The sequence below is a fragment of the Mycobacterium gordonae genome (assembly GCF_017086405.1).
Classification (GTDB): Bacteria; Actinomycetota; Actinomycetes; order Mycobacteriales; family Mycobacteriaceae; genus Mycobacterium; species Mycobacterium gordonae_D.
The window spans coordinates 1,151,103-2,073,848 of record NZ_CP070973.1 but is presented as its reverse complement, the minus strand read 5'-3'; the positions used below and the strand labels follow the sequence as shown (position 1 = coordinate 2,073,848).

At 66.9% G+C, this 922,746-nt stretch carries 775 protein-coding genes, 6 tRNA genes, 1 other RNA gene, 33 pseudogenes and 1 riboswitch (2 of these 816 running past the window's edge); of the genes and pseudogenes, 361 read left to right on the top strand and 454 right to left on the bottom strand.

The features are described from left to right. On the bottom strand, nt 1-1,321 hold the 5' portion of the coding sequence (locus JX552_RS08995) for a long-chain fatty acid--CoA ligase (protein WP_205877009.1). The gene continues 350 nt to the left of window position 1, outside the view; the window shows 1,321 of its 1,671 coding nt (coding positions 1-1,321); its start codon is at nt 1,319-1,321; its stop codon lies off the left edge, out of view. A 243-nt stretch (nt 1,322-1,564) separates the two neighbouring features. On the opposite strand from JX552_RS08995, the gene JX552_RS08990 reads away from it, so the two are divergent. The 10 genes from JX552_RS08990 (at nt 1,565) to JX552_RS08945 (ending at nt 14,080) form a co-directional block, all read left to right on the top strand. After that, nucleotides 1,565-2,392 carry an alpha/beta fold hydrolase gene (locus JX552_RS08990; protein WP_205877008.1) on the top strand — a complete coding sequence of 276 codons (828 nt, stop codon included), beginning with the start codon at nt 1,565-1,567 and terminating at the stop codon, nt 2,390-2,392. A 211-nt stretch (nt 2,393-2,603) separates the two neighbouring features. Then, nucleotides 2,604-3,425 carry an alpha/beta fold hydrolase gene (locus tag JX552_RS08985; RefSeq protein ID WP_205877007.1) on the top strand — a complete coding sequence of 274 codons (822 nt, stop codon included), beginning with the start codon at nt 2,604-2,606 and terminating at the stop codon, nt 3,423-3,425. 121 nt (nt 3,426-3,546) lie between these two features. Beyond that, nucleotides 3,547-4,521, top strand: a complete 975-nt coding sequence (locus tag JX552_RS08980) for a PDR/VanB family oxidoreductase (protein WP_346779299.1) — start codon at nt 3,547-3,549, stop codon at nt 4,519-4,521. After that, a complete protein-coding gene (locus tag JX552_RS08975) occupies nt 4,518-5,564 on the top strand; it encodes an aromatic ring-hydroxylating oxygenase subunit alpha (protein WP_205877006.1) in 1,047 nt (348 codons plus the stop codon). The genes JX552_RS08980 and JX552_RS08975 overlap by 4 nt, the downstream gene beginning before the upstream one ends. Next, on the top strand, nt 5,561-6,403 hold the full coding sequence (locus tag JX552_RS08970) for an SDR family oxidoreductase (protein WP_205877005.1): 843 nt from the start codon (nt 5,561-5,563) through the stop codon (nt 6,401-6,403). The genes JX552_RS08975 and JX552_RS08970 overlap by 4 nt, the downstream gene beginning before the upstream one ends. A 103-nt stretch (nt 6,404-6,506) precedes the next feature. Beyond that, nucleotides 6,507-7,799, top strand: a complete 1,293-nt coding sequence (locus JX552_RS08965; protein ID WP_205877004.1) for a cytochrome P450 — start codon at nt 6,507-6,509, stop codon at nt 7,797-7,799. Between the two features lie 239 nt (nt 7,800-8,038). After that, nucleotides 8,039-9,166 (top strand): PucR family transcriptional regulator, encoded by a 1,128-nt coding sequence (locus JX552_RS08960; protein WP_205877003.1) that lies wholly within the window; start codon nt 8,039-8,041, stop codon nt 9,164-9,166. 91 nt (nt 9,167-9,257) lie between these two features. Then, entirely contained in the window at nt 9,258-10,574 is a 1,317-nt protein-coding gene (locus tag JX552_RS08955) for a LuxR C-terminal-related transcriptional regulator (protein WP_205877002.1), read from the top strand. 169 nt (nt 10,575-10,743) lie between these two features. Next, the gene (locus tag JX552_RS08950) at nt 10,744-11,010 is read left to right on the top strand and encodes a 4Fe-4S dicluster domain-containing protein (protein WP_205877001.1); all 267 of its coding nucleotides are present in this window, start codon (nt 10,744-10,746) and stop codon (nt 11,008-11,010) included. Then, nucleotides 11,003-14,080: an FAD-dependent oxidoreductase gene (locus JX552_RS08945; protein WP_241010974.1), complete on the top strand. Its 3,078-nt coding sequence runs from the start codon at nt 11,003-11,005 to the stop codon at nt 14,078-14,080. Before JX552_RS08950 ends, JX552_RS08945 begins: the two co-directional genes overlap by 8 nt. A 426-nt stretch (nt 14,081-14,506) precedes the next feature. On the opposite strand, the gene JX552_RS08940 is transcribed toward JX552_RS08945, so the two are convergent. Further along, nucleotides 14,507-15,370 carry a MaoC/PaaZ C-terminal domain-containing protein gene (locus tag JX552_RS08940; RefSeq protein WP_205876999.1) on the bottom strand — a complete coding sequence of 288 codons (864 nt, stop codon included), beginning with the start codon at nt 15,368-15,370 and terminating at the stop codon, nt 14,507-14,509. A 4-nt stretch (nt 15,371-15,374) separates the two neighbouring features. Next, nucleotides 15,375-17,075: a PHA/PHB synthase family protein gene (locus JX552_RS08935; protein WP_205876998.1), complete on the bottom strand. Its 1,701-nt coding sequence runs from the start codon at nt 17,073-17,075 to the stop codon at nt 15,375-15,377. Between the two features lie 313 nt (nt 17,076-17,388). Here JX552_RS08935 and JX552_RS08930 point away from each other — a divergent pair, with 313 nt between their 5' ends. The 6 genes from JX552_RS08930 (at nt 17,389) to JX552_RS08905 (ending at nt 22,937) form a co-directional block, all read left to right on the top strand. Continuing rightward, entirely contained in the window at nt 17,389-18,531 is a 1,143-nt protein-coding gene (locus tag JX552_RS08930; protein ID WP_205876997.1) for an acyl-CoA dehydrogenase family protein, read from the top strand. A gap of 60 nt (nt 18,532-18,591) precedes the next feature. Then, complete coding sequence (locus JX552_RS08925) at nt 18,592-19,344, top strand: 3-hydroxyacyl-CoA dehydrogenase (RefSeq protein ID WP_205876996.1); 753 nt, start codon at nt 18,592-18,594, stop codon at nt 19,342-19,344. A 29-nt stretch (nt 19,345-19,373) separates the two neighbouring features. Next, nucleotides 19,374-19,802: a nuclear transport factor 2 family protein gene (locus tag JX552_RS08920; RefSeq protein WP_205876995.1), complete on the top strand. Its 429-nt coding sequence runs from the start codon at nt 19,374-19,376 to the stop codon at nt 19,800-19,802. A gap of 177 nt (nt 19,803-19,979) precedes the next feature. Beyond that, the gene (locus JX552_RS08915) at nt 19,980-21,080 is read left to right on the top strand and encodes an NAD(P)-dependent alcohol dehydrogenase (protein WP_205876994.1); all 1,101 of its coding nucleotides are present in this window, start codon (nt 19,980-19,982) and stop codon (nt 21,078-21,080) included. Between the two features lie 32 nt (nt 21,081-21,112). Further along, nucleotides 21,113-21,898: an enoyl-CoA hydratase/isomerase family protein gene (locus tag JX552_RS08910; RefSeq protein ID WP_205876993.1), complete on the top strand. Its 786-nt coding sequence runs from the start codon at nt 21,113-21,115 to the stop codon at nt 21,896-21,898. A 562-nt stretch (nt 21,899-22,460) separates the two neighbouring features. Beyond that, the gene (locus tag JX552_RS08905) at nt 22,461-22,937 is read left to right on the top strand and encodes an ankyrin repeat domain-containing protein (protein WP_241010973.1); all 477 of its coding nucleotides are present in this window, start codon (nt 22,461-22,463) and stop codon (nt 22,935-22,937) included. A 209-nt stretch (nt 22,938-23,146) separates the two neighbouring features. On the opposite strand, the gene JX552_RS08900 is transcribed toward JX552_RS08905, so the two are convergent. The 3 genes from JX552_RS08900 to pgm form a co-directional block, all read right to left on the bottom strand. Next, nucleotides 23,147-23,323, bottom strand: coding sequence for a tyrosine-type recombinase/integrase (locus JX552_RS08900; RefSeq protein ID WP_205878330.1), 177 nt, complete (start codon nt 23,321-23,323; stop codon nt 23,147-23,149). Nucleotides 23,324-23,327: 4 nt separating this feature from the next. Beyond that, nucleotides 23,328-23,403 (bottom strand) — tRNA-Ala (locus JX552_RS08895). 149 nt (nt 23,404-23,552) lie between these two features. Beyond that, nucleotides 23,553-25,181 carry a phosphoglucomutase (alpha-D-glucose-1,6-bisphosphate-dependent) gene (gene pgm, locus JX552_RS08890; RefSeq protein WP_205876992.1) on the bottom strand — a complete coding sequence of 543 codons (1,629 nt, stop codon included), beginning with the start codon at nt 25,179-25,181 and terminating at the stop codon, nt 23,553-23,555. 79 nt (nt 25,182-25,260) lie between these two features. Here pgm and crcB (JX552_RS08885) point away from each other — a divergent pair, with 79 nt between their 5' ends. From crcB (JX552_RS08885) to JX552_RS08875, 3 genes are read left to right on the top strand one after another with little or no spacing between them, the layout of a single operon-like run. Then, nucleotides 25,261-25,656 carry a fluoride efflux transporter CrcB gene (crcB, locus tag JX552_RS08885; protein WP_205876991.1) on the top strand — a complete coding sequence of 132 codons (396 nt, stop codon included), beginning with the start codon at nt 25,261-25,263 and terminating at the stop codon, nt 25,654-25,656. Beyond that, a complete protein-coding gene (gene crcB, locus JX552_RS08880) occupies nt 25,653-26,021 on the top strand; it encodes a fluoride efflux transporter CrcB (RefSeq protein WP_205876990.1) in 369 nt (122 codons plus the stop codon). The genes crcB (JX552_RS08885) and crcB (JX552_RS08880) overlap by 4 nt, the downstream gene beginning before the upstream one ends. Continuing rightward, nucleotides 26,018-27,115, top strand: a complete 1,098-nt coding sequence (locus JX552_RS08875; protein ID WP_205876989.1) for a DUF190 domain-containing protein — start codon at nt 26,018-26,020, stop codon at nt 27,113-27,115. Before crcB (JX552_RS08880) ends, JX552_RS08875 begins: the two co-directional genes overlap by 4 nt. Here JX552_RS08875 and JX552_RS08870 read toward each other — a convergent pair. The 4 genes from JX552_RS08870 to JX552_RS08855 all read right to left on the bottom strand — a co-directional run bounded on the left by JX552_RS08870 (nt 27,109) and on the right by JX552_RS08855 (nt 30,137). Beyond that, nucleotides 27,109-27,732 (bottom strand): GNAT family N-acetyltransferase, encoded by a 624-nt coding sequence (locus JX552_RS08870; RefSeq protein WP_205876988.1) that lies wholly within the window; start codon nt 27,730-27,732, stop codon nt 27,109-27,111. The two genes, JX552_RS08875 and JX552_RS08870, sit on opposite strands and share 7 nt — an antisense overlap. Then, nucleotides 27,729-28,598 carry an LLM class F420-dependent oxidoreductase gene (locus tag JX552_RS08865; RefSeq protein ID WP_205876987.1) on the bottom strand — a complete coding sequence of 290 codons (870 nt, stop codon included), beginning with the start codon at nt 28,596-28,598 and terminating at the stop codon, nt 27,729-27,731. The genes JX552_RS08870 and JX552_RS08865 overlap by 4 nt, the downstream gene beginning before the upstream one ends. 147 nt (nt 28,599-28,745) lie before the next feature. Further along, nucleotides 28,746-29,663, bottom strand: a complete 918-nt coding sequence (locus JX552_RS08860; RefSeq protein WP_205876986.1) for an HpcH/HpaI aldolase/citrate lyase family protein — start codon at nt 29,661-29,663, stop codon at nt 28,746-28,748. An 87-nt stretch (nt 29,664-29,750) separates the two neighbouring features. Continuing rightward, on the bottom strand, nt 29,751-30,137 hold the full coding sequence (locus tag JX552_RS08855; RefSeq protein ID WP_205876985.1) for a DUF2750 domain-containing protein: 387 nt from the start codon (nt 30,135-30,137) through the stop codon (nt 29,751-29,753). Between the two features lie 93 nt (nt 30,138-30,230). On the opposite strand from JX552_RS08855, the gene JX552_RS08850 reads away from it, so the two are divergent. The 3 genes from JX552_RS08850 to JX552_RS08840 all read left to right on the top strand — a co-directional run bounded on the left by JX552_RS08850 (nt 30,231) and on the right by JX552_RS08840 (nt 34,404). Continuing rightward, nucleotides 30,231-30,698 carry an SRPBCC family protein gene (locus JX552_RS08850; RefSeq protein ID WP_205876984.1) on the top strand — a complete coding sequence of 156 codons (468 nt, stop codon included), beginning with the start codon at nt 30,231-30,233 and terminating at the stop codon, nt 30,696-30,698. Beyond that, complete coding sequence (locus JX552_RS08845; protein WP_205876983.1) at nt 30,691-32,493, top strand: sulfatase family protein; 1,803 nt, start codon at nt 30,691-30,693, stop codon at nt 32,491-32,493. Before JX552_RS08850 ends, JX552_RS08845 begins: the two co-directional genes overlap by 8 nt. A 432-nt stretch (nt 32,494-32,925) precedes the next feature. After that, nucleotides 32,926-34,404 (top strand): flavin-containing monooxygenase, encoded by a 1,479-nt coding sequence (locus JX552_RS08840; protein ID WP_205876982.1) that lies wholly within the window; start codon nt 32,926-32,928, stop codon nt 34,402-34,404. Here JX552_RS08840 and JX552_RS08835 read toward each other — a convergent pair. After that, entirely contained in the window at nt 34,381-34,842 is a 462-nt protein-coding gene (locus JX552_RS08835; RefSeq protein ID WP_205876981.1) for a DUF5994 family protein, read from the bottom strand. The genes JX552_RS08840 and JX552_RS08835 overlap by 24 nt on opposite strands. 216 nt (nt 34,843-35,058) lie before the next feature. On the opposite strand from JX552_RS08835, the gene JX552_RS08830 reads away from it, so the two are divergent. Both JX552_RS08830 and JX552_RS08825 read left to right on the top strand, forming a co-directional pair. After that, nucleotides 35,059-35,292 (top strand): hypothetical protein, encoded by a 234-nt coding sequence (locus tag JX552_RS08830; RefSeq protein ID WP_205876980.1) that lies wholly within the window; start codon nt 35,059-35,061, stop codon nt 35,290-35,292. A gap of 20 nt (nt 35,293-35,312) precedes the next feature. Continuing rightward, on the top strand, nt 35,313-35,807 hold the full coding sequence (locus tag JX552_RS08825) for a nitroreductase family deazaflavin-dependent oxidoreductase (RefSeq protein ID WP_205876979.1): 495 nt from the start codon (nt 35,313-35,315) through the stop codon (nt 35,805-35,807). 10 nt (nt 35,808-35,817) lie between these two features. On the opposite strand, the gene JX552_RS08820 is transcribed toward JX552_RS08825, so the two are convergent. After that, the gene (locus JX552_RS08820) at nt 35,818-36,366 is read right to left on the bottom strand and encodes a TetR/AcrR family transcriptional regulator (RefSeq protein ID WP_205876978.1); all 549 of its coding nucleotides are present in this window, start codon (nt 36,364-36,366) and stop codon (nt 35,818-35,820) included. Between the two features lie 276 nt (nt 36,367-36,642). Here JX552_RS08820 and JX552_RS08815 point away from each other — a divergent pair, with 276 nt between their 5' ends. Next, a complete protein-coding gene (locus JX552_RS08815) occupies nt 36,643-37,845 on the top strand; it encodes a cytochrome P450 (RefSeq protein ID WP_205876977.1) in 1,203 nt (400 codons plus the stop codon). A 139-nt stretch (nt 37,846-37,984) separates the two neighbouring features. On the opposite strand, the gene JX552_RS08810 is transcribed toward JX552_RS08815, so the two are convergent. Continuing rightward, nucleotides 37,985-39,199, bottom strand: a complete 1,215-nt coding sequence (locus JX552_RS08810) for an IS110 family RNA-guided transposase (RefSeq protein WP_205875203.1) — start codon at nt 39,197-39,199, stop codon at nt 37,985-37,987. Between the two features lie 260 nt (nt 39,200-39,459). Continuing rightward, nucleotides 39,460-39,858, bottom strand: coding sequence for a DUF4267 domain-containing protein (locus JX552_RS08805; protein WP_205876976.1), 399 nt, complete (start codon nt 39,856-39,858; stop codon nt 39,460-39,462). 46 nt (nt 39,859-39,904) lie between these two features. Between JX552_RS08805 and JX552_RS08800 the strand changes: the two genes are divergently transcribed. Genes JX552_RS08800 through JX552_RS08790 form a run of 3 tightly spaced genes read left to right on the top strand, consistent with a single transcriptional unit; the run spans nt 39,905 to nt 43,184 of the window. After that, entirely contained in the window at nt 39,905-40,792 is an 888-nt protein-coding gene (locus JX552_RS08800) for an Rv3090 family protease (RefSeq protein WP_205876975.1), read from the top strand. A gap of 37 nt (nt 40,793-40,829) precedes the next feature. Then, complete coding sequence (locus JX552_RS08795; RefSeq protein WP_205878329.1) at nt 40,830-42,551, top strand: patatin-like phospholipase family protein; 1,722 nt, start codon at nt 40,830-40,832, stop codon at nt 42,549-42,551. Between the two features lie 24 nt (nt 42,552-42,575). Continuing rightward, the gene (locus tag JX552_RS08790; protein WP_205876974.1) at nt 42,576-43,184 is read left to right on the top strand and encodes a DUF732 domain-containing protein; all 609 of its coding nucleotides are present in this window, start codon (nt 42,576-42,578) and stop codon (nt 43,182-43,184) included. Nucleotide 43,185: 1 nt separating this feature from the next. On the opposite strand, the gene JX552_RS08785 is transcribed toward JX552_RS08790, so the two are convergent. After that, nucleotides 43,186-44,121: a TIGR03619 family F420-dependent LLM class oxidoreductase gene (locus JX552_RS08785; RefSeq protein WP_205876973.1), complete on the bottom strand. Its 936-nt coding sequence runs from the start codon at nt 44,119-44,121 to the stop codon at nt 43,186-43,188. Between the two features lie 109 nt (nt 44,122-44,230). Between JX552_RS08785 and JX552_RS08780 the strand changes: the two genes are divergently transcribed. Then, the gene (locus JX552_RS08780; RefSeq protein ID WP_205878328.1) at nt 44,231-44,647 is read left to right on the top strand and encodes an arsenate reductase ArsC; all 417 of its coding nucleotides are present in this window, start codon (nt 44,231-44,233) and stop codon (nt 44,645-44,647) included. A gap of 8 nt (nt 44,648-44,655) precedes the next feature. On the opposite strand, the gene JX552_RS08775 is transcribed toward JX552_RS08780, so the two are convergent. Beyond that, the gene (locus JX552_RS08775) at nt 44,656-45,015 is read right to left on the bottom strand and encodes an Rv2640c family ArsR-like transcriptional regulator (RefSeq protein ID WP_205876972.1); all 360 of its coding nucleotides are present in this window, start codon (nt 45,013-45,015) and stop codon (nt 44,656-44,658) included. A 102-nt stretch (nt 45,016-45,117) separates the two neighbouring features. On the opposite strand from JX552_RS08775, the gene JX552_RS08770 reads away from it, so the two are divergent. The 8 genes and pseudogenes from JX552_RS08770 (at nt 45,118) to JX552_RS08735 (ending at nt 51,071) form a co-directional block, all read left to right on the top strand. Beyond that, on the top strand, nt 45,118-45,549 hold the full coding sequence (locus JX552_RS08770; RefSeq protein WP_205876971.1) for an ArsI/CadI family heavy metal resistance metalloenzyme: 432 nt from the start codon (nt 45,118-45,120) through the stop codon (nt 45,547-45,549). Then, nucleotides 45,549-46,499, top strand: coding sequence for a TauD/TfdA family dioxygenase (locus JX552_RS08765; protein ID WP_205876970.1), 951 nt, complete (start codon nt 45,549-45,551; stop codon nt 46,497-46,499). The genes JX552_RS08770 and JX552_RS08765 overlap by 1 nt, the downstream gene beginning before the upstream one ends. 68 nt (nt 46,500-46,567) lie before the next feature. Continuing rightward, entirely contained in the window at nt 46,568-46,927 is a 360-nt protein-coding gene (locus JX552_RS08760; protein ID WP_205878326.1) for an ArsR/SmtB family transcription factor, read from the top strand. Further along, nucleotides 46,924-47,982, top strand: a pseudogene (arsB, locus tag JX552_RS08755) (ACR3 family arsenite efflux transporter); the annotation flags it as partial. The gene JX552_RS08760 and the pseudogene arsB, both read left to right, overlap by 4 nt. A gap of 46 nt (nt 47,983-48,028) precedes the next feature. Beyond that, nucleotides 48,029-48,793 carry an LLM class F420-dependent oxidoreductase gene (locus tag JX552_RS08750; RefSeq protein ID WP_205876969.1) on the top strand — a complete coding sequence of 255 codons (765 nt, stop codon included), beginning with the start codon at nt 48,029-48,031 and terminating at the stop codon, nt 48,791-48,793. Between the two features lie 86 nt (nt 48,794-48,879). After that, nucleotides 48,880-49,446: a hemerythrin domain-containing protein gene (locus JX552_RS08745; RefSeq protein ID WP_205876968.1), complete on the top strand. Its 567-nt coding sequence runs from the start codon at nt 48,880-48,882 to the stop codon at nt 49,444-49,446. A gap of 9 nt (nt 49,447-49,455) precedes the next feature. Beyond that, nucleotides 49,456-49,596, top strand: a complete 141-nt coding sequence (locus JX552_RS08740) for a hypothetical protein (RefSeq protein WP_205876967.1) — start codon at nt 49,456-49,458, stop codon at nt 49,594-49,596. Nucleotides 49,597-49,616: 20 nt separating this feature from the next. Beyond that, complete coding sequence (locus JX552_RS08735) at nt 49,617-51,071, top strand: protein adenylyltransferase SelO (RefSeq protein WP_205876966.1); 1,455 nt, start codon at nt 49,617-49,619, stop codon at nt 51,069-51,071. Here the strand turns inward: JX552_RS08735 and JX552_RS08730 are convergent. Continuing rightward, complete coding sequence (locus tag JX552_RS08730) at nt 51,047-51,274, bottom strand: hypothetical protein (RefSeq protein WP_205876965.1); 228 nt, start codon at nt 51,272-51,274, stop codon at nt 51,047-51,049. The two genes, JX552_RS08735 and JX552_RS08730, sit on opposite strands and share 25 nt — an antisense overlap. Nucleotides 51,275-51,328: 54 nt before the next feature. Between JX552_RS08730 and JX552_RS08725 the strand changes: the two genes are divergently transcribed. After that, nucleotides 51,329-51,778, top strand: a complete 450-nt coding sequence (locus tag JX552_RS08725) for a GAF domain-containing protein (protein ID WP_205876964.1) — start codon at nt 51,329-51,331, stop codon at nt 51,776-51,778. Here JX552_RS08725 and JX552_RS08720 read toward each other — a convergent pair. Both JX552_RS08720 and JX552_RS08715 read right to left on the bottom strand, forming a co-directional pair. Next, nucleotides 51,775-52,704, bottom strand: a complete 930-nt coding sequence (locus JX552_RS08720) for a DUF808 domain-containing protein (RefSeq protein WP_205876963.1) — start codon at nt 52,702-52,704, stop codon at nt 51,775-51,777. The two genes, JX552_RS08725 and JX552_RS08720, sit on opposite strands and share 4 nt — an antisense overlap. Before the next feature lie 64 nt (nt 52,705-52,768). Further along, nucleotides 52,769-53,647, bottom strand: a complete 879-nt coding sequence (locus tag JX552_RS08715; RefSeq protein WP_241010972.1) for a tocopherol cyclase family protein — start codon at nt 53,645-53,647, stop codon at nt 52,769-52,771. A 435-nt stretch (nt 53,648-54,082) separates the two neighbouring features. Between JX552_RS08715 and JX552_RS08710 the strand changes: the two genes are divergently transcribed. Beyond that, nucleotides 54,083-54,517 carry a hypothetical protein gene (locus JX552_RS08710; protein WP_205876961.1) on the top strand — a complete coding sequence of 145 codons (435 nt, stop codon included), beginning with the start codon at nt 54,083-54,085 and terminating at the stop codon, nt 54,515-54,517. A 36-nt stretch (nt 54,518-54,553) separates the two neighbouring features. Here JX552_RS08710 and JX552_RS08705 read toward each other — a convergent pair whose 3' ends face one another. Continuing rightward, on the bottom strand, nt 54,554-55,216 hold the full coding sequence (locus JX552_RS08705; RefSeq protein ID WP_205876960.1) for a TetR/AcrR family transcriptional regulator: 663 nt from the start codon (nt 55,214-55,216) through the stop codon (nt 54,554-54,556). 93 nt (nt 55,217-55,309) lie between these two features. Between JX552_RS08705 and JX552_RS08700 the strand changes: the two genes are divergently transcribed. Both JX552_RS08700 and JX552_RS08695 read left to right on the top strand, forming a co-directional pair. Next, nucleotides 55,310-56,335, top strand: a complete 1,026-nt coding sequence (locus JX552_RS08700) for an aromatic ring-hydroxylating dioxygenase subunit alpha (RefSeq protein WP_205876959.1) — start codon at nt 55,310-55,312, stop codon at nt 56,333-56,335. A 15-nt stretch (nt 56,336-56,350) separates the two neighbouring features. Continuing rightward, nucleotides 56,351-57,430 (top strand): NAD(P)H-dependent amine dehydrogenase family protein, encoded by a 1,080-nt coding sequence (locus JX552_RS08695; protein ID WP_205876958.1) that lies wholly within the window; start codon nt 56,351-56,353, stop codon nt 57,428-57,430. A gap of 338 nt (nt 57,431-57,768) precedes the next feature. Here the strand turns inward: JX552_RS08695 and JX552_RS08690 are convergent, their stop codons facing one another. The 3 genes from JX552_RS08690 to JX552_RS08680 are packed head-to-tail and all read right to left on the bottom strand — an operon-like array spanning nt 57,769 to nt 60,865. Continuing rightward, a complete protein-coding gene (locus JX552_RS08690) occupies nt 57,769-58,779 on the bottom strand; it encodes an NADP-dependent oxidoreductase (protein WP_205876957.1) in 1,011 nt (336 codons plus the stop codon). Beyond that, nucleotides 58,776-59,741, bottom strand: a complete 966-nt coding sequence (locus JX552_RS08685; RefSeq protein WP_205876956.1) for an LLM class F420-dependent oxidoreductase — start codon at nt 59,739-59,741, stop codon at nt 58,776-58,778. Before JX552_RS08685 ends, JX552_RS08690 begins: the two co-directional genes overlap by 4 nt. Further along, the gene (locus JX552_RS08680) at nt 59,738-60,865 is read right to left on the bottom strand and encodes an acyl-CoA dehydrogenase family protein (protein ID WP_205876955.1); all 1,128 of its coding nucleotides are present in this window, start codon (nt 60,863-60,865) and stop codon (nt 59,738-59,740) included. The genes JX552_RS08685 and JX552_RS08680 overlap by 4 nt, the downstream gene beginning before the upstream one ends. Nucleotides 60,866-60,945: 80 nt before the next feature. Between JX552_RS08680 and JX552_RS08675 the strand changes: the two genes are divergently transcribed. Further along, entirely contained in the window at nt 60,946-61,437 is a 492-nt protein-coding gene (locus JX552_RS08675) for a winged helix-turn-helix transcriptional regulator (RefSeq protein WP_205876954.1), read from the top strand. Between the two features lie 52 nt (nt 61,438-61,489). Continuing rightward, nucleotides 61,490-61,924, top strand: coding sequence for a hypothetical protein (locus JX552_RS08670; RefSeq protein WP_205876953.1), 435 nt, complete (start codon nt 61,490-61,492; stop codon nt 61,922-61,924). Nucleotides 61,925-61,965: 41 nt separating this feature from the next. On the opposite strand, the gene JX552_RS08665 is transcribed toward JX552_RS08670, so the two are convergent. The 4 genes from JX552_RS08665 to JX552_RS08650 form a co-directional block, all read right to left on the bottom strand. Continuing rightward, a complete protein-coding gene (locus JX552_RS08665; RefSeq protein ID WP_205876952.1) occupies nt 61,966-62,355 on the bottom strand; it encodes a VOC family protein in 390 nt (129 codons plus the stop codon). 76 nt (nt 62,356-62,431) lie between these two features. Next, complete coding sequence (locus JX552_RS08660) at nt 62,432-63,322, bottom strand: lytic transglycosylase domain-containing protein (protein WP_205876951.1); 891 nt, start codon at nt 63,320-63,322, stop codon at nt 62,432-62,434. Nucleotides 63,323-63,515: 193 nt separating this feature from the next. Continuing rightward, nucleotides 63,516-64,004 carry an LppP/LprE family lipoprotein gene (locus JX552_RS08655; protein WP_205876950.1) on the bottom strand — a complete coding sequence of 163 codons (489 nt, stop codon included), beginning with the start codon at nt 64,002-64,004 and terminating at the stop codon, nt 63,516-63,518. Nucleotides 64,005-64,123: 119 nt separating this feature from the next. Then, nucleotides 64,124-64,909, bottom strand: coding sequence for a spirocyclase AveC family protein (locus JX552_RS08650; RefSeq protein ID WP_205876949.1), 786 nt, complete (start codon nt 64,907-64,909; stop codon nt 64,124-64,126). Between the two features lie 97 nt (nt 64,910-65,006). On the opposite strand from JX552_RS08650, the pseudogene JX552_RS34040 reads away from it, so the two are divergent. Continuing rightward, nucleotides 65,007-65,171, top strand: a pseudogene (locus JX552_RS34040) (hypothetical protein); the annotation flags it as partial. 174 nt (nt 65,172-65,345) lie between these two features. On the opposite strand, the gene JX552_RS08640 reads toward JX552_RS34040, so the two are convergent. After that, the gene (locus tag JX552_RS08640) at nt 65,346-66,161 is read right to left on the bottom strand and encodes an NAD(P)-dependent oxidoreductase (protein WP_241010970.1); all 816 of its coding nucleotides are present in this window, start codon (nt 66,159-66,161) and stop codon (nt 65,346-65,348) included. Nucleotides 66,162-66,420: 259 nt separating this feature from the next. Here JX552_RS08640 and JX552_RS08635 point away from each other — a divergent pair, with 259 nt between their 5' ends. Next, nucleotides 66,421-67,266 (top strand): mycofactocin-coupled SDR family oxidoreductase, encoded by an 846-nt coding sequence (locus JX552_RS08635; protein WP_205876948.1) that lies wholly within the window; start codon nt 66,421-66,423, stop codon nt 67,264-67,266. 5 nt (nt 67,267-67,271) lie between these two features. Here JX552_RS08635 and JX552_RS08630 read toward each other — a convergent pair whose 3' ends face one another. Genes JX552_RS08630 through JX552_RS08615 form a run of 4 tightly spaced genes read right to left on the bottom strand, consistent with a single transcriptional unit; the run spans nt 67,272 to nt 70,749 of the window. Beyond that, nucleotides 67,272-69,380, bottom strand: coding sequence for a hypothetical protein (locus tag JX552_RS08630; RefSeq protein WP_205876947.1), 2,109 nt, complete (start codon nt 69,378-69,380; stop codon nt 67,272-67,274). A gap of 48 nt (nt 69,381-69,428) precedes the next feature. Then, nucleotides 69,429-69,761, bottom strand: coding sequence for an LLM class flavin-dependent oxidoreductase (locus tag JX552_RS08625; RefSeq protein ID WP_241010969.1), 333 nt, complete (start codon nt 69,759-69,761; stop codon nt 69,429-69,431). A 6-nt stretch (nt 69,762-69,767) separates the two neighbouring features. Beyond that, complete coding sequence (locus JX552_RS08620) at nt 69,768-70,319, bottom strand: TetR/AcrR family transcriptional regulator (RefSeq protein ID WP_205876946.1); 552 nt, start codon at nt 70,317-70,319, stop codon at nt 69,768-69,770. Next, complete coding sequence (locus tag JX552_RS08615) at nt 70,303-70,749, bottom strand: SRPBCC family protein (RefSeq protein ID WP_205876945.1); 447 nt, start codon at nt 70,747-70,749, stop codon at nt 70,303-70,305. Before JX552_RS08615 ends, JX552_RS08620 begins: the two co-directional genes overlap by 17 nt. Nucleotides 70,750-71,086: 337 nt before the next feature. Here JX552_RS08615 and JX552_RS08610 point away from each other — a divergent pair, with 337 nt between their 5' ends. The 4 genes from JX552_RS08610 (at nt 71,087) to JX552_RS08595 (ending at nt 73,462) form a co-directional block, all read left to right on the top strand. After that, nucleotides 71,087-71,308: a three-helix bundle dimerization domain-containing protein gene (locus tag JX552_RS08610; RefSeq protein ID WP_205876944.1), complete on the top strand. Its 222-nt coding sequence runs from the start codon at nt 71,087-71,089 to the stop codon at nt 71,306-71,308. A gap of 169 nt (nt 71,309-71,477) precedes the next feature. Next, on the top strand, nt 71,478-71,951 hold the full coding sequence (locus JX552_RS08605) for a hypothetical protein (RefSeq protein ID WP_205876943.1): 474 nt from the start codon (nt 71,478-71,480) through the stop codon (nt 71,949-71,951). A 26-nt stretch (nt 71,952-71,977) separates the two neighbouring features. Further along, nucleotides 71,978-73,045, top strand: a complete 1,068-nt coding sequence (locus tag JX552_RS08600; protein ID WP_205876942.1) for a DUF2855 family protein — start codon at nt 71,978-71,980, stop codon at nt 73,043-73,045. A 33-nt stretch (nt 73,046-73,078) separates the two neighbouring features. Further along, the gene (locus JX552_RS08595; RefSeq protein WP_205876941.1) at nt 73,079-73,462 is read left to right on the top strand and encodes a DUF4345 domain-containing protein; all 384 of its coding nucleotides are present in this window, start codon (nt 73,079-73,081) and stop codon (nt 73,460-73,462) included. Here JX552_RS08595 and JX552_RS08590 read toward each other — a convergent pair. Next, on the bottom strand, nt 73,459-73,692 hold the full coding sequence (locus JX552_RS08590; RefSeq protein WP_205876940.1) for a hypothetical protein: 234 nt from the start codon (nt 73,690-73,692) through the stop codon (nt 73,459-73,461). The genes JX552_RS08595 and JX552_RS08590 overlap by 4 nt on opposite strands. After that, the gene (locus JX552_RS08585; RefSeq protein WP_205876939.1) at nt 73,676-73,891 is read right to left on the bottom strand and encodes a hypothetical protein; all 216 of its coding nucleotides are present in this window, start codon (nt 73,889-73,891) and stop codon (nt 73,676-73,678) included. Before JX552_RS08585 ends, JX552_RS08590 begins: the two co-directional genes overlap by 17 nt. 69 nt (nt 73,892-73,960) lie before the next feature. Here JX552_RS08585 and JX552_RS08580 point away from each other — a divergent pair, with 69 nt between their 5' ends. Both JX552_RS08580 and JX552_RS08575 read left to right on the top strand, forming a co-directional pair. Beyond that, on the top strand, nt 73,961-74,830 hold the full coding sequence (locus JX552_RS08580) for a VOC family protein (protein ID WP_205876938.1): 870 nt from the start codon (nt 73,961-73,963) through the stop codon (nt 74,828-74,830). A gap of 8 nt (nt 74,831-74,838) precedes the next feature. Beyond that, entirely contained in the window at nt 74,839-75,516 is a 678-nt protein-coding gene (locus JX552_RS08575; protein WP_431195970.1) for a M15 family metallopeptidase, read from the top strand. 6 nt (nt 75,517-75,522) lie between these two features. On the opposite strand, the gene JX552_RS08570 is transcribed toward JX552_RS08575, so the two are convergent. Together JX552_RS08570 and lipY (JX552_RS08565) are read right to left on the bottom strand one after the other, a co-directional pair. Next, on the bottom strand, nt 75,523-76,995 hold the full coding sequence (locus JX552_RS08570; protein WP_205876937.1) for a serine hydrolase domain-containing protein: 1,473 nt from the start codon (nt 76,993-76,995) through the stop codon (nt 75,523-75,525). Between the two features lie 200 nt (nt 76,996-77,195). After that, the gene (gene lipY, locus JX552_RS08565) at nt 77,196-78,575 is read right to left on the bottom strand and encodes a triacylglycerol lipase LipY (RefSeq protein WP_205876936.1); all 1,380 of its coding nucleotides are present in this window, start codon (nt 78,573-78,575) and stop codon (nt 77,196-77,198) included. Between the two features lie 709 nt (nt 78,576-79,284). Between lipY (JX552_RS08565) and JX552_RS08560 the strand changes: the two genes are divergently transcribed. After that, complete coding sequence (locus JX552_RS08560) at nt 79,285-79,872, top strand: peptidoglycan recognition protein family protein (protein WP_346779311.1); 588 nt, start codon at nt 79,285-79,287, stop codon at nt 79,870-79,872. On the opposite strand, the gene JX552_RS08555 is transcribed toward JX552_RS08560, so the two are convergent. Further along, nucleotides 79,812-80,051, bottom strand: coding sequence for a hypothetical protein (locus tag JX552_RS08555; RefSeq protein WP_205876934.1), 240 nt, complete (start codon nt 80,049-80,051; stop codon nt 79,812-79,814). The two genes, JX552_RS08560 and JX552_RS08555, sit on opposite strands and share 61 nt — an antisense overlap. Nucleotides 80,052-80,352: 301 nt before the next feature. Here JX552_RS08555 and JX552_RS08550 point away from each other — a divergent pair, with 301 nt between their 5' ends. From JX552_RS08550 to JX552_RS08540, 3 genes are all read left to right on the top strand, one after another. Beyond that, nucleotides 80,353-80,685, top strand: coding sequence for a hypothetical protein (locus JX552_RS08550; protein WP_205876933.1), 333 nt, complete (start codon nt 80,353-80,355; stop codon nt 80,683-80,685). A gap of 73 nt (nt 80,686-80,758) precedes the next feature. Continuing rightward, entirely contained in the window at nt 80,759-82,522 is a 1,764-nt protein-coding gene (locus JX552_RS08545) for a serine/threonine-protein kinase (protein WP_205876932.1), read from the top strand. 92 nt (nt 82,523-82,614) lie between these two features. Beyond that, entirely contained in the window at nt 82,615-83,514 is a 900-nt protein-coding gene (locus JX552_RS08540) for a 2-oxo acid dehydrogenase subunit E2 (protein WP_205876931.1), read from the top strand. On the opposite strand, the gene lipY (JX552_RS08535) is transcribed toward JX552_RS08540, so the two are convergent. Next, the gene (gene lipY / locus JX552_RS08535) at nt 83,515-84,675 is read right to left on the bottom strand and encodes a triacylglycerol lipase LipY (RefSeq protein ID WP_205876930.1); all 1,161 of its coding nucleotides are present in this window, start codon (nt 84,673-84,675) and stop codon (nt 83,515-83,517) included. A gap of 119 nt (nt 84,676-84,794) precedes the next feature. Between lipY (JX552_RS08535) and JX552_RS08530 the strand changes: the two genes are divergently transcribed. Beyond that, nucleotides 84,795-85,259 (top strand): PE family protein, encoded by a 465-nt coding sequence (locus JX552_RS08530; RefSeq protein ID WP_205876929.1) that lies wholly within the window; start codon nt 84,795-84,797, stop codon nt 85,257-85,259. 15 nt (nt 85,260-85,274) lie between these two features. Here the strand turns inward: JX552_RS08530 and JX552_RS08525 are convergent, their stop codons facing one another. The 3 genes from JX552_RS08525 to JX552_RS08510 are packed head-to-tail and all read right to left on the bottom strand — an operon-like array spanning nt 85,275 to nt 89,823. After that, nucleotides 85,275-86,015, bottom strand: coding sequence for a hypothetical protein (locus JX552_RS08525; protein WP_205876928.1), 741 nt, complete (start codon nt 86,013-86,015; stop codon nt 85,275-85,277). A gap of 16 nt (nt 86,016-86,031) precedes the next feature. Continuing rightward, the gene (locus JX552_RS32075) at nt 86,032-88,653 is read right to left on the bottom strand and encodes a glycoside hydrolase domain-containing protein (RefSeq protein WP_241010967.1); all 2,622 of its coding nucleotides are present in this window, start codon (nt 88,651-88,653) and stop codon (nt 86,032-86,034) included. A 24-nt stretch (nt 88,654-88,677) separates the two neighbouring features. Beyond that, on the bottom strand, nt 88,678-89,823 hold the full coding sequence (locus JX552_RS08510; protein ID WP_205876927.1) for a peptidoglycan-binding protein: 1,146 nt from the start codon (nt 89,821-89,823) through the stop codon (nt 88,678-88,680). Between the two features lie 586 nt (nt 89,824-90,409). Between JX552_RS08510 and JX552_RS08505 the strand changes: the two genes are divergently transcribed. Together JX552_RS08505 and JX552_RS34035 are read left to right on the top strand one after the other, a co-directional pair. Continuing rightward, complete coding sequence (locus tag JX552_RS08505) at nt 90,410-90,880, top strand: hypothetical protein (RefSeq protein WP_241010966.1); 471 nt, start codon at nt 90,410-90,412, stop codon at nt 90,878-90,880. 19 nt (nt 90,881-90,899) lie between these two features. Further along, nucleotides 90,900-91,480 (top strand): annotated as a pseudogene (locus tag JX552_RS34035) (IS30 family transposase); the annotation flags it as partial. Nucleotides 91,481-91,541: 61 nt separating this feature from the next. Here the strand turns inward: JX552_RS34035 and lipY (JX552_RS08495) are convergent. Next, nucleotides 91,542-92,945 carry a triacylglycerol lipase LipY gene (lipY, locus tag JX552_RS08495; protein ID WP_205876926.1) on the bottom strand — a complete coding sequence of 468 codons (1,404 nt, stop codon included), beginning with the start codon at nt 92,943-92,945 and terminating at the stop codon, nt 91,542-91,544. A gap of 286 nt (nt 92,946-93,231) precedes the next feature. On the opposite strand from lipY (JX552_RS08495), the gene JX552_RS08490 reads away from it, so the two are divergent. After that, entirely contained in the window at nt 93,232-94,119 is an 888-nt protein-coding gene (locus JX552_RS08490; protein WP_205876925.1) for a universal stress protein, read from the top strand. A gap of 23 nt (nt 94,120-94,142) precedes the next feature. Here the strand turns inward: JX552_RS08490 and JX552_RS08485 are convergent, their stop codons facing one another. The 4 genes from JX552_RS08485 to JX552_RS08470 all read right to left on the bottom strand — a co-directional run bounded on the left by JX552_RS08485 (nt 94,143) and on the right by JX552_RS08470 (nt 97,803). Beyond that, the gene (locus JX552_RS08485; protein WP_205876924.1) at nt 94,143-94,946 is read right to left on the bottom strand and encodes a crotonase/enoyl-CoA hydratase family protein; all 804 of its coding nucleotides are present in this window, start codon (nt 94,944-94,946) and stop codon (nt 94,143-94,145) included. A gap of 71 nt (nt 94,947-95,017) precedes the next feature. After that, complete coding sequence (locus JX552_RS08480) at nt 95,018-95,851, bottom strand: DUF1206 domain-containing protein (RefSeq protein WP_205876923.1); 834 nt, start codon at nt 95,849-95,851, stop codon at nt 95,018-95,020. A gap of 204 nt (nt 95,852-96,055) precedes the next feature. Next, complete coding sequence (lipY, locus tag JX552_RS08475) at nt 96,056-97,315, bottom strand: triacylglycerol lipase LipY (protein WP_241011108.1); 1,260 nt, start codon at nt 97,313-97,315, stop codon at nt 96,056-96,058. Nucleotides 97,316-97,638: 323 nt separating this feature from the next. Continuing rightward, nucleotides 97,639-97,803 carry a hypothetical protein gene (locus JX552_RS08470; protein ID WP_205876921.1) on the bottom strand — a complete coding sequence of 55 codons (165 nt, stop codon included), beginning with the start codon at nt 97,801-97,803 and terminating at the stop codon, nt 97,639-97,641. A gap of 412 nt (nt 97,804-98,215) precedes the next feature. Here JX552_RS08470 and JX552_RS08465 point away from each other — a divergent pair, with 412 nt between their 5' ends. Continuing rightward, the gene (locus JX552_RS08465) at nt 98,216-98,380 is read left to right on the top strand and encodes a hypothetical protein (protein WP_205876920.1); all 165 of its coding nucleotides are present in this window, start codon (nt 98,216-98,218) and stop codon (nt 98,378-98,380) included. Between the two features lie 219 nt (nt 98,381-98,599). Here the strand turns inward: JX552_RS08465 and JX552_RS33255 are convergent, their stop codons facing one another. From JX552_RS33255 to istA (JX552_RS08455), 3 genes are all read right to left on the bottom strand, one after another. Then, entirely contained in the window at nt 98,600-98,722 is a 123-nt protein-coding gene (locus tag JX552_RS33255; RefSeq protein WP_277396052.1) for a hypothetical protein, read from the bottom strand. Nucleotides 98,723-99,153: 431 nt separating this feature from the next. Further along, the gene (locus JX552_RS08460; RefSeq protein WP_065137472.1) at nt 99,154-99,879 is read right to left on the bottom strand and encodes an ATP-binding protein; all 726 of its coding nucleotides are present in this window, start codon (nt 99,877-99,879) and stop codon (nt 99,154-99,156) included. A gap of 47 nt (nt 99,880-99,926) precedes the next feature. Then, the gene (istA, locus tag JX552_RS08455) at nt 99,927-101,444 is read right to left on the bottom strand and encodes an IS21 family transposase (protein ID WP_065137463.1); all 1,518 of its coding nucleotides are present in this window, start codon (nt 101,442-101,444) and stop codon (nt 99,927-99,929) included. 304 nt (nt 101,445-101,748) lie between these two features. On the opposite strand from istA (JX552_RS08455), the gene JX552_RS08450 reads away from it, so the two are divergent. Next, complete coding sequence (locus tag JX552_RS08450) at nt 101,749-102,540, top strand: phosphatidylethanolamine N-methyltransferase family domain-containing protein (RefSeq protein WP_205876919.1); 792 nt, start codon at nt 101,749-101,751, stop codon at nt 102,538-102,540. A gap of 34 nt (nt 102,541-102,574) precedes the next feature. Here JX552_RS08450 and JX552_RS08445 read toward each other — a convergent pair whose 3' ends face one another. The 14 genes from JX552_RS08445 to prfB form a co-directional block, all read right to left on the bottom strand. Then, nucleotides 102,575-102,949 (bottom strand): FKBP-type peptidyl-prolyl cis-trans isomerase, encoded by a 375-nt coding sequence (locus tag JX552_RS08445; RefSeq protein ID WP_205876918.1) that lies wholly within the window; start codon nt 102,947-102,949, stop codon nt 102,575-102,577. An 89-nt stretch (nt 102,950-103,038) separates the two neighbouring features. After that, nucleotides 103,039-103,406: a transfer-messenger RNA gene (gene ssrA / locus JX552_RS08440) on the bottom strand. 156 nt (nt 103,407-103,562) lie between these two features. Then, on the bottom strand, nt 103,563-104,525 hold the full coding sequence (locus JX552_RS08435) for a ferritin-like domain-containing protein (RefSeq protein ID WP_205876917.1): 963 nt from the start codon (nt 104,523-104,525) through the stop codon (nt 103,563-103,565). Nucleotides 104,526-104,662: 137 nt separating this feature from the next. Continuing rightward, a complete protein-coding gene (locus JX552_RS08430) occupies nt 104,663-105,508 on the bottom strand; it encodes a maleylpyruvate isomerase family mycothiol-dependent enzyme (RefSeq protein WP_205876916.1) in 846 nt (281 codons plus the stop codon). A 77-nt stretch (nt 105,509-105,585) separates the two neighbouring features. Beyond that, on the bottom strand, nt 105,586-106,611 hold the full coding sequence (locus tag JX552_RS08425) for a tetratricopeptide repeat protein (RefSeq protein ID WP_205876915.1): 1,026 nt from the start codon (nt 106,609-106,611) through the stop codon (nt 105,586-105,588). A 112-nt stretch (nt 106,612-106,723) separates the two neighbouring features. Further along, on the bottom strand, nt 106,724-107,137 hold the full coding sequence (locus tag JX552_RS08420) for a hypothetical protein (RefSeq protein WP_205876914.1): 414 nt from the start codon (nt 107,135-107,137) through the stop codon (nt 106,724-106,726). Between the two features lie 48 nt (nt 107,138-107,185). Then, the gene (locus tag JX552_RS08415; protein WP_205876913.1) at nt 107,186-107,758 is read right to left on the bottom strand and encodes a tetratricopeptide repeat protein; all 573 of its coding nucleotides are present in this window, start codon (nt 107,756-107,758) and stop codon (nt 107,186-107,188) included. Beyond that, nucleotides 107,758-108,960, bottom strand: coding sequence for an AAA family ATPase (locus tag JX552_RS08410; protein ID WP_205876912.1), 1,203 nt, complete (start codon nt 108,958-108,960; stop codon nt 107,758-107,760). The genes JX552_RS08415 and JX552_RS08410 overlap by 1 nt, the downstream gene beginning before the upstream one ends. After that, nucleotides 108,960-109,448, bottom strand: coding sequence for an SsrA-binding protein SmpB (gene smpB / locus JX552_RS08405; protein WP_205876911.1), 489 nt, complete (start codon nt 109,446-109,448; stop codon nt 108,960-108,962). The genes JX552_RS08410 and smpB overlap by 1 nt, the downstream gene beginning before the upstream one ends. A gap of 2 nt (nt 109,449-109,450) precedes the next feature. Then, nucleotides 109,451-110,344, bottom strand: coding sequence for a permease-like cell division protein FtsX (gene ftsX, locus JX552_RS08400; RefSeq protein ID WP_205876910.1), 894 nt, complete (start codon nt 110,342-110,344; stop codon nt 109,451-109,453). Next, nucleotides 110,344-111,033, bottom strand: coding sequence for a cell division ATP-binding protein FtsE (gene ftsE / locus JX552_RS08395; protein ID WP_065135400.1), 690 nt, complete (start codon nt 111,031-111,033; stop codon nt 110,344-110,346). Before ftsE ends, ftsX begins: the two co-directional genes overlap by 1 nt. Before the next feature lie 44 nt (nt 111,034-111,077). Further along, nucleotides 111,078-111,569 carry an Rv3103c family proline-rich protein gene (locus tag JX552_RS08390; protein ID WP_205876909.1) on the bottom strand — a complete coding sequence of 164 codons (492 nt, stop codon included), beginning with the start codon at nt 111,567-111,569 and terminating at the stop codon, nt 111,078-111,080. Beyond that, nucleotides 111,566-112,552 (bottom strand): mechanosensitive ion channel family protein, encoded by a 987-nt coding sequence (locus JX552_RS08385; protein ID WP_431195936.1) that lies wholly within the window; start codon nt 112,550-112,552, stop codon nt 111,566-111,568. Before JX552_RS08385 ends, JX552_RS08390 begins: the two co-directional genes overlap by 4 nt. Beyond that, nucleotides 112,542-113,657 carry a peptide chain release factor 2 gene (gene prfB / locus JX552_RS08380; RefSeq protein ID WP_205876908.1) on the bottom strand — a complete coding sequence of 372 codons (1,116 nt, stop codon included), beginning with the start codon at nt 113,655-113,657 and terminating at the stop codon, nt 112,542-112,544. The genes JX552_RS08385 and prfB overlap by 11 nt, the downstream gene beginning before the upstream one ends. Before the next feature lie 42 nt (nt 113,658-113,699). Between prfB and JX552_RS08375 the strand changes: the two genes are divergently transcribed. Beyond that, nucleotides 113,700-115,070 carry an FAD-dependent oxidoreductase gene (locus tag JX552_RS08375; protein ID WP_205876907.1) on the top strand — a complete coding sequence of 457 codons (1,371 nt, stop codon included), beginning with the start codon at nt 113,700-113,702 and terminating at the stop codon, nt 115,068-115,070. 297 nt (nt 115,071-115,367) lie between these two features. On the opposite strand, the gene JX552_RS08370 is transcribed toward JX552_RS08375, so the two are convergent. From JX552_RS08370 to JX552_RS08360, 3 genes are read right to left on the bottom strand one after another with little or no spacing between them, the layout of a single operon-like run. Next, nucleotides 115,368-116,957: an FAD-binding oxidoreductase gene (locus tag JX552_RS08370; protein ID WP_205876906.1), complete on the bottom strand. Its 1,590-nt coding sequence runs from the start codon at nt 116,955-116,957 to the stop codon at nt 115,368-115,370. A gap of 9 nt (nt 116,958-116,966) precedes the next feature. After that, nucleotides 116,967-117,170, bottom strand: a complete 204-nt coding sequence (locus tag JX552_RS08365; protein ID WP_205876905.1) for a hypothetical protein — start codon at nt 117,168-117,170, stop codon at nt 116,967-116,969. A 41-nt stretch (nt 117,171-117,211) separates the two neighbouring features. After that, complete coding sequence (locus JX552_RS08360) at nt 117,212-118,531, bottom strand: HNH endonuclease signature motif containing protein (protein ID WP_205876904.1); 1,320 nt, start codon at nt 118,529-118,531, stop codon at nt 117,212-117,214. A gap of 251 nt (nt 118,532-118,782) precedes the next feature. Between JX552_RS08360 and JX552_RS08355 the strand changes: the two genes are divergently transcribed. Then, complete coding sequence (locus JX552_RS08355) at nt 118,783-119,778, top strand: Acg family FMN-binding oxidoreductase (RefSeq protein ID WP_241011107.1); 996 nt, start codon at nt 118,783-118,785, stop codon at nt 119,776-119,778. After that, on the top strand, nt 119,775-120,203 hold the full coding sequence (locus JX552_RS08350; RefSeq protein WP_205876902.1) for a pyridoxamine 5'-phosphate oxidase family protein: 429 nt from the start codon (nt 119,775-119,777) through the stop codon (nt 120,201-120,203). Before JX552_RS08355 ends, JX552_RS08350 begins: the two co-directional genes overlap by 4 nt. A 4-nt stretch (nt 120,204-120,207) precedes the next feature. Here JX552_RS08350 and JX552_RS08345 read toward each other — a convergent pair whose 3' ends face one another. Both JX552_RS08345 and JX552_RS08340 read right to left on the bottom strand, forming a co-directional pair. Next, on the bottom strand, nt 120,208-120,630 hold the full coding sequence (locus JX552_RS08345; RefSeq protein WP_241010964.1) for a group III truncated hemoglobin: 423 nt from the start codon (nt 120,628-120,630) through the stop codon (nt 120,208-120,210). Next, the gene (locus tag JX552_RS08340) at nt 120,627-122,012 is read right to left on the bottom strand and encodes a WS/DGAT/MGAT family O-acyltransferase (RefSeq protein WP_205876901.1); all 1,386 of its coding nucleotides are present in this window, start codon (nt 122,010-122,012) and stop codon (nt 120,627-120,629) included. The genes JX552_RS08345 and JX552_RS08340 overlap by 4 nt, the downstream gene beginning before the upstream one ends. Nucleotides 122,013-122,193: 181 nt before the next feature. On the opposite strand from JX552_RS08340, the gene JX552_RS08335 reads away from it, so the two are divergent. Further along, nucleotides 122,194-123,192, top strand: coding sequence for an Acg family FMN-binding oxidoreductase (locus JX552_RS08335; RefSeq protein WP_205878319.1), 999 nt, complete (start codon nt 122,194-122,196; stop codon nt 123,190-123,192). Here JX552_RS08335 and JX552_RS08330 read toward each other — a convergent pair. Genes JX552_RS08330 through JX552_RS08320 form a run of 3 tightly spaced genes read right to left on the bottom strand, consistent with a single transcriptional unit; the run spans nt 123,172 to nt 126,362 of the window. Next, nucleotides 123,172-124,905 carry a GAF domain-containing sensor histidine kinase gene (locus JX552_RS08330; protein ID WP_205876900.1) on the bottom strand — a complete coding sequence of 578 codons (1,734 nt, stop codon included), beginning with the start codon at nt 124,903-124,905 and terminating at the stop codon, nt 123,172-123,174. The two genes, JX552_RS08335 and JX552_RS08330, sit on opposite strands and share 21 nt — an antisense overlap. Beyond that, nucleotides 124,902-125,549 carry a hypoxia response regulator transcription factor DosR/DevR gene (gene dosR / locus JX552_RS08325; protein ID WP_205876899.1) on the bottom strand — a complete coding sequence of 216 codons (648 nt, stop codon included), beginning with the start codon at nt 125,547-125,549 and terminating at the stop codon, nt 124,902-124,904. Before dosR ends, JX552_RS08330 begins: the two co-directional genes overlap by 4 nt. Nucleotides 125,550-125,564: 15 nt before the next feature. Beyond that, complete coding sequence (locus JX552_RS08320) at nt 125,565-126,362, bottom strand: universal stress protein (protein ID WP_205876898.1); 798 nt, start codon at nt 126,360-126,362, stop codon at nt 125,565-125,567. Between the two features lie 484 nt (nt 126,363-126,846). On the opposite strand from JX552_RS08320, the gene JX552_RS08315 reads away from it, so the two are divergent. Beyond that, complete coding sequence (locus tag JX552_RS08315; protein WP_205876897.1) at nt 126,847-127,989, top strand: PPE family protein; 1,143 nt, start codon at nt 126,847-126,849, stop codon at nt 127,987-127,989. Nucleotides 127,990-127,998: 9 nt separating this feature from the next. After that, complete coding sequence (locus JX552_RS08310) at nt 127,999-129,021, top strand: PPE family protein (RefSeq protein ID WP_205878318.1); 1,023 nt, start codon at nt 127,999-128,001, stop codon at nt 129,019-129,021. A gap of 5 nt (nt 129,022-129,026) precedes the next feature. Here the strand turns inward: JX552_RS08310 and JX552_RS08305 are convergent, their stop codons facing one another. Beyond that, nucleotides 129,027-129,380: a hypothetical protein gene (locus tag JX552_RS08305; protein ID WP_205876896.1), complete on the bottom strand. Its 354-nt coding sequence runs from the start codon at nt 129,378-129,380 to the stop codon at nt 129,027-129,029. Nucleotides 129,381-129,403: 23 nt separating this feature from the next. Here JX552_RS08305 and hisN point away from each other — a divergent pair, with 23 nt between their 5' ends. From hisN to JX552_RS08225, 16 genes and pseudogenes are all read left to right on the top strand, one after another. Next, the gene (gene hisN, locus JX552_RS08300) at nt 129,404-130,192 is read left to right on the top strand and encodes a histidinol-phosphatase (RefSeq protein WP_205876895.1); all 789 of its coding nucleotides are present in this window, start codon (nt 129,404-129,406) and stop codon (nt 130,190-130,192) included. A gap of 75 nt (nt 130,193-130,267) precedes the next feature. Then, the gene (locus tag JX552_RS08295; RefSeq protein WP_205876894.1) at nt 130,268-131,659 is read left to right on the top strand and encodes an acyl-CoA dehydrogenase family protein; all 1,392 of its coding nucleotides are present in this window, start codon (nt 130,268-130,270) and stop codon (nt 131,657-131,659) included. Nucleotides 131,660-131,708: 49 nt separating this feature from the next. Beyond that, nucleotides 131,709-132,911 carry an acyl-CoA dehydrogenase family protein gene (locus tag JX552_RS08290; protein WP_205876893.1) on the top strand — a complete coding sequence of 401 codons (1,203 nt, stop codon included), beginning with the start codon at nt 131,709-131,711 and terminating at the stop codon, nt 132,909-132,911. A 55-nt stretch (nt 132,912-132,966) separates the two neighbouring features. Further along, a pseudogene (locus tag JX552_RS08285) lies at nt 132,967-133,577 on the top strand (zinc-binding dehydrogenase); the annotation flags it as partial. Between the two features lie 21 nt (nt 133,578-133,598). Further along, nucleotides 133,599-134,567, top strand: a complete 969-nt coding sequence (locus tag JX552_RS08280; RefSeq protein WP_205876892.1) for an NADPH:quinone oxidoreductase family protein — start codon at nt 133,599-133,601, stop codon at nt 134,565-134,567. 142 nt (nt 134,568-134,709) lie between these two features. Continuing rightward, on the top strand, nt 134,710-135,801 hold the full coding sequence (locus tag JX552_RS08275) for a homogentisate 1,2-dioxygenase (RefSeq protein WP_205876891.1): 1,092 nt from the start codon (nt 134,710-134,712) through the stop codon (nt 135,799-135,801). Then, nucleotides 135,801-136,976: an alpha/beta hydrolase gene (locus tag JX552_RS08270; RefSeq protein ID WP_205876890.1), complete on the top strand. Its 1,176-nt coding sequence runs from the start codon at nt 135,801-135,803 to the stop codon at nt 136,974-136,976. Before JX552_RS08275 ends, JX552_RS08270 begins: the two co-directional genes overlap by 1 nt. Beyond that, complete coding sequence (locus JX552_RS08265) at nt 136,973-138,172, top strand: CaiB/BaiF CoA transferase family protein (protein WP_205876889.1); 1,200 nt, start codon at nt 136,973-136,975, stop codon at nt 138,170-138,172. Before JX552_RS08270 ends, JX552_RS08265 begins: the two co-directional genes overlap by 4 nt. After that, the gene (locus JX552_RS08260; protein WP_205876888.1) at nt 138,169-139,065 is read left to right on the top strand and encodes a hydroxymethylglutaryl-CoA lyase; all 897 of its coding nucleotides are present in this window, start codon (nt 138,169-138,171) and stop codon (nt 139,063-139,065) included. Before JX552_RS08265 ends, JX552_RS08260 begins: the two co-directional genes overlap by 4 nt. Beyond that, nucleotides 139,065-139,676 (top strand): TetR/AcrR family transcriptional regulator, encoded by a 612-nt coding sequence (locus JX552_RS08255; protein ID WP_205876887.1) that lies wholly within the window; start codon nt 139,065-139,067, stop codon nt 139,674-139,676. Before JX552_RS08260 ends, JX552_RS08255 begins: the two co-directional genes overlap by 1 nt. A 21-nt stretch (nt 139,677-139,697) precedes the next feature. Beyond that, nucleotides 139,698-140,936 carry an acyl-CoA dehydrogenase family protein gene (locus JX552_RS08250; RefSeq protein ID WP_205876886.1) on the top strand — a complete coding sequence of 413 codons (1,239 nt, stop codon included), beginning with the start codon at nt 139,698-139,700 and terminating at the stop codon, nt 140,934-140,936. After that, on the top strand, nt 140,933-141,892 hold the full coding sequence (locus JX552_RS08245) for a phosphotransferase family protein (RefSeq protein WP_431195935.1): 960 nt from the start codon (nt 140,933-140,935) through the stop codon (nt 141,890-141,892). The genes JX552_RS08250 and JX552_RS08245 overlap by 4 nt, the downstream gene beginning before the upstream one ends. Continuing rightward, nucleotides 141,889-142,233: a DUF6285 domain-containing protein gene (locus JX552_RS08240; RefSeq protein ID WP_241010963.1), complete on the top strand. Its 345-nt coding sequence runs from the start codon at nt 141,889-141,891 to the stop codon at nt 142,231-142,233. Before JX552_RS08245 ends, JX552_RS08240 begins: the two co-directional genes overlap by 4 nt. Continuing rightward, nucleotides 142,230-142,640 carry a nuclear transport factor 2 family protein gene (locus JX552_RS08235; RefSeq protein ID WP_205876884.1) on the top strand — a complete coding sequence of 137 codons (411 nt, stop codon included), beginning with the start codon at nt 142,230-142,232 and terminating at the stop codon, nt 142,638-142,640. The genes JX552_RS08240 and JX552_RS08235 overlap by 4 nt, the downstream gene beginning before the upstream one ends. After that, on the top strand, nt 142,637-143,179 hold the full coding sequence (locus tag JX552_RS08230) for a YceI family protein (protein ID WP_205876883.1): 543 nt from the start codon (nt 142,637-142,639) through the stop codon (nt 143,177-143,179). The genes JX552_RS08235 and JX552_RS08230 overlap by 4 nt, the downstream gene beginning before the upstream one ends. A 15-nt stretch (nt 143,180-143,194) precedes the next feature. Continuing rightward, nucleotides 143,195-143,593 carry an Rv3143 family two-component system response regulator gene (locus JX552_RS08225; RefSeq protein ID WP_205876882.1) on the top strand — a complete coding sequence of 133 codons (399 nt, stop codon included), beginning with the start codon at nt 143,195-143,197 and terminating at the stop codon, nt 143,591-143,593. Here the strand turns inward: JX552_RS08225 and JX552_RS08220 are convergent. Next, entirely contained in the window at nt 143,590-144,876 is a 1,287-nt protein-coding gene (locus tag JX552_RS08220) for a PPE family protein (RefSeq protein WP_205876881.1), read from the bottom strand. The two genes, JX552_RS08225 and JX552_RS08220, sit on opposite strands and share 4 nt — an antisense overlap. 498 nt (nt 144,877-145,374) lie before the next feature. On the opposite strand from JX552_RS08220, the gene JX552_RS08215 reads away from it, so the two are divergent. From JX552_RS08215 to nuoN, 14 genes are read left to right on the top strand one after another with little or no spacing between them, the layout of a single operon-like run. Next, complete coding sequence (locus JX552_RS08215) at nt 145,375-145,752, top strand: NADH-quinone oxidoreductase subunit A (RefSeq protein ID WP_205878316.1); 378 nt, start codon at nt 145,375-145,377, stop codon at nt 145,750-145,752. 12 nt (nt 145,753-145,764) lie between these two features. Continuing rightward, nucleotides 145,765-146,319, top strand: a complete 555-nt coding sequence (locus JX552_RS08210) for a NuoB/complex I 20 kDa subunit family protein (RefSeq protein WP_055580867.1) — start codon at nt 145,765-145,767, stop codon at nt 146,317-146,319. Next, nucleotides 146,316-147,044: an NADH-quinone oxidoreductase subunit C gene (locus JX552_RS08205; RefSeq protein ID WP_205876880.1), complete on the top strand. Its 729-nt coding sequence runs from the start codon at nt 146,316-146,318 to the stop codon at nt 147,042-147,044. The genes JX552_RS08210 and JX552_RS08205 overlap by 4 nt, the downstream gene beginning before the upstream one ends. Then, entirely contained in the window at nt 147,044-148,345 is a 1,302-nt protein-coding gene (nuoD, locus tag JX552_RS08200) for an NADH dehydrogenase (quinone) subunit D (protein WP_205876879.1), read from the top strand. The genes JX552_RS08205 and nuoD overlap by 1 nt, the downstream gene beginning before the upstream one ends. Next, nucleotides 148,342-149,103 (top strand): NADH-quinone oxidoreductase subunit NuoE, encoded by a 762-nt coding sequence (nuoE, locus tag JX552_RS08195; RefSeq protein ID WP_205876878.1) that lies wholly within the window; start codon nt 148,342-148,344, stop codon nt 149,101-149,103. The genes nuoD and nuoE overlap by 4 nt, the downstream gene beginning before the upstream one ends. After that, complete coding sequence (nuoF, locus tag JX552_RS08190; protein ID WP_205876877.1) at nt 149,100-150,419, top strand: NADH-quinone oxidoreductase subunit NuoF; 1,320 nt, start codon at nt 149,100-149,102, stop codon at nt 150,417-150,419. The genes nuoE and nuoF overlap by 4 nt, the downstream gene beginning before the upstream one ends. A 7-nt stretch (nt 150,420-150,426) precedes the next feature. Beyond that, nucleotides 150,427-152,856 (top strand): NADH-quinone oxidoreductase subunit G, encoded by a 2,430-nt coding sequence (locus JX552_RS08185; protein WP_205876876.1) that lies wholly within the window; start codon nt 150,427-150,429, stop codon nt 152,854-152,856. A gap of 5 nt (nt 152,857-152,861) precedes the next feature. After that, nucleotides 152,862-154,124, top strand: coding sequence for an NADH-quinone oxidoreductase subunit NuoH (nuoH, locus tag JX552_RS08180; RefSeq protein WP_205878315.1), 1,263 nt, complete (start codon nt 152,862-152,864; stop codon nt 154,122-154,124). Continuing rightward, complete coding sequence (gene nuoI, locus JX552_RS08175) at nt 154,117-154,665, top strand: NADH-quinone oxidoreductase subunit NuoI (protein ID WP_277396051.1); 549 nt, start codon at nt 154,117-154,119, stop codon at nt 154,663-154,665. The genes nuoH and nuoI overlap by 8 nt, the downstream gene beginning before the upstream one ends. Further along, entirely contained in the window at nt 154,662-155,438 is a 777-nt protein-coding gene (locus JX552_RS08170) for an NADH-quinone oxidoreductase subunit J (protein ID WP_205876875.1), read from the top strand. The genes nuoI and JX552_RS08170 overlap by 4 nt, the downstream gene beginning before the upstream one ends. Continuing rightward, nucleotides 155,435-155,734 (top strand): NADH-quinone oxidoreductase subunit NuoK, encoded by a 300-nt coding sequence (nuoK, locus tag JX552_RS08165; protein WP_205876874.1) that lies wholly within the window; start codon nt 155,435-155,437, stop codon nt 155,732-155,734. The genes JX552_RS08170 and nuoK overlap by 4 nt, the downstream gene beginning before the upstream one ends. A 10-nt stretch (nt 155,735-155,744) precedes the next feature. Continuing rightward, on the top strand, nt 155,745-157,634 hold the full coding sequence (nuoL, locus tag JX552_RS08160) for an NADH-quinone oxidoreductase subunit L (RefSeq protein ID WP_205876873.1): 1,890 nt from the start codon (nt 155,745-155,747) through the stop codon (nt 157,632-157,634). Further along, nucleotides 157,631-159,211 carry an NADH-quinone oxidoreductase subunit M gene (locus JX552_RS08155; protein ID WP_431195934.1) on the top strand — a complete coding sequence of 527 codons (1,581 nt, stop codon included), beginning with the start codon at nt 157,631-157,633 and terminating at the stop codon, nt 159,209-159,211. Before nuoL ends, JX552_RS08155 begins: the two co-directional genes overlap by 4 nt. Continuing rightward, nucleotides 159,208-160,794, top strand: a complete 1,587-nt coding sequence (gene nuoN / locus JX552_RS08150) for an NADH-quinone oxidoreductase subunit NuoN (protein ID WP_205876871.1) — start codon at nt 159,208-159,210, stop codon at nt 160,792-160,794. The genes JX552_RS08155 and nuoN overlap by 4 nt, the downstream gene beginning before the upstream one ends. A gap of 6 nt (nt 160,795-160,800) precedes the next feature. On the opposite strand, the gene JX552_RS08145 is transcribed toward nuoN, so the two are convergent. From JX552_RS08145 to JX552_RS34030, 7 genes and pseudogenes are all read right to left on the bottom strand, one after another. After that, entirely contained in the window at nt 160,801-163,980 is a 3,180-nt protein-coding gene (locus JX552_RS08145) for a PPE family protein (protein WP_205876870.1), read from the bottom strand. Between the two features lie 127 nt (nt 163,981-164,107). Next, complete coding sequence (locus tag JX552_RS08140; RefSeq protein ID WP_205876869.1) at nt 164,108-164,542, bottom strand: hypothetical protein; 435 nt, start codon at nt 164,540-164,542, stop codon at nt 164,108-164,110. A 1-nt stretch (nt 164,543) separates the two neighbouring features. Next, on the bottom strand, nt 164,544-165,794 hold the full coding sequence (locus JX552_RS08135; protein ID WP_205876868.1) for a DUF58 domain-containing protein: 1,251 nt from the start codon (nt 165,792-165,794) through the stop codon (nt 164,544-164,546). Continuing rightward, nucleotides 165,791-166,753 (bottom strand): AAA family ATPase, encoded by a 963-nt coding sequence (locus JX552_RS08130; protein ID WP_431195969.1) that lies wholly within the window; start codon nt 166,751-166,753, stop codon nt 165,791-165,793. Before JX552_RS08130 ends, JX552_RS08135 begins: the two co-directional genes overlap by 4 nt. Before the next feature lie 31 nt (nt 166,754-166,784). Then, entirely contained in the window at nt 166,785-167,267 is a 483-nt protein-coding gene (locus JX552_RS08125) for a hypothetical protein (protein WP_205876866.1), read from the bottom strand. Further along, nucleotides 167,264-168,214, bottom strand: coding sequence for a DUF4129 domain-containing protein (locus tag JX552_RS08120; protein WP_205878313.1), 951 nt, complete (start codon nt 168,212-168,214; stop codon nt 167,264-167,266). Before JX552_RS08120 ends, JX552_RS08125 begins: the two co-directional genes overlap by 4 nt. A 100-nt stretch (nt 168,215-168,314) precedes the next feature. Continuing rightward, nucleotides 168,315-169,129: pseudogene (locus JX552_RS34030) on the bottom strand (hypothetical protein). Between the two features lie 142 nt (nt 169,130-169,271). Here JX552_RS34030 and JX552_RS08110 point away from each other — a divergent pair. Beyond that, entirely contained in the window at nt 169,272-170,552 is a 1,281-nt protein-coding gene (locus JX552_RS08110; RefSeq protein WP_205876865.1) for an HNH endonuclease, read from the top strand. A gap of 4 nt (nt 170,553-170,556) precedes the next feature. Here JX552_RS08110 and JX552_RS08105 read toward each other — a convergent pair whose 3' ends face one another. Then, a complete protein-coding gene (locus JX552_RS08105) occupies nt 170,557-171,354 on the bottom strand; it encodes an SDR family NAD(P)-dependent oxidoreductase (RefSeq protein WP_205876864.1) in 798 nt (265 codons plus the stop codon). Further along, on the bottom strand, nt 171,351-171,953 hold the full coding sequence (locus JX552_RS08100; protein WP_205876863.1) for a TetR/AcrR family transcriptional regulator: 603 nt from the start codon (nt 171,951-171,953) through the stop codon (nt 171,351-171,353). Before JX552_RS08100 ends, JX552_RS08105 begins: the two co-directional genes overlap by 4 nt. A gap of 43 nt (nt 171,954-171,996) precedes the next feature. Here JX552_RS08100 and JX552_RS08095 point away from each other — a divergent pair, with 43 nt between their 5' ends. Both JX552_RS08095 and JX552_RS08090 read left to right on the top strand, forming a co-directional pair. Next, a complete protein-coding gene (locus JX552_RS08095; RefSeq protein ID WP_205876862.1) occupies nt 171,997-173,115 on the top strand; it encodes a phosphotransferase family protein in 1,119 nt (372 codons plus the stop codon). Beyond that, nucleotides 173,115-174,230, top strand: a complete 1,116-nt coding sequence (locus JX552_RS08090; protein WP_205876861.1) for an Rv3169 family protein — start codon at nt 173,115-173,117, stop codon at nt 174,228-174,230. The genes JX552_RS08095 and JX552_RS08090 overlap by 1 nt, the downstream gene beginning before the upstream one ends. Here JX552_RS08090 and JX552_RS08085 read toward each other — a convergent pair. Beyond that, nucleotides 174,227-175,201, bottom strand: coding sequence for a TIGR03617 family F420-dependent LLM class oxidoreductase (locus tag JX552_RS08085; protein ID WP_205876860.1), 975 nt, complete (start codon nt 175,199-175,201; stop codon nt 174,227-174,229). The two genes, JX552_RS08090 and JX552_RS08085, sit on opposite strands and share 4 nt — an antisense overlap. Before the next feature lie 73 nt (nt 175,202-175,274). Between JX552_RS08085 and JX552_RS08080 the strand changes: the two genes are divergently transcribed. Further along, a complete protein-coding gene (locus JX552_RS08080) occupies nt 175,275-176,621 on the top strand; it encodes a flavin monoamine oxidase family protein (RefSeq protein ID WP_205876859.1) in 1,347 nt (448 codons plus the stop codon). On the opposite strand, the gene JX552_RS08075 is transcribed toward JX552_RS08080, so the two are convergent. Then, nucleotides 176,616-177,602: an alpha/beta fold hydrolase gene (locus tag JX552_RS08075; RefSeq protein WP_431195933.1), complete on the bottom strand. Its 987-nt coding sequence runs from the start codon at nt 177,600-177,602 to the stop codon at nt 176,616-176,618. The two genes, JX552_RS08080 and JX552_RS08075, sit on opposite strands and share 6 nt — an antisense overlap. A gap of 114 nt (nt 177,603-177,716) precedes the next feature. On the opposite strand from JX552_RS08075, the gene JX552_RS08070 reads away from it, so the two are divergent. Continuing rightward, the gene (locus tag JX552_RS08070) at nt 177,717-179,090 is read left to right on the top strand and encodes a flavin monoamine oxidase family protein (RefSeq protein WP_241010961.1); all 1,374 of its coding nucleotides are present in this window, start codon (nt 177,717-177,719) and stop codon (nt 179,088-179,090) included. Nucleotides 179,091-179,103: 13 nt separating this feature from the next. On the opposite strand, the gene JX552_RS08065 is transcribed toward JX552_RS08070, so the two are convergent. Continuing rightward, a complete protein-coding gene (locus JX552_RS08065) occupies nt 179,104-179,481 on the bottom strand; it encodes a nuclear transport factor 2 family protein (protein WP_205878785.1) in 378 nt (125 codons plus the stop codon). Between the two features lie 133 nt (nt 179,482-179,614). Here JX552_RS08065 and JX552_RS08060 point away from each other — a divergent pair, with 133 nt between their 5' ends. Continuing rightward, nucleotides 179,615-180,700 (top strand): serine hydrolase domain-containing protein, encoded by a 1,086-nt coding sequence (locus JX552_RS08060; RefSeq protein ID WP_205876856.1) that lies wholly within the window; start codon nt 179,615-179,617, stop codon nt 180,698-180,700. 2 nt (nt 180,701-180,702) lie between these two features. Here JX552_RS08060 and JX552_RS08055 read toward each other — a convergent pair whose 3' ends face one another. Beyond that, nucleotides 180,703-181,395: a potassium channel family protein gene (locus tag JX552_RS08055; RefSeq protein ID WP_205878312.1), complete on the bottom strand. Its 693-nt coding sequence runs from the start codon at nt 181,393-181,395 to the stop codon at nt 180,703-180,705. 105 nt (nt 181,396-181,500) lie between these two features. On the opposite strand from JX552_RS08055, the gene JX552_RS08050 reads away from it, so the two are divergent. Next, on the top strand, nt 181,501-182,997 hold the full coding sequence (locus tag JX552_RS08050) for a potassium/proton antiporter (RefSeq protein WP_205876855.1): 1,497 nt from the start codon (nt 181,501-181,503) through the stop codon (nt 182,995-182,997). A 29-nt stretch (nt 182,998-183,026) separates the two neighbouring features. On the opposite strand, the gene JX552_RS08045 is transcribed toward JX552_RS08050, so the two are convergent. The 3 genes from JX552_RS08045 to JX552_RS08035 are packed head-to-tail and all read right to left on the bottom strand — an operon-like array spanning nt 183,027 to nt 185,307. Further along, nucleotides 183,027-183,752 carry a hypothetical protein gene (locus tag JX552_RS08045; RefSeq protein WP_205876854.1) on the bottom strand — a complete coding sequence of 242 codons (726 nt, stop codon included), beginning with the start codon at nt 183,750-183,752 and terminating at the stop codon, nt 183,027-183,029. Nucleotides 183,753-183,760: 8 nt separating this feature from the next. Continuing rightward, nucleotides 183,761-184,471, bottom strand: a complete 711-nt coding sequence (locus tag JX552_RS08040; RefSeq protein ID WP_205876853.1) for an acetoacetate decarboxylase family protein — start codon at nt 184,469-184,471, stop codon at nt 183,761-183,763. 2 nt (nt 184,472-184,473) lie between these two features. Beyond that, a complete protein-coding gene (locus tag JX552_RS08035) occupies nt 184,474-185,307 on the bottom strand; it encodes an SDR family oxidoreductase (RefSeq protein ID WP_205876852.1) in 834 nt (277 codons plus the stop codon). Nucleotides 185,308-185,609: 302 nt separating this feature from the next. Here JX552_RS08035 and galT point away from each other — a divergent pair, with 302 nt between their 5' ends. The 3 genes from galT (at nt 185,610) to JX552_RS08020 (ending at nt 189,062) form a co-directional block, all read left to right on the top strand. After that, nucleotides 185,610-186,701 (top strand): galactose-1-phosphate uridylyltransferase, encoded by a 1,092-nt coding sequence (gene galT / locus JX552_RS08030; protein WP_431195932.1) that lies wholly within the window; start codon nt 185,610-185,612, stop codon nt 186,699-186,701. Next, nucleotides 186,698-187,801 (top strand): galactokinase, encoded by a 1,104-nt coding sequence (locus JX552_RS08025; RefSeq protein ID WP_205876850.1) that lies wholly within the window; start codon nt 186,698-186,700, stop codon nt 187,799-187,801. Before galT ends, JX552_RS08025 begins: the two co-directional genes overlap by 4 nt. A 109-nt stretch (nt 187,802-187,910) precedes the next feature. Continuing rightward, complete coding sequence (locus JX552_RS08020) at nt 187,911-189,062, top strand: glycoside hydrolase 5 family protein (protein WP_205876849.1); 1,152 nt, start codon at nt 187,911-187,913, stop codon at nt 189,060-189,062. Between the two features lie 61 nt (nt 189,063-189,123). On the opposite strand, the gene JX552_RS08015 is transcribed toward JX552_RS08020, so the two are convergent. Continuing rightward, the gene (locus JX552_RS08015) at nt 189,124-189,798 is read right to left on the bottom strand and encodes a GntR family transcriptional regulator (RefSeq protein WP_205876848.1); all 675 of its coding nucleotides are present in this window, start codon (nt 189,796-189,798) and stop codon (nt 189,124-189,126) included. Between the two features lie 77 nt (nt 189,799-189,875). Here JX552_RS08015 and JX552_RS08010 point away from each other — a divergent pair, with 77 nt between their 5' ends. Beyond that, nucleotides 189,876-190,847 carry a cupin domain-containing protein gene (locus JX552_RS08010; RefSeq protein WP_205876847.1) on the top strand — a complete coding sequence of 324 codons (972 nt, stop codon included), beginning with the start codon at nt 189,876-189,878 and terminating at the stop codon, nt 190,845-190,847. Here JX552_RS08010 and cysW read toward each other — a convergent pair. From cysW to JX552_RS07950, 12 genes are all read right to left on the bottom strand, one after another. After that, nucleotides 190,801-191,625 carry a sulfate ABC transporter permease subunit CysW gene (gene cysW / locus JX552_RS08005; RefSeq protein WP_241010958.1) on the bottom strand — a complete coding sequence of 275 codons (825 nt, stop codon included), beginning with the start codon at nt 191,623-191,625 and terminating at the stop codon, nt 190,801-190,803. The two genes, JX552_RS08010 and cysW, sit on opposite strands and share 47 nt — an antisense overlap. Beyond that, a complete protein-coding gene (cysT, locus tag JX552_RS08000) occupies nt 191,622-192,479 on the bottom strand; it encodes a sulfate ABC transporter permease subunit CysT (protein ID WP_205876846.1) in 858 nt (285 codons plus the stop codon). Before cysT ends, cysW begins: the two co-directional genes overlap by 4 nt. Beyond that, nucleotides 192,476-193,501, bottom strand: a complete 1,026-nt coding sequence (locus tag JX552_RS07995; RefSeq protein ID WP_205876845.1) for a sulfate ABC transporter substrate-binding protein — start codon at nt 193,499-193,501, stop codon at nt 192,476-192,478. The genes cysT and JX552_RS07995 overlap by 4 nt, the downstream gene beginning before the upstream one ends. Before the next feature lie 159 nt (nt 193,502-193,660). Beyond that, nucleotides 193,661-193,993: an STAS domain-containing protein gene (locus tag JX552_RS07990; RefSeq protein WP_205876844.1), complete on the bottom strand. Its 333-nt coding sequence runs from the start codon at nt 193,991-193,993 to the stop codon at nt 193,661-193,663. Beyond that, complete coding sequence (locus JX552_RS07985; RefSeq protein WP_241010956.1) at nt 193,993-198,105, bottom strand: SpoIIE family protein phosphatase; 4,113 nt, start codon at nt 198,103-198,105, stop codon at nt 193,993-193,995. The genes JX552_RS07990 and JX552_RS07985 overlap by 1 nt, the downstream gene beginning before the upstream one ends. 44 nt (nt 198,106-198,149) lie before the next feature. Continuing rightward, nucleotides 198,150-199,604, bottom strand: a complete 1,455-nt coding sequence (locus JX552_RS07980) for an MFS transporter (protein ID WP_241010954.1) — start codon at nt 199,602-199,604, stop codon at nt 198,150-198,152. 35 nt (nt 199,605-199,639) lie between these two features. Next, entirely contained in the window at nt 199,640-200,044 is a 405-nt protein-coding gene (locus JX552_RS07975; protein ID WP_205876842.1) for a nuclear transport factor 2 family protein, read from the bottom strand. A 14-nt stretch (nt 200,045-200,058) separates the two neighbouring features. Continuing rightward, nucleotides 200,059-200,703, bottom strand: coding sequence for a DUF1345 domain-containing protein (locus JX552_RS07970; RefSeq protein WP_205876841.1), 645 nt, complete (start codon nt 200,701-200,703; stop codon nt 200,059-200,061). Between the two features lie 5 nt (nt 200,704-200,708). Then, the gene (locus JX552_RS07965) at nt 200,709-202,133 is read right to left on the bottom strand and encodes a WS/DGAT/MGAT family O-acyltransferase (protein WP_205876840.1); all 1,425 of its coding nucleotides are present in this window, start codon (nt 202,131-202,133) and stop codon (nt 200,709-200,711) included. A 4-nt stretch (nt 202,134-202,137) separates the two neighbouring features. Continuing rightward, nucleotides 202,138-202,680 carry a hypothetical protein gene (locus JX552_RS34025; RefSeq protein WP_431195931.1) on the bottom strand — a complete coding sequence of 181 codons (543 nt, stop codon included), beginning with the start codon at nt 202,678-202,680 and terminating at the stop codon, nt 202,138-202,140. 18 nt (nt 202,681-202,698) lie between these two features. Then, nucleotides 202,699-204,048: a DUF5933 domain-containing protein gene (locus JX552_RS07955; protein ID WP_241010952.1), complete on the bottom strand. Its 1,350-nt coding sequence runs from the start codon at nt 204,046-204,048 to the stop codon at nt 202,699-202,701. A gap of 64 nt (nt 204,049-204,112) precedes the next feature. After that, nucleotides 204,113-204,706, bottom strand: a complete 594-nt coding sequence (locus tag JX552_RS07950; RefSeq protein WP_205876839.1) for a mycothiol-dependent nitroreductase Rv2466c family protein — start codon at nt 204,704-204,706, stop codon at nt 204,113-204,115. A 62-nt stretch (nt 204,707-204,768) separates the two neighbouring features. On the opposite strand from JX552_RS07950, the pseudogene JX552_RS07945 reads away from it, so the two are divergent. Further along, nucleotides 204,769-205,986: pseudogene (locus JX552_RS07945) on the top strand (cbb3-type cytochrome c oxidase subunit I); the annotation flags it as partial. Between the two features lie 9 nt (nt 205,987-205,995). Here JX552_RS07945 and JX552_RS07940 read toward each other — a convergent pair. Then, nucleotides 205,996-207,246, bottom strand: a complete 1,251-nt coding sequence (locus JX552_RS07940; RefSeq protein ID WP_205876838.1) for a KasA/KasB family beta-ketoacyl-ACP synthase — start codon at nt 207,244-207,246, stop codon at nt 205,996-205,998. 234 nt (nt 207,247-207,480) lie between these two features. Between JX552_RS07940 and JX552_RS07935 the strand changes: the two genes are divergently transcribed. Then, a complete protein-coding gene (locus tag JX552_RS07935) occupies nt 207,481-208,731 on the top strand; it encodes an alpha/beta hydrolase (RefSeq protein ID WP_205876837.1) in 1,251 nt (416 codons plus the stop codon). A gap of 240 nt (nt 208,732-208,971) precedes the next feature. Here JX552_RS07935 and JX552_RS07930 read toward each other — a convergent pair whose 3' ends face one another. Further along, on the bottom strand, nt 208,972-210,180 hold the full coding sequence (locus tag JX552_RS07930; RefSeq protein ID WP_241010951.1) for an IS110 family RNA-guided transposase: 1,209 nt from the start codon (nt 210,178-210,180) through the stop codon (nt 208,972-208,974). A gap of 299 nt (nt 210,181-210,479) precedes the next feature. Between JX552_RS07930 and JX552_RS07925 the strand changes: the two genes are divergently transcribed. The 4 genes from JX552_RS07925 to JX552_RS07910 all read left to right on the top strand — a co-directional run bounded on the left by JX552_RS07925 (nt 210,480) and on the right by JX552_RS07910 (nt 218,406). Beyond that, a complete protein-coding gene (locus JX552_RS07925) occupies nt 210,480-213,299 on the top strand; it encodes an ATP-binding protein (RefSeq protein WP_205876836.1) in 2,820 nt (939 codons plus the stop codon). Nucleotides 213,300-213,410: 111 nt separating this feature from the next. Beyond that, nucleotides 213,411-213,719 (top strand): PE family protein, encoded by a 309-nt coding sequence (locus tag JX552_RS07920; protein ID WP_277396049.1) that lies wholly within the window; start codon nt 213,411-213,413, stop codon nt 213,717-213,719. Nucleotides 213,720-214,013: 294 nt separating this feature from the next. Then, the gene (locus JX552_RS07915; protein ID WP_205876835.1) at nt 214,014-216,413 is read left to right on the top strand and encodes a PPE family protein; all 2,400 of its coding nucleotides are present in this window, start codon (nt 214,014-214,016) and stop codon (nt 216,411-216,413) included. Between the two features lie 43 nt (nt 216,414-216,456). Continuing rightward, complete coding sequence (locus JX552_RS07910) at nt 216,457-218,406, top strand: PE family protein (RefSeq protein WP_205876834.1); 1,950 nt, start codon at nt 216,457-216,459, stop codon at nt 218,404-218,406. Nucleotides 218,407-218,432: 26 nt separating this feature from the next. On the opposite strand, the gene JX552_RS07905 is transcribed toward JX552_RS07910, so the two are convergent. Both JX552_RS07905 and JX552_RS33250 read right to left on the bottom strand, forming a co-directional pair. Then, the gene (locus tag JX552_RS07905; RefSeq protein WP_205876833.1) at nt 218,433-219,383 is read right to left on the bottom strand and encodes an alpha/beta fold hydrolase; all 951 of its coding nucleotides are present in this window, start codon (nt 219,381-219,383) and stop codon (nt 218,433-218,435) included. 956 nt (nt 219,384-220,339) lie between these two features. Beyond that, the gene (locus JX552_RS33250) at nt 220,340-220,813 is read right to left on the bottom strand and encodes an Rv1419 family lectin (protein WP_205878307.1); all 474 of its coding nucleotides are present in this window, start codon (nt 220,811-220,813) and stop codon (nt 220,340-220,342) included. A 1,145-nt stretch (nt 220,814-221,958) separates the two neighbouring features. On the opposite strand from JX552_RS33250, the gene JX552_RS07895 reads away from it, so the two are divergent. Beyond that, nucleotides 221,959-223,956, top strand: a complete 1,998-nt coding sequence (locus JX552_RS07895; protein WP_205876832.1) for a hypothetical protein — start codon at nt 221,959-221,961, stop codon at nt 223,954-223,956. Here the strand turns inward: JX552_RS07895 and JX552_RS07890 are convergent. From JX552_RS07890 to JX552_RS07870, 5 genes and pseudogenes are all read right to left on the bottom strand, one after another. Beyond that, nucleotides 223,953-225,440: a class I SAM-dependent DNA methyltransferase gene (locus JX552_RS07890; RefSeq protein ID WP_205876831.1), complete on the bottom strand. Its 1,488-nt coding sequence runs from the start codon at nt 225,438-225,440 to the stop codon at nt 223,953-223,955. The genes JX552_RS07895 and JX552_RS07890 overlap by 4 nt on opposite strands. 18 nt (nt 225,441-225,458) lie before the next feature. Continuing rightward, complete coding sequence (locus tag JX552_RS07885; protein WP_205876830.1) at nt 225,459-225,881, bottom strand: PIN domain-containing protein; 423 nt, start codon at nt 225,879-225,881, stop codon at nt 225,459-225,461. 638 nt (nt 225,882-226,519) lie between these two features. Further along, nucleotides 226,520-226,735 (bottom strand): annotated as a pseudogene (locus JX552_RS32045) (hypothetical protein); the annotation flags it as partial. Between the two features lie 190 nt (nt 226,736-226,925). Beyond that, nucleotides 226,926-228,173 carry a restriction endonuclease subunit S gene (locus tag JX552_RS07875; RefSeq protein ID WP_205876828.1) on the bottom strand — a complete coding sequence of 416 codons (1,248 nt, stop codon included), beginning with the start codon at nt 228,171-228,173 and terminating at the stop codon, nt 226,926-226,928. Next, nucleotides 228,170-230,893: a type I restriction endonuclease subunit R gene (locus JX552_RS07870; protein WP_205876827.1), complete on the bottom strand. Its 2,724-nt coding sequence runs from the start codon at nt 230,891-230,893 to the stop codon at nt 228,170-228,172. The genes JX552_RS07875 and JX552_RS07870 overlap by 4 nt, the downstream gene beginning before the upstream one ends. Nucleotides 230,894-231,288: 395 nt before the next feature. On the opposite strand from JX552_RS07870, the gene JX552_RS07865 reads away from it, so the two are divergent. From JX552_RS07865 to JX552_RS07850, 4 genes are all read left to right on the top strand, one after another. After that, the gene (locus JX552_RS07865; protein WP_205876826.1) at nt 231,289-231,534 is read left to right on the top strand and encodes a hypothetical protein; all 246 of its coding nucleotides are present in this window, start codon (nt 231,289-231,291) and stop codon (nt 231,532-231,534) included. Between the two features lie 349 nt (nt 231,535-231,883). Beyond that, nucleotides 231,884-232,726 carry a helix-turn-helix domain-containing protein gene (locus JX552_RS07860; protein WP_205876825.1) on the top strand — a complete coding sequence of 281 codons (843 nt, stop codon included), beginning with the start codon at nt 231,884-231,886 and terminating at the stop codon, nt 232,724-232,726. Nucleotides 232,727-232,744: 18 nt separating this feature from the next. Further along, nucleotides 232,745-232,915 (top strand): helix-turn-helix domain-containing protein, encoded by a 171-nt coding sequence (locus tag JX552_RS07855; RefSeq protein ID WP_241010949.1) that lies wholly within the window; start codon nt 232,745-232,747, stop codon nt 232,913-232,915. Continuing rightward, nucleotides 232,912-234,225, top strand: a complete 1,314-nt coding sequence (locus JX552_RS07850; RefSeq protein ID WP_205876823.1) for a site-specific integrase — start codon at nt 232,912-232,914, stop codon at nt 234,223-234,225. The genes JX552_RS07855 and JX552_RS07850 overlap by 4 nt, the downstream gene beginning before the upstream one ends. Before the next feature lie 186 nt (nt 234,226-234,411). Here JX552_RS07850 and JX552_RS07845 read toward each other — a convergent pair whose 3' ends face one another. The 4 genes from JX552_RS07845 to JX552_RS07830 all read right to left on the bottom strand — a co-directional run bounded on the left by JX552_RS07845 (nt 234,412) and on the right by JX552_RS07830 (nt 238,890). After that, nucleotides 234,412-235,824, bottom strand: coding sequence for a response regulator (locus JX552_RS07845; RefSeq protein WP_205876822.1), 1,413 nt, complete (start codon nt 235,822-235,824; stop codon nt 234,412-234,414). Continuing rightward, nucleotides 235,805-236,509, bottom strand: a complete 705-nt coding sequence (locus tag JX552_RS07840) for a sensor histidine kinase (RefSeq protein ID WP_205876821.1) — start codon at nt 236,507-236,509, stop codon at nt 235,805-235,807. The genes JX552_RS07845 and JX552_RS07840 overlap by 20 nt, the downstream gene beginning before the upstream one ends. Nucleotides 236,510-236,712: 203 nt before the next feature. Continuing rightward, on the bottom strand, nt 236,713-238,623 hold the full coding sequence (locus tag JX552_RS07835) for an AAA family ATPase (RefSeq protein ID WP_205876820.1): 1,911 nt from the start codon (nt 238,621-238,623) through the stop codon (nt 236,713-236,715). Between the two features lie 190 nt (nt 238,624-238,813). Then, nucleotides 238,814-238,890: transfer RNA gene (locus tag JX552_RS07830), tRNA-Met, on the bottom strand. A gap of 152 nt (nt 238,891-239,042) precedes the next feature. On the opposite strand from JX552_RS07830, the gene JX552_RS07825 reads away from it, so the two are divergent. Beyond that, complete coding sequence (locus JX552_RS07825) at nt 239,043-240,248, top strand: RtcB family protein (protein ID WP_205876819.1); 1,206 nt, start codon at nt 239,043-239,045, stop codon at nt 240,246-240,248. 9 nt (nt 240,249-240,257) lie between these two features. On the opposite strand, the gene JX552_RS07820 is transcribed toward JX552_RS07825, so the two are convergent. Genes JX552_RS07820 through JX552_RS07805 form a run of 4 tightly spaced genes read right to left on the bottom strand, consistent with a single transcriptional unit; the run spans nt 240,258 to nt 242,049 of the window. Further along, the gene (locus tag JX552_RS07820; protein ID WP_205876818.1) at nt 240,258-240,569 is read right to left on the bottom strand and encodes a hypothetical protein; all 312 of its coding nucleotides are present in this window, start codon (nt 240,567-240,569) and stop codon (nt 240,258-240,260) included. Nucleotides 240,570-240,576: 7 nt separating this feature from the next. Next, nucleotides 240,577-241,077: a Dps family protein gene (locus JX552_RS07815; protein ID WP_241010948.1), complete on the bottom strand. Its 501-nt coding sequence runs from the start codon at nt 241,075-241,077 to the stop codon at nt 240,577-240,579. A gap of 16 nt (nt 241,078-241,093) precedes the next feature. Then, nucleotides 241,094-241,399, bottom strand: coding sequence for a nitroreductase family protein (locus JX552_RS07810; protein ID WP_205876817.1), 306 nt, complete (start codon nt 241,397-241,399; stop codon nt 241,094-241,096). Next, complete coding sequence (locus JX552_RS07805; protein ID WP_205876816.1) at nt 241,399-242,049, bottom strand: HD domain-containing protein; 651 nt, start codon at nt 242,047-242,049, stop codon at nt 241,399-241,401. Before JX552_RS07805 ends, JX552_RS07810 begins: the two co-directional genes overlap by 1 nt. Before the next feature lie 101 nt (nt 242,050-242,150). On the opposite strand from JX552_RS07805, the gene JX552_RS07800 reads away from it, so the two are divergent. Further along, the gene (locus JX552_RS07800; RefSeq protein ID WP_205878305.1) at nt 242,151-242,942 is read left to right on the top strand and encodes a GlxA family transcriptional regulator; all 792 of its coding nucleotides are present in this window, start codon (nt 242,151-242,153) and stop codon (nt 242,940-242,942) included. Nucleotides 242,943-243,026: 84 nt separating this feature from the next. Here JX552_RS07800 and JX552_RS07795 read toward each other — a convergent pair whose 3' ends face one another. Both JX552_RS07795 and JX552_RS07790 read right to left on the bottom strand, forming a co-directional pair. Further along, entirely contained in the window at nt 243,027-246,011 is a 2,985-nt protein-coding gene (locus JX552_RS07795) for a UPF0182 family protein (RefSeq protein ID WP_205876815.1), read from the bottom strand. A 56-nt stretch (nt 246,012-246,067) separates the two neighbouring features. Then, nucleotides 246,068-247,090, bottom strand: a complete 1,023-nt coding sequence (locus JX552_RS07790; protein WP_205876814.1) for a YlbL family protein — start codon at nt 247,088-247,090, stop codon at nt 246,068-246,070. Nucleotides 247,091-247,179: 89 nt separating this feature from the next. Between JX552_RS07790 and JX552_RS07785 the strand changes: the two genes are divergently transcribed. Next, entirely contained in the window at nt 247,180-248,535 is a 1,356-nt protein-coding gene (locus JX552_RS07785; protein WP_205876813.1) for a zinc-dependent metalloprotease, read from the top strand. A gap of 37 nt (nt 248,536-248,572) precedes the next feature. Beyond that, complete coding sequence (locus JX552_RS07780; RefSeq protein WP_205876812.1) at nt 248,573-249,412, top strand: cyclodehydratase; 840 nt, start codon at nt 248,573-248,575, stop codon at nt 249,410-249,412. Here JX552_RS07780 and JX552_RS07775 read toward each other — a convergent pair. Continuing rightward, a complete protein-coding gene (locus JX552_RS07775) occupies nt 249,409-249,582 on the bottom strand; it encodes a hypothetical protein (RefSeq protein WP_205876811.1) in 174 nt (57 codons plus the stop codon). The two genes, JX552_RS07780 and JX552_RS07775, sit on opposite strands and share 4 nt — an antisense overlap. Before the next feature lie 122 nt (nt 249,583-249,704). Here JX552_RS07775 and JX552_RS07770 point away from each other — a divergent pair, with 122 nt between their 5' ends. Then, on the top strand, nt 249,705-251,048 hold the full coding sequence (locus JX552_RS07770) for a macrolide-binding ATPase MABP-1 (protein ID WP_205876810.1): 1,344 nt from the start codon (nt 249,705-249,707) through the stop codon (nt 251,046-251,048). A gap of 7 nt (nt 251,049-251,055) precedes the next feature. On the opposite strand, the gene JX552_RS07765 is transcribed toward JX552_RS07770, so the two are convergent. Further along, nucleotides 251,056-251,319: a WhiB family transcriptional regulator gene (locus tag JX552_RS07765; protein ID WP_205876809.1), complete on the bottom strand. Its 264-nt coding sequence runs from the start codon at nt 251,317-251,319 to the stop codon at nt 251,056-251,058. Between the two features lie 375 nt (nt 251,320-251,694). Then, nucleotides 251,695-253,793 (bottom strand): annotated as a pseudogene (locus JX552_RS07760) (ATP-dependent DNA helicase UvrD2). Nucleotides 253,794-253,892: 99 nt separating this feature from the next. Here JX552_RS07760 and mrx1 point away from each other — a divergent pair. Both mrx1 and JX552_RS07750 read left to right on the top strand, forming a co-directional pair. Continuing rightward, a complete protein-coding gene (mrx1, locus tag JX552_RS07755) occupies nt 253,893-254,138 on the top strand; it encodes a mycoredoxin Mrx1 (protein WP_205876808.1) in 246 nt (81 codons plus the stop codon). 68 nt (nt 254,139-254,206) lie between these two features. Then, nucleotides 254,207-254,851, top strand: a complete 645-nt coding sequence (locus JX552_RS07750; RefSeq protein ID WP_205876807.1) for a sensor domain-containing protein — start codon at nt 254,207-254,209, stop codon at nt 254,849-254,851. A 17-nt stretch (nt 254,852-254,868) separates the two neighbouring features. Here JX552_RS07750 and nudC read toward each other — a convergent pair whose 3' ends face one another. From nudC to JX552_RS07730, 4 genes are read right to left on the bottom strand one after another with little or no spacing between them, the layout of a single operon-like run. Beyond that, nucleotides 254,869-255,798 carry an NAD(+) diphosphatase gene (nudC, locus tag JX552_RS07745; RefSeq protein ID WP_241011104.1) on the bottom strand — a complete coding sequence of 310 codons (930 nt, stop codon included), beginning with the start codon at nt 255,796-255,798 and terminating at the stop codon, nt 254,869-254,871. Further along, entirely contained in the window at nt 255,795-256,880 is a 1,086-nt protein-coding gene (locus JX552_RS07740; RefSeq protein ID WP_205876805.1) for a potassium channel family protein, read from the bottom strand. The genes nudC and JX552_RS07740 overlap by 4 nt, the downstream gene beginning before the upstream one ends. 10 nt (nt 256,881-256,890) lie before the next feature. After that, on the bottom strand, nt 256,891-260,130 hold the full coding sequence (locus JX552_RS07735) for an ATP-dependent helicase (RefSeq protein WP_205876804.1): 3,240 nt from the start codon (nt 260,128-260,130) through the stop codon (nt 256,891-256,893). Next, nucleotides 260,127-263,228 (bottom strand): ATP-dependent helicase, encoded by a 3,102-nt coding sequence (locus JX552_RS07730; RefSeq protein WP_205876803.1) that lies wholly within the window; start codon nt 263,226-263,228, stop codon nt 260,127-260,129. The genes JX552_RS07735 and JX552_RS07730 overlap by 4 nt, the downstream gene beginning before the upstream one ends. Before the next feature lie 116 nt (nt 263,229-263,344). Between JX552_RS07730 and JX552_RS07725 the strand changes: the two genes are divergently transcribed. Then, nucleotides 263,345-264,079: an alpha/beta fold hydrolase gene (locus JX552_RS07725; protein ID WP_205878304.1), complete on the top strand. Its 735-nt coding sequence runs from the start codon at nt 263,345-263,347 to the stop codon at nt 264,077-264,079. A 2-nt stretch (nt 264,080-264,081) separates the two neighbouring features. Then, nucleotides 264,082-264,384, top strand: a complete 303-nt coding sequence (locus tag JX552_RS07720; RefSeq protein ID WP_205876802.1) for an MGMT family protein — start codon at nt 264,082-264,084, stop codon at nt 264,382-264,384. Here JX552_RS07720 and JX552_RS07715 read toward each other — a convergent pair. The 3 genes from JX552_RS07715 to JX552_RS07705 all read right to left on the bottom strand — a co-directional run bounded on the left by JX552_RS07715 (nt 264,381) and on the right by JX552_RS07705 (nt 267,836). Continuing rightward, the gene (locus tag JX552_RS07715; RefSeq protein ID WP_205876801.1) at nt 264,381-265,235 is read right to left on the bottom strand and encodes a TIGR02569 family protein; all 855 of its coding nucleotides are present in this window, start codon (nt 265,233-265,235) and stop codon (nt 264,381-264,383) included. The genes JX552_RS07720 and JX552_RS07715 overlap by 4 nt on opposite strands. A 293-nt stretch (nt 265,236-265,528) precedes the next feature. Continuing rightward, a complete protein-coding gene (moeZ, locus tag JX552_RS07710; RefSeq protein ID WP_205876800.1) occupies nt 265,529-266,707 on the bottom strand; it encodes an adenylyltransferase/sulfurtransferase MoeZ in 1,179 nt (392 codons plus the stop codon). Between the two features lie 94 nt (nt 266,708-266,801). Next, entirely contained in the window at nt 266,802-267,836 is a 1,035-nt protein-coding gene (locus JX552_RS07705; RefSeq protein WP_205876799.1) for a DUF3152 domain-containing protein, read from the bottom strand. Nucleotides 267,837-268,017: 181 nt separating this feature from the next. On the opposite strand from JX552_RS07705, the gene fasR reads away from it, so the two are divergent. Then, entirely contained in the window at nt 268,018-268,704 is a 687-nt protein-coding gene (fasR, locus tag JX552_RS07700) for an HTH-type transcriptional activator FasR (protein ID WP_205876798.1), read from the top strand. Here fasR and JX552_RS07695 read toward each other — a convergent pair. Next, nucleotides 268,701-268,955, bottom strand: a complete 255-nt coding sequence (locus tag JX552_RS07695; RefSeq protein ID WP_205876797.1) for a DUF3107 domain-containing protein — start codon at nt 268,953-268,955, stop codon at nt 268,701-268,703. The genes fasR and JX552_RS07695 overlap by 4 nt on opposite strands. Nucleotides 268,956-269,171: 216 nt before the next feature. On the opposite strand from JX552_RS07695, the gene JX552_RS32040 reads away from it, so the two are divergent. Beyond that, nucleotides 269,172-269,915, top strand: a complete 744-nt coding sequence (locus tag JX552_RS32040; protein ID WP_431195968.1) for a superantigen-like protein SSL4 — start codon at nt 269,172-269,174, stop codon at nt 269,913-269,915. A gap of 6 nt (nt 269,916-269,921) precedes the next feature. Here JX552_RS32040 and JX552_RS07690 read toward each other — a convergent pair. Beyond that, nucleotides 269,922-270,617 (bottom strand): annotated as a pseudogene (locus JX552_RS07690) (ferritin-like fold-containing protein); the annotation flags it as partial. Between the two features lie 261 nt (nt 270,618-270,878). Here JX552_RS07690 and JX552_RS07685 point away from each other — a divergent pair. Both JX552_RS07685 and JX552_RS07680 read left to right on the top strand, forming a co-directional pair. Further along, nucleotides 270,879-272,402, top strand: a complete 1,524-nt coding sequence (locus JX552_RS07685) for a DEAD/DEAH box helicase (RefSeq protein WP_205876796.1) — start codon at nt 270,879-270,881, stop codon at nt 272,400-272,402. A 16-nt stretch (nt 272,403-272,418) separates the two neighbouring features. Continuing rightward, complete coding sequence (locus tag JX552_RS07680; protein WP_205876795.1) at nt 272,419-273,633, top strand: Rv3212 family protein; 1,215 nt, start codon at nt 272,419-272,421, stop codon at nt 273,631-273,633. On the opposite strand, the gene JX552_RS07675 is transcribed toward JX552_RS07680, so the two are convergent. Beyond that, complete coding sequence (locus JX552_RS07675) at nt 273,630-274,430, bottom strand: ParA family protein (protein ID WP_205876794.1); 801 nt, start codon at nt 274,428-274,430, stop codon at nt 273,630-273,632. The genes JX552_RS07680 and JX552_RS07675 overlap by 4 nt on opposite strands. Before the next feature lie 88 nt (nt 274,431-274,518). Here JX552_RS07675 and JX552_RS07670 point away from each other — a divergent pair, with 88 nt between their 5' ends. The 3 genes from JX552_RS07670 to JX552_RS07660 are packed head-to-tail and all read left to right on the top strand — an operon-like array spanning nt 274,519 to nt 276,703. Further along, the gene (locus JX552_RS07670; protein ID WP_205876793.1) at nt 274,519-275,130 is read left to right on the top strand and encodes an acid phosphatase; all 612 of its coding nucleotides are present in this window, start codon (nt 274,519-274,521) and stop codon (nt 275,128-275,130) included. Beyond that, nucleotides 275,127-276,224, top strand: coding sequence for an isochorismate synthase (locus tag JX552_RS07665; RefSeq protein WP_205876792.1), 1,098 nt, complete (start codon nt 275,127-275,129; stop codon nt 276,222-276,224). Before JX552_RS07670 ends, JX552_RS07665 begins: the two co-directional genes overlap by 4 nt. Before the next feature lie 50 nt (nt 276,225-276,274). After that, nucleotides 276,275-276,703, top strand: a complete 429-nt coding sequence (locus JX552_RS07660; protein WP_431195967.1) for a GNAT family N-acetyltransferase — start codon at nt 276,275-276,277, stop codon at nt 276,701-276,703. On the opposite strand, the gene JX552_RS07655 is transcribed toward JX552_RS07660, so the two are convergent. Then, on the bottom strand, nt 276,655-277,086 hold the full coding sequence (locus tag JX552_RS07655; RefSeq protein WP_205876790.1) for a hypothetical protein: 432 nt from the start codon (nt 277,084-277,086) through the stop codon (nt 276,655-276,657). The genes JX552_RS07660 and JX552_RS07655 overlap by 49 nt on opposite strands. A gap of 120 nt (nt 277,087-277,206) precedes the next feature. Here JX552_RS07655 and JX552_RS07650 point away from each other — a divergent pair, with 120 nt between their 5' ends. Together JX552_RS07650 and whiB1 are read left to right on the top strand one after the other, a co-directional pair. Then, nucleotides 277,207-278,163, top strand: a complete 957-nt coding sequence (locus tag JX552_RS07650; RefSeq protein ID WP_205876789.1) for a diacylglycerol/lipid kinase family protein — start codon at nt 277,207-277,209, stop codon at nt 278,161-278,163. 288 nt (nt 278,164-278,451) lie between these two features. Further along, a complete protein-coding gene (gene whiB1 / locus JX552_RS07645) occupies nt 278,452-278,706 on the top strand; it encodes a transcriptional regulator WhiB1 (RefSeq protein WP_036353357.1) in 255 nt (84 codons plus the stop codon). 56 nt (nt 278,707-278,762) lie between these two features. Here whiB1 and JX552_RS07640 read toward each other — a convergent pair whose 3' ends face one another. Further along, the gene (locus JX552_RS07640) at nt 278,763-280,265 is read right to left on the bottom strand and encodes a sensor histidine kinase (protein WP_205876788.1); all 1,503 of its coding nucleotides are present in this window, start codon (nt 280,263-280,265) and stop codon (nt 278,763-278,765) included. Between the two features lie 23 nt (nt 280,266-280,288). After that, the gene (locus tag JX552_RS07635; protein ID WP_205876787.1) at nt 280,289-280,504 is read right to left on the bottom strand and encodes a biotin/lipoyl-binding carrier protein; all 216 of its coding nucleotides are present in this window, start codon (nt 280,502-280,504) and stop codon (nt 280,289-280,291) included. A gap of 168 nt (nt 280,505-280,672) precedes the next feature. Here JX552_RS07635 and JX552_RS34020 point away from each other — a divergent pair, with 168 nt between their 5' ends. Next, on the top strand, nt 280,673-280,747 hold the full coding sequence (locus JX552_RS34020) for a 50S ribosomal protein bL37 (RefSeq protein WP_011728008.1): 75 nt from the start codon (nt 280,673-280,675) through the stop codon (nt 280,745-280,747). Between the two features lie 3 nt (nt 280,748-280,750). Here JX552_RS34020 and rsrA read toward each other — a convergent pair whose 3' ends face one another. Then, a complete protein-coding gene (gene rsrA / locus JX552_RS07630; protein WP_205876786.1) occupies nt 280,751-281,050 on the bottom strand; it encodes a mycothiol system anti-sigma-R factor in 300 nt (99 codons plus the stop codon). Next, nucleotides 281,047-281,703 carry a sigma-70 family RNA polymerase sigma factor gene (locus JX552_RS07625; protein ID WP_205876785.1) on the bottom strand — a complete coding sequence of 219 codons (657 nt, stop codon included), beginning with the start codon at nt 281,701-281,703 and terminating at the stop codon, nt 281,047-281,049. The genes rsrA and JX552_RS07625 overlap by 4 nt, the downstream gene beginning before the upstream one ends. Nucleotides 281,704-281,958: 255 nt before the next feature. Between JX552_RS07625 and JX552_RS07620 the strand changes: the two genes are divergently transcribed. Beyond that, on the top strand, nt 281,959-282,807 hold the full coding sequence (locus JX552_RS07620) for an SDR family oxidoreductase (protein ID WP_205876784.1): 849 nt from the start codon (nt 281,959-281,961) through the stop codon (nt 282,805-282,807). A 1-nt stretch (nt 282,808) separates the two neighbouring features. After that, nucleotides 282,809-283,297: a YbaK/EbsC family protein gene (locus JX552_RS07615; protein WP_205876783.1), complete on the top strand. Its 489-nt coding sequence runs from the start codon at nt 282,809-282,811 to the stop codon at nt 283,295-283,297. On the opposite strand, the gene JX552_RS07610 is transcribed toward JX552_RS07615, so the two are convergent. Next, nucleotides 283,287-284,165 carry a 3-hydroxyacyl-CoA dehydrogenase family protein gene (locus JX552_RS07610; RefSeq protein WP_205876782.1) on the bottom strand — a complete coding sequence of 293 codons (879 nt, stop codon included), beginning with the start codon at nt 284,163-284,165 and terminating at the stop codon, nt 283,287-283,289. The two genes, JX552_RS07615 and JX552_RS07610, sit on opposite strands and share 11 nt — an antisense overlap. A 44-nt stretch (nt 284,166-284,209) precedes the next feature. Beyond that, nucleotides 284,210-284,974 carry an SOS response-associated peptidase gene (locus tag JX552_RS07605; protein ID WP_205876781.1) on the bottom strand — a complete coding sequence of 255 codons (765 nt, stop codon included), beginning with the start codon at nt 284,972-284,974 and terminating at the stop codon, nt 284,210-284,212. A gap of 55 nt (nt 284,975-285,029) precedes the next feature. Here JX552_RS07605 and aroA point away from each other — a divergent pair, with 55 nt between their 5' ends. Then, on the top strand, nt 285,030-286,307 hold the full coding sequence (aroA, locus tag JX552_RS07600) for a 3-phosphoshikimate 1-carboxyvinyltransferase (RefSeq protein ID WP_241010946.1): 1,278 nt from the start codon (nt 285,030-285,032) through the stop codon (nt 286,305-286,307). Continuing rightward, nucleotides 286,304-287,284, top strand: a complete 981-nt coding sequence (gene rsgA, locus JX552_RS07595) for a ribosome small subunit-dependent GTPase A (RefSeq protein WP_205876779.1) — start codon at nt 286,304-286,306, stop codon at nt 287,282-287,284. Before aroA ends, rsgA begins: the two co-directional genes overlap by 4 nt. On the opposite strand, the gene JX552_RS07590 is transcribed toward rsgA, so the two are convergent. Continuing rightward, the gene (locus JX552_RS07590) at nt 287,271-287,747 is read right to left on the bottom strand and encodes a winged helix-turn-helix transcriptional regulator (protein ID WP_205876778.1); all 477 of its coding nucleotides are present in this window, start codon (nt 287,745-287,747) and stop codon (nt 287,271-287,273) included. The genes rsgA and JX552_RS07590 overlap by 14 nt on opposite strands. A 97-nt stretch (nt 287,748-287,844) precedes the next feature. Here JX552_RS07590 and JX552_RS07585 point away from each other — a divergent pair, with 97 nt between their 5' ends. The 3 genes from JX552_RS07585 (at nt 287,845) to JX552_RS33245 (ending at nt 291,979) form a co-directional block, all read left to right on the top strand. After that, nucleotides 287,845-289,020 (top strand): thiolase family protein, encoded by a 1,176-nt coding sequence (locus JX552_RS07585; RefSeq protein WP_205876777.1) that lies wholly within the window; start codon nt 287,845-287,847, stop codon nt 289,018-289,020. Further along, nucleotides 289,020-289,541 (top strand): DUF302 domain-containing protein, encoded by a 522-nt coding sequence (locus JX552_RS07580; protein WP_205876776.1) that lies wholly within the window; start codon nt 289,020-289,022, stop codon nt 289,539-289,541. The genes JX552_RS07585 and JX552_RS07580 overlap by 1 nt, the downstream gene beginning before the upstream one ends. Nucleotides 289,542-289,705: 164 nt before the next feature. Further along, nucleotides 289,706-291,979 carry a PE domain-containing protein gene (locus tag JX552_RS33245; RefSeq protein WP_431195966.1) on the top strand — a complete coding sequence of 758 codons (2,274 nt, stop codon included), beginning with the start codon at nt 289,706-289,708 and terminating at the stop codon, nt 291,977-291,979. 36 nt (nt 291,980-292,015) lie between these two features. On the opposite strand, the gene JX552_RS07570 is transcribed toward JX552_RS33245, so the two are convergent. The 11 genes from JX552_RS07570 to JX552_RS07520 all read right to left on the bottom strand — a co-directional run bounded on the left by JX552_RS07570 (nt 292,016) and on the right by JX552_RS07520 (nt 303,691). Beyond that, nucleotides 292,016-292,882, bottom strand: a complete 867-nt coding sequence (locus tag JX552_RS07570; RefSeq protein ID WP_205876774.1) for a beta-keto acid cleavage family enzyme — start codon at nt 292,880-292,882, stop codon at nt 292,016-292,018. Between the two features lie 4 nt (nt 292,883-292,886). After that, nucleotides 292,887-293,423 (bottom strand): hypothetical protein, encoded by a 537-nt coding sequence (locus tag JX552_RS07565; protein ID WP_205876773.1) that lies wholly within the window; start codon nt 293,421-293,423, stop codon nt 292,887-292,889. Beyond that, nucleotides 293,424-295,145, bottom strand: a complete 1,722-nt coding sequence (locus JX552_RS07560) for a GMC oxidoreductase (protein WP_205876772.1) — start codon at nt 295,143-295,145, stop codon at nt 293,424-293,426. Continuing rightward, entirely contained in the window at nt 295,142-296,623 is a 1,482-nt protein-coding gene (locus JX552_RS07555) for a flavin-containing monooxygenase (protein ID WP_205876771.1), read from the bottom strand. Before JX552_RS07555 ends, JX552_RS07560 begins: the two co-directional genes overlap by 4 nt. 34 nt (nt 296,624-296,657) lie before the next feature. Further along, entirely contained in the window at nt 296,658-297,740 is a 1,083-nt protein-coding gene (locus JX552_RS07550; RefSeq protein WP_205876770.1) for an AraC family transcriptional regulator, read from the bottom strand. 115 nt (nt 297,741-297,855) lie between these two features. Beyond that, entirely contained in the window at nt 297,856-299,136 is a 1,281-nt protein-coding gene (locus JX552_RS07545; RefSeq protein WP_205876769.1) for a fatty acid desaturase family protein, read from the bottom strand. A 57-nt stretch (nt 299,137-299,193) separates the two neighbouring features. Beyond that, a complete protein-coding gene (locus tag JX552_RS07540) occupies nt 299,194-300,327 on the bottom strand; it encodes a ferredoxin reductase (RefSeq protein WP_205876768.1) in 1,134 nt (377 codons plus the stop codon). A gap of 37 nt (nt 300,328-300,364) precedes the next feature. Continuing rightward, entirely contained in the window at nt 300,365-300,889 is a 525-nt protein-coding gene (locus tag JX552_RS07535) for a DinB family protein (protein ID WP_205876767.1), read from the bottom strand. Between the two features lie 15 nt (nt 300,890-300,904). Further along, nucleotides 300,905-301,417: a DUF6912 family protein gene (locus JX552_RS07530; protein ID WP_205876766.1), complete on the bottom strand. Its 513-nt coding sequence runs from the start codon at nt 301,415-301,417 to the stop codon at nt 300,905-300,907. Continuing rightward, entirely contained in the window at nt 301,414-302,256 is an 843-nt protein-coding gene (gene ppk2 / locus JX552_RS07525) for a polyphosphate kinase 2 (RefSeq protein ID WP_431195965.1), read from the bottom strand. The genes JX552_RS07530 and ppk2 overlap by 4 nt, the downstream gene beginning before the upstream one ends. Nucleotides 302,257-302,281: 25 nt before the next feature. Continuing rightward, entirely contained in the window at nt 302,282-303,691 is a 1,410-nt protein-coding gene (locus JX552_RS07520) for a WS/DGAT/MGAT family O-acyltransferase (RefSeq protein ID WP_205876765.1), read from the bottom strand. 173 nt (nt 303,692-303,864) lie between these two features. Here JX552_RS07520 and JX552_RS07515 point away from each other — a divergent pair, with 173 nt between their 5' ends. Continuing rightward, the gene (locus JX552_RS07515; RefSeq protein WP_205876764.1) at nt 303,865-304,332 is read left to right on the top strand and encodes an Rv3235 family protein; all 468 of its coding nucleotides are present in this window, start codon (nt 303,865-303,867) and stop codon (nt 304,330-304,332) included. 3 nt (nt 304,333-304,335) lie between these two features. Here JX552_RS07515 and JX552_RS07510 read toward each other — a convergent pair whose 3' ends face one another. From JX552_RS07510 to mddA, 3 genes are read right to left on the bottom strand one after another with little or no spacing between them, the layout of a single operon-like run. Then, complete coding sequence (locus JX552_RS07510) at nt 304,336-305,484, bottom strand: cation:proton antiporter (RefSeq protein ID WP_205876763.1); 1,149 nt, start codon at nt 305,482-305,484, stop codon at nt 304,336-304,338. A gap of 6 nt (nt 305,485-305,490) precedes the next feature. Continuing rightward, nucleotides 305,491-305,973: a cation:proton antiporter regulatory subunit gene (locus JX552_RS07505; RefSeq protein WP_205876762.1), complete on the bottom strand. Its 483-nt coding sequence runs from the start codon at nt 305,971-305,973 to the stop codon at nt 305,491-305,493. Then, complete coding sequence (mddA, locus tag JX552_RS07500) at nt 305,927-306,724, bottom strand: methanethiol S-methyltransferase (protein WP_205876761.1); 798 nt, start codon at nt 306,722-306,724, stop codon at nt 305,927-305,929. Before mddA ends, JX552_RS07505 begins: the two co-directional genes overlap by 47 nt. 85 nt (nt 306,725-306,809) lie before the next feature. Here mddA and JX552_RS07495 point away from each other — a divergent pair, with 85 nt between their 5' ends. Continuing rightward, nucleotides 306,810-308,447, top strand: coding sequence for an alkaline phosphatase D family protein (locus tag JX552_RS07495; RefSeq protein ID WP_205876760.1), 1,638 nt, complete (start codon nt 306,810-306,812; stop codon nt 308,445-308,447). On the opposite strand, the gene JX552_RS07490 is transcribed toward JX552_RS07495, so the two are convergent. Together JX552_RS07490 and JX552_RS07485 are read right to left on the bottom strand one after the other, a co-directional pair. Beyond that, nucleotides 308,431-310,032, bottom strand: a complete 1,602-nt coding sequence (locus tag JX552_RS07490; RefSeq protein WP_241010944.1) for an ABC transporter ATP-binding protein/permease — start codon at nt 310,030-310,032, stop codon at nt 308,431-308,433. The genes JX552_RS07495 and JX552_RS07490 overlap by 17 nt on opposite strands. A gap of 49 nt (nt 310,033-310,081) precedes the next feature. After that, on the bottom strand, nt 310,082-311,644 hold the full coding sequence (locus tag JX552_RS07485) for an HD domain-containing phosphohydrolase (protein ID WP_241010943.1): 1,563 nt from the start codon (nt 311,642-311,644) through the stop codon (nt 310,082-310,084). Nucleotides 311,645-311,713: 69 nt separating this feature from the next. Here JX552_RS07485 and JX552_RS07480 point away from each other — a divergent pair, with 69 nt between their 5' ends. Continuing rightward, on the top strand, nt 311,714-312,475 hold the full coding sequence (locus tag JX552_RS07480; RefSeq protein ID WP_205876757.1) for an adenylate/guanylate cyclase domain-containing protein: 762 nt from the start codon (nt 311,714-311,716) through the stop codon (nt 312,473-312,475). Here JX552_RS07480 and secA read toward each other — a convergent pair. The 3 genes from secA to JX552_RS07465 form a co-directional block, all read right to left on the bottom strand. Beyond that, entirely contained in the window at nt 312,472-315,327 is a 2,856-nt protein-coding gene (secA, locus tag JX552_RS07475; protein WP_205876756.1) for a preprotein translocase subunit SecA, read from the bottom strand. The two genes, JX552_RS07480 and secA, sit on opposite strands and share 4 nt — an antisense overlap. A gap of 62 nt (nt 315,328-315,389) precedes the next feature. Beyond that, a complete protein-coding gene (gene hpf / locus JX552_RS07470; RefSeq protein WP_205876755.1) occupies nt 315,390-316,073 on the bottom strand; it encodes a ribosome hibernation-promoting factor, HPF/YfiA family in 684 nt (227 codons plus the stop codon). A gap of 227 nt (nt 316,074-316,300) precedes the next feature. Then, nucleotides 316,301-316,933: a ComF family protein gene (locus tag JX552_RS07465; RefSeq protein WP_205878302.1), complete on the bottom strand. Its 633-nt coding sequence runs from the start codon at nt 316,931-316,933 to the stop codon at nt 316,301-316,303. A 182-nt stretch (nt 316,934-317,115) separates the two neighbouring features. Here JX552_RS07465 and JX552_RS07460 point away from each other — a divergent pair, with 182 nt between their 5' ends. After that, on the top strand, nt 317,116-318,012 hold the full coding sequence (locus tag JX552_RS07460; RefSeq protein WP_205878301.1) for a L,D-transpeptidase: 897 nt from the start codon (nt 317,116-317,118) through the stop codon (nt 318,010-318,012). Here JX552_RS07460 and JX552_RS07455 read toward each other — a convergent pair. The 16 genes and pseudogenes from JX552_RS07455 to JX552_RS07380 form a co-directional block, all read right to left on the bottom strand. Further along, nucleotides 318,009-319,493: an HNH endonuclease signature motif containing protein gene (locus JX552_RS07455; protein WP_205878300.1), complete on the bottom strand. Its 1,485-nt coding sequence runs from the start codon at nt 319,491-319,493 to the stop codon at nt 318,009-318,011. The two genes, JX552_RS07460 and JX552_RS07455, sit on opposite strands and share 4 nt — an antisense overlap. Before the next feature lie 324 nt (nt 319,494-319,817). Next, a complete protein-coding gene (locus JX552_RS07450) occupies nt 319,818-320,348 on the bottom strand; it encodes a hypothetical protein (RefSeq protein ID WP_205876754.1) in 531 nt (176 codons plus the stop codon). 461 nt (nt 320,349-320,809) lie between these two features. Further along, the gene (locus tag JX552_RS07445) at nt 320,810-321,457 is read right to left on the bottom strand and encodes a hypothetical protein (protein ID WP_205876753.1); all 648 of its coding nucleotides are present in this window, start codon (nt 321,455-321,457) and stop codon (nt 320,810-320,812) included. Further along, nucleotides 321,457-322,353: a hypothetical protein gene (locus tag JX552_RS07440; RefSeq protein ID WP_205876752.1), complete on the bottom strand. Its 897-nt coding sequence runs from the start codon at nt 322,351-322,353 to the stop codon at nt 321,457-321,459. Before JX552_RS07440 ends, JX552_RS07445 begins: the two co-directional genes overlap by 1 nt. Before the next feature lie 305 nt (nt 322,354-322,658). Then, a pseudogene (locus tag JX552_RS33240) lies at nt 322,659-323,213 on the bottom strand (PE family protein); the annotation flags it as partial. A gap of 244 nt (nt 323,214-323,457) precedes the next feature. Further along, complete coding sequence (locus JX552_RS07430; protein ID WP_205876751.1) at nt 323,458-324,279, bottom strand: LmeA family phospholipid-binding protein; 822 nt, start codon at nt 324,277-324,279, stop codon at nt 323,458-323,460. Nucleotides 324,280-324,333: 54 nt separating this feature from the next. Then, entirely contained in the window at nt 324,334-326,094 is a 1,761-nt protein-coding gene (gene lpqB / locus JX552_RS07425; RefSeq protein WP_205876750.1) for an MtrAB system accessory lipoprotein LpqB, read from the bottom strand. Continuing rightward, on the bottom strand, nt 326,091-327,758 hold the full coding sequence (gene mtrB, locus JX552_RS07420; protein ID WP_205876749.1) for an MtrAB system histidine kinase MtrB: 1,668 nt from the start codon (nt 327,756-327,758) through the stop codon (nt 326,091-326,093). Before mtrB ends, lpqB begins: the two co-directional genes overlap by 4 nt. A gap of 27 nt (nt 327,759-327,785) precedes the next feature. Further along, complete coding sequence (gene mtrA, locus JX552_RS07415; RefSeq protein WP_055576516.1) at nt 327,786-328,472, bottom strand: two-component system response regulator MtrA; 687 nt, start codon at nt 328,470-328,472, stop codon at nt 327,786-327,788. Between the two features lie 100 nt (nt 328,473-328,572). Further along, the gene (locus JX552_RS07410; RefSeq protein WP_205876748.1) at nt 328,573-329,208 is read right to left on the bottom strand and encodes a dTMP kinase; all 636 of its coding nucleotides are present in this window, start codon (nt 329,206-329,208) and stop codon (nt 328,573-328,575) included. 16 nt (nt 329,209-329,224) lie between these two features. Continuing rightward, nucleotides 329,225-330,703, bottom strand: a complete 1,479-nt coding sequence (gene ahcY, locus JX552_RS07405) for an adenosylhomocysteinase (protein WP_205876747.1) — start codon at nt 330,701-330,703, stop codon at nt 329,225-329,227. Between the two features lie 104 nt (nt 330,704-330,807). Then, entirely contained in the window at nt 330,808-331,425 is a 618-nt protein-coding gene (gene alkX, locus JX552_RS07400; protein ID WP_205876746.1) for a TetR family transcriptional regulator AlkX, read from the bottom strand. A 29-nt stretch (nt 331,426-331,454) separates the two neighbouring features. After that, nucleotides 331,455-331,637 carry a rubredoxin gene (locus JX552_RS07395; protein WP_055576520.1) on the bottom strand — a complete coding sequence of 61 codons (183 nt, stop codon included), beginning with the start codon at nt 331,635-331,637 and terminating at the stop codon, nt 331,455-331,457. A 7-nt stretch (nt 331,638-331,644) separates the two neighbouring features. Next, nucleotides 331,645-331,818 carry a rubredoxin gene (locus JX552_RS07390; protein ID WP_205876745.1) on the bottom strand — a complete coding sequence of 58 codons (174 nt, stop codon included), beginning with the start codon at nt 331,816-331,818 and terminating at the stop codon, nt 331,645-331,647. Further along, on the bottom strand, nt 331,815-333,062 hold the full coding sequence (locus JX552_RS07385) for an alkane 1-monooxygenase (RefSeq protein WP_205876744.1): 1,248 nt from the start codon (nt 333,060-333,062) through the stop codon (nt 331,815-331,817). Before JX552_RS07385 ends, JX552_RS07390 begins: the two co-directional genes overlap by 4 nt. A 112-nt stretch (nt 333,063-333,174) precedes the next feature. Next, a complete protein-coding gene (locus JX552_RS07380; RefSeq protein WP_205876743.1) occupies nt 333,175-334,659 on the bottom strand; it encodes an APC family permease in 1,485 nt (494 codons plus the stop codon). A gap of 71 nt (nt 334,660-334,730) precedes the next feature. On the opposite strand from JX552_RS07380, the gene JX552_RS07375 reads away from it, so the two are divergent. Next, nucleotides 334,731-336,143, top strand: coding sequence for an FAD-dependent oxidoreductase (locus JX552_RS07375; protein WP_205876742.1), 1,413 nt, complete (start codon nt 334,731-334,733; stop codon nt 336,141-336,143). Here the strand turns inward: JX552_RS07375 and manA are convergent. The 4 genes from manA to JX552_RS07355 are packed head-to-tail and all read right to left on the bottom strand — an operon-like array spanning nt 336,127 to nt 340,371. Further along, the gene (gene manA, locus JX552_RS07370; RefSeq protein WP_205876741.1) at nt 336,127-337,353 is read right to left on the bottom strand and encodes a mannose-6-phosphate isomerase, class I; all 1,227 of its coding nucleotides are present in this window, start codon (nt 337,351-337,353) and stop codon (nt 336,127-336,129) included. The genes JX552_RS07375 and manA overlap by 17 nt on opposite strands. 7 nt (nt 337,354-337,360) lie before the next feature. After that, nucleotides 337,361-338,431, bottom strand: a complete 1,071-nt coding sequence (locus JX552_RS07365; RefSeq protein WP_205876740.1) for a TobH protein — start codon at nt 338,429-338,431, stop codon at nt 337,361-337,363. Then, complete coding sequence (locus JX552_RS07360) at nt 338,428-339,819, bottom strand: phosphomannomutase/phosphoglucomutase (RefSeq protein WP_205876739.1); 1,392 nt, start codon at nt 339,817-339,819, stop codon at nt 338,428-338,430. The genes JX552_RS07365 and JX552_RS07360 overlap by 4 nt, the downstream gene beginning before the upstream one ends. Before the next feature lie 57 nt (nt 339,820-339,876). Then, nucleotides 339,877-340,371 carry a DUF3499 domain-containing protein gene (locus tag JX552_RS07355; RefSeq protein WP_205876738.1) on the bottom strand — a complete coding sequence of 165 codons (495 nt, stop codon included), beginning with the start codon at nt 340,369-340,371 and terminating at the stop codon, nt 339,877-339,879. A 155-nt stretch (nt 340,372-340,526) separates the two neighbouring features. Between JX552_RS07355 and JX552_RS07350 the strand changes: the two genes are divergently transcribed. Continuing rightward, nucleotides 340,527-340,946, top strand: coding sequence for a metallopeptidase family protein (locus JX552_RS07350; RefSeq protein WP_065135556.1), 420 nt, complete (start codon nt 340,527-340,529; stop codon nt 340,944-340,946). A gap of 14 nt (nt 340,947-340,960) precedes the next feature. On the opposite strand, the gene JX552_RS07345 is transcribed toward JX552_RS07350, so the two are convergent. After that, entirely contained in the window at nt 340,961-341,305 is a 345-nt protein-coding gene (locus JX552_RS07345) for a WhiB family transcriptional regulator (protein WP_346779309.1), read from the bottom strand. 358 nt (nt 341,306-341,663) lie between these two features. On the opposite strand from JX552_RS07345, the pseudogene cofD reads away from it, so the two are divergent. From cofD to JX552_RS07320, 5 genes and pseudogenes are all read left to right on the top strand, one after another. Then, nucleotides 341,664-342,649: pseudogene (cofD, locus tag JX552_RS07340) on the top strand (2-phospho-L-lactate transferase). 5 nt (nt 342,650-342,654) lie between these two features. Next, nucleotides 342,655-344,004 (top strand): coenzyme F420-0:L-glutamate ligase, encoded by a 1,350-nt coding sequence (locus JX552_RS07335; RefSeq protein ID WP_205878298.1) that lies wholly within the window; start codon nt 342,655-342,657, stop codon nt 344,002-344,004. A 32-nt stretch (nt 344,005-344,036) separates the two neighbouring features. Next, nucleotides 344,037-344,738, top strand: coding sequence for a hypothetical protein (locus JX552_RS07330; RefSeq protein ID WP_241010942.1), 702 nt, complete (start codon nt 344,037-344,039; stop codon nt 344,736-344,738). Next, nucleotides 344,728-346,406: pseudogene (locus JX552_RS07325) on the top strand (Eco57I restriction-modification methylase domain-containing protein). The gene JX552_RS07330 and the pseudogene JX552_RS07325 overlap by 11 nt, the downstream one beginning before the upstream one ends. Further along, nucleotides 346,403-346,957 carry an NUDIX domain-containing protein gene (locus tag JX552_RS07320; protein WP_205876736.1) on the top strand — a complete coding sequence of 185 codons (555 nt, stop codon included), beginning with the start codon at nt 346,403-346,405 and terminating at the stop codon, nt 346,955-346,957. Before JX552_RS07325 ends, JX552_RS07320 begins: the two are co-directional and overlap by 4 nt. Here JX552_RS07320 and manB read toward each other — a convergent pair. The 3 genes from manB to rfbD are packed head-to-tail and all read right to left on the bottom strand — an operon-like array spanning nt 346,939 to nt 349,823. After that, complete coding sequence (gene manB, locus JX552_RS07315) at nt 346,939-348,018, bottom strand: mannose-1-phosphate guanylyltransferase (protein WP_205876735.1); 1,080 nt, start codon at nt 348,016-348,018, stop codon at nt 346,939-346,941. The genes JX552_RS07320 and manB overlap by 19 nt on opposite strands. 1 nt (nt 348,019) lies before the next feature. Continuing rightward, nucleotides 348,020-348,937 carry a glycosyltransferase family 2 protein gene (locus JX552_RS07310; protein WP_205876734.1) on the bottom strand — a complete coding sequence of 306 codons (918 nt, stop codon included), beginning with the start codon at nt 348,935-348,937 and terminating at the stop codon, nt 348,020-348,022. Continuing rightward, complete coding sequence (rfbD, locus tag JX552_RS07305) at nt 348,930-349,823, bottom strand: dTDP-4-dehydrorhamnose reductase (protein ID WP_205876733.1); 894 nt, start codon at nt 349,821-349,823, stop codon at nt 348,930-348,932. Before rfbD ends, JX552_RS07310 begins: the two co-directional genes overlap by 8 nt. A 64-nt stretch (nt 349,824-349,887) precedes the next feature. Here rfbD and JX552_RS07300 point away from each other — a divergent pair, with 64 nt between their 5' ends. The 5 genes from JX552_RS07300 (at nt 349,888) to ctpC (ending at nt 357,720) form a co-directional block, all read left to right on the top strand. Continuing rightward, the gene (locus JX552_RS07300) at nt 349,888-351,366 is read left to right on the top strand and encodes an LCP family protein (RefSeq protein WP_205876732.1); all 1,479 of its coding nucleotides are present in this window, start codon (nt 349,888-349,890) and stop codon (nt 351,364-351,366) included. Continuing rightward, entirely contained in the window at nt 351,354-352,085 is a 732-nt protein-coding gene (locus JX552_RS07295; protein ID WP_205876731.1) for a TIGR03089 family protein, read from the top strand. Before JX552_RS07300 ends, JX552_RS07295 begins: the two co-directional genes overlap by 13 nt. A gap of 138 nt (nt 352,086-352,223) precedes the next feature. Beyond that, complete coding sequence (locus tag JX552_RS33235) at nt 352,224-355,124, top strand: PE family protein (RefSeq protein ID WP_205876730.1); 2,901 nt, start codon at nt 352,224-352,226, stop codon at nt 355,122-355,124. A gap of 135 nt (nt 355,125-355,259) precedes the next feature. After that, the gene (locus JX552_RS07285) at nt 355,260-355,541 is read left to right on the top strand and encodes a DUF1490 family protein (RefSeq protein ID WP_205876729.1); all 282 of its coding nucleotides are present in this window, start codon (nt 355,260-355,262) and stop codon (nt 355,539-355,541) included. An 82-nt stretch (nt 355,542-355,623) separates the two neighbouring features. After that, nucleotides 355,624-357,720 (top strand): manganese-exporting P-type ATPase CtpC, encoded by a 2,097-nt coding sequence (ctpC, locus tag JX552_RS07280; protein WP_205878296.1) that lies wholly within the window; start codon nt 355,624-355,626, stop codon nt 357,718-357,720. An 11-nt stretch (nt 357,721-357,731) separates the two neighbouring features. Here ctpC and JX552_RS33230 read toward each other — a convergent pair whose 3' ends face one another. From JX552_RS33230 to JX552_RS07265, 3 genes are all read right to left on the bottom strand, one after another. Continuing rightward, nucleotides 357,732-359,060 (bottom strand): PPE family protein, encoded by a 1,329-nt coding sequence (locus tag JX552_RS33230; protein WP_205876728.1) that lies wholly within the window; start codon nt 359,058-359,060, stop codon nt 357,732-357,734. A gap of 49 nt (nt 359,061-359,109) precedes the next feature. Next, nucleotides 359,110-360,519 carry a PPE family protein, SVP subgroup gene (locus tag JX552_RS07270; protein ID WP_205876727.1) on the bottom strand — a complete coding sequence of 470 codons (1,410 nt, stop codon included), beginning with the start codon at nt 360,517-360,519 and terminating at the stop codon, nt 359,110-359,112. Nucleotides 360,520-360,713: 194 nt separating this feature from the next. Then, on the bottom strand, nt 360,714-361,379 hold the full coding sequence (locus JX552_RS07265; RefSeq protein ID WP_205876726.1) for a cation efflux transmembrane domain-containing protein: 666 nt from the start codon (nt 361,377-361,379) through the stop codon (nt 360,714-360,716). Nucleotides 361,380-361,450: 71 nt separating this feature from the next. Here JX552_RS07265 and JX552_RS07260 point away from each other — a divergent pair, with 71 nt between their 5' ends. The 3 genes from JX552_RS07260 (at nt 361,451) to JX552_RS31990 (ending at nt 367,415) form a co-directional block, all read left to right on the top strand. After that, a complete protein-coding gene (locus JX552_RS07260) occupies nt 361,451-362,377 on the top strand; it encodes an SAM-dependent methyltransferase (RefSeq protein ID WP_205876725.1) in 927 nt (308 codons plus the stop codon). After that, a complete protein-coding gene (locus JX552_RS07255) occupies nt 362,377-363,549 on the top strand; it encodes a CoA transferase (protein ID WP_205876724.1) in 1,173 nt (390 codons plus the stop codon). The genes JX552_RS07260 and JX552_RS07255 overlap by 1 nt, the downstream gene beginning before the upstream one ends. A gap of 212 nt (nt 363,550-363,761) precedes the next feature. Then, complete coding sequence (locus JX552_RS31990) at nt 363,762-367,415, top strand: PE family protein (RefSeq protein WP_241010941.1); 3,654 nt, start codon at nt 363,762-363,764, stop codon at nt 367,413-367,415. 14 nt (nt 367,416-367,429) lie between these two features. On the opposite strand, the gene JX552_RS07245 is transcribed toward JX552_RS31990, so the two are convergent. Further along, the gene (locus JX552_RS07245) at nt 367,430-368,092 is read right to left on the bottom strand and encodes a TetR/AcrR family transcriptional regulator (protein ID WP_241010940.1); all 663 of its coding nucleotides are present in this window, start codon (nt 368,090-368,092) and stop codon (nt 367,430-367,432) included. Nucleotides 368,093-368,405: 313 nt separating this feature from the next. Between JX552_RS07245 and JX552_RS07240 the strand changes: the two genes are divergently transcribed. Continuing rightward, complete coding sequence (locus tag JX552_RS07240; RefSeq protein WP_205876723.1) at nt 368,406-370,637, top strand: SulP family inorganic anion transporter; 2,232 nt, start codon at nt 368,406-368,408, stop codon at nt 370,635-370,637. Here JX552_RS07240 and JX552_RS07235 read toward each other — a convergent pair. From JX552_RS07235 to JX552_RS07210, 6 genes are all read right to left on the bottom strand, one after another. Then, nucleotides 370,623-371,063, bottom strand: a complete 441-nt coding sequence (locus JX552_RS07235; RefSeq protein WP_205876722.1) for a response regulator — start codon at nt 371,061-371,063, stop codon at nt 370,623-370,625. The genes JX552_RS07240 and JX552_RS07235 overlap by 15 nt on opposite strands. After that, nucleotides 371,060-372,604: a sensor histidine kinase gene (locus JX552_RS07230; RefSeq protein ID WP_205878294.1), complete on the bottom strand. Its 1,545-nt coding sequence runs from the start codon at nt 372,602-372,604 to the stop codon at nt 371,060-371,062. The genes JX552_RS07235 and JX552_RS07230 overlap by 4 nt, the downstream gene beginning before the upstream one ends. Nucleotides 372,605-372,678: 74 nt before the next feature. Continuing rightward, nucleotides 372,679-373,869, bottom strand: coding sequence for a PP2C family protein-serine/threonine phosphatase (locus JX552_RS07225; protein WP_205876721.1), 1,191 nt, complete (start codon nt 373,867-373,869; stop codon nt 372,679-372,681). A 254-nt stretch (nt 373,870-374,123) separates the two neighbouring features. Continuing rightward, a complete protein-coding gene (locus JX552_RS07220; protein WP_205876720.1) occupies nt 374,124-375,293 on the bottom strand; it encodes an acyl-CoA dehydrogenase in 1,170 nt (389 codons plus the stop codon). Nucleotides 375,294-375,313: 20 nt separating this feature from the next. After that, complete coding sequence (purE, locus tag JX552_RS07215; RefSeq protein ID WP_205878293.1) at nt 375,314-375,856, bottom strand: 5-(carboxyamino)imidazole ribonucleotide mutase; 543 nt, start codon at nt 375,854-375,856, stop codon at nt 375,314-375,316. Beyond that, a complete protein-coding gene (locus JX552_RS07210; RefSeq protein WP_205876719.1) occupies nt 375,849-377,078 on the bottom strand; it encodes a 5-(carboxyamino)imidazole ribonucleotide synthase in 1,230 nt (409 codons plus the stop codon). The genes purE and JX552_RS07210 overlap by 8 nt, the downstream gene beginning before the upstream one ends. A gap of 99 nt (nt 377,079-377,177) precedes the next feature. Between JX552_RS07210 and JX552_RS07205 the strand changes: the two genes are divergently transcribed. After that, the gene (locus JX552_RS07205; protein ID WP_205878292.1) at nt 377,178-377,864 is read left to right on the top strand and encodes a GtrA family protein; all 687 of its coding nucleotides are present in this window, start codon (nt 377,178-377,180) and stop codon (nt 377,862-377,864) included. On the opposite strand, the gene JX552_RS07200 is transcribed toward JX552_RS07205, so the two are convergent. Further along, the gene (locus JX552_RS07200; RefSeq protein WP_205876718.1) at nt 377,819-378,337 is read right to left on the bottom strand and encodes a PH domain-containing protein; all 519 of its coding nucleotides are present in this window, start codon (nt 378,335-378,337) and stop codon (nt 377,819-377,821) included. The genes JX552_RS07205 and JX552_RS07200 overlap by 46 nt on opposite strands. Nucleotides 378,338-378,348: 11 nt before the next feature. Beyond that, entirely contained in the window at nt 378,349-379,155 is an 807-nt protein-coding gene (locus tag JX552_RS07195) for a biotin--[acetyl-CoA-carboxylase] ligase (protein ID WP_205876717.1), read from the bottom strand. Nucleotides 379,156-379,278: 123 nt separating this feature from the next. Here JX552_RS07195 and JX552_RS07190 point away from each other — a divergent pair, with 123 nt between their 5' ends. Then, a complete protein-coding gene (locus tag JX552_RS07190) occupies nt 379,279-379,596 on the top strand; it encodes a hypothetical protein (RefSeq protein WP_205876716.1) in 318 nt (105 codons plus the stop codon). Between the two features lie 63 nt (nt 379,597-379,659). Then, a complete protein-coding gene (locus JX552_RS07185) occupies nt 379,660-379,851 on the top strand; it encodes a hypothetical protein (protein WP_205876715.1) in 192 nt (63 codons plus the stop codon). A 222-nt stretch (nt 379,852-380,073) separates the two neighbouring features. On the opposite strand, the gene JX552_RS34015 is transcribed toward JX552_RS07185, so the two are convergent. From JX552_RS34015 to JX552_RS07175, 3 genes are all read right to left on the bottom strand, one after another. Beyond that, entirely contained in the window at nt 380,074-380,298 is a 225-nt protein-coding gene (locus JX552_RS34015) for an ESX secretion-associated protein EspG (protein ID WP_431195964.1), read from the bottom strand. A 44-nt stretch (nt 380,299-380,342) separates the two neighbouring features. Next, nucleotides 380,343-380,474, bottom strand: a complete 132-nt coding sequence (locus JX552_RS33225; RefSeq protein WP_277396044.1) for a hypothetical protein — start codon at nt 380,472-380,474, stop codon at nt 380,343-380,345. 113 nt (nt 380,475-380,587) lie between these two features. Further along, on the bottom strand, nt 380,588-382,180 hold the full coding sequence (locus tag JX552_RS07175; RefSeq protein ID WP_205876713.1) for an FAD-binding protein: 1,593 nt from the start codon (nt 382,178-382,180) through the stop codon (nt 380,588-380,590). 63 nt (nt 382,181-382,243) lie between these two features. Here JX552_RS07175 and JX552_RS07170 point away from each other — a divergent pair, with 63 nt between their 5' ends. The 11 genes and pseudogenes from JX552_RS07170 (at nt 382,244) to JX552_RS07125 (ending at nt 391,353) form a co-directional block, all read left to right on the top strand. Continuing rightward, entirely contained in the window at nt 382,244-383,884 is a 1,641-nt protein-coding gene (locus JX552_RS07170; protein ID WP_205876712.1) for an acyl-CoA carboxylase subunit beta, read from the top strand. After that, complete coding sequence (locus JX552_RS07165) at nt 383,881-384,168, top strand: acyl-CoA carboxylase subunit epsilon (protein WP_205876711.1); 288 nt, start codon at nt 383,881-383,883, stop codon at nt 384,166-384,168. Before JX552_RS07170 ends, JX552_RS07165 begins: the two co-directional genes overlap by 4 nt. Next, a complete protein-coding gene (locus JX552_RS07160) occupies nt 384,165-384,806 on the top strand; it encodes a Maf family protein (protein ID WP_205876710.1) in 642 nt (213 codons plus the stop codon). The genes JX552_RS07165 and JX552_RS07160 overlap by 4 nt, the downstream gene beginning before the upstream one ends. Nucleotides 384,807-385,087: 281 nt before the next feature. Further along, entirely contained in the window at nt 385,088-386,308 is a 1,221-nt protein-coding gene (locus JX552_RS07155) for a sensor domain-containing diguanylate cyclase (RefSeq protein WP_241010939.1), read from the top strand. Nucleotides 386,309-386,366: 58 nt separating this feature from the next. Continuing rightward, a complete protein-coding gene (locus JX552_RS07150) occupies nt 386,367-386,855 on the top strand; it encodes a pyridoxamine 5'-phosphate oxidase family protein (RefSeq protein WP_205876709.1) in 489 nt (162 codons plus the stop codon). A gap of 14 nt (nt 386,856-386,869) precedes the next feature. Then, nucleotides 386,870-387,760: a sulfurtransferase gene (locus tag JX552_RS07145; protein ID WP_205876708.1), complete on the top strand. Its 891-nt coding sequence runs from the start codon at nt 386,870-386,872 to the stop codon at nt 387,758-387,760. Continuing rightward, nucleotides 387,760-388,179 carry a SufE family protein gene (locus JX552_RS07140; protein WP_205876707.1) on the top strand — a complete coding sequence of 140 codons (420 nt, stop codon included), beginning with the start codon at nt 387,760-387,762 and terminating at the stop codon, nt 388,177-388,179. Before JX552_RS07145 ends, JX552_RS07140 begins: the two co-directional genes overlap by 1 nt. 124 nt (nt 388,180-388,303) lie before the next feature. Then, complete coding sequence (locus JX552_RS07135; protein WP_205876706.1) at nt 388,304-390,097, top strand: acetyl-CoA carboxylase biotin carboxylase subunit; 1,794 nt, start codon at nt 388,304-388,306, stop codon at nt 390,095-390,097. A gap of 64 nt (nt 390,098-390,161) precedes the next feature. Further along, a pseudogene (locus JX552_RS34010) lies at nt 390,162-390,449 on the top strand (hypothetical protein); the annotation flags it as partial. 214 nt (nt 390,450-390,663) lie between these two features. Continuing rightward, the gene (locus JX552_RS34005) at nt 390,664-390,939 is read left to right on the top strand and encodes an ImmA/IrrE family metallo-endopeptidase (protein WP_205878290.1); all 276 of its coding nucleotides are present in this window, start codon (nt 390,664-390,666) and stop codon (nt 390,937-390,939) included. 213 nt (nt 390,940-391,152) lie between these two features. Continuing rightward, on the top strand, nt 391,153-391,353 hold the full coding sequence (locus JX552_RS07125) for a hypothetical protein (RefSeq protein ID WP_205876705.1): 201 nt from the start codon (nt 391,153-391,155) through the stop codon (nt 391,351-391,353). A gap of 57 nt (nt 391,354-391,410) precedes the next feature. Here the strand turns inward: JX552_RS07125 and istB are convergent, their stop codons facing one another. The 3 genes from istB to JX552_RS07110 form a co-directional block, all read right to left on the bottom strand. Further along, complete coding sequence (gene istB, locus JX552_RS07120) at nt 391,411-392,193, bottom strand: IS21-like element helper ATPase IstB (protein ID WP_205873160.1); 783 nt, start codon at nt 392,191-392,193, stop codon at nt 391,411-391,413. Between the two features lie 2 nt (nt 392,194-392,195). Beyond that, on the bottom strand, nt 392,196-393,437 hold the full coding sequence (gene istA, locus JX552_RS07115; RefSeq protein ID WP_205873161.1) for an IS21 family transposase: 1,242 nt from the start codon (nt 393,435-393,437) through the stop codon (nt 392,196-392,198). A gap of 226 nt (nt 393,438-393,663) precedes the next feature. Then, nucleotides 393,664-396,792, bottom strand: coding sequence for a patatin-like protein (locus JX552_RS07110; protein WP_205876704.1), 3,129 nt, complete (start codon nt 396,790-396,792; stop codon nt 393,664-393,666). 977 nt (nt 396,793-397,769) lie between these two features. Here JX552_RS07110 and JX552_RS07105 point away from each other — a divergent pair. Both JX552_RS07105 and JX552_RS07100 read left to right on the top strand, forming a co-directional pair. Next, the gene (locus JX552_RS07105) at nt 397,770-398,900 is read left to right on the top strand and encodes a PPE family protein (protein ID WP_205876703.1); all 1,131 of its coding nucleotides are present in this window, start codon (nt 397,770-397,772) and stop codon (nt 398,898-398,900) included. Between the two features lie 345 nt (nt 398,901-399,245). Further along, the gene (locus tag JX552_RS07100; protein ID WP_431195930.1) at nt 399,246-399,644 is read left to right on the top strand and encodes an STAS domain-containing protein; all 399 of its coding nucleotides are present in this window, start codon (nt 399,246-399,248) and stop codon (nt 399,642-399,644) included. On the opposite strand, the gene JX552_RS07095 is transcribed toward JX552_RS07100, so the two are convergent. The 3 genes from JX552_RS07095 to JX552_RS07085 all read right to left on the bottom strand — a co-directional run bounded on the left by JX552_RS07095 (nt 399,615) and on the right by JX552_RS07085 (nt 401,768). Further along, on the bottom strand, nt 399,615-400,403 hold the full coding sequence (locus tag JX552_RS07095) for an RNA polymerase sigma factor SigF (RefSeq protein ID WP_205876701.1): 789 nt from the start codon (nt 400,401-400,403) through the stop codon (nt 399,615-399,617). The two genes, JX552_RS07100 and JX552_RS07095, sit on opposite strands and share 30 nt — an antisense overlap. Before the next feature lie 7 nt (nt 400,404-400,410). Beyond that, a complete protein-coding gene (locus JX552_RS07090; protein ID WP_065133659.1) occupies nt 400,411-400,848 on the bottom strand; it encodes an ATP-binding protein in 438 nt (145 codons plus the stop codon). 536 nt (nt 400,849-401,384) lie between these two features. Next, complete coding sequence (locus JX552_RS07085) at nt 401,385-401,768, bottom strand: hypothetical protein (protein WP_205876700.1); 384 nt, start codon at nt 401,766-401,768, stop codon at nt 401,385-401,387. A 202-nt stretch (nt 401,769-401,970) separates the two neighbouring features. Here JX552_RS07085 and JX552_RS07080 point away from each other — a divergent pair, with 202 nt between their 5' ends. Genes JX552_RS07080 through nei2 form a run of 3 tightly spaced genes read left to right on the top strand, consistent with a single transcriptional unit; the run spans nt 401,971 to nt 407,995 of the window. Continuing rightward, nucleotides 401,971-402,648 (top strand): TetR/AcrR family transcriptional regulator, encoded by a 678-nt coding sequence (locus JX552_RS07080; protein ID WP_205876699.1) that lies wholly within the window; start codon nt 401,971-401,973, stop codon nt 402,646-402,648. A 33-nt stretch (nt 402,649-402,681) separates the two neighbouring features. Next, complete coding sequence (locus tag JX552_RS07075; protein ID WP_241010938.1) at nt 402,682-407,241, top strand: ATP-dependent helicase; 4,560 nt, start codon at nt 402,682-402,684, stop codon at nt 407,239-407,241. Nucleotides 407,242-407,245: 4 nt separating this feature from the next. Continuing rightward, entirely contained in the window at nt 407,246-407,995 is a 750-nt protein-coding gene (gene nei2, locus JX552_RS07070; RefSeq protein ID WP_205876698.1) for an endonuclease VIII Nei2, read from the top strand. Between the two features lie 7 nt (nt 407,996-408,002). Here nei2 and JX552_RS07065 read toward each other — a convergent pair whose 3' ends face one another. The 4 genes from JX552_RS07065 to JX552_RS07050 form a co-directional block, all read right to left on the bottom strand. Next, nucleotides 408,003-408,920: a CE1 family esterase gene (locus tag JX552_RS07065; protein WP_205876697.1), complete on the bottom strand. Its 918-nt coding sequence runs from the start codon at nt 408,918-408,920 to the stop codon at nt 408,003-408,005. Between the two features lie 23 nt (nt 408,921-408,943). Next, complete coding sequence (locus tag JX552_RS07060) at nt 408,944-410,152, bottom strand: PPE family protein (protein WP_205876696.1); 1,209 nt, start codon at nt 410,150-410,152, stop codon at nt 408,944-408,946. Nucleotides 410,153-410,250: 98 nt separating this feature from the next. Beyond that, complete coding sequence (pstS, locus tag JX552_RS07055; protein ID WP_205876695.1) at nt 410,251-411,363, bottom strand: phosphate ABC transporter substrate-binding protein PstS; 1,113 nt, start codon at nt 411,361-411,363, stop codon at nt 410,251-410,253. Further along, nucleotides 411,360-411,542: a hypothetical protein gene (locus JX552_RS07050; protein ID WP_205876694.1), complete on the bottom strand. Its 183-nt coding sequence runs from the start codon at nt 411,540-411,542 to the stop codon at nt 411,360-411,362. The genes pstS (JX552_RS07055) and JX552_RS07050 overlap by 4 nt, the downstream gene beginning before the upstream one ends. Before the next feature lie 98 nt (nt 411,543-411,640). On the opposite strand from JX552_RS07050, the gene JX552_RS07045 reads away from it, so the two are divergent. Together JX552_RS07045 and JX552_RS07040 are read left to right on the top strand one after the other, a co-directional pair. Then, nucleotides 411,641-411,991 (top strand): DUF732 domain-containing protein, encoded by a 351-nt coding sequence (locus JX552_RS07045; RefSeq protein ID WP_205876693.1) that lies wholly within the window; start codon nt 411,641-411,643, stop codon nt 411,989-411,991. 79 nt (nt 411,992-412,070) lie between these two features. Next, nucleotides 412,071-412,280, top strand: a complete 210-nt coding sequence (locus tag JX552_RS07040; protein WP_205876692.1) for a hypothetical protein — start codon at nt 412,071-412,073, stop codon at nt 412,278-412,280. Here the strand turns inward: JX552_RS07040 and JX552_RS07035 are convergent. Continuing rightward, nucleotides 412,277-415,180 (bottom strand): arylsulfatase, encoded by a 2,904-nt coding sequence (locus tag JX552_RS07035; protein WP_205876691.1) that lies wholly within the window; start codon nt 415,178-415,180, stop codon nt 412,277-412,279. The genes JX552_RS07040 and JX552_RS07035 overlap by 4 nt on opposite strands. Next, on the bottom strand, nt 415,177-416,043 hold the full coding sequence (locus JX552_RS07030; protein ID WP_205876690.1) for a pseudouridine synthase: 867 nt from the start codon (nt 416,041-416,043) through the stop codon (nt 415,177-415,179). The genes JX552_RS07035 and JX552_RS07030 overlap by 4 nt, the downstream gene beginning before the upstream one ends. 542 nt (nt 416,044-416,585) lie before the next feature. On the opposite strand from JX552_RS07030, the gene JX552_RS07025 reads away from it, so the two are divergent. The 5 genes and pseudogenes from JX552_RS07025 (at nt 416,586) to JX552_RS07005 (ending at nt 426,545) form a co-directional block, all read left to right on the top strand. Next, nucleotides 416,586-417,647, top strand: a complete 1,062-nt coding sequence (locus JX552_RS07025; protein ID WP_241010937.1) for a LysR substrate-binding domain-containing protein — start codon at nt 416,586-416,588, stop codon at nt 417,645-417,647. A gap of 39 nt (nt 417,648-417,686) precedes the next feature. Continuing rightward, nucleotides 417,687-417,843, top strand: a pseudogene (locus tag JX552_RS07020) (IS1380 family transposase); the annotation flags it as partial. Nucleotides 417,844-418,923: 1,080 nt separating this feature from the next. Further along, complete coding sequence (locus tag JX552_RS07015) at nt 418,924-420,084, top strand: BTAD domain-containing putative transcriptional regulator (protein ID WP_205878287.1); 1,161 nt, start codon at nt 418,924-418,926, stop codon at nt 420,082-420,084. A 129-nt stretch (nt 420,085-420,213) separates the two neighbouring features. Then, complete coding sequence (locus tag JX552_RS07010; RefSeq protein ID WP_205876689.1) at nt 420,214-423,162, top strand: protein kinase domain-containing protein; 2,949 nt, start codon at nt 420,214-420,216, stop codon at nt 423,160-423,162. A gap of 413 nt (nt 423,163-423,575) precedes the next feature. Then, nucleotides 423,576-426,545, top strand: coding sequence for a protein kinase domain-containing protein (locus JX552_RS07005; RefSeq protein WP_205876688.1), 2,970 nt, complete (start codon nt 423,576-423,578; stop codon nt 426,543-426,545). A gap of 344 nt (nt 426,546-426,889) precedes the next feature. Here the strand turns inward: JX552_RS07005 and JX552_RS07000 are convergent, their stop codons facing one another. The 7 genes and pseudogenes from JX552_RS07000 to asd form a co-directional block, all read right to left on the bottom strand. Then, nucleotides 426,890-429,082, bottom strand: a complete 2,193-nt coding sequence (locus tag JX552_RS07000) for a protein kinase domain-containing protein (RefSeq protein ID WP_205876687.1) — start codon at nt 429,080-429,082, stop codon at nt 426,890-426,892. 779 nt (nt 429,083-429,861) lie between these two features. After that, nucleotides 429,862-432,768, bottom strand: coding sequence for an MMPL/RND family transporter (locus JX552_RS06995; protein ID WP_205876686.1), 2,907 nt, complete (start codon nt 432,766-432,768; stop codon nt 429,862-429,864). Next, on the bottom strand, nt 432,765-433,373 hold the full coding sequence (locus JX552_RS06990; RefSeq protein WP_346779298.1) for an MmpS family transport accessory protein: 609 nt from the start codon (nt 433,371-433,373) through the stop codon (nt 432,765-432,767). The genes JX552_RS06995 and JX552_RS06990 overlap by 4 nt, the downstream gene beginning before the upstream one ends. Before the next feature lie 1,347 nt (nt 433,374-434,720). Beyond that, nucleotides 434,721-436,169, bottom strand: a complete 1,449-nt coding sequence (locus tag JX552_RS06985) for a DHA2 family efflux MFS transporter permease subunit (protein WP_205876685.1) — start codon at nt 436,167-436,169, stop codon at nt 434,721-434,723. Between the two features lie 81 nt (nt 436,170-436,250). Next, complete coding sequence (locus tag JX552_RS06980) at nt 436,251-447,848, bottom strand: type I polyketide synthase (RefSeq protein WP_205876684.1); 11,598 nt, start codon at nt 447,846-447,848, stop codon at nt 436,251-436,253. A 14-nt stretch (nt 447,849-447,862) separates the two neighbouring features. Next, nucleotides 447,863-456,423, bottom strand: a pseudogene (locus tag JX552_RS31980) (SDR family NAD(P)-dependent oxidoreductase). Nucleotides 456,424-457,331: 908 nt separating this feature from the next. Further along, on the bottom strand, nt 457,332-458,219 hold the full coding sequence (asd, locus tag JX552_RS06965) for an archaetidylserine decarboxylase (RefSeq protein ID WP_205876681.1): 888 nt from the start codon (nt 458,217-458,219) through the stop codon (nt 457,332-457,334). 62 nt (nt 458,220-458,281) lie between these two features. On the opposite strand from asd, the gene JX552_RS06960 reads away from it, so the two are divergent. After that, nucleotides 458,282-459,991 carry an aminotransferase class III-fold pyridoxal phosphate-dependent enzyme gene (locus JX552_RS06960; RefSeq protein ID WP_205876680.1) on the top strand — a complete coding sequence of 570 codons (1,710 nt, stop codon included), beginning with the start codon at nt 458,282-458,284 and terminating at the stop codon, nt 459,989-459,991. On the opposite strand, the gene JX552_RS06955 is transcribed toward JX552_RS06960, so the two are convergent. Continuing rightward, the gene (locus tag JX552_RS06955) at nt 459,916-460,527 is read right to left on the bottom strand and encodes a DUF962 domain-containing protein (protein WP_205876679.1); all 612 of its coding nucleotides are present in this window, start codon (nt 460,525-460,527) and stop codon (nt 459,916-459,918) included. The genes JX552_RS06960 and JX552_RS06955 overlap by 76 nt on opposite strands. A gap of 750 nt (nt 460,528-461,277) precedes the next feature. On the opposite strand from JX552_RS06955, the gene JX552_RS06950 reads away from it, so the two are divergent. Together JX552_RS06950 and JX552_RS06945 are read left to right on the top strand one after the other, a co-directional pair. Beyond that, complete coding sequence (locus JX552_RS06950) at nt 461,278-462,360, top strand: glycosyltransferase family 4 protein (RefSeq protein ID WP_241010936.1); 1,083 nt, start codon at nt 461,278-461,280, stop codon at nt 462,358-462,360. Then, nucleotides 462,353-463,879, top strand: coding sequence for a carboxylesterase/lipase family protein (locus JX552_RS06945; protein ID WP_205876678.1), 1,527 nt, complete (start codon nt 462,353-462,355; stop codon nt 463,877-463,879). The genes JX552_RS06950 and JX552_RS06945 overlap by 8 nt, the downstream gene beginning before the upstream one ends. Before the next feature lie 373 nt (nt 463,880-464,252). Here JX552_RS06945 and JX552_RS06940 read toward each other — a convergent pair whose 3' ends face one another. After that, on the bottom strand, nt 464,253-465,407 hold the full coding sequence (locus tag JX552_RS06940) for an integrase (RefSeq protein ID WP_241010935.1): 1,155 nt from the start codon (nt 465,405-465,407) through the stop codon (nt 464,253-464,255). Between the two features lie 404 nt (nt 465,408-465,811). Between JX552_RS06940 and JX552_RS06935 the strand changes: the two genes are divergently transcribed. Then, entirely contained in the window at nt 465,812-467,176 is a 1,365-nt protein-coding gene (locus JX552_RS06935) for a UDP-glucose dehydrogenase family protein (RefSeq protein ID WP_205876677.1), read from the top strand. Here the strand turns inward: JX552_RS06935 and JX552_RS06930 are convergent. The 7 genes and pseudogenes from JX552_RS06930 to JX552_RS31950 form a co-directional block, all read right to left on the bottom strand. After that, nucleotides 467,175-467,444: pseudogene (locus tag JX552_RS06930) on the bottom strand (pseudouridine synthase); the annotation flags it as partial. The gene JX552_RS06935 and the pseudogene JX552_RS06930 overlap by 2 nt on opposite strands. A gap of 167 nt (nt 467,445-467,611) precedes the next feature. Then, nucleotides 467,612-467,842 (bottom strand): hypothetical protein, encoded by a 231-nt coding sequence (locus JX552_RS31975; RefSeq protein WP_241010933.1) that lies wholly within the window; start codon nt 467,840-467,842, stop codon nt 467,612-467,614. 3 nt (nt 467,843-467,845) lie between these two features. After that, nucleotides 467,846-468,073 (bottom strand): HAD family hydrolase, encoded by a 228-nt coding sequence (locus tag JX552_RS31970; RefSeq protein ID WP_241010931.1) that lies wholly within the window; start codon nt 468,071-468,073, stop codon nt 467,846-467,848. A gap of 52 nt (nt 468,074-468,125) precedes the next feature. Further along, nucleotides 468,126-468,791 carry a cation-translocating P-type ATPase gene (locus JX552_RS31965; protein ID WP_241010926.1) on the bottom strand — a complete coding sequence of 222 codons (666 nt, stop codon included), beginning with the start codon at nt 468,789-468,791 and terminating at the stop codon, nt 468,126-468,128. Continuing rightward, entirely contained in the window at nt 468,761-468,889 is a 129-nt protein-coding gene (locus JX552_RS31960) for a hypothetical protein (RefSeq protein WP_241011099.1), read from the bottom strand. Before JX552_RS31960 ends, JX552_RS31965 begins: the two co-directional genes overlap by 31 nt. Before the next feature lie 33 nt (nt 468,890-468,922). Continuing rightward, nucleotides 468,923-469,171, bottom strand: coding sequence for a hypothetical protein (locus JX552_RS31955; protein ID WP_241011256.1), 249 nt, complete (start codon nt 469,169-469,171; stop codon nt 468,923-468,925). Next, nucleotides 469,069-469,326, bottom strand: coding sequence for a cation-transporting P-type ATPase (locus tag JX552_RS31950; RefSeq protein WP_241010925.1), 258 nt, complete (start codon nt 469,324-469,326; stop codon nt 469,069-469,071). The genes JX552_RS31955 and JX552_RS31950 overlap by 103 nt, the downstream gene beginning before the upstream one ends. Nucleotides 469,327-469,445: 119 nt before the next feature. Between JX552_RS31950 and JX552_RS06920 the strand changes: the two genes are divergently transcribed. Beyond that, nucleotides 469,446-470,054, top strand: a complete 609-nt coding sequence (locus JX552_RS06920) for a DUF5994 family protein (RefSeq protein WP_241010917.1) — start codon at nt 469,446-469,448, stop codon at nt 470,052-470,054. Nucleotides 470,055-470,080: 26 nt separating this feature from the next. On the opposite strand, the gene JX552_RS06915 is transcribed toward JX552_RS06920, so the two are convergent. From JX552_RS06915 to JX552_RS06900, 4 genes and pseudogenes are all read right to left on the bottom strand, one after another. Next, nucleotides 470,081-474,844, bottom strand: coding sequence for a PE family protein (locus JX552_RS06915; protein WP_205876675.1), 4,764 nt, complete (start codon nt 474,842-474,844; stop codon nt 470,081-470,083). A gap of 362 nt (nt 474,845-475,206) precedes the next feature. After that, complete coding sequence (locus JX552_RS06910; RefSeq protein WP_205876674.1) at nt 475,207-476,745, bottom strand: FMN-binding glutamate synthase family protein; 1,539 nt, start codon at nt 476,743-476,745, stop codon at nt 475,207-475,209. Between the two features lie 60 nt (nt 476,746-476,805). Next, on the bottom strand, nt 476,806-478,563 hold the full coding sequence (locus JX552_RS06905) for a glycerol-3-phosphate dehydrogenase/oxidase (RefSeq protein WP_205876673.1): 1,758 nt from the start codon (nt 478,561-478,563) through the stop codon (nt 476,806-476,808). 18 nt (nt 478,564-478,581) lie between these two features. Beyond that, nucleotides 478,582-480,059, bottom strand: a pseudogene (locus JX552_RS06900) (NAD(P)H-quinone dehydrogenase); the annotation flags it as partial. 58 nt (nt 480,060-480,117) lie between these two features. On the opposite strand from JX552_RS06900, the gene JX552_RS06895 reads away from it, so the two are divergent. Continuing rightward, nucleotides 480,118-480,603, top strand: a complete 486-nt coding sequence (locus JX552_RS06895; protein WP_065136194.1) for a gamma-glutamylcyclotransferase family protein — start codon at nt 480,118-480,120, stop codon at nt 480,601-480,603. A 207-nt stretch (nt 480,604-480,810) separates the two neighbouring features. On the opposite strand, the gene JX552_RS06890 is transcribed toward JX552_RS06895, so the two are convergent. The 3 genes from JX552_RS06890 to JX552_RS06880 form a co-directional block, all read right to left on the bottom strand. After that, a complete protein-coding gene (locus JX552_RS06890; protein ID WP_205876671.1) occupies nt 480,811-481,698 on the bottom strand; it encodes a type IV toxin-antitoxin system AbiEi family antitoxin domain-containing protein in 888 nt (295 codons plus the stop codon). Nucleotides 481,699-482,007: 309 nt separating this feature from the next. Then, nucleotides 482,008-483,177: a M20 family metallopeptidase gene (locus JX552_RS06885; protein WP_205876670.1), complete on the bottom strand. Its 1,170-nt coding sequence runs from the start codon at nt 483,175-483,177 to the stop codon at nt 482,008-482,010. Further along, nucleotides 483,174-484,370, bottom strand: coding sequence for a M20 family metallopeptidase (locus JX552_RS06880; protein WP_205876669.1), 1,197 nt, complete (start codon nt 484,368-484,370; stop codon nt 483,174-483,176). Before JX552_RS06880 ends, JX552_RS06885 begins: the two co-directional genes overlap by 4 nt. Before the next feature lie 169 nt (nt 484,371-484,539). Here JX552_RS06880 and JX552_RS06875 point away from each other — a divergent pair, with 169 nt between their 5' ends. Beyond that, nucleotides 484,540-486,465: a PPE family protein gene (locus JX552_RS06875; protein WP_205876668.1), complete on the top strand. Its 1,926-nt coding sequence runs from the start codon at nt 484,540-484,542 to the stop codon at nt 486,463-486,465. A 6-nt stretch (nt 486,466-486,471) separates the two neighbouring features. Here the strand turns inward: JX552_RS06875 and JX552_RS06870 are convergent, their stop codons facing one another. Continuing rightward, the gene (locus JX552_RS06870) at nt 486,472-487,146 is read right to left on the bottom strand and encodes a cutinase family protein (protein ID WP_205876667.1); all 675 of its coding nucleotides are present in this window, start codon (nt 487,144-487,146) and stop codon (nt 486,472-486,474) included. A 45-nt stretch (nt 487,147-487,191) separates the two neighbouring features. On the opposite strand from JX552_RS06870, the gene JX552_RS06865 reads away from it, so the two are divergent. Next, nucleotides 487,192-487,980 (top strand): purine-nucleoside phosphorylase, encoded by a 789-nt coding sequence (locus JX552_RS06865; RefSeq protein ID WP_431195929.1) that lies wholly within the window; start codon nt 487,192-487,194, stop codon nt 487,978-487,980. 3 nt (nt 487,981-487,983) lie between these two features. Further along, a complete protein-coding gene (locus JX552_RS06860; RefSeq protein ID WP_205876665.1) occupies nt 487,984-489,543 on the top strand; it encodes a phospho-sugar mutase in 1,560 nt (519 codons plus the stop codon). Nucleotides 489,544-489,547: 4 nt separating this feature from the next. Here JX552_RS06860 and upp read toward each other — a convergent pair whose 3' ends face one another. Further along, entirely contained in the window at nt 489,548-490,171 is a 624-nt protein-coding gene (gene upp, locus JX552_RS06855) for a uracil phosphoribosyltransferase (protein ID WP_205876664.1), read from the bottom strand. A gap of 91 nt (nt 490,172-490,262) precedes the next feature. On the opposite strand from upp, the gene JX552_RS06850 reads away from it, so the two are divergent. From JX552_RS06850 to JX552_RS06835, 4 genes are all read left to right on the top strand, one after another. Then, entirely contained in the window at nt 490,263-491,126 is an 864-nt protein-coding gene (locus JX552_RS06850; protein ID WP_205876663.1) for an alkaline phosphatase family protein, read from the top strand. Between the two features lie 33 nt (nt 491,127-491,159). Beyond that, entirely contained in the window at nt 491,160-492,467 is a 1,308-nt protein-coding gene (gene satS, locus JX552_RS06845) for a protein export chaperone SatS (RefSeq protein WP_205876662.1), read from the top strand. 283 nt (nt 492,468-492,750) lie between these two features. After that, nucleotides 492,751-492,912, top strand: coding sequence for a PE domain-containing protein (locus JX552_RS34000; RefSeq protein WP_205878283.1), 162 nt, complete (start codon nt 492,751-492,753; stop codon nt 492,910-492,912). Between the two features lie 383 nt (nt 492,913-493,295). Further along, the gene (locus JX552_RS06835) at nt 493,296-493,796 is read left to right on the top strand and encodes a PE family protein (RefSeq protein WP_205876661.1); all 501 of its coding nucleotides are present in this window, start codon (nt 493,296-493,298) and stop codon (nt 493,794-493,796) included. On the opposite strand, the gene JX552_RS06830 is transcribed toward JX552_RS06835, so the two are convergent. Both JX552_RS06830 and JX552_RS31945 read right to left on the bottom strand, forming a co-directional pair. Beyond that, the gene (locus JX552_RS06830; protein ID WP_241011097.1) at nt 493,793-494,680 is read right to left on the bottom strand and encodes an alpha/beta fold hydrolase; all 888 of its coding nucleotides are present in this window, start codon (nt 494,678-494,680) and stop codon (nt 493,793-493,795) included. The genes JX552_RS06835 and JX552_RS06830 overlap by 4 nt on opposite strands. Before the next feature lie 17 nt (nt 494,681-494,697). Further along, complete coding sequence (locus tag JX552_RS31945) at nt 494,698-494,847, bottom strand: hypothetical protein (protein ID WP_241010910.1); 150 nt, start codon at nt 494,845-494,847, stop codon at nt 494,698-494,700. Between the two features lie 226 nt (nt 494,848-495,073). Between JX552_RS31945 and JX552_RS06825 the strand changes: the two genes are divergently transcribed. Further along, nucleotides 495,074-498,328, top strand: coding sequence for a LuxR C-terminal-related transcriptional regulator (locus JX552_RS06825; RefSeq protein WP_205876659.1), 3,255 nt, complete (start codon nt 495,074-495,076; stop codon nt 498,326-498,328). A 189-nt stretch (nt 498,329-498,517) separates the two neighbouring features. Continuing rightward, nucleotides 498,518-500,395 (top strand): PE family protein, encoded by a 1,878-nt coding sequence (locus JX552_RS33220; protein WP_205876658.1) that lies wholly within the window; start codon nt 498,518-498,520, stop codon nt 500,393-500,395. 7 nt (nt 500,396-500,402) lie between these two features. Here JX552_RS33220 and JX552_RS06815 read toward each other — a convergent pair whose 3' ends face one another. The 3 genes from JX552_RS06815 to JX552_RS06805 are packed head-to-tail and all read right to left on the bottom strand — an operon-like array spanning nt 500,403 to nt 503,166. Continuing rightward, nucleotides 500,403-501,485 (bottom strand): adenosine deaminase, encoded by a 1,083-nt coding sequence (locus JX552_RS06815; protein WP_205876657.1) that lies wholly within the window; start codon nt 501,483-501,485, stop codon nt 500,403-500,405. Continuing rightward, the gene (locus JX552_RS06810; protein WP_205876656.1) at nt 501,485-502,768 is read right to left on the bottom strand and encodes a thymidine phosphorylase; all 1,284 of its coding nucleotides are present in this window, start codon (nt 502,766-502,768) and stop codon (nt 501,485-501,487) included. The genes JX552_RS06815 and JX552_RS06810 overlap by 1 nt, the downstream gene beginning before the upstream one ends. Then, nucleotides 502,765-503,166: a cytidine deaminase gene (locus JX552_RS06805; RefSeq protein ID WP_205876655.1), complete on the bottom strand. Its 402-nt coding sequence runs from the start codon at nt 503,164-503,166 to the stop codon at nt 502,765-502,767. Before JX552_RS06805 ends, JX552_RS06810 begins: the two co-directional genes overlap by 4 nt. Nucleotides 503,167-503,440: 274 nt before the next feature. Between JX552_RS06805 and sdhC the strand changes: the two genes are divergently transcribed. The 5 genes from sdhC to JX552_RS06780 are packed head-to-tail and all read left to right on the top strand — an operon-like array spanning nt 503,441 to nt 507,677. Further along, nucleotides 503,441-503,779 (top strand): succinate dehydrogenase, cytochrome b556 subunit, encoded by a 339-nt coding sequence (gene sdhC / locus JX552_RS06800; protein WP_055576390.1) that lies wholly within the window; start codon nt 503,441-503,443, stop codon nt 503,777-503,779. After that, on the top strand, nt 503,776-504,255 hold the full coding sequence (locus tag JX552_RS06795; RefSeq protein WP_205876654.1) for a succinate dehydrogenase hydrophobic membrane anchor subunit: 480 nt from the start codon (nt 503,776-503,778) through the stop codon (nt 504,253-504,255). The genes sdhC and JX552_RS06795 overlap by 4 nt, the downstream gene beginning before the upstream one ends. Nucleotides 504,256-504,265: 10 nt before the next feature. Beyond that, the gene (sdhA, locus tag JX552_RS06790) at nt 504,266-506,020 is read left to right on the top strand and encodes a succinate dehydrogenase flavoprotein subunit (protein ID WP_205876653.1); all 1,755 of its coding nucleotides are present in this window, start codon (nt 504,266-504,268) and stop codon (nt 506,018-506,020) included. Beyond that, nucleotides 506,020-506,814 (top strand): succinate dehydrogenase iron-sulfur subunit, encoded by a 795-nt coding sequence (locus tag JX552_RS06785; protein ID WP_205876652.1) that lies wholly within the window; start codon nt 506,020-506,022, stop codon nt 506,812-506,814. The genes sdhA and JX552_RS06785 overlap by 1 nt, the downstream gene beginning before the upstream one ends. 2 nt (nt 506,815-506,816) lie before the next feature. After that, nucleotides 506,817-507,677 (top strand): SCO6745 family protein, encoded by an 861-nt coding sequence (locus JX552_RS06780; RefSeq protein WP_205878281.1) that lies wholly within the window; start codon nt 506,817-506,819, stop codon nt 507,675-507,677. Between the two features lie 49 nt (nt 507,678-507,726). Here JX552_RS06780 and JX552_RS31930 read toward each other — a convergent pair. Next, nucleotides 507,727-508,146 (bottom strand): annotated as a pseudogene (locus JX552_RS31930) (condensation domain-containing protein); the annotation flags it as partial. Nucleotides 508,147-508,227: 81 nt separating this feature from the next. Here JX552_RS31930 and JX552_RS06770 point away from each other — a divergent pair. Continuing rightward, nucleotides 508,228-508,839 (top strand): annotated as a pseudogene (locus JX552_RS06770) (carboxymuconolactone decarboxylase family protein); the annotation flags it as partial. Between the two features lie 74 nt (nt 508,840-508,913). Further along, entirely contained in the window at nt 508,914-510,305 is a 1,392-nt protein-coding gene (locus tag JX552_RS06765) for a PE domain-containing protein (protein WP_205876650.1), read from the top strand. Here JX552_RS06765 and JX552_RS06760 read toward each other — a convergent pair whose 3' ends face one another. Continuing rightward, nucleotides 510,306-511,220, bottom strand: coding sequence for a sigma-70 family RNA polymerase sigma factor (locus JX552_RS06760; RefSeq protein WP_205876649.1), 915 nt, complete (start codon nt 511,218-511,220; stop codon nt 510,306-510,308). It abuts the gene before it with no gap. A 70-nt stretch (nt 511,221-511,290) separates the two neighbouring features. On the opposite strand from JX552_RS06760, the gene JX552_RS06755 reads away from it, so the two are divergent. Next, entirely contained in the window at nt 511,291-512,619 is a 1,329-nt protein-coding gene (locus JX552_RS06755) for an aspartate aminotransferase family protein (protein ID WP_205876648.1), read from the top strand. On the opposite strand, the gene JX552_RS06750 is transcribed toward JX552_RS06755, so the two are convergent. From JX552_RS06750 to JX552_RS06730, 5 genes are all read right to left on the bottom strand, one after another. Beyond that, entirely contained in the window at nt 512,594-513,034 is a 441-nt protein-coding gene (locus JX552_RS06750) for a YqhA family protein (protein WP_205876647.1), read from the bottom strand. The two genes, JX552_RS06755 and JX552_RS06750, sit on opposite strands and share 26 nt — an antisense overlap. Beyond that, on the bottom strand, nt 513,027-514,250 hold the full coding sequence (locus tag JX552_RS06745; protein ID WP_205876646.1) for a cytochrome P450: 1,224 nt from the start codon (nt 514,248-514,250) through the stop codon (nt 513,027-513,029). Before JX552_RS06745 ends, JX552_RS06750 begins: the two co-directional genes overlap by 8 nt. Beyond that, complete coding sequence (locus tag JX552_RS06740; RefSeq protein WP_205876645.1) at nt 514,247-514,702, bottom strand: 2,4'-dihydroxyacetophenone dioxygenase family protein; 456 nt, start codon at nt 514,700-514,702, stop codon at nt 514,247-514,249. Before JX552_RS06740 ends, JX552_RS06745 begins: the two co-directional genes overlap by 4 nt. Nucleotides 514,703-514,819: 117 nt before the next feature. Next, complete coding sequence (locus JX552_RS06735) at nt 514,820-517,111, bottom strand: VIT domain-containing protein (protein WP_205876644.1); 2,292 nt, start codon at nt 517,109-517,111, stop codon at nt 514,820-514,822. Then, the gene (locus JX552_RS06730) at nt 517,108-517,704 is read right to left on the bottom strand and encodes a MerR family transcriptional regulator (protein ID WP_205876643.1); all 597 of its coding nucleotides are present in this window, start codon (nt 517,702-517,704) and stop codon (nt 517,108-517,110) included. The genes JX552_RS06735 and JX552_RS06730 overlap by 4 nt, the downstream gene beginning before the upstream one ends. Before the next feature lie 111 nt (nt 517,705-517,815). Between JX552_RS06730 and dacB1 the strand changes: the two genes are divergently transcribed. The 3 genes from dacB1 (at nt 517,816) to JX552_RS06715 (ending at nt 522,515) form a co-directional block, all read left to right on the top strand. After that, complete coding sequence (gene dacB1, locus JX552_RS06725) at nt 517,816-519,048, top strand: D-alanyl-D-alanine carboxypeptidase DacB1 (protein ID WP_205876642.1); 1,233 nt, start codon at nt 517,816-517,818, stop codon at nt 519,046-519,048. Nucleotides 519,049-519,162: 114 nt separating this feature from the next. Continuing rightward, on the top strand, nt 519,163-519,618 hold the full coding sequence (locus JX552_RS06720; RefSeq protein WP_205876641.1) for an MmpS family transport accessory protein: 456 nt from the start codon (nt 519,163-519,165) through the stop codon (nt 519,616-519,618). Continuing rightward, entirely contained in the window at nt 519,615-522,515 is a 2,901-nt protein-coding gene (locus JX552_RS06715) for an MMPL/RND family transporter (RefSeq protein ID WP_205876640.1), read from the top strand. The genes JX552_RS06720 and JX552_RS06715 overlap by 4 nt, the downstream gene beginning before the upstream one ends. A gap of 42 nt (nt 522,516-522,557) precedes the next feature. On the opposite strand, the pseudogene JX552_RS06710 reads toward JX552_RS06715, so the two are convergent. Next, nucleotides 522,558-523,766: pseudogene (locus tag JX552_RS06710) on the bottom strand (MFS transporter); the annotation flags it as partial. A 269-nt stretch (nt 523,767-524,035) separates the two neighbouring features. On the opposite strand from JX552_RS06710, the gene JX552_RS06705 reads away from it, so the two are divergent. The 3 genes from JX552_RS06705 to nagA are packed head-to-tail and all read left to right on the top strand — an operon-like array spanning nt 524,036 to nt 526,874. Then, on the top strand, nt 524,036-524,359 hold the full coding sequence (locus JX552_RS06705) for a hypothetical protein (protein ID WP_205876638.1): 324 nt from the start codon (nt 524,036-524,038) through the stop codon (nt 524,357-524,359). Then, the gene (locus JX552_RS06700) at nt 524,359-525,717 is read left to right on the top strand and encodes a sugar porter family MFS transporter (RefSeq protein ID WP_205878280.1); all 1,359 of its coding nucleotides are present in this window, start codon (nt 524,359-524,361) and stop codon (nt 525,715-525,717) included. The genes JX552_RS06705 and JX552_RS06700 overlap by 1 nt, the downstream gene beginning before the upstream one ends. Next, nucleotides 525,714-526,874, top strand: a complete 1,161-nt coding sequence (gene nagA, locus JX552_RS06695) for an N-acetylglucosamine-6-phosphate deacetylase (RefSeq protein ID WP_205876637.1) — start codon at nt 525,714-525,716, stop codon at nt 526,872-526,874. The genes JX552_RS06700 and nagA overlap by 4 nt, the downstream gene beginning before the upstream one ends. Here the strand turns inward: nagA and JX552_RS06690 are convergent. The 4 genes from JX552_RS06690 to trpS form a co-directional block, all read right to left on the bottom strand. Next, the gene (locus JX552_RS06690; protein WP_205876636.1) at nt 526,871-527,248 is read right to left on the bottom strand and encodes a PE family protein; all 378 of its coding nucleotides are present in this window, start codon (nt 527,246-527,248) and stop codon (nt 526,871-526,873) included. The two genes, nagA and JX552_RS06690, sit on opposite strands and share 4 nt — an antisense overlap. A 275-nt stretch (nt 527,249-527,523) precedes the next feature. Further along, nucleotides 527,524-528,555: an inner membrane protein YhjD gene (yhjD, locus tag JX552_RS06685; protein ID WP_205876635.1), complete on the bottom strand. Its 1,032-nt coding sequence runs from the start codon at nt 528,553-528,555 to the stop codon at nt 527,524-527,526. Next, nucleotides 528,552-528,956 (bottom strand): YhjD/YihY/BrkB family envelope integrity protein, encoded by a 405-nt coding sequence (locus JX552_RS06680; protein WP_205876634.1) that lies wholly within the window; start codon nt 528,954-528,956, stop codon nt 528,552-528,554. The genes yhjD and JX552_RS06680 overlap by 4 nt, the downstream gene beginning before the upstream one ends. A 48-nt stretch (nt 528,957-529,004) precedes the next feature. Further along, nucleotides 529,005-530,024, bottom strand: coding sequence for a tryptophan--tRNA ligase (gene trpS / locus JX552_RS06675; RefSeq protein WP_205876633.1), 1,020 nt, complete (start codon nt 530,022-530,024; stop codon nt 529,005-529,007). 213 nt (nt 530,025-530,237) lie between these two features. On the opposite strand from trpS, the gene JX552_RS06670 reads away from it, so the two are divergent. The 6 genes and pseudogenes from JX552_RS06670 to JX552_RS33995 all read left to right on the top strand — a co-directional run. After that, nucleotides 530,238-531,035 carry an alpha/beta fold hydrolase gene (locus JX552_RS06670; RefSeq protein ID WP_241011096.1) on the top strand — a complete coding sequence of 266 codons (798 nt, stop codon included), beginning with the start codon at nt 530,238-530,240 and terminating at the stop codon, nt 531,033-531,035. Nucleotides 531,036-531,105: 70 nt separating this feature from the next. Beyond that, nucleotides 531,106-531,224, top strand: a riboswitch (SAM riboswitch). Between the two features lie 120 nt (nt 531,225-531,344). Beyond that, nucleotides 531,345-532,712, top strand: coding sequence for a bifunctional o-acetylhomoserine/o-acetylserine sulfhydrylase (locus JX552_RS06665; RefSeq protein WP_205876631.1), 1,368 nt, complete (start codon nt 531,345-531,347; stop codon nt 532,710-532,712). 11 nt (nt 532,713-532,723) lie between these two features. After that, complete coding sequence (gene metX, locus JX552_RS06660; protein ID WP_205876630.1) at nt 532,724-533,863, top strand: homoserine O-acetyltransferase MetX; 1,140 nt, start codon at nt 532,724-532,726, stop codon at nt 533,861-533,863. Further along, nucleotides 533,860-534,591, top strand: a complete 732-nt coding sequence (locus JX552_RS06655; RefSeq protein WP_205876629.1) for a class I SAM-dependent methyltransferase — start codon at nt 533,860-533,862, stop codon at nt 534,589-534,591. The genes metX and JX552_RS06655 overlap by 4 nt, the downstream gene beginning before the upstream one ends. A gap of 162 nt (nt 534,592-534,753) precedes the next feature. Further along, nucleotides 534,754-536,247 (top strand): WXG100-like domain-containing protein, encoded by a 1,494-nt coding sequence (locus JX552_RS06650; RefSeq protein ID WP_205876628.1) that lies wholly within the window; start codon nt 534,754-534,756, stop codon nt 536,245-536,247. 500 nt (nt 536,248-536,747) lie between these two features. Further along, nucleotides 536,748-537,159 (top strand): annotated as a pseudogene (locus tag JX552_RS33995) (transposase); the annotation flags it as partial. A gap of 403 nt (nt 537,160-537,562) precedes the next feature. Here the strand turns inward: JX552_RS33995 and JX552_RS06640 are convergent. Beyond that, nucleotides 537,563-540,235, bottom strand: coding sequence for a PE domain-containing protein (locus JX552_RS06640; RefSeq protein ID WP_205876627.1), 2,673 nt, complete (start codon nt 540,233-540,235; stop codon nt 537,563-537,565). 451 nt (nt 540,236-540,686) lie between these two features. Here JX552_RS06640 and JX552_RS06635 point away from each other — a divergent pair, with 451 nt between their 5' ends. From JX552_RS06635 to JX552_RS06590, 10 genes are all read left to right on the top strand, one after another. Then, a complete protein-coding gene (locus JX552_RS06635) occupies nt 540,687-541,037 on the top strand; it encodes a transposase family protein (RefSeq protein ID WP_205876626.1) in 351 nt (116 codons plus the stop codon). Then, nucleotides 541,034-541,468 (top strand): RHS repeat-associated core domain-containing protein, encoded by a 435-nt coding sequence (locus JX552_RS06630; protein ID WP_205876625.1) that lies wholly within the window; start codon nt 541,034-541,036, stop codon nt 541,466-541,468. The genes JX552_RS06635 and JX552_RS06630 overlap by 4 nt, the downstream gene beginning before the upstream one ends. A gap of 307 nt (nt 541,469-541,775) precedes the next feature. Next, entirely contained in the window at nt 541,776-541,967 is a 192-nt protein-coding gene (locus JX552_RS06625; protein ID WP_205876624.1) for a hypothetical protein, read from the top strand. Nucleotides 541,968-542,026: 59 nt separating this feature from the next. Next, nucleotides 542,027-542,782, top strand: coding sequence for a hypothetical protein (locus JX552_RS06620; RefSeq protein WP_205876623.1), 756 nt, complete (start codon nt 542,027-542,029; stop codon nt 542,780-542,782). Then, nucleotides 542,772-543,002: a hypothetical protein gene (locus JX552_RS06615; RefSeq protein WP_205876622.1), complete on the top strand. Its 231-nt coding sequence runs from the start codon at nt 542,772-542,774 to the stop codon at nt 543,000-543,002. The genes JX552_RS06620 and JX552_RS06615 overlap by 11 nt, the downstream gene beginning before the upstream one ends. 11 nt (nt 543,003-543,013) lie before the next feature. Further along, nucleotides 543,014-543,607, top strand: a complete 594-nt coding sequence (locus tag JX552_RS06610; RefSeq protein ID WP_205876621.1) for a hypothetical protein — start codon at nt 543,014-543,016, stop codon at nt 543,605-543,607. Between the two features lie 15 nt (nt 543,608-543,622). Further along, nucleotides 543,623-544,948, top strand: a complete 1,326-nt coding sequence (locus JX552_RS06605; RefSeq protein ID WP_277396042.1) for a DUF6531 domain-containing protein — start codon at nt 543,623-543,625, stop codon at nt 544,946-544,948. Then, nucleotides 544,926-545,261 (top strand): hypothetical protein, encoded by a 336-nt coding sequence (locus tag JX552_RS06600; RefSeq protein ID WP_205876619.1) that lies wholly within the window; start codon nt 544,926-544,928, stop codon nt 545,259-545,261. The genes JX552_RS06605 and JX552_RS06600 overlap by 23 nt, the downstream gene beginning before the upstream one ends. A gap of 103 nt (nt 545,262-545,364) precedes the next feature. Continuing rightward, nucleotides 545,365-545,658: a WXG100 family type VII secretion target gene (locus JX552_RS06595; RefSeq protein ID WP_205876618.1), complete on the top strand. Its 294-nt coding sequence runs from the start codon at nt 545,365-545,367 to the stop codon at nt 545,656-545,658. Between the two features lie 4 nt (nt 545,659-545,662). After that, a complete protein-coding gene (locus JX552_RS06590) occupies nt 545,663-545,956 on the top strand; it encodes a WXG100 family type VII secretion target (protein ID WP_205876617.1) in 294 nt (97 codons plus the stop codon). Between the two features lie 485 nt (nt 545,957-546,441). Here JX552_RS06590 and JX552_RS06585 read toward each other — a convergent pair whose 3' ends face one another. Together JX552_RS06585 and JX552_RS06580 are read right to left on the bottom strand one after the other, a co-directional pair. Beyond that, nucleotides 546,442-551,214, bottom strand: coding sequence for an nSTAND1 domain-containing NTPase (locus tag JX552_RS06585; RefSeq protein ID WP_205876616.1), 4,773 nt, complete (start codon nt 551,212-551,214; stop codon nt 546,442-546,444). A 119-nt stretch (nt 551,215-551,333) separates the two neighbouring features. Next, complete coding sequence (locus JX552_RS06580) at nt 551,334-553,079, bottom strand: FAD-dependent oxidoreductase (RefSeq protein ID WP_205876615.1); 1,746 nt, start codon at nt 553,077-553,079, stop codon at nt 551,334-551,336. A gap of 173 nt (nt 553,080-553,252) precedes the next feature. Here JX552_RS06580 and JX552_RS06575 point away from each other — a divergent pair, with 173 nt between their 5' ends. Continuing rightward, on the top strand, nt 553,253-556,381 hold the full coding sequence (locus JX552_RS06575) for an MFS transporter (RefSeq protein WP_431195963.1): 3,129 nt from the start codon (nt 553,253-553,255) through the stop codon (nt 556,379-556,381). 36 nt (nt 556,382-556,417) lie between these two features. Here JX552_RS06575 and JX552_RS06570 read toward each other — a convergent pair whose 3' ends face one another. Further along, nucleotides 556,418-557,863 carry an FAD-dependent oxidoreductase gene (locus tag JX552_RS06570; RefSeq protein ID WP_205876614.1) on the bottom strand — a complete coding sequence of 482 codons (1,446 nt, stop codon included), beginning with the start codon at nt 557,861-557,863 and terminating at the stop codon, nt 556,418-556,420. A gap of 227 nt (nt 557,864-558,090) precedes the next feature. Between JX552_RS06570 and JX552_RS06565 the strand changes: the two genes are divergently transcribed. Next, entirely contained in the window at nt 558,091-558,522 is a 432-nt protein-coding gene (locus JX552_RS06565; RefSeq protein ID WP_205876613.1) for a DUF732 domain-containing protein, read from the top strand. Nucleotides 558,523-558,528: 6 nt separating this feature from the next. Here JX552_RS06565 and JX552_RS06560 read toward each other — a convergent pair whose 3' ends face one another. Together JX552_RS06560 and JX552_RS06555 are read right to left on the bottom strand one after the other, a co-directional pair. Continuing rightward, a complete protein-coding gene (locus JX552_RS06560; protein ID WP_205876612.1) occupies nt 558,529-558,822 on the bottom strand; it encodes a DUF3017 domain-containing protein in 294 nt (97 codons plus the stop codon). Between the two features lie 7 nt (nt 558,823-558,829). After that, on the bottom strand, nt 558,830-559,675 hold the full coding sequence (locus JX552_RS06555) for a bifunctional methylenetetrahydrofolate dehydrogenase/methenyltetrahydrofolate cyclohydrolase (RefSeq protein ID WP_205876611.1): 846 nt from the start codon (nt 559,673-559,675) through the stop codon (nt 558,830-558,832). A 235-nt stretch (nt 559,676-559,910) separates the two neighbouring features. On the opposite strand from JX552_RS06555, the gene JX552_RS06550 reads away from it, so the two are divergent. Then, nucleotides 559,911-561,101, top strand: coding sequence for an NADH:flavin oxidoreductase (locus tag JX552_RS06550; protein WP_205876610.1), 1,191 nt, complete (start codon nt 559,911-559,913; stop codon nt 561,099-561,101). On the opposite strand, the gene JX552_RS33990 is transcribed toward JX552_RS06550, so the two are convergent. The 4 genes and pseudogenes from JX552_RS33990 to JX552_RS33975 all read right to left on the bottom strand — a co-directional run. After that, nucleotides 561,098-568,330 (bottom strand): beta strand repeat-containing protein, encoded by a 7,233-nt coding sequence (locus JX552_RS33990; RefSeq protein WP_431195928.1) that lies wholly within the window; start codon nt 568,328-568,330, stop codon nt 561,098-561,100. The genes JX552_RS06550 and JX552_RS33990 overlap by 4 nt on opposite strands. Continuing rightward, nucleotides 568,287-568,880: a hypothetical protein gene (locus JX552_RS33985; RefSeq protein ID WP_431196031.1), complete on the bottom strand. Its 594-nt coding sequence runs from the start codon at nt 568,878-568,880 to the stop codon at nt 568,287-568,289. Before JX552_RS33985 ends, JX552_RS33990 begins: the two co-directional genes overlap by 44 nt. 459 nt (nt 568,881-569,339) lie before the next feature. Beyond that, nucleotides 569,340-569,609, bottom strand: a pseudogene (locus JX552_RS33980) (pentapeptide repeat-containing protein); the annotation flags it as partial. 209 nt (nt 569,610-569,818) lie between these two features. Further along, nucleotides 569,819-572,188: pseudogene (locus JX552_RS33975) on the bottom strand (PPE domain-containing protein); the annotation flags it as partial. Nucleotides 572,189-572,540: 352 nt separating this feature from the next. Between JX552_RS33975 and JX552_RS06540 the strand changes: the two are divergent. From JX552_RS06540 to JX552_RS06525, 4 genes and pseudogenes are all read left to right on the top strand, one after another. Beyond that, entirely contained in the window at nt 572,541-575,186 is a 2,646-nt protein-coding gene (locus tag JX552_RS06540; protein ID WP_205876609.1) for an FHA domain-containing protein, read from the top strand. Nucleotides 575,187-575,215: 29 nt separating this feature from the next. Next, nucleotides 575,216-577,708, top strand: coding sequence for an ATP-binding cassette domain-containing protein (locus JX552_RS06535; RefSeq protein WP_205876608.1), 2,493 nt, complete (start codon nt 575,216-575,218; stop codon nt 577,706-577,708). 37 nt (nt 577,709-577,745) lie between these two features. After that, nucleotides 577,746-580,252: pseudogene (locus tag JX552_RS06530) on the top strand (ATP-binding cassette domain-containing protein). A gap of 48 nt (nt 580,253-580,300) precedes the next feature. Further along, nucleotides 580,301-582,661, top strand: a complete 2,361-nt coding sequence (locus JX552_RS06525) for an ATP-binding cassette domain-containing protein (RefSeq protein ID WP_205876607.1) — start codon at nt 580,301-580,303, stop codon at nt 582,659-582,661. Between the two features lie 23 nt (nt 582,662-582,684). On the opposite strand, the gene JX552_RS06520 is transcribed toward JX552_RS06525, so the two are convergent. From JX552_RS06520 to JX552_RS06495, 6 genes are all read right to left on the bottom strand, one after another. Further along, nucleotides 582,685-583,242 (bottom strand): pentapeptide repeat-containing protein, encoded by a 558-nt coding sequence (locus JX552_RS06520; RefSeq protein ID WP_205876606.1) that lies wholly within the window; start codon nt 583,240-583,242, stop codon nt 582,685-582,687. A gap of 5 nt (nt 583,243-583,247) precedes the next feature. Next, nucleotides 583,248-583,835 carry a GTP-binding protein gene (locus JX552_RS06515; RefSeq protein WP_205876605.1) on the bottom strand — a complete coding sequence of 196 codons (588 nt, stop codon included), beginning with the start codon at nt 583,833-583,835 and terminating at the stop codon, nt 583,248-583,250. After that, entirely contained in the window at nt 583,816-584,190 is a 375-nt protein-coding gene (locus tag JX552_RS06510; protein WP_205876604.1) for a DUF742 domain-containing protein, read from the bottom strand. The genes JX552_RS06515 and JX552_RS06510 overlap by 20 nt, the downstream gene beginning before the upstream one ends. After that, the gene (locus JX552_RS06505; RefSeq protein ID WP_065132317.1) at nt 584,166-584,597 is read right to left on the bottom strand and encodes a roadblock/LC7 domain-containing protein; all 432 of its coding nucleotides are present in this window, start codon (nt 584,595-584,597) and stop codon (nt 584,166-584,168) included. Before JX552_RS06505 ends, JX552_RS06510 begins: the two co-directional genes overlap by 25 nt. Next, nucleotides 584,594-587,248: a sensor histidine kinase gene (locus tag JX552_RS06500; protein ID WP_241010899.1), complete on the bottom strand. Its 2,655-nt coding sequence runs from the start codon at nt 587,246-587,248 to the stop codon at nt 584,594-584,596. Before JX552_RS06500 ends, JX552_RS06505 begins: the two co-directional genes overlap by 4 nt. A 219-nt stretch (nt 587,249-587,467) precedes the next feature. Continuing rightward, a complete protein-coding gene (locus tag JX552_RS06495; RefSeq protein WP_205876603.1) occupies nt 587,468-589,165 on the bottom strand; it encodes an alpha/beta hydrolase domain-containing protein in 1,698 nt (565 codons plus the stop codon). A gap of 132 nt (nt 589,166-589,297) precedes the next feature. On the opposite strand from JX552_RS06495, the gene JX552_RS06490 reads away from it, so the two are divergent. Continuing rightward, entirely contained in the window at nt 589,298-589,762 is a 465-nt protein-coding gene (locus JX552_RS06490; protein WP_205876602.1) for a tRNA (cytidine(34)-2'-O)-methyltransferase, read from the top strand. On the opposite strand, the gene JX552_RS06485 is transcribed toward JX552_RS06490, so the two are convergent. Both JX552_RS06485 and JX552_RS06480 read right to left on the bottom strand, forming a co-directional pair. Beyond that, complete coding sequence (locus tag JX552_RS06485) at nt 589,744-590,409, bottom strand: class I SAM-dependent methyltransferase (protein WP_205876601.1); 666 nt, start codon at nt 590,407-590,409, stop codon at nt 589,744-589,746. The two genes, JX552_RS06490 and JX552_RS06485, sit on opposite strands and share 19 nt — an antisense overlap. Before the next feature lie 355 nt (nt 590,410-590,764). After that, nucleotides 590,765-592,321 (bottom strand): FAD-dependent monooxygenase, encoded by a 1,557-nt coding sequence (locus tag JX552_RS06480; RefSeq protein WP_205876600.1) that lies wholly within the window; start codon nt 592,319-592,321, stop codon nt 590,765-590,767. Between the two features lie 98 nt (nt 592,322-592,419). Between JX552_RS06480 and JX552_RS33215 the strand changes: the two genes are divergently transcribed. Together JX552_RS33215 and JX552_RS31915 are read left to right on the top strand one after the other, a co-directional pair. Further along, nucleotides 592,420-594,009 carry a PE family protein gene (locus JX552_RS33215; RefSeq protein ID WP_431195927.1) on the top strand — a complete coding sequence of 530 codons (1,590 nt, stop codon included), beginning with the start codon at nt 592,420-592,422 and terminating at the stop codon, nt 594,007-594,009. Nucleotides 594,010-594,032: 23 nt separating this feature from the next. Beyond that, nucleotides 594,033-594,200, top strand: coding sequence for a hypothetical protein (locus tag JX552_RS31915; RefSeq protein WP_241011255.1), 168 nt, complete (start codon nt 594,033-594,035; stop codon nt 594,198-594,200). Between the two features lie 10 nt (nt 594,201-594,210). Here JX552_RS31915 and JX552_RS06470 read toward each other — a convergent pair whose 3' ends face one another. Further along, the gene (locus JX552_RS06470; protein ID WP_205876599.1) at nt 594,211-594,849 is read right to left on the bottom strand and encodes a nitroreductase family protein; all 639 of its coding nucleotides are present in this window, start codon (nt 594,847-594,849) and stop codon (nt 594,211-594,213) included. 23 nt (nt 594,850-594,872) lie between these two features. On the opposite strand from JX552_RS06470, the gene JX552_RS06465 reads away from it, so the two are divergent. Further along, nucleotides 594,873-595,283 carry a TIGR03667 family PPOX class F420-dependent oxidoreductase gene (locus JX552_RS06465; RefSeq protein WP_205876598.1) on the top strand — a complete coding sequence of 137 codons (411 nt, stop codon included), beginning with the start codon at nt 594,873-594,875 and terminating at the stop codon, nt 595,281-595,283. Nucleotides 595,284-595,360: 77 nt separating this feature from the next. Here the strand turns inward: JX552_RS06465 and JX552_RS06460 are convergent, their stop codons facing one another. Continuing rightward, on the bottom strand, nt 595,361-598,642 hold the full coding sequence (locus JX552_RS06460; RefSeq protein ID WP_205876597.1) for an error-prone DNA polymerase: 3,282 nt from the start codon (nt 598,640-598,642) through the stop codon (nt 595,361-595,363). Nucleotides 598,643-598,876: 234 nt separating this feature from the next. Between JX552_RS06460 and JX552_RS06455 the strand changes: the two genes are divergently transcribed. The 10 genes from JX552_RS06455 (at nt 598,877) to JX552_RS33210 (ending at nt 625,222) form a co-directional block, all read left to right on the top strand. Next, nucleotides 598,877-600,118, top strand: coding sequence for a wax ester/triacylglycerol synthase domain-containing protein (locus JX552_RS06455; protein ID WP_205876596.1), 1,242 nt, complete (start codon nt 598,877-598,879; stop codon nt 600,116-600,118). A gap of 36 nt (nt 600,119-600,154) precedes the next feature. Next, complete coding sequence (gene otsB, locus JX552_RS06450; protein ID WP_205876595.1) at nt 600,155-601,285, top strand: trehalose-phosphatase; 1,131 nt, start codon at nt 600,155-600,157, stop codon at nt 601,283-601,285. A gap of 86 nt (nt 601,286-601,371) precedes the next feature. After that, on the top strand, nt 601,372-603,618 hold the full coding sequence (locus tag JX552_RS06445; protein ID WP_205876594.1) for a PE family protein: 2,247 nt from the start codon (nt 601,372-601,374) through the stop codon (nt 603,616-603,618). Nucleotides 603,619-603,860: 242 nt separating this feature from the next. Continuing rightward, nucleotides 603,861-605,318 carry an APC family permease gene (locus JX552_RS06440; protein ID WP_241010898.1) on the top strand — a complete coding sequence of 486 codons (1,458 nt, stop codon included), beginning with the start codon at nt 603,861-603,863 and terminating at the stop codon, nt 605,316-605,318. Nucleotides 605,319-605,801: 483 nt separating this feature from the next. Further along, nucleotides 605,802-611,663, top strand: a complete 5,862-nt coding sequence (locus JX552_RS06435) for a PE family protein (protein ID WP_205876593.1) — start codon at nt 605,802-605,804, stop codon at nt 611,661-611,663. Further along, nucleotides 611,603-612,757, top strand: coding sequence for a hypothetical protein (locus tag JX552_RS06430; RefSeq protein WP_205876592.1), 1,155 nt, complete (start codon nt 611,603-611,605; stop codon nt 612,755-612,757). The genes JX552_RS06435 and JX552_RS06430 overlap by 61 nt, the downstream gene beginning before the upstream one ends. Nucleotides 612,758-612,766: 9 nt before the next feature. Beyond that, nucleotides 612,767-615,988 carry a PE family protein gene (locus JX552_RS06425; RefSeq protein WP_205876591.1) on the top strand — a complete coding sequence of 1,074 codons (3,222 nt, stop codon included), beginning with the start codon at nt 612,767-612,769 and terminating at the stop codon, nt 615,986-615,988. Further along, nucleotides 615,985-618,915, top strand: a complete 2,931-nt coding sequence (locus tag JX552_RS06420; RefSeq protein ID WP_205876590.1) for a PE family protein — start codon at nt 615,985-615,987, stop codon at nt 618,913-618,915. Before JX552_RS06425 ends, JX552_RS06420 begins: the two co-directional genes overlap by 4 nt. 9 nt (nt 618,916-618,924) lie before the next feature. Then, on the top strand, nt 618,925-621,549 hold the full coding sequence (locus JX552_RS06415; RefSeq protein WP_205876589.1) for a PE family protein: 2,625 nt from the start codon (nt 618,925-618,927) through the stop codon (nt 621,547-621,549). After that, nucleotides 621,470-625,222 carry a hypothetical protein gene (locus JX552_RS33210; protein ID WP_205876588.1) on the top strand — a complete coding sequence of 1,251 codons (3,753 nt, stop codon included), beginning with the start codon at nt 621,470-621,472 and terminating at the stop codon, nt 625,220-625,222. The genes JX552_RS06415 and JX552_RS33210 overlap by 80 nt, the downstream gene beginning before the upstream one ends. Nucleotides 625,223-625,346: 124 nt before the next feature. Here JX552_RS33210 and JX552_RS06405 read toward each other — a convergent pair whose 3' ends face one another. Beyond that, complete coding sequence (locus tag JX552_RS06405; protein ID WP_205876587.1) at nt 625,347-626,216, bottom strand: MaoC/PaaZ C-terminal domain-containing protein; 870 nt, start codon at nt 626,214-626,216, stop codon at nt 625,347-625,349. 94 nt (nt 626,217-626,310) lie between these two features. On the opposite strand from JX552_RS06405, the gene JX552_RS06400 reads away from it, so the two are divergent. Then, entirely contained in the window at nt 626,311-627,021 is a 711-nt protein-coding gene (locus tag JX552_RS06400; protein WP_205876586.1) for a histidine phosphatase family protein, read from the top strand. Nucleotides 627,022-627,556: 535 nt separating this feature from the next. Here the strand turns inward: JX552_RS06400 and JX552_RS06395 are convergent. From JX552_RS06395 to JX552_RS33960, 4 genes and pseudogenes are all read right to left on the bottom strand, one after another. Then, on the bottom strand, nt 627,557-627,829 hold the full coding sequence (locus JX552_RS06395; RefSeq protein WP_431195926.1) for a YncE family protein: 273 nt from the start codon (nt 627,827-627,829) through the stop codon (nt 627,557-627,559). Continuing rightward, on the bottom strand, nt 627,820-628,185 hold the full coding sequence (locus JX552_RS33970; RefSeq protein ID WP_431195962.1) for a YncE family protein: 366 nt from the start codon (nt 628,183-628,185) through the stop codon (nt 627,820-627,822). Before JX552_RS33970 ends, JX552_RS06395 begins: the two co-directional genes overlap by 10 nt. Nucleotides 628,186-628,209: 24 nt before the next feature. Further along, nucleotides 628,210-628,308, bottom strand: a pseudogene (locus JX552_RS33965) (YncE family protein); the annotation flags it as partial. 84 nt (nt 628,309-628,392) lie between these two features. Further along, nucleotides 628,393-629,612: pseudogene (locus JX552_RS33960) on the bottom strand (PE family protein); the annotation flags it as partial. 1,084 nt (nt 629,613-630,696) lie between these two features. On the opposite strand from JX552_RS33960, the pseudogene JX552_RS33195 reads away from it, so the two are divergent. The 4 genes and pseudogenes from JX552_RS33195 to JX552_RS06375 all read left to right on the top strand — a co-directional run. Then, nucleotides 630,697-631,917, top strand: a pseudogene (locus JX552_RS33195) (PE family protein); the annotation flags it as partial. Continuing rightward, nucleotides 631,906-632,763, top strand: coding sequence for a YVTN family beta-propeller repeat protein (locus tag JX552_RS33190; protein ID WP_277396086.1), 858 nt, complete (start codon nt 631,906-631,908; stop codon nt 632,761-632,763). The pseudogene JX552_RS33195 and the gene JX552_RS33190, both read left to right, overlap by 12 nt. A 247-nt stretch (nt 632,764-633,010) precedes the next feature. Beyond that, nucleotides 633,011-635,020, top strand: a complete 2,010-nt coding sequence (locus JX552_RS06380) for an SDR family oxidoreductase (protein WP_205876583.1) — start codon at nt 633,011-633,013, stop codon at nt 635,018-635,020. 51 nt (nt 635,021-635,071) lie between these two features. Then, entirely contained in the window at nt 635,072-635,797 is a 726-nt protein-coding gene (locus JX552_RS06375; protein ID WP_205876582.1) for a 2OG-Fe dioxygenase family protein, read from the top strand. Here the strand turns inward: JX552_RS06375 and cmaA1 are convergent. Then, entirely contained in the window at nt 635,775-636,644 is an 870-nt protein-coding gene (gene cmaA1 / locus JX552_RS06370; protein WP_205876581.1) for a cyclopropane mycolic acid synthase CmaA1, read from the bottom strand. The two genes, JX552_RS06375 and cmaA1, sit on opposite strands and share 23 nt — an antisense overlap. Nucleotides 636,645-636,667: 23 nt before the next feature. On the opposite strand from cmaA1, the gene JX552_RS06365 reads away from it, so the two are divergent. The 3 genes from JX552_RS06365 (at nt 636,668) to JX552_RS06355 (ending at nt 638,622) form a co-directional block, all read left to right on the top strand. Then, on the top strand, nt 636,668-637,594 hold the full coding sequence (locus JX552_RS06365; protein ID WP_205876580.1) for a nucleoside hydrolase: 927 nt from the start codon (nt 636,668-636,670) through the stop codon (nt 637,592-637,594). A 59-nt stretch (nt 637,595-637,653) separates the two neighbouring features. Beyond that, complete coding sequence (locus JX552_RS06360) at nt 637,654-638,019, top strand: hypothetical protein (protein ID WP_205876579.1); 366 nt, start codon at nt 637,654-637,656, stop codon at nt 638,017-638,019. A 255-nt stretch (nt 638,020-638,274) separates the two neighbouring features. Then, complete coding sequence (locus JX552_RS06355; protein ID WP_205876578.1) at nt 638,275-638,622, top strand: WhiB family transcriptional regulator; 348 nt, start codon at nt 638,275-638,277, stop codon at nt 638,620-638,622. Nucleotides 638,623-638,795: 173 nt separating this feature from the next. Here the strand turns inward: JX552_RS06355 and JX552_RS06350 are convergent, their stop codons facing one another. Both JX552_RS06350 and JX552_RS06345 read right to left on the bottom strand, forming a co-directional pair. Further along, nucleotides 638,796-640,373, bottom strand: coding sequence for a DNA polymerase Y family protein (locus tag JX552_RS06350; protein WP_205878275.1), 1,578 nt, complete (start codon nt 640,371-640,373; stop codon nt 638,796-638,798). Nucleotides 640,374-640,375: 2 nt separating this feature from the next. Then, nucleotides 640,376-641,005, bottom strand: a complete 630-nt coding sequence (locus tag JX552_RS06345; RefSeq protein WP_205876577.1) for a hypothetical protein — start codon at nt 641,003-641,005, stop codon at nt 640,376-640,378. On the opposite strand from JX552_RS06345, the gene JX552_RS06340 reads away from it, so the two are divergent. After that, on the top strand, nt 640,976-641,749 hold the full coding sequence (locus JX552_RS06340; RefSeq protein ID WP_205876576.1) for a hypothetical protein: 774 nt from the start codon (nt 640,976-640,978) through the stop codon (nt 641,747-641,749). The genes JX552_RS06345 and JX552_RS06340 overlap by 30 nt on opposite strands. Here the strand turns inward: JX552_RS06340 and JX552_RS06335 are convergent. Together JX552_RS06335 and guaA are read right to left on the bottom strand one after the other, a co-directional pair. Beyond that, nucleotides 641,746-642,672: a phytanoyl-CoA dioxygenase family protein gene (locus JX552_RS06335; RefSeq protein WP_205876575.1), complete on the bottom strand. Its 927-nt coding sequence runs from the start codon at nt 642,670-642,672 to the stop codon at nt 641,746-641,748. The genes JX552_RS06340 and JX552_RS06335 overlap by 4 nt on opposite strands. 45 nt (nt 642,673-642,717) lie before the next feature. Next, a complete protein-coding gene (guaA, locus tag JX552_RS06330) occupies nt 642,718-644,271 on the bottom strand; it encodes a glutamine-hydrolyzing GMP synthase (protein ID WP_431195925.1) in 1,554 nt (517 codons plus the stop codon). Nucleotides 644,272-644,400: 129 nt separating this feature from the next. On the opposite strand from guaA, the gene JX552_RS06325 reads away from it, so the two are divergent. The 4 genes from JX552_RS06325 to JX552_RS06310 all read left to right on the top strand — a co-directional run bounded on the left by JX552_RS06325 (nt 644,401) and on the right by JX552_RS06310 (nt 650,154). Then, nucleotides 644,401-646,311 (top strand): PPE family protein, encoded by a 1,911-nt coding sequence (locus JX552_RS06325; protein ID WP_205876573.1) that lies wholly within the window; start codon nt 644,401-644,403, stop codon nt 646,309-646,311. Nucleotides 646,312-646,536: 225 nt separating this feature from the next. Beyond that, nucleotides 646,537-646,935 (top strand): cold-shock protein, encoded by a 399-nt coding sequence (locus tag JX552_RS06320; RefSeq protein WP_205876572.1) that lies wholly within the window; start codon nt 646,537-646,539, stop codon nt 646,933-646,935. Between the two features lie 79 nt (nt 646,936-647,014). Further along, nucleotides 647,015-647,785, top strand: coding sequence for a beta-phosphoglucomutase family hydrolase (locus tag JX552_RS06315; RefSeq protein WP_205878274.1), 771 nt, complete (start codon nt 647,015-647,017; stop codon nt 647,783-647,785). After that, nucleotides 647,782-650,154: a glycoside hydrolase family 65 protein gene (locus JX552_RS06310; RefSeq protein ID WP_205876571.1), complete on the top strand. Its 2,373-nt coding sequence runs from the start codon at nt 647,782-647,784 to the stop codon at nt 650,152-650,154. The genes JX552_RS06315 and JX552_RS06310 overlap by 4 nt, the downstream gene beginning before the upstream one ends. Nucleotides 650,155-650,164: 10 nt before the next feature. Here the strand turns inward: JX552_RS06310 and JX552_RS06305 are convergent, their stop codons facing one another. Together JX552_RS06305 and JX552_RS06300 are read right to left on the bottom strand one after the other, a co-directional pair. Further along, nucleotides 650,165-650,800, bottom strand: coding sequence for a C39 family peptidase (locus tag JX552_RS06305; protein WP_205876570.1), 636 nt, complete (start codon nt 650,798-650,800; stop codon nt 650,165-650,167). Between the two features lie 95 nt (nt 650,801-650,895). Continuing rightward, on the bottom strand, nt 650,896-651,465 hold the full coding sequence (locus tag JX552_RS06300) for a TetR/AcrR family transcriptional regulator (protein WP_205876569.1): 570 nt from the start codon (nt 651,463-651,465) through the stop codon (nt 650,896-650,898). Nucleotides 651,466-651,529: 64 nt separating this feature from the next. On the opposite strand from JX552_RS06300, the gene JX552_RS06295 reads away from it, so the two are divergent. Further along, nucleotides 651,530-652,426: a TauD/TfdA dioxygenase family protein gene (locus tag JX552_RS06295; protein ID WP_205876568.1), complete on the top strand. Its 897-nt coding sequence runs from the start codon at nt 651,530-651,532 to the stop codon at nt 652,424-652,426. Nucleotides 652,427-652,491: 65 nt separating this feature from the next. Continuing rightward, the gene (locus tag JX552_RS06290) at nt 652,492-653,379 is read left to right on the top strand and encodes a TauD/TfdA dioxygenase family protein (protein WP_205876567.1); all 888 of its coding nucleotides are present in this window, start codon (nt 652,492-652,494) and stop codon (nt 653,377-653,379) included. 1 nt (nt 653,380) lies between these two features. Here JX552_RS06290 and JX552_RS06285 read toward each other — a convergent pair whose 3' ends face one another. The 3 genes from JX552_RS06285 to guaB are packed head-to-tail and all read right to left on the bottom strand — an operon-like array spanning nt 653,381 to nt 657,908. Then, nucleotides 653,381-655,117 carry a GMC oxidoreductase gene (locus JX552_RS06285; RefSeq protein WP_205876566.1) on the bottom strand — a complete coding sequence of 579 codons (1,737 nt, stop codon included), beginning with the start codon at nt 655,115-655,117 and terminating at the stop codon, nt 653,381-653,383. Nucleotides 655,118-655,170: 53 nt separating this feature from the next. After that, nucleotides 655,171-656,298: a GuaB3 family IMP dehydrogenase-related protein gene (locus tag JX552_RS06280; RefSeq protein ID WP_205878273.1), complete on the bottom strand. Its 1,128-nt coding sequence runs from the start codon at nt 656,296-656,298 to the stop codon at nt 655,171-655,173. Nucleotides 656,299-656,306: 8 nt separating this feature from the next. Then, nucleotides 656,307-657,908: an IMP dehydrogenase gene (guaB, locus tag JX552_RS06275; RefSeq protein WP_205876565.1), complete on the bottom strand. Its 1,602-nt coding sequence runs from the start codon at nt 657,906-657,908 to the stop codon at nt 656,307-656,309. A gap of 156 nt (nt 657,909-658,064) precedes the next feature. Here guaB and JX552_RS06270 point away from each other — a divergent pair, with 156 nt between their 5' ends. Continuing rightward, the gene (locus JX552_RS06270; RefSeq protein ID WP_065135424.1) at nt 658,065-658,478 is read left to right on the top strand and encodes a DUF5319 domain-containing protein; all 414 of its coding nucleotides are present in this window, start codon (nt 658,065-658,067) and stop codon (nt 658,476-658,478) included. A 14-nt stretch (nt 658,479-658,492) separates the two neighbouring features. Here JX552_RS06270 and JX552_RS06265 read toward each other — a convergent pair whose 3' ends face one another. The 3 genes and pseudogenes from JX552_RS06265 to JX552_RS06255 all read right to left on the bottom strand — a co-directional run bounded on the left by JX552_RS06265 (nt 658,493) and on the right by JX552_RS06255 (nt 661,041). Beyond that, a complete protein-coding gene (locus JX552_RS06265; protein WP_205876564.1) occupies nt 658,493-659,548 on the bottom strand; it encodes an anti-sigma-D factor RsdA in 1,056 nt (351 codons plus the stop codon). Beyond that, entirely contained in the window at nt 659,541-660,116 is a 576-nt protein-coding gene (sigD, locus tag JX552_RS06260) for an ECF RNA polymerase sigma factor SigD (RefSeq protein WP_055579203.1), read from the bottom strand. The genes JX552_RS06265 and sigD overlap by 8 nt, the downstream gene beginning before the upstream one ends. Before the next feature lie 80 nt (nt 660,117-660,196). After that, a pseudogene (locus tag JX552_RS06255) lies at nt 660,197-661,041 on the bottom strand (hypothetical protein). A 381-nt stretch (nt 661,042-661,422) separates the two neighbouring features. Here JX552_RS06255 and JX552_RS33185 point away from each other — a divergent pair. From JX552_RS33185 to JX552_RS06240, 3 genes are all read left to right on the top strand, one after another. Beyond that, nucleotides 661,423-663,387: a PPE family protein gene (locus tag JX552_RS33185; RefSeq protein ID WP_205876563.1), complete on the top strand. Its 1,965-nt coding sequence runs from the start codon at nt 661,423-661,425 to the stop codon at nt 663,385-663,387. Between the two features lie 539 nt (nt 663,388-663,926). Continuing rightward, nucleotides 663,927-665,180: a PPE family protein gene (locus JX552_RS06245; protein ID WP_205876562.1), complete on the top strand. Its 1,254-nt coding sequence runs from the start codon at nt 663,927-663,929 to the stop codon at nt 665,178-665,180. Nucleotides 665,181-665,629: 449 nt separating this feature from the next. Then, nucleotides 665,630-665,938: a WhiB family transcriptional regulator gene (locus tag JX552_RS06240; RefSeq protein ID WP_065043238.1), complete on the top strand. Its 309-nt coding sequence runs from the start codon at nt 665,630-665,632 to the stop codon at nt 665,936-665,938. A gap of 57 nt (nt 665,939-665,995) precedes the next feature. On the opposite strand, the gene JX552_RS06235 is transcribed toward JX552_RS06240, so the two are convergent. Together JX552_RS06235 and JX552_RS06230 are read right to left on the bottom strand one after the other, a co-directional pair. Further along, complete coding sequence (locus JX552_RS06235) at nt 665,996-666,547, bottom strand: peroxiredoxin-like family protein (protein WP_205876561.1); 552 nt, start codon at nt 666,545-666,547, stop codon at nt 665,996-665,998. A 90-nt stretch (nt 666,548-666,637) separates the two neighbouring features. Then, nucleotides 666,638-667,564, bottom strand: coding sequence for an LLM class F420-dependent oxidoreductase (locus JX552_RS06230; RefSeq protein WP_205876560.1), 927 nt, complete (start codon nt 667,562-667,564; stop codon nt 666,638-666,640). Between the two features lie 225 nt (nt 667,565-667,789). Between JX552_RS06230 and JX552_RS06225 the strand changes: the two genes are divergently transcribed. After that, the gene (locus JX552_RS06225) at nt 667,790-669,559 is read left to right on the top strand and encodes an NAD-binding protein (protein WP_205876559.1); all 1,770 of its coding nucleotides are present in this window, start codon (nt 667,790-667,792) and stop codon (nt 669,557-669,559) included. Here JX552_RS06225 and glnA read toward each other — a convergent pair. Continuing rightward, nucleotides 669,556-670,992, bottom strand: a complete 1,437-nt coding sequence (glnA, locus tag JX552_RS06220; RefSeq protein ID WP_205876558.1) for a type I glutamate--ammonia ligase — start codon at nt 670,990-670,992, stop codon at nt 669,556-669,558. The two genes, JX552_RS06225 and glnA, sit on opposite strands and share 4 nt — an antisense overlap. 112 nt (nt 670,993-671,104) lie before the next feature. On the opposite strand from glnA, the gene JX552_RS06215 reads away from it, so the two are divergent. After that, complete coding sequence (locus tag JX552_RS06215; protein WP_205876557.1) at nt 671,105-671,851, top strand: superoxide dismutase family protein; 747 nt, start codon at nt 671,105-671,107, stop codon at nt 671,849-671,851. A 118-nt stretch (nt 671,852-671,969) separates the two neighbouring features. Here the strand turns inward: JX552_RS06215 and JX552_RS06210 are convergent, their stop codons facing one another. Further along, entirely contained in the window at nt 671,970-673,649 is a 1,680-nt protein-coding gene (locus JX552_RS06210; protein ID WP_241010897.1) for an amidohydrolase, read from the bottom strand. A 242-nt stretch (nt 673,650-673,891) separates the two neighbouring features. On the opposite strand from JX552_RS06210, the gene JX552_RS06205 reads away from it, so the two are divergent. Both JX552_RS06205 and JX552_RS06200 read left to right on the top strand, forming a co-directional pair. Next, complete coding sequence (locus JX552_RS06205; RefSeq protein WP_205876556.1) at nt 673,892-675,706, top strand: N-acyl-D-amino-acid deacylase family protein; 1,815 nt, start codon at nt 673,892-673,894, stop codon at nt 675,704-675,706. Beyond that, on the top strand, nt 675,703-676,101 hold the full coding sequence (locus JX552_RS06200; RefSeq protein ID WP_205876555.1) for a hypothetical protein: 399 nt from the start codon (nt 675,703-675,705) through the stop codon (nt 676,099-676,101). The genes JX552_RS06205 and JX552_RS06200 overlap by 4 nt, the downstream gene beginning before the upstream one ends. Here JX552_RS06200 and JX552_RS06195 read toward each other — a convergent pair. Then, nucleotides 676,098-677,312, bottom strand: coding sequence for an Rv1453 family transcriptional regulator (locus tag JX552_RS06195; protein ID WP_205876554.1), 1,215 nt, complete (start codon nt 677,310-677,312; stop codon nt 676,098-676,100). The two genes, JX552_RS06200 and JX552_RS06195, sit on opposite strands and share 4 nt — an antisense overlap. Nucleotides 677,313-677,464: 152 nt before the next feature. Here JX552_RS06195 and JX552_RS06190 point away from each other — a divergent pair, with 152 nt between their 5' ends. The 3 genes from JX552_RS06190 to JX552_RS06180 are packed head-to-tail and all read left to right on the top strand — an operon-like array spanning nt 677,465 to nt 680,430. After that, complete coding sequence (locus JX552_RS06190) at nt 677,465-677,764, top strand: PE family protein (protein WP_205876553.1); 300 nt, start codon at nt 677,465-677,467, stop codon at nt 677,762-677,764. Between the two features lie 15 nt (nt 677,765-677,779). Next, nucleotides 677,780-678,880 carry a PPE family protein gene (locus JX552_RS06185; protein ID WP_205876552.1) on the top strand — a complete coding sequence of 367 codons (1,101 nt, stop codon included), beginning with the start codon at nt 677,780-677,782 and terminating at the stop codon, nt 678,878-678,880. A 5-nt stretch (nt 678,881-678,885) separates the two neighbouring features. Next, nucleotides 678,886-680,430 carry an MFS transporter gene (locus tag JX552_RS06180; RefSeq protein WP_205876551.1) on the top strand — a complete coding sequence of 515 codons (1,545 nt, stop codon included), beginning with the start codon at nt 678,886-678,888 and terminating at the stop codon, nt 680,428-680,430. A gap of 91 nt (nt 680,431-680,521) precedes the next feature. On the opposite strand, the gene JX552_RS06175 is transcribed toward JX552_RS06180, so the two are convergent. Both JX552_RS06175 and JX552_RS06170 read right to left on the bottom strand, forming a co-directional pair. Beyond that, the gene (locus tag JX552_RS06175) at nt 680,522-680,989 is read right to left on the bottom strand and encodes a 2,4'-dihydroxyacetophenone dioxygenase family protein (protein ID WP_205876550.1); all 468 of its coding nucleotides are present in this window, start codon (nt 680,987-680,989) and stop codon (nt 680,522-680,524) included. Nucleotides 680,990-681,107: 118 nt separating this feature from the next. Continuing rightward, nucleotides 681,108-682,382 (bottom strand): PucR family transcriptional regulator, encoded by a 1,275-nt coding sequence (locus tag JX552_RS06170; protein ID WP_205876549.1) that lies wholly within the window; start codon nt 682,380-682,382, stop codon nt 681,108-681,110. A 217-nt stretch (nt 682,383-682,599) separates the two neighbouring features. Here JX552_RS06170 and JX552_RS06165 point away from each other — a divergent pair, with 217 nt between their 5' ends. Beyond that, on the top strand, nt 682,600-683,949 hold the full coding sequence (locus JX552_RS06165) for a WS/DGAT/MGAT family O-acyltransferase (RefSeq protein ID WP_205876548.1): 1,350 nt from the start codon (nt 682,600-682,602) through the stop codon (nt 683,947-683,949). A gap of 225 nt (nt 683,950-684,174) precedes the next feature. After that, nucleotides 684,175-684,669: a hypothetical protein gene (locus JX552_RS06160; protein ID WP_205876547.1), complete on the top strand. Its 495-nt coding sequence runs from the start codon at nt 684,175-684,177 to the stop codon at nt 684,667-684,669. A 24-nt stretch (nt 684,670-684,693) separates the two neighbouring features. On the opposite strand, the gene JX552_RS06155 is transcribed toward JX552_RS06160, so the two are convergent. From JX552_RS06155 to glmS, 20 genes and pseudogenes are all read right to left on the bottom strand, one after another. After that, a complete protein-coding gene (locus tag JX552_RS06155) occupies nt 684,694-685,899 on the bottom strand; it encodes an RNA polymerase sigma factor (RefSeq protein WP_241010896.1) in 1,206 nt (401 codons plus the stop codon). A 13-nt stretch (nt 685,900-685,912) separates the two neighbouring features. Beyond that, nucleotides 685,913-686,269, bottom strand: a complete 357-nt coding sequence (locus tag JX552_RS06150; RefSeq protein ID WP_205876545.1) for a YciI family protein — start codon at nt 686,267-686,269, stop codon at nt 685,913-685,915. A gap of 120 nt (nt 686,270-686,389) precedes the next feature. Beyond that, nucleotides 686,390-687,184, bottom strand: a complete 795-nt coding sequence (locus JX552_RS06145) for an alpha/beta fold hydrolase (RefSeq protein ID WP_205876544.1) — start codon at nt 687,182-687,184, stop codon at nt 686,390-686,392. A gap of 151 nt (nt 687,185-687,335) precedes the next feature. Beyond that, nucleotides 687,336-688,958: a chaperonin GroEL gene (gene groL, locus JX552_RS06140; protein ID WP_205876543.1), complete on the bottom strand. Its 1,623-nt coding sequence runs from the start codon at nt 688,956-688,958 to the stop codon at nt 687,336-687,338. A gap of 107 nt (nt 688,959-689,065) precedes the next feature. Then, the gene (gene groES, locus JX552_RS06135) at nt 689,066-689,368 is read right to left on the bottom strand and encodes a co-chaperone GroES (RefSeq protein WP_011739140.1); all 303 of its coding nucleotides are present in this window, start codon (nt 689,366-689,368) and stop codon (nt 689,066-689,068) included. Nucleotides 689,369-689,606: 238 nt separating this feature from the next. Next, nucleotides 689,607-690,635 (bottom strand): tRNA (adenosine(37)-N6)-threonylcarbamoyltransferase complex transferase subunit TsaD, encoded by a 1,029-nt coding sequence (tsaD, locus tag JX552_RS06130; RefSeq protein WP_205876541.1) that lies wholly within the window; start codon nt 690,633-690,635, stop codon nt 689,607-689,609. After that, nucleotides 690,632-691,096, bottom strand: coding sequence for a ribosomal protein S18-alanine N-acetyltransferase (gene rimI, locus JX552_RS06125; RefSeq protein ID WP_205876539.1), 465 nt, complete (start codon nt 691,094-691,096; stop codon nt 690,632-690,634). The genes tsaD and rimI overlap by 4 nt, the downstream gene beginning before the upstream one ends. Then, entirely contained in the window at nt 691,093-691,731 is a 639-nt protein-coding gene (tsaB, locus tag JX552_RS06120; protein WP_241011092.1) for a tRNA (adenosine(37)-N6)-threonylcarbamoyltransferase complex dimerization subunit type 1 TsaB, read from the bottom strand. Before tsaB ends, rimI begins: the two co-directional genes overlap by 4 nt. Further along, complete coding sequence (gene tsaE, locus JX552_RS06115; protein ID WP_205876537.1) at nt 691,710-692,189, bottom strand: tRNA (adenosine(37)-N6)-threonylcarbamoyltransferase complex ATPase subunit type 1 TsaE; 480 nt, start codon at nt 692,187-692,189, stop codon at nt 691,710-691,712. The genes tsaB and tsaE overlap by 22 nt, the downstream gene beginning before the upstream one ends. Further along, nucleotides 692,164-693,231, bottom strand: coding sequence for an alpha/beta fold hydrolase (locus tag JX552_RS06110; RefSeq protein WP_205878270.1), 1,068 nt, complete (start codon nt 693,229-693,231; stop codon nt 692,164-692,166). The genes tsaE and JX552_RS06110 overlap by 26 nt, the downstream gene beginning before the upstream one ends. A gap of 52 nt (nt 693,232-693,283) precedes the next feature. Further along, entirely contained in the window at nt 693,284-694,450 is a 1,167-nt protein-coding gene (gene alr / locus JX552_RS06105; RefSeq protein WP_205876535.1) for an alanine racemase, read from the bottom strand. 21 nt (nt 694,451-694,471) lie between these two features. Beyond that, complete coding sequence (locus JX552_RS33180; protein ID WP_205876534.1) at nt 694,472-697,870, bottom strand: PE family protein; 3,399 nt, start codon at nt 697,868-697,870, stop codon at nt 694,472-694,474. 325 nt (nt 697,871-698,195) lie between these two features. Continuing rightward, nucleotides 698,196-701,981 (bottom strand): PE family protein, encoded by a 3,786-nt coding sequence (locus JX552_RS33175; protein ID WP_431195924.1) that lies wholly within the window; start codon nt 701,979-701,981, stop codon nt 698,196-698,198. Nucleotides 701,982-702,043: 62 nt separating this feature from the next. After that, nucleotides 702,044-703,145: pseudogene (locus JX552_RS33955) on the bottom strand (PE family protein); the annotation flags it as partial. 172 nt (nt 703,146-703,317) lie between these two features. Continuing rightward, on the bottom strand, nt 703,318-704,700 hold the full coding sequence (gene gad / locus JX552_RS06090) for a glutamate decarboxylase (RefSeq protein WP_205876533.1): 1,383 nt from the start codon (nt 704,698-704,700) through the stop codon (nt 703,318-703,320). 28 nt (nt 704,701-704,728) lie between these two features. Further along, nucleotides 704,729-706,156, bottom strand: coding sequence for an NAD(P)H-hydrate dehydratase (locus JX552_RS06085; RefSeq protein ID WP_205876532.1), 1,428 nt, complete (start codon nt 706,154-706,156; stop codon nt 704,729-704,731). 2 nt (nt 706,157-706,158) lie between these two features. Beyond that, nucleotides 706,159-706,875: a rhomboid-like protein gene (locus tag JX552_RS06080; RefSeq protein WP_431195923.1), complete on the bottom strand. Its 717-nt coding sequence runs from the start codon at nt 706,873-706,875 to the stop codon at nt 706,159-706,161. Nucleotides 706,876-707,140: 265 nt separating this feature from the next. Next, the gene (locus tag JX552_RS06075) at nt 707,141-707,974 is read right to left on the bottom strand and encodes a DUF4436 domain-containing protein (RefSeq protein ID WP_205876531.1); all 834 of its coding nucleotides are present in this window, start codon (nt 707,972-707,974) and stop codon (nt 707,141-707,143) included. Then, on the bottom strand, nt 707,971-708,855 hold the full coding sequence (locus JX552_RS06070) for a DUF4436 domain-containing protein (protein ID WP_205876530.1): 885 nt from the start codon (nt 708,853-708,855) through the stop codon (nt 707,971-707,973). The genes JX552_RS06075 and JX552_RS06070 overlap by 4 nt, the downstream gene beginning before the upstream one ends. 11 nt (nt 708,856-708,866) lie before the next feature. After that, entirely contained in the window at nt 708,867-710,744 is a 1,878-nt protein-coding gene (gene glmS / locus JX552_RS06065) for a glutamine--fructose-6-phosphate transaminase (isomerizing) (protein WP_205876529.1), read from the bottom strand. Between the two features lie 82 nt (nt 710,745-710,826). On the opposite strand from glmS, the gene JX552_RS06060 reads away from it, so the two are divergent. Genes JX552_RS06060 through JX552_RS06045 form a run of 4 tightly spaced genes read left to right on the top strand, consistent with a single transcriptional unit; the run spans nt 710,827 to nt 713,641 of the window. Further along, nucleotides 710,827-711,306 carry a DUF2510 domain-containing protein gene (locus JX552_RS06060; RefSeq protein WP_205876528.1) on the top strand — a complete coding sequence of 160 codons (480 nt, stop codon included), beginning with the start codon at nt 710,827-710,829 and terminating at the stop codon, nt 711,304-711,306. A gap of 9 nt (nt 711,307-711,315) precedes the next feature. Continuing rightward, a complete protein-coding gene (locus tag JX552_RS06055; protein WP_205876527.1) occupies nt 711,316-712,167 on the top strand; it encodes a dienelactone hydrolase family protein in 852 nt (283 codons plus the stop codon). Nucleotides 712,168-712,213: 46 nt separating this feature from the next. Further along, on the top strand, nt 712,214-712,564 hold the full coding sequence (locus JX552_RS06050; RefSeq protein WP_205876526.1) for a nuclear transport factor 2 family protein: 351 nt from the start codon (nt 712,214-712,216) through the stop codon (nt 712,562-712,564). A gap of 36 nt (nt 712,565-712,600) precedes the next feature. Continuing rightward, nucleotides 712,601-713,641 (top strand): LLM class F420-dependent oxidoreductase, encoded by a 1,041-nt coding sequence (locus JX552_RS06045; RefSeq protein ID WP_205876525.1) that lies wholly within the window; start codon nt 712,601-712,603, stop codon nt 713,639-713,641. A gap of 2 nt (nt 713,642-713,643) precedes the next feature. On the opposite strand, the gene JX552_RS06040 is transcribed toward JX552_RS06045, so the two are convergent. The 9 genes from JX552_RS06040 to eccCb form a co-directional block, all read right to left on the bottom strand. After that, nucleotides 713,644-714,924, bottom strand: a complete 1,281-nt coding sequence (locus JX552_RS06040) for a hypothetical protein (RefSeq protein ID WP_205876524.1) — start codon at nt 714,922-714,924, stop codon at nt 713,644-713,646. Nucleotides 714,925-714,926: 2 nt separating this feature from the next. After that, nucleotides 714,927-715,214, bottom strand: a complete 288-nt coding sequence (locus JX552_RS06035; RefSeq protein WP_205876522.1) for a DUF7162 family protein — start codon at nt 715,212-715,214, stop codon at nt 714,927-714,929. Between the two features lie 44 nt (nt 715,215-715,258). Further along, nucleotides 715,259-716,596 (bottom strand): phosphoglucosamine mutase, encoded by a 1,338-nt coding sequence (glmM, locus tag JX552_RS06030; protein ID WP_205876521.1) that lies wholly within the window; start codon nt 716,594-716,596, stop codon nt 715,259-715,261. Nucleotides 716,597-716,714: 118 nt separating this feature from the next. Then, nucleotides 716,715-717,170 carry a 30S ribosomal protein S9 gene (gene rpsI, locus JX552_RS06025; protein WP_205876520.1) on the bottom strand — a complete coding sequence of 152 codons (456 nt, stop codon included), beginning with the start codon at nt 717,168-717,170 and terminating at the stop codon, nt 716,715-716,717. Continuing rightward, nucleotides 717,167-717,610, bottom strand: coding sequence for a 50S ribosomal protein L13 (gene rplM, locus JX552_RS06020; RefSeq protein WP_055579855.1), 444 nt, complete (start codon nt 717,608-717,610; stop codon nt 717,167-717,169). Before rplM ends, rpsI begins: the two co-directional genes overlap by 4 nt. A 167-nt stretch (nt 717,611-717,777) precedes the next feature. Then, the gene (locus tag JX552_RS06015; protein ID WP_205876519.1) at nt 717,778-718,074 is read right to left on the bottom strand and encodes a WXG100 family type VII secretion target; all 297 of its coding nucleotides are present in this window, start codon (nt 718,072-718,074) and stop codon (nt 717,778-717,780) included. 14 nt (nt 718,075-718,088) lie between these two features. After that, nucleotides 718,089-718,415 carry a WXG100 family type VII secretion target gene (locus JX552_RS06010; protein ID WP_205876518.1) on the bottom strand — a complete coding sequence of 109 codons (327 nt, stop codon included), beginning with the start codon at nt 718,413-718,415 and terminating at the stop codon, nt 718,089-718,091. Between the two features lie 66 nt (nt 718,416-718,481). Next, entirely contained in the window at nt 718,482-719,660 is a 1,179-nt protein-coding gene (locus tag JX552_RS06005; protein WP_205876517.1) for a type VII secretion-associated protein, read from the bottom strand. Continuing rightward, the gene (gene eccCb / locus JX552_RS06000) at nt 719,657-723,190 is read right to left on the bottom strand and encodes a type VII secretion protein EccCb (RefSeq protein ID WP_241010894.1); all 3,534 of its coding nucleotides are present in this window, start codon (nt 723,188-723,190) and stop codon (nt 719,657-719,659) included. The genes JX552_RS06005 and eccCb overlap by 4 nt, the downstream gene beginning before the upstream one ends. Before the next feature lie 114 nt (nt 723,191-723,304). Here eccCb and eccD point away from each other — a divergent pair, with 114 nt between their 5' ends. Both eccD and mycP read left to right on the top strand, forming a co-directional pair. Beyond that, nucleotides 723,305-724,627 carry a type VII secretion integral membrane protein EccD gene (gene eccD, locus JX552_RS05995; RefSeq protein ID WP_205876516.1) on the top strand — a complete coding sequence of 441 codons (1,323 nt, stop codon included), beginning with the start codon at nt 723,305-723,307 and terminating at the stop codon, nt 724,625-724,627. Further along, nucleotides 724,624-725,931, top strand: a complete 1,308-nt coding sequence (mycP, locus tag JX552_RS05990) for a type VII secretion-associated serine protease mycosin (protein ID WP_205876515.1) — start codon at nt 724,624-724,626, stop codon at nt 725,929-725,931. The genes eccD and mycP overlap by 4 nt, the downstream gene beginning before the upstream one ends. On the opposite strand, the gene eccB is transcribed toward mycP, so the two are convergent. Further along, nucleotides 725,896-727,260 (bottom strand): type VII secretion protein EccB, encoded by a 1,365-nt coding sequence (gene eccB / locus JX552_RS05985; RefSeq protein ID WP_205876514.1) that lies wholly within the window; start codon nt 727,258-727,260, stop codon nt 725,896-725,898. The two genes, mycP and eccB, sit on opposite strands and share 36 nt — an antisense overlap. 133 nt (nt 727,261-727,393) lie before the next feature. Here eccB and JX552_RS05980 point away from each other — a divergent pair, with 133 nt between their 5' ends. Together JX552_RS05980 and JX552_RS05975 are read left to right on the top strand one after the other, a co-directional pair. Next, nucleotides 727,394-728,197, top strand: coding sequence for a cutinase family protein (locus JX552_RS05980; RefSeq protein ID WP_205878266.1), 804 nt, complete (start codon nt 727,394-727,396; stop codon nt 728,195-728,197). 31 nt (nt 728,198-728,228) lie between these two features. Further along, on the top strand, nt 728,229-728,867 hold the full coding sequence (locus JX552_RS05975) for a cutinase family protein (protein WP_241010893.1): 639 nt from the start codon (nt 728,229-728,231) through the stop codon (nt 728,865-728,867). On the opposite strand, the gene truA is transcribed toward JX552_RS05975, so the two are convergent. The 8 genes from truA to infA all read right to left on the bottom strand — a co-directional run bounded on the left by truA (nt 728,864) and on the right by infA (nt 733,442). Continuing rightward, a complete protein-coding gene (gene truA / locus JX552_RS05970; RefSeq protein WP_205878265.1) occupies nt 728,864-729,709 on the bottom strand; it encodes a tRNA pseudouridine(38-40) synthase TruA in 846 nt (281 codons plus the stop codon). The genes JX552_RS05975 and truA overlap by 4 nt on opposite strands. Then, on the bottom strand, nt 729,705-730,280 hold the full coding sequence (rplQ, locus tag JX552_RS05965) for a 50S ribosomal protein L17 (protein ID WP_205876512.1): 576 nt from the start codon (nt 730,278-730,280) through the stop codon (nt 729,705-729,707). The genes truA and rplQ overlap by 5 nt, the downstream gene beginning before the upstream one ends. Before the next feature lie 59 nt (nt 730,281-730,339). Beyond that, nucleotides 730,340-731,383 carry a DNA-directed RNA polymerase subunit alpha gene (locus JX552_RS05960; protein WP_205876511.1) on the bottom strand — a complete coding sequence of 348 codons (1,044 nt, stop codon included), beginning with the start codon at nt 731,381-731,383 and terminating at the stop codon, nt 730,340-730,342. An 86-nt stretch (nt 731,384-731,469) separates the two neighbouring features. Further along, the gene (gene rpsD / locus JX552_RS05955; RefSeq protein WP_065132779.1) at nt 731,470-732,075 is read right to left on the bottom strand and encodes a 30S ribosomal protein S4; all 606 of its coding nucleotides are present in this window, start codon (nt 732,073-732,075) and stop codon (nt 731,470-731,472) included. Nucleotides 732,076-732,093: 18 nt separating this feature from the next. Beyond that, nucleotides 732,094-732,513: a 30S ribosomal protein S11 gene (gene rpsK / locus JX552_RS05950; RefSeq protein ID WP_205876510.1), complete on the bottom strand. Its 420-nt coding sequence runs from the start codon at nt 732,511-732,513 to the stop codon at nt 732,094-732,096. A 6-nt stretch (nt 732,514-732,519) separates the two neighbouring features. After that, nucleotides 732,520-732,894, bottom strand: coding sequence for a 30S ribosomal protein S13 (rpsM, locus tag JX552_RS05945; protein ID WP_205876509.1), 375 nt, complete (start codon nt 732,892-732,894; stop codon nt 732,520-732,522). A gap of 173 nt (nt 732,895-733,067) precedes the next feature. Next, nucleotides 733,068-733,181, bottom strand: a complete 114-nt coding sequence (gene rpmJ, locus JX552_RS05940) for a 50S ribosomal protein L36 (RefSeq protein WP_003879483.1) — start codon at nt 733,179-733,181, stop codon at nt 733,068-733,070. Between the two features lie 39 nt (nt 733,182-733,220). Next, complete coding sequence (infA, locus tag JX552_RS05935; protein ID WP_003418601.1) at nt 733,221-733,442, bottom strand: translation initiation factor IF-1; 222 nt, start codon at nt 733,440-733,442, stop codon at nt 733,221-733,223. A 250-nt stretch (nt 733,443-733,692) separates the two neighbouring features. On the opposite strand from infA, the gene JX552_RS05930 reads away from it, so the two are divergent. The 5 genes from JX552_RS05930 (at nt 733,693) to JX552_RS05910 (ending at nt 737,629) form a co-directional block, all read left to right on the top strand. Continuing rightward, nucleotides 733,693-734,535 (top strand): LLM class F420-dependent oxidoreductase, encoded by an 843-nt coding sequence (locus tag JX552_RS05930; protein WP_205876508.1) that lies wholly within the window; start codon nt 733,693-733,695, stop codon nt 734,533-734,535. 21 nt (nt 734,536-734,556) lie between these two features. Continuing rightward, nucleotides 734,557-735,417 carry an LLM class F420-dependent oxidoreductase gene (locus tag JX552_RS05925; RefSeq protein WP_205876507.1) on the top strand — a complete coding sequence of 287 codons (861 nt, stop codon included), beginning with the start codon at nt 734,557-734,559 and terminating at the stop codon, nt 735,415-735,417. 11 nt (nt 735,418-735,428) lie between these two features. After that, nucleotides 735,429-736,424 (top strand): dTDP-glucose 4,6-dehydratase, encoded by a 996-nt coding sequence (rfbB, locus tag JX552_RS05920; protein WP_205876506.1) that lies wholly within the window; start codon nt 735,429-735,431, stop codon nt 736,422-736,424. A 1-nt stretch (nt 736,425) separates the two neighbouring features. Beyond that, nucleotides 736,426-737,046 (top strand): dTDP-4-dehydrorhamnose 3,5-epimerase, encoded by a 621-nt coding sequence (gene rfbC, locus JX552_RS05915; protein ID WP_205876505.1) that lies wholly within the window; start codon nt 736,426-736,428, stop codon nt 737,044-737,046. Between the two features lie 82 nt (nt 737,047-737,128). Beyond that, nucleotides 737,129-737,629: a lipoprotein LpqH gene (locus JX552_RS05910; protein WP_205876504.1), complete on the top strand. Its 501-nt coding sequence runs from the start codon at nt 737,129-737,131 to the stop codon at nt 737,627-737,629. Here JX552_RS05910 and JX552_RS05905 read toward each other — a convergent pair. Together JX552_RS05905 and JX552_RS05900 are read right to left on the bottom strand one after the other, a co-directional pair. Then, a complete protein-coding gene (locus tag JX552_RS05905; RefSeq protein WP_241010892.1) occupies nt 737,626-738,906 on the bottom strand; it encodes an HNH endonuclease in 1,281 nt (426 codons plus the stop codon). The two genes, JX552_RS05910 and JX552_RS05905, sit on opposite strands and share 4 nt — an antisense overlap. A gap of 156 nt (nt 738,907-739,062) precedes the next feature. Continuing rightward, nucleotides 739,063-739,710, bottom strand: a complete 648-nt coding sequence (locus JX552_RS05900; protein WP_205876502.1) for a class I SAM-dependent methyltransferase — start codon at nt 739,708-739,710, stop codon at nt 739,063-739,065. 126 nt (nt 739,711-739,836) lie between these two features. Here JX552_RS05900 and JX552_RS05895 point away from each other — a divergent pair, with 126 nt between their 5' ends. Genes JX552_RS05895 through mmsB form a run of 3 tightly spaced genes read left to right on the top strand, consistent with a single transcriptional unit; the run spans nt 739,837 to nt 743,417 of the window. Beyond that, nucleotides 739,837-741,357 (top strand): CoA-acylating methylmalonate-semialdehyde dehydrogenase, encoded by a 1,521-nt coding sequence (locus JX552_RS05895; RefSeq protein WP_205876501.1) that lies wholly within the window; start codon nt 739,837-739,839, stop codon nt 741,355-741,357. Nucleotides 741,358-741,362: 5 nt separating this feature from the next. Further along, nucleotides 741,363-742,523 carry an acyl-CoA dehydrogenase family protein gene (locus tag JX552_RS05890; RefSeq protein ID WP_205876500.1) on the top strand — a complete coding sequence of 387 codons (1,161 nt, stop codon included), beginning with the start codon at nt 741,363-741,365 and terminating at the stop codon, nt 742,521-742,523. Between the two features lie 9 nt (nt 742,524-742,532). Continuing rightward, entirely contained in the window at nt 742,533-743,417 is an 885-nt protein-coding gene (gene mmsB, locus JX552_RS05885) for a 3-hydroxyisobutyrate dehydrogenase (RefSeq protein WP_205876499.1), read from the top strand. 684 nt (nt 743,418-744,101) lie between these two features. Here mmsB and JX552_RS31865 read toward each other — a convergent pair. The 7 genes and pseudogenes from JX552_RS31865 to secY all read right to left on the bottom strand — a co-directional run. Further along, nucleotides 744,102-744,665: pseudogene (locus JX552_RS31865) on the bottom strand (PE family protein); the annotation flags it as partial. A gap of 164 nt (nt 744,666-744,829) precedes the next feature. Then, a complete protein-coding gene (locus JX552_RS05875) occupies nt 744,830-745,330 on the bottom strand; it encodes a MarR family transcriptional regulator (protein WP_205876497.1) in 501 nt (166 codons plus the stop codon). A 26-nt stretch (nt 745,331-745,356) separates the two neighbouring features. Next, a complete protein-coding gene (locus JX552_RS05870; RefSeq protein ID WP_205876496.1) occupies nt 745,357-746,061 on the bottom strand; it encodes an anti-sigma factor family protein in 705 nt (234 codons plus the stop codon). Between the two features lie 40 nt (nt 746,062-746,101). Further along, a complete protein-coding gene (locus JX552_RS05865; protein WP_205876495.1) occupies nt 746,102-746,635 on the bottom strand; it encodes a sigma-70 family RNA polymerase sigma factor in 534 nt (177 codons plus the stop codon). A 44-nt stretch (nt 746,636-746,679) separates the two neighbouring features. After that, nucleotides 746,680-747,477: a type I methionyl aminopeptidase gene (map, locus tag JX552_RS05860; protein ID WP_205876494.1), complete on the bottom strand. Its 798-nt coding sequence runs from the start codon at nt 747,475-747,477 to the stop codon at nt 746,680-746,682. A gap of 2 nt (nt 747,478-747,479) precedes the next feature. Further along, nucleotides 747,480-748,025 carry an adenylate kinase gene (locus JX552_RS05855; RefSeq protein ID WP_205876493.1) on the bottom strand — a complete coding sequence of 182 codons (546 nt, stop codon included), beginning with the start codon at nt 748,023-748,025 and terminating at the stop codon, nt 747,480-747,482. Continuing rightward, a complete protein-coding gene (gene secY, locus JX552_RS05850) occupies nt 748,022-749,350 on the bottom strand; it encodes a preprotein translocase subunit SecY (RefSeq protein ID WP_205876492.1) in 1,329 nt (442 codons plus the stop codon). Before secY ends, JX552_RS05855 begins: the two co-directional genes overlap by 4 nt. A gap of 307 nt (nt 749,351-749,657) precedes the next feature. Here secY and JX552_RS05845 point away from each other — a divergent pair, with 307 nt between their 5' ends. Next, nucleotides 749,658-750,593 carry an SAM-dependent methyltransferase gene (locus tag JX552_RS05845; protein ID WP_205876491.1) on the top strand — a complete coding sequence of 312 codons (936 nt, stop codon included), beginning with the start codon at nt 749,658-749,660 and terminating at the stop codon, nt 750,591-750,593. Between the two features lie 2 nt (nt 750,594-750,595). Further along, nucleotides 750,596-751,519 carry an SAM-dependent methyltransferase gene (locus JX552_RS05840; protein ID WP_205876490.1) on the top strand — a complete coding sequence of 308 codons (924 nt, stop codon included), beginning with the start codon at nt 750,596-750,598 and terminating at the stop codon, nt 751,517-751,519. On the opposite strand, the gene JX552_RS05835 is transcribed toward JX552_RS05840, so the two are convergent. From JX552_RS05835 to JX552_RS05820, 4 genes are all read right to left on the bottom strand, one after another. After that, nucleotides 751,503-752,810, bottom strand: coding sequence for a cytochrome P450 (locus JX552_RS05835; protein ID WP_205876489.1), 1,308 nt, complete (start codon nt 752,808-752,810; stop codon nt 751,503-751,505). The genes JX552_RS05840 and JX552_RS05835 overlap by 17 nt on opposite strands. 3 nt (nt 752,811-752,813) lie before the next feature. Continuing rightward, a complete protein-coding gene (locus tag JX552_RS05830; RefSeq protein ID WP_205876488.1) occupies nt 752,814-754,622 on the bottom strand; it encodes a peroxidase family protein in 1,809 nt (602 codons plus the stop codon). Nucleotides 754,623-754,827: 205 nt separating this feature from the next. After that, nucleotides 754,828-755,493 (bottom strand): GNAT family N-acetyltransferase, encoded by a 666-nt coding sequence (locus JX552_RS05825; RefSeq protein WP_205876487.1) that lies wholly within the window; start codon nt 755,491-755,493, stop codon nt 754,828-754,830. 53 nt (nt 755,494-755,546) lie between these two features. Then, nucleotides 755,547-756,884: a xylulokinase gene (locus JX552_RS05820; protein WP_205876486.1), complete on the bottom strand. Its 1,338-nt coding sequence runs from the start codon at nt 756,882-756,884 to the stop codon at nt 755,547-755,549. 30 nt (nt 756,885-756,914) lie between these two features. On the opposite strand from JX552_RS05820, the gene JX552_RS05815 reads away from it, so the two are divergent. From JX552_RS05815 to JX552_RS05805, 3 genes are read left to right on the top strand one after another with little or no spacing between them, the layout of a single operon-like run. Next, entirely contained in the window at nt 756,915-757,895 is a 981-nt protein-coding gene (locus JX552_RS05815) for an NAD(P)-dependent oxidoreductase (RefSeq protein ID WP_205876485.1), read from the top strand. Then, complete coding sequence (locus JX552_RS05810) at nt 757,892-758,542, top strand: L-fuculose-phosphate aldolase (protein WP_205876484.1); 651 nt, start codon at nt 757,892-757,894, stop codon at nt 758,540-758,542. The genes JX552_RS05815 and JX552_RS05810 overlap by 4 nt, the downstream gene beginning before the upstream one ends. Before the next feature lie 54 nt (nt 758,543-758,596). Next, nucleotides 758,597-759,508, top strand: coding sequence for an MBL fold metallo-hydrolase (locus JX552_RS05805; protein ID WP_205876483.1), 912 nt, complete (start codon nt 758,597-758,599; stop codon nt 759,506-759,508). A 194-nt stretch (nt 759,509-759,702) separates the two neighbouring features. Here JX552_RS05805 and JX552_RS05800 read toward each other — a convergent pair whose 3' ends face one another. Both JX552_RS05800 and JX552_RS05795 read right to left on the bottom strand, forming a co-directional pair. Further along, nucleotides 759,703-759,870 (bottom strand): hypothetical protein, encoded by a 168-nt coding sequence (locus JX552_RS05800; RefSeq protein ID WP_205876482.1) that lies wholly within the window; start codon nt 759,868-759,870, stop codon nt 759,703-759,705. A gap of 202 nt (nt 759,871-760,072) precedes the next feature. Next, nucleotides 760,073-760,957 (bottom strand): helix-turn-helix transcriptional regulator, encoded by an 885-nt coding sequence (locus JX552_RS05795; protein ID WP_205876481.1) that lies wholly within the window; start codon nt 760,955-760,957, stop codon nt 760,073-760,075. 74 nt (nt 760,958-761,031) lie between these two features. Between JX552_RS05795 and JX552_RS05790 the strand changes: the two genes are divergently transcribed. After that, a complete protein-coding gene (locus JX552_RS05790; RefSeq protein WP_431195922.1) occupies nt 761,032-761,679 on the top strand; it encodes a class I SAM-dependent methyltransferase in 648 nt (215 codons plus the stop codon). 275 nt (nt 761,680-761,954) lie between these two features. On the opposite strand, the pseudogene JX552_RS33655 reads toward JX552_RS05790, so the two are convergent. Together JX552_RS33655 and JX552_RS05780 are read right to left on the bottom strand one after the other, a co-directional pair. Next, nucleotides 761,955-762,526, bottom strand: a pseudogene (locus JX552_RS33655) (hypothetical protein); the annotation flags it as partial. 17 nt (nt 762,527-762,543) lie between these two features. After that, nucleotides 762,544-763,299 carry an SDR family NAD(P)-dependent oxidoreductase gene (locus tag JX552_RS05780; RefSeq protein WP_205878261.1) on the bottom strand — a complete coding sequence of 252 codons (756 nt, stop codon included), beginning with the start codon at nt 763,297-763,299 and terminating at the stop codon, nt 762,544-762,546. A 142-nt stretch (nt 763,300-763,441) separates the two neighbouring features. On the opposite strand from JX552_RS05780, the gene JX552_RS05775 reads away from it, so the two are divergent. Then, nucleotides 763,442-764,356, top strand: coding sequence for a class I SAM-dependent methyltransferase (locus JX552_RS05775; protein WP_205876480.1), 915 nt, complete (start codon nt 763,442-763,444; stop codon nt 764,354-764,356). 4 nt (nt 764,357-764,360) lie between these two features. On the opposite strand, the gene sppA is transcribed toward JX552_RS05775, so the two are convergent. Then, the gene (gene sppA / locus JX552_RS05770) at nt 764,361-766,148 is read right to left on the bottom strand and encodes a signal peptide peptidase SppA (protein WP_205876479.1); all 1,788 of its coding nucleotides are present in this window, start codon (nt 766,146-766,148) and stop codon (nt 764,361-764,363) included. Nucleotides 766,149-766,196: 48 nt separating this feature from the next. On the opposite strand from sppA, the gene JX552_RS05765 reads away from it, so the two are divergent. Next, a complete protein-coding gene (locus tag JX552_RS05765) occupies nt 766,197-767,123 on the top strand; it encodes an LLM class flavin-dependent oxidoreductase (RefSeq protein ID WP_205876478.1) in 927 nt (308 codons plus the stop codon). A gap of 21 nt (nt 767,124-767,144) precedes the next feature. Here the strand turns inward: JX552_RS05765 and rplO are convergent, their stop codons facing one another. From rplO to JX552_RS05700, 13 genes are all read right to left on the bottom strand, one after another. Beyond that, on the bottom strand, nt 767,145-767,585 hold the full coding sequence (rplO, locus tag JX552_RS05760) for a 50S ribosomal protein L15 (protein WP_205876477.1): 441 nt from the start codon (nt 767,583-767,585) through the stop codon (nt 767,145-767,147). Next, on the bottom strand, nt 767,582-767,779 hold the full coding sequence (gene rpmD, locus JX552_RS05755; RefSeq protein ID WP_055580328.1) for a 50S ribosomal protein L30: 198 nt from the start codon (nt 767,777-767,779) through the stop codon (nt 767,582-767,584). The genes rplO and rpmD overlap by 4 nt, the downstream gene beginning before the upstream one ends. Next, a complete protein-coding gene (gene rpsE / locus JX552_RS05750) occupies nt 767,776-768,450 on the bottom strand; it encodes a 30S ribosomal protein S5 (protein WP_205876476.1) in 675 nt (224 codons plus the stop codon). The genes rpmD and rpsE overlap by 4 nt, the downstream gene beginning before the upstream one ends. Before the next feature lie 37 nt (nt 768,451-768,487). Further along, nucleotides 768,488-768,856: a 50S ribosomal protein L18 gene (gene rplR / locus JX552_RS05745; protein WP_205878259.1), complete on the bottom strand. Its 369-nt coding sequence runs from the start codon at nt 768,854-768,856 to the stop codon at nt 768,488-768,490. Nucleotides 768,857-768,891: 35 nt separating this feature from the next. After that, entirely contained in the window at nt 768,892-769,431 is a 540-nt protein-coding gene (gene rplF / locus JX552_RS05740) for a 50S ribosomal protein L6 (protein ID WP_205876475.1), read from the bottom strand. 35 nt (nt 769,432-769,466) lie between these two features. Continuing rightward, complete coding sequence (rpsH, locus tag JX552_RS05735; RefSeq protein ID WP_065137374.1) at nt 769,467-769,865, bottom strand: 30S ribosomal protein S8; 399 nt, start codon at nt 769,863-769,865, stop codon at nt 769,467-769,469. Nucleotides 769,866-769,885: 20 nt separating this feature from the next. Continuing rightward, a complete protein-coding gene (locus JX552_RS05730; RefSeq protein ID WP_055580333.1) occupies nt 769,886-770,071 on the bottom strand; it encodes a type Z 30S ribosomal protein S14 in 186 nt (61 codons plus the stop codon). Nucleotides 770,072-770,075: 4 nt separating this feature from the next. Next, entirely contained in the window at nt 770,076-770,639 is a 564-nt protein-coding gene (rplE, locus tag JX552_RS05725) for a 50S ribosomal protein L5 (protein ID WP_205876474.1), read from the bottom strand. 2 nt (nt 770,640-770,641) lie between these two features. Continuing rightward, entirely contained in the window at nt 770,642-770,959 is a 318-nt protein-coding gene (rplX, locus tag JX552_RS05720; protein ID WP_055580335.1) for a 50S ribosomal protein L24, read from the bottom strand. Further along, the gene (gene rplN / locus JX552_RS05715; protein ID WP_055580336.1) at nt 770,960-771,328 is read right to left on the bottom strand and encodes a 50S ribosomal protein L14; all 369 of its coding nucleotides are present in this window, start codon (nt 771,326-771,328) and stop codon (nt 770,960-770,962) included. It lies immediately after the preceding gene. A gap of 197 nt (nt 771,329-771,525) precedes the next feature. Next, the gene (locus JX552_RS05710) at nt 771,526-772,419 is read right to left on the bottom strand and encodes a DUF4436 domain-containing protein (protein WP_205878258.1); all 894 of its coding nucleotides are present in this window, start codon (nt 772,417-772,419) and stop codon (nt 771,526-771,528) included. Nucleotides 772,420-772,630: 211 nt separating this feature from the next. Continuing rightward, the gene (locus JX552_RS05705) at nt 772,631-773,518 is read right to left on the bottom strand and encodes a DUF4436 domain-containing protein (RefSeq protein ID WP_205876473.1); all 888 of its coding nucleotides are present in this window, start codon (nt 773,516-773,518) and stop codon (nt 772,631-772,633) included. Between the two features lie 16 nt (nt 773,519-773,534). Beyond that, nucleotides 773,535-774,506, bottom strand: coding sequence for a DUF4436 domain-containing protein (locus JX552_RS05700; protein WP_205876472.1), 972 nt, complete (start codon nt 774,504-774,506; stop codon nt 773,535-773,537). A 262-nt stretch (nt 774,507-774,768) separates the two neighbouring features. Here JX552_RS05700 and pstS (JX552_RS05695) point away from each other — a divergent pair, with 262 nt between their 5' ends. Next, entirely contained in the window at nt 774,769-775,899 is a 1,131-nt protein-coding gene (pstS, locus tag JX552_RS05695; protein WP_205876471.1) for a phosphate ABC transporter substrate-binding protein PstS, read from the top strand. Between the two features lie 18 nt (nt 775,900-775,917). Here the strand turns inward: pstS (JX552_RS05695) and JX552_RS05690 are convergent, their stop codons facing one another. The 4 genes from JX552_RS05690 to JX552_RS05675 all read right to left on the bottom strand — a co-directional run bounded on the left by JX552_RS05690 (nt 775,918) and on the right by JX552_RS05675 (nt 780,882). Continuing rightward, nucleotides 775,918-776,724, bottom strand: a complete 807-nt coding sequence (locus JX552_RS05690; protein ID WP_241010889.1) for a DUF4436 domain-containing protein — start codon at nt 776,722-776,724, stop codon at nt 775,918-775,920. Nucleotides 776,725-776,941: 217 nt separating this feature from the next. Next, nucleotides 776,942-777,856 carry a formylglycine-generating enzyme family protein gene (locus JX552_RS05685; RefSeq protein WP_205876469.1) on the bottom strand — a complete coding sequence of 305 codons (915 nt, stop codon included), beginning with the start codon at nt 777,854-777,856 and terminating at the stop codon, nt 776,942-776,944. A gap of 4 nt (nt 777,857-777,860) precedes the next feature. After that, nucleotides 777,861-778,523, bottom strand: a complete 663-nt coding sequence (locus JX552_RS31855) for a hypothetical protein (protein ID WP_241010888.1) — start codon at nt 778,521-778,523, stop codon at nt 777,861-777,863. Beyond that, entirely contained in the window at nt 778,516-780,882 is a 2,367-nt protein-coding gene (locus tag JX552_RS05675; RefSeq protein WP_205876468.1) for an arylsulfatase, read from the bottom strand. Before JX552_RS05675 ends, JX552_RS31855 begins: the two co-directional genes overlap by 8 nt. Before the next feature lie 215 nt (nt 780,883-781,097). On the opposite strand from JX552_RS05675, the gene JX552_RS05670 reads away from it, so the two are divergent. Next, the gene (locus tag JX552_RS05670) at nt 781,098-782,015 is read left to right on the top strand and encodes an alpha/beta fold hydrolase (RefSeq protein ID WP_205876467.1); all 918 of its coding nucleotides are present in this window, start codon (nt 781,098-781,100) and stop codon (nt 782,013-782,015) included. Between the two features lie 56 nt (nt 782,016-782,071). On the opposite strand, the gene rpsQ is transcribed toward JX552_RS05670, so the two are convergent. Genes rpsQ through rpsJ form a run of 11 tightly spaced genes read right to left on the bottom strand, consistent with a single transcriptional unit; the run spans nt 782,072 to nt 787,533 of the window. Then, the gene (gene rpsQ, locus JX552_RS05665) at nt 782,072-782,407 is read right to left on the bottom strand and encodes a 30S ribosomal protein S17 (protein ID WP_205876466.1); all 336 of its coding nucleotides are present in this window, start codon (nt 782,405-782,407) and stop codon (nt 782,072-782,074) included. Continuing rightward, complete coding sequence (rpmC, locus tag JX552_RS05660) at nt 782,407-782,649, bottom strand: 50S ribosomal protein L29 (protein ID WP_205876465.1); 243 nt, start codon at nt 782,647-782,649, stop codon at nt 782,407-782,409. The genes rpsQ and rpmC overlap by 1 nt, the downstream gene beginning before the upstream one ends. Next, nucleotides 782,649-783,065: a 50S ribosomal protein L16 gene (rplP, locus tag JX552_RS05655; RefSeq protein ID WP_055576361.1), complete on the bottom strand. Its 417-nt coding sequence runs from the start codon at nt 783,063-783,065 to the stop codon at nt 782,649-782,651. The genes rpmC and rplP overlap by 1 nt, the downstream gene beginning before the upstream one ends. Before the next feature lie 3 nt (nt 783,066-783,068). Beyond that, entirely contained in the window at nt 783,069-783,905 is an 837-nt protein-coding gene (rpsC, locus tag JX552_RS05650) for a 30S ribosomal protein S3 (RefSeq protein WP_055576362.1), read from the bottom strand. Further along, on the bottom strand, nt 783,905-784,420 hold the full coding sequence (gene rplV / locus JX552_RS05645; protein WP_205876464.1) for a 50S ribosomal protein L22: 516 nt from the start codon (nt 784,418-784,420) through the stop codon (nt 783,905-783,907). The genes rpsC and rplV overlap by 1 nt, the downstream gene beginning before the upstream one ends. Beyond that, nucleotides 784,417-784,698 carry a 30S ribosomal protein S19 gene (gene rpsS, locus JX552_RS05640; RefSeq protein ID WP_011739061.1) on the bottom strand — a complete coding sequence of 94 codons (282 nt, stop codon included), beginning with the start codon at nt 784,696-784,698 and terminating at the stop codon, nt 784,417-784,419. Before rpsS ends, rplV begins: the two co-directional genes overlap by 4 nt. 12 nt (nt 784,699-784,710) lie before the next feature. Further along, a complete protein-coding gene (gene rplB, locus JX552_RS05635) occupies nt 784,711-785,553 on the bottom strand; it encodes a 50S ribosomal protein L2 (protein WP_205876463.1) in 843 nt (280 codons plus the stop codon). A gap of 33 nt (nt 785,554-785,586) precedes the next feature. After that, the gene (gene rplW, locus JX552_RS05630) at nt 785,587-785,889 is read right to left on the bottom strand and encodes a 50S ribosomal protein L23 (protein ID WP_205876462.1); all 303 of its coding nucleotides are present in this window, start codon (nt 785,887-785,889) and stop codon (nt 785,587-785,589) included. Next, nucleotides 785,889-786,560 carry a 50S ribosomal protein L4 gene (gene rplD / locus JX552_RS05625; protein WP_205876461.1) on the bottom strand — a complete coding sequence of 224 codons (672 nt, stop codon included), beginning with the start codon at nt 786,558-786,560 and terminating at the stop codon, nt 785,889-785,891. The genes rplW and rplD overlap by 1 nt, the downstream gene beginning before the upstream one ends. Then, nucleotides 786,560-787,213 (bottom strand): 50S ribosomal protein L3, encoded by a 654-nt coding sequence (gene rplC, locus JX552_RS05620; protein WP_205876460.1) that lies wholly within the window; start codon nt 787,211-787,213, stop codon nt 786,560-786,562. Before rplC ends, rplD begins: the two co-directional genes overlap by 1 nt. A 14-nt stretch (nt 787,214-787,227) precedes the next feature. Then, nucleotides 787,228-787,533 carry a 30S ribosomal protein S10 gene (rpsJ, locus tag JX552_RS05615; RefSeq protein WP_003873519.1) on the bottom strand — a complete coding sequence of 102 codons (306 nt, stop codon included), beginning with the start codon at nt 787,531-787,533 and terminating at the stop codon, nt 787,228-787,230. 447 nt (nt 787,534-787,980) lie between these two features. Between rpsJ and JX552_RS05610 the strand changes: the two genes are divergently transcribed. Further along, the gene (locus JX552_RS05610; protein WP_205876459.1) at nt 787,981-788,364 is read left to right on the top strand and encodes a hypothetical protein; all 384 of its coding nucleotides are present in this window, start codon (nt 787,981-787,983) and stop codon (nt 788,362-788,364) included. Nucleotides 788,365-788,775: 411 nt separating this feature from the next. Beyond that, nucleotides 788,776-789,471: a PE family protein gene (locus JX552_RS33170; RefSeq protein ID WP_277396041.1), complete on the top strand. Its 696-nt coding sequence runs from the start codon at nt 788,776-788,778 to the stop codon at nt 789,469-789,471. A 13-nt stretch (nt 789,472-789,484) separates the two neighbouring features. Here the strand turns inward: JX552_RS33170 and mftG are convergent, their stop codons facing one another. From mftG to mftA, 7 genes are all read right to left on the bottom strand, one after another. Then, entirely contained in the window at nt 789,485-790,918 is a 1,434-nt protein-coding gene (mftG, locus tag JX552_RS05600) for a mycofactocin dehydrogenase MftG (RefSeq protein ID WP_205876458.1), read from the bottom strand. An 8-nt stretch (nt 790,919-790,926) separates the two neighbouring features. Continuing rightward, nucleotides 790,927-792,357 carry a mycofactocin biosynthesis glycosyltransferase MftF gene (gene mftF, locus JX552_RS05595; RefSeq protein ID WP_205876457.1) on the bottom strand — a complete coding sequence of 477 codons (1,431 nt, stop codon included), beginning with the start codon at nt 792,355-792,357 and terminating at the stop codon, nt 790,927-790,929. Beyond that, on the bottom strand, nt 792,354-793,082 hold the full coding sequence (gene mftE / locus JX552_RS05590; RefSeq protein ID WP_205876456.1) for a mycofactocin biosynthesis peptidyl-dipeptidase MftE: 729 nt from the start codon (nt 793,080-793,082) through the stop codon (nt 792,354-792,356). The genes mftF and mftE overlap by 4 nt, the downstream gene beginning before the upstream one ends. A gap of 219 nt (nt 793,083-793,301) precedes the next feature. Beyond that, a complete protein-coding gene (gene mftD / locus JX552_RS05585; RefSeq protein ID WP_205876455.1) occupies nt 793,302-794,477 on the bottom strand; it encodes a pre-mycofactocin synthase MftD in 1,176 nt (391 codons plus the stop codon). A 2-nt stretch (nt 794,478-794,479) separates the two neighbouring features. After that, nucleotides 794,480-795,673, bottom strand: coding sequence for a mycofactocin radical SAM maturase (gene mftC / locus JX552_RS05580; protein ID WP_205876454.1), 1,194 nt, complete (start codon nt 795,671-795,673; stop codon nt 794,480-794,482). Beyond that, nucleotides 795,670-795,993 (bottom strand): mycofactocin biosynthesis chaperone MftB, encoded by a 324-nt coding sequence (gene mftB / locus JX552_RS05575; protein WP_205876453.1) that lies wholly within the window; start codon nt 795,991-795,993, stop codon nt 795,670-795,672. The genes mftC and mftB overlap by 4 nt, the downstream gene beginning before the upstream one ends. Further along, the gene (gene mftA / locus JX552_RS05570; protein WP_036352637.1) at nt 795,978-796,067 is read right to left on the bottom strand and encodes a mycofactocin precursor MftA; all 90 of its coding nucleotides are present in this window, start codon (nt 796,065-796,067) and stop codon (nt 795,978-795,980) included. The genes mftB and mftA overlap by 16 nt, the downstream gene beginning before the upstream one ends. Before the next feature lie 113 nt (nt 796,068-796,180). Between mftA and mftR the strand changes: the two genes are divergently transcribed. The 4 genes from mftR (at nt 796,181) to JX552_RS05550 (ending at nt 799,675) form a co-directional block, all read left to right on the top strand. Continuing rightward, nucleotides 796,181-796,774, top strand: coding sequence for a mycofactocin system transcriptional regulator MftR (gene mftR / locus JX552_RS05565; RefSeq protein WP_205878256.1), 594 nt, complete (start codon nt 796,181-796,183; stop codon nt 796,772-796,774). A 7-nt stretch (nt 796,775-796,781) separates the two neighbouring features. Beyond that, nucleotides 796,782-797,831: a DUF2332 domain-containing protein gene (locus JX552_RS05560; protein WP_205876452.1), complete on the top strand. Its 1,050-nt coding sequence runs from the start codon at nt 796,782-796,784 to the stop codon at nt 797,829-797,831. A 64-nt stretch (nt 797,832-797,895) separates the two neighbouring features. Next, entirely contained in the window at nt 797,896-798,411 is a 516-nt protein-coding gene (locus JX552_RS05555) for an RNA polymerase sigma factor (protein ID WP_205876451.1), read from the top strand. Further along, the gene (locus JX552_RS05550; protein WP_205876450.1) at nt 798,404-799,675 is read left to right on the top strand and encodes a VOC family protein; all 1,272 of its coding nucleotides are present in this window, start codon (nt 798,404-798,406) and stop codon (nt 799,673-799,675) included. Before JX552_RS05555 ends, JX552_RS05550 begins: the two co-directional genes overlap by 8 nt. On the opposite strand, the gene JX552_RS05545 is transcribed toward JX552_RS05550, so the two are convergent. From JX552_RS05545 to JX552_RS05510, 8 genes are all read right to left on the bottom strand, one after another. Then, on the bottom strand, nt 799,672-800,853 hold the full coding sequence (locus tag JX552_RS05545; protein WP_205876449.1) for an NAD(P)/FAD-dependent oxidoreductase: 1,182 nt from the start codon (nt 800,851-800,853) through the stop codon (nt 799,672-799,674). The genes JX552_RS05550 and JX552_RS05545 overlap by 4 nt on opposite strands. A 25-nt stretch (nt 800,854-800,878) precedes the next feature. Continuing rightward, nucleotides 800,879-801,697: a mycofactocin-coupled SDR family oxidoreductase gene (locus JX552_RS05540; RefSeq protein WP_205876448.1), complete on the bottom strand. Its 819-nt coding sequence runs from the start codon at nt 801,695-801,697 to the stop codon at nt 800,879-800,881. Nucleotides 801,698-801,755: 58 nt separating this feature from the next. Continuing rightward, a complete protein-coding gene (locus tag JX552_RS05535; RefSeq protein WP_205876447.1) occupies nt 801,756-802,559 on the bottom strand; it encodes an SHOCT domain-containing protein in 804 nt (267 codons plus the stop codon). Between the two features lie 163 nt (nt 802,560-802,722). Beyond that, nucleotides 802,723-803,913, bottom strand: coding sequence for an elongation factor Tu (tuf, locus tag JX552_RS05530; protein WP_205876446.1), 1,191 nt, complete (start codon nt 803,911-803,913; stop codon nt 802,723-802,725). Nucleotides 803,914-804,016: 103 nt separating this feature from the next. Next, nucleotides 804,017-806,122 carry an elongation factor G gene (gene fusA / locus JX552_RS05525; RefSeq protein ID WP_205876445.1) on the bottom strand — a complete coding sequence of 702 codons (2,106 nt, stop codon included), beginning with the start codon at nt 806,120-806,122 and terminating at the stop codon, nt 804,017-804,019. Between the two features lie 68 nt (nt 806,123-806,190). Continuing rightward, nucleotides 806,191-806,661, bottom strand: coding sequence for a 30S ribosomal protein S7 (rpsG, locus tag JX552_RS05520; protein ID WP_036352615.1), 471 nt, complete (start codon nt 806,659-806,661; stop codon nt 806,191-806,193). After that, nucleotides 806,661-807,035 (bottom strand): 30S ribosomal protein S12, encoded by a 375-nt coding sequence (gene rpsL, locus JX552_RS05515; RefSeq protein ID WP_007167812.1) that lies wholly within the window; start codon nt 807,033-807,035, stop codon nt 806,661-806,663. Before rpsL ends, rpsG begins: the two co-directional genes overlap by 1 nt. A gap of 299 nt (nt 807,036-807,334) precedes the next feature. Beyond that, entirely contained in the window at nt 807,335-807,979 is a 645-nt protein-coding gene (locus JX552_RS05510; protein WP_205876444.1) for a TetR/AcrR family transcriptional regulator, read from the bottom strand. 240 nt (nt 807,980-808,219) lie between these two features. Here JX552_RS05510 and JX552_RS05505 point away from each other — a divergent pair, with 240 nt between their 5' ends. Together JX552_RS05505 and JX552_RS05500 are read left to right on the top strand one after the other, a co-directional pair. Further along, nucleotides 808,220-808,591, top strand: coding sequence for a DUF3060 domain-containing protein (locus JX552_RS05505; RefSeq protein ID WP_205876443.1), 372 nt, complete (start codon nt 808,220-808,222; stop codon nt 808,589-808,591). Between the two features lie 46 nt (nt 808,592-808,637). Continuing rightward, nucleotides 808,638-809,135 carry a DUF3060 domain-containing protein gene (locus JX552_RS05500; protein WP_205876442.1) on the top strand — a complete coding sequence of 166 codons (498 nt, stop codon included), beginning with the start codon at nt 808,638-808,640 and terminating at the stop codon, nt 809,133-809,135. Here JX552_RS05500 and JX552_RS05495 read toward each other — a convergent pair. The 6 genes from JX552_RS05495 to JX552_RS05470 form a co-directional block, all read right to left on the bottom strand. After that, nucleotides 809,132-809,899 (bottom strand): crotonase/enoyl-CoA hydratase family protein, encoded by a 768-nt coding sequence (locus JX552_RS05495; RefSeq protein ID WP_205876441.1) that lies wholly within the window; start codon nt 809,897-809,899, stop codon nt 809,132-809,134. The two genes, JX552_RS05500 and JX552_RS05495, sit on opposite strands and share 4 nt — an antisense overlap. Continuing rightward, entirely contained in the window at nt 809,896-810,618 is a 723-nt protein-coding gene (locus JX552_RS05490; RefSeq protein ID WP_205878255.1) for a PaaX family transcriptional regulator C-terminal domain-containing protein, read from the bottom strand. Before JX552_RS05490 ends, JX552_RS05495 begins: the two co-directional genes overlap by 4 nt. Nucleotides 810,619-810,634: 16 nt before the next feature. Then, nucleotides 810,635-811,573, bottom strand: coding sequence for a crotonase/enoyl-CoA hydratase family protein (locus JX552_RS05485; protein ID WP_205876440.1), 939 nt, complete (start codon nt 811,571-811,573; stop codon nt 810,635-810,637). Beyond that, on the bottom strand, nt 811,570-813,198 hold the full coding sequence (locus JX552_RS05480) for an acyl-CoA dehydrogenase family protein (protein WP_205876439.1): 1,629 nt from the start codon (nt 813,196-813,198) through the stop codon (nt 811,570-811,572). Before JX552_RS05480 ends, JX552_RS05485 begins: the two co-directional genes overlap by 4 nt. 128 nt (nt 813,199-813,326) lie before the next feature. Further along, nucleotides 813,327-813,818: an MFS transporter gene (locus JX552_RS05475; protein WP_205876438.1), complete on the bottom strand. Its 492-nt coding sequence runs from the start codon at nt 813,816-813,818 to the stop codon at nt 813,327-813,329. Continuing rightward, nucleotides 813,815-813,997 (bottom strand): hypothetical protein, encoded by a 183-nt coding sequence (locus tag JX552_RS05470; RefSeq protein WP_205876437.1) that lies wholly within the window; start codon nt 813,995-813,997, stop codon nt 813,815-813,817. The genes JX552_RS05475 and JX552_RS05470 overlap by 4 nt, the downstream gene beginning before the upstream one ends. Before the next feature lie 221 nt (nt 813,998-814,218). On the opposite strand from JX552_RS05470, the gene JX552_RS05465 reads away from it, so the two are divergent. After that, nucleotides 814,219-814,884 carry a TetR/AcrR family transcriptional regulator gene (locus JX552_RS05465; RefSeq protein ID WP_205876436.1) on the top strand — a complete coding sequence of 222 codons (666 nt, stop codon included), beginning with the start codon at nt 814,219-814,221 and terminating at the stop codon, nt 814,882-814,884. Nucleotides 814,885-814,899: 15 nt separating this feature from the next. Here the strand turns inward: JX552_RS05465 and JX552_RS05460 are convergent, their stop codons facing one another. Further along, nucleotides 814,900-815,655: a deoxyribonuclease IV gene (locus JX552_RS05460; protein ID WP_205876435.1), complete on the bottom strand. Its 756-nt coding sequence runs from the start codon at nt 815,653-815,655 to the stop codon at nt 814,900-814,902. Between the two features lie 53 nt (nt 815,656-815,708). On the opposite strand from JX552_RS05460, the gene JX552_RS05455 reads away from it, so the two are divergent. Next, nucleotides 815,709-817,667, top strand: a complete 1,959-nt coding sequence (locus tag JX552_RS05455) for a neutral ceramidase (protein WP_277396040.1) — start codon at nt 815,709-815,711, stop codon at nt 817,665-817,667. Between the two features lie 151 nt (nt 817,668-817,818). Here JX552_RS05455 and JX552_RS05450 read toward each other — a convergent pair whose 3' ends face one another. From JX552_RS05450 to JX552_RS05430, 5 genes are all read right to left on the bottom strand, one after another. Next, nucleotides 817,819-818,877 (bottom strand): aromatic ring-hydroxylating oxygenase subunit alpha, encoded by a 1,059-nt coding sequence (locus JX552_RS05450; protein ID WP_205876434.1) that lies wholly within the window; start codon nt 818,875-818,877, stop codon nt 817,819-817,821. Nucleotides 818,878-818,942: 65 nt separating this feature from the next. Beyond that, nucleotides 818,943-822,893: a DNA-directed RNA polymerase subunit beta' gene (locus JX552_RS05445; protein WP_205876433.1), complete on the bottom strand. Its 3,951-nt coding sequence runs from the start codon at nt 822,891-822,893 to the stop codon at nt 818,943-818,945. A 44-nt stretch (nt 822,894-822,937) separates the two neighbouring features. Continuing rightward, a complete protein-coding gene (gene rpoB, locus JX552_RS05440) occupies nt 822,938-826,423 on the bottom strand; it encodes a DNA-directed RNA polymerase subunit beta (protein WP_205878254.1) in 3,486 nt (1,161 codons plus the stop codon). A 573-nt stretch (nt 826,424-826,996) separates the two neighbouring features. Continuing rightward, nucleotides 826,997-828,001: an ABC transporter ATP-binding protein gene (locus tag JX552_RS05435; RefSeq protein ID WP_205876432.1), complete on the bottom strand. Its 1,005-nt coding sequence runs from the start codon at nt 827,999-828,001 to the stop codon at nt 826,997-826,999. Nucleotides 828,002-828,131: 130 nt separating this feature from the next. Then, nucleotides 828,132-829,649 carry a carotenoid oxygenase family protein gene (locus tag JX552_RS05430; RefSeq protein ID WP_205876431.1) on the bottom strand — a complete coding sequence of 506 codons (1,518 nt, stop codon included), beginning with the start codon at nt 829,647-829,649 and terminating at the stop codon, nt 828,132-828,134. An 83-nt stretch (nt 829,650-829,732) separates the two neighbouring features. On the opposite strand from JX552_RS05430, the gene JX552_RS05425 reads away from it, so the two are divergent. Beyond that, a complete protein-coding gene (locus JX552_RS05425; protein ID WP_205876430.1) occupies nt 829,733-830,410 on the top strand; it encodes a TetR/AcrR family transcriptional regulator in 678 nt (225 codons plus the stop codon). Between the two features lie 57 nt (nt 830,411-830,467). Here JX552_RS05425 and rplL read toward each other — a convergent pair whose 3' ends face one another. The 6 genes from rplL to JX552_RS05395 all read right to left on the bottom strand — a co-directional run bounded on the left by rplL (nt 830,468) and on the right by JX552_RS05395 (nt 838,481). Then, nucleotides 830,468-830,857, bottom strand: a complete 390-nt coding sequence (rplL, locus tag JX552_RS05420; RefSeq protein ID WP_205876429.1) for a 50S ribosomal protein L7/L12 — start codon at nt 830,855-830,857, stop codon at nt 830,468-830,470. Between the two features lie 45 nt (nt 830,858-830,902). Continuing rightward, entirely contained in the window at nt 830,903-831,475 is a 573-nt protein-coding gene (gene rplJ, locus JX552_RS05415) for a 50S ribosomal protein L10 (RefSeq protein WP_205876428.1), read from the bottom strand. Between the two features lie 237 nt (nt 831,476-831,712). Continuing rightward, nucleotides 831,713-832,636, bottom strand: coding sequence for an ROK family protein (locus tag JX552_RS05410; RefSeq protein WP_205876427.1), 924 nt, complete (start codon nt 832,634-832,636; stop codon nt 831,713-831,715). Next, entirely contained in the window at nt 832,636-833,253 is a 618-nt protein-coding gene (locus JX552_RS05405) for a DUF7158 domain-containing protein (protein ID WP_205876426.1), read from the bottom strand. The genes JX552_RS05410 and JX552_RS05405 overlap by 1 nt, the downstream gene beginning before the upstream one ends. 74 nt (nt 833,254-833,327) lie before the next feature. Continuing rightward, nucleotides 833,328-837,512, bottom strand: coding sequence for a glycoside hydrolase family 38 N-terminal domain-containing protein (locus tag JX552_RS05400; RefSeq protein ID WP_205876425.1), 4,185 nt, complete (start codon nt 837,510-837,512; stop codon nt 833,328-833,330). 9 nt (nt 837,513-837,521) lie between these two features. After that, complete coding sequence (locus JX552_RS05395) at nt 837,522-838,481, bottom strand: helix-turn-helix transcriptional regulator (protein ID WP_205876424.1); 960 nt, start codon at nt 838,479-838,481, stop codon at nt 837,522-837,524. Between the two features lie 62 nt (nt 838,482-838,543). Here JX552_RS05395 and JX552_RS05390 point away from each other — a divergent pair, with 62 nt between their 5' ends. The 8 genes from JX552_RS05390 (at nt 838,544) to mmaA4 (ending at nt 846,071) form a co-directional block, all read left to right on the top strand. Continuing rightward, nucleotides 838,544-839,077, top strand: coding sequence for a DinB family protein (locus JX552_RS05390; RefSeq protein WP_205876423.1), 534 nt, complete (start codon nt 838,544-838,546; stop codon nt 839,075-839,077). Between the two features lie 2 nt (nt 839,078-839,079). Then, nucleotides 839,080-839,673 carry a DinB family protein gene (locus JX552_RS05385; RefSeq protein ID WP_205876422.1) on the top strand — a complete coding sequence of 198 codons (594 nt, stop codon included), beginning with the start codon at nt 839,080-839,082 and terminating at the stop codon, nt 839,671-839,673. Between the two features lie 95 nt (nt 839,674-839,768). Next, nucleotides 839,769-841,133 (top strand): ABC1 kinase family protein, encoded by a 1,365-nt coding sequence (locus JX552_RS05380; RefSeq protein WP_205876421.1) that lies wholly within the window; start codon nt 839,769-839,771, stop codon nt 841,131-841,133. A gap of 4 nt (nt 841,134-841,137) precedes the next feature. Continuing rightward, nucleotides 841,138-842,043 (top strand): alpha/beta fold hydrolase, encoded by a 906-nt coding sequence (locus tag JX552_RS05375; protein WP_205876420.1) that lies wholly within the window; start codon nt 841,138-841,140, stop codon nt 842,041-842,043. An 87-nt stretch (nt 842,044-842,130) separates the two neighbouring features. Continuing rightward, complete coding sequence (locus tag JX552_RS05370) at nt 842,131-842,991, top strand: cyclopropane mycolic acid synthase family methyltransferase (RefSeq protein WP_205876419.1); 861 nt, start codon at nt 842,131-842,133, stop codon at nt 842,989-842,991. Between the two features lie 141 nt (nt 842,992-843,132). Then, nucleotides 843,133-844,002, top strand: a complete 870-nt coding sequence (gene mmaA2, locus JX552_RS05365) for a cyclopropane mycolic acid synthase MmaA2 (RefSeq protein ID WP_205876418.1) — start codon at nt 843,133-843,135, stop codon at nt 844,000-844,002. A gap of 144 nt (nt 844,003-844,146) precedes the next feature. Then, nucleotides 844,147-845,028, top strand: coding sequence for a cyclopropane mycolic acid synthase family methyltransferase (locus JX552_RS05360; RefSeq protein ID WP_205876417.1), 882 nt, complete (start codon nt 844,147-844,149; stop codon nt 845,026-845,028). A 146-nt stretch (nt 845,029-845,174) separates the two neighbouring features. Then, nucleotides 845,175-846,071 (top strand): hydroxymycolate synthase MmaA4, encoded by an 897-nt coding sequence (gene mmaA4 / locus JX552_RS05355; RefSeq protein WP_205876416.1) that lies wholly within the window; start codon nt 845,175-845,177, stop codon nt 846,069-846,071. Between the two features lie 258 nt (nt 846,072-846,329). Here mmaA4 and JX552_RS05350 read toward each other — a convergent pair whose 3' ends face one another. From JX552_RS05350 to JX552_RS05290, 13 genes are all read right to left on the bottom strand, one after another. Beyond that, nucleotides 846,330-847,622, bottom strand: a complete 1,293-nt coding sequence (locus JX552_RS05350; RefSeq protein WP_205876309.1) for an IS110 family RNA-guided transposase — start codon at nt 847,620-847,622, stop codon at nt 846,330-846,332. Nucleotides 847,623-847,953: 331 nt separating this feature from the next. Further along, the gene (rplA, locus tag JX552_RS05345; protein WP_205876415.1) at nt 847,954-848,667 is read right to left on the bottom strand and encodes a 50S ribosomal protein L1; all 714 of its coding nucleotides are present in this window, start codon (nt 848,665-848,667) and stop codon (nt 847,954-847,956) included. 73 nt (nt 848,668-848,740) lie between these two features. Beyond that, the gene (gene rplK / locus JX552_RS05340) at nt 848,741-849,172 is read right to left on the bottom strand and encodes a 50S ribosomal protein L11 (RefSeq protein WP_055578840.1); all 432 of its coding nucleotides are present in this window, start codon (nt 849,170-849,172) and stop codon (nt 848,741-848,743) included. Nucleotides 849,173-849,227: 55 nt separating this feature from the next. Further along, nucleotides 849,228-849,944 carry a transcription termination/antitermination protein NusG gene (nusG, locus tag JX552_RS05335; RefSeq protein ID WP_205876414.1) on the bottom strand — a complete coding sequence of 239 codons (717 nt, stop codon included), beginning with the start codon at nt 849,942-849,944 and terminating at the stop codon, nt 849,228-849,230. Nucleotides 849,945-849,975: 31 nt separating this feature from the next. Next, complete coding sequence (gene secE / locus JX552_RS05330) at nt 849,976-850,446, bottom strand: preprotein translocase subunit SecE (RefSeq protein ID WP_205876413.1); 471 nt, start codon at nt 850,444-850,446, stop codon at nt 849,976-849,978. A 146-nt stretch (nt 850,447-850,592) separates the two neighbouring features. Continuing rightward, nucleotides 850,593-850,665: transfer RNA gene (locus tag JX552_RS05325), tRNA-Trp, on the bottom strand. 122 nt (nt 850,666-850,787) lie between these two features. Beyond that, on the bottom strand, nt 850,788-851,288 hold the full coding sequence (gene hadC, locus JX552_RS05320) for a (3R)-hydroxyacyl-ACP dehydratase subunit HadC (protein WP_205876412.1): 501 nt from the start codon (nt 851,286-851,288) through the stop codon (nt 850,788-850,790). Nucleotides 851,289-851,291: 3 nt separating this feature from the next. Next, entirely contained in the window at nt 851,292-851,720 is a 429-nt protein-coding gene (gene hadB, locus JX552_RS05315) for a (3R)-hydroxyacyl-ACP dehydratase subunit HadB (protein WP_065044485.1), read from the bottom strand. Beyond that, complete coding sequence (gene hadA / locus JX552_RS05310; protein ID WP_205876411.1) at nt 851,707-852,186, bottom strand: (3R)-hydroxyacyl-ACP dehydratase subunit HadA; 480 nt, start codon at nt 852,184-852,186, stop codon at nt 851,707-851,709. Before hadA ends, hadB begins: the two co-directional genes overlap by 14 nt. A gap of 52 nt (nt 852,187-852,238) precedes the next feature. Next, entirely contained in the window at nt 852,239-852,406 is a 168-nt protein-coding gene (rpmG, locus tag JX552_RS05305) for a 50S ribosomal protein L33 (protein ID WP_205876410.1), read from the bottom strand. A gap of 61 nt (nt 852,407-852,467) precedes the next feature. After that, nucleotides 852,468-852,541, bottom strand: a tRNA-Met gene (locus JX552_RS05300). 32 nt (nt 852,542-852,573) lie between these two features. Continuing rightward, nucleotides 852,574-852,646 (bottom strand) — tRNA-Thr (locus tag JX552_RS05295). A gap of 96 nt (nt 852,647-852,742) precedes the next feature. Then, nucleotides 852,743-852,958 (bottom strand): type II toxin-antitoxin system VapB family antitoxin, encoded by a 216-nt coding sequence (locus tag JX552_RS05290; protein WP_205876409.1) that lies wholly within the window; start codon nt 852,956-852,958, stop codon nt 852,743-852,745. An 86-nt stretch (nt 852,959-853,044) separates the two neighbouring features. Between JX552_RS05290 and JX552_RS05285 the strand changes: the two are divergent. The 3 genes and pseudogenes from JX552_RS05285 to JX552_RS05275 all read left to right on the top strand — a co-directional run bounded on the left by JX552_RS05285 (nt 853,045) and on the right by JX552_RS05275 (nt 855,492). Beyond that, a pseudogene (locus JX552_RS05285) lies at nt 853,045-853,760 on the top strand (MBL fold metallo-hydrolase). Nucleotides 853,761-853,886: 126 nt separating this feature from the next. Then, nucleotides 853,887-854,744 (top strand): DUF8453 domain-containing protein, encoded by an 858-nt coding sequence (locus JX552_RS05280; protein ID WP_241010886.1) that lies wholly within the window; start codon nt 853,887-853,889, stop codon nt 854,742-854,744. A gap of 52 nt (nt 854,745-854,796) precedes the next feature. Beyond that, nucleotides 854,797-855,492 carry a crotonase/enoyl-CoA hydratase family protein gene (locus JX552_RS05275; RefSeq protein ID WP_205876408.1) on the top strand — a complete coding sequence of 232 codons (696 nt, stop codon included), beginning with the start codon at nt 854,797-854,799 and terminating at the stop codon, nt 855,490-855,492. Between the two features lie 245 nt (nt 855,493-855,737). On the opposite strand, the gene JX552_RS05270 is transcribed toward JX552_RS05275, so the two are convergent. The 3 genes from JX552_RS05270 to cynS form a co-directional block, all read right to left on the bottom strand. Beyond that, nucleotides 855,738-859,922: a PE family protein gene (locus JX552_RS05270; RefSeq protein ID WP_205876407.1), complete on the bottom strand. Its 4,185-nt coding sequence runs from the start codon at nt 859,920-859,922 to the stop codon at nt 855,738-855,740. Between the two features lie 217 nt (nt 859,923-860,139). Continuing rightward, the gene (locus tag JX552_RS05265; RefSeq protein WP_205876406.1) at nt 860,140-861,174 is read right to left on the bottom strand and encodes a patatin-like phospholipase family protein; all 1,035 of its coding nucleotides are present in this window, start codon (nt 861,172-861,174) and stop codon (nt 860,140-860,142) included. Nucleotides 861,175-861,184: 10 nt separating this feature from the next. Further along, nucleotides 861,185-861,640, bottom strand: coding sequence for a cyanase (gene cynS, locus JX552_RS05260; RefSeq protein WP_205876405.1), 456 nt, complete (start codon nt 861,638-861,640; stop codon nt 861,185-861,187). A gap of 147 nt (nt 861,641-861,787) precedes the next feature. Between cynS and recC the strand changes: the two genes are divergently transcribed. From recC to JX552_RS05230, 6 genes are all read left to right on the top strand, one after another. Further along, nucleotides 861,788-865,084: an exodeoxyribonuclease V subunit gamma gene (gene recC, locus JX552_RS05255; RefSeq protein WP_205876404.1), complete on the top strand. Its 3,297-nt coding sequence runs from the start codon at nt 861,788-861,790 to the stop codon at nt 865,082-865,084. Then, nucleotides 865,084-868,386: an exodeoxyribonuclease V subunit beta gene (recB, locus tag JX552_RS05250; protein ID WP_205878251.1), complete on the top strand. Its 3,303-nt coding sequence runs from the start codon at nt 865,084-865,086 to the stop codon at nt 868,384-868,386. Before recC ends, recB begins: the two co-directional genes overlap by 1 nt. Further along, nucleotides 868,383-870,152: an exodeoxyribonuclease V subunit alpha gene (recD, locus tag JX552_RS05245; protein ID WP_205876403.1), complete on the top strand. Its 1,770-nt coding sequence runs from the start codon at nt 868,383-868,385 to the stop codon at nt 870,150-870,152. Before recB ends, recD begins: the two co-directional genes overlap by 4 nt. Then, nucleotides 870,145-870,861, top strand: coding sequence for a TVP38/TMEM64 family protein (locus JX552_RS05240; protein ID WP_205876402.1), 717 nt, complete (start codon nt 870,145-870,147; stop codon nt 870,859-870,861). Before recD ends, JX552_RS05240 begins: the two co-directional genes overlap by 8 nt. A 185-nt stretch (nt 870,862-871,046) precedes the next feature. Continuing rightward, complete coding sequence (locus JX552_RS31850) at nt 871,047-871,289, top strand: amidohydrolase family protein (RefSeq protein ID WP_346779308.1); 243 nt, start codon at nt 871,047-871,049, stop codon at nt 871,287-871,289. 455 nt (nt 871,290-871,744) lie between these two features. Next, nucleotides 871,745-871,981 carry a hypothetical protein gene (locus JX552_RS05230; RefSeq protein WP_205876401.1) on the top strand — a complete coding sequence of 79 codons (237 nt, stop codon included), beginning with the start codon at nt 871,745-871,747 and terminating at the stop codon, nt 871,979-871,981. A gap of 41 nt (nt 871,982-872,022) precedes the next feature. On the opposite strand, the gene JX552_RS05225 is transcribed toward JX552_RS05230, so the two are convergent. Next, on the bottom strand, nt 872,023-872,964 hold the full coding sequence (locus tag JX552_RS05225) for a class I SAM-dependent methyltransferase (RefSeq protein WP_205876400.1): 942 nt from the start codon (nt 872,962-872,964) through the stop codon (nt 872,023-872,025). A 145-nt stretch (nt 872,965-873,109) separates the two neighbouring features. Between JX552_RS05225 and JX552_RS05220 the strand changes: the two genes are divergently transcribed. After that, entirely contained in the window at nt 873,110-875,485 is a 2,376-nt protein-coding gene (locus JX552_RS05220) for a lysylphosphatidylglycerol synthase transmembrane domain-containing protein (RefSeq protein ID WP_205876399.1), read from the top strand. 4 nt (nt 875,486-875,489) lie between these two features. Here the strand turns inward: JX552_RS05220 and JX552_RS05215 are convergent, their stop codons facing one another. Beyond that, nucleotides 875,490-878,102, bottom strand: coding sequence for a GH92 family glycosyl hydrolase (locus JX552_RS05215; protein ID WP_205876398.1), 2,613 nt, complete (start codon nt 878,100-878,102; stop codon nt 875,490-875,492). A 180-nt stretch (nt 878,103-878,282) separates the two neighbouring features. Between JX552_RS05215 and lpqN the strand changes: the two genes are divergently transcribed. The 4 genes from lpqN to JX552_RS05195 all read left to right on the top strand — a co-directional run bounded on the left by lpqN (nt 878,283) and on the right by JX552_RS05195 (nt 883,452). Further along, complete coding sequence (gene lpqN / locus JX552_RS05210) at nt 878,283-878,972, top strand: envelope biogenesis lipoprotein LpqN (RefSeq protein ID WP_205876397.1); 690 nt, start codon at nt 878,283-878,285, stop codon at nt 878,970-878,972. Between the two features lie 160 nt (nt 878,973-879,132). After that, complete coding sequence (locus JX552_RS05205) at nt 879,133-879,618, top strand: hypothetical protein (RefSeq protein WP_205876396.1); 486 nt, start codon at nt 879,133-879,135, stop codon at nt 879,616-879,618. Between the two features lie 10 nt (nt 879,619-879,628). Beyond that, a complete protein-coding gene (locus JX552_RS05200; RefSeq protein WP_241010885.1) occupies nt 879,629-881,179 on the top strand; it encodes an alpha/beta fold hydrolase in 1,551 nt (516 codons plus the stop codon). Then, nucleotides 881,176-883,452 (top strand): FUSC family protein, encoded by a 2,277-nt coding sequence (locus tag JX552_RS05195; RefSeq protein WP_205876395.1) that lies wholly within the window; start codon nt 881,176-881,178, stop codon nt 883,450-883,452. Before JX552_RS05200 ends, JX552_RS05195 begins: the two co-directional genes overlap by 4 nt. Nucleotides 883,453-883,454: 2 nt before the next feature. Here the strand turns inward: JX552_RS05195 and JX552_RS05190 are convergent, their stop codons facing one another. Further along, nucleotides 883,455-883,790, bottom strand: coding sequence for a hypothetical protein (locus tag JX552_RS05190; RefSeq protein ID WP_205876394.1), 336 nt, complete (start codon nt 883,788-883,790; stop codon nt 883,455-883,457). A gap of 104 nt (nt 883,791-883,894) precedes the next feature. On the opposite strand from JX552_RS05190, the gene JX552_RS05185 reads away from it, so the two are divergent. Both JX552_RS05185 and JX552_RS05180 read left to right on the top strand, forming a co-directional pair. Beyond that, nucleotides 883,895-885,157 (top strand): cytochrome P450, encoded by a 1,263-nt coding sequence (locus JX552_RS05185; protein WP_205876393.1) that lies wholly within the window; start codon nt 883,895-883,897, stop codon nt 885,155-885,157. A 231-nt stretch (nt 885,158-885,388) separates the two neighbouring features. Then, nucleotides 885,389-885,670 (top strand): ANTAR domain-containing protein, encoded by a 282-nt coding sequence (locus JX552_RS05180; RefSeq protein WP_431195921.1) that lies wholly within the window; start codon nt 885,389-885,391, stop codon nt 885,668-885,670. On the opposite strand, the gene JX552_RS05175 is transcribed toward JX552_RS05180, so the two are convergent. From JX552_RS05175 to JX552_RS05125, 12 genes and pseudogenes are all read right to left on the bottom strand, one after another. Then, nucleotides 885,634-886,587 carry a helix-turn-helix domain-containing protein gene (locus tag JX552_RS05175; RefSeq protein ID WP_205876392.1) on the bottom strand — a complete coding sequence of 318 codons (954 nt, stop codon included), beginning with the start codon at nt 886,585-886,587 and terminating at the stop codon, nt 885,634-885,636. The genes JX552_RS05180 and JX552_RS05175 overlap by 37 nt on opposite strands. A gap of 83 nt (nt 886,588-886,670) precedes the next feature. Further along, nucleotides 886,671-888,251, bottom strand: a complete 1,581-nt coding sequence (fadD1, locus tag JX552_RS05170) for a fatty-acid--CoA ligase FadD1 (protein ID WP_205876391.1) — start codon at nt 888,249-888,251, stop codon at nt 886,671-886,673. Next, nucleotides 888,251-888,667: a Zn-ribbon domain-containing OB-fold protein gene (locus JX552_RS05165; protein WP_205876390.1), complete on the bottom strand. Its 417-nt coding sequence runs from the start codon at nt 888,665-888,667 to the stop codon at nt 888,251-888,253. The genes fadD1 and JX552_RS05165 overlap by 1 nt, the downstream gene beginning before the upstream one ends. Before the next feature lies 1 nt (nt 888,668). Then, nucleotides 888,669-889,871: a thiolase family protein gene (locus JX552_RS05160; RefSeq protein WP_205876389.1), complete on the bottom strand. Its 1,203-nt coding sequence runs from the start codon at nt 889,869-889,871 to the stop codon at nt 888,669-888,671. Next, complete coding sequence (locus JX552_RS05155; RefSeq protein ID WP_205876388.1) at nt 889,868-890,293, bottom strand: MaoC/PaaZ C-terminal domain-containing protein; 426 nt, start codon at nt 890,291-890,293, stop codon at nt 889,868-889,870. Before JX552_RS05155 ends, JX552_RS05160 begins: the two co-directional genes overlap by 4 nt. Then, on the bottom strand, nt 890,290-890,778 hold the full coding sequence (locus tag JX552_RS05150; protein WP_205878248.1) for a MaoC family dehydratase: 489 nt from the start codon (nt 890,776-890,778) through the stop codon (nt 890,290-890,292). Before JX552_RS05150 ends, JX552_RS05155 begins: the two co-directional genes overlap by 4 nt. A 1-nt stretch (nt 890,779) precedes the next feature. Beyond that, nucleotides 890,780-891,877: an acyl-CoA dehydrogenase family protein gene (locus JX552_RS05145; protein ID WP_205876387.1), complete on the bottom strand. Its 1,098-nt coding sequence runs from the start codon at nt 891,875-891,877 to the stop codon at nt 890,780-890,782. 4 nt (nt 891,878-891,881) lie between these two features. Then, nucleotides 891,882-893,060 carry an acyl-CoA dehydrogenase family protein gene (locus JX552_RS05140; protein WP_205876386.1) on the bottom strand — a complete coding sequence of 393 codons (1,179 nt, stop codon included), beginning with the start codon at nt 893,058-893,060 and terminating at the stop codon, nt 891,882-891,884. An 84-nt stretch (nt 893,061-893,144) separates the two neighbouring features. Then, a complete protein-coding gene (locus JX552_RS33650) occupies nt 893,145-893,603 on the bottom strand; it encodes a pyridoxal-phosphate dependent enzyme (protein ID WP_346779297.1) in 459 nt (152 codons plus the stop codon). Between the two features lie 122 nt (nt 893,604-893,725). Further along, nucleotides 893,726-894,133, bottom strand: a pseudogene (locus JX552_RS33645) (pyridoxal-phosphate dependent enzyme); the annotation flags it as partial. Beyond that, complete coding sequence (locus JX552_RS05130) at nt 894,133-895,491, bottom strand: cytochrome P450 (protein ID WP_205876385.1); 1,359 nt, start codon at nt 895,489-895,491, stop codon at nt 894,133-894,135. The pseudogene JX552_RS33645 and the gene JX552_RS05130, both read right to left, overlap by 1 nt. 124 nt (nt 895,492-895,615) lie before the next feature. After that, complete coding sequence (locus tag JX552_RS05125; protein WP_277396038.1) at nt 895,616-896,113, bottom strand: DUF5994 family protein; 498 nt, start codon at nt 896,111-896,113, stop codon at nt 895,616-895,618. A gap of 385 nt (nt 896,114-896,498) precedes the next feature. On the opposite strand from JX552_RS05125, the gene JX552_RS05120 reads away from it, so the two are divergent. The 3 genes from JX552_RS05120 to JX552_RS05110 all read left to right on the top strand — a co-directional run bounded on the left by JX552_RS05120 (nt 896,499) and on the right by JX552_RS05110 (nt 898,517). Next, nucleotides 896,499-896,702, top strand: a complete 204-nt coding sequence (locus tag JX552_RS05120) for a cold-shock protein (RefSeq protein ID WP_205876383.1) — start codon at nt 896,499-896,501, stop codon at nt 896,700-896,702. Nucleotides 896,703-897,026: 324 nt separating this feature from the next. Then, nucleotides 897,027-898,259: a cytochrome P450 gene (locus JX552_RS05115; RefSeq protein WP_205876382.1), complete on the top strand. Its 1,233-nt coding sequence runs from the start codon at nt 897,027-897,029 to the stop codon at nt 898,257-898,259. Between the two features lie 81 nt (nt 898,260-898,340). Then, nucleotides 898,341-898,517, top strand: a complete 177-nt coding sequence (locus JX552_RS05110; RefSeq protein WP_205876381.1) for a hypothetical protein — start codon at nt 898,341-898,343, stop codon at nt 898,515-898,517. Here JX552_RS05110 and JX552_RS05105 read toward each other — a convergent pair. Beyond that, the gene (locus tag JX552_RS05105) at nt 898,511-899,998 is read right to left on the bottom strand and encodes an amidase (protein ID WP_205876380.1); all 1,488 of its coding nucleotides are present in this window, start codon (nt 899,996-899,998) and stop codon (nt 898,511-898,513) included. The genes JX552_RS05110 and JX552_RS05105 overlap by 7 nt on opposite strands. 112 nt (nt 899,999-900,110) lie before the next feature. On the opposite strand from JX552_RS05105, the gene JX552_RS05100 reads away from it, so the two are divergent. Further along, the gene (locus tag JX552_RS05100; protein ID WP_205876379.1) at nt 900,111-901,454 is read left to right on the top strand and encodes a hypothetical protein; all 1,344 of its coding nucleotides are present in this window, start codon (nt 900,111-900,113) and stop codon (nt 901,452-901,454) included. Here JX552_RS05100 and JX552_RS05095 read toward each other — a convergent pair. Together JX552_RS05095 and JX552_RS05090 are read right to left on the bottom strand one after the other, a co-directional pair. Next, complete coding sequence (locus JX552_RS05095) at nt 901,433-902,374, bottom strand: carbohydrate kinase family protein (protein WP_205876378.1); 942 nt, start codon at nt 902,372-902,374, stop codon at nt 901,433-901,435. The two genes, JX552_RS05100 and JX552_RS05095, sit on opposite strands and share 22 nt — an antisense overlap. Nucleotides 902,375-902,615: 241 nt before the next feature. Beyond that, nucleotides 902,616-903,575, bottom strand: coding sequence for a DNA polymerase domain-containing protein (locus tag JX552_RS05090; RefSeq protein WP_205876377.1), 960 nt, complete (start codon nt 903,573-903,575; stop codon nt 902,616-902,618). Nucleotides 903,576-903,963: 388 nt separating this feature from the next. On the opposite strand from JX552_RS05090, the gene JX552_RS05085 reads away from it, so the two are divergent. Further along, complete coding sequence (locus JX552_RS05085; RefSeq protein WP_205876376.1) at nt 903,964-904,767, top strand: mycofactocin-coupled SDR family oxidoreductase; 804 nt, start codon at nt 903,964-903,966, stop codon at nt 904,765-904,767. Nucleotides 904,768-904,862: 95 nt separating this feature from the next. Beyond that, complete coding sequence (locus JX552_RS05080) at nt 904,863-906,443, top strand: long-chain-fatty-acid--CoA ligase (protein WP_205876375.1); 1,581 nt, start codon at nt 904,863-904,865, stop codon at nt 906,441-906,443. Between the two features lie 2 nt (nt 906,444-906,445). Here JX552_RS05080 and JX552_RS05075 read toward each other — a convergent pair whose 3' ends face one another. Then, the gene (locus JX552_RS05075) at nt 906,446-908,557 is read right to left on the bottom strand and encodes a catalase (protein ID WP_205876374.1); all 2,112 of its coding nucleotides are present in this window, start codon (nt 908,555-908,557) and stop codon (nt 906,446-906,448) included. A gap of 130 nt (nt 908,558-908,687) precedes the next feature. Between JX552_RS05075 and JX552_RS05070 the strand changes: the two genes are divergently transcribed. Both JX552_RS05070 and JX552_RS05065 read left to right on the top strand, forming a co-directional pair. After that, a complete protein-coding gene (locus JX552_RS05070; protein WP_205876373.1) occupies nt 908,688-909,665 on the top strand; it encodes a YihY/virulence factor BrkB family protein in 978 nt (325 codons plus the stop codon). Between the two features lie 51 nt (nt 909,666-909,716). After that, nucleotides 909,717-910,649, top strand: coding sequence for an LLM class F420-dependent oxidoreductase (locus tag JX552_RS05065; RefSeq protein ID WP_205876372.1), 933 nt, complete (start codon nt 909,717-909,719; stop codon nt 910,647-910,649). A 375-nt stretch (nt 910,650-911,024) separates the two neighbouring features. On the opposite strand, the gene JX552_RS05060 is transcribed toward JX552_RS05065, so the two are convergent. Beyond that, a complete protein-coding gene (locus JX552_RS05060) occupies nt 911,025-912,842 on the bottom strand; it encodes an AMP-dependent synthetase/ligase (RefSeq protein WP_205876371.1) in 1,818 nt (605 codons plus the stop codon). Nucleotides 912,843-913,686: 844 nt separating this feature from the next. Here JX552_RS05060 and JX552_RS05055 point away from each other — a divergent pair. Genes JX552_RS05055 through JX552_RS05045 form a run of 3 tightly spaced genes read left to right on the top strand, consistent with a single transcriptional unit; the run spans nt 913,687 to nt 916,917 of the window. Next, entirely contained in the window at nt 913,687-915,243 is a 1,557-nt protein-coding gene (locus JX552_RS05055; protein ID WP_205876370.1) for an MFS transporter, read from the top strand. Beyond that, the gene (gene uppS / locus JX552_RS05050) at nt 915,240-915,992 is read left to right on the top strand and encodes a polyprenyl diphosphate synthase (protein WP_277396037.1); all 753 of its coding nucleotides are present in this window, start codon (nt 915,240-915,242) and stop codon (nt 915,990-915,992) included. Before JX552_RS05055 ends, uppS begins: the two co-directional genes overlap by 4 nt. A gap of 28 nt (nt 915,993-916,020) precedes the next feature. Then, a complete protein-coding gene (locus JX552_RS05045) occupies nt 916,021-916,917 on the top strand; it encodes a glycosyltransferase (protein ID WP_205876369.1) in 897 nt (298 codons plus the stop codon). A 101-nt stretch (nt 916,918-917,018) separates the two neighbouring features. Here JX552_RS05045 and JX552_RS05040 read toward each other — a convergent pair. Continuing rightward, nucleotides 917,019-917,102, bottom strand: a tRNA-Tyr gene (locus tag JX552_RS05040). 68 nt (nt 917,103-917,170) lie between these two features. Here JX552_RS05040 and JX552_RS05035 point away from each other — a divergent pair. Continuing rightward, the gene (locus tag JX552_RS05035; RefSeq protein WP_205876368.1) at nt 917,171-917,662 is read left to right on the top strand and encodes a YajQ family cyclic di-GMP-binding protein; all 492 of its coding nucleotides are present in this window, start codon (nt 917,171-917,173) and stop codon (nt 917,660-917,662) included. 178 nt (nt 917,663-917,840) lie between these two features. Then, complete coding sequence (locus JX552_RS05030) at nt 917,841-919,346, top strand: flavin-containing monooxygenase (RefSeq protein ID WP_205876367.1); 1,506 nt, start codon at nt 917,841-917,843, stop codon at nt 919,344-919,346. Here JX552_RS05030 and JX552_RS05025 read toward each other — a convergent pair. Beyond that, nucleotides 919,343-920,719 (bottom strand): trypsin-like peptidase domain-containing protein, encoded by a 1,377-nt coding sequence (locus JX552_RS05025; protein ID WP_241010884.1) that lies wholly within the window; start codon nt 920,717-920,719, stop codon nt 919,343-919,345. The genes JX552_RS05030 and JX552_RS05025 overlap by 4 nt on opposite strands. A gap of 126 nt (nt 920,720-920,845) precedes the next feature. On the opposite strand from JX552_RS05025, the gene JX552_RS05020 reads away from it, so the two are divergent. Next, complete coding sequence (locus JX552_RS05020) at nt 920,846-921,871, top strand: NAD(P)H-dependent glycerol-3-phosphate dehydrogenase (RefSeq protein ID WP_205876366.1); 1,026 nt, start codon at nt 920,846-920,848, stop codon at nt 921,869-921,871. Between the two features lie 252 nt (nt 921,872-922,123). Next, a protein-coding gene (locus tag JX552_RS05015) for a SulP family inorganic anion transporter (RefSeq protein WP_205876365.1) crosses the window boundary here: on the top strand, nt 922,124-922,746 show its start. The gene runs 907 nt beyond the window's last position; only the first 623 of its 1,530 coding nucleotides appear in the window; it begins with the start codon at nt 922,124-922,126; the stop codon falls past the right edge of the window.

The following is a 922,746-nucleotide window of genomic DNA, read 5'->3' as shown; positions in this document are numbered from 1 at the left end:
CGCCGCCGGACTTTATGACATCCTTGGCGCGGTCGGTGATTTGGATATATCCCAAGGCGTCGATCGTTGCGACGTCTCCGGTGCACAACCAGCCGTCATGGAATTTCTCGAGCCCCGCCTGCTCGTCGAGGTAGTAGCCAGACGCGATCCACGGGCCCGCGAGCTCGAGCTCACCCGCCTGTTCGCCGTCCCATGGCAGCTCATTTCCGGATGGGTCGACGATCCGGGCCTCGACAAGCGGGGTGATGCGTCCCGTCTTCGATCGATAGCGCCAGAGCTCCTCGCCCGTCGCACCGGTCGGTGCTTCGGCAATCGCTACCAGCGGACTGGTTTCGGTCATGCCGAATCCCTGGATGAGCGGCGTGCTGAACGCCTCTTCAAATCGTTCCATCAGCGATCTCGGCACAGCCGCACCGCCGCACACGACGCGCCGCAGTGTCGACAATGCCTCCGGGTTGTCGTCAGCCTTGCGCAGCACGTCGCTCCAGATTGTCGGCACGGCAGCGGCGAACGTCACTCGCTCGGATTCGATCAGCTTCGTCAATGGGTCGGCCTGCAGAAAACGGTTCGGCAGGATCAGCGGTGCGCCAATCATCCCGCAGGTATACGGCAGGCCCCATGCGTTGGCGTGGAACATCGGAACGACCGGCAGGACACGATCGCTCGAACGCACGTCGAGGGTGTCCGTCAGGCACTCGGCCATGGCGTGCAGCACCGTGGAGCGGTGCCCATAGAGCACGCCCTTCGGGTTGCCGGTGGTCCCACTCGTGTAGCAAAGGCTGGCCGCAGCGCGGCCGTCGAGCTCGGGGTAGTCATAGCCGTCAGGCTGGTCGGCGATCAGCTCCTCGTACCGGTAGACGTTGGGAAGGCTTCCACTGCTGCCGTCTCCGATCACAATGAACCGCTCGACGCCGCCGATCTCGGGAAGGACCTTTTCGAGCTGCGGCACAAGCGAATCGTCGACGATGACCACACGATCCTTCGCGTGGTTGACAATGTAGGCGAGTTGCTCGTCGGAGAGTCGGATGTTCAGCGTGTGCAAGACGGCACCCATGCAGGGCACCGCAAGATAAGCCTCCAAGTGCTGCTGGGTATTCCACGCGAAGGTTGCCACCCGGTCACCGGGCCGCACACCGAAACCATGCAGCGCGTTGGCGAGCCTGTCGGCTCTGCGAACCACGTCGCCGTAAGTGGTTCGAGTGGTGTTCCCGTCGGCGTCGAGCAATGTGACGACTTCGATGTGGGAATTCATGGTGCGCATGCGCCGCATGACGTGCTGGAGAGTGATCTCGAAGTCGTTTTGGACTAATGATTCCAACATCGGGCTCTTCTCCTCCGGACACAGCGAAGCGGCTCATCCATGCAAGCCAACGCTAAGGACCACCTTGCTCGTGAGCGATCTCCCATCCGCGGGAACTGCCTCCCCCGACCGGGTTCTCAGCCCCAAAGTGACCACTCCCGGCAGGTAACGTCCGCGCCGGATGACGTGTTCGTGCCAGCTGAGAGCGATCGAGAACCCGGTCGCTTACGGCCGAATGTCCAGACGCCTCGACGGAGGAGACCAATGAGTACACGACGTGCAAGTCAGGAGCAAGAATTGGAACCGCGGTTTATCGACGTCGCTGGCCAGCGGGTGCGGGTCGCGGTACGGGAAGGCGACGGAAGCCGTCCCCCCCTACTGCTTTGCAACGGACTCGGGGTGAGTATGGAGGGACTCCAGCCGTTCGTCGACGCCCTGCGGCCTGAGACGGGCGTGATCCGCTTCGACGTCCCAGGGATCGGGCAGTCGCCGACCCCGGTGCTCCCCTATCGCATGTGGGGAATCGCGCGGCTGACAAGCCATTTGCTCGACGTCCTCGAGGTTCCCCGGGTGGACGTGCTCGGCGTCTCCTGGGGAGGGGCGCTGGCACAACAGTTCGCGTTCCAACATCGTCAGCGCTGTCGCAAGCAGATCCTGGTCAGTACCACTCTGGGTATGTTGGGGGGTGTACCCGGCCTTCCACGGGTCATCCCTGAGATGCTTTCCCGCCGGCGCTTCGACGACCCCGAACACGCGCGGCGGGTCGCGCCGAATATCTATGGCGGCAAGGCTCGTTCGGAAAAGCAGCCAATTCCCATCTTCACGCACATGCGCAATGACCGGCGCGGTCTTTTCTATCAGCAGCTCTCAGCCCTGGGCTGGACCAGCCTTCCCTTTGCCCCTCTGATTCGCCAGCCGACGCTGATCCTGACCGGAAACGACGACCCGGTCATCCCGCCGGTGAACGGTAGGATGCTGCGCCAGGCGCTGCTGAACTCTGAGCTCAGAATCTTCCAAGACGGTCACCTGGGACTGGTGACGAGTGCTGACGAGCTCGCCCCGATCGTCGAAGAATTCCTCGATCGACGGTAGCGCGCAACAGTCCCCTTCGCGGTATGGCGGTCCCATCTCCGTCAGCCGCCAGCCCGATCGCGCTACGAAGGGCCTGCGAAGAACCAGCGCCAACCCAGGCGATCTGACATCCGCAGGAACTGCCTACGCCGACCGGGCCTTGCACCCGAACTGCCGACCAACCAGCGGGTCGCAATGACCCGTTGCTGCAACCACCGCAGGGAGAAAAATAATGAATTCCGTTCGCGGCCAGCACGAGCCGGACTTCTCGACGAGCTTCGTCGAGGTAGACGGCCGTCTGCTACACGTCGCCGTCCGAGACGGCGACGGTAGCCGCCCACCGTTGCTGTTGTGCAACGGTCTTGGTGTGGGCCTGGAGGGACTCCAACCCTTCGTCGATGCCCTGCGGCCCGAGACCGGCGTGATCCGCTTCGACGTCCCAGGGGTAGGCAGGTCCGAAACGCCTTCGCGGCCGTACCGCATGCGCGTGCCGGCGAGGTTGACGAGCCACCTGCTCGATGCGCTGCAGGTGCCGATCGTCGACGTGCTCGGCGTGTCGTGGGGAGGAGCGCTGGCCCAGCAGTTCGCATTTCAGTACGGTCACCGTTGCCGCAGGCTGATCGTGGTCAGTAGCACGATGGGCCCTCCCATCCCAGGCCGGCTGGGCGTCATCCGCGAGATGCTGACCCGGCGCCGTTTCGACGATCCCACCCACGCCCGTCAGGTTGCGCCCACAATTTACGGCGGCAAGGCCAGGACGGGATCCCCTCAACCTGCCCTCTTCGAGCACATGCAAAACGATCGGCGCGGTCTGTTCTACCAACAGCTCGCCGCGCTGGGTTGGACAAGCGTTCCGTTCGCCCGGTTGATCCGGCAGCCGACGCTGATCCTGACCGGGGACGATGACCCGATCATTCCGCCGGTGAACGGAAGACTAATGCGCGCACTACTTCCCGACGCAGAGCTGCACGTCTTCCACGATGGTCATCTCGGACTTGTCACGAGCGCCGACGAGCTGGCCCCCATCGTCGAGGACTTCCTCGATCGAGGTTGAGTGCCCAAATACTCCCCATTCGGGGTATAACGGTCCATCCTCCGACGGCTTGTTGTGCGATCTCGTAAGTCGCACGCTTCGATGACATCGGGTTAGCAGTGATCGCGCCAAAGGAGTTCGGGTGAGCCAAGTTCCGCAGATGCATGAGCGCACGGTCGAACTGATCGTCGCCGAACGCGAAGAACTAGCCGACGACGTTGTTGGCCTCGTGCTTGAAGAGCCGTCCGGTGGCGACCTGCCGGACTGGAATCCCGGCGCGCACATCGATTTGATCCTGACCGACTCGCTGGTGCGACAGTATTCGTTGTGTTCGAGCCCGCTGGACCGACGGCGATGGAAGGTGGGCGTCCTGCTCGATCCGAACGGCCGCGGCGGATCCAAGCACGTTCATCACGAACTGCACAAGGGCTGCAGGATCCAAGTCCGCGGTCCCCGCAACCATTTCCCTTTCCAAAGGGCGAAGCGATACCAGTTCATCGCCGGAGGCATCGGCATCACACCGATGATGCCGATGATCGAGGCGGCGCAAGCGGACGGAGCCGACTGGCACCTGCTGTATGGCGGGCGACAGCGATCATCGATGGCCTTCGTGGATGATCTCTCGAAGTTCGGCGAGCGGGTGACGATCTGGCCCCTGAACGAAAGGGGTATGCCCGACCTGGCCAGCGTCCTCGGCAGCCCGCGTGACGACACCCTTGTGTACTGCTGCGGGCCCGAAGGCTTACTCAGCGCCGTCGAACAGTTCTGCCTGTCCTGGCCGAAAAACGCGCTGCACCTCGAACGCTTCGCGGCCAAGCCAGATGCGCACATGCCGTCCGAAGAAGCTCTCGACAACTTCCAAGTCGTATGCCAGCGCTCCGGCATCACCGTCGACGTCGGGCCTGGCGAATCAATCCTCGCGGCGATCAAGGCGAAAGGGGTCAGCATGCTGGCGTCATGTATGGAAGGCATCTGCGGCACGTGCGAGGTGGCCGTGCTGGAAGGCAGCCCCGATCACCGCGATTCGGTGCTCGACGATGACGAAAAGGCCGAGAACGACTGCATGATGATCTGCGTGTCGCGCTCGCTATCGGAAACGCTGGTGCTCGACGTATGACCGCGAACTACCCCCGGGACTGCTGGTATGTGGCGGCCCTCAGTGACGAGATCGGCAGAGCGCCGATCGGCCGCCGGCTGCTGGATCGTCGTGTCGTGCTCTACCGGCAAGAGGCAGGCGAGATCGTTGCGCTGGCCGACCAGTGCGGTCACCGCGGCTATCCGCTTTCCAAGGGAAACGTCAAGGGCGACAACATCGAATGTGGCTACCACGGGTTCCAGTACGACCCGACCGGAGCCTGTGTGAAGGTTCCGTCGCAGCCCCACCCGCCTTACGGAGCTTGCGTCGCGCGCTATCCCGTCCGTGAAGTTGCTCCGTTCGTGTGGATTTGGCTCGGTGCGCCCGCGCGCTCTGAAGGCCGGCCGGTGCCCGCGCTGCCATGGTTGACCGGGCAGGATTGGGCTTCGTCGGGCACCTCACTTCGCGTGAACGCCAACTACATGCTCGTGCACGAGCACTATCTCGACCTGACGCACATCCCGTGGGTACACCCGCAGGAAACGCCGCCGACCATCGGCTCGGTGGCGCCCCTTGACGAAATCGAGGTCTCCGAGACGTCGGTGACGTTCTCCCGCAACATGCCTGTGGCGCCGTTGGCCGACTGGGAAGCGGCGGCGACGGGCCTGCCGCGTGATGGCGGTTACCACCGCCGGCATTACGGCACGTTCATCTCGCCCGCGGTGCTAGTGGAAGGGTGGAATCTATTCGGCGCCGACGGCGAGACCTTCGGGCAGGTCCGGATCCAGGCCGTGACCCCTGAAACTCCTTGCAGCACACATCTTTTCTGGCAGTTCGCCCGCAACTACAGGCTCGACGACGAGCGCGTCGGACAGGGGTTGCACACCGTCTTCGAGCAGGTCATGCGGGTCGACGTCGGCGTCGTCGAGACGATCCAGGACACCGTTGGTGATGTGCGAGCCGGGAACGGTTTTCATGTCTCGGCCGATGCGGGAGTACTCAAAGCGCGCCGCATCGTCGAGTCGATGCTCACACACGAACGCCAGTACCGCTCCCCCACCGCCGGGATGCCGGTGCGGGAATGAAAGCGATCATCACCTGCCTGTCGCCGGAACTGCTCAGTGGCACATCCGCTTTCATCACCGGCGGCGGCAGCGGCGTCAACCTCGGCATAGCGCGCTGCTTTGCACAGGTGGGCGCCGACATCGCGATCTGCGGCCGCACCCAGGAGCGTCTGGAGGCGGCCGCCGAAGAACTCGGTGAACTCGGGGCAAGAGTATCGATATCGGTGGCCGACGTCCGCGACATGGACGCGATGTCAGCCGCATTTATCAAGGCGCGCGACGATATTGGGCCTATATCTACTGTGGTATGCGGGGCCGCCGGCAACTTCCTGGCTCCCGCGGAGAAGATGTCGAGCAATGGGTTCCGAACAGTCATCGACATCGACCTGCTCGGCTCGTTTCACGCGGCGCATGCGGCTTTCGATCAACTCAAGGAAACACACGGCAGCCTGCTGTTCATCTCAGCGGGTCAGTCAGACGCACCGTATCTGTATCAGGCACACGTCGGCGCCGCCAAGGCGGCGATCGACAGCCTGATGCGACACCTCGCCCTGGAGTGGGGCCCGCATGGCATCCGTAGCAACGCCATCGTCCCCGGCCCGATCGAGGATACCGAAGGAATGAAACGACTGGCCGCGCAGGTGGGTCGCCAGGCATGGACCGACGGCATCGCGTTGGGCCGGTTCGGCACGGCCGAAGAGGTCGGAGCCATGGCGGTGGTTCTGGCATCGCCGCTGGCGTCATTCGTGACGGGCGCGCGCATAGTGGTGGACGGTGGACTGGCATTGTCCGGGTCGGGCATCTTCAACCACGCGCTCGCGGTGGCTTCGCCGGACCGCTCGCCGGCAGCTGATCGATGATGTCGCGACGTGCCTACTATCCCCACCAGGCACCCCCAACGAGAGATGCGCTTACGCATTGTGCCGGATCGTCAGGCGAATCGGCCGGTGGCAACCTGCTTTCATGACCAGAATTGCCGAACACCCCCTGATGATCACGGACCCCGAATTGGACCTAGCCGCCAGGTCGTTCTGGGAACAGGACTTCGAGCAACGGGATAAGGCCTTCGCGCGATTGCGCACGGAGCAGCCCGTTTGCTACAGCCGTCCGTACGAGTCGACATTGCTCCCGCCGGATGAGAACACGCCCGGATTCTGGTCGGTCACGAAAGCCGCGGATTGTCGCCACGTCTCGCGCAGCAAAGAACTGTTCTGCTCCGGCCTAGGCGTGTTGATGGAGGACATGCCCATAGACGCCATCAGGGCCACAGCGTCGTTTCTGGTCATGGATGGCGAGGACCATCGCAGGCTGCGCGGCCTGATCCAGCAGGCTTTCACCCTGCGCAACATCCGGAAATTGGCTGACTGGGTAGCCCAGACGGCACGGGAGCGCTTGGACGAGATCATCGACCGCGGTGAGGGCGACTTCGCCGATCTGTACGCGAAGTACGTCCCCGGCCGGATCTTCGCTCACTTTTTCGGCGTCGAACGCGACAGTGAAGAGCAACACATCATCATGGAGGCGGCCGAGCGAATGCTGGCGTGGGACGACCCGCGGATGGCGCTGGGTCGTGACGCCCTGACCACGCACGTAGAGGAAGCCATGCGCATTCAGGCTATCGCACTCGCGCAGGCTGAGAAGTGCCGCAAGGATCCGAAGGACGATCTCATGAGTTGGGTCGCCAACGCGGAGTTCGAGGGCAAGAAGCTCGACGACCAGGAAATCATGTCGTTCTTCTCGCTGCTGGGTTCGGCGGCCAACGACACCACCCGCCACACCATTGCACACGCGGTGCGGCTGTTCGCGCAGCATCCGGATCAGCGCGATCTGCTGGTCGAGGACCTTCCCGCCCGGGTGGGCACTGCCGTGGAGGAAGTCGTCCGCTACAGCAGCCCGGTCATGCATTTCCGGCGCACCGCCTTGCAGGACACGACGATCGGCGATGCCGAGATCAAAAAGGGCGAGCACGTCGTGATGTGGTACTGCTCGGGCAACCGCGATGCTGAGGCGTTCGAGAATCCGGGCAAGTTCGACATCCTTCGCACCCCGAACGATCACCTGGGCTTCGGCGCCGGTGGCCCGCATTTCTGCCTCGGCAATACCCTTGCGCGTCAGATGCTCAGCGCGGTCCTCACCGAGATCTATACGCGCATACCCGATATCACGCTGGCAGGCGAGCCCCAGTTCCAGATCAACAATTTCATCCACGGCGTGCACTCGCTGCCGGCGCGTTGGACGCCTCCGACCCGTCGCTGACCAATAACCGGCAGCAACCGCGGCTTTCGGGCTGTCGGGGGGCGCAAGAATGCTACTGTCGCCCTGTCTTATGTGATCTAGGGGCGTAATTGGCTCAGGACCTCGTACCCGCCGCGGCTCAGGAGGCCGCCGCGATCGCGGCGTCAATTGACGTGGCCGAGTTAGCCGAGCGCATCGGCCTGCGCGCGGTGGCGGTGGTCGCAGAACTGCATCAGCCCGAAGACAAAGACCTCGAGCAGTTGACGGTCGAGGCCGCGTTGCCCAACGTGGCTGCGGTCCTGCGCGGCTTCGCTGCCGGCGAGTCGCCGTCGGAGGCGCAGGCCCCGGAGGTGACCCTCAACTGGGTGTCCACCTTGGCGCAGCGAGGCATCAGCGTCGCAGCGATCCCGCGCTGCTATGTGACCGGGTTGGGGTTGTGCGACGCGGCAATTCGTGAGGCGGTGCAGCGGCTGGATGCTCCCGAAAAGGTCAAGTGGCAGTTGGCAAATTCCGCGTCACGGTACCTGTACGGATTCTGCGAAAAGGTCTCCGGCGACCTCGTCGATTACTACCAACGGGAACGCGAGCTTTGGGTACAGAGCGCCGACTCCGTTCGTGCGGAACTTGTCCACGCGATCGTGGCGGGACGTCCAGTTGATCTGCATGCGACGAGCGCGGCGCTGGCATACAACCTCGAGCGACGACACGTCGCCCTGATGGTTTGGGCTGATCCCCGCTCGCAACACAAACCTGCGCTGCAGGCATTGAAAGGTGCTGCCGCCGCGGTCGCAAACAAACTTTTGGGCGTGGAGCTACTGGTTGTTCCGGCGGGCCCGTCTATGGTGTGGGCCTGGACGGGCGGCCCGAACGTGACCGATTCCCCGCCCGGTCCATTGTCGGTCGACTCCCCGCTCCTCGCCTCGGTCGGGGGAATCGGCGCCGGGCTGGACGGGTTTATCCAGTCGCACCGCCAAGCGCGCGACGGCCGCCGCGCGAGCGGCGTGTTTTCCTACACGGCCGGCACCGTCGCGCGCTACCACGACACGGTGCTGAGCGCGCTGTTGACCCAGGATCTGTCGGCCGCGGGGCAGTTCGTCAAAGCAGAGCTCGGCGAGCTCAGTTCGGACACTGAGCGCAGCCGTAGGCTTCGTGCGACCCTGGTCGCCTTCTTCGAGGAGGGGATGAGCTGGTCGAAGACCGCCGAACGGCTGGGCGTGCACCAGAACACCGTGATGTACCGCGTCGAACAGGCAAAAGACCTGCTCGGCCGTTCGCTGGGCGACCGCCGACTCGAACTTGAGGTGGCACTACGCCTTGCTGATGCCAGTGCCAACCTCAGTCCCGGCAGGCTGGCCAGCGCGGCCCAGTCCGACCCACAAACTTCATAGCGCCGCCCTGTGGCCGGCTTCCAGTGCCCGACGCGAGATTTGTAAGCGGCTTCCATGTTGAAGGGGTCCACGCCTGCCTACCTTTGGTTGTGTGAGTACTGCCACCTACGCCGTCCCAGACGTTTCCGGTTCCTGGCCTGCACGTGACGACCGGGTGCTCGATTTTCGGGCGATCCGTCCCCTTCGGGTTCCCGACGGCGAGGAATGGTCTCTCGTCGGCGAGCCCCTGCGCGATCAGGCATTGCGGGACCGGGTGGTCTCCGTGCTACACAAAGTCGCGACGCTACCGGGATTCGACAACGTTGACGCGCTCGACGACGACCGCAACTTCACGAGCATTCAGGCGGCCCTGAAATCGGCCTACGACCGCCTCGCCGAAGTCACCACCACCAACTCGACAATGATCGCACTGGTCGGCTCGCGCCTCGCGTTGCTCACCGAAATCGGCCATCTGCAGTTGGAGGTCGCCCACGCCCAAGGCAGGCAGAAGCACGACCGCTACGCTGCAACCCGCTCCGCGCTGTCGCGCTTGCATGGCGTGGACTCGATCGAGCAAATGCTCGAGCGTGCGCCGGCCGAGCTGTGTCGGTGCGGCTTTGACCGCGCCATCGTCTCGCGCGTCGAGGAGTCGACGTGGCGGGTAGAAAGCGTCCATGTCAAGGCCGACGCCGAGTGGGCCAGCGAAATCGCCCGGGTGGGACGCGCCAATCCGATGCACATCGACCACATGCTCATCGAGAGCGAAATCATGCGTCGCCGTGCTCCGGTGCTCGTCCGAGACGCGCAAAATGATCGCCGCACCAACGCCGCGATCGGGCAAGCGTCGCTGTCGCGGTCCTATGTCGCCGCGCCGATCATGCCCGACGGCCGGATCATCGGCTTGCTGCACGCTGACTGCTACGTCAGCCGCCGACATGTCGACGACGAGGACTTGGCGGTGCTGTGGATGTTCGCCGAGGCGTTCGGCTACGCATTCCAGCGCACCGCGCTCAGCGAGCGATTACGCGCGGCGCGCAGCGAGATTCAACGGATGGTGCGTGGCATCGCGACCGCAGCGGACGACCTGTGCACCGCCCGGACCGAGCTCGGCCACCCGCAGCCACAGGCTGATGGCGCCGCAACGCCACCCCCTATCGCCGCATCACTGGCAGCCAATTCCAGCATCGAGTCACTGCTGTCACGCCGTGAAATCGAAGTGGTAGCGCTCATGTCCCAAGGCAAGAGCAACGGTGCGATCGCAACGCATCTGGTGATCTCCGAGGGCACCGTCAAGACACACGTCAAGCACATTCTGCGAAAGTTGAAGGCGTCCAATCGAGCTGAAGCGGTGTTCCGGTACATGCGGATGACCGCCGTGCATGGATCCGTACCGCCAGTGCAGGGACGCCTATCGGCCGTCCCGCGGTAGCGAAACATTTTCTCGTCCGACGTTGGCCGGCGTCACCGGCACAACTCACACGCGGTCAAAGCCTGGCGTTGCGCCGATTTGGGTTGCCAGGTAACCCGTTCGAGAGATCGACGCCCGCCAGGCCAGACGGTGTACTGGGAATTTACCCCCAAGTGGCGATGAGGTAGTCATGGCATTCGTGATAGCAGCACCATGTGTGGCTGATTATTCATGCCTGGAGATCTGTCCGGTCGGGTGTATCCACCCCGCTCCCGACGATCCGGCGTTCGATCGGGCCGAACAGCTCTATATAGATCCCGCTTCATGTATCGATTGCGCAGCCTGTGTTGAGGCGTGCCCGGTCGACGCGGTGTTCAGCGCCGCGCAACTCCCCGACCGGTGGCGCCACTACGTGGATATCAATCGGGACTACTTCGGAGCTGATGCACGTGGCTAGCACAGAGAGGCTTCGAGTCGCCGTGGTGGGGGCGGGACCAGCGGGCGTATACGCCGCCAGGCATCTACTCGGCGTCGACGGCGGCACCTATGCCGCCGGGCGCACGGCGCCATTGACCGACCGCGCGGTCGAAGTCGACATGTTCGAACGGCTGCCGACTCCCCATGGACTGGTTCGAGCCGGTGTGGCTCCGGACCACCCGGAGAAGAAGTTGATGGGTCAGCTTTTCGATGCCATTGCTAGGCGTCCGGAATTCAGGTTTTTCGGCAATGTCGAGATTGGCCGGGACCTCACCGTCGAGGAGTTATCCGAGTGGTACGACGCGGTCGACTACGCGGTCGGCGCCGCAAGCGACTCCGCTCTCGGCATCCCTGGCGAGGACTTGCCGGGTAGCGTGGCGGCGCGTCAGTTCGTCGGCTGGTACAACGGCCATCCCGATCACGCCGACCTTGACGTCGACCTCGGTAGCGAGCGGGCGGTGATCATCGGCAACGGCAATGTCGCTCTCGACGTAGCGCGGGTGCTATGCCTGCGCCCAGAAGAGTTGCGGCACACAGACATAGCTCCGCACGCCCTAACGGCGCTGGAAAACAGTCGAATTCGAGAAGTCGTCGTCTTGGGCCGTCGGAGTCACCTTCATGCCGCATTCGCCAACGCCGAGCTGGAGGAACTCGGTCGACTCGACGACGTCGAGGTCGCCGTGGATGCAGGCGAATTGGCGCTCGCCGAGGGCACGCCCGGCCATGGGCCAGTCCGACGCAAACATGACCTCCTGGTCCAGTACGCGGCCAGCTGTCGTCCGAACGCACGTCGGCGGATAGCACTGCGCTTCTTTTGCACGCCGACAGAGGTCCTAGGCGCCGGCAAGGTCGAGGGCTTGCTTTGGACGCGGACGAAGGCCAAGCCCGCCGCCACGGGCGTCATCCCGACGGGCCTGCTGATCAGGTCCATCGGCTATCGGGGAAATCCTCTGCCAGGGTTGCCATTCGACGACACTCGCGGCGTCATCAAGCACTTCGATGGCCGCGTAGTAGGGCGCCCGGGGAGCTACGTCACGGGATGGATCAAACGCGGACCCACAGGCGTGATCGGGACCAATAAGAAGTGCGCCCGCGACACCGTGCGCGCACTCCTGGACGACGCCGATGCCGGTCGGCTGTCCACCGACCGCTCACTCGATCGTCCTGCGGTTGCTGCGCGGCTACGGCAGCGTAGACGAGACATCGTGGATCTGACCGGATGGAACGCAATCGATCTCAGCGAACGCCGGGCCGGCCGCGCCGAGGGGCGCCCGCGTCACAAGCTCGCGCGGGTGCCAGAGCTGGTCGCTGCCTCACAGAACAGCCACTCCGGCGGTCCTCACCGCCACGACGTCATCGTGGTCGGATCGGGACTGGGTGGTTTATCCAGCGCGGCATGTCTTGCGGCGTCGGGCAAGTCCGTTCTATTGCTCGAGCAGCATGAGATTCTCGGCGGATGCTCCCAGGTTTTTCGGCGTAAGGGCAAGTGGGAGTTCGATTGTGGCGTTCACTACGTCGGCGGGTGCGTGCCCGGTTCGGATGGCCTCATCCCGACGGTTCTTCGGGGCTTGGGAGTCGAGGACCGCATCGAGTGGTCTCGGTTGGATGACGACGGGATGGACACCGTCGTGCTGCCGGAGCACACCTTCCGGGTGCCGACCAACTGGGACGGATTCGCCCAGAACCTGGCCGAAACCTTTCCGGCGGACGCCGCCGGGCTCCGCAGCTGCGTCGCGGAACTGCGCGTCATCGGTGAGGGCGCCGACCGCATCAACGACGTCCCGCACTCGGTACGGGTCGTACTACCTCTGGCCCGGCGCCCGCGCGAGTTGGCCGTCATCGTGCGGGCACTGGAGCAGCCGATCGGCCGCCTGTTCGACCGCCACCGGCTCGGCCCGCATGCCCGCGCCGCTCTGCTGTCCTTGATCCATCTGCACAACACGCCGCCGTCACGGACGCCGGCGTTGCTGGTGGCGGTGCTCTTGCGGCACTACTTCAAGGCCGGCGCGTACTTCCCCACCCAGGGCGGTCAGGTGCTCGCCGCCAACCTCGTCGAGGTGATCCTCGGACATGGCGGAACGGTGCGCACGAAGGCACGAGTGCGCTCGATCGACGTCGAAGGGGGCCGGGTTGCCGGTGTCACCTTGACCGACGGCGAGACCATTCACGCCGACGTAGTGGTCAGCAACGCCGATGCCCATCGCACCTTCCAGGACCTCATCGCGCCTGAGCATCTGCGCCGCCGCACACTTGAACGAATACGGAACTTACGCCGCCCCCATTCGATTTTCTCCACGTACATCGCCGCCGATATCGACATCTCCGCAACGCGGCCGGCGACGAACTACATCGTCCATGACCGCTACGACGTCCAGACGACCTACGAGATGCTCGACTCGGGACGGTGGGATCCCCAGGGCTGGTTGGCGATCAGCTCGCCGACGCTGAAAACCGGTGGCCGTCGACACTTCGGAGCGGCCGGTCACAGCAGTATCGAAGCCTTTATGGCCGTCCCCGCGGAGTACGAGTTCTGGGGCGGTGGTGATCCCATGAAGGGCACCGACTACAAGTGGTCGCCCACCTACATCGAGCGCAAGGCGGAAATCGAGGAGACCGTCATGGAGCGGCTCCTGGAGACGTTGCCGGAGCTGAATGGTCATGTGGTGTGGCAGGAATCGGCCACGCCGTTGACCCATGAGCGCTTCACGCTGTCACGAATGCCGTACGGACCCGAGTGCGCCAAGGACCAAATCGGACCCGGGCGCCGTCTGTCGGCGCGCACCGAGATCGACGGTCTTTTTCTGGCCGGTGCATCGACGGTGTACCTCTATGGCATCGCGTTCACGCTGCGCGGTGGTGTCGGTACCGCGTCGCAGATTCTCGGACGCGACCTCCTCAAAGCCTTCTGGGCCGGCGAGGTCATCAGCGATCCCGCCGCGCTGCCGGCACACGGTCCCGACTGGGATCCGTTCGACGTCTGTCGTGGTCATGCGCTCAAGGGGAGCCGACTAGAGAATCAGCTGTCAGCATCGACGCTCACAGGGGCCTAGCGCGCCGCTTGTGGCACGGCGAGTTTTTCTGTAAAACATTCGCGCACAGCGGGTCTGGAAACAGCCGAAGCGGCGTTACGGGATGTGGCTACCCCGCTAATTGGTCGCGCCCGTAGGTTCGTCGGCGCTGACGTGCCAACTTTCGCTGACATGGTCGACGCTCGCCCAACGTGTCCTCATGGCGTTCTTTGGACCGAATTTCCGCCATAAGCACACGCTCGGCACGGTCTAGGTGTGAACCATCGACTTGAATCCGAACTCCTGCCCCGTGCAGCAGCCTGACCCCGACGAATTTCCGGGCGCGACAACTAAGACGCCTGCTCAGACGCGGGCAGCTACCGAACCGATCGCACCCAGCGGACGCGCTTTCGGGTCTCGAATAGCCATCATTCGCAACATCGTCCGCATCCGGCCGTCATAGCCAAACTAGCGGAGCTCGATGACGGCGTTCGACAACACCGGCGTGCCGCGGTCCTTGCAGAGCGCTTCGACGAACACCGCCTCGGGGTCCTGCCACATCCGGACGGTGATCGTTTCCCCGGGGAATACCACTCCGGCGAATCGGGCACGGTAGCGTCCCACACGGCCGACGTCTCCGTCCAGGGCCGAGTCGACCACCGCCTTCAGGACCATCCCGTAGCTGCACAGGCCGTGCAGAATGGGCTGATCGAAACCGCCTCTGCGGGCAAACTCTGGGTCGGCATGGATCGGGTTCATGTCACCGGAGAGGCGATAGAGCAGCGCCTGTTGCGGCAGGGTCCGACAGTCAACTGCCAAGTCCGGCTGCCGCACCGGTGGAGCCGGCGGCGGTGGTGCCGATCGCGCAGCGTCGCCCTGGCCGAAGCCTCCCTCACCCCGAATGAACGCGCTGAACCGGTTGGTGACCAGAGGCTTATCGTCCTCGGCGTCGCGGGTGACCGTCTCGAGCACCACCAGCGCCGCTTTGCCCTTATCCACGACCTCGCAGATCCTTGCCGACGTTCGAACGGCGCGATTGACGGGCAGAGGTCCGTACAGTTCCATGTCCTGCTCGCCGTGCAGAAGCCTGCTCAGGTCGACGTCCATGCCGGGCAGCTCCAGCATGTCGAACAACATCGGAGAGGCCGGAATCACCCCGAATGACGGCAGAACTTTGAGCTGGCCCTCATAGGTATAGGCAAGCTCTGCGGGATCCGTGGGCGGAACGCCGGCACCCAGGCCCAGGTGGTAGAGGATGACATCATTCGCGTTCCACGAGCCCTGCCGCTCCGCGAGTTCTGCGCCAAGGACCGAAGCCACATCGATGGGCATGTCATCAACCTTGAGACTGCTTGAAGACGTACGTGCCGGGAGCCGAGTCAAGCGGCGTGTACCGACTGTTGCCGAGTCGGGTTGGTGCTTTTACCTTTTCGCCCGCCCGCTCAGCGAGCCACGGCGCCCAGTCCTGCCACCAGGTGCCCTTGTGCACCTGTGCGGACCGCAGCCATTCCTCCGGCCGCGGGCACGACTCGTCGCCGATGCGGTAGGCCGATTTCGGATTCCCGGGAGGGTGGATGACCGCGGCGATGTGGCCGCTGGTCGACAGCGCGAAACGTGTCTTGCCGCCCAGCATTTCGATGCTGCGATAGCAACTCGGCCAGGGTGTGAGGTGGTCGGTTTCGCCCGCGGCTATATAGGCGTCGCAGGTGATCTGGGCCAGGTCGATCGGCGTGCCGAGGACCCTGAGGGCACCCGGGTTCGCTAACGGATTGGCGAGCGCGAGGTCCACCAGATCGGCGTGCAGCCCCGCCGGCATGTTCATCGAATCCAGGTTCCAGAACAGCAGGTCGAGCGCCGGCGGTTTGTTGCCGAGGTAGTAGTTGTTGACAAAGTTGTTCCAGACCATGTCGTTTGGTCGCAGCCACGCGAAAGTTCGCGCCAACTCTGTGCCGGCGAGGTAACCCTTGCGCTTGATCTTCGCTTTGGCGCCTTTGGCGATATCGGGCGAGGCGATGCTGAGGATCGGACCGCCGCGGCGGACGTCAAGCACTGTGACCATGAGGCTCAGACTCGCGACCCGATCGATGTGGCCCAGCGCGGCCATATGTGCGACGGCGGTAGTGGTGGCGATTCCGCCGGCACAGAAGGCCACCACGTGAACCGCGTCGGCTCCGGCGATCTCGCGTGTGGTCTCGATCGCCTCGACGATCGATTCGAGATAGTCCTCAAGGTTCCAGTTCGCGTTGTCGCGGGTCGGGTTCGCCCACGACAGCGCGAATGGCTGCAGCCCTTGGTCACCGAGAAACTCCACCATGCTCTTGCCGGGCGAAAGGTCGACGACGTAGAACTTGCTGATCATTGGCGGGATGAGCAATACCGGAACCTTATGCACCTGTTCCGCGCGCGGCTCGTACTGGATGAGTTCGAAGCGATCATCGCGGCGCACCACGGCACCGGGCGATGCAGCCATCGTCTTTCCGACCTCGAAGGGAGTGGGATCGACACTAGCCGGCAGCTTTATCGGCGAGCGGGCATCGCGCACTACGGCGCGTGCACCCGTGACGAAGTTCTCTCCCCCGCGATCGATCGTCGTCTTCCATACGGTGGGGTTGGTCAGCGGGAAATTCGTCGGGGCCAGCGCGTCGATCAGGTTGTCGACCACCAGGCGCAGGCGTTCGTGGTCGGCCCAGTCCAACCCTGACTCATCGGCCAGAGCGCGCGCGTAGTCGCTGACGCTCAGGTACCCCTGGCAGATCCGACGAAAAAGCCAGCTTTGCGTCCACGCGGGATCGCGGAATCGCGAATCCCCCTTTGGCGGAGTGCGTCCGGACCGACCGGCGATCACCCGGGCGAGGTCGGCTGCGACCGTCGCGGTCTGGCCCGCCAATAGACGGGGCCGCAGTGCAAGCCCACCGGCCGCCTTGAGAAATTCCGCGCCGGGCACGAACCGGCTCTCGGCGCTGGCGGCCTCGGTCAGCAGCTGGTCGAGGCCGACATTCTGCACCTGACCGGTGGGGTCGGTGATCTCCGGCCGCACGGCCCCGGATCGCGCCTGCGCCGACGGCGCGCCCTCGTTGTCGGACTTCGATGATCGCGTTCCCGCTCTAGACTTCGGCTCGGTGCCGTTCGTCCCCGAAACGTGAGTCGCCCTCGAAGCACGGGCCTTTTGCGTTGGTGCGTCCATAGCAACACGCTATGAATCCCGCGAAGTGTTGGGGACCTCCCATTTGCCGTAACTACCTCTCCCAAATGGGCTTTCGCGAAAGGAACTGGCCCCGAACCTGGGTACCGTTCATGTCGTGCCGTGAAACTGTGATTCGGCACTGTTCTTCGCATCGAAAGGAGTTCGCGTGCCTGTCGATCGCCTGTTGCCCACTGACGAGGCTCGCGAGCTGGTCCATCTCACGCGGGAAATCGCAGATAAGGCACTCGAGCCGATCGTCGACCACCACGAGCGGATGGAGACCTATCCAGAGGGGGCCTTCGCGACCCTCGGTGCCGCGGGGCTGCTGAGCCTGCCGTATCCCGAGGAATGGGGGGGCGGGAATCAGCCGTACGAGGTTTACCTGCAAGTGCTGGAAGAGATCGCCGCACGATGGGCGGCGGTCGCGGTGGCAGTGAGCGTCCACAGCCTGGCCTGCCATCCGTTGGTCGCATTCGGCACCGAAGCGCAGAAGCAAGCGTGGCTGCCGGAAATGCTGGGCGGCAATATGATCGGCGCATACAGCCTGTCCGAACCACAGGCGGGCTCCGACGCGGCCGCACTGCTGTGCAGTGCTGCTGCCGTGGACAATGGGTACCGTGTCAGCGGCGCCAAGGCGTGGATCACGCACGGTGGTATCGCCGACTTCTACACCCTGTTCGCGCGCACCGGCAAAGGCGCACAGGGCATTTCCTGCTTCCTGGTGTCCAAAGACACCGAGGGGCTCACCTTCGGCAGACCGGAGGAGAAGATGGGCCTGCACGCGGTGCCGACGACGACGGCGCACTACGACGACGTGTTCATCGCTCTCGAGCGGCGCATCGGCAACGAAGGACAGGGCCTACCAATCGCGTTCAGCGCACTGGACAGCGGCCGTCTGGGAATCGCGGCCATTGCAGTCGGATTGGCGCAGGCGGCGCTCGACGAGGCGGTCGCCTACAGCCAGCAGAGGACCACCTTCGGCCGGAAGATCATCGACCACCAGGGCCTGGGATTCCTGCTGGCGGACGCCGCCGCAGCCGTGGATTCCGCACGCGCCACGTACTTGGACGCCGCCAGACGACGCGATACGGGGCTGCCCTACTCCCGGCACGCGTCCGTCGCGAAGCTGGTCGCCACCGACGCGGCCATGAAAGTCACCACCGACGCTGTCCAGGTGTTCGGCGGCGTCGGTTACACCCGCGACTACCGCGTGGAACGTTACATGCGGGAGGCCAAGATCATGCAGATCTTCGAGGGCACCAATCAAATCCAGCGACTGGTGATCAGTCGCAGTCTCGCCAGCCACTAAGTGGCTTCCACCAGAGGAGCCGCGGGCGCGAACCGCACTGAAACGAAAGGAGATGCCCGAGTGGAGACCAAAGACGCGGTCGCCGTAGTCACCGGAGGCACGTCCGGCCTCGGTCTAGCCACCACGAGGCGACTCCTTGACGCAGGCGCGCACGTCGTCGCGCTCGATGTCAAGGGCGAAGAGGTGCTCGCCGAGCTCGGCGATCGTGTCCAGTTCGCCGCAGGCAGCGTCACCGACGAGGTGGCCGTGGCCGCGGCATTAGACGCCGCGGAATCGGTTGGCCCGCTGCGCATCGTGGTCAACTGTGCCGGGGTGGTCAACGCCGTCAAGACGCTGCGCCGGGACGGCGTTGCCCCACTCGATGAGTTCATCAAGGTGGTCCAGGTCAACCTGGTGGGCACGTTCAACGTGATTCGGCTGGCCGCCGAGCGTATAGCCCAGACCGAACTGCTCGGCGAGGAACGCGGCGTCATCGTCAACACCGCGTCGGTGGCCGCGTTCGACGGACAAATAGGGCAGGCCGCCTACTCTGCGTCGAAGGGCGGGGTGGTCAGTATGACGTTGCCGATTGCCAGAGACCTGGCGAGCATGGCCATCCGCGTTGTCACCATTGCACCCGGCCTGTTCAAGACGCCCATGCTGGCCTCGCTGCCCGAGCAAGCGCAAAAGTCGCTGGGCGCTCAGGTGCCGCATCCGAGCCGACTCGGCAACCCCGAAGAGTACGCGGCACTGGCCGTACACATCGTCGAGAACCCCATGCTCAACGGCGAAGTCATTCGCCTCGACGGCGCGATCCGGATGGCGCCTCGATGACCGTTTGGGAGAAGAGCCAAGGAGAACCGATGCCTGCGCCCGCTATCGCCCGATGGCTCGAGTTCATGGAGCAAGGAAAACCAGACGTCCTCGACGATCTGCTCGCCCCAGATGCTTTCTTCTACTCCCCAGCTGTATTCGCCCCGCAAGAGGGTAGGGCGAAGGTAGCCGGGTACTTGCGTGCCGCAGAGCTCATGTTCTGCGACGCCGCCTTTCGCTATGTCGCCCAATGGTTCGACGATCGCTGCGCAGTTCTGGAATTCACCGCGAATCTCGAAGGCGTGCATATCGAAGGCGTCGACATCATCCACTGGAACGACGAGGACAAGATCACCTCTTTCAAGGTGCTGGTGCGCCCGCTGAAGGCGATCGAAGTTGTCGTCCCCAAGATGGGCGAGCTGTTAGCGCAAGTCAACGGCGCTGATCCAGGACAACTCTCCGCGGGAGCGATCGGGTGAAACAGGCTGGCCTGCTGGCGCTTTCCGACAGTCGAGACCTCGGCGTCCGCTCCAACGCGAGCAGCCGATTCGCAACAATTGCCGATATGTTCAGCCAGCCCGGTGATCGCGGGGTCGCGCTGAGGCGCGAGTGACCGGCTAGCGAATCGAACGCCGTAGATTAGGAAGGAGTCAAGAATGCAAATCTCAGCCGCGGTGGTGCCCGCAGTGGGCGCGCCGTTCAGTCTCACCGAGGTCGACCTTCAAGACCCAGCACCTGATGAGGTGCTCATCGAGATCGCCGGAGCCGGTATCTGTCACACCGACATCGCGGTGCAGCACGGGCAATTGCCGTTTCCGCTGCCCGGCGTCCTGGGCCATGAGGGCAGTGGAACCGTGGTGCACGTCGGCACCGACGTGAAGTCGCTCGCGGTCGGTGATCAGGTCGCACTCAGCTTCAACAGCTGCGGCGCTTGCCCCACATGCGCGACAGGTGAACCCGCCTATTGTCACGACTTTCTTGGATACAACTTCGGCGGGGTGCGACCCGACGGATCATCCGGGTTAGCTTCTGCCGGAGCACCATTGGGAGCCAACTTTTTCGGCCAGTCGTCGCTGGCGACGCACGCGCTGGCTCACGAGCGAAACGTGGTGAAGCTACCTCCGGGTACCCCGGTCGAACTCGTGGGGCCGCTCGGCTGCGGAATACAGACCGGGGCCGGCGCGGTGATGAATTCGCTTGACGTCCAACCCGGATCGACGGTGGTAGTCGCCGGCGCCGGGGCGGTCGGCCTGTCCGCGGTGCTGGCCGCCGTGGTGCGCGAGGCCACGTCCATCATCGCAATCGATCTGCACGAGAGCAGGCGGAGGCTGGCCATCGATCTCGGCGCCACCCATGCTATCGACCCGAAAGCAGGGCCGCTGGCCGACCAGATCAAAGAGATCTCACCGGCGGGCGCCAATTACGCGATCGACACTACGGCGGTGCCGCCCGTCACCGAGCAGCTGCTTGCCTGCCTTGGCGTGCGGGGCAAGCTGGGGTTGCTCGGCGTGCCTGCCAGTCCGGAGGCCGTCTTTCCGGTCGGGCTGTTCCAGCCACCCCTACTCGGGCTCACTATCCGAGGCATCATCGAAGGCGACGCCGACCCGCAGACCTTCATTCCCTACCTGCTCGAACTGCATCGTCAGGGCAAGTTCCCGTTCGACAAGCTGATCACCACGATGCCGCTGGCCCAGATCAACGAGGCGGTGGAGGCACAGCACCGCGGCGAGATCCTCAAAGCCGTCCTGACGCCGTGATCAAGCTTCAACCTGCTCGTTAGGGGTGCGCAATGACCGAATACGAGATGATCGTGCTTGAGTCATCCGGGCCGATTGCCCGCATCACCTTGAATCGCCCCGATGCCGCCAACGCGATGAATGACACCCTGCTCCGCGAGCTTGCTGACGCAGCCAAGCGCTGCGATCGCGGTGCCAGCAAGGTTGTCGTCCTCACCGGTGCTGGGCGATTCTTCAGCGCCGGCGGAGACCTCAGAGCGATGGCATCGTCATCGAGTACACCCGGCGACTACGTCAAGGCGATGGCCGACGACCTGCACCGCGCGATCTCGACGTTCGCCCGGATGGACGCGGTACTGATCACCGCCGTCAACGGGATTGCGGCCGGAGCCGGTTGCAGTCTGGCGGTGACGGGCGACCTGGTGATTGCGGCAGAGTCGGCGTCCTTCACGATGGCTTACGCCACAGTCGGTTTGAGCCCCGACGGCGGCTCCTCGTTCTCTCTGCCCCGGCTCATCGGCGTCCGCCGTACGCAGGAACTGTTGTTGACCAACCGAGAACTGTCCGCCGCTGAGGCGTTGGCTTGGGGCCTGGTGACAGAAGTCGTCAAGAGTACGGAGGTGGCTGCCCGCGCGGATGCGCTCGCGGAGAAGGTCGCTTCTGGCGCAGGGCAATCCACGGCCGCGGTGAAGAAGCTGGTGTTGACGTCGTTCAAAACCGGCCTGGAGGAACAGATGGAGTTGGAAGGCCGACTCATCGCCGAGTGCGCCGATTCCCGCGACGGAAACGAGGGCATCAACGCGTTTCTCGAAAAGCGCCGACCGCAGTTCGCGCACTAAGCCGAACGACTGGACCAATCTCCACGCCAGGAAACCGGCGGCAGCTGCTGTGGGGTCGGGACCGAAATCTGGCCGATAGAGCGGCACTCGTGCCCACCCTTGCCCGCGTTCACCGCGTCAACGACGCCGAAACGGGCGGACCTGGGTGACCAACTCCGCAATCGGACGGCTCGAACGTGCAAAAACAGTGACGATTGCTCGCCGTTGACCCTGAACAGCACCGACGCGTAGGCGCTGCCGTCTTCGCGGCCGCGCACTCGAAGCCTCGCCATGCAGACCGATCCGCCTGACGTTGACGGGATGTTGCGTCGGCAGGCTGGATGTGACGTTTGATCCGCAATGATCGTGCGCATGGTCGCCGAGGCGCACCGCGTCATTATGGGCGAAGGCGCTCAGGATTGGGAGCCTGATGTGAACAGGTCAATGGCGTTCATGCGGCGGATCCCGACGCGAGTTTTCCCGCGCAGATCGTGAACTCTTGGTGGACACTCTGGTCAATGAAAGGGTGCCCGGCAACTACAGCCACCGGTTCGAAGTTCCGCGCGCAAAGTGATCAGTCACGTTGCAAGACAATGGATTTTCTCACGAAGGGATCAATGTGGACGTCCATCACCGCGACCGCGCGGGACGAACCCCTCTGCACTACGCCGCAGTCGACAAGCAACTCGACGATGTCAAGGCACTGATCGCTGCGGGCGCGGAGATCGACGCCCGCGAGGACACCGGTCAATACACTCCGCTGATGTTCGCCGCCCAGAAGGACGACAACATCGAAGTCGTGAAAGCACTGGTGGAGGCGGGAGCCAACGTAAACCTCACCGACGGTATAGGTGAAACCGCACTGCTTATCGCAACTACGTCACCGGGCTACAACGGCACCCGCGGCGCTGAAATCATCCGCTACCTTCTCGATCACGGAGCGGATCCGCACATCGCGAGCCAAAACGGAACTACGCCTATCACATTCGTCAAACGAGTTGAAGACAAGTTTGGACGCCGTGCCGCCTTCGGATCGCTGCTCGACGAACCCCAGGTATGAAACCCAAGGATTTGGTCAGCGCGCGTCACTAGGCTGTCGTAATCTCGCGCAGGAAAAAGGCGACTCCACCCGTCCCTGCCGTCGAGCTCGACACCGATGAGGACTGGCCTTTTCGATCGCCGCCACAGCGGATGTTGATGACTTTCTGCGGTTCGGTGAGCGGGATCTGGCCCATGCGGTGACCGCGGCGACAGTGCGGTCGACGCCGCCTAGATGTCGGCGGTCATGAGTGCGGATTCGTGGCCGAGGTGCCGGTAAACGGCCGGCATGGGGACGCCGGCCGATAGGACCCAGCTCGCGCAGGCGTGCCGCAGCGCGTGCGGTGTGGGGGCGGGTGCCGTTCTTAGGTTTGTCGGGCCGGTTGGATGCCGCCCTTGACCCGTTATTTCTTGGTGGAGCTAAGGGGACTCGAACCCCTGACCCCCACACTGCCAGTGTGGTGCGCTACCAGCTGCGCCATAGCCCCAAGATGTCGTGCTCATCGAAGCTACACCACCGGCCTCGGCCGTTCAAAGTCGCTGGTCAGCACCACGTGATATCACCGGCGATATCGACTTCGCCGAGGTGTCACCACTTCCCCGAAGGTGCAGGTGTGACGGATGGGACAAACCAGTCCTACCCGATCGCTGCATTGACCACCTTCCGCGCCACAGCCTGCACCTCCGCCAGATGCTCCGCGCCCAGAAACGACTCGGCGTAGATCTTGTAGACGTCCTCGGTGCCCGACGGCCGGGCGGCGAACCACGCGTTGGCCGTGGTCACCTTGAGCCCGCCGAGCGGCGACCCATTTCCGGGCGCAGTCGTCAGTTTCGCCACGATCGGCTCCCCCGCCAGCTCAGTCGCCGTCACCTCCGACGCCGACAACCGCCCCAGCCGGGCCTTCTGCTCGCGGTCGGCCGGCGCGTCCACCCGTGCATACACGGGCGATCCATAGTCAGAGGTCAATTGCGCATACCGTTGTGACGGCGTCAGACCGGTCACCGCCAGGATCTCCGAGGCCAGCAACGCCAGGATGATCCCGTCCTTGTCGGTGGTCCATACCGAGCCGTCGCGCCGCAGGAACGACGCCCCTGCCGATTCCTCTCCCCCGAACCCGATGGTCCCGCCGATCAACCCGTCGACGAACCACTTGAAGCCGACCGGCACCTCCACCAGCTGCCGGCCGATACCGGCTACCACGCGGTCGATGATCGACGAACTGACCGCCGTCTTGCCGACGCCAACCCCTGCCGGCCACGACGGCCGGTGGGTGTACAGGTAGTCGATGGCCACGGCCAGATAGTGGTTGGGATTAAGCAGCCCCCCGTCGGGCGTGACGATGCCGTGGCGGTCGGAGTCGGCGTCGTTGCCGGTGGCGATCTGGTACCGGTCCCGGTTGGCGATCAGCCCCGCCATCGCATCCGCCGAGCTGCAGTCCATCCGGATCTTGCCGTCGTGATCCAGCGTCATGAACCGCCACGTCGCGTCGACCAAGGGATTGACCACCGTCAGATCCAGGCCATGACGATCGGCTATAGCCGCCCAGTAGTCCACGCTGGCCCCGCCCAGCGGATCCGCACCGATGCGCACCCCCGCCGCGCGGATCGCGTCGATGTCGACCACGTTGACCAGGTCGTCGACGTAGGCACTCAGATAGTCATGTCGCTGCACCGCACTCAGCGCGCCCGCCAACGGCACCCGCCGCACCACAGACAGATCGCGCAGAATCTCGTTGGCGCGCTTGGCGATCACATCCGTCGCGACACTGTCGGCCGGGCCGCCGTTGGGCGGGTTGTACTTGAAGCCGCCGTCGGACGGGGGGTTGTGCGACGGAGTCACCACGATGCCGTCGGCCAGCCCGGCGCTGCGGCCCCGATTGTAGGTCAGGATGGCATGGCTGATCGCCGGCGTCGGCGTGTAGCGGTCCCTCGAATCAACAACGGCCACAACGCCGTTCCCGGCGAGCACCTCCAACGCCGACACCCAGGCCGGCTCTGACAACCCGTGTGTGTCACGACCGATGAACAGCGGCCCGGTGGTCCCCTGCGCCGCGCGGTACTCGACGATCGCCTGCGTGGTCGCCAGGATGTGCGCCTCGTTGAACGCACCGTTCAAAGCCGATCCCCGGTGACCCGAGGTGCCGAACACCACCTGCTGGGCAACGTCGTCGGGATCGGGCGCGATCGTGTAGTACGCCGTCACCAGGTGCGGCAGGTCGACGAGGTCTTCGGGCTGGGCCGGCTGACCGGCTCGCGGGTTGGCCATGGTCACCAATTCTGCCCGCAAGCCGCCACACGCTTTAGGCTGCGTAGGCGCACAGTTGGCAGACCGGAAGGAAACAGCCGTGGCACGGCCTGACTATCGCGAGTTGGCGGCCATCTTCGCCGGCGGTGCACTCGGCTCGGTAGCTCGCGCAGCCCTGGCCATGCTCGCCGTCCCCGATCCGGCCCGATGGCCCTGGCCCACGTTCGTGGTCAACATCGTCGGTGCATTCCTGGTCGGCTACTTCACCACCCGACTGCTGGAGCGACTGCCGTTGTCGAGCTATCGACGTCCGCTACTAGGAACCGGATTGTGTGGTGGCTTAACCACTTTCTCCACCATGCAGGTGGAAACCATCAAGATGATCGAGCACGGTTACTGGGTGCTGGCCGCCACGTACACCATCGTCAGCATCGCGGTGGGATTCGTGGCGGTATACCTGGCCACCGCTCTGGTACGTCGGGTACGCATCCGATGACAACGGTCCTGCTCTGGGTTGGAGTGATGTTCATCGGCGGAGTCGGTTCGGTGACGAGGTTCCTGGTGGATCGCACGGTGGCCCGTCGGGCGGGTCGGCCGTTCCCCTACGGCACGCTGACGGTCAACATCACCGGCGCCGCGCTGCTGGGGTTTCTCACCAGCCTGACCCTGCCCAAGGACGTGTCACTGCTGATCGGCACCGCTTTCGTCGGCGCCTACACCACGTTCTCCACGTGGATGCTGGAAACTCAACGCCTCGGCGAAGAACGCCGGATGCTGGCGGCATTCGCCAATGTCGCCGTCAGCGTCCTGCTCGGGCTGGGCGCGGTGCTGCTCGGACAACGGATCGCGGGGCTGATATGAGCGAGAAGAGCCTGAAGCTGACCGCCTACTTCGGCGAACGCCAGCGCGCCGTCGGCGCACCGCAACGATTCCTGGCCGACGAGATGCTGGACCTCTTCGGCGCCCGCGGCGTGGCCACCAGCGTGATGATGCGCGGAGTCACCAGCTTCGGGCCCACCGGCGGCCTGCACAGCGACGTCTCGCTGAGCCTGTCCGAGGACCCGCCGGTGACGATCGTCGCGGTCGACGTCGAATCCAAGATCCGCGGGCTCGTCGACGACGTCGCCGCCATGACCGGCCATGGGCTGGTGACGATGGAACGGGCGCGCCTGATCACCCGGGACAGCGGCACCGATGCGCTCAGCGAGATCGACAGCCGCACCGGAGACGCCGCCAAACTGACCGTCTACGTCGGTCGGCAGGTGCGCGCCGCCGGCAAGCCGGCGCACCTGGCCGTCTGCGACCTGCTGTACCGGCACGGATTCGCGGGCGCCACAGTCCTTCTCGGCGTAGACGGCACCGCGTTCGGCAAGCGCCAGCGGGCCAGGTTCTTCGGCCGCAATGTCAACGTGCCGCAGATGATCATCGGCATCGGGTTGCCCCCACAGGTGTCAGCGGCAGCTACCGAACTGGCCGCCTTGTTGCCGAACCCACTGCTGACCGTCGAACGCGTACGGCTGTGCAAACGCGACGGCGAGTTGTTCGCCCGCCCCCAGGAGCTACCGCCCATCGACAGCCAGGGGCGCACGCTGTGGCAGAAGCTGATGGTGCACACCGCCGACGTCGACGACGACGAGGCCCAGCCGATCCACCGCGCAATCGTGCAGCAACTGATGCGCTCGCGAACCGCGCGCGGCGCGACGGTACTGCGCGGCATCTGGGGCTTCCACGGCGACCATAAACCGCACGGCGACAAGCTGTTTCACCTCGTCCGTAAGGTGCCGCTGATGACCATCGTGGTCGACACCCCCGACGCGATCGCCCGCAGCTTCGCCGTCATCGACGAGTTGACGGCCCGCCACGGACTGGTCACAAGCGAGATGGTGCCAGCGGCCATGTCGCTGGACGGCGCACCACGCATGCCCGAGACACCGCTGGCCGAGTACGACTACTGAGCCTCACGGATTCGCGGTAGGTCATCGAGCGTGCGAGGCAGTACATACAGCGCACGGCGCTGATCCAGGCTGTCGTGCTCGCCCAGATAGGTGCAGCCGCCCTTCTCACAGAACTCGCGCAATGGTGCATTGCGATGTTCGGGATCGAACATGATCCGACGGCACCGCGGGTCGGCATTGAACACACTGGCCACGAAGTGCGGCAGCAGCAGCAGCACCACGCCCTGACTCAGGACTTTCAAATCGGCCATCGCCAGCCGAACCCCCAGATCCGACGGGTCACATTCGTATTGGGTCGAGACCAGATCTTTTGCGGCCCGATACAACTCGACATAGCCGTGATCCACCCCGTCGATGCTGCCGATGAACGGCCTGCAATAACTGCCGGCAAGTTGGGCGCGCAGACATTCACGCCACTGGGACGCCGGCCAGGGCTGGCCCCAGTTGCGCACCAACCGCGGATCGCGCATCCACTCGGCGATCAGCTCGGCGTCGGAATCGGGGTCGGCTAACCGGCAGGCATACGGTGACGGCACCTGCGGCGTCGGGGGCGGCGGCACCCGACGGATCTCGTCGGAAACATCAGCCAGCTCTCGCGGCAACAGCTCAGCATTCATAGCGCGGATTTCCATTCGTCTGCAAAAGCCGAAATCCAGCCGGGCACAGCGTCGACACTGTCCGGCGGCGCCTCCACCAGTACCAGCTCGTCGACGCCAAGCTCGGCCAGAGCACCGACATCATCAACCCTGGGTGCAGCCAAGGCTACCGCCAGCCGCAACCCCGCACGGTCACGCCCCGATTCGGCACACAACTTGTCGAGCCGGCCGATCCGGTCCCGCACCTCGTCGACGCCGTCGAGGTTGAAGCCGTACCAACCGTCACCCCAGGCAGCGACCCGCTTCAGCGCGGCGTCGCTGTTGCCGCCAACCACCACTGGGAGGTGCTGCCCGGCAACCGGTTTGGGATTTACCCGGATCGAATCGAAGGCGACGAACTGGCCGTCGAACGACGCGACGTCCTCGCGCCACAGCGTGCGCATCGCAGCGACGTATTCGGCGGTGCGCGCCGCACGCCGCTCGAAGGGCACGCCGAGCGCCTCGAACTCCTCCCGCGACCACCCGACGCCGACGCCCAGGGTCAGACGGCCACCGCTGAGCCGGTCCAGACTGGCCGCCTGCTTAGCCACGATCACCGGGTTGTGTTCGGGCAACAGCAGCACGCCGGTCGCCAGCCGGATCCGCGACGACGCGGCAGCGGCAAAGCTCAGCGTAATCACCGGGTCCAGCCAATCCGCCTCCGCCGGAACCGCAATGACACCGCTGTCGGCATACGGATAGCGCGACGCGGAATGGTCCACCATCACCACGTGTTCGCCCGCCCACAACGTGGCGAATCCGTAGGCATCCGCCGCGGCGGCGACGGCGTCGATCACCGCACGGTCAGCGCCGGACCCGATTCCCAGCGCATGCAATCCCAGCTGCATCCCACGATGGTCTCACGTGAGTGAGCGGCTCTCGAAGAGCTTGGACGAGACAGCCGCGCGACTTCCCGACCCCGCCCCGGCGGCCCGACGGCGAGCGTAGCGCCGTTCGGTTCGTTCGGCACGAGCCGCGGCCACGATCTCCACCGATCAGTAGTGGTAGGTGTCCGAGGGAGCCGGCGAATGCACCTGCTCGTCCTCGAACTCCGATGGCACGATGCCGTAGGACCGGGCCAGGTCGAGGATCTTGGTGGCGCGCGCGATGCGGGGCAGGTCCGAGCCGTTGCGGATCTCGCCACCGTCCCGCTCAAATTCAGCGAAAAACTCTTTCGCCCAGCCGATTTCGTCCTGAGACGGGGACAGGCCCTCGTTGACCACGGCGCACTGGTCCGGCGACAGGCAGATCTTGCCGGTCATGCCGAACTCGACGGACACCGCGGTCGCCTCGATCAACTTCAGCGGGTTGGAGCCGATGGTGGGCCCGTCGATCGCGCTGGGCAGGCCCGCCGCCTTGGCCGCGATGGTGAACCGGGACCGCGCGTAGGCCAGCGTGGCCGGTTCTTCGCCGAAGCCGGTGTCCCGACGAAAGTCGCCGATGCCGAAGGCGAGCCGGAAGGTGCCTTTGGCCGCGGCGATCTCGGTGATGCGCTCCAGTCCGCGAGCCGTTTCCACCAGCGCCACGACGGGAACATTCGGCAGCCGCTTGGCGGTCTCGGTGACGTGGTCGACCGATTCGACCATCGCCAGCATCACCCCACCCACCGGCGTGTCGGCCAGCTGCGCGAGGTCGTCGGCCCACCAGGGGGTGCCGAAGCCGTTCACCCGGACCCAGTCGTTGTTGTCAGCGCCCAGCCACCGGACCACATTGTCGCGGGCACTGACCTTGTCTTTGGGCGCCACCGCGTCCTCGATGTCGAACACCACGATGTCGGCGCGCGAGTGCGACGCGGCCTCGAACCGGTCGGCGTGCGTGCCGTTGACCAACAGCCAACTCCGGGCCAGAACCGGATCGATGCGTGAGCCGACGTCGGCGGGATCCGTCGCGTCGTGATTGGCTTGGTCATACATTGCGCGCTCTGCCGCCTTCTCGTGCCGGTCGATGTCGGACTAGTCGCCCATTACCGTAGCGACAGCACCAAGTCATGGCGGCGCGACCTACGACGCCGCCTCGCCGAGCAGGGCCAGGCCTAGTTCGAGCGGCTCCACCTCGAGTCCGGCGAGATCGGAGTTGTAGTACGGCCCCAATAGATCACCGCGCTCATGCAGCTGCCGCAACGGTCCGCTGACGAACTCGTCGAGGTCCATGGCCGCAGGCGCCATGTGCACCCACGGCCCGCTGGCATGCTGGCGGGCGTAGGCGGCCGCGGAGAAGACCAGGTGTACGACGACGGGTTCGCCGTCGGCGCATTCGCAATCATTGGATTCCACCCACGCGCCCTGCAAGTCGGGATCGAGGAGCAACCAGATTGTCCCTTCGGTCCGCACGCGGGCGAGAAACCGCTGGTAGCGGGCCTCCAGGTCCACACTCAGGTGCAAAGCCATGCCATACCATACTCAGAGAAATAGTGCCCTATGCAAATAGTGTGATAGAGCTTGCACGGGGCTCGGCTCCGAATCGCCGCCAGGACTGCAGTCATGGTGTTGGATGGCGGGGTGGGAGATATCAGCCGAAGTCGGACGATAGCGGCGCAGCCGCAGGCGATTTGGGATGTCCTTGCCGATTTCGGCGCTCTGAGTTCGTGGGCGGACGGCGTCGACCACTCTTGCATCCTTAATCACGGCCCCGACGGCGGACCGTTGGGTACCACCCGCCGCGTCCAGGTGGGGCCCAACACCTTGGTGGAGCGAATCACCGAGTTCGACCCGCCCGCGACGCTGGCCTATGACATCGAAGGCCTGCCGGCCCGCTTACGCAAAGTCGCCAACCGCTGGACGCTACGCCCGGTCGGCGCCCACACCGCGGTGGCGTTGATCAGCACGGTCGAGGTGGGGACCGGCCCCCCGGCCCGGATGGCCGAGTGGGTCGCGCTGCGGGTCCTGGCCAAGCAGTCCGATGCGCTCCTGTCCGGATTGGCACGACGAATGGAGAACGCGCATGTCTGACCGCCCCGACATCGTCATCGTGATGACCGACGAGGAGCGGGCGGTCCCTCCGTACGAGTCGGACGAGGTACTGGCCTGGCGAGATCAGACATTGACCGGTCGCCGCTGGTTCGACGAGCACGGCGTGAATTTCACTCGGCACTACACCGGTTCGCTGGCCTGCGTGCCGAGCCGCCCGACAATCTTCACCGGCCAGTACCCCGACCTACACGGCGTCACCCAGACCGACGGCATCGGCAAGCGTTTCGACGACTCACGACTGCGCTGGCTGCGCGCCGGCGAGGTTCCCACCCTGGGCAACTGGTTCCGTGCAGCGGGATACGACACCTACTACGACGGCAAGTGGCATATCTCGCACGCCGACCTCGAGGACCCGGCGACGGGCGGATCCCTGGCCACCAACGACGACGACGGCGTCGTCGACCAGGATGCGGTGCAGCGCTATCTGGAGGCCGACCGGCTCGAGCCGTACGGCTTCTCCGGGTGGGTGGGCCCGGAGCCACACGGGGCGGGGAACGCCAACAGCGGCTACCGTCGCGACCCGCTGATCGCGGATCGGGTAGTCGCGTGGCTCAACGACCGGTATGCCCGGCGCCGCGCGGGGGACCCCGAGGCACAACGCCCGTTCTTGCTGGTGGCCAGTTTCGTCAACCCGCACGACATCGTGCTGTTCCCCGCCTGGGTGCGGCGCAGCCCGATCCAGCCCTCGCCGCTGGACCCGCCTGCGGTGCCGGCGCCGCCCACGGCCGACGAGGATCTGTCCACGAAGCCGGCCGCGCAGATTGCGTTCCGCGAGGCCTACTACTCCGGATACGGTCCGTCACCCGCGGTCAGCCGCTCCTACAAGCGCAACCTGCAGCGCTACCGCGACCTGTACTACCGGTTGCACGCCGAGGTCGACACACCGATCGACCGGGTGCGCCGAGCGGTCACCGACGGCGGTTCCGACAACGCGGTACTGGTGCGCACCTCCGATCACGGTGATCTGCTCGGCGCGCACGGCGGGCTGCACCAGAAGTGGTTCAACCTCTACGACGAGGCCACCCGGGTGCCGTTCGTCATCGCCCGCATCGGCGCCAACCCAACCCAGGCGCGCACCGTCGCCGCACCGACGTCGCACGTCGATCTGGTGCCGACGCTGCTGGGCGCGGCCGGCATCGACGTCGACGCGGTGGCGACCAAACTGGCCGAGTCATTCTCCGAGGTGCACCCGCTGCCCGGCCGCGACCTGATGCCGGTGGTTGACGGCGCTCCGGCCGACGAGGATCGCGCCGTCTACCTGATGACCCGCGACAATGTGCTCGAAGGCGACACCGGCGCCTCAGCCCTGTCCCGCCAACTGGGTCGCGATGTGAATCCGCCTGCGCCGCTTCGCATCAAGCTGCCCGCGCACGTGGCCTCCAACTTCGAGGGCCTGATCGCGCGGGTGGCCGCTGAGGACGGCGGCGACGGGCACTTGTGGAAACTGGTCCGCACCTTCGACGACCCGGCCACCTGGACCGAGCCCGGTGTCCGGCACCTGGCCGCCAACGGGATCGGAGGCGAGGCCTACCGCACCGACCCCATCGACGACCAGTGGGAACTCTACGACCTCACCGCCGATCCCATTGAGGCACAGAACCGTTGGAGCGACCCGGAACTGCACGACTTGCGGCAGCAGTTGCGGATGCAACTCAAGCAGGCCCGGGCATCGGCGGTGCCGGAGCGCAACCAGCCGTGGCCCTACGTCACCCGACAGCCTCCGGCCGGCGAGTCCGAGGGTCTGGTGCGCCGGGTGCTGGGGCGGTTCCGCTAATTCCGCGCACCGAGATTGCCGTGATGGTCGCGCCGCCGCGCAAATCACGACCAACGGCGCAATCTCGGCGAAAGGGAGGCCACTGGAAGGATGCGGCAAGTGTCCTATCCGGCATTTATTGCGTCCCGGACGTATTGCCCGTAGTCGTGACCGGCCGTCAGTGAGTGGTGCCGCATTGATCCGTCAGGCCCACCCGGGTGCCGACCGCCCAAAGATTGTCAGGACTGCAGATCCAGTACCTCGACGCCAGATGACTCAGGCCCCGCGGCAGATCGCCGAGGAATGCAATGTCGTCCGGATCGACCATCTCGGCGCCCCCAGTTGCGCACCTGACGGACGGCGAGGTTGCCGTTGCGGTCGTGATCTCGCGCCGATCACAGCCATAGCGGCCATCTCGAGGCAGGAAGTCGCCTTCGTGCGAAAGTTGGCTCTATGACTGGCAGGGTCGCGGTGATCGGGGCCGGACCCGGCGGACTGGTCGCGGCGCGCTGGCTGGCGGGACGGGGCTTTGAGCCGACGATTTTCGAACAGACCCCGGCACTCGGCGGGCAGTGGACCGGTCTCGAAGGTCACAGCGGCGTGTGGCCGGCCATGCGCACCAACAGCAGTCGTGTCCTGACGGCATTCAGCGATCTTGCGCCCGAAACCACCTCGGCCTACCCGTCGAACCCCGAAATCCTGGACTACCTGCGCCGCTACGCCGACACGTTCGAGCTCACCCCGCGCATCCGGTTCGGCACCCGGGTCGATCGGCTCCGGCGGGCCGACGACGGGTGGCTGCTCAGTCATTCCGGCACTGCCGAACGATTCGACCGGGCCGTCGTGGCCACCGGCCGGTTTCATCTGCCCGCCATCCCCGAAGTGCCGGGCCTGCAACACTTTTCCGGCACACTCGGCGCCGCCTCCACCTACCACTATCGCGGACCTGACCGGTATCGGGGTAGACGCGTACTGGTGGCCGGCAGCGCCATCAGCGCCCTCGACATCGCGACCGAGCTCGCCCACGGCGGCGCTGCCGCAGTGACAGTCACGCAACGGCGGCAGCGCTACGTTCTGCCCAAGTTCGTCGCCGACGTGCCGTCGGACCACCGGATGTTCACCCGCTACCACGCGCTGGCCGCCGACTCGCTGCCGGAAAACGAAATGGACTCCCAATTAAGGCAGTTGGTTGTCGCGGCCGGCGGAAACCCCGCGGACTACGGGGCACCCGCACCGCATCCGTCCTGGGCGGAGGCCGGTATCACTCTCAACGACGGCTACCTGCCGCTGGTCGCCGCGGGCCGAATCACGGTGCGGCCGTGGATGAAATTCGTCACCGACGGGTGCGCGACCTTCGCCGACGGGCACGCCGAGGAGTTCGACGCGGTAGTCCTGGGCACCGGCTACCAGCTGAACGTGCCGTTCCTGGAAGCCGACATCCGAGCCCTGCTCCGCATCGATACCACGCACCTGGACGCCGACCGCTTCACCTTCCATCCCGATCTGCCTGGGTTGGCGTTCGTGGGAATGTGGGATCAGTCGGGCGGATACTTCGTGCCGCTCGAACTTCAGGCGAGATGGATCGCATACAGCTGGAGCGGCACGGTCCCTGCTCCCGTGGAGTCCGACCAACGGCGGTCGGTGAACGCCAGTCGCGCCGCGCGCGGCAAGACACGGATGGACCGTGTCGCAGTGACGTTCGCCCGCGCCGCCGGGGTGGAGCCGCAGCTGGAGAGCTGGCCACAACTGCGCCGCGCACTGTTGTTCGGCCCCCTGGCACCGAGTTGCTTCCGGCTCGAAGGACCCGACGCCCTGCCCGATGCGCCGGAGCGGTTCGCGCGTGACGCCGCCGCCTTCGGTGCGATCACGTCCAACGACCTGACCGGAAATGAACGCCGACGTCTGTCCTTATTGAGCGTTGCCGGACAGTGACTTCGTCGCCCGTTGCTGCCGCGCGGCATAAAGAATCGACCCTGCCGTCTGATACGGCACGCTGTCGCGATGGGCGGCCGCAATGGGCAGGTCGGCGGCCAGGCGCAGCATCATTAGCGCGAGCGTGCCGTTGGTCGAGTACGGGACGATCAACACATTCGCCAGCGCCTCGGCGCCGGTCACCGTCATCACATGCTGCTGCTTGTGCTGCCAACCCTGCCAGTTCAAATCGGGTGGCCGTTGCAGCGACGGCCAGTTCACCGCGATATTGGTGATCTCACCGAGTCGCGCCCGCAGGGCGAGAATCAGTTCGGGCAACTCAACGCCGATCCGGTCGGTGCGCGGCCACCAGGCCCCGTCGATGTCATGCCCGAGCTCGGTTGCCAGGGTGAGGCGTATCGGGGTGGACTGACGTCGCACCCCCAGCGAGTAGTTCACCGGGGCTTTTCCTTCGTGCTCGGGATCGTCCGCCCCGCGGTTGCGGGACGACGGAGGAATCGCATTGCCCTCAAGGCACGGCCCGTAACTGATTACGACCATCGCTGACAACGAAAAGGCTCGGGCGTGACGCTACGCCCCCACGAGAACGGCCGAACCGCGGGCCAGGATTCGCGATCGGCGGCGGTCACTTGCGGCATAGGGGAGGATGGAAGCATGGCCACAGACAATTGGTGCGACGCACCCGAGCTTCATCCGTCGGAGATCCGGGTAGGTGACACCATTGGCACGGTGGACTCTGACCATCTCCCTTACCTGGTCAAGATGATCAGCACGCCACAAGCAGGATCGACCAGGTGGACTTTTTTCGGCCGCGACAAGAACGGCCGGCAGCACTCGAGCACATTTCGCGATGGTCAACTGGTCCGTCGATACGCCAAAGCCTCCTAAGACCGGGGACCGAACGGTCGATGCCGAAGTTCTCGCTGCCGGACGATAAACCCCAAGGCCTGGCCTCTCCGGCGACGGCCAAGATCATCAAGTATTCGTCGAGGGCGCACGTCGCGATCTTCAAGCTGACCAATGGTCGCATCGGCAACAAGTGGCGCATCGGCGCCGGTTTCGAGAAGCCGGTGCCGACGTTGCTTCTCGAGCATCGCGGTCGCAAGTCAGGCAAACTGTTCACCACTCCGCTGCTGTACATGCGTGACGGGAATGACTTCGTCATCGTCGCCTCACAGGGCGGCCACCCCAAAAACCCGCAGTGGTACTTCAACCTCGTCGCCGACCCCGATACCCGCATCCACGTGAAAGGCCAACGCAATCTTGCGGTTTCGGCCCGCGTCGCGTCGCCCGAGGAGCGCACCGCGCGGTGGCCCCGGTTGGTGGATCTTTACGCCGACTTCGCGAAGTACCAGCGGTGGACGGACCGGGAAATCCCGGTCATCATCCTCTCGCCGCGTTAGCCGTTGGCCGTCAGCTGTTGGCCGTCAGCCGGAAAAGGGCGCGGTCCAGCATCGGCAGGATCTCGGTGATCGGGATCTCGCCGGCAGCGAATCGGGCGACCAGACCGTAGGCGAGATTGGACACGATCGGCGGCAATTCCTGCACCAGATCCGGCTCCGCTCTTTCGAGCACGGCCATCGCAGCGGGGACCACCGCGTCCAGACCGTGGCTCACCAGCCGTTGCCCTCCCGGGGCTGAGCGCGCGCGGAAGTAAGCCCGCAACATGTCCGGATGACGCTCCCAGGGCTCGAAAATGGTGCGGAAGACCCGCATCAGACCGTCGTAGACGGATTCCCCGGGCACTGGCGTCTGCGACGCCAGACCCGCATACCGGTTTTCATCCATCCAGCGCTGCAGGGCGGCCAGAATCAGGGCGTCCCTGGTGGGGAAGCGCTTGTAGATGGTGGTCAGCGAGGTGCGCGCCCGCTTGGCGACTTCGCGGAGCTGCACGGCGTCGTAGCCCTCTTTTTCCAGGATCTCGACGACCACGTCGAGGACGGCGTCGGACTCCTCGGTCATGACCGCCGCGCGAACCACGTCCACCCCTGCCTCGAACTTGCCCTAGCTCAGTAACACGGTTACTGTACCGGCTGTAACGAGGTTACTCAGCAAGGAGGCTGCCGATGCCCGGCCGAGTAGCAGGCAAAGTCGCATTCGTCACCGGCGCGGCACGGGGCCAGGGCCGTAGCCACGCCGTGCTGGCCTTTACCAAGAGGCGCGCGAGGCCCGCTACATCACCGGCGGCACCCTGCCCATGGACGCGGGAAGTTGCCTGAAGTAGCGAAAGGAACTGCCGTGACCGTCACGTCGGAAACCGACGTCTACTACGACCCCTACGACGTCGATATCACCGCCAACCCCTACCCCACTTTCGCCCGCCTGCGCGACGAAGCTCCGCTGTACTACAACGAGCGTTACAACTTCTGGGCGATCTCCCGCCACGCTGACGTCGAGAAGGCGCTGTCGGATTGGGAAACGTTCTCCAACAGCCGAAGTGACATCCTGGAGCTGATTCAGTCCAAGTTCCCCATGCCTCCGGGCGTGATGATGTTCGAAGACCCGCCGGTGCACACCATGTTGCGTGGGGTGATGTCGCGGGTTTTCACGCCGCGGCGGATGGCCGCGATCGAGGACCAGATCCGGACGTACTGCGTGCGCTGCCTGGATCCCCTGGTCGGCTCCGACGGTTTCGACATCATCGCCGAACTCGCGTCCATGATGCCGATGCGCGTGATCGGGATGCTACTGGGCATCCCCGAAGACGACCAGATCGGGGTGCGCGACGCCAACGACGCCAACCTGCGCACCAAGCCCGGCACACCGATGAAGGTGGCCGACCCCGACTCGATCGCCGACGGCCGGATCTACGCCGACTATGTGGACTGGCGCGCCAAGAACCCGTCCGACGATCTGATGACCGCGCTGCTCAACGTCGAGTTCGAGGACGAGAACGGCGTGACGCGGAAGCTGACACGCATGGAGGTGCTGCACTACACACAGGTCGTCGCCGGCGCCGGCAACGAGACGACGGGCCGATTGATCGGCTGGCTGGCCAAGGTGCTGGCCGAGCATCCCGACCAGCGTCGGGAAGTCGAGCGGGACCGCTCGCTGCTGACCCGCGCGGTGGACGAGACGTTGCGCTTCGAGCCGACCGGTCCCCATGTGGCGCGCTACACCCTCCGCGACTTCGAGAGCTACGGCACCACCGTGCCGGCCGGTAGCGCGATCCTGCTGCTGTTCGGATCGGCCAACCGGGATCCGTTGCGCTATCAGGATCCTGACACCTTCAATCTGCGCCGCGACAACATCTCCCACCTCACCTTCGGCAAGGGCGCGCACTACTGCCTCGGGGCCAACCTGGCACGCCTGGAAGGCAGGATCGCACTCGACGAACTGCTCAACCGGTGGCCCGAATGGAACGTCGACTATGACAGCCTCAAGCTCGCGCCGACCTCGACGGTCCGCGGCTGGGAGCGCCTGCGCATCGTCTTTTCCTGACGTTCAATGCAATCAAGCGAGCTCGACCGGCTCATCCAGGCGGCGCAGCGACTGATCGCGCGATTCCGCACCCGCATCCCGCGCCGAGAAGGTCGGCAGCGTCGGGCGCTCGAGCTAGACATCCCAGGTGGTTAAGTCGTCAAGCTGCTGCGGGGGTTTGGCGGTGGGCCCAAGCTGTGTATTCGTCGTATGGCGTGTGGTGGCGTAGGCAGCCGTGGAGGATGCCGACGAGTCGGTTGCCGAGGGCGCGTAGGGCCTGATGGTGGGTGTCACCCTTGGCGCGGTGCTGGTCGTAGAAGGCGCGGGCACCGGGGCTTCTGGTGAGGGCGCAGAATGCCCATTGATCGAGCGCGTCGTAGAGACGTCTGTTGCGGGCGTGGCGGGCCAGCACGGCACGTTTTCGGCCTGATGCGATGGTCAACGGTGATGTTCCGGCGTAGTTCTTGCGACACTTGGCAGTGGTGTAGCGGTTCGGGTCATCCCCGAACTCACCGAGCACCCGGGCGCCGAGCACAACACCAAGTCCTGGCAGGGAACGGTAGATGTCGGCGTCCGGGTGTTTCTCAAAATGGTCGGCCAGCGCGGTCTCGAGCTCGTCGATCTGAACATTGAGTGCGGCGATCACATGGACCGCTGCAGTCGTGGTGGCGCCGAAGGCAGTAGCCACCGCTGGGGGTGCTGTGAGGTGTTCGCGACGCAAAATGGTCTGAATCTGCCCAGCGCGTGTCTCGATATTGCGTTGCCGGCCAGCCGCTTTGAGCGCTGAGCCGATCTTCGACAGGCTCAACCGAGCGCCCTGTTTAGGAGTGGGTGCGCGACTCAAGACTGCCAACGCGTCACCGTCGGTGAGGGATTCGAAGGCCTCCAGGGCGGCGGGGTAGTACTCCCGCAGGCCGCTGCGCAGCATGTTGGCATGGCGCGTCCGTGCCCAGATCAAGCTCTGATGGGTACGGGCCAGCACCTTGATCGCCTCGGCATCGGCGCTGTCGCCGGCGATCCGGCGGTGGTTGTGCCGATCGGTTCGGACCAGGTCAGCGAGCACTTTGGCGTCCCCGGCATCGGACTTCGCACCCGAAACATGGTGGCGATCGCGGTAGCGGGCCGCCGCCATCGGGTTGATCGCCCACACCTGATAACCGGCTGCTGCCAACGCCGAGACCCACAGGCCACGATCGGTCTCGATGCCGATCATCACCTGGTCGGGTTCCTCGGCGTGTGCGGCAACCAATTCGTGTAAGGTGCCAATCCCTAGTAAGCCCTCGGGTAATCGCCGGGCTGCCAATCGTTGGCCAGCCTCGTCCATCAGATACACGTCGTGATGGTCTTCGGCCCAGTCGTTGCCGACAAAGATCACCAGTGCCCACCTCCTGCAGTCGTCGTTGACTCACATTGAGCCAGAGGACACCCGGCAGCGGACTAATGGATCAGTGCTCGCAGTGGCACGACATCCCATCAGCGCTTCAAGCGACCTCACCGAACCGGCCGGGGCACGATCTAGCTCTAGGGATCAACATTCATCCCGGTCCTACACAGTGCTCGCCGGCCAGCGGCTCGATGATCAGCGTCCTGCGGTCAACAGCTCAAACCCGACAACGCCACGCTGATCGACTCCCATTAGTCCACGGCGGGCCCTTCGGAAGCCCGTTTGGCCGGGCGCGCCGCGCCCCAAAGCCCGACGCCGACGCCGACAATCGCGCCGCCGAGACCGACGATCTGTTGGGAGCGCTTGAGCTCGCCGTGCACGGACAGACCGCCGAGCAGATCGGCCGCGTCCGCACCGCCAGAAGCCAGGAACCAGCCGCGGGTGTTCTTGCCGCGCAACGCCGACGTGGCGAGCAATCCGCCGATCAGAGCGTCGCGGTAACCCATCGACCGCAACAGCAGTTGCGCCGTCGCGGTCTGGTCGTCCGGATCACCCCAGAGTTTGTTCGCCTTGACGGGGTCGATAAGGAATGAGATGCCCGACGCGAGTCGGATGCTGCCCGCGATGAGTGCGGCACGATCGATGGCCATGGGCGCAGCTTAAAGTCTTCCCACACCGTGCAGAAGGAGTCTGGGAATGACGTGGCAGATCGTGTTGTTCGTCGTGTGCTTGATCGTGGCCGGCGTCGGGGCTCTGGGCTGGCTGCTCGGCCGCGAGGACAAGGCCCGTGCGCGCCGCCGGACGGTGGTGATCGGAGCTTTGTTCGCCGCGGTCCTGTTCTTCCTGCTGGGCTGTTTCACCGTTGTCGGAACCCGCCAGATCGCGATCGTCACCACCTTCGGCCGACCGACCGGGGTAAGTCTGAACAACGGCTTCCACGGCAAGTGGCCGTGGCAGATGACTCACCAGATGGATGGTGCGGTACAGATCGACAAATACGTCAAGGACGGTAACCACGACGAGCGCATCATGGTGCGACTGGGCAATCAATCCACCGCCTGGGCCGACGTGAGCATCCGCTGGCAACTCAAACAACACGCCGCCCCCGAACTCTTTCAGCAGTACAAGACGTTCGACAACGTGCGGGTGAACCTGATCGAACGGAACCTGTCCGTCGCACTGAACGAGGTGTTCGCCGCGTTCAACCCACTGGACCCGCAGAACCTCGACGTCTCGCCGTTACCCAACCTGGCCAAGCGCGCCGCCGATCTGATGCGCAAGGACGTGGGCGGCCAGGTCGACATCTTCGACATCAACGTGCCCACCATCCAGTACGACCAGGGCACCGAGGACAAGATCAATCAACTCAACCAGCAGCGGGCCCAAACCTCGATCGCGGTCGAGTCTCAGCGCACGGCCGAGGCGCAGGCCAAAGCCAATGAGATCCTGTCCCGCTCCATCAGCAACGACCCCAACGTGGTCGTCCAGAACTGCATCACGGCCGCGATCAACAAGGGCATCAGCCCGCTGGGTTGCTGGCCCGGCACCACCGCCATGCCCACCGTCCCCGTCCCCGGACGGTAGTCATGACGCGGTGATCCCCATGAGAGGGTGGTTTCTCATGGAGATCCCGTTCGCCGAGGTGCTTCAAGCCCGTTTCGGTCTTCGACGCGGGCACCGCCCGCCCGGGTTCGACCTCGTGCCGGCCCTAGAGGACATCGAGGACGACGAGACCAAAGCTACCGATGCCGCCCTGGACACCGTCGAGCTGCCGTCGGCGGACCCCACCCTGCTATTGCAGAAGATGGAAAACCGGCTGGTGCGCAACCACCTGGCCAACCCTGACGTGCTCAGCGAGGAACAGGTGCGCAGACTGCGCTACATTCTGAACTTCGCCCGGCTGGCCGACTTCGAGCCGGGGGTCGCCGGCCCGGGTGGCAGCCGGGGCCGCGGCGACATCTCGGTGGGCGCGGAAATCGGACCATGGCGATCCAGGGTCGTCGATGCGTTATTCGGTCCGCTGCGTGAGGAACCCGACCAGATCAAGGCGCTGACGGCGGCACGCGAGCTGTTGGCCGGTCTGGCCGACGACCAGGACGACCAGCGGCAGGTACTCATCGATCGGCACCGCAACGACTTCTCGGCCGCCGAACTCGACGCCGAAGTGGGCTACAAGAAGCTCGTCACGGTGCTCGGCGGCGGCGGAGGCGCGGGCTTCGTCTACATCGGCGGTATGGCGCGCCTGTTGGAAGCCGGCCAGGTGCCCGACTACATGATCGGCTCTTCGTTCGGGTCGATCATCGGCAGCCTGGTGGCCCGCGAACTGCCGGTACCGATCGAGGAGTACGTGGCCTGGGCCAAAACAGTGTCCTACCGCGCCATCCTCGGGCCCGAGCGGGTGCGTCGCCGCCACGGGATGGCCGGCATGTTCGCGCTGCGCTTCGACCAGTTCGCGCACGCCCTGCTCAGTCGGGAAGACGGCGAGCGCATGCGGATGTCGGATCTGGCGATTCCGTTCGACGTCGTGGTCGCCGGGGTCCGCCGCCAACCGTACGCGGCGCTGCCCTCACGGTTTCGCCGCCCCGAGCTGGCGGCCCTGCAGCTTCGCTCACTTCCCTTCCGTCCCATTGGAATCGGGCCATTTGTGGCGGCCCGCATGTGGCAGGTCTCGGCGTTCATCGACCTGCGGGTGGTCACGCCGATCGTGGTCTCCGGCGACGATCCGGCACTCGACTTCGACGTCCTCGACGCGGCGTCGTTCTCCTCGGCGATTCCCGGTGTGCTGCACCACGAGACAAGTGACGCACGGATGCTGCCGCTGCTCGAGGACCTGTTCGCCGAGCGGGACATCGCGGCGCTGGTCGACGGCGGCGCGGCCAGTAACGTACCCGTGGAGCTGGCCTGGAAGCGTGTCCGCGACGGCAAGATCGGCACCCGCAACGCCTGCTATCTGGCATTCGATTGCTTTCACCCGCAATGGGATTCGCGACATCTGTGGCTGGCCCCAATCCTGCAGGCGATCCAGCTGCAGATGCTGCGCAACCTGCCCTACGCCGACCACCTGGTCCGCTTCGAGCCCACCCTGTCGCCGATCAACCTGGCTCCGTCGACCACGGCGATCGACCGCGCCTACCGGTGGGGACGGGCGAGCGTCGAGCGGGCGATACCGGTGACCTCGGCGCTGTTGTCGCCCACCTGGTGGGTGGGAGACGCGCCCCCGGTGCCCGCCGGGCACCCGCAGCAACACGCCACGTCGGTGGCGTCGTCGATGAGTTCGGTGATGGCGGCGATCCAGTCGCCCAGCGGCCGGCTCTCACGCTGGCGTAACCGCCACCTGACCTGAGCGGGTGCGGACTACCATGACCTCATGGTCGACACGGTCGGTGGCGCCAACTACAGCGCTGGCGAAGCGGCGGACTCGGCGAACCTGGCGTGGTCGGGCAGTAACGATGTCGCGGACTTTCAGGACCCGTCGGCCGCCGATGGCAGCCCTAGCCGTGCCCATGCCGCCGCGCCTGCTGACGAAGCCGATCTCGACCAGTCCTGGACCACCGCGTGGACCCGGGCTGCCACCGTCCTGCTCATCTGTCTGGCGCTCGCCGCTGTGATCGTGGTCGCGGGCTGGGTGATGCACCAGAACCGATCCTCGGAGACGGCCACCGAGACCGCGCGCACGACGGCCGCAACGGCGACCACCGCGGCGCCGCCCACCACCACCGTCTCATCCACGGCGGACCAGGACAGCCGGTATATCACCGCGCTCAACGACAAGGGCATCCAGTTCGCCAACCCGCAGGCCGCGGTCTTCAACGGAAAGACGGTGTGCCAGAACATCGGACAGGGCATGACGGTGCAAGAGGTGGTCGCGCAGTTCAAATCCAGCAGCCCAGACTTCGCCGTCCATGCCGAGGACTTCGTCGCCATCTCGGTCCGCGCCTACTGCCCGCAATACAACAAGCTGGTCGCCGCGATATAGATCAGTCAGTCACCGTCCGGAAGGCGCTCACCAGTTCCGTCAACACCTCCTGCGCCTGCCGGGGATCGGCGGGGAGCGTCCCGGAGAACCTGATGTCGGTGGCGCCGTCGGCCACGATGCGCGGGACCGCCCCAACCGAAGCGCGCACATCGATGCGGCGATCAGAGCCCTTGACCAGACCCGCCGAACCTTGCACCTGTAGCCCAGCCGGGTCGGCACCGGTGTCGGCGATCGCACGCTTCATCGCCGGGATGGCTCTGCCGAGGTCGCTGATCGCCGGGCCCCACGGGATCCAGCGCATCCCGAACCGGCTCAACCGGCGTGCCACCGCCGGGTTGACAGTCCCGCTGACCCAGACAGGAATTCCTCCGGGCTGCAACGGCTTTGGCATTTGATGGATGCCCTCGAAGGACAACTCGGGCGAGCTGTAGTCGCCACGCTGCTGCGTCCACAGGGTCTGACACACCTCCAGCGTGTGATCGAGCAGGCGGCCGCGGCGCTCGAAGGGCAGCCCAGCGGCAAGGTATTCCTCGCGTTGCCAGCCGATTCCCACCCCAAGATCCATCCGCCCGCCGGACAGGACGTCGATGGAGGCCAGTTGCTTGGCCAGCACCACGGGCCTTCGCAAAGCGGCCAACAAGACCGACGTCCCCAGCCGGATGCGCGTCGTCGTCGCGGCTATCGCGGTCAACAGGACGAGCGGTTCCAGCCACTGGCCGTCCGGGCCGGTCGGTTGTCTGCCACCCGTCGTCCCTCCTAACGCGGGGTCGGCGTATGCGTCGAGGTTCTCGCCGAACACGACATGGTCGGAGACCACGACACGATCGACACCAGCGTTGTCCATGGCGCGGGCGGTCTCCAGCGTGGTGTTCCAGTCGGGGTCCGGGTCGTCACTGAAGTTGCGCAGGTACATCGTGAGCATTGGACGGTGCGTCATGTGCCAGTTCCCATCACCCACCGAGTATCTCGGATACCCAGTCGGCGACGGGGGCCGACCGTGTCGGATTGACGGCCGATTCGATCACCATCAATATAGACGCATGTCGATAGGAACCAGACCTTCCGTGTTGTTCGTCTGCATCCACAACGCCGGCCGCTCCCAGATGGCCGCCGGGTTTCTCACGACACTGGCCGGTGATGCCATCGAGGTGCGCTCGGCGGGCAGCACACCGGCCGAAGCGGTCAATCCCGCCGCTGTGGCGGCAATGGCCGAAGTCGGCATCGACATCTCCAGCGCGAACCCGAAGATTCTGACCACCGACGCGGTTGCAGCCTCCGACGTCGTTATCACCATGGGCTGCGGAGACACCTGCCCGTTCTTCCCTGGCAAGAGCTATCGCGACTGGGCGCTCGAGGATCCCGCCGGCAAGGGCGTGGACGCCGTGCGGCCGATCCGCGACCAGATCGAGGCCCGGGTCAAAGGCCTCATCGCCGAGCTGCTGCCCGATACCGCGAAACGCTGAAAGCCTCTCTAGGGACAGCAATCCGGGTCGAGGACGCCCACCAGTGCGGCCACCGCGGCGCGGTGCGGGCGGTGGTACACGCTCGTGCCGCTTCTGGTCGACTCCACCAGGCCGGCATTTCGCAATTGATTCAGATGATGGCTGACCGTCGACTCGCCCACCCCGATCGCCGCTGCCAATTCCCCGCTGTTGCAGCCGTCCGTGGCGCTGCCGAACAACAGCGACATGATCTTCACTCGCGCCGGATCTGCCAGCGCCTTGAGCCGCAGAGCGACCTGCAGGGCGTCGTGATCGCTCATCACACCGGCCGCCACCGGCGCACAACACACCGGCGCGGAGATGTCGATCACCGGGAGCGCTTTGGGCATGAATCCATCATGCCACAACATTTGACATATATCGAAAAGGTGGCATGCTAGGCAGTGTCCCGTTAGTTCGACATATGTCGTAAAGGTTCCAGGAGGCATCTCATGTCCCGTATCCAGTTGGCGCTCAACGTCGATGACATCGACGAAGCCATCGCGTTCTACTCCAAGCTGTTCGACACGGCGCCCGCCAAGGTCAAGCCGGGCTATGCCAACTTCGCCGTCGAAGAGCCGCCGCTGAAGCTGGTCCTGCTGGAGAACCCCGGCCAGGGCGGCACGCTCAACCACCTCGGGGTGGAGGTTGACTCCAGCGACCAGGTACACGCCGACATCGCTCGCCTGACCACCGAGGGACTGTTCACCGAGGAGGAGCTGGGCACCACGTGCTGCTTCGCCAAGCAAGACAAGGTGTGGGTCAACGGTCCGGGCGGACACCGCTGGGAGATCTACACCAAGCTGGCCGATTCGGACACCTTCTTCGCCTCGGAGCCGGAGGCGGAAGAGGCCCGTTGCTGCGGCGCGCAGGCGAGCGTGTAATGAGGTCCGCGGTCGGCGCGGACGTGCCCTCGGTATGGACACCCCGCGATTTCCCCGACGAGACGCAGTGGTCCTTCGAGCTGTCCCGCGCCGACCGGCAGGCTCTGATCGCATACGGCCGCGGCGGTCAAATCGAAGATCTGGCAACGCACTTCGCCACCGCCACGCGACGGTGGAGTGAAGTGCTGACCGACGGGCCCGGTTTCGTGCGGCTACGGCAGTTCCCCATCGACGAGCTCAGCGAGTCCCAGACCGAGGTTGTCTACCTCGGTCTGGGCCGGCTGCTCGGCGAGCCCGTCGGCCAGGACCGCGATGCCCGCGTTCTCACCCACATCCGGGATGAACGCCTGTCCGCCGCCACCGGCGTGCGCAAGTACCGGACGAATCTGCGTCAGGATTTCCACAGCGACGGCTCCGACCTCGTCGGACTGCTCTGCCTGCACCCGGCGGCGACCGGTGGTGAATCCAGGATCGTCAGTGCGCACGCCGTCTACAACGAGATGCTCAAGCGCGCGCCGGATCTGGTCGAGGTCATGTACCAGACGATGCCATGGGACCGCAATGACGAGCAGGGTGCCGGCGAGCCTCCCTTCTTCGAGTTGCCGCCCATCACCGACCTGGGCGGGACGCCGCGGCTGTTCTTCATCGCCTGGTACATCCGCGATTCGCAACGCCATCCCGACGCACCCAGGCTCACCGAGAAGCAAAGCGCCGCACTTGATCTCGTAGAAAACATCGCCAACGACCCGGCCTTCCACATCGAGATGCGCTTCGAGCCCGGAGATGTTCAGCTGCTCAACAACGCCGTCGTCCTGCACTCACGGGAGGCCTATACCGACGTCGCCGATCCAGCGCGCCGACGACACCTGCTGCGCCTGTGGCTGAGAACCTCCACGGCCACCACCCATCAGCTGTTACGTGGCGGGATTCCGCGCCAGCAGAACCGGTGAGCCGCATCCCACCCAGGCTTGCCCCGGTATTCGATGCCTGTCAATATCGACGGGTGTCGAAATACCGTATGCTTGCCGCCGACAGCGGCTGCGAGGTCGCGCCGCTGCTCGCTGAACCGCTGTCGGACACGCAGGCGGCCGAGCTCGCGGTGAAACTCAAGGCGCTCGCCGACCCGGTCCGGCTCCGGCTGTTCAGCGCGGTCGCGAGCCGCGCCGGCGGTGAGGCCTGCGTCTGTGAAGTCTCCGAGGGCGTGGGCGTCTCGCAGCCCACGATCTCGCACCATCTCAAGGTGCTGCGCGACGCCGGATTGCTGACATCGCAGCGTCGCGGCTCGTGGGTGTACTACGCCGTCGTGCCAGAGGCAGTGCACATCCTGTCCGCAGCCCTCGCCGTCCACAGCCCAACCATGTCAGGAGCAACAGCGTGACCGACGCAAAAGCGCCAGCTCAACCCCATGAACCCGTGGTGGCCAAACTCTCCACTCTCGACCGCTTTTTGCCGCTGTGGATCGGCATCGCCATGGCTGCCGGACTGCTGCTGGGCCGAGGGGTACGCGGGCTGAACACCGCCTTGGAAAAAGTTGAGATCAACGGCATTTCGCTACCCATCGCCCTGGGCCTGCTGATCATGATGTACCCGGTGCTGGCCAAGGTGCGCTACGACCGCCTCGACACCGTAACCGCCGACCGCAGAATGCTCGTCAGTTCCCTGTTGCTGAACTGGGTCCTCGGTCCGGCGCTGATGTTCGCACTGGCCTGGCTGCTGCTGGGCGACCTGCCCGAATACCGCACCGGCCTGATCATCGTCGGGCTCGCCCGTTGCATCGCCATGGTCATCATCTGGAACGACCTCGCCTGTGGTGACCGCGAGGCCGCCGCCGTGCTCGTCGCACTGAACTCGGTCTTCCAGGTGCTCATGTTCGCCGTGCTCGGCTGGTTCTACCTGTCGGTGTTGCCCGGCTGGCTGGGCCTGTCCCAGACCTCGATCTCCACGTCGCCCTGGCAGATCGCCAAATCCGTCCTCATCTTCCTGGGGATCCCGCTGTTGGCCGGCTACCTCTCGCGCCGCTTGGGCGAGCGCGCCAAGGGCCGCGACTGGTACGAGGGGCGGTTTCTGCCGATCGTCGGCCCGTGGGCACTTTACGGGCTGTTGTTCACCATCGTGATTCTCTTTGCGCTGCAAGGTGAACAGATCACCAACCGACCGCTGGACGTCGCCAGGATCGCGCTGCCGCTGTTGGCTTACTTCGCGATCATGTGGGGCGGTGGCTACCTCCTTGGCGCTACGCTCGGCCTGGGCTACGAGCGCACGACGACGCTGGCCTTCACCGCCGCTGGCAACAACTTCGAGCTCGCCATCGCCGTCGCGATCGCCACCTACGGCGCCACCTCCGGACAAGCCCTCGCCGGCGTAGTCGGCCCCCTGATCGAGGTACCGGTCCTCGTCGCGCTGGTGTACGTATCGCTGGCTCTGCGGCGGCGGTTCCCTCTGACCAACCGCGACCTCTGACAACACGCTTGACGCGTCGATGGTGAAGATCGGCGTTCAGATTCATCCGCAGAACACGACCATGGCCGATCTGCGGGCGGCGTGGCAGGCTGTCGACGACCTCGGAGTGGACAGCTTGTGGACGTGGGATCATTTCTTTCCGCCGCTATACGGAGCCGCCGACGAAGCGCATTTCGAGGGCTGGCAGATTCTCGCCGCGATGGCGGTCACGACCTCTGCCGTCGCCCAGATCGGGATGCTGGTGACCGGCTGCGGCTACCGAAACCCCGACCTGCTGGCCGACATGGCGCGCACCCTCGATCATCTCTCGGGGGGCCGAGCCGTCCTGGGCATCGGTTCGGGATGGATGGACAAGGACGAGATCGAATACGGCTATCCGATGCGCACACCAGCGCAACGACTCGACCTGCTCGCCGAGGTGCTCCCCCGCATCCGTCGGCGCCTGGCCCTGTTGCAGCCCCCACCGCTGGGCCGGTTGCCGATCCTGATCGGGGGCAACGGGGAACGACGCACTCTTCCACTGGTGGCCCGGCACGCCGACATGTGGAACGGCTACGGAGACCCGGACACGATCCGGGCCAAGAATCAGGTCCTCGATCGGTGCTGCGACGAGGTCGGCCGCGACCCCCGCGAGATCGAACGCACGGTATGGATCGAGCGCGCCGATCCCCGCCTGATGACCTCACTCGCGGCCGCCGGGGCCGAGCACTTGATCCTCGGCCTGCGCGCGCCCTACGACCTGGCAGAGGTGAACCGCCTGGTGGCGAACCGGTCGGCGTTTTAGCACCCACTTGCCCGGGTATGCGCGCTCATGCGGCGCACAGCCCCCAAGCGCCCGCTCCGAGCCCCGTTAGTGGAGGTGTATTCCGCGTGGCCGAAATGATTGTTGAAACACCCGAGGAAGTCATCGCTTTCCTCAAAGCCCAGCACGACCTGATCGAGGACATGTTCGACCAGGTGCTGCTCGCGTCGGACCCGCAAGCGCGTGAGGCGCCGTTCGTCGAATTGCGCCAGCTTCTCGCCGTCCACGAGACCGCTGAGGAGATGTTCGTCCACCCGCGTGCCCGCCGCGAAATCGATTCCGGCGATGCGATCGTCGACAGCTTGTTGGAGGAAGAGCACAGCGCCAAGGAGCAGCTGTCGAAGATCGAAAGCCTCGACATCAGCTCGGAGGAATTCATCGACGAGTTGACGAAGCTGCGCGAGGCCGTGCTGGCCCACGCCGAGCACGAGGAGCTCGAGGAGTTCGAGAAGCTGCAGCGGGACATCGACCCCGAGGAACTCAAGCGGCTGGGAACCGCGGTGAAACTCGCCGAGGCCATCGCACCGACGCGACCCCACGCCGGGGTGGAATCGGCCAAGCTGAATTTCGTCGTAGGGCCGTTCGCGTCGATGCTCGACCGCGCGCGCGACTTGATCAAGCAAGCCGTCAGCTAGGAGAACTGGATGAGCCACCCCGAACCACCGGACGACCCGCAGCGGGACGATGACGCAACGGAGCACGACGACAGCATCGTCTCACCGCCTGCCTACCCTGCGTACTCCACCCCTCCCCCGGAAGGTTTAGCCACCAACGAGGACGGTTGATACTCCGTAATGTGTGACAAGTGAGCGTTACCCCCGACATCACCATCACCCTGCAGGACCGCTTCGCACGCGAGTTGCCCGAGATGGCGGTTCCCTGGCAGGCCGAAGTGCCACCCGAAGCACGGTTGTTGGCGCTCAACGAACCGTTGGCCGGCGCCCTAGGCCTTGACTCGAGGTGGCTGCACAGCCCGGACGGTCTTCGCTTTCTGGTGGGCAACCTGGTGCCTAGTGGCGCCGCACCGGTAGCCCAGGCCTACGCCGGACATCAGTTCGGCGGGTACGTGCCCCGGTTGGGCGACGGACGCGCGCTACTACTCGGCGAACTCACCGATGTCGACGGGGGGCTGCGCGACATCCACCTCAAGGGTTCCGGGCGCACGCCGTTCGCCCGCGGTGGCGACGGCCTGGCCGCAATCGGGCCCATGCTGCGCGAGTACATCATCAGCGAAGCCATGCACGCGCTGGGAATCCCGACGACGCGATCGTTGGCCGTGGTGGCCACCGGGCGTCCGGTGGCCCGTGAGAAGATGCTGCCCGGCGCGTTGCTGGTCCGCGTGGCGAGCAGCCATCTGCGTGTCGGTAGCTTTCAATATGCTTCTGCCACAGGCGATCTCGATCTCCTGCGGCGGCTGGCCGACCATGCCGTCGCCCGCCACTACCCAGACGCGGCGCGCGCGGAGAATCCCTACCTCGCACTGTTCGAAGGGGTGGTCGCCGCTCAGGCATCGTTGGTGGCGCGCTGGATGTTGGTCGGGTTCATCCACGGGGTGATGAACACCGACAATATGACCATCTCCGGTGAGAGCATCGACTACGGTCCGTGCGCGTTCATGGAGGCGTATGACCCCGACACGGTCTTCAGCTCGATCGACGCCTGGGGCCGCTACGCCTACGGCAATCAACCGACGATCGCCGCCTGGAATCTCGCCCGCTTCGCCGAGACGCTGCTGCCGCTGCTCGGCGACGATGTCAACGAGTCGATTGCTTTGATAGAGCACGCATTCGACGGGTTCCACGCCTACCACTCCGCCTGGCTTTCGGGTATGCACGCCAAGCTCGGCGTAGCCACCGACGTGGACGCCGTCGTGCCGCTGCTCGACGAGCTGCTGCCCATGCTGCAGGAGAGCCACGTCGATTTCACGTCGTTTTTCCGCCAGCTGGCCCGGGCCGCCCGCGGCGATGCCGAACCGGCGCGCGGGCAGTTCGTCGATCCCGCACGGTTCGACGAATGGGCGCAGCGCTGGCTTGCCCTGAGACCGGATCCCGACGCGATGGACCGGGTCAATCCCATCTACATCCCGCGTAACCACCTGGTCGAGGAGGCGCTGACGGCGGCGACCGCCGGTGATCTCGATCCGTTCGGTCGACTTCTGGACGCCATCAGCGCGCCGTACACTGAGCGGCCCGGGCTGGAGCGGTTCGCGTCTCCCGCCCCCACGGACTTCGGTGTCTACCGAACCTTTTGCGGCACCTGAACTTTGGGCTCTTCCCGGGTGCTCGCCGTGATGCCGATGGCGATCATGACATCGATGTAGGTGATGATCAGTCCCCACCAATACGCCCACTTCATGTGCGGAGCCATTGGCGCGGAGAAGAATATGACCAAGAAGACGGGGCCGACGATGCCGCACACGAACACCATCGCCTGGATGATGAGGTAGCGCTTGAAAGTGGACACCGGTCAATCTCCCGTCGGTACGGCGTCCACAGCATATCGCGGACAATGAGCGGCATGGACGATGTCTACCGCGCCCCCCTGCGATCCCGCAGTGACGCAATCGACCAGCGGGCCACGCTGCAACGCGCCCGCCGGCTGGGCTTGTGCGGCTTCGGACAGCTGGTGCACAACCCGGCCGCGGAAGAACGTCTGGCCCGCCGGGTAGACCGTTTCGCCGCCGCGGAGGACGGCTCGTTCGCCTGGACCCGAGATCAGGACGGATTGTTCTGGCTTGCCCGACTCGACGGACCCTATCTTCGTGACGACGAGGACGAGGCGGTGGCCGTCGACCTGGTGCATGTACGGCCCTGCACCTGGCTGACCGAGCCGCTGCTGGAATCCCAGGTGCCCGGCGCCGTCGTCGTGACGTTCGGGCGCGGTGGACGCAACTTCCAACAGATTCATCACCAGTCGGTCAGCCAAGAGACACAACAGATCTGGGACGCACAACAAGCGCGGCGCTAGCCCTTCGAGCGCGAACGCCGAACCTGCTGGAACCCGAGCACGACAGCCAGGACCACGGCGCCGACCACCGATCCGACCACCGCGGAGATCCCGGTATTGACCAACCAGCCGAGCACGCTGCCCAGCGCGTCCACCGCATGATGCGCCCAATCCTCCGCGTGGTGCACCAAGCCGTACGGGGTGTGCCAGCCCAGGTGATCAGCGCCCATCAGCAGGATGTGGCCCCCGACCCAGAGCATCGCCACCGTTCCGACCACGGACAGCACCGACAGGAGTTTGGGCATTCCGGCCACCAGAGCACGGCCCACAGCCCTGCCCAGCCGCGTCGATGTCTGGGCGAGATGCAGGCCGATGTCGTCCATTTTCACGATGCCGCCGACGACGCCGTACACCGCGACGGTGATCACCAACGCCACGATCGCCAGGATCACCAGTCGCTTCCCGAAAGCCAGGTCGGCCACCTCGTTGAGCGCGATCACCATGATCTCGGCAGACAGGATGAAGTCGGTCCGGATCGCGCCCGCCACCACATGGCGCTCGTTCTCCGGCTGCTCGTTTCCGTCGTCGTGACCGCGCAGGGTGCTCCAAACTTTCTCGGCGCCTTCGTAACACAGATAGGTCGCCCCCAGCATCAGGATCGGGCTGAGCAACCACGGCGCGAACTGGCTGAGCAGCATCGCGCCCGGCAAGATGAAGAGCAGCTTGTTGCGCAGCGAGCCGAACGCGATGCGCTTGATGATGGGCAGTTCACGCTCGGCGGAGATTCCGTCGACAAACTGCGGGGTCACCGCCGTGTCGTCGATGACCACGCCGGCGGCCTTTGCGGTCGCCCGTCCCGCCGCGGGGCCCACGCCGTTCAGCGAACCGGCGGTCAGTCGCGCGAGCGTCGCCACGTCGTCGAGAAGCCCGAACAGACCCGCGCTCATCGCGTCTGCCTCATGGCGTTGCAGCGTACCGGGGTGTGCGTCGATCGGCTCGTCACTTGGTTCATCAGCAAGGCCGGCTGCCGACCTCGAGGCCGGCCAGTATCGAGGTCCCCTCGAAGATCACCCGGCCCCAGTCCCGGACGCGGCAATGCAGCGTACCGGCCAGGTATTCGTAGTCTGTGTCGATGTTGCGACGCGCGGCCGGCAGCGGTACGGGAAGTACGTGCGGCCCCTCCGGCGTGCCACGCCCGTCGAGTTCGACCCGGTAGCGCGCCGTGCGGGCGTCGATGCGCCAGCGCCGCACGTCGCAGCTGGACGACACCAGTGCCGGCGGGGTGATGCGGATGACCCGATCACCCATTCGCACAACGACTCCGGTGACATCCCGGTTCAGCGGACCCAGCTCCAGCAAGCCCCCGGAGAACACCACCGATACGTCGGCGTCGCCGAAGTCGTGAGCCTGTCCCCACCACCACCGCAAGGGAAAACCCGCTCCCCAGTTTCGTTCGCAGTACAAAGTGGCGTCGGTGAATTCCCAGCGCTGGTCTTCATGGGTCACGGTGCCCGAAGCTTTACCGCCCAACCGGTACGGATGCCAATACTGGTTGAGCAAGGGCACCGAGGAGAAAATTCCGCCGCCACCGAAAGGCTTGGGCCATTGATACGCGTCGTGAAACTTCAGATCGACTGCGGTGTGTCCAAGCACCATCTTGAGCCGTTCCGCGCCCGCATCGATCAAATTCGCACCCGATTGCGCGTGCACACTGAACCGCGTCTGACTCGCCGTCACACCGTCCACTGCTGCCGCGCGCACCACCCCTCCGGGGTGCAACGCGATCGCCGCTGTCGACCAGTCGCCTTCAGGGTGCCGGTTGGCGCTGCACAGGGCGACGACCACCCGTCCCTGGTCGCGGTCGGAGAGCCGCCAGAACCAGCCCTCCATCTCGGTTCCGTGCGAAGGAACCGGATCTCCGAATGGCAGATCGGCGCCCGTTCGGCGATACCTCGACACAAGCCAGGGCGCCAACCCTAGGCCGGACCGCGCGGCGGAACTGACGACATTCACACACTCTTGGTACCCCACCGGCCGGTGGAATGAACGCGCGATTGCGAAGCTCGTCCGCATTTGCCGGACCAGAACGGCAACCCGGAAATGCCAGCGCAAGAGGCCTTGGGCGCGGGCGCAATCTGGATCCGCCGAAGCGCTGGACGATCGCCGGAGAATGCGACGCCCTCGCGCCTGCAATGCGCCCCGCGAGCACCGCTGGGCGCGCTGAGAAGACCGATGGCGCAGTAAGCTCGTTGCAGGCCCCGACCGGGCAACACAACCGAAGTAAAAGTGGTGGGCAGAATGCAGCTCGGAGCATTGTTCGCAACTATGGCCATCTTCGCTTGGGTCGGCGTCGGGTTGGCACCGGACGCCAGAGCCGAAACGGAACCGGCACCGCCGCTGCCGGAGGGTATGTACGCAGGCACCATCGTCAGCGCCAGCAAGACGAGTTTCCACCCCAACCTTCAGATCCGGCACGACTGCGGCCCAGGGTGCTACACGCTCGACGATCTGAGCGATGCGCAAGCCGGAGGGCAGTACCGCTACAACGCGGCGAGCAAACGGTGGGAGAACGGCCCGAAGAACTACGACGCGCCGTGCGATGGCGGAGCGCAGGCCGGGCGGGAGATCTACTACACCACCGACGGCACCCACATCGGGTTGGAGGTCAACTTCACCAGGGCTGTTTGCGGGCAGACCGCGGCGCAGTTGACTGCACTCGCCGCCGCAGAACAATGGTCGGAAATTGTGGCCCCGGCGTAGGGCTTTCACCCTCCACAGCAGCGCCGAGGTTGTCAATCAGCGGAAGCGAGACCTGGGCGCGCCACCCGACCTGCCGCCAGCCGAATCCGCCAAGTAGGCCACGATCGCATTGGTCAGACCGCGCCGCGCCTCGTCGAGGTCGGCGTAACTGCCCAACTGGCGTTCGGAAACCAGGCCGCGCATGGCACCCGGGATCAACGTCGCGATTTCGTGGACTCGCTGCGGGTCGACGTGCAGGTCGGCGAACGCCTTCTGGCAGGTCGCGTGCCAGCCCCGCCCCCACGATCGCAATTCCGCGGCGGTGCGCGGGTAGAGCCGGTCCAGCTCGCTGGGTTCCCGCGGCAACGCCGCGCGCAGATTCTCGATCGCCCGCGAGTCGGGTGCGGTCAGCCCGTCGTACAGCGTGTCGATGATCTCTGCGACCCGCTCCCGCAACGACGCCCCGGTATCGGGGTTGGCGAACACGTTGGCCCGCCGCTGCGCCGTGTGGTGCAACACCGCCGCCCAAAACCCGTCGGCGTCCCCGAACTGGTACTGCACGGTGCCCCAGGTGACCCCGATCTGTTTGGCGATGCGGTTCGCCGACACGGCCCCGGGATCCCCGGAGGCCAGGGCGGTCACCGCCGCCTGCAGCATCGCCTCACGTGTGGCCAGTCCCCGCTTGTTGGCCCTGCGATTCGCGCTGTCCGCCACTGCCATGCCCGAATCGTAACGCCCAACCCACAGTTTCGTTGACTCATCTATGACTTTTTCATAGAGTGCTTGATGATCGCCACGGAAAGGATTGCGGGCATGGCCAAACCGCCGTTGTCGATGAAACCCACCGGCTGGTTCCAGGTCGCGTGGTCCGACGAGATCGGCGTCGGCGACGTCCACACGATGAAGTATTTCGACCAGGAGATGATCGCCTGGCGCGCTGACTCGGGCCAACTCACCGTGATGAACGCCTACTGCGAGCACCTGGGCGCGCATCTGGGCTACGGCGGCAAGGTCGTGGGCGAGGTACTGCAGTGCCCTTTCCACGGCTGGCAATGGAACCAGCAGGGGCGCAACGTCTGCATCCCGTATCAGGACCGGCCCAACCGGGGACGGCGAATCCACACCTATCCGGTGGTGGAGCGCAACGAGTCGGTCTACATCTGGCACGACATCGAAAGCCGCGCACCGTTTTTCGAGGCCCCCGACATCTTCGCCGACTTCGGTGACGACCGGTCGCGCGCCGATTACTATGCGCAGCAACGACTGTTCCGGCAGGGGCTGGAGTTGCACCCGCAGTACGTGCTGGAGAACGGTGTCGACTTCGCCCATTTCAAGTACGTTCACAACACGCCGATCGTGCCGATCTTCACCCGGCACGACTTCCAGGAACCGGTGTCCTACGTCGACTTCACCATCACCTTCGAGGGCGACGACCAACAGAGCATCGAGGATGTCCGCAGCGGTGTCGAAGCCATCAACGGCGGGCTGGGCGTGGCCGTCACCAGGAGTTGGGGAATGGTCGACAACAGGACCATCTCGGCGATCACCCCGGTCGACGAGCGCACCTCCGACGTGCGGTTCATGGTCTACATCGGCCGGGTCGCGAAACGCTCGGAAGAACAAGCCGAACGCGCCGAAGCCAGGGCCCGCATGTTCGGCGAAGAGGTGATCCGGCAATTCGCCCAGGACATGCACATCTGGGCGCACCAGCGCTACTCCGACCCACCGGCGCTCGCGACCGCGGAGTACGAGGGGTTCACCGCGATCCGCAACTGGGCCAAGAAGTTCTACCCCGACGGGAAGGGCGGCACCGCCGCCGAACTGGCCGCCGCCAACTGAAGGAAGGGCACAACCATGACGCCTCCGATCAAGGTCTTCCAGGTCGCCACCGGTAACGTCGGTTCCGAGATGATCAAACGCATCGCCACCCACCCCGATCTGGAACTGATTGGCGTGCACTGCTATTCGTCAGAGAAGGTTGGCCGCGACGTCGGTGAACTCATCGGGTTGGCGCCCAACGGTGTGACGGCTACCGGCAGCGTCGAGGAGATCATCGCCGCGGAGCCCGACGTAGTGACTTTCCACGGCGTCTTCCCCGACGAGGACCTGTACGTGAAAGTCCTTGAGGCCGGGATCGATATCGTCACCACCGCCGACTGGATCACCGGCTGGCACCGCGACCGCAACCATCCGCACCACTCCGGCAAACCGGTCACTCAGCTGCTGGCCGAGGCGTGCGAGAAAGGCGGTTCGACGTTCTACGGGACGGGTATGAACCCCGGCGTCAATCAGATTCTCGGCGTGGTGTGTTCGGCCGACGTGGCCGAGATCGAGAACGTCACCACCATCGAATCGGTCGACGTGTCGTGCCATCACTCGAAGGACACCTGGATCGAGGTGGGTTACGGCCTGCCGGTGGACGATCCGTCCATCCCGGGCAAATTGGAGAAGTACACGCGCGTCTTCGCCGACAGCGTGTTGATGATGGCCGACTGCTTCGACATCACCCTCGACGAGGTCAGGTTCGACTACGAGTTGGGCGCCTGCACCAAGGACGTCGACCTGGGCTGGTACACGCTGCCCAAGGGTTCCCTGGGTGGCAACTACATCAGGTACCAGGGAATGGTGAACGGGGTGCCCCGGGTGGAGACGCACCTGGAGTGGCAGATGACCCCGCATACCGACCCCAGCTGGGACATCAAGGGCTGCTACATCACTTCGATCAAGGGCGACCCGTGCATCTACAACAAGCACATGATCTTCCCCAAGCCCGGCGTCGATCTGTCCAACCCGGACAACTTCGCCTCCATCGGCATGACGGTCACCGGGCTGCCGGCGCTGAACGCGATCAAGTCGGTCGTCGCCGCTGCACCGGGTTTGATCACCAGCGCAGATCTGCCGCTGCGCGCGTTCGCCGGCCGCTTCAACATATAGATCCGCCGCGTAATCCTCTGGGCACCGGCGCGGTCGGCCGTGAGACGCTCATCGCGATCCTCGACCAACGCCCCGACCTGCGCCTCGTGGGCGCCCGGGTCTGCTCACCAGACAGAGAAGGCGTCGACGTCGGCCGCCCCCATCGGCTTCATCGCCACCACTGCCGTCGATGTCAGGAATGCGCCGCACCATCGACAAGATCACGCAACAGAGGCGAGCCGACTGTCGGTCTACGAAAGCACCCCGACATTGCCTACCACCAGCAGGTCGGCACTGCCGTCTCCGGCGATTTGCACCAGCCCTGCACCGGCGCGCCTGCCACGGCCCGTTCCTCGGCGTCAGGAATCGAGAGCCAGGATCAGTTTGCCGATGTTGTCACCGCGGAACAGCTTGAGCAGCGCATCGGGAAGGTCACCGATGTCGCCGTTGATGATCTGCTCCCGCGAGTGCAGTTCGCCGCTGCGCAGCCAATCCGCAAGCTGCACAACCCCTTCGCGGTAGCGGTCGGCGTAGTCGAAGATGACGAAGCCGGTCATGGACGCACGCGCGACCAGTAACTGCATGTAGTTTGCCGGTCCCCGCAGCTCGGCACTGGCGTTGTACTGCGAGACGGCACCGCAGATCACCACGCGGGCGCCGCGCGCCAGCCGCGACAACGCGGCCTCCAGAGTGGCCCCGCCGACGTTGTCGAAGAAGACGTCGATGCCGTCGGGCGCGTGGGTCTTCAGCTCTCTGCGCAGATCGCCGCTCTTGTAATCGATGGCGGCGTCGAAGCCGAGTTCCTCTACCAGCCAGCGGCATTTGTCCTGCCCGCCGGCGATACCGACCGACCGGCAACCCTTGATCCGGGCGAGCTGGCCGGCGATGCTGCCCACCGATCCGGCGGCACCCGAGACGACGACGGTCTGCCCGGGCTGGGGCCGGCCCACGTCGAGCAGCCCGAAATAGGCGGTCAACCCACTGATCCCCAGCGCGCCGAGATGCACGGGAGCCGGTGCCAGCGTGGTGTCGACCGGAGTCACGTCGCGGCCGTTGGAGACCGCGTAGCGCTGCACCCCGAACGTGCCGAAGACAACGTCACCGGTTGCGAAGTCGGGGTGGCGTGACTCAACGACGCGCCCGATGGCGCCGGCTCGCATCACCGCCCCGATCTCCACCGGCGGTACGTAGGATCGGCCGGCGTTCATCCACGTCCGCATCGCCGGGTCGACCGACAAGTACTCCACCTGCACCAGAAACTCGCCGTCTGCGGGAGTTGCGGCGGGTTCATCACCGATCTGCCAATCGGAGACCTTCGGCAGGCCGACCGGACGCGCAGCCAACCGGCACGCGGTGTTGGTGAGCGTCACGGCATCTCCTGACTCAAAGCGGCAAGAACCCTACGGCCGCCGGGATCTTCGGCCGTGCCGGGCACCGCCGCGACACAGTCGGCCCCCGCCTCGCGGTACTCGCGCAGTCGCTGCGCTATCCGGGCCGCAGAACCCAGGGCGCACACGGTGTCGAGCAGCTCAACGGGAATCGCGGCTGCCAGTTCCCGGCGGGAGGCACCAGCGCGGGCCCGCTGTACCAGCCCGTCAAAACCCGACGCGCTGAACATCTCTCCGTATCCGGGCGGTGCCAGGTAGACGCCCAGTTGGCCGGCCAGTTGCGCGTGTGCGGCAGGGCCGGGATTTAATGCCACCGGCGCCCATACCGTGAGGCGGGGGGCCTTTCGACCCGCGGCGGCGCGGTCGATCGCCTGACGCACCTGCGCCACGCGCGCGGGCGAGGCGAGGTTGAGCACCACCTCGTCGGCCAGCTGTGCGGCCAGCTCGATCATGCGGGGACCGAACGCGCCCAACGCAATTCGCGCCTCCGGGACGGGGTTGCGTAGCCGGAAGCCATGGGTGCCGACGTGCCGGCCTGGGTGGCTTACTCTCTCGCCGGCCAACATCGGTCGCAGGCACTCGATGGTCTCCCGCATGACCGGGACGTGATGAGACCAGCCGCGGTTGTGCCAGCCGGTCACGATAGCCGGACTGGAGGCTCCGAGGGCGAGATCGACACGGTTTCCGGTCAATGAGGCAACGGTGCTCAACCCCAGGGCCAAGGTCACCGGGCCACGGACACCCACGGCCAGTGGCCCGATCTTGAGGGGCAGCTCTGATGCGCGCAACCCGATCGCCGTCGCCAGGGCGAACGCGTCGTAGGTGGCCATCTCCCCGATCCACAGGGCGTCGAAGCCGTATTCCGACACCGCCCGCGCGATCTCCAGCGCCTCACGGTCGGGCCGGTCAAGCCAAAACGGAAGGACTACTTCGAGTTTCGTCATAGCATCGAAGTGTCGGCGTGCTGGTCGAGCAGCAGTCGGCCAGGCAGTTCGCGGGATGCTTCGTTCACTTGGAAGTGCGCGGTGGCGGTGAAGGCGTCGCGGAACCGGCGCTGCAGGGGCGAGGTGTCGTAAATGGCGGTGCCGCCGGCCAGGTCATACATGGTGCGCACCACGTCTGCGGAGGTGCGCGCGGCATGGGTGGCCGCCAGGCGGAGTCGGTTGCGCAGGGCCACCGGCACGGGCTCGGGATCCTGGCTGGCCTGCCACGCGGTCTCGGTCGCCTCGTAGTACAGCGCGCGGGCCGCCTCCAGCGCCGACTCCGCGGTCGCAACGGCGGCCTGGGTCGTCGAGCGCTCCGCCAGGGTGCGCGTCGACCCGAGTCCTTTCTTGCCGCCGGCCAACTCGACGAGGTCGTCGATCGCGGCGCGGGCATTGCCCAGCGCGGCCGCTGCGACCGACAACGCGAAGAACCCGAACACCGGGAAGCGATACAGCGGCCGGTCCACGGCCGGCCCGTCGAACACCGAGAACACCCTGTCGGCGGGCACGAAGACCTCTTCGGCGACGGTGTCGTGGCTGCCGGTGCCGCGCAAGCCCAGGGTGTGCCAGTTGTCGAGGACCCGCAGGTCTTCCTTGGGCAGTGCGACGACCGACGGCACCCGGCTTTCGTCGACGAAACAACCAGCAAACAGCATGTCGGCGTGAGTGATTCCGCTACAGAACGGCCAGCGCCCCGACACGACCACGCCGCCGTCGACCGACGCCGCCTTGCCTCGCGGCGCCCACACCCCGGCCGCGACGCCCCGCCCACGGCCGAACATCTCGGCCCTGGCCGCGTCCGGAAGATAAGCCACCAGCAGCGCACTGGTGATCGCGATCGACACGCACCAGCCTGTGGCCGCGTCGCCGTGCGCGATCACCTCAGCGCACCGCAGGGCCGTCGGCGGCGACAGTTCGAGCGCGTCCACCTCGCGCGGCATGGTGGCGCGCAACATGCCAGCCTCGTTCAGGCGCGCCACGAGTTCGGCCGGAAGCCGACGCTCCCGATCGATTTCGGGCGCCAGGTCCCGGGCCGTCGACGCGATCTTCTCGGCAAGGACCTCGGGGGTGTCTGCATGGTTCATCGGCGGCTCCCGGTGACGGTGACAGTGCAGTCAAGTTACCACCTGCGGTTCAGTAGTTGAACCGGTACAGTGACTGAACTATGGCCGCTGCAGATCTGTCCCACCGCTTCCAGGGGGAATCGGTCGGCCGGGCGTTGGAGCTGGTGGGCGAACGGTGGACACTGCTGATTCTGCGTGAGGCGTTCTTCGGCGTGCAGCGCTTCGGCCAACTCGCCCGCAACCTCACCATTCCGCGGCCCACGCTGTCGTCGCGGCTGCGAATGCTCGTCGACGCGGGACTGCTCGAGCGGGTGCGCTATTCGCAGGACCCGGAACGCTACGAGTACCGCCTCACCGAGGTGGGGCACGATCTGTTCGGCGCCGTGGTGGTGCTGATGCGGTGGGGCGACGAGCACCTCCCGAACCCGAACGGACCGCCAATCGTGTTGCGCCACAAGACGTGTGGCAAGGTCGCCAATCCGCGGCTGATCTGCGCCCACTGCAACGAGGAGATCACCGCACGGAATGTGACACCCGAAGCGGGTCCTGGGTTCGCACCGGCATCCCGGAACGCCGGGCAGAACGCCGTCTGAAACTCCGTGGCGCTGGCGGTGTCAGAGTACGGTCTGCGGTGAGGAGGGCGATATGGTCCGGATTCTTGCGGCGGTACTGGCGTTGTTGGCAGCCGGTCCGGCCCCACCCGCCCTGGCCGACCCCAGCGGTCGTCAGTACGTGCGAACCCAATCAGGTGCCGTGCGGTGCATCGTCATTTCCGCCGACCTGAACGACGGTGACTCCATGGTCACCTGCGAACACGGGCCGGGCTTTCCCCAGGCACCGGTCGGCCCGTACGGCGAGCACTTCGACGAAGCCGTGGTGCGTGCGTCCGGCGCATTCAGCTGGAACAACGCCAACCTCGGCGGCGGCGGAACGCCGCAGAACGACCTGGTACTCAGTTACGGGCAGACCTATCACGTGCTGGGCTGGACGATCCTGCCGAGCAGCGACGGCACCCGCTTCACCAATGACGGCACCGGCCACGGCATGTTCGTCAGCATCGACAACGTGAAGTCGTTCTAGCGACAGGCGTCCGCGGCGCACGCGTCAAGACTTTGCGCGGGTCAGCCGGTCAGTTGCGCGATCTGAATCAGGTTTCCACACGTGTCGTCAAGCACCGCGGTGATCACCGGCCCCATGGCCACGGGCACCTGCGTGAAGCGCACGCCCAGGCCGGTCAGTCGCTCGTATTCGGCCCGGGCGTCGTCGACGGCGAAGGACGTGAAGGGGATGCCGTCGGCTACCAGTGCCTCCTTGAACGGCCGCACCGCCGGGTGCCCGTCCGGTTCGAGAACCAGTTCGGTGCCGTTCGGATCCTCGGGCGACACCACCGTGATCCAGCGGGCTCCGCCCATTGGGATATCGGCCTTCGTCGCGAAGCCGAGAATCTCGGTGTAGAACCGCAATGCCTTGTCCTGGTCGTCGACGAGAATGCTGGCCAGATTGATTCTCATGGTGATCCCTTCCCCCGGTGAGCCTCCGCGTGACGATCGGTTCCGCCGGCGCGGTGTGGATACTTGCCTGTCAATGTCACTGCGGGTGGCCGGCCAGATAGTCACCGACCGGGATGCGCTCGGCCGCCAGGTATCCGACGGGTAGCAGCACGTCGCCCGACGTGGTCAGGTAGTAGACGTCCCAGCGGTGGTAGTCCGGAAGGACCGCGGGATCGGCGGCGATCGCCGCTGCGTAGTCCTTGACGGCGCCGACGTAGTGGCTGGAGTGGTTATAGCTGTACACGGCGCCGTCGGGGTTGCCGGCGAAACCGTTGGCGGAGAGCATGCGGCCGGCCGCCATGATGCTGTCGCGTGGCGAGTGGATGTCGCCTCCTTCCGCGTACGACGCGAAGGTGGAGGGCAGGAACTGCATGGGTCCTTGCGCGCCGGCAGTACTGACCCCGTTGATGCGGCCGAAATCGGTTTCGACCATATTGATCGCCGCCAGGTAGTTCCACGCGACACCGGTGGCGGCCGCGGCCGCCTGGTAGTAGCCGACGAGTTCGCCGACCGCCGCCGGCGCATCGATGCGCCAGGCAGGCAGCGTCGGCTTGGCTTCTCCTGCGTTGAGTGCCATCAGGTGGTGTCGTGCATCGACGTTGAGGTCATAGATCCCGATCAGCGAAGCGGGGATGACGGGCCGCACGATCGGCTCCCACTCGGGGTGACGTCCGATGGCGCGGTAGGCCGCCTGCTGACGAAGCGCGGCGGCCTGCAACACGGCCTCCGAGGACGAGGGGTCGCGCAACGCCTGCTCATCGGCGACGAGGTCACGGGCCAGTTGAGCCGGTTCACCGGCCAGTGCGGGTGCAGCCGGGATCGGGACGGCGGTCGCCTGCCCAGGCGCAACGAGCGCCGCTAGTGCAACCAAAAACGTTGTGGCATAACGTTTTACATGATTGAGCGGGTGTCGGCGGCGAACATCCATGGTGGGCGACCTCAACGCAGCTGGTGCGACCCGACGTCGTCGGCTCGCGCGGGCATTCCGCTCTACATCTTGTCGGCTGGGACCGCGGCCGACCAAGCCGGGGTCACTTCCTTTCCGCCGACGGCGCTCACATGTACGGGATTCACGGCGTGTCACCGAACAAACGCGCGCGCTCGCCGGCCACGCTCAGGGCTCACCAGGCCGGCGCGGGGTCCAGCATCGCGACGTGGTCGTTCTGCCACTGGTACCGGACGGTGGTGGTCGGACCTGGGCACGCCGTGCAGACTTCCCTGTCGTCCTTGTAGTCCAGGGCAACGGTGTCATCCGTGGTCTTGGCCGCGTTGACGGTCGTGAACGCATACGCCTTCAGCGTCGCCACGCCCACGTAGTTGCCTTGATGGAACAACAACGCCAGATCGGGCGAGCTGCCGGTGGCTCCGACGACCGTGATGATGACCGTCGACAGCGTTGCGCACGGGTTGTAGTTGCTGCTCGGATCGAAGCTCTTCACGTTGTGGTCCCACGCGGAGCCCTGCGGCAGCGTCGGCAATGCCCCGAGCGCCGCCTCGATCTGGGGGGCATTCAGATTCACCCCGCACGTCGGGTCTGCATGACCGGGTGGCGCGAGCGGATTCAGCACGCAGAGCGCGGCGATCACGGCGCTCAGGACAACGACTCGCATCGAAACACTGCCTCCTTGTCGGCTGCATTCAATGGTCGCCCTGTTTTCGTCCCGGCTGGTAGGACCGCAATGACATTGTGTCGAAGAAGTGACCAATGCCGTGGGCCGTGCCGAGCCCTCTACTTCGGCTGATTCGGTACGCCGGGGAACAGTTGCCGGGTCGGGCCCGAGGTCACCCACCCGCCCAATTTCGTCGCCAGATGAGGCGCAAACACCGCGCCGTACATCAGGTTGCCGACGATCACCACGGCAGCGACGGACAACAACGCCGAGGTCAGCTGGCCTCCCGCCGTTCTGTCGGCCCAGGTCTCGATGACATTGCGGCCTTCGGCATCCGTGCGTCCGAGTAGGTAGGTGAAGACCATCATCTGTACGCCCATGGCGAGCGAATCGTAGACCGGATATTGGTGGGTGGTCCCTTCGAAGACGGCGAGTCCGGGGATGACATAGCCGTAGTGGAAGACCCCGAGTCGCGCGCCGATGAACGCGTTGAAGACGAATGCCCAACAGAAGCCGACGATCAGGCCGACCGTGAGCAGCGTGGTCGGCCGTCTCCAGCCGAACTGCCCGCTCAACCGCTGCCCGACGGCTGCGCCGATCGTGGCCGGCAGCACGAAATAGCCGATGTAGCCGACCGGAACCGACGACGGCAGGCCACCCCAGGTCATGTTCAACGGCCACCACGACGGCATGCGCGGCAGGGCCGGCGGGAACTGTGCGTACATCGCCCAGTCGTAGGGCGCCTCGATCCAGGAGAACGAGATCGCCGAGATGCACAGCAGCAGCAAGGGATGCAGGCGGCCACGGCGGATGCTCAGATATACGCCGACCGCGGTGAAGACGATGCCGCTGCCCCAGCCGAAGATGACGGCGGCCGTCAGCAACGGGGTCAGCCCGGTGCTCATCGCCGGGCTTCGGGGTCGACGTAGAGGACCACCCCATAGATCGCGGCGATCAGCACAAGCAGGGTGCCGAGCATGATGACTGCGCCCACATTTAATAGTGGACACTATCTTAAGTGGGCGGTCAAGGAGCCCATCGTCGAAAAGCCACGCCCCAGCGCAGTGCCGGCCCCGCGCCGGCCGCGGCGCGACGAGCTTGCGCGAGCGGCGCCGACTGCTGCTCGACGAGGCCCGGGAACTGTTCGCGCGCACGGACTATCGCAGCACCACCACCGGCGAGATCGCCTCGACTGCCGGGGTCACCGAATATCCGAGTTCGGGCCATGGCAGCCGGTGGTGCCCGAGGAAACCGACGACGACGAACTGGCTCGCAATCTCGCCGGCCAGCCCTACGCGGCCGACAGCAACCGCGGGGCGGTGGCCGGAAAAGGGTTGGGCATCACCGGGTGCCGAGATTCATGGCGCCGATGGTATGAGTGGCCACCCGCACGACTTCGGCGGATTCACGGCCGACCAGGTCAGCGAGAATGTCGACGTCCTTGGCGAGCAGCGAGCCGGCGAGTTGCGCCATCACCGAAAGACTGTGCCCGGAGCCGCCGACCACCTCGGCACCGTAGCTGCGGCCACTGCCCTTGGCCAGGACCTCGGTGAGAGCTTCTTTGTCCACTCCGAGTTCGTCGGCAACGGTGAAGACACTCGCGGCCAGCCCGAGGTGCGCACTGAACAGTGCGTTGTTCAACAGCTTCGCCACCTGGCCGGCTCCCAGACCACCAAGGTGGACAAGCGGGTTCGCAAATGTTTCCAGCACTGGCCGGCAGCGATCGACCGCGGCGTGGTCACCGCCGACCATCACCAGCAACGCCCTGGCGGCCGCCAGGCGACCTCCGCCCGACACCGGGGCGTCGACGATGCGTAGGCGCGGGAAGTCGTCCTGCAGGCGTCGGCAGGTAGCGGGGTGGACGGTGCTGTGAATCACCACGATTCCGCCGTCAGCCATCCCGGCCAGCGCGCCATGGTCACCGCGCAGCACCTCGTCGACGTCCGAATCGCCAACGACGCACAGGCACAACACCTCCGATGCGACGCCGAGGGCGCGACGGTCGGCCGCGACGGCGGCGCCGGTGTCGGCGAAGGGCTGCAGAGACTCCCGGCGGCGTGCCCACAACGTCGTCGGGAAGCCGTCCTCGACGATCCGGCGGGCCATGGGGCCACCCTGTGACCCCAGACCCACGAACCCGACTCGCAAGCGGGTCATTCCGGTGCCTCGATGCTTGTCCGGTTACGGGCCTCTATGTCGTTGGCGCGTCGCATGAATGGATCGTGCACCTCTGCGGCGGTGATGACCACCAGGGAACCCCCCTCCCAAAACGGTATCTGACCCGGCGCGAAGGTCGCATCATCCATCTGCGAGCGGCGTCGACCGCGCGGCCTGTCGACGATCTGTTGGTGGCGGTGTCCGGCACAGTCGACGACACCTGAGGTGCTGCGGTACCGCCATGGCAGGATTCATCGCTATGGCAGACAACAAGTTCGGCAGAGTAGCCGGCAAGGTCGCGTTGATCACCGGCGCAGCACGAGGCCAGGGCCGCGAACACGCGATCCGACTGGCCGAGGAGGGCGCCGACATCATCGCGATCGATGCCTGCGCGGACATTGATGGTGTTGCCTATCCCGGGGCCACCGACACCGACCTTGCCGATACCGCGGACCTGGTGGAGAAGTCTGGCCGCCGCATCCTCACCGCGAAGGCAGACGTGCGCGACGTGACAAGCCTGCGGGCGGCGGTCACCCAGGGCGTGGAAGCGTTGGGCCCGCTGGACATCGTGGTGGCCAATGCCGGCATCAGCGGGGTTCCCGCGCCCGCGGCGATGATCGAGGAATCCGCGTGGCAGACGATGATGGACATCAACCTGACCGGGGTGTGGCACACCGTCAAAGTGGCACTGCCGCACATGACCAACGGCGGCGGGTCGATCATACTGGTCAGCTCCATGCTGGGCATCCGCGGCGGCGGCTATATGGCTCACTACGCCTCGGCCAAACACGCTGTCGTCGGGTTGATGAACTCGCTGGCCAATGAGCTTGCGCCGCAATGGATCCGAGTCAACTCGATCCATCCGGGCAACGTGCTGACCCCGATGCTCGACAACGACTGGTTCGTCCGGACACTCAGGCCCGACCTGCCTAACCCCACCGTGCAAGATGCCGGTGAGATCATCGGTAAGTTCCACCTGTTGCCCAAGCCGCTGATCGAGGCACGCGCCGTCAGCAATGCCGTGCTTTTCCTGGCCTCCGACGAGGCGCAGTACATCACCGGCGCGGCGCTGCCGGTCGACGCCGGCGCGGTCGCGAAGTTCTGACCGACTCATTGGCGCGGCAGTCGGCGCAGCCGGTCGGGATCTCCCAGCACGCACAGATAGGGCTCTCCGTCGTCTGCTGTGGCAACGCTGACGGGTAATTCGTTGGCTCCCGGGCTGTCGGGTTCGACGAGCAGGTCCAACTCGCCAGACCCGACGTACAGCACGGCGTCGTCGTTGGACAGCCTCCACCGCCGGCCATCGGTCGGCCACTGCCCGCCGACCGTCCGAATATCAAGGCGCTCAACGTCTTCTGACTCGTCGGCCTGCAGGCAATTCACCCACAACTGCCCTGGCAGTGGGCGGAAGTACACCGCGAGGCGCTGGCGGTTGAGGTTGACGTCGACCGGTATGCCGATGGGCGGCAGCGAGGTCCCCTCGGGTTGATCGTTCAGCGACTTTTTCAACTGACGCGACCCGATCCCGGTGCCGAACCAGTCAATGGTCAGCACGGTGGTGAGGTATTGGGCGATCGCCAGCGTCAACAGGCCACCCGCCCCGGCGGCCCCCACTCCCGCGGCCCCGGCCGCTGCGGTAACCGGAAGCGCGATTAGACCGGCGACGGCCGCGGCGCCGGCCGCTGTCGCCACTTTTCCGGCCGTCGTGAGGCTGAAGTCCGGATTCACCTCGGGCTCAGGCGGATTCTGCACCGGCCGGACTCCGACAGTGCGCGGCAGCTCGTCGAACAGCTCGCTGACCCGCTTGACTTCTGCTTCGTATTCTTCGCCGCGGAGCTCACCGGCGCGCTTCTTTTCCGCCGCCGATGCCAGCGCCCGCTGCAGGCTTTCGATCGTCTTGAAGTTGGCGCGCCGTGTCTCCTCCACCTTCGGGTCGCGCGGAATCTCGTCCAGGCCCATCTCGTAGGTGACCTTGAAGCTGGCCTTGAAGTCGTAGAGTTTGGTTTCGGCGCTGACGGTGCCGTCCAACACCAGTCGACCGTCCCCGGTACGCGGCACAATGTCGGCGTCGAGAGCGTCGAGGCGGCGCTCGTCACCACCGATGTTGATGGTCTTGGGCCCCAGCAGCAGGCACGGTACGTCGGGGGCGAAGTCGCTTTCGTCGAGTTCGAAGGTGTTGCACACGGTGTCGCGAACCTGACGCAGGATGCTCCACCCAGTGACCGCCAATCCCGTCTTCTCGTAAGGGTTTTCGGCCAGAATCGACGGTGGGAGCTGTTCCCCGGCAGGCAGGTCCCGCAGCGTCTGCAGTTGAACCACCATGGCTTCGTGGGTGGTGTCGCCGATCTCGAAGCGGTGCACGATGGCGTCGAGAGCCTTGACGGTGCCGTCGTCCTGCGTGTCCGGGTCGACGTCCAGCGGTGTCGGCAGCAGGCTCTGAATTCCGTTGTCGCCCATCCCGGCAAGCCGCGGGCGCATCGCGTCGGCGATCTGCGCGGCTAGCGAGTCGAGCACCCTGGTTCTCGCCTCGTCATCGGAAAGGCCGGGATGCTGCAGCTTTTCCGCGTTCATCAGCAGTTGACCCGCGATGCAGTGGGTGATCCAGTGAGCTTCGGCGTCGTCGAGTTCCCAGGTGATTCGCGGGTCCGGCCCCGTGAGGGCGGTGGTGCCGTCGGCGCGGCGTTCCAGGCCCGGCCCGAACAGTCGGGCCGCGTACTGATCGGGTAGCGCACCGGCCACCAATACCGGAGCCTCCTGGGCGGTGAAATTCAGGGCGATGGTCTGCTTGCCCGACTCGACCTGGTGCGGCTCGAGTTGGTCGTGAATGCTCAAGCGCCCGAACAGCGGGATCTCGTTGTACGGGATGTCGCGCGCCTCCCCGGCCCGCGGTCCGGCCGGGATCGTGATGGTCGCCGGCGGGAGCTCGACCAGGGGGATGCAGGTCACCGAATCAATGACTATTCGCGAATCGAAAACCACCAGATCTATCGCGAAATGTCGCAAGGGGTCCCGCATTTCGCCGTCGATCTGTTCCCGCCAGGCGCGCTGGTGCGAGTCCAGGATGAACCAGACGCGATCCAGGGTGACGTCGAGATCGGCCGTTGCGGAGTAACCGGTGCCGTCCACGGACTCGGTGTACTTGTCGCCGCTGAAGATCTCGACCGTCTGATCCTGCACGTGTTCACGATGGATTTCGATGATCGTGTCGGGCCGGTCCATGCCGATGCTGTACCCACAAATCCTCCGGAGTCAATCACCGGGGCCTACTCAGTTCTGGCGACTGAGCAGCTCGGTCACGAAGCGCTCGATGAACGCGTCCGGCCCCGCACCCCCGACCGGCCTGATGACGAACTTGGTGCGACGGTATGCCGCTTGTGATGAGCCGCCCAGCCAGATGTCCAACGGCGGCGACGGCCGGGGCGCCACGGCCGCGTTGCTGACCGTGAAGAACCGGCCGCGATAGCTGGCGCCATCCTCGACCAGTGCGGTGCGCAGAATCCGCAGCGACTCGTCAAGGACGGCCGCCCACTGGCCGTCAAGGCGTAGGCCATCCCGACCATGGGATCCACCGCGGGCGAGCAGACCAGTTCGGAGAACCACAACCCGCTAGTTCACTCCCGGCTGGCGGAGGAGATCGGCAAAGCGCTGTACCGCGGTGGTGACGCCCGCGTCGTCGCCGGTGGCGACCAGGTCGAGCAGCAGCCCGCGGATGACGGCAAGACCCAGCCGCACCAACCCCGGGTCGTTGTCCGGGCCGGCCACCTTCGCCGCCTCGTCCAGCCAGGTGTCGACGGCGCCGGGCACCATACGGGCGAAGGGCTCCTCGCCCTGGGCGCCGCGGGAGTAACACTCGAAGAACAGTCGCTCGAAGGGACGCAATTCGGGTCGGCACAAAGTGGCCCACATCGCGGCGAAACTCTCGGCCGGATCCGTTGGCAACTCCGACAGCACCCCCATCTGGCGGCGCTCGACCTCCTCGACGATAGCCAGCAGCAAGTCATCTCGGGATACGAAGTGATGCAACAGCATTCGATGACTGGTGCCCACCGCGGCCGCCACGTCGCGCAGCGACCGGTCGCCGATGCCACCGGAGGCGAATTCGACGATCAGGGCATCAAGCAGCTGCCGGCGCCGCCTGTGGTCAGGAGTGCGGGCCAAGCGAGTGCCGCAGTTGCTCGCTACGGGCCTTGAGTCCTTGGGCTTCCATCTCCAGATAACGGCGGGTGGTGCGGATCATCATCTTGGCGACCAGCGCGCCGACCGGTCCTCGTTGATCGAGCACCTGACGTACCCGCGTCCGGTCGCCGGCGATCGGAGTCAGCGAGTGCAGGGCCCAGGTGCTGCCTCCAGGCGAACGCTGCACCCAGGTCCACGACACCCCGGGCGCGACATCGCTCACTTCCCAGACCAGCTTCGGCAATCGGGGCTGCTTGATCTGGAATCGCTTGCCCACGGCCAGGCCGGGCCCGTCCAGGGCGACCAGCTCGGTGACCGAGGCGGTCCACTCCGGCCAGCGCTCGACATCGCTGAACACGTCCCACACCAGGGACGCCGGCGCGTCGATCTCGACGCCACTCTGCGTAATCATGTACCAGATGGTACACCCTATCGCTCGGGTGCGGCAGGCGGTGGACCCGCCCGGGCCGGACGGCCCCACCATGCGCCACGCCAGTCATGCCTGCGGCCGCGACCCCAAGTCCAACGGGGAACTCGATACACGTCAACGACATCGGCGGCTGGACGCTGCACCGCGACGAAACCGGCCGAAGCGGTCGATGGACAGCGCCACGCGCGCGCCCGGCCCTGGTGCTTGACGTGGCGTCGGATGTCGCGATGTTCACTCGCGGTGGGCGGACTGGACCTCCCGGGGCCTTCGTTAACCTTCGGTTTGACGAACCGTCACCTGCCAGGCAATCCTTTTCACCATGCCTCCGCGCGCACGGATCCCCGAGCAGACCCGGATCGCCGAGATCGAGCGCCGTCTGATGGAGCAGTTTCCCGAGGTCAACGCCGAGTTTCTCGACGAGGCCGTCCGCGAGCATCATTCCCGATTCGCCGCGAGCCCCATCCGGGACTTCATCCCCTTACTCGTCGAGAAGCGCGTTCGCCAGGAACTGGCCGGACTGACCCGTGGCAGCCGGGCGTAACTAGTCCCGCGATTCGGACCGGCACCTCTGGACAAGCGCAACTCCGCCGAGTGTGATAAAGCAATCTGACCTCACTTGCCGGATCGAGCCCAGGAGTCAGACCGTGCACCGATACCTGATTGCCGTGACTCTGGCAGTCGCCTTGACAACCAACACGTCCCATTCGGCGGTGACACTCACCGCGACCGGCGCAATCGACCTGGGGCAGGGCATCTCGGTAACGCCTGCGCCGGGCTGGACGATCGGGAACCAGGGTCCCGGGTGGGTGACGTTGCATAACACCTTCGCCACCGCGGAAATGGAGATCAAGGTCAAACCTGCTGTCGGCACCGACGCGGCAGCCACCCTGCAGACCGACATCGATCAACTGAGCAACCTGTCGACAACCGGACTGACCAACGTCCGAAACATGACCGTGCCGACATCCACACCGGTACAGGGCAACAATTTTCACCAGGAAGCTGCCATCGACTACAGCGCTGACGGAACGTCGGCAATGGGTCTGATTCCGGTGGTGGGCACATTCGTCGAGCTGCTGAACCCCTCGACACATCAGTCCGCGTTCATCGTGTTCGCGCAGAACGGTGACTCGACGAGTCGCGCGGACAGCCAGGGGACGATGATGGTGGACTCGATGCTGTGACGCTGGCCGCGTCCTAGGCTTTTGTCATGGACTTCGAGATTCTGCGCGCGGACTTGCACCGGACCCGCTTCGGATCCGCCGACCCGCCGTCGCCGGCGGACGGGCAGGCCGTGTTGCGAGTCGAGTCGTTCGGGCTGACGTCGAACAACATCACCTACGCCGTCTTCGGCGACGCCATGCGTTACTGGGACTTCTTCCCCGCATCCGACCCGCAGTGGGGAAGGCTGAACGTCTGGGGCTACGCACACGTCGAGGATTCTCGACACCCCGACCTGAGCGCGGGCATGCGCGTCTACGGCTACCTGCCCTGCGCCAGCCACCTGATGATCGTTCCGGACCGCGTCAATGAAAAGGGATTTATCGACGCGGCACCGCATCGGCTGCCGCTGCCCTCGGCATATCAGGGCTACCGTGACGTCACCACGGACCCCGTCTATTCTGCCGACCGTGAAGCGGAGCACATCTTGTTCTTCCCGCTCTTCTTCACCTCGTTTCTCATCGATGACTTCGTAGCGGACGAAGCCTTTTTCGGTGCGGACACCATCGTGATCTCGAGCGCTTCGTCCAAGACGGCGATCATCGCGGCCTACCTGCTCGCCAAGCGGGACGGCGCCCGGGTGGTGGGGCTGACATCGGCCGGCAACCGTGCTTTCGTCGAAGGACTGGACGTTTATGATTCAGTTCACCTGTACGACAACATTTCTGAACTGCCCGGTGACCGTGCCGTGTACATCGACATCTCCGGCGACGGAGCGGTGCGGGCCGACGTTCACGCCCGCTACGGAGATCACCTCGCGCACAGCTCCGCGGTCGGCATGACCCACTGGACGCAGATGGCGCAAGGCAGCGGCGATCTCGCCGGCCCCAAGCCCGTCTTCTTCTTCGCCCCGGACCGCATCAAGAAGCGCGGCGCAGATTGGGGCACGGCGAAACTCGACCAGAACGTCGCCGAATCATGGGCGCCGTTCGCGCAGTGGGCCTCGAATTGGCTTCGAGTGGAACGGATCTCGACTGAGGACGAGATTCAGCGAGCCTACCTGGAGTTGCTCGACGGGAAGGTCGACCCGACGGCCGGCACCCTCGTCGATCTGTGATCGGCGGGTCGGCACAGCTGTGAGGAGACTGCATTGGCAGTAGTCGTGACCGCGTTCGCCGCCGTTTTCTTCCTCGGCATGGGCCTGTACGCGCTGGCCGCCCCGGCGAGCCTGATCCAGGTTTTCGGCATCACGCTGCCAACGCGTGAGTCGCGCTCCGAGGTGAGGGCCGTGTACGGCGGATTCGGGGTGGCGATCGCGGGTGTGCTGGCGTTTGCGGCATTCCAGCCGGGCTTGGGGACAGGTTCGACGCGAACCGCAATCATGGCCACCGTCGGGCTTGCACTTGCGGGCATGGCGCTTGGCCGCGTCGTATCGGCCGTCATAGAAGGCCGAACCTCGTTCTACCCCAACTGGTTCTACTTCGTCGTCGAAGTAGTCATCGGCGGTGCCCTGCTGCTGACCGCCCGAAGCTAACCGACGGCCGGCGGGGTTCCCCAGCAGTCAACGACCTCTCCGACATGACGTAGCAGCACGTAGCGGTAGTCCATCACGGTTGCCTGGGTAGTCGAATCGGCATAGCCGGCCTTCGCTTCAGCCTCATCACCCGCGTACACGGTGGTCGGCACCGGAGGCACCCCGGGATTATCCGGCGCGGACGGCTCACCGACCTCGACGGACCAGGAATGCTCAGTCGCGCCCGTCATGGTCCTTCTTTCTGGCGCACTCCGCTTCGGAGCGACTCTTGCCCGCCGCCCGTCGGTGTCTGGTGGCGGCCTCACCGTGCAGGTCACCGGTGCTATTGGGCTTTGCGTTGCTGGCCCACTCGTGACCTTCGGCAATCTGCTCATCGAGTTGCGCCGCGCGATCACCCGCGTCAGCGCGCTCACGTGCTGTGTCCGGCATGTCAGCAGGGATAGCCAGACAACCGACACCCAAACAGATGGGCGGCACCCGATCAGGCATGCTGAATCCGTGTTCGACGCGCTCGACCACGTCATCGTCGCCGTCGGCGACCTCAGCGACGCCACGCGCCGCTACGCCACCCTGCTGTCGCGAAGTCCGTCGTGGCGCGGCGAACATCCGGGCTGGGGCACGGCGAATACGCTCTTCAAGGTCGAGAACACCTACCTGGAACTGATCACGCCGGATGGCGACGGTCCGCTGGGGAGCACTGTCGCGGAGCAGTTGGACAGACGAGGCGATGGCCCGATCGGGCTCGCGTTCGCCACCTCCGACCTCGACGACGCCCACGCCCGACTCGCCGCCAACGGCCTTGAGCCGCCGCCTGTCTCGCCGGGCCACGGCCGCGACACCGCCACCGGCATGGAGCGGCACTGGCGCAGCGTGCTGCTGCCGCCGGCACGCACCCGCGGCGTGCTGATCATCGCGATCGAGCACCAATCCCCCAGCCGGCTCCCCGAGGCCGCGCCGGTCGGATCCGCCGATACCTCGGCACAGGGCATAGTCACCGGGATCGACCACGCGGTCGTGCAGACATCCGACGGGGACGGCGCGATCGCGCTGTACCGCGACGGGCTGGGCCTGCGTCTCGCGCTGGACCGCGGCTTCCCCGACTGGGGCATGCGGCTGATTTTTCTACGCGTCGGCGGCGTCACCGTCGAGATCGCCCAGCCGCTGCGTACCGCGCAGTTGCCGGAGCACACCGATGCGCTCTGGGGACTTTCCTGGCGGGTACCGAACGCCGACGCGGCGCGGAACCGGTTGCTGGCAGCCGGCCTCGATGTCTCCGAGGTTCGACCCGGCCGCAAGCCCGGCACGCGCGTCGTCAGCGTCAGGGACGGCACCTGCGGAGTGCCCACGCTGCTGATCGGGCCGCGTTGAGGTCGTGCCTGCCGGCGCTCGCCGCGCTCACATTGCTTGGCGTGCTGGTGCAGTGCGCCCGTACGGAGCCACCTCATCCAGCCACAGCGACATCTCCTCCCTCATCACCATCGTCCCCAGCCGCTCCCGCCGCCCCGGTCGTGCAGCCGGTGACCGCCGCCGATCTCGGCGCGAGCTGGCGACCGGGCTGTCCCGTCGAACCCGCGCAGCTGCGACGAATCCGTATCAGCCACATGGGTTTTGACGGGCAGCCGCACGACGGCGAGCTGATCGTGCACGAAGACCTGGTGCCGGCCGTCATCAACATCTTCGGGCAGCTCTTGGGTCTGGGCTATCCCATCGAGCGAATGCAGAATGTGGACCGGTACCCGGGCGCCGACGACGAACTGTCGATGGAGGACGACAACACCTCGGCGTTCAACTGCCGCACCATTCCGGGCACCGGCCGCTGGGCTCAACACGCCTACGGCCGCGCGATCGACCTCAACCCGCGCCTCAACCCGTGCCTCTACTCCGGTGGCGACTTCGAACCGCTCAACGCGGCAACATATTTGGACCGCAGCCGCATCGACGCCGGGATCTTGCACCGCGGCGACCCGGCGGTGCACGCCTTCACCGATCGAGGCTGGCTGTGGGGCGGTGACTGGGCGATGCCGGTTGACTACCAGCATTTCGAGCGGCCCTGAAGGAGCTCAGAGGCCGAGCGCGCGAGCAGCCGCCGTCGCCACCTCGCCGCGCAGGTTCGACATCGGAGGACTGCCGCGGGTGTGGATCGAATTGGCGAGCACAACGATGTAAGTGTCGGAGCCCGGGTCGATCCACAGCGAGGTTCCCGTGAAGCCGGTGTGGCCGAAGCTGCCGATGGGAAAGACCGCGCCCCGCGGTGCGGACTGTCCGGTGTCGATATCCCAGCCGAAGCCGCGCAGGTTCTGGCCCGCGATCGCCGGATAGCGCGCGGCGAGCAGCGAATGGTTGCTGGCAGGCCGTTGCGCGAGGGCTATCCGGGCAGCCTGATTGGCGGCTTCGAGTTGCTGGGGTGTGTGTCCCGGTTGCTGCGGCGCGGTCATCATCTGCAAAGTCGTTTGCTCAAGCGGGAATTGGCTTGGCCGTCCGGCCAGCCGGTCGAGCAGGGCCTGAGCGAAAATGCTGACGTCGTATGCCGTGGAGAACACGCCGGCATGCCCAGCAACCCCGCCCATGCGCCGGGCCGTCGTGTCGTGCACGGTGCCCCGAAGCAGGTGGTCGAGGTCGGGGTTCTTGCCCGGGTCGGCTCTGCCCTCTTCGTCACGTGCGGTCGGCGCGATACGCGCCAGCACACTGGTGTCCCAGGCGCCTGCCGGACAGCTGCCTGGGCCTGACCCCGGAGCCCAGGCGACAGCGGACCCGTAGGTGACGTGCGGGCCGCACGCCTTGGCCGGGGGCAGGAACCGGGTGTCGGCCATGCCCAGCGGGGCGAAAATGTGTTCCTGGGCATACACATCGAGCGCCTCACCGGTGATTTTCTCGACCAGCGCACCGAGCAGGATGAAGTTGATGTCGGAGTAGCGGAAACCCTCGCCGGGGCCGGACTGCAGCCGCGTGGTCAATGCGCGGCGGATGCCTTCGGACTTGTCGGGTCCCGCCAGTCCCCAGGGGTCCTTGAGTTCGACGTCGCCCGGTTCGCCCGAGGTGTGCGTGAGCAACATCCGAATCGTCACCTTCGCACGCCGTGGGTCGTTGCCCGGGTTGAAGTCCGCCAGATACTGCTGGACGGGATCGTCGACGCGCACGCTGCCCTGTTCGTAAAGCTGCATGACGGCAGTCGCGGTGACCAGGTTCTTGGTCAGTGACGCCAGATCGAAGATTGTGTCCTCGGTCATCGGCTCGGCGGGCGCCGGCCGGCCGTCCAGGCCAGGTTCACCGCCGTGCTTGCGAGAGCCGTACGCCTGGTGGAAAGCGACGGCGCCACCGTGCCCGATCTCAACCACCGCGCCGGGCAGCTTGTCGGCTGCGATGGCATCGTTGATCAGGTTGGAGACGGCGGCGAAGGCTGGCGCGTGAGCCATCTCGGGCAACTTCGGCGGCGATACATGGACACGCGTAGGAGCGGCTGGCTCCGCTTGGCCGCTGCCGCTTAACGCAGTGCGCGGTGCGGTGCCGTGCGAGCAACCAGATACGAGCGCCATCAGCAAACTGGCGAGCGCGGCGACCTTTCGCTTCACCTGATTCCCGGCGTTCGTGGGCAGTTACAGAGCAGTTTCAGCTTAGTGTGATCCACCGAGCGAACCGAAGGACGAGGACCAGTTCGGTGTTAGCGCAGCCCACGGCCCCCATCCTCCCCGGTCCCGGCGATCGAGCCAGATGCAGAGCGATCCGTCGCCGACGGTCAGCGGACGATTCCGAGCTCCTGGTTGATCTGCTGCCAGTAGCGCGGCCCATCGATAGTCAGGATTATCCAGTCATGTATCTGGCCGTTGGCCAGGACAAAGTCGACCGGAGCATTGGCCGCTCTAGCGGCATCCTGAAGCCGGAACACATCGGGTGCGAGTGAATCCAGGTTGCCTGAGTAGACATACGTCTGCGGCAATCCGTTCATAGGTCCATACAGTGGACTCACTAAGGGGTCGTTGACGGGCAGGTTGCCAGCCCACCACTGGCCGAGCAATTGCGGCGACCGGATCGGGACTATCGGATCCTGGACGAACGCAATATTCGGATTGGTCATCCCAGCGTCTAACCATGGCGAGAGCAAGACCATGGACGATGGTGCGGGTTCACCATGGCCGACCATGTATTGGACCGCCGCTAGCGCGATGTTGCCGCCCGAAGAGTCGCCGATCACGCTCACGTTGGCGGCTCCGTGCAGACCGATCTGCTCAGAGATGAAGCCGGCCATCGCCGGTACCACCAAGGCTGCGGTCCCACCCTCCTGCAGCAACGGGTAAATCGGCACTTGCACGATTGCGCCGGTCTGGTATGACATCACCGAGTAATGAATCCAATGCAGGAACGAAGGCGGCAAGACAAAGGCACCACCGTGAATACCAATTACGTATTCGCCCGTCGGATGGGCTGGCGTAATCTGCACGACTGTGATCCCGTGGGACGTAGTCTGCTGGACAGTTTGATTCAGCAGCAAATTTAGCAGCGGCGGTGGGGAATTTCCAATTACCCAGGACAGCGGCGGGACATCGCTGGCCAGCAACGTAAGAAATGGAGAACCCGGTGCTATCAACCGAGTTTCCATTCCGGACAAGTCCAGCAGGGGTTTCACCGGGTACAGCGAAGCAAGTTCCAATCGTGTGGGCAGTGCCGGCGTGCCGGTAAAGGTCCCATCCTGGATCGCCTGGAACGGCGGTGCGGCCGGCGCCCCGACGATCTCGGTGACAAGCATGGTGCCCAGCCGGTCGATTTCGCCGGCTACCGCCGACGAGGTCTGCCGAACATTCGAAAAGACGAAATCGACCTTGTCTAACAGCGCAAAGTTTTCCACCTCGGCGGCGGCATACGCAGTATGCGCGTCGTTCAGCGTTTGGACGAACCGGTCGTGGAACGATGCCACCGCTGCGCTGGCGTCGCGATAGCTCTGCCCGTGAGCCGAGAACAACGCAGCGACAGCCGCCGACACCTCGTCTTCGGAAGCGGGCCCTACCTCAACGATGGCATTCACCACGCCCTCGTTTGCACCGGCAACCGCCGAACCGATCGAAGCAATGTTCTGCGCCGCGACAAAAAACGTTTCCTGAATCGCAAGCATTGCCGTCATGAGTCGTCTTCACCCCTTGTAGCAACTTCGCGAAGTCGTCCACTGAATATCTATCCAAGAGCAGCGGCAGACTACGCCGACCTCAATCCCTCACGCAACACTCAGGCGAGATTATTCGCACTGAGCCGCCGAGAATGTACAAATTCGTGTCTAAGGAGCCCTGATCAAGACATAGCGCAGAATTTTCGAAGAAAATCGGCGTCGACTGCCTTTCATTTGCTGGACGCCGATGCCGCTATCGTGGGCGGCACCAGGTCTGACTATCTTGACGTCGTGATCTCGGGCCAGGGACCGGGGTTTAGGGTTCCTGGTTATCGGCGGCCACTAGCGGGGACCGCACGGGTGAGCAGTATTCAGTCGCGGGTTTGGCCTTGGTGAACAAATACCTCTGGCCAGTCCCCCACGCTGCAGAAGGTTTCGATTGCCGAATTGCCGACCCAGCGGAGTCTTCAACTTAATTCGCGTCGCTTAGACATCTAGGCTGCCGCCGACCACTGCAGCCTCTTGTCTCTATCGTGAACCCATGGACGCTTCTGCAGATCGTGTCAGTCGCCGCTGGCTGTTGTCAGCGGCCGGCGGCCTCGGGGCGGCAGCAACAGTCGGCGCATGCTGCGCGAGAAGTACTGCAGATCCAGCGCCAGCGCCGTCGACCGGCTCATCAAGCCCCAGCGCGCCGACTGCACCACTTGCCCCCCCGGCGCGGCACGCGATTTCGGCGACGCTGTTATGCCGCGACGCATGGGGTGCCCGTCCCGCCCGTCCCGGTGGGACGCCCCAAACGATCACCCGCATGACGCTGCACCACGCGGCCGTCATGCTGGGCGACAACCGCAACGCTCCGGCCCGCTTCCGCGCAGACCAGCGTTACCACCAGGACAGTCTGGGTTGGATAGACATTGCCTATCACTTCGGGGTGGACGGCAAGGGCAACATCTACCAGCTGCGCAGTCCCGAGATCGCCGGCGACACGGCCACGGACTACAACACGATCGGCCACTTCCTCGTCATCTGCGAAGGCGACTTCGACCGAGAAGCCGTACCCGAAGAGCAAATTCGCGGCGCAGCACAGGTATTCGCTTGGGCCGCTGGCACTTACAAACTTGCGACCAGCACGTTAGCGGGCCACCGTGATATCGCCCAGACCTCGTGCCCTGGCAAGAATCTCTATGCCTACCTTTCCTCGGGCGAACTCAAGCGCCGCATCGACGAGCTACTGGCCGCCGGCGGAGTGGACCTTCAGCCGTTGTGCGGATCCGAAGGGGCGGCGAAGGTGGCGGCCATCGAAGCCGGTAACTGACACATGATTTGCGCAAGTACACAGCACTGGTGCTGTCCGCACAGCGTCGATGCAATCGCCCGCATATCATCGACCGCCTCGTTGATCTGCTCGAGCCGATAGCGCCGGGTGACCAGCTCGTCGAGCTTGCCCTCTCGGTACATCGACAACAGCGCGGGCATGGACTCGCGCAGATTCATTCCGGCACCGAGCACACCCTCGAGTTGATTGGTCGACTACACCATGTCGTCGAGCTCCAGAGGAACTGGCAGCTCGTCACAGCGACTGAGGCCGGTGAGCATGCAGGTGCCGCCCATACGCGTCAACCGCGCCTCGACACTTCATCCGATCACCGCACCCCGCCCCTGTTGACGCCCAATCGCGGCAGCCGAGCATTCCGCTACCGCCAATGAGCCCTCGGAACGAGGGACCATCGGCCCTACATCCGGCTCCGGTGGGCGCGCATGCTGATTTCTGCATTCAACCGGGAGGAGCGCCATCATGGCAGACACAGACACCGAGAAGAAGACTGTCGCTGAACGCGCGGCAGACCTGTCCGAACGAGCGGCAGGCCTTTCTGATGATGTCCTGAAGTCGGTCGAATCAGGGCAGCGCGCGGCGATCGATGCCGTGCGAAAGTTCGTCGTCACCGTAGAGGATTCGATACCGGGGCACGGCGATGACCACCCGTCGCGGCGCAACACCATCGTGGATGCCGCGCTCGACATGGCGGACAAGCTCGTCAAGACCCAGTACGAGTTCATTCGGAGCGTGGTCAGCAGCGCAAACGAGGCACTGCAGAAGCAGGCCGACGCCAAGCCGCCTGCGGATTGACGGACGTCGGCCGGCACGGCTCGCGCCGGGCGAAATTGGCTCCCCCGCCGTACCGGTTTGTAGGCTTTCGGGCATGCCGTTCAAAAACGGCGAGGTCTTCGCTGGCTACGTGATCGAGCGCCTGCTCGGCACTGGCGGGATGGGCGAGGTCTATCTCGCCCAGCACCCGCGTCTGCCACGTCACGACGCGCTGAAGGTTCTGTCCCTGGCAGCCACCTCCGACCAGGAGTTTCAGGCGCGGTTCAAGCGTGAAGCCGAATTGGCCGCGACGCTGTGGCATCCCCATATCGTCGGCGTCCTCGACCGGGGTGAATTCAACGGCCGGTTGTGGATCTCGATGGAATACGTGGACGGCATGGATGCCGGCCAGCTGGTGCGCGACCGCCACCCGGACGGCATGCCCGAACGAGATGTCGCGGAAATCGTGACCGCGGTGGCCGATGCACTGGACTTCGGCCATGATCGCCGTCTGCTTCATCGCGATGTCAAGCCGGAGAACATCCTGGTGGCGGCAGCCGACGGCCAGCGGCGCAGGGTGTTGTTGACCGACTTCGGCATCGCCCGCAAGATCGACGACGTCAGCAACCTGACCGAGGCCAACGTCGCCGTCGGGACCATCAGCTACGTTGCCCCCGAGCAACTCCTGGGCAAGCCGCTGGACGGCCGGGCGGACCAGTATGCGCTGGCCGCCACCACCTTTTTCCTGCTGACCGGCGCTCCGCCGTTCCTGGACTCCAATCGCGCGGTGGTGCTCAGCCACCACCTCAATTCACCGCCGCCGCGGATATCGCAGCGCCGTCCCGAGCTGGCGCACCTGGACGCCGTGCTGGCGAAGGCGCTGGCCAAGGACCCGCACAAGCGTTACCCGACGTGCGCCGACTTCGCCCGGGCGCTGACGCAAGCCGGTCAGACCGAAAGCCCCGGCTCTGCCGAGCGTCCGACGACCCAGCGGCTCGAGCGTCTCGTCGTCAGCGGCACCGCACGCGCCGTGCAGTCCAGCCCGGTCGGTGTCGATGACGTCGGCACCCTGTCGGTGCACGTGGTGCCGCACGAACCGCTCGAGGACCTGCCGGCTCTTCTTCCGGTCGAGATTCAGACCGATCTGGTCCCAGGTCAACTCACCGACGGGGACGAAATCGAGGTCACGGGCATGTGGGACGGCGAGATCCTCGACGCCGACAAGATCGTCAACCTCTCCGCCGGCGCGCGCCCGAGGCGCCCGCGGCCCCAGCCGCCCGCGACATCGCCCACAGCGCCGATGGCCTCGTCGCCCAAGAGGCGCAAGGTGTGGGTCCTGGCAGCCGTGGCGGTGATCGCCGTCATCGCGCTGACCGCCGGTGGTCTGTTCTACTTCACCCACGGACGCGGCCGGCAGACGCGGCCGGGACCCATCGTCAAGCCGGTGAGCGCCACGGTGTTTTCTCCCGACGGCACGCCGGACAACCCACAGGACGCCAAACTGGCGATCGACGGCAATCCCGACACGGGATGGTCCACGGTGACCTACACCGACGCCGTCCCCTTCCCTAGGTTCATCCAGGGCATGGGCCTGATGCTGCACCTGTCCGAACCCACCGCGCTCAGTACGGTGATGCTCGACGTGCCCAGTACGGGTACACAGGTACAGATCCGATCGTCCCCCACCGAGAAGCCGGCCAAGCTCGCGGATACGACTGAACTGGCGCCCACCGCGACGCTGCTACCCGGTCGCAACCGCATCACGGTGACGAACCAGACGAAGACGTCGAATGTGCTGGTGTGGATCTCCACCCTGGGCTCCACCAACGGCCAGAGCCGCACCGAACTCTCCGATGTCACCCTGCAGGCGGCCGGCTAGGGCGACTTACGCGGAGCTTTCGTCCGAAAGACCCGCTGGCCGGTGACCTTGTCCTCTGGCCGCGCGTGGCGCGGATCACAGATTCTCGAACGATGACTGAGACCACGTCGGCAATCCCGTTCTCCGTCTGGCGGAAGATCGCCATGGCGACCTGGCGTCCCAGGACAGACCCGACGATCTCGGCCACCATCGACGTCGAAGCCGGTCAATTGCTCGACTACATCGACCAGGTTCGGCACGCGACCGGCCAGCACATCACGCCCGTAGACCTGGTGGGTCGGGCTGCCGGCAAGGTCGTCGAAGCCCTCCCAGGGCTCAACGGCCGGGTCGTGTTCGGTAGCTTCGTGCCCTCCCCCACCGTCGATTGCTTCTTCGTGGTGTCGCTTCGCACCGATCCCGTATCCGGCGTCGAGGCAGCCAGGACCGATCTGTCGGGCACCGTTGTCCGCCGCATCAACGAGAAGCCGCCCTGGGCGATCGCCAAGGAGCTGGCCGACCGCGCCGGGCGCATCCGCGACGATCATGACCCGCAGTTCAAGAAGATGAAGGCCATGGTCAAAGGGCTGCCGCCGCTACTGCTTCGTCCCCTGATGGCGGGCGTGGGATTCGTCACCGAGAGCCTGCAGTTGGCTCTTCCCTTCACCGGACTCGAAGCCCGCCCGTACGGATCCATACTGGTCAGCAACGTGGGGACCTACGGCCTGGATTCGGCCGCCGCCCCGGTGCCGACGTTCTGCCACGTGCCCATCACGATCCTGCTGGGTGCCGTGACCGACAAGGTGTTGGCTCGAGACGGTCAACCCGTCGTTCGTCCGGTGCTACCGCTGACGATCAATCTGGACCACCGCTTCGTCGACGGCTACCAGGCGGCGACGATGGCCCGCATCTTTCGTGAGTACCTGGCCGATCCCGCCGCCTTCGACCCGGTGCCTGCTCAAAACCCGTTGGGCGACTCCGCAAGGTCGGAGGAAAAGAGCCCGGTGACCGCCTAATCAGGCCACGATGCCGAGTTGCCGGTTGATGTCCGGCCAATAGGGCAAACCGCTCGGCGTGAGCAGGATGAAGTCGTGAATCCCGGTCTGGTTCAGTATGAAGCTGACCGGGGCCCCTTGAGCGATGGCGGCCTGCTGAAGGACGGCCGCTTGCTGCACGAGCGGATCCAACGCACCGGAGTAGACGTACGTCGGCGGAAGCCCGGCAAGTGACCCGTACAAGGGACTCACCATCGGGTTGGTCGTGGAAAGACCGCCCGCCCAGACCGCGCCGAGACCGCCGGCCCCGACGTCCAGCCACGGCGAAATCAGCACCATTGACGCCGGTACCGGGTTGCCGTGGCTGACCAGGTACTGAACGGACGACAGTGCGAGGTTGCCGCCCGCGGAGTCACCGACGACGCTGACGTTCTGCGCGCCGTGTTGGGTGATTAGCGAGGAGATCAGGCCCGCCGTGCGGGGCACTACCCAGGGGGCGGTACCGCCCTCCTGCAGCAGCGGGTAGATCGGCACCTCGAAGGTCGCACCGGTCTGGTAGGCCGTGACCGAGTAATTGATCCAGTGGAAGAACGACGCGGGGAAAATGAACGCACCGCCATGCAGGGCGACGACGTACTCGCCGGTCGGATTGGCCGGTGTGATCTGTACGACCCGCATCCCGTCATACGAGGTGAACTCGACCGTCTGACCCAGCAGTGCGTTCAGCAGCGGTGGCGGAGAGTTGCCGAGAAACCACGACAGCGGCGGAGCGTCGCTGGCGATCAGCGCTAGTAGCGGAGACCCCTGGATCGACGTTAGCGATGCGAATCCGGCAGCCAGGTTCGTCGGGATCTGCTGTACGCCGAGCACCACCTGCTCGAAGGCCGCCAACGGCGCGGCGCTCGCGGCCTCAGCGGAGGCGTAAGCCCCGGCCGCGCCCGCCAGCGCCTGTGTGAACCGCTCTTGATAGGCGGCCACCTGTGCGCTGAGTACCTGATAGCCCTCGCCGTGCGCGCTGAACAGGGCGGCGATCGCCGCCGACACCTCGTCCTCGGCCGCCGCCAGTACCGCAGTGGTTACGGCTGCCACGCCTTGATTTGCGGTCGCGACCGCCGAACCGATCGAAGACACGTCGGTGGCCGCGGCGGACATCAGGTCGGTAAACGCAACAACATACGACACAGCGCCGCTCCACCCTTCGATCGCCCGATTGTCGAGAGCTTATGCCTCCGTTGAGGGTTCATGCAGCGGTTTGCCGCAAACCCATGTCGAGCGGCGCCGTCGTGGATATGCTGCCGAAGATGCAGGTTGCGCCGGAAAGTCTCATCACCGCGTCACGCGAGCTGGCAGCCATCGGATCGGAACTGGATTTCGCCCATCTGAAAGCCGCGGCGCCGACGACCGACATCGCCAGCGCTGCAAGCGATGAGGTGTCCACGGCGATCGCGGGCGTGTTCGGCTTGCACGCCGAGGAGTTCCAGAAAGTCTCCGCGCGGGCTGCGGCATTCCATGACCAGTTCACCCAGACCCTGAGCAACGGCGCCAACGCGTACGCGAGCGCGGAGGCCTCGAGTGCCGCGGTGTTGTCGTCGGTTGCGCTCGCCGCGCCGGCGGCAGACGACAATCCGTGGACTTTTCTCGTCCAGCTGGGTGCGCTGATCCTGACCCCGCCGATATTTCTCGCGTTGCTGGGCTTCGCGTCGACTCTCCTGGCGACCTATTGGGCCGCGATGCTATTCAGCAACATCGTGCTGGGGAACGCCTAACGCTGCCGGCGGCCTCTAGCCGAGCATCACGGTCGTCGCATGGACCGTGGCGGCCACTCGAAACGGGCCGCCTTCGTCGCCGAGCCTCGTGGTGCCCTGCTCGCCGTCGTCTGCCGACCATCGCAGCGTTGCCGTCCACTGACACGTGCATGTGTTCGTCACCGCGGCGATACGCAAGGCCTCCGGCTGAGCGCTGCTGATCGAGTGTGGCAGCCGTTGGTCGGCCTGTGCTCTGACTGCGACCGGGCGCGCGTCCAAGTTCAGACCGAAGTCATAGGTAGGCAGCAGGCCCTTCGCCCTGAGCGGAATCAGGTGGGTTCCCTGCAGGGGACCGGTCTGCGACACAATCTCGACGGAAATGCTTTGGACGACAACGGTATGCCCGTGGAGGCCCTGCAGGGTGACCACGATGACGTTGCCGCTGGCGGGAATGCCACCGTTCGCATCCGCCCATTTGTCGACGTCGCCATGCTCCGGCGGTAACCGCAGTTCGGCTGGGGATTTGTCGAACACCCAGCCTTCACCGCCGTCGGCAGACGCCGGCGATGGGATGACCACCGCTACCGAGAGATACTGCTCTGGGTTCAATTTCCGGCCGAACCACTGCACGGCCGAGGTGACTCCCAAGGTGAGTAGCGGGATCACGACGGCCGACGTGACGATTGCCCCGATCCACACGCGTGCCTTCGCCCATCGGGTGCGCCGCGGTCCCCCGGCCGCGTCCGGAGCCTCGATTGCTTTGTCGGGAGCGCTCACGGTGTCACCGGCCGCGCTAAGCGTCCTGCAGCGACCCTGCGCCAGCGGCCTTGCGGCCACGGGCAGCGGTCTTCTTGGCTGGGGCCCGACGCGAGCGCGCCAGCGGCTTGTTCAACGCGGGCGGGGTAGTGACAGCCTCCGCTTCGGCAAGGAGGTGGCCGCCGACGTCACCTTTCAGGACCTCCGCCAGCGCATCGACCAGAGTCCTGCCGCCGAGCTGCGGCCAGCCCTTTCCCTCGGGTCCCAGCAACTGCTCCCAAATCTGCTGCAGCAGAGCGTGATCGGTAAGCTCCGGATTCTTGTCCTCCCCTATCTCGGATTCCTGGTGCTCGAATTTCTCGAACACACCGAGCATCGCCTTGTCCACCTCGCCGCGGAACCACGTCATGTCCATGTCACCGGGGTCCGGCTTGCCCTGGGCGTTGATGCCGAGTGGGTTATCCGCACCGGCCCACTCCTTGTGCCCGATGACGTGACGAGAGTCGTACCCCAGTTTCTTGAGCACCGCCGCGCTCGCGTCGCGCATGGTGATGATCTGGGCGGACGGCCACGTCTCGTTGCCGGCATGGTGCGCCCCGGGTTGCCAGGCGCACTCGAAGCCGATCAGCCGAGTGTTGCCGCAGCCGTGCGGGATTCCCGGATAACAACCCGGGCCGGCGTGATTGCATGGACCGACAGCCACCAGGTGGAACGTGCCGTCGGATGTGATCAACCCTTGCGCGAGCGGCCCTTCCAGCCACCCTGAAGGCTGCATCACACCGTCGCGGATCGCCTCCCACTGTTCCTTGACGTTGCCCGTGTGGTGGATCATCACGCCCCAGATCGGCCCCATCGAGCTGGAGCCGTTCTCGCCACATCCGGTGCCGCGGTCCTGCCAGCCCTCGTGGACCACCAACCGGTCGCCGAGCACTTCGCGCAGAACATCTTCCAACCACACGGGGTCCCCGGTGTACGCCACTTCTCTTCCTCCTCGTATTGCGGTGAAGCGTTCGAAAAGTTCGCCGGCTCGCGCCATGCGGCTTCTGATCTCGGTGAGATAGTCGCGGCGTGCGTCTGGATCGTTGTAGGCGTCGTCGGCGGAGCTTTCACCGGGACGCTGCTGGAGCCAGAACACGTTTTTCCAGATGTCTGGCGATGCACCTGGGCTGCAACGCTTTTCGTCAAGGCGGTCAAGAAACGCCCGGATATTCTCGTTGGGATCGTCGCGGCGGGGGTAGCTCTCGTCCTGCTGGTAGACACCGTGCCAGGCTCCGCCGCCGCCGACAGCGTCCGGATGCAGGGACGACTCCTGAATCGCCGTAGCCAGGCAGGCGATCACTTCATCGCTGTTGTAGCGGCGCCGCAGCCCTTCGCTGACGATGACTTCCGCGACGGCATCGGCATCGGACTGGCGGGTCAACGAGCCCAGTTGTTTCAAGACCGTCCAGCGGCCCGACTCCTGTTGCGCCGCAGCGTCCTCCCGGCCGAGATCCCACTGACCGAAGTCTTCTCGCAGGATGCGGTTGCGATCCACGCCGACGCCGCCGACGTGTTGTTTGTCGATCTCGAACTGGTGCAGGTGGGCGGCCGGATGGACCCGTCCCCCGCTGTATCCCTCGTCCCAGTCGTGCATCCAGAAATACGTGCCGATGCCATCGCGGATCGCCCACTCGATGCAGGGAAAATTGCAGTAGACGCCGGTCCGGTCCCTGCCGAGCCGCTCCTGCCAGGCCAACAGGTACGGGCGGCACTGCGTGTTCCACTCCTCCTCGCTGGGGCAGGCGTCAATCGACACGTAGATCGGCGCGGTGTCCGGCCCGCCGGCGTCGGCGTGTAGTCGCTGCCCGCGCTCGGCGTCTTTGTATCCTTGCGCCGCTCCGCCTTTCCAGTCCGCGTTGGCGGCCTTGCCGAACTGATAGTTCGACACCACCGCGAGGCCGTGAGCACGCAGATCGTCGGCTTCCTGTTTGCGCAACGGCTTGCCGTGCATCCAGCCCTCACGAGGATCGGACACGTAACGCACCGCACCGGCATACCCCGCGGCCCGGATCTGCTCGGCACTGGGAACACCGGCGGAGTAGTCGACGAGAACCTGGCCAACCAGTGACGTACCAGGCTGTGCCGCCTGCGCTTTCGGCGCCTTCCGGGGATCGACCGCGTCTTTGAGCCACACTTCGTTCGGGTCGCGGTCCTGTCCACCTTCGCGGCCCGGTGGACCCCAGGTTTCGAAGTGCAGGTGCGGGCCAGAGGAAGCGCCTTCGGAGCCGACGACCGCGATCTGCTGGCCGGCCCGTACGCGCTCGTTGGTCTTCCGTGGTTGACCGGTGTCCGGATTCACCAACGACGACGGGGGCATGTGGCCAAGAACGAAGTCCAAGCCCCATTCCTGTTGCGCGTCGATCCACAGCCACGAACCGAACCCCCTTAGATCGTCATTGATTCCGACGCGGACGAAAAAGCCGTCCGCGGGTGCGTAGATCGGGGTGCCGTGATCCGCCGCGATGTCGACGCCACGATGCTCAGGACGGTCTTCGATGCGGTAACCGCTGCTCTGACCGGTGTAAGTCCCGGGCGCCAGTGGGTGGTACTTGACCTTGCTGGACTTGGCAATACTCAACTGGCGGGACGATTTTCGCGCTGCGGCTGGTATCGATGCCATGTTCTGATTCCTTCTCTGCATACGTCACGCGGTGGCCGGAGTGGCGGGTGCCGGCACGGCCGGGCGGCCGGTGAGCAGACTCCGCACCCAGCTCACCCCGCCGCTGATGTCGTATGGCGAGTAGTGCGGGTTCGGCTTGTCCTTCAGAAACACGACGCCCGAGATGATCGCCTCGATGATCGCGTAAATCTCCCTTTCCGGCCTACTGAACAGCGTGCTGATCTGGAACGCCAACGACATCGGGTCGGAGAAGAAGTCGCCACGCGCGACGGCCTGGTAGACCGCCGCCTTGGCCTTGCTGGCGTCGTTGTCACCGTTCTCGGCGAAGATGTCGCCCTCGCGGTAGACGTCCATCCAATTGTCCGGCTTCACCGGGAATCCCGGTAGGCCGAAGCGCCGGTAGGGGTCCAGGCCATGTGTTCCCGTCTTCTTGAGCCATCCGGTTGCCCAGGGGGCGATGCTGTCGGTCTGACGGCACGGGTTGCCGTAGGCCAGCACGCCGAGCAGATCCGCCTCGCGCCACTCCAGCGGCTTGCCCGGGGCGAGGTGGTCCATCCAGAAGTCGAACCCGACGATCGCGCCCTGACTGAAGATGCCGAGCACCCACTTGGTGCCGGCGGGGAACGGCACCCCGTTGTCCATCACGGTCGCGCCCACCAGGCGGGCCAGCTCGTTCTCGCCGCTGGCGTTGTCGAACGGGAAGGCCGCGTTGTGGTAGCCGATCGGCTGATGGCGGCAGAGCCCCTCCCCCTCCAGCTGGGTGGCCGTGTCGGCCACCGGCCCGTAGAACATGTCCGATTTGTGGCCTTCGACAGTGAACATGATCGGCAGGACCCGCGCCGATCCGGAGCGCACCCGGTCGTCGGCGCCGGGCGCCGGGTAACTGCCGAGCCGTTGGCGGACAGCGAGATTGGCCACCACTCGCCCATTCGGGTCGCGGCTGATCGGTAACCCGGTTCGCTGGCAGAACTGCTCGACGGCGCGAGCCACCAGTTCGTCGTAGTTCGGCTGGGCCACCACTCCCAAGTCCCGCGCCCACTGATACTTGTCGTGCAGCTTGGCCGTCAGCAGCCTGATCGCATTCCAGTTCGGGGCATCGCGCGGGGTGTCCGGGTTGTCGACGTCGCCGACGCCCAGACCCATCCACTGCCCGTTCGCGTCATTCGCCATCTGGATCTCCTGCCGCGTTGCCCAGACGCACACCCGGCGAGGGCCGCGGTGATCGGCGCCGACCACCTCGCCAACCGTGACTTCGACTACCGCCCATGATCTTCGCCGCCCACCCGCAGGGATGCTTCGATCACAGCACTGAGCCGAGTGCGTCGATAGGGTCCAAAGTCCCGACTTGGCCATGCGTCAAATATGTTGCACCGCAATCTCTTTGAACACCTAGTCGAGTACTTTCCATTCGACGGGACCGCCCTGCGATGCCGAACTGGTCCGGGACTTCCCCGAGCAACTACCGCTGTGGGTCGTTCACGATTGTCCCGGCCCGGTGCGGTTGACCACGGTTGCGTCCAGGCTGAGTTCGTAGATGCTCGGGCCGGACGTCTCCGTCTGCCACAGACGGCGCTGATCTTTCGCATCGTGGCCGGTCTGTCGTGTCGTCGACGTTCCCGTCATCGCCATCCCAGACCGAACCCCGGTGACGCTTCCAGTACTTGGCGCCGGTGCGCACGCGATTAGAGACCAAGGACCCTGGACTTCGGGTCATAAGTCCGCCAGCAACCAGGCCGCGATCGAATAGGGTCAGTGGATGCGGCTATGGCGGTACGGGCTGTCGACCACGTTGAGCGCGATGGCGATTTCGGTCGCTCCGGCAGTCGCCGCACCCGGCGATGACAACAGTCCAGCGGTGGACGACCTCGACAGCTATCCGCTGGCCCCTGGCACCTACAGCTCCTCGTCGTTCTCCTGGGTCTACTTCAAGACACCCGATGGCCGCTCCTGCGGCATCGCGCCCAACGGCGGCCCGATCGGCTGTGACGCGGTGCCGGCGGACGCCCCACCGGGCACCAACCAAACCTTTGCCGACGCGACCCACCCCGCTCAGTACCGCCATTCGGACACCCGGATCTTCACCCAGGACTTTCCGGTGTTGCCCGCGGGCTACCGGGTTCAGACCATGGGCGCGGCGTGCGCGGTCGACGACCAGGGGGCCGTGCACTGCCAGACCGAGGGCAGCCATGGGTTCATCCTGTCGATTGAGCATGGGGTGCTCTGGTAGACGACCGAGGCCGCTGACCCGGGCCGTGCCTGGGCATTCGGAGGGCGATCTAATCATCGGTAAAAACAAGGCCTCCCAGATCGGCACCTTGGTGGAGCGTTCCACTGGCTTTGTGCAGCTGCTGCACCTGCCCGCCAGCCGCGAGGCCGACGTGGTCGCTGACGCCATGATCGCCAAGATCCAAGCCCTTCCTCCGAATCTCTGGAAAACACCCACCTGGGCTTAGGGCCACGAAATGGCCGCTCACGGACTTATCAGCATTGACGCCGGGATCGACATCTACTTCTGCGACCCGCATTCGCCGTGGCAAGCGTGGCAGCGTGGCAGCGTGGCAGCGTGGCAGCGTGGCAGCGTGGCAGCGTGGCAGCGTGGCAGCGTGGCAGCGTGGCAGCGTGGCAGCACAAGAAAACACTAATGGCCTTTTGCGGCAATACTTTCCGAAGGGAACTGACCTTTCGGCGCACTCGGCCGCCCATCTCGACGAGGTAGCCATCGAGCTCAACAACCGGCCACGGACGCTTCGACTGGGACAGCCCCGCTAACGTCCTCGACCGGCTACTGTCAACAGCGTCAGAAGCCTCTGTTGCAGGCAAACCTTGAACCCGCCTCGAACTTCCGCTGCAAATTTACAGACTCGATGCTCGAGCAGGAAGTGACGCGATCAGGCCGCGATACCAAGTTCCTGGTTGATCTGGTGCCAATATGCGGGCCCATCGACGGTGAGAATGAGCCAGTCGTGGATCTGGCCGTTGGCCAACACGAAGCTCAATGGCGCATTGGCGATCGCGGCATTTGCCTTCAATACCAGCGCATCCGGAGAGAGTATGTCCAGATTGCCGGTGTAGACCGTCGTCGGGGGGAGACCGGCCAGCGATCCGTGAATCGGGCTTACCCACGGATCGTTGATCGGCAGGCCTCCGGCCCACTGTCTGCCGAACTGCTGCGCCAGCCCGACGGGCAGCAACGGATCCTGGACGAACGCGATATTCGGGTTGGTCATGGACAGGTCGAGCCAGGGAGACAGCAGGACCATGGACGACGGCATCTGCGCACCGTCGAGCACCATCTGCTGGACGGCCGCCAGCGCGAGATTGCCGCCGGCGGAGTCCCCGATGACACTGACATACGGCGTTCCGTACTGCGCGGTTTGTGCGGCGACGAAGTTCGCCATCATCGGCACAACCAGCCCGGCCGTACCCCCTTCCTGCAGCAACGGATAGATCGGCACCTGAATGGTCGCGCCGGTTTGGTAGGCCATCACCGAATAGTGAATCCAGTGCAAAAAGGACGGCGGGAAGATGAAGGCGCCGCCGTGGATGGCGACAACCTGCTCACCGGTGGCATTGGCCGGCGTGATGTGCACGACGCTCATCGTCCCACCGGTGGGACTGTCATACGTGCTGTAGGCGACCGTCTCCCCGAGGAGCAAATTCAAAAACGGCGGCGGGGAATTGCCGATGAACCAGGACAACGGTGGCAGGTCGCTGGCCAGTAGCTGCAGGATGGGGTTACCCGGCGTCGCGATATAGGTGTCCAGCCCCGACAGACTCAGCAGCGGCTTGACCGGGTACAGCAAAGCCTCTTCGAATCTGGTGATCAAAGATGGCGAGCCGGTGTAGGTGCCGACCTGCCCCGCGGGAATGGGCGGAGCGGCTGTCGCGCCGAAGACGGCCGTGAAGATCTCGTTGGCTATCCGGTTGAAGCCGGCGGCAACGCCGTTGGGGAACTGCGCGATCTCCCGCTGGAAGAGGGTGACGGTCTCCTCGAACGTCTGCAGCGGCGCGGCACTGGCGGCCTCGGCAGCGGCATACGCGCCGCTGGCATTGGTGAGGGTCTGCACGAACTGGCTGTGGAATTGTGCGACCTGGGCGCTCAGTGCCTGATAGCCCTCGCCGTGAACGGAGAACAGTTCCGCAATGGCCGCTGATACCTCGTCTTCGGCGGCAGCGAGCAAACCGGTTGTCGAAGCTAACGCGGCCGCGTCGGCAGCCCCGATCGCCGAGGCAACGTCGGCCGCATCCGCTGCCGCGGCCGTAACCCACTCGGGCACAACGATCAACGACATGACATCTTCCCCTCAATCCCCCTGTGGCCCATTCCTTTTCAGGGACGAAACCAGAAATGATCCGCCTGACACGCTCATCCAACCGACTCGGACGAGTCGCCCGCCTCCAAGAAATCTATCGTTGGCCTCGCCGAACCGTTGGTGAAATGCGGAGAAAACAGGTAGTGGCCGGGACTTCGATCGGTGCCTTTGGTCCTCTAGCTTGCATCTCTTCGGCCCTGATAGTCACGGCATGCCTGGGTGATGCTGCGGATTGGTAATTCGACGATCAGAAGAGAACTGAATCATGTGGCAACCACCACGCGGCGCGATCTTGGTTTGCGTCGATGGCTCAGCAGCGGCACTGGGCGCCGTCCGCTGGGCGGCCCGTGACGCGGTGCTGCGGAACGCACCGCTGACTCTGGTCCATATCTCCGACGCCCCCTTGCCCGAGTGGTTCGAGGCCACCGCGATGGCCGGCGGCAGGCAACGGCCGGAGCTCGGGGCCATCGAAGCGGCGACCGAGATCGCCGATGCGTGCGCTGCCAATTGCGGTCCACTGCAGATCGACAGCAAGGTGTTCAACTCGGCGACTATCCCGACGCTCGTCGGCCTCTCCGCAGAGGTGGAGATGGTCGTGGTCGGCTACCGAGGACGTGGCGGCGTGTCGGCCCGCGGCCTGGGCTCGGTGAGTTCGGCATTGGTCTACAGCGCCCACTGCCCCGTCGCGGTGATCCATGGCAACCAAACCATGATCGACGGTGCCGCGCGGGAGCCGGTGCTGGTGGGCATCGACGGCTCGCCGGCATCGGAAGCTGCAACTGCCATCGCATTTGCCGAAGCCTCCCGACGAGGCGTCGGCCTACTGGCTTTGCACGTCTGGACCGACCCCTGGGTTTCCGGCTCCCGGACGTCGTTTCAGGACTCCTCCTGGGACGCTCGGCCATCCGAGGAGGAGGAAAGCCTCGCCGAACGGCTGGCGGGTTGGCACGAACGCTATCCCGATGTGGCGATCCACCGCTCCATCGAAATCGGCGATCCGGCACGGTGTCTGATCGAGGCGTCCCGACAGGCGCAACTACTTGTGGTCGGCAGCCACGGCTGCAGCCGGTTCCGTGGCACAGTGCTGGGATCGGTCGGGGCCTCGGCGGTCAACAAGGCCAAGGTCCCCGTGATCGTCGCGCGTCAGTCCTGACGGCCACCGCAGGTTGGTTCGAGCTAAGCCGGGTCGGTGAACACCGGCCGCTCCCCCGACATCCCAGCCACCACGGCGGCGATCTGGTTGGGCGAGCCGATCAGCCCGGCTTGCAGCTGTGATTCGAGCCCGAGCGCAGACGCGGGGTCGTTGCTGATCCAGGTTTCGTCGTACAGGCGCTTCGCGGCACGGACGGCATCCGGTGACTTTGACGCGATCTCGCCCGCGAGCGCCAGCGCCGCCGACAACGGGTCCGCGGCCGTGCGGGTGATCAAGCCGAGCTCGGAGCCCTCACTGCCGGTAACGATGCGGCCGGTGAACGTCAACTCTTTCGCGACGTCGATCGGTAGAAGTCTCGGCAGTGTCTGGGTGATGCCCATGTCGGGAACGAGTCCCCACTTGATCTCCATGATGCTCAGCTTGGCGTCCGGCGCGGCGATCCGGATGTCTGCGCCGAGCGCGATCTGCAGACCGCCGCCGAAGCAGTTGCCATGGATCGCGGCGATGACGGGTGCCGGTACCAACGACCAGTCGTAACTCACGCGCTGCGCGAGGTTGGCGAGGCGACCTTCATCTCGCGTCAACAGAACGCCCGTGCCTCGTTCGCCGCCCATGAAACTTGCCACGTCCAGACCTGAGCAGAAGCTCTTGCCCTCGCCGTGCAGAACGACCGCGCGGACCGACTTATCACCTGCCAGTTGCTCTGCGGCGTCCACCATGCCTTCGAACATCGCCTGGTCGAGCGCGTTGTGTTTGTCGGCGCGCACCATCGTCACCGTCGCCACGCCGTTTTCTGCGATCCGCACACGGACCCTGTCTTCGCTCACGCATAGCAATGTATCGCGGGACGGACTGAGCCGTTCGTACGTTCGGCCGACAGCAAAAACCGTCTCCTCGCCTAGGTCGCGGGGCGGTAACGCGCCTCGGCGAACGAGAACAAGCCGTAGGCGAACAGGCCGACGGCGATCAGCCAGAGGACCACCTGCCCCCAGCTCTGGCCGGCAAGTTCGGCCAATAGCCCGGACAATCCCTTGGCGTTCTGCGGGTCGAAGGTCAGGCCGGCGATGACGAAGAAGAAGCCGACACCGATGGCCACCAGGCCACTACCCACGTAGCCCGCCCGGCCCAGCGCTTCGACCACCTTCCGCTTGTCACTGCTGAGCGCTCCGGTGCGCTTCATAAAGTCGCAGTTGACGGCGTGCTTGTAGATTTCGTAGCCACCGAAGCCGATCGCGGCGAGACCGACGATCAGCACGATCCACCGTCCGCCGGGCAGACCCATGACCACCCCGGCGGCATGCTGCTGGCCTTCGCCACCGCCACCACTGGGAACCGTGCCGGCATCGCCGCCCCAGTTCGCGACGAGAACCGACAGCGACGCCAGCGCCGCACCGCTGTAGAGAACGCCCTTGCCCGCGTATTTGGCCCGATCGCTGCCGTCAGACCCTTCGATCGGATCACCCGAGACGGCCTGGCTGAATTTCCACACCACCAGTGCGATCAAAGCCACCGTCAAGGCGATCAACAGGAACTTGCCGAACGGGGCCTGCGCGACCGTCTGGATCGCCCCGGTCTTGCTGGCACCGGCCGCAGAGTGATCACCCACCGCGACCTTGATCGCCAGGAAACCCAGGAGTACGTACAGCGCTCCCTTTCCCGTCAGTCCGACCCGCGCGACTTTGGATCTGACGTCTCCCGCATACCCTTGTGCACTGACAGTTGCTCTGCTCATCGCGTACTCGCCTTCGCCTAGTGGACCCCTGCGTAATAGGCAATTACCCACCGCGGGGTCGGGCGATACGCACTCGCGTCAATTCATGTTTGTTCAGCGTCCGAGGCTCGGACCGTGTCGCAGCGCGCATGAAACGGTCGGCCGTTTTCCTTACGTCAATCGTCGGAATCAGTGTTGGGGCGCCCGGAGAAACCCCAGTCAGCATCAGGCTGCGATACCGAGTTCCTGATTGATCTGCGGCCAGTAGAGCGAGCCCCACGGCGTGAACAGCACCCAGTCGTGTACTTGGAAGTTGTCCAGCACGAAGCTCAAAGGGGCCCCCTGGGCTAACGCTGCTTGCTGAAGGACAGACGCCTGGGCCGCGAGTGGATCCCATGAGCCCGAGTAGACATACGTTGGCGGTAGTCCGGCGAGTGACCCATATAGGGGACTCACCAGATAGTTGTTCACGGCCAGATTTCCCGCCCACATATTGGCGAGCTGCATGGACCACACGTCACGCCACGGCGACCCGATGTCCAGCCAGGGAGACAGCAACACCATGCGCGACGGTACGGGGTCGCCCTGGCTCACCATGTATTGGACGGACGCTAGGGCGAGGTTGCCGCCCGCGGAGTCGCCGGTCACGCTGACGTTGGCGGCCCCGTGTTGCGTGACCAGCGAGGAGATGAGGCCGGCCATTGTCGGTACGACCGTGCCGGCGGTACCTCCTTGCCATACCAGCGGGTAAATAGGCACTTCCATCGTCGCGCCGGTTTGGTAGGACATCGCCGAGTAATGGATCCAGTGGAAGATCGAGGGCGGAAGGATAAACCCGCCGCCGTGAATCGCAACTACGTATTCGCCGCTCGGATGAGGCGGGGTGATCTGTACAACGCTCATCCCGTCATAAGCCCCGTACTGGACCGATAGTCCCAGCGGCCAGGTCAAGTACGGTGTCGGGCCGTTGCCGATGTACCACGCCAGCGGCGGGACTTCCAGCAGTCGCCAAAGCGCATTATTTGCCGCTGCAAGCGGTGTTTCGAATCCGGATAAAGCCAGGAGGGATTTCACCGGCCACATCGCAGCTTCCAGACTGTTTGCCAGTGACTGTATGTCGGCGAAGATTCCTACTTGCGCCGCCGCGAAAGGTGCAGCCGCCGGCGCCCCAGAGATACCGGTGAGGAGGGCGTTGGTCACCCGGGTGAATACAAAGGCTTCCGAGAGCGAAGCGTTGGAAGCCTCAGCGGCGACATATTGCCCGGCCGCGCCGGTCAACGCCTGCGCAAACCGCTCTTGAAATGCCGCCGCCTGCGCGCTGAGAGCTTGATAGCCCTGGCCGTGGACGGACCAGAAAGCCGCGATGGCCGCTGACACCTCGTCCTGGGCTGCGGCCAGTACCCCTGTGGTGGCACCCGCCGCGCCCTGGCTGGCCGCCGCGATCGACGAGCCAATCGAAGCCAGGTCGGTCGCCGCCGCGGACATCGTCTCGGGCAGCACAACAACATATGACACCGCACCGCTCCCACCAGCTCAGGGCAACCCGAAGGTGCCCAACCGATACTGATCGCCAGGTAGCCGGAGCTTATGCCCACGCCGCGGGATCTCGTGACAGTTTGCACCAATCGCCCCATCGAGACCGCCGCCAACAGTTAGGTATCGACCTGGCGTCCCAACCACAGAACGCCGCCGTGCGGCTGGGGTGAGCTTCCCGCCAGGTGCGACGCCAACGCGCAACTGGACCACCTTCCGGGCCCGCCTCTTTTGTCGCATGGTCACCATCAGTGAACCCGTCGACGCGAAGAGCGCTACGACCCGTGGCCTCGTTCGGACGGACCACCCTCGCCTAAATCTCGCCCGGCAGCCCGCTGGCTCTGACGGTTCTCATTGAGTCGCTCAATGACGCTGTCAGTGTCGATGTCGGGCAGGCAGAAGTCGTTGCAGGCTGAGCGGATCTCGGCCTCGGTGAACATCGGCACCGGCTCCTTGTCCCCCCAGCCCCAATTGGGGCGGTCTCCGGTCAACGGAACTCCACAGCCACCGATACTCCTTCGGATGTCGTCCGACCTTACGACCAAGATATGCGTCTAATCTGTGTGAGGTTTTCGGGAGGCCCGGTTGTCCGATCTTGGCGCAGCCGGGTCAACCGATTTCTCCCACTGCGCATCCGCCAACAGCCCGCTTGAGCGTCGCGTTCCTCGGGTTCGAGGTTTTCGAGACGCTTGGTCCTCGGCTTTCAGATCAAGGAGCTGATCACGCCACCGGTGGTGGGTGGCCCGGGGCGACACCGCCTCGGCGGCCAGCCACCCACCGCCCGCGTACGCAACCTCTCAGGTCAGAATGGTTAGCGACCGCACCTCCAGTCAGTCGCAAATGAGTCGTGTGATGAGGGGTATGCACGGTGGCCCTGGCGGATACGGCGGCGGAAATCCTTCGATGATGGTCGAGTTGGTCACCGGGCTGTTTTGGTCGAAATACCAAGGGTGGCAGACGTTCATGTCCCAATTGGGCATGTTCTTCATGATCGGTGACCCTGGGCACCATTGGTAGGTGCAACTGTTGGTCGGGGTGGCTAACGTGCTTCCATCCTGGCAGACCATCGGAGCGGGATTAGCCTGGGCGGTACCTGCGGCCAATCCGGAACCGATGAGCAGAGAGCCGACGGTGGTCAGACCCAAAATAGTTAATCGCAACATGGGTTTAGTTTTACGAGCGGTCGCTTGCCCGAGGTTCGCGTTATTCTTGCGGAATTCTTGCGCCGCAGTGCGATTAGCAGTCGTGCAGCTCGAAGATGAACTCGTAGCCGCCGATACCGGCCCGGTCCAGCACGGCTGGGGAATCGGTGGGCGACGATGATGTCTGGCACGGGAACGATCTAGCCGACGCGCTCATCGGAGGGCACCCCCAGGTTGCCAGCCGCGTCAACCGATCTCGAGGAATCGGCACGTCGATGTCGCAGACAGGATGGATCACCGTCCGAACCCACGCCTGTGCCACGGGGTTCTCAACACGTCGAGGACGCTGACGTCACCGGCCACCTGTCCAATCCACTCCCGATATGTCTAAATCATCGGGTGCGGCCGAACGAATTGGCACAATCTGCCCGGCTTCCCGCCCGCGGGTGCGGGAGCTGCGACAAGCGTTGGGAGGACATGAAGGACGGCTAATCCGCACAGCCCCCGCACGCCTCGCTGTCAATGGACAGCTGAAACTGCCCGTGGGTGGACATGAGAACTGCCCGTAGGTGGCCAGTAAGAACTGCCCAGTGGCGGACACGAATCTGCCCATGAGGGTGTGTCCGCCGCCGGTGGTTGTGGCCGTTGTTAGCTCAAGGGTTTGACTCCCTTCCCGTGCAGGGCTTGGGCCAGCCGCACGGAGTCTCCGCTGGTCTGGCACAGGTGCGCGTGATGCAGCAGCCGGTCCACGGTGGCTGTCGCCAACGTCTTGGGCATCAGCTCATCGAAGCCACTGGGGTGCAGGTTTGATGAGATCGCCACCGAGCGCCGTTCATAGGCGGCTTCGACGATGCGGTAGAGCCCTTCAGCGGCATCGGCGCCGACTGGCAACAGTCCAACGTCGTCAATCACCACGAGCTCGGCACGTACGATCTTGGCCACGGCCTTGCCCAACGAATCGTCAGCGCGGTGCGCCCGAACTAGGATCCCGATCTGCTCGAGGGTGAACCACGCCACCGGCATCCCGGCCTCGATGACCTTCTGCCCCAACGCTTCGAGGAAGAATGTCTTGCCGGTGCCAGCGGGCCCGCAGACCACCAGGTTCTCCCTACGACGCACCCACTCCAGGGTCTGCAGCGCCTGTTGGGTCGGTAACGGGATCGACGACGCATTCGGGTCCCACACGTCAAATGTCTTTCCGGTCGGGAAGCCGGCGGCTTTGCGGCGGGCGGCCAGCATGGATCGGGCCCGGCCGGCGGCTTCCTCGGTCAGCAGCGCTTTGATGACCTCGGTGGGGTCCCAGCGTTGAGCTCGGGCGGTGGCCAGCACGTCGGCGGCGATCGCGCGGGCGTGCGGCAACCGCAGCCCACGCATCAGCGCTTCGACGTCGGCGGGTAGCGGCTTGGTGGTCGTGGTGGTGGTCACGCGATGCCTGCCTCGTCAGCGTCGATAACGGTGCGCCCGAACAAGTTCCACCCGCTGGTGCCTTGCGCCAGGGAGGTGTCTTCGTCGGCGCCGCGGCGGGTGGGGTCCATGCCCTTGCTGGCGAGGATGGAATCGAGGTCGCCGGTGGCAAAGCGGCCGTGCACGGCGGCATGACCGAGCGCCCAGTCGACATCGGCGCGGCCGGCCAGCGCGGATAGTTCGACCGCGTGGGCCATCTTCTGCAGGATTCGTTCGGTGCCGACGGCGGCGGCTTCTTTGAGCCACACCGCCGCACCCGGCCCCAGCGCCAGGAACGTCTGCTCACTGACGGTGCGGGCCCGCACCCGGTAATCACCGGGCACCCTGTCCCGATGCTCAGGGAAGTGGTCATCGTTGATGGCGGGGCTACCGGGGGTGGCGCGGCGGTGCCGGGCCACCTCCACTGGGCCGCCGTCATCAAGGGCGCAGATCACCACCTCATCGGTGCTGTCGTGGTCGCGGATCCACACTGTCTGGCCCAGAAGGATTGCGGGCAGCGAGTATTGGCAGTGGTCGAAGGTGACCATCGGGGTGTTGTCGGGAACCCGGCGGGTCACCCCCAACGCGGCGGTGTGGGGCAGGTCAGGGACCGCGTGCAGGGCCGGGCGTTCCTGAGTGAGCATCTCGGCCGGCCGGCGTCCCGTGATTCGGTGCACGCGGGCGTTGATCTCGGTGGTGAACCCGGCGCATGCGGCTTCGACGTCGGCGAACGAGTCGTACTGCGGCAGCAGGTTGGTCTGGGTAGGGACGATGTCGGCTTTGGCGAGTTTCACCGCGTTCTCCACTCCACCCTTGGTGGCTGGGTCGGCGGGTTCACACGTCAGCACCGAAATGCCGTAGTAGCGGCCGAAGGTGACCGCGGCGCGGTTGCGGACCGGAACTCCAGCGATGTGTCCAGTTGTGACGGTCTTCTCGTTGTCGGTGAGCAGGTAGGTCGGAGCACCGCCGATGACGCGGAAGATCCGGTCCAGGCCGGCGAACACACTGGGCGCAGTGCGGTCGCGCAACGCGATCACCACCCGATAGCGGCTCCAGGCCAGCCAGGCCACGAGAAGCACGATCTTGCGGCCGGCGACAAGGGGGCCGTCGGCGAAGTCGTACTGTAGCCATAGTCCGGGTTCGGTAATCCAGGGCCGGTGCACGCGTGTATTGCCCAGTCGCCATTGCGCTTTGATCTCCGCCAGCGCGCGGCGGGTAGTGCGGTCGGTACCGGTGTAGCCCAACGCCACCAACTTGTCGTGGGCTTTGTCGCCGCGGATCTTGCCCTTCGAATCAGCCACCCAGGTTTCCAGCAGGTCGCGCCAGTCGTCGATCATTCGGGCCCGCCGCGTGGCCGGCGGCAGGCCGGCGTCGCGGTCTTCGACCGCTTTCTTCACGGTGTGGTGCGAGCACCCGCACAGCTCGGCCGCGGCGCGGTAGGAGCCGGTCAGGTCGTAGGCATTGAGTATTTCCATGAGTTCTCCGTCAGACTTCAAGTAGGTCTCTCCTGGGGTTGTCGGGTCGACTAGGCATCGACATCGAAACCGCAGGAGAGGCCGCAACGGCGCTGACGCGCCGAACGGCATCAAGTAGGTCTGGGCAGATTCATGGCCGCCTGCGGGCACTTTCGTGTCCGCCGGTGGGCAGTTCTTATTGGCCGCGAATGGGCACTTTCATGTCCGCCAGTGGGCAGTTTTTCATGTCCGCCGACACCTCGCTGATCGCGTACTAGTAGAAGGTGTTTTGGTGCGGCAGGCGTAGCTCAACCGCTCAACGATGTCGAGTCTCGAAGGGAGCTTGATGAACTGGTACACCGGCAACACCACGTACGACACCGTTGTCACGATGGGTCTGGTCATCGCGGCATTGGTGATCATCGGCGGCCTGTTCCGGCAGAGTCCGTACGGCCGATTCGGCGCTACGGCGCGCGGCGTGAATCTCAATCCCAAGCTCGGCTGGTGGCTGATGGAGATACCCGCAACCGTGGTGTTCGCGATTTTCTTCCTCACCGGGCCGCGCCGATTCGACGTCACGCCGCTGGTACTCGCGGCCATCTGGCTGATGCACTACGGCAACCGGGGTTGGTTCTTCCCGTTGTCGATCAGGCAGGTGCCGGGCAAGCGCGGCAGCTTCAACATCGTCGTGCTCGCCTTCGGCATGGTGATCACCACGATGCACGGCTATCTCAACGGAGCGTTCTTCAGCCACGACTACAAGCATCAGTACGGCGCCGATTGGCTGACCGATCCACGGTTTCTTGTCGGGCTGGTCGTTTACCTCGGCGGATTCGTCCTGCTGGTCCGGTCGGAATCGATCGTGCGCAACCTGCGCGATAAGGCGAACCCGGGCGCAACCGAGTACAAGATCCCGTACGGCGGGGGGTTCCGGTTCGTCACCAGCCCGGCCTACCTGGGCGAGCTGATCGCGTGGGCCGGGTTTGCCCTGCTGACGTGGTCGCTGGCCGGCGTGATCATCTTTCTGATCACGGCAGGCAATCTGATCCCGCGGGCGTTCGCCACACACAAGTGGTACCGGGAGAAGTTTTCTGACTACCCACCCGAGCGAAAAGCGTTGATACCCGGACTGATCTGATCTACCGGGAATTCACCGCACTTGCTGCTCGTCGCTATCTGACTTCGAGCAGATCCACCACGAAAATCAGCGATTCGCCGGGCTTGATGACGCCACCAGCGCCACGATCGCCGTACGCGAGGTGGGCCGGGATCAGCAGCTGCCGGCGACCGCCGACCTTCATGCCCTGCACACCCTGGTCCCAGCCCTGGATGACCTGGCCGACGCCGAGCCGGAACGTCAACGGCTCACCGCGGTTGTAGGAAGCATCGAACTCCTCGCCGGTGGAGTGGGCCACGCCGACGTAGTGCACGACCACAGTCTTACCGGAGGTGGCCTCCGCGCCGGCGCCCTCGACGACGTCGGTGATGACCAGGTCGGTGGGCGGCTCTCCGCCGGGGAAATCGATCTCGGGCTTGTCTGCAGTCATGCTCACCACCCTGACAGATGGTCGCCAGTGGGCCAGCCGGAGGGTCGTTTCAAGAAGGGTGTAAAGCCCAGCGGGATCACTGCCCTCGTTGGTGGAGCTGCCGGGAATCGAACCCGGGTCCTACGGCATTCCCTCAAGGCTTCTCCGTGCGCAGTCCGCTATGTCTCTGCTCGGATCTCCTGGTCACGCGAACTAGCCAGGATGACGATCCCAGTCGCTGTTGGTGTCCCGATGAGTCCCGCGACCGAACTCATCGGTGGATCCCTCTAGCTGATGCCGGGGTCCGGGCCGAGGGCGTTCCCGGTCCGACAGACTAGCCGTCGCTTAGGCAGCGAGAGCGTAGTCGCGCTGATGTGAATCGGCGCTTATATGGTTGCAACGACGCTTACGGTGGTCTCTTGCCTGCACCGGCACGCTTCCCTTGATTCGATGCGCGAAGTCGAAACCGTTCAGCCCCTTGTCTTTGTTGCTTCGAGCATCCCCACCGATTACTCAGCAGGACTCCCAATGGTACGCCTCTATCAACCAGCGGCAACGCATTTATCTTCCCCCGGCCACCCACGACCAAGCCCCCCCGGTTAGCGGACCGGGGGGACTCGATCGAGACATCGTGCTAGCTGATGCCGACGGCTTCCTTCGCGATGGCGGCGACGCGGGTCTGCGCAGCCGAGACGATGCGCGCCCGATCCTTGTGCGCCTCCTCGTAGGCGATCATGACGCGCACGTCGCGAGGTGCGGTCAGGTCCTTGATCGCAGCGACCGCATCGCTGACGTTCAGGTCGTCATAGTTCTTGATCGGCAACTCGCTGGCGTCCAGGACGCCCACCGCCTCACGACCCTCGTGCAGCGCGTCGGCCGCGCCGTCTGCGCCCTCGTTACGGGTGACGCGCTCGGCCGCACGCAGCGCAGCGTTCTGCGACGCGGAGAAGGCCTTGGCAGCGATCTTGCTGGCGTTCCCGCCGCGCTCCACCAACTCCCGGAACGCCGGGCCGGCGTTGCGCAGGCTCTCGACGGCGCGGTCGATGCCGCGGGCCGACCAGGTGACCGGCAGGTTGACCAGCTTCACTGCAGTGCCAGCGGCAGCCTGCACCGGGGTGCGACGCAGCGCCGCCGGACCGCCGAGCGCGTCTTCGGCAAGCACCGTGGTCAGCCATTCCACCGTCGCCGTGTGCGCGGTGATCAGACGGTCGGCCAGGTTCTCGACGTTCTTGTTCTTGGCGGCGATCGCCAGGGCCTTGGTGTAGCGAGCGCGGTCCAGCAGCTGGTCTTCGAGCGCGAGGTCACCCAGCAGCGCCTCGTCGAACGGCTCTGCCTGCTCGGTCAGCGCCTTGACGGCAGCGGCCGCACGACCCAGGAACGGGCCGATTACGTCCGGGAAGCCGCCCAGGTCCCGGATCGACGCCTGAATGGATTCTGCTCGCTTGCGGCCATTTTCAGCATTCTGGGTGAGCTCGCGGCGTACCGCCTCCGTGCGAGCCTGAATCACCCGAGTCTCGGCGATTTGGATTTCGGTGTTGGTCAGATCGAGCAGAGTGCGAAGCTGCGCGAGCAGTCTGGTCGTATCTGGTGCAGTCATTATGTGTAGACCTCCCTGAGTCTTACGGATTTAGTCGGCGCAAAGGCACCCGTAACTCACGGCTACCCATCTAGACCGAGGCGTAACATCTGCGAGCCAGGTGTGATCCAAGTCGCTCCGTGCGACGAAAAGTGCTGTCAAATAACGAAGTTGAGACGCTCGGCGATCCGGCCGGCCACGTCTTGGTCACCGATCAGTTCGACGTCCTGGCTCCGCAGCGGGCACAACGGGCGCCCGCCGGCAAGCCGGGTGAACTGCAACGCGTCGACCCGGATCGTTGCCGTCGGGTCTGCGCCGCCGAAGTCGTCGACCAGCTGAGCCCGACCGTCGACGCTGACCCGCACCTGGCGCGGATGCGGCCCGGTCAGGTCGAACAGGACCCGCGAACCTTCGGGCGCTTTCGCCAGTTTCCCGACGACGAATCCCATCGACGTCTCGACCTCGTCGAGCGACAACCGCAACGCTGGTCCCTGAAGTTCTTCGACCGACGAAGGCTGTTGCAGACCGATCCGGATGTCCTGCTCGTGCATCCAGCAGTCGAACACCCGGATACGCATGAAGCGTCCGTAGCTGTCCGGTCCGGCGGGGGTGAAGGACACGACGTTCCACTCGTCGTCGGACATGCTCTCCAACGCTTTGCGACGTGCGCCGGTGACCTCGCGGAACTTGGCCAGCACCTGCGCACCCGATTCCCCGCTCAAGTGACGAACCCAGCACTCGTTCATCACCCCGATGTCGTTGCGCACATGGTCGAGCGCTTTGACGTCGATGTCGGGTTCGGGCGGGCTGATGCCCTGCAGAAACGACTCGGTGCCGATGATGTGAGACACCACCGCTTTGACGTCCCACCCGGCCAGCGCGCTCGGCGTCTGCCAATCCGCCTCCGACAACCCGCTCAGCAGCGCATCGAGATCGTCCCAGACGGCGAACAGACCTGTCAGGACGTCGGACTTGTCGAGCAGGGTCACGGGACGTTCGGCCATGGATCGGATCCTAGTGGCGATTACAAGGACGGCGAAGCCGGCCGAAGCGGGTCGCCACCATCCCGAGGAGCCACCACCTAGACGAACAGGCCGAACCGCACGATGAACAGTCCGCTGACGGCGACGAGCACTCCTGCCGGGATTGCCCACGGCCCGCCGAAGACCACTGTGCACGCCCCAACGACCGCCGCCAGCACCGCATGCACGATGCGCACCACTACACCCGGCCGGCTTCGTGCGGCTGAGGCCAACGTTCGGCGCGGTACCGTGCGCAGCAGCCAGACGAAGTTGCCGATCAGCACCACAAGGCCAATCACGATCAGCATCTGCATCATCACGGTGCGGAAATCCGCGCCGCGCGAGGAACCGACGAACGCCGACAAGATGCCCACGACCAGTGCCAGCACCGTGACCCGCCGCAAGATCGTCGCCAGAACCGCACCGATGTTGCGGCGGACCAGGTTTCCGAGCGCCGGGTCGTTGCCCGCGGCCCCGAGAAACCCTCGCAACGCGTGACCGAACTTGCCGCCCCGAAGCCGATTGACAGCTAGGTTGTTCAACGCTTCGGCGTTACCAGGATCCAACGACAGCGCCCGCTCGTATGACGCGGAAGACTCTGCGATGCGGCCGAGATCATGCAGGATGGCGCCGCGCAACACCAGCGTGTCGACATCGGCGGGCGAGAGCCGCAGCGCCTCGTCGACCTCGACCAGTGCGTCGGGAAAGCGGCGGGCCTTCTGCAGCACCCGGGCGTAAAGCCGATGCGCTAGAACCTCATTCGGGTGGGTGGTCACCGTCTTCCACGCCATCCACAGCGCCTCGTAACCACGGCCCTGCCCGTCCAGTGCCAGCGTATAGATCCGCATGGCCAGTTCGTCATGGGGTGCGGCGGACAGCGCGGTGTAGGCGATGGAACCGGCCTGTGCGTAGTCGCCGAGCAGGTATTCGATGCGCGCCTGATGTGCCAGCAGCCCCGGATCCTCGGGGTGTTCGGCCAGCACCTGACGGAGCACCTCACCGGCACGGTGGTAGTTCTTCGATTCGATGTACGCGTTGGCGACCGCGATGGCCTCGGCCACCGGGTCGGGGCCGGGCTGAGTCATTGACGGATTATCCTGCGCGGCAGTCGCTTTACGATCGCGAACCACGCCTCGGCGCAGAAACGGATCGGCGCGGGCGACATTGTGGGAGCCGACATGGTCGAATATTAGGCTTTCAATTGCCGGTCATCAGTCCCGCGAACGCGAAAAGGACTCCACTCGTGGCAAGCAACACCCCCGACTTACTGATCAAGTCGGGTCCGCCGAATACCACGACGCAACCTGCCAGCAACACCGTCAAGAAGGCATGACTGAGGCGGACAGCCAGGTAGCCGTGCTGCCTGAACACCGTTTTCAACAACCCCGGCGGGATAGGACGGAAGTACCAGGAAATGGTGGCAAGAAGCAGCATGATGACCAGACCACCGATCAGCCTCGGCGTGACCGTTGAATGACCGTCATTGCGCAGAGACCACACCACAGACATGAGCACACCGAGGACGATTGCCAGCAGGGTGATTCGGCGCGCCGCCCTTACCGCGACCGTGCCGATGTTTCGGCGGATGAGATCACCAAGAGCCGGGTCCATTGCCCCGGCGCTCAGGAGTCCTCGGATGGATCGGGTCAGCCTGCCGCTCTAAAGCCGGTTCACAGCCAGGTTGTGGGTAGCCTCCGCGCTATCGGGATCCAGTGAAAGCGCCCGCCCATATGCGGCGTTGGACTGTCGCACCAAGTCGAGGTCGTACAGAATACGACCCCGCAAGATCAGAGCTTCAACGTCTGCCGGCGCGAGCCGCAGCGCTGCGTCCACCTCGACAAGTGCCTCCTCACACAACCGCGCCTTGCGCAGCAGCAACGCGTAAAGCCGATGCGCCAGAGCTTCATTCGGGTGCTCGGCCACCGTCCGCCAGGCCATCCGCATTGCTTCCTGACCGCGTCCCTGGCCGTCCAGCGCCAGGGTGTAGATACGCATGGCGAGTTCGTCGTGCGGAGCCGCGGACAGGGCGGCGTAGGCGCTCGCCGCCGCCTGGGCATGGTCTTCAAGCAAATACTCAGCACGCGCGTAGTGCGCCAGCAGCCCCGGATCGTTGGGATGTGCGGCCAGCACCTGGCGCAGCACGTCACGCGCGCGCGAGTAGTTCTTGGACGCGATGTACGCGTCGGCGACCACGATGGCCTCGGCCACCGAGGCGGGGCCAGGCTGGGTCATTACCGAGTTTTCCTGCGGCGCAGATACTTCGCCAGGTCGTCGTAGCTCCCGTCGTTGTTGGCAAATTCGACGACGTTGCGCGCGGTCTCGAACCACGGCCCGGTGCTGGGCCGGATCTGCTTAAGGGATGCGTTGACGTCGGCCATCGAGACGGGACGGACCTGTCCGCTGCGCATGGAGTCGGCCATCGCCAATTGTGTTGCGCTGTCGCAGACGTGGGCTAGGTCGGCACCCGAGAACCCCTCGGTGCGCCCGGCAACGGCCTTGAGGTCGATGCCGGCCGCCGGCCGATCCCGCAGGTGGTAACGGATGATGCTGGCCCTGGCCTCGGCGTCGGGCAGTCCGACGAAGATGGTCCGGTCGAAGCGCCCGGGCCTGCGCAACGCCGGGTCGACATCCCACGGGGCGTTCGTCGCGCCGAGCACGTACACGCCGTCGTTCGCCGAACCGGCCGAGTCGAGTTCCTCCAGCAGCGCGTTGACCACGGTGCGTATTCCGGAGTTGCCGCCGAGCGCCGAGCGGCGATGACCCAGCGCATCGACTTCATCGAAGAACAACACGCAGGGCGCATTACGGCGGGCAACGTCGAAGACCGCGCGGACGCTGCGTTCGCTCTCCCCCAACCAGCGGCTCAGGACGTCGGCGATTCCCACGTGGTAGAAGCCGGCGCCCAGCTCACCCGAAATTGCCTTGGCGATATGCGTTTTGCCGCATCCTGGCGGTCCGTACAGCAGCAGCCCGCCGCGGGCCGAGATCTTGAACGCCTTCATCAGGTCGGGGTTGCGGATCGGGCCCAGCAGCGAAAGTTCAAGCTGCTGTTTGACATCGGCCATGCCGGCGACGTCGGCCAGGCGCACGGTGCTGCGTTCCAGCACGTCGTAGTCACCCTCGTTCACAACCTCAGCGCTGTCCTCGACGAACGCGGGCTCGATGATGTCGGCGACCTGTTGTTCGGCGCTCGACCAGTCGAACTGCGGCCCGACCGCCCCCGCCCCCGACAGCGCCGCGCTACAGCGCTGCAACAGGCTGAGCGCGTCGGCGTTGCCGGCCTGATGCGTCAGTGCGGCGCTGCAGTGTCCGACGGCCTCGGCGTAGCGCCCCTTGTCTGCCAGCAACCGCGCGAGATGTACCCGCAGCTCGACCACGTCGGGGCTGCGCTCGACCGCCGCGGAGAGCTCCCTGATGACGGGGTCTTCGGCCATCAACCCATGCCCTTGGCCCGGCGGCCGAGTTCCCGGATCACCTCGCGCTGGGCGTCGCGCTTGGCCAGGTCCTGACGCTTGTCGTGCGCGTGCTTGCCGCGGCCCAGCGCCAGCTCGACCTTGACCTTGCCCTCGAAGAAGTACATCGACAGCGGCACCAACGCGTAGTTACCCTCGCGGATCTTGCCGATCAGGGTGTCGATCTGGCGGCGGTGCAGCAGCAGCTTGCGGTTGCGCCGCGGTTCGTGGTTGGTCCAGCTGCCGTGCCGGTATTCCGGAATGTGCACATTGCGCAGCCAGATCTCGCCGTCGTCGACGGTCGCGAACGCGTCGACCAGCGACGCGTGTCCCTCGCGCAGACTCTTGACCTCGGTGCCCTGCAGCGCGATGCCCGCCTCGAACACCTCGAGAATCGAGTAGTTGTGCCGAGCCTTGCGGTTGCTGGCGATGATCTGTCTGCCGTCGCTACGGCGCGCCTTGGTGGCCACCGCTACCGCCGTATGTAGAGGCGCAGCGTCGCGTACGCCGTCAACCCCGACATCGCGACGCCGAGCAGCAGCAGGATCGGAGAGATGTACACGATGTCGGCGTAGTCGACCTTGGCGATCAGATGCGCTTGGTAGAACTGGCTCAGCGCGCCCTCCAGGAACAACGCGCGCACCAGAATCAGCCCGACGATCGCGATCACCACACCGATCGTCGCCGCCAGTACCGCCTCCACCAGGAACGGCAACTGCGTGTACCAACGGCTGGCCCCGACCAGTCGCATGATGCCGATCTCGGTGCGGCGCGTATACGCGGCGACCTGCACCATATTGGCGATCAGCAGAATCGCCCCGATGGCCTGCACCAGCGCGACCGCGAACGCGGCATTACTCAACCCGTCCAGCACCGCGAACAGCCGGTCGATCAGTTGTTTCTCGTTGAGGATGCCGCGCACCCCCGGCTGACCCTCCATCGCGGCAGCGAACTCCGCGTGCTGGTCGGGGTTGCTCAGCTTGACGATGAACGACGCCGGGAAAGAGTCCTTCCCCGCGACGTCCTTGAACTCCGGAAACTTCTTGATCGCGTCGGCGTAGGCGTCCTGCTGGTTGATGAACCGCACGGACTTGACATCCTGACGGCCCTCGATCTTGTTACGCAGTGCCTTACAGACATCGCCGTTGCAGGTGGGATCGTTGGCCGACACATCTTCGGTGAGATACACCTGCGTCTCGACGCGGTCGAGGTAGATGGCCCGCGAGTTGTCGGCCAACCGCACGACCAGCAGCCCACCACCGAACAGGCCAATGGAGATCGCGGTGGTCAGGATCATCGCGATCGTCATGGTGACGTTGCGACGAAGGCCGGTGACGACCTCGTTGAGGAGGAATCCGACGCGCACTAGCGATCCATCCCGTAGACGCCGCGCTGTTCGTCGCGAACCAGCCTGCCCAATGACAACTCGACCACGCGCTGGCGCATCGCGTCCACGATGTGATGGTCGTGGGTGGCCATCAACACCGTCGTCCCGGTGCGGTTGATCCGCTCCAACAAATCCATGATGTCCTTACTGGTGTCTGGGTCGAGGTTGCCGGTGGGCTCATCGGCCAGTAGTACCAACGGCCGGTTGACGTACGCGCGGGCGATGGCGACCCGCTGCTGCTCACCACCGGAGAGTTCGTGCGGCAGCCGATTGGCCTTGCCTGACAGGCCGACCGTCTCGAGCACCTCGGGGACCACCCGGTTGATCGCGTCGGCGCGGCGGCCGATGACCTCCAGCGCGAAGGCGACGTTGTCGTAGACCGTCTTCTGCTGCAGCAACCGGAAGTCCTGGAAGACACAGCCCATCACCTGGCGAAGCTTGGGCACGTTGCGCCCGCGCAGCTTGTTGACGTGAAACTTCGAGACCCGGATATCGCCGGTGGTCGGGGTCTCCGCGGCCAGCAAGAGCCGCATGAACGTCGACTTGCCCGATCCCGACGGACCGATGAGGAAAACGAACTCACCCTTGTCGATCTTGACGTTGATGTCATCCAAAGCCGGACGTGCCGACGATTTGTACTGCTTGGTGACATGTTCCAGGGTGATCATCACGGCACGCCAGTGTAGCCGGGTAGTTCGCCGGGGCGCGAAACTCAGCGCGCCGGAGGCGCCGAGCTGGGCCCCGGAACGGGCGAGGAACCGGGCCCGGGCTGCGCGGGTGGTTGCTGGTTGGCGGGCGGTGTGGTCGGGGTAGTCGTCGCCGGGCAGAAGGGTGGCGGCAGCAGGCACGGCAAACCCGGTGGCGTCGTCGTGGTGGTAGTGGTCGGCGGAGGCGGCGGAGTTGTGGTCGTCGTCGGCGTGGGCGTCGGGGTGGTGGTGACGGGCTGCTGCTGCACCCGGGTGCGCGGCACCCACGTGTAACCGGGATCGGGGACAAAACCGGGCGGGACCACCTGCGAAGGCGGATTGTCGCTGCGTGCCGGCTCGGGTTGCGGCCGATAGGTGGCGTAGGTCCACCACAGCGCGAAGAACGCCAGGACAAGTACCACGGTCGAGGTGCGGACCCGGCCGCCGAACAGGTGGCTCGGAGTGCGCCGCTCCCTACTGTCTTTGAGCCGCTGTGCCAGATTCAGTTCGAATTTCATCGCTGGGCCACCGACCCTTTGTCGGCGTCGGTCACCTCGTCGGCCGCGGGCATCCCCGCGTCGTCGACCACCCCGATCGTCGCGTCGGCCGCGGTCACGATGCCCGCCCGGGCCAGCGCGCGGATGACCAGGACCCGCAACAGTCGGCCGGCCTCGAACTGCTTGCCGGGCAGCGTGCGCGCCACCAGGCGCAGCGTGACGGTTTCGACCTCGATGCTCTCCACGCCCATCACCGTGGGCGAATCCAGCAGTAACTCGCCTAGCAACGGGTTGTCCTGGGCGCGTTCGCACTCCTGGTGCAAGACGTCGTTGACCCGGTTGAGGTCGGCGTTCGTCGACACCGGGATGTCCACCACGGCGCGGGCCCAGTCCTTGGACAGGTTCACCGACTTGACGATCTGACCGTTGGGGACGGTGAACACCTCGCCGTCCGCTGACCGCAGCCTGGTCACCCGCAGTGTGACGTTCTCGACGGTGCCGGTGGCGTCGGTCGTCGAACCCTGGATGGTGAGCTTCACCAGGTCACCGAACCCGTACTGGCGCTCGACGATGATGAAGAACCCGGACAGCAGGTCCTTGACCAGTTGCTGGGCACCGAAACCCAATGCCGCGCCCACGACGGTGGCCGGCGCGACCAGGCCCCCCACCGAGAACTGCAGAACGTCGGCGATCTGCATCATCACCATGATCGCGATGATTACGATCGACACCCAGCGGATCACCGAGGCCACGGCCTGGCGGTGCTTGGTCGCCTCCGATCGCACCAGCGCGTCGCTTTCGGCGAAGCCGAGGTCGAGTTGGCGACTGATCCGTTGAGCTACCCAGCTGACGAAGCGGGCGGCCAGCACCGCCGCGATGACCAGCATCGCGACGCGCAGCCCTCTGGTGATGATCCATTCGCCGAGCGGGCCACGCCAAAAGTCGTGCCATCGCTGCGCCGCGGAGGCGATGTTCATGTTGAACGCAGTGTTATTAGTCGTCATCTTTTCTGTTGCGCCATCGGATCCCGGCTTCCAGGAATCCGTCGATGTCTCCGTCCAGGACGGCCGCCGGGTTGCCCACCTCGAACTCGGTGCGCAGATCCTTGACCATCTGGTAGGGGTGCAATACGTATGACCGCATCTGATTTCCCCAGGAGCTGCCGCCGTCGCCTTTCAGGGCGTCCAGCTCCGCGCGTTCTTCGGAACGCTTGCGCTCCAACAACTTTGCCTGAAGCACTCGTAACGCTGAAACTTTGTTCTGCAGTTGCGACTTCTCGTTCTGGCAAGTCACGACAATACCCGTTGGGATGTGGGTTAAACGAACCGCCGAGTCGGTGGTGTTGACCGACTGCCCGCCCGGACCGCTGGACCGGTAGACGTCGACGCGCAGGTCGCCTTCGGGAATTTCGATGTGGTCGGTGGTCTCCACCACCGGCAGCACCTCGACCTCCGCGAACGATGTCTGACGTCGACTTTGGTTGTCGAACGGGCTGATTCGCACCAGTCGGTGGGTGCCCTGTTCCACCGAAAGCGTTCCGTAGGCGAACGGCGCATGCACGGCGAAGGTCGCGCTCTTGATGCCGGCCTCTTCGGCGTAGGACGTGTCGAACACCTCGACGCCGTACTTATGCTGCTCAGCCCAGCGGATGTACATCCGCATGAGCATCTCTGCCCAGTCGGCGGCGTCGACGCCGCCCGCACCGGAACGGATTGTGACCAATGCCTCACGTTCGTCGTACTCGCCGGACAGCAGTGTGCGCACCTCGGTGGCCTCGATGTCGGCGCGCAGCGCCTTGAGTTCGGCGTCGGCTTCGGCGAGGGCGGCTTCGGCTGCGGGGCCCTGTTCCTCGGCGGCCAGCTCGTAGAGCACCGGCAGGTCATCGAGGCGGCCGCGCAACTCCTCGACCCGGCGCAATTCCCCCTGGGTGTGCGACAGTTCGCTGGTCACCTGCTGCGCGCGGGCCTGGTCGTCCCACAGGTTGGGGTCGGACGCCTGCTGTTCGAGTTTCTCGATCCGGCTTCTCAGACCCTCGACGTCAAGCACCCTCTCCACCGTGGTGAGGGTGGAGTCCAGTGCGGCGATATCGGCTTGACGGTCAGGTTCCACAGGCGACAACGTTACCGGCACCACCGTCTAGCATCCTTCTACATGCGTCCCTATCACGTCGCCATCGTCGGCTCCGGGCCGTCGGGCTTCTTCGCCGCCGCCTCCCTACTGAAGGCGGCTGACACGACCGACGAGATCGACGTGGCCGTCGACATGCTCGAGATGCTGCCGACACCGTGGGGTTTGGTGCGCTCCGGCGTCGCGCCCGACCACCCCAAGATCAAGTCGATCAGCAAACAATTCGAGAAGACCGCTACCGACCCCCGCTTCCGGTTCTTCGGCAATGTCGCGGTGGGCGAACATGTGCACGCCCAGGAACTCGCCGAGCGCTATGACGCGGTGATCTACGCCGTCGGCGCCCAGTCGGACAAACCGCTGAACATTCCCGGGGAGCACCTGACGGGCAGCATCTCCGCAGTGGATTTCGTGGGCTGGTACAACGCGCACCCCCACTTCGAGGACAAGACCCCGAACCTGTCCGGCGCCCGGGCCCTGGTGGTGGGCAACGGCAACGTCGCGATCGACGTCGCACGCATCCTGGTAACCGACCCCGACGTGCTGGCGCTCACGGACATCGCCGACCACGCGCTGGAGTCGCTGCGTCCGCGCGGCGTCGAAGAGGTGATCATCATCGGCCGGCGCGGCCCGCTGCAGACGGCGTTCACCACGTTGGAGTTGCGCGAACTCGGCGAGCTCGAAGGGGTCGACGTGATCGTCGACCCAGCCCAGTTCGAGGGCATCACCGACGAGGACGCCGAGGCGGCGGGCAAGACGACCAAACAGAACATCAAGGTGCTGCGAGGCTACGCGGAGCGCGAACCGCGTCCGGGCCATCGCCGGATCGTGTTCCGGTTCCTGACCTCTCCGATCGAGATCAAGGGCACCGAACACGTCGAGCACATCGTCTTGGGCCGCAATGAACTGGTCACCGACGAAAGCGGCTGGGTGTCGGCCAAGGACACGGGTGAACGCGAGGAGCTTCCGGTGCAGTTGGTCGTCCGCTCGGTGGGCTACCGCGGCGTCCCGACGCCGGGCCTGCCGTTCGACGAGAGGCGCGGGACCATCCCCAACACCGGCGGCCGCGTCGAAGGCAGTCGCAACGAATATGTCGTCGGCTGGATCAAGCGAGGGCCGACCGGCGTGATCGGCACCAACAAGAGTGACTCCCAGGAGACCGTCGACACATTGATCGCCGATCTAGCCGGTTTGGTAACTGAGGGGGCTTTGGCCGAATTCCCCGACGACCACGCCGACAGGCTCACGGACTGGCTGACCGAGCGGCAGCCCAAGGTGGTCACATCGGAGCACTGGGACGTTATCGACCAGTTCGAGCGGTCAGCCGGCGAGCCACACGGACGCCCCCGGGTCAAACTGCCCAACCTCGCGCGGCTGTTGCACATCGGGCACGGCTGATCGCCGGCCGTGCCGGGCGAAGCGGGCCGCCACTATCCAACGTGGCAGTCGCGAGCGCGGCGGTGCCGGGCGAAGCGGGCCGCCACTATCCAACGTGGCGGTCGCGAGCGCGGCGGTGCCGGGCGAAGCGGGCCGCCACTATCCAACGTGGCGGTCGCGAGCGCGGCGGTGCCGGGCGAAGCGGGCCGCCACTATCCAACGTGGCAGTCGCGAGCGCGGCGGTGCCGGGCGAAGCGGGCCGCCACTATCCAACGTGGCGGTCGCGAGCGCGGCGGTGCCGGGCGAAGCGGGCCGCCACTATCCAACGAGCACGCCGGGATTGAGGATCCCGGCCGGGTCCAGCGCATGCTTGGTCGCGCGCAGCGCTTTGGCGAACGGATCGGGACGCTGCCGGTCATACCAAGGGCGGTGGTCTCGGCCGACCGCGTGATGGTGGGTGATGGTGCCGCCCGTGGCGCTGATCGCCTCGGAGACAGCGGCTTTCATCTCGTCCCACTGCGCATCGAGAGAACCCCACCGCCCGGCGGCGTAGATGCCGTAGTAGGGCGCCGGACCGTCGGGGTAGACATGGGTGAACCGGCAGGTCACCACGCCGGTGCCACAGACCTTCTGGATCGCATCGGTTGCGGCACGGGTCACCGCGTTGTGTAAGTCCTCGAATCCGGCCCAGGTGCAAGCTGTTTCGAACGTCTCGGCGATGACGCCGCGGCGGGCCAGCGCGTCTCGCTGGTAGGGCATCCGCAGAAAGGACGAGCGCCAGTTGGTCGACGCGTCGTCTGTTCTGTCTTCTATTGCGTCACTGTCAGGTTCGCGGTTGCGCCGGGAGATGACCGTGCCACCGTGTTCGGCGGTGATTTCCAGTGCGCGGTTCAGCCAGGGGTCGATCGGATGGTCGGCAGATTCGAAAGCCAGGACCAACAGTCCGCCACTCGCCGGTGCGCCTGCGTTCAGGAATGCCTCGGCGGGGTCGAGCAACCGGCAGTTCGCCGGGTACAGGCCGGCTTGGGCGACCGTGCGGGTGGCGGCGACGGCGGCCGGCCAGTTCTCGAACGCGACCGACGCGGTGACCTGCCAGCGTGGGCGGTACTGCAACCGCATCCATGCCTCGGTGATGACTCCGAGGGTGCCCTCCGAGCCGACGAAGAGCCGGTCGGGGGACGGTCCCGCGCCCGAACCGGGCAGCCGGCGCGACTCGCTGACACCTGCCGGGGTGACCACGCGCACCGATTCGGTCAGGTCGTCGATGTGGGTGTAGAGCGTGGCGAAGTGCCCGCCGGCGCGGGTGGCCAGCCAGCCGCCGAGGCTGGAGAACGCGAACGATTGCGGGAAGTGCCGCAGCGTGAGGTTGTGCTTACGCAGCTGGTCCTCGATCCACGGGCCGAGGGCGCCGGCCTGGATCCGAGCGGCGCGGCTGACCTGATCGACCTCGACCACCGCGCTCATCGCGCTGACGTCCAGGGTGATCGCGGGCTCCTGGAAGCGAGGCTCCACGCCGCCGACGACGGAGCTGCCGCCGCCGTAGGGAATCACCGGAATCCCTTCGCGGGTACACCAATCCAGGACGTCCACGACATCCTGTTCGCGTCGTGGTCGCACGATCAGGTCAGGCAGATGATCGAGGCGCCCCTGCAGATTTCGCGCGACGTCACGGAAAGCCTTGCCCCGCGCGTGCCCGGCGCGATCCACCACTTGGGACGAGCACAACGCGGCCAGCGATTGCGGCGGGGTGATAGTTGAACTCGGCAACCCGAGCGTGTTCGGGTCGGGCGGCCGATGGTCGGTGAGGTCGTGGCCGGGCAGCATTGCCGCTACCCGGGCCACCAGTTCCTTGGTCTCCTGCTCGGTGAGGGCCTGTTCGAGCGTGCCCCACCCCCACCACGAACGCATGCCGTGGCGTCAGCGCTTACGGAGAACGAGGGCGCCGCCGGCGACCAGCAGCACGAGGGCAAGCACAATGCCCCAACCGGCGCCGGCGAAATACCAGGTGACAGCCACCAGCGCGATCAGCGGCGACATCGCAAAGAGCACGATGCCGGGGTTCTGCTTGATGACCGCCAACGCGCTTCTGGCGCGGATCGGGTCCAACTCATTGCCTGCCATCCGTACAGAATGCCAGGTGAGGGGCGCAATGCGAAGCGCGGTCATCCGGGTTCGTCGTCATCGGGTGCGAGCAGTTTTTCCGGATGGTGAAACGTATTGATCCGCGGCTGACCGTGGTCGAGATGGGCGGGTGGGAGCCACTCGGTCTCACCCTTGGCGTTCTTGCGGGTGGTCCAGCCTGTTTCGGCCAGGCGGTTGTCGATGCCGCAGGCCAGGGTCAGGTCGTCGATGTCGGTGTAGTGGGTGGCGGTCCATCGGGTGACGTGGTGGACCTCGGTTTGGTAACCGGGGATGGTACAGCCGGGGCGGGTGCAGCCGCCGTCCTTCGCCAGCAACATCATTCGCTGGGCCAGGTTGGCGAACCGCTTGGTGTGGAACAGGGCCAGAGGCTTCGCCCGGTCGAAGACCGCCAGGTAGTGATGTGCCTGCGCGGCCCAGCGGATCAGCTGGGACATCGGCACCAGGGTGCCCCCGGCGGTGCGGGCCTTGCCGGCGCCGGCTTCGAGGTCCTTGAGCGTGGTGGTGACGATGATCGACACCGGGAGCCCGTGGTGGGTGCCGAGGTCGTTGGTGGCGAGCAGGGTGCGGATAGCGGTGACCATGGCGTCGTGGTTGCGCTGTGGTTGGCTGCGAGCATCGGTGTCCCCGTCCGGGACGCCGGCTCCGGGGGCGGCGAGTTTGGCCCACGCCGCCTCGATCAGCGCCCGTAGTTCCGGGGTGATCAGCCCGCCGATCCGTGACATGCCGTCGTACTGCTGCGGGCCGAGGATCAGGGCGCGTTTGCGGGCACGTTCCTCCTCGGTGTAGTCACCGTCGGGATGCAGCAGCGCCATCAATTCGTGGGCATATTTGGATACCTGGTCGGGGCGGAAGTCGCAGGCTTTGCCGGCCAGATCGGCCTCGGCCGCCTCCCAGGTGCCCACGTCGATACTGCTGGGCAGGTGGGCGATGAAGGTGCGGATCACCTTGATGTGCGCGTCACCGATCAGACCCTGGCGCTGAGCCTTGGCGGTGGCGGTCAGCAGCGGTGCCAGTGGTTCACCGGTGAGTGCGCGGCGCTGGCCGAGGTCGTGGGCTTCGGCGATGCGCCTGCCCGCTTCGGCTCGGGTGATGCGCAGCCGGTCAGCCAGCGCCGCGCGCAGTTTGCCGCCAAGCTCTTCTTCGGTGGCCTGGGTGTGGAGGTGGTTGATCAGCGTGTGCTGCGGTGTGCGCAACCGGCGGACCGCCTTTTCCAGGCGCTCCGTTCCGCGCATGAACTCCGGAGCGGTGAACGCATCGAACGTCAAGTCGCACAGGCGATCTACTGCGGCATCCAGCAGGTTGAAGACCTCGACGATCTCCTCGCGCGTACTCGATGCCATGCCGCAATTCTACGAAGAAGCACCGACAGGTTCGCGTCGTCGCGGAGACCGAAACCCGTTGATATCACCGGTGATATCACTCCCGAGGACCTAGTGCCACCCGGTGCCCGGCACCGGTGCGACCAAGCGACTATCCCATGCAGCGCAGAATATTTCGCGCACGATGACCACAGGTGACACTGGGCATACCGCCCAATGACCAAGGTCCCTACCTATCGCAAGCCCGCAACCGTATCGTCCGTGCGGTGGACATCGAGACCGTCAAGAGCGCCGTCTCGCTGGCCTGCCGCGCGCCGTCCATCCACAACAGCCAACCGTGGCGTTGGGTCGTCGATCCCAACGCCGTTCACCTCTTCGCTGACCGCAACCGAACCGTTCGTGCCACAGACCATTCGGGACGCGACGCCTTGATCAGCTGCGGCGCGACGCTGCATCATCTCGAGGTCGCGATGGCGGCCGCGGGCTGGAAAGCCACCATCTCTCGCTTCCCCGACCCGAACGACCTCGGGCATCTGGCCGCCCTGCAATTCCGCCCTACCGATCTCGTCACCGCGGCACATCGCAATCGGGCCGAAGCCATTCTGCAGCGCTACACCGATCGGCTGCCGTTCGAGCGCCCCATGTACTGGGACCATTTCGAACCGGTGCTGCGCGACGCGATCGACGACCAGGTCGCTAGTCTCGACGTCCTCGCCGACGAGCAACGGCTGAAGCTGGCCGACGCGTCGCAGCTGACCGCGGCGCTGCGTCGGGACGACGCTTCGTACCACGCCGAATTGGACTGGTGGACATCGCCGTTCGCGCTACACGAGGGAATGCCGCCGGCTGCGCTGGCATCCGACACCGAACGGCTGCGGGTCGACGTCGCCCGGGAGTTCCCGGTCCGCGGTCACCAGAACCGCCGTCCCCAGATCGCCACCGACTGGTCGAAGATTCTCGTGTTGTCCACTCCCGCCGACGGAAAAGCCGACGTACTGCGATGCGGCGAAGTACTCTCCAGCGTGCTACTCGAATGCACCATGGCCGGAATGGCGAGCTGCACATTGACCCACCTGATCGAATCGAGTGAGAGCCGCGACATCGTGCGGGACCTGATCGGCCGGCGCGGTGAACCCCAGGTTCTGATCCGGGTGGGCATCGCACCCCCGATGGAACCGCTTCCAGCCCCGACGCCACGCCGACCCTTGCATGCCGTACTCGAGATCCGTGACACGCCCCGCATTCCGCACGAAAGGATGAGCCCATGAGCACCGAGCCGATCACCGTCCTGTCCGACAGCGAGAGTTGGGATCTGCTGAGCACCGCCTCGCTCGGCCGCCTGGTGACCAACTTCGCCGGTGAACCGGAGATATTCCCGGTGAACTTCGTGGTCCAGGGCCGCACCGTACTGTTCCGGACGGCCGGAGGCACCAAACTCTTCTCGGCCGTCGGCAATCGCACCGTGATCTTCGAGGCCGATGACCACAACGTCGCCGAGGGCTGGAGTGTGATCGTGCGCGGTCGTGCGCAGTTGTTGAAGAGCGACGCCGACATCCAGCAAGCCGATAAGGCCGGCTTGTACCCGTGGGTCGCGACGGCGAAGCCCAACTACGTGCGCATCACTCCGAATGACATCACCGGCCGCCGCTTCGTGTTCGGTCCAGAGCCCGACCACGTCGAGACCGTCTCGTAGGGATTCAGCGCGCGAGCAGCGCATCAAGCTCGCGCGCGTCGACGCCGCCCAGGCGCCGGTTCATCGACCATGCGATCCGGGCTGCTTGCAGCTTGGCATGCTCGGCCGCCGGGCCTTCGTAAAGTTCGTCGACAGCCTCGTTCCACAGGACCAGCCAGCGGACAAAGTGGCTAGCCGTCAACGGAGTTCGGCTGTGCAGATCCCGATGCACGGTCAGCGCGCTGCCGCGGTAAAGGCCCGCCCGAAACAGGACGGTCTCCCAGAAGTCGCACATCGTCGGGATATGCCCGGCCAGGCCGGTAGCTCTCAATTGCGTGAACGCGCCGTGGAGCAGCTCGTCATGCAGCGCCCTGCCGTAGAACCGGTACAGCAGCGCCTCGACGTCGGCGCGGGCGGCGAGGTCAGGCCTCGGTGCGCCCACCGTCACACCACCAGCGACAGCGGCCCACGGGTCGGAGGGTTCCTGCGTCGCTTGCTGAGCGCGACCAGACGCGTGATCGCCGCCTCGATGCCCCGTGCCAATTGGTCGACGTCAGCGGCCACGCCGTAGTCGGTGAGGATCCCGAAGAAAAGGTCGCCGGCGTAACTGAGCATCGCCACCCCGGTGCGAAGATCCATCGCCAGCGGCGGGACCGGGTACAACCCGGTGACTTGGCTGCCCATGATCCGCAGCGGGCGACTCGGCCCGGGCACGTTGGTCGCCACTGTCACCACCCCACGTTGCGGCAGGCGCATCAGCATCCCGACGGTCCACGCGCTGAAGGCGAAGGGGATGCGATTCGTCAAGGCTATGAACATGTTTCCCGCCTGCCGCTGGCCACTCGACTTCGCCCTGCCCAGTCGATCGTGCACGGTACGCAGCCGCTCCACCGGATTCTCCTCGTCCACCGGCAGATTCGGCAGCATCAACGACACCCGGTTGTCCGTCTCATCGGCCGCGTTTGCCGACCGCACCGAAACGGGGACCAAAGTCCGCAACGAACCGCGCATCGGTGTGAGCCCACGCTCCATCATGATATTGCGGTAACTCTCGGTAATGGCCGCCAGTGCAACGTCATTGACGGTGACATCGAAAGTTGAAGCGATCAGTTCGATGTCGGCCATAGGCACCCGCGCCCCGCTGTACCGGCGCTGGTTGCTCAGCGGACCGTTCAGCGCCGACGCTGTGGGGATCGCCAGTCCGGCAGCGATCTCCCCGGCACCCTGGACGGCGCGGGCGATGCCGGCCGTCAGGGTGGCCGAGGCGTGGGCCAGACCGCGCAGCAACGGCGTCCGTTGCGCGGGGCGCTCTTTCACGATCTTGCGGCGTGCGTGTCCGTGGTGAGGGAACACACCTTTGACACCGTCGTCGCACAGTCCGGCGAGTACGTGGGTGGCGGCGATACCGTCGGCCATGCAGTGGTGAAGTTTGGTCAGCATCGCCCAGCGATCATCGGCCAGCCCCTCGATGACCCACACCTCCCACAGCGGCCGATCGCGATCCAGACGCCGCGCCATCACGTCGGCGATCAACCGGAACAGCTCGCGGTCATCGCCGGGATGGGGCAGTGCAGCCCGCCGCACATGCCGCTCGATGTCGAAGCCGGGGTCGTCCACCCACTCGGGCGCACCGAGGTCGAGTGGGTGCAGTCGCAGTCGTTGCCCGAATCGGGGGCATCCGCGGATCCGTTGTGCGAAAACCGATATCAGTGCGTCCTGTTCGGGCGGCGGGCCTTCGATGACCGCCAGACCCCCGATCGCCAGGCTGACCCGCGGATCGGCGTCCTCGGCTTTGAGGAACCCGGCGTCAAGTGTCGTCAGGTGGTCCATGGAATCAGCGCCTCCGGATATTTATCTGCTACTGCCAGTTTCACTATCCGCCGTCCAGGGGTCTGCGGAGCAGGGCCAAAGGTCCCACGCTGGCGGGGCTTGTTCCTCTGCCCCTGGTCGCGGGGTTCCGGCGATCCTTGAAGGCATGACCACCGTCATGGACAGGGAAGGCTCCGTCCCGATGAATGCCCAATTCCCCGATGCCGACACGCTGCGGACCGTCCTCACTCTTGCCACCCGCGCTCCTTCCATCCACAACACCCAGCCGTGGCGCTGGCGGGTGGGAACGGCGAGCCTGGACCTGTTCTCCGAACCGGACATGCAGCTGAAGAGCACGGATCCCGATGGTCGCGACATGATCATCAGTTGCGGCGTGGCGCTGCACCACTGTGTCGTGGCGCTGGCGTCAATGGGCTGGCATGCCAAGCTGAGCCGATTCCCCGACCCGCAAGACATCCGTCACCTGGCCACCATCGAGGTGGTGCCGCAAGCGCCGGATCAGTCCGACATCGCGCTGGCAGCAGCCATCCCCCGCCGCCGGACCGATCGCCGTGCGTACAGTTCCTGGCCGGTGCCCAACGGCGATATCGCGCAAATGGCCGCGCGTGCAGCTCGCAGTGGCGTCATGCTCCGGCAGGTGGATTCACTGGAAAAAATGAAGAACATCGTGGCGCGCGCCGTTTCCGACCATGCCAGCGACGACGCCTATATGCGCGAATTGACCACGTGGAGTGGACGATACGGCGCGGTGGCGGGAGTACCGGCGCGCAACGCGCCGCAGTCAGATCCGCATTCACCCATTCCCGCCCGCCTGTTCGCCGGTCCCGGATTGGCCCAGCCGTCCGGTATTTCACCCGCCGACGACTGCGGCGTGATCCTGGCACTCGGCACCGAAACGGACGACCGGCTGTCGCAGCTGCGGGCCGGCGAGACCACCAGCATCGTGCTGCTGACCGCCACCGCGCTGGGTTTGGCATGCTGCCCGATCACCGAACCGCTGGAGATCACCGAGACCCGGGCCGCCGTCCGCGCCGACGTGTTCGGTGACAGCGGCTACCCCCAGATGCTGCTGCGGGTGGGGTGGGCCCCGATCAACGCCGATCCGTTACCGGCCACACCGCGGCGCCGACTGGTCCGGGTCGTCGACTGGCCGGAGCAGCTATTGGACGAGCGGCGCTGACCACCGCAGCACTGTCCCACCCGCAGGCTGCGCTTCGATGGTGAACTGCCCCCCGGCCTCTTCCGCGCGCCGCTTGAGGTTAGTCAGTCCGCTGCCGGTGAACTCCTCGGGTATGCCGCGACCGTTGTCCCCGACCTCGATGCACAGGTCGTCGTCGACCCGGACCCGCACCGTCAACGTGGTGGCCTGTGCGTGCCGGACGGCATTGCTCACCGCTTCCCGGACCACCGCCTCGGCGTGATCGGCCAGCACGCTGTCGACCACTGACAGCGGCCCGATGTATTGAACGCTGGTGCGTAATCCGGAGTCGGCGAACTGGCCGGCGGCCGCGTCGATGCGCTGGCGCAGTCGGGTGATGCCCTGCGAGGCTCCGTGCAGATCGAAGATGGTGGTCCGGATTTCCTGGATGACCCCTTGCAGGTCGTCGATGGCACCGGAAAGCCGTTGCTGCACTTCCGGTTCCCGCGTCCTGGGCACGGCCGCCTGCAATGAGAGCCCGACCGCGAACAGGCGTTGGATCACGTGGTCGTGCAGATCCCGTGCGATGCGGTCGCGGTCGGCCAGCACGTCGAGTTCGCGCATCTGCCGCTGCGACGTGGCCAACTGCAGGGCCAACGCGGCCTGGTCGGCGAACGCGGCCATCATCTCGAGCTGATCGTTGGTGAAGAATCCCGCACCGTCCCGGCCCAGGACGACGACCACGCCTGCCACAGTGCCGGTGGCCCGCAACGGCAGTAGCAACGCCGGCCCGACATCGTCCAGGCCGCCCAGGCCCTCGGTGTCCAGCCGTTCGATCTGGCGTGGCATACCGTTGACGAACACCTCGCCCAGCACCGTGCCGCCGACCGGGACAGTTTGTCCCGCAACGTGTTCTACTGCAGCACCGAGGGTCTGGATCACCATCAGCTCCGCGACGTCGGCGGGCGAGACGCTCTCGTCGAGGGGAACGGCGACCAGGGCCGCATCCGCGGCGGTCAATTTGATCGCCTCCTCGGCAAGTAGGCGGTACACCGTAGCCGGTTCCGTGCCGGACAGCAGTTCGGTGGCGATGTCGCGGGTGGCCTCGATCCAGGACTGGCGTTCCCTGGCCTCTAGGTAGAGCCGCGCGTTTGCGATGGCGATGCCCGCCGCTGCTGCCAGCGCCTGTACCAGCACTTCGTCGTCTTCGGTGAACGACTGACCGTTGGTCTTGTCGGTCAGATACAGCGTGCCGAACGATTCCCCGCGCACCAGGACAGGCACGCCGAGAAACGTCCGCATCGGCGGATGATGCGGCGGAAAGCCCACCGATGCGGGATGCTTCGAAAGATCGTCCAGCCGTAACGCTTTGGGTTCATCGATGAACAGACCGATGATGCCTTTACCTTGCGGCAAATTGCCGATACGTCGAACGGTCTCCTCGTCGATGCCCTCGTGGACGAAATTCATCACCCGCTGTTCGCCGTCGTGCACTTCCAGGGCACCGTAGCGGGCGTCGACCAGGTTAGTCGCCGAGTGCACGATGGCACGCAGGGTGGCGTTGAGTTCCAGACCCGAGGTGACCACCAGCATGGCCTCCAGCAGTCCGTCGAGCCGGTCGCGGCCCTCGACGATCTGCTCGACCCGGTCCTGCACCTCGACCAGCAGTTCCCGCAGCCGCAACTGGGACAGGGTCTGGCGGAACGGATGCAGATCGTCCTCCGGGCCGGTCTCGACCGGCTCGCTGACGGTCATCGGCCGGCGCCCTGGGAGCGTTTCAATTCCGCCGCGAAAACGGCGGCTTGGGTCCGGCGCTCCATACCGAGTTTGGCCAGCAACCGGGACACGTAGTTCTTCACCGTCTTCTCGGCGAGGAACATGCGATCGGCGATCTGCTTGTTGGTCAGGCCTTCGCTGAGCAGGCCCAACAATGCGCGCTCCTGCTCGGTGAGGCCCGACAATGGGTCTTGTCTTTCGGTGGCATCACGCAGCTTGGACATCAACGCCGCGGCCGCCCGGTTGTCCAGCAACGACCTACCCGCGCCGACATCCTTGACGGCGCGGGCCAATTCCATGCCCTTGATGTCCTTGACGACGTAGCCGCTGGCGCCGGCCAGGATCGCGTCCAGCATCGCTTCATCGGAGGTGTAGGAAGTCAGGATCAGACAACGCAATTCGGGCATGCGCGACAACAGCTCGCGGCACAGCTCGATGCCGTTGCCGTCGGGTAGCCGCACGTCGAGAACCGCCACGTCAGGATTCGCCGCCGGAATCCGTGACATGGCTTCGGTAACCGAGCCCGCTTCGCCGACCACGTCGAGTTCGGGGTCGGCACCGAGCAGGTCGATCAGACCGCGTCGCACGACTTCATGATCGTCGACCAGGAAGACTCTTACCAAGGCATCCCTCCCGATCTACAGATTCCCGCAGCGCACCGTCAGCACCGAGGACCCCGCGTTGTACACGCTGCGCATCTGTGCGGCATGCGCATCGGTGACGAAGAGCTGGCCCGGCCCCTCATTGTCGGCCATGTAGCGGCCGCCGTGTCCACGGACGATAGCCGACTCCACCCGCACGTCGGGGTACAACCGCGTCCACCGGGTGAGCCTGCGGTCGAGTTGCACTTGCGCCAAACCGTTCCCGTCCCCCGCCGCGTCGTGTGAGTGATTCGCCTGTACTGAAACGGCGCGCAGCGGGACGCCACGCAGGCGGGCCTCCTGGAACGCGTGGCGCAACACGGCCCCGTTGTCCGCTTCCGCGACGACTCGCTTGATCTTCGGCGTTGTGGTGCCGTCGGGTGAGCGGTGGATCACCGCCACGGGACACAGCGATGATCCGGCCAGTGCGCCGGCGACCGAGCCCTCGCCGCTGTGTGCATGATTTCGCCCGATCGAACCCACACAGATCATCGACGCCGACCTGGACTCCTGCATCAGCTTGGTAAGGGGCCTGCCCCAGAGGATTTCGGTTTCGACGACCACCTGTTTGCCGGTCGCCCTGATCGCTTGCGCGGCGTCGAACAACGCCGCTCGGGCGGCGGCCTGATGTCCAGCGACACCACCCGGGACCGGCGGCGACTCGATGACATAGACCAGGCGCAGTGGTACGTCCCGGTCGGCCGCCTCGTCGATGGCCCACAGGGCGGCATGCAAGGCCGCTCTCGAACCGTCGACGCCCACCACGACTGCAGGACCTGACTCGTGGCTGCTCATCGCAGGTGCTCCTTCACTCGATCACGTCGGCCACCTCGGACGCTATTGGCGGCTGAACCGGGACCCAAGAGGCATTGGTCCCCGGATCGGTGTCTTAGGTCCCTAGAGCGAAGTGATTCGTGGCGGCTCTTGCCCGCAAACGGCGGTGGCGCATCGGACCGCAATCCGACGGTGGCCTCACCGCGCCCGGTCGACATCAGGACAACGTCAACCACCGAAGGTGACCACTGCGCCGATCGGGTTGGCCGCACATTGAATTCATCCAGTCGGAATTAACCCGGACGGCATGAGAAATTTGCCGAATCCGCCGTCGTCGGGCGACCCGCCTTGGCAGGTTTAGGGCAGCTTCCGGACACGCCGCCGGCGGAGGTTGCCCGACATGATCTGCATGCACGCAACGCCAAACACCTGAGTGAATCAAAGCCTGTTCTGCCCGGCGCTGCCCTGGTAGTTCATCCGTACGAGAGCAAGGAGAAGTGACACAATGGATTACGCCTTTCTTCCGCCGGAGATCACCTCGACGAGGATGTATACCGGCCCCGGGTCGGCATCTTTCTTGACCGCCGCGGGCAGCTGGGACGCCCTGGCCGCCGAGTTGGCCACCACGGCAGCGGGTTACCAGGCCGTACTGACCGGGCTGGCCAGCTGGCAGTGGATCGGTCCGGCGTCGCGGGCCATGACGGCCGCCGCCGCCCACTACGCCGCCTGGCTGCAGACCACCGCCGAACAGACGAAGCAGACGGCTATGCAGGCGCGAGCCGCTGCCGCCGCCTTCGAGCAAGCCTACGCGATGACGATCCCGCCGCCGGCAGTGGACGCGAATCGCAGTCAACTCACATCGTTGATCGCGACGAATCTATTGGGCCAGAACACGGCGGCGATCGCGGCCACCGAAGCGCAGTACGCCGATTACTGGTCCCAGGACGCCGCCGCCATGTACGGCTACGCCTCGTCGTCGCAGGCGGCGACACAGCTACTGCCGCCGTTCGCCTCCCCCGCCGCGACTTCCGACCAGATGGGAGTGGCCGCTCAGCAGGCCGCGGTCAGCCAAGCCGCCGCCAGCGCGGCCGCCTCAGATCCGGTGTCGCAGTTGATCGATGCGGCAACGCAGGCACTGCAGTCGCTGGCCGGCCCCGGGTCGATCATTCCGGACGACTTGACCGTGTTGGACATCATCGCGGCGGTCGGTACATCGATCAACTCCACGTACTACTTGGAGGCGTTCGCCGCCGGGGTGATCGGCGCGGAAAACAATCTTGGTGTGCTCCCGAAGGCAGGCGCGGCGCTGGCCGCCGACGTCGCCCCGGCAGCCCCGGCAGCCCCGGCAGCCAGCGTGGCACCGGTGGGAACCGGCGCGGGTCTGGGCAGCGTCACCGCGACGCTCAGCCGGGCCGGCACGATCGGGCAGATGTCGGTGCCGGCGAGCTGGGCCGCGCCGTCGACCAGCCGGTTTTCGGCTCTGGAGCCCGCCGGGTTCACCGTCATTCCCGGCACGGAGGACACGGTCGTGTCCGGCTACCCCGGCTACCCCGGACTTCCGGCCGGCGCAACAGGGCGAGGTGCGGGCGCCCCGCCGCGCTACGGCGCCCGGCTCACCGTGATGGCACGCCCGCCGGCCGCTGGATGACGTTGGATGATCGGATTCGCTTTCCTGCCGCCGGAGGTGAACTCCGGCCGGATGTACAGCGGCCCTGGATCGGGGTCGCTGTTGGCGGCCGCGGAGAGTTGGGACGCGCTGACCGCCGAACTGGACACCGCGGCCCAAACCTGTCACGCGGTGCTTTCCACCCTCACCGCGTTGCACTGGCACGGGCCGGCGTCGGCGGCGATGACCGCGGCCGCCGCCCCCTACCTCGGCTGGCTGCAGAGCACTGCGGACCAGACACGACAGACGGCCCTGCAAGCCAGGGCCGCGGCGGCCGCTTACGAGCTGGCGCATGCGATGACGGTGCCCCCACCGGCCGTCGCGGCCAACCGTGTACAGCTCGCCGTGCTGATCGCCACCAACTTCTTCGGCCAGAACACCGCGGCGATCGCCGCCACCGAAGCGCAATACACCGAATACTGGGCGCAGGACGCCGCCGCGATGTACGGCTACGCGGCCAGTTCCGCCGCGGCATCGGAGCTCACCCCGTTCACCTCGCCACGCTCAACAGCCGCCGCCGACCCGTCGCTGCGGGCGCTGTATACCGCGCTCGACCCGTCGTCGCTGTTCTATCTCGATGTCACTGTGTTCGACGAGATCCGGGTCGTCGGTACCGCGATCGGCTGCACCGCCAAAATCGATCTGACCGCTTGCGGAGTGATCGGAGCCGAGAACAACCTGGGCGTATTGCCGGCCGTGGGAACGACCGCCGCAGCTTCGGCGCCCCAGGTGAGCGCGTCGGCGGCACGGGGTGGCGCCGCGCTAGGTCAGGTGACCGCGACGCTGTCGCGAGCCGGCCGGATAGGCTCAATGTCGGTGCCGATCAGCTGGGCCGGTGCGCCCACGACGCCGTTGCGAGGCGCGCTGCCCAGCTTCGCCGTGACCGCTGAACCAGCCGGGAACGGGCTGGGCGTGCCAGGGGTGCCGGGTATGAGGGTCTCGCGGCCCTCGATCGTCGTGCCGCGGTACGGACGGCGGCTGAAGGTGATGTGGCCGTCACCCGCGGTCGGTTGACGCCCTTAGTCGAGCGGGTCGGGTGCCGCGGGTGGCTCGGCCGGCGCGAAGTTCCAGTTGTCCGGATTGTTCGGGGAATACACCACCGGGAGCTGTTGGCCGGTGACCGGCCACTGGTCGACGTCGACGACCATGCGCCGGTACACCGCGTGCTCGTTGACGGTGGGCCCGTTGATGACGCCGGAGATGGTGGCGAACTGCTCGCCCTGGATGGTGATGTCATCCGGGCGCGGACTGACGCCGGTCACCAGCAGCGTGCCGCTGGCCAGCGCGCCGCGCGGGCCGGGTCGGATGAACCGCGGTGCCAGAAACACCAGCAGCACCGCGACCAGGAGAAGCAGCACCATGAATTCCCACATCCCGCCATGGTAGGACTGCTGGGATGGAGCAGACCGATCTGGAGTTCGCGCTGGGGCTGGCCGACCAGGCGGACGAGGTGACCCGCGCTCGGTTCGGTGCACTCGACCTGCGCGTCGACACCAAACCCGATCTGACTCCGGTGACCGACGCGGATCAGGCGGTTGAATCGCAGCTGCGCAAGGCGATCGCGGGCGGGCGGCCCGGCGACGATGTGCTGGGCGAGGAGTTCGGCGGCACCACCAGCTGGCACGGACGGCAGTGGATCATCGATCCGATCGACGGCACCAAGAACTTTGTTCGCGGAGTCCCGGTGTGGGCCAGTCTGATCGCGCTGCTCGAGGACGGCGTCCCGGTGCTGGGGGTGGTGAGCGCGCCGGCCCTGCACCGACGGTGGTGGGCGGCGCGAGGGCAGGGCGCGTTCACGTCGGTGGCCGGTGCACCACCGCGGCGGTTGTCGGTTTCTGCTGTGGCACAACTAGATTCGGCGAGCCTGTCGTTCTCCAGCTTGACCGGCTGGGCGGACATCGGGTTGCGCGGGCACTTCATCGATCTGACCGACACCGTCTGGCGGGTGCGTGCCTACGGCGACTTTCTGTCCTACTGCCTGCTCGCCGAGGGCGCGGTGGACATCGCCGCCGAACCCGAGGTTTCGGTCTGGGATCTCGCCGCGCTCGACATCCTGGTGCACGAGGCGGGCGGGCGGTTCACCGGCCTGGACGGCACCGCTGGTCCGCACGGCGGCAGCGCGGTGGCGACCAACGGACTACTCCATGACGAGGTGCTGGACCGGCTGCGCCCTGCTGTGAACTAGCTAACACGTGCCATCTATCTTACTCCGGAGTAAGATACGGTTATTCGCATCGCCCCAACAACAGAGGCTGCTGATATGACCGACACCCTTCCCGCTTCCGGCGCCCACTCCAAGAAGCGGCGTGACCCTCAGACCACCATCGGGATGAAGCCACACAAGCGCACCGGCGTCGACATCGCCATTGCATTGCTGACGCCGCTTGTCGGCCAGGACTTCCTGGACAAGTACAAACTGCGCGACCCGCTCAACCGCACGCTGCGCTACGGCACCAAGCAGGTGTTCTCCACCACCGCCGCCGCCGGCCGGCAGTTCAAGCGAGTGCAGAGCCTGCGCGGCACGCCCACCCGGCTGAAGTCGAGCGGCAAGAACTACTTCGACCTCACGCCCGACGAGGACCAGAAGCTGATCGTCGAAACCGTCGGGGAATTCGCCGCGGAGATCCTGCGTCCGGCCGCCCACGACGCCGACGAGGCCGTGACCTACCCGCCCGGCCTGATCGCCAAGGCGGCCGAGTTGGGCATCACCGCGATCAACATCCCCGAAGACTTCGACGGGATCGCCGAGCACCGCTCCGCGGTGACCAACGTGCTGGTGGCCGAGGCGCTGGCGTACGGCGACATGGGCCAAGCGCTGCCCATCCTGGCGCCCGGCGGCGTGGCGGCCGCGCTGACCCACTGGGGCAGTGCCGATCAGCAAGCCACCTACCTGCGCGAGTTTGCCGGCGAGAGTGTCCCGCAGGCGTGCGTGGCGATCGCCGAACCGCACCCGCTGTTCGACCCGACCCGGCTGCGGACCACCGCAGTGCGCACCCCGTCCGGCTACCGCCTCGACGGCGTGAAGTCGCTGGTGCCCGCCGCGGCCGACGCCGAACTGTTCATCGTCGCCGCACAGCTCAACGGCAAGCCGGCGCTGTTCATCGTCGAATCCTCCGCCCAGGGCCTGACCATCAAGGCGGACCCGAGCATGGGGATCCGGGCGGCAGCGCTGGGACAGGTTGAACTGAAGGGTGTTTCGGTGCCCTTGAACGCGCGGCTGGGTGAAGACGAGGCCACCGACCATGACTACTCCGAGGCGATCGCCCTGGCGCGGCTGGGCTGGGCAGCTCTTGCGGTGGGCACCTCGCACGCGGTGCTCGACTACGTCGTCCCCTACGTCAAGGAACGGGAAGCCTTCGGCGAGCCGATCGCCCGTCGCCAGGCCGTCGCGTTCATGTGCGCCAACATCGCCATCGAACTGGACGGTTTGCGGCTGATCACCTGGCGCGGCGCGTCTCGCGCCGAACAGGGTCTGCCGTTCGCCCGAGAGGCCGCGCTGGCCAAGCGATTCGCTTCCGACAAGGGCATGCAGATCGGCCTGGACGGCGTGCAGTTGCTCGGCGGCCACGGATTCACCAAGGAACACCCGGTCGAGCGTTGGTACCGCGACCTGCGGGCCATCGGCGTGGCCGAGGGCGTCTTAGTGATCTAAGAAGTCATCTGATCCGCTACTTCGAAACTTCAACGGCGAAAGATCAATCATGGCAATCAATCTCGAGTTACCCGGCAAGCTGCAGGCGGTAGTCACCAAGACCCATCAGGGCGTCGCCGAGTTGGTGCGGCCGATCGCCCGCAAGTACGACCTGAGAGAACACGACTACCCGGTCGAACTCGACACCCTGATCAGCATGTTCGAGGGTGCATCCGAGTCGTACAGTTTCGCGGGCGCCGCCGAGCTGCGCGGCAGCGACAAGAAGGAAGACAACCACAACGGCGCCAACATGGCCGCCCTCGTGCAAACCCTCGAGGCCAGCTGGGGTGACGTGGCGATGATGCTGTCCATCCCCTATCAGGGACTCGGCAACGCCGCCATCTCCGCGGTGGCCACCGAGGAGCAACTCGAGCGCCTGGGCAAGGTGTGGGCGGCCATGGCGATCACCGAGCCGGGCTTCGGCTCGGACTCGGCGGCGGTGTCCACCACGGCGAAGCTGGACGGCGACGAATATGTGATCAACGGCGAAAAGATCTATGTCACAGCCGGTTCGCGTGCCACCCACATCGTGGTGTGGGCCACGCTGGACAAGTCGAAGGGCCGCGCGGCGATCAAATCCTTCATCGTGCCGCGGGAACACCCCGGCGTCACCGTCGAACGGCTGGAACACAAGCTGGGCATTAAGGGCTCCGATACCGCCGCCATTCGCTTCGACAACGCGCGGATCCCGAAGGAGAATCTGCTCGGCAACCCGGAAATCGAAGTCGGCAAAGGCTTCTCGGGTGTGATGGAGACGTTCGACAACACCCGGCCGATCGTCGCTGCGATGGCCGTCGGCATCGGGCGCGCCGCTCTGGAGGAAATCCGCAAGATCCTCACCGACGCCGGCGTCGAGATCGACTACGACCGCCCCGCCCACGTCCAGAGCGCCGCAGCGGCGGAGTTCCTGCGGATGGAATCGGACTGGGAGGCCGCGTACCTGTTGTCGTTGCGCGCGGCATGGCAGGCCGACAACAGCATCCCCAACTCCAAAGAAGCGTCGATGAGCAAGGCCAAGGCCGGCCGGATGGCCAGCGACGTCACCCTCAAAACGGTCGAATTGGCCGGCACCACCGGGTATTCCGAGCAGCTGCTGCTGGAGAAGTGGGGCCGCGACTCCAAGATCCTGGACATCTTCGAAGGCACTCAGCAGATTCAGCAGCTGGTGGTGGCCCGCCGGCTGCTGGGCCTGTCGTCGGCCGAACTCAAGTGAGCTGCCGGGCGAGGTGACCAGCCACCGGCCAGAGCGGCCTATGCGCCGAACGTGAGCTGACGGTTACCAGATCGGCACCGGACATCACGGCGGTTAAGCCGAATACGCGCGCCTGCCCGCTGACCAGGTGGTCGCACTCGGTGCCCTGAGCCCACGCGACGGCGCCGCGATCGGTACGGCGGGCTTCACGGCGGCGATGAGCGTGCAGGCGCTCACCGACTGGGGCATCGCGCCGGGGGACGGGCCCGTCGTGGTCACCAGTGCGTCCGGTGGCGTCGGTACCGTCGGCGTCGACCTGCTGGCCGCCGCCGGCTGTCACGTGGTGGGGTCCACCGGTAAACCTCATGCCAAGGAAATTCTGAAAAACCCTGGCGCCGCGGAGATTATCGGCCGGTTGCCGGCGGATCCGGAGGCCATGCCGCGGCCGCTGGCCAAGACCCGCTGGGCCGCCGGGGTCGACTGCGTCCGCGGGACGACACTGGTCGACGTGCTCAGCGCCGTCGACTACCGCGGCGCGGTCGCCGCCAGCGGGCTCACCGGCGGTGTTGCCCTGCACACCACCGTGATGCCGTTCATCCTGCGCGAGACGTGGTCGGGGTGCTCGACCGGGTGCGCTCCGGGGCGTTCACCGGGCGTGCTGTCGGACGGGTGGCGGGTGGGTTCTGAGCCGGAAGTAGGGTGATCGGCATGCGCGCAGCACGGGTGACCCGGCTTGACGGTCCGGAAGCGATCGAGGTGACGGACATCGACGAACCTACCGGTGACGGTGTGGTGGTCGACGTGCACGCGGCCGGGGTGGCCTTCCCCGATGCGCTGCTCACCCGCGGGCTGTACCAGTACCGGCCCGATCCGCCGTTCACACTGGGGGCGGAGATCGCCGGAGTGGTGCGGTCTGCCCCCGAGGGCGCGCACGTCCAGGCGGGAGACCGGGTGCTGGGTCTGACGATGTTGACCGGCGGCATGGCCGAGGTCGCGCTGCTGGCGCCGGACCGGCTTTTCACGCTGCCCGACAACCTCAGCTTCGAAGCCGGCGCCGGAGTGCTGTTCAACGACTTGACGGTGTACTTCGCGCTGGCCGTCCGCGGCCGGCTGCAGCCCGGGGAGACGGTGCTGGTGCACGGCGCCGCCGGCGGCATCGGCACGTCGGCCTTGCGGCTGGCCCCGGCACTGGGCGCAGCACGGGTGATCGCCGTGGTGAGTTCCGAGGAGAAGGGCCGGATCGCGACGGCCGCCGGTGCCACCGACGTGGTGCTGGCCGACGGGTTCAAGGAAACGGTCAAGGAATTGACCGGCGGTCGCGGCGTGGACATCGTGGTGGACCCCGTCGGCGGCGACCGGTTCACCGATTCACTGCGTTCCCTGGCTCCCGCTGGACGATTGCTGGTCATCGGTTTCACCGGTGGCGAGATCCCGACGGTCAAGGTAAATCGGCTGCTGTTGAACAACATTGACGTGGTCGGCGTTGGGTGGGGCGCGTGGGCCGGCCGCCACCCCGGCGCGCTGCAAGAGCAGTGGGCAGCGCTCGAGGAACTGTTCAACTCGGGCAAGCTCGCTGCTCCGGAACCGGAAGTATTTCCGCTGCAAGAGGCGGCGGCAGCGGTGGCGTCGCTGGAAAACCGAAGCGCCAAGGGCAAAGTCGTGCTGCGGGTGCGCTAGCTCATTTGACCTGATCGGATAGGCGGACCCGGACCCGGACCCGGTGTTGCCGCCGCGCTCGACCGACCCCAGGCTTGCTGAGCGGCGCAACAAAAAGTAATGTTACTTTTACTTTCAGTCGCCCATCCTCCGGAGTCGCTTCATGGAATCGTTCGTCCACCTGCGCAAAGGCAGGACCCCGCGGCGGGTGCACGCCGACCTCGACGGCCTCAAAGACGACGAAATGGGCCGCGGCGGATTCACCGGGCGCACCGCCAACATCTACCGCCGCCACGACCCCACCGCCTACCGTGCGGTCGGTCCGCTGCGCCCGGTCGACGTGCTGGCTGATCAGCTCAAGCCGAGCGATGCCACCGATGCCAACGGCGGGCCGCTACTGATGTTCAGTAACGCCGACTGCCGGGTGTATCTGAGCCGGCGTCACGAGGTGATGCCCTTTTACACCCGCCACGTCGACGGCGACCTGCTGTGCTTTGTGCACAACGGTGCCGGCCTACTGGAAACGGAGTTCGGGCCGTTGCGCTACCGACAGGGTGACTGGATCTACCTCCCGAAAGCCACCACCTGGCGCCAGATCCCCGACGGCGAAACCACTCTGCTGATGATCGAGGCCACCGACGAGTTCCGGGCTCCCCCGGCCGGACCATTGGGACGGCACTTCCCCTTCGATCCGTCGCAGGCGGTCATTCCCGAACCTGAGCCCATCGAGGACGACGGCCGTGCCGAATACGAAGTCCGCCTGGTCCATGAGGGTGGCCCGACAACGCTTTACTATCAGCACAATCCGATCGACGTCGAAGGCTGGCGCGGCGACAACTTCGCGTTCACCTTCAACATTGCCGATTACAACGTCATCACCTCCGACAGCGTGCATCTGCCGCCAACCGTCCATCTGTTCATGCAGGCGACCGGCGTGTACGTGATGAACTTCCTGCCCAAACCGGCGGAAAGCGTGCCGGGCACCGAACGCACGCCGTGGTATCACCGCAACGTCGACTATGACGAGATCGCGTTCTTCCACGGCGGCTCGCTGTACGGCATCCCGATGCCGCCGGGCCTGATATCTCATGCGCCGCAGGGGGTTCACCACGGCGCACCGGAGAAGGCACGCGAACGCGCCCGGCGCAAGTTCGACCAGTATGCCAGCGTCGACTGGCAGGTGATCGCCATCGACACTCGCCGCCGGCTGATACCGTCCGCCGAGGTGCTGGCCCACGACCTGGGCCAGCACTGATGAAACACGACTACGAGCGTATCCCGTATCTCATTGCCTTCCAGAACAATTCCGGCGTCCGCGACGTCTACGGCGGACTGGCCGAGATCACGGTGCTGGAAAGCTATCTGCTCAAGCCGAAAGACCGGCCCTCAGATACCGTGCTGGTTTTCATGCACCCGATCGGCGGCGGCGCCTATCTGCCGATGATCAACGCGCTCGCCCGCGCCGGCCACCATGTCATCTACTGCAACAGCCGATTCCGCGGCACCGACTCCGCGTTGCTGATGGAGAAGGTGGTCGAGGACCTCGGCGAATGCATCAAAGACGCCACGAACCGGTTGGGCTACCGCAAGGTGGTGCTGGCCGGCTGGAGCGGGGGCGGCTCGCTGTCGGTGTTCTACCAGCAGCAGGCGCAACACGCGACCATCACGTCCAGCCCGTCCGGCGACGGCCCCGACCTGACCAAGCTCGACCTTGCGCCCGCCGACGGCATCATGTTGCTCGCCGCGCACATCAGCCGGCACGGCACGCTGACCGAGTGGCTGGATGCGTCGATTCTCGACGAATCCGATCCGACCAGGCGCGACCCCGAACTGGATCTGTACAACCCGGACAACCCGAATCAGCCGCCCTACACCGAAGAGTTCCTCGCCCGCTACCGGCAGGCGCAGATCGACCGCAACCGGCGGATCACTGCGTGGGTCCGCGACAAGCTGGCCGAACTGAAAGCCGACGGTCGACCGGATGACGAGTTCTGTTTCGTCGTGCACGGCACCATGGCCGACCCGCGCTGGCTGGATCCCACCGTCGACCCGAACGAACGCACTCCGGGCACCTGTTACCTGGGCGACCCCCAGGTGGTGAACATGAGCCCGGTCGGCCTGGCGCGGTTCTCGACGCTGCGCGGGTGGCTGTCGCAGTGGAGCTATGACGAGGCCCGGGGCGACGGCGTAGCGTGCGGGAAGGACCTCGCGATCCCGGCCCTGGTGATCGGTAACCTGGGCGACGACGCATGCACACCCAGCCACACCCGTCGGCTCTACGAGGCGATCGGGCACCCGGACAAGGAGATGCACGAAATCCCCGGCGCGACACACTATTACGCAGGACCCGACCAGCGCGACAAGCTGCGGCAGGCGGTCGACGTCATCACCGACTGGCTGACCAGGCACAACTTCGTGGGGGTTGAGTGACGGGCGCTCTGCAGGATATCCGGGTGCTCGAACTCGGCACCCTGATCGCCGGCCCGTTCGTCGGCCGACTGCTCGGAGACATGGGCGCCGACGTCATCAAGGTGGAACCCCCGGGCGCTCCCGATCCGCTGCGGACCTGGGGGCAGGCCGAGGTGGACGGCCATCGCGTCTTCTGGACCGTACACGCCCGCAACAAACGGGCGATCACCCTCGACCTGCGCAAGCCGGCCGGGCGCGCGTTGTTTCTGGAACTCGTCGGGAAGTCCGACATCGTGGTGGAGAACTTCCGGCCCGGCACGTTGGAGAAGTGGAACCTCGGCTACGACGTGCTGAGCGAACGCAATCCGGGCATCATCCTGGTCCGGGTCTCCGGCTACGGACAGACCGGGCCCGACGCACACAAAGCCGGCTATGCGTCGGTCGCCGAAGCGGCCAGCGGACTGCGGCACCTCAACGGCTTCCCCGGCGGACCGCCACCACGGCTCGCGCTGTCGTTGGGCGACACCCTGGCCGGCATGTTCGGCGCCCAGGGCGCACTTGCGGCGCTCTATCGCCGCAGTGTCACCGGACGGGGGCAGGTGGTGGATGTTGCGCTGACCGAATCCTGTTTGGCGGTACAGGAATCCACCATCCCGGACTACGATGTCGGCGGGGTGGTGCGAGGCCCGTCAGGCACCCGGCTGGAGGGCATCGCGCCGTCGAACATCTATCAAAGCGCCGACGGTTCGTGGGTGGTGATCGCCGCCAACCAGGACACCGTGTTCGCCCGGCTGTGCAAGGCGATGGAACGTCCGGAGCTGGTCACCGACGACCGATTCGCCACCCACGGCGCCCGCGGGCGCAACCAGGACGAACTCGACGCGATCATCGGCGCCTGGGCCGCCCGGCGCCAGCCCGGCGAGATCATCGAAACGCTCTCGACCGCAGGCGTGATCGCCGGCCCGATCAACACCGTCGCCGAGGTGGTCAACGACCCACAGCTGCGGGCCCGCGACATGCTGGTGCCGCACCACGACGAACGACTGGACCGCGACGTCCTGGGTCCGGGTATCGTGCCGGTGCTGTCGGAATCCCCGGGCAGCGTGCGCAGTGCCGGTCCCGCCCGTCCTGGCCAACACAACGAGGACGTCTACACCCGACTGCTGGGCAAGACGGGTGAGGAAGTCGCGTCACTGGTCGCCGAGGAGGTCATATGAGCCCCCATGTCGACATCCGCGAGGTAGCGCTGCGCGACGGACTGCAGATCGAGAAGCCGATCCCGTTGTCGGCCAAGCTGGAACTGCTGGCCGCGGTTGCCGCCACCGGGGTGCGCGAAATCGAAGCCACCGCATTCGTGTCGCCGTCGAAGGTGCCGTCGATGGCCGATGCCGCCGAACTGGCCGCCGAACTGCAGCACTACCCGGACATCGACTTCTCCGCGCTGGTGGCCAGCCCGAACGGCGCCAGACGGGCCATCGCCGCGGGGCTGCGGTCGATCGAGTATGTGGTCGCGGCGTCGGACTCCTTCAGCCAGGCCAATGTCGGGCGGTCCAGCTCGCAGGCCACGGAACAGATCGGCGAGATCGTCGCCATTGCGCACGACGCCCAGGCTGCCGTCGAGGTGATCGTCGCCACCGCATGGGACTGCCCGTTCGACGGGCCCACTCCCCCGCAACGGGTGCTCGACATCGCAGTCGCGGCGCGCGAGCAGGGCGCGGACCGGTTCTGCATCGCCGACACCATCGGCACCGCCACCCCCGGTCGAGTCAGGTCGCTTGTTTCCCAATTGCATCCGATCATCGGCGGGCTGCCGCTCGGCGGACACTTCCACAACACCCGGGGCGCCGGACTGGCCAGTGCGTACGCCGCCGTGACGGCCGGCGTCGCCCGGCTGGACGCCTCGGTGGGTGGATTGGGCGGTTGCCCGTTCGCACCGGGGGCGACCGGCAACATCGCCACCGAAGACCTGGTGTATCTGCTGACCGACAGCGGTTTTGAGGTCGACGTGGATCTGCCTGCCGCGATCACCGCCGCGCAGATCGCGAGAGCGGCCGTGGGACATGACCTACCGAGCGCCCTGCTGCGCGCGGGAGACCGGATGCGACCCTGATGCCGGCCGAAGTGCTCAGCGCCAAGGGCCAGCAGACCCGCCAGTCCATCGAACAGGCGGCACGCAAGTTGTTCGCCGAGAGGGGCTTTCACGGCACCACCCTGGCTGACATCACTACGGCGGCGGGCAAATCGTCGGCGGTGTTCTACCGGTATTTCACCGACAAGGAGGATCTGCTGGCCGCGCTGGCGGAGTCGTTCCTGCACGACGTCGTCGAACCCTCCGGGCTGAGGGTCCATCTGCCCGACTCGCCCGAGGACGACGCGTTCTTCACCGCCGTCGTCACCGGCTACTGGAGCATGTTCAAGCAGAACATCGGCATCATGATCGCGGTGGCGCAGCTGGCCGCCACCCAGCAGCGGTTCGCCAAGGTCCAGAACGAGTTCCGGCGGTTCGGCATGGATATCGTGGCCGCCTCGGTGCGCCGCGCGCAGGAACAGGGCTACGGAACCGAGCTCAACCCGGAGCATGCGGCGGCGGCCATCGCGCTGCTCTTCGAGAACTTCACCACCGTGTTCGTCGGGAAGCCGGACCTGGGAGTGACGATCACCGACGACGACGCCATCGCGTTGCTGTCACGAATCTGGAAGAAGACTTTGTACGGCGACTGACAGGACGAAGGAGAGATCAACGTGGATTTCAGCCTCCCCGAACACCTTCCGGGATTGCTGGCGGAGATGGACGACTTCATCGAAGCCGAGATCAAGCCGCTCGAACGCGAGAACATCCAGTATTTCGACCATCGCCGCGAGAACGCCCGCACCGACTGGGACAACGGCGGCATCCCGCGCCGGGAATGGGAAGACCTGCTCGGTGAGATGCGTCGGCGTTCCGACAAGGCAGGCTGGCTGCGGTACGGCCTGCCGTCCCAGTTCGGCGGGCGCGACGGCACCAACATCGACATGGCCGTCATCCGGGAGCACCTAGCGCACAAGGGACTCGGCCTGCACAACGATCTCCAAGACGAGTCGTCGATCGTCGGCAACTTCCCGCAGGTCATCATGATGGACCGGTTCGGCACCGAGGAACAGAAGAAGGAATGGACCGAGGCACTGATCACCGGCGAACGGTCGATGGCGTTCGGGCTGACCGAGCCCAAGCACGGCTCGGATGCCACCTGGCTGGAAACCACCGCCGTCCGCGACGGCGACAACTGGGTGATCAACGGCGCCAAGCGATTCAACACCGGCGTGCACCGCGCCACCCACGACCTGGTGTTCGCCCGCACCTCGGGTGAACCGGGCCAGGGGCGCGGTATCACCGCGTTTCTGGTGCCGTGCGACTCCCCCGGCTTCACCATCCCGTACTACTGGTGGACGTTCAACATGCCCACCGACCATGCCGAGGTGGAACTCGACAACGTCCGGGTGCCCGACGACGCGGTGCTGGGCGAGGTCGACCGCGGACTGGAGGTGGGCCAGACCTTCCTGCACGAGAACAGGATTCGCCAAGCCGCCAGCAGCCTGGGCGCCGCTCAGTACTGCATCGACCGCGCCGTCGCCTACGCCGGCGAACGCCACGTCTTCGGCAAACCGCTCGCGGTGAACCAGGCGGTGCAGTGGCCGTTGGTGGAACTGCAGACCGAGGCGCAGATGGTGCGACTGCTGGTGTATTACGCCGCGACTCAATTGGATCGCAACCACCACATGGAAGTCTCCGACAAGGTCTCGATGGCCAATTACCGGGCCAACCGACTGGTCTGCGATGCCGCCGACCGGGCCATGCAGGTGCTCGGCGGTATCGGTTACAGCCGGCACGAGCAACTCGAGCACATCTACCGCCACCACCGCCGCTACCGGATCACCGAAGGTGCGGAGGAGATTCAGATCCGCCGGGTTGCCCAGCGGCTGTTCAAGTTCGGCAAGAAGTGACACTGTCCGACAGCCTGCTCGCGCTGCTGAGCCCGGTCCTGGGCGATAACGTGGCGATCGACAACCTACGGGTACTCACCGGCGGCGCCAGCCGCACCACGTGGGCCTTCGACGCCGTCACCGGCACCGATCGCCGGGCGCTGATTCTGCGAACCGGGCCACCCGACGACATCCACGCCGGCATGGAACTGGAAGCGCGGGTCCAGACGGCCGCGGCGGTCGCCGGCGCGCCGGTGCCGCACGTGCTGATCGCCGACAATTCGGTTGCGGCACTGGGCAATCCGTTTCTGATCTGCGAGGAGATCAAGGGCGAAACCATCGTCCGGCGCATCTTCCGGCAACTCGACGATCCGGAGCGGTTGCTGCGGCAGTGCGCGCAGGCACTGGCCGCCATCCACCGCGCCGACGCCGGCGATCCCGACCTGGTGCACCAGGATCCCATCCGGCACTCCCGGCAGCAGCTCGACGACATGGGCGACACCACAGCCACTTTCGAGTGGACGCTGCGCTGGCTGACGGCACACCGTCCAACCCCATCGGCCGCGGTGCTGGTGCACGGGGATTTCCGGATGGGCAACGTGATCGTCGACGATTCCGACCTTGCCGCGGTGCTGGATTGGGAGCTGGTGCACGTCGGTGAGCGCTACGAAGACCTGGCCTGGTTCTGTGTGCGCGCCTGGCGGTTCGGCGCACCCGCCAGCCGCGGGGCCGGCGGCCTGGGCAGCATCGAGAACTTCCTGCGCTACTACGAGGAAACGGGGGCGGCGGCCGTCGACCGCGCCGCCTTTCACTGGTGGCTGGTGCTGGCCACGTTGCGCTGGGGTGTCATCTGCCGGTATCAGGCGGAACGTCACCTGAGCGGGCAAACCCGCTCGGTCGAGTTGGCGACGATCGGCCGCCGGGTATGCGAGAACGAATGGGACCTGCTCGATCTACTCAAGGGGGGCACGCCGTGAACCTGCACGGCCGGCCGACCGCGGCCGAGCTCGTCGCCGCCGTCGCCGAGTTCCTGGAGACCGACGTACGCGACGCCACCAGCGGTCAGGTCAACTTTCACGCCCGGGTGGCTGCCAACGCACTGCGCATGGTCGAGCGCGAACTGCAGAACCCAGGCGAACCCGAGGTACGCGCTGCGCTGACAGACCTGGGGTTTCCCGACGAGGCAGCGCTGGCCGCCGCCATCCGGGCCGGCGAACTGGAAGGCCGGGACGACGACGTCGTCGTCTGCCTGCGCACACTGGTGCGTCACCGGCTCGCCGCCGCCCACCCCGGTTACGACAAGGAGCCTCATTCATGACCATCACCGAGCTGGCCGACCAGCTGTTCTCGGCTATCGAAAGCGGTGACCGGGCGACGGTCGAACGGATGTGGAGTCCCGCGATCGCAGTCTGGCGCACCGACGGTCGCCGCGACCCCACCACTTGCGATGACAAGCCACGTGCACTGCGCGTCATCGACTGGTTCATTTCGGAAACCGCCACCCGCGGCTACGAAATCCTGGACCGCCGGGTATTCGAGGACGGATTCGTCCAGCAGCACGTGCTGCATGCGACGGGCCACGGCGGTCAGGGGATCGCCATGCGGGTTTGCATCGTGATCAAGTTGGACACAGAAGGTCTTATCGATCACATTGACGAGTACTTCAACCCCGCCGACCTCGCTCCCCTACTTTCCTCCGACACGATTAGGCGGGATCCACGATGACCACGCTGGAAACGCTGCTCAGCGACTCGGAAGCGGTCGGGACCTGGGCTCTGGTACCCGACCGCTCCTCGATCACCTTCAAGATCCGAAATATGTGGGGCCTGATGCCCGTCAAAGGCGCGTTCACCGGGTTCAGCGGCGAGGGCCGGCTGTCCGAGACGGGTTCGGTATCGGGGCGGATCGACATTGACGTCGCCTCGCTGGACACCGGGATCGCGCGGCGCGACAAGCACCTGCGGTCGCCTGACTTCTTCGACGCCGAACGTTTCGGCCGGATCACCGTCGTGGTCAACGCCCTGCACCCGGCCACCGGAAAGGCAGCCGACCTGCACACCCACTTCACCATCAAGGGCATCACCGAACCGGTGCCGCTGCCAGTGACGATCACCGAACTCGACGACGGTTCGATACGAATTTCGGGGCAGACGCAGATCGACCGATCCCGCTTCGACCTGGGCTGGAACAAACTCGGCGTGATGTCCACCGAGGTGACGGTATCTTCTGACGCCGTCTTCGTGCAGTCGCCTCCGAGCGCGTGAATTAACATCTGGACCGTGCCTGACTCCAACCCGCTGCGCATCCTCGTCTACAGCGACAACGTCCACACCCGCGAACAGGTGAAGCAGGCCTTGGGGAAGCGGCTGCACCCGGACCTGCCGGAATTGAGCTATGTCGAGGTCGCCACCGGCCCGATGGTGATCCACACGATGGACGAGGGCGGTATCGACCTGGCCATCCTCGACGGAGAGGCGGCGCCGACCGGGGGCATGGGAATTGCCAAGCAGCTCAAGGATGAGCTGTCTTCCTGCCCACCGATTCTGGTGCTGACCGGACGTCCAGATGATGCCTGGCTGGCCAGTTGGTCACAAGCGGAGGCGGCAGTGCCTCACCCGCTCGACCCCATCGTGCTGGGCCGCACGGCGCTGAGCCTGTTGCGCGCCCCAGCGCATTAACCGCCCGGGATCTGGATCTTCGCTTCTTCTTCTTCCTCGGCCCTGGGACGGAACTCGCCCGGGGCAATCTTGGGACGTAGCGTGGCGACCGCCTCTTCGGCTTCCTCTGCGGCGGCGTCCGACGCACGGAACCCCGATGACGGAATCCGCGACGCACCCGCTGTCTTCGAAGCCTGCTTCGCTGCGCCCGGGGCTGCCGCGGCCGCAATGCCGGGGGCCGCGGTCGGCAACACGCTCATGGCAGGCAGTTCGGCTTCCGGAGCCTCGGCAGTGACCTCGGCATCCTGAGTGGCTTCCTCGGCTGCTTCCTCGGTTGCGACCGCCTCTTCGTCCTTTTCCTCGGCCTTGGCCGGCACCGGCATTGACGGGCCGTCGCCGAGCAGACCGGCGCTCCGGGTGGTTCCGCCCATGGGCATCGGCATGGGCATCATCCCGAAGCCACCGACGCCCGGGCTGGCCACGCCAGTGTTGGCGCTGGTGGCGGCCGCGCTGCCGACATCGGTGCCCGCCGCGGTGCCACCGGTGTAGGCGCCCGCGTCGCCGCCGGTGTAACCCGCCGGCGCGAGTCCGGGGTCGGCACCGGCCATACCGCCGCCGCCCCCGCCACCGGCGGCGGCAGCGGCTTCGCTACCGGTTGTCGGGGGCGGGGCACCTCCGGCGGTGCTCACAGCACCGCCGCCGGCTGCTCCACTACCGGCCCCGGTCGCCCCGCCGGCCAGGCCGCTCAAGCCGCCGGCGATTCCGCCGGCCAGGGCGGGGAAGCTCTGCAGCACCGATGACCAGGGCACCACCTGCGCCGCAGCCGCTGCCGCGCCGGAGTAGTAGCCGGCCATGGCCGTCACGTCGGCGGCCCACATCTCCTCGTAGATACTCTCGGCGAGCGCGATCGCCGGTGCATTCTGGCCGAACAGATTCGTCATCACCAGCTGCACGAATGCGTTGCGGTTGGCGTCCACCGCACCGGGGTGGATGGTGGCCGCCTGGGCCGCCTCGAATGCACTGACCACCGCCAGCGCCTGCCCGGCCGCGCCCTGAGACTGCGCCGCCGCCGCGGCCAGCCAACCGGCGTAGGGCGCCGCTGCGGCTGCCATCGCCGCCGCGGCGGGGCCCTGCCACGCCTGTCCGGCCAGGTTTGAAATCACCGACCCGAACGACTGCGCGGCGGTACCCAGCTCGGCCGCCAGCCCGTCCCAGGCCGCCGCCGCCTGCAACATCGGCGCACTTCCGGCACCGAGGAACATCCGCAACGAGTTGATCTCTGGCGGCAGTGTAAAGAAGCTCACAGACCCCGTCCTCCCAGATCGGCCATTATCATCGTGGCGCTGACCTCGCAAAAGTCAGTAGCGGCCCAGCCCAACAGTAACAACAAGCGCTCCGCCGCGTCTGGCCGTCGCGCAGATCCATCGTATTTTTCCCGGACCGGGTAGTCCTCGACCACTGCCGCCTACACCGAGGCGGAGGTTCAGTGCTGCGTCCTGGCGGATCAAAAGCCGACCGGTGGTGCGGGCGGGCGATGGCAAAGCCGGCAGTGGTCGAAGTTGGTCAGATCGGCGGCCACGAGGCAGCGGTGGCACTGCGGGCAGTGGCGGGGCAGGCGGAATCTAGCTCGGTGCACAGAAGTGACCTGGCATTTTCACGCATCTGCAGGGTGCGCGCGACCACCAAGCCGTTCCTGGCTAGGCTGTGCTCAAGGTCATGTCGGGGTACCCCAGTCCGGTTTCGTCACATCTGGTCGCCGCGTGACCGCTGTCGACAGCCCAAACGACGGAAACGTGGAGCAAGTGAACGTCTACATACCCATCTTGGTGATGGCGGGCATCGCCGCGGCCTTCGCCATCGGTTCGGTATTCCTGGCCAGCATCACCGGCCCGACCCGATACAACCGGTCGAAGCTCGAGGCCTACGAATGTGGGATCGAGCCCACCGAAACCGGGTTCAGCGGACCACATGCAACGAGCGGGCAGCGCTTCCCGATCAAGTATTACCTGACCGCAATGTTGTTCATCGTTTTCGATATTGAAATTGTGTTCCTCTATCCGTGGGCGGTTAGCTTCGATTCGCTGGGAACTTTCGCGCTCGTCGAGATGGTCATATTCATGCTCACGGTCTTCGTGGCCTACGCCTATGTGTGGCGCCGCGGCGGCCTGACGTGGGATTGAGGTAGGTAGGACGTGGGACTGGAAGAACAGTTACCCGGCGGGATCCTGCTGTCCACGGTTGAGAAGGTTGCGGGTTACGTCCGCAAGAACTCACTGTGGCCGGCGACGTTCGGGTTGGCCTGCTGCGCCATCGAGATGATGGCGACGGCGGGGCCGAGGTTCGATATCGCCCGATTCGGCATGGAGCGGTTCTCCGCGACGCCGCGACAGGCGGACCTGATGATCGTCGCCGGTCGGGTCAGCCAGAAGATGGCCCCGGTGCTGCGGCAGATCTACGACCAGATGGCCGAGCCGAAATGGGTTCTGGCGATGGGCGTGTGCGCATCGTCCGGGGGAATGTTCAACAATTACGCGGTGGTCCAGGGCGTCGACCACGTGGTGCCGGTGGACATCTACCTGCCCGGCTGCCCGCCCCGGCCGGAGATGCTGTTGTACGCAATCCTCAAGCTGCACGAGAAGATTCAGGAGATGCCGCTGGGCGTCAACCGGGAGAAGGCGATCGCCGAGGCCGAAGAGGCGGCCATGGCGGCCCGCCCGACGATCGAGATGCGCGGACTGCTCCGATGAGCTCACCGGAGAAGGACCCGCAAGGCGCAGCCCTGGCCGCAGGCTCCGAAGTCCCACCGGAAGGCCAAGAGGTGATCAACGTCCGCCGCGGCATGTTCGGCGTGCGCGGCACCGGTGACACCTCGGGCTACGGACGACTGGTGCGCGAGATCGCGTTACCCGGCGAAAGCCCCCGGCCCTACGGCAGCTACTTCGACGACATCGCCGACCGCCTGGCCGAGGCGCTCAACCGCGAGGGCCTCGACTTCAACGAGGCGATCGAGAAGGTCGTGGTCTTCCGCGACGAGCTGACGCTCTACGTGCGCCGGGATCTGCTGCCGCAGGTCGCCCAGCGGTTGCGCGACGAGCCGGAACTGCGTTTCGAGCTGTGCCTGGGCGTCAGCGGCGTGCACTACCCGGACGAGACCGGCCGCGAACTGCACGCCGTGTACCCGTTGAAGTCGATCACGCACAATCGCCGGGTGCGGCTGGAAGCCGTTGCGCCCGACAGTGATCCGCACATTCCGTCGCTGTTCGGGGTGTACCCCACCAATGACTGGCATGAGCGCGAGACCTACGACTTCTTCGGGATCATCTTCGACGGCCACCCGTCGCTGACCCGGATCGAGATGCCCGACGACTGGCACGGGCACCCGCAACGCAAGGACTATCCGCTGGGCGGCATCCCGGTGGAGTACAAGGGCGCGCAGATACCGCCGCCCGACGAGCGCAGGGGTTATAACTGATGAGCGCACCAGCTGAGACACTCGTCGTCGCCGGCGGCCAGGACTGGGACAAGGTGGTCGACGCCGCCCGCAAGGCCGACCCGGGCGAACGCATCGTCGTCAACATGGGACCTCAGCACCCGTCCACTCACGGTGTGCTGCGGCTGATCCTCGAGATCGAGGGCGAGACGGTCACCGAGGCGCGCTGCGGGATCGGCTACCTCCATACCGGGATCGAGAAGAACCTCGAATACCGGTACTGGACCCAGGGCGTCACCTTCGTCACCCGAATGGATTACCTGGCACCATTTTTCAACGAGACCGCGTACTGCCTGGGCGTGGAGAAGCTGCTCGGCATCACCGACGAGATCCCGGAGCGGGTCAACGTCATCCGGGTGATGATGATGGAACTCAACCGCATCTCCTCGCACCTGGTCGCCTTGGCCACCGGGGGAATGGAACTGGGTGCGATGACGCCGATGTTCGTCGGCTTCCGGGCGCGCGAGATCGTGCTCACCCTTTTCGAGAAGATCACCGGGCTGCGGATGAACAGTGCCTATATCCGGCCCGGCGGCCTGGCACAGGACCTGCCGCCGAACGGGGTCGACGACATCGCGGCGGCCCTGAAGGAACTGCGGGTTCCGTTGCGCCAGATGGGCGAACTGCTCAACGAGAACGCGATCTGGAAGGCCCGCACCGAGGACGTCGGATATCTGGACCTGACCGGGTGCATGGCACTGGGCATCACCGGTCCGATCCTGCGCTCCACCGGATTGCCGCATGATCTACGCAAGAGCGAACCTTATTGCGGATACGAGAACTACGACTTCGACGTGATCACCGCGGACACGTGTGATGCCTACGGGCGCTACATGATTCGCGTCAACGAGATGTGGGAGTCGATCAAGATCGCCGAGCAGTGCCTGGACAAGCTCAAGCCCGGCCCGACGATGGTCGAAGACCGCAAGATCGCCTGGCCAGCCGACCTTTCCGTGGGCCCCGACGGCATGGGTAATTCACCGGAGCACATCGCCAAGATCATGGGCAGTTCCATGGAAGCACTGATCCACCACTTCAAGCTGGTCACCGAGGGCATCAGGGTCCCTGCCGGCCAGGTCTACGTCGCGGTGGAGTCACCGCGCGGCGAACTCGGCGTGCACATGGTCAGCGACGGCGGCACCCGCCCCTACCGGGTGCACTATCGCGATCCGTCGTTCACCAATCTGCAGTCGGTGGCGGCGATGTGCGAAGGCGGCATGGTGGCCGACCTGATCACCGCGGTCGCCAGCATCGACCCGGTCATGGGCGGAGTGGACCGATGAGCGAATCAGGCAGCGGCGAGCGGGTTTTCCTGCGCCTGGGCCCGCCGCCGCAAGAACCCGGCCAGTTCGTGGTGGAGGGTGCGCCCGAGTCGTACCCGAGCGAGGTGCGGGCCCGGCTGGAGGTGGAGGCCAAGGAGATCATCGCCAAGTACCCCAACAAGCGGTCGGCGCTGCTACCGCTTTTGCACCTGGTACAGGGCGAGGACTCCTACATCACCCCGGCCGGTATGGAGTTCTGCGCTCAGCAGCTGGATCTGACCGGCGCCGAGGTGTCGGCGGTGGCCAGCTTCTACACCATGTATCGGCGCGGCCCCACCGGTGACTACCTGGTCGGCGTCTGCACCAACACACTGTGCGCGGTAATGGGCGGCGACGCGATATTCGACGACCTCAAAAGCCATCTCGGTGTCGGCAATGACGAGACCACCGACGACGGCGCCGTCACGCTGCAGCACATCGAGTGCAACGCGGCCTGCGACTACGCGCCCGTGGTGATGGTCAACTGGGAGTTCTACGACAACCAGACCATCGACTCCGCCCGCGAACTCGTCGACTCGCTGCGCGCCGGCAAGCCGGCAGAACCCACCCGCGGTGCGCCGCTGTGCAAGTTCCGCGAGACATCCCGCATCCTGGCCGGTCTGCGCGATGAGCGTCCCGACGAGGGTCAGGGCGGCCCCGGTGCGGCCACCCTGGCCGGTCTGCGGGTGGCCAAGGAGAACGACATGCAGGCTCCCCCTGGTCCGGAAGGTCAAGCATGACAACACCTTTGACCCCGGTCATCAGCCGCTTCTGGGATGACCCCGAGTCGTGGTCGCTGGCGACCTACGAGCGCAATGACGGCTACCAGGCCATGAAGAAGGCCCTGGCCATGAACCCTGACGACGTCATCGCGACCGTCAAAGACTCCGGGTTGCGGGGCCGTGGCGGTGCCGGCTTCTCGACCGGGACCAAGTGGTCGTTCATCCCGCAGGGCGACAAGGGGCCGGCGTCCAAGCCGCACTACCTGGTGGTCAACGCCGACGAGTCCGAACCCGGTACCTGCAAAGACATTCCGCTGATGCTGGCAACCCCGCACGTGCTGGTGGAAGGCGTCATCATCGCCGCCTACGCGATCCGGGCCAGCCACGCGTTCATCTACGTGCGCGGTGAAGTGGTGCCGGTGCTGCGCCGGCTGCAGAACGCGGTGGCCGAGGCGTACGCCGCCGGCTATCTGGGCCGCGACATCGGCGGCTCGGGCTATGACCTGGAGCTGGTGGTGCACGCCGGTGCGGGCGCCTACATCTGCGGTGAGGAGACCGCGCTGCTGGACTCGCTGGAAGGCCGCCGCGGCCAGCCCCGGCTGCGGCCGCCGTTCCCCGCGGTCGCCGGTCTCTACGGCTGCCCCACGGTGATCAACAACGTCGAAACCATCGCCAGCGTCCCGTCCATCGTCCTTAACGGCGTCGACTGGTTCCGGTCGATGGGCAGTGAGAAATCGCCTGGCTTCACGCTGTATTCGCTGTCCGGTCACGTCACCCGCCCGGGTCAGTATGAGGCGCCGCTGGGCATCACGCTGCGCGAGTTGCTCGACTATGCCGGCGGTGTCCGGGCCGGGCACCGGCTGAAGTTCTGGACGCCGGGCGGCTCGTCGACTCCGCTGCTCACCGACGAGCACCTCGACGTTCCGCTGGACTACGAGGGCGTCGGCGCCGTCGGCTCGATGCTAGGCACCAAGGCTTTGGAGATTTTCGACGAAACCACCTGCGTGGTGCGGGCGGTACGCCGCTGGACCGAGTTCTACAAGCACGAGTCCTGTGGCAAGTGCACGCCGTGCCGCGAGGGCACTTTCTGGCTGGACAAGATCTACGCCCGCCTGGAGAACGGCCAGGGCACCCGCGAAGACCTCGACAAGCTGCTCGACATCTCCGACGCGATCCTCGGAAAGTCGTTCTGCGCGTTGGGAGATGGTGCCGCCAGCCCGGTCATGTCGTCGATTCAGCACTTCCGCGACGAATACATCGCCCACGTCGAGACCGGCGGCTGCCCGTTCGACCCCAAAGATTCCATGCTGACGAAGTTGAACGGAAAGGCCTGACGCTGCAATGACAAGTGCGGCCAAGACGGATACCGGCGACGAGGTCAAGCCGCCGGACATGGTGACGCTGACCATCGACGGCACCGAGATCAGCGTTCCCAAAGGAACTTTGGTCATACGCGCGGCCGAGCTGATGGGCATCCAGATCCCCCGGTTCTGTGACCACCCGCTGCTCGACCCAGTCGGCGCGTGCCGGCAGTGCATGGTCGAGGTCGAGGGCCAGCGCAAACCGATGGCGTCGTGCACCATCGTCTGCACCGACGACATGGTGGTGCGCACCCAACTCACGTCACCGGCGGCCGACAAGGCCCAGCACGGTGTGATGGAACTGCTGCTGATCAACCACCCGCTGGACTGCCCCATGTGCGACAAGGGTGGTGAGTGCCCGCTGCAGAACCAGGCTATGTCCAACGGCCGCGCGGAATCTCGCTACACCGACGTCAAGCGCACCTTCGCCAAACCGATCAACATCTCTTCGCAGGTGCTGCTCGACCGCGAACGCTGCATCCTGTGCGCTCGCTGCACCCGGTTCTCCAACCAGATCGCCGGTGACCCGTTCATCGACATGCAGGAACGCGGCGCGCTGCAGCAGGTCGGCATCTACGCCAACGAACCGTTCGACTCCTACTTCTCCGGCAACACCGTGCAGGTGTGCCCGGTCGGCGCGCTCACCGGCATGTCGTACCGGTTCCGGGCCCGCCCATTCGACCTGGTGTCCAGCCCCAGCGTCTGCGAGCACTGTGCGTCCGGATGCTCCCAGCGCACCGACCACCGCCGCGGCAAGGTGACGCGCCGCCTGGCCGGCGACGACCCGGAAGTCAACGAGGAGTGGAACTGCGACAAGGGCCGGTGGGCCTTCACCTACGCCACCCAGCCGGACGTGCTCACCACTCCCCTGATCCGCGATGCCAACGGCGAACTGGCGCCGGCGTCCTGGGCGCACGCGATCGTGGCGGCGACTCAGGGCCTAGAGGCGGCCCGCGGCCGCACCGGCGTGCTGGTCGGCGGCAGGGCCACCTGGGAAGACGCCTACGCCTACGCCAAATTCGCGCGAATCGTGTTGCACACCAACGATATCGACTTCCGTGCCCGCCCACAGTCGGCGGAGGAGGCCGACTTCCTGGCGGCGCGCATCGCCGGCCGTCCGGTGAGCGTCAGCTACGCCGACCTGGAGTCGGCGCCGGTGGTGCTACTGGTCGGATTGGAGCCGGAAGAGGAATCGCCGATCGTGTTCCTACGGCTGCGCAAAGCCGCCCGCAAGAACCACGTTCCCGTGTATGCGATCGCCCCGTTCGCCACCCGCGCATTGGACAAGATGTCCGGCCGGTTGCTGCAGACCGCACCCGGCGGCGAGCCCGCGGCGTTAGACGGCCTGGCCACCGGCGAGATCGCCGACCTGCTGAGCACGCCCGGCGCCGTGATCATGGTCGGCGAGCGACTGGCCACGGTGCCCGGCGGGCTGTCCGCCGCGGCCCGGTTGGCCGACTCGACGGGGGCCCGGCTGGCCTGGGTGCCGCGGCGGGCCGGGGAACGCGGCGCGCTGGAAGCCGGTGCCCTGCCCGGCCTGCTGCCCGGCGGCCGTCCGGTCGCCGATGACACCGCCCGCTCACAGGTTGCCGCCGCCTGGCACGTCGACGAATTGCCCTCGGCCGCAGGCCGTGACGTCGACGGCATCCTGGCCGCGGCCACCGACGGCACCCTCGGCGCGCTGCTGGTCGGCGGTATCGAACCCGGTGACTTCGCCGACCCGGACGCGGTGCTGGCCGCGCTGGACGCGGCGCCGTTCGTGGTCAGCCTGGAGTTGCGCCACAGCGCGGTCACCGAGCGGGCCGACGTGGTGTTCCCGGTCGCCCCCACCACCCAGAAGGCCGGCGCCTTCGTCAACTGGGAGGGCCGCTACCGCGGGTTCGAACCGGCCTTCAAGGGCAGCATGCTGCAGGCCAGCCAATCGGATCACCGGGTGCTGGACACCCTGGCCGACGAACTCGGTATCCAGCTCAACTGCTCGACGGTCGAGTCGGCCCGCGAAGAATTGGCCGGGCTGGGCACCTGGGACGGCAAGCATGCCGCCAGCCCCACCGTCGAGCCCAAAGCCACCACGCAGCCCGACAACGGCGAGGCCGTACTGACCGGCTGGCGGATGCTGCTGGACGCCGGCCGCGGGCAGGACGGCGAACCGCATCTGGCGGGCACCGCACGCACCCCCGTGGTGCGGTTGTCGGCCGGCACCGCCGACGAGATCGGCGCCACCGACGGCGAGCCGGTCACGGTCAGCACCGACCGGGGTTCGATCACCTTGCCGCTCACCGTGACTGACATGCCGGACCGAGTGGTGTGGCTGCCGCTGAACTCCCCCGGTTCGGCGGTGCACCAGGAACTCGGCGTCACCAGCGGCGCTTTAGTGAAGATCGGCGCGAAGATCGGGGAAACGGCGTGAACAGTTTGGCCGCCTTCGGACACGACCCCTGGTGGCTGGTGCTCGGCAAGGCGCTGGCGATCTTCGTGTTCCTGATGCTCAACGTGCTGGTGGCCATCCTCGCCGAGCGCAAGATCCTCGGGTGGATGCAGCTGCGGCCCGGCCCCAACCGGGCCGGACCCTGGGGCACCCTGCAGAGCCTCGCCGACGGCGTCAAGCTGGCACTCAAGGAGAGCATCACCCCGAAGGGCATCGACTGGTTCGTCTACTTCGCGGCCCCGGCCATCTCGGCGATCCCCGCGTTCACCGCCTTCGCGTTCATCCCGTTCGGGCCCGAGGTGTCGGTGTTCGGGCACTGGACGCCCCTGCAGCTGACCGATCTGCCGGTCGCGGTGCTGTTCATCCTGGGGCTGTCGGCCATCGGCGTGTACGGAATCGTGCTGGGCGGCTGGGCTTCCGGCTCCACCTATCCCCTGCTGGGCGGGGTGCGCTCGACCGCACAGGTCATCTCCTATGAGGTGGCGATGGGGCTGTCCTTCGCGGCGGTGTTCCTGTTCGCCGGCTCGATGTCGACGTCGCAGATCGTGGCCGCCCAGGATCGGGTCTGGTACGTATTCCTGCTGCTGCCGTCGTTCGTCATCTACCTGATCTCGATGGTGGGTGAAACCAACCGGGCCCCGTTCGACCTGCCCGAAGCCGAAGGCGAGCTGGTCGCCGGCTTCCACACCGAGTATTCGTCGCTGAAGTTCGCGATCTTCATGCTGGCCGAATACATCAACATGATGACGGTGTCATCGCTGGCCACCGCCATGTTCTTCGGCGGCTGGCACGCCCCGTGGCCGCTGAACATGTGGGAGGGCGCCAACCACGGCTGGTGGCCGGTGCTGTGGTTCACCGCCAAGATGTGGACGTTCCTGTTCATCTACTTCTGGTTGCGCGCCAGCCTGCCCCGGTTCCGCTACGACCAGTTCATGTCGCTGGGCTGGAAGCTGCTGATCCCGGTGTCGCTGGTGTGGATCATGATCGCTGCGGTCATCCGCACCCTGCGCAACCAGGGCTACGCGCACTGGACCACCCTGCTGGTGGTGTGCAGCCTCGTCTTTGCCGTGGCGCTGATCGCGACGCTGCGAAAACCGTTCAGCGCCCCCAGTGCCCGCAAGCGCCGCAAGCAGGTGGTCAGCCTCACCCCGAGCGGCGCAGCCGACGAACCGGCGTTCCCGACACCACCGCTGCCGCTCAAGACCCTCGAACGGCCTGTAGGTGCGAGCAAGGAGAAGGCACGTGGCTAACATCTTCCGACGCCTCTGGGATCCGGTAGCCGGGTTCGGCGTCACCTTCGGGTCGATGTTCAAAAAGAACATCACCGAGGAGTATCCGGAGAAGCCGGGCCCGGTGGCGCCGCGTTACCACGGCCGCCATCAGCTCAACCGGTACCCCGACGGCCTGGAGAAGTGCATCGGCTGCGAGTTGTGCGCCTGGTCCTGCCCGGCCGACGCGATCTACGTCGAAGGCGCCGACAACACCGAAGAGGCGCGGTACTCCCCTGGCGAGCGCTACGGCCGGGTGTACCAGATCAACTACCTGCGCTGCATCGGGTGCGGGCTGTGCATCGAGGCCTGCCCGACCCGCGCGTTGACCATGACCAACGACTACGAGTTGGCCGACGACAACCGCGCGGACCTGATCTACGAGAAGGACCGGCTGCTGGCGCCGCTGCTGCAGGACATGCTGGCGCCGCCACATCCGCGGGCCGAGGGCGCCACCGACAAGGACTACTACCTGGGCAACGTGACGGCCCAGGGGCTGCGCGAAAGTCAGGAAGCCCGATGATCGTCACCATCGCTGCGGAAACCCTGACCCGCACCTCTACCGGCGAGGCCGTCATGTTCTGGGTGCTCGGCACCATGGCGGTCGTCGGTGCCCTCGGGGTGGTGTTGGCGGTCAACGCCGTGTACTCGGCGATGTACCTGGCGATGACCATGCTCATCCTGGCGGCGTTCTACATGGCCCAGGACGCGCTGTTCCTCGGCGTCGTGCAGGTGGTGGTCTACACCGGCGCGGTGATGATGCTCTTCCTGTTCGTGCTAATGCTGATCGGCGTGGATTCCGCGGAATCGCTGAAAGAGACCCTGCGCGGACAGCGCGTCGCCGCGGTGGTCACCGGCGTCGGGTTCGGCGTCGCGCTGATCGCCGGCATCGGCAACGTCGCGACCGGCGGCTTCTCCGGCCTGGCCGGCGCCAACGCCAACGGCAACGTCGAAGGACTTGCGGCGCTGATCTTCTCGCGCTACCTGTGGGCCTTCGAGCTGACCAGCGCACTGCTGATCACCGCCGCGGTCGGGGCGATGATCCTGGCGCACCGGGAGCGCTTCGAGCGCCGCAAGACCCAGCGCGAGCTCTCCGAGGAGCGTTTCCGCCCCGGCGGGCACGCCACGCCGCTGCCCAACCCGGGCGTCTACGCCCGACACAACGCCGTCGACGTGGCAGCACTGCTGCCCGACGGCTCCTACTCGGACCTGTCGGTGTCCAAGATCCTGCGAACCCGCGGAGCCGACGGGCTGCAGACTCCTTCACCGGAAGCCGTGAAAGGCGGCACGTCGTGAATCCGGCGAATTACCTGTACCTTTCGGCATTGCTGTTCACCATCGGGGCTGCCGGCGTGCTGCTGCGGCGCAACGCCATAGTGATGTTCATGTGCGTCGAGCTGATGCTCAACGCCGTCAACCTGGCGTTCGTCACGTTCGCGCGCATGCACGGCAAGCTCGACGGACAGATGATCGCGTTCTTCACCATGGTGGTTGCCGCGTGCGAGGTCGTCATCGGCCTGGCCATCATCATGACGATTTTCCGTGCCCGCAAATCGGCGTCGGTCGACGACGCGAATCTACTCAAAGGCTGAGAACGCCAAGATGATTCATTACACCTGGCTGCTGGTGGCGCTGCCGCTGGCGGGTGCTGCGATCCTGCTGTTCGGCGGTAGACGCACCGACGCGTGGGGCCATTGGCTGGGCACGCTGGCCGCCCTCTCGGCGTTCGGCGTGGGTGTCACACTGCTGACCGAGCTGCTGAGCCGGTCGGCCGACGACCGCGTCATCCATCAGACGGTCTACAGCTGGATGCCGGTGGCCCAGTTGCAGGTCGACTTCGGTCTGCAGATCGACCAATTGTCGATGTGTTTCGTCCTGCTCATCTCCGGCGTCGGGTCGCTGATCCACATCTACTCGATCGCCTACATGGCCGAAGACGAAGACCGCAGAAGGTTTTTCGGTTACCTGAACCTGTTCCTGGCCTCGATGCTGCTGCTGGTGGTGGCCGACAACTACGTGCTGCTCTACGTCGGCTGGGAGGGCGTCGGCCTGGCGTCCTACCTGCTGATCGGCTTCTGGTACCACAAGCCGTCGGCGGCCACGGCGGCCAAGAAGGCGTTCGTGATGAACCGCGTCGGGGACGCCGGCCTGGCCCTGGCCATGTTCCTGATGTTCGCCACCTTCGGCACCGTGTCCTACGCGGGGGTGTTCTCCGGGGCGCCCGCCGCCAGCCAGGGCGTGCTGAACGCGATGGGGTTGCTGCTGCTGATGGGTGCCTGCGCCAAGTCGGCCCAGGTCCCGCTGCAGGCCTGGTTGGGCGACGCGATGGAGGGCCCCACCCCGGTGTCGGCGTTGATCCACGCCGCCACCATGGTGACCGCCGGTGTGTACCTCATCGTGCGGTCCAACCCGGTCTTCAACCTCGCTCCCGACGCACAACTGGCGGTCGTCATCGTCGGCGCCGTCACCCTGATGCTGGGGGCGTTCATCGGCTGCGCCAAGGACGACATCAAGCGCGCGCTGGCCGCCTCCACGATGAGCCAGATCGGCTACATGGTGCTGGCCGCCGGCCTCGGCCCGGCGGGCTACGCGTTCGCGATCATGCACCTACTCACCCACGGCTTCTTCAAGGCCGGCCTGTTCCTCGGGTCGGGTTCGATCATCCACGCGATGCACGACGAGCAGGACATGCGCCGCTACGGCGGGCTGCGCAAGGCCCTGCCGGTCACCTTCGTGACGTTCGGCCTGGGCTACCTGGCGATCATCGGTGTGCCCCCGTTCGCGGGCTTCTTCTCCAAGGACGCGATCATCGAGGCCGCGCTGGGCGCCGGCGGCACCCGGGGTTACGTGCTCGGCGGGGCCGCACTGCTGGGCGCGGGCATCACCGCCTTCTACATGACCCGCGTGATGCTGATGACCTTCTTCGGCCAGAAGCGTTGGGCGCCGAGCTCGCATCCGCACGAGGCGCCCGCTCTGATGGCGTGGCCGATGATCCTGCTGGCGGTTGGCTCGGTGTTCTCCGGCGCCCTGTTCGCGATCGGCGGGACGCTCAAGCACTGGCTCGAACCCGTCGTCGGGGCCCACGAGGAGACCACCCACGCCGTACCGGCCTGGGTCAGCACCTCGCTGGCCCTCGGCGTGGTGGTCGTCGGCATCGCGGTGGCCTACCGCATGTACGGCGGCAAGGCCGAGATTCCGCGGGTTGCCCCTGCCCAGGTCTCGGTACTGACGACGGCCGCACGCGCCGACGCTTACGGCGATGCCTTCAACGAGGAGGTCTTCATGCGCCCGGGTGCGCACCTGACGGACAGGCTGGTCGCCGTCGACAACTCCGGAGTGGACGGCTCGGTCAACGCACTGGCCGCGCTGGTGGGCCGGACCTCAAATGGATTGCGCGGCTTGCAGACCGGCTTCGCGCGCAACTACGCGCTGTCGATGCTGGCCGGTGCGGCCCTGGTGGCGGGTGCGCTGCTGGTGGTGAACCTGTGGTGAACTCGAGCATTCCGTGGCTGAGCATCTTGTGGCTCGTCCCGTTGGCCGGCGCGGTGCTGGTGATCCTGTTGCCGCCGGGGCTGCGTCAGGTCGCGAAGTGGACCGGCCTGGTGGTCGCCGTCGCCACGCTGGCCGTGTCCCTTGTCGTCGCCGCGGCGTTCAAGCCCGGCGGTGACACCTACCAGTTCGTCGAAAAGCGCACCTGGATACCTGCTTTCGGCGCGGGTTACTCCCTGGGTGTGGACGGCATCGCGCTGATCCTGGTGGTGCTGACCACGGTGCTGATCCCGCTGCTGCTGGTCGCCGGCTGGAACGACGGTGGAGACACCAACCCCCGTGGCCCGCACGCGTACGTCGCGCTGACCCTGGCCATCGAGTCGATGGTGCTGATCTCGGTGGTCGCGCTGGATGTGCTGCTGTTCTACGTGTTCTTCGAGGCCATGCTGATCCCGATGTACTTCCTCATCGGCGGTTTCGGGCAGGGCAAGGAGCGCTCGCGGGCGGCGGTGAAGTTCCTGCTGTACAACCTGTTCGGCGGGCTGATCATGCTGGCGGCGGTGATCGGCCTGTACGTGGTCACCAGCCAGCACGGCGGCGGCACGTTCGACTTCGTCCGCATCGTCAACGACGTCCGAACCGGCCGCCTTGCCGGCGTCGACCCGGCGGTATTCAAGGCCCTATTCCTGGGCTTCATGTTCGCGTTCGCGATCAAGGCGCCGCTGTGGCCACTGCACCGCTGGCTGCCCGACGCCGCGGTCGAGTCGACTCCCGCCACCGCGGTGCTGATCACCGCGGTGATGGACAAAGTGGGCACCTTCGGGATGCTGCGCTACTGCCTGCAGCTGTTCCCGGACGCTTCAACGTATTTCCGCCCGGCGATCGTCACGCTGGCCATCATCGGGGTAATCTACGGCGCCATCGTGGCGATCGGCCAGACCGACATGATGCGCCTGATCGCCTACACCTCGATCTCCCACTTCGGGTTCATCATCGCGGGCATTTTCGTGATGACCACCCAGGGCCAGAGCGGCTCGACGCTGTACATGCTCAACCACGGCATCTCCACCGCGGCGGTGTTCCTGATCGCGGGATTCCTGGTCTCCCGTGGCGGCAGCCGCAACATCGCCGATTACGGCGGCGTGCAGAAGGTGGCCCCCATCCTGGCCGGCACCTTCCTCGTCTCCTGCATGGCCACCCTGTCGCTACCCGGCCTGGCGCCGTTCATCAGCGAATTCCTGGTATTGCTGGGAACTTTCAACCGCTACTGGGTGGCCGCAGCCTTCGGGGTGACCGCGCTGGTGCTGGCGGCCATCTACATGCTGTGGCTCTACCAGCGCGTGATGACCGGTCCGGTCGCCAAGGGCAACGAGAAGATCCGTGACCTCGTCGGGCGCGAGATGATCGTCGTCGCACCGCTGCTCGCGCTGTTGTTCGTGCTCGGCGTCTACCCCAAGCCGGTGCTGGACGTCATCAACCCGGCAGTCGAGAACACCATGACCACCATCGGTCAGCACGACCCCGCACCTACTGTTCCAATCAGCGGCGTGCCCCGTAAAGCCGAAGGACCGCACCAATGACGCTGCCCAGCCCCAGCATCGAGTACTTCTCGCTGTCCCCGATGTTCATCGTGTTCGGCATCGCGGTCGTCGGCGTGCTGGTCGAGGCGTTCCTGCCGCGCCGGCTGCGCTACGGCGCGCAGGTGGTGCTGGCCCTCGGGGGGCTGGCCGCCGCGTTCGCCGCCGTGGTGGCGGTGGCAAAGTCGGTACCGGCCGAGGGCCGCCGCGCCGTGCTCGGCGCCGTGGCGGTGGACCGGCCGACGCTGTTCCTGCAAGGCACCATCGTTCTGGTCTCGATCCTGGCCGTCATTTTCGTCGCCGAGCGCAGCCAGCGATCGGTCGCGGACAAGGCCGCCGCCGAAAAGCACAAGGTTTTCGCCGGACTGGATTCCTTCACCCCCCAAGCCTCCGCGGTGCCCGGCAGCGACGCCGAGCACGAGGCCGAACGCGCCGGGGCGGCCCAGACCGAGCTTTTCCCGCTGCTGACGCTCTCGGTCGGCGGCATGATGGTGTTCCCCGCGTCCAACGACCTGCTGACCATGTTCGTTGCGCTGGAAGTTCTTTCGCTCCCGCTGTACCTGATGTGCGGGCTGGCCCGGCACCGTCGGTTGGTGTCGCAGGAGTCGGCGTTGAAGTACTTCCTGCTGGGGGCGTTCTCGTCGGCCTTCTTCCTCTACGGTGTCGCCCTGCTCTACGGTGCGACCGGCACATTGACCCTCGGCGGAATCCGCGATTCGCTTGCGGGAGACAGCGATACGGGCATGGCGCTGGTCGGGGTCGCGCTGCTCTCGGTCGGTCTGCTGTTCAAGGTCGGCGCCGTCCCGTTCCATTCGTGGATCCCTGACGTCTATCAGGGGGCGCCCACCCCGATCACCGGTTTCATGGCGGCGGCTACCAAGGTCGCGGCGTTCGGCGCCCTGCTGCGGGTGGTTTATGTGGCCCTGCCGCCGCTACACCACGACTGGCGCCCGGTGCTGTGGGGAATCGCGATCCTGACCATGACCGTGGGCACGATCACCGCGGTGAACCAGACGAATGTCAAACGGATGCTGGCCTATTCGTCGGTCGCGCACGTCGGCTTCATTCTCACCGGCGTGATCGCCGACAACTCCGCGGGCCTGTCGGGCACCCTGTTCTACCTGGTCGCCTACAGCTTCAGCACGGTCGGCGCCTTCGCGATCGTGGGCCTGGTCCGCAACTCCGATGACGTCGAGGATGCCGACCTGTCGCACTGGGCGGGCCTGGGTCAGCGCTCCCCCATTGTGGGCGTAATGCTTTCGATGTTTCTGCTGGCATTCGCGGGCATCCCGCTGACGAGTGGCTTCATCAGTAAGTTCGCCGTGTTCAAGGCCGCCGCCCAGGGCGGCGCGGTGCCGCTGGTGGTGATCGGTGTGATCTCGTCCGGCGTTGCGGCGTATTTCTATGTTCGTGTGATCGTGTCGATGTTCTTCACCGAGCCCACCGACGACACACCGCATGTGATGGCGCCTGGGGTGCTGAGTAAAGCGGCCATCGCGGTGTGTGCCCTGGTGACGGTGCTGCTGGGCATCTTCCCGCAGCCGGTGCTGGACCTGGCCGAGCGCGCGGCGACCTTCCTGAACTGACTCAACTCACGTCTGGTCGAAGAACCCCGACTGGTCGTCACCCTTGTTGAAGAACCCGGAACTGCTATTGCCGGAGTTCGAGATGCCCGAGCTCGCGTCGCCGGAAACGCCGATGCCGGAGCTGAACTTGCCCGCGACGTTGAATCCGGCACTGAATGATCCGGTATTGCCGAATCCGACGTTGGCGGCGCCGATGTTGTTGAAGCCGACCAGCTCGGTGCCGTTGTTACCGAAACCCGAGATCGGCGAGAAGCCACCGGTTTTGACGTTCTGGAACCCCGACAGTGTGTCGCCGGAATTGTTGAAACCCGAGACGCTGGTGGCGCCCGCGACGTGTCCGAATCCGGACACGGTGCCAGGCTGATCGGTCGCGCTAGCGATGGCGGTATTGACGTCGCCGGCGTTGAGCAGGCCGGTGTTCAGATCGCCGGAGTTACCGAAGCCGGTGTTCAGAGAGCCTGCGTTGAATGATCCTGTGTTGCCGCCGAGCCCGCCGGCGATGCCACCCGAGTTGAAGTCGCCGGTATTGGCGTAGCCCGCGTTGAAGGACCCCATATTGTTCGTGCCGGCGTTGCCGGCGCCGACGTTGTTGAAGCCGCCGTTGCCGATCCCGACGTTGGTGAACCCACCGTTGCCGATACCGGTGTTCAGCGAGCCCCCGTTCCATGAGCCGGTGTTCACGTTTCCGGCATTGCCGAATCCGGTGTTGGTGTTGCCGGAGTTGAAGAAGCCGAAGTTCCCGTCACCGGAGTTGAAGAAGCCGACGTTGTTGTTGCCGGAGTTGCCGAAGCCGACATTGCCGGTGCCGGCGTTCAATGCCCCGATGCCGAACTGGTTGTCACCGGTGAGTCCGAAGCCGATGTTGTTGTTGCCGCTGTTGCCGAACCCGAAGTTGAAGCTGCCCTTGTTGCCGAACCCGAAGTTGGAGGTACCCAGGTTGCCGCTGCCGAGGTTGAACGAGCCGAGATTGCCGCTACCGATGTTTCCACTGCCCGAGTTTCCGCTGCCGAAGTTTCCGTCACCGAAGTGGTTGCCGAAACCGAAATTCCCGTTGCCGACATAGTTCCCGCCGCCGAAGTTCAGGTTCCCGAAGTAGTTGCCACCACCCAGGTTGGTGTAGCCGACGTTGCCGCCGCCCAGGTTGTAGGAGCCCCAGTTGCCGCCGCCCAGGTTGAGATTTCCGAGGTTACCGCCACCCAGGTTCACGTTTCCGATGTTGCCGATGCCCAGGTTGAAGTCGCCGTCGTTTCCTCCGCCGAGGTTCCAACTGCCCAGATTGCCCGGGCCGGTGTTGATGTCGGGCAGTGCCACGCCGATAGCGGGTGCTGCGGGCAATGACGCGAGGGCTGGGGCCAACGGTCCCAAGGCGAGCAAGGAAACGGTGGCCGCCGGGCCGAAAAAGCCGGATTGGTTGTTGCCCTGGTTGAAGAAACCGGAGCTCGTGTTACCTGGAATGTTGATACCCGAGCTACCCACTCCCGCAACCGAAATACCGGCGCTGAGGTTGCCCGAGTTCAGAATCCCGACCGTAACCTGACCGGTGTTGTACCACCCGGTCGCCGACGCGGCCGAGTTATTGAAACCGGACATCAACGTGGCTCCTACGCCGGCGTCGGAGTTCTGGAAACCGGACGAGAAGTTGGCCGTGTTGTAAAACCCGGAGCTGTTGAATCCCGTGTTGCCGATACCGGAGCCCGTCGCTCCTGCCGGCGTGATCGCACTGCCGACACCGGTGTTGAAGTCGCCCGAATTCAGCAAGCCGGTGTTGGTGTTGCCGGAATTGCCCAGGCCGGTATTGAGACCACCGCTGTTCGACAGACCGGTGTTGTAGTCACCGGAGTTGAAAGATCCGGCGTTGTGGAAGCCCGTGTTCCCCGAGCCCATGTTCAATCCACCGGAATTCCCGAGGCCCGCGTTGAGATTCCCCGAGTTTCCGAATCCAAAGTTTGTCAAACCGGCGTTGCCAAAGCCGGTGTTGGTGTCACCCGCATTCCAGAATCCGGTGTTGCCGCCTCCCGCGTTGCCGAATCCGAAGTTTCCGTCGCCGGAGTTGAAGAAGCCGGAGTTGCCGTTGCCGGAGTTGAAGAAGCCGACGTTGTTGTTGCCCGAGTTTCCGAAGCCGATATTGCCGGTTCCGGAGTTCAGCGCGCCGATACCGATCTGATTGTCTCCGGTCAGCCCGAACCCGATGTTGTTGTTGCCGTGGTTCCCGAAGCCGAAGTTGAAGTTGCCGTTGTTGGCCAAACCGATGTTGGACGATCCCACGTTGCCGCTGCCCAGGTTGAACGAGCCTAGATTTCCACTGCCGAAGTTCAGGGTGCCGAGGTTGCCACTGCCGAGGTTGCTGTTTCCGATATTGCCGAAGCCGGCGTTGCCGCTCCCCAAATGGCCGAATCCCACGTTCAGCCGACCCGCATTCCCGAGGCCGAGGTTGGTGTAGCCCGTGTTTCCAATACCCAGATTGAAGGAGCCGAAGTTGCCGCTACCCAGGTTCAGGTTGCCCACGTTGCCGCCACCCAGGTTCACGTTCCCGGTGTTGCCGTTACCGAGGTTCAGGAATCCGTTGTTGCCACCACCGAAATTCCACGACCCGATGTTCCCGACGCCGGTGTTCACGTCGGGAATCGCGGCCGCGGCGGCCGCGGCCTGACCCAAACCGGGCATCGCGGCCAATGCACTGCCCCACGACGACAACGCCGCGGCCGCGGCCGACGCCCCGCCGTGATAGCTCACCATCGCCGCCACGTCAGCGGCCCAGAACTCTTCATAGACACTCTCGGCGGCCGCGATCGCCGGAGCATTCTGACCGAACAGATTGCCGATTACCAACCGCACGAACGCATTTCGGTTCGCCGATACAGCCTGTGGGTGCACCGTCGCCGCCCGGGCCGCCTCGAACGCACTGACCACCGCCTTGGCGGCGGTCGACGCCGATGCGGCACGTATCGCCGACTTGCTCAGCAACCCGGCGTACGGGGTGGCGGCTGCAACCATCTTCTCCGCTGCGGTGCCCTGCCACGCCTGACCAGCCAAACCGGATGTGACCGACCGGAACGACTGCGCGGCGGTAGCCAACTCCTGCGCCAATCCGTCCCAGGCCAGCGCCGCCTCAAGCATCGGCGCCGGACCCGCACCCGCGAACATGCGGATCGAATTGATCTCCGGCGGCAACATAAAGAAACTCATGAGGCGACTTCCTTCCCGCAAAACGGGCGCTGCTCGCTGCGACCGAGGTTCGCACCCGACACGATTCGTCAGAAGGAACCATAGAAGAAACCGCAGGGCACTTTATGCGGTTCCGGCAAATTCCGCCTTAGTTGATAAACGGACGCGTCGCCAGGACGTAAATCGCCAACACCGCCAGTGGCGCCACCAACGGCAACCAGGGCACCTGCACCGGGAACGACGTTGCCACCAGCCCCGCGAAGGTGAACCCGACGGCAGCGACGATCGTCGGCCAGCTTCCGGTCACGACGTCACCGGAGGCGTGCCGGCTCACCAAGTAGGCCGCGGCGCACAGGCCCGACAATGCGGCCAGCACGTGCGACGGTTCCGATACCACGATGACGATAATCACCAACAGGACGGCAACCGTTGCAGCGGAGCGAAATACCGTTCCGAACCCGACGGCGAGCACGGCCGCGGCTGCCGCCATCAGCGGTAGCCCATGGGATCCGATGGCCGCCGCCGCCACCATCAGCAGACCGAAAGCCACCGAGAAGACGCGGGTACCGGATTGAGCGGGCATGTCAGCGCCTGCCCCGAACCCGCACCCGGCGATCGGGCAGCACGCTCATCGACTGCTCGAGCGAGCGATCCGACGGCCAGGACAGCACGTCCACGCCGACGGTGGCCATGTCGCGGTACATCCCCGAGCGCTGCAGCGCCCACATCTTGACCACCAACGGGTCGTGTTCGCCCTCGAACGGAGAACTGTCCAGCACGTCCACTGCGACCACGACGTGTCCACGCTTGCGCAAATCGATGAGCGCCAAGGCGAATTCGGTGTCGAGTAGGGTCGAGAAGGCGATGACGATCGCACCCGACGGGACGGCGGCCCGAGGAGCCAGGGTGCCGGTGGTGGTTTCAAACCGCTCGCCGGCATCCAGCACGGTGTCCAGCACCCGATAGAACTGGCGCTGGCCGATCTCGGCGCCGAGCCAGCGGGGGCGGTTGCCGCCGAGTGCGACGATCCCGGCCCGGTCGCCGTTGCGCAGCGCCGTCTGCACCACCTGAGCGGCGCCGCGCACGACCCGTTCTGTCGCGGTGGTCGCGGGTCCGGCAGGCTGACGGTAGGTGTCGATCAGCACCACCACGTCGGCGGCGCGGTCGGTCAATCGCTGCGTGACGTGCAGGCGGCCGCGCCGCGCGCTCACCGCCCAGTTCACCGCGCGCAGTTGGTCACCCGGTACATAGAGACGAATGTCGGCGTACTCCACGCCAGGGCCGATGTGGCGGGTGAGGTGCGCGCCCAGCCGGTCGAGCAACTCGATCTGCGGCAGCGAGGTCGATTGTGGTGGCGTCAGGGGAAACACGATCACGTCGGCGACATCGATTGTTCCGGTCCCCTTGAGCAACCCGCCACGTGCGACCACGTCGACCCGGCCGCTGATGTGGTAGCGGCCCCACCTCTTCGCCACCGCGACAACCGTTTTCGCGCCGGGTTCCGTTTCCGTTTCGTCCATTTCCATCCCCTCGACGGGCGGCACCGTGAGGTCGACGGTGGCCGGCCCGGATTCGGTAGTCACCCAAACCCGCACCCGCGCTTCTTCATTCTCGAAACATCGTTGTGCATCGGGTTCCGCGTGCAACTGAACCGTCGGGACCGGAGATTGCCAGCTGAGCGAGCACAGCACCCCGAGCAGCGGCGCGGCGAACGCGATCAGCTGCCAGCGCCCACCCATGATCGCGGCCGCCAGCGCCACCCCGGCGCAGGTGGCGATCGTCAACGTCAGTTGCGATGCCCGCCAGCGGATCTCGACCGGCCGATGGGTGATCACGTGGGCCGGCGGTCGGCTCGTGGTACGGGAAGGCGCCGCAACAGTTCCCCGACCACGTCGGCGCCCTGAATCTTGCGCACCCACATCTCCGGACGCAGCGTGATCCGGTGGGCGACAGCGGGGACGGCGAGCGCCTTGACGTCTTCCGGAATCACGTAGTCGCGGCCCAACAACAAGGCGCGGGCGCGGGCGAGTTGAACCAGGTCCAGTTCGGCGCGCGGACTGGCACCGACGGCGACCTGCGGATGGTGCCGGGTCGCGGTGGCCAGCGACACCACATACTGCAGCACATCCTCGTGCACCGTGACCTGCTCCACCGCTTCGCGCATCGCCAGCAGATCGGTCGCATCGACGACCTGGTTGACTATCGGCTCCGCCGAACCACGATCCAGGCGCCGGCGCAGCATCGCCGCCTCGTCCTGCTCGGAGAGGTAGCGCAGTTCCAGCCGGATGGCGAACCGGTCCAACTGAGCCTCCGGCAACGGGTAGGTGCCTTCGTACTCGATCGGGTTGTCGGTGGCCAGCACGATGAAAGGCGTTGGCAGCTTGTGGGTTTGGCCGTCAATGCTGACCTGCCCCTCGGCCATCGCCTCGAGCAGCGCGGCCTGTGTCTTGGGCGGCGTGCGGTTGATTTCGTCGCCTAGCAGCAGGTTGGTGAAGATCGGGCCGCGGCGGAATTCGAAACGCCCCGACTGCATGTCATAGATCGTCGAACCGAGCAGGTCGGCGGGCAACAAGTCGGGCGTGAACTGAACTCGGGTGAATTCCAGCCCCAACGCGGAGGCAAACGATCGGGCAATCAGCGTCTTGCCAAGTCCGGGAAGGTCTTCGATCAGCACGTGGCCGCGAGCCAGCAGCGCGGTCAGGATCAGCGTCAGGGCGGCGCGCTTTCCGACAACGACGCGTTCGATCTCGTCGAGTACCGCCTCACACTGGGCCGTGGTCGAACCAACTGGCATTGCCGCCGGTGTCGTCATCTCTGCTCCATCGTCATACCTTCTCCAACCTTCCCAGAATCTCCTCGAGCGCCGCGCGACCCGGTCCCGGTTGGCTGGCAGTGGCATGCCCGACGTTGTTCGGATTAACCCATTCCCACAGTTGTGCACCGAAAAGCATTTCGCCGGTGGCGCGGAATGCCTCCGGGTCCTTGGCCTGTCGTTGACCGGTGGTGATCTCGAAGCGCCGCGCCAACATCGGGCGCAGGTGTCGATCCCAATCCTTACGGCTGGAATCCGACCACCTGATCATCGTCTCGGTGTTGGACAACCAGCGACGCAGCGAATCCCCGAGGTCGTCGTCGTCTGGTTCGACTTCCGGTTCACTCGGGTGGCCCAGCACCCGGCGCACGTTCAGCAACACCAGGGTCAGCGCGATGCCGGCGCCGATCAGGACGAACCGGCGGTCCTGCACGATCAGGGCCAGCAGCTCGACGCCCGTGATGAGGCAAATACCGAGTGCGATCAGTCTTTTCATGCGGCCCTGCCGGATCGTGGGGCGATCTCGTCGAGCACGAGTTCGAGCACGCGGACCGCGGTCTCGCGGTGTCCCTCGTCCATCACGTGCGGACTGAACCGTGCCTCCTCGAAGAGGTTCACCAACTGCACCGCGTTCTGCGCCTGCAGCGCACGCTGTTCGACCGCGCGGGCGAGCACCTCGGTCGGGGTGTCGAATTCCTGCGGCACCGCGCCCGGAACATTGGCAAGTTCACGCTCCATTGCCGCATAGCAGGCGATGATGGCCTCGCGAGGTTCGCGGCTGAGGTCTGTCATCTCAGCCAGCCCGACTTCGGCGGCACGAACCAGTGACTCCGAAGCGGCTTCCAGAGGCGGCGATTCGACGGGACCGTCGGCGTGAGCCGCCGTGACGGCCGGGCGCCGCCGCCGGCGCGATACGATGAAGCCGCCGACGAACAGCATCAGCAACACCGGCACAAACGCCAGCAACGAGCCGAGCATGTCCGGGGTGTCCTTGTGCCGCGGAGGTTGCGCCGGTTGCGGAGCGCCTCCCGTCCCGGGCCCGTTTGCACCCGAATTCGGTTGCGGCGCATCAAGAGCGAGTTGGGGTGGGGCGAAGAAACGCGACACCAGGACCGCGACCAGGATCCAGGCGACGATCACGCCCAGTGCGATCAGCACTACGCGCCAGCTTGGCCGGGCACTGCCGCTGCCCAGCATCTCAGGCAGCGCGCCGGCGCTGGGGGCTGCCGTGCGCGGGTCGCGCAGCCGGGCGATGATCGAGAATGCCAGCAGTGCCAGGGTGGCCGCGACCGCAGCGACCAGGAACATCAGTGCCGTCTTGCTGGGGCCCTCCTCGGCGATGCGGCGACCGTGGTGCGCGGGGAGATACCCACGTAGCGCGGCAGCGGCCAGCATCAGCAGCGCGACCAGGGCCACCACCCGGGTGGTGGGCTTGTCGAACATCAGCGGAAGTTTCCTGGCGGCTTGCGCCCCATAGCCGAAGGCTAGCGGCGTCGGGCTGCCCGGGTCCAGTCGCGGACACTTGTCGCCGCGTTGCCTCATGTCAAGATGCGCGCGACGGACGGTTGGTTGCCGCACGTGAGCGTGCGCGCTTGGTGACTGGGGCGGGGATGCTCACTGGTGCTTTGCTGGTGGTCAGGGTGAAGAGACGGTTGGTCAACGCCTGAATCTGGCGTTGGGTGGCGGCTGGATTGATCAGCGAGTAGGTCCGCGTGAGCCCCACGATACGGTCCACGGTCATGCTCGGGTGGTCGGTCGCCGGGTGAAACGGGGTGGTGGCCTTGTCGTGTTTCCTGGATACCTTGGCGCCTGTGCGGATTTTGGATACCAGTTTCTGCTGGGATCGGGAACGGCATCGAGGCGGCGATGTGATTGAGGGCGGCCAGTACGTGTTTGGCCGTCCTATCCGGTAGCGGGCGGCTTCCGGTCCAACCGGTGGCGATGTCGGTGACCGTCAACGTGAACGCATGGCCTCCATCCCGGTTGCCGCCGTCGTGGAAGACCGTGTCGATCTCGACGAAGCCGGGCACAGCGTCATCCCATCGGGCCCAGGTACGTGTCGGGATCTGACTTCGGATCAGCGAACTCGGCTTGTGCCCACGCGCACACAGCCACCAGCTCGGTAAGCATCGACGCGAGCCGTTTGCCCAGCACCGTCCAGCAGATCGTCAGCGCCGCGATGACCTCGGGTCCGTACTTCACCGGCCGAGCACTGCGCATGGTGACGACCGTGGGCGCCAGCGCGGCTTTGAGCGCCTTACGGGCATGACTGCGATGCCAGCCGGTATTGGCACACAACTCATCCGGGATCACTCCCTTACCGCGCTTACTCGCCGCCTGGTAACGGGTCGCGGTCATCTCGGTGATTGCTGTGCGCTGTGCCAACGTCTACCCCCATTCATCGGAGGTACGCGCACATCTCCGATGAGGCAACGACCCACCCTTTCGCGCGCATTTCTGACGAGTCGACGCGCCCGGCGAGTGTGATAATATCGAACATGTGTTCGAACTCGATTGGTTCTCGCGGGTCGACCCTGCCGCCACCGAGGCGGAACTGGTCGCGCGCCTCGGACAGTTGGAGCTAGTCAAGTCCGCTGCGGCCGCAGGGCAGGCCCGCGCGGCGGCCGCGCTGGATGCGGCCCGGCGCGCGGCGGAGTCGGCGGCGGGGGTACCCGCTGCCAAACGGGGCCGGGGGGTGGCCAGCGAAGTCGCGTTGGCCCGCCACGATTCCCCCGCACGCGGAGGCCGGCACCTGGGATTGGCCAAAGCCCTGGTGCACGAGATGCCCTGCACCCTGGCCGCCCTGGAACAAGGCGCGCTCACCGAATGGCGAGCCACCCTGATCGTGCGCGAATCGGCCTGCCTGGACCTCGAGGACCGCCGCGAGCTGGACCGCGAACTATGCGCCGCGGCAGACCAGCTCGCGGGGTGGGGCGACAAACGCATCACCGCCGCGGCCCAGAAAATCGCCTACCGCCTTGACGCACAAGCCGTGGTCGATCGCGCCGCCCACGCCGTCGAAGACCGCACCGTCACCATCCGCCCGGCTCCGGACAACATGACCCGGGTCAACGCCCTGCTACCCCTGGCCCAGGGCGTCGGGGTCTATGCCGCGCTGCGCCGCGCCGCCGACACCACCTCAGATGGCCGCACCCGCGGCCAGGTCATGGCCGACACCCTGGTCGAGCGCATCACCGCCACCCCGGCCACCACTGCGGCCTCGATCGCCCTGAACGTCGTCATCTCCGACCGCGCCCTGCTCGGCAACGACAACGACCCCGCCACCGTCGAGGGCTACGGCCCCATCCCCGCCGAGGTAGCCCGCCGCTGGCTGACCGCCGCGCACGCCGATGCCACCGCGCTGACCAGCCTGCGCCGCCTCTACGCCAACCCCACCACCGGCGCACTGGTGGCCATGGAATCACGCGCCCGACCCTTCCCCCGCGCGCTGGCCGAGTTCATCAACCTGCGCGACCAAACCTGCCGCACCCCCTACTGCGACGCCCCCATCCGCCACCGCGACCACATCACCCCCGTCGCACACGGCGGCACCACCACCGCCACCAACGGCCAAGGCCTCTGCGAACGCTGCAACTACGCCAAAGAATCACCCGGCTGGCGCGTCACCACCCACGACGCCAACGGCGTACACACCACCGAATTCATCACCCCCACCGACGCCCGCTACCGATCCGCCGCACCACCGATCTACCAACGCATCGACATCAGTGAGGTCGAAGACGCGCTCGGCATCCGACTCATTTACCACCATGCCGCCTGACGGTCTACACCATGAACGGCGCGAAGCTGCCATCGAGCACCTGCAGGTGTCCGATCGTGCGGCCGGTCACCACGCTCGGGCTCACGCGTGCGAGTTGCAGTGCCGCCTGCGCGAATTCCTCGGCGGTGCTCTCGTCGTCGAAGCCGTCCGCATAGTAGGACAGGCCTGGCGTCATGATCGGCTTGGACGGCGCGAGTGCGTTGACCGCGATGTCGTAGTCGGCGAGGTCGAGCGCCGCGCAGCCGGTGAGGTGTTCCAGCGCCGCCTTGGAGCCCCCGTACCCGGGCAATCCCCCACCCAGCCGGGAGGCGACGGAGGTGATGTTGACGATCGAACCGCCGCCGGCGGTGATCATGTCGGGGCTGACCAGTTGCATCAGTTCGTACGCGGCGAAGACGGCGATCTCGAAGTGCCGCCGGTACGCGGCCAACGGGACGCTGATGAAACCGGGGTACCGGGCCTTGTCCGTCGTGGCTTTCTTGGTACGTGGCGTGCCACCGGGGCGCCCTGGCGCGGTGAACGCGGCATTGTTGATCAGAATCGTGATGGGGCCCAACGCATCTCGGGCTTCGTCGACCAACCGTACGATGTCGTCGTGCGCGGTCAGGTCGGCCCGGACCGCCACAGCCCGTCCGCCGGCAGCCTCGATGTCGGACACCGTTTCGCCGATGGTGCCGGGCAGCCGTTGGTCCCAGACGGCCTCGGTGCGGCCGACGACGGCCACCGCCTCGCCGTCGGCAGCCAGCGCCAGCGCGATCGCCCGTCCGAGACCGCGGCTGGCGCCGGTGACGATGGCGGTCAACGGGTCACTCCGTGCACCACGATGGCCGCGGTCTGCTCCACCCAGGCGTCGTCCAGCTTCTGGTCCGGGTACAGCATCATCCGCAGCATCGTGGCGCCTCCGATCAATTCGATGAGGCGACCTGGGTCGACGTCGGGATGCGCCTGCCCGCGGTCGATCGCCTCACGCAGCCGTGTCCGCACCTCGGCGAACAAACCGGCAAAACGAGACATCACCCGCGCATTCAGTTCGGGGTCGGCGGTCATGTCGGCCACCAGTCCGGGCAACGCCGCGCGCACCACCGGGGTGGTGAACACGTCGCGGGTGGCCTCGATCATCATCCGGATGTCGGCGGCGAAATCACCAGCTGGGGCCACCAAAGCCGTCGGGGCCACCGGGAAGGCCGCCTCATGCACCAACTCGGCCTTGCTGGACCACCTTCGATACAGCGCCGACTTGGTCGTTCCGGCCCGCTCGGCGACCGCGGCCAGACTGAGATTCGAATATCCGATGCTGACGAGCAGTTCCGCGGTCGCCGCCAGGATGGCAGAGTCGATGCGTGGATCTCGCGGCCGCCCGGCGCCGGGGATCTTGTCAAGGGTGGACTGGTCTGCTTTCATAACGCTACCTACCGTATCGTAATTACTCCGCAAAGGAAGCACCGTGGCCAATGAACCGGCTCTCGAAGATGTGGGCCGCATGCAACGCTCGAGCCGCGATACCGCCACCGTCCCGGCCCTGATATCGGGGTGGTTGTCGACCAAATTGTCGGCAACACCCGAGGTCACCGTGGAAAGCGGGGTGGACTCGACGGGCATGTCGTCGGAAACCATCATCCTGACCGCGCGGTGGGACGGACACGAGCAGAAGCTCGTCGCCCGGGTCGCACCCACCGCCCAGGACGTTCCGGTCTTCCCGACCTATCGCCTGGACCATCAGTTCGAAGTGATCCGACAGGTCGGTGAGCTGACCGACGTGCAGGTGCCCCGGGTGCGCTGGATCGAGAACACCGGGGAAGTCCTCGGGGCGCCGTTCTTCCTGATGGACTACGTCGACGGCGTGGTACCGCCTGACGTCATGCCGTACACCTTCGGCGGCAACTGGTTTGCCGACGCACCGGCCGAGCAACAACGCAAGCTGCAGGACGCCTCGGTCAAGGTGCTGGCCACCCTGCATTCGATCCCGGACGCGCAGAACACATTCGGCTTCCTCACCGCGGACTTGGCCGGCGGTACCGCGTTGCGCAAGCACTTCGGCTGGGTGAGGTCGTGGTACGACTTCGCGGTCCCCGACATCGGCCGATCTCCGTTGGTGGAGCGCACCTTCGGCTGGCTGCAGGACAATTGGCCAACCGAGGCCGATGCGCGCGAGCCGGTTCTGAACTGGGGCGACGCCCGGGTGGGCAACGTACTTTATCGAGACTTCGAACCAGTGGCGGTGCTGGACTGGGAGATGGTGACCCTGGGCCCGCGGGAACTCGACGTCGCTTGGATGATATTCGCGCACAAGGTCTTTCAAGAGCTAGCGGGGCTGGCGACGTTGCCGGGCCTGCCCGGGGTGATGCGCGAAGACGACGTGCGCGCCACGTATCAACGGCTCACCGGGGTGGAACTCAGCGACCTGAACTGGTTCTACGTGTACTCCGGGGTCATGTGGGCGTGCGTGTTCATGCGCACCGGTGCGCGGCGAGTGCATTTCGGCGAGGTGGACAAACCCGAGGACGTGGAGACGTTGTTCTACCACGCCGGGTTGATGAAACGTCTTATTGGAGAGGAAAGCTAATGCTTGGGCCGCTCGATGAGTACCCGGTTCACCAGATCCCGCAGCCGATCGCCTGGCCCGGGTCGTCCGACCGCAACTTCTACGACCGCTCCTACTTCAACGCCCACGACCGCAGCGGAGACATCTTCGTCATCACCGGCCTCGGCTATTATCCCAACCTCGGAGTCAAGGACGCCTTCCTACTCGTCCGGCGCGGGCAGACTCAGACGGCAGTGCACCTTTCGGACGCCATCGACGGGGACCGGCTGAACCAGCATGTCAACGGCTACCGAGTCGAGGTCATCGAACCGCTGCGCAAACTGCGCATCGTGCTCGACGAAACCGAAGGTATGGCAGCCGATCTCACCTGGGAGGGCCTGTTCGATGTGGTCCAGGAGCAGCCACACATACTCCGGTCGGGCAACCGCGTCACGCTGAACGCCCAGCGGTTCGCCCAACTCGGCAGCTGGAGCGGGCAGCTGTCCGTCGACGGCGAGGACATCACCGTCGACCCGTCCGTGTGGCTCGGCAGCCGCGACCGGTCCTGGGGCATCCGTCCGATCGGCGAGCCGGAACCGGCCGGCCGGCCCGCGGATCCGCCGTTCGAAGGCATGTGGTGGCTGTACGTGCCGATGGCTTTCGACCACTTCGCGATCGTGCTGATTATCCAGGAGGAGCCCGACGGGTTCCGCTCGCTCAACGACTGCACCCGGGTGTGGCGCGACGGCCGGGTCGAGCAACTCGGCTGGCCGCGGGTCAAGATCCACTACCGCTCGGGCACCCGGATCCCGACCGGCGCCACCATCGACGCGACGGCGCCCGACGGCACCCTGGTCCACTTCGACGTGGAATCCAAGTTGCCGGTGCCGATCCACGTCGGCGGCGGCTACGGCGGCGACTCGGACTGGACGCACGGGGTGTGGAAGGGCGAGAAGTTCACCGAGCGGCTGACCTACGACATGACCGACCCCGGGATCATCGCCCGCTCTGGCTTCGGCGTCATCGACCACGTCGGGCGCGCGGTATGCCGCGACGGCGACGGCGATCCGGTCGAGGGCTGGGGCCTGTACGAGCACGGCGCGCTGGGCCGGCACGACCCGTCCGGCTTCGCCGACTGGTTGACCGTGGCGCCCTAACGCAACTCGTCGATGATCTCGGCCAGCGTGGACACCCCGATCGGCGCGGCCTGATACAGGAACACCGTGTCCGAGACGCCGTCGACACGATCGCGGATATGCGCGGCGATCTCCGCCGGCGTGCCGCACGCCGCGATGGTGTGCATGATCTCGTCGGTGATCAGCGAGCCCATCTCCTGCCACCGGCCCTGTTTGGACATCGCGTTGAGCTCGGGCTGCAGGTCCTCCCAGCCGTGCGCGGCCAGCACCGGCCGGTAGGCCGGAGTGGACCCGTAGAACGACAGCAGCCGCCGCGTTGCCTCGTGATCGCCGGCCGAGACGATGACTTCCGGAATGATCCGGAAATCCTCGGGCCGACGCCCACTGGCCTGTAGGCCTTCCCGCACCGCGGGCATGGTGCTGTCATGCAGGAAACGCCTCGACCCGAACGGCATGACGAGCAAACCGTCGGCGTGTTCGGCGGTGGCCCGGGTCAGCCGCGGTCCCAGCGCTCCCACGTAGATCGGCGGCGGACCATACGGGTTCGGGCCGGGATTGAAGGTCGGGGTCATCAGCGTGTGCCGGTAAAAATCGCCGCGAAAGTCCAGGCGCCCGCCGCTATTCCAGGCTTCGAAGATCGCGCGCAGCGCCGCGATCAGCTCCGTCATCCGCTGCACCGGGCGGTCGAACTGGGCGCCGAACCGCTTCTCGATCTGCGGACGAATCTGGGTGCCCAGGCCCAGGTGGAAGCGTCCACCGCTGAGCAGCTGGTGGTCGTTGGCCTGGTGCGCCAGATGAATCGGATTGCGCGGGAACGCGATCGCGACATTTGTCAGCAGGTCTAGGCCACCCACCGTGGCCGCCAGGGTCAACGGCGCGAACACGTCGTGCGGGCCTTCGAAGGTGGCCACGCCGCTGGCGCCGGCGTCGCGCAGCTCGCGCGCCCGCGCGCCCGCGTCAGCCAGTCCGTATAAAGCGGTGAAGACCTTCATCGCACGCCTACCATGAGAGCCGGCACGGAAGTCACCCTACGGAACCGGCGGCCGATGCTGTTCACTGGAGCACGTGCCGAACCCACAGTGGAATGTCGACGTTGTTGTCGTGGGGGCCGGCCTCGCCGGACTCGCCGCAGCTCGGGACCTGACGCAACAGGGCCACGAGGTGCTGGTACTAGAAGGCCGAGACCGGGTCGGCGGCCGCACCTTCAGCGGCAGCGTCGCCGGCCTGCCGATCGACCGGGGAGGCTCCTTCGTGGGGCCAACCCAGGACGCCGTGCTCACGCTGATCAGCGAGCTCGGGCTGCCCACCGTCCCGACCTACCACGACGGCAAGAACGTGATCCACTGGCGCGGCGCGGCGCGTGCCTACAGCGGCACGATCCCCCGGCTGTCGCTGGTCGGACTACTCGACATCGGACGGCTGCAGTGGCAGTTCGAGCGGATCTCGCGCACCGTTCCGATAGCGGCGCCATGGCATGCCAAGCGCGCGCGCCAGCTCGACGGCGTCTCGCTCGGCCAGTGGCTGGGGATGGTGCGCGCCACCGCGTCGTCCCGGGATCTGATGGCGATCATGACCCGGGTGACGTGGGGTTGTGAACCCGAGGACGTCTCGATGCTGCACGCCGCCCGCTATGTGCGCGCGGCCGGTGGCCTCGACCGGCTGCTGGACACCGAGAACGGCGCGCAGCAGGACCTGATCCCAGGCGGCACGCAGCAGATCGCCGATCGGGCGGCGGCCGAACTCGGCGACCGCGTCGTGCTGGACGCGTGCGTGCGTCGCATCGACCGGCACGGGTCCGGGGTGACGGTCACCTCCGATCAGGGTCAGGCCGAGGCCGGGTTCGTCATCGTCGCGATTCCGCCGGCCCACCGCGCCGGCATCGAGTTCGATCCCCCGCTGCCGCCCGAGTACACCGAACTCACCCGGCATTGGCCGCAAGGCCGGCTGACCAAGGCCTACGCCGCCTACGAGACGCCGTTCTGGCGGGCCAAGGGATTCTCCGGGCAGGCACTGCTGGACAACGGCCCGGTGTTCATCACGTTCGATGTCAGCCCGAACGCGGACGGCCCGGGTGTGCTGCTGGGCTTCGTCGACCCCCGCGCCTTCGACTCGCTGCCCGCTGAGCAGCGTCGCCGCGACGCACTGCGCTGCTTCGCCTCGCTGTACGGCGAGGAAGCTCTCAATCCACTTGACTACACGGATTTTCGTTGGGGCACAGAGGAGTTCGCGCCAGGAGGCCCCACGGCAGCGGTGCCGCCGGGATCATGGACCAAGTACGGCAAGGTGCTGCGCAGGCCGGTCGGCCCGATTCACTGGGCAGGCACCGAGACCGCAGACGAATGGACCGGATATTTCGACGGCGCGGTCAGGTCCGGCCAGCGGGCCGCCGCCGAGGTCGCCGCGCTGCTATGAGCTGATCAGCGTGACGCGGGCCTGACGGCCGATCGCCGCTTCGGCCAGTCCGCGCAACTGCCGGTTCACCGCGTCGGGCTGTTCCAGCATTGAGCAGTGCCCGCCGGGCAGTTCGACCAGGTCGACGACGTTGGGTACGGTGCGCGCCAGCTTGCGGGCCTGGCTGATCGGCGTCAACCGGTCCTGCTCGCTGCCGATGACCAGCGTCGGCACTGTCAGGCCCTCCAGGTTGAGGTGCCGCGAGCCGATCTCCTCGATGAGCATCCGCGCGCAGCCGCCGCGGCCCATCGGCGAGGTCTGCGCGAACAGTTCGTAGACCAACTCGACGACCGCCGGGTCGGCGCCGACGCCGACCGCCATCATCGACACGAGATACCGGCTCGGAATCCGGACGGCTCCCGGTAAGGGCAGTCCGCCGACCGCGCTGATCAGGGTTCGCCCGGCCACCACCCGGGCCGGCGACAAGCCACGCGGCACCGACAACAACTTGATCTTGCTCAGCAGGTCGCCACTGGCCGTGTTGATCAGCGCGACCGCGTCAGCGCGGCGACGGACCTTGTGACGGTAGCGCTCCGACCATGCCTGGATGGTCATGCCGCCCATCGAATGCCCGGCGATCAGCGCGCGTTCGTGCGGGGCCAGCGTCGCGTCCAGCACGCAATCCAGGTCGGAAGCGAGGTGTTTGAGGCTGTAGCCACCGCGGCGGGGGACAGCGCTGCGGCCGTGGCCGCGGTGGTCGAAGGCGATCACGCGATAATCGGTGGCCAGGTCGGCGATCTGATGCGACCACGCCCGGATCGCGCAGACGAAGCCGTGGGTCAGGACGATCGGGTAACCGTCGGCCGGGCCGAACACCTCCGCATGCAGTGCGGTGCCGTCGGCCGCGCGGACCTTGACGGTGCGACTTGGCGGCAAGTCGGCAGGCAACTGCCGAACCGGTTTTTCACGGGTAGTCATCCGAGGACTCTTGTCAGCATTCATGCCGCTCCCACCTTGGTCGCGGCTCCGTTGCCGCCATCCGGTTGCCGGCGACTTTACCTGACCGTAATGTGCGGTCCGTCACAAACCAGAACACGATCAGATAACGGCGAAACCGTGCCACAGTTATCCCGCCGTGGATTTTTGGCGACCACCGCCCTGCTGGCTGGTGCCTGCGCGGGGCCTACCCGGCCGGCCCAGGCGCCCAGCACACCCACCACTTCGACCGTGCCGCCGGACACGAAATCGGTGCTGGTGATCGGCGCGGGCATGGCCGGTTTGGCCGCCGCGCGCAGCCTCGCAGACGCGGGCTGGCCGGTGCGGGTGATCGAGGCCCGCAACCGGATCGGCGGGCGGGTGCACACCACCCGCGATTGGGGCGCGCCGCTGGAGATGGGCGCGTCCTGGATCCACGGGACCACCAACAACCCGTTGGTGGAGTTGGCGCAGCAGGTCCACGCCGATGTCGCGACCACCGACTACGACGACTCGACGAAGCTGGTGATCGACCCCCGGCTGCGGCCCCTGACGTTCGAGCCCAAGACCTGGCGCCGGCTGGTGTCCGACGCCCGCGACGAGGTGACCAGCGGAACGCTGGGCGCTGCCATCACCGCCCAGGCCGACCGCGAGGAGCTCACCGCCCGGGAGCGCGCGGAGCTGGACTTCTACGTCACCACCGAAATCGAGGACGAGTACGCCGCCGACGCCGGCCAGCTATCGGCCACGACGTTCGATCTGGGCACGTTCACCTCCGGGCCGCAGTCGGTGATCACCAGCGGGTACGACGCGATTCCGCGGCTGCTGTCCGACGGACTCCAGATCGTACTGAATGCAGCCGTCAATTCCATTGTCCGGAAACCGAATTCGATAACAGTCCGAGCCGGTGATCGAACCTTCGAAGGGCCCGCGGCGATCGTCACGGTGCCGCTCGGCGTGCTGAAGGCGGCAAGCATCACCTTCGATCCACCACTGCCCGAAGGACATACGCACGCGGTCAATGCGCTCGGGTTCGGCGTGCTGGCCAAGAGCTACTTCCGCTTTCAGCAGCGGACCTGGGACTCTGAGAACGCTTTCTATGAGTATCTGGGCGCCGAGAAAGGTCTGTGGGCCCAATGGTTCACCCTGCCGGCCGTCGCCGGCCCGATTGTGCTGGCCTTCAACCCCGGGTCGCGAGGCCGCGGCGTGGAGTCCACGTCCCCCGCCGAGTTGGTGGCCGGCGCATCGCCCATCGCCCGGCAACTGTTCGGCGGCGACGTCGTCGAGGTGTGCTCGTCGGGTTGGACCACCGACCCCTACGCGCTGGGTTCCTATTCTTTCCACGCACCGGGTTCCGGTCCCGACGACCGCCGCCGACTCCAGGAACCGATCGGCGACCGGCTGTACCTGGCCGGTGAGGCCGTGGGAGCCGACAACCCCGCCACCGTCCACGGCGCCCTGCTCAGCGGGCGACACGCGGCCGCCGAACTGATGCGGCGCCTGCCGAAACCCTGAAGGCGGTTGCTGCTCAATAGCTTTCCAGCGCATCGACCTTGCGCCAACTGGGCCAGGTGGTCTCCCAGATCCGGTGAATCCGCCCGTCGCGGTAGGTGGCGATCAGCACCACCTCGATTCGGGTCGGAGCCTCGCCGGGCCGTGACGTGGTGATCCACACCCGGCCGGCGATCCGGTCCGCAGCTTCGACCCAGGCCTGCTCGTCGTACTCGACCGAGTATGCGATGGACGTGGCATACAGCTTGCGGTGACTGTCGCGGAATTCGGCGAAACCCTGCGTCAACCCATCAGAGGACATCACGAATTGCGGATGATAGTAGTGCTCGATCAGGTCGCCGTTCTTGGCGACCACCATCCGCTCGAACATTTCACGAAGCAGCGCAACCGACATGTGCGGCAACGTATGACCGATTGCCGGGGTAGTCAAGACCGCCCCGCACTTTGGCGCCCGTTCTGCCACGAAACCGAGCCGGAAGTGTTAATCTCCGCCGGTGAAGCACGAAATTCGTTGTGCTACAGAATATATGAGTCGAATCGTCGTCGTGCTTGCGCTGTTGCTCAGCGCCTGCGACGACGCGGACGACAGTCGGGGCGCCGCAGGACCCGCGACGGGTCCGGAGTCCACGACGCCCCGATCGGCTGTCGACGCGCGCAGTCAGGAGGTGCTCGACAGCCGCATCAAGGCCGACCAGCCGGGCTGCTCGGCAGCGGTGGGTATCGACGGCAACGTGGTGTGGACCGGCGTTCGGGGCATGGCCAATTTGACCAACGGCAGCAAGATCACTCCGGACACCAGGTTCGACATCGCCTCAGTTTCTAAGCAATTCACCGCCACTGCGACCCTGCTGCTGGCCGACGCGGGCAAGCTGTCGCTCGACGACCCGCTGTCTGCTCACGTGCACGAGTTGCCGCCGTGGGCTTCAACCGTCAGCATCGCGCAACTGATGCACCAGGCCAGCGGGATACCCGACTACGTCGATTTGCTCCACGCGCAGGGCTACGGGCTGAGCGACCGCACCACCCAAGCGCAGGCCGTGCAGGTGCTGACGACCGTGCCGGCATTGGAGTTCGAGCCCGGCTCCCGCTTCGATTACTCCAACTCCAATTACATGCTGCTCGGCGAGGTCGTCCAGCGAGTATCCGGACAGCCGCTGCCACAGTTCCTCAGTGCGAACATCTTCCAACCGCTGGATCTGGCCATGTCATTGGATCTGGCCGGCAACGCCCGCGATCGGGCGACGCCCTACGAACACGGCGAAGCGGTGCCCGACTCACCCTGGGAACAGATCGGCGACGGCGGCGTCATGACCAGTCCATCCCAGCTGGTGCGGTGGGCGGACAACTACCGAACCGGCAAGGTGGGCGGCTCGAAACTGCTCGAGGAGCAGTTGGCCGGGGCGATGCCGATCGAGTCCGGCAGTGGCGACCGCTACGGGGCCGGGATTTACCTGCGCGCCAACGGCATGCTCGATCACGATGGTCGCTGGGCTGGATTCGTCACCGCGTTTCACATCAGCAAGGACCGCCACAAGTCCCTGGCCGTCAGCTGCAACACCGACGATCAGGACCCTGCTGCCATCGCCGACGCGCTGGCGCCGCTCTGGTCCTGACTTCACGCCCGCGAGCGCGGCACCGTCCCCGATATCCGGAGCCTGTTGATGGCTGCTCTGAGAGCACCCTCCCGGGCATTGTCGGCGACGAAGAGCACTTCGTCGCGCGCTTCCAGCACATCGTCGGCTTGCGGGACCAAGACGGTGTCGCCGCGGACCACGCTGACCAGCGCGGTGTTCGCCGGCAATCCGAGCGCACCGACAGACTGTCCGACCAACGGATTGTCTTCAGGCAGAGTGAGTTTCGTCAATGCCATGCGACCTTCGCGAAGTCCCATCAGCCGTACCAGGTGACCTACGTCGATGGCGCCCTCGATGCCGGCTACCATCGCACCCGGCGTCGAGACCGACACGTCGATCCCCCACGCCTGGCCGAACAGCCACTCGTTGCGGACGTCGTTGATCCGGGCCACCACCCTGGGCACGCCGAACTCGGACTTGGCCAGCAGCCCCACCACCAGATTGGCCTTGTCGTCTCCGGTCGCGGCGATCACGACGTCGCACGTCTGGGCCCCGGCTTCCTGCAACGCCGACATCTCGCAGGCGTCGGCGTTCAACCAATCCGCGTCCGGCACCTTGTGCGGCTCGAAGTTGCGTCGTTGCCGTTCGATCAGCAGGACCTTGTGTCCGGCGTCGAGCAATTCCTGCGCGACCGAGCGGCCGACATTGCCGGCGCCGGCAATCCCGATCCTCAATTTCCGCTTGGCCACCTGACCATCTTTGCGTATGCCATGACACCCGGCACTTCCCGCTGTGCAACGCGCGGCCGTCGGGTGCGGACTGATTTACTGACAAACCAAATGACCCTGGAACAGCTGTACCTGACCGTGTCGATCGGCGGCCTCGTGCTGCTGGCGAGCATCGTGGGCACCCGCGTGGCCACGGTCGTCGGTTTCCCCAGTCTGCTGTTGTTTTTGCTGGTCGGTGTCGCGATCGGCGAGGACGGGTTGGGTCTGCAGTTCGATGACGTGATCCTGGCCCGCAATGTCGGCACCGCGGCACTGGCTGTCATCCTCGTCGAAGGCGGCCTGACCACGCGGTTCAGCGACATTCGCAAGGTACTGGCGCCCGCGGTCACGCTGGGGACCGTCGGCGTGGTCATCAGCACGGTGATCACCGCGGTGGGAGCACATCTGTTGCTGGGCTCGGACTGGCAACTGGCCCTACTGCTCGGGGCCATCATCGCCTCCACCGACGCCGCGGCGGTGTTCTCGGTGTTGCGAGTCCTGCCGCTGCCGCGCCGACTTGCGGGATTACTGGAGGCCGAATCCGGCTTCAACGACGCGCCCGGCGTGATCCTGGTGCTGATGTTCAGCGTGGTGCCGTTCGTGTTCAAACCGCAGGGCGCCATCACCGACCTGGTCTATGAACTGGTCGGCGGTTCCGCGATCGGACTGGTGATCGGTTATCTCGGGGCGTTCGGGCTGCGGCGCATCGCGCTGCCGGCGTCCGGGCTGTATCCGATTGCGACGTTCGGGCTCGGCCTGGTCGCGTTCGCCGCCGCCGGGGACGCCCACACCAGCGGATTCATTGCCGCGTACCTGGCCGCGGTGGTGCTGGCGAACTCGGGGCTGCCGCACCGTTCGGCGACCCGCTCCTTCGCCGAAGGGGTGGGCTGGTTGGCACAGATCGGCCTGTTCGTGTTGCTGGGGCTGCTGGTCGACCCGAGCGAGCTGGCGGTCGACGTGATCCCGGCAATCATCATCGGGCTGGTCCTGCTGTTGGTCGCGCGGCCGCTGTCGGTGGTGGGAACGCTGATCTGGTTTCGGGTGCCCTGGCGCGACCAGGCGTTCCTGTCGTGGGCGGGCCTGCGCGGCGCGGTTCCCATCGTGCTGGCGACCTTCCCGATCGTCGCAGGCGTCCCGGACAGTTCTCGGCTGCTCAACATCGTGTTCGTGCTGGTCGTGGTTTTCACCTTGATCCAGGGCCCCAGTCTGCGGCCGATCGCCCGGATGCTGGGGCTGATCTCCCGCGAGGCGACGCGCGAGATTCAGGTGGAGGCCGCTCCGCTGGACATGCTCGACGCCGAGTTGCTGACCATGACGGTGCAGCGGCCGTCGCGGCTGCACAACGTCACGATCTTGGAACTGCGCCTGCCCGACCCGGCCGTCATCACGCTGATCATCCGGGACGGCCACACCTTCGTCCCCGAGCCCGACACCCGCATCGAGAGCGGCGACGAGCTACTGATCATCACCACCAGCAAGACCCGCGCCGCGGCGGAGGCCAGACTCCGGGCCGTCAGCCGGCGCGGCAAGCTCGCGCACTGGTTCGACGAATACGGCGAGCTGGAATAGCACCCACCCCACTCGGCAGCCGACTCGACTCAGGTGCCCCCGTGCAGCTGCGGCCGGGCATCGTGGATGTCGATCGCGACCAACGTGGGTGCCGGCAGCGGGCGGTTGAGCGGGCCCTTCGGATATACCCGTCGGCGAGTAGGCAGCCACAACCGGCCGAACTGCTGATAGTTCGCGCAGAGGTGGACCGCGCTGGCCCAGGAGCCGACGACCTGCGCGGTGTAGTCATGCCGGTTCAGCCTCCCCGCGGCGTCGAAGTACAACACCTGGGTCGGGCAGTGAGTGGGCAATCCGGGCGGGAAGCCAACCGTCAGCCGGGTCGTGCCGTCCGCGGCCGGTGACTCCTCCACGATAAAACCCGGTTCGGTGATCAGGAACGGCAGATTGATGTAATTCCACATGGCGTATCCCGAGAAGTACGCGAAATCCATTGCGTCCCAATAAATTGTGCGCCGGCCAAGTCCGAATGAGTCTCGTGGGCGCGAACGGGACTCGATGATGGCGCCGCCCGGATCGCAGATCTCGATGCGGTCCGAGCCGTGCAGAACCGCCCGCTTGCCTGTCTCGGGGTAGTCGTGCAGCACGACCTCCGGCCTGCGGGTGCTGATGGTCAGTTGGACGTGGCGTTGGCGGGGAACATGTTTAGCCTTGAAGAGGAAGCCGGACGCCGAAATCTTGAGTTCGACAGCCGCCAGGGAGCGCCAGTAGTCCAGCCCACCGTGGGCATCGAGGATGCGGGTCAAGCTGTCGGCCATGGATCCACCTAGCGCCGGAACGTCGGTTCGCCCAGGGTGAAAGTCGCCTCTTCGACGAACGCACCCAGATGCAGTCCGGGCCGCAGCCACGTCGGCAGCGAACCCGATGACGACACTCCGACCGTTACCAGGGCCGGCCGGATCCGGCCGGCGAACGTCAGCAGCGAATCACCCACCCCACCGTCGGGGAACTGCTGGCGCGCACTGCCCTTGACCTTCAACGGCAGGGCAGGTCCTTTGATCCGGGGCTTCGCGCTGACCGTCCAGGACGGCTCGGCGGTGCTGCTGCCGGTGATGAGGTTGCCGTCGGCCAATTCCCCGTCGAAACGGGCCAGCGTCTTGGGCATCGCCCAGTTGGTGCGGCCGCCGACCAGACTGGTCTGCGAATCCACCGACATGAAGGCCACGTTGCCCCACGGCCGCAGACCGGTCCGCGAACCGACGATGCCGAGCACCTCGTCGTAGGCGCCGACCGGGGTGTCGGAGTAGCGGACGAACGCGCCAAGGGTGACCAGCGCCGGGCTGCCCGCCAGCGCCGGAGGCAGCACCGAGGCGGCGGCGCGACCGCCGCGACCCAACCACAGCAACGCCGAGCAGCGGCACTCCCACGGCGCGGGTGCTTGGTTGCTCGGCAGCGCCGCGACCAGCGCCTGGCTCAGCGCGCTTTCCGGCACACCGCGCAGTCCGGTCAACTCGATGCGAGTGTCGTTGTCCCCCATGATTACTCCTGATTCTCGAGGCGCGCCTGATAGGCGGCCCGCTGCTCGCGGTCCAGTTCCGCGGTGACCTTGTTACCCCCCGACAACCGGAACGCCGCGTCGACGATGCTTGCCGGCAGGGTGACGGTGCCGCGCGAAACCAGCCCCACCAACTTGGGGACGAAGACCGTGCGCGAGGCACCCTTGGCCAGTTCGGCGGCCACGGCGCCGGCGACGTCCTCGGGGTTGACCACCAGGAACCGCTCCAGCGGCCCCGGCGCCGACATTCCGGCGATCAACTCGGTGCGAACGAAGCCAGGGCAGATCGCCGAGATCTTGACGCCGCTACCCCGCCACTCCTGACGCAGCGCCTCACTGAAGCCGACGACGGCGTATTTGGATGCGCAGTAGGTGGCCGCGTTCGGCGAGGCCAGGGTGCCCATCACCGAGGCGATGTTGACGATGTGGCCCGATCCGCGCTCGGCGAAACGGGAGCCGGCCAACCGGGTGCCGGTGAGCACCCCCAGCACGTCGATCTCGATCGTGCGCCGGGTGACGCCGGGGCTCTCCTGCAGGAATGGCCCGATCGGCATGATGCCCGCGTTGTTGACCAGGACGTCGAGCCCGCCCAGATCGGCGGTGGCCCGGTCCAGGAAGGCCTCGAAGCTCGTTGGGTCGGTCACGTCGAGGGGATAACCCGTTGCCCCGATGTCGATGGCGGTCTGCCTGACGGCGGCTTCCTGGATGTCGCCGAGGGCCACGGTGGCGCCGCCGGCGATCAGCGCCGCACCGATCGCCCGGCCGATGCCCTGCGCCCCGCCGGTGATGGCCACCCGTCGCCCCCGCAGCTTCGCCATGCGGCCCAGAATCTCATACGGCGGGCGCCCGGATGCGTTCAGCCGCCCGAGGTCGGCTCGGCTTAGATGAAATCTGCTGTGTGCGAATATCTTTGGTTCTTGCCCGCCATCACACAACCTTCGTCGCAGGGCGAGCGGCCTTCGTCTGCCCTCCCCCAGTACCGCCGGGAAGCACCGGGTGCGCGTGGAGTTCGCTTACGACGGGGACCGACTCGCCAAGGTCGGGGAGGTCGCGCTGTACTGCGCGCGTCCGGCTGGCTACCCGAACTGCGTTTGCAGCAGCCGAGCTAGTGTTCAATGTCGTGGAATCGCCAACGCGGGCAAAGCTGGCCGATGGCCGCGACCTGCTGTTCTTCGCGTTGCCCGGGCACCGTCCAGCGCCGGTTCCGGATCGCCGGCCGCTGCCCGAGCAAGACCCGGACCAGTCGGAGTTGCGGTTCGACCGGTCAACCGGTCAGTGGGTTATCGTCGCCGCGCGGCGTCAAGACCGCACGTACAAGCCGCCTGCCGACCAGTGCCCGCTGTGTCCAGGTCCGACTGGACTGACCAGCGAGGTGCCCGCCCCCGACTACGACGTGGTCGTTTTTGAGAACCGCTTCCCGAGCCTGTCCGGCACTTGCACGTCGATCCCGGTGCCTGCCGGTGGCGGCTTTGTGTCCGCGCCGGGCCACGGCCGATGCGAGGTGGTCTGCTTTTCCAGCGAACACTCCGGGTCGTTCGCGAATTTGGAGCCGGCCCATGCCCGGTTGGTCGTCGACGCGTGGCGGCACCGCACTGCTGACCTGATGGCCGAACCGGGCATCGAGCAGGTGTTCTGTTTCGAAAACCGCGGCGAGGAAATTGGGGTGACGCTGACCCATCCGCATGGTCAGATCTACGGCTACCCCTTTTTGACGCCGCGGTTCACCACGATGCTGGGGCAGGCGCGCGAACATCGGATGCGCTACGGCGGCAACCTCTTTGCCGACCTATTGGCGCGCGAGGTCGCCGACGGCAGTCGCGTGGTGGCGCGCAACGAACACTTCACCGCCTTTGTGCCGTTCGCGGCGCGCTGGCCGGTCGAGGTGCACATCTATCCGAACAGGTTCGTGCGCAATCTGGTCGATCTCGAAGACCAGGAACTGGACGGGTTTGCGCAGCTCTACCTCGATGTACTGGGGCGATTCGACCGCATGTACGCCCCTAATTGCGTTACGCTGCCCTATATTTCGGCGCTACATCAGTTCGCGGTGACCGAGGCCCAGGCCGACGGCTACTTCCACGTCGAGTTGATGTCAATCCGGCGTACCGCCACCAAGCTCAAGTACCTGGCGGCCTCCGAATCTGCGATGGGGACGTTCATCAGCGACGTCACGCCGGAAAGCGTGGCCCGGCGGCTACGGGAACTCGGATGACGGTCCGGTTCGCCGCACCCGGGCGGATCAACCTGATCGGTGAGCACACCGATTACAACCTCGGCTTTGCACTGCCGATCGCGCTACCGCAGCGCACCACGGTCTCTTTCACCCCCGCCCACACCGATGCGATTACCGTCCGCAGCGATCACGCGAACGGCTCCGTGCGCATTCCGCTGGGCACCGCACCCGGCGACCCCGACAGCTACATAGCGGGCTGGGCCGGCTACGTAGCCGGGGTGATGTGGGCGCTGCGTGAGGCCGGCCACCCGGTGCCCGGCGGCGCGATGTCGATCACCAGCCAAGTGCCGATCGGATCGGGTCTGTCCTCGTCGGCGGCGTTGGAGTGTGCGGTCCTGGGCGCGATCGCGTCGGCCGCCGATGAACGTATCGACCGCATCGAACAGGCGCGGCTTGCGCAGCGCGCGGAAAACGATTACGTCGGCGCGCCAACGGGTTTACTTGACCAGCTGGCATCGCTGTTCGGCGAACCGGCCACGGCGCTGCTGATCGACTTTCGCACCGTCATCGTCACGCCTGTGCCCTTCGACCCGGGCGCTGCCGGCGTTGCGCTGCTGCTGATCGACTCCCGAGCACGCCACCGTCATGCCGGCGGAGAGTACGCCGCCCGGCGCGCATCGTGCGAGAGAGCGGCGGCCGATCTCCGGGTGTCGTCGCTGCGCGAGGTTCAGGATCGCCTGCCTTCGGTCTTGGCTGCGGTGACCGAACCGGTCGCTGCCCGTCGTGCCCGTCATGTGTTGACCGAAAACCGCCGGGTGCTTGACTTTGTTGCTGCGCTGGGTGATTCGGACTTCTCCCGAGCCGGCCGGATCATGGTCGCCTCGCACGCGTCGATGCGCGACGATTTCGACATCACCACCGCGCACATCGACCTGATCGTCGATGCCGCCGTCGATGCGGGCGCTTTGGGCGCCCGGATGACCGGCGGCGGATTCGGGGGCTGCGTCATCGCCTTGGTGCCGATCGGCCGGGCGGAAATGGTCGGCGAAGCGGTGCGCCGAGCGGCGTGTGACGCCGGGTTCGCGCGGCCTGCGATCACCCAAACCTGGGCCGCCGGGGGCGCCCGGGCGCTGCAGTGAAGGATCCGGAAGCATTGTCGCCGTAACGCCGTCGCCGCCAGCGCAACTCAAACGGTTGCAAATCGATCAAAGATGCGCAATCTCCATATTCGGGGAATATCGTCAAATCGTGCGGCGTCGAACGGTGCTGAAGCTACCGGTGCTGCTGGCGGCAGGGCCTACACTGACGCGTGTGCCCCGCGCCGCGGCACAGCAAAGCCGTTGGTCGCCCGACCGAGCCAACCGTTGGTACCAAGCGCAAGCCTGGCCCGTCGGCGCCAACTACATCACCTCGAACGCCATCAACCAGCTCGAGATGTTTCAAGCCGACACCTTCGACCCACACCGCATCGATGTCGAGCTCGGCTGGGCCCAGCTGCACAAGCTCAACACGGTGCGGGTATTCCTGCACGACCAGCTCTGGGCCCAGAATCCCTGGGGCTTTCGACTGCGTCTCGCGGAATTTGTCGCCATCGCGGCGAAACATCGCATCAAGCCGATCTTTGTCTTCTTCGACTCATGTTGGGATCCGTTCCCCAAACCCGGTCCGCAGCGCGCGCCGACGCCCGGCGTCCACAACTCCGGTTGGGTGCAGAGTCCGGGGGCGCAACACCTCGACAACCTGGACTACCGCCGCACGCTGCATGACTACGTGACGGGAATTTTGAAGCAGTTCCGCACCGACGATCGCATTCTGGGTTGGGACCTGTGGAACGAGCCCGACAATCCAGCGCGTGCATACAGCAAGGTCGAGCGGAAAGACAAGCAGGAGCGGGTTGCCGACCTGCTCTCATTGGCATTCGATTGGGCACGTTCGGTGGATCCGATTCAGCCATTGACGAGTGCCGTGTGGCAAGGCGAGTGGGGAAATCCTCAGCGCCGCAGCACAATCGCCAACATACAGCTCGACAATTCCGATGTGATCACATTTCACTCCTATGACCGACCAGCGGTATTCGAGGCTCGGATCGCCGAACTCGCCCCGCTGGGGCGGCCGATAATCTGCACCGAGTACCTGGCCCGGACGCTCGGCAACACTGTCGAGGCAATATTGCCAATTGCCAAGCGCTACAACGTAGGTGCAATCAATTGGGGTCTCGTCGCCGGGAAGACCCAGACCTACCTGCCCTGGGACTCATGGGATCATCCGTACCCGACGGATCCCAAGATTTGGTTTCACGACCTAATCCATCCCGACGGAACGCCTTACCAAGCCAGCGAGATTCAAACCATCAGCAACCTGAGCAGGCAAGACGACATCGGCCCCCGCCAACCGGGATGACCGTCGATGCGAATTTTCGAGGTCACGCCGCTCGCGCCTGACCGCGGCAGCCACTGATCTGTCACAGTCCCCCCTCAATGGCCAGACCCAGCGCCCGCATGGTGCCCGCCAGATGCGTGCGCACCGCAGCTCGCGCCGCATCGCCGTCTCCATCACGAAGCGCCCGGGCGATGCGTTCATGCTCCTCGATGATGGTGGCCAGGCGTTGGGGCTGACGTGCCGATTCACCGATCATCCGCATCTGCCGGTCGCGCAGGGTGGAGTAGAAGCCGGCCAGAATGGCGTTGCCCGCCGCTTCCAGCGTGACGTTATGAAAGGCACGGTCGGAGTCCAGGAACTCATGCAACCGGCCGACGGCGGCGGCCTCGCGCTGACGCTGCACCTGCGCCGAAAGTCGCTCGTAGACAACGGCACAAGCATCAGGACCGCGCTGGATGAGCGCCCGCACCGCGAACTCTTCCAGCACCAGTCTGGCCTCCAGCACGGCCCGCACCTCGTCGGGCGACACCGGCACCACAAGCGCCCCGCGCTTGGGGTACAGCCGCAGCAGGCCCGCGGCTTCCAGTTGCAGGAACGCCTCGCGGACCGGGGTGCGCGACATTCCCAGTGCGGTCGCGACCTCCCCCTCGCTGATCAGCTGCCCGCCGGGGAACTCCCCGGTCAGCACCTTGGCTTTGACGTAGTCGAGCGCGCGGTCCTTGGCCGCGCCCGGGCCACTGGTCACCTCCGACGTCATGGCCCTCCCTTGCGGCTCAGCGGTAGGACAGACTCTAACGGCTTGCTGCATAGATACAAGATAGATACGATATAGACATGACTGCGATTCTGGATGCCGGCGCCCGGGAGTGGACCGTGGACGCCCGCTATTTCGAGTACTCCCAGGCCGCCGATCCGATCGGGTCCGGCCACACACCCCGCGTGCCGATCGTCCAGTTCAGCCCGGACATCTACCTCGGCAAGCCCACCGGGGTGATTCCCCTGGACCTGTCGGCCGACCTCGGGATCGGCAACGGCGCCGCCACCAGTCCTGCGCTGCTGGCGAACTTCGTGCGGATTCGGGCGGGCGAGGAGATCGACACCTGCCCCAATGCCACGTCGCAGCTCTACTTCGTGCTCTGCGGGCACGGCATGGTCGCGGTCGACGGCCGACCAGTGCGTTGGGAGAAGGGCGATTTCCTGACCCTGCCGGCCGGCGCCCGGGCGGTGTTCCAGGCCGACGACGACGCGGCGCTGTACTGGGTGCATGACGAGCCACTGCTTCGTCACCTCGGCGTCCGAGCGTCCGAACCGCGGTTCCGCCCGACTAGGTATCGCGGTGCGGACGTGGTCGCCGAGCTCGAGCACATCGCTTCGCGACCGGGCGCCAACGACAAGAACCGGGTCAGCGTGCTGCTGGCCAACGCCGAGCAGGAGCAGACCCTGACGCTGACGCACGTGCTGTGGGCAATGTTCGGCGTGCTGCCGCCCGGCCAGGAGCAGCGTCCGCACCGGCACCAGTCGGTTGCGCTCGACCTGATCCTGGATGCCCAGCCGGGGTGCTACACCCTGCTGGGCACCGACCTCGACGGGCAGGGGCGCATCGCCGACCCGATTCGGGTGGACTGGCAGGCCGGCGGAGCCTTCACGACGCCGCCCGGCATGTGGCACGCGCACTACAACGAGTCCGGCGCGCCGGCGCACCTGATTCCGGTGCAGGACGCCGGGTTACAGACTTACCTGCGCAGCCTCGACATGCAGTTCAGCCGTCGGCCTTGCGCGCCCGGCGCAGGTGCAGGATCACTTTGACGATCAGGAAGGCGATGGCCACGGCCATCATCAGTGACGACAGCGCGTAGGCGCCGTAGACGTGGCCGCGGTTGTAGCGGTCGTTGACCAGCAGCGTGAGGGTCTGCGTGCTGCCCGGCAGGTTGGACGACACCATGATGACGCCGCCGAACTCGCCGAGTGTGCGCGCCACGGTCAACACGACGCCGTAGGTCAGGCCCCAACGGATCGAGGGCAGGGTGATCCGCCAGAACGTCTGCCACCAACCCGAGCCCAGCGTCGCCGCCGCCTGCTCCTGTTCGGTACCCACCTCGCTGAGTACCAGTTGCACCTCGCGCACTACGAACGGCAGGGTGACGAAGATGCTGGCAAGCACGATGCCAGGAACTCCGAAAATGATCCTCACGCCGGTGTCTCGTTCGATGAACCCCAGCGCACCGGCCGATCCCCACGCCGAGATCAGCGCCACGCCGACGATGATCGGCGACACCGCGAACGGCAGGTCGATGACCGACTGCAGTATGCCCTTGCCGCGAATTCGATTGCGCGCCAGCAGTAGCGCGGTCGGGACGCCGAACAACACATTCAGCGGCACCACGATCGCCAGCACCAGCAGCGACAGGTGCAGTGCTGAGATCGCCGCCGGCGTGGTGATCCAGATGTAGAACTGGTGAAAGCCCGGCCGGAAGGTCCGCCAGAGGATCAGCGACACCGGCACGATCAGCATCACGACGATGTAGCCGGACGCCACGTAGCGGATCAGGTAGCGCGCCCAGACCGGCGAGGTCGCCGCCGTCACCCGGACCGCTCCTCACGTTTGGCCGCGCGGCCGCCGATGATCCGCAGAATGAACAGCACGCTGAACGAAACCGTAAGCAGCACAATAGAGATGGCAGCGGCGGCGGGTCGGTCGTCGTTCTCGATCAACGACCGGATCCATTGTGACGAGACTTCGGTGCTGCCCGGCACCGCGCCGCCGATCGTCACCACCGAACCGAACTCGCCGATGCAGCGGGAAAAGGCGAGTCCTGCACCGGAAAGCACGGCCGGTAACAGCGACGGGAGCACGATGGACGTGAACACCTTCCGGCCGCCGGCGCCCAGGGATGCGGCGGCCTCTTCGACCTCGCGGTCGATCTCCCGCAGGACCGGTTGGACGGCGCGCACCACGAACGGCAAGGTGACGAACGCCAGGGCCATCGCCACACCCGGCGGCGTGTGCTGCAGATGCAGGCCGATCGGACTGCTCGGACCGTAGAGCGCCAGCATGACCAGGCTGGTCACGATCGTGGGCAGCGCGAACGGCAGGTCGATGACGGCGTCCAGCAGGCCCTTCCAGGCGAACTGGTCGCGCACCAGCATCCAGGCCACCAGGACACCGAACACCACGTCCAGGACGGTGACGACCACGGAGATGATCAGCGTCACCTTGAACGACTCCAAAGCGGCATGCGAGGTCACCGCCAGCCAGAAGTGCTGCCAGCCGCCGCCAACCGACTGCCAGGCGATCGCGGCCAGCGGGAGCAGCACGATCACCGACAGCCACAGCGTGACCACGCCGACCCGCAGCGCCGTGCCGACCGGGGGCTCGGGGACGACGACCTCGGGCGCCGGGAGCGACTCCTGTTCCGGGGTGGCCACCGCGGCTGTCATCCCGTCGCCTCCAGATAGACCTTGGTGATAGCGCCGGTCCTGCGGTCGAAAAGCTGGGGATCAACCCGGCCCCAGCCACCGAGGTCGGTGACGGTCCAGAGTTTCACCGGTGTGGGGAACTGGTTGCGGAATTCGGCGGCGACGGCCGGGTCGACGGGACGGAAGCCCGCCTGTGCCCAAAGGCGTTGGGCCACAGCGGTGTATTGAAAGTTCTTGAACGAAACGGCGGCGTCCAGGTTCGGGCTGGTCGTCACCACCGCGACCGGGTTCTCGATCTTGAAGGTCTGCGGCGGATTGATGTGTTCCACCGGATGTCCCTGCCGCTCAGCGGCAATGGCTTCGTTCTCGTAGCTGATCAGCACGTCACCGCTGCCCTCGACGAACACGTCGGTGGCGATCCGGCCCGATCCCGGACGCAGCTTGACGTGATCGCGCACCAGGTTGGCGATGAAGTCGATACCGGCCTGACTGTTGCGGCCGCCGCCGCTCTTGACGGCATACGGAGCCAACAGATTCCACTTCGCCGAGCCGGAGCTCAACGGGGTCGGGGTGATGATCTCCACACCGGGTTGCAGCAGGTCGTCCCAGTCCCTGATGTGCTTGGGATTGCCCTTGCGCACCACCAGCGTCACCACCGACCCGAACGGGATGCCCTTGGACGCTTCGGTGTCCCAGTCCGCGGCGACTTTGCCCGCCTTGACCAGCCTGGTGATGTCGGGTTGCACCGAGAAGTTGACGATGTCGGCGGGCTTGCCGGCCACCACGCCGCGGGACTGGTCACCGGAAGCGCCGTAGGAGGTGATCACCTGGACGTCGCGGCCCTCCTCGGAGGCGTTGAACGCGGTAATCACTTTGGTCCAGCCGGGTTCTGGTACCGAGTAGGCGACCAGGGTGATGTTGGTGTCCGCGTCTGGCAATGCGCCGCCGTCGGCGGCGTCGCTGGGACCGCCGTGGCACGCCGCGATCACGCCGACGATCAGCGTCAGGCCGACGACCTGACGCCAGCGACTGCCGATGAACATGAGGAGGACCTTCCGGACGCTGACAACGGTGATGACGAATCAGCGACAACAGCACACGACGAAGCGGAGTCCGACCGCGCCGAACGTCGAGTGCATGGGCGGAAAGTTAACAGAGTACGGGCGCCCGCACCGCCGAAAAAGTCACTGTGATCGCAAAACTCAGGTGCCTTGGCCTGGCGGCAGGGTGGCGGCCTCGACGCGTGCGATCTTGCTGAACCCACTGACCGTCAGGACGCGGACAAGCAACGGGTGCACGATCACGTGTAGCTGGTCGACCGCGTCGGCCTGATCGAACAAAGCGTTGATGCCGGCACTGTCCACGTATTTGACCGCACTGAGATCGATGGTGATCGAATCGCCGGTGCCCGCGTTCACGTCGGACAGAGCCCGCTTGAATACGTCGATGTTGCTCAGGTCGATCTCGCCGGCGGCCGTCAAGCGGGGCGACCCTTCGGAATCGAGGTCGGTGTTCAAGGTGAGCGGTGTCGCCATTACGTGATCCTTGCGTGCATCGAAACGGTCGTGCCGGCTTCGCTGGATTGAATGCTGCAGTCTTCCATCAGGACTCGCATCAGGGAAATCCCGCGCCCGCGGCTGAAGTCGGCGACCTCGGTCGGTGTCTTCCAGGCACCGGTGTCGGTGACGGTCACCTGCAGCCGGTCGACGATCGCGGTTGCCCGCAGCGACACGGTGCCCACCTGGTCGCGGTGTCCGTGCTCGATCGCGTTGGCCACCGCTTCACCCGTGGCGATGAGCACGTCCTGAATCTGATCGGGCTCAACACCCGCACGGTTGAGCCAGCCGCGCAACGCATTTCGGCTATCGGCGAGGTTACTGGCGTCGGCGGCGAACTCCAGCGAGAAGGGCGCGGGCTGCCGGTAGAGCAACATGGCCACGTCGTCGGGATATCCGCCGCCGGGCTCCAACTGGGACATGAGCCGGTCGGCCACCTCTTCCAGTGCCTGCGATCGCCCACTTTGCACCAGATCAGCCGCGCGCGCCATCCCGTCGTCCAGCGAATGCCCGCGTCGTTCCACCAGACCGTCGGTGTAGAGCAGGAGAGTGGCGCGTGGCGGCATCGTGATGCGGCCTTCCGGCCGCTGCCAATTGGGACGCAGCGCCAGAGGAAGCCCGTGTTCGCCGCCCAGCAGCACCGTGGTGCCGTCCGCGTACACCACGATCGGGGGCGGATGGCCGGCGCTGGAATACACCAGCTCCCCGGTCTCCTGGGTGAGCACCGCGCAGAACGCGGTCGTGCAGCGGGCGCCGGGCAGACGCGCGGCGAAGCGGTCCAGGGCGGTGAGCACGGCGCCGGGGCTGGGCTGTTCGAGCAGCAGTGCGCGGCAGGCACTGCGCAGTTGGCCCATCACGGTGGCGGCTGCCAGACCGTGACCGACACAGTCGCCGACGATCAACGCGACGCGTTCCTCGCCGAGATCGACGACGTCGTACCAGTCGCCGCCCACCTGCAGCGGGTGACTCGCGGGCAGATAGCGCACCGCGAAACCCTCGGGCAGCGTCGCCGGCCCCAGCATCGCGTGCTGGAGCGCCACCGCGGTTTCTCGTTGCTCGTCGAGCTGAAACACGCGCTGCAGCCCCTGGCCGAGCCGGCCGGCCAGCACGGCGAGCAGCGTCTGATCTTCCCGGGTGAACCGCCGGTGCTCGGACAGTTCGGCCCAGATGACCAGCAGCCCCCGGGGATGCTGCGAGGCGATACCGGCCGTGCCCGCATCGACGGTCGCGGTGCTGAGCAGGTCGGTTTCCCGCAGCGACTCGATCTGCTGCCGTTGCCGCGGGGAAAGGTCGGCCCACTGGGTCGGCTCCCCCGCACAGACCACCTGCGGTGCGCGTTCGGTGGCCGAGCCGGTGGCGAAGGTCACCGCCAGCACGCGCCGCGCCTGCCACACCCGGCGCAGCACCTCGGCGGCGCCTTGCAGCGCTTCGGTCATGGTATCGGCTTGCACCAGTTGCTGATTGAGCTCGGCAAGCGCACTCTGGCTCTGCACGGCGTAGTGCTCCGCGGTGACGTCGCGGAATGTGCCGACCATGACCTGACGCCCGGAGTCGGGATCGTGCGCGTGGTTGAAGGTGACCGCGATCCACAGCCGGTGCCCGTCGCGGTGGGTGACCGGGATGCTCAGGCTGCCGTGAGATTCATTGAGCGACTTGGCGAATTCGCTCTCGACCAGCTGCCGGGCCGTGACATCGGCGTCGGGGTCCGGCCACCACGCGTGGGGTGCCTGGTACGGGAGTCCCTCGGGACCGTAGCCGAGGATGTCGGCGAAAGCGGCGTTGATCTCGATGACGGTGCCGTCTTCGTCGATGACGAAGAAGGCTTCCTGCAGCGAGTCCACCAGAGCGGTGCGCCACCGGGCGTGATAGTTACGCATCCGCGCCAGTTCGACGTTGGCGCGCACCCGGGCCAGCAGTTCGGCGGCGACGAAGGGCTTGACCAGGTAGTCGTCGGCGCCGGCCAACAGCCCCTCGATGGAGGCTTCCTGTCCGGCCCGCGCCGAGAGCAGCAGCACGGGCAACGCCGCGGTGCGCGGGTCGGCGCGCAACGCGGCCAGCAGCTGCAGTCCATCCAGCCCGGGCATCATCACGTCGCTGATCACCAGATCGGGGACCTGGGCGCGAATGGCTTCCAGCGCCTGACGCCCGTCCCCGACGCCGGTCACGTCGTAACCGGATGCTCCCAGCAGGTTCGACAGATACTTCCGCATGTCCAGGTTGTCGTCGGCGATTAGCACCCGCGCCCGCACGCCGCTGCCCCCACTCTGGGCCGGCAGCGCCGCCAGGACGGGCGCCGCCATCCCGGATTCGCCCGGCAACCAGCGCAGGGCCTCCTGCACATACGGCTCGGATACCGGACCGGCGGCCCGGCTGGTGCCCTGCGGCTCGGCCAGCTCCTCGGGTGGCAGATGACCGGCGCCGAAGGGAAGTCGGATGGTGAAGGTGGTGCCCGCACCCTCGGTGCTGTCGGCCGAGATGCTGCCACCGTGCAAACCGACCAATTCCATCACCAGGGCCAGACCGATGCCGCTGCCCTCGGTGGACCGCGCACGGGTGGTCTCGATGCGATGGAAACGTTCGAACAGCCGCGGCATTTCGGCCGCGGAAATCCCTACCCCGGTGTCGGAGACGGTGAGGACCGCCTGCCCGCCGTCGCGGGCCACCCGTACGGTGATCGCTCCGTCGAAGGTGAACTTCAACGCGTTCGAGAGCAGGTTGAGCACCACCTTCTCCCACATCTCACGGTCCAGGTACACCGGTTCGTCAAGCGGTGGACAGTCCACCGTGAACGTCAGTCCGGCCTGGTCGATCGCCGACCGGAACACGCTGGCCAATTCCGCGGTAACGGATGCCAGATCCACCGGCTCGAACCGGGCCCGCATCCGCCCCGCCTCGATGCGCGAGAAATCGAGCAGCGTGTTGACCAGCTTGGCCAGCCGTAATCCGTTGCGGTGCACCAGCTCCAGTTCCTGGCGAGCTCGTTCGTCGAAGCCGTCGGCGCGGCTGCGCAATTCGTCGATCGGTCCCAGGATCAGGGTGAGCGGGGTACGGAATTCGTGGCTGATATTGGAGAAAAAGGTGGTTTTCGCGCGGTCCAGCTCAGCGAGCTCCTCGGCGCGCTGCTGCTGAGCCTGGTAGCTGCGCACGCTGCTCACCCCGGCCGCGAGGTAGCCGGCCGCCAGTTCGACGAAACCGCGATAGCCGTCGTCGAGTTCCCGGTACCGGTTGAGCCCCGCGACCAGGAAGCCGACCGGCGGCCCACCCTGCTGCAGCAACGGCACCGCCAGCGCCTGTTTGGGCGGCTCGGGCCACGCGCCGGTGGGCAAACTCATTGCGGCACCGTCCAGTTCGACCAGCTCCCACTCACCGCTGGCCACCTTCTCCGTCGGCCACAGCGAGACGACGCCACCCGGCAGTTCTTCGGGTGCCGCCGGGTGCCCGACCGCGATGCCACTCACCCCGGCCAGGTGTGCGCCGCCCTGCTCGCCGAACAGGTAGGTCAGCGTGAAGGGGAGATCGTACGGGTTCTTGCTGAGCTGGTCGGCGGCGAAGTCCAGCATCTGCCGCTCGGTGCGAACGACGCTCGGGTCCGAACCCAGATCGCGCAGGGTCGCCATCCGCCGCTGCGCGATCACTCTTTCGGTGTCCTCGCTGACCACGCAGAGCAGACCGACGACGCGTGCCTCGTCATCGCGCAGCGGGCTGTAGGAGAACGTGTGGTACGTCTCTTCGGGATAGCCGGACCGCCCCAGGATGAGCATCAACGCCTCGTCCCAGGTCGCCTCACCCTCGGTCAGGACACGCTCAACCCGCGGAGCGATATCCGCCCAGATTTCAGCCCACACCTCGCTGGCCGGCCGGCCCAGCGCCCACGGGTACTTGCGGCCGAGGGTGTCCCGGCGGTAGGCCGCATTGCAGAAGAAGGTGAGCTCCGGCCCCCATCCCATCCACATCGAGAACTGGGAGGACAGCAGGATGTCGACGGCGGTGCGCAGGCTCTGCGGCCATTCCTCAGCTGGCCCGAGCGGAGTGGACGCCCAGTCGACGGCAGCCAGATCGCGGCCTATCTGCTGGTCGGCGCGGAAGACCACCGGCGCCCCTCTCCTGTCATCAGAACTGGACACTCAGTATGACCTCACCTGGCGGCCAGCGGTGTGGCGATGTCTTCCAGGGATTTCCCCTCGGCGTCGACGGCGAGGAACCATGCGACCAGGCCACCGGCGATCATCACGGCCGCGCCCAGCAGATAACCCAGGAAGAGCAGCAGCGGCCGGGAGCCGTCGCCGATCAGTGCGCCGTAGATAACCGGGCCCAGCGCGCCGAAACATTGTGCGATGGCGAAGAACACCGCGATCGCCTTGGCGCGGACCTCGAGCGGGAAGATCTCGCTGACGGTGAGGTAGGCCGCGCTGGCCCCGGCCGAGGCGATATAGAAGATGACACACCAGGCGATGGTCTGGGTGATCGCGTTGAGTGCGCCGGCCTGGAACAACCCCGCGCTCAGCGCCAGCAGCAGCCCCGAGAGCAGATACGTTCCGGCGATCATCTTGCGTCGGCCGATGGTGTCGAAGAAGTGCCCGATGGTCAACGGGCCCAACAGGTTTCCCACGGCGAACGCGATCAGATACAGCGGTGTCGAGGCCGAGGGCACGCCGTAGAATTTGCCCAGCACCAGGGTGTAGGTGAAGAAGATCGCGTTGTAGAGGAAGGACTGGCTGATCATCAGCGCCGCGCCCAACACGGCGCGGCTGGGGTACTCGCGGAACAGCACGCGCGTCAACGCGACGTAGCCGATCTCCTGTGCGGGTCGCAACTCGATGGCAGTGGACTCCTCGACCGGCGGCAGAGTGGCCCCGCTGGCGCGCACCTCCTCCTCGATGTGGGAGATGGTGCGTTCGGCGTCTTCGGTGCGGCCGTTCATGACCTGCCAGCGCGGGCTTTCCGGCAGATTGCGCCGCACCAGCAGGATCACCGAAGCCAGTACCGGGCCTAGCAGAAACGCCAGGCGCCAGCCCAGGCTCAGGTCGATCGCTTTCAGGAAGACGAAGGTGCCCAGCGTGCCCAGGACCGCCCCGGCCCAGTAAGTGCCGTTGACGGCGATGTCGACGCGGCCGCGGAAGCGCGCCGGAATCAGCTCGTCGATCGCCGAGTTGATGGCTGCGTACTCCCCGCCGATGCCCATTCCGGCGATGAACCGCGTTGCATAGAGAAAGGCGATCCAGGCCGGGTTGTTGCCCAGCGTCGCCGCGGTGAGCGCACTGCCGAGCAGGTAGACACCGAGCGTGACCATGAACAGGTTGCGCCGGCCCAGCTTGTCGGACAGGCGCCCGAAAAACAGCGCCCCGGCCACCTCCCCCGCCAGATAGACGGTGGCGACGAATCCGACGGCGGCCGAGGACAGATGCAATGTCTGCGGTTCGGTCAAGGTTTCGGCCACCGCACTGGCCACGGTGATCTCCAGGCCGTCGAGGATCCAGGCCACGCCGAGCGCCACCACCATGCGGGTGTGGAACGGCGACCAGGGCAGCCGATCGATGCGGGCGGGGATCAGGCTGCGGATCGGACCCGGTTGCTCCTCACTATTCGGCACACGTCCTCGTTCCCGTCAGATGGATTTCAGAAACATCATCCCGCGATCTGCCCGGCCGTCGGCGGCTGGACGAAGACGCGCTCGCCGGTGATCAGGTCGGCGTCGTCGAAGCCGAACACCGCCCACAGCCGCACCTCGAACGGCTCTGTCGCCGTGGTCGGGGTGCCGCGCAGCCAGAACTCGATCTGCACCTGCCCGTCGTCGAGGTGGGTGAGCTCGATCAGCTCGTTGGTCTGATCGGGCACCAGCGTACGACCATCGACCCAGTACCGCATCACCTCGTCGGCGCCGTCGAACACCGTCCCATCGGGCAGCTCGTAGCGCGGGTGGCTGAACGTCGCCATCGTCCGATCCCAGTCCTGGACGTTCTCGCTCTGCATGTGCTCGATGACGCGAGCCTTCCGGGCCTCCTGATGCGCGCGCTGGTCGGTACCGGCCATGAGCGATCCCTTCGTCAATTACTCAGCCCAACAACAAGATTGATGGTGACGGCCAGAATAACCGCCCCGAACAGATAGGACAGCAGCGCCTGGCACAGCGCAATGCGCCGCAGCTGCGGTGTCTGCAGCGTGGTGTCAGACACCTGGTAGGTCATTCCGATGGTGAATCCGAGGTAGAAGAAATCCAGGAAGCGGGGGGTCTCGGTGCCGCTGAAGTCGATGCCGCTGGCCGAGTTCGAGTAGTAGACATCGGCATAGCGGATGCTGAATACGGTGTGCACGACGCACCACGCGACGGCGATGCAGACCACCCCGGTCCCCGCAGCGATATTCTTCTCCACTCCCGACTTCGAGCTCGCGGTGAGCAGATGCGCCACCCCGGCCAAACTCGCCACACTCGCCGACAGGATCACCACGTCGATCAGCCAGCCGGTCGGCGGGTCCTCGGGCACCACGTGTTCGCGCGTGCGCTCGGCGTCCATCGGCAGCACGACAATCCACGTCCACACCAGATACACCAAGGCCGCGGCAATCCAACCCACACTCGGTGCGTACGCCCACCCTGATCTTGTCACGAACAACGACACCGCCGCGGCGCCGACGAGTCCTGCCACGATCAGCCGAGTGACGACGTGCCGGTGCCAGCCCTGCGCTTCCATTGCCGTCAACGTGTTGCCGCAGCCACTGGCAACGTCGCTGCGACCGGCCGGAGAGCGTCAGAAAGCCCCGCGGCGCTGCGCAGTTCGCGGAAGGCGTCGATCAGCGCGTCGGTGGCCTCGTGCGGGTCTTCGAGGGTGACTTCATCGGTGAGCACCGAGACGGCCAGTTGGTCGACGTAGCTCCACACCGTGATGTTCATGCCGCTGCCGGCGACGATCGGTCCGACCGAATAGATTTCGCTGAGCGTCGCTCCCTCGATGCAGCCTCGTTCGCGTGGCCCCGGGACGTTCGAGACGACCAGGTTCATGACGTTGGCCGACTCCATCCGTCGAGCCTGCGTCCGAAAAATGCGCGGCGCCAATGCCGTCGGCAGATAGGACATCCAGGCGGGCAGCACGGTCGGCCCGAGCAACTGGTGGTTCTCCTTGGCGATCTTGGTCGCCATCGCCGTGATCCGCACTCGTTGCATCGGGTCCGCGATGTGCACCGGCAGCGACGGGGTCATATACGTGAATTCATTGCCCGCCAGGCGGTCTGGTGACGGGTTGTAGCTCACCGGCACCCCGGCGATCAGCGGGACATCGGCGCGGCCGTCGTAGCGCAACAGCAGTCGGCGTAGCGCCCCGGCCACCATCGCCAGCACGACGTCGTTGAGGGTGACGCCGAGATGCTTGCTGGTCTCCTTGACGTCGGCCATCGCCAGCGGCGCGGTCGCGAACCGGCGACCCGGCCCGACCCGGTGATTGATGAAGCAGGGCGGCGGCGCGAAATTGCGGGCGAGGTCGGGGTGCGCGCCGCGCTCCTTCGATCGGCGCCGTACCCGAGATACTCCGGAGGCCGTCTCGTTGACCAGACGCGGGAGTTTGCGGACGAGCCCGACGTGGTCCCGGGCAGCGGCCTTGAGCAGATGCGAGCGGGTGGGCACCTCATGCGGCCCCCGCCGCGGTTGCGGCTGGTGCGCAGATATCGCCTGCGCCATCTGGTTAGCCGACGCCATCCCGTCGGCCAGCACGTGGTGGACCTTGTGGATGATGGCGATGCGGTCACCAGCCAGCCCCTCGGCGACGTACATCTCCCACAACGGGTGGTCGCGGCGCAGCGGCGTGCTCGCGATGTGGCCGATCAGCTCGTCGAGTTCGCGGCGCCCGCCGGGCGCCGGCACCCGCGCGCGGCGTACGTGATAATCGAGATCGATGTCGTCGTTGACCACCCACATGGGGTGGTGCAGTTTCAGCGGGATGTCCAGCAGCTGGTAGCGCAGCGGCTCCAGCGCCATGAGCCGTTGATAGCCAACCGCACGGAACATCTCAAAGCTGAAGTCCTGGGCCATGTTCGACACATCGAGGATGCCGATCTTCAGCGTGTGCATATGGATCTCGGGCGTCTCGGTGTACAGCATCAGGGCATCCACACCGTTGAGTCGCTTCACACGCCTATTCCACCCCTTCGTAGGGTGGGACGCCAGACCTGACTTCGGAGGGCCCCGCGTGCAGGACTCGGAGGTTGCGGTGGTGGGCGCCGGTCTGTCGGGGCCGACGGCGGCGCGCGAGCTGCATTGCCGGGGCGTCGACGTCGTCGTCCTGTAAGCCGCCGATCGGATGGGTGGCCGAGTCCTTGGTCAGACCAGCGTCCTGGGGTCGCGCTTCGACCTCGGCGGGCAGTGGATCGGCCACGACCACCACCGGGTCGTGCAACTGGCCGCTGAACTCGGCGTGACGATGTTTCCGATGCACACCGGGAACCTGCCCAAGGTGATCGACGGGCCGCGCCAGGTGTCGCCGGTGGGTCCGTCGATGCTCATGGCGGCTCATGTCCATGCCGAGCGCCGAGCCGAAGATAAGCCAGTTGTCGCTGCCGGCGCCGCCCATGTCGCCCCCGGCGCGAAGACGTCCCCGGTGCCGACTAAAGCCTGGGGTCGGCGGTGCAATGGCGGGCACCATCCGGGCCTTGCGAGCGAATTTGTTCTGCTGCAGCAAATTTCGCCAGGGTGTGCGTCAGGACGCGACCGACGAACCCTGACCGACGAACACGCCGGGGACGGTCAGACCTCTTTCCATCGCCGACTCGGCCGGCCGGGCGAAATAGGTCGCGTAGAAAGCGGCGCAGAATGTCACCAGCGTGCCGATGATGAGCACACCGAACGGCACCGAGTAGCGCGCCATGTCCTGAGCGAAATAGCGGCAGCACACCAACAGCGCGGCCAGGAACGCGGCGCCGAAGCCGGTCATCGCAACCCGCCACCATGTCCTGTCCCGAACAGGTTCCCGCAGCGCGGACTCCACAGTCAGGCACAGCACCCCACCCGCCAGCAGATCAACGCCATAGTGGTACCCGAAGCCCAGGGTCGCCGCGATGGTGCACGCCAGCCACAGCGTGCCGCCCATCCGCAGCCAACGGGGCCCGCCGCGGGAGTGCAGGAAAACCGCCAGCGCCCAAGCGGTGTGCATCGACGGCATGCAGTTGCGCGGGGTTGATCCGTCGAAGGCAATCGCTCGCGGCGACAGGTTGATCCGCGGCACGGCGTGCGGCCAGAAGTCGCCGAGTTCGAATCCCCTGCCCGCACTTCCGAAGGCGAAGTCTGGACCCACCAGCGGAAAGAACACGTAGATCAGCGGCCCGATGAGGCCCAGGACCAGGAACGTCGGTATGAGGAAGTGACGCGGCCAGCCGCCGGTGCTGACGTTGCGCAGCTGGTAGACGGCAACCACCATGGCCGCGACGGGCAACTCGATGTACACCCAGTGAAACGCCGCGCTCAGCAGCGGCCCGCCCGCGTGGACGAGCCGGCCCAACAGCCAGGACGGTTGCGCCAGTGCGTGATCGGCCAACAGGGCGTACTCGTCCAGGACTACCGGCCGGACGATCGCGGTGATGCGCAACCAGGCATCGCCGACCTTGGTGGCGATGATGAGCAGCAGACCGAATGCGATTCCGCGTAACGCGGTGCCGTGTTCGGCCCTGGCCCAGCGCCGCCACCCCACGATCACCGCCAGTCCGGTCAGCACGATCAGCGGCCCGTTGCCGAGCGTCCACGCACCGCCGCGCGCCAGCCGCACGGCGGCGAAAACCAGATCGAGAGTCGCGGCCACCGACAACGACCACACCCGGTACCGCGCCGATAACCCGACCATCGCCACCCCGAGTCCCACCCAGGGCACGGTCGCCGACGTCGGGGTGTCGACGTAATCGCCGGCCAGGCTGCGCAACGGACCCACGAAACCTGCGCCGGTCGCGGTGATCTGCAGTGCGATCAGCACCATCGCGATCATCGCGACTGCAGACGCCGCACCGAGCCGGGGCGCACGGGAACGCCATTGCGCTCGCTGCTCCTCGCCGATGAACACCGGACGAATAATAGGTGTCGAATTGGAGTTCCGGGGAGTACTTGCGGATGCCCATCCGGTGTGTCTACCCGCGTGGGCGCTGCAGGGCCGCGAACTCCGGGACACTCGCGACGCTGACTATCGCGTCGAGCAGCACGACGCGGTCGCCAAGACTGGGCAGACCGGTCAGGACCGGGCCGAAAAAGGCGCGGCCGCCGATCGCGATGATCGGGCTGCCGGCTTCGTCACCAAGGGTGTCCTGGCTGTCTGCATGAACCCGCCTGACAGCCTCGTCGCGTTCGGGCTCGTCCAGAGCCTGCGCCAACGACGCCTCGAAGCCCAGATCGCCGAGCAAATCGGCGGCCACGCCTAGTGTGACCTCGTCTTTCTGGACGTGAAGCCGGGTACCGATCGGCTCATACAACCTGGCGAACGCCTCCGGACCGTAGCGATCGGTGACCGCTGCGAATACGCGGCCCAATCGCCGGGACCGTTCGTACATCCGCTGGTGCGCCGCGTCAGTTTCCTCTCCCTCTTGCTGTCCCTCGTTGAGGACCGCCAGGTTCATCTGCCGCAGCATGACCGGCCGGTCCGTCCTCTCCGCGGCATCGAGCAGCCAGCGCGAAGTCACCCAGGAGAACGGACATACCGGATCGAGGTAGAGATCGATTGTGGTCACCCGCTCCCCCTAACCACTACGTTCGCGTTCAAACCCGCTGGTGATGTTTGAGGCCCCAAATCTGGCTGTTCCTGTTCGGCGGGCTGATCGTGCTCGCGGGCTTCGTCACGCCAGGAGGCGCGGCCGAGTTCGGCTGGACCGCTTACACGCCGCTCAGTGACGCCGTGCACTCGCCCGGGGCCGGTACCGACCTGTGGATCACCGGCCTAATCATCGCCGGTCTGGGCACCATCCTGGGCGCGGTGAACATGATCACCACCGTGGTCTGCATGCGCGCGCCCGGCATGACGATGTTCCGGATACCGATTTTCACCTGGAACATCCTGGTGACCTCGGTGCTGGTGCTGATCGCGTTCCCGTTGCTGACGGCCGCGTTGTTCGGGCTGGCGGCCGACCGGCACCTGGGCGCCCACGTCTACGATCCGGCCAACGGCGGAGTTCTGCTGTGGCAGCATGTGTTCTGGTTCTTCGGCCATCCGGAGGTCTACATCGTGGCGCTGCCGTTCTTCGGCATCGTCACCGAGATCATCCCGGTGTTCTCCCGCAAGCCGGTATTCGGTTATCCGACACTGGTTTATGCGACGCTGTCGATCGGCGGCCTGTCCGTAGCGGTGTGGGCGCACCACATGTTCGCCACCGGAGCCGTTCTGCTGCAGTTCTTCTCGTTCATGACGTACCTCATCGCGGTGCCGACCGGAATCAAGTGTTCTCGATCGGCTTTCTGCCCACCTTCCAGCTGGGCGGGCTGACCGGAGTGATGCTGGCCAGCCCCCCGCTGGACTTCCACGTCACTGACTCCTATTTCGTGGTCGCCCATTTCCACTACGTGCTGTTCGGCACCATCGTGTTCGCCACGTATGCCGGGGTCTATTTCTGGTTCCCGAAGATGACCGGCCGGCTGCTCGACGAGCGATTGGGCAAGGTGCACTTCTGGTTGACGTTCCTCGGGGTCCACACCACGTTTCCACGGTCGGGGCTCTCATCCTGGGCGTGTCGATGTTCCGGTTCGTGTGGAACGTCTTCGAGAGCTGGCGCTACGGCGAGGTGGTGACCGTCGACGACCCGTGGGGCTACGGCAACTCGCTGGAATGGGCCACGAGCTGCCCACCGCCGCGGCACAACTTCACCGAGCAGCCCCGAATCCGTTCGGAGCGGCCGGCTTTCGAGCTGCACTACTCGCACATGGTGCAGCGGAAGCGGTCCGAAGCGCACATCGGGCGGGCGCACGGTCCGCAAGACAAGGACGTCACGAGATCGACGACGTCGAGGTGCGCAGCTGAACCTGCGGCTCAGGCCGCGCCGAATACCAGTGCGACGTTGTTCCCGCCCAGGCCGAACGACTCCTTGACGGCGTAGCGGAAATTGCCCCGGCGTGGCTCGCCGGCGACGACGTCGAGTTCGATTTCGGGGTCTTCGGCGCTGAAATTCAGTGTGGGCGGCACGATTTGATCGCGCAGGGCCTGGACGGTCAACACCGCCTCGATCGCGCCGGACGCACCCAGCGCATTGCCCAGCGCCGCCTTCGGCGCGTAGACCGCCGGGTGGTGGTCGCCCAGTGCCCGGTGGATGGCGCGTGCCTCTGCAGCATCTCCGAACGTCGTGCCGGCGGCATGCGCGTTGACCAGGTCGATGTCGGCGGGGGTCAGGCCGGCCAGGTACAGGGCACGGGTGATGGCGTCACCGGCGCGCTCACCAGTCGGGTCCGGCATGACGGCGTCGCATCCGTCGGATGTGAGGGCAGCACCCATCAGCCGGGCCAGAATCGGCGCGCCGCGCGCTTTGGCGTGCTCCTCGGTTTCCACCAGCAGCATCGCGCCGCCTTCGCTCAACACCATGCCGTCGCGGTGCCTGTCGAACGGGCGGCAGGCGCCGGTCGGGTCGTCATTGTTGGTGGAGAGCATGCCCAACCGCCAGAACGTGGCGAGGGGAACCGCCTCGATCACGGTCTCCACACCGCCGCAGATCGCCATGTCGGCCTCGCCAAGGACGATGCTCTGCCAGGCTTGCGCAATAGCCGCGGTACCCGACGCGTCGGCCATCACCGATGTCTCCACGCCCGCCTTCGCCGCACGGTCGAGGCCGATGGCAGCGGCGGGCGCGTTAGGCATGTGCTTCTGTACCGAAATCGGCGAGATCGCCCGCAGGCCCTTGACCTTCCAGATGTTGTGCCACAGCGGGATGTCCTCGGTACTGCCCAGGCCCAAACCCACCGACACCATCAGCCGATCGGTGTCCACCTCGGGCGAGCCGGCCTGCTCCCACAGGCGCCGGCTCACCACCGCGGACAATTTCTGCATGAACGCCAACCGGCGCAGCTCGACCCGTCCGAACTGCTCGTCCAGATCTTCGCGCAGCTCCCCGCCGATCCGCACCGGCGAGTCGAACTCGTCGACGAAGTCCTTGTCCATTTTTCGAATTCCACTGCTCCCCCGCAGCAGTTCCTGCCAGGTTTCTTCGGCATCCGGCGCGAGCGAGGTCGTCGACGCCACCCCGGTGATGACGACGTCCGGGAGTCCCCCGCCTGTTCTCAAGGCTGTCATGTCGATCGCTGCTTGATGTCGACCATCGACGTCACGTCCCCCTCCAGGAGCCACGCCTACTTCAAATATCAACTTCCCAGGAAGTGCCGATGAAAACCCATTACCGGCAATCGGCATCATGATAAACAGCGGCGCCCGAAGGCGAAAAGACCATCGGCGAACTCTGCGGGTGTCGCGTGCCACGTTTTCCCCCGCTTAGCTACGGGTAGAACTTTCGGCCTGTACACCTCGCTGATGCACGGATTTATCCCCGCCGTGGTGCAATTCGTCACCGTTGCGGCGCTCTTTTATGCCATCGGGTGGCGGGCGCGACTTGTTGCGGTGGGCGCGACTGCGGGTGCGGTGACGGCCGCGGCGGCGCACTGGACGTACGACACGCTCGGAATCGCCAGTGAGCCTGCACCTTGGCAACTTTGGCTATGGGTTTTCCTTTTCGGGCTGGCCGCCGCCGTCCTGGTCGCCGGTTGGCCGGGGGCGAGCGGGTGGCGACGCAACGCGTCGGCGTTCGCGACGTCGTTCTGCCTACTCAGCGCCGGGCTGACGATCAACGGCTGGTTGGGCTACTTCCCCACCGTCGATGCCGCATGGGCTCAGCTGACGAACCGGCCCCTGCGGAGTCAGATCCACATCGGGACCGCCTACGGGATGCAGCGCGATAACGTTGCGGTGCAGGACGGGAAGCTGGTGGCAGTGACCACGGGGAGTCGGATATCCGGGTTCTCGCACCGTCGTGAGTGGGTTTATCTTCCCCCCGCCTGGTTCACCGGAACGCCGCTACCGGCGATCCTGATGATCGGCGGCGAATTCGGAACTCCGGCGGACTGGATTCGCGTCGGCGATGCCACCCGTGCCCTCGACGTATATTCGGCCGCGCACGACGGTTACGCGCCGATCGCCGTATTCGCCGACGCAACCGGCGGATTCACTGTCGACACCGAATGCGTCGACGGACCACGCGGAAACGCCGCCGAGCACTTGACCTCCGAAGTGGTGCCGGAAATCGGCGAACTGTTCGGCCTTGGCAGACAAGCGAACTGGGGTGTCGTCGGGTTCTCCTCCGGCGGGACCTGCGCCGTCGATCTGGCAGTCATGCATCCCGAGATCTTCAGCGCGTTCGTGGACATCGGCGGCGATATCGCGCCGAACGCGGGCACCCGCGAACAGACCATCGACCGGCTCTTCGGCGGTGACGCCGAGGCGTACTGGCAGTTCGAGCCTACGACGGTGATGAGCCGGCACGGTCCGTACAGCGATCTCGCCGGCCTCTTCGCCGTTCCGGGAACCACGGAGGATCGGGACGGGGTCGGGCAGGAGGCGGCAGAGGCGCTGTGCAACGCGGGCCGCGCTCAACGCGTTTCGTGTGAGGTGATGGGGTTGCCGGGTAAGCACGACTGGCCGTCGGCGGCGGGGGCCTTTGCGGTCACACTGCCCTGGCTGGCCGAGCGGGTGGCACGCCAGCCGAGACAAGCGCTTGTGACGCCCTGATTCGCATTCCCGCGTCGCTGTCGCCATCTCCCCCTTCAAATTCGTGCGGAAAATCCACATGTGTACCCGCGATGATTGTGAGCTACCTGAACTGTGACTTTGCGTCGGCGGGGTTGGCGGGCGGAAACCCAGTCCCATTGCGGCGATCTTGGGATCGGTAGACCGCCGGGGTCTCAAGACTTGGCAACCGCGCTGCGCATTTAGGAGAGAAGTGCGACGAAGGGACTCTCAATGACGATGTCAAGCCGCCGATTCGGTGATTGGGGGTGAGTCGGGTTGCCAGGTGCGGTTGTCGCGGATGAGGGCGTAGAGGACGTTGGTGCGGCGTCGCGCCAGGCAGATGGTGGCCGGGATCGGTCGTTTGGCTTCGTCCCGTTTGCGCTGGTAGTAGGCCTTCGAGTGCGGGTCGCAGCGGATTGCGGTGAGCGCGGACATGTACATGACCCGGCGCAGTCGGCGGCTGTAGCGCTTCGGGGTGTGCAGGCGTCCGGTGCGTTTTCCCGAGTCGCGCGAGACTGGGGCCAGCCCGGCCCAGGCGGCGAGTTGGTCGGCCGATTCAATCGGGGCGGGATCACCAACCGCGGCCAGGAATTCGGCGCCGAGCCGAAATCCCATGCCGGGCATGCTGGTGATCACGTCGGCGAGTGGATGGCGGCGAAATCGGCCCTCGATGTCGGCGTCGGTGGTTTTGATGCGTTCATCGAGGGAGATCACCTCCTGCGCCAATTGTGCGACCAGCCCAGCGGCGACTTCTTCGCCCGGAAGGCGCACCGTCTGGGTCTTCGCCGCCGCCACGGCCGCGGTTGCGATGGTCGAGGCGTTGCGTACCCCGGCCTCGGCCAGCACCCGAGTCAGCCGCGAAAGCCCCTTCTGCCGAATGGCTTTCGGACGCTGGTAGCGCGCCAGCAGCACTACGCAACCACGATCTTGGGTCAGCTGCGCTGCTCGCTCCAGAGCCGGGCACACCGCGACCAGCTGTTGGCGCAGCCGGTTGATGGTGCGGGTGCGGTCAGCGACCAGATCAGCCCGATGAGCGGTCAGCATGCGCAGTTCGGTGATCAGGTCATCGCCAGGATGCAGCACCGGCAGATCGGCACCGCGCATCCGGGATTGATCGGCGATCACCCGGGCGTCTTTGGCGTCGGCCTTGGCCTCCCCGCCGCGGTAGGTCACCGAGGCCTGCCACACTTGGCGGCCCGCCAGATAGCGCACCGACTTGCCGGCATCAGCAAGCACCGTCAACAACAGGGTGGCGTAGACGGTGGTCAGGTCCACCGTCCACGACACCTGACCACCGAGCCTGTCCACTTCGGACACGAGTCCACGGATCTGTTGCTCGTCGTTGGCGAGCCTGCGCGAAAGCACCACCGCGCCCCTGTCGTCGACCACGCACACCCAGTGGTGTTCCTTGCCGACATCCACACCAGCCCACAACTGGACCGTAGCCACTACACCTCTATTCGCTTGTCTGCCAACATGATCACCACGGACAACCCCGCCGGCATTTCCTTAAACAAGCGATCACATCGCAGATCTCAATCAGCGGCCAGAGAAGTCCAAGCGGGTCGGGCGGCCAGTCCTTTCAAGCCGCACCACCAGGCCGGCAACCAGACATGCAGCCACACCCGACCCACCCGGGTCACAGCACAACGTAACAACACGAAGTAACTGCACCTACGAACTTAAGGACCTGGCATGCACAAGACCATCGCGATTTCGGGCCGCAGCGGCATGTCTGGTGGTTCCCGGTGATCCCGCTGATCGCGCGGGATGCAGACCTAGCGGCGCTGGAGGAGACTCTCGACGATGCCCGACGGGGAACGGGCCGGGTCCGGGTGGTGGCCGGCGATGCCGGCATGGGCAAGACGCGCCTGGCCCGCGAGCTCAGCCGCCGGGCCGAGGAGCGCGGCTGTGCCGCGTTGTGGGGCGGGTGTCGGGAACTCGAGCTCGCATTGCCGTTTCTGCCCTTTTGCGAAGCGATCGACACCTACCTGACCACCGCCGATGTGGCGGAGATTCGCGAGCGACTCGGGCCGGCGGCCGGTGCGGTGGGCGCGATCGTCCCGGAACTTTGCGACGAGACGTCCCGGTCAGACGATCTTTGCGGTGCACCGATCCGGCTGCGGCTCTTCGAGGGTGTGGTGGCGGTGCTGCGCACCCTGGCGGCCCGGTCGGGCGCGCTGTTCGTGGTCGAGGATGTGCACTGGGCCGATGCCTCGACGCGCGCGCTGATCGACTTCGTTGCTCGGCGCACCCGCAAGCTGCCGTTGCTGATGGTGGTGACGGAACGCCCCGATGAGGGCAGTGCGACCCACCCGGTGCGCGTGATGCTCGACGGGTGGCGACGCGCCGGCCTGGCCAGCGTGGTGCAGTTGTCGCCGTTGGCCCGGCCCGACGTCCAGCGTCTCGCGTGCGCTCGGCTCGAGGCCGAGCGTGTCAGCAGCGAGCTGGTCGACATGCTGGTGCACCGCAGTGAGGGCGTGCCGTACGCGGTAGAGGAGTTGCTGGAGGCGGCGATCAGGTCAGGACATGTCTCCCCGCACGCTGGGGGGTGGCAGTGTTCAGAGCTTTCGGGGCTTCACCTGCCCACCACGCTGGCGGTCGGCGTCTTGCAGCGACTCGATCGCCTCGAGCCCGAGCACCGGCGCGTCGTCATGGCTGCCGCGGTGCTGGGAAGCACCTTCGACCCCGGGTTGCTGTCGGCGTTGACCGGACTGCGCGCTCCGGTGGTGTGGGCAGCACTGACCGCCGCGACCCGTGCGCGGCTGGTAGAAACCGACCCGACCCACCGCGGCGGGCTGCGGTTTCGTCACGCTCTCACCTACGAGGCCGTGCGTGACGCGGTGCCGGTCTGGGAAGCCACCACCATGCACAGCCGGGCCGCCGACGCGCTCGCGGCGGCAGTGCCGCCGGCGCCGGTGATAGAGCGGAGCCGTCACCTGCTGGCCGCCGGGCGTGCGGCCGACGCCGCACCGCTGTGCGCCCAGGCGGCCGAGATGACCTCGCGCGCTGGGGCGTTCGCCGAGGCGGCGATGCTGTATGACCACGCGCTGGTCAACGTCGTCAATCCTGTCGAGCGCGGCAATCTGTTGTGCGAGCGCAGTCGCATGCTGCTGGCCAGTGGGGATCCGGCGGCCGCGATCGCCCCGCTGCAAGAGGGTGTGGAACTGCTGGGGGAATCCGGAAATGCTTTGACCGCAAAGCTTCTCATCGTCCTTGGTTCTGTGCAGCTGGCCCTGGGTGAGCATCAGGCGGCCCTCGATGCATTCGAGCGGGCACGTCTGATACTCGAAACCGCGCTGCCGGGTCCGGATCTGGCCTTGCTGTACGCCCGCCTGGCGATGTGGCACGACTCCAACCTGGAAGGTGAGGCTGGTCTCGCCTGTGCCGATCGAGCGCTGGCGCTGGCCGAACAGTCCGATGCCAAGCATGCCCGCGCCGCGGCATTGATCTACCGTGGTGCGGCGCTGTGTGAGCTCGGGCGCCGCGACGAGGGTGTTGCCGTGATCGACCGCGGGATCTCCGAGGCGACGCGGCTGAAGTTGCCCGAAGAATTCGGCGCCGGCATCATCGTCAGCGTCTTGCAGAAGGCGTTGGCGATGCGCGCCGGCGAGCTGTCATCGGTGGTCAACCTGATCCGCACCGGCGCTCGCGCGCTCAACGTCGGCCCGGCCCCCGAGGTGTTGGTTTCGCTCGTTGAGGCGGTGGCAAGCAGGTTCCTGGGCGATATCGACCGAACCGAGGCGGCCGCGCTGGCTGTGCTCGAGGCCTCGGAAGCTGTCCCCACCGGGATGTCGTCCTTCCTCGGGCGCGAACTCTTGGCCTGGGTGCGACTGCAGCAGGGCCGCCTCACCGAAGCCGAGGCGCTACTAGAAGACCTCGGGCCGCGGGACGGCTGGTGGCACCGCATCTGCGGCCCTACCCGTGTCGACCTGGCCGTGGCTCGGGGCGGTGACCCCGAAACGGCTGCCAACGCGGCGAGAGCCCTGCTGGCCCGGGTGCCCGTGCTGGCCAAAGACCCGTTCGTCGTAAGCACCGTGGTGCCCGCGTTGCTGGCAGCCGGGTCCGCCGCCGAGGCCGAGCACTGTGTGGACGCCGCCCTCGGTCCGGACCGCCATCCGCTGGCCGTAGGTGCGGCGGCCGATCTCGCCGCCTACCGCGACGATTTGCAGGGTGCCGCCGCGCTGTACCGCGAGGCCGCTGATGCCGCCACGGCGGCGGGGTACCGCGCGATCGCCGCGCGCTACCGCAGCGGGCTCGATGCGGCCGCCAGCTCCAAACCAACGCCCGCAGAGACAAAGGAGCCCGGGGCTTCTCACACGCTGAGCCGACGCGAGTTGGAGCTCCTGGCGTTGCTGGCCCACGGCAAGACAGATCAGCAGATCGCGCAGACATTATTCATATCGCTGCGCACCGTGCGATCACACTTGGATCGGATCCGTGACAAGACCGGGCGCCGACGCCGCCCCCAATTAACCCTCTTGGCAATCGAACTGGGCCTGCTGGACCAGCAGGCCCGGCCGGAACACCTGCGCGCCCGGAGCACGAGTCTGCACCTGGCGCGATAAGCCGCCGCACTGCACAGATTGGGTATTTCGGCCCCTATCGCACAAGCTGCCGGCACGACATGCTGATGAGCATTGCGAGCCCGCGAACAGGGAGTTGCGAGGTGGGATCTGATGTTCGTTGTCACCGCGCCAGCGACGCTGGCGCAGGCCGCAGCAGACTTGCTGGGTATCGGGTCGGGCCTTCGAACCGCGAATGCCGTTGTTGCGGATCCGATTAGCGAGGTGGCAGCCGCCGGTGCCGATGAGGTGTCGGCATTCATTGCGGCGTTGTTCTCCGGGCACGCCGATTCCTACCGGCAGCTGAGCGCCCAGATGGCCGCGTATCACGACAATTTCGTGGAGACTCTGCGTGGTTGCGGGTGCGCGTATGCCGCCGCTGAGGACGCCAATGCCTCGCCACTGCAACTCGGTGGAAAATAGCGAGCCCGCTCCTTCCCGACCCCTGAATTGGGACGCGTTCCGGCGCGGTTCGACATCACCTCTGAAACAACACTTTTGACGGTCGAACGCGGCCGTTGGGGTAAGCGCGTCCTTCGACTGCCCACCCGCCGACCACCAGTGTGCGCATGAGCCGACCCAATCGCGGGCCACCCCGGTGATTGGGTATTTCGACCCCTGTACGGCCGCCGCCGAGCACGACACGCTGAGAGAGCTCGATGCGGTCTCGCCGCGAGCTGTATGCCGAAAGTGCTGGGAGAAAGAAGGTTTGAGGCGATGAGCTTCCTAGTGTTGCCACCGGAGATCAACTCGGCCCAGATATTCGCGGGTGCGGGGTCCGCGCCGATGTTGGGCGCGGCGCAGGCTTGGGACGATCTGGCCACGGAACTCGGTTTGGCGGCCAGGTCTTTCGACGGGGTGACCTCAGCGCTGACCAGCGCGTCCTATCAGGGCGCGGCATCGCAGGCGATGATGGAAGCCGCCGCGCCTTACGTCGGCTGGCTCAATACGGTTTCCGCACAAGCCGATCAGACGGCCGTGGCGGCGCGCACCATGGTGGCAGCATTCGAGAAGGTGCAGGCGGCGACGGTTCACCCCGACCTGGTGACGCTGAACCGTGTGGTGGTGTCGTCGCTGGCGCGGACGAATCTGTTCGGGCTGAACTTTCCGGCTATTGCGGCTGTCGAGGCCGACTATGCGGAGATGTGGGCCCAGGACGTGGCCGCGATGCTCGGCTACTACGCCGACGCATCGAGCGCTGTTGCGGCCTTGCTGCCGATCGCCGGATCGCCGACGGCCGCATCGGCTACCGCCGCGGCGTTACCCGCCGCGACCACCAGGTCGATCGACTTTGCTATCGGCCTGGCCAACAACGGCATGAACAACATAGGCATGGGCAACTTCGGCTTCGGAAACATCGGCAACGCGAACCTCGGTAATTCCAACTTCGGATCCACCAACATCGGCGATGGAAATGTCGGCTCCGCAAACGTCGGCAGCCACAATTTCCTGCTCGGGAACCTGGGCAACAACAACCAGGGTATCGGCAACCTGGGCAACTTCAATATCGGTATAGCCAACAAGGGCGATAACAATATCGGCATCGGCCTGACAGGGAACAACCAGATCGGCATCCAGCTGAACTCGGGCGCCAATAGTTTCGGCTTGTTCAATTCCGGTGACGGAAGCGTGGGTTTCTTCAACTCGGGCAAGGGCAGCTTCGGCGTCTTCAACTCGGGAGACTTCAGCACGGGCGTCGGCAACTCGGGCTTGGCCAACACCGGGTTCTTCAATTCCGGAAACCTCAACACGGGCATCTTCAATTCGGGCGCCGTCAACACGGGTGGCTGGAACGCCGGTAGTTACAACACGGGCTCCTTCAACCCCGGCTGGGTCAACACCGGCGACTTCAACATCGGCAGCTTCAACACTGGCTCCTACAATTTCGGCAACGTCAACACCGGCGCTTTGAACACCGGCAGTTTCAACAACGGCATGTTCAACAGCGGCAACTTCAACAACGGTATGTTCTATACCGGCAATTACGAAGGTAGTTTGCATGTTCAGATCGGCGTACCAGCCCTCACCCTGCCCGCGATCCACATGCCGTCCGCCCATATTGGCGGTTTCTTTGCGCCAAAGATGGTCATACCGTCGATCATCAACAACTCCCAGTTCACGATACCCTCGTTTACCATAGGTGCGTTTTCGGCGCCACAGATAACAATCCCGGGAATCAACCTTCCGAGCGTACATATTCCGCAGTTCTCGACCCCACCGATAACAGTGGGTGGTTTCACCGCGCCCACGATATCAATCGGTAAGTTCAACCTCCCCTTCATTCAAGCGCCGTCGGTCTATCTCCCGCTGGCCGCGAACTTCGAAGTTGGCGGCATACCATTCCAGACGTTTGGCAAGTTGGACGGCCTCGGCACCTACATCAACCTAACGAACGTCTTCATCCCTCCGATCCTGATCGGCGACCCAGGGTTCCCCATCACCTACACATCGGCGAATGGCAGTGGCAGCCAGATAACCCAAAACGGCGTCGCGGGCTTTATTTCTGCTTTCAACCTGCCAACGATCGGTCTGACATCATTCAATGCCCCGATCATCACCATCGGCGCGGCTGGGGGCTACAACACTCCAGTCATTTCAACGAACAGCTTCACCGTCCCACCGATCAACTTGGGCGGATTCAACACGCCGACGATCACTATCCCGCCGGGCCCCTTGACGCCGACGGTAGTCATTCCGCCGATCAACATCTTCGGCTTCGACGCGCCCGCCATCGACGTCCCGAGCATCACAACTGCCCCCGTCACGATCGCCCGTATCGACATTCCGTCGGCGCCGGGCTTCTTCAACACCACCGACACCCCCACCTCGTCGGGCTTCTTCAACACCGGCACCGGTGGCAGCTCCGGCGTCTTCAACACCGGCGGCTTCGTCTCGGGCTACCAGAACACAAACCCGTTCCCGTTCTTGAATTTTGGGACCTCGGGGTTCAACGCCACCGGCCAACTCTCCTCGGGATTCTCTAACCTCGGCAACGCCGTATCGGGTATCGCCAACGTCGGCGAGCTGGGCATCGGGGCCGCGTACAACTTCGTGTCGGGCGTGGAGAACATCGGCCACAACCTCGCCGGCATCTTCCAGCAGGGCACCACGCCCTAACTTGTGTCGGTTTGCTGTGGCGCTGATGTGAAGGTAGGACACCATGTCGTTTGTGACCGTGGCACCGGAGTTAATCGGTTCGGCTGCCGGGGATTTGGCCACTGTCGGGTCGGCGCTTCAGGCTGCCGGGGCGGCGGCGTCGGGCTCGACGACGGCGGTACTGGCGGCGGGTGCGGATGAGGTTTCGGCGGTGATCTCTGCGTTGTTCGGCGCCTACGGCCAGCAGTATCAGGCGTTCAGCGCGCAGGCGGCGTTGTTTCATCAGCGCTTTGTCCAGGCGTTGACGTCGGGCGCGGGGGCGTATGCGACCGCGGAGGCGGCCAATGCGGCGGCCGCCTCCGACCCGCTGACGACGCTGGTCGGTCAGATCCAAGCCACGGGGCTGTTCAATTACGACCCGGTCAAGATGTTGACGGGTCGCCCGCTGTTCGGCAACGGAGCCGACGGGACGCCGTTGACCGGACAGAAGGGTGGCGACGGCGGGTGGCTCATCGGCGATGGCGGCAACGGGGGCTCCGGCGGCACCGGACAGGCCGGTGGGGCCGGCGGATCGGCGGGCCTGTGGGGCCACGGCGGTGACGGCGGCGCCGGCGGGAAGGGCCTCCTCTTGTTCGGCGGCCCCGGCGGAACCGGCGGCGCAGGAGGGGCCAATGGGCTCCTCGGCGGCGGCACCCCCGGAGCCGGCGGGGCCGGCGGGGGCGGCGGCGTGAACATCTTCAGCGGGCCCGGGGGGCATGGCGGAGATGGCGGGGCCGGTGGCATCAACCGGCAACTGTTTTCCCTGTTCGGCGGCGCCGGCGGGGCCGGTGGAGCGGGTGGCAGCGGCGGCGTCGGCGATGCCGGCTTCGACAACGCCGCGCCCGGAGGCGACGGTGGGAGCGGCTATCACGGCGGGGCCGGTGGTAACGGTGGTGCCGGCGGCGCGAATCAGGCCCTAATTGGCGGGTTCGGCGGGGTGGGCGGTGTGGGTGGCCACGGCGGCACCGGCGGCCATGGCGGCAGCGGCGGAAGCGGCGGGCCGACTGCCGGCGCCGGGGGTGTCGGAGGCGACGGCGGTGCCGCCGGTGCAGGTGGGGCCGGCGGCGCCGGGGTATGGCCGGGTGGAGGGTATTACGGGCAAGCCGGCAACGGCGGCGCGGGCGGCACCGGAGGAACCGGCGGTATCGGTGGTACCGGCGGATCCAACGACGGCACCTTTGCCAGCGATTACGCCGGCCACGGCGGCCAAGGCGGCCACGGCGGCACCGGTGGGGCCGGCGGGAACTCCAGCGGCAGCGGCGTCAACGGCAGCGGCGGCGGCGGGGGCAACGGCGGCGCCGGCGGACTCGGCGGCACCGCCAAGAACGACGCAGCCAGCCTCATTGCGGCCGTTGCCGGCGGCGGGGGTGGCGGCGGTGCCGGCGGGACGGGCGGCCACGCCGGTAGCGGCGGCGCCTTCTCCGGCGGCGACGGCACCGGCGGTCTCGGCGGCACTGGGGGCGCGGGCGGCACCGCCACCACCGAAACCGGCGGCAACGTCGTCGCCAAAGCAGTCGGCGGCTCTGGCGGCGCCGGCGGCGCCGGCGCACCGGACGGCGGGCCAGGTGGCGCCGGCGGCGGCGGCGGCGCGGGAGGTACTGCAATCCTGCAAGCAGCCGGCGCCGGCGGCGGCGGCGGAGGCGGTGGGGCCGGTTACGCCGGCGGCACCGCAGGAGCCGGAGGCGCCGGAGGTTCCGCCTCCTCCGGCGCAATATTCGCTGCCGGAGGTTCGGCGGGGAACGCCGGCCCCGGCACCGGCGGCGGCGGCGGGGGCGGGGGCCTGGAAACCCTGGGCTTCCCCTTCCCCGGTAGCGCCGGCGCAGCCGGTGCCGGCGGGGGGACGGGCGGCCTCGGTGCCAACAATGGTGGTTTCCCCAACGCCGGAGGTCACGGAGGCACTGTCGGCGTTGGAGGTCTCGGAGGCACAGGCTGGGGTAGCTCTGTGACCAATGACGGGGGTGATGGGCAGCCCTGACATCGGCGGCTAGGGCGCCGTTGGGGCTACGGGCCAGGTTGCGTGGTTGCGCCGATGAATTCCACCCCGGCGCGAATAGCGGGACGGTGGCGCAGGATTCGGTAATGCGCCAGGCGGCCGAGCCCTTGTGTGGTCATGAATTGTGCGCCTTGCCACGCCGCGGCCAGGCGCTTGCTGGCGGCATAGGGGCTGTCCGGGTCGTCGGGGTCGTGGATGAGCAGCAGTGGTGGGTAGTTGGCTCGCCGACCGATCCGCGTCATGTTCGTCTCTTGCAGCGGCATGGCGATCCGTTTTTCCAGACGACGGTGCAGGCCCGCGCGGATCCGGCGACCGAAGCCATGGCGTGCGGCGAACCAGTCGAGATAGAGAGGAAAATCGCCCATTGGCGCCAATAGGACCAAGCGCCCTACGGGTGCGCCCTGGGCCGCCGCCAACGCAGTCGCGTTCGCCCCGAGTGAGTGAGCCACCACCGCGTGGGCGGGCCCATGGGTCTCGATCATGGCCGCAATCGCGTCGGCGCACTCAGTGGCGGTGGTACGCCCGGGCGCAAGCTCACCTGGATCAGATTCGTTGTGGCTGGGCAGGTCGAACGCAATGACTCGATACCCCGCCTCCACCAGCGGTTTGACGAAGATTGCCAGATGCGCGCGCTGGCCGCCCCAGCCATGTACCAGATATATCGGCGGTCCCTCGCCCCATTCCTCACCAGCGACCCGATGCCCATCCCAATACGCTTCGACCGGCCGGCCCGGGGACACCCCCGGTGGCATGCGCAGAGCCGACTCGAGAACCGGTGGGGTGCACCATAACTCGACTGCCCACCGCGATCCCAAAGCGGGCGCGAGGCGCTCGAGCAGCCAAAAGAGTCTGCGCACTCTGGCTTCGACCGGGGGAAGGACTCCGGAGCCGTTGACATCGAGCGGGGCAATCGCGCCGTCCTGCGCTTGTGCCGACAGTTCAGGAGCTCCTTCAGTCATGATTCGCGATCGTAGTATGGGCTTCAATACGCGATTGTCGAGATGCGGCGACGACTACCAAGACACGCCTCCTCTCCCCCACCGTTAGCCCTGACGACGACGTCACCGTCATTGCACTGCGCAGGCTGTGGCGGTCCCTGCCGTTGGGATCCGTTGGTAAGGGAAGGCTGGATGCTTCCCGTCAACGTCCGCCTGAAACCCACAACACGCCGGCCCGTTTCGGGCACGTGCCATCCAAACAGTCCGTCGCGGGCTCAGCATCGCGTTGCCGCCTTATCGACAACTTTGTTGCCAAAATGGGCACCACCGGTCACCTGTCGACTGGGCGCAGTGGCCGGCTTGTCCTCACGCTGCGGATCGGCTACCACCAGGGACGCAGGACAATCAATGACTGCGGCGGCTGGATCGACCGTCTTCGACCCGTCCATATCTCGTCATCTCCTCGGTGCGGCTCCGATGCCGCCTCCCTCCGGACTTACCCTGATAAACACGTGTCAAACAGTGATCAGTGCGATAGTCTCGCCGGTCCAGCACTGCAACACCGCCGTCGCTTTCCGGACGAATGATTGTGGCAGTGGAGGGTCGAGCCGGCCGCCCACGGCGACCTCGTTGCCGTACGGACTACACGCCGCGTCATCCGGACGTATTACGGCTGCACGCCCACGGCAAGCGCAGGTAGTCAACTCGACTGTGGTCGGCCTTGACCCAACCCCTACGGACGGAGGAACCGAACACCCTGCAAGCGTCTGTACCGGAACTTCCGGGCGACCCGACGGACGCGGTTTGCGCCATAGCCACCCGCTGCGTCGAGCAGACCCGCAAGGGTCAATCACCACCGGGTTGGCTCAGCTCCCATTAGGGGTGTCCAGACAAACGATGCCTAACCGGCTTTTCCGCTGACTCACGCCGTCAGCACTAGCCACGCCGGCGGCTGGCGCTGCGACCCAGGGGCCCAGTCACGGGACACTGTCCCAGCCTTGATCGATATTGCCGTCGCAAAACTGAGTGGACACCCACGTCCCTGGACTCGGCCCGCCGAGAACATTGAGGCAGGCACCAATATAAGTGGTGACCTGCCCATTGGGATGGATTGTCCAGTGGTGAGTGTACCCAGCCAAACAGTTCCGCAGGTGCGCCGTAAAGCCGGACTCCGCCGGCGCCAAGCAATTCCCGGGGAACGCCACGCTTTCGAGTTCTCCGTCGCCGGTGAGAGTCCAGCGCTGGAAATCGGTCCCGTTGCACGGGTTGATAACTATCGGGGACCAGTCGCTGCCACTCGGGGCGTCCAGACAATAGTCGCCCATTCGGCTCTTCAATTGCACAGGGCCGTCGGCGTGTGCGGTGCCAGCACCGAACGCGGCGATAGCGAGCATCGCGCTGGCTACGACAGAGGCCCGGCACACCCGGGTCATCATTGTTGATCCACTCATTTCGGCGGCCATCGTCGCATCTCGTTCCAGCCCACGCATCTCACGGCGCGGCACTTTCGTGCGCATGCGGTCGATCTTGAGTGGCGCGTTAGTCATAGCAATACCAAATCGACTGTGGCACTCTATGATTGACGAAACTCCGGTCAGCTTGTGGATTTCCTGTGGCTTGTCTGACTGAATGTCGGATGACATCGAACTCATCCGTTTCGAAGATGCCACTGATCCACCGCTGCGCCGGCCTAGGTCTCGGCCCAATCAGCAGGGTCGCGGCCGCTGCCAAACACACGCTGGGTTCCGCTCGTACGCCGCGGGGAACAACTCAACGACGAAATCACTGACCATGAGAAGGCCCTCGCCGAACTCACCCCCACACTAGCGCCGCAGCCGTTGGGAGCCTTCGACATCGGCGCAGACGTCGCCCCTGGGATGCCCATCGTCGCCGCAGAATGGTCTCCGCGATCTCCTGGATACCAACAAAGGTGAAGTCGAGGGACGTGGTGCACGACGTCGTCGTGTGATTTTCGATGTTGCATTCAGGCCGGCAGTGCTGCCGGATTGAAAACGATCCTGAATTGAGAGATCTGGTAAGAGCAGGGCGGTTCGCGATCCGCAGACCCGGGAGGCCGGCTCCGGCATCTCGTTAGCTTGGCTAATTTTCCCAGAAGTATTCCTACCGCCTCCACCCTCGACCCACCAGGGACTACCAACCCACCGGCGCACCCAAAGGCCCCACACCGAAAAAGCCCCGAACCTAACGGAGGTTCGGAGCTATTCCGATGTCTCGAGACACCACATTTGTAGCGGGGACAGGATTCGAACCTGCGACCTCTGGGTTATGAGCTACGGGCCAGGGAGTTTTGGGTGTCCGGGTGGTCTAATTTGTGCAGGTCAGCGGGGATCGGGTGTTCGGGTGGTTGCGCCGTGTTGCGCTGATTTTGGGAGGTTTCGCGGAGTTTGGTTCCCAAATTCGTTCCCAACTCTGGCACCGAAACCGCCGTGATGCCGTCGAGGTCGCTCTCAACATCTGCCGCGACGCGTGTGCCGGGGCGCGCTACTTGGACTGGATCAATCACCGCGCTCGGTGACACTTGGCAACGAACGACAGATTGTCAGACCTACCCGCTATCTTCTCGATGGGAGGGACGATGGACAAAATCACGGGGCCGGTCACGCGGACGAAGGTTGAGGCGCTGGCTGTGGACTGGGCCGATGACCCCTCAACCACGGTTGAAATCGTTCACCGTGAGTTCAACGCCGACCAACACAGCGGTGGCTATGCGTTCCTGTGCGACCGCGGTCTGCTCATCTATGGCTTGGACGGCGCCAGCACGTGGTCACTGGATCCTGGGGATGCCGCCAGCAGATTTGCCAAGGTCGAGCAGTACTGGCGCGAGAGCCAGCACCGGAATCGGGCGCTCCGACTGGACGATGTGAGCCCGTGGCACCGCGCGGCGATCGCTGCATTGGTCTCAAGTGCGAGGAGTGTCGCAGATGTTCCTCCTGAGGCGCGTCTGGGCGTAACCGACACCGGACGAGCGGACGCGTTGTTCATCATGCTGCGCCGACATGTCAGAGAGCGCTCCGAGGAGTCGGCGCTGCGCACGCTGGCGAGCAACGACTGGCTTCTCGAGGTACCCCAAGAGGACAGACGAGCACATCAATGCCCGGTCTGCGGCTTTCCGGCGCTCGGAAGACCCTGGCAGTACTTCAGCGTTTGCGACGATTGCTTCGCGAAAACCGTGTGTAGTCATGGCCGCATTGTCACCGGTTACAACACCGACTTCAGCGGTGGTTTCGAGGCCATGCACGTCGATGACCACAGCGTCTGTGAAGAGGTCGGCCGGACTGGGCTGGTGTGGGTCGAGGGCTACGAGTGCCTTATGGGGGAGGCCAAGTTCGGTGGCGTCTTTGTCGGCGTCCAACCCGCGCGTGAGTTCCGCGACGACGACGCCGGCTATCTGGCCTGGCTCGACACCCACCCCGATGGCTACGTGATCAACATCGCGCGCAGCCACAGCGCGACAGCAGCGCGTGTGCATCATGCCGGTTGCTGGACGATCAGGGGTGAGAAACCTGGCGGGAGTGCATGGACCGGACCGTACGTCAAAGTGTGCGCGCAACATATTGCCGAACTTGAGCAGTGGGCGAGCGACCAAGTGGGGCAGCCTATCCCGAGTTGCGGGACCTGCCAACCGGCGCGCGACGCCGTACAACCTCCTCCGACAAAGTCGACCAAGCCGACCGAGCAGGCGGTCGCGCCCCCGTTGCCCTACGGCCACTGCGAAATCCACGGACCGACGGCGAGCAGTCCCGCAGTCCAGGCCTGGGCCGACGACTACATCCGCTTCGAACACCTGCCGGTCTGGCAACAGCATCTTCGGCATGAGATCCGCAACCGCTGCCAAGAGCTCGCGCCGCCAGCTGAGCAGGTGCTGCACACCACGTTCTTCGGCCCCAAGCATCCCAGGGCCGACGTCGAGAACCTCGTGCTCTACTACATCGATTCGTTTAGAGTCGCCGGCCGCAACGGGATTCGCTTCGAACACGGCGCCGCTGTACCGTCGGCGCCCGATGGTGCCAAATATCCGTTCTGTTATCGCTACGCGCTCTCGCGACGATCGGACGCCTTCGCCTACTGGCGGCATGGGCGAACACTAGCCTCGTTCGACTGGACCGACCTGGGTGCGTTTGCCGGCGAGAAGAAGTTGGCACAAGTTTGGCTAGCACTCGCACGCGGCCAGGTGGAGGTGAGCGAGCCAGCGTGCGCGCCCGAGACCCCATTCGCCGTCAGAGTGCAAGTTCGGCCACCGCATGGACTTCAACCGGTGTGGGGTGGATTGGTGAAGGGGATTTTCGATGGGGTGATCTGCGCGCTCCAGGCCCACACCGACACAGCGGTCCTGCCTGACGTCGTGGCGCGGCTCGCGAAAGACATTCCTGCACAGCCTGCAGAGATCGAGCATCATTTGCTTGACGAGCGCCGGGCGGTGCTTGGCGCCGCGCACCGACTCGTTTCCCCCTACGGTGCTGGCGTCAAGTGGGATCCCAAGGACCACCTGTGCGTCGCTGGCGAGTTACTTGCCGCTGAACCGGTCGATCGACGTTGGGCGATCAAGGGAGATCTGGTCGAACTCTCCCGCTAAACGGCATCTCCATTCGCGGCGGCTTCGAGGGCTGCCGCGACCGCCTCAAACTCCGCGAGCGCGGCGGTGAGGTCTTCGACGATCTCTCTGGCGATGACCTCGGGCGCTGGAAGGTTGTCGGCGTCATCGAGCGACTCGTCACGCAACCAGATGATGTCGAGATTGACCTTGTCCCGCGCGACGAGTTCCTCGTAGCTGAACGATTTCCACCTCTCCGACTCAACACGTTCGTCACGGGGCTTTCCGCTGAGATAGAAGTCGACGAACTCGTCGAGATGGTGGCGCCGCAGTGGGTTCTGCTTGAGGGTGAAGTGCTGGTTGGTGCGCAGGTCGTAGACCCAGAGCTTGGTGCTCCACGGCTGTTCAGATGCCGGCTTCTTGTCGAAAAAGAGCACGTTGGCCTTGACGCCTTGAGCGTAGAAGATGCCGGTAGGCAGACGAAGCATTGTGTGTAGGTCAAAGTCGGCCAACAGCTTTCGCCGCAACGTCTCGCCGGCGCCGCCTTCGAAGAGGACGTTATCGGGAAGCACGACGGCGGCGCGGCCGTTGATATCGAGAATCGTCATGATGTGCTGCAGGAAATTGAGTTGCTTGTTGCTGGTCGTAACAACGAAGTCCTGCCGTTCGATCTCGATGTCCTCGCGCACTTCCCGACCATCCGCGCCCACCATCATCAGCGACGATTTGCGGCCGAACGGTGGGTTGGTCAGCACCACCGACCAGCGACGGCCGGGGTCAGATATGAGTGCGTCTCGAACATCGATCAGTGAGTCGCCGTCGGCGGTTCCGATGCCATGGAGCAGCAGGTTCATCGCGGCTAGACGCGCTGTCCCGTCGACGAGTTCATAGCCAGTGACGAAAGTGTCCCGCAGGTGCTTACGCTTCGTTGGGGTCAGGTTTTCAGCCCCTTGGACGGCGTGTTCATGGGCAACCAGGAGGAAGCCGCCTGTGCCACACGCCGGGTCGACGACCATGTCAGCAGGCGAGGGGTCGATCACGTCGACCATTGCCCGGATGAGGTCGCGCGGGGTGAAGTACTGACCCGCACCCGACCCTTTATCGGATGCGCCCTTGGACAGCAGCGCCTCGTAGGCGTCGCCTTTGAGATCTGTGCCCGAAGCGGACCAGTTTTCTTTGTCGATCAAATCCACGATGAGGCGTTTGAGCTTGGCCGGATCCTGAATCCTGTTCTGCGCCTTGCGGAAAATCGTGCCAAGTGTGCCCGGCTGCTGCGCTAACCCGACGAGGATCTTCGTGTATTCGACCTCAAGGTCCGTTCCCTCAGCATCCAGGAGCCTCTGCCAGGAATACTCGTCGGGAACGATCTGCTGCGGGTTAAGTTTTCTCGTTGCCCGCTCGTGTGCCATCTTCAGGAACAGCAAGTAAGTGAGTTGCTCGGTGTACTCGATGACACCAACGCCATCGTCGCGCAGCACATTGCAGTACGCCCAGAGTTTGTCGACCAGGCGCCGGGAATCAGACAACGTGGTTTGCCCTTCTATTCAGCTGCGCACGACAAGATTTGGTGCGTCCTGGTAGATCCCGTCGCCGGCCAATAGATCTAGCCGCTTGGCGATGGCGCAGGCCGCAACCCATCGATCACCGGTGTGCTTTCTGCCGTGCAGAGCGTTACCGAGCCTTCGGCATTCGCTGACAAGAAGGGCGTACGCGTCTACGACTTCGTTGTCGGGGCGAATGGTGGGCGTCCGGTCAAGGGTCTCAATCGTCATCGCCACCCAACGCTCGCCCCAGCCGGCGACTCGCGCACCGGCAAGCACCTCAGCCCTGGTCTGGAAGGAAATGAGTACACGCCGCCCCGTCAGGTATTCGCGCCAGCCAGGGACGCGCGCATCACAGCTGGCGCGGCGAAGGTAGATCAGACTGAACACATCGGTATCGACTACCGTCGCCGCGATTTCGCTCACGAACGCGCTGCCTCAAGGAATGCCGCGAATTCGTAGTCGGTGAGGTCGAGCCCACCATTCGGGTCTGGTCCGGGAGCGCTGGCCAAAATCTCGTCGAGGGTAACGACTTTGGGGCCGCCAAAGTCGGCTGCGGGATCATTCGCTGGAAGCACACGCACATTCTGAAGTGCGACAAGCCGGCCAGACGCACGTTGTATCCCGGTTCCTTCCGCAACCACCCATTGGCCAACGAGTTGTGCTGCGAAGGTGTCGTTTTCGACGCTCTTGAGTTCGACCGTGGTATCGACGTCGTCGCGGAGACGGAAATCGTGCGACCGTAGATCGACCTTCTCGAGTCGGCCAGCGGCAGTCATGACAGTTCCTGTGCGGACACGCGTCGGTGTCCACGTTTCGACATGCATCACTGACGACGCAATCCGCACTTCCGGTCGCGAAGGCGCGCCGAGGATTACGGTCGGCGCCGCTGCTTGAATGGCGTTGACCAACTTGCCGACGCTCTCCGCGATCAGGTCGGTGGCCCAATCGGGGCGACGGTCCTCCCCCATGGCCCGCATAATTTCCCACAAGCGATCATCTGCCACGGCTTGTTCGGGCAAGTCGACGTCAAGTTTGTCAGTCGGGCCCTTGCTGAATCGGAGTACGGTGCTTCCAGGCTCAACCGCATGAAGCCGCAGTTGCGAGAGCTCCTCCATGAACTGCTTCGTGCGACCAGGTCCAGGCGTATTGACTACTTCCCGGCTGATTCGAGTCGTCAATTCCTGCAAGGCAGTCGCGAGCGCGGCGAGGTCCTTGACCGGAATCTCGCCGCTGGGGGTGGACGCGTCAACAAGGCGGAGCTCGATCTCCTTCATCATCGCAACTACCTCCCTAGTTCATCGCTGACGAATCGTCACCATGGCTCGGCGCCCGTCATCCGAGTCAATTCTGCCCGCACCAGCAGGGGAACATATGTTTTCTATCATCGCAGCGGCCTACGACACGTCACCGCAACTTGCCAAGAAAAGTCACGATCACTGAATGCCCCATAGCTTGATCTGTTTCCCCTCATGCATCGATCAACTCTTCGTTGAGCGACAGGTCGGACTCCGATGTAGTCAAACGTCCGGAGAAGGCAGCAGCGAGGATCGACGATCGAAGCCTTGCGGCGCGCAATCGCGTAGCAGCAATCGATGCCGCTAGACGAGACGCCTCAACTTCCATCCCGACAACAAGTTGAATGCCGGCATCTTGGGTCGTGATGGGCGGGACGGGCAACTCCAATGGGTTGAGCTTACTGAGGCTTAGGTTGTGTTGGCCGGCGCTTGAGGCTGCTAATGATTCGATCCGGGAGCGAACTTGTGGCGTGCTAAGCATGATTTGAACCCAACGCGGCCGGACGACCTCTTCCCGCACGCGATACCGAATCAGATACGAAGCAAAAGCTGCATCAATCCCAGGCTGGACTACGGCAGAGCGCCCGATCAGGTCAACAGATCCATTCGTACGGACGATGAGGACATCGCCCGGAGCAAGCATGTACGCAGACGTGTCCGCTTCTGCGTTAAGCACGCGCTTCTCATCTGACAGATCGATCTGCCCGTCGACCAGATTTGGAATCCGAACCACTGCCGCGCCTTTGCCATCGGCAACGCACTTCACCGACGTTCCGTAGCCAGAGTCGACCGCCAAAGCCCCCAGTGGGTACGGCTCACCGGCGTGAAGTGAAGCAAGAACGCTGGCTTTCAAGAGTCTCAACTTCTGCATCGCATTGCGCACGTATGTCTCCGCGGCATCGAGTCGAGACAGGTGGTCTTCGAGGAGATCGACGATGCGCCGCTGTTCGTCGAGTGGTGGGATCAGGATCCGAATTGTGCGCAAAGCTGACTGCGATATATTTCGCATTGAATCCTTTGTACCAGTGGCCAATTCGCGAATCTGGCTGCGAACCGCAGGTGCTTGTAGCGTGTACCAGAGCCATTCTGGGTGAACGCTGGACTTGGGCGTCAGTCGAAGGCTCTTGTCGCTTAGAAGTAGCTTGGGGCGAACAGCGCGGACAAGGACGCTGGCTCCCACATATTCGGCTGTGTTGGCCCGACTTACAAGTAGATCACCTTCGCGAATCTCAAACCTCGGGTCTGCAAGCTCGGCCGGTACGGCCTTGTTCTCCTCTGGTTTGAATTTGCCCCACGTCATCGCACTTACCTTGATGATGCCCCAATGTCCTTCCTCCGCAGGTGCGTTTGAAGCGCCAAACGATTTGCCTGCGGTGATGTCCTCAATGAGATCCCCGAGCTGCACCAACGGCCAATTCATGCGGTCAGCTCCGCATTGAGCTGCTCGACGAGATCGCCGGCCCTGTCACCCAAATCGCGCAACGCTCCATCGGTACCGCCACGCTCAACAAACGGCGCGTCGTCCAGGTCTTCCACCCGGATCCCCGCCGAGTTGGCGATCACCGACACGATCCGATCCAGCCACCAGCGCTCAGTGTCGTTAAACACCACACCAGCCTGTTCCTGTTGTGTTAACCAGGCCGCGTATTTCTCCCGCACCCGCTCACCGTAGGGAACGAGTTCGTCGTCGACGCCGATGGTGTAGCGGATCAGCGGAACGAGATCCGTGAGGGTGTGCGTGGGACACTTACGGACCTTGGGCGCGTCGATCGCTGCGTAGGCGTTCCAGATGATGTCGGGGGTCCAGTTGTGCGGCGGCCGGGCGATACGGGCGGCGAGTCCCTGGATGTAGGCGAAGTCGATTCGCTGTTCGCCCGCCTCATAGGCGACCTGGATCGCTGTGATTTCCGCGCGGTGCTCATCGAGGTAAACGCGCCACGAGTCCACGATCGACCGGGCACGGTCAGTATTAACCACTCCGCCGGCGTCAACGAGTTCGTCTCTACTCACCTCGTCGATGACCCGGTCGTGGGCGGTGCGGAGTTCGAGTATGCGGTTGCGCAGTTCCGGGTTGGCAGCAATCGGTTCGATAGCCCGCTCGATCGCCTCGGTCGACCCAGTGGACGGCTCGACAGCATCCACGAGCGCCCTGGCGATATCGCGGACGGGTTGGCCGGCGACGTTGTCGAGTTCCTGCCTCTCCTCATCGGTAAGTGCAACTTCGAGTTTCACCAGCCGTGACGCCAGGGTTGCCGCTTCGTCCTCGCCAAGTGTGAGGGCGGCGGCCTTGTCGAGGAGCTTCTTGAGGCTGATCGACTTCTGCCGATTAAGCGGTGGTTCGACGAAGGGGTGCTCAGTCACGCCCACCGCATCGACGATTACGAACCGGGTCTTGTTTTTCGCGTCGGGCGTGACCGCCTGGAAATCGGCCGAAGTGATCGTGCGCGCGCCACGACCTTTCATTTGCTCGAAGTATTGGGCGGAGCGGACATCACGCATGAAGAACACGCATTCCAGCGGTTTGACGTCGGTTCCGGTCGCGATCATGTCGACGGTCACCGCGATACGCAGCGACGGGCTCGTCCGCAGGGCCTGGAGTTGTTCTTTGGCGTTGCGGGCGTTGTAAGTGATCTTCGCCGCGAAGTCATTGCCTTTGCCGAACACCTCGCGAACCTGTGTGACGATCTCCTCCGCGTGGTTGTCGTCCTTGGCGAAAATCAAGGTCTTCGGGACGGTGGAGCGTCCTGGGAAGATCTCGGTGGAAAGCCGATCGCGGAAAGTTTCTAGGACGGTGCGGATCTGGTCGGTGGCGGTCACGGCGCGGTCCAGTTGCGCGGCGCGGTAATCCAGATCCTCGTCAAGGGTTTCGAGTTTCTGTTCTCTGGTTCGGCGGTCCACTTTCGGTACTAGAGTCCCGGCTTCGATCCGAGACCCGTCTTCACTGATTCGGGTGCGGATCCGGTAGATGTCAAAGTCCACGTTGACGCCGTCGGCGACGGACTTAGGGTAGGTGTATTCAGAAACGAGGTTCTGACGGAAGAACCCGAAGGTCTGCTTGCCCGGCGTGGCGGTTAGACCGATGACGTGGGCGTCGAAGTACTCCAAGACACCGCGCCAGACTCCGTAGATGCTTCGGTGCGCCTCATCGACGATGACAAGATCAAACGTTTCCGGCGGAAGTGCCTCGCTGTAGGAGACCGTGACAGGGGTTTCCGGGGTGAACTTATCGAGGTTGGGATCATCGGCGTCGCTGACCTCGCCGTCATTGAGGAACTTGTAGACCCTTTGGATGGTCGAGATGACGACCTTGCTCGAGCCGAGTAGTCCGGCACTGGACAGTTTGGTCACGTTGTACAGCTCGGTGAAGCGGCGGCCGTCATCGGGCGTGCGGTAGTTCTGAAACTCCGCCAGCGTCTGATCGGCGAGGTTGTTGCGGTCGACGAGAAAGAGAATTCGGTTGAATCCACCGAATTTCAGTAATCGGTACGACTCGGTAACCGCCGTGTAGGTCTTGCCGGCCCCGGTCGCCATCTGTACCAGCGATCGGTCGAACTGCTGATCGGCGAGGCTCTTCTCGATCCCGCTAATCGCATTGACCTGCGCTGGACGCAGCGGGTCGGTCTCGAGGGCTGGGAGATCGCGAACCTTGGCGCGCCACGTCGGGCGCTCGGGTGAAGCATCGGCGTCACGAAGGAGGCGCGCCAACGTTGCCGGCTTGAGTAAGTTGAAGACTAAGCGCGCCCGCGGATCGGGATCGAAGCCGTTGGTGAAGTGTGTCTCGACTCCCGACGCCTCGAACACGAACGGCAGCCGACCATCCCGGGTCTTGGCGGCGAGCCGCACATCAGCCGGGAGCCCTTCCGCGTACATGGCCGACTGCCACTCCACGCCTGAAAGCGGTGTTCCCATTGGCTTGGCCTCGATGACGCCGACGACGGCCTTGTCCACGTACAGCAGGTAGTCGACCCGGCCGTGCCCGGGCTTCATCACGACTTCTCGGACGGCGATGCCCTGTCCCGCCAACAGATTCAGGTCTTTTCTGTCCTGGACCTTCCAGCCTGCCTGGATCAGTTGCTGATCAATACGCACACGAGCACGCGCCTCCGCAGGGAGAAGGCTGGCAACGTCCTCGTTACTCATGACTTGGCAAACGTTACCGACACCAGCCCGGTCTTGGCCGCAGATTTGTCGGCTGGACATCCGCGCGATCACCGCGATCTGCCGGTCACAACAACACTTCGCCGCCGCCGGCACTTAGGCGCCCCTAACTTGACCGCCTCTCTACACATCACACCTCTTGCACTCAGGGTCACGAAACGATAACGCAATTTCGTCCGTATCTAACTATGTAGGGTGCACTTACCATTGCTCCCATGCCCGCGAAACGATGCCCGCGATGCGGCGCGGAGATACCGAACAGCACTTGGCCGCCGAAGCCGGGACGTCCCTCCATCTGGTGTTCGCAGCAGTGCCGGCGAGCAGCCTATGAGGAGCGAAGAGCAGCGAAAAGCGGCGCCGTCGCCGTGCGGGTCGAAGTGGTTGAGAAACCCGTCGGGCGGATCGTGGAGCGTGTTCGGGTCGAGACAAAGCAGATTCCGTCCAGCCCCGCCGAGGCCGCCCAGATCGTGCTGAAGTCGCCGCGGGCATGTCGCACTGTTCTGGAGGCGTTGGCCGCTGCAGCGGACTCGGGACAACTGAACGCCGCGGCGCATGCACCGACGCTGCGCGCCGCTCAGCGCTTGCTGACTTCGTTGAGGAAGGCGCGCCTTCTCAATGGCTAGAGCGGGACTCTCCCGAAGCCAACTCAGTGTCCACTAAGGGCCAGGGGCCGCGATCGGCCAATCCCGGCACACCCGACGAGCAGATCCGCCGCCTCGTCCGCGTCAGCACCGCGCCACGCGGAATGCCGTTGCGAAGCGGCACGTTTCGCGATGTTTTGCCCCGTCGCGGGAATTGGCGGTAATTCACCTGTGCCGCAGTAAAACTCGACAGAGAAATATTTGCGCGACCGTCGCGCTAGGCACATGAGCGGACTTACCGTTTAGACATGAGACGACGCGCCATGGATCGCCGCTCGGCGCAGCCCGCCGAAACGGCTGCCGGTGGGCAGCGCCTTTTCGGTGCGTCAACATGAGCTGGGAAGCCCTCGCGTGGGCGAAAGACTCGGACATCGCCCAACCGGTGGCGAAGTTCATCCTCGTCCTGCTCGCAAACAAGGCGGATGAAAACTTCTCCTGCTATCCGTCGATCCGCACGCTGATGGCTGAATCCGGTGCCGGAAGAAGCACGGTCTTGCGCGCGCTGAGCTTTCTAGAGACGCGGGGCTTCATGTCTCGACGCCCGCAATTCCACGATTCCGGTGCCCGCCGCTCCACCCGCTACTACCTGAATCACCCTCGGGCACCACACCTTCCACCCGGTCCCGATCCGGGACCCCCTAGTCCCGATGCGGGACCCCCTGGTCCCGTGTTGACACGGGGGCCGTCCCGCAGTGGGACGGGGGCGGTATCAGAGAGGCACCCTACGGGGGTCCCGAATCGGGACCCCTTGAATCCATCAACCCAATCCCCATCCGAACCGGATGACTCCGCAGCACAAATCTTGCACGCCGTGAGCGATTCGTGGCGGCTGGGTGAGTGCGAGGCGCACACTCTCCTGCCAGCCATCGAGTCCGCCCTGGCACGCGGCTGGCCGGCCGCAGATCTCGCCACCCACCTCATCCGAAACCCGAAAGGGGCACGGGATCCGATCCGCGTGCTAGCCCGGCGTCTCACGCACCCGTGGCAGCCACCAAGCTCGCCCGCGCCAGCAGTGCCTTGGTGCGGTGAATGCGAAGACGCGCATTCTCGCACAATCACCGTCACTGCGGCCGACGGAACGGAAGCTGCGGGCTTTTGTCCACAGTGCAGCCCCCAAGTCCACAGGAACCGTTCATCCGTGCAAAATCCCGACAAGATTGTGGGAAGGTGGTGAAATACCTTGGAAAACAACGTGTTCAATGATCTCCCCCTGCTGCTCGCGGTTCCCCACGCCGCGCAGCTACTGGGAATCAGCCGGGCGGCAGCCTACCGACTGGTGGCCTCCGACGAGCTGCCCGTTCGTCGCCTTGGCGGCCGGATCTACGTGGTAACGGCTGGCTTGCGCGAGCTGGTGGCCTCATGAAAGGCACTGTCCATCAGCGTGGTTCGGCGTGGTACTACAAATTCCGCCTCCCAGAGCGGGACCCCGCGACCGGCCGATATCCCTGGATCACCAAAGGCGGCTTCGAGACCGAGCGCGAGGCCTGGAAAGCCTGCCGGGAAGCCATGCGAGATGCTGACCGCGGCCGGGTCGTCAAGCCTTCGAACCGCACAGTCGCGCAATTCCTCACCGAATGGCTCGCCGCTATCGAACCCGCACTCGACGCCACGACGTGGCGCAGCTGGAGCGATTACGCGCGCACATACGTCATTCCCCATATCGGTGCCGAGCGTCTGCAGCGACTTGACGAGCCTCAACTCTTGAAGCTCTACAACAAGCTGCTGACCGAGGGTCGCGTCAAGCGCGACAACGACACCGTGATGTATGCCTATTGGTCCCAGCGCAGCGCCGCGGGCGCCCCGCCCACACCCCGGCAGCTGTCGGAGGCATGCGACACAACAATCCACGCGGCCCGCACCGCGGTAAGGCGCTATCGGGTAGGCATTGTGCCGAAACCGGTTTCGCCTGGATTAGCACCCAAGACCGTCCGCAATGTCCACGCGTTTCTGCACCGAGCACTCGTCGACGCGGTGGCGTGGAAATACCTCACCGACAACCCGGCGAGCAATGTGAAACCACCGCGTCGTCCGCGCACGCGCCGAACGGTGTGGAGCGCTGACGAAATCCGGACGTTCCTCAAGTCTATCCGCGACGACCGGTTCGCGGCGCTGTTCCTACTCGAACTCACAACCGGCATTCGGCGCGGCCAGGTGTGCGGCCTGAAGTGGTCTGACGTCGACCTGGATACCGGTGTCATCACCGTCCATGACAATCGCGTGGTGGTCGGCGGCCGGGCAGTCGACAAGGCCGGCGGCAAGACCCGCAATGCCGATCAGACCATTTCGATCGACCGTGCCACCGTTGCGGCACTGCGCCGTTGGCGCGAACTCCAAGACCGCGAGCGTCAATTCTTCGGCGACGCATACCATCCCGGCGACTACCTCTTCACCTACCAGGATGGCCGGCCGCCGCATCCCGATACGATCCGTCAACGCTTCGACCGTCTCGCGGCCGCAGCAGGTTTGTCACGCATCACCTTCCACGATCTACGCCACTCCTACGCTACCGGTGCGCTGCGGGCCGGTGTCAGCCCGAAGGTGATCAGCGAACGCATCGGGCACGCCAACGTCGGGTTCTTCCTGGAGACCTACGCCCATGTGCTGGGCAAGGACGATCGCGAGGCAGCGGAACAAGCTGCCGAGTTCTTGCTCGGGGACGCGTGGGACAACTAGGCATAGTGAAGTCCTACATTGCCGCAGTCGGCGGAAGCCTTCAGATCGTCGCTGCTTGATAGAAGCACCGTCGAGCTAGGGGCCTGCCCTCGACCCAATCTCCAACTCCTACAGCTTCACTGATAGCAGCCCATTCTTACACCCGGTTGTCCGTCCCTGCGCCGCACCCCAGCTAGGTTCCGGCCATCAGGCCTCGTTGACGTAGGCGCTCGCCACGCGCTGCAGTGCCAATGCTTTGTCCTTATCCACGTCGTCGTATTGGAGGTTGCGCAGACAGAAAGCGCTAACTGTCGCAAACAGATCTCTTTGACCAACCTTTACGGAGGTAGCCCAGCTGCGGCATGCGCGGACAAATGCTGGATATGGACAGTCCCTCACGTACACATCTACGTCCGCCCAGTTCTGCAAGTCATCGACAGTGGGCCATGGGTCGGCGGCGACGGGTGAATCGGGATGAAAGATCGCTGAGAGCTCTAGTGTCAACGGATCTAACACGCTCGGTGCGTCCCCAGTTCGGCCGTAATCGATCAGGACAGGTCGCGACTTATCGTTGATTAGCACATTAGCGCCATGAAGGTCCCCATGTTGGGAGGTCCACAAGCATTGCACAGCCTTTTCGTCGGCGATCTCTACTATTTCGTAACTCGTGCGCACATCAGTGTACCTCGAGTCAGCGATCAGATTCCGGCGGACATCTGACCATTTCTTTGCCGTATGGGGTACGCCCGTAAGCCAGGGTGCACACATAGCTGCAAGCTCATCAATTACGCCTTCTACGTTTCCCGGGTCGTTGGCTAATACCCAGAAAAGATTGCGATTGAATGTATCAGCTACGCTGTAAAACAGCCCTGCCGATCCACCGCAGCCGGCCATAACCTCGTCGCCTAGATCTGCAAAGGTTGCGGCACCCAGTTTTCCCGATATATGAGAGATGTAGCGGCCTTTTTCTTCTGTTGCCCTGTCGAGCCGGGTTAGTTTGGTAACTACGTGCGCAACCTGGGCGCCCCACGCGTTCTTGACCGTTGCAAGTCCCGTCTGCGCCCCCGAACGGCCCCCAGCCAGCGGCGTGTATTCAACGAATGTGCCGGCCTTTCGGCGCGCGAATACACGCACCGCACGACAGTAAGCGGGAGTCAAGCTCGGGGAGACCAGTTCGATCTGTTCAAGCGCCTCTATTTCTGCATTAACCTCATCTATAGCGGCGACTGCATCAACAAGTCGGGCCTTCTGAACGAAACGTAACATTGGTCGAGGGTCCCTGTCGCCATACAGATCCAATGATCTCGCATCGTAAAGCATTTTAGAGACCACGTCGACAGTACCAAAAGCAGAAAGTACAATCAGGGGCACGCCAGGCCAAACAGACAGCAAATGCCTCAGCACGGCGAGCCCATGTTGTACATCTTCATCAACGACACCCGGTGCCGAGGGAATCTTCAGATCGCATATGCCGAGGTCGAAGTCCTGATTGTCTTGATCAATTATTTGCTTGGCCTCACCAAGGGACGAGGCAATGGTGATATCAACCCCCTGAGCACTGCAATGGTTCGCAAAAAGGGTACGGATCGCCTTTTCGTCCTCAACCAACAGAACTTGCATCTTCGCCTCCCCTATTGAATGGCAAGCTCAATTCAAGGCGCGTGCTCGCTGAATCCGTGATTAATCGCAGATCTCCACCCAGCGCTCGCGCCGCTTCGGAACACAAAGTCAAGCCCATTCCGAGGTGATCCTCTTTGGTGGACGTGCCCATCTCGAATAAATTCTCGGTGCTGCCGGAAGGGAGGCCCACGCCGTTGTCCGCAATGGTGACCCACGCTTCCCGGTCGGTCGCACCATAGATCACGCTGACGGCGGTGGGTCTGTCTCCCACCTGTAAAATAGATTCACACGCATTTCTTACGCCATTACCCACGATGACCCTGACAAGTCCAGCGTCCGTGTTCACACGCAAACCGATCGGCCCTTCAAGGCGGATATCTACATCGAATTTAGTTTGTTCCGCTGCGACGACTTCATTAAGGATAAGCGTGATATCGACTACCTCAACGTGTGGCGTCGCCGAAATTTTTCCGAGTGTTTCGATTGCACGCAGCATCGCAGCAAGCCTCTCCACGTGCGACTTCGTTTGACTTCCCACATAAGAAGGAAATTCGCTCGATGCATAATATTCGATGAGTCCAACTATCGGTTCCAACTCGTGTACGACAGTTCTAGCAATACGCGCCCGAGCCATCGCGGCAAGTTCCTCGCTGGTTTGGGCTTCGTCTTTACGCAGATCGTCCAAGTCTACGGTGACCGAACGCCTGTCGCCCATGCGTTGGAGTGCTGACTCCAGCGCTCGCCGCACCCACCCGACCGGCTCACGAGAAATGGCAGCTCGAAGCGCCGGAACGTCAGACGGTAAAGCCCAGAGCTGCAGGAATCGTGCGGCACTGAGCCGCTCCGCGGGTGTGTCGCTAGCCAGAGCCAATAATGCTTCAGCGCGATTCATGCGCGCGCAACCCAGCTCCGGTAGAAATCTGCTCGACGAGCAAATGCTTCGCGCCCGCCTTCCATGAGATCAGAAATGAGACCGACCGTTGGCTTGTCCGTCAGGGGACCGGCGTGTCGAATGTAACCCCTCCGTCCGTCACTTTCGAGACAAATAACTAGCTCAGCATTCCCCAGGACAGGAATATTGGCATTGTGAGTGGCAATGATCGTCTGTGATTCTGTACTCCTCGCCAACAACGTTTTAATGGTGTTTTCAACCAAATAAGCGTTGTCTAGATGGTCCTCAGGCTGGTCCATAAGTAACACACGGTCTTCGTCGGCAAGCAATAGAGGCAACACGACTGCGCAGCGCTGACCTGTGGACAGTTGCTCGCTGCTCCGATAGTCCCGCCCGACGAGAAGTTCGAAGACTACTAGGTCGTCAACTTGGGATGTAAGGATATCGCCAAGCGCGTCCGATTTCGCGAGGTGATTCACTAACTTCTCGACCCGCGAACTTGTAAGCTCTCCAATCAACGCTAGCTGTGCAGCGTCGCTAGCTTCGACCGCACTCACGAGCTCCTGCGGACTCATACGCTCAGCCAGCCATTCCGCTAGCTGGTTGTGCTGGAGGCCACTGCCACGAAGAGCAACTGCTAAAGCGCCCTCGTAATTGCTGCGGTCGCCGTAGTGCTCCATCCGGATGCGAATTCGTGGTTCAAAACGGAGATTCAATAATTCCGTTGCCCTGGTCCGTTCCGACCAGTTAGATTCTCGAATAGCCTCAATCGCCTTCATTGCGTCACTACGTTCGAGGCTTAGGGCAAGAGTTCGCTTCTCCAAAGCGTTTGAGCGTTCGATGCCTGAGTCGATGCCTGCCAGCTGCTGCTCTAAGCGTGCAGTCGCCTGGGCGGCGGCGGCAGCGCCAACTTCAAACTCTTCAAATTCCCTCCGTAGTGGACGTATCTCATCGTCAATACGTGAGTACTCAGATTGCTGTGAGCCGATGTCAGCGGAGACCCTGTCGGTGAGCTCTTTAACCGCATTCGATACTGACCTTTGAAGTCCAGCAATTCGATCGAGTTCGGCCAGATAACGAGAACTCGCGCTACCGGCGTTTGGCAGGTCTGAACGCGCCTCCGCAATTGATGCGTGAAGAGACTCAGACTCTTCGAACAGCCGGAGGAATGCCTCCTTTATGCTTTCCAAATCAGACAGTTCACGTCCCACCTGTGCTTGCCGGGTGGTTTGCTCGCCCAAACGCTCGCGAAGACGTGCTGCATCGGTTCCAGCTCTGTCCAGCAGCGCTGCTTCAATCGCGCGTGCAGCGTCAAGCTCTTCCTCCACCTTCGGCCGAAGCAGTTCTTGCTGACGAAGTGCCTCGCTTTGGAGGACAAGGTCGCGACGCTGAAGAGTTAGCGACTTAACCGTCGATGTAAGCCGGCCGATGTCTGCTTGGTCTCGCCCCGGGTCCATCGCCGCGTAATTGTCGATTAGTCGAAGACGGCTGCGCTGGTCAAGGCCAATTCCTTCAAGTTCGTTCTGACCCAGGACAACCGGCGCCTGGTCTCGGGGAACGCCTGAAGGTACGTCAACTGGATCGGCGGCTGACCTTGCCACAGTCACACGCGCGCCGGAGTTGTCGACGAAGGTCAGTAGAACTCTGCCGCCACTTAGAATCGCTTCAGCATGCTGTTGAGCACTTGCCGCACGCCTCTGATCGACGTGTTCAAGGCGCAGTGCGTACCGAATCATCTCCAGGATGCTGGTCTTGCCGACCCCTCGAGCTCCGATGATGACATTCAGTCCCGGCGCCAAGTCGAGGCGGAGTCCGTCAAGAAAACCTTCTTCAACTTGGAGTCGCTCGATCCTCATACCAACATCATGGCCGAGGCGGGTCGATTGCACGGCCGCAGCGACACCCAACCGACGAGCGTGTTGCGGCTTGCGTCAGTTCCGACCGCCTCGTCCTGAGCGGGTTCTGGCTCCCCCTGTTTCAGCGATAGGTGGACGGCCGGCTGCGTAACGACATGATTAGCTTTGCGAATGTTCCCAAAAGTGTTCCCAACCGGCATGAAAATGGCCCCCAGGCTGCTGCCTGAAGGGCCATTTCCGCTGGTAGCGGGGACAGGATTCGAACCTGCGACCTCTGGGTTATGAGCCCAGCGAGCTACCGAGCTGCTCCACCCCGCGTCGGTAAACGCAAGGTTACCCAACCCGGGGGGACCTCTCCAAATCGCGCCCTGACCAGCGCCGATGCCGGGCGCTGGCCGAAAATCCGTTGCACCCGCCGCCGCCGAGGGAATACCGTCCACACATCCAGCCCAACGTCTCAGGAGTCCGTCATGCCCGAACAGCTCGGGCCCAAGCTGCTCAACTTCGCCACCGACATCGCCGGCAACACCGTCGAGCAGGCGAAGGTCACCGCGTCGATGCCGTTCGTGCACCCGCACGTTTCGCTGATGCCCGACGCCCACCTGGGCAAGGGCTCGGCTGTCGGCACAGTCATCCCCACCCGGGGCGCGGTAATCCCGGCGGCGGTCGGTGTAGACATCGGCTGCGGCATGGTCGCGGCCAAGACCCGGTTCACCGAGCGGGATCTGTCGGCCAAGTTCGGCGGTGACTACCGACCCGAGCTGCCGGCACTGAGGCAACTGGTCGAAGACGCGATCCCGCTGTCCCCCGGCAACTACAACAAGAGCCTGCAGCGGTTTTCGTTCACGGCCCGCAAGCACGACGAGTTGCTGACACTGCAGCAGCGCCTCGGCGTCGACCTGTCGCACAGCCCGAAGTGGATGCAGCAGTTGGGTTCGTTGGGCGGTGGCAACCACTTCATCGAACTGTGCCTGGACACCGACGACAACGTCTGGCTGTTCCTGCACAGCGGTTCTCGGGGCGTCGGCAACAAGATCGCGCAGCGGCACATCAAGGTCGCACTCGACCACTGCGCCGCTGACCCGTCGATCAAGCTGCCGAACCGCGATCTGGCATACCTTCAGGAAGGCACACGCGAATTCGACCGCTACATCAAGGATTTGCAGTGGGCGCAGCGCTTTGCCTACCTGAACCGCGCCGAGATGATGGACCGGTTCATCCATGTGTTCGCGTCGTGGATGGGTGCGCAGGCTCAGCGGGTGGCGATCGAAACGATCAACACTCACCACAACTACACGGTCCCGACGACGATCGCCGGGGAAATCGTCTGGCTAACCCGCAAGGGCGCGATCGATGCCACCGAAGGCAAGCTGGGCATCATTCCCGGTTCGATGGGCACTCGCTCATACATTGTGCGGGGCAAGGGAAACGCTGACGGCCTGTGGTCGGCGCCGCACGGGGCCGGCCGCCGGTTCAGCAGGACCAAGGCCAAGGAGCTGTTCACCGAACAGGATCTGGCCGACGCGATGCTGGGTATCGAATACCGCCACGGCAAGGAGTGGATCGACGAGATCCCGCAGGCCTACAAGGACATTGACCAGGTCATGCTCGACGCGCAACCGCTCGTCGAAGTGGTGACGGCACTGCGGCAGATCATGAATGTCAAGGGGCAGTGAGGTAGGCGCCTACACATCCGGTAGGCGCCTGCCCAGCTGCTGCCTCGTCAACAGTTCCCGCCGTTGATCATCTAGCTCGTGCATGCCGATCGCGTATTCGTCCCATCGGGCAGTCACGGTCGACTCCGGCTCCGACTCAATTGTGTTGATCGGCGGGTAGTGCCGCCCACCCCACTCCGGCCTCGGCTCGAATTCCCAACTGCGGGTGGCGTCGATCAGCATCCGGGTCGTCGCGGTGGGTGATCCTGGTGACCCGCAGGACTGGTTGCGGCGCGGGCGCCTGCGGCCCAGCACGGCACCCATCATTTCCCACTCGCACACCTGTCGGTTATGCCGTCTCGGTCTCGGCCCTGAGTAACCATGCTTGCTTCTCCAAGTCATCGATGATGGCGTGCAGCAGATCCGCGGTCGTAGGGTCCACGTCATCGACGTCGTCGTGCACCGCACGCAAGGTGCCGACGACGGCGTAGATCCCGGTGGTGATGACGTCGACCATGTCGCTGACGCTGAGCAGGCCCGGCGGTGCCGCGGGCACCGTGGTGCGGGCGACCACCGTGTCGGAGCGCCCGTCGGGGACCGCGTTCAGGGCGCGCATCCGTTCGGCGATGGTGTCGCTGGCCTCCCGTGCCACGTCGACCAGGCTGTCGAGTTGCAGATGCAGATCCCGGAAGTTCGTTCCCACGACGTTCCAATGCGCCTGCTTGCCCTGCAAGTGCAGCTCGATCAGATCGACGAGCACCTGCTGCAGGTTGTCAAACAGAGCGGCCGGAGCTTGAAATACATTGACTTCGTTCGCATTACGACGGTGGGAGGATGCTGATGCTGTCACGGTTGTCCCCTCTCTGTCACGCCGCAGGCCAGAGCGGCTGCGGAATTTCGATACCGAATGGCGCATCCCAGTCATGCCGAGATGAGACCTCATGCGCCGGATGGCGATTGGCCGCGACGCCGCGCCGTCGCGCGTTCCCCCGGTCCGGGACGCGGCGCAGTGCCATCGTCACGACGCCGCCGAAGTGACACTGCTCGGTGTTGCCCCCGGGCGGGGCGCGGACGCCCGCATTGAGGATGCGGGCCTGCGTGTCGAGTCGAAGGGGATCCGGCCGCAACCGCCGCATCATCGTGGTGGAGCGGAGCGCTTCGCAGACGTCCATTACTCGGCCCACCCGTTGCCCAGAATGACCTCGACGAAGTTCTGCCGCTGGAACGAGGGGTCGAAATGCGCCAGCACATCGTCGTTCATGGTGCCGAAGGTGCTCTCCGGCCGGTGCTTCATGCCGTCGTTGAACGCGGCGATGATCCGGTTCTTGAAATCCGGGCGCGGGTGTGCGGCCACGACGGCGTCCAATGCTGGGGGTGTCAGCTCCTTGCGGCCCATACCCAGCACGTCGGTCTCGACACCGGCTGTGACCAAAGCGATTTCGGGGTCCAGGAACTCCGGCACTCCCGGAGTGGTGTGTAAGGCGATACCCAGCCACACTTTCTGGGCGTCGGCAGGGTCGCAGCCGCGCTCCAGCAGGAAGGCGCGTGCCGCGTTGGCGCCGTCGACTTCGAAGCGCAGCATCGACGTCCGGTAACGCTCGGTCAGGCCGATGTCGCGGAACATCGCTCCCACGTACAGCAACTCAAGGTCGGGTTGCAGGCCCAGCCGGCGTCCGTGCAGGGCTCCGAAGAGAAACACCCGCCGGGAGTGGTCGAAGAGCAGATCGTCTTCGGCGGCGCGGATGTAGTCAGTGACCTCACGAACCAAGGACGTGTCCGGGATGACGACGCCGGCGATGGTTTCCATCGATTGAATGTTCATGCCGTCAGTGTGCGAACAGAATTACGCGACCGGTCAGCCCCGTTTGTGCCGTCTTTCCCTCAGAAAGCGACAGGGCACACAATGGACGGGTGGGGGCTCGTGTGATCGTGATCGTCGTCTTCGACGACGTGACGCTGCTGGACGTTGCCGGGGCCGGCGAAGTGTTCGCCGAAGCCAACCGCGCCGGCGCCGAATATCAGCTCAAGATCGCGTCGGTGGACGGCCAGGACGTCACCACCTCGATCGGGACCCGATTGGGCGTCACCGACGTCATCGCGTCCATCGAATCCGCGGACACCGTGCTGGTCGCCGGCAGCGACGACCTGCCGCGACGGCCGGTGGACCCCGCGCTGGTCAAGGCGATCAGATCGATTGCCGGCCGGACCCGGCGGCTGGCCTCCATCTGCACGGGGTCGTTCATCTTGGCACAGGCCGGGCTGCTGCAAGGCCGCCGCGCCACCACCCACTGGCACGAGGTCCGGTTGTTCGCCCGCGCGTTCCCCGACGTCGCCGTCGAGCCGGACGCCATCTTCGTCCAAGACGGCGAGGTTTTCACCTCCGCTGGGGTGTCGTCAGGCAAGGTCACTGCCGCGATCTCGGCTAATCCGGCGGACAACCACAGCGTCCACACCCTGGCCGCGCGGGCATCGGTGAGCACGCGGCAACTGACCCGGTTGTTTCAGGCCGAACTCGGGACAACGCCGGCCCGCTATGTGGAAATGGTGCGCATCGACGCGGCCCGTGCGGCGCTCGATGCCGGGCGCACGGTGGCCGAGACCGCACGGCTGGCGGGATTCGGCAGCCCCGAGAGCCTGCGACGGGTATTCGTCGAACACCTCGGCGTCTCACCGAATGCCTACCGGGAAAGGTTCCGCACCGCGGCAAGGGGCTGATCAGCGCGGCGAGGGCGCCCAAAATGCCGCTGATCGCGGCGTGTCGATGGACAAACGCGCGCCCCCTGAAGCCGGCCGCGAATCCTACTTGGTGTTGTTGAACTTCGTGATCGCGTCGTCCACCCGCTGCAACGCAGCACCGAAAGCGGCGAAGTCACCCTTCTTCTGCGCATCTCTGGCCGCACCGATTGCCGCTTGAATCTCTTGCATCACAGCGGCTTTGGCTGGCGAGAGGGTGGTCGCTGAAGCATCGGGCGGCACCGGTATCGCGGCGGTCGGTGGCGGCGTGCCCGGTCCGTTGGCCGGGGGCGGCAGATTGGCCGGGGGTGCGGCCGGCGCCCCGCCGTCGGTGGGTTGAATGCCCGTCGCAGCGGCTCCCGCGCCCGGGCCGAACAGCGTCGTCAGCGCATCGCCCACGGTGGGCCCGTAGCCGACCTTGTCGTTGTACATCATCGCCACGCGGATCAACCGCGGATACGACGACGCCGCGTCACTGGCCCCCGGCGAGGCGTAGACCGGCTCGACATAGAGCAGCCCACCCTGACCCACCGGCAGCGTGAGCAGATTGCCCCAGCGGATGCGGTTCTGGTTGTCCCGACCGATCACGCCCAGATCCTGGGAAACCGCCGGATCGGTGGTGATCGCATTGTTGGCCAGCTTCGGCCCGTTGACCTGACCCGGGATGGTCAGCACCGTGATCTTGCCGTACGTCGCGGGATCCGAACTCGCGCTGATATAGGCCGCCAGGTAGTCGCGCTTGAACCTGTTCATCGCGCTGGTCAGCTGATAGGACGCCGAATTATCGTTCTTCGCAATGTTTTTCGCGACGATGTAGTACGGCGGCTGGTAGCTGCTGGCCGTCGGGTTCGGGTCCAGCGGGACATCCCAGAAGTCCGAGGTGGAGAAGAACGTCACCGGGTCGTTGACGTGGTATTTCGCCAGCAGCATGCGCTGCACCTTGAACAGATCTTCGGGATACCGCAGGTGCTCGGCGAGCTCGGGGGTGATATCGCTCTTGGGCTTCACCGTGCCGGGGAACACCTGCATCCAGGCCTTGAGCACCGGATCGTTCTCGTCCTGCTGATACAGCGTGACGGTGCCGTCGTAGGCGTCCACGGTGGCCTTCACCGAGTTGCGGATATAGGAGACCCGCTTGTCGGGAGCCAGCCGGTTGAACGCCACCTCGGTGGAGTCCGCGGTCGCCGAGGACAGCGACGTGAGCTCGGAGTAGGGATAGTTGTCCAGCGTGGTGTAGCCGTCGATGATCCACACCATCCGCTTGTTCACGATCGCCGGGTACACCGCGCTGTCGGTGGTCAGCCACGGCGCCACCGCTTCCACCCGCTGCGCCGGGTCGCGATTGAACAGGATCCTGCTGTTCGAGCCGATCACGTTGGAGAACAGAAAGTTTCGCTCGGCGAACTTCGCGGCGAACACGCTGCGGGAGATCCAGCTGCCGATCGGCACGCCGCCGGCACCGGTATAGGTGTAGTTCTTGGTTTCGGTGCTGGTCTCGTAGTCGTATTCACGGTCGGCCCCGGTCTTTCCGACGATCGCATAGTCGGCGGCCGCGCCGGCGATAACCGGTCCGAAGTAGACGCGCGGCTGGTCCAGCGGCGCCGGACCGTCGGACACGATGCTGCCGTTGGCTCCGACGACGTTCGCCAGGAACTGTGGGTATCCGCCGTTCTGATTCGGATCGTTGGCGATGCCACGCACGGTGTTGGCCGGCGACGCGATGAAGCCGTTGCCGTGGGTGTAGACGGTGTGCCGGTTGATCCAGTCCCGCTGGTTGTCGATCAGCCGGTCCGGGTTGAGCTCGCGGGCGGCTACCACATAGTCGCGCAGATTGCCGCCGCGGTCCTGGTAGCGGTCGATGGACAACTGGTCGGGGAAGTAGTAGAAGTTCTTGCCCTGCTGGAACTGGGTGAACGCCGGGCTGACGATGGTGGGGTCCAGTAGCCGGATATTCGCAGTGGTCGCGCGGTCGGCGGCCACCTGCTGCGCGGTCGCCTGTCCATCGCCGGTGTAGTTGCGGTAGGTCACCACGTCCGGCGTCAATCCGTAGGCCTGGCGGGTGGCGGCGATACTTCGGCTGATGTATTCGCTTTCTTTCTGCGCCGCATTGGGTTTGACGCTGATCTGCTCGACGATCAAGGGCCAGCCCGCACCCACGATCAGCGACGACAACAGCAACAGCACCAGGCCGATCGCCGGAATCCGCAAGTCGCGCAGCGTGATCGCGGAGAACACCGCCGCCGCGCAGATCAACGCGATCGCCATCAGGATCAGTTTCGCCGGCAGCACCGCGTTGATGTCGGTGTATCCCGCTCCCGTGAACGGCTTGCCCCCGCGGGTGTGCGACAGCAACTCGTAGCGATCCAGCCAGTACGCAACGGCCTTGAGCACCACCAGAACACCGACCAGGCTGATCAGCTGGATACGCGCCGACCGGCTCAACGCCCCCGCCCGTCCCGACAGCCTGATCCCGCCGAACAGGTAGTGCGATACCACATTCGCCACCAGGGCGAGGAACACCGCGACGAACAGGTAGCTGAGCACCAGCCGGTAGAACGGCAACTCGAACGCGTAGAAACCGAGGTCCTTGCCGAACTGCGGATCGGCGATACCGAAGTCACCGCCGTGCAGGAACAGCTGGATGCGCACCCAGTAACTCTGCGCCACCATGCCGGCCAGCACACCGATCGCCGTCGGGATCCCGATGCCCACCAGACGCAGCCGGCTCATGACCACCGCGCGATAGCGCGCCACCGGGTCGTTGTCGTTGCTCGGCACGAACACCGGGCGGGTGCGGTAGGCCAGCGCGAGCCCGCCGAACACGATGCCGCCGACCAGCAGGCCGGCCACCAGAAACACCACGATGCGGGTGACCAACACGGTGGTGAACACCGAGCGGTAGCCGAGCTCACCGAACCACAGCCAGTCGACGTACGCGTCGATCAGCCGAGGACCGGCCAGCAACAGCACGATCACACCCAGTGCGACGAGGATCAGAATCCGGCTACGCCGAGTCAGCTTCGGCATCCTTGCGGCGGGCCGCATTCCCACTAGCTACGCTCCCTGCATTGTTTTCCGATGGTCACAACTGTACGCAAACTGCCGGGCTAACAGCTCGGAGTTGCCGCCCCCGACGTCATCGCATGCAAGGCGTCCACCGCGGAACTGAGAGTTTCCACCTTCACCAGCTTCAGACCCGATGGAATGTCGGACATCGCCTCATAGCAGTTCTTGGCCGGCACCAGGAACACCGAGGCGCCGGCCGCACGGGCCGCGGCCATCTTGTGGGTGATGCCCCCGATGGGCCCTACCTTGCCGTCGACCGTGATCGTTCCGGTGCCGGCGACGAACGTCGAACCGGCCAGGTCACCGGTGGTGAGTTTGTCCACGACGGCGAGACTGAACATGAGCCCGGCCGACGGGCCGCCGATGTTGGCCAGGTTGAAGTCGACGGTGAAGGGCGCCCACGGCGCGTCCAGCACCGCGACGCCCATGAATCCGTAGTCGCGGTCCTTATTGGTGCCCAGGGTGATCTCGGCGATTCCCGCCGGTTCGTTCTTGCGGCGGTAGTCGATGGTGACGACCTGCCCAGGCTTGGTGTTCTTCAGCAGCGAGGTGAACTGCTCGACGTTGGCCACCGGGGTGCGGTCGACCGCGTCGATGGCGTCGCCGGCCTTCAGCTTGCCGGCCGACGGACCGGGATCGGTGACCGAGGCGACGGTGACGGCTTCCGGGTACTTCAGATAACCGAGGGCGGCGTACTGAGCGCTGTCCTCGGAGGTCTTGAAATCGGCGTTGTTGGCCTGGTCGACCTCGTCGCGTGATTTGCCCGGCGGATAGATCAGGTCGCGCGGCACCAGCTGCTCCTGGCCGGAGATCCACAGGCTCAGCGCTTCGCCCAGGGTGAGGTCGTCACGCTGGGAGACCGTCGTCATGTTGAGGTGACCCGTCGTCGGGTGGGTCTGGGTGCCCTCGATCTGCACGACCTGCTTGCCGTCGACCTCCCCGAGCGTGTCGAACGTCGGGCCCGGGCCCAACGACACGAACGGCACCGTGACCACCGCAAGCAGCACCCCGAAGACCACGATCGGCACGAGCGCGACCATCAAGGTCAGAATCCGCCTGTTCACGCCGCTTACCCTAACCGGCCCCAGCCGGCCAGGCCGTGGAGCCGTTCAGCTGAGAGCGTGACCGGTGCCTCGCGCTTTCCGTCGGTGCGGTGAGTACGGTTGACCTCATGGCTGACCTGCCTTTCGGCTTCTCCGGTGGAGATGACCCCGAGCGTGAGAAGCGCGAGAAGAACGACCCCAACTCCGGCGCCAACCCGTTCGGGTTCGGAGGTGACTTCGATATGGCCAACCTCGGCCAGTTGTTCACCCGCCTCGGTGAGATGTTCGGCGGCGTCGGCAGCGCGATGAGTTCGGGTAAGGATGCCGGACCGGTCAACTACGACCTGGCCCGGCAGGTCGCAACGAGTTCGATCGGGTTCATCGCTCCGATCCCCGCCACCACCAACTCCGCGATCGCCGACGCCGTGCACCTAGCCGAGACGTGGCTCAACGGCGCGACGGCACTGCCCGAGGGCACCACCAGGGCGGTCGGCTGGAGCCCGTCGGACTGGGTCGAGAACACGCTGGGCACGTGGAAGCGGCTGTGCGATCCGATGGCCGGGCAGATCTCGTCGGTGTGGGCGCAATCGCTGCCGGAAGAGGCCAAGAGCATGGCCGGCCCGCTGCTGCAGATGATGTCGCAGATGGGTGGTATCGCGTTCGGCTCGCAGCTCGGCCAGGCGCTGGCCCGGCTGTCCAAAGAAGTGCTGACGTCCACCGACATCGGCTTGCCGCTCGGCCCGAAGGGGGTGGCCGCGATCCTGCCGGACGCGGTGGAATCCTTCGCCGAAGGCCTCGAGCAGCCGCGCAGCGAGATTATGACGTTCCTGGCCGCCCGGGAGGCCGCGCACCACCGCCTGTTCAGCCACGTGCCCTGGCTGTCCAGCCAATTGTTGGGGGCCGTCGAGGCCTACGCCGCGGGCATGCAGATCGACATGACCGGAATCGAGGAACTGGCCCGGGATTTCAATCCGGCATCGCTGGCCGACCCGGGCGCCATGGAGCAACTGCTGAGCCAGGGCGTGTTCGAACCGAAGGCGACGCCTGCGCAGACCCAGGCCCTCGAACGGCTCGAGACGCTGCTGGCCCTCATCGAGGGCTGGGTGCAGACGGTGGTGACCGCCGCATTGGGTGAGCGGCTGCCCGGCGAGGCGGCGCTCAGCGAGACGCTGCGCCGGCGCCGGGCCAGCGGTGGCCCCGCCGAGCAGACTTTCGCGACCCTGGTCGGGCTGGAGCTTCGACCGCGCAAGCTGCGCGAGGCCGGCGCGCTGTGGCAGCGGCTGACGGAGGCCGCCGGGATGGACGCCCGTGACGCCGTCTGGCAGCACCCCGACCTGCTGCCCGGCTCCGACGACCTCGACGACCCCGCGGCATTCATCGACCGGATCATCGGTGGCGACACCAGCGGGATCGACGAAGCGATCGCCGAGCTCGACCGCGACGATCCCGGTCCTGTGGATAACTGACCGCAGCTGCACGCCCGGCCTGGCAGCGTGACATGCCATGGCCCAGGCCGCGGCGAATTTGTACACGCTGGATCCGGCGATGCCGGTACTGCTCCGGCCCGACGGCGTCGTCCAGGTGGGCTGGGATCCCCGCCGCGCGGTGCTCGTCCGTCCTCCCGGTGAGCTGACCGCACCGGGTCTGGCTGCGCTGTTGCGGTCCATGCGATCGCCGGTGTCGCTCACCGAGCTGCAGCGCCAGGTCGGCGAATTGACCGGTGACGACCTGGCACATCTGATCACCCAGCTGGTCGAGGCGGGCGTGGCCACCAGCGGGGACGGCAACTCGTCCGGGCGGACCGCATCGATCCGGGTGCACGGCCGGGGTCCCCTCTCCGATCTGCTGGTCCCGGCATTGCGCTCCTCGGGCGTCCGGACTGGGCACACCAGCCGGCCACACGCCTTGGTCACGACCGCCACCGCCGATCTGGTGGTGTTGACGGATTTCCTGGTGGCCGATCCGCGCGTCGTCCGGGACCTGCACAGCGCAGGAGTCCCGCACCTGCCGGTTCGGGTCCGCGACGGCACCGGCCTGGTGGGCCCGCTGGTGCTGCCCGGCATCACCAGCTGCCTGGGCTGCGCCGATCTGCACCGACGCGACCGCGACGCGGCATGGCCGGCCATCGCTGCTCAGCTGCGCGACACCATCGGGGTCGCCGATCGCGCCACCATGCTGGCGACCGCGGCGCTGGCGCTCAGTCAGGTCAATCAGGTCGTCGCCGCGGTGCGCGGACAGCGGCCCGATCCCCCGGCGGCGCTCAACGCCACGTTGGAGTTCGACCTGCGCGCGAGCACGATCGTGGCCCGGCCGTGGGCCCGGCACCCGTTGTGTTCGTGTTAGCCGAGGCGCCCCTGCTCAGGGACACACGAGGAGATCGACGCATATGCCCGGCCGAGGGTGTCCAGCACGTCCTCGGTCAGGGTGCGCTCATTGCGGTGCTTGTCCAACGTCTCGATGATCGCTCGGAACAAAGCGTCGGCTGCGTCGTGCTGAGCTTGTTTGGCTGCCATGGCTGTTGCGGTCCACCCTCCGGACGTGGGGATCGATGTGTCACACGGATGCGCGACCCGAAGAGAGTACATATCGCAGGAGAACACCGACTCAATTCGATGCAGACGATGCGGTGGTCGTCGTGGATGATGGGTATGTGTCAGAGATCAAGCGCGGCCGCGCGGCCCGCAATGCAAAGCTCGCCAGCCTGCCGGTCGGCATGGCCGGGCGCGCGGCTCTCGGATTCGGCAAGCGACTAACCGGTAAGTCGAAGGACGAAGTCAACGCCGAGCTGATTGAGAAGGCGGCCCACCAGCTCTTCACCGTCCTGGGCGAGCTCAAGGGCGGCGCGATGAAGGTCGGGCAGGCGCTGTCGGTAATGGAAGCGGCCATCCCCGAGCAGTTCGGCGAGCCGTATCGCGAAGCGCTGACCAAGCTGCAGAAGGACGCTCCGCCGCTGCCGGCCGGGAAGGTGCATCGGGTTCTCGACGCCCAGCTGGGCACCAAGTGGCGGGAGCGCTTCACGTCGTTCAACGACACCCCGGTCGCCTCGGCCAGCATCGGCCAGGTACACAAGGCGATCTGGTCCGACGGTCGCGAGGTGGCCGTCAAGATCCAGTACCCGGGCGCCGACGAAGCGCTGCGGGCCGACCTCAAGACCATGCAACGCATGGTCGGGGTGTTCAAGCAACTCTCCCCCGGCGCCGACATTCAGGGCGTCGTCGACGAGCTGATCGAGCGCACCGAGATGGAGCTGGACTACCGGCTCGAAGCCGACAACCAGCGCAAGTTCGCCAAGGCGTACGAGGGGCATCCACACTTCGCGGTGCCGCACGTGGTGGCCAGCGCGCCGAAGGTGGTGATCCAGGAGTGGATCGACGGCAAGCACATGGCGGAGATCATCCGGCACGGCACCCCAGAAGAACGCGACCTGATCGGAATTCGGCTGCTGGAACTCACCTTCGACGCGCCGCGGCGTCTGGAAATGCTGCACGGCGACGCCCACCCGGGAAACTTCATGCTGCTGCCCGACGGGCGGATGGGCGTCATCGACTTCGGTGCTGTCGCGCCGTTGCCCGGCGGCTACCCCGTCGAGTTGGGCATGACCATTCGATTGGCCCGCGACAAGAATTACGACCTGCTGCTGCCGACCCTGGAGAAGGTCGGGTTCATCCAAAAGGGTCAACAAGTGTCGGTCCGCGACATCGACGAGATGCTGCGCCAATACGTCCAACCCATCGAGGTCGACGAGTTCCACTACACCCGCAAGTGGCTGCAGCGGATGACGGTCAGCCAGTTCGACCGCTCGGTGGCGCAGATCAAGACGGCGCGGCAGATGGACCTGCCGCCCAAGCTGGCGATCCCGATGCGGGTGATCGCGTCGGTGACCGCGATCCTGTGCCAGCTGGATGCGACGGTGCCTATCAAGGCCCTGTCAGAGGGACTGATCCCCGGGTTCGCCGAACCCGATGCCGTAGTGGTGTAGACGCCCCTCATGCGGCCTCTTTACGAGGCCGCCCTCGGGGACGCTTACGGTCGACCACCGAGCCCCGCTCGAAGATCTCGCCGCCCCACACACCCCACGGCTCTGCACGTTCCAGAGCCGCGGCCAGACACTGACGCCGCACTGGGCAGCGCACACACAGGGTCTTGGCACGTTCGAGGTCGGCGGGGGTTTCGGCAAACCAAAGGTCGGGGTCACCGGCATGACACGGCAAGGCCGGCCGCGTCGGTCTGGGGACCGTCGATGCCGACATGTCCTTTCACCTGCTTCCTGGTCGGTTGGCTGTCCTTTTGCACTGATCCGGACCAGGGACGTTGCCTGGAGAGACAACGATGGCCACGGATCGACTTCGGGTCCGTGGCCATAGGGCGAAAAGCTTGGCGTTTACGTCTCTACGTTGAGCCTCACGGACGCTTCAGTCACGGCGGCGACACGGTGCTTTCCCGCTGCCGCCGGGCTAGCGGCGCGATGGCGGGTGGCGGTGCGTACGCCGAAGCAATTCATCAAAATCATCGCGAGCCACCCTCCTCTCAAGTGCGCTACCAGCTGTGGGCAAAATGCGGTTTCGAGACTAAACGGTACCAGCCACATCCGGCAACCGATTTTCTGACCTGCGGGTATGCGGCTTTCAGTTGGCCTGGCGGACCAATTCGAGCACCTCGGGTCCGTACTGTTCGAGCTTGCGCGCCCCGATGCCGGGGATGGCGATCAGAGACGCGTTGTCGGTGGGCCGCAGCTCGGCGATCGCGATCAGGGTGTTGTCGCTGAACACGATGTAGGCCGGCACGTTCTGTTCTTTGGCTGCGTTGAGGCGCCAGTCCTTGAGTTGCAGCAGCAATTCCTCGTCGACGTCGCCGGCGCAGGTTTCACACCGCCGCAACATGATGGCGGCCGGCGCGGACAGATCCTTATTGCAGACCCGGCAGCGCGCCGGACCCTTGTTGCGCCGCGACTTGCCAGGTGCGGCCTCGACCCGCGTCTGCGGGGCGATGCCGTTGAGGAACCGGGACGGTTTGCGGGTCTGACGGCCGCCCTGGGACCGCGCCAGCGCCCAACTGAGCGCCACATGCACTCTCGCCCGGGTGACTCCGACGTAGAGCAGTCGGCGCTCTTCCTCGACCGGCTCGCTGTCAGGGCCGTGTGCCAGCGCGTGTGAGATGGGTAGCGTGCCGTCGGCCAGGCCAACCAGGAATACCGCGTCCCACTCGAGCCCCTTGGCCGCGTGCAGCGACGCCAGCGTGACGCCCTGCACCACCGGCGGGTGACGGGAATCGGCCCGTAGCCGCAACTCGGCCACCAACCCGGGCAGCTCCAGTCCCGGGCGCTGGGCCACTTCATCGTCGACCAGTTCGGCCAGTGCGGTCAGGGCTTCCCAGCGTTCCCGGGCCTTGGTGCCGGCGGGCGGCTCTGCCGTCAGCCCGAGTGGTTCGAGGACGCCGCGAACGAACTCGGCCAAATCACCTTCGGCACCGCGGTCCGCCGTGCGCTGCAGGGCCAACAGGGCCTGCTTGATCTCCTGGCGATTGAAGAAACCCTCGCCGCCGCGGATCTGATAGGCGATACCGGCCTCGGTCAACGCTTCCTCGTAAACCTCGGACTGCGCGTTGACCCGGTACAGGATCGCGATTTCCGAAGGCGTCGTTCCGTTTTCGATCAGCTGCGCAATGGAGGCGGCGACCGCGGCGGCCTCGGTGTGCTCGTCGGGATGCTCGCGGAAAGACGGTGCCGGTCCCGGCTCGCGCTGACCGATCAGCTGCAGCTTGCTACCCGCGACCCGGCCCCGCGCGGCGGCGATCACCCGATTGGCCAGCGACACGACCTGGGGGGTGGACCGGTAGTCGCGTTCCAGCCGCACCACCGTGGCGTCGGGGAAGCGCCGCGAGAAGTCCAGCAGAAAACGGGGCGAGGCGCCGGTGAACGAATAAATGGTCTGATTCGCATCGCCGACGACGGTCAGGTCGTCACGATCGCCCAGCCAGGCCGACAGCACCCGCTGCTGCAGCGGGGTGACGTCCTGATACTCGTCGACCACGAAGCAGCGGTACCGGTCCCGGAACTCGGCGGCCACCGCGGCATCGTTCTCGATCGCCGCTGCGGTGTGCAGCAACAAGTCGTCGAAATCGAGCAATGTGACGTCCTCGTCCCGGACCTTCAGTGCCTCATAGGCCGCGTAGACGGCCACCACCTTTTCGGCGTCCAGTGGAATGTCCCGGCCCGCGCCTGCCACCGCCCCGGCGTACTGCTCCGGGTGATCAGCGACGCCTTGGCCCACTCGATCTCGCCGGCCAGGTCGCGCACGTCGTCGGTGCTGACGTTGAACCGGCAGCGGCTGGCCGCCCGGGCGACGACAGCGAACTTGGTGTCCAGCAGCTCCCAGCGGGTGTTGCCGACCACCCGGGGCCAGAAGTAGCGCAGCTGGCGGTGGGCGGCGGCGTGGAAGGTGAGGGCCTGCACGGCGCCGACGCGCGCATCGGTGCGTGCAGCCGCGTCCAGCGCCCGCAGCCGGGAGCGCATCTCTCCGGCCGCGCGCTGGGTGAAGGTGACCGCCAGCACCTGCCCGGCGGCGACGTGACCACCCGCCACGAGCTGGGCGATGCGGTGTGTGATGGTGCGCGTCTTGCCGGTTCCGGCCCCGGCCAGCACGCAGACCGGGCCGCGCGGAGCGAGCACGGCTTCACGCTGTTCGTCGTCCAGCCCCGCAATCAGGGGATCGGCCATCACCGGCATGCCGCCCATCTTGGCAGTGCCTGCCGACACACCGGGCGTGACTCGTCTCTGGGCGGGCCGAGCCTGGAATGGATCGCCACCGGGCTAGGTTATCGAGTCATGACTAACGCTTCGCTGACCATGTACACCACCAGCTGGTGTGGCTACTGCTTCCGGCTCAAGACGGCGCTCAAGGCTCAGGGCATCGCCTACGACGAGGTCGACATCGAACGGGATTCCGCGGCAGCGGATTTCGTCAGTTCCGTCAACGGCGGCAACCGGACCGTGCCGACCGTGAGGTTCGCCGACGGGTCGACGATGACCAATCCGAGCGCAGGTGAGGTCAAGGCGAAGCTCGCCGGCTGACCCCGGTGCCGACACGGGAGCGCGATTGGTGCAGACTCCCAGGTCCGGTCGCCTTTACGATAAGGACCATGGCAGCGGCGCTGGTCCGGCGGGCGATTTTTGTCATGGTCTGCACGCTTGCCGCACTCACCGCGTGCTCACACCGCACCACCCCGGCCGCCCCGAGCACCTCCTCGGCGGCCACCGGAGTCGACGCGCTGATCGTCAGCGTCGAAGACGTGCGCCGCATCGCCAACTACGAGGAACTGACCACCCACGCTCACGCGAACCTGAACCAACCGCCGGCCGGTGACGTCAACGCACCCGGACCCTGCCGGGCGGCCGGCACCAGCGATCTCACCTTCGCCAGCGGCTGGACCGAGTTTCGGAGCGCCGGCTACAGCGGAGTGACCGACGACCTCGACCCGGGTGGCCGCACCATGAAGGACTCGGTCAGTCAGGCCGTCGCGATCTATCCGGATGCGCAGGCTGCCCGCTCCGCGCTCGATCAGCTGGAAGCGTCACTGACCGCGTGCGTGGCCTTGCAGGACCCGAGATACAACTTCAAGCTCGACAAGCCGGATGCGACCAGCCTGCGGATCACCGACAACGGTTGGAGCCACCAGTATCGGGTGCGCAAGTCGGTGTTGATGTCCGTCGGTGTGCTGGGTATCGAACCGGCTGAGCGGATCGCCGGCACGATCCTGGACAACATCTGCGACCGCATCAAGTAACCGGCGCAACCGGCCCCTCAGTCCCCGGCCGCCCACGATTCGATGATGACCCGGGCGATCGAGATCGATCCCGGCAGAAGCAGTTTCGACTCCGAAGCGCTGGACCAGTCGCCGGCGTCGAGCGCCGCCCGGATTTCGCCGCGGGTGAACCAGGCCGCTTCGGCGATCTCGCCGTCGTTGAACGAGAACGGCTCGTCCGGATCGCCCAGAGCGTGAAAACCGACCATCAGCGAGCGTGGGAACGGCCAGGGCTGGCTGCCGAGGTAGCGCACGTCGCGCACGCTCAGGCCGATCTCCTCGCGGACTTCCCGGGCAACGCAGACTTCGAACGACTCACCGGCCTCGACGAACCCGGCCAGCAGCGAGAACATCCGCTGCGGCCAGACCGTATGGCGGGCCAGCACCGCACGGTCGCCGCCGTCGTGGACCAGGCAGATCACCGCCGGATCGATGCGGGGAAACTCTTCGTGGCCGGTCAGCGGGTTGACTCGCGCCCAACCGGCGCGGGCCGGCTTGGTGGGTGTGCCGTCGACCGGGCTGAATCGGGCGCTGTCGTGCCAATTGAGCAGGGCCAGCGCCGAAGACACCAATTGGCTGCTGGTGTCGTCGATGATGCGTCCGAGCCCGCGCAGATCCAGCACCTCGACGTCGCCGTGGTCGGGGGTCTGCAGCGGGCCCCGGATCGCCCAGACATGGCGACCGCCTTCGATGCGACCCAGAAATACCGCCTCGGCGGGCGGCTTGTCGCCCAGCGCGGCCGCCGGGCCGAGCACCACCTTGCCGCCGGCGGCCAGCACCTGGTTACGGGCGTCGACACGCAGCAGGGCGGCATCGGACCAACCGGCCGCGGCGGCGTCGATGTCGGTGCGCAGTTGGTCGGCACGATCAGCTCCGACACGGGAGAGCAGCGGAACGTCACGCAGCCGGAAATCCACGTGTGTCCCTATCGTTCGTCTGCGATGTGCCGGACGTAGAGCAGGCGGTCGCCGGCCTCGATGGCGTCGACCTGTGGGGCGCCGATGCGCAGCAACTGCCCACCGCGGACCACTCCGAGGACGATGTCGCGCAGATGCCGGGGCGACCCACCCACCTCGGACTGCTCCACCTCACGCTCGGCGATCGCCAGACCCTGATCCGGAGTCAGCAGGTCCTCGATCATCTGCACGACGCTGGGTGTGGTGGTGGCCAGGCCGAGCAGCCGACCCGCGGTTTCCGACGACACCACCACCGAGTTGGCCCCGGATTGCTGCAGTAGGTGCTGGTTCTCGGCCTCCCGGATCGAGGCGACGATCTTGGCCTTGGGCGAGATCTCCCGCGCCGTCAGTGTGACGAGCACCGCGGTGTCGTCCCGGTTGGCGGCGACGATGATCGAGGCGGCGTGCTGGGCGCCGGCCAGCCGCAGCACGTCGGACTTCGTCGCGTCGCCGTGCACGGTGACCAGGCCCGCTGACGCGGCCCGCTCCAAGGCGGCCCGGTCGGTGTCGACGACGACGATCTCGCCGGGGGGCACTTCGTCACTGAGCATGGCGCTGATCGCCGTCTTGCCCTTGGTGCCGTAGCCGATGACGACGGTGTGGTTGCGCACTCTGCTCCTCCAACGCTGGATCTTGAACGCCTGCCGCGAGGTTTCGGTGACGACCTCGAGCGTCGTGCCGACGAGCAAGATCAGGAACGCAATGCGCAGCGGGGTGATGATCAGGACGTTCGTCGCCCGCGCGAACTCGGAGACCGGCGTGATGTCGCCGTAGCCGGTCGTCGACAACGTCACCGCCGAGTAGTACAGGCAGTCGAGAAACGTCAGGCTGTCACCGTGCGCGTCGTTATAGCCGTCGCGGTCCAGGTAGACGGTAACGGCGCCGACCAGCAGGGCCACCAGGGCGATGCTGATCCGGCGGGAGATGATGCGGGCCGGACTGGCGTGACCCTGCGGGATGCGCAGCACGCCGACAAGCGCGTAACTGGGCTGGACGGTCAGCCTCTCATCCAGACGCCGCAGCCGCCGCCAGCTCCCTTTCGCCACGGAAGTCATGTAACCACGATCAGGCGATGGTGGGGCGACCGGAGTCGGCCAGCAGCATGCTCAGCTCGTCGGCATCAGCGAGCTCATCGGGCACGACGGTCGTCCCGCTGCGCACGTAGTAGAAGGCGGTGCGCACCGACGATTCCGGGCAACCCTGCAGGGCGGACCAGGCCAACCGGTACACCGCCAGTTGCACGGCGGCGTGACGCCTGGCTTCCAGGCCGCGCGGCGGCTCACCGGTCTTCCAGTCCACGACGGTGACGCCGCCGTCCGCGTCGGCGAATACCGCGTCGATGCGCCCGCGCACCACGGCGTCACCGATCGGCATCTCGAACGCCACCTCGACCGCGATCGGGGTGCGGGCCGCCCACGGCGAAGCGGTGAACGCCTGCTGCAGCGCGGCCAGCTCCTGCGGCTCGCCCACATCGGCGTCCGCCGCACCGGGCAGATCGCCCAGGTCGAACAGCAACTCGGCACCGTAGAACTGCTGCACCCAAGCGTGAAACGCGTTACCCAGCAAAGCATGTGGATCCGGGCGGGTGGGAAGTCGATGGATCAGCCGCTGCGCCGCCGCGTCGGGGTCACGCGCCAAGTCCACCAGGCCGCTGACCGAGAGCTGGCTCGGCAGGGCGCGTTCCAGCGGCTGGACCGCCCGAGCGCGCTCGGCCAGCAACGCGTCGACGTCGGCGGCCCACCCTTCTACATCGGCACCCGAGTCCGGGTCGGCTAACTCGGCCTTGGTGACCAGCATGGCGCCGCGCTCGACGTCGGCACGCCGCCGCGACAGTGGGTCGACGGGCCAGATCGCTTCGACAACATTGTCCTGCAACGGGTTTCGTTCACCCTCGGGCGGCGGCGGGGTCCACTGCTCGACGATGCCGCAGGGTTGGCCGGATGGCTCGGATTCTTCGATGATGTCCCGGAGTTCGCACAGGAATTCCGATGGTCCGCGTGGCTTGATGCCGGTGGCGCCCCAATGGTGACCGGATACCAGCAGGGTGTCCTCGGCCCGGGTGACAGCCACGTAGAGCAGCCGGCGTTCCTCGTCCACGCGTCGCTGATCGAGCTGGGACCGGTGCTCGGAAATCTTGTCCGACAACTGCTTTCGGTTTGTGACGGCCGTTGTGTCCAGGACCGGGATGCCGAGCGCGCCGACCGCGGCCCGATCACCGCGCAGCAGCGGCGGCAGCTCGCCGGCATCGGTGAGCCAACTGCTGCGCGAAGCGTTGGAGGGAAACGTCCCCCCCGACAGGTGTGCCACCGTCACCACCTGCCATTCCAGGCCCTTGGCGGCGTGCACCGTGAGGATCTGAACGCGGTCGCGTGCGACGATCGGCTGCGCGGGTGTCAGACCGTTCTCCACCTCCGCGGCGGCGTCCAGATAGGCGAGCAGGCCGGCCACCGATGCCTTGGCCGATCCGCCGGCGCGCTCTGCATAGCCGAGGACCTCGTCGGCGAAGGCGTCGAGGTGCTCGGCGCCGGACCATTGCCCGGTGGCGGTGGCGCGGACCTCGCAGTCGACTCCCAGAACCCGGCGCACCTCGGCGACCAGGTCGGGCAGGGAGTAACCCAGATGTCCGCGCAACGAAGTCAGTTCGGCGGCCAGCGCCGCGATCCGCTGGTATCCGGCTGCCGAATAGGCGCCGGCCGGCCCGGGGTCGGCGATGGCGTCAGCCAGGCAGGCGGCGTCGGCGTCGGGCCCGGCCGCTTTCGCGATCGACTCGGCGCAGAGCGTCACCCGGGGCGCACCGTACAGATCCTGAGCGCGTTGCCACAGCGCGGCGATATCGCGGCCGCCGAGGCGCCAGCGCGCGCCGCTGAGTACCCGCATCGCGGCGGCACCGGCCGTCGGGTCGGCGGCCAGGCGCAACATGGCCACCACATCGGCGACCTCGGGAACCGACAACAGACCCGCCAAACCGACGACTTCCACCGGAATTCCGCGGGCCCGCAACACATCGGCGATGGGGGCGGCGTCGGCGTTGCGGCGCACCAGGACCGCGGCCGTGGGCGGCGGGGTCCCCTCGTCGCGGGCCTGGCGATAGTGCTGCTGTAGGTGGTCCGCGATCCACTCACGCTCGGCGGCCACGTCGGGCAGCAGCGCGCAGCGGACCGTGCCCGGCGGGGCGTCCGGACGCGGACGCAGCGGGCGCACGGCGACCGAGCGCCGCCGCGCCTCGGCGGATATGGCGTTGGCCAGATGCAACGTGCTCGGCGGGTTGCGCCAGCTCGTCCGCAATTCCAGGGTCGGCGCCGGGGAACCGTCGGACAGCGGGAAGTCGGTGGTGAACCGCGGCAGGTTGGTGGCCGATGCGCCACGCCAGCCGTAGATCGACTGGATGGGGTCACCGACCGCCGTCAACGCTAGTTCGTCGTCCACACCTCTACCGAACAGCGATGACAAGGCAATGCGCTGCGAGTGCCCGGTGTCCTGGTATTCATCGAGCAGCACTACCCGGTAGCGGCTGCGCAGATCCTGTCCCACCTGCGGAAACCTGGCCGCCAGCTGGGCCGCCGAGGCCATCTGCATGCCGAAGTCCATGACCTTGGCGGCGCGCATGCGTTCGGCCAGCGCATCCAACAGCGGCACCAATTCGGCGCGTTGAGTCTGGGTGGCCAGCACGCGCAGCAGCGCTTGGTTGGGACCTCGATCACCCTGCCGCGGTCCGGGCGGCAGGGTGTGCACCAGTCTCTCCAACTCGAGATGCGTGTCACGCAGTTGGTCGGTGCTCACGAGGTGCTCGGCGAGCTGACCCCACAGCCGTAGCACCAGGGCGGTGACTGCGGCCGGTGTCTTGTCGGTCTCCAGTCGGCCCGGATAGCCGTTGACGACGTCGAATGCCAGCTGCCACAGCTCGGTCTCGGTGAGCAGGCGGGTGTCGGGTTCCACGGGCAGCAGCAGGCCGAACTCGCGCAGGAGCGTACCGGCGAAAGCGTGGTAGGTGCTGACTGTCGGCGCGCCGTCGCCGGGCCCGACACCCACGCCGGAGAGCCGCGCCAGCCGCTGCCGCACCCGGCGCAACAGCTGCCCGGCCGCCTTACGGGTAAAGGTCAAGCCGAGCACCTGAGCGGGTTCGGCGTAGCCGTTGGCGACCAGCCACACCACCCGCGCTGCCATCGTCTCGGTCTTGCCGGCCCCGGCTCCCGCAATGACGACCAGCGGACCCGGCGGCGCGGCAATGACCGCCGCCTGTTCTTCGGTGGGCGGGAAAACGCCCAGCGCACTGGCCAATTCAGTGGGACTGTAGCGCGGGCTCACGTCGCGGACCCGTCGTAGGCGGGGCAGGACGGCCGCAGCGGACAGTGCGAACAGCCGTCGTTGCGCCGGGCGACGAACTGCGGGCCGGCCGTCGCCTCGGCGGCTTGCCGGACCAACTCGCCCCAGTGCTCGCGGGCCGCCGGGGTGAGCGGATCCTGCTCGCGTTGGGTGGCGCCGGCCACCCCGGTCTTGCCGGGATACACCAGCCGGGCGCCGCCAGGCTCGTCGGGTCCGGTTTGGCAGGCGGCGATCATGCCTTCGGCCACGGCCAGCTGATACATGGCCAACTGGGCGTGCTGCTGCGCGTCATCCTTGCTGACCGGACTCTTTCCCGTCTTGACGTCGACGATCACCAGGCGGCCGGCGGCGTCGCGTTCCAGCCGGTCGACCCGGCCACGCAGGCGGACCTGTCCGCCGTCATGGCGCGGCGTCTCCAGGACTCCGTCGACGGCGACTTCGACGCCGACCTCGGTCAGTTCGGTGCGCGTCTGCGCGCGCCACTCGACGAACGCCGCAAGCATGGCGCGGTGCCGGGCGAGTTCGTTGGCCGCATGCCACTCGGCATCGAAGGGCAGGTGTTGCCACACCCGGTCCAGATCGGCAAACAGCTGGGATTCCGTCTTGCCGGTTTCGGCGATCAGGGCGTGCACCACCGAACCGATCGCCGAGCGCAGCTCACGTGGGTTGGCGCCGCCGTGCCGTTCGGCCAGCCAGCGCAGTGGGCAATCGGAGAGAGTCTGCAGGGTGGACGGCGTCAGCGTGACGACATCATCGCCGCCGCACAGCGGCGCGCTGGTGCTGACCGGGACCAATCCGTGCCAGACGCGAGGATCAGCGCCCGGCACGCCGGCTGCGGCCAAACGGGCCAGTTGCGTTGCCGCACAGGCACGAACGCCGTCCTCGACCGCGCCGTCGGGTGCGCACACCACCGACCGCAACCGGCCCACCACCGCCGCGGCAGACAGCACGCGCGGCGCGTAAACCGGCTGTGTCGCAACGATTTCCTCATCGGCCAACTGCGCGATTTCGAAGAAGAACGGCGAGGGCAGCGCGGCCTCCCCCGAGCTGCCGCCGGTGTCGCTGTCGATCGCCGTCACCAGCAACTTGCGCCGGGCCCGCCCCATCGCGGCGACCAGCAACCGGCGCTCCTCGGCCAGCAACGGGGCGCGCACCGAGGCATCACCGCCCACACCGTCGAGTTCGTCGAGCAGTCGCTGGGTGGCCAGGACACCGCCGCGCGGAACCGTGTTCGGCCACAATCCGTCCTGCAGACCGGCGATGACCACCACGTCGAATTCCTGGCCCAGCGCCGCGTGTGCGCTGAGCACCTTGACCTGCTCGGTCTGCGCATCCGGATCACGGCGGGCCGGCGGCAACTGCAGCGCCTCGACGTGCTCGACGAGTCCGCGCAGGGACGCCCCGGAGGTGCGTGAGACGTAGGCGTCGGTGACGTCGAACAGTGCGGTCACCACTTCCAGGTCCCGCGTGGCCTGGGCGGCGGCCGGGCCGCCGCGCTCGATAGCCGCCAGCCAGCGCTTCTGCAAGCCGCTGCGGTGCCAGGCTGCCCATAGCGTGTAGCGCGGGTCTTGGCCGTCCCGGTGACAGCGGGCCGCGGCAGCCAGCACCGCACGCACCCGTCGCACCGCGCCGGACTGCGGCCCCGACAGCGGCTCATCCCCGTTGAGCGTCTCCACCAGCAGATCGGCAAAGGCGTCCGACCGGCCGCGCTGCAACGTCCTGCGCAGCTGCCGCAGTGAGACCGGGTCCACCCGGCCGATCGGCCCGGACAGCAGCGCCAGGGCCCGGTCGCCGTCCAGTCCGTCGGCCGCGGCGGAAAGAACGGCAAGCAACGTTCGGGCCGCCGGCTCCTCGGACAGCGAGCCGCCGAGCGCGGGGATCGCGACCGGCACGCCCGCGGCGGCGAGAGCGCGCGGCAACCGGGCGCCGGCACGCGGCACCGACCGCACGATCACCGCCATCTGCGACCAGGGCACCCCATCGACGAGGTGCGCGCGTCGCAGGGTGTCGGCGATCAGCGCTGTCTCCGCATGCGCAGAGGCGGCCAGCCGAGCCGTGACGGCTCCCTCGTCGCTGCCGGTGCCCTCAATGCGTCGGCCGGCCGTGGTCGCGGGCAGTCGTTCGGCAATGGCACTGACGGCGCGGGCCACGGCGGGCCCGCAGCGATGCGACTTCGTCAACGTCACCGCCTGACCGTCAACGTCGAGCAGCCCGGCCGGTCCGCCGCCCCGGAAGCCGAAGACCGCCTGGTTCGGGTCGCCGGCGATCAGGGCGGTATCGGCGCCTGCCGCCAGCACCCGAACCAGTTGCGCCGCCTGCGGATCGAGCTGCTGGGCGTCATCGACCAGCAGCAACCGGACTCGGGCGCGTTCGGCGGCCAGCAATTCGCGATCTACCGCGAGGGTCTCCAGCGCCGCGCCGACCAGTTCGGCGGCGGCCAGTGCCGGCGCGGTCGCCTGGGGCGCCGCCGTGCCGACCGCTGACCGCAGCAGCATCACCTGTTCATACTGTCGAGCGAACTGCCCGGCCGCGGCCCACTCCTGCCGGCCGCAGCGACGGCCGAGGCGCTCGAGTTGCTGGGGGTCCAGGCCGCGCTCGGCGCAGCGCGCCAACAGGTTTCGCAATTCATTGGCGAACCCGGTGGTGCGTAGCGCCGGCAGTAGGTGCTCGGGCCACCGGTCACCGTCTTCGGCGTCGCCGGCCAGCAGTTCCCGGATGATGGCGTCCTGTTCGGCACTGGTGAGCAGCCGTGGCGAAGGGTCTCCGACCCGCTCGGCGGCCCTGCGCAACACGGCGTAGGCGTAGCTGTGCAGCGTGCGCACCAACGGTTCGCGCACGGCCGCCGACCGACTCGATCCCAGCAGGACCCTGGTTAGCGCGCTCCGTTCGCGCATCCCCATCCGGCCCGAGCTGCTCAGCAGCAGAACCGATTCCGGCGCAACGCCCGCCGCGATATGTGCGATCGCCGCCTCGACCAGCAGGGTGCTCTTGCCGGTACCGGGGCCGCCCAGGATGCGCACCTGCCCGCGAAACCGGCGCTGCAGAACCTCGCGCGCCCCTGGATCCCACTGCATCGGCATGACCGCATGCAATCACCAGCCTCTGACAAGTTGCCGCGAGCAGGCCCGATACCGACTGGCATCATCGAAGCGTGACCCTTCATGTGCACCGCTTCGGCCCGTCCGGCTCCATCCAGATGTTGGCGTTGCACGGCTTGACCGGTCATGGGCGGCGCTGGCAGCACTTGGCGGACTATGTGCCCGAAATCGCGGTGGCCGCACCCGATCTGCTCGGGCATGCCCGCTCGTCGTGGGCCGCGCCATGGACCATCGAGGCCAACGTCGCCGCTCTCGCCGCGCTGCTCGATGCCCAGGCCGATGCTCCGGCCCTGGTGGTGGGGCATTCGTTCGGCTCAGCGGTGGCGATGCACCTGGCGGCGGCCAGACCCGACCTGGTGTCGTCATTGCTGCTGCTGGATCCCGCGACCGGTTTGGACGGGCAATGGATGGCCGAGATCGCCGAGGCCATGTTCGCCTCCCCCGACTACGCCGAGCGGGCTGAGGCGCGCCAGGAGAAGGGCAGCGGAGTGTGGGCTGACGTGGATCCGGCCGTGCTCGACGCCGATGTCGACGAACACCTGGTGCAGCTGCCCAACGGGCGGTACGGCTGGCGGATCAGCCTGCCCGCCATGATGTCCTACTGGAGCGAGTTGGCGCGCGACGTCGTGCTGCCGCCGGCCGGAGTGCCGACGACGCTGGTTCGTGCGATGTGGACGTCGCCGCCGTATGTCAGCGACGGGCTGATCGCCGGATTGCGCGAGCGGCTGGGAGAAGACTTCGAGCTGCTGGATTACGAATGCGACCACATGGTGCCGCACGCCAAGCCCGATGACGTTGCCGCACTGGTGCGTAAGCGGCTGGCCGCGCGGTAACCATGGCAGCGGTGACCGACGAGCAGATTGAGCGGGTGCGTTCGCTGGTCGCGGCCATCCCGGTCGGCAGAGTGTCGACCTACGGTGACATCGCTTCTGCGGCAGGGCTTTCCAGCCCGCGCATCGTCGGCTGGATCATGCGCACCGACTCCGCGGATCTGCCTTGGCACCGGGTGATCACCGCGTCGGGTCGGCCCGCCGCGCATCTGACCACCCGACAGCTGGAGCTGCTGCGCGCGGAGGGGGTGTTCTCGGTAGACGGGCGGATCGCGCTGAGCGAGGTACGCCACGAATTCGGGAACTAGAGAATCATCCGCACCATGGCCGCGGTGCGGGCCAGACCCGGAAACGCCTCAGCGGTGGACCGCGGGTGCAGCGCGTGTACCGCTAGGCGGAACATCAACGCACGCAACAACATCTGCGACCACTCCGGCAATGCGCTCCATCGTTCGATGAGGCCGTCGTCGGCCTCGCCCCAGGACAGGGCATCGACGACCACCACACCGGCCGCCCACGACGCAGGCCGCCAGTACGGGGTGATGTCCGTGATACCGGGGGGTGCGGTGCCGGCGAAAAGCACGGTGCCGTAGAGGTCTCCGTGCACCAATTGGTTTGGGCTGCGGGTCGGCTTGCGCAGTGTCGCAAGCTGATTGATCAATTCAACGGATCGTTGCGCGTCCGCGGACGGCGGTGCGGTGCGGGCATCGGGAGGCACCGACTGCATCGGCCGTTCCTCCCAGGCGGCGCGGTCGGCGGCGATGAAGACGTCGACGTCGGCCCACGGTGCGGTGGGCCCCTGGGTGAGGAATCGGGGGCGCTCCAGCTTGCCGGTGGCCTCATGCAGCCGAACCGCAGCCGAGACGACTTCGTCGTGGCGGGCCTCCGGGGCGCCGGCGACGAACGTGTCTGCCCGCCAGCCCGACACTACGTAGCGGCCGTCGGTGGAACGGACCGGCCGGGCCAGCCGCACACCGTCGACGAACAACGTCTCCCGCACCCGGGCCGACCACGTGGCGCGTGCGTTGTCGGCGACCATCGACAAGACCACTTCGCCGCATCGCCAGCCGCCCTCCCAGGCGGGACCCAGGGCCGCGGGCTGGACTCCGGTCAAACCGAAAGCCGCCAGCACATGTTCGGGCGGCGGCTCGACTGTCACAGCGGTCAGCCTAGTCGGGCGACGATGCGCGCCGGAATGCACACGCTGAGGAGCCCCACAATCCAACCCAGCGGGCGACGATGCGCGCCGGAATGCACACGCTGAGGAGCCCCACAATCCAACCCAGCGGGCGACGATGCGCGCCGGAATGCACACGCTGAGGAGCCCCACAGTCCAACCCAGCGGGCGACGATGCGCGCCGGAATGCACACGCTGAGGAGCCCCACAGTCCAACCCAGCGGGCGGGCGCGGCGATCTCCACAAAGGCCGAGCGTGTCGGTCGGCGCGAGGTTCTAGTACACGACCATGTCGGGCTCGATCTGCCTGGCCCACGCCACGATCCCGCCCTGCAGATGCACGGCGTCGGAGAATCCGGCCTGTTTCACCGCGGCCAGCGCCTCCGCCGACCGCACCCCGCTCTTGCAGTACAGCACCGTGGGCCGGTCTTGTGGCAACCGCGCCAGGCCCTCGCCGGAGGTGATCATGCCCTTCGGCACCAGTTGGGCCCCGTCGATGTGCACGATGTCCCACTCCACCTGCTCGCGAACGTCGATCAGGGCCAGCTTCTTGCCGGCGTCCAACATCGCGCGCAGTTCCAGCGGTGTGATGGTCGATCCGCTGGCCGCCGTTGCGGCGTCCTCGGACAGCGCGCCACAGAACTGCTCGTAGTCGATCAGCTCCGTGATCTTCGGCGTCGAGGGGTCTTTGCGGATCCGGATGGTGCGGTAGCTCATTTCCAGTGCGTCGTAGACCATCAACCGGCCCAGCAGAGTCTCGCCGATGCCGGTGATCAGCTTGATCGCCTCGGTTCCCATGACTGAGGCAATCGAGGCGCAGATGATGCCCAGCACACCGCCCTCGGCGCACGACGGCACCATGCCCGGCGGCGGCGGCTCCGGGTACAGATCCCGGTAGTTCAGGCCCAGCCCATTCGGCGCGTCCTCCCAGAACACGGAGGCCTGGCCCTCGAAGCGGTATATCGAACCCCACACGTACGGCTTGCCGGCCAGGACCGCGGCGTCGTTGACCAGATACCGGGTGGCGAAGTTGTCGGTTCCATCCAGGATCAGGTCGTACCGGCCGAACAGGTCGACAGCGTTGTCCGCCTCGAGGCGGAACTCGTGCAGTCGCACCTCGATCAGGGGATTGATCGCCATGATCGAGTCGCGCGCCGACTGCGCCTTGGACCGTCCGACGTCCGCAGTGCCGTGAATGATCTGCCGCTGCAGGTTGGACTCGTCGACCACATCGAAGTCGACGATCCCGATGGTGCCGACTCCGGCCGCCGCCAGATACAGCAACGTCGGCGATCCGAGTCCCCCGGCGCCGATCACCAGCACGCGGGCGTTCTTCAGCCGCTTCTGCCCATCCATCCCCAGGTCCGGAATGATCAGGTGGCGACTGTAGCGAGCCACCTCCGCACGGCTGAGCGTGGCGGCGGGTTCCACTAGCGGCGGCAACGATGGCGTCACATCTTTGAGGTTAGGCGATCAGCCCGCCAGCGAGCAGACGCAAATGCACCCATTTCGGAGCGAGAACGGGTGCTTTTGTGTCTGCTCGCGCCAGTCAGGCGATCGGGTACGGCCAGGGATTGAACCGGCACGTCTTGCCGTCGGCCTTGACCTGATCGGGGTCGAACTTGGCCCCGTCGTCGTTCGAGGTGGAGAACGTCTGCTGCATCATCACCGGCGCCAGCGCACCTTGCTGATCGCACGGCTCATGCTTGACATATCCGATGGCGTGGCCCACTTCGTGGTTGATCACGTATTGCCGGTAGGAGCCGACATCACCCTCGAATGGGACGGCTCCGCGGATCCAGCGCGCCTCGTTGATGAATACTCGCGACTGCCGATCCGGCCCGAAAGACGGGTTGTAGCAGGACGTCTCGAGCCGAAACTCGTAGCCGCAGCCCTCCCGCACCGACACCGGCGACACCAGCGATACGCGGAAATCCGGCTTGCTCCCACTAGTTGCATCGATCCGGATGAACGCGAACTGCGGGTTGTGGGTCCAGCCCTTGGGATTGGCCAGTGTCATGTCGACCATCTGTGCGAACGCGGTGTCGCCGCCGTACATGTTCGGGTCCATACCGTTCTCGATCTCGATGGTGTAGCGGAACACCTTGCCGGTGCCCTGACCGATCTGCGGGGTGCCACCCGGGATGACGCGATAGGTCTTGTCCCCGGCCTCGGTGTAGGGCCCGCCGTCGGGCAGGGTGCCGGCCGGCAGGTTCGCGTCGAACGCGACGAGACCGCGCGGCGGCATGTCGATGATCGACGTGCCCACCGCACCGATGGTGGGCGGCTCCTGGTGGATCGATCGCGCCGCCGGCTTCGGGGTGCTCGTCCCGGTCACCGTCTGGTAGACGACGACCAGGGTGAGCACCGTCAGCAGGGGCAGCGCGTAGGCCCGCCAGCCGTAGGTGGACACGAACCGTCCCAGCCAGGTTTGCTTTCGCCATTGGCGCGGCCGGTCCCGATCCGCGCGGACCCGGCCGGCACTCTGTCCCAGTGGGTCACGCTGGGCCCGCAGCGGCTCACGCCAGTCGTCACGCAGCACAGGCGCGCGGCCGGTACCGCGGGGCGGCCACTGGGACGTCATTTTCCCAGGATCGCACAGCAGCAGCGGGCAACCAGCCCTGGCGCGCCCGAAAAACGCCTCGGCCCGCTTCACATCGACCTAACACCCCAGGTAGCCCGCAGGTAGTAAGGTCATGGCAGACAAAGCGCGACCGCGGGGGATGACACAACGGTCGCCGGCACAAGCGACCAGATTGAGGACGATGAGCGAGCTAGCCAAGACGGCGCAGCGACGTGCCGTCAGATCGGCCGACGGTGTTCGGCCGATTGAAGGCGCTCCGGTCTCCAACCGCCGGGGCAACCGGTTGCCCCGCGACGAGCGACGCGGCCAACTGCTTATCGTCGCTAGCGACGTGTTCGTGGAGAGCGGCTACCACGCAGCCGGGATGGACGAAATCGCCGACCGCGCCGGAGTCAGCAAACCGGTTCTGTACCAACACTTTTCGAGCAAGCTGGAATTGTACCTGGCGGTACTGAATCGGCACGTGGAGAACCTGGTGTCCGGCGTGCAGCAGGCTCTGGCCCGCACCACCGACAACCGGCGCCGGCTGCACTGCGCGGTGCAGGCATTCTTCGACTTCATCGAGCATGACAGCCAGGGCTACCGGCTCATATTCGAGAACGACTACGTCACCGAGCCCGAGGTCGCCGCCCAGGTGCGGGCGGCCACCGAATCGTGCATCGACGCGGTCTTCGCGCTCATCGCAGAGGACTCGGGCCTGGACCCGCACCGCGCGCGGATGATCGCGGTGGGTTTGGTCGGCATGAGCGTCGACTGCGCCCGGTACTGGCTGGACTCGGATCGCCCGATCTCGAAGTCCGACGCGGTCGAGGGCACGGTGCAGTTCGCCTGGGGCGGCCTGTCACACGTGCCGCTCACTCGCTCCTAAGCCTTGGCTTTGGCCATCGCCTCAGCGCCGACCCCGAAACCCACCCGGCGTGCGTCGGAAACACCGATCTCAACGTAAGCGATCTTGGCCGCATTGATCAGGAAACGCCGGCCGCGCTCGTCATTCAGGCTCAGCAGACCGGCATCGTCGCGCAGCGCCGCTCCGACCAGTTCTTCTACCTCTCCGGGCGTCTGCGTACTGGAGAACACCAGCTCGCGCGGACTGTCCGTGATACCGATCTTGACCTCCACGGGGGCCCCTTCCGTTGGCGTTTTCATCGCAGGCGTCTGTGCAGCAGGCTAGTAGACGGGCCAGACCGGCACTGCGCCCCATCCCCGAACCGGACAGTTCGCGGTTAGTGAACAAACCCGTCACGATTCGGTCTAGCCTTCGTCCGCTCCCGGCGACGTGTAGATCACGTCATTAACATCGGCATCATCAGTACCATCCGTGACACCCTCCACGACATCGTCCGAGACCTCAGAGAGTTCCCGGGCGATGAACCCTGCGTAGCCGGCTACGCCGAGGACTTCGACGAGGACCCCGCGACGGACAGCTGGGATCAGGCCGACGAAGAAGACGACGAAGAATGGGCGTGGCCAACCGACCGCCGTTGGCGCCCGGTCGCGTTGTTCGTGGGCGCCATCGTCGCGGTCGGCGCGATCGCCACGGCGGTCATCATCAACAGCGGCGACAGTGCGACCACCAAGGCGACGGTCGGGGTGCCAGCGCCGAGAACAGCCGTCACAGCGCCCCGATCCAGTGCGCCACCGAGCGCCGCGACCAGTGCCCCGCCCACCCCGCCCAACACCGGGCTGCCGCCCGAGACGGTGACCACTCTGACTCCCGGCAACGCGCCGACCAAGACGGCGACCCCGCCGACCCGGCTGCCGAACGCTGCCCCTGCCCCGGCGGCGACTCCCCCGGGCGCGACGATCGACCCGCGCACCATCGTCTACAGCGTGACGGGCACCAAGGCGCTGTTCGACCTGGTCAACGTCGCCTACACGGACGCGCGCGGCTTTCCGGTCACCGAATTCAACGTCGCGCTGCCCTGGACCAAGGTTGTCGTGCTCAATCCGGGCGTGCAGACCGAATCGGTGATCGCGACGAGCCTCTACGGCCAGTTGAACTGCTCGATCGTCAACGCGCAGGGGCAGCTGGTGAAGGCGTCGGCCAACAACTCCGCCCTGGCCACCTGCACCCGCTAGCCCAGGCCCCAATTCGCGCATGCGGCTGTCATGCGTGCGCTGCAGCCGTTCGAAGAACGCGCCCAGCTGGCCGAGACCGCCCGTCCCGGAGACCACCAGGTCGACCAGTTCGTCGTGATCGGCGAGCAGGAACTGAGCCTGCGTGATCGCCTCGCCGAGCAGCCGGCGCGACCACAGCGCCAGCCGGCTGCGCTGCTTGCCGCTGGACGTCACCGCCGCCCGCACCTCGGCGACGACGAACTGTGAGTGCCCCGTCTCGGACAGCGCCGCGCGCACCACGTCGGCGACCTCGTCGGGCAACCCGTCGGCGATCTCCAAATACAGATCCGCGGCCAGGGCGTCGCCGACATACGTCTTCACCAGGGCTTCCAGCCAGGTGCTGGGGGTGGTCAGCCGGTGGTAGTTCTCCAGTGCGGAGACGTACTTCGACATCGCCGCAACCACGTCGACACCGCGCCGCTCCAGCGCGTCCCGCAGCAGTTCGTAGTGCCCCATCTCGGCGGCGGCGATGCCGGCCATCGAGATCCGGCCGCGCAGATTCGGCGCCATCCGCGCCTCTTCGGTCAGCCGGTAGAACGCCGCCACCTCGCCATATGCGAGCAACGCGAATAGTTCGTTGACGCCAGGATGATCCGCCGGCAGCTGTGGCCTGGGCGAACCGGCCGCCTCGTCGTTGGAGTCGGCGGTGGTTGGCGAAGGCATGGTGACACTTTAGTCGGCAGAATAAACGGACTATGGGTGCCCGCTGGGCGACCAGGTATCATGTTGCTAGGTAGTGGCTGAATCTGTGCTGCTCCTACCTGTGCAGAAAAGAAATGTGCGTGCACGCAACTGGCCCGCCCCTCATCAAGCAGTGGGCCTCGGCGACGTAATCGGAGTCGGAAATCGTGCGCGCGAACCGCGACACAGACGAAGTACCGACTCAGACTCGATTACTGTCACCGAAAGGCTCTCATCCCGCGTATGACCGCACTTAAAAGCACCTCTGGACTGACCCTCACAACAGGATTTGCCAGCCTCGGCGTTCGCGACGAAATCGTGAGCGCACTGGCCGAAAAGGGTATCGAAACCCCGTTTGCTATTCAGGAACTCACCCTGCCGCTTGCACTCGCCGGCGAAGACGTCATCGGCCAGGCCCGCACCGGCATGGGCAAGACCTTCGGGTTCGGCGTACCGCTGTTGCAGCGGATCACCTCCGAGACCGCCACCCGGCCGCTGACCGGCGCGCCGCGCGCCCTGGTCGTGGTGCCCACCCGGGAGCTGTGCCTGCAGGTCACCGGGGACCTGGCCACCGCAGCCAAATACCTGAAGGCGACCAAAGAGGACGGCGCCCAGCGTCCGCTCTCGGTCCTCGCGATCTACGGCGGTCGCGCTTACGAGCCGCAGATCGACGCGCTGCACAAGGGCGTCGACGTCGTGGTGGGCACGCCGGGCCGGCTGCTCGACCTCTGCCAGCAGGGCCATCTGCAATTGGGCGGATTGTCGGTGCTGGTGCTCGACGAGGCCGACGAAATGCTGGACCTGGGCTTCCTGCCCGACATCGAGCGCATCCTGCGCCAGATCCCGGCCGACCGGCAGTCGATGCTGTTCTCGGCGACCATGCCGGACCCGATCATCACCCTGGCGCGCACCTTCATGGTCCAGCCGACCCACATCCGCGCCGAGGCCCCGCACTCGCTCGCAGTGCACGACACCACAGAGCAGTTCGTCTACCGCGCCCACGCGCTGGACAAGGTGGAGCTCGTCACCCGGATCCTGCAGGCCCGCGACCGTGGCGCGACGATGATCTTCACCCGCACCAAGCGCACCGCTCAGAAGGTCGCCGACGAGCTGCAGGAGCGCGGTTTCGCGGTCGGAGCCGTGCACGGCGACCTCGGGCAGATCGCGCGCGAGAAGGCGCTCAAGGCGTTCCGGGCCGGCGACATCGACGTCTTGGTGGCCACCGACGTGGCCGCGCGGGGCATTGACATCGACGACATCACCCACGTCATCAACTACCAATGCCCTGAGGACGACAAGATGTACGTCCACCGCATCGGGCGCACCGGCCGCGCCGGTCGCACCGGCATCGCGGTCACGCTGGTGGACTGGGACGAGCTGGAGCGCTGGGCGACGATCGACAAGGCGCTAGGCCTGGGCTCCCCCGACCCGTCCGAGACCTATTCAAACTCCCCGCACCTGTACGCCGAGCTGGGCATTCCGGCCGAGGCCGGCGGCACGGTAGGAAAGCCGCGCACGGCGCCGGCCAAGCGCCGCGAGGCCAGCAGCGGGACCTCCGAGCGCCCCGCGCGCCGCCCGGACCGACGCAAGCGTACCCGCGGGGGCAAGCCCGTCACCGGCCATCCCGAGACCACCGGGGCGGCTCCCGCCGACGCGGCTCCCGAGACTGCGGCGCCCGCCGCTGCCGGAACCGGAGCTCCGACCAGCAGCACAAGGCGGCGCCGGCGTCGTCGCAAGCCGGCGGATGCCGCCGCGGTAGCCAACTGACGGCATACTCAATTCCGTGGTCCGACCCGAGCGCCGCGCCAAGACGGATTTAACGGCCGCCGCCGCAATCGCGGTCGTCGTCGCGGTAGTCGCGTCGCTCGTCTGGTGGACCAGCGACGCGCGGGCCACCATCAGCCGGCCGGCCGCGACGGCCGCACCCGCCCCGACCCTGGCCCGAGACGTCCCGGCGACGCTGCGCCAGCTCTGGTCCGCACCCAGCCCGGGCACCCGGGTGCCGGTGGTGGTGGCCGGCAGCGTGGCTACCGGCGACGGGCGAGAGGTGCAGGGCCGCGACCCCGGCACCGGACAGGTGCAGTGGAGTTACTCCCGCGACACCGACCTGTGTGGACTGACCTGGGTGTATCACTACGCGGTCGCCGTCTACAAAGACGATCGGGGCTGCGGTCAGGTCAGCACCATCGACGGCTCGACGGGTCGCCGCGGCCCGGCCCGTAGCAGCTACGCCGATCCCCGGGTCCGCCTGTCCTCCGACGGCACCACCGTGTTGTCGGCGGGCGACACCCGCCTGGAGATGTGGCGCTCCGACATGGTCCGGATGATGGCGTACGGCGAGACCGACGCCCGCGTCAAACCGGTGAACCGGGGGCTGCATTCGGGCTGCACCCTGGAATCGGCGGCGGCCAGCTCGTCCGCGGTGGCGGTGCTCGAGGCCTGCACGAACCAAGCCGACCTGAAGCTGGTCCTGCTGCGTCCCGGCAAAGAGGACGACGAGCCGCAACAGCAGGTGGTGCAGGAGTCCGGGGTGCGTCCGGGTACCGGTGCGCGCGTGGTGGTGGTCTCCCAGAACCGCACCGCGGTATATCTGCCGACCCCACAGCCACACCTCGACGTGGTGGACGAAACGGGCGCGACCGTGGCGAGCACCCTGCTGGCCGGCCAGCCGTCTCCCTCGTCGGTGGCATCCCAGACCGGGAACCTAATCACCTGGTGGACCGGGGATGCGCTGCTTGTGTTGGACGCGGGCAATCTGACGGCGCGCTACACGATCGCCGCCGGCGAGACCGCTGCGCCGCTGGGCCCCGGCGTGACGATGGCCGGACAGCTGCTGGTGCCGGTCACCGGCGCGATCGGGGTGTACGACCCGGTCAACGGCGAGGCCCGCCGCTACATCCCGGTACAGCGGCAGCCCAATGGCTCGGCGGTGATCCCGGCCGTGTCGGGTTCCCGGGTGATCGAGCAGCGCGGCGACACCGTGGTGGCGCTGGGTTAGTACTCCACCGCGAAGGTGGGCAGCGCCTTGCCGGTCTTCCAGTGCTTGAGCAGCGCCTTCGCCAGCTCCCGATAGGCCAGCGCCCCCTTGTTCTTGCGACCGGCCAGCACCGACGAGCCCGAGGCGCTGGCCTCGGCGAAGCGCACCGTGCGCGGGATGGGCGGGGCCAGGACGGGCAGCTCGTAGCGGTCGGCGACGTCGAGCAGCACGTCGCGGGTGTGCGTGGTCCGGGAGTCGTACAGCGTCGGCAGGGCGCCCAGCAACCGCAGGTTCGGATTGGTGATCTGCTGGACGTCGGCCACCGTACGCAGGAACTGACCCACGCCCCGATGAGCCAGGGTCTCGCACTGCAGCGGCACGATGACCTCGTCGGCGGCGGTGAGCCCGTTGAGCGTGAGCACGCCGAGCGATGGCGGGCAGTCGATGATCACCACGTCGAAATCGTCGGCGAGCTTGGCCAGCGCCCGCTTGAGGGCGTACTCGCGTCCGGCCCGCATCAGCAGCATCGCCTCGGCACCCGCGAGGTCAATGTTGGCCGGCAGCAACGTCATTCCTTCATCCGTCCGCACCAGCGCGGCGCTCGGTTCGACGTCACCGAGCAGCACCTCATGGACGGATACCGGCAATTTGTCCGGATCCTGGCCCAGCGAGAAGGTCAGACACCCTTGCGGGTCGAGGTCGACGAGCAGTACCCGCTTTCCCTCATCCACCATCGCCGCACCGAGCGAAGCGACCGTCGTCGTCTTGGCCACACCGCCCTTCTGGTTGGCCACCGCCAGCACGCGCATGTCACTCACAGTGCCCATCCTGGCACGGAACCCATTGCCCCGTTCGGGTGGCGGGCCCGGCGCGGCTCCCGGCGTGTCTCAGGGCAGAATCGCGGGCATGGGCGTACAGAATCACCGGCTGGTGCTGTTGCGCCACGGAGAGACCGAATGGTCGAAATCGGGTCAGCACACCGGCCGCACCGACATCGAGCTGACCGACGCCGGCCGGGAGCAGGCCGAGTTCGCCGGGGTGGTGCTCGGCGACCTGCATCTTCAACGCCCGATGGTGATCTGCAGCCCGCGCCGCCGGGCCCTGGTCACCGCCGACCTGGCCGGACTCATCGTCGACCAGGTCACACCACTGGTCGCCGAATGGGACTACGGCGACTATGAGGGACTGACCACGCCGCAGATCCGTGAAACCGACCCCGACTGGTTGGTGTGGACGCACGGATGTCCCGGCGGCGAAAGCGTCGCACAGGTCAGCGCGCGCGCCGACCGGGCCATCGCGCTCGCCCTGGAGAACATGGAGTCGCGCGACGTGCTCCTGGTGAGCCACGGCCACTTCTCCCGCGCGGTGATCACCCGATGGTCGCAGTTCGAGCTGGTGGAAGGCAGCCGCTTCGGGATGCCCACCGCGACGATCGCCATCTGTGGGTTCGAGCACGGCATCCGGCAGCTGGCGCAGCTCGGGTTGAGCTGCCATCCCCGACCCACAGCCGTCGCGTGAGCTCCGAACCGGCCTTTGCGCTGACCGGACCGCGGGGCACGTTGATCGCCGCCCGGGCCCGCGACCGTTACCCCGACATCCCGTCGGCACAAGCCGCCTTGCGTTCGGGCGAAGCATCGATAGTGTTGGGCGCGTTGCCTTTCGACGCGGACAGGCCGGCGGCACTGTTGGCCCCGGACGGGCTGCGGCGCCTCGACGCACTGCCCGACTGGCCCACCGGCCCGCTGCCGGCGGTGCGCATCGACCGGGCCGTACCTTCCAGTGACGAACATCGCCAGCGCATTGCCCGCGCCCGCGATCAGCTTGCCGCTCCGGACAATCCGCTACACAAAGTGGTGCTGGCCCGGGCGCTGCGACTGTCCGCCGATGCCCCCCTCGATGGCCGTGTCGTCCTGCGTCGGCTGGTCGACGCCGACCCCTCGGCCTACGGCTTCCTGGCCGATCTGAGCCCGGCCGGTGCGCCCTACGCCGGAACGGCACTGGTGGGCGCCAGCCCCGAACTGCTGATCGCCAGATCCGGCGAACAGGTCGCGTGCCGGCCATTCGCGGGTTCGGCGCCACGCTCGCCCGATCCCGACACCGACGCGGCCAACGGCGCCGCGCTGGCCGGATCCGACAAAAACCGGCACGAGCATCAACTGGTCATCGACACCATGCGCGCCGCCCTCGAGCCGCTGTGTGACGACCTGACGATCGCCGCCGAACCGCAATTGAGCCGCACCGCGGCGGTCTGGCATCTGTGCACCCCGATCGTCGGCCACCTTCGCCAGAGGTCAACGAGTGCAATGGATCTGGCGCTGGCACTGCATCCCACCCCGGCGGTGGGCGGAGTGCCGACCCGGGAGGCCACCGAGTTGATCGCCGAACTGGAAGGCGACCGCGGCTTCTACGCCGGCGCGGTGGGCTGGTGCGACGGAGGCGGCGACGGTTACTGGGTGGTGTCGATCCGCTGCGCCGAGTTGGCGGCCGACCGGCGGACGGCGCTGGCCCGCGCAGGCGGCGGCATCGTCGCCGAATCCGATCCCGATGACGAAGTCGCAGAAACCACAACGAAATTCGCGACGATATTGAAAGCACTGGGAGTTCAGCAGTGAACGAGCAGACCCGCCGCGCCAGGCCGGATGATGTTGCCGACATCACCGCCATGATTCACCAGCTCGCCGAGTTCGAGCATGCCGCCGAGCAGTGCACCGTCACCGAAACACAGATCGCCGCAGCACTTTTCGGGGCATCGCCGACGGTGCACGGACATGTCACCGAAGCCGACGGACAAATCGCCGCCATGGCGCTGTGGTTCTGCAACTTCTCCACCTGGGACGGCGTGGCGGGCATGTATCTGGAGGACCTCTACGTGCGGCCGCCGTTTCGCCGCCGCGGCCTGGCCCGCGGGCTGCTGGCGGCCCTGGCAGGCGAATGCGTTCGCAACGGCTACAGCCGGCTGTCGTGGGCGGTGCTCAACTGGAACAGCGACGCGATCGCGTTGTACGACGGCGTGGGTGGGCAGCCACAGACCGAGTGGACCACCTATCGGGTGTCCGGTCCGGCATTGGCCGCACTCGCCGGACCGGGTTGATCGCGCCCGGCGGCCCAGCGCACCGCCGGGCCACTGAACAGCAGCCCGAGGGTGACCAGCCCGACCAGCGCGACCGGGGTGCCGAAGACCGGCCGATGCGACCCGATCGCCAGGTACCAGGCCACCGGCAGCAGCAACAGCTGGGTGAACACGGCCAGTCCCCGGCCCCAGCGCTTGCCCTTGACCAGCGCGATCCCACCCGCCAGCACCCCGCCCCCGATCACCGCGAACCAGGCCGCCGTACCCAATCCGTTGACCACATGCTGGTCGGCGCCGGCCAGGCCGCGAATCACCAGGACCACGGCCACTACCAGCCCTGCCACTCCCTGGGCCGCGACGATGAAACCGGCACGACGGACTGCGGACGGGGCGGGGACGGTCACAGCATCAGCGTAGTCAGCCGGCGCCAGCGTTCCGAGATTGCCGTGAGGGCTGTGCCGCAGCCGGAATCGCGACCGTGGCGGCAATCTCGACCCTAGGGCTGGCGCATAAGCTCAACCGTCATGCGTGCCATGTTGATCGTCAATCCGATTGCCACCACCATCACGCCGAGCGCCCGTCAGCTGGTGGCGCACGCCCTGGGCAGCCGCCTTGACCTCACCATCGAGCTGACCAACTACTCCGGTCACGCGGAAGAACTCGGCCGCAAGGCCGTCGCCGACGGTTTCGACCTGGTCGTCGTCCACGGCGGGGACGGAACGGTCAACCAGGTGGTCAACGGCATGCTCGGCCGGCCCGGCTCCACCCCCGCGGGACCCGTTCCGGCACTGGGGATCATTCCCGGCGGCTCGGCGAACGTGCTGGCCAGGGCCCTGGGCATACCGCGGGATGCCTCCGGCGCGACCGACCAACTCATCGCGCTGCTGAACGCCTATGAGCGCGACCATCGGTGGCGCCGCATCAGCCTGATCGACTGCGGCGAGATATACGCGCTGGTCAACGCGGGCATGGGGGTGGATGCGGAGGTGGTCCAGGCGGTCGAAGAGGAGCGCAGGAAGGGCCACAAGATCACCCCGGTGCGCTATTGGCGGGTGGCGACCCCGGTCGCGGTGCGATTCAGCCGCCGCGAGCCCAACCTCGTCCTCGAGAGGCCCGACCACGAGCCCGTTTCCGGCGTGCACTTCGTCTGGGTGTCGAACACAAATCCGTGGACCTACAGCGACGACCGGCCGATGGTCACCAACCCCGGTTGCAGCTTCGAGTCCGGCCTGGGCCTGTTCGCACTCACCAGCATGAAGCTGATCCCCACCCTGCGACTGCTGCGCCAGTTGCTGGCCAAGCGGCCGAAGCTGGAAGCCGAGCAGCTCATCCGAGACGACGACATCAGCCACATCCGGGTGTGCACGATGGCGGGTCCGTCAGCCTGCCAGTACGACGGTGAGTACCTCGGACTGCGCGAAACCATGACGTTCCGGGCCGTTCCGGCCGCCCTGGCGGTAGTTGCGCCACTCCCCAGATAAGGCTCTGAGCTGCATAAATCGGAGATGTGACAAGCCCGCGACAAAATTGTGGGGCGAAATTTCCCAGGTAGTGTAGTACAACGGAGTAAGGGCTTGTGTAAGAGTTTGTTGAAGTGAGATACCCCACGGGCCTGCGTAACACTATTGACATCTGTTGAGCCTGTGAAACGATCAAAAGGTTGCATGCAGAAATATGCAGAGGTACGGAACCTTTCTTGCGCACGCTCAACAGCCAAGAAGAAAAATGCCCGTGCGCATTGCTGCGCACTTAGTGAGGAGTAGCAACTAATGGATTGGCGCCACAGGGCGGTCTGCCGTGACGAGGATCCGGAGCTGTTTTTCCCGGTTGGGAACAGCGGCCCGGCGCTCGCGCAGATCGCCGACGCGAAACTGGTCTGTAATCGGTGCCCGGTGACCACAGAGTGTCTCGGATGGGCTCTGAACACTGGTCAGGACTCGGGCGTCTGGGGTGGGATGAGCGAAGACGAGCGGCGCGCACTCAAGCGTCGCAACGCCCGGACGAAGGCCCGCAGCGGAGTCTGACAACTCAGCTAAGTAGCTTTGCGGCCCCGAGAAATCGGGGCCGTATTGCTGCGCGCTCACACCAGCAACCGGCCCATCCGGCCGATCGGAACCCGCAGCACCACGTCGGTGCCGCGATCGGTGCCCTCGCGCATCCCCAGGGAGCCGTCGAGTTCCGCCGACACCAGAGTCCGCACGATCTGCAGCCCCAGGCTGTCTGACTTCTCCAGGCTGAAGCCCTCGGGCAGCCCACGCCCGTCGTCGTGCACCACCACGTCCAGCCAGCGCGCCGAGCGTTCCGCGCGGATGGTCACCGACCCCCCGGCGGCCGACGGATCGAACGCATGCTCGATGGCGTTCTGCACCAGTTCGGTGATCACCATGATCAGCGCGGTCGCCCGGTCGGAATCCAGCACACCCAGATCACCCACGCGGTTGATCCGGATCGGCCGGTCCACCGACGCCACGTCGTTCATGATCGGCAGGATGCGATCGATGACCTCGTCGAGGTTCACCTGCTCGTCCACCGACATGGACAACGCGTCGTGGACCAGGGCGATCGACGATACCCGGCGCACCGACTCGATCAGTGCCTCACGGCCCTCGGCGTTGACGGTGCGGCGGGCTTGCAGCCGCAACAGAGCGGCCACGGTCTGCAGGTTGTTCTTCACCCGATGGTGGATTTCGCGGATGGTGGCGTCCTTGGAGATCAACGCGCGGTCGCGCCGCTTCACCTCGGTGACATCGCGGATCAGGATCGCCGCCCCGACGTTCTCGCCGTGGACCACCAGCGGTAGCGTCCGCAGCAGCACGGTGGCACCGCCCGCGTCCACCTCCATACGCATACTCGCGCCGCCGGCCAGCAGGTTGAGCACGTGTTCGGCCACCTCCTGAGCCTCGAACGGGTCGGAGATCAACGGGCGGGTGACCTTGATGAGGTTATGGCCTTCCAGCTCACTCGTCAGGCCCATCCGGTGATAGGCCGACAGCGCATTGGGGCTGGCATAGGCGACGACACCCTCGACATCGAGCCGGATGAATCCGTCACCCGCGCGCGGCGTCGAGCGCGACATCGCGACGTCGCCGACGTCGGGGAAGGTGCCCTCGGCGATCATGTGGAGCAGGTCGACGGCGCACTCGCGGTACGCGGTCTCCAGATGGCCCGACATGCGCTGCGCGGCCAGTTCGGTCTGGTGCTGGGTGAGCACCGCCACCACCTGCTCGCCATAGCGCACCGGGGAAGCCGCGATGTTGGGGCCGGGGAGTTGCCACGAATGCTGTTCTGCGGCTTCGCTTTCCTGAATGGTGACGCCCGAGCTGAACGTCTCGGCGACCAGCGGCAACCGCTCGGTGGATACGACGCTGCCCACCGCGTCGGTCTGCAGAACTGTCGGCGCCGTGTTGGGCCGGCACTGCGCCACGCACACCAGCATGCCGTCGTCGCGGCGCACCCACATCAGGTAGTCGGCGAACGACAGGTCGGCCAGCAGCTGCCACTCCCCCACCACGGCATGCAGATGATCGACGGCGTTGCCGGGCAAGACGGTGTGCTCGGCGAGCAGATTACCGAGAGTGGACATGCAGGTACGTGACGCCCTGACGGCTAGCTGATCACAGCGATAAGGTCGCCGGCCTGGATCACGTCCCCGACGGCCACACTCACCTGACTGATGGTTCCGGCAACCTCGGCCAGGACGGGGATCTCCATCTTCATGGACTCCAGTAACACCACGACGTCACCCTGGCCGATTTGGTCGCCTTCGTTGACCACGACTTCGAGCACGCTGGCCACGATCTCGGCGCGGACCTCCTCGGACATCATCACCCCACTCGTATCGGCCGGTTCTGCGTATATCGAACCATAAGGCCGGTCGGGGTGGCGGCGCGCGGGCTAATGAGGGCGCGTCGCCGGCCGCATGAGACACTGGAGGGCAATTCGGCGGCGGCCGCGCCGCCCTGCAGCTTTCAGACGAAACGAGGTTTCATCATGGCCAAGCGTGGCCGCAAGAAGCGTGACCGCAAGCACAGCAAGGCCAACCACGGCAAGCGCCCCAACGCCTGACCGTCAGGACTGAAACTCGCCGCGGACGATCGTGGTCCGGCGGATCTCCAGTCGCAGGCGCTCACGCAGGCTCTCGGGCGCCTTCTCACCACTGCATTTGGTCGCGATCAATGCTTTGAGCCGCTCTTCGATGCCGTAGTGCTGGAAGCATCCGGGGCAGGCTTCGAGGTGGCGACGCAGGCTTTCCTTCTTCTCGGGGGTGCATTCCCCGTCGAGCAGGGTCCATACTTCCGCGATCACCTCGGCACAGCCGAAGGCGCCGTGGTCGTCGTGCTCGCTGGGCCGGCCGCAGGACTCACTCATGACGACACCTCCTCGTGTGTCTGCTCGCCGCGGATGAAGCCGCGATCCTTGGCCACGTCAGCCAACAATTCGCGCAGCTGACGTCGGCCTCTGTGCAGCCGTGACATCACCGTGCCGATCGGCGTTCCCATGATCTCGGCGATCTCTTTATACGGAAAACCTTCGACGTCCGCGTAGTAAACGGCCATCCGGAACTCTTCCGGAAGCGCCTGCAGCGCCTCCTTGATCTCGGTGTCCGGCAGCGACTCGAGCGCCTCGACCTCGGCTGAGCGCAGCCCGGTCGAGGTGTGCTCGGCATTGGCCGCCAGCTGCCAATCGGTGATCTCCTCGGTCGGATACTCCGATGGCTGCCGCTGCTTCTTGCGGTAGCTGTTGATGTAGGTGTTGGTGAGGATGCGGTAGAGCCATGCCTTGAGGTTGGTGCCCTCGCGGAACGAGCGGAATCCGGCGTACGCCTTCACCATCGTCTCCTGCAGCAGGTCCTCGGCGTCGGCGGGGTTGCGCGTCATGCGCAGCGCACCGCCGTAGAGCTGGTCAAGCAGCGGGATCGCGTCGCGCTCGAAGCGCGCCGTCAACTCAGCGTCGGTCTCGACAGGGTGCGGCGGCCCGTTCTCGGCGACCTCGAGCCCGGACTCGCCATCGGTGTCGGCCATCTTGATTAACACGGTCCCTTCGGTTGCGGCGTCACCGGAGGGCGCAAACCACGCCGCCGGACTCGCAAGGAAGCGATCCAACCGCTCCGCACCCGACAGGCTCGTCGCAGTTGACACCGAACTCCCTCCTTCAATCTAAAGGCCGCCACCGACTCGTGCAGTCACCGCCTCACATAACGGCAATTTCCGGCGCCCTATTTCCGGCCCGCGATCCCGCGGTACAGCGCGATGGAATGTGGCGTTAATGTGACGGCCATGTCCCTTAACGGCAAAACCATGTTCATCTCCGGCGCCAGCCGCGGTATCGGCCTGGCGATCGCCAAACGCGCCGCCCAAGACGGCGCCAACGTCGCCCTGATCGCCAAGACGGCCGAGCCCCACCCGAAGCTCTCCGGCACGGTGTACACCGCCGCCAAGGAGCTGGAGGAAGCGGGCGGACAGGCCCTACCGATCGTCGGGGACGTCCGCGACCCCGACTCGGTCCAGGCCGCCGTGGCCAAGACCGTCGAGCAGTTCGGCGGCATCGACATCTGCGTCAACAACGCCTCGGCCATCAATCTCGGATCGATCCTCGAGGTGCCGATGAAGCGCTTCGACCTGATGAACGGCATCCAGGTGCGCGGCACGTACGCCGTGTCGCAGGCCTGTATCCCGCACCTCAAAGGCCGGGAGAACCCGCACATTCTGACCCTGTCGCCGCCGGTGCTACTGGACAAGGAGTGGCTGAAGCCCACCGCCTACATGATGGCCAAGTTCGGTATGACGTTGTGCGCCTTGGGAATCGCCGAGGAGATGCGCGAAGCGGGCATCGCGTCGAACACGTTGTGGCCGCGCACTCTGGTGGCCACCGCCGCGGTGCAGAACCTGCTCGGCGGCGACGAGGCGATGGCGCGTGCCCGCAAGCCCGAGGTCTACTCCGACGCCGCCTACGTGATCCTCAACAAGCCGTCGCGGGAGTACACCGGCAACATGGCGCTGTGCGAGGACGTGCTGCTCGAATCCGGCGTCACCGACCTGTCGGTCTACGACTGCGTGCCGGGTGGGCAACTCGGCGTGGACTTCTGGGTGGACGGCGTCAACCCGCCGGGATACTCCCAGCCCTGACGTGGCCGCCGCCGCCACACCGGCTTTGGCCGCGTTGACCAAAGCCGGTGTGCCGCATGAGGTGGTGAAGTACGACCACGATTCCCGCGAACGTTCGTTCGGCGCCGAGGCGGTCAGAGCGCTGACCGAAGCGGGAGACATTGCGCCAGAACAGATCTACAAGACCCTGGTGATCGCGGTGCCGGCGGGCTTGGCGGTAGCCGTCGTGCCGGCCTCGTCGAAGTTGTCGCTGAAAGCGGCGGCCGCGGCACTGGGGGCGGCCAGAGCGGGCATGGCCGACCGGGTCGTGGCCGAGCGCACCACCGGTTACGTTCTGGGCGCTGTCTCCCCCTTCGGGCAGCGCAAGCGACTGCCGACGGTACTCGATGCCAGCGCGCTGGACTGGGCGACCGTGTACTGCAGTGCGGGCCGGCGCGGCTGGGATGTCGCCGTTGCACCGCAGGACCTGATCCGGGTGACCGGTGCCGTCACCGCGGATATCAGGGCATAGACCGGTAGCTGTAGAAACCCTCGCCCGTCTTGACGCCGAGCTTGCCCGCGTCCACGTAGGACTTCAACAGGTCACGCACACTCTCGGGCAGATAAGGAAACTCCTGCGCATAGTTGTTCTCGATGTCGAGCACCACGTCCAGGCCGACCAGGTCCATCATCTGGAACGGTCCCGCCGGGAAGCCCCAGTTGACCTTGAAAATGCCGTCGACATCCTCGGGGCGGGCCACACCCTCGGCGACGACGGCGACGCACTCGCGCTTGATGGCGGCCCAGACCCGATTGAAGATGAACCCGGTGCACTCCTGGCGGGCTTCGAAGGGATGCACACCGAATTCCGGGAGCACGGCCAGCAACGTGTCGAGCAGACCACGGTCGGTCTGGCCGTCCGACATCAGTTCCAACGCGTTGAGTTGCGGCGGCATGTGGAAGTGCGTGTTGCACAGCCGTGTCTTGTCGCGAACATGTTCGGCCATCAGCCGCGAGGGAAAAGACGACGAATTGGTGCCGAAAATGGTGTCCGGTGGCGCGGCCCGGTCGATTTCGCCCCAGACCGGGATCTTGATATCGAGCCGCTCGGGAACAGACTCGACGGCAAGCCAGGCGCCATCGAGCGCCTCCGGCAGCGTCGCCGCCCCGAGTGCGCTACCCGTCTCGCCGAAACCTCTGTCGTGCAACAGCTTCGGAAGATTCTCCGTCACGTATCGGACCGCCTCGGCGCGTTGTTCGGCCCGACGCGCATAGATCCGCACCGTTCCTCCGCGACTCGCCATCATCAGCGCGATACGACGGCCCAAGGTGCCGGCGCCGATCACCGCCACGGGACGATCCTGGATTTCCTCGAACGTGTACGTGTAGTTGCCGGTCACATATGCATGCTAGGAGCCGCGGCTACGCCGGACGATTGCCCGCGCTACAACAGCGTCATCTGCCCGTGCTCCGGCGCGGCCGGTTCCAGCAACTCCGGTCCGTTGTTGCGGATGTTGTTGACCAACTTCGACACCTCGCGGATCTCGATGTCATGCACATCCGGCGGCCGCTGCAGCAGTTCGGGATCCAGCGGCGCGTCCGGGTTCAGCCATCCCTCCCAGTCGCCCTCACCCAGCATCAGCGGCATCCGGTCGTGAATCTCGGCCAGCTCACCCACCGCGTCGGTGGTGATGATCGTGCAGCTCAGCAGCGGGGAGGCGTCGTCGGCCGGTTTCCACACCGACCACAACCCGGCGGCGAACAAGGGTTCGCCGTCTCCCCGGTGCATGAAGAACGGGGTCTTACCCGCCTTCTTCGCGGTCCCGCCGTCAGGGTTCGGGCGCCATTCGTAGTAGCCGTCCATCGGCACCAGGCAGCGCTTGCTCTTAGCCGAGGCCCGGAAGGCCGGCGAGGTGGCGACCTTGTCGGCGCGCGCGTTGATCAACAGCGGGCCCTTGGTCTCCGGCCTACCGTCCGCGTCGGCCTTGACCCACGGTGGCAGCAGACCCCACCGCATCAGCCGGACTCGGCGGGTGGCCTGGTCGTCGGGCTCGTCGTGGCGGGTGACCACGGTGGCGATCGTGGTGGTCGGGGCGACGTTGTAATTTGGCTCTGACGCACGTTCGTCGGTGCCCGTGGCCTCGTCTATTGCCTTGATCTTCTCGGCCAGCAGGGCCGGATCGGTGGTGACTGCGAAACGTCCGCACATATCTCCAATGGTGGCAGATGACCCAGGAAGGGGTCTGACACGGGATGATGGACCGGTGAGCGCATGGCAGGCCCCCTCCACTCGTGCACCGGTGCACGCGACAGTGACCGTTCCCGGCTCGAAATCCCAGACCAACCGCACGCTGATACTGGCCGCGCTGGCCGCCGCCCAGGGCCAGGGCGGCTCGACCATCGCCGGCGCGCTGCGCAGCCGCGACACCGACCTGATGATCGGTGCGCTGAAAACCTTGGGCCTGAGCGTGGCGGGCGCCGGGTCCGACCTGACGGTCAGCGGCCGCATCGCCCCCGCCCCGGATGCGCGAGTGGACTGCGGCCTGGCCGGTACGGTGCTTCGTTTCGTGCCGCCGCTGGCAGCGTTGAGCGACACCCCGGTCGTCTTCGACGGAGACGAGCAGGCCCGCGCCCGGCCCATCGCCCCGTTGCTCGACGCCCTGCGCGGACTGGGTGTTCCGGTCGACGGTTCGGGGCTGCCGTTCCAAGTGCGGGGCAGCGGCGCGGTGGCCGGCGGCACCGTGGCCATCGACGCGTCGGCGTCCTCACAGTTCGTCTCGGGCCTGCTGCTGTCCAGCGCGTCGTTCACCGAGGGCCTGACCGTCCAACACACCGGCGCGTCGCTCCCCTCGGCGCCGCACATCGCGATGACGGTGGCGATGCTGCGCCAGGCCGGCGTGGAAGTCGACGATTCGGTTGCCAACCGCTGGCAGGTCCTACCGGGTATGGTCAGGGCCCGGCACTGGGAGGTGGAACCGGATCTGACCAACGCGGTCGCGTTCCTCGCGGCGGCGGTCGTTACCGGCGGCACGGTACGCATCACCGGCTGGCCACAGACCAGCGTTCAGCCGGCCGAACATATCCTGGACGTGCTCAAGATGACCGGTGCCGTTGTCGCACAGGTCGATTCGGTTCTCGAAGTCCAGGGCGCGACGGGGTATGACGGATTCGACGTCGACCTGCGCGACGTCGGCGAGCTCACCCCGACGGTGGCCGCGTTGGCTGCACTGGCCGCCCCGGGCGCGACGTCCCGGCTGACCGGCATCGCGCATCTGCGCGGCCACGAGACCGACCGACTGGCCGCGCTGAGTACCGAGATCAACCGCCTGGGCGGCGACTGCCGGGAAACCGAGGACGGCCTGGTGGTCACCGCGGCACCGCTGGGGCATGGTCTCTGGCACGCCTACGCCGACCATCGGATGGCGATGGCGGGCGCCATCGTCGGGTTGCGGGTCCCCGGCGTCGAAGTCGACGACATCGCCGCCACCACCAAGACGCTGCCGGAGTTCCCGCGGCTGTGGCGTGAAATGGTGGGCGCTTGAGACCTGGCGACTACGACGAGTCCGACGTCAAGGTCCGATCCGGCAAGGGATCGCGACCCCGAACCAAGACTCGTCCGCAGCACGCCGATGCCGAGTCCGCCAAGGTGGTCAGTGTCGACCGCGGCCGCTGGGGATGCGTGCTGGGCGGGGACCCGCAGCGCCGCGTCGTCGCCATGCGGGCCCGTGAGCTCGGCCGCACCCCGATCGTCGTCGGCGACGACGTCGACATCGTCGGTGACCTGTCCGGGCGCACCGACACCCTGGCCCGCATCGTCCGGCGCGGGCCCCGGCGAACGGTGTTGCGGCGCACCGCCGATGACACCGACCCGACCGAACGGGTGGTGGTCGCCAACGCCGACCAACTGCTGATGGTGGTGGCTTTGGCCGACCCGCCGCCGCGCAGCGGGCTGGTGGATCGCGCACTGATCGCCGCGTACGCGGGCGGGCTGCGGCCGATTCTGTGCCTGACCAAGACCGACCTCGCGCCACCCGAACCGTTCGCCGAGCAGTTCGTGGACCTGGATCTGACGGTAGTGGCCGCTGGTGTCGACGATCCGCTGCTGGCGGTGGCCGACCTGCTCGACGACAAGGTCACCGTGCTGCTGGGGCATTCCGGTGTGGGCAAGTCGACACTGGTGAATCGCCTTGTGCCCGAGGCGGACCGGGCGGTCGGCGAGGTGACGGATATCGGCCGCGGACGACATACCTCCACGCAATCCGTCGCGCTTCCCTTAGCCAAAGGCGGCTGGGTGATCGACACGCCCGGGATCCGCTCGTTCGGGCTCGCCCACATCCAGCCCGACGACGTGATGAAGGCGTTCTCCGACCTTTCCGAGGCCATCGAAGACTGTCCGCGCGGCTGCGGGCACATGGGACCGCCCGCCGACCCCGAATGCGCGTTGGATGCGCTCACCGGAACGGCGCCGCGCCGCATCACCGCCGCGCGACGGCTGCTGGCCACCCTCAGGGAGACTTGACCACCCGCATACCCAACTCGTCCGGCGGCACCAGATGCCCTTCGGCGCAACGCAGTTCGACCTCGACATCGGCTCGACAGCCCAGGTGGGTAAGCCGTAACTGCCGATGCCGCCCCGGTAGGTGCCGCTGCCCCCACTGGAACAACGACCACACCACCGGCATGAACTCGATACCGGACCCGGTGAGCACGTACTCGTCGCGACTGCGCTGCCCGGGGTCCCGGTAGGGCCGGCGTTCCAGCAGTCCGAGAGCGACGAGTTCAGCCAGGCGCGCCGAGGTGGCGGCCTTGGTGATGCCCACCCGGCGGGCGAAGTCGTCGAACCGGGTGGTGCCGTAGTAGGCCTCGCGCATGATCAGCATCGCGGACTTGGTGCCCACCACAGCCATTGTCTTCTCGATCGCACACTCCCCGACTGCCGACCACGAATCCCGATCGGCCAGCCGGCCCTGCAGCATTGTCACGCACATCACCTCCCGGTCTGGGTTGCTTTCACTATACCGAGGTGTTATAGCTGAGTATAGACAGCAATACTCAGCCGCCAGGACTCAAGGAGGAGCCATGACCCGTGACGCCGTGATCGTCGGCGCTGTTCGCACCCCCGTCGGCAAGGGAAAAGCCAGCGGTGCGCTGCATGACGTGCTGCCGGCCGACCTGCTGGCGCACAGCCTGCGCGAGGTGGTGGCCCGTACCGGCATCGACCCGGTGCAGGTCGACGACGTGATTGCCGGCGCCGTCACCCAGGTCGGCGACCAGGCCGTCAACGTCGCCCGTAACGCGTTGCTGGGGGCGGGTTTTCCCGAGTCGGTGCCCGGCACCACGGTCGACCGGCAATGCGGCAGCAGCCAGCAGGCGATCAGCTTCGCCGCCCAGGGTGTCATCGCCGGCGCCTACGACATCGTCATCGCCGGCGGCGTGGAGTCGATGAGCCGGGTGCCGATGGGCACGTCGGTATTGCCGGGCAGCAACCCGTTCGGCGACGACATGACCCGCCGCTACCCCGACGGACTGGTGCCACAGGGCATCAGCGCCGAACTGATCGCGGCGAAGTGGGGCTTCTCCCGCGCCCAGCTCGACGATTTCTCCGCTGCCAGCCACGAGAAGGCCGCCCGAGCCACCAAAGACGGGCTGTTCGACAACGAACTGATCCCGATCCCGGGGCTGTCCACCGATGAGATCATCCGGCCCGGCACCACCGTCGACTCGTTGGCCGGGCTGCGGCCGGCGTTCTACAGCGAGGCGACGGCAGCACGGTTCCCGCAGATCAGCTGGCACATCACGCCGGGCAACTCCTCGCCGCTGTCCGACGGCAGTGCCGCGGTGATGATCACCAGCAGCGAGGTGGCCGGGAAGCTGGGCCTGCGGCCGCTGGCCCGCATCCACACCGCCACCGCCGTGGGCTCCGACCCGCTCTACATGCTGACCGGCGTCATCCCGGCGACGGAACGGGTGCTGCAGCGCGCGGGTTTGACGCTGGCCGACATCGACCTGTTCGAGGTGAACGAGGCTTTCGCCCCGGTGGTGCTGGCATGGGCGCACGACACCGGAGCGGATCTGGCCAAGACAAACGTCAACGGCGGTGCGATCGCGATCGGTCACCCGCTGGGCGCCAGTGGCGCCCGCATCATGACGACCCTGGTGAATGCGCTGGAGCAGCGCGGCGCCCGGTACGGGTTGCAGACGATGTGCGAGGGCGGCGGGATGGCCAATGCCACCATCATCGAACGGCTCGGGTAGTGGACGGGCCCGACGAAACTCGGTTCGAGGGTGTGCGGGTGCGCTACGGCAGCACCAAGAGTTACCACGAGGTGGTCACCGCGTTGCTCGCCGACATCGGCGACCAACCGGTGCCCATCGCGGACATCATGGCAACCTCGGGCGACTGGGAATCGTTCGCGCGCAACGTCGAAGCCTACGAGGGCCCCAGCGGATTCATGCTCTTCGCGCTGATCGACCATGGGGCCTGGATCCGCCACGCCGATCTGCACCGCAAGGCGCTGCGCGTCATCCTCGGCAACCCGCTGATCGCCGTCACCATGTTGCGCCACGACGTCACCGTCGGATTGTTCGCCCCGGTCGAGATCCTCATACTCGACGAACCGGACGGCAGCAGCCTGACCTACGTCAAGCCGTCGTCGCTGATGGTCCTCGAACCCAATCCCGAGTTACTCACCGCCGCAGAGAGACTCGACGCCAAGCTGGCTGCAGTCGCGGCCAAGGTGACCAGCGGCTCACTTTCTGAGCGACGAGCTCCCTAACGCGGCGTGCAAGTTCGTACACCACTCTTGCGCCTCTGCAGGCGCATTCAACATTAGAGTCTGCGACCGTCGCTGTGGCGGCTCAGGGATTTGTTGTCATCACGTGGCGGTCTTACTGACGAGACATGCGCTGCGGTGTCCAAGGGGTTGGCGTGTCGTCATTCATGAGTGTGTTTCCGGAATTGTTAGCTGCAGCGTCGGGTGATGTGGCGGCGATCGGCGCTGCGGTGAGGTCGGTGTCGGCGACGGCGGGTCCGGCGACGGCGGGTGTGTTGCCGGCGGCTGCTGATGAGGTGTCGGTGGCGGTGTCGGAGTGGTTTGGTGGGTTTGGGCGGGAGTTTCAGGCGCTCAGTGTGCAGGCGGGGTTGGCTCATGAGCGGTTTACGCAGATGCTTGGTGCGGCCGCGGTGGCGTATGCGGGGGCTGAGGCCGCCAATGTCGCGGTCATAGACGGTGTGCAGGAGTCGATGTTGGGAGCGGTGAATGCGCCCGCACGGGCGTTGTTCGGGCGGCCTTTGATCGGCAATGGGGCTGACGGGGCGCCCGGGAGTGGGCAGGCTGGTATGGATGGCGGCTTGTTGTGGGGCAGTGGCGGTGCTGGGGGCTCGGGGGCGGCGGGGCAAGCGGGCGGTAATGGTGGGTCTGCGGGACTATTCGGTAACGGTGGAGCTGGTGGTACCGGTGGGTCTGGTGTCAACGGCGCAGTCGGCGCGGCTGGGGATGCCGGTGGTGCCGGCGGATGGCTGGTCGGCTCTGGCGGGGCGGGGGGTATCGGCGGAGTTGGTGGCGACAGTCTGATCGGTGCCACCGCCGCCGGCGGCACCGGTGGCGCCGGCGGTGCCGGTCGGGCGCTGTTCTTCGGGTCGGGCGGGGCCGGAGGGGCCGGCGGGGCCGGTGTCAATGGCGGAACTGGTGGAAACGGTGGGGCCGGAGGCGCAGGCGGCTGGTTGTTCGGCTCTGGCGGGGCCGGTGGCACCGGCGGGATAGGCGGGGACCACTTGACGGGGGTCGGCGGAAGTGGCGGCAACGGAGGCGACGGGGGTGTCGGGCGGGCGCTGTTGTATGGGCCGGGCGGCGCCGGTGGCTCAGGCGGAACCGGCGAGCAGGGCGCGACCGGTGCTGCCGGCATTGGTTCCGGTGCAGTTGGTGGCACTGGTCTAGCTGGAGGCGGGGGCGGTCAGGGCGGGGCAGGGGGAGCAAGCTGGGGATTGTTCTCTACCGGTGGTGCTGGTGGCGTCGGTGGTAGCGGTGGGATTGGGGGTTTTGGCGGGATCGGTGGAGCGAGCACGGTATTCACCGCGGTCGGCGGGGTCGGCGGGGTCGGTGGTACGGGCGGCGACGGTGGGGGCGGTGGCCGCGGCGGGGCCGGCGGATTATTCGGGTCGGGCTTACTTGGCTGGGAAGGGGCTCCGGGTGCCACCGGTGTGGGCGGTGCCGGCGGGATCGGCGGTAACGGCGGTCAAGGCGGGGCGATGATCGCCGGCTTCAGGAGCGGCATCGGCGGCGCAGGCGATCCCGGCGGCGCACCGACCGGGCAGTTCGGTGGGGTCGGCGGAACCGGTGGGACGGCGGGCTCAGGCGGCACCGTGACGACGATTCACGATCCTCGTTTCAATCACCCCTCCGCGATAGCCGCCAACCCAGGTGGCGACGTCTACGTGACGAATCGTGGCAACACCTTGGTGGTGGCGATCGATCCCAGCACTAATACTGTGGTCACCGGAATCTCCCTCCCCACTACACCGTGGGGGGTAGCCGTTGACCCGAATGGCTACGTCTACGTCAGTAGCAACACCGGTGGTTATGTGACTTTGATCGATCCCAGCACCAACACAGTCACCGGACAACCCATTACAGTCGGCTCCGGCCCGTCCGCTGTGGCCTTCGACGCAGATGGCTACATCTGGGTGACCAACAGCGGTAGCAACACGGTCTCGGGTATCCAGACCGACACCAACCAAGTTTCCTACACCGTACCGGTCGGTAGCTTGCCGAACGCTGTGGCGGCGGGCAATGGCAACGTTTACGTTGCCAACGCCCTAGGAGACTCGGTGACAGTGATCAATACCAGCACCGGCATCACTACCACTAACGTTGAGGACCTACCAGTCGGGGTAGCGGTCCATCCGAATGGGAACGTATACGTCACCAACAATGGAAGCGACACGGTGTCGGTAATCGATACTTCCAACGTTGTCATCGATACGTTCGATGTCCCCGACGCGCCGACCGGAATCGCCATTAGCCAACAAACTGGGCATATTTTTGTCGCCAGCGGCAGTGCCGGGGTGGTGACGGTCATCGACCCGACTACCAACACCAGCCTCGGCGCCATCGGCGTCGGGAACTCGGCGACAGGGATAGCGATCGACCCCGCCACCGGCTCAATCTATGTCACCAACTTTGCCGACAATACGGTGTCGGTGATCAGCGGCTAGTAGCCCAACAACCTGATGAGCAATAAGCCACTGAAACTACAGCAATCCGAGAATGTGCGCGGCCTGCTCGGGCGTGGCCACGGCGCGACCGAACCGTCTACAGAGACCCACGGCCTCGGCGACCAGTTCCACATTGGTCGGGGTGCGCTCGCCGCGATAGAACTCCAGCCCCAGGTGCAGATGTCCGCCGCGCTGCAGCGCGAGCTCGGCCACCGGGCTGGCGCAGAGGTCACCACCGACGACGGAGACTGCCCAAGGAAGATCGCATCCGTCCAGCAATTCCAGGTAGGCATCCAACGCGCGCGCGGTCGGGGGTAGCCCGAATGGCGCTCCCAGATAACCGAGTTCGGTGGAGAAGTAGAGCTTGATCATGGCGCCGCGCGGTAACCGCCCCGCCCGCCACCAGGCCAGCGTGGCCCGCAGGAAGCCGGGTTCATAGATCGCCAGGCTCGGGCCCAGTCCCGTTTGGTGGCAGATCTCGAATGCCCGGCCGATCGTGTCAAATGAGTTGCGGTAGATCAGATCTCCGGTGGGTACGCCGTCGGCGTCGGTGCCACCCAGGTTGACCGATCCGGGGTCGGCGAGCCCGACGCGCATCCCGGCCGCGGCGAGCGGGATGAGGTGTTCGTAGGAGATGGAGAAGCCCTCGCCGAAGTGGATGGTCGGGTACAGCAGGGCGTCGGGCCGGGCAGCCAGGATCGGTCGCCAGCCCTGCAGGTAGCGCTCCGCGGCCTGCTCGACGCTGATGCCGTAGCGGTCGATGTGGTTGTGGACAATGGCCGCACCCGCCTCGATGCAGGCCAGAGCGTCCCTGGTGATCTCCGAAGGGTCAACCGGCACATGAGGATTGGCCGCCTTGGCAGTGGCGCCGTTGATGGCGCACTCGATGATGACGGGACCCACGGACTCAGAGCCAGCCGGTGCGGGCCGCAGCAACGGGCTCGGGAGGCGAGGGGGCCAGGGATCCGTCGCGGACCCCGTCGAGCATCCGCTTGACGGTGGCGACGATCTCCGGCGCAGCCCGCGCCAGCCCGGTCAGATCGGCCTCGGTGACTTCCGAGGTGTCGACGCCGGCCCGCTGCAGCACCGCGGCCGGGTCAGCCAGCTGACCGGCCAGCCAGGACACCGGGTCGGCGGACAGTTCAGCGACGAAGTGGCGGCGCCCGGGCTCCCAACCGTCGAACCGGGGATGGTGGTGGGCCCGGTCCAGCGTGCCCGGCGGACTCTCGGTCGAGCCGAAAAGGTCGACGCGCCACACCGGCCTGGTGAACGTGATCGGGATGCCGGCATAGATCGACCCCTGCGGATCGGCGCGGTCGACCAGACGGAGTTCCAGCCGCACCCCACGTTCGGGGGTTTCCTGACCTTGCATCGGGGACGGGTCGACGAAGTACATGTCCCCGACCACCACACCCAGGGTTTCAAAGCCGAACGCTGCGAGCATCTATCGAGCGTAGTCCCGGTTGCCACGCAACGCCCCCGGCGCACTGGCCGGCACCGCCGGGCTGACCGGTGGCACCGGATCGACGCGTAGGTATGCCGACCCCAGTGGGGGCCTGCGGTCGGGCTCACCCTTGTTCGGCCACAGCGACGTGGCACGCTCGGCCAGCGCGGTGATGGTGAGCGACGGGTTCACCCCGAGATTGGCGGTGATCGTGGAGCCGTCGATCACGTGCAGGCCCGGGTGACCATGCATGCGGTGATAGGGATCGACGACGCCGTCTGCGGCGCTTTCGCCGATCACACAGCCGCCGATGAAGTGTCCGGTCATCGGGATGTCCGCCAGGTCCGCCCAGGCCCCGCCGGCGATGCCGTCGGTGTGCTCTGCCGCGCGGCGTGCGACCTCGTGGCCGACCGGAATCCAGGTCGGGTTCGGCTCGCCCACGCCCTGCCGGGTCACCATGCGACGGCCGAACAGCCCACGCCGGGTGAAGGTGGTCAGCGAGTTGTCGTGTGTCTGCATCACCAGCAGCGGGATGGTCTGCTGCGACCAGCTTTTCGGGTTGAGCAGACGTCGCAGGTCGCGGCGTTGGCGCACCAGCTCTTTCATGCCGGTACGCCAGCGGCCCCTTCTTCCGAGCCCACCGTCCAGCCCGTCGACCAGCACCGTGCCCAACAAGCCCATCAGGTTGGAATCGTGGCCGTAGCGACAGGGTTCGACGTGGGTGTGCTCGTCGGGGTGAATGGACGACGTGATGGCCACGCCCTCGGAGTAGTCCACATCGTCGCGGCGCGCCCGTACGGCCAGGATCGCCTCGGAGTTGGTGCGCGACAGCTCGCCCAGCTTGGACGAAATGTGCGGCAGACTGCCACCGTCGCGCAACCGGTGCAACAGTCGCTGGGTGCCGAGCGCGGCCGCGGAGAACACCACCTGCTCGGCGGTGAAGGTCCGGCGCCGCCGGCGCAGCTTGCTGCCGGTGCGACGGGTGAGCACGTCGTACCCGCCGTCCCGGCGCGGCCGGACATCGACCACCGTGGTCAGCGGATGGATTGTCGCACCGAGCTTTTCGGCCAGATACAGGTAGTTCTTGACGAGCGTGTTCTTGGCGTTGTGCCGGCAACCCGTCATGCACTCGCCGCAATGCAGGCAGGCGTTGCGGTCCGGGCCGACGCCACCGAAATAGGGGTCGCCCACCCCAGCGCCCGGGGCGGCCAGTCCGTCGGCGCCGCTGAAACACACCCCGACGCGGGTGGCATGGAAGGAGTCGGCGACGCCGAGGTCGGTGGCGATCTGCAGCATCACCTTGTCCGAAGGTGTTGTGCGCGGATAGGTTTCGATGCCGAGCATCCGGGTGGCCTGGTCGTACCAGGGCGCGAGCTCGTCTTTCCAGTCGGTGATCCCGCTCCACCGCGGATCGTTGTAGAACGGGTCGCCGGGCTCGTACAGCGTGTTGGCGTAGACCAGCGAACCGCCACCGACCCCGGCGCCGCTGAGCACCACGGCATCGGAGAGCACGTCGATCCGCTGGATGCCGTAGCAGCCGACCGACGGCTTGAACAGATAATCGCGCACATGCCAACTGTTCTTCGCGAAGTCCTCGTCGCGGAATCGCCGGCCCGCCTCGAGAACGCCTACGCAATAGCCTTTTTCGCTCAACCGCAGCGCGGTGACGCTGCCACCGAAACCGGACCCGACAACGAGCACGTCATAGTCGAAGCCGCTCACGCGTTGACCTCCGCCGGTACCGGGAGAATTTCGTGGTAGTCCGCCAGCGCCACGAAACGGGTGCGGCGCTGATACTCGTGGACCAGCCCGGGCCAGTTGGTGGTGACCCGGCCCGAGGAGGCGCGGTACCAGGAGTCGCAGGTCGTCCACACCCCGCGCTCCAGGCGGGACTGCACGCCCGAGTCGTAAGCCTGCTCGACGTCGCGGCGGACCTCGAACGCGCGGGCCCCCCCGCCGCGGGCCAGCTCCCGCACGACCTGGCGGATGTAACGGGCCTGCTGCTCCATCATCAGGATGATCGAGCTGCTGCCGAGGTTGGTGTTCGGGCCGTAGATCAGGAACATGTTGGGGAAGCCCGGCACGGCCATGCCGAGGTGGGCGCGGGCCCCGCCGGCCCATTCGGTGTGCAGGTCGCGCCCGTCGCGACCGGTGATCGTCATCGGGGCCAGGAATTCGGTGGCCTTGAAGCCGGTGCCGTAGACGATCACGTCGACGTCGTGCAGTCTGCCGTCGGCGGTCCGCACCCCCGTCGGCGTCACCTCGGTGATTGCCCCGGTCTCGACGTCGACGTTGTCGCACGCCAGCGCCGGATACCATTCGCTGCTGAACAGCACACGCTTGCACCCGATCGGGTAGTCGGGGATGAGCTTTGCCCGCAGCACCGGATCCTTGATGTGGCGCTTGAGGTTTGACATCGCGACGGTCTTCAGCACCCGCGCCAGGGGCGCCGCCTTGGTGAGCGCGAAGCCGAGTAGTTCGGTGGTCTCCCAGATGGTGCCGCGCATGGCCGCGGCGAAACCTGGGACCTTCGCGAAGGCGGCGTGGTGGGAGTCGGTGTAGGCCCGGTCCAGCTTCGGCACCACGTAGGGCGCCGAGCGCTGGAAGACGGTTACCTGCGCCGCGTCCTGGCGGATGCGCGGGACGAACTGGATCGCCGAGGCTCCGGTGCCCAGCACCGCGACCCGCTTGCCGGTCAGGTCGACGTCGTGGCGCCACTGCGCCGAGTGGAACGACGGACCCTCAAACGTGCCGAGTCCCGGAATGTCGGGCAACGCCGGCCGGGACAGCTGCCCCACCGCGGGCACCAGCACGTCGGCCTCGACGACATCTCCAGCCGATGTCGCCACCCGCCAGGTGGCGGTGCTGTCGTCGTAGCTGGCGGAGGTGACCTCAACGCCGGTCCGCACCAGGCCGCGCAGCCCGAACCGGTCCGCGGTGTCGTGAATGTAGCCCAAGATGTCGGGTTGCTCGGCGTAACGGCGGCCCCAGTCGGTCTTGCGGGCAAACGAGTACGAGTACAGGTTCGAGGGGACGTCACAGGCTGCGCCTGGGTAGGTGTTCTCCCGCCAGACACCACCGATGTCGTCGGCCTTCTCCAGCACCGTGACGTCGGCGAGGCCGTCCCTGGACAACTCGTAGGCGGCGGCGAGCCCACCGAAGCCGGCCCCGATCACCACAACGCGAGGTGTTGATGTCATGCATCCGACGTTACGAGCGGGCAGCGCCGCGCCGTCAGCCGATTGCGGTCGACAAATCCATGATTCCGGCCAAACGTGCCGTCACCGAGCGCTGATAGCGGGCCGGCGTCGTCCCCGTCCACCGCTTGAACGCGGCGATGAAGCTGGTCGCCTCGGCATAGCCCAGCCGCAACGCCACATCCTCCACCGAGAGCGCGCCGGTTGCCAACAGCTCCTCGGCCAACACCCGGTGCACCTCCTCGACCAGCTCCCGGAAAGTGGTGTTCTCTTCGGCCAGCCGCCGCCGCAGGGTCCGCTCGCTCATCGCCAGTTGGCGGGCCACGGCCCAGATCGTGTGCGGTTCGCCGTCGACGGATGCCAGCCGGTCGCGGACCTGCCGGGCGACCCCGGTGCGCTGGCGGCGGCGCTCCAGCAGAGCCTGGCACTGCTGCTCGCACATGATTCTGCTCATCTCGCTGGCCTGGGGTAGCCGGTTGTCCAGCAGCCCGGCCGGCCAGCAGGCCACGGTGGCCGGGGCGCCGTAACCCGGCGTCACCCCGAACGCCTCGCAGGCCGCGGCGTCCCCCGACGACGGCGGCGGGCCCGCGAAGTCGATCGAGGTGAACGGGATGGGACTGCCGAGCAACTCCGACATCACCCGGGCGATCGCCGCCAGGTCACGGCGCATCAGGAACTCGGCCACCGGACCGGTCAACTCGGGCAGGTCGAGCCGCAACGCCACCTCGGTTCCCGCCATGGTGACAGTCGGCAGGCAGAAGCCGTAGCTCAGGTCGTAGTACCGGGCCGCGAACCGGACCGCGTCGCCCAGCGTCGAGCTGGTCAGGCAGGCGAATCCGAAGATGCCGAAGGAACCGACGTAATAGCTGCGACCCACCCGCACGCCAAGCTCGGCCGGCTCGCCCAGCAGTTTCACCAGGTTCGTCGCGACCGCCAACTCCTGGCGGCCCAGGATCATCCGTTCGTGGTCGTGCAGATCGGCTTCCGACAGTCCGGAGCCCTTGAGCACGTCTTCCGCCGAAAGTCCTTTCTCGCAAGCGAATTCGGACATCAGGGCGACGCTGGCGGTGGTCCGCGGAAAATCCCAGTGCGACACCTGGGACCCGACGAACACCTGCATTAGACCAGTATGGCCGCCCGGGCGAACCGACTTGTCGCCGAACGTGACGTCATGGCGGGCTGAGGCGCGAAATCCCGCCCTTCAGAACACGCTCGACGAAAGTGACCGGGGAAAGCTAAGCCGCCAGGTCGTCATCGGTGGGCGCGACCACCGCACGCCGGTTGCGCCGCCAGCTGCGTACGGTGGCGATCGCGGTCTTGAGACCACGCCGGCGGCCGGTCGTCGGGTCGGTGCCGGCGAAATCCGGCCCGAGCTCGGCGAACATCCGCTCGCTGCGCGTCTCGGGCGCATCGTCGGCGCCGTCGCGCAGGTACTTGTCCGGCAGCGAAAGCTTGGCCAGCGTGCGCCACGTCTTGCCGTACTGCATCAGGAAAGAGCCTGTGGTGTAAGGCAAGTCGTATTTGTCGCAGACCTCCCGGACGCGCACCGAGATCTCGTGCAACCGGTTGCTGGGCAGATCCGGGTAGAGGTGGTGCTCGATCTGGTGGCACAGGTTGCCGCTCATGAAGCGCAGCAGCCAGCCGCCCTCGAAGTTGGCGCTGCCGAGCATCTGCCGCAGGTACCACTGGCCCCGCGTCTCACCGATCATGTCCGACTTGGTGAATTTCTCTGCGCCGTCCGGGAAGTGGCCGCAGAAGATGACGGCGTTGGCCCAGACGTTGCGGATCACGTTGGCCAGCGCGTTGGCCTTCAGCGTCGAGGAGTACGTCGCGCCGGGCGACAGTGAGGTGAGCGCCGGAAAGGCGACATAGTCCTTGACCACCTGCCGACCGGCCTTGAGCAGGAACTCGTCGATCCGCTCGCGGGCCTCCTCGTGGTCCATCCGCTTCTTGACGATCTTGCCGATCTCGACGTGCTGTAGGCCGACGCCCCATTCGAACAGGAGCAAGAGCAAGGAGTTCCACACGAGATTGAAGATGTTGAAGCGCTTCCAGGGCTGGTCTCGGGTGACCCGCAGCAGACCGTAGCCGACGTCGTCGTCGATGCCCAGGATGTTGGTGTACTTGTGGTGCACGAAGTTGTGGGTGTACCGCCAGTGCTTGGACGACCCGCTCATGTCCCACTCCCAGGTGGAGGAGTGGATCTCGGGATCGTTCATCCAGTCCCACTGGCCGTGCATGACGTTGTGGCCGATCTCCATGTTCTCGATGATCTTGGCCACGCCCAGGGTCGCGGCGCCGGCCCACCATGCCTTGCGTCGTGAGCTGGCGGCCAGGATCACCCGACCGGACAACTCCATCGCGCGCTGCGCGGCGATGGTGCGGTGGATGTATCGGGCGTCGCGTTCGCCGCGCGAATCTTCGATGTCGCGGCGGATCGCATCCAGTTCGATGCCCAGATTTTCGATGTCGGCATCTGTCAGGTGCGCAAATACTTCGACGTCCGTGATCGCCATGGTCTCCTCGGTGGATTCTGAATAACCTACGTACCCGTAGGTTACCTGCCAGTAACTCTAGATGTCGACCACGCAGTCGCCGGATGCGGCCGACACACACGTCTGTACGCGAGTTCCGGGATCGTGTTGTTCGCCGGTGCGCAGGTCACGAACATGACCATCCACCAGGTCGACGACACAGGACTGACAAATACCCATCCGGCAGCCGAACGGCATCTGCACACCTGCTCCTTCACCGGCATCCATCACCGATGTCGCCGCATCGGCGGTCACCGTCTTGCCGCTGCGGGCGAACGTCACCGTGCCGCCCGCTCCGGCCGGCGCCGCGCGGGCGACCGCGAACCGTTCCAGGTGCAACCGGTCTTCGATGCCCGCGGCGCTGTAGACCTTGGTCGCCTGGGCGAGCATGCTCTCCGGCCCGCAGGCCCAGGTCTGGCGGTCGCGCCAGTCAGGCACCTGTTCGTCGAGCCGGGACAGGTCGAGCCGGCCCTGGGTCCGGGTCTGGCGTATCGACAGGCGATAGCCGGGGTGCCGGTCAGCCAGTGCGGCCAGCTCGGCGGCGAACATGACGTCCGTCTCGGTCGGCGCCGAATGCAGGTGGGTGATATCGCCGATCTGGTTGCGGCGCAACAATGTTCGCAGCATCGACATCACCGGCGTGATGCCGGATCCAGCGGTGAGGAAGAGGATCGCCGGCGGCGCCGGGTCCGGCAGCACGAAATTGCCCTGCGGTGCGGCCAGTCGGACGATGGTCCCGGGTTCGACGCCGGCCACCAGGTGGCTGGACAGGAAACCCTCGGGCATCGCCTTGACGGTGATGGTGATGGTGCCTGCGCTGACGGGGCTCGACGTGAGCGAGTACGACCGCCACCGCCAGCGCCCGTCGATGAACAGCCCGATCCCGATGTACTGGCCGGGCTGGTAGTCGAAGCTGAACCCCCAGCCGGGCTTGATGACCAGCGTGGCGGAGTCCTCGGTCTCGCGGCGCACCGCCACGATGCGGCCGCGCAGCTCGCGGGCCGACCACAACGGGTTGGCCAGGCGCAGATAGTCGTCGGGCAGCAGCGGCGTGGTGATTCGTGCGGCCAGTTTGCGCAGCGCGTGCCAGCCGGGATGCCGATCGGCGCCGGCGACGGTCGGGCGCCTGGTGTTGACGACGTTGGCGGACAATACCGCGTTCTTGATGCCCATAACAAAGGCTACGGTACCGTAAGTTACGGTGCCGTAGCTAGCTGAACGGGCTGAGGGCGAGCTGGTCTCGATGGAAGTCGAAATGCAGTCCCGGGTACCGGTAGGTGTCCTCCAACGTCATGTACACGCTGAAGAACGGGTCCCAGCGCGTCGGGTAATACATGCCGCGACGCAGGTCGCCGTCGCTTTCCCGGGCGAGCCCGCGCTGCAGTGACGCGATCACCCGATCGAACTTGGGGCCCATCCGGCGCCGGTTGTAGACGAGCGCGGCCGCGCACGAACCGTAGTAGTTGACGACGTGAAAGGGCCGGCTCGCGGCGTTGAGAGTGCCCGCGAAGATGCGGCTGACGGGATCGGGCAACCTTCCCAACAGCCGCACCAGCACCAGCAGTCGCTGGGTGACCAGGTAGCCGAACACCATGTGGAACAACAGCTGTTCGTTGGTCCAGCGGGTGCCGCGTGTCGGCGCGGACCACGCGTTCGTCCGCGCCGCTTCGTCCAGCAGACGGTGGAATTCGACTCGGGCTCTCTCCAGGTCACTCGCGAGCGTTCCGGTATCCACGCCTCAATGATGCGCTCAGAGCAGTTCGAGCAGGAAGGGCAGCTCCTGGGTGGCGTACCACGCCAGGTCGTGATCCTGGGCGTCACCGACGACTAACTCGGCGTCCTCGTCGCCCAGATCCGCGTCGTCGATGGCCTCGATGGCCGCCGACACCGCCTGCTCGGCGGCGGCGTTGTCCACATACGCCGCGATCACCCGATCCATAGGCACCGAGCCGACCACTCTGACCACCGCGTCGTCCAGATCGGGACGGAAGGTGACCCCGCCGGCGTCCGGGTCGAGTTCGGCGGCCAGCACCGCCCGTCGCGGCGGCAACTCGTCACCGTGCTCCACCGCGAGCAACCGCAACGAAGCCAGCGCCGCCTCCCGCAGTGCCACCTCGGCGAGTTCGTCGTCGTCGCCTTCGGCGTAGGACTCCCGCAATTTCGGGGTGACGGCGAAGGCAGTGCCACTGACCGGGCGCAAGGATCCGTCGGCGACGAGTTGCTGCAGCATGGCCAGGGTGGCGGGGATGTAGACGTGAGTCATGCGCCACGCATCAATTGGGCGACGTGATCGTCGACGTACTTGGACAGTTCCCGCGCCGGCCGCTTGTAGTTTCCGCTGACCACCGGCCGCGACGGCAGCTTGACCACGGGCTTTTCCACATCCTGATACTCGATCGTGGACAGCAGGTGCGCCATCATGTTCAGCCGCGCGTGCTTCTTGATGTCGGACTCCACGACGTACCACGGGCTCACCGGGGTGTCGGTGTGCACCATCATCTCGTCCTTGGCGCGCGAATAATCCTCCCAGCGGTACACCGACTCCATGTCCATCGGGCTCAACTTCCATTGCCGCACGGGATCATTGAGCCTGGCCTTGAATCGCCGCAACTGCTCGGTCTCGGACACCGAGAACCAGTATTTGCGCAGCAGTATCCCGTCGTCGATGAGCATCTGTTCGAAGATCGGCGTCTGGCGCAGGAACAGCGCATGCTCGTGGGGTGTGCAGAATCCCATGACTTTCTCGATGCCGGCGCGGTTGTACCACGACCGGTCGAACAGCACGATCTCCCCTTTGGCCGGCAGGTGGCTGATGTAACGCTGGTAGTACCACTGACCGCGTTCCCGGCCGGTCGGCACGGGCAGCGCGGCGATATGAGCGACGCGGGGACTGAGGTATTCGGTGATCCGCTTGATGGCGCCACCCTTGCCCGCGGCGTCGCGGCCCTCGAAGATGACCACCAGCCGCGCCCCGGTGTGCCGCACCCACTCCTGGAGCTTCACGAATTCTGTTTGCAGCCTGAATAATTCGGCCTCATAGAGGTCGTTGGAGAGCTTCGGCGCGGTCGCAGATTTCTTCTTCTTCGGGGTGCTCACACCAATGGATGTTATCGGTACCCGCAGCGAACTACCGGGAAGCGTCCAGCAGCTCGTCCAGCGCCTGGGTCAGCAGCCCCGGCAGCAGATCGACATCGCTCATCGCGTCGCGGTCGGCGTTGATCCCGAAATACAACATTCCGTTGTAGGACGTGACGCTGATGGCCAGCGCCTGATTGTGCAGCAGGGGCGGCACCGCATAGGTTTCCAGCAGTTTCGTGCCGGCGATGTACATCTGCGACTGCGCTCCGGGCGCATTGGTGATCAGCAGGTTGAATTGGCGGGCCGAATAGCTGGTCGCCACCCTGATGCCCATGGCGTGCAGGGTCGGCGGGGCGAAACCCGACAACGTGACGATGGTCCTGGCGTCGACCCGGCTGGATGCCCCCGGATTCGACTCGGTGGCGTGCGCGATCTGCGACAGCCGCACCACCGCGTTGCCCTCCCCCACCGGCAGGTCGACGAGAAACGGGGTCACCTCGCTCATCGCCTGGCCGGGGCCGGTCGAGTCGAGTTGTTCGTCGGCGTACACCGACAGCGGCGCCAGCGCGCGCACGGTCGCCGTCGACGAGACGGCCTCGCCGCGCGACATCAGCCAGTTGCCCAGTGCCCCGGTCACCACCGCCAGGACCACGTCGTTGATGTCGCACTCATAGCGCGCCCGCACCGCCCGATAGTCGTCGAGCTTCCCGCGGGCCACCGTGAACCGCCGGTTGCGCGACACGGTGGCGTTGAGCGGACTGCTCGGAGCGGTCCCCCGGGCCGCTGTGCGCGCGATGTCGAACACCCGGCGCCCCGCCTCGGCCAGTTGGGTGGAGCTGGTCACCAGGCCGGTCAGCGAGGATCCGACGGCGCGCAGCTGGGTGCCCGGACCCACGATCCAGTCGCCGATAGCGCCGATCATCAGTCGGGTGCTGCCGGGATCACGTTCGGGGACCCAGATGTCCTCGGGGAACGCGGGCGGCCGTCGCGTCCGGTCGGCGATGACGTGGTTGATCTCCAGCGCGCCCATGCCGTTGATCAGCGCCTGGTGCGACTTGGTGTAGAGGGCGATGCGGTTCTTGGTCAGACCTTCGACGAGGTACATCTCCCACAACGGTCGGGACTTGTCCAGGGGGCGGGCAGCCAGTCGCGCGATCAGCTCGTGCAGTTGCTCATCGCTGCCCGGGGAGGGCAGCGCCGAGCGCCGGACGTGATAGGTGATGTCGAAGTCGCGGTCGTCGATCCATACCGGTCGGGCCATCCCGAACTTGACCTCGCGCACCTTCTGCCGATACCGCGGGATCTGCGGTAACCGCTGCTCAACGGTGGCCAACAGCGTCTCGTAGCTCAGCCCGGATCGCGGGCGCCGCAAGATCGACAGCGAACCGACGTACATGGGTGTCGCCGTGTTTTCCAGCCGGTAGAAGGACGCGTCCGCAGTGGACAAACGAGTCACCATCGCGGCTCGGTCCTCCTCGTCAAGTCGTCCACTTTCGTTTCAGGGATCATGCTGTCGCCCACCGTAACCGCATTCGCGGCTTTGCGAAGGTCGGGGCTGGCGCGGCCCGTGGTTGTGGATGAACGCCGGCGGGTGAATACCGCAGACCGGCGACTGTCTGCCACCCTCCACGGGTGCCCGTTTCCGACGCCGCCGTAACGCCGGTGATCGACTACGAACCGCCGACCCGCGCACCCGGCCCCAATGTCCCGCGCTGCCTGCCGTCGCCCCCGGCGGCCCGCCCTCGGCTGCATCCGGCGCCGACCACCCCGCTGTCCCCGCGGATGCGCCAGGCAGCCGTCTTCGCCGACGCCGCGTTGCGCCGGGTGCTCGAGGTGATGGACCGGCGCCGACCCGCCGCCCAACTGGGCGCGGTGTTGGCGCCGGGCCTGGTGGACTCGGTATTCGCGGTCAGCCGGGCGACTGCGGGGACACCGGGCGCCGCGGTGCTGCGCCGGATGCGGGTACAGCCTGCCCGCGGTGATGACGCAGCCGAGGTGTTCGGCTCCTACAGCCGCGGCGAACGGGTCCACGCGATCGCCTGCCGGGTCGAAGAGCTGCCTGCCGGCCGATGGTTGGTCGTCGCGCTGCACATCGGTTGAGGGCTACAGGGTGTCCGCGGGCACCCGCCCCCCGGTGTAGCGAGTCAACACCGGCCCGGCAATGGCCATGATGAAGACGTAAGAGGTTGCCAGCGCCGCAACCGCCGGAATCGACGTGGCGACCAGCCCGATGATGATCAGGGAGAATTCGCCCCTGGCAACCAGCGCGGCTCCGGCTCGTACCTGCCCGCGGCGGGCCACTGCGTCGCGGCGCGCGGCGAACATTCCGGTGAGCACCTTGGTCGCTGAGGTGATGATCGCCAGAGCGATCGCGACTGGCAGCATGGGCAGCAGCTCTCTCGGGTCGACGGTCAGTCCGATAGCCAGAAAGAAGATCGCGCCGAAGAGATCGCGCAGCGGCCCCAGGACCTGACGCGCCCGATCAGCCGTTTCACCAGTCAACGTGAGGCCGACGAGGAAGGCCCCCACCGCGGCCGACGCCCGCAGCGTTTCGGCCACGGCGGCGACGATCAGGGTGATGCCCAGGACTCGCAGCAACATCTGCTCGGCATCAGGATGCGTCACCAGGCGTCCCATGTGATGACCCCACCGGTAGGAGGCCGCGAACGCCGCGAGCAGCGCGCCGATCGCCGCCAGCATGCCGCCCAGCGCATCCAGCCAACTGCCCCGCGCAGCCAACACGGCGAGCAGCGGCAGGTAACCCGCCATCGCGAAGTCCTCGAGTACCAGGACGGCCAGCACCGCCGGCGTTTCGCGGTTGCCCAGCCGCCCCAGGTCTTCCAGCAGCCGCGCGATGATCCCCGACGACGAGACGTAGGTGACGCCCGCCAGCGCCAGCATGGCTACCCCGTTCAACCCCAGGAACCAGCCGGCCAGCGCGCCCGGCGTCGCATTGAGGACGATGTCCACGCCGGCCGACGGCAGATGATGGCGCATGCTGGACGCGAACTCCGTCGCGGAGAACTCCAAGCCCAATGTCAGCAGCAACAACACCACGCCGATGGGGGCCGCGGTGATGACGAAGTCGTCGGCAGCGGCCACCGGCAGCAATCCGCCCTTGCCGAGCGACAGCCCTGCCACCAGATACACCGGTATCGGGGACAACCCGAACCGGCGCGCGACAGCGCCGAGCAACGCGAGCATGGTCAGAAGTGCGCCGAGCTGAAACAGCAGGGCGCGTGAGATTTCCACCTCGGCTCAGCCCTTGTCGATGATCTGCTCGACCGCGGCAATCCCCTGCTGGGTACCGATCACGATCAGCACGTCTCGTGCCCGCAGGGTTTGCGCCGGACCGGGCGACGCCAGCACCTCGTCGTCGCGCACGATGGCGACGATCGACGCGCCGCTGCGGGTCCTGGCGCGGGTGTCACCGAGGGGACGGTCGACGAACGGACTGCTCACCGTGACATGGACCTGCCCGGCTTCCAGTCCGGGCACCTCGCGGGTCAGTTCGGCGAACCGCTCGGCAATCCTTGGCGCTCCGAAGATCTGGGCAACTGCTTCGGCCTCGTCCTCGGCCAGATGGATAACCGGCCGGGCCTGGTCCGGGTCTTCCGCGCCGTACACCACGACGTCGAAGTCGCCGGTACGCCGAGCCACGATGCCGATCCGTTCACCATGACGGCTGGTGAATTCATACCGCAGACCGACACCGGGCAGCAGCACCTCCTTGACCTCCATGCTCTCCATCCTTGACCAATCTCCGCCTGGACGGAAACGGGATCAACATCGGCACCCGGCGTCGGTAGTCGCGGTAACGCTCGCCCAGTTGCGCTGTCAGGTCGCGCTCCTCCAGCTGCAGGGCGATCAGGATGTAGGCCGTGGTGCCGATCGAGAACAACAGACGTCCCGCGGTCATCGTCGGCGCCGCCCAGAACGCCACCAGAAAGCCGAGCATGAGCGGATGGCGCACCAGCCGGTACCACAGGTGGGTGCGAAAGCCCAAGTCCCGGTACGGTTTCCCGCGCCATGCCAGGTACACCTGACGCAGGCCGAACAGGTCGAAATGGTTGATCATGAAGGTCGAGGACAACACCATGACCCAGCCGAGCCAGAACAGCGCCCACAGCGCCCAGCGTCCGACGGGTTGTCCCACCTCCCAGACGTGACCCGGCAGGGCCCGCCACTGCCAGTAGAGCAGCAGCAGCACCGAACTGGCCAGCAACACATAGGTGCTGCGCTCAATCGTTTTCGGCACCAAGCGAGTCCACCAACGCTTGAAGGCCGGCCGGGCCATCACGCTGTGCTGGACGCCGAACAGGCCGAGTAGACCCAAATCGATCGCCACCGCCTGACCCGGAGGTGCGGCGATCCCGTTGTCGACGCTGCGCGGCACCACGAGTGCGCCGACGAAGCCGACGGCGTAGAGAAAGGCGACCAGGAACGTGAGGTAGCTCAGGATGCCGTAACCGATTGTCAGATAACGTTTCATCGGCCGATTGTCGGCCCGGGAAGTGGGTCCGATCATGGGGCGGATGCCTCAAACACCGATGCGCACCTGCCCGTAGGGTGGTTCAATGGCACTCCTGCTCGGTCCCGCCTTGCGGCACGTATCCGACACGACCGCCTTGGTGTGGGTCCAGACCGAGCACGCGGCAACGGTGCAGGTGCTGGGCGCATCCGCCCGGACGTTCGCCGTGCAGGGTTATCACTACGCCCTGGTGACGGTGACGGGGCTGACCCCGGACACCGTCACCGAATACGACGTCAAGTGTGACGGTGACGTCGTCTGGCCGCTTCCGGACTCGCCCTTCCCGCCGAGCGTCATCCGCACCAGGGGGCCGGCATCCACCCATCGGCTACAGGCCATCTTCGGATCGTGCCGGTACCCCAAGACCGACGATTCGAGCATTGAGCCCAAGCTCGGGCTCGACGCGCTGGATGTCTACGCCGCCCGGATGGCCACCCAGCCGATCGACGACTGGCCCGAGGCACTCATCCTGCTGGGCGACCAGCTCTACGCCGACGAACTGACACCAGAGGCGAGACGCCGCCTGGCCGGTCGGCGCACCCCAACCAAGCGCGCCGGCCGCCCCCCGGACGAAGTGGTGAGTTTCGCCGAATACGAACGGCTGTACCGTCATTCGTGGAGCGATCCGGAGATTCGATGGCTGATGTCCACGGTGCCCACCGCGATGATCTTCGACGATCACGACATCAGGGACGACTGGAACACGTCGGCGTCCTGGCGGGCCGACATCAAACGAAAGCCGTGGTGGCGAGACCGGATCCGGGCCGGTCTGGCGTCGTACTGGGTGTATCAGCACCTCGGCAACCTGAGTCCGGCCGAGTTGGCCGAGGACGAGGACTACCGGCGCCTGGTGAGCACCGACGGCGACTGCTGGCCGCATCTGATCGCCCTGGCCGACCGCGCCGACAACGAGGTCGACCACACCAAGGGCGTCCGATTCAGCTACCGCTGGGATTTCGGCCGCAGCCGGCTGATCATGGTCGACTCGCGCAACGGCCGCATCCTCGATTCCGGTGAACGCATGATGATCGGGGAACGCGAGTTCAGCTGGGTCGAAGCACAGGTCGCCGACGGCTTGGAGCAGTTGGACCACCTGATGCTGGCCTCGTCGGTGCCGTGGTTGATGCCACCTGCCCTGGGAGATCTCGAGGCGGTCAACGAGCGCAACGCCGACCGGCCTGGCTGGCGCGGCAGGCTTGCCGAAAACACCCGCCAGGCTTTGGATCTCGAGCATTGGCCGGCGTTCCACAAATCGTTCGCACGGCTCGCGGAGCTGATCTACTCGGTCGCCGGTCGTCCCGACGGACCCGCCACCGTCAACGTGCTCTCCGGCGACGTCCACCACAGCTACGCCGCGCGCGTCGAGTGGGCCGGCGCGTGCGCTGGGGCGACTGCGCACCAACTGGTGTGCTCGCCGGTGAACAACTATGTGCCGCTGTTCGTCAAGCCGGTGTTCACGCTGGCCTGGACGCGGCCCGCCGCCAAGCTCGCCCGGTGCTGGGCGCGGCTGCGCGGCGTCCCACCGCTCCCGTTCTCCTGGGCGAACACCTGCGGTCCCCTGTTCGGAAACACCATCGCCACCCTGCTCATCGACGGCCGCAGCGCCGAGGTGCTGTTCGAACAGCCCCGCGGCGCCGCCGCCCTGGACGAGGTGGGCCGGGTGCGGCTCAGCCGGTCGACCTGACGGTCGACCGCCGGTCCAGCACCCACACCGTGGCCAGCGTGAGGCCCACGGCGAACGAACCCAGCGCGATCAGACTCCCGCCGGTGCTTCCGCTGAACGTTTCCCGGTAGGCCGACATGGCCGGCAGTGTGGTGGTGAACCGGTCCAGATTCAGGTCGCGCCCCAGCGCTTCGAATGCGTGGCGGTTGGACAGGCCGAAGCTCATCAACCGGCCTGGGAACGCCATCTTGTCGACGGGGACGATGGCCCCGCCGAACAGCACCTGCGGGAAGCACAGCATCGGCAACGCGAGCGCAGCCTGAGCGGCGTTGTGCACCGAGGCGGAGGCGAGCAGACCCAGGGCCAGAGCGGAGGTTGCTTCGATGAGCATCGTCACGAAGAGCAGGCCGTACACGTGCCATCCGACGGCGGGCAGCCGGCCGAGACCCCGCAGCACGACCAGCAGCACCGCGCTCACCGCGGCCAGCACCGGAAACAGGGCGGTGACCTTGGACGCCACGTAAGCGCCCACGCTCAGCCCGGCGCGGCGCTCGCGCCGGAATACGGCGATCTCCCCGACGATCTGGAGCAGACCGTAGGTGAGGCCGAAGAAGAATCCGTCGAACGCGATCCAGAAGACGATCTGGGCCGGGCCGACGTCGGCCGCGGCACCGGCGTCGAAGGCCCCGCGGCGAAACAGCGTCGCCATCATCGCGGTGACCAGTACCGGCGAACCGAGCAGCACCGCCAGGGTCAGCCGGTTGCGAACCAGCACATCGAGATTGCGCCGCGTGAGCAACCACCACTGCCGAAAAGGGTTCGGCCGCTTGACTTCCGGACCGTCCGGTGGCGCCTGGACGGGCATCTTGGCGATCGGCTCGATCATCGGCAGGTACTCGCCGGCCAGTCGGTCGTAGACGTCGGCCAGGCTGTCCACCCCGAAATGCCGCCGCGCATGGATCGGACTGCCGCTGAACGCCAGCCGGCCGTCGCGGGCGAGGAAGATCACCCGGTCACAGCGATCGATGCCGGCCGGCTCGTGCGTGGTGAGCACGACCGTCACCCCGCGCTCGCTTAGGCCGCGCAGCAGCCGCATAACGTCGGCCGCGGTCGAGGGATCGAGTCCGGACGTGGGTTCGTCGAGGAAGAAAAGGCGGGGGCGGGTCAGCAGCTCGACGGCGATGCTGGCGCGCTTGCGCTGGCCGCCGGACAGCGCACGGACCGGCACCTCGGCCCGATCGGTCAGGTCGAGATCCGCCATGGTCTGCTCGACCACCCGATCCGCTTCGGCAGCCGTGGTGCCCGCCGGCAGTCGCAGCCGGGCCGCGTAGCGCAGCGTGCGGCGCAGCGGCATCTCCTGGTGGATGATGTCGTCCTGGGGCACGTAGCCGATGCCGGCGTCACGCCCGGCCAGGTGGTGTGAGACTGCGCCGCCGGACGGTGGCTGTAGTCCCGCAAGGATCTTCAGCAGGGTGGTCTTTCCCGCTCCGCTGCCACCGGCGATGGCAACCAGCTCGCCGGGTTCGATGGACAGGGACAGCTGCTGCAGGATGTTTCGTGCGCCGGCCCGCCGGCTCACGTCGATGGCATGCACTAGTGCGGTCATGTCGAGGATCATCGGCCAGCGGCGGGACCGGTTACATGGGGCGGCTGCCTCAAATCATTCCGCGATCGATGGCCGCGAGGCTCGCCTGGGTGCGGTTGTTGACACCCAACTTGGCGTAGATCCGCTCGACGTGATTGCGTGCGGTCTTCTCGGCGATGAACAACTCGGCGGCAATTTCCTTATTGGACCGGCCCTGGGCGACCAGCCGGAGCACTTCGACCTCCCGGGCGGTGAGCCCCGACGACCACGAGGTGCGCCGTGCGTGCCGGTGCCCGGCCGCGGCCAGCACAGCTTCCACCGAGTCGGCGTCGAGCCGGCCGTCGCGCGCCTCCTGGCGAAGTCGGCCGGCAGCGGCATCCGGGTCCAGGGCAGCCCGCTGCGGGCGGGGCTCGAGAAGCTGGTGATAGGCGGCGACCGCGGCGAGCAGCCGGTCGTGCGGCGTCAGCTCGTTGCCGGCAAGTCCCCGCGGAAAGCCGGACCCGTCCAGACGTTCCTCGTGCCTGGTGGCCACCGATACCACCGACTCGAGTCCCTCGATCCGGCTCAGGATGCGTCCGGTCAGGTAGGGGTACATGCGTACCCGCTCCCATTCCGCCGTGCTCAGCGGGCTCTTCTTCTCCCAGATCTGATTGGACACACCGAGTCTGCCGAGACCCTGAACCAGACCGGCCCGGTACAGCCGGGTGACGTCGGCCGACGGCATCCGGCAGTGCCGGCCCGCCGCGGCCGCGAGGTCGGCGACACCGCGCGAAAAGCCCGGCGAGCAGGGACACTTGAGATCGACGAAATCGGCCATGGCCCTGAGTAATTCGTCGATCTCGTCGTCACCGATGATGCGGTCGCGATCCGGCGCCAGTGCCAGAGCCGCCGCCCACACGTCGATGTCGAGCAGGCCCTCGACGATCGCCGCGCCGTCATCGACGAACACGTCGACCACCGCCGGGCTGAACTGGGTGCCGCGCCGGGACCGGGCGACCTCGGCCGCCTGTTCCAGGCCTCCGGTGCGCAGGTGGACCTCCACGACATCGGCCAGGTGAACGACGCGGATTTCCAGCGGAATATCCTCTCCCCGAACACCATTCGGCATCCCCCGGCCGTCCCAGCGTTCGAAGATGTAGGCCAGCGCCGCCCCGACCCGGCTGTTCAGCCCGATCCGATCGGACAGCACGCCGGCGGAACTGCAGTGTGAACTGATCAGGCCGGCCACCTGGTTGCGTGCGGTCAGCAGAAAGGCCGCCGAGCGCAGGCCGCGTTCCCATGCCGGTAGTCCGCGCCCGATGTGGCTGACCATCAGACGCAGGAAAGGCAGGCCGGCCATGTCCACCCCGTAGGTGTCGGCACGGAAGGCGATGTCGTCTCCGAACAATGTCGAAAGCTCGTGGGAATCGGCGTGACAACCGATCCATCCCACCAGGTTGGCGTAGTACATCGTCTCGCGCTGCGCTGCGTCCAGGCCCAGTCGTTCGGCTATCCGGGTGGCGATCAGGGTGGACCGCAGCATGTGTTCCATCGGCTGCCCCAGACCGAGATCGATCGCCAGGGATATGGCCGCCAGCAATTCGGCTTTGCGCAGGCCTGTTGGCGAGCCGTGCAGCTTCCGGGTCGGGTGCACGCCCTCATTCTGCACTTTCTGGGGCAGTTGCCCCATGTGGGCCCCGTCGCGCCGCCCTAGCCTCTGCCTATGGTGACGGCGATCGAGCACAACCCCTGGGACAGCGTTCTGACCGAAGGTCACGCGCCGTTGGTCAAGGCGCGGCGGGTGTTTCGCTATCTGCCCTCGGCACCGCGTTGCAAACTGTGCAACAACCCGTTCGGCGGCCCTGCCGGTCGCGTACTCGCGGTCGCCGGGTTCAGCCCGTCGCGCAAGAACCCGAACCTGTGTAGTCGTTGTTGTGACGCGCTGCCGGCGGGAGGTGCCGAAGTAGACGTCGCGGTCTTGTTCGCCGACGTTCGCGGGTCGACGGCCCTGGGTCAGCGTGGGGCCGCAACGGACTTCGCGGCGTTGCTCAACCGGTTCTACGGCGCCGCGACGCACGCGCTGCTGCGTCACGACGCGGTGATCGACAAACTCATCGGCGACGAGGTGATGGCGTTCTTCGTGCGCGGCATCAGCGGCCCGCGATACCGCGAGCACGCCGTCGCGGCCGGGTTTGACCTACTCAAGGCTGTCGGTTATGGCAGCGACGTCAGGCCGTGGCTCGAGTTGGGGGTGGCGGTCAATGCCGGTGTCGCCTACGTCGGCAACGTCGGCGGCGCGGTCGTCGACTTCACGGCCCTGGGCGACCCGGTCAACGTCGCCGCGCGCATGCAACAACATGCCGCCGGTGGAGAGTTGCTCGTCGCGGCCGGAGTGGCCGACGAGGCGGTGGCATCAGGACGACGACGCCGGCTGAACCTGCGGGGCCACCCACGTCCGCTCGACACGTTCGTACTGGGGTTCTAGCGCTTCTTCACCGATTTCGGCGGCTTGGTGCCGCGGCCCTGCTGGCGCGCGGCGGCCCGCCGCTCCCGACGACTGCCGCCCGCGGCCGCCGACGTCTTGGCCGCCCCGCCACCGTTGCGCTGCACCTGCGCCGAGCCGTCCTCCGACGGGCCGGAATAGGTCAGCGCGGGCGCCTCGCTGTCGACGCTGTCGTCGATTCCCTTGGCGCGCAACGTGCTTACCGGCTCTTTCGGGGCTTTCACGCGGGCCGGCGGCTCTTCCTGCTGGGCGGCCGCCGTCGCGAATTCGGCCAGGCCTTCGGGCTGTTCGACCGGCGCCACATCGACCTGGGGCGCCGGCACCGCTTCCACGCTGACGTTGAACAGGAAGCCGACCGACTCCTCTTTCATGCCGTCGAGCATGGCCGTGAACATGTCGTAACCTTCGCGCTGGTACTCCACCAGTGGGTCGCGCTGCGCCATCGCCCGCAGCCCGATGCCCTCCTTGAGGTAGTCCATCTCGTAGAGGTGCTCGCGCCACTTGCGGTCGATCACGTTGAGTAGCACGTTGCGTTCCAGCTGACGCATCGCGCCCTCGCCGGCGATCTCCTCCAGCTCGGCTTCCCTTGCGGCATATGCCTTGTCAGCGTCCTCGAGCAGTGCCTCGAGCAGTTCCTCGCGGGTCAGATCGTCGCGGTCGGAGTCGGCGTCCGGATGGGTGAGCGACTCATGGCTGATGCCTACCGGGTAGAGCGTCTTCAGCGCCGTCCACAACGCGTCCAGATCCCAGTCCTCGGCGTAGCCCTCACTGGTGGCGCCGTTGACATAGGCGGTTATCACATCGCGGAGCATGTCCAGCGCCTGCTCTTTGAGGTTCTCCCCCTCGAGGATGCGGCGGCGCTCGGCGTAGATGACCTTGCGCTGCTGGTTCATCACCTCGTCGTACTTCAAGACGTTCTTGCGCATCTCGAAGTTCTGCTGCTCGACCTGGGTCTGGGCGCTCTTGATGGCGCGGGTGACCATCTTGGCTTCGATCGGCACGTCGTCGGGCAGGTTCAACCGGGTCAGCAGGCTCTCCAGCGCGGCCCCGTTGAACCGGCGCATCAGCTCGTCACCCAGCGACAGGTAGAACCGCGACTCACCCGGGTCGCCCTGGCGGCCGGAACGGCCGCGCAGCTGGTTGTCGATCCGGCGTGACTCGTGCCGTTCGGTGCCCAGCACGTACAGGCCGCCGGCCTCGATCACTTCGGTGGCTTCTGCGGTCGCCTCTTTCTTGACCTTGGGCAGCTCCTGGTGCCACGCCTCTTCGTATTCCTCGGGGGTTTCCACCGGGTCCAGGCCGCGTTCCCGCAACCGCTTGTCGGTGAGGAAGTCGACGTTGCCGCCCAGCACGATGTCGGTTCCGCGGCCGGCCATGTTGGTGGCCACGGTGATGCCGCCCCGCCGGCCGGCCTCGGCGATGATGCCCGCCTCCTGCTCGTGATACTTGGCGTTGAGGACGTTGTGTGGGATGCGCCGCTTGGTGAACTGGCGCGACAGGTATTCCGAGCGCTCGACGCTGGTGGTACCGATCAGGACGGGCTGACCCTTCTCGTAGCGCTCGGCGACGTCGTCGACCACCGCGATGTACTTGGCCTCTTCGGTCTTGTAGATCAGGTCGGACTGGTCGGTGCGGATCATCTCCTTGTTGGTCGGGATCGGCACCACGCCCAGCTTGTAGATCTCGTGCAACTCGGCCGCCTCGGTCTGGGCGGTACCGGTCATGCCGGCCAGCTTGTCGTAGAGACGGAAGTAGTTCTGCAGCGTGATGGTGGCCAGCGTCTGGTTCTCGGCCTTGATCTCGACGTGCTCCTTGGCCTCGATGGCCTGGTGCATGCCCTCGTTGTAGCGGCGACCGATCAGCACACGGCCGGTGAACTCGTCGACGATGAGCACTTCGCCGTTGCGGACGATGTAGTCCTTGTCGCGGTTGAACAGCTCCTTGGCCTTCAGCGCGTTGTTGAGGTAGCTGACCAGCGGAGAGTTGGCCGCCTCGTAGAGGTTGTCGATGCCGAGCTGGTCCTCGACGAACTCCACGCCCTTCTCGTGCACGCCGACCGTGCGCTTGCGCAGGTCCACCTCGTAGTGGGTGTCCTTCTGCATCAGCGGCGCCAGCCGGGCGAACTCGGTGTACCAGTTGGACGCACCGTCGGCCGGGCCGGAGATGATCAGCGGGGTGCGGGCCTCGTCGATCAGGATGGAGTCGACCTCGTCGACGATCGCGAAGTTGTGCCCGCGCTGCACCAGATCGTCCAGCGAATGGGCCATGTTGTCGCGCAGGTAGTCGAAGCCGAACTCGTTGTTGGTGCCGTAGGTGATGTCGGCGTTGTAGGCGACGCGGCGCTCCTCCGGCGTCATCTGGGCCAGGATGACCCCGACGTCCAGGCCGAGGAAGCGGTGCACCCGGCCCATCCACTCGCTGTCGCGTTTGGCCAGGTAGTCGTTGACGGTGACGACGTGGACGCCCTTGCCGGCCAGCGCGTTGAGGTAGGCCGGCAGCACACAGGTCAGGGTCTTGCCCTCACCGGTCTTCATCTCGGCAACGTTGCCCAGGTGCAGGGCTGCGGCGCCCATCACCTGCACGTCGAACGGACGCTGGTCGAGCACCCGCCAGGCGGCCTCGCGGGCCACCGCGAAGGCCTCGGGGAGCAGGTCCTCGAGGTCCTCGGGGTTTTTCTCGTCCGCGAGACGCTTTCTGAACTCGTCGGTCTTGGCCCTCAGCTCCGCGTCGGTGAGTTTCTCGACGTCGTCGGACAACGTGTTCACATAGTCGGCCACCTTCTTGAGGCGTTTGACCATGCGACCTTCACCAAGGCGCAGCAATCTCGACAGCACAGCTTTATTCCCCTGTTGGGTAGGAGTCTTTCAGGCGACCCCCATCCTAGGTGAAGAGCTGATCAGGCCAATCTGATCAGGCCGTAGTCGTAGGCGTGCCGACGGTAGACCACCGAAGGACGTTCGGTCTCCTTGTCGAAGAACAGGAAGAAGTCGTGCCCGACCAGCTCCATCTCGTAGAGCGCGTCGTCGACCGACATCGGCTTGGCCGGGTGTTCCTTGACCCGGACGACCTGCCCGGGCTCATGGTCGAGCACAGCACCGTCGTGTTCGTGGGGTTCGGCCGGCTCGGCGGCGAATGCCTTCTCCGGCGGTGGGAGCACCGCGGTGGCCTCGGCCAGCGACACCGGCGTCTTGTCGCCGTAATGCACCTTGCGGCGATCCTTGCCGCGCCGCAGCCGGTTCTCCAACTTGGCGACGGCGGATTCCAGCGCGGCGTAGAAGCTGTCGGCGCAGGCCTCCCCGCGCACGACCGGGCCGCGCCCGCGGGCGGTGATCTCTATGCGCTGACACGCCTTGCGCTGGCGGCGGTTGCGTTCATGGTCGAGCTCGACGTCGAAAAGATAAATGGTCTTGTCTAATCGCTCGCACCGGGCGAGCTTCTGCGAAACGTAGATGCGGAAATGATCGGGTATCTCGACGTTGCGTCCCTTGAACACGATCTCGGCGTTGGCCGTCGGTTCGGCCTGTTCTTCGGTTCCGGATGCGGCTAGGACCTGTTCGGAATCCGCGGTGAGCCTTGGCATTCGTGACAACTCGTTTCTCTTTTCACGTCACACGCGACCTGCGTGCCCGGCATTCATTTCAGATACGCGCCGACGAGGTTAGAGCGGTATAGAGGAGCCACCGCCGCAGGCTGCCCGCCGGAGCAAGAGACCGTATTCTCACCTCCTACCGCGGGTGCTGGTGGTGTCGACGTTAGCCGTTGTTCGCCTCACCTTGCCACCCCATTCGCAGACCTGTTGCGAGTTCTTCACGCTGCGGCGACGGCGAGAACCGCGGCGACCCGCACTCCGGCGGCCCGGAGCACCCGAACGGATTCGCGCGCGGTCGCTCCGGTGGTGACGACGTCGTCGACGAGCAACACCTCGGTGCCCGGGCGCGAGCCGCGCAACCGCACCCGGCCGGCGACATTGCGTTCGCGGGCCGAGGTGTCCAGGCCCACCGAGTCGCGCGCCAGGGAGCGCATCCGCAATGCGGCGGCGACGGCGATGTCCGGATGGCCCGCGACCGCCGCTTCAGCCAAGCGGGTGACGGGGTCGCCGCCGCGCCGGCGCGCCGCAGCGCGCCGGGTGGGCGCCGGCACGAGCGTCAGCGGGGTGTCCACCATCCCCCAGCACAACAACCGGTGGACGCCGACGGCGAGCGAACGGGCCAAGGGCGTGACGAGGTCACCGCGGCCGCGCTCCTTGAGCGCCAATATGGCCTGGCGCCGGACGCCGGCGTAGCGGCCCAAAGCGAACACAGGGACTTCCGGATCGATGCGGGGACTCACTACCAGCGGTTCGCCGGGTTCGACATTGAGGGCGTGGGCGCACACGGGGCACCATCGGGTTGCCGGCGCTCCGCAGCCGCCGCACAGCAGCGGCACGACCAGGTCAAGCAAGTCGAGCATGCCCCCAAGTGTCACCGCCGGGGCTGACAAGTCCGGATGGAGACCGACTTGTAACCAAACACTGACCGACTTGCGCACGCGCGCTTACGTTTACGCGCTGGTGGCAGCCCTACCATTCGAGCAGCGACGTCCTATTACCCATCCGACTAATTACCCGAATGAGAGAGAAAGCCATGCGGGCGGCAATCCGGTCTCTGCTGGTGTTCATCGGGATCACTTCGACGGTGATCGCCGGGCACGCCGGCGTCACGCTGATGGCGGCGAGCAAGCCGAGCGGCTACTCCGACATCGCCGCGATCCTGCCCGTGCGCGGCTCAGTCGTGGGCGTGGCGCACCCGGTGGTGGTGACCTTCGGCGCTCCGGTCGCGAACCGTGAGGCCGTGGAGCGGGCCATCGAGGTGTCATCGACGCCCGCGATGAGCGGCCGGTTCGAGTGGGTGGACAGCAACGTCGTGCAATGGGTGCCCGACCGGTTCTGGCCGGCGCACACCACCGTGGCGCTGTCGGTGGGCGGTCTGCGCACCGAGTTCAAGACGGGTCCGGCCGTCGTCGGCGTCGCCGACATCACCAACCACACCTTCACGGTCAGCGTGGATGGGGTGGAGGCGGATACGCCGCCGCCGGCGCTGCCGGCGCCGCATCATCGGTCGCATTTCGGCGAAGCGGGCGTGCTGCCGGCGTCGATGGGCAGACCCGAGTACGAGACGCCGGTGGGCACCTACAGCGTCCTCGCCAAGGACCGCTCGGTGATGATGGATTCGAGCAGTGTCGGCATTCCCGTCGACAACCCCGATGGCTACCGGCTCCAGGTCGACTACGCCGTGCGCATCACCAATCGGGGCCTGTACGTCCATTCGGCTCCGTGGGCGATCAACGCGATGGGCGTCGAGAACGTCAGCCACGGATGCATCAGCCTGAGCCCCACCGACGCGGAGTGGTATTTCAACACAGTCCACGTCGGCGACCCGGTGATCGTCAAAGAAGGCGTCCCAGCAGTGGACAGCGGCAAGGAAGCCGATGTGAAGCCGATGCAGCCGTCGACGCTCAACCCGGACCGGCCGCCCAGCTAAAAGGGTGGGGGTTCGTTGTCGGGTGGGGCGGGGCCGTCGGTGGTGTGGTGGGCGGCGATGCGGGTTTGGTGGTTGGCGCGGCGTTCGGCGGCCACGCGTTGGGCGCGGTCTTGGGTGCGGGTGCGCCGGCGTTGGGGCATCATCGCAGTGCGTTGGGCGCAGTAGTCCTGCGGTGGGGTTTGGGCTTCGGGGGCGGGCATCCCACCCACGGCGTGGCACAGGCTGGGAAACAGCAAGGCACTGCCCGGGGTGGTGACGTGGGTGTCCCCGGCCGGGGAGGTCAGGATCAAGGTGCCGTCAGCGAGTTGTTGTTCGCTCCAGCCCCAGAACGTTTTCAGCAGGTGGTGAGTGCGGCAGTAGCACTTGAGGTTGCCGGCATGGGTGGGCCCGCCCCGGGCATAGGCGATGGTGTGGTCGAGATCGCAGCCAGTGGCCGGCACCTCACAACCCGGCCACCGGCACGTCAGATCCCGGGCCCGCACGAAAGCGGCCAACGCGGCCGACGGGGTGTAGTGGGGTTCGGGTGCGTGGTAGCCGGGGTGGATCAGCGGTACCCGCTTAGCGGTCAACGCCAACTCCGCTAAGAGTTCGGCGGTGATGAGGTCCTCACCGCCCAGCACACACCCCGGGACGTCACTGTGGCCGTTGAGGGTGGCCTGTTCGGCGATCACATGGATCACAACCGGCGAGGACGCCTTACCCCCGCCCGCGGTGCAATCGTCGCGCCCGCACTCACAGCCCAGCCGGGTCGCTCCGGCGGCCAGCGCCCCCAACGCATCGGCGCGGCGCTGGGCCAGCGTGCGCGGATCATTCGGGCACACCGTGGCCGCCAACCCCGACAGCCGCGCATCGACAGCCTGAGCGTCGGTGGCACGCAGCCGCCCATCAATCTGAGACAGCCCCTCATACACGCCGCCGATCCACACCTCCCGCTCGGCCTGCACCTTCTGGCGGCGCCGCACCGCATCCACATCGGCGCGAGTCACGATCGCGTCCACCTTCTGCGACAGCCGACCCCGACTCAGCGACGGCCAGCGCGCCACCCGCGCCGCGATGGCGGCATCCACCGCCGCCAGCACCTGCGGGTCCTCGATCAGATCGGTGCGGAACACGATCGTGGAAAACGCCTCCAGATCGATGTCCCCGGCACAAAACACCGCCGCCACCGCCGGCAACCGCTCCCGCATCGCCCGGGCATACCGCAGCTTGGTCTCCGCGCGCCCCTGGCTGATCTTCTGCCCCGCGGCCACCTCCCCCGCCACCGCCTTGAACGTGTCGATCGCCCACTGCCCCGCCTCTGCACCCGGCACCAGGCGGTGGGCGAACAACTGCCCGATCGCCACCAACTCCGCAGCCATGTCCTGGTTGACCGAGCGCGCCGCCCCCACGATCCGCGCCATCCAACCCACCGATTGCTCAGTCTCCTCCAACAGAGCCCGCCGGTGGGCCAACACCTCCCGATAGCCGTCATACTCCGCCATCCCCGGCGCAACGAACGGCAATCTATCGAACATACGTTCTATAGTACCTGCTCACCCCGACACCGCGGGTGTCATCTCCCAGGGCATCGGTGACAGTTGGCGTGTCAGGACTTCGGTGACGTTTCGTCGCTCTTGGGGCATGGACCGCGGGGTCGTGCGTTGCCGACGTAGGTCACCGCGGGTGCGGGTCTTGTGTGCTCGATGAGGACTTCGCCGATCAGGTCGGCGACGATGATCTTGTCGCCGTTGGTGACGACCAGGACCTGATCAAAGCCGCGTCATCCATCGACCTTGTACTGGACCCCCGGCAACGGGATTCCCTGACTACTGCGCCGGCGCGCCCACCGCCCCACACGCCGGAAGAGCCGTCGTCGTCCCTGCCAGCACCGCCGGAATGGGTGCCGCGGGCACTTCTGCCGCCGCGGCTTGGGTCGGCGTCTGCGGGCCCGGCAGCACGACCGGGTCGGCTGCCTTTCCGGCCGACGGATTCATCGGCGCCCCCTTACCCGTGCCGGCCTGGGTCACTATCGGAACGCCTACCGGCGCACCGCCGACAGCCCCGGCCCCGGCGCCCGCCACCGGTACCACCGGCGCCACCGGAGGCACGACAGGAACCGGCGGGACAACGGGCACGGGCGGCACCACCGGCACGACCGGCGCCGCCGGCACCGGCCCGGGCAGCACCACCGGCGCCGCCGCTACCGGCCCGGCAGCGAAGCCCAACTGCTGCTCGATGCAGTTCCCGCCACCGGTTCGCAACGGAGTCGCCACCACACCCGGGCTCAGCGCCAGCGCAGCCCCGCACAGCCCGGCGCCCGCGGCGACCGCTACGCAGAATCGATCGAAATTCCGCAACGCCAACTCCATTCATTCGCCCCGATTGTCCCCGCATTGATTGACAATGGGGAACCGTATCGGCGCGCTGAATTCCTGCCTAGAGCCCTAAGTTGATGGATGCCGAACCGATGCCAACCACCGGCCGTGCCGTGACAGTGTCTTTCCCGAATAGTTACGCGGGGAACGGTTTTGACGGCCAAAGCTGTGCTACCTGGCCGCACCGACACCATTTGCCAGGCGAACGAGGAAGCCGAAAAAACGGGGTTGGGAGGCGTTCCGCAAATCTTTGCGGGCAAATTACATCAGTGTAATTTATACTTATGGAATTCAGGACAACACTCAAATCCGAGCCGTATATCGATGTACTCGGCAGGGCCCGCCGAAACCAATCGAGCGGGTGAGGCGGTGGCCGCGTCGTGACGTCGCTGCCGCGGTCGACATGGGCTACGCCACTACGCTGCAGCGAGCTCAATTCACGATCAACGCCCCGTTGTTACCGGGTAAGCCTGGGCTGCCACCGGGCCCCCAGCGCCCCCGGCACCCCCGGTGCCCGGGATGCCCGCAACGGGATAGGCCGCCACATCGCCGCCGTTGCCGCCACTGCCGCCTGAAGTGTTTGCTAGGTTGCGGTTACCACCGACGCCGCCATCGCCGCCCACTGCCGTTTCCGTTGCTGAAGAACTGAATTCCAACACTCCGGCACCGCCATCCCCTCCCGCGCCGCCATAGGTGCCGTTGCCGCCATTTCCTCCCCGTCCGCCAACGGCGACATAGCCGCCTATCGCTTCACCGCCCCGACCGCCGTCACCGCCACTCGCCGCAGTGCCGGTCCCACCGTCGCCTCCATCGCCGCCGCGGCCGTGGCCAGAAAAGGTAATAGCCATACCGCCATCTCCGCCCGATCCGCCCGCATTTCCGCTGCCGCCACCGCCGCCGCCACCGCCGGTGTAGCTACCGGTCGACCCCTGGCCCAGATCGATCACGTCACCACCGCGACCGCCGGCCCCTCCGATGTTGCTGCTACCACTGCCGCCAGCCCCACCATCGCCCGCGGTGAATGTTCCACTGCCATTCGTCACCCTCACCTCCCCGCCTTGGCCACCGGCGCCGCCGGAGAATAGTGCCATCACCACCGCTTCCGCCCACGCCACCCGCAGCGGTGGCGGAGCTTCCGATGCCTAGCCCGACATTGCCGCCCGCTGCGCCGGCTCCACCTGCACTCCCGCCGCCGCCGGCCCCGCCACCGCCCCTGCGTAGCTACCGGTCGAGTCCGGACCCAGATCGATTGCGTTACCACCCGTGCCCCCGCCCCTCCGAGGTTGCTGCTGCCGATGCCACCAGCGCCGCCATCGCCGCCGACAAAAGTTCCTTTGCCGTTCGTTACCCAAACCTTCCCACCATCGCCGCCGGCGCCGCCGAAGAAGGAGCCATCACCACCGTTTCCGCCAACACCGCCCTTACCGATAGCCGTGCTGCCCTTGCCCAGGAAGACATCACCGCCCACTCCGCCGACTCCGCCTACAAGGCCGCCTGAAGCGCCTGACCCGCCCGCACCGCCAAGCGCGGTACCAGACGCGGCCGCGTTGCTGAGGGACGCGCTTCCGCCGATACCACCGGTCCCGCCGGTTCCGATTACCCCGGGGGTCCCGCCGGACCCGCCGGCCCCGCCAGTAGCGCTGCCAATGACAGAGTTCGACGTCGCCTCACCCCCGGCTCCACCGACTCCGCCGCCGTCACCGCCCGCTCCGCCAGTACCGCCGACAGCATTTCCGCTGGCAGCTGCATTGGTGATGGTTGCGGCACCGCCTGCCCCACCCGTTCCGCCGTCGACGCCATCAGCCCCGGCCCCACCGATGGCGTCCCCGGTTCCACCGTTGAACGCTGCGCCGCCATGCCCGGCTTTGACACCTACCCCGCCGTGGCCACCAACGGCTTGGGCGGCGGACGCAGCATTGCCGATCGTCGCTACCCCCGTTCCCGCCATCTCCGCCCAACCCGCCACCAGCACCGATGTTGATGCCATCGGCGCCACCACCGTGGCATCCCACCCGGCCCCACCGACCCCCCGGCCCCACCGGCACCACCAGTTCCGCCGTGACCACCAGCACCGCCATGACCGAACTACCGGCCCCCGGAACCGCCAGACCCGCCAACACCCGCGTTGCCGCCGCCACCACCCGGCCCACCCACGCCACCTGCCGCGGTCGAGGTTCCTGCGCTACCCGCCGCTCCGACCGCACCAGCCCCACCGACACCCTCGGCCCCACCATCGCCGAACCACACCGCACTACCCCCGGCACTGCCAGCACCGCCACTAACCGTGGCAGTCCCTATCCCTCCGGCGCCGCCAGCGCCCCCAGCGCCCCACAACCAGCCCCCACTACCACCGGCACCACCGTCACTACCTCCGATACCACCGGCACCTCCGACCCCACCGGCACCGATCAATCCCGCCGCACCACCGGCGCCACCTGACTGCCCCGTAGCGCCCGAGCCCCCAGCTCCGCCATTACCCCACAACAGCCCCCCGGCACCACCGTCCTGACCGGTCCCCGGCGCCCCGTCGACGCCGTTACCTATCAACGGCCGCCCAAACAACCACTCGCCAGGCCGATTGACCAGACCCAACACCGCATCCTGCGCCATCTGCAGCGGTGAGGCGTTGAACCCCTCTGCAGTCCCGTAAGCAACCCCCGCGGCACTCAACGACCCCACGAACTGGTCGTGAAAAGCCGCCGCCTGCAAACTGAGCACCTGATAAACCTGACCATGACGCGAAAGCAGAGCCGCGATCGCCGCTGACACCTCATCACCCGCAGCAGCCGCCACCCCCGTAGTCGACAACGCCGCCGCCGCAGTGGCGGCATCCAACGACGAGCCGATCCGACCAAATCCTTCGCGACGGTCGCCAAAGCCAGGGGCGCAGCGATCACATGAGACATCGACCAACCTCTGAGAAGCTCGTCTCAACGACCGGTCCATGGGCCGGAGATGCAAAATTATGTGGCGATTATGTGGCGCGCCCCGCCATCGCAGAACGACTTATCGACCGATCAGCCGCAAAAGTGGTGGACGAAGGATGGCTTCGACGACGAGCTGGTGCCCACGAAACGCCTCCATTCCCCGGTCAATCCGAGCCCCACCACAGCGACGGCCAGCTAAAGCTCAGCGCACCCTGACTCAGCCGCGTGATCAAGTCCTCGAGCGCCCGCAGCGGCAGCTCCATCCGCCACTCCGGCAGCAGACCGGACAGGTGCAGCGATTCCGACGTCAGTTCGACTCCGGTGATCATCAGCCCGTGTGGCAACTCCGGCAGCTGAACCTGATAGGACGGCGTGCGCAACGGCAGCTTCCACCGCCGCTGCCCGGCCACCACCGCGCGCGGGCGCAGCCACAACGTCGAACCGACCACGTCGGCGTCGACCTCGAGACCGCCGAGACCGGGTCGTCGTGCCCAGCTCAGTCGTGCCGTCCCGTCCTCCCCCGATTCGCTGCGCAGGTGCGGCGCCGCCTGCTCCAGCACGTGGTCGAAGATGTCTTTGGGCAACTCTGTGTTCAACTCCGTCGGGGCCGCTACGACCAGCGGCGGCACCCCGGGACGGATATGCACGTTGCGCATAAGGGCGACCGCGCTCTGCAATCGGTTGTCGGCCCAGCGGATGTCGCGGGCGGCCACCCGGACTTCCCCGAGCTGGCCCACCGGCAATCCCTGTGGATCCAACTCCGATTCCAGTTCCACGACGGTCAGCGTCACGTCTTGATCGCCGATGCGAACCGTGACTTCCTTGCCGACCAACAGCTGCTGCAGCGTCGCGAACAAGGTCCGGTACGGCATCGCCACCGCATGCGCGCCCACCGACGGTATCCCGGTCGACGACCACAGTGAGGCGAGCATCTCCAAGGCGCGGAACGGGTCGTCCCAGCGCAGGAAGGGAACCTTGGGCGACATCGGCAAGCTCCTCCTCACCAGCAGGGTAGCCGGTGGGTTCAGCGGTCGATACGGCTATCCCGGTAGGACCGGCGCGGCCCCGCCGATCATCAGGCCGGCCACCTCCGACCAACCCTGTTGGTTTTCCGCGGCGGCCGCCGAGTACATCAACACTCCTTGCGGACCGGCGACGTACACGGTGGACGGATTGGCCGCGATGGCGAACAGGGGGATCTGCAGACCGCGGGCGGGCGCATCGGAATTGACGCCGTCGAGATTGACATAGGACACCGGATGGGTCGCGTCGTTGCGGGTCACCACGATGTCGTCGCCGGTTCGCCAATACAGCGACACCACCGAGGTGCCGAGTCCGAAACCCAGCCGCCGTGGATAGGTCAGGGCGAACTGGCCGGCCTGGGTCTGCTCGACCCCGGCCAGGATGACCTGTCCACCGATCACCATCGCCGCGCGGGTCCCGTCGCGGGACAGCTGCAGATCGCTGATCGGTCCGGGGAAGCGCGCCGCCACTGCGGTGGAATCCACAGGGATCCGGGCGGGTTGGCCGGAGGCGGGTTCTTGAATGGCTCGCAGCACGTTGTTGGCGTCGACCACCACCCACACCGCGTCGTCCAGTGACCAACTGGGCCGCGACAGGTTGTGCCCGTCGGCGGACTGCACCGCCTCGCCACCGAGGTCCCCGATCCACAGCGACGCCGCCATGTCCGGAGCGCCCCGGCGCAACGTCACCACCGACGCCACCTGCCGCCCGCTGCGCGACAGCGCGGCGCCGGTCTGATCGCCCATATGGCCGAAAGCTCCCGGCACCGTGGTGATGTGCTGTCCGTCCAGCTCCACCAGTGATCCGCCCACCAGCGCGTGTAGGCCCGCGCCGGCGCCGTCGGCCACGCCCGGATCGGTGGCAGCGACGTCGGAGGTGTTCCAGCCCTGGGCGAACCGGTCGTCCAGCGGGGCGCCGTCGGCGTTGATCACATACGGTCCGCGAATGTCGGCCCGTGCCAGCGTCCAGATGATCTGGGCGGCTAGCAGTGCCCTGCTGTGCGGGTCCGTCGTGGACAGCTTCTCCAGTTCGATGCGGGCGCCGCCATAGCCCTTGCCGACGCCACTCTTGCCGCCGTCGGCCCTGGTGACCGGCCCACGTAAGCGCAGCGGCGGAGCCAGCAGGTTGCGCACCGTGTGCGCCATCTCCGGGCGCGGCCCGGCCAGCAGCTTGGAGATGAGCTCGGTGGCCAGCTGGTCGTGATCGGACACCGCGACGTAGCGCGGATCGGGCACCACCGTCTTGCCGGTGGGGTCGGCGAAGTAGAGCGTGTTCCGCTTGTAGGTCGACTGGAACTGCTGCCAGTCCAGGAAGACGCCGTTGGGCAGCCGGTCGATGCGCCACCCACCGGAGGTCTTGATCAACTCGATCGGCCCCGGGTCCGGCAGCTGGCCATCGGCGGTCTCGAACACTCCGATGTCCGACAGCGAGCCCAGGATGTCGGCGCGCATGGTCGCTGAAACCTTCTCGGCGCCACGGGTTTCGACGAACACCACATGGTCAATCAGCAGCGCGCTACCGGCGTCGTCCCAGGAGTTGGAGGCCGACTGGGTGAGGAATTGCCGGGCCGCCAGATGCCGGTTGGCCGGGTCGGCGGTGGCCTTGAGGAATTCGCGCAACAGCACGTCGGGGTCCATGCCCGGTGTGGGCTTGGGCAGGTTCGACGGCGCGGGCCGCTCCACGGTGCCAATAGCCTGCGGCGCCGACGAACTGGGCACGCTTGCACAGCCGGCCAGCACGCTCACCGCCATGAGCAGGGCACCCAGCGTCCGCCTCATCCGGCGTGCTCCCGGGTGCGCTGATCGACGACCGAAGCCGGGCTGCCCGCCGGCGCCGGCTGCGGGATCGGCTTCATGGGCAGCGGGCTGGTGGTGACCTTGTGCCCGCGCACCAGCGGCAATGTCAGCCGGAAGCAGGCCCCCTGACCGGGCTCGCCCCAAGCCTCCAGGCGGCCCTGGTGCAGCCGGGCGTCTTCGATGCTGATCGCCAGTCCCAGCCCGGTGCCCCCCGACCGCCGCACCCGGGACGGGTCTGACCGCCAGAACCGGCTGAACACCAGCTTCTCCTCGCCGGGTCGCAGGCCCACGCCGTAATCGCGGACGGTGACGGCGACGGTGTCCTCGTCGGCGGCCATCCGGATCCGGACCGGCTTGTGCTCGGCGTGGTCGATGGCGTTGGCGATCAGGTTACGCAGAATGCGTTCCACCCGGCGGGCATCGACCTCCGCGATCACCTCGTCGGTCGGCATGTCCACCAGCAGCTCGATGCCGGCCTCCTCGGCCAGGTGGCCGACGTTGGTCAGCGCCTTGTTCACGGTGGTGCGCAGGTCGAGCGCCTCCACCGACAACTCGGCGACGCCGGCGTCGTGGCGGGAGATCTCCAGCAGATCGTTGAGCAGCGTCTCGAAGCGGTCAAGCTCGTTGACCATCAGTTCGGTGGAGCGCCGCAGCGCGGGATCCAGGTCCGAGCTGTGGTCGTAGATCAGGTCGGCAGCCATCCGCACGGTGGTCAGGGGCGTGCGCAGTTCGTGGCTGACGTCGGAGGTGAACCGACGTTGCAGGTTGCCGAACTCTTCGAGCTGGGTGATCTGGCGCGACAGGCTTTCGGCCATGTCGTTGAACGACACCGCCAACCGGGCCATGTCGTCCTCGCCGCGGACCGGCATGCGTTCGGACAGATGCCCCTCGGCGAAGCGCTCGGCGATCCGCGACGCCGAACGCACCGGAACCACCACCTGACGCGATACCAGCAGCGCGATGCCGGCCAACAGGAGCAACAGCACCAGGCCGCCGGTCGCCATCGTGCTGCGCACCAGCGTGATGGTGGCCTGCTCGTTGACCAGCGGGAAGATCAGGTACAGCTCCAGGTTGGCCACCCGCGACGAGGTCGGCGTGCCGACGATCAGCGCCGGCCCGGAGAAGCCGTCGGTGTGCACCGTGGCGTACTGGTAGGCGGCCTGCCCGGCCTTGACGAAGCCGCGCAACGCGTTGGGCACCTGGTCGACGGGCCCGGCGGTAGAGGCGGCGCGCGGGCCGTCTCCCGGCACCATGAGCACCGCATCGAAGGCGCCGGCCAGCCCGGCTCCGGAGGCGGGATCGGTCTTCGAGGTCAAGGTGTTGCGGGCCAGCTGCAGGCTGCTGTCCAGGGAGCGCGTTTCTTCACCGTTGACGATGCCGCTGACGGTGTTGCGCGCTCGCTCGATCTGATCGGTGGCGGCCTTGACCTTGACGTCGAGCACACGGTTGGTGACCTGGCTGGTCAGCACGAAGCCAAGCGCCAGGATCACCGCCAGCGACAACCCCAGGGTCAGCGCGACGACACGCAATTGCAGGGATCGACGCCAGACCACGGCGACGGCTCGGCTCACAGCGCTCAAGCCGCGCGGCAGCGGGCCGGAACGCCCCCAGCGACCTCGACTACGTCGTGGGGAGCGCCAGATCACCTACACCGCACTCTCCCGGCCGCCGGATCACGGGGGGCCGGCCTTGTAACCCACTCCTCGAACGGTCAGAACCACGGTCGGGTTCTCAGGATCCTTTTCGACCTTGGCACGCAGGCGCTGGACGTGCACGTTCACCAGGCGGGTGTCCGCCGGGTGCCGGTATCCCCAGACCTGTTCGAGCAGCACATCACGAGTAAACACCTGGCGGGGTTTGCGCGCCAATGCGACCAGCAGGTCGAACTCCAGCGGCGTCAGGGAGATCTGCTCGCCGTTGCGGGTGACCTTGTGGGCGGGCACGTCGATGTCGACGTCGGCGATGGACAGCATCTCGGCCGGCTCGTCGTCGTTGCGCCGCAGCCGCGCCCGCACCCGCGCGACGAGTTCCTTGGGCTTGAACGGCTTCATGATGTAGTCGTCGGCACCGGACTCCAACCCGAGCACCACGTCCACGGTGTCGGTCTTGGCGGTCAGCATGACGATCGGCACGCCCGAGTCCGCACGCAGCACCCGGCAGACGTCGATGCCGTTCATGCCGGGCAGCATCAAGTCCAACAGCACCAGATCCGGGCGCAACTCGCGCACCGCGGTCAGGGCCTGAGTGCCATCGCCGATGACCGCGGTGTCGAAACCCTCCCCACGCAACACGATGGTGAGCATCTCGGCCAGCGAAGCGTCGTCGTCGACGACGAGAATCCTTTGCCTCATGGAGTCCATGGTGTCACCAGATCAGGACAAAACTCGGCTACCACACGCGTGTTTCTCGATTGATAGGCCCAAATAGCACCCAAATTGTGCTAAACGACCGTCAATCGGGTTACCGAGGCCCTCCGAGGGACGTAGCCAGCCCTGCCGGATCGACCTCCGCGTCCACCACGAGCCAGCGCCCGGACCAGCCCGCGGCGGCCAATCCGGCGTACACCTCGCCGGTTCGGCGCTGCAGTCCGTCGTCGCGTTCATAGCTGTCGCGCGCCCGGGTCGGATCGCGCTGCGCCCGGTCGCGGGCGCGCTGCCCGGCCAGTTCGGTGGGCACCGCGAGCAGGATCTGCCAGTCCGGCACCGGCAATCCGAGTCGCCCGTATTCGAGCATGTGCACCCACGTGACCGCTTCCCCGGCAGCATCCTGATGCAGCCGGGCCGCGCTGTAGGCCGCGTTGGAGGCGACGTAGCGGTCCAGGATCACCACATCGTGCTCGCGGGTCAGCCGCTCGATCTCGGCGACGGCCCCGGCCCGGTCCAGCGCGAACAACGTCGCCATCGCGTACACCGACTCGGCGAGGTCGCCGTGCTGACCGTGCAGCGCCTCGGCCGCCAGGTCAGCGGTGATGGACTGCCCGTAGCGCGGGAACGCCAGCGTCGCCACCGATTTGCCGGCGCGCCGCAATTGCCCGCGCAGGCCGTCGGTCAGCGTCCGCTTGCCCGAACCGTCGACGCCTTCGATCGCGATCAGCACGGCGCGAGCGCGCGGCTCAGTAGCGGTAGTGGTCCGGCTTGTACGGGCCCTCGACGTCGACACCCAGGTACTCGGCCTGGTCCTTGGTCAGCTTGGTCAGCTTCCCGCCGAGCGCCTCGACGTGGATCCGGGCCACCTTCTCGTCGAGGTGCTTGGGCAGGCGGTACACCTCGTTGTCGTACTCGTCGTTCTTGGTCCACAGTTCGATCTGGGCGATCGTCTGGTTGGCGAAGCTGTTGCTCATCACGAACGACGGGTGGCCGGTGGCGTTGCCCAGGTTCAGCAGCCGCCCCTCGGACAGCACGATGATCGAGCGACCGGTCTCCTTGAAGGTCCACAGGTCGACCTGCGGCTTGATGTTGGTTTTCGTCGCCCCCGAGCGCTCCAGGCCGGCCATGTCGATCTCGTTGTCGAAGTGGCCGATGTTGCCCAGGATCGAATGGTCCTTCATCGCCTTGATGTGGTCGAGCATGATGATGTCTTTGTTGCCCGTCGACGTCACGACGATGTCCGCGTCGGCGATGGCGTCCTCGACGGTCACGACGTCGAAGCCCTCCATCATCGCCTGCAGCGCGTTGATCGGGTCGATCTCGGTGACCTGCACCCGGGCGCCCTGGCCCTTCATCGCCTCCGCGCAGCCCTTGCCGACGTCGCCGTAGCCACAGATCAGCACCTTCTTGCCGCCGATCAGGGCGTCGGTACCGCGGTTGATGCCGTCGATGAGGGAGTGGCGGGTGCCGTACTTATTGTCGAACTTGGACTTGGTGACCGAGTCGTTGACGTTGATCGCCGGGAAGGCGAGGTCACCGGCCGCGGCGAACTGGTAGAGGCGCAGCACACCGGTGGTGGTCTCCTCGGTGACGCCCTTGACCGACTCGGCGATCTTGGTCCACTTGCCCTTGTCGGTCTCGAACCGGTCGCGCAGCACGCCCAGGAAGATCTTCCATTCCGCCGAGTCGTCTTCCTCGGCGGGCGGCACGACGCCGGCCTTCTCGTACTGCATACCGCGCAGCACCATCATGGTGGCGTCGCCGCCGTCGTCAAGAATCATGTTGGCCGGCTTGTCCTCGTCCGGCCAGGTGAGCATCTGCTCGGCGGCCCACCAGTACTCCTCGAGCGTCTCACCCTTCCAGGCGAACACCGGGACACCCTTGGGCTCTTCGGGTGTGCCATGCGGGCCGACAACGACGGCGGCCGCCGCATGGTCTTGGGTCGAGAAGATGTTGCACGACGCCCACCGAACTTCGGCACCCAGCGCGGTCAGGGTCTCGATCAGCACCGCGGTCTGGACGGTCATGTGCAGCGAACCCGAGATACGGGCTCCCTTCAGCGGCTGCACCTCGGCGTATTCGCGGCGCAGTGACATCAGGCCGGGCATCTCGTGCTCGGCGATCCGGAGTTCTTTGCGGCCGAAATCCGCCAGCGACAGGTCGGCAACTTTGAAGTCGATGCCGTTGCGAACGTCGGGGGTCAGCGAATTTTCGAGCGTCGTCATAGGGGTTTACATCCTTCTTTGGGGGCTCAAGCGAATCCGAGCAGCTGCGTCAGCCTCATTGCTCTGCTGGACTCACTGTAGCCTCCGGTCATGTGCCGTCCTGGTCAGGGGACGTTGATGACGCCGTGCCGCTCCGCGAACGGGGTCATCATCCTGGCCAGATCCGCCGCCACGTCGTGGTCAGCCTCGGGCGGCATGGACACGTAGCTCAAGCACAACCGGACGATCGCCCGCGACAGCACGTTGGCGTCGTCGTCGCTGGTGGCCAACCACGTCTGGGTGAAGGCCGTGGCCAGCCGCTCCGACGCCCGGGTGATGATGGGCGCGCTGTCGGTGGTGATGAGCTGCAGCAGGTCGGGCTTGGCCACTCCGGTCAGCAACGAGATCACCAACGGGTCGGCCGCCGTCTCGACGAAGAACGACCGGAAGCCCTGCAGGAACGACTCGTAGATGTTGCCGATGTTGGCGTCCAGCGCACCTTTGACAGTGTCGACCAGCCGGTCGGCCAGGCGCAGGGCATAACCCTGCGCCAGGCCCTGCCGGGACCCGAACTCGTTGTAGATGGTCTGCCGGCTGATGCCGGCGGCCCGGGCCACGTCGGACAACGTGATGGCCGACCAGTCACGGGTGAGCAGCAGATCCCGCATCGCGTCCAGAACCGAGTCCCGCAGCAGCGCGCGGGACGCTTCGGCGTAAGGAATCCGCTTCACAGGCGCGACCATATCTGTTTTCGCAACGAAGTTGGTGCCGATCATGAGCGGGCGACCTCCACCATCACGAAGTCCGACTTGGCGGCGCCGCAGTCCGGGCAGCTCCAGTCCTCGGGGATGTCGTCCCAACGGGTGCCGGGAGCGATGCCGTCTTCCGGCCAGCCGAGCTCTTCGTCGTACTCGAAACCGCACTGAACGCACTGGTACAGCTTGTAGTCACTCATGGTCCGTTCATCCTTCCTGGACTAGTTCGAAATCGGGCTTCTCGCGGACGGCGCAGTCCGGACAACACCAGTCATCGGGAACCTGGTCCCAGCCGGTGCCGGCCGGGAAACCTTCGCGGGCATCGCCTTTGGCCTCGTCGTAGCGGTACTCGCAAACGGGGCACTGGTACGCGGCGCTCACGCCGCTTCCTTTTCCGAAGCCCCGTACTTGGCCAGCAGCTTCTGCCGCAACCGCGGCTGCACGTTGACCTTGGTGATGTCGCCGTTGTAGTGCTCGAGCACCCGGTGGTCCATCACCTTGCGCCACAGCGGCGGGAAGTAGGTCAGCGAGATCATCGACGCGTAACCACTGGGCAGGTTGGGCGCGCCTTCCATGCTGCGCAGCGTCTGGTAGCGGCGCGTCGGGTTGGCGTGGTGGTCGCTGTGCCGCTGCAGGTGGTACAGGAAGAGGTTGGTGACGATGTGGTCGGAATTCCAGCTGTGCACCGGCGCGCAGCGCTCGTAGCGGCCGTTGGAGTTCTTCTGCCGCAGCAGGCCGTAGTGCTCGAGGTAGTTGACAGCCTCTAGCAGGCTGAAGCCGAAGATCGCCTGGATGATCAGGAACGGAATCACGCTCACACCGAAGGCCGCGATCAGCGCGCCGAATAGCACCGCCGTCATCGCCCAGGCGTTCAGCACGTCGTTGCCCAGGTAGGTGCGCGGGTCCCAGGGGCTCTTGCCGAGCCGGCGGATGCGCTGCGCCTCCAGGTGCACCGATGAGCGGGCACTGCCGATCACGCTGCGGGGCAGAAATTCCCAGAACGTCTCGCCGAAGCGGGCCGAGGCCGGGTCCTCCGGGGTGGACACCCGAACGTGGTGGCCGCGGTTGTGCTCGATGTAGAAGTGGCCGTAGGCGGTCTGCGCCAAGGTGATCTTGGACAGCCAGCGCTCCAGCGCGTCCTTCTTGTGCCCCATCTCGTGCGCGGTGTTGATGCCGACGCCGCCGAGCACGCCCACCGAGAGCGCCACGCCGATCTTGCCCAGCCAGCCCAGTCCGCCCTCATAACCCAGCCAGTGCAGGTTGGACGCGGTGAACAGGTAGGCACCCAGAACCACGCTGGCGTACTGGAACGGGATGTAGATGTAGGTGCAGTAGCGGTAGTACTTGTCGTTCTCCAGCCGCTCCATGACCTCGTCCGGCGGGTTCTGCCCGTCGGGACCGAACCGCAGGTCCAGCAGCGGCAGCAGGATGTAGACCAGGATCGGCCCGATCCACAGCGGCAGCTCGGCCGCCGTGTGCCAGCCCAGCTTGTTGATCCCCCAGACCACCGGCAACATCACGAAAAGCGCCGTCGGGGCGATCAAACCCATCAGCCACAGGTAGCGCTTCTTATCGCGCCATTCGGCGACCGGCACGTCCGGAGCGCCGTCGATTTGTGTGGTCATACGCCATACCTCCTTGTGTGAGTGTCACCACTTGAGGTTGGACATTACAACCGTTCACGTCTCGTGTCTAGACACCAGACGTGATTTTGTAAACTAACTATCCAAAAATTGCCTAAATGTCCACGTCAGCGTCGCCCTCCTCCCGGCGCGCCTGCACCGAATGCCGGCGGCCGTAGCCGAGGTAGATCGCGATCCCGGCCACCAGCCAGACGCCGAACCGCAGCCAGGTCAGCGCGGTCAGGTTGAGCATCAGCCACAGACACGCGCACACCGACGCGATCGGGAGCACCGGCACCCACGGCGCGCGGAACCCCCGCGGCAGATCCGGCCGGGTCCGGCGCAACACGATGACGCCGGCGGACACCAGCACGAAAGCGAACAGCGTGCCGACGTTGACCATTTCTTCGAGCTTGTTGATCGGGAACACCGAGGCCGTCGCCGCGATCACCACCGCGACCAGCGCGGTGATCCGCACCGGAGTCCCGCGGGAACCGGTCTTGGCCAGCCCGCGGGGCAGCAGGCCGTCGCGCGCCATCGCGAACAGCACCCGGCACTGCCCCAGCATCAGCACCATCACCACCGTGGTCAGGCCGGCCAGCGCTCCGACCGAGATGATCCCGCTGGCCCAGTGGATGCCGTTGGCCTTGAACGCGGTGGCCAGGTTCGCCTGACCGTGACCGGGGACGCTGCGTAGCTGGGTGTAGGACACCATCCCGGACAGCACGACCGCCACGGCCACATAGAGCAGCGTCACCACCCCGAGGGAGGCCAGGATGCCGCGCGGGACGTCGCGCTGCGGGTTCTTGGTTTCCTCGGCCATGGTGGCGACGATGTCGAATCCGATGAAAGCGAAGAACACGATCGAGGCGCCGGCCAGCACGCCGTACCAGCCGTAGTGACTGCCCCCGGCTCCGGTCAGCAGCGACAACACCGACTGGTCCATCCCCCGGCCCTGATGTTCGGCCTCGGGTTTGGGGATGAACGGGGTGTAGTTGGACGCCTTGACGTAGAAGGAGCCGACAATGACGACCAGGATGACCACCGCCACCTTGATGGCGGTGACCACCGCGGAGAACCGGGACGACAGCTTGGTGCCCAACGCCAGCAATACCGCCACCAGAGCGACAATCAGCAACGCCCCCCAGTCGAAGTCGATCGGCCCCAGCGCGACGGTTCCACCGGCGAAACCGAATACCGTGCCCAGGTAGCTGGACCAGCCCTTGGCGACCACCGCTGCGCCGATTGCCAACTCCAGCACCAGATTCCAGCCGATGATCCAGGCCAGAAACTCCCCGAACGTGGCATAGGAGAAGGTGTAGGCGCTGCCGGCCACCGGCAGGGTGGACGCGAATTCGGCGTAGCACAGCGCCGCCAGCGCACAGGTGCCCGCCGCGATCAGAAAAGAGATCCAGATGGCCGGGCCGGTGATGTCACCGGTGGTGGACGCGGTGACGGTGAAGATCCCCGCCCCGATCACCACCGAGACGCCGAAAACCACCAGGTCAAGCCACGTCAGATCCTTACGGAGCCGGGTGCCCGGCTCGTCGGTGTCGGCGATGGATTGTTCGACCGATTTCGTGCGCCAGCGACCGGACATCAGCCCGCCCCTTCCGTCACCTGCTACTCCGCAGCATTTGTGACCGCACAGTACTGGGTTACTCTGCGGGAATGGTGGGGAGCGTAGAGAACAAAAATCATGCGGTAGTGATCGGCGCGAGCATTGCCGGGTTGTCGGCGGCCCGGGTGCTGTCCGACTTCTACGGACAGGTCACGCTCTACGAGCGGGACGACCTGCCGAGCACGCCGTCAAACCGCGCCACCGTCCCCCAGGATCGGCACCTGCACATGCTGATGGCGCGCGGTGCCAATGAATTCGAAAGCCTCTTCCCCGGCCTGCTGGAAGACATGGTGGCAGCGGGCGTACCGATGCTGGAAAACCGTCCGGACTGCATCCATCTGGGCGCGGCCGGTCACGTCTTGGGCACCGGACACACCCTGCGTGACGAGTTCACCGCCTACGTGCCCAGCCGCCCACACCTGGAGTGGCAGATCCGGCGCCGCGTCCAGCAGATCGACAACGTGCAGATCGTGCAGCGACCGGTCGCCGAGCCGCGCTTCGAACCGGCGCAGCAGCGGGTCACGGGCGTGGTGCTGGATCCGGCGATCTCCGGCGAGGAACCCGAGTTCGTCGCGGCCGATCTGGTGGTCGACGCGGCCGGCCGCGGCACCCGGCTGCCGGTGTGGTTGGACCAGTGGGGCTACCAGCGGGCGCCGGAGGCGACGGTCGACATCGGAATCAACTACGCCACACACCAATTCCGCATGCCCGAAGGGCTGATCGCCGAGAAAGTGGTGGTCGCGGGCGCCTCGCACGACAAGTCGCTGGGGCTGGGCATGTTGTACTACGAGGACGGCACCTGGGTGCTGACCACCTTCGGTGTGGCGCATGAAAAGCCGCCGCGGACCTTCCCCGAAATGCTGGCTCTGGCAGACGATCTGCTGCCGGAGCACTTCAACGCAGCGCTGCGGCAGGCCGAGCCGCTCGGCGAACCGGCCTATCACGCCTTCCCGGTGAGCAGATGGCGTCGCTACCACAAGCTGGAGCGCTTCCCGGCCGGCATCGTCCCGTTCGGTGACGCGGTCGCCAGCTTCAATCCCACGTTCGGTCAGGGCATGACGATGACCTCGATTCAGGCCGGCAATCTACGCCGGGCGTTGCAGGCACCGGACGGCGATCTAGCGGCCACCCTCGCCCGCTTGACCGCGAAGACGACCTTCCCGGTGTGGATGATGAACGCCATCGGCGACGTGGCCCTGCACCACGCCACCGGCAATCCCGAACCTCGTTGGTGGCGGCCGGTCGGCGGGCTGTTCGACCAGTTCCTCGGCGCCGCGGAGACCGATCCTGTTCTGGCGGAATGGTTTTTGCGCCGGTTCTCGCTGCTGGACAGTCTGTACATGGTTCCGCCGGCAAAGCTGATCGGGCGCACCATGGCGCACAACATGCGGCTGTGGCTCAAGGAGCGCCGGGAGCTGCGGGCAACCGGTCAGCAGCGGCGCGCGGTCACAAGCCCACGGTAGCCCGGAACAGCTTGGCCGGTCGCTGGGCGGACAGCCGGATGGGCCCGTCGTCGGCGCCGACCCACGCGGCCGCGCCGCGCTCGAGCGTCAACGACCCGGACTTGCCGTGCACGGTGAGCGGACCCTCGACACACAACAGGATCTGCGGCCCGTCATGACTCGACGGCGCGTCGACTTCATGACCGAGGTGATCGCCGTCGAGAACCAGCAGTGAGAGCGCGAACTCGGCGGTCGGGGTGTCGTAGATCCGTTCCAGGCCGTCGCTGCGGATCGACGGGCGCAGTTGCGCTTCGGCGGTCGGCGTGAAGTCGAGCACCCGTAGCAGTTCGGGCACGTCGACGTGCTTGGGCGTCAGCCCACCGCGCAACACGTTGTCAGAGTTGGCCATCACCTCCACCGCGAACCCACGCAGGTAGGTGTGCAGGTTGCCGGCGGGCAGGAAGATCGCCTCGCACGGCGCCAGCGTGACCCGGTTGAGCAACAGCGCCGCGAGCACCCCGGCATCGCCGGGATACCGCTCCCCCAGTTCCAGCAGCGTTTTCACCTCGGCGGCGAATACCGTTGCGCCGGAACTGATGTACTGAATCGCGCCGTCGATCACGGCCGGCACCAGCACGTCGAGGTCGGGCTGGGGCGCGGTGATCCAGGTGGTGAACAGCGCGCGCAGGCCGTCGGCATCGGATTGGTCGTTCAGCAGATCGATGAACGGATCGAGATCGGACACGTTGAGTGCGCGCAGCAACTCGGTGGTCTTTGAGGCCTGGCGGAAGCCGGCCAGCGCCTCGAAGGGCTGCAGCGCAACCAGCAGCTCGGGCTTGTGGCTGGTGTCGCGGTAGTTGCGCACCGGCGAGTTGACCGGGATGCCGAGTCGCTGCTCGCGGGCGAAACCCTCGAGCGCCTGCGCCGCGCTCGGGTGCGCCTGCAGTGACAGCGGCTCATCGGCGGCCAACACCTTGACCAGAAACGGCAGCACATCACCGAACCGCGCCCGCGAGCCGGCACCGAGCTGGCCCTCGGGATCCTCGGCGAGTGCGGTCAGCAGCGATGTCTCGCCGTCGGGCGTCCTGAGAAAGGCCGGATCACCGGGGTGAGCACCGAACCACAGTTCGGCCTCGGGATGCGCGGCCGGCACCGGCCGCCCGGTGAATTCGGCGAGAGCGGTGCGTGATCCCCAAGCGTAGGTGCGTAACGCTCCGCGTAGCAGTTCCACCGTCTATCTATCCCCGTGCCAGTCGCAGGTAAACCGCGGCCATCTCCAGCCGAACGGCCAATACTGCCAGTTGCTGTTCGGCGCGTGCCGTCGCGGTCGGCGCCGAGGCCGGGTCCTGCATATCCTCGGCACCCACCAGATAGACGTCGTCGAGCCCGGCCACCCGCGCGGCCACCACCGTCCGCTCGGCCGCCAATGTCAGGGCCAGCACCCGCAGCCGCCGGGGCAGCGGGCCGTCGATCTGCTCGTCGTGGAAAAGCGCGGCCGCGGGATCGGCGAAACCACCGGGCCCGTTGCGCAACGCGGCCACCGCATCGCCCAGACCGGCGGCCGCCGCGGCCTGCTGTGCGACCCGCAGCAGCACCGCGCTGCCGTGCCGGGCCAACGCCAGGGTGGCGGCGCTGTCACCGGCGAGCGCGACCTGGCTGTCGGTCATGCGGGCGGCCAACGTCTTGGCCGGATTGGTGAACAGGTCGCGGCCGGCGCTGTTGCGCAGCGCCTCGGCGTCCAGTTCGTCGGCGAGCGCGGCCAGGTCGATGCTCAGCCGTGAGTCGACGGTCTGCAGCACAGCCAGACCCGCAGCCAGATACCGGCACAAGCCGAATTCCGCCAGTCCCGGCAGTCGAGGCGACAGCACCGCGACCCGGCCGGCCGTGGAGTCCCGCAACGGACCCTCGAACGGGGCAACCACCACCACCCGCGAGCCACGACGCACGCCGGTCGCTGCCGCACCCACCAGCGCAGGATCCCCCGGATCGTCACCGGCGACGATCAGCACGTCGAGCGGGCCGACCCACGGCGGCGCCTCGGTGACCAGCGCGATCGGCTCGGCGGCGACGGTCGCCAACGTCGCCGCCAGCAAGGCGCCGGCGGTCTCGGCGGTGCCGCGGCCGGCCACCCAGATCACGCTGCGCACCCGATCCTCACCGCGCAGCGAGTCCAGTTCGCCTTCGCTGAGGGCGGCCGCCACCGCACGCACCTGCGCACCGGCCATTGACGCCGCCCGCAACAGCCCGTCGCGGTCGGCGGCAATCAGGCCGTCAGCGTCCTCCAGATCGACGGCCCCGAGGGCACTCACGGAGCGGCCTCGCTCGCCTGGGCCGCAATTTCGGCACTGACCTGCGCGACCACCGCATCCACATCCTCGATGCTGCGCCCCTCCACATTCAGCCGCAAGAGCGGCTCGGTGTTGGAGCTGCGCAAGTTGAACCAGCTGCCGTCACCGAGATCGACCGTGACGCCGTCCAGGTGGTCGATGGACTGGATCCGGCTCACGAACGCCTTCAACACGGCGTCCACGCACGCCGGTGCGTCGGCAACGGTGAAGTTGATCTCGCCCGAGGATTCGTAGCGCTGGTAGTCGGCGGTGAGCTCGGACAGCGGCCGGTGTTGTTCGCCGAGTGCGGCCAGCACGTACAGCGCGGCCAACATGCCGGAGTCGGCGCCCCAGAAATCGCGGAAGTAGTAGTGCGCCGAATGTTCCCCGCCGAAGATCGCGCCGGTTTCGGCCATCAGGGCCTTGATGTAGGAGTGCCCGACGCGCGAGCGCAGCGGCGTGCCGCCGCGCTCGGTCACCAGTTCGGGCACCGCGCGCGAGGTGATCACGTTGTGGATCACGGTGGCGCCGATCTCACGGCCGAGTTCGCGGGCGGCCACCAGACTGGTGACCGTCGACGGCGAGACGGGCAGGCCACGCTCGTCGACGACGAAGCAGCGGTCGGCGTCCCCGTCGAACGCCAGCCCAATATCGGCGCCGGTTTCACGCACAAAGTTCTGCAGGTCTACCAGGTTCGCCGGATCCAGCGGATTGGCCTCGTGGTTGGGAAACGTTCCGTCCAGTTCGAAGTACAAGGGCAGCAACGTGATCGACTCGATCGCACCGAGCACCGCCGGGGCGGTGTGACCGGCCATGCCGTTACCGGCGTCCACCGCGACCCGCAACGGGCGCAGATCGGTGTTGTTGACCAGAGAGCGCAGGAACACGCCGTAGTCGGCCAGCACATCTTTGTCGGTGACCGCTCCCGGCGGCCCGTCGTGCCCGGGCACGCCGGCGATCAGGTCCTCGCTGATGGCGCCCAACCCGGTGTCGGCGCCGACCGGCTTGGCCCCGGCCCGACACAGTTTGATGCCGTTGTAGGCCGCCGGGTTGTGGCTCGCGGTGAACATGGCGCCGGGACAGTCCAGCAGCCCGGAGGCGAAATACAACTGGTCGGTGGACGCCAGGCCGATCCGCACCACGTCCAACCCCTGGCCGGTGACGCCGGAGGCGAAGGCTGCCGACAACGACGGTGAACTGTCGCGCATGTCGTGGCCGATCACCACCTGGGTCGCGCCCTCGCCGCGCATCAGCCGGGCGAACGCCGCTCCGACATCGGTGACCAGCGCCTCGTTGATCTGTTCGCCGACCAGCCCGCGGACGTCGTAGGCCTTGATGACACGGTGGACAGCCTCGGCGGGCCACGACATTCTGCGGTGCTCCTGACGACCTGGGTGGGTAAGACTCTTCGGCCGCCAGCCTATCGGCTAGCCGGGAGGATCCGGCAGCACCCGCAGGTGGCCACGTCGACGTCCGGAGCGATGTTCGGGCGGTGCGAGCAGACCACCGCTCGGCGCGGTGGCGTGGGCGCCCGCATGGTGCAGGTGGGAATCGGCGACGGTCCCGGCGGAGCGCGGTACGTCGTCGAAGCCGTCGCTGGCGACGAACCCGTTGACCAGCACGGGGGTTCGCGCGGCGTTCCTTCCGGAAGCCGCCCCACCCTCGCGCACGGCGTCGGCCAGCGCCACGAGTTCGTCGTCCTCGTCGGGATGGGTGGGCAGCGGCCCGGCATGGCGCACCAGTTCCCAGCCCCGCGGTGCCGTGATGCGGCCGGCATGGTTGACGCACAGATCCCACGAGTGCGGTTCCCGCGCGGTTGCGAGCGGGCCGACCACCGCCGTCGAGTCCGAGTAGACGAACGTCAACGTTGCCACTGCATAATGCGGACACCCGGGCCGGCAGCAGCGTCGGGGTACGTTCACGCTCGAAAGGCTATCGCGGTGAAACGCCGCCGCAGCGGCGGACACGCGCATCGGCGGGGGCGATGTCCAACCGTTACCATCGGCGCGTGAGCGGGGATAGATCGGCTTTGCCATTCGGGCCCCGGGGCCGGCCGGGACGCCGGCGGGGCCGCGAGGTGCGCGGCCCCCTACTACCACCGACGGTGCCCGGCTGGCGCAGCCGGGCCGAGCGGTTCGACATGGCGGTGCTGGAGGCCTATGAACCGATCGAGCGGCGCTGGCAGGATCGGGTCGGCGAACTGGACGTCGCGGTGGACGAGATTCCGCGCATCTCCGCCAAGGATCCCTACAGTGTGCAGTGGCCACCGGAAGTGATCGCCGACGGGCCGATCGCCCTGGCCCGGCTGATACCGGCCGGCGTCGATGTTCGCGGCAACGCGACGCGAGCCCGAATTGTGTTGTTCCGTAAACCCATTGAGCGGCGTGCCAAAGACACCGTAGAACTCGGCGACTTACTGCATGAAATCCTGGTGGCCCAGGTGGCAATCTACCTGGACGTGGAACCTTCGGTCATCGACCCGACGATCGACGACTGAGCAGCGGACCCCGGTCAGATGATGCCGCGTTTGAGGCGGCGGCGTTCGCGCTCGGACAGACCACCCCAGATGCCGAACCGCTCGTCGTGCGCGAGGGCGTACTCCAGGCACTCGTGCCGGACCTCGCAACCCAGGCAGATCTTCTTGGCCTCGCGGGTGGACCCACCCTTCTCCGGGAAGAAGGCTTCCGGGTCGGTCTGCGCGCACAGCGCTTTGTCCTGCCACTGATCGGCAGGGATCTCCTCGACGGGCTCCGGCTCGAAAGCCACAGGCGCATCGGGAACCACGCTCAGATGAGGACGGACAGGCGGCATGATGGTTTCAGCCGGCTCGGGAGTGGTGTGCGGTGTGCCTCCCATTACGCCCCGAAGGTACTCATAGGACATGCTCCGCCTCCTCACAGATCGAGAGTGAAATGGTTTCCCACTGTTCTGATGTACAGATGCCCAATTCGAACAAGTGATCGAATCTCGGTCTGCGACACCGGAACCGGCCGGCCAACCGGGAAATGACACTGATGTGATTAGACACGGACCGGGGACCCTGGTCAAGCTCTTCGGCGCAATTCCATACCATCTCGTGATCGAATTTCGGCGATTCTGTTGTTCGTGAAACACGGCGTGTCGAGTACGAATTGATCACAAGTCCCTTGCGCCCCATTGGTTACCAAGAATCACCCCACCCTAACCTGTCCCGGCGGGCGGGTACTGTCCTGGTGTGAAAGTCACTGTTCTGGTCGGGGGCGTCGGGGGCGCCCGATTCCTGCTCGGAGTGCAGCAGCTGCTCGGCCTGGGCCAGTTTGCTCAGGGCGGGGATGCCGGCCATGAACTCACCGCCGTCGTCAACGTCGGCGACGACGCCTGGATCCACGGCGTGCGCGTCTGCCCGGACCTCGACACCTGTATGTACACCCTCGGTGGCGGGGTGGACCCGGACCGGGGCTGGGGCCACCGCGACGAAACCTGGCATGCCAAAGAGGAACTCGCCCGCTATGGGGTGCAGCCCGACTGGTTCATGCTCGGCGACCGCGATCTGGCCACCCACCTGGTGCGAACCCAGATGCTGAACGCCGGCTATCCGCTGTCGCAGGTCACCGCCGCACTGTGCGACCGATGGCAACCCGGCGCACAGTTGCTGCCGGCCAGCGACGACCGTTGCGAGACGCATGTGGTGATCACCGACCCGGCTGACGGCAATCGGCGGGCGATCCATTTCCAGGAGTGGTGGGTACGCCATCGCGCCCAGGTGCCCACCCACAGCTTCGCGTTCGTCGGCACCGAAAAGGCAACGGCGACAGAAGAAGCCGTGAAAGCTATCGGCACAGCCGACGTCGTCATGCTGGCGCCGTCGAATCCGGTGGTCAGCGTGGGCGCCATCCTGGCCGTACCCGGCATCCGGGCCGCGCTGCGCGCCGCGCCCGCTCCGGTGGTCGGCTACTCCCCATCGTCGGCGGAAAACCGTTGCGCGGCATGGCTGATGCCTGCCTGTCCGCCATCGGGGTGGAATCCACCGCGCAGGCGGTGGGCCGGCACTACGGCGCCCGCAGCGCCACCGGGATCCTGGACTGCTGGCTGGTGCACGACGGCGACAGCGCGCAGATCGACGGAGTCGCGGTGCGTGCCGTTCCCCTGTTGATGCGAGACCCGGTGGCGACGGCTGACATGGTGCGCGCCGGGCTGGACCTCGCGGGCGTGACGGTGTGACCGCGCTGCCACCGGCCGGCGAACACGGCTCCGCCGCCAGGATCGAAATCCTGCCCGTGGCCGGGCTTCCCGAATTCCGCCCCGGCGACGACCTGGCCGCCGCGCTGATCGCGGCCGCGCCGTGGCTGCGCGACGGTGACGTGGTGGTGGTGACCAGCAAGGTGGTGTCCAAGTGCGAGGGCCGGCTGGTGCCGGCGCCCGAGGATGACGAAGAACGAGACCGGTTGCGCCGCAGGCTCGTCGACGAAGAGGCCGTCCGGGTGCTGGCTCGCAAGGAACGGACGCTGATCACCGAGAACAGGCTGGGTCTGATCCAGGCGGCGGCCGGCGTGGACGGATCCAATGTCGGGCGAACCGAATTGGCGTTGCTGCCGCTGGACCCGGATGGCAGCGCCGCTGCCCTGCGGGCCGAGTTGCGCGAGCGACTCGGCGTCACGGTCGCCGTGGTCATCACCGACACCATGGGCCGCGCCTGGCGCAACGGTCAGATCGACGCGACGATCGGTGCCGCGGGTCTGGCGGTGCTGCACAACTATTCGGGGGCCGTCGACCCGCACGGCAACGAACTGGTGGTCACCGAGGTGGCGGTCGCCGACGAGATCGCTGCCGCCGCCGATCTGGTCAAGGGCAAGCTCACCGACACGCCGGTCGCGGTGGTACGCGGACTGGACCCGGTCGACGACGGCTCGACGGCGCGCCGGCTGGTGCGCGCGGGCACCGAAGACCTGTTCTGGCTCGGCACCGCCGAGGCGATCGAGTTGGGGCGCGGGCAGGCCCAGCTGCTGCGCCGGTCCGTGCGCAAGTTCAGCGCCGAGCCGGTGTCCCCGGACGTGGTGGAATCCGCTGTCGCCGAAGCACTCACCGCGCCGGCCCCGCACCACACCCGTCCGGTGCGCTTCGTCTGGTTGCAGGACCGGGCCGCCCGCACGCGGCTGCTGGACCGGATGAAGGACAAGTGGCGCGCCGACCTCACCGGGGACGGCCGGCCCGCGGAATCCGTCGAGCGCCGGGTGGCACGCGGCCAGATTCTCTACGACGCACCGGAAGTGATGATCCCGTTCCTGGTGCCCGACGGAGCCCACAGCTATCCCGACGCCGCCCGCTCCGCGGCCGAACACACCATGTTCACCGTCGCGGTGGGCGCGGCCGTGCAGGCGCTGCTGGTTGCGCTGGCGGTGCGCGGCGTCGGCAGCTGCTGGATCGGGTCGACGATCTTCGCCGCCGACCTGGTCCGCGATGAGCTCGCGCTGCCCGCCGATTGGGCGCCGCTGGGCGCCGTCGCCGTCGGATATCCCGCCGAGCCCGCGGGGTTGCGCGACCCGGTGCCGGTCGCGGACTTGTTGATCCGCAAATGAAGACGTTCGCGTGATTGGAATAGCCTTCCAGAATGGCTGTCTTGCAATCGATGCCGCCAATTGAACTGCCAGTGACGGAATTCACTGCTTTCGGTCAGAAGTGGCTCACCGCCGCCAAGTTCTCCAAGAAGGACGGCATGGACTTCGGCACGCTGATAGATGCCGCGGTGGGTGCCGCGTTATCCGCGATGCTCGGCGACATCCCCATCGTGGTTCCCGCAGCCAGCCAGCTGCAGCCGTCACAGCCCGACTGCGTCGAGGTCGGCCCCGTACGAATAGTGGGTGGTGTCCGACCGCAGAACTTCGATGTGGGTTACCGGCCGGACGGCGTGCGGATCGCATTCGACAGCAAGACCCTCAACGACCATGACAGCGTCGGCAAGAACTGGCAGAACATGATCAACGACCTGGCAACGGAGGCAACCACCGTCCACAGCAGATTTCCTAGCGCCGTGGTGAGCTTCGTTGTCGCGATACCGACGCCGTGCCTTCCCGCCGGCTCACGAACGAACGCCATCATTGGAACGTTGACGCGACTGGGTGGCCGGGCACTCGTGGATGAGCCCAACCACCGGGCAGAAGCCATGAGCCTGGTTTCGTGGGACCCGATCACGGGTCAGGTCGACCCTAACCTGCCCAGCCCGGACAGCCCGTTGCGGATCGAGCGATTCAGTGCGGACGTATACAACGCCTACCACGCACGATTCCAGGGGCTGCCGCCTCATGCGACGTAGTCGGCCGACTCGCGCACGGGGGTGAGCCGGGATGTCAGTGGTTCCACAGATACTTGTGCCATGACGACGTTCGCGGGCAAGACAGCAGCGTCCGCTGACAAGGTTCGCGGCGGCTATTACACGCCGCCTACGGTGGCCAAGTTCCTAGCCCGCTGGGTCGCTGCGGCGGGTGGCAAGGTGATCGATCCGTCCTGCGGAGATGGCCGGATACTTCGCGAACTCGCGGTGCTCACCACAGCGGCCCACGGCGTGGAACTCGTCGCAGCCGAGGCGAAGAAGGCACGACAATACGCGTCGGTCGACAACGAGAACCTATTCACTTGGCTACGCCGGTCGCGGCCCGGCAGTTGGGACGGCGTAGCCGGAAACCCGCCGTACATCAGGTTCGGGAACTGGGCGGCCGAACAGCGCGAGTCTGCGCTGGAGCTGATGCGGCGCGAGGGCTTACGACCGACGAAGTTGACCAACGCCTGGGTCCCCTTCGTGGTCGCCAGCACTACCCTGGTGCGTGCCGGCGGGCGAGTGGGCCTGGTGGTTCCGGCCGAACTGCTGCAGGTCACCTACGCCGCACAGCTACGCGACTTCATCCTGAGCCGGTACCGGGACGTCACACTGGTCACATTCGAACGGCTGGTGTTCGACGGCATCCTGCAGGAAGTCGTGCTGTTCTGCGGAGTTGTGGGCAGCGGCCCGGCCCGGGTCCGCACGGTAAACCTCGACGACGCAGACGAACTCGGCGCGTTGACGGAATTGGACATCACCGGAAGGGAAGCCGCCCCCGCACTGCTGCACGACGACGAGAAGTGGACCAAATACTTTCTCGATCCCCCGCAGATCCGCCGCCTTCGCAGACTGAAGCAGTCCAACGCGCTGACCCGCCTCGGCGATATCGCGGAGGTCGACGTGGGCATCGTGACGGGCCGCAACAGCTTTTTCACCTTTACCGACGCCCAGGCACGTGCGCTGCGACTCAAACAACACTGCGTTCCGCTGGTCTCTCGCAGCGCTCAGCTGAGCGGCCTGGTTTACGACCAGGATTGCCGTGCCAGCGATATCGCCGCCAACCACCGGACATGGCTACTCAACGCGCCGTCCAATCCCACCGGCCGGGCGCTCAGTGCGCATATCGAAGCCGGCGAAGTCGCCGGGGTACACCTGGGCTACAAATGCTCGATTCGTAAGCCCTGGTGGCGCACCCCGTCGCTGTGGATTCCCGAGCTGTTCATGCTGCGCCAGATCCACTTCGCGCCGCGCCTAACCGTCAACACCACCGGATCGACGAGCACCGACACCGTCCACCGCGTCAGACTTGACCCAAGCATCAGCCCGTTGGCCCTCGCCGCGGTGTTCCACAACAGCGTCACGTTCGCGTTCACCGAGATCATGGGTCGCAGTTACGGGGGCGGCATCCTCGAGTTGGAGCCCCGCGAAGCCGAACAATTACCCATTCCGCCACCCGCCTGCGCCAGCACGGAACTTGCTCACGAGGTCGATGTGCTGCTCAAAGCCGGTGAGATCGAGAAGGCGGTCGATCTCGTCGACAGGCACGTTCTCATCGATCAACTCGGGATGTCGCAGCGCCTGGTCGCGGACTGCCGAGGGGCCTGGGCAACACTGCGTGATCGCCGAACCAAGCGGGGCAGCCGGCGCCCGCGTACCCACACGTGAGCGTCCGGGATTCGGTGATTGCTCTGCTCACCGGCTGGCAGGCACCCAACGCTGCTCAGGAATCGTTGGCCGAGGCGGTGCTGGGGTTCGTGCTCGCCCGCGCCGACGCGTGCCTGCGTGAGTGCGAACCCGGCCATGTCACCGCGTCCACCCTGGTGCTCGACGACACCGGCGCGCGGGTGCTGCTCACCCTGCACCCCCGGTTGGGCCGCTGGGTGCAGTTGGGCGGACACTGCGAAGCCGACGATCCCGATATCCTCGCCGCCGCTTCCCGGGAAGCGGCCGAGGAATCCGGTGTCGCGGACCTGCGACTGGAGTCCGAACTCGTTGCGGTGCATGTACATCCAGTGACCTGCTCGCTGGGGGTGCCGACGCGGCACCTGGATCTTCAGTTCGTCGCACATGCCCCGGCCGAGGCGCAGATCGTGCTCAGCGAAGAGTCCGACGACCTGCGGTGGTGGCCGGCCGGCGCATTGCCGCCCGGCACCGATCACGCGCTGGAGTATCTGGTGGGCCAGGCTCTGCGCCGAACTCAGACATCCGACGAGTAACGGATGCCGCCGTCGGGAATCGAGACGCCCGGCCACACCCGCGCACCGCGCAGCAGCTCGCATCGGGCGCCGATGTCGGCGCCGTCACCGATCACGCCGTCGCGGATCAGCGCCCGCGGACCGATGCGCGCCCCGAACCCGATGATCGAGCGCTCGATGACGCTGCCGGCCTCCACCTTGACGCCGTCGAAGATGACCGCGCCGTCCAGCCGGACGCCTGGACCGATCTCGGCGCCGCGCCCGACGACCGTGCCACCGATCAGCAGCGCCCCGGGGGCCACCGCCGCGCCGTCGTGCACCAGGCTCTCGCCGCGCTGGCCGTGCAGGGCCGGCGACGGGGCGATGCCGCGCACCAAATCCGCCGAGCCGCGCACGAAGTCTTCCGGGGTGCCCATGTCACGCCAGTAGGTGGCATCGACGTAGCCGCACACCTTCACGTCCGGGTCCGACAGCAGCGCGGGGAACACCTCGCGCTCCACCGAAACCTCCCGCCCCCGCGGAATCCGGTCGATGATCCGGCGCGCGAACACGTAGCAGCCGGCATTGATCTGGTCGGTCGGCGGGTCCTGCGTCTTCTCCAGAAACGCGGTGACCCGGCCGTCGCTGTCGGTGGGCACACAACCGAATGCGCGAGGATCGCTCACGCGTACCAGGTGCAATGTCACATCGGCCTGGTGATCGCGGTGGAAAGCCAGCAGCTCGCCCAGGTCGGTGCCGGACAGGACGTCGCCGTTGAACACCATCACGGTGTCGTGGCGCAGCTTCTCGGCGACGTTGGCGATACCGCCGCCGGTACCCAGCGGCTTCTCCTCGGTCACGTAGTCGATCTGCAGCCCGAGCTTGGAACCGTCGCCGAACTCGGCCTCGAATACCTCGGCGCGGTAGGAGGTGCCCAGCACCACGTGCTCGATGCCGGCCGCGGCGATCCGCGACAGCAGGTGGGTCAGGAACGGCAGCCCGGCCGTCGGCAACATCGGCTTGGGCGCCGACAAGGTCAGTGGCCGCAGCCGGGTGCCCTTGCCGCCGACCAGGACCACCGCATCCACGTCGTGGGTTGCCACTTCAGCGCCGCCCTTCTGCGAGTTCTTCCCGAGCCGACCGGCGCGACCGACGCGCCGCGTTGCGCACCATCACGCGCGAGCGCACCGCCAGCGATCCCCGCAGCGTCCAGCGCAGCGGCGCCCGCCACCACCCGGTGTTCCGGTCCGCCAGAAACAGGTAAGTACTGCGGTGGTGGGCGGCCAGATGGCGACCCGGGTCGCGTCCGGTCGAGTGACCCTTGTGGTGCAACACCTCGGCCGAGGGGACGTAGATGGACAGCCACCCCGCCTTGCCCAGCCGGTCGCCGAGGTCGACATCCTCCATGTACATGAAGTAGCGCTCGTCGAAGCCGCCGATCTGGTCGAACGCCGACCGGCGCACCAGCAGACACGACCCCGAGAGCCAGCCGACCGGCCGTTCGCTGGGATCGAGATGCTCCTGTCGGTAGGCCCGCGTCCACCGGTTGCGCGGCCAGACGGGCCCGAGCACCGCGTGCATGCCACCGCGGACCAGGCTGGGCAGGTGGCGCGCCGAGGGGTACACCGAGCCGTCCGGGTCGCGGATCAGCGGACCCAGGGCGCCGGCCCGTGGCCAGCGGGCGGCGGCCTCCAGCAGGGCGTCGATGCTGCCCGGGCCCCACTGCACATCCGGGTTGGCGACGATCACCCACTCCGGGTCAAAGCGGTCCCAATCCCCGTCGCGCAGCTGGGCGACCGTGCGATTGACCGCCGTACCGTATCCGAGGTTGGCCCCGGTGGGCATCAGGCGCACGTTCGGGTAGCGCTCGACGGCGGCTTCCGGCGTGCCGTCGGTGGAGCCGTTGTCGGCCAGCAGCACGCCCACCGGCCGGTCGGTGGCCAGCGACAACGACGCCAAGAACCGCTCTAAGTGCGGGCCCGGCGAATAGGTCACCGCGACGACCGGCAGCACGTCAGTCACGCGTAGAGGGTAACGGTCGATCGGAGGCCGCCGTCAGCGCCGCTTTCAGAGCGGGGCGCCAGGGCCGCAGCGGGGTCAGGCCCGCTGCAGCCCAGGAGCGGCCGGACAGCGCGGAGTACGACGGCCGCGCCGCGGGCCGTGGAAACTCGTCGCTGGTGCACGGCTGCACCCGCCGCGGGTCCGCGCCGTTCTCCTCGAACACCGCCCGGGCCTGCTCGAAACGGGACACCACGCCCTCGTTGGCGGCGTGCAGCACCTGGCCTCGCACCGGGCTATCGGCGAGCTCCAGCAGCGCGGCCGCCAGGTCTGCTGCGTAGGTGGGCGAGCCGGTCTGGTCGTCGACGACCTTGATCGGTCCGTCCTTCGCGGCCAGCCGCTGCATGACGGCGACGAAGTCGTTGCGGTCGGCCCCGCCGGTGTACACCCAGGCGGTGCGCACGATCACCGCCTCCGGCAGCCCGGCGAGCACGGCTTTTTCCCCGGCCAACTTGCTTGCCGCATAGACGCCCTGGGGGCCGGTGGGGTCGTCGGGTTCGTAGGGGCGTGGCCGGGCGTCCGGGAAGACGCCGTTGAAGACGTAATCGGTGGAAACGTGGACCAGCCGGGCACCGGCTCGCGCGCAGGTCCGGGCGAGGTTCTCCGGGCCGGTCGCGTTGACGGCGTAGGCACGGGCCTGGTCGGTCTCGGCGCCGTCGACGTCGGTGTAGGCGGCGCAATTGACCACGACGTCGCCTGCCCGGATGATCTGCTCGGCCGCGGCGGCGTCGGTGATGTCCCAGTCCGACGAGGTTCTGGCCAGCACGTCGCGGCCCTCGCGGGTGGCCTGCGCCGCCACGAGCGTGCCTAGCTGCCCGCCCGCACCGGTGATGATCAGCCTGCCCGACATGTGTTCGAGTCTGGCACGCCGAGTCCGGCTACCCGGAAAGCGACTGTTGCACAAGTAGCCTACAGTGATGCCTGCGCAACGTGTGGCTCGTGTGACCCGTGTGGTTTCCACCGCCCTAGCCGTCGTCATCGTCCTCGGCACCGGGATGGCCTGGAGCAACGTCCGCTCGTTCGAGGACGGCATTTTCCACATGTCCTCGCCCTCGCTGGGCCGGGGCGCCGACGACGGGGCGATCGACATTCTGTTAGTCGGCCTCGACAGCCGCACCGACGCGCACGGTAACCCGTTGACCGCCGAGGAACTTGCCACGCTGCGGGCCGGCGACGAGGAAGCGACCAACACCGACACCATCATCCTGGTCCGGATACCGAACAACGGGAAGTCGGCGACCGCGATCTCCATCCCGCGCGACTCCTATGTTCAAGCCCCCGCACTGGGCAAGACCAAGATCAACGGCGTCTACGGGCAGACCCGGGAGATCAAGCGCACCAGCCTGGTGCAGGCCGGCGCCTCGCCCGCCGAAGCCGCGACCGCCGGCACCGAGGCCGGCCGCGAAGCGCTGATCAAGACGGTGGCCGACCTCACCGGCGTCACCGTGGACCACTACGCCGAAATCGGCCTGCTCGGCTTCGCCTTGATCGCCGACGCCCTCGGCGGTGTCGAGGTTTGCCTCAAAGAGGCTGTCTACGAACCACTTTCGGGCGCCGACTTCCCGGCCGGCCAGCAGCGACTGAACGGCCCGCAGGCGCTGAGCTTCGTCCGGCAGCGCCACGAACTGCCCCGTGGCGACCTGGACCGGGTGGTACGCCAGCAGGCGGTGATGGCGTCGCTCGCGCACCGGGTGATCTCCGGCAAGACGCTGTCCAGCCCCGCCACGCTGAAGCGACTGGAGGCCGCGGTGCAACGGTCGGTGGTGCTGTCGGCGGGCTGGGACATCATGGACTTCGTCCAGCAGGTGTCGAAGTTGACCGGTGGCAACGTCGCATTCGCCACCATCCCGGTGCTCGACGGCGCCGGCTGGAGCGACGACGGGATGCAGAGTGTGGTGCGGGTGGACCCCCATGAGGTGCAGGAATGGGTCGGCGGGCTGCTCCACGAACAGGACCAGGGCAAAACCGAAGAACTCGCCTACACACCCGGCAAGACCAGCGTCAACGTCATGAACGACACCGACATCAACGGCCTGGCGTCGGCGGTGCTCGACGTGCTCAGCGCCAAGGGCTTCACCGCCGGATCGGCCGGCAACAACGAGGGCGGGCACGTCAAGTCCAGCCAGGTTCGCGCTACCAAGACCGACGACCTGGGCGCCCAGGAGATCGCCCGGCAACTGGGCGGACTGCCCGTCGTCGCCGACTCCTCGATTCCGACTGGGTCGGTGCGGGTGGTGCTGGCCAACGATTACACGGGTCCGGGTTCCGGCCTCGATGGCGGATCACCGACTTCTGCGCGGGCGTCGACCGTCGGCTCGGTCAACAGCAGCAACGTTCCGGCGCCGTCACCGATCCTCACCGCGGGCTCGGAGAGGCCGGAGTGCATCAACTGAACGCGACACTGTCCGGGGCCATCCTCGACCCGTTGCTGCGTGCCGACCCGGTGGGCCCGCGCATCACCTACTACGACGACGCGACCGGCGAACGTATCGAACTGTCCGCGGTGACGCTGGCCAACTGGGCCGCCAAGACCGCCAACCTGTTGCGCGACGAGTTGGGCGCCGGCCCGGGCAGCCGGGTCGGGGTGTTCTTGCCGGCGCACTGGCAGACCGCGGCGGTGCTGTTCGGGGTGTGGTGGATCGGCGCCGAGGCGGTGCTGGACGGCGCCCCGGCTGGTTCCGTGGATCTGGCGTTGTGCACCCTCGACCGGCTCGAGGAGGCCGACGCCGCTGCCGCGGGTGGTGAAGTCGCGGTGTTGTCGCTGGATCCGTTCGGCCGGCCCGTGCCCGATTTGCCGATCGGTGTCACCGACTACGCCACCGCGGTGCGGGTGCACGGTGACCAGATCGTTCCTGAATCACAACCCGGACCGGCCCTGGCCGGCCAGTCGGCGGCTCAGCTGATGGCGGCCTGCGTGCAATCGGCGGCGATGCAGGGCCTGACATCGGGCGAGCGGGTGCTGTCGACGGCGACGTGGGAGCGCCCGGAGAAGGTGGTGGACGGGCTGCTGGCGGTGTTGTGCGTCGGCGGGTCGTTGGTACAGGTGGCAAATCCCGACCCGGCGGCAGTGCAGCGGCGAATCGACATGGAGAAGGTCGCCCGCGTGCTCTGAAGTTCTCCAGGCGATCACGCGAAATTCGGACTCCGCGGGCCCGTCCGGCTATAGGATTCGTTCGGCGGCCCGGGCAGCCGATCAATTGTGAGCTGCCGCGCCGGCGTTGCCGCTGGTTCGTGCCACTGAGGAGAAGCGATGTCCTTCGTATTCGCGTTGCCGGATGTGATTGCTGGTGCGGCTGCCGAGGCAGCGGGGGTGGGGCATGCCGTCGGCAGCGCCAGCGCCGCGGCGGCAGGTGCGACGACGAGCGTGGTGGCCGCGGCGGGTGATGAGGTCTCGGCAGCTGTCGCGGCGTTGTTCTCCAGCCACGGCCATCAATATCAGACGCTTCATGCCGAGGCGGCTGCCCTTCACGACCACTTTGTCCGAACGCTGTCCGGTGCGGGTGGCGCCTATGGGTGGGCCGAGGCGGCCAGTGTCGGACCCTTGCAGGCGTTCGAGGATGCGGTGCTGGGGGTCATCAACACCCCCACCAACGTCCTGCTCGGGCGTCCCCTGATCGGTGACGGCGCCAACGGCGCCGCAGGGACCGGTGCCAATGGCGGGGCCGGTGGCCTGGTTTGGGGCAACGGCGGCAACGGCGGGTCCGGGGCCGCTGGTCAGGCCGGGGGCCGTGGCGGTGACGCCGGCTTGTTCGGTCATGGCGGAGCCGGCGGGGCCGGCGGTGCCGGCGCGGCAGGAAAGGCCGGGGCAGCCGGCGCTATCGGGGGAGCCGGCGGAACCGGCGGGGTCGGCGGCGCCGGCGGTAACGGCGGCCTGGTGTGGGGCAACGGCGGGGCCGGTGGGGCCGGCGGGATCGGCGGCACCGGCGGAACCGGCGGGGTCGGGACGGCTGGGGCGGCCGGGGTGGCCGGAGTAGACGGCGGGGTCGGGGGTATCGGCGGCGGGGGTGGCCAGGGCGGAACCGGCGGTGCCGGGGCGGCCGGCGGCGCCGGCGGCCGCGCGACCGGCTGGTTCGGAAGCAGCGCGGGCGTGGACGGCACCGGCGGCGCCGGAGGTGCCGGCGGGATCGGCGGAATGGGCGGAACCGGCGGTGCGGGCGCGGCCGCCATCGGCGGCGATGGGGGCACCGGCGGCCAGGGCGGCGCCGGCGGCGCCGCCGGCCAGGGCGGACAGGGTTATGCCGGCGCCGCTGACGGCGCGGCCGGCACCGGGGGCACCGGCGGTACCGGCGGCACCGGTGGCGCCGGGCAGCAAGGAACTCCCTCCATTGGAGCTGGGGTGGGCAACATGGGCACGAACGGCGGCGCCGGCGGCGGCGGTGGTACCGGTGGAGCCGGCAACGGCGGCACCAACGGCGACGGCGGCCGCGGCGGCGACGGTGGGGTCGGCGGCCAGGGCGGCTACCGGCCCGGCGGCACCGGCGGCACCGGCGGTAGCGGCGGCGCCGCGGGTCAGGGTGGTAACGCCGGGTCCGGGGGGGTGGGCGGCCACGCGGGCGACACCGGCGTCGGCGGCACCGGCGGGGTCGGCGGAATCGGTAACAACGGCGGAGCCGGGGGTACCGGCGGGGAAGCAATCAGCATCAACACCGGAAACGCGACCGGCGGCACCGGCGGTGCAGGCGGTATCGGCGGGCTCAATCAGGGCGGCACCGGCGGTGCCGGCGGTGCCGCGACGAGCGCTGGAAACGCCACCGGCGGGTCCGGCGGAGCGGGCGGGGACGGCTACCTCGCCGGTGGGGCCGGCGGTACCGGTGGAACCGCGACCGGCACCGGCACCGGAGACGCCACCGGCGGGGCCGGCGGGGCCGGTGGTGTCGGCGGCAACGGCGCCGGCAAGGGCGGCAATGGCGGTGACGGCGGTAACGCGTTCGCCATGGGCTCCGGAAACGCCACCGGCGGCGCCGGCACGGACGGAAAAGCTGGTGCGTTCGGTGGTGACGGCGGCAACGGCGGCACGGGGCAGATCGACAACGCCGCTTCGACGGCGACCGCCACCGGCGGCAAGGGTGGCGCCGGTGGTGCAGGAGCCAGTGGCGGTAACGGCGGCAGCGGCGGCGACGCGGAACACAAAGGCCTGGGCAGCAACGTCGCCGGCGCGGGTGGCACCGGTGGCAACGCCACCACCGGTAGTGGCGGCAGCGGCGGCACCGGCGGTGATTCGCTGGTCAGCAACGCTGCCTCGACGGCAAACATCGCCGGGGGCAAGGCCGGCGTGGGCGGCAGCAGTGACACCGGCGCCGGCGGCAGAGGCGGCGACGGCGGCCTGGCCAACACCGCCGGTCAGGGCGCGGCTGTCGGCGCGGCCGGTGGAGCCGGCGGAACCAGCAACGCCGGCCCCGGTGGCGACGGCGGCGACGGCGGCGCCGCACTGATCGGTTCGGCCACCTCGACGGCCACCGCGACCGGGGGCGACGGCGGCGCCGGCGGCGGCGGGGTTGACGGCGGCAACGGCGGCAAGGCCGGCACCGCGGAGAATGCCGGTCTGGGCAACAACGTCGCCGGCGCGGGCGGCGCCGGCGGCAGCGCCACCACCGGCACCGGCGGTACCGGCGGGACCGGCGGGTTCTCGAAAATCGACAACGCGGGCTCCACCGTCGCCGCCATCGGCGGCAAAGCCGGCGCGGCCGGGGCCAGCAACACCGGCACCGGGGGCATAGGCGGCAGCGGCGGTTCGGCCCTCACCGCCGGCACCGGCGCGGCCATCGGCGCCGCCGGCGCGGCCGGGGGCACCAGCACCAGCGGTATCGGCGGCGCGGGCGGTGACGGCGGCACCGCGGAGATCAGCTCATTGACCTCGAGCGCCTCCGCGACCGGCGGCACCGGTGGCGGAGGCGGAGACGGCGGTAGCGGCGGCGGGCACGGCGGCAACGGCGGCAACGCGTCGAACGGGACCTTGGCTCCTTCGCCGGGGAACACCACCGGCGGCGACGGCGGTGGCGGCGGCGCCGGGGTGAACAGCGGCAACGGCGGCAACGGAGGTAACGGTGGCGACGCCTTCGGACCGAATGCCCACGGTGGCAAGGGCGGCGGTGGCGGCGCCGCCGGGCCCGGTGGCAATCCCGGATTGCCCGGTGCCGGCGGGTCGCCCTAGGCGGCTGCCCCCGACTGCGGCCAGGCGGCCGGCGCCGGGAGGGCGGCCGGCCTAGGGACCGCAACTCATGTTGATATCGCTATATTTCGATGTTAGCGTGGCCGCAAGGCAGCAGACATGGAAAGGGCTCGGATAATGGCGGTGCAGGTGTTCTTGGCGAAGGCGGCTTCGACGGTCATCACCGGTTTGGCGGGCGTCACCGCCTACGAGGTCCTGAAGAAGGCCGCCAAGAAAGCACCGCTGCATCAGACCGCTGTCGCCACAGCCGAATTGGGCCTGCGCGGCACCCGCAAAGCCGAGGTGGCCGCGGAGTCGGCCCGGCTGAAGATCGCCGACGTGATGGCCGAGGCCCGCGAGCGCATCGGCGAGGAGGCGCCGACGCCGGCCGTCGGCGACGTCCACGACCACGACCACTGATCCCGTGGCCCTCGCGCTGGTTTCAGAGCTCGCGCCGGCTGAAGACCCTGCGCTGCAGGTGATTTCGGACGCGGCTGGACGCATGCGGGTCCGGGTCGACTGGGTGCGCTGCAATTCGCGGCGCGCCGTCGCCGTGGAGGACGCCGTGGCAAAGTGCAACGGGGTACGCGTCGTGCACGCCTACCCGCGCACGGGTTCCGTCGTCGTCTGGTACTCCCCCAAGCGCTGCGATCGAGCCGCCGTGCTGCAGGCGATCGGCGGCGCGGCACACCTGGCCGCCGAGCTGATCCCCACCCGCTCACCGCATTCCGAGGAGATCCGCAACACCGACGTGCTGCGCATGGTCATCGGCGGCGCGGCGCTGGCCCTGCTCGGCGTGCGCCGCTACGTGTTCGCCCGGCCACCGCTGCTCGGACCGAGCGGCCGGATGGTGGCCACCGGGGTGACCATCTTCACCGGCTACCCCTTCCTGCGCGGCGCGCTGCGCTCGGTGGGCTCTGGCAAGCTCGGCACCGACGCGCTGGTGTCGGCGGCGACGGTGGCCAGCCTGATCCTGCGGGAGAACGTCGTCGCGCTGACCGTGCTGTGGCTACTCAACATCGGCGAGTATCTGCAGGACCTGACGCTGCGCCGGACCCGACGGGCCATCTCGGAGTTGTTGCGCGGCAACTCCGACACCGCCTGGATCCGGCTGCCGGACGGCGCCGAAGTTCAGGTGGCGATCGACACGCTGGAGATCGGTGACGACGTGGTGGTGCATGACCATGTCGCCATTCCCGTCGACGGTGAGGTGGTCGAAGGCGAGGCCGTGGTCAACCAGTCCGCGATCACCGGCGAGAACCTGCCGGTCAGCATCACGGCCGGGGCCCACGTCCACGCCGGCTCGGTGGTGGTGCGCGGACGCCTGGTAGTGCGCGCCCAGGCCGTCGGCAACCAGACCACCATCGGCCGTATCATCACCAGAGTCGAAGAGGCCCAACATGATCGGGCCCCCATCCAAACGGTCGGGGAAAACTTCTCGCGTCGTTTCGTGCCCACCTCGTTCGTCGTCTCGGCATTGACCCTGCTGGTCACCGGCGACGTGCGGCGCGCCATGACGATGCTGCTGATCGCCTGCCCGTGCGCAGTGGGCCTGTCCACCCCGACGGCCATCAGCGCAGCGATCGGCAACGGCGCCCGCCGCGGCATCCTGATCAAGGGCGGATCGCACCTCGAACAGGCCGGCCGGGTGGACGCGATCGTGTTCGACAAGACCGGAACGCTGACAGTCGGGCGCCCGGTGGTGACCAATATCGTTTCACTGCACAAGGATTGGGAGCCCGAGCAGGTGCTGGCGTATGCCGCCAGCTCGGAGATCCACTCCCGCCACCCGCTGGCCGAGGCCGTCATCCGCTCCACCGAGGAGCGCCACATCACCATCCCGCCGCACGAGGAATGTGAGGTGTTGGTCGGCCTGGGCATGCGGACGTGGGCCGACGGGCGCACCCTGCTGCTGGGCAGCCCGGGGCTGCTGCGCGCCGAGAAGGTCAGGGTGTCCAAGAAGGCGCAGGAGTGGGTCGACAAGCTGCGTCGCCAGGCCGAGACACCGCTGCTGCTCGCGGTGGACGGCACCCTGGTCGGCGTCATCAGCCTGCGCGACGAGGTGCGACCGGACGCGGCCCACGTGCTGAACCGGTTGCGCGACAGCGGCGTTCGCCGCATCGTCATGCTCACCGGCGACCATCCCGACATCGCCGAGGTGGTCGCCGACGAACTGGGCATCGACGAGTGGCGGGCCGAGGTGATGCCCGAGGACAAGCTCGCGGTGGTGCGCCGGCTGCAGGACGAGGGTTACGTCGTCGGGATGGTCGGCGACGGCGTCAACGACGCCCCCGCACTCGCGGCCGCCGACATCGGCATCGCGATGGGCCTGGCCGGAACCGACGTCGCCGTGGAGACCGCCGACGTCGCGCTGGCCAACGACAACCTCTACCGACTGCTCGACGTGCGTGACCTCGGCGCCCGCGCCGTCGACGTCATCAGGGAGAACTACGGCATGTCGATCGCGGTCAACGCCGCCGGTTTACTCATCGGCGCCGGCGGAGCGCTGTCGCCGGTGCTGGCCGCGATCCTGCACAATGCGTCGTCGGTGGCCGTGGTGGCCAACAGCTCCCGGCTGATCCGCTACCGGCTGGAGTGAGCCGCACCGAGCTACGAGCCAAACGAGATTTCCAGCAGCATCTTCTTCTGCTCGGTGTATTCCTGTTCGCTCAGCAGGCCGGCGGCGCGCTGTGCGGCGATGTCGCGGATCGCGGCCGCCACACCGGTCATGACGGTCCGCGGCGCTGGTATTACCTCGACGTCCTCGGCTGAGGCATCCTCGTTGCGGCCGATGAGCTGCGCCGCCGCGGCGTGCTTCTGCCCGGCCGCGGTGGCCGACGGGCCTGGCATGGGTTGCCCGGCCATTGCGCCGATTCCCATCTGGTTCACCGTGTTTGCCACGTTGAACTCTGCCGCCGGCGCCGCTGCCGGGTTCACACTGGCCAGCGGTGTGACCAGTGCAGTCGGGCGTACTTCGGTTGCGGCAGTGGCAATTTGGGTCCAGCTCGTGGGCACCGTCAATTTCCCGACCATGTTCGCCTCGCCGAGAGCCGCTGACAGCGTCGGCGTAGGTATACCGCCGGGGGGCTGGTTCGCTGGGGGCCCCACCAGCGGCTCCACCTCGTCCCAGTCGCTGACGGTCTCATCGTCATCGGCACCGGAAACAGCCATGAAGGCGGCGAGAGGGAAATCCCCGAAGGTACCGATCACGTCCGCCGGGATGATCGCGAACAGGGCCACCGCGTCGATTGGCGCAATGAAAAAGAGATCGAGCACGAGCGTCGCGAGTTCCAACTCGGCCGGTACCGCCATCGCCGACAATGCCTGCGGCACAACCGACATGGCACCTTGCGCGGCGCCGGCCAGGGCGCCGGTCCGGCTGATCGCGGCGGCTTGGCCGGCCGTCCCGGCCGGGTCGGTGTTCTGCTGCGGGGGGGTGAAGGGATTCAGCACCGACGCGGCTGCCGACGAAGCTGCGTAGTTGTACATGGCCAGGCTGTCCTGCGCCCACATCTCGGCGTAAAGCGCCTCGGTGGCCGCGATCGCCGGCGTGTTCTGTCCCAGAAAGTTGGTCGCCACCAGCACCGCCAGCAGGGCGCGGTTGGCGGCGACCTCCGGCGGTGGCACCGTGGCTGCGAACGCCGCCTCGTAGGCGGCGACCGCGGTCCATGCTTGGGCGGCGGTCTGTTCCGCCCGCGCAGCGGTGGCACTCAGCCATTCCACGTAGGACCCGGCCGCTGCGCTCATCGCCACGGACGACGGACCTGACCAAGCGCCCTCGACGAGTTCGGACACCGCCGACTGATATCCGCCGATCGTCGTGTACAGCTCGTCGGCCACGCTCTGCCATGCCTGTGCAGCCGCCAGCATCGGGCCCGCGCCAGGACCGGCATAGATCCGCCCGGAGTTGATCTCCGGCGGATAGATCCCGAAATCCATTGCTGCGCATACCTCTTCTCGATGACGGCGGCAATTGCCCGACGGGGGTTCAGCGACCGAGCAGCCGGTTCTTCTGCTCGGTGTATTCCTCGTCGGTCAAAATCCCCTCGTCGCGGAGCTTGGTGAACTCACGGAGCTCGGCCGCGACTCCGGTGACCACCGCCCGAGGCTTGTCGCTGGGCGCCTCGCCATTCTCGCCAAGTGCCGCCTTGTCACCGGCGGCCGCCGCGGTTCTGGCGCGAGCGGCCCCGGTTGCCTTCGTGACCGCTTTGCCGGTGTTTCGGCCGGAACCAACCGTTCCGGCCATCGCTCGTCCGGCCATGCCCGCCATCGCCATCTGGGCGAGCATGGTGCCTGTGCCGGCTCCCGCCGCCGGTGCGGCGGCGGCGCCCGACGGGGTCCCGCCAAGCGCCGGCAGCGAGTACGCCACGGGGCGCACCGCCGGCGTCGCAGCGGTCCACGCCGGCGGCACCGACAACGCCCCGACGGCGTTCGCCTCGCCCAGTCCCGCCGACATCCTCTGCGGCGGCACCATGCCCGCCGGCATGTTGAACAGCTGCGACGGCAACGGCTTCACTGGCGCCAACTCCGAGCCCGGATAGGGCTCCACGTCATCCAAGTCACTGAGGACCTCGTCGCTGTGTAAACCGACCAGGGTGCTGTAGACGGCCACCGGGAGATTCACTATCCCGAGCACAGCGGCAGGCACGCCGATACCAATGGTGGCGATTCCCGCCGATACGCCGAAGGTGATGGCGGACAGATCGGCCAGCAGGGATAGCAGGAACAATGGGTCGTCCGCGGCCGCTGCCGGGGCCGCCGCGCTCTGTAGCGCGCTGGGCACCGCGGAGAAGGCTTGCTGGACCTTGCTCGCCACGGTGCCGGCCATTCCATTGGCAGGGACAGCGGCGGCTTGGTTGACCAGGCCCTCCGGGTTAGTGGTCTGCGGGGGTGGGTCGAACGGCGTCAGCGCCGTCGACGAGGCCGACGAGGCCGCGTAGCCGTACATCGCCGCCGCGTCCTGGGCCCACATCTCCGCGTACTGCGCTTCGGTGGCCGCGATCGCCGGGGTGTTGATTCCGAACACGTCGGTCGCGATCAGGATCATCAGTTGACTGCGGTTGGCCGCCACGATCGGCGGCGGAACCGTCGCCGAGAACGCGGTTTGGTAGGCAGTGGCCGCGGCCTTGGCCTGCACAGAGGTTTCTTCGGCCTGTGCGGCGGTGACTCGCAACCACGCCGCATACGACGCTGCTGCAGCGCTCATCGACGCCGACGACGGCCCCAACCAGGGGCCGGCGGTCAATCCCGATACCACCGCTTGGTAGGAATTCGCCGCCGAATTCAGTCCGGCGGCGAGCGCAGCCCACGCCTCGGCCGCCGCCAAGAACGGTCCTGACCCAGGACCGGTGAACATCCGGGTCGAGTTGACTTCCGGCGGATAGCTTCCGAAATCCATGGCTCGTTGCTCCTTGAGGGCCCCGTGGTAGCGGTGAACCCGAGGCGCCGCTCCTCGGGCGGCCCGCCAACGAAATCACACCGAGAAGCCCAAACTACATCGCGCAGCCAGCTCGTGCTTGCCAACCGTTCAGACCTGGCCGGACGCCGTCAGCGCCCGATGCTGCGCTACCAGCTGAACTGCGTCGGGCCGGATCAGCAGCAGTCCTTGCCGCGCCAGGCCAGCACGCCCTGCCACATCGCCACACCCGCCACGGCCAGCCCGATCGCCGGGTCGATCCACCACCCGGCGGGCCAGGCCGCGGTGACGGCCAGTCCGACCAGCACCCCGGCGGCCTGCGTGGCGCACAGATAGTTCTGGGTGCCCTCCCCCTCGGTCGCGCCGGAGTGCAGGCGGGCCCCCACCCGATGGTTGGCCCAGCCGAGAACCGGCATCAGCACCAACGCCAGCGCGGTCAGCCCGATGCCGAGCACCGAGGCTTCCGCGTGCTCACCGCCGATGAAGTGGCGGACCGATTCGGCGGCCACGTAGGGCGCCACCAGCCAGAAGGACACCGCGACACCACGTTGGGCACGCCGCTCGGCGGTCTGCGACAGGGTACGGTCGCCGGTGAACCGCCAGAGCACCATCGCGCTGGCCAGTCCTTCGGATGCGCCACCCAGCGCCCACCCGGTCAGCGCGACCGATCCGACCGATAAGCCCTCCCACAGGCCCACGCCGCCTTCGGTCAGCAACACGGCCAGGCTGATCCAGGCCAGTCGGCGGGCCCAGACGACGTTGCGCTGCCAGTCTTCGGTCAGCGGCACCGCGGGTGCGTCGGCACAGACATCGTGATTGTGGGCGCCGGTGGCCATCTCCATCCCACGATGTTAGAGGCGGTACGGTCACCGGGCGTGCAGGCAGGCGCGCCAGAGCGGGCGTTAATGTGCTGATGGTGCGCACCGACGACGACACGTGGGACTTGGCGTTCAGTGTGGGCGCGACGGCCACCATGGTGGCTGCCGGACGCGCCCGGGCCACCAGAGCCGCACTGATCGACGACCCCTTCGCCGAGCCGCTGGTGCGCGCGGTGGGCATCGATTTCTTCACCCGATGGGCGTGCGGCGAACTCGATACCGCCGACGTCGACTTCCCGGACGCCCCCTGGGGCATGCAGCGCATGACCGACCAACAGGCGGCCCGCACCCGCCACATCGACAGGTTCTTCGCGGCCGCCCAGGAAGCCGAGATTCGTCAAGCCGTGATCCTGGCGTCCGGCCTCGACGCGCGCGGTTATCGATTGTCGTGGGCGCCGGGCACGGTCGTCTTCGAGGTCGACGTCCCGCAGGTCATCGAATTCAAGGCGGCCACTCTGGCGTCGATGGGCGCCGCACCCACCGCCGACGTGCGGGGTGTTGCGGTCGACCTGCGCCACGACTGGCCCGCGGCGCTGCGCCAGGCCGGGTTCGACGCCACCCGGCCCACCGCCTGGGCCGCTGAGGGACTCTTCGGATACCTGCCACCCGCCGGGCAGGATCTGTTGCTGGACAACATCTCCGCGCTGTCCGCCGACGGCAGCCACCTGCTGGCGGAGGTGTTCTTCAGCGCTCCGGCCAGCCGGGAGCTCTACGACGCCATCTTCGCCAGGTGGTACGAGCACGGCCTCGACGTCGAAATGGACCGACTCGGCTACCCCGGTGATCGCAACGACGTGGCAACCCACCTGGAGCAGGACGGGTGGCGCGTTACGCGCACGCTGCTCAACGAATTGTTGGTGGCCAACGGGTTTCGGCCGCACACCGCGGGGCGATCCACTGACGAAACCATGTTCACCGAGAACTACTACTGCACCGCGGTGCTACCAGGAAGGCCGAGCTGATGCCGAACTCCGCCAAGCCGTTGGACGGCTTCCGGGTACTCGATTTCACTCAGAACGTGGCCGGGCCGCTGGCCGGTCAGATCCTGGCCGACCTCGGCGCCGAAGTCGTCAAGATCGAAGCGCCCGGCGGCGAGCAGTCCCGGCGACTCACCTCGGTACTTCCCGGCCGCCCACCGCTGGCCACCTATTTCCTGCCCAACAACCGGGGCAAGAAATCGGTGGCGGTGGACCTCACCGAAGAGGCAGCCAAGCAGCAGATCCTGCTGCTGGCCGACGCCGCCGACGTCGTCCTGGAGGGGTTCCGGCCTGGGGTGATGGAGCGACTGGGCCTGGGCCCCGACGAACTACGTGCGCGCAACCCCAGGCTGATCTACGCGCGGCTGAGCGCGTTCGGCGGAAACGGTCCCAACGGCACCCGTCCGGGCGTCGATCTGATGGTGGCCGCCGAGGCGGGCATGTGCACCGGCATGGCCACCCCCACGGGCAAACCGCAGATCATTCCGTTCCAGCTGGTCGACAACGCCAGTGGGCATGTGCTCGCCCAGGCCGTGCTGGCCGCATTGCTCAACCGCGAGCGGCACGGGGTGGGCGATCTGGTGCAGGTCGCGATGTACGACGTCGCGGTCAGCCTGCAGGCCAATCAGCTGACCATCCATTTGAACAAGCCCGCCGAGCAATCCGCGCCCACGCCGACCGCGCCCCCGGCGAAGAAGCGCAAGGGGGTCGGCTTCGCCACGCAGCCGTCGGACGCCTATCAGGCCTCTGACGGTTATCTGGTGATCAGCGCCTACGTACCCAAGCACTGGGCGAAGCTGTGCCAGATCATCGGCCGTCCCGATCTGATCGACGACGAGCGGTTCGCCGACCAGCGCTCGCGGGCGATCAACTACCCCGAGTTGACCGACGAACTCGAATCGGCCCTGGCCGCCAAGACTGCCGCGGAGTGGGTGGAGCTGCTGCAGGAGGGCGGCCTGATGGCGTGTCTGGCCCACACCTGGAAGCAGGTGGTGGATACGCCGCTGTTCGCCGAGAACGATCTGGCCCTGAACGTGGGCAACGGCGACGAGGCCATTACCGTCATCCGCACCCCGGCGCGTTACTCGGGCTTCGACGCCCGCGTCACCGAGCCACCGCCGGCGGCCGGCGAGCACAACGACCAGTTTCTGCGCTAGCCCGCACGTTTCCGCTGGAAAAAGGCGCTTTCGGCACCATTCATGAAGACCGCATCGCGAATCTTCTGAGGAATATTCAGTAAATTGTCTTGAAGAAAATTCAGTTTCTCTGTGGCGCCATTTTTATGTGCAAAATGCTGCAATTCTTCGCCGAATGGGACTAGGGTCCTTCTGACTTTGGATACCGACTACAGACGGGGTGCACGGCAGAGATGTTCTTCACCACGGTTGCCCCAGAAGCGCTCACCGCGGCGGCGTCGAACGTCCGGGGCATCGCTTCGGCGCTCAGCGAGGCGAACGCGGCGGCCGCCTCCAGCACCACCGGAGTGCTGGCCGCGGGAGCCGATCAGGTGTCGGCGGCACTGGCATCGCTGTTCTCCGGACATGCCTTGGAGTACCAGACGGTCAGCGCACAGGCAGCCCTGTTCCAGTCCCAGTTCACCCAGGCGCTCAGCGGGGCGGCGAATTCCTACGCGGCCGCCGAGGCGGTGAACGCCGGCCCGTTGGGAGCGATCGAGTCGCTGCTGTCGCGTCCGATCATCGGCAACGGCGCCGACGGCACCGCAGCCAACCCCAATGGCCAGGACGGCGGTTGGCTGTACGGAAACGGCGGTAACGGCTACAACGGCGCGGGCGGCAACGGCGGCAGCGCCGGCCTGATCGGCAACGGCGGCGCCGGCGGCACCGGTGCGAGCGGGGCGGCCGGGACCGGTGCGGCCGGCGGTAGCGGCGGGTCCGGTGGGCGCGGGGGCTGGCTGTGGGGCAACGGCGGCGCGGGCGGAGCCGGCGGGGTCGGCGGCACCGGCAGCACCGGTGCCGCGCACGCCACGGGTGGCCCCGGCGGCAACGGAGGGACCGGCGGCGCCGGTGGCGCCGCCGGATTATTCGGCACCGGAGGTGCGGGCGGTGCCGGAGGCGCCGCGGGACAGGGTGGCGGCAGCACGACGTCGCCCAGCAATCCAACCGGCGACGGCGGTGTGGGCGGCGTCGGCGGTGTGGGCGGCGCCGGCGGTACCGGAGGCTGGCTCTACGGCCAGGGCGGGGCCGGCGGTGTCGGCGGTGCGGGCGGCGCCGGCGGTGCGGGCGCTGACGGCACCGAATACCAGGTCCAAGCGTTCGGTGGATTCGGCGGGAACGCCGGTGTCGGCGGAACGGGCGGCAACGGCGGGTCCGCGGGCCTGTTCGGCGACGGCGGAGCGGCGGGCCTCGGTGGCCGCGGCGGAGATGGCGGTGCAGGTGGGCTCGCGACCACCGACTGGTCCGGCAGCGCCGGATTTGGCGGCTACGGCGCCTCCGGCGGCAGCGGCGGCGTCGGGGGTGACGGCGGCTGGCTGCTGGGCACCGGGGGCGCCGGTGGCGGCGGCGGGCACGGCGGCACCGGCGGGGCCGGCGGCCAGGGCGTTATTTCCGCCAGCGGCGGCGATGGCGGCAGGGCCGGCGTCGGCGGCAACGGGGGTACCGGCGGAGCAGGCGGCCGGCTGTTCGGCACCGGCGGCGCCGGGGGTAACGGGGGCCTCGGCGGGAATGGCGGCAGGGCCGGTATCGCCGGCACCGTCGAGCCAAACGCAGGTGGTTCCAGCGGGCCCGCGGGCGGCAGTGGTGGCGCCGGCGCCGGCGGCGGCATAGGCGGTGCGGGTGGCACCGGCGGTTGGCTGTTCGGTGACGGTGGCGCGGGCGGAACGGGCGGTGCCGGCGGCCACGGCGCAGACGGCGCCACCACCACCGTCAACTGGTCAAATCCCGGCGGTGACGGCGGGAACGGCGGCGACGGCGCGACGGGCGGTCGGGGCGGAGCCAGCGGCTGGCTGATCGGTAACGGTGGGGCCGGCGGGAGCAGCGGCAACGGCGGCGGTGCCGGCAACGGCGGCGCGGGGATCGGCAGCTCAAACATGGGCGGCAACGGCGGCAGCGGCGGCGCCGGCGCCACCGGCGCAGCCGGCGCAGACTCCGGACGGTTGTTCGGCACTGGCGGCAACGGTGGGATCGGCAGCAACGGCGGTGCCGCCGGCAAGGCCGGCACCGGCGGTCAGGGTAACGGCAGCGCCGGCAACACCGGTGCCGACGGTAACGGCGGCGCCGGCGGGTCGGCACTGCTGCTCGGCAACGGCGGCGACGGTGGCTACGGCCCGGTGGCCGGCGGCGCAGCGGGCCGAGCCGGATACCTGATCGGCGACGGCGGCGCCGGCGGCAGCGGTGGTCAGGGGGCGGCCGGGGCCGACGCCGGTCAGCTCTTCGGCACCGGCGGCCGCGGCGGCGACAGCTCCGCATCTGGGACGGCCGGCGCCGCGGGCGGTCGCGGCGGCTACCTGTACGGGGTCGGCGGTGACGGCGGAAATGCCGGGGCCGGCGCGAACGGCGGCGCCGGCGGCAGCGGCGGCGTGCTGTTCGGCGACGGTGGCAGCGGCGGTGACGGCGGGGCCGGCGACACCGGCACCGGCACCGGCGGCAACGGTGGCGCCGCAGGCAGCGCCGGACTGCTGATCGGCGACGGCGGGTCCGGCGGAAACGGCGCTCCCGGCACTGGGAGCTTCGATGGCGGGCTCGGCGCCCAGGGCGCGAGGGCCGGATACCTGACCGGCAACGGCGGCAACAGCGGCAACACGTTCGCCGCCTCAGTGGCCGGCAACGCCGGCGGCGCCGCCGGCCTCATCGGCGGCAACGGCGGCAACGGTGGTAATGCCGGGGCCGGCGCGGCCGGCGGCCGAGGCGCAGATGCCGGCTGGTTGATCGGGGCCGGCGGCGACGGCGGCAACGCGGGCGATGCCACCGATTCGACTCCATCAGGTGCGAACGGCGCCGACGGCGGCGCGGGCGGCCGCGGCGGCTACCTGTACGGCGTCGGCGGCGACGGCGGCGACGGTGGCACCGCCGAAACCGTCGGCCGCGGCGGTAACGGCGGACAGGCCGGGTCCGTGGGGCTGTGGGGCAGCGGCGGCGATGGCGGCAACGGCGCGCGGGGCGGCGACGGCAGCGGTTCGGCCGCCGGTGGCGGTGGTGGCGCCGGCGGCGCCGGCGGCACCGCCGGCCTGATCTACGGTGCGGGCGGCAACGGCGGCGACGGCGGTGCGGGCGGCACCACCTATTACACCGCCGGGACCGGCGCGACCGGCGGCCTCGGCGGGTCCGCGGGCAATGGCGGCCACGGCGGCTACCTGTGGGGTGTGGGCGGTGCCGGCGGCAACGGCGGTGACGGCGGATTCGGGGTCGCCGGGCAGGGAATTCAGATCGCCGGCGGGACTGCCGGGGCCGCGGGCGCCGGAGGCGATGTCGGCCTCGTCGGTGTCGGCGGGGCAGGTGGTGCCGGCGGCGACGGCGGCGGTGCATTGAACCTGTCCGGCAACACCAGCCAGGCCGCCGGCGGCGCCGGCACCGACGGCGGCGACGGTGGTCACGGCGGCTACCTGTGGGGTGTCGGCGGGGCCGGCGGCAACGGCGGCGACGCCGGGCGCGGCGGCAACGTGAGCTTCGTCAATGCCGCGGGCAACGGCGGCGACGGCGGCGGCGTCGGGTTGGGCGGCATCGGCGGCAACGGCGGAGCCGGCGGTCAGGGCAGCGACACCGGCCTGTCGAACGGCCAGGGCGGCGCCGGCGGCAACGGCGGCAACGGCGGTCAGGCCCTCGGGCTGATCGGCTACGGCGGGGACGGCGGGGTGGGCGGTGCCGGTGGCGACGGCGGCAGCAACAGCCACAGTGGCGCCGGCGGCAACGGCGGCAACGGCGGCAACGCCGACAGCCTGATCGGGATCGGCGGCGACGGAGCGGCCGGCGGCATCGCCGGCACGGGTGGGGCCGCGGCAGACAACGGAACGGCGGGCTCCGGCGGTACCGGCGGCAAGCTGGCCGGGATCGCCGGCAAGGCGGGTTAGTCCGGCGCCGCCGGTCAGCTCAGCTCGTCGAGGTCGACGTCGCTGACCCAGGAGATGTCGGGCAGCGGCGATCGGCCGATCCGCTGCGCCTCATCGGTGGGCATCCCGAACAGCCTGAGCAGGCTTTCGGTGACGTCGTCCACGGTCTCCCCATCGTCGCGCTCCGGCTGGCCGTGCAGAAGTTCACCCAGAGCCAGCAACGAACCGGCACTGATCACCATCGCCAGCTCCGGATCCTTCACCGTGAACCGCCCGGCGGCTGCGGCCGCGCCGATGTCGCGGATACCGCGCGGCCCCAGGCCCTTCTCGGCCATGATCAGCCGCATGCCCAGGGTGACCGCGATCCGGCTTTCCTTGGGGCGCAGCCGGATCAGCCGCCCCGTCAGTCGGTAGCGGGCGGCGAACTTCTCCGCGGGGTCCTCGATCGCGTCGGTCAGCGCGTCCAGCAACGTTCCTTGGGCGTCGATGAAATCGTTGATCGCCGCCTGGAACAATTCTTCCTTGCTGTCGAAGTGGTTGTAGAACGATCCGATGCCGACGTCGGCGGCTTGGCAGATGTCCTGCACCGGCACCTCGAGCTGGCCGTCGGCGATGAACGTCCGGGCGGCCCCGATCAACGCGGCCCGGGTGCGCTGCTTGCGCAAGTCCATCCGGCTGGGCGATTTGTCGGTGGCCATTTCCCTCTCCCGATAGACGGAAGAACCCACCTTAGATCAGGAAGCGGGACTCTTACCGAACCCCAAGGTTCTTCCGATCAAGTGCGGCGCGCAACCTCTATTTCTTTGAGTTGCGAATGAATCGGCGTGGGATTTGCCGGACCTCGCGGGGCCGCGTGGACGATTTGGGTCAGACATCGGTAGTCGGATTCAAAGAATTTGCTGATCACAAATCCACGGCGAAGCCGAGTTGCCGATGCCAGGTGGACACCGGATACACCCCGTCTGTTCATGCCGGTCCGTTTGCCTGAGCGCACCGGCTAAGAGGAGTTTCATGCGGAAGTTGTTGCCAAACCTGCGTTACGACGTCCCTGCGTCCCTGGTCGTCTTCCTGGTGGCGCTGCCGCTGTCGCTGGGGATCGCCATCGCCTCCGGGGCACCCCTGATGGCGGGTCTGATCGCGGCGGTCAGCGGAGGTCTCATCGCCGGCTCGATCGGTGGCTCGGTGTTACAGGTCAGCGGGCCGGCCGCCGGCCTGACGGTGGTCGTGGCCGAGCTGATCGACACGTTGGGCTGGGAGATGACGTGCGTGATCACCGTCTGCGCGGGCGTGGTGCAGATATTGCTGGGCCTGGTGCGGGTAGCCCGTGCCGCGCTTGCCGTCGCTCCGGTGGTGGTGCACGCCATGCTGGCAGGTATTGGCGTCACCATCGTGCTGCAGCAGATTCACGTGCTGCTGGGCGGATCGTCGCGCAGCTCGGCATGGGCGAACATCGAGGCGCTGCCGAGTGGAATCATGAACCACGAGTTGCACGAAGTGATCGTCGGCAGCGTCGTCATCGCCATCCTGTTGCTGTGGCCTAAACTGCCGCCCAGGGTCCGGTTCATCCCGGGCGCCCTGGTGGCGATCGTGGCGGCTACCGCGCTGTCATTGCTGATAGACCTGCAGGTGGAGCGAATCCAACTGTCGGGCAACTTTTTCGAGGCCATCGGGCTACCTCAGCTGCCGCCCGCGTCGCCGGGTGGACAGCCATGGACGCAGGAGATCGGCGCCATTGCGCTCGGCGTGGTGACGGTCGCGCTGATCGCCAGCGTCGAGTCGCTGCTCTCCGCGGTCGGCATCGACAAGCTGCACAGCGGACCGCGCACCAACTTCAACCGCGAGATGCTCGGTCAGGGCAGCGCAAACGTCGTCTCCGGACTGCTCGGTGGGCTGCCGGTTACCGGCGTCATCGTGCGTAGTTCCACCAACGTCGCCGCGGGTGCCCGCACCCGCACCTCCGCAGTGCTGCACGGCCTGTGGATCCTGCTGTTCGCGTCGTTGCTCACCAATCTGGTGGAGCTCATCCCGAAGGCAGCGCTGGCCGGACTGCTCATCGTCATCGGAATCCAGCTCATCAAGCTGGCACACGTCAAGGTCGCGGTGCGCACCGGCAACTTCGTGATCTACGCGATCACGATCGTGTGCGTGGTGTTCCTGAACCTGCTGGAGGGCGTGGCCATCGGCCTCGCCATCGCCATCCTCTTTTTGCTGGTGCGCGTCGTCCGCGCGCCCATCGAGGCCCGGCCGATCGGCGGGGAGTCCAAACGGTGGCACGTGGACATCGACGGCACCCTGAGCTTCCTGCTGCTGCCCCGGCTGACCAATGTGCTGTCGACACTGCCGCCGGGCAGCGAAGTCACCCTCAATCTGGATGCCGACTACATCGATCACTCTGTCTCCGAAGCGATTTCGGACTGGAAGGCCGCCCACGAGGCGACCGGCGGATCGGTGCACATCATCGAGACCTCGCCCGCGAACCTGTCGAGCGCACACAGCAGTCCACCCAAGCGTCACTACACCGCGCGGTCGCTGCGCGAGGCACCCTGGCCGTCGCGCCGCGACGGAAACGGCGAGGGCGTCGATGCATCGATCCTCGACGGCGTCAAGCAGTATCACCGCAACGGCGTCGGGGCCCTGCACCGCCACGTGGCGGAGCTGATCGCTTCACCCAATCCGGACACCCTGTTTCTCACCTGCGCCGACTCCCGCATCCTGCCGGACACCATCACCGCCAGCCGGCCCGGCGATCTTTACATCGTCCGCAATGTGGGCAATCTGGTGCCCACCGATCCAGCCGAACGCTCGGTGGACGCGGCGCTGGACTTCGCGGTCAACCAGCTGGGCGTGAGTTCCGTTGTGGTCTGCGGACATTCGTCATGCCGCGCGATGCAGGCGGTGCTGGACGGCGACGCCGGCGTGGCGGACCGCCCGATCGGACACTGGCTGCAGTACGCGGCGGAGAGTCTGGCCGCGCACCGGGACAACCATCCCGCCCGGGTGAGCAGCACCTCCAACGGCTTCACCTTCAGCGAACTCGACCAGCTGTCGATCGTGAACGTCGCCGTACAGATCGAGCGACTCACCCGGAATCCGATCCTGGCCCCGCTGGTGGCGTCCGGGCAGCTGCAAGTCGTCGGCATATTCTTCGATTTCGCAACGGTGTTCGTGCACGAGGTGGACGAGCACGGGATCGTGCACGCGACGCAACCAATTCGGGAAGCGGCGGTCTCAGCCGTTCGGTAGGCGCACGACCTGCACGAAGAATTCGTCGATCTGCCGGACCGCATTCATGAACTGGTCCAGGTCAACCGGCTTGGTGACGTAGGCGTTGGCGTGCAGCTTGTAGCTGCGCAGAATGTCTTCCTCGGCCGAGGAGGTGGTGAGCACGACCACCGGGATGCGACTCAGCTCGGGGTCGGACTTGATCTTCTCCAGCAGGTGCCGGCCGTCGTACTTCGGCAGGTTGAGGTCGAGCAGGATCAGGTCCGGCCGCGGCGCGTGTTCATAGGCGCCCCGCCGGTACAGGTAGTTCAGGCCTTCTTCACCGTCGTGCGCGACATGCAGCCTGTTGTTGAGCTTGTTGTGCTCGAAAGCCTCTCGGGTGATCAGCTCGTCGCCGGGATCGTCTTCGACAAGCAGGATGTCGATTGCGCGGCCGGGTGATGTCATCCGTCTGCTCCTTCTGGAATGGCCTCGGCGTCAGGTTCAGCGGCCGGTTCAGTGTCGGGTTCAGCAATGGGTAACGTGAATTCGAAACGCGTTCCATCGGTATAAGAGGTGTCGATCCACACGGTCCCGCCGTGGTGTTCGACGATCTTCTTGCACATCGCAAGCCCCAGCCCGGTACCACCATAGGTGTCCCGGCCGTGCAAGCGCTGGAAGATGATGAAGACCTTACCGACGAACTCCTCCGGGATGCCGATGCCGTTGTCGGACACGCTGAACACCCAGCTGCCGTCGTGCTCGGCGACACCGCGGCGGCAGGCGATGACGACGTGCGGCGCCCGGTCCTCGCGCCGGAATTTCACCGCATTGCCGATGAGGTTCTGCCACAGCATGGCCAGCAGCGTCGGGTCGCCGAAGATCTGCGGGAGCGGTTGGGTGGGGCGATCGATCTGTGCCCCGGATTCCTCAATCGCCGCAGTCAGGTTCGCGACGGCCGTGTCCAGGACGGTGTCGAGTTCGACCTTGGTGTATTTCGTGTTCAACCGGCCGACTCTGGAGAAGCTGAGCAGATCGTTGATCAGCACCTGCATGCGCTTGGCGCCATCGACGGCGAAATCGATGTATTGAATACCCCGTTCGTCGAGCTGGTCGCCGTAGCGCTTCTCCAGCAGCTGACAGAACGACGCCACCTTGCGCAACGGCTCCTGCAGATCGTGGGACGCCACGTAAGCGAACTGTTCGAGCTCGGCGTTGGATCTGCGCAGCTCGGCCGCCTGCTCATCCAGTTGCTCCTGCGCAGTCTGCGAGGCCTCGAGTTCGGCCACGATCCGCTGCCGCATGTTCTCCACGTCGACGGCGATGCCCCGGATGTCCGCAGGCCGGCGCGGGGGCTCGATGCTGTCGTGGAAGTGGCCGTCGGTGATCTGGCGGCACGCCGCGGCCAGCGTGGCCAGCGGACGGGTCACCGCACGCTGCACCAGGAACCCCAACAGGCCAGCCGTGGCGACGAAAATCAGCACCATGGCGGCCAGCGCCCGGTCGCGCCAGCCGTTCATGTGCAGCAGCCGGGCGGCTGCGGTCACCCGGGCCGCCGTGAGATGGTCGTTCTGCGTGGTGAAAAGCTGCCGTATGTAATCGAATTGGGCTTTGCCCAAGGCCGCCGTCGCGCCCGGCACCACGGTGGGGGTGTTCGGGGTCACGCGCGCGATCAGCGGCTCTGCGTAGTCTCGGCGCCAGTTGGCAGCGGCGGCCTCGATGGCATCTAGGTCTGCCGCCAGGTCGGGGCGCTTGGCCAGCCGTTCCCGAAGATCTTGCGCCGCTACCTGTTCGGCGGCCACTCCCTCGTAGTACGGACCGAGGAACTGCCGGTCGGCCGAGATCAGGTAACCCCGCAGGCCCGTTTCCTGATCACGCAGTGCCGACTGCAACTGATACGCCGACACGCGCGCCGGCTGGATGTTGTCTCTGAGCTGGCGTGCCAGCTCGTCGGTGCGATCCAACAGCACCGCACCGACCAAAGCGCCGAGCAGGACCAGCAACCCCATCGTGGACAGCACCAGAGCCAGCCATCCCCGGACGGTGAGGCGCTTTTTCGGCAGGGAACCCGAGGCGTCCGTTCTCACAGGCGGCCGGTCCGCTCCACCCGCACCACCGCGATGTCGTCGGTGAGCCCGCCCTGTGGCTGGGCCAGCTCCTGAGCCCCGTCGATCAGCGCGTCGACGAACGCCGCACCGGCCAACCCCGCGTGCCCACGTGCCAGCGCGAGCAGCCCGTCTTCGCCGAGCCGTCTGCTACCGCGGCCCGCGTACCCCTCGAAGAGTCCGTCGGTCAGCAGGAGCAACCCGTGACCGGCCGGCACGTCCAGCTGGTGTTGCGGCCAGTCACTGCCCCGCAGTCCCAGCGCCGGACCGTAGGGAGGCTCGATCCACTCCACCGAACCCGGTCCGTGCAGCAACATCCCCGGGTGACCCGCCCGGATGGCGGTAACCGGGCCCTGTGCCGGGATCGCCAGGCTCAGCACGGTCGCGAAGACGCCGTGCTCGGCACGTTCGGCGTGCAGCACCCGGTCCAGCTGACGCATCTGCTCCACCCCATGAATACCGGCGAATGTCAGTGTGCGCCAAGCGATCCGCAATGCCGCGCCGAGCGCAGCCTCGTCCGGACCGTGTCCGGCGACGTCGCCGATCAGCACGTGGGTGACCCGGTCGGTCGTTTGCACCACGTCGTAGAAGTCACCGCACAACAGGGCGTTCTCCCGGCTCGGCCGGTACCGGGCGACGATGTCGACGCCGGGGTCGTCTAGCAACAGCGGGGAAGGCAACAGGCCGCGTTCGAGCAGCGCGTTCTCCCGGGCCCGAAGCTGGCTGGCCTGCAGGTCGGCGGCGATCAACTCGGCGCGCTTGCGCTCGATCGCATAGAACAGCGCCCGCCGCAGCATCTCGGGTTCGACGCGGCCCTTGACCAGATAGTCCTGCGCACCGGCGGCCACCGCGGAGGCGCCGAAGTATTCGTCGTTGAGACCCGTCAGCACGACGATCGGCACGGTGGCGTCGCTCTTGAGGATGCGGTCCAATGCGTCGATGCCGTTAGCGTCGGGCAGATTGAGATCGAGCAGGACGCAGTCGGGACGGGCGCAGGCGAGCTGGCGTTCGGCGTGCTCGAGGGATCGCGCCCACACCACCTCGATGTCGGCGACGGTGTCGGCGATCAGTTCCTCGACGAGCACGGCGTCGGCGCGGTCGTCCTCCACCAACAGCAACGACAACGACTGCCAACTCGCCGCCGGTTCTACCGGACCAGCCACCGTCATGAAAGACCTGTCATTCTCGGGTGCGCGGGCGCGATCGCGTCGATCACCTCACACCCCCCTTGGGCAGTGGAAACGTCTGAGCGGCACGACAGCGAGACGGCGACGGTGAATACACCGACACCGGCCCTGCGCGTTCATTGCCACCCGGACTGGCTGCTCAATCGCGGGGACTTGGTCGTCAGCTGGATACTAGGCGCTTGGACTGGGGTTTTCTGCCCAGTTGAAGAAACTGCATCTTTTGTGCCGTGTCGCTGTCAGCGCAGCAACGCCCTCGACATCACCACGCGCTGGATCTGGTTGGTGCCCTCGTAGATCTGGGTGATCTTGGCGTCGCGCATCATCCGCTCCACCGGGAAGTCGACGGTGTAGCCGGCGCCGCCGAACAGCTGCACCGCGTCGGTGGTGACTTCCATGGCCACGTCCGAGGCCAGGCACTTCGACGCCGCGGAGATGAACCCCAGGTTCCCCTCACCCCGCTCGGCGCGTGCGGCCGCGGAGTAGACCATCAACCGCGCCGCCTCAACCTTCATCGCCATGTCGGCGATCATGAACTGCACCGCCTGGAAGTCGCTGATCGACTGGCCGAACTGTTTGCGGTCCTTGGTGTAGGCGATCGCCGCGTCCAGTGCGCCCTGGGCGATGCCGACGGCCTGGGCGCCGATGGTCGGGCGGGTGTGGTCCAAGGTGGCCAACGCCGTCTTGAAGCCGGTGCCGGGGTCGCCGATCATCCGGTCGCCCGGGATCCGGCAGTCCTCGAAATACAGCTCCGTGGTGGGCGAACCCTTGATGCCCAGCTTGCGCTCCTTGGGACCGACGGTGAAGCCCTCGTCGTCGATGTGCACCATGAACGCCGAGATGCCGTTGGCGCCTTTGTCCGGGTCGGTCACCGCCATCACGGTGTACCAGGAGGACTTGCCGCCGTTGGTGATCCACGCCTTGGCGCCGTTGAGGATCCAGGCGTCGCCGTCGGCCTTGGCCCGGGTGCGCATAGAGGCGGCGTCCGATCCCGCCTCGCGCTCGCTCAGTGCGTAGGAGGCCATCGCGGAACCGTCCGCGATCGAGGGCAGCACCTGCTTCTTCAGCTCGTCGGACCCGCGCAGGATCAGACCCATGGTGCCCAGCTTGTTGACCGCGGGGATCAGCGAGGCCGAGGCGTCGACACGGGCGACCTCCTCGATGACGATGCAGGCCGCCACCGAATCCGCGCCCTGGCCCCCGTATTCCTCGGGGACGTGCACAGCGTTGAAGCCGGACGTGTTCAGCGCCTGCAGGGCTTCCTCGGGGAAGCGGGAATTCTCGTCCACGTCGGCGGCGTGCGGCGCGATCTCCTTTTCCGCCAGCGCGCGGATCGCGGCCCGCAACTCCTGGTGCTCCTCGGGCAACTGGAACAAATCGAACGACGCGTCTCCGGCCCAACCAGCCATCTTCGCCAGCCTCCTCTTTCCTATTCGCGGGTTAACTTACCCGCAAGTCGCTGCAGTTCCGCATCCTTGGCCCGCACGGTCTCGGCCAGCTGATTCTGGAACGCGACGAGGCGCGCCCGTAGTTCCGGGTCCGACGATCCCAGCATCCGCACCGCCAGCAGGCCGGCGTTGCGGGCCCCGCCGATCGACACCGTGGCGACCGGAACACCGGCCGGCATCTGCACGATCGACAGCAGGGAATCCAGGCCGTCGAGCCGGGCCAACGGTACCGGCACGCCGATCACCGGCAGCGGCGTCGCCGAGGCCACCATCCCCGGCAAGTGCGCCGCGCCGCCCGCCCCGGCGATGATCACCTCGATGCCCCGCCCGGCGGCTTCACGTGCGTAGTCGAACATCACATCGGGAGTGCGGTGCGCAGAGACCACCCGGACCTCGAAGGTGACGTCGAACTCGGCCAGCGCCACCGCGGCGTCCTGCATCACCGTCCAGTCGCTGTCGCTGCCCATGATCACGCCGACCCGGGGATTAGTCACCCGGGGATTAGTCACCCGGGGATTAGTCATGGTCATGTGGATCCCATCCATCCGTCCATTGCCCGTGGGACAGCCAGTGTGCGGCCAGCCCAGCCCGCTGGCGCAGCTCGGCGAGGTCCTGCGGCCCGTCCGCGTGCGTGCCGAGGAAGTTGATGTGCCCGACCTTGCGGCCGGGGCGTTCGGTCTTGCCGTAGAGGTGCACGCGCGCGTCGGGCATCCGGGCGAACAGGTGGTGCAGGCGTTCGTCGATGCCCATCTCCGGGGTCTGCGCCGCGCCCAGCACGTTGGCCATCACCGTCACCGGCACGGTGGCGTCGGTGTCGCCCAGCGGGTAGTCCAGCACCGCGCGCAGGTGCTGCTCGAACTGGCTGGTGCGGGAGCCGTCCATGGTCCAGTGCCCGGAATTGTGCGGACGCATCGCGAGTTCGTTGACGACCAGCGCTCCCGAGGTTGTCTCGAACAACTCGACCGCCAGCACCCCGACCACGCCCAGCTCCGCGGCCAGCCGCAGCCCGAGCTGCTGGGCCTCGGCCGCCACGTCCGCCGTCAGATCCGGCGCCGGCGCGATCACCTGCACGCAGATGCCGTTCTCCTGGACCGTTTCCACCACTGGCCACACCGCGCCCTGGCCGAACGGCGAGCGGGCGACCAGCGCCGAGAGTTCGCGACGCAGCGACACCCGCTCCTCGACCAGCACCGACACCCCGCCGGCCAGGTAGTCGGCGGCGATGTCGCGGGCGTGGGCAAGATCACGCGCCATTTGCACGCCCCGGCCGTCGTAACCGCCGCGGGCCGCTTTGACCACCAGCGGTCCGCCGACCTCCGCCGCGAACCCGTCCAGGTCCCCGAGAGCGTCCGGGTCTTCGATGCCGAGGTAGCGCGGCACCGGAGCGCCGAGCGCCGCCAGGCGCCGCCGCATGACCAGCTTGTCCTGTGCGTGCACCAGCGCTTCCGGCGGCGGCAGCACGTTGACGCCCTCGGCGACCAGTTTCTCCAGCAGCTCGGTGGGCACGTGCTCGTGATCGAACGTGAGCGCCGTGGCACCCGCGGCGACGCGGCGCAGGTCTTCCAGATCGGTGTGCGAGCCGACCACCACGTCCGGGCTGACCTGCGCGGCCGGCTCGTCGGTGGTGTTAGCCAGCACGCGTAAGCTCTGCCCCAGTGCGATGGCGGCCTGATGGGTCATCCGGGCTAGCTGCCCACCGCCGACCATGGCTACCAGCGGGGTACGTGGTCTCGGCACGGCAATCATGTTGTCATGGCGCCTGACCGGCGTGTTTTCCGGCTCTCGTGCCAAATCGTTATGTACCATTTTGCGCCGAATTCGAGATCATCCGTAGACTGGCGTGCTGTGTCCTTTGCCGATGCCACAATTGCGCGCCTCCCCGGGGTGGTTCAACCCTTTGCGATGCGCCACCACGAGCTGATCAAATTTGCCATCGTCGGCGGCACCACATTCATCATTGACTCGGCGATTTTCTATACGCTAAAGCTCACAATTCTCGAACCCAAGCCGGTCACCGCGAAGGTGATCGCCGGGATCGTGGCGGTCATCGCCTCCTACGTGCTGAACCGGGAATGGAGCTTCCGGGACCGTGGTGGCCGTGAGCGCCATCACGAAGCCTTGCTGTTCTTCGCGTTCAGCGGCGTGGGCGTGCTGTTGAGCATGGCGCCGCTGTGGTTCTCCAGCTACGTGCTGCAACTGCGGGTGCCCAACGTGTCCCTGACGATGGAGAACCTGGCCGACTTCCTGTCGGCCTACATCATCGGGAACCTGCTGCAGATGGCCTTCCGGTTCTGGGCGTTCCGGCGCTGGGTGTTCCCCGACCAGTTCGCGCGCAACCCGGACAAGGCGCTGGAATCGGCGCTGACGGCCGGTGGGATCGCCGAGGTCTTCGAGGACGAGTTGGAAGGCGGGAACGTCACGCTGCTCAAGTCGTGGCGCAACCGGCGCGGCAAGGGCACCGGCCGCCTGGCGGGGCCCGGGTCAGCTCAGCTGGGCGACTCCTCCGAGCCCAGGGTGTCGAAAACTTCGTGATACAGCAGCGCGTGCACCTCGCGTAGCCGCGGAATGTTGTAGAACTCCAACGGGTCCTGGGACGCCGATTCGATGATCAGCGTCCCGGTGCGGAACATCCGCTCGAAGATCTTGTCCCGGAACTCCACGCTGTTGATCCGCGCCAACGGGATGTCGATGCCGCTGCGGGTCAGCACGCCGTGCCGGTACATCACCCGCCGGTTGGTGACCACGAAATGTGTGGTCAGCCAGGTCAGGAACGGCCACACCGTCAGCCAGCCGACGATGATCAGCCAGATCCCCCAAACGACGCCCTGCAAGATGTTCTTGGTGAGCTGCGCCCACTGCGTCGAGTTCACGAAGCCCGACCCGAGCGCCGCGAAGCCCGTCGCCAACAGCAACGCCAGGACCGGCAGGATCAGCCGCTTCCAGTGTGGGTGGCGATGAATGACGACCTGTTCGCCGGCGGCCAGCGCGTTGTCCGGATAGCTCATGTCGCGCGAGATTACCGCAGATGCACCACGTCACCGGCGGATATCACGACGGTCTCGCCGGACTTGGCGGCGTCGCTGTCCCAGGTTTCCAAGATCAGCCGGCCCTGGTCGTCGATGTCGCGCGCGATACCGGTGACCTGCCGGCCGCCGGGGAGTTCGGCGCGCACCCGCGAGCCCAGGGTCAGGCTGCGGGCGCGGTAGTCGCTGGCCAGCTGGGGGTCGGCGCCGTCGGCGGCGCGCCAGCCGGTGATCCGCTCCCCTAGTTCGCGCAGAATCCGGCAGATGAGAACGTCGCGGCCGGGCTGCGCGACGCCCTCGTCACGCAGGGAAGTCGCCCCGGGCACGCCCGGCGGCGCGGCGGTGACGTTGAGACCCAACCCGATCACCGCGAACGGTCGGGCGACCTCGGCGAGCACGCCGGCCAGTTTGCCGTGCCCGGCCAGCAGGTCGTTGGGCCACTTCAGACCGGCTTCGACGGTGGTGGCGGTGGCCACCGCGTCGGCCACCGCCAGGCCGGTGGCCAGTGACAACCAACCCCAGCCGGCGGTGGGAACGTCGTCCACCCGCACGCCAACCGACAGGGTGATCTGTTCCCCGGGGGACACCCATTGGCGGTCGTGGCGCCCGCGCCCGGCGGTCTGGTGCTCGGCGATCAATACCTGGCCGTCGATGTCGGTACCGGACGCGGCGCGCGCGAGCAGGTCGGCGTTGGTGGAGCCGGTCTGCGCGACGACGTCCAGTCGCTGCCAATAGGAAGCGTCGCCGATCACGTGGGTGCGCAGTGCCGCCTCGTCGAGCGGGGTGAGCTGATCACTCATTTGCCCAGCTTAGAGACCGGCTAGCTCGCAGGTACGCAACCAGGCCTTCGAACGATGCCATCTTGGGCGGCGGGCGGTCGGTAGCATGCACGCGATGCACAAGAGAATTCAGGGATTTGCCTGATGGCGACCGAACTGGAGTTGGAGCTGGAGGCGTTGGGCCGGTTGCGTCCAGCGCTGGGGACACTGGGCGGGTTGCTTAGGATGGCGGCTCAAGCACCGCACGCCGGCACAAACCCCGACGCTGCCACAGACTCGCCATCACTGGTCGCGGCCAGGTCGGTCAGCGGTGAGACGATCCCCTCCTTGCAGATGACGGTTGCCGACCGATTCATCGGGGTCGGTGACCTGATCGAGGCGGCACGACGTCAGTTCGCCCGGTCAGACGGCGATCTCAGCACGGTCATCACCAGCGCGGGAGATCTGCTGGCCGGCCGCTAACCCGCGGACCGCTTGTAGCAACGATTGCCGGCCCCACATCGCGACGGGAAGTTCGCTGCGGCGATGGTGACTCTTGGTCAGATCAATGCCGCCAATCCACAGGCGGTGCTGACCATGATCAATTCGTGGAAGACATCCGCCAAGGAGATGCGCGACCACGCCGGCACTTACCGCGACCTAGTGACCCTGCCGGGCGGGCAGCCCTGGTCAGGCCGCACGCGAGATGCCACGGTGACGATGGCGGGCAGAGACTAAAGCGCTATCGACCAGGTGCACGATGCCATCAATGCGATGGCTGACGCCGCGGCGACCGGGATGGGCGCGGTTATCAGCAATCTCGGCGCGGTACGTGACTTGATTGCTCAGGCAACGTCCGCTGGGTTTCAGGTCAACGACGACCTGTCAGTCACACGGGTGGTTTCCAGCGATCCCTCGGTGTGTCAACTATTTCCGCGAGGCCGATGTCGATTCCGATGACTAGCGCCGACCCGGCCCGGTCAAGCCGACCGAACGGGCTATGGCGGGTCCCAGGTCGTGCGCCGACAGCGAGTAGATGTCGACGACGTCCTGGCCAGTCCGTTGCGAAGCCAGGAAACCCGATTCTCCGGCGCGAAGCGCCAGCAAACGCGTATCCGGAAGGTCTCCGGACCTGTGGTGCACCCGGCACTCCACCCAGATATCAGCAGACCTCAGCGCCTCTATCCACGCCGCAAAGATGCGCAGGTCGCCATGACTGAATCGCTCCGCTAGAGGCTGAGTGCCAGCACCAGAAGGTCGTTCGCCGGAAGCTGGACGCAGCGGGCGAACGGATAGGGCAACTGCCCGTGGCCTTGCAGATCGCACAACGCAGCGAGGTCGGCAAGACTTATGCTTCCCACCAACTGCTGCCCATCCCCCCGACATCGGATGAAACCCCCGATTCCGTCGACCAATACACACGACACCATTTGAGCGCCACCGGAGAATGCTCGCATGCGACGCAAGCCATCGATCAGCTCGGCGAGCGCCCCGCGATAGGTGCTGAGGCCCCGCGCGCCAGCATGTCCCGCACAGCCAGGTAACTGAACACCATGCTGGTGCCGATCGGGTTGCCGCCGCCCGGGTACACGAGACCGCTGGGTGCGGCCATGGTGTTGCCGGCCGCATACAGGCCCGGGATGGGATGGCCGGCCGTGTCGAGCACCCGTGCTGCGGTATCCGTAAGCAATCCGCCCTTGGTGCCCAGATCCGAGATGCCGAACGCCGCGGCGTGAAACGGCGGCGTGTCGAGTGGCACCAACGGTGAGGCGCCACCGGAGAACGCCCGGTCGAACGCCTCATCGCCGCGACCGAAATCCTCGTCGACGCCGGTGGCGGCGAAGTCGTTGAAGCGCGCCACCGTCGCCGCCAGCCGGTCCCCGGGCACGCCGATCTTGGCGGCCAGCTCCTCCAGCGTGTCCGCGGTGTGCCACAACCCGGCGTCGACGTACTTCTCGGTCGCGACGATCGAGACGTTGGCCGCCTTGACCGGCGGGCGCTCGCCCTCTTTGTCGTCGTAGATCATCCAGTAGGGCAGGGTGAGGGAGCCGTCCTGCAGCTGGGCGATGATTTCGCGGCCGGCCCGGTCATAAGCCCGGGACTCGTTGACGAACCGGTCGCCGTCCTGGTTGACGAAGATGCCGCCGGTAAACCAGAGCGCGAAGGCGGAGCGGCCGTCCGGGTGAGTCATGCCCGGCGACCACCACGCCTGGTCGAGCAGATCGGTGTCCGCCCCGGCCGCGATGCCCGCCTGCAGCGCTGCGCCAAGGCTGCCCGGTCCGCCCATGGTGTCGCGTGCGACGCCGGGAACGCCGTACCGCTGGCGCAGATCGTCGTTGTTCTCGAAACCGCCGGCGGCCAGCAACACCCCGCGGCGGGCGCGGATGGCCGTGCGGGTGCCCGCGCTCTCGACGATGGCACCCTGGACCGCGCCGTCGGCGACAACCAGCTCGACCAGTGTCGTGTCGCGGCGCAGCGCCGCATTGGGGTATTGGCCGATGGCTTTGAGGAACCGGGCGATCAGCGCCCGGCCACCGATGTAGTAGTCGGGCGGGGTGGGCGACCCGAGGCGGTCGGTGTCCAGCGGCCCCCGGATCGCGTCGCGCAGTTCCGGCGCGGCGGCCACCCTCAGCGGCTTGGCCGCGATGTGCCGCTGGCCGTCCAGGCGCGCCTTCGGCGCCTTGCCGTAATAGTCGGGCCAGGGCAGCGGCACGAACTTCAGGTCAGGATCCTGCTCCAGATATTCGATCAGCGGCGCGCCGCCGCGGACGAAGGTTTCCTGCAGCTCGCGCGGCGTCCTCTCGCCGACCACCGCGTGGTAGTAGGTGAGCGCGTCCTCGATGGTGTCGTCTGTGCCGGCGCGCTGCAGCACCGGGTTGCACGGACACCACACGCCGCCGCCGCCGGAGTAGGCGGTGGTGCCCCCGAACCGCTCGGTCGCCTCGATCAGCAGCACGTCGAGGCCTTCGCGGGCGGCGGTGTAGGCGCCGGTGACACCCCCGCCGCCGGACCCGGCGACCAGGACATCGTGTTCCTCTGACCAGTCCACCGCCGCGTGGTCGCCCATGAGCGGAGACTACTTAAGGGCTCATTAAGGGCCGGGGCAGGGCTGCCGATAACATCGACTCCCATGACAAGCGTTGCCGACCACACGGCCGAACCCGCTGCCGAGCACACCATCGACATCCACACCACAGCGGGCAAACTCGCCGAACTGCACAAGCGCCGGGAAGAGTCGCTGCATCCGGTCGGTGAGGCCGCCGTGGACAAGGTGCATGCCAAGGGCAAGCTGACGGCCCGCGAGCGCATCACCGCGCTGCTCGACGAGGACTCATTCGTCGAGCTGGACGCGCTGGCCAAACACCGCAGCACCAACTTCGGGCTGGAGAAGAACCGTCCCGTCGGCGACGGCGTGGTGACCGGCTACGGCACCATCGACGGCCGCGATGTCTGTATCTTCAGCCAGGACGCCACCGTGTTCGGCGGCAGCCTCGGTGAGGTCTACGGCGAGAAGATCGTCAAGGTGCAGGAACTGGCCATCAAGACCGGCCGGCCCCTGATCGGCATCAACGACGGCGCCGGCGCGCGCATCCAGGAGGGCGTCGTCTCCCTGGGTCTGTACAGCCGGATCTTCCGCAACAACATCCTGGCTTCGGGCGTCATCCCGCAGATCTCGCTGATCATGGGCGCCGCGGCCGGCGGGCACGTCTACTCCCCCGCGCTGACCGACTTCGTCATCATGGTCGACCAGACCAGCCAGATGTTCATCACCGGTCCCGACGTCATCAAGACCGTCACCGGCGAGGACGTCACCATGGAGGAACTCGGCGGCGCCCACACGCACATGGCCAAGTCGGGCACCCTGCACTACGTCGCCTCCGGCGAGCAGGACGCTTTCGACTGGGTGCGCGACCTGCTGAGCTACCTGCCGCCCAACAACGCCACCGACGCCCCGCGTGAGCCGTTCCCCGTTCCGGTCGGGGCGATCGAGGACAACCTCACCGACGAGGACATCGAGCTGGACACGCTGATCCCGGACTCGCCCAACCAGCCCTACGACATCCACGAGGTGATCACCCGGATCCTCGACGACGACGAGTTCCTGGAGATCCAGGCGGGTTACGCCCAGAACATCGTGGTCGGGTTCGGACGCGTCGACGGCCGCCCGGTCGGACTGGTCGCCAACCAGCCCACCCAGTTCGCGGGCTGCCTGGACATCAACGCCTCGGAGAAGGCCGCCCGGTTCGTCCGGACCTGCGACTGCTTCAACATCCCGATCGTCATGCTGGTGGACGTGCCGGGCTTCCTGCCGGGCACGGGTCAGGAATACAACGGCATCATCCGGCGCGGCGCCAAGCTGCTGTACGCCTACGGCGAGGCCACCGTTCCGAAGATCACCGTCATCACCCGCAAGGCATACGGCGGCGCCTACTGCGTCATGGGTTCCAAGGACATGGGCTGCGACGTCAACCTGGCTTGGCCCACGGCGCAGATCGCGGTGATGGGCGCCTCCGGTGCGGTCGGTTTCGTCTACCGGCAGCAGTTGGCCGAGGCGGCGAAAAACGGCGAAGACGTGGACGCGCTGCGGTTGCAGTTGCAGCAGGAGTACGAGGACACGCTGGTCAACCCCTACATCGCTGCCGAGCGTGGTTACGTCGACGCGGTGATCCCGCCGTCGCACACCCGCGGCTACATCGGGACGGCGCTGCGCTTGCTGGAACGCAAGATCGCGCAGACCCCGCCCAAGAAGCACGGGAACATTCCGCTGTGAGCGAGGTGAGCGAAGTGAGCGAAGTGAGCGAAGACAGCGACGTGAGCGAAGCCGTCGAGACGCATTCACCGCACCCGCACGAGCCGCACCTCCGGGTCCTGCGGGGGCACCCCACCGACCGGGAGCTGGCGGCGCTGGTCGCGGTGCTGGGCACCATCGGCCACGCGCCGGAGCCGGCCCCGCCCGAGCCCAGCCGATGGGGGTTGCCGGTGGACAAGTTGCGCTACCCGATGCACAGCTGGCAGCGCATCACCCTGCAGGAAATGACGCACATGCGGCAATGACGCGGCTGGTGCTCGCGTCGGCCTCCTCGGGCCGGCTCAAGGTGCTCCGTCAGGCGGGCGTCGAACCGCTGGTGCGGGTCTCCGGCGTCGACGAGGACGGGCTCATTGCGGCGTTGGGCCCCGGCGCCGCGCCCGACGAGGTGGTGCGAAACCTCGCCCGCGCCAAGGCAGAACACGTGACGGCTATGCTCGACGAGCGCGACGTGACCGCGAATTGCGTTGTGCTGGGCTGCGATTCGATGCTGTACCGGGACGGTCAGTTGTGCGGCAAACCGGAGTCGACCGACGATGCGCGCCGGCAGTGGCGGTCGATGGCCGGACGGTCCGGGCAATTGCACACCGGGCACTGCCTGATTCAGCTCCGCGACCACGGCGTCGTCCGCATGGAGACTGAAACATCGATTACCACAGTGCATTTCGGCACCCCGACGGATGCCGACCTGGAAGCCTATCTGGCCAGCGGCGAACCGTTGCGGGTCGCCGGGGCGTTCACGCTGGACGGCCTTGGCGGCTGGTTCATCGACGGCGTCGACGGCGACCCGTCGACGGTGATCGGGGTGAGCCTGCCGCTGCTGCGCTCGCTGCTGGCGCGCTGTGGGCTGTCGGTCGCCGACGTGTGGGCAGCAAACGCTGGGTGACGTGGTGGCCAAACCGCTAATCGTCCGCGACGTGGGGTAGCACGTAGGGGACAATCGGCACCTGGGCGGTGTAGTTGCTCGTTCGGCACCAGATTGGGGGTAGCCGCGCCATACTGACTCAAGGACCGCGGCGAAGCCCTTTCGGGGCCCACCCATCGGTCTTGCAGCCCAGGAGGGAGTGCATGAATTCGCCAGGCCAGGCAGACCCAACCCATCGGCTCGGCAGCCACCAACTCCCGCGCGCCGAGGATGAGCTGAGGGCAGATGAGGTTGGTTGCCAGATGCGGGGCTCCTTGGTGGCGGCCTGTGTCGGTCTGGATTCGAGCGGTCGCGTGGTGGAGTGGAACCGTGCCGCGGCCACGCTGCTCGGCTGGACCTCGGAGGAAGCAATCGGTCAGCCGCTGACAGCGCTTACGGGGGGCGTCGACGAGCACCGCGATGGGGCGTTGCACGAGCTGCTGCGGTACGTGGAAACCGGTCAGCCACCGGTCGTCGGCAACGTCGCCGTGCGCACAATGCGCCGCAAGGACGGCACCGAACTACCCGTCGAAATTTTCGTCGCGGCGGTCCGGTCCGGTCCGAGTGTGACGTTGCATGCGCTTCTTCGCGACATGACCGCGGTATCTGAGGGTCGGGCGATTCAGCGTGCAACCGAGACGCTGTTCGAGGCCGTGTTTGATCACGCACCGATCGGGATTGCCGTGATCGGCCTCGACGGCAGCTTCAAGAGGGCCAATCAGGCGCTGTGCCGGATCACCGGATACACCGAGCAGGAACTGACTCAACTCACTTTTCAGGACATCACATTTCCCGATGATCTCGACTCCGACCTGCACGAAGCCACCCGGCTGCTGCGCGGTGAGATCACCAGCTATCAAATGGACAAGCGCTACTACGCCAAGGACGGACACCTCATTTGGATCCGCCTCTCGGGTTCGATGGTGCGCGACTCCGATGGTCAGCCCCTGCACTTCATCGCCCACATCGAGGACATCTCGGCTCGTAAACGCGACGAAGAACTGCTCAGGCAGCAGGCAACTCGCGATCCCCTGACCGGGGTGCTCAATCGCGCGCGATTCGCCGAGGAACTGGCCCGTTACGGTGCGTTGCTCAGTCGGCACGGTTGCGGGGACGAGGCGGCGGTGCTCATGATTGACCTCGACGGCCTCAAGCGGACTAACGACGAGTACGGCCATGCGGTAGGCGACAGCTACATCAAAAGCGTGGCCCAGATCATCAGCCGCCAACTACGTCTGTCCGACGTGTTTGCCCGCATCGGTGGCGACGAATTCGCCGCACTACTGCCAAACACCTCCGCCGAGAAGGCTCAACAACTCGCCCGCACTCTCGTTCAGCAGGTGCGAACCCACTCCTTGGGAAGCGTCACCATCGGTCTGAGCATGATCGCCCGCGGACAACTGGGCAGCGACGCCCTGCAACGCGCGGACCAAGCTATGTACCAGGCGAAACAACAAGGGGGCGGATGTATTTGCGGGCCCTGATGTCACGCACTTGGGGGGGTGCGCGAGAAGAACGGATCGACCGCCATAGCCTCACCGCATGACCACCTGGACAGAGTTCGTCACCGCGGCGCCGCGGATCGCCGACACCTTCATCCGTCGTCACCGCGCCGCGCGCAATCTGTGCATGCTGGCCACCCTGCGCGCGGACGGCTTCCCGCGGATCAGCCCGATGGAGCCCCGGATTTTCGAGGACGTCTTGTGGATCTCGGGAATGGAGGACACCACGAAATACCGCGATCTGCGGCGTGATCCCCGGTTGTGCCTGCATACCGCCACCGTGGACACCGAGGTCAAAGATGGCGATGCGAAGTTGTTCGGACGGGCCTACGTGGTCCCGTATGGCGATCAGCACCGGCGCTTTGCCGACGCCTTGTTCGAGGACATCGGACTCGACCTGCGCGGCCGGCCGTTCGACCTCATCGGCGTCGACATCGCCGGAGCCTCGGCTGTCCACGTCAGCGACGACCATCTGGACATCACGATCTGGAAGCCAGGCCAGGCCGAACGGGTGGTGCGTAAGCACTGAGTAGGCTTTGAGGCGTGCCGCTTCCTCCCGATCCCAGCCCCACCCTGCAGGCCTACGCCCATCCCGAGCGGCTGGTGACGGCCGATTGGCTGTCCGCCCACCTGGGCTCCCCCGGCCTGGCGATCGTCGAATCCGATGAGGACGTGTTGCTTTACGACGTCGGCCACATTCCCGGAGCCGTCAAGATCGACTGGCACACCGACTTGAACGACCCCCGCGTGCGCGACTACATCAGCGGCGAACAGTTCGCGGCGCTGATGGACAGCAAAGGCATCGCCCGCGACGACACCGTGGTGATCTACGGGGACAAGAGCAACTGGTGGGCCGCCTACGCCCTGTGGGTGTTCACCTTGTTCGGCCATCCCGATGTCCGGCTACTCAACGGCGGACGCGACCTGTGGATGTCCGAGCGACGCGACACCACGCTGGAGGTGCCGCACCACAGCTCCTCCGGCTACCCAGTCGTGCAGCGCAACGACGCACCGATCCGCGCCTACAAGGACGACGTGCTGGCGGCCCTGGGCAGCCAGCCGCTGATCGATGTGCGCTCCCCCGAGGAATACACCGGCAAGCGCACCCACATGCCCGACTATCCCGAGGAGGGCGCGCTGCGGGCCGGCCACATTCCCACCGCGCACTCCATCCCGTGGGGCAAGGCAGCCGACGAGAGCGGGCGCTTCCGCGGCCGCGAAGAATTGGAACGGCTCTATGACTTTGTGAGACCGGAGGACGCGACCATCGTCTACTGCCGCATCGGTGAGCGGTCCAGCCACACCTGGTTCGTGCTGACGCACCTGCTGGGCAAGCCGGACGTGCGCAACTACGACGGCTCGTGGACCGAATGGGGCAACACCGTGCGGGTGCCGATCGTCGCGGGGTCCGACCCCGGAGCCGTCACCGGCTGATGAGCATGCCGGCGCCCCTGGCGGACGTGGTGTCCGACTTCGCCGAGGTCCAGGGCCAGGACAAGTTGCAGTTGTTGTTGGAGTTCGCCAACGAGCTACCGGCGCTGCCCGCTGACCTGGCCGAGGCGGCGATGGAGCCGGTGCCCGAGTGCCAGTCGCCGCTGTTTCTGCATGTCGACGCCAGCGACCCGCAGCGGGTGCGGCTGCACTTCAGCGCTCCGGCCGAAGCACCCACCACCCGTGGTTTCGCCGCCATTTTGGCGGCCGGACTCGACGAGCAACCCGCCGCCGCGATCCTGGCGGTGCCCGAGGATTTCTACACGGAGCTGGGTCTGGCCGCTCTGATCAGCCCACTTCGGCTGCGCGGGATGTCGGCGATGCTGACCCGGATCAAGAGACGCCTGCGCGACGCGGCCTGAAGGGGGGAACCGCGTGACCGGCCCCGCGGCGCGCCGCCTAAACTTCCCCGATAAGACTTGTAAGAGATTCTCTTAATGAGAAATTTTTCGCGAAACGAAGTAGACGTCGATACAGGAGGCGCCAGTGCCCAGCCACGCCAGCTCGAGGATCTCCAAAGTTCTTGTCGCCAACCGTGGCGAGATCGCAGTCCGGGTGATCCGGGCGGCCCGGGACGCCGGACTGGCCAGTGTGGCGGTGTACGCCGAGCCTGACGCCGATGCGCCGCACGTGCGGCTGGCCGACGAGGCGTTCGCGCTGGGCGGCCAGACCTCGGCCGAGTCCTACCTCGACTTCGGCAAGCTGTTGGACGCCGCCGCCAAGTCCGGCGCCAACGCCGTGCACCCCGGCTACGGCTTCCTGTCGGAGAACGCCGACTTCGCCCAGGCGGTGATCGACGCCGGCCTGATCTGGATCGGGCCCAGTCCGCAGTCCATCCGCGACCTCGGTGACAAAGTCACCGCCCGCCACATCGCCGCCCGCGCCCAGGCGCCGCTGGTGCCCGGCACGCCGGACCCCGTCAAAGACGCCGACGAGGTGGTCGCCTTCGCCAAGGAGTACGGCGTCCCGATCGCGATCAAGGCGGCCTTCGGCGGCGGCGGGCGCGGCATGAAGGTCGCCCGCACCATCGAGGAGATACCCCACCTGTACGAGTCGGCGGTGCGTGAGGCCGTCGCCGCGTTCGGTCGCGGCGAGTGCTTCGTCGAGCGCTACCTGGACAAGCCGCGCCATGTCGAAGCGCAGGTGATCGCCGACACCCACGGCAACGTCGTCGTCGCCGGCACCCGCGACTGCTCGCTGCAACGCCGCTTCCAGAAGCTGGTCGAGGAGGCGCCGGCCCCGTTCCTCACCGACGCGCAGCGCAAGGAGATCCACGAGTCGGCCAAGCGGATCTGCAAAGAGGCGCATTACTACGGTGCCGGCACCGTCGAGTACCTGGTCGGCCAGGACGGCCTGATCTCGTTCCTGGAGGTCAACACCCGGCTGCAGGTCGAGCACCCGGTCACCGAGGAGACCGCGGGCATCGACCTGGTGTTGCAGCAGTTCAAGATCGCCAACGGCGAGAAGTTGGACATCACCGAAGATCCGACGCCGCGCGGCCACGCCATCGAGTTCCGGATCAATGGCGAGGACGCCGGCCGCGGCTTCCTGCCCGCCCCCGGCCCGGTCACCAAGTTCCACCCGCCGAGTGGACCCGGTGTCCGCCTGGACTCCGGCGTCGAGACCGGCTCGGTGATCGGCGGTCAGTTCGACTCGATGCTGGCCAAGCTGATCGTGTACGGCGCCGACCGCCACGAGGCCCTGGCCCGCGCCCGGCGTGCCCTGGACGAATTCGAGGTCGAGGGCCTGGCCACGGTGATCCCCTTCCACCGAGCCGTCGTCTCGGACCCGGCGTTCATCGGTGACGACGACGGTTTCACGGTGCACACCCGCTGGATCGAGACCGAGTGGGACAACCAGATCGAACCCTTCACCGGCGGCGAACCCATCGACGAAGAGGAGAGCCGCCCGCGCCACAAGGTTGTCGTCGAGGTCGACGGCCGCCGCGTCGAGGTCTCACTACCGGGTGATCTGGCCCTGTCCAACGGCGCGCCCGACGCCGTCGGTGTGGTGCGCCGCAAGCCCAAGCCGCGTAAGCGGGGCGCGCATGGCGGCGCGGCCGCATCCGGTGACGCGGTGACCGCCCCCATGCAGGGCACCGTTGTCAAGGTTGCCGTCGAGGAAGGCCAGGAGGTCGCACAGGGTGACCTCGTGGTGGTCCTGGAGGCGATGAAGATGGAAAACCCGGTCACCGCACACAAGGACGGTGTGATCACCGGCCTGGCAGTGGAGCCCGGCGCCGCCATCACCCAGGGCACGGTGCTCGCCGAGATCAAGTGAGCACCAACCCCACCCGGCCGGCTCGCGGCATCGCCGAGCGTCCGGTAGTGGGTCAGTTTGAATCCTGACGATGCAGATGGGCATGCGCCGCTTCACCCGCCTCACTAACGGGCTCAGCCAAAAGATGAAGGATCTGGCGTACGCGGTGTCGCTGCATTACATGCACTACAACTTCGCTCGGCCCCACAGGACTTTGACGAAGGCCGCTGGCGGTCGGACCCCTGCTCGACTAAACGCAAACAGGGCCTTGTCGGTGCAGGATGGGACGATGGCGCGTCAACTGTTAACAAGGCTTGCGGCCACAGCGGCCAGACACTTCGAACATGAGAGAGGTGTCGCATGGCGTTGGTAATTGACGCTGCTAAGGACGCTGCCGGCCGCAGTGAAGTGAGCAATGAATATTGGCGTCCCGATGAGGTCCCAGTTGATGTTGACGCAATCGCAAAGATGATGGGCCTCCGCGTCGAGTAAACCTTCCTCCGCGAGGGTGTCTTCGGCATGATCGAGGCACGAGGCGAGGACATCGTCATCTGCGTAGACCTTGACGAGAACCCTGCGAGACAGCAATTCACATCGCGCACGAGCTGGGCCACTTCGTTGAGCGAAGCATTCAGGGACAGCGTGACTTCGCGTTCATCGATGAACGCAGTACAAAGTACGACCTTCACGAGTTCTACGCCGATGAGCTCGCGGGAAATCTACTGATGCCCGCCGATGAGATCAGCAATCTCCGTAAGCGTGGATTCTCCAACTTAGACATGGCCGCGTACTTCTGCGTTTCCATCCCCGCCCTGAATAAGCGGCGTGACCGGATTCAACGGGTAGCTGATTTCATCAGATAGCTTCCCCGCATGACGGACGGCAAAGATGCCCGCGATGGACCGTCTGGGCGCCCTCCCGTCAGGGTGTCCATAGACGATTTCGTTCGGGCGCGTCCATAGATGACCTCGCGAAAACGCCCGCCCCAAAACCCACTCTCACAGTGAATCGCGAATCGAATTGACGCCGAGCGACCCAAGGAAATCGCAGAAGCCCGCACGTATCGGCGCGCGACCGTGAAGTTCACACTGAGGGCCGTCGGCTGGCTGGACGCATTCGCGACCGCCTTCATGATCGCCTACGTGTGGTCTCAGTGGAGCCACATCGAATCTGCCTTGATCATCGCCCATTTCGGCTCACTTTTGGTCCAGTCGATCGGCGTGCTCTACGTGATCAGAAAGTACCTATTCCTTCAGGCGGGGCATACAGATTGTTGACGACGGTCGAAAACTAGGCCACAGACGACGGTGAAAAGTAGGCCACGTGGTCGGTGGTTATTGTGCCGTGTTGTCGGCTCTGGCGGAGGGCAGGGTGTCGATTCCGGTGTCTTTGAGCCGGTAGCTGGAGCCTTTGAGGGTCAGGACGTCGGCGTGGTGGACGATGCGGTCGATCATCGCCGCGGCGACGACTTGATCTCCGAACACGTCGCCCCAGCGGGCGAAGGGCAGGTTCGAGGTCAGAATCAGCGAGGCGTGTTCGTAGCGGCTGGAGACCAGTTGGAAGAACAAGTTCGCGGCGTCCTGTTCGAAGGGGATGTATCCGACCTCGTCGACGACGAGAAGGCCGATGCGGCGCAACTTGGCCAACTCGACGGGCAGTCGCCCCGCGGTGTGGGCGGCCTTGAGGCGAGCGACCCAGTCCACCGCGGTGGCGAACGCGATGCGATGCCCGGTCTGGGCGGCTTTGATGGCCAATCCGATGGCGAGGTGAGTCTTGCCGGTTCCCGGTGGGCCGAGCAGCACCACGTTGCGGGACCTGGCCAGGAACGCACCCGTGCCTAGGTGGGCGACCATGTCCCGGTTCAAGGCCGGTTGGTGATCGAAGTTGAAGTCTTCCAACGACTTGCGCGTCGGAAACCCCGCCGAGCGGATGCGGGTCGCCGCACCGGAGGCTTCCCGGGCCGCGACCTCCCGGGAAAGCACCGCCGCCAGATACTCCTCATGAGTCCAGTTGGCGTCACGGGCTTGCTCGGCGAGCCGGGCGGCGGCGTCGCGGATGCGCGGCGCCTTAAGGGCCTGGGCGTAATGCAGGACGGATTTGATCGGATCCTCGGCCATGATCACGCCACCTCCCCGTCGGAAGTGACTGTTGCCGTGGTGAAGTCGACACCGAACGCGCGGTCGTAGTCGGCCAGATCACGGACCAGGTAATCACCGACCACCGGTGGTGGGCCGGTTTGGAACTGTCGACGCAATGCTGCGGCAGTCGCGACGTGGGTGGGATCGGTCAGCGTTTGTCGTACCGCCCAGCAGCGGTCATGAGCCGCCAGCTGGCGCCCCGCTCGGGTCACCACCACCTGATTCAAGGTGGTCCTCACCTCGACGAGCTGTCCGATCGCATGCGGGTCCACGGAGTAGTCGTTGCCGGCCACCCGCACGTAGTAGTCGCGCCCCAGCCGCACCGAGGTCACCGCCTCGGTGACCGGCGCCACGGGCGGCAACGCCAGCATCTGGGCTCGATCGCCGTCGAGGAAGTCGACCGGACGACCATCGAGGACCCGCACCCGACGGGCGTTGGCGGTCGGAAGCCATTGGCCCAGTTGAGTGTTGAAGTCCGCTGGCGAAGTGAAGCTGCGCCCCGGCAGGAACGAGGTCTCCAAATAGCGGTTGGCTCGCTCCACGATCCCCTTGGATTCGGGGTCATAGGGTTTGAGTTGCACCAGCCGCGACCCGAGCGTGCCCATCAACGCGGTGACCGGATCGGTCAACCGACCGCGGCGTCCGATCCCGGCCTCGTTGTCCCACCACAACTCATGGGGTGCCGCGGTGAAGCTGCCCGAGAGTAGCTGCCACATCCCGGCCACCAGGTCCATCGTCTGACGCGAGGGCAGCATCATTGCGGCGATGAACCGGGAGAACGCCGCGACCATCACCAGCACCGGCAGCATCGCCTCCTGGCCGAACCCGACCGCGATCCTGGGTGCCGGGAACCACAGGTCGCACTGAACCGCTCGCCCCGGAGGATGGTCGAGGCGGTCAACCGGATCGGCGAGCAGGTGCTCCGGGCGGATCGCTCGGACCCGCTCGCGGAACCAGGAGATCGAACCCGTCCACCCGACCCGCTCGGCGAGCACCGTCGCCGGCATCTGCGGATAGGCCGACAGCAACGCCCGGATCCGCGGCTCCACCTCGCTGATCGCCGACGGCGCCGAAGCTCGCTCGTACTTCGGTGGACCATCGCCGGCCAGCGCCCCGGCCACCGTGTCACGCGCGATGCCGAGCTGGCGTGCAATGGCCCGCTGCGACAAACCCTCGCTGCGATGAAGATGCCGGATCAACGCCCAGTCTTCCAAGGAGATCACCCATCCAATCTGATTGGGTGGCCTACTTTTCAACCGTTGCGAGTGGCCGGACTTTCAACCGTCGCCAACAACAGATCTGACCGCCCGAAGGACAGTTCAAACTGACCTACTACCGAGCGTCCGGCATGCCGACGATCCCCCTTGCAATCGCAAGTCACTTTTCAGTTCCGGATCAACCCCGATATCGGTGGCGTACCTCAGCGCCGGTGACGGTATATAACGATTTTCATCGGCGTCCGGGTTTAGCGGCCGCGATCACCATGAAGGCCAGCGCAATCGCACCCACCGCGATCAAGGGTCGCCACCACTGCTCGCCGAGCCAGTAGATATTGGCGCCAACAAGACCCGGATGGTCCGCGTCGCCGAACAGCCAATTGCGCGCGACAGGCGTCGCCAGCGAAAGCACCGTGCCGGCGAGCGTAACGGACAACAGCGCGAAAAGCGTTCTACTTGAGAACTGCCAGGTTCCTAACACGATCAGGTAACTGCCGGTGCCAGCCATGATCAGGCCGGTGACTCCAAGCACCGTTGCCGACTGAATCGCGGTGGCGACACCAAGGATCAGCAATACGACGCCGACCAGGATTGTGGTTCGGGCGATGCCTTTGGTCAAAGACACAACCCGGTATCCGCCCAGCGCCAGGGTCCGCAGAGTGAGTACGGATGGCTTGAGGGCGCTGGGTAGCCACCGAATCGACCCAGCAGCCGCAGACGCGGTCGCGGCAGCCTTTGCAAGGGTTTGCGCCATGAGCGGCGAGCGTCTGTCGGTGACGAAAGTTTCCTCGGCCACCGGGTTCTCGTTCAGTAGAGCATATTTGGCGTCTCCCGGGCTGGCGTCCAACACTTTGCGGGCCCAGCTGCGGGATGCTGTCGGACTCCAGTCCGGTTTGTCGCCAGGCTGCGGATCGATCACTGTGTTGGCCAATCCGTCGAACTCGTCGTCCAAAATTCGTTGTTGCCACAGCTGCGCCAGCCACAGCGCGGTCAGCGGAATACTAGGCGGAATCGCCTGTGTCGGGTCGTCCAGAAATGCCAGCTCGTCGAGCACCATACGCTCGGTCAGCAATTGTTCAGTGCCACCCCCGACGGCCGGAAGTCGGTACCCGGCACTTGGGAACTCTGGCGCACCAAGAGATTTGAGTTGACGAACAAACCATTGCGATCGCTTCTCCAGCTTGGGTGTGCCGACCCTGGTCTGCGCGATCCAGTGCACGCGACGGGGGTTGAGTAGCACGTGGACGAGCCAGCCGGCCCCGTCGAGCCGTCCCCACACCCAGTCATTGACTCGCCAGGACCGCTTATAGAAGGCACCGAAATGATGGAACTGCATACCGGTGAGCTTCTTCTCGGCGGTCCCGAAGTCGGGCGCGAGCAGACTGCGCGTGTCGGCACTCACCTGCACCAGCTCCAAGGGCTCCTCAATGCCGGAGTCTGCGGGCAACATGGCCCGCTGAGTCACGGCCAGATCGAACAGTTTCATCGCTATCGTCGCGCGGTCGCCCCCGGCCCCCAGGTAGTTCAGGTAGGTATCGAGCGCGCCAACACGCTCATGCGCGAGCTGCGAGCCCGGCTCGCCGCCGACGGTCGGAGCAGCGTCTGCGCACAGTCGCGTCAGCGTGTCGTAACCGTTAAACAGCGCCTCCCCGAGCCGGTCCCAGGCGTCGGTTTGCACTGTCAACTGTTGGAGATAGCCGTCGGCGATCAAGGCGGCGGCATCCTTGAGTGAGCCTTCCTGGAGAACCTGGTCCTCACATACCGTGCGAACGAGTTCACCGAGGTCGACGGCGGTGGGCGACGGACCGGCGGCATGAATCGCAGCAGTGAGTGCTGCCAATTCGGCGATATCGGCGTCCGACCGCACCAGGTGGTAGGCCGCTCGAGCGACGGCCAGCGCACTGCCTTTCGCAAGTTCGTAGGCCGGCTGACCATACTGGGAAAGGTCGTCCGTTCGCTCGGGCAGCGGCTGGTTCGGCGGTTGCGACCAACAGCTCAGCATCGCCTGGGTGATGTGCTGCCGGCACGCCTTTTCGATGTCGGCTGTCGCGAGTTCGGCCGCCCAAGTTTGCGGAACTCCGGCGGTGGAGGTGTCTGACGTCAGCGGCCAGCTGTCCAGCTGTCGCAGAAGCGCGTCAGTAAGCTCGCGCGCATGTCTTCTTGCTTCGCTTAGCGCGTAGTCGGTCAGCAGCGGTGGTGTCAGGAGCCTCGAGCCTCGCGGCAGCGTTGCCGCGAGCTCCGCGAGCCGCAGTTTGGCGCCTATCCGCGCCGCGGTGCGATCCTGATGGCCACGGATCGCTCGCAGGTCGGTCGCGATCGACTGGGTGGTGATCGCACCCAGATCCCGTAGCAGGCCGGCGAGCAGCCCGAGCCGCTCGTCGGCGCTGTCCGCTGAAGTCTGCGGGAACAGGGTCGGGGCGGGCCCGGACGACGGGACGACGAAGAGCAGCACCCGGCGCACCGGGCGGCGGGCCGGTCGGTCACAGATACGCTTGAGCAACACGTCGATCGGCCGGTTGTCGAGCAGGCTGCCGTCGGCGACCCAGTGCGGCCGGGTGATATTGGCATAGGGCGCCATCGGGGGTCGAGCCGGGACAGCGCCCTGCGCCGGGGTTCCTTCCATGAAGGGCACGAAGGAGGGCTCGAACGCGAGGGGAAACGCAGCTGAGCTCCGGGCAGCCAGCGCGAGCGCCGAGGCGATACCCGGCTGGGCGAGGTCGGTCTCGGTGAAGGTGAACAGGCCCCGGCGGTTGACGTATTGAACGCGAGTGCCGAACGAGTCGGTGAAGCTGCTTGCCTCCCCGGACAGCAGCGTTGTCGTGACGTAGAGCGTGGTGGACGGGATACGGATGCCGCCGGGAAACTCCGTGGGCGGGAACGGGCCAAGCTCAAGTTTGGGCAGCTGCTTGGCGAAAGTCGCGTACAGCTGCTCGTCGCCGTACAGCAGGGACGGCGTGAACTCGTCCCGGGGGTCGCGCAGCAGGTCGGTCAAAGTGCCGAGATCGAGCCAGAGATCACGAAGGCCGCCCAAGTCAGCGCCTGAGACGCGGGACGAGGCAAGCAAAGCCGCGTTGAGTCCGCCGGCGCTGGTCCCGGAGAGGATGTCGACATCAATGATCATGTCGAGCATGTCGAGGAGCTCGGCGTAAAGCCGCAGGGATTTCACCGAATCGGCGGTGAGCCGGCTATTGGTCGGGAAGGTCCCGCCCGCTCGGCGCCACTGTGACGCTTGCGCGAGCAGATTGAGTTCGCGGGCGACGCCGGCCATCCAAACCGCGAGACTGACCCCGCCCGTCATCATCGTGGCCAGGCGGAGTTCGAGTGTCAGCTGGCTCACCGGTGTCGGCTCTTCAAATGCCATCGAGCGTCCCTCACTGTCGCGTGATTGATTAACCGAGCTGACCTCCGCGGCCAAGATTAGACCGTATGTGTTCGCGGCCCGCGGAGTGGAGCAGTTGCTGGCCGGGCCCCGCACCCGCATTCCATCGGTAACCCGAACGCGGTGAGAGGCCGGCCTTTCCGACAGTCGGGTAAGCAGGCCCCGGCGTCTTGCGAGACGACGAGTGTTGGTTTAGACGTGCATGCACGCGTGCGATGCCTGGCCACACGCGTCCTCAGACACGGCGGCGGGACCGGAAAATCCCTGCCCTACAACAAATCAAGAGGACTTCGTCGCACAGCGGGTTGCGAAGCCAAAGGGAAAGTGGACGGCGACCATGATCCCTGCGAGGGTTGCGAGTGAGTGGAAGGCCGGACGGCCTAGTCTCGCGGATGTGGGACGCGGCAATCCCCGCCTGGTCCGGATAGTGTCATCGAACAGACCATGAGGACGACCAAACCCCTGTGACGGAAACAGAATGGCCCAAAAAGCCGACGCCAGTGGCCGAAAGGCAGTAGGAAACCGCAACTTGGCCGCAACACCCGCATGACCCCGGCGTCGAACTAAGATGCCGACGTTCTCAATTACGCCCCGGCGATGAATGGTTTGGATTTAGGAAATTCGACCTTTGATTCCTTCGACCGTCGCCTATATTCAGTGCAACCGGCCTACGTGGTCGGCTGCGGCTTGCCAGTTCCAGGGCATCCGAAACCGAAAGTCACCCACATGCCCTGCACGAACAGCCCGCCCCACCAGTCAGCAAACGATGGCGCCGGAAGCAACGGCCATGGGTCCGCAATGACGCTGTCCCGCCATCGTTTTGGGCTATTGATCGCCCGCCCTGCCCGGACCTCCCCTCAATTCACGACACCGTCAATTCCGCACCCGGCCACGAAGGGGTCGAGCCGATCGCGGCCAGTTCATCACATGAAAGCAGAAATGTAAGGAGCTGTGACACAATGGATTACGCCCTCTTGCCACCCGAGATCAACTCCGCTCGGATGTACACCGGCCCGGGCGCGGCCTCCCTGTTGGCGGCTGCTACAAGCTGGGACATGCTGGCCGCCGAGCTGGACATCACCGCCCAGACCTACGAATCGGTGATTTCTAGTCTGGCATCTTTGGACTGGTACGGCCCCGCAGCCGAGTCGATGGCAGCCAAGGCCGGCCCCTACATAAGTTGGCTGTACACGACCGCCACCCAAAGCAAGCAAACAGCCATGCAGGCCATGGCCGCGGCGGCAGCCTACGAACAGGCGTTTGCGATGACGGTGCCACCGCCGGTGATCGCCGCCAACCGAATGCAGCTGATGGCCTTGATCGCGACGAATTTGCTCGGCCAGAACACGGCGGCGATCGCGGCCACCGAGGCGCAGTATGCAGAGATGTGGGCCCAAGATGCAACCGCGATGTACGGCTACGCCACGAACTCGACGGCGGCGGCGCAACTATCGCCGTTTTCCTCCCCATCTCAAGTCACCAACCCGGCGGGGCTGAGCGCCCAAAGCGCCGCGGTCGCCCAGGCAACTGCCAGCGCGGCCGCCGCCGACCCCATATCACAGCTATTGACCGCGGTGACCCAGACCTGGCCGGCGCTAGTGGACGCATGGTATAGCGGCATTCTCCCGGAAGATTTCGCCGTGCTCGATGGCCTGTTTGCCGCGTACTCGACGTTCAGCGCAATCGACAGTGTCGAGTCCATCGCCAATGGCATCATCGGAGATGAAGTTTCGTTGGCGCCAGATTTGGCCAGCGCAGTGGAGACGATGCCGGCCGGGGGTTCGGTGCTCGCGGCGGCGCAACAGCCGATCGGTGCGGGCATGGGAGCCAACGCAGTGCTCGCCAGCAGCGGCCGGGCGGGTTCGATCGGGCAACTGGCGGTGCCGGCGAGTTGGGCCGCGCCGGCGACGCGCACCGTCGCGGCGCTGACGCCCGCAGGTTTGACCACGATTACGGGAACCGAAGAAGCCGCGGCCGGTACGCCGGGCGTCCCAGGGATGGCGGTGCCGGCGCCCTCGCGAGCGTCCGGCGTGCTTCCCCGCTACGGGATCCGACTCACGGTGATGGCGCACCCTCCCGCGGCCGGGTGAGTTGGCCCCTAACTCGGGCAGCGGCTCGGCCGGCGCGAAGCAGGGTGCCGTGGGTGCCAATTCCCACGACACCGGTGGCCGCTTCGGCGCGTGCCCCGTGATCGGCTTACCCGACGCCGCGATCACCAGGGCACGGTCCTCGCCGAGACGAGGTAAGCACCCCCGCACCCCTTCTGTGAATGGTGTGAATACGGCTGCAACGTTTGTCGCCCCTGCCCACCGCGGGTAGGGTTCGAAGTAGGTTGAGTTAACAGCCGCCTGGAAACACCGTCCTGTAGGTGCGATTTCCGACCGCGGCACTTCGCACGCTCGATGTGATCCACAGCAACGAATGATCGTCGACTGATGGAGTTCACGATGTCTGTGACCCAAGCATGGCTGAAATGCGAAAATGCCGAGTTCAACGCGCAGTGGGAACACGGTTCGGGCGTGGTCAGCGCCTACGGCGAGCTTGATGCCGCCAACGCCGACCAACTCGCAGAATACGTCGGCCGCTGCCTAACACATTGCCGGTGGCTGACACTGGACCTTACCGGCCTGAAATTCATTGGTACCGCTGGCTTTTCGGCGTTACACCGGATCAACGTGACGTGTTCGGCGGCCGACGTACGCTGGGCCCTGGTGCCCAGCACGGCCGTGTCACGGCTACTACGCATCTGCGACCCCGACGGCGTGCTGCCCACCGTCGAGCCGAAGCGATCCGCGCAGGACGGCCTACTCCAGTTGATCCCGGAGTCGAGCTAGCGACTTGGCCAGCAGCCGGGATACGTGCATCTGCGAGATACCGACCCGCTCGGCGATCTGCGTCTGCGTCATCGACTCAAAGAACCGCAGCACCAACACCATTCGTTCCCGCTCCGGCAGCGCCTCCAGCAGCGGGCGCAACGCCTCACGGTTCTCGATGCGGTCGAGGCCCTGATCGACGTCGCCCAGCGTGTCGGCGATCGCGCGGGCGTCGTCGTCTTCGTTGCCGCCGCCGCTGTCGATAGACAGCGTGTTGTAGGAGCTGCCGGCAACCAGACCCTCCACCACCTCGGCGCGGTCCATACCCAGTTCGGCCGCGAGCTCGGTCGCGGTGGGCGCCCGGCCCAGCCGCTGCGACAACTCCGCGGTGGCAGTGCCCAGCCGTAGGTGCAGTTCTTTCAGCCGACGCGGCACCTTCACCGACCAGCTGTTGTCGCGGAAGTGCCGCCGGACCTCACCCATGATGGTGGGCACCGCGAAAGAAACGAAGTCCGAGCCGGTTTCGACGTCGAAGCGGACGACGGCATTGACCAGGCCGACGCGCGCCACCTGGATCAGGTCATCGCGCGGTTCGCCGCGGCCTTCGAACCGCCGGGCGATGTGATCGGCCAGCGGCAGGCACCGCTCCACTATCTTGTCCTGATGACGCTGGAAATCCGCCGAGCCGGCGGCAAAGCCGGCCAGCTCACGGAACATGTCCGGGACATCGGCGTATTCATTGGGACGCGAATTGGAACCGCCGGCAGTTTGCTCTGTCAACTGGCAGTCACTTACTGGGGGCCGCCCGTCGCGCGGTCAACGAGATGCCGAAGACACTGCCCGCAGCATCGGGCTCGCGACCGTCATGGAATGTCTGGACATCATCGGCCAGCGAGGTCAGGACATGCCAACTGAAGCTGCCCGGAGCCACCACGTCGTGGGTGTCGCAGGCTGCGGAGGCCTCCACCACGAGTTCCTCGTCTCGCGGGTCGACCACCAGGGTCAATATCGCCCCGGGCGTCGCGGAGCGGATCAGCCTCGTGCATGCCTCGTCGACCGCCAGGCGCAGGTCCGCGACGGCGTCGAAGTCCAGATCCTCGAAGGTGCCGATGGCACCGACCAGGGTGCGCAGCATCGCCAGGTTCTCCAGGCGCGCGGCAACGTTGAGTTCGACGGCGCGGTAACCGCGTTGGCGCCCGTCAGCGCGCTGATCCGCATCGGTCATGTGGCCTCCCGGCAATATTCGGCCGACACTACTCCTGGCAGGGGTCCGGGCAGCGGCGCCGGATTGCGGCCCGCCGTGGACCAAGGGGTCGAGCCGGTTGGTCATGATCGCCACCGGGTATTCAACCAGTTGCGGGCGAAGTAGACATAACCGACACAGTCCGTGCGCGCCGCTTGGCGCGCGGCGTGGTTTTTGCCCGGGTGATGCTGGTCGTCGTAATCGTGGTCGCAGTAAGGGTCTGTGCTGTCGCGATTCTGTTCCCCATGATGGGGTGACCACGCTGACGCAAGACTGCCGGTACTCATCATGGTGCACACTTGATACCCCGTTGTCGTCACGGATAAAACTCCGCCGACCAGGTTTTCCGGTGTGACCTTCCCGACGCATCCCCACCCTACCGCCATCCCGGCCCGGGACAACCCCGGCGATTCGCTAGCTGGCCAGCCGCGGGCGCTGGACCGCCGGGCGTTTTGCATACCAGTGCCCTGCTCGGCGATCCGGCGAACCCCGCGCGTGCTCGACTGATGCTGCAGCTGTCAGAGCACCAACGCCGGCCCGGCGATCTGGGGCGCGCTCATCGACAGCACCACCAACATCAACGTCAGCAGGAACCAGCCGGCGCCATGCCAGCCCCACCAGGTGCCCCGGTGTCGCCAGACCCGGTACGTGCGCAGGAAAGCCCACATTCCCGCGATCAGCAGGATCAGCGGACCGCCCAACGCGAGCATCGTCCGCTCCGGCGGACCGCAGGCCACGGTGTCGATGCTGGCTCCGCCACACGTGCTCACCCATAACGCCGCTACCACCAGGAAACCCACCCCGGCCGCGGTGGCCAGGGCGGCGAAGCGGATAGCGGCGTGAACTTCTTTGTCGTCCACTGCCGCGCGATCACCGCGCAATCTCTCGTCTGCTGTGCGCATCGGAGCACCTCTGCATCTCGCTAAAATCGCTCGCGGCAGCTTGCCGATTTTCGTTAGCCGCGGCACATTTTCGTTCAATACCCCGAGCGCCGGCCGGACAAACCGGCTGCGGCCCGTTTCACAGCCGCCGGCACAGCATGGCGTGCAGTCAACGATCCGCCGTTGGCGGCCCCGGTATCCACCGTGAGTAGTATCGGTCCTTATGGCGACAGCCAGGAGGCGGTTATCCCCCGAGGATCGACGCGCCGAACTGCTCGCTCTGGGGGCGGAAGTCTTCGGTAAGCGACCCTACGACGAGGTGCGGATCGACGAGATCGCCGAGCGCGCCGGTGTTTCGCGTGCGCTGATGTACCACTACTTCCCGGACAAGCGGGCGTTCTTCGCCGCGGTGGTCAAGGACGAGGCGGACCGGCTCTACGCGGCTACCAACACCCAGCCGGCCCCGGGCATGACGATGTTCGAAGAGATCCGGATGGGCGTGCTGGCCTACATGGCCTACCACGAACAGAATCCGGAGGCGGCCTGGGCGGCGTACGTCGGTCTGGGGCGCTCCGACCCGGTTCTGCTCGGCATCGACGACGAAGCCAAGAATCGGCAGATGGAACACATCATGAACCGCATCGCCGAGGTGGTGGGAGGTATTCCGGGGCAGGCTGCGCTGGAGCCCGAGGTCGAACGCGACCTTCGGGTGGTCCTGCACGGCTGGCTGGCCTTCACCTTCGAAACCTGCCGGCAGCGGATCATGGACCAGACGCTGGAGGCCGACCGGCTCGCCGATGCGTGCGCGCACACGCTGCTCGACTCGATCGCCCGGGTCCGCCAGATCCCCCCGCAACTGGCCGAGGCCATGGCCACCGCGCGGTTCAAGCCGCAGCTCTGATCCCTTGTCAGTGCCACTTGGCAGCATGGCACGGTGAGCACTTTTTCGGCGCCGCCCGGGTTGGCGCGGTTCAGCGCCATCACCCGCGACTGGTTCGCAAGCACCTTCGCCGCGCCCACCTCCGCGCAGGCGCAGGCCTGGACGGCGATCGCCAACGGCGAGAACACGCTTGTCATCGCTCCGACCGGCTCGGGTAAGACGCTCGCGGCGTTCCTGTGGGCGCTGGACAGCCTCGCCGCCGCGCCGGAGCGGCCACGCGGCACCCGGGTGCTGTACGTGTCGCCGCTCAAAGCGCTCGCGGTCGATGTCGAGCGCAACCTGCGCACTCCGCTGGCCGGACTGACCCGGCTCGCCCAGGCCCGGGGTCTGCCCGCCCCCGACATCAGCGTGGGCGTCCGGTCCGGCGACACTTCACCAGCGCAGCGCCGCCAGCTCATCAGTTCGCCGCCCGACGTCTTGATCACCACACCCGAGTCGTTGTTTCTGATGCTGACATCGGCAGCGCGCGAAACCCTGGCCGGCGTGCAGACGATCATCGTCGACGAGATTCACGCCATCGCGGCCACCAAGCGCGGCGCGCATCTGGCGCTGTCGCTGGAGCGACTCCGGGACCTGTCCCACGACGTGCGGGAGGGGCGGGGGGCTCAGCGCATCGGCCTGTCGGCGACCGTGCGCCCACCGGAGGAGCTGGCCCGGTTCCTGTCCGGGCAGTCACCGACCACGATCGTGGCGCCGCCGTCGGCCAAGACGGTCGAGCTGTCGGTGCAGGTGCCGGTGTCCGACATGGCCAACCTGGAGAACAATTCGATCTGGCCCGATGTCGAGGCCCGGCTGGTCGACCTGATCGAATCGCACAACTCGACCATCGTGTTCGCCAACTCGCGGCGGCTGGCCGAGCGACTAACCGCACGCCTCAACGAGATTCATGCTGAGCGTGCCGGTGTGGAGCTGCCGACGGGCGGTAATGCGCAGGTGGCCGGCGGCGCACCGGCCTACGCGATGAGCAGCGGCCAGAGCTTCGGCGCACCCACCCTGCTGGCCCGCGCGCACCACGGATCGGTCAGCAAGGAACAGCGCGCCGTCGTCGAAGAGGACCTCAAGACCGGACAGCTGAAGGCGGTGGTGGCCACCTCCAGCCTCGAGTTGGGTATCGACATGGGCGCGGTTGATCTGGTGATCCAGGTGGAGGCGCCGCCGTCGGTGGCCAGCGGCCTGCAACGCATCGGGCGGGCCGGCCACCAGGTCGGCGAGATCTCCCGCGGTGTGCTTTTCCCCAAACACCGCACCGACCTGATCGGTTGCGCGGTCAGCGTGCAACGGATGCTCACCGGGCAGATCGAGACCATGCGGGTGCCTGCGAACCCGCTCGACATCCTGGCCCAGCAGACGGTGGCCGCGGCTGCACTGGAGCCCCTGGACGCCGACCGCTGGTTCGACACCGTGCGACGCAGTGCACCGTTCGCGACCCTGCCGCGCAGTGTGTTCGAAGCGACCCTGGATCTGCTGTCCGGCAAGTACCCGTCCACCGACTTCGCCGAGCTGCGGCCGCGGCTGGTGTATGACCGCGATAACGGCACGCTCACCGCGCGGCCCGGCGCGCAACGGTTGGCGGTCACCTCCGGCGGCGCCATCCCGGACCGCGGGCTGTTCGCCGTCTACCTTGCCACCGATTCTGAAAAGCCTTCGCGGGTAGGCGAACTCGACGAGGAGATGGTGTACGAGTCCCGTCCCGGCGATGTCATCGCGCTGGGAGCCACCAGTTGGCGCATCGTCGAGATCACCCACGACCGGGTGCTGGTGGTGCCCGCGCCCGGGCAGCCGGCACGTTTGCCGTTCTGGCGCGGCGACAGCGCCGGCCGCCCCGCCGAGCTCGGCGCCGCCCTGGGTGCACTCACCGGCGAACTGGCCGCACTGACCCGGGAGGAATTCGACAAGCGTTGCGCGAGTTTGGGTTTCGATGAGTACGCGCGGGACAACCTGTGGGGACTGTTGGACGAGCAGCGCTCCGCGACCCGGGTGGTGCCCACCGATATGACACTGCTCGTCGAGCGGTTCCGAGACGAGCTGGGTGACTGGCGGGTGGTGCTGCACTCGCCTTACGGTCTGCAGGTGCACGGGCCGCTCGCGCTGGCGGTGGGCCGGCGCCTGCGCGAACGCTACGGCCTGGACGAGAAGCCGACCGCATCCGACGACGGCATCGTGGTGCGGCTGCCCGACACGGGCTTCTCCGCCGACGGGGAGGCGCCGCCGGGCGCCGAGCTGTTCGTCTTCGACCCCGATGAGATCGACCCGATCGTCACCGCCGAGGTCGGCGAATCGGCGCTGTTCGCGTCGAGGTTCCGGGAATCGGCCGCCCGCGCCCTGCTACTGCCGCGCCGCCATCCCGGCCGCCGGTCGCCGCTGTGGCAGCAGCGTCAGCGCGCCGCGCGGCTGCTGGACGTCGCGCGCAAATATCCCGACTTCCCGATCGTGCTGGAGACGATCCGCGAATGTCTGCAAGACGTCTACGACGTCCCGACGCTCACCACCCTCATGGCGCAGATCGCCCAGCGCAAGGTCCGGGTGTTAGAGGCCGAAACCGACCGTCCTTCACCGTTCGCCGCGTCGCTGCTGTTCGGTTACGTCGGCGCGTTCATGTACGAGGGCGATGTCCCGCTGGCCGAGCGCCGGGCGGCGGCCCTGTCGCTGGACAGCTCCCTGCTGGCCGAACTGCTCGGCCGCGTCGAACTGCGCGAGCTGCTCGATCCAGACGTCATCGCCGGGACCGGGCGCCAACTGCAGCACCTGTCGTCCGACCGCGCCGCCCGGGACGCCGAGGGCGTCGCCGATCTGCTGCGTCTGCTGGGGCCGCTGACCGAGGAGGAGGTGGCGGCGCGCGCGAATGCGCCGGACGTCGGGGGCTGGCTGGAGGGTTTGCGCGGCGCCCGGCGGGCGCTGACGGTGTCATTCGCCGGCCGGGACTGGTGGGTCGCCGTCGAGGACATCGGCCGGCTCCGCGACGGCGTCGGGGCGGCGGTCCCGGTGGGCCTGCCGGCGGCTTTCACCGAATCGGTGGCCGACCCCCTCGGTGAGCTGCTGGGCCGTTACGCGCGCACCCACACCCCGTTCAGCACCGCCGAGGCGGCCGCCCGGTTCGGGTTGGGGTTGCGCGTGACCGCCGATGTACTGGGCCGGCTGGCCTCCGACGGCCGGGTGGTGCGCGGGGAGTTTGTCGCCGCGACATCCACCGGCGTGGGATCCGAGCAGTGGTGCGATGCCGACGTGCTGCGGATTCTGCGCCGCCGCTCCCTGGCCGCGCTGCGGGCCCAGGTCGAGCCGGTCAGCACCGCCGCCTACGGGCGCTTCCTGCCGGCCTGGCATCAGGTGGGCGGATCCGATGCCGGGGTGGACCGGCTGGCGTCGGTGATCGATCAGTTGGCCGGCGTGCGGATTCCGGCGTCGGCGCTGGAGCCGCTGGTGCTGGGGCCGCGCGTGCGCGACTACTCCCCCGCGATGCTCGACGAATTGCTCGCCACCGGCGAGGTCACCTGGTCGGGTGCGGGGTCGATCTCGGGCAGCGACGGCTGGATCGCACTGCATCCCGCCGACTCCGCGTCGCTGACGTTGGCGCCTGCCACCGAGATCGAGTTCACCGAGGCGCACCGCGCGATTCTGGACGCCCTGTCCGGCGGCGGCGCGTTCTTCTTCCGCCAGCTTGCCGGCGCCGGTGGCTCCGACGCCGAGTTGAAAGCCGCTCTGTGGGAACTGGTTTGGGCGGGCTGGATCACCGGCGACACTTTTGCTCCGGTGCGCGCACTCCTGGGCGGCAGCACGGGCCCGCGTAAGCGCTCGGCGCCGGCGCACCGCACTCAGCGCGCGCCACGGCTGAGCCGCTACAGCGTGGCACACGCGCAGGTACGCACCGCCGACCCGACGGTGGCCGGACGGTGGTCGGCGCTGCCTGCGCCGGAGCCGGACTCCACGCTGCGGGCCCATTTCCAGGCCGAGCTGTTGTTGAACCGGCATGGCGTGCTGACCAAGGGGGCGGCCGCCGCCGAAGGCGTGCCGGGCGGGTTCGCCACCCTCTACAAGGTGCTCAGCGCATTCGAAGACGCTGGGCGCTGCCAGCGCGGCTACTTCGTCGAGTCGCTGGGTGGTGCGCAGTTCGCGGTCGCCTCGACCGTCGACCGGCTGCGCAACTACCTCGACGGGGTCGATCCGCAGCGACCGGACTACCGCGCCGTGGTGCTGGCCGCCACCGACCCGGCCAACCCGTACGGCGCGGCGTTGCCGTGGCCCGGTTCCCACGCCGAGGGCGCGGCGCGGCCGGGCCGCAAAGCGGGAGCACTGGTGGTGCTGGTGGACGGCGAGCTGTGCTGGTTCTCCGAACGCGGTGGACGCTCGCTGCTGACGTTCACCGACGACCCCGACGCCAGCCATGCGGCGGCCGTCGCCCTCGCCGAACTCGTCTCCGCCCGACGGGTGCCGTCTCTTCTGGTGGAGCGGGCCAACGGGGTGTCGGTACTGACGTCCGACGGACCGGCCGCGGCGGCGCTGGAGGCACTGGTCGGCGCCGGGTTCTCCCGCACGCCACGCGGATTGCGGCTGCGGTAGCGCGATGCCCGAAGGCGACACCGTCTGGCACACCGCGGCCGTGCTGCGGGAGCACCTGGTCGGTCGCACCTTGACGCGCTGCGATGTGCGGGTGCCCAAGTTCGCCACCGTGGACCTCACCGGGCAGGTGGTCGACGAAGTCCTCAGCCGGGGCAAGCACCTGTTCATCAGGGTCGGGCCGGCAAGCATTCACTCCCATCTCAAGATGGACGGAAGCTGGCGGGTCGGCCGTCAGCGGGTGGATCACCGGGCACGAATCGTTCTGGAAGCCGGTGATATTCGAGCCGTCGGCATCGATCTGGGTGTGCTCGAGATCCTCGAGCGCGACCAAGACGGCGCCGCCGTCGCGCATCTGGGGCCGGACCTGCTCGGCGACGACTGGAACCCTCATGTCGCCGCCGCCAACCTGATCGCCGACCCGGACCGCCCGATTTCCGCCGCACTGCTGGACCAGCGTGTCATGGCCGGGGTCGGCAACGTCTACAGCAACGAGTTGTGTTTCGTCTTCGGACATCTGCCCACCACGCCGGTGCGCGACATCGCCGATCCGCGGCGGCTGGTCTCGCGCGCCCGAGAGATGTTGTGGACCAATCGTTCCCGGCGCAACCGCACCACCACCGGTGACACCCGGGCGGGCCGGCAGGTGTGGGTGTACGGGCGGGCCGGACAGCCGTGCCGACGGTGCGGCACCCCGATCTCCCACGACGGCGAGGCCGAAAGGGTGCGGTACTGGTGTCCCTCGTGCCAGCGATGAGCTGTGCTCACTCGCGGCCGTGCGTGAGGAAGAACTCGGCGATCACCTGCGAGCCGTCGAACACCCGGGTGGTGGCCCCGATGACCGTCTTGGGCAGATACTGCTTGCCGCCCGGCCAGGTGTGCCCACCCTTCTCGATCTGATACAGGATCACTTCGGTGCCCTCGGCGCACCCTTCGGAGTCGTACCGGCGCACCACGGTCCCGTCGTTGACCGGCGGCATTTCCTCGACCGTCGGAGGGCCCTGACAGCGGTCGACGGCGCGCCACCGGTCCAGGAGGCTGGCAACCGAAATGGCGTGGCTCAGCCCGCCGCGGCCGCGGACGTCGCCGCCGTTGTAGGGCACCACCGGATCGCCGGTGCCGTGCGCATCCAGTACCGACACCGGTCGCGAAGGGTTGCATGAGACGCCGACGCCCAGCGTGCCGGAGATCGGCGCGATCGCCGCGAACACATCGGCGCGTTCGCAGGCCAGCCGGTTGGACATGAAGCCGCCGTTGGACATGCCGGTGGCAAACACATGCCCGGTCGGGACGTGGAAGTCGTCGCGCAGCTTGGTCACCAGGGAGACCAGGAAGCCGACGTCGTCGAGACGTTTGCGGTCAGCCGGCGCCGCGCCGCGCCCGTCGGCCCAGCTCTTGTCGTAGCCGTCGGGGTAGACCACCAGCAGGCCGTTGGCGTCGGCGACCGAGTCGAAGTCGGTCAGCCCGCGCTGACCGGCCCCCGTGCCGCCGCCGCCGTGCAGGTTGAGCACCAAACCGACCGGCGGGCCCGGCGGCACGTGCACCACGTAGGTCCGGTTCAGGCCCGCGTAGGGAAAGATGCCCGCCTGATCGCGCGCACGCGCCGCCGCGACCTGCCGCTCGTTGCAGCCGACCAGACTGGCGAGCAGAACGGCCAGCAGGAGCAGTCGCACCCGGGGCATGCGGTCAAACGTACCGACTCCGCTCACCCCGCTGAGGGGGGACGGGTCATGAAGGTGCCCTTGAGCTCCAGACCCATGGCCAGGTCCTCGTACTTCGGCTCCTTGCGCTTGCGCCAGCCGCTGCCGGCCGAGATGGGCGGGGCCATCAGCGGCGGCAGCATCGGGAAATCGGCGCCGGCATCCGCGGCCGGTAGCGGCGACGCCGCCGAGGCGAGCTGCACCGGCAGGTGCGCACCGGTCAGCACCGCGGTGGCGGCCGGCGGCGCGGACAGACTTCCCATCGACACCGCCACACCCATCGCTGCCGCCGGTTGCGCCGCGGTCAGGTTCGCGGCGGTGTCTGAGAGCGTGTCGGCCGCCACCCCCAGCGCCGATTCGCCCTCGGACAGGCCAGCGGCGATGTCCGGGGCCACGGATTGCAGGGCCTGGGCCGAACTGAACTGCGCGAAGTAGCTCAGCATGTTGATCGGAAACCCGGACGATATGAACTGGTTGGCGTAGGTATTGGCCAACCCGAACCAGCCCTGGTTGGGGTCGAAGGTGACGCCGATGGCCTGCAGGATCGTATCCACCGGGGACACCGGCGGGGCGACCGCGTCGGCGGGCGCGACCGCGGCCGCCGCGTTGGCCAGGGCGGACGTCACGCCTGTCGACGTCGCCGAGGCTGCTGCGGTGTGCACGGCTTCGGCTTGCGCCGCGGGTCCTTCCGGGGTGCTGATCAGTGGCGGCGACGTGAACACCGGCAGTTGCAGGGCCTGCGCGGAGGCCGCGTGGTAGCGGTACATGGCGGAGGCGTTATTGACCCACATGCGTTCGTACTGCGCCTCGGTTTCGGCGATCGCGCCGAGGTTCTTGCCCAGGCCGTTGGTGGCCAGCAACCGGGCCAGCTGGATCCGGTTGTCGCTGACCACCGACGGGTGCACCACGCCGGCCAGCACGGAACCGAAGGCTCCCGCGGCGGCCTGGGCCGACGAACCTAGTGCCAGACACTGTTGCGCGGTGTTGCCCAGCCAGGTCAGATAGGTTCCCACCGCTTGGATCATGGCCGTGGCGGCCGGGCCGTGCCAGGCTTCGCCCACCGTCGCCAACACGGGCGAATATGCGCGGATAGACTCCTCGAGGTCGTATCCGAGCCGCTGCCAGGCGTACGAGGCCTCGATCAGCGGTCGCGCTCCGGGGCCTGAGTGGATCAGCGCCGAGCTGATCTCAGGTGGCAGGCTGATGAAATCCATGCCATACACAATGTCAACTCAGGTAAATTTTTGCGAAACATTGCGTTGACTTCGAAGGGAAATACCTCGGAACATTGTGCGTCGCCGGCGCCCCGGGGTTACGAGATCGCGTCGACGGCGGCTGCCAAGCGTGGCCGGAACTCTTCGGGCACCGCCACGTATCCACTGTCGGCCAGCCCGCTCTGACCTGCGCCGGTGGCACTTTGCAGGAACGCCTTGACGGCCGCGCCGACGAGCGCGTCGGGGTACTTGGAGCAGACGATCTCGTAGGTGGCAAGCACGATCGGGTAAGAGCCGGGCTGGTTGGGCCGATAGAAGGAGATGGTGTCGAAGGCCAGGTCGTTGCCCTCCCTGGCGAACCAGGCGGCCGAGATCGTCCTGCCCACCGTGCCGGTGCCGATGCCAACCGGCTCGGGTCCGGCCGAGGTCACCACGTTGGCCACGTTCAAATGCTGTGCCAGCGCGAAAGACCATTCCACGTAAGTGACCGAACCTTCGGTCCGGGCCACGGCCGCAGCGACACCGTCGCTGCCCGCTGCGCCCGCCCCGACGCCGCCGTTGAAAACCTTTCCAGCGCCCCTGCCCCAGGCGTCGCCGGCGGCGGTGTCGAGATACCTCTGAAAATTGTCGGAGGTTCCGGACTCGTCGCTGCGGAACATCACTCGGATCGGCTCGGCGGGTAGTGCGACACCGGGATTCAACGCCTGGATCGCCGGCGCGTTCCAGGTGGTGACAGCCCCGTTGAAGACTTTGGCCGCGGTCGGTCCGTCCAGGTTCAACGACGTCACTCCGGCGACGCGGTAGGCGATGGCGATCGGTCCGAACACCACCGGCAGGTTCCAGACCGGTGAGCCACAGCGCTGTTGTGCCGCGGCATACTCGGCCTTGCCCAGCGGTGAGTCGGATCCGGCGAAATCGGTTCGGTTATCCAGGAATTCGCTGATTCCGGCGCCGGAACCGTTGGCGGTGTAGGTCAAAGTGTGGCCGGGGCATTGCTGTTCGAATGCCTTGGTGAAACGGGCTATCGCGTTTGCCTGGGCGGTGGAGCCGCTGGCCTTCAAGGTGGGCCGGCCAGGGCAGTCCCGGGTCACCGCCGACGTGCTACCGGTGGCGCTGCCCGCCGCGGAGTCGTTGTCCCCGGCGCACGCCGACAATGTCGCCGCGCCGATCATCAAAGTCGTCAGAGCGGCGCCGAACCGGTTGCGAGTCAATTCAATTCCTTGACGGTTACCGCCGAAACCGCGGTCTGGCTGGCGATCATGCGGCATCGTAGCAAGTTCAGATCGTTGGGATTTGTTCTCGACGGTGGCTGCACCCGTACGGATTTGATGATTTCAACTGCAGTTTCCGACGGGTTCACGGTCCGGTCAGCTGGCGGCACCAGCGTCACGCATTTGATGGGGATGTGGCGTGTGCGGTTGTGTTACGTGCGATGATCCCCGGAGTAAGCAGCGTGTTACATCACCCGTGCCGCAAGGAGGTGCCAGCATGGCCGTCCGCAACCCGCGTTGGTCCCGCCACTGGTGGGCGTCCGCGGTGGGCCCAGCACTGGTGGTCGCGTCGCTCACCCTCACCGCGACGTTGCCGGCACCCGTTGCTTATGCCGACGCGGTCGACAGCCAGTTCCTCAACGCCCTACAGGCGCACAACATCAACTTCGGATCGCCCAACGCCGCCATCCTCGCGGCCCACCAGGTCTGCAACGAACTCGACGCCGGTAGACAGAAGGCCGATGTCGCCAACGAGGTGACCAGCAGCAGCAACCTGGATGGATATCACGCCGGTTACTTCGTTGGCGTGAGCATCGCCGCGTACTGCCCCCGTCATCACTCGACGTAGCAATCCTTTACCGAGCCGTAACGCGGCGCCGGGGTGGACCGCATACACTTTCGACACGCATATCACGGAGAGTGATTCATTGATCGCGAAAGTAGTGTTCGGCCTTGCGTTGGCGCTCAGCGCTTCGGTAGCCGGCGCGAATACGGCCGGCGCCGAACCCAACCCGTACAGCGTGCTGACCTGCAGCTGCGAGGGCGGTGCCACGTTCCTGCCCCGTGGCACCCCATACGAACAGATCGACACGGGAATCCAGAACGGGCTGAGCGACCTGCTGGGCAGCCCGGGTTAGCCGGCCGCCCCCTGCCCCACGGCTTGGACCGAGGCGTGCTCGTGCAGCGCCACCTCGGTCTCCGGCGCGACGGGCATGAGGTCGAAGACGACCTCCTTGACGGTGCCGTTGTAGGCATACGGCGCCCTGTCCTCGTAGTCGCGGTCCACGACCAGCCCGTTGTCGCGGCCGACGTCCAGCCCGGCGTACGAAGTGAACGACAAGCTGACCGTTTGGGGTAGTTCACCCTCGCCGATCTGGCGGTCGCCGGCCCATAAGGTCACTCGGCCGCCGGAGCCGACAACCGGCTGGGCGGAGTCGAACAGCATCCGGACGGTGACGTCCCCGGTGGGGATGGGTTCGGTCGACACTTGCCGGTAGGTCTCCACACCCAGGAAGGAGTAGGTGTGGTGCAGCCGGCGCTCCTCGTCCACCCACAGAGCGAACCCACCCATGAAGTCGGCATTGGCGACGATCACGCCCTGCGCGTCCTCGGGCACCGTGAGCCGGGCCTCGATCGCATACGAACGGCCGTAGATGCGTGGGACCATGCCGCGCTGGATGTTCTGGACATCGCCCTTGAAGGCGAACCGGGTGGTGGTGGGCAACGGCGGCAGATCACCGAACATGACCGCGAGGCCACCGAGCAGCGGTAGCACCCGGTTGCGTTCGGCTTCCTGCCACCACAGCTCTTGCAGCTCGGCCAGCTTGTCGGGGTGTTCGCCGGCGAGGTTGTGGGCCTGGGAGAAATCGTCGGGCAGGTAGTAGAGCTCCCAGACGTCCTTGTCGGGGTCGTAGGTGCCGGGGGCGAAGCGCTGCATGGTTTCCGGTGACAGATCCCATGGCGCCCTGTCCAGCCGTGCCGAGGCCCACCATCCGTCCTGGTAGATGGCGCGGCTGCCGAACATCTCGAAGTACTGCACCGTGCGGTGTTCGGCGGCGGCCGCGTCATCGAAGGACTGCAAGAAACTGGTCCCGTCCATCGGCTCCTGCTCGACTCCGTCGACACTGGTCGGCACCGGTAATCCAATGGCCTCCAACACCGTTGGGGCGATGTCGATGCAGTGGGTGAACTGGCCGCGGAGCTTGCCGTCGGGCCGGATGCGGCTCGGCCAAGAGATCACCATCGGGTCGCGGGTGCCACCGAGGTGGCTGGCCATCTGCTTGCCCCACTGGAACGGCGTGTTGTTGGCGTGCGCCCACCCCGAGGCGAAGTGCGGTGCGGTGAACTCGTCGCCGAGCGCCTCGATGCCTCCGTACTGCTCTATCAGCGCCAATTGCTGGTCGGCGTCGAGGTCCAGGCCGTTGAGGAACGTCATCTCGTTGAACGAACCGGTATTCGTGCCTTCCATGCTGGCGCCGTTGTCGCCCCAGATGTAGATCACCAGCGTGTTGTCGGACTCGCCGAGTTCGTCGATGGCATCGAGTAGTCGGCCGACGTTGTAGTCCGCGTTCTCCGAGAACCCTGCGAACACCTCCATCTGGCGCGCGTACAGCTTGCGCTGGCTGTCGGTGAGGCTGTCCCAGGCCGGGAACAAGTCCGGGCGCTGCGTGAGCTCGGCCTCCGGCGGGATGATGCCCAGCTGCTTCTGGCGTTCAAACGTCTTCTGCCGGTAGACATCCCAGCCCTCGTCGAACTGGCCCTGGTACTTGTCCGCCCACTCCTTGAAGACGTGGTGCGGCGCGTGGGTGGCACCGGTGGCGTAGTACATCATCCAGGGCTTGGTGGCGTTCTGGGCGCGCACGGTATGCAGCCATTCGACGGCCTTGTCGGTGAGGTCGTCGGGGAAGAAGTACGGCCGGTCACCCGACGGCGCCTCCGGTATACCGATGACCGTGTTGTCCTGGGTGATGATCGGGTCGTACTGGCCCGCGGCCCCGCTCGGAAAACCCCAGAAATGATCGAATCCCCAACCGAGCGGCCAATTGTCGAACGGCCCCGCCGCGCCCTGGACATTATCCGGGGTCAGGTGCCACTTGCCGAACGCCCCTGTCACATAACCGTTGTCGCGCAATATCCGGGGCAGCGCGGCGCAACTGCGCGGCTTGACCGTCGCGTATCCGGGGTAGGGTCCGGGAAACTCGCAGACCGATCCGAAGCCGACCCGGTGGTGGTTGCGGCCGGTCAACAGTGCCGCGCGGGTCGGCGAGCACACCGCGGTGACGTGGAACCGGTTGTAGGCCAAGCCGTTTTCGGCCACCCGGGACAGGGCCGGGGTGCTGATACCGCCACCGAAGGTGTCCGGACCTCCGAAGCCGGCGTCGTCGATCAGCACGATCAGCACATTGGGAGCGTTGTCCGGGGCCGCGGCGCCGGGAACGATGGTCCAGTCACCGACCGACTCGGCGACAGTGCGGCCGATCGTACCGCCGAAGTTGCGTTGCGGGATGGGCAGCTTGGTGCGATCCGGGTTGAACTTGCCCATCGCCTCGGCCAGTGCCGAACCCAGCGAGCGCAGTGTCGAACGACTCAGCTCGGCAACCGATTTCATCGGCGAACCCGCCATCGTCTGTTCCACCGCGAGCCGGCCGTCGGCCGGTGTCACGGCGATGATCAGCGCGCTGCCCGCCGACAGGGCTTCCCCGATCTTGTCCCCCAGACCACTGGTGATCCGATGATGGGCGAACGTGCCGGCCAGGGCGCCGGCCGCGGCGCCGAACGCCGCGCTGGCCAGCAGCGCCGGCGAGAACAGGCCCACAGCCAGCCCGGCGCCCGCACCCCAGGCGGCGCCGCGGCGGCCCAGCTTGTTGCCGGTGTCCAACAGCACCCCGTTGCCCTGCGCGTCCTTGCCCACCAGCACCGCACCCTGCAGCGGCAACGTCTTGGCATTGGCCTGCCCGGTCAGATTCTCGAAATCGCTGCGCGCGGTGTCGATGTCCTGATACCCAGCGACGATGACGAGCGCATTGTCTTCACTCATGACCAGACTTCCTCTCGGCAGCTGACGAACTCACGGCGCGACCCGGTGATGGGGTCGTCAAACTCGATACGGTGGGCCAACAACTGCAGTGGTGTGCTGAAGTCGTCGTCGTCGACATGTATCACTTTGGGATACAAGGGATCTCCGTGTATAGGCAATCCCAGCCCGGCCATCTGCACCCGCAGTTGGTGGGTGCGGCCGGTGCGCGGCGTCAAGCGATAGAGCCCGTCGGCAGACAACAGTTCGATCAGCGTCTCGGCATTGGGCTCGCCGGGTTCGGTCACCGCTTGCAAGTTGCCGCGGCGCTTCACGATCCGGCTGCGGACCACGCGCGGCAGCGCCAGCGCAGGGTCTACGGCGGCCCGCGCCAGATACGTCTTGCGCACCAGCCCACAGGCGAAAAGTGTTTGATACCGGCCCCGGAGCTCGCGGCGGGTGGTGAACAGCAGCACCCCGGCGGTCAGCCGGTCCAGCCGATGGGCCGGACTGAGTTCGGGCAGGCCGAGGCTGCAGCGCAACCGCACCAGGGCCGTTTGGGCCACGTGGCGCCCCCGCGGCATGGTCGCCAGAAAATGCGGCTTGTCGATCACCACGATGTCGTCGTCGCGGTGCAGCACCGGGATGTCGAAGGGCACCGGCACTTCGTCGGGCAGATCCCGGTAGAGGTACACGCTGGCGCCGGCGGGCAACACGGTGGCGTCATCGACGACCGCGCCGTCGGCGTCCACCACTTCGCCGGCCCGCACCTTCGCGGCCGCCGCGCCGCCGAATCTGCCGACGAGTTCCGCCAGTACCGGTCCGCCGTGCATACGGACCCGCACCGGCCCCAACGCGTCGCGAACGCTCATTGGTGCGGGCTTCATCGCGAGCAGACTATCGGTCCAGCTATGGCGTGCGGGGTGCTTTCCCGATACATCGTGGTGGTGAGAACGTGCATGCGCAGTCGGAGACGGTGGGCGACAGCGGGCGCGATGCAGTACGAGCAGCGCCCGCGGCGCCACCTTGCGCCGCTACCCGCTCAACATGCCCACCCGCCTGACAGCCCCGAGGCAAACCCGTCCTGCACCACCCGCCCACCGCCCCGGAGACCCGCATCAATCACCCTGTGGGACAACGTCATCGGCCGACCACAATCAACCTGGACATCACCCGCCCAATCCGGCGACCGGGACCGCAACAGGAGAAGCTGGACAGACCAGCCGCCCACCCGCGCCCGCCGTGACCAGAAACAAAACCAGGAGCTCAACCCACCACCACCACCACCGGGCCTGTCGGTGGATTCAGGCGTAGCGGCGCTCCGGTTCAGGGGGGCGGTTGAGCATTAAGGATTTATGAAGCTCCAGCTACAACCATTGATGTATGCAAGCATGCACCGTCAGACGCTCCATGTCGGTTCAATTGTTGGATGTACAGCATCCTGGGTCGATTTCATCTGCAAAAGATCTGCCGCGACTCACGAAAGTACGGTGACTTAGTGGAACTCTACCAATTGCGTTACTTTCAAGCCGTTGCCGAGTGCGGCACACTCCGCGATGCTGCTGAGAAATTGCTCGTGTCGCAATCAGCAGTCAGCCGGGCAATCGCAATTCTTGAGACCGAGATCGGAGTCGAATTATTTACCCGACGCGGTCGGGCTAACGAACTCAATCGCTTCGGGCAGGCGTTCCTACGTGCGAGTCTGTCGACGCAGCGCAATCTTGACGCTGCCGTAGAGAATGTGCGCCAACTCGCAGGGGTGGACGCCGGGACGGTGTCGCTTGGTTATCTCAGTTCACTGGGCGCGGCGACCGTACCCCGCCTTATTCGCCGCCATCGGGAACGTCATGCCACGGCGCGGTTCGAACTCCGTCAACGCACCGGACCCGGATTGGTCGCTGACCTAGCCAATGGTGTCGTCGATGTATGTCTGAATCATCCGATGACATTCGATGACGCGCCAGGAGTCGAGTGGCGAAAACTCTTCACCCAGCAGTTGTGCGCTGTAGTCGAACGCGAGCACCCGCTGGCCAATCGTAAGCTTGTCGGTTTCGACGAGTTGGCAGCTGAACCCTTCGTGGTGCTTGAGCCCGATCACGCCCTGCGACGGGTCTTCGATGACGCCTGCGTGCGCCACGGTTTTCGTCCCACGATCGCCTTCGAGGGCAGCGATGTGACAACGTTGCGGGGCCTGATCGGGGCGGGCCTGGGGATCGGGGTGTTGCCTCGTTCAGCCGCGAGGACGCCCGATACCGTCGACATCGCAATTGATGATCAGGCACTCATCGGAGTTATTGCTATTGGATGGATGACACACGGGTATCTCCCGCCGTCAGCTGCCGCGTTTCGCGACACGGCCCTCGCGTTTGCCGAACGACCTGAACTCGGGTCGGAACAAACGTGGTCAACTGCCAACCTGCAATTGTGGACAATGCCAGAAGGCGCGCACAAGCCACTCCAAGGCCGCACGCCTTCCATACGCACGGCGTAGCAGAACCCGACATCAACCCGCGTCCGAGGTGTTGGACCAGAAACCGTCTGCTCCGACCCCATCGACGGACCCTTGGCATACCTGCCCTTCAGTCCGATTCGGCGCGAACTCGGCCTGGATTCTATGCGCCGCGATCGCCCACCACCTCCTGCGCGCAGCGGCGTGCTCCGGCGGGACCAACGGGGTCGCGCGAGGATTAGCCGGCTCTTCGTGAATGAGGGTGCAGCGATGGTCGGCGCAGATCGGCGTGACGCTGTCGTGTCGGTGTAGGTGATCAATGCCCACATCCTCGAAACCGGCACCCAGTCTCACCGCCTACGCACCTCCAAAGGCTTCGCGCGTCGAAAGGGGACGGGATGGGCTCCCCGCTTCTATCAGGCCGGAGCCCCGCGGTCGATGACCCGCAGCACCTGATCTAGCCGGTGCCCGGGCCAAAGGCGTGCATCGCCCAGGTCGCCCCCGGGGTGGCGAACCTGTCGAGGGCGTCACCTGGGCGAATCGCGATGGCGATGTCGAAACCCTCACGGCCTCCACGCGCGTGCTCAATGGCGTCGGCGACACGTCCGAAGGCGACCGCGTCTGCTCCGAGCGGACACACTCCGTCGTATCGAGCAGCGCGAGCGGCTTACCTGCGGTGCGTGCGGTGCCGAACCATCACACTCTCGACGCCCATCGACCCACGCTGAGTCACTGTCTCGCCTGCCCACAATGCTCTCAGCCCCGGTGCCCTCGTCGAGCGCATCGCCAAGCCGACGTGGATCAGCATCCTCACCAAACGCCGACTGCTCCCGCGCGATATCGCCACCAATGCCCAAGCCCACTATCAAGCGCCCCCGGCTAAGCCGGTCTTAGAGTCACCGTCAGCCGGAATTGGTGACGACTGTCGGGGGCCAAGCGACTCGACGAAAGACACGCCATGTTGCACTACCGCATTCGGACCATCGTTCTGCCGCAGGCGACCGCAGAATCCCAATCGCGCCGAGGTTCATGTGCACCCGGAGCGTCTCGAGGCCGCCCGCTTACGCGATTCGGGTAGCCGTGCGCGGTTGTCTAAAAATGGTCGTGTGATCACCTGGAGTGTTCCGTTCGTGAGTCACCTCGATCGGGTAGCGCACCGCCTACTGGGCGGCAAACCTCAACGCCGTAGCAGACGCACCCAGGGACCTTCGGCAGCCCCCGACTGAACTGACGGGACCGGGCTCGGCACCCCAAAATGCCCGCCACCCCACGTCGTTACCGCACAATGGTATCGGTGGGTCATCAGAAGGCAGGCTGCATGTTGAATACGCAGGAAAGGCTACGGTTTGGCGTCCTTGGGCCGCTAGAGATGCGCGTGGACGGCGTGCCGGTATCTCTGGGCACGCCCAAACAGCGGGCGGTGCTGGCCACCCTGCTCATCAATCGCAACCGTCCGGTGGCAATCGACGCACTCATTGACGCGGTGTGGGAGCAGGACACTCCTTCGGGAGCACGCCCCACCATCTACGCCTATGTGTCCAACCTGCGCCATCTCATGGCCAATTCCGGCGTCGAGAGCCGTGGATTCCTATCCAACACTTCCCCGGGCTATCGCCTGGCGGTTCTCGACAGCCAATACGACCTCGGCGAGTTCGTAGCTCGCAAGGGCGAAGGAATGCGAGCCACTGCGGATGGGCGCTTCGAGGAGGCCAGCGATCATTTCTCGGAAGCCTTGGCGCAGTGGCGCGGACCAGTCCTGGATGACCTGCGCGACTTCGGCTTTGCCGACGCATTCGCTAGTGGCCTTGAGGAGGATAAGGTCGTGACGCGCATCCTCCGCGCCGAAGTCGAGATCGCCCGCGGAAGAGCATCTTCGGTGATCAGCGAGCTCGAGAAGCTCGCTGTCGACCACCCCTATCGAGAACCCCTTTGGGCGCAGTTGATCTCCGCGTACTACGTGGCCGACCGGCAAGCCGATGCTCTTGACGCCTATCAGCGGCTGCGCCAAGCGCTGGCCGACGACCTTGGCGTGGACCCCGGTCCCACCGTGCGTGGCATACACAAGCGCATCCTTTGCCAAGAGCCGCTGGACGTCCGCCAGTCCGCTCGGTCGAGCGCCGATGACACCATCGGCACACTTTCCCATCAGGTGGCGGCGCTTCCCGGCGCCACTGGAGGGCCTTCCCTGCGAGACGCGAATCAGCGGCGATATCCGGTGGTCGCAACGACCACGCGAATCGGCCGCAGCCCCACAAATGACATCGTCCTTCACGGCGCCCGAGTCAGCCGTCACCACGCAGCGATCGTCGACACCGGTTCGAGTTTCGTCGTGGTGGATCTGAAGTCGGTGAACGGCGTGTATGTTTCCGGTCGACGCATCCGTTCCAGCGCTACCCTGCACGACGGCGATCGGATTCGAATCAGTGACCACCACCTGATTTTTGAAGCCAATTATCAAGAGTCAATGGCCAGCCAGTAGCTCTGTGGGGTTGCCGGTTACAAGGCCAGTTCGGGAGCCGGGGTTCGGGCAACGACCCCCTTGTGAGGGGTGGTTCCTATTATATTGACCTCGACGTAAGGGGCTCGAAGGATGGTTGGCGAGGGTCCGGTGGATTTTGCTGATGCGGTGGCGGACTTGGCGGCAGCGGGTTTCGTTGACGCGCTAGAGATTGGCCGGGGTGGGTCAGGGGTGGTGTATCGCTGCGTGCAGTCGGATCTGGGTCGGCCGGTGGCGGTCAAGGTCTTAGCGGGGCTTTCCGAACAGGATCGAGCCCGTTTTGTGCGCGAGCAGCAGGCGATGGGCCGGGTGACCGGGCATCCGCACATCGTGGCGGTGTTGCAAGCGGGTCAGACCGCCAGCGGATGCCCGTTTTTGGTGATGCCGCTGTGTGGCCGGGGATCGTTGCAGCAGCGCATCGCCGAGCACGGAGCGCTCGATCGTGATGAGGCATTGGGGATCGGCGCCAAGATCGCCGACGCGTTGGCCGCGGCGCATCGGTTGGGAGTAGTGCATCGTGATGTGAGCCCGGCCAACATCTTGTTCACCGATTACGGTGAACCGGCGCTGACCGATTTCGGCGTCGCCGGTGTCAGCCGGGGATTCGAAACGGCCGGGCAGATGCTGGTCGGCACGCCGGCCTTCACTGCCCCGGAATTGCTCGACGGTGTCCCCCCGTGCGATGCCTCCGACGTCTACGGGTTGGGCGCCACACTGTTTGCCGCGCTGACTGGTCACGCCGCTTTCGAACGCCACCACGGTGAGCAAGTAGTGGCCCAATTCGTACGGATGACCGAGGACTCAGTACCCGATCTCGATCTGGATGCCCGCGGCATCCCCGCCGAGGTGGCCTCCATCGTGGCTGCTGCGATGTCCCTCGATCCCGCACAACGACCCTCAGCGGCAAAACTCAGCGAACAGCTGCGCCGCGTCCGACTACACGACTCCACTGGCCACGCAGTGGCGGGCACTGCCACGAACTCCACCGCGGGTCACCTGCCGGTGCTTCCCGGCGAGGTGGTCGGCCGCGACGCCGAGGTCACCGAAATTGGCACCCAGCTGGCCAGTGCGCCGCTACTCACCTTGACCGGTGTCGGCGGGGTCGGCAAGACCACCCTGGCGGTGCACGCCGCCACCCGCCTTCGCTCCGAGTACCCCGACGGGGTCTGGCTCGTCGAGCTGGCCGAGTTGCGCGACGGCGCACTGCTGAGCGAAACGGTAGCCGCCGTGCTGGGCGTGCGCGATCAACCCGGCCGAACACTGACCGAGGTGGTCATGGCACATCTAGGGCAACGCCACGCGCTGCTGGTGCTCGACAACTGCGAACACCTCATCGACGAGGTGGCCAAATTCGTAGATACAATGCTGCGCCTGTGCCCACAGATGCAGGTGCTAGCCACCAGCCGCGGAATCTTGGGCATCGCCGACGAAACGGTGCTGACGGTCTCACCCCTGGCCGCGCCCGACACCGACACCCACCCCGACCCCGACACCCTGGTGACCTTCCCCGCGGCGGAACTGTTTTTGCACCGTGCCCGCGGGGCAGTCCCCAACTTCAGACTGACCAGCCACAACGTAGCCGCCGTCGCCCACATCTGCGCCCGCGTAGAGGGCCTGCCGCTGGCCATCGAACTGGCCGCCGCCCGCCTGCGGGCCATGTCAGCCCAACAAATCGCCGACGGACTCACCGACCGCTACAGCTTGCTCACCAAAGGCCAACGCCGCGCTCCGGCCCGCCACAAAAGCCTAGCCGCCTGCATCGACACCAGCTACCACCTGTGCACCACCACCGAACAACACCTATGGACCGCGCTCGCAGTATTCGCCGGCAGCTTCGACCTAGCCGCCGCGGACCATCTGGAAGTCGAACAACTAGGGATCGACGGCCTTCGCGCGGTCGCGAATGCATTGGTGAATAAGTCGATCCTGATGCGCGTCCAGCAGGGCCACCACGTGCGTTTCCGGCTGCTAGAGACACTGCGTGACTACGCAAACACCCAAATCACCGACAACGAACGCCACCGGCTGCGCGCCCGCCACGCCGACTGGTACCACCGACTACTACAACAATCCCGTGTGCAATGGTTCGGCCACGGTCAGTTGTTCTGGTCGGATCGGCTGATGCGGGAGCTGCCCAACATTCGCGAAGCACTGCACTTCGCCCTCGACCACAACCCTGACGCCGCACTGGAAATGGCCATAGCCATGCGTTCGGTCTGGTTGAACAACGGGATGCTCGGCGAAGCACGCCGCTGGCTCGAACTAGCCGTAGCCGCGACGAAACGTCAGCCCAGCCCACTTCGCGTCCATGCTCTAGGCGACCTGGCGTTCGTCGAATTCGCACAGGGCGACCTGCCGGCGGCCAGCGCGCGAGTGGCCGAGGCCCGTGATCGCCTCGCGGTGGAGTACGACGCGGAACTCAGCGCCACTATCGATTGCATGGAGGGCTACCTTGCCGTGCAAGAGGGCGACGTTAAGCGAGCAGCGTCATGCATCCGGCGAGCTGTCGCCGGTGTCGTCGAGCCTGAGGTGCGATGGGCGTCGCTGTACTACCTCGGCTGGGTTTTGGCGGCCGCGGGCGACCTTGACGAAGCGGTGAGTAGCTTCGAAGCTGCCATCGAATTCTCGAAATCGCACGGGGAGTCGATCTATCGGTCCCGGGCGCTGGTGTCGGTCGGCATGGGACAGTACCTGCGCGGGCAGCCTGAGCGCGCGGTAACTGCCCTCGTCGAAGGGCTGCGCTTGTCGCAGTTCGTCGGTGATCCGTTCAACGGCGCACAGTGCCTGGAGACATTGGCGTGGGTGGCGGCATTTTGTCACGATTGGCGTCAAGCCGCGATCTTGTTGGCAGCGGCCGATGCATTGAGCCGCGCGATGGGAATCGCGCTACTGTACGTGCCCGGCCTGATTGCTTGCCATGAAGCGTGCCAACAGATGGCTCGCGAGGCGCTCGGAAATGAAGGTTTCGAGGCCGCGTGGACCGAAGGCGCCGCACTGACCTTCGACGGAGCCGTCGCCCTGGCGCTGGACAAGTACGAGGAGCGGGCCGCGCTGGCGTGAAACTTGCTCGATTGAGCAGACGCTGGGGATCCTCGAACTTTGCACACAATTCCGTTAGGCACCATACGCACACCACTTCGGCTGCTGGACTCGGCAGGCTCGGTGCATATGCCTGGCCCGGGTCCCCCGTCGGGTCTGCTGAGGCGTTCGTGGGCCGGGCGTTGGTCGTCCTGCGCACGGGTGTGGCGGCCCAACTCCATCGACACTGAGATGAGGGTTCTGCGGATGGGTGGTGTGGATCCGGGGGGTGGCGGCTTTGTGGGTCGGCCTACCCCAGCCAGTAGCTCTGTGGGGTTGCCGGTTACAAGGCCAGTTCGGGAGCCGGGGTTCGGGCAACGACCCCCTTGTGAGGGGCGGTTCCTATTATATTGACCTCGACGTAAGGGGCTCGAAGGATGGTTGGCGAGGGTCCGGTGGATTTTGCTGATGCGGTGGCGGACTTGGCGGCAGCGGGTTTCGTTGACGCGCTAGAGATTGGCCGGGGTGGGTCAGGGGTGGTGTATCGCTGCGTGCAGTCGGATCTGGGTCGGCCGGTGGCGGTCAAGGTCTTAGCGGGGCTTTCCGAACAGGATCGAGCCCGTTTTGTGCGCGAGCAGCAGGCGATGGGCCGGGTGACCGGGCATCCGCACATCGTGGCGGTGTTGCAAGCGGGTCAGACCGCCAGCGGATGCCCGTTTTTGGTGATGCCGCTGTGTGGCCGGGGATCGTTGCAGCAGCGCATCGCCGAGCACGGAGCGCTCGATCGTGATGAGGCATTGGGGATCGGCGCCAAGATCGCCGACGCGTTGGCCGCGGCGCATCGGTTGGGAGTAGTGCATCGTGATGTGAGCCCGGCCAACATCTTGTTCACCGATTACGGTGAACCGGCGCTGACCGATTTCGGCGTCGCCGGTGTCAGCCGGGGATTCGAAACGGCCGGGCAGATGCTGGTCGGCACGCCGGCCTTCACTGCCCCGGAATTGCTCGACGGTGTCCCCCCGTGCGATGCCTCCGACGTCTACGGGTTGGGCGCCACACTGTTTGCCGCGCTGACTGGTCACGCCGCTTTCGAACGCCACCACGGTGAGCAAGTAGTGGCCCAATTCGTACGGACGACCGAGGACTCAGTACCCGATCTCGATCTGGATGCCCGCGGCATCCCCGCCGAGGTGGCCTCCATCGTGGCTGCTGCGATGTCCCTCGATCCCGCACAACGACCCTCAGCGGCAAAACTCAGCGAACAGCTGCGCCGCGTCCGACTACACGACTCCACTGGCCACGCAGTGGCGGGCACTGCCACGAACTCCACCGCGGGTCACCTGCCGGTGCTTCCCGGCGAGGTGGTCGGCCGCGACGCCGAGGTCACCGAAATTGGCACCCAGCTGGCCAGTGCGCCGCTACTCACCTTGACCGGTGTCGGCGGGGTCGGCAAGACCACCCTGGCGGTGCACGCCGCCACCCGCCTTCGCTCCGAGTACCCCGACGGGGTCTGGCTCGTCGAGCTGGCCGAGTTGCGCGACGGCGCACTGCTGAGCGAAACGGTAGCCGCCGTGCTGGGCGTGCGCGATCAACCCGGCCGAACACTGACCGAGGTGGTCATGGCACATCTAGGGCAACGCCACGCGCTGCTGGTGCTCGACAACTGCGAACACCTCATCGACGAGGTGGCCAAATTCGTAGATACAATGCTGCGCCTGTGCCCACAGATGCAGGTGCTAGCCACCAGCCGCGGAATCTTGGGCATCGCCGACGAAACGGTGCTGACGGTCTCACCCCTGGCCGCGCCCGACACCGACACCCACCCCGACCCCGACACCCTGGTGACCTTCCCCGCGGCGGAACTGTTTTTGCACCGTGCCCGCGGGGCAGTCCCCAACTTCAGACTGACCAGCCACAACGTAGCCGCCGTCGCCCACATCTGCGCCCGCGTAGAGGGCCTGCCGCTGGCCATCGAACTGGCCGCCGCCCGCCTGCGGGCCATGTCAGCCCAACAAATCGCCGACGGACTCACCGACCGCTACAGCTTGCTCACCAAAGGCCAACGCCGCGCTCCGGCCCGCCACAAAAGCCTAGCCGCCTGCATCGACACCAGCTACCACCTGTGCACCACCACCGAACAACACCTGTGGACCGCGCTCGCAGTATTCGCCGGCAGCTTCGACCTAGCCGCCGCGTGTCATCTCGCCCACGACCTAGCCGACGATGGCGGCGTCCTCGATCTCGTGGACAACTTGGTAAACAAGTCCGTCCTCATTCGCTTCCAGGACGGCGACCACGTGCGTTTCCGGCTGCTAGAGACACTGCGTGACTACGCAAACACCCAGATCACCGACAACGAACGCCACCGGCTGCGCGCCCGCCACGCCGACTGGTACCGCCGACTACTACAACAATCCCGTGGTCGGCTGTTCGGCCACGGTCAGTTGTTCTGGTCGGCGTTGTTGCTGCAGGAGCTGCCCAACATCCGCGAAGCACTGCACTTCGCCCTCGACCACAACCCTGACGCCGCACTGGAAATGGCGACTGCCATGCGCCCGGTCTGGCACCAAAGCGGCATGCTCGGCGAAGCACGCCACTGGCTCCAACTAGCCGTAGCCGCCGCCCCACACGAACCGACCACGCTGCGTGCCAACGCGTTGGGCGACATCGCGGTGATCGACTTTCTACGCAATGACATCGCCGCGGCATGCGTCGCTTTCGACGAAGCACGCGAGCACCTTGCGATGCTGGGCGACGCCGAGTTGTGTGCCAGATTCGACTGCATCGGAAGTTACATCGCCGAGCGGAGAGGTGAGATCGAACGAGCAATCGAGGGATTCCGGCGAGCTTTGGCCGAATCCAGAGACTTTGAGGTGCAGTGGGCATCGACGTACTCTCTGGGCTGGATCTATGAGATCACCGGCGACCTTGACAATGCGATGAGCCACTTCGAAACGGCAGTGGAGTTTTCGACGTCGCGCGGAGAGTCGATGTATCAGTCTCGGGCTCTGGCAGCGGTGGGCGTCGTCCACTGGCTGCGCGGGGACGCCAACAACGCCGAAGTTGCCCTGATTGAGGGCTTGCGCCTGTCGCATCTGGTCGGCGATGTTCTCGTTGGGGCACAGTGCTTGGAGTCGTTAGCGTGGATTGCGGCTGCGCGTCACGACTGGCGCCGGGCAATCAGCACAATGGCGGCATCCGATGCGCTGAGCCGAGCCATAGGTAGTCCGCTAATGGACATCCCTGACCAGGTCGCCGCTCATGACCTGTGTGATAGCCAGTGCCGCCGCGCACTCGACCGGGAGGCTTTCGAGGCGGCATGGGCCGAGGGCGCCGCCCTTACATTTCGTGAAGCCGTGGCCCTGGCTCTGGGAAGAGCGGCAGAGGCTCTCGGAAAACACGAGGGGCGGGCAGTGTCTCTGTGAAACTGGCTAGAGCAAGCAGGCGCTGCGGATCATGTTACGGGTCAGGCTGAAGAGACTAACTCCAACTCCTCCTGCAACTCGTCATACGCGGTGCCGGCCCAGGGGTTCGGGTCTGCGGCCAGTCGGGGTGACCTCACACGCCGCTGGACGTAACTGTTCGGCGGTATTTCACATGCAAACGAAAACCGGGGCGAATTGTGAACCGGCTCCGAATGCGCACTTGGTCACGTGCACCCCATTTGGGTGGCAGGCGGTCGAGCGAAGTGCTCGGCATTAGAACTCAATGGGCGGTGATCGTTGCCCTATCATCGACTGACAGGCCGACTCATGCGCCGGCATCTTTGCTAATCGTGGTCCAGACCAAACTTGCGTAGCAACACAGTCATCTCTTGTGCCATCGCAGGAACGCTGTTCCGGCAGAATGCCAGGGCACTGCGGATGTTTGGAAGTTCGCAGTTCAACGCCTGTTCCCGCTGAGTTCCGGACCAATGTGCTTCCGCGTCAAGAAGTAACTGCAGGCACCAGTTCGCGTGGCGAATGCTCTGCCGACTGCGCTCCATCGCACTGATACGGCTGCGACCGTAGTCGCGCAGAACCTCCAACAAGCGAAAACGCACGGATCCTTCGTTCTCGGTACGGATCAAGATCGATTTGTCCACCAAGGCGCATACCAGGTCCAAGAATTCCGAGGCGGATAGGTCGTCGCCGCTGACATGCTGAGCTGACAGCAGATCGAAGCTGTGCGCGAACACCGATAGTCGCGCCCAGAGTTGTCGCTCCGACTCACTGCACAGGTCGTAGCTGCGTCCGATGCACTTGGCGAGCGATTGTCGGTAATCACCGTCTTGGAAAACATCAAAGAATATTTCATGATTGTCGCGCAGTGCATTGAAGAGCTGCTCCACGGACAAGGTAGCCAGTTGCGCCCCGGCTAGCTCGATCGCCAACGGCAACCCGTCGAGTCTCGCGCAAATGCGGCCCACCATGGCGGCATTATCCGGGGTGAGTTCAAATGCCGGTGCCGCGGTCTGCGCGGACCTAACGAATAGCGCGACCGCGTCATAGGTCCCCAAATCGTGCGGGCTGACGGGCTCGACTGGATAGGGCAGAGCAAGGGGAGGTACAACGAGCAAAGCTTCCTCGTTGACTGCAAGAATTTCACGGCTCGTGGTCATGATTTTGAGCTGTGGGCAACGCGGCAACAATGCATTGATCAGCCCTACCACGTCATCAATGAGGTGTGCACAGTCATCCAACACCAGCAGCGTTCGTCCTTGGTTCAGACGCTCGATGAACTTTTCGGTGGACGGTGGACTCGGTACCGTGCTCAAGCCCAGAGTTGCAGCTACGAGCCCAGCCAGCTCACGCATGTCGCGCGCGTTGGTCAACTCGACCATCCAAATGCCACCGGGATACTCGGCACGCAGTTGTTGCGTGACATGAAGCGCGAGGGCGGTCTTGCCGATCCCGCCGGCGCCTGTGATTGTCACCAAGCGGGCGGGCGTCAGTAACATGCGCAGCCGCTTGAGCTCGTCGTCGCGCCCCACCAGTTGCGGTGCCCTCGCGTACGCCGAACCAGGTGAACGAGGCCGGGGCGAAGGTGATCCGCCAACGGCGGTGGCATCCTGCACGACCATCGCGTCGACAGCCAGCTCATGACAAGCTTGAATTTGCTGAAGCTGCCGGCCTAGTTCTAGTGCCGAAGGCCGGCAACCGGGGTTGCGGGCCATTGCCTCGGCGATAAGCGCGGCAAGGTCGGCGGGGATCCCTGTGTCACGGAGGTCGGGCAGTGGCAGTTCAGAGATCCGCGCGAACTGGTCAACAAGATTCTCCCCCTGTTGCCGCTGGAATGGCGGGCGACCGGTCAATCCGGTAAACAGACTCGCGCCCAGCCCGTACACGTCGGCGGCCGCGCTCGGCGGTTCGCCACGGAGTATCTCCGGAGCGCAGTACGCTGGTGACCCGTGAAAAACTCCGGGGACGGTTATGAACCCACCGATGATGCGGGCAATCCCAAAATCGGAGAGCGCCGGTTCACCGTACGCTGACGAGAGCACGTTGGCCGGTTTGATATCGCGGTGAACAATACCTACCTGGTGTGCACATTGGAGCGCCCCGGCGATCTTGACTCCTACCCGGGTCACTTCGGAGATATCCAGTGGTCCTGCACTAGCGATGCGGTCCAGCCATGACCCCGATGCGCAAAACGGCATCACCAGGAAGGGATAGCCGGAGGCAGTACGGCCCACCTGTAGGACTGCCACGATGTTGGGATGGGACGTCAAGCTGGCCATCGCCTGCTGTTCTCTTACGAACCGCGCTTGATCCTCAGGGTGCTCAACCGTCAGCACCTTAACGGCTACTACACGTTCCAAAGTTGTTTGAAGGCAACGGTATACCGTACCAAATCCACCGCGGCCGACCTCAGCTGCGTCGATAAAACCCAACGCCGCCAGTTCTCCTGCGATACCACGCAGATTGGCCCTGATAGCCGCTGCACGCTCGGCTTCGGTGACCGCCCAATCCAAATTCGTCATTGAGCCTCGCCATCGTAGGACTTGTCAGCACATGGCGATCGCGAACTCGACATGCTGCCGTGTATACCAGCTGACAGGATCAGCAAAGGTTTCCGCAAGAGCATGCACCAATACCGTCATCCGGCAACCCGCCGCGAGAGATCGCGGTCCAAGTTGGCGGTAGCTGACGGCCATATCCGGACTGACCGACGCTTTGCTTGGCCTCGCGCGATCAGCGACACGGACCCTGCTCCATACTCGACACACCGACACGTAACCTGTTCTCGCCACGGGTTCCGGGAATCGGCGACTTCCGGCACGGGCAGACCCTTGCGGCTGGTTTGTTTTGGCGACCTAAGTCAACCATTCTGCATTGCGTTGACCGCGAGCGTGGGGTTTTTCGACTTTCTCTGTTGGCGACTTAACTCACCTGATTGGTATTGGTAAGTCCGCAACCCGGAGCCGATTCGGCGCATGTGGCCCGAACCGACGCTTGCGGGAGATCGCACGGAGGAGCCGCCGCGTCCGGTCCTCCGGGTTACCCCAAGAAACCTGCAGCCTTGGGCGATACCTCACCCGGACCTCTGTGGGGAAGTCAAACGGAAAAGAGGGCGTGGGTGGCTTTGACGATTCCCGGGGAGAATGCGCGGACTTTTGTTGGCACTGACAATGGAGGCATTACGCCATCGCCATGACGCTATCCCCCTTACGCCGATCACTGCTGCGTTTTGGTGACCGAGGCAGGTCCAGCGACCGAAGGACATCGACCTCGCGCTCGCCTCCGAAGGAGTGGGAACTCGTCAACGCTCACCGGCCAACACCGCACTGGATTCCGTGGGGTGGACCGATGGGTGAACGACTTCCCGCCTTCCCTCGCTCGGATTCCGGGCCCGACCCCAATGCGGACGGGCGGGACGTGAGCGCACATTCTGCGGCCACCAGAACCACCGCCCGAGCAGAATCGCGACCGACGGTGTCATAAACGCGCGCACGACCAATGTGTCGAACAACAAGCCTAAACCAATGGTGGTGCCCACCTGGCCAATAACGCGCAGATCGCTGAACACAAAGGACGTCATAGTAGCGGCGAACACCAAGCCTGCGGATGTCACCACCCCTCCGGTCCCCGCCATCGCACGGATCACGCCGGTCTTTATTCCGGCACCTACCTCTTCTCGAAACCGTGACACCAACAGCAGGTTGTAATCGGATCCCACTGCTAGGAGCAGAATCACAGACATCGCAAGAACCATCCAATGCAATTCCATAGCCAGAACGTACTGCCAAAGCAGCACGGCAAGGCCAAACGAAGCGCCGAGCGAAAGGAGCACAGTGCCTACGATCACAAAAGCGGCGATGAGACTTCTCGTGAGCACCAGCATGATGATCAAGATCAGGCTCACTGCTCCGACGCCAGCGATCAACAAGTCATAACTGGACGCATCGCGGAGGTCTTTGTATACCGAGGCCTCACCGCCGATATAGATCTTAGCGCGCTCCAGTGGTGTTCCCTTAATTGCTTCTTTTGCCGCTTGTCTGATCGGATCAACTCGCGACAACCCTTCTGGCGCGGCAGGATCCCCCTCGTGAGTAATGATGAAGCGAGCGGCCCTGCCATCAGGTGACAGGAACTTCTGCAATCCGCGTTTGAAATCAGGGTTGTCAAATACTTCTGGCGGCAGGTAGAAACTGTCATCGTTTCTAGCCGCATCGAAAGTCTGTCCGAGAGCGCTAGCGTTTTCGCTCATTACGTCGAGCTGGTCATACATTGACGACATCGAACTGTGCATGGATAGCGTCAAGGTCCGCATCAGTTTCATCGATTCAATTTGAGGGGGTAGCTGGGCAAGCATCTGCGGCATTAGAGCATCCATCACATCGAAATCATTTGTCAGCTTGTCCAGCTTCTCGCTTAACTGATCGACAGTTTCAAGTGAGTCAAATATCGACCGTAGTGACCAGCATATGGGAACGTCGAAGCAGTGCCGCTCCCAATAGAAGTAGCTTTGGATGGGCCGCCAGAAATCGTTGAAATCGGCGATGTGATCTCTTAGCTCGCGCGTGAATATATCCATTTCATGCGTGTCGCCATCCATCTGGTGTGTGTTGGCTACTAGTTCAGACATTACGTTATACATACGCTGTAGCGTGTCGACGGTTTGTTGCATGGCATCAGCCTGAGTCAGCATGTCCGCCATACGCTTCTTCATGAATTGCATGTTCTCGCTCTGTGTCACACTTTGCATGCTCATAAGAAACGGGATTGATGTATGTGCGATTGGGGTTCCTAGCGGTCTTGTCACAGCCTGAACACGGGCAATCCCGGGAACATGGAAAACGCTCTTGGCTATTCGGTCGAGCACCAGCATGCCGGCGGGGTTCCGCAAATCATGGTCACTTTCGATGAGCAACAACTCCGGGTTCATCCTGGCTTGTGTGAAGTGGCGATCTGCGGCGTGATAGCCAAGATTCGCCGGTGTGTCGGCAGGGAGATAGCGTGCATTGTCATAGTTTGTTCGGTACCCGGGCAATGCGAGTAGGCCAACGAGTGACGCAGCGCAGGCGGCCGCGAAGATTGGCGCGGGCCACCGGACGATCGCAGTTCCGACTCGCCGCCATCCGCGGGTGTTCATTGGCCCTCTGGGCTCGAACAAGCCGAAGTAGCTGCCAACGGCAAGTGCCGCGGGTCCGAGGGTGAGCGCAGCCGCGACGACGATAAGCATTCCTATTGCGCAGGGTGCGCCCAGTGTTTGAAAGTAAGGCAGCCGAGTAAAGCTCAGGCAATACATGGCACCCGCAACGGTCAGACCTGAGCCCAGCACTACATGACCAGTACTGCGAAACATTGCGTAGAACGCGGATTCGCGATTGGCGCCGGCACGGCGTAACTCCTGATAACGACCAACGACGAAAATCGCATAGTCCGTGCCCGCTGCTATTGCGAGCAACACCAACAGATTGACGGCAAAAGTCGAAAGAGCGACGATGTTATGTAACGCAAGGAAGGCAATAGCTCCGCGCGCCGCGGCCAGTTCAATACCGACGATGAGAAGAACGACGATCACAGTGACGAGCGAGCGATAAACGAATAGCAACATTACCGCAATTACTAGAATCGTTATGACGGTGACTTTCTGAACTCCGCGGTCCCCGGCGTCCAAGAAGTCCGTCGTCAGCGCCGCTGAGCCGGTCACATAGCCCCTTACGCCGGCAGGCGCCAGCGTACTGTCCACAATGTGCCGGATCGCGGCGACCGATTCGTTTGCCAAGCTTTGCCCTTGATTGCCAGCCAGGTAGACCTGAACATAGGCGGCCTTACCGTCGTCGCTCTGCGAACCTGCCGCGGTCAGCGGGTCTCCCCAAAAATCCTGGATGTGTTGTACGTGACGATCTTGAGAAAGCTTGCGCACTAATTCGTCATAATAGCGGTGCGCGTCGTCACCAAGTGGCCTGTCACCCTCGAGGATGATCATCGCGACGCTATCGGAGTCGAATTCCTGAAAAACCGCTCCAGCGCGTTTGATTGCCTGTAATGACGGCGCACTATCAGGACTCATCGGCACCGAACGAGCCTTCCCCACTGATCCGAGTTGCGGCACGAACACATTGACGATGAAAGTGAATGCCAACCAGAACATGATAATAGGCACCGCGAGCCGATTAATTGTATGCGCTAGCCCCGGTCGAGCGCTCCGCTTGCCGGTCATGCGGATTTCACCACGCAGAATGTCTGGGCGTTAACTTCGTTTACAACTCTCTCGGCTCGCACCTCGCCATTAACAAGTATCCGGCAGCCGATTTCATTGGTATTTCCCTGCGCGACTATACTGAGGCTGACCGAAGGTAATGTTGTTATATCCTCAAGCGACCAGGGCGTCGTAGTTTCACTCACGAACCTGGGCTGTTCATTGAGGTCGAGGAATGAGATACTCGCCACGGTGCCTATCGCCCCGAAGATCTCGTAGGCGATCTTCTTCGGATTAAACGGTTTCATGTCATCGGACACTGCCACTCGGTCCGAAATATTGTTGTGAATTCCGAAAACACCACGCAGGCGATGAATGGCAAATGTCGCCGCCGCGCCGACTACCGCAATGACCACCACGAGCCAAATCCTTCTCAACAATTTCGCTACCTGCGTCGCCCTTCTTGTGTTAGCGGCCAGTGCAGCGCCGCGCATGTCCAAGCAGGAAAGGAGAGGCGGCTCAGCCTCGTGGCTGAGGGACTCTTTTTCCATTAGCCGCTCATTCAGCATGCGCCGCAGCCCGATAAATGTGATGCGGGCAGCCCCAGCTTTTTCGTAGCTCGACATCTGCTGGCCTCCGCGGTGTGATACGGGTTATTGACTGGCATTGTTCTTTATCGACGGATTTGGGTAGTTCGTCACTCGTTTTCCCGGCTACCTCGGTATCTGTCGGCGGCAGCTCCGTCACATAGTGCGCGTTCACAGCTTCGACCTCCCCGGACTGCACGAGTTCTCCCCCGCCATCTCCGGTCAGCGACAAAATCGACCACATCACCGCGCAAAGAACGCAAGGACACCGCCCAGCCGGTCTGGCCAGCTGCCCCCGTTGGCCCGCGACTCATCGTCAACATCTTCATCACTGGATAGGCGCACGACAGCGTGGACAGCGGCCGCGCGCAAGAGTCGAGTAGACACTCGAAAATCTCTGGCGTCCGCACCATGTTTCGCTCACCGATGAAATACCGCGGTACGTTCAGCGGCGCTGCACCCGGTTTTCGAGGCACTCCGAGCGCCACCACTGAGACGAACGATGCAAACTTTGCCGCCACCAGTGACGAGCAAGCCGTAAAGAGGCGAAGTTCCGTCGTCGCCTTCATCGGCACACCGCTGCACGACGATCCGTTATGTCAGATGTTGCCACCGCTAGCCGCGAATACGACATCTTCTTCACCTTCCGGATTTGTTAGTGCGGTCGGCTAAGCCCATGTCTAGTCACTTCTGAGGGCGGCGGCAGACGCTAAGCCTTGCAGGTGACCCTCGAAGAGTGCGCTGACTTGCCTGAACCCGTCTAGTACAAGGTTTGACAAAGTGGCTTGCGCAAGATGAGAAAAATTGTGCGCCGACCGTCATTGGATGCCGGCGCGACTATTTGGTCCCTCAGAGCTCCCGCGCGCGCAGAATACCTGTGATCTGCGACGTTACCCCGATACATGCCTGATTTCGCACCCCGGCGCAGCGGAACAAACCGATTGTCGTCAAGAAAAATGGCGTCGAAGCCTAACGCGGCTACGAGGCAGTACAGGAAATCGGAGTCGTTCCTTGCATATCGTCGAAGGGTTTCTTTCAGAGTGGGTGGTACCCAGGACTGGTCGCGGCTTCGGTTCAGGGCCGGTGACCCTCTTTGTCGCCATCACCAGAAAGTCCATTCGTCGCGTATTGGCGTGCACAGCCCGGCACCCACTAGGCGGCGGGTAGCGCTCGGGGACGGGGCTCAACTGCAATCCCGGCTGATATCGGTGTCACGGGACGGCAGATGGATCCCTAGCGTGGCGAAGCAGGCCAGTGGAATGGCTCGCGAAATCGCTCCGGCTGCGGGCAACGGACGGCGTCGCCGCGGGACTCTTAGGGACAATGCCTGAGCAGAACGACGTCCTTCCAGTCCGCCGATCCCGGACAAGCGATCTCGGGTGTCACCTATCGTGCAGCAGACCTCACTGCCGAACTGACGCGCCGGTTCATGCATCCCGCTACTCCAACGCCGATCAATGCGATGAGCGCAGGAAGTAGCATCGCTTGCGACATCGCCACTGAGAACGGTTCTCGCAAAAAGCCGGGCAATTGCAGAACAGCGTGCTCGGTGGCGCCTTTCACAGCCGCATGAATTTCGCTAACAGCAGCCGGAACCTCGGCGGCGATTCGAGATGTCATCCACGCGGCCATCAGCGCACTTCCCAGCACTTCGCCAAACGACCTAAACGTTGCGTACACCCCCGAACCCGCAGCTACCAGCGATGGCGGCAAGTCGCGTGTGGCATTGGCGGCGAGCGCAGGCCAGACAAATATTATCCCCGCTCCCAATGCCGCATTGGGTAAAATCAATCGCCAGACAGGTGTCGTCGGGGTCATTTCGATCGAAAGCCAGGTCAATGCGACACTGACCACTGAAAAGCCGCATCCGACCACCAGGCGTGGACCATGCCGATCGATAAACTTACCCACGAGCGGCGCAAGCAAGCCGGCCGCAACCGATATCGGCGCAATAAGCAGTACCGAACCTATCGGGGAGAATCCATATACTGACTGCACGTAGAACATCCCCGGCAGCATCACTGCGGTCATGGCGAAACCCATCAACGCAGCTCCGAGGCTGCATAGTGTGAAGTTACGGTAGCCGAAGATATGTATCGGAATCAGCGGTTCACGCGTGTTGAGCAATAGCCAGCAAATGAATATCAGCATGAAACCGGCGCCACTGAAGACCATCGCCCAGATCCATGGTGCCCAGCTAACCGCCTGGCCTTCCTGGATCGCGAAAACAACAAGGAACAAGCCCGTCCCAGACAACGCGACACCGATTAAGTCGAATCGGTGTGTGCGAGTCGGAAGCGACGGGACGAATCGTGCGGTGAGCGCCAGTCCGACTACGCCGATCGGGACGTTGACGAAAAAGATCCATTGCCAACCCAGCATCTCGACTAGGACGCCGCCGGCCAGTGGCCCGATCAAGAATCCGACGCTTGCCACGACGGACCAAATGCTTGTGGCAGTACCGCGATGTTCGACTGGGAAAACCAAGGTCACGATAGTCAGAATTTGGGCGTTGACCACCGCGGCGCCCAGGCCCTGCGCCGCGCGAGCGGCAATCAGCATGACGATGCCGTCGGATAAGCCGCACCACAATGAAGCCGCAGTGAACAGGGCCAATCCGATCAGGTACAAGTTCTTGACCCTGAACCGGTCACCCAACCGGCCAGCTACCAACGAGGGCACTGCGTAAGCCAGCGCATAGGACGTTGTCACCCAGATAACCGTGCCGTAATCGGTGTTGAGTTCGGCCATGATGCTCGGGTTGGCGACGAGGACAATGCTTGAATCGACCGCTATCATAAAATAGCCGATTAAGATGACCCACAGCGTGGTCATGGGTTTACCAGCACCTGCGCTGCCACCGCCATCCAACTCGGATTCCGACTGTGCAGTGCTAACCATTTTTCCGCATCCGATCTACACGACACACGTCGCGGCGTTACTTATCCCGACGACGCGGTTTGGTGCCACTGAATCGGTTAACCACTCTTCAAGAGCTTGTGCTGCCTCTATGCCATCGATGAGTATTGTTCCGTGGTCCTCTGGTACCGTGCGTACGGTCTGTGTCGAATACCATGGCTCCGCCAGGATATCCCGACGCTCTCCCAACTCGGACTTTTCCCAAAAATACGGCCGATCACATTGCACGAACAACACCTTCGTATCAATTGGGCCATCGTATAACTGTGTCAACATCTCTGACCACACGGTCATTGCGGTTAGCCTCGTCGCAGTGTATAGACCCAGACGATGCTGCCTGTCGAACTGTCGATAAAAAAATTCTTTCTGGAAAATCAGAGTGCCGGGAGGATGTCGAAATGAGTCGAGTAGTGCCACGCCAACCAGGCTCGAATTTCCCTTTTGTTCGAAGTAGTTTGCCAACGCGTACGCAAATTTTCCGCCCGATGACTCTCCGGCAAGCACAATACGATCATCCCCCACCGCGTTAGCGACCATGCGCGCCAGGACCTCGATTCCGGCCTCTGTTGAATCAGGCAGCGCCTCTCCCGGCGAGAACCCCGGCAGTGGAACCACCGATACGGGCCTTTTATTCACGAATCTCGAGGAAATAGCTGCATAATTATGAACGCCTCCGCCGTAGACTGAGGTGGACATAAATACCAAATGCGGAGATTCAGGTCCGTCAGCAAACTTCGTGGGCCCGGTAAAACTACTCGTGTCACACTCAGCCGAAAACCTGGGTCGCAGCTGGGCCGCAGCGTGCAACAAGAGCCACCCCTCGGCGAGCTTTTCTTCGTCAACCGACTTCTTGAAAAGCGCTTCAAGCGAATCATGAGGGAGGATCGGCGACGAAGTCGCGCCGCACCCATCGGTGGACGCCGTGACTAGCTCACCATTACTTCGTTCATTTGCGTTCATCTCATCTAGAATGAAACGAGCCAATCCGTCGATACTGTTGTGGTCAAAAACCACGGCTGGCGGCAACTTCAAACCCGTGACGGAACTCAGACGATCTCTTATCTCCAGGGCCCGTAAAGAATCCACCCCAGAATTTTCGAGTGTTGATTCAAAACGATCGGCATTTGGAATTCCGAGTATATCTGCAATATTTAGGGCAACCAACTCTCTCACTATTTGGAGTTGATCTGGGGCGTCTAGCCCAACCAATCGGCTAGAAAGAAGGTTTGTCCCGGACATGCGTGGTGGCGTCACAATGCGCCTGATAGGACGGGTAATCAATTCGCTGAACAGTGGTGGTAGCCCAGCGGTGAGGTCCGGGTCTCCAAGGCTGGTGCGCTCCAAAGCGGTGGCAATCACGGACGGACGTTCAGCAACCAGTGCGCTGTCGAAGAACTCAGTGGCCTGTGTATTGGTCATCGGGGCCAGACCGGCCTGAAGCATTCTGGCCCGATCAGCAGTGCGCAGGTGCGCGGTCACACTGCTGAGTTGTTCCCACAACCCCCACTGCAACGAGGTGGCGGCTAATCCGTTGCTGCGTCGGTGTGCGGCTAATGCGTCTAAATATGCATTCGCCGCAGCATAATTAGCCTGTCCTGGCGTCCCCAACAGCCCAGCCATTGACGAACACAACACAAACACCGACAATCCCATATCAGCGGTCGCCTGATGTAAGTTCCAGGCGCCATTCACTTTCGCCCGCAACACCACATCCAACTGATCCGGCGCCAACGCACAAACTGAGCTGTCATCTACGGTCCCGGCAGCGTGGATCACCCCAATCAAGGGCAGACACTGCTGAGTGAGCTGGCACATCAACTCCGTGACGGCACTGCGATCTGCCACATCGCACGCCATGACCCTGACCCGCGCCCCAGCCTGACTCAAGTCAGCCATCAACTCACCCACCCCGGGCGCGTTTTCGCCGCGGCGGCTGACCAACAGGACCTCACCCACGCCGTAGCGGGTCACCACATGACGGGCCAGCACGCCACCCACCATTCCCGTGCCACCAGTGATCAACATCGCGCCGGCCCGATCGATTACCGGTCCCCCACCGCTCCTAATAACCAGTCCGGCGGGGTCATGAGCGTCTGCCACGCCCGAACTCTCCGCGACCTCCGCAATGGCCTTCATCTCAGACAGGCGGGCGGCGTAGGTGGTGCCGTTGCGGTGTAGGAGTTGGGGTTCCGCGGTGGCTACTAGCGCGGGTATGTCGAGTTCGGTGGCTGGGGTATCGGTGTCGAGCAGCACGATCCGGCCCGGGTGTTCGGTCTGGGCCGAACGAGTCAGGCCCCAGACCGCGGCACCGGCCAAATCAGTGACGTCCTCACCGGGGAGCCCCACTGCACCTTGGGTGAACATCACCAACACACCCGCCCGATCGGTGACCAGCCAATGCTGCAGCACCTCCAATGCAGCGTGTGTGCCCGCATAAACTGAGTCCACAGTGTGGTCTTCAGATGCCCACTGCCACATCACAACCGCTTTTTCACCAACATCGCCGGTATCCGCGTGACCGTGGCCCGCAGCCTCGGCCATGAGCAAGTCGTCCCAACACATCACCCTGCGTGGAACCCGATGCTCACCAATGTCGGTACTTGCCGGGATTGGCTTCCACACCTGCTCCAGCAAGGGGTGAACGGTGGCCTCCGCGCCAGTGCCGACATTCAGTTGTTGGGTGTTGATCGGGCGTGATGTCAGGGCTTGGACCGATAACACAGGCACTCCGCTGGTGTCGGCCAACTCGATGGTGATGGTGTCCATGCCGGTATGGCTGATGCGCACCCGCGCACGCCGAGCACCGCTGGCGTGCAGGGTAATCCCTTGCCAGCAAAACGGCAGCACCACCGCGTGATCGCCGTCCATACCTGCCGAAGACTCACCAGCGCCAAACACCGCGGCGTGCAAGGCCGCATCGAACAAGGCCGGGTGCAGCCCATAACCGCTGACGTCAAGATCATCAGGCACGACCACCTCCGCGAACACATCGCCCCCGAGGCGCCACATCGCGCTCAACCCCTGAAACGCCGGCCCGTACTGATAACCCCGCTGCGCCAACCATCCATACACACCGGATACGTCCACAGCAGCCGCGCCAACCGGCGGCCACAACGACCAATCGCCGCCAGTGGCCACCACCGACGCTGCCAGCGACCCCTGAGCATGCAACACCCAGCTCGAATCCGAGTCCGCCCCACGGGAATACACCGAGACCACCCGAGTCCCGGACGCCTCGACACCGCCGAGTACCAACTGCACCGAAACCCCAGCCTTCTGATCCAACACCAACGGAGCCAACAGGGTGAGTTCCTCGATCGCCGCGCACCCCACCTGATCACCGGCACTGATCACCAACTCCACCAACCCCGCCCCCGGGAACACCACCACCCCACCCACCACATGATCAGCCAGCCACGGCTGACTGGCCAGTGACACCCGCCCGGTCAACACCACCTCATCACAATCCGCGCGCGCCACCACCGCACCCAGCACAGGATGGTCCAGCCCATCCAACCCCAAACCACACACATCAGCAGACAACGACACCGACGGCATCGACCAAAACCGCCGCCGCGCAAAGGAATACGTCGGCAACCCCACCCAGGCACCCCCCGAACCAGCGAACACCGCCGACCAATCCACCCCGACCCCGGAGGTAAACAACTGCCCCACCGCAGCGAGTACCGAGCGCACCTCCGAGCGCTCCTTCCCCAGCAGCGGAACCACTACCGCTTCCTCGGGCAGATGCAGTGATTGATTGATGGCTGCGCATAGACCGGCGCCGGGCCCGACCTCAATGAAATGAGTCGCCCCGTTGATTCGCGCACACCGCACACTGTCGGCGAAGCGCACCGGCGCGCGCACATGCTCCACCCAATAGAGTGCCGAGCCGAAATCTGAATCAGCCAGCTCGCCCGTCACATTTGACACCACCGCAATCTGTGCCGGACTGACCGTAATATCGGCTGCGACGCGGGCGAACTCCTCCAGCATCGGTTCCACTAATGGTGAATGGAACGCGTGTGAAACCGCCAGGCGACGAACTCGTTTACCTTGACGAGCCAACTCCTCAGCGATCCCGTTTACCGCGGCCTGCGCGCCAGAAATCACCACCGATTCTGCGGCGTTGACCGCCGCGATCCCAACCCCCTCAACCAGCAACGGCGCCACCTCAGCCTCGCCGGCTCCCACTGCAACCATTGCTCCCCCGCTGGGCAAAGCCTGCATCAACCGGCCTCGGGCAGCTACCAACATGGCCGCATCCGCCAGCGACAACACCCCTGTGACATATGCCGCGGTCAACTCCCCCACCGAATGACCCACCACGAAATCCGGCCGAACGCCGCAGCGTCTCAACATTGCGAACAACGCAGCCTCGAGCGCAAACAGCGCCGGCTGAGCGAACTCAGTACTATCCAACAGGTCCTTGCCTGCGCCCCAAACCACCTCACGTAGCGGCAACCGCAGATACCGGTCCAGCTCATCAGCCACCGCGTCGAACACGTCAGCAAACACTCGCACCTGGCTGTACAACTGTTGGCCCATCCCCAGCCATTGGGAGCCCTGCCCGGGAAACACCAACACCGTCTTACCCACCGGCTGCGCGCGCCCACTGAGCACACCGGCACCCGACTGTCCGCCAGCCAGCCCCACCAACCCCGCCAACAACTGCTCCCGATCCGCCCCCACCACCACCGCCCGATGCTCAAAAACCGAACGCCGCACCAACGACACCCCCACATCCACCGGATCAACCTCGGGATGGGCACCGACAAATTCCGCCAACCGCGCCGCCTGACCCACCAACGCCGACGCCGACTTCGCCGTCACCACCCACGGCACCACCGACAACCCCACACCCGGAACACTCCACGCAGCGTCACCACCCCCCGCACCCGCACCGCCCCGCTGCACTGATCCGACCACCACCTCAGTGGGAGCTTCTTCAAGAATCACATGCGCATTGGTGCCACTGATCCCGAACGAAGACACCCCCGCCCGACGCGGCCGACCCGACCGCACCGGCCACGGCCGAGCCTGAGTCACCAACTCCACCGCCCCCGCCGACCAATCCACATGAGGCGTGGGCTGATCCACATGCAACGTCGCCGGTATCACCCCATACCGCAACGCCTGCACCATCTTGATCACCCCAGCAACACCAGCCGCCGCCTGGGTATGACCCAAATTCGACTTCACCGAACCCAACCACAACGGCTGATCAACCGGCCGGTCTTGCCCATAAGTAGCTAAAAGCGCCTGCGCCTCAATAGGATCCCCCAACGTGGTACCCGTCCCATGAGCCTCCACCACATCCACATCCCCCACACCCAACCCCGCACTGGCCAACGCCGCCCGAATCACCCGCTGCTGAGAAGGCCCATTAGGCGCGGTCAACCCATTCGAGGCCCCATCCTGATTCACCGCACTGCCACACACCACCGCCAACACCGGATACCCACGCCGACGCGCCTCCGACAACCGCGCCAACACCACCACCCCAGCACCCTCACCAAACCCCGTCCCATCAGCAGCCCCCGCAAACGCCTTACACCGCCCATCAACAGCCAACCCCCGCTGCCGAGCGAACCCCACAAACACCGACGGGCTCGCCATCACCGTCACCCCCGCAGCCAACGCCAAATCACACTCCCCCGAACGCAACGACCGACACGCCAAATGCAACGCCACCAACGACGACGAACACGCCGTATCCACCGACACCGCCGGACCCTCCAACCCCCACACATACGCAATACGCCCCGAGGCCACACTCACCGCCTGACCGGTCAACCCATAACCCTCAACCCCACCAGCAGGCCCACCCCCATACTCAGAGGCCATAATCCCGACAAACACCCCCGTCGCCGAACCCCGCAACCCCAACGGATCAATCCCCCCGTCCTCCAACGCCTCCCACGCACACTCCAACAACAACCGCTGCTGAGGATCCATCGCCAACGCCTCACCCGGAGTGATCCCAAAAAACCCCGCATCAAAACCCGCAACATCCTCAACAAACCCACCCCACCGCGTATAAGTCCTGCCCACCGCATCAGGATCAGCATCAAACAACCCCTCCACATCCCAACCCCGATCCCTAGGAAACTCCGACACCACATCACGACCCCCCGCCACCACCTCCCACAACCCCTCCGCAGAATCCACCCCACCCGGAAAACGACACCCCACCCCCACAATCGCAATCGGCTCATCAGGTCCCACCCGCGCCGGCACCGGCAACGGCACCGGGGCCACGGAGCCGCTGAGTTGCTCACCAAGATAGGTGGCCAGTACACGGGCAGTGGGATAGTCGAAAATCAAAGTGGCAGGCAACACCAGCCCGGTCGCGACCTTAAGGCGGTTACGCAACTCCACAGCGCTTAGGGAGTCAAACCCCATATCCCCAAAAGCACGGTCGGGGTGGATCTTTGCCCCATCGGCAAGGCCCAACACCACCGCCGCATGGGTACACACCACCTCGGTCAACAGATCATGCCGCTCACTAGGGCTCACCCCACGCAAACGGACGACTAACGCCGATTCGGCAGCACCGCCACCATTGCCGACACTAGGACGCAATCGACGATGAACCAGCCCACTGCACACCGGCGGCAACCCAACAGTCAACGTAGGGTCAGCCAATACCGCGTGATCCAAGCGCGCAGCCACGACCGAGGGATGATCCACCACCAAGGCAGTATCGAAAAGCTGCAAAGCCCGCTCAGTGCTCATCGGCGCCAAGGCCCAGCGACGCATCCGGGCACACTCACCCTCGCCAAGGTGAGCGGTCATCGCACTGGCCTGTTCCCAAAAACCCCATTGCACCGAAATCGCAGGCAACCCCGCCGCACGCCGATGCGCACTCAACCCGTCCAAAAACGCATTGGCCGCGCCGTAATTGGCCTGCCCGGGCGCACCCAGCAACCCCGCGACCGAGGAACACACCACAAACGCCGACAACCCCGCACCCTTAGTCACCTCATGCAGATTCCAGGCCCCATCGACCTTGGCCCGCAACACCGCATCCACACGCTCAGCACTCAACGACGCTACCGGCGCATCATCAAGAACACCCGCAGCATGAATCACCGCACTCAACGACACCCCTTCTCCGACCAACTGATCCATCAACCCCGCCACCGCCACCGCATCAGCCACATCACAGGCCACCACCCGGACCCGCGCGCCCAACTCAGTCAACTCCGCCACCAACGCCCCCACCCCCGCAGCATCATCTCCGCGGCGACCGACCAATACCACCTCACCCACCCCATAACAAGTGACCACATGACGGGCCAACACCCCACCCACCATCCCCGTACCCCCACTCACCAACACCGCACCGACCGACAATGCCTGCGCCAGAACTGATTCCACGTCCGATGCCGGCTCGGCCAGCATCTCTGCTACCGGGCTCAAGCGGGCGGTGTAGGTGGTGCCGTTGCGGTGTAGGAGTTGGGGTTCTGCGGTGGCTACCAGCACGGGTATGTCCAGTTCGGTGGCTGGGGTATCGGTGTCGAGCAGCACGATCCGGCCCGGGTGTTCGGTCTGGGCCGAACGAGTCAGGCCCCAGACCGCGGCACCGGCTAGATCGGTGATGTCCTCACCGGGCAGGCCAACCGCGCCATGGGTGCAGATGATCATCACAGCGCTAGCATCTTGTGAGAGCCAGGATTGGATCACGGTTAAGGCGGTGTGGGTGCTGGTGTAAACCGATCCGGGGACGGCGGTATCGGCGGGAGGGCAGTCCCAGACCACGAACTGCGCGTCAGAGGTGGTGGCGTAGTCTTGCCAGGACACCACCGGGGTAACGAGCGTGGAGTCGACGTTGTTGGGCGCCAAGGATATTGCCACCCAGCCCAATTCCAGCAGTCCCTGGGCGGCTCGGTGTTGGGTGTGCCGCGTGGTTTGCAGTTGTTGGGTGTTGATCGGGCGTGATGTCAGGGCTTGGACCGATAACACAGGCACTCCGCTGGTGTCGGCCAACTCGATGGTGATGGTGTCCATGCCGGTATGGCTGATGCGCACCCGCGCACGCCGAGCACCGCTGGCGTGCAGGGTAATCCCTTGCCAGCAAAACGGCAGCACCACCGCGTGATCGCCGTCCATACCTGCCGAAGACTCACCAGCGTCAAACACCGCGGCGTGCAAGGCCGCATCGAACAAGGCCGGGTGCAGCCCATAACCGCTGACGTCAAGATCATCAGGCACGACCACCTCCGCGAACACATCGCCCCCGAGGCGCCACATCGCGCTCAACCCCTGAAACGCCGGCCCGTACTGATAACCCCGCTGCGCCAACCATCCATACACACCGGATACGTCCACAGCAGCCGCGCCAACCGGCGGCCACAACGACCAATCGCCGCCAGTGGCCACCACCGACGCTGCCAGCGACCCCTGAGCATGCAACACCCAGCTCGAATCCGAGTCCGCCCCACGGGAATACACCGAGACCACCCGAGTCCCGGACGCCTCGACACCGCCGAGTACCAACTGCACCGAAACCCCAGCCTTCTGATCCAACACCAACGGAGCCAACAGGGTGAGTTCCTCGATCGCCGCGCACCCCACCTGATCACCGGCACTGATCACCAACTCCACCAACCCCGCCCCCGGGAACACCACCACCCCACCCACCACATGATCAGCCAGCCACGGCTGACTGGCCAGTGACACCCGCCCGGTCAACACCACCTCATCACAATCCGCGCGCGCCACCACCGCACCCAGCACAGGATGGTCCAGCCCATCCAACCCCAAACCACACACATCAGCAGACAACGACACCGACGGCATCGACCAAAACCGCCGCCGCGCAAAGGAATACGTCGGCAACCCCACCCAGGCACCCCCCGAACCAGCGAACACCGCCGACCAATCCACCCCGACCCCGGCCGCATAAGCCTGAGCCACCGATTTCATGAACCGGTCCAGCCCGCCGTCCTGGCGGCCCAACGTCGGGACCGCCACCGCCGCAGCAGAACCGAGGCGGTGGCCCCCCTCGGGCAATGCGTCTTCGACGGCCGACAGCAACACCGGATGCGCGCTGGCCTCAATGAACACCCCATAGCCCTGCGCAGCAGCGCTATGCAACGCCTGCTCGAACTGCACGCTCTGACGCAAGTTGCGATACCAATACTGACCGTCCAACTCAGCCCCGTCGATCACCTCACCGGTGACCGTCGAGATGAACCCGACCTGCGAAGAACACGGCGTGATCCCGGACAGTGCCTCCACAAGCTCAGCGCCGATCGCCTCCACCTGCGCCGAATGCGACGCGTAGTCCACCTCAAGACGACGAGCCCGCACACCCTGGGCCTCACAACAGCTCAGCAATTCCTGCAAGGCCACCATGTCACCGGAAACCACCACTGCCGAGGGACTATTGACCGCAGCGACAGCGATCCGCTCTCCCCAAGGCGCTACCAACGGAGCCACTTGATGCCCACCGCAGGCGATCGAGACCATGCCACCACTACCGGCCAACGCCCGAAGCAACCTGCTACGCACGATTACCACCTGCGCGGCCTGCCGCAGCGACAACACCCCCGCGACATACGCCGCAGCGATCTCACCCTGGGAATGTCCGATCACCGCATCAGGCTCCACCCCCACCGAGCGCCACAACCCGGCCAGCGACACCATCACCGCAAACAACACCGGCTGCACCACATCCACCCGATCCAACCCCGGCGCCCCCGACACACCCCGCAACACATCGATCAACGACCAATCCACAAACTCCGAAAACACCTCCGCACACGCCTGCATCTCCCGCGCGAAAACCGGTGCACCATCCAATAACTCGACACCCATCCCCAGCCATTGGGAGCCCTGCCCGGGAAACACCAACACCGTCTTACCCACCGGCTGCGCGCGCCCACTGAGCACACCGGCACCCGACTGTCCGCCAGCCAGCCCCACCAACCCCGCCAACAACTGCTCCCGATCCGCCCCCACCACCACCGCCCGATGCTCAAAAACCGAACGCCGCACCAACGACACCCCCACATCCACCGGATCAACCTCGGGATGGGCACCGACAAATTCCGCCAACCGCGCCGCCTGACCCACCAACGCCGACGCCGACTTCGCCGTCACCACCCACGGCACCACCGACAACCCCACACCCGGAACACTCCACGCAGCGTCACCACCCCCCGCACCCGCACCGCCCCGCTGCACTGATCCGACCACCACCTCAGTGGGAGCTTCTTCAAGAATCACATGCGCATTGGTGCCACTGATCCCGAACGAAGACACACCCGCCCGACGCGGCCGACCCGACCGCACCGGCCACGGCCGAGCCTGAGTCACCAACTCCACCGCCCCCGCCGACCAATCCACATGAGGCGTGGGCTGATCCACATGCAACGTCGCCGGTATCACCCCATACCGCAACGCCTGCACCATCTTGATCACCCCAGCAACACCAGCCGCCGCCTGGGTATGACCCAAATTCGACTTCACCGAACCCAACCACAACGGCTGATCAACCGGCCGGTCTTGCCCATAAGTAGCTAAAAGCGCCTGCGCCTCAATAGGATCCCCCAACGTGGTACCCGTCCCATGAGCCTCCACCACATCCACATCCCCCACACCCAACCCCGCACTGGCCAACGCCGCCCGAATCACCCGCTGCTGAGAAGGCCCATTAGGCGCGGTCAACCCATTCGAGGCCCCATCCTGATTCACCGCACTGCCACACACCACCGCCAACACCGGATACCCACGCCGACGCGCCTCCGACAACCGCGCCAACACCACCACCCCAGCACCCTCACCAAACCCCGTCCCATCAGCAGCCCCCGCAAACGCCTTACACCGCCCATCAACAGCCAACCCCCGCTGCCGAGCGAACCCCACAAACACCGACGGGCTCGCCATCACCGTCACCCCCGCAGCCAACGCCAAATCACACTCCCCCGAACGCAACGACCGACACGCCAAATGCAACGCCACCAACGACGACGAACACGCCGTATCCACCGACACCGCCGGACCCTCCAACCCCCACACATACGCAATACGCCCCGAGGCCACACTCACCGCCTGACCGGTCAACCCATAACCCTCAACCCCACCAGCAGGCCCACCCCCATACTCAGAGGCCATAATCCCGACAAACACCCCCGTCGCCGAACCCCGCAACCCCAACGGATCAATCCCCCCGTCCTCCAACGCCTCCCACGCACACTCCAACAACAACCGCTGCTGAGGATCCATCGCCAACGCCTCACCCGGAGTGATCCCAAAAAACCCCGCATCAAAACCCGCAACATCCTCAACAAACCCACCCCACCGCGTATAAGTCCTGCCCACCGCATCAGGATCAGCATCAAACAACCCCTCCACATCCCAACCCCGATCCCTAGGAAACTCCGACACCACATCACGACCCCCCGCCACCACCTCCCACAACCCCTCCGCAGAATCCACCCCACCCGGAAAACGACACCCCACCCCCACAATCGCAATCGGCTCCGATGCTAAAGCAACGAACTCGTCGTGGCGCCGACGCAGTTCGGCATTTTCCTTTGCGGATAGACGTAGCGTTGCTACCAATTGATCACGCGATACTGACATTTCGGCCTCTTCGGTTAGCAGGTGGACTGTGTATTTATTACGTGGCTCACCAGGGCGTCTACATCCATGTCGTCAATCGATTCTTCGATCGCACTGACGGATCCACCCGCGGCGGTTGATATCTGTTGGTTCGCGAGCATTTCTAAGGTGCCTAGAATGCCCGCATCGCGCAGTTGCGAGATCGGTATCGACATAAACATTTCACGGAGGCGGCGCTCCGTGATGTTCAGATCGTCACCGCTAACCCCTTCCGGATTTATGCTTGCCAGTAGGTGTTTGGCCAGAGCGGTGGGGGTGGGGTAGTCGAAGATCAGTGTGGGCGAAAGCGGTAGTCCGGTAGCGGTTTTGAGCCGGTTACGAAGCTCGACCGCGGTCAGTGAATCGAATCCCAGATCACCAAAAGCGTTGTCGGCATTAAGGTCTTGCGGATCGGGGTGACCCAGCACCACCGCCGCATGCGCACACACCGCCTCGATGAGCAACTCCTGCTGTTGAGTCGGCGTCAGCCCCCGCAACCGCGCAGCCAACACCGACTCACCGGCGCTGCGGTCGTTATCGGCGACACGACGCACGGGCCGGCGGACCAGGGTGCTCAATAGTGGTGGCAGTTGAGCACTGTGAGCGGGGTCAGCCAACAGGGCCCAATGCCAGCGGGCGGCGATCACCGCGGGGTGTTCACTAAGCAGTGCGCGGTCAAACAACGCGGTGGCGTGTTCGTTACTCATCGGCGCCAGCCCCCAACGCTGTATCCGGGCCCGGTCGCGCTCGCTGAGGTGCGCGGTCATGGCACTGGCCTGTTCCCACAGCCCCCATTGCAGCGAACTCGCTACCAACCCACGCTGACGGCGGTAAGCAGCCAGCGCATCAACAAAGGCGTTGGCCGCCGCGTAGTTACCCTGCCCGGCAGCCCCCAGCACCCCCGCGATCGAGGAACACACCACAAACACCGACAGCCCCAGATCAGCAGTGGCCTCATGCAGATTCCAGGCGCCATCGACCTTGGCCCGCAACACCGTATCCACCCGCTGGGCACTCAACGCACCCACCGGCGCATCATCCAATATCCCGGCGGCGTGAATAACCCCAGTGATCGGCCTGCCCTGCACACGCAACTCGGTGATCAACTGCGCCACCGCCTGCGGGTCAGCCACATCACAAGCCAGCACCTGCACCCGGGCCCCGGCCGAACTCAACCCCGCGACCACCTCAGCAGCACCCACCGCCTCATGCCCACGACGGCTGACCAACACCACCTCCCTAACCCCATAACGGGCCACCACATGACGAGCCAACACCGCACCCACCATCCCGGTCCCACCTGTGATCACCACCACGCCCGCCGCCAGCTCCTCGCCAAGCACCTCAGGCATCCTCAGGACCACTTTCCCGACATGACGGGCCTGGCTGACAAACCGCAACGCCGAACGCGCACAACGCACATCCCAGGTCGTGACCGGCAACCGATGCAACGTGTGCGCCTCGAACAACTCCTTTAACTCACCCAGCATCTGCCCCAGTCGCTGCGGACCGGCCTCAGCCAAATCAAAAGCCCGATACCGCACACCGGGATACAGCTTGGCGATCACCTGCGGGTCGCGGATATCGGTCTTACCCATCTCCACGAAACGCCCCCCCACCGCCAACAACCGCAACGAGGCATCCGTGAACTCCCCGGCCAACGAGTTGAGCACCACATCCACCCCACGACCCCCGGTAGCGCGAAGGAACTTCTCCTCGAACTCCAACGTCCGCGAATCCCCGATATGCTCCTCATCAAAACCCATCGCGCGCAACATGCCCCACTTACCGCGGCTGGCCGTGACAAATACCTGCGCCCCCCACAATCGCGCCAACTGCACAGCAGCCATCCCCACCCCACCGGTGCCTGTGTGCACCAGCACCGACTCCCCCCGACCCAACCCAGCCAGATCCGCCAACCCATAAAATGCCGTCGAAAACACCACCGGCACGGCAGCAGCCTCCACAAACGACCACCCCGCAGGAATCACGACCAGCAGCCGCTGATCCACCACCACCTGCGACCCCGCCCCATCAATGAACCCCATCACCGCATCACCGACAGCCACCCCCGTAACCCCAGCACCGACCTCGATCACCACACCCGCACCCTCACCACCAAGCAACGACCCCTGATCAGCAACCATCCCTAACGCCATCAACACATCCCGGAAATTGACCCCCACGGCCGCCACCGCTACCCGAACCTGCCCCGACGCCAACACCGCCTGCGGACACCGCTGCAGCACCACATCATCCAACGTGGCACCCCCACCCACAGCCAACCGCCACGGCACCGACCCGCCCGGCAACTCCAACACCGACTCGACCGGGGCCAGTCGCGCGGCGTATACCGTGCCCGCACGCACCGCCAGCTGAGGCTCCCCCAAACCAACCCACCCACCGCTTTGACCCACCAGTTGAGAGGCATCCTCAATATCAGTGTCGACCAACACAATCCGGCCCGGATACTCACTTTGAGCTGACCGCACCAACCCCCATACCGCCGCCGCACCCAGATCAGCGGGCCCCTCACCGGCCACCCCGACCCCACGACGGGTGCACACCACCAACACCGCACGATGATCACCAGCCGCCCAGGACTGCACCACCGCCAACACCGCATGCACACCGCCATACACCGAATCCAGCACCCCCCCAGCCCCGGACCCGCACTCCCACACCACCACATCAACACCAGCACCACTACCCCCATTGGTGGCCGAAAAGTCCTGCCAGGAAACCACACTGGCATCGGCGCCCACACGCTCAGCACTATCGGGCAGCGCCGTCCACACCACCTCCCACAACGACCGATCCACCCCACCGACACCACCGACCGCAGCCTGCACCTGCCCAGAACTAAGCACCCGAGTACTCAAAGCACCCACCGACAACACCGGCGCCCCAGCGGTATCGGCCAACGCTATCGACCACCCACCCCCACCCACCGCAGCGATACGCACCCGCACCCGCACCGCACCACCGGCATACAACACCACCTGCCGCCAGGAAAACGGCACCACAACCTGCCCACCCGCTGCACTCTCCCCTAGCACCAACGCATGCAACGCCGCATCCAACAACGCAGGATGAATCCCGAACCCCTGACCCGAACCCGCATCCACAGGCAACGCCACCTCAGCGAACAACTCCTCCCCCCGACGCCACACCGCCTGCAAACCCCGAAACGCCGGACCATACTCGTAACCCCGCCCAGCCAACCGCTGATACACCCCCGCAATATCCACCGCCACCGCCCCCACCGGAGGCCACACCACCAAATCAGTCACCGCCTGCGCCGACTCCACCGGCCCCAACACACCCTGAGCATGCAACACCCAGACCGAATCCGACTGCCCCCCAAGGCTATACACCCCCACCGAACGACACCCCCCCTCACCGGCAGCCCCCACCACCACCTGCACCACGACCTCAACACCCTCACCCAGCACCAACGGAGCAGCCAACACCAACTCCCGCACCGAGGCGCACCCCACCTGATCACCGGCACGCACCGCCAACTCCACAAGCCCAGCCCCCGGGAACAACACCACCCCACCCACCACATGATCAGCCAGCCACGGCTGACTTGCCAGTGACACCCGCCCGGTCAACACCACCCCACCAGAATCAGCCTGCTGCACCACCGCACCCAACAACCCATGCCCCGCACCAGCCAACCCCACCAACCCCAGATCAACACCACTGCTACCCACACCATCCAACCAAAACCGCCGTCGCGCAAAGGCATACGTCGGCAACCCCACCCAGGCACCCCCCGAACCAGCGAACACCGCCGACCAATCCACCCCGACCCCGGCCGCATAAGCCTGAGCCACCGATTTCATGAACCGGTCCAGCCCGCCGTCCTGGCGGCCCAACGTCGGGACCGCCACCGCCGCAGCAGAACCGAGGCGGTGGCCCCCCTCGGGCAATGCGTCTTCGACGGCCGACAGCAACACCGGATGCGCGCTGGCCTCAATGAACACCCCATAGCCCTGCGCAGCAGCGCTATGCAACGCCTGCTCGAACTGCACGCTCTGACGCAAGTTGCGATACCAATACTGACCGTCCAACTCAGCCCCGTCGATCACCTCACCGGTGACCGTCGAGATGAACCCGACCTGCGAAGAACACGGCGTGATCCCGGACAGTGCCTCCACAAGCTCAGCGCCGATCGCCTCCACCTGCGCCGAATGCGACGCGTAGTCCACCTCAAGACGACGAGCCCGCACACCCTGGGCCTCACAACAGCTCAGCAATTCCTGCAAGGCCACCATGTCACCGGAAACCACCACTGCCGAGGGACTATTGACCGCAGCGACAGCGATCCGCTCTCCCCAAGGCGCTACCAACGGAGCCACTTGATGCCCACCGCAGGCGATCGAGACCATGCCACCACTACCGGCCAACGCCCGAAGCAACCTGCTACGCACGATTACCACCTGCGCGGCCTGCCGCAGCGACAACACCCCCGCGACATACGCCGCAGCGATCTCACCCTGGGAATGTCCGATCACCGCATCAGGCTCCACCCCCACCGAGCGCCACAACCCGGCCAGCGACACCATCACCGCAAACAACACCGGCTGCACCACATCCACCCGATCCAACCCCGGCGCCCCCGACACACCCCGCAACACATCGATCAACGACCAATCCACAAACTCCGAAAACACCTCCGCACACGCCTGCATCTCCCGCGCGAAAACCGGTGCACCATCCAATAACTCGACACCCATCCCCAGCCATTGGGAGCCCTGCCCGGAAACACCAACACCGTCTTACCCACCGGCTGCGCGCGCCCACTGAGCACACCGGCACCCGACTGTCCGCCAGCCAGCCCCACCAACCCCGCCAACAACTGCTCCCGATCCGCCCCCACCACCACCGCCCGATGCTCAAAAACCGAACGCCGCACCAACGACACCCCCACATCCACCGGATCAACCTCGGGATGGGCACCGACAAATTCCGCCAACCGCGCCGCCTGACCCACCAACGCCGACGCCGACTTCGCCGTCACCACCCACGGCACCACCGACAACCCCACACCCGGAACACTCCACGCAGCGTCACCACCCCCCGCACCCGCACCGCCCCGCTGCACTGATCCGACCACCACCTCAGTGGGAGCTTCTTCAAGAATCACATGCGCATTGGTGCCACTGATCCCGAACGAAGACACCCCCGCCCGACGCGGCCGACCCGACCGCACCGGCCACGGCCGAGCCTGAGTCACCAACTCCACCGCCCCCGCCGACCAATCCACATGAGGCGTGGGCTGATCCACATGCAACGTCGCCGGTATCACCCCATACCGCAACGCCTGCACCATCTTGATCACCCCAGCAACACCAGCCGCCGCCTGGGTATGACCCAAATTCGACTTCACCGAACCCAACCACAACGGCTGATCAACCGGCCGGTCTTGCCCATAAGTAGCTAAAAGCGCCTGCGCCTCAATAGGATCCCCCAACGTGGTACCCGTCCCATGAGCCTCCACCACATCCACATCCCCCACACCCAACCCCGCACTGGCCAACGCCGCCCGAATCACCCGCTGCTGAGAAGGCCCATTAGGCGCGGTCAACCCATTCGAGGCCCCATCCTGATTCACCGCACTGCCACACACCACCGCCAACACCGGATACCCACGCCGACGCGCCTCCGACAACCGCGCCAACACCACCACCCCAGCACCCTCACCAAACCCCGTCCCATCAGCAGCCCCCGCAAACGCCTTACACCGCCCATCAACAGCCAACCCCCGCTGCCGAGCGAACCCCACAAACACCGACGGGCTCGCCATCACCGTCACCCCCGCAGCCAACGCCAAATCACACTCCCCCGAACGCAACGACCGACACGCCAAATGCAACGCCACCAACGACGACGAACACGCCGTATCCACCGACACCGCCGGACCCTCCAACCCCCACACATACGCAATACGCCCCGAGGCCACACTCACCGCCTGACCGGTCAACCCATAACCCTCAACCCCACCAGCAGGCCCACCCCCATACTCAGAGGCCATAATCCCGACAAACACCCCCGTCGCCGAACCCCGCAACCCCAACGGATCAATCCCCCCGTCCTCCAACGCCTCCCACGCACACTCCAACAACAACCGCTGCTGAGGATCCATCGCCAACGCCTCACCCGGAGTGATCCCAAAAAACCCCGCATCAAAACCCGCAACATCCTCAACAAACCCACCCCACCGCGTATAAGTCCTGCCCACCGCATCAGGATCAGCATCAAACAACCCCTCCACATCCCAACCCCGATCCCTAGGAAACTCCGACACCACATCACGACCCCCCGCCACCACCTCCCACAACCCCTCCGCAGAATCCACCCCACCCGGAAAACGACACCCCACCCCCACAATCGCAATCGGCTCATCCACGCCGCCGTTGCCGCGTGATGGCGAGGCGGTGGGAGTTGGGGCGGCGGCCTCGCCGCTCAGCATCTGCGCCAGGCTCTGCACCGTCGAGTAGTTGAAAATGTCAACCGGCTGCACATCTGTGCCCAACACCTGAGTTAGCCGTGAGGCCAACTCGGTGGCGCCAATTGAGCTCAGGCCCTGATCACCGAGTGGTTGATCGGCGTCGACGTCGACGATGCCGATCCCCAATACAGCAGCCACCTCTTGACGGAGCACTGATTGCAGCTCGGTGGGGGGCACCAGACAATCGCCCGTGATCGGGACGCGCACCGAGCTGCGCACAGGTACGTCACTGAGTACTGCTGCTCCGGCCGCTGGCGCGCCAACAAGCGCTCGATCAGACAAGCGGTCTACTATCAGCGCCTTGGCTTCCAGGGTGCCGTCGAGCAATCGGTCGCGGCACCGGGAGCGCTGAACTTTGCCGCTGGTCGTCTTGCTGACGCTTCCTGGTGGTCCCACGATTACCGTGGCACAGCGCAATTGGTGTTCTTTTGCAACCACTGTCCGTATCGCGGGGACCAAGCTCGACAGCTCCTCGGATGGAGCGTCAGCTGCCACCTCCACGAGCACCGCGAGCCCTTCGCGGTTGCCGCCCTCAACGGCAAACGCCGCTATCCCACCTGGCCGAATGGCCCGATGACAATCGCGCAGACTATCTTCGATATCTTGGGGGTGGATGTTGCGCCCTGCCAGGATGATCAGGTCTTTGAGGCGGCCGCAAACGTAGAGCTCGCCATCATGCATGAAGCCCAGATCTCCGGTACGCAGATAGCCACGGCGGCTTCGCGATTCGGCCAGCTGTGCTTGAAACATGCTACGGCTCAACTCTTCCGCCCCCCAATAGCCTGCAGCCTTGCTCGGCGAGTCAACCCATATCTCGCCGACGTGGTTATCAGCCAGCGGCACGCGAAGTTCGGGATCCACGATCCGCACATCGATGTCGTCGCACGGCTCGCCGCAGCCTAGGAGAATCTGGGAACCGGGCCCATCAGATGGGACCGCCAGCCGCTCTGTTTCGAGTTGGCGGCGGTCCACCTGCAATCTTGAACGCCCGAACACCGTTACGCCCACGGTGTGTTCGGCAAGGCCGTACGCCGGACAGAATGCCTCGGGACGCAGCCCCGCGACGGCGAAGGCTTCCAGAAATCGGCGAGTCGTTTCCGCGCGCACGGGCTCCGCCGCACTCATCACCATCTTGAGCGAACTCAGGTCCCATCGGGCGCGCTGCTCGGCAGTGGTCTTGCGCAGTGCCAACTCAAGACCGAAATTGGGTGAGACGGTATGGGTCGCGCGCACTTGGTGCATTACTTCAAACCAGAGCGCGGGCCGTTGGATGAAACTCAAGGGGGACATCATTGTGAGCTCGAAATTGCCTGCCAGCGTGTTTAGGATGCCCCCGATCAGGCCAAAGTCGTGATACGGCGGCACCCAGAACACACCCCGCGCGTCCAGGCCAAGCCCCAGGTATCGGCGATTGAAGTCAGCCTGATGTTCCAGGTTGCCATGAGTGATGACAACGCCTTTGGGATTCGAGGTAGAACCCGATGTGTACTGGATGAAAGCGGGCGTATCAGCGGTTGGCGACCAGTCATCCATCTCTTTGGACAACAAGGCCGACTTGAGCGTGCGCCTGTTTCGCCGCGAAGAAGTCACATGCCAAGGCAAGTCCGCGGGCCACTCCACCGCCTTTGCGCTCACCACAGCCTTTGCCGCGCCCAACCTTCGGGCACCCGCATAGCGCCGACTCGTCAGCACCGCTTTTGCGCCGCAGTCGGCGGCTACCCTGCGGAAGGCTTCCATCGATTTTCGTGGGTTAAATGGGTCGGGAGGATAAACCGGCACCGGCAACACCCCGGCAGCAATGCACCCGATCAAGCTGCGCACGAAATCCAGACCGAAGGGATATACCAGTAGCGCTCGATCACCTGCCACCAGACCGCAACGCTGCCGAAGGAACTCGGCCATCTCGGCCATGTCGGTAACGACGTCTGCGCGGCTTAACGACCCCGCTACACGGCCGTGGTCATCTAGCACCGAAATCGCCGTGGCACGGGGTAGCTGTGCACCCAACTCTCGAACTCGACCTAACAGCAGCGACATTGGCGCGACCCTTCTAGATCAGGGGTGTGTGACCGGGTGGATCGCAATGTATCGAACCGCAAATCTAAACGCGAGACATTCTGAGAATTAGCGAAGTTCAGCGTCCATAAATGTTGAACAATTCGTTGCGCAATTATCAAACTGCCCCGGTTAGGCATTCTCGGAGAGTCTCGGGGTGCGCCCGCAAGACCCCTCGCGTCGGGATGACGCGCCACGCCGACGCCTACCCGAATGCCGCCGGCTTCGTCAAACTGCTGGTTGGCCCGCCATTCGAGTACGCGCCTGTCACCCGGGCCACTCGGCGCTTATGCCCCGCGGCCCTCGTCAGGCATTCCAGTGCTCATGAAACGCCCAGCCAAGGTCGGTCAATGCGGCTCAACACACCCAGCCAGGCTCCGCGACGTGTATGCCTCAGCCTGCACCGGCGAGTAACAGGGGGAGTCTCGTGACTTCCACCCGAACTTCTGTTCGTCATAATTTCCTGCGCTGGACATTTCCGCACGGGTGGGGCCGCGCACGTATCGGCAAATCAAAAATGGTGATGCGGATCAGGATATGGGTGACGGGTGCAAGAGGTTAACCCGCAAGTTGACAAGCCAAGGTGCCCATCGTTGCGTTCGGCTGAATACTTTGATCAACTTTGTCGATCAATTAGTCAATTTGCACACCGATTATGATTGGCTAGGATCGAATGCCATGACGATTTGCAAGCAGACTTCGCCATACGATGGTGGGGATGTGATCGAAGAAACGACCAGCCGGTCGCGACATAGTGACTATGGGCGCGTGCCAGTCAGACTGCATGAGTTCGATGCGCGTAAGTAGACGACCACGCGGTGATCACGCTAATCCTGTCACCATTTTCGATAGCGTCGGCAAGCAGAACAGCACGATGACTCGGATGATCGCTAACTGCACTCCAGGTGGTGCGGTGCGAGCCGGAGGAGTGGCTGCCCCATGCGGATGACGCTACCTTCGGTCAGTCCTGGACATATTGATACGCCAGGCGGCGCGAAGGCGATGACGGTGGAACCATGCTCGAACCATCCCATTTCCTCGCCCTTACGCAGCCATGCATCACAAGGGATTCGGTTCGGGCCGCGGTACTTCAGATTAAGCGGTACGTCCACGCAGTGCAGCCGGATGCTCGCCACCAAGATGGCCGCGACTGGCACCAGCGTGATCAGATGGTCGGAGCCTGCCAAGCGGCAGCGAATTACCGCGCGCTCGTTTCTGCAAAATAGATTTTCGACCCGCTTGAGGGCGATCGGATTGACGTTCCATGTGTCGCCCGACATATACGTAACATGCTCCACGCGACAGTCGTATGGCGCATGAAAGCGGTGATACATGCCGGATGTCAGGCGCAGTGTCACAAAGCAGCCATCCAGGTATCGGGCGACCAGCTCCGAATCATCGAGCAGGTCGAGGAGGGAGTACGGAAAGCCCTTGGCTTGGAACGCCGATCCTGCGCACACCGGACCCATGGCACCCACAATTCCGTCGCACGGGCTGACGACGACGGCGGAATCGTGATCCACCTGTCGCGCACCGGGCGTGAGTTCGCGCGTGAAACATTCGTGAAGGCTCCTGAAACGGGTGTTTTGTGCATCACTCAGATCGATATCGGCGAACAAACGCCAGACCGCAAGACATGCCCGACAGACCAAAGGCTGCTCGAGACGACTCAGCCAGCCCACGAACAAGGTGATCCAGCGTCGCGGCAATCGGTTGGTGAGCAAGAAGTTGACGTCCTCCTGCTGGACAAAGTTCACAATGACCGAGCGCACCGTCATCGCATCATCCCTGACTCGAAATGCTCTGTGCCCGAAGCGCAAAGGGACATGGAGAGCTGAAGGTGAACATAGCTTTGCTTGAGTATCTCGGCGGCGCCATGCTTCTGATCATTGTCGCGCGAGGGGCGCGGCAGCGCCTGATATTGTCGCTTGCGAAGCAGCGCTCGCTCGCCGGTCACGACCGATTCTCCCGTCTGGTGGCCAGGATGATGCCGCGTTACGACTACGACGAAACGATTTTCTTCCGCGCTGATGACGCGTCGCCGGACGTCGAGGCTCGGCGTCGCGCCGGGTTTGAGCAACTTGTCGCGCAGTACACGCTGCGCTATCCACTGGCCGCCGCACTGTCGCGTCAAATCGGTGGCTCCATCTCGGATTTGGAGTTCACGGCGCGCTATCGGGTACCCATCCCCTTTAGCAGATTGATTCGTAACAACTTGCAGGCCAGCGTCTTTGTGCAGTCCTCGTGCGGCGCTACCGTCACCGATATTGACAGCAATCAAACCTATGACGTGAGTGGCTCCTATGGAGTCAATCTCTTCGGAATCGATTTTTACAAGGATTGCATCGACTTCGGCATTGCGCGAGCGCGCGAACTCGGTCCCGTCCTCGGCGCCTACCATCCTGTCGTGGCCGACAATGTGGCGCGGCTGCGCGAAATCTCGGGTCTCGATGAGGTGTCCTTCCACATGTCGGGCACCGAAGCCGTGATGCAGGCGGTGAGACTGGCGCGTTACCACACGAAACGCAAGTACCTGGTCCGCTTTTGCGGGGCTTATCACGGTTGGTCGGACGATGTGCAGCCGGGTGTCGGAAATCCGATCGGGGCACAAGCCACGTTCACGTTGAAGGACATGGCCTCGGCGACGCTGCGGGTCTTGCGGACGCGCCGCGATATTGCCTGCGTGCTCGTCAACCCCGTTCAGGCGATGCATCCGAACGGACCTGCGCCGAGCGACTCCTTGCTTATCGACAGCGGTCGCCGCGCGCACTTCGACCGGACGGGCTACGCGGAATGGCTGGCTCAGCTGCGCCGCGTGTGTTCCGAACGGAACATTGTGCTCATCTTTGACGAGGTGTTCAGCGGCTTCCGGCTGTCCCAAGGCGGTGCACAGGAATATTTCGGCGTACGCGCCGACATGGTCACATACGGCAAGTCCGTGGGCGGCGGGCTCCCCGTCGGCGTGGTTTGCGGACGCAGCCACCTGATGAAGCGCTACCGCGAACAGCGACCTGCTGATGTTTGCTTCGCCCGCGGGACCTTCAATTCGCATCCCTATGTGATGGGTGCCATGAATGAATTTCTGAGGCGTCTCCAGAGCGAGCCAATCCAGGCGATTTACCGCGATCTCGATGGAGTGTGGGCCAGGCGTGCCGGCGAGCTCAACCAGCGGCTGGCCGCAGCGCAGCTGCCGGTTCAGATAGCGCACATGTCGTCGATCTGGACAGTCATCTATCAGAAACCTTCGCGCTACAACTGGATGCTGCAGTATTACCTGCGCGCAGAAGGTTTGGCATTGAGCTGGGTCGGCACCGCGCGACTCATCTTCAGTCTCAACTACAGCGACGCCGAATTCGCAGCCGTGGCAGACCGTTTCGTCTCGGCCGCCGAGGCGATGCTGCGCGACGCCTGGTGGCAGGGCCCTACGTCGCTGACCGATAAAGCTATCCGACGGCATGTTCTCAAAGAGCTGCATCAGGCCTGGTGGGCGACATGCTCCATCGGGTCGAGCAGCTCACCGCGCACCAGTTGGAGTGGAGCACGCCAGTAAAGTTTGATGTCGTGGAACGGGTCAGTCAGGATCTTCGTGAACCACGCCATCCCAACAAGGACGCTCTGCTGGATAAAGAGCTGCACCGTTCGGAACACCAGCGCTGCGACCCCAAGGGCTAGCCACAACTGGCAAAGATGGCGCAGCAGGTCAGAGTTGTCGGTGGAAGTGGGAAAGATGCCGAACAGCGTGGGCTGGGCCCATAGTAAGACCGGCGAGAGGGCCCAGAGCGACAACAAAACCATCTTGCGCTTCAGGTTATAGCCGACCTTAATGTGTTCCTTCAGTTCGTGGGTAGCGCTATTGACCTCGTCGTATCCCTTGGGCTCGAAGAAGAAGTGGCCCACCTGCCGCGTGACCATCGCAAAGAACCACCCGATCAACGCCGCGGCGACAGGGTTGGTGAACACTAGTACGTACACCGCGATGAAGCTGAGCGCACTCACCAGATGGAGCGTCTGGTTAATGCGGGAGTGATGGTAGTAGCGGTGATCGTCCCACCGTTGCCGCTTGAGTTCAGCTAGGAATCGCTGCATTCGACCTCACCCAATTCGAACCGGCTATTCCGCCCGAGTCTGGGCGAAAGAATTGCACATCGACAAGACTTCAGTGCCAGGTTGCGTGCCGATTGCGACATTGTCAATAGCTTGGTGGTCGACTCAACAAAAATGCGCGCATAGAGCCTCTCGGTGACTCATCAGAGCGTCCCCGCATCCGGGTGAGCACACGTCTGTCGACGAATAGCCCACGGTCCCGGCTAAGCGAGCAATAGATTTAAAGCACAATGCGCTACGTTGGACGAGCAAAGTGTTTGGTTCGGCGCCCGACGACGCGGTGACCTCGCCGGCACTGCCTTGCCGCGTCAGGCGGGGACGTGCAGACACTAGCCGTATGCCGTTACGCGGACCGCCCTCGATCTGCGGCGGCCAACCTAGACAAAGGGCGCACGAACGTCTTTCCAGGCTGCCGTCCGCCGCATGAGTTCGAATCAGGCTGTGCTGCAATCACATTGCACAGTCCATGCCCGCGAGAGGCCTGACCGCTCATTAGCGCTTCACCGAAGTCTGGCCGATCGCCGAAGCGCGGCGAGTATTCATCCGATATCACACGGGTTACATCCGTTAAGGATTCATGAAGGTCGTAGTTCGATACTATCGAAATGCGTCACCAGCTCGGTACATTGCGGACCTCGGAGCTTGCCGGCAAATCGTGGTCAGCGTCCTCAAACTGTAATCCGACAACCAAAAAGCGTTGCGCATACTAACGTAGTCCTCATTATGAGAATCATGATCGTGACCGACGCTTGGTTTCCCCAAACTAACGGAGTTGTGAATACCATCTCGCAGACCGCCGCATGGCTCCTTCGATTCGGGCACGACGTGCGCATTGTTTCGCCGGGCGAATATCGCACGTTGCCTTGCCCAACTTATCCGGAGATCCGCTTAGCTGTCGGCGCCCGGCGCGCACTCGGGCAGCGCTTCGAGGATTTCCAGCCAGAGGCTGTGCACATAGCGACTGAAGGCCCACTCGGGCTTGGAGCTCGCAGACACTGTCGACGGCGCGGACTGCGCTTCACCACCTCGTACCACACTCAGTTTCCCGAGTACTTGGCCTCGCGGGCGCCGATCCCGTTGCGGGCCTCCTACGCTGCGCAACGATGGTTCCACTCGGGTGGGTACAGGTGCATGGTAAGCACACAGAGCATTCGCGCAACGCTGTCTGCTCGGGGGTTCAAGAATCTTGCGAGCTGGCAGCGCGGCGTAGACACAGACCTGTTCAGGCCCCGGGGAAAGGACTTCCTGCAGATCCCGCGGCCGATCGCAGCATACGTTGGGCGCCTGGCGGTGGAGAAGAATGTCGAAGCGTTTCTGCAAATGCGATGGCAGGGTTCCAAGATCGTCATCGGCGACGGACCCCGGCGAGCACGTCTCCAATCGCAGTTTCCGGAGGCTCGTTTCACCGGCTTCCGCTACGGCGAGGATCTTGCGGCCCATCTCGCGGCCGCGGATGTGATGGTATTTCCGAGCCTCACGGACACTTTCGGTCTAGTCAACCTGGAGGCAATGGCCTGCGGAGTACCGGTGGCAGCTTTTCCGGTCCCGGGACCCCTCGATGTGGTAGAGGACGGACGGACGGGGGCACTTGATACCGATCTGGCCCGAGCTGCGGAGCGTGCTCTGCTCATCGATCCGAATGCATGTCGCGCGCGGGCGCTGTCATCGACATGGGAGACGTGCACGCGCCAGTTTGAAAGCAACCTCGTGTGCTGTCAGCCAGGCGCGCCGACACCAACGCTGCCTTCGCGGTCAGACTCGACCAACTGCCAGAGCAAACATCGAATGCGAATTGAGGACGACTGGCATGCATGAACCCACCGTCCGGGCAGAAACAGTCACAGGAGTGCTTGAGGGCTTCACTCGCAACGGCGTGCACCGCTGGCGGTCCATACCCTACGCCCGTCCACCGTTGGGGCCGTTACGATTTCAGGAGCCACAACCGGCGCCGCCGTGGCAGGGAGTTCGGCGCTGCTACGAGTTCTCCAACTGCGCCCCGCAACATCGCCGTTACGCCATGATCGGCATCAGCAAATACCAGCCTAGCGGTGAGGACTGCCTGACCCTCAACGTCGTCGCACCGGAGGCGCCTAGATCGGGGTCGCTTCCGGTGATGGTCTTTGTCCACGGTGGCGCATACATGATGGGCAGTTCCGCTCTTCCGCTGTACGACGGCGCCGCGCTGGCCCGCCGCGATTGTGTGTATGTCTCGGTCAACTACCGACTCGGCGCCCTAGGTTGTCTCGATTTATCGTCGCTGTCCACTCCTGGCTTCGCTTTCGCTAGCAACTTGTTTTTGCGTGATTTGGTGTTGGCGCTTCACTGGGTCCGTGCCAACATAGCGGCGTTCGGTGGTGACCCGGAATGTGTCACTGTCGTCGGTGTGAGCGCCGGGGCGCAGGCTGTCACCACCTTGTTGACCGTGCCGGCGGCGCGAGGCCTATTTCGCAGAGCAATAGCGCAAAGCCCGCCAGCGGGCATGGCGCGCTCTCAGGACGCGGCCACCGAGTTGGCGACGCAGTTCGCAAAGCTACTGGGCGCGGGCCCGCAAGATGCCGGCGATTTGCTGATGCGGGCTTCGCCAAGCGAGCTGATCGGCGCGCAAGACGCTTTGATTGCCCAGTGCGTGCGGGAAAAGCGCGGCTTCCCGCTGGGTCCGACTTACGGTGACGACTATCTCCCGCTGGACCCGATCGCGGCGATGCGTCGCGGTCGTGCGCACCAGTTGCCACTAGTCGTTGGCACAAACGCCGATGAAGGCCGCCTGTTCACCCGCTTTCTCAAGCTGGTGCCTACCACAGAAGCGATGGTTGAAGGCATCTTCGCCGGCAAGGATCCACAAGTGCACCAACGGATTACCGCTGCATACCCCGACTATCCCAAAACTTCGGCCTGCATCCGGCTCGGCGGTGATTTCGCATTCAGTTCGGCTGCTTGGCAGATTGCCGAAGCCCACGGCAGCCAAACACCCACGTATGTATATCGTTACGATTATGCACCCCGGACGCTGCGCTGGTCCGGCCTGGGAGCCACACATGGCACCGAATTGTTCGCCGTTTTCGACGCATATAGAAGCAAGTTCGGCCGGCTGCTTACGGTTGGCGCAGACCGGCGCCGCACGCTGCACTTAAGTGACGAGATACAGCAGCGCTGGACGTGCTTCGCCGGCACCGGGTTACCCGGAACGAACTGGCCAACGTACACGAAGGACGACCGGTCGGTTATGGTATTCGACCGCATCTGCCGCTGCGAATCCGATCCGCACTCGCAGCGGAGGATTGCATGGGACGGATTCTGGGATGAAATGTCGGGTATCTCAACCCACATCCGCTGAACTACGCAGACTTTCAGCGCCCGAGTGGGAATTTCATTGAGCGCGTTCAGTGTTCGCGGCCGTGTGACGCCATACGTGCTCGTCAACTCCGATCACCGCCACACCTTCGAAGCGGGCCGGATCGGCGATGAAACACCCGACGGCCGTTCGGCGGTCACCTTGAACCCGGGGTCATCAGGGCAGCAGAACGTGATCACATCAGGGCAAGCGCAGCTAGCGTCACGCACTTCGAGGCGTTCCGGATGAGGCGCCTAGCAACCTTCATCTTTCAGAAGAACTCAACCCCTTTCCCGGCAACGACGCGCCGAAAGCTCCTACACCGAAAGCGCTATTCATGCAGCACCAAAAACGATCAGCTGCTCACCGCGTCATTTCAAGAAGCACGCGAAGTCTGACATTCTGACGCATCCGCAGATACGCGTAATCGAGCTTGCAAGATAGCCGGTTTTGTCGTCGGTCGGGCCTGGCTGTCGACGAGGGTGAGCAGTTCGCTGGTGAGCACTCGAATTTGGCGTTGCGCGGCGGCCGGGTTAATGGCGGAGTAAGCCTCAGCGAGCATAGCCTTTTGCTGGGCAGTGAGGCACTCGTGGCGCCCGGCGCGTCGACTTGGTGTCGCTGCCGTATCGTACTTCTTCAGGATTCTGCCACCCCTACGCACCTTGCATATCAGCTTTGCCCGAGGGTAGAAATAATTCGTAAGCTCTGAATGCAACACCCAGATCTTGTTGAGCAGCAACAATTCTGCCGTTGTATCGTAGCGGTGATAACCGACGGCGACGCGCACTGACGCCGAATGCTCCTGCGCTGTGCGACCAACGTCATCGGAGCTGCCCGACCATGACCCGATGAAGGTAATCTGGCGCTGCTCACACCAGGCCAACAGGTGTCGACCGATGACCTCGGAATCCCTAGCGCTGTAGACACCCCGCATCGAAAACGGGATCGCCGCGGCAATTTCCTCAAGGGCGCCCAGCACGCAGTCCCTGTCAAGGTTAGCTACGCTGCGACTCTCGCCCCAACCAGTGGCAATGTCGGTCAAGGTCAGCGTCCAGGCATGCTCGCCGGAGGCGTTGCCGCCGTCGTGGGCGAACAGGTCGATCTCGGTGAACCCCGGCACGGTGTCGTCCCAGTCCTTCCTATTCCGCACCTTGATCTGGCGTTTCGACCAGAGAAAGGCCGGCCTAACGCGGCTCAGTCCGTTTGCCTCACGCACCTTGCGCTCCGGCGCCAGGCGACGGTCAATGGTCGCCGCCGACATGCCAGCCAGCAACGCCGCGGTGTCGTCATCGATGTCCAGCTCGCCAAAGCTGCGAAGGATGTTCACTAACTCGGAAAGCACCGGCGCCAACCGCTTGCCCGTAGGCATGTCCAAAACCAACCAGCACAAGACCAGTGCCGCTACAACTTTCGGACCGTATTTAGGCGGGCGCGGCGACTGTGGCTGAATCAGCTCGGGGTCCAGCGCCGATGTGAGCATCTTGCGCGCATGGTTTCGGTGCCAACCGGTGGTTGAGCACAGCTCATCCAAGATTCGAGATTTCTCCGCCCTGCACGCGCTCATATAGCGAGCCGCGATCGTCGAAGTTACAGCCTTTCGTTGACCCATAATCAATCCAATCGGGCGGAAATACCCAGCGCTCCGTTCGCCGCCGCGCCGTGCGCACGCCGCGCACGCGCATTGACATCCGTCGCGAACCGCGACGGGCCTGGCTGAGCAGGAATTGGCTAAACAGGCAGGAGACTGCCGTCTCGAATTATTTCCGCATGTCATTGTTGCTGTCGACGATCCGCTTATGCTCAGCGAGAGCAATGGTACCTCATTCGACTGCCTAACATGAGTAAGAAGAATGCCCTTAAGGTGCGCACAATTTCGAACAATCTATTCAACTTTATGAGAACGTCCATCGGCTTGTAGTCGTCTAGTCTGAGCACATGCGGTGTACCGTTCTCGGCGCGGGCTATCTCGGTGCGACCCATGCTGTCGGAATGGCGGAGTTGGGGCATGAGGTCCTTGCGGTCGATATCGATTCCAGTAGGGTCGCAAAGCTCGCTGCGGGCGAGGTCCCGTTCTTCGAGCCGGGTCTGCGAGAGTTGCTGATAGCAAACCTTATGGCGGACCGGCTTCGATTCACCACCGACTACGGTGAGGCCGCGGATTTCGCAGATCTGCACTTTCTGGGGGTCGGAACCCCCCAGAAACAGGGAGGCGATGGCGCCGATCTGTGCGATGTCCACGCCGTCGTCGACGCGCTGATCCCACGTCTGACACGACCGTCCATTCTCGTAGGCAAATCGACTGTCCCGGTCGGCACTGCGGCGGCTCTGGCCCAGCGGGCACGCGACCTGGCGCCGCGCGGGGTCGAACTGGAGGTGGCGTGGAATCCCGAGTTTCTGCGGGAGGGCTCGGCAGTGCGTGACACCTTATCTCCACACCGCATTGTGCTTGGCGTGCAGCCTCATTCGACACGCGCCGAGGCCGCCGTCCGCGAGTTGTACAGCCGATTGCTCACCTCCGGTGTCCCACTGTTGGTGACCGACCTGCAAACCGCGGAGTTGGTCAAACTGTCTGCCAATGCCTTTCTCGCGACCAAGATTTCGTTCATAAACGCGATTGCTGAAGTCTGTGAGGCGGCGGGTGCCGATGTCGCCGTGTTGGCCGATGCGCTCGGACATGATCCACGGATCGGACGTACATTCCTCAACGCGGGATTGGGCTTTGGCGGCGGCTGCCTGCCCAAGGACATTCGCGCTTTTGTGGCGCGTGCCGGCGAGTTGGGCGCCGAGCATGCGCTAAATTTCCTGCGCGAAGTTGACAATATCAACACGCGTTGTCGGACCAGGATGGTCGAACTGACAGCTACCGCCTGTGGCGGATCCTTAATCGGCGCCACCGTCGGCGTGCTCGGCGCGGCTTTCAAACCCGACTCCGACGACGTACGTGATTCGCCGGCGCTCAGAGTGGCGGAGCAGCTGCAGTTCAACGGCGCCACCGTAAATGTTTATGATCCGGAAGCCTCGGAGAACGCACGACGGCTCTGTCCGACCCTCAACTACGCCGTCTCAGTAGCTGAAGCCTGCGAACGCGCAGATGCAGTACTTGTGCTCACAGAGTGGCAGGAGTTCATCGAGCTCAACCCAGCTGACCTTGCCAGACGAACGCCAGCTCGCGTGGTCGTTGACGGTCGCCACTGTTTGGACATCAACCGCTGGCAGCAGGCGGGCTGGCGCGTACACCGTTTGGGCCATTCGACGACGGTGCCGTTCTGGGCGCCCAGCAAGGGCCCTGCGGTCCCGTAATCTCGGCAGACTGCAGCCGCACTGGGACGTCGAAGGGCACCGGCACTTCGTCGGGCAGATCCCGGTAGAGGTACACGCTGGCGCCGGCGGGCAACACGGTGGCGTCATCGACGACCGCGCCGTCGGCGTCCACCACGTCGCCGGCCCGCACCTTGGCAGCCGCCGCGCCGCCGAATCTGCCGACGAGTTCCGCCAGTACCGGTCCGCCGTGCACACGGACCCGCACCGGCCCCAACGCGTCGCGAACACTCATTGGTGCGGGCTTCATCGCGAGCAGAGTATCCACCCGATCGCGTGTGTGCGGTGAAAACGGCTAGACATGGTGGTGCTGGAACCGCGCGGCGCGTCGCCGGATGCGGTGAGCACGTCCGCGGGTGCGACCAGGCTGTCCGGCCAGGCCCATCGGTTCGGCGTAGAACATCGCCTTGGCCAGCTCTACCAGAACCAGGTAGACCACGACGAGGCCGGCGAGGCGGCGAAGAACTCCCACGGCAGGGTGGTGGAGCCCAGGGGCGCGGCGAGCGGGGAAACTGTGAGCGCGACGCCGGCGGCGACCACGGTCAGACTGGTCGCGGTCAGCAGTCCACTCGGCCTGCTGAGCAAGAACGGGACCTTGCGGGTGCGGATCGCGAAGATGATGAGTGTCTGCGTCGCAAGCGATTCCACGAATCAGCCGGTGCGGAACTCGACGGCACCGGTGACGGTGCCTTTGGACGCCAAACCCAGTTCTTTGCAGACCTTTTCGGCGATCAGCGGGTTGTCGCCGGTGGCGATCTTCAGCTCGATGCCGAGCCCCGCCAAGGCAGCCAGAGACTGGCGTGCGGCGGCCTTGGGTTCGTCGGCGAAAACCAGGAAACCCGCCAGCGTCAGCGCACACTCGTCAGCGGGGGTGATCATGGTCAGTGCGGCCAAAGTTTCCTGTGCCGCATCCGGCGGCGCCTCGATCGGTTCAGCACCTGCTCGGGCCGCCCTTGACGATCAGCCGGCGGTTTCCGGCGTCGTCGACCAATGCCGACGTCGCGCGGCGCTGATGGTCGAAGGGCGATAGCGCCACCCGGCGTGCGCCGGTGGCCAGCCGCCGCAACTTCGGCGCCTCCCAGAGCCCGGCATCGAGCGCGTTGGCGCTGGCCCCGCCGGATTCCGGGGCCACGTCGGTGGCCAGCAGCCCGAGCCGCAGCACCGATTCGGCGGGTGCGCCGGTCGCGTCGATCGTGTCGACCAGCCGGATCCGACCCTCGGTCAAGGTGCCGGTCTTGTCGGTCATCAGGCTGTCGATGTCGCCCAGGTCTTCGATGCAGACCAAACGCTTGACGAGCACCTTCACCCTGGCCAGCCGCCGCGATCCGGTCGCGAGGCTGGTGCTGACCACCACGGGCAGCAGTTGCGGGGTGATCCCGACCGCGATGGCCAGCGAGAAGAGCACCGAATCGATCACCGGCTTGTGCAGCAGCAGATTGCCGGTCTCGGGCTGGCGGGTGTCCAAACCGGCTGCGATGCGCCCGAATTCGGCGTTGCGGCCGGTGGCGTAGACCACCGCGGTAGCCTCGCCGCCGCTGACGATGGTGCCCATCAAAGCCAGGTCGGTCAGGTCGGCCAACGCGGCACCGGCCGGCACCGGGCGGTGTTTTCTCTTGGCCCGGTCGACTCACCGGTCAGGATGCTCTCGTCGCACTCCAGACCGCTGACGTCGACCAGCCTGACGTCGGCCGGCACCGCCTCCGCCAGTGACAGCCGGAGCACGTCCCCCTAAACGAGTTCGGTGACGTACTCGCCGTCGCCGCGCACCAGCGCGTTGTGGTGGACTCCGGCGTGCAGCCGCGCCGCGGCATTCTCGGCGCGGTAGTCGTTGAAGAAACTCAGGCCGGTGCTGGCCAGCAGGATCACGCCGATGATCAGCGCCTGCGCCCGGTCGCCGAGGAAGACCGACACCACCGCGGTGACGGCCAGCAGGATGAGCACCGCGTTGCGCAGTTGACGAGCCAGGATCGCGAGCACTTGACGCGGTGCGTCCGCACCACGTTGGGGCCGTACCGCACCAACCGCGCAGCCGCCTCGGCGCTGGACAGTCCGCCGACCGAGCTGTCCAGCCGGCGCCAGACTTCGCCGATTTCAGCCGCGGCAACCTCGTTCGCGGTCAATGTCGACGGCATCGCAGGACTCTCGCGCATTTGTGCCGATTTCTCAACTGATGCAGGCACTTAACCGAAAATTCGTCCGCTGTTAGGCCGCTGAGCTCGCGGGGCGTGCGCGACGACCGTACCTTTGGGTGATGCAGCCAACTCGGTTGGAAATCAAGCCCTTTCGCCCGATCTCGGAGCACGTCGACGGGGCCTGGTGGCCACGGTCGACACGATTGGTCGACGAACTTCCTGGCTTGGTGACGTCATTGGCCGACCAGCTGGGGCCGATCGCGATGGTCGGCTACCACCGCAGTAGCTGGGACGAGGCTCCCCCACTGCTCGAGATCGGCGGACGCACCATCGAATTGCTGTGCTTCAGCGGTGACGAGCCGGCCAGCATCATCCTGATCGGACAAGACGGCCACCATTTGAGTCTGCAGGTCATCCCGCCGGACGCCAGCGACCAGAGCGGCCGGCAGGCCCTGCGGGAAGCAAGCTCAGCCACCGACGACGACGTCAACGCCGCGAGCCGTTCCCTGGTCGCGCGATCGGTGGCCGACGTGGCGGAAAAACTGGCTCACCACGAAGGCCGCGGCGACCAGCAACGCACGGCGGCGCTGCGCCCACAGATCAGGCAGTGGTGCGAAGAGGCTGCTCAACAGTTCCTGGACGCGCCGGTGCAGACGTTCGTCCCGATTCTCGTCGAGCACATCGTGCGCGGCCGGCTGATGGAAGCACGCGTCCCGGCGCAGGGCTGACCCGCCGCCCATCGCACAGTCCCAGATCATCCCGGACCCCCGTCCGCGCCGTCGGGCCCGCCGCTGTTCCCGGCTCCGCCCTTGCCGCCGGGGCCACCAGCGCTGAGCTGGCCGTTGCTGCCAGAACCGCCGGAACCGCCGTTGCCACCCTTGCCGCCGTAGCTGCTGACCGTGCTGGGGCCTGCGGCACCGCCATTACCGCCGCCGCCGCCTTTGCCGCCGACCGCGCCGGCGCCGCTGCCGCTCGTCGCGCCGGCATTACCGCCGACACCGCCGACGCCGCCGGTGCCGCCGGTGCCGCCCGGTCCGACATTGCCGGTGTTGATACCACTGCCGCCCAGACCCCCCCGTCCTCCACTACCGGCCGACCCACCGGCGCCGGCAGCGCCGCCTGCTACACCTGCCGCTCCCTGCCCGCCAGCGCCACCGGCACCCCCCTGGCCGCCCTTGCCGCCGACATTTGCTCCACTGATGCCGGCGGTGCCGCCCTGGCCACCCTGGCCGCCGGCAGCACCCTGGCCACCGGCACCGCCGACTCCCCCGGCACCTGCGCCGCTGCCTGCCTGTCCGCCGTTGCCGCCGGTCCCGCCGACGCCACCCTGGCCACCGGCACCGCCGTTGCGGCCGGAAATCCCGGTGTTGGTGTTGTTGCCGTTCGCACCTTGACCGCCGACGCCCGCCGCGCCTCCGGCGCCACCGGCGCCGCCGTTGCCGTTGGTGCTGCCGACGCCGGCCGAGCCGCCGATTCCACCGGCACCACCGGCGCCGCCGTTGCCGCCGGCCCCGCCGTCACGGCCCTGCGCGAAGGTTGCGTTGAACGAATCGGCTCCTGAGCCGCCGGCGCCGCCCTGGCCGCCTTGACCGCCGGCGCCGCCGCTGGCCCCGCTACCGACCGCGCCGGCCGCGCCGCCATTGCCGCCGGCCCCACCGGCCCCGGCCTTGCCACCGGGACCGCCGCCGAAACCGGCATCGGCAGAACCGGAGCCGCCGGCACCACCCTGGCCGCCACGGCCGCCGGCGCCGCCACTGCCGTTGATTCCGTTCGCGCCACCGGCGTTACCGCCGACGCCACCGGACCCGCCCGTGCCGCCGACACCGCCGGTGCCGCCGGCGCCGGCCACGGCCGAACCACCGGTTCCGCCACCGCCGCCCTGGCCGCCCGTGCCGCCGCTGCCGTCTTTTCCGCCGCTGCCCACGAGGCCGGCGGCCCCACCGTCGCCGCCGCCACCACCGGCACCGCCTTGACCGCCCGGGATCGCGTTACCGGACAACGAGGGGCCGCCGGCACCGCCCCGGCCGCCGTCTCCGCCGGCTCCGCCGCTGCCGTTGACGCCGGTCGCGCTACCGGCACTACCACCCAAGCCGCCGGACCCGCCCTTGCCACCGGCGCCGCCGGCATTCCCGCTGCCCGAGGGGGCGATAGCGCCGGCGCCGCCGACACCACCGGCACCACCGGCGCCACCGGCGCCGCCCTGTCCCGCGGTGGCGGCACTGCCGGATCCGTTGCCGGCCGCACCGCCGAGCCCACCGTTGCCGCCGGAGCCGCCTTGACCGCCGAGACCGGCGCCCGCCATCAAGTCGTTTCCGCCGCTACCGCCGTTGCCGCCAGCGCCGCCCTGTCCGCCGGCACCCCCATTACCGTTGGTCCCGCCGGTGCCGGCGCTGCCGCCGGCACCCCCTTGGCCACCGTCACCACCGCCGGCGCCGGCGCCACCTGGGCCGCCGGGAGCGAACATGGTGCCGGTCGCTCCCGCCTTGCCATGTGCACCGGCACCACCGTTACCACCGGACCCGCCGTGACCGCCGTTGCCGTCGATGCCGGCCGTTCCGCCGGTGCCGCCGGTCCCCGCGGCGCCGCCAATCCCCGCATTACCGCCGTTACCGCCGGCCCCGCCCTTACCGCCAGGGCTGCCGGCGGTCGTACTGCTTAATCCGGCCGCACCGGCGCCGCCGGAGCCTCCATCCCCGCCCGTCCCGCCGTCACCCACGACACCTGTGCGGCCCGCGCCGTTGCCAGCGGCACCTCCGGTGCCGCCAGCACCGCCGGCCCCGGCGTTGCCGCCGTTTCCAGCACCGGCGCCGCCGTCGGCACCACCCGCACCGCCAGTGCCCCCGGCACCGCCGCGACCGCCGCCCCCACCGGCGCCGTTGAGCCCGCCGGCCCCGGCGCTCCCGCCGGCGCCACCCTGGCCGCCCTTACCGCCGGACAGGCCAGTGCCACCGTTTCCACCGACTGTTGACGAGGAACCCGCACTGCCGGCGCCGCCGTTGGAGCCGGCCCCGCCGCGCCCGCCGAGACCACCGCTGCCACCCGTTCCCGCGCTGCCCGTGGTGCCGCCTTTACCGCCGGTACCTATTCCCCCGCCGGCACCGGCGGCACCGCCGTCACCGCCGGTGCCGCCGTCCCCGCCGACCAGGCCGCCACCGGTGCCGCCGGTGCCACCGGTGCCGCCTGTGCCGCCTTTACCGCCGATTCCACCGGTGCCGCCGCTGCCGTTGGTCCCGGTTGGCCCGCCGGCGTCACCGCCGAGGCCACCATTCCCGCCGGCTCCACCGGTGCCGCCGGCACCGCCTGTTTCTCCGCCCTTGGTGACCGAGATGCCGTCGGCGCCGGCGCCTCCGGTGCCGCCGGTCCCGCCTAAACCGCCTTCGCCCGCGGTGCCCGCCGCGCCGACACCGTTGCCGGCGGCACCGCCGGCACCACCCTGTCCGCCGTCGCCACCGATACCGCCGCCACCGCCACCGCCGGCACCCGCGCCGCCGGTACCACCCGTACCGCCCTGGCCGCCGGCGCCCCCGTCGCCGTTGCTGCCGCCGACGCCGCCGGAATTTCCGCCGGCGCCGCCGACGCCCCCCTTCCCGCCCTGGGCACCCGTCTGACCTATACCGTTGCCGCCGTTGGCGCCCTGACCACCGATACCGCCGGTGCCGCCGGTGCCGCCGCTGCCTGCAGTTCCACCAGTTCCCACCGCACCCGCCGCGCCGCCGTCACCGCCGGCACCACCGGCTCCCCCGGTGCCTCCGGGGCTGACGAAACCGCCCCCTCCTGCGCTCCAGCCGCTGCTGCCGGCGCCGCCGAGGCCGCCGTTGCCGCCGAGGCCGCCCTTGCCGCTGATGCCGCCGGCGCCGCCGGCGTCACCCCCCTGACCACCGGCACCACCACGGCCGCCGGCACCGCCGTCGTGTGCGGTGCCGCTGATACCGGCAGACCCCGCACCGCCGAGACCACCGACACCACCCTGTCCGCCGCTGCCCACGCTGCCGGCCGCACCCGGCCCGCTGCCGGCCGCTCCGCCGGTGCCGCCCTTACCGCCGGCACCCCCGTCGCCGCCACTAGCGGTACCCAGGCCGAGGTCGGGGCCGGCCTTACCGCCGTTGCCGCCGATACCGCCCTGGCCGCCCGCCCCGCCGCTGCCGTTGGTGCCGCTGGCGTCTCCGGCGCTGCCGCCGACACCACCCCGGCCGCCGCTGCCGCCGCTCAATCCGGACCCACCGGTGGCGCCACCCTTGCTGCCGGCAACTCCCGAGTCGCCTGCCCCACCGGTGCCGCCGACCCCGCCCTGGCCGCCGACTCCGGCCTGGCCTGCCAGACCGGTGGTTCCCAACAATCCGCCGGCTCCCCCGGCACCGCCGGCACCCGAGTTGCCGCCGGCGCCGCCGTCGCCTCCGCTTCCGCCGACAACCCCGTGGCCCACACCGGTTCCGCCGGCACCGCCAGTGCCGCCGCTGCCGCCGGCCCCGCCGGCGCCGCCGGCACCACCGGAACCCAGCAGCCCGCCCGCGCCGAACAATCCGGCGTTGGCGCCGCCCGACCCGCCGGCTCCGCCGTTCCCGCCAAAACCACCTGCACCGCCGGTGCCACCGACGGCGGTCGCGTCGGCGCCTGCCAGAGCGGCGCCGCCGTCGCCGCCCAGCCCGCCCGCACCGCCGGCCCAGCCCACAATCGCCCTGTTGGCACCGCTGGGGCCGCCGTTGCCGCCGTATCCGCCGGCCGCGCCGGACGCGCCCATGCCACCGGCCCCGCCGGCTCCTCCGTTGCCGGCCAACAGACCTCCGGCCCCGCCGGCGCCGCCGGTCCCACCGTGGGTGCTGCCTCCGCCGGCCGTCCCCACACCACCGGTCCCGCCCGCGCCACCGTGACCGACTAGCATCGCCGATCCGCCGGCGCCGCCGGACTGGCCGATCGCGCCGGCCCCGCCGCTGCCTCCGTTGCCGAACAAGATCCCGCCGCTGCCCCCGGCTCCGCCAATGGCTCCGACTCCACCACTGCCACCCACCCCACCGTTGCCGATCAGGCCCGCCGACCCACCGACTCCACCCGTTTGCCCGGCCGCGCCGGACCCGCCGTTGCCGCCGTTGCCGAAGAGGAAGCCGCCGGCGCCGCCGGCCTGAGCGGTACCTGCGGCGCCGTTGGCGCCGTCACCGATAAGCGGACGGCCGAACAGAGCGTTGGTCGGTGCGTTGACCGCCCCCAGCACGCTCTGTTCGAATGCCGCCAGGGGCGACGCGGCGGCCGCTTCAGCGGCAGCGTAAGAGTTCGCGCCGGCCACCAAGGTGCGGTTCAGTTGCTCATGAAACGCCGCCGCCTGCGCGGCCAGTGCGCGGTAGTCCACCGCGTGCCGAGAAGAGAGCGCTGCAATGGCGATGGACACCTCGTCAGCCGCGGCGCTGGCGACGCTCATCGTCGGCCCGGCCGCGGCCGCGTGGACGCGCGCGAGCGTCGCGCCGATGCTCTCGATATCGGTGGCCGCAGACGCCACCATCTCCGGTGAAACAAGCACGTACGGCATCTGGCACCTCTTTGAATTCATGAAAACAAGCGCCGGCGGAAGCTGCCGGGAATTGCCCGATAATAACCCGTGATGCATTTTCCACAAGCATTTTCCAAAAAATTCTACGCGCCTCCGGAAATAAGATGAATTGTTAGATCAAAAAGCCCACTACAACGCCCTGAACAGCATTAATGGTGGGCAATCGGCGTGGATTAGCAGCCGAGCACGGCGCAATATTACGCATCAAAACAAGAGCAATCGACTTGGCTTCACACGCTCTGTTCGAATTTCTTATACCGAAAACGGGCGGGCACGGAAATGTGCAATGTGCACGATTTCCGGGCACACCGCGGTGCACAATGCCTGGCGTGATCGGAAGCTCAGATGGTGCGCGTTGCCCGCAAAGCCGTGATCGCCTCGACATCGGCCGGTCCGGGTAGTCCCCAGTCCGGCTTGTAGTCGAACAATTCCTCGGCGGGCGCCGACTGCAGGTCGACGTCGAGTACTTCGATCGCGTTCAGCGGAACCAGGGCGGGGTGCACGTGGCCGCACGCGCGCGCCAAAGTCAACAACTCGAAGCGCAAGGTGGCCAGGTAGTTGGCGCAGCGCACCGACTTCAGCGCCGGGTCCAGCCCGTGCTGCAGCCAGGCCGATTGCGTCGCGACCCCGGTCGGGCAGCGGCCGGTGTGGCAGCGCTGGGCCTGGATGCAGCCGATGGCGAACATCGCGGTGCGGCCGACGTTGATCATGTCGCAACCCAGCGCCAGGGCCAGCAGCGCGTTCTCCGGAATGCCCAATTTGCCGGAGCCGATGAACACCACGTCGTGCTGCAGACCTTGTTCGGCGAAGGCACGGTAGACCCGCGGGAAGGCCCACTTGAACGGCAGCGCGACGTGATCGCTGAACACCAGCGGCGCCGCCCCGGTGCCGCCCTCGCCCCCGTCGACCGTCACGAAGTCGACGCCACGCCCGGTGCGGGCCATCCGGGCGGCCAATTCCGGCCAGAACGCCTCTTCCCCGACCGCCGACTTGATGCCCACCGGAAGCCCCGTCGCAGCGGCGACGGTCTCCACGAACTCGAGCAGACCGTCGACGTCACCGAAGGCCGAATGCCCGGCCGGGCTCTTGCAGTCCTTTCCGGCCGGGATACCGCGGATCTTCGCGATCTCCTCGGTTACCTTGGCGCCCGGCAGCATGCCGCCCAACCCGGGTTTGGCGCCCTGGCTGAGCTTGATCTCGATGGCGCGGATCGACGGCGCGGCGGCCACCTGGTCGACCAGGCGGGGAAGGCTGAAGGTGCCGTCGTCGTTGCGACAACCGAAATAGCCGGTGCCGAGCTGCCAGACCAGGTCGCCGCCGCGCAGGTGATAGGGCGACACCCCGCCCTCCCCGGTGCTCTGCAACGCGCCGGCCATCGCGGCACCCTGGTTCAGCGCGGTGATGGCCGCACCGCCCAGCGCCCCGAAACTCATCCCGGAGATGTTGACCAAGGAGGGTGGCCGAAATGCCCTGGCGCGGTTGCGCGCTCCGCCGAGCACCTTGGCCGCCGGCAACGGCACCTTCGGGTCGGGGTGGCCGGGATCGCCGTCCGGGGCCGAGATCGGGAACGCCGCGTGCTTGATGATCGGGTAATTGTGGGCACGCTCCAGGTCGTTGTCGGTGCCGAAGCCGAAGTACCTGTTGCTCATCTTCGACGAGGTGTAGACCCAGCGCCGCTGGTCGCGGCTGAATGGCTTCTCCGCATTGTTGTCGGTGACGATGTACTGGCGCAGTTCGGGGCCCACCGCTTCCAGCACGAACCGCAAGTGGCCGACGATCGGGAAATTGCGCAGGATGCTGTGCCGGCGTTGCCAGAGGTCCCAGCCGGCCAACCCGGCAAGTCCGGATCCCACTACGGCGGTCACAGAGCGTGTTTTCACGCCCTCATGCTCACCCAGGCCACCGACACATCGCTAGTGACCTGAGTCCTCGAAAGGACCTCAATTCAGAGGCACCGGCTCGAGGATCTCGGCGCGCGCCTCGGGTGCGCTGGCGCGCAGTTCGTCGGCGGAGACGTCGTCGGGCTGCGCTTGCGAGAGCACCTCGGCCTCGACCCGCGCCTTGTAGTTGGCGACCTCCCGGTTGACGTCGTCAGCGCTCCAACCCAGCACCGGCGCCACCAGGTCGGCCACCTCACGGGCGCAGTCGACGCCCCGGTGCGAGTACTCGATGGAAATGCGCATCCGGCGGGCCAGGATGTCCTCGAGGTGCAACGCTCCCTCGGCCGCGGCGGCGTAGACGGCTTCCACCTTCAGGTAGCCGGGCGCGTCCTTGATGGGGGTGAGCAGGTCGGGGCGACCGGCGGCCAGCGCCAGCACGTCGTCCATCATCGAGCCGTAGCGGTCCAGCAGATGGCGAACGCGGTAGGAGTGCAGCCCCGCCCGCTCGCCGACGTGTTCCACCTGGTTGATCAGCGCGAAGTACCCGTCGGCGCCCAGCAGGCTCACCTTCTCGGTGATCGACGGCGCCACCCTGGTCGGGATGAACTGCACCGCGGCGTCGATCGCGTCAGCCGCCATCACCCGGTAGGTGGTGTACTTACCGCCCGCAATGGCCACCAGGCCCGCCGCGGGCACCGCCACGGCGTGTTCGCGGGAGAGCTTGGAGGTCTCGTCGCTCTCCCCGGCCAGCAGCGGGCGCAGCCCGGCGTACACGCCGTCGATGTCGGCGTGCGTCAGGGGGGTGGCCAACACCTCGTTGACGGTGGTCAGGATGTAGTCGATATCGGCCTTGGTGGCCGCGGGGTGGGCCAGGTCGAGGTTCCAGTCGGTGTCGGTGGTGCCGATGATCCAGTGGCTGCCCCACGGGATGATGAACAGCACCGACTTCTCGGTGCGCAAGATCATCGCGACGTCGCTGACGATGCGGTCGCGAGGCACCACCACGTGCACGCCCTTGGACGCGCGGACCTGGAACCGGCCGCGCTGCTTGGACAGCGCCTGGATCTCGTCGGTCCACACCCCGGTCGCGTTGACCACGACGTGGCCGCGGACCTCGGTGATCGAGCCGTCCTCGGAGTCGCGCACCCGCACGCCGGTGACCCGGTCACCCTCGCGCAGCAATGCGACCACCTGGGTGGAGCACCGCACCACCGCGCCGTAGTGCGCGGCGGTACGGGCCACCGTCATGGTGTGGCGGGCGTCGTCGACGACCGTGTCGTAGTAGCGGATGCCGCCGATCAGGGCGCTGCGCTTGAGGCCGGGACTCAGCCGCAGCGCGCCGGCGCGGGTCAGATGCTTCTGCGCCGGAACGGATTTGGCGCCGCCCAGCTGGTCGTAGAGGAAGATGCCGGCGGCGATGTAGGGGCGCTCCCACCAGCGCTTGGTCAACGGGAACAGGAACGGCAACGGCTTGACCAGGTGCGGCGCCAGCGTGGTCAGGGAAAGTTCGCGTTCGAAGAGCGCTTCGCGCACCAGACCGAACTCCAGTTGCTCGAGGTAGCGCAGGCCGCCGTGGAACATCTTCGACGAGCGGCTCGACGTGCCGGAGGCAAGGTCACGGGCCTCGACGAGGGCGACCTTGAGCCCCCGGGTGGCAGCGTCCAGCGCGCAGCCGGATCCGACCACCCCGCCCCCGATCACCACCACGTCGAACTGCTCGCCACCGAGACGTTCCCATGCCTGCGCACGCTGCTGCGGTCCCAGCGAGCCGTCGGACCAGGTCTGCTCGCTGTCGGCTGCCTTGCTCGGGTTGCTCACGACGAAGGACTCCTGTCGGTTACTTGTCGGTAGGCGTTCGCCCAACCAGGCTAGTTCGTCGGCGGCTTTTGAGTCGGTTATCAGTCCAGATCGTCGTGCGCCATCAGGCGCCGCGCCGCTTCGGTGATCGAACCGGACAACGACGGGTAAACGGCGAGCGTCTGAGCCAACTCGTTGACCGTGATCCGGTTGGTGACAGCCACCGCGATCGGCAAGATCAGCTCCGAGGCGATGGGCGCCACGACTACGCCGCCGATCACCACGCCGGTGGACTTGCGGCAGAAGATCTTGACGAAACCCTGGCGTAGCCCGGACATCTTCGCCCTGGCGTTGGTGTGCAGCGGCAGCATGATGGTCCGCGCGCTGAACTCCCCGTCGTCGATCGCCGACTGCGGCACACCGACGGCCGCGATCTCGGGCCGGGTGAACACCGTCGCCGCCACCGTGCGCAGCCGGATCGGGTTCACCCCCTCACCCAGCGCGTGGTACATCGCGATGCGGCCCTGCATGGCGGCGACCGAGGCCAGCAGCAGTAGCCCGGTGCAGTCGCCGGCGGCGTAGATGCCCGGCACCGACGTCCGCGACACCCGGTCCACCTTGAGGTAGTCACCGGGTCCCAGTTCGATGCCGACGCGCTCGAGGCCCAGGCCGCTGGTGTTGGGGATCGAGCCGATGGTCATCAGGGCGTGGCTGCCCTCAATGGTGCGGCCGTCGGTCATCGTGACCAGGACCCCGTCCTCGGTGCGGGTGACCGACTCGGCGCGGGCGTTCTTGAACAGGTTGACGCCGCGTTCGGCGAACGACTCCTCCAGCACCGCGGCGGCGTCGGCGTCTTCATAGGGCAGCACCCGGTCCCGGCTGGCCGCCACCGAGACCTGGACACCGAGTTCGGTGTAGGCGTGCACGAATTCAGCGCCGGTGACCCCGGAGCCGACCACGATGAGGTGTTCGGGCAGGGTTTGCAGGTCGTAGAGCTGACGCCAGGTGAGGATGCGCTCGCCGTCGGGTTGGGCCGACGGCAGGACCCGCGGGCTGGCGCCGGTGGCGATCAGCACGAAGTCGGCGTCGTGCTCGGTGACGGTGCCGTCGGGGGCGGTGGCCTTCAGGCGGTGCCGGGCCAGGCCGGGGGTGGGGTCGACGAGTTCGCCGCGGCCGTGGACCAGCTTCACGCCGACGTTGCGCAGTTGTTCGGCGATGTCGGCCGACTGCTCGGAGGCAAGCCTGCGGACCCGGTCATGGATCTGCGGCAGGTCGATCTTGGCGTCGTCGATGTCGATCTCGAACCCCAGCCGCGGCGCGCGGCGCAGTTCGGTGCGCAGCCAGGTGGACGCGATGAACGTCTTGGACGGCACACAGTCGTCGAGAACGGCCGCGCCGCCGACACCGTCGGAATCGATGACGGTGACTTGGACGTCGTCGGGCTTTGCGTTGGCGGCCACCAGGGCCGCTTCGTAGCCGGCCGGGCCTCCACCGAGGATCACGATGCGGGTCACCACAGCCCATAACCTAGTCCGGCTTCTGCTGGCTCCGCAGGGCGGAGTTTAAGCTTTCCCCGTGCCGCTCTACGCCGCCTACGGGTCGAACATGCATCCCGAGCAGATGCTCAAGCGTGCACCGCACTCGCCGATGGCCGGAACTGGCTGGTTACCGGGGTGGCGGCTGACGTTCGGGGGCGAGGACATCGGCTGGGAAGGGGCTCTGGCCACCATCGTCGAGGACCCGGACTCGCGGGTGTTCGTGGTGCTCTACGACATGACGCCGGCCGACGAGATGAACCTGGACCGGTGGGAGGGCTCTGAGTTCGGCGTCCACAAGAAGATCCGCTGCCGGGTGGAGCGCGAGTCGTCGGACACCGACATCGACCCGGTGCTGGCCTGGCTGTATGTGCTGGACGGCTGGGAGGGCGGTCTGCCGTCGGCGCAGTATCTGGGTGTGATGGCCGACGCTGCCGAAATTGCCGGTGCGCCAGCAGATTACGTGCACGACCTGCGCACCCGGCCGGCCCGTAACATCGGTCCGGGGCCCAGCAGTCCGGAGTAGCTCGGCGATGGCTTCGCCCCCCTCCGCCTGGCGTCTGGGCGCGAGCGTGCAGTCCCGTACAACGACGCGCCGCTACGGCTGGCACTAACCGCACGCTCGCGACCGGTAGCCGCAGGCCCTTCTGACCCTCTCGGCGCGAGCGTGCACTCCCGTACAACCGACACGCCGTTGCGGCTGCAATTAGCGGCACGCTCGCAACCAAGACTGTCAGGCGGCTCGCGCGCGCTCGAGTCTTGACTGAATACGGCGAACGAGTTGTCCGGAGTGATGCCTGACATCCTCGGCGACTATCGGCACAACGACCCAAGACAAATCCTGCAGCGCAGCGGCGCGGGCGCGATCTCGACGGAATGCGTCGGGCCCCGTGTGCCAGTCGACGCCGTCGTACTCCGCCGCGACGCGGAGTTCCGGCCAGGCGAAGTCCAGCCGCCAGAGCCGGCCGCTCAGATCTACGACTTCGTACTGCAGCACCGGCGGTGGCAGTCCTCCGTCGAGCATGACCAGGCGGGCCTCGCTCTCCATCGGCGACTCGGCCAAAGGCGAAGCCAGCGAGAGCAGTTCGCGCGCGCTCACGATGCCACGCCGAGCGGACTGCAACTCAAGCACCTGCGCGAGCTCGTCACGGGTGCAGGTGCAGCTGCGCAGCGCGGCGTCCAGCGTTGCGAGGGCGCGGGGCCGGCGCAGTCCGCGCGCAACCTCAATCGCCGTCCAGGCGGGCGCTGCCGCGGTCCGTCCTTTGACCTCAGTCAGCGGAACGCCCTCACGACGATGCACGACCAGACCGTTGGTCGATCGCAATTGCCGCCCGTCGGGGTTCAGCACGTGCAGGTCGACGGTCCTCTCGGTGTCGAAACCGTAAGCCGCCGCGGCAGTGCCCATGCACGCAGCGACGTTTCTGCCGGTCAACAGGTCCAGCCCGCGCAGCCGCAGCACCACGGTCGGGTCGTCGCGGGAGTAAATCCCGCGCCAAACCCGCTGCAGAGCACCGCAGTTCACGTAGCGCTGCAGACCTCGGCGGGACAGGAAGGCCAGCGCCTGAGCAGCAGTCACCACACCGCCTTGCGCGTCAAGCAGCCGGTCGAGCTCTCTACTCACGCGGTTATCGTCTGGGCGTCCTCTCTGGGCCACAATTCACCCGCCGAGCGTGCACCAAACGCCACCTCCCACGGCGTGTCGCCGTACCGCAGCGCACGCTCACGCCCCAGCCGGAGCGCGCCGCCACAATTCACCCGCCGAGCGTGCACCAAACGCCACCTCCCACGGCGTGTCGCCGTACCGCAGCGCACGCTCACGCCCCAGCCGGAGCGCGCCGCCACAATTCACCCGCCGAGCGTGCACCAAACGCCACCTCCCACGGCGTGTCGCCGTACCGCAGCGCACGCTCACGCCCCAGCCGGAGGACCCTCAGAACGCCGCGGACTGCTCGATGATGTTGACCATCACCCGCACGCCGATAGCCAGCGCCCGCTCGTCAAGATCGAAAGTCGGCTGGTGCAGATCCAGTTGCGGCCCATCGCCCGACCACACCCCCAGCCGCGCCATCGCGCCGGGTACCTCTTCGAGGTACCAGGAAAAGTCCTCCCCGCCGCCGGACTGCCGGGTGTCGGCCAACACGTCGGGGCCGACGGCTTCGATCGCGTGGGTGAGGATGCGCGTCGACACGTCCTCGTTGACCACCGGCGGCACCCCACGCCGGTAAGCCAGGGTGTGCTCGATGGCCAGCGGCGACAACAGGCCGGTGACGGCCTCACAGATAATCGCCTCCAGGTCGATCCAGGTCTGGCGGCTGGCCGTGCGTACGGTCCCGGCCAGCACGCCGGACTGCGGAATCGCATTGGGGGCTACGCCCGCATTCACCGCGCCCCACACCAGGACCGTGCTGTTGCGCGGATCGATGCGCCGAGACAACACACCGGGCAATCCGGTGATCAAGGTGCCCAGCCCGTAGACCAGGTCGGCGGTCAGGTGGGGCCGCGAGGTATGCCCGCCTGGCGAATACAGCGTGATCTCGAGCTGGTCGGCCGCCGAGGTGATGGGCCCCAGCCGGACCGCGACCTTGCCGACCTCCAACCGGGGATCACAGTGCAGCGCGAAGATCCGCGACACCCCAGTCAGCGCGCCGGCGGCTATCGCGTCGATGGCACCGCCGGGCATCAGCTCCTCGGCGGCCTGGAAGATCAACCGCACACCGACGGGAAGCTCGGGCACCGACGCCAGCGCCAGCGCGGTTCCCAGCAGGATCGCGGTGTGCGCGTCGTGACCGCAGGCGTGTGCGATGTTGGGCATTGTCGAGGCGTACGGCGCGCCGGTCCGCTCGGCCATCGGGAGCGCATCCATATCGGCACGCAGCGCAATGCGCGGCTGATGCTCCGGCCCGAAGTCGCACGTCAGACCCGTCCCGCCGGGCAGCACCTTGGGATTGAGCCCGGCGTCGGCCAGACGCTCGGCGACGAACTGGGTGGTGGCGAACTCCTGTCGGCCCAGTTCGGGATAGCGGTGGATGTGCCGGCGCCAGTCGACCAGGTCGTCGTAGTGGGCGGCCAGCCATGACTCGGCACTGTCGACCAGGCTCATCGCGCGGCCGCCCTGTGCTCACGGGCCGCCAGCACCCGGTCTCGCTCACCTGAGTCCGTAGCGAGCGCAACGACGGTGCGCGCCAGCATGATCGCGCCCTCGACCACGGCCCGGTCTGCGCTGGGCCCGGCCGCCGCGGCCGCGAAGGCACGCTGGTGCACCGTTGCACCTCCCGCGTCGACGCCGATCACGGGGTGGATACCGGGCAGCACGTGCGTCACGTTACCCATGTCGGTGCTGCCCAACGGCAGCCCCGACTCCACACCCGCCGGCACCGGTTCGCGCCCGAGCCGGCGCATCTCCGCACGGAAGACATCGGCCAGCCACTGGTCGGGCCGCAGCTCCGCGTAGGGCGGCCCCGCCTCGCTGATCTCGTACTCGCACCCGGCAGCCAGTGCGCCTGCGGCGAAGCAGGAGTACATCCTGCCCTCCAGGTCGCGCAGCGAATCCGAATCAACCGCGCGCATGGCATATTTCAGCGCCGCCTGCCCCGGGATGACGTTGACCGCCTGCCCGCCGTCGGTGACGATGCCGTGCATCATCTGCCCGGGCGCCAATTGCTGGCGCAGCAGACCGATGGCCACCTGCGCGACGGTCACCGCGTCAGCCGCATTGAGCCCCATGAAAGGGGCCACAGCCGCATGCGACTCCTTGCCCCGGTAATCCACGGTGACCTCGGACAGCGCCAGCGACCGAGCCCCGGCGATATCGGTGGGCCCCGGGTGCACCATCACGGCCACCGCGACGTCGTCGAACGTCCCGGCCTGCAACATCAGCGCCTTGCCACCGCCCGATTCCTCGGCAGGTGTGCCCAGCAGCGCCACCGTCAGGCCCAGTTCGTCGGCTACCTCGGCCAGCGCCAACGCGGTGCCCACCGCGGAGGCCGCGATGATGTTGTGGCCGCAGGCGTGACCGATCTCGGGCAGTGCGTCGTATTCGGCGCACACGCCGACAACCAGCGGCCCGCTGCCGAAATCCGCCCGGAACGCGGTGTCCAGTCCGGCGACCGGGGCGATCTCGAAACCTCGTTGAGCGACAAGTTCTTTGGCCTTGGCACAGCTGCGGTGCTCGGCGAACGCCAGCTCGGGCTGCGCGTGGATCGCATGGGACAGCTCGACCAGGTCACCGCGGCGGCGGCGCACCGCTGCCTCCACGCTGTCCAGCGCGCTGGCTTTCGTCGTGTCCCGAGGCATCTTGGCAGTATCTCACCGCTTCGTACACCACTGCGACCGCCTACTTTGCCCGAAACCGCCCCGCGTGATCCCGCAATTCGTAGGATCCCGTGATTGACGACGCCGGAGAGCACCTAGGCAAAGGTCGTCCGGCGGAAACGACAGCGCTACATCGAAAGGCTCACGACCAATGAGTTACGCCGTCTTTGCACCGGAAATCAATTCCGCGCTGATTTTCGCCGGCCCAGGTTCATCACCGATGTTGGCGGCTTCGGCGGCCTGGGCCGAGGTATCCGACGAATTGACCTCGGCGGCCGAATCGTTCGCCGCGATCACCGCGGACCTGTCGACCTCGGCCTGGCAAGGCCCGGCCGCCGCCGCCATGACGGCCGCCGCCGCGCCTTATGCGGGATGGCTGAACGTCGCGGCCGCGCACGCTGCCGGTGCCGCGGCTCAGGCCAACACGGTAGCCGGCGCATTCGAGTCCGCCCGGGCTGCCATGGTCCATCCGGCGACCGTCACCGCGAACCGAAATGCGTTCGTGCAGTTGGTGTTGTCGAACATCTTTGGACAGAACGCCCCGGCCATCGCGTCAGCGGAGTTCGCGTATGAAGAGATGTGGGCCACCGACGTGGTCACCATGGCGGGGTATCACAGCGCGGCAGCCGCGGTGGCCGCGCAGCTGGCGCCTCTACAAAGCCTGCTGCCCAACCTCGGCATCGGCAACAGGGGCACCGCCAACCTGGGCGGCGGCAATACCGGCGATTCCAATCTGGGCAGCGGAAACATCGGCAATGGGAATGTCGGTGGTGGGAACGTGGGCAGCAGCAACATCGGCAGCGGGAATAGCGGCAACGGCAACTGGGGTAGCGGGAACACCGGCCAGGGAAACACCGGTAGCGGCAACTTCGGGAATCAGAATTTCGGTAGCGGCAACTTCGGCAGTAACAATATCGGCTTCGGCAATAACGCGCCGGACGCTGTGAACGGTGCGACGGATAACATCGGCAGCGGGAACTTCGGCAGCGGGAACCGCGGTAACGGGAATCAGGGCTACCAGAATATCGGCTCGGGCAACACCGGCGACTTCAACGTGGGTCTGGGCAACAAGGGCAACAACAATTTCGGGTTCGGCAACACCGGCTACAACAACATCGGCTTCGGCAATTCCGGCACCGGCAATATCGGCTTCGGGCTCAGCGGCACCAACCAAATGGGCTTTGGCGCACTCAACACCGGAAGCGGCAACATCGGCCTCTTCAACTCCGGCACCAACAACGTCGGCTTCTTCAACACCGGCGATGGCAACTGGGGCATCGGCAACTCGGGGTCCACCTCCACCGGGCTGTTCAACACCGGCAACTTCAACACCGGCATCGGCAACTCCGGCAGCCACAACACCGGAGTGTGGAATTCGGGCAGCGGAACACTCCTGTTCAACGGCGGCAACACCGGCTTCGGCAACTCCGGCGACGTCAATACCGGATTCGCCAACGCCGGCATCGCCAACGTCGGCAGCTTCAACGCTGGTTCCTTCAACACGGGGTCCTTCAACTCAGGCACCGCCAATACCGGCGACTTCATTGCCGGCCAAAGCAATTCGGGTTGGTTCAATGGCGGCAACAGCAACACCGGCATCGGGAACTCCGGCAACTCGAACACCGGAGGGCTCAATGCGGGGAATCTGAACACCGGTTTCGGCAGTGCCACCGATCAGGCGGTGGCGAACTCGGGCTTCGGGAACACCGGCTCGGGTAACTCCGGCTTCTTCAACTCAGGCAACAACAACTCCGGCTACGGCAACAAGGGCGTGGACGATTCCGGCTTCGGCAACGTCGGCGACCTGGACAGCGGCTACTGGAACTCGGGCGGCAACGCACACGCCGGAGTGATGAATTCCGGTGGCAATGGCGGCAACGGCGGCATCAAGGCAGGGTTTTTCAACTCGGGGACCGGCAGCCTGATCTCCGGCATGTTCAATTCGAGTCACTCCGGGGAGTTGTCGGGATTGGGTAACTCGGGACCCGGGTTCAGCTCCGGGTTCGCCAACTCAGGTGGCCAAAATTCCGGTGGCTTCAATTCCGGCATGAACCAGGCCGGCTTCTTCCGGCGGTGAGCCGCTTCAAACCCGTCCGGCGATGAACCCCGCTGCCTGGCCGGGATAGGGCGGATCCGCGTATTCGCGGTGCGCCAGCCGATCGCGACCACCCACCGTGCACACCGGGTCGCCGGGGCTACACAGGTCGATCGCACGTCCGGCGAACTGGCCGGTGGACGACAGTGGGACGTTGAACCGGATACCGGGATTTCCGAACACCGCGACCGCGGCGACCCGCTGCGCCAGAACCGGATCGAGCTCGGGGGCCGAGCCGAATTCGCCTACGGTGTCGCCGAGGGGCGGCACCCCGGCCAGCATCGACACGGCAGCGGCGCCCTGCGAGAAGCCGCCCAACACGATCCGCGTTCTGGGGCACTGGTCGGCCATGAAAGCGATGTGGTCGCGCGCGTCGTTGGCTGCGTCGGCCGTGGTCAGGAAGTTGTAACTGGCCGCGTAGTTGACCGGGTACACCCCCAGACTCCGCGCGCCCAGAGCCGGCCGCAGGGCAGCCTCCAGCGCATCACCGACCAGCCCCATGCCGGGCGGCTCAGCGGTCCCCCGGGCGAAGACCAGCTCGACGTTGGGACAGTCATCGGCGCCCGCCACCGGCACCGGTCCGCCGAGCAGCACACCGACGGCGGGCACGACCGCCGCGGCGAGAACGGAAAGCGATTTGTGATGCCGCACAGGGCAGATCATCACACACCTCGGGCATCGCCGCTTCAGCAAGTAGTCTCGCCCAATGTGACCAGCGAACTCGCAGTCCAGGCGGCCCACGTCATCGCAGAGGGCACCGGCATCGCCAGACATGACGTCGCCGTGGTGCTGGGCTCGGGATGGTCGCCGGCTGTCGCCGCGCTGGGCTCTCCGACCGCCGTGCTGGCGCAGGCCGAGATTCCCGGATTCACACCGCCCCGAGCGGCGGGGCATGCCGGCGAGATCTTGTCGGTGCCCATCGCCGGGCGCCGGGTGCTGGTGCTGGCCGGGCGTATCCACGCCTACGAGGGACACGACCTGCAGCACGTGGTGCACCCAGTCCGAACGGCCTGTGCGGCCGGCGCGCAGATCGTCGTACTGACCAACGCCGCAGGCGGATTGCGCACCGACATGCGGGTGGGCCAGCCGGTCCTGATCAGCGACCACCTGAACCTGACCGCGCGTTCGCCGTTGGTGGGGGCGCAATTCGTCGACCTGACCGACGCGTACGGGCCGCGCTTGCGGGGGCTGGCCCGCGAGTGTGACCCGGAGCTGGCCGAAGGTGTGTACGCGGGCCTACCCGGTCCGCACTACGAGACGCCGGCCGAGATCCGGATGCTGCGGACGCTGGGCGCGGACCTGGTGGGCATGTCGACCGTGCACGAGACCATTGCCGCGCGGGCGGCGGGCGCAGAAGTGCTGGGGGTGTCGCTGGTGACGAACCTGGCGGCCGGGATCACCGGTGAGCCGCTGAGCCATGCCGAGGTACTGGCCGCCGGGGCCGCGTCGGCCGCCCGGATGGGGCAGCTACTGGCCGACGTGATCGCGCGGTTCTGAGCCGTGACGCCGGAGGACTGGATCGCTCACGACCCTGACCCGACGACGGCCGCCGAGCTTGCGGCACTCGATCCCGACGAACTCGCCGCCCGGTTCGCGCGCCCGCTGACCTTCGGCACCGCGGGCCTGCGCGGGCCGGTCCGCGGCGGACCGGACGCGATGAACCTGGCGGTGGTGCTGCGGGCCACGTGGGCGGTGGCGCAGGTGATCGAGCGGCCCGCGACGGTGATCGTGGGGCGCGACGCCCGGCACGGTTCGGCCGCGTTCGCCGAAGGCACCGCTGAAGTTCTTGCAGCACAAGGATTTTCGGTACTACAGTTTCCCGAGCCGGTGCCCACGCCGGTGGTCGCCTTCGCGGTGCGCGCCACCGGCGCGGCGGCCGGCATCCAGATCACCGCCTCGCACAATCCCGCCACCGACAACGGCTACAAGGTGTACCTCGACGGCGGCGTCCAGATCATCTCCCCCACCGACCGCGCGATCGAAGCCGCCATGACGGACGCCCCGCCGGCTGATCAGATCCTCCGCACACCGGTGACACCCGCCGATACGGATCTGGTTGATCGCTACATCCGCCGCGCGGCAGGGGTACGGCGCGCCGGCGGCGCGATCCGGGTTGCTTTGACCGCCATGCACGGGGTGGGCGGCGCGGTCGCCGTCGAGACCCTGCGCCGGGCCGGCTTTCACGACGTACACGTGGTCGAGGCGCAGTTCTCGCCGGACCCCGACTTTCCGACCGTGACGTTCCCCAATCCAGAGGAGCCCGGCGCCGCCGACGCACTGCTGGCGCTGGCTGCCGAGGTCGGCGCCGATGTCGCCATCGCGCTGGATCCCGACGCCGACCGGTGCGCGGTGGGTATACCGACCCCGGCAGGTTGGCGCATGCTCTCGGGTGACGAGACCGGTTGGCTGCTCGGCGATTACATCTTGTCGCAACCCGCCGAAGGACCCCGGACGGTGGCCAGCACGGTGGTGTCCTCGCGCATGCTGGCCGCGATCGCCGCGCACCACGGCGCGGTGCACGTCGAAACGCTCACCGGTTTCAAATGGCTGGCGCGCGCCGACGCCGACCGGCCCGGCACACTGGTCTACGCCTACGAGGAAGCGATCGGACACTGCGTCGACCCACCGGCGGTCCGGGACAAGGACGGCGTCAGCGCCGCTGTGTTGATGTGTGACCTGGTGGCATCGCTGGCAGGCGGCTCGGTCCCTGAGCTGCTGGACGATCTCGCTCGCCGCTACGGCGTGCACGAGGTGGCCGCGGTGTCGCGCCGCGTCGCCGACCCGCAGCAGGCGGCGGCCGTGCTGCGCCGGCTACGGGACAATCCGCCGGCTCGCCTGGCCGGTTTCGACGCGGCCCGCACCGACATCGCCGACGCCCTGATCCTGCGCGGCGGCGACGACGACACATGGGTGCGCGTGGTGGTTCGGCCGTCGGGAACCGAGCCGAAACTCAAGTGCTACATCGAAGTACGCTGCGCGGTGACGGGAGACTTGGTAGGCGCGCGGCACCGGGCCGAGACGCTGCGTGAGGAGGTGGTCGCGGCCGTGCGGAAGTGGTGAGGGGTCAGCGCGGCCCGAACTGACGGTCGCCCGCGTCCCCCAGACCCGGCACGATGAACGCCGTCTCGTTGAGGCCCTCGTCGATGGCCGCGGTGTACAGCCGCGCGTTCGGCGCCACCCGCTCGACCGCGGCGATACCCTCCGGTGCCACGCACACGCACAGCACCGTGACGTCCGTAGCCCCACGCGCCAGCAACAGCCCGAGGGTGTAGACCATCGAGCCGCCCGTGGCCAGCATCGGGTCCAGGACCATCACCGGCAGGTCGGTCAGGTCGTCGGGCAGCGACTCGAGGTAGGGCACCGGCTGGTGGGTCTTCTCGTCGCGCGCCACCCCGACAAACCCGACGTGCGCCTCCCGCAGCACGCCGTGCGCCTCGTTGACCATGCCCAGTCCGGCGCGCAGCACCGGCACCAACAGCGGTGGCCTGGCCAGGCGGACACCGACCGTCTCGCCGACCGGAGTGCGGATCTGCACCGGCTCGGTGGGCGCGTCGCGGGTGGCCTCGTAGACGAGCATCAACGTCAACTCGCGCAGCGCGGCCCGAAAAGCGGCGTTGTCGGTGCGCTCGTCGCGCAGCACGGTCAGTCGGGCCGCGGCCAACGGGTGCTCCATGACGTGGACGTCCACGGGGTGACCTTATATAACGATCGGGTTCAGGCCCGCTGACACACGCGTTTCTGTCCCGAAGGCGGGTCTCCGCCGCCCATATACTCCCGGAATGTGGCGGCTCAAACAGCATCTGACCAGCGCCTTCTGCGCCCTGGCGGCGTTGAGTTCGGCGCTGCTGCCGATGCCTCGGGTGGCGTTGGCCGCGGCGACGCTACCGGCGTACGCACACGTGGTGGTCGTGATCGAGGAGAATCGCTCGCAGGCCAACATCATCGGCAACAAGGCGGCGCCGTTCATCAACGCGCTAGCCGCCGGGGGCGCCATGATGGCGCAGTCGTTCGCCGAGACGCATCCCAGCGAACCCAATTACCTGGCGTTGTTCGCCGGCAGCACCTTCGGGCTCACCAAGGACAGCTGCCCGGTGGAGATCGGTGCCCAACCGAACCTCGCCTCTGAGTTGCTGGCCGCCGGGCGCACCTTCGGCGGCTACTCCGAGGATCTACCCGCGGTCGGGTCGACGGCGTGCAGCGCAGGCAAATATGCGCGCAAGCACGTGCCCTGGGTGAACTTCAGCAACGTCCCCGCCTCGGTCTCGGTGCCCTTCTCCGCGTTCCCTGCGCCGGGCAATTACGCGAGCCTGCCGACGGTGTCGTTCGTCATCCCCAACAACGACAACAACATGCACGACGGATCCATCGCCCAGGGGGACGCGTGGCTGAACAGCCGCATGTCGGCCTACGCCAACTGGGCCAGGGCCAACAACAGCCTGCTGATCCTCACTTGGGACGAGGACGACGGCGGCCCCCGCAACCAGATCCCCACGGTGTTCTACGGAGCGCACGTGCAGCCGGGCAGCTACAACGAAACCATCAGTCACTACAACGTGCTATCGACCCTGCAGGAGATGTACGGGCTGCCCAAAACGGGTTACGCGGCAACCGCTCCGGTGATCGCAACTATTTGGGGCGGGTAAGCGCCGGCAGGCCGGGTCGCTATTGTGTGCCGCATGGCTGCTGACCTCGTGCCCATCCGCCTGAGCCTGTCCGAGGGTGACCGATACACGCTGTGGGCACCCCGCTGGCGCGACTCCGGGGACGAGTGGGAGGCGTTCCTGGGCAAGGACGAAGACCTCTTCGTCTTCGACAGCGTGGCGGACCTGGTCGCGTTCGTCCGCAGCGACGACGACAACGACTTGACCGACCACCCGGCGTGGAACGACATCACCGAGGCCCACGCGCACAAACTGGACCCGGCCCAGGACAAGCAATTCGATCTGGTGGCCGTCGAGGAGCTGGTGGCCGAGAAGCCCACCGAAGAGTCGGTGGCGGCGCTGGCCGGAACGCTGGCGATCGTCTCGTCCATCGGGTCGGTCTGCGAGTTGCCGGCAATCTCGAAGTTCTTCAATGGCAACCCCACCCTGGGCACGGTGTCCGGCGGAATCGACCACTTCGCCGGTAGGGCGGGCCAGAAGCGCTGGGACGCCATCGCCGAGATCATCGGGCGCAGCTGGGACGACGTGCTCAAGGCCATCGACGACGTGGTCAGCACGCCGGAGGTGGACGAGAAGCTGTCCGAGCAGGCCGCCGAGGAACTCGAGGAGGAAGTCGAGGAGGAAACGGCTCAGGACGCCGACGAGGAGACCGACGAGGCCGCGGAGGAGTCCACCGAGGACACCGACGAGGACAGCGAAGACGACGAGGACAGCGAAGACGACGAAGACGAGGACGAGGAGCGCGCCGAGGGCGACACCGTCGTGCTCGGCAGCGACGAAGACTTCTGGGCGCAGGTCGGGATCGACCCGATCCGCATCATGACCGGCAGCGGCACGTTCTACACGCTGCGCTGCTACCTCGACGACCGCCCCATCTTCCTGGGCCGTAACGGTCGCATCAGCGTGTTCACCTCGGAGCGTGCCTTGGCCCGCTACCTCGCCGACGAGCATGACCATGACCTGTCGGACCTGGCCACCTACGACGACATCCGCACCGCAGCCACCGACGGCTCGCTCAAGATCGACATCACCGACGAGAACGTCTATGTGCTCAGCGGGCTGGCCGACGACTTCGCCGACGGGCCGGACGCGGTGGACCGCGAGCAACTCGACCTGGCCGTCGAGTTGCTCCGCGATATCGGCGACTACTCCGAAGAGGGCACCGTCGACAAGGCCCTGGACAAGGGCAAGCCGCTGGGCAAGTTGATCGCCTACGTGCTCGAGCCGGAGTCGGCGAGCAAGCCCGCGGGGCCGTATGCCTCGGCGGTGCGGGCGTGGGAAAAGCTGGAAAGCTTCGTGGAGTCGCGGCTAAGGCGCGAGTAGCGCCGCGAGTCGGCGACGACATTCGTGTGAGCGTCGCGGCTAAGGCGCGAGTAGCGCCGCGAGTCGGCGACGACATTCGTGTGAGCGTCGCGGCTAAGGCGCGAGTAGCGCCGCGAGTCGGCGACGACATTCGTGTGAGCGTCGCGGCTAAGGCGCGAGTAGCGCCGCGAGCCGGTAATCAAGTAGCCGATTGCGCAAACTGGCGGGTTCACGCCGCGGCACTAGGGTCCGATGCTCGCAACGCCGGAGTCGATCACCCAAGCGGCTACCGACCTGACCGCAAATCGACTCGGCCCTCGGAGCGGTCCGCCTGCAAACGGCGGCCGCTGCCCGCGCCCTGTTGCCGGCCGCGGCCGACGAGGTGTCCGCAGGCATCAGCCAGCTGTTCTCACAGCACGCCGAGGACTTCCACAAAGCGGCCGCATGGGCGTCCGCGTATCACTAACAGTTCGTGCAGGACATGACCCGGCCGCCGGCATGTATGCCGGAGCCGAGGAGGTCAACGCGAATTCGTTGCAGCAGCTGTCCGTTGAAATCATCGCCCGGTTGGCCGGCAATGGCATTACCTCGTTTCACCAGTTGTCAGCGTGCGTTGCCTCGCTGCCGGAACCGTTCTCGCAGATATCGGTTCGCTGCTCGGGCCCATAGTGATGCTTCGTTGGATTTGCTCTTCATATCTTCGTCGTCGGCTATCTCGCCTTTCTGGCGTACCAGGACGTTTCGATATTCCCGCCCTACACCTTCTGATGTCTCGACGGGATATCGTTCCCACCACGACTGGGCAGCTAATTGGCGCGCGGCTTGCCCGCTGCTGTCCACCCTGTTTCCATGAACCCCATGTCCGCGGTAGTCGCCGTGCCAGACCTGCTCGTCCAGGCCGCAACCCAAGTGGCGACCATTGGCCACACGCTCGGCGCGGCCAACCAGACGACGGCGACCTCGACCCAGCAGGTGTTGCCCGCGGCCGCCGATGAGGTGTCCGCAGCCGCTGCGCAGCTGTTCTCCCGGTTCGGCCAGGACTATCAGGCGGCCGCCGGTCAGGCCGAGGCGTATCAGCAGCAGTTCGTCCAGCACCTCAGCGCGGCAGCGAATACCTACGCAATAGCGGAGGCCGCCAACGCGTCGTTACTGCAGCCCGCGACCGCTGCCGCCGGCATCCCCACCCTCGACCAGGTGTTCAGCTCCTTGATCAGCACCGTGACGGGCCTGTTCTGGCAAACGCTGGCCTATCTCTACTATCTGGGTTTTCTGCTGCTGATTCCGATTTACGCCGTGCTGGCGTTGTGGCTGCCGATCGCCCTTGTGGGTTCGCTTTTCGGACTGATTTAGATGTCGGCCGCACAAGCGGCGAAGATCGCGTCCCAGTCCTCGAGGCTGAAATGGTCCCGGCCCTGCGACCAGTGCAGATCCACATTCGGGATGGCGCGCTCGAAGTACTGGCCCATGGCTTGCGGGATGAAGGAGTCGCGGTCGCCCTGCCAGATGTGGGTGGGAACGGCGATTTCCTCCACCCGGAATGTCCACGGCCGGTAGTCGAGAAACGATTCATAGGCGCCGCCGCGACCCCCTTGCCGGAAGGCTTCGAGCTGAGTGGCGCGAAAATGCCGTTGAAAAAGCTCCTCACCCAGCTGTCGGCGCTCGGGGTCGGGCACCCACGCCGTCAACATTCGGCCGAAAAAGCCGGGCGAATATTTCGCGCACCAGCCCAGCGGGATGAACGCCGCGTCGAACGGCCAGGCCCCGAACCGCGCGAGACGACGGTACACACGGTCGGCCGAGCTCAGCGCATTCGCAATCTCCGGCGTGGCCAGCGGACCCCACGCCCCGTACGCGCCGATGAAGCGAAGCCGCCCCGGCGGTATGACGGCACCGCAGGCGAATAGGTGGGGTCCGGCCCCGGAATGCCCCACCACACCGAATTCGGCGAGGCCGAGTGCGTCGGCCAACTCGCAGACGTCGGCCGGCCAATCACGGAAGCTGCGTCCCGGCTGGAACGTCGAGCGCCCGAACCCGGGGCGGTCGACCGCAATCAGCCGGAAGCCGGTCCGCTTGGCGGCGCCGTCGACGAACACCCCCTCGAGCCGCGAGCTCGGCGTGCCGTGGAAGTAGAACGCGGGATACCCGGTTGCGTCGCCCCACTCCAGGTAGGCCAGCTCACGGCCATCGGGCAGGAGATGCAGTTGCGCCTCGTCGGTGCGGACGCGCTCGGGCAGCACCCCGCCGATGGTAGTCAGAGACGGTCCATGGCGCGGGACATGCTCGAGGACTCGAGGAACGCGTAGCGCCTCGGCTGAGCCTGGCGCTTCGCCGCACGCTTCTGGGTGGGGCCTTCCCCGTCGAGACCGAGGATGGCGGTGGCACGGGTGCGGATCTTGCCCATTGAAGTTCCCTTCGGTAGTGGCTCGAAAGTTCGATGGACCAACTGTCGCTGGTGGGGCCGCACGCGGGCATCGGTCGTAATACGTATTTCCGGTCGGCGGAGGTCGTAGGTTTGCGTAGCGCACGGCGCTCCCATACGTAGTTCCGCGTACATCCAGTGTTCGGAGCAGCCCAGCACTGGCTAGCATGAGCGGGATCCACCCTCTCTGCGACGGGCCAAAGGGAGCGTGAACGAGTTGCTGCTGACCGGTACGGTGACGCTGCTGGTGGCTGAAATCCAGGATGCGGCGCGGCTGGCCTCGGGGCAGCCTGATGACGTCACGCGCGCGTTTGCGCTGCTGGACAGCACCCTGTCCAGCCTGATCACCACCTATGGCGGTGTCCGATCACCGGGGCAGTGCGAGGACGACAGGTTCGTGGTTGCCTTCGGACGCGCCGGGGACGCGGTGGCCTGCGCGCTGAAATTGCAGTTGACCGACCTGGACCCGGTTCGGCTGCATGTCGGCCTGCACACCGGGGACGCACAGCTGAGCGAGGACGCCAGCAGTTACGTCGGCAGCACGATCAACCGCGCCGGACGACTACGGGACCTGGCACACGGGGGGCAGACGCTGCTGTCGGCCATCACCGCCGACGTGGTCGCCGACCAGCTTCCGGCGAAGGCTTGGCTGAGCGACTGCGGCGCTCACCACCTGCGCGACATGGCACCCCCGGAGCCGGTACACCAGCTGTGCCACCCCGACCTGCGGAACGACTTCCCGCCGCTGTGCACGACACACGGCGGCGGGGCAGCCCCTCTTCCGGTGCACCTGACCAACTTCGCGGGGCGCCGCCGCGAGATGGCAGAGGTCACCAAGATCCTCCGGGAGAACCGTCTGGTAACGCTGATCGGCGGGGGCGGCATCGGCAAAAGCCGGATCGCCGTCCAGGTGGCAGCTCAAACGGCGTCGGCTTTCCCCGACGGCATGTACTACGTCGACCTGGAACCGGTTGCCGGTCCCGAGTTCGCCCCGGCTGCGGTGACACGAGCCCTTGGAGTGCCCGACCAGTCCGGCCGCTCCGTGGACGAGGCGGTGCTCCGTCACCTGGGTCAGCGCCGGGTGCTGATCGTGCTGGACAATTGCGAGCATCTGCTCGACAGCGCCGCTCGGCGGATCGGCGGGCTGCTGCGCTCCTGCCCCGGGGTGACCATGCTCGCCACGAGTCGCGAGCCACTCACCGTTGCCGGCGAAGTGGTCTGGCGGGTGCCGCCGCTGTCGTACGACGACGCGATCGCCCTGTTCACCGGCCGCGCCCGTTCCGCGCGGCCCGATTTCGTTGTCACCGACGACGATGCGGCGTTGGTGGGCGAAATCTGCCGGAGGCTGGACGGGATGCCGCTGGGGATCGAGCTTGCGGCCGCCCGGGTGCGGTCACTGTCGCTTCCGGAGATCGTGTCCGGCCTGGACGACAAGATCCGCCTGCTCACCGGCGGCGCACGCACCGGACTGCGTCGCCACCAGACGTTGCGGGCGTCGATTGCCTGGTCGCATGGGCTGTTGAGCGATGCCGAACAGGTGCTGTTCCGCCGGCTGGGAATCTTCGCCGGGACTTTCGACCTGGAGGCGGCGCACGCCGTCGCCGGGACGGAGGACATGTCCCGCTATCAGGTGCTGGACGCGTTGTCATCGCTGGTCGACAAATCGCTGGTGGCGGCGGACAGTTCACCCGGCCGCACGCGTTATCGGCGGTTCGTGGGAATCGGTCAGTTCGCGATGGAGCGGCTCGCCGAGGCGGAAGAAGTCGACGCTACGCGTACGCGTCATGCCGGGCACTATCTGGCGATGGCGGGGGTGCTCGACAGTCCGGGTCGCAGCGACTACCTCGACCTGCTGCGCCAGATCGAGACCGAGATCGACAACGTGCGTGCCGCACTTGCCTGGTACCGGGAAAGCGCCGCAATCGAATCAGCGCTCATGCTCGCGTCGTCCCTGCAACCGCTGTGGCTGGCCGGCGGCCACATCAACGAAGGTCGACAATGGTTCGAATCCCTTGTCGCACAAGCTAACACAGACGGGATCGAGGTGGACGCCGCGGTCCGGGCGCGAGCGCTCGCCGACAAGGCCGTCCTGAACATGTTCGTCGATGCGCCCGCCAGCATCGAGGAGGCCCAACAATCCCTGCGGATCGCCCGTGAACTCGACGATCCGGCGCTGACGGCGCGCGCCCTCACCGCGTGCGGGTTGACCGCCGGCTTCAACTACCAGACGAGTCCGGTCGAAGACTACTTCGCCGAGGCCGCGGACGTGGCCCGCGCTCTGGGTGACCGGTGGCGGCTCAGCCAGATCCTCAGCTGGCAGAGCAGCGCCGCAATCGTCGCCGGGGACGGTAACGCGGCGCACGCGCTGGGCAGCGAAGGACGGGACCTGGCCGACCTGATTGGCGACCGGATCGGTTCGCGTCAGTGCCGCTTGGCGGTGGCCTATGCGCAGTTGTGGCAGGGCGACCTGGACGGGGCGACCGCACAGTTCGGCGAGCTTGTCGAGGAGGGACCCAATGCAGACGTCTTTACGTCGCTGGGCCTGAAAGGCCTGGGCGATGCGCTGGCTTATCAAGGCGACGTGAGCGGCGCGCGGGCGGCCAGCGAAGCCGCGATCGATGGGGCCGCCGAAATCGGCGAATACTTTGTCGGGCTTGGCTATTCGACGCTGGTATTGGCCGCTCTGGCCGGCGGGGACGTCGGCTCGGCTACCGAGGCGGACAAGAAGACCTGGCAGAATCTGGGGGTCCAACCGCAGACCGCCAATTTCTGGCTCGCCGTCCGGGCCGAAGTTCACCTGGCGAACGGAGACGTCGAGGTCGCCCGCCAATGTGTTGATGAGGGCGTGGCAACGACCTCGGGCTGGCACCTTTCGTTGGCACTGACCACCCGCAGCCGTGTTGCGATGGCGCAAGGTGAACCCGAACAGGCCCGCCGCGACGCATACGACGCGCTGACGTGCGCCGCCGAGGTCGGGGCCCACAACTGTGTTCCGCCCGTACTGGAATGCCTGGCACGCATGGCCCTCGACGACGCCAATCACCGCGAGGCTGCAAGGCTTTTCGGCGCGGCCGACGCGCAGCGGCGGCGCTCCGGCTCGATGCGGCTGAAAATCTACGACGACGACTACCACGCGTCGGTCGAAGCCCTGCGCGCCGCGATGGGTGACGACGAGATGGCGGCCGCCTGGGCAGAGGGCGCTGCCCTGTCCACCTCCGACGCAATCACTCACGCGCAACGCGGCCGCTCCGAGCGCAAACGCGCAAGCAGCGGCTGGCCATCCCTGACCCGGGCCGAGCTGGACGTGGTGCGCCTTGTGGGGGAAGGACTTTCCAACCGCGATATCGCCGAACGGCTCTTCGTCTCACCGCGCACCGTACAGACGCATCTGACCCACGTCTACACCAAACTCGGTTTCAATTCGCGGGTGCAACTCGCTCAAGAAGCGGTCCGCAATTCCTGAAGCCGAGAACGCGTCTTAAGGAAATCGATCACACCAATTGGTGTCACCAAGACCGACGTCAAATAACAAGCGGCTGTTGATGACTGGGACTTGGAGATAGTTGGCCAACACAAGAATGCGTGATGCCGTCAGGGATTACCATTCCGTTCTGCCAATGCTCACTGCCGGGGATGAGAGGTAGCTACTGCCATGTCGTTTCTTGTTGTATCGTCCGGATGCTTGACGGAAGCGGTCGGCGATTTCGCCGGGATCGGTTCGGCGATCAACGCCGCCAGCGTCGCGGTGGCGGCGCCCACGACAGACTTGATCGCCGCCGGCGGGGACGAAGTGTCCGAGCGGATCGCGGCATTGTTCTCCGCCCACGCGCGCGCCTATCAATCGCTCAGCGCCGAGGCCGCCGCGTTTCATGATCGGTTCGTCCGGGCGTTGACAGCGGGCGCGGGGGCGTACACCTCCGCGGAGGCCGCCAACGCCTCACCGCTGGAACTCGTCCAGCAGCAAGCGCTCGGGGTGATCAACGCGCCTACGCAGGCTCTGCTGGGCCGCCCGCTGATCGGCGATGGCGCCGCCGGGCAGACGGTCAACGGGGTCGGCCAGGCAGGCGGGGCAGGCGGCATCCTATGGGGCAACGGCGGTCGCGGCGGCGACTCCACCGCCGCCGGACGCGCGGGCGGCGCCGGCGGCGCGGCGGGGTTGTGGGGCGCCGGTGGTGGCGGCGGCACCGGCGGCGCGGGTGGTGCGGGCGGCACCGGCGGGTCCGGTGGGTGGCTCTATGGCAACGGCGGCACGGGCGGCACCGGCGGGATCGGGTTGGCCGGTGTCAATGGTGGCCATGCCGGCATGGGTGGTAACGGCGGCAATGCGGTCGGGCTGTTCGGCGACGGAGGCGCCGGCGGGACGGGCGGCGCCGGAATGGCTGGCGCGAACGGCGTCAACCCGATACCAGGCCCGACGGCAGCCACCGGTGCCGATGGCCAAGATCAATTTCAACAAATTGGGACGTTCGCCGCCGGTGACGGCGCTACTGGGGGGAACGGCGGGCCGAGCGGCACCGGCGGAACGGGCGGCAAAGGCGGCTTTGCGGGCATCTTCCTCGGCGGCAGTGGCGAAGTTACCGGCGGTGCCGGTGGTAACGGAGGCGCCGGTGGCACGGGCGGCGCCGGGGGTGCGGGCGGTGACGGGACCACCGGAGACGGCGTGGGTATCGGCGGGGCCGGCGGTAACGGCGCTGATGGCGGGGTTCCGGGCGGCTCGGGCGGTGCGGGCGGTCCAGGCGGAGGCGCCAGGGGATCATCTGCTGCCATGGGTGGGCCCTGCGGCCACGGCGGTGACGGCGCCGACGGCGCGGCAAGCGGCGCCGGTGGCGCCGGAGGCGCTGGCGGCAACGGCGGGGCCGGCGGCATGTTCGCCGGCAACGGCGGCGCCGGCGGATCCGGGGGCGTAGGGGGGGCGGGCGGCACGGGTGGCTCTGGCGGCGCCGGCGGGGCCGGTGGATCCTTCGATCCGAATACCTTCAACGCCGGAGGCACAAATGCTCGCGGCAGTATCGGCGGTGACGGCGGCAACGGCGGAGACGGTGCCTCCGGTGGTATCGGTGGCACCGGAGGCGCCGGCGGCGCCGGCGGAGCCGCCGCGGGGCTCTTCGGTAGCGGCGGTAGTGGTGGCCTCGGCGGCAACGGGGGCATCGGCGGTGGTGGCGGCAACGGCGGCGCCGGCGGGAACGGCGGGAACGGCGGCTCCGCGGTGAGCGGTGTTAGTGGCGCACTGTACGGCGGCGACGGCGGTCTCGGCGGTGGTGGCGGCGCCGGCGGCAATGGCGGTGACGGCGGCAGCGCAGGCGTCGGCGGCAGCGGCGGCGCTGGCGGCCTGCTGATGGGCTCATCGGGCGTCAGCGGTACCGCGGGCACCGGCGCAGCCGGTGGTACCGGCGGCACCGGCGGCACCGGCGGAACCGGCAACGTCGGCGGCAAGGCTTTCCGCTTTGGTGGCACGGGGCCGGCGATCGACGGGCTGACGGGCGCCAACGGCACAAGCGGCTCAGGTGGTATCGACGGCGCACCGGGCTGATAACGCCTCAGCCGATCAGCACCGCATACCGCGGCTTGATCACCTCGTCGATGATGGCCAGCCGCTCGTCGAAGTGGATGAACGCCGACTTCATCGCGTTGATGGTAAAGCGCTGCAGGTCGGTCCAGCCGTAACCGAACGCCTCCACCAGCCGGTGCATCTCCTGACTCATCGTGGTGTCGCTCATCAGCCGGTTGTCGGTATTGACGGTCACCCGAAAACGACTGCGCGCCAACAGATCGAACGGATGCTCGGCGATGCTGGCCACCGCGCCGGTCTGCACGTTGGAGCTCGGGCATAACTCCAGCGGAACGCGCTTGTCCCGCACGATCGCGGCCAGGCGGCCCAACGCGACCGCGCCGTCGGGGTCAACCTGTATGTCGTCGACGATGCGCACCCCGTGGCCCAGCCGATCGGCCCCGCAGAACGCGATCGCCTCATGAATGGACGGCAACCCGAACGCCTCGCCCGCGTGAATCGTGAAGCGCGCGTTGTGATCCCGCATATATTCGAAGGCGTCCAGGTGTCGCGTCGGGGGATGCCCGGCTTCGGCGCCGGCGATGTCGAATCCGACCACTCCCCTGTCGCGGAATCGGATCGCCAGCTCGGCGATCTCCCGCGACATCGCGGCGTGGCGCATCGCGGTCACCAGGCAGCGGACCTTCAACGGCGTACCGGCGGCGGCGCACACCTGCTCCCCCGCCGCGAAACCAGCCAGCACCGCGTCCACGACCTCGTCGAACGACAGCCCCCGATTGATGTGCAACTCGGGGGCGAACCGGATTTCGGCGTACACCACCGAATCTGCGGCCAGGTCCTCCACGCACTCGTAGGCGACCCGGTACAGCGCCTCGGGAGTCTGCATGACGGCCACGGTGTGCGAGAACGGCTCGAGGTAGCGCTCCAGCGAACCGCTGTGCGAGCGGGTGCGAAACCACGTCGCCAGCTCCAGCGCGTCGGTGGTCGGCAGCCCGTCGTATCCGACCTCCCCGGCGATCTCCAGCACCGTCGCCGGGCGCAGCCCGCCATCCAGGTGATCGTGCAGCAGGGCCTTGGGGGCCTGCCGAATCTGTTCGAGGGTCAGGTTCATCACGTGATCCGATCGATAATCAACGGCCTGGGCGCGAGCGGGTTGTCGCCCACGCTGAAGGCACCGTCCAATTCCGCCAGCGCGGGAGCGAGGCGTTCCGGGGTCTCGGTGTAGAGCGTGAACAACGCCTCTCCCGCCGCGACCGGCTCGCCCGGTCGCCGGTGGATTCTGATGCCGGCGCCGTACTGTACCCGCGCCCCCGGCCGGGATCTGCCCGCACCGAGACGCCAGGCCGCCAACCCCACTGCCATCGCGTCGATGTCGCCCATTGTGCCGCCCCGGGCGGCCGTCACGGTTTCCGAATACCGACCAATCGGCAACGGTTTCGACAAATCACCGCCCTGGGCGGCCACCAGACGGGCAAACCGATCCATCGCGGTGCCGTCGCGCAACGTCTGCGCCGGATCCACACCGTCGACACCGACCAGCTCCAGCATCTCGGCGGCCAGCCGCAGGGTCAGCTCCACCACGTCCGGCGGGCCGCCGCCAGCGAGCACCTCCAGCGACTCCTGCACCTCGACGGAATTACCGACGGTCCGGCCCAGCGGACAATGCATGTCGGTCAGCAGAGCACGGGTGGGCACGCCGTGCGCGATGCCCAACTCGACCATGGTGTGAGCCAGTTCCCGGGAACGCGCTTCGGGTTTGAGGTAGGCACCCGAGCCGACTTTGACGTCGAGCACCAGCGCACCCGCTCCCTCGGCCAGCTTTTTGCTCATGACCGAACTGGCGATCAACGGCAGCGACTCGACGGTGCCGGTGATGTCGCGCAGCGCATACAGCTTGGCGTCGGCCGGCGCCAGTTCGCCCGCGGCGAAGATGGCGGCACCGACGTCGCGCAGTTGTTCGCGCAACCGCTCGTTGGACAGGTTCGCGCTGAACCCGGGGATGGATTCGAGCTTGTCCAGGGTGCCCCCGGCGTGCCCGAGGCCGCGCCCGGCCGCCTGCGGAACCGCTGCGCCACAGGCGGCGACGACGGGCACCACCGGCAGCGTGATCTTGTCGCCCACTCCTCCAGTGGAATGCTTGTCGACGGTGGGCAACCGCAGATCGGTGAAATCCATCCGAGGGCCCGACGCCAGCATGGCCGCCGTCCAGCGGGCGATCTCGTCACGATCCATGCCACGCAGAAAGATCGCCATCAGCAGTGCCGACATCTGTTCGGGCGCCACCGTGCCGTCGGTGTAGGCCGCGATCACCCAGTCGATGGCCGGGTCGGACAACCGGCCGCCGTCCCGCTTGGTGCGGATCACGGTCGGCGCATCGAATGCGAACTCGCTCAACGGGAGTCCCGAAAAAGATCGTCGGGACCGAAGGCATCGGGTAGCAGGTCCCCGAGGGCACGGGCACCGGCCGGATGGTCGATCAACATCTCCGGGCCGCCGTGTTCCAGCAGCACCTGCCGGCAGCGGCCGCAGGGCATCAACTGCGCGCCGCCGGAGTCCACGCACGCCAGCGCCCGCAACCGGCCACCCCCGGTGGAATGCAGCGCACACACGACGCCGCATTCGGCACAAAGACCAAGCCCATATGAGACATTCTCCACATTGCAGCCGGTCACAATCCGGCCGTCGTCGACCAATGCCGCCGCACCGACCCGGAACCGGGAATACGGCGCATAGGCGCCGACTGAAGCCTCAATTGCCTTGTCCCGCAGGATCTTCCAATCGACGTCAGACATCCGCAACCCCGCTCGCAGTTGGGCTCGCTCAACCAGACCACCCTAGCCCGGCCGTTACACACGATGTGGATCACATCGTGGCGCTACCGCGGGCAACCTTCGCCGGGCTAAGCTCGCGATTGCCCGGCGATAGCCGCCTATCAGCCGGTTTCCCAATGGCGTGAATGAGGTGAGCACTCAGGTGGCGTTGAATACGACAACCACGGATCCGCCCGTTTCGGACTCGTCGCGCAAGCGCAAGCCACCGAGGACTCTCTACCGCGGAGACCCCGGCATGTGGGCGTGGGTGCTACACCGCATCAGCGGCGCCACGATCTTCTTCTTCCTGTTCGTCCACGTTCTCGACTCGGCGGTGTTGCGGGTCAGCCCGCAGGCGTACAACACGGTGCTGGCGGACTACAAGACGCCCATCGTCGGCCTGATGGAGTACGGATTGGTGGCCGCGGTGGGCTTCCACGCGCTCAACGGGATCCGGGTCATCCTGATCGACTTCTGGTCCGAAGGCCCGCGCTACCAACGCCGGATGTTGTGGATCGTCGCCGTGACATTCCTGGTGATGTTGGTGATGGCCGGCGTGGTGACCGGCATCCACATGTGGGAGCACTTCAAATGAGCAGCCCCGACCGTCAACTGGGTCTTCAAGAAGGGCCAGGCCAGACCGCGCCGGTCAAACAACGCAGCTACTACCGCCCGGCCAGCCTGGACAACCCGCGGTCACCGCGCCGCCGCGCCGGTATCCCCAACTTCGAGAAGTTCGCCTGGCTGTTCATGCGCTTCTCCGGCATCGCACTGGTGTTCCTGGCCGTCGGCCACCTGTTCATCATGCTGATGTGGGACAACGGCGTGTACCGCATCGACTTCAACTACGTGGCGCAGCGATGGGCCTCACCCTTCTGGCAGGTGTGGGACCTGCTGCTGCTCTGGCTGGCACAGTTGCACGGCGGCAACGGGATTCGCACCATCATCGACGACTACAGCCGCAAGAACATCACCCGGTTCTGGCTCAACGCACTGCTGACGGTGTCGATGGTGTTCACGCTGATGCTCGGCACCTATGTGCTGATGACGTTCAACCCCAACATCTCCTGAAAGGCGCGCCGTGATCGAGCAACACCGATACGACGTGGTGATCGTCGGCGCCGGCGGCGCCGGCATGCGTGCCGCGGTCGAGGCAGGCCCGCAGGTCCGCACGGCGGTGCTCACCAAGCTCTACCCGACCCGCAGCCACACCGGCGCGGCCCAGGGCGGTATGTGCGCCGCGCTGGCCAACGTCGAGGAGGACAACTGGGAGTGGCACACCTTCGACACCGTCAAGGGCGGCGACTACCTCGCCGACCAGGACGCGGTGGAGATCATGTGCAAGGAGGCGATCGACGCCGTCCTTGACCTCGAGAAGATGGGGATGCCGTTCAACCGCACCCCCGAGGGCCGCATCGACCAGCGCCGCTTCGGCGGCCACACCCGCGACCACGGCAAGGCCCCGGTCCGGCGGGCCTGTTACGCGGCCGACCGCACCGGCCACATGATCCTGCAGACGCTGTACCAGAACTGCGTCAAGCACGACGTGCAGTTCTTCAACGAGTTCTACGCACTGGATCTGGCTCTCACCCAGACCCCGACCGGCCCGGTGGCCACCGGAGTGGTGGCCTACGAACTGGCCACCGGCACCATCCATGTCTTCCACGCGAAGGCGATCGTGCTGGCGACCGGCGGCTCCGGCCGGATGTACAAGACCACCTCCAACGCGCACACCCTGACCGGCGACGGCATCGGCATCGTGTTTCGCAAGGGGCTTCCGTTGGAGGACATGGAGTTTCATCAGTTTCACCCAACCGGTCTGGCCGGGCTGGGCATTCTGATCTCCGAGGCGGTGCGCGGCGAGGGCGGCCGGCTGCTCAACGGCGAGGGCGAACGCTTCATGGAGCGCTACGCCCCGACCATCGTCGACCTGGCCCCGCGTGACATCGTCGCCCGCTCGATGGTGCTCGAAGTGCTGGAGGGCCGCGGCGCCGGCCCGCACAAGGACTACGTCTACATCGACGTCCGTCACCTCGGTGAAGACGTGCTGGAAGCCAAGCTGCCCGACATCACCGAATTCGCCCGCACCTACCTCGGGGTGGACCCGGTGAAAGAACTGGTGCCGGTCTACCCGACCTGTCACTACGTGATGGGCGGCATCCCGACCACGGTCACCGGACAGGTGTTGCGCGACAACACCAATACGGTGCCGGGGTTGTTCGCGGCCGGCGAGTGCGCGTGTGTGTCGGTGCACGGCGCCAACCGGTTGGGCACCAACTCGCTGCTGGACATCAACGTCTTCGGCCGCCGCGCCGGCATCGCGGCGGCGCATTACGCGAAGAGCCACGACTTCGCCGACATGCCGCCGGACCCCGCGGCCATGGTGGTCGGGTGGGTGCGCGACATCCTCTCCGAACACGGCAACGAACGGGTCGCCGACATCCGCACCGCCCTGCAGCAGTCGATGGACAACAACGCCGCGGTGTTCCGCACCGAGGAGACGCTGAAACAGGCACTCACCGACATCCACGCGCTCAAGGAGCGGTACTCCCGAATCACCGTGCACGACAAAGGGAAACGCTTCAACAGCGACCTGCTGGAGGCCATCGAACTGGGCTTTCTGCTGGAGCTCGCGGAGGTCACCGTGGTCGGCGCGCTCAACCGCAAGGAGTCCCGCGGCGGCCACGCCCGCGAGGACTACCCCAACCGCGACGACGTCAACTACATGCGGCACACCATGGCTTACAAGGAAGGCACCGACCTGCTCAGCGACGTCAGGCTGGACTTCAAACCCGTCGTGCAGACCCGCTACGAGCCGAAGGAGCGGAAGTACTGATGACCGAGGCCCCCGCGGTTGCTGACACGATGGATCCGCCATTGCCACCGGTTCCCGAAGGCGCGGTGATGGTGACTCTCAAGATCGCCCGATTCAACCCCGATGACCCCGACAAGTTCGCGGCCACCGGTGGCTGGCAGAGCTTCCGGGTGCCGTGCCTGCCCAGTGACAGGCTGCTGAACCTGCTGCTCTATATCAAGGGCTACCTGGACGGGACGCTGACGTTCCGGCGCTCCTGCGCGCACGGTGTCTGCGGCTCGGACGCCATGCGGATCAACGGGTTGAACCGGCTGGCGTGCAAGGTGTTGATGCGCGATCTGTTGCCGAAAAAGCCCGGCAAGAAGCTGACCATCACGGTCGAACCGATCCGTGGCCTGCCCGTGGAGAAGGACCTCGTGGTCGACATGGAGCCGTTTTTCGATGCCTACCGCGCGATCAAGCCGTACCTGATCACCACGGGCAATCCCCCTACGCGGGAACGCATTCAGAGCCCCACCGACCGCGCCCGCTACGACGACACCACCAAGTGCATCCTGTGCGCCTGCTGCACCACCAGTTGCCCGGTGTTCTGGTACGAGGGCAGCTACTTCGGTCCGGCGGCGATCGTCAACGCCCACCGGTTCATCTTCGACAGCCGCGACGAGGCGGCCGCTCAGCGCCTCGACATCCTCAACGAGGTGGACGGGGTGTGGCGCTGCCGCACCACGTTCAACTGCACCGAGGGCTGCCCGCGCGGCATCCAGGTGACCAAGGCCATCCAGGAGGTCAAGCGCGCGGTGATGTTCTCGCGGTGAGTCTGCAACGAACTCCTGAGCTCGCCCGGCAGTTCTACAACCGCTTCGAGCCGATCCACGCGCTGACCTATTTCGCGCCCGAGGTCCGGTCGACCTTGGACGGCGTGGGTTATCGCGGGTTCTGGATGGGGTACTTCGCCGCGCGTTCGGCGCCCCTGGGCGCGGTGCCGCCAGAGGTCGTCACGGCGGTGTTCTACAACTTCGCGCACGCACGGGTGGCCAAGTCGCTGCCGGCCGCGTGGGAAATCGCCGGACCTGATCTCGCGTTACGCGCCCGCCAGGAGTCCGCCGCCGCGGCCTTGCGCCGGTGTGGCGTCACCGATGACGACAACGTCGTCACCGCAGCCGAATTGGCTGTCCGGGCCGCGCAGGGGGCGCCGGTCGACGGACGGGCGCTGTTCGCGGCCAACGTCGCGCTGGTGGTGCCGTCGGAGCCGGTCGCCGCGCTGTGGCACGCCACGACCCTGCTGCGCGAGCATCGCGGCGACGGCCATGTGGCCGCACTGGTGGCCGCGGGTATCTCGGGACGCGAGTCGAACGTCTTCCACACCGCGGCCAGCGCGGTGTCCGAGGAGTTCATGAAGCGTTCCCGCCACTACGACGACGACGAGTGGAAAGCCTGCCGGCAGCGCCTGGCCGACCGCGGTCTACTCGACGCTCACGGCTCGTTGACCCCGGAGGGACACGAGCTCAAAAACCACCTGGAGACGACCACCGACGCGCTGGCGCTGCGCGTGTTCGACGGTCTCGGCGACGACGAACTGCACGCCTTGTTCAGCGCGCTGACGCCGGTCGCGCGGACGGTGATCGCCGCCGGCGACGTGCCCGCCGCCACACCCATGAGTGCCCGCCTCGACTTCTAGCGTTGAAGTCAACGTCCGGGGCCAGCGACGCGCCGTCCCTGGCGGCCGCGTACGCCGCCACCAGCGCCTCGATCACGCCGTTCCACGACTCCTCGTCCACGCACAGGCGGCTCGCGGTCAGCACCAACCGATCGGGTGTGCCGGGCAGCAGCGACACCGCGAACAGCCGACCGGTGCGCATGTCGTAGCTGGCGCGCTGGCGGGCGATCACCTCGGGCACCGTGACACCGGGCGGCTCCACCGCCCAGCTCCAGCTGCCGCCGGGACGCGACAGCCAGCGGTCGCGACTGGGCTCGAACACCGCACCGAGAACGGGATTGGCCTCGAAGACGGCGTCCACCGCGGCGCGGATGCCGGTCTGGTCCAGCCGCGAATCGGCGATCAAGACCTCCTCGTGCGCCCAGTCCTCGAGTTCTGTCAGTTGCCGAAAATCGGTAAAAGCCCAATACGACGACGTTGCGTGCTCCACCGGTCCAGAGTCCCCTGTGGCACTTGGAGGATTCTTGGGGAATTCTTGTCGGGCGCTCTGTCACACCTCCGGAGGCTGTCTCGTCTGAAAGGTATGACTCAGAAGACACGAATCGAACCCCTGTCACCCAAGCGCGCCGGAGCGCTGGTGCGCGCCATGTACCGCGTCGCCAAGCGGCGCTTCGGCGAGGTGCCCGAGCCGTTCACCGTCGCCGCGCACCATCGGCGGCTGCTGGTCGCCAACGCCGTGCACGAGACGATGGTGCAGAAAGCATCGCGGACCTTGCCGGCTAGCGTGCGCGAGTTGGCGGTGTTCTGGACCGCGCGGACCATCGGATGCTCGTGGTGCGTGGACTTCGGGGAGATGTTGCAGCGGCTGGATGGCCTGGATACCGACCGGTTGAGGACGATCGATGACTATGCGACTTCGCCGCTGTTCTCCGGCGACGAGCGCGCCGCCATCGCCTATGCCGACGCCATGACCACCGACCCGCACTCGGTGACCGACGAGCAGGTCGAGGACCTGCGGGTCCGCTTCGGCGAGGCAGGGGTGATCGAGCTGACCTATCAGATAGGTATTGAGAACATGCGGGCGCGGATGTACGCGGCGCTGGGCATCACCGAGCAGGGCTTCACCTCCGGGGACGCGTGCCGGGTGCCGTGGGCGGATTCGTCGGAATCGTTCAAAATGTGAACTAAATCGGGAACGAACTCGTAGCATTTGGCACAGTCCTAGCTTGTCGGGCCCACCGGGGAATGGAGCCACCGATGTCGTCTTATGTGATCGCTGCACCGGAAGCATTCGACTTGGCGTCGGGCCAGCTGACCGAGATCGAGCAGGCGATCAGAGAGGCCGCGGCTGCAGCGGCTCCGTCGACGACGAGGATCGCCGCCGCGGCGGCCGACGAGGTGTCGGCGGCGATCGCCAAATTCTTCGGCAGCTACGCCGCTGAGTTGCAGACGCTGGCCGCGAAGACGACGCAACTGCAAGCCGAGTTCGAGCGCGCGCTGAGCGGGGCCGGGGCGGCGTACGCGGCCGCTGAGGCCGCGAATGCCTTGCCACTTCTGGCCCAGGCCGAAAGTTTCTTTGCGCCGATCCAATCTCAGCTCGCCCGCGACGTCGCGACGGTGGCAGCATTGCTGAACTGGGGCACCAACGCGGTGGGCCTGGGTGGGCTGCTGAAGTTCCCGTCCACCGTGGCCTTCGCGGGACCCGACGGAGTGACGGGGGTCAGGATCGGGTTCTCCTTCGTACCGATTCCCCTCGGCGAGGCATCCTTCCTGGGGATACCACTCGGGCAGATCAGCTACCCAGCCCCCGCGCTGTGGTACTTCCCGACGCAGGCGGGCGGATCGGTGAACGCCACCGGCACCACCTATCTGCAGCACGGCTTCGGCGCCATCGGATGGCTGTACCAACCGTTGGCCATGGAGTTGGCGACGCAGACCAACAGCGTCGTCGTCGCTCCCACCATTCCGTCGATTCCGCTGCCATTCGGCATCTGGCTGAGCAGTCCGCAGATGCAGCAGGGGGTGGGCTCGTTGTTCCTGGGCAGCCAGCCGGTGCTCAATGTCAGCGCCAGCCAGGCCGGTTTTGTCGGCACGCTGCCGCAGGACTTCGTTCTGACCGGACACTCCGCCGGCGGCAATCTCGCCACGATGGCGGCCAGCAACTACCTGACCCTCGGGGGGAACGCCGGCCTCCTCAAAGGGGTGGTGATGTTCGACGGGGTGGCCAACAACGCCGCTGCCTTCGGTGGTGCGATAGCGAATCTGCAGGCGGCGAATATCCCCGTCTACACGGTGGCCGCGCCACCGCAGCCGTGGAATGCGTTCGGCGCCACCACCAGTCAGCTGGCCAGCCTGTACCCCGGCCAATTCAGCGGGGTCACACTTGTCGGCGGCTCGCATGTCGACTCCATGCTCGGCGACGGCCCCGTCATCGACCTCGTCCTTCAGTTGGTGACCGGGTTCTCCCCACCGGGCAACACCGCGGCGGTGTACACACTGGCCACGGGCTGGATCAACGACATGTACGCCGGGTTCGGCCCGACCAATCCGATGTACGGCATCTACGGGCCGGGGCCCACTAACGCTTACGTGCCGCCCGGCGGCCAGCAGATCACCCTGGGTCAGGCCACCGGGATCGTCCTGCCGTAATCACCGATCCGTCCGCAGCGGCGACCCGGTGAACTTGTCGGGGTTGGCGATATCCCACAGCGCGACCACCTTACCGTCGCGCACCGTCATCGCGGTGATCCGCGGCGCCATCTCGCGATGGCCACCTTCGGCGGGGAAACCCGTTGTGTAGGAACCTAATTCGCCGTTGATCAGGGCCAGGTGGTTGGCGGTGTAGAAGGCGTCGCCGTAGCGGCGGGCCAGGCCCATCATGAACCGGACCACCTTGTCCGCACCGCGGATGGTCTGAACCGCTGTGGGGGCCTTGCCGTTGGAGTCGCCGGTGAAGGTCACGTCGGGGTGCAGGAGCGAAACCACGGTGTCCAGATCGCCGGCGGCCATCGCGGCCATCAGCCGGCCGACCACCTCGGCATGCGCGGGATCGGGTTCGGGTGGCGGCGCCGTGGCGACGGCCTTGCGGGCGCGCGACGCCAGTTGCCGCGCTGATGCCTCGCTGATGCTCAGTACGTCGGCGACCTCGGCGAACGGCACGGCGAAACCATCGTGCAACACGAAGGCCACCCGCTGATCGGGGCGCAGGCGCTCGAGCACCACCATGGCCGCGAACCGGGCGTCCTCGGCGGACACCACGGCCGACAACGGGTCGGCTGCTTGAGCGTCCGAGAAGCCCGTGACGACCGGTTCCGGCAGCCAGTTGCCGGTATAGCTTTCGCGCCGGTGCGCAGCCGAGCGCAACTTGTCCAGGCCCAGCCGGCTCACCACCGTCGTCAGCCAGGCCCGCAGGTCGTTGATGACGCCGTCCTGGGTGCTCCAGCGCAGCCAGGCCTCCTGGACGATGTCTTCGGCGTCGGCCACGGTTCCGGTGAGCCGGTAGGCGACCGACATGAGATGCGGTCGCAGCGACTCGAATTCGTTGACCTGCGTGGTCGCGACCATGATCCGAGCGTAACGCCGCGCGTCGGTGCCGTTGGCTGTGGCGTGGTACCGGATCCCTAACATCGGTGAGATGAGCAACCTCTGGCTGCATTTCACCCGACACGGTCCGGACTTCACCCCGCCGGTGATCACCCGGGGCGAAGGGGTGACCATCTTCGACGACCGCGGCAAGAGCTACCTCGACGCGCTGTCCGGGTTGTTCGTGGTGCAGGTCGGTCACGGCCGCGCCGAACTCGCCGAGGTCGCCGCCCGGCAGGCGGAGACGCTGGCCTTCTTCCCACTCTGGGGATACGCCACTCCCACAGCGATCGAACTCTCCGAACGCGTCGCCGGCCACGCGCCCGGCGATCTGAACCGGGTGTTCTTCACCACCGGCGGCACCGAAGCCGTCGAAACTGCCTGGAAAGTCGCCAAACAGTACTTCAAGCTGACCGGCAAACCCGGTAAGCACAAGGTGATTTCACGCTCGGTCGCCTACCACGGCACCACCCAGGGCGCGCTGGCGATCACCGGCCTGCCGAAGTTCACGGCGCCCTTCGAACCGGTGACGCCGGGGGGTTTCCGGGTGCCCAACACGAACTTCTACCGCGCACCCGAACCGTATTCGGCGGACACGAAAGCCTTCGGCCAGTGGGCCGCCGACCGCATCGCCGAGGCCATCGAGTTCGAGGGACCCGACACCGTCGCGGCGGTGTTCCTGGAACCGGTGCAGAACGCCGGCGGCTCCATTCCCCCACCGCCGGGCTATTTCGAGCGGGTCCGCGAGATCTGCGACCACTACGACGTGCTGCTGGTGTCCGACGAGGTGATCTGCGCCTTCGGCCGGATCGGGTCGATGTTCGCGTGCGACGACTTCGGCTACGTGCCGGACATGATCACCTGCGCCAAGGGTCTGACGTCGGGTTACGCCCCGCTGGGCGCGATGATCGCCAGCGACCGACTCTTTGAGCCGTTCAACGACGGCAAGACGATGTTCCCGCACGGCTACACCTTCGGCGGGCATCCGGTGTCGACCGCTGTCGCGCTGGCCAACCTCGACATCTTCGAGCGCGAAGGCCTCAACGACCGTGTCAAGGAGCTGTCCCCCGCCTTGAGGTCCACGTTGGAGAAGCTCTACGACCTGCCCATTGTCGGCGACGTACGGGGCGAGGGGTTCTTCTTCGGCATCGAACTCGTCAAGGACCGGGCAACCAAGCAGACCTTCCCCGACGAGGAACGCTCCGCGCTGCTCGGCCAGGTGTCGTCGGCGATGTTCGAAGCCGGCTTGTACTGCCGCACCGACGATCGCGGCGATTCGGTGATCCAGCTGGCACCGCCACTGATCAGCGGTCAGGCCGAATTCGACACCATCGAGTCGATCCTGCGCGACGTGCTCAAGTCCGCTCACCCAGCCGGATGAACACCGCAAGGGCGACGGTGACCACCGCTGTCGCCGTGCCGACGTACAGCGTCTCCAAGGCGCCGGTCAGCAACATGCGCTCGACGAATTTGATGACGACGATGACCACCAGGACCTGGATGATCGGTCGCTTCAGATCGCCGAGATTGTGCACGGTCAGCCACTCGGGCAGGTGAAGGTCGGCGACGAAGAGCTCGAAGAGACCCAGCGCCACGATGAGTTGCACGGTCGCCAGCAGAAACAGGTCGACGACTTCCAGCAGGCTGATCACCGCGGAATCCTGGCGCCATCCCCCATGGGCCAACACCACAACAAGGTCCACGACGCGTCCAGAGGCCCATAGCAACGTCACCAGGGTCGTCACTGCCAACCCGCAGACGGCGATGACGATCAGGAAGCGGAGACGTTCAAACACCAGACGCACGACGGGATCCGGTCAACGTGATGGGCAGGCGCTTCAGCGAGTTGTTCAGGTTGGAGCGGATCCGCACCGGCTCGCCGCTGAGCTCGATGCGCGGGAAGGCGGCCAACAGCTCTTCGAAGAAGACGCGGGCCTCGAGTCTGGCCAGGTGCGCACCCAGGCAGAAGTGAGCACCCATCCCGAACGACAGGTGCGGGTTGGGATGGCGGTGGATGTCGAACGACTGGGCGTCTTCGAAGACGGTTTCGTCGCGATTGGCGGACGTGTAGTACATCGCCACCTTCTCGCCGGCCTTGATCCGGGTGCCTCCGAGCTCGGTGTCCACGAGCGCGGTGCGCCGAAAGTAGTGCAGTGGGTTGTCATATCGGACGATCTCCTCGACCGCGCGTGCAATGAGCGACGGATCGGCTCGGAGTTCGGCCAGCTGGTCGGGGTGCCGCAGCAGGGTCAGCAGACCCGACGACAGCATGCCTTTGGTGGTGTCGTTGCCCGCGGTGACCAGCTGCACGAAGAAGCCGCCGAATTCCAGGTCGGTCATCGGCCGGCCGCCGAAGTCGCCGTGGAGGATGGCTGAGGTCAGGTCGTCGGTCGCAGCGGTCGTCCGACGTACGACGGCCAACTCCATTGCGTAGGCGGCCATCTCGGCGCCACCCTCGCCGTTGCCGTACTCCGGGTCCTGACTGGACGTGATGCGCTCAGCCAGCTGCTGCAGGTAGGGCCAATCCGGCCGGGGCAGGCCGAAGAACTCCCCGATCACGTGGGTCGGCAGCGGAGCGGCGACCTGGTGGACGAACTCGACCTCCCCGTGTTCTCGGGCGCGCGCCATGATGGCGCGACAGATGGCGCGGACCTGCTGCTCGAGCCGAGCTATCGCGCGGGGGCGGAATTGCGGCGACAAGGGCGCCCGGTAGGCGTGGTGACGGGGCGGGTCCATGGCCGCCAACATGTTTCGCATCCTGCCCAGCGTCACGGGCGGTAGGTCTTCGATGACGATGCCGCCCTCGGCGGCCGAAAAGACCTCCGGGTGGCGGGCGACCTCGACCACGTCGGCGTGACGCAGCACGGCCCAGAATCCGGGCTCACCGTTCATCGGTTGCCAGTGCACCGGATCCGTGTGCCGCAACGCCGTGAGCGCTTCGTGCGGAACGCCGTTGACGAAGGCATCCGGGCTGGCCAGGTTGACGACATCGGATGCGGTCGGAGTGCTCATCCGATCAGCACCTGGGGGCGGGGCAGACCGGCGGCATCGCACAATGACAGGTAGTTCGCAAGGGTGCTGGTAGCGTCATAGACGCTCTCGATGTTGCCGTCCGCGTCGAGATTGAGGTTGGCGCCGTAGATCTGGAACCACACATGGGTGTCGTCCTCGAGTACCTGCAGCGTGTGGATGGAACCGGCGGGTTCGTACAGGAACGATCCCGCACGATTGACGTAGCTGTACTCCTGGTATCGCCAGGCTCCCGAGGTGGTGTAGGCGTACACCGGCCCGGTGTGTTTGTGCCGCTTCACCTCATAGCCCGCCCGGAACTTGTTCTCCACGATCCACAGGCCCTCGGCCGCCCTGACCTGGATCACCTTGAGTAACGAGCCGTCACCGACGTCGACGAACGGCAGTTCGTCGGCCCCGACATGCACGGCGGCGGGGACGTCGACCATCCTCATCGGACCATCGTCATCTGGCAAGCCTCCTAACGAAACACGATGAGACCACAATATATGCAATAGATTACATGTCAATATTTTCGTGAATTGATTTGCGCTAGATGGCTCGCCCCCTCGTCACCTCCAGAAGCGCCGCTTGCCCGGCCGCTCCGACATAGTCCGCTTGACCGCGTCGATCTGCACCAGAACCTGCCGGCCCTGCGGGCCGGTCGGCTGCTTCAGGAACCGCGCCAGCGCGGCACACAGCTGGTCGAGCGCGTCCCGCAACTCGGGGTCGGTGGCGGCGTCGCGATGCCGCTTCAACTCCTCGAGCACCGCGTCCAGACCGGACCGCCGCACCTGGGTTCCCTTCTCCACCTGCTTGAGCAGCTTGTCCAGCGGTCGCAGCGGGGCGGGCTTGGTGGCGGCCGCCTGTTCGGGCGCACCGCCGGCCGGCGGCGGCATCGCGCCCGCGGGTGCGGGCATGATGCCCTCCGGTGCGGGCATCGCGACGGCCCTTGCCGCAACCGCGTAGGCCCCGCCCGATGGGGCATACCCCACATTCGTCGCCCACCCCGAGGGCTGCTCGACGGGCTGGACGACCTCGGTCAGCGGCCCAGCGTCGGTGCGCTCGGGATCGACCGCGACGAAGGCGGTGAAGCGCGAGAGCACACCGAAGCGCACGGAATGGGCGACCAGCCGCGCGGCCAGCTCGTCGTCGGCGGAGTACGAGGCGTAGTCGTCCTCCAGGTCACGCACCACCGACCGGGCCCAATTGGTCTGCACGGCAACAGCTTCCGGGGCGACACGGGCAGGCAGCGTGGTGGCGAACGAGTCGTCGGCCTCGACGCGGAACGTCGCATCCCCGCAACCGCGGTAGCGACCGGAGATCACGCACGGGATGCCCGCGAAAGCATCGGGCGACCTGCCGGGAGTGACGGTGCCGTCAAGCAGTGACACTCCCTCGGCGCGCACCCGTAGCGAGGTCAGCGCCGGACGCCCGATGGTCCGGGCCAGCCGCGCCATCACCTCGTCCAGCCGTTCCTCGGACTCCACCAGCTCCGACCGGCCGTGACCCAGCCCCGCAAGCCGGTCGAGAAAACCGGCGTTGACGGCGCGGTCGATGCCCACACAGTAGATGCGCGTCCGCCCGACGGCGTGCGCCAGCGTCCGCAACAGATGGTCCTCGCCGGTGATCTGCCCGTCGGTCACCAGCACAACGCTGGCCTCGCGATCGTCGCCGGTTCCGGACAGGATGTCGACCGCCTGGTATAGGGGCTCGGCCATCACGGTCCCGCCGCGGCTTTCCAGCGAACCCAGCCACGACGCGGCGGCAAACCGGTTGCGGTCGGTCGCGTCCAGCAGACCGCCACCTAGGCCCGCGGGCACGTCGATTCGATCGTCGAAAGCCAGCACGCAGAACCGGTCGGCGCTGTCGAGCATGTCCACGATCCGGCCCGCGGCCCGCCGGGCGGCGATCATCTTCCAGCCGTCCATCGAGCCGGAGCGGTCCAGTAACACCACGACATCGCGGGGCGCACTGGACGTCTGCACCGGAGGCACCAGCGTCACCGACCAGGTGCCCTCGTCTCCTTCGGTGTCCGGGACCATTAAGGCCGACGACGAGAGCTCGCTGCGGTCGACCCTGAAGCGCAGCACGAAGTCGCGGTCCGCGCGTGCGCCAGGCTGCAGCTGCAATCGGGTAACCCCGTCGGCTTCGCCGACAGCGGTCGGCAGCGAGGACCGCAGTTCTGAGACCGCGAACCCGGCCCCGTCCAGACTCAGCGAGATCTGCAGTTCGGGACGCTCGTCGGAGTCCAGCAGACGCGGCGGGGTCACCCGGGATGCGTCGGGAACCGCATCGGTGTCAGGGGCCAAGCCGCTGCCGGTCTGGTCACCGGGCACCGCCGTCCCGGTGGTGTAGCGCGGGGCGACCACCAGCGGAAAGCGGAAGGTCGCTTCGCCGTCTTCGAACGACAGTGGGCCGGTCAACCGCATCTCGATGGTGGCTTCCTCGCCGGGCCCGAGGTTGCCCACCCGCACCGAGAACACGTCCGAGCGGTCCTCCTCCACGATCGCGGCGCGCTGGCCGGACACCAGCGCCTGTTCATAGTCCGCCCGGGCCTGCCCGCGTTCCTTGAGTACACCGATCACCCGGCGTCCGGCCAGCTCCGCGGAAAACTCGGTCACACCGGCGCGCGCCGGCAGTGGGAACACATAGGTGGCCTCGATCGTGGTGTCGCCGGCGTTGACGAATCGCTGTCGCACTCTGGAACTGGCCGTCATGCCGACCAGCGCGGTCTCGACGTGCAGCGCCTTCAGCGGTAGGGGCCGGCCGTCGCCGGCGCTCAGTTGAGCGCAGCCGGGCCGGCCGGCCCGAATCGGTTGCGCGGTTTCGACGGGAAGCAGCGGCAACAACTCAGCACTCATCGGGATTCCTTTCCTGGATTGGCGAGCAGGTCCAACAGCGGCGCGGCGGCGCGGCGCAGGGAGTCCAGTGCAGGTAACGGCCCGTCGACGAGCAACGTGACAGTGTCGGACAGCCGGACGGCCTGCAAGGGGGTGACGGTCGGCGCGGGAGCCGCGTCGGGGACGGCTTCGGGAGCGGCGTCGGGAACTGCGCGCCAGAATGCTCCGGCCGCGCGCGCGGGTTCTGCAGCCGGCTCCGGATCTCCCAGTCCGGCCGGCAGCGCGCTGTCGGGGATGGCGGCCAGCTCCTCGACCTGCGCCGAAGACATGGCGGCCAGGCGCTCGGCGATCTCGTCCAGCGACAGGCCCCGGCCCTGCAGGCGCTTGATGGCGACCAGCCGCACCAGGTGCGTGCGCCCGTAGATCAGGGCCCGGCCCCGGTTTCCGGGCCGGGGCAACAACCCGCGCGCCGTGTAGTAGCGCACCATGCGCTCGGCCGGGACGGCCTTGGCCTGACGGTTGTCCGGCGCTGCGCCGGAGGCCCGCACGGCCTCGGCGGCCGCAGCGGCGAATTCGGGCAAGGTGAGCAGTTCCATAACACCTGACAGTGTCATCTATTAATTCGACACTGTCAAATACTGACGCCTCGGGTATGCAACTTCCGCTACACCAGTCACAGCGCGGCGTCCGGCGATCGGCGCGCCGATCCCCTAATCTGCTCAGCGATGCCCTTCACACGGACCTCTTTACGCGCAGCGTCGTGCCTGGCCGCAGCGGTTTTCGCGATCAGCGGGTCAGGCGCGCCGGCCAACGCCGAGCCCAGCGCCGAAGTGAATCCACAGGCCGCCAACTGCCCCTACAAGATCAACACCCCACCGGCGGTCGACTCCTCCGAGGTACCCCGCGCCGGCGAACCGCCACTGCCGCTGGCCCTGCCGCCGACTCCGGTAGGCGGCAATGCGCTGAGCAGTTGCGGCATCGTGGCCGCGCCCGACACTCCCCCGGTGCCCGGCGACATCTCCGCCGAGGCGTGGCTGGTCGCGGACCTCGACAGCGGCGCCGTCATCGCCGCCCGTGATCCGCACGGCCGGCACCGCCCCGCCAGCATCATCAAGGTCCTGGTCGCAATGGCGTCCATCAACGCGTTCAGCCAGAACAAGGCCGTCCCGGGAACCGACGACGACGCGGCCGCCGAGGGCACCAAGGTCGGCGTGGACGCCGGCGGCACCTACACCATCAACCAGTTGCTGCACGGCCTGCTGATGCACTCCGGCAACGACGCCGCCCACGCGCTGGCCATGCAACTCGGAGGCATGCAGCAGGCACTGGAGAAGCTCAACGTGCTGGCCACCAAGCTGGGCGGCCGGGACACCCGGGTCGCCACGCCGTCCGGGCTGGACGGCCCCGGCATGAGCACCTCGGCCTACGACATCGGGCTGTTCTACCGGTACGCCTGGCGCAACCCCGTCTTCGCCGACATCGTTGCGACCCGCACCTTCGACTTCCCCGGCCACGGCGACCATCCCGGCTACGAACTGGAGAACGACAACCAGTTGCTCTACCACTACCCGGGAGCGATGGGCGGCAAGACGGGCTACACCGACGACGCCGGTCAGACCTTCGTGGGCGCGGCCAATCGCAACGGCCGGCGCCTGATGGCGGTGCTGTTACACGGCACCCGCCAGCCGATCGCTCCGTGGGAGCAGGCCGCACACCTGCTCGATTATGGGTTCAGCACCGCTCAGGGCACCCAGGTGGGCTCGCTGATCGAGCCCGACCCTTCGCTGGTGACCAAGGAGAGTCCGGCCAGTCGGGCACCCGACAGCAACCAGGCCGCAGGTCTGATGTCCTCGGCGGACTCGCTGCCGATACGCGTCGGCGTAGCCGTCATCGGCACCGTGATCGTGTTCGGATTGATCCTGGTGGCGCGCTCGATGAACGGCCGCGCACAGCACTGAGACCCGCTGTATCGCTCGTTGTTTGCCCGCAATGGCCGCCACTTTCGCGGCGCTTGGTAACGAATGCCTCAAATTTCCGCTCTAGCAGCCCTTTGAGGTGTACGTTCGCCGCGGATGAACGCACGACAGCGGACGTTTTCGATCACCCGCGTTCTGAGACGAACGTGGCTACTGCTCGCCGTCCTGATCGTGGTCGTCGTGGCGGCGCTCGGGATCTATCGCCTGCACACCATGCTCCGCGTACAGTCGCTCCCCCCGATCAGGATCGCGGCCGACGACGACCTCCCGCAGTTCGCCCCCAAACGCGTGACCTACGAGGTTTTCGGCCCCGCACCGACGGCAAAGATCGCCTACCTGGACCCGGACGCCAGGGTGCAACGGCTTGCCGACACGCCGCTGCCCTGGTCGCAGACCGTCGAGACGCCCCTTCCGGCGGTCACCGTCAACCTGCTGGCGCAGAGCGGCAGTGACCAGATCGGCTGCCGAATCCTGGTGAACGGCACGGTCAAAGACGAGCGATCGGAGACGGGCCCGAAAGCGTTGACCTTCTGCCAGGTGACCTCGGCATGACGCGAACAGAAGAGACACCGGACTCCGCCCCGCTCCTGTCCCGAATGATCCGCCGGTTCGCGGTGCTCATCACGCTGCTGTGGCTGGGGCTGACCGCGGTCGTCAACCTTGCGATACCGCAATTGGAAGTGGTTGGAAAGGCCCGTTCGGTCTCGATGAGTCCCGTCGACTCGGACTCGATCCAGACGATCAAGCGCGTGGGTCAGTTGTTTCACGAGTTCGATTCCGATTACGCCGTCACCATTGTGCTGGAGTCCGGCAAACCGCTCGGCGACGATGCTCACCGTTTTTACAAAGCCGTGATCGACAAACTTTCCGCCGACACCCGCCACGTCGCCCACATCCAGGATTTTTGGGGAGACCCGCTGACGGCAGCGGGATCACAGAGTCCGGACGACAAGGCCGCATACGTCGTCGTGTATCTCGTTGGCAGCGGCGAAACAGCCGCATACGATTCGGTGCACGTGGTCCGGCATAGCGTGGAAAGCATTCCACCACCGCGCGGGATCAAGGCATACGTCACCGGTCCGACTGCGTTGAATGCTGATCAAGCGGAAGCCGGCGACCAGAGCATCGCACGGGTCACCCTGATCACCAGCCTGGTGATCGCGGCGATGCTGCTTCTTATTTATCGGTCCGTCGTCACCATGATCTTGGTCCTCATCATGGTCGGCATCAATCTCGGCGCAATTCGGGGAGTCGTCGCCTTTCTGGCCTATCACCACATTTTCGGACTCTCCACCCTGGCGGTCAATCTGCTGACCCTCCTGGCAATCGCGGCCAGCACCGATTACGCGATATTCATGCTCGGCCGCTACCACGAGGCGCGCTACGCGGGACAGGACCGCGAAACGGCGTATTTCACCATGTTCCACGGAACCACACACGTGATTCTGGGCTCGGGCCTGACCATTGCCGGTGCCATGTACTGCCTGAGCTTCGCCCGCCTTCCCTACTTTCAATCGCTCGGCGCCCCCTGTGCCGTGGGCATGCTCGTCGCGGTCCTCGCCGCGGTCACCCTCGGTCCCGCCGTCCTGACCATCGGCAGTCTGCTGGGCCTGTTCGAACCCAAACGCAGGATGAAGACCCGCCGCTGGCGCCGGGTGGGGACCGCGATCGTGCGTTGGCCCGGCCCGGTGCTCGCCGCCACCTGCATCGTCGCGTTCATCGGCCTGCTGGCCCTGCCCAGCTATCGCACCACCTACGACCTCCGCAAGTTCATGCCAGCCAACATGCCGTCCAATGTCGGGGACGCGGCGGCGGGACGCCACTTTCAACAGGCGCGACTGAATCCCGAGGTGTTGTTGATCGAATCCGACCGGGACATGCGCAATCCGGTGGACATGCTGGTGCTCGACAAGGTCGCCAAAGCCGTCTTTCACAGCCCCGGAATCGCCCAGGTGAAATCCATTACCCGGCCCTTGGGGACGTCCATGAAGCACACCTCGATCCCGTTCATCATCAGCATGCAAGGTGTCAACAACGCCGAGAACATGCAGTTCATGAAGGACCGGCTGAACGATATGGTGGTGCAGGAACAGGCGATGGATCTGTCCATCGAAGTGATGCACCACATGTATGACCTCATGGGCCAGGTCATCGACAACACCGTCGATATGGATCACCTCACCCACGATATGTCTAGTATCACGGATACGCTGCGCGACAAATTGGCGAATTTTGAAGATTTCTTTCGGCCGGTTCGCAATTACTTTTATTGGGAACGGCACTGTTTCGATATACCCGCCTGCTGGTCGATCCGACAGATATTCGACATGTTCGACAGTGTCGACCAGCTGAGTGAGAAGCTTGAATATCTGGTCAAGGACATGGATATTCTGGTCACGCTGCTGCCACAAATGCGCGAGCAGATTCCACCCATGATTTCCACGATGACCATCATGCGGGACATGCTGGTGGTCTGGCACGGGACCTTGGAATCGTTCTACAAACAGTCCGAGATCAACAGCAAGGACCCCGGCGCGATGGGCCGGGTCTTCGACGCGGCCCAGATCGACGACTCGTTTTATCTGCCGCAGTCGGCATTTGAGAATCCCGATTTCAAACGGGGCTTGAAGATGTTCCTGTCGCCGGACGGAAAAGCCGCCCGATTCATCATCGCGCTGGACGGTGACCCGGCGACGCCCGCCGGCATTTCCCGCGTCGGGCCGATCAAGCAGGCTGCGGCCGAGGCGTTGAAAGGAACACCTCTGCAGGGTGCACTGGTCGCCCTGGGCGGCACTGCGGCCACATTCAAGGACATTCAGGAGGCAGCCGTCTACGACCTGTTGATCGCCGGGGTGGCCGCGATCAGCCTCATCGTGATCATCATGATGATCGTCACCCGCAGTGTCATCGCCGCCGCGGTCATCGTCGGAACGGTGCTGGTGTCCATGGGTTCCTCGTTCGGCCTGTCCGTGCTTGTCTGGCAGGACCTCCTCGGCGTCGACCTGTACTGGCTGGTCCTGGCGATGTCGGTGATCCTGCTGCTTGCCGTCGGGTCGGACTACAACCTGCTGCTCGTCTCGCGGCTCAAAGAAGAGATCGGCGCCGGTTTGAACACCGGCATCATCCGCGCCATGGCCGGCACCGGCGGGGTGGTGACGGCCGCCGGCATGGTGTTCGCCGTGACCATGTCGCTGTTCGTCTTCAGCGATCTGCGGATCATCGGGCAGATCGGCACCACGATCGGCTTGGGGTTGCTGTTCGACACCCTGATCGTGCGCTCTTTCATGACGCCGTCGATCGCCGCGTTGCTCGGCCGCTGGTTCTGGTGGCCGCAACGGGTGCGCCCGCGGCCGGCCAGCCAGATGCTTCGGCCGCACGGACCCCGGCGCCTGGTGCGGGCGCTGCTGCTGGCACCCACCGACCGGTCACCGCGCCCGCCCGCGCCATGAGACGGCAAGCTACGACGCCGGCTATCGCTGGGCCTCGGACCCCGGCGCGCCGATAGCCGACACAGCGGCCAGCAGCGACAGGGTCAGGACGACGAAGTCCGGCCAGGTGTCCGAGCGTTGCTGCGCGATGCCGCCGAGAACCCCGCCCAGCATCGCCGACTCGACCGCCACCAACGTCGAGCAGAACCCGATCAGCGTGCCTCGGTGTTGTCCTGGGGCCACGATGCTGATCCACGACATGGCCGCCACGAGGACGGCTTGGGCGGCGATCGTCGCCATAAAGAACACTGTGCCGTAGGCCCACAGATGGTTCCACAGTCCGCATGATTGGGCGGCGATGCACCACAGTGCTGCCGCCGCGCTCAGCATTGCGCTACCGAGCAACATGCCGCGCACGCCGAAGCGGGCGTTGATCTTGCGCCACAGCGCCGAACCGAAGATGAGCGCGACGCTGGAAAGGATCACAAGCAGGTTCAGACTGCCGGTGCGGTGGGCGACACGCAAGGTGTAAAAGGTGGTGCCGAGGGCGACCGGAGCGAACAACAGGTAGGTGATCGCAAACTGGCGGAACCACGGCTGCGATCGCGCGATCGCAAAGCCCTGCCGGTAAACGTCACACAACGACAGACGGGCCGGGATCGAGTTGGCCCGCATGGGACCGACGAACAGCGCCGCGACAGCGGAGGCGACAAGTCCCGCGGCACCCAGCCACAGCAGGTCACGATGCAACGCCATCTCGTCGCCGCGGGCCAGCGCCGGCACCACCAGCAGCGCGACGACGGTGGCCAGCACCGACCCGATCGCGCCTTGAATAAGCAGCAGTTCGCCCCGGCGCACCGCGCACAGTTTGCTGGCGATCATGTCGGTGTATGCGACGCTCGAGATCGCAACGACCACTCCCCCACCCGCACTCGTCACCAGAAAAACCGCGCCTACCAGGGCACCATCCCACGGAACGACCACGTCGCAGATGAAGAGCGCGGCAGCGCTGGCCGCAATCGCGGCCAGCAGCAGGTGGCGCATCTGACCAGCCCGCTGCAGCACCACCGGCGACAATGAGTTTCCCACGATCGACCCGAGTCCGTATGCCGGGAACAGCAGAGCGGCCACCCAGGTGATCCCCAGATGCGCGCTGATGTAGGGCAGTACCACCGCGCCGTTGCTGAGTTGCATCCCGGCGGTGTAAAAGCTGCCCTGGGAAAGTAGGCGCCCGAAAGGCTCGGTTTGAGCCCCAGGCACCAGCGCTGCCATGGCGACGAGTTTATTGCCGTTGACCAGGCAAAACAATCCTCTGATCCAATCCGGGCCGCGACGCGAGCAGGACCGATCTGCAGCCGGAAGTGACCGAAACAGCCTGCACGGCAAGGTGACCGGGCCAGCCCCCGGGCACCGGGCAGCGAGACCGCCCCGGGTTCCGTTTGTGCGGGCGGCGACGGCAGCTCTGCCCGGCCGCGTCTCGCGCGCACTTCGCACCTGATGAACGACCGGCGACAGCCGCGACAAGCATTACAATCTGCCGGATGACCGCCCTGTACGACGACGCCGGACTCACACTGGACGAGGACGGAATCACCATCAAGCGTTACTACTTTCCCTTTGCCAACGCCAAGCGGATCGCCTACTCCGACATTCAGGGCATCAAGAGTGAACAGATGGGCTGGGCGTCCGGAAAGGGCCGGATCTGGGGTGCGAGCGATCCGCGCTACTGGTTTCCGCTCGACGCCCGCCGCGGCCGCAAATCCACCCTGCTGGTGATCGACGTGGGCCGTCGGGTGAGAGCGTGCATCACTCCCGAGCGTCCGGAACAGGTCATCAAGATACTCAGAACCAAGGTGAAAGTCTGATCGCGCGGGGTTTGCTGGTCGGGCTGACCGCGGCCAGCGTCGGAGTCATCTACGGTTACGACCTGTCCAGCATCGCGGGCGCACTGCTGTTCATCACGAAGGAGTTCGACCTCACCACGCGCCAGCAGGAGCTGGTCACCACCACCGTCGTCATCGGCCAGATCGGCGGCGCGCTGGGCGCCGGGGTGCTCGCCGATACGATCGGGCGCAAGAAGACGATGGTGCTGATCCTCATCGGCTACGCCCTGTTCGCCGTGCTGGGAGCCGGTGCCGTCTCGCTGCCCATGCTGCTGGGCGCGCGTCTGCTGCTCGGGGTGACCATCGGAATCTCGGTCGTGGTTGTCCCGGTGTATGTGGCCGAGTCGGCGCCGGCCGCGGTGCGGGGTTCGCTGCTCGCCGGCTATCAGCTGGCGACGATCAGCGGCCTGATACTGGGTTACCTGACCGGCTACTTCCTGGCCGAATACGAGAGCTGGCGCGCCATGCTGGGGTTGGCCGCCGTACCCGCCACACTGCTCCTGCCACTGCTGGCGCGAATGCCTGACACCGCACGCTGGTACCTGCTGCGAGGCCGCACCGACGACGCACGCCGCGCCCTGCTTCGCTTGGAACCCGAGTCCACCGTGGACGCCGCGCTGGCCGACATCGCCACTGCGCTCGCCGAGGACCGCGGCGGCACCGGCGGCTTTCGGGAGATGGTGCGGCCGCCCTATCTTCGGGCCACGCTGTTCGTGGTGACGCTCGGCTTTCTCGTGCAGATCACCGGGATCAACGCCATCGTGTATTACAGTCCACGTCTGTTCGCGGCCATGGGGTTTCAGGGCTACTTCGCGTTGCTGGCGTTGCCGGCGCTGGTTCAGGTGGCTGGGTTGGCGGCGGTGTGCACGTCGCTGTTTTTGGTGGACCGGGTGGGCCGCCGCCCGATCCTGTTGTCCGGCATAGCGATGATGATCGCCGCCGACGTGGTACTGATCGCCGTCTTTGCCCGAGATCCCAACGCTTCAGGTGCGCTGGTACTCGGGTTCGGCGGCATACTGCTGTTCATCATCGGATTCAGCTTCGGGTTCGGCTCTCTGGTGTGGGTGTTCGCCGGTGAGAGCTTCCCCTCGCACCTGCGCTCAAAGGGCTCCAGCGTGATGCTCACCTCGAACCTCACAGCGAATGCGATCGTCGCCGGCTTCTTCCTCACCGCGTTGCATCTTCTCGGTGGTGCAGGGGTTTTCGCGATGTTCGGCGCCTTCTCGGTACTCGCGTTCTGGGTGGTGTATCGCTTCGCACCGGAAACCAAAGGCCGCCAACTCGAGGACATCCGGCAGTTCTGGGAGAACGGTGGCCGCTGGCCCACCGAAGCCTCGTGACACTGATCCAGGCCGGCACCGTCGTCGTCGACGACGAGGTCTGCCGCCCGGGCTGGGTGCGGATCGACGGACGGCAAATCGTTGCTTGCGGCACCGGTGCGCCACCCGCGCCAGTCGACGTCACATTGCCGAATTCTATTGTGGCGCCTGGATTTATCGACATGCACGTGCACGGCGGCGGTGGCGCGTCGTTCGGCGACGCTCCGGTTGCGGCCGCACGGTTTCACCGGCGACGCGGCACCACCACCACCCTGGCCAGCCTGGTTACCAGCGCTCCCGCCGACTTGTTGGCCGCCGTCCGCCTGCTGGCCGAGGCGACCAGGCAGGGCGTGGTCGCCGGCATCCATCTGGAGGGACCGTGGCTGAGTGTGGCGCGCTGCGGCGCCCACGACCACACCCAGATCCGCCCGCCGGATCCCGGCGAGATCGATGCCGTACTCGCCGCGGCCGACGGCACCATCCGGATGGTCACCCTGGCGCCGGAACTACCGGGCAGCGCCGACGCGATCCGGCGCTTCCTGGACGCGGGTGTCGTTGTCGCCATCGGTCACACCGACGCAACGTATGAACAGACCCAGCGCGCACTAGCCCTGGGCGCCACCGTCGGCACCCATCTGTTCAACGCCATGCCGCCGATGGGTCACCGCGAACCCGGACCGGCGCTGGCGCTGCTGCGGCACCCGGAGGTGACGATCGAACTGATCGCCGACGGCGTGCACCTCCACCCCGACGTGGTGCAGGCGGCGCTGCAGTGGGCCGGCCCGAACCGCGTGGCCGTGATCACCGATGCGACCGCGGCGGCCGGGTGCGGGGACGGTGAGTATCTCCTGGGGGCGGTGCCCGTCGTGGCCGCCGGCGGAGTGGCCACCGTGCGCGGCACCTCGACCATCGCGGGCAGCCTGGCGACCATGGATCAGCTCTTCCGATCGGTTGCCGGCAGCGCGGGACTGGGCTCCGCGGTGCGGGTCACCGCGACCACCCCGGCCCGGGCGCTCGGACTTGCCCGGGTGGGCGCCATCCGCTCCGGCTTCGACGCGGATCTTGTTGTGCTGCAAGCGGACTTCCGGGTGCAGGCCGTGATGGTCAAGGGGGCTTGGCAACCGGATCTCGACGATGACCAGCCCGCCGGACTTGTCGATCCGCCGGGTGTCTGCTAGCCGCCGCCCCCGGCCGGGCTGGTGTCGTTGAGGTCCGGCTGGGGGCTTGCCAGCGAGACTCGAGCCGCTTGCCGGGCGAGGAGCCAGGCACGGAACTCGGCATCGGCGGCCGCATATGCGTCTGCAGCAAACGCCGCGGCCCGAACGAACTGGGCATGAAACGCAGCAACCTGGGCGCTCACACCCCGGTAGGCCAGTGCGTACTCGGAGAAAACCGACGCAATGGCCGTCGAAACCTCGTCCTCGCCAGCGGCAGTCACTCGGATAATCGTGTCCGCAGCCCTGGCTCCGGCGTCGTTCAGCGCAGCGCCGATGTCCTCCAACTTCGTCGCCGATACCGCCATCACCCCCGGCGTGGCAACCACAAACGACATAGCGTCCTCCCGATTCTCGCCGGCCGGTCAGCGACATACCCGTCAGCGAACAGTGTCAGCAAAGACGTCACCATCCGCAGCGGCTTTTTCTCGAAGTTCACCTTCGGCGCCCGTACCGGTGATCTGTCCTGCAGGTCACATCAGGGCCGGGCTGCCCCGTCACCGGTGTGGACCCGTCTTTCCTTGGAGTCACCATCGGAGGTGATCGACGACTTCAGGTCCGTCAGGGAACAGGGCGGCGGGTTCACCGCACCACCGCAGACCGAACCGGCCGGTTAGCGACGGCGTCTGAACAAACGCGAAAGTGTCAGCGCCCCAACAGCTCCCGCCGCCATAGCGGCCACGGTCTGGCGTGGCCGCAGCCCTTCTTCCACCAGGATCCGCGGACTGATGACCGCCGGCGGCGGCGGGTCGACATGCTTGTCCTTCGGATCCTCCGGCGCCGACGTTGCCGCCCACGCGGTGGCGAACAGCACCAGCGACCAGGTCACGAAAGCGAAGACCATCAATCCCAGCACCGGCCCGAACGCCGCGCCTGCCGGGCTGCGGACCACCGTCTGCAGGTAGATCGAACCCACCTGCTTGAAGACCTCGAAACCCAGCGCCGCCATCAGCCCAGCCCGTACCGAAGTCGTGAAACGCACCGACTCCCGCGGTAGCCGGGCGATCATCCAGGTGAACAACAGCCAGGTCACCAGCACCGAGACCAGGACTGAGACACCCCGGAAGATCTCGTCGAACACCGAATAATCCGGTATGTGAAGCCATCGCAGGACCGCCGCCATCGGTCGCTTCTGTCCCAGCGCGCTCAGCAGGACGGTGGCCATGATGACCAAGAAGGTCCCCACCATGGCACCCAGATCGGAGAGCTTGGTACGCACGTAGCCGTCCGGTTCGACGTGCTGTTCCCACATTTCGCTCAGCGCTTCGCGCAGGTGCCACATCCAGCCCAGGCCGGCCCAGGCCGCCGTGGCCAGCCCGATCACGCCGACCGATGCGCGCGCATCGATCGCCGAATTGATCAGGTCAACCAGCTGCTGTCCGAGCTCGCCCGCGACCGCGGACCGGATACGGCCGTCGATCGTCTTCAGTAACTCCGGACGACTGGCCAGAACGTATCCGGCGGCCGCGAAACTCACCATCAGCAAGGGGAACAACGCGAATATCGTGTAGTACGTCAGGCCGGCTGCGAAGAACGTGCCCTTCTGTGCCGCGAAACGCTGGTAAGCGCGCAGCATGTGGTCGAGCCAGGGATGGCGGCGGCGCAGCCTCTCCAGGCGGCCCGGCTTGTCCGTCAACTCGGTCATGCCGCACCCGTCGTGGGCGCCGCCCAAGGGGTGCTGCAGAGCACCAGCACCCAGGTGAGGTAAGCGAAGACGAGTCGCCCCAGCAACGGCCCGAACGTCGCCGCCGCCGCGCTGCGCAGCACCATCCTCGGGTACACCGAGCCCACCGGTTCGAACAACTCGAACCCGACGGCCGCCATCAGGCCGGCCCGCATCGAGGTGGACACATCAACCGACTCCCGCGGTAATCGAACGATGACCCAGCTGACGACCAGCCACGACACCAGGAAAGATATCAGCACCGTGACGGTTCGCAAGACCCAGGGGAACACTGAAAGCTCGGGTATTCCAAGCAGATTCAGTGCCGTTTTGATCGGCTCGGCGGGCGCCGGCGCAGCGAGGGTGCCAGCTGCCGAATGCACCGCACCGACGGGTTGTTGACCTGCTCATCCTGCTCGCCTTGAGCCAACCTATTGCCTTTGCGGAAGGAAACCCAACCGATCGTAGACTCGCTGCAGCGTTTTGCTGGCTACATCGTTGGCGCGCTGCGCGCCGGCCGCGAGCACGGCCTCCAGCTCGGCGGGATCGGCCGTCAGTTCCTGCACCCGGGCCCTGATCGGGCCGATGTATTCGACGACGGCCTCGGCGGTGTCTTTTTTCAGGTCGCCGTAGCCACGGCCGGCATAGCCCTCGACCAGGGTGTCGATCGTTACTCCGGTGACCGCCGACTGAATGCTGAGCAGGTTCGACACCCCGGCCTTGGCCACCGGGTCATAGCGGATCTCGCGCTCGCTGTCGGTGACCGCCGAGCGAATCTTCTTGGCGGACTTGGCCGGATCGTCGAGGAGACTGATCAGCCCGGCGTCGGTGGACGCCGACTTGCTCATCTTCGACGTCGGGTCCTGCAGGTCATAGATCTTGGCGGTGACCTTGGGGATCAGCACGTCGGGGACCACGAAGGTGTCCGGGAAGCGACTGTTGAACCGCTGCGCGATGTCGCGCGCCAGCTCCAGGTGCTGGCGCTGGTCCTCCCCCACCGGCACCAGATCGGTGTCGTAGGCCAACACGTCGGCGGCCTGCAGCACCGGGTAGGTGAACAGGCCGACGGTGGTGGAGTCGGCACCCTGCTTGGTCGACTTGTCCTTGAACTGCGTCATCCGGGAGGCCTGGCCGAAACCGGTGAAGCAGCCCAACACCCACGCGAGTTGGCTGTGGGCGGGCACGTGGCTCTGCACGAAGATGGTGGCGCTGTTCGGGTCGATGCCCAGCGCCAGGTACTGGGCCGCGGTGATCAGGGTGCGGCGCCGCAATGCTTCGGGATCCTGCGGAATGGTGATGGCGTGCAGGTCGACGACGCAGAAGAACGCCTCGTACCCGTCCTGCAGGCCCACCCATTGGGCCACCGCGCCCAGGGCATTGCCGAGGTGAAGCGAGTCGGAGGTGGGCTGCACGCCGGAGAAGATCCGGCGGGTTCCGGTAGGGGTGCTCATGATGCCCCGATCTTTTCACGGGCCGTTCGCCGGGCGCGACGTCGCTCCGGCCTGACGCCCGACCGCGCCGCGGCCCGCCCGAGGGCCGGTTGCGGTACCGGCGGTACCGCATTTACTGTCGGAAATATGCGACGTCTGCGTAGACCGTCACCGGCGGGCGCCACTCGGGAGCCCATCCACCTCGGACCCACGGACGGCTCCGCGGAGCCGGTCCTGCTGCTACACCCGTTCCTGATGTCCCAGACGGTATGGGAGGTCGTCGCCCAGCAACTGGCCGACACCGGCCGCTACGAGGTGTTCGCACCCACCATGGCCAGCCACAACGGGGGTCCGCGCGCCGGCACCTGGTTTCTGTCGTCGCAGGTGCTGGCCGACCACGTTGAGCGTCAGATGGACGAACTCGGCTGGGAAACCGCACACATCGTCGGCAACTCGCTGGGCGGCTGGGTCGCGTTCGAGCTGGAACGACGCGGGCGCGCTCGCAGCGTCACCGGCATCGCCCCGGCCGGCGGCTGGACGCGCTGGAGCCTGGCCAAGTTCGAAGTGATCGGTAAATTCATCCTGGGCATTCCGCTGCTGGTGTTCGCCTATCTGTTCGGGCCGCGGGTGATGCGCGTTCCGTTCAGCCGGCAGCTGGCCACCTACGCGATCAGCGCCAAGCCCGAGGGGGTCAGCGAGCGCGAACTCAGCGTGATCATCGACGACGTCGCGCACTGCCCGGCCTACTTCCAGCTGCTGCTCAAGGCGTTGCTGATGCCCGGTTTGCAGGAACTCGCCGAGAACGCCGTCCCGGCGCACCTGGTGATCTGCACCAAGGACCGGATCGTCCCCTCCCCCAGATTCAGCAAGCACTTCCGCCACCATCTGCCCGACGACCACCAGTTCACCGTGCTCGAGAACGTCGGACATGTGCCGATGTTCGAGGCGCCGGGGCGGGTTACCGAGGTGATCCTGGACTTCCTCGAGGAAGTCTCGCCGCCCGCCCGCGTCCTGGAGCCGCCTGCCGGCTGAACCCGCCTGACACGGCGGCTGCGCTGCTGAATTGGCAGGGACCAGCCGCCATACGATAAGCTCCGAAATCGGTCATGAGCGCCAGCGTCAAGCCCCGGCTTGCTGGCCGGCAACCCTCCAACCGCGGTGGGGTGCCCCGGGTGATGACCAGGTTGAGTAGCCGCAACGGCTACGCGGCAAGCGCGGGTCCGCCGTGATCGGGCCCCTGAGCTGACAGGGAAACGAGATGCGCACTCTCCTCACTGCTACAGCTCTGTCCGCTGTGCCTTTCTTTGCTAACCGCCATTTCCAGAGCAGAAAGCGACCAGAGTGAGCTCCGACAACGACACTCATCAAGACACCGACCCGACCGCGCAGTGGTCCTTCGAGACCAAGCAGATCCACGCCGGTCAGCGGCCCGACCCGACGACGAATGCGCGCGCGCTGCCGATCTACCAGACCACGTCGTACACCTTCGACAACGTCGCGCACGCCGCCGCGCTCTTCTCCCTTGCCGAGCCGGGCAACATCTACACCCGCATCGGCAACCCGACCACCGATGTGGTCGAGCAGCGCATCGCCGCCCTCGAAGGCGGCGTGGCCGCGCTGTTCCTGGCCTCCGGTCAGGCGGCGGAGACCTTCGCCATCCTCAATGTCGCCGGTGCGGGCGACCACATCGTGTCCAGCCCCAGGCTCTACGGCGGGACCTACAACCTCTTCCACTACTCCCTGGCCAAACTCGGTATCGAGGTCAGCTTCGTGGACAACCCAGACGATCCCGATTCCTGGCAGGCCGAGGTCCGGCCGAACACGAAAGCGTTCTTCGGCGAGACCATTTCCAACCCGCAGATCGACATTCTGGACATCCCCGGCGTGGCCGAGATCGCACACCGCAACGGGGTGCCGCTGATCGTCGACAACACGATCGCCACGCCCTACCTGATCCAGCCGCTGGCGCACGGCGCCGACGTGGTGATCCACTCGGCCACCAAGTACCTGGGTGGGCACGGCTCGGCGATCGCCGGGGTGATCGTCGACGGCGGTACCTTCGACTGGGCCCAGGGCCGCTTCCCCGGCTTCACCACTCCTGACCCCAGCTACCACGGCGTGGTGTACGCCGAACTCGGACCGCCGGCCTACGCACTCAAGGCCAGGGTGCAGCTGCTGCGCGACCTCGGCTCGGCCGCGTCGCCGTTCAACGCATTCCTGGTGGCCCAGGGCCTGGAAACGCTGAGCCTGCGCATCGAGCGGCATGTGGCCAACGCGCAGCGGGTCGCCGAGTTCCTGGAAGCCCGCGACGACGTGCTGTCGGTCAACTACGCCGGGCTGCCGAGTTCGCCGTGGCACGAGCGGGCGCAGAAGCTGGCGCCCAAGGGCACTGGAGCCGTGCTGGCGTTCGAGCTGGCCGGCGGAACGGAGGCCGGCAAGGCGTTCGTCGACGCGCTGCAGTTGCACAGCCACGTCGCCAACATCGGCGACGTCCGTTCGCTGGTGATCCACCCGGCGTCGACCACCCACGCCCAGCTCAGCGCCGCCGAGCAGCTGGCCACCGGAGTGACTCCGGGCCTGGTGCGCCTGGCGGTGGGCATCGAGGGCATCGACGACATCCTGGCCGACTTGCAGCGTGGTTTTGCTGCCGCCGGGGTATACGGCGCCTCTAAGTCCGGCAGCGACCCGCAGACCGTGGCGGCCTTCTGAGGAGACCTGACATGACGATCTCCGACGTGCCTACCCAGACGCTGCCCGCTGAAGGCGAGATCGGCGTCGTCGACATCGGCCCGCTGAGGCTGGAAAGCGGCGCGGTGATCGACGATGTGCACATAGCCGTGCAGCGCTGGGGTGAGCTGTCACCGGCGCGGGACAACGTCGTCATGGTGCTGCACGCGCTCACCGGCGATTCGCACATCACCGGGCCCGCCGGCCCGGGACATCCGACCCCCGGCTGGTGGGACGGCGTGGCGGGGCCGGGCGCACCCATCGACACCGACCGCTGGTGCGCGGTGGCCACCAATGTGCTCGGCGGGTGCCGCGGCTCTACCGGTCCGAGTTCGCTGGCCCGCGACGGAAAGCCTTACGGCTCACGGTTTCCGCAGATCACCGTGCGCGACCAGGTGGAGGCGGATGTGGCCGCGATGGCCGCGCTGGGAATAACTCGGGTGGCCGCGGTGGTTGGCGGATCCATGGGCGGTGCCCGTGCGCTGGAATGGATGGTCGGTTACCCGGAACGGGTGCGGGCCGGGCTGCTGCTGGCGGTCGGCGCGCGAGCCACCGGTGATCAGCTCGGCACGCAGACCACCCAGATCGCCGCGATCAAGGCCGACCCGAACTGGCAGGGCGGCGACTACTACGAATCCGGTCGCGCGCCCGATGACGGGCTGCGGATTGCGCGGCGTATCGCGCACCTGACCTACCGCGGCGAAGTGGAACTCGACCGGCGGTTCGGCAACGACGCGCAAGACGGTGAGGACCCGACGGACGGCGGGCGCTATGCCGTGCAGAGCTACCTGGAGCATCAGGGTGACAAGCTGCTGGCAAGGTTCGACGCGGGCAGTTACGTGGCCCTGACCGAGGCGCTTAACAGCCACGACGTCGGACGCGGACGCGGCGGCCTGCACGCAGCACTCACCGGGTGCCCGGTGCCGGCGGTGGTCGGTGGGGTCACTTCGGACCGGCTCTACCCGCTGCGGTTGCAGGACGAGTTGGCCGAGCTGCTGCCGGGCTGCGCCGGTGCGCGAGTCGTGAAGTCGATCAGTGGGCACGACGGTTTCCTGGTCGAGTCCGACGCCGTCGGTGTGTTGATTCGCGAGACCCTGGACCTGGCGCTCGCCCAAGGCGCGTGTTCGCGGTGACCCGCTCCAGGCGTGACCGATCGCTGTCGTTCGGCTCGGCGGCGGCCGCCTACGAGCGGGGCCGCCCGACCTATCCGCCCGACGCCATCGATTGGCTGCTGCCCGCAGGCGCGCGCCAGGTACTCGACCTGGGCGCGGGCACCGGCAAGCTGACCACCCGGCTGGTCGAACGCGGGCTGGACGTGGTGGCCGTCGATCCGGTTCCCGAGATGCTGGAAGTCCTGAGCGCTTCGCTGCCTGACACCCGCGCACTGCTGGGGACGGCCGAAGAGATTCCGTTGCCGGACAACAGCGTTGACGCGGTGCTCGTCGCCCAGGCATGGCACTGGGTGGACCCGGCGCGCGCGATTCCGGAGGTGGCGCGGGTGTTGCGGCCGGGCGGACGGCTGGGCCTGGTGTGGAACACCCGCGACGAGCGGCTGGGCTGGGTGCGCGAGTTGGGCGAGATCATCGGCCGCGACGAGGACCCGCTGCGCGACCGCGCGACGCTGCGCGAGCCGTTCACCGACGTGCAGCGCCACCAGGTCGAGTGGACCAATTACCTGACGCCACAGGCACTTATCGATCTGGTCGCCTCGCGCACCTACTGCATCAACTCGCCGGCCGAGGTGCGCACCCGGACCCTCGGCAAGGTCCGCGAACTGCTGGCCACCCACCCGGCGCTGGCGAACTCCGCCGGGTTGGCGCTGCCGTACGTCACGGTGTGCGTGCGGGCCACCCTTTCCTGACAGCTCTCGTGCGTTGCCCTCGAGGCCGGCGCAGTTCGGAGCCGATCCTGACAGCGGCAACGGCCGGAACTGAACCTGGATAACACCTTTCCCGGATCTTCAACTCGGGTCTGAGCGATATCGGCCGGCAGCTCTCGGCTATTTCTTCACCGGTAGCCGCGCTTGAGCAGGTGTCTGGCTCCGGCGTTTATCGCGTCCCGTCCGGCGACGTCGAAGTCGAAGGCCGCACCTGCGTTGTGGGCGTTCGTGGCGGCGTTCGTGGGCTATGGATGGCCGGACTGGGATCCGGCGTCGATGCGGGCCGGGCCGCAGGCATGGCGGACCTATGGTGACGCGTTGAAGCAGACGGCCGGTGAGTTGGCCGGGACCCGCAGTGCGGTCACGGGCCTGCCGGAGTCGGACAAGATGGTGGCCGCGATCAATCAGCTGGGTCTGGGCATGGTTGATATTGGGGGCCAGTGTCATCAGGTGGCCGACGCGCTGAATTCGTTTGCGGGGAAGGTGGAAAGCACCCAGAACACCGTCCGGGATCTGCTGAATCACTTGAGCCCCATGGGCTTGGCCGGACTGGCCTTCTCGGCTTTCAGAGACGGCGATCCCTTGGGTGCGATCAAGGCTGTGGCTCATGACATCGACGTGCTGCTCGGTCATGTGCGCGATGAAGCCGATGCCGCTGGCCGGCAGTTCGAGCGGGGCCTGGGGGTGATCGATTCGGCCGCTGACGGACTGCAGCGCTGGATCAGCAGGGAATTTCCGGTGGTGGCCCCGGTCGCCAATGGCTTCATCGATATCGAGGTCGGAGTCTTTCACAGTGCTGCGCCTGCCGTCCAAGGCGCTGAAGAGCTGTCGCCGTCGCGGTTCCTCTACGACCCGAAAGGGGCGGGCAAGGCGTGGACGGGAGCGGCGCTGGCGGCTGGCATGCTGGCCCCGCCGGCGGCGGCCCTGCTGGCGGCGACATATCCGTCTGAGGCAGTCACGCTGGGCAATCGGCTCATCGCCTACGACGACTGGAATTCCGATCACCCGCTGCGGGGGCTGGGCCGCAACATCGGGGATGTCGCGCAATTCTTCATTCCGGGCGCGGGAGAGACCAAGCCTGCGGTGACCGCCGCCGAGACCTCGGCGCGGGCGAGTGAGGCGGGCGCCGGACTGGAGTCCGCGCTTGGTGCGACGGTGCGCGACGGCAGCGGGCTGCTCGGGCGAGTCGGCGAAGTCGGCGGTGAGATCGGTTCGCAGGCAGGCAAGGCCGCTGCTGATCTGGATCGCATTCCCGCGACGACGGTCGAACCGCCGCGGCCCCCGTCAGGCCCGGAGCCGCCGCAACGTGGGGCGATGCCGACCGAACATCCCGACGGCCTCGGTCCCCCGTCACGGCCGGGCATGCCGGCCGCGGAGGTCAAGCCGACCGCGGTGGAAGCCCCGGTCGAGCGGCCTGCGGTGCACGAGCCGCCACCGGAGCCTGCGCCGGCCGCGCGCGCACCCCGCGAACCCAGTTCGGCGCCACACACCGAGCCACGGCTGGAAACACACATTCCCACCCACCCCCTCGAAGCGCCGCTTGACGAATCGCCGGCAGCCGCGCACCCGATCGAGCATGCCCCTGGCGACCCGGCGTCTAGCCTAGTCCGTACGTGGTGCAGGAGCGGCCGAGTGTGATTCCCCGCAGTGGGTTGGATAGCGCGGGGTGGCGGGTCGAGGTTTCGACCGATCAGAATTTACTGCTCTTGGTCCAGTCCCTGGGAGTGGTGTAGCGGGCAATCCTTCGATGTGGTGGGATTAGAAGGGTAGTTTGCGGTCGGTGTTGGTGGGTGTCACCTCCAGCCGGTGTGACCGGTGTCGGCGAGCTGCTCGAGGCTAGTTATGGCGGGTTGATGCCGGCGTGAATTCGTTTGCCGTGCTTCGGTTTTTCGTGTTGCGGGCCCCAGTTCGGGCACCGTGGTGGCCGGTGACGCGGGTTCGACGTTGCTGTCGGCAGCGGCGCGAACCGGGATGTCCAGGCCGAAATAGCCTCAGCTCCAACGAGGCGGATCACGGCCTCTTGGCCCGGGGAAGCGCCGCCGGCGCGCAGGACGGGATTTTCGCATTGCGCGGCGGGTGGCTAACGACCGGATGATCTCGACCGTCGATACCCACGCTTGCCATGGGGCTAACAGGTGCAGCAGGAGTCAGAGTCGAAAGGCTGGGAATTGTATGGCGATTCGGCTTACGCCGATGGGGCCACCCGCAATGAGCTGACCCTATGCGGTCATGACAGGCGCGCCAAGGTACCCCGGTCCGCAACGCCAACGGCTATTCCAAAGACGAGTTCCGTATCGACCCGGCCGCCGGCAACGTGACCTGCCCAGCCCAGCACACCGTGGCCATCAGCACCGGCCAACGCCAGCACGTAGCTCGCTCGCTTCGGCCCATTCTGTGGGTCGTGGCGACTACGGGCGGAATGCACCAAATCTCGCCGCGGACGCGTGATCACCGTTCATCCTCATCAAGCCGCTCTGCAGCACGCCAAGGCCCGCCAACGCGATCCTGCCTGGCAGGCCAACTATCGCACGCAATCGGCCTGTCGTGGAATGCCACCCGGTGATGCCAATATCAGCCAGCCAATCCCATCACAGCTACCAACATGCCAATACCGCCAATTCCCCCTCCCGCTGCGGGTACTACATCAGCGGGCTCCCAGAGATCGGAGAATGGCCAGCTGGTACGAGGGAGGCGCGCCAGCGAGTTCGGGGAACACCCGCATGATCGGCGTTTCCGCAAGTCGTGGCGCCTACCAACCCCGCTTAGTGGATGGCGACGCGAGGTGAGGTCGCTTCCTGGCGATGACCTCGTCAGCGGCGCCGGTCCGATAGGCCGAATGTCGAGGAAGGCATGGAACGGCGTCACCGATCCTGTTAGCCAGGACCGGGCCAGCTGCGCACGGACTTGCAGGACTGGCCCGGTGCCGCCATGTTTAGCGCGGAAGGCCAACACCTCAGATGGCCGGCGTAGCCGGGCCGCCGGTGCCGCCCGTCCCGCCCGTGCCGCCGACGCCGCCGACACCCGAGCTACCGGGAGAACCAACTCCGGGCGTACCGGGAGCCGAGCCGCCCTGCCCGCTGCCGCCCAAGCCGCCAAGGTTGCCGTTGCCGCCGAAACCGCCATAACCGCCGGAGACGGGACCTACTCCGCCAGTACCGCCGTTACCTCCGCTGCCGCCAGCACCACCCACGTTGTTGCCGCCTATTACGCCATTGTCGGCAATGCCACCCACGCCACCCACGCCGCCTTGGCCGCCTTGGCCGCCAATCTGGCCGCCAACGCCGCCAACGCCGCCGTTGCCACCGTTGCCGGCGGGGCCGCCATACGTATAGCCTCCTCCGCCATTCCCCCCGCTCCCACCGGTGCCGCCCATCCCTCCAGTGTCAGTGCCCGCGCCGCCGGTCCCGCCGACGCCGCCGGTTGCACCGGTTCCGCCGTTGGTTCCGCCAGACCCGTCCCCGCCGGCACCGCCGTCCCCGCCGGTACCGCCTTGCCCGCCAGTGACGCCGCTGCCGCCGGCGCCGCCGGCACCGCCGGCACCGCCGCCGCTGCCGCCGCCGCTGTCACGGGGGTACCCGGCGCCGCCTTTGCCGCCCATACCGCCGACGGCGCCGGTTGGAGTGAGTGATCCGTTGGCACCCATTGTTGAGCCGCTACCGCCGGCGCCGCCAGCGCCGCTGTCGCCGGCGTTGCCGCCGTTGCCACCCGGGCCGCCGTTGCCACCGTCCGTGCTGCCCAGCCCGCCGTCGCCACCTTGTCCTGGGGTCCCGCCTAGGCCACCGGTTCCGCCGTCACCGCCGACGCCCTGGCTGCCTACTTGGCCCGCGGTTGCGGTGCCGCCGGCTCCGCCGGTCCCCCCTGTGCCACCGGTTCCGCCTTGTCCGCCATCGCCGCCTAGTCCGCCGGCGTAGCCGTGATGCGGCGCCCCAGCGCCGTCGACACCGTTGCCGCCGGTGCCGCCGACCCCGCCGGTGCCGCCAGCCCCGCCCATACCGCCGTTGCCGGCCTGGGCTCCGCCCTTACCGCCGGCGCCGCCGGTGCCGCCGAGTCCGCCGGTGTCACCGTTGCCGCCGCTGGCGCCCGTACCGTTGTCGGGGGAGACGCCGGTGCCGTCGGTGCCGGCGATGCCGGTGCCGCCCTGGCCCCCGGTGCCGCCTTCGCCGCCGTTGCCGACTAGTCCGCCGTTGCCGCCGTTGCCGCCGGTGCCGCCGGTTGCGCCGGCAGCGGCCAGGGTGCTGGCGTCGGCGCCGGTGCCGCCTTTGCCGCCGTTGCCGCCGCTGGTGGGGGTGGTGCCGGTGGCCCCGGTAGCGCCGGTGATGGAACCGGTACCGCCGTGTCCGCCGGCTGCGCCGGCGCCTGGGTTGCCGCCATTGCCGCCGGTCCCGCCGACGCCGCTGTTGACGGTCCAGTCGCCGGTGCCGCCGGCCCCACCGTCGCCGGCGGCGCCGCCGGTCCCGCCGGCCCCGCCAGCCCCGCCGGCCCCGGTGTTGCTGCCGACCGGGCCGAATCGCAGCGAACCACCGTGTCCGCCCGCCCCGCCGTTTCCGCCAGTGCCTGCGTTGCCGCCGTTGCCGCCGTTGCCGCCGGTACCACCTGCCGTAGCCGCCGTTGCGCCGGTGCCTCCTTGACCGCCGTCGCCGCCGCCGCCGCCGGCCCCGCCGGTGCCTCCATCACCCCATAGCAGGCCGCCGGCACCGCCGGCACCTCCGGCGCCGCCGACCCCGCCGGTACCGCCGTTGACACCAGCGCCACCGGCTGCACCCTGCGCGCCGAGTCCGCCGGTGCCGCCGACCCCGCCGCCACCGAGTAATCCGGCGTGCCCGCCGTTGCCGCCCAGGCCGCCCATGACGCCTAGGGTGGTGGCCTTCCCGCCGATTCCGCCGGTTCCGCCGTTGCCGATGAGCGCGCCGCTGTTGCCTCCGGCGCCGCCGGTGCCGCTGCCCAAACCACCGATACCGCCGGCCCCGCCATCGCCCAGCCACAGGGCACGGCCGCCGCCGCCGCCGGTGCCGCCGTTGATTCCGCCGGTGCCGCCGTGTCCGCCGTTGCCCCACAACCAGCCGCCGGCGCCACCGGCGCCGCCGGCGGCACCCGCGCCGCCGGCGCCGCCGGTGCCCCCGGTGCCCAGCAGCCCGGCGGCGCCGCCGGCACCGCCGGCAATGCCGGGATTGGTGCCGGCTGCGCCGGTGCCGCCGTTGCCGATCAGCAATCCGCCGGCACCGCCAGCCTGGCCGGGTGCGGTACCGTCGGTGCCGTTTCCGATGAGTGGGCGCCCCAGCAGCGCCTGGGTGGGGGCGTTGATCAGGCCCAGCACATCGCGCTCGAGGGTCTGCAACGGCGAAGCGTTCAGCACTTCGGCAGCTCCGTAGCTACTTCCGGCGACAGTCATTGCCTGCACGAATCGCTCATGGAAGGCCGTCGCTTGGGCGCTGAAGACTTGATACTGCTGGGCGTGTTGGCCGAACAGCGCCGCAATGGCCGCCGAGACCTCATCGGCGCCTGCGGCCGCAACAGCCGATGTTGACGCTGCCGCCGCTGAGTTGGCCTCGCTGATCGTGGTGCCTATTCCGGCCAGATCCGAAGCTACGGCCGCTACAAGATCGGGCGCCACATGGACAAAAGACATGGTCTGGTTTCCTCCAACACGCGAGCATTGCACGCCGCCGACCGGGCGTCGTTGTAGCGTGCGCCCACGAGTTGCAGGCGTCTAGTCGAAGGTTTTGAACAGAATATTGCGATATTCATGAACGTTGGTGTCTGTTTTGACATCCGCGGAGCGGGTCAAATCACGCTCGGCTAGCCCATATCGACTTTGTGCGATCCGGCTGTCGCGACGAGGTGTCGCAGGCGGGGAAGGCTGCAGCGTCGCCATACTCCGTCGAGCGCAGCGGTTAACAAGCGACCCGGCACCCATCGCGGGGTCACGGCCTCGGCAAAGTCGCGAAGAGAGCGTTTGACCTGCAATGTTGTGGGTGTGACACGCGGGAGTGGTGTGGTTACCAGGCGGCTACGGCAGAGCACGGGATGATCACAGCTCTCACACCAGTCACATCCCAGGAAGCTCCACCGTGCCCGCTGTGTCATCATCGCTCACTTTATCCGTTGTCGATGACTCCGACCCGCTGCTGGGCGAGTTGGCCGACGTCCCCGCCGCACCCGACGGTTTGCTGGAGCTGATCGCCAAGGTGCCCGACCCGCGCAAACCACGCGGGAAACGCCACGGGTTGGCGGGCGTGCTGGCGATCGCGCTGGCGGCCACACTGGCGGGTGCGCGTTCGTTTGTCGCGATCGCCGAATGGGCCGCCGACGCCGCACCGGGCGTGCTGGCGCTGCTCGGCGTCACCAGCACGGCGCCGCGTGAGTCGACGATCCGCCGCTGCCTGCAACGACTGGCTCCCGACGAATTGGACGCGCTGATCGGGGCGTGACCACCTGGACCGGCGAAGTGTCCACTCCCCTACGCTTCCCCGGCCAATACCTCGACCCCGAAACCGGCTGGCACTACAACCGCCACCGCTACTACCAACCCCACACCGGCCGCTACACCACACCAGACCCACTCGGGCTCGCACCCGCGCCCAACCCGCACACCAACCCGAGCAATCCGACGAATGCGATCGACCCGTTGGGACTGATTCCGTGTCCAGAAGAGCCGGCAGGTCGAGCAGACAGCTTCGCAGCCAGGGTTGGCCTAGAACGGCAACTAGCACGCCAGCTAGCAACATCTGTATTCAACCCGAACGGCACACCCCACCCCCATGTGATCGCCGCATCAAGGCCGATTATCGGAGGAGCAGACCTCGCGAATAGGCGGGTAATCGATGGATTGACGGCGGACGGCAGTTCTATCGGCGAATAGAGCAAATTTAAAACACCGAGATACAGATTCCCAGACGGCACTTTTGAGGTCCATTTTTACCAGAATTCGCGCACCGGCTTGATAACCTACGACTTCGATTATTAAGCTAAAGTTTCATGGAGGCTTTGGAATAATGCGAGTACGTTGCACTAGAATATTTTTGCTCCCCCACGGCGAGCTGACGGAGCATCCGGCAATACGAGTCGGCGCGGAATACGATGTCATCTCGATCTTGTGCGTGCCCGGGATGGATCCTTCGATCCGGATTTATGATGAGAGTGGGATGCCCAGCATATGGTCCTCTCGCATGTTCGTTACTGCTGTTCCTGAGATTAGCTTCAAATGGCAGATTCAGAACGATTCCTCTGGCGCGGTCAGGCTCGGTCCAGAGCCATTTTTAGTACCTGGCTTCTGGGAACACTTCTTCGACGGCGATGCCGAAGCAATTCAGACATTCGAGGAAGAATTCTTGAACTACCGTGAGGGTCCCAATTTCTGAGTTTGGCCGCCTGCGCTTGGGGCGCACACCATCTGTCGAGCCGCTACCGTCTGGACAGCTTGGGCCGTATCAACGCCGCCGCGGTCGGTGATGTGCTCACCGAGCAGTTCGGCTACGACGCCACCCACAACATCACCGCGGCTGCGTGGTCGGGCGACGGTGGGCCCCGGCGCTGGCAGTACCGCGGCACGTTGCTGGTTGATGACGGGCGTTCGCACTACACCTACGACCGTGTCGGACGCCTCGTGCGTACCGTGACCCGGCGCCGGGGACGTAAACCTGAGGTCTGGCACTACCGGTGGGATGCCTACGACCGGCTGCGTGCCGTCAGCACCCCCGACGGGCAGTCGTGGGCTTACGGCTATGACCCAGCGAACCGGCGCACCCACAAAACCAACACCACCATCGGTGACACGCTCACCTTCTCCTGGCTGGGTGATCAGCTGATCGAGCAGACCGCCGCCGATGGTGAGACTCTCACCTGGTCGTATGCGCAGGGCGCGCTGACCCCGCTGGCTCAGGTCCAGACCACCCGCTGCGTCGACGTTCCGCGCCGGGTCGGCGCTACTTCGTCGGCACCCACGCGCGCCTCCGCGCAGCCCGAGATCGACCGCGCGTTCTACGCCCTGGTCACCGACCACCTCGGCACCCCCACCCACCTCATCGACCCCGCCACCGCAACAGTCGCCGCGCACGCCACCACCAGCCTGTGGGGACACACCACCTGGACCGGACAGGCGTCCACTCCCCTGTGCTTCCCCGGCCAATACCTCGACCCCGAAACCGGCTGGCACTACAACCGCCATGGCAATTGACTTTTGCCTCCGGGGCCTGTTTCACCACTCAAGCTTCTTCGGCGGTGAGGATGTCGCAGCGGCAGGTGAACTTGTAGTGAGGGATGGAAAGATTGAACTTGTGCCGGACCACAGCGGCCACTACGCGCCAGTCCAATTGCGTACACAGCAGGTGCTCGATCAGCTCGCAAGCCAAGGCATCGTGGTGGATCCGAAAAATGTCGAATACTGGGCACCGTAGGGGTGGAAGCGATGACAATCGACTGGCACGGACCTGTAAACCAGCTACTGTATAGTTTGACCTTCACGCGAGAGATTACCGATGATATTATCCAATTTAACGCTGACAGCACGATACATAACTCAACGCTGACTCTTGGTCCTGATGTCTTCTACAAAGCAATCAACGAGGCACTTGCCTCGGGCGACGATCTAAAAAGCACGCAACTGCCTCAGTATGACCACGCAGCGATAACAGAATTTTTGACTGCAGTCGCCGACCGGCTGGACGCATTGCGTCCATCGCCCTTGCGTCCATTCCACCAACTCGACGCGGCCGCGTGGGCCAAGTCTGGATGCACCACACCCATCGCTCTCATCGATGCCCCAATTCTAGACTTGACCAATCTATTGAACCTCCGATTCAGCCCAGCAGGAAGTGCAGTGCCGGGACAGTATGTATCCATGATCAGGTTGTGCTCCGGTGAAATAATCGCACTCCTAGGTTCATCTGCCCTAGGTAAGAAAGTCGCTTTGCTGGCTGATATTAGCGGCGATCCGGACACGACCATTGAACGATTCATCACCTCGACCGGAATTCCGCCCGAGAAGGTCGTGAAGGAATAGGAACGCGTCAGGCGTGTGACGCCCGCCAGTGTCATACCGTTGGTGCTGACCCGGCAGCATCGTTCGCAGTTTCGCCGCGGCGTGTGGTTCGGGCCGTCGTGGACGTCGACATTCGACGCCCGGGTGGTGGTGAGCGAGGACGCCGTCACCACGGTCGACGCCGACGGCACCATGCTGCGCTTCGATCACCCCGGCCTGGATTCGCCGCAGCAACCGCGGCACGGCCGGAACTGGTTGCTGTTCCGCACAAGCGGCGGCGGATACCGGCTGTTCAGCCAGGACACCGAGCGCAGTTACCAATTCGAGCCTAAGAGCGGACTCAACGGAACCGACCTGGCCGTCGGGGTGCTGTCGATCTCGGCGATCACCGACCGGCATGACAACCGAATCCTGTTCCATTACAGCGACAATGGGATCCCGGTCGCGGTGACCCATTCAGGCGGGTATCGGGTGGATGTGCTGTCTGACGGTGCGCGCATCACCGGTTACGAGCTGGGCGGCCAGGGTATCGCGTTGCGTCGTTTCGGCCATGACGGCGGAGATCTTGTCTCGGTGACCGACGGGTGCGGCGCCACAACGTCTTTCGCGTATGACGGCGACCACCGGATGGTGGCATGGACGGACTCGGTGGGCGCACGCTACGACAACGTCTATGACGCCGATGGGCGGATCACCAGCCAGCAGGGCACCGAGGGGGTGTGGGCCGGCACGTTCGATTTCGTGTCTACCTCCGACGGGCTGGTGTCGACCTTCACCGATGCGTTCGGGGCGCAGACGGCGTATGAGTTCGATGCCGATCTTCGGCCCCGGCGGGTGATGGATCCCGAAGGCCGGATCACCGCAACCGAATTCAACAGCTTCCGCGATCCCGTCGTGGTGACCGCCCCGGGCGGCGCGGTCACCCGGTATGAGTACACCGAGCACGGAGACTTCGCCGCGGTCACCGATGCGCTAGGCGCGGTCACGCGGTTCGGCTATGCCAGCCCTCGATACCCCAATCTGATTGTGCGCGAAGGCCGCTCACCGGTTGCCGGGTTGCACATTCCCTCCCTACGCCCTAGTCACCGACCACCTCGGCACCCCCACCCACCTCATCGACCCCACCACCGCAACAATCGCCGCACAAATAGCAGGTCTGGCAAACCTTTCCGGCGGAAGGCTGTCTGCATTCCCGATCTCGCATCCTCCCGTAGCATCACCGCCCATGGGCTTCGAGGAACTCACCGACGAGGAATTATTGCGGTGGCTTCGCAGCTGGATCGGCGACGCATCCGCGATCGCCCCCATCGAAGCTCCCGCCGACGTCGGCCAGATCACCGTGACGGTGCAAGGCGAACTTGACCGGGTACAACTCACAGCCGCAGCGATGGAACTCCGGCCGGACCAGCTCGGCGAAGCGATCGAGCGCGCGTATGTGCACGCTTATCAGGCGGCACTGCTGCAAGTCGACCAAATCCTCGACCGGATCAGCCAGGACGTCGAAGGCAACCGCGCGCTAACAGCCCGGATCAAAAGGATCCGCACCGACTACACCGATCTCCGCGGCCTCAAAGCCATTCTCAAGCGACGTCAGCGCAACGCCGACCCAGACACCGGATGGGAAGACCCCACCGAATGGGACCCCGCGGCCGATCCCTTGCGCCGCGGGATCTGAGCAGCCACGCAGCAGCTGCCTGGGGATAAGCTGTCCCATCTCCGCCGCCCGGACACTACGCTGTCCTCACCAAACAGGACGGATCGAGAGCGAAGACCAACAGATGGCTGAATCGAGCGGCGGCCCACCTCTGAGCGTCGACCCTCAAGGGGTCATCACATCCGTCAAAGGCATCGATGACGTGACCGCCCAACTCAAGAAGGACTTTTCGCAACTCAAGTCCGAGGCGGAAACCGTCATCAAGGGCTCCTGGACCGGCGCCGCCGCCGACAAAGTGCATGCCGGCTGGCACGAGTGGCAAGACGGTTTCGACAAGATCGCCCGCGCCCTTGAGCAGGTCAACGGGATCGTCGGGCAAGCCGCGCATCAATTCCACCAGGCCGATCAGGCGGGATGAACCGATGAGCGGCAACGACGACGCCTTCACCGTCGACCTTGCGGCGCTCGATGCGCTGATCGAGCACATGGCCCGCTTCACCAGCGCCACCGATACAGCAGTCGCGCACGTCGACGCCTTTGTCGCCAGCATGCCCTGGGAAGGCGCCACCGAGCAGGCACACAAGCAATGGCACGAACTCTGGCGCTCGGGCGTCGACGAACTGCAAGAGGGCCTGCGGAAAATCCGCGACGGCGCCGCGATCGCGCACGCCAACTACCGCGAGGCCGTCAGCGCCAACCTCGAGATGTGGGACTGACCGCCGCCGACGCGGGCATACAGAAGCCATCCGGAGGTTGGGAGAATACCAACCAGAATATTGACCTTAACCCCATCCATGGAAACAAAGAGACGCGGGAAAACATTACCATCGACAGATTTGTCGAGTCTGTATCTGCGTCGCTCGAAGATACCGGTCAATTTCTACAGACGCGCGCCAGAAACTCCCCGAGCAACCGTCGTGGCAATTCTTCACGGAGATGCTGTTGACGGCCAAATCTGCGAATAGAGCCGATCCGACGGGAGGTGATATCACCGGCGATATCGTATTCCAGAGACGGGTGCCAACCGTCTCCGGGTACGCAAGTGACGGATGAGACTTGAGGACGCCCCGACCGGCCCGACGTCAAGCGGCCCCGGCAACGAATTCAACCGATGGCAGCCAGGTACGCCGACCCTAGGTTCGCTGCCTGACCTCACCCAAGCGCAGTACCTCTGGATGACTGCGCGCTGCACAGACGACCACTATTGCGCAACCGGCAGTTCCGGACACAGGGTGATGTACCCGACCTTGGGCGATATCCACTGCTGCCAGTCTTCGTGACTCACATTCGACGTCAGCTTCGAACAGAGCAACTTGACGGTCGCATCGAGCGGAGTCGGCCACAGCCGCACCGTGGTGTCGGCGCTGCCGGAAGCCAAGCTCCGCCCGTCGGGGCTGTACGCGACGCTGAGTACGGCGTCGGTGTCGCTCCAGAGGGCTTGGCCCAGCGGATGCGCGTGGGTCAGGTCGTCCAAGTTCCACAGCTGCACCGCGTGATCCGCGCTGCCGGACGCCAACGTGTGGCCGTCAGGACTGAACACCACCTGATACACATAGCCGGTATGCCCGTGCAGCGGACGGCCCAGCGAACTCGGGCGCGCCGGATCGGTGAGGTTCCACAACAACACCGTGTCATCGGCACTGCCGGAAGCGAGTGTGCGGCCGTCGGGGCTGAAGGCCACGCTGAAAACGGCGCTCATATAGCGGCGAGAGGGCTGACTCAGCGGGACTACATGATTTCGTTCGGTCAGTGTCCATAACCGGATGGTGGCGTCGTCGCCACCGGAGGCCAGGGTGTGCCCGTCGGGACTGAAGGCGACACTGCGCACCGGCGCGCTATGACCCGTCAGCGGCCCGCCCAACGCAACCGGACGCGCCCTGTCCGCGACATCCCACAACCGGACGGTGGCATCGTCGCCACCCGAGGCCAGGGTGCGCCCGTCACGACTGAACGCCACACTGCGCACCGGCGCGCTATGACCCGTCAGCGGCCCGCCCAACGCAACCGGACGCGCCCTGTCCGCGACATCCCACAACCGGACGGTGGCATCGTCTCCGCCGGAGGCCAGGGTGCGCCCGTCGGGACTGAACGCCACACTCTCCACGGCGCCGGTATGGCCACGCAACGGCTGACCCAGCGCTCGTGGGTGCACCGCGTCCGCGAGATCCCACAACCGGATGGTGGCGTCGTCGTTTCCGGAGGCCAGGGTGTGCCCGTCGGGACTGAACACCACGCTGTGCACAACGCCGGCATCCGCCTGGATCGGCAACGCGGTGTCGAGGTTCCACAGCTGGATGTGGCCGTCCTGACTTCCCGAGGCCAACGTGCGCCCGTCCGCGCTGAACACGATGCTGGGCACGTTTCCGCTGTGCCCCGCCAGTGGTCCGCCCAACGGACGGGTGTGTGCCGGGTCGGTGACGTCCCACAATCTGACGGTGTCGTCGTCGCTGCCGGAGGCCAATACGTGCCCATCGGGACTAAAGGCCAGACTTTGCACGACGCCGGTGTGCCCGAGCAGGGGTTCACCGAGTTTCCTCGGATGTGCGGGGTCGGCGAGATCCCACAACTCGATGTCGCCGTCGCCGCTACCGGAGGCGAGGGTGCGCCCGTCCGGGCTGAAGGCCAGATCCTGCACGAAACGGGTTTGACCCGAGAGGGGTTCGCCCAGCGGGACCGGGTGCGCCGGGTCGGTGAGATTCCACATTCGGACCTTGCCGTCGCCGCCGCCGGACGCCAGGATCCGGCCGCCCGGACTGAACGCCACACTGGCGATACCGGCGCCCTGGCCCTGCAGCGGCCCACCCAGCGGACCCGCATGCCCCGGATCGGCGACATCCCACAACCGCACCGTGCCATCACCACCACCGCAGGCCAGCACACGCCCGCCGGGACTGAACGCCACGCTGGCCACACCCGCGCCCTGGCCCTGCAGCGGCCCACCCAGCGGACCCGCATGCCCCGGATCGGCGACATCCCACAACCGCACCGTGCCATCACCACCACCGGACGCCAGCACACGCCCATCGGGACTGAACGCCACACTGGCCACAGCGGCGCCTTCACCCAGTGAGACCAGTGCGCGTGGGTGCGCCGGGTCGGTGACGTCCCACAACCGCACAGTGCCGTCGCCGCCACCGGAGGCCAGGATGTGCCCGTCGGGACTCATCGCCACGGTGCCGACCGGTGCCGGCGTGGAGATGATGATGCGCGTGTCGTTCAGGACGCTGGCGGCGGTGTAGAGGGCGCCGCGCCCAGCGGCCGGGTCCGAACGCAGCCGTTGGGCCGCCAGCGTGGCGGTGAGCGCGCGAATGTTGCTGTCGGTGATGGTTCCGGAGAACACCGCGGCGGCTTGGGCGTCGAGTTCGGCGGCCAGTTCGTTGCGCGCTTCACGGGTCGCCTGCCTGTACATGGCCACCGCCACCGCCGCACCGATGACGGCGATGACGGCGATGACGGACGTTCCGGCGAGGACGGCGCGCAGGATCCGGCTCCGCTGTCGCAGTGCCGCGGCACTGTCCTGAGCCTGTTCGCGCGCTTGGGTTTCCGCGGCGGCAAGTTTCTTCGCGGCGTCGAGTTCGGCTTGCTGGCGCTGCTTTTCGAGCGCGACCTGTTCGTTTTCACGCTGCCGCGAGGCGAGCAGGTAGTCGCGGACATGGTTAAGACGGTCGCGGAATCCCGGTTTGGCGGAAAGGTTTTCGGCCGCGGTCAGCCGAGGGCCGGGCAGCAGCCAGGCGTCCTCGCGATGCTTCTTGTGCCACTCGGCCGCACCGCGTTCCAACGCGTCGGCGGCCTTGAGGTCTTCGCTTTCCTCCGTCAGCCAGCCGGCCAGCTCCTCCCATTGGCGCAGCAGGCTTTCCAGAGCAACCTCGACGACGACCACGCCGTCGCGCAGGTCTTTCATCAGCAACCGCCGGGCGATGAAACGCTCCAGCAGCGGATGACTGTCAGCCGGCAGGTCGTCCCAGCGCGCCAGCCGCCGCATCGGCTGGTCGTTGTCGGGATTGATGGTGGCCAGCCAGGGAATGAATGCCGCCCGAAGGCGTCGAAGTTGCTCTGCTCGCTCCCCGGGTTCCGACGACAGCAGCTCGTGGATCTCCGCCTGTACGACGCCGTCGATACCGCCCCGCTCGTCATAGGGCGTGGCGGTGAGCCGGCCCGTGGACCCATAGTCGCGATAAAGCCAGGCCAACGTCAGCGACAGCAGCGGTAGGGTGTCTGCGCCGGCGGTCGCGTCGGCCAGCAGCTGGCGCACTAGGTCCTCATCGAGGTACAGCGGCCGCCCACCGTCGGTCGAGCGCTGCGCCGGCCCGGTGATCACACTGTGGAACTGGGTCGCGTCCATCGGCCGCAGGTCGAACTGCCTGCTTTGCAGCCCAGCGAGCGCAGGCGCGGTCTGCATCAGCCCGTAGCGATCGGTGCGGATGGTGGCCGCGACGATGAACGGCAGCGGGTCGGGACCGTCGGTGCCGGCAGCCAGCTCTCGGATCAGCTCCAGCAACCCGGCGGCCTCTCCGCCGGCATCGGCGGTGAACAGCTCTTCGGCCTGATCCAGCGGCAGCACGATGGTCGGCGGCTCGCGCTCGGCCACGTCGACTAAACCCCCGGAGGTGCGGCATTCCACCAGCCAGCCCCGCAGCGCCGCGACGTCACCACGGAGGCAGGCATTCTTGATCTCACCCAGGGGCGGCTCGTTCAGGTCGACGCGTTGCCGCGTGGCGCAAATTGCCTGCGCCAGACCACACGCCCCGGTCAGCGCCCGCAGCTCGGGCCGGACGATGTCCAGCACGAGATAGCTGCGCTTGTCTCTCTGCAGCCGGGGCACGATGCCTGCGCGCAAGAAGCACGACTTGCCCGCCCCCGACGCGCCCAGCACGACGAACAGCGTCTCGTCGCTCTCCCGCATCCCGTGCAGCGCGTCCAGCGCTCGCACCAGCTCGGCGTCGCGACCGAAGAACACTCCCGCATCGACCGGCTGAAAGGTTTCCCACCCCCGGTAGGGGGGCCGGTCCGGCTCCGACGGCGGCGGCCAGGGGAACGATGCCGCACCGATGCCGGACTGCATTGTGTTCGCCAGTCCACGCAATGCGGCAGCCCCGGTCCGCGGTGATTCGACGAGCGCGCCCACCTCGACGTGCTCGCCGCCGGTTTCCTCGCGCCGCGGTGTCGCCAGTGCGGCCGCCGCGGCCACCGCCAGATCACCGGCGCTCGGGTAACGGTCGGCGGGATCCTTCGCCATGCCGCGGGCAATGACGTCGTCGAATCCGACCGGAACGGCGGGTTGTCGCTCGCTCGGCCGGGGCGGCGGTGTGGTCAGATGCGCCGTCATCTGTTGTGCCACAAGGTCACCGGCGAACGGGCGGTCTCCGGTGAGACATTCGTAGAGCACGCAGGCCAACGCGTACACATCGGTGCGGGCGTCGGCGACGTCGCTCATCAGGCGTTCGGGGGCCATGTAGGCCCAGGTGCCGACGGTGCGGCTCGCGGTAGTCAATTTGGACGCCGAATTGTCTTGGGCGATACCGAAATCGATCAGGTAGACGAAGTCGTGATCGGTCATCAAGGCGTTCGAGGGTTTGACGTCGCGGTGCACCAGGCCGTTGGCGTGAGCCGCGTCCAGAGCCGCGGCGATCTGTTCGACGACCCGCACGGCTCGCGCCGGAGTCATCGGACCGTCGCGCCGCAGCGCGGCATCCACATCGACTCCGTTGATGATCGGCATCACCAGATAGAGACGTCCGTCAATTTCGCCGGTGTCGTGAATGGGGATGATATGAGGTTCGGTCAACCGCGCCGAGATGAGGGCCTCCCGGCTGAAGCGCTCCCGGAATCCCGGGACGCGGCTACGCTCCCCGGGCAGGATCTTGATCGCCACGTCGCGTCCCATGACGGTGTCGTGGGCCTTGTACACCTCGCCCATAGCGCCCTGGCCGATCAGCTCGAACAACCGATATCGTCCGAATTCGCTCGCTTCCAACCGACGCGCTCCCCTTCTGCTTCCCTTGCCCGCCGCGGGCTACCGACATTGAACCGGGCCGAGGTGCGTCGAGGTGGGGAAATCGCCCGATGGGCCGACCGCGCTTGTCCGGTCGTACGTCACGGTGCGTGTGCGGGCAGCGCTGTCCTGATCTCCGCCTCGGCGGCCCGGCGGTTCCAGAGCCATTGGTCCACCCGGCGAAGAAACGCGAAAGGCAACGGATCGCGAATTTCAATCTGCGCTCGGGCGCTCGCCTTCGTATCCTCCAGGATCGCCTGCGCCGCAAGGTAACCGGAGCTCGCCGCCTTCTCCATGGTGGGAACGAAGAAGGTCAGGTCAGGCGAGTACGTGGCCTCTCCGGCCAGGTAGAGGTTGGGTACCTCGGTGCACACACGCGGCGAGCGCGTCCTGGCGCCAGGCATGAGGATGGTGAGTGGCGAAAGATTCACCATGCGCCGGCCGGCCGCGGGTGGGTAGGCGAGGTGCGGCGGCAATGCGGCCACCAGGTATTCGGATTCACTGAGGAAGTTCAACTCGTAGTCGATGCGCCACCCAAAGATGTCCGGCCGATCCAGGCCGCATTGCGCCAGGCATTCGTCCAATATCTCCTCGGGACTGCACTCGCGCACCGGCCGGCGGAAGAGGCGACCAGGCTTGTCCACATCGCTCCACGTCATCGAGAGCACATACCTAGTCCCCTCCGGCAGCCCCACATTCCGCCAGAAGCCCTCACCCTGGACGACCGAGACCAGTGACCACTCACTGTCGATATGACTCGCCGGAACTCCGGGCCGCATGAAAGCCGGCCAGCTCGGTGGCAGCTCACGCAGGAAACACTGGATTCCGTTGGACGACTCGAGTGCGATGGCGTGCGACTCGACCAGGTGCGGGATACGTTGCGCGGCAGCACCCTTGCTTGCCATATCGCGCAAGGCCAGATAGGGCAGCGCGAGAATCGCGTGATCGCAAGGGATTCGGCGCCCAGCAGCGCAGACCACGGCCGAGACCCGACCGTGCTCGAACTCAACATCGGCAACACGCAGGTCGAAATGTACGTCGACGCCCAAGTTCTGCAGGTGCCGGATCCAGGGCTCTACCATCCGTTCGCTGGTCGGTCCGTCCATCATCATCACCGAAGGCAGATTGATATCGCTCAGGGCTGCCGGGCAGTTCGTCAGGTGGAACAACGCTTTGAGGATGATGGGCGCGATCGCCGCCGCCTCGGCGGTCGGGCGCGCCGCGACGAAAATCCGCGGCAACGCGGCAAAGAACTCCTGCGCCCGGATTGACTTGCGGTGCAGCTGCAGAAACTCGCCGTAAGAGATGTCACCCAACTCCGAGAGGAGTCGATCCCGGCACATCCACAGCAGCCGCAGGTGAGCACGTAGGTAGTGGATGGAGTCCCGAGGCGGAACTCCCATTCTCCCCAGCCCGAGGACGACCAGAACACTGCGGAACGCGATCCGGAAGAGCTGCCGGATCGGTTGAACTGCCGCACCGAGCAGCCGCCCGGGCACGCGGCGCCGACGTTGCAGCGGGACAGGTGCGGCCGCCCGGCCGATCACACCGCTTCCGGTCACCCGAAGTGCGTTCACGCCAACCAGATTGTCGAGGACGGTGGCGCCGTTATCGGTGGGAATGCGGGAGAACAACGTCAGCAGCGTCTGGTAGTAGTCCAGATAAATGCGCAGGCTGTGCTCGGTTGGCTGACCGTCCGAGTCGCGAAGGCTCTTGGCCTTACCCCCGGCCTCCGGGGCGGCGTCGCACAGTGTGACCCGCACTCCGGCGTCAGCCAACGTCATTGCCGCGGCCATGCCGGCGATCCCGGCACCGGCAATGACGACGTGGGGTCTCTCAGGATTCATCTGATCTCTCTTTCGCGCATCAGGCGCCGATAAGGGCTGGACAGAGGCCGCATAGGCGCAGCAGCGCGCTCGGTGACGATCGTCACTCGGTCCCAGCGAGCGATTCTAGCCGGGATTCCGCTAGATTATACACTAAAGAAACAGTAATACAAGAATATGATTCGGAGTTAGTCATCACAGTCCACACCGCCTCGCCCCCACCCGCTGTCACTGCCCGCGCGGATGCGGGCCGCTCACTGACTCAGCGCCGCCAGCCCTCGTCGTCGATCATCTTGCTGGTAGCAGCATTCGGCGCCTTCCTGGCTTTCTTGGACTCGACGATCGTCAACGTCGCGTTCCCCGATATCCAGCGGCATTTCCACAGCAACATCGGCAGCCTGTCGTGGGTGCTGAACGGCTACAACATCGTCTTCGCCGCATTCCTGGTAGCCGCCGGCCGGCTCGCCGACCTGCTCGGGCGCAAACGCATGTTCCTGCACGGCGTGGTGCTGTTCACCGTCGCGTCGGCGCTGTGTGCGGGCGCGGACAGCGTCGACCAGCTCATCGCTTTTCGGGTGTTACAGGGCTTCGGGGCGGCGGTCCTGGTGCCCGCGTCGCTGGGGCTGGTCGTCGAGGGCTTCGAACTCGACCGCCGCGCGCACGGGGTAACGCTGTGGGGCGCGGCGGGGGCGATCGCGGCGGGCCTAGGCCCACCGGTCGGTGGTGCGCTCGTCGAGGCGGCCAGTTGGCGCTGGGTGTTCCTGGTCAACGTTCCGATGGGAATCCTGGCTCTTGTGGCGGCTCGCCGATTGCTGGTGGAGAGCCGGGCGGCCGGGCGGCGGCGGATGCCCGACATCCGCGGCGCCGTACTGCTCGCTTCGGCGCTGGGCCTGTTGACGCTCGGCCTGATCAAGGGGCCGAACTGGGGGTGGACCAGTGCACCGACTCTGGGGTCGTTGGCGGCAGCCGCCGTCGCGCTGGGCGGGTTCGTGCTCAGCTCGCGCTACCACAAGGCCCCGCTGATCGAACCCGCCCTGCTGCGCATCCGGTCTTTCGTGGTCGGCACCGGACTGACCGCTATCTGCGCAGCCGGGTTCTACGCCTACCTGTTGACGCACGTGCTGTTCCTCAATTACGTCTGGGGCTACACCCTGCTGCAGGCCGGGCTTGCGGTCGCGCCCGCAGCGTTCGTGGCCGCGATCGTCGCGGCGGCGCTCGGCCGTGTTGCCGACCGGCACGGCTATCGCCTCATCGTCGGCATCGGTGCGCTGATCTGGGCCGGCAGCCTGGTGTGGTATCTCGAGTGCGTCGGTTCGACACCTGACTTCCTCGGCGCCTGGCTGCCCGGCCAACTACTCCAAGGAATCGGGGTCGGCGCCACCTTCCCGCTGCTCGGTAGCGCCGCGTTGTCCGGCTTGGTCGCCGGCGGCAGTTACGCCACCGCGTCGGCGGTGACCGGCACCATCCGCCAGGTAGGCGCTGTGCTCGGTGTCGCGATGCTGGTGATCCTGATCGGGACACCGGCGCGTGGCGCGGCCGAGGAGGTGCTGCGTCGCGGCTGGGTGATGGCGGGCATCTGCTTCCTCGTGGTCGCTTTCGGCGCGGTATTCCTGGGTCGCGCCCGAGCATCGTCAGAAGACGAGACAGTGGAGCCGGCGCCGTCGCCGCCACCACTGCCCGCCGTGCCGGTGCGGGCATCCCGCAACCAACCCCGTGCCGGTGCACCGGCGGCCAGTCTCGACGGGGGCACCCTGGCTTACCTGCGAAACCGCGGCACGCCGGTCGAACTGCCGGCCGGCTCGTACCTGTTCCACGCGGGCGATGTGGCCGATTCCTTCTTCGTGGTACAGGACGGCCGCCTGCAGGTGCTCGACGACGACGGCGTCGTTGCCGAATTGGGCCGCGGCGAGGTGGTCGGCGAGCGTGGCCTGCTGATCGGAACGCCCCGCTTCGCGTCGGTTCGAGCGACCCGCGATTCGGTCCTGACGCGGTTGACCCAGGCTCAATTCGACCAGATCGCCGACATCCGGGTACTCGGGTCGCTCGTGCGGGTGCTGGCCCAGCGGCAACACCAGACTCCGCGGGCGACTTACCGCACCACACCGGAGGCCGTAGTCGCCGTGATCGGCGCCGACTCCACCGCACCAGTCGCGACGGTTGCGGTGAACCTGTGCGAGAACCTGTCGAATCGACTATGCGCGGTCGCTCCCGGTCGGGTCGACCGCGACGGGTTGGCCCGGGCCGAGGAGCACGCCGACCGAGTCGTGCTGCAGGCGAAGGCCGACGAGCCGCAATGGCGCGAGTTCTGCTTGCGCGTCGCCGATCGCGTGGTGCTGGTTGCTGGTGGTTCACCCCCGTCGCCGCATGCGCTGCCGGCACGCGCCCACAACGCTGATCTGGTGTTGGCCGGGCCGTCCGATCGCGAACAGCGGCGGACGTGGGAGGAATTGATCGCACCGCGGTCGACGCACGTCGTTCGCCCCACGAGCTGCCGGGAGGACCTGCGCCCGCTGGCGGCGCGGATCGCCGGTCAGTCCGTCGGGCTGGTCCTCAGCGGCGGCAGTGCGCGGGCCCTGGCCCACTTGGGCGTGCTGGAAGAGCTGGAAGCGGCCGGGATCACCGTCGACCGGTTCGCCGGCACCAGCATGGGCGCGATCATCGCCGCGCTGGCCGCCACCGGACTGGACGCCGCGGGAGTGGACGCGCACATCTACGAGTACTTCGTGCGACGAAGCCACGGCGACTACACCCTGCCGAGCAAGAGCCTGATCCGCGGGCGACGCACCATGGCCGCATTGCGCGGAGCCTTCGGCGATCAGCTGGTGGAGGAATTGCCCAAGGAGTTCCGTTGCGTCAGTGTCGACCTGCTGGCCCGGCAACCCGTCGTGCATCGCAGCGGCCGGCTGGCCGACGTACTCGCCTGCTCGCTGCGGCTGCCGGTGCTGTATGCACCGATGGTCTACAACGGCTCACTGCATGTCGACGGTGGGGTGCTGGACAATGTGCCGGTCGCTGCGCTGGCTGGTGGTGACGGCCCACTGGTCGCGGTGAACATCTCCTCCGGGGGCGGCAACTCCACCTCTGGCGCCAAGCACGGACGCGGGCCACGGGTTCCCGGCATGGTCGACACGCTTATGCGCACCATGACCATCAGCGGGGCGATGGCGTCGGCGGCCGCTTTAGAACAGGCCGACGTGGTGATTAAACCCAACCCGTACGACGTCGGGTTGATGGAGTATCACCAGATTGACCGCGCCCGTGAAGCTGGCCGGATCGCCGCTCGCGATGCACTGTCCCAGATCGTGACGCTGGCGGGCCGATGAGTCGTCGTCGATGGCCGCGTCGCCGCAAGATGCGACTCAGAAGGAAAGCCCCGAATACATCAGCCCATTCGGGTCGTACTGCTGGCGAACCGTAGCCAGCCGCGCGAGGTTGGACCCGAAATACCGCGACGCCGGCGTGTTGGCCTCCAAGTAGTTGACGTAACCCCCGACGGAGAACTGCTTCACCGTCGTGTGCGCGGTGGCCACCCAAGTGCTGGCCGTCGACGTCTGCCCACTGCCGTTCTCGACGTACCACTGCGCGACGGCGGCGTGCTGGCGCCACGGGAACGCCGAACCGGCCGGGTCGACGTCGCCGACCGCGCCGCTCAACGTGTCGACGATCACCGAGGCCCGCCCGCCGGCCGGCGGCCACTTCCCCAGAGCGGCGACAATCGCTTGCGCCGCAGCGGAATTCATGGTGCCGATAACGTCGGACCCAGCCACGAAGCCACGCGGTGAGCTGGTCGCGCTGCCGCCGGCCAGGTACATCACCAGGTCCATGTGCGGCATCGTCTTGCGCTCGGTCGCGGTCGGTTGCACCCCGACCGCGGAGGTGATCGCCTGGGCCACCGCCTGCCCCGAGCCGGCCGGGCAGGTTGCCAGCACATGGCAGTTGCCCTCGCTGCCGCTGACCGATAGATCGACCAGCCCCCAGGTGTTTCGGTCGGCGCCTGAAAGCCAGGTCTGCCAGCCGGCCAGCACTTGCACGCCAGCCGCGGGGGCGAAATCGACTCGCACCACGTCGGAGTCCGAGGTGGAGAAGGTCGCGAATGTCAGAGACGTGGTCACCCCGAAGTTGCCGCCGCCCCCGCCGCGCAACGCCCAAAACAGATCGGGGTGGTCCTCTGCCGACGCGGTGACCGTTTCGCCGCTAGGCAACACCACAGTGGCCGACCGCAGCGCATCGCACGTCAACCCGGCATGGCGGGAGTCTGCGCCCATCCCGCCGCCCAGCGTCAGCCCGGCCACTCCGACGGTCGGGCAGCTGCCGGTGGGAATCGCCCGGCCCGCAGACGCCAGCGCCTGATGCACCGCGTACAGATCCGTCGCGGCGGGAACCGTGACGGTGCCGCTGGCGGCGTCGAAGTTCACCCCGCCGGTCAGCCCGCGCAGGTCCAGGACCATGGCGCCGGTGGCGCTCGACGCACCGGTGTAGGAATGCCCGCCGCCGCGCGGGGCAATCTTGAGCTTGTTGGCGGCCGCGAACGCGACGGCCTTCGCGACGTCGGCGGGTGAGGTGACCAACACGACCGCCGCGGGGGCGGCGGCGTTGTAGTTCGAGTTGAAGACCTGCTTGGCCGTGGTGAAGGAGGCGCCGTCGGCCGGGAGCAACACCTTGCCACCGATCGAAGAGGCCAGGCTGCTCCATGCGCCGGTCGGTTCGGCCCATGCCCGCGGCCGCGATATGCCGAACAGTGCCGAGCCCGCCAACGCTCCTGCGGCCCCCCGAAGAAATGCCTGGCGAGAAATCATGAGCCGCATTGTTCTTCGCCGCAGCCGAGGTTGGGCGCCTCCGACAACGTGTCGCGCGCAGCGTGACGCGATTGTGTCCCCCAGGCGGTAGGGCCGTCCGGTGACGGGCGCAAAACGCCGGTCCTGCCAAACCTTTACGCCATCGTGTCCCGAATGAGACGGTGAAGGACGAAGGTTCGAGAGGTCGCTTGAGTGCCGCCAGAGGGTGCTCTCCAACAATACTGAGGGAGCCCATCGTGCAGCCATTGCGTCACCAACCCCTGACCGTGCGGTTATTGGCCGCAACCGCCTGTTTCTTGACCGCAGGCGCGGCGTTCGCCGCCCCGGCCGAGGCCAGCCCCGTCGACGACGCATTCATCACCGCGTTGAGCAATGCCGGCATCAACTACGGCGACCCGCTCAATGCCGAGAACCTGGGCAGGTCGGTCTGCCCGATCCTTTCCCAGCCGGGTGGGTCGTTCAATACGGCCGCTTCCCGGGTCTTCGCCAGCCAGAGCGGCATGTCACCCGAGATGGCCGGCATGTTCACCACCATCGCGATTCAGATGTACTGCCCGTCGGTGATGGCCGACGTCGCGGCCGGCAAGGTACCGGGCGCGCTGCAGCAGATCCCGGGCGTCGGCAGCATTCCGGGCCTGGCCGGCATTCCGGGGATGCCGGGGTCCTAGAAACGCCTAACCGGTACCCAGCGGGTCAATGGTCCACGCGACGTAGACCATCGCCGCTCCCACCGATGCAGTGGTGAGGAAGTCGGTCCCCCGGCTCCGCACCACCAACAGACCCGCCCGCTCGTCGGGCAGGGCCAGCCGCAGTACGGCGGCCACCCCGACCCCGATGCCGATCAACAGCGCGCCGCGGCGCCAGAAGTTGGCGCCCGCCAGCACGAACGCCACCAGGAAGATCAGCCCGACGAGCAGGATCGGCCATTGGGCGCGCATCGCACGCCCCAGGATGGCCCGAACCGTCATCGCAAGGTCACCGTCGTTCAGCCCGCTCGACGACGTTGGTCAATAGGAAAGCCCGGGTCAGCGGACCCACGCCACCGGGGTTGGGCGAGATGTGCCCGGCGACCTCCCACACGTCAGGGTGCACGTCCCCGGTGAGTTTGCCGTCCACCCGGCTGACCCCGACGTCGACGACGGCCGCGCCGGGACGCACCATGTCCGCGGTGAGCATGTGCGGCACCCCGACGCCGGCCACGATGATGTCGGCCTGCCGGGTCAGCGCGGGCAGATCGCGGGTTGCGGTGTGGCACAAAGTGACTGTGGCGTTCTCCGAGCGGCGGGTGAGCAGCAGCCCCAGCGGCCGGCCCACCGTCACACCGCGCCCGATCACCACGACATGCGCGCCGGCGATCGGCACGTCGTAGCGGCTAAGCAGGTGCACGATGCCGCGCGGGGTGCACGGCAGGGGTGCCGGCATGTTGAGCACCAGCCGGCCCAGGTTCGTCGGATGCAGGCCGTCGGCGTCCTTGTCGGGGTCGACGCGCTCTAACGCCGCGTTCTCGTCGAGGTGCTTGGGCAGCGGCAACTGGACGATGTACCCGGTGCACTCGGGGTTGGCGTTGAGTTCGTCGATGGTCTCGTTGAGCGTTTCGGTCGAGATGTCGGCGGGCAGGTCGCGGCGGAGCGAGGTGATGCCGACCTTGGCGCAGTCGGCGTGCTTGCCGCGGACGTAGGCTTGGGAACCCGGGTCGTCGCCGACCAGAATGGTGCCCAACCCGGGTGTGCGGCCCGCGGCCGTCAACTGTGCGACCCGCTGCGTCAGGTCGACGAAGATCTCGTCGCGGGTGGCCTTGCCGTCCAGCGTGATTGCGCCCACGCTAGACAGTCTGACATGGCCGGGCGCCACTCATTGACTGCGACCGCTGGTCGAGGCTGCGCTAGCGGCACCGAACCTGCATCCAGGGCGGCATTTAGCCGAAATTCGCGCTCCCAGCGCAGTCTCGCCGCACGACGCGCAGTCTCGGCGCACGACGCGCAGTCTCGGCGCGCGACGCGCGGCGCCCCGCTGCACCCCGCGTCGCAGGCGTTGCGATCACAGTTAGGCTGCCTATATGTCTGCAGCCCCAGACGTCTTGAGCCCCGCCAAACTCGGTCCGCTGACCCTTCGGAACCGGACCATCAAGTCCGCAACATTCGAAGCGCGCACCCCGAACGCGCTGGTGACCGACGACCTGATCGAGTACCACCGCAAGCCCGCCGCCGGTGGCGTGGGCATGACCACCGTCGCCTACTGCGCAGTCTCCCAGGGCGGGCGCACCGAGGGCAACGGAATCTGGATGCGCCCCGAGGCGGTACCCGGCTTTCAGCGCCTCACCGATGCGATCCACGCCGAAGACGCAGCCGTCAGCGCCCAGATCGGCCACGCCGGCCCCGTCGCCAACGCCCGGACCAACGGAGCGACCGCGCTGGCCCCGGTGCGTTTCTTCAACCCGATCGGCATGCGTTTCGCCAAGAAGGCCAGCGCGGACGACATCGACGAGGTGCTGGCCGATCACGCCAAGGCGGCCCGATTTGCCGTGGAAGCCGGCTTCGACGCCGTCGAAATCCATTTGGGGCACAACTATCTGGCCAGCGCGTTCCTATCTCCGTTGATCAACCGTCGCACCGACGAGTTCGGCGGGTCATTGGCCAACCGGGCCAAGGTCGCCCGCGGGCTGGTGATGGCCGTGCGTCGGGCCGTGGACCAGGGGCCTCGGCAGATCGCGGTGACCGCCAAGCTCAACATGTCCGACGGGGTGCGCGGCGGCATCTCCAACGAAGAGTCGCTGATCACGGCCCGGTGGCTGGAGGAGGACGGCGGGCTGGACGCGATCGAACTGACCGCGGGCAGCTCACTGGTCAACCCGATGTACCTGTTCCGCGGCGACGCGCCGTTGAAGGAGTTCGCCGGCGCGTTCAAGCCCCCGCTGCGCTGGGGCATGCGGATGACGGGCAAGAAGTTCCTGCGCGAATACCCCTACCAGGAGGCCTATCTGCTGCGCGAGGCCAAGCTGTTCCGCGCCGAGCTGAAGCTGCCGCTGATTCTGCTGGGTGGCATCACCAACCGGGACACGATGGATCTGGCGATGGCCGAGGGGTTCGACTTCGTCGCGATGGGCCGGGCGCTGCTGGCCGAGCCGGACCTGATCAACCGGATCGCCCGCGACGGTGCGGGCGTCCGCTCGGCCTGCACGCACTGCAATCAATGCATGCCGACGATCTACAGCCGCACGCACTGCGTGGTCACCGGAGCGCCGGACTAGGGTCCCGTCCCGGTATAGATCAGGCCCGAGAGCCGCTGGCCGACGTTCATCCAGCCGGAGTTGAAGGCCTGGGCGATCAGGTCGAGCGTGCTGGTGTTGAAGACACCCGACATTCCGGCGCCACGGTTGAGCAGGCCGGAGAGCTGGGTGCCGAAGTTCAGGGCTCCGGAGGCTGATCCGAGCAGGGGATCTGCAATCGCGTTCAGGAATCCCGACAGTCCGCTCCCGGAGTTCCAGAAGCCCGAACCACCGCCGCCGCCGAGGTTGAAGAAGCCCGACGACGGCAGCAGCGTCATGTTCGCGAAGCCCGGGGTCCCGCCGAAGGCGGCGATCGGGATGTTGATCGGGCCCACGGTGGACGCGAGGTGTAACTCCAGCGGGATCCGGTCGATGACCGCGGTCGGCAGCCCGAAGGCCGGCGTCGCGAAATTCAAGGCGAAGTTCAGCGGGATCTGCGGGATGCCGCCACCCGGAATGCCCGAACCCGGGATGGTCAGCGACAGCGGCAGGCCCACGTGAATGGGTTCCAGCGGAATGGTGAACCCGGGGAAGGTCGCCGTTCCGGCCAGGATCGATATCGGGTTGACGGTGAATCCCGGCGAGGTGACGCTGACCCCGGCGGGACTGCCTGAGATGGTGATTGCGCCCGGAATCACCAGCGCGTAGCTGGCGACCACGACGAAGTCCGAGCTGCCACCGGACACAGCGGTGCTGGGCGCGGTGCTGTAGTTGACGGTGAAATTCGGTGTGCTGATGGTGAACGGGCCGACGCTGACCGGGCCGAGATCCAGCGTCGGGTTGACGCCCAGGTGGATCGAGGGCACCGGGATCGACGGGATGCTGATCGGGCCGATGCCGCCAGAGGTGTTGATATACAACGGAACTGACGGAATGTGAATCGGTGGCAACACCGTGATCGGGCCTACGCCGCCGACCAGATCGCCCCCGACGGCCGGGAACTGCGGAACGGTGTAGCCGAGAGAGAAGCCGGCCAGGCCCTGGTAGTTGCCGCGCCACAGGATGCCGTTGCTGTAGTTGCCGGACATGAATGCGCCGGTGCCGGTGGTGCCGGCGTTGGCGATGCCGGTGTTGGCGTGCCCGGTGTTGAACCAGCCGCTGTTGACGCTGCCCGGATTGAAATCACCGGTGTTGACGTCCCCGGCATTGAAGCTGCCCGAGTTGTAGTGCCCGGCGTTGCCCAACCCGGTGTTGAAATTCCCGGCGTTGAACACCCCGGTGCTCGCGATGCCGCTGTTGCCGATCCCGGTGTTGTAGCTGCCGGAGTTGAACACCCCGAAATTACCGGTCCCGGAATTGAAGAACCCGACATTGCCGGTCCCGGAGTTGAACAACCCCACATTGCCCGACCCCGAGTTCCACGGCCCGATCCCGGTCAGGTTGTCCCCGACCAACCCGATACCCACGTTGTTGTTGCCGGTGTTGGCCAACCCGATATTGCCGCTGCCGGAGTTGCCGAACCCGACATTGCCGAACCCGGCCAGACCCGCCGACACCCCGGAGTTGGCGAACCCGACATTGCCGTCACCGAGATTGGCGAACCCGACATTGACATCACCGACATTGCCCAGACCCAGGTTCTGCCACCCGACATTGCCCAACCCCACGTTCAGTTCCCCGACATTGCCGAACCCGACGTTGACGTTACCCACATCGGCCAACCCGACATTGACCAACAACGTCCGCCCGACCCCGTCACCGGCGCTCAGCAACCCGGCCACCTGCCGACCCACATTGCCGATCCCCGAGACCACCGCCGGCGCCCCGAACGCCGCGGTGTTGTACAACCCCGACACCCCCGACCCGACATTGAGGAGACCGGAATTCAGCGTGCCGACATTGAAGTAGCCCGAGCCGGTTCCCAGCAGCGCGTCGTGGGCCTGGTTCCACCAACCCGACACGCCCGCCCCGGAATTGCCGAAGCCAGACACCCCGCCGGCGCCGGTGTTGAACAAGCCCGACGACGGCACGGTGGTGGTGTTGCCGAAGCCGGGGGTCGGCGGGACGTTGACGAACGGGATGTTGCCGGAGATCACGTACACGGTGCCGTCGACGTTGCCCAGGATCTGCGGGAAAGTGATCGCCGGGATGTCCACGCCCAGGCTGCCCGCGCTGACACCCAGATTGATCAGGTTGGCCGCCGGGAACGTCACCCCACCCGGGAACACGGTGATCGGATCGACGAACCCGGGCACCTGGAAACCCGCCGGGATGCGGCCGATGTTGATCTCGGGGGTGTAGAAGCCTTCGCTGACGATCTTGATGAAGGTGTTCGAGGCTCCGGCGAAGCCACCATTGGCGGTGATGTTGCCGACCGCGAACGGGTTGGGGTTCAAGATGTCGCCCACCGTGTAGGAGGCGCCGAACGAGTAATAGGTGGGGCCCAGGTAGATGCCCGAGGTGTCGCCCTCGGTCCAGATGAGGAACGGACTTATCGCCGTGTTCGGGCCCCGAACCGGGTCGGTGTGCATGACGGCGTCGATGGCATTGATGCCGGGGATGTAGACGGATGGGACCCGGACGGGACCGAACCCGATGCTGCCGATGATGTCGGGGTTGAGGGCCGGGATGTCGATCTGCGGAATGGTGAACGAGCCCATCGCGACGTTGCCGCCCAGTTGCAGGTGGGTGGCCGGGACCGGGATGGGCGGAATGACGACGGGGCCGAAGGAGCCGGCTCCGTGGATGTCCAGCAGCGGGATCTTGGGCAGGGGGTATTCGTAGTGCAAGCCGAGCAGCCCCTGGTATTCACCACGCCAGAACAGGCCGTTGCTGTAGCTGCCCGACATGAACGCGCCCGTGCCGACGTTGCCGGTGTTGATGAAGCCGGTGTTGGAGTCACCGGTGTTGAACCAGCCGGTGTTGATGTCGCCCGGGTTGAAATCGCCGCTGTTGGTGTTGCCCGCGTTGAAGCTGCCGGTGTTGTAGTGCCCGGCATTGCCCAACCCCGTGTTGAAATTCCCGGCATTGAACAATCCGGTGCTGGCCGTCCCCGCGTTGCCGATGCCGGTGTTGTAACTGCCGGAGTTGAACAACCCGAAGTTGCCGGTGCCGGTGTTGAAGAACCCGACGTTGTTGGTGCCGGAGTTGAACAAGCCGATATTGCCGGACCCGGCGTTCAGCCCACCGATGCCGGTCAGGTTGTCCCCGACCAGACCGATCCCGATGTTGTTGGAACCGGCGTTGGCGAACCCGATGTTGCCCACGCCGAGGTTGGCCAACCCGAAGTTGCCGCTGCCGGCATTGGCGAACCCGACGTTGCCGACACCCGGCAGCCCGGCCGCCAGGCCGGAGTTGGCGAACCCGAAGTTGCCGGCGCCGACGTTGCCCAGGCCGAGGTTGCCGTCACCAACATTGCCGAAGCCCAGGTTCTGCAGACCGACGTTGGCCGCACCCAGATTCAGCACGCCGATGTTGCCGAGCCCGGCGTTGAGGTTGCCCAGGTCGGCCAGACCGAGGTTGACGATCGGGCTCTGGTTGCCGGTCGTGCCCGCGGTGAACAATCCGGCCAGCTGCTGGCCGACGTTGCCGATACCCGACAGCTCCGCCGGGGTCCCCAGTGACAGCGTGCTGGTGTTGAACAGGCCCGCGACCTGCGTGCCGAGGTTGAGCAACCCCGAATGCAGCGAGCCCGCGTTGAGCACGCCCGAGCCGGAACCCGCGAACGCGTTCGAGGCCTGGTTCCACCACCCCGACAGCCCCGCACCGAAGTTGCCGAAGCCCGACACCCCACCCGCGCCGCTGTTGAAGAATCCCGACGACGGAGTCGGTGAGGTATTGCCGAAGCCGGCGGTGCGCGGAATGTCGATCAGCGTGACGCTGGTGTGCGGCATCGAGATATTCAGTGCCGCATGCAACGGCAGCGACTCGATCGCCAGGCCGTTGGGGAAGATGGTGATCGGGTCGAGAACGCCGGTTGCGTCGATCGCGAATGGAATGGCGTTCTGCGGAATGTTCAACCCGCCCGGGAACAGGGTGAAAGCCGGCAGCCCACCGCCGATGTCGATGTTCAGCGGAATGGCGTCGGTACCGATCGTCGGGATGTTGATCACCGGGATGCTGATCGAGTTGTAGCCGGAGGACGGGAAGCCCGTACCGGTGTAGAAGGTGATGCCCTTGACCGGCTCGCGGGCCCAATTCTCGTTGCCCATGAAGCCGAGTCCGTTGGGTTGCCCGATCGTCCAGACGAAGTTGCTGACCAGCGGGATCCGGGCCCTGACCACCGGCAGCGTGAACTCCGAGGCGAGACCGGCCGGGTTGTTGAAGGGCGTGGTGTAGGTCTGGCCGCCGATCGTCATGCCCTGCAGGAAGACGATCGGCGGGATCTCGATCGTCTGGTGGATGTTCAACTCGAAGGCCGGCACGTCGATTTGCGGAATCACGTATGGCCCGACCGGGATCACCTGGTGGACGTCGAACAGCGACATGCCCGGAATGTGGATGGGGTCGCTGAGTTTGATGGGGCCGAAGTCGAAGGTCTGGTTGAAGTCGAAAATCGTGCTGGCCGGGATTTCGAGGTCGTAGCGGAAGCCGAAGGTGCCGTGCCAGTCGCCGGTCCACAACGCCCCGTTGTTGAAGTTGCCGGAGTTGAAGGCACCGGTGTTGACGTTTCCGGTGTTGAACAGGCCGGTGTTGGTGTCACCGACATTGAACCAGCCGGTGTTGACGTTGCCCGGGTTGAAGTCGCCGGTGTTGGCGTCGCCGACGTTGAAGCTGCCGGAGTTGTACCGACCGGCATTGGCCAGGCCGGTATTGAAATTGCCCGCGTTGAAGACTCCGGTAGAGCCGGTACCGGCGTTGCCGATACCGGTGTTGTAGCTGCCGGAGTTGAACAGTCCGAAGTTGCCGGTGCCGGTGTTGAAGAACCCGACGTTGCCGGTGCCGGAGTTGAACAATCCGAGGTTGCCCTGCCCCGAATTGAAGCTGCCGATACCGGTCAGGTTGTCCCCGGACAGACCGATGCCGATGTTGTTGGAACCGGTGTTGGCCAACCCGATATTGCCCAGGCCGACGTTGGCCAGACCGGCGTTGCCGGTGCCGGCGTTGCCGAACCCGACATTGCCCAGGCCGGCCAATCCGGCCGCCAGGCCCGAGTTGCCGAATCCCAGGTTGCCGTCGCCGATGTTGCCGAAACCCAGGTTGCCGTCGCCGATGTTGCCGAAACCGAAGTTCTGGGCGCCGAGGTTGCCACCGCCGAAGTTGGCGTTGCCGGCGTTGCCGGCGCCCAGGTTGAAGTCGCCCAGGTTACCGAAGCCGACGTTGATGCCGCCGACGTTGCCCAGGTTGAGCACGTTGCGCAGGTCCAGGTGTTCCAGTTCGGCGACGACGCCGTCCAGGAGCTGGGACAAGGCGCTGGGCCCGGTGGGGTAGGTGATCATCGCATACAGGCCCTTGTAGGACAGGCCGGATAGGTGGTCGCCGAGGTTGCTGAAACCGGAGATGAATGCGGGGGCGTTGAAGTCCAGCCCGGTGACGTTGAAGAAGCCCGAGATGGCGGTGCCGGAATTCAGCAGTCCCGAGGACAGCCCGCCGGTATTGCCCAGGCCCGACACGGTACCCAGCATCGATTCCTTGGCCGCCTGGTTCAGCAGACCCGACAGGGCCGGTCCGGCGTTGAAGAAGCCCGATCCCCCGCCGGCCCCCGAGTTGAACAATCCCGAGGACGGCGCCGTGCTCGAATTGAACAAGCCCGGCACGGGTTTGAGGTCGATGATGGAGATGTGCAGCGGCCCGGCCGTCAGCGGGATGTCGAAATTCAGCGGGATCGCCGGAATCGTCATCCCCGTCACAGAAATGGCGGGGGTGTCCAGCGAGTAGTTGAGCGGCAGCAGTTCACCCATCGACATTCCCTTGACCGTCTGCGCCGGGATGTCGATCGGCGGGATATCGACCGGGATGGCCTGGGTGAATGAAATCGCCTGCAGAGCAATGGGATCCATTGCCTGCTGGATGGGTATCGACAAGCCGCCGAGGGTGACGAAGTCGAGGATCAGCGGTGCGACGAGTTCGAAGCCGATCGACGGCGGCAGATTGAAGGGATCTTTCTGCAATGCCTCGGGAATGGCCAGGTTGACGTTGAAGGGGTTGAGGGCGATGTTCGAGGCGGTGAGTGGTCCCCCGGTGACGTTGCCGGTGATGTTCACCGCGGAGAGCAGCGTGGTAGCCGGCGCGACGAAGTTGACGTTGGCGTCGCCACCGAAGCCGATGTGGATGGCCGGGATGGGGATGTCGGGCAGCGTGAAGCCGTAGTTCGCAGCCCCCGTGAGGTCGATGTGCAGCGGGGGCAGGATGTCGATGTCGGGGATCACGATGGGGCCCACACCGCCGGTGGTGACGATGTGGATGGGGAATTCGGGGATGGTGATGCCGTAGTAGAAGCTGGCCTGCCCGGCGTTGTTGCCCCGCCAGAACAGGCCGTTGTTGCCGTAGCCGCTGGCGAAGGCGCCGGTGTTGAGGGTGCCCGAGTTCAGCAGCCCGGTGTTGGAGTGACCGGTGTTCAACCAGCCGGTGTTGATGTTGCCCGGGTTGAAGTCGCCGGTGTTGGTGTCGCCGGCGTTGAAGCTGCCGGAGTTGTGGTCACCGGTGTTGGCCAGGCCGGTGTTGACATTGCCGGCGTTGAACAATCCGGTGCTGGCCGTCCCCGCGTTGCCGATGCCGGTGTTGTAACTGCCGGAGTTGAACAGCCCGAAGTTGCCGGTGCCGGTGTTGAAGAACCCGACGTTGTTGGTGCCGGAGTTGAACAACCCGATGTTGCCGGACCCGGAGTTCAGCCCGCCGATGCCGGTCAGGTTGTCTCCGACCAGACCGATCCCGATGTTGTTGGAACCGGTGTTGGCCAACCCGATATTGCCCACGCCGAGGTTGGCCAACCCGAAGTTGCCGCTGCCGGCATTGCCGAACCCGACGTTGCCGACACCGGGCAGCCCGGCCGCCAGGCCGGAGTTGGCGAACCCGAAGTTGCCGGCGCCGATGTTGGCCAGGCCGAAGTTGCCGCTGCCGATGTTGCCCAGGCCAAGGTTTTGTGCACCGATGTTGGCCGCGCCCAGGTTGACGTCGCCGACATTGCCGAAACCGATATTGCCGACGCCCAGATCGGCCCACCCGATGTTGGTGATGCTGCTGCCCGCGCTGAGGGTGGTGCCGGCGAGGAAGAGCCCGGACAGGTGGTCACCGACGTTGCCGAGACCCGAGACCAGCGCGGGCGACGCCAATCCGGCGGTGTTGAGGAAACCGACACCCCCGAGCCCGCATTGAGCAGACCCGATCCCGGCCCGCCGAAGTTGGCCAGCCCCGAACCCGAGCCCGCCAGCGGGTTCTGAGCCTGGTTCCACCAGCCCGAGATGCCGACGCCGGAGTTGCCCACCCCGATCCCCCACCCGGACCGGTGTTGAAGAAGCCCGACGAGGGGGTGGTGGTCGCATTGCCGAAGCCGGGAACCGCCGGAAGGTTGATGACCGGGATGGGAATGTCACCGACATAGGCGACGCCGTCCACGGCCGCCGGAATGCTCAGTGTGAAGCCGTTGGGCAACAGCGTGAACGCGTCGATACCGCCCGCCAGGTTGGCCACCCCCGCCGAGGCCTTCGGGATGGTCAGGCCGCCCGGGAAGAAGGTGAATGCGTCGTTGCCGCCGGAGATGTTGACGGTCGCCACGGTCTGGCCGGGAATGGTGAAGCCGTTGGGGAACAGGGTGAGCGCGTCGCTGGCGAAGCTGATCTGCAGGGGAATGTCGCTGCCCGGTGTGGGTCCGCTGATTCGCACGCCGCCGAGCGAAAGGTTTGTCAGAAAGAACCCGTTCGGGTTGCCGTACTTGTCGATCGCGACGAACGGGTTGTTGAAGAAGAACGATCCGATGCGTGCCGAAACGGCGCCGCCGAGTTGGTCGATGAGCCTGATCGGGGCGATGGAATTGGCGGCGAGGTCAACCGAACCCAGCGCGTCGATCGGTATGGCCGGCACCATGATGGGCGCGACGTTGATGGGTCCCAGACCGACCGCGGCGTTGGTGATGGCGAAGTGGACCGCGGGCACCGGGATGGGGGCGACGTGGATGGGGCCGACCAGCCCGGCCACGTGCAGGGTGACCGGGAAGCGGGAGATGGTGGGGGCGAGGTAGGCGCCGACGAGGCCTTCGTAGTTGCCGCGCCACAGGATGCCGTTGCTGTAGTTGCCGGACATGAATGCCCCGGTGCCGGTGGTGCCGGCGTTGGCGATGCCGGTGTTGGCGTGCCCGGTGTTGAACCAGCCGCTGTTGACGCTGCCCGGATTGAAATCACCGGTGTTGACGTCCCCGGCATTGAAGCTGCCCGAGTTGTAGTGCCCGGCGTTGCCCAACCCGGTGTTGAAATTCCCGGCGTTGAACACCCCGGTGCTCGCGATGCCGCTGTTGCCGATCCCGGTGTTGTAGCTGCCGGAGTTGAACACCCCGAAATTACCGGTCCCGGAATTGAAGAACCCGACATTGCCGGTCCCGGAGTTGAACAACCCCACATTGCCCGACCCGAGTTCCACGGCCCGATCCCGGTCAGGTTGTCCCCGACCAACCCGATACCCACGTTGTTGTTGCCGGTGTTGGCCAACCCGATATTGCCGCTGCCGGAGTTGCCGAACCCGACATTGCCGAACCCGGCCAGACCCGCCGACACCCCGGAGTTGGCGAACCCGACATTGCCGTCACCGAGATTGGCGAACCCGACATTGACATCACCGACATTGCCCAGACCCAGGTTCTGCCACCCGACATTGCCCAACCCCACGTTCAGTTCCCCGACATTGCCGAACCCGACGTTGACGTTGCCCACATCGGCCAACCCGACATTGACCAACAACGTCCGCCCGACCCCGTCACCGGCGCTCAGCAACCCGGCCACCTGCCGACCCACATTGCCGATCCCCGAGACCACCGCCGGCGCCCCGAACGCCGCGGTGTTGTACAACCCCGACACCCCCGACCCGACATTGAGGAGACCGGAATTCAGCGTGCCGACATTGAAGTAGCCCGAGCCGGTTCCCAGCAGCGCGTCGTGGGCCTGGTTCCACCAACCCGACACGCCCGCCCCGGAATTGCCGAAGCCAGACACCCCGCCGGCGCCGGTGTTGAACAAGCCCGACGACGGCACGGTGGTGGTGTTCCCGAAGCCCGGGGACGCGGGAATGTTCACGCCCTGGATCGGAATGGGACCGATGCTGATGCCGGCCCCCACGTCCAACGGGATACGGTCGATCGTGATCGCCGGAGTGCTGAACCCGTCGATCTGACCATCGATATCGATCGTCAACGGAATCGGCTCTCCCGGAATACTGAAGCCCGGAATGGTAAAGCCCGGTGTGCCCAGCGAGAGATTGGTGAGCAGCGCCAACGGATTATCCGGAATGCTTATCGCATTCGGGAAAAGCTTGATCTCCGGGGTGTTCCAGTTGACGTTGAAATTCAGCACGGGAATTCTGGTGTCGATGTGGATGGGCCCGGTCACCGTGCCGTCGCTGGCGGTGGTCGCCGGTATCGTGACGATGCCCAGTGCGTTGAAGGGCCCGGCCGAGAAGTCGATGGACGGGAATTGCTGTCTGGCGATCAGGGTGATCGACGAGACGGTGAGCGGGCCGATGCTGATGGGTATGCCGGTGCCCACCGAGAATGCGGGAATCGTGATGTCCGGAATCACCAGGGGCGGGATGTTGAAGGTGTAGTGAATGTTGAGCGGGATGGTCGGGATGATCGGGATGGGCAACAGCGTGATCGGGCCGATGCCGCCGTTGACGCCGATGCCGATCGGAATCGCCGGAATCGATGATCCGGCGCCGAAGCCGAACAGGCCCTGGAAATCTCCCCGCCACAACATCCCGTTGCTGTAGTTGCCCGAGATGAACCCGCCGGTGTTGACGTTGCCCGAATTCGCGATGCCGGTATTGACGTTGCCGGTGTTGAACCAGCCGGTGTTGACGTTTCCGGGGTTGAAGTCGCCGGTGTTGGCGCTGCCGATGTTGAAGCTGCCCGTGTTGTAGTGCCCGACATTTGCCAAACCCGTGTTGAAGTTGCCGGGATTGAAAAGCCCGGTAGAGCCCAGCCCCGCGTTTCCCACACCGGTGCTGTGGCTACCGGAGTTGAACAACCCGAAATTGCCGGTGCCGCTGTTGAAGAAGCCGACATTGCCGGTGCCGGAGTTGAACAAGCCGACGTTGCCGCTTCCAGAGTTCAGGCTCCCGATGCCGGTCAGGTTGTCGCCGGTCAACCCGAAACCGATGTTGTTGTTGCCGGTGTTGCCGAAGCCGATATTGCCCAGGCCCATGTTCGCGAGGCCGACATTGCCACCGCCGGCATTGCCGAACCCGACATTGCCCAAGCCGGACGCACCTGCCGTCAGCCCGGAATTGCCGAATCCCCAATTCGAGGTTCCGACATTGCCCAGGCCGAAATTGCCAGCACCAACGTTCGCGAATCCCAGATTCTGCAGCCCGGCATTGGCGGCACCAAGATTGAACGCGCCGAGGTTGCCCAGACCGACGTTGTAGTTGCCGACATGAGCCAATCCCGCGTTGAGGCTGAGCAGCTTCGACGGGTCGGTCAGCACGGCATTGACAAGCGCTCCGGCGCCGGCGAATAGATCGGCAAATGCCGGCAATCCCGAGGCCACCGCCGCCGCACCCGCGTGATACCCCGCCATCGCCGTGACATCCTGGGCCCACATGAGTTCGTAGGCGGCCTCAGCCGCCGCGATCGCCGGAGTGTTCTGCCCGAAGATGTTTGTGATGACCAGCGACGTGCGCTGAAACCTGTTGGCGGCGATTATCACCGGGTCCACCAGCGCCGCCAGCGCCGCCTCGTACACCCCCACGGCCGCCCGCGCCTGCCCGGCCACCATCGACGCCTGCTCCGCAACGTCGTTCAACCACCCCGCATAGGGTGCGCCCGCGGCCGCCATCGCCGCCGACGCCTGACCCTGCCAGGAAGCGGCCGCCAGGCCCGAGGTCACCGAGCCGAAGGAGGCCGCGGCCGAACTCAGCTCCGCCGCCAAACCTTCCCAGGCCGTAGCCGCCGCCAGCAACGGCTCCGCGCCCGCGCCCGCCCGCATCAATGATGAATTGATCTCGGGAGGTAATAGCTCGAAATTCAACTGGCGAACCCTCCCTCAACTTTGGCGAAGTTCATGGTCTCACCGCCGGCCCACCCGCGCAGACATTTTGACCGAGCTTTAGCCGACTCATATTCAGTACCGGCAAATAACGCCATATGAAACGGAGCGTTGTGCCCGCACAAGGGCGGATTGCCCGGTGAATTGCGCAATAAATGTGCAAAGTGCACAGCGCACGGCACCGTCGGGCGCCGTCCGGCCATGAGCGGCCAGATAGGGTCGGCCGCGCCGTCTCGCCGGCACGCTTGCCGCGGGCATCTACGCGGGATGTGTAGGAGCTAAAGTTGGTTCGATGCCTCCACCCGCCCCGCCGGCGCTGACCGTTCGATACGACGGGTCGGAACGCACGTTCGCGGCGGGCCACGACGTGGTCGTCGGCCGCGACCTGCGCGCCGACATGCGCATAACTCATCCGCTGATCTCGCGCGCCCACCTGTTGCTGCGCTTCGATCAAGGCCGCTGGCTGGCCATCGACAACAACTCGCTCAACGGCACCTACGCCAACGGTCGTCGCGTGCCGGTGGTCGACATCAACGACGGCCAGACGGTCAACATCGGCAACCCGGATGGGCCGCTGCTCATCTTCGAAGTCGGACGACACCGCGGGCCTGCCGGGCGTCCTCCGCAAACAGAGTCGCTGCCGGTGCTGCAGCCGTCGGGGCCGGCCGGGCCGTCCGGTCCCGTGCCACCCGGCCCGCCGCAGCAGAGCGGACGACAAGCCACCTGGGTGGGACCGCTACCGGGGCGGCAGGGCGCCGGCGGTCCCCCGCCGCCACCGCCGGGCCAGCCGGTGTACCCGAGCAGTGGGGCGGGCTGGGCCCCGCCCGGCTATCCGTCCAGCGGACCGCCACCGCACCCGGCGTCGTCGTCGCACATCCCGCATCCGCCGCCGACTCCGCAGGCACCGTTTCGGCCACCGGGCCGCCTACCGGGCCCGCCGGTCGGTGCGAAGCCGCCCGAGCAGAGCAACATCGCCACCAAGATGTTCCAGGCTCTACTGGGTACGGGCACCCATGAGAAGCCGGCCGGTTCGGTCACCATCGGCCGCTCCACCGACAACGACATCGTCATCCAGGACGTGCTCGCGTCGCGCCACCACGCGTTCCTCACCCTCACGCCGCTGGGTGCGGAGATCCGAGACAACAACAGCGTCAACGGCACCTTCGTCAACGGGGTTCGGGTCGGATCGGCGATCCTCACCGAAGGCGACCTGGTCACCATCGGCAACGTCGACCTGACGTTCACCGGCGGCACGCTGGTGCGCCGGACCGCGGTCGCCTCACGTACCGGCGGCCTGGAAGTGAACTCGGTGACGTTCACCGTCGAGGGTGGCAAGCAACTGCTCGACCACATCTCGCTGACCGCCCGGCCGGGCACGCTGACGGCGATCATCGGCGGCTCCGGCGCCGGCAAGTCCACGCTGTCGCGCCTGATCGCCGGCTACACCAGTCCCACCACCGGCAACGTGACGTTCGAGGGCCACGACATCCACGCCGAATATGCGTCGCTGCGCAGCCGCGTCGGCATGGTTCCGCAGGACGATGTGGTGCACCGCCAACTGACCGTCAGCCAGGCACTCGGCTACGCCGCTGAACTGCGACTGCCCCCCGACACCAGCAAAGCCGACCGCGCCCAGGTGGTGGCCCAGGTCCTTGAGGAACTCGAGCTGACCAAGCACGCCGAAACCAGGGTGGACAAGCTCTCCGGCGGCCAGCGCAAGCGGGCGTCGGTGGCCCTTGAGCTGCTGACCGGGCCGTCGCTGCTGATCCTCGACGAACCGACCTCTGGGCTGGACCCGGCACTGGACCGGCAGGTGATGATGATGCTGCGCCAGCTGGCCGATGCCGGCCGCGTGGTGCTGGTGGTGACCCACTCGGTGTCATACCTGGACGTGTGCGACCAGATCCTGCTGCTGGCGCCCGGCGGCAAGACCGCGTTTCTGGGCACGCCCGATCAGATCGGCGCGGCGATGGGCACCACCAACTGGGCCGACATCTTCACCAAGGTGGGCGCCGACCCCGACGAGGCGAACCGCCGCTTCCGGGAAGGAAACCGGGAACCGGAGCGCCCGTCGCAAACCAGTCCCGCGGCCGACCTCGGCGAACCCGTGCACAACAACGGGTTCCGCCAGTTCTCCACCATCGCCCGGCGCCAGGTTCGGCTGGTGGTCTCCGACCGGGGCTACACGGTGTTCCTGGCGTTGCTGCCGTTCCTGATCGGAGTGCTGACGCTGACGGTCCGCGGTAAGACCGGGTTCGGCATGGCCGATCCGCTCAGCAGCGCACCCAACCAGCCCGGCCAGATCCTGGTGATGCTCAACGTCGGCGCGGTGTTCATGGGGACCGCGCTCACCATTCGCGACCTGGTCGGGGAACGGCCTATCTTCAAGCGGGAGCAGGCCGTCGGCCTGTCCACCGGGGCCTATCTGGCCGCAAAGATCGTGGTGTTCTGCGCGTTCGCGATCATGCAGGCGTTGATCGCGACCACCATCGCCGTGGTCGGCTGGGGCAAGCCGCTCTCGAATGCGGTGTTACTCGGTGATGTACGGTTCGAGCTGTTCGTCACCGTCGCCGCTACCTGCGTCGCGTCCGCGGTCCTGGGTATGGCGTTGTCGGCGATCGCCAAATCGCAGGACCAGATCATGCCGCTGCTGGTCACCGCGATCATGTCTCAGCTGGTGTTCTCCGGCGGCATGATCTGGGTGACCAATCGCACCGGCCTGGACCAGCTGTCGTGGGCCACGCCGGCCCGGTGGGGCTACGCGGCGGCGTCGTCGACCATCGACACCCACCGCCTCACGCCGGGGCCGACCGACCCCAAGGATCAGCACTGGAACCACACCCCGAGCGCGTGGCTGTTCGACATGGCCATGCTGGGAGTGCTGTGCATCGTCTACAGCAGCATCGTCTGGTGGAAGATCCGCCTGAAGCGCCGCTAATCCCGACGTTCGCCACATAATCTGTCCGGATGAATACAACCTCACCGGTGCTGACAGTCCGCTCAGACCGTTCGCACCGCGAGTTTGCTGTCGGGCCCGACGTGGTCGTCGGCAGCGACCTGCGCGCCGACCTGCGGGTGGCGCATCCCCTGGTATCGCGCGCCCACCTGCTGCTGCGGTTCGATCAGGGCCGCTGGCTGGCGATCGACAACAATTCGCCGAGCGGAATTTTCGTCAACGGCAAGCGGGTGCCGGCACTGGACATCCGCGACGGCCAGACCATCAACCTGGGCCAGGCGGACGGGCCGCGCATCACCTTCGAGGTCGGGCACTATCGCGGCGACGTGGGCGCGTTGCCACCGACCGAACGGGTGCCGGTGCTCACCCCGCAGGACGTCACGCGCACCAGCGTTATCCCCACCATCGCACCCGACGCGCCCCACCGGCCCAACCCGCAGCAACCACCCACCCAGGCCGCCCACCCCAACGTGCAACCACCGACCCGGCCGGCGCAGCCCCACCTGCGGCCGCCCGCGCCGGCGACCGGGGACGACACGGTGTCCCAGGCCCAGACGGGCACGGTGCGCGTCCCGCACGTCGCGACGCCGGCCCCCGCAGCGGCCGCCCGCATCGGCCGAGCCGCTGACAATGACATCGTCATCGCCGACGTGCTGGCATCGCGCCACCACGCTCAGCTGTCCCCCAGCCCGGCCGGTGCCCAGATCCGCGACCTGAACAGCATCAACGGAACCTTCGTCAACGGCATCCGGGTCGGATCGGCGATCCTGTCCGAGGGCGACGTCGTCACCATCGGCAACGTCGACCTGGCGTTCGTCGGCGGCATCTTGGTGCGGCGCACCGAGGCCGCGACCCGCACCGGCGGCCTCGAGGTCCGCGACATCGTCTTCACGATCAACAACAACCGGCTGCTGGACAACGTGTCGATGACGGCCCGGCCTGGCACGCTGACCGCGATCATCGGCGGTTCGGGCGCCGGGAAAAGCACCCTTTCGCGACTCATCGCAGGCAACACCACCCCGAGTTCCGGCGCGGTGACCTTCGAAGGTCACGACATTCACAAGCAGTACGCGTCGCTGCGCAGCCGGATCGGCATGGTCCCGCAGGACGACGTCGTGCACCGGCAGCTGACGGTCAACCAGGCCCTCAGCTACGCCGCGGAACTCCGGCTGCCGCCCGACACCAGCAAAGAGGATCGCGACCAGGTCGTGGCGCAGGTCCTCGACGAACTCGGACTCACCAAGCACGCCGACACCCGCGTCGACAACCTGTCCGGCGGACAGCGCAAGCGCGCCTCGGTGGCCCTCGAACTGCTCACCGGACCGTCCCTGCTGATCCTCGACGAACCCACCTCGGGCCTGGACCCCGCGCTGGATCTGCAGGTCATGACGATGTTGCGGCAACTCGCCGACGCGGGCCGGGTAGTGCTGGTGGTCACCCATTCCCTGACCTACCTCGACGTCTGCGACCAGGTGCTGCTGATGGCACCCGGCGGCAAGACCGCGTATCTGGGAGCGCCGGACCGCATCGGCGACGTGATGGGAACGACCAACTGGGCGCACATCTTCGCCAAGGTCGGCGCGGACCCGGACGAGGCGAACCGCCGCTTCCTGGCCCAGAAGCAGCCGCCACCGACCTCGGCGGAACCCGCCCCGGCGGATCTGGGCGCGCCCGCGCACACCTCCGTGCGGCGTCAGTTCTCCACGATCACCCGGCGCCAGATCCGGCTGGTGGTCAATGACCGCGCCTACTTCGTCTTTCTGGCGGTGCTGCCATTCATCCTGGGCGGGCTGGCCCTGACCGTGCCCGGCAACACCGGGTTCGGAATGGCCTCGCCGACCAGCAACACTCCCGACGAAGCCGCCCAGATCCTGACACTGCTGTCCATCGCCGCCGTCTTCATGGGGACCGCGCTGACCATCCGCGACCTGATCGGCGAGCGCGCGATCTTCCAGCGCGAGCAGGCGGTGGGGCTGTCCACCTGGGCCTACCTAGGCGCCAAGCTGACGGTGTTCTTCGCGTTCGCGGTGCTGCAGGCCGCCGTCGCCACCGCCATCGTGATCGTGGGCAAGGGTGCTCCCACCCAGAAGGCGCTGGTGCTGGGCAACCCCAGTCTGGAGCTGTTCACCACGGTCGCGGCCACCTGCGTGGCCTCGGCGGTTGTCGGGCTGGTGCTGTCGTCGATCGCCCGGTCGAACGAGCAGATCATGCCGCTGCTGGTGGTGTCGCTGATGCTGCAACTGGTGCTGGCCGGCGGCATGATCCCGGTGACCGACCGGGTCGGACTGGACCAGCTCTCGTGGGCGATACCCGCACGCTGGGGGTACGCGGCATCGGCGGCCACGGTCAATCTGCGCGAACTGGTACCCGGTTCGCTGAGCCCGGAAGACAGCCACTGGACGCACTCACGTCCGGCGTGGCTGTTCGACATGGCGATGCTGGCCGTGCTGTCGGTGGCGTACAGCGGTGTCGTGTGGTGGAGGATCCGGCTCAAGCGACGCTGAGCCTTGGCCTGGGACGTCGGGCCTTTAGGGTGAAACGATGACCCGAGCGCAGCAACCCGTGCTGACCGTTCGGGCGGGCCCGACTCAGCGCACCTTCTCCCCCGGCCGCGACGTGATCGTGGGCAGTGACATGGCCGCCGACCTGCGGATCGCGCATCCCGTGGTGGCCCGGGCGCATCTGCTGCTGCGCTTCGAACGGGGCAGTTGGATCGGGATCGACAACAACTCGCCCAGTGGGATCTTCGTGGACGGCAAACGGGTGCCGCTGGCCGACATCCACGACGGCCTGACGGTCAATCTCGCCCGGCCTGACGGGCCGCGGGTCGCCTTCGAGGTGGAACACCATCCGGGCGGCGTGGCTCTGACCTCGGCGACGGACCGGCTGCCGGCCGCCGACCGCCCGCCGCGTCCCTCGGGACCTCCGGTGCCCCCGGGTCCGCCCGCGCCGCCCGGCACGGTCCGACCGCCGGGATCGCCGGGATCGCCGCCGCGAGTGTTCCGGCGCCCGCCGCCCCCCGGCCAGCCGGACTCCCCACCCGAGCCGTACACCAACCGGCTGGGCCCGGTGAGCACGGTGTCGCAGCTCCCGACCCGCGGTATCAACGTGCTCGGCGCGCCGGACAACCTGGCGGCCCCCGTCGGCCGCACCGCCTGGATCGGGCGCGCCGGCGACTGCGACATCGTCGTCTCCGACGTGCTCGCGTCGCGCCGACACGCCTACCTGGCTCCGACCGCCCTAGGCACCGAGATCCGGGACAACCACAGCATCAACGGGACTTTCGTCAACGGCATCCGGGTGGGTTCGGCAGTGCTCAGCGACGGCGACGTCGTCACCATCGGCAACGTCGATCTGACCTTCACCGGTGGCACCCTGGTTCCGCGCACCGAGGCCGCTTCGCGCGCCGGCGGCCTGGAGGTCAACGAGATCAGCTTCAGCGTCGACGGCAAGGCGCTGCTGCAGAAGGTGTCGATGACCGCGCGGCCGGGCACGCTGACCGCCATCATCGGCGGTTCGGGCGCCGGCAAGACCACCCTGGCCCGGTTGATCGCGGGGTACACCACCCCGAGCTCAGGCGCGGTGACCTTCGCCGGGCACAACATCCACACCGAGTACGCCTCGCTGCGCAGCCGGATCGGCATGGTTCCGCAGGACGACGTGGTGCACCGCCAGCTGACCGTCAACCAGGCCCTGGGCTACGCCGCCGAGCTGCGGTTGCCGCCCGACACCACCAAGACCGACCGGTCGCGGGTCATCACCCAGGTACTCGACGAACTCGGGCTCGCCCAGCACGCCGACACCAGGGTGGACCGGCTGTCCGGCGGCCAGCGCAAACGCGCGTCGGTGGCCCTGGAACTGCTGACCGGCCCGTCGCTGCTGATCCTGGACGAGCCGACGTCAGGCCTGGACCCCGCGCTGGACCTGCAGGTGATGACGATGTTGCGCCAACTCGCCGACGCCGGGCGGGTGGTGCTGGTGGTCACCCATTCCCTGACCTACCTCGACGTGTGCGACCAGGTGCTGCTGATGGCACCCGGCGGCAAAACGGCGTTCCTCGGCCCGCCCGATCAGATCGGCGCCGCTATGGGAACCACCAACTGGGCCCACATCTTCGCCAAAGTGGGCGCCGACCCCGACGAAGCCAACCGGCGTTTTCTGGCTCACAGCCAGCCGTTCATCCCGATCGAGGCGCCGAACCCGTCCGAGCTGGGCGCCCCGGCCCACACCAGTGCCAGGCGCCAGTTCTCGACGATCGCCCGCCGCCAGGTTCGACTCGTCGTCGCCGACCGCGCATATTTCGTCTTCCTGGCGCTGCTGCCCTTCATCCTGGGTGCGCTCTCGCTGACGGTCCCGGGCGACCGCGGCTTCGGGTTTGCCGAACCGACCAGCAACACCCCGGACGAAGCCGCGCAGATACTCAACCTGCTCAGCATCGCCGCCGTCTTCATGGGAACCGCACTCACCATCCGCGACCTGATCGGCGAGCGCGCGATCTTCCGGCGAGAACAAGCCGTGGGCCTGTCCACGTGGGCCTACCTGGGCGCCAAGGTCAGCGTGTTCTGTGCCTTTGCGATCGTGCAGGCCGCGGTCACCACCGGGATCGTGCTGCTGGGCAAGGGCGTGCCGACACAGCAGGCGGTGCTGCTGGGTAATCCTAGCTTCGAGCTGTTCGTCAGCATCGCCGCAACGTGTGTCGCCTCGGCGATTCTGGGTTTGCTGCTGTCGTCCATCGCCCGGTCCAACGAGCAGATCATGCCGCTCCTGGTGGTGTCGCTGATGCTGCAGCTGGTGCTGGCCGGCGGCGTGGTCCCGGTGACCGACCGGATATTCCTCGACCAACTGTCCTGGCTGGTGCCCGCCGGTGGGGCTACGGCGCGTCGGCGGCCACGGTCAACCTGCGCGACCTGGTGCCCGGATCGATCAGCCCCGAAGACAGCCATTGGACCCACTCGCGCCCCGCGTGGCTGTTCGACATGGCGATGCTGGCAGCGCTGTCCGTGGTCTACTCGGCGGTGGTGTGGTGGCGCATCCGGCTGCGGCGCTGAGCGTTTTCATATGTTTCGCCCGACCGCCAGCGGCTAACTCCCATAGGGATGAACGCGGCGGCGCCGCCGGTGCTCACAGTGCGGGCCAACGGGGCGGAACATACTTTCACCGCAGGTCACGACGTCATCGTCGGAAGTGATCTGCGCGCCGACGTGTGCGTCACCCACCCCCTGATCGCGCGCACGCACCTGCTGCTGCGCTTCGACAACGGCCGCTGGCGGGCGATCGACAATTCCCCCCGCAAGACGACCTTCGTCGGCCGGCGACGGGCTCGGGTCATCGACATCTGCGACGGACAACGCATCACCGTCGGCAATCCCGACGGGCCGTGCCTGACCTTCGGGATCGGGCGGCAGGCCGACGGCGCGGCGCCGACGACCACGCCGCTGCAGCCACCGCAACGGCGACTGCCGGCGGTGACGGACCCGCCAACCGTTCCGGGCTCGGCGCTCAGCGCGCCACCGAGGCAAGCACCCATTCCACCGCGGCCGGCTCCGGCCCCGACCGGTGACCGGTGCCCCACCATCGGCCGCGCCAGCGACAACGATGTCGTCGTCCCCGATGTGCTTGCCTCGCGCCACCACGCCTTCCTGGTGCCTACGCACCTAGGCACCGAGATACGGGACTCGCGCAGCGTCAACGGGACGTTCGTCAACGGCGTCCGGGTGGGGTCGGCGACCCTGCGGCAGGGCGACACCGTCACCATCGGCAACGTCGACCTGCACTTCACCGGCAACACCCTGGTCCCCCAGACGGCGCCCGGCACGGGCGGTCTGGAAGTCAACGGTGTCCGCTTCAACGTCGACGGCAAGGAGCTGCTCGACAACATCTCGATGACCGCACGGCCGGGCACGTTGACCGCCATCATCGGCGGCTCCGGGGCGGGCAAGACCACCCTGGCGCGGCTGCTCGCCGGATACACGCGGCCCAGCTCCGGCTCGGTAACCTTCGAGGGACATGACATCCACGCCCAGTACGGCACGCTGCGCACCCGGATCGGGATGGTGCCGCAGGACGATGTCGTGCACCGGCAGCTCACCGTCAACCAGGCCCTGGGCTACGCGGCCGAACTGCGCCTGCCGCCGGACACCGGCCAGGCCGACCGTGCGGCGGCGGTCGCGCGGGTACTCGACGAACTGAACCTCACCGACCATGCCGACACCCGGGTGGACAAGCTCTCCGGTGGGCAGCGCAAACGTGCCTCGGTCGCGCTGGAACTACTCACCGGGCCGTCGCTGCTGATTCTGGACGAGCCGACCACCGGCCTGGACCCGGCGCTGGATTCCCAGGTCATGATGATGCTGCGCCAACTCGCCGACGCCGGCCGCACCGTCCTCGTGGTGACACACTCGGTCGCCCATCTCGACCTGTGCGATCAGCTACTGCTGCTGGCGCCCGGCGGTAAGACGGCCTACTTCGGGCCGCCCGACGGAATCGCGCCGGTGATGGGGACCAGCAACTGGGCCGAGATCTTCATCAAGGTCGGCGCCGACCCCGAGGAAGCCAAGCGGCGATTCTTGGATCAGCAGCGCCCGGAGCCGACATCGGCGCCGGCCCAGCCGCGGGACCTGGGTGAACCGGTGCACGTCGACGTGCGGCGCCAACTCTTCACCCTGGTCCGCCGTCAGGTGCGGCTGGTCGTCTCCGACCGCTGGTACACGGTGTTCCTGGCGGTCCTACCGTTCCTGCTCGGGTTGCTCGCGATGACGGTGCCCGGCCCCGCCGGATTCGGGCTGGCCGACCCGAATGGAAAGACACCCGCCGAACCCGCTCAGATCCTGGTGCTGCTGTGTGTCGGCGCGGTCTTCATGGGCACCGCCCTCACGATCCGCGACCTGGTCGGCGAGCGTCCCATCTTCCACCGGGAACAGGCGTTCGGCCTGTCGACGCCTGCCTACCTGCTGTCCAAACTGGCGGTCTTCGCCGCCTTCGCGATCGCCCAGTCGAGCATCGCGACGACCATGGTGATCGTCGGCAAAGGCACCCCCAAGCATGGGGCCGTGCTGCTGGGTAGCCCCACCCTCGAGTTGTACGTGGCGACGGCGGCGACCTGCATCGTCGCGGCGATCATCGGCATGGTGTTGTCGTCGGTAGCGCGCACCGCCGACCAGATCCTGCCGTTGATGGTGGTGGCGATCATGGCGCAACTGGTGTTCTCCAGCGGGGTGATCCCGGTGACCGACCGGGCGGTGCTCGACCAGCTGTCCTGGTTGACCCCGGCGCGGTGGGGTTTCGCGGCCTGCGCGTCGACGGTCGACCTGAACCAGGTGCAACCCAGCCCGTTCAGCCCGAAGGACAGCCACTGGAATCACACCACCGGGGCATGGCTGCTCGACATGGGCATGCTGGCAGTGTTGGCGATCGTGTACTCCGGCATTGTGTGGCGGCGCATTCGCCTGCGCAGGTGACCTTTCCCGGCGCGGGCAGAAGCCTAGGACGCGTCCAGCCGCAGCCCGTGTGCCAGCGCGAATGCCAACGCCTGCGGCACGTCGATGCGGGCACCGGTCAGCGACGCGGTGGTCCACAACGCCGGGTCGACGCTGGCACCGCGCAGGTCGGCGTCGTCCAACCGGGCCCCGGTGGTGCGAGCCCCCCGCAGATCGGCGCCGCGCAGCACGCTGCGGCGCAGATCGGTCTCCACCAGGCTGGTCTCGCGCAACCGGCAACCGCTCAGGTCCACACCCCGCAAGTCGTTACCACCCAACACCGCCAGCGTGAAGTCCACCTCGTCGAACGTCGCCGGCCGCAGCCGGCACTGCGCGAACACCGATCCGAGCATGCTGCACTGGGCGAAGGTGCTGTGCCACAACGTAGTTCGGGTGAACACGCAATTGCGAAAGGCCGAGCCGCGGTGCGTAGATTCGGCCAGGTTCACCCCGCTGAAATCGCATTCGGTGAAGACGACGCGCTGCGTGTGCAGCCGGCTGAGGTCCCCGTCCTGGAAATCGCGGAAGTCCTCGCCGGTGAACTCGCGATCGGTCCACTCCAAGGCGGTCAGCTGCTGGCCAGGCTGGCCAGCGCGTACTCACTCACCGCGATCAGCGCGTCCCGGGCCGAGCGGCGGTTGCGGGCGTCGACGCTGATCACCGGGATGTGCTCGGACAGCGTCAGCGCCCGGCGCACCTCGCCGACCGGATAGCGCGGCGCCCCGTCGAACTCGTTGACCGCCACCACAAATGGCAGCCGGCGGTGTTCGAAGAAGTCCACCGCCGCGAAGCTGTCCTGCAGGCGCCGGACATCGACCAGCACGATCGCGCCGATCGCGCCACGCACCAGGTCGTCCCACATGAACCAGAACCGGCGCTGCCCCGGCGTGCCGAACAGGTAGAGCACCAGATCCTCGGCCAGGGTGATGCGGCCGAAGTCCATCGCGACGGTGGTGGTGCGCTTGTCCGGTGTGGCCTCGATCATGTCGACCCCGGCCGAGGCGTCGGTGACCATCGCTTCGGTCCGCAGCGGCATGATCTCCGACACCGCACCCACGAAGGTGGTCTTGCCCGCACCGAACCCGCCCGCGATGACGATCTTGGTCGAGGCGGTGTCGTGCTGCACAGGAGCGCCCTCAGAGTGCTCGTAGGCCACGCAGGGTCCTTCCTATGAGCTCGTGCCGCTCATCGCGGGTCGAACGGTCGGTCAAGGTCCTGTGCACCCGAAGGTAACCGGCCGTGACCAGATCGCCGACCAAGACGCGCGCAACACCGACCGGTAAATCCAGCCGGGCCGAAATCTCGGCGACCGACGGGCTCTCGGTGCACAACTGCAGGATCCTGCCGCGGGCGTCCCCGGCCTGCCACTGGTGGGCCAGCCCCGCCTGCAGGGTCTGCACCGGCGCCTCCAACGGCAGGTCGACGTCGGTGCCGGTCCGCCCGGCCGTCAAAGTGTACGGCCGGACCAGGCTGGGCTGGCCGGCGGTTACCGCCGGCTCGCGTTCGTCCATTGCGGTCCGGATTCAGCGCGGCGGGCGGACTGCACCACGTTGCCCACCTGTTCGACAAGGATGGCCATCTCGTACCCGATCTGACCGATGTCGCACGACGGCATCGCCAGCGTGGCCAGATGGGAGCCGTCGCCGACGCGCATGAGCAGCAGAAACCCGTTCTGCATCTCGACCACCGACTGCAGCACCTGTCCACCCTCGAACAGCTGGGCCGCGCCGGTGGCCAGGCTGGCCAGTCCGGAGGCCACCGCAGCCAACTGGTCGGCGCGTTCGCGCGGCAGATGCTCGCTGGCGGCGACCGGCAAGCCGTCCACCGACACCAGCAACGCGTGTGCCACGCCTGGCACCTCGCGCACGAATTTCGACACCAGCCAGTCCAGTGGGCTGTACGACGATTGGACCGTCATTGCTCGCCTTCCCGGGTATCGCGGGCATGCGACCGCGCGGAGCGCACGCCGCTGAAATGGCTGCCGATGGAGGTGCGGACCGCATTGGGGTCGCGCGGATGGAAGCCCCCGTTGGAGACGGCCGGCTCATCGGGCTCGGCGGCGCCGGGCACCAGCCGCGCTCCGGGAGTGCGCATCGGCAGGCCGTGCTCGGTGCGGGATTCCACCGGCCTGTTCTCGGCCTCCGCGGCCGCCGACCAGCCGCGGTCCCACACCGTCTGCCAGTCCAGGTCGGGGCTTTCGACCAGTTCCTTGGGGTCGCCCAGGATCTCCGACAGCATGCGCTGGTAGATCACATCGTCGTCCTGCGGACCGGAGGGGGTCAGATCGGGCGGCTCGGGTTTGGGAGTCGGGGGCTGCGCGGGGGCCGGGCGGCGGGCGAAGAACGCCGAGGTGTCCGACGCTGCGCCCGTTGCCGACGCCGCCGGCTGCGATGCGGGTACCGGCGGCTGCGTAGATCCCTTCTCCCACCAGGGCGTCGGCAGTGGACGCTTGGCCGGCGCCGCCCCGGAGGTGCCGGCGGTATCCGCCGGGGACTCCGTGATACCGCTGGACCCGGGACTGCGGCGTGGCAGGGAGGTCACCGACGTGCCGGTCTGGCCGGTGTGCAGCGGCACCGCGGCGGGCTCGGGCTCGGGCGGCCGCACGGCGAAGAACTGGCGCTGCGGGGCTTGCTGCTGGGTCTGGCCTTCGACCAGCACCGCCAGCGGCAGGTAAACCTCCGCCGTCGTACCGGTGCCCGCTTCCCCGGCCGCGGGCCCCCGCAACCCGACCCGCAATCCGTGCCGCGCGGCCAGCCTGCCTACTACGAACAGGCCCATGTGCCGGGCGTTCTCCGGGGTGACCTCCCCGCCGGCCTGCAGTCGCATGTTGGCCATCCGCCGGTCGGACTCGGTCATGCCCAGCCCGGCGTCGGCGATGCGCAGCAGTACCCCGCCCTCGCTGCCCCGCACGGCCGACACCTTCACTCTGGTGGTCGGCGGCGAGTAGCGCAGCGCGTTGTCGATCAGCTCCGCGAGCAGGTGGATGATGCCACCGGCTGCCCCGCCGAGCACCGTGCAGTCGGCGACCGAGACGATCTCGACGCGGCGGTAATCCTCGACCTCGGACACGGCGGCGTTGATCACTGTGGCCAGTGGCACCGGTTCGCGCTGGTCGCGACCGATCGGCGCGCCGGCCAGGACGAGCAGGTTGGCGCTGTTGCGGCGCAGCCGGGCCGCCAGGTGGTCCAGCCGGAACAGGTTGTCCAGCCGTTCGGGATCCTCTTCGTCGCGCTCGAGGCGGTCGATCAGCGACAGCTGCTGGTCGACCAGCGAACGGCTACGCCGCGACATGGTCTCGAACATGTCGTTGACCAGCAATCGCAGCCGCGCTTCGTCGCCGGCCAGCAACAGGGCCTGGGTATGCAGTTCGTCGACGGCGTGCGCGACCTGCCCGATCTCCTCGGTGGTGTACACCTCCAGCGGCTGCGGGATGGGCTCGGCCCCGCCCCGCACCCGGTCGATCTCCCCCTCGAGGTCGGTGTGCGCCACCTTCAGAGCGCCGTCGCGCAGCACCCGCAGCGGCTTGATCAGCGCACGCGCCACCAGCAACACGATCACCAGCCCGACACCGATGGCGACGATCACCAGCACGGCGTCGCGCACGGCCGCGTTGCGCCGCTCTGTCGCCTTGCTCTGCACCGACCTGGTCACCGAATCCGTTGCGCCGCTGACGATCTGCTCGGCGATGCCCTGGGTGGTGTGGATCGAGCGCAACAGGTCGGCGTTGTCCACCAGCACACTGTCCGGATCGGACATGATTGCCATCCGGGCCACCAACTGCTGCTGCAGGTTCTTGGCGTCCGGGGAGCCGCTGCCCAGCACTTCGCTCATCCCGAACAGGGTCGACGGTTCGGTGCCGGCCAGGGTGATCATCGCGGTGCGCAACTGCGGCTCGGGCAGATCGGCGCCGCGGGTCACCAGGATCTCCTGCATGGTCATCTGCCCACGCGCACCGACGGCCCGGCTCAAGCCCTCCACCTGGGATCGGATCTGATCGCTGTCGACCTGTGCGGAGGCGTTGATCGCGTCTTCGGCGGTCAGCAGCAGCGGCGCGTAGGTGGTGATCCGGTCGCGCAGGCCGATGCTGTTGTCGAGCACCTTGTCCAGCAACGACTGCCCACCGTTGAGCAGCGAGTTGACTCCCGAGCGGACGTCGGGGATCACGTCGGTCTCGGCCAGCCGCGTCTGCAACTCGTACTTTCGGGCCGAGAAGTTCTTCTTGGCCCCTTCCACGTCGCGGCCGGTAGAGCCGGCCAGCAGCGCGACGTCGAGGGCCGACATGTACTTGGTGATGGCGGGAATCACGTCGGCACGCGCCGCGGCCAGCCGCAGGCTTCCGGAGGAGGCCATCGCGCTCTCCACCCGCAGCGCGCCGAACGTCGTCGCCAGCAGCAGCGGCACCACCGCGATCGCGAAGACTTTCCAGCGCACCGGCCAGTTGCGCAGCGACCATCTCGGCGGGCGCTTGGCCGGCTTGGCCGGCTGGGAGGGCGCCGCGGGCGGCGGAACAGCGGGAGCACCGGGCGGAACCGCCGCGACCGAATTGGTCGGGCGGGTGAACATGGTCACGTGCGGGCGGCCGGGCGGGCCGCACCTGTCGGTTGCGTCGCGTAAAACGAGAGACTCATCAGACTTCCTGCTGCTTTATGCGCCGGCAGATGGCCGCGGGCGTGAATGCCTGGCAATCCGACGAGTATGACAGCCCCCAGCCGAGGTCTCCATAATTGTTACTGAGTAGATAAGGTTCGCCGCAACTGGCCCGTGCGGCCGTGTACCGGATCGGCAAACTCAAGCGGGATAGTCGGCCACCGTCTTCTTCACCACCGCATCGACCTCCGCGCCGAGCAGAAAGCGCTGCTCGACCAGTGCCTGCGCGGCCGACCGTACGGCGGCGGCGTAGTCGTCACGGCTGGCGTAGCGCTCGCCCGGCGACGGACGGCCCGGCCGAAATGGCAGCTTGCTGCCGATCCGTTCGTACATCACGTCCGGCAGGTCCGGCACGAACCGGCGGGCGTTCCAGCCCGTGTAAGTCGCCAGCGGCGCCGCGACCGCTGGCAGCCGGACACCGGCCACCTCGTTGCCGTCCTCGTCGACAGCGGACACCAGGTCGACGTGTCCCATCGAGGGCAGCCAGGCGGGTGCCGGCGTGTGGGCGTAACCGAAAGCCGACAACACCTCCTTGCGGGCCACCGCGGTGCCGTCGTTGGTCCGGGGCACCCGGCTGGCCGGGGGCTCGACCCCGTCGGCGACCCAGTCCGCCAGGGCGATCAGCAGCGCCCGGGTGACCGGTGTGACGTCGAGGTGGTGCACCGGGTTGGCGGCGGGAAGCGCGTCCTTGATCTTGCTGCTGCCGAAGTGGTCGGTGCCGGCGAGCAGGTAGGTGCGCACCTCGGGGTCCTCCGGCAGGTCGGCGCCGGTGTCCGGGTCGACGTGCACCAGCGCGCCGTCGCCCTGCCAGTACTCGGTAGCGCTGTTGGTGAAGATGATCTTCGGGACGCCACCGAGTTCGCGCTGCCGCGCGAGCAGGTCAGCGGTACCGAACGGTCCCTCGACGCCGCTTCGGCCGGGGGTCGAGGGCTGGGCGTAGCGCTGGTTGAATTCGCCGCGGTTCGCGCTGGCGAAGTCGCTGAAGACACCGTCGAACACGGGCATCCCGGACTCGTCGATGTTCAGACCGTCGGAGAGGAACTGGCGCAGCAGCCGGCCCGCCTGGGACACGCCGTAGGCGAAGGTGTGGGTGATGCCATCCGCGCGGAGGTGCGAAACAATATCGCGGATCGCCAGCAGACCGCAGCCGGCGACCGGGGCCAGCGAACTCCGGTACACCAGCTCGTAGAAGTGGAAAGGCTGGAATCCGCCGTCCAGGGCGACGTGGGTGTCGTCGGTGAAGCGCCACGCGTCCCGCGGGACGGTCGTGGGCTCGGCGTCGGGTGCGGTGCGCACAGTCAGGACCGCTTCGGGGTCCTCGACGTCGTCCGTGGGGTAGGCGGTGAAGGTGAACAGCGCCTCGGCGCCGGGAATCGATTCGATTTCGGGGGCCGAGAAGCTGAGCGGGTGGTCGTCGCGGACAGTGTCCGAACGCCACTGAAGGCGCAGGAAGCCAGGTGCCACCTCGGCCTGCGGTGCGCTCAGCCCGAGGATGGCGGGCCCGCGCTGCACGTCCCACTGCCAGCCGCACGAGACGATGGTCCAACCGCGCTCGAGCAGGAATCCGTTCTTCAACCAGGGCGCGTTGGTGGGGACGCCCCGGTTGGGCACCACGAAGAGCAGCTTGCCGTTGCCACCATCGACCGGGCGCGCCACGCGCAGGTCGGCCTCGAAACGAACCAGGCCGTCGGCGTCGCGGGGCGCCAGCTTCAGGTCGACGATGCGCTCGTTGGCCCGGTATTCGGGGTCGACGGCGAAGGTGACCGTGGCCTCCACGTTCTCATAGCGGTTGTCGGCGTGTGGATAGACGTTGCGCACCTGAACTGACTCGACTGACATCTCGGCTCCTCCCCGGTGGGTCTGACCCAAGATTTCTGCAGAGCCCTTGGCAAGTTCTTGAAGGCGCCTTGGCGACGACATCAAGAAGGGCGCAAGAATTTCGCAACGCGGCGGCTTTGCCATGATCGACCGATGTTCCGGCTGCTGTTCTATTCCCCGCGCATAGCGCCGAACACCGGCAACGCCATCCGCACGGCCGCGGCCACCGGCTGCGAACTGCACCTGGTGGAGCCGCTGGGCTTCGACCTGTCCGAGCCGAAGCTGCGACGGGCCGGGCTCGACTATCACGACCTGGCGTCGGTGACCGTGCACGATTCGCTGGAGCGCGCGTGGCAGGCGCTGGGGTCGGCCCGGGTGTTCGCGTTCACCGCGCAGGCCAGCTCACGGTTCGCCGACGTCGCCTACCTACCCGGGGATGTGCTGATGTTCGGTCCCGAACCCACCGGTCTGGACGCCACCACGCTGGCCGACCCGCACATCACCGCACGGGTACGGATTCCGATGCGGGCCGGGCGGCGCTCACTGAATCTGTCCAACGCCGCCGCCGTCGCGGTCTACGAGGCCTGGCGGCAGCAGGGCTACGACGGCTCGGTGTGACGCGGCCTGGCCTGTAGCCACTCGGTTGTCCCGGGTTCAGGGGTGTCGAGTCCCAGATCGGCGTCGCGGAGTTCGTCGAGCAGTTGCGCCGTAGGCAGCAGATGGAATGCGAAGGGCTGGCTGAATACCCGGCCGTCGACTTCCAGGCCGAAATCACCGGCAACCACCCCGTCGCGGCTGGTGTGGATCGTCATCGTCTGCACCCCCGTACTGCCGACCATGCTGTGCCGGCCTTCGGTGCGCATCGCGAACCACTGCGGGAATCGCCACTGGATCAGGGCGACTCCGGAGGGTTTGAGGTGCCGGGCCGCGGCGGTGAGTGCGGCGTGTCGGACGTCGCGGCCCAGGTAGTTGAGCAGGCAGCCGGCCATCACCACGGCGTCGAACCGCTCCGGCAAGCGCAGCTCTGCGAACGTGGCCTGCACCGTACGGGCGGACCGAACATGCGAAAGCATGTCGGCGGATTCGTCGACAGCGGTGACCTGGTGTCCGAGTTCGGCCAGCGGGTCGGCCAGCCGTCCGGCGCCGGCGCCGAGGTCCAGCACCGAGCTGCATGGTGCGATGAGGCTGTCGATGACGTCCAGGTCGGAACCGGCGGGCAGCCGACAGAAGATCTCGACGGCGCTTCCATCGGGCGAGGTCGGCACGAATCACATATATACCCCCACATGCAGAAGCAGGCTCGTGCATACGCACGAGCCTGCTTTCCACAGGGCACGTTGGGGGGGGGCAGGGGGGAAACGTGCCACAGCCTGGGGCCGCTATCGCGGCGCGGATATCAGGCGCAGTCGTCAGCGCCGAAGGACGGCAGCGTGTAAACGGCTTCGATCTCCTGGAACAGAATCTCGTGGCTCATCGGGTAATTCCTCTCGGTCCAAGCTTTTCGGTGATGTCGTTGATGTCACTTAGATTGCCCCACGCCGGGCACCCGCGGTGTCCCCCAATAGGGGACAACCGGGGACGAAATCCGTGTCCGCCGATCGGGGGACAAGAGGGGGACAATCAGTCCATCTTGATGCCGAACCACCTGGTCAAGGCGCTGCGGAGGCCGTCGACGTCCGGTGTGGCCGACGACGACGCCCAGGCCACGTAGCCGTCGGGACGGACCAGTACCGCCCGCGCGGCGACCTCCCCGACCGGTTGACCGGCCGCGACGGTGAGCGGCCGGGCCCCCGCCGCCGCGGCGGCCACGACGGCGCCCTCGGTGAGGTCGATGAGCATCGGCTTTCCGTCGCGGGCGAGTTCGGCGACCCGCCGCACGCCGACCGGGCCGCTCACCGCGAAATCCGGCACCCAGCGCCCCACCCAGGGGTGATCAGCCTCGGTCCCGTAGCGGGTGTCGGCGCCGGAAACCAGGTCGCCCAGGTGTCCGATGACCCCGGGTATGGTCAGCAGTTCACCGAAAAGCTCTCGCAGCGCGGTGATTTCGGGACCGGGCCGGATCAGGGCGAGCTGCGCGCGGCTGTGCATGATCAGCCGCTCGGCCACCGGCCTGCGCTCGGCCTCGTAAGTGTCGAGTAGTTCTGGGCCGACGCGGCCGTCGAGCACCGCGGCCAGCTTCCAGCCCAGGTTCACCGCATCCTGCAGCCCCAGGTTCAGTCCCGGACCCCCCAGTGCGAAATGCACGTGCGCCGAGTCGCCGACCAGGATCACCCGCCCGCAGCGGTAGCGCGAGGCGATCCGGGAATTCATCCCACTGAACCGGCGCAGATCCGGCGGCACTTCCGGGGATGCGGACCGCAGCGGCACCGCCGCGCCGAGCAGCCGTTCGACGCTGCCCTCGTGTTCGGTCAGCGTCATCGGCGAGGCGTCCGCGGCAGCGGGGTCGGGCTCCTCGCGCGGTGTGCTTTGGAGTTCGATAGTGAACACCACCGCCTGGCCGGCCAGCATGCCCCACGCGAAGATGCCCCGATCGGTGCGCACGAACTGCCGGGACGGGACAGGCCCGACGCCGGGAACGTGCAGCGCCCCGCTGACCGGGTCGACCCAGTCGTCCGGGGGCACCACCCCGAACGCCATCCGCTCGACGACGTCGTAGGAAGACGTTCCGGCGAACTCGATGCCGGCCAGTTTGCGCGTCAGACTGGTGCCACCGTCAGCTCCGATCAGGTATCGGGTTGCCAGCTCGTAGCGGCCGTCGGGACCGGCCACCTGCACGGTGACACCGTTGTCGTGGTCATCGAACCCGTCAAGCCCGTGTCCCCAACGGAATTCGACGTCGAGCTCACGGGCGCGCTGTACCAGCACCTCGACGAGCCGCGGCTGTTCGACGTGCAGGATGAACAGCTGCGGGTCGGCCACGTCGGCGAAGTCCAGGCTGAAGGCCCCGAAGCTCGAGCCGGGGACCGGCTGGGGCGGCTCGTCGGTCCCGGCCAGCGCGCTGTACAGGCCGCGATGATCGAGGATCCGAACCCCCTGTCCGACAATGCCATTCGCGCGCCGATGCGGATTGGGGCCGGGCATCGGATCCAGTACCACGGGATCGACGCCGGCCATCGCCAGTTCACAGGCCAGCATGAGGCCGTTGGGCCCGGCTCCGGCGATCACGACGTCGACCACAGCGCAGAAATTACTCGGGAAAACGGGAAAAACGCTATCGACAGCCCTGACTCGCGGGTCTAGTCTCCGCGGAAGGGGGTGACGAGAAAGGCCACACGATGTCCTTCCTGGTGACACTCCCCGACGCATTCTCGACCGCATCCGGACAGGTCGCCACATTTAATTCTGCTCTGCAGAGAGCGAATTCGACGGCAAGCGCGGCGGTGACCGACGTTCTCGCCGCCGGCCGCGACGACGTCTCCGCGGCTATCGCCGCGCTGTTCTCCACCCACGGTCAGGCGTACCAGACCGCCGCCGCCGAAATGACAGCGCTGCATGACCAGTTCGCGCAGACTTTGCGCGCCAACGGCGTTGCATACGCCCTTGCGGAGGCGGCCGCCGCTTCGCCGCTAGAGACGCTGCAGCAGGGCGTGCTGCAGGTCATCAACGCGCCGACTCAGACTCTGCTGGGACGTCCGTTGATCGGGGACGGTGCGGTCGGCACCGCCGCCCACCCCAACGGTTACGACGGCGGTCTGCTGTACGGCAACGGCGGCGCCGGCTACAGCAGCACCGTCGCCGGCGTCGGCGGCGGCAACGGAGGTAACGCGGGGCTGTTCGGTAATGGCGGCGCGGGCGGCACGGGTGGCGCGGCCGCGGTCGGTGGGGTCGGCGGGGCCGGCGGCTGGTTGTACGGCAACGGCGGTAACGGCGGCGCCGGCGGTGCCGCGACGGTCGCGGGCGCGGTCGGCGGTACCGGGGGGGCCGGTGGTGCCGCCGGGCTGTGGGGCAGCGGCGGTCACGGTGGCCACGGCGGCGCCGGCGGCGCCGGCGGCAACGGCGTCAACCCGGTGCCTGTCACCGATCCCGGACTCGACGGCACCGCCGGGACCAGCAACGTCATCGATGCGGCCCTCAATAACAACGGCACCGACGGCCAGGCCGGCACGCCGGGAGGTCCCGGTTTCAACGGCGGCGCCGGCGGCGCCGGCGGCGACGCCACCGCCAGCGCCGATCAGACCCTATTCGGACGGGGCGGTAAAGGCGGCGACGGCGGCACCGGCGGCGCGGGCGGGGGCACCGGTGGTGCCGGCGGCGCCGGCGGTCTCGCCGCCTCGCAAAAGGGAACCGTCATCGGCGGGAATGGCGGCCACGGCGGCGACGGTGGCGCCGGCACGAACGGCAGCGCCGGTGGTGCTGGCGGCGAGGGTGGTGCCGGGGGTCGCGGCGGGCTGCTATTCGGCGATGGCGGTGCCGGCGGTAACGGCGGTTCGGGTGCTGCCGGCGGTCAAGGCGACGTCGGCGGCACGGGTGGTGTGGGTGGTTTGAACGGCGTTGCGGGCGGCGGCACCGGCGCCGCTAGCTTCTTCAGCCCGGCCGCGGGAGGCGCGGGCGGCAACGGCGGGAGCGGCGGCACCGGCGGCACCGGCGGCACCGGCGGCCTCGGGGGCAAAGGCGGTGTGGGCGGTGCCGCCGGATGGCTGGTCGGCAACGGTGGAGCCGGCGGCCATGGTGGCACGGGTGGCGTGGGCGGCATCGGCGGCAGCGGTGGCGCCGGTACCGACGGCACCGTGGGTGGCAATGCCCTGTCCCCCTCCTTGGTGTCGGCGGTATGGGAGGTGCGGGCGGCAACGCCGGTCACGGTGGGGTCGGCGGCGATGGAGGCAACGGTGGCCGTGGCGGCGCCGGTGGGCGTGGTGGGTTGCTGAGCGGTCAGCAAGGCGCCAGTGACGTGGGTGGAAGTGGGGGCACCGGCGGCACCGGCGGCGCGGGCGGCACCGCCGGCCTCGGCGCAAAGGGTGGCACCATACCGGGAGGAAAATCCGGCAGCGACGGTGCCAACGGTCTCAGCGGCCCCGCCTTCAGCGGCGCCAACGGAACGGACGGCAAGGCCGGCTGAGACTGGCCCGCTACCAGCCGTTCCAGTGCGTCAGGCCCTCGGCGGGCAGTCGCTTGGCCGGCCGGAAGTCGGTGCCCTTGGTGTAGGCGATCGGGAACAGCCCGCCCTGGCTGTACTGGTCGTACGGGATGCCCAGAATGTCGGCCACTTGGCGTTCGCCGTCGTCGAGCAGATGCAGCGTGGTCCAGCAGGAGCCCAGACCGCGCGAGCGCAACGCCAGGCAGAAGCTCCACACCGCCGGGAACAGCGACGCCCAGAACGACACTCCGCCGATCGGCGAGCTCTCCTCCCGGCCACTGATGCACGGGATCAGCAGCACCGGCGCCTCGTGCATGTGCTCGGCGAGGTAGGTCGCCGAATCGCGGACTTTCGCCATCCGCTCGCCGCGGGTGTCGTCGTATCCCGGCGCCGGTGAGCTGAGGTAGCCGCTGGCGTTGGCCAGGTAGACGTCGCCGATCGCCTTCTTCTTGTCCGCGTCTTCGACGAAAACCCATTGCCACCCTTGGGAGTTGGAGCCGGTGGGCGCCTGCAGCGCCAGCTCGAGGCACTCCATCAGCACGTCGCGCGGCACCGGCTTGGCGAAGTCGAGGCGTTTGCGGACCGAGCGGGTGGTGCGCAGGACTTCATCGACGGTCAAGTTGAGGGTCATGTGTGGAGGCTACCGTTGAGCCTATGAGTATCGAACTGTCGCAAGAGGTTTCCAGCCGGCTCGAATCCGATCACTATGGTTGGCTGACCACGGTCGCCAAATCCGGACAGCCGGTCCCGCGGCTGATCTGGTTCTACTTCGACGGCACTGACCTGATGGTCTACACGATGCCCAGCGCCGCCAAGGTCGCCCACATCAAGGCTCGGCCGCAGGTCAGCATGAACCTGGACTCCGACGGCAACGGCGGTGGCATCATCGTCGTCGGCGGGACGGCGGTCGTCGATGCCACCGATGTCGACTGCCGCACCGACGAGCCGTATTGGGCGAAGTACCGGGAGGAATCCGACCAGTTCGGTCTCACCGACTCGATGGGCACCTACAGCACCCGGCTGCGGATCACCCCGATCAAGGTGTGGACCACGCCGACAGCGTGAGTCCACCGCGCCGAGTGTGACCTGATGGCGGGAAAATCGCGGAAATTCCGCCGTGGGAACACGTTCGGCGCAACAGGTCAGCGAAAATCGCGGGACTTCGAGCCGACGGCCAGGCTGATGCGGCCCAAGCGTTCGGCGACGACGGTGATCGCGCCGCTGGCGTTCTGCACCTGACCGCGGATCAGCAACGCCGGCGCGGTGTGCGCGAGCTTGCGGTGCCGCGCCCACACCCCCGGCGTGCAGAGCACGTTGACCATCCCGGTCTCGTCTTCGAGGTTGACGAACGTCACCCCCTGGGCGGTCGCGGGCCGCTGCCGATGGGTCACCGCTCCGGCCACTAGCACCCGGTCCCCGTCGGGCACGGTGCCCAGCGCGGCAGCCGGCACCACCCCCATCGCATCCAAATCGGCCCGCAGGAACTGAGTCGGATAACTGTCCGGTGAGACGCCGGTGGCCCACACGTCGGCCGCGGCCAGCTCCAGCTCACTCATCCCCGGCAGCTCCGGGACGTGTGACGACGAACCCACCCCGGGCAATCGGTCCGGCCGTTGAGTGGCCGCGGCACCGGCCGCCCACAACGCCTCCCGCCGGGACATGCCGAAACAGCCCAGGGCCCCGGCCGTCGCCAGCGCCTCGGTCTGCGGCACGGACAGTTGCAGCCGCGACGTCAGGTCCAGCAGAGAGGTGAACGAGCCGTTGGCTTTTCGCTCTTCGGCCAGCTTCTCGGCCAGGTCGTCACCGATGTGACGGACGGCGCCCAGCCCGAGGCGGACCTCCATCCCGGCATTTTCTAAAGTCGCGTGCGCCAGGCTGGCGTTGACGTCGGGGCCATGCACCAGCACCCCGTGCCGACGCGCGTCGGCCACCAACGACTGCGGTGAATAGAAGCCCATCGGCTGGGCGCGCAGCAGCGCGGCACAGAACGCCGCCGGATGATGCAGCTTGAACCACGACGAATAGAACACCAGCGACGCGAAGGACAGCGCGTGGCTTTCCGGGAACCCGAAGTTGGCGAACGCGTGCAGTTTTTCGTAGATCCGGTCGATCACGTCATCGGAGGCACCGTGCAGGGAGCGCATGCCCTCGTAGAACCGGCCGCGTAGCCGCTGCATACGTTCGGTCGACCGTTTGGAGCCCATGGCGCGCCGTAGCTGGTCGGCCTCGGCGGCGGAGAAGCCGGCACAGTCCACCGCCAGCTGCATCAACTGTTCCTGAAACAGCGGCACACCCAGCGTTTTGCGCAGGGCCGGCTCCATGGAGGGATGGTCGTAGACAACCGGGTCCAGGCCATTGCGCCGCCGGATGTAGGGGTGCACCGAACCGCCCTGGATGGGCCCGGGGCGGATCAGCGCGACCTCCACCACTAGGTCGTAGAAGATCCGGGGCCGCAGCCGCGGCAGGGTGGCCATCTGGGCGCGCGACTCCACCTGGAACACACCCACCGAATCGGCCCGGGCCAGCATCTGGTACACCGCGGGCTCGGAGAGGTCGAGCCTGGCGAAATCCACTTCGATGTCCTTGTGCTCGGCAACCAGGTCCCGGGCGTAGTGCAGCGCCGAGAGCATGCCCAGCCCCAGCAGATCGAACTTCACCAGACCGATTGCCGCACAGTCGTCCTTGTCCCACTGCAGCACGCTGCGGTTGTCCATGCGCGCCCATTCCACCGGGCACACGTCGGCGATCGGACGGTCGCAGATCACCATGCCGCCGGAATGAATGCCCATGTGCCGCGGCAGGTTGCGGATCTGCTCGGCCAGATCGACGACCTGCTCCGGGATGCCCTCGATATCGGCGGGCTGCCCGCTCCAGTGACTGATCTGTTTGCTCCACGCGTCCTGCTGCCCTTGCGAGAATCCCAGCGCGCGCGCCATGTCGCGCACCGCACTGCGTGCCCGGTAGGTGATGACGTTGGCCACCTGGGCGGCATAGTCGCGGCCGTATTTGTCGTAGACGTACTGGATGACCCTTTCCCGCTGATCGGACTCGATGTCGATGTCGATGTCGGGCGGCCCGTCTCGGGCGGGCGACAGGAATCGCTCGAACAGCAGATCGTTGGCCACCGGGTCGACCGCCGTCACCCCCAGGGCGTAACAAACAGCGGAATTGGCCGCCGATCCCCTGCCCTGGCACAGAATGTCATTGCGCCGGCAGAACTGCGTGATGTCGTGCACGACCAGGAAGTAGCCCGGAAACTGCAACTGGGCAATGACTTTCAGTTCATGCTCGATCTGGGCATACGCTTTCGGCGACCGCTCGGCCGGACCGTAGCGATCGGCGGCACCCGCCATGGTCAACATACGCAGCCAGCTGTCCTCGGTGTGCCCGTCGGGCACGTCGAACGGCGGCAACTGCGGCGCGATCAACGCCAGGCCGAACGCGCACTGCTCGCCGAGTTCGGCCGCGGCGGTCACCACTTGGGGGCGCTGCGCGAACAACCGCGCCATCTCTTCACCGGAGCGCAGATGAGAGCCGCCCAGTGGGGCCAGCCACCCCGCCGCGGCATCCAGGGACTGCCGGGCCCGAATCGCGCCCATCGCCATGGCCAGCCGGCGTCGCGACGGCCCCGCGAAATGGGCGCCGGTGGTGGCGACGACGCCGACCCCGAAATGTGGCGCCAGGTCGGCCAGCGCCGCGTTACGTTCGTCGTCGAGCGGCTGACCGTGATGAGTCAGTTCGACGCTGACCCGGCCAGCGGTGAACCGGTCCACCAAATCAGCCAGCGCCCGTGTTGCGGCTTCCGGACCACCCACTGAAAGCGCTTGCCGCACAGCACCTTTGCGACAGCCGGTGAGAATGTGCCAGTGCCCGCCGGCCGCCTCGGTCAACGCGTTGATGTCGTAGCGCAGCTTGCCTTTCTCACCACCGGCCAGGTGCGCGGCGGCCAGCTGCCGGGACAACCGTCGGTAGCCTTCCGGACCACGGGCCAGCACCAGCAGATGGGGACCGGGCGGATCGGGCTGCTCGGTGCGCGCCACCGACGACAGCGACAGCTCGGCACCGAACACCGTGCGCACGCCGAGCTCGGTGGCCGCTTCGGCGAACCGCACCGCTCCATAGAGGCCGTCATGGTCGGTCAGCGCGAGGGCACGCAGACCCAACCGCGCCGCCTCCTCGACCATCTCCTCCGGCGTGCTGGCCCCGTCGAGGAAGCTGTATGCCGAATGGGCATGGAGCTCGGCGTAGGCGACCGATGAACGAGCCCGCCGCCCATCCGGCTTTGCCGTATACGACCCCCGCTTGTGCGATAACGGAGCGTCACCGGCCGGCACAACGGGGGCCGCCGCACCGGCATGGCGCGGCTTGCCGTCAAGCACCCGTTCCATTTCGGCCCAACTCGGTGGCCCGTGGTACCAGCCCATGGTAAGCCATCATACCGAACATATGTTCGATATGATGGCTTACCATGGGAACAACCGTGCGAACAACTTTAAAACGACGCAGAAACGATTTGCGAACCGCGTCACACGCCGGTGCATCGCCGCACTTAAACGCACCTTTATCTGGATCACACGGAATTAACCTGGCGGACCTACCGATGTGCGGCACCGACCGGATACTGGTACAGATTGACAAGACAATGGCGGGGGTTGGGCATGGCGGAAGTGATCACACCGGGCATTGGGCCGGCACGTGCTCGGGGCTCGGACCCACGCACGGGCATGGTGACAGGAGCCGTCGCCGTCGTCGCCGGCCCCGCTCCCGGATCGGGCGAGATCAAGGAATTACTGGCGGAACGGTTCGGGCGCACCTCGACGCCGGACGTCGACATCACTGCGCATGTGCAACGGGTGGCACTCCCGACTCCCGGTGACGACGACGAACTGTTCCGTGCCATCGCCCACGCCCTGGAACGACCACTGGACCCCGGCCGTCCCCGGTGGGAATGCTGGATCATCGAAGGCCTGCGGGACGACCAGTGGGCCATCCTGATCAAAATCGGCCGCGAGGTTGCCGAGCATCTTTCCCCGGCCCATCTGCTCGCCCGGCTGTGCACCCCCGCCGACCACACTGGGTTCATTGATTCCGTTGCGACAGATCCGGTTTCACCCACGAGCCGGTCCGGGTGGACCGACGTCTTATGGCAGGCCGCGGCATTCGCCGTCAACGGCCTCACCGCCGCGGCAAGTGCCTTGCAACCCCTGCTGGCCGGCGGCCCCGCACCGACCGCGCGCCACTACCGGACCGTTGTCGTGCCGCGTGGCGCCGTCGACCACATCGCGCGTAAGTTCGGCGTGACCGCCGACGACGTCGCGTTGGCGGCGATCACCGAGGGATTCCGCACCGTTCTCCTGCAGCGGGGGCAGCGGCCACAGGCAGATTCGTTGCGCATCCTGGGGTCGGCGCTGACCCAGCTTCCCGTCGAGCACCGAGACCCCCTTCAGCAGCTGCGCGCAGTACCCAACCAGGCCCGCCCGCAACCCGGGGTAAGATCTCCTCTAGCCTTGTGCAGCAAAGTGATTGACGTCTTCAGCCGGACGCCGCGCCAGAGTGTGGTGGCACTGGCCACCACTCCGCCCGGACCGCGGCACCGGTTGCGCCTGATGGGCCGGCGGCTCGAGCGACTGCTGCCGATCCCGCCGACGGCCCCGGAGTCGGGCACCGGGGTCGCTTTTCTCAGCTACGGCGACGACCTGGTCTTCGGCATCACCACCGACTACGACACTGCGCCTGATGTCCTTGCCGGCGGCATCGAATCGGGCCTGGCGCGCCTGGTGGCGGCCAGCGGTGACTCGGTCGTGCCATTCGACCGCCGACGCAAGCGTCCCACGCGGGCACTGCCCAACGGCGCGGCACGGTGGCGGCCCTCCTCGCCACCCGCCCGGGTGCGCCACTGACGAACAACCGTGCCGACCTTCGTGAGAAGGTGGGGCATGCCTAAGTCGGGGTCCGTCATCATCGACCCACGCCATCATGATGCGGTGTTGTTCGACCCAGCTTTGCCGCCTTGCCAACCGCTGCTCGACCGGCTTCGCGACGTTCGCGTCGTCACCGCCGTCTGTACGCCGGACGGCGCGATCGATGCGGCGCGGCGGCTGTCCACCCGGCCGGGCCGGTGTGCCGTCGTCACGGCGGACGCACCCGGTGTAAGCGCCGCCCGCGACGCCGGTTTCGCGCTGGTCATCGGGGTCGGCCCCGACCTGATCCAGGGCGCCGACGCCGTCGTCGCCGACCCCGGCGAGATCACCGTGCGCACTGGCGACAAGCGCATGTCCGAGCTCCCAGACGCCGTGCAGGCCGTGGACCTCGCCGGTAAGGCCCCGGCGGTGTTCTTCGACTTCGACGGCACCCTGTCGGACATCGTGAACGATCCCGACGCCGCCCGGCCCGTCGCGGGTGCATCCGAAGCGCTGCAGGAGCTGGCCGCGCAGTGTCCGGTCGCCATACTCAGCGGCCGCGACCTGGCCGACGTGTCGAAACGCGTGGGTTTACCCGGCATCTGGTATGCCGGCAGCCACGGATTCGAGCTCACCGCACCCGACGGCGCCCATCACCAGAACGAAGAAGCCGCGGCGGCCATCCCGGTGCTGGAGCAGGCGGCGGCGCAACTTCGAGCGCAACTCGGAGCGATTCCCGGTGTTGTGGTGGAACACAAGAGATTCGGCGTAGCGGTGCACTACCGCAACGCCGCGCGCGACCGGGTGGGTGAGGTGGCGGCGGCCGTGCGCACCGCCGGACAGCGCGAATCGTTGCGGGTGACGACGGGACGCGAAGTCATCGAGCTGCGTCCGAATCTGGACTGGGACAAGGGCAAGACCTTGCGCTGGGTGATGGAGCACCTGGGATCGCAGGCGGGCCCCCGGTTGCCGATCTATCTCGGCGATGACATCACCGACGAGGACGCGTTCGACGCGGTCCGTGCCGACGGCATCCCCATTCTGGTGCGGCACAACGACGATGGCGATCGGGCCACCGCGGCGCTGTTCGCCGTGGACAGCCCTTCCCAGGCCGCCGACTTCACCCGCCGGCTGGCCAGGCAATTATCTGACGCTCGCGTGAATTAACTTGCGGCTCTTCGCAATTCTGGACGAAAAGCGGTACAAATCCGTCGGACGCGCTAGGCTCCCGGCAGTCTATCGGGAGGACTGCCATGTCGTTCGTGTTCGCGAATCCGGAATTGTTGACCGCCGCGGCAAACGACCTGGCTTCTCTGAGATCGGCTATCGACGCGGCCCGCACGGCGGCATTGGGTCCGACCACGCAACTGCAGGCGGCGGCCGCCGACGAGATCTCGCAAGCGATCACCGCGGTATTCGGCCGCCACGCCCTGTCGTTCCAGGCCGTCAGCGAGCAGGCGACGGCATTCCACCAGCAGTTCGCCCAGGCCCTCAGTTCCGGCGGCAACGCCTATGGACTCGCCGAGGCCGCCAACGTCCAGCAGACATTATGGGACGCGATCAACGCGCCCACCCAGGTCCTGCTGGGGCGGCCCCTGATCGGTGATGGCGCCAACGGAACGGCCGCCAGCCCCAACGGCGGCGCGGGCGGACTGCTGTACGGCAACGGCGGCAACGGTTACTCCCAGGCCGCCGGCTCGGGTGCGGCCGGCGGCAACGGCGGAGCCGCGGGACTGATCGGCAACGGTGGCGCAGGCGGGGCGGGCGGTAGTGGCGTCGCGGCCGGCACTGCCGGCGGCAGCGGTGGCGCCGGGGGCAACGGAGGCTGGCTGTGGGGCAACGGCGGGGCCGGCGGAGCCGGTGCCAACGGTATCGCCGGCACGAGCGTTAACGCGGCGAACGGCCAAGGGGGTAGCGGCGGTAACGGCGGCGCCGGCGGATCGGGCGGTGTGGCAGGGCTACTCGGCGGTAACGGCGGCGCCGGCGGCGCCGGCGGCGACGGCGCCAACGGCGGCAAGGGTGGGATCGTTGGTAGCGGCGCCGGTGTGGGCGGCAACGCCGGCTCCGGCGGGTCCGGTGGGTCCGGCGGGACGAGCGGGATGTTCGGCGCCGCCGGCTCCGGTGGGAACGGCGGCGACGGAGGCACTGGCGGCAACGGCGCGGGAGGCGGCGGACAGATCAGCGGTGATGGCGGCGCCGCCGGCAATGGCGGCGCCGGCGGCAGCGCCGGATTGCTCGGTACAGCCGGTGCCGGCGGCGCCGGCGGGAACGGCGGTGCTCCCGGACTCGTGCAGGGTTTCAATGCCGGTGCGCTCGGCACGAGCGGCGCCGCCGGCGCCGGTGGGGGTGGCGGCAACGCCGGGTTATGGGGCAACGGGGCGGCGGGCGGGGCCGGTGGCGTCGGCGCAGACATCGGGGGCGGCGGGGCAGGCGGTAACGGCGGCCGCGGCGGGTGGTTCTACGGCGACGGCGGCGCCGGCGGCAATGGCGGCAGTGTCAACGTCACCCAGGGCACGGGCGGCACTGGCGGCGCCGGCGGCAGCGGTGGGGCTGCGGGGCTGTGGGGTAACGGCGGACTGGGCGGCAGCGGCGGATCCGGTCCGATCGGCGACAACGCGACCACGCCGGGCGACGGCGGAGCCGGCGGGGCAGGCGGGGCCGGCGGCTGGCTGATCGGCAACGGCGGCGCCGGCGGGGGCGGCGGTGCCGGCGGGGTCAACGCGGGTAAGGGCGGCATACCCGGCGGCACCGGCGGCGCCGGTGGCGCTGGGGGCCGCGGCGGCTATCTGTCGGGCCAGGGCGGCGACGGCGGCGCCGGCGGGATCGGCGGCAAGAACGCCATCAACGGGGCCGGCGGGGACGGCGGTCTGGGCGGCAATGGCGGGGCCGCCGGGTTGTTCGGCGCCGGCGGTCACGGGGGCGCTGGTGGAGGCGCCGGCAACCAACCCGATAGCTCCGGCAGAGGCGGCAACGGCGGCGCCGGGGGAACCGGCGGGACCGGTGGGTATGTCTATGGCAATGGCGGTGACGGCGGGGCCGGCGGTGTCGGCGGAAACCAAACTGCCGCGAGTCCCGGTGACGGCGGACAGGGCGGGGCAGGTGGTGCCGGCGGCAGCGCCCGGATGATCGGCAACGGCGGTGCGGGCGGCGTCGGGGGAGCCGGCGGAACAACCAACAGCAACATCGACACCAGCGTCGGCGGCAAGGGCGGTGCCGGAGGGGTCGGCGGCAACGGCGGCGCGCTGTACGGCGGCGGGGGCAAGGGGGCGTTCGGCGGCGCGGGCGGTGACAACCTCACCACCGGGACCGGCGGCACCGGTGGCAGCGGCGGCGGCGGCGGCAATGCCCAGCTGATCGGCAACGGCGGCGACGGCGGAGGCGGCGGCAACGGCGGAACCGGTGGTAAAGCCCACGGCAGCGGCGGAACCGGCGCCGCCGGCGGCAAGGGCGGACTTCTGTTCGGCGCGCTCGGAGGCACCGGATTCGACGGCGCGTCTTGACGCGCAGTAGTCAGTTGTCGGACTCGGCGGGCCAGTACCGCGTTGTTTGCCGACAGAGGCACCGCGGGGCTGCTCCCGGGCAGGCGGCGATGGTGCCGGCGCGTCGGTGGTAACCGCGCGATCGGCGGCACGACGTCAGGTGGCCGCGGCACAGGGGGCGGCCGCAGTCGGCGCGTGACACACCCGCGGTGTCGAAAGAATCGGCCAACCCGGATGCTTAGGGAAGACACCCCGCGCTTTGGGTGAGGTACGGCGGCGAGGAGATTTCGATCAGCAAGCTCGGCTTCTGGAGCATTGTCATGCTCGGAATCAACGCGGTCATCGGAGCCGGCATCTTTTTGACTCCCGGCGCGGTGATCAGGCTCGCCGGACCATTGGCACCTGCCGCCTACGTCCTGGCCGGGCTCTTCGCCGGCATCATGGCGCTCGTTTTCGCCACCGCCGCCCGGTACGTCCGAACCAACGGCGCCTCCTACGCCTACACGACGGCGGCGTTCGGCCAGCGGATCGGCATCTACGTCGGCGTCACCCACGCGATCGTCGCCTCCATCGCGTGGGGGGTGCTGGCGTCACTGTTCGTCTCGACTCTGCTGAGAGTTGTTTTCCCGCAACATCATTGGTATCAAGACAGCAAGCTGTTCAGTGTGAAGACCTTGACCTTTCTGCTGTTCATCGTGGTGCTGCTGGTGATCAATCTGTTCGGCAACCGGGTGATCAAGTGGGCCAACGGGATCTCCACCGTCGGCAAGATCTTCGCGTTGACCGTCTTCATCGGCGGCGGCCTGTGGGTCATCGCGACCCAACACGTGAATAACTACGCCACGGCAAGCTCACCCGGGATCCACCAACCGGCGCCGTACGCGTTGTTCGGGTTTTTCGAGACGGGGCAGAGCACGCTGACGGGCGTGGTCCTGGCCACCGTGGCGGCGCTCTACGCCTTCACCGGCTTCGAGTCGATCGCCAACGCTGCCGAGGAGATGGAAGAACCCGACCGCAACCTGCCGCGAGCCATCCCGCTGTCGATCCTGGCGGTGGGCACCGTCTACGTCCTCGCCGTCAGCGTGGCGATGTTGTTGGGATCCGACAAGGTCGTCCAATCCCCCGACACGGTCAAACTGGCCGCGGCCATCAGCAACGACGCCTTCCGCAGCATCGTCATCCTGGGCGCGCTGATCTCGATGTTCGGCATCAACGTGGCCGCCTCGTTCGGAGCGCCGCGGTTGTGGACCGCGCTTTCGGACACCGGCACCCTGCCGGCCCGCCTGTCCCGCAAGAACCGCTTCGGCGTCCCCATGGCGGCGTTCATCATCACCGCGGCGCTGGCGCTGGCCTTCCCGCTGGCGTTGCGTTTCGACAGCGACACCCTGACCGGCCTGGCAGTGATCGCCCGGTTCATCCAGTTCATCATCGTCCCGATAGCCCTGATCGCACTGGCTCGAGACCGAACCGGCCCGCATGCGGCCGTCAAGCGAAATGCGTTCACCGACAAGGTGTTACCGGTGGCAGCGGTGGTGATCTCGGTGGCGCTGGCGGTGTCTTTCGACTACCGGACGCTGATCCTCACCCCGCACGGCGGCGCCAACTACTTCTCCATAGCGTTGATCGTCGTCACCTTCGTGGTGGTGCCGGCGGTGGCGTACGTGCACTACTACCAGACGGCCGAACCCGGGAAAGAGCGCCTACCGGGAGCAGCTCGATAAGCCCTTTTCGGGCCGCTTTGAATTCAAATAGCAATCATTCTCCGCGCATCTTCGATGTCCGCAGTCACTGCTAAGGGCGTACACAGAGTCTGTTTCGCAACCACGAATCAATGCAGCCCTGCGTCCGCACACCGGGCCGCATTTACATAGCGTGTGCGCGCTATGTAAGTGCTTGTCGACACAACAATTTAAATAGCATTTACACGCTTTCATTTGATGCGCTCTCTTAGCGTCAACTCATCGTAAACTTTTAAAAGTGCTGTGCTGCAAGCTATTACACTATCGATGGGGGCGCAGTCGGGAATACTGGTCAGCCCAATTAGGGCGGAGTTTGCGCAGGAAAGTTGTCCGCGAAAATACGCAAATTCACTGACGCGATAAAAATTCGGCGATAACATTCGGACCGACCAGGGCAGTAACAGCGGTCGATCACGAATGCAGTGGCGGTTGGCAATCGCCTTTTTGGTAACCGGGAGTGTCGCTATGCCGCAGCTATTGGTTTCAGCGGAACTGATGCTCGCAGCCACCCAGGAGCTGGCTGGTGTCGGGTCGGCGCTCAGCGCGGCCAACGCGGCGGCTGCGAACGCTACGACGCAGGTCGTGGCGGCCGCTGAGGACGAGGTGTCCGCGAGTATTGCGGCATTGTTCGCCGGGCATGGTCTGCAGTACCAGGAAATCAGTGCACGAATAGGCGCGGCCCAGCACGAGTTTGTGGCCGCGTTGTACGACGCGGCGGGATCGTATGAGTCGGCCGAAGCGGTCAACGTCGAGCAGGTGCTGCTGGGCCTGATCAACTACCCCACCCAGCTGCTGCTCGGGCGGCCACTGATCGGGGATGGCGCGAGCGCCACCACGTCAGGAGGCCGCGGTGGCGACGGGGGCCTGCTGTTCGGCAACGGAGGCGCCGGGGCAGCGGGCGCACCCGGTCAGAGCGGCGGCACCGGCGGAGCGGCCGGACTGTGGGGTACCGGCGGCGCCGGTGGTGACGGAGGCGTCGGGGGAGCTACCGGGGGGGCCGGCGGAGCCGGCGGGCTGCTGTTCGGAACCGGCGGCGCCGGCGGTGCGGGCGGGGCCGGCGCGGCGGGCGGCATCGGTATCGCTGGCGGGACCGGCGGCACCGGCGGGACCGGCGGCGCCGGCGGATTGTTCAGCGGCGGCGGCGCCGGTGGAATGGGCGGGCTCGGCGGGGCCGGCGGGTTCGGCACCGGCAGCGGCGGAAGCGGCGCGGCCGGTGGCAGCGGCGGGGCCGGTGGCGCAGGAGGTCGAGCGGCGCTGTTGTTTGGAGCCGGTGGGCAAGGCGGTCTGGGCGGCGGCGGCGGGCCCGGAGGAAGCGGCGGAACGGGCGCCGACGGTGCCGTCGCAGGTCTGGGAGGTGTCGGCGGCACGGGAGGCGTCGGTGGTACCGGCGGCGCCGCCGGGCACGGCGGGGCGGGCGGTTCGGGACAATTGCTCAGCCTCAGTGGCGCTGACGGTGCGGCCGGCGCTGAGGGCGTCGGGGGGACGGGCGGCACCGGCGGGGTGGGCCTTGCGGGTGCTGACGCCGCGCCGGGTTCGGGCATGGACGGCGGCAGCGGGTTCGCCGGTGGAGCTGGTGGGGCCGGTGGCGCGGGCGGAGTAGGCCCGAGCGGGGCCACCGGCACCGGAGGTCTGGGAGGCGCGGGTGGCCAGGGTGGGGCCGGCGGAGTCGGTGGCTCCAACAACCAAGGCGTCGGCGGCGCTGGTGGAACCGGCGGGACCGGTGGGGCGGCGGGCGCCGGTGGCGCCGGCTCGACCGTGGGCCATGCGGGAACCGGTGGCGCCGGCGGGACCGGCGGCCAGGGCGGAACCGGCTCCGCGGGCGCCGACGCCGCCGTAGGTTCGGGTGCCGCGGGCGGCGCCGGGGCTGCGGGCGGCACCGGCGGGACCGGCGGCCAGGGCGGAACCGCCGCTGCCGGCGGGACCAACGGCAGCGGCGGCGCCGGCGGGGCTGGCGGCCAGGGCGGGAACGGTGGGTCCGGGGGTTCCAACACCGACGGCGCCGGCGGGCACGGCGGGGCCGGCGGCGCCGGAGGGGCTGGCGGCGCGGGAGGCGCGCCCGGGACAGGTGGCTCCGGTGCGACCACGGGCCGAGCGGGCACCGGTGGCACCGGCGGAGCAGGTGGCAACGGCGGCGATGGCAGCGCCGGCACCGACGCCACCGGGGACTCAGGCGCCGCAGGGGGCACCGGCTACGCGGGAGGCGACGGCGGAGCCGGCGGCCAGGGCGGCAGCACCGCCGGCGCCACCAACGGCCCCGGCGGCGCCGGCGGCCACGGCGGCCGCGGCGGAGCCGGCGGCACGGGCGGCTACAACAGCAGCGGAGCCGGCGGCACCGGCGGCGACGGCGGGGCCGGCGGAACTGCGGGGGCCGGCGGGTCGGCAGGCATCGGCGGCACCGGCGCAAACACCGGTAGGGCGGGCACCGGGGGCACCGGCGGCACCGGCGGCACCGGCGGCATGGGCAGCCAGGGAACAGATGCCGCCGCGAATTCGGCCGCCACCGGCGGCTCCGGATTCGCCGGCGGACGCGGCGGCCACGGCGGCCAGGGCGGAGCCACCGCCACCGGCGGCATCAACGGCACCGGCGGCCAGGGCGGTCAAGGCGGCCAAGGCGGACACGGCGGAGCGGGTGGCTCCAGTAGCAACGGAATCGGTGGCACGGGAGGCACTGGGGGCATCGGCGGATCCGCTGGTCTCGGTGGCGCGGCCGGCACCGGCGGCACCGGCGGCGCAGCCGGGAGTGCTGGCACCGGCGGCACCGGCGGCACCGGCGGTGACGGCGGAGCCAGCGGATCCGGCGCCGACGCGGCCGCTCAGTCGGGCGCGGTCGGCGGGACCGGCTTCACCGGTGGTTCCGGAGGTACCGGCGGCCAGGGCGGCAGCACCTCAGCGGGCGGCGGTAACGGCGTCGGCGGCACGGGCGGACGCGGTGGTCAAGGCGGCGCGGGCGGCGAAGGCGGGTCCGGTACCTTGGCGGGCTCGGCCGGCGGGGCCGGCGGCGTCGGCGGCGCCGGTGGTACTGCGGGCACCGGCGGTGCCAGCGGCACCGGTGGGTCCGGCGGGGCGGTAGGCAGCGGGGGCATCGGCGGCACTGGCGGAACCGGTGGGCTTGGCGGGGCCGGCAGCACCGGCGCTGACGCAACCGCGAACTCCGCAGCCGTGGGCGGTGCCGGCTTCACCGGCGGCGCCGGTGGTGCCGGCGGCCAGGGCGGCCACGCCGCTACCGGCGGGATCAACGGCGACGGTGGGGCCGGCGGCCGCGGCGGTCAAGGAGGCGGCGGCGGCGCCGGCGGATCCGGAACCATCAGCGGTTCGGCCGGCGGGAGCGGCGGGACGGGAGGCAACGGCGGAAGCGCCGGCGTCGGCGGTGGGGCGGGCACTGGCGGGTCGGGCGGCGCCACGGGCAGCGGCGGCAGCGGCGGTACCGGAGGCGCCGGCGGAACCGGCGGAGCCGGTAGTGCGGGCCGGGATGCCGCCGCCAACTCCGCGGCGACGGGCCGAACCGGCTTCGCCGGCGGCGCCGGCGGCACCGGCGGCCGGGGCGGCAATGCGGGTACGGGCGGGCTCAACGGGGATGGCGGCCAAGGCGGCACCGGCGGCACCGGGGGAACCGGCGGCGCCGGCGGATCCGGGACAATCAGCGGCTCGGCCGGCGGCACCGGGGGAACCGGTGGAAATGGCGGTGCGGCCGGGGCCGGCGGGTCGGCGGGAAGCGGCGGAATCGGAGGATCCCGAGGCGCGATAGGTAGCGGCGGCACGGGTGGCGTCGGTGGCACTGGTGGAACGGGCAGCAACGGCGCTGACGGCGCCCCGGGCAGCGGCGCCACGGCCGGCGCCGGCTTCAGCGGAGGCGCGGGCGGCGCCGGCGGCGCCGGCGGCAGCCCAGCAGGCGGGACCCGCGCCGGGGACGGCGGCCAGGGCGGCACCGGCGGCACCGGGGGCACCGGCGGAACGGGTGGCACCGGCGCCGCGGGAACCTCCTCGCAGGCGGGTGGCGACGGCGGCAATGGCGGGAGTGGCGGATCCGGCGGCGCGGCAGGTACCGGCGGAGCGTCCGGCGGCACCGGCGGCACCGTCGGCGCCGCTGGTACTGCCGGTTCGGGCGGTGCGGGCGGCACCGGTGGGACCGGCGGCAACGGCGGCACGGGCGCCGCCGGCAGCGCCGGTGGTGCTAACGGGGACACCGGAACCAATGGCGGCGCGGGCGGTGACGGGGGCCGGGGCGGCGCCGCCGGCGCCGGCGCCGGCGGCAAGTTCGGTCAGGGCGGCCAAGGCGGCACCGGTGGGATCGGGGGCACCGGCGGAACCGGCGGGACCGGCACCGCGGGCACCGTCACCGATCCCGGCGGCACAGGTGGCGACGGCGGAATGGGTGGCCAGGGCGGCGTGGCCGGAGCGGGCGGGGCGGCCGGTGGCTCCGGGGCCAGCGCCGGCGTGGCGGGCCACTCCGGAGCCGGTGGCCGTGGGGGCACGGGAGGCACCGGCGGGAATGGCGGCCAAGGGGCCGAAGGCCAGCCCGGCGGCGGCATCGGCCGCGACGGCACGGCCGGCGGCGGCGGCGGTAGCGGTGGCCGGGGCGGTGCGGCCGGTGGTGTCGGTGCCGACGGCGGGCAAGGCGGCGACGGCGGCGTCGGCGGCACGGGCGGGCAGGGCGGCACCGGCACCACGGGCACCTCGGTGCTGGGTGGCGGTGCCGGTGGAAAGGGTGGGAGCGGCGGTCAAGGCGGCTCGGCTGGTTCCGGCGGCCCCTCGGGCGGCTCGGGCGGCAGTGTCGGAGCGACCGGACGCGCCGGAGCCGGCGGTGTAGGAGGTCAGGGCGGAACGGGCGGCGACGGTGGCACCGGAAGCACCGGCGCGTCCGGCGGCGGCACCGGCGGCACCGGCACCATCGGCGGAGCCGGCGGCACCGGCGGACAAGGAGGAGCGGCCGGCGGTGTCGGCGCTGACGCCGGCGACGGTGGTCGCGGAGGTAGCGGCGGGACCGGCGGCACCGGCGGCCGCGGCGGCACCGGCACCGCCGGCACCGCCATTGACGCCGCCGGCCTTGGCGGCACCGGCGGCGTCGGCGGGAAGGGCGGAGCCGCCGGCAGTGGCGGCGCGGCCGGCGGAAGTGGCGGTAACGCCGGCGCGGTCGGAACCGCCGGCACCGGCGGCACCGGCGGACAAGGGGGCGGCGGCGGCACCGGCGGCCAGGGTGCGACCGGCAACCCGGGCGGCGGCGAAGGCGGTTCCGGTACCACCGGCGGCCAAGGCGGCACCGGCGGTAAAGGCGGCGCCGCCGGCGGAACCGGCGCCAACGCCGGGAACGGCGGCCAAGGCGGCAACGGGGGTACCGGCGGAACTGGCGGCACCGGCGGGACCGGCACGGCCGGCACCGCCACCCAGTCGGGCGGCACCGGCGGCAACGGCGGGACCGCAGGCGACGGCGGAGCGGCAGGCATTGGCGGTGCGGCCGGCGGCGCGGGCGGCAACACCGGCGCGGCGGGCTCCGGCGGCAACGGCGGCACGGGTGGCACCGGAGGCACTGGCGGGGCCGGCGGCCAGGGCACCCCGGCACCGAGGGCGGTGGCCAGGGCGGCAATGGCACCGCGGGCGGACTGGGTGGCAACGGCGGAAAAGGCGGGGCCGCCGGCGGACTCGGCGCCCACGCGGGCGACGGCGGCAAAGGCGGCAGCGGCGGAGTCGGTGGCGACGGCGGCAAGGGAGGTCAGGGCGACATCGGCATCGCCGGCGGCCAGGGCGGCAAGGGCGGCCAGGGCGGTCGGGCGGGCGCCGGCGGGGCGGCCGGCGCGGTCGACGCCAACGCCGGAGACGGCGGCACCGGCGGCACTGGCGGGGTCGGCGGCACTGGCGGCACGGGCGGCACCGGCACCGCGGGCACTTACCTGGCGGCCGGCGGGACGGGCGCCACCGGGGGCACCGGCGGTCAAGGTGGTGCTGCGGGCGCCGGCGGAGCGTCGGGCGGGGCCGGCGGTGTTGCCGGCGCGGCAGGCAAAGCGGGAATCGGCGGTACCGGCGGCACCGGCGGTACCGGGGGTACCGGCGGAACGGGTCTCACCGGTTCATCGCAAACCGGCGGCGTCGGCGGGACCGGCACCACAGGCGGCGCCGGCGGAAAGGGCGGCCAGGGCGGGGCAGCCGGCGGGTCCGGCGTCAACGGCGGACGAGGCGGCAACGGCGGCGTCGGCGGTATCGGCGGCACCGGCGGCACCGGGGAGGCTGCGGCACTTCCCACCGCACAAGCCGGCACCGGCGGTGTCGGGGGCGTGGGCGGCAAGGGCGGCAACGGCGGTCTCGGCGGCGCAGGAGGCGGCGACGGCGGGGTGACCGGCGGCATGGGAAGCGCAGGAAATGGCGGTCAGGGAGGGTTCGGCGGCGTCGGAGGTGCCGGCGGCGAGGGGGTGAATCCGTTCATCGGCGGCGGATCGGCCGGGCAAGGCCTCCCCGGACAAGACGGCAATCCCAGTGGCGCGGCGGGCCAGAACGGCAAGAGCGCTGTCGCAGATCCCGCCGGAACATCGGGCGGCCCGGGAGGTTCGGGCGGTGACGGGACCGCCTCCAACGGCGGCCGGCCGGTCGGCGGCAGGGGCGGGGACGGCGGCACCGGGGCCACCGGAGGTAACGGCGGCGACGGCGGTAAAGGCGGTTCGGTCCAGTATCAAGGCCCCGGTATCAACCCCGGCACCGGTGGGGACGGCGGTACCGGAGGCACCGGCGGCGTCGGCGGCAATGGCGGCACCGGCGGCGCCGGCGGAAACATTCTGAACGCGACCACCGCCGGCACGGCGGGGCACGGCGGCAACGGCGGCCACGGGGGTGCAGGCGGCAACGGCGGCAACGGCGGTGTCGGCGGCAGCAACCTCACCAACGGCGTCGGCGCCAATGGCGGCGCCGGGGGCAACGGCGGCCACGGCGGCAACGCCAATGGGCCCGAAAGCTTCGGCGGCAAGGGCGGCAGCGGCGGCGCCGCAGGCGCCGGCGGAGCCGCCGGAACGATCGGCGATCTGACCGGCGTCGTCGGCGGGGCCGGCGGTATCGGCGGAGCGGGAGGCGCGGGAGGCGCCGGCGCCAACGGCGGCGCCGGGGGCGCCGGGGGTAACGGCGGCGCCGCTACAACGCAGTTCCTGGCGAGCAGCGGCAACGGCGGCAACGGCGGCAACGGCGGCAATGGCGCCAACGGGGGTAGCGGCGGCAACGGCGGCAAAGGCGGGATCGGAGGGGCCGGGCCCACCGCCGGGGCCGCGGGGGCCGGCGGAGTCGGCGGTGCGGGCGGAGCGGCCGGGACCGGCGGCGCCGGCGGCGCGGCCGGCGTGGCCGGGGCGGCTTCCGGTGACGCTCGCGCGGGTTCGTCTGGGACAGCGGGCACCAGAGGCGTCGACGGCGTCCAGGGCGGCCCCGGTACGCAGGGCGCGTCGGGTTAGGAGCCACTGATGTCATTCGTGCAGATCTCACCCGACCTGGTGGCTGCGGCGGCGCAGGACTTCGCCGACGTCGGGTCGGCGGTCACGGCGGCTAATGCAGCGGCGGCCCGGTTCATCACGAGGGTGTTACCCGCAGCCGATGATGAGGTGTCGGCGGGTATCGCGGCACTCTTCGGCCAGCACGCTGTGCAGTACCAGTCGATCAGCGCCCGAGCCGCGGCATTTCACGAACAGTTTGTGGCGACGCTGCAGGCGGGGGCCGGCTCGTACGTTTCTGCGGAGGCGATCAATGCCGAGCAGGCTCTGTTGGGTGTGGTCAACTCCCCCACCGAGTTGCTGTTGGGACGGCCGCTGATCGGGGACGGTGCCGACGCGACCACGCCCGGCGGTCGCGGTGGTGATGGTGGGCTGCTGTTCGGCAACGGGGGCGCCGGGGCATCGGGCGCGCCCGGTCAGGCCGGCGGCGCGGGCGGGGCGGCAGGCATGTGGGGTACCGGCGGGGCCGGTGGAGCGGGCGGCTCCGGCGGTGCCAGCGGCGGGGCGGGCGGAGCCGGCGGCGTGTTCTTCGGCCAGGGCGGTGCTGGCGGGGCCGGTGGAATCGGCGCGCCCGGGGGCCCAGGACTGGGCGGAGGGACCGGAGGTACGGGCGGCACCGGCGGCTCGGGTGGAATGTTCAGCGGCGGCGGGGCCGGAGGTACGGGCGGCCCGGGTGGAGTTGGTGGAGCCGGTGCCACCAGCGGAGCGACCGGTGGCACCGGCGGCGTCGGGGGCGCCGGAGGGTCCGGCGGGGGCAGCGGCCTGCTGTTCGGGGCAGGTGGGCAGGGTGGTCTGGGGGGCACCGGTGGAATCGGCGGAAGCGGCGGGGCCGGCGCGGACGGCGGCGCTGCAGGTCTGGGCGGGGTGGGTGCCGCCGGGGGAACCGGCGGTGCGGGTGGCTCCGCTGGTCACGGCGGGGCAGGCGGTGCCGGTCAGTTGCTGAACTCACGCGGGGCCGACGGCGGTGCGGGCGCCGGGGGCACCGGCGGGACAGGTGGTACCGGCGGGGCCGGCGCTGCGGGTGCTGACGCCGCGGCGGGTTCGGGTGCGGTCGGCGGCGCAGGGTTCGCCGGGGGCGCCGGGGGCACCGGCGGCGCCGGAGGTTTCAGCGTCAGCGGGCTCAACGGCGCCGGTGGCGCGGGCGGCACCGGTGGCCAGGGTGGGGCCGGTGGCGCGGGTGGTTCGAACAACAGCGGCACCGGCGGTGTCGGCGGCGTCGGTGGCGTCGGCGGCGCGGCGGGTGCCGGCGGGTCAGGAGCGACCGTGGGTCACGTGGGCACTGGCGGTATCGGCGGAGTTGGCGGCACCGGCGGGGCGGGCAGCGCCGGCAGCGATGCCGCGGCAGGCTCCGGCGCGGTAGGCCATGCCGGGTCCGCCGGTGGGGCCGGCGGCGCTGGCGGCCGGGGCGGCAACGCGGCGGCCGGCGGTGTCAACGGCGCCGGCGGGGCGGGCGGCCATGGCGGCACCGGCGGCGGCGGCGGGACGGGCGGATCCAACGACAACGGCGTCGGCGGCGCTGGCGGGGTAGGCGGTACCGGCGGGGCGGCGGGCCTGGGCGGAGCGGCCGGAACCGGCGGCACCGGAGGGACCGCGGGCGGTGCGGGCACCGGTGGCACTGGCGGCACCGGTGGCACCGGCGGGGACGGCAGTGCCGGCGCCGACGGCCCCGAGAACTCCGGCGCGACCGGCGGCACGGGGTCTGCCGGCGGCGCCGGCGGGGCGGGCGGCCAGGGCGGCAGTACCAGCGGTGGCACCAACGGCGCCGGTGGTCGGGGCGGCCTCGGCGGCCACGGCGGAGCGGGCGGCAACGGGGGCTTCAACGCCAATGGTGTCGGAGGCGCGGGTGGAGCGGGCGGCACGGGCGGTGCCGCCGGTATGGGTGGCGCCGCCGGGACGGGTGGCTCCGGCGGACATTCGGGCAGCGCGGGCACCGGCGGCACCGGTGGAACCGGCGGAACCGGCGGGAACGGCAGCGCAGGCATGGATGCCGCCGCGAACTCAGCCGCGACCGGCGGCACCGGCAACAGCGGCGGCGCCGGCGGCCAGGGCGGTCGAGGTGGAGACTCCGCCGGTGGCATCAACGGGGTCGGCGGCCGGGGTGGGCGGGGCGGCCACGGCGGACAGGGCGGCGCCGGTGGGTCCGGGACGGTCGGCGGTTCGGCCGGCGGAGCCGGCGGGACCGGCGGGACGGGTGGAGCGGCGGGTGCCGGTGGGTCGGCCGGTAGTGGAGGAAGCGGCGGAACGCAGGGCACCGCGGGCAGCGGCGGCGCCGGTGGAGCCGGGGGCGCCGGCGGTGACGGCAGCGCGGGTCTCAATGCCGCCGCCGATACCGGCGCAGCGGGCGGCACCGGTTTTGCCGGCGGTGTTGGCGGGGCAGGTGGGGCCGGCGGCGACGCCGTCGCCGATGGCGTCAACGGGACCGGTGGCGATGGTGGCCAAGGAGGTCGCGGCGGACACGGCGGCGCGGGCGGATCCGGGACGGTCAGCGGTTCGGCCGGCGGTTCCGGCGGCACCGGAGGATCCGGCGGCGCCGCCGGCATCGGCGGTGCGGCCGGCACCGGCGGCACGGGCGGCGTCACCGGCAGCGTGGGTGGCGGCGGCCACGGTGGCAACGGCGGCGCCGGCGGTGCGGGCAGCACCGGCACCGACGCCGACGCGGAGTCGGGTGCCACCGGTGGCATTGGCTTCACCGGTGGGGCCGGCGGCGCAGGTGGTGCCGGTGGCAGCGCCGCGGGCGGGAACCATGCCGGCGACGGCGGCACCGGCGGTAGCGGCGGCGTCGGCGGCACGGGCGGCAGCGGCGGAAGCGGCACCGCTGGCACCGCCCTACTGGATGGCGGGCAGGGCGGCACCGGCGGCACTGGCGGTCAGGGCGGCGCTGCCGGAGCCGGTGGCGCATCGGGTGGCCTGGGCGGCAGCGACGGCGCGGCGGGTACGTCCGGCCGTGGCGGGGTCGGCGGGTTCGGTGGCAACGGGGGCACCGGCAGCACTGGCGCGGCGGGCACCCCGGCGGCGGCACCGGTGGTACTGGAACGGCGGGCGGCGCGGGTGGCAGCGGTGGTCGAGGCGGCGCTGCCGGCCTCGTCGGCGCAGGTGGCGTCAGCGGCGCCGCCGGAGACGGCGGCCAGGGCGGCGACGGAGGTATCGGTGGCACCGGCGGTACCGGCGGGGTCGGGACACCGGGCACGTTCTTGACAGCGGGCGAGACCGGTGGACACGGCGGCGTTGGCGGACACGGCGGCGCGGCCGGGGCCGGTGGCGCCTCCGGCGGGGCGGGCGGCAACATCGGCGCCGCCGGCGCGGCCGGGGCCGGTGGCCAAGGCGGTGCCGGCGGCGATGGCGGAAAAGGCGGCCAGGGCCTTACCGGCTTGTTCGGTAGCAACGGCTCAGACGGCACGGCAGGCGGCGCCGGGGGCACCGGTGGCCAGGGTGGCGCGGCGGGTGCCGGATTCGGCGGCAAGGCCGGCGACGGCGGCACCGGCGGCAACGGCGGCGGCGGTGGCACCGGCGGGACCGGCGGCACCGGCACCGCCGGCACCCACGCGTTGCCCGGTGGACACGGTGGCGGCGGCGGCACCGGCGGCAAGGGCGGTGCCGCCGGAGTCGGCGGCGCCTCCGGCGGAGTTGGCGGTCACGCCGGACTGACGGGTCAGGGCGGGATGGGCGGCCAAGGTGGCGCCGGTGGCAGGGGCGGGGACGGTGGCACAGGTCAAACCGGCACCGCCGGCGGCGGCACCGGCGGAGAAGGCACCGCAGGCGGCACCGGCGGAGAAGGCGGGCAGGGTGGGGCTGCCGGAGGGGCGGGCGTCAGAGCGGGTAGCGGAGGGCTGGGCGGTGATGGCGGCACAGGGGGCACTGGCGGCACCGGCGGCGCCGGCACCGCGGCCACCGCCACCGAGGCGGCCGGCACAGGCGGAACGGGGGGCCAGGGCGGCATCGGCGGCGCGGCCGGCGCGGGCGGCGCATCGGGTGGTGACGGTGGCCGCAGCGGCGCCGCCGGCGATGCCGGCGCCGGCGGCAGCGGCGGGGCCGGCGGAATCGGCGGCACCGGTCGGACCGGAGACGCCGGCGCTGCGGGCGGCGGGACCGGCGGGCAAGGACTCGCCGGCGGCCAAGGGGGCGATGGCGGCCAAGGGGGTGCAGCCGGCGGCCTTGGCGCTGACGCCGGCGACGGCGGCACCGGCGGCCAGGGCGGTACCGGCGGAACGGGCGGCATAGGCGGAACCGGGACCCCGGGCACCGCCACCCAGGCGGGCGGCGCCGGCGGCAAAGGCGGAACCGGCGGAGACGGCGGGTCGGCCGGTAAGGGAGGCGCCGCCGGCGGCACGGGCGGCTCTGACGGCGCTGCGGGCATCGCCGGCAACGGCGGCGACGGCGGTAGCGGTGGCGAGGGCGGAGCCGGCGGGCAAGGCACGACCGGCAGCGTCGGCGGAGGAACCGGCGGCACCGGCTCCAGCGGTGGCATCGGCGGTGTGGGTGGCGACGGCGGCGCCGCCGGCGGGGCCGGCTCGAGCGGCGGCCGAGGCGGAACTGGTGGAACGGGGGGCCACGGCGGCACCGGAGGCACCGGTGGAGCCGCTGGCACGGTCGGCGCCACCGTGGAAGGCGGCACCGGCGGCAATGGCGGCAGCGGTGGCGCAGGCGGCGCGGCCGGTGCCGGTGGCGCCGCGGGCAAGGGCGGCATCGTGGGGCTGGCCGGTGCCGCCGGCAGCGGCGGGATTGGCGGCGACGGTGGTATCGGCGGTGCAGGGGCTCACGGCGCGGCCGGAAACCCCGGAGGCGGTAACGGCGGACACGGCACCGGGGGCGGATCCGGCGGCAATGGCGGGGCGGGTGGCACGGCGGGTGGGCCCGGCGCAAACGGCGGCCGCGGCGGCCACGGCGGAATCGGTGGCACGGGCGGCGACGGCGGCAGCGGTGGCGCCACGGTCAGCGCCGGCCAGAACGGCGGCGTCGGCGGAGACGGCGGCGGCGGCGGCAAAGGGGGCAACGGGGGCGCGGGTGGCTCGGCCGGGGCCGGCGGCCTCACCGGCGGTATGGGCACCGCCGGCAACGGCGGCCACGGCGGCGCCGGTGGCGCCGGCACCAATGGCGCCGCCGGCGCCAATCCTGCTGCCATTGCGGGGCAAGCGGCTGATCCTGGCTCCAACGGCGGGAGTGGCAGCCCCACCGGCAGCGACGGCAATCGCGGCACCAACGGCACCAGCCCCGGAATGGTCGGCGGCCGCGGCGGCAATGGCGGCACCGGAACGGTTACTTCCGTGCTGCAGAACCCGACCGGCGGCAGCGGCGGAGCCGGCGGCGAAGGCGGCACCGGCGCGGTCGGCGGCAGGGGCGGCAACGGCGGTGACGTCAATACAGCCGGTCCGCCTTCGGGACCGAATGGTGCGGCGGGCTTCGGCGGCACCGGCGGCAGAGGTGGCGCCGGCGCCAACGGGGGCAACGGGGGCCTCGGCGGCAGCGTTCTCTCGAACCTTGTCGTCGGCACGGCCGGCGACGGCGGCGACGGCGGCGACGGCGGTGTCGGCGGCAACGGCGGCAACGGCGGCACCGGTGGGCACGGCGCGATTCTGGCCAACGGCGGATCAGGAGGTCACGGGGGCAACGGCGGCAACGCCACGGGACCCAACAGCGCCGGCGGCCAGGGCGGTGCCGGCGGCAAGGGCGGCGCGGGCGGCGCGGCCGGAACCGTCGGCGACCTGACCGGCGTAGTAGGGGGCGCCGGAGGAGCGGGAGGGCAGGGCGGCAACGGCGGTATCGGCGCCAACGGTGGCAACGGAGGCGCCGGAGGGTTCGGCGGAAACATCACGACAACGTCCGGTTCGGTCACCATGAGCGGCAACGGCGGCGACGGCGGCAACGGCGGACACGGCGCCGCCGGTGGCAGCGGAGGCAACGGCGGTGCCGGCGGTCATGGGGGTGCCGGGCCAACAGAGGGAACGGGTGGTGCCGGTGGTGCCGCAGGTGTCGGCGCCTCCGGCGGAACCGGGGGCGCCGGCGGTGCTGGCGGACTACCCGGCGTCAAGACCGGCGGTGGCATCACAGGCGCCTTCGGGCACGACGGCGCTGCTGGCACAGCGGGCGGCCGAGGTGCTGACGGCAACCGTGGAACAGCAGGTTAGGAGCGGCTGGTGTCTTTCGTAGTAATCGCGCCGGACTTGGTGAGTTCCGCAGCACAAGACTTGGCTGCTGTCGAGGCGGCGGTCGGTGCGGCCAATGCGGCGGCGGCACGGTTCACCACCACGGTCCTACCCGCCGCCGCGGATGAGGTGTCGGCGGGGATCGCGGCGCTCTTCGGACAGCACGGTCAGCAATATCAGCTCATCGGCGAACAGACGGCGGCGTTCCATCGGCAGGTGGTGATGGCGCTGCGGGCCGGCGCGGGGTTCTACGCGTCGGCCGAGGCAACCAACGCCGAACAGGTGCTGCTGGATCTGCTCAACTCCCCCGCCCAGGCCCTGCTCGGACGGCCCTTGATCGGCGATGGCGCCAATGCCACCGCACCCGGCGGCGCCGGCGGCGCCGGCGGTCTGCTGTTCGGCAACGGCGGCAACGGCGCCCCGGGTGCCCCGGGACAGACCGGCGGCGCCGGCGGCAGCGCCGGACTCTGGGGCAAAGGCGGGGCCGGCGGCGCCGGCGGCGCGGGCGGGGGCAGCGGCGGCGCCGGCGGGACCGGCGGGCTGCTGTTCGGAACCGGCGGCGCCGGCGGGACCGGCGGCGCCGGCGGCGGCACCGGCGGATTCGGGGGCGACGGTGGGTGGCTGTGGGGCGGCGGCGGCGTCGGCGGGGCCGGCGGCCCAGGTGGCGGCACCGGCGGCACGGGTGGTCGCGCCGACTTGCTGTTCGGGGCCGGCGGCGCCGGCGGAGCCGGCGGCCCCGGGAGCGACGCGGCGCCCGGTGGGCGCGGCGGTGATGGCGGGGCCGGCGGCTGGTTCGCCCCCGGCGGCGCGGGCGGCAATGGGGGCACCGGGGGCGCCGGTAGCGCTGGTGGCGCGTTCGGCGGCACCGGTGGCAGCGGCGGCGCCGGCGGCGCGGGGGGCGCCGGCGGTCAGAGCGCGCTGCTGTTCGGCGCGGGCGGGCGGGGCGGGCTCGGCGGGCAGGGCGGGGCCGGCGGTCCCGGCGGCATCGGCGCCGACGGCAACGCTGCCGGACTCGGCGGCATCGGGGGCGCCGGCGGCACGGGCGGCGATGGCGGCGCCGCAGGTCACGGCGGCGCGGGCGGTGCCGGACACTTCCTTGGCGCTGGCGGGGCGGCCGGCGTCGCCGGCGCCGGCGGTGTGGGCGGAACTGGCGGTGCCGGCGGGTCTGGCGCTGCCGGTGCTGACGCGGCCGCAGGATCGGGCGCCGTCGGTGGCGTGGGGTTCGCCGGCGGCGCCGGCGGCGCCGGGGGCCACGGCGGGCTGGCCGGCTCTGGCGGAATTAACGGAAACGGCGGAGCCGGCGGGGCCGGCGGGCTGGGCGGGACCGGCGGCGCCGCAGGTTCCAGCACCGACGGCGTCGGGGGCACCGGCGGGGCCGGCGGTACCGGCGGCGCGGCAGGCGCAGGCGGTGCGGCCGGGACTGGCGGCAGCGGTGGAGCCGCCGGCCAGCCCGGGATCGGCGGCAAAGGCGGCACGGGCGGCGCCGGCGGGTCCGGCGGCGCCGGCGCCGGCGCCGGTTCGGGAGCCGCGGGTGGCGTCGGCTTTGCCGGTGGCGCCGGCGGGGCGGGCGGCACCGGCGGCGACGCGAGCCCGGGTGGCATCAATGGCTCCGGCGGCCTGGGCGGTCACGGCGGACAGGGCGGTACCGGCGGCACTGGCGGCTCGAACACCGCCGGCCAGGGCGGACCCGGCGGGACCGGCGGAAGTGGCGGCGACGCCGGTGCTGGCGGCGCGGCAGGCGTCGGTGGCACCGGCGGCACCACCGGCGATGCCGGCACGGGCGGCACCGGCGGGACAGGTGGGACTGGCGGGACGGGAAGCACCGGTCTGGATGCCACCGCCCACTCCGCCGCTCAGGGCGGCACCGGCGAAACCGGCGGCGCCGGCGGCACCGGCGGTCAGGGCGGTAACACCGGCGCCGGCGGGATCAACGGCAGCGGCGGCACCGGCGGACGCGGCGGACAGGGCGGCACCGGTGGGGCAGGTGGATCAGGCACCCTGGCCGGCTCGGCCGGCGCGGCCGGCGGCATCGGCGGGACCGGAGGTGCCGCCGGCGGCGGAGGCGCGGCCGGCACCGGTGGCATCGGCGGTACCGCGGGCAGCGCAGGCACCGGCGGCACCGGCGGCACCGGCGGGGCAGGCGGGGCCGGCAGCGTCGGGCCAGATGCGGCCAGCAATTCAGGGGCGGTCGGCGGCACCGGCTTTGCCGGAGGAGCCGGCGGAGTCGGCGGCCAAGGCGGTCACGCCGGTCCCGGCGGCATCAACGGCACCGGCGGCACCGGCGGCATCGGCGGCCAGGGCGGCACCGGCGGACAAGGCGGATCAGGCACCCTGGCCGGCTCGTCCGGCGGAGTCGGCGGAACCGGAGGATCCGGGGGTGCTGCCGGTATCGGCGGCGCGGCCGGCACCGGCGCCACCGGCGGAACAACCGGCGCCGCGGGCACCGGCGGCCTCGGCGGCACCGGCGGCCTTGGCGGTACCGGTAGCACCGGCACGCACGCCGCCGCCCACTCCGGCACAGCAGGAAGCACCGGGTATGCCGGCGCCGCGGAGGGGTCGGCGGTCAAGGCGGGTCCGGCCGGGCGGAATCAACGGCGGCGGGGGCACCGGCGGTGACGGCGGCCGGGGCGGCATCGGCGGTGACGGCGGCTCCGGCACGGTGGCCGGTTCGGCCGGTGGTTCCGGCGGCACCGGCGGAATCGGCGGCGCCGCCGGTGCGGGTGGCAATGCCGGAATCGGCGGCACCGGCGGATCTAGCGGTGATGTGGGCCGTGGTGGCACCGGCGGAGTGGGCGGCAACGGCGGGACCGGTAGCGCAGGCTTCGACGGCGTCTCCGGCAGTGGCGCCGCGGGCGGTGCCGGATTCGCCGGCGGGGCGGGTGGCACCGGCGGCGCCGGCGGCGGTGGAACTGGCGGAAGCCACGCCGGCGACGGTGGCAGTGGGGGCATCGGTGGCCTAGGTGGGGCGGGCGGCACGGGCGGCAGCGGCAGCGCCGGCAGCGCCCTGCAGGCCGGCGGCCGGGGCGGAGAAGGCGGAGCCGGTGGCCAGGGCGGCGCGACCGGTGTTGGCGGGGCCGCCGGTGGCACCGGCGGAAGTGCGGGTGCAGCCGGCACGGCGGGCTCCGGCGGCATGGGCGGCACCGGCGGCTCAGGAGGCAGCGGTGGCGGCGGCATCGCGGGCGAGGCCGGCGGCGGCACTGGTGGCGGCGGCACCGCCGGGGGCGCCGGCGGCAAGGGTGGTCAAGGCGGCGCGGCCGGCGCTGCGGCTGGCGGAGGTATGAGCGGCAAAGCCGGCGACGGGGGCCGGGGCGGCGATGGCGGGATCGGCGGCGCCGGCGGTGGCGGGGGTATCGGAACGGCGGGCACCAGCACCGAAGCCGGCGGCCGGGGCGGTACCGGCGGGGTCGGCGGACAGGGCGGCGGCGCGGGAGCCGGCGGCGCCTCCGGCGGCCCCGACGGCAACATCGGAGCCTCGGGTCACGCCGGCGCGGGTGGGGTCGGTGGACAGGGCGGCGACGGTGGCCGGGGCGGTACTGGCAACAGCGGCCTGACGAGTGGAACCGGAGGACTTGGCACCGCCGGTGGCCAGGGCGGTACCGGCGGGCAGGGCGGTGCGGCCGGCGGAGCCGGCGGTGACGCCGGCGACGGTGGCCGCGGCGGTAACGGCGGCACCGGCGGCAACGGCGGCAACGGCGGCGCGGGAACAGCCGGCAACACCTTGCTGGCCGGGGGCCGCGGCGGTGACGGCGGGACCGCCGGCCAAGGCGGTGCCGCCGGAGCCGGCGGCGCGTCGGGCGGTCCGGGCGGCAACGCCGGCGCGGCCGGCAACGGAGGTACCGGCGGTGTCGGCGGCACCGGCGGCGACGGTGGCGACGGTGGTGTCGGCGGTACGGGCGCGTCGAACGGCGGCACTGGCGGCACCGGCACCGCCGGTGGCGCCGGTGGCGCTGGTGGCAAGGGCGGCGCGGCCGGTCTCGGCGGCAGCGCCAAGGCTGGCGACGGCGGCCAGGGGGGCACTGGCGGCCGCGGAGGCACCGGCGGCACCGGAGGCGTCGGCACCTCGGGTGACGCCTTCACCGCCGGTGGTCAAGGTGGTACCGGTGGGGTCGGCGGCGACGGTGGCGCGGCAGGCTCTGGTGGCCTGGCTGGCGGCGCCGGCGGCAACGCGGGTGCGCAAGGCCATGCCGGCGCCGGCGGGAGCGGCGGCATCGGCGGCAATGGGGGTATCGGCGGCGACGGCGTTACCGTCAGCGTGGGCGGCAAGGGCAGCAGCGGTACCGCCGGCGGACAAGGCGGGACGGGGGGTAAAGGCGGTGCGGCCGGCGGGGCCGGGGCCGACGCAGGCAGCGGCGGCCAGGGCGGCACCGGCGGCACCGGCGGCACCGGCGGCATCGGCGGCACGGGCTCCGCGGGAACCGCCACGAAAGGCGGCGGCAAGGGCGGCGGCGGCGGCTTCGGCGGCGACGGCGGCGCGGCCGGCGTCGGCGGCGCCGCCGGTGGAGCAGGAGGTAGTGCGGGTGCGGCAGGCCTTGGCGGCAACGGCGGTGCCGGCGGGCAAGGGGGAACTGGCGGAGCCGGGTTCCACGGCGCGACCGGTGGCATCGGCGGCGGCAACGGCGGCAACGGCACCGCGGGAGGCGACGGCGGGGCCGGGGGTCTAGGCGGCACGGCCGGCGGCGCCGGCGGCACCGGCGGACGCGGTGGGGAAGGCGGTACGGGTGGCACCGGCGGTGACGGCGGAAACGGCGGAGCAGCTGGCCCGGCCGGTACCAACCTCACTGGCGGTCACGGCGGCGACGGCGCGGCCGGCGGGGCCGGCGGAGCGGGCGGCGACGCGGGTTCAGCGGGTGCGGGCGGTACCGCCGGCAAGGCCGGCACCGCCGGCGATGGCGGGGTCGGCGGCCGCGGCGGCGACGGTGGGTCGGGCGCAGCGGGCGTAGCCGGCGTTTCAGCAGGTACCGGTGGTCATGGCACCGCGGGCGGCGACGCCGGCAACGGTGGCCGGGGCGGTGCGGCGGGCGGATCCGGCGCGACGGGCGGTCTCGGCGGTGACGGCGGTGTCGGAGGCACCGGTGGCCACGGCGGAAACGGCGGAGCCGCGATCTCGATGGGTCATGCGGGCGGCAACGGTGGCATCGGCGGGGCGGGCGGGGCCGGCGGCAACGGCGGCGCGGGTGGTTCAGCAGGTAACGGCGGGGTCGAGGGCGGTATGGGCACGGCCGGCAACGGTGGCCGAGGCGGTGCGGGTGGCACCGGCGCCGTCGGCGCCCCCGCGGTCAATCCCGCTCCTATTCCCGGCGGGCCGACAGCCGCCAGCGGTTCAAACGGCTCCTCCGGCTCTGGCCGGGCATCCGATGGCCTGCGGGGTGCCGACGGAACCATGATTGCCGAAAACGGCGGAAACGGCGGCGAAGGCGGCACCGCCTTACCAGCAGGTGTAAGAAACCAAGCGATAGGAGGAAGAGGCGGCGATGGCGGCCTCGGCGGCGTCGGTGCTAACGGCGGCAACGGTGGCAACGGCGGCGGGATCCTTGGTGATGTCGTTCTCGGCCAAGCCGGTAACGGCGGACACGGCGGTGGCGGTGGCGCCGGGGGTAACGGCGGCAACGGGGGCAATGGCGGAGACCTTGCTACGACAGCAAAGGGTCTAACTACCGCTGGGGCAGGCGGCGACGGGGGCGCCGGCGGCACGGGCGGCAAGGGCGGCAACGGCGGCTACGGCGGCTACGGCGACGGCGGCTTCGGCGGCAATGCGGGACACGGCGGACAAGGCGGCACCGGCGCGACCGGCGGAACCGGCGGCAACGGGGGGGCAGGCGGCAGCGGCGGCGCCGCCGGAAAGATCGGCAACCTGACCGGCGTCATGGGCGGCAGCGGCGGCGCTGGCGGGGCAGGAGCGGCCGGCGGGGCGGGCGCGGCCGGCGGCCCGGGTGGCAACGGCGGCAACGGCGGCGCAGTTACCAATCCTCACGCACTTGTGACTCCGCAGAGCGGCAACGGCGGCAATGGCGGCACCGGCGGCACCGGGGGGTCAGGCGGTGCGGGCGGCAATGGCGGCGCCGGCGGGGCCGGCGGAGCGGGACCCACATTCGGTGCCGGCGGCATCGGCGGCGCCGCGGGTCTCGGCGGTGACGGCGGAACGGGGGGCTCTGGCGGCGCGGGCGGCGAGGCGGGGGTGGCGGAGGTCGCGGGCACGCGACGCGGCGCAAACGGCGCCGCCGGCGGAACCGGCGCGCACGGCGCAACCGGCAGCCAGGGCCAGGTAGGGCCCCAGGGCGCGTCGGGATAGCCCGAAGACCCGATCAACGGCCGGTGATCAGACCCGCAGCGCCCGGCTCCGCCGCGCGTGCGATCGCCGCTAGACACACGGCGGCGACCCGCAACCCCCGGCTCCGCCGCGCGTGCGATCGCCGCTAGGCGACGTACTCCACCTCACCGTCGTCGAGCACCAGCCGGGGTCCCTGACCCTCGGCGCCGGACGCCTCGGTGCGGAACACCGCCCTGCCCGGTTCGGTCTTCCAGATCAACGTCGTCAGCGTCTCGCCCGGAAACACCGGCTTGGTGAACCGCGCCGCGATCGAGGTGATGTTGGCCGCCACACCCTGACCCAGCTCGGCCACCAGCGCGCGGCCGGTGACGCCATAAGTGCACAGGCCGTGCAGGATTGGGCGCGGGAACCCGGCGAGGTTGGTGGCGAACCAGGGATCGCTGTGCAGCGGGTTGCGGTCACCGGACAGCCGGTAGATCAACGCCTGGTCCTCCCGGGTGGGCAGCTCGATCCGAACGTCGGGCTCGCGGTCGGGAAACTCCGGGGCCACCGGCCGCTCCCCCTTCGCACCACCGAAGCCGCCCTCACCGCGGATGACTAGCGTCGTCAACGTCTCGGCGATCAGCGTCCCGCTGTCGGGATCGGTGCCTTTGCCGCGCAGCATCAGGATCGCGTTTTTCCCTTCTCCTTTGTCCTGGATGTCCACCACCTCCGACACCACGGACAGCTTGCCGGCCGGCGGCAGCGGCGCGTGCAGCCGGACGGTCTGCGATCCGTGCAGCAGCATGGCCCAATTGAACGTTCCGACTTTGCCGGCCGCCCCGAAAGCGGGGCAGCAGATCACCGCGTAGGTGGGCAGCACCTGCTGCGGAATGTCATGGCTGTTCTCGGTGGTGAAGGACAGATCCTCAAGCCCGGCGCCGACTCCGAGCGCGTACAGCAGCGTGTCCCGGTCGGTCCACTCGAACAACTGGGGCTTGGTCACCGCGCCGACGGCACTCGGATCAATCGCCATGCGAGTCTCCTCTGAGATTTCAATTCCGCAATTTCGGTGAAGTAACCATCGCAAACCCTTCCCTCCGACGGTGTCGGCAGGGCAGGCTATCGCCATGCCGAAGCGCACATTGATCCGGAGGGCCTCCCAATTCGTCGCTGTGGCCGCCGTGGCGGTGATCGTCGGGGCCTGCAGCAGTAGCCCGCAGGCACGCAGCATCACCTTGACCTTCATCCGCAACGCACAATCCCAAGCCAACGCCGACGGCGTCATCGACACTGCAGTACCTGGTCCCAGCCTCACCGTGGATGGCAAGGGCCAGGCTCAGCAGCTGGCCCATCAGGTCGGACATTCCGACTTCGACGCGCTGTACTCCTCCCCCATGTCCGCAGACCAGCAGACCGCCGGGCCGCTGGCCACCGAGGTCGGCCGGCAGGTCGAGATCCTGCAGGGCCTGCAATCCCTCAATGCCGGCTGGTACAACGGCAAGCCCGAATCGATGGCCAACTCGACCTACCTGCTGGCCCCTGTCCGCTGGGTGGACGGTGACGTGGACACCAGCATCCCGGGGTCGGTGAGCGGCAGCGATTTCAACTCGCAGTTCAGCGGCGCCATCCGCAAGATCTACGACAGCGGCCACAACAAGCCCGCGGTGTTCTCCCAGGGCACCGCGATCATGGTGTGGACGCTGATGAACGTCAAGAACCCCAAGCTCAGCCTGCTCAACAGTCACCCACTGCCCAACGTCGGGCGGGTGGTCATCACCGGCAATCCGACCACCGGCTGGACGCTGGTGGATTGGGATGGGGTACGCAGCTTCAACTGAACTGACCACGCGCCGAAGCTTGTCCGACTGTCAGAGTCGGGTCGAGGGCCCCGGCTTCGCGCAGAGCCCCAGCTCGACGTTGAATTTTGCGCCATTGGGCGAACGCGCTGCGACGGCCCCCGGTACAGCGCCTTGATAATCGCGGCGCCCACGGCCTTAACAGCTCAGCATCGGGGTAGCTCGTTCGGCGACGGTCAAATTGCGCTGGTTTCTGGCCCGACGATGTTGGCGGCGGACCGGGCGACTCTCATCGCATCCGGCGCTTCACGGATTGCCGCTGCCAGGCGCCGGCATCGGCACCGAGCCCGGCGCGACTCGCCCGACCCACATGACGACCGATTTCCTGCACCTACCGGCACACCGCCCTAGGCACAGCATTGGCTCACATTGTGGCGCAACACCATCGGATACAGCCCACCAGCCACCAAGACCCTCTAACCACTCGCCGGCAGGACAGGTTGTTGCGGGGTGGGTGGGTCCAGGACCGTTGTAGGGCCTCGATCACCTCGCACCCCGGTCCACGGCCGGCGGCGGATTAGCCGTGGATCACCGATACCGTGCTCTCGCCGCCGTTGGTGACGTACACCGCGCCGGTGCCGGGATCGACCGCAACCCCGAACGGACCGGTGCCCACAGCGATGGTGGCGGTCACGACGTTGGTGGAGGGGTTGATCACCGACACCGTGCCGCTGGCGTTGTTGGCGACGAATGCGTAGCCGCTGGTCGGGCTGACCGCTACGCCAAACGGATTGCCGCCCACGCGAACAGTGCCGGTCACGGTGTTGTTGTCGGGGTTGATCACCGACACCGTTCCGTCGTCATAGTTGGCGACATAGACCTTGTGCCCCGGGTTGACCGCCACCCCCGCGGGAAGCTGCCCACATCGGTGGTGGTCACGGTGTTGGTGGCAGGGTCGATCGCCGACACCGTGTCGGCGCCGGCGTTGGTGACGTAGATGTTGCCGCCGGGATTGACCGCCACCCCGAACGGCGAGCTGCCCACATCGATGGCGGTCACGGTGTTGGTGGCAGGGTCGATCACCGACACCGTGGTGCTGGCGAAGTTGGTGACGTAGACGTTCCCGCCGGGGTTGACCGCCACCCCGGACGGTCCACTGCCCACCGCGGCGGTTCCGGTCACCGTGTCGGTGGCGGGGTTGATCACCGACACCGTGTCGGCGCCGAAGTTGGCGACATAGACGTTTCCGCCCGGGTCGACCGCCACACCGGACGGTCTACTGCCTACCCCGATGGTGCGGATCACGGTGTTGGTGGCGGGGTTGATCACCGACACCGTGTCGGCGCCGAGGTTGGTGACATAGACGTTGCCGCCGGGGTTGACTGCCACCCCGTATGGGCTGTTGAACCCGGTGATCGTTCTCACGCCGCCACCGGAGCCGCCGACCCCGCCGGTGCCCCCGACCCCGCCGGCCTGCCCGATCGACCCCCCGCCGAGGCCACCGGCCCCTCCGGCAGCGGTGAACCCGGCAAAACTGGCCCCACCCAGACCGCCACCGCCCCCGGCCCCGCCGCTACCGCCCACCCCGGTCACCCCAGCCGGCCCTGACCATCCCAGCAGCCCCGACCCGAACAGCCCACCGGCGCCACCACCGCCGCCGAGCCCGCCAGCACCGCCGGCCCCGCCGGTCCCACCGACCCCGCCGGCCACCCCCCACGCCGTACCGCCCGTACCAGTGCCTCCCACACCGCCGAGCCCGCCGACACCACCAGAACCACCACTGCCACCCACCGACAACAACCCCCACCCAGCACCGCCGGACCCACCCTGACCCCCCGCACCCCCAGCAAAACCGACACCCCCACCAGCCGCACCGACCGCCAACGTCGTCCCACCGGTCCCGCCGGGCCCCCCAGCCCCGCCCAGCCCGAATACCAGCGCCCGCCCCACACCCCAGCGCCCCCGACACCGCCAGCACCGCCGCCCCCCGTGATACCCGCCCCACCGGTCCCCCCAAAGCCACCGGCCCCACCGACACCGGCCAGCCAGCCCCCCGCGCCGCCCGCACCGCCGGCACCGCCGGCACCGCCGGCCACACCCACCCCGCCAGCGCCGCCCGCCCCGCCGGCGCCGAACAACCCCGCATCCCCACCCCGACCACCCGCCTGCCCCGCCGCCCCCGACCCCCCGGCACCCCCGTTACCCCACAACAGCCCGCCATCCCCGCCGGCCTGACCCGTCCCCGCCGCCCCATTAGCCCCATCCCCGATCAGCGGACGCCCCCACAGCAGCGCGCTCTGGGCATTGATCGCCCCCACAACCTCACCCGCCAGAGCCCGCAACGGATCAACCGCCGCCGCTTCCGCCGCGCCATACGATGCCCCCGCCGCGCCGACCGCCTCGACGAACCGGGCATGAAACGCCGACACCTGAGCGCTGATCACCTGATACTGCCCGCCGTGGCCAGAAAACAACGCCGCGATCGCGACCGACACCTCATCGGTACCGGCGCTGCACAGCGCCGTCGTCGAAGCCCCAGCCGTAGCGCTCGCCTCGTTGACCACCGACGCGAGATCAACCAGATCGCCAACCGCTGCATCGAGATACTCCCGTGCCACCAGCACATACGACATCGTCAGACCCTCCCTATCCGCTCACCATGATTTGCGGTGGCCGCCCCACCAGAGTCCGTGCAGCAATGCACCACGCCACCCTAACTGAGTTTATCCGCAGTTATGAGTATTTGTTCAGCCAACGGGTAGTTTCCGACTGTCCCCGCACAGCTGGCGGGACTGCCCAACACGGATACCTGGCCGTGATGCCCAGAGAGATTGGCCAGGGGGCAAAGCCAGGGTGCGACGTACGACGTCGTCGTGTGATTCTTCGTCGTGATGGGGTCCAGCAGTCGGCACCGCCGGGCGACCCCCGATCTGCCGAGCTCAGCACGTCGAAGCGGAGGCGGCCGCGGGATTCGGCCCATTCGTGGTGTTGTGCGGCCCAGCGGCCGTCAAGATCGGGAACGTCTGCGGCGACTACCAGTCGTGCAGATCGCTGGTCGCCGACGAGCACAGGCATAGCAGTCGATCACGGATTGCGTGCAGAAGATCGCGAAATAGAGCCCGCCTTTGGCGAGTCGGCGGTTACGGCCGAGATGCGAACGAGCAGGCCGCGCACAGGCCCTTGGTGGCGATACCGGTGACGGCGAACACGCTGGTGCATAGGGCGCCGGCCGAGGCTTGTGCCCGACGGGTGTCAGCCGGACGCGTTGACGTTGACCCCACGCGACACGAGGTCTTGGCCGGTTCCTTGCGACACAGCACCGCACCCCCCGCCGCGTCAGGCGCCGCGCGTTGAGCAGCGAGGACCCCCGCGTGCGCTTCGTCGTTAACGTCCGTCGCCGGGCGGGTTCGGGCACCTCGAGATCGAGACGTTGCGTCCCGGCGTCGGCCTCCCGACCAGGATGTTCCACCCCGGCCGCTCTCACCGATGTCGTCGCCACCGCGCGTCATCTTGATGAGTCGTTCCATCGCCACCCCCAGGTCCCGATTGTCAGGGGTGAGTGCTCAAGCCCGTGGGACTAGGGGTCACACAATTAGCGATTGAACAAATACTCATAACTGCGGATAAACTCAGTTAGGGTGGCGTGGTGCATTGCTGCACGGACTCTGGTGGGGCGGCCACCGCAAATCATGGTGAGCGGATAGGGAGGGTCTGACGATGTCGTATGTGCTGGTGGCACGGGAGTATCTCGATGCAGCGGTTGGCGATCTGGTTGATCTCGCGTCGGTGGTCAACGAGGCGAGCGCTACGGCTGGGGCTTCGACGACGGCGCTGTGCAGCGCCGGTACCGATGAGGTGTCGGTCGCGATCGCGGCGTTGTTTTCTGGCCACGGCGGGCAGTATCAGGTGATCAGCGCTCAGGTGTCGGCGTTTCATGCCCGGTTCGTCGAGGCGGTCGGCGCGGCGGGGGCATCGTATGGCGCGGCGGAAGCGGCGGCGGTTGATCCGTTGCGGGCTCTGGCGGGTGAGGTTGTGGGGGCGATCAATGCCCAGAGCGCGCTGCTGTGGGGGCGTCCGCTGATCGGGGATGGGGCTAATGGGGCGGCGGGGACGGGTCAGGCCGGCGGGGATGGCGGGCTGTTGTGGGGTAACGGGGGTGCCGGGGGGTCGGGGGCGGCGGGGCAGGCGGGTGGTCGGGGTGGGGATGCGGGGTTGTTCGGCGCCGGCGGGGCGGGCGGCGCTGGCGGGGTGGGTGTGGCCGGCGGTGCCGGCGGTGCCGGCGGTGCGGGCGGCGCGGGGGGCTGGCTGGCCGGTGTCGGTGGGGCCGGTGGCTTTGGGGGGACCGGTGGGGCGGGTATCACGGGGGGCGGCGGTGCTGGCGGTGTCGGGGGCGCTGGGGGTGTGGGGCGGGCGCTGGTATTCGGGCTGGGCGGGGCTGGGGGGCCCGGCGGGACCGGTGGGACGACGTTGGCGGTCGGTGCGGCTGGTGGGGGTGTCGGTTTTGCTGGGGGTGCGGGGGGTCAGGGTGGGTCCGGCGGTGCTGGGTGGGGGTTGTTGTCGGTGGGTGGCAGTGGTGGTTCTGGTGGTGTCGGCGGGCTCGGCGGTGTGGGAGGCACTGGTACGGGCGGTACGGCGTGGGGGGTGGCCGGCGGGGTCGGTGGGACCGGCGGGGCCGGCGGTGCTGGCGGGCTCGGCGGCGGTGGTGGCGCCGGTGGGCTGTTCGGGTCGGGGCTGCTGGGATGGTCAGGGCCGGCTGGGGTGACCGGGGTGGGCGGTAGCGGCGGGGCCGGGGGCGGTGGCGGTCTGGGTGGGGCCAGTTTTGCCGGGTTCACCGCTGCCGGAGGGGCCGGTGGCCTCGGCGGGGGGTCGATCGGGCAGGCCGGCGGGGTCGGGGGCACCGGCGGGGTCGGCGGCTCCGGTGGCGGCGTGAGAACGATCACCGGGTTCAACAGCCCATACGGGGTGGCAGTCAACCCCGGCGGCAACGTCTATGTCACCAACGCCCTCGGCACCACGGTGTCGGTGATCAACCCCGCCACCAACACCGTGACGGGCACCATCGCAGTGGGAAACTACCCATTCGGTGTGGCGGTCGACCCGGGCGGAAACGTCTATGTCGCCAACTTCGGCGCCGACACGGTGTCGGTGATCAACCCCGCCACCAACACCGTGACCGGCACCATCCACGTGGGAAACAACCCGGACGGGCTAGCGGCCAACCCCGGCGGCAACGTCTACGTCATTAACGACGGCGACAATACGGTGTCGGTGATCAACCCCTCCACCAATACGGTGACGAACACCCTCAAAGTGGGCAGCTCACCGGCCGGGGTGGCGGTCCACCCCGGCGGCAACATCTACGTCACCAACAGCAACGACGGGACGGTGTCGGTGATCGACCCTGCCAGCAACACCGTGACCGCCACCATCCGTGTGGGGAGCATACCGTTAGGGGTGGCGGTGGACCCCGGCACCGGCGCGACGTACGTCGCCAACGGTGGCTCCGATACGGTGTCGGTGATCAATCCCTCCGGCAACACCGTGACCGACACCATCGGCGTGGGCGACTTACCGCTCGGGGTGGCGGTCAGCCCCACCAGCGGCTACGTGTTCGTCACCAACTTCGACGCCCGCACGGTGTCGGTCATCGACCCCACCACCCACCTCGTGACCGCCACCATCTCTGTGGGTGACGCCCCGCACGGACTGGCGATCGATCCCGGCACCGGCGCGGTGTACGTCGCCAACGGCTTCAGCGACACGGTGTCGGTGATTCACGGGTAATCCGCCGCCGGCCGTGGACCGGCCGCGAGCGTGGACGCCCTGATGGGGGTGGCGTGCCGGCCTGCACGCTGAGACGTCGGCCGTGGCAGGTCACCATCGCCCGAGCGTCGGTCGTCGTGGGTGGCCCAGTTCCGGTCGGCGTTGCTGCTACCGGGCAGGGGCCCCGCCGGGGTAGGTCAATCGGCTGTAGCGGCCCTTGGCGCGTCACGGTTGACGCGAGCCCCCGCATGCCGCCACGATGGGCTGCATGCGGTATGTCGTTACCGGCGGTACCGGGTTTATTGGTCGCCGAATCGTTGCCCGTCTACTGGACCACCACGCCGATGCGCAGGTCTGGGTCCTGGTCCGCCGTCAGTCGCTGGGCCGCTTCGAGCGCCTCGCCCTGGACTGGGACGACCGGGTGAAACCCCTGGTCGGTGAATTGCCTGAGCTGGCGCTGGCCGACGAGGTGATCGCCGAACTGGGGGCCGTCGACCACGTGGTGCACTGTGCGGCGATCTACGACATCACCGCCGGCGAGGCGGAGCAGCGCGCGGCCAACGTCGAGGGCACCCGCGCTGTCGTCGCCCTGGCACAACGGCTCGGCGCCACGCTGCACCACGTCTCGTCGATCGCGGTGGCCGGTGACTTCCGGGGCGAGTACACCGAGGACGACTTCGACGTTGGCCAGGGACTCCCGACGCCGTACCACCGGACGAAGTTCGAGGCCGAGGCCCTGGTACGGGACACCCCGGGGCTGGCCTACCGTATCTACCGTCCGGCAGTGGTGGTGGGCGATTCGCGCACCGGCGAGATGGACAAGATCGACGGGCCCTATTACTTCTTCGGTGTGCTGGCCAAGCTCGCCGTCCTGCCGTCGTTCACGCCGATGATGCTGCCCGACACCGGGCGCACCAACATCGTGCCGGTCGACTTCGTGGCCGACGCGCTGGTGGCGCTCTTGCACGCCGACGGCTCGGCTTCTCTCGACGGGCGGACGTTCCACCTGACCGCACCCACCACCGTCGGCTTGCGCGGCATCTACCGCGGGATCGCAAGAGCCGCCGGGCTCCCCCCGCTGCGCGGCACCCTGCCCCGTTCGATGGCGACCTCGGTGCTGAAGGTGAGCGGGCGCGCCAGAGTGCTGCGCAACATGGCCGCCACCCAGCTGGGCGTGCCCGCCGAGGTGCTCGACGTGATCGACCTGGCGCCGACATTCGTCAGCGACAAGACGCAGCAGGCGTTGCACGGCACAGGCATTGGTGTGCCGGAGTTCGCGACCTACGCACCGAAACTATGGCGGTACTGGGCCGAGCACCTCGATCCCGACCGGGCCCGGCGCGACCATCCGGACGGCCCGCTGGTGGGTCGTCACGTCATCATCACCGGCGCGTCCAGCGGTATCGGACGCGCGTCGGCGCTGGCCGTCGCGAGGCGCGGTGCCACGGTGTTCGCCCTGGCCCGCAACGGTGAGGCCCTCGAGGAGCTGGTCGCCGAGATCCGCGCGGACGGCGGGCAGGCGTACCCGTTCCCGTGCGACATCACCGATTCGGCGTCGGTGGAGCACACCGTCAAAGACATCCTGGGCCGCTTCGACCACGTCGACTATCTGGTGAACAACGCCGGCCGGTCGATCCGCCGCTCGGTGGTCAACTCCACCGACCGCCTGCACGACTACGAACGCGTCATGGCGGTCAACTACTTCGGCGCGGTGCGGATGGTGCTGGCCCTGCTGCCGCACTGGCGCGAGCGCCGGTTCGGTCATGTCGTCAACGTCTCCAGCGCCGGTGTGCAGGCCCGCAACCCGAAGTACAGCTCCTATCTGCCGACCAAGGCGGCCCTGGACGCGTTCGCCGACGTCGTTTCCACCGAGACGCTGTCCGACCACATCACGTTCACCAACATCCACATGCCGTTGGTCGCAACGCCGATGATCGCGCCGTCGAAGCGGCTGAACCCGGTGCCGGCCATCAGCGCCGAGCGCGCGGCGGCGATGGTGGTGCGCGCCCTGGTGGACAAGCCGGTGCGGATCGACACCCCGATGGGCACCCTCGCCGAGGCCGGTCACCAGTTCGCGCCCAGGCTGTCCCGCCGGATTCTGCACCAGCTCTACCTCGGCTATCCCGATTCCGCGGCCGCGCGCGGGGTTGCCGACCCCATCGAAACCGTTGACCCACAACCCCGTCGGCCCAAGCGCCCCGTCCGCGCCGTCCCGCGGGTGGGGGTGCCCAAGCCGGTCAAGCAGATGGTGCGACTGGTACCCGGCGTGCACTGGTAGGTCCAGACCGCAGAACGTTTAGCGCCGTACCACCGCGGTATCCCCTGCGGCGTGGGCACGACTTCCAACGACCCCGGGCGACGCCCAGACCCGGTAGCCGTCGCAGCACACCACCTCACCGCCACGGGCGCGGCGGTGCTGCATTCGCTCGACCTGACCCGCACGCTGGGCGTGCATCGAGAGGATTGGGTCCGCTTCGGCCGGCACTGGGACGAGTTGGCGCCGGACCCGTACGCCGCAGAGCTGGGCATCGAGCGGCTCGCAGGTACGGGGGTGGGTAGGCAGGTGCGGCCGCTGGCAAGCCAGGAGTTCAGGCAACCCGAGCGCAGCAATCCCCTTTACGTCGGCCGGGACCGCGTTTTCGAGCCCCTGACCGAGACGTTCGCCGAGGATCCGTTGCTGCGTGAACTGCTGCGCGTGCTCGGTCGGCTCGCGGCCGCCCTCGACGACGACATCGAGTGGGACGTCAAGGTGCACCCGTTCCGTACCCAGTCCACCGGAGACGATGGTTATCCGACACCGGAAGGCATCCACCGCGACGGGGTAACGATGGTCAGTTCGCTGCTATTCACGCCGCGCAACGCTCTCGGCGGTGAGAGCACCGTGCGCGACACGGCTGGCCGGCAGTTGCTGGCGACCACGTTGGACGAGCCCGGCACGTTGCTGGTGGGCGACGACCGCCGCACCGTGCACGGCGTGTCACCGATTCGTCCGATCGACGACTCCGGTCCGGCCCAGCGCGATGTGCTGGTGATTACGTTCGCTTCTCACACGTGAACTGGTTGACGTCGATGTAGCCCATCCGGAACATCTCGGCGCATCCGGTGAGGTACTTGATGTAGCGCTCGTAGACTTCCTCGGACTGCAGCGCGATGGCCTGGTCTTTGTGTGCTGCCAGCGCGGCCGACCAGATGTCGAGAGTCTTGGCGTAGTGCGGCTGCAGCGACTGCACCCGCGTGACATCGAACCCGTTCGCGGTGGCCCGCTCCTGCACCATGGGGATCGACGGCAACCGTCCGCCCGGAAAGATCTCGGTGACAATAAATTTGACGAATCGAGCGAACTCGAACGTCAGCGGCAGACCGCGCTCCTTCATCTCCAGCGGGTGCAGCCCGGTGATGGTGTGCAACAGCATGATTCCGTCGTCCGGCAGCAGGCGGTGGGCGAGGGTGAAGAACGCGTCGTAACGCTCGTGCCCGAAGTGCTCGAACGCGCCGATGCTGACGATGCGGTCCACCGGTTCGTCGAACTGCTCCCAGCCTTGCAGCAGAACGCGTTTCGTACGGGGGCTGCCGGATTTCGCGAACAGTTGCTCGACGTGATTGGCCTGGTTCTTGCTCAGGGTGAGGCCGACGACGTCGACGTCGTAGCGCTCCACCGCGCGCATCATGGTGGCGCCCCAGCCGCAGCCGACGTCGAGCAGGGTCATGCCTGGCTGCAATCCGAGTTTGCCCAACGCCAGATCGATCTTGGCGATCTGCGCCTCTTCGAGCGTCATGTCGTCGCGCTCGAAGTACGCGCAGCTGTAGGTCTGGGTGGGGTCCAGGAACAGCCGGAAAAAGTCGTTGGACAGGTCGTAATGCGCCTGCACGTCGTCAAAGTGCGGGGTCAGATCATCGGACATCCGCACAGCGTATCGTGACCCCGATGAGCGCCGTGTTCGCCGATGTGGACACCGGCATCGACGACGCGCTCGCCCTCATCTATTTGCTGGCCAGCGATGTCAACCTGGTGGGTATCGCCGCGACGGGGGGCAATATCGCGGTGGACCAGGTGTGTGCGAACAACCTCGGCCTGCTCGATCTGTGCCGGGCCGGCCCCATCGGCGTCTCCCGCGGAGCCGATCGGCCGTTGAACGGGCAGCTTCCCCGGCGCGGAGATATCCATGGCCCCAACGGTTTAGGGTATGCCGAACTGCCGCCCGGCGACCGGCGCCTCACCGAACACGATGCGGCGACGGCCTGGGTGCGCGCGGCCCATGCCCATCCCGGCGAGCTGGTCGGTTTGGCGACGGCGCCGTTGACGAACCTGGCACTGGCGCTGCGCATCGAACCGGCCCTCCCGAGACTATTGCGGCGACTGGTGATCATGGGCGGCGTGTTCGACAGCCAGGGACCACCCGAATGGAACGTCAGGGTGGACCCGCAGGCAGCGGCCGAGGTGTTCGCGGCCTGGGCGGGCCTGCCGCGACCGCCGACCGTGTGCGGCCTGGACGTGACGCGCCGGGTCGTCATGACGCCGGCATTGCTCGACGGCCTGGCGGGGCCGTCGCCGGTGACCCGGTTCATCGTGGACGCGATGCGGTTCTATTTCGAGGTGCACCGCGAGCGCGGCCTGGGCTACCTCGCCCATCTACATGACCCGCTAGCCGCAGCCGTGGCGCTCGACCCACAGTTGGTCCAGACCCGACCGGCCACGGTCGACGTCGACGTGTCGGGCCAACCCGGGACGACTACCGCCGATTGGCCCGGCACGCGAAAGCCTAACGCGCAGATAGGAATTGACGTGAATGCCGTGACGTTTCTGGACCGGTTCACCCAGCGCGTGCAGCGCTTCGCCGGCCGGCTGAGCTGATCGGCACCTGACCGGATCGGCGCAAGATTTGCGCAAGCGTTGCGCCGTAACGTCATCACATGAAAAAACCGATGACCTATCTGGCGCTTGTGGTATTGCTGTCGGCCGACATGGCGGCAGTGGCGGAGCCGGGTGTCGCGCGGGCCAAGCCCGCCGTCCCGGTGCCGTTGGGTTCCTGGCCGGGGTGTCCGGAGGACCATCCCGAGGGGCCCTGCCACTGGTGCCCGGGAGACCCTCAGCCCCAAACGGGCAATCTGCGGGTCAACCCCGTAATTTGGGACTGGAGCGTCTGCCACACCTACTACTACGTCTATTCCGGCCAGGGCAACGTGGCACAGAACATCTGGGACGGCGAGAATCCTCCGCCGCCGCCACCCTGGCCGATAGGACTCAATTTCTGCCCGATCCCGCCATGGTGCCCGTGATGGAGCGCAGTGCCGACGAGTACAAGACCCAAAGTCACGGTCGAACGGGCGGAATCATACCGAGCGTATGGCACATGCGTCCCAAAAAATACCGTTGAACGGTTGCGCAATTGACCCCTGACCCCCTAATTTATAAGCACGGTGAGATTCAGATCACGTGTGGCGCGACAAAGCAACGAAGCATTGGTCACAACTTGGTCTGCACCGCGGGGAGGCGGCCGCACATCGCGGCCGGACATTTAAGGGGAGCACTTCGTGTCAGGAACACGTCCGGCCGCTCGGCGGCTGAACCTTGTCGCCGTCAGCAACGCCCAGCATGCCGAAGATGGTGGGGAACGAGGCTGGGTATCGCAGGGACTGTGCAGGAGCAAAGACCCGGACGAGCTGTTCGTGTCGGGCGCAGCGCAACGTCAGGCAGCAGCCATCTGCCGGCACTGCCCAGTGCTGCGGGAGTGCGGCGCGGACGCGCTCGACAACAAGGTCGAATTCGGCGTGTGGGGTGGCATGACCGAACGGCAGCGCAGGGCCCTGCTCAAGGAGCACCCCGACGTGGTTTCGTGGTCGACCTTCCTGAACAAGCGCAAGTCCCGCTCGGTCGTCTAGACTGCGGCCGCGGTCCTCATTACTTTTCTGTTACGAGACCGGTCGCCAAGGTAGCCCTGATCACCGAATCGCCCACCACCACAACGGATTCGCCGCATCAGCCGGCAAGCCGGACCGCCAGATTTTCTTCTCGGCGGTAAATCTGCGGCGTTTTCGCTGATCAGAGCCTGGAGTCATTCGTAGATGCCTTCCAGGAACCACCTCCTCTGCCGGTAGCACAGCAAGAGCGCCCGTTCGCTCTCCAACAGCACCTGCGCCCGAGCGACGCGGCCGCCCTTTTGACCCGCCTCGGGCCGGTCATCCCACCACCGCTCGTCGACGGGCCAGGGCCCGGCCCACCAGCGCAGCAAGTCGTCTGACCCCCGCACGGCCAGGCGGGCAGGCTCGGCGGAGAACACTCCCCTGCTGGTCACCCGAATCGGATTTCCTTGAGCATCAAGCAATTCCACCGGGTCGTCGACCAGAACCGCCGGTGAGGGGTCGGGCAGTTGACCCGGCCACGGTTGAGCGGGATCGGCCCGCGGCACCGGTTCGTCACCCAGCGGTGTCAAGGTGATCCGCTCGGCCGGCCCACGACCGCCGGACAGCATCGGCACCTGCACCGCCTCCGGACCCAGCAATCCCTGAACCCGCACCAGCGCCCGCCGGGCCCGGAGCCTGTCCTCCTCGCCAAGACCACCCCACAGCGGCAGCTGCAGCGCACCGGCCGAGACGACCTCGACGGCCTGCAGACGCAACAGCGTCACCGGCGCGTCCAACGGGCGACCTCGTGAGATGCGGTGACTCAGCCACCCGTCGAGTTGCCAGCGCACCCGGTCGGCGGTGGCGTCCTCGGTCAACGGTTCGGCGCACCGCCACACCCGGCTCAGCTCGTCACCGGTGGCGGTGACCGCGTGAATGGCCAGTCGGGTGCACCCCACTCCGGCGGCCAGCAGCGACTGGTGCAGCGTGGCGGCCAACGAACGCCCGGCGAAGGCCGCAGCGTCGACCCGGTCGATCGGCGGATCGCAGTCCAGCTCGGCGGCGAGTTCCGATGACGGTTCACGCCCGGAGGGCCCCCGTTCCGATTCACCACGGGCGAACCGGTGCGCCGTCACCGCGTCGGCCCCGAACCGGGAAGCGACGTCGGCGCGAGACAGCGCGGCGAACTGTCCGATGGTACGAATTCCCATCCGCCACAACAGATCTGCCAGCTCGTGCCGACCCGGGCCGGACAGACTCGGCTCGGTGGCCAGCTGGCGGATCGACAGCGCCGACAAGAACCGCGCGTCCCCTCCCGGCTCCACCACGCGGCCCGCACGCGCGGCGAAGACCGCGGTGGACAAACCGTCGGCGATACCGATCTGACACTCGGCGCCCGCCGCGGCCACCGCGTCGATCAGCCGCTCCGCCGCCTGCTGTTCGGATCCGAAGAACCGGGCCGCCCCACGCACCGGCAGCACCAGCAGGCCGGGGCGCAGCACCTCGGGACGGGGCACCAAATCCTCTACCGCGGCGATCACCCCTTCGAAGAAGCGGGCGTCGCGGTCCACGTCGGCGGCCACGATGTGCAGTTCCGGACACCGTGCCGCCGCCTCCCGTCGCCGCAACCCCCGCCGCACCCCGGCTGCCCGGGCCGTCGCCGAGCAGGCGATCACCCGATTCGCCACGGTGACCGCGACCGGATCCGTCGCGGGCTGACCCGCGGCGGCTGCCGCCGCGACCGCGGGCCAGTCCATGCACCAGATCGCCAACACCCGAGAAGCCATCAGGGTCAACCGGTTCGCACTCGGTCGATCGACCGCCCACACCGGCTGATCTGCAGCCGGACCCCGCTGATGCGTCCGACCCCGGGGGGCGTCCCACCCCCGAAAGATGGAGTCAGCTCATAGCCACAGACCCGGGCCTGCAGTCGTGTCGAGGCCCCTTCCCAGTCGCCGTCGGTGACCAGCACCGTGCACCCCTTCTGCCGGGCGCGGGCCACCACGGCCCGCGCCCGGGTCCGCGTCACCCGACGCCCCCCTAGGCCGAGGACCACCAGATCCATGCCGTCGATGAGCACCGCGGCCACCTCCACCGGATCGTTTCCGGGATCCGGCACCACCGCGATCCTGCTCAGGTCCGCCCCCATTTCCACCGCGGCCAGCAACCCGATATCCGGCTGGCCGACGATCACCGCGTTGCCCCCACCGGCCGTCACCGTGGCCACCATGCGCAGCGCCAGCGACCGCGCCCCTGACAGCACCGCCACCGTCCCGCGCGGCAGCAGCGCCGGATCCCCCGACACCAGGCCTGTGGCGGAGGCGGTATCCTTCCCGGACAACGCGGCAATCTTCTGGCGCAGCTGTTTGAGCTGTTCAACACGGTTTTCCTGGTGGTGCTGGGAGGCGAAAGCCGCAGTCATGACCGCCTCCTAATCAGATTTTTCGAAAGTATGTTCGATTCTTTTCGAGTAAACACCCACCCCCCGACAGCGTCAAGGCGCGGTCGGCAGCGCCCGGTTCACATCCGCCGCAACACCCTGGTGCTGGTGTGGTTCCTGATAGCCGGTGGCACTGCTGGGGCTTCTGGTTCAGCAAACGCCGAATCAGACGTGTGTCATTCCGCGGAACTGTTCGCCTCCGACAACAGCGACCCGAGCGGCAGCGACGAGCTACGGCAGTTCGAACTCCAGGCCGATACCACGCTCGCACTCAACGGCGCACCGGTCACCGGTTCGACCCTGCTGGAGGGGATGTTCTGGTCCGAGGAGATGCAGCAGGTCACCATCGAACGGGCACGCCAGTTCCATCTGTGCGTGGTCGACCAATCGACCTTGCACGCCGCCGCCGAGGCGCTGCGCCGTCAGTTCGACCAACAAGCCGTGCTGACCTTCGCTTACCTACCCCAAGAGGCGACCGCGCCAGAAGCAGTGATCGTCACCGTGCCCGGCATCGACGTCGCCCGCTTCCGCGACGCGTTCATCGCTGATGAAACTGCACACCATCAATTGCTCGGCGGATCAGTCACCACAGCCGAGCGCATGCTGATCCTGGTCGCAAGCAAAGGCGATCTGGGCATCGCCCGCCGGCTCGTCGAGGCGTCCGGCGGCGACTGGGCCACCGCAACCATCGCGTACGGCGACCGCGAGCTGGTCCGTCAGCGCTAGTTGGCCGCGACGCCCGTCGGCACCGGGTACGCGGCCGGGATCGGAACTCCCGGCATGAACCGCTGGAAAAGCGAGGTGGCGATCGCCGCGATCTCATCGCTGAGCGGATACATGTGGCGGTATTGCAGCACCTGCTTGCCGATCAGCCCGAGTCGCTCCTGGAAGGTCGGCACCCGAGCCGGATCCAGCAGAGGATTGTTGAACGGCGGACGGTCGGCACGCTGAAACTCGAAGGCCGCGCTGATCCGCGGTGCCGCCCCCAGCCGGCTGCCGCGACCGCCCCAGTGCAGCACCGCCTGATTCCAAGCCAGCAACGAACCGGCCGTCGCCGGCAGCGCCCGGATGTCCTGCAGGTTGTAGACGACGGTGTTGCCCTCACCGTCCCACCGGCGTTGCCGGAACCGGTCGTCGAGGTGTGCGGGCAGCATGTACATGCATCCGTTGAGCGGGGTGGCGTCGGTGAACGGCAGCCAGACCGTCAGCGTGTGGGGCGAGTTGTCGGCATCCAGGGTCGGCATCACCCGGTCGCGGTGTGGACCCCAGCCCAGTGCGTTCTCGTTGGGGTTGACGTGCCAGACCCAGAAGTCGGGTAGTGCCCGATAATCCTCACCCAGCACAGAGGTCAGAAACCGCGAAAGGCCTTGAAACGCAAGCCACAATTCGTCGTAGACAAACGCGAACGCCAACGGGATGCCGCGCTGAAACAGCGTCGACACGGCGTAACGGATCGGGGCGACGATCGCTTCCGACAGCGCGCCGGGCACCTGGACGTAACCCTCGCGCTTCAAATTGGCCAGCAGCGGGTCGATGTCGCCCACCGCGGCCGGCCGGGCGTAGCCGCCGGCTTCGATCGACATCCCCGGGCACAGCTCCCCCCAGAATTCGCGACGCTCCGCGTGAGCAGCGGAAAGGCTACCGATCATCGCGACATAGTATCCCGGGTCAGCGGCGTTCGGGGCCGATCAGAGTCACTCCCACTCGATGGTTCCGGGGGGTTTGCTGGTGACGTCCAGCACCACCCGGTTGACCTCGCGGACCTCGTTGGTGATGCGGGTCGAGATGCGCTCTAGCACCTCGTAGGGCACCCGGGTCCAGTCGGCGGTCATGGCGTCCTCGCTGGACACCGGCCGCAATACGATCGGGTGCCCGTAGGTACGTCCATCCCCCTGCACGCCCACCGAACGGACGTCGGCCAGTAACACCACCGGGCATTGCCAGATCTGGTTGTCCAGGCCCGCCGAGGTCAGCTCTTCGCGTGCGATCAAGTCCGCGCGCCGTAGCGTGTCCAACCGAGCGGCGGTGACCTCTCCGACGATTCTGATGCCCAGCCCGGGCCCCGGAAAGGGCTGGCGCGCAACGATTTCCTCCGGCAGGCCCAACTCCCGGCCGACCGCGCGCACCTCGTCTTTGAACAACAGTCGCAGCGGCTCGACGAGTTTGAACTTCAGGTCGTCGGGAAGGCCGCCGACGTTGTGGTGGCTCTTGATGTTGGCGGTGCCACTGCCGCCGCCGGACTCCACCACATCCGGATACAACGTCCCCTGAACCAGGAAGTCAACTTCGCTGCCGTGCAACACATCTCGCACCGCGCCCTCGAACGCCCGGATGAACTGCCGGCCGATGATCTTGCGCTTGCCCTCGGGATTGCTGACGCCCGAGAGCGCCTCGAGGAACGTCTGCGCGGCGTCGACGGTGACCAGATTGGCTCCGGTTGCGGCGACGAAATCGCGCTCCACCTGCGCGCGCTCACCGGCACGCAACAGACCATGGTCGACGAAGACGCAGGTCAACCTATCGCCGATGGCGCGCTGCACCAGCGCTGCGGCTACCGCCGAATCCACCCCGCCGGACAAGCCGCAAATAGCCTGCCCGTCGCCGATCTGCTCGCGCACCTGCTCGATCAGCGCGTTGGCGATGTTGGCCGGCGTCCACTCCGCGCCGATCCCGGCGAATTCGTGCAGAAACCGGCTGAGCACCTGCTGTCCGTGCGGGGTGTGCATGACCTCCGGGTGGTACTGCACGCCGGCCAGACCACGTTCGCGGGCTTCGAATGCGGCCACCGCCGCCCCCGCACTGCTGGCCACCACCTCGAAGCCCTCCGGTGCCGCGGTGACCGCGTCGCCGTGGCTCATCCACACCGGCTGCACTCCCGGCAGCCCCGAATGAAGTTCGCCACCAATGACTTTCAATTCGGTCCGGCCGTACTCGCTGGTGCCGGTGTGCGCGACGGTGCCGCCGAGCGCCTGGGCCATCGCCTGGAATCCGTAGCAGATGCCGAACACCGGCAACCCCAGGTCGAACAGGGCCGGATCAAGTTGCGGCGCGCCGTCGGTGTAGACGCTGGCCGGGCCTCCCGACAGCACCAGTGCCCGCGGCTCACGGGCCCGGATCTCCTCGACCGACGTGGTGTGCGGGATCACCTCCGAGAACACCCGCGCCTCGCGGATCCGGCGGGCGATCAACTGGGCGTACTGAGCACCGAAATCGACCACCAACACGGGCCGCGGCGAGGCTGATTCCACGGGCACCGAGTTTAGCCATCTGGCCGGTCAAGCGTTTGTCAACCATAGTTGACGAAATTCACAACCGCTTCTATAGTCCGTTCATTCGTCCACTCTAGTTGACAGTTTTCGATGGGTAGGTGCGTTGTGATGGATTTTTGGGTGTCGCCGCCGGAGGTCACTTCTGCGCGCATCGCGCACGGGCCGGGAGCCGGGTCCCTGCGGGCTGCGGCAACGGCATGGGACGGTTTGGGCGAAGACCTGTTGGCCACGGCGAATGAGTTCTCCTCGGTGGTGTCGAATCTGACGGAAGCGGCATGGCAGGGACCTTCGGCGACAGCCATGGCCGAATTGGCGTTCTCGTACTCGTGCTGGTTGAGGGACGCGGCGACGGCCGCCGCGCAAGCCGCCCGTCAAGCGTCAGCCGCGGCGGCGGCCTTCGACGCGACACTGGCCGCCACGGTGCCACTGCAGACACTCGTGGGCAACCGGAGTCAGTTGGTTTCGCTGGTGAAGTCGAACATCCTGGGATTCAACGCACCGGCGATCGCTGCCACCGAGGCCGCGTACGAGCAGATGTGGGCTCAGGACGTGGCCGCCATGGCGGACTACTACGCCAGCGCTTCGGCCGTGATCGCCCAGCTCACACCGTGGCAGACGCTGCTCACCCGGTCGCCAGGCGCCGCCCCGGCGACCAGTGTGACGGCCGCGGCGGCCCCGGCCGCATCGGCGGCGGCGTCCGACGTCACCCTGGTGATCGGCGGCAGCGGATTCCCGCTGCCGTCACAGAGTTACGTGAACAACGCGCTGGCCAACTACGTCACGCCCAATTTCCCAGCCTTCACCGTTGCCAATGCCCAGGCGCTGCTGACACCGGCACAGTCGTACTGGATCACCGGCATCAAGACCCTGACCGAGGACGCGTCCTGGGCGCAAGGCCTGACGATTCTGGACAACGCGATCCACTCCCAGTTGACATCCGGGAATCATGTTGTCGTTCAGGGGTTTTCACAGGGAGCCGGGATTGCGTCATTGGAGATGGCGAAGCTCAAAGCCGCCGGCGTGCCGAGCGATGCGGTGAGCTTCTCGCTGGTCGGAAACCCGATGAATCCCAACGGAGGTTTGTATTCCCGCTTCGACGGGCTGACCCTGCCGAGCATGGGCAAGTCATTTCCGGGGTCCACGCCGGCCAATGACTATCCGACCGTCGTGTACACCATCGAATACGACGGCTTCGCCGACTTTCCCCGATACCCTCTCAACATCGTCGCCGACGCCAACGCCATGCTTGGCGCGCTCTACGTGCACCCGCTGTATCCGACCCTCACTCCGGCGCAGCTGGCTACCGCCGTCGAGTTGCCCACCGAGGGACCGACGATGACGACCTACTACGTGATTCCGACCCAGAACCTGCCGCTGCTCGAGCCGTTACGAACGTCGTTTCTGGGCAACACGATCGCCGATCTGATCCAGCCCGACTTGAAGGTGATCGTCAACCTCGGCTACGGCGACCCCGACTACGGCTATTCGACCAGCCCGGCCAACGTCCCCACCCCGTTCGGGCTGTTTCCGGATGTCAGCCCGGCGCGAGTCGTCAACGCCCTGGTCAGCGGAACCCAGCAAGGCACTAACGATGCCTCCGCCGATCTCCGCCTCTGGCACCCACCGTCGCTACCGGGCATGCCCGCCACAGGATTCCCGCAGGTGAGTTTGCCGGGGTTCGCGCCGCCAACGGTCGACAGCGTCATCCATGGCCTGCAGACTGCCAACACCGACATCACCACCGCCGCCACGAGTGCCGCGGCCTCGGCCTACTCGACGCTGCTGCCGACCTTGGACACCCTGACCGCTATCGCCGTTTCACTGCCGTCCTACGACGTGAACCTGTTCCTGGACGGCATCGGGCAAGCCGTCGAGGGGGATCCGGCGGGCATCATCAACGCGATCGGATATCCGATCGCCGCGGACACCGGATTGCTCACCTTCCTGAGCTTCTTCCTCGCCTACGCCTACTACAGTGCGGCCAAGTCGATCGTGGCCGATTTCACCGGCCTCCTGTAGAGGGTTCGGCGCGCAGGCACAGCCGCGCCGACGGCCTCCGGCGAAACGATGTCCACTTTGACCGCTCGCCGTTGCAGTCGCTGACCGTGGCCGGAACCTGACGCCGCAGCAGCTCAGTTGACGCCAATTTCGGCCCGCTTGCTTCGAATCGACCCAGCCTCGTCCGATCGGTGTCCGGCGGTATGATCGCCGGAGTAGACGACGGAGCGAGCAGGGGCTAAACGGGTGCGGGTCACGGGCAGAATTGTGCGGTTCGACGGTGTGCGAGGTTATGGGTTCATCACACCCGATATCGGTGGTGAAGATGTGTTCCTGCACGTCAACGACCTAGAGATCGAGAAGAACCGCGCGGTCCGCGGGGCCCAGGTGTCTTTTGAGATTGACGAGGGAAATCGAGGGAAATTCGCCCGGGAAGTACGTTTGTCGAACGTCTCCACGCCCGTTGACGACGATCCGTCAGTGGCCGGCGACGAATATTTCGACGTGCTTTCGCCCGAAGAATTCCGCCAGACAATTACCGAGAAGCTATTGCACATAACTCCAGCACTGAATGCCCAGCAGATCCTCGCGGTGCGGAGCAGTTTTGAGGAAGTGGCCCGCAAACACGGCTTGGTAGATTCATAGTTTGCCGCCGGCACCGCACCGGGCATGTTCAGGGGTGTTGCCCACTACATCGCCAACTACATGGAAGCGGGTTTTGCCAGTGGTATCCGCGCTCGGCCTGCCAGAGGAAGTGCACGCCTGCCTGTTCGACCTCGACGGTGTGCTCACCGACACCGCGAGCGTCCACACCAAGGCATGGAAGGAGATGTTCGACTCGTTCCTCAAGCAGCGCGCCGAGCGGACGGGCGAAGAATTCGTCCCGTTCGATCCGGCCACCGACTACCGCCGGTACGTCGACGGCAAGAAGCGCGAAGACGGCGTCCGGTCATTCCTGCAGAGCCGAGGCATCGACCTGCCCGACGGCGGCCCCGACGATCCACCCGACACGGACACCGTGTACGGCCTGGGCACCCGGAAAAACGATGCCTTCCAAGCGGTTCTGCACAAAGAAGGCATTGAGGTGTTCGACGGGTCGCGTCGCTATCTGGAGGCGGTCGAGGCGGCGGGGCTCAAGATCGCGGTCGTGTCGTCGAGCGCCAATACCCGCGACGTGCTGGAGATCACCGGGTTGGACCAATTCGTCCAGCAGCGGGTGGACGGGGTGACGTTGCGCGAGGAGAACATCGCCGGCAAGCCGGCCCCGGACTCGTACCTGCGCGGGGCACAGCTGCTGGACGTCGAGCCGGGGGCCGCCGCGGTGTTCGAGGACGCAATCTCCGGGGTGCAGGCCGGCCGGGCCGGTAACTTCGGACTCGTGGTGGGTGTCGACCGGGTCGGTCAAGCCGGTGAACTGCGCGACAACGGTGCCGACGTGGTGGTGACCGATCTAGCCGAACTGCTCAACGACGATGGCGGAGAAACAACGACATGATTTCTGAGGAAGCGTTTCCGGTTGAGCCGTGGCAGATCCGCGAGACCCGACTCAATCTGAACCTGCTGGCCCAGTCGGAGTCGTTGTTTGCATTGTCCAACGGGCACATCGGATTACGCGGCAACCTCGACGAGGGCGAACCCTACGGACTACCCGGGACCTATCTGAACTCGTTCTACGAGATCCGCCCGCTGCCCTACGCCGAAGCCGGCTACGGCTACCCCGAAGCCGGTCAGACCGTCGTCGACGTAACCAACGGGAAGATCATCCGGTTAATGGTCGACGACGAGCCGTTCGACGTCCGCTACGGCGAATTGCTGGACCACGAACGCATTCTCGATCTGCGTGCCGGAACGTTGACCCGCTGCGCGCACTGGCGCTCCCCCACCGGCAAGCAGGTCAAGGTCACCTCCACCCGGCTGGTGTCGTTGTTGCACCGCAGCGTCGCGGCCATCGAGTACGTGGTCGAAGCCATCGACGACTTCTCCCGCGTCACTGTGCAGTCCGAACTGGTCACCAACGAGGACCAGCCGCAGACCTCCGACGACCCCCGGGTCTCGGCCATCCTGGAGAATCCGCTGGAGGCCGTCGATCACGAAATCACCGAGGGCAGAGCACTTCTCATGCACCGGACACGGAGCAGCGCGCTAATGATGGCCGCCGCGATGGATCATGAGGTCGAGGTACCGGGCCGCTGCGAGATCAGCACCGACGTCCGCGCCGACCTGGCCCGCACCACGGTGATCTGCGGTCTGCGACCCGGGCAGAAATTGCGCATCGTCAAGTACCTGGCCTACGGCTGGTCCAGCCTGCGGTCGCGTCCGGGGCTGCGGGACCAGGCCGCCGCGGCGCTGTCCAGCGCCCGCTACAGCGGCTGGCAGGGCCTGCTCGACGGGCAGCGCGCTTACCTCGACCTGTTCTGGGACGCGGCCGACGTGGAAGTGGAGGGAGATCCCGAAAGCCAGCAGGCGGTGCGGTTCGGGATGTTCCACCTGCTGCAGGCCAGTGCCCGCGCCGAGCGCCGGGCCATTCCCAGCAAGGGCCTCACCGGGACCGGCTACGACGGCCACGCCTTCTGGGACACCGAGGGATTCGTGCTGCCGGTGCTCACCTACACGGTGCCGCACGCGGTCGCCGACGCCCTGCGCTGGCGCGCTTCGACGCTGGATCTGGCCAAGGAGCGGGCGGCTGAGCTGGGCCTGGACGGCGCGGCTTTCCCGTGGCGCACCATCCGTGGTCAGGAGTGCTCGGCATACTGGCCAGCCGGCACGGCCGGCTGGCACATCAACGCCGATATCGCGATGGCCTTCGAGCGCTACCGGGTCGTCACCGGCGACGATTCCCTGGAAGAGGAATGCGGGCTGCCGGTGCTGATCGAGACCGCCCGGCTGTGGATGTCGCTGGGACACCATGACCGGCACGGCGTCTGGCATCTGGACGGGGTCACCGGCCCGGACGAATACACCGCGATCGTCCGGGACAACGTCTTCACTAACTTGATGGCGGCCAACAACCTGCGCATCGCCGCCGAGGCCGCCAAGCGTCATCCCGACAAGGCCGGTGCCCTCGGGGTCACCACCGAGGAGATGGCCGCCTGGCGGGACGCGGCCAACGCGGCCCACATCCCCTACGACGAGGAACTGGGCGTCCACCAACAGTGCGAAGGGTTCACCACCTTCGCCGAGTGGGATTTCCAGACCAACGCCACCTACCCGCTGCTGATGCATGAGGCCTACGTTCGGCTCTACCCCGCCCAGGTCATCAAGCAGGCCGACCTGGTACTGGCCATGCAGTGGCAGAGCCACGAGTTCACACCCGAACAGAAGGCCCGCAACGTCGACTATTACGAGCGGCGAACGGTTCGCGACTCGTCGTTGTCGGCCTGCACCCAGGCGGTGATGTGCGCCGAGGTCGGCCACCTCGAGCTGGCCCACGACTACGCCTACGAGGCCGCACTCATCGACCTCCGGGACCTGCACCGCAACACCCGCGACGGCCTGCACATGGCCTCGCTGGCCGGGGCGTGGACCGCGCTGGTCGCCGGTTTCGGTGGACTCCGCGACGACGAGGGCGTCCTGTCGATCGACCCGCAGCTGCCCGACGGCATCTCCCGGCTGCGATTCCGGTTGCGCTGGCGTGGTTTTCGCCTGACGGTGGACGCCGACCACGAGAACGTGATCTACACGTTGCGCGACGGCCCCGAAGGCGAGCTGACCATCCAGCACGCCGGCGAGGAGGTCACCTTGAGCACGGAGGAGCCGTCGACCATCGCGGTGCGCACCCGAGAGGCGCTACTCCCCCCGCCGGTGCAGCCGCCGGGTCGCGAGCCGATTCACCGGCGATCGTTGATACGGATGAGCCAGGGCTGACGCCTACCCGTCACTTGGCTATGACGGCAAAGTGGGCGCCGGTGGCCCACGACGCTTCGAAGACCGCGAAAGGAACCACCTCGTCGCGGCCGTTGTCGACGCCGGGGTCGTTGAGGTGGACCACATTTGCGCCGGTGTCGATGCCGGTGACGACGACGAAGTGGTTTTCGTGGGTACGGTCGCCACCCTGATTCCACAGAATCGGGCCGTTGACCGCGGCCAGCACTTTGCGGCCCGCACCCAACTCCGGGGCCAGCGTCCCGATGGTGAACTGGCCCCTGACGGCCGGAATACCGTAGTGCCCCAGCAGAACCGCTACGTCCCACGGATCGGTGCCGTTGCCGTTGAAGATCGGTCCGGTCCCCGCCGAGTTCGGGGTGTTCGCAGCCACCGCCTTGACCTCGTCCTCGGTGGGCTGGTTGCCGGTGATCTCACCGACCACGTCGGCCACCGCGACCTCTGCGCAGGCCATGTTGTCGTGCTGGCGGCGCCAGAACGGTGCTGCCGCCGCGGGGTCGCCGTACATCCGGCCGGCGCCGCTGCCCGGATTCGCTTGCGCCGCGGCGGGAAATGCAATTACTGATGCGGTGGCCAGCGCGAACAGCGCGCCGGCGAGCCCCAACTGCTTTGATGCCTTCGTTGTCATGTGCACAGGATCGGGTGCAGCGCTCGCCGGATCTTTGGGAAATCCCTGCGGAATTCTTGCGCCGCAGGCAGCGCGGTTCTCGGTGGGCCGCCGGCTCAGTGCGGTTTGACCATGCGGGCCAACTCGGCAATCACGGAGTCCCGTAGCTCGGCGTCGGGCAGGTCGTCCAGCCCGGTCGACGCCCGCAGAAACGGCTCGAACAACCGCCAGCCGAATTGCAGCGCAGCGGCATTGGCTACCGCCAGCCGCGCGCTGCGATCATCGGGAAACTGCGGGCGAACCACCTCGAGCAGCTGGGCCATGCCGGGAAACTGCGTCTGCAGCTGCCCGACCGGGTAGCCGTCCAGCAGCGTGCGGGCGATCACCCGCATGTGCCGCTCTACCGCCTGCTCCAGTTCTGCCTCCGGAGCGCCGCGCTGCCGCGCCGCGATGGTGGCCGCACTCAGGTGGTCGAGCACCGCACCGACCAGTTGCTCCTTGGCGCCGAAGTGACGAAACACCAAGCCGTGGTTCACCTTTGACCGAGAGGCGATGTCGCGGATCGAGGTCGCGGCGGGTCCCCGCTCGGCGAACAGATCGGCGGCGGCCTCCAGCACCGCGGCCGCCACCTCTTCCCGGCCGGTGGGAATCGCGCCGCGCGAAACGCTTGTCGCCCGTGTAGTCACGTGTCTACGTTAACGTGGTAGTCAACTGACTACACCAGGCTGCGTCGAAAAGGGAACATCGAACATGACACATGCGGTTACCGTCACCAAGCTGAGCAGCCGGATCGGCGCCCGCGTCGACGGAGTGCACCTGGGCGGTGATCTAAACCAGGGCACGGTCGACGAGATTCACCAGGCGCTGCTGGCCCACAAGGTGATCTTCTTCCGCGGTCAGCAGCACCTCGATGACGACGGGCAACTCGCTTTCGCCGAACTGCTCGGTACCCCGGTCGGCCACCCGGCCGCCTCAGCTTTCGGCGCGAAGGGCCCAATCATCACGCCGATCAATTCCGAATGGGGCAAGGCGACGGCCTGGCACACCGACATGACGTTCGCCGCCAACCCGCCGGCGGCCTCGATCCTGCGCGCGATCACCCTGCCCGACTACGGCGGGACGACGTTGTGGGCCAACACCGCCACGGCCTATGCGGCCCTGCCCGAACCGCTGGCCCACCTGGTCGAAAACCTGTGGGGGCTGCACACCAACAAGTTCGACTACACGATCAGCGAATCCGACTTGCAATCGTTGAGCAACGCCCAACGGGCGATGGTGACCGGGTTCCAGCAGCCCGACTTCCGCACCGAGCATCCGGTGCTGCGGGTGCACCCGGAAACCGGTGAACGCACCCTGCTGGCCGGCAACTTCGTCCGCAGCTTCGTCGGGCTGGACCCGCACGACTCCGACGTGCTATTCGAGTTGCTGCAGCGTCGAATTACCCAACCGGAGAACACGATTCGCTGGAGTTGGGAGCCCGGCGACGTGGCCATCTGGGACAACCGCGCCACCCAGCACCGCGCCGTCGACGACTACGACGACCAGCATCGCCTGATGCACCGGGTCACCCTGCTCGGCGATGTGCCGGTCAATGCCCGCGGGGAGCGCAGTCGGGTGATCAGCGGCACTCCCCTTGCCGTTGCGTAGTCAGTTGACTACACTCAGCGACAAGTAGTCAACTGACTACACCCCTCTTCCGTAAAGGAACAGCGATGACAAACCTGACATCAGTGCGCAAGCTGGGCAGCCGCATCGGCGCGGAGATCAGTGGCGTTCGGCTGGGCGGCGACCTCGCCCCCGAAGCGGTGGATGAGATCCGCGCGGCGCTGCTGGCCCACAAGGTGATCTTCTTCCGCAACCAGCATCACCTCGACGACCAGCAGCAACTCGCATTCGCGGCGCTGCTCGGCACTCCGATCGGCCATCCGGCGGCCACCGCGTTGGCCCCGGACGCCCCGGTCATCACCCCGATCAATTCCGAGCTCGGCAAGGCCAACCGCTGGCACACCGACGTCACGTTCGCGGCCAACTACCCCGCGGCATCGATCCTGCGCGCGGTCACCCTGCCCACCTACGGCGGTTCGACCCTATGGGCCAACACCGCGACCGCGTACGAAGAACTGCCTGAGCCGCTGAAGTGTCTGGTCGACAACCTGTGGGCGGTGCACACCAACCGCTACGACTACGTCAAGACCGAGCAGATGACCGACCTGCAGCGCGCGTTCCGGCAGGCGTTCGAGATGACCGACTTCCAGACCGAACACCCCGTGGTGCGGGTACACCCCGAAACCGGGGAACGGACCCTGGTGGCCGGCGACTTCGTGCGCAGCTTCGTCGGCCTGGACAGCCGTGAATCCAGCGCCCTGTTCGAACTGCTGCAGAACCGGATCACCGTGCCGGAGAACACTATTCGTTGGAACTGGGAGTCTGGCGACGTGGCCATCTGGGATAACCGGGCCACCCAGCACCGTGCCGTCGACGACTACGACGACCAGTACCGGCTGATGAACCGGATCACCCTGATGGGCGACTTGCCCGTCGATGTGTACGGGCAGCGCAGCCGCGTCATCAGCGGGGCGCCACTGGCGCTCGTCAGTTGAGTCAGCCGGTCTTGCTGACCGGATCGATGGGCAGCCACCGCAGCGCACCCGGCGCGTCCGCGGGCACCACCGGATTCTCCGGCGCGATCGGGTCCAGCCTCCGGTAGGCATCCCCCTGCAGCGGGCGTTCGTCGTTCTGGCCCTTGTTGGGCCAGAGCGACGCCGCCCGCTCGGCCTGCGCGGCGATAGACAACGAGGGGTTAACGCCGAGGTTGGCCGAGATAGCGGCCCCGTCGACGACGAACAGTGTCGGGTAGCCGTAGACGCGTTGGTAGGGGTCGATAACCCCGTTGGACGGGCTGTCACCGATCGCCGCGCCGCCGAGGAAGTGTGCGGTCAGCGGGATGTTGAACAGCTCGCCCCAGGTGCCGCCCGCCACGCCGTCGATCTTCTCCGCAATGCGCCGGGTCACCTCGTTGCCGACCGGGATCCAGCTCGGGTTCGGCTCGCCGTGGCCCTGCTTGCTGGAGAACCAGCGGATCCCGAGCTTGCCGCGCTTGGTGAAGGTGGTGATCGAGTTGTCCAGGTGCTGCATCACGAGCGCGATCGTGGTGCGCTCACTCCACTGCCTGGGGTAGAGCATGCGCAGCATCAGCCTGGGGTTCGCCCGGGTCTGGTCCAGCAGCTGTCGCCAGCGCGGCACGTCGGTGCCCTGCGGTCCGGCCCCGTCGGTCATCAGGGTCTGCAGCAGACCCATCGCGTTGGAACCCTTGCCGTAGCGGACCGGCTCGACGTGGGTGTCGCTGGTGGGGTGGATCGACGACGTGATCGCCACGCCGTGGGTGAGGTCCAGATTGGGATCCACCTTCAACGTCGCTGCGCCGACGATGGATTCGGAGTTGGTGCGGGTCAACACGCCTAGCCTGTCGGACAACCGCGGCAGCTTACCTTTGTCCCGCATGTTGAACAGCAGATGCTGGGTTCCCCAAGTGCCGGCGGCCAGCAGCAGGTGCGATGCGGTGTAGGTGCGCCGGTCGCGGCGCACCCAACTGCCGGTGCGGACGGTCTTGACCTCCCACAGGCCGTCCGGCCGCTGCTCGAACCCCTTCGCCGTGGTCATCGGAATCACTTGTGCGCCAGCGGATTCCGCAAGCGCAAGATAGTTCTTCAACAGCGTATTCTTGGCGCCGTGCCGGCAGCCGGTCATGCAGCAGCCGCATTCCATGCAGCCGGTGCGCGCGGGACCCGCGCCGCCGAAATAGGGGTCGGGCACCGTCTCGCCCGGCGTTTGGGTGCCGTCGGGGCCGAAGAACACTCCGACCGGGGTGGGCACCCAGGTGTCGCCGCAGCCCATCTCGTCGGCGACCTCTTTGAAGATGCGGTCGGCATCGGTGAAGGTCGGGTTGTAGACCACCCCCAACATCCGCTGCGCCTGCTGGTAGTGCGGCATCAACTCGTCACGCCAGTCGGTGATGTGCTTCCACTGCTGATCGTTGAAGAACGGGTCCGGCGGGATGTACAGCGTGTTCGCGTAGTTCAGCGAGCCACCGCCCACGCCTGCCCCGGCCAGGATCATGACGTTCTTGAGCGGATGGATGCGCTGGATCCCGTAGCAGCCCAGTTTGGGCGCCCAGAGGAACTTGCGCAGGTTCCACGAGGTCTTGGCGAAGTCCGCGTCGGAGAACCGGCGGCCGGCCTCGAGCACTCCGACCCGATAACCCTTTTCCGTCAGACGCAGCGCGCTGACGCTGCCCCCGAAGCCTGAACCGATAATCAAGACGTCAAAGTCCGGTTTCATCGGAGCAGTATGACCCGCTTTACATTGGACGCGTCAAGGGGTGTCCCGGGCCCTCAGCTGGCGACCGTCAGACCCACCTTCTGGAATTCCTTGAGGTCGCAGTAACCGGCTTTGGCCATCGACCGGCGCAGACCGCCAACCAGGTTCAAAGTGCCGAACGGGTCGTCGGAGGGACCGTTGAGAACGCGCTGCAACGGCGGGCGCTCCCCGACGGCGATCTGCAGCAGCGCGCCCCGCGGCAACGACGGGTGCGCGGCGGCCGACGGCCAAAACCAGCCTTCGCCTAGCGCCTCGGCCGACTCGGCCAGCGGCGTGCCCAGCATCACCGCGTCGGCGCCGCAGGCGATGGCCTTGGCCAACTCGCCAGAGGTGTGGATGTCACCGTCGGCCAGCACGTGCACGTAGCGACCGCCGGTCTCGTCCAGGTACTCGCGCCGCGCCGCGGCGGCATCGGCGATCGCGGTGGCCATCGCCACGCTGATGCCCAGTACCTCGTCGGTCGTGGTCACGCCACGGGTGGAGCCATAGCCGACGATGACGCCGGCCGCGCCGGTGCGCATCAGGTGCAGGGCGGTGCGGTGATCCTGCACCCCGCCGGCGACGACCGGGATGTCCAGCTCCGAGATGAACGTCTTCAGATTCAGCGGCTCGCCGTCGCTGGCGACCCGTTCGGCCGAGACGATGGTGCCCTGGATGACCAGCAGATCCACGCCGGCCTGCACCAGCACGGGGGTGAGCGCCTGAGCGTTCTGCGGGCTGAGTCGCACCGCGGTGGTGACCCCGGCCTCGCGGATGCGGGCCACCGCCGCGCCGAGCAGGTCGGGGTTGAGCGGGGCCGCGTGCAACTCCTGCAGCAGCCGGATAGCCGCCGACGGTTCGGGCTCCTTGGTTGCGGCCTCGATCAGTTGGGCAATCTTGGCCTGTACGTCGGCGTGCCGGCCGATCAGCCCCTCGCCGTTGAGCACCGCCAGCCCGCCGAGCCGGCCGAACTCGATCGCGAACTCCGGGGACACCAGGGCGTCGGTCGGATGGGCCAGCAGCGGGATCTCGAACCGGTAGGCGTCCAGCTGCCACGCCGTCGAGACATCCTGTGAGGACCGGGTGCGCCGCGACGGCACGATGTTGATCTCGCTGAGTTCATAGGTACGACGGGCGCTGCGGCCCATGCCGATCTCCACCATGGTCGCCGTCAACGTGCGTAGTAATTCGGCGCTTCGACGGTCATGGCGACGTCGTGAGGATGGCTTTCCTTGAGTCCCGCGGGTGTGATCCGGACGAACTGAGCCTGCTGCAGCACCTCGATGGTGGGCGAGCCGGTGTATCCCATCGCGGCTCGCAGACCGCCGGTCAACTGGTGGATCACCGAACCGAGCGGGCCACGGAAGGGCACCCGCCCCTCGATGCCCTCGGGTACCAGCTTGTCCTCGGAGAGCGCATCGTCGGCGAAGTAGCGGTCCTTGGAGTAGGACTTCCCTCCGCCTCCAGAACCAACCCGTCCCGCCATGGCGCCCACCGAACCCATGCCCCGGTAGCTCTTGTACTGCTTGCCGTTGACGAAGATCAGCTCGCCGGGCGCCTCAGCGGTACCGGCCAGCAACGAACCGAGCATGGCCGCCGAGGCGCCCGCGGCCAGCGCTTTGGCGATGTCGCCGGAGTACTGCAGCCCACCGTCGGCGATCACCGGCACGCCATGGGGACGACAGGCCGCCACCGCTTCCAAGATCGCCGTGATCTGCGGTGCGCCGACACCGGCGACCACCCGGGTGGTGCAGATCGAACCGGGGCCGACGCCCACCTTCACCGCGTCGGCGCCGGCGTCGACCAGAGCCGCCGCGGCCGAGCGGGTCGCGACGTTGCCGCCCACCACGTCGACGCGGTCGCCGACTTCCAGCTTGAGCTTGTTCACCATGTCCAGCACCAGGCGGTTGTGCGCGTGCGCGGTGTCGACCACCACCACATCCACCCCGGCGTCGACCAGCATCATCGCCCGCACCCAGGCGTCGCCGCCGACGCCGACGGCCGCACCCACCAGCAACCGGCCGTCGCTGTCCTTGGTGGCCAGCGGGTGCTGTTCGGTCTTGACGAAGTCCTTGACGGTGATAAGCCCGGTCAGCCGGCCGTGGCCGTCCACGATAGGCAGTTTTTCAATCTTGTTGCGCCGCAACAGACCCAGCGCTGCTGACGCGCTGACGCCCTCCTGCGCGGTGATCAGCGGCGACTTGGTCATCACCTCGGCGACCTGCCGGTTCTGGTCGACTTCGAACCGCATGTCGCGGTTGGTGATGATGCCGACCAGCGCGCCGTCGTCGTCGACCACCGGAAGGCCGGAGATCCGGAACCGCGCGCACAACGCGTCGACCTGAGCCAGCGTGTTGTCCGGGCGGCAGGTGACCGGGTCGGTGACCATGCCGGCCTCCGAACGCTTCACCATCTCCACCTGGCCGGCCTGCTCGGCGACGGGCAGGTTGCGGTGCAGCACGCCCATGCCGCCGGCGCGGGCCATCGCGATCGCCATCCGGGATTCGGTGACGGTGTCCATTGCCGAACTGACCAGCGGCACCTTGAGACGCACCCGCTTGGTGAGCTGACTGGAGGTGTTTGCGGTGGCCGGCACCACGTCGGATGCGGCGGGCAGCAACAGGACGTCATCGAAGGTCAGGCCCAACATGGCGATCTTGTGGGGGTCGTCACCTCCGGTGGGCACCGGGTCCTCGGTCAGGCCACCCACGTGCACGTACGGGCTGCCGACCAGGTCGGAGCTGTCTTCGAGGCCGGACATGCCACGGGACATCGGCGGGGCCCTCCAAATGCAGGCTGGGGTAAGAAAGATCATCCTATCGGCATTGGCGGACAGCCCGACCCGCGACTTCGCGTGTCATCGGGCTGGCGCGAGGCGCACCTCGGCAATTTCTGGCGTTATCACTACCGGCCTGCGTAGGCTATGGGGGTGCGTGACCACCTCCCGCCGGGTTTGCCGCCCGATCCCTTCGCCGACGACCCCTGTGACCCGTCGGCGGCTTTGGAGGCCGTCGAACCGGGGCAGCCGCTGGATCAACAGGAACGGATGGCCGTCGAGGCAGATCTCGCTGACCTGGCGGTATACGAGGCGCTGTTGGCGCACCGCGGGATTCGCGGCCTGGTGGTCTGCTGCGACGAGTGCCAGCAGGACCACTACCACGACTGGGACATGCTGCGCGCGAATCTGCTGCAGTTGCTCATCGACGGCACGGTGCGGCCGCACGAGCCGGCCTACGACCCCGAGCCGGACGCGTATGTGACGTGGGACTACTGCCGCGGGTACGCCGACGCCTCGCTCAACGAAGCGACGTCAGACGCCGACGGGTTCCGCCGCCACCTCTAAGTTAAGCGCGGCGATTAAGGCTGCGTGCTGGTCGGGAACGGTGTTCTCGGCGCCGGTGGCCCGGCCGGTCCGGACGTCCTGTCCCACAATTCCCCCGACGGTGTCGACGGCACCGGTGAGCCGGGTCGGGCCGCCGGTGACGTGGGCGCTGCCGTCGTACTCGATCTGGGCTTGCCCTTGGTCGTCGGCGTGGTGGTCGTCGGTGAGGACGACGGTGTGGTGGCCGACGTCGGTGGTTTGGTGGTACTGGTCGACGGCGGCGGCGAGGTGCCGGGTGGCGTGGTGGTGGGGGTCAGCGTCGGGCTGGAAGGGGTCGAATCGACCGGTTCCGGTGTCTGCGGAGTAGTCGACTCTTCGACCCCGACAGAAGGTGGCGGCTCGGTGGCAGGTGCCAGCGGCTGCGGCCCCGGGGAACTCGCCGGCACGCTGGGCACCGCCAACTCCGTGGTGGGCGGCGCGGCGGGCCGCACCGTCGCGTTGGGATCGCGCTGTTCCACTTTGGTGTTGAGCTGGTTCACCTCGTCGAGCAGACCCTGCCGGCGACCGCCGTCGTTGACGGCCTGCAAGGTGCTGCTGACCTCGGCCAGCTGGGTCTGCGCCTGGTCCCACTGGCCCTGAGCGATCATCTGCTCTACCTTGGCCAGATCGGCCTTGGCGGACAACACGATCTGATCGTCGCTGACCCGCGGCTCGTTGAACATCATGGCGTGCAGGCCGTACAACAGGTCGCCCGGCCGGGCGTCGCCCACGACCGCACCGAATCCGCTGAGCACCAGCAGAGTTGCAGCCACCGATCCGACCGCGGCCAGACCGCGCCGGCCCCGGTTGCGGTCCATCATCCCTTCGAGCAGCGCGTGTTCGGCCTCCTCCTGTGATACCAATGCACTCGCCGGAGGCCAGCGCAGATCGTCGCGCCACTCGCCCAACAACGCCGTCAGCGCCTCGTCTTCGAACCCGCCCCGATCGCCGAGTGCCACCTCGGTGCGTGCCGCCAGCGCGTCGAGCAGCAGGTCCGTGTGAGCAACCTGGTCGAAGGCCGGCTGATCGTTACCGAAATCAGAGCTACGCATATTCACCTGCCGCGACGATCTCGTCTCTCAAGCGCTGGAGTGCGCGGTGTTGCGCCACCCGGACCGCTCCTGTGGTACTGCCGACGGCCGCCGCGGTCTCCTCGGCACTCAGACCCACCACCACGCGCAGGATCAGGATCTCGCGTTGTTTGGCCGGCAAGATCTCCAGCAGTTCGTTCATCCGGGTCACCGAGTCAGCCTCGATGGCGCGCTGTTCCGGCCCCGCATCCGACGACCGCCGCTCGGGCACTTCTTCGGCGGGATACGCCAGATCGCGACCGGCGGCGCGGTGGGCGTCGGCCACTTTGTGTGCCGCGATGCCATAGAGGAAGGCCAGGAACGGGCGCCCTCGGTCCCGGTAGCGCGGCAACGCCGTGATGGTCGCCAAGCACACCTCCTGAGCCACGTCATCTGCAGACAATCCGCCCCGTTCGACGGTGCCGACGCGCGCTCGGCAGTATCGGACGACGATCGGACGGATGGTCTCCAGCACCTCCCGAAGCGCATTCCGGTCCCCTGCCGCGGCCTCCACAACCACAGCGTCGAGACGTTCTCCCTGCATTGTCATCGACGGTGGTTTCTCCAAAGTCACGGGCGGGACACATCCCGGGCTAACTCGTTGAGCGACAATAACGGGCGGACAGGATTTCAGGCGGTGCGCCAGGTCCCACCGGCGCGTTGTACTTCACCTGCGCAAATATCCCGAATTTCGGCGAGTTCGGGCAGCCCCTGTGGCGGAACCGTGACGCTTCCGGTATCGATCAGCAAGCAAGCCAACGCCCACCGCAGCGGTGTCAGTCCCAGCGGTTCGGCCGCCTGAAGTGCTCGTTCCGCGACGGCTCGGGCCCGCTCGACGTCCCCGGCGCTGCACAGGGCGGCGGCGAGCACCACATCGCTCTTGACCCGGTGGCGCGCGGATCCGCCGGTCATGGTCTGCGCCTTTTCGACCGCTTCTGCCGCACGGCGCACCGCGGTCGAGCCGTCGCCGGAGGCCATCGCCAACTCGGCGCCGACCCAACCCCTCCGTACCGCGAGCCGGTCGGCCGTCACCCCGGAAGGGTCGCCTCGCCCAACGCGGCGTCCGCGCGCGTCAACAGCGTCGCCGCGGCGGCAAAGCGCCCGACACCCAGCGCGTCGGCCGCCAGACCTACCAGTGCGTCAACCCGGGCTTCGGGATCCTCGCCCGCCAGCGCGAAAGCCCGCCCGTCCCAACGGCGTGCCAGGGTGTGCCAACCCAGTTGACGTAGGAACGAGCCGTGCGTGCTGTGCGCCAGCGAAGCCAGCGAACCGGTACTGATCTGCCGGCGCAGCGTGGCGAGGTCGGCATACGCAATGCCGTAGCGACCCTGGCCTCCGGCGGCGACGGCACGCAGCCACAACTGCCGCGGTGTGGTCGCTGTCGGCAGCGGCCAGTCACCCGATCGGCCTCCGAAGGCGGCGTCCTCGAGCGTCTTCTCGAGAGCAGCAACGTGTGACGCTTCGCTCTCGGTGATGATGTCGCCCCCGCCTGCCGATGCAATCCGCCGCACGATTATTGCATGCCTTGGGCCACCGCCGGGCGCCACCGGAGCACAGTTGAATTCAATTACGAGGGCGTCTGGACGACCCCAAAGCGGTTCGCAGCCGCCGTCGGCGGCGGTCGCGGCAACCGCCAAGTTTCCAATACTTCGAATGTGGTTCGAATATGCGGACGGATTGACTGCAATAGGGGGCTGACATTCGCCGCGCGCGCCATTATGTTTTTAGTGCCGTGATTTCCGTGTAATCGGGTCGTGCCCGGCGCTCCTCTCGAACAGACGAGCGTCTACTGACAGCGGCCCGCACAGAAAGGCGGCGTGCAGCAGGTGCTACCCGGCTAGGAAGGGCTGTTTGCGATGAGTTTCTTCTCCAACATTCCGGAGGTCATTTCCCAGCAGATTTTCTCTGGCCCGGGATCGGGACCTATGTTGGAGGCCTCCGGGGCCTGGGCGGCGTTGTCCGAGGAGTTGGGTACGGCTGCCGAATCATTCTCGAACCTGACTTCTAATTTGAGCTTTTCTTGGCAGAGCCAGGCGGCGACCGCCATGGCCGCTGTTGCCCAGGAGTACGGGCAATGGCTCGGCTTGGCAGCCACCCAGGCAAGCGGTGCGGCTGCCAGCGCCGAATCGGTAGCGACCGTCTTTGAAGCTGCCCGGGCCGCCGTTGTCCACCCCGCCTTGATCGCGATGAACCGGGACCGCTTTGTGTCACTGGTCATGACCAACATCTTTGGTTTCAACGCGCCGGCGATCGCAGCCACCGACGGCGAATACGAAGAAATGTGGGCCACCGACATCGCCGCGATGATCGGCTACCACAGCGGCGTCGCCGCGATTGCCCAACAGCTGGCGCCCTGGCAGAACGCTCTCTCCGGCCTCTGCGGCCAGGTCGCGGGAGCAACCGGAGCAGGAGCCACGGCCTTGCCGCCGGCACCGGCCGCCACAGCGGTCGAATACGGTCTGATCGCCGCAATGATCTCGAGCAGGCTCGCTAGCGGGATTCGGGTTGTCGCCTCCCTCGATACGCCGTTGGCCACGGCGATGGGGCGGTTGACGCAGGTGGCCAGCAGGCTGACCACCGGGCCGGCAGTAATCACCCAGGCCGCAGCACAGCTTTCGGCGGTAGCAGGCAACCCGGCGCTGCTCACCCAGGCGGCATCGCAACTGTCGGCTGTTGCGGTCAACCCAGCAGCACTAAGGGAGGCGGCAGCGCAGCTGTCGGCCGTAGCGGCAGCCCCGACAGTGCTTGCCGCGGTCACCGCCGACCCGGCGTTGATCACTCAGGCGGCATCGCGACTGTCGGCGGTGGTAGCCAACCCCGCAGCGCTGGCCCCGATCGCCAACCCGGCGCTGCTCACCCAGGCTGCTGCCCAGCTGTCCGCGGTCGCGGCCAACCCCGCCGTGCTCACCCAGGCCGCCGCCCAGCTGTCCGCCGTCGCGGCCAACCCCGCCGTGCTCACCCAGGCCGCCGCCCAGCTGTCCGCCGTCGCGGCCAACCCAGCGGTGATAGCCAGAGTCGCCGACCCGGCGCTGCTCACCCAGGCCGCCAGCCAGCTGTCCGCCGTCGCAGCCAACCCCGTCCTGCTCACCCAGGCCGCCAGCCAGCTGTCCGCTGTCGCGGCCAACCCCGTCCTGCTCACCCAGGCCGCCCGCGACCTATCCGCCGTCGCGGCCAACCCGGCGTTGCTGACCCAGGCCGCCAGCGATCTGTCGGCGATCGCCGTCAGCCCCGGGCTGCTCACCCAGGCCATCGAACAACTCGGCGGCGCCATCGCCACCACCCCCCTCACCCTCACCGACGCCGCCGCCCAACTCGGCGGCGCCATCGCCACCACCCCCCTCACCCTCACCGACGCCGCCGCCCAACTCGGCGGCGCCATCGCCACCACCCCCCTCACCCTCACCGACGCCGCCGCCCAACTCGGCGGCGCCATCGCCACCACCCCCCTCACCCTCACCGACGCCGCCGCCCAACTCGGCGGCGCCATCGCCACCACCCCCCTCACCCTCACCGACGCCGCCGCCCAACTCGGCGGCGCCATCGCCACCACCCCCCTCACCCTCACCGACGCCGCCGCCCAACTCGGCGGCGCCATCGCCACCACCCCCCTCACCCTCACCGACGCCGCCGCCCAACTCGGCGGCGCCATCGCCACCACCCCCCTCACCCTCACCGACGCCGCCGCCCAACTCGGCGGCGCCATCGCCACCACCCCCCTCACCGACGCCGCCGCCCAACTCGGCGGCGCCATCGCGACCACCCCAGTCACCACCCCGGTCACGGCCACGGACGCCGGCGGGATTGCGATCGCACGGGCGTAGGCGGTCGAAAGACTCATTGATTACCGGCGGCAGAGAAATCGCCTGAATTGTCGGTGCGGAGGCGCCGGGTCGATTGCCGAGCTCGCCGCGCAAAAAGCGGCAACTTTGTGGCTTGTCCGCGGCTCCGGAGCCAACCGAGCACCGAAATGGGCTGGAGCCAACCGAGCACCGAAATGGGCTGAGGGGCGACCCTACGTCGGCTGCCACCGTTTGGGAGCGTCGCCCGCGAAAGTCAATATCTCAAAGAGTTCGGAAAAAGGCTCACACTGCGGCCGCAATCACCATTATCTTCTTCTTGTCACGATTCCCGAGTCATCGGTGATCGCTCAGCGCTTCAGCCAGAGGATGTGGTGCGTGATGGTGGCGACCGGAGTGGGAATGGCGGCGACGGTCGGTGCGTGGCGGGGTGACCGTCGCGCATTCGGCGCCGAGGAGGCGGCAGCAAGAAGATTTATCGGGGGTCCGGGAAGTAGTAATCCTCAAGGCCGTTATCGGGATGGCGGTCAGGCCGGGAAGGCCGGCCAGGAAGGAATATTGCGATGAGTTTCTTGCTGTCGGCGCCGGAGGTCACATCGGCGCAGATGTACGCCGGAGCGGGGCCGGGACCGATGCTTGCCGCCGCAGCGGCGTGGGAGGGACTGTCCGACGAGCTGGGTTTGGCTTCCAAATCGTTTAAGTCGCTGATCTCAGATCTGCTGGGTTCGGCCTGGCAAGGGCATGCTGCGCTGGCGATGACCGCCATGGCCATCCCCTACGCGGACTGGCTCGGCGGCGCCGCCACCCAGGCCGGGGGTGCGGCGACGGGAGCCAAAGCGGTGGCCACCGTCTACGAGATGGCCCGGGCCGCCGTCGTACATCCGGTCGAAATCGCGATCAACCGGAACAAGGCGGTATCGCTGGCGTTGTCCAACATCTTCGGCCTCAACGCGCCGGCCATCGCGGCAAAGGAGTTCGAATACGAAGAGATGTGGGCCAAGGATGTGGCCGCGATGGTGGAGTACCACGGCGGTGCCAGCGCGGTCGCCGAGCAGTTAGTGCCCTGGCAGAGCGCACTGAAGGCCCTGCCCGGTCAACTCGCAGCAGCGACCGGGCTGGGGGCGACGGCATTGCCGCCGGCGCCAGCCGCCACTGCGATCGAGTACGGCCTGATCGCGGCGTTGGTCGGCGTCGGCGCCATCGGCGTCATCACGAGCGTGAGTGGTGGGCTCGAGCGGACGTTCTCTTCGGTCAGCGCGGCCATGGCACCCGCAGTCAAAGCAGCGACCACCGCAGCGGCCTCAGTGGCGGCAAGCGCCAACGCGGCGGTTGCGCCGGTGGCCAAGGCAATTGCCGAAACCCCTGTCGTCGCCGCGGCAAACGCGGCCATCGCGCCCGTCACCAAGCAGATCACGATTGCGGCGAACGCAGTGGCAGCGACAGCGACCGGTCAGTTGGCGGCCCTCACCGGCCCGGCTCAGGACGCGCTGGCCCAGCAACTTGCGACGGTTGCCGCCAACCCGCAGGTACTTAACAGTCTGCTTCAGGCTTCGTTGGCCAACCCATCATTGTTGAACCAGATCGTGCCGCTGCTGGCAACCAATCCGGCGTTGGTGACCACCGCGTTCGGCCTGTTGTCGAGCAACCCGCAGCTGGTGATGAGCCTGGTGGCGCAAGTCCAGAGCAACCCGGCGCTGGCCGCGCAACTGTTCGGCGCCTTCGCTCAGCTCCAGGCCAGCAACCCGGCGTTGGCAGCGCAGTTGCTGAGTCTGGCCAAGCAACTGGGGGCCCAGCTGGGCATCGGCCAGGCTGCCTGAGACTGGGGGGCCTTACTGCCACCGCGGAGTACCGCTCGGTGGTCGTTCAAACGTGCTCGCCTGGCAGGTTTCAATCACCGTGATATCTGCGCCGCATTGGTAAAAAGTTTGTGCGCTCTGTGTTACCGAAATATTACCCACTGTGGATTTCAAGCCAATTACAGCTTGACCACATACCCACTCTGAGCTGCGATTTTAGGCTGAAAACCCGATCCGGTTAGCACACCTAGCCGTCCGCAATAGCGTCAGAGGTGAACGTCGAGTTAATTCTCAAACAACATGCACGTATTTTCCCGCACCGGGCGCCTATTGACTGGATTTCGATAGCCCACCTAGCGTCTACCGTGTTCGGTGTAGTCATCGGTGACGCCACTGCCATTCGGTTGCACAACTCGCCTTGTTTTGCGAGCCTGCCCACCCAGGTGTGCCGTGCAGAGAGGGAATCAGCAATGCCACAGCCGGAACAACTACCTGGACCCAACGCCGACATCTGGAACTGGCAATTGCAGGGGTTGTGCCGCGGGGTCGACTCGTCGATGTTCTTCCACCCCGACGGTGAGCGGGGTCGCGCACGGATGCAGCGTGAACAGCGAGCCAAGGAGATGTGCCGGCGCTGCCCGGTGATCGACGAGTGCCGCACCCACGCGCTGGACGTCGGCGAACCCTACGGGGTGTGGGGCGGGCTGTCAGAGTCCGAGCGCGACATGCTGCTCAAGGGTTCCATCGGACGCAACCGCGGAATCCGCCGCTCGGCCTGATCGGCCCGAGCCCGAGACGACGCAGGCCCGGGTGGAGTACCCCGGGCCTGTGTTCTGTTAGCGAAATGCTTGAGGGGCGGCCAGTTTCAGGAGTTCGTCCACCGACCATTGATCATCGGCATGCTCACCGTACTTGCGTGCGCGTAGGGCGCCGTCCGGCTCGATCAGAAAGTCCGCTGGCCTACCCAGGTGGTTTTCGGTGGGTGCCAGACTCCCGACGACGGCTCGTACGGATCGCACGTGACGCAGACCTCGGCGGGCGGCCCGCACCGCCTGCGGATGAAGGACCGACCGAAGCGAAGATCCGACGCCAAACTCGTCGTACAGCAGCCGATCCGGATCGGCCACCACGGCGAACGGCAAGTCGGCCTGGTAACGACGGAGCGCCTCGACCGGCGAATGGAAGACGACTACCTCGGCAACTCCTGCTTTGCCGATCTCGTCGTACCGGCGGGCCACCTCTCTTAGGTGCAGGCTGCAGATCGGGCAGCCCGCGAACCGTCGAAACTGAAGGTGTACAAGTCCACTGGCGGCGGGAATCGCAACCGGCCCGCCCGCGATCGTCGTCAGCGATCGTCCATCCACCCTGTCGCCCACATTGAGCACCATCGAAGCCTCCACTCGTCGTCGCTAACGATAGGTCCGCAGGCGATCCCGCGGGATGCTCAGGAGCCGGACGTTGTTCGCCCTGGATCGAGCTCAACCGGCGTCGATGACCGGCTTGAGCGCCTCCCCCACCGCGGTGATGACACCGGGGGTGTAACGGTGCGTCGGCAGGTTGACGATCACACCGTCGACGCCCGCGTCCAGCACGCGGCGCTTGATCTCCTCGGCGACCCGCTCGACCGGTCCGGTGACCGCCCGCCCACCGCGTGCTTCGCCGATGTCCCGCGGTGCGCCGTACCCGTCGAGCACCACGGTCAGCAAGCAGCTGGTCTCCAAAGTGGCAGGATCGCGGTCGATTTCGGCGCAGCGCTGGCGTAGGACGTCGAGCTTGCCGGGCAGCTGGTCGATGTCAGCGATGATGTTGAGGTGGTCGGCGTACCGGGCGGCCAGGCGGAACGTCTTCTTCTCGCCACTGCCGCCGAGCATAACCGGGATGTGCTCGCGGTAGCGGGGCTCGTTGACGGCGTTCTCGGTGCGATACCACTTGCCCGCGAAGGTGGGCCGCTCGCCGTGGAACATCGGGAGGATGATCTGCAGTGCCTCTTCGAGCTTTTCGAACCGCTCGGTGAAGGTGTCGAAGTCGAAGCCCAGCTGCCGGTGTTCCAGTTCGAACCAACCGGCCCCGATACCGAGGATCGCGCGCCCCGCGCTCACCACATCCAGCGTCGTCACCTCTTTGGCAAGCAAGGTCGGGTTGCGGTAGGTGTTGCCGGTCACCAGCGTTGACAGCTGCACCCGCTCGGTGGCGGTGGCCAGCGCGCCCAGCGCCGTGTACGCCTCCAGCATGGGTTCGTCAGGTTCACCCAGTCCGGGCAGTTGGTAGAAGTGGTCCATCAACAGCACGGCGTCGAACCCGGCGCTCTCAGCCTCCTGGACCTGAGCCGTAACGGCGGGGAAGAGTTCGGCGACCGGGGTTCCATAAGAGAAGTTGGGAATCTGCAGTCCGAGTCGAATCGTCATGTGGTGGTCCAACCACGGGCGGCGTGGATCTAGTCCCAATGTGGCGGATCGCCCCTGCGTATTGTCTCCGTGAACATTGCGTACGGGTGACCGGCTCGGGTCGATCTCGTTTCATTTCCACGAGTGCCGTTGTGCGCCAGAGATTTCCGCCATTCAAATGCACCGCTTCCGGTGGCACTCTTCGACCTCGTGACCGATAGTCATAGGGACTACACAGGAATGGGAATGGGCGAAGTCTTTCAATTTCACCGCGAGATCATCGTCAGCGGCGACGACCCGCTGTCGAAGACAATCGCCGAGGAACTCAGAGGCGCCGGCGCCCGGATCATCAAGATCAACACCGCCGCCGACCTGCGCGCCGCCGGGGTGCACCGCGCCCGTGCCGTGGTCTGCGCCGGACCCAACGACGCGGTGAACCTCGAAATTGCGCTACTGGCGCGTGAATTCAGCCCGAACGTGCGCGTGGTGGCGCGACTGGCCAACGAGGTGCTGCGCAGAGGGGTGGCCGGCGTCAACGGCCCCGGCGCGATTCTGGACCTCGCTGACCTGGCGACTCCCTCCATCGTCGAGGCCGTCCTGTCCCGCAACGCACACCAATTCGAGGCTGCTGGAATCGAATTCGTCGTCTGGGGGTCCGAGGCGCCACATGACGGAACACTGCGGGAGATCTACGCGGACCTGGCACCGGTGGCGGTCGTGCACGGCAGGAACTCCCCCGTTCCCGGCGACGTGGTGCCATGCCCGGGACGGGACCAGCAGGTCTACGCAGGTGATTGGACCTCGATGATCGGCGTCAAAGACGAGTTGGAAGCCCGCGGCATCACCGTGCCACCGGCAACCGCGACCCGCTCCCGCCACTCCCGGGTGCGGCGCGCGATCGATGCAACCCGCGCCATGCGCGACGACCTGAACCCAATGGTGTACCCCTCGCTGGTGTTCACCCTGCTGCTGACGCTCGGCTCGACGGTCGTCGTGCGCCTCGGTCATCACAATCCGGACCTGTCGTGGCTGGACGCCCTCTACTTCGCCTCGGAGACCATCACGACCGTGGGCTACGGCGATTTCAATTTCGCCTACCAGTCGCCTTTCCTGCGATTGTTCGCCGTCGGCCTGATGTTCGGCGGCGTGATCATCACCGCGGTTCTCACCGCGTTTCTCGCGGACCTGCTGTTGTCGCGGCGCTTCGTCAACACCACCGGACGGCTGCGGGCACGGCACATGCGCGGGCACGTTGTCGTGATCGGACTCGGTTCCATCGGCGTCCGCGTCGTCACCGATCTGACGGCCGCAGGCTACGACGTCCTGGTCGTCGAACAGAACGAGAACAACCCGTTCCTGCAGACCGTCGCAGAGCTGGATGTGCCGGTCATCTTCGGTGATTCGACGATGCGCCAGACGTTGGAATCCGCGCGCGTCGATCATGCCCGCGGGGTCGCGGTGGTCACCAGAGACGACATGGAGAACATCGAGACCGGAATCGTGCTGCTCGAGATCCTCGGATCCGACACCAAGGTGCCGATCGTCATGCGCGTGCAGGGACGGGCGCTGGGCACCGCGATCAACCGGCGGTTCGGCTTCGAGAACGTGCGGTCGATCGTCGACCTGGCTGCTCCCTGGTTCATCGGGGCGGCGATGGGTCTGCAGGTGCTGGGCACGTTCTGGGTCGGCCAGCGCTCTTTCATGGTCGGCGCGATGCTGGTGGCGGCGGGTAGCGAGCTGGACGGACTGCTGATGCTGGAACTGTCCACCCAGACCCGCGTCATTGCGATCATCCGTCCGGAAGGTCCGATCCGGCTGCGGCCGCGCCGCGACGCCCGGCTCAAAGCCGGCGACACCGTCTACCTCATCGGTCCCTACCGCGAACTGATCGCGACGCTGCGCAAAGGCCAGCCGCCACCGCTGACCGCCATCAACGGCGAGCGGACGACGACGCTGGCGGCCGCCCGCCGGCCCGATGTCCGCCCGCCGAAGTGGGCACACGACGTGGAGGTCTAGACGTCGTAGTACAGCGCGAACTCAAAAGCCGTGGGCCGCAGGTTGAATGGCGCCAGCTCGTAGTCGCGCTTGTAGTTGATCCAGGTCTGAATCAGGTCGGGGGTGAAAACGCCTCCCTCGGTGAGGTATTCGCTGTCTTCTTCCAGACGGTCGATCACCGCCGACAACGACGTGGGCGCCTGCGCGATGTCCGCAGCCTCTTCCGGAGGCAGGTCGTAGAGGTCCTTGTCGATCGGCGGGGGCGGTTCGATCTTGTTCTTGATGCCGTCCAGTCCGGCCATCAACATGGCAGCGAACGACAGGTACGGGTTGCCTGACGCGTCGGGACAGCGGAACTCCAACCGCTTGGCCTTCGGGTTGTTTCCGGTGATTGGAATGCGCACGCAGGCCGAGCGGTTGCGCTGGCTGTAGACCAGGTTGATGGGTGCTTCGTAGCCGGGCACCAGCCGCTTGTAGGAATTGATGGTGGGATTGGTGAACGCCAACAACGAGGGCGCGTGGTAGAGCAATCCCCCGATGTAGTGGCGCGCGGTGTCCGACAGTCCGGCGTAGCCGTCCTCTTCGTACATCAGCGGGAGGCCGTCCTTCCACAGCGACTGATGACAGTGCATGCCCGAGCCGTTGTCGCCGAACAGCGGTTTGGGCATGAATGTCACGGATTTTCCTGCCTGCCAGGCGGTTTGCTTGACGATGTACTTGTACATCTGGTGGTCGTCGGCCGCGTGCAACAGCGTGTTGAACCGGTAGTTGATCTCGGCCTGACCGCCGCTGCCCACCTCGTGGTGGCCCTTCTCCAACGCGAAGCCGGCATTGGTCAGGTGGGTGAGCATCTCGTCGCGCAGGTCGACGTAGTGGTCGGTAGGGGCGACGGGGAAATACCCGCCCTTGGGGCGCACCTTATACCCCAGATTCGGGCTGCCGTCGGACTCTGTCTCAGCCCCGGTGTTCCACCATCCCGACCTCGCGTCGACCTTGTAGAACGCGCCGTCGATGCGCGAATCGAAACTCACCGAGTCGAAGATGTAGAACTCGGCCTCCGGGCCGAAGTAGGCGGTATCGGCGATGCCGGACGAGATCAGGTAGTTCTCGGCCTTGCGGGCGACGTTGCGCGGATCGCGCGAGTAGGGCTCGAGCGTGAACGGGTCGTGCACGTGGAAATTCACGTTCAGCGTGGGAGCCTTGCGGAACGGGTCGATCGTCGCGGTCTCGGGGTCCGGAAGCAGCAGCATGTCGGACTCGTGGATCGACTGAAAGCCGCGGATCGAGGAGCCGTCGAAAGCCAGGCCTTCCTCGAACACGTTCTCGTCGAAGGCGTACATCGGAATTGTGAAGTGCTGCATGGTTCCTGGCAGGTCGCAGAACCGGACATCGACATATTCGATGTGCTCGTCACTGGCAAGCTTGAAGATGTCGTCGGGCGTCTTTTCGGACAAGGGATGCTCCTTTTTCGGCCGTCCGCTGTGGTTGCCCTCCCATTGACACATGCCATGGCACATGGCGCATCCGGAGCGTTTTGACTTCAACGGATAGGGGTAGGTACGCCTCATGAAAAAGGGGATAACCGTCGCGATCACGGCGCTGGCCACGACCGTTGCATCGGTGGCCGCCTGCTCGACGCAGCAGGGCGGCCAGGGCAGCAACTCGTCGTCCTCCGGCGCACAGAGCGGCGCGGAGAAGATGAGCACCCAGCTCAAAGGCGCGGATGGGAGCCAGATCGCCGCGGCCACTTTTGATTTCGCGAACGGATACGCGACGGTGACGGTCGAGGCCGGTCCCAATTCGGTCCTTACGCCCGGTTTTCACGGGCTTCAGGTCCACTCGGTCGGCAGTTGTGAGCCGGGCGCCTTCGAGTCCGCCGGAGGCGTGTACCAGGCCTCCGGCCACACAGGCTATCCCGCCAGCGGCCAGCTCACCGCGTTGCAGGTGCGACCCGACGGCTCGGCGAAACTTGTCACCACGACCAGCGGCTTCACCGCCGCGGATTTGCGCAACAGCTCCGGCACGTCGCTGGTCATCTCCGCTGACCCGGGCACCTTCGGCGAAGGTTCGGCGGAAGACACCGGCAAGCGGGTGGCGTGCGGCGTCATCGCCGCGGCATCCGCCACGACCGCCTCGTCCACGACCTCGCCGACGACCACAACCTCCACGGTCACGACCGTCACCACCACGACCGCCGTGGTGCCGCCGGCGAGCACCAGCACCAGCACCAGCACCAGCACTGTGACGGTCACCGACACCCCGACGACGACATCCACGGCGCCCAAGACAGTGACGACGCCGCCCGGCGGGTAAATGCCCAACGTATGCAAACCGGCAAACCGCCCTCGTCGAGCCACCTCGACGCAGTCACAAACGGAATGTCTCTGGCGCTGTTCAGGCTGCTATGGCCGGCCAGCGTGGCGCCGCCAGCTCACACCGCCACGGTGGCCCTCCGATAGATCGTGTGCCCCTCTTTGATTGTCTCGACGACCTTGATGTCTTTGATCCGCATCGGGTCGACGGTGAGCGGGTTGCTGTCCAGGATGACCAGATCGGCGAGTTTGCCAACCTCGATCGAGCCCTTGGATTGCTCCTCGCAGTACTGATACGCGGCATTGATGGTGATCGCTTTCAATGCCTCGAGCGGAGTGACGCGCTGATCGGCACCGATGACCTCGCCGTCCCGCGAGACTCGATTGACAGCCGTCCACATCACGAACATCTGGTCCAGGGGTGAGACGTTGAAGTCGGTGTGGTTGGTCGGACGCAACCCTTTATCGATCGCGGCCCGCATCGGGCTCAGGAAATGGGCCTGCTCCGCGCCGCGCAGCCGGACATGAGTGTCGCCGAAGTAGAACGCGTGCTCGGTGAACAGTGAGGGAATCAGCTTGTACTCGACGTACTTGTCGAGTTGGTCGCGGCGCACGAACTGGGAATGAATGACCGTGGTATGGCGGTCTTTTCCGAGATCGTCGGCGGCGGCATATTCATGCGCCGCCAGCAGCACGTCGATGGCGGCGTCGCCGTTGGCGTGGATGTTCAGCGGCAGGCCGAGGTCGTAGACACGTTTGAACCATGAGTTGACGGTCTCCTGCGGAAAGCCGAGCTCGCCGGTCCAGTTCGTCTCTCCGTCGGGTCCGTCGACCAGGTAGGGGGTGGTGAAGTACGCCGTCCGACCCTGCGGCGAACCGTCGAGGGTGATCTTCACCCCACCCAGCTTGACGCGGTTGTGGTAAGTCCCGAACGTTTCGGGAGGGTTGTCGCGCAGCACCTCGTCAAGTTCCAGGATGAAAGGGTAGGCGACGACATCAATGAGGGTGGCGCCACCGGCGGCCGCCCGCTGCAGTACGGCGACGTCGGACGCGTGGGTCAAGCCCTCCTGGGCGGTGGTGATACCGGCTGCCGCATAGAGCTTTTGACCTGCGATGCTCCACTCGGCCTCTTGCTCCAGAGTGGGCTTGGGGAGCGCACCGAAGATCGGCAGGAACGCGGTCTCCATCACCAGCCCGTCGGGTTCGTTCGACCCTTCCTGGCGGACGATGACGCCGCCGGGCGGGGTCACCGTGCTTGCCGAGATCCCGAACATTTTCAGCGCCGCGGAATTGAGCACCGCGCCGTGCAGCGAGACGTGCCCGACCAGCACCGGGTTGTCCGGGAAATCCCGGTCCAGGTCTTCGCGGTGCAGCGTGCGGTTGTCTGACATGGCCGTCTCGTCGTAGCCGTAGCCGATGATCAGCTCGCCGTCACCGACGTTGCGCGCGTCGCGGAAGCTTCTCAGCGCCGCCAGGATGGCGTCGACATCGGCACCCGGACCGGCCGGCGGCGCGAACAGGTTGACCTGGTTGGCTACCGTGAGCGCATTGAGGTAGTGGCTGTGCGGGTCCAGAAAGCCCGGCAACAACGCCATTCCGTCAAGATCAACCCAGCGCGTCCGCGGGCCGCGGTGGCCGGCCTCGACGTCGTCGCGAGGCCCGACGGCGACGATGCGGCCGTCCTTGACGGCAACGGCTTCGGCCGTGGGTTGCGCGTCGTCGACAGTGACGATGTCGCCGTTGGTGTAGATGACATCAGCAGCGCCGGTCATGGTGACCTCCTCGGGATCGACAGTCATGTTAATTCGGTGCCCGGCGAATGCACCGATTACTGGGTCGCGGCCGGGCAGGATCGCGGAAATACGTTGTGGTGCAGGGAATTGTCACCAGGCTAGCCGCCTACCGCGGGTTGAGGATGCACATTTTTGCACCATTCTTCGATGGAATTGGGATCTTTTCGCCCTTGGGCCGCGGTGTCGCGGTCTCGAAGATGGGCAGCATGTCGTCACCTCGCGCCGAGCTAGCCGAAAGGGATCGGGACATGAACACCACAGCGTCCGCACGCACACCGGCCCGGCGAGTCTTGATTTCGAGAGGGCTGGTTTTCGACGGTAGCGGCAGGCCCGGGGCGATCCAGGACGTCGCCATTGCCGACGGGGTGGTGATCGCCATGTCCCAGCGGCCGCTGGATCCCGCGGATTTCGACGAGGTGATCGACGCCGGCCGAAAATGGGTAACGCCGGGCTTTTTGGAGGTTCATTCCCACTATGACGCCGAGATCGTGACCTCCCCGGGGCTACCGGAGTCGGTGCGGCACGGCGTGACCACGGTGGTCACCGGCAACTGTTCGCTGAGCATGGTGACCGTCGATGCCGACGATGCGGCGGACCTGTTCGCTCGGGTAGAGGCCATCCCGCATTCGGGCATCACGGCGATCCTGCGCAACGATAAGTCCTGGAGCACACCCCGCGAGTACCGACGGTGGCTCCAACAACAGCCGCTGGGCCCCAACGTCGCGGCCATGCTGGGTCACAGCGATCTACGGGTCGGCGTCCTGGGTCTGAAAACCGCCACGGACAAGCACTTCCGGCCCAGCGATTCCCAACTGGCCACGATGGAACGCATTCTGGACGACGCGCTGGACGAGGGTTTCCTGGGATTGTCGACGATGACCACACGTCGCGACAAGCTGGCCGGCGACCGGGCCTGGGCACAGCCTTTGCCCTCGACGTTCGCAAGGTGGCGCGAGTACCGGCGCCTGCACAAGCGGTTGCGCCGGCGGGGCCGGATCCTGCAGAGCGCCCCCAATGCCGAGACTCAGGTCAACGTGTTCGCGTTCGCGCTGACCTCGGCCGGCATCGGCCGGCGCCCACTGCGCACCAGCCTGCTCACTGCGCTGGATTTCAAGTCCAACCCGATGCTGCATCGGGTGTCACGTCTGCTGGCCTATCTGACAAACCGCGCACTCAAGGGCGACTTGCGATTTCAGGCACTACCCGGCCCGATGACGATCTATGTCGACGGGGTGGACTTCGCGGCCTTCGAAGAGTTCAGCAGCGGCGTCACACTGCGCAACCTACGCACCGCCGAGGACCAGTACGCGCTGCTGAGCGACCCCGATTTCCGGTCCCAGTTCGTCAAGGACATGGGCGGATTCATGATGAACGGACTGTGGAACCGGCGCTTCGACGACGCGGTGATCATCGACTGCCCCGATTCGCAATTGGTCGGCCGCACCTTTGAAGACCTGAGCCGGGAGCGCGGGCAACACCCCGCCGAGATGTTCCTGGATCTGGCCGCCACCTGGCGCGAGAAACTGCGCTGGTACACAGTGGTGGGCAATCATCGCCCCGACATCGTGCTGGACCTACTGGCCAGCCCCGGCACCCACATCGGCTTCGCCGATTCCGGGGCGCATCTGCGCAGCCTGGCGAACTACAACTTCGGGTTGCGCGCCCTGACCATGGCCAAATTAGCAGAGCAATCGGCACATCCGAGGATCACCGTGGCCGAGATGGTGCGCAAGTTGACCTCGGATCTGGCTGATTGGTGGGGAATCGAGACGGGCCGCCTCAGCGTCGGCGCCCGCGCCGACGTGGTCGTGGTCAACCCGGACGGGCTGACCGACCAGGTTTTCGAGATCACCGAGGCACCCGCCCCCGATGCTTTCGGACTCGACCGCGTGGTCAACCGCAACGACGACGCCGTGCACGCCGTACTCGTCAACGGCCGCACGGCCTACACCCAAGAATCTGGCTACGCGGCCGATCTCGGCCAATCTCGTTGCTACGGAGAATTTTTGCCGTCCACCCACACCGACCACCGCCCAGATCGGCAACAAATGAGGCTGGGATGAAAACCTACCTACGGCGGGGTGCCGCGATCACCACGTTCGCTTCGATACTGGCATCGTTGCCGGTGATCGGACTCGGCGCGCCGGCGATCGGCCGCGCCGATGACAACTGCCCCATCGGCTGGACCTGGAACCCCGTGTCGCAACGCTGTGAGATTGATCTGATGTCTGGACCCACGACTCCCACACCTATTGGACCCCCGCCGCCGGGGAGACCGGGCGGAGAGTTTGGACCCGGCGGACTGTTCGGAGTCGGCGGGCCGGGTGGTCCTATGCTGCCCGGTGAACCGTTCATACCCGGTGTGCCCCAAACCGGAATCTCCGGCCCCCCCGGTGGAATGGCTGACCCGGGGGGAATGGGCGGCCCCGGCGGGATGGGCGGTATGGGGCGACGTTAGACATCGGTAGGTTTGCCACGCCACTGCAAGGCCTCGAGCGCGACGGCGACGTGCACGCTGCAGTCCTCAAGCGGTCGGGGCAGCAGTTGCTGGGCACGCTCAAGTCGGCGCAGCAGCGTGTTGCGATGTGTGTAAAGGAGTTTGGTGGTGCGCCCGATGCTGCACTGCGCGCCGACGTATGTCAGCACGGTCTTGTGTAGTTCGGGGCTGGCCGACTCGAAGTCGCCCAACGTGTTCTTGATGAAATCGTCGGCAGCTTCCGGGTTCTGCGTGATCAAGGCGATCAACTGGACGTCGGCGAAAAGCGCAACCCGCTGCCGGGAATGCAGCACGGCCACCATCCGTTGCGTGGTCAGGGCCTCGAGGTGGCTGCGCCGGAACCCTTCGACTCCTTTCGCTTTGGTCCCGATCGCGATTCGCACTCCCGGAGCGCCCTCGACGGCCTGGTGCACCCGCTCGACGTCGAGGGTGGCGCCGGGCACCCATACCCAACGGGTGGCGGCGCTGGCGATCACCGTCAGCGGCCGCGCGAATCCAGCGGCGTGGCCGAACGCTTCGGCGACCCGGTCGAGCTGGCTGAAGTCGCCGTCGGGATCGTCGCTCCAGATGACAGCGCCGGTGTGGACGCGGTTGAGGGCATAGCCCAGCCGCGCCTCGGCGCGCTGGCGGCTGATCAGGGCGCCGTCGAGGATCAGCGCGGTGACTTCACGGCGTTCGGCGTGGGTACCGCGAGTCAGTTCCTCACGTTCCTGCCGCATCTGGTCAGCGATGCCCGCCGACGTGGCATCAATGAAGTCGCTGATTGAGCGGAACGACACCTCGAACAGCTCGCGGAGCTCGTCCGGGTCGGAGGTGAGCGCAAACGCGATCTCCATCCAGAGCTGCCAGCCCACGCGCTGTGCGGGACGGAAGGTGAACGGCTCGAGACCACGGCGTGCCATGTCGCGCGCGATGCTCAGCGGCTCCGGGCCGAGATTCGCCGGCACCGGGGCACCGGGGTTGCTCACGTTGGCCGCGGCCCAGTGCATCAGGCTGGATCGGATACTGCGGCGGGTGGCCTCCGCCAGCACCGGGTCTTCACCGACTGCCGGGCTGGACTCCATGGATGCCATGTCGAATCTGTGCAGCCACTCCGCAGGGGCGTCCAGGACCATCCGCGCACCCTGCCGGATCAGCTCGCACACCTGCGGGGACGGGCGTTGCCACACCACCCGCCCACGATATCTGCGCTGCACGTTCTTGCACCATTTATCGGGCAGATTGGGCGATTTTCGACCTTGGGCCGCGCTGCCGTGGCCCCGAACATGGAAGGCGTTGGTAGCTCGGCAGCGAGCTAGAAGGGCAACGCAGAGAGGTAGAACGCATGTCATTTCTGACGGTTCAGCCAGACGCCGTGATCGCCGCGGCAGGCGGCCTGCTGGGCATCGGCATGGCGATGAACGCACACAACACCGCCGCGACGGTCACGACCACCGCGGTCGTTCCCCCCGCGGCCGACGAGGTGTCTGCGCTCATCGCGACTCAATTCACCGCGCATGCCGTCCTGTACCAGGAGGTCAGCGCCTACGCGGCGACCATTCATGACCAGTTGGTGACGACCTTGGGCTCCAATGCCGCGTCCTACGCGGCCGCCGAGGCCGCCAACGCCACCGCACTCGTCTGAGCTGAGCCGACCGCAATGGACTTTGCAGCGTTACCGCCGGAGATCAACTCCGCGCGCATGTATGCCGGAGCCGGTGCCGGGCCGCTGCTGGCGGCGGCGGCAACCTGGGACGGGCTGTCCGCCGACTTGTACTTCACTGCGGCTCAATGCTCATCGGTGATTTCGGAGCTGGCCGGCGGTCCGTGGCAAGGTGCGGCATCGGCGGCGATGGCGGCCGCCACCGCCCCCTACCTGGCGTGGCTGGGCGCGACGGCCGGGCAGGCCGACGAGGCCGCCCATCAGGCGAGGGCCGCCGCGGCCGCGTACCAGGCGGCGTACGCGATGACGGTGCCACCGGCGGAGATCGCCGCCAACCGGGCGCTGTTGATGGCATTGGTAGCGACCAACTTCCTCGGCCTGAACGGTCCCGCGATCGCGGCCACCGAGGCCCACTACGCCACGATGTGGGCGCAAGACGCGGCGGCGATGTACGGCTACGCAGGCATGGCGGCAGCCGCAACCCGATTGGACCCGTTCACCGTTCCGCCGCAGGTCGCGCTCACGGCCGCGCAAGCGGCCGCCCACTCGGCGAGTGCCGGTACCGCGTCGAAGCTGTCTCAGCTGATCTACTCTGTGCCGGCGTCACTGAAGTGGTTCAGCACCCGCCCGTTGGTCGCAGGCGTGGTCACGGTGGAAGAAGGGTTGTTGACGCCGATGGAGGTCGTCGCGGGGAGTACCTCGGCGACGATGTCCACCACGTCGGTTGCTAAGCCGTTGATGTCGGTGGGGCAGGCGGCCGCCGAGGCAGCGCCGTTGACGGCGACTACCAACTTCGGACTCAAGATGCCGGGTCTGGGCCGTTCCGATGTGGTGACGGCGACCTCGGGCCACGCGAGTTCGGTCGGGGGCCTGTCGGTGCCGAGCAGGTGGGGCGTTGCGGCCCCCACCCTCAGCCACACGACCGCGTTGCCTAGCCCGGGGCTAGCGTCCGCCTCCGCGATGGCTCCCGATGCAGCCGCCCCCCTGCTGGGCAGTCTGCCGCCGGTGAGCTCAGCCGCCGACAAAGGCGGCGCCAGTTTGACCCGCAGCGGGCTCCGCCGTCCGCAATTCGTGGTCGGTTCACCGGCGGCCGGATAACCCCGATGCTCACCGCACCCACACCGACGCCGCCGCGGCAGATAAGCCTGACGCTGGCTCAACGGATGACGCTGCTGAGCATGGCAGCGGGCTTTGCCATCACCGGCGCCGACCCAGCCATCTTCGCCAGCAACCTGGTGTCGGTGCGCGAGGGCCTGCACATGTCCACCGCCACCGCCGGCTTCACCGCGAGTTTGGCCACCCTCACGCTGGCCGCGACCATTCTGGCTGCGGGCACCCTGGGCGACATCTACGGCAAGCGCCGGATGTATCTGCTGGGGCTGATCGGCGTGGTCGTCGGCGGCCTGCTGTCCGCCGTCTCAGTCAATGCCGTGATGCTGATGGTGACCCGCGCCGTGACCGGCGTCTGCTTCGCCTTCCTGCTGGGCCTGTCGCTGGCGATCATCAACGCCGTCTTTCCCCCTGCACAACGCGCCAGGGCGATCAGTCTCTTCATCGGAGCCGCGTTCTTGATCGTCGCTCCGTTGCCGCTGCTCGGCACCGTCCTGGTGCAGTCGCTGGGGTGGCGTTGGGCGTTGCTCATCGCCCCAGCCGCCGCGTTGGTCACCATCCCCGTCGCGGTGCGGTTCGTCCCCGAAACCTTCCAAATCGAGGACCCCAGCATTGATTACCCGGGTCTGGCGGCGGCCGGCGTCGCGCTGGTGGGCCTGGTCTACGGACTGTCCCGTCTCGCCCACGGGCCAGGCGCCGCGGCGCTGCCGGTGTTGGTGGGGCTGGCTTCCGGGGCTTTCTTCGTCTGGTGGGAACGACGTGCCGATCGGCCGGCGCTGCAGTTGCGGGTCTTTCGGGCCGGTCCCTTCAACGCCGCAATCATCGCCGGCGCGGCGTTCAACTTCCTGACCGCAGGGCTCATCCTCGTCCTGAGTTACTACGCCACCGTGGTGCGCGGCTATCCGCCGACCGTGTTGGGCCTGCTGTTGGTGCTGGCCGCCGCGGCGCAGGCACCCACAGCCGTGGCGGCAGGTCGGCTGATGGTCGCCACCTCGGCGAGGGTCACCATGCTGTGCGGTCTCGGGCTACTCACCGTGGCCGCCACCGCCTTCGCCACCTTCGATGGGCACACGTCGCTGCTGGTGATCGGGTTGGGTGTGGTGCTGCTCAGTGCCGGAGCCGGCCTTATCGAGGCTCCCCAGGCCAGCGTGATGATGAGCTACGCCTCCCCCGGGTTGGAGGGGTCGGTGTCGGCGGTCAAACCCGGTGCCGGACAGTCGTTCTACTCGCTCGGACCCACCGTGGTCACCCTGCTCGCTACCACGCTGTACACCGCACGCGCCCGCAGGGCGCTGGCCGGCACGGGCATCTCGCCCGATCAAGCCGCCGACGCCCTGGAAGCGTCGCGCTCGCCCAACTCCGGCGGCGTACTCGACCACCTCGACCACGAGCTCGCGCACCGCGTCATGACGGCAAGCCGGGATTCCGTGACTTACGCACTGCACGCCACGAGCCTGCTGATGGCACTGGTCCCCGCGGCCGCCGCAGTAGCGGTCTGGCTGCTAATGCCGCGCGATCCCCCGCTCGAGGCTGGATGAACCAGGCGTCGGAAACCCGCACCCGACGGCCGGCAGCGCTGCCGCCACCATCGTGGTACCTGCCGCCGCGCGCACCGGACCCCGAACCGGTCTAGGCGTCCCAACTCGTCAAATCGCGAGCCGGAATGTTCTGGGCAGCACAGTAATTCGTGTACCGCTCGATCGAGGTCCGGTGATTCTCCTGCCACAGGATGGTGTTGTTCTCGTCGATGAAGAGCAGCTCGCCGACGATGAAGAAGAACACCTCGGTGTCCTCGACACTCTCCGGAGTGTGCCGCGAGCCGGCCACCTCGTAGACAGTGTCACCCGCGCGGGACACCCAGTTGTTCTCCTGGTAGCGCCAAGCTCCGGTGACGGTGTGCCCGACCACGATTCCAGTGTGGTAGTGCGGAGCGAGCTCGAGTCCGGCCGGGAACTTCATCGAGACGACGATCTCGCCACGGACCGGGTCGACCTTCCAGTACTTGAGGAACACCTGGTCGCTGAGCGGTGTGAACGGGATCCAGGGGTTGTCGGCACCGCTCATGTAGTTGACGTCGAGTTCCTGCATCGTCTGCATCGGGGTCTCCTTCGCTTAGGTTGGTGGCCAGTCGGCCAACTGACCCAAACGGTAGGGACGGACGCCGCTGATTACTTGGCACCCGATGCCAAGGTTGGTGAAACTGTTTGTACTGGGGTCACAATTGCGCGGTGAGTCCCGGCAGCGTCGGAAGCAGCGCCAGCGCCACCGCGAGATCGAGGCTGTCCGTATCGATGCTGCGACCGAGGATCATCTGCGCCTGATCGACGCGGTAGCTCACGGTATTCGGATGCACAGTGAGGCGCCGGGCGGCTCGGGCCCGGCTCCGGTTCTCCTGCAGGTAAACCGATAACGTCGTAGCCACCCGGAACGTGGCCTCGTCGTCGGCGGCCAGCGGACCCAGCACCCGGTGCACGAACGCCTCCGCGAGTTCGCCGTTGCAGCTGGCCAGCGCGGCCACCGCGACATCGCCATAGCGGGTCAGCGTGCCGGCGCGGGCTCCGAGCAGCGAAGCGACCCGGCGCGCATTCGAGGCCTCCACGTGGCTGCAGCGGAAGGCTCTCAGGCCGTAACCCGGCTCGCCGACGGCGACCCGGACGCCCGCTGGCATTTTGGGCCCAGGTGCATCGAGATCGTCTGTGCCGAAGGCATTCGGCCGGCTGAACCAGCCGAATGCCACCAATGAGCCGGCCGGGTGGATCAGGGCGGTCTCGCCGCCGAGCTTCCGTGAAACCGTGCCCAGCGCCTCACTCATGGCCGACTGCGCGTCGCCGTCCTCGGCTACCGCATCCAGCCATGCGACCGCCCCGACATGGTGGCGGTTGACGTCGTAGCGCAACCTCTTGGAAGCCCGCTGCGGGTCCCGTTCGCGCTGCGTCAGAATGTCCTCGATGGTGCCGGTGCGGGCGGCCGCTGTGTTGCGCAGCCAGGCCTCCCGTTCGGCTTCGTAGGCTTCCTGCGCGCGGTTCAATGCGGCGTCGACGTAACCGAACATCCAGCTGGTGGCCAGTCGCAGCGTCGCAGCCTGCTGCGCCTGATCCACCGTGGTGGCCGTGATTCGATCCCACATCCACTGCCACAGCAACTCGTGCGTCACGCGATAGAAGCGCATCAGGCTGGCCAGCGGCACCTGGCGCTTCACCCCGGCGCGCGCGACTGCCCGGGTCGGCGCGGACAGTTCGGCCTCGCGCGGGTCACCGCCGATCTCGAGGAGGTCAGCGACATTGCGCAGGCTCGCCGCGGTGCTGACGACATTCTCCTTGACCGACTGCGGGTCCGGAAACAGCACCGGCATTTCGCCCTGCACGCGGGCGACCGCTTGTTCGGCGAATTCGGTTGCACATGAACGCAATTCGGCAGCAAGCGGGCGTAACAACGTCTCCCAGACCCGCTCAGCGCCGGGCTCACGAAAGGGTTCCCAAGTGGGCCTCATGGCGGCTGAACATACTCTGCCGCGACCGCGCACCCACCGGCATCAGCCATATTGATCTCGGACTTTTGTGACCTGATCACAAATGCGGGCATCGGTCTTGGCACCCGGGGACGAGCGCTCAGCGACACCCGGCGCCTAACTTCTGCGGTAATCGACGGGGCCGTAGCACCCCCGAAGACACCAAACCCCCACGCAACTACGCACCAAAGGACAACTCATGGAACTGATGTCACCCGTCGAATCGATGATGCTGCTCGCCGAGTCCCCCGGACACCCGATGCACGTCGCCGGGCTGCAGCTGTTCCAGACACCGGCCGGTGCCGGGCCCGAATTCGTCCGCGAGTTATGCCAGGCGCTGCGGTCCAGCGACGACGTCGCACCGCTGTTCAGCAGGTACCCGGCCCGGCTGCCGGGGGGTTTGAACCTCGGCTGGTCCGCCGCGGGCGACATCGACCTCGACTACCACATCCGCCACTCGGCACTACCCCGCCCCGGCCGGGTGCGGGAGCTGCTGGAACTGACCTCGCGGCTGCATTCCGGCATGCTCGACCGGCACCGCCCGTTGTGGGAGACCCACGTCATCGAGGGACTGGCCGACGGACGGTTCGCCGTCTACACGAAAATCCATCACGCCCTCGTCGACGGGATCTCGGCGATCAATCTGCTGCAGGGGTCGCTCAGCGCCGATCCGCTCGACGAGGGGATCCGGGCGCCGTGGTCGTCGCCTGCGCGCGTCGCGGATCCCGCCGCCGCGCCGTCAGGGTTGCAGACGCTGGCCCGAGCGGTCAAATCCATTCCACGCCTTGGCACCTCGACGCTCGGACTGGCGCGTTCCGCGCTGCTCGAACAGCAACTCACGCTGCCGTTCCGGGCACCGCGCACCATGCTCAACGTGCCGATCGGCGGTGCGCGCCGGTGCGCCGCGCAGTCATGGTCGATGCAGCGCATCAAGGACGTCAAGAACGCCGCCGGGGTCACCGTCAACGACGTGGTACTAGCGATGTGTGCCGGTGCGCTGCGCGCGTACCTCTCCGATCAGCAGGCGCTTCCCGAAAAGCCTTTGGTGGCAATGGTTCCGGTCAGCCTGCGCACTGCCGATGAAGGCGCCGGGGGTAACGCGGTCACTGCCGTGCTGGCCAATCTGGGCACGCACGTTGAGGACCCCGCGCAGCGGCTGGCCACGATCAGCTCCTCCATGCGGGCGAACAAGGCCGTAGTGGCCGGGATGCCCAGGCCGCAGGCCATCGCGATGGGAATGGCGCTGCTGTCGCCGGTCATGCTGGGCGGCGTGACCGGGAGCGCGGCAACGCCACCGCCGTTCAACGTGTGCATCTCGAACGTTCCCGGCGCCCGGAACCCCTTGTACGTTAGAGGCGCTCGCCTGGAAGGCAGCTATCCGATGTCGATCGCAGCCAACGGACAGGCGCTCAACATCACGCTGGTGGCCAGCGGCGACAGGCTGGACTTCGGCCTGGTGGGGTGCCGCCGCGCGGTGCCGCATCTACAGCGACTGCTCGACCACCTGGAGACCTCACTCAAAGACCTGGAGCGGGCCGTCGGTATCTGAGAGCTCGACCCACGGCAGCGGCTGCACATCCGCAAGGGCGCGCGTCGTCCTCGTTGACATCACCGAGCAGGGGCGAGCACGCGTTGCAAAGGTGCCGCCCCTGCACATTCGGGTGGTGAGGGAGCAGCTGTTCGCTTCGCTGCCGGAGCGAGACGTGCGCGCGCTGGGCCGCGCGAACGCGACCGAATACAGTTCAGTGACGCCATGCCCGCCAAGGAGGTACTCATGCTGAGGGTTACCCACACCCTGGCCGTCGTCGCTGTGCTGGTTTTTCCGGCGGTACTCAACAGCGCCCACGCCAACAGCGCCCCGCTGCCCGCCTTCTGCGTGCCGCCCAGCGTGGTGGACAACATTTGCACCACGCGTCTGACATCGGTGACGGCCGATGTCGTCAACGGGACGATCACCGGCGCTCCGGTCGGTGGCGGGCCGGCGATTACCCTTGCGGGCCAAGCCGATGCGTATCTCAAGTCGACGGGGTTCGGTGCTACACCACCGAATCCGGTACAACGCTGGGACGCCGCGATCGACGGTGTCGGCAGTCCCGACCCGTCCGATCCCAACTGGTACGGCAATGCCAAGTCCCTAGCATTCCTGCCCAGGACACTGAACGACCTTGCCACCCAGTTTCCCCCGGGCAGCCTGGTTGTCCGGTTCACGCCTGACGATTCGCAGCCGGGCATGTTCCGCCTGGTATCCATTCAGCCGTCGTCGCAATAGGCGCGCCGCAAACGGGCGCAACCGCTAATACGCTTCATCGCGACGGCGGGTGAGATACGCCCGCTCTGCGGGATTGTCGACCAGGGCGATGGCCGCCTCATAGGCTGTCCGCGCCTCGGCCGACCGCCCGAGGCGGCGCAGTAACTCGGCGCGGGTGACGTGGAATGCGTGGTAACGCTGCATGCCCGCCGGCGGCAGTCGGTCCACCCGGGCCAGCGCGACCTCGGGCCCGTCGAGTTCGGCGACAGCGATCGCATAGTTGAGTTGGGCGACGGGCCCGGGGTCGTAGGTCATCAGCTGTCGATACAGTTCGGCGATCTGGGACCAGTCGGTGTCGGCAGCGGTCGCCGAGTCGGTGTGCGCCGCGTTGATCGCCGCGAGCACTTGATAGCGACCGGGCCGGTTGATGGACAGGCACTTTCGGACCAGAGCGTGTCCCTCCTCGATCAGCTCACGGTCCCATTGGCTGCGGTCCTGTTCGTGCAGTGGCACCAGTTCGCCGTCGGCGATCCGGCTCGGCCGGCGGGACTGGGTGAGCAGCATCAACGCCAGTAGACCCGTGACCTCGGGCAGGTCAGGTAGCAACGCGTGCAGGGTTCGGCCTAGTCGGATCGCCTCGGTGCTGAGGTCATCGCGCACCGCCCACCCAGCGGTGGACAGGTAACCCTCGTTGAAGACGAGGTAGATCACGGCAAGCACCGCCGCCACCCGCTCGCCGAGGTCCTCGGTCGCGGGCACCCGATACGGGATATGCGCATCCGCGATCTTCTTCTTCGCCCGGCTGATTCGCTGAGCCATCGTCGTTTCGCTGACGAGAAACGCGGCGGCGATCTCGGCGGCGGTGAGCCCGCAGAGCAGTCGCAGCGTCAACGCCACCCGGGCCTCGGGCGCGAGCGCCGGATGACAGCAGGTGAAGATCAACCGCAGCCGTTCGTCCGGAACGGGACCGGTCGGTTCGTGTCCGGTGTCATCGTGAATCATGTGTGCCGCCAGGTGTTTTGACCAGCGTCGCGATTCGCGGCGCAGCCGGTCGATCGCCTTGTTGGCCGCGGTCGTCGTGAGCCAGCCGGCCGGATTGGGCGGAATCCCGTCGTGCGGCCATCGCTCCAGCGCGCTCAGCAGAGCCTCGCCGGCCGCCTCTTCGGCGATGTCGATATCGCCGAAGCGGCGCACCAGCGAGGCGATCACCCGCCCGTACTCCTCGCGGAAGACCCGCTCGATCGCGTCCACGCGCCGTCGGTGCTCAGCCTTGGAACGGGCGCACTGCGACGCGACCCTGGCAAGCCTTGGACCCCTGTTTCGCCCAGTCCAAGGCGGCATCGAGGTCGGCGGCCTCGATGACCCAGAAACCGCCCAAGTACTCCTTCGACTCGGTGTACGGGCCGTCGGTGACGATGGCCGTCTCACCGGTGTGGTCGACGGTGGTGGTCGATTCCGGCGGCATCAGACCGCCGGCGAACACCCAGGCGCCCGCGGCCTGCAGCTTGTTGTTGAACGCGTCGACGGCATCGAAGATCGGCTGCATCTGTTCGATGCTCATCTCCGCCATTGCGGCGGTGTCGTCGGCGTCGTGGTTGACGGCCAGGAAGTATTGCGGCATCACATGCTCCTAGGACTAGGCGGGCTCGCCGGGTGGTGGCCCCTCATGGTGTCTACGAAGACGGCACGCTGGATATGACATGTCCGGGGCGGGAAATTCATCGCAGTGCGCAATACGCGGTCAGGGTCGGTTCTCTGCCGCCATCAGGTGCCGCAGGATGGCCGGATGGACGACCTCGGAGTGGTCGAGATGCGGGGCATGTCTGGCGCCGTGGACGGTCAGCAACTCCGCGCCGGGATACAACTGCAGGACGCGCCGATGGTTGGCATACGGGGTGACGGAGTCCTCGGTGCCCCACACCACGAGCACCGGACGCGGATGTCGTCCCACGGCGGCCCACTGGTCCCCGGCGTGGGCAGGAAAGTTGGCGACGGTCGACGCGAACGATTCGGCCATGCCCGGGAACTGCAGCTGTTCCCGGGCTTGCTCGTTGTAGTCCGGGAATCGGTCTGGACGACTCAGATGCTGGCATTCCAGGCGATCGATGACGTCATCGATGCGCGAGGCAACGAGTCTGTGGGCACCGGGCAGTCGCAAAAACGACTGGGCGAGAATCTTCAGCGTCCCGGACGCATAGAGCCCGGGCGCGATGAGTCCGATGCTGTCGGTGCGGTCAGGACTCTCGGCGGCGAAACGAGTCACGATGAGCGCGCCCATCGACCACCCGATCAGATGCATGCTCTCGATCCCGAGTGTGTCCACCAGTTCGCGCAGTTGCCGGACATAGAGGTCGAGGTCGTACCTGGCCGGCGGCCGGTCCGACAGCCCGCGACCGAACTGGTCGTAACGCAGCACGCGAAACCCCTGAGCGGCAAGCGCTTCGGACAACGCCTGCCATGCATGGCTCGGGGTGACGAGGCCGTGAACCAGCACCACCCATGGACCATCGTCTCCGACGACGTGGTAAGCGGTCACGCCTTGTGACAGTGACGCCGATCGGGCCCGTGCCGCCTCCCGGGCTTGCGGCAATGACTGCACATCCGCAGCGTAACCACCGCCGCACCGACCAGAAGCGAGACACCCCCGGCCCAACAGGATCCGGGGGTGTCTCGTCGAATTACTGAACTCAGTGGTGGTGATGACCGTGGCCGTGGCCGTGGTCGTCTTCCTCATCGGCCGGCTTCTCGACGACGGCCGTCTCGGTGCTGAGCACCATCCTGGCCACCGAAGAGGCGTTGAGCACGGCCGAGCGGGTCACCTTGACCGGGTCGACGATGCCCGCGGCGCCGAGGTCCCCGTAGGTCCGGGTGGCGGCATTGAGCCCCTCCCCGGTGGGTAGCCCGTTGACCGTGTTGACCGCGACAGCACCATCCAGCCCGGCGTTGGTCGCGATCCAGTACAGCGGAGCGGCCAGCGCCTCGGAGAACACGTCGACGCCGAGCTTCTCGTCGCCGCTGAGCTCGTTGCGCAGCGACTCGAGCACGTGGCGTGCCTGAATCAGCGCCGAGCCGCCGCCGGGGACGATGCCCTCTTCGACCGCGGCCTTGGCCGCAGCGACGGCGTCCTCGACGCTTTCCTTGCGCTCCTTGAGAGCAGTCTCGGTGGCGGCGCCGACCTTGATGACGGCCACCCCTCCGGCCAGCTTGGCGACGCGTTCCTGCAGCTTCTCGCGGTCCCAATCGGAGTCGCTGGCTTCGACCTCGGCGCGCAGCTGCTTGACCCGGTTGTCGACCGCATCCTTCGAGCCGGCGCCGTCGACGATGATGGTGTCGTCCTTGCTGACCACCACGCGTCGGGCCGAACCCAGCACCTCAAGGCCCACCTCGCGCAGCAGCAAGCCGACGTCGGGGTTGACCACCTCGCCGCCGGTCACGATGGCCAGGTCCTGCATGAAGGCCTTGCGGCGGTCGCCGAAGAACGGCGACTTGACCGCGACGGCCTTCAGCGTCTTACGAATGGAGTTGACGACCAGCGTCGCCAGCGCCTCACCCTCGACGTCCTCGGCGATGATCAGCAGCGGTTTGCCCGATTCGGCGACCTTCTCCAGTAGCGGCAGCAGGTCGGGCAACGAGCTGATCTTGTCCTGGTGCAGCAAGATCAGCGGGTCGTCGAGGACAGCCTCCTGGGAGTCGAAGTCGGTGACGAAATAGGCCGACAGGAAGCCCTTGTCGAAGCCCACGCCTTCGGTGAATTCCAGCTCGGTGTCCAGCGTCGAGGACTCCTCCACGCTCACCACGCCGTCATGACCGACCTTGCTCATGGCCTCGCCGACCAGGTCGCCCAGTCGCTCGTCGCGCGAAGACACCGTCGCCACCTGGGCGATGGCTTCCTTCCCCGACACCGGTGTGGCCGCGGCCAGCAGCGCCTCGGATACCGCGTCGGCGGCCTTGCTGATGCCCGAACCCAGGGCGATTGGGTTGACCCCCGCGGCGACCAGCCGCAGTCCGCCCTTGACCAGGGCCTGGGCCAGCACGGTCGCGGTGGTGGTGCCGTCGCCCGCCACGTCGTTGGTCTTGGTGGCGACCGACTTCACCAACTGCGCACCGAGATTCTCGAACGGGTCTTCCAGGTCGATCTCGCGTGCGACGGTGACGCCGTCGTTGGTCACCTGCGGCCCACCAAATGCCTTGGCCAGCACCACGTGGCGGCCACCGGGCCCGAGGGTCACCTTGACCGCGTCGGCGAGTTTGTTGACGCCCGCTTCCATCGCGCGACGTGCGGTCGCGTCGTACTCAATTAACTTGCTCATGAGGCTCCTTCGCCCAGCTAGTAACGCATGCCGCCCCGGAAATCGCCCGCGCTTGCGCGCGGGGATCGCCGGGGCGGAACACGTTGCGTTACTTCAAACGACCAGTGTTACTTGGAAACGACAGCCAGCACGTCGCGCGCCGACAGGATCAGGTATTCCTCGCCGCCGTACTTGATTTCAGTGCCGCCGTACTTGCTGTAGATGACGGTGTCACCTTCAGCGACGTCGAGCGGGATCCGCTTTTCGCCGTCTTCGTCCCAACGGCCGGGGCCGACTGCGACGACGGTGCCCTCCTGGGGCTTCTCCTTGGCGGTGTCGGGAATGACCAGACCGGATGCGGTCGTGGTCTCGGCCTCGTTGGCCTGTACGAGAATCTTGTCCTCGAGTGGCTTGATGTTGACCTTCGCCACGATTGGAGCCCTCCACTAGTTGAATCGGGTCCGGAGCGTCTGCCCCGACCGGAGTTGGCGGTCGGTCCGGGGCTACCCCGCACCGTCCGAATTACCAGGTGATTTGGCAATCGTCCGGATCCCTCGCGCCGTCGTCGCGGGTGCCGACACCAGGGTCGTCCGACTGCCACCTAGCACTCTATACATGAGAGTGCTAGCACTCAAGGGTGCCCCGGTGCTTCTATGCGCTGAGCGAACATCAACCGACCACCTGCCCGCGCACCACGGGCAATCCGGGATCACTCGGCGCGTCCAACGGTGACGGAGCCGCGCCGGCGGCCACCAGATGCGCCGCGAAGGAGGCGATCATCGCGCCGTTGTCGGTGCACAGTCGCGGCCGGGGGATACGCAGCTCCAGCCCCGCGTCGCGGCAACGCTCGGCGGCCAGTTCGCGCAGCCGTGAGTTGGCGGCCACCCCGCCGGCGATCAGCAGGGTCGACACCCCCAGCTCTATTGCCGCACGCACCGCCTTTCGGGTCAGCACGTCGGCCACGGCTTCCTGAAATCCGGCCGCCACGTCCGCAGCGACGAAGTCGGGGTTGCTCTCGACATAGCGGGCCACCGCGGTCTTCAGGCCCGAGAAGCTGAACGCGTACGGATCATCGCGCGGCCCGGTCATGCCGCGGGGAAATACGACCGCGTCCGCATCACCGGTGCGCGCCAGCTCGTCGAGTACCCGCCCGCCCGGGTAACCCAGGCCCAGCAGCCGCGCCACCTTGTCGTAGGCCTCACCGGCGGCGTCGTCGACGGTGCTGCCCAATTCAGCGATCGGCTCACCGAGCGAGCGGACATGTAGCAGGTGGGTGTGCCCGCCGGAGACCAGCAGGGCGACCGAGTCAGGCAGCGGGCCGTGCTCATAGACGTCGGCGGCCAGATGCCCGCCCAGATGGTTCACCGCATAGAACGGCACCCCCCAGGCGGCCGAATACGCTTTGGCCGCGGCAACTCCCACTAACAGCGCACCCGCCAGCCCCGGTCCGATGGTGGCCGCGACGATGTCGGGGCGGTCGAGGCCGGCCGCCGACAGCGCGCGGCGCATCGCCGGGCCGAGCGCCTCCAGATGCGCCCGGGAGGCGATTTCGGGCACCACCCCGCCGAACCGCACATGCTCGTCGACGCTGGACGCGACCTCGTCGGCCAGCAGGGTCACGGTGCCTTCGGGGTCGAGCCGCGCGATCCCCACACCCGTTTCGTCGCAAGAGGTTTCGATGGCCAATATGGTTGTCACTGGGCGACCCTCCGCATCGTGTACGCGTCGGCCCCACTGACGCGGTAATACCGCTTCCGCAGGCCGATCTGTTCGAATCCCACGCTCTCGTACAGGCCGATGGCGGCCTCGTTGTCGGTGCGGACTTCCAGGAACACCACTGCACCATCGGCGAAATCCAGCAACTCGTCGAGCAGCCGACGGCCGATGCCCTGGCCCTGGTAGGCGGGGTCGACCCCGATCGTGTGCACCTCGTATTCGAAGGGCGCGACCCGGCCGAGGCGCGAAATGCCGGCATACCCGACGAGCGTGCCACCGCTACGGGCCCCCACGTAGTGGTTGGTCTTGCTGTGCAGTTCCCGTTCGAAGGCGACCGCCGGCCACGGGTCGTCGCCATCGAAGAGCTGTGCTTCCAACTCGGCGCAGCGGTCGGCATCCGCGTAGGTCAGCGGGCCCAGAGTCACCGGATCCGTGGGGGTCATGTGTGCGCCGCCAGCGGCTTGGCGTCAGGGCGGCGCAGGTACAGCGCCACCAGCGGCGCCGGATCGGCGGACCACTCGCTCACCGCGCGGGCCAGGCCTGCCGGGGTCGGATACCTGGGTTCGTGGTAGGGCAGGTCGAACAGCGCCGCATGATCCGGCGATCCGGCGATCCCCCGCGCGGCGCCCGGATCCACGTCAGCCGGGGCGTTCACCGCGGGCCCTTCGGTGCGGACACCGTCGCGGTAGCGCGCCCAGTACACCTCCCGGCGGCGGGCGTCGGTCACCACCAACGTCTCACCGCTGGTAAGCACGCCGATGGCGTCCAGGCTGCACACGCCGTGCACGGGGATCCCCAATGCGTGCCCATAGGCGGCCCCAGTCGCCATGCCGGCCCGCAGCCCGGTGAACGGCCCGGGTCCGCAGCCCACCACCACGGCGTCCAGGTCGGCCATCGTCAGACCTGCATCGGCAAGTGCGGCAACGACATTAGGTGTCAGGCGTTCGGCGTGGGCGCGGGCGTCGACGGTGACGTGCTGCGCCAGCGTGGTGATGTCATCGACGCGCACGATGCCCGCCGTCACGGCCGGAGTGGAGGTGTCGAGAGCCAACACGATCACGAGCCCACCCACTCCCAGGTGGCGATCCGCACGTCGGAATGGGCGAGGCGCTCGAGGCGGACGTCGAGGTGCCGCTCGGCGAGGCGTTCGACCAACCCTTCACCCCACTCCACCACCACCACGGCGTCTTCCAGATCGGTGTCAAGGTCCAGCGAGTCGAGTTCGCCGAGCAGGTCCGCGCCGTGCTGGTCGAGCAGTCGGTAGACGTCGACGTGGATCATGGACGGGCTGCCCGCCTGGCGCGCCGGATGCACCCGCGCCAGCACGAACGTCGGCGACGTCACCGGGCCTTCGACGTTCATCGCCGCCGCAATCCCCTTGGCCAACACCGTCTTTCCGGCACCGAGGGGCCCGGACAGCACCACCACATCGCCGGCGCGCAGCCGTTCGCCCAGCTTCGACCCGAGCGCGACGGTGTCTTCGACGCGCTCGAGTGTGGCCTTCCCACCGTCAGCCACGGCGCCGCAACCGCCCACGCCGCAGCCGCTCGCCGAATCGGCGGTAGCGCCACTTCAGCTTGCCCGGCTGCGACCGCTCGATCAGCCGGATCAGCCCGTCGTTGATCGTTTCCGGCTTGTCCAGCAACGCCAGGTGGCTGGCCCCGGGGACGATCACCAACTCCGACTGCGGCAGCGAGGCAGACATCAACCGGGAGTACTCGTCCGGCGTGAGCAGGTCATGGTCTCCGCAGGCGATCAGGGTGGGGATCTTGAGCAGCGTCCACAATCCGGCGGTTTCGTCGTGGTTTTCCAGGGCGCGCAGGAAGCCGACCAGGGTGGCGATCGGGGTGCCGTTCATCATCCGCTGCGAGAACGCGTCCAGGCTGCGGCTGACCTGCAGATCGCTGTAGGAAGCGGCGCGCAGGATGGGGCCGATCAGGGAGCGGGAGACGTTGCGCCCGCGGTGCATCAGCTTCGGTGCGGATTTGGCGGTGAACCGGACCGCGTCCAGCGCCGGATTCTTCAGGAACGACCCCAGCGGTGAGCGGGTCACACCTTCGGCGGCCGACGAGATCAGCGCCGCCCCGACGATGCGGCGCCCGTACTGCTCCGGGAACTGTCCGGCATGCGACAGGACCGTCATGCCGCCCATCGAGTGGCCCACCAGGACGATCGGCCCGCGCGGCGCGGTCGCCTGCAGCACCGTTTCCAGGTCCTGGCCGAGTTGGGTGAGCGTGTAGGACTCCGGCTCGCCCTCCCCGGACTGACCGTGGCCACGCTGGTCGTAGAACACCATGCGCACCTGCGCATCCAGCACCTCGCCGAGTCGCATCCGCTGGAAGTGGAAGGCGCCCATGCGCAGACAGAAGCCGTGCGCGAACACGACGGTCAGCGGGGCGTCGGGCGGCCCGGCCTCACGCACCGCCAGCGGCACACCGTCAGAAGTCGTCACCACCTGGGCGCGATCGCTGTCCAGCCGCTCGAAATCCTCACCTTCCCAGGGGTCTTCGTCGGATGAGGTGCGTTCGATGAACGTCTTGCGCGCCGACGCGCCGACCAGGGTGGCCACCGCGGTCAGCCCGGCGCTGCCCGCAAGCCAGGCCCTGCCCTTCGGGATGCGGTGGTTGTCGTCAGCACTCAACGGCGTCAACCTCGCGGTAGGTTCTGGTGATCCGTCCCCGGATGCCGCTCACCACTTCGTAGTGGATGGTCCCGATCAGGTCGGCCCACTCCTGCGCGGTGGGCTCGCCCCGGGTGCCCGGCCCGAACAGGATCGCCTCGTCGCCCGCGGCCACGTCGGGCCGGCCGGGTCCCAGGTCGACCACGAACTGGTCCATACAGACCCGCCCCACTCCGGGCCGCCGCCGTCCGTTGATCAGCACATCCAGCCGCCCGCCCAATGACCGCACGACGCCGTCGGCGTAGCCGACGGGTATCAGCGCCAGATTGGTGTCGTGGGGCGCGGTCCAAGTGTGCGCATAGGACACACCCTCCCCGCCCTTGATCGACTTGACCAGTGCGACAGGGGATTTGACGGTCATCGCCGGAATCAGACCCATGTCGCCCAGTCTAGGCACGGGGCTGAGCCCGTAGACCGCGATGCCCGGGCGCACCAGGTCGAACGTCAGGTCGGGACGGACCATGGTGGCCGAGGAGTTCGACAGGTGGGCCACCTCGAACCGCACCCCTTGGTCGGCGGCATAGGCCAGCATCTCGCGGAACCGCTTTGCCTGGATGTCGTTGATGGGCTGCTCCGGGGCGTCGGCGAAGACCAGGTGCGACATCAACCCCCGCAAAGCGACGGCGTCGTCCGCGACGGCTTGTTTCAGCGCTGTCACCATGGCGGGGAAATCCGCCGCGGCCACGCCGTTGCGGTTCAGGCCGGTGTCCACCTTGACGGTGACGGCGGCCTGGGTGCCGGTGCGGTGCACCGCATCCAGCAGCTCCTCCAGTTGGCGCACCGAGGAGACGGCAATCTGCACGTCGCCCCGCAGCGCGGGGGCGAAGTCAAAGCCGGGCGGGTGCAGCCAGGCCAGGATCGGGTCGACGATGCCATCGGCCCGCAGCGCAAGCGCCTCGTCGACGGTGGCCACACCGAGTTCGGTGGCCCCGGCGGCCAGTGCGGTGAAGGCGACCCGGGTCGCGCCGTGGCCGTATCCGTCGGCCTTCACCACCGCCATGACCTCTGCTTTTCCGGCATGTTCCCGCAGCACCCGGATGTTGTGCGCAATGGCACCCAGGTCGATGACGGCCTCAGCAAGGACGCCCGGGGTCAGGGACATCGGCGTGACGGACACGCCGACCATTGTCCCAGAACGTCAGAGTGGGCCGGTGCTGCCGGCCAGGCCGTCCGTTCCCAGAAGGACCCCGCCTGCACCGCCGGAGCCGGGTGAGCCGGCAAAGGCGTTGGCTGGGTAGACAACCGCAAAGGCGTTGCCGCCGTTGCCGCCGTTACCGCCCTGGACGGCGGCCGAACCACCGTCGGCGCCGTTGCCGCCGGTCGCGGCGCCGGTCCCGTAGTTGAATGCAGTCCCGCCGGACCCGCCACTTGCGGCGTAGGGACCGGTGGTGGACACGCCGGCACCGCCGTTGCCGCCGTAGGCGTTGGCTGTGGACAGGCTGTTGCGAATGATTCCCGAGCCGCCACTACCACCGGCGATCCCGAAGTTGTTCACACCCGCACCCGCAGCCCCGCCATTACCGCCGCGCGCCTCGTGCACGTTGGTGTCGCTGTAGATATCGGCATTGCCGCCATTGCCACCGGCGCCGCCGGCGCCGCCGCTGCTGGCGCCGCCGTTGCCGCCAGTACCGGCGGTCACCGTTCCAGTTCCGAAGGTGCGCACGTTCCCGCCGGCCCCACCTTTCCCGGCGGCCTGGGCACTGTCGGCGCCAGTCCCACCGTTGCCGGCGATGGCGCTGCCTCCGGAGGTGGGACCGAAGACGTCCGCAAAGCCACCGCCGCCGCCCGAGCCGCCGTTGCCACCGGAACCGCTGACACCGGGCGCTCCGTCGTGCGCGATGGCGTTTCCGGATCCCGTTCCGAAAATGGCCGCGTTACCGCCTGAGCCCCCGGATCCGCCGTTGACGCCGAGACCGCCCGTGCCCGGCACGCCACCGTAGGCATTTCCGGCTCCGGAGTTGCCTCCTACACCCCCCATCCCGCCGGTCCCGCCGGTGCCGTTCAGGGCATCGGTGGCGTTGCCGCCGGCGCCCCCGGCACCGCCCGTGGCTGTGGCTGTGGCCGCGGCATTGCTGATGATGGCCTCGCCGCCGCTGCCGCCGCTTCCGCCGTTGCTGAAGCCGGTGCCACCTGCGCCGCCCGTGCTGCCTACCAGGTTGGTGATCGGCGAGCTGGCGTTGTTGATGTCCGCGGTGCCACCTTGCCCGCCGTTCCCGCCGGTGCCGGTGCTGCCGGTGCCACCGGCACCACCGGCACCGGGCACGACGTTGCCGGTTCCGAAGTTAATCGCAGTGCCACCTCCACCGCCGGCGCCGCCGTTTTGACCATTACCGCCGTCCCCGCCGGCGCCGGACGTCGCCGTCGCTGTCGAGGAGGGGTTGGAGATATAGCCCGTGCCGCCGCGGCCACCGGCGCCTCCCGTGCCCGCGGGATTGTCGATGCCGTTCGCCCCGGCGGCCGCGACGGCATTTCCGGTTCCTGAGGAAACTGCCTGACCGCCGTCGCCGCCATTGCCGGGCGTGGGTCCGAGGCCGCCGAGGCCGGGGGTGCCGCCGACGGCATTTCCAGAACCAGAATTGTATGCAGCCCCACCGGTGCCGCCACGGCCGCCGGTGCCAGCGCTGCTGGCTCCGCCCACCCCGCCGGTGCCACCAATGGCCTGCGCCTTCGAGCCACTGCTGTCGATGTATGCATTGCCTCCGGGGCCGCCCTCACCAGGTCCGAAAAACGAGCTGCCGGAGTTATCGAATCCGGCTCCCCCGGCGCCGCCCGCCCCGCCGACGGCGCTGACCACCGAACCGCTGTTGTCGATACGCGCGTCGCCGCCGGGACCTCCGGTCCCTCCGTGAGCGGTGATGCCGACGCCGCCCGCCCCGCCACTACCCGGCGTGACGGTACCGGTTCCCGTAGTCGATGCCGCACCACCGGCGCCGCCCATGCCACCCCTGGCTCCGGCGCCGCCGGCACCACCGCTGCCGGCGATCGCAGCGGTGGTGCCCGTCCGGGACACGCTGGCGCCGCTGCCGCCGTCACCGCCGCCGCCGGCACCGGCACCGTTTCCGCCGTGACCACCGGCGCCGCCCATGCCGTCCTGTGAACCGGCGCTACCGCCGTTGCCGCCCCTACCACCGAAGCCGTTTCCGGCTGCATTGCCGCCAGTACCGCCGGCGCCTCCATTCCCGTACTGACCGCCGGCGCCACCCTGCCCGCCGCTGCCCCCACTGCCGGTGATGGTCTCCGTGTAGCCGGCACCACCTTTGCCGCCATTGCCGCCGGTGACGACGGCGTTGCCGTCCCCGCCGGTCAGGCCGGCGGCAGCGCCCAATCCTCCAGGTGAACCGCCGGGTCCGCCCTTGCCCGCGATGCCCGGGTCACCGCCATGACCGCCCGTGCCACCCGCCGTCGCCGGACCCAGACCGGACCCGCCGGTGCCGCCGTCACCACCCATTCCGGCGGCGCCGCCGGCGCCACCCGCGCCGCCGTTGCCGGGGGCGCCCGCCTGGCCCAGCAACACCGAACCGCGGCCCCCGATGCCTCCTTGACCGCCTTGACCGCCTTGGTTTCCGTTGCCGCCATTGCCCGCGTCGCCGCCGTTCGCGCCCAGCGGCGCCGACGGAGAGCTGGCGTCCCAGCCGGCGCCGCCGGCCCCGCCGGCGCCACCGGTGCCGCCCACACCACCGTGACCGCCGGCGCCACCGTTGCCGAACAGCAGGCCCCCGTTGCCGCCCGCGCCACCCATGCCGCCGGTGCCACCCTGACTGCCGATGCCCCCGGTTCCACCAGCGGCGGTCGAGGTACCCGGCGTGCCGACGCCGCCCGCACCGCCGGCAGCACCGGCGCCGCCCACTCCGCCGGCACCGCCACTGCCGAACAGCAGCGCGCTGCCGCCCAGCCCGCCGGTACCGGCGGCAGTAGTGGCGCCGGCGGCCCCACCGGCGCCACCGGCACCGCCGTTGCCCCATAACCAGCCGCCACTACCGCCGCTGCCCCCGGTGCCGCCGCCGATCCCGCCGGTCCCGCCAACACCCCCGGTGCCGAGCAGACCAGCGGCCCCACCGGCGCCGCCGGACAACCCCGGCGCGCCCGATCCGCCGGCGCCGCCGTTGCCCCACAACAGTCCGCCCGCGCCGCCGTTTTGCCCGCTCCCCGGAGCGCCGTTGGTGCCGTCACCGATCACTGGTCGGCCCAGCAGCAGATTGGTGGGCGCGTTGACGACCCCCAAGATGCCGTCGATGAGGGCCTGCAGCGGGTTGGCGGCGGCCGCCTCGGCGGCCGCGTACGCGCCGCCCGCGCCGGCCAGGGCCTGGGCGAACTCGGAGTGAAAGGTTTCCGCCTGCGCCGCAAGCAGTTGGAACTGCCGACCGTGACCGGAGAACAGGGCAGCGACCGCCGCTGATATTTCATCCTCGGCCGCGGCCAGAACCGCTGTGGTAGGGCCCACCGCCGCGGCATGTGCGGCGGTCAGCGAATTGCCGATACCCGCCACATCGCCGGCGGTGGCAGCCAACGAATCGGTTGCAGCCACCAAATGCGACATCGCTAACCTCCCGACAGGTTGCAAAGATCGTCACGTACGAGTCTGTCGAGTATTGCCCCGCGGATCGCTTCCGATCAGTGATTTGAGTGAAATGCCGCATCTTTGGACCTGATCAAATTGAGAGTTGACCCGCAATGGGGTCGTACAGCACCAATCAGCTTGGCAGCCGATCACCGGGCCCCGCCGCGACAACACCGGCCGAATCATCGGTGGACCAGCACAACCGCGCTCAGCGGTGCATCCACGCCCGCGTCGAACACGTCCTCGACCGCACCGAGCCCGCAGGAGGCGTAGTCAGTCGTCCTATCCCAAACAAATCTGTGGCTTATGGAATTCCAAAGATGCCGCCGGGCGCACCGTCAGCGCCGGCGACGCCTCCGGGTCCGGGCGCCCCACCGATCCCCCCAAGCGCGACCCTGGCATTGTCCGGAAAAAGGCGCGCATAGGCGGTACCACCCGCACCGCCGGCGCCACCATTGACGCCCGCGCCAGAGCTGTCACCACCCTTGCCGCCCTGGCCGCCAGTGGCGATGGAGGTGACCTCGACCAGGTCGGCGACTGCGGTGCCGCCTTGGCCGCCGACCCCGCCGGTAATGCCTGACCCTGCATTCCCGCCCTCGCCGCCGGTCGCGGCGCCGACGCCGATATTGGCTGCGTTGCCACCGGCCCCGCCATTGCCGCCGGTGACGGCGCCGTTGCCGCCGGCCCCACCCGCCCCGGCGATGGCGTCATTCGCATTGCCGGCGTTACTGAGAGTGACTTCACCACCGCGGCCGCCGCCCCCGCCGTCGGAGGTCGTTCCGATGCCACCACTGCCGCCAGCGCCGGCCGTGACGCTGCCCAGTCCGCCAGTGAACGCGGATCCGCCCTCTCCGCCGACCCCGCCGCTGGCGCCGTTGCCACCGTTTCCTCCACTGGCAGCCGTGGCGGTGCCTGTCGAGGCGCTGGGGGAGATATTCGCAAACCCGCCGCGCCCACCGGCTCCACCGGCCGAGGTGGTTCCGGTGCCGCCATCGCCGCCGACGCCTCCGGTGACATCGCCCAATCCGAGGGTGAGCGCCGAACCGCCCTGCCGGCCATCGCCGCCGCTGACGCCGTCACCTCCTCGCCCACCACTGCCGGCGTTCGCGTTGCCCAGCGAGGCGCTGTTGTTGATCACGGCATCACCGCCGAATCCGCCAGCGCCGCCGGTCGACGTCGTTCCGGTGCCACCGGCGCCGCCGGCGCCGCCGGTGACATTGCCGAGTCCGGTAACCGTTGTGCTCGCGCTGCCCCCGGACCCGCCAAACCCGCCGGTGGTTGCCCCGGCGCCACCGGCACCGCCGTCTCCGCCGGTCGCGTCGCCGCTTCCTGCGTTGTCCGCTAAACCGCCGTTACCGCCGAACCCGCCGCTGGCTCCGTCACCCCCCGTGCCGCCGCGGCCGGCGATGGCAGTTCCCTTCGAAGCGCCGCTCGATATGCTCGCCGACCCGCCAGACCCTCCATTGCCTCCGCCCGCCCCAGTCCCGCTGCCGCCATTGCCGCCATCGCCGGCCGTGACGTTGCCGCCCCCGGAACTGAACGCGGCGCCGCCAATTCCTCCGGACCCGCCGGTGAATGCGCCGGCTCCACCGTCGCCGCCGGCACCACTGGTGACATTGCCGTTTCCGGATGTGACGACCGAACCGCCGAACCCGCCGGACCCGCCATCGGCGCCGGTGCCGCCCTTTCCGCCGCTGCCTACGATGCCGTCTCCGGTAGCTGCGGTGTTGGTGATGAATACCGACCCGCCGGAGCCGCCGGACCCGCCCTTGGAAATGGTCCCGGCGCCGCCGTCGCCGCCCTTGCCACTGGCGACATTGCCAAGTCCGGAGGTGGTCACCGCGCCGCCGCTGCCGCCGAACCCGCCGCTGGTGCCGTCACCACCTTTTCCGCCGGCGCCGGCGGTACCGGTCGCAGTGGAGATGCTGTTGGTGATATCCGCGGAACCGCCGCCGCCGCCGGCGCCGCCACCGGAGCTGGTCCCGTTGCCCCCACTGCCACCGGTGCCGGCGGTGACGCCGCCGAGTCCGGTGGTGGACGCCGCGCCGCCCCGCCCGCCGAACCCGCCGCTGGCGCCGGCGCCACCGGTCCCTCCGCCACCGGCGGTAGCCGTCGCGGTGGAGGCGCTGCTATTGATTCGCGCATCGCCGCCGAATCCGCCGGACCCGCCGCCCAAACTGACCCCGCTGCCACCGTCGGCGCCCTTACCCCCGGTGACGGTGCCGCCACCTTGACTGAACGCCGCACCACCGTTGCCGCCGGAGCCGCCGCCGAGGGTGGCGCCGTTGCCACCGAGGCCGCCATCACCACCGGTGACGGTGCCGCCACCTTGACTGAACGCGGTGCCGCCGTTGCCGCCCGAACCACCGCCGGCGCCATTGCCGCCCTTGCCCCCGGCCGTTGCGATGACGTCATGACCATTAGCGAGGTTGTTGACACTCGCACCACCGCCGCCGCCGCCGGATCCGCCGAGGCCGCTAGTCCCTGCGCCACCGTCACCGGCAGCGCCGGCGGAAACTTTGCCGAGCCCAAACGTGGTCGCCCCAGCTCCATTCCCGCCGTTGCCTCCGTTAGTGGCGCCGTTGCCGCCGTTGCCGCCGCTGCCGGCGGAGGCAGTACCCGTCGAGGCGCCGTTGGAGATGTTGGCGAAACCGCCATTACCGCCCGATCCGCCGCCGGACGTCGTTCCGGTGCCACCTATGCCACCACGGCCCCCGGTGACGCTGCCGAGTCCGGCGTGGGACGCTGCGCCCCCGAACCCGCCGGACCCGCCACCGGCGCCGTCGCCACCTTTCCCGCCGTGTCCGGCGGCGGCGGTCCCCGTGGAGGCGACGTTAGCGACATTCGCGCCACCGCCTGATCCGCCGGATCCGCCGTTGGAGGTGGCGCCGGCGCCACCATCGCCGGCATCTCCCCCGGTCGCGCTACCGAGCCCCGACGCGGACGCTGAACCGCCGTTCCCGCCAGCCCCTCCCGCTGCGGCCCCCGTGCCGCCGGCGCCGCCGTCGCCGCCGGCGACGTAGCCGCTGCCAGCGCCGGTCGCCGAGCCTCCTGCCCCGCCGAGCCCGCCGCTGGCCCCTGAGCCACCTTTTCCGCCACTGCCGGCGGTGCCGCTTGCGGTCGAGGTGCTGTTGTTGATGTTCGCCGCACCACCGGTGCCGCCGTTGCCACCCGAGCCCGCGCCGCCTTCGCCACCATGTCCGCCGGCGCCGCCGACGACGCTGCCGGTTCCGGCGGTGGTCGCCGTACCGCCACCCCCGCCGGATCCTCCGTTGGTGGCACCGTTGCCGCCGTTTCCGCCGCTACCGGCTGTGCCGGTTCCCATAGCCGTGCTATTGACGGTATTCACCGAACCACCGAACCCGCCGGAGCCACCGCTGGCAGTGAGGCCGGTACCTCCTGCCCCGCCGTCGCCGCCGATCGCGTTGCCGGTTCCCGAATTGGACACGAATCCGGCATTACCACCGAACCCGCCGCCGCCGCCGGAACCACCTTTGCCACCGTTGCCGGAAGTGGCGGTCGCCGTGGACGCGCTGTTCGTGATCGTCGCGGAGCCACCGGCCCCACCGCTCCCGCCGGTTTGGATGGTCCCGGCGCCGCCCGCACCGCCGTGGCCGCCGATGACGTCGCCGGTTCCGGAGCTAGACGCCGCACCGCCGGTCCCGCCAAATCCGCCGAACCTGCCATCACCCCCGTTGCCGCCCTCGCCGGCGATGGCCGCTACCGTCCCGGTTCGGGTCACGCTGGCGCCCTGGCCGCCGGCGCCACCAGTGCCCAAGCCGGCGCCGTCGCCGCCGTCGCCGCCGTTGCCGCCACTGCCGGCTGACGCTCCGGCGGCTCCGCCGGCCCCGCCGCCGCCCCCATTGCCGCCCGCTGAGGAATTGCCGCCTGCCCCGCCGGTGCCGCCGTTACCGTAGGCACCGCCGGTGCCGCCAGTCCCGCCGGCACCACCGTCCCCGGGTCCACTGAATCCCACCCCGCCGGTGCCGCCATTACCGCCATTAGCTGCGACGATGACGCCGGCCGCGCCGCTCGCGCCAGCGCTGGCGCCGGGCCCACCGGCCGCCCCGCCGACGCCGCCGACACCCACGCCGACCGGTCGCCACCCTTGCCGCCCTTACCGCCGGGCGACAGCGCATCCAGGCCAGGCCCGCCGGCGCCGCCGTCACCCGGCGCCCCCGCGTTTCCCCCGGCCCCGCCGGCCCCGCCGTCGCCGTGCGCACCGGCGCTGCCGAACAACGCCGAACCCTTCCCCCCGGCCCCGCCCGTCCCTCCGGCACCTCCCGTACCGCCGGCGCCGCTATTGCCGCCGTCACCGCCGGTTCCGCCGGGATCGTGGAGTCCCAGCCGGCACCCCCGGTCCCGCCGACGCCGCCGGCCCCGCCGACCCCGCCCTGGCCTCCAGCCCCACCCTTGCCGTACGCCAGCCCGGCGTTACCGCCAACCCCGCCATTGCCGGCATGTCCGCCCACCCCCCCGGTACCGCCAGCCTCCCCATTGACCGACAGCGAGGTGCCTGCAGCACCCACGGAGCCCGTCGCGCCGGACGCACCAGCGCCCCCGGCGCCGCCGCGCCCACCGTCACCGAACAACCATGCGCTGCCGCCCATCCCGCCAGCTCCGCCGTTCACGCTGGCCCCGCCGAGCCCACCGGCACCACCGGCGCCACCGTTGCCCCACAACCAGCCGCCGGCCCCACCGGCACCGCCCGCCCCGCCGCCGACCCCGCCGGCACCGCCGGCACCGCCGGCCCCGATCAAGCCGGCCGCGCCGCCAGCGCCGCCGGTCTGCCCGGCGCGCCCGAGCCACCGGACCCGCCGCTGCCCCACAAGATGCCACCCGCCCCGCCGGCGGCTCCGGTCCCCGATGCGCCACTGGCGCCGTCGCCGATCAGCGGACGTCCCAGCAACGCGTTAGTGGGGGCATTGACCACGGCCAGCACGCTGTCCGCGAGGGTCTGCAGCGGTGAGGTGCTGGCCGCCTCGGCGACCATATACGAGCTTCCGGCCCGGGCCAGAGCAGCTCCAAACTGGACATGAAATGCCTCGATGTGCACACTGATGGCCTGATACTCGGCGGCGTAGCCGGAGAATAACGACGCGACGGCCGTTGATATCTCATCGCCCGCGGCAGCCAGCACGGTGGTCGTCGGAGCCGCAGCAGCAGCGGTCACTTCTTTCAGTGAGACGCCAACCCGTGCTAAATCTGCGGCGGCGGACGCCAACATCTCCGGAGACACCACAAGGTAAGACATCATTGCGCTCCCACCCGGCCCGTGCGAGTTGCATAGCCATGACAAAGGCCGAGCATGTCACACCGTCGGCGCAAGAGTAGCGACATTTCTCAAATCAATTGACGCATTAGCAATTAATTTGTGCGACGGCTTCCGCCCGGGTCCTGCGGCACCGCCCATTTCGGCCGACCGGTCAGTGCGCGAAGTGCTCGGCCTCGTAGTGTCCGGCCGGCTTGAGCTTATCCAACGACGTCAGGGCCTTGATGGCGTCGTCGTGCAACGCGCGGGCGAGGTCGCCGGAGAGGCCTTCGCGGACCACGATGCGCAGCACCGAGACGTCGGTGGCGTTGTCCGGCATGGTGTAGGCCGGCACCTGCCAACCGTAACCGCGCAGTTCGTGCGAGACGTCGAACTCGGTGTAGCCGCGGTCCTTGGCCAACCTGAAGCTGACCACCGGGATCGCCGAACCGTCGGAGATGATTTCCATGTACTCGCCGGTGCGCAGCTGCTCACCCAGCCAGCGCGCGGTTGACGACAACGACTGCATGACCTGCGTATACCCCTCGCGGCCCAAGCGTAGGAAGTTGTAGTACTGGCCGACCACCTGGTTGCCCGGCCGGGAGAAGTTGAGCGTGAAGGTCGGCATGTCACCGCCCAGGTAATTGACCCGGAAGACCAGGTCTTCGGGCAGGTATTCGGGGCTGCGCCACACCACGAAACCGATGCCGGGATAGGTCAGGCCGTACTTGTGGCCGCTGACGTTTATGGACACCACCCGCGGCAACCGGAAGTCCCACACCAGGTCGGGGTGCAGGAACGGCACCACGAAGCCCCCGCTGGCGGCATCGACGTGCACGGGGACGTCCACACCGCCATCGGCGGCCAGCTTGTCGAGTGCCTTGCAGATCTCGGCGACCGGTTCGAGTTCCCCGGTGTAGGTGGTGCCCAGAATCGCCACTACGCCGATGGTGTTTTCGTCCACGGCGTCGAGCACCTGTTCGGGCGTGATGACGTAGCGGCCCTCCTCCATCGGCAGGTAGCGGGGCTCGACGTCGAAGTAGCGGCAGAACTTCTCCCACACCACCTGCACGTTGGAGCCCATCACGAGGTTGGGGGTGCGGCTCTTCCAGTCCTTCGTCTTGGCTCGCCAGAGCCACTTCATCGCCAGACCGCCCAGCATCACCGCCTCGCTGGAGCCGATGGTGGACACCCCGATGGCGCTGCTGGGGTCGTCGTCGCGTAGCCCCTCGGCGTGGAACAGGTCGGCCACCATGCACACGCAACGCTGCTCGATGGCCGCGGTGGCGGGGTACTCGTCCTTGTCGATCATGTTCTTGTCGAACGTCTCGGCCATCAATTTCCCGGCCTCGGGGTCCATCCAGGTGGTGACGAAGGTGGCCAGATTCAGCCGCGAACTGCCGTCGAGCATCAACTCGTCGTGGATGAAGCGGTAGGCGGCCTCGGGATCCATCGACTCATCGGGCAACCGCAACGCCGGCACCGGCTTGGTGAACAGTCGGCCGGTGTAGGCCGGAGTGATCGAGTGGGTGGCCTTGGACGGGTGGCTCTTGGACACGACGATCCTTTCGTTGCCGATTACGTTGCTAAAGAGCGGCCACGGCTGCCCGGATGTGGTGCATGATCCGCGACGACGAGGTCGGCGCCTCTCCGGGTCCCGGGTGGGCGGCCGACAGCGCCGCCGCCCGGGCGTGGACGAATGACGCGGCCGCGGCGGCCTCGCCCGGCGGTAAACCGGAGGCCAGCAGCGCGCCGATCATCCCGGACAGCACGTCGCCGGACCCGGCGGTGGCCGCCCAGGACTGCCCGGCGGGGTTCAGGTAGACGGGTCCCCCGGGTTCGGCGATGACGGTCACGTTGCCCTTGAGCAGCACGGTCGCTCCCAAAGCGTCAGCCAGCCGGCGCGTGGCGCCCACCCGGTCTTGTCCGACTGGTGAGCCAGGCGGGGATCCGGCGAGCCTGGCGAATTCACCCGCGTGCGGTGTCAGCACGGTCGGAGCGTTGCGGTCGGCCACCAGATCCGGGTGGGCGGCCAGCATGGTCAACCCGTCGGCGTCCACCAGCACCGGCAGGTCGGTCTCCAGGGCGAACCACAGGGCGGCGGCGCCGTCCTCGTCGGTGCCCAGTCCCGGCCCGACCACCCATGCCTGCACCCGTCCGGCCGCCGCCGGGGTCGGTGAGGCGATCACTTCCGGCCACTGGGCGAGCACTTCGTGTTGGGCGCTGCCTGCGTAGCGGACCATGCCCGAGTGGGTGGCCACCGCCGCGCCGGTACACAGCACCGCGGCGCCCGGGTAGGTCGAGGACCCGGCCAGCACCCCGGTAACGCCTTGGGTGTACTTGTCGTCGCGGGCACCGGGTACGGGCCAACGCGCCAGGACATCGGCGGCCTGGAAACTGCGCAGATCGGAGTCGGGCAGGTCGAGTCCGATGTCGACGAGTTCGACGCGGCCGCAATCGGCAAGCGCGTGCACGGGTTTGAGGCCACCGAAGGTGACGGTGAGCGCGGCGCGCACGGCGGGTCCGGTGATGGCGCCGGTAGCGACGTCGATTCCGCTGGGAATGTCGACGGCGACCACTGGGATGTCGCGGGCTTGTTGGAAGACTTCGGCCGCGGCCGGCCGCAGCGGGCCGGAACCGGAGATGCCGACCACCCCGTCGATGACGAGATCCGTTACTGGATCGATCTTTTCGACGACACGGCCACCGGCGCTGCGGAACGCGGCCAGCCCCTTGCGGTGGGTTTTGTCGGGGTTGAGTAGCAGCGCGTCGGCGGCCGCGCCGCGCCGGCGGGCAAAGGTGGCCGCCCACAGGGCGTCGCCACCGTTGTCACCGGATCCCACGACCGCACAGACCCGGCGGCCGGTGACTCCGCCGGTGCGGGCGGTCAGCTCGCGCAGGATAGCGGTGGCCAGCCCGAAGGCCGCGCGTTTCATCAGGGCGCCATCGGGCAGGCTGGCCAGCAGCGGCGCTTCCGCGTCGCGAATCGTGTCCGCAGAGTAGTAATGCCGCATCGTCAGCCTGGCGCCTTCCGTGTCTTGCGCCGGCCGAAGACGGCTTTGAATCGCTCGGCCGGATTCCAGGACCCGGTCTTGCGCTCGCGTGCCATCGGGAAGAACGCCAGGCCGATCAGCAGCGCCGCGAAATGGCCGATGGCGGTGAAGCTCAGCTCGATGCGGTCCATCAACAGCACCGGAAAGCCGAAAATGAGCAGCAGCACGCCCAGATAACCCCAGCGCCAGGGCCGGGCGATGCGGTAGGTAAGGACTCCCATGATGCCGACCAGGAAGTAGCTGACCCCGATGTCGTGGGCGCGCACCGACCTTGCTGAGGCGTCGTGCATCTGGATCGCCATGTACAACAGCCCCTCGCTGAAATAGGTGGCGATGATATGTGACGTCAATCCCACTGCGAGCCAACGTAATTGGCCGAGCCAATGCTCAGCCGGCGCCAGGAAGAGGGTGAACAGCAGCAGGTAGGGCTCCAGGCTGCGGCCGTCGATCCACAGCAGACTGGAGAACAGCACCCCCAGCGGATCGGTTGCCAGCGCGTGCAGGTTCGTATAGCGGTGCAGCAGAATCGAATGCAGTTGATGCCCGGTGAGCAGATTCTGCACGATCGTCGTGGCGGCCAGTGCGAGCAGCCAGCCGTAGGTGAGCGGCGCACTGATGACGTAGTGCCACACAATGCGCACCAACGCCCGAGCTCGTACCGATATCGATACTCTCGCCACCGTGTAACCCTTTCACGCCCGGTGTCGCAGCGTACCGCGCGGGCGGCTTGTGATCAGCTACTTGCCTTTGGCTCAGCGGATTTCGCGGGCGCTTCCGGTCTCTCCGGCCTCTCCGGGTTCTCCGGCGCCAGGTGCGGCCAGGCCACGACGAACAGCACGACACCTGCGATCCCGAGCTTCACGTGCCACTCCTGGCTTTCGCAATCAATGCGTCCACTTACTCCCTACAACCGCATGCGACAAGCCGCAAGGCCGGCGGGCGGGCTCACTTCTCAGGTTTCAGGTGCCGCCACCAGCACGCAACGTAGAGCGTCAGCGAAATGACCAACACCACGATGACCCACAACACCACCGTGACGTCGATCCACGCTCCGAAGGGTGGCGGGTCGGGGAGCGCACCCCGTAACGGCATCACCGCGAAGAGCATCGCCGCGTACCAGGTGGTCATCGGCGGCTGAAATTTTCTGCGGTCCCGAAACGTCTGCACCGCGACGAACAGCGCCAGAGCGGCGAGCGCGACAAGCACACCGAGGATGACCAGAGCGAAGGCCGCGGTACTGGGTGACCGGTACAGATCAAGCCGGTACGGCGCACGTTCGTTGCCCGCGCCCAGCCGATTGACCTCAATCTTCCAACCGAGCAGTCGGTCGACCAACGTCGCAGTGGCGGGCACCGGCAGCTGGTCGGCGCCGGAGAAGAGCTGCATGGCAAGGGGCCCGGATTGGTAGGTGTCGAAGGGCCAGTCGGCGACGTCGCCGGTGAGGGTGACCGTAACGGGGACGATGTCGGGCAGCGTTCCCTTCGACCAGGTCCGTCTGCTGGTCGACACCACGGAGGTGGCCACGACGCTCAGGTCGTCTTTCAGCGTGTGCGTCAGTGGGTCCAGCAGCGCCGGACCGGGCAGCACGGTGATGTTGGCCCGCAGCACGCTGTTGTCGGACTGGATGTCCTCGATATCGAACGTCACCTTGGTTCCGTCGGCCGGGGCGGCACCGTCGGCGATTCGACGCGGATGGCCCATGCCGCTGTCGACGTACAACACGATCGATCCGATGTAAGCCGCGACGAAAAGCAGCACGCCGGTGATCGCGAGCCTCATGGGCCGGAAACGGCGGCCGCCGGCTGCTCCAGCTTGGCCGGTTGGGCCGGTTTGTCCGGCGCCAGGTGGCGCCACCAGCAGGACACGTACAGGCCCATCGAGATCACCAACGCAAGGATCACCCACAACACCACGGTGACGTCGACCCACGCTCCGAACGGCGGCGCGTCGGGAAGCGCATTGCGCAGCGGTATGACCGCGAAGAGCATGGCGGCGAACCAGGTGGTCATGGGCGGCTGGAACTTTCGCCGGTCGCGCACCGTCTGCACCGCGACGAAGAGCGCGAAGCCGGCAATGGAGACCAGGACGGCAAGCAGCGCGATGGCAAGCGTCACGGTGCTTGGCGACCGCTGCACCTCCGCGCGGTACGGAGCCTTGACATCACCCGGCGAGCCGCCCTGCACGTCGACCTTCCACCCGGGCAGGCGATCGACGAAGGTCACCGAGGCGCGACCCGGCACCTGCCCTGGACCGCGGAATAGATCCACCGATATCGGCCCTGAGCGGTAGCTGTCGAATGGCCAGTCCGACACGTCGCCGCTGACGCCCAGCGACACCGGGAATACGCCTGGCTGCGTGCCTTTGGGCCAGAAGCGTTTGGTCGGAGTGGTCGCGGAGGTGACCGCGACACTGAGGTCTTCGGTGAGGTTGCCGGTCTGCGGATCCAGCAACTCGGGTCCCGGTGTGACGGTGAGGTTGCCGACCAGCGCGCTGCGGTAGGGCTGCAGACCGTCGATGTCGAATGTCACCGTCGTCCCGTCGGCTGCCGCCCGGCCGTCGGTGACGGGGTGCGGGGGGCCCATCCCGGTCAGCGCATACAGCGCCACCAGGCTGGCATATGCCACGGCGAAAACCCCGAGACTGACGATCCCCCACCGCATGGCGTCTCCGTCTATTCGACCGTCACTGACTTGGCTAGATTACGCGGCTTGTCGACGTCGTAGCCACGCGCCCGAGCCACCGACGCGGCGAACACCTGCAGCGGGATGGTCGACAGCAGCGGCTGTAAAAGTGTTGATACCGAGGGTATTTCGATCAGGTGGTCGGCATAGGGGCGGACCGTCTCGTCGCCCTCCTCGGCGATCACGATGGTCACCGCCCCGCGGGTCTGGATCTCGCGGATGTTGGACAGCAGCTTCGCGTGCAGCGTCGCCGAACCTTTCGGCGAGGGCATGACGACGATCACCGGCAGGTCGTCCTCGATCAGCGCGATCGGGCCATGCTTGAGTTCGCCGGCCGCGAAGCCCTCGGCGTGCATGTAGGCCAGTTCCTTGAGCTTCAGCGCGCCTTCGAGTGCGACCGGATAGCCGACGTGGCGACCCAGGAACAACACCGTCGAGGACTGGGCGAACCGGTAGGCCAGCTCGGACACCGGATCCGTTGCCGCGATCACCCGGGCAACCAGGTCCGGCATCGCCTCCAGTTCGCGGTATTCGCGTTCCACCTCGTCGGGGTACTTGGTGCCGCGGGCCTGGGCCAGCGCCAGACCCACCAGATAGTTGGCGGTGATCTGCGCCAGGAAGGTCTTGGTGGAGGCCACCCCAATCTCCGGGCCAGCGCGGGTGTAGAGCACCGCGTCGCACTCGCGCGGAATCTGCGAGCCGTTGGTGTTGCAGATCGCCAGGACCTTGGCCTTCTGCTCCTTGGCGTGCCGGACCGCTTCCAGCGTGTCGGCGGTCTCACCGGATTGGGAGATGGCCACGACCAGCGTGCTGCGGTCCAGCACGGGGTCCCGGTACCGAAATTCACTGGCGAGCTCGACCTCGACCGGCAGCCTCGTCCAATGCTCGATCGCGTACTTGGCCAGCAGGCCCGAATGGTAGGCGGTGCCGCAGGCGACGACGAACACCTTGTCGACCTCGCGCAGTTCCTGGTCGGACAGCCGCTGCTCGTCCAGCACGATCCGGTTGTCCACGAAATGGCCGAGCAGCGTCTCGGACACCGCGGCGGGCTGCTCGGCGATCTCCTTGAGCATGAAGTACTCGTAGCCGCCTTTTTCGGCGGCGGCCAGGTCCCAGTCGATATGAAATTCCCTGAAGTCCCGCCCCGCTTGCAGGTCGTCGTTGCCGTGGAAGTCGGTGATCCGGTAGCCGTCGGCGGTGATCACCACCGCCTGGTCCTGGCCGAGTTCGACCGCCTGCCGAGTGTGTTCGATGAAGGCGGCCACATCGGAGCCGACGAACATCTCGCCTTCGCCAATTCCGACGACCAGCGGCGTCGAACGGCGGGCGGCGACGATGGTGCCGGGCTCGTCGGCATTGGCGAAGACCAGCGTGAAATGGCCTTCCAGCCGGCGCAGGACCGCCAGCACCGATGCGGTGAAATCGCCGGCCGTCTCGCCGTGGTGGTAGGCCCGCGCGACCATGTGCACCGTGACCTCGGTGTCGGTGTCGCTGGCGAACTCCACACCGACAGCCTCCAGCTCCTGGCGCAGCGAGGCGAAGTTTTCGATGATGCCGTTGTGGACGACGGCGATCTTGCCCGCCGCGTCGCGATGCGGGTGCGCATTGCGGTCGGTGGGGCGGCCGTGGGTGGCCCAGCGGGTGTGGCCCAGGCCGGTGCCGCCGGACAGTTCGGCCGGAGTCATTTCGGCCAGCGCCGACTCCAGATTGGCGAGCTGACCTGCGCGGCGACGCACCATGAGGTTGCCGCCGCCGTCCACCAGCGCGATGCCCGAGGAGTCGTAGCCGCGGTACTCCATCCGGCGCAGGGCGTTCATCACGACATCGCAGGCAGGACGCTGCCCGACGTAGCCGACGATTCCGCACATTCTGACCAGGGTAATGCAGGTGTGGAACTACCACCGGGACCGGCGATATCGTTAATCTCTCGGCCAGCACGAAAGGTCTGCTTTGTCACAGCCCTACCAGCCGCCCGCTCCCTATCAGCAGCCAGGCACGCAGGGACACCCGAACTCGGAGCCGCTGTTTGAGATCAGGCTGCTCAAGCACACCGGCGCGCTGATTTTCTGGCAGCAGCAAACCGTTCGGCACACTGGGAACCTGCAGCAGTGCGAACAGGCGTACAAAGACGCACAGACGCACTGCCTGCTGCTGGGCTGGTGGAGTCTGGCGTCACTGGTGATCTTCAACTGGATCGCGCTGTTCTCCAATATGGGTGCCATCAAGCGAATCCGCTCGCTGTCCCAGGATCCCCAGGCGCTGGCCCAGCAGCAATACTCGCGGGCCCCGCAGCAATACGCGGTTCACCCGCAGCCGCCAACAGCGTCCGTACCGCCGGGCTGGTACCCCGATCCCTCCGGCCAACCCCGACAGCGCTACTGGGACGGCGCGACGTGGACCGCCTTTACCCATCCACCGACGCACCGCTAACGTCGACGGGTGGCCCGCATCCGCAAGCTCGTCGCCGCCCTCGACCGTCGTGGTCCACATCGCGTTCTGCGCGGTGACCTGGCCTTTGCCGGCCTGCCCGGCGTGGTGTACACCCCCGAAGCGGGGTTCAATCTGCCCGGCATCGCGTTCGGACATGACTGGCTGACCGGCTCCGCCCAATATTCCGGCCTGCTGGAGCATCTGGCGTCCTGGGGCATCGTGGCCGCGGCGCCGGACACCCAGCGGGGCCTCGTCCCGTCGGTGATGAACCTGGCGTTCGATCTCGGTGTCGCCCTGGACATCGTCTCCGGCGTGCGGCTGGGCCCCGGCGAGATCAGCGTGCACCCCGCCAAGCTCGGCCTGGCCGGCCACGGGTTCGGCGGTTCGGCCGCGGTGTTTGCCGCGGCCGGCATGGCCGGCTCTGCCGGCAGGCCGCTCGCCGCGGTGGCCGCGATCTTCCCGACCGTGACCTCTCCCCCGGCGGAATTGCCGGCCGCGAACCTCGACGTACCGGGTCTCATCCTGACCGCGCCCGATGCTTCCAAGACGCTGAACTCCAATGCCCTGGCGTTGGACCGTGTCTGGGACAGGGCCACCCTGCGTGTCGTCAGCAAGGCCGAAGCCGGTGGCCTGGTGGAAGGTCGACGGCTACCGAAGGCCGTGGGACTGGCCGGTTCGGACCGTAAGACCCAACGGGCGGTTCGCGCGCTGTTGACCGGCTATCTGCTCGCCACGCTCGGCGGTGACAAGACCTACCGCGACTTCGCCGACCCGGATGTGACGTTGCCCAGAACCGACCCGTTGGATCCCGAAGCGCCGCCGGTGACTGCCGAAGAGAAAATCGTCGCGCTGCTGAAATGACCGGCAAGCGGGTGTCCCAGCACACGCAAGCGGGTAGTAACCGTCTATGGCAGACGTACAAAATCTTTACCGGCGATGGATCAGCGAGCTGTGGGCCGGCCACCCCGTCGCCGCGGAGATTGTCACCGACGACTTCGTAGGTCATTGGCCCGACCGCGACGTGCACGGACCCGCCGAACTCACGCAAATCATCGAGCAGACGCGAAGCATGTTGAGTGATCTGGCTTTTGCCATTGAAATCGGCCCGCTGCTCGACGGCGACCTGGTCGCGGGCCGCTGGGCCGGAACCGGCGGCGGCCCCGACGGCCCGGTCCGGTTCACCGGTAACGACATCCTGCGACTCGACGCCGACGGCCAGCGGTTCGCCGAGTACTGGACGGGTACGTCGACAGGCTGACGCCCGGCCCGTGACCGGCCGTGGTAAGTGTCGTTGATGCGGATCGGGATCGCGCTGGACTATTCGGGGGGCTTCCACGAGGCCGTCGACCGCGTCGTCGAACTCGAGAAGGTCGGCGTAGCCGTGGCGGTGGTCGCCGAGGCGTACGCCTTCGACGCGATCAGCCAGCTCGGCTTTCTGGCTGCCAGGACGAGCACCGTCGAACTGGCCTCCGGTGTGCTGCCCCTCTATGTCCGGACGCCCTCGCTGCTGGCGATGACGGCCGCCGGACTGGACTACGTTTCCGGAGGCCGCTTCAACCTCGGGATCGGAACCTCCGGACCGCAGGTGATCGAGGGATTCCACGGCATCGAGTTCGACGCGCCGTTGGGCCGGACCCGTGAAGCGGTGGAGATCTGCCGGCAGGTATGGCGCCGGGAGCCGCTTCACTATGCCGGCAAGCATTATCAGATTCCCCTGCCCGCCGATCGCGGCACCGGCCTGGGCAAGGCGCTCAAGCTGATCAATCATCCAGTGCGCGAACATATTCCGATATCGATTGCGGCGCTGGGCCCCAAGAACGTCGAACTTACCGCCGAGATCGCCGAGGGTTGGCAGCCGGCGTTCTACTATCCGGACAAAGCCCACCTGGTGTGGGGTGCGGCGCTGGCGGCCGGTACCGCCAAACGCGATCCCGCGCTTGGTCGGCTGGACGTCATGGTGGGCACGGCGCTGGCGATCGGCGACGACGTCGAGGACCGGTTCGCCTGGATCAAACCGCAACTGGCCCTCTACATCGGCGGGATGGGCGCCCGGGGCCGCAACTTCTACCATGACCTGGCCACCCGCTACGGTTTCGGCGAAGTCGCCGACCGGATCCAGGAGCTGTATCTGGCCGGCCGCAAACGTGAGGCGATCGACGCGTTGCCTGACGAACTGGTGCGCGGAGTTTCGTTGATCGGCCCGCGCGGCTTCATCGCCGAACGGCTGAGCGTCTTCGCCGAGGCAGGGGTGACCACGCTGTTGGTCAGGCCGGCGACGGCAGATGCCCGCGAAGCCGTTCACTACGTGGAGCAACTGCTGCAACTGGTTCCCTGAGATCACTGCCCCGCCTGCGGAAGCTCGTTCGGGGCGATCTCGCAGGGCGTCGATGACCCCGGCTTGGGCTTTGGCGCCTGGTCCGCGACCGGCGCCGGGGCCGGCGGTTCGGTCGCCGGCGGTACGGCGGGCGGCATCCCCGTCGCGGGCACCTCGGTTGCCGTTCTCGTGCCGCCGATCGGGCGCGAGGCATCCAGGTCCTCACCGCGCAGCTGTGCGGGCTCGAATTGCTTTGACTCGTCAGGTTTTCCGAGCAGAGCCGGGTCGTCGTCATCTTCGTCGTCGAACGCATCCTCGGCGGATTCGCCGGCAGCCGACCCGAGCAAGTCGGCCAGGCCCGCGACGATCCGGCCGGCAAGATCGCCGAGACCTCCGAGCCCGCCCGCGCCACCACCCCAACTCCCGACAGCGCCCGCGCCGCCGGGGTCCCCTGCCCACCCGGTGCCCGAGCTGGGCTGCGTCGCCGCCAGCCCCGGTGCCACCGCCGGCTGAGGCGTGTCTGGGCTCGCGGGGACCGACGCCGGCGTCGGCGCCACGGCCGGTGCCGTCGCTGGGGTCGGCGCAACGTGGGCCGCTACCGGCACCGACGGCCGCCCGAGGTGTCCGAATTCGCCGGGGCTTTCGAAGTAGGCGCGGGGAGCCGCGGCGAATCGGTCGACGACCATGTCGTACGCCGCCGCGACACCCCTTCGGGTCGACAGCATGGCGGTTTGGAAGTCATGACGAATGTCGTTGTCCACGAACGGCTTGATCTGCTGATCGACCACATCGCGGGCGGCCGTGTCGGTCGTGACAGCGGCGGCGGCGGCCAGCCAGGCCGGTCGTTGCACCACCGAGCGGTCGTCGATCGTGGTCGTGGTCGCCACCTTCGCGTCGACCAGATGCCACAAGTTGTCGCGCAGCGCCTCACAACGCTGCGCCGCCGCGCGCACCTCGGCGACCACCCCGTCGGCGATGTCGCAGTGGCGCCGCAGGAACGCGACCGCGGCCTCGGCGCCCGGTCCGGTCCATGCCGTCGTCAATACACTGAGCTGGTCACGCTGCAGGCCCAACGCTTCGGCGATCACCGATACCGCCGCACGCAACGCAGCACAGTCGGTGTCCAGGGCATGCAGGTCCAGCCCGTCCTCGCTGGCATACCAGTCCCGGATCGGCTCGGGATCGCCGGCAAGCTCCGGATGCCGGTAACCGATCTGCTGGCACGCGCCCAGGTAGCTCTGCATGTGCTCGACCGCCGGCATGCCTTCCGCCAGGCGACCCGCTACGTCCAACCGCTCCGCCATGATCAGGCGATCCGGGCCGCAGCGGACCACTCCGCGTCGGCGTAGCGATCGACGCCGGCACGCAGGGCGGCGGCGATCTCGACCGCGGCTTGCGACCACTGCGACAGCTCGGCGGCCAGGCGGTCCAGCTCGGCGCGCAAGCTGTCGCCGCTGACGGCGTACGCCCGCCCGGCCCGAGCGCCGTCAAAAATCAACCTAGACAGATGATTTGCCGCCGCGTGGCCGATCAGCTCCGCTGCGTCGTCGATCCGGTCAGCGATTACACGTACGTGCGCGCCGTCAAGTCTCATACCCCATTCGACGCGGGCAGCGGCATCGGGGTTCCACCCGCTTTTTAACCCGCGGCGCCGACGGCGTCGGCGACGGTGATGGCCAGCCGCTGCGCGATGTCCTGGTCGGCGGCCTCCACCATCACCCGGATGAGTGGCTCAGTTCCGGACGGGCGCAACAGGATTCGCCCAGTATCGCCGAGTTCGGCCTCGGCCTGCGCCACCGCGGTCTGCACCGAGGGCGCCACGGCGGCGGTGGCCTTGTCGGCGACCTCGACGTTAATCAGCACTTGCGGCAACGTCTGCATCGCCGCGGCGAGAGTGGCCAGCGACGAACCGGTCTGCACCATCCGGGTCATCAACCGCAGCCCGGTGACGATGCCGTCACCGGTGGACCCTAGCGCCGGCATCACGATGTGGCCGGATTGCTCGCCACCCAGGCTGTAGTCGCCGGCCCGCAGTTCTTCCAGGACGTAGCGATCGCCGACACCGGTCGTGTGCACCGTCACGCCGGCGGCACGCATGGCCAGGTGCAACCCAAGGTTGCTCATCACGGTTGCCACCAACGTATCGGATGCCAGTTCCCCAGCCTCCTTCATGGCCAGGGCCAGCACCACCATGATGGTGTCGCCGTCGACCAGTTCGCCGTTGGCATCGACAGCCAGGCAGCGGTCGGCGTCACCGTCGTGCGCGATTCCCAGGTCCGCCCGGTGGGCGATGACTGCAGCCCGCAGCGCGTCCAGGTGGGTGGAGCCGCAGCGTTCGTTGATGTTGAGGCCATTGGGTTCGGCGTTGATGGCGATGACGCGGGCACCGGCGGCGCGGTAGGCGCTCGGCGCCGCCGCGGAGGCCGCACCGTGGGCGCAGTCGACCACCACCGTCAGCCCGTCCAGCCGGCTGGTGCTGGCCTTGCCGACATGGCGCAGGTAGCGCTCCGCGGCATCCTCCGCGTCGAGCACCCGGCCGATTCCCGCGCCGACCGGGCGTAGGCCGGGCCCGGCTGCGACAAGGTTCTCGATCTGATCTTCGGTGTCGTCGTCGAGTTTGTGGCCCCCGGGGCCGAAGATCTTGATGCCGTTGTCGGGCATCGGGTTGTGCGACGCCGAGATCATCACGCCGAAGTCAGCGTCGTAAGCGCCGGTCAGATAGGCGACGGCGGGTGTCGGAAGCACCCCGACCCGCAACGCGTCCACGCCTTCACTGCTCAGGCCCGCGATCACCGCGGCCTCCAGCATTTCGCCGCTGGCCCGCGGGTCGCGACCGATCACCGCCACCCGACGGCCCGGGCCGGTGGAGCTGGCCAGGTGCCGTGCCGCAGCCGCGCCCAGCGCGAGCGCCAGTTCGGCGGTCAACTCGCGGTTGGCGACTCCACGAACGCCGTCGGTGCCGAATAGTCGACCCATGCGGACAAACCTCTCACAGATAGCGATAGTGCTCATACCCACTTTTGGCCGCGAGCGGGCGGACTAGCCGTGCGACACGCCGACCGACACCCGCTCGCAGCCAAAAAGTGGTGACTGATCAGCGCTTGCTGTACTGAGGCGCCTTGCGGGCCTTCTTCAGGCCGTACTTCTTGCGTTCGGTGGCACGCGGGTCACGGGTGAGGAAGCCCGCCTTCTTCAGCGCCGGCCGGTCCTCGGGGTTGGCCACGATCAAGGCCCGGGCGATGCCCAGCCGCAGCGCGCCGGCCTGGCCGGACGGGCCGCCGCCGTGCAGCAGCGCATAGATGTCGTAGCTGTCCAGCCGCTCGACGGTGACCAGGGGAGCCTTGATGAGCTGCTGGTGCACCTTGTTCGGGAAGTAGTCCTCCAGGCTGCGCCCGTTGAGGTCGAACTTGCCGGTGCCGGGCACCAGGCGCACCCGCACCACGGCTTCCTTGCGGCGGCCGACGGTCTGGATGGGGCGCTCGAACACGAACGACTCGCTCTCGACCACGGCTTCTGCCACTTCGGTGGTTTCCAGACTGGTCTCGGTCACTGCGCCACCTGCTTGATCTCGAACGGAACCGGCTGCTGAGCGGTGTGGGGGTGCTCCGGGCCCGCGTAGACGCGAAGCTTCTTCTGGATCTGCCGGCTCAGCTTGTTCTTGGGCAGCATGCCGACGATCGCCTTCTCCACCACGCGGTCGGGGTGCTTTTGCAGCAGCTCACCGATGCTCCGCTGACGCAGACCGCCGGGATAACCCGAGTGGTTGTAGGCCATCTTGCTCTGCAGCTTGTCGCCGCTGATGGCGACCTTTTCGGCGTTGATGACGATGACGAAGTCACCGCCGTCGACATTGGGCGCGAACGTGGGCTTGTGCTTGCCGCGCAGCAGCGTCGCCGCCGCTACGGCAAGGCGGCCAAGCACGACGTCCGTAGCGTCGATGACGTACCACGACCTCGTGGTGTCACCCGCCTTGGGCGCGTATGTGGGCACAGCGCTTACCTTCTCTTCTCTCGGGTGGATCCCGGTGCGAACCGGGGGCCGGTCAGGCGTTTGCGGTCGGGGCTGGTCTCGGCGACCGACAGTGACCCGAGGCCCCAATGCATTCCCGCACGCCAACGGAGCAGCTTACCGACGCGCATCCCCGCAGGTCAAAACGACTACCGGGACCAACTGCCCGCTGCCCGGCGATCGGCGCCGGCCACCTCGTCGGCGCCGTCGCGGACCGCGTGTCCCAACTGGACGAGGATCTCGTTGAGCGCGGTCGCACTCTGGTGCCATTTGAGCTGTTCGGCCTGGTAAGCGGCGGCCGCCTGACGGGTCCAGAGCTGCTGTAGCGGCGCGATTTGGGAGCGCAGTTCGTCAAGCGCCGCATTGAGGCGGGCGGCTGTGGTGTGAATCTCCTGGTGAACAGAGTGTTCGATGGCGTCGAAGTTGTACGACAGCGCCGGATCCATGACCCGCCTCCCCCTCAGAGATCTCCGCCGATGGCGGCGATGTGGTCGGCATGGGTCGCGACGGCCTCCCGCAGCGTGGCCTCGTTGTGGCGGATGGTTTCGGCGATGTCGTGCAGCACACGATGCAGCCGCGTCGACTCGGCGTTCCAGCGATCCACCACGTCTTTGAACCGCACCGCGGCAAGCCCGCCCCACACCGAGGGCGGCACGGCGCTGATGCGGCCGATGAACGCGTGCAACATCGCCCGGATCTCCTGGCCGCGGGCGTCGGTGGTGTCGGCGATGGACCTCATCAGGTCGAAGTCGGTGGCAAGGGTGTTGGTGGTTGCGGGCGAATTCATCTGTCTCCTGTCTCTCACCATGTTCGACCGCCGCAGGCGACGTTCGGTTCCATTGATTCGTGCGACTCACCCCACCGCGTGAGCGGTCCGCACGGCCTGTTCGCAGGCGTCCCGGACCGCGTCCTGAGCCGCGGGCCGGCTCTGGCATCCGATGCTGATTCGCAGCGACCCGTCGAGCAGCACCGTCCACCGCACCTCGTGAGCGGCCCGGACTTCCCGGTAGGTCACGGCCGGCCGGCCGGCGCCGGTGCCGGCGGGGTTGAAGTCGACGAAGATGCCGGCGGGCTCGGCGTCGATCGCGCGGCGCAACCGGTCGGCGGCGTCTGCCATCGTCTCGCCGGGCGTCGGTGTCTGGGTGATGTGCAATGCCACCTCGGGATCAGCCGGCGAGGTGACCTGCACCCGGGCCGAACCCGGTCCGGCGACGACCCGCTGGGGAAGCCAGCCGGCCGGGATCGTCAGTGCCAGGTTGCCCTCGACCAGAACCGTCGCCGGTTCCACCCGGGTTGCCGGTCGCGAATTCTCGGCGGTCATTGCGGCCAGCGCCACGGCCGCAGCGGTGATCGTGACGCCTGCGACCGTCAGCCGCGAGATCATCCGAGCGCTGGACCGCCGGCCCCGAACCGGTTCTTCGTCGCCATAGGGTACGGCCGCTCGGGCCAGTCGAGTCACCGCCGTGTCCTCGACGGTGGCGACGGGGTGCACGGTCGTGACCGCGTCGGCGATCGACCGTGCCAGCCGCGATGCCCCCGGGACCGCACCGGGGGCGTCGATCACCACACGACGCCGCGTCAGGCCGGCGATCACGCGGGCAACCTCGCCGACGAGGACCTCCTCGTCACCCAGTCGCGGGACGGCGACGACATCGCGCCCCGAGACGGCCACTAGCCGTTCGGCGATCTCCACCACGATCGCCGAATCCGGTTGGGCGAGCAGCCATGACCGTGCCCGCACGGCAGAGTCGTCGCCGGCCACCGTCCGCGCGGCCGTGGCGATCACCTCCACCCGGGCCGCCGACCACCACGACGGATGCACCACGAGCACACCGCGGTGCCCCGCGACCAACCCGCGCAACACCGCGCACCACAGCGTGTCGACGGCGACCGGCTGCTCGTCCACCAATGCCACCGGGTCGTCCACCGCATCCAGCGCCACCAGGCATCGTTCATCGTATTCTACTGTGGTGCAACACAATCGGTCCACAGAAACGGGTCCAGCCGCGACGACCGCGCGGTGTCCCGTCACGCGGGCGGACTCCACGCCACCTGCACCCGTTGCTCGACGCCCGGGCGGGTGATCAGGGTGCCTCGACCGGGCGGCAGCGGTACGGGCGACCCCGATCCGAGCAGCGGGCCCTCCTCCGCCCGGCCACTCATCATCAGCCCCATGCACCCCAGGTCGCGTAGCCCGGCGAGCAATGGCTCGAACAGTGCCCGTGCCGCGCCCCCGCTTCGTCGGGCGATGATCACGTGCATTCCGAGATCCATTGCATACGGCAGATATTCGAGCAGCGCCAACAGCGGGTTCGCGGCCGACGCGGTGGCCAGGTCGTAGTCGTCGACCACCAGATAGATCTCGGGCCCGGTCCACCACGATCGGGCTCGCAATTGGGCCTGGCTGACCGCCGCGCCGGGCATCCGCGCATTCAGCAGGCCGGTCAGCTCCGGCAGCGCCGCATCCAACGCCGCCGGCGACACGAGATATCCGCCGAGGTGTTCGGACGTGACGACATCGAGCAGGGTGCGCCGAAAGTCGACGAGGAACAGCCGGGCCTGCGCCGAGGTGTGGGTGCGGACAATCTCGCGGCACAGTGTCCGCAGCGTCGCGGTCTTGCCGCAGCCGTTGTCGCCGAGAATCAACAGATGCGGCTGCTGCCCGAAATCGACCGTGGCGGGCTGCAGTCGGCGCTCTTCGAGGCCGAGCACGATCCGGTTCTCGCGATCATCGATGACCGTGTGGTAATCGACGCGGCGGGGCAGCAGCGGGATCGGCGGCGCCGGGGGGCCGCCGCGGCGCAACTCGAGTCCCTCCCGCGCCGGCAGCGCGATCATCATGTGCAGGCCGTCGCCGCAGAGTCCGCGACCGGGACGGTCGGTCGGCACCAGGCGGGCCTGCCGACGATCGAGTTCGGAATCCGCGGGATCGCCGAGCCGCAACTCGATGCGGGTGCCCAGTTGATCCTTGAGCGCCGGCCTCATCTCGGCCCAGCGTGTCGCCGCGATCACGACATGCACGCCGTAGGAAAGCCCCCGGGCGGCAAGCGCGATGATCAAGTCGGCGACCGCGTCGAATTCCTCGCGCAGGCCTGCCCAGCCGTCCACGACGAGGAAGAGGTCGGGAAGGGACGCCACCGACCCGTGGTCGCGAAGGTGAACCTCGCGCGCGTGCACGGCCGACTCCACCTCAGCGGCCACGCGCCCGACGAGTTCCGGCTGAGTCCGGTCGGCGACCGCGCCGACGTGCGGCAGGTCATTCAGGGCGGATAGCCCGCCGCCGCCGAAGTCCAGGCAGTAGAACTGCACTTGCCCGGGCCCGTGGGTGGCGGCCAACGCGGTGATGAGGGTGCGCAGCGCCGTCGACTTGCCCGACCGGGGTGCCCCGACAATCGCGACGTTCCCGCCGGCACCGGACAGATCAACGGTCAGAGAGACGCGCGACTGGTCGTAGGGCTGGTCGACGACACCGATCGGCACGGCCAAAGGCGTTGGTGCTGCCTCGTTTACCAGCGCCCGGAGAGAGGGCGCCGCATGCAGCGGGGGCAACCAGACCTGATGGGCGGGCGGTCCCAGCCGCTCCAGCCGGTCCAAAACCGCCTGCAGAACGGACGGACCGCGTCCGGGCTGCGTCCTCTGTAGATCCCCGACGGTTACGGCCGTGAAGCGGCGTACCGCCGGGGCCACCGACCCGGTGGCCCCTCCGGCTTGCGACGGCCCGGACACGAAGGCGGCCTGGAAGCGAACCAGTTCCCCGGAGGCGATTCGCAGCAGCCCGGCTCCGGGGGTGCTTGGCAGCTCGTAGGCGTCCGCCGTGCCCAACACGGCGCGTGACTCGCCGGCGGACAGGGTCCTCAGACAGATCCGATAGGACAGGTGGGCTTCCAGACCACGCAGTCTCCCCTCGTCCAGGCGCTGACTGGCCAGCAACAAGTGCATTCCCAGGGATCGGCCGAGCCGCCCGATCGTGACGAAGGTCTCCGCGAAATCGGGATGCTGACTGAGTAATTCGGAGAACTCGTCGACGATGATGAACAACGCCGGCAGGGCCGCCGACCCTTGCGGGCGGGCTAGGTCGTATGCCTCGGCGCTGGAGAAGTTGCCTGCCGTGCGCAGCAGCTGCTGACGGCGGTTCATCTCGCCCGCCAACGCCTCCCGCATCCGCGCGACCAGGGGCGCCTCGTCGGCGAGGTTGGTGACGACCGCGGCCACGTGTGGGGCCCGGGCAAAGTCGAGAAATGTTGCGCCACCCTTGAAGTCGATCAGCAGCAGGTTGAGCACCGCCGGGGAGTTGCGCGCCATCATGCCCAGGGCGACGGTGCGCAGCAGCTCGGACTTTCCCGATCCGGTGGCCCCGACACAGAGGCCGTGCGGTCCGATGCCCTGCGCGGCCGCCTCTTTGATGTCGAGCTGCACGCGTTCGCCGTCGCAGGTGGTGCCGATCGGGACACAGAGGCGTTGCTGTCGGTCTTGGCGGTGCCACCACGTGACCGGATCGACGTCGGTGCCGAGCAAGCCGGCCGCGTCGTCGCGCCGCCGCGGCTGGCGATCGGCATGATTCGCCATTAGACGGGCACACACCACCGCGTCGCACCGGTCGAGGTAGTCGGGCGCTTCCGGCATGCCGCGCCGGCCGGAATGCCGGATGGTCAACGACGGCGCATCGCCGCCAACGCGGAGCACGGTCGCGCCGGCGATGGCGATATCGTCGTCGCCGGGCGCGTCGACGACGATCACCGCATGAGGCGACGCCGCCGTGGCCAGCGCATCGCGCGCCTCGGTCAACGTCGAGTACACCAATCTTGCGGCTCCGGCCAGATCGGTTGCGCTGGGATGTTGATTGTGCGGCAGCCACTTCAGCCAGTCCCACTCGGCGCGGTCCGCCACCGCACCGATGATCAGCAGCTGGGTCGGAGAACGTGAGATCGCCAGCTGGCAGACCATGGCACGAAGCAATCCACGCACCCTGCCGCTCTCGCCGTCGACAGTCAGTGTCTGTGCGGGGCGCAGCACGAGCGTGACCGGCGCCTCGGGAAGCGCCGAATATGTTCGCACGAAACGATTCAACGCGCCGACGGTGACGGGATCACACCGACGCGGTGCGGCTGCAGCCACCAGTTGAGGTTCGAGCGCGACACTGCCCACACCGACCCTGACCCGGCACGGTTCTGTCGCGGCGGAGGGTCCCGGCCACATGCGCGTGCCGCCGATCAACGTCCACAGCGTGTCCGGCTCCGGGTAGGCGGCGATCAGTGAGGCACGTTGCGCGGCAGCGACTTCAGCGACCTGCTCGCGCACTCCGCGCAGATACTCGAGGTACTCGTCACGGTCACCGCAGACCACCGTGCCCCGGCGACGACCCCGCCCGACCGTCAACGCCAGCGACGCCAGCATCATCGCGGGAACCACCAGCACGGCGGAGTTGCGGGCCGCCGACGAGCCGTTGAGGAACACCGCACCGGTGACGCCCACGGTCACCACGGCCATCACGACCGGGAGCATCCCCGCGCCCGACGATGTCGATCGCGGCGGCTCGGGCGGGGCCTCGACTTCGATGACCACAATTCGGCGACGCTAAGCCGAACTGGGCCTCGACGCACTTCAGCTGTGGACAACCGAAAATCCACTGTGGACAACCGAAACCGACCCGGTAACGCGCCGACTACCGTGGCGAAGGTGCCTGCTTACGAACCGGGCTTGCGCCGCGTCACGGTGCACGCCGACAGCACCTCCGTCGACCTGACGTTGCCCGCCAATATCGCTGTAGGGGAGCTAATTCCGTCGATTGTCGGTATCGTGGGGGGTGCCGCACCGGGGGCGCGCTACCACCTGGCGCGGCTGGGAGCCTCCGCCTTGCCGAACTCGACGACGCTCGGGCACAACGGTGTTCGTGACGGCGCCGAGCTCGTGTTGAGTCGACAATCTCCGGCACCCGCTACCGTGCGCTACGACGACGAGGCCGACGCGGTGTCCGCGGCGCTGGGCCGCCCTGCACGGTCCTGGCAACCAAAGACGGCTGTGCTGGGCGCCGTGTGTTTCACCATCGCAGCCGCGCTGGCATTGATTCGCTATGCAGCCGGTGCCGTCCCACACGCCGACGTCGCGGTCGCGACGGCGGGTACGGCCACGGTCATCGCTGTGACGACGATGGTGGCGATACTCCCGATTCGCCGCGACCCGATGGCCTGCCTCACCGTCAGCCTCGTCGCCACGATGTCCGCGGCGGTCGCCGGTCTTCTCGCGGTTCCCGGCCCTCCCGGCGCTGTCAATGTGCTACTCGCCGCCATGGCGGCAGGCGTCACGGCGGTCCTCGCGATCCGTATAAGCCATTGCAACATCGTGATATTGGCAGCGACGGCGGTCGGCTCAACGATTGCCGCGGTGGCCGCGTTGGCCGGCGTCATCACCGGAGCGCCGACGCAGGCCGTCGCATCGGTGACCGCGTTCGTCTGCCTCGGACTGATCGAGGTGGCACCGCGGTGGTCGATCCGGTTGACCGGCCTGATGCCCGACATCGACCGGGACCACCCGCGGCCCGAGAGCCAACTGAACGCGAAAGCCCGGCACGCGCACACCGTGCTGACCAGTCTGCGCGGTGGATCCGCGGCGGCCGCCACGATCGCAGCCGGGATCGCCGCGCTCGCCACGCACCGCGCCATCGCGTCGGCCGCCGTCACCGCGGCCGTGCTGATCGTGCACGCCCGGACCGACAGCGCACGAGCACCGCTGTTCGCCTCCGCCGGAATCGCCACCCTCACAACCACATTGGTGATCTTGGCGATCGACCTTCCGCGGCAGGCGGCATGGGTCGCAGTGCTGGCATCAGCGGCGGCGGCCACCGCGATCTACCTGGGTTTTGTCGCGCCCGCGGTCGCGCCGGTCGGTCGCCGCGGCGTGCGCGCGCTGGGGTGCGTCGCACTCACCCTCGCCGCCCCGGTGACCTGCTGGACGTGTGGCGCGTTCGGCGCCGTTCGCGGCCTGAACCTGCTCCGCACATGAGCACTGCCCGTGCCGTGTGCCCGATCGTCGTCGCGGTGCTGCTGTCCCAGTGCACGACCCCGTCGGCCGGGGCGGTCACGCCTCCTGCGGTCGATGAGCGGTGGTTGCCGGCACCGGCATCACCCTCACCCGAGCAACGGACCGTGCAGCGTGAAACCTGCACCTTGGCAACCGCGGAACCCGGCGGCGACGAGGCACCGGCTCAGCTCGCGGGATTCGACCTACCGCAGATCTGGCAACTCACCCGCGGTGCCGGGCAACGCGTTGCCGTCATCGACACCGGCGTCCACCCCCACCCGCGCCTTAAGAAACTCCTGGCCGGTGGCGACTACGTGGGCACCGGCGACGGCACCCAGGACTGTGACGCGCACGGCACGCTGGTGGCCGGGATCATCGCCGCAACAACGGATTCGGCGTTCACCGGGATAGCCCCCGACGCCACGTTGATCAGCATCCGGCAATCCAGCTCCAAGTTCGCCCCCGCCGTCAGCAGCGCGGGCGCCGGCGTCGGGGACGTGGCGACACTGGCCAAAGCGGTGCGCACCGCCGCGGACCTGGGCGCCACCGTCATCAACATCTCGTCGGTCGCGTGCGCGCCGGCGGCCCAGGCCCCCGACGATCGGGCGCTCGGCGCCGCGCTGGCATATGCGGTCGAGGTGAAGAACGTCGTCGTGGTGGCGGCGGCCGGCAATACCGGGACGCAGTGCCCTCGCCAGCCGCCCGGCGTCACTCGCGACACCGTTGCGGCGGTGGTCAGCCCGGCATGGTACGACGACTACGTCCTCACCGTGGGTTCGGTCGATTCCCACGGTGTCGCGTCATCCTTCACGCTGGCCGGACCGTGGGTGGATGTCGCCGCGACGGGCGAGGGCGTGACATCGCTCAGCCCGGGCGGCGACGGGTTGGTGAACCGGGTCGGCGAGGGATCACCGATCTCCGGCACCAGCTACGCGGCCCCCGTCGTCAGCGGACTGGCCGCCCTGATCCGGGCCCGGTTCCCGGCGTTGACCGCTCGCCAGGTGATGCAGCGCATCGAAACCACCGCGCATCATCCGCCCCCGGGATGGGACTCATTGGTCGGCAACGGCGTCGTCGACGCACTCGCGGCAGTCAGCAACGAACTCCAGCCATCGGTCAACCCCGGCCCCCAGCCGCTGACTCTGCCGGCGCCGGCTGCGGGTTCGGCCCCGCGAAACCGGTCCCGCGTGCTCGTCGGCACGGCGATCTGTCTGGCAATCCTGCTGGCCGCGCTCGCGACGAGGCGCCGCTCAGGGTCCGCCCGCGATCGTGTCGCGAGCGACTGACGCCTTCTCCCGACTCAATTCCGGCCCGCACGGCAACGACGACAGCACCGGCCACGGCGCCGACGCCGGTGTCGCCGGCAGTCCGAGCAGGTGAGCCGCTTCGGCATCGTGGATCGGAAACCGCACCCCGGTGTCGGTCACCAGGTAACGCGTGTCCACCCGGGCGCCGTGCCCGGTCTGACTCTGCGTTGCCACGTAGGCGCTGTGGCCCGCCGTGATGGCGAAGGTGTCCACCGCCGGTCCACGCCCGTCGGCTTGCGCCAGGCGCACCGCCCCCGGGGCCGGCCCATGGGGATCCGTCAGAAATCCGACGTCGGGCGAGCCCGAGGAAGACGGCGCCCACACCGCACACCACGTCGAACCGCCGGCATCCGACGGCACCTGGTCGGGGATCCCCGCGAAGGCAACGGGGTCGACGTTGGGAGCCGCACGCAACAGGCCCGGCGCGATGGTGATGATCTCGCTCCCAGCATTGAAGCGGTACACGTCCGCCACAACCTGGCTTATTCGCTGCACCCCGGCGCTGAGCACAACGTAGTAATCCTCACCCGCGGCCCGTGTGATTCGCAGCACATCACCGACCCGGAATCCCGGCAGCCACGCCCCGACCGGCGCCCCCGCGCCGGAAATACGCGGAACCGCGACAGGTGGCGCCTCGGGAACCGCATTCAGCAAAGTGCGCGAGACGACATGGGGAACCCGGCCCTGCAACCTCAGCGCGCGAACGACGCCACGATCGGCGAGGTCGACCACCGCACGCCGCCCACGGTAAAGCAGGTATGCCGGAGCCCCGGCGCCGGCGGCCACCAACAGCGCCCGATCGGCACCGACGCGGCCAAGCGGCAACTCAGTCCCAAGCAGGACCGTTGTCTCACCGTCGCCGTCACACACCGTCCAGGCCGACTCCTGCGCCGGCAGCGGTGGCGCAATCAGTTGCGGTGCTCCTGGAATACCTAGCAGCGCGCCGTGTTTGGCATGGGCAATGGCAGACTCCGGCACCGGCAGCGGATCGGCGTCGGCCGCGGCGATCAACCGGGCCGACGCCAGGTTGAGCACCGGATGCCAGGTATCGCCCACTCTCACATACAGCGCCCCGGACGATACCCCCATGACGATCCGGGCATCGCCCAGATCGGGCCGAGGCCACAGCCGGCTCATCAACAGGCAACCGACCAAAGCGATCACCGTCAATAGACAGCCCGCCGCCAGCGCACCGCGCGGCACCGGCCCGGCCCAGTCGGGCGCCGCACCCAGCAACGCTCGCTCCATGCGCCGCAGCTGATAGCGGTAGCCGCTCGCGCGCAGCCACGTCGCCGTCTGCACCGGCACAACTCTCCCTGTCGTCACCCGATCCGCCCGCTACGGTAGGCGGCCCGGCGCCACCGCTCGAACGTTCATCCACAGCCACGCAGGTTTTGCCCCGCCGCCTCGCGGGTAAAATTTCGGCGTGAATCAGCACTTCATGCGCCTTGCCGGTCGGGCCGGCGTAGGCATCGCAGCCTTGTCCGCCGCCGTCCTGCCGGTCAGTGCCCTCAGCACCGCCCCGCCCGCATGGGCCGACGACTGCCCGGATGCCGAGGTGGTGTTCGCCCGGGGAACCAACGAGGCACCCGGCCTGGGTCGGGTCGGCGACGCATTCGTGGACTCGCTGCGTCAACAAACCAGCGGCCTGAGCATCGGGACCTACGGGGTGAACTACGCAGCCAGCAAGTTGCAGCTGCACGGTGGCGACGGGGCCAACGACGTGATTTCTCACGTCAAAGCCACGGTGTCCTCCTGCCCCAGCACAAAGATCGTGCTGGGCGGCTACTCGCAGGGCGCGTCGGTGATGGACATCGTGGCCGGCGTTCCGATCGGCGGCATCAGTTGGGGCAGTTCACTGCCGCCCGAGTACGTCAGCAACATCGCGGCAGTGGTCACTTTCGGCGACATCGCCGACCGGGCCGGCGGATCGCTGCCCACCAAGAGCACCCTGCTGGGCTCGAAAGCTGTCGATTACTGCAATCCGCAGGACCCGATCTGCCACGCCGGGGCCGGCAACGAATGGAGCGGGCACACCGAGGGCTATGTGCCGTTTTATACGACACAGGGAGCGGCCTTCGCCGCGTCCAAGATCATGAATGGCATCCCGCACATGCCCGGGCAGGTGCCCGTCCCGCTGGTCCCGCAGGTGCCGGGCACCGTCCCGCAGAACCCCGCGTTGGCGCCACAGGTGCCCGGGGCCACCTCCACCCCGGTGCAGCAGCCCGTCGTCCAGGTCCACTGACGCACGGTCAATAACGCCTAACATGGGGCGGATGAGAAGGGTCTTCCTGGGTCGGTTCGCGGCCGCCGCGCTCATGGCGGCCACATTCTTGCTTGCTGCTCCGCTGGCGCCTCCGGCGCACGCGGCCTGTCCGGGTGTCGAGGTGATCTTCGCCCGTGGCACCGGTGAGCCACCCGGCCTTGGCAGGGTGGGCAACGCCCTGGTCGGGTCGCTGCGCCAACAGACCGGCCGCAGCATCGGCGCCTACGGTGTGAACTATCCGGCCAACAAGGACTTTCTGGCCGCCACCGACGGCGCCAACGACGCCAGTGACCACGTCCAGCAGATGGCCAACAACTGCCCCGACACGCGGCTGGTACTCGGCGGCTACTCCCAGGGCGCCGCCGTCATCGACATCGTCACCGCGGCACCGCTGCCCGGCCTCGGTTTCACCGAGCCGTTGCCCTCGACGGCGGCCGATCACGTCTCGGCGGTCACCCTGTTCGGCAATCCGTCGGGCCGGGCCGGCGGGTTGTTGACCGCCCTGAGCCCACAATTCGGCGGCAAGATCCTCAACCTGTGCAACGAGGGTGACCCGATCTGCTCCGACGGCAACGTGTGGAAGGCGCACCTGGGCTACGTGCCCGGACTGACCAACGAGGCCGCGAACTTCGTCGCGGGCAAGCTCTAACGGGGCGTGCGGATATCGCGGGTGATGAGATTGCGCGCGGCAAGCTGGTCATCCGGCGGATAGTCCACTCCGATCAGGGTCAAACCCTGCGGCGGCGCCGCCGCGAAATCGCTGGATCGGCTTGTCGCATCCAGAAGTTCACGACACCACTGCGGTTCTCGCCGGTGTTCACCGACGGCCAGCAGGGCACCTACCAAGGACCGCACCATCGACCAACAGAAGGCGTCGGCGCTGACCTGCGCGCTGACCAGATCCCCGTCGCGCGTCCAGTCCAGCCGTTGCAACTCCCGGATGGTGGTGGCACCTTCGCGATGACGACAGAATGCGGCAAAGTTGTGCAATCCCAGTAATTCTCGCGATGCACTGATCATCGCGTCGATGTCCAGGGAGCGCGGCCATGCGGTCACGAAACGCGCCTGCTGCGGCACCACGCCGTACGGCGCCGTCGACAGCCGATAGACGTAGTGTCGGCGCAGTGCCGAGAACCGCGCGTCGAAGCCGGCAGGCGCACGGACGACGTCGATGACCCGAACGTCGGCAGGCAGGAACCTAGCCAGCCGTCGCACCAGAGCCAGGAATTCCGGGGCGCCGGCCCGCTCGCCCCGTGAATAAGCGTTCGGTAGGGCCTCCGCAGGGACATCGGCATGGGCCACCTGCGCGGTGGCGTGCACGCCGGCGTCGGTGCGTCCGGCCGCGCGCAACCGGACCGGCGCGCGGAACACGGTCGTCAGCGCCTCATCGAGTACGCCGGCGACCGTGCGCTGTCCCGCTTGCGCCGCCCAGCCCGCGAAATCGGTTCCGTCGTAAGCGATGTCGAGCCGCAGACGGACATCCCCACTAATTCTCGGGGTTCTCCGGGGTCTCGGCGGCCTCGTCGGCGGCGGTCTCGGTGGCCTCGGTCTCGGTGGTCTCGGCGGCCTCGGTGGCCTCCTCGGCTGTCGGGCCCTCGGCCGCCTCCGGCTCCACCGCCGCCTGCGGAGCGGCCGCAGCCGCCACCGGTGCCGCCTTCTTGGAGGACTGCACCCGGCGGGCCCGGTCAGCCTCCGAGGTCACCGTCTTTTCCCGCACCAGCTCGATCACGGCCATGGGGGCGTTGTCGCCCTTACGGTTCTCGACCTTGATGATGCGGGTATAGCCGCCGTCGCGGTCGGAGAAGAACGGGCCGATCTCCGCGAACAGGGTGTGTACCACATCCTTGTCCCGGATCTTCTTGAGCACCTCACGCCGGTTGTGCAGCGTGCCCTTCTTGGCGTGGGTGATCAGCTTCTCCGCGTACGGTCGCAACGCCCGCGCCTTGGGCTCGGTGGTCTTGATCCGGCCGTGCTCGAACAACGAGGTAGCCAGGTTGGCCAGAATCGCCTTCTGGTGCGAAGACGACCCGCCGAGGCGAGGTCCCTTGGTGGGCTTGGGCATGCGACTGTCTCCTATTTGGGGCCGGCCCCCGTATCAGGTAGGGCCGGGACGGACGTCTGTTAAAGCTGTTCGGTTTCGGCGTAGTCCTGGTCGTCGTAGGCACCCTCGGTGGACCAGGTGCCGGTGGCGACGTCGTAGCCGGCGACCTCGGACGGGTCGAAGCTCGGCGGGCTGTCCTTGAGCGACAGTCCGAGCTGGTGCAGTTTGACCTTCACCTCGTCGATGGACTTCTGCCCGAAGTTACGGATGTCGAGCAGGTCGGACTCGGTGCGGGAGACCAGCTCGCCGACCGTGTGTACGCCCTCGCGCTTGAGGCAGTTGTAGGAGCGGACTGTCAGGTCCAGGTCGTCGATGGGCAGCGCAAAGGAGGCGATGTGGTCCGCCTCGGCCGGCGACGGCCCGATCTCGATGCCCTCGGCCTCCACGTTGAGTTCGCGTGCCAGACCGAACAATTCGACCAGCGTCTTACCGGCCGAGGCCAGCGCGTCGCGGGGGGTGATCGAGCTCTTGGTCTCGACGTCCAGGATCAGCTTGTCGAAGTCGGTGCGCTGCTCGACACGGGTGGCGTCCACCTTATAGGTCACCTTGAGCACCGGGGAGTAGATGGAATCGACTGGGATGCGGCCGATTTCGGCACCCGAGGCCCGGTTCTGCACGGCCGGCACGTAACCGCGGCCGCGCTCAACGACGAGCTCGACCTCGAGCTTGCCCTTGTCGTTCAGGGTGGCGATGTGCATCGAGGGGTTGTGCACGGTGACGCCGGCGGGCGGCACGATGTCACCCGCAGTGACCTCACCCGGGCCCTGCTTGCGCAGGTACATGGTGACCGGCTCGTCCTCCTCGGAGGAGACCACCAAGCTCTTGAGGTTCAGGATGATGTCGGTGACATCTTCCTTGACGCCGGGCACGGTGGTGAACTCGTGCAGGACGCCGTCGATGCGAATGCTGGTGACGGCCGCGCCGGGGATCGACGACAGCAGCGTACGACGCAGCGAATTGCCAAGGGTGTAACCGAATCCCGGCTCCAGCGGTTCGATGACGAACTGGGACCGGTTGTCGGCGACGATGTCCTCGGACAGGGTGGGCCGCTGAGAGATCAGCATGGTGTTTCTTTTTCTCCTTCTCGGCACCCGCTATTTGATGCCGTTCAGTGTTCCGTTCCGGCGGATGCCGGCCCGGAAGCCTGGTGTTACTTCGAGTAGAACTCGACGATCAGCTGCTCGGTGAGCGGGACGTCGATCTGGGTGCGCTCGGGCAGCTGGTGGATCAGGATGCGTTGCCGCTCCCCGACCACCTGCAGCCAGCTCGGGATCGGGCGGTCGCCCGCGGTCTCCCGCGCGATCTGGAACGGCACCGTGTTCAGCGACTTATCCCGCACATCGATGATGTCGTACTGCGACACCCGGTAGCTGGGCACGTTGACGTGCACGCCGTTGACCGAGAAGTGCCCGTGGCTGACGAGCTGGCGGGCCATCCGGCGGGTACGCGCCAACCCGGCGCGGTACACGACGTTGTCCAGCCGGCTTTCCAGGATTCGCAGCAGTTCCTCACCGGTCTTGCCGGAATGGCGGACTGCCTCTTCGTAGTAGCGACGGAACTGCTTCTCCATCACGCCGTAGGTGAAGCGCGCCTTCTGCTTCTCCTGCAGCTGCTGGCGGTATTCGCTTTCCTTGACCCGGGCACGGCCGTGCTGGCCGGGCGGGTAGGGCCGCTTCTCGTACGACTGGTCGCCACCGACGAGGTCGGTACCCAGCCGGCGTGACTTGCGAGTGACGGGTCCGGTGTAACGAGCCATGGGTATGTCCTCCTAGACCTAGACGCGCCGACGCTTGGGCGGACGGCAGCCGTTGTGCGGCTGAGGGGTGACGTCAGAGATCGCGCCCACCTCCAGGCCGGCGGCCTGCAGCGACCGGATCGCGGTCTCGCGGCCCGAACCCGGGCCCTTGACGAACACGTCGACCTTGCGCACGCCGTGCTCCTGGGCCTTGCGGGCGGCGTTCTCGGCGGCCAGCTGGGCAGCGAACGGGGTGGACTTGCGGGAGCCCTTGAAGCCGACGTGACCCGACGAGGCCCAGGCGATGACATTGCCCTGCGGGTCGGTGATCGTCACGATCGTGTTGTTGAAGGTGCTCTTGATGTGGGCGGCGCCGTGCGGGATGTTCTTCTTTTCCCGCCTGCGGGTCTTCTGTCCCTTCTTGGCGGACGTTGCCTGCCCTTTTTTTCCTGGTGGCATCGGGTTCTACCTGGCCTTCTTCTTGCCTGCGATGGTGCGCTTGGGGCCTTTACGGGTCCGCGCATTGGTCTTGGTCCGCTGGCCGCGCACGGGCAGGCCGCGACGGTGCCGCAGACCCTGGTAGCAGCCGATTTCGATCTTGCGACGAATGTCGGCCTGCACCTCGCGGCGCAGGTCACCCTCGATCTTCAGGTTCGCTTCGATGTAGTCGCGCAGATGAGTCAGCTGGTCGTCGGTCAGGTCCTTAGTGCGCAGGTCCTTATCGATGCCGGTGGCCGCCAGAATCTCGTTCGAGCGGGTGCGGCCGATGCCGAAAATGTAAGTCAGCGCGATCTCCATCCGCTTGTCACGCGGCAGATCGACGCCTACTAGTCGAGCCATAGGTGGCGTTTCCTCTTTCTCAGCGGAGGTCTTTTCCCAGTCCGTTCCCGCACCCCGAATTGGGTCTCCCTCGAAGGGCTAGCGGGGCCCGGCCTCCGTCCGGGCGTGTCTGAGCGACGTATTCACTCAGTGGTGCTGGGAGGTCAGCATTCAGTTGTATTAGGGCGGCCTGGTCAGCCTTGCCGCTGCTTGTGGCGCGGGTCGGAGCAGATCACCATGACCCGTCCATGCCGACGGATCACCCTGCACTTGTCACAGATCGGCTTGACGCTCGGGTTCACCTTCACGGCAGTCTCGGTCCTGTTCTTTGGTCTCTGGGTGTTTCGTTACTTGTAGCGGTACACAATGCGGCCCCGGGAAAGGTCGTAAGGAGACAACTCCACCACCACCCGGTCCTCGGGCAGGATGCGGATGTAGTGCTGCCGCATCTTGCCGCTGATGTGGGCGAGCACCTTGTGGCCGTTTTCCAGCTCAATGCGAAACATCGCATTGGGCAGGGGCTCGACCACGCGGCCCTCGACCTCGATGGCACCGTCCTTCTTGGCCATTACTTTTCGGGGATCCTCTACTTTTCGTCCGTACCTGGTTTGGCGCAGCAGCCGTCCGAACTACAAAACGTGAGCCGATAATGGAAATTCCCGAAGGAAATTCAGACAGGGCACGCCAAGAGTCGGCACGGACGCCGCACCGTTGGTCCACGATACCCGCAGCCCGGCGTCCGACGCAAAAGCGCTCGGATCACGGCGGGAGTGGAACCGCAGAGGAATACGCCGCACCGTCGTGCCGGTTGGAGCGATCATGACCGCTTCTGCTGACAGCAAGCCCGATCTCGGCCGGTTCGGATCCTTCGGACGCGGCGTCACACCTGCCCAGGCGAAGGACATCGAAGCGCTCGGCTACGGGGCGGTCTGGGTGGGCGGGTCCCCGCCGGCCGAGCTCGATTGGGTGGAGCCGATCCTGGAAGCCACGACGACGCTGCAGGTGGCGACGGGCATCGTCAACATCTGGACCGCTCCGGCCAAGCCGGTCGCCGAATCGTTTCACCGTATTGACAAGGCCTACCCCGGCCGTTTCCTGCTCGGCATCGGCGTCGGCCATCGCGAGGTGGTCGACGAGTACCGCAAGCCGATAGACGCCCTCACCGACTATCTCGACCGACTCGACGACTACGGGGTCCCCGCCAACCGCCGGGTGGTGGCCGCGCTGGGGCCGCGAGTCCTCCAGCTCTCCGCGCAACGCAGCGCCGGCGCGCACCCGTATCTGACCACGCCGGAGCACACCGCCTCCGCGCGAGAGCTGATCGGCCCCTCGGCGTTCCTGGCCCCCGAACACAAGGTAGTGCTCACCACCGACCCCGATCGGGCCCGCTCTGTCGGGCGCAAAGCCCTCGACATCTATCTCAACCTCGCCAACTACCTGAACAACTGGAAGCGGCTGGGCTTCAGCGACGAGGATCTGGCCAAACCCGGCAGCGACCGGCTGGTCGATTCCGTGGTCGCCTACGGACCGACCGACGCCATCGCGGCACGGCTGCGCGAGCATCTCGACGCCGGAGCCGACCACGTGCCCGTGCAGGTGCTCACGCGCAGTCACGACCTGGTACCAGCGCTGGCCGAATTGGCCCAAGCGCTCGGGCTGTGAAAACGGGTATAGGAACCAGCGATGACTGAATCCGTTTCACTCAAGCCCGACCTGGGCAAGTTCGGCGTCTGGCTGGGAAGCCGCAGCATTGCCCCGGAGTTGGCCGCCGAGATCGAGTCGCTGGGATTTGGCGCCGCCTGGATTGGTGCCTCACCAGACGCCGAGTTGGAGTGGGTCGAACCCGCACTGGCGCAGACCAAGACGCTGCAGTTGGCGACCGGCATCGTGAACATCTGGAGTGCGCCGGCCGCTGAGGTCGCCAAGTCCTATCAGCGCATCGAAGAAGCGCATCCAGGCAGGTTCCTGCTGGGCGTCGGGGTGGGCCACCCCGAGCACACCGAGCAGTATCAGAAGCCCTACGACGCACTGGTGTCCTACCTCGACGGGCTGGACGGCGGGATGGTGCCGACCAGCCGCCGCGTCCTTGCCGCACTCGGGCCCCGGGTGTTGCGGCTGGCGGCCGAACGCAGCGCGGGCGCGCACCCGTACCTGACCACGCCCGAGCACACCGGCACCGCCCGCCACCTGCTGGGCAACACGGTGTTTCTGGCTCCCGAACACAAGGTCGTGCTCACTTCCGATGCCGCCGAAGCGCGTGCCGTCGGTCGCAAGTTCGTCGACTTCTATCTGGGCCTGAGCAACTACGTCAACAACTGGCTGCGTCTGGGATTCACCGACGAGGACGTGCGCAAGCCGGGTAGCGATCGGTTGATCGACGCCCTGGTCGCCTATGGCACCCCCGACGAGATCGCACGCCGCCTCAACGAGCACTTGGACGCCGGCGCCGACCACGTCGCTGTCCAGGTGCTGGGATCCTCGCGCCCGGAGAACCTGGTGCCCGAGCTCACCGAACTGGCAGGGGCGCTCGGCCTCACCGGTTAGGGTTTGTAGCCATGCGGCTGCTAGTCACCGGGGGGGCGGGCTTTATCGGGGCGAATTTCGTGCACAGCGCGGTGCGCGAACACCCCGAGGACTCCGTGACGGTCCTCGACGCACTGACCTACGCGGGACGCCGGGAATCGCTGGCCGACGTCGCGGACTCCATCAAACTGGTCGAGGGCGACATCTGCGACACCGAACTGGTTTCGGCGCTGGTCGCCGAATCCGACGCCGTCGTCCATTTCGCGGCCGAATCCCACGTCGACAACGCGCTGGACAACCCGGAGCCGTTCCTGCACACCAACGTGGTGGGCACCTTCACCATTCTGGAGGCGGTCCGCCGCAACGGGGTGCGGCTGCATCACATCTCCACCGACGAGGTGTACGGCGACCTGAAGCTCGACGACCCGCAGCGGTTCACCGAATCCACGCCCTACAACCCGTCGAGCCCGTACTCGGCGACCAAGGCCGGCAGCGACATGCTGGTGCGCGCCTGGGTGCGGTCCTACGGCGTGCGCGCGACGCTGTCGAACTGCTCCAACAACTACGGGCCGTTCCAGCACATCGAGAAGTTCATCCCGCGCCAGATCACCAACGTGCTCACCGGGCGGCGGTGCAAGTTGTACGGCAGCGGCCACAACGTGCGCGACTGGATCCATGTCGAGGACCACAACAGCGCCGTTCGCCGAATCCTGGAGAAGGGCGAATCCGGGCGTACCTACCTGATCAGTTCGGAGGGCGAGCGGGACAACTTGACCGTACTGCGCACGCTGCTGCAGTTGATGGGCCGCGATCCCGACGACTTCGACCACGTCACCGACCGCGTCGGCCACGACCTGCGCTATGCCATCGATCCGTCCCTGCTCTACAACGAATTAGGTTGGGCGCCAAAGCACACCGATTTCGAAGAAGGGCTACGCGCCACCATCGACTGGTATCGCGACAACGAATCGTGGTGGCGGCCGGTCAAAGACGCCGCCGAGGCCCGATACGAGAAGCGTGGTCAGTGAGATGAAAGTTCGCGAACTCAAGATCCCGGGCGCCTGGGAGATCACCCCTACCATCCACGGCGACCCCCGCGGCATGTTCTTCGAGTGGCTCACCGACAAGGGGTTCAACGACTTCGCCGGTCACAGTTTGGATGTGCGGCAGGCCAACTGCTCGGTGTCCGCGGCCGGTGTCTTGCGCGGCCTGCACTTCGCCGAACTGCCACCAAGCCAGGCCAAGTACGTCACCTGCGTGCGGGGCGCGGTGTTCGACGTGGTCGTCGACATCCGGGAAGGCTCACCGACATTCGGGCAATGGGATTCGGTGCTGCTAGACGACCAAGATCGCCGGACTGTCTACATCTCCGAAGGACTGGCCCACGGTTTCCTCGCGCTGCAAGACAATTCGACGGTCATGTATCTGTGCTCAACGGAGTACAACCCCCGGCGCGAGCACACCATCTGCGCCACCGATCCGGCGATCGGAGTCGACTGGCCGCTGGTGGACGGCGCCCCGGCGAGCCTGTCCGACCGTGATGCCGCGGCACCCAGCTTCGCCGACGTGAGAGCCTCCGGCCTACTCCCCACCTGGCAACAGGCCGAGGAATTCGCCGCCGGCCTGCGCCGCGGCGGCCACGGCGTCTGACACTGCATCTATGCGGCGGGAGCAACCGCCATCCATACTGCTTGTCGACACGTGCTGTGCTGATCACTCAAAGGAGACTCTGGTGAAGCGTGAGCTATTGATCGCTGTGGGCGCGGCGACCCTCGTCGCGAGCATGACCGGATGCTCCCAAGACGAGAAGTCGTCCGGGACCTCGTCAAGCTCGTCCGCCAGCTCGGGGACCTCATCGAGCGCGGCCGCATCCCCCAGCGCTGCCGCCTCCCCCGCCGCGGCCGGTGAAACAAGGGTGATCATCGGCGGCCAGGCCCAACCTGTCAGCGGACCGGTGGTGTGCGAGACGAACCAGGGCAAGTTCTCCATCGCGATCGGCGACATCATCACCGGCGTGATCGTCGGCCTGGAGCAGGACGGGTCCACCGTCCGCAGCGCCGGCCTGGGCACGGTCGACGGGGTGGTCCTGAGCTTCACCGAAGGCGCTCCCGGCAATAGCGCCAAGGCAACCAAGAACGGCAACGCCTATCAAATCACCGGCACCGCAACAGGTGTGGACAACGCCGGGCAACAGGTCAGCAAGACCTTTGAGGTCGACGCCACCTGCCCCTAGGCGGCGTGGAAGTCGATGAGTCGGATGCCGAGCGCGTCTTCGGCTGCGCTGGTGTGGACGAAGGTGTAGATCGGTGGTGCGGCGGATCGGTAGCGGGCGTCGGTGGGGGTGATGAATTCGGTGGTGTGTACGCCGTTGGCGTCGTGGGTGGTGACGCGCCAGCCGGGTGATTCTTTGGCGTAGTTGCAGCGTTCGCAGAGGCCTTGGCCGTTGGTGGCGGTGGTGGTGCCGCCGTGTGCGACGGGGGTGATGTGGTCGCGGTGGCGGATGGGGGCGTCGCAGTAGGGGGTGCGGCAGGTTTGGTCGCGCAGGTTGATGAACTCGGCCAGCGCGCGGGGGAAGGCTCGGGCGCGTGATTCCATGGCCACCAGTGCGCCGGTGGTGGGGTTGGCGTAGAGGCGGCGCAGGCTGGTCAGCGCGGTGGCATCGGCGTGCGCGGCGGTCAGCCAGCGGCGGGCTACCTCGGCGGGGATGGGGCCGTAGCCCTCGACGGTGGCGGGGTCGTTGTCGTTGCCGAGCAGGGCGCGGTCGGAGATGACGACGTTCAGGGCGATCGAGGCCGCAGTGGTGGCCGGGGTGGCGGTGATGCGCTCGACCAGGGTGTCGGCCATGACCTGGCCGCGGGTGCGGCCATCTGAGGTGGTGTCGGCGGCGCGGCGCAGCGCGGCATAGACCCCGACGCCCTGGGCCAGGGGTAGCAGGGCGTTGACCCGGGTCATGTTGTCCGGAGCCGGGCGGATGGTGACGGTGCGGTCTTCGACGGCGTGGGCGGCGCGATCGACCACGGCTTGTGCGTCAAGGCGGTAGGCGATTTTCTGGGCCGCGGCGGTGATGCGTTTGTCGCCCCACCCCGCGAGCTGGTCTGCCGCGGCGCATAGTTCGCGGTCCAGCTCGCGGCGGTCCTCGAGGTCCAGGCAGGCCGATTCGCGCACGATCAGGGTGGCTCGCCATTCGGTGAGCGCGCCTTGTTCCAGGGCGGCCAGGGTGCAGGGCATCTCGTGCACCAGGGCTTTGGCCAATCCCAGGTGCCGGCCTCCGCGTGCGGGGGAATCGTGGCGGGCCAACGCGACTTCGCTGGCCACCCCCCGGCCCCGTTTGGCAGCGGGTACCCCCGCCGCCGACTCCGCCGCGCGCCGGGCCGCATCCAGCGCGGCCGCCGCGCGGGCCTGCCCTGCGGCCGCAGCGGACTTGACTAGCTCCAACTGTCCGATGCGCGCGACCAGTTCCGCCTCGGTGGCGGCAGGGTCGACCCGCGAGAACCAATCGAGTTCGAACACATGTTCGATACTATCACACTCCGCCGTCCGAAACTTACGAGCCGGCTGAAATAGTGAGCACCCCGCCGTTATGCGCCTCTCACCCCGGGATCTCGTCGCGACCATCAATGGAGCACCGGTTCAGGACAACGGGCTACGGCCGCGAGGGCGCTGGCCTCAGCCCGACGGCGAAGCCGGCGTGCAGATCAACAGATGGGCCGGCAGGTGACTCCGGTCCAGTCGGCGGTGCTCGACAGCGAGTCCGGCGCGGCGCAGAGTCTCCATGACCTCGGCCACCGGACGGAGATGAAACCCGTGTCTGGTGGTCGGCAACGCCGCCATCACGTCGGGGTCGGCCAGTCCGACCACGATGCGGCCCGATCTGGAGACCACCCGGGCAAGTTCGGCGAACGCGCGATCCAATTCGGCGACGAAGTAGATGGTGTTGACGGTGATCACGCCACTGAGCTGTCCATCGTCGAAAGGCAGCTGGGTCAGGGATCCCTGCTGCAATGTCAGGTGTCCCCCCGCGATCTCACGCCGGTACCGACGCGCCGCACGAGCCAGCATCGTGTCCGAAATCTCGACACCGTGTACCAGGTCCGGCGGGTTGACGCTGTCAAGCAAGAGTTGCAGCCCGACCGCGCCCCCGAATCCGACATCGGCCACCTCACCTGCCGTTCGGGGTTGCAGCGCCTGCACCGCCGCGGCCACGAAGGCCCGGTTGCCACGATTGAGCAGCATGCCGATGAACCGCCCGCGCAGCCCGCTCGGATGGCCGAGCTGCTTGGCGATGCCAGCCATGACGGCGTCCCGGACGGTCATCTCACGAAGGTACGCCACGGGTTCGGCGACCGGCTCGTGCCAGGGCTGCTTGCCAGTGCACCGCACAATTACTAGGATATGCAAGTATCCTTCTGACTAACTGATTATTCGACTCTTGGGACAACCATGACCTCGCAGATTCCGCACTTCATCGACGGGCAGCGCACCGGCGGCTCCTCCACCCGCACCGCCGACGTTCTCAACCCAAGCACCGGTGAGGTGCAGGCCATCGTCCCGATGGCCAACCAGGCCGATATCGACGCCGCGGTAGCCTCTGCCGCCGAGGCCCAAAAGGGCTGGGCCGCTTGGAATCCGCAGCGCCGCGCCCGGGTGTTGATGAGATTCGTCGACCTGGTCAACAAGAACATCGACGAGCTGGCCGAGCTGCTGTCCCTCGAACACGGCAAGACGGTGGCGGACGCTAAAGGCGACGTCCAGCGTGGCATCGAGGTGATCGAATTCTGCATCGGCATCCCGCACCTGTTGAAAGGCGACTACACCGAGGGCGCCGGCCCGGGCATCGACGTCTACTCGCTGCGCCAGCCACTCGGCGTGGTTGCGGGCATCACCCCGTTCAACTTCCCGGCGATGATTCCGCTGTGGAAGGCCGGACCGGCCCTGGCATGCGGGAATGCGTTCGTGCTCAAGCCAAGCGAACGTGACCCGTCGGTCCCCGTGCGGCTGGCCGAACTGTTCCTCGAAGCCGGCCTGCCACCGGGCGTGTTCCAGGTGGTCCACGGTGACAAGGAAGCCGTCGACGCGATCCTGCAGCACCCCGACATCCAGGCGGTGGGTTTCGTCGGCAGTTCCGACATCGCCCAGTACATCTACAGCCAATCCGCCGCCACTGGAAAACGTTCGCAGTGTTTCGGCGGCGCCAAGAACCACATGATCGTCATGCCCGACGCCGACCTAGATCAGGCCGTCGACGCGCTGATCGGAGCCGGTTACGGCAGCGCCGGCGAACGCTGCATGGCGATCAGTGTCGCCGTCCCGGTCGGTGAACAGACCGCGGACCGATTGCGCGCCAGGCTGATCGAGCGCATCAACGGCCTGCGTGTCGGACACAGTCTGGACCCCAAGGCCGATTACGGCCCGCTGGTCACCGAGGCCGCGCTGACCCGGGTGCGCGACTACATCGGCCAGGGCGTGGAGGCCGGCGCCGAACTGGTCATTGACGGACGCGAACGCGCAAGCGACGACCTGACTTTCGGTGACGCCAATCTCGAAGGCGGCTTCTTCATCGGCCCCACCCTGTTCGATCACGTCACGCCAGAGATGTCCATCTACACCGACGAGATCTTCGGACCGGTGCTGTGCATCGTCCGCGCCCACGACTACGAAGAGGCACTGCGGTTGCCGTCCAAGCACGAATACGGCAACGGCGTGGCGGTGTTCACCCGCGACGGCGACACCGCACGGGACTTCGTCGCCCGGGTCCAGGTAGGCATGGTCGGCGTCAACGTCCCGATCCCAGTTCCAGTGGCATACCACACGTTCGGCGGTTGGAAGCGGTCCGGCTTCGGCGACCTCAACCAGCACGGCCCAGCGTCGATCCAGTTCTACACCAAGGTCAAGACCGTCACATCGCGCTGGCCGTCCGGTATCAAAGACGGTGCCGAATTCGTCATTCCCACAATGAATTAGCGATCATGTTCACTCTCAACGACGAAGAACGGGTGATCACCGAGACGGCGGCAGCCTTCGCCGACAAGCGGATGGCCCCGTATGCACTGGAATGGGATGCCACTAAACACTTCCCGACCGACGTGCTGCACGAAGCCGCCGAGCTGGGGATGGCGGCGATCTATTGCCGTGACGACGTGGGCGGCAGCGGGTTACGCCGCCTGGACGGGGTACGGATCTTCGAACAGTTGGCCATCGCCGACCCGGTCACCGCCGCGTTCCTGTCCATCCACAACATGTGCGCCTGGATGATCGACAGCTTCGGCACCGACGAACAGCGCAAGGTCTGGGTGCCGCGACTGGCGACCATGGACGTCATCGCCAGCTACTGTCTGACCGAGCCCGGCGCGGGGTCGGACGCGAGCGCGTTGAGCACCCGTGCGGTCAAGCAGGGTTCCGATTACGTGCTGGACGGCGTCAAGCAGTTCATCTCCGGCGCGGGGGCGTCCGACGTCTACGTGGTGATGGCACGCACCGGCAGCGACGGCCCGCGCGGCATCTCGGCGTTCGTCATCGAAAAAGACACTCCTGGGCTGAGTTTCGGCGCGATGGAGGAGAAGATGGGCTGGCATGCCCAGCCCACCGCACAGGTGATTCTGGACGGTGTGCGGATCCCGGCCGACGCCATGCTCGGCGGTGCCGACGGTGAGGGCACCGGGTTCGGTATCGCGATGAACGGCCTCAACGGCGGCCGGCTCAACATCGCCGCCTGCTCGCTGGGCGGCGCGCAGTCCGCGTTCGACAAGGCCGGCGCCTATGTCCGCGAGCGTCAGGCATTCGGCTCCGCCCTGCTCGACGAACCCACCATCCGCTTCACCCTTGCCGACATGGCCACCGGACTGGAGACATCGCGAATGATGTTGTGGCGGGCCGCGACTGCGCTGGACGATGACGCCGCCGATAAGGTCGAGCTGTGCGCGATGGCCAAACGCTATGTCACCGACACCTGCTACGAGGTGGCCGACAAGGCGCTACAGCTGCACGGCGGCTACGGCTACCTGCGGGAGTACGGTTTGGAGAAGATCGTCCGCGACCTGCGGGTGCATCGGATCCTGGAAGGAACCAACGAAATCATGCGGGTGGTCGTCGGCCGGGCCGAAGCCGCACGCTTTCGGGCCAGCGCCTAGAGGGGCACCATGACAACACGTCTTGCGATCGCGTTCCTGGGGCTGGGCAATATGGGCGCGCCGATGGCAGCCAATCTGATCGGCGCGGGCCATCTGGTGCGCGGCTACGATCCGGTACCGACGGCCGCAAGCGCCGCCGCCGACAAGGGTGTCACAGTGTTCGGCACCCCCAGCGAGGCGGTGGCCGATGCCGATGTCGTGATCACCATGCTGCCCAACGGCGATGTGGTCAAACGCTGCTACGCCGAAGTGCTGCCCGCCGCGCGCCCCGGGGCGTTGTTCATCGACAGCTCCACCATCTCGGTCAACGACGCCCGGGAGGCGCACGAGCTGGCCGGTTCGCACGGGATGGCGCAACTCGACGCACCAGTGTCCGGTGGCGTCAAGGGAGCGACGGCCGGGACATTGGCTTTCATGGTCGGCGGCGAGCCCGACGCCCTGGAACGCGCCCGCCCGGTGCTAAAACCGATGGCGGGCAAGGTGATTCACTGCGGCGATGCCGGAGCCGGTCAGGCCGCCAAAGTGTGCAACAACATGGTGCTGGCGGTGCAGCAGATCGCGATCGGCGAGGCGTTCGTGTTAGCCGAGAAGCTCGGCCTGTCGGCGCAGTCGCTGTTCGACGTGATCACCGGGGCGACCGGCAACTGCTGGGCGGTACACACCAATTGCCCTGTGCCAGGACCGGTTCCGACGTCCCCGGCCAACAACGACTTCAAGCCCGGCTTCGCGGCGGCGCTGATGAACAAGGACCTGAGGTTGGCGATGGACGCAGTCGCCTCGACCGGTTCGGCCGCGCCCCTTGGCAGCCACGCCGCCGAGATCTACGCCAAATTCGCCGCCTCCCAACCCGATAAGGACTTCAGCGCGGTCATCGAAATGCTGCGGGGCGGCTGAGTCACCGAACACCTCGAGACCGAAAGTGCGGCCGGCCATTCGGCGGCGCGCACTCCGATCAGCGCCTCCACCCGCCGACTACGTCAACCCGTCGAGGCCCAACAGCAACCCTCCGGCTCCGGCGACACCACTGGGACCTGGTGTGCCACCAACCCCACCACTGCCGCCGTTGCCACCGTTACCGATCAGCACGGCATTACCACCAGCCCCACCCTTGCCGCCGGGCACCGCACCCAGAGCAACTCCACCGGCGCCGCCAGACCCGCCGTCGCCGAACAATCCGGCCTTGCCGCCGGCGCCGCCGACCCCACCAATGCTGCTCAGACCGCCGGCCCCGCCGGCCCCACCGTTGCCGGAGAGAAGGCCGGCATCGCCGCCGGCTCCCCCTTGACCTCCCGTGCTGGCTACGCCTGTAGCGCCACCGCCGGCCCCGCCGCTACCACCCGACCCGAGTAGCGTCCCGGCGCCTCCCGCCCCGCCGGTTCCGCCGATGCCAGCTGCCCCGGTGGCGACCCCGCCGACCCCGCCGATCCCACCGGTTCCGCCTTTGCCGGTCCCGAGCCCACCGACCCCGCCGGCCCCGCCGGTGCCGAACAGGCCGCCGGCACCACCTGCGCCGCCCGTACCGCCCAGCGCCCCTCCGAACCCGCCGGCTCCTCCGGCCCCGCCCCGTCCGAATAACAATCCACCGGCCCCGCCGGCCCCACCCGGTTGGGCGCTGCTGTTGCCGGCGGTGCCACCGGCCCCACCGTTGCCGAACAAGCCCGCGGCTCCTCCAGCACCGCCCGCGACGCCGACCGCGCCGGATCCGCCCGCGCCACCGTTGCCCATCAACCACCCGCCGGCCCCATCGGCCGCACCCGACCCCGGCGCGCCGTCAGCGCCGTTGCCGATCAGCGGGCGTCCGGTCGCCGCCAAGAAGGGCGCGTTGATCGCGTTGAGCAACGGGCTGGTGATCGACGCGGCACTGGCCGCCTCAGCAGATGCGTATGACTCCGCGCCCGCCGTCAAGAGCTGCACAAACTGGTCATGGAATGTCGCCGCCTGCGCACTGAAGCCCTGAAAAGCTCGACCGTGCGCCTCGAACACCGCTGCTATCGCCGCGGACACCTCGTCGGCACCCGAGGCCAACACGGTGGTCGTACGCGCCGCCGCGGCCGCATTCGCCGCGCTGAGAGTCGAGTTCACCCCGGCCAGCTCCGTGGCCGCTACGCCGAGGAACTCGGGCAGCACATTTACAAATGACATCAGACACCTTCCCGAATAGGCTCATGATTCATTCGCGACGGCAACCCAGAGAGCACCAGATTTCGACGCCGTCGAGTCAGCAGCGGATTCGATCGGCAAATACGGGTGTGAAACCGCGTTTTGCCGATAGTTGACGTGCGTTTTTGCCCGCCGCACCGGCTGAGTCAGAAGTCCCCCGCGTTGCGCCGTAACGTCTCGATAGACGACACCAACGCCCGCGACTCGGCCGCGTCGATCCCGATATCGGCGAACACCTGCTCGTTGAGCGTCACCGTGGCGTCCTCGACCGTCGAGCGGCCCAGCTCGGTAATCTGGACGAGCGTGGTGCGCCCGTCGGTCGGGTGCGGCGCCCGCTGCACCAGACCGTCTGCTTCCAGCCGCCGGATCGCATGCGTGACGCTGGTGACGTGCACCTGCAGTCGATCCGACGCCTTAGTGATCGGCAGCGCCCCGGTGCGGCTGAACGCCAGTAGCCGCAGCAACTCGTAGCGGGAGAAGCTCAGATCGTAGGGACGCAGCGCGGACTCGACGCGGGCCAACAGGATCTGGTGCGCGCGCATCACCGATGTCACCGCGACCATGCCCTGCGAGACATCGCCCCATCCCGCACGCTCCCAATTGGTCCGCGCCGCAGCGATGGGATCGCGCTTCGCAGAGTCAGCCACGTCCCTTTCTTACCGCACCGGGCACGTTACATCGAACGTTCCAGCAGAACCTGACCGCTGTCGGCGGCGACCACCTGCACCGCGGCGATCTGCTCCATCGGGGTCGAGATGCTGCCGGCCGGGGTGGCGCTGTGACCGGGTTCGGCCACCCAAGTCGCCAGTCGAGTGTGGCTGCCGTCGCGGCCCACCACCACCATGGCCAGGGTGTCGTGCGGGGCGTCGGGCGGCGCCAGGCAGAAGCACTTCAGGTTGATGAAGGTCCCCCAATTTTCGCTGGACAGGGAGATCGTTGACGTCAGCAGCTTGGTGCCGACCTGAGCCATCGGCTGTGCCGAGGTGGTCGACTGAGAATGCGCGGCGACATAGCCGTTGACCCCCAACAGGACACCGATGCCCAGCACCACCGCCGCTGCGGCGGAAGCCAACCAGATCAGCCGGGTGCGACGGCGCCGCCAGCGCACCATCTCCAACAGCGACGGCAGCAACTCCGGTTCCGTCGGCGCCGGTCCAGCCTCGTTGATGGCGGCCACGTCGTCGCGGCTCAGCTGCGATAGCAACGCCGGAATGCCGCCGAGTTCGGCGACGGCTTCGCGGCAGGACGGGCATTCGGCCAGATGCGTCTCGAATTCGCGCCGCTCGGCGCTCGACAGCGACCCCAACACGTAAGCGGCATCCCACGTCGCGTAGCGGTGCGTGTCGCCGGAATGTTCTTGCCTCACCGGACCCGTCATGTCGTCCACCTCCTGTCAAGCTTCAGCGTTCGGGGTCGCGTCATCGCGTGACTCCCAGTTCCTGCAAAGTGAGCCGAAGAGCGCGCACAGCGTAGTGCAAGCGCGACTTCACGGTTCCCTCCGCGATATTCAGATCGTTGGCGATTTGTGCTGTGGTCCAGCCCCGGTAGTAGGACCGCTCGATCACGGCCCGGTGTTCGACGGACAGCTGAGCCATCGCCTCGGCGATCAGCAGCCGGTCCAGCGCCGCATTCACCTCATCCGGCGTGGACTGCTCGGGCGCACCGTTCTCGTCGGTCGAGCCGACGACGTTGCGGAACCGCGCGCTGCGGCGGTCGTCGATGATCATGTTGCGGGCGACGGTGAACAACCAGGCCCGAGCCGAGCGCTCGGTGTCGCCGATCACTTCAGGATGCTGCCACGCCCGCAACAGCGTCTCCTGTACGACGTCCTCGGACTGGCTGGCGTCGCCGGTCAACCGCAACGCATACCGCCACAGCACGGCCGCATGCTCGTCGTAAAGAGCTTTCATCAGAGCGGCTTCAGCAGCTCCGGTACCGGCCACACGAGCCACCCGATCACCTCCCGCATACTCTACGAGTCGCGTCGAGGATTGGTTCAAACCGTGAGTATCCGCGGGCCGTCCTCGGTGACCGCCACGGTGTGTTCCCAATGCGCGGCGCGCGAGCCGTCGACGGTGGTGACCGTCCACTGGTCGTCGAGGATGACGGTCTTTCCCGTCCCCAGCGTCAGCATCGGCTCGATGGCCAGCACTGAACCGACCGCCAGGGTGGGACCCCGCCCGGGCGAACCTTCGTTGGGCAAGAAGGGATCCATGTGCATCTGCCGGCCGATGCCGTGGCCGCCGTAGCCCTCGACGATCCCGAACCGGCGGTCGTAGCGGGCCGCGGCGGCGTGCGTGCCGGTTTCGATGGCGTGCGCAACGTCGGTCAGCCGGTTGCCGACGACCATCGCAGCGATCCCGGCTTCCAATGAATCCCGGGTGGCCTGCGAAAGGGCCGCGTCGGCGGGGATCAGGTTGCCGACGCCGAAGGTGACGGCCGCGTCGCCGTGCCAGCCGTCCAGTACCGCGCCGCAATCGATGCTCACCAGGTCCCCGGGTACCAGAACTTCGGCGGCGGACGGGATGCCGTGCACGACGCGGTCGTTGACCGATGCGCAGATCGAGGCCGGGTAGCCGTGATAACCGAGGAAGGACGGAATGGCGCCGGCCTCTCGGATCACCGACTCGGCGATCTCGTCGAGGCCAAGCGTGGACGCGCCGGCCACCGCGGCCGATTGCACGGCTTTGAGGGCGGCCGCGACGATCGCCCCGGCCGCGGCCATTGCATCGAGCTCACCGGCAGTGCGCTGCGGTACCACCTTGCGGCCCCGCAGCCGTGCCAGGGCGCCCACGGCTACTGGCCCAGAGCTTGCAACGCGCGGGCGAAGACCTCGTCCAAACTACCGACGGCGTCGACAGTCTTCAGTTCGCCGCTGTAGTAGTCCAACAGTGGGGCGGTTTCTTCGCGGTAGACCTTCATCCGGTTACGGATGACCTCTTCGGTGTCGTCGGCGCGGCCGCGGCCCGTCAGCCGGGTCAGCAGCTCGTCCTCGGAGACCCGGAACTCGACGACCGCATCGATGTCGGTTCCCCGGCGCTCCAGCATCTCGTGCAGCGCCTTGGCCTGCTCCACCGAACGCGGGTAGCCATCGAGGATGAAACCGTTCGCGGCGTCCGGGTCATTGAGCCGGTCGTCGACCAGTTCGTTGGTCAGCGAGGACGGCACCAGGTCGCCGGCGTCGAGGTAGCGCTTGGCCTCGACGCCCAACTTGGTGCCCTGCTGGATATTGCTGCGGAACAGTTCACCGGTGGAGATATGCGGGATCCCCAACTTTTCGGCCAGCTTCTCGGCTTGCGTGCCCTTGCCCGCCCCAGGCGGCCCCAGCAATACCACTCTCACTTGAGGAACCCTTCATAGTTGCGCTGCATGAGCTGACTCTCGATCTGCTTGACCGTATCCAACCCGACGCCAATCATGATCAGAACCGCGGTACCCCCGAAGGGTAGATTCTGGATCCCGCCGCTGTTGCCGATCTGCAGGAACAGGTTGGGCAACACCGAGATGACACCGAGGTAGATCGAGCCGGGCAGGGTAATCCGGCTCAGCACAAAGCGCAGATAATCAGCGGTCGGACGCCCAGGCCGAATGCCGGGAATGAAGCCGCCGAATTTCTTCATTTCGTCGGCACGCTCGTCGGGATTGAACGTGATCGACACGTAGAAGTACGTGAAGAAGATGATGAGGCCGAAATAGATGCTGATATACACCGGACTGCTCGGGTCGGAAAGGTAGCTTCCGACGAATTTGTCCCACCAGCTGTGGCCGCCGCCGCCGCCGCTGCCGCTGCGGACCAGCTGTGTGATCAGATTCGGAATGTAGATCAGGGAGGACGCGAAGATGACCGGGATAACGCCGGCCTGGTTGACCTTGAGTGGCAGGTAGGTCGACGTTCCGCCGTACATGCGCCGGCCCACCATGCGCTTGGCGTACTGGACGGGGATTCGCCGCTGGCCCTGCTCGACGAACACGACGCCGACGATGATGACCAGCGCGGCGGCGCACACCGCCGCGAAGATCATCCCACCCCGGCTCTGCAGGATCTGGTTGCCTTCGGCCGGAATGCGGGCCGCGATGCCGACGAAGATCAACAACGACATGCCGTTGCCGATGCCGCGTTCGGTGATCAACTCGCCCATCCACATCACCAGCGCGGCGCCGGCCGTCATCACCATCACGATGACGATCTCGGAGAAGATGGTCTGGCTGGCCAGGATGTCCAGCGAGCAGCCCTGCAGCAACCCACCGTTGGCGGCCAGCGCCACAATGCTGGTGGCCTGCAGAACGGCCAGCGCGATCGCCAGGTAGCGCGTGTACTGCGTCATCTTGGCCTGACCGGCCTGGCCCTCCTTCCGCAGCTCTTCGAAGCGCGGGATCACCACGGTGAGCAGCTGCACGATGATGCTCGCGGTGATGTACGGCATCACGCCAACCGCGAACACGGTGAGCTTCAGCAGGGCTCCGCCGGAGAACAGGTTGATCAGCGAGTAGATCTGACCGGCCTGGCCGCCGCTGGCTTCCTTAATGCACTGCTGCACGTTGGGAAAGTTGACGCCGGGTGAGGGCAGCGCGGCGCCGACGCGGTACAGGATGACGATGCTCAGCGTGAAGAGGATTTTTCGTCTCAGGTCGGCTGTCCGCAGCGATGAGATGAAAGCCGAAAGCACTCTTCCTCCTGCGCAGCCGAACTCTGGTCGCGGCATGCCAACCGGGACCGGCCGGCTTGTTCCAATGTCTAATAGTTCCCGGGTTCATCCCGCGTCACGCGCCCAACACCAGCAGGCCAGGACCTACGGCCCACCAAGATCCAAGCGCGTCAAACCGTGTACGAGACTAACAGCTGGTGCGGGCCCGTCGGTCCAGGGTGGCCTTCGCCCACAGGAGGTGGGGATTTTTCCGGCGTACAGTCTGAGTAGCTCGTTATATTTGCTAAGTATTAGATCGCACTTTCTCGGGAGCAGGTAGATGACCCAAATGGGCAGCGCACGGTACGAAGGCGACACCTGGGACCTGGCGTCCAGCGTGGGTTTGACGGCCACCATGGTCGCGGCGGCGCGTGCCGTGGCGGCCAGAGATCCCCATGGGGCAGGCGCGGTAGCCACGGATTCGTTCGCCGAGCCGTTGGTCCGCGCAGTCGGCGTCGACTTCTTCTCCAGGCTGGCCAGTGGCGAGCTAGAACTGTCCGACCTCGATGAAGAGACGGCGACCGGCACCGTCCACTTCGCCAACGCGATGGCGGTCCGCACCCGCTTCTTCGACGACTTTTTCGCCGCCGCGACCGCGGCCGGCATCCGGCAGGCCGTCATCTTGGCCGCAGGCCTGGACTCCCGAGCGTTCCGGCTGCCCTGGCCGTCCGGCACCACGGTGTTCGAGGTTGATCAGCCGCAGGTGATCGAGTTCAAGACCGGGACACTGTCAAACCTGGGCGCCCAGCCGACGGCGGACCGGCGCACCGTGGCCGTCGACCTGCGGGAGGACTGGCCCGCGGCGCTGCGTGAAGCCGGCTTCGACCAAAGCCTGCGCACCGCGTGGATCGCCGAGGGGCTGCTGGGCTACCTGCCGGCCGACGCCCAAGATCGGCTGCTCGATCAGATCACCACGCTGAGCGTGTCCGGAAGCATGTTCGCGACCGAAGGCCTGTTGGACATCAATCAGCTCAACCAAGAGGAACTGCGCACCCGGATGAAGCGGCAGAACGAGCGGTGGAGCCGCCATGGTCTGGACTTCGACATGGCCGCGCTGGTGTATTTCGACGATCGCACCGACGCGGGCACCTACCTGGCCGCGCACGGCTGGCAGACCTCGAGCATGCGCAACTCGGACCTGTTCGCCCAGCACGGCCTGGAGCCGGCAACCGGAGACGACGCCCCGTTCGGCGAGGTGGTCTACCTCAGCGCGGAGCGGCAGTAACCATGGCATCCACCGAGCGGTCCGCCGGGGACAGCTGGGACCTGGCCTCGAGCGTGGGAGCAACCGCGACCATGGTCGCCGCCGCCCGTGCGGTGGCCTCGGCCCAGCAGAACCCGATCATCGAAGACCCGTTCGCGGCGCCGTTGGTCCGAGCGGTCGGGCTCGATTTCTTCACCCGCCTGATCGACGGCGACCTACCGTCAGAGCAGGTGCTGCCCGACGCGGCCGACGCGCGTGACCTGCAATTCGAAACGGACTCGATCGCGGTGCGCACCCGCTTCTTCGACGACTTCTTCCTCGACGCAGCCCGGGACGGGGTGCGTCAGGCGGTGATTCTGGCCGCCGGCCTGGACGCCCGAGGTTATCGGCTGTCCTGGCCCCGGGGCACCGTGGTCTACGAAGTCGACCAGCCCCAGGTCATCGAGTTCAAGAACGCGGCCATGACGGCGTTGGGCGCCACTCCCTCCGCCCACCGCAAAGCGGTCAGCATCGATCTGCGGGACGACTGGCCGCAAGCGCTGCGCCACAACGGATTCGACTCGACGCAAGCGACCGCCTGGAGCGCCGAGGGCCTGCTGATGTACCTGCCACCCGAAGCGCAGGACCTGCTGTTCGACAACATCACCGCGCTCAGCGGACCCGGCAGCAGGGTCGCCACCGAATACCATCCCGACTCGAGCGTGCCCGTGAGTCAACGCGCCGAGCAGTTCAACCAGCGCTGGGCGAACCTGGGTTGCGACATCAACCTGTCGGACCTCTTCTACCACGGTGAGCGCCACAACGTCGTCGACTACCTGACGGCCGCCGGCTGGAGCGTCACCACCCGGCCGCGACGGGAGTTCTACGCCGACTACGGTCGCGTCTTCCCCGATGACCCCGACTCGGCATCCCTTCGCAACATCGTCACCGTTACCGCGACACGCTGAAGCCGTACAGGTCGAAACCGTGCGGCAACGGCTTGGCGGGGTTGAGCCCGTGGCCCGAAAGGCTAGTGGCGCCGGCGTCGATCAGGTGGGCGAGCACCGTCTGGCCCAGGAATATCGACAGGTCGGCCCCGGGACACACCTGCGGCCCGTGGCTGAAGAAGTTGTACGACCAGTCGTTGCCCGCGTCTCCGCTGACCCACTCCCCCGGCGAGAACCGGTCCGCGTACGGGATGCGTTGGCGGTTGCGGTGGTTGAAGACGTTGTAGATCAGCACTTGGGTTCCCTCGGGCAGCACGGCGCCGTTGGGGAATTCGACGTCGCGGGCGGCGACCCGGCCGAACAACTGCGTGGTGGGCCACAGCCGCATGGTCTCGAACAGGCACCCGGCCAGGTACTCCAGCTTGGCGATGCCCGCGGCGGAGCCGATGTCGGCGTCGGCCGTCTCGGCGCGGACCTCGCGTAACTGCTCGTCGTGACTCGACAACACCCCTAGGGTACGAAAAGTGTTGGCCGCCAGCGTGTCTCCCATCGCGAACATCCAGTGCACCAACTGGCCGGCCGGCGCCGAACCGGGGTCGGGAGCCTGCGAAACCAAGGCGGCCAGAGTGCCTTCGGGCGGGTTGGCGAGATAACTCTCGATCCGCGCGATGAACTCGCCGTACTGCGGCGCGGGCTCGTCTGGCATCTTGTTGCCTGCCGACATCATCTCGCCGAGCATCTCGGTGAGGCCCGCGTCGTCGGCGGCGGAGTCGCCGAACAGCACCCGCCGCGTCAGGCGCTGAAACGCCTTGTTGACCGTCGGCCAGTCGATCTTGTCGCCGGCCAGCTCCGTTGCGATCTGGACGGCGACGTCGAGGAACGGTTGCGCAAGCCGGTGCACCTGTTTGCCGGTGTCCAGCACGGCCTCGGCGAATTGGCGCCGTTGCTCCCACTCCCGACCCTTGGACAGAGTCAATGCCTCGGGCTGAAATGCCGTCATACCCTTGCGCTTTGCCTCCGGATCGCAGGCGAACGGGTCCGGGGAGCCACCCAGCACGAACTTCAGATCGTCGGGATGGTGCACCAGCAGCGCCTCGTCCTTGGCGACGCGGACATAGAACGGCGCCGGACCGTAGCTGCGCACCATGCCGTCGACCAGCTGGTAGCCGAGGTAATCGGCTTTCACGGTCGAGGCCACCCGGCTGGGCAGCTCCCGCTTGTTGAACAGCCCCAGGACCACGTTGGGGACGGCGACCTGCGCAGTGAACCTGATGCCTTCCAGCGTGGACGCGTGCTTGAAGTCGTCAGCCACGGGCTAGGACCCCCAGGGGATGTAGGCGCGCACGGTGTCGGCGAGTTGCACCACTTTGCGCTTCTTCCCCTCGGCGGGCGCACCCAGCTTGGGCCACGGCGCGAACACCCGCTCCACGTCGCCGATCACCGTCTCGAGCTCCGGATAGTGGCGCAGCAGAACGTCTTTCATCGTCGTATGGTTCACCCAGTCGTAGCCGACCTGGGTGTAGACCTCGGGCCGGAAGTCCTTGGTGAAGAACCGGTCGCTCTTCAGCCGGCGTGACGCCATCAGGATGAAAATGCGAAATGCGGTGTCGGAGAAACCGAAACCCTTCGGCGGCTGCTCGGCCTGCATCCCGATCTGCAGATCGACCGCGTCGACGTCACCGTGGTAGACCTCGCTGATCTCCTTGGCCCACTGCTTGTTGGGAGTGATGTCGTCGATGCTCTTGCGGCGTGGCATCCGCAGAGCTTCGCGGAAGTCGTTGTAGCGGGGCACACCGCGTTCGCGGTCGCGGACGATATCCAGCGTGGCCAGGTCGGTGACCTGGCCGTCCACCCGGGTCAGTTGACGCAGCGCGTTGGGATAGTTGTGCAGGCACACCGCACCGGCACTGGCCAGGCCGAACGAATACCACATGTCGCCGAATTCCATGCGGTCCATGAAGTCACGCGTGAACCGCCCCTGCAGCTCGGTGAATTCGCGCTTCTCGAGGTGTTCGCCGGAGGCGAGCGAGAAGAAATTCCAGTCATCGGGGATCAGTGGGTGCATGCGGTAGACCGAGACGAATTCCTCGGTCAGGGAGAACGGCGCGGAATGGTGATCGGTCGGCGAGCCGATGATTCCCGAAAGCGCTTCGCTGTCGCCGACCCGACCGATCCGGTCCCGGAACGTCTCACCCAGGGCCCCATACCAGTTGGCGTTCATACCGATCTGCAGGGCAGGATGGCGCAGCACGCACGTCGTCCATTCGACGGTGTGGATCTTGGCGATCAGCGCCGAAACCACCAGCACACCGAGTTCGAAAAGGCGCTGGTCGTCGAAGCTGGGGTAGGCCTTCTTCAGGGCGTCGCACACGGCGTTGTGCTCGCGCGCGAAAAGCGTGTGCAGGATGCCCACTCCGACCCACCAATTCTCCCGCATGCCGGTGAGGTCGATACCGGGAATGTCGCTCTTGGGCAGCCTGCCGTCGTCGCCGACCTTGATCTTGCCGTCGACGAAGGTTCGCACCTCCGCCTGGCGGTCCTTGCCGCTTCCGTAGATCTGCGACCCGTCCCACCAATGGGTTTCGACATTGTTGAACACCGGCGCCGGGCAGCCGTCGATGATTTCGCCGCGCGGCGGAATGGTGCAGCGAATCCGCATCGGATTCTCGGGAAATTCGTCGCCCTTGCGCAGCGGGATGTCGATTGTCTTGTCCGCCAGGCCATCGCCGTGGAAGAACCAGTTGTGGTTTTCGAACTGCAGCCAGGCCGCGGCCAGCGCGTTGATGATTCCGGCGGGCTTGAACTCGTCGCGTGCCATCAGCCTCCGGCTGATCAGCCGCGGGTCCGGGTCGAGCAGTCGCTTGGTGTCGGTGACCGTCTTGGCCAAAGGGACGTTGCGCCCGAAGCCGGTTCCCTTTGCGCCCATCCACGGTTCGGAGAGGTCGTTCCAGGTGCCGTCCGGTGTTCGGGCGCGCTTGACTTCCTCGGTGGCCTCTCCGAGGTCCTCCTTGGGGCGGATTCCGTCACCCTCGAACAGGTTGTGGTCGCGCAGATCGTTGCGCAATCCCGCCAACGCCTTGAGTTGCAGAACCAGCGAGGGGTGCTCGTACCATTGACGACTCACTTGGACCACCGTTCTCTGGAAGTTGCCGAGGCCCACCGGAAATTCGAAGAAAATACAAGGAAGACAACGGGTTCCACGCCAACTCGGCAGCTGTGCTGAACCGATGGCACATGACCCTCCGCCAATGGGCTGTGACGGTAATACGGACGGCTTGATCTTAAGCGCGTGTGACGAGCGTGTAAATGAAGTTACGTCCTAACAGGGGTTACCCGGGGTTGGCGGCGGGTGCCCGAACAACCATCGGCACGGCCGGAAAGGCCCATGCCATCTCCGAGCGCGACTTGCGCAGCGCCGCGGTTCCGTAACCCTTCTTCCGGTGCTCTGGGTGGATCCAGATCCGGACGTTGACCTCACCGTTGAGTAGTTCGCCGAACACCATGCCGACTTTCTCTCCGGAATCTTCGGCCACGAACCACACGGCCTCTTCATCGTGCAGGCGCTTGAGCGCTTTGGTGATTTCGTCGTCGATGCTGCCGGCGGGTGCGCCGGATCCATCGCCAGCAGCCTTGATCTCGTCGGTGCGGGTGGTGAAGATGTCGCGGTCCGACGCGGCAGAGAAGGCGCGCAGCTCCAGGGTCTCGCCCGAACTTGCCGGCCGCTCGCTGAGCGTGAAGCTGAGTTGCTTGTTCAGGTCGTCGAGTTCGGCCAGGATCTTCGCGCGGGCATCCTGGGTGAGTTGCTCGAACGACATACTCATGACGGCTTCGGCCGCGAGGTGGGAGGTGCCGAGCAGCGCGACGATGGCCTCGACCGCCGCTGGCTTGTTCTTGGCCTCGACGATGGCGTCGGCGACCTCGTGGCGCCGTTCCAACGCGGCAAGCAAAGCGTCTGCGATCTCTCGACGGGCTGCGGTCTGGTCGTGGTCAGTCATTGCACTAGCGTAGAACGAGGGACCTCGGTCCGCGCCACCAGTCAGGCCACGAGTCAAGCCAACCGGGATCCGCTGAGCTCCAGGAAGCGGCGGTATCGATCCTTGGTCGGGCGAACCCAGTCGGGACGCGGTTCGACGACCCGCTCCACCGCGGCCCACCGCGCCGCGTCGGTGATCACCGACTCCAGTCCGACCGCCATCCGGCCGAGAAACGCGGCGCCGAGTGCCGCCCCTTCGGCCACCGCCGACACCTCGACGGACCGCCCGGTCGCGTCGGCGATGGCCTGCATCCACGGGTGCACGCGGGTGCCGCCCCCCGAGGCGATGATGCGACGCACCGGCGCACCGCTCAACTCGAGGATCTGCCGGACGACGAAACCCGACGCTTCGTAAGCCGCCCGGCGCAGGGCTGCGGCGTCGTGGGTGAGATCGACCCCGTGCAGCGCCGCACGCCGGTCCGGATCGTGGAAAGGCGTGCGTTCACCACGGATGTAGGGCAGCCACACCGGTACCCGCCGCGGGTCGGCCTTCAGTGAATCCGACTGAGCAACAACGCGATCCACCCAACCGAGGAACATTCCGCCGGCATTGCTGGCCCCACCGATCTGATTCTTGTCGGCTGCGGTGTGGGGAATGGTCCACAAGCCGGGCACCTGCCGGGCCTCGGGGACGGTGATCCACACGATCAGGGTGGTGCCGCACAGGACCAGCACGTCACCGTCGTGATCTGCACCGGCGACGATCTGCTCGCACAGGGCGTCGATGGCGCCGGTCCCCAGCACTGCGGTCGTTCCGCGTACCTGTCCGACCGGTTTGCCGAACGTCTCGACCCGGGGCATCTGATCGACGGTGGCTCCGCAGTCAGCGAGGGCCGCCGGGTTCCACCCGGTACCGTCGAACAACGGCAGCGAGGTGATCGCGGTGGCAAAGTCGATCACCGCCTCGCCGGCCAGTGCGTGATTGGCGACGGCAGGCGCCGGCCAGTACCCGGCCGCCCCGGGCGCCTCGACGGCCGTCCAGCGCAGGAACTCGGCGGCCTCGCCCACGGCGGGCACAGGGTGGGCGACGGCGTCGGCGACCCGGCCGCGGGCGTCGCCGTACAGGAGGCCGGGAGTGAGGGGCCGGCCTTCGGCGTCGACCGCGGTCATCGACGGCACCATCGACGACACTGCCACCGCTTTGGCATCCGGTCGGTTCAGCCGGCCCAGGGCCGTGACGGGCCCCTCGCGCCACGCCTCTTCCGCGTTGTGCTCCAGCCGATCGGGGGCCGGAACCAGCAGCTGATGGGGAATTCGCGTCCGCGCGTGCACCCGGCCGCTCCCGTCGACCGCGACCGCCTTGGCCGCTGTCGTGCCGACGTCGATGCCGATTGTGACGTCTTCGCGTGACACGGGCGCCACGGTACGCCAGCATTGGATTTCGTGACATCTCGTCCACGCGCCCTGGTGACGGCCCCGCTGCGCGGCCCGGGGTTCGCCAAGCTCGCGGAACTGGCCGACGTGGTCTACGACCCTTGGATAGATCAGAGTCCGCTGCGCATCTACAACGCCGACCAACTGGCCGAGCGGATCACCGCTGAATCTGCCGATATCGTTGTGGTGGAAAGCGATTCGGTCAAGGGGCCGGTGTTCGAGGTGGGCCTGCGGGCGATCGCCGCCACCCGGGGCGACCCCAACAACGTCGACGTCGCCGCTGCCACGGCGGCCGGCATCCCGGTGCTGAACACCCCGGCCCGCAACGCCGATGCGGTTGCGGAGATGACCGTCGCGCTGCTACTCGCGGCCACCCGCCGGCTGGTCGCCGCCGATGCGGATGTGCGCAGCGGCAACATCTTTCGTGAGGGCACCATCCCCTATCAACGCTTCCGCGGCGGAGAGATCGCCGGGCTCACCGCGGGGCTGGTGGGCCTGGGCGCGGTCGGCCGGGCCACCCGGTGGCGGCTGTCGGGCCTGGGCCTGCGGGTCATCGCGCACGACCCGTACTGCGACGACGCTCACCACACCCTCGAGCGGTTGCTGGCCGAATCCGACGTCGTCTCCCTGCATGCACCGGTCACCGACGAGACCGCCGGCATGATCGGCGTCGAGCAGTTCGCGGCCATGCGCGACGGCGTGGTCTTCCTCAATTCCGCACGAGCCCAACTGCACGACACCGACGCCCTGGTCGACGCGCTGCGCGCCGGCAAGGTGTCGGCCGCCGGCCTGGACCATTTCGTCGGAGAATGGCTGCCCACCGATCACCCGCTCACCGCGATGCCCAACGTGGTGCTCACCCCGCACATCGGTGGCGCCACGTGGAACACTGAAGCGCGGCAGGCTCAGCTGGTCGCCGACGACGTGGAGGCGCTGCTGGCCGGCGACAGACCCGCCCATATCGTCAACCCGGAGGTGCTGGGCTCATGAAGTTCGTGGAGGGGGCCGAGGACGCCGTGCTGGCGGCCGCCAAGGACATGCTGCGTCGCGGCCTGGTGGAGGGCACCGCCGGCAACATCTCGGCCCGGCGCTCGGACGGCAACCTGGTGATCACGCCCTCGTCCGTCGATTACGCCGACATGGTTTTGGACGACCTGGTGCTGGTGGACCCGAACGGCGCGGTGTTGCAGGCCAAAGACGGCCGCACGCCCTCGACCGAGATGCAGCTGCACCTGGCCTGCTACCAGGCGTTCGACGATGTCGGCAGCGTCATCCACAGCCACCCGGTCTGGGCCACTATGTTCGCCGTCGCGCACCAGCCGATCCCGGCCTGCATCGACGAGTTCGCGGTGTACTGCGGCGGGGACGTGCGCTGCGCCGAGTACGCCGCATCCGGCACCCCTGACGTCGGCGCCAATGCGGTCAAGGCGTTGGAAGGACGCGGCGCGGCGCTGGTCGCCAACCACGGCCTGGTGGCCGTGGGAGCACGCCCCGACAAGGTATTGCACATCACCGCGCTGGTTGAACGCACAGCCCAAATTGCTTGGGGTGCAAAGGCACTGGGCGGGATCGTACCGGTTCCCGAGGAAGTCAACGGCAATTTCGCCGGCGTGTACACCTACCTGCGCAGCAACTGACGCCGGCCTGCGCCGGGGATGTGTCGGTTCATTCGCTCGCCGAGGAGGAGGTGAATGGCTGTGGTGCAGCTCGGACGCGCCAGAGTGACACGGGTGCTGGAGTCGCGGTTCGACCTGCCGACCCGCACCTTTCCGCACACGCCACCGACCGGCTGGCGCGACAACGCCGACCTGCTGGCGCCGGATTTCTTCGACCCCGACGCCGATCAATGGCACATCGCGATCCAGAGCTGGGTGATCGAGGTCGACGGCCTGACCGTGGTCGTGGACACCGGCGTCGGCAATGACCGGACTCGCCCGCAGATGCCACCGCTGGACCACCTGAACACCGGGTATCTGGCCGCGTTGCAATCGGCGGGCGTGGATCGGAGCGCGGTCGACGTGGTGGTCAACACCCACGTCCACTCCGACCACGTCGGATGGAACACCATGCTGCGCGACGGCGACTGGCTGCCGACGTTCCCCAACGCCCGATACCTGGTGCCCGGTCCCGACTACCGCCACTTCCACCCCGACGGAGTGGCGGCACAACGGGTTCCGCGCACCGAAGAGGAGGAGCTGCAGCAGCTCGGTAACCGCCTGGTGTTCGAGGACAGTATCCTGCCCGTGGACGGGCAACTCGTCCAGTGGTCGGACGACCACCAGATCTGTCCTTCGCTGCGGCTGCGGCCCGCACCCGGACACACCCCCGGCTCCTCGGTGCTCTGGCTCGACGCCGGCTCACCGGCGGTCTTCGTCGGCGATCTCACCCACAACCCGATACAGGTGCGACGCCCTGACGATCCCTGCGCCTTCGACGTTCATCCGGCGGCCGCCGCGGTCACTCGCCGGCGGATCTTCGCCGAGGCTGCGGCGGCCGGTGCAGCCGTCGTGCCTGCGCACTACCCGGGTCACGGCGGGGCGACGCTGCGCGCGGTCGCGGACCGATTCGAAGTCGAGCGCTGGCTGGACATCGAGCCGCTTTAGTTCAGGCGCACCGGCACGGATTCGTACACGGTCACGTTGTTGCCCAGGTGCGGCAACCGCAGCGTGGGCGTGCCGACCTCAGTCTCATTGGTGGGCAACAGGATCTCGGCAAGTGCAGCGCAACCGGACGAACAGCTCGTCGGGAAACTCCGACGCCCACCAGGTGGGGTCGGCCAGATCGATTGCCGTATCCGTCACGCCGCCCCCTCAGTCTCGTTGCGCAGACCACTGAGGATCAGACCCAAGCCGTAGGAGAACGCCCGTTCGCTCGGTCCGTCGGTGCTGTGACGCAGATGTTCCAACTGCACCGAGCCCAGCAGATGGACATCCAGCGCCGCGTGTGCCGCTTCGAAATGGTCCACCGGCAACATCGGCAAGCGCGCGCTGGGGATGTTGCTCGACCGCGACGAGTTCGACGTGGTGGGTGTGCATGCGTTCGGAGCGGGAACGTCGGTTGTGACGCCGGTGTTCTTGCGGGCCGAGAATCAATGGGGCTCAGTGCAAACGTCATCCCGTTCGTGTGCGTGGCGGCATCGGGGGCGATAGCCCCGACCGACCTGCTTGTCACCGATTCTCGGGGGGCGCTGGCCTGACGGCGCCCTGCGCATGGCCGGCACGCCATTGACGAGGCGAGCCGCCATGGGCCCGACTGAAAAGCCGGCTGAAATATCCGGCGTCAAGTATGCCGACGCGTCTGGCGACTTCACCGATGGGCAGATCGGTCTCGGCCAACAGGTCGCGGGCTTCGGCCATACGCCGTTCAATGATCCATTCCTGCACCGTCCGTCCGGTGCGGCGGCGAACGACCGTGGTCAGGTGCCCGGGCGTCATTCCCACCTCGATGGCGACGTCGCGCAGCGACAACGACTCGCCGTGGCGGCGGTCGATCACCGCGAACACGTCGGCCAGCAGCGGCTCGCCGCTGCGGCGCAGATCGTCGACGATGTCGCCGGCCAGCCTTGCCAACTCGATCAGCAGCAGGGTCAGGTGCGCCAGCGTGGCTTGTCGATAGCTCTGCTGACGTGCTGCCAGCTCGCTTTCGATCGACGCGATCGTCCTATCCCACACTTCTTTTCGTTCGGCGGGCACCTCCAGGCGCAACACCCCGCCGGACTGCCCGTGCAGGAACGGGAACAGCAGTGGGTGTGTCTGCCACGCCGGCCAGGGCGACCGCCCGTCCTCGCCGAGGGCAACCGGATCGAAGAACACCGCGATCCCGTCGCCGACGGGAAAGACGTGCCTCGGGTCGAGGACCTTGCCTGGGGCGGCCACGTATACCGCTCCCGCCTCGGGCACGTACCACAGTGCGGGGAAATCGTGGATGTGCGGACGGCCCTCGGCGAACTCGTGGTAGCGCACCACCGAGACAGGAGGTATCTCCGGGTCCGTCCGGTAACGGTAGACAGGCACGCCATCGCGATGCCGACTGAGCCGGGTGGCCTGTGTCATTCCGCCAAAGATAGTCCAAATTCTGGCGATGATCGCCCAATACAGTTCCTCTACAGCCAACAACTATAGATTTTGTGACTAAACATCATCCACATGACTACCTGCCGGCCACCGGCCACACAGCGCTATTGCCCGCCTATGACCTGATCTCGCAGCTGATGGGATTCGACAGCGTCTATCGCAGGCTCATCGCGCAGGCCGAGCTGGCCGATGGCCAACACGTCCTGGAAATCGGTTGTGGCACAGGCAACGTCATCATCCGCGCCAAGCGATCGCGCCCCGGAATCGACGCGGTCGGATCCGACCCCGACCCGTCGATTCTCGTTCGAGCGCGGCGAAAGGCAGCCGGAATGACCGGGATTCGATTCGACCATGGCTATGCCCAGCGGTTGCCCTATAGCGACGGCGAGTTCGACCGGGTGTTCTCGTCGATGATGCTGCATCATGTCGGAGCAGACGCAAAACCCGAAGTAGCCGCGGAGGCGTTTCGCGTGCTGCGTCCGGGTGGGCGTCTTCATCTGGTTGACATGGCCGGCGGCGAACACGCTCACCATGGCCTGCTGAGACGACTGATGAAGCGCAATCCCCATTTTGCCGAGAACGTCGGCGACGCGATCCCGCGATTGCTGAGTGAGGCCGGGTTCCAGTGCACAAAGGTGGCCACCCAATCGCAACGCGTGGTCGGGCAGCTCGCCTATTACCAGGCCATCCGCCCGGCGTAGCGGACCATGCTGAGCGGGATCTGGGCGGCACTCGGTCCGGAACGCGATGTTCCTCTCGATAGCCAGCGGTTTGGCCGCACCCCCAGGTGGCCCGCGTGTCACTTCAGTAACGCGAGTCGGGCGGCACTCTGCTCTGGAACGTGATATCACCAGTGCTATCAACAGGATTCACTGGCCGCGGGGGCCGGAACTTGTCGGTGGTTGCTCGATGAGTCTCGCACATGGCAGCAAGCACGCCCACCTCCGCCGACTTCCGCCCCGACCAGGTCGGCGACCACGCCGACGCACTCATGGCGTTGCCGCACCATCTCCTTGACATACAGTGGGCTCCACTCCCAGCGACCTGGCGCATGGACCCCCGCCTTCACCAGCGTCCCCCGAGCCCTCAGCACCCGTACTCCGACCTCGAAAGTCTCGGGCTTGCCCACGCTGTCGTAGACGACGTCGACCGCTCCTGGGTACGCCATCGGCAATCCCATCAGCGGCTGCCGCAAACGGCCCCCACCCCGGTCCACCAACTCTTCGATGACCGTCGACGCGGGTGGTTCGCAAGAACGTTGACGGTCCCGAAGGTGCGCGCCCGACTACATCGGCCACCACCTCCTGGCCCATCACCTGCGGGAACGAACAGAACGCGACGACGACGTTGTCGACATCGTCCGCGCCGAAGTCCATCAGAATCTGCTTGGAGTCCGACCCGCAGATTCCGGTCAACCCACGGGGTGATCACTCAGTCCTGGTGCAACAGAACGGGATCAGGAACCTCGCGCAGCGCAGTCGGCGTACGGGCCAGGCTCAGGACGAGCGCACCCCCGTCCGCCGGGGCCGGCGCTGACTCGGGTGGCACACCCTAGACCAGTGCTCTCACTGGTTCGACATGCCGGCGATGAAGGCGTCGACATCGGCGTTCTTGGCATCAACCACCGCCTTCAGGTCGGGCAGATAGTGCTCGAAGCCATCGCTGTGCATTGCCGCGATGATGCCTTCGGCAACCTCCTGCGGACTGACCTTGGGTCCGCGGTAGACGGGCTGCTCGTTGTCGGGCTGGTCCCAGATCTCCGTGTCGACCGGGCCCAGCGTAATCAACTTCACCGCGACACCGGAGCCCGCCAGGTCGATCGCCAACGACTCGCTCCAGCCGCACAGGGCGAACTTACTGGCGCAATATGCGGATTCGTTGGCTATGCCCAATCGCCCGGCAACGCTCGAAACATTGACCACGGCGCCCGTGCGTCGCGCCAGCATCCGCGGCAACAGGGCCAGCGTCAACCGCGTCGGAGCGATGAAGTTGACCCGCAAAACATCTTCCACCTCGATCGGTTTCAGTGCCGTCACGTTGCGCCGCTTCGGGATCGCGGCATTGTTGACCAGAACGTCGATCCCACCCATGGCGTGCCATGCTTGCAGCGCAAGCCTGCTGGCCGTGAGGCCGTCGGCGAGGTCGGCGACCCACATCACCGACTCCGGTGAGGTTTCCCGGCAGTCATCCAAGACGCCCGCCAGTCGGTCCTCACGACGGGCGACCAGCCCGACCACCGCGCCCCGGTCGGCCAGCGCCCTGGCCAGTGCCGCACCGATTCCCGACGAAGCGCCGGTGATCAGCACGCGCTTGCCTTCCACCTGGCCAACTGAAGAAGTCGGGTTACCCATCTCTTTAGCGTGCCTCAAAAACAAGGTCGTCGGCTCGATTTCGGGGGGCGGAAATGCCGCGGATCGGTGGGACGTTGTATACACGGCACTAACCGCGACAGATAGGACACGCATGCCACGCGCTCACGACGACAACTGGGATCTCGCGTCGAGCGTCGGCGCCACCGCGACGATGGTCGCGGCCGGGCGCGCGATGGTGACCAAGGCTCCCGACGGCCTGATCAAGGATCCGTTCGCCGAACCGCTGGTGCGCGCGGTCGGCGTGGACTTCTTCACCAAGATGGTGGACGGCAAGCTCGAAACCGAGGCGCTCGAGGACTTCAGGCCCGAACGGGTACAGGCGATGATCAACGGAATGGGTGTGCGCACCAAGTACTTCGACGAGTACTTCACCGAGGCCACCAACGCCGGGGTCCGCCAGGTCGTGATTCTGGCGTCCGGGTTGGACGCGCGGGCCTACCGGTTGCCCTGGCCGGACGGGACAGTGGTCTACGAGATCGACCAACCCCAGGTGGTCGAGTTCAAGACGACGACCCTGGCCGACATCGGGGCCGAACCCACGGCCATTCGGCGCACCGTGGCGATCGACCTGCGCGGAGACTGGCCCCACGCACTCGAGCAGGCCGGTCTGGACACCTCACAACCGACGGCGTGGCTGGCCGAAGGCCTGCTGATCTACCTTCCCCCGGAAGCCCAGGACCGGCTGTTCGACAACATCACCGCGCTCAGCGCTGCGGGCAGCACCGTTGCGACCGAGTTCGTTCCTGGCATAGTCGATTTCGACACCGAGAAAGCACGCGAGATGTCCGGCCGATTCCGCAATCACGGATTGGACATCGATATGGCATCGCTGGTGTACTCGGGGTCGCGCAACCACGTCGTCGACTATCTCCGCGACAAGGGCTGGGAGGCGACCGGGGTGACCCGCACCGAACTGTTCAAGCGGCACGGTTTGGCGATCCCCAGTCCCGACGATGACGACCCGCTGGGCGAGATCATCTTCATCAGCGGGCGGCTGTGCCCGTAACGGCTCAGAAGCGGGCCTGCCCCACCCACAGCACGTTGGCACCGGTCATCGTCTGCTCGAACTGCTCGACTACTCCCGCCACCGAGCGGGTGAGCAGCGCACCGACGGCCTCCGGCAGCGAAGCCGCCCCCGGCTGTGACGACGCGCGCGGTCGCAGCATGTCGAGCAGTGACGAGCCTGGGTAGCTCAGCAACCGAACTTCGGTGTCCGGGTCCAGTCCGGCCAGTACCTTCGCGCGGCGCACCGCCGCCCGAAGGCCACCGAGCTCGTCGACCAGACCACGTTCGAGCGCGTCGACTCCGGTCCAAACTCGGCCTCGCGCAACGTTATCCACGTCTTTGGTGGTCAGATTCCGGCCTTCGGCCACGCGTTGCACGAAGTCGGTGTAGAACAGGTCGGCGTCGGCTTCCTGCTGGGCTTGCTGCTCGGGTGTGAACGGCGCGTCTATCGACCAGGCATCGGCGTTCGCATTGGTGCGCACCGCGTCCGAGCCCACACCCAGCCGCTCCTTGAGATCGCGAACCACCAGCTTCCCGGTGATGACTCCGATCGAGCCGGTGATCGTGCCCGGGTTGGCAACGATCGCGTCCGCGGCCATCGAGACGTAGTAGCCACCGGAAGCGGCGACCGATCCCATCGACGCCACCACCGGCTTGCCCCGTTCGCGGGCTCGTTTGACCTCCCGCCAGATGGTCTCCGATGCCGTCACCGAACCACCGGGACTGTCTACCCGGACCACGATCGCGGACACCGAATCGTCGGCCACCACCTCGCGCAATGCGGCCGCGATGGTGTCACCGCCGGCATTGGACGGACCGAACGGCACGCCCTGCAGCCCGCCACGGCCGTTGACGATCGCCCCTTCGACAGTGACCACGGCGATGGTGGGCTTCCCCCGTCGGCCCGGAATGGCAGGCACCGGCGGCGCCAGGCGTGGCCGGGCCGAACCCGCATAGCGGGCCAGATACATCCTGGGCGGCTTCTCCTCGGCGTCGTTGTCCTCGTCTGCGGACCCGTCGCCGACCAGTTCGGCCATGCGCGCGTATGCCTCGTCGCGGAAGCCGATGCGGTCGACCAGCCCGGAGGCCACGGCGTCATCGCGCATCAGCGGAGCGCGGTCGGCCAATTCGTCGAGCGCGTCGACGGCGATGTCACGCGACTCGGCCACCGCCTGCCACACCTGACCCTGCAGGCTCTCCAGCATGCGGGTGACCGCTTCGCGGTGGGCATCGGTGAAGCCGCCTTCGGTGAAAAGGTTTGCCGCAGATTTGTATTCGCCCCGTGCGACGAACTGGGCCTCGACCCCCGCCTTGTCCAGTGCGTCGCGCAGGAACATCGCATTGGCCGCGAAGCCGATCAGACCCACACCGCCGGAGGGCTGCATCCAGATCTCCCGGAAAGCTGAGGCTAGGTAGTAAGACAGCGTGCCCGGGAAGGTTTCCGCCCACGCCACCGACGGTTTGACGGCGCTGAATGCCGCGATGGCATCGCGCAATTCCTGGACCGCCCCGATCGGCGAAGGCGGTAGCTGCACGCGGGCGATCAGCCCCGCGACCCGTGGGTCCTCGGCGGCGCGATGGATCGTGGCAACGGTCTCGCGTAGCGACATCTGCCGTCCACCGCCGGTGATGATGGTCAACGGGTCGAAGCCGGTGGTCTCCGGCGGCGTGCTGCGCAGATTCATTTCCAGCACACAACCGTTGGGCACACCGTGGTGCCGGGCGGTGTCGACCCGGTCGAACAGGGAGCGCACATCGTTAACGCCGGGCAGCGAAGGAAAAAACGCGAACATCTTTGCAGCCTACCGACCGGCGCGAACCCGGCCCGTACGGTGGAGCCCGTGAGGTATTCGATTGCTATCCCCCAACTCAACTCCGGCGAGTTCGACGCCGATGGGCTGCGTTCGTATCTCGCGCGTGCGGAGCAGCTCGGATTCGAGGGCGGCTGGGTGCTCGAGCAGATCATCGGCGACGCGCCGCTGCTCGCACCCCTGGAACTGCTCGCTTACGCGGCGGCCTGCACTCAGCGGCTCCGCCTGGGGGTCGCCGTCCTGGTGACCTCGCTGCACGACCCGCTGCAGTTGGCCTCGGCGATCACCGCCGTCGACCGTCTCAGCCACGGTCGGCTCGATATCGGGGTCGCCGCAGGCGGTGGCCGCCGCCGGTTCGCCGCCTTCGGCGTGGACAAGGACAGCTTCGTCAGCTATTTCACCGAAGGCCTTCAGTTGATGAAGGCGGCGTGGTCCGACGAGCCCCGGGTGACGTTTCACGGGAGGTTCCGTGATGTCGAGGACCTGCCGATCCAGCCCAAACCGGTGCAGCGGCCCCACCCACCGATCTGGTTCGGCGGGCTGGCACCCAAGGCGCTGGCCCGGGCGGTTCGGCACGGTGACGCCTTTCTCGGCGCCGGCTCGTCGTCCACGGCGGACTTCGCCGAAGCGGTGCAGATCGTGCGCCGCGAACTCGCCGACCAACAGAAGGACCCGGCGGGCTTCACGATCGGCAAGCGCGTGTATCTGATGATCGACGACGACGCCGACCGGGCCCGTGAACGCGTGCTCGCCGGGTTGCGTCGCATCTACGCGAACATGGCCGGCATCGACGAGGTTCCGGTCTACGGCACGCCCAAGGACGTCATCCGCGGTCTGCGTGAGGTGATGTATGCCGGCGCTCAGATGCTGCTGTTCAATCCTGTCGGCGAGAACGTCGCAGAGGACCGCGAGCAGATGGAACGCCTTGCCGCAGAGGTGATTCCGCGGCTGAGCTAACTTGGGCGAGCAGTCGCGATACTACAGCTCGGTGGCGCTGCCGCCGGCCGCGGTGATCTTCTCCCGCGCGCTACCGCTGAACTTGTGCGCGGTCACATCGACGTTGACGGTCAGCTTGCCGTCGCCGAGCACCTTGACCAACACGTTCTTGCGAACCGCGCCCTTGGCCACCAACTCGTCGATGCCGACCGTGCCGCCCTCGGGGAACAACCGGTTGATATCGGCGACGTTGACGACCTGGTACTCGGTGCGGAACCGGTTGCGAAAGCCCTTCAGCTTGGGCAGCCGCATGTGGATGGGCATCTGCCCACCCTCGAAGGTCGCCGGAACGTTCTTGCGGGCCTTCGTACCCTTGGTGCCGCGGCCGGCCGTCTTGCCCTTGGACCCCTCACCGCGGCCGACTCGGGTGCGTGCGGTCTTGGACCCGGGCGCAGGCCGCAGGTCGTGCAGCTTGATAGTCACTGTGTCTTCCCTTCGGGCGCCGACTCCACCTCAACCAGGTGGTTCACCACGGCGATCAACCCGCGGGTCTGCGGGTTGTCTTCGCGGATCACCGAGTGGCGAATCTTGCGCAGACCCAGCGTGCGCAGGCTCTCGCGCTGCTTCCAGCGCGCACCGATCGTGCTGCGCACCTGGGTGATCTTCAACTGGCTCATTGTGCCGTTCCCTCCCGCGCCGCGGCGGCGGCCAGCGCGTCACTTTCGCGACGGGCCTTGAGCATGCCGGCCGGGGCGACGTCCTCGATGGGCAGGCCGCGGCGAGCGGCGACCTCTTCGGGACGCTGCAACATCTTCAACGCGGCTACGGTCGCGTGCACCACGTTGATCGCGTTGTCGCTACCCAGCGACTTGGCCAGGATGTCGTGCACGCCAGCGCATTCCAGCACCGCACGCGCCGCACCACCGGCGATGACACCGGTACCCGGGCTAGCCGGGCGCAGCAACACGACGCCGGCGGCGGCCTCGCCCTGTACCGGGTGTGTGATGGTCCCGCGGATCAGCGGCACCCGGAAGAAGCCCTTGCGCGCCTCCTCGACGCCCTTGGCGATCGCGGCCGGAACCTCTTTAGCCTTGCCATAACCGACGCCGACCATGCCGTTGCCGTCACCGACGATGACCAGAGCGGTAAAGCTGAATCGCCGACCACCCTTGACCACCTTGGACACGCGGTTGATCGCGACGACCCGCTCCAGGTAGTTGCTCTTGTCGCCGTCCCGGTCGCGGTCGCGACCGCCACGACCGCCACCGTCGCGGCGGCCCCGTCCGTCACGACCGTCGCGGCCGTCGCGGCTGTCGGGGCCCTGCCCCCCAGCGGACTGTTCCGCCATTATGCGGTCCTTCCGTTCATCAGGCTGATGCTGCTCATCAGAATTGCAATCCGTTCTCGCGGGCAGCATCGGCCAATGCCGCAATCCGTCCGCCGTAGGTGTACCCGCCGCGGTCGAAGACCACGGAGTCGACGCCGGCAGCCTTGGCCCGCTCGGCGATCAGCTGCCCAACCCGCACGCTACGGGCCTTCTTGTCCCCATCCAAACCGCGCACGTCGGCTTCGATCGACGAAGCCGCGGCCACGGTGGTGCCGTTCAGGTCATTCACCAACTGCACGTGAATGTGCCGAGACGACCGGTTGACCACCAGCCGGGGACGTTCGGCGGTGCCGGAGATCTTCTTGCGCAGCCGTGCGTGCCGGCGTATCCGCGAGACCCGGCGGGTCGCGGATACGCTCTGCCCCACGGGCTTCTGCGCTTCAGCCTGTGATTGCGCCATGACTACTTACCTGTCTTTCCGACCTTGCGGCGGATCTGCTCACCCTCGTAACGCACGCCCTTACCCTTGTACGGGTCGGGGCGGCGCAGACGGCGGATGTTCGCCGAGATCTGGCCGACCTTCTGCTTGTCGATCCCAGTGACCGTGAATTTCGTCGGAGCCTGCACGGCAAACGTGATGCCGTCCGGTGCCTCGATCACCACCGGGTGGCTGTAGCCGAGCGCGAACTCCAGGTTGCTGCCCTTGAGCTGCACGCGGTAACCCACCCCGTAGATCTCCATCTTGGTGGTGTAACCCTCCGTCACACCCGTGACCAGGTTGGCCACCAGGGTGCGCGACAGCCCGTGCAGCGAACGGTTTTGCCGCTCGTCGTTCGGACGGGCAACCACGATGGCGCCATCGTCGTTGCGGGACACCGTGATCGGCTCGGCCACGGTCAGTTCCAGGGTGCCCTTGGGGCCCTTCACCGAGACGTTCTGACCCTCGATCGTTACGTCGACTCCGGCGGGAACCGGAACCGGTTGCTTACCAATACGCGACATCGTTTGAGTTCCTCTCGCCCTGCTCTTCCAGGCCCCTACCAGACATAAGCGAGGACTTCGCCGCCCACGCCCTGTCTGGCTGCCTGACGGTCGGTGAGCAGACCGGACGACGTCGAAATGATCGCGACGCCAAGGCCTCCCAGCACCCGCGGCAGATTGGTGGACTTCGCGTACACCCGCAAGCCGGGCTTGGACACCCGCTTCAGGCCCGCGATGCTGCGCTCCCGGCTGGGCCCGTACTTGAGCTGCACGACCAGCGACTTACCGACCCGGGCATCCTCGGTGCGGAAGTCGGTGATGTAACCCTCGCTCTTGAGGATCTGGGCGATGTTGGCCTTGATCTTGGAGTGCGGCAAGGTCACTTCGTCGTGGTAGGCCGAGTTGGCGTTGCGCAGACGCGTCAAGAAGTCTGCGATCGGATCCGTCATCGTCATGGTTTAGTCCCTGTGTCCTGTCACCAACTGCTCTTCTGCACGCCGGGCAACTCGCCCGCATGCGCCATCTCGCGCAAGCAGATCCGGCACAGCCCGAACTTGCGGAACACCGCACGCGGACGGCCGCACTTGCTGCAGCGTGTGTAGCCGCGCACCGCGAACTTCGGCTTGCGGTTGGCTTTATTGACCAGTGCCTTCTTCGCCATCTGCTCAGTTCTCCTTGAAGGGAAAGCCGAGGGCCCGCAACAGCGCTCGTCCTTCGTCGTCGGTCGTCGCCGAGGTGACGACGCTGATGTCCATGCCGCGGACCCGGTCGATCTTGTCCACGTCGATCTCGTGGAACACCGACTGCTCGGCGAGGCCGAAGGTGTAGTTGCCGACACCGTCGAACTGCTTGGGTGACAACCCACGGAAGTCACGGATACGGGGCAGCGCGATCGAGGTGAGCCGGTCCAGGAACTCCCACATCCGGTCGCCGCGCAGGGTGACCCGCGCGCCGATCGGCATGCCCTCGCGCAACTTGAACTGCGCGATCGACTTGCGCGCCTTGCGGATCTCCGGCCGCTGTCCGGTGATCAGCGACAGGTCGTTGACGGCGCCGTTGATCAACTTGGCGTCGCGAGCCGCCTCGCCTACTCCCATGTTGACCACAACCTTGGTCACCGTGGGGATCTGCATGACGTTGCGATAGCCGAACTGCTTGTGCAGGGCGTCGCGGATTTCGTTGCGATACCGCTCTTTCAGGCGCGGCTGCGTCTTCTCTGCAGTAGTCATCGTCAGATGTCCTTGCCGTTGCGCTTGGAGATGCGGACCCGCTTGCCGGTCTCTTCGTCCACGCGGTAACCGATGCGGGTGGGCTTGCCGTCGGAGTCGACGACCATCACGTTGGACACGTGGATCGGCGCTTCCTGGGTGACGATGCCACCCGAGCGCGCGCCGCGCTGATTGGTCGAGATCGCCGTGTGCTTCTTGATCCGGTTGACGCCTTCGACCAACACCCTGTTGCGGTCCGGGTAGGCCTGGATCACCTTGCCCTTGGCCCCTTTATCTTTGCCGGCGATGACCAGCACGGTGTCGCCTTTGTGGACCTTCACTTACAACACCTCCGGGGCGAGCGAGATGATCTTCATGAACTTCTTCTCCCGCAACTCACGGCCCACCGGTCCGAAGATGCGGGTGCCGCGCGGGTCGTTGTCGGGCTTGATGATCACCGCGGCGTTCTCGTCGAACTTGATGTAGCTGCCGTCCGGGCGCCTGCGCTCCTTGACGGTGCGCACCACGACGGCCTTCACGACATCACCCCGTTTGACGTTGCCGCCCGGGATGGCGTCTTTCACCGTGGCGACGATGATGTCGCCGATGCCGGCATAGCGTCGCGACGAGCCGCCGAGCACGCGGATGCACAAGATCTCCTTGGCGCCGGTGTTGTCGGCGACCTTCAGCCGCGATTCCTGCTGAATCACTCGATCTCCTGACCTGGTGGACGTGTGCGCGGCAGGCGAAACGCAAGCTCAATGAGCACCTGACGTGCGCGGTCTTGAAAAACTGTTTGTCACCGAAAGGCACGCGGGGCTGACTCCCGCTTCGCACGAGCCAGCCGAGGTCTGCCCAAGGCAACCCCTAGAGTCTAGGGGACACCCAGCGCAGCACCAAATTCGCGTCAGTCCCCTTGCCGGTGCCAGGCCAGGATGTAGAGGATCAGCGCGGTCGCGAGGCCGATCAGCACCCAGATCACCACGGCCTGGTCTACCCACGAACCGGCGGGCGGGGAACCGGGCAGGATGTTGCGCAACGGCACGACCGCGAACAGCATCGCGGCATACCAGGTGGAAAAAGGCGGCAGAAACTTCCGACGACCGGTCAGCATCTGAATGGCCACGAATAGGGCCAGCGTCGGCAATGCGACCAGCACCAGGCAGATCCCCAGGTCGAAGACGAGCGGCCCCTTGGCCCGCTTGATGGTGATGATCACGTTGTCCGGGCGGTTGGGGTCGTGGCTGTCCCGCCCGACGCGGGAGGCGGAGACGTCCCACCCTTCCAAAACGCCGGTCACTTCCACCCGGGCCGGCTTGTACTGACGGCCGTCGCCGGTGCCGACGAGCACATCGGCCTGGATCGTGTCGGTGGTATAGGTGTCGAACGGCCAGTCGCCGGGTTCACCGTGCGCTGGGATGGTGGTGGCCACCTGCGCCGGCAACTTGCCCATCGGGTACTGCAGATCACCCAGGTCGTTCTGCGGGAAGAACCGCACGGAGGTATCGGTGTTCAGCACGTGCAGGCGCGGGTCGACCATCGAATCATCAGGTTTGACAAGCACTTTGACGTCCAGCCGATGCTCGACGGCATGCAATTGCTCGATCCGCACCAGGACGACGCTGTTGTCGGTGGTCGTCATGTCCGGCTCGGGCAGCGGCCCCGGCGAGGTGGCCAGCAGGTGGTACCCGAACAGCGACAGCAGGTAGACGACGACAACGCTGACGACGACGGAGACGTCCAGGATGAGGTGGCGGCGCCGCCGCCGAAGCGCGGCATCGTCGGGGCTGTGCGCGGGCATGGCGAACGACTCATCCAGGTCGAACTCGGGTCGAGGGCCCACCGGCAGGGCCAGCTCCCTATGCACTGTCACTGCGGCAGATTAGCAATTCATTTGTTTGCTATCAGCCTTTGTTACCACGCGCTACGCACCCGTAACATTATGCGTCACCTGCGTTAACACGGCGGCAGCAACCGCGGCTTCCAAGCCTGGAGTTCCTTGCCGCCGGGCCTCAAGCGCGATCTCGGTACCACGCCACGATGTAGATCACCATCGCGGCGGCCAGGCCCAGCAGCACCCAGATCACCAGGCCCTGGTCGATCCAGGCGCCCGTCGGTGGCGAGCCCGGCAGGAAGTTGCGCAACGGCACCACGGCAAACAGCATCGCGGCGTACCACGTTCCGAACGGCGGCAGGAACGGCCGCCGGCGCGTGACCATCTGGATGGCGACGAACATCGCCACCGCCGGCAGGGTGATGAGTACCAGGCAGATACCGATGTCGAAAATTCGCTGCGCCCGAGTCCGCTTCAGGGTGATGACGACGTCGTTGGGGCTGTCCTCGACCCGCGCGACGTCGATGTCGAAGCCGTCCGCCGATCCGTCCACCTCGATCTTGGCCGCCTCGTAGTGGCTGCTGTCGCCCGCTCCGACCAGCCACTCCGCTCGGATCGGGTCGGTGGTGTAGGTGTCCAGGGGCCAGTTACGCGGCTCACCCCGGGCCTCAATGGTGGTGTCTTTCGGTTCCGGCGCGCTGCCCAGGTCGTAGCGCACCTCTCCCATGTCGTCCTGCATCGGGAAGCGGACCGCCGTGTCGGCGTTCAGCCGACCCGTCTTCTTGTCGACGATCGCCTCGTCCGGCTTCAGCACCAGCGTCACGTCGAGCATGTTCTCTTTGGTCTGCATGCCGTCGATGTGCACCTTCACCACGGTGTCCTTGGGGGATCGCAGATCCACCTTGGGCAGCGGGTGCGGGGCCAGCCACTGGTAGTTGAGAAGAGTGAAGATGTAGACGGCGGCGAAACCGATCAGGATCGACGAGTCGAGCAGCAGGTGCTTGCGCACCGACATGTGCTTGTGCTGGGGAGCTCCCGGCTCGGGCGGCGGAGCGTCGGGCGGCACGAGGTCAGATGGTAGATCAGTCCCCCTGCCGGACCCAAGCCACGATGTACAGGCTCATCGCCGTCACCAGCGCGATCAACACCCACTGGACGATCGCCTGGTCGATCCATGAGCCGGGCGGAGGCGCGCCCGGAAGGATGTTGCGCAGGGGGACGATGGCGAACAGGTTCGCGGCGTACCAGGTTGCGAACGGCGGCAGAAACTTGCGTCTGCCCAATGCCATCGGCACCGCCACCAACAGCGCCAGGGTGGGCAGGGCGATGAGCACCAGGCAGATGCCCAGATCGAAGATCAGCGGACCCTTCGCCCTCTTGAAGGTGATGACCACGTTTCCGTTGTCCGTGGCGCGTGATGTGGGAAGCGCGGCGGGGTCGTGCACGCGGTTGACGCTGATCGCCCAACCGTCGAGCGCTCCGGTCACCTCCACCCGAGCCGGGACCTTCTTGAGATTGTCGCCGGGCCCGACGAACGCATCGGCCGCGATCGGTTCGGTGCGATAGGAATCGAACGGCCAGTTGCCGGGATCACCGTGGGCTTCCACGGTGGTGCTGAGTTGGGCCGGGGCTTTGCCTTTCGGGTAGTGCAGGTCGCCGAGGTCACTGGTGGGATAGAGGCGTACGGCCACGTCGGTGCCCAGCACATCGAATCGGTTGTCGTACGACGAAATGCTGGGATAGACAAGCACATCCACCGTTAGGCGGTTGGCGACCGGCTTGAGCTCCTCAAGGCGCAGCTGGACGATCGTCGCATCGCCGCCGCCCTGGCTCAGGTCCAGCGGGGGAAGCGGGCCCTCTGACCTCTGCAGGACGTGAACGCCGACCAACGACAACACATAGAAGATCACGATGACCGTCAGGATGATGATGCCGACCAGGATGCGCGGCTTCTCCGGTTTTTTCGTCGCCGGCTTTTTCTTCTTCTTGTGCGGCTTCTCCGCCGGCGGCCGGGGCTTATCCGCGGCCGGGGTGGGTGGAGCTTCGGTGGTCACCGCACACCTCCGCTTGCCACAGTGGCCTCCATCGCTTCCGGGACGACACGACGTCAGATGCTAGCGAACTCCCCGGGCCCGCGCGCCTCGATCCAATTTGCTTCACCCGCAATACATCTGGCGGCAATCCTCCGGTCAATTCGCGGCGCGGGACGGCGCACGAGACGTTCACCAAGGTATGCCGTCGGGTTCATCGGGTGTTTGCCTGCAGTCCGATTCCGGCGGTTCTAAATGTCGGTGTGCCGTTGTGAAGGGGGCCGTCATGAAGCGCGACCGACCTGCCGTTGCCATCGGCGTGCTGGCCACGGGTGCGCTGCTGCTCTCGGCGTGCACCACCGCCCAGGCCACCCTCCCCTATGTCAGGGGCGCGAAGGTGGAATGCGGCGGCAAACAGACCCTGGTGGCCAGCGGATCGACCGCACAGGCGCATGCGATGAGGCGCTTCATCGACGCCTACCACAACGCCTGCAACCAACAGACACTCACCTACAACGCCATCGGCTCGGGTGCCGGCATCAACGAGTTCTTGTCCGGTAAAACCGATTTGGCCGGATCGGACACACCCCTGTCGGGCGAGCAGTCCGCCGCCGCCAAAGAGCGGTGCGGCGGGGTCGACGCATGGAACCTGCCCGTCGTGTTCGGTCCGCTGGCCATCACCTACAACCTCGCTAACGTGGACACGCTGGTGATCGACGGGCCCACGCTCGCCAAGATCTTCAACGGCACCATCACGCGCTGGGACGACCCTGCACTGACCGCGCTGAACGCCTCCATGCCGGCCGAAGACATCCGCGTCGTTTACCGCAGCGACGCCTCGGGCACCACCGACAACTTCCAGTCCTACCTGCACGCCGCGTCCGCCGGGGCGTGGAAGCAAGGCACCGGCAAGGCTTTCCACGGCGGCGTCGGTGTCGGCGCGGTCGGCAACAAGGGCACCGCGGAGTTGGTCAAATCCACCGAAGGCGCGATCAGCTACAACGAATTGTCCTTCGCGCTCGAGCAAGGGCTTTACGCCGCCGAGATCAAGACACCCGCAAGCCGCCGGTCGCTGCGGCCGGTGCGGATCGGCACGGACACCGTCGGAAAGACCATCAGCGGCGCAAAGATCGTCGGCGCGGGCAACAACCTCGTGCTCGATATCTCGTCGTTCTACAACCCAGCCCAACCCGACGTCTACCCGATCGTCCTGGCCACCTATGAGATCGTCTGCTCCAAGTACCCGACACCCGAAGTGGCGCGGGCGGTCAAGGCGTTCCTGCAGGCCGCGATCGGGCCGGGCCAGGTCGATGTGAACAGGTTGGGCTACATTCCACTGCCGCCGGGATTCCAGGCGCGGGTGTCCGAAGCCGTCGACGCGATCGGCGGAGTGGGTGGCTCACTGCAGGCGGAATGACCCGTGCGGCCGCCGGGTTCAGTCCGACTGTTTTCGGTACGCCAGGATGAACAGGGTCATCGCGACGATCAATGCGAGCAGTACCCATAGCGTGATGGCCTGGTCGACCCAGGATCCTTCCGGCGGCTTCCCCGGGAAGATGTTGCGCAACGGAACCACCGCGAACAGCATGGCGGCGAACCACGAGACAAACGGCGGCAGGAACTTCTTCTTGCCCAACGCCATGGGGATGGACACCCACAGCGCCAGCGCGGGCAGAGCGACCAGCACCAGCACGATGCCGAGGTCGAAGATCAGCGTGCTCTTGGACCGGTGCAAGGTGATGATCACGTTGTCCGGCCGGGGCGAACTCTGGGTGGATTCGCCGACACGTTGCACGCTCACGTCCCAGCCCCCGACAGATCCGGTCACCTCGACACGGGCGTCCTCTACCGAGCGGTTCTCCCCGCTTCCCCCGAACACCTGCGCGGAAATGGTTCCCGTGCTGTAGGAGTCGAAGGGCCAGTTGGCCGGGTCACCCTCCGCATCCAGATAGGTGGCCTGTTGTGCCGGCGACTTGCCGATCGGGTACTGCAGGTCACCCAGGTCGTTCTCCGGGTATATCCGCACGGCCAGATCCTGGGTCAACACGTGAAACTTCTTGTCGAACTTTGCATCCTCGGGAATGACCAGCACACTCACCTTGAGGCGGTTGTTGACCGTGTCCAACTCCTCGACCTTCACCTGCACCACGGTGTCCTCGGTGGTGCCGAAGTCCGGCTCGGCCAGCGGCTCGGCGGAGGTCGCCAACAGGTGCACGCCGACCAGCGAGAGCACATAGACCACGACGACGGCGAGTATCACGCCTATGTCGATCAGGATGCGCCTGCCCCGCGACGACGATTTCGGCGGCGGCGGCGAGGACGGGGGCGGTGCCGGAGGTGCGGGCGGCGGGGCCTGATGGCTCATCGGTCGCGGCCTTTCGGTGACAGCACGGGCGTAATGAGGTGAAACTCGTCACACATTAACCGGCGACAACACGCAGAGCGACACATACACGAACTTATTTAGCGAAACTTTCTTTGTTCGGCAGGTCGACCACACAACGGAAACCGATATGGGTGGTCGCGGTGTCCTGCGATTGCGGCGAGCGCGCCGCCGGCCGGTAGCGGTGGCAGTACTCCGGCGCGCACAGGTGCGATCCGCCCTTGAGAGTCTGACTCACCGTCGGGTCCGGCGGGCCGGTCGGCGTGCAGCATGCCTTGGGCGGCTGGGTGATTCGGTGGTGCGCACTGAACTCGGTCGTGGTCCACTCCCAGACGTTGCCGATCATGTCGACAAGCCCGAAGCCGTTGGCCGGGAACGCCCCCACCGGCGAGGTACCGATCCAGCCCCGCGCACCCTCGTTGAGATACGGAAACCGGCCCTGCCACGTGTTGGCCATCGGCCGGCCGCCCGGCTTTTCTTCATCCCCCCAGGCGTAGGTCCCCGTTGCCCCGCCGCGGGCGGCGTATTCCCATTCGGCCTCCGTGGGCAGCCGCCGCCCCGCCCAGCGCGCGTAGGCCGCCGCGTCGGGATAGGCCACCTGCACGACGGGGTGCTCGTCCCGGTCGCCTAAGACCATGAGGTCGCTGCCTGACCCGAACGGCCGGAGCCAGCTGGCCTCCGGTGCCCAGTCCCACCACTGCCGCCAGTCGCGAAGATCGACCGGCCCCGCCGTCGGCCGGAACACCATCGCTCCCGGCACCAGGTCGGCGGGGTTGGCGCCCGGATACAGCGCGGGGTCGAGTGGCCGCTCGGCTACCGTCACATAGCCTGTGGCGGCGACGAATTCAGCGAACTGCGCGTTGGTCACCGGGTGCCGCTCCACCGCGAAGGGGGCGACGGTCACGGTGTGGACAGGGGCTTCTTCCGGGTAAAAGCTCGTCGACCCCATGCGGAACGATCCACCGGGAAGTTCGACCAGCTCCGTCAACACGACTTCAGGGTATGACGACCGCGAAATCCTGCGTCAATGCGGATCTCGCCTCCTTGAACCCGGGCGTGCCGGAGTTGGCCTGCACGTGAATGGTCACCAGGTACTGCTTGGTGTTGGTCCAGATGTGGGTGATCCGATCGGCGAAGTCGATGCCGCCGGACGGCCCCTGCAGGGTGCCGGTGAGTTGCTGGCTGCTGTAGCCGCAGAACGGTGAACCGGTGACGGAGAACTTCAGTCGCGGCATGCCGCCGCCGACCATTGAGGTGTGCCGCAGAAACGCGCTCTCCGGCGTCAGGCCGGTTGCGGCGATGGTCACCGTCGCGGACAGCGTCTCGGGTCCACTCGACGTCAGCGCGGTGTCACCGGCGCCCGGAGCCGACGTCCATCCGCGCGGCACCGTGATCGTGATCCGCGGCGCTTCCGGATCGGCCACTGTGGCCGGAGTCGGGTCACCGTCGCCGGTCGGCGCAACCAGACAGGACAACGCGTTCGGCGGGATGCGGTCCGGGTGCGTGGGCGCGATGCCGGGCACCGGTTCGGCAGGATCCGGATGCTCCCCGGGAGCGGCGGATCCGCCACCGTACGTGTCACAACCGGTCAGCGCACCCAACAGGCAGGCCAGGCCGGCCAGGCGCGGGAGAGCGCGTTTCACGAACACTTCAGTCACGCGAAAAAGCAAGGGCGAGCGCTTTTTCCACGTCTTCATAAGGCCGGCCGGAGAGGTCCATGGTGACCTGGACGACCGAAGCGCCGGTGAGCAGGAACGGCGCCTTGTACTTGTTGGACACCGCCGAACCGCCATTGCGGCCTACGGTGATCCCAGCACCGGCCAGCCCGAATGTGCCCGGGTGGGTGACCACGTCGGGCAGCGTGCCGACGGGGTGCTCGTCGAAGTACAGCGTCACGCTTCCGATCGGGGTGTGGCTGTTGGGAACGGTTCCGGTGCGCTCGTACCGAACCCCGAACAGGTGGCGCCCCAACGGGATCGGGGCGTGGGACTGGATATGCTGATGACGTTCGCCGAGGAAGTTGTAGACGTACTGCAAGCGGCCGTCCTGGATGAACAGCACATGTCCGCCATGTGCGCCGCCCTGCTTGTAGAGCACCCCTTCGGCGCCGGTGGTCTCCACCGTCACGTCGGCGAGCACGGCGAAGGACCGGCCGCGGATCTCCGCGGCGGCGCCGATACCCACGTCGGCGCAGTCGGGGTAGTAGACGTAGCTGTCCCGCTCGCCCACCAGGTAGGGCCGCGAACGAGTCATCGTTTCCAGGATGTTGAGATCCGAAAGCGGCAGCCCGTTGTACTTCTCGGCCTCGGAGAACCACAGCGCCTTGAGTTCGTCGAGCTTGTCCGGCCGCTCGGCGGCCAGGTCGTGGCATTGGCTGCGGTCGGCTTCGATGTGGAACAGCTCCCAGCGGTCTGCCTCGAAGTGTGACCAGCCGGCGGGGGTGGCGGCGTGCACGGTGTTGGCGAACCATCCCCGATGCCAGATCCCGCGGGTGCCCAGCATGGTGTAGAACTGGGTTGTCTTGCCGGTATCGGCGCCGGGATCCTCAAGGGCCGCTTTGAAACTCACGCCGTCCAGCGGCTTCTGCGGGATGCCCTTGACGGTGTCCGGCGGCGTCATGCCCAGCAGGTCGTAGACGGTCGGAGTGACGTCGCTGACGTTGACGTAGTTGTCCCGGATCTCACCGTGCGCGGCAATGCCGTTCGGCCAGGAGATGATGGCGGTATCGGCGATGCCACCCTCATGCGAGGCGTAGCGCTTGAACAGCTTGTAGGGCGTGTTGAACGCCATCGCCCAGCCGATCGGGTAGTGGTTGTAGGTCTGCGGCCCGCCCAGCTGATCGAAGAGCTTCATGCTCTCCTCGACGGTGTCGATGTAGCCGTTGAAGAACTTGCCTTCGTTGACCGATCCGTTCGGGCCGCCTTCGCCACTGGCACCGTTGTCGGAGATGACCACGATGATGGTGTTGTCCAGCTGACCGGACTCTTCCAGATAGTCCAGGATCCGGCCGATCTGGGCATCGGTGTAACTCAGAAAGCCGGCGAACACCTCGGCCATCCGGCTGAACAGCTTCTTCTCTTCGTCGTTGAGCGAATCCCAGGGTCGCACCGTGTCCTGCAGCGGCCACGGCTCGCCGTTGGGGCCCTTGACGTCGAGATAGGGGTTGATCGGCGACAACTCGGTGTCCGGGGGCACGATCCCCATCGCCTTCTGCTTCTCCAGCGCGACCTCGCGGTACTTCTCGTAGCCCATGTCGAACACGCCGTCGTACTTGTCGGCCCATTCCTTCCAGACATGGTGCGGCGCGTGGCCCGCGCCGGGGCAGACGTAGCTGAACCACGGTTTGTCGGGCGCGATCACCTTGGCGTCACGGATGAACTGAATTGTCTTGTCCGCCAAATCCTTCGACAGGTGGTACCCATCCTCGGGGGTGCCCGGCGGGTTCACCGGATGGTTGTCGTACACCAGGTCGGGGTACCACTGGTCGGTTTCCCCGCCCATGAACCCGTAGAACCGCTCGAAGCCACGGGAGGTCGGCCAGTGTCGCTTGGTGGCGGCCATGCTGGACTCCTCCAACGGCGTCAGATGCCACTTGCCCACGCAGTAGGTGTTGTAGCCGCGCTCGTTGAGCACCTCGGAGAGCAACGCGGTGTCGGCAGGGATGCGACCGTTGCAGTTGGGAAAGCCGTCGGTGAACTCTTCGATGGTCGCCATGCCGACGGTAGTGGCGTTGCGGCCGGTCAGCAGCGACGCCCGGGTCGGGGAGCACAGCGCGGTCGTGTGGAACTGCGACAGCCGCACGCCGCGCTCGGCGATCCGCGTCATGGCGGGCATCTCGACCAGGCCGCCGAAGCAGTCCCAGGTCGCGATTCCGGTGTCGTCCCATACAAGGTAGAGGATGTTGGGGGAATTCTCCGGGGCGGTCGGCGCCGCATAGGGACCCCAGTCCGGTTCCGAATCGCGAATATCCAGTTCAATCTTGCCCTGAAACTGCCCTGATTGACCCGACCCCGTCATATGCCGCCTCACCGTTGAAATGACCATCCGAACGTTCGTGCACACTACCCGCGCCAGATAGAAAACAGCTGAGATTTCGGCACCGAACTCCGGCTGTCAGCGAACCGGGACGACCGACTGCGCCGGCCGCCGTGTCGCTCACCGTGGCTTGAGGCTGGCTGCCCCTGCTATCGCCGGGTTGCGGCCAGGTGCGCCGATGCGGACAATTCCCAATGATGGACGCTGACCTAAAACGCTGGCTGGATTCCGGAGAGTGCTTCGACTACCTAGGATTCAAAATCTTTTATCGCGCTGCAGGCAGCGGACATCCCCTTCTGCTGATCCACGGTTATCCGTTCAATTCCTTTGACTGGGCACCGATCTGGCCGGCGCTGGTGCAACGGTTCACGGTCATCGCACCGGACATGATCGGCATGGGCTTTTCCGAAAAACCAGGTACCTACCAATACGCGGTGCACGACCACGCCGACATGCACGAAGCGCTCCTCGCGCACCTGGGCGTCAACACCGCACATATTCTGGCCCACGACCTCGGGGACTCTGTTGGCCAGGAATTGTTGGCCCGTTACGAGTTTGGTGAGCAGTCCTACGGCGCCTTCAACATCGACTCGATTACCTGGCTCAACGGAGGCATGTTCATCGAATCGTACACCCCGCGGGTGGCGCAGAAGCTGATGTCTGGCACCGCTTTGGGCGACATCGTCAGTCACCTCCAGGGAAGCCGTCTGTCCCGTCGCCTGCTGGAACCGACGCTACGCGAAATGTTCGGGCCCAAAACCAAACCGACGCGGCACATGATGGACGTCTTCAATGAGATCTTGGACTACAACGACGGCCGACGGGTCATGCACAAGGTGGGCCGTTTCATCAACGACCGCTACATCCACCGGAACCGCTGGGTGCGCGCAATGCGCCAGACCGCGGTTCCGCAACGATTGATCAATGGTCCGATCGACCCGAATTCCGGCGCCCATATGGCTCGCCGTTATGCCGAGGTGGTTCCCAAGGCCGATGTCGTCATGCTTGCCGAGGACATCGGCCACTGGCCGCAACTCGAGGCGCCCGAAGCGGTGCTGACGCATTTTTTCGCGCACATCGATCGCATCACCGTCGGTGAAAGCACGGGAAACTAGGGGCATCCAGAACCGCCGGCAGTTTCGCGACGCGGCCGACCGGCTACTCGCCGGACCTACTTGGCTTTCTCCAGAATTTCCACCAGGCGCCAGCGCTTGGTCGCCGAGAGCGGCCGGGTCTCCATCAGCGAGACGCGGTCGCCGATGCCGGCGATGCTGTTCTCGTCGTGGGCCTTGACCTTCTTCGTCGTCCGGATGATCTTGCCGTACAGCGGGTGCCGCACGCGGTCTTCGAGCTCCACGACGATGGTCTTCTGCATCTTGTCGCTCACCACGTAGCCGATGCGGGTCTTACGACGACCGCGCGGTTTGGGGTTGGCCGGAGTGTGCTTGGGGCCCTTGTCTTTTGCGGGGGCGTCTGCCTTCGGGGCCGCCTTCTTAGCCTCTGCCATCACGATTCCTTACCGTCGGACCCATCGGGCCCACTAGCCAGACCCAGTTCTCGTTCACGCAGCACCGTGTAGACGCGCGCGATCTCCTGACGCACCGTGCGCAGGCGGCGGTTGTTGCTGAGCTGACCGGTCGCCATCTGGAAACGCAGATTGAACAGCTCTTCCTTGGACTCGCGGACGCGCTCGGCCAACTCCTCGTCGGTGAGCTCGCGCAGTTCGCCAGGGGAAATTCCCACTGCCATCAGAACTGCTCCTCTCGGGTAACGATGCGTGCCTTGATCGGCAGCTTGTGGATCGCTCGGGTGAGCGCCGCCCGGGCGATCTGCTCGTTCGGGTAGCTCAGCTCGAACAGCACCCGTCCCGGCTTGACGTTGACCACCCACCACTCCGGCGAACCCTTACCCGAACCCATCCGGGTCTCGGCGGGCTTCTTGGTCAGCGGGCGGTCCGGAAAGATATTGATCCACACCTTGCCGCCACGCTTGATGTGCCGGTTGATGGCGATACGAGCGGACTCGATCTGACGGTTGGTGACGTAGGCGTGCTCGAGCGCCTGGATACCGTAGTCACCGAAGTTCACCGCCGTGCCGCCACTGGCGATGCCGCGTTGACGCGGGTGGTGTTGCTTGCGGTGTTTAACCTTGCGGGGAATCAACATGATTCAGCTCTCCGTGCTCTGCGCTTCAACTGCGGGTGCCGCAGCCTCGGGAGCCGCGGCAGCGCCTTCGTCGCCACCGGCGGCCCGGCCCGCGTCGGTACCGGTCGCAGTGGTGCCCGAGGCACCGCTGCGGCGCGGACGGGTGCCCGACGGCCGCTCGCGACGGGGGCGGTCGGCGCCCGCCGGTGCGGCTGCGGCCAGTTCGCGCTTGCCGCCGACGATGTCGCCTTTGTAAATCCAGACCTTCACGCCGATCCGGCCGAAGGTGGTCTTTGCCTCGTACAGGCCGTAGTCGATATCCGCCCGCAGGGTGTGCAGCGGCACGCGGCCCTCGCGGTAGAACTCCGAGCGGCTCATCTCGGCGCCGCCGAGACGGCCCGAGCACTGCACCCGGATGCCCTTGACGTTGGGCTGACGCATGGCCGACTGGATAGCCTTGCGCATCGCCCGACGGAACGCCACCCGGTTGCTCAACTGCTCCGCGACACCCTGGGCCACCAGTTGTGCCTGGGACTCCGGATTCTTCACCTCGAGGATGTTGAGCTGGACCTGCTTCTTGGTCAGCTTCTCCAGGTCGGCACGGATGCGGTCGGCCTCGGTGCCCCGACGGCCGATGACGATGCCCGGCCGCGCGGTGTGGATGTCGACCCGGACCCGGTCGCGGGTCCGCTCGATCTCCACATCGGCGATGCCGGCACGCTCCAGACCCGACGACAGCAGCCGCCGGATCGCGACGTCCTCCTTGACGTACTCGGAGTACTGCTTGTCTGCGTACCAGCGTGACTTCCAGTCGGTGGTGATACCCAGCCGGAAGCCGTGCGGATTGATCTTCTGGCCCACTAGTCTGAGCCTCCCTTCGCTTCAGAAGCCTCAGACGTCTTCGCGGGTGCCTTCTTGGCGGGCGCCTTGGTCGCCGCTTTCTTGGCGGGCGCCTTGGCGGCGGCCTTGCTGCCCTCGGCCCGACGGGTGCGCGACGACTTCGAGGAGCGCTCGTCCTTGCTGGGCCGGCTCTCCACGATCACCGTGATGTGGCTGGTGCGCCGCCGGATCCGGAACGCACGGCCCTGCGCGCGCGGACGGATCCGCTTGGCGGTCGGTCCCTCGTCGGCGTACACGGTGGCCACCACCAGAGTGCTGGGGTCCAGCCCGTTGTTGTTCTGCGCGTTGGCGGCGGCGCTGGCGATCACCTTGGCCACCGGCTCACTGGCCGCTTGCGGCGCCCAGCGCAGGATGTCAAGTGCGTCGGCCACCGATCGGCCACGCACCAGGTCAATGACCCGGCGCGCTTTCGTGGGCGACACCCGCACGAACCGCGCCTTGGCGGTCGCCGACGGATATTCAGTGGTAGTACTCATCGCCGCTTACTCTTCCGGTCGTCCTTGATGTGTCCCTTGAAGGTGCGGGTGGGCGCGAACTCCCCCAGCTTGTGACCCACCATCGATTCGGTGACGAACACCGGCACGTGCTTGCGGCCGTCGTGCACCGCAAACGTGTGGCCGATGAAGTCGGGAATGATGGTCGACCGGCGCGACCAGGTCTTGATGACCTGCTTGGTGTTCTTCTCGTTCTGCACGTCGACCTTCTTGAGCAGATGGTCGTCGACGAACGGGCCCTTCTTCAGGCTGCGTGGCATGGTTGGTTACTCCTACCGGCCGTGCTTCTTGCCGGTGCGCCGGCGTCGGACAATGAGCTTGTTGCTGGCTTTGTTCGGATTACGGGTACGGCCCTCGGGCTTGCCCCACGGGCTGACGGGGTGGCGACCACCGGAGGTCTTACCCTCACCACCACCGTGCGGGTGGTCGACCGGATTCATCACCACACCACGGACGGAGGGGCGCTTGCCCTTCCACCGCATACGGCCGGCCTTGCCCCAGTTGATGTTCGCCTGCTCGGCGTTGCCCACCTCACCGACCGTCGCGCGGCAGCGGACGTCGACTCGGCGGATCTCACCGCTGGGCATGCGCAACGAGGCGTACGTGGATTCCTTGCCGAGCAGCTGGATGCTCGAACCGGCCGAGCGCGCCAGCTTGGCGCCACCACCGGGCCGCAACTCCACGGCGTGCACCAGGGTGCCGGCCGGGATGTTGCGCAACGGCAGGTTGTTGCCGGGCTTGATGTCGGCGTTGGCACCCGATTCGACGATGTCGCCCTGCGAAAGTCCGTTCGGCGCAATGATGTAGCGCTTCTCCCCATCCAGGAAGTGCAGCAGCGCGATCCTCGCGGTTCGGTTCGGGTCGTACTCGATGTGCGCGACTTTGGCGTTGACGCCGTCCTTATCGTTGCGACGGAAGTCGATCACCCGGTAGGCACGCTTGTGGCCGCCGCCCTGGTGACGGGTGGTGATCCGGCCGTGCGCGTTACGCCCGCCCTTGCTGTGCAGGGGGCGCACCAACGACTTCTCCGGGGTGGATCGGGTGATCTCGGAGAAATCCGACACGCTGGCGCCGCGACGACCCGGGGTCGTCGGCTTGTATTTGCGAATTGCCATGTCTGATCAGGTCTCTCTCTCGCGCTCGCCGGGCTAGGCCGGCGCTCCGAACAAGTCGATCGGCTTGCTGCCCGGTGCCAGGGTGACGATGGCGCGCTTGGTGCTCTTGCGCGTTCCGTAACCGGCCCGGGTGCGCTTGCGCTTGCCCTGCCGATTCGCGGTGTTCACCGACGCAACCTTGACGGCGAAGATCTTCTCGATGGCGATCTTGATCTGCGTCTTGTTCGAGTCGGGGTGCACCACAAAGGTGTACACGTTGTCGTCGAGCAGTCCGTAGGACTTCTCGGAGATGACCGGCGCCAAGATGATGTCGCGGGGGTCAGCGATGGTCGCCATCAGGCCGAAACCTCCTCGGAAGACGCCGCGTTGGCGGTGTTGGCGGAATTGGCCGAGATGAAGGTATTCAATGCCTCGACGCTGAACACCACGTCGTCGGCGTGCAGCACGTCGTAGGTGTTGAGCTGGTCCGGCGGCAGGATGTGCACACCCGGCAGGTTGCGCACACTCTTCACCCCGGCCTCGTCGCTGCGGCCGACGACCACCAGGATCTGCTTGCGTTCGGTCAGCGTGGCCAGAAAAGCCTTGGCGCTTTTCGTGGAAGGGGTTTGGCCGGCCACGATTTCGGTGACCGCGTGGATGCGCCCGTTGCGGGCCCGGTCGGACAGCGCCCCGCGCAGCGCGGCGGCGATCATCTTCTTGGGCGTGCGCTGGCTGTAGTCGCGGGGCTGGGGGCCGTGCACCACGCCACCACCGGTGAACTGCGGGGCCCGGGTCGAACCCTGCCGGGCGCGACCGGTTCCCTTCTGCCGGTACGGCTTGCGGCCACCACCGCTGACGTCACCGCGGGTCTTCGTCGAGTGCGTACCCTGACGTGCCGCGGCACGTTGCGCGGTGACCACCTGGTGCATCAGCGCGATGTTGGCCGGTGCGTCGAACAGCTCGGCAGGCAGCTCGACGGAGCCGTCTACCTTGCCCGCAGGCGTCTTTACGTCAATCTTGAGAGCCATTACTTCTCACCTCGTTTGATCGCACTGCGGACCACGACGAGTCCACCGGTGCGGCCGGGGACCGCACCCTTGATCAACAGCACGCCGTTGGCGGCGTCCACCTTGTGCACCACCAGGTTCTGCACGGTCACCCGGTCGTTGCCCATCCGCCCGGCCATCCGGGTGCCCTTGAAGACCCTTGCCGGAGTGGAACATCCGCCGATCGAACCCGGGCGGCGGTGCACCGCTTGGGCGCCGTGGCTGGCGCCCTGTCCACGGAAGCCGTGCCGCTTCATCGTTCCGGCGAAGCCCTTGCCCTTGGAGGTGCCGGTGACGTCGACGTAGGCGCCGTCGGCGAAGATCTCCGCCGTCAGCTCCTGGCCGACCTCGTACTCGGCCGCCGCTTCCGCGTCGTCCAGCCGTAACTCGGCCAGGTGCCGACGCGGGTTAACCCCCGCGGCCGCGTACTGACCGGTGACCGGCTTGTTGACCTTGCGTGGGCTGATTTCGCCGTAAGCCAATTGCACGGCGCTGTATCCGTCACGCTCCGGGGTCCGAACGCGGGTAACCACGTTCGGCCCGGCCTTGACGACAGTCACCGGCACGACTTTGTTGTTCTCGTCGAATACCTGCGTCATGCCCAGCTTGGTACCCAGAATGCCTTTTCTTGCCATTGCTGCCCAAGCTCCTACTGGATGTTGACGTCGACGCTGGCCGGAAGATCGATGCGCATCAACGCGTCAACGGTCTTCGGCGTCGGGTCAAGGATGTCGATCAGCCGCTTGTGTGTCCGCATCTCGAAGTGCTCCCGCGAGTCCTTGTACTTATGCGGAGAGCGGATGACGCAGTACACGTTCTTTTCCGTCGGCAGCGGCACCGGTCCCACGACGCTGGCTCCGGTACGGACGACGGTCTCGACGATCTTGCGCGCCGAGGCGTCAATAGCCTCATGGTCGTAGGCCTTGAGCCTGATGCGGATCTTTTGTCCCGCCACGCTTCTCCTACCTCTTCTCCCACACTGTGAGCCCGTAAAAGGACCCGGTGCCCCCCGGCGCGCGGATCGGCCGCCCCGTGGAGGGCCGATCTAGCGTTGCGCCGGATACTGCGCCGCTGTTTACCTGTCGTGGTTCAACCGCTCCCCGCGCTCGGGTGTGTCACCCGCACGCAGCCTCGTAGGCGGCCGAAATAGTCGCTCCAAGGTGGGGACCGGACGCGCCCATGGTGGGCGCTGGTCGTATGCCCGGCCAGGGGCGAACCTGGCGCAAGGCAACCTGAACAGTATGCCCCAGATCACCGGTTCGGCCAAATCCCGGGTCCTGACCACCGGCGGGCCGCCCCTGACCTTTGGCCGGCGAGCCGAGACCCTGGCCAGCAGCGGCCCTACCAGGGCTTTTCGCAGCCCACCCGCCGACAGGCGGCAGTGCGCGTACGCTGCCTTGCCGTGACAGGGCCCAATCCGGAAGCTGACGCCGCACAACCGATGATCGACTGGATCAACGGCGCGCCGCCGGCCGAGCTGGCCGCCGAACTCATGGCGGCCTTCGACCCTGAGATCCCCCGGCGCGTTCCGGTCCTGGCGTTGTCCGAGTTCAGCGAGTGGATGTTCCGCGGCTTTCCGGAGCGCCGGGGCCTGATCCTGCCGGCGCGTCCGGTGCGGGAGGCGTTGCTGGAAGCCATCCAGCTGTTGGAGCACTCGGAACTGGCCTACGTGCGCTGGATCGCCGAAAACGAGTTCCGGTGGAGCGCGACCCGCCTGGGCCTGGCCACACTCGCCGAGGGCAAAACTGCGGTCCGTCAGCGGATCAAGGACCGGACCGGTCTGTGACCGTCGGGCACAGGCGCCTGCCGAGCGGTCCACCTCGCCAAATTCCGCGCCCAACGGCGCGGCCGATTCCGTGGTTCGGGTGAACGACCCTCCGGTCACCGGCGTCGGCGCGGCCGGGATGAGACCGCTGAAAGCTGCTGCCAGCAAATCGTTTCCGCCGGGAAAATGGCGATGCCGGGCGACCCGGGCGACATTGGGAATCGCGGCGGCCGGCGCGATACCCGCCTGGCAGTACAGCCACCGGCTGCTCCCCCGATCGGTTCCCGGGCCGCCGCCTCCGGGCGACCACGCCCGAGTCGGATCGCATTGAGCGAAACGGCCGCGGGCGGCGCCGAGCGCGGCTACCATTCGAGAAGGGGAGAAGGTTCGTAACGGGCGTCGGACACGATCCATGTTTGGCTGGGGGGCCGCATGTCGTACTTGATCGCTGCGCCGGAATATGTGGCGGCCGCGGCAACGGACTTGGCGAACATCGGTTCGGCGGTCAGCGATGGCTACGCCGCAGCCGTCATCCCGACGACCGGCGCATTCCTGCCGGCCGGTGCTGACGCGGTGTCGACGGAGCTGGCGGCGCTGTTCGGCGCCCATGCCGAGGCATTCCAGGCGCTCAGCGCCCAGGCAGCCGCCTTCCACGACCAGTTCGTGCAATTGATGAACCTGGGCTCGCAGTCCTACGCCGTCACCGAGGCCGCGAACGTCTCCAGCGTCCAGACCGGCGTCGTGAACATGCCGCAGCAGACGCTGGGCCCCGCGGTACTCAACGAGGGCGCACACGCGGCACCGGCGGCAGCCGCGGTGGCGCAGACGATGGCTGTGACCGCGGCGGCGGCCGGACCGGCAGGCTCGGCATTGGCCCCGGCGGCGACGCCGGTCGGATCGGTAGGGTCGGCGATCGCCGCCGGATCGGTGCGGCCGGTGGGCTCGGTGACTCGTCCACCGGTCTCGTCGCTACCGGCGGGCTCCGCGGCGCCCGTCGAAATCGAGGAGACGTCGGTGTCGGCGTTGCCCGCACCGCTGGCGGCGCGGGCGGTGCCGGCCGCCTCGGTCGCCGGCGCTCCGGCAGCGCGCATCCAGGCCGCCGGCGAAGCGGCGCCCGCGTCGAGCTGATCCACCAGCCGGTTCACCTGACGAATTCGGCCGCCCGGTGTCCCACCATCACGATCGTGGCGTGCGGCCCTCGGCTGGGCACCACCGGCAGCACAGATCCGTCTATCACCCATAAGTTTTCGACACCCAGGACACGGCATTTGTTGTCCACCACGGCATTCGGGTCACCGTCGACGCCCATAGGGGCACTGCCACACAGATGTTGCGATGTCGACCAGGTCGCTGGACCCGTTGAGCTACTACAGAATTGACGGGCCAGCTCAACGCCGGCACGCAGGGCCGCCACGTCGGCTGGCTCGCTGTCGTAGTGATGGTCGATCCGGGGCGGGACGTCGGGATCCGCTGACACCAGGGAAATCCGTCCCCGGGATCCTGGCCGCATTAGCGCCACCCCGAGGTGCGGCCAATCACGTTGTCCGGCAGTGCCGTCGCCGGTCATGGCCACGAAGCCACCGGTATAGGGCCGAATTTCGATGCCGTCGGGAGTGCTGAGCACGACCTCCAGCACCGGCCGGTCCGCTGCCACCGTCCAGCCGGCTGGCATCACCCATTCCGGGTGATCGCTGCATCGCAAACCAACCGGTAGCGCCGCAACAACTTTCACACCAGCAGCGCGCAGCATAGTCGACTCCCCTATGCCAGAGAGCATCAGCAGTTGTGCCGAACGAATTGTCCCGGAGCACAGAACAATTCGGCTGGCTGTCAGCTCTACCGGACCATCGGGCCCCACCGCAAGCACGCCCACCGCGGTGACGCCCCGCAGGCGCAGCCGCACCGCCCGGGTTTGGGCCAGCAGCCGCAAGTTGGGGCGGCGCAGCGCAGGTAGCAGAAAGGCGGCCCCGGAGCCGGTACGGACGCCGTCGACGATATTGAGCGGCACCGCGCCCACCCCCGCGGGCAGCTCGGGTCCGACATCGTTGAGATCGGCGATCCAGCCGAACCCCGCCCCTCTGCAGGCCGCCACAAACGTCTCCGTGACGCCGGTCAGATCGCGAGTGCGACGCACCGGGATAGGACCGGCATCGCCGTGCGCGGGGGTGGCGAAGTCCAGATCGGTCTCGATGGCCCGGAAGTGGCCGAGCACGTCCGCCCATGCCCAGCCGGGTATCGCCAAGCGGTCGAAGTCGCCGGGCAGCCCGCGGCAGAAGTAGCCGCCGTTGACCGCGCCGGATCCGCCGACCGTGGTCCCGCGCACCAGCGGCACCTGCCGGGCCGGGTGATCGGTGAGCGTGGCCAGGTAGCGCTCGGCCAACGGGCTGCCGGCGCCGATCGGTAGCTGCAGCCCGTTGCGAGTTCGAGCCAGGAGCTGGGCGTCGGTGAGTCCGGGACCCGCCTCCAGCACCGTGACGGTGCGACTCGGATCGGCAGAAAGGCGTTCGGCAACAACCGAACCGGCGCTTCCGGCACCGACGATCAGCACATCGCTGTGCCGGACGGCTGCAGACAAGGCGGCCGTTACGTCCGAATCTGCGGCTTGAGTGCGCCGATGTTGCGTTCGCGTACCACGCCGTACCACAGGCCGATCCCGTAGGCCAGGTCGTCGACGCGCTTGAGTAGGAGGAAAGTCAGCAGCCCGATCGGTTCGGCGTCCTGCGCGACGGCGTCCCTGCGCCGCATCCAGTCCGCCACCCCGTCGACGATAGCCGCGATGAGCACGACGCGCCGGCAGTGCCGCGACGCCATCGCCGCCACCAGCGCCACCGGCCAGTAGTGCCGGCAGACTGCCGATGCCAACTGCAGCGCGGCCGACCACAGCCCGCGGGTGGCGATCACGACCACGTCCCACAGGCTGGTCTCGACGGACGAGTCCGCGCCGCGCAGTGCCTTGGCGATGCGGCGGCCGGTGAGCACGGCGATCACGATCGACGCCAGTTGGGCGAGGCCGGTTCCGAGCGAGGCGAGGATCCAGGCCGTCAGTGCCCAGCCGGAGATCACCACCGGCGCGGTCTTGTCGGGATGCCGTACCGACAGCGGAGCCGCCGAACCGCCGTAGAAAGCCTTGCGCGCTATCCAGTCCCGCAACTGGGTCCGGTGGTCGTGGGCGACCAGCGCGATGGGTTCGTACCGCAACCGCACGCCGGCTTCGACCAGTCGCCAGCACAGGTCGACGTCTTCACCGGAGTGCATCGTCTCGTCGAACCCGCCGACTTCCCGGATCGCCGAGGTGCGGCACACGATCGCGGCGCTGGGCACGTAGGACACCGCGCTGTGCGGCAGCACCGGAGCTTCCCGCAAGCCCAGATCCAGCGAGGAATGGACCGCTTCGTAGCGGGCTATCACGTTCTCGTCTTGTGCCAGACCGACGATGCGGGGCGCCACCAGTGCGACCGTCGGGTCGCAGAAGTGGCCGAGCAGGGCCTCGAGCCAGCCGCGTTGTGGCGCCACATCGGAATCCAGGAACGCGACGAAGTCGGTGGCGCAGGCCGCCAGGCCGGTGTTGCGCGCTGCCGCCGGCCCCTTGTTGCGAGCGTGGTGCAGCACTTCGATGTCGCAGTGCGCTCCGGCGAAATCTTCCAGTTCGATCGGGGTGGCGGATCCGTCGTCGACCACGATGACCCGCAGCCCGCGCAGTGAAGTGACCAGCCGACGTACTCCGGTCATGTTGTCCCGCACCGGTACAACGACGGTGACGTCCCGATGGGACGGGCCGGTCGCGGGGCGCGGGTGCGCCACCGTGGCGTCCAGCAGGGTGCGCGCGAGTTGGGCGCTGACCTCATCGCGAACCTTGAGGCGTCCGTCGCACAGCATGCTCCGGGCAGCGGGCGCCAACCGCAGCAGCCGGGTCGGCGAGCCGCCGAGCAGGGCCCTGCCGTCCCCAAGCACCCGCACCCGACGGTCGACCTGCACGGCAAACCCGTCGGGCAGCCGGGTCGGCGGCGCCGTCACGTCAACATCCCGTCGGCTCCCGGTATCCACCGCTCAATGCGTCGCGCACAGTCGTCGACCATCTCACGCAGGATCCGTCCCCCCTCGGCCGCGGTGGCCGTGGTCGGATCTCCCAGCACGCCGGTGCGACTGACTGCCGCCACCCCGCCCCGCTGCATGGACGGCAGCAATTCGCGCAGCGGCGCCGCGTTGCCGGCAAGCATCTGGTCGGTACGCACGGCGCCGGGCGAGATATGCAGCAGCACGGATGTTTCGGTGTGGCCGGCATGCGCATCGCCACCGGCGCTGAAGCACGGGCACCAACCGGCGTCGCGCCCCTCGGCACGCAGCCGCCCGATCGCGGTGTTCAACGCGCTGACATTGCCGCCGTGGCCGTTGACGAAAACCAGCCGCTGCGCCCAACAGCCGGCGGACCGTCCGTACTCCACCAAGAGCGTGGTCAACGCGTCGGTACCGATGGAAATCGTCCCGTCAAAACTCTGGTGCTCGCCACTGGCGCCATAGGCGATCGCGGGCGCCACGAGCCAGCCGAGCCGCTCACCGACGCCACGGGCGACGGCTGTGGCGATCCGGGTGTCGGTATCCAAAGGCAGGTGCGGACCATGCTGTTCGGTAGCCCCCAGGGGAATCAGTATTGACGGCGATGCGGAAATTGAGAGTTGGCTCGACGTCGAATCCCCCAGTTCGCCGCGTAAAGGCACCCGCCGATGGTAAGACGAATTCACCTGGCGTGCACCGATTGTTGCCCTATCTATCGAATTTTTTTTCCGCGCAGTTGTTCGACGAGCGGAATCACTCCTCGTTTGCCTCGACTGCCACGCCCGTCTCACGTTCGGGCAATTGACCATTCCGGATCCGCACGCTGTGTGGTAAGGCGCAGCGCACCGAATTCACGGTTTCGTAAAACGACCAGTGACTGCCTGATTCGGCCATCGGTCCCGGGCTCAGCGGGTGCCCAGCTCCCGAGTGAATCCAGACGGGATCAAAATGTCGTCCGCCGTGAGGTCGTGGATGGACGAATGCCCGAGACCCATCAGTGCCGAGTCGATTCCCCCGCGCAGAATGTCGAGCACGTTCTCTACGCCGGGTTGGCCCGCCGCCGCGAGTCCCCACAGGTAGGCCCGCCCGATCATCACCGCACGCGCTCCCAGCGCCACTGCCTTAACGACGTCACTCCCCCGCCGGATGCCACCGTCGAGCAGCACCTCGACCTGGTCGCCGACCGCCTTCGCCACCGCCGGCAGCGCACGGATCGACGCGGGCGTGCCGTCCAGGTTGTTGCCGCCGTGGTTGGACACCGAGATCGCCGAAACACCGGCGTCCACCGCCCTTTTCGCGTCGTCGACCCGCATCACGCCTTTGAGCATGAACGGTCCGCCCCACAGCTCCCGCAGCCAGGCGATGTCCTCCCAGGTGGGCGGGGGCGTCCCCATCCATTCGCCGTACGCTGCGAAGAACGGCGGGCCGGGCTCGCCGCGGCGGCCCTGATTCGGTACGCGCAGGTCCGGCGGCCGCATCGTCCTACCGAATTTCCACAGCCAGCGCGGCTTGGTGATCGCCTCCGGTGACAGCTTGAGAATGGTCTTCAGATTCATTTCTTCGGGAATCTTCGGACTCCCCCAGTCACGGCCGTGCGAGAACGTCCAGTCGGTGGTCACGATCAACCCGGCCGCACCCGCCGCCCGCGCCCGCTCGGCACGCTCGGCGATTGCGTCCCGCCCGCCGAGCCAATAGATCTGAAAGAACACCTTGGGATTGGCGGCGATGACCTCTTCGATCGGCTTGCTGGCGAACGAGGACAGTCCCATCGCCGTGCCCCGGGCCGCCGCGGCGCGCGCCACAGCGACTTCGCCATCGGGATCGACCGCTTGCACACCCGTCGGCGAAATGAGCACCGGCAACGAAATATCCTGCCCCATAACAGTGGTAGACAGGTCGCGTTTCGCGCTGGCGCCGATGACGTGCGGGGCGAATCCGAGTTCACTGAATGCCGCGACATTGTCGGCCACCGTCACGCCTTTTTCGCTGGCCGAAATAAGCGACGAATAGACCGATTTCGGCAGCCGCCGCTTGGCACGCTGTTGGGCAATCGCGACAGTTTCAAACCATTGGTCTGCCATTGCTATACGGGGCTTTCGTTGCATAGCCGCGACGGCGGCCTCATCGACAGGGTCAACGGCACCGGCGCGTTGATCGGCTTGCCGCGCGAGTGGTCGACGCGGGGCCGCGGAGTTCGACGCTCGGACGCCAGGGCCGGCGCACCGTGGCCCTGTACGCACTCGGGATCGGGGCCGTCCATCGGCAGGCCGGTGAAGAACTTCGCCGCCATACAGCCGCCGCGGCAGCTGTCGTAGTGCCCGCAGCTGCCGCAGGCTCCCGCGGACTGCGGCTCGCGCAATTCGCGAAACAGCGGGGCGTTCTTCCAGACATTGGCAAAGCCGAGGCCGAAACCGCTGTCCATCAGCACGTTTCCGGCCAGGAAGCGGTCATGGATGGCGAACGGGCAGGCGTACACGTCGCCCACCGGGTCGATCAGGCACACCACCCGGCCCGCTCCGCACATGTTCAGACCGGCGAGCGCGCCGGCCGCCCCCAGCGGCGCCAGGTGGAAGAAGGAATCGCCGGTCAACACCCGTTCTCCCTTGGCCACCAGCCATTCGTACAGCTGCACCTGCTGGTCCGGCGTGGGGTGCAACTCGTCCCAGACGTCGGCGCCGCGCCCCGACGGACGCAACCGGGTGATGCGCAGCGTGGCGCCGTAACGGCTTGCCAGCGCGGCGAATTCGTCGAGCTGATCCACATTGTGCCGGGTCACCACGACGGAGATCTTCGCGTCCTTGAATCCCGCCGCAGCCAGGTTCTCCAGTGCCCGCACCGCCATGGCGAACGACCCGGGCCCACGAACGGCGTCGTTGACCTCGGCGGTGGCGCCGTCCAGGGATATCTGGACGTCCACGTAGTCGCTGGCGGCCAATCGTGCCGCCACCTCGGGCGTGATGCGCACGCCGTTGGTGGAGAATTTCACCCCGACGTGGTGTTCGGTCGCATAGTCGACCAACTCCCAGAAGTCCGGCCGCACGGTGGGTTCGCCACCGCCGATGTTCACGTAGAACACCTGCATACGTTCGAGTTCGTCGATGATGTCCTTGCACTGCCGGGTGGAGAGCTCACCCGGGTCGCGTTTGCCCGACGAGGACAGGCAGTGCACACACGCCAGATTGCAGGCGTAGGTCAGCTCCCAGGTCAGGCAGATCGGCGCGTCGAGCCCGTGCTCGAACTGCTCGATCAGTGCGGGGACTCTGGCTGCGGTGCTCATCGGGCCTCCCTGGGGACCAGCATGGTGGAGCGGGCCAGCACATCCAGCGCGTGTAGGTACGGGCCCTGGTCGGGGTCGTCGACACCGGCGGCCCGGCATGCGGACCGCACGTCGGGGTGATCGGCCAGTGACTGCACCACGGTCAGGATGGTGCGGTTCTTCAGGAACGACAGTTTGCGGGTGCCGAAGTGATACAGCAGCGCGCCAAACGGTTCCGGTCGGATCGCCACCTGCGGATGCAGACGCCAGCCGCTGTCCGGGTCCAACTGCGCGCTCCCGTTGGCCGGCACGGGCGCAGCCACCGTCAGTAGACCCCGCACATGCCGTCGATGGAAACCTCTTCGACCAGCGTCTCGGTGACGAGTTCGGTCTCGGTCTGGTTCTCGTTGTCCACGGCGATTGCCTTTCTTCGAAGGGATTCGACAATGATGGGTGGTGCGGGTCACAATCTCACGACCGTGCGCCAGAATATGGCATCGAGTGCCGAAACGGAAGGGGGCGGGTCGGATGCTGCCGGAGTCGCGGGTGGGCAGGCGCCGCTCCACGACGCCGCTGCACATCACCGACGTCGCGATCGACCTGTTTGCCGCGCGGGGGTTCGCCGAAGTCAGCGTGGACGATGTCGCCCACGCCGCCGGGATCGCGCGCCGCACGCTGTTCCGCTACTACGCCTCGAAGAACGCGATTCCGTGGGGCGACTTCGACGCCCACCTCGAACAGTTGCAGGAACTGCTGGATCGCGTCGATCCCCGGGTGCCGCTGCGCGATGCGCTGCGCGGGGCGCTGCTGGCGTTCAACACCTTCGACGAATGCGAGTCGGTGCGGCATCGACAGCGCATGCGAGTGATCCTGGAAACGGCCGAGCTGCAGGCTTACTCGATGACGATGTACGCGGGCTGGCGGGAGGTGATGGCAGGCTTCGTCGCCCGCAGGTCGGGCTGCAAGACGACCGACCTGATGCCGCAGACCGTCGCCTGGACGATGCTCGGAGTCGCACTGAGCGCCTACGAGCACTGGCTTCGTGACGAATCGGTCTCGCTGCCCGAGGCGCTCGGTAACGCGTTCGACGTCGTCGGGACCGCCCTGGACTCACTGGAGTGAGCGACATTTGAGCCAGGTGGACCATCTGCTGCACACCCTGCGCTCGCAGGGTCGGTTCTGTGCGCGATCCGGGTCGGCGATGTACGGCGAACTCTTCGAGCTGGTGGCGGCCGACGTGGAATCGGGCGGCGTATTCGCCGGGATCCTCGACGGGCAGGAGCAGGCGTCGTCGGGTCAGGCGGTGCCGCTGCGGTTGCTTGGTGGCCTGCACCGGATGGTGCTCGACGGCCGGGCCGCGCAGTTGCGCGGGTGGTACCCCAGCACCGGCGGCAACTGGGACGCCCGGGCCGCGTGGCCCGAGATCCTGCGGGTCGCCGGCATACGGCCCGACGTGCTGCGGGCGGCGCTGCGCTGTCCGCCGCAGACCAACGAGGTGGGCCGGTCGGCCGCGCTGATCGGTGGCCTGCTGCATCTCAACAGCGAATTACGAATGCCGATAAGGCTTTTCGAGATCGGTACCAGCGCTGGCCTGAACCTGCGCGCCGATCGGTACCACTACCGGTACGCCGGTAACCAGTGGGGCCCGGCGGATTCGCCGGTGGTGATCGACGACGCATGGCATGGCGAGCTCCCCCCGGGCGGCCCGCTGCAGATCATCGAACGCCGCGGATACGACATCGCGCCGATCGATGTCACCGAACCCGACGGCGAGCTGACCGTGCTCAGCTACGTGTGGCCCGACCAGCACGCCCGGTTGCATCGGGTGCGGGGCGCCATCGCGGTGGCCCACGAAGTGCCGGCGCGCCTCGAGCGCAGGACCGCGGCGGAAGCGGTCGCCGGCCTCGACCTGGCCGAAGGGACGCTGACCGTGCTGTGGCATTCGATCACCTGGCAGTACCTGTCCGCCGAGGAGCGCGCGGCGGTGCGCGCCGGTATCGACGGGCTGGCGGTTCAGGCGGATGGGCGTAAACCGTTGGCGCATCTGACGCTCGAGCCGGCGCGAGAGGGACCCGACGGCAGACTGACCTTCTTGGTGCGGGCCACGAGGTGGCCCGGCGGCGAGGAGCGGATGCTGGCGGAATCCCATGCCCACGGCGCACCGGTGTGCTGGCAGTGATCCGCCGGAAAGAAATTTCAGCTGACCCCGTCGGAATTCGGGCCGCCGCGACGACATTCAAGATGTGAGCGCCCAACCGCACCGTCGCGACGCCGTCGGCGCGCTGCTGGCGCTGTACGACGACGCGCTGCCGGTGGTATACGGCTACTTCGTGCGCCGTTGCGGCGATCGGGGGACGGCGGAGGACTTGACCTCGGAGACCTTCCTCGCCGGGATGGACGCGGCACGCAGAATCGATACCCCACCGATTGCCATGCCGTGGCTGATGGGAGTGGCGCGACACAAGCTGGCCGACCATTACCGGCGCCGGCGGGACACCGTGCCGATGGCCGAGCCGCCCGAACCGGTAGGTCCAGCTGACGACTGGGACGCCGAGTTAGACCGGATGGTCGCCGAGAGCGTGCTAACCAGGCTGAGCGACCCACACCGCGCGGTGCTCGTCCTCAGATACATGGACGACTGCAGTGTCGGTGAATGCGCCGCACTGCTCGGGCGGACCGTGCACGCCACCGAGGCGCTGCTGGTGCGCGCCAAAAGGGCGTTCCGCAAAGAGTATCCGGAAGGGGCACGTCATGAGTGAGCGCGATCCGCTCTACGTGCTGCACACCGAGGACCCTCCGGTACAACCCGATCCGGGCTTCGCCGCGCGGTTGCGTCGGCGGCTGGAGTCCGCACTGTCACTACCCGAAGGAGTTGTCATGAGTGGCACCACCGCCGTTTCGAGAGCAACTATTGCCGATCTGTCCGCGGCGACTGCGGCGGCTCCCCGTCCCGCTGCACTCCCGTATTTGACCGTGCGGGACGCGCGCGCCGCGATCGACTGGTACGCGGCGGCATTCGGCGCCGCGGTGGTGGGTGAGCCGATCGTGATGGACGATGGCCGAATCGGGCACGCCGAGCTCGAGATCGGCGACGGCGTGCTGTATCTGGCCGACGAGTACCCCGAGTTGGGACTGCGGGGTCCCGAGCCGGGAGCGGTGTCGGTCAGCCTGATGCTGCACGTCGCCGACACCGATGCCGTCCTGCGACGGGCCCGTGAACACGGCGCGACGGTGCAGCGTGAACCCTACGAGGGCCACGGCTCGCGCAACGCGACCGTCGTGGACCCGTTCGGTCACCGCTGGATGCTCACCGGTCCGGTCGCCGACCCGGCCGCCGCTATCCGGCAAGGCGACCTCGGCTACATCTGTATGCGGGTGCCCGACGCCGAGCGTGCCGCCGCGTTCTACCGACACGTGCTGGGCTGGACCGTCGACACGGCCTCGCATCGGGTGATCAGCACCGAACTGCCCACCGACATCGGCACGGCCGCCGAGCCGAGCCTGTTCTGCGGCTACGCCGTCAGCGACGTGGCGGTCGCGCGCGCCGCGATCCTCGCGGCCGGCGGATCCGTGGGCGAAACCCGTCGCACCGAACACGGCGTCACCCTGGACGCCACCGACGCACAGGGCGCGCCGTTCGCGGTGTTCGAACCGGCCCTCGGCTGGAAACGACCACAACTCAACGGATCTGGCCCGGGCGAGTTGTCCTACCTGACCTACAACGTGCCGGAATCGTCGGGCTTCCGGGACTTCTATGGGCGGGTGCTGGGCTGGGCTTTCGAGCCCGGCCGCGTGACCGACGGGTGGCAAGTGCGCGACGCTCACCCGATGTCGGGTGCGGCGGGCGGGAGCCCGCGTCGCGCCACCGTGCCGATGTGGACCGTCGAGGACATCGACGCCGCGGTGGCCCGGGTGCGCGAGGCGGGCGGCACCGTGTTAGACGAGCCGTCACGCCAGCCCTATGGCCTGTCCGCGGAATGCACCGACGACCAGGGCTCGCGGTTCTATCTGGGGCAGTTCTAACCGTCGGCGTCCAGCATCTCCGAAATCGGCACCGCGGCAGCGACTTTGGCGCGCACCTTCATCACCTTGCCGGGCAGTCCACCACCGACCACGCCGACCAGCGCGCCGTCGCGCTCGTAGTACGCCAGGAACTTGCGCCCGTCGTCCTCGACGATGTGCACGGTGTCGGTGGCTTCGGGTTCGCCCAGACACTGAATCTTGACGTCGTACTGGTCGCTCCAGAAGTACGGGACGACGACGGTCGACGGCACCTCGCGACCCAGCATCGCGGGAACCACCACCCGCGTCTGGTCGGCAACGTTGCTCCAATGTTCTACCCGCACCTGGTGTCCCGTGGCATCACGCCAGGATGCGACATCGCCCAGGGCCCAGACGTGCGGGGCGCTGGTGCGGCCGGCCTCGTCGCAGACGACCCCGTTGTCGACCTCGATACCGCTGCCCTCGAGCCAGTCGGTGGCCGGGTGCGAGCCGATGCCGACCACGACGAGATCGGCGGGGACCTCCGCACCGTCGCTGAGCACCACGGCGTCGACGTGACCCTCTCCCCGGACCTCGGCCACCCCGATGCCGGTGCGCACATCGACGCCCTCGTCGCGGTGTAGCCGGGTGACCAGCGCGCCGATCTGCTCACCGAGCACCGACGCCAACGGCGTCGGCTGCGGCTCCACCAGAACCACCTCCACACCCAGGCCGCGAAGGCTGGCCGCCACCTCACAACCGATGAAACCCGCGCCGATCACCACCGCCTTCTTGGCGGCGGACGCGTGGGTGCGCAACGCCATGCACTCGTCGAACGACCGCAGCACCCGAATGCCGTTCAGATCGGGCAGGCTCGGGATCCGGCGCGGCACCAGACCGGTCGCGACGACGAGTTCGTCATAGCCCAGCGAGGTTCCGTCGGCCAGCGTCACGGTCTGCGCCGCGGTGTCGACGCCGGTGGCCGCCTGGCCTAGACGCAGGGTGACGTCCTTCTCGTCGTACCACTCCCGCGGCTTGAGGGCCGTGTCGTCGACCTCGCTGCGCAGCACCTCTTTGGACAGCGGCGGCCGATCGTAGGGCAGATGCACCTCGTCGCTGACGATGGTGATGGGGCCGGCGTACTCCGCGCGGCGCAGCTGCTCGGCCGTCCGGGCGGCGGCCAGCCCGCCGCCGACGATCACGATTCCGTGTGTGCTCACGTGGAGTTCATAGCACGGTCGACAATCAGTACTTCAACGCGCCCTTATCGACCGGGATCTGGGTGCCCGACAGCGTGCCGGAGCCGTCGCCGGCCAGCCAGACGACGACGTCGGACACCTCGTCGGGTGACATGAAACCCTTGTACTGCACGGGCATTGGCGGAAAAGCGTGCACGAACCGGGGATGCTTGGCGAACACCTGCATCATCGCCTCCGGCTCGATCATCGGGGTATCGACAGAGTAGGGGTGGATGGAGTTGACCCGGATGCCGTATTCGCCGAGTTCGAGGGCCAGGGTGTTGGTGAGCGCGGTCAGCCCGAACTTGCTGGCCGCGTAATGGCCGTTGCCCGGCGTCGCCTTCAGGCCGGCCGCGGAGCTGACCACGACGATCGAGCCACCGTTGCCGGCTTCGATCATCGCCGGGATGGTGGCCCGCAGGGTGCGCCAGGTCCCGGTGAGGTTGACCCCGATGACGGTGTCCCACTGCTCGTCGGTGAGTTCCCAGACCCGGCCCCAGCCCAGTACCCCGGCGTTGGCGACCACGATGTCGAGCCGGCCGAACTGTTCGATCCCGTCGGCCACCAACTGCCGCACCGCGACATCGTCGCGGATGTCGACCTCGCGGGCCAGCACCTTGCGGCCTTCGGCCTCCACGGCGCGAACGGTCTCGGCGAGATCCTCCGGCGTGGCCGGCGGATAGGTCAGGGTGTCCGAGACCGGCGCGCAGATGTCCGAGGCGATGATGTCGGCGCCCTCGCGGGCAAGCCGGATCGCATGAGAACGTCCCTGGGCGCGCGCGGCTCCGGTGATGAATGCCACCCGTCCCTGAAGTGTTTGCGCCACTGCTCCCCTTTCGCCGCCTGCCAGGCTAGCAGCGAAACTGAAACGTGTTCTAGTTAGGTCAGATCTCGGAGATGATCTGGGCCCGGCGGCTGGCGTATTCCTGGTCGTTGACCACGCCGCTCGCGCGCAGCGAGTCCAGCTCCTGCAGGCGGTCGGCGATCGAGGCCTGCGGTGCTTGCGGCTGTTGGGTCTGCTGCACCTGCTGCTGGCCGGCACGACGCACCACCGCGTGCAGCTGCTGGCGCAGCGCCGGGTTGGACCGCACATCGACGATGCGGTTGAGTGGGATGTTGTTGGACTTGAGCAGCTGCAGGATCTCCATCAACGGCCCGGCCTGGCCGCTGAGGTCGTAGGTCCGGTTGTCTTCCTCGACGGTGAACTGGGCGGGTACCAGCCCGTTGACCAATGCGCTTCGCTCCCAGTCGATTCGGTATTGGTTGGTGGCCGGGTCGACCAGGACGACGAGCTTGCGCGCCGTCAGGTTGCCCAGCCGCGTCACGTTCGCGATCACCCGGTCTTCGCTGTCGAACGGCGCGATCCCGGGGCCGGAGATATGCAGGTGCACCTTGACCACCGGCTGCTCGTTGATTCGGGTGCCCGTCTCGCTCAACCCGTTGATCTGGGCCAGCGCAAGCACTCCGGTCGCCTCGAGCGCCTCGTTCTTGGCGGCGTTGTTGACGCTCCAGTACGTCAACGCGATCGCGACCAGCACGTCGGCGACGGTGATGAGCAGTCCGACGTAGAACATCCACGACAACAGTTGACCGAAACCGAGAGTGAAGTAGACGACGAGGAAGATCGGTCCGACCAGGCCGCCGCACAACAACACCAGCAGCTGCATCTTGATGTACCGCGCGAGCATGTGCTTTCCCCTCACTGGATCCGGGCCAGGTGCCCGAAAGATGATGTCAGAGTAGCGCTCGGCCCGGCCTTTACCGATCACAAGTTGACGCACCGATCAGACGTGAAAGCCCCCGAAAACCGAGGTTTTCGGGGGCTTCTCCGTCTGCTCGCGCAGTAACCGGCTACTTGATGATCTTGGTGACCCGGCCGGCGCCGACGGTGCGGCCACCTTCACGGATCGCGAACCGCAGACCGTCGTCCATGGCGACGGGCTGGATCAGCTTCACCGAGATGTTGGTGTTGTCACCGGGCATCACCATCTCGGTGCCCTCCGGCAGCGTCACCACACCGGTCACGTCGGTGGTGCGGAAGTAGAACTGCGGACGGTAGTTGTTGAAGAACGGCGTGTGGCGACCGCCCTCGTCCTTGGACAGGATGTAGACCTGGCCCTCGAACTCGGTGTGTGGGGTGGTGGTGCCTGGTTTGATGACGACCTGGCCGCGCTCGACGTCCTCACGCTTGACACCACGCAGCAGCAGACCGACGTTGTCACCGGCCTGACCCTGGTCGAGCAGCTTGCGGAACATCTCCACGCCGGTGACCGTGGTCTTGGTGGTGGTCGGACGGATGCCGACGATCTCGACTTCCTCGTTCACGTTGACCACACCGCGCTCCACACGACCGGTGACGACGGTGCCACGACCGGTGATCGTGAACACGTCCTCCACGGGCATCAGGAACGGCTTGTCGGTCTCGCGGACCGGGTCCGGGATCGACTCGTCGACCGCGTCCATCAGCTGCTCAACGGACTCGACCCACTTGGCGTCGCCCTCGAGCGCCTTGAGCGCCGAGACCCGCACCACCGGGGCGTCCTCGTCGAAGTCCTGGGCGGCCAGCAGCTCGCGGACCTCCATCTCGACGAGTTCGAGCAGCTCCTCGTCGTCGACGGCGTCGGACTTGTTCAGCGCCACCAGGATGTAGGGCACGCCCACCTGACGGGCGAGCAGCACGTGCTCGCGCGTCTGCGGCATCGGGCCGTCGGTCGCGGCGACCACCAGGATCGCGCCGTCCATCTGGGCGGCACCGGTGATCATGTTCTTGATGTAGTCGGCGTGGCCAGGGGCGTCGACGTGCGCGTAGTGGCGCTTGTCGGTCTGGTACTCCACGTGGGCGATGTTGATCGTGATACCGCGCTGACGCTCCTCAGGCGCGTTGTCGATCTGGTCGAACGCCTTCGACTCGTTCAGGTCCGGGTACTTGTCGTGCAGGACCTTGGTGATAGCCGCGGTCAGGGTGGTCTTGCCGTGGTCAACGTGACCGATGGTCCCGATGTTGACGTGGGGCTTGGTCCGCTGGAACTTCGCCTTCGCCACTTTGTTGTCCTCCTGGACTGTTGGTGCTTAAAAAAGCAGTGTTGATTTTTCTTGGTTTTGCCGCGGTGCTAACCGCGTCAGCCTACTCGCAGGCTTGCCGGCCCTATTCGCCCGTCGCCTTCGCGATGATTTCCTTCGACACGTTCGCCGGAACTTCGGAGTACGAGTCGAACACCATGGAGTAGTTCGCCCGGCCTTGAGTCTTGGACCGCAGGTCGCCGACGTAGCCGAACATCTCCGACAACGGAACGTGCGCCTTGACGACACGTGCCCCTGCCCGCTCCTCCATGGCCTGGATCTGGCCACGGCGGGAGTTCAGGTCGCCGATCACGTCACCCATGTAGTCCTCGGGCGTGGTGACCTCGACGGCCATGATCGGTTCCAGGATGACCGGCTGGGCTTGCGCCGCAGCCTTTTTCAGCACCTGCGAACCGGCGATCTTGAACGCCATCTCCGAGGAGTCGACCTCGTGGAAGGCGCCGTCGAGCAAGGTGAGCTTGAGGTTCACCAGCGGGTAGCCGGCCAGCACGCCGTACTGCATGGCGTCCTGCGCACCGGCGTCTACCGACGGGATGTACTCCCGCGGAATGCGCCCACCGGTGACCTTGCTCTCGAACTCGTAGGTCGCACCGTCCTCGCTGACGAACGGCTCCAGGGTGACCTGGACCTTGGCGAACTGACCGGAACCACCGGTCTGCTTCTTGTGGGTGAACTCGACGTTCTCCACCTTGCGGCGGATGGTCTCCTTGTAGGCCACCTGCGGCTTGCCGACGTTGGCCTCGACCTTGAACTCGCGGCGCATGCGGTCCACCAGGATGTCCAGGTGCAACTCGCCCATGCCGCCGATCACGGTCTGACCGGTCTCCTGGTCCAGGTGCACCTTGAAGGTGGGGTCCTCTTCGGCGAGCTTCTGGATCGACAGGCTCAACTTCTCCTGGTCGCTCTTGGTCTTCGGCTCGATCGCCACCTCGATGACCGGGTCCGGGAACGTCATGGACTCGAGCACGATCTGGTTGTTCGGGTCGGCCAGGGTGTCACCGGTGGTGGTGTCCTTGAGACCGATCACCGCGTAGATGTGTCCCGCGGATGCGGTCTCCACCGGGTTTTCCTTGTTGGAGTGCATCTGGAAGAGCTTGCCCAGACGCTCCTTCTTGCCCTTGGTGGCGTTGATGACCTGCGAGCCGGAGTCGACCTTGCCCGAGTACACCCGGACATAGGTGAGCTTGCCGAAGAAGGGGTGTGTCGCAACCTTGAACGCCAGCGCCGAGAACGGCTCGTCGGTGGACGGCTTGCGGACGATCTCCTCGTCCTCCTTGCCGGGCGGGTGACCGACGGCAGCCGGCACGTCCAGCGGCGAGGGCAGGTAATCGATGACGGCGTCCAGCATCGGCTGCACACCCTTGTTCTTGAACGCGCTGCCGCACAGCACCGGGTACGCCTCCGAGCTGATGGTCAGCTTGCGGATCGCGCCCTTGATCTCGGCGACGGTCAACTCTTCCCCGCCGAGGTACTTCTCCAGCAGTTCCTCGTCGGTCTCGGCGACGGCCTCGATCAGCTTGGTGCGATACTCGTCGGCCTTCTCCTGAAGATCGGCGGGGATATCGACGACGTCGTACTTCTCCCCCAGCTTGGCCTCGGCGCTCCACACCTTGGCCTTCATCTCGACCAGGTCGACGACGCCCTCGAAGTCGCCTTCGGAGCCGACCGGCAGCTGGATCGGAATGACGTTGGCGCCGAGCCGCTCCTCCATCGTCCGCACGGAGAAGTAGAAGTCGGCGCCGATCTTGTCCATCTTGTTGACGAAGCAAATGCGCGGCACGTCGTACTTGTCGGCCTGGCGCCAGACCTGCTCGGACTGGGGCTCGACGCCTTCCTTGCCGTCGAACACCGCGACGGCGCCGTCCAGGACGCGCAGCGAGCGCTCCACCTCGACGGTGAAGTCGACGTGTCCGGGGGTGTCGATGATGTTGATCTGGTTGTCGTTCCAGAAGCAGGTGGTGGCCGCGGAGGTGATGGTGATACCCCGCTCCTGCTCCTGCTCCATCCAGTCCATCGTGGCTGCGCCGTCGTGAACCTCACCGATCTTGTAGCTGATGCCGGTGTAGTAGAGGATGCGCTCGGTCGTCGTGGTCTTGCCGGCGTCGATGTGCGCCATGATGCCGATGTTGCGGACCTTCGTGAGGTCGGTCAGCACGTCCTTCTGTGCCACAGAAGTCTTCCCACTCTTTCGTTGCTCAGTTGACTATCGGATGCGCCAGCGGGTCCCGCTGGAAGCCGTCACCAGCGATAGTGCGCGAAGGCGCGGTTTGCCTCGGCCATCTTGTGGGTGTCCTCACGTCGTTTGACGGAGGCACCCAGGCCGTTACTGGCGTCCAGGATCTCGTTGGCCAGGCGCTCGACCATCGTCTTCTCGCGGCGCTGCCGAGAGAAGCTGACGAGCCAGCGCAGCGCCAGCGTGGTGGACCGGTCCGGGCGCACCTCGACGGGCACCTGGTAGGTGGCGCCACCGACGCGGCGGCTGCGGACCTCCAGCGCCGGCTTGACGTTGTCGAGAGCACGCTTGAGGGTGATGACGGGGTCGGTGCCGGTCTTGTCGCGGGCCTGCTCGAGCGCACCATAGACAATGCGCTCAGCCAGCGATTTCTTCCCCTTCAGCAGAACTTTGTTCACCAACTGGGTGACCAGCTGCGACCCGTAGACCGGGTCGTTGACCAACGGACGCTTGGGCGCGGGCCCCTTGCGCGGCATTAGCTCTTCTCCTTCTTGGCGCCATAGCGGCTGCGAGCCTGCTTGCGGTTCTTGACACCCTGGGTGTCCAGCGAGCCGCGGATGATCTTGTAGCGCACACCGGGCAGGTCCTTCACCCGGCCGCCGCGCACCAGCACCATCGAGTGCTCCTGCAGGTTGTGGCCCTCGCCCGGGATGTAGGCCGTGACCTCTACCTGACTCGTCAGCTTCACACGGGCAACCTTCCGAAGCGCCGAGTTCGGCTTCTTCGGAGTGGTGGTGTACACGCGGGTGCATACGCCACGACGCTGCGGGCTGCCTTTCAGAGCCGCGGTTTTGACCTTGGCGATCTTGTCGCGACGACCCTTTCGGACCAGCTGCTGGATGGTTGGCATCTACCGGCTTTCTGTGTTGCTGTTCTTGTGGTGCTTATCGAGTGCGCTGTTCAAAAGTTCCTGTACTGCAGTTATGCCCCTCCGCGGAATAACTTCATCACCCCGCGGCCGGGCGTGTCGCATGCGTTTGCCCGGAATCGATCATCCGTTGCACTGTGGACACGCGAATTGGCCCGGCATTTACGCCCCCTACTTCAGGCGTCGTTAGCCGCCAGGCACGAGGTCCCACAATACCCGTCCGGAGTCTGGCAGGTCAAAAGCGCCTCCGCGCGGTCGTCCCGGCCGGTCTCCGGCCCGCGTCAGGGCGTCTCGGCCGCCTGCACGGTGCGCCGATCCATCCCGGCCGCCAGGCGCAGCACCATGTCGGTGAACACGGCGTCGGTGTCGATCTCGTCCATCACGCCGGTCATCTCCAGCAGTACGAATCCGTGCATCGCCGACCAGAACTCCAGTGCCGCATAGAAAGCCTCCTCGCCCTGCAGGCCGTAGGAGGACAGCACCGCGATGACCGGTGCGGCCGCACCCCGGGTCACCGCCGTGTATTCGGGGTCGTCACCGCCGAGTGGCATCCGGGTGAATGCGGAGTACCTCCCGGGGTGATGGTGTGCGTAGCTGCGGTAGGCGCCGGCCATCACCAGGACGGCGTCGTCACGGGAGCGCCCCTCCCCCACGCGGTTGAGCATCGTGATGATGTCGTCGATGACCCGGATGCGTACGGCACGGCGCAGATCCTCGAGGCTGTGCACGTGGTTGTACAGCGACGGTCCCTTGGTCCCCAATTGGGTCGCCAGGGCATTGATCGTCAGGGAGTCCCAACCCTCCCGGTCCAGGAATGTCAGGGCGCCGTCGACGATGCCCTCACGGCTCAGCTTCGCTTGACGGGCTCCCGACTTCCCGCTGCGCGCACGGCCACCACCGGACGGTGGCTCCGGCTGAGCTGCCATGGCGGTTTCACCCTTCGATAGGCCGGCCCTGCGCGCCCGGGCTCGCGTGACGTGAGAGATAACTAATGACTCTAGTTGACTCGCACCGGGTCGAAGGGTGGGCGCTCCGAGGTCGCGGCAGGCGCGTTGGCTGTTTGGAAAAGAAATGCGCACATGGGCTGTCGTCGCGCAGTTGGATACACGTAATCTCAATCGAGGTCTCATCGAGCAGACCACCCACCCAACGAAGGGGGGCCCGCAGTGAAATGGACAACCGCCGTGGGAACGCTGGCTGTCTGCGCCGCGAGCGTCGTCGCCGTACCCGCCGCGCCTGCGGCACACGCCAAGAACGGCGACACCCATATCACCGGGCAGGGCGTCGAGACCACGATCGACTGTGGCGACGCCACCCTCATCGTCAACGGGACCAACAACATCGTCACCGCCAAGGGCAGCTGCTGGGCGGTCACCATGATGGGGACCGGCAACACGGTCATCGCCGACACAGTCGTCAACGACATCACCGTGTACGGCTATGACGGGACCGTGTACTTCAAGAACGGCGACCCCGTCATCTGGGATCGCGGCCGCGAGCTGGGGATGGTCAACAGGATCCAGCGAGTAGGGCCCTGAGCCGGCAAGTGTGACAGTTTCCAAAATCGAGAGGAATCGAGAAACCATGCGCGCCAACGGAACTGCCAACACCTTCAGACTGGCCGGCGCGGCTCTGGCAACCGCGGCCGTCGCCGCCGCCGTGGGGCTGGCCGGTTGCAGCTCTACGGCCGGGCCGCCCGGGGGCAGCACGTCGTCCTCGACCAAGTCGTCGACCACCACCAGCAGCGGGGCCGCGGAGACGACCAGCAGCACCGGTGTCCTGCCGACCGGGAGCACTTCGGTCCAGGTGGGCGACACCGTCGTCTACGCGTCTATGGGGCAGACCGCCACGATTGCCTGCGAAGAGGGTAAGTCGCTCAATGTGACCGGGTCGGACAACACGCTGACCGTCAACGGCAACTGCGAGACGGTGAGCGTCGGCGGCACCAAGAACAAGATCACCGTCGACAAGGTCACTAAACGCATCACGGTGCTGGGGATGGACAACACCATCACCTATAAAGACGGCGACCCGGAGATCAACGAAATCGGTCCCAACAACAAGATCACCAAGGGCGGTTAAGTAGCCGGTGCGCCGTGCCGGCCCGCGCCGCCGGCGAAGCGTCCGGCGCCCTCCAGCGCCTCGGCGGCCACTCGGGAGATGCTGGCGAACTCCAGGTCCATCGCCGCGGACTCCGGCAGGCCCCACTGGTGCAGCGCCGACAGCCGGTCCGACCGCAGACATTGCTGCGGCAATGCGGCCAGCTCGGCGGCCAGCTGCTGGGCAGCTTGGCGCCCTTGACCTTTGGGCACCACCCGGTTGGCCAGACCGATCGCCAGCGCCTCTTCGGCCTTGACCCCGCGACCCGTCAGAATCATGTCCATCGCACGGCTGTGCCCGATCAGGCGTGGCAACCGCACGGTTCCGCCGTCGATGAGCGGCACTCCCCAGCGCCGGCAGAACACGCCGAAGACGGCGTCCTCCTCGGCCACTCGCAGATCGCACCACAACGCCAGCTCCAGGCCGCCGGCCACGGCGTAACCGTCGACCGCGGCGATCACCGGCTTGGACAGCATCATGCGCGACGGTCCCATCGGGCCGGGACCGGTCCGGTGCACGGAGTTGGCTTGCGGTGTGCCGAATGCCTTCAAGTCCGCTCCCGCACAGAATGTTCCGCCCTCGCCGCACAACACCGCCACCGACGCGGTGTCGTCGCGGTCGAACGTCTCGAACGCCGTGTGCAGCGCAGCCGCTGTCGGGCCGTTGACCGCATTGCGGGCCTCGGGCCGGTTGATGCACACCGTGGTCACCGGGCCGTCACGCTCCACCCGCACCAAATCGCTCACGTCGCCTCCTGAAGTTGGGTCGTATCACGCAGTTCCGCCAGTTCGGTGGCGAAGTCGTGGTAGGCCGCCCGCAACCGCGCGCCCGGCCAGTCCGCGGGCAGCAGTTCCTCGGGCAGGATCGGATCGGAGTTGAGGTGGCGCACCATGGCCGCTGCCACCACGAAACGACCGGGCATGTCCGACGCTTGACCGATCTCCTCGAGCAACCGGTGGCCTTCGGCGGCCCACCCGGCCAAGTCCCACAGTTGCGCGGCCAGTTCCGCCGGGGCGTCGTCACGGGCCAACAGCACCCGCACTCGGGCCGCAACGTCCGGCGCCAACTGCAGGTCGAGGTTGTCCGGGCGCATCCAGACACCTTCCCGCAATTCGCTGAAACGTTTGTCGTGCATGGTGTTTCGGAGAGAAGCACGGGTACGGGGGTCGGTGCCGACACTAGTGACGACGACGAGGTGCCAGTCCCCGCGCCAGGCCCGGGTTCGCGGCCGCATCGCCTCATCCTGCCGGCGTTGACGGGCCAGCAAGCGGTCGGAGAGCCGATAGCCGTCGGCCGAGCGGATCAGATCACCGGCACCGACCATGCGGGTCAGCGCCACCCGCAGCGTGGCTTCCTTGATACCGAAATCGGTTGTGAGCCGGACCAAGTCGCTGGCGGTGGCCCAGGCCGGGTGCGCCCCGAGCAATACGCTGAGCACCACCGACCGGGCGGTCATGCGGGCCAACGACGTGGGCACTGCCTTACACCTGGGAGGCTCGCCGGCCGTGATCGCCGAACGGTTCGTCGCGGTGCTTGACCGCTTCGCGGAAACCGTGCTCGACCGCGTCGGCGACAAATGCGTGCCCCTCCGCTGTGTGCCGGGCCACTCCGTCGAAGACCGTGCTGACCATGCGGCTGGTGGCGACTCCCTGCTGCAGCAACGGGGCATTGAGCGCGAGCTTGATCATGATCAACTGGTTGACCGGCAACGCGGCGATCCTTGCCACCAACCGCTCGGTGCGGGCGTCGAGATCGGCGGGATCGGGCGCCTCGACGGCCAGGCCCCACTCGGCGGCCTGTGCGCCGGTGATGCAGTCACCGGTGAGCAACAGCCGCTTGGCGCGCTGGTCACCTAACCGGTGCGCCCACAGACCCGCGGCCGGGACACCCCACACCCGGGTCGGCGGGTAGCCGATCTTCGCGTCGGCGGCGGCGATCACCTGATCGGCATGCAGCGCGATGTCGGTGCCACCGGCCACGCAGTAGCCGTGAATCTTCACCACCGTCGGCTTGTCGGCGTGCATCAGGCTGGAGAAGCCGCGCACGAATCGGCTCATCATCTGGTAGTCGATCATCGGGTCCCACGGCTGGTTCGGCAGGTGGTTGACCGCCTGCGTCTTCCCGTCCAGCACCGTGCCGTGGTATCCGCCTTCCTGGCCCGCCGACCCGGTCCGGTCGGCGTAGGCGGACAGGTCGAAACCCGCGCAGAACCCCTCGCCGCGGCCAGAAACCAGAATGACGTGGACATTGGGGTCCAGGTCGGCACGCTCGACCAGGGCCGCGAGCTCCAGCGGGGTGTCGGCGACGATCGCATTGCCCTTCTCGGGCCGGTTGAAGGTGATGCGCGCAACCCGGTCGGTGACCTCGTAGGTCATCGTCTTCAGGTTGTCGAAATCGACCGGTCTGATCGCGTGGGTCATCCTTTGACCAGCGCACGCTCGATGATCGGCGCCAGGTCCAGACCGCTCGGCATGGTGCCGAACGCCCCGCCCCACTGCCCGTCCAGCCGAGTGGCCAGGAAGGCTTCGGCGACCGCCGGGTGGCCGTGGCGGACCAACAGCGATCCCTGCAGCGCCAGGCAGATGTCCTCGGCCACCTTGCGGGCCCGGTATGCGATCGTGTCCAGATCGGCCAGCTGCTCGCGCAGCCGCTCGACGTGGGCGTCCTGCCTGGCGTCCTGGCCCGCGGTCTGGGCCAGTTCGTCGAACAGCACCTCGACGGACTCGGGCCGAGTTGCCATGGCGCGCAACGTATCCAGCGCGCTGACATTGCCCGAACCCTCCCAGATGCCCATCAGTGGGGCCTCCCGGTAGAGCCGCGGCATGCCGGAGTCCTCGACGTAACCGTTGCCGCCCAGGCATTCCAGCGCCTCGGCCGCATGCGGCGTGGAGCGCTTGCACACCCAGTATTTGCTGGCCGCCAGGCCGATGCGGCGCAGCAGCGCCTCCCGCTCGTCGCCCCGGGCGGCTTTGTCGGTGGCTCCGGCCATCCGCATCGCCACCATGGTGGCGGCCTCGGCCTCGACCGCCAGGTCGGCCAGCACATTGCGCATCAGGGGCTGATCAATCAGGTAGGCACCGAACGCCTTTCGGTGTTGGGCGTGATACGTGGCGCGGGTGAGTCCGGTGCGCATGCTGGTGGCGCTGCCCAGCGTGCAGTCCAGGCGGGTGAGGTTGACCATCTCGATGATGGTCGGGACGCCACGGCCCTCCTCGCCGACCAGCCACGCGGTGGCGTCGTCGTATTCGACCTCACTGGATGCGTTGGCGTGGTTACCGAGTTTGTCCTTGAGCCGTTGCAGAAACATCCGGTTGCGGGAGCCGTCGGGCAGGATGCGCGGCAACATGAAGCAAGACAAGCCGCCCGGCGCCTGGGCGAGTACCAGGAAGATGTCGCACATCGGCGCCGACGTGAACCACTTGTGACCGCGCAGGCTGTAGGTGCCGTCGCCGTTGGGCAACGCCTGCGTGGTGCCGGCCCGCACGTCGGAGCCGCCCTGTTTCTCGGTCATCGACATGCCCGCGGTGATGCCGCGCTTCGTGGCGGCCAGCTTCAGCTCCGGGTCGTACTCGCGGCTGGTGAGCAGCGGTTCGTACACGGCAGCCAGTTCGGGATTGAATCGCAGCGCCGGCACCACGGCGTAGGTCATCGAGATCGGACAGATGTGACCCGCCTCGACCGTCCAGACGGACGTCTTGGCGGCCCGCACCACGTGGGCCCCCGGCCGGTCGTCGGCCCAGGGGGCCGCGTGCAGGCCGTGCGCGATCGCGGTGCGCATCAGTTCGTGGTACGCCGGGTCGTACTCCACTTCGTCGACGCGGTGCCCGACCCGGTCATGGGTGTGCAGCACGGGCCGGTTGCGGTCGGCCAGCTCGCCCCAACGTTGCGCCTCGCGACCACCCGAGAGAGCCCCGAGCTCGGTCACCTCATCCAGTCCCCACTGCCCACCCTCGCGGATCAGGGCCTCGATGAGAACGGGCGAGGAGGCCGGGTTGTGATTCTCCAGCGGCGGCACCTGGTTGGTCACGACATGCGTATCTGGCATGTCGCCAATGTTACATTTTCCCTACAACCGCACAAGAGGTGTAACGGGCGCGTGGACGCCGGCGGCCGCGGCACACGTGAGCGCGGTCGATCGCCAGGCAGGAGTCCCGCATCGGCCGGTGCGCGGAGTCAATGGAACACGAAGACGGTGATCGCCGCCGCGGCGCGGATCAGAGCGGCGAGCACGGCGGGGTGGGTCCAGCCGCGGTCCGCACCCTCGATGAGGCCGTACACCAGCGCGCCGACACCCAGGGCGCTCAATCCGGCGCCAGGGAAGTCCGGGGCGGGTTGCTCGGCGCGTCTGGTGTCGGGCACGACGATGAGCGTGACGACGAGGCAAACCCCCGCCAGGGCGGTGGTGCCGATGAATGTGGAGCGCCACGAGTAGTGCTCGAGCAGGACACCGCTCAGCAGCAATCCCATGATCGATCCCGCGCTGGCGAATCCGACCCAGATGCCGACCGTGCGGACATTGCGATCGGCACGCGCCACAGCGGTGATCGTCGACATGGCGCTGGGCATCACGAGTGCCGCACCGAAGCCCATGATCACCCGGGCGATCATGACCAGGTGCGGCGAGCCGGCCGCTGCCGCCAGCGCGTTGGCCAAGCCGAAGATCAACTGCTGACGGCCAGCGTGCGGCAGTGACCCGCCTCGTCACCGATGGCTCCGGCCGGCAGCACCAGCGCCGCGAGTGCAACCGTGGGCGCATCGGCGATCCAGGTCAGATCGGTGGCGCCGGCCCCTTCGTGGAGCGTGATGTCGGGTAGCGCAACGTTGACGCCGGCAACGGCCGACATGACGACGACAAGGGCGCCGCAGCAAGCCAGAGCCACACTTCGGGGATCACTGCGTAAAACGCTGCGTTCTACATTTTCGCGTGCCATGACAACCGCCTCATACCTTGTTGGTGAAGATATCTTCACCAACAAGGTATGAGGCGGTCAAGATTTAATGAATATTTCTTCAGAAATCAGGTAGGCTCGGGGCCCGAACATTCCCGATCTCCGGAGCGGCCACGTTGGACCCCGTCGTCAAACCACCCAATCGCATCGAACGGCGCAAGCGGCGCACCCGCGCGGCGCTGATCACGGCCGCCCAGGGCTTCATCGCCGCCGGCACTCCTCATGTGCCGATCCAGGACATCTGCCAGGCCGCCGACGTAGGTGTGGGCTCCTTCTACAACCATTTCGAGACCAGGGACCAGCTGTTCGACGCCGCGATAGACGAGGCTCTCGACGCGCACGGCGCCCTGCTCGACGCGTTGACCGCATCCATCGAGGATCCCGCCGAGAGGTTCGCCTTCAGTTTCCGGGTAACCGGACGCATGTTCCGGCGGCCGGAGAGTCGGATGGTCCTCAATCACGGCCCGGAACTGATCACCGAAGAACGGGGCCTGGCGCCGCGCGCCAGGCGTGATATCGAAGCGGCGGCCGAGTCCGGGAGATTTCAGGTGGCCGATCCCAAACTGGCCATGGCGGTCGCGGCCGGGGCTTTGCTCGGACTGGGACAGCTGGTGCAGACCGAGCCTGAGCGCGACGCCGCCCAGACCGCCGATCAGGTCACCCAAGACCTGCTGCGGATGTTCGGCGTAGCCGCCGACGACGCACGCGAGTTGTGCAGCCAGTCGCTCCAGATCGGTGGGATCGATGTGGCGGATCTGTTGGAGCAGCGCGTCACCGGCTAGCGGACTTCGGGTGCGTCAATCGATGGCGTTGTCACGCAGGAAAGCGATGTCGTCCTTGCGGCCCTCGTCGGCGGTCTCACAGATGACCGGGGCGTCCGCGGCCCTGACGACCGCGACAAGCAACCCGGGGTCGATCTGGCCGGTGCCGAAGTTGGCGTGCCGGTCTGCCCCGGATCCGGCCGCGTCTCTGGAGTCGTTGCAGTGCACCAGGTCGATGCGGCCCGTCAGTGCCTTGATGCGGTCGACCGCGTCGATCAGCGCCTCGCCGGCCGCCCAGGCGTGACAGGTGTCCAGACAGAAACCAATTCCCTTGTCGCCGATGTGGTCCCACAACCTGCCGATGGTGTCGAAGTACCGAGCCATCGCGTGGTCGCCACCCGCGGTGTTCTCCAGGTAGATCTGCATGTCGGTTTCCAGGTAGTCCAGCGCTTTGACCCAGCGTTCGAAGCCGGCCTCCATGTCGTTGTCGTCGGCATGACCGCCATGCACGATCACTGCGGTGGCATCGATCGCCGCAGCCGCGTCACAGGTGTCTTGCAAGATCTTGCGGGACGGAATGCGGATTCGGTTGTTGGCCGACGCGACATTGATCAGATACGGAGCGTGCACGTACAGCGGCACGCTCGAGCTTTTCAGCGCCTCGGCGTCATCGCGCGGCTTCGGTTTCTTCCAGCTCTGTGGGTTGCCGAGAAAGAACTGCACCACGTCGGCACCGTCTGCCTCGGCTGCGGCAAGGGGGTCGTCCTGGCGAACATGCGAACCGATGAGCACTTGCCCAGTCTAGTGAGGCCGTCGCGCGGGGAGCGAAGCATAAGGTGTTGAGCGTGACGGACGAGGCAACGCTTGCGGTGGGACTGTCGGTGGGGCTTTCGGTTGGGAGAGGCATCTCGGATATCACCGGCGAGGCCGCCGAATGCGGCATGCTCGGGTACGGCAAGACGGGCCAACTCACCGCTGGTATCCACCTACGGTTGCGGTCGCGCGCATTCGTCTTCGCCGAGGCCACACCGGGAGGCGCCCGGGTCCTGCTGGTGGTCGCCGAGCTGCCGCTGCCGATGCAGAACGTGACCGACGAGGTGCTGCGCCAGTTGGCGAGGTCATACGGCGATACCTACACCGCACAGAACACGCTGATCACCACCACACACACCCACTCCGGACCCGGCGGTTATTGCGGACACCTGCTGTACAACCTGTCCACCAGTGGGTTCCGCCCGGCAACCTTTGCGGCGATCGTGGACGGCATCGTCGAATCGGTGCGCTTTGCCCACGACGATCTGGCACCCGCACAGGTGGCGGTGTCGCACGGCGAGTTGCACGGGGCGAGCGTCAACCGCTCACCGGCCGCCTTCGATCGCAACCCGGTTTCCGACCGGCAGCACTTCCCTGACCGCATCGACCCGCACACCACCCTGATTCAGATCGATCGCGGCGAAAAGACCGTGGGCACAATACATTTCTTCGCCACCCACGGCACCAGCATGACCAACCGCAACCTGCTCATCTCCGGAGACAACAAGGGTTTCGCCGCCTATCACTGGGAGCGCACCCATTGCGGTGCGGACTACCTCGCCGGCCAACCCGAATTCATCGCGGCCTTCGCGCAGACCAACCCGGGCGACATCAGTCCGCACGTCGGCGGGCCGATCGGATACGGCCCGTCCCGGGAAGCCGACGAATTGGAGAACACCCGTCAGATCGGCCTCTCCCAGTTCGAGGATGCGTTCGGACAACTCGACAGGGGCACCCCAATCGGCACCGGCGTCGAGTCCAGGCTCACCTACGTCGATCTCAGTGCCGTGGAGGTCAGCGGACAGTACACCCCCGACGGTCAACTGCGCCGTACCGGGCGACCCATGATCGCCGCGGCGATGTTCGCCGGGACCGACGAGGGCGAAGGCTTTCCCGGGTTCCGGCAAGGCCAGGGACGAAACCCGTTCTGGGACAGGCTATCCCGTGGCATATACCGCGTGGCCGGCAAGCTGCGTTCGGCACAGCAGCCCAAGGGGTTGGTCATTCCGGCACACCTGGTGAACCGGCTGCAGCCTTTCATTCAGGAGGTCGTTCCCGTCCAGCTGCTGCGAGTCGGACGGCTCTATCTGATCGGCATTCCCGGCGAGCCAACGATTGTCTCGGGTCTTCGACTACGTCGCACAGTGGCGTCGATCGTCGGCGCCGACCTCGATGATGTGCTCTGCGTGGGCTATAGCAACGCCTACATCCACTACGTGACCACGCCCGAGGAATACCTGGAACAGCGTTACGAAGGCGGCAGCACCCTGTTCGGCCGATGGGAGCTGCCGGCGCTGATGCAGACCGTCGCCGGACTCGCCGAGGCCATGCGCGACGGCCGCCCGATGACGCCCACGGCCCGCCCCCGGCCGCACAAGCCCCGCAGCTGGCTGCGGGGGGCTCCCGCCGACACCGGGTCCTTCGGCGCGATCGTCGCCGAGCCGGACGCGACATACCGTCCGGGCGACTCGGTCGAGGCCGTGTTCGTCAGCGCCTACCCCAGCAACGACGTCCACCGCAACCGGACCTTTCTCGAGGTGGTCCACCTCCGCGGTAAGGACTGGGTACGAGTCGCCGACGACGGCGACTGGTCGACCACCTTTCGGTGGGAGCGCGAAGGGCGCAGCGGCTCGCGGGTGCGGCTACGGTGGGACATTCCGGCCGATGCGGCGCCCGGACACTACCGCATCGTGCATCACGGGGTGGCCCGCGACACCTACGGCAGGCTCGAACCTTTCCAGGCGACGACGCACGAGTTTTGCGTGGGCTAGCCGTTATTACCCTATTACTCGTCAACGGTCTGGTTCTTCGGGTTCGGTCCGGCATGGGGCAGCTGGGCCGACCGCGGCAGAATCCGTCTCCGACTGACGATGGGCAGCCCGGTGCGGGAATTAGCACCGGCCGCGCAAGTGAGACGGGCCGTCAGGCGACCTCAGAAGATTGGCTCGACTTCTCATTGCCCATGAGAGCAAGTATTCGCCGAAACTCTACGGAGAGCCGGTCCGCTTTCGTGTGGAGGTCAGCCGACAGGTCGAGGGGAAACTGCACCCCAGACAGTGCCCGCTCCAGCCACTCCCAATCCTCCTCCCAGATCATCTGCTCGTACTTGCCGAACATCTCGGCCTGGTGGGCATCTTCGGTCGCCGATCCGGTCACCGACTTGTACACCCGGGAACTGTCGCGGTCTTTGGGCTGGACAGCAAGGGTGATGAAGTGCCACCCCCCTGCGTCTGGGTACTCGATGCACAGCGTTCCGGTAAACGGCGGCCAGTAGCGGTAGGTCAGCCGGCGCAGCTGTACCTCCGACCGGAGACCCTGATGCACGCCCGAGTCGATTCGGTTGGTGAAGCTGTGTTCGGTCGTTGCCGTGAATCCCATGCCGCACCGCTGGAATTCACGGCGCTCGATAGGCTCTGGGCCGGCGCCGCCAATGGTCGCCGTGTGCACGAATGGCACGTGAGCTTCATCGAAGAAGTTTTCGATGAGGAACGCCGGGTTGACCCCCACCTCCGTGGGCGGCAGGAACTCGATGCCACAGTTGGCTTGTCCCCGCGGAGGCGCAAGGTCGGGCAGGGTCGCCCGCGGCGCACTCGGCGCCAACCACACCAGGCCGTCTTGTTCAGCCACCGCCGCCGGCCGACGCAGCGCCGAACGCGCCGGAATCGACGCTCCATCACCAAGGGCCGGAATTTCCACGCAGGCACCGTCGGCGGCGAACCGCCATCCGTGGTACCCACACCGCAGCGTGTCCGCAACGATCTCACCAGCCGAAAGCCGCGCCCGCCGGTGCGGACACGAATCGGCGAACGCAACCACGACGCCATCCAGGCGGCTCAGCACCCACTGCTGCCCGCCGAGCACAATCCCAACCGGCGCTTCGGCGACCTCCGAAGACAGCGCTACGGGGTGCCAGAACTCCACGAAAGCCGGATGTGTATCCGCGAGTTGACCGGCAGTTTCGCTCGCGCCATCATCAGCCACGGCCCCTGAATATAGTGCGAGGTCGTGTCGTGAGCACCCCGATCGCCGTCGTCAGCGTCATCGCCCTATCGATAGTCGGAATACCCGTAGTCGTCCAATGGAACCGCGGCACCGGTCGCCTGGCCGAAGTCCGGGCTGTAGTACTGGTCCTCGTACGACGGAATGGTGTATGCGGCGGCCCGGGCCTCCTCGGTCGGCTGCACCTGGATGTTGCGGTACCGGTTGATGCCGGTACCGGCCGGGATCAGCTTTCCGATGATCACGTTCTCCTTCAGACCGTTGAGCTTGTCGCTGCGGCAGTTGATCGCCGCATCGGTCAGCACACGCGTTGTCTCCTGGAACGACGCCGCACTCAGCCACGAGTCGGTGGCCAGCGACGCCTTCGTGATACCCATCAGCACCGGACGACCGGCGGCGGGTTCGCCGCCCTCGGCCACCACCCGGCGGTTCTCCGCCTCGAACTCCGCACGGTCGATCAGAGAACCGGGCAGGAACTCCGTCGCGCCCGAATCGATGATGGTGACCCGGCGCAGCATCTGGCGCACGATGACCTCGATGTGCTTGTCGTGGATCGACACACCCTGCGCGCGGTAGACCTCCTGGACCTCGCGGACCAGGTGGATCTGCACCTCACGCGGGCCCTGCACACGCAGCACCTCGTGCGGGTCGGCCGAGCCCTCCATCAACTGCTGGCCTACCTCGACGTGGTCGCCATGGGCGAGCACCCGCTCGGAACCGTCCTCGTGCTTGAACACCCGCAGGCGCTGACGCTTGGACAGCTTGTCGTAGACCACTTCCTCGCCACCGTCGTCGGGAACGATGGTGATCTTGTAGAAGCGCTCGCCGTCCTCGAGTTGCACGCGACCGGTGACGTCGGCGATGGGCGCCTTGCCCCGGGGCACGCGGGCCTCGAACAGCTCCTGCACACGCGGCAGACCGCCGGTGATGTCCTCACCCACACCACCCTGGTGGAAGGTACGCATGGTCAGCTGCGTACCGGGCTCACCGATGGACTGGGCGGCGACGATGCCGACGGCCTCGCCGATGTCGACCAGCTTGCCGGTGGCCATCGACCGTCCGTAGCAGGTGGCGCAGACACCGGTACCGGTGGTGCAGGTCAGCACCGAACGGACCTTGATCTGCGTGATGCCGGCCGCCAGCAGGGCCTCGATCGACGGGTCGCCGAGGTCCTCGCCGCGCGCGACGATGACATTGCCGGCCTCATCGACCGCGTCGGCGCCCAAAGTCCGTGCGTACGCAGAGGTTTCGATGTACGGGTCACGGATCAGGGTGCCGTCGGGCTGGCGCTCGGCCAGTTCGACGACGATGCCGCGCTCGGTCTGGCAGTCGTGCTCGCGCACGATCACGTCCTGGCTGACGTCCACCAGACGACGGGTCAGGTAGCCGGAGTCGGCGGTACGCAATGCGGTGTCCGCCAGACCCTTTCGGGCGCCGTGGGTGTTGATGAAGTACTCGAGCACGGTCAGGCCCTCGCGGAACGACGACTTGATTGGACGCGGGATGAACTCACCCTTCGGGTTGGTCACCAGTCCCTTCATGCCGGCCAGCGTCCGGGTCTGGGTGAAGTTACCGGTAGCGCCGGACTCCACGATCGTGATGATCGGGTTGTCGCTCGGGTAGTGTTCCCGCAGCGCCTGACCGACCTCGTCGGTGGCTTCCTTCCAGATCTCGACCAGGGCCTCGTTGCGTTCGTCGTGGTTCAGCGCGCCACGCTGGAACTGCTTCTCGACCTTCTCCGCGCGCTCCTCGTAGGCGTCCAGAATCTCCTTCTTGCGCGGCGGAACCAGCACGTCGGCCATCGAGACCGTGACACCGCTGCGGGTCGCCCAGTAGAAGCCGGCGTCCTTGAGCTTGTCCACGGTCTGCGCGACCACGATCATCGGGTAGCGCTCGGCCAGGTCGTTGATGATCGAGGCCTGCACCTTCTTGTGCATCTGCTTGTTCACGAACGGATAGCCCAGCGGCAGCAGCTCGTTGAACAGCACCCGGCCCAGCGTGGTCTCGGCAACCCAGGCGTCACCCGGCTGCCAGCCGTTGGCGCCGAACAGCTCCGCCTCGAGCTCGGCCGGCGGACGCAGCTGGGTCAGCCGCACCTTGATCTTGGCCCGCACCGAGAGCAGGCCGCGGTCGGCGGCCATGATCGCCTCGGCAGGCGAGGAGTAGACCCCGGTCTCCGATTGGTCCGTCGCCGAAGGCTGGAACTCACCCTTGTCTCCGGCAACCTCGGTGGTCAGGAAGTACAACCCGGTCACCATGTCCAGTCGCGGCATGGCCAGCGGACGGCCAGAGGCGGGCGACAGGATGTTGTTCGACGACAGCATCAGGATGCGCGCCTCGGCCTGGGCCTCCGCGCTCAGCGGCAGGTGCACGGCCATCTGGTCCCCGTCGAAGTCGGCGTTGAACGCCTCACACACCAACGGGTGCAGCTGAATGGCCTTGCCTTCCACCAGCATCGGCTCGAAGGCCTGGATACCCAGCCGGTGCAGGGTGGGCGCGCGGTTGAGCAGCACGGGGTGCTCGGCGATGACCTCCTCGAGCACGTCCCACACCTGCGGACGCTGACGCTCCACCATCCGCTTGGCGCTCTTGATGTTCTGCGCGTGGTTGAGGTCCACGAGCCGCTTCATCACGAACGGCTTGAACAGCTCGAGTGCCATCAGCTTGGGCAGACCGCACTGGTGCAGCTTGAGCTGCGGGCCGACCACGATGACCGAACGGCCCGAGTAGTCGACGCGCTTGCCGAGCAGGTTCTGACGGAACCGGCCCTGCTTGCCCTTGAGCAGGTCGGACAGCGACTTCAGCGGACGGTTGCCCGGCCCGGTGACGGGACGGCCGCGGCGGCCGTTGTCGAACAGCGCGTCCACCGACTCCTGCAACATCCGCTTCTCGTTGTTGACGATGATCTCGGGCGCGCCGAGGTCGATCAGCCTCTTGAGCCGGTTGTTGCGGTTGATCACGCGGCGGTACAGGTCGTTGAGGTCAGAGGTGGCGAACCGGCCACCGTCGAGCTGCACCATCGGGCGCAGCTCCGGCGGGATCACCGGGACGGCGTCGAGGACCATGCCCATCGGCGAGTTGCCCGACTGCTGGAACGCGGCGACCACCTTCAGGCGCTTGAGAGCACGAAGCTTCTTCTGGCCCTTGCCACTTCGGATGACCTCACGCAGATTCTCGGCCTCGGCGTCGATGTCGAAGTTCTCGATCAACTTCTGGATCGACTCCGCGCCCATGGCACCGGTGAAGTACTCGCCGTAGCGGTCCTGCAACTCGCGGTAGAGGTTCTCATCCACGATCAGCTGCTTGGGGGCCAACTTGGTGAAGGTGGTCCAGATGTCTTCGAGGCGGTCCAGCTCGCGTTGCGCGCGGTCACGAAGCTGGCGCATCTCGCGCTCGCCGCCGTCGCGCACCTTGCGCTTGGCGTCGGCCTTGGCGCCCTCGGCTTCCAGCTCGGCCAGATCGGCCTCGAGCTTCTGGGCGCGGGCCTCCAGGTCGGCGTCGCGCTGATCCTCGACGGCCTTGCGCTCCACCACCATTTCGGCTTCCAGCGTGGAGAGCTCGTTGTGCCGCATCTCGTCGTCGACCGCCGTGATCACGTACGCGGCGAAGTAGATGATCTTTTCCAGGTCCTTGGGGGCCAGGTCCAGCAGGTAGCCCAAGCGCGAGGGGACGCCCTTGAAGTACCAGATGTGGGTGACCGGGGCGGCCAGCTCGATGTGACCCATCCGCTCACGGCGCACCTTCGCGCGGGTCACCTCGACGCCACAGCGCTCACAGATGATGCCCTTGAAGCGCACGCGCTTGTACTTGCCGCAGTAGCACTCCCAGTCGCGAGTCGGCCCGAAGATCTTCTCGCAGAACAAGCCGTCCTTCTCGGGCTTGAGGGTGCGGTAGTTGATGGTCTCCGGCTTCTTGACCTCGCCGTAGGACCACTGACGGATGTCCTCCGCGGTTGCCAGGCCGATTCGGAGCTCATCGAAGAAGTTGACGTCTAACACGTAACTCCCTTTCCCCTTGCGGGTTTAGTTACCACTAGCTGTATTTACGCAAGATCCTCGACGGACGCGGATTCGTTGCGCGACAAGTTGATTCCCAGGTTGGCGGCCGCCCGCTCGAGGTCTTCGTCCTCGCCTTCGCGCAGCTCGATGGCCGCACCGTCGGACGACAGCACCTCGACGTTGAGGCACAGCGACTGCAGCTCCTTGAGCAGCACCTTGAACGACTCGGGGATGCCCGGCTCGGGGATGTTCTCGCCCTTGACGATGGCTTCGTAGACCTTCACCCGACCGACGGTGTCGTCGGACTTGATGGTCAACAGCTCCTGCAGCGTGTAGGCCGCGCCGTAGGCCTGCATCGCCCAGCACTCCATCTCACCGAACCGCTGGCCACCGAACTGCGCCTTACCACCAAGCGGCTGCTGGGTGATCATCGAGTACGGGCCGGTGGAACGGGCGTGGATCTTGTCGTCCACCAGGTGGTGCAGCTTCATGATGTACATGTAGCCAACCGTCACCGGGTACGGGAACGGCTCGCCGCTGCGCCCGTCGAACAGCACGGCCTTGCCGTCGCCGTTGACCATCACCTCGCCGTCGCGGTTGGGCAGCGTGCAGGACAGTAGGCCCTGCAGCTCCTCTTCCTTGGCACCGTCGAACACCGGGGTCGACACGATCTGGTTCGGCTGAGCATGCCGCAGGCCCTCCGGCAGGTTCGCCGCCCATTCCGGGGCGCCTTCGATGTTCCAGCCGGCCTTGGCCACCCACCCGAGGTGGGTCTCCAGGATCTGGCCGATGTTCATCCGTCGTGGCACACCGTGGGTGTTCAGGATGATGTCCACCGGGGTGCCGTCCGGCATGAACGGCATGTCCTCCACCGGCAGGATCTTGCCGATGACGCCCTTGTTGCCGTGCCGTCCGGCCAGCTTGTCGCCGTCGGAGATCTTGCGCTTCTGCGCGACGTAGACCCGAACCAGCTCGTTGACCCCGGCGGGCAGTTCGTCGTCGTCTTCGCGGGAGAACACCCGGATGCCGATGACCTTGCCGGACTCACCGTGCGGCACCTTCAGTGAGGTGTCGCGGACCTCGCGGGCCTTCTCGCCGAAGATGGCGCGCAGCAGCCGCTCCTCCGGGGTCAGTTCGGTCTCCCCCTTCGGAGTGACCTTGCCGACCAGGATGTCGCCGTCGCGGACCTCCGCGCCGATGCGCACGATGCCGCGCTCGTCCAGGTCCGCCAGCACCTCGTCGGAGACGTTCGGGATGTCCCGGGTGATCTCCTCGGCGCCCAGCTTGGTGTCCCGGGCGTCGATTTCGTGCTCCTCGATGTGAATCGAGGTCAGCACGTCCTCTTCGACGAGGCGGTTGGACAGGATGATGGCGTCCTCGTAGTTGTGACCCTCCCACGGCATGACCGCCACCAGCAGGTTCTTGCCCAGGGCCATCTCACCGTTTTCGGTGCAGGGCCCGTCGGCGATCACCTGGCCGGCTTCCACCCGGTCGCCGGCGTCCACGATCGGCGACTGGTTGGCGCAGGTGCCGTGGTTGGAGCGGGCGAACTTGCGCATCCGGTAGGTGCGCCGGGTGCCCACGTCGTGCATGACGGTGATGTAGTCGGCCGACACCTCTTCGATGATGCCGGCCTCCTCGGCGACGACGACGTCGCCGGCGTCGATCGCCGCACGCAGCTCCATGCCGGTGCCCACCAGCGGCGCCTCGCTGCGCACCAGCGGAACCGCCTGGCGCTGCATGTTGGCGCCCATCAGGGCACGGTTGGCGTCGTCGTGCTCGAGGAACGGAATCATCGCGGTCGCCACCGACACCATCTGGCGCGGCGAGACGTCCATGTAATCCACCTCGGACGAGGGCACGTACTCCACCTCGCCCGCCTTCCGGCGGACCAGAACGCGCGGTTCAGCAAACCGGCCGCTCTCGTCGATCGGCGAGTTGGCCTGCGCCACCACGTGGCGGTCCTCCTCGTCGGCGGTCAGGTAGTGGATCTCATCGGAGACCACACCGTCGACCACCTTCCGATAAGGCGTCTCGATGAAGCCGAACGGGTTGACCCGCGCGTACACCGAAAGCGAGCCGATCAGACCGATGTTCGGGCCTTCGGGCGTCTCGATCGGGCACATGCGGCCGTAGTGCGACGGGTGGACGTCACGGACCTCCAGCCCCGCGCGCTCACGGGACAGACCGCCCGGCCCCAGCGCCGACAGACGACGCTTGTGGGTGAGGCCCGACAGCGGGTTGTTCTGGTCCATGAACTGCGAGAGCTGGCTGGTGCCGAAGAACTCCTTGATCGCGGCGACGACCGGCCGGATGTTGATCAGGGTCTGCGGCGTGATCGCCTCGACGTCCTGGGTGGTCATCCGCTCGCGGACGACACGCTCCATGCGGGACATGCCGACCCGGATCTGGTTCTGGATCAGCTCGCCGACGGTACGCAACCGGCGGTTGCCGAAGTGGTCGATGTCGTCGGTCTCCACCGGCACCTCGCTGCCACCCGGGACCGTCATCGTGTGCTGGCCCTCGTGCAGACGGACCAGGTACTCGATGGTGGCGACGACGTCCTCTTCGGTCAGCGTGGAGCTGGTGATCGGCTCGCCGGCGTGCAGGCCGAGTTTCTTGTTGACCTTGTAGCGACCGACACGGGCCAGGTCATAGCGCTTCTCCTTGAAGAACAGGTTCTCCAGCAGGGTCTGCGCGGACTCCTTGGTGGGCGGTTCGCCCGGACGCAACTTGCGGTAGATGTCCAGCAGCGCCTCGTCGGTGCCTGCGGTGTTGTCCTTCTCCAGGGTCCCCATCATGATCTCGGAGAAACCGAACCGCTCGTGGATCTGCTCGTTGGTCCAGCCGAGGGCCTTGAGCAGCACGGTGACGGGCTGGCGGCGCTTGCGGTCGATACGCACGCCGACGGTGTCGCGCTTGTCGACGTCGAACTCCAGCCAGGCGCCACGGCTGGGGATCACCTTGACGCTGTGCAGCATCTTCTCGGTGGACTTGTCGATCGTCTCGTCGAAGTAGACACCGGGCGAGCGGACCAGCTGGCTGACCACGACACGCTCGGTGCCGTTGATGATGAAGGTGCCCTTCTCGGTCATCATTGGGAAGTCACCCATGAACACCGTCTGGCTCTTGATCTCGCCGGTGTTGTTGTTGATGAACTCGGCCGTGACGAACAGCGGAGCCGCGTACGTCATGTCCTTGTCTTTGCACTCATCGACGGGCGCCTTGACCTCGTCAAAGCGCGGGTCGGAGAACGACAGCGACATCGAGCCGGAGAAGTCCTCGATCGGTGAGAGCTCGTCGAGCACCTCTTCGAGGCCGCCCTTGGGGGTGACCTCGCCGCGCTCCAGCGCGCGCTCCCGCCAACCCTGCGAGCCGATCAGCCACTCGAACGAGTCGGTCTGAACGTCAAGCAGCCCCGGAACCTCAAGCGGTTCACGGAGCTTGGCGAAAGAAACGCGGTTCGGCGCCCCAGGTACGGAGTTGTTTGAGCTCTGGCGGAAATCAGCCAAGATGCATCCTTCCAGCACCTCGTGCGACCAACGAGAGCTAGAAGTGAAAGCCGGTGCGACCCGGTGCCCACCAAAGCCTGTTCGCCGCAGATAATTGTGTCGGTTCGGCTGGCGGACGAACTGTCCGGAACTCACGCACGCAACTGAAGCTGAGCCGCGGGTGGACTCAGGCTAAGACCACGGTGTCGTTAGCGGCCAAGAGGCGATTGTGAGGTGGGCAGGAAGTAGCCAGCGCAACGTCCAACAATAGCGCAGACGCGCGCATTCCTCAAATACCCACGACAACTAGCAGTCATACGCCGTCCTTGGACTTGTGACGACCGATGGCGCTGGCTGGCGACCTCGAGTTGCCCGTGGACAGATACGACACATGCTGCCCAACAGATTGACCCGTTTAGGCCTCGTCGTCAAGGGGTGCACGCGGCAAGTTGTGGGAAGTTGTGGTTAATTACCTGCTGCCCACCGGGCGCGTGAACGGCGCAAGACGCCAGCGTGCAGCCGTCGTACCGAATCCCGTGTCGGCGGTAAAAATCCCACCGAGGGCAATTCGTCAGAGGAGCCGTGCCCCGGGCGCATAACGCCCCGCAGGGATCAGAACTCGTGCGCCTGGTACTTGTGCGTGCCCTCGAGGTCGTCGAGGATTGCCGCCTGGGCGTCCTTGGGCAGCGTGTGCAGCATGGCCCGCACCCGGGCCTGACGACGGGCCACCGCTTTACGCTCCGGCATGCCGGGCGACGCCACGATCTGCGGCGGTACGCCCTCGATCTCCTCGACACCACCGGCGTGCTGACCGGCGTCCAGCGCGGCCTGCTCTTCGGCCATGGTGGCCTCGTCCTTCTCTTCGGACATGCCGATCGGGCCGATCCGGCGGCCGTTGAGGAACTGCCGCACCACCGGCTCGTCGCTGGTCAGCAGCACCTCGCGCGGGCCGAACATGACCAGGTGCTTGCGGAAGAGCATGCCCATGTTGTCCGGCACGGTGCGGGCGATGTTGATGTTGTGCGTCACGATCAGGATGGTCGCGTCGATCTGGGCGTTGATGTCCATGATCAGCTGGCTCAGGTACGCGGTACGGACCGGGTCCAGACCGGAGTCGGGCTCGTCGCAGAGGATGATCTGCGGGTCCAGCACCAGGGCCCGGGCCAGGCCGGCACGCTTGCGCATACCACCGGAGATCTCACCGGGGAACTTCTTCTCGTCGCCGCCAAGACCCACCATCGTCAGTTTCTCCATGACGATGTCGCGGATCTCCTTTTCCTTCTTCTTGGTGTGCTCGCGCAACGGGAACGCGGTGTTGTCGTAGAGGTTCATCGAACCGAACAGCGCGCCGTCCTGGAACAGCACGCCGAACAGGGTGCGGATCTCGTAGAGCTCTTTGGCCGAGCATTCGATGATGTCGGTGCCGTCGATGATGATCGATCCGCGCTCCGGCCGCAGCAGCCCGATCAGTGACTTCAGGAAAACCGACTTGCCGGTACCCGACGGGCCCAGGAGAACGCTGACCTCCCCGGACGGGATCTCGAGCGTGACGTCTTCCCAGATCCTCGAGGATCCGAAGGACTTCGTGAGTCCGTTGACCTCGATGCTGACGCCCATGGGAAATCCTTCCGTCAACGCGCAAATTCGCCACCAGGCCCCGTGTGGCTTGAGTCACTGTAGCGCACGCCTGCTGCGCCACATCAGGGTTGGGAAGATAACAATCTTCCAGGCGTCCTGATCAGCCCCGTCAGTCCCGCGGCGCCCAGTTACCGTGGAAGCCCATCGGCACGCGCTGGGGCAGATGCACGGTCGCCACCGACTGCAACGTCTGGGCGTCCAGCAGCAGCAACTGACCCTCGTCGTGGCCGCGGTGATAGCCGTAACCCATCAGAATGCCGTCGTCTTCCGCCGTGGCGCCCGCGCCGCTCCCCGGGTTGGGGACGAACGACATCTCGCCGATCACAAGTTCGGGGTCGAGCGCGGCGACCTCACTGGATCCGGTCGCGTAATCGTGCTTGTACAGCGCGGTCACCATCGGCGTTCCCTGCTCTTCAGCGAGGTAGCCGTCGTCGACCCCGACGGCGTAGCCGAACCGGTGTTGAGCGCCGGTCAGCGTCTCATTGATCCGGGGGAACTCCTGCGGCCGGTCGTCGCGACGGTCGGTTGACACCGATCCGGTCGCCAGATTGATCGTCCAACGCTCCAGCATCGGCCGGGTCTCTCCGGGTCCACGGCGGTCGCGATCGAACATCCGCGGGTAACTGACCACGTCAAGAATTAGGTATTCAGAACCGTTGCGGATCTCGGAGTACGCGTTGAGCGGGTGGTAGACGTAGCACGGCTCGATGTCGAACCAGCGGACGTCCCGGTTGGTGCCCTCGCGGGGCATCACCCCGATACGGGCCGGATACGACGGGTTCCACGCATAGGGCATGCGGTCGGTCGGCTTGGGGTTGCGGTTGAGCCTGGCGGCGATCGGACTCGGCACCCGGACCCGCCCCACCAGCGCCTGCATCACCAGTTGGGCGGGCACACCCATCCAGCGCGGCACCTTCACCGGCAGCAACTGCCCCGGGTCGAACGTGACGGGCAGGTCATAGATGACCACGTACTTATCGGTGAGAGAGAAGTCATGCATCATCGGCGATCCGCCCACCTGAATGTCGACGGTGCGACGGGCGCGCCCCTGGGTGTCGATCACGGAGTACTGCACCGTTCGTCCGCGGGCGAACGAATAGGAGACGGCGTGCAGTTCGCCGGTGTGCGGGTCGCGGTGCGGGTGGGCGGTGTAGCCGCCGTACAGCGTGCCGTCGAAGTCGCAGGTGCCGACGGTGTCCAGTTCCTCAGTGAGCTCGTAGTTGGCCACGCCGCCCTCCACCAGCGCCAGCGTGCGGCCGGCGTGGGCCAACACACTGGTGTTGGCGCCCAGGGCCAGCAGGCCCGCCCGCGGGTCCAGCCGAGACGGAGCGGGCTCACCGAGTTGGGCGGCCACCGACGCGCTACGCACCCAACGGTTGCGATACCAGCGGGCCTGCCCGTCCTGCAGCGCCACGCCATGGACCATGCCGTCGCCGCTGAACCAGTGGTAGATCGCCCGGTCCACCTCCCCGGCCGGGTTGGGACCGTTGCGCAGGTAGCGCCCGTCCAGGTGCTCGGGTATCCGTCCGGTCACCCGCAGGTCGGCGGCGGTGACTTCGGCCGAAACCGGGGCCAGGAAGTCCTCGAGGTAGGGGTTCCGGGTCTCAGCCGTCTTCATCGCCGTCATCTCCGAGCTCCTATAACATTGTTATTTCAGTGTTATAGAAACCGTACGCCGACGGCGCGAAGATGGCAATATTGTCTGGCGAGATGACTTCCGAACCGAACACGCGCAACGTCCGCGACGAGATGCTGCACGCCGCCGTGGACCTGCTCAACGAGCACGGGCCTGACGCGCTGCAGACCCGCAAGGTGGCCAGAGCCGCGGGAACGTCGACGATGGCCGTCTACACCCACTTCGGCGGGATGCGCGACCTCATCGCCGCGGTCGCGGAAGAGGGACTGCGGCAGTTCGCTATCGCGCTGACAGTCCCCGAGACCGACGATCCGGTCGCCGATCTGATGGCCGTCGGCGCCGCGTATCGGCGCTACGCGATCGAGCGACCGCACATGTACCGGTTGATGTTCGGCAGCACCAGCGCACACGGCATCAAGGCCCCGGCCGGCAACGTCCTGTCACTGACACTTGCGGAGATCGAGCAGCAGGAATCCAGCTTCTCGCAGGTGGTCCGCGCGGTGCACCGGTCGATGCTCGCCGGCCGGATCACAGCCGCTGCCCCAGACGACGACGCCGCCGTGGTGGCGACGGCCGCCCAATTCTGGGCGCTGATCCACGGCTTCGTGATGCTGGAGCTGGCCGGGTTCTACGGCGACGACGGTGCGGCGCTACCGGTGCTGGCCGGGATGACCACCAATCTTCTTGTCGCGCTGGGCGATTCAACCGACCGTGTGCACCGGTCACGGCAGGCGCTGCTCGCGTTCCGCTGAGTGCGGACAAGCGAAAGCCCCCGGCGCCGTTGGGCGCCAGGGGCTTCGCGCACTGAACTACTTGACGGTGACGCTGGCGCCAGCGGCCTCGAGCTTGGCCTTGGCCTCGTCGGCGGCCTCCTTGGAGACCTTCTCGAGGAGCGGCTTGGGAGCGCTGTCAACCAGGTCCTTGGCCTCCTTGAGGCCCAGGCCGGAGACGATCTCACGCACCACCTTGATGACGCCGATCTTCTTCTCACCGGCACCCTCGAGGATCACATCGAACTCCGACTGCTCCTCGGCGGCCTCAACCGGAGCCCCGCCACCGCCACCGGGCGCGGCGACGGCGACCGGGGCGGCCGCGGTGACCTCGAAGGTCTCCTCGAACTTCTTGACGAAGTCCGACAGCTCCAACAGGGTCATTTCCTTGAAGGCGTCGAGCAGGTCGTCGCTGGAGATCTTTGCCATGGTGTTTTCCTCCTGAATTTCGTGAGTTTCTCGGGTTTGTGGGGGTTATTCGGCGGCTTCGGGGGTTGCCTCGGCGGCCGGAGCTTCAGCTGCCGCGGGGGCGTCGGCCCCCTTCTTCTCCTGCAGGGCAGCCAGCAGTCGGGCCATCTGGGAGGCCGGTGCATTGAACAGCCCGGCGGCCTTGGCGAGATTGCCCTTCATCGCGCCGGCCAACTTGGCCAGCAGCACCTCGCGGGACTCCAGGTCCGCGATGCGCTCGACCTCGGCGACGGTCAGCGGGTGACCGTCCATGTAGCCGCCCTTGATGACCAGCGCCTTGTGGTCCTTGGCGAAGGTCTTGAGGGCCTTGGCCGCATCGACGGGCTCGCCACTGACGAACGCGATGGCCGTCGGGCCGGCGAACAACTCGTCGAGGCCCTCGATGCCGGCCTCCGACGCCGCCCGCTTGATGAGGGTGTTCTTGGCCACCGCGTAGGTGGTCGACTCCCCCAGCGAACGGCGCAGCTCGGCCAGGTTGGCCACCGACAGACCGCGGTACTCGGTGATGACCGTCGCCGTCGAGGCCTTGAAGTGCTCGGTGATTTCTGCGACGGCGGTGGCCTTGTCAGCCCTGGCCATGCATACCTCCTACAAAAGTGGTGGCCACCGGAGGAACGACGAACGCCCCGGCGCAGGATGCGGCCGGGGCGTGAAATGCGCCGGCACGCGGGCCGGCGATGATGCCTCGTCCTCCTGCGTGGGCCGCCGGGATGTTCCCGGACCTTCAACCGATTTACTCGGTGACCGACGGTCTTTGGTGGATCGGCCACCACAATAGCCTGGGGGCGCGCGATCAGCCAAAACGGCCCGGCGCGCTTACAGTCCGGCGAGGCGGGCAGCGCCGATCAAACCGGCCTCGCCACCGAGTTCGGCCGGCACCACCCGCAGGCCGGTCAGGAAATTCAGCCCCGTGTACTCCACCAAGGCAGTGCGCAACGGGTCGAACAGCAGGCCGCCGGACTTGGCCACTCCCCCACCGATGACGACCAGGTCCAGGTCACACACGGCGCCCACCGAGGCGATCATCGCGGCCAGCGCCCGAGTGCCCCGGGCAAACGCCCGCAGCGCCACCTCGTCGCCTGCCGCCGCCGCCTGGGACAGTTCCCGGGCTCCGGCGCCGGGCGGCGCCGACCAGCCGTTGGCCCGCGCCCAGCGCGTCATCGACGGACCTGAAGCGATCGTCTCCACACAGCCGCGGGCGCCGCATGCGCAGGGGAGCCCGTCCGGTTCGACCACCACGTGACCGACGTGACCGGCGTTGCCGGTGCGGCCGGTGTACGGCACGCCGTCGAGCACCAGACCCCCGCCGACGCCGGTAGACACCACCATGCCCAGCAGGAAGCCGGCGCCGCGGCCGGCGCCGATCCAGTGCTCGCCCAATGCCATGCAGACGCCGTCACCGCCCAATCGGACCGGCACGCCCGGCACCACGGCCATCACGCGATCGCGCAGCGGGAAACCGCGCCAGGCCCCGATGTTGACCGGGCTCACGCTGCCGGTCGCCAGGTCGACGGGACCGGCCGAGGCGATCCCCACCGCCGCCACCGTCCCTCCGGCCGCATCCAACGCGTCAGCGATCATCGCCGCGACCGCATCCCAAACCTGTTCAGCCGCAACGCCCGCGGGTGTGGGACAGGTGGCGTTGTAGACCAGCGTGCGGCCGGGGTCGGCCAGGGCGGCGGGGTCGGCGAGCCCGGCGGCGATCTTGGTGCCCCCGATATCGAGGCAGAGGGTGAGCATCAGTGCCGGTGGGTGTTGTCGGGCTGGCACGGATCGCCGGGATGTTCGTAGCCGGGCGCGAGCCGCACCAAGGCGGCATGGCGGGCATCGAGCCAGACGCGAAATGTCCGGCGGCGCGCGGCCCCCAACAGGTGCTGGGCGATCGCCGATCGCACCTCTTCCAGCGGCGGATCACCGACCGGAGGTTCGCGCCAGCCGTGGCTTCCGACACGCGACTGCGCGAACCGCAGCGGGTTGCGGGCGTGGTAGGCGGCCACGTCGCCGGCGCTGATCTCGACGCCTGCGGTGACGTCGGCGAACAGGGCGCGTGCCCGTGGGTCGGCCAGTGCGGCCGCAGCGATGCTGCCGATCTCGAGTCGGGCGGTCGCGTCGGGCAGCAGGTCGATCTCGGTCGGGGCGTCGGCACCGTCGAGGCCGCGGGCGGCCGCCTCAGCGGCGACCAACCGCTCGGTGACGATCAATTGAGTCAGCCAGCGCCGCAGCTGGCGGCCCTCACTGGTGCCCGGCGCGGGCAGCGCGTTCGCCTGCGGACCGCCGCGCAGCCGAGTCTCGCGGGCATCGACGTCGGCGACAGCCACGGCGGCACCGGCCACGGTTGCTACACAGTCGGGTTTCACGCGCCGCTCCTCCTCATCGCTTCGTCCCCCGCAGGCGGGAGGTGCCCCCATTGCATCGTCGCCGGAGGGCGGGTTCATGTCACCATCACTTTCACCGCAGGCGAATAGATCAGCCGGCCCGCACATCCCACCCGGACCAGAGCCCACCACTGTCCCGGGTCCAGCCACGGCGGCGGACTGACGTCGAAGGCGAGTTCGACGCTGCCCTGCGCCGGCAGGTCGGCGCCCAGCACCGCCGGTCCCATCCACTCCCAGGTCCCCCAGGGGCTGATCAAGTGCGCTTCAACCGCCAGATCGGCGCGGACACGGCTGCCGATCGTCACCGACAGACGCGCCGCGGCGCCCGCGGCCAGTTCCACGTCGGCGGGACCCTCTTCGAGGTAGACGAACTCGCCCGGCTCACCCCCGATGTCGACGAACGCCACATCCTCGACCACCTGCCGCCAAGCGGCCGGCACCTCTGGCTCCGTGACCCGCAGCTGGGCCCGAACCGGATAGCGCCCGTCCGGCGCATGACCCGGTATTCCCAGGACGACGTCGGTTTCCAGGTGCGCTCCCGCGTCCAGCGTGAACGGCAACTCCACCGGGGCGACCGACCAGCCGTCCGGGCACAGGACGTCGACAATGCCGCCGAGCGCGACATCGGTGCAGTCGCTGGCCACCGTCAGTCGCAACGTCACCTCCCGCAGGTCCGCACCGGGGTCGACACTCACCTGGGTGGGGTGCAGGTGGCCGACCACCGGCAGCCCACCCAGCGGGGCGGGACCGCGGTTGTGCAGCCAGTAGCGCGCGTAAAGCGGTTGGGCCGGCTCAGACTCCGGGGCCAATTCCACCGGGTCGTTGCGGATTTCGGCGATGTCCAGCCGCGCCAGTACCGTCGCCACCTGGTAACCGTGCAGATCGATGAGGCGTCTACGGCGTTCGGGTTCCTCCAGCAGGTTCGCCTCGGCGAGCCCACGCAGGGTGCCCAGATCCGAGCCGACGGCGACCCGCGCGCCGGCGCCGGTCGATTCCACCAGACGCAACGCGACCTGGCCGGCCGCGACGGGTTGTACGCTGCCGGCCGCCAGCGGGTTCCCGGCGGCCTTCAACGCACCCAGCTGCACCGATTCGGCCGGCTCGACATGCAGGAGCGAGCCCTTCGCCGGCAACACGCCGTGGTGCCCGCGCGGGGTGATCGCCAGCAGTGGATTGGCGAACTGCGCACTGCGGGCCGGGAGTCGGGTTTGCCGCCAGTCGCCGTCGCCGCAGATCAGCGCGTAGTCGAAATCGTGTGTCCAGTGCTGGAGCTGGAAGTTGGAGCCGTCGGGCGCGGTGCGGCGGGGTTCGTCGATCCAGGTCCCGGACGGCCAGCCGGTGCAGGACCTCATCAGCGCGGTGTGCAGTGTCCCGTCGGTTTCGACGGCAAAACTCGGTACGCCGCGGTTGAGCAGGGCGACCGTGTAGTCCTCGAAGGGCTCCGGTATCGGCGCAACATGCTGTGCGACAACGATTTCAGCGTCGTTGAGGTCATCGACGAGGGCCGCGATCGCGGCGGTCAGGTTCCGAGCGCCGCTGCCGTCGACGATCAGCACCGGCAGCGCACGCGATCCTCGCAGGTCGGCGTCGGGGACCAATACGTCCGCCAAGTGCGCCGCTGCCGGCACCCAGACCCGCGCCCGGCCCGTTTCGGCCAGCTGCCGCTCGAGCTCGGCGGTGTACTGCGGGCCGGCTTCGGAGAGCACGGCCTTGGTGAACGCATTGCGGGCGGGTCCGCCCAGCGCGATGCGGACGTCCGGGAGGTTGGAGTCGACGTCGAGGTTGCCGTAGCGCGGTTTTTCGGCGCCGCTGCAGGTAGCCGTCACCCCCGCGCGCACCAGTGCGACCATGAGTTCGCGGGCGATCGCGCCCGCGCGCGATTCCGAAGGAGCCACTACCTCGGCCACCGATATCGCTCGGCTGTCGTTGCCGATGCGGACCCGGGCCGCCGAGGACAACCCGAACCAGCCATAGGCAGGGTTGTCCAGCGTCCACAGGTGTTCCCCGGTGTCCACCGACCGGAGGCCCGGGGCACCGGCGCAGTGCAGCAACGCGAAACCGCGCCCGACCACCGCGTCCCCGACCTCGCTGACCGGCATGGCGCCGGCTACCGGACACGGCCACCGCAGCCGCACCAGCCGGTCTTCGCCCGCGAAATCGTCGATGGTGGTGCGGCAGTCGACGCGGTCGGTGCCGCGCCACAAGATCGTGGTCTGGGTGTAGCTGAGCAGCTCACCGATCCGGCCCCGGACCACCAACCGCTCACCGAGGGGTCCGCGGTAGGCCTGCACGGTGGCGTGAAATTCCGAGCTGCCGACCACCGGTCCGCGCGGCAGCAGGTGCCACGGTCCTTCTCCCTGGGTCGGGTGCGACGCATATTCCTGGTAGACCGCGATTTCGTTGCCCACCCGACCACCCGCGATCAGCTCCCGGTCGCCCCGGATCAGCGACGCCACCGCCCCGCCGCGATGTGGGTCCGCGGTGAGCCGGTAGTACTCGTTGGCGATCTGCGTCCCGGCGACCGGCCGCCATCCCGGGGCGGACTCCGCCGGGACCAGCCGATAGGTCCGCCATCCCAGCGACGGCACGTCCCGGGCCGGCCATGTCACCGAACATCCGTCGTGCTCGACGTGGACGGGCAGCTCGGCGCCGTCGCAGTCCAGCACCCGCACGCCGGCCGGGCACGGCGGGTCCAGCCGGGCCGTGACGATGTCGGTGCGCGGCTGCGTCGTCGGGTTCCACACCACCACCGAGTCACCTGCGTCGGCCACCAGACCGGACAGCACCTGCAACGCGTTGTCGCGGCAGGTGCGGCCCAACTCCCACGCGTCTCGCCAGCCCGTGAGCAGATCGAGATACACCTGGTCGGATTCCGAGCCGGTGATGGCGTCGTGGTGAGCGCCATAAGCCAGCTGCACCCAAGCCTTGGCGAACGCGGCCTGGGGGTACGGCGCACCGGTCAGCACGCCGGCGAAGACCGCGAACCGCTCGGCGTCCAGCACCGCGTTCTCGGCCGCCCGGTTGGCCTGCTTGGTGTCGATGTACGACACGTCCTTGCCGGTGTAGATCGGGTTCATGTCACGGGTCTGCGGCGACGGGTCCACCCCGCGTCCAGCGAGTTCGGCGCGCACCGCCGCAAAGAACTCCCGCGGCAGCCCGCACACGAACCGCGGCCAGGTGTAGCGCGAGGCCCAGTCGCGGTGGATCTCGGTGACCCACTTGTTCGGCGGGGTGTAGTCGGTGCCGACCGGCAGCAGCACGTTGCGGGTCAAGGCGACCCTTTTCAGTTGCTCGAACAGCGCGTAGGTGGCTTCCTCGGCCTCGGCCAATGTGGTCGAGGAGTCCATCCACCAACCCGCCGAGTAGTGCGCGGGCATGTAGTGGGTGAGCAGGCCGCGCCCGGAGGGCGAGATCCATTCGAACTCGCTGGAGAACTGCATCCGGTCCACGTCGCCCCCGGAGGCCGGGCCCCACTGGTGGTGTGGCCCGCGAGCCCACGAACTCGACGTCAGCCCGGCGTCGGCGGCCATCCCCGGGAATTGCGGGTCATGCCCGAACACGTCGAGCTGCCACGCGGTAGCCGGGTCGGCGCCCAGCACGTCGCGCTGAAAACCGATGCCGTGCACGAGGTTTCGGATGGTCGTTTCGGGGCTGGTGAGATTGGTGTTCGGCTCGTTGTAGGTGCCGCCCATCACTTCGACCCGCCCCTGCGCCAGAAACCTGCGCAGGTCGGCGCGGTCCTCGGGGCGGGTGTCCCAGTAGGGCTTGAGGTAATCGACTTCGGCGAGCACGAATTTGTACTCCGGCTCGCGGCGAGCCATTTCCAGATGGGCGTGCACCAACTCGAAGCCGTTGGTCTGACGGGCGCGCCCAGGGGGGTCCTCGTGCCATTCGCTGGTGTAGGCCCCTTGGGTGTTCCACCAGACCGGGTCGTAATGGAAGTGGCTGACCATGAACATCGTCCAGCCAGGTTCGGCCACCACGAATTCGAAAGTCAGGCTGACGTCGGCCGCATCCACCCGCGCGGCGATCCGCGCTCCGACGATCGGACGCTCCACCGAGACCGCAACCTCGACCACCTCGTCCCCGCGCGCCGCCACCGCCTCACCCCGCAGGCCGGCACCGTCGACGCGTAACGTCGTGGGCCCGGTACAGCCGGCCACACCGACGCGAACCAGTTGCAGCGGTCTATCCGGCGGGCCTACGAAAAGTTCGGTCGATGCCGCCGAAACCAGTTGCATGACCGCACCTTACGGTGCTCGGCCCGCGCGACGAAGAAGTTCGCCCACCGCGCCCGCCGCCGCCCGCACCTCGGCCGGCTCGAGCACCTGGAACTCGGCGCCCACCATCGCGAAGTGCAACACCATCCGCTGCGGATCGTCGCCGCCCGCCGTGACCACGCAGGCCCCGTCGCCGTCGGGTTCGACGGTCATCGATTGCGGCGAGAACTGGCGCGCGACGACGGACGCGGGCACCTGGTAGCGCACCCGGGCCACGTAGCGGTAGGGCGCGGCGCTGATCGCGTGCCGAAGGAATTCTCGTGCGTCCGGCGCCGCCCGCGGTGCAAAGGTGCTACCCGCCGCGCGCGTTGCGACCATCCGGTCCAGTCGCAGGGTGCGCCAGTCGCTCCGGTCTCGGTCGTAAGCCAGCAGGTACCAGCGCCGGCCGGTGGTCACCAGTTGGTAGGGCTCCAGGCGACGACGGCTCGGGGTGCCGTCCCGGGCCGTGTAGTCGGCAGTGACGTGCTCGTGGTCCCGGCACGCCCGGGCCAACGTCGTCAACGTGTCCGGGTCCACCGGGGTGTCCACGGCGTCCGGCGCCAGCGTGACGGTCGCCTGGTGCACCGCGGCGACCTGGGAGCGCAGCCGGGACGGCAGCACCTGGTCCAGCTTGCTCAGCGCCCGCAACGCCGATTCGCCCACCCCGGCCACGCTGCCGCCGGCGGCGAGCCGCAGACATACCGCGACCGCTACCGCCTCGTCGGGATCGAGCAGCAGCGGCGGCAACGCCGCGCCGGCGCCGAGCCGGTAACCGCCGCCGGAGCCCTTGCTGGCTTCCACCGGATAGCCCAACTCGCGCAGCCGCTCGACGTCACGCCGCACGCTGCGGCCAGTCACCGACAGCTGTTCCGCCAGCTCCTGGCCGGTCCATACCCGTCGCGACTGCAGCAGCCCCAGCAACCGCAGCACCCGGCTCGTCGTCGCCGACATGCCGGCCAGTCTGCCTCATGTTTAGGACCAAAACTGTCCGCTATCGATGGAAGGCTCGCATCATGGCAGACCTGACCACCCAACTCGCCGACCAGCTCGACTGGCACTGGCACGCCCAACTGCGCCCCCGCCTGGACGGCTTGACCGACGCCGAATACTTCTGGCGGCCGGTGCCCGACTGCTGGACCGTGCATCCGGACGCGTCAGTGGATTTCGCGCATCCGAGCCCGACCCCGACACCGGTGACCACCATCGCCTGGCGGCTGGCGCACGTCATTGTGGGAGTGTTCGCCCTGCGCAACCATCACCACTTCGGTGGCCCACCCGCCGACTACCAGAATTGGCCTTACGCCACCGACGCGGCGACTGCACTGCGCCAGCTCGACACGGAGTACGCGGCGTGGATCGCCGGTGTGCGGGCGTTGTCCGCTGCCGATCTGAACCGACCGTGCGGCCCCGCGGAAGGCCCCTACGCCCAGCACACGCTGAGCGAGCTGGTCCTGCACATCAACCGCGAGGCGATCCATCACGGCGCCGAAATCGCTTGTCTGAGAGACCTCTACCTGCACACCGAGCTGAACACCCGAAAGGACTGACCATGCCCGCCCTTGCCCCTCCGGTCGCCGACGAACGCCACGCGCTGCGCGAATTCCTCGCCTATCAGCAGAGCGCCTACTTCGCGGTCTGCTACGGCCTCACCGACGAACAGGCCCGGTCGGCCCCGTCGGCCGGCGCCCTGTCCATCGGCGGCCTGATCAAGCACGTCACCGGGATGCAGCGAACCTGGATGGTCAGGGTGGCCGCAGCGCCGGACGCGCCGCCGGCGGATCCGCGATCGTTCGAGGAACGCTCCGCCGAATACGCCGACGACTTCGTGATGCTGCCCGACGAAACCCTTGACGGGTTGCTGGAGGCGTTCAGCGCGCAGAACGCGCAGACCCTGCTCCTGGCCGACACCGCTGACCTGAACGCCGCGGTGCCGGTCCCCCGGGACGCACCGTGGTTCCCGACGGACGTCACCGCCTGGTCGGTGCGCTGGGTCTTGCTGCACGTCATCAACGAGCTCGCCCGGCATGCCGGGCATGCCGACATCGTCCGGGAAAGTATCGACGGAGCGACCATGTACGAGCTGATCGCCGGGCGCGAGAACTGGAAGCCGGAGCCGTGGCTGACGCCATGGCAACCCGAATAAGCCGCCGCGCATTCTGCCTACGCTGTGCTTTTCCCCCGGGTGAGCGGCCTCACGCGAATTGGGAATTGCCTCCCCCTGTTTGGCACACTGCAGAAATGAGTTCCACTAAACACCGCGATGTGGCCAAGCTTGACCGGGTGCCGCTACCGGTCGAAGCGGCCCGGGTAGCTGTCACCGGTTGGCAGGTCACCCGCACCGCCGCTCGTGTACTCAGCAAGCTCCCGGGCAAGGGGTTCGCCACTTCGTGGCAACAGAAAGTCATCAAGGAAATTCCGCAGACCTTCGCCGACCTGGGCCCGACGTACGTGAAATTCGGACAGATCATCGCGTCCAGTCCCGGCGCGTTCGGCGAATCGCTGTCCCGCGAATTCCGCGGTCTGCTGGACCGGGTGCCACCCGCCGACACCGACGCGGTGCACAAGCTGTTCATCGAGGAACTCGGCGACGAGCCGGCCAACCTGTTCGCGAGCTTCGAGGAAACCCCGTTCGCGTCGGCTTCGATCGCGCAGGTGCACTACGCGACCCTCAAGACCGGAGAGGACGTCGTCGTCAAGATCCAGCGACCGGGTATCCGTCGCCGGGTGGCCGCCGACCTGCAGATCCTGCAGCGCTTCGCCCAGGCCGTCGAGCTGGCGAAGCTGGGCCGCCGGCTATCGGCACAGGACGTGGTCGCCGACTTCTCCGACAACCTGGCCGAGGAGCTGGACTTCCGGCTGGAAGCGCAGTCGATGGACGCCTGGGTCTCGCATCTGCATGCGTCTCCGCTGGGCAAGAACATCCGGGTGCCGCAGGTGCACTGGAACTTCACCAGCGAGCGGGTACTGACCATGGAGCGAATCCAGGGCATCCGCATCGACAACGTGGCCGCGATCCGCAAGGCCGGCTTCGACGGCACCGAACTCGTCAAGGCGCTGCTGTTCAGCGTTTTCGAGGGCGGCCTGCGGCACGGCCTGTTCCACGGCGACCTGCACGCGGGCAACCTCTATGTCGACGACGAAGGCCGCATCGTGTTCTTCGACTTCGGGATCATGGGCCGCATCGATCCCCGCACCCGCTGGCTGCTGCGTGAACTGGTCTACGCCCTGCTGGTCAAGAAGGACCACGCCGCCGCGGGCAAGATCGTCGTGCTGATGGGCGCCGTGGGCACCATGAAGCCCGAGGCGGAGGCCGCCCGGGACCTGGAGAAGTTCGCCACCCCGCTGACCATGCAGTCCCTCGGCGACATGTCCTACGCCGACATCGGCCGCCAACTCTCGGCGCTGGCCGACGCCTACGACGTCAAACTGCCCCGCGAGCTGGTGCTGATCGGCAAGCAGTTCCTCTACGTGGAGCGGTACATGAAGCTGCTGGCGCCGAAATGGCAGATGATGTCCGACCCGCAGCTCACCGGCTACTTCGCCAACTTCATGGTCGAGGTCAGCCGTGAGCATCAGTCCAACCCGCAAACCAACGAGGTGTAGTCAAGTGGAAGTTCGCAGTGGCACCGCGGTATCGGGTGACCTGAAGCTCTACTACGAGGACATGGGCGATCCCGACCACCCGCCCGTACTGCTCATCATGGGCCTGGGCGCCCAGATGCTGTTGTGGCGCACGGAGTTCTGCGAGCAACTCGTCCACCGGGGCTTGCGGGTCATCCGCTACGACAACCGCGATGTCGGACTGTCCACCAAGACCGAGCGCCATCCCAACCCGCAACCCCTGGCAACGCGGATGGCACGCTCCTTCCTCGGTTTGCCCAGCCGCTCGGCCTACACGTTGGAGGACATGGCCGACGACGCCGCCGCGCTGCTCGACCACCTCGACATCGACGGGGCGCACGTCGTCGGCGCGTCGATGGGCGGCATGATCGCGCAGGTCTTCGCCGCCCAGTACGCGCAGCGCACTCAGACGCTGGCGGTGATCTTCTCCAGCAACAACCATCGGTTCTTGCCGCCGCCGGCGCCACGGGCGCTGCTCTCGCTGATCAAGGGCCCGCCGCCGAGTTCGCCGCGCGAGATGATCATCGACAACTCGGTCCGGGTCAGCAAAATCATCGGCAGCCCGCAGTACCCCACGCCCGAGGAACAGATGCGGGCCGATGCCGCCGAAGCCTACGACCGCAACTATCACCCGTGGGGCATCTCCCAGCAGTTCAGCGCCATCATGGGCAGCGGCAGCCTGTTGCACTACGACCGGCGCATCACCGCCCCGACTGTCGTCATCCACGGCACGGCGGATAAACTAATGCGCCCCTTCGGCGGCCGAGCGGTCGCCAAGGCAATCAACGGTGCCCGATTGGTGTTGGTCGACGGCATGGGTCATGATCTGCCCAAGCAGTTGTGGAGTCGCGTCATTGGTGAGCTGACTAGCAACTTCGCTGCCGCCGGTTGAACCGACAGCCGACGGCTTCGGGATGCCCCCGCAGGGGTGTCACGCAATTACGAGAATCGCAACGGTGTGCGCTGGAGGTGGTCCGATATGGCCGAACTGAGACCGTATTACGAAGAGTCGCAAGCGACGTACGACATTTCCGACGAGTTCTTCGCGCTGTTCCTCGACCCCAACATGGTTTACACCTGCGCCTACTTCGAGCGCGACGACATGACCCTGGAGGAGGCGCAGCTCGCGAAGTTGGATCTGGCTCTGGACAAGCTGCACCTGGAGCCGGGTATGACGCTGCTCGACGTCGGCTGCGGGTGGGGTGGTGCGGTGGTGCGCGCTCTGGAGAAGTACGACGTGAACGTCATCGGTATCACGCTCAGCCGCAATCACTACCTGCGCAGCAAGGCCAGGCTGGCTGCGATTCCCACCAAGCGGCGCGCTGAGGCCCGGCTGCAAGGGTGGGAGGAATTCAACGAGAAAGTCGACCGGATCGTCAGCTTCGAGGCTTTCGACGCCTTCAAGAAGGAGCGCTGGCCCGCATTCTTCGATCGCGCCTACGAGATCCTGCCCGACGGCGGCAGCATGCTGTTGCACAGCATCTTCACCCACGAGCAGACCTACTGGCGTGACCACGGCATCACCGTCACCATGAGCGATCTGCGGTTCTTCCGCTTCCTGGCGACCGAGATCTTCCCCGGCGGTGGCATGTGCGGCGAGGTCGACATCATCGACAACGCAAAAAACAGCGGATTCTCGGTCGGCGAGATCCAATATCTGCAGCCGCATTACGCGCGCACCCTGGACATGTGGGCGGCCAATCTGGAGGCCAATCGCGAGCAGGCTATCGCCGTCCAGTCCCAGGAGGTTTACGACCGTTTCATGCGTTATTTGACGGGCTGCGCGAACCTGTTCCGCAAGGGCCTGTCCAACGTCGCGCAATACCCGCTGACGAAGTAGTAAAAAGCCGCTGAACAGCCTAGATGCTGTCGCGGTTTAGTAATGACGTGCTGCGTCGGATAACATGCTGCGGGCATGCACGGGGGAATGCGATGACGCATGCGATCATGGGCCGCCGCTGGTCCAGAAAGGCAATAAAACATGGCTGCGAAACTGAAACCGCACTTTGACGATGTGCAGGCACACTACGACCTGTCCGACGACTTCTTCCGGCTGTTCCTGGACCCGACCCAGACTTACAGCTGCGCATATTTCGAGCGCGAAGACATGACGCTGGAAGAGGCGCAGATCGCCAAGGTCGACCTGGCGCTAGGCAAGCTCGGCTTGCAGCCCGGCATGACGCTGCTGGACGTCGGCTGCGGGTGGGGCGCCACCATGCGACGCGCCATCGAGAAGTACGACGTCAACGTCATCGGCCTGACCCTGTCCAAGAACCAGGCCGCGCACGTGCAACAGAAGTTCGACGAACTGGACACCTTGCGCGGCCGGCGCGTGCTGTTGGAGGGCTGGGAGCAGTTCGACGAACCCGTCGATCGCATCGTCTCGATCGGTGCGTTCGAGCACTTCGGCTTCGACCGCTACGACGACTTCTTCACGCTGGCGCACAAGGTGCTGCCGGCCGACGGCGTGATGCTGCTGCACACCATCACCGCCCTGACCGGTCCGCAGATGGCCGACCGCGGCATGCCGTTGACCTTCGAGGGCGCCCGCTTCGCGAAGTTCATCATGACCGAGATCTTCCCGGGCGGCCGGTTGCCGTCCATCGAGAAAGTGGAGGAGCACTCGGGGAAGGCCGGCTTCACCCTGACCCGTCGCCAGTCGCTGCAGCCCCACTATGCCCGCACGCTCGACCTGTGGGCCGCGGCGTTGCAGTCGCGCCGGGAAGAAGCGATCGAGATTCAGTCCGAAGAGGTCTACGAGCGCTACATGAAGTACCTGACGGGTTGCGCGGACTCGTTCCGGATCGGCTACATCGACGTCAACCAGTTCACCCTGGCGAAGTCGCAATAGAGCGACCAGAGTGACTCCTGATGAGTCGACCGCCAAATAATCGCCGGATCTGATGATTTTAATGCGGGTGATGCGTCCCGGCACGTGTAGGGTGCCGTGGATGATCACCTCGCCGGGGGGTGCGGCGGTCCATCGGGAGGACTTATGTCTAATAACTTAACGCGGGCCCGCAGCCGGCGAGAGAACAACGACGACGTCCAGGCGCACTACGACATCTCCAACGAGTTCTTCGAGCTGTTCACCGATCCGACCCGAACCTACAGTTGCGCCTACTTCCAGCGGGACGACATGACCCTGGAGGAAGCCCAGATCGCCAAGCTGGACCTGGCGCTGGGCAAGCTGGGGCTCGAGCCCGGGATGACCCTGCTCGATGTGGGCTGCGGCTGGGGTTCGACGATGAAGCGCGCGTTGGAGAAGTACGACGTCAACGTCATCGGGCTGACCCTGTCGAAGAACCAGCACATGTATTGCGAGAAACTGCTCGACGAAGTCGACTCGAACCGTTCCCACCGGGTACTGCTCAGCGACTGGGGTGAGTTCGACGAGCCGGTCGACCGGATCATCACGATTGAGGCGTTGGAGCACTTCGGTTTTCAGCGCTACGACGACTTCTTCACGTTCGTTTATAAGGCACTGCCCGACGACGGGAAGATGCTGCTGCATTCGATCACCGGCCTGACCGGTGGCCAGATCGTCGAGCGCGGCATGCCCGTGACGTTCGAGATGGCCCGGTTCATCAAGTTCATCGTGACGGAGATCTTCCCGGGCGGCCGGCTGCCGTCGATCGAGAAGGTGCACGACCACGCGGCCAGGGCCGGCTTCACCGTGACCCACGTCGAGTCGCTGCAGCTGCACTTCGCCAGAACGCTCGACTTCTGGGCCGAAGCCCTGCTGGCGCACAAAGACGAGGCCATCGCAATCCAGTCCGAAGAGACCTATGAGCGCTACATGAGGTACCTGACCGGCTGCGCCGAGTCCTTCCGGATCGGCTACATCGACTGCCACCACTTCACCCTGCAGAAGTAGGCATCGGGGTGCCGGAGAGGGGCATCCGCCAGCCTCCCGAGCCGGTAAGCCGGTACCGCCGGATCGGGTAGTGTTGCACGTCAGAGATCTAGGACCCGTGCGCGCGATCAGGTAGCGCCACATGATCCAGGAGAAACACCACAGCAATGGCCGAGAAACCGACCGGTGCCATGACCAAGCCCACCCAGTTTGACGACATCCAGGCGCACTACGACGTCTCCGACGACTTCTTCGCATTGTTCCAGGACCCGACTCGGACCTACAGCTGCGCCTACTTCGAGCCGTGGGACATCTCCCTGGAGGAAGCCCAGATCGCCAAGGTCGACCTGAACCTGGAGCAGCTGGATCTGAAGCCGGGTATGACGCTGCTGGACATCGGCTGCGGCTGGGGCACCACCATGAAGCGCGCCGTCGAGAAGTACGACGTCAACGTCATCGGTCTCACCCTGTCCAAGAACCAGCACGCCCGCTCCCAACAGGTGCTCGACGCGATCGACACCGACCGCTCCCGGCGGGTGCTCCTGCACGGCTGGGAGGACTTCAACGAACCGGTCGACCGGATCGTCTCCATCGAGGCCTTCGAGCACTTCGGGCACGAGAACTACGACGACTTCTTCAAGCGCTGTTTCGACATCATGCCCGAGGACGGCCGGATGACCGTGCAGAGCAGCGTGAGCTATCACCCGTATGACATGGCGGCCCGCGGCAAGCGGATCACCTTCGAGACGGTGCGCTTCATCAAATTCATCGTGACCGAGATCTTCCCGGGTGGCCGGCTGCCGTCCACGGAGATGATGGTCGAGCATGGCGAGAAGGCCGGATTCGTTGTACCCGCACCAGTTTCGCTGCGCCCCCACTACATCAAGACACTGCACATCTGGGGCGACACCCTGGAGTCCAACCGGGAGAAGGCCATCGAGGTGACCTCGCAAGAGGTCTACGAGCGGTACATGAAGTATCTGCGTGGTTGCGAGCACTACTTCGACGACGAGATGCTCGACGTGAGCCTGGTGACCTATCTCAAGCCTGGGGCGGCCGCCTAGCCGGTCGGATCGGGGGCTGCGCCGTTTGAGGGCAGGTAGCGAGTCGAGCGCAGGGCTTCCGCTCGCTACGGGAAGAAACGACGAATGCCGATGTCGCCTTGCCGATCACCCACGCGCCGCCTGATGTCGTGGCCAACGGGTTCCAGTTTCCCTGCCGAGCAGACACAAAAGCACCCCGCAACATTCGCTCCGGGGTGCTTTTGTGTCTCTCTCGAAAATGTGGTGACCCAAAGTTGGTGCGTGATTGGGGTGCCGGTGTTAGGCAGCTCCGGTGAGCGGTTCGAGAATGACGTTGTAGCCAAGATTCTCCAGTTGCTTGATTGCTTTGGCTTTGGTCTGCCCAGGGTTGTGCCGGGTGTAGTAGTCGGGTCCTGGATCCTGGTAGAAGGCGCCATTGATCAGCATGTTGTAGGCGTCGGTGAGCATCTTGTGTTCGAGGGCAACCAAAGCGATCTGGCCGGTTGATGAGCGGCGCTTGGGTTTGTTCTGGTTATGGCGCTTGGGTAGGGGTCGGTGAGTGCCGGCGATACGTCGGTAGCGGACGCTGTAGTAGGTGTCGTTGCTGCGGGCCGCCGACAGGGCCGCAACACCAAGTGCGGCTTTGAGGTGACGGTTACCGGGCAGGATGGACGCCGATTTGACCCGGCCCGCGGATTCGTTACAGCCCGGCACCACCCCGGCCCAGGACGCCAAATGCCCGGCGGTGGGAAACACGCTCATATCGCCGCCGGTTTCGGCGATGAACACAGTGGCGACCAGCTCAGACCACCCCGGGATACTCATCAGCAGTTCCCGGGTCGCGCAAAAAGGTTCGATCACCTCCTCGATGCGCTCATCAAGACGGGCGAGGTCGGCGTCGTGGGCATCGAGGCGGTCAAGGTATAACCGCACCATAAACGCGTGATGGTCGGTGAATCGCCCACGCAGCGCGTCGGTGAGCTGCGGGATCTTCTTGCGCAGGGTCCCTTTGGCTAGATCGGCGAGCGTCGCCGGATCGCGCTGGCCGGCACACAGCGCTTCGAGCATCGCCCGCCCCGAGACGCCGATGATCTCTGAGGCCACCGCGGAGAGTTTGATCCCAGTGTCTTCCAGTAGCTTTTCGAGCCGCTGGATCTCTTTGGTGCGCTCGCGGGTAATCACGGTGCGCGCCCGGGTCAGGTCGCGCAACACCCGAATCGGCGGTGGCGGCACGAACGATGCGCGCAACAGCCCATGGGCTCCCAGATCGGCCAGCCACGCCGCGTCGGAGACATCGGTCTTGCGGCCGGGGACGTTGCGTGCCGCTTTGGCGTTGACCAGGGTCACGTTCAACTGCTCTTCGAGCAGGTAGTAAAACGGTTTCCAGTAGTCCGAGGTGGACTCGATCACCACACACTCAACGTGCTCGGCCACCAGATGCTCGCGCAACGCCAGGATCTCGTTGGTCATCGAGCCCCACGTGGTCACCGTCGTCGACGTCGCCCGTCGGCCCTGCCCCTGAACACGGATACATGCCTTGGCGTCCTTCTTGGAAACGTCGAGGGCCGCGCACCGCGCATAAACGACTTCCATGATTACTCACCTCCAAAACACGTGCTATCAAGGGTGTTTCGGGGAGAGCGAAAACAAAACAGGAGTCTCTCTCGCGTGCTCACAGGCAACAATCCACCGCCCCCGCAACCAACACAGGGGTGCTCTCCAGCCCCAAGCTGCTCGGCGTGCTCAGAGCAACACAGACGCAACGGGGTCAACCGAAACACCCCTCAAGGGTCGACCCGCCCGACTCGCTGCGCAACCACCTCACCAGGCCGAACGCGCCGCACTAATTTTCATCCTCCACCGCGGGGCGCAGCCCCCCAGATAGCTGCTCGCGGGAAGGCCGCACACGCGCCGAACGCGCCGCCTACTCCGCTTCGGCGGTGAAGTTGCGTGTGATCGACGGGTCAACCGGGATACCGGGGCCGGTCGTCGTGGACACGGTCACCTTCTTCAGGTAGCGGCCTTTGGACGACGACGGCTTGTGCCGCAGCACCTCGTCCAGCGCGGCCCCGTAGTTTTCGGCGAGCTTCTTCTCGTCGAACGACGCCTTGCCGATCACGAAGTGCAGGTTGGCCTGCTTGTCCACCCGGAAGTTGATCTTGCCGCCCTTGATGTCGGCGACGGCCTTGGCAACATCTGGAGTGACGGTGCCGGTCTTGGGGTTCGGCATCAGGCCTCGCGGACCGAGCACCCGAGCGATCCGCCCGACCTTGGCCATCTGATCGGGCGTCGCGATCGCGGCGTCGAAATCCAGGAAGCCCCCCTGGATCTTCTCGATCAGGTCGTCGCTGCCCACCACATCGGCTCCGGCGGCGACGGCAGCGTCGGCCTTCTCGCCGACGGCGAAGACGGCGACTCGGGCGGTCTTACCGGTACCGTGCGGGAGGTTGACCGTGCCGCGCACCATCTGGTCGGCCTTGCGCGGGTCGACGCCGAGCCTGATCGCCACCTCGACGGTCGCGTCCTGCTTTGTCGACGACGTCTCCTTGGCGAGCCGCGCGGCCTGCAACGGGGTGTAGAGGTTGCTGCGGTCCACCTTCTCGGCGGCAGCGCGGTATGCCTTGCTGGTCTTGCTCATTTCTCAATCCAATCTGGTGTTGGGTTCGTGGTTGACGGGCCGGAGCTGGCCCTCCCACGCGTTCGGGGTCGGGCTATTCGACCGTGATGCCCATCGAGCGGGCGGTGCCGGCGATGATCTTGGCGGCCGCGTCGATGTCGTTGGCGTTGAGGTCGGTCTTCTTGGTCTCGGCGATCTCACGCACCTGGTCCCAGGTCACCTTGGCAACCTTCGTCTTGTGCGGCTCCGCCGAACCCTTGGGCACACCGGCGGCCTTGAGCAACAGCTTGGCGGCCGGCGGCGTCTTGAGCGCGAAAGTGAAGCTGCGGTCCTCGTAGACGGTGATCTCCACCGGGATCACCTGACCACGCTGACTCTCGGTGGCAGCGTTGTACGCCTTGCAGAACTCCATGATGTTGACGCCGTGCTGACCGAGCGCCGGGCCGACGGGTGGCGCGGGGTTGGCCTGTCCGGCAACGATCTGCAGCTTGATCAGCCCGGTGACTTTCTTCTTCTTCGGGGCCATGAGTTTGTCCTACATTCCTTCCTGGTTTTGCAAAGCTTGGGGGTGCCCTGCAGGGCTAGATCTTGGACACCTGGCTGAAGGTCAGCTCGACCGGTGTCTCACGGCCGAAGATCGAGACCAGCACCTTGAGCTTCTGCTGCTCGGCATTGACCTCGTTGATCGTGGCCGGCAGCGTCGCGAACGGCCCGTCCATGACCGTCACCGATTCGCCGACCTCGTAGTCGACCTCGAGAACGGGACGTTCCAGACCACCGGTCTCGGCCGCGGCGGCCGTACTGGCCGCCCCCTTGGTGGCCTTCTTGGCCGCACCTGGCGGCAGCAGGAACTTCACCACGTCGTCGAGCGAGAGCGACGACGGACGCGACGTCGCGCCGACGAAGCCGGTCACGCCCGGCGTGTTGCGCACCGCAGCCCACGAGTCGTCGGTCAAGTCCATGCGCACCAGGATGTAGCCGGGCAACACCTTGCGATTGACCTGCTTGCGCTGGCCGTTCTTGATCTCGGTGACCTCTTCGGTGGGGACCTCCACCTGGAAGATGTAGTCGCCGACGTCGAGGTTCTGCACGCGGGTCTCGAGATTGGCTTTCACCTTGTTCTCGTAGCCCGCATACGAGTGAATGACATACCAGTCACCGGGCTTGCTGCGCAGTTCCGCTTTGAGCGCGGCGGCAGGGTCGATATCTTCGGCCGGAGCCGCCGCGTCCTGCGGGGCGTCAGCCTCGTCCACGTCGACCGCTTCACCTGCGGACGTATCACCGTCGAACGTCGTCACGGTTCTCAGTCCTCTCTATCGCTCTCAAGTCTCAGCCGAACACCAACAGCACGAGCTTGCTCAGACCCAAGTCGGCGCCGCCTACCAGCGCCACCATGAAGGCCAGGAAAACCAGCACCACCGACGTGTAGGTGAGCATCTGCTTGCGGTTGGGCCAGATCACCTTCCGCATCTCGGCTACAACCTGCTTGAGGTAGTTGTAGACGAACGCAAAGGGGTTGATCGAGCCGGACGAACCGGCCTTCTTCGGCTTCTTCGGCTTGTCTTTCTGCGTCGACTTGGCCTTCGATGACTCCGAAGACTTCGAGGACTTGGACGCGCTCTTCTTGGCCGTGTTCTTCTCGGCTGCCTCGACGTCGGTCGAGTCGTCGCCGTCCTCGGCCTCCACCGCACGCACCCGGGAGCGCTTTCCCGTGGGTCGCTGTGGCCGGGCCACCGCCTTGGTCACCACGGCACCGCCGTCGCCTGCGGCGTCGTCGGCAACGTCGCCTTCGTCGCTCACCGCGCGCTCCTTCGTTCGCTAGCTGTTTCGCGAGCCGTACCGCTCAGCGTGGCCACACTTCCCAGTGTCCACCATGGCACGCGAGTCATACGGTCCGCCTCCTTTTCAGGCCGCCCCGGCCTGCATCGTCGCCGGACGACCTTCAGCAGGGGCGACAGGACTTGAACCTGCAACCTGCGGTTTTGGAGACCGCTGCTCTGCCAGTTGAGCTACGCCCCTATTTCCGGGGCTTACATGACTCGCGCGCCCCCCGTTCGGCAGTCGCGAACCGACGGACAGCGCGCTTGTAATGGGAAAACCCCGAGGCCCGAGTGTACATGGACGCGCGAGCCAGATACTAATTACCCGGTTCGGACGACCTGGCCCGATTCCTTGTCCCACCTGAGCTGAATCGAGTTGTCGCCTTCGTGGCCCATCAAGGTCGTGAAAGCCTCCAAGACCAACACGCCATCCTGGTTGTGACAGAAGTTCTTCGTCATGACGATGTCGGCGCCGAACCGCTCGTTCACCGATTCGATGCGCAGGCTGCCGTACAGCTTGTCGCCGACGTGAATCGGCGCATGGTAGACGAACTTCTGGTCGACCTGCACGATCTGCATAGTTTCGAAGCCGACGTCGACATTGCGGAAGAAATCGTCCTGGATGAGTTTCGCCAGGATCGTCACGAAGGTCAGCGGGGCGACGATCCGGTCGTAGCCGAGCTCGGTGGCCGCAGCCTCGTCGTAGTAGGCCTGATCGTCGGCCTTGATCGACCGGGAGAATTGCCGGACCTGCTCGCGGCCCACCTCGAAGTAATCGGGGTACCGCCAGCTCATGCCGCGAATATCTGTTTTGAGGGCCATCCGCTAAGCCAGCTTCGCCGAGGCGACAGCCCGGCCGAAGATCTTCTTGCCGCCGGTGGTCGCCGTCAACGCGATGGTCACCGACTTGGTCTCCGGGTCGACGGACTTCACCCGCCCGCTGAACACCAACTCGGCGCCCTTGCCGTCGTTGGGCACCGGGACCACCGCGGTGAAGCGCACGTTGTACTCCGTCACCGCACCGGGGTCGCCGACCCACGACGTGACGTAGCCGCCGCCGATGCCCATCGTCAGCATGCCGTGCGCGATCGCGGTGTCCAGGCCGACCATCTTGGCGATTTCGTCGTCCCAGTGGATCGGGTTCAAGTCACCCGAGACCCCGGCGTAATTGACCAGATCTTGACGGGTCAATGGGTAGACCCGCTCCGGGAGCTGGTCACCCACCTGCACCGAACTGAACTCACGCAGAGGCATCCGAAAATCCTACTTCCCCGTCGTCGCCGGCACGGCCCGCCAGGGTCGTGTACGTCTCCTGGACGATCTCACCGGCATCGTTGGTGATGATGTTCTTGGTCACGATGATCTGGGTGCCGTGCGCCTCACGCACCGCATCCACATGAACGTCGCAGTAGAGCTTGTCGCCCGCGACGATCGGCTTCTTGAACTTCAAGACCTGGTCAACCTGGACGATCTGCTGCTCCGTCACCGCGATGTTGGCGTTCTCGAAGAACGCGTACTGCGCCTTGTAGCCGAATACGGAGATGAAACACAACGGGGCCGCCAGGCCCGCGTATCCCAATTCGGCTGCCGCATCCTCACCGTAAAAAGCGGGATCGTCATTCTGCACGGCGGTGGCGTACTCGCGGATCTTCTCCCGTTCCACAATGTAGTGGTCGGGATAGCGATAATGCATCCCGAGGATCTTTTCGGACAGGGCCACAGTTCTCGAACCTACCTAGTCGACTCTCTGTAGTTGGGCTTGGACTGCGGGGCTAGCGCGTTTCGCGGTGGCCCTGGTGTTTACCGCAGTTGGGGCAGAACTTCTTCAGCTCAAGACGGTCCGGGTCGTTGCGCCGGTTTTTCTTGGTGATGTAGTTGCGGTGCTTGCACACCTCGCACGCCAAAGTGACCTTGGGGCGCACGTCGGTACTGGAAGCCATGACGGTTCTCTCTCAAATCTCTCGAAGTCTCAGTATTCGGTTGTGGTGCTGTGGTGTCTTGTAGCGATGGCCGGACTCGAACCGGCGACCTAACGATTATGAGTCGTTCGCTCTAACCAACTGAGCTACACCGCCTCTGGGGCCGCGCACCTGCTCGGCGTCCGCCGAGCCCCCTAACGGAATCGAACCGTTGACCTTTTCCTTACCATGGAAACGCTCTACCGACTGAGCTAAGGGGGCCGTTCACCCGCCGCGACGACCTGCCGCGGGCCAAAAAGAGGGTACAGCCTGGCGCACAGCGTCTCCAAACCACCTGCGCCAGCCGTCGCTGCGCGGTCAGCCGGTATCGCTGTTGCGATGCAACGACCAGGCGCTGAGATCACTGAACTCGTCGTAGTCCTCAGCGTGCGAGCCGGGCTCGGCGTTGTCTGCCTCGTCGAGCATCGTCCGCATGGCCAGATTGACGGCTTCACGCGGGTCGGCCACGTGATAGCGGCGAATAATCTCGTCGACCAGGTCCATGTCAAGTAGGACTTCGATCCTCTTCAACATGGTCCGATACTAGCGACTCGGCGCAGGTAGGAATAGGTATAAAGGCCAGGTTGAACGCCTTTTCGCCCGCCCCATAGGCTGGTGGCGTGTCGAATTCGGAACGGTTGTACTTCCGGCAGTTACTTTCCGGCCGCGACTTCGCGGCCAACGACGTGATTGCGGCCCAAATGCGCAATTTCGCCTACCTCATCGGTGACCGCGAAACCGGCGACGCCATGGTGGTCGATCCGGCCTACGCCGCCGGCGATCTGGTCGACGCGCTCGAGGCCGACGACATGCACTTGTCGGGCGTACTCGTCACCCACCACCACCCGGACCATGTGGGTGGCTCGATGATGGGCTTCGAGCTCAAGGGCCTGGCCGAATTGATGGAACGGGTGAGCGTCCCGGTTCATGTGAACACTCACGAGGCGCTGTGGGTGTCCCGCATCACCGGGATCCCGATGAGCGACCTGACCACCCACGAGCACCGCGACCGCATCAACATCGGCGACGTCGAGATCGAGCTGTTGCACACCCCCGGGCACACGCCGGGCAGCCAGTGTTTCCTGCTGGACGGGCGGCTGGTCGCCGGGGACACGCTCTTCCTCGACGGTTGCGGACGCACCGACTTCCCGGGGGCGATTCCGACGAGATGTACCGCAGCCTGCAGCAACTCGCGGCGCTTCCCGGCGACCCGACGGTGTTTCCCGGCCACTGGTACTCGGCCGACCCAAGCGCCTCGCTCTCGGAAGTCACACGTTCCAACTACGTGTACCGGCCGGCCAATATCGACCAGTGGCGAATGATGATGGGTGGCTGACGTACCGGCGAACACAGCCGGCCGTGTTGTGCCCGCCCGATGGCCCGCTCAGCAGTGCACAGGACGCCCCTTTACCATCAGTACAGCTAAGTTCCAGGTCCGAGGAGCAAGCGGAGGGTGGAATCCATGGGGTGGGTCCGAGGAAGCTGGCCGCAAAGCTGGCCCGAAAGCCTGAGAAGCTTCGACTCCATCGAGTCCAGCACCTGGTTGGCGTTGGCGGCATGGGCGGCGATCGCGCTGGGCGTCGGCGCGCTGATCTTCACCCAGCGCCAGCTGCAACGCAACCGGGCGCTGGCCGCGGAGAAGACCCGCCCACACGTTGCCATGCTGATGGAGCCCCACGTCGCGGACTGGCACGTCATCGAGTTGGTAGTGCGCAACTTTGGTCGCACCGCGGCCTACGACATCCAATTCAACTTTCCCAATCCTCCGACCGTCGCCGAATACGAGAATGCCTCCGACGGCTACGCCGACGTCGTCGAGCTGCAATTGCCCCGGGAACTCCCGACACTGGCTCCGGGACAGGAGTGGCGGATGGTGTGGGACTCCGCACTCGACCGCGCCGAGATCGGGCACGGCGTCGAATCGCGCTTCGAGGGCACAATCACCTACTACGACCGCCCTGAGCAGCCCCGCGGATGGAAGTTCTGGCAGCGCGCTCGCCAGCCCCTGGAGACCAAGGTGGTGCTGGACTGGGATGCCTTGCCGCCTGTTCAGCGCATCGAGCTGATGACCACGCACGATCTGGCGAAACGGGAGAAGCAGAAGTTGGAGCTGTTGCGCAACCTGCTGACCTACTTCCACTACGCGAGCAAGGAAACTCGCCCGGAGGTGTTCCGCAGCGAAATCGACCGCATCAACCGCGCCGTGCAGGAAACCCAGGACAGATGGCGCACCCGCCAACTCGAGGAACCCACCGACGTGAGTCTGCGCTGGGGCGACGCAGAGAACGAACTGGGTAAGCATCGCAGCCAGCGGGTGTAAGCCGTCGGGCCCGATCTGATTCAATCGAAGGCCCGTAGCGAAGGAGTAACCCATGAGCGGTCCGGTCGTCTATACCCACGACGAAACCATCGGGGTCATCCGAATGGACGACGGCAAGGTCAACGCGTTGGGACCGACCATGCAGCAGGCCCTCAACGACGCACTCGACCAGGCCGACGCCGACAACGTCGGTGCGCTGGTGATCACCGGGAACCAGCGGGTGTTCAGCGGCGGATTCGACTTGAAGATCCTGACCTCGGGCGAGGTGCAGCCCGCGATCGACATGCTGCGCGGCGGGTTCGAGCTGTCCTACCGGCTGCTGTCCTACCCCAAGCCGGTGGTGATCGCCTGTACCGGGCCCGCGATCGCAATGGGTTCGTTCCTGCTGTGCTCGGGTGATCATCGAATTGCGGCCCATGCCTACAACATTCAGGCCAACGAGGTCGCGATCGGCATGGTCATTCCGTGGGCGGCCCTGGAGGTCTTGAAACTCCGGCTGACCCAGTCGGCCTACCAGCAGGCCACCGGCCTGGCCAAGACGTTCTTCGGCGAAACCGCGCTCGCCGCCGGCTTCATCGACGAGATGGCACTACCGGATCGAGTGGTCGCCCGTGCCGAGGAGGCCGCCCACGAATTCGCCGGCCTGAACCAGTCTGCGCACGCAGCGACCAAACTGCGGGCCCGCGCCGACACACTCAAGGCGATCCGCGCCGGAATTGATGGGCTTGAAAAGGAATTCGGTCTGTAAGGCCGACGTTTCGACCGCCCAGCGCCCAATCCGCAACCCGCCATGGTGGCCGCCTGACGCGCATCGCTGGGCATCGGCACAAGTCGAGGCAGGCGTGCGGAACCACGTCATCGGTACGTGCGGAACCGCGTGAGGTAGTCGCCCCGGTTCCGCGTCGGCAGGACACCCGAGCCGACTCCCGCCACTGATGGCGGGGCCGCTTCGGGCGTCCTAGCGCGACGCGGTCGAGTCGGTCGTGCCCGTCCCTAGGCCGTCCCGCCGGCCCCACCCTTGCCGGCGCCACCACCCGTGCCGCCGACGCCGCCACCGCCACCGACGGGGCCGATGCCTGATTGACCGTCGCCACCGACCACGCCGGCGCCTCCGAGAGCACCGCCGCCGCCGGCGTTGCCGCTACCCGACGCCCCGCCGGCGCCGCCGCTGCCCCCACCGCCGCCGAAGCCGCCGTTACCGCCGAAGCCACCGGCCCCGTCGATCGCACCGGCGCCACCGGCCAGACCGCCGTTGCCGCCACCGCCACCGCCACCGCCGGTGCCGCCGACCCCGCCGTCGCCGCCGGAGCCGCCGACGCCTGCGGTGCCGCCGCCACCCAGGCCGGCCGCGCCACCGGCGCCGCCGATTCCGCCATCGCCGCCGAGGCCACCTGTCACACCGTTGCCGCCGGCGCCGCCGGTGTTGCCGTTGCCGTTCTCCGCGCCGCTGAGGCCGACGCCACCGCTACCGCCCTTGCCACCCTTGCCGCCCCCGGCGCCGGTGCCGCCGTCGCCGCCGCTGCCGGCGTTGCCGCCGTCGCCGCCGCTGCCGCCGTTGGCGCCGCCGGCTCCGGCTGCGCCACCGTTGCCGCCCTTGCCACCGGCGCCCGCGTTGGCCTGGCCGTTGGAACCGTTGCCACCGAATCCACCGGTGCCGGCCTGACCGGCGGGGCCATCGGCCGTGCCGCCGTTGCCACCGTCGCCGCCGCCGGAGCCGTTGCCGTCCAGACCGGAAGGCCCGCTGGGGGCGGTGCCCCCGTCGCCGCCACGACCACCGATCGCCAACCCGCCCCCTGCTGATGCCGTGGCGTCGCCGCCGCGGCCGCCGTCACCGCCGGGACCGGACAGCCCGCCGTCACCGCCGTCACCGCCGGCTCCACCTTCTGCCCGACCGTTGGTGCCATTAGCGGTGGCATCGCCACCGGCACCGCCGTCGCCGCCGGGTCCGCCCAGGATGCTGCCCGCACCCCCGTCGCCGCCCTTTCCGCCGACCGCGGTGCCGCCGTTGGCGTTGTTGGTGCCGGCACCGCCGGCCCCTCCGACGCCGCCCTGCTGGACTTGATTGGCCGGCAGAGTGCTGGGGCTGCCGGCGCTACCGGGCCCGCCGTCGCCGCCGTTCGGGGTACCCGGTGAGCCAAGGGTGCCGACCCCGGCCTGCGGCACGGTTGTCGAGATCGGCGTGTTGACCCCATTGGTGCCCTTGCCGCCGTTCCCGCCGACTCCACCGTTACCGCCGTCCCCGCCGGTGCCCGTAGCGCCATTCGTCCCGCCGCCGCCGGCCACGCCGCCGAGACCGGGAGCGCCGCCGTCGCTGCCTTTGCCGCCGCTGCCGCCGTCCCCGCCGTTGAAGGTGGCCGCAAAGGCCTTTCCGGAGATTGATGAGCCATTCGTGCCGTTGGCGCCATTGCCGCCATTGGCGCCGCTGCCGCCGTTGCCGCCGCTGCCACCGTTGCTGCTACCGAGACCGGTTCCGCCGTCGCCGCCCGCTCCACCGCTGCCGGCGAGGCCGGCATTGCCGCCGGCACCACCGCTGCCCGCGGCGTTTCCGGCGCCACCGAACGCGCCCGTCCCGCCGTTGCCGCCGCCTGCGGCATTGCCGCCGACGCCGCCGCTGCCGCCGTTGCCACCGGTCGCAACCGCCCCGCCGCTCCCGCCGGCGCCGCCTTGACCACCATTGCCGGCGTTACCGCCGGCACCACCGGCGCCACCGGATCCAGGGGCCGCGGTGAGGTTGCCGGTCACGCCGATGCCGCCGTTGCCGCCCGCGCCGGCAGCAGCTCCGTTGCCGCCGTTGCCGCCGGTGCCGGCCTTGCCGCCCGCACCGGCGGCGCCACCGGCGCCACCGGCCCCACCAGTGCCACCGTCACCACCGATGCCACCGGCCCCGCCGTTGGGGGCGCTGGTGACTCCGACGTCGGGCGTAACGGCGAGGCCGCCATTGCCGGCTTTGCCGCCGGCGCCGGCAAGGCCGCCGTTACCGCCGTTACCGCCGTTACCGCCGATGCCCCCGGCGTCTCCCCCGGCGCCGCCCGCGCCACCGTTGGCGCCCTTGCCACCGTTACCACCGGCCCCGCCGGCCGGGGCGCCTCCGGTGCCGGCAACGCCGCCACCGCCATTGCCGGCGCTGCCGCCACTACCCCCGTTGCCGCCGTTGCCGCCGTCACCGGCAAGCCCGCCGTTGTTGCCTGCGGCGCCACCGGCGCCACCCTTGCCACCGTCGCCGCCGGCCACACCGTCCCCGCCGGGCAGGCCGTTGTTGCCGACTTGACTGCTGCCGCTGATGCCGTTGCTACCGTTGCCGCCGTTGCCGCCGTCACCGCCCGTGCCGCCGGTGCCCAGCGCGCCTGCCGTACCCCCGTTGGCCAGGCCTGCAGCACCTCCGGCGCCGCCGGCCCCGCCGGCCCCACCAGCCCCGCCGTTGACCGAAATGGCGTTAGCTGCAGCGAGGTTACTGCCGCCTTTGCCGCCGCCACCGCCGTCGCCACCATTTCCACCGGTTCCGGCGGTGCCGCCGACGCCGCCAGCCGTGCCGCCGGCGCCCCCGTCACCGCCCACGCCGCCCGCGGAACCGTTGCCCGGAACGGTGTTCGGGCTGAAGGTATTGGCCGCGTCCTGGCCCGCACTGCCGTTACCGCCGCTACCGCCGTTACCGCCGTTACCAGCGTTGCCATCCGCGCCGGCGCTACCGCCGGTCCCGGTGCCGGCCGCACCGCCCAAGCCCGCCGCGCCGCCGCTACCGCCGTCGCCGCCTTTTCCGCCGGAGTTACCGTTGCCGACAGCGTCGTTGCCGTCACTCCCGTTGCCACCGAGGCCGCCGCTACCGCCAACGCCGCCCGTGCCGGCCAGGCCGCCAGGAGCGGCGGAACCGCCCTGACCGCCCTGACCGCCGGCGCCGCCGGCGAAGCCGGAGTTGCCGTTGGCGCCCGCGCCGACGGCAGCAGCACCGCCACCCCCCGCCCCGCCCTGACCGCCGCCGCCACCGGTGCCGCCGGCGCCGACAGCACCCGCCGGCCCCTGCTTGCTGAGGAAGGTGGCGCCGCCGGCAGCCCCGCCTAGGCCGGCAGACCCGCCGCCACCGCCATCACCGCCGGCGCCGCCGACTCCGGTGGCGTTGTCCGCGCCACCTCCGCCCATCCCCCCGACGCCGCCATGGCCGCCCAGGCCGCCGGCACCGCTCTGACCGAACAACAGCGGTGCTGCGCCGCCGGTCCCGCCCGCCCCGCCGGCACCGCCCGCCCCGCCGGTGCCGCCGACAATGTTCGGGTCGACCGAAGCCACGCCATTTCCGCCGATGCCGCCCTGCCCACCGGCGCCGCCGGCGCCGCCGCTCATGAACAGTCCGCCCGAGCCGCCGTTACCGCCAATGCCGCCGCTGCCGGCCGGGCCTCCCACCGCGCCCGTCCCGCCGACGCCGCCTGCACCACCGGCCGCGCCCTCCCCGACCAACCATCCCGCGTTGCCGCCGTTTCCGCCGAGGCCGCCGGCGCCGCCACCGGCTCCGCCCTGACCCCCCACGCCGCCGAGTCCGCCGGAGCCGACGAGGAAACCGCCGTTACCGCCCGTGCCTCCGACGCCGCCGACGCCGGCCGCGGCGCCCACACCGCCGGCACCGCCAGCGCCACCGGCGCCGAACAACCATCCGCCGTTGCCGCCGTTGCCGCCGCGAGCTGCGCCACTTCCTCCGGCCCCGCCGATCCCCCCATTGCCCAACAAGCCGGCCGATCCGCCGCGGCCACCGGCTTGGCCTGCCGCGCCCGCTGCCCCGTTGCCGCCGTTGCCGAACAACCACCCTCCGTCGCCGCCATCACCGCCCGGCGTGGTGGCGTTGGCGCCGTTGCCGATGAGGGGACGAGACAGCAAAGCCTGGATCGGGTCGGTTGCGGCCGCCCACCGCGTGTTCACCGCTTCGGCGGCGGCGTAGGACTCGGCCCCGATGCCCAACGCCCGCACGAAGTCCTCATGAAATGCCACGGCCTGGCCGGCCATCGTCTGATACCCCTGCGCGTGCTGGGCGAACAACCGGGTGATTGCCGCCGACACCTCGTCGGCGGCCGCCGACACCAAACCCGTCGTTGGAGCAGCCGCTGCCACGCTGGCGGCCCTGATCGTCGACCCGATATCGGCCACATTGGCCGCCACGGTCGACACCGTCTCCGGAGAAACAAACACATAAGACATGGGGCACCTCGCAACCATTTGGGCGGACCGGGCATTCCGAGTAGATGTCGAGTCGTGCGACTCGGCGCGGATCGTATCGCGTTGCGTCAGCACATTGTTAGATTCACGTGGAATAGCGTCGGCCACCTGACACACAACCGGGAACGACGATCGTTGAGAGCCTCATGACCTGGCGGCGTCTGCCCATGCAAGACATGGCATCCGTGCCAAGTTCCGGTCATTGGTACTGACGGAACCGCTCGAGGTAGTCGACCCAGTTCCACGTCGACAGAAATGCCTCGGCCGATTCGTAGCCCTTGTTGTACAGGGCTTCGGCTTCCTCCCGCGAGATGCTGAAGTCCAGGAAATTGACCGCGGTCGAGTCGACCCGGATCGCTCGCGCGCTTACCCACGGTTGGCTGAGATAGGTCTGGTCGTGACCGACGAACATGGCGGTGATCAATTGCTCCAGGAGCACCGACGGCGGGCCGAGGAGCCGCAACGCGCTCACCCCGGGAATCAGCTGGTCGTTGCTTTCCGGTAGCTGCGGCACCACCGTGATGCCGAAGGTGGGCCAGCGCGGGGACTTGCAGTCCGGCCGGTCGAACGAGTCGATCGGAAAGTTCGACAAGACGCCGCCGTCCACCAGCGTGGATGTGCGCCCTGCCGCGCTGGTCAGACTGACCGGCCGAAAGAAGAACGGAATCGACATCGAGGCGCGAACCGCGTCCGCCACCGATTGCTCGTCGGGATCGAGGCCGTAGCGGCGCCGATAATCCCAGGGCAGCCGCACCAGTTGACCGGTCGTCAGGTCGGTGACGGTGACCACCAGCCGGTAGCGGCGTTCGGCAGGCATTTGTCTGTCGCTGAGGGCCAGATCGCCAAAGGTCCGCACGCCCAGATTCTTCAGCTCGCCGCGGATCCACTCATGCGCGAAATCTCCTCGATACATGCCATTTTCGCGCAGCAGACCCCAGGCCGGACCTACGACCGGCAGATGACCGACCGGCCCGGTGTCGCGAAATTTCTCGTACGGCAGGGTCAGCGCGAGCTCTTTGATCTGTCCGGTGGTCAGCTGATCGCCGTTGGACGCGGCGGCCAGGATCGAACCGACGAGCGAACCCGCTGAGACGCCCGAGACCCGTTTGAGTGAGTAGCCGGCTTCCATGACCGCGACCACGGCACCGACCAGTCCCACACCCTTGACCCCGCCGCCCGAGAGGACCAGATCGACAGGTTTGCGCCGGGGGTTCGGGTAACGCCGCTCCGCCATCGCCGCCCCCTCAACCCTGAGCCGAAATCCATTGATAGGGAAGGAATTTCCCGTCGAACGTGACCACCACCCGATCGCCCGACTCGTGCGGCTTCTTCTGGAGCTCGACACTGAAGTTGATCGCGCTCATGATGCCGTCACCGAACTGTTCGTGGATCACCTCTTTCAGGGCCCCACCGTAGACCTGGAGCGCCTCGTAGAACCGATAGATGGTGGGGTCGGTGGGCACCACGCTGCCCAGCCCGCCACGCATCGGCGGTGCCGCCAGTACCGGGACGGCGGATTCGTCCAAGCCCAGCAGGTCGACCAGAACCTTCCCTTGATCTGCGGGAATCGGGTGCTGGCCCAGCAGCGCCGACGTCGTCCACAGCAATGGCCGCTCGATGGCGTCGGCCAGTTGCTGCCAACTGAGCCCCTTGGAAACCCGTGCAACGACGATCTGTTGGGTGATCTCGTCTCTGTTCATGGCCCCAGCATGCCAAGCGGGTCCGACGGAGTGCACCAAGCCTGCCCCACGACGTTCGCCCGTCTCGTGCGATCAGCCCGGCCCCGCGCGGACTTTGCACACCCGGAGCGCCACCGGTGTCGGAGGGGCCGTCTAGGGTGGCCCGCAATGGCGCTTCATCTCCACCGTGCCGAACGGACCGACCTGCTTGCCGACGGTCTCGGCGCGCTGCTGGCCGATCCCCTGCCCGATCCATTCGCCGAAGAGCTCGTGCTGGTGCCGGCGCGCGGCGTGGAACGCTGGCTCAGCCAGCGGCTCTCTCACCGGTTGGGGTGCGCACCGGATCGTGGCGACGGCGTCTGCGCAGGCGTATCGTTTCGCAGCCCGGCGTCACTGATCGCCGAGATAGTCGGCACCCTCGACGAGGACCCCTGGTCGCCGGATGCGATGACCTGGCCGCTGCTGCAGGTGATCGACAATTCGTTGACCGAGCCGTGGTGCCGCACCCTGGCAAAACATTTGGGACACTTCGATGTTGGCGACGAGGCCGAGCTGCGCCGGGGCCGGCGGTATGCGGTCGCACGCCGGCTGGCGGGTTTGTTCGCCTCGTACGCGCGGCAACGTCCCGGACTGCTGGTCGACTGGCTGGCCGGGGATCTGGGCGACCTCGACTCCGATCTGCACTGGCAACCCGAGCTGTGGCGCGCGCTGGTCGCGACGATTCCCGCCGATCCCCCGCATGTCCGGCACGCCAAGACGCTCGAGACGTTGCGCGACGGTCCGGCCGGCCTGCCGTCGCGCCTGTCCCTGTTCGGTCACACCCGGCTGGCACGCACCGACGTGGAGCTACTCGAAGCCGTCGCCGCCCACCACGACCTGCATCTGTGGCTGCCGCACCCCAGCGACACACTGTGGCGGGCACTGGACGGCGGTCGGGGCACCGTGCCCCGACGCAACGACACAAGCCATCGGCAGGTGGGTCATCCGCTGCTGGCGACTCTGGGCCGCGACCTACGTGAGCTGCAGCGAAGCCTGCCGTCCGCGGCCGCGACCGACGAGGCGCTCGGCGAGCCCGATCGCCGGGACACCCTGCTCGGCTGGTTGCAGGCCGACCTGGCCGCCAACGCTGTCCGTCCGGATGGCCGACTGCTCGCGACCGATGACCGGTCGGTGCAGGTGCACAGCTGTCACGGCCCGGCCCGGCAGATCGACGTGCTGCGGGAGGTACTGCTCGGCCTGCTGGCCGACGACCCGACGCTGGAGCCACGCGACATCCTGGTGATGTGCCCCGACATCGAGACCTATGCCCCGCTCATCGTCGCGGGCTTCGGTCTGGGCGACGTGGTGGGCGGCGCGCACCCCGCCCATCGACTCCGGGTCCGGCTCGCCGATCGCTCACTGCTGCAAACCAATCCATTGCTGGGTGTGGCGTCGCAGTTGCTGACTCTGGCCGGCGGCCGGGTCACCTCGAGTGAAGTGCTCAACCTCGCCCAGGCCGCCCCGGTGCGGGCGCGGTTCAGCTTCAGTGACGACGATCTGGAAGGCATCACGCGCTGGGTACGCCAGGCGAACATCCGGTGGGGCTTCGATCAGGAACACCGCGTGCCGTTCGGGGTGGATTTCGTGCACAACACGTGGCGGTTCGGCCTGGACCGGGTGTTGGCCGGGGTCGCGATGTCTGAGACCGCGCACGCCTGGATCGATTCGACGCTCCCCCTCGATGACGTCGGCAGCAACCGAGTCGAGTTGGTCGGCCAGTTCGCCGAGTACATCGACCGGCTGCAGCGCGTCGTGGACTCGCTGACCGGAGCGCGACCGCTGCGGGAGTGGCTGACGGCCCTGACCGACGGCATCGGCCTGCTGACCCGTACCGACGAGGACGACGCCTGGCAGACCAGTCAGATGCAACGCGAGTTCGCCGACGTGTTGCGCACGGCGGGTGCCAGGGATCAGACCCTGCTGCGACTGCCCGACATCCGCTCCTTGCTGCACGGGCACCTCGCCGGGCGTCCCACCCGCGCCAACTTCCGCACCGGCACCCTGACGGTGTGCACGATGGTGCCGATGCGTTCGGTCCCGCATCGGGTGGTGTGCCTGGTGGGCCTCGACGACGGGATGTTCCCGCGGCTCGGCGTCGTCGACGGCGACGACGTGCTGGCCCGGAAGCCACTCACCGGCGAGCGTGATATCCGCTCCGAGGACCGGCAGCTGTTGCTGGACGCCATCGGCGCGGCCACCGGAAATCTGGTCATCACCTATACCGGTGCCAACGAATACTCGGGCCAACGCCGACCCCCGGCCGTTCCGTTGGCCGAACTGCTCGACGCCCTGGACATGACCACCGCCGAGCCGGTCCGTTCGCGGATCGTGGTGGCACATCCGTTGCAGCCCTTCGACGTCCGCAACGTGGAACGCGGCGAGCTGGTGCCCGACGCCCCGTTCAGCTTCGATCCGACAGTGCTGCGCGCGGCCCGCTCTTCCGCTGGGAAACGATCCGAGCAACCGAGGCTGATCTGCGGTCCACTCCCGGCACCACCGCCCGACGACGTCGCCCTGGCCGATCTGATCGCATTCTTCAAAGACCCGGTGAAGGGCTTTTTCCGGGCTCTGGAGTACACCCTGCCCTGGGACGTCGACGGTGTTCAGGACGCCATGCCGGTCGACATCAACGCACTCGAAGAATGGACCGTCGGCGACCGGATGCTGAGCGACATCATGGGCGGGCTGGCCCCGGACGATGCGCGGCAGGCGGAATGGCGGCGTGGCATGCTGCCCCCGGGCCAGCTGGGCTGGCGCAAGGTGACCGAGATCCGTGATCAGGCGGCCTTGCTGGCGTCGGCAGCACTGGGACACCGCCGCACGGACAGCGCGACCTACGACGTCGACATCGATCTCGGCGGACGGCGTGTGACCGGTACGGTGCCCCAGGTGTTCGGTGATCATCTGGTCTCGGTCACCTACTCCAAGCTCGACGGCAAACACCTGCTCCAATCATGGATTCCGTTGTTGGCGTTGCACTCTCACGAACCTGTCCGGGACTGGTCGGCGGTCTGCATCGGCCGGCCCAAGCGGGGCACGACTCCGCGGGAGGAACATCTGGGACGTCCGCGACAGACCGCTGTTGACGTGTTGCGGGACCTGGTGGCCATCTACGATGCCGGCCGCCGCGAGCCGATTCCGTTACCCATCAAGACGTCCTACGCGTGGGCGGTGGCGCGGCACTGCGGCGACGACCCGGTCAAGCAGGCGGAATACCGGTGGCGAAGTGGTCTGTATCCCGCGGAGGATCAAGACCAGGCCCAGGTACGGGCCTGGGGCCGCCACGCGCGGCTCAATGACCTCATGCAACCGCTGCGGCCCGGTGAGCCGTCCGCGGGGGAAGAGCACCGCCTGGGCGCCTTCGCCGCTCGCCTGTGGCTGCCCATGCTGCAGGCTGAGTCGCGCGCCCAGCGGAGGCCGAGATGATGGCACCATTCGACCTGCTCGGCCCGCTGCCCGCCGAGCGGTCCACCACCGTCCTGGAGGCCAGCGCGGGAACCGGCAAGACATTCGCGTTGGCCGGTCTGGTGACCCGCTACGTCGCCGATGGCCACGCGACGCTCGACGAGATGCTGCTCATCACCTTCGGCCGCGCGGCCAGCCAAGAGCTTCGCGAGCGGGTGCGCTGCCAGATCGTCGACGCGGTGGCGGCTTTCGGCGACCCCACCATCGCCGCGGGCAACGATCTGGTGCGGTATCTGCTCGACGGCACGGATGCGCAGCGAGACGCACGAAGGCAGCGACTGCGCGACGCCCTGGCGGGCTTCGACGCCGCCACCATCGCCACCACCCACCAGTTCTGCCAGCTGGTATTGAAATCCCTTGGTGCGGCCGGTGATACCGACTCCGGCGTCACGTTGCTCGAAGACCTCAACGACCTCGTCACCGAGATCGTCGACGATCTCTACCTGGCACACTTCGGGCGCGAGCGCGACGACCCGGCGTTGACCTACCGGGAGGCGCTGCGGATCGCCCGTACGGTGGTCGCCAATCCGTCCACCCAGCTGCGCCCGCGCGACCCGGAACCGGGCTCACGCGCCGCGGTCCGTGTCACCTTCGCCAACGACGTTCTCACCGAATTGGAAAGGCGCAAGCGGCGCCGGGGTGTGCTGGGATACGACGATCTGCTGATCCGGCTGGCCGCGGCGTTGGATACCGACGATTCGCCCGCCCGGGCCCGGATGCACCAGCGCTGGCCCATCGTCATGGTCGACGAGTTCCAAGACACCGATCCGGTCCAGTGGCAGGTGATCGACCGGGCCTTCAGCGGGCGATCCACGCTCATCCTGATCGGGGATCCCAAGCAGGCCATCTACGCGTTTCGTGGCGGTGACATCGTCACCTACCTCGACGCGGCCCGGACTGCCGGTGACAAGCGCACGCTGGTCACAAACTGGCGCAGCGACAGCGCGCTCGTCGAACGATTGCAAGCCGTGCTGCGCGGAGCGGAACTCGGCGACCCCGCGATCGTGGTCCACGACGTCGCCGCCTCGCACGTCGGCCATCGCCTCGCCGGCGCTCCGCACAACGATCCCTTCCGGCTTCGGGTAGTACACCGACGTGCTCTGGGCCGCAAGGGAACCCAGAATCTGCCCATTGAGGAACTGCGCGAGCACATCGGCCGCGATCTCGCCGCCGATATCGGCGGACTGCTGGCGAGCGCGGCTACCTTCGACGGCAAGCCGCTGGAAGCACGCGATGTCGCGGTGATCGTGGAGAGCCACAAAGATGCGCGCGCCTGCCACCGCGCCCTCACCGAGGCCGGTATCGCCGCGGTCTACACCGGGGACTCGGACGTGTTCAGCTCCGAAGCCGCCGACGACTGGCTGTCGCTGTTGGAGGCGTTCGATCAGCCGCACCGCCCCGGCGTCGTGCGAGCAGCAGCGACCACCATGTTCTTCGGCAAGACTGCGCCAGAGCTGGCGGCCGGCGGTGACGCGCTCACCGACGACATCGCCGACACCTTGCGGGAGTGGGCGGACCATGCCCGAGAACGGGGCGTCGCCGCGATCTTCGAGGCCGCGCAGCTGCGCGGCATGGCCGACCGGGTGCTGTCGTGGTACGGCGGTGAGCGGCACATGACCGATCTTGCGCATGTGACGCAACTGCTGCAGGAGGTCGCCCACCGGGAGCGCTATTCCCTGCCCGCGCTCCGAGACTGGCTGCGGGGACAACGGGAGGAACGGGCCGGCGCCACCGAGCGCAACCGCCGTATCGACAGCGACGCCGCCGCAGTCCAGATCATGACGGTCTGGGTGAGCAAGGGGCTGCAGTATCCGGTGGTGTACCTGCCGTTCGCTTTCAATCGCAACATCGGCGACCGCGACCTGGTGCTGTTCCACGATCAAGGACAGCGATGTCTGCACATCGGCGGGCAGGACAGTCCCGATTTCGCGGATGTGGAACGTCTGGGCCGCAAGGAAACGGCCAGTGACGACAGCCGGTTGACCTACGTCGCATTGACCCGAGCCCAGTCGCAGGTGGTGGCCTGGTGGTCACCGGCTCACGGCGAGCCCAACGGCGGGCTCTCCCGGCTGTTGCGGGGCCGGCGTCCCGGGGAGTCGGCGGTCCCGGATCGTTGCGAACCCGCGAAGATCACCGATGACGAGGCGTGGGAGCGGCTGCGGGAGTGGCAGGACGCCGGCGGTCCGGTCGTGGAGGAGTCCGTGATCGCGGCGGCGCCGCGAATGACCGACCGGCCGGAACCGTCCGAGCTCGGCATCCGCCACTTCCACCGGGCCATCGACACGGCCTGGCGACGCACCTCGTATTCGGGCCTGATCCGCGTCGCGGACCAGGCCGGCGGGGTGAGCAGCGAGCCCGAGCTCGCCGAACTCGACGACGAAGTCGCCGACATCCCGCTCACCCGGACGGCTCCCGCACCGAACCTGCCCTCCCCCATGGCCGAGCTGCCGACCGGTGCGCAGTTCGGCACGCTGGTGCACGCGGTGCTGGAAACCAGCGACCCCTTCGCGGCCGACCTCGCCGCGGAACTGCAGAAGCAGATCGATGTTCACTCGGCGTGGTGGCCGGTCGACGTCCCCGCGCCCCAGCTGGCCGCGGCACTGCTGCCGATGCACGACACACCCCTGGGACCACTGGCCGCGGGGCTGACGCTGCGTCAGATCGGCCTGCCGGACCGGTTGCGCGAGTTGGACTTTGAATTTCCGCTGGCCGGCGGCGACGTTCGGGATGCCGACGTACAGGTGCGACTGGCGGACGTCGGGAGGCTGTTGCGTTCCCATCTTCGCGTCGACGACCCGCTGGCCTCGTACGCCGACCGGCTGATCGGTGACGCACTCGGCGGCCAATACTTGCGGGGCTATCTCAGCGGCTCGGTCGACGCCGTGCTACGGATTCCGCACGGCGCCGGGCACCGTTTTCTGGTCGTCGACTACAAGACCAACTGGCTGGGCGAGCCGGACCGGCCGTTGACCGCCGCGGACTACACGCAGCCCCGGATGGCGGAAGCGATGCTGCACTCGGACTACCCGCTGCAGGCGTTGCTGTACAGCGTTGTGCTGCATCGTTTTCTGCGCTGGCGGCAGCATGGCTACCAGCCGAAACGACATCTGGGCGGCGTGCTGTATCTGTTTCTGCGCGGGATGTGCGGGCCCGATACCCCGGTGTTGGACGGACATCCGGCCGGGGTGTTCGGCTGGGCACCGCCTGCGGAGTTGGTGACCGAACTCTCCGATCTGCTCGATGCGCGCGGGACGGCCGCATGACGGCCGAGACGCTCGAACCCGCTGACCGCCGGCAGGCCGTCGGCGCAACCGGCCTGCTGCGCGCATTCAACGACGCCGGCGTGCTCGAATCGTCCGACGTGCATGTGGCGCAGCGCCTTACGGCGATGTCGGGTGAGCCGGACCCCACCGTCGCGCTGGCGCTGGCATTCGTGGTACGCGCGCTGCGCGGGGGCTCGGTGTGTGTGGACCTGCCGTCGGTGCAGTCTCAGGTCGGTGTCGCGGAGCTGCCGTGGCCGTCGACGCCGGACTGGCTCGCGGCAGTGATGGCCAGCCCGTTGGCCGGCCGGCCGCCGGTGCTGCGCGTGTATGACGGCACGCTGGTGTACCTGGACCGGTACTGGCGCGAGGAGCAGCAGGTCGCCGACGACTTCTCGGCGCTACTGTCCCGGCCCGGCCGCTCGCCGGTTCCCGACATCGACCGGTTGTTTCCGGCCGGCTATGAGGAACAACGCGAGGCCGCCCGCATTGCCCTGCAACAAGGACTGACGGTGTTGACCGGCGGCCCGGGGACGGGCAAGACCACTACCGTGGCCCGGCTGCTGGCGCTGTTCGCCGAACAGGCTCAGTTGGCGGGCAGCCCACCACTGCGCATCGCACTGGCGGCACCGACCGGCAAGGCGGCGGCACGTCTGCACGAGGCGGTACAGCTTCAAGTCAATGCATTGGATCCCGTCGACCGGCAACGGGTCTCGGGTCTGCGGGCAACCACGCTGCACCGGCTGCTGGGCAGTCGGCCGGATACGTCTTCGCGGTTTCGTCATCACCGGGGCAACAGGTTGCCCCACGATGTGATCGTGGTCGACGAGACGTCGATGGTGTCACTGACGATGATGGCGCGGCTACTCGAGTCGGTGCGCCCACAGACCCGGCTGCTCCTCGTCGGCGATCCCGACCAGTTGGCCTCGGTGGAGGCGGGTGCGGTGCTTGCCGACCTGGTGGACGGACTCGGCGCGCGCCACGATGCGCGGATCGCGGCGTTGCGGACCTCGCACCGATTCGGCGAGTCGATCGGCCAGTTAGCGTCGTCGATTCGCGACGGTCACGCCGATCTGACCGTCGATTTGCTGCGGTCCGGTGGCGACCACATCGAATGGATCGACACCGAGGACCCTACCGAGCACCTTCGCAAAGTGCTTGTGCCACATGCCCTTGCGCTGCGGCAGGCCGCGGTGCTCGGTGACCCGAAGGCCGCTGTGGCCATACTCGACGAGCATCGGCTGCTGTGTGCGCACCGTCGGGGACGATATGGGATCGCGCACTGGAACCGCCAGGTGGAGCGGTGGCTGGCCGAGGCGACCGGTGACCCGATCTGGTCGCCGTGGTACCCCGGACGGCCGGTGCTGGTGACGAACAACGACTACGGATTGGGCGTCTACAACGGCGACACCGGGGTGACGCTGGTTGACGGCGCGGGCCGGCAGGGCGCGCTTCGGGCAGTCATCGCCGGCGCTGACGAACTGCTGGAGTTCGCCACCAGCCGCCTGTCCGAGGTCGAGACCATGCACGCCATGACCATTCACAAGAGTCAGGGCTCTCAGGCCGAGGAGGTGAGCGTGCTCATGCCGCCGGAGGATTCGCGGTTGCTGACGCGGGAGCTGTTCTACACCGCCATCACCCGGGCGAAGCGGAAGGTGCGGGTGATCGGCCCGGAGAGCTCGGTGCGGGCCGCGATCGCGCGGCGGGCGGTGCGGGCCAGCGGGTTGGCGCGGCGGCTGGCCGGCGGCACCGGCGGCCCCCATGGTTGACGACGACGGCTCGGCGGCCGCGCCGCGGGGACGCCACGTCGTGCGACTGATCGTGTTTGTCGCCTTCCTGCTCACGATGTTCTATCTGGTGGCCGTGGCGCGAGTCGTCGATATCGACGCGGTGCGACGCACCGTGGAAGCGACCGGACCCATGGCTCCGCTCGTCTATGTCATCCTGTCGGGTTTACTGGGCGCCATGTTCCTGCCGGGGTCCATCCTGGCTGCGGGCAGTGGGCTGCTGTTCGGTCCCGTTGTGGGCCTCTTCGTGACACTCGGCGCTGCGATGGGCACGGCCATCGTGGCCAGCACCGTCGGGCGCCGGGCCGGCCGGGACAGCGCACGAGTGCTGGTAGGTCCCACGCGGGCGCAGCGGATCGACTCGGTGATCGAACGAGGCGGATTGTGGGCGGTCGTGGGTCAACGCTTCGTCCCCGGCATCTCGGACGCATTTGCTTCCTACACGTTCGGCGCCTTCGGAATTCCGCTGTGGCAGATAGCAATGGGATCATTCATCGGGTCGGCGCCGCGCGCGTTCGTCTACACGGCTCTGGGCGCGTCGATCCGGGATCGCTCGTCGCCCCTGGCGTATGCAGCGATCGCGGTGTGGTGCGTCACCGCGATCATCGGCGTGTTCGCCGCGCGGCGCCTCTACCGGCACTGGCGTAACCATCCCGGCGAAGGCGCGGCTACGGAGCCGGAAGACGCCTAGTGCACTCGCAGGTAGGCGGCGCGGCCGGAAGGACTATTGCGTAGCCTCATTCCAGCTGGCGGTATCAAGCAGGCGATCGACGACGGCAACATTCTGGGACCGCGCATCTACCCTGCCGGCGGCTTCATCTCTCAGACCGGCGAGCACGGCAATTTCCGGAAGCCTCATGAGGTACCCCGCGGCATCTGCGGCCACCTCAGCTACTCGAGATCATCGGCGCAGCCGTCATCGCCGACGGCGAAGCCGAAGTCCTGCGCGGCGCACGCGAAATGCTGCGCCGCGGCGCCTCACAACTCAAGCTCATGGCTGGCGGCGGCGTCGCCTCGGCTTACGACCCGCTGGACGTCGCTCAGTTCACCGAGGCCGAGATGCGCGCCGCCGTGGAAGCGGCCGAGAACTGGGGCACCTACGTCACCGTGCACGCCTAGACGCCCCGCGCGATCCGCACCGCCGTCGCCGCCGGTGTCCGTTGCGTCGAACACGGCCAGCACCACCACTAGCCGCTGCCGGCCCCGTCCCACCAGAATCCGTACCGCACCCCGTCCGCCCGCCTCATACCCACCATGGACCACCGGTGCTGGGCAAAGACGAACTACCCGACCTAGACGAATTCACCCCGGGATGAGCATCCATGACGTGGCTCGCTGACCGACGCCGGAAGGCGAGCCACGCATTGCGGAATCAGGAGTCAGTTAGGAGAGTCACGACTCAACCAGATGAGAACCAACCCGCTGAACATCAGCCCGCCAGGACACCCCGAGACCGTCTCCGCGCGGCGCTGCTGATCAGTGCGCTGTCCGACTGGGTACCTCTTGCGGAAGTCGAAACCGCGATATCCCACTATCGATTATCTGAAAACGATCGGACCCGGAAAGACTTGGCAGTGCAGACCGTCAGGTCGCTCCTGGAAGACGGACTCATGCGAGTCGGGGATCTTCCCTACCCCGGCGAGAAATTCACTGGCTGGAATCTGTCGATCGACGCGGCCATGGAACGCGTCCACGACCTCTTCGTCGCCCACCACGACGAGCCCGCATCATGGGAATTCAGGGTCTGGCTGGGACTCACGCCTGCCGGCGAACAGCTAGCCCAACGACTCAGGAATCAGTCCGAGGACTGAAACCGAGGCGCCGGCGCGACGTACGCACCAGAATTCGGCCCCTACCCCCGCACCGCCGACACGAACTGGGTGCGCGGCGAAGCGTCCTGCACCCCGTCCGGCACGCCGCGTCCGTAGCTGGCCATCAGCTCGGGCGACGGCGTCGCCGTCGCGTCCCAGCCGTGCCGGCGCAACCACTCGCCCACGTCCTCGCGCTCCTCGAAGTACCACAGGTCATCGGTGCGGGGCATTTCACGCTGCGGATCGACCTGAGCCATCACCGCCCGTATCCGATCCACCCGCTCCCGTCGCTGCGCGCGTACGTCCTCGTCGAGCCAATCCGGTCCCGGCGCCTCCACCGCAATCCGACTGCCGGGTGCCGCGAGATTCTGAATGCGTTCGAACAGCAGCTCGTGAGCGACCGCAGGCAGGTAAGGCAATAAACCCTCAACGGACCAGGCACTGGGCGCCGACGAATCAAACCCGGCCTGCTGCAATACTGCCGGCCAGTCTTCGCGGAGGTCCACCGCCACGGGAACGCGGTTGCCGGTCGGCTCGGCACCATGCTGAGCCAGCGTCGACACCTTGAACTCCAACACCTTTGGCTGGTCGAGTTCGTAGATGGTCGTCCCGGCCGGCCAGGGCAACCGCCAGGCCCGCGCATCCAGACCGGCCGCCAGGATGACGACCTGACTCACTCCCGAGCGAGCCGCCTCGATGAAGAACGTGTCGAAGAAGGCTGTCCGCGACGCCATGTAGTCGACCATCGACTGCATCTGGGCGGGCAGCTGCGGCTCGGTTTCGAGAATCGCGGCGGGTAGGTCGGGCTTGGCGAACCAGTTCCACACCCCGTCGCCCACCGCGTCGAGGAACACCCGCGCGAAGGGATCCCGGATCAGCGGGACTTCGCTCTCGGTCTCGGCCGCCCGAGCTGCGGCCACACCCAGCGCCGTCGCGCCCACACTCTCGGTGATTTCCCAGGAGTCGTTCTCGGTGCGTGCCATGTCAGCCCTCCTAGTCACCGGAACACAACAGCCGCGAGACTACATCAGCAGTGTGTGAGCCGACGCGCACGTTAAGTTGTCGTAGAAACAGCCGACGGCAACACCCCGGAAGACGGATCCCAAGGATCTCAAAGGACCCCTGCACATGCGAGTTGACGGCCGCGACATCACCGTGTCCGGCAGCTTGCTGCAACCCCTGACCCGACGCACCAACGACATCATCCGGCTCGTCTTGGCCGCACTCTTCCTGGTGGCGGTGGTCACCAGCTCCCTGATCACCCGTCCTCGCTGGGTTGCGCTCGAGAAGTCGCTCTCGGAGATCGTCGGGGTTCTCACCCCCACCCAGTCCGATCTGGTGTACCTGGTCTACGGCACCGCGATCCTGGCGCTGCCCTTCGTGATCCTGATCGGCCTGATCCTGTCCCGGCAGTGGAAGTTGCTGGGCGCATACGGAGCGGCCGCATTCATGGCCATTCTGCCGTTGTCGATCAGCAGCAACCGCATCGCGGCGCCGCGGTGGCATTTCGACCTCAACGACAAGCTCACCACGGTGCCGGCGCAGTTTCTCGACGACCCACGCTGGATCGCGATGCTGGCGGCGGTGCTCACCGTGTCCGGGCCGTGGTTGCCGGCGCGCTGGCGGCACTGGTGGTGGGCACTGCTGCTGGCGTTCGTACCCATCCACCTCGTGGTGAGCGCCATCGTGCCGGCGCGCGCCGTGGTGGGGTTGGCGGTGGGTTGGTTCGTCGGCGCTTTTGTCGTTCTGGTCGTCGGCACGCCCGCGCTCGAAGTGCCGCTGGAGGGCGCAGTCCGAGCGATGGCCAAGCGCGGATTTCTGGTGTCACGGCTGCTGGTGGTCCGCCCCGGCGGACCGGGACCGCTGGTGTTGTCGGCCGAGTCGACCGAACCGTCCGCCCGCGCGGCGGTCGAGTTGTACGGCCCGCACCAACGCAGCGGTGGTGCCCTGCGCCAACTGTGGTGGAAATTGCGGCTGCGCGGTTCGGAGACCGCACCCCTGCAAACCTCCCTGCGCCGCGCCGTCGAACATCGCGCGCTGATGGCCATCGCCATCGCTGACACCGGGGTCGCCAACACCTCGGCGATCGCACTGGCCGCGCTGGATCGCGGCTGGACGATGTACGCGCATCAACCCGTGCAGGGAATGCCGCTGGACGAATGCGCGAGCACGACACCGGTCGCGAGCGTCTGGGAATCGCTGAGGATTCTCAACAGCCACCAGATTTCGCACGGAGATCTGCGCTGCAACGAGATCACGGTCGCCGACGGCAAGGTGCTGTTCGGGGGCTTCGGCGCCGCCGAATACGGCGCCACCGACGCCCAACTGCAGTCCGACATCGCGCAGCTGCTGGTGACGACGTCCGCGCTGTATGACGCCGAGTCCGCGGTCGCCGCGGCGATCGCGGCCTTCGGCAAGGACAGCATCTTGACGGCGTCGCGTCGACTCACCAAATCTGCTGTGCCTAAAAGGATTCGACAATCGGTGGCCAACCCCAAGGTGGTGATGGCCGACGCGCGGGCGCAGGTGCAGCGGCAGACCGGTGCCGACGAAATCGAAACCGAGACCATCACCCGGTTCAGCCGCAGCCAATTCATCCAGCTGGTCCTGATCGGCGCGCTGGTCTACGTGGCATATCCCTTCATCAGCACCGTGCCGACGTTCTTTCACGAGCTGCGGACTGCGAACTGGTGGTGGGCGCTGCTGGGGCTGGCGGTGTCAGCGCTGACCTACGTCGGCGCCGCCGGTGCCCTGTGGGCCTGCGCGGACGGCGCAGTGAGCTTTTCCAAGTTGTCAATCATGCAGGTAGCCAACACCTTTGCCGCCACGACCACCCCGGCCGGGGTCGGCGGTCTGGCGTTGAGTACCCGGTTCCTGCAGAAGGGCGGTTTGACCGCCCTGCGCGCCACCGCGGCGGTGGCGTTACAGCAATCGGTTCAAGTGATCGTCCACCTGGCGTTGCTGATCTTCTTCAGCGCTGTGGCCGGAACATCGACCGATCTGTCCCACTTCGTACCCAACGCCACCGTGCTGTACCTGATTGCGGGTGTGGCGCTGGGCATCATCGGCACCTTCCTGTTGGTGCCGAACCTGCGGCGTTGGCTGGCAACCGAATTGCGCCCCAAGGTCGGGGAGGTCACCCGCGACCTCACCGATCTGGCGCGCGAGCCCCAGCGTCTGGGGCTGATCGTCCTGGGCGCTGCCGGAACGACGCTGGGCGCGGCATTGGCACTGTGGGCCAGCGTCGAAGCTTTCGGCGGCGGGACGACGTTCGTCACCGTCACGGTGGTGACGATGGTCGGGGGAACACTGGCATCCGCGGCGCCCACCCCGGGCGGCGTCGGAGCGGTGGAAGCCGCACTGATCGGTGGGCTGGCCGCCTTCGGAGTGCCCGCCGCCATCGGCGTGCCCTCGGTGCTGCTGTACCGGGTGCTCACCTGTTGGCTCCCGGTGTTCGTCGGCTGGCCGGTGATGCGATGGCTCACCAAGAACGACATGGTCTAGCGGCCTATTCGGCCGACTCCGCCCCCGAGACGTCGACCATGACGGTTGCATATCTACTGCTTCCGCTCACGGTGGTGGTCAGGTACACCGGGTAGTAACCGTCCGGTACCGACGGCGCCACGGTGATCGCGACGTCCACCTCCGCCGACCCGTCATCAGCGAACCGGCCGCGGGCCGGTGCGACCGCGATTCCAGGCGCATAGGACGTACCGGTGAGCAGGTAGTCTCGGGGTCCCTCGATCATCCGCTGGGCGTCGAGGGTCAACGTGCCGGTCGTTCCGGGCGCGATGGTCGCCAGCGGGCGGGCAACATTGATGGCCACCGTGGAGCTGCCCGCGCCGAACGACGGCGGCGCCGAAGATGCGCTGGTGCCCCAGCTGTCGGGTCGGGCGCCCAGGGTGAACGCAACGTCGCCGCCGGTGCTGATCAACGACTCGGGAACATACGTGCGGTCACTCGATTCACCGTTGACGCGCAGACCTCTGATGTACTTCATGCGGTTGAGTCCGGATGCCCCCGGAGCGGTGATCCGAATGGATTGTCCTGCCGGCAAAGAGATCACAGCGCGATCGAAAAGCGGTGTGTTGATGGCGAGCAGGGCGGTACCGGGGGTGACCGGATACAACCCCAGGGCGGCCCAGACATACCAGCTGGACATCGCGCCGAGATCGTCATTGCCCGGTGCGCCGTCCGGGGTGGGACCGAACAGCCCACGGACCCGGTCGACGGTACGTTGGGTCTGCCACGGCTCGCCGATGTAGTTGTACAACCAGGGCACACCGAAACCCGGTTCATTTCCGGCCCACAGGTAGGGCTCGTTGGGACCCTCGTTGAGACGCTTGGTGAATCGGTCAAGGCGCGCGGCGACGGCCTTGCGTCCACCGAGTGCGGTCACCAGGCCGGCGACGTTCTGCGGCACCAGCCACAGGTACTGCTCGGCGTTGCCCTCGTCGTAACCGGGCTGACCGAAGGCCGACCTCGACTCGCTGAAACCTGGGCCGTCACGGAAAAGCCCACTCGGGCTGCGCGGTGAGATAAATCCAGTGGTCGGATTGAACAAGTTCTGCCAGTACTGCGCACGATTCTGAAATTCGTCGGCGATGTCGTTTCGCCCCAGCGCGGCGGCAAATCGGGAGATGGTGAAGTCGTCGATCGACCACTCCAGAGTGATCGAGGCGCCGGGACCGAATTCCGTCAGCTGCGGGACATAGCCCAGGCGCAGGTAGGCGCCGATACCCGGTCGCTCGACATAGCCATTGACACCGGTACCGCCCCGAGTCGCGCCGCTGACCATGAAGCGCAACGCCGTGGCGGTGTCAAAGTCCTTCGCTCCGAACATATATAAGTTCACAATCAGCGGGACCACGCTGTCGCCGGTCATCTGGCCCGTCGCGGCGTTCGCCAGCGCCCAGCGCGGCAGCGACCCGCTCTGCTCGGCGTCGTTGACCAACGATTGCGCCATGTCGCTGGCTTCCTTGGGGAACAACAGCCCGTGTAGCGCGGCCAGGCTGCGGTAGGTATCCCAGTCGGAGAAGTTGGCGTACTGCGTTCGGCCTTGCGCCACAGTGTGAATCGCGTTGTCGAAGCCGATGAAGCGGCCGTCCGCGTCGTTGAAGGTGTTGGGATGCAGCAACGATCGGTACAGAGACGTGTAGAAGGTCGTCACGTTGCCGGGGCTGCGGCTTGACACCATGATGCGCGACAGCGCACCGCGCCACGCGCTCGAGGCGGCCGTGCGCACGCCGTCGAAGTCTCCCCGCTCGGCGGCCAGATTCGCCCGGGCACCATCGACACTCACGTAGGAAATGGCGGTCCGCACCTCGATCACCGCGCCCGCCGGGAACAGCACATAACCACCGCTGTACGGTGAATTCGCCTGACGGGCACCGTCATACACCGAATAGCCGTCCCAGGTGCCGTAGGCCGAGAAAGGCTGGTTGAACTCCATCGCGAAGTACACCGTGTAGGTGTTCTGCTTGTCGCAGAACGAACCGCTGGTCGCCCATCCGCTGATCGTGGTGTTGTCTTCGCCGATCTGGATCGCCGCCCGCGAGTTGCCCGCCAGCGATGCGCCGGAGCGCACGTGCAGTAGCGCCGGCCGGTTGTCCCGCGGGAAACTGAACCGGCCCAGTCCGGTTCGGGTGGTCGCGGTGAGTTCGGCTTTCACACCGGTGTCGGGGAACCGCACCGTGTAGTAACCCGGCACACCGGACTCGGTGTCGTCGTGCGCGATTCGATCCCAGGCGCGCCACGGCCGGGAGCCGACGGGACTGGTGGTCGGCAGCATCGAGATGTCACCGAACGCGGGGCAGCCCACCGAGGCATGGGTCATGCTGAATCCGGTGGCGCGCTCGTTCGCGTGGTCATAACCGGCGTAATTGCCGACGGTGTCGGGCGAGTATTGCACCATGCCGAAAGGCACGGTGGCACCGGGAAAATTATTGATCTCCCCCACGATGTCCCCGCCGGTACCCGTGCCGACGAGAGTGTCGACATGTTCGAGCGGGTTGCTCACCGCCGCGGGCTCACCGTCGTATGCCGTGGGAGACAGCAGAAAAAACGGCACAAAGAGAGCCAGCGCCGCGCCCATGGCGACGAGAGTTCTGGGGCTCCTCATGGCCTTGCCGGACCGCATAGATTTCTCTTACTGCACGCCGGGTATTCCAGTGGCCTTTTCACCAAACGACGCTCGCTACGTATCTGACACATCCTGACGACTGATTGCGCATTTCGGCTAGTCTCTTCTGCGACGTCACCGGCACAGATGCCGGTGCCAGAACTTCTGGAGATGCGATAGATGAAGGACCTCACGGCGGTAGTCGCAACGGTGGCACTGAGCCTGACGCTGGTTGGCTGCCACTCCGAGACCAAGACCGAAGTCAAGACATCGACGTCGACGAGCACGTCGACCTCGACGTCGACGGCAACCTCAACCGCGACAACCAGCGCCACGTCGGGCGCCAAAGCCAACAAGACCATCGCCGACTACATCCGCGAGGCCAACATCAAAGAGATCGCGGTGCACCACGGCGATCCCGGCTCCCCGACGATCAATCTGCCGGTACCCAACGGCTGGCACACCGTTCCCGAAGGTCAGGGCGCCCCCTACGGCGGTATCGTCTTCGACGCGCCGGCCGACCCCAACGACGCGCCCACGATCGTCGCGGTCGTCTCCAAGCTCGAAGGGAACGTCGACCAGAACAAGATCTTCGAATACGCGCCCGGCGAATTGAAGAATCTGCCCCAGTTCGAGGGCGGCAGCGCGAACGGAAAGGAATCCACCCTCGGCGGTTTCCCGGCGTGGCAATTCGGTGGGTCCTACACCAAGAATGGCAAGACACGCACCGTCGCCCAGAAGACGGTGGTGATCACTGGCCCGAGCGGTCTTTTCGTGCTTCAGCTCGACGCCGACGCACCTGACGCCGAGGCCGGTCCGCTGATGGACGCCACCGCGGTCATCGACGAGCAGACCACAATCACCCCCTGATCGACTCCGGTACGCACAGCGCCGCGGGGCCCTGCCGCCCCGCGGCGCTGTGCTATGTGTGGCCCGGCAGCCGACCCCGTCCCCATCCCCGCCCCGAGGTCACACTCGGCAAGACCGCGGCGTCTCCCGCGGCACGCTGGGATTGTCTACGGTGAAACGCATGACAGAACAGTCGCATGCGGTTGACGTCGGGCATCCACCGTCAGCCTTGCTCAAAGCCGTCAACCCCGCGTTGAGCTTCTTGCTGGGTACCCCGCTGGGCGGTTCGCTGCGCCAGCAGTTCATGGTGCTGAATTTCTCCGGGCGCAAGTCCGGCAAGCAGTTCAAACTGCCGGTCAGCGCTCACGTCATCGACGGCGACCTCTATGCGCTGGCCAGTGCGGCCTGGAAGTACAACTTCCGCGGCGGCGGCCCCGCACGAGTGGTCTACAACGGCCAGACCACCCCGATGCGCGGCGAACTCGTCGAGGACCGCGCCGTCACCCGCGATCTCTACCTGCGCTGCGCGCAGTCCTATGACGTCAAGCGCGCGCAGCGCCAAATGGGACTGAAGTTCCGCGACAATCGGATTCCGAGGGCCGAGGAATTCGCCGAGGCTATCGAACGGCTCAAGCTGGCCGCCATCAAATTCACCCCGGCGGCCTGAGCAGCCTCCTTTGCCCTTACCACCGTTTCCCGGGCGCCGGGAGCTGGTCCACCTGCTGTGCGTCGTGCTGATCGCGGGCATCGTCGGATGTTCCCACGGATCGACGAGCCGGATCTCGTATGCGGGCGCAGCCTGCCCGCAACCGAACTTCCCGGGAGTCCCGCAAGCAGACCTGGGATCGAACTACACCTGCGGCTACCTCACCGTGCCGGAGAACCGTGACGACCCCAAAAGCCGCACGATCCGGGTTCTCGTCGCGCGGGTGAAGGCCGCCGGCAACACGCCCAAGCCCGACCCCATCGTGTTCCTGGCCGGCGGCCCCGGCGGCGCCGGGACGCTGAACGCGCCGGCAGTGGTGGCCGCCGGGATGAACGCCGACCGCGACGTCATCTTCGTCAATCAGCGCGGCACCGTGCACAGCGACCCACACCTGAGTTGTCCGGAAATGGACGACTTCGCAACCCGCGCAGTGCAAATGGTGTTCCAGGAGTCCAGCACCGCGGATCTCGACGCCGCTGCCGTCACCGCCTGCCGCAACCGGCTGTCGACGTCCGGTACCGATTTCGCGGCCTACGACACCCGGGAGAACGCCGCCGACCTCGCGGATCTACGGGAGCAACTCGGCATCGACCAGTGGAACGTTTACGGCGTCTCCTACGGCACCGATCTGGCCCAGCAACTCCTGCGCGACCACCCCAAGGGCATCCGATCGATGGTCCTGGATTCGGTGGTGGCGCCGCACGTGAATATCGTCGACCACTGGTGGGACGCCCCGGCCAGCGGCCTGGCCGCAATCTTCGTGGCGTGCGCCAACCAACCGGCCTGCGCGACTGCGTACCCGAATCTGCCCACGGTCTTCCTCGACACCGTGAACAGGTTGAGCCAGAACCCGATCGAAGTCACCACGTCGACCCCGGGCGGTGCGCCGACACGCGTGACCATCGACGGGTTCAAACTGGTCCCGTTGGTGCTCGATTGGAGCGCCGATCCGGCCAAGGTCGTCGACATCCCCCGGATGATCTACAACCTCTCCCGCGGGGACGGGGCCCTGGCCGGTGCCGGGATAGCCGCCGGCGCGCCGTCCGGACCAGAGCGCGGCCTGCTGGGTGCCGGATTGGCGTTGGGCACGTACTGCCAGGAGATGGCCGCGTGGACCAACCCGGATCAGGCCCTGGCCCAGGCACGGCAGGCGATGCCCGGTTTGCCTGACTCGGTGCTGCGCATCACCCCGACGGGCAGCTGGATCTTCCGCGAGTGCCAGGCCTGGGGTTTGGGCCGGTCGGATACGGCCGATACGCTCCCGGTGCTGAGCAAGGTTCCGACGCTGATCCTGTCGGGCTCGTTCGACTCCAGCACCGCGCCGCAGTGGGTGAAGGAGGTGACGCCCGGTCTTACCAACTCGGTCGCGCTGCGTTTCCCGGGCGTGGGCCACGGCGTGATTCCCACGTCGGCCTGCGCGCAACAGATCATGACGGCATTCGTCGACAATCCACACACCGATGTCGACCAGTCCTGCATCGGGCATACCACCGTTCCGACATTCACCCTGCCGCAGGGATGAAGACCGCCATCCTCAACGGATCGATCACCGAGCGCTATCAACGCGCACGCACCTGGACCGTCGGATCAGACCCGGGCCTGTTGCGGCTGCGGCTGGCCATCCGCAGCACAATTGCGTTGGCCTGCTCCCTATTGGCGATGTACGCGCTGACCAGCGCGGTCCACCAACCGTTGACCGTCGCCCTGTTGGGCGCCGTCATCACGATGATCGCCGCGCGATCGGTCAACGAGCCCGACCCCCGCCAACAACGGATCACGATGGCGCTGTTGCCGGTGCCGGCAACGCTGTCCATCACCGCGGCCGCATTCCTCTCGCCATACCCGTTGGCCAGCGACATCGTGTTCGTGGTGGTCGTGTTCGTCGCGGTCTACATCCGCCGCTTCGGCCCCCGCGGGCGTGCTCTCGGCATGGTCGCGTTCATGGCGTACTTCTTCAACCTCTTCCTACACGCCGGTGTGCACGAGTTGCCGTGGATGGTCCTCGCCGTGCTGGTGGGCACCTTGTGCACCTTTCTGATGACCGCCTACCTATTGCCCGATCGTCCGGAACGCGTGCTGCAAGCCACGATTCGCTCTCTGCGGGCGCGGATGGCGATCGTCGTCGACACCACCGCCGATGTCGTGCGCAGCGGCCGTCTCGACGAGCGGCGCCGGCGACGCCTGCGAGTGCGCATCGCCCGACTCAACGAGACGGCACTGATGGTGCAGGACCAGATCGAGGACAAGGCCAACCCCGCCGCACTATGGCTCGGCCGCGGCGGCGATCAATTGGCGCCGTGGCTCTATGACGCCGAACTCGCTGTCGAATGGGTTGCCATCGCCGGGATCCGCGCCGCATCGGAACAATGGCAGGTCGACGCCATAACGCGGGCAGAGCTGGCGACCGCGCTGAACCAGCTCGTCTGGGCCATCGGGGTTCCCGATCGGGGAGGGCTGCGTCGTGCGGCGGACCAAGCGCAGGCCATCCTGGACCGCCAACCCGCGGCATCCGGGGAACCGCCGCAGGCCGCGGTTCGCCGCCTCGCCCTGGCGATCGTCGCCGCCGCGACCGCGACGTCGGAAGTACGTGAACAGATCAAGCATGCCGTTGCCGACGGCGCCACCGCCCAGGAACCCGACGCCGACGCCGACACCGACGCCGATTCCGACTCCGACACCGATTCCGACTCTGACACCGATTCCGACCCCGATTCTGACGGCTCCCGGGGTGGCCTGCTCCCGACGACCAGGCAAGCCATCCAGGCCTCGGTCGCGGCGTCGCTGGCGATCGTCACCGGCGACCTGGTGTCACCAGCGCGCTGGTACTGGGCGGTGATCGCCGCCTTCGTGGTGTTCGCCGGGACGAACACCTGGGGGGATACCCTGACCAAGGGCTGGCAGCGACTGCTGGGCACCGTGCTCGGTGTGCCGTGCGGAATCCTGGTCGCCACGCTGGTTGCCGGTGACCGCACCGCCTCGCTGGTGATGATTTTCGCCTGTCTGTTCTGTGCCTTCTATTTCATGCAGCTGACCCAGAGCCTGATGGCCTTCTGGATCACCACGATGCTGGCGCTGCTGTACGGGCTGCTCGGCCAGTTCAGTTTCGACGTGCTGCTGGTGCGGATCGAAGAGACCGCGATCGGCGCGGTGATCGGTGTCGCCGTCGCAATCCTGGTGTTGCCCACCAATATCGGCACCGTCCTGCGCAACGACACCCGCGACTTCCTGGCCGAGCTGTCTACTCTGATCGGGAGCTCGATCGCGACCATGTTCGACCACGACTCGACGGCGGGCCCGACCGAGCAGGCTCGCCAACTCGACCGCAAGCTGCACCAGGTCCGAGCCACCGCCAAACCGTTGTTGGCGGGCGTCGCGGGGTTGGCGGGCCGGCGCAGCGTCCAGCGCAGGCTGAGATTGTTCCGAGCCTGCGATCGCTACGCCCGGATGCTGGCGCGGCGCAGCGGGCAGTACCGCAACCCGGACTGCCCGCAGGAACTGGCCGCCGCGGTGACGGCTGCGGCGAACCAGATTCAGCGCAATATCGATTCGTTGGTCGCGACGCTCGACGGTGCGCAGGCCGACCCCGTCATCTCGGCGGCCGACGCCCTGGACGCCGCCGAGACGCTGGCGCGGCAGCACGACAGCACGTTCAACCCGGCGGCGTCCGGGCCTGATCCGCAACGGCACCCCTCGGTACTTCATCCGTTGCGTCAGATCGACCGCGCCATCGTTGCCGCGGCAACCCATCTCGATGCCGGGGCCGGCCTCAAAATGTCACCGCCACAACAGGACTGACCTCAAGGCGTTGGCCACACCTTATGCAGGATGTCGGTCAGCTCGAAGGTCACCTGAGTCAGCCTGGCCTGCACCTCGGGCCGTTGCTCCGGAGGCAGATCGTCCACCTCGCGCTGCACGATCGTCGCCTGCCGCTGCAGTCGCGCCAGCTGCTGGCTTCGCTGGTCCATGCTCAAACTGTCCCAACCGGCATGCAATTCAGAGGTCTGCCGCTGCAGCTCCTGTACATCGCCCATCGCATCCGCGTGGGCGGGACTCGCTGTCGCCAACGCGCCGGCTGCCAGCACCGCAATAACCATCGCCGCAATCTTCATGCCGCTCAGCGTGCCGCGGCCCACTTGCCTGACGTTCGCGGATTTCTTGCGAAAGTCTTGCGCTCGCTCAGCAGCGCGTCGATAGCATCGTGTTGACCCTCCTCGAGGAGCCTGCAAGGAGCCACGCTATGGCCGCCCCCAACCTGCCGGCGGGATTCGACTTCACCGACCCGGACATCTACGCGCACCGGTTACCTGAACAAGAACTGGCGGAACTGCGCGCCACGGCGCCGATCTGGTGGAACGAGCAACCGATGGATCAGGGCGGCTTCGGCGACGGCGGCTACTGGGTGGTGAGCAAGCACCGCGACGTTCGCGAGATCTCTTTGCGCAGCGACATCTTCTCCTCGGCGGAGAAGTCCGTGGTCCCGCGCTACCCGCAAGAATCGGCGCAGGCGCAGATCGAGCTCGGCCGGACGTCGATGATCATGATGGACGATCCCGAACACAGTCGCCTGCGCAAGATCGTGGCGCGCGGATTCACTCCGCGCGCTGTCGAACGTTTGCGGGCCGACCTCGCCGAGCGGGCCCGTCAGATCGCCGCGCGGGCCGCGGCGCAGCGTTCGGGCGATTTCGTCAGGCAGGTGGCCTGCGAGCTGCCGTTGCAGGCGATCGCCGGGTTGCTCGGGGTGCCGGCCGAGGATCGCGACAAGCTCTTCGACTGGTCCAACCAGATGGTGGGCAGCGACGACCCGGAATTCGCCGAACACGATTCGCTGACTTCGGCGGCCGAAATGATTTGGTACGCGATGCAATTGGCAGAACGCAGAGCCGCAGAGCCGGGCGATGACATCGTCACGACGCTGGTCCGGGCCGACGTCGACGGCCACCGGCTCACCGAGGCGGAATTCGGGATGTTCGTGGTCACGCTCGCGATTGCGGGCAACGAGACGACCCGCAACTCAATTACGCAGGGCATGATGGCCTTCACCGACTTCCCGGACCAATGGGAGCTGTTCAAAGCCCACCGCCCCGCAACCGCGGCCGATGAGATCATCCGCTGGGCCACGCCGATCACCGCGTTTCAGCGTACCGCCCTGGTGGACACCGAGATTGGCGGCGTCACCATCGGCAGAGGCCAACGGTTGGTCATGTTCTACCGGTCGGCCAACTTCGACGAAGAGGTCTTCGACGATCCCCAGTCGTTCGACATCCTGCGCAGCCCGAACCCACACGTCGGTTTCGGCGGCACGGGAGCCCACTACTGCATCGGCGCCAACCTGGCCCGCATGACGATCGACCTGATGTTCAATGCGATCGCCGACACCATGCCCGACCTGACGTCCGCCGGGGTTCCCGAGCGGCTGCGGTCACCGTTCATCACCGGCATCAAGCATTGGCCGGTCGACTATGGCAACGGCTGTAGCGGGCAGCCAGAATGCGAAAAGTGAACCGGTAGCGGAAATCCTCTCAGCGAAATCGCGCCACCTGTCGCCCACCGGTCTTGTTCTCACAAATGCTTGTGCTGCAACATTTTCTGGTGGCCGCGACGCTACTTACGGCATGGTTGGGCCGGTCCGCGACGGTTTTCGGCCCCATCACCGGCCTGGGATAATCAGCCTCAGACAGCTATCGAGTGCTGGAGGGGAATCGTGAGGGGCCACGACGTCGGCTCGCGGTTAATGGAACAGCCTGAACAGAGTCTGTCGACCGAACGGCAACGCCTGTACGTTCGCACCGCACTGGCCAGCCGTGACGTCATCGGACAGGCGAAAGGCATTCTCATGGAGCGCTTCGGCATCAGCGCAGCGGCGGCCTTCGCCATGCTGCGCCGACTGTCCCAAGAGTCCAACACCAAGCTGGTGCACATCGCCGAGAAGATCATTCGACTTGAGCAACCCGACGAAGCGGGCTGCGAACCGTCGCGTCAGTGGCGCAAGGTGTCGTGCGGGGAGCGTGTGTAGATCTCGCGGTAGTAGGCGGCGAACCGGCCGACGTGGGCGAAGCCCCACCGGTTGGCGACCTGCGTCACCGTGGTGGACGCGCGGGTGCCGCTGAGCAAGTCGTGGTGCGCGCGATGCAGCCGGGCCCGGCGCAGATAGTCCATCGGCGTGCAGTCCAGGCGTTTGCGGAACATGTACTGCAGGGTGCGCGGCGTGACATACACGTGATCGGCGATATCGCTGAGCATGATGTCTTTGTGCGCGTTCTCTTCGATGAACGCAATGGCTCGCCGCAACAGCACCGGCTTGGCGGCGTCGCGGCGGTCGGTGGGAGTGGGATCGAGGCTCGCGTTGCTCGGAAGGGCAGACAGCACGGCGGCCGCCAGGTGGGCCGCGACGGTGCCGGTCACCAACGGCGACGCGCTGGCGGCCGGGTCGGACAGGACGTGGTCCCGCAGGTAATCGATCAGGGCGCTCAGCCGCCGACCCGCCGCGGCCGTGACCGGCCGGTGACCCGTCAGCCGCACCGGCTCATTGCGGGCGCCGGAGGCGGTGCTGGCAGCGCGGTCCAACAGCGCCGGAGGCAGCCCGGTGAGGTCGTAGCCGGCCTGACAGACCCGCCCGGAATAGGGCAGCTCGGGCGGGGACAACAGGGTGAGGTCGCCGGGAACGAACACGTCTTGAGGTTCGCCGATGAAGTTCTCCTCGATCCGCCCCGTGTGCACCCGGCACAACAGGATCTTGCCCAGCGGGTCGGCGTCGTAGCTCATGTCGTAGCTGAACGAGAGCTCGTCGAAGGTGACCGGGCCCGACCAGCGCCGCTGGATGCGGGCGCGGCGGTTATCGCCCTCGGCTCCGATGCGCATTGCCGTGTAGTTGCGCACCAGGAAGTCTTCCGTCTCGCCCAGGTCGCAGCTGTCAAAATCGAGTGAGTTCATCGCATCCGCCGCCTTTACGGGTCATCCCCATATTGCCCAGCACCGCCGGCTTCATCAACCTTGACCGGCTCAGGCCGCCCGGATCACCGGTGCGACGTGCGGTAATGCCGGCCCCTGGGCTCACGCTCCCACAGCACACCGTCGCCGGTGCCCGGACCCTGCGCGATGAGTTCGCGTTTGAGGATCTTGTTGGTCGCGGTCCGCGGTAGCGCCGCGGTGACCCGCACATACCGCGGCCACGCCTTGAGAGACAGGTCAGCCTGAGCAGCGAGGAAGTCGCCGAACTGCCCGGGCGTCAGCGTCGCGCCGTTGTTCAGCACCATCGCCGCCATCACCTGGTCGCCGACGGTTTCGTCGGCTACGGCGTACACGGCGACGTGGTTGACCTCCGGCAATCGCTGCAGTATCCGCTCGATGGGACCGGCTGCCAGATTCTCCCCGTCGACCCGCATCCAGTCTGGGGTGCGCCCGGCCAGATAGATCCAGCCGTCGGCATCCCGGTAGGCCAGGTCGCCGGACCAGTACATGCCGTGGCGCATCCGTTCAGCGGTGGCGTCGGCGTCGTTGTAATACCCGGTGAATCCACCGGCGCCGTAGGTGTTCACCAATTCGCCGACGGCGTCGTCAAAGTTGACCAGCGCACCGTGCCGATCGAAAATTGCTGCTGCGCACTCGGTTACGGTTTCGGAGTGGTACACGCTGACACCGGGGTACCCTTTGCCGATCGATCCCGGCGGCGTGCCGTCCTCGCGCATCACGACGACGGCGAACTCGCTGGAGCCGAAGCTGTCCACCACCCGGCAGCCGAAGCGTCGCGCGAACCTTTCCTGATCGTGTTCGGTGGCCTCGTTGCCGAACGCCGCACGCAACGGGTTGTCCGCGTCATCGGGGTGCTCGGGCGTGGCCAAAACCAGCGCCAACGGCTTGCCGACGTAGTTCAGGTACGTGACCCCGAAGCGGCGGATGTCCGCAAGGAAGCGCGACGGCGAGAACCTGGCCGGCACCATGGTGGCGCCGCAGGCGATCGCCACCGCCCACCCCGCCGCGACGCCGTTGGAGTGAAACAGCGGCATCGCGAGATAACACACGTCATCGCACGACAATTCGAACCGCTCGACCAAACTGGCCCCACACATTACCCCCATCGCGTGCGCGAACCGGACCGCCTTCGGATCACCGCTGGTGCCGGAGGTGAAGATGATCGCCACCGGGTCGACACCGCTGACCTCCACGGGCACCAGCGGTTTCGCGGCTGCCACCGAGTCGAGGTAGCCGGCGCGCTCGACGTCGAGGATCCGCACGCCGGCCAGGTCGAGACCGTCGAGCAAGCCGCAGTGCTCGGCGTCGACAAGCAGCACTTGACAGTCGGCTCTGCGGACGTCGGTCGTCAGCCCTTCCCCACGCCGGGTCGTGTTCACACCGCATAACACGTAGCCGCCCAGGGCCGCCGCCGCCAGGGAACGCAGCATCGCCGGGGAGTTGCCGAGCAGCGCACCGACATGACGCGGACGGCCAGCTGCCATCAGCCCGAGCAGAACGGACGCTTCCGCGGACGCCTCCGCGAGGTGCTCGCGCCACGTCCAGGTCCGGTCGCCGTATGCCACCGCGACGCCGTCGCCTTCCATCCGGGAACGTAACAGCTGTTGAATGGTCTCGAAAGGCATTAGCTGTCAGCCTCTTTGGTGTAGTGCAACAGCGTCACCGGCTGACCGGGCACGTCGTGAAACACCGGGGACACCCGCATCCCGATGCGGATCTGCTCCGGTTCGACGCCGACCAGCTCGGTGCTGACCCGCGGCCCGGCATCCCACTGCACGACCGCGAGCAGCTGCGGTACGTGTTCCGCCCAGGCCGGCCCGGTCGGCCGGCGGGCCACGGTGTAGGTGTACAGCGTTCCGGCGCCGTCGATCTCGCGCCACTCCAGGTCGTCGGCAAGTGTTCCGGGTGCCAGCGTGCGCGGATAGAAGACGTACCTGCCGCACGACGGCGAGTACTGGATGCGGATGCGGTGTTCTCGCAGGGCATCCCAGAACGGCTGCGAAACCGGTGTCGGCTCAGGCAGCGGCAGCGGCTCGGTCATCTCAGTCACCCCCCAACACCAGTGCCACCTGTTCACTCATGATGCCGCCAGTGCCGGTCACAAACGCCGTGTGGCAGTCGCGCACCTGAGCCGCCCCGGCCCGGCCCATGATCTGACGCGTCCCGTCGACCACGTGATGCATGCCGCCGGCCATCCCGGCTTGGCCGTAGGACAGCTGACCACCTGCGGTGTTGAGCGGGAAATCACCCCGATAGGTGAGGTCGTGCCGGGTCAGCCACGTCATGCCTTCACCCTTTCCGCAGAATCCGGCGTCTTCCAGCGTCATCAGCACGGTGATGGTGTAGCAGTCGTAGATCGATGCGACATCGACGTCGTCTCGGCCCAGACCCGCCATCGCAAAAGCCTTTTCGGCCGCGCGGGCTATCGGTGTGCGCAGCAGGTCGTCGGCGTAGGTGGGCGTCTTGAACCGGATGTGTTCTCCGAAGCCCCTGATCCAGACGGGTCGGTGACGGGCTTGACGGGCGATATCAGCGTTGGCGATGAGCACTCCGGCGCCGCCCTGGACCCGCATCACCGTCTCAAGCAGGTGGATCGGATCGGCGATCACCGGGCTGTTCAGCACATCCTGGACGGTGATCGGCGTGCCGTGAAACACCGCTGACGGGTGGGCACCCGCGTTGGTCCGCTGGTCCACCGCGATTCTCGCCAGGGCGCCGGCGTCATAGCCGAATTCGGCCGCATAGCGCTGCGCGATTTGCGCGTACGGAGCGTTCTGGCCGACGTTGCCGTAGGGAATCTCGAACTCGGCCTGCGGTGAACCGTAGTTGTTGCTCGACGCCCCGTACCAACCCAGGGTGCGGGCCGGGCGCCGCAACGAGCGTGGGATCTCCAGCGATCCCGGCACCACCGCCAGCACCGCGTCACAGATGCCCAGTTCAACCGCGGCGGCCGCGCGCCACACCATGCCGGCCGCAGTCGCACCGCCGAGGTCGACCCGGTCCCCGAAGTCCAGTGGGATACCGAGATACTCCGACAGCGTGGCCGGCGCGAACATGTCTGACTCCGCGATGCCATGGCACGACAAGCCGTTCACCACGTCGGGATTCACTCCGGCATCGTCGACCACCAGCCTGGCCAGCCGCGCGTACTGGTCGATGGTGAACGACGCTGGCGCGCTCTGCCGTTTCTCGGCGGGCAGCTCGGCGAACCCGATGATGGCGGCCTCGCCGCGCAGCCCGGTCACGGCGTGCTCCGGCGCGGCAGGCACACGGTGGCGCTGCCCGGCATCAGCACGTCGTCGCCGCGCCGGCAGTAGATGTCGATGTCTACCAACGTATCTCGCTTACCGGTGACGATGCCGCCGAAGTGCAGTGCCGCACCCGGGTAGGCGATCGCGCGGTTCTGCACGGAGAACGCCACCAGTCGGCCCGCACCGCCGATCCAATCGGTCAGGGCGCGCGACAGCAATGCCGACTGCAACGGCCCCTGCACGAGCACGGTGTCGTAGCCTTCGACGTCGCGCGCCCAGTCCTTGTCGTAGTGGATGCGGTGGCCGTTGTAGGTCGCGGCGCTGAAGAAGAACATCTGCGTTTCGGTGACGGTGACGGTCAGAACCGGTATCGCATAGCCGGGTTCGACGTCCTCGAGGAAAATCTGCCGACTCATGCGGGCCTGGCGATCATCGACGTGGTGGCCTCGGCGAGGAGTTCGCGATGCTGATTACGGTATTCACCGCGCCACGTCACCAACACGAATTTTCCTGAGCGACCCTGTTTTTCCACGATGGACTCGATGGTGCGCACCATTTCGATCTCGTCGCGATGGTAGGCCGGCCCGTGAAAGGTGGTGCTTTCGCCGCCGGCCATCCGCCGCGGGGCACGCGGAAACGCCAGGCTACCGGTCACCGCGCCGGACGAGCCATCGGGCCGCAGGTCGGTCAATGCGCTGACGCCGAGGATGGCGTACTGCAGAAACAGTGGCGGACAGATGATGTCGCGGTACCCGTGGGCCCGCGCGTAGCCGGTGTCGAACCATAACGGATTGTGGTCGTCGACGGCGGCGGCCCAGCGTTGCCAGTCCCGCTTGTTCACCTCGCCGGTTGCGGTCGCGACCACGGCGCCGACTTGTGCGGCCGACTCCGGATCAATCAGACTATCCACGGTCTCCCTCCCAATTCATTTCATCCTCAAGCCATTTCGCGGCCACGTCGGCTCCGCCGCCCCACGTCGACAGCACCCGGGCGCGTTCGGAGAACAGGTGCAGGTCGGTGTCGACGACATATCCCATTCCGCCGTGCAGCTGATGGGCGTCGAGCGTGATCTGTTTGACCGCCGCGGCGTGCATGCGGGCGATCGCGGTTTCCCGGGTACCGACGTGCCCGCGCCCGATCCGGCACACCGCCGACAGCGCCGCCAGCCGAGCGGCCGACAGGGCGATCCGCATGTTGGCCACCAGGTGTTGCGCCGCCTGGAACGACGCGATCGGCCGGCCGAACTGTTCACGCATCATGGTGTGGTCGACGGAGCGCTGCAACACCGCCTCCCCCACCCCGACCAGATCCAAGCTCAGCAACGCGGTCGCGGCATTGGCCACCCGGCGCAGTGCGGCGGGGCGGACGCTGGTACTCAACACCTGTGCGTCGTCTTCGAGGAACACGTCGTCGAACCTGACTGCACAGCCGCGGTGCCCACCCACCATCGGCAGCGGCTCGACGGTAATCCCGGGTCGGGTCGGATCAACGACGAAAATGCCGCTGCCGGAACCGGTCTCCGCGGCGACGAGGACCAGGTTCGCCTCGTCGGCGTCGGCGACGAAGTCGGCCACGCCGCACAGCTGCCACCTCCCGTCCCGGTCCCGGGCGCAGCGCGCCGAGGAACCCAGCGCCGCCGCGTCACGCGGGTTCCACAACGCCGTGGCGGCGCGGGTGGCCCCGGAGGTCAGCCCTGGCAGCCAGGCAGCCCGGGCGTCCGGCCCGCCGATCCAGTCAACGGCCAACACCGCGTGCAGGGTGCTGTGCACGGCACCCGGGCACAAAGCCCGTCCCGCTTCGATGCAGAAGATGCCCAGATCGGTCAAGGTGCCGCCCGAGCCACCGAACTTCTCGTCGATCGCCAGTCCGAACACACCGGCGTCGGCAAGCGCCGGCCAGAGTGACGGCGCGACATGCCCGGCGTCGCAGCAGTGCGCGGCCAACAGGCTGCGGCACATCGCGGCGAGATCACGCTCGTCCTGATCGGGAGTCAGTCGCACGCGCTCACCGACCGTAAGAGGGCATGCCGTAACCGCGCTGGGCGATCACATCCCGCAACACCTCGTTGGTACCGCCACCGAAGCGCATCAGCGGCGACACCCGGTAGAGGCGCTCGAAGAAGCCACCCAGCGGCGCCGCAGCGCTGCGGTGTGCCAGCAACCCGTCCGGTCCCAGCAGATCGAGAGCCAGATCCGCAATGCGCTGGCGCAATTCGCTGGTGAAGATCTTCTCCACGCTCACTTCCACCGAGGGAATGTGTCCGCCGTCTAGCAGGGAAGCCGCTTCGTAGCCCATCAGCGTGGCGGCTTCGACGTCAGCCTCGGCCTGGGCCAGCCGGCGACGATAGGCGCAGTTCTGCGCAGGTATCGACCCGTCCCGCAGCGGTTTGGACGCCAGCGCCACCAACTGCTCGAGCGCCCGCCGCAGATCGCCGGCGTTGGTCAACGCGCCGCGCTCCAGATCCAGTGCCCCGGTGATATAAGTCCAGCCCTTGTTCACCTCGCCGATCAGGTTGTCGGTGGGCACCCGCACCTCCTGGAAAAATGTCTCATTGGTGCGGTAGCCCGACCACGCATACAGCGGCCGAACCTCGACCCCGGGACTGTCGATGGGCACCATGATCACCGAGATGCCTCGGTGCCGTGGCGCATCGGGATCTGTGCGCACACACAACCATTCGTGGGTGCAGCGGTGGGCTCCGCTGTTCCAGATCTTGGAGCCGGTGATTACCCATTCCGCACCGTCGCGGACGGCCCGGGTGCGCAGACTGGCCAGGTCGGTGCCGGCGTTAGGCTCGGAATACCCTACTGCGCATACTATTTCGCCGCGCGCGATCGGCGGTAGAAACTCCTTCTTGTTCTGTTCGGTGCCGTGCCGCATGATCATCGGCGCCACCGACGTCACCGTCAGGTCCGGCCCGGGCACACCCCAGTACTCGAATTCGCTCATCAACAGGTGCTGGTGCATGGCGGTCAATCCCAGCCCGCCGTACTCGCGTGGCCAGTTCAGTCCGAACCAGCCGCGTTCGCCGATCTTGCGGCGAAACGCGGTGAGTTCGCCACCCTGGAATTCGAGATCGTGCTCGGCGATCTCAGCCCGCAGCGCGGGGGTGACGTTGTCCCGGAGGAACTGCCGTACGTCGGCCAGCCACGCCCGCTGCTCGTCGTCGAGCTCGAACTCCACAATCGCGACCTTAGTCCGCTCATGCAATTCCGATACGTACGGTTGCGGAAGAAGCCGCGCCGAGAGGTCTACCCGACGAACGGGCTACCCACGTGGCCCGTTGGTGTGCAGGTAGAGCGCGGGCCCGTCGGGTAGCCGGCCTCCGGAGTGCAACTCGAGGAGTGCGGCGACCGCTTTGGCGGTGTAGACGGGCTCGAGGTCAAGTTGCTCCGCGTCGTGCGCGAGCCGGAGCGCCCGCGCGCCCTCGGGCGTCGGGTATCCGTAGCCCTGGCCGAGCCAATCGCGCAACAGCACAAGGCGCTCTGCCGGCAGTGGGGTGTCGGGCACGCGCGCGCCGCAGCGTCGCAGTAGGCGCGCGGCACGACGGGCGAGCGACGTGATCGATCGGTGATCCAGCCGCAGGGTGTCGTTCACGACGACGCCAATGACCTCGGTGGCGGTGAGACCGGCCAGCGCGAAGCCGAGGTGCAGGCCGGCGACGGTGCCGCCCGATCCCACGGCGACCACCACGGAGGCCGGTGCCGGCAGCGCGCCCGCTTCCACCTGCGCGGCGATTTCCAGTGCTGCCTCGACGTACCCGAGGAGACCCAGCGGTGCAGACCCCCGGCGGGCAGCACGTAGGGGCGGCGGTGACGTAGATATAGGTAGGGGACGGCCGCAACCGTACGAAACTTGTTGTGCGTGAAGTAGATATCGGCGCCGCAGGCACGCAAGCGATCCAGCTGAGCCTGGACATGCTCGTCGACCGGCTGGTCGACGAGCGCGAGCGCCGTGCGCAGGCCGAACTCGCGGGCGTACAGCGCAGTCGCCAGACCCCAGTTGGTGCCCAGCCCGCCGAACGTCAGGAGCGTCTGTCGCCCAAGCCTTTTCGCCTCCGGCAACAACCATTCCAGCTTGCGGACCTTGTTACCGCCCCAGCCACCGTTGCCGTACCTGCCGTCGTCCTTGATCCAGAGCGACGGGCCGGTGGCGCTCAGCTGAGACAGGGGGCGCACGGGTGTGGGGCCGTCGCCGAGGTGGACGCGGTGCAGTGTGTCGCGCAACTCGGGGAAGCGGTCGTGGAGGGAGGTCATCACCGGTGCGGTGCGGCGGCAGACGGGGCTGCCGAACCGACAGGCTTGTGCGCGCGAACGCTGACTCGAGCACCGCGGTGCGGAATGACGATGACGTGCTTGAGCTGCGGGCGTTCTCCGGCATCGACGGTAGTGTCCAGGTCGACACGACGCAGATTTTCGCGCAGCACGACCCGTAATTCGACCATCGCGAAGGTGGCGCCGAGGCAGCGGCGGTTGCCGCCGCCGAATGGCAGCCAGGTGCTGGGACTCAGCGTGGCGCCGAGCATCCGATCGGGGTCGAACGTCTGCGGCTCCGGGTACACCGCTGCGCTCGCGTGCACCAGTCCCATTCCGGGGACCACCATCGTCCCAGCCGGCAAGCGGTAACCGGCGAGATCCACGGACGCGGTCAGCACCCGGCCCACGTCGAACACCACCGGACGGATTCGCAGCGTTTCCTTGGCCACCGCGTCGAGGTACTCATCACCCGCCGCATCGCCCGCCGCGCTGGCCTCGGCCGCCCGCACCGCCTTGGCGAGGATGTCGGGGTGACGGGTCAGGCGCTCCAGCGCCCACGACAGCGCAGTCGCGGTGGTGTCGTGCACGGCCACCAACAAGGTCATCAGCTGGTCGCGCAACTCGTCATCGGTTATCCCGGTGTCGGCCCGCACCAGCATGGCGAGGATGTCGGTCCGCTGCGCGAGGTCCGGATCGGAGCGATGATCCGCAATCTCGGCGTAGAGCAGACGGTCGGCATCGGCGATGTGGCGCCGCAGCGCTCGCCATGGCCAGTGACGGAGCAGCTTAGGGTAGGCGATCGCGATGCTGTCCCAGGGCCTGAGATTGAGTAGCCGCGGCATGATCGTGCGCAGCGCGGTGAGCCGATGCGCATCGGAGGCACCGATGACCGTGCGCAGAATGACTTCGAGGGTGATCTCGGACATCTTGGGCGCGACAGCGAAGGTCTCACCTACCGGCCAGCCGGCGATGTTGTCCGCGGCGATCTGGCCCATCAACTCGGCTTGCCGGGCCACCGCGTCGCGGTGAAAAGGTGGCAGCATCAGCCGGCGCCTTTCCCGGTGCAGGTCGTCGTCGATGACGAGCAATGAGCTGTCGCCGAGCATCCCGCGGAGGATCCTGTTGGCTTCGCCGGCGTGAAAAACGCCCGGATCACCAGCGAACACCGTCTTGATATCGGCCGGGTCGCTGAGATACACCATGGTCCCCAGCATCGCCACGCGTAGCGTGAACACGCTTCCGTAGCGGCGATGGCAGGCCGCCACCGCCGCGGGTCCCCGGCCCATCATCAACGCGGCCAATACCCAGCTGGGTAACCGGGGCCCGGGCGGGAGGGATGGACAGTCGTTCGGCAGCATCTTTCGATCGTCGACGTCCTCGGCTATCCGGTCAACTGTCGGTGTTCGTCAAACGATGCGGTGAGTCGTTATCCCGTTCTGCCGCTTCACCATCGAAGGTTGCCATGCTGCGGAATCAGGTCAATCAACCCCCGGCGGGATCTGTCCGCAGCCGCCCGTCGAACGACTCGCTTTCGGCACGTGCCGCGCGAACGATGTGATCGCCGGACCGGAACGCCTGCGAGGCTAGTTCGGACTGCGTGAGCGGCAGATCCGCGGCCTGACGCAACAGCATGAGGGCCAGCGCGCTGGAGGTTCGACAAGGCACGACGAGGATGTTCGCACAGGCATGGCTGCCGCTGACCACCATGAGACGTTGGCGCGTGGCCGCCGCACCGGGCACAGCAGCCTGGGCGCCGCAGAGCGCGTCCAGGTCCGGCGAAGCCTGCAGGGACGTCCAATTGACATTGATCGCGACAACCTGTCCCAGCCTCGGCGACAGAACCTCGATCAGCTCAGGCAGCTCCCCCGCGATCGAGGCCGAGTGGGGCCACCATGCCCCGTCCACGGGCCCACCTAACTGGACCGCCAAGGTGAGCCGGACCGGACTGGCCAGCCGCCGACCGTGCTGGGTACGGTTCATCCCGGGAAAACTTGCTGCGGCACTGCGTATTTCATGACGATCCTTCTTTCGGCTGAGCCGGCTTTACTTAGGTGGGGATCGACGGAACGAAGCCAATCACACACGATCATTCAGCTGTAGGAGTACGGGCAGATCGGCGCTGGCTAATCAAGCGTTCGACGTTGATGCTACACGGCGGCGCAACTGACGTGGCGGAATCGGACCGGTGTCGCGAGACCCGCTTCGCCACAACAGGATTCATCGTTACTTCTAACCCCGGGGTCGGGAGATGTCTGGCCGTCAAGCGAATTCCGATGCGCCGAGATGAATGTCTCGCGGTCCGGCCGTGCTAGTGTGATGCGGGATGTTCTCCGACATCCGTTCAGAATGAGGAAGTAGATAGAGTATGGCACAGGGGACTGTGAAATGGTTCAACAGCGATAAAGGTTTCGGATTCATCGCTCCCGACGGCGACACCGGAGATGTGTTCGTTCACTACTCCGAGATCAGCGGGAATGGTTACCGTTCGCTCGAAGAGAACCAACGAGTCCAGTTCGACATCGGCCAGGGCGCCAAGGGGCCCCAGGCTACCGGAGTGACAGTTATATAACCCGACCGTTCTTCACATATGGGCTGGCAGGCACCGTCCTGCCAGCCCATATGCCTTTCGGCACTCGACAGAAATAGACCATACAAGCGCCGGAAGACGTATGGCTTTGCGGCGTGGCAGCCGAGCTCGCCGGCCGCAACTTTCCACCACCCGACGGGATTTCGTTGACATGCGTCGACCCACGGCCATACATTATGGGACAGTTGTCCAGGCGGTCTGCGGGCCCCCGGGCAGCACGTCGTCAGTGGGCAGGTGGATAGCGATGGATGATCCCGCACAGCGCCATGGGCAGCGCTCTCCGCTCGATGCGCCGCCAAGGCCGTCATGACCGTCGGCACTTCTCCCCCAAGCGTTTTCGAGGCCGACCTGCCGCCGCTGAATTATGAACCCACCGAGACCCCGGCAGCCGTCTACCCGCGGATCCAGGCAGCCCAGCGGCAAGCTCCGGTCGCAATGGGCCCGTTCGGGCCCGAAGTGCTCTCCTACCGTCTCGTCCGTGCGGTACTGCGCGACATCCGGTTCACCATCCCTCCCGGCCTGAATCTTGTCGTCCAGGGGATCACTTCAGGACCGTTGTGGGACAAGGTGACGAACAGCTTGCTGTGCCTGCAGGGCGACGCGCACCAGCGCCTGCGCAGCCTGACGTCGAAGGCTTTCACGCCACGCGCGACGCTGCGACTGCACGACATCATGGTCGCGGTGATGAACGACCTTGTCGATCAGGTCGCCGCCGAAGGCCGCTGCGATGTGGTCGACGACCTGGCGCGCCCCTATCCGGTCCCGATCATCTGCGCGCTACTCGGCGCCCCCCGCGAGGACTGGCAACGGTTTTCGGCCTGGGCCGACGAGATTTTCAAGGCATTCAGTTTCATCGCCGGTGTCAGCGACATCGAAGCGGCGGTGATGCGTGCCTGGGGCGAGCTCGACGACTATGTCGACGAGATGGTCACCCGGCGCCGGCACAGCCTCACCGAGGACCTGCTGTCCGACCTGATACGCGCCGAGGATGACGGCGACCGCCTCGATTCCGCGGAACTGCGCATGCTCGCGGGCGGCCTGCTGTTGGCCGGCACCGACACCACCCGCAATCAACTGGCGGCCTCGGTACGCGTGCTCTGCGCCCATCCGGATCAGTGGGCGCTGCTGGCGGAGCGACCCGAACTGGCCATGGGCGCGGTCGAGGAGACGATGCGTCACTCACCGATCGCGTGCGGAACCCTTCGGCTGGTGACCGAGGACGTCGAGCTCGACGGCTACCTCTTTCCCGCCGGCACCATGATCCTGGTCAATACCGCTGCGGCCAACCGTGACCCGTCGGTGTACGAACAACCGGAGCGAGTCGACATCACCCGTGCGGGGGCGCCGGCGATACTGACGTTCGGCGGCGGCGTCCACTACTGCCTGGGCGCGAATCTGGCCCGACGTGAACTCGCCGACGCGCTGACGGTGCTCACGGGCCGGCTGCGAAACCCACGCATCGCAGGCCCGGCGCCCTGGAAGCCCATGGTGAGTTTGAGCGGACCGCTGTGCCTTCCCCTGGAATTCGACCAGCCTTAGCAACTCCAAGAACCCGTCAAGGAATCCTCAAGCGGCGCCGATGATTCTTTCGCTGTCAGCACGACCAGCGAAAGGAACCTCATGATCACCGCCCGCGCCCGCACCCTTGCCGGCATGACCCTGATGGCCACCGGACTCGGCCTAGCCGCGCTCGGTGCCGCCGGCCCCGCCAATGCCGCTCCCGGCAACCAGCCGCCCACCGGCAGCTACACCTGCTACGACTACCAGAGCCAGACGTTCTACACCTGCTACTACTGAGCCGTTGAGTTGTCGGGTCCCGATTCCCGGTCGCCACGACCGGGAATCTCGGGATGATCACCGGCCCACGGTTGCGCCGATTCCAGTTGCGCGGCAACGCGAATCAACACGTCTTCGCGTCCGTATGCGGCAGCCAGCTGAACACCGACCGGCAGCCCGTCGGCATTGCGGTGCAGCGGAAGGCTGACCGCAGGCTGCCCGCTCATGTTGAACGGCGGCGTGAATGCGGCGAACTCGCCGCCGCGGCGCATCGGCGCGGTCGGATGATCCGGATTGTTCTCGAACTCGACGAGCGGCAACGGCGGTTCGGCGACCGTCGGCGTCAGCAGCAGGTCCCAGCCGTCGGCCCACCACTGTTGCAGTGACCGGCGGAACGCATGCACCGCAACTTCGGCCGCGGCGTAATCCACCGCCGTCACCTGCTGGGCCCGCTCGATCAACACCCAGTTGACCGGTTCGATGTCCTCGGCTGTCACGTCGCGGCCGAGCGTCTCGCTGAACCCACGCGCCGCCATCGCCATCTGGGTGATCCACAGCGCCATGAACTTTTGCTGCAAGGTGGGGTCGCCGAGGCAGGACGGCCAGGCCGGTTCCACGATGTGGCCGAGACTCTCCAACAGCGACCCTGCCGCGCGCACCGCCGACACGCAGTCCTCGTGCACAAACCCGCCGCGCGGATGGCTGTCGAGCAATCCGATGCGCAATCTGCCGGGGTCGGCCCCCAGCTCGTCCAGATACGGCCGGCGCGGCGCGGGTGCGATGACGGTGTCGCCGACGCCGGGTCCGCGCACCGCGTCGAGCAGGGCGGCGGTGTCGCGGACCGTGCGGCTGACGCACAGCTCGACCCCCAGCCCCGATTCGGCGCGCCTGGGCCCGACGGTGACGCGGCCCTGACTCGGCTTGAGGCCCACCAACCCACAGCACGACGCCGGGATGCGAATGCTGCCGCCGCCGTCGGAGGCGTTGGCGAACGGGACCATCCCGGCAGCGACGGCGGCCGCCGCCCCGCCGCTGGACCCGCCCGGGGTTCGGTCGAGCGCCCAGGGATTACGTGTCGCGCCCCAGGCCAGGGGCTGGGTCGTCGGCAGGCTGCCCATTTCGGGACTGTTGGTCCGACCGGCGATGACCAGGCCGGCCGCCTTGAACCGAGACACCAGCGTGGTGTCGGTGGTGTCGATCTTGGCGGCCTCTTTCAGCGCCACGTTGCCGTTGGACAGGGTCTGCCCGGCGAAGCTGGTGTAGAGGTCCTTGAGCAGGAACGGCACTCCGCGGAACGGACCGTCGGGTAGACCGGGATCGGCGGCTACCGACCGGGCGTGCTCGAACCATTCGATAACCACGGCATTCAGCGCCGCATTGGACCGCTCGATGCGCTCGATCGCCGCTTCCAGAAGTTCGCCCGGCGTCACCTCACCGTTGGCGACCAGCGCCGCCTGATCCATGGCGTCCATCCACCGTGTTTGCTCGGCAAGACCAGTCATGATGTCGGGTTTACCACGCCGGACGGTCCGGATCGCACGGGCGCTCGATTCGCCGTGTGCCGAGAACGCCTTTAGGCTTCAAAGGACACATGACTTAGCGGGGGGAACGCTGATGAGGGTGATTACCAGGCTGTTCACCTCCAGCCGCATCGTTGCGCTGATGACGCTACCGGCCTGCCTCGGGATGGCCGCGTGCTCCACGTCAGCGACCGTGACGCCGCCGGCGGCGCAAACCACGCACACCACGGTCACGCCGCCAGCCAATACGGTCGCGCCGCAGCCGCCGCATGTCAGCCCGCTGGCCAAGGATTGGAAAGCGTACGGCGATACCGTCTACTTCGGCTGTCCGACCGAGTTCTCGGTCAGCAAATCGGCGCTCGAAGACATCCGGCCGAAGGTCCTCGATCCGAAGACCGCGGATCTGATCATGCCGGCGGTGCCGATGGTCGCCGCCGGCGAGACGGTCACCGGTGCGATGTGCGCGCTGTCCAACAACGTCGACGACATGAAAGTCGTCTACATCGTGGCCACGACCCAGCCGGCTCCTGCGCCGGAAACCACCAGGGCCACTGCCTACTTGTTCGATCTGAAGTCGAGCCAGCCGCTGGCCACCAGGGAGGTGCTCGCACCCACACCAGAACTCAAACTCGGCGCGGCCAAGGACTGGCGACTGGCGCCGACCACCACCGGCGTGGCGTGGATCAACGCTTTCGCCGACCTACGGGGGACATCGTCACCCCCGAAGACCACGATTCTGTCCAATACCGACCTGGCCACTCGCTGGGACGATTCGCAGCAGGCCCGGGTCTGGCAGGACGTGCTTTCTTTCCAGCGCATTTCGGCGCCCGGCGGCCCGGTGGGTGCCGAATTGCGGCTACCCACCGGGGAACCCGTCTACCAGGACAACGACGTGGCCACTGTGGACACTGAATTGTCCTACGGCCCAGACAAACTCGTGCAGATTACGCACTGGGATTCGCACAGTCCGCCAGTGATGTCGACCACGTTCTACGACCTGGCGTCGCGGGCTCTCGTCAAATTCGGTGACACAGATCGCATTTCGGGTGGTGGACTGACCGCGACCCTGTCGGACGGAAAGCTATTCGTCGACGGGCGTGACTCGGCCGGTTCCCAGTTCGGCTACGGCGTGTGGAACCTGCGCACCCAGCATTGGGATCTGCTCACGGCCCGCGATGACGCCAAGAAGCAACCGATTTCGAAACTTGCCTTCTTCGGCGACCACCTGTACGTCACCAACTCCGCCGGCACGCATTCCGTGCTCGCACTTCCCGAAACCAACCCCGTCGCCACGAACTGGACCGACCGGCCGTTCGGGCGCATATCCGGCTGGACCCTAGTATGCGGCGGCGAAACCACCCCGCAGCAGAAGGGCGACTGCCGGGAGATCCTGCTCGTGCGCGACACCGACGGCCGCTACCCGGGCCCCTGGTTCTGAGTCATGAAGGCGTCCACCGAGGCCAGGTCGTAGGACCCCGCGTCGGTACCCACTCCCCCCGCAACCTGTGCGGCGGTCGCGCATCCCAACCGGGCCGACTCGACCAGGTCACGTCCGAACGCGCGACCGAGAATGAAGCCCGCCGAGAACGCGTCACCGCAGCCGGTGGTGTCGACGACGTCGACCGCGTACGCGGGCACCGCGACCGTTGCCTCGGGTGTGACGACGAGTGCGCCCTCGCCCCCTCTGGTCACCGCGACGCAGCCGGCGCCGGCTTCCAGCAGGGATTTCGCCCCGGCCTCCAGATCGGCCGCGCCGGTGAAACCGAGCACCTGTTCGTCGTTGGGCAGCAGGTAGTCGGTGTAAGGCAGCGCGTCGGCGATCCATGCCAGCAAGCCGGGGTTGCCGCCGGCGAGGATGTCGACCGACGTCGTCAGCCCGCTGTCTTTGGCCCGACGGAGCAGGGTCGCGGCGGCCGCTCCACCGAGAAATTCCGGTCCGCCCACATGCAGGTGCGCCCCGCGGGCGATGTCGTCGAGATCGAGCATGTCGAGAGTGAGTGCGGCGTTGGCGCCCGGACAATGCCAGGCTGGGCGGTCGCCGTTGGGACGCACCGGGATGACCGACGCCGAGGTCTGACTGACCGTTGTGCGCGCGATGCCGCCGATGTCGACGCCTCTGGCTTTGAGCAACCCCAGCAGGGTGTCGCCGAGTGCGTCGGCCCCGACGGCTCCGTAGGAGCGGACCCGGGCGCCCAGGCGACTCAAGACAACGGCCGTGCCGCCCGCCGTGCCGGCCGGGGAGATCTTGATGGTCTCGACCAGCTGTCCCTCGGAACCGTCGGGAATCGAGGTGACCCCGAGGACGTGGGTATCGAGAACGTGCACGCCGACGACGGCGATGTCGACTGGGCTCGTCATGCCTTCCCTCCGCTGCTGCAGGACCGGCCGGTCAGGGGGCCGCAATCCCCCGGAGCCTAATGGTTGTTGACGACGACACCAGACGAGGAAGGAACTTCCTCCACGGATGAACAGGTCGCATCATCACGGGCACCTCGCAGGGGATCGGCGACGCGCTGGTCGCCGGATATCGCCGACGCAGATTAGGATGCTGACACCGGTGTGAACCTCCTTGACTTCGTTGAGGTTTCGCGAGCCGCGATCACTCCTGCCCAGCTCGGCGCGCCCGGGCGCGCCGCTTTCCCTCGTGCATCGCCGCGACCCGAGCGACGGGAATGGCGCGGCCCTGCTCAATGAGGTCGCTCGGCAACCGTTGCGGCTGAGGCATCGATTCGGCCCAGGGATCGCGCCCGGCCAGGGCGTCGATCGCCGTGTGCACCGTAAAATCGGCGGGGTTCACCCGATCCAGGTCCGACCAGTCCAGCGGGAAGGACACGGGAGTGCCCGGACGCAACCGGGGGCTGTAGGCGGCGGCGACCGTGGCGCCCCCGGCGCGCGTGGCGTCGACGAAGACCTTGCCTCCGCGGTCATCCACGATGAAAGCCGTTGTCGCCGAATCAGGGTCGAGCGCCTCGGCGCGGGCGGCCAGCGCACGCGTGGCCGCCGCGACATCGTCGACGGGTGCGCGATCGTCGATCGGCACGAACACATGGATGCCTTTGGCGCCGCTGGTCTTGACCGCACCACCAAGGCCGCTGTCATGCAGCGCCTGCCGCACCAGCCGGGCCACCGTGACCACCGCCGCGAAATCGCCATCGCCGGGCGGATCGAGATCGAGCACCAGGTGTGTCGGCCGATAGATGTTGTCGGCCAACCCCAGCGCGGGGTGGTATTCGACCGCGCGCTGATTGGCCAGCCAGAGCAAAGTCCGTCGGTCGTCACACACGGGGTAATGCACTTCGCGGTGGGATGACTCCGCCCAGATGGCAACCGTTCGCACCCACTCCGGGGTGTATTTAGGGACGTTCTTCTGCATGAAAGGAGCCCGCCCGCGCAACGCCCGAACAACGGTGAGGGGCCGGCCGGCGAGTCCGGGCAGCATCCGCTCGGCCACCGCGTCTAGGTAGTCCACCAGGTCGCGCTTGGTGGCGTCGGCCTCGGGACTCAACGGCTGATCCAGGTTGGTCAGATTGACTCCCCCGCGCTGCTCCCCCGCGCTCATATGCAAAGCCTATGCGCTGGCTCTCGACCGGTTTCGAACTGCGCGGCGCGCGTTATCGTTGAACTTGCATGCACTTCGTTCGAGGGCAATGCAGTTCTTTCGAGGGCAGAGTCAAATGATCGCAGCCAAGATGTTCGTCGCAGCGGCGCTGACCGCGGGTTCGTTGCTGGCCGCGCCGCCGGCCCAAGCGGACTACGGCCCAGGCGATCCGCCCTGTCCTCCGGCCGGATGCCAGCCACCACCCAGAGCCACCCCCCCACCTGTTCGGGGCGTCCTGGGCTGCGTGCGAGGCGTCTGCATCCCCAACCCGCGTCCGCCCTGGCATCGCCGCTGACTCCGAGAACTCCCGCCGCTATCGGTTTCGCGGTCAGGAGCTAACGTCTGGACTGTGGGTGCTTTGGATGGCCGGGTTGCATTGATCACCGGAGGAGCCCGGGGGCAAGGCCGCGCGCACGCGTTGGCGCTGGCCGCCGAAGGTGCGGACATCGTCGCCGTCGACGCGCCGGGCGCCATGACCGATCTCACGTATCCGCTTGGCACCGTGGACGATCTGCACGAGACTGCAAACCTCGTCGAGGAGTTGGGACGGCGTTGCCTGCCGATGGCCGCCGACGTCCGGGACTCGTCGCAGGTCGTCGCTGCCGTTGAGCAGACAGTTTCCGACCTGGGCAGCCTCGACATCGTCGTGGCCAACGCCGGCATCGTCAGCACCGGGCCGCTGGACCAGGTCAGCGACCAGGTATGGCAACAACTCGTCGACACCAACCTGACCGGTGTCTTTCACACCCTGCGGGCCGCCATTCCGGTGATGCGGCGGCAACGTTTCGGCAGGATCGTGGTGACGTCGTCGATGGGCGGCCGGATGGGCATCCCCGATCTCGCCGCGTACAACGCCACCAAGTGGGGCATCATCGGGCTCGCCAAATCGGCGGCTCTCGAGGTCGCCAAAGAGGGCATCACCATCAACGTCATCTGCCCGACCACCACGCAGACGCCGATGGTGCAGCCCGCCGGCGCCGATGACGTGCCCGACGATCTGGTGCGCCGCATGATGAGGGCCAACCCGATACCCCAACCATGGCTGCGGCCCGACGACGTCAGCCGGGGCGTCGTGTACCTGGTCACCGACCGCGGGGTCATCACCGGCAGCGTCCTCGAGGTAGGACTGGGCGGCAGCGCCCGCATGCATTGATGGCCTGTGGCGATCGCGAGCGTGGCACAGCCGGGCGCTGCGGGTCGCCACCAGATGTACTTCCGACACGGCACCGGACATGGCAGGCTGCAGGCATGCCTGACCTAGCAGACCCACGTTTTCACCGACGCTTTCTGGATGACCGGCTCGCCCACTGGGCCGCGACCAAGCCTGACGACGAGGCCATCGACTACCTCAATCGGAACTGGACCTGGGCGCAGTGGAATGACAGGGTGCGCCGATTGGCCGGGGCGCTGTCCGCGTTCGGCATCAAGCGCGGCGACGTGGTGGCGTTCCTGGACAAGAACCATCCCGCATGTGTCGAGCTGACCATTGCCGCCGCATCGCTGGGCGCGGCCAACGCGATCATCAACTTCCGCCTCGCGGCCGACGAACTCGACTATGTCCTCAACGATTCGGGCGCCAAGGTGCTGATCGTCGGCGCGGAGCTCAAGCCGGGCATCGACAAGATCCGTGGCGATCTGGTCAATCTTGAGCACATCATCACGGTGACGCCCGAAGGCGGCGATGGCGACGAGTACGAGGCGTTGCTGGCCGGAGCGACACCGGTGGGTAGGTCCGACGATGTCCAACCCGACGACGTGTGCATCATCATGTACTCCTCGGGCACCACCGGGCGCCCCAAGGGGGTGCAGCTGACGCAGGCGAACATGATCGCCCACACCCTCAACGCAGGCCAGGGCTTCGAGTTCGACCCGGGTGACAAGAACATGGTGTCCATGCCGTTGTTCCATGTCGGCGGATCGTCCTACATGCAGGTCGGCATTCACGAGGGCATAGCCACCGTGATGACGCGCGATGTCGACGGCATGACGCTGGCCGGGGCAATCCTCAAGGGCGCCAACAGAACATTCCTGGTGCCGGCGGTGTTGGCCAAAGTGCTCGAGTCCGGCGAGGATGCCGTGAAGTTGTTCGGCGCGCTGAAGACGTATGCCTACGGCGCCTCACCGATGCCGCTGCCGCTGCTGCGGGCCGCTCTGAAAGCGTGGCCCGACACCGACTTCGTCCAGGTGTATGGCCTGACCGAACTGTGTGGCGCGATCAGTCAACTGCTTCCCGATGCCCACCGAGCGGAGGATCGTCCGGAACGACTGACCAGCGCGGGAACGGTGGTACCCGGCGCGGAGGTACGCGTCGTCGACCCGTACACGCTCGAAGACGTGCCGGCCGGCGGACAAGGCGAATTGTGGTTCCGCTCTCCGCAATTGATGAAGGGTTACCACAACAGGCCAGAGGCGACGGCCGAGTCGATCACCGAGGACGGCTGGTTCCGCACCGGCGATATCGGCCGTGTCGACGACGGTGGATACATCTTCGTCGAGGACCGGCTCAAGGACATGATCATCTCGGGCGGAGAGAACATCTACTCGATCGAGGTGGAACAGGTATTGGCCGAACACCCGGCGGTCGTGGAGGTCGCGGTGATCGGCGTGCCCGACGAGAAGTGGGGCGAGGTGGTCAAAGCCGTCGTCTCGCTCGAGGGTGAGGCCACCGCGGAGGAGATCATCGCCTTCGCACGTGAACGGTTGGCAGCCTACAAGTGCCCGAAGTCCATTGATTTCGCCGACGAACTGCCGCGCAACCCGACCGGCAAGATCCTCAAGAAGGAACTGCGCAAGCCCTACTGGGAGGGCCGCGACCGCGCGACCGTGTGAAGTCAGCGCGCCGGCGCCACCTCGGAAGCCATCACGTCGACGGCCCGCTCCCACACCCGGTGCAGACCAACGGCTTTGGCGAGCGCGGCGGTGAATTTGCGGTCCACCTTGTCGGCGACCAGTACGCCGGGCGCGTCGAGCGGGATCCCCGCGGCGGTCAGCGCGGCTGTGCCGTCACCCCACGCGGCGATCGGCTTGCAATGCCGAAATGCCTCCTGCAGCAACAGCACCAGTTTGAGATCATGGGCGGGTTTCGTGCCGGCGGCAACCACCACGGCGTCGAACTCGACGGACCGCGTGGTCAGCAGGGTCCGTTCGACGATCACGCTGCGGCGGCCGGACTTCAGGACGCCACCGACCGGTGCGGTCACCAAGGGTGTCGCGTTGAGCCCCAGGACGGCCTCGACGAGTTTGGCGACGCCGCCGAGATCGGAATCTGCTCCGGCGATGATGCCGATCTTGCGGCCGTCGATGGGACCGGGCGTTTCGACGACTTGCGACAAAGCCGGCGACACCAGAACGTCTTTCGGCGGGTTGCCCTTGGGCGCCGGTAGGCCGAGCCCGATAGCCACCTGCTGGCACAGCTCAGCGTCGACGTTGGCCAGAACTTCGAGCTGGCGTTCCTTGATGGACTGCTCGTAGCACTTGCCCAGTTCGAACGTGAACGCCTCGATGATGTGCGCCTGCTCGACGGCGGTCAGGCTCCGGTAGAACATCGCCGGCTGGGTGAAATGATCCTGGAACGAGGACGGATTCTCCCGCACCGTCGGACCCTGCACCTGGCGCGGTGTCTGTACGTATCCGCCTTCGTCGGCACCGGCCACCAACGGTTCCCCGTCGTCAATGCTGTTAGGGCGGTATGGCGCCTGGCCGGTGTGAATTGCGGTCTGGTGCATGCCGTCGCGCAGCATGTCGTTGACCGGGCAGTGCGGCCGGTTGATCGGCAGCTGGGTGAAGTTGGGACCACCGAGCCGGGTCAGTTGGGTGTCGAGGTACGAGAAGAGGCGGGCCTGCAGCAGTGGGTCGTTGGTCGGTTCGATGCCGGGCACCAGGTTGCCGAGATGGAACGCGACCTGCTCGGTTTCGGCGAAGTAGTTTGTCGGATTGGCGTTGAGCGTCAGCTTGCCGATCAGCTGCACCGGCACCATCTCCTCCGGCACCATCTTGGTCGGGTCCAGCAGATCGATGCCCTGGAAGCTGTCGGTGCCGTCGTCCGGCATGATCTGAATGCCGAGCTCGTATTCGAGGGGAGCACCCGCTTCGATGCCATCGGCCATGTCCCGGCGGTGGAAGTCGGGATCGACGCCGGCCGCAATCTGCGCCTCTTCCCACACCTGGGAATGCACACCGGCCACCGGCTTCCAGTGAAACTTGACCAGGCTTGTCTTGCCCTTCTTGTTCACCAGGCGGAAGGTGTGGACGCCGAATCCCTCCATCGTGCGATAGGAACGCGGGATGCCGCGATCGCTCATGTTCCAGAACACGTGATGAGTGGCTTCGGTATGCAACGAGACGAAATCCCAGAACGTGTCGTGTGCGGACTGGGCCTGCGGGATCTCGCGGTCGGGGTGAGGCTTCGCCGCATGGACGACGTCGGGGAACTTGATGCCGTCCTGGATGAAAAAGACCGGAATGTTGTTGCCCACCAAATCGAAATTGCCTTCGTCGGTGTAGAACTTGACGGCGAATCCTCGGGTGTCACGGACGGTGTCGGCCGATCCCCGCGAGCCCAGCACCGTGGAGAATCGGCAGAACACCGCAGTCTTCTTGCCTTTACGCGCCAGGAACCCGGCCCTGGTGACCGAGGCCGCGGTTCCGTAGGACTCGAAGACACCATGGGCGGCCGCACCGCGGGCATGCACGACGCGCTCGGGAATGCGCTCATGGTCGAAGTGGGTGATCTTCTCGCGCAGATGAAAATCCTCGAGCAGACTGGGCCCGCGGTTGCCGGCTTTCAACGAGTGGTCGGTATCCGGGAGGCGCAGGCCTTGGGCGGTGGTCAGGTATTTGCCGCCCTGAGCGCGCACATCGAAATCCGCGGCCTCTCCGTTGGTGTTGCCGGTAGGGCTCGTTTGCTTCGGGGCGGTCTGGTCGGGTTGACGGCGCGGCGGCATGGCTACTCCAAAATGCTGGGTCGTGGATTCCGGCGGGTACCCCGAACTCGACGCCCTAAGCAGAGATTGACGTTTCGCGGTTTCGGGTATTTCACACGGTGTTTCATTGGTGAGTGTGAAGTGAGCGGCGATGGTCGGCTGGCTGGACAGATTGCAGCAACGCAATCGCACCGTGGGTGTGACCATCGCGGTGATCTACAAATACCTTGACGACCAGGGCGGCTATCTGGCCGCGCTGATCACCTACTACGCGTTTGTCTCGCTGTTTCCGTTGTTGTTGTTGTTGACCACCGGCCTCGGGGTGCTGTTGGCCGGTAGGCCTGACCTGCAGGCCGAAGTGCTACAGAGCGCGTTGAGTCAGTTCCCGGTGATCGGCAGCCAGTTACGTCAACCGGAGGGACTCAGCGGCGGAGCCGGTGCGGTGGCGGTCGGCATTTTCGGCGCGCTCTACGGCGGCTTGGGTGTCGGACAGGCGCTGCAGAACGCGATGGATTCGGTGTGGGCGGTGCCGCGGCACGAGCGCCCCGACCCGTTCCGGTCAAGGGCGCGCAGCCTGGTGTTGTTGTTGGTCCTTGGTTCGGCAATCATCGCGACCACCCTGCTGTCGGCAATCGCTCACGTGACAGGCACGTTGGGGCCCTTGGGCAGGGTGGGTGTCACGCTGGTCGCGGTCGCCATCAATGCGGGGATCTGCCTGGTGGCGTTCCGGGTGACCACGGCGCGGGAACTCACTTACCGGCAGGTGTTGCCGGGAGCGATCGCGGCGGCCATCGTCTGGCAGATTCTGCAATCCTTCGGCGCCGGCTACATCGGACATGTGGTGAAGTCGTCCAGCGCGACCAACAGTGTTTTCGCGCTGGTGCTGGGGATGTTGGCGTTCTTGTTCCTGGTGTCGTCCACGCTGGTGTTGTGCGCCGAGATCAACGTGGTTCTGGTCGAAGGGCTGCACCCGCGTTCATTGCTCACCCCATTCACCGACGATGCGGACCTCACGCCGGCCGACCGCAAGACGTACGCCAAGAGGGCCAAAGCCGAACGCGTCAAAGGGTTTCAGCGCGTCAGCGTCAGGTTCGACGATTCCGACCGCAAGACCACTGGCGTATCCTGAATCTCCCGTGCCGCTATCACGTTGCGGTGCAATCCGTTACCGAAGGAACCCATGGACTTCCGCGCTTTCGTCGAACCACAGCAAGGCGCCACCTACGCCGACCAGTTGGCTGTCGCGCGAGCCAGCGAAGACCTCGGCTTCGACGCGTTCTTCCGCTCGGATCACTACCTGGCCATGAGCGGCGATGGCGGACCGGGACCCACCGACTCCTGGGTGACGCTGGGCGCCATCGCGCGTGAAACATCACGCGTCCGGCTGGGCACGCTGGTGACGTCCGCGACGTTCCGCTATCCCGGGCCGCTGGCGATCGCGGTGGCCCAGGTCGACGAAATGAGCGGTGGCCGTGTGGAATTCGGCTTAGGCAGCGGCTGGTTCGAATCGGAGCATAAGGCGTACGGGATACCGTTCCCGTCGGTGCGCGAACGGTTCGACCGGCTCACCGAGCAGCTGGCCGTCATCACCGGGCTGTGGACCACACCGGCGGGCGACACGTTCGACTACGAGGGAGAGCACTACACGATCACCGACTCACCGGGGCTGCCCAAACCGGCGCAGAGCCCGCACCCGCCGATCGTGATCGGCGGCACCGGAGCCAAACGCACGCCCGCGCTGGCGGCCCAGTACGCGGCCGAATTCAACGTGCCGTTCGCGCCGATCGACGTGGTGCGTCGGCAATTCGAGCGGGTAGCCGACGCGGTGGCCTCGGCCGGCCGCGCCGCCGACTCGATCGTCTACTCCAGTGCCTTCGTACTATGCGCCGGCCGCGACGACGCCGAAGTGGCGCGACGCGCAGCGGTGATCGGCCGGGAGGTCGACGAGATGCGCTCCAACAGTCCGCTGGTCGGCACCCCGGCCGAGATCGTCGACAAGCTGGGGCCGTGGGGTGAATTAGGTGTGCAGCGGGTGTACGCGCAGCTGCTCGACATGTCGGACCTGGCACATTTGGAGCTGCTGGCGAGTGACGTGATGCCGCAGCTGCGGTGATCTAGCCTGAACTCCAGCCGCTCATTCGCGCCGTCACGTGCCGTCTTGCTCGGTCTGGGTATGCCGGGGCAGATCTTGCGGGCTGACCTTGATGCGCTGGCACGGTTGAAGCCAGACCTGGACCGAGTGGCTGCGGAGGTAAGCCAGGGCTTGCCCGCAGAGCTACCGGCCGCAGGCGCCGTGGACACCGGAGCGGTGCCGTGTTGGCTGCAGCCCAGACCGAGCCACAACGTGTGCTGGACCTGATCGACGGCTGGGAAGGCCCCACAGAGACCCCCGAGACGCGGACGAAGGCGCTGTCGTCATTGCGCGCGGGCAGCAGTGCGCAGCCGACCTCCCGGACGGCCCCACCGACGGCCACTAACCCGAACTGGGTCAGGTGTAGAACCCGTCGATGGTCTGCTTGTTGTTCTGCTCGACCACCGCCCGCTTCAACTTCAGCGACGGCGTGAGTTCGCCTGTGTCGACCGATAATTCGTGGTCGATCAGCTCCCACTTCTTGATGGTCTCCCAGCGGTTCAGCTCACTGTTGAGCTGCTGCACGTAGCCGTCGACCATCTCGCGGACCTGGGCGTTGCGGGTGAGCTCGGCAAACGATGTCTCCGAAATACCTTGCTCCTGAGCCCATTTCGTCAGCGCGTCGCCGTCGAGGGCGATCAGCGCGACGCAATAATTGCGGGCCTCCCCGAACACGATGAATTGGCTGGCATAGGGGCACAACGCCATGAACTTCGCTTCGATGGCCGGCGGCGCGACATACTTGCCGCCGGACGTCTTGAACAGCTCCTTGATGCGGCCGGTGATGGTGAGGAACCCGTCGGCATCGAGGCTGCCGCGGTCACCGGTGCGAAGCCATCCGTCTTTCGTCATCGCCTCTTCGGTCTTGTCGGGCAGGTGGTGGTAGCCCGTCATCACCAAGGGACCGTAAAGCTGCACCTCGCCGTTGTCACCGATGCGCACGCCGGTGCCGTCGAACGGCAACCCGACAGTGCCCAGCTTGTAGTTGTCGGGACGGTTGATGAACCCGGCGCCCGCGGACTCGGTCAGCCCGTAGCCCTCCAGCACCAGCACCCCGGCGGCCAGGAACCACTCCGCGATCTCGCGGTTGAGCGGGGCGGACCCTGAGACGAAGAACCGCAGCCGGCCGCCGAAAACCTCGCGGACCTTGCTGAACACCAGACGGTCGAACAGCTGCTGCTGCAGCCGCAGCGACAGCGGCACCGGTTTGCCGTCGCGGCGCCGGCGGCTGACGTCCAGGCCGACCCGGAACGCCTGGTCGAACAGGCGGGCCTTGATGCCGCCTGCACCTTGGCTCGTCATCACGATCTTGGCGTGCGCCTTCTCGAAGATGCGGGGCACGGCGGCCATGAACGTCGGTTTCACGGCGCCCATGTTCTCGACGATCTTGTCGACCCGCCCGTCGACCGCGCTAACGAACCCACACGCAAGCTGACTGGCGAGCAGCACCTTGCCGAACGAGTGAGCGAGCGGCAACCAGAGCACGTGCAGGTCGTCCTCGCCGAGGAGTTGTTCGTTGCGGATGAACTCCGCCGCCGATGTCCACGACCGGTGAGCGAGCCGAACCCCTTTGGGGCGCCCGGTGGTTCCCGATGTGTAGATCAGGGTGGCCAACGACTCGCTGGTGACGGTGGCTGCAGCATCGGCGACGGACGTCGGGTGTTCCTGTAAGTAAGCGGCTCCGCGGCGGGCGAATTCATCGAAGGTGATGACCCAATCGCCGTGACCCTCGCCGTCGAAGACCACGACCAGCCGGACGTCCGGCAGCTCGTCGCGATTGCCGGCGAGCTTGGCGACTTGTGCGGCATCTTCGGCGAAGACGAGCTGCGACCCGGAGTCGGCCACGATATAGGTGGCATCCGCGGCATGGGTACTGGGATAGACCGTCGTCGTCGCCGCACCGGCACACATCACGGCAAGGTCGGCCAGGATCCACTCGTACCGGGTCCCCGACATGATGGCGACGCGTTGTTCTGATTCGATGCCGGACGCGAGCAGTGCCGCGGCCAGTTCCTGCACACGGTTGGCGGTCTCCTGCCACGTCACCGACACCCAACGGCCGTCGCGCAGGTACCGAAACGACTCCTTGCCGGCAGACGCGCCCACTCGATCGAAGAACATCGAAGCCAAGTTCGTTGACGTCTTGGGCTCTGCGGTTACTGACGACACTGTCATTCCTCCTTGTTTACCCCTCTCACTAGGAAGTATGAGAGTTGCGCCATGCATTTCCAGAGAATCTTTCAGCCGCGAATCCGATACTGAGTCACCAAGACTAAACGGCGAGCATCTCGGGCGAGCGGCGACCGGATCTATCCGGTGTCGCCGTGGCCACGACCACCGCGGCTCGCTTGAGCGGTGCGACCGAAGCTCACCCAGCGCATGAGCGACGGGGGTCACCGCAAGAGGTCCACCCGGCACTCTCCTACCCCCGCGGCACCGGTTACATCGAGTGGGCCGACGATGCCTTCACGATGGCGGATGTCACCCATATCGGGATGCGCGACATGCCCCTCTTGGCGGTGCGGATATGGAATTCAAACGCTAGAAACTCCACCGCTTTTGTAATTCTGACATCACCGGGTAGCGCCGGCCGAACGCGCATTGGACCAAGCCGACTCTATAAACAACGAGATCAAATCACATACATCAACGGATCCGGCCTGGTCCAGCGGCGGCAACTGTTATGGACGCTGCCAGGTTTCTTTTCTGCGATTCCGCACATCAGCATTCGACACAGCTCCGGCAGAAACTCAGTTTTCCAGAACTGGAGGGCTGCAATTGGCCGCGTTCTGTGCCACGATGCTTCCACCACGTGGTTATCGGGACAACCCGGGCATAAAGATGTATCGCCAGCGCGCAACGCCATGGAGCAACTCCTGGGCGGGGTGAGGGATGTGATGATGAAGGACGCACGGGCTTCAGCGTGGCTCATACCGTTGCAGGTCGTCGGTCCCATCCGCGGGCCGCGCTGCATAAATGTGACCGCCACGGCGCACCCGGCAAGTTCCGAGCACTGGCAATGAGCGCCAAGGCTTTTCGTCCAGGCGTCGCGCTCGCTGTCACGTGCCTCGGCATCTTCGTTATCAGTCTTGACTTGACGATCGTGAATGTCGCGTTGCCCACGTTGTCGCGCCGGCTCGGCGCGAGCAACGCCGAACTGCAGTGGATCGTCGACGCCTATTCGCTGACCACGGCGGCATTGCTGTTATCGGCAGGCAACCTCGGCGATCGGTATGGCCGGCGCGGCTGGCTCAATATCGGATTGGCAATCGTGGCCGTGACATCGGTGATGGCGGCGTGCGCGGATTCGGCCGCGAGTCTGATTGCGGCGCGGGCGGCGATGGGGATCGGCGCGGCCATCATCTATCCGACCTCGCTGGCGTTGATCTCCAACATGTTTGATGGCGCGCGACGCGCCAGGGCGATCGGGGTCTGGGCGGCGATGACGGGTATTGGCATCGTCGTCGGACCAATTGCCGGTGGCTGGCTTATTGAGTCGGTTTCGGTGGGGTCGGTCTTCTGGCTCAATGTCCCTATCGCTTTAGTAGCGATCGCTGGTGCGACGCTGTTCGTGCCGACCTCGCGAAATCCCGTTCGCACATCGATCGATCTCTGGGGGCTCCTGCTTTCCGCAGCAGGTCTCGCTGTCTTGACCTTCACGCTCATCGAAGGGCCCGGCGCGGGGTGGCTCAGCGGACGAACCTTTACCGGTTTCGCTTTGGCCGCAGTCCTGCTCGCCGCGTTTCTCCGGCAAGAACGACGCTCCCCCTTTCCCATGTTGGACCTGTCGATATTCGCCGATCGAAGGTTCGCAGGGGGCAGCATCGCCGTCACGACGTGCTACCTGACGCTGTGCGGTTTCGTCTTCGTGATGACGCACTATCTGCAGTTCGTAACGACCTACACCCCGTTACAGACGGGGGTTCGGCTTCTGCCGCTGGCGGTCTCGGTGGCCGCGGCGAGTGTGGCGGCGCCGCGTCTGGCGCAACGCTGGGGCACGACCTTCGTGATCACCGCAGGTCTAGTGGTGTATGCCGCGGCGATCGCGTGGTCAGGCACGTTCAACGCTGCCACCCCGTATCTGGAGATCGGCGCGACGATGGCGATGCTTGGCGCCGGATGTGGATTCACCATGGCGCCGGCGACGGAAGCGATCATGGGCTCGCTGAGCCCGGCCACCGCCGGGGTGGAATCGGCGGTGGCCGGCGCCACCCGGCAGGTAGGGGGGACCTTGGGCGTTGCGCTGATCGGGAGCGTGTACGCGTCGGTTTACTCCCATCGGCTCAATGACCGCACGACAGCTGCGGACATTTCACCCGACGTGCGGGCATCGCTCCGAGGGTCGATGGCGGAGGCCGAAAAGGTGCTCGGGCAGCTGCCTGCGGGAACTGGACGGCTGGTGCGCGGTGTGGTCGAGTCCGCTTTCCTCGACGCCGTATGGGCCAGCTGTCTGGCGTGCGCCGGTGTGGCGGTTGCACTCGCGGTCGTTGTAGCGATCGTGCTGCCCGGAAATGCCGAACCCGCATCGCAACGTCGACCGGCAGCACCAGCGGAAGGAATACGGCAAGCATTGTGACGCACATACATTGGCTCAACGATCGGCTTACTGATTCAACGGCGGACAAAGTGCCCCGAAATCTGGCGATCATGCCCGATGGCAATGGTCGCTGGGCTCGGGCGCGGGGCATTTCGATTGAGGACGGTCACGCGGCCGGAGCGGCGCTTGTTGCTCCGCGAGTCATCGACGCTTGCGAACTGGGAGTCGAGCAACTGACCGTGTACTGCTTTTCCACCGAGAACTGGACCAGACCCGCGACCGAGCTCGAAGGCATTATGCGGGTGTTTGCCTATCACGTCGCTCACACTGCGGAACTGCTGGAACCCCACGGCATCCGGTTGCGGATACTCGGATCACGTCGCCAGCTGCCACAGGCGGTGCTTGACGCGATCGACCAAGCCGAAGCCACCACGGCACACAATTCCCGCATGACTTTGTTCGTCGGATTCAACTACGGTGGCCGACAAGAAATACTTGAGGCGGCCGAACGATACACCGGTGGCGGTGAAGAAGCATTTCAGAAATTGCTCTACGCGCCTGAACTACAGGACCCCGACCTCATAATTCGCACTGGTGGCGAACGGCGCCTGTCCAATTGCTTCCTCTGGCAATCGTCCTACTCCGAACTGCTCTTCCTAGACGTGCTGTGGCCCGACTTCAGCCGACAACATCTAGAGAAGGCGTTCGCCGACTACAGCCGGCGTGAACGCAAATGGGGAGGACGCCCGGCGCCGAATGGGGACACCTCAGAACTGCAAGCCATCTAGCCTGACGCGCACACCAATGGGAGTCGCCTTGACCGATTCACGCGGCGTGTCCGCGGCCCAGCATGAGACCCGCAGTTTCCGCCGAACTCCCGATCGTGCCGGGGCGGCGCTGATCCCGTTCGCCAGGGGTTCGTCGGGCGGCACCGACGACCAACTTCTTCAGCGGCTCAGCGAGACGACGATTCAGCTCAGCCAAGTCGTGGGCCATGTGGTGGTGGTCGACGACGGAAGCGGGCTGAGGTTCACCGCGGAGGACATTCCCGGGTGCCAGCAGCTGATCAGACTTGAGCACAATATCGGCAAGACGGGCGCCATCCGTGCCGGCTTGCGAGAACTGGTGGGCAAAGCGGGCATCCAGTACGTCGTGCAATGCGACTGCGATCTGGATCAGCGTCCGTCCGACGCCTGCCTGCTCGTCGACGCGTACCGTCGCGTCGACGCCAACCGAGCGAGCGGCCCGGTCTTGATCGTGGGTGACCGGTACGCCAGTTACGCGGCGGCATTTCGTTCGGCTGCCTACCGAGTGGAGTTGCTGTTGTCGTGCGACCTTGCGTGCCGCTTGGCCGGTCTGCGAATGCGCGATTTCGTGTCGGGGTTCCGTCTCTTTTCGATCGATTTCGCACGTCGCTACCTCTCGATGAGCCAGGCCGAGGGTTTCGCTGTCGAGATCGAGCAAACTATTTGCGCCTATCTCTGCGACGCCACGACAGGGAGCGTCTTCCTCTCCTGGTCGAGGCCGCGGGCCACGACCACACAAACCTGGAAAGTCGTCGAGGCGCTTGAGGCAACCTCTATTCACGCCGACGCGTTGCGGGCCAAGGGCTGGCAAGGCCGGCTACTGCAGGCGTGGGCAGCACGGGTCGCGGCCAAAGCGAAGAAGGCCAAGAGCCCGAGCGTCGGCTTGGGCCTCACCGGCGGCGTTTGACGGCCTAACTGCTCGACTGTCCCGAGCCAGAGCGCCCGCGCTGCTGCTCAGCGACGGTAAGCGGGTCCTACCGCTGCGCGCTGTGCACGCGCTCTCGACTGTGGTGGCAGGTACAGGATTCGAACCTGTGAAGCTTTCGCGACGGATTTACAGTCCGCTCCCATTGGCCGCTCGGGCAACCTGCCGCCTAGCAGGGTACAACGACCGGGTAGACAGTTCACAAACGGGGAGCACTGAAGAAGGGACGCAGCGCATGGCCGACTCATCGTTCGACATCGTCAGCAAGATCGACCGGCAGGAAGTCGACAACGCACTGAACCAGGCCGCCAAGGAACTGTCGACGCGCTTCGACTTCCGCGGGACCGACACCAAGATCGCGTGGAAGGGCGAGGAAGGCATCGAGCTCACTTCGTCCACCGAGGAGCGGGTCAAGGCCGCACTCGATGTGTTCAGGGAGAAACTGATTCGCCGCGACATCTCGCTGAAGTCCTTCGAGGCCGGAGAACCGCAGGCGTCCGGCAAAACCTACAAGCTGACCGGCACCCTCAAACAGGGCATCACCAGCGAGAACGCCAAGAAGATCACCAAACTGATCCGCGACGAGGGGCCCAAGACCGTCAAGACCCAGATCCAGGGCGACGAGGTCCGCGTCACCAGCAAGAAACGCGACGACCTACAGGCGGTCATCTCGATGCTCAAACAGGCCGATCTCGATGTGGCGTTGCAGTTCGTGAACTACCGGTAGCCGACGCCGAGCCTGCGGCGCCGCTGGTGATCCTGCGCTGAGGGCAATCCCGCACGGCGTGTCGTCGCCGTCACCGCAGGCTCAACCGCCAAGTGAGGGGGCCGAAGGTCCCTGGCCCACCAACCGGTGGGTGCCTAGGCTGGTCCCCAGAAATCCCCGGACGCAAGCGAGGTTCACGATGACCGTGACGCCCCACCAGACCCCCACACCCGCCCCGACGGATTACGTCGACGTTCTCATCGTCGGCGCCGGCATCTCCGGCCTTGGAGCGGCCTACCGCATCCTGCAGCGCAACCCGGGGCTGAGCTACACGATCCTGGAGCGGCGCGAGCGAATCGGTGGCACCTGGGACCTGTTCCGGTATCCGGGGGTGCGCTCGGACAGCAGCATCTTCACGCTCAGCTTCCCGTTCGAGCCCTGGACCCGGGAAGAAGGCGTCGCCGACGGTGACCACATCCGCGAGTACCTCACCAACATGGCCCGCAAGTACGGCCTCGACAAGCACATCCAGTTCCACAGCTACGTGCGCAGCGCCGACTGGGATTCCGCCACCGACACCTGGACAGTCACCTTCGAACAGAACGGCGTCACCAAACGGTGCCGCAGCCGCTTCGTGTTCTTCGGCAGCGGCTATTACAACTACGACGCGGGCTACACCCCCGACTTCCCCGGCATCGAGCAGTTCGGCGGCACCGTCGTCCATCCGCAGCACTGGCCGGCGGACCTGGACTACACCGGCAAGACGGTCGTGGTGATCGGCAGCGGCGCCACCGCCGTGACGCTCATCCCCGCCATGGCCGAAAAGGCCGGCAAGGTGATCATGCTGCAACGGTCGCCGACGTACCTGATCTCGTCGTCAAAGTACAGCAAGGTTGCCTGGCTCAGCCGAAAGTTGTTGCCCCGCAGGATCGCTCACCTGACCATTCGGTTCTACAACGCTCTGATGGAAGGGGTGCTGTGGTTCTTGTCCCGCAAGACCCCGCCGCTGATCAAGTGGCTGCTGCGGCGCAAGGCGGTGCAGAGCCTGCCGGAGGGCTACGACGTCGACACGCACTTCAAGCCCCGGTACAACCCGTGGGATCAGCGGCTGTGCCTGATCCCGGACGCCGACCTCTACGAAGCCGTCGCCGGAGGGCGTGCCGAGGTGGTCACCGACCACATCGACCGTTTCGACGCGACCGGCATCGCCCTGAAATCCGGGCGGCATCTCGACGCTGACGTCATCGTCACCGCCACCGGCCTGCGACTGCAGGCCCTCGGCGGGGCCACGATCAGTATCGACGGCGTCGAGATCAACCCTCGGGACCGTTTCGTCTACAAGGCCCACATGCTCGAAGACGTGCCCAACCTGTTCTGGTGCGTCGGGTACACGAACGCGTCCTGGACGCTGCGGGCCGACATGACCGCGCGAGCGACCGCCAAGCTGCTGGCCTACATGGCCGAGCACGGCTACACCCACGCCAGCCCGCATCTCGGCGACCAGCCGATGACCGAGAAACCGGCCTGGGACATTCAGGCGGGATACGTCAAACGAGCACTGCACGCACTGCCGAAGTCGGGTACCAAGCGGCCGTGGAACGTGCGGCAGAACTACTTCGCCGACGCGATCGACTACCGGTTCGACCGGATCGACGAGGCGATGGTGTTCGGCCGGGCCGCCGACCGGGCCTCGCTGGCCGGTTAAGCGGAGGCCCCGAGCGGAATCTTCTTGCCACAGTTGGGGCAGAACTTCTCGGCATGGTGATGCTGCGCGCCGCAGTTGGCGCAGAAGTGCGGTTCGCCCGTTGCCAGCGGAGGGACAAGCCCCAGCGGTCGCACCGCGCCGTCCGTGACATGCTCGTCGTCCGAGGGCGGTTCGGCGGGTTCTTCTTCGGCGCGACTTTGCCGCCGGCTCCGGACTACCAGAAGACCGACCCAGCCGCTGACCAGCAGTACCAGCAGGACACCAGCGGCGAAGTACCACAACAGGTTTGACCGTTGGAACACTGAGGCGTCCCCGTACTGCTGCCGTAGATTGGCCGCGCTGGTCTTCAGATCCGCGGCGCCGGGGTAGTCGGGCGACAGCGTGAGGGCCAGGTCGAAGTCCTTGATCGCATCGCTGTAGCGGCCCTCGTAGTAATGACCGAGTCCCTGGCGATACGCCCGGTCGGCAGGGCCGAGCGTGGCTTTCACAGCCTTGGCCGCCAGCATCGTGGCGAGCGTGTCCGCGGGCGTGATGAAGTTGAATGGCTGCGGTTCACCGGCGGGTCCGAAGCTGTTGACACCGATCACCTTTCCGCTGAGGTCGACGGTCGGACCCCCGCTCATTCCCTCGGCCACCGCGGCATCGATCTCGTATACCGGGCTCGACTTGACGTTCGACTTCTTGCTCACTTTGCCGCTCTTGTTGGTCGGGTCGAGCGACCGGCCGGTAAGCCGCGCGGTGGGCTCGGCGTAGCCGACCGCCAACACCGGGGTACCGATGCTGACGTCCGAATCGGTGCCGAGTTCGGACGACGGCAGATTGTGTTTGTCGACCTTCAGCAGGGCCACGTCGCCCTTGCCGAGCGGCTTGAAGTCCACGACGGTGGCGGGCATCTTCTCGGCGATCTTCGTCCCGGTGCCATAGATCAGCGTGAGGTTGACCTGTGGCCCCTGGCCCGGCAGGGTGCCTTCCACCCGCGCGTTCTTGGCCAGATACTCCAAAATCGCCAGCGGGTCCTGACCGACCGAAGCATCCGGGTATTGAGCCTGGTATTCACCGACGGCCCGCTTGAGTATCTGTTCTTTCGCCGTATCCGGATCGGCGCAGTGGCCGGCCGTGGCGATCCAACCGTCGGGGTTGACCACGAATCCGGTGCAGTTCCAGGTTGCGACGAACGGGGCGTTGGACCCTTCACCGAAGAACGACAGCGTCTTACCGTCGGGCAACCTGACCATGCCGTACGCCTCGGCGCTGAGGAACATGACGGCCGGCCGAATCCGTGCTGCGGCCGCCTGTTCCGCGTTGGCCTGCGGTCGGCCACCATCGGCCACCGCACCCGCCGGCCACAGCATCGACACGACGAGCACAGCCACGGCGAGCAACGCTCGGCATAAGGTCACTCCTTCACCATCCCGGTGCCGGCAGCTCGCCCGGAAGGGCCCGAAGTCCTCTGCCCGTGGGTCGTTGGTATTCCTCGATGACCGCAATAGGCTGGCTTCATGGCAGCTGAGAAGCGCGAACCCAACGTCGTTGTCCTCGGTGGCGGATCCTGGGGCACCACCGTGGCCTCGATCTGCGCGCGCCGCGGGCCGACACTGCAGTGGGTGCGCTCGGAGGAGACGGCCAACGACATCAACGAAAACCACCGCAACAGCCGCTACCTCGGCAACGAGGTGGCGCTGAGTAACTCACTGCGCGCCACCACCGACTTCGCCGAAGCCGCCAACTGCGCCGACGTTCTGGTCATGGGTGTGCCGTCCCACGGCTTCCGCGGGGTGCTGACCGAGTTGGCCAAGGAACTGCGACCCTGGGTGCCGGTGGTCTCCCTGGTCAAGGGCCTCGAGCAGGGCACCAACATGCGGATGTCGCAGATCATCGAGGAGATCCTGCCCGGGCATCCGGCCGGCATCCTGGCCGGACCGAACATCGCTCGTGAGGTGGCCGAGGGGTATGCCGCGGCCGCGGTGCTGGCCATGCCGGACCAACACCTGGCCACCCGGCTGTCGCACATGTTCCGCACCCGGCGTTTCCGCGTCTACACGACCGATGACGTGATCGGCGTGGAGATGGCGGGTGCGCTCAAGAACGTCTTCGCCATCGCGGTAGGGATGGGCTACTCGCTGGGCATCGGCGAGAACACCCGGGCCCTGGTGATCGCCCGAGCACTCCGCGAGATGACCAAGCTCGGGGTGGCGATGGGCGGCAACGCCGAGACCTTCCCCGGCCTGGCCGGTCTGGGCGACCTGATCGTCACGTGCACCAGCCAGCGCAGCCGAAATCGCCACGTCGGTGAGCAACTGGGCGCCGGCAAGCCCATCGACGAGATCATCGCGTCGATGAATCAGGTGGCCGAGGGCGTCAAGGCCGCCAGCGTGATCATGGAGTTCGCCGACGAGTTCGGGTTGAACATGCCGATCGCGCGCGAGGTCGATGCCGTGATCAACCACGGCTCCACCGTTGAGCAGGCCTACAGCGGCCTGGCCGCCGAGGAACCCGGACACGAGGTGCACGGCTCCGGGTTCTGATCCCGCGTCTATTCCCGCATCAGGAAGCGGCTAACGCAAAATTTGCGTTCGCTATGCACCCAGCGCGTCCGGTTGCCGGTGCCAGCCGCCCCCCATACCGTCAACGAAGGTCGTCAAGCGGGACGCCCGAAACATCGCCGTCTCGGGACTGCCCGTTTTGTCTTGTACGTCAAGGCGTTACGGCCGCGTTATACATCGCGATACGGGGCGGATGTCGCAAGGTCCCCCGCTACATCAGACGAGGGAGCTCCGATGCGACAGATCGAACAGATCGCCTACGAGTCGCGAACCGACCGATTGCGGGCGGTGATCAGACACGACCTGCCGGCCTCGCTGGTGGTCTTCCTGGTGGCACTGCCTTTGTCGTTGGGCATTGCGATCGCCTCGGATGCGCCGGTACTGGCCGGCCTGATCGCCGCGATCGTCGGCGGCATCATCGGCGGAGCACTGGGCGGATCGCCCCTACAGGTGAGCGGCCCGGCTGCCGGCCTGACCGTGATCGTCGCGGACTTGATTGCCGAATTCGGCTGGGGCATAACATGCTTCATTACCGCGGCGGCGGGCCTCATGCAGGTTCTGTTGGGACTCAGCCGCGTTGCGCGTGCGGCGCTTGCGATTTCCCCCGTGGTGGTGCATGCGATGCTGGCCGGCATCGGGATCACCATCGCGCTGCAGCAGACCCATGTGCTGCTGGGCGGGGAGTCGCATAGCTCGGCCTGGGTCAACGTGATTGAGCTGCCCGCCCAGATTCTGGGAGCGCACCGGCCCGGCCTTTTCCTCGGCCTGCTGGTGATTGCGATCATGGTCGCCTGGCGCTGGGCCCCGGCCAAGCTGGCCGCCGTTCCCGGCCCGCTGGTCGCCATCGTGGTCGTGAC

Coding starts and splice junctions, on each gene's coding strand:
- JX552_RS08990 (WP_205877008.1), top strand. CDS start 1,565: ATGAGTACACGACGTGCAAGTCAGGAGCAAGAATTGGAACCGCGGTTT.
- JX552_RS08985 (WP_205877007.1), top strand. CDS start 2,604: ATGAATTCCGTTCGCGGCCAGCACGAGCCGGACTTCTCGACGAGCTTC.
- JX552_RS08975 (WP_205877006.1), top strand. CDS start 4,518: ATGACCGCGAACTACCCCCGGGACTGCTGGTATGTGGCGGCCCTCAGT.
- JX552_RS08970 (WP_205877005.1), top strand. CDS start 5,561: ATGAAAGCGATCATCACCTGCCTGTCGCCGGAACTGCTCAGTGGCACA.
- JX552_RS08965 (WP_205877004.1), top strand. CDS start 6,507: ATGACCAGAATTGCCGAACACCCCCTGATGATCACGGACCCCGAATTG.
- JX552_RS08950 (WP_205877001.1), top strand. CDS start 10,744: ATGGCATTCGTGATAGCAGCACCATGTGTGGCTGATTATTCATGCCTG.
- JX552_RS08940 (WP_205876999.1), bottom strand. CDS start 15,370: ATGCCCATCGATGTGGCTTCGGTCCTTGGCGCAGAACTCGCGGAGCGG.
- JX552_RS08920 (WP_205876995.1), top strand. CDS start 19,374: ATGCCTGCGCCCGCTATCGCCCGATGGCTCGAGTTCATGGAGCAAGGA.
- JX552_RS08915 (WP_205876994.1), top strand. CDS start 19,980: ATGCAAATCTCAGCCGCGGTGGTGCCCGCAGTGGGCGCGCCGTTCAGT.
- JX552_RS08910 (WP_205876993.1), top strand. CDS start 21,113: ATGACCGAATACGAGATGATCGTGCTTGAGTCATCCGGGCCGATTGCC.
- pgm (WP_205876992.1), bottom strand. CDS start 25,181: ATGGCCAACCCGCGAGCCGGTCAGCCGGCCCAGCCCGAAGACCTCGTC.
- crcB (WP_205876990.1), top strand. CDS start 25,653: ATGACAACGGTCCTGCTCTGGGTTGGAGTGATGTTCATCGGCGGAGTC.
- JX552_RS08875 (WP_205876989.1), top strand. CDS start 26,018: ATGAGCGAGAAGAGCCTGAAGCTGACCGCCTACTTCGGCGAACGCCAG.
- JX552_RS08870 (WP_205876988.1), bottom strand. CDS start 27,732: ATGAATGCTGAGCTGTTGCCGCGAGAGCTGGCTGATGTTTCCGACGAG.
- JX552_RS08865 (WP_205876987.1), bottom strand. CDS start 28,598: ATGCAGCTGGGATTGCATGCGCTGGGAATCGGGTCCGGCGCTGACCGT.
- JX552_RS08860 (WP_205876986.1), bottom strand. CDS start 29,663: ATGTATGACCAAGCCAATCACGACGCGACGGATCCCGCCGACGTCGGC.
- JX552_RS08855 (WP_205876985.1), bottom strand. CDS start 30,137: ATGGCTTTGCACCTGAGTGTGGACCTGGAGGCCCGCTACCAGCGGTTT.
- JX552_RS08850 (WP_205876984.1), top strand. CDS start 30,231: ATGGTGTTGGATGGCGGGGTGGGAGATATCAGCCGAAGTCGGACGATA.
- JX552_RS08845 (WP_205876983.1), top strand. CDS start 30,691: ATGTCTGACCGCCCCGACATCGTCATCGTGATGACCGACGAGGAGCGG.
- JX552_RS08840 (WP_205876982.1), top strand. CDS start 32,926: ATGACTGGCAGGGTCGCGGTGATCGGGGCCGGACCCGGCGGACTGGTC.
- JX552_RS08830 (WP_205876980.1), top strand. CDS start 35,059: ATGGCCACAGACAATTGGTGCGACGCACCCGAGCTTCATCCGTCGGAG.
- JX552_RS08825 (WP_205876979.1), top strand. CDS start 35,313: ATGCCGAAGTTCTCGCTGCCGGACGATAAACCCCAAGGCCTGGCCTCT.
- JX552_RS08820 (WP_205876978.1), bottom strand. CDS start 36,366: ATGACCGAGGAGTCCGACGCCGTCCTCGACGTGGTCGTCGAGATCCTG.
- JX552_RS08805 (WP_205876976.1), bottom strand. CDS start 39,858: ATGGCCATCGATCGTGCCGCACTCATCGCGGGCAGCATCCGACTCGCG.
- JX552_RS08800 (WP_205876975.1), top strand. CDS start 39,905: ATGACGTGGCAGATCGTGTTGTTCGTCGTGTGCTTGATCGTGGCCGGC.
- JX552_RS08795 (WP_205878329.1), top strand. CDS start 40,830: ATGGAGATCCCGTTCGCCGAGGTGCTTCAAGCCCGTTTCGGTCTTCGA.
- JX552_RS08790 (WP_205876974.1), top strand. CDS start 42,576: ATGGTCGACACGGTCGGTGGCGCCAACTACAGCGCTGGCGAAGCGGCG.
- JX552_RS08785 (WP_205876973.1), bottom strand. CDS start 44,121: ATGACGCACCGTCCAATGCTCACGATGTACCTGCGCAACTTCAGTGAC.
- JX552_RS08775 (WP_205876972.1), bottom strand. CDS start 45,015: ATGCCCAAAGCGCTCCCGGTGATCGACATCTCCGCGCCGGTGTGTTGT.
- JX552_RS08770 (WP_205876971.1), top strand. CDS start 45,118: ATGTCCCGTATCCAGTTGGCGCTCAACGTCGATGACATCGACGAAGCC.
- JX552_RS08765 (WP_205876970.1), top strand. CDS start 45,549: ATGAGGTCCGCGGTCGGCGCGGACGTGCCCTCGGTATGGACACCCCGC.
- JX552_RS08760 (WP_205878326.1), top strand. CDS start 46,568: ATGCTTGCCGCCGACAGCGGCTGCGAGGTCGCGCCGCTGCTCGCTGAA.
- JX552_RS08750 (WP_205876969.1), top strand. CDS start 48,029: ATGGTGAAGATCGGCGTTCAGATTCATCCGCAGAACACGACCATGGCC.
- JX552_RS08740 (WP_205876967.1), top strand. CDS start 49,456: ATGAGCCACCCCGAACCACCGGACGACCCGCAGCGGGACGATGACGCA.
- JX552_RS08725 (WP_205876964.1), top strand. CDS start 51,329: ATGGACGATGTCTACCGCGCCCCCCTGCGATCCCGCAGTGACGCAATC.
- JX552_RS08720 (WP_205876963.1), bottom strand. CDS start 52,704: ATGAGCGCGGGTCTGTTCGGGCTTCTCGACGACGTGGCGACGCTCGCG.
- JX552_RS08715 (WP_241010972.1), bottom strand. CDS start 53,647: ATGGAGGGCTGGTTCTGGCGGCTCTCCGACCGCGACCAGGGACGGGTG.
- JX552_RS08710 (WP_205876961.1), top strand. CDS start 54,083: ATGGCCATCTTCGCTTGGGTCGGCGTCGGGTTGGCACCGGACGCCAGA.
- JX552_RS08705 (WP_205876960.1), bottom strand. CDS start 55,216: ATGGCAGTGGCGGACAGCGCGAATCGCAGGGCCAACAAGCGGGGACTG.
- JX552_RS08700 (WP_205876959.1), top strand. CDS start 55,310: ATGGCCAAACCGCCGTTGTCGATGAAACCCACCGGCTGGTTCCAGGTC.
- JX552_RS08695 (WP_205876958.1), top strand. CDS start 56,351: ATGACGCCTCCGATCAAGGTCTTCCAGGTCGCCACCGGTAACGTCGGT.
- JX552_RS08685 (WP_205876956.1), bottom strand. CDS start 59,741: ATGACGAAACTCGAAGTAGTCCTTCCGTTTTGGCTTGACCGGCCCGAC.
- JX552_RS08680 (WP_205876955.1), bottom strand. CDS start 60,865: ATGAACCATGCAGACACCCCCGAGGTCCTTGCCGAGAAGATCGCGTCG.
- JX552_RS08675 (WP_205876954.1), top strand. CDS start 60,946: ATGGCCGCTGCAGATCTGTCCCACCGCTTCCAGGGGGAATCGGTCGGC.
- JX552_RS08670 (WP_205876953.1), top strand. CDS start 61,490: ATGGTCCGGATTCTTGCGGCGGTACTGGCGTTGTTGGCAGCCGGTCCG.
- JX552_RS08665 (WP_205876952.1), bottom strand. CDS start 62,355: ATGAGAATCAATCTGGCCAGCATTCTCGTCGACGACCAGGACAAGGCA.
- JX552_RS08660 (WP_205876951.1), bottom strand. CDS start 63,322: ATGGATGTTCGCCGCCGACACCCGCTCAATCATGTAAAACGTTATGCC.
- JX552_RS08655 (WP_205876950.1), bottom strand. CDS start 64,004: ATGCGAGTCGTTGTCCTGAGCGCCGTGATCGCCGCGCTCTGCGTGCTG.
- JX552_RS08650 (WP_205876949.1), bottom strand. CDS start 64,909: ATGAGCACCGGGCTGACCCCGTTGCTGACGGCCGCCGTCATCTTCGGC.
- JX552_RS08640 (WP_241010970.1), bottom strand. CDS start 66,161: ATGACCCGCTTGCGAGTCGGGTTCGTGGGTCTGGGGTCACAGGGTGGC.
- JX552_RS08635 (WP_205876948.1), top strand. CDS start 66,421: ATGGCAGACAACAAGTTCGGCAGAGTAGCCGGCAAGGTCGCGTTGATC.
- JX552_RS08630 (WP_205876947.1), bottom strand. CDS start 69,380: ATGGACCGGCCCGACACGATCATCGAAATCCATCGTGAACACGTGCAG.
- JX552_RS08615 (WP_205876945.1), bottom strand. CDS start 70,749: ATGATTACGCAGAGTGGCGTCGAGATCGACGCGCCGGCGTCCCTGGTG.
- JX552_RS08610 (WP_205876944.1), top strand. CDS start 71,087: ATGCCTCCGCGCGCACGGATCCCCGAGCAGACCCGGATCGCCGAGATC.
- JX552_RS08600 (WP_205876942.1), top strand. CDS start 71,978: ATGGACTTCGAGATTCTGCGCGCGGACTTGCACCGGACCCGCTTCGGA.
- JX552_RS08590 (WP_205876940.1), bottom strand. CDS start 73,692: ATGACGGGCGCGACTGAGCATTCCTGGTCCGTCGAGGTCGGTGAGCCG.
- JX552_RS08585 (WP_205876939.1), bottom strand. CDS start 73,891: ATGCCGGACACAGCACGTGAGCGCGCTGACGCGGGTGATCGCGCGGCG.
- JX552_RS08570 (WP_205876937.1), bottom strand. CDS start 76,995: ATGGCGCTCGTATCTGGTTGCTCGCACGGCACCGCACCGCGCACTGCG.
- lipY (WP_205876936.1), bottom strand. CDS start 78,575: ATGACGGCAATGCTTGCGATTCAGGAAACGTTTTTTGTCGCGGCGCAG.
- JX552_RS08555 (WP_205876934.1), bottom strand. CDS start 80,051: ATGAATCTGCGCGAGTCCATGCCCGCGCTGTTGTCGATGTACCGAGAG.
- JX552_RS08550 (WP_205876933.1), top strand. CDS start 80,353: ATGGCAGACACAGACACCGAGAAGAAGACTGTCGCTGAACGCGCGGCA.
- JX552_RS08545 (WP_205876932.1), top strand. CDS start 80,759: ATGCCGTTCAAAAACGGCGAGGTCTTCGCTGGCTACGTGATCGAGCGC.
- JX552_RS08540 (WP_205876931.1), top strand. CDS start 82,615: ATGACTGAGACCACGTCGGCAATCCCGTTCTCCGTCTGGCGGAAGATC.
- JX552_RS08530 (WP_205876929.1), top strand. CDS start 84,795: ATGCAGGTTGCGCCGGAAAGTCTCATCACCGCGTCACGCGAGCTGGCA.
- JX552_RS32075 (WP_241010967.1), bottom strand. CDS start 88,653: ATGGCATCGATACCAGCCGCAGCGCGAAAATCGTCCCGCCAGTTGAGT.
- JX552_RS08510 (WP_205876927.1), bottom strand. CDS start 89,823: ATGGCGAATGACGCGAACGGGCAGTGGATGGGTCTGGGCGTCGGCGAC.
- JX552_RS08505 (WP_241010966.1), top strand. CDS start 90,410: ATGCGGCTATGGCGGTACGGGCTGTCGACCACGTTGAGCGCGATGGCG.
- lipY (WP_205876926.1), bottom strand. CDS start 92,945: ATGTCGTTGATCGTTGTGCCCGAGTGGGTTACGGCCGCGGCAGCGGAT.
- JX552_RS08490 (WP_205876925.1), top strand. CDS start 93,232: ATGTGGCAACCACCACGCGGCGCGATCTTGGTTTGCGTCGATGGCTCA.
- JX552_RS08480 (WP_205876923.1), bottom strand. CDS start 95,851: ATGAGCAGAGCAACTGTCAGTGCACAAGGGTATGCGGGAGACGTCAGA.
- lipY (WP_241011108.1), bottom strand. CDS start 97,315: ATGTCCGCGGCGGCGACCGACCTGGCTTCGATTGGCTCGTCGATCGCG.
- JX552_RS08470 (WP_205876921.1), bottom strand. CDS start 97,803: ATGTTCACCGAGGCCGAGATCCGCTCAGCCTGCAACGACTTCTGCCTG.
- JX552_RS08465 (WP_205876920.1), top strand. CDS start 98,216: ATGAGGGGTATGCACGGTGGCCCTGGCGGATACGGCGGCGGAAATCCT.
- JX552_RS33255 (WP_277396052.1), bottom strand. CDS start 98,722: ATGAGCGCGTCGGCTAGATCGTTCCCGTGCCAGACATCATCGTCGCCC.
- JX552_RS08460 (WP_065137472.1), bottom strand. CDS start 99,879: ATGCGTGGGCTGCGGTTGCCGCACGCCCGCGCGATCGCCGCCGACGTG.
- JX552_RS08450 (WP_205876919.1), top strand. CDS start 101,749: ATGAACTGGTACACCGGCAACACCACGTACGACACCGTTGTCACGATG.
- JX552_RS08445 (WP_205876918.1), bottom strand. CDS start 102,949: ATGACTGCAGACAAGCCCGAGATCGATTTCCCCGGCGGAGAGCCGCCC.
- JX552_RS08435 (WP_205876917.1), bottom strand. CDS start 104,525: ATGACTGCACCAGATACGACCAGACTGCTCGCGCAGCTTCGCACTCTG.
- JX552_RS08430 (WP_205876916.1), bottom strand. CDS start 105,508: ATGGCCGAACGTCCCGTGACCCTGCTCGACAAGTCCGACGTCCTGACA.
- JX552_RS08425 (WP_205876915.1), bottom strand. CDS start 106,611: ATGACTCAGCCCGGCCCCGACCCGGTGGCCGAGGCCATCGCGGTCGCC.
- JX552_RS08420 (WP_205876914.1), bottom strand. CDS start 107,137: ATGGACCCGGCTCTTGGTGATCTCATCCGCCGAAACATCGGCACGGTC.
- JX552_RS08415 (WP_205876913.1), bottom strand. CDS start 107,758: ATGACCCAGCCTGGCCCCGCCTCGGTGGCCGAGGCCATCGTGGTCGCC.
- JX552_RS08410 (WP_205876912.1), bottom strand. CDS start 108,960: ATGGCCGAAGACCCCGTCATCAGGGAGCTCTCCGCGGCGGTCGAGCGC.
- ftsE (WP_065135400.1), bottom strand. CDS start 111,033: ATGATCACCCTGGAACATGTCACCAAGCAGTACAAATCGTCGGCACGT.
- JX552_RS08390 (WP_205876909.1), bottom strand. CDS start 111,569: ATGAAATTCGAACTGAATCTGGCACAGCGGCTCAAAGACAGTAGGGAG.
- JX552_RS08385 (WP_431195936.1), bottom strand. CDS start 112,552: ATGACGACTAATAACACTGCGTTCAACATGAACATCGCCTCCGCGGCG.
- JX552_RS08375 (WP_205876907.1), top strand. CDS start 113,700: ATGCGTCCCTATCACGTCGCCATCGTCGGCTCCGGGCCGTCGGGCTTC.
- JX552_RS08370 (WP_205876906.1), bottom strand. CDS start 116,957: ATGCGTTCGTGGTGGGGGTGGGGCACGCTCGAACAGGCCCTCACCGAG.
- JX552_RS08365 (WP_205876905.1), bottom strand. CDS start 117,170: ATGGCAGGCAATGAGTTGGACCCGATCCGCGCCAGAAGCGCGTTGGCG.
- JX552_RS08360 (WP_205876904.1), bottom strand. CDS start 118,531: ATGGCATCGAGTACGCGCGAGGAGATCGTCGAGGTCTTCAACCTGCTG.
- JX552_RS08350 (WP_205876902.1), top strand. CDS start 119,775: ATGAGCACCGAGCCGATCACCGTCCTGTCCGACAGCGAGAGTTGGGAT.
- JX552_RS08340 (WP_205876901.1), bottom strand. CDS start 122,012: ATGGACCACCTGACGACACTTGACGCCGGGTTCCTCAAAGCCGAGGAC.
- JX552_RS08335 (WP_205878319.1), top strand. CDS start 122,194: ATGAATGCCCAATTCCCCGATGCCGACACGCTGCGGACCGTCCTCACT.
- JX552_RS08330 (WP_205876900.1), bottom strand. CDS start 124,905: ATGACCGTCAGCGAGCCGGTCGAGACCGGCCCGGAGGACGATCTGCAT.
- JX552_RS08320 (WP_205876898.1), bottom strand. CDS start 126,362: ATGAGCAGCCACGAGTCAGGTCCTGCAGTCGTGGTGGGCGTCGACGGT.
- JX552_RS08315 (WP_205876897.1), top strand. CDS start 126,847: ATGGATTACGCCTTTCTTCCGCCGGAGATCACCTCGACGAGGATGTAT.
- JX552_RS08305 (WP_205876896.1), bottom strand. CDS start 129,380: ATGTGGGAATTCATGGTGCTGCTTCTCCTGGTCGCGGTGCTGCTGGTG.
- hisN (WP_205876895.1), top strand. CDS start 129,404: ATGGAGCAGACCGATCTGGAGTTCGCGCTGGGGCTGGCCGACCAGGCG.
- JX552_RS08295 (WP_205876894.1), top strand. CDS start 130,268: ATGACCGACACCCTTCCCGCTTCCGGCGCCCACTCCAAGAAGCGGCGT.
- JX552_RS08290 (WP_205876893.1), top strand. CDS start 131,709: ATGGCAATCAATCTCGAGTTACCCGGCAAGCTGCAGGCGGTAGTCACC.
- JX552_RS08280 (WP_205876892.1), top strand. CDS start 133,599: ATGCGCGCAGCACGGGTGACCCGGCTTGACGGTCCGGAAGCGATCGAG.
- JX552_RS08275 (WP_205876891.1), top strand. CDS start 134,710: ATGGAATCGTTCGTCCACCTGCGCAAAGGCAGGACCCCGCGGCGGGTG.
- JX552_RS08270 (WP_205876890.1), top strand. CDS start 135,801: ATGAAACACGACTACGAGCGTATCCCGTATCTCATTGCCTTCCAGAAC.
- JX552_RS08260 (WP_205876888.1), top strand. CDS start 138,169: ATGAGCCCCCATGTCGACATCCGCGAGGTAGCGCTGCGCGACGGACTG.
- JX552_RS08255 (WP_205876887.1), top strand. CDS start 139,065: ATGCCGGCCGAAGTGCTCAGCGCCAAGGGCCAGCAGACCCGCCAGTCC.
- JX552_RS08235 (WP_205876884.1), top strand. CDS start 142,230: ATGACCATCACCGAGCTGGCCGACCAGCTGTTCTCGGCTATCGAAAGC.
- JX552_RS08230 (WP_205876883.1), top strand. CDS start 142,637: ATGACCACGCTGGAAACGCTGCTCAGCGACTCGGAAGCGGTCGGGACC.
- JX552_RS08205 (WP_205876880.1), top strand. CDS start 146,316: ATGAGCTCACCGGAGAAGGACCCGCAAGGCGCAGCCCTGGCCGCAGGC.
- nuoD (WP_205876879.1), top strand. CDS start 147,044: ATGAGCGCACCAGCTGAGACACTCGTCGTCGCCGGCGGCCAGGACTGG.
- nuoE (WP_205876878.1), top strand. CDS start 148,342: ATGAGCGAATCAGGCAGCGGCGAGCGGGTTTTCCTGCGCCTGGGCCCG.
- nuoF (WP_205876877.1), top strand. CDS start 149,100: ATGACAACACCTTTGACCCCGGTCATCAGCCGCTTCTGGGATGACCCC.
- JX552_RS08185 (WP_205876876.1), top strand. CDS start 150,427: ATGACAAGTGCGGCCAAGACGGATACCGGCGACGAGGTCAAGCCGCCG.
- JX552_RS08170 (WP_205876875.1), top strand. CDS start 154,662: ATGATCGTCACCATCGCTGCGGAAACCCTGACCCGCACCTCTACCGGC.
- nuoL (WP_205876873.1), top strand. CDS start 155,745: ATGATTCATTACACCTGGCTGCTGGTGGCGCTGCCGCTGGCGGGTGCT.
- nuoN (WP_205876871.1), top strand. CDS start 159,208: ATGACGCTGCCCAGCCCCAGCATCGAGTACTTCTCGCTGTCCCCGATG.
- JX552_RS08145 (WP_205876870.1), bottom strand. CDS start 163,980: ATGAGTTTCTTTATGTTGCCGCCGGAGATCAATTCGATCCGCATGTTC.
- JX552_RS08140 (WP_205876869.1), bottom strand. CDS start 164,542: ATGCCCGCTCAATCCGGTACCCGCGTCTTCTCGGTGGCTTTCGGTCTG.
- JX552_RS08130 (WP_431195969.1), bottom strand. CDS start 166,753: ATGCCAGTTGGTTCGACCACGGCCCAGTGTGAGGCGGTACTCGACGAG.
- JX552_RS08125 (WP_205876866.1), bottom strand. CDS start 167,267: ATGAAAAGACTGATCGCACTCGGTATTTGCCTCATCACGGGCGTCGAG.
- JX552_RS08120 (WP_205878313.1), bottom strand. CDS start 168,214: ATGTTCGACAAGCCCACCACCCGGGTGGTGGCCCTGGTCGCGCTGCTG.
- JX552_RS08100 (WP_205876863.1), bottom strand. CDS start 171,953: ATGAAAGCAGACCAGTCCACCCTTGACAAGATCCCCGGCGCCGGGCGG.
- JX552_RS08090 (WP_205876861.1), top strand. CDS start 173,115: ATGCTTGGGCCGCTCGATGAGTACCCGGTTCACCAGATCCCGCAGCCG.
- JX552_RS08085 (WP_205876860.1), bottom strand. CDS start 175,201: ATGAAGGTCTTCACCGCTTTATACGGACTGGCTGACGCGGGCGCGCGG.
- JX552_RS08075 (WP_431195933.1), bottom strand. CDS start 177,602: ATGAATGCTGACAAGAGTCCTCGGATGACTACCCGTGAAAAACCGGTT.
- JX552_RS08065 (WP_205878785.1), bottom strand. CDS start 179,481: ATGTCGGTTGCGCTGCTTCGTGAAATGTTCGAGCGGATGGTGGTCGCC.
- JX552_RS08060 (WP_205876856.1), top strand. CDS start 179,615: ATGAGTCGAATCGTCGTCGTGCTTGCGCTGTTGCTCAGCGCCTGCGAC.
- JX552_RS08050 (WP_205876855.1), top strand. CDS start 181,501: ATGACCCTGGAACAGCTGTACCTGACCGTGTCGATCGGCGGCCTCGTG.
- JX552_RS08045 (WP_205876854.1), bottom strand. CDS start 183,752: ATGGCCGACAGCTTGACCCGCATCCTCGATGCCCACGGTGGGCTGGAC.
- JX552_RS08040 (WP_205876853.1), bottom strand. CDS start 184,471: ATGGGGGACAACGACACTCGCATCGAGTTGACCGGACTGCGCGGTGTG.
- JX552_RS08035 (WP_205876852.1), bottom strand. CDS start 185,307: ATGGCGAAGCTGCGGGGGCGACGGGTGGCCATCACCGGCGGGGCGCAG.
- JX552_RS08025 (WP_205876850.1), top strand. CDS start 186,698: ATGACGGTCCGGTTCGCCGCACCCGGGCGGATCAACCTGATCGGTGAG.
- JX552_RS08015 (WP_205876848.1), bottom strand. CDS start 189,798: ATGACGTCGGAGGTGACCAGTGGCCCGGGCGCGGCCAAGGACCGCGCG.
- JX552_RS08010 (WP_205876847.1), top strand. CDS start 189,876: ATGACTGCGATTCTGGATGCCGGCGCCCGGGAGTGGACCGTGGACGCC.
- cysT (WP_205876846.1), bottom strand. CDS start 192,479: ATGACAGCCGCGGTGGCCACCCCGGAACAGGAGTCGCTCCCGGCGCCC.
- JX552_RS07995 (WP_205876845.1), bottom strand. CDS start 193,501: ATGTTCATCGGCAGTCGCTGGCGTCAGGTCGTCGGCCTGACGCTGATC.
- JX552_RS07990 (WP_205876844.1), bottom strand. CDS start 193,993: ATGGCGACACCGCTCACCTTGAACACCGACCTCGATTCCGAAGGGTCG.
- JX552_RS07975 (WP_205876842.1), bottom strand. CDS start 200,044: ATGGCCGGTACCGACCAGCGCGCGCATCAGGAGGCCCGGAAGGCTCGC.
- JX552_RS07970 (WP_205876841.1), bottom strand. CDS start 200,703: ATGGAAGCGCAGGGCTGGCACCGGCACGTCGTCACTCGGCTGATCGTG.
- JX552_RS07940 (WP_205876838.1), bottom strand. CDS start 207,246: ATGACAGCCTTGAGAACAGGCGGGGGACTCCCGGACGTCGTCATCACC.
- JX552_RS07935 (WP_205876837.1), top strand. CDS start 207,481: ATGCACGGATTTATCCCCGCCGTGGTGCAATTCGTCACCGTTGCGGCG.
- JX552_RS07920 (WP_277396049.1), top strand. CDS start 213,411: ATGTTCGTTGTCACCGCGCCAGCGACGCTGGCGCAGGCCGCAGCAGAC.
- JX552_RS07915 (WP_205876835.1), top strand. CDS start 214,014: ATGAGCTTCCTAGTGTTGCCACCGGAGATCAACTCGGCCCAGATATTC.
- JX552_RS07910 (WP_205876834.1), top strand. CDS start 216,457: ATGTCGTTTGTGACCGTGGCACCGGAGTTAATCGGTTCGGCTGCCGGG.
- JX552_RS07905 (WP_205876833.1), bottom strand. CDS start 219,383: ATGACTGAAGGAGCTCCTGAACTGTCGGCACAAGCGCAGGACGGCGCG.
- JX552_RS33250 (WP_205878307.1), bottom strand. CDS start 220,813: ATGAGTGGATCAACAATGATGACCCGGGTGTGCCGGGCCTCTGTCGTA.
- JX552_RS07895 (WP_205876832.1), top strand. CDS start 221,959: ATGGACAAAATCACGGGGCCGGTCACGCGGACGAAGGTTGAGGCGCTG.
- JX552_RS07875 (WP_205876828.1), bottom strand. CDS start 228,173: ATGAATTGGCCGTTGGTGCAGCTCGGGGATCTCATTGAGGACATCACC.
- JX552_RS07870 (WP_205876827.1), bottom strand. CDS start 230,893: ATGAGTAACGAGGACGTTGCCAGCCTTCTCCCTGCGGAGGCGCGTGCT.
- JX552_RS07860 (WP_205876825.1), top strand. CDS start 231,884: ATGAGCTGGGAAGCCCTCGCGTGGGCGAAAGACTCGGACATCGCCCAA.
- JX552_RS07850 (WP_205876823.1), top strand. CDS start 232,912: ATGAAAGGCACTGTCCATCAGCGTGGTTCGGCGTGGTACTACAAATTC.
- JX552_RS07845 (WP_205876822.1), bottom strand. CDS start 235,824: ATGCAAGTTCTGTTGGTTGAGGACGAAAAGGCGATCCGTACCCTTTTT.
- JX552_RS07825 (WP_205876819.1), top strand. CDS start 239,043: ATGCCCGAACAGCTCGGGCCCAAGCTGCTCAACTTCGCCACCGACATC.
- JX552_RS07810 (WP_205876817.1), bottom strand. CDS start 241,399: ATGGACGTCTGCGAAGCGCTCCGCTCCACCACGATGATGCGGCGGTTG.
- JX552_RS07805 (WP_205876816.1), bottom strand. CDS start 242,049: ATGAACATTCAATCGATGGAAACCATCGCCGGCGTCGTCATCCCGGAC.
- JX552_RS07780 (WP_205876812.1), top strand. CDS start 248,573: ATGGCCCAGGCCGCGGCGAATTTGTACACGCTGGATCCGGCGATGCCG.
- JX552_RS07775 (WP_205876811.1), bottom strand. CDS start 249,582: ATGGCAGCCAAACAAGCTCAGCACGACGCAGCCGACGCTTTGTTCCGA.
- JX552_RS07765 (WP_205876809.1), bottom strand. CDS start 251,319: ATGTCGGCATCGACGGTCCCCAGACCGACGCGGCCGGCCTTGCCGTGT.
- mrx1 (WP_205876808.1), top strand. CDS start 253,893: ATGACTAACGCTTCGCTGACCATGTACACCACCAGCTGGTGTGGCTAC.
- JX552_RS07750 (WP_205876807.1), top strand. CDS start 254,207: ATGGCAGCGGCGCTGGTCCGGCGGGCGATTTTTGTCATGGTCTGCACG.
- JX552_RS07740 (WP_205876805.1), bottom strand. CDS start 256,880: ATGACTTCCGTGGCGAAAGGGAGCTGGCGGCGGCTGCGGCGTCTGGAT.
- JX552_RS07730 (WP_205876803.1), bottom strand. CDS start 263,228: ATGCCGATGCAGTGGGATCCAGGGGCGCGCGAGGTTCTGCAGCGCCGG.
- JX552_RS07725 (WP_205878304.1), top strand. CDS start 263,345: ATGTTGGCGTTGCACGGCTTGACCGGTCATGGGCGGCGCTGGCAGCAC.
- JX552_RS07720 (WP_205876802.1), top strand. CDS start 264,082: ATGGCAGCGGTGACCGACGAGCAGATTGAGCGGGTGCGTTCGCTGGTC.
- JX552_RS07705 (WP_205876799.1), bottom strand. CDS start 267,836: ATGACGTCCCAGTGGCCGCCCCGCGGTACCGGCCGCGCGCCTGTGCTG.
- fasR (WP_205876798.1), top strand. CDS start 268,018: ATGAGCGAGCTAGCCAAGACGGCGCAGCGACGTGCCGTCAGATCGGCC.
- JX552_RS07685 (WP_205876796.1), top strand. CDS start 270,879: ATGACCGCACTTAAAAGCACCTCTGGACTGACCCTCACAACAGGATTT.
- JX552_RS07670 (WP_205876793.1), top strand. CDS start 274,519: ATGGGCGTACAGAATCACCGGCTGGTGCTGTTGCGCCACGGAGAGACC.
- JX552_RS07660 (WP_431195967.1), top strand. CDS start 276,275: ATGATTCACCAGCTCGCCGAGTTCGAGCATGCCGCCGAGCAGTGCACC.
- JX552_RS07650 (WP_205876789.1), top strand. CDS start 277,207: ATGCGTGCCATGTTGATCGTCAATCCGATTGCCACCACCATCACGCCG.
- whiB1 (WP_036353357.1), top strand. CDS start 278,452: ATGGATTGGCGCCACAGGGCGGTCTGCCGTGACGAGGATCCGGAGCTG.
- JX552_RS07640 (WP_205876788.1), bottom strand. CDS start 280,265: ATGTCCACTCTCGGTAATCTGCTCGCCGAGCACACCGTCTTGCCCGGC.
- JX552_RS07635 (WP_205876787.1), bottom strand. CDS start 280,504: ATGTCCGAGGAGGTCCGCGCCGAGATCGTGGCCAGCGTGCTCGAAGTC.
- rsrA (WP_205876786.1), bottom strand. CDS start 281,050: ATGAGTGAGTCCTGCGGCCGGCCCAGCGAGCACGACGACCACGGCGCC.
- JX552_RS07625 (WP_205876785.1), bottom strand. CDS start 281,703: ATGGCCGACACCGATGGCGAGTCCGGGCTCGAGGTCGCCGAGAACGGG.
- JX552_RS07620 (WP_205876784.1), top strand. CDS start 281,959: ATGTCCCTTAACGGCAAAACCATGTTCATCTCCGGCGCCAGCCGCGGT.
- JX552_RS07605 (WP_205876781.1), bottom strand. CDS start 284,974: ATGTGCGGACGTTTCGCAGTCACCACCGATCCGGCCCTGCTGGCCGAG.
- JX552_RS07585 (WP_205876777.1), top strand. CDS start 287,845: ATGACCCGTGACGCCGTGATCGTCGGCGCTGTTCGCACCCCCGTCGGC.
- JX552_RS33245 (WP_431195966.1), top strand. CDS start 289,706: ATGAGTGTGTTTCCGGAATTGTTAGCTGCAGCGTCGGGTGATGTGGCG.
- JX552_RS07565 (WP_205876773.1), bottom strand. CDS start 293,423: ATGCTCGCAGCGTTCGGCTTTGAAACCCTGGGTGTGGTGGTCGGGGAC.
- JX552_RS07555 (WP_205876771.1), bottom strand. CDS start 296,623: ATGACATCAACACCTCGCGTTGTGGTGATCGGGGCCGGCTTCGGTGGG.
- JX552_RS07550 (WP_205876770.1), bottom strand. CDS start 297,740: ATGCAGGTGTTCGTCGGGTCCCAGGTGTCGCACTGGGATTTTCCGCGG.
- JX552_RS07545 (WP_205876769.1), bottom strand. CDS start 299,136: ATGGCGATCACGGACGTCGAAGTATTTGCGCACCTGACAGATGCCGAC.
- JX552_RS07540 (WP_205876768.1), bottom strand. CDS start 300,327: ATGGGCATCAAGAACGCGGTATTGTCCGCCAACGTCGTCAACACCAGG.
- JX552_RS07530 (WP_205876766.1), bottom strand. CDS start 301,417: ATGACTCACGTCTACATCCCCGCCACCCTGGCCATGCTGCAGCAACTC.
- JX552_RS07520 (WP_205876765.1), bottom strand. CDS start 303,691: ATGGTGACTCGTTTGTCCACTGCGGACGCGTCCTTCTACCGGCTGGAA.
- JX552_RS07505 (WP_205876762.1), bottom strand. CDS start 305,973: ATGGAGGTCAAGGAGGTGCTGCTGCCCGGTGTCGGTCTGCGGTATGAA.
- mddA (WP_205876761.1), bottom strand. CDS start 306,724: ATGAAACGTTATCTGACAATCGGTTACGGCATCCTGAGCTACCTCACG.
- JX552_RS07495 (WP_205876760.1), top strand. CDS start 306,810: ATGGCACTCCTGCTCGGTCCCGCCTTGCGGCACGTATCCGACACGACC.
- JX552_RS07490 (WP_241010944.1), bottom strand. CDS start 310,032: ATGACCGCACTAGTGCATGCCATCGACGTGAGCCGGCGGGCCGGCGCA.
- JX552_RS07480 (WP_205876757.1), top strand. CDS start 311,714: ATGGTGACGGCGATCGAGCACAACCCCTGGGACAGCGTTCTGACCGAA.
- hpf (WP_205876755.1), bottom strand. CDS start 316,073: ATGCCAAGGCTCACCGCGGATTCCGAACAGGTCCTAGCCGCATCCGGA.
- JX552_RS07460 (WP_205878301.1), top strand. CDS start 317,116: ATGCGGGCGGCAATCCGGTCTCTGCTGGTGTTCATCGGGATCACTTCG.
- JX552_RS07455 (WP_205878300.1), bottom strand. CDS start 319,493: ATGGCGGAGTATGACGGCTATCGGGAGGTGTTGGCCCACCGGCGGGCT.
- JX552_RS07445 (WP_205876753.1), bottom strand. CDS start 321,457: ATGGCACTATTCTCCGGCGGCGCCGGTGGCCAAGGCGGGGAGGTGAGG.
- JX552_RS07440 (WP_205876752.1), bottom strand. CDS start 322,353: ATGGCATCAACATCGGTGCTGGTGGCGGGTTGGGCGGAGATGGCGGGA.
- JX552_RS07430 (WP_205876751.1), bottom strand. CDS start 324,279: ATGTCGCCCAAGGTTCCCTTCCTGCGCTGGGACGACCCGTTCCGCGCC.
- lpqB (WP_205876750.1), bottom strand. CDS start 326,094: ATGAGGCGGACGCTGGGTGCCCTGCTCATGGCGGTGAGCGTGCTGGCC.
- mtrA (WP_055576516.1), bottom strand. CDS start 328,472: ATGGACTCCATGAGGCAAAGGATTCTCGTCGTCGACGACGACGCTTCG.
- ahcY (WP_205876747.1), bottom strand. CDS start 330,703: ATGACGACGCTCGAAAATTCGCTGACCCCCGACGTTCGCAACGGCATC.
- alkX (WP_205876746.1), bottom strand. CDS start 331,425: ATGGTCGCGCCTGTGAAGCGGATTCCTTACGCCGAAGCGTCCCGCGCG.
- JX552_RS07395 (WP_055576520.1), bottom strand. CDS start 331,637: ATGAGTGACTACAAGCTGTACCAGTGCGTTCAGTGCGGTTTCGAGTAC.
- JX552_RS07385 (WP_205876744.1), bottom strand. CDS start 333,062: ATGACCACACAAATCGACGGCGCTCCGGACGTGCCGGTCGCCGAATGG.
- JX552_RS07380 (WP_205876743.1), bottom strand. CDS start 334,659: ATGTCCGGTCGCTGGCGCACGAAATCGGTCGAACAATCCATCGCCGAC.
- JX552_RS07375 (WP_205876742.1), top strand. CDS start 334,731: ATGGTGGGGAGCGTAGAGAACAAAAATCATGCGGTAGTGATCGGCGCG.
- JX552_RS07360 (WP_205876739.1), bottom strand. CDS start 339,819: ATGTCGTGGCCCGCCGAGGCTGTCCACCGTGTCATCAAGGCCTACGAC.
- JX552_RS07345 (WP_346779309.1), bottom strand. CDS start 341,305: ATGGGAGGCACACCGCACACCACTCCCGAGCCGGCTGAAACCATCATG.
- JX552_RS07330 (WP_241010942.1), top strand. CDS start 344,037: ATGGCTGTCTTGCAATCGATGCCGCCAATTGAACTGCCAGTGACGGAA.
- rfbD (WP_205876733.1), bottom strand. CDS start 349,823: ATGTCGGGCAGGCTGATCATCACCGGTGCGGGCGGGCAGCTAGGCACG.
- JX552_RS33235 (WP_205876730.1), top strand. CDS start 352,224: ATGTCCTTCGTATTCGCGTTGCCGGATGTGATTGCTGGTGCGGCTGCC.
- JX552_RS07285 (WP_205876729.1), top strand. CDS start 355,260: ATGGCGGTGCAGGTGTTCTTGGCGAAGGCGGCTTCGACGGTCATCACC.
- ctpC (WP_205878296.1), top strand. CDS start 355,624: ATGCGGGTCCGGGTCGACTGGGTGCGCTGCAATTCGCGGCGCGCCGTC.
- JX552_RS33230 (WP_205876728.1), bottom strand. CDS start 359,060: ATGGATTTCGGGATCTATCCGCCGGAGATCAACTCCGGGCGGATCTAT.
- JX552_RS07270 (WP_205876727.1), bottom strand. CDS start 360,519: ATGGATTTCGGAAGCTATCCGCCGGAAGTCAACTCGACCCGGATGTTC.
- JX552_RS07265 (WP_205876726.1), bottom strand. CDS start 361,379: ATGGAGATGGCCACCGGCGCCCACAATCACGATGTCTGTGCCGACGCA.
- JX552_RS07260 (WP_205876725.1), top strand. CDS start 361,451: ATGGTGCGCACCGACGACGACACGTGGGACTTGGCGTTCAGTGTGGGC.
- JX552_RS07255 (WP_205876724.1), top strand. CDS start 362,377: ATGCCGAACTCCGCCAAGCCGTTGGACGGCTTCCGGGTACTCGATTTC.
- JX552_RS31990 (WP_241010941.1), top strand. CDS start 363,762: ATGTTCTTCACCACGGTTGCCCCAGAAGCGCTCACCGCGGCGGCGTCG.
- JX552_RS07245 (WP_241010940.1), bottom strand. CDS start 368,092: ATGGCCACCGACAAATCGCCCAGCCGGATGGACTTGCGCAAGCAGCGC.
- JX552_RS07240 (WP_205876723.1), top strand. CDS start 368,406: ATGCGGAAGTTGTTGCCAAACCTGCGTTACGACGTCCCTGCGTCCCTG.
- JX552_RS07235 (WP_205876722.1), bottom strand. CDS start 371,063: ATGACATCACCCGGCCGCGCAATCGACATCCTGCTTGTCGAAGACGAT.
- JX552_RS07230 (WP_205878294.1), bottom strand. CDS start 372,604: ATGGGGTTGCTGGTCCTGCTCGGCGCTTTGGTCGGTGCGGTGCTGTTG.
- JX552_RS07225 (WP_205876721.1), bottom strand. CDS start 373,869: ATGACGGTGGCTGGTCCGGTAGAACCGGCGGCGAGTTGGCAGTCGTTG.
- JX552_RS07220 (WP_205876720.1), bottom strand. CDS start 375,293: ATGGCTGGTTGGGCCGGAGACGCGTCGTTCGATTTGTTCCAGTTGCCC.
- purE (WP_205878293.1), bottom strand. CDS start 375,856: ATGACTAATCCCCGGGTGACTAATCCCCGGGTGACTAATCCCCGGGTC.
- JX552_RS07210 (WP_205876719.1), bottom strand. CDS start 377,078: ATGATTGCCGTGCCGAGACCACGTACCCCGCTGGTAGCCATGGTCGGC.
- JX552_RS07200 (WP_205876718.1), bottom strand. CDS start 378,337: ATGAGCTATCCGGACAACGCGCTGGCCGCCGGCGAACAGGTCGTCATT.
- JX552_RS07195 (WP_205876717.1), bottom strand. CDS start 379,155: ATGAGTGATCAGCTCACCCCGCTCGACGAGGCGGCACTGCGCACCCAC.
- JX552_RS07190 (WP_205876716.1), top strand. CDS start 379,279: ATGGCGACCGAACTGGAGTTGGAGCTGGAGGCGTTGGGCCGGTTGCGT.
- JX552_RS07185 (WP_205876715.1), top strand. CDS start 379,660: ATGGTGACTCTTGGTCAGATCAATGCCGCCAATCCACAGGCGGTGCTG.
- JX552_RS07175 (WP_205876713.1), bottom strand. CDS start 382,180: ATGGGCGACCACGCGGCGGTGGACTGGTCAGAGGAACACGATGTCCTG.
- JX552_RS07170 (WP_205876712.1), top strand. CDS start 382,244: ATGACAAGCGTTGCCGACCACACGGCCGAACCCGCTGCCGAGCACACC.
- JX552_RS07160 (WP_205876710.1), top strand. CDS start 384,165: ATGACGCGGCTGGTGCTCGCGTCGGCCTCCTCGGGCCGGCTCAAGGTG.
- JX552_RS07155 (WP_241010939.1), top strand. CDS start 385,088: ATGCGGGGCTCCTTGGTGGCGGCCTGTGTCGGTCTGGATTCGAGCGGT.
- JX552_RS07150 (WP_205876709.1), top strand. CDS start 386,367: ATGACCACCTGGACAGAGTTCGTCACCGCGGCGCCGCGGATCGCCGAC.
- JX552_RS07140 (WP_205876707.1), top strand. CDS start 387,760: ATGAGCATGCCGGCGCCCCTGGCGGACGTGGTGTCCGACTTCGCCGAG.
- istB (WP_205873160.1), bottom strand. CDS start 392,193: ATGGCCGAGGATCCGATCAAATCCGTCCTGCATTACGCCCAGGCCCTT.
- JX552_RS07110 (WP_205876704.1), bottom strand. CDS start 396,792: ATGGCATTTGAAGAGCCGACACCGGTGAGCCAGCTGACACTCGAACTC.
- JX552_RS07105 (WP_205876703.1), top strand. CDS start 397,770: ATGGATTACGCCCTCTTGCCACCCGAGATCAACTCCGCTCGGATGTAC.
- JX552_RS07100 (WP_431195930.1), top strand. CDS start 399,246: ATGGAGTTCACGATGTCTGTGACCCAAGCATGGCTGAAATGCGAAAAT.
- JX552_RS07090 (WP_065133659.1), bottom strand. CDS start 400,848: ATGACCGATGCGGATCAGCGCGCTGACGGGCGCCAACGCGGTTACCGC.
- JX552_RS07085 (WP_205876700.1), bottom strand. CDS start 401,768: ATGCGCACAGCAGACGAGAGATTGCGCGGTGATCGCGCGGCAGTGGAC.
- JX552_RS07080 (WP_205876699.1), top strand. CDS start 401,971: ATGGCGACAGCCAGGAGGCGGTTATCCCCCGAGGATCGACGCGCCGAA.
- nei2 (WP_205876698.1), top strand. CDS start 407,246: ATGCCCGAAGGCGACACCGTCTGGCACACCGCGGCCGTGCTGCGGGAG.
- JX552_RS07065 (WP_205876697.1), bottom strand. CDS start 408,920: ATGCCCCGGGTGCGACTGCTCCTGCTGGCCGTTCTGCTCGCCAGTCTG.
- JX552_RS07060 (WP_205876696.1), bottom strand. CDS start 410,152: ATGGATTTCATCAGCCTGCCACCTGAGATCAGCTCGGCGCTGATCCAC.
- JX552_RS07045 (WP_205876693.1), top strand. CDS start 411,641: ATGGCCGTCCGCAACCCGCGTTGGTCCCGCCACTGGTGGGCGTCCGCG.
- JX552_RS07035 (WP_205876691.1), bottom strand. CDS start 415,180: ATGAGTGAAGACAATGCGCTCGTCATCGTCGCTGGGTATCAGGACATC.
- JX552_RS07030 (WP_205876690.1), bottom strand. CDS start 416,043: ATGAAGCCCGCACCAATGAGCGTTCGCGACGCGTTGGGGCCGGTGCGG.
- JX552_RS07025 (WP_241010937.1), top strand. CDS start 416,586: ATGTACAGCATCCTGGGTCGATTTCATCTGCAAAAGATCTGCCGCGAC.
- JX552_RS07015 (WP_205878287.1), top strand. CDS start 418,924: ATGTTGAATACGCAGGAAAGGCTACGGTTTGGCGTCCTTGGGCCGCTA.
- JX552_RS07000 (WP_205876687.1), bottom strand. CDS start 429,082: ATGACGAATTTGGATTGGGCGGTCACCGAAGCCGAGCGTGCAGCGGCT.
- JX552_RS06995 (WP_205876686.1), bottom strand. CDS start 432,768: ATGACCGGCAAGCGGAGCGCTCGACCGGGGCTAGCGCATACAATTAAT.
- JX552_RS06990 (WP_346779298.1), bottom strand. CDS start 433,373: ATGTCGAGCTACGAAAAAGCTGGGGCTGCCCGCATCACATTTATCGGG.
- JX552_RS06985 (WP_205876685.1), bottom strand. CDS start 436,169: ATGACCACGCTGTGGGTCATCTTAATCGGCTATTTTATGATAGCGGTC.
- JX552_RS06980 (WP_205876684.1), bottom strand. CDS start 447,848: ATGTCAGTATCGCGTGATCAATTGGTAGCAACGCTACGTCTATCCGCA.
- asd (WP_205876681.1), bottom strand. CDS start 458,219: ATGACGGTGCGCTCGGTCATTGTGAACTTTGTCCAGCAGGAGGACGTC.
- JX552_RS06955 (WP_205876679.1), bottom strand. CDS start 460,527: ATGCAGCGATTCCTAGCTGAACTCAAGCGGCAACGGTGGGACGATCAC.
- JX552_RS06950 (WP_241010936.1), top strand. CDS start 461,278: ATGATCGTGACCGACGCTTGGTTTCCCCAAACTAACGGAGTTGTGAAT.
- JX552_RS06945 (WP_205876678.1), top strand. CDS start 462,353: ATGCATGAACCCACCGTCCGGGCAGAAACAGTCACAGGAGTGCTTGAG.
- JX552_RS06935 (WP_205876677.1), top strand. CDS start 465,812: ATGCGGTGTACCGTTCTCGGCGCGGGCTATCTCGGTGCGACCCATGCT.
- JX552_RS31970 (WP_241010931.1), bottom strand. CDS start 468,073: ATGATCACCCCCGCTGACGAGTGTGCGCTGACGCTGGCGGGTTTCCTG.
- JX552_RS31950 (WP_241010925.1), bottom strand. CDS start 469,326: ATGCCGTCGACATTGACCGCGAACGAGGTTGCCGCGGCTGAAATCGGC.
- JX552_RS06920 (WP_241010917.1), top strand. CDS start 469,446: ATGCAGCCAACTCGGTTGGAAATCAAGCCCTTTCGCCCGATCTCGGAG.
- JX552_RS06915 (WP_205876675.1), bottom strand. CDS start 474,844: ATGCCGTACGTGCTTGTTTCACCGGAGATGGTGGCGTCTGCGGCCACC.
- JX552_RS06885 (WP_205876670.1), bottom strand. CDS start 483,177: ATGAGCCTGGTCGACAGTGCCGAGTCATGGCTGGCCGCCCACTACGAC.
- JX552_RS06880 (WP_205876669.1), bottom strand. CDS start 484,370: ATGCCTCGGGACACGACGAAAGCCAGCGCGCTGGACAGCGTGGAGGCA.
- JX552_RS06875 (WP_205876668.1), top strand. CDS start 484,540: ATGAGTTACGCCGTCTTTGCACCGGAAATCAATTCCGCGCTGATTTTC.
- JX552_RS06870 (WP_205876667.1), bottom strand. CDS start 487,146: ATGATCTGCCCTGTGCGGCATCACAAATCGCTTTCCGTTCTCGCCGCG.
- JX552_RS06850 (WP_205876663.1), top strand. CDS start 490,263: ATGTGGCGGCTCAAACAGCATCTGACCAGCGCCTTCTGCGCCCTGGCG.
- satS (WP_205876662.1), top strand. CDS start 491,160: ATGGCTGCTGACCTCGTGCCCATCCGCCTGAGCCTGTCCGAGGGTGAC.
- JX552_RS06835 (WP_205876661.1), top strand. CDS start 493,296: ATGAACCCCATGTCCGCGGTAGTCGCCGTGCCAGACCTGCTCGTCCAG.
- JX552_RS31945 (WP_241010910.1), bottom strand. CDS start 494,847: ATGGGCAAGATCCGCACCCGTGCCACCGCCATCCTCGGTCTCGACGGG.
- JX552_RS33220 (WP_205876658.1), top strand. CDS start 498,518: ATGTCGTTTCTTGTTGTATCGTCCGGATGCTTGACGGAAGCGGTCGGC.
- JX552_RS06815 (WP_205876657.1), bottom strand. CDS start 501,485: ATGAACCTGACCCTCGAACAGATTCGGCAGGCCCCCAAGGCCCTGCTG.
- JX552_RS06805 (WP_205876655.1), bottom strand. CDS start 503,166: ATGTCTGACGTCGATTGGAAGATCCTGCGGGACAAGGCAATTGAGGCT.
- sdhC (WP_055576390.1), top strand. CDS start 503,441: ATGTGGGCGTGGGTGCTACACCGCATCAGCGGCGCCACGATCTTCTTC.
- JX552_RS06795 (WP_205876654.1), top strand. CDS start 503,776: ATGAGCAGCCCCGACCGTCAACTGGGTCTTCAAGAAGGGCCAGGCCAG.
- JX552_RS06785 (WP_205876652.1), top strand. CDS start 506,020: ATGACCGAGGCCCCCGCGGTTGCTGACACGATGGATCCGCCATTGCCA.
- JX552_RS06765 (WP_205876650.1), top strand. CDS start 508,914: ATGTCGTCTTATGTGATCGCTGCACCGGAAGCATTCGACTTGGCGTCG.
- JX552_RS06760 (WP_205876649.1), bottom strand. CDS start 511,220: ATGGTCGCGACCACGCAGGTCAACGAATTCGAGTCGCTGCGACCGCAT.
- JX552_RS06755 (WP_205876648.1), top strand. CDS start 511,291: ATGAGCAACCTCTGGCTGCATTTCACCCGACACGGTCCGGACTTCACC.
- JX552_RS06745 (WP_205876646.1), bottom strand. CDS start 514,250: ATGAGCACTCCGACCGCATCCGATGTCGTCAACCTGGCCAGCCCGGAT.
- JX552_RS06740 (WP_205876645.1), bottom strand. CDS start 514,702: ATGAGGATGGTCGACGTCCCCGCCGCCGTGCATGTCGGGGCCGACGAA.
- JX552_RS06735 (WP_205876644.1), bottom strand. CDS start 517,111: ATGAGTGCTGAGTTGTTGCCGCTGCTTCCCGTCGAAACCGCGCAACCG.
- JX552_RS06730 (WP_205876643.1), bottom strand. CDS start 517,704: ATGACACTGTCAGGTGTTATGGAACTGCTCACCTTGCCCGAATTCGCC.
- dacB1 (WP_205876642.1), top strand. CDS start 517,816: ATGCCCTTCACACGGACCTCTTTACGCGCAGCGTCGTGCCTGGCCGCA.
- JX552_RS06720 (WP_205876641.1), top strand. CDS start 519,163: ATGAACGCACGACAGCGGACGTTTTCGATCACCCGCGTTCTGAGACGA.
- JX552_RS06715 (WP_205876640.1), top strand. CDS start 519,615: ATGACGCGAACAGAAGAGACACCGGACTCCGCCCCGCTCCTGTCCCGA.
- JX552_RS06705 (WP_205876638.1), top strand. CDS start 524,036: ATGACCGCCCTGTACGACGACGCCGGACTCACACTGGACGAGGACGGA.
- JX552_RS06690 (WP_205876636.1), bottom strand. CDS start 527,248: ATGTCGTTTGTGGTTGCCACGCCGGGGGTGATGGCGGTATCGGCGACG.
- yhjD (WP_205876635.1), bottom strand. CDS start 528,555: ATGACCGAGTTGACGGACAAGCCGGGCCGCCTGGAGAGGCTGCGCCGC.
- trpS (WP_205876633.1), bottom strand. CDS start 530,024: ATGAGCACCCCTACCGGAACCCGCCGGATCTTCTCCGGCGTGCAGCCC.
- metX (WP_205876630.1), top strand. CDS start 532,724: ATGACGATCTCCGACGTGCCTACCCAGACGCTGCCCGCTGAAGGCGAG.
- JX552_RS06640 (WP_205876627.1), bottom strand. CDS start 540,235: ATGTCTTTTGTCCATGTGGCGCCCGATCTTGTAGCGGCCGTAGCTTCG.
- JX552_RS06625 (WP_205876624.1), top strand. CDS start 541,776: ATGTTCGTTACTGCTGTTCCTGAGATTAGCTTCAAATGGCAGATTCAG.
- JX552_RS06615 (WP_205876622.1), top strand. CDS start 542,772: ATGGCAATTGACTTTTGCCTCCGGGGCCTGTTTCACCACTCAAGCTTC.
- JX552_RS06610 (WP_205876621.1), top strand. CDS start 543,014: ATGACAATCGACTGGCACGGACCTGTAAACCAGCTACTGTATAGTTTG.
- JX552_RS06595 (WP_205876618.1), top strand. CDS start 545,365: ATGGCTGAATCGAGCGGCGGCCCACCTCTGAGCGTCGACCCTCAAGGG.
- JX552_RS06590 (WP_205876617.1), top strand. CDS start 545,663: ATGAGCGGCAACGACGACGCCTTCACCGTCGACCTTGCGGCGCTCGAT.
- JX552_RS06580 (WP_205876615.1), bottom strand. CDS start 553,079: ATGAATCCTGAGAGACCCCACGTCGTCATTGCCGGTGCCGGGATCGCC.
- JX552_RS06570 (WP_205876614.1), bottom strand. CDS start 557,863: ATGCGGCTCATGATTTCTCGCCAGGCATTTCTTCGGGGGGCCGCAGGA.
- JX552_RS06560 (WP_205876612.1), bottom strand. CDS start 558,822: ATGACGGTTCGGGCCATCCTGGGGCGTGCGATGCGCGCCCAATGGCCG.
- JX552_RS06550 (WP_205876610.1), top strand. CDS start 559,911: ATGTCTGCAGCCCCAGACGTCTTGAGCCCCGCCAAACTCGGTCCGCTG.
- JX552_RS06540 (WP_205876609.1), top strand. CDS start 572,541: ATGCCTCCACCCGCCCCGCCGGCGCTGACCGTTCGATACGACGGGTCG.
- JX552_RS06535 (WP_205876608.1), top strand. CDS start 575,216: ATGAATACAACCTCACCGGTGCTGACAGTCCGCTCAGACCGTTCGCAC.
- JX552_RS06525 (WP_205876607.1), top strand. CDS start 580,301: ATGAACGCGGCGGCGCCGCCGGTGCTCACAGTGCGGGCCAACGGGGCG.
- JX552_RS06510 (WP_205876604.1), bottom strand. CDS start 584,190: ATGGACGAACGCGAGCCGGCGGTAACCGCCGGCCAGCCCAGCCTGGTC.
- JX552_RS06505 (WP_065132317.1), bottom strand. CDS start 584,597: ATGACGGTCCAATCGTCGTACAGCCCACTGGACTGGCTGGTGTCGAAA.
- JX552_RS06495 (WP_205876603.1), bottom strand. CDS start 589,165: ATGTCAGTCGAGTCAGTTCAGGTGCGCAACGTCTATCCACACGCCGAC.
- JX552_RS06490 (WP_205876602.1), top strand. CDS start 589,298: ATGTTCCGGCTGCTGTTCTATTCCCCGCGCATAGCGCCGAACACCGGC.
- JX552_RS33215 (WP_431195927.1), top strand. CDS start 592,420: ATGTCCTTCCTGGTGACACTCCCCGACGCATTCTCGACCGCATCCGGA.
- JX552_RS06470 (WP_205876599.1), bottom strand. CDS start 594,849: ATGACCCTCAACTTGACCGTCGATGAAGTCCTGCGCACCACCCGCTCG.
- JX552_RS06465 (WP_205876598.1), top strand. CDS start 594,873: ATGAGTATCGAACTGTCGCAAGAGGTTTCCAGCCGGCTCGAATCCGAT.
- JX552_RS06460 (WP_205876597.1), bottom strand. CDS start 598,642: ATGGGCTGGTACCACGGGCCACCGAGTTGGGCCGAAATGGAACGGGTG.
- JX552_RS06455 (WP_205876596.1), top strand. CDS start 598,877: ATGGCGGAAGTGATCACACCGGGCATTGGGCCGGCACGTGCTCGGGGC.
- otsB (WP_205876595.1), top strand. CDS start 600,155: ATGCCTAAGTCGGGGTCCGTCATCATCGACCCACGCCATCATGATGCG.
- JX552_RS06445 (WP_205876594.1), top strand. CDS start 601,372: ATGTCGTTCGTGTTCGCGAATCCGGAATTGTTGACCGCCGCGGCAAAC.
- JX552_RS06435 (WP_205876593.1), top strand. CDS start 605,802: ATGCCGCAGCTATTGGTTTCAGCGGAACTGATGCTCGCAGCCACCCAG.
- JX552_RS06425 (WP_205876591.1), top strand. CDS start 612,767: ATGTCATTCGTGCAGATCTCACCCGACCTGGTGGCTGCGGCGGCGCAG.
- JX552_RS33210 (WP_205876588.1), top strand. CDS start 621,470: ATGCCGGCGCCGCGGAGGGGTCGGCGGTCAAGGCGGGTCCGGCCGGGC.
- JX552_RS06405 (WP_205876587.1), bottom strand. CDS start 626,216: ATGGCGATTGATCCGAGTGCCGTCGGCGCGGTGACCAAGCCCCAGTTG.
- JX552_RS06400 (WP_205876586.1), top strand. CDS start 626,311: ATGCCGAAGCGCACATTGATCCGGAGGGCCTCCCAATTCGTCGCTGTG.
- JX552_RS06380 (WP_205876583.1), top strand. CDS start 633,011: ATGCGGTATGTCGTTACCGGCGGTACCGGGTTTATTGGTCGCCGAATC.
- cmaA1 (WP_205876581.1), bottom strand. CDS start 636,644: ATGTCCGATGATCTGACCCCGCACTTTGACGACGTGCAGGCGCATTAC.
- JX552_RS06365 (WP_205876580.1), top strand. CDS start 636,668: ATGAGCGCCGTGTTCGCCGATGTGGACACCGGCATCGACGACGCGCTC.
- JX552_RS06360 (WP_205876579.1), top strand. CDS start 637,654: ATGAAAAAACCGATGACCTATCTGGCGCTTGTGGTATTGCTGTCGGCC.
- JX552_RS06345 (WP_205876577.1), bottom strand. CDS start 641,005: ATGACTGCGGCTTTCGCCTCCCAGCACCACCAGGAAAACCGTGTTGAA.
- JX552_RS06335 (WP_205876575.1), bottom strand. CDS start 642,672: ATGATCGGTAGCCTTTCCGCTGCTCACGCGGAGCGTCGCGAATTCTGG.
- JX552_RS06325 (WP_205876573.1), top strand. CDS start 644,401: ATGGATTTTTGGGTGTCGCCGCCGGAGGTCACTTCTGCGCGCATCGCG.
- JX552_RS06310 (WP_205876571.1), top strand. CDS start 647,782: ATGATTTCTGAGGAAGCGTTTCCGGTTGAGCCGTGGCAGATCCGCGAG.
- JX552_RS06305 (WP_205876570.1), bottom strand. CDS start 650,800: ATGACAACGAAGGCATCAAAGCAGTTGGGGCTCGCCGGCGCGCTGTTC.
- JX552_RS06295 (WP_205876568.1), top strand. CDS start 651,530: ATGACACATGCGGTTACCGTCACCAAGCTGAGCAGCCGGATCGGCGCC.
- JX552_RS06290 (WP_205876567.1), top strand. CDS start 652,492: ATGACAAACCTGACATCAGTGCGCAAGCTGGGCAGCCGCATCGGCGCG.
- JX552_RS06285 (WP_205876566.1), bottom strand. CDS start 655,117: ATGAAACCGGACTTTGACGTCTTGATTATCGGTTCAGGCTTCGGGGGC.
- JX552_RS06280 (WP_205878273.1), bottom strand. CDS start 656,298: ATGGTGGAGATCGGCATGGGCCGCAGCGCCCGTCGTACCTATGAACTC.
- guaB (WP_205876565.1), bottom strand. CDS start 657,908: ATGTCCCGTGGCATGTCCGGCCTCGAAGACAGCTCCGACCTGGTCGGC.
- JX552_RS06265 (WP_205876564.1), bottom strand. CDS start 659,548: ATGCGTAGCTCTGATTTCGGTAACGATCAGCCGGCCTTCGACCAGGTT.
- sigD (WP_055579203.1), bottom strand. CDS start 660,116: ATGACAATGCAGGGAGAACGTCTCGACGCTGTGGTTGTGGAGGCCGCG.
- JX552_RS33185 (WP_205876563.1), top strand. CDS start 661,423: ATGAGTTTCTTCTCCAACATTCCGGAGGTCATTTCCCAGCAGATTTTC.
- JX552_RS06245 (WP_205876562.1), top strand. CDS start 663,927: ATGAGTTTCTTGCTGTCGGCGCCGGAGGTCACATCGGCGCAGATGTAC.
- JX552_RS06240 (WP_065043238.1), top strand. CDS start 665,630: ATGCCACAGCCGGAACAACTACCTGGACCCAACGCCGACATCTGGAAC.
- JX552_RS06235 (WP_205876561.1), bottom strand. CDS start 666,547: ATGGTGCTCAATGTGGGCGACAGGGTGGATGGACGATCGCTGACGACG.
- JX552_RS06230 (WP_205876560.1), bottom strand. CDS start 667,564: ATGACGATTCGACTCGGACTGCAGATTCCCAACTTCTCTTATGGAACC.
- JX552_RS06225 (WP_205876559.1), top strand. CDS start 667,790: ATGGGCGAAGTCTTTCAATTTCACCGCGAGATCATCGTCAGCGGCGAC.
- JX552_RS06215 (WP_205876557.1), top strand. CDS start 671,105: ATGAAAAAGGGGATAACCGTCGCGATCACGGCGCTGGCCACGACCGTT.
- JX552_RS06210 (WP_241010897.1), bottom strand. CDS start 673,649: ATGACTGTCGATCCCGAGGAGGTCACCATGACCGGCGCTGCTGATGTC.
- JX552_RS06205 (WP_205876556.1), top strand. CDS start 673,892: ATGAACACCACAGCGTCCGCACGCACACCGGCCCGGCGAGTCTTGATT.
- JX552_RS06200 (WP_205876555.1), top strand. CDS start 675,703: ATGAAAACCTACCTACGGCGGGGTGCCGCGATCACCACGTTCGCTTCG.
- JX552_RS06190 (WP_205876553.1), top strand. CDS start 677,465: ATGTCATTTCTGACGGTTCAGCCAGACGCCGTGATCGCCGCGGCAGGC.
- JX552_RS06185 (WP_205876552.1), top strand. CDS start 677,780: ATGGACTTTGCAGCGTTACCGCCGGAGATCAACTCCGCGCGCATGTAT.
- JX552_RS06180 (WP_205876551.1), top strand. CDS start 678,886: ATGCTCACCGCACCCACACCGACGCCGCCGCGGCAGATAAGCCTGACG.
- JX552_RS06175 (WP_205876550.1), bottom strand. CDS start 680,989: ATGCAGACGATGCAGGAACTCGACGTCAACTACATGAGCGGTGCCGAC.
- JX552_RS06170 (WP_205876549.1), bottom strand. CDS start 682,382: ATGAGGCCCACTTGGGAACCCTTTCGTGAGCCCGGCGCTGAGCGGGTC.
- JX552_RS06165 (WP_205876548.1), top strand. CDS start 682,600: ATGGAACTGATGTCACCCGTCGAATCGATGATGCTGCTCGCCGAGTCC.
- JX552_RS06160 (WP_205876547.1), top strand. CDS start 684,175: ATGCTGAGGGTTACCCACACCCTGGCCGTCGTCGCTGTGCTGGTTTTT.
- JX552_RS06150 (WP_205876545.1), bottom strand. CDS start 686,269: ATGCCGCAATACTTCCTGGCCGTCAACCACGACGCCGACGACACCGCC.
- groL (WP_205876543.1), bottom strand. CDS start 688,958: ATGAGCAAGTTAATTGAGTACGACGCGACCGCACGTCGCGCGATGGAA.
- rimI (WP_205876539.1), bottom strand. CDS start 691,096: ATGACCCCCACGGATCCGGTGACTCTGGGCCCGCTGACCTACGCGGAT.
- JX552_RS33180 (WP_205876534.1), bottom strand. CDS start 697,870: ATGTCGCATTTGGTGGCTGCAACCGATTCGTTGGCTGCCACCGCCGGC.
- JX552_RS06085 (WP_205876532.1), bottom strand. CDS start 706,156: ATGCGGCATTACTACTCTGCGGACACGATTCGCGACGCGGAAGCGCCG.
- JX552_RS06075 (WP_205876531.1), bottom strand. CDS start 707,974: ATGAGGCTCGCGATCACCGGCGTGCTGCTTTTCGTCGCGGCTTACATC.
- JX552_RS06070 (WP_205876530.1), bottom strand. CDS start 708,855: ATGCGGTGGGGGATCGTCAGTCTCGGGGTTTTCGCCGTGGCATATGCC.
- glmS (WP_205876529.1), bottom strand. CDS start 710,744: ATGTGCGGAATCGTCGGCTACGTCGGGCAGCGTCCTGCCTGCGATGTC.
- JX552_RS06050 (WP_205876526.1), top strand. CDS start 712,214: ATGGCAGACGTACAAAATCTTTACCGGCGATGGATCAGCGAGCTGTGG.
- JX552_RS06045 (WP_205876525.1), top strand. CDS start 712,601: ATGCGGATCGGGATCGCGCTGGACTATTCGGGGGGCTTCCACGAGGCC.
- JX552_RS06040 (WP_205876524.1), bottom strand. CDS start 714,924: ATGGCGGAGCGGTTGGACGTAGCGGGTCGCCTGGCGGAAGGCATGCCG.
- JX552_RS06035 (WP_205876522.1), bottom strand. CDS start 715,214: ATGAGACTTGACGGCGCGCACGTACGTGTAATCGCTGACCGGATCGAC.
- glmM (WP_205876521.1), bottom strand. CDS start 716,596: ATGGGTCGACTATTCGGCACCGACGGCGTTCGTGGAGTCGCCAACCGC.
- JX552_RS06015 (WP_205876519.1), bottom strand. CDS start 718,074: ATGGATCCGGCGCTGTCGTACAACTTCGACGCCATCGAACACTCTGTT.
- JX552_RS06010 (WP_205876518.1), bottom strand. CDS start 718,415: ATGAATTCGCCCGCAACCACCAACACCCTTGCCACCGACTTCGACCTG.
- mycP (WP_205876515.1), top strand. CDS start 724,624: ATGAGCACTGCCCGTGCCGTGTGCCCGATCGTCGTCGCGGTGCTGCTG.
- JX552_RS05980 (WP_205878266.1), top strand. CDS start 727,394: ATGCGCCTTGCCGGTCGGGCCGGCGTAGGCATCGCAGCCTTGTCCGCC.
- JX552_RS05975 (WP_241010893.1), top strand. CDS start 728,229: ATGAGAAGGGTCTTCCTGGGTCGGTTCGCGGCCGCCGCGCTCATGGCG.
- rplQ (WP_205876512.1), bottom strand. CDS start 730,280: ATGCCCAAGCCCACCAAGGGACCTCGCCTCGGCGGGTCGTCTTCGCAC.
- JX552_RS05960 (WP_205876511.1), bottom strand. CDS start 731,383: ATGCTGATCTCTCAGCGGCCCACCCTGTCCGAGGACATCGTCGCCGAC.
- rpsD (WP_065132779.1), bottom strand. CDS start 732,075: ATGGCTCGTTACACCGGACCCGTCACTCGCAAGTCACGCCGGCTGGGT.
- rpsK (WP_205876510.1), bottom strand. CDS start 732,513: ATGCCACCAGGAAAAAAAGGGCAGGCAACGTCCGCCAAGAAGGGACAG.
- rpsM (WP_205876509.1), bottom strand. CDS start 732,894: ATGGCTCGACTAGTAGGCGTCGATCTGCCGCGTGACAAGCGGATGGAG.
- infA (WP_003418601.1), bottom strand. CDS start 733,442: ATGGCCAAGAAGGACGGTGCCATCGAGGTCGAGGGCCGCGTGGTCGAG.
- JX552_RS05930 (WP_205876508.1), top strand. CDS start 733,693: ATGACCGCTTCTGCTGACAGCAAGCCCGATCTCGGCCGGTTCGGATCC.
- JX552_RS05925 (WP_205876507.1), top strand. CDS start 734,557: ATGACTGAATCCGTTTCACTCAAGCCCGACCTGGGCAAGTTCGGCGTC.
- rfbB (WP_205876506.1), top strand. CDS start 735,429: ATGCGGCTGCTAGTCACCGGGGGGGCGGGCTTTATCGGGGCGAATTTC.
- rfbC (WP_205876505.1), top strand. CDS start 736,426: ATGAAAGTTCGCGAACTCAAGATCCCGGGCGCCTGGGAGATCACCCCT.
- JX552_RS05900 (WP_205876502.1), bottom strand. CDS start 739,710: ATGACCGTCCGGGACGCCGTCATGGCTGGCATCGCCAAGCAGCTCGGC.
- JX552_RS05895 (WP_205876501.1), top strand. CDS start 739,837: ATGACCTCGCAGATTCCGCACTTCATCGACGGGCAGCGCACCGGCGGC.
- JX552_RS05890 (WP_205876500.1), top strand. CDS start 741,363: ATGTTCACTCTCAACGACGAAGAACGGGTGATCACCGAGACGGCGGCA.
- mmsB (WP_205876499.1), top strand. CDS start 742,533: ATGACAACACGTCTTGCGATCGCGTTCCTGGGGCTGGGCAATATGGGC.
- JX552_RS05870 (WP_205876496.1), bottom strand. CDS start 746,061: ATGACGGGTCCGGTGAGGCAAGAACATTCCGGCGACACGCACCGCTAC.
- JX552_RS05845 (WP_205876491.1), top strand. CDS start 749,658: ATGGGCAGCGCACGGTACGAAGGCGACACCTGGGACCTGGCGTCCAGC.
- JX552_RS05840 (WP_205876490.1), top strand. CDS start 750,596: ATGGCATCCACCGAGCGGTCCGCCGGGGACAGCTGGGACCTGGCCTCG.
- JX552_RS05825 (WP_205876487.1), bottom strand. CDS start 755,493: ATGACTGACCACGACCAGACCGCAGCCCGTCGAGAGATCGCAGACGCT.
- JX552_RS05810 (WP_205876484.1), top strand. CDS start 757,892: ATGAAGTTCGTGGAGGGGGCCGAGGACGCCGTGCTGGCGGCCGCCAAG.
- JX552_RS05805 (WP_205876483.1), top strand. CDS start 758,597: ATGGCTGTGGTGCAGCTCGGACGCGCCAGAGTGACACGGGTGCTGGAG.
- JX552_RS05795 (WP_205876481.1), bottom strand. CDS start 760,957: ATGACACAGGCCACCCGGCTCAGTCGGCATCGCGATGGCGTGCCTGTC.
- JX552_RS05775 (WP_205876480.1), top strand. CDS start 763,442: ATGCCACGCGCTCACGACGACAACTGGGATCTCGCGTCGAGCGTCGGC.
- sppA (WP_205876479.1), bottom strand. CDS start 766,148: ATGTTCGCGTTTTTTCCTTCGCTGCCCGGCGTTAACGATGTGCGCTCC.
- rpmD (WP_055580328.1), bottom strand. CDS start 767,779: ATGAGCCAGTTGAAGATCACCCAGGTGCGCAGCACGATCGGTGCGCGC.
- rpsE (WP_205876476.1), bottom strand. CDS start 768,450: ATGGCGGAACAGTCCGCTGGGGGGCAGGGCCCCGACAGCCGCGACGGC.
- rplF (WP_205876475.1), bottom strand. CDS start 769,431: ATGTCGCGTATTGGTAAGCAACCGGTTCCGGTTCCCGCCGGAGTCGAC.
- rpsH (WP_065137374.1), bottom strand. CDS start 769,865: ATGACGATGACGGATCCGATCGCAGACTTCTTGACGCGTCTGCGCAAC.
- JX552_RS05730 (WP_055580333.1), bottom strand. CDS start 770,071: ATGGCGAAGAAGGCACTGGTCAATAAAGCCAACCGCAAGCCGAAGTTC.
- rplE (WP_205876474.1), bottom strand. CDS start 770,639: ATGACTACTGCAGAGAAGACGCAGCCGCGCCTGAAAGAGCGGTATCGC.
- JX552_RS05710 (WP_205878258.1), bottom strand. CDS start 772,419: ATGCCCGCGCACAGCCCCGACGATGCCGCGCTTCGGCGGCGGCGCCGC.
- pstS (WP_205876471.1), top strand. CDS start 774,769: ATGAAGCGCGACCGACCTGCCGTTGCCATCGGCGTGCTGGCCACGGGT.
- JX552_RS05675 (WP_205876468.1), bottom strand. CDS start 780,882: ATGACGGGGTCGGGTCAATCAGGGCAGTTTCAGGGCAAGATTGAACTG.
- JX552_RS05670 (WP_205876467.1), top strand. CDS start 781,098: ATGGACGCTGACCTAAAACGCTGGCTGGATTCCGGAGAGTGCTTCGAC.
- rpsQ (WP_205876466.1), bottom strand. CDS start 782,407: ATGGCAGAGGCTAAGAAGGCGGCCCCGAAGGCAGACGCCCCCGCAAAA.
- rpmC (WP_205876465.1), bottom strand. CDS start 782,649: ATGGCAGTGGGAATTTCCCCTGGCGAACTGCGCGAGCTCACCGACGAG.
- rplP (WP_055576361.1), bottom strand. CDS start 783,065: ATGTTGATTCCCCGCAAGGTTAAACACCGCAAGCAACACCACCCGCGT.
- rplV (WP_205876464.1), bottom strand. CDS start 784,420: ATGAGTACTACCACTGAATATCCGTCGGCGACCGCCAAGGCGCGGTTC.
- rpsS (WP_011739061.1), bottom strand. CDS start 784,698: ATGCCACGCAGCCTGAAGAAGGGCCCGTTCGTCGACGACCATCTGCTC.
- rplB (WP_205876463.1), bottom strand. CDS start 785,553: ATGGCAATTCGCAAATACAAGCCGACGACCCCGGGTCGTCGCGGCGCC.
- rplW (WP_205876462.1), bottom strand. CDS start 785,889: ATGGCGACCATCGCTGACCCCCGCGACATCATCTTGGCGCCGGTCATC.
- rplD (WP_205876461.1), bottom strand. CDS start 786,560: ATGGCTCTCAAGATTGACGTAAAGACGCCTGCGGGCAAGGTAGACGGC.
- rplC (WP_205876460.1), bottom strand. CDS start 787,213: ATGGCAAGAAAAGGCATTCTGGGTACCAAGCTGGGCATGACGCAGGTA.
- JX552_RS33170 (WP_277396041.1), top strand. CDS start 788,776: ATGTCGTACTTGATCGCTGCGCCGGAATATGTGGCGGCCGCGGCAACG.
- mftD (WP_205876455.1), bottom strand. CDS start 794,477: ATGGCAGACCAATGGTTTGAAACTGTCGCGATTGCCCAACAGCGTGCC.
- mftC (WP_205876454.1), bottom strand. CDS start 795,673: ATGAGCACCGCAGCCAGAGTCCCCGCACTGATCGAGCAGTTCGAGCAC.
- mftR (WP_205878256.1), top strand. CDS start 796,181: ATGCTGCCGGAGTCGCGGGTGGGCAGGCGCCGCTCCACGACGCCGCTG.
- JX552_RS05550 (WP_205876450.1), top strand. CDS start 798,404: ATGAGTGAGCGCGATCCGCTCTACGTGCTGCACACCGAGGACCCTCCG.
- JX552_RS05535 (WP_205876447.1), bottom strand. CDS start 802,559: ATGCTCGCGCGGTACATCAAGATGCAGCTGCTGGTGTTGTTGTGCGGC.
- rpsG (WP_036352615.1), bottom strand. CDS start 806,661: ATGCCGCGCAAGGGGCCCGCGCCCAAGCGTCCGTTGGTCAACGACCCG.
- rpsL (WP_007167812.1), bottom strand. CDS start 807,035: ATGCCAACCATCCAGCAGCTGGTCCGAAAGGGTCGTCGCGACAAGATC.
- JX552_RS05510 (WP_205876444.1), bottom strand. CDS start 807,979: ATGGCAGCTCAGCCGGAGCCACCGTCCGGTGGTGGCCGTGCGCGCAGC.
- JX552_RS05500 (WP_205876442.1), top strand. CDS start 808,638: ATGCGCGCCAACGGAACTGCCAACACCTTCAGACTGGCCGGCGCGGCT.
- JX552_RS05485 (WP_205876440.1), bottom strand. CDS start 811,573: ATGACCCACGCGATCAGACCGGTCGATTTCGACAACCTGAAGACGATG.
- JX552_RS05480 (WP_205876439.1), bottom strand. CDS start 813,198: ATGCCAGATACGCATGTCGTGACCAACCAGGTGCCGCCGCTGGAGAAT.
- JX552_RS05470 (WP_205876437.1), bottom strand. CDS start 813,997: ATGTCGGCCGTTGCCGGCGTCAACGTTGCGCTACCCGACATCACGCTC.
- JX552_RS05435 (WP_205876432.1), bottom strand. CDS start 828,001: ATGGGCGTCAGCATCGAGGTCAACGGACTCACGAAGTCCTTCGGATCC.
- JX552_RS05430 (WP_205876431.1), bottom strand. CDS start 829,649: ATGACGGCGATGAAGACGGCTGAGACCCGGAACCCCTACCTCGAGGAC.
- JX552_RS05425 (WP_205876430.1), top strand. CDS start 829,733: ATGACTTCCGAACCGAACACGCGCAACGTCCGCGACGAGATGCTGCAC.
- rplL (WP_205876429.1), bottom strand. CDS start 830,857: ATGGCAAAGATCTCCAGCGACGACCTGCTCGACGCCTTCAAGGAAATG.
- rplJ (WP_205876428.1), bottom strand. CDS start 831,475: ATGGCCAGGGCTGACAAGGCCACCGCCGTCGCAGAAATCACCGAGCAC.
- JX552_RS05410 (WP_205876427.1), bottom strand. CDS start 832,636: ATGCTCACCCTCTGCCTCGATATCGGGGGCACCAAGATCGCCGCCGGG.
- JX552_RS05400 (WP_205876425.1), bottom strand. CDS start 837,512: ATGCAACTGGTTTCGGCGGCATCGACCGAACTTTTCGTAGGCCCGCCG.
- JX552_RS05395 (WP_205876424.1), bottom strand. CDS start 838,481: ATGTCGGCGACGACGAGCCGGGTGCTGCGGTTGCTGGGGCTGCTGCAG.
- JX552_RS05390 (WP_205876423.1), top strand. CDS start 838,544: ATGGCAGACCTGACCACCCAACTCGCCGACCAGCTCGACTGGCACTGG.
- JX552_RS05385 (WP_205876422.1), top strand. CDS start 839,080: ATGCCCGCCCTTGCCCCTCCGGTCGCCGACGAACGCCACGCGCTGCGC.
- JX552_RS05380 (WP_205876421.1), top strand. CDS start 839,769: ATGAGTTCCACTAAACACCGCGATGTGGCCAAGCTTGACCGGGTGCCG.
- JX552_RS05370 (WP_205876419.1), top strand. CDS start 842,131: ATGGCCGAACTGAGACCGTATTACGAAGAGTCGCAAGCGACGTACGAC.
- mmaA2 (WP_205876418.1), top strand. CDS start 843,133: ATGGCTGCGAAACTGAAACCGCACTTTGACGATGTGCAGGCACACTAC.
- JX552_RS05360 (WP_205876417.1), top strand. CDS start 844,147: ATGTCTAATAACTTAACGCGGGCCCGCAGCCGGCGAGAGAACAACGAC.
- mmaA4 (WP_205876416.1), top strand. CDS start 845,175: ATGGCCGAGAAACCGACCGGTGCCATGACCAAGCCCACCCAGTTTGAC.
- JX552_RS05350 (WP_205876309.1), bottom strand. CDS start 847,622: ATGGAAGTCGTTTATGCGCGGTGCGCGGCCCTCGACGTTTCCAAGAAG.
- rplA (WP_205876415.1), bottom strand. CDS start 848,667: ATGAGCAAGACCAGCAAGGCATACCGCGCTGCCGCCGAGAAGGTGGAC.
- rplK (WP_055578840.1), bottom strand. CDS start 849,172: ATGGCCCCGAAGAAGAAGAAAGTCACCGGGCTGATCAAGCTGCAGATC.
- hadC (WP_205876412.1), bottom strand. CDS start 851,288: ATGGCCCTCAAAACAGATATTCGCGGCATGAGCTGGCGGTACCCCGAT.
- hadB (WP_065044485.1), bottom strand. CDS start 851,720: ATGCCTCTGCGTGAGTTCAGTTCGGTGCAGGTGGGTGACCAGCTCCCG.
- rpmG (WP_205876410.1), bottom strand. CDS start 852,406: ATGGCTTCCAGTACCGACGTGCGCCCCAAGGTCACTTTGGCGTGCGAG.
- JX552_RS05290 (WP_205876409.1), bottom strand. CDS start 852,958: ATGTTGAAGAGGATCGAAGTCCTACTTGACATGGACCTGGTCGACGAG.
- JX552_RS05280 (WP_241010886.1), top strand. CDS start 853,887: ATGGGGTGGGTCCGAGGAAGCTGGCCGCAAAGCTGGCCCGAAAGCCTG.
- JX552_RS05275 (WP_205876408.1), top strand. CDS start 854,797: ATGAGCGGTCCGGTCGTCTATACCCACGACGAAACCATCGGGGTCATC.
- JX552_RS05270 (WP_205876407.1), bottom strand. CDS start 859,922: ATGTCTTATGTGTTTGTTTCTCCGGAGACGGTGTCGACCGTGGCGGCC.
- JX552_RS05265 (WP_205876406.1), bottom strand. CDS start 861,174: ATGGCGGAGCGGCGTTACCCGAACCCCCGGCGCAAACCTGTCGATCTG.
- cynS (WP_205876405.1), bottom strand. CDS start 861,640: ATGAACAGAGACGAGATCACCCAACAGATCGTCGTTGCACGGGTTTCC.
- recC (WP_205876404.1), top strand. CDS start 861,788: ATGGCGCTTCATCTCCACCGTGCCGAACGGACCGACCTGCTTGCCGAC.
- recB (WP_205878251.1), top strand. CDS start 865,084: ATGGCACCATTCGACCTGCTCGGCCCGCTGCCCGCCGAGCGGTCCACC.
- recD (WP_205876403.1), top strand. CDS start 868,383: ATGACGGCCGAGACGCTCGAACCCGCTGACCGCCGGCAGGCCGTCGGC.
- JX552_RS05240 (WP_205876402.1), top strand. CDS start 870,145: ATGGTTGACGACGACGGCTCGGCGGCCGCGCCGCGGGGACGCCACGTC.
- JX552_RS05225 (WP_205876400.1), bottom strand. CDS start 872,964: ATGGCACGCACCGAGAACGACTCCTGGGAAATCACCGAGAGTGTGGGC.
- JX552_RS05220 (WP_205876399.1), top strand. CDS start 873,110: ATGCGAGTTGACGGCCGCGACATCACCGTGTCCGGCAGCTTGCTGCAA.
- JX552_RS05215 (WP_205876398.1), bottom strand. CDS start 878,102: ATGAGGAGCCCCAGAACTCTCGTCGCCATGGGCGCGGCGCTGGCTCTC.
- lpqN (WP_205876397.1), top strand. CDS start 878,283: ATGAAGGACCTCACGGCGGTAGTCGCAACGGTGGCACTGAGCCTGACG.
- JX552_RS05205 (WP_205876396.1), top strand. CDS start 879,133: ATGACAGAACAGTCGCATGCGGTTGACGTCGGGCATCCACCGTCAGCC.
- JX552_RS05195 (WP_205876395.1), top strand. CDS start 881,176: ATGAAGACCGCCATCCTCAACGGATCGATCACCGAGCGCTATCAACGC.
- JX552_RS05185 (WP_205876393.1), top strand. CDS start 883,895: ATGGCCGCCCCCAACCTGCCGGCGGGATTCGACTTCACCGACCCGGAC.
- JX552_RS05180 (WP_431195921.1), top strand. CDS start 885,389: ATGGAACAGCCTGAACAGAGTCTGTCGACCGAACGGCAACGCCTGTAC.
- JX552_RS05175 (WP_205876392.1), bottom strand. CDS start 886,587: ATGAACTCACTCGATTTTGACAGCTGCGACCTGGGCGAGACGGAAGAC.
- fadD1 (WP_205876391.1), bottom strand. CDS start 888,251: ATGCCTTTCGAGACCATTCAACAGCTGTTACGTTCCCGGATGGAAGGC.
- JX552_RS05165 (WP_205876390.1), bottom strand. CDS start 888,667: ATGACCGAGCCGCTGCCGCTGCCTGAGCCGACACCGGTTTCGCAGCCG.
- JX552_RS05155 (WP_205876388.1), bottom strand. CDS start 890,293: ATGAGTCGGCAGATTTTCCTCGAGGACGTCGAACCCGGCTATGCGATA.
- JX552_RS05130 (WP_205876385.1), bottom strand. CDS start 895,491: ATGCTGCCGAACGACTGTCCATCCCTCCCGCCCGGGCCCCGGTTACCC.
- JX552_RS05125 (WP_277396038.1), bottom strand. CDS start 896,113: ATGAACCGTACCCAGCACGGTCGGCGGCTGGCCAGTCCGGTCCGGCTC.
- JX552_RS05120 (WP_205876383.1), top strand. CDS start 896,499: ATGGCACAGGGGACTGTGAAATGGTTCAACAGCGATAAAGGTTTCGGA.
- JX552_RS05115 (WP_205876382.1), top strand. CDS start 897,027: ATGACCGTCGGCACTTCTCCCCCAAGCGTTTTCGAGGCCGACCTGCCG.
- JX552_RS05110 (WP_205876381.1), top strand. CDS start 898,341: ATGATCACCGCCCGCGCCCGCACCCTTGCCGGCATGACCCTGATGGCC.
- JX552_RS05105 (WP_205876380.1), bottom strand. CDS start 899,998: ATGACTGGTCTTGCCGAGCAAACACGGTGGATGGACGCCATGGATCAG.
- JX552_RS05100 (WP_205876379.1), top strand. CDS start 900,111: ATGAGGGTGATTACCAGGCTGTTCACCTCCAGCCGCATCGTTGCGCTG.
- JX552_RS05095 (WP_205876378.1), bottom strand. CDS start 902,374: ATGACGAGCCCAGTCGACATCGCCGTCGTCGGCGTGCACGTTCTCGAT.
- JX552_RS05090 (WP_205876377.1), bottom strand. CDS start 903,575: ATGAGCGCGGGGGAGCAGCGCGGGGGAGTCAATCTGACCAACCTGGAT.
- JX552_RS05080 (WP_205876375.1), top strand. CDS start 904,863: ATGCCTGACCTAGCAGACCCACGTTTTCACCGACGCTTTCTGGATGAC.
- JX552_RS05075 (WP_205876374.1), bottom strand. CDS start 908,557: ATGCCGCCGCGCCGTCAACCCGACCAGACCGCCCCGAAGCAAACGAGC.
- JX552_RS05070 (WP_205876373.1), top strand. CDS start 908,688: ATGGTCGGCTGGCTGGACAGATTGCAGCAACGCAATCGCACCGTGGGT.
- JX552_RS05065 (WP_205876372.1), top strand. CDS start 909,717: ATGGACTTCCGCGCTTTCGTCGAACCACAGCAAGGCGCCACCTACGCC.
- JX552_RS05060 (WP_205876371.1), bottom strand. CDS start 912,842: ATGACAGTGTCGTCAGTAACCGCAGAGCCCAAGACGTCAACGAACTTG.
- JX552_RS05055 (WP_205876370.1), top strand. CDS start 913,687: ATGAGCGCCAAGGCTTTTCGTCCAGGCGTCGCGCTCGCTGTCACGTGC.
- JX552_RS05035 (WP_205876368.1), top strand. CDS start 917,171: ATGGCCGACTCATCGTTCGACATCGTCAGCAAGATCGACCGGCAGGAA.
- JX552_RS05030 (WP_205876367.1), top strand. CDS start 917,841: ATGACCGTGACGCCCCACCAGACCCCCACACCCGCCCCGACGGATTAC.
- JX552_RS05020 (WP_205876366.1), top strand. CDS start 920,846: ATGGCAGCTGAGAAGCGCGAACCCAACGTCGTTGTCCTCGGTGGCGGA.